Genomic DNA, 922,746 nt, shown 5'->3' on the forward strand with positions numbered 1-922,746 from the left:
GCAGAGCCGATATGGCTGGAAGCAGGCGACTGTTTCCTGCTATCCCGTGGGCGCCCCCTGTTGATTGGCAGCGATCTTTCGCTGCCAGCGATCGCGGCCGAGGCGATCTATCCTCACGCCGTCAACGGCGTGGCGCACTGCGGCAGTGATGAAGATTGCTTTCTGGTCGGCGGGCGTTTCGCCTTTGGCGACGAAGCCGAGCTTCTGTTCGACAGCCTGCCACCGGTCGCGGTGATCAAGAGCGAGTCGGACCAGGCATCCGTATTGCGCTGGGCCTTGCAACGGCTGGCGCACGAACTCTCCACTCCATCCCCCGGCGGCGCCCTGATGGTCCAGCACCTGGGCCACATCATGCTGGTGCAGGTACTGCGCATTTATCTGGAGCAGGAAGGAGGCAATACACCGGGCTGGCTCTCGGCGCTGTCCGAACCGCGTATCGGTGCCGCCGTCCAGGCCATTCACACCAGCCCTGCCCAACGCTGGACGGTCGAGGCCCTGGCCCAAGTGGCCGGTGTCTCGCGCTCGACACTGGCGCTGCGTTTCAAACAGGCCGCCGGCTTTTCGCCCCTGGAATACGTGTTGCGTTGGCGCATGCAACTGGCGACCCGGTCCTTGCGCAACACCCACCTGACGATTTCCTCGATCGCCCAGGCCCTGGGCTACGATTCCGACAGCGCGTTCAGCAATGCCTTCAAGCGCATCATCAAATGCTCGCCACGGGAGTACCGGGAACGAGCAAGGGCCGTCGCCCAACCCCAGGGGGAATCCGAAGTTCGAGTGGGTGCCTGAAATAAAAAAACCCGGCGGGATCGTCCCGGCCGGGCTTGTTGGGTGCCGCTGCGAGGAATCAGCAGGTGCAGCACATCATCGGCATGCCGTTGCAGCTCATCATCATCGGCATGCCGCAGTCGTTCATCATCTTCATCATCAGGGCGCAGCAGCTTTTCATCATGTCCATGTTCATGCCGGCCATTGGCATGATCTTGCACATCATGCAGTCGGCCTCGACGGTGCACTCCATCACGCACTTCATCGACGGCATCGGCATGCCCATCATCGGCATTGGCATCATGGCGCCCATCATCGGCATGGCCATGCTCGCCCGGGACATGCACATCATGCTCATGTTGGCGCAGTGCATCATCATCGGCATGCCGCAGTTCATCATCATTTGCATCATTTGCGCGCTGTTCTTGAACATGGCCATGTCCATGCCCGCGGCCGGCATCATCTTGCACAGCATGCCGTCGTCCATCATTTCGCAGCTCATGGTCGCCATCATCATCGGCATGCCCATCATCGGCATGTTGGCGTTCATCGGCATTTGCATCTGCATGGCATTCATCATGGTGAAACTCCCTAAGCGATTCGATAGTTGGACGAAGCGGATGGGGCGGATTCTAGGGAGTGGCGAACGCCGCACAAGATGCCGATCGAACAGCAATCGCGGCTGCCGGGACAGCTTCAGCGCAGCCGCTCGCGCGGGATTTTCCGCTTCAGCAGCCGAATGGATTTCATGGCGGACGGGAGCAGGACAACAGCGTGTTTTCCGCTGCGATGGATATGCGCGAATCAGCGCATCCCATAACCCAAAGAAATAATCATTCTAAAGAGGCCCGACTTTTCTCGGGAAAGGGCGCCTTGCCAGCCTCGCCGGTGCCCTGTGGCAGGGTTCGGCGAGGGTGGCAAGCGCGGTGCGGGGCATGACGCGGGCTCGGATCGCGGGTCTCAGAGCTTGGCGATCGACACCTCGGTGGATTTGACGAAGGCGATGACCTCGCTGCCGACCTTCAACTCCAGGTCGCGCACCGAGCGCGTGGTGATCACCGAGGTGACGATGCCCGAGGCGGTCTGCACATCGATCTCCGAGACCACCTGGCCTTCATGGATCTCCTTGATGATGCCCTTGAACTGGTTGCGAACATTGATTGCCTTGATGGTCATGATGGGCCTTCCTGTCTGGGGTGGGCACTGGCGCATCGCCGTGCAGGCCTCTAAGGTGCCCTGTGTCTTTTCATATTAAAAGGAATAAATAGTAGTTATTTTATTCCTTAAATGAATATAAAAATTTCTCCCGTCCTCTTCGTTACCTTGACCGAGCACCGCGCCTTTGCTTCTCTGGATCCCTAACCCTTTCAGGAGATTGTCATGCGAACACTCGAGCTGGCGGGCGTGCCCGTCCCGGTGATTGGCCAGGGTACCTGGCGCATGGGCGAGGAGCGCCACCAGCGCAACGCCGAGATTGCCGCGCTGCAGGCCGGTATCGAACGGGGCATGAGCCTGATCGACACCGCCGAGATGTACGCCGAGGGCGGCGCGGAGGAAGTGGTTGGCGCCGCCATCACCGGCCAGCGCGACCGGGTGTTCCTGGTCAGCAAGGTGTACCCGCACAACGCCAGCCGCAAAGGCATTCCCCAAGCCTGCGAACGCAGCCTGCGGCGCCTGGGTACCGACTACATCGATCTGTACCTGCTGCACTGGCGTGGGCAGTACCCGCTCGAGGAAACCGTGGAAGCCTTCGAGCGCCTGCGCGAAGACGGCAAGATCGGCCGCTGGGGCGTTTCCAATTTCGACCTCGATGACCTCGAGGAACTGGCGAGCCCGGCCTGCGCCACCAACCAGGTGCTGTACAACATCGAGGAACGCGGCATCGAATTCGACCTGCTGCCCGCCACGCGACAACAGCGCTTGCCGCTCATGGCTTACTGCCCTATCGCCCAGGCCGGCAAGCTGCTGCGCCACCCTACGCTGCAGCAGATCGCCGACCGCCATGGCGTGACCACGGCCCAGGTCTCGCTGGCCTGGGTCCTGCGCCAGGACGGCGTGATCGCCATTCCCAAGGCGGTACACCCCGAGCATGTCCGGCTGAATGCCGAGGCGGCCGGCTTGCGCTTGCACGACAAAGACCTGGCGGCCATCGACCAGGCCTTTCCCGCGCCACTGCGCAAGCAGCGACTGGCAGTGGTCTGAGCCGGCTGTCACGAGGCATGCCCCACTGAAAAAACCTGGTGCCCGTGCCAGGTTTTTTTCGTCGTGGACCAGGCTGGAAGCGGCGAAATACCGCGACTTTAAGGATCGTCCTATCCCGGATTAATGAGGGTTTATTTAGAGTGGGTCAATGAGATTAAAGACCTACCTTCATCAGATCAGTCCCCTATTTTCCAGTCCTGAAGCCGCCAGCAGGTTGCTGCGTCTTTTCGCACTCATTCTTTTGGTCGGCATCCTCGGCGCCGTCTACAACTTCCTCAATTCCACCCTCAGCAACGACATTTCCCGGCGCCGCGGCTACATGAGCAGCGCCATCGCCGAAGCCCAGACCTTCTTCACCAGCCGCGAGGCCTTGCTGGAAAGCCTCAGCCTGTCCGCGGTACGCCGATCCAGGCAGGTCCAGGGGTATCCGCCTTCCAGCGAAGAACTGCACCTGCAACTGGGCGACATCGATGATCCGTGGAGCATCTGGCTGAGCCAGCGCATGCGCGAATACTTCAAGGCCAAGCAGGTCAACCTGCTCTATGTAAGCCCTGGCCCCGAGGCCCGGGTCATGCGCCTCTACAGCAGTAACCCGACCTCCCCCAACCTGCCCAGGACCATCCTCTCCAAGCTTGAGGTCCTGAACCATGGGGAGCATCCGGACACCAACGAGCTGTGGCTGACCGACCCGTCCACGCAGACTTCGCAGCTGTACATTTTCACCCGGCTCGACGAGCGCACCGATGACTCCGGCTGGCTGGGCCTGGAAATGGATGGGCGGGAAGTGCTCAAGGCCCTCAGCGACCAGAGCGCCGGCGAGTTCATGATGTTCAACTCCGAAGGCGCGCTGCTGTTCACCAACACCCCGGCCGGGCGCCTGGGGCAGGCCCTGCAGCAACTGCAAGGCAGCAACTTCTTCGGTTTTGTCGGCAGTGGCTGGTGGCCCGATCATCTGGTGATCCGCAAGCAACTGATGACCTCCGACTGGCAACTGGTCTACTCCTTCAGCCTGCAGTCCCTGCTGATCGCGCTCTGGCCGCAGCTGGCCGGCGCCCTGGCGTTCTGCCTGTTCAGCATCAGCCTGATCTGCCTGCTGACCCGCCGCATCGAGCACCGTTTCATCACCCCTGCGCTGAGCCGTATCCAGGCGCTGGTCGAGAGCGAGCTGTTCAGCCGCGACGTGATCCAGACCGCGCCCGTGGCCTTGTGCGTGCTGCGGCGTACCGATGGCCAGGTGGTCCTGGAAAACACCCTGGCGCAGCAGTGGCTGGGCGATGGCGTCGAACGGGAAATACTCTGCGCCGGCTGGATCCAGCAAGCCTTCAAGAGCCACGAGCCGAACCGCTTCGACTACTTCGAGACCACCGACGGGCGCCATCTTTACCTGAGTTCCGCGCCCACCCGCTACAAGGGCGAGGACGTGTTGTTCTGCGCCTTCAGCGACATCAGCGCGCGCAAGCAGGTGGAAGCCGCGCTGGAAGAAGCGCGGCAGATGGCCGATGCCGCCAACGAAGCCAAGACCCTGTTCCTCGCCACCATGAGCCATGAAATTCGCACCCCGCTGTATGGCGTGCTGGGCACCCTGGAGCTGCTCGCGCGCACCCAACTGGATACCCAGCAGCGCGATTACCTGCGCGCCATCGAGTGTTCTTCCTCGACCCTGTTGCAGTTGATCTGCGATGTGCTGGACGTGTCCAAGATCGAGGCCGGGCAACTGGCCCTGGAGCTCAATGAGTTCTCGCCACTGGATCTGGTCCACGAGCTGATCCAGGGCTATTCCGCGGCGGCGTCGAACAAGGGCCTGCTGCTGTATTCCTGCGTGGACCCGCAAATCCCCGAGCGGCTGATCGGCGACGTCACCCGGATCCGGCAGATCCTCAGCAACCTGCTCAACAACGCGGTGAAGTTCACCGACCTGGGGCGCATCGTGCTGCGGGTCAGCCTGCTGAGCCGCGATGGCGAGCGCTCCAGCATCCTGTGGCAGGTCTCCGACACCGGCAAAGGCATTGCCCAGGATCATCAGCCGTTGATCTTCGAACCCTTCTATCAAACCGGCGGCAACGCCAACGTGGTGGCGGGCACCGGCCTGGGCCTGCCTATCTGTCAGCGTCTCACGCAATTGATGAACGGCAGCCTGCGCATGGTCAGCGAACTGGGGCTGGGTAGCAGCTTCTCCCTAACCCTGCCCCTGGAAGCGGCGATCGATGGGCCGGTCACCCTGCCCGCCACGCAGCTGCTGCCGGAAACCATCTATGTGATGTCCAGCGTCCGCGAGCTGGCGGAATCCATCGGCGGCTGGCTGCGCCAATGGGGCGCGCGGGTGCAACTCTGCCATCCCTCGAAGATCGCGCCGACCAGCGATTGCCTGCTGGTCGAGGTTCACCCCGGCGAACTGGAACAACGCCTGCAGCCCGACTGGCCCGGCCCGCTGATCCTCGCCACCGGGACCGGCAATAACCAACCGCAGGTTGGTACCGGATGCTGGCACGTGAACCTGAACCACCTGCGTTCCATTCATCAGGCGGTCAGCCAGGCCCAGGGGCTGTGGGTGGCCAAGGTCGAGAACCACAACGAACACTGGACGTTGAAGCAACTGGACCTGAACGTGCTGGTGGCCGAAGACAACGTCATCAACCAACTGATCCTCAGGGATCAGCTGGAAGAGCTGGGCTGCAGCGTGGAGCTTGCGTCAAACGGCGAGGAAGCCCTGTCGATGTGGAACCCCGAGCGGTTCGATCTGGTCCTCACCGACGTCAACATGCCCATGATGAATGGCTATGAACTGGCCAAGGAGCTGCGACGCCGTGGCTGTACGGTCCCGATCATCGGTGCCACGGCCAACGCGATGCGTGGAGAAGAAGAGCAATGTCTGGCGGCCGGAATGAACCATTGCCTGGTCAAACCTTTTGCATTACGCGCCCTGTTCAATTACCTAGCGCCCTATGAAAGAGCGAAGAATGAAGCCCTGTAGCATATTGATCGTTGAAGACCATCCCTTCCAGCACATGTACCTGCAGCATCTGTTCGGTGAGCTGGGCCCCTACTACCTGGAAGGCGCACGGGATGGCGAAGAGGCACTGGAACGCTTGAAATGGCGCAAGTTCGACCTGGTACTCACCGACCTGTTGATGCCGGGAATGGATGGCGTGCAGTTCATCCAGGGCCTGGCGGCCCTGCACTCCAAGCCGGCGCTGGCGATCATGAGCTCGGCTTCGCGGCGCATGCTGATGAGTGCCAGCCTGGTTGCCAAGAACCTCGGGGTGAAAGTCATCGGCCTGATTTCGAAACCGGTGAACCTTGCCGCCTTGCAGACCCTGACCACGCAATTGAGCATTTCGCAGCCGAGCTCGCCGCGCCCCTTGCCCGCCTCCATGCTCAGTCGGGACGCGCTGGTCCAGGCCATCGAGCAAGAGCAGTTCGAAGCCTGGTTCCAACCCAAGAAATCACTGTTCAACGGCCGCATCGTCGCCGCCGAAGCCCTGGTCCGCTGGATGCATCCGACACAGGGCATGCTGCTCCCCGACACCTTCCTGCCCGCCCTCAAGTCCTTCGATCTCGAGGAGGACCTGCTGTGGCTGGTCCTGCGCCAGGCGATCCAGGCCCAGGCACGCTGGCGCCAGCAGGACTACGACATTCCGGTGTCGATCAATCTGCCGACCCATCTGCTCAACAGCCACGACCTGGCGGACCGCCTGTTCGACTTTGTCATGGAACACCAGGGAGTACCGGGGCAGATCTGTTTCGAACTCATGGAATGTTCGGTGCCCCAGGACATCAGTAACTTCTATGCCGGTGCCTGCCGCTTGCGCATCAAGGGCTTCGGCCTGTCCCAGGACGACTTCGGCAAGGGCTACAGCTCGTACATGAACCTGGTTTCCACTCCGTTCACCGAACTGAAGATCGATCGCGCCCTGGTCCAGGGATGCCACGCCAGCGAAGAACTGACCAAGGCCCTGACCAGCATCATTGCCCTGGGTCGCCAGCTGGGCCTGACCGTGGTGGCCGAAGGCGTGGAAAACGCCGAGGAGCTGGCGCTGCTGCGCAAGATCGACTGCAGCCAGGTGCAGGGTTTCCTGATCTCTCGCGCAGTCCCCTCCGAGCAGTTTCAACAGTTGCTGGTGAACGACGGTCCAGCCGCCAGTTATTGAGCCGAGGACATCCGCCCCTTCAGGATTACATGCCCCACATCACTGACAAGTCGTTGTTTAAAGGTAAAATCCTCAAGGCTTCGACTTTTTCATGCTTTTTTGGATACCAGTGATGAACCACCAGGACACGCTCATCGAGAATCTGAAACGATACTCGACTCGCCTGAACAAGGGATTGTTGATTTTCCTCGGCTTGACCCTGTTGTTGATCGCCATCAGTTACTGGTCGTCGCACAAACTGCTCGAAGAACAACACGGCAGGTTCAAAGCGCATTTTGCGCGGATGATGGAAGACATCCGCGAACATGAAGACTTCCTCCGGGGCGTGGCCGTACAAAGTAGCAAGATCCCCCTTCACGCCAACGACTCGATTTCATACCTGAAAAGCGCCTTGCCCGAAGAGGGGCCGCACAACTACCTGGGCCAGGAATTTGCCTTTTCCACGCCCTTCAGCCTCTCCGTCAATCACCAGGGCGTCGAGCCTGACACCTTGGCCAGACTGGCCGACCTGGGAGAGCACCTGACCGACTATTACAGCGCCTTCTGGTCCACTTCCCATTACCAGTCACCGCCATTTTTCCTGTTCGATGCCAAGGGCAACTTCAATATCGGCATTCCGGCCGCCGGGCATTCACGCGACCCGCTCTGGAAAAACGACACCCCCAACAAGACCCTCGTCCTGCAAACGCTCAAGCATCTGCTGGCGAAAGATTCGGCACGGGCCGATGGCGCGGTCGATTGGGAGCCCCTCGTCCCCCATCAGGCCAACGAGGCCCCCGTCCGGCTGCTGGCCTATGTCAGCACCCATCTCGGGCCGCAATGGTCACGAGTCCAGGACACTGGCAACCAGATCGGCGTCGCGTCGCTGTTCAGCATGGATCTGGTCAATGACATCAAGCGACTCATGCCGTGGTCGACCTATGACCATGTCGCCCTGGTCGCCCCCTCCGGAAAGGTGCTGAGCGGTTCGCTGCAACCGGGCGTCGTGCTGCATGACGGGCTGAACATCACCGGCGACGGCATGGTCTTCAAAGTCTCGAGCCATTCCGCCGAGCCCTGGACCGCTCTCTATACCATCGGTTTCAAGAGCTACTTCAACTACACCCTGTGGCCCTTGCCAGTCTTGCTGGCCCTGCTGATCGGCGGCATTGGCTGTGGCTGGCTGGTCAGTCGCCGGTATCAGTCGCGTATCGTCAAACCGGTCTACGAGGCTTACCAACGCACCGCCGAGAGCGAGGCCTTCAGCCGGGCCGTGATCGATTGCGCACCCACCGGCCTGTGCGTGGTGCGTCGCTCGGACTTCAAGGTCCTGCTGGAAAACCGCAAAGCCCAGCAATGGCAAGGCAGCACAAAACTGCGGATGGCCCTGGAGAGCCGGCAGGACCTGTACGTCGCCGGTGAAACCCGGCTGGACATCGACGGTACTCACCTGCAGGTAGGGTTCGTGCCCACCCGTTACCAGGGCGAGGATGCCTTGCTCTGTGCCTTCCACGACGTGACCAGCCACATCGAGGGCGCGGCCATGCTGGAGCAGGCACGACGCTCCGCCGATGCGGCGAGCGAAGCCAAGACGCTGTTCCTCGCCACCATGAGCCACGAAATACGCACCCCGCTCTATGGCGTACTGGGCACCCTGGAACTGCTCGGGCTGACGCGCCTGGATGCCCGCCAGCGCGAGCACCTGCAAACCATCCAGCGCTCGTCCAGCACCCTGTTCCAATTGATCAGCGATGTCCTGGACATTTCCAAGATCGAATCCGGGCAGATGGCGATCGAGTCCCAGGCGTTCTGCCCGCTGCAGATGATCGAGGACACACTGCACGCCTACAGCGTCTTCGCCGAAAACAAAGGCCTGCTGCTGTACGCCTGTGTCGATGCGGCGTTGCCCGACCAGTTGCTGGGCGACCCGGTACGGATCCGGCAGATCCTCAGCAACCTGCTCAGCAACGCCATCAAGTTCACCGACACCGGGCGCGTGGTATTGCGAGTCAAGCTCCTGCACTGCATGGATGGCCAGGCCAGCCTGGAGTGGCAGGTCACCGACTCCGGCATCGGCATTTCACCGGCGCAACAGGAACGCCTGTTCGACACCTTCTACCAGGTACGCGACGCCTCCAGCGAAGCCGGAGCCGGACTCGGCCTGGCGATATGCCGCTGCTTGACGGAAATGATGGACGGCCAGATACGCGTGGTCAGCGAGCCCGGCCTGGGCAGCAGCTTCTCGCTCCGGCTGGGGCTGAAGGTCATGCCCGGCGCTCTGGAAGGTTGCGCGGACATCCTGCCGAGCACCCAGGCGGTGTATGTGCGAGCTCCCGCCGTGGAGCTGGCGCAGAGCACCAGTGACTGGCTGAATCGCCTCGGCGTGGTCGCCAAGCCATTGCCGGCCTTTGTCGAAGAGTCGCGCCAGGCCAACCTGCTGGTCGATGTCCTGCCCTCCGACAGCCTGCCGGCCTGGGCCGGACCACGGGTCCTGTGCGTCGCCGGCGAACACCCGGCACCGCCACCGCGAGGTTGCACCGTGGATGCCCATGATGTGCGGGCCATCGCCAGGGCCGTCTCCCTGACCCTGCACGGGAAAACCATCGCGCCCGCCGCTCCCGAATGCGACCTGGGCAACAGGCTCGGCCTGCATATCCTGGTGGCCGAGGACAACGCGATCAATCAGGCGATCATCAAGGAGCAGCTCGAAGCCCTGGGCTGCACGGTGACAGCCGCCTCCAATGGCGAAGAAGCCTTGCAGCTCTGGCAGCCACAGGTGTTCGACCTGGTGCTGACCGATGTGAACATGCCGCTGCTCAACGGCTATGAACTGACCCGCGCCCTGCGTGAGCGTGACCGGGAGACTCCAATCGTCGGGGTCACGGCCAATGCCATGCGCGAAGAAGGCGCCCGCTGCATGGCTGTCGGCATGAATGCCTGGCTGGTCAAACCCTTGAGCCTGCAGACTCTGCACCACTACCTGTCGAATCTCTGCGCGAATGCGCCTGCCCAGGAACCGCAACCGATGATCGATGCAACGCCTTCCCCCGCGACCGGCGACACAATGATCGAGCTTTCCCCAAAAATGCGTGAGCTGTTCATTACCACCATGCGCCAGGATGTCCAGAGCGTGACCGACGCCCTCGACGCCCAGGATGCCAAGCGGCTCGCCGAACGGCTGCACAGCGCCGCCGGAGCGCTGGGTGCCGTGCAGCTGAGCGGGCTGGCGAAAAACTGCGCCGAACTGGAGTCCCGGATACTGCAAAGCGCGATCACCTCTTCCGTGACCCTTGAGGTGAAAAGCCTGATACAAAGCTTGACGGATATTCTTAATGCACTTGAATGAGACGCGACAAGATTTGATGAGCGCAATCCTTTACTCTTTCTCCTTACCAACCGGCGTATTACGAGTGGCTAGTCATGGAAAAATTTAAAGTAGTCATCGCCGACGATCATCCGATTGTTCTGCTCGGCGTTCGCGAGTTGATGGAACGAGAAAGCAACTTTGAAATAGTTGGTGAAGCCATCAGCTCACAGGGCTTGATCGAGATCCTCGAACAACAGCCGGTCGATATCGTCATTACCGACTACAACATGCCCGGGGACTCTCCCTACGGCGACGGCCTCAAGCTGGTCGAGTACCTGAAGCGCCACTTCCCGCGCCTGCAGATCCTGATCCTGACCATGATCTCCAACCAGTTGATCCTCACACGCCTGCACGAACTGGGAGTGGTCGGAGTGATCCAGAAAAGCCAGCTGCACAATGAAATCCAGGTGGCGCTCAAGACCATTGTCGAAAGAGGCTCTTATCAGAGTCTGGAACCTGCGCCGAGCTCGGTCATCGAATCCAACGCCAGCATCGACGACCGGATCTCCATGCTCTCACCCAAGGAGTTTGAAATCCTGCGGCTGTTCGTTTCCGGCAAGAGCGTCAGTGACATTGCCCGCAGCCAGAACCGCAGTTCGAAGACCATCAGCGCGCAAAAAATCTCCGCCATGCGCAAGCTGGAAGTCGAGAGCGACCAGGACCTGCTGACGTACTGCATCGGGCGCAACATTTTCAACTGACCCCCTCTTATCCAGCGAAGACAGAAGACCCGAACGACGATGACCTGCGACGACCAGTTCGACCTGCAACAGCTTCAAGGTGCCTGGGAACAGGTGGAGTACGAGGACAACGGGGTCAGCAACCCGCCTGACGAACATGGTGCCCCAGGAGCTCTTACCCTGATCCAAGGGCAAGGGTTCCGCGTCGTGACGCTCGAAGGCGAGCTGTTGCTCGCGGGCAGTTTTACCCTCGATACCCGGACCACACCGAAATCCATTACCTGGGTCGACTCCATGGGCGCCGACACCGGCAAGCACTTGCCTGCCAGCTATCGACTGGACGGCGATGACTTCGTCTTCATCGCCGCGGACGAGGGCCGTCCCAGGCCCACCGAGTTCCGCACCGGGCCTGGTGAAACCCTGCGCCGGTTCATCCGCATCTCACAGGATGGAACAGGCCTCGGCAGCCGCTGAGGTTCACTCATTGGCCGGCATGCCGTCAGGCCCTGGCCCGCTGTATTTCCCGCCCCGCCAACTCGCCGATGGCCAACAACGCGGCGCAATCCGCACCATCCTGGGCCTGTACCGACATGCCTTGAATGATCGCCCCGATATACCGGGCCAGCGCCGCTGCCTGGGTATCGGCGCGCAGTTGTCCGTTGGCGATGCCCTGCTCGATATGCGCCTCAAAGGCCTTGAGGGTATTGGCCCTCAGAGCACCGACGAATTCCCGTAGCGCATCGTTTTCCACCGCGCAGGTCAGGGTCGCGGTGGAAATCATGCAGCCTCGCGGCCGCCCGGGCAGGCTGTATTCATGGGCCGCCTCGCGGAGCAGGCGGAGGAAACCGTCCACCACATCCGCCTCCTCGCGCAGTGCCCGCTCGGCAAAGGAGCCAGTGCTGCGCTGGTAATGCGCCAGCGCCTGCTGGTAAAGCTCGGCCTTGGACCTGAACGCGGCATACAGGCTTTGCACGGTGATGCCCATGGCCGCCGACAACTCCGGCATCGAGGCGCCTTCATAGCCCAGGCGCCAGAACACCTCTGCCGCAAGGCCCAGGACCTGGTCGCGATCAAAGGCAATCGGCCGTCCACGACGGCGCATCACGGCAGCAGGATTATTTATCATAGTGATCACTATTGAAATTAGGACGAATGGCGGTTAATCATAGCGGACATTGTGATTATAGAGGCTCTCCCTATGGATCGACCCCATAAAGGCCTGCTCGCCCTGGCAGCCACCCTCGGCGCTTCGCTGGCCAGCGCCGCCACGCCGGACGAGGCACTCGGCAGGCGCATGGACACGGCCATCGAACGCGCCATCGGCGAACAGCGGATCGTCGGCACCGTGGTGGTGGTGATGCGCGACGGCCAGGTGGTGTACCAGCGCGCCGCCGGTTTCGCCGATCGGGAGGCGGCCCGGCCCATGACCGGCGACACCATCCTGCGCCTGGCCTCTATCACCAAGCCCATGGTGTCCGTGGTCGCCATGCGCCTGGTGGAACAGGGCACGCTGTCCCTGGACGATACGGTCAGCCAATGGCTGGCGGATTTCCGCCCAAGGCTGGCCGACGGCACCCGCCCGCCGATCACCCTCAAGCAATTGCTGACCCACACCGCCGGCCTGAGCTATGGCTTTCTCGAGGCCGAGCACGGGGCGTATCGCACCGCTGGGGTGTCGGATGGCCTGGCCGAGCCGGGCATAAGCCTGGAAGACAACCTGAAACGCATTGCCAGCGTGCCCTTGAGTTATCCGCCGGGCACGCAGTGGCGCTATTCCATGGCCATCGACGTGCTCGGCGCCGTGCTGGAAAAGGCCAGCGGCAAAAGCCTGCCAGCCCTGACCGAGGAACTGGTCACCCAACCTTTGCACATGAACGACACCGCGTTCTCGGTCAAGGACCCTGCCCGCCTCGGCGCGGTTTACCGCGATGATCGTCCGCGGCCGAGCCGGATGCAGGACGAGGCGGCGATCCGGGTCGGCGAAAGCACCACGCTGTTCTCCCTCAAGCGGATCTTCGACCCGCGCGCCTACCCTTCCGGTGGCGCCGGCATGGCCGGTACCGCCATGGACGTGGCGCGTTTTCTCGACACCTTGCGCCAGGGTGGCGGCCCGCTGCTTTCCGCCCGCAGCGTGCAGGCGATGATGACCGACCAGGTCGACGCCCAGGCGCAGACCCAGGGGCCGGGCTGGGGCTTCGGCTACGGCTGGGCGGTGCTGGACGATCCGGCCCTGGCCGGCACCCCGCAATCCAAGGGCACCCTGCAGTGGGGTGGCGCCTACGGCCACAGCTGGTTTGTCGACCCGCAGGCCAGGCTGACCGTGGTGGCGTTGACCAACACCGCCTTCGAGGGCATGTCGGGGGCCTTTACCCGGGAGATCCGCGACGCCGCCTACCCGGCGCCCTGAAGCACCTCGTCGCCCGGAGCGTCGAGCGACCACCAGCCCGGCAGCAATTGCCGGACCCGGGGCTCGGCGAACCGGTCGTCGATCAGCATCACTACGCCGCGGTCCTGCTGGCTGCGAATCACCCGGCCCGCGGCCTGCACCACCTTCTGCAGGCTGGGGTACAGGTAGGTGTAGTCGTAACCGGCGCCGAAAATCGCCGCCATGCGCTGTTTCATCTGCTCGTTCACTGGGTTCAGCTGGGCCAGGCCGAGGGTGGCGATAAAGGCGCCGATCAGGCGCGAACCCGGCAGGTCGATACCCTCGCCGAATGCCCCGCCCAGCACGGCGAAACCCACTCCCTGGCCATCGGCGTCGAAGCGCTCGAGAAACCCCTGGCGTTGCCCTTCATCCATCCCGCGCGACTGTTGCCACAAAGGAATATCCGGATGCTGTTCGGCCAGCAGGCTGGCCACCTGCTGCAAGTAGTCGAAGCTGCTGAAGAACGCCAGGTAGTTGCCGGGGCGCTGGCGGAACTGGCTGGCGATCAGCTCGACGATGGGCGCCAGCGACGCCTGGCGATGGGCGAAACGGGTGGAGATCCGGCTGACGATGTGCACGTCCAGCTGCGCTGCACTGAACGGCGACTCCACGTCCACCCACACCGTGGTTTCCGGCAGCCCCAGCAGGTCGCGGTAGTAATGCCAGGGGTTGAGGGTCGCCGAGAACAGCACCGTACTGCGCGCCGCGCTCAGCCGCGGCGCCAGGAAGCCCGCCGGCACCACGTTGCGCAGGCACAGCTCGGACAGACTGCGCCGGGCATTGATCTGGCGCTTGCTGATATCGAACAGGAACTGCTCGTCGAACAGTTCGGCCACCCGGGCGAATTGCAGGGCATCGAAGTAGAAGCCCTGCAACCGGCTGTCCAGCCCTTGCGGGTGGTCGTTGAGGTAATCGCCGATCGCCGAGATACACAGCGACAGCGCCTTGAGCAGCGGGGCCGGCGCCTGGTCGTAGGCCTGGTACGGCCGCAACTGCTCCTTGTGCAGGGCATTCCATTCCCGGTTGAGCCGTTGCAGCGGCTTCTTCAGCGGCTCCGGGGCGGCCTGGCGCACGCTGTGCAACTGGTACTGGTCGAGGCTGGCGCTGTACATCGAGCGCCCGCGCTCCACCAGGTTGTGCGCTTCGTCCACCAGCGCGGCGACCTTCCATTGGTTGGCCTGCGCCAGGCCGAACAGCAAGGCGCTGAAATCGAAGTAGTAGTTGTAGTCCGCCACCAGCAGATCGCTCCAGCGGGCCATTTCCTGGCTCAGGTAATACGGGCACAGCCCATGCGCCAGGGCGATCTCGCGCAGCGCCTGCTGGTCCAGCAAGGACCGCTGGCTCGCCGCCTGCCGCGCCGCCGGCAGACGGTCGTAGAAACCCTTGGCCAGCGGGCAGGACTCGCCATGACAGGCCTGCTCCGGGTGCTCGCAAGCCTTGTCCCGCGCCACCAGTTCCAGCACCCGCAACGGCAGCCCGGGGCTGCGTTCGAACAGCACCTCGGCGGCATCCAGCGCCAGTTTGCGTCCCGGGGTCTTGGCGGTGAGGAAGAACAGCTTGTCCAGCTGCTGCCCCGGCATCGCCTTGAGCATGGGAAACACCGTGCCCAGGGTCTTGCCGATCCCGGTCGGCGCCTGGGCCATCAGGCAGCGCCCGGTACTCACCGCCTTGTACACCGACTCGGCCAGCGCGCGCTGCCCGGGACGGAAGTCGGGATGGGGGAAACCCAGCGCCGCCATGGCCTGGTCGCGGGCGTGCCTGTGGGCGAGCTCCTGCTCGGCCCACTGCAGGAACAGGCTGCATTGCCGGTTGAAGAACTGCTCCAGGGCCTGGGCCTCGTGCTCTTCCACCAGCGACGTCTCGCGCTCGCTGAGGATGTCGAAATACACCAGCGCCAGACGGATGCTGCTCAACTGCAACTGCTGGCACAGCAGCCAGCCATAGACCTTCGCCTGGGCCCAATGCAGCTGGCGATGGTTGGCCGGCATGCGCTCCAGGTCGCCGCGGTAGGTCTTGACCTCCTCCAGCAGGTTGGCGTCCGGGTCGTAGCCGTCCGCCCTGCCCTTGACCGTCAACGCGCCGAAGCTGCCTTCGAGGGGCACCTCACTCCGATAGTTCGCGCTGCGCCGCGCCGCCACCGTGCGATGGCCCTGGATGCCTTCCAGCGCGGTGGGCGACGGGGTGAAGCGCAGGTCGAGGTCGCCGACCTTGGCGGTGAATTCGCACAGCGCCCGTACCGCGATACGGTAATTCACCCGTCCTGCTCCGCCCATTGCACGTAGCAGACCGCCACCGGCATCTGGTGCTGCCGGCAGAACTCCAGCCAGCGCAACTGGTTGTCCTGCAGGCGGTCGCCAGGGCCCTTGACCTCGATCATGCGGTAGGTTTTCTGCTGCGGCCAGAACTGGATCAGGTCCGGCATGCCGGCGCGGTTGGCCTTGATGTCCTGCAGCAGGCGCTCGAACCAGTGCTTGAGGTGCTCGGCCGGCAGGCAGGCCAGCGCCTGCTCCAGCAATTCTTCGCCGAGGGCGCCCCAGAACACGAAAGGCGACTGCACGCCCCACTTGTCGAGGTAGCGCTGGCGGATGGTCTGCGCATAACGCCCGTCATCCAGCTCCGCCAGGCAGGCCTGGAACAGCTCGGCGCGACGGCTGTGGAAGTCCTCGCTCAACAGGTCGGCCGGACCGCGCTGGAACGGGTGGAAGAACGCCCCGGGCAGCGGCGCGAAGATCGCCGGCCAGCAGAGCAGCCCGAACAGCGAATTGATCAGGCTGTTCTCCACGTAATGCACCGGCGCCTGCTCCTCGTGGAGATGGGCCTGCACATGGAATTCCACCGACAGCGCCGGATCGACCCGCGGCAGGCTGAGGTCCAGGCGCAGCGTCGGCTGGGTGCCGCCGCGCGGCGTGGCCGGGCCGCCCAGCTTGCGCCGCAACCTGGGCAGCAGCCGCAGCAGTTGCTGCTGCTCGGCCGCGTTGTGCGGGGCCAGTGCCGCCGCCTCGGCCAGGGCCAGCGCCTGCGGGTAATCGCAACTGCGCTCGAAGACGCGGATCAGCCGCGCTCTCGCCCCGGGATCGGCGCAGGCCTGGTAGATGGCGGCCGCCAGCGGCCATTCGGCTAGCCGCTCGCAATGCTGCCCCAGCAGGAACAGCAACTTGGCCCGGCGCCGCTGCAACCAGGGATTGTCGCTGGCGAACGCCTGGATGCTCGTCAGCACCTCCTCCAGCGCCGCGCCGTTTTCAAAATGCTGCCGACAGTCCTCCAGGTACAGGAAACCCTCGACGTCGGCGCGGCTGCGCAGCGCCCGAGCGTCGTCGCGAAACTCGACCTTTTCGTAGGTGAAGATACCCAGGTCGGCCAGCACGAACTCCGACCAGTCCTGGTGCAGGTTGCCGAAGAACATCAGGCGCAGGCGGTCGCACAGCGCCATGACCGTCAGGCTGCACACCCCGTCTTCCAGATCCGGGCACCACTGGCCCAGGCTTCGCGGCTCGTCGAACAGCGGCACCAAGGCGGCCAGCCAGTCGGACTTGCGGGCCTTCGGCTGCTCGATTTGCGCGCGAAAAACGTGGAGGATTTCCGCCTTCTGCAACAGGTTGAACAGCTCTTCCAGGGTCAGCGGCGCCTGCTCGTCGACCCAGCCCAGGCGCACCAGCGGTGCGACGGCCGCGCGAGTATCGCCGATTTCTTCATAGACCAGCCGGGACGTGCGAAAATGACAGCCCTTGCGCATGATCATGCGCACCAGCAGGGCCTGGGATGGCTGGGCCAGCGCCGAGAAGTCGTCGATGAAGCTACGCTCTTCGGGTGACAGCACATCGGCGTAGCGCAGCTTGAGCCACGCCAGCACCTGCTGGAAGTTGTGCAGGTAATAAAGAGGGTTTTCCAGAGGGTTGGAAGTCACAGGACAAGCGCGCCGCAAAGAGGTTGATACTGGTTATGCATACAGATAACAGCTGCCGACCTGCCCTGGCAAACACTATTGGATAAGTGGCGTTACAGGTTTTTTTACGGGGCCGCAGAACTTTCTTGCGGTTAATCACACCAAGGGCGGATAGCCATATAGTCGCGAGCCGCCAATCATGGGTGGACTCACAAAGATTCATGAAGAGAGGTTTGTCTATGAACGTCAAATACCTGGGCCTGCCGTTGGCCGTTGCAGCCTTCCTGGCACTGGGCGGCTGTGCCTCGCCAACCGTGGTGACGCTGCAGAACGGCACGCAATACCTGACCAAGGACATGCCTAACGCCAAGACCGCCGACGGGTTCTACGAATTCGAAGACATCGCCGGCAAGAAAATCCGCATCAAGGCGGCCGATGTCGCCACCGTCCGCCAAGAGGACTGACCGATCGAACCCGGTCGCCCTCAGGGCGACCAGGGTGCCGAATTCTGCCCCGGCACGCTGTTATCGCAGGAAATGTAGTGCTGCTCCCCGCGCTTCTGCAGTTCGCCACGCACCCGCTGACACCGCTCGAACTCCCGGGCCGCCGCATTATCGATGCTGATATTGCCGGTGGTTTCAGGCTTTTTACCCTCCCCCAGGGTCACGCTCGCCCAAGGCCGCTCTGCGTCGATATGAAAGCGGCTGCCCGGTTCGGGCTGCACTTCTTTTTCGGTGGCCTGCGCGGCGGCCGGTAGCTGGTCCGGGGTCACGCCGTAGCGCTTGAGGATCGACTGCTGAGGCAAGTCCTCGGCCATTGCGCTGCCCGCCATCAGGACCAGCGCCAGACCGATGCCATACCTCTGGTTATCACTCACCTTGTGTTTCTCCTGCTGTTCACTGTTGCCATTGAATGAGCCTCGGCAGCGGCTGCCTGCCTTGATAACGCGCAGGCTCCTGCGGACTTTAAGGGCCCGGAGCGCACGCGCGGCATCCACCCGCCTGGCGACAGGCCGATGTTTTATCGAGCGCTGTGTCACAGGGGGCAGGTATTGGAGTCACTTCCAGGCTGGCGGGTCACCCTTTGGGCAAATACCCTTGGCTTTGGCGAAAAATGCGGTCGAGGGACACACAAAGAAAAACCCATGACCGCGCGAGGCAAAAATCGCCAACCCGCGCGGTCAGGCTTCAGGCGATGGTGATGCTCGCGCCGTTGAGGCTGTCCAGGCTCACCCCTACCAGGGTCACCGAGTCACCACCGAAGGTCAGCAGGGTATCGTTGCCCACGGTGCTGGCGTGGGCGCGGAAGTCGTCGTTGGCGACCACGCCTGCGACGCCGAGGAACACCAGTTTGTCGCTGCTCTGGTAACCCAGCACCCGGTCCTGGCCGAAATTGCCGCTGAACAGCAAGGTATTACTACCCCCGCCCGCCTGCAGCAGGTCGTTGCCCGCACCGCCGACCAGCACATCGTTGCCCTGTCCGCCGATCAGGTGGTCATCGCCGTCCAGGCCGAACAGCCAGTCGCCGCCAGCGTGAGCGGTCAGGGTATTGGCCGCGGCGTCGCCCTTCACCGAAGCGGCGTACTGGGTCAGGTTGCTCCCCGCCAGCAGGCCCTTGTCGGTGACGCTGTGGGTCACGTCGTCCTTGAATAGGCCCCAGAGGAACCCCGGTTCCTTGCTGGTGATCGCGCCGATATCGCGGGTGATGCTGATGCCGCCATTGGCATCGCGCACATACAGGGTGCCGGCGCCGTCGTTGGCGAAGCTGAAGTTCTTCACCGATTGCTGCAGGTCCAGGGTGTTGTGGCCCTGCCCGCCCAGCAGGATGTTGTAGCCGCCGGCGTCGCGAAAGGTATCGTTGCCGGCGCGGCCTTCGAGGTAGTCGTTGCCCTGGCCGCCCTGGATCAGGTCGTTGCTGTCGGTGCCGATGATAAAGGTGCTGCCCTTGTGGGTTTCGGCATTGCGGTTGAGGTCCTGGACCCAGGTGGTAGCCCGCGCCGGGTCCGACAGGTTGGCGACGATGATGGTCGAGTCCTTGCTCGTCAGGTCGTAGAACTTCGACTCGAGGATCCGTGTCATGCCGTCGCCGTAGCCGGTGGGCAGGTGCGACAGCCAGGTCGGGATATTCAGGATGGAGAACGGCAGCAGGTTCCAGGCCGCCGAGGCGTAATGGTCGTTGAAACTGACGATGTTGTTGGTCGCCGACTCCTGCGCCGTGTCGTGCACGCCGAGGGACGCCAGGTTGAACGAAGAGCCGTCGAGGGCGCGGAACACCGGGTCGTTTTCGTAGCCGATATTCAGCACCTTGTCCCCCGCGCTCTGGGTCGGCGAGGCGTAGGCGACGTAGCTGGCATCCTGGTAGAACCCCGACCAGTGATCGCCGCTCAGGTCCGCCAGGCTGTTGACCGCCAGGCCGCCGAGGCTGTGGCCGCTGACCAGGATGTCCTTGCCCGTCAGGCCGTTGGCCTGGGCGAAGGCCGCGACATCGGCGAGCAGCTTGCCGAAGGCTTCGCCGGCGTAGTTTTTCGCATAGTCCCTGGGCCCGAACGCCGCCAGCAGGTCGTTGATCACATCGCCGATGGAGTCGCCGATCACCGATTCACGGGGCCCGCTGGTGCCGCGAAAGGCAATGCCAATGGAGGTCAGGTGGCCCTGGTCGTCGTACTTGCCGAGGACTTCGGCCTGGGCCGTGGTGTAGCCGGCCTTTTCCCCGTAGTAGGTGCCCCTGAAGTCGGTCTTGCCGTCGTAGCCCAGCTGGGAAGCGCCGATCGGCGTCCAGCCGGCCTTTTGCACCGCCTCCAGCGCGGCTTTCTCCGAGTCGGGGTTCCACGGCACGCCCGGAATCACCCCTTGCGAATCGCTGCTGCCGATCAGCCCCGTGACCAGGGTCGCCGGTAGGCCGAGGCCGAAACCGTACTGCTGATAACCGGCGGAAAAGCCGTTGTCGAGGTTGTGGTAGGAATACAGCGTGATCGCCAGCGCATCGGAAAACAGCGCCTTTGAATCTTCTGTGCCGAGGTTTTTGTAGTCATACACACCCATGGTATTGCCTCTCTTTGTTGTTGAACTTTATTCGAGATAGCTCACGCGGACGGGACGCCCTCAACAGGCGCCCCGCCCTTAGTGCAATGCCTCCTTGCGTTTTTTATCTAGGCGAAGACGATCCCCCCTGCGGAAAGGCTGTCCGGTGCGACCCCGACCAGCGTGACGGCGTAGTCGCCGACGCTGAGCAAGGTGTCCTGGCCGCTCTGTGACAGGTGCTGCGTGTAGTCATAGCCCTGCCCCGCGCCCGCCACGCCCATGAACACCAGCTTGTCGCTGCCCTGGTAGCCATGGATCGCGTCGAAGCCGAAGGCGCCGCTGAACAGGAAGGTGTTGGCCCCGCCGCCGCTGGAGTACATGACGTCGTTGCCGGCGCCGCCGACAAAGGTCACGTCGCTCTTGTCGCTGCGCAGCACATCGTCGCCGCCGTGACCGAACAGCCAGTCGCCGTCGACGCTGGCCACCAGCGCATTGCCGTAGGCGTCGCCATTGAGCGAGTGGTTGTATTGGGTCAACTGGTTGCCGGCCAGCAGGCCCTGGTCGGTCACGCTGTGGGTCACTTCCTTGCTGAACAGGCCCCAGGCAAAACCCGGCTCCTTGCTCACCAGCGCGCCGATATCGCGGGTCATGCTGATGCCGCCGTAGGCATCGCGCACGTACAGGGTACCGTCACCATCGTTGACCACGCTGAACTTACCCAGCGACTGCTGCAGGTCGAAGACGTTATGCCCCTTGCCGCCCAGCAGGATGTTGTAGCCACCGTCGTCGCGGAAGGTGTCGTTGCCGTCGCGGCCCTCGATGAAGTCGTTGCCGCGCCCGCCCTTGAGCAGGTCGCTGCCGTCGGTGCCGAAGATAAAGGTGCTGCCCTTGTGCGGTTCGGCGTTGCGGTTGAGGTCCTCGACCCAGGTCTTGCCCCGACTGGCCTCGGACAAAGTGGAAACGATCAGGGTCGAGTCCTTGCTGGTCAGGTCGTAGAACGCCGAATCCACCACTCGGTTCAAGCCATCGGCGTAACCCGCGGAACCGTGGGCCTTCCACGACAGCGGGTTGAGGATGCTCTGCGGCAGCAGGTTCTCCAGGGTCGACGCGTAGTGCTCGTTGAAGTTGACGATGTTGTTGGTCGCCGACGCCTGGACCTTGTCATGGCTGCCCAGGGACGAAGCGTTGAAGGTGGTGCCGTCGAGCACCCTGAACACCGGATCGTTTTCGTAGCCGATGTTCAGCACTTTGTCCCCCGGGCCCTGGGTCGGCGAGGCGAACGCCACATAGCGGGCGTCGGCATAGAAACCGCCCCAGTGCTCGCCGCTCAGCTCGGCCAGGCTGTTGACCCCCAGGCCGCCCAGGCTGTGGCCGCTGACCAGTACATCCTGGCCGCTCAGGCCCTGGGCCTTGGCGAACTCGGCGACACTGGCGAACAGCTTGTCGAAGGCATTCTTGCTGTAGTTCGCCGCGTAACCCACCGGCCCGACCGCCGCCAGCAGGTTGTTCTTGATGTCGCCCAGGGTATCGCTCAAGCCCAGGCCGCCAGTGCCGCGAAAGGCGATACCGATCGACAGCAGCTTGCCGGCCTCGTCATAACGCCCCAGCACCTCCACTTCGGCGCTGGTAAAGCCTGGCTGCTCGCCGAAGAAGGTGCCCTGGGGCCCGACCTTGCCCTGATACCCCAGCCGCTCGGCACCAATCGCCGTCCAGCCCGACGCCAGCGGCTGCCCGGTGGGCGTGTAGGCGTAGAGCGTCAACGCCAGGGCATCGCTGTACAGCGCCTTGCCCGCCTCGCCCTTGAAACTCCGGTAATCGAATACACCCATGTTGTGTCTCACTCTTATGGTCATTGGCCCGCAGGCCTCAGAACTGCCAGTCCAGGGTCAGGCCGACCCCGTGACTCTTGTCCCGAGAACCCAGCAGGCCGTTGTAGTCCAGGTTTACCCGGGTATCGCGCCCCAGCAACAGGCCGGCGCGAGCCCCGACCACAGCGGCGTTACGGTCCAGCGCAACGCTCTGTATGTTGAACGAACCACCATTGGCAAAAGCCAGGTGCTGATCCGAATGGGTATCGCTCAGGTTGTGCTGCCAGCCGAGGGTGCCGGCCAGTTCCAGCTGCCGGACATCGGACAGGGCGAAGCGTTTGCTGGCCCGCAGGCCGAGGGTCGAGAGCACCGCGTCGCGGTTGTCATCGCCACTGCGCAGTGCGGTAGCCCCGCCTTTTTCGCGGAAGCTGTCGCTGCCCACATGCACGTAGGCCAGATTGACGAAGGGCTCCAGGGCCACACCCGGCAGCGCCACTTGCCACGCCGCTTCGGTGAACAGCTGGGCGGTCTGGGCGTCGCGCTTGACCTTTTGCCGGTCGGAGAACTCGCCGTATTGCAGGTCGCGCTTCACATCGATGCGATGCCAGCTATAGGAACCGCCGACGCTCAGGCGCACGGCATCCAGCTGATGACCCAGGTAGGCACCCAGGTGATAGCTGTCCACCTCTGCCTGGGAATGGGTGCCGTCGCCCATGCTCAGGGAACTGTCGCTGTAGCCGGTGAACAGGCCGAGACGAGTGTCTTCGGCGATCAAGCCATCGACCCCGGCGAGCAGGCCGCCGATCGAAGTGTTGTAGTTGGCATGGTCATAACCGCCGTCGGCCTTGCCCCAGGCCCCCAGCACCTTGAACCACACATTGTTGTCGCTGGCCGCGGGCGCCGACGAATCGAGCAGGCCGTCCTGACGCAGACGGTCGCCCACCGCATCGCGCAGCTGACGGCTGTCGTTGATCAGCAGCGTGCCGATGGCCGGATGGATCTCCCCGGTCAGTTGCTGGAAGGCTTGTTGCGCGCTGGCGGCGTTCTCCGACAGCAGCAGGCTTTCGTACACCGGATTGCCCGCCCCCAGTCGCTCGGCGGCGGCCGCCACGGAACGCTGGTTCGGGGTCAGGCCGACGTCGCTGAAGGACGTGGCGTTACGCGCGACCTGCAACTGTACGCCGCTGGCCGAGTAATCGAGGCTGCCACCAATGAACAGGTAGTTCGGCGTCACCGAACCGAAGCGCCCTTCGATGCCACCGGCCGCCTGCAGGATGTTGTATTGCCGGCCGAGCAGGCTTTGCGCCTCGCGGGCACTGAGCAGGGTCGGGCTGTTCTCCAGGGCCAGGGTCACATTGGCCCCTTCGACGGTGGCCTTGCCGCCGGCGACTATCTGGTCGCTGCTGGTGGGCGACAGCTCCACCGCGTAGGTCGAGCCCGGTTGCAGGGTCACGTCGCCCGCCACCTGCAAGGTGCCGATCGAGTTGCCCGGCGCCACGGTACCGCCACGGTTGGCGGTCAGCGCGGCGATGCGCCCGTTGCCGCCGAGAATGCCGCTGTCATTGACCGTCACCGCCGAGGCCAGCGAACCGTTGATGGCCAGGCGTCCCTGATTGACCAGGGTCGGGCCGCTGTAGCTGTTGTTGCCGGTCAGCACCAGGGTGCCGATGCCCTGCTTGGTCAGGCCGCCGTGTCCGGAAATGTCGTTGCGCCAGACATCCAGGCCGCAAGACAGGCCAGTGCACAGGCGCTCGGTGGGTTTGCCGGCATCCACCACGGCGCCGATACCGGGCAGGTCGACCACGAACTGGCCGGAGCCGTAGGCGCCTTCGACCCGGAACTCCTGAGGAATGTCCGCTTCGGTGACGAACATGCCCGGACCGTCGATGCCCTTTTGCAGGTTGATCATGCCCCAGCCGTACAACGCGTCGATGCCCGGATCGCCCATGTCGGTGGCGGTGGTCCTCAGCACCGTGGCGATCTGCGAAGCGCTCATGTAGGGAAAGCGCTCCATCAGCACCGCCGCCGCGCCCGCCACATGGGGCGCGGCCATCGAGGTGCCGCTCTTGTTGGCGTAGCCGATGGTCATGTCGTCCAGGTTGGTGCCGCCGATCACCGCGCTGTAGATCCGCGTACCCGGCGCCGAGACGCAGAAGCTCGCGGTGTAGCCGCAGCGCGAGGAGAAGGTGCTGAGGGTGTAGGGATTGGGGCTGGCGGTGTCCGGGTTCTTCTGCAAGGCCGCCACCGTCATCCAGTTCGGCGCGATTTCCGGCACGAAATAGGCCAGGCCGGCGATGGCGTCCGGGTTGTTCAGGTTGTAGTCGTTGCCGGCGGCGAAGATGGTCAGCACACCACCGCGGGCCGCGTCGATCGCCCCGCTGTAGGCGCCACCCTGGCGGGTGCCCAGCAGCGGCTGGATCTGGTCGAACTGCAACTGCGCGTCCTGCACGGTGAAATGCGGGAAGGCCGGGTCGCGACCGCCCTGGTCGAAGCGGTCGGTGATGCCGATGCCCCAGCTGTTGTTGATGATCCGCGCGCCGCTGTTCACCAGGGCATCCCAGCCGGCCCGGTAGACCGCGCCGTCGTTGCCGAGAATGATCCCGTCCTCGGGGCCCGGGTCGCCGTTTTCGGCGCTGATGATCTGCGCGTCGAAGGCCACGCCATGCATCGGCCCGCCGTCGCGGCTGCCGGCGGCGATCCCGCCGACGTGGGTGCCGTGGGAGCCGAGCTTGCCGTCGGAGCCCACCGAGGGCGTGCCGTCATAACGGAAGGCATCGCCGGCTTTGACCGGAATGTAAGGGTCGGTGTATTCGCGGATGCCGCTGGTGACCAGGGTGATCACCTTGTTGCTGCCGCTGAATTCCGGGTGCTGGGCATACACCGGCTGGTCGAAGATCCCCAGCTTGACGCCCTTGCCGGTATAACCGGCGGCATAGGCCTGCTCGGCATGGATCGCCCCCAGGCCCCATTCGGCGTTGAACTCGGCACTGCGCCAACTGCCGGGATCGCCCGGCTGGCCGCTTTCGACATAAGGCGCGGCCTGGGCGTTACCCGCCACGGCCAGGCCACAGATCAAAGCGCCGCAGGAGGCGCGCACCAGGCTGTTGGCCGCCGGAGCAGCCCCCGTAAATCTGTATTTCATCGGTACCTTCCTTAGTTGCCTTGCTTAGAAATAGTTGCCTTGCTGGAAATAGTTGCCTTGCTAGAGGAAACACCGCGCCAGACCCGGCGCGGGTGGTTTTACCGAACAGCCGGCCCGCCAACGGCGAGCCGTGCTGTACCGATAGCGGCTGCCGTGTCGACGCGACCTTGCGTCGACACGGCGCTGTCAAAAGCCGGGTCAGAACTGCCAGTTCAGGCTCAACCCCGCCCCGTGGTTCTTCTCACGGCTGGCCAGCTGGCCGTTGTAATCCAGGCTCAGGCGCAGGTCCCGGCTCAGCGCCAGGCTGGCATGGGCGCCGACCAGCGCGGCATTGCGCGGCAGCGAGGTGCTTTCGACGCTGAACGGCGTGCCGCCGGAAGCAAAGGCCAGGTGTTCCTCGGCCCGGGTGTTGCTCAGGTTGTGCTGCCAGCCCAGGGAGCCGGAAAGGTCCAGGCGGGTTTGCCCGGACAGCTCGAGGCTTTTCAGGGCGCGCAGGCCGAGGGTACTGAGTGCGGCTTCGCGACTGTCGCTGCCGCCTTTCAACGCCGCGGCGTCGCCCTTCTCGCTGAAGCTGTCGCGGTGCAGGTGCACGTAGGCCAGGTTGGCGAACGGTTCCAGGGCCAGCGCCGGCAGGTCGAGGCGATAAGCCGCCTCGCCGAAGACCTGGCTGGTACGGGCATCGACCTTGGCTTTCTGCTTGCCGCTGACTTCGCCGAACTGCAGGTCGCGCTTGACGTCGGCGCGATGCCAGCTGTGGGCCGCGCCCGCGCTCAGGCGCCAGGCGCCCAGCTCGTGGCCGAGGTAGGTGCCCAGGTGATAGCTGTCCACCGAGGCTTTGGAATGGGTGCCGCCGCCCATGCTCAGGGAGCTGTCGCTGTAGCCGACGAAGGCGCCCAGGCGCGTGCTGTCGCTGAGCGCGCCATCAGCCCCCAGCAGCAACCCGCCGATGGACGTGTTGTAGCCCTCGGTGTCGTGGCTGCCGTCGTTCTTGCCCCAGGCGCCCAGCACCTTGAGCCAGAGGTTGCCCTCGCTCTGCACCACCGTGCCCGGGACCTGCAGACGCTCGCCAACCGCATCGCGCAGCTGCCGGCTGTCGTTGAGCAGCATCGAACCCAGCGCCGGGTAGATTTCCCCGGACAGCTGCTGGAACGCCTGTTGCGCCACACCGGCGCTCGGCGAGCGCAGCAGGCTTTCATACACCGGGTTACCGGCCCCCAGTTGCTCGGCGGCGGCCGCCACCGAGCGCTGGTTCGGGGTCAGGCCGACACTGGCGAACGAGGTGGCGTTACGCCCGATGCTCAGCTGCACGCCGCTGGCCGAATAATCGAGGCTGCCGCCGAGGAACAGATAGTTCGGTTCCACCGAGCCGAAGCGCCCGTCGATGCCGTTCGCCGCCTGGAGGATCTGGTACTGGCTGCCGATCAGGCTTTGCGTCTGTTGCAGGCTGAGCAGCTGCGGGCTGTTTTCCAGGGCCAGGGTGACCCCGGCGCCGTTGAGGGTGGCCTTGCCGCCAGCGACGATGCGGTCGCTGCTGGTGGGCGACAGCTCCACGGCATAGGTCGAGCCCGGCTGGAAGGTCACGTCCCCCGCCACCTGCAAGGTGCCGATGGAGTTGCCCGGCGCCACGGTGGCGCCGCTGTTGGCCAGCAGCGCGCCGATGCGGCCGGAACCGCCGAGGGTGCCGCCGTCATTGACCGTGACACTGGAAGCCAGCGAGCCATTGACTGTCAGCAAACCGCCGTTGACCGTGGTCGCGCCGCGATAGCTGTTGTTGCCGCTGAGCACCAGCCAGCCGGCGCCGGACTTGATCAGGCTGCCCTCGTACACCCGCTGCGCGGCGGCCGCGTCGCGGGCCATGCCGACGGCGTAGTCGGTCTTGTCCTGCTGGCTGGCGCCGGCGCCCAGGCCGTTTTCCCAGCCCTTGTCCTTCAGGGTCTGTTGCCAGGCCGCGTGTTCGGCGGCGTCCTCGCCCTGGCGCTGCAGCAGCGCCTTGTCCGAGATGTCGTTGCTCCAGACATCGCCCTGCCCGGCACCCAGGTTGGCGTCGAACGATCCCAGCAACTGCCCGGGACCCTGCATGGCCCGCTCCAGGTTGGGCACGCCCCAGCCGACCAGGCTGGTGGGCGCCTCGGTGATCGAGCCGTCCAGCTGGGTGGCGGTGGTCAGCAGCACCTCCAGGGCCTGCTGGTTATTCATGTAGGGATAACGCTCCATCACCAGGGCCAGCGCGCCCGTGGCATGGGGCGCGGCCATCGAGGTGCCGGACTTGGTGGCGTAACCGCCGCCGGGCACTGTGCTGGAGATCAGCCGCCCGGGCGCGGCCACGCACCAGTACTTGGCGATGCCGCACTGGTTGTAGCGCTGCTGGTTATTGGCATCCAGGCCGGACACCGCCAGCCAGTGGCCTTCCAGCTCCGGCTGGAAGTACGGCAGCGCCGCGCGCACGCTGGCGTTGGCGTAACCGCTGTTACCGGCGCTGAACACGTTGATCACGCCCTGGCGCGATATATCGGCTGCCGCGTCCAGCCAGGTGACCTGGCCATAGTGCTGGGCATAGGCGGCGTGCAAGTCGCCCAGGGTCTGGTAGCTGACACCCGGCGGCTGGCTGCCCCAGCTGTTGTTGATGGCGCGCACCCCGGCATCCGCCAGGGCGCCGTACACCGCCTTGAAATACTGCGGGTCCGGGGTCGGGCCGAACAGGAAGCTGTCGTTCTTGTTGGTGTTGCCCACGTAGACCTGGGCATTGAAGGCCACGCCGTGCATGCCAACGCCGTCGCGGGCCGCGCCCATGGTGCCGGTGACATGGGTGCCATGGCTGTCGTTGTTGCCGTTGAGCACCCCGGAGACGCTGAACGGCGTGCCATCGACATAGCTGCCGGAGGCGGTGACCCCGTGGAAGCGCTCGGGCGAGGCTTCGCCATGGCTGGCGTCGAAGCCCGAGTCGAGGGCACCGATCTTCACCCCGCTGCCGGTGATGCCGGCGGCATAGGCGGAGCTGGCGCGCATGCGCTCCAGGCCCCAGTCCTGGGTGTATTCGGCCGATTGCCAGCTGGCCGGCACCCCCAACTGGCCGGTTTCCTGGTACTGCGCCTGGGCCATGCCCGGCAGTGCTACCGCCGACAGCGTGGAGCAAGCGAGCAACGAGCGGCGACTCAGCGCCTTGAGCTGATAAAAGCGTCTATCCATGTGATGACTTCTCGTTTTTTGTTTTTGTCGAAAATGTCAGGTCGGGCCGCCCGCGGCCGCCTTTTTGTCAGTTCATGAGCCGGGCCTGAAGGCTTCGTCGACCCGGGCCAGGTCGTCTTCACGCAGGGTGCCTGCGTAGTAGTGCAACTTGGTCCAGGCCATCAAATAGTCGTAGCGGGCCTGCGCCAGGTCGCGGCGCGTGGTGTACAGCTGCTGTTCGGCGTTCAGCGCGTCGAGGTTGACCCGTTCGCCGCCGAGGATGCTCTGCTTGGTCGAGACCACCAGGGCCTCGGCCGAGGTCAGCGCCTTCTGATAAGCCCGCAGCTTGCTGACCCCGGACAAGCAAGCGCTGAACTGGCGCCGCAGCTCGATCAGGGTGGTGCGGGTCTGCGAATCCAGCTCGTACTCGGCTTGCTCCATCGTCCGGCTGGCCTGGCGGGTGGCCGCCGAGACACCGCCACCGGCGTACAGCGGCATGCTGATTTCGATGCCGATGGTGTTGGTGTCGTAGCGCTGGTTGTAAGTGTTGCCGCTTTCCGACTCGACCCGGCGCGAGGTGGCATAGGCGCTGAGCCGCGGCAGATGGCCGGCGCGATTGCGCTCGATCTCGTAACGCGCCACTTCCACGGCCTGGCGCTGGGAGGCCAGGTTCGGGTTGTTACTGATCGCCAGTTCATGCCAGGCGTCGTAGTTGGCCGGCGACAGGGTGAAGGACTCGAAACGCTCGCGCAGCGGGTCGAGGTCGCGGATGTCCACGGTCGGCACGCCGATCAGCGCGCCCAGTTCGCGCAGCGCCGCGTCCTGCTCGTCGCGGGCCTCGATCTCCTCGGCGGTGGCCAGCTCGTAGCGCGACTCCGCTTCGAGGATGTCGGTGCGGGTGCCCTCGCCCTGGCGAAACATGTGCTCGTTCTGCTGGAACTGCTGCTCGAAGGCCTTCTTCTTGGCCAGGGCGATCTCGATCTGGTCCTGGGCGAACAGCGCCTGGGTGTAGTAGGTCAGCACCCGTACCAGCAGCTCCTGGCTCTTGCCGCGAAAGTTCTCGTCGGCGAACAGCGCCTGGGCCACACCCTTGCGGTAGGAGGCATAGGCCTCGTAGTCGATCAGCGGCTGTTGCAGGGTGAAGGTGGAGCCGTAGCTGTCGTAGTTGCGGTCATCGTGGCTGGTGCCGCCGCGGCCGTCGGGCACGGTGGCCTGGGAGTTGTTGCGGCCCTTGTTGTAGCTGTAGTTGAGTTTCGGCAGCAGCCCGGCGCGGCCGATGATGCGGTTCTCCAGGCCGGCATCGCGCTCCTTGATCGCGCCGAGAAACACCGGGTCGTTGCGCAAGGCCTGTTCATAGACCTGGAACGGCCCCATGGCCTGGGCGTGGGTGCATACCAGTAAAGCGACTGTGGCTCCGAAGATGGAAAGCTGACTCATGCGACGGAACATCCTTATTCCTCGGTCAATGCGGAACCCGCCCGGTCGAGCAGGGGTTTGAACAGGTAGTTGAGCAGCGAGCGCTCGCCGGTACGGACGAACATCTCCGCCGGCATGCCCGGCTTGATCACCAGGCCGTTGAGCTTTTCCATGGCCTGGTCGCTGACGCTGCTGCGCAGCACGTAGTACGGCACCCCGGTCTTTTCATCGACCATCTGGTCGGCGGAGATCAGGCTGACCTCGCCGGACACCCGCGGCGTGCGGCTCTGGTTGAAGGCGGTGAACAGGATGTCCACCGGCAGGTGGCTGCCGACCTTGTCGATCAGGTTCACCGGCAGGTGCCCTTCCACTTCCAGGCGAGTGCCCTGGGGCACGATCTCCAGCAGGTTTTCCCCGGGGCGCACCACGGCGCCTTCGGTGTGCACCCCGAGGTTGACCGCGATGCCGTCGGCCGGCGCGAGGATTTCGCTGTGCTGCAGGTCGAAACCGGCCGAGGTCAGCTGCTGTTCCAGGGTCAGGCTTTTCAGCTGGGCTTCGGCCAACTGGCTGCGCACTTCCTTCTGGTATTCCTCGCCGTGCTGCTGCAACTTGAGCCGCGACTCGAGAATGCCCTGCTCCACCCGCCCGCTTTCACCGGTGTTCTGCGCCAGTTCCTGCTGCACCTGGGACAGCTGGCGCTGGTACTCCATCAGGCGGTTGCGCGGAATGTAGCCGTTATCCGCCAGGGGTTGCAGGTTGGCCAGTTGCTGGCGCAGGGACTCGGCCTGGTTGTTGAGGTCGGTACGCGCGCGGCGCATCCCGGCCAGTTGCGCGGTGGCGCCTTCGATATTGGCGCGGATCCCGGCCTGCTCGCGGGCGAAGGCTTCGCGCCGGCTGCTGAACAGTTGCCGCTGGCCTTCCAGCACCAGGGCCAGGCGTGGATCGGGATCGGCGCTCAGGGCCTCGGGGAAATTCACCTGCTTGAGGTTGTCGCGTTCGCTCTGCCAGCGCGCCAGGCTGGCCCAGGCCATGCGGTACTGCGCCTGCAGCGACTGCACATCGGCTTCGACCTGGGTCTGGTCCAGGCGGAACAGCGGCTGGCCCTGCTTCACCGCCTCGCCTTCACGCACCAGGATCCGGCTGACCACCCCGCCGCTCATGGATTGCACGGCCTTGCGCTTGCCCGAGACCACCACCGTGCCTTGCACCGGGATGCCCTGGTCCAGCGGCGCCAGGGCCGCCCAGAGAAAAAAGCTTCCGGCGCCGGCCAGTGCCAGGACCCAGCCCATGCGCGCGAAAAACCGCGCATCGCGCTCGGGACGCTCCGGCGCGTAACCTTGTTCGATCATCATTTCGCTGTCCTTGCTCATGCGCCTGGGTTCCGTGTCGGGGCCTGATACTGGCGGCTCATGCTCAAGCCGCCCGGGGCCGTCGGGGCCGAGGTTTTTTCCCGCTGCTGCTCCTGGTTTTGGGCCTGGTTTTGGTGTTGTGCCTGGGCACCACTGGACAGCGCCTTGAGCACTTCCTGGCTCGGGCCGAAGGCCTGCAGGTGCCCTTCGTTGAGCACCAGCAGCTTGTCGGCCTGGGCCAGCGCCGAGGAACGATGGGTGACCAGGATCACGCTGGTGCCCTGGGCCTTCATCTGCGCGATGGCCGACGCCAGGGCGCTTTCGCCCACGGTGTCGAGGTTGGAGTTCGGCTCGTCGAGCACCACCAGGCGCGGCTGGCCATACAGCGCTCGGGCCAGGGCCACGCGCTGCTTCTGGCCGCCGGACAGGCCGCTGCCGTCATCGCCCAGCAGGGTGTCGTAGCCCTGGGGCAGGCGCAGGATCAGTTCGTGCACGCCGGCCTGTTGCGCGGCCTGCACCACCTGCTGCGGGTCGGCTTCCTGAAAGCGCGCGATGTTCTCGGCGATGCTCCCGGAAAACAGCTCGATGTCCTGGGGCAGATAACCGATGTGAGGCCCCAGTTCGTTGCGGTTCCAGCGATGGATATCGGCGCCGTCCAGGCGCACCGTGCCGGCCAGGGTCGGCCATACGCCCACCAGCACCCGGGCCAGGGTGGACTTGCCGGAGCCGGAAGCGCCGAGCACCCCCAGCACCTCCCCCGCCCCGAGGTTGAAACTGACCTGCTGCAAGGTCGCCATGCGCTTGCCCGGCGGGCCGGCGCTGACCTGCTCGAAGCTCACCTGGCCCTTGGGCGCCGGCAGCGACATCGCCGTGTCGCTCGGCGGGAAGGCTTGCAGCAGCGAGTCCAGGCGCTGATAGGCCAGCTTGGCGGAACTCCACTGCTTCCAGACGGCGATCAACTGGTCGATCGGGCTCAGCACCCGGCCCATCAGGATCGAGCCGGCGATCATCATCCCGGCGGTCATGTCACCCTTGATCACCAGCAAGGCCCCCAGGCCCAGCACCAGCGATTGCAGGCACAGGCGCAGGGTCTTGCTCAGCGAGCTGATGACCGCGCCGGTGTCGCTGGCCTGGTTCTGCAGGCCGAGAAAGCGCGAATGCACCTCGAACCAGCGCTTGCGCAGCGCGCCGAGCATGCCCATGGCCTGGATGGTCTCGGCATTGTGCAGGTGGCTGGTGGCCAGTTGCGTGGATTTCTGCGAATAACCGCTGGCCTCGCCCAGGGGCTTCTTGGTCATCGCCTCATTGAGGTACGCCAGGGCGATCAGCAATACCGCGCCCGCGGTGGCGAACACCCCCAGCCAGGTATTGAACAGGAAGATCACGAACAGGTAGATGGGGAACCAGGGCGCGTCGAAGAAGGCGAACAGCGCAGGACCGGTGACGAACTGGCGGATATGGGTCAGGTCGCCCAGGGACTGCCCGGCGTGGCCTTCGCCGCGAAACAGGTTGCGCTCGAACGCCGCCTGGTAGACCCGCAGGTTGAAACGCCGCTCCAGCTGGCTGCCGATGCGAATGACGATAAAGCTGCGCACCACCTCCAGCAGGCCGATGAACGCGAAGAACCCGACCACCATCAGCGACAGCATCGCCAGGGTGGTTTCGTTCTGCGAGGAAAGGACCCGGTCGTAGACCTGGAGCATGTAGATCGAGGGGACCAGCATCAGCACGTTGATCAGGGCGGTGAAACACCCGACGCTGATCAGAATGCCTTTGTAATCGCCCAGTGCCTTGAACAGCGGTGCAGTGGTCTTCGCCATCTTCATTGGTCTTTCCTGAGCTGTAATATCCCGTGCCAGGGGCGCAGGACAAATAAACCGCCCGTACTTGAGTCGGGACATTATTGGATTTATTGCGGCGGACAGGCGAAAGAACTCTACCGTCAGACGAAACGGAGTTCTAGTTATTTAGTTGTCTTTAATCGAACGAAGGACATCGCGTATATGGCACTGCCTTATACGCTTATCCATACAGATACATTTAAAGATGCATACAGCCGCGATAACTCAGGGTGCGCGCTGCAATATAATCGTGATGCCTGATTTCAAAGTGCCTTGATATAAGCCTTCTTTCTGGCGACTTAGAAAGATGATCTTCGAACCCTCTTTGCCGGTCACGGCAATACCGTCCGGCTCGGGAAACCAGCCAATGGCCGTATCGCCCAGCCAGGCGGAAAAACACTCGGCGCCGGCACCCAGGGTGCCGTTCAGCTCGAGGTCCAGGGCACAGTGGTTGGCAGGTTGCGCCGGCTGCGACAGTTGCCAGTGCCCGGCCAGTTCCGCGGGGTCCGCCAATCTCAGGCTGCTTGCCATGCTTGTCTCTCCATAAAACATCATCAGTGTTGCGATCAGGTACGCGCCGGCCTTAGCGATCAAGGCAGTTCGAATCATAAGGGGTTAGCTCCGGGCCACAGCCTCAGGCAGTTCGCCTGTCAATGCAAGGTCAGAGGGCGACGCCTGAGCGCCACCCTCCTTCTTTTACCTTACCGCAATGACTCAGGCGACGATGTCGGTGTAGGCCGCCTGGCCGACGGTGCTGACCAGAAAGTCCGCCACGCCGTGCCCGGAGAAGTCCACCGACAAGGTGCTGTTGCCAGCCGAGGTGCTGAGGATCGCGTCGCCGGCGTTACCGGTGAATGCGTTCACGAAGTGCAGCCCTGCGCCCTTGGTGATACCGGTCAGATCGATCTTGTCCAGGCCGCTGACAAAATCCAGGATCTGGTCGGCCGCACCCGGAGCGGAGTCTGAACTCGCGCCGAAGACGAAGGTGTCGGCACCCGCGCCACCCCAGAGTTTGTCCGCACCGCCGGCACCGTAGAGGATGTCGTTGCCGGCACCGCCCTTGAGCTCGTTGGCCACCTTGTTGCCAATCAGCAGGTCGCTGCCCGAACCGCCGATGGCGTTCTCGATGATCGCGCCCTTGGCGATGGACACGTTGCCCACCATGCCGCCAACGTCGGAGAACGAGGCATCATTGAGGTTGATCTTCTGGTTTTGGGTAAAACCGGAGAAGTCCAGGGTGTCCTTGCCGCCCGCGTCCCATACCGAAAACACCAGCTTGTCGGCCGACGAACTGGCGCTGAGGAAGTCGCGCCCGGTATTGGAGTTGAAGCCGTAGGTGGTGTCGCCGGTACGGGTGGTGGTGTTGGCCCCGTAGAGCTTCTGGATCGCCGCGATATCGTCCATCAGTGGGCCGGACGAATAGGCTTCGACGCCAGCCTTGCTGAAGTTCTGGTCGGTGTTGCTTTCGCTCCAGTAGCTCATGATGCTGTAGCCGCGCGTATCCTCTCCATAGGTCGCGTCGTTGTAGGTCGGGTTGCCGTTCCCGGCGTTGTAGTCGCCAGGGTGGGCCAGGCCCAGGGTGTGGCCGATCTCGTGGGTCAGCGTCTGCCGGCCGTAGTTGTTCAGATCGGGGGCCTTGTTCTGGGTGTAGCTGCTGTTGATCAGGTACCAGGACGTACCGTCGTAGCCAGCACCGGTGCCCGGCAGGTAGGCGAAGGCCGCCGCGCCGTCCTGGCCGCCGCTGTAGTTGCCGAAGGTCATGTGACCGTCACCACCGGAAGCCTTTTCGGTGAAGGTGACATTGGCCACGTCGGCCCAGGATTGCATGGCCAGCGCGGCCTGGGCTTTCTGCTGGGCGTTGAACTGGCTGAACCCGGAGATGCCATGCTTGTACATGGTGCTCGAGGACGCCGAGGTCAGGAAGGTATAGGTCAGTTCGATCTTGCCGTTGCCGTTGAGATCCTGGTACGCGGCACCGTCGCGCAGCAGCTGGGTGGCTGCCTGATCGACCGAGTAGGAGGGTTTGCCATTGACCGTCAGATTGCCACCCCGGTCATACTGATGGCTGAAGCTATTGATCTGGTTGTAAGCCGAACTTGCCGCGGCCAAGGGCACGAGTTCTTGTTCGGCGGTCACAATAGCTTTCGCTTTAACTTTCGACATAAACACACTTCCTTGTAATCAATGGAACAGTTTTTGTCCGATAGCGACAATCCCTGGCGAGATCGTCCTATCACTCGCCCTATCCGGGCGTAAGCAACCTGACACAATTTGAAATCAGGCGTCCACTACTTTTTGACGCCTGATTTTCGCTGTTCCAGCAAACTCCCGAAAACAATGACTGGTGAGTCGAAATATTCTTTAAGCTTCAATACCCGTTGATAATTGTCGGACAATCTCGAATTTAAATATTAAATAACAGTACAGATAGTTTTGCCGACTACGTCGCAGTTTTTTAGTTCATGCAAGTCTGTTCCACCCAGTTAGTTTCATCGCTTGCAGCAGGGTTTCCCCGGTCAGCGCCGGAACACTCGCGCCACTGTCCGCGGTCATCGGCTCGCCCGCCAGCAAGGCATTGACGATGGCCTCCTCCACCGCTTCGGCGGCGGCGCTGAACAGGGCCGAGATGTAATCGTTGTTGAGCATCGCCAGGGGTGTGCTGAAGGGCACGCCCTGGCGCCCGTAGGCGGAAGGCGGCAGGTCGCGGTTGCCGGTGGCGAAGGCCAGGAAGATATCGCCGCTGGAGTCCTCGGTGCCGCCGCCGGTGCGGGCGATGCCGATGGACGCGCGCTGCGCCAGGCGTTGGCACTGGTGCGGCAACAAAGGCGCGTCGGTGGCCAGGATCACCACGATCGAGCCCATGCCCGGCGTACCGCGCCGGGCGAAAGGCGACGGGATGCCGCTCAGTTGTCGCCCCACCGGGTAGCCGTCGACCCGCAACTCCTCGCGCTTGCCGTGGTTGGCCTGCACCAGCGCGCCGACCGTGTAGCCGCCCTGCTCCCCCGGCACCTGGCGCGAAGCTGTGCCGATCCCGCCCTTGAACTCATGGCAGATCATGCCGGTGCCGCCGCCCACCGCGCCCTCACGCACCGGTCCGGACTCGGCATTGGCCAGCGCCTCGCGCACCTGCTGCGGGCCGACATGCTGGCCCCAGATATCGTTGAGCAGGCCGTCATAGGTCTCCATCACCACCGGCATGCACCAGTATTCCGCGGGGTCCGCCAGGCTTGCGTGCTCCTCGGCGATCAGTGCGTCGCGCACCACGCCGACGCTGTGGGTGTTGGTGATGGCCAGCGGCGTGGTCAGCAGGCCCGCTTCGCGGATCCACTCCAGGCCGGTGGCATCGCCGTTGCCGTTGAGTACATGGCAGCCGGCGAAACAGGGTTGCAGCCGGGCAAAGCCCTCGCGGGGCTGGATCAGGGTCACCCCGGTACGTACCTGCTTGCCGTCGACCGTGGTCCTGAGGGTGCTGTGGCCCACCCGTACCCCCGGAACGTCGGTGATGGCATTGAAGGGGCCGGGAGTACCCAGGCCCAGGCTGATCCCCAATTGACGTGCGCGCATGACTTCTCCTTAGAGTTTCTGGAACGCCGGGCTGAACCGGCCGTTGGTGCCATACAGGATCACCGACAGCGCCAGCAGGCCGACGATCACCATGATGTCCCTGAGCGAAGCGTCCAGGAACAGATTGAACAACAGATACCCGGCGCCGATCACCGCCAGCAGCGCCGGCAACGGCCACAGCGGCATGCGGTACGGGTGGGCGCGGTCGCGCAGCAGCACCCGGCTCATCAGCGCGCTGAGGGCGACGATCAGGTACACCAGCATGATCAGCAGCACGCTGAACGAGGTCAGGTCGGCCAGGTTCGAGCTGAAACTGAGCACCGCCGAGGGAATGGCCAGGAACAGTGTGGCCAGCCACGGCGAGTCCCAGCGCGGATGAATCCGCGTGAACAGGCGGTTGATGCCCGGCGTCCACAAGGCATCGCGGCCGCTGGAGAACACCACCCGGCCGATCTGGATCACGATGGCGACGATGGCGTTGAACACCGAGAGGAAGATCCCGGCGCTGACCACCCGCGACAGGGTTTCGTTGCCGTGGCTGGTGAGCAGGTAGCCGATGGGGTCGGGACTTTCGAGCATGGCGCTGAGGGACGGCGCGCCAATCAATAGCGCGGTCAATGGCACCAGTTCGATGATCACCACCAGCACCAGCGACCAGAGCACCGCCTTGTGCACGCCCTGCCCCTTGCATTTCATGTCTTCGGCCAGCAGCACCGCCGGGCCGTAACCGTTGTAGGAAAACAGGCCGATGCCCACCGCGCCGATCACCAGGGCCCAGGGCGCCATGTGCAATACGCCGTTTTCGACGATCTGCGGTTGCAGCAGGATGCTCGCCGGCTGCGAGGCATTGCCAAAGCCCAGGAACACGATCACCAGCAACGCGGCAATTTCCAGCAACAGGCAGGTGCCGGTGATCCAGGCATTCAGCTTGATGTTGAGGATGCCCAGCGCATAGCTGCAGATAACGATCACCAGGGCCACAGTCTGCGAATCGAAGCGCGTGCCCAGGGCATTGTTCAGATAAGTCGCCGCACCAGTGGCCAGCACCGGCGGGATGAACAGCAACATCACCAGCACCGTGAGAAAGGTCGCGTACCCGGCCATGCCGCCGAACACCCGCTTGGCGTACACATACTCGCCGCCGGCGCTGTTGTGGGCGCGGCCCAGTTCGGCGTAGCAGAAGGCGAACATCAGCGCCAGCAGCCCCGCCATGACAAAGGCCAGGAACACCCCGCTGCCGGCCTGGTGAATGGCGAACGGCGCGATGACGAAGACCGAACTGGCCGGGGTCACGCCCGACACGGTAATGGCCACCACATCGAACACGCTCAGCGTGGGTTTCAGGGCGCCTTGCGGCGCACAGGGAGAGCTCATGTCGTTATCCTCGTGGTTATTTTTGGTTTGAGGCAGAAACGAAGAACGTCGGGTGGATGCGCTCTGGGGCGCACTTGATGGAGGCCACTTTAGGCAGCCGGGGGTACAGGGCCAATTCCCCTATTGGAGTACTCCCCCTTGACGTCGCCGGGCAAATCGCCGAAACCTTGCTGCCACCTGGCGAGAAAGCAACCTGCCAGACCACAGCGGCATCGACGCGGAGCCACCTATTTGATCACTCTGTTCAGGGAAATCGGCATGCATGCCGGACTCGGGCGCACCCTCTCGCAGATCGGCGGCGAGCGCTTCTGGAAACAACTGGTGCTGTTGCTGCACCAGGCCTTGCCGTTCGATAACGCCCTGGCGATCTTCTACCCGCACAACGGCCTGCCCATCGCCCTCGAAGAATACGACGCCGAGCCCTCGGACAAGCCGGCGTCGATGCTCACCTACCTCAATGGCCTGTACCTGCTCGACCCGTTTTTCCAAGCCTGCCGCGAGGGTTATCCCAACGGCCTGTACCGCCTGGAGGAAGTGGCGCCGGACCATTTCCGCCAGACCGAGTATTTCTCCAGCTACTTCCACGACAACGTGCTGGAGGACGAACTGCAGTTCATCCTGCAGATCCCGGAGGCCGGCACCCTGTCCCTGTCGCTGGGCATGCAGAGACCGTTCAGCGCCGAGGAGATCGGCCAGCTCACCACCTTCTCGGCCTGGGTCCTGCCGTTGATGCAGCAGCATTGGCAGCAAAGCCACCAACGTCCGCAGCCACCCGCCGGGGAAGAAATGGCCAGCCAGATCCGCGACGCCCTGAGCCATTTCGGCTGCGGCGTGCTGTCGGATCGGGAAGTGGAAATCGCCCGGCTGATCCTGCGTGGGTTCTCCTCCAAGGCCATGGCCGAGCGGCTGAAGATCTCGCCGGACACCATCAAGGTGCACCGGCGCCATCTCTACGCCAAGCTGGACATCTCCTCACAGCCGGAGCTGTTCTCGCTGTTTATCCAGTCCCTGGGGCACGACCTGGAAAACCCCTGAGGGCTGCTCAGGCGTTCAGCGAACGGGCGCGGTAATCCCGCGGCGACTGCTCGAAATGCTTCTTGAAAGTACGGCTGAAGTGCGCCGAGTCGGTGAACCCCCACTTGAAGGCAATGTCGGTGATCGACGCGTGACGCAGACGCGGGTTGCTCAGGTCCGCCGCGCTGCGGTCGAGGCGCGCGCGCTGGATGAAACGGCAGACGCTGTCGCCCTGCTCTTCGAACAGCCGGTACAGCTGGCGCACCGAGATATTCATCTGGCTGGCCAGTGATACCGGGGTCAGGCTGGGTTCGGTGAGGGACTGGTTGATCAACTGCCGGGCCTGGCTGCGCAGGCAACCGCCGTGCTGGCTGTCGTAGCCGTCGAGATGGGCGCCGGGCGTCTGGCGCAGGGTCGGGCCGAGCAAGGCGATCAGCGCTTCCTGCAACGCCTGGCCTTCCTGCGGGTCGGCGCAACCTGGCAACGGCTCGCCGCAGATCTGCTCCACCAGCAGGCGCATCAAGCGGCCACTGGCGCACTGCTGCGAGAGCTTGCCGAACTTGCGCTGCTGCGCCGGTAGATGGCGATACACCTCGTCCCGGGACAAATGCAGCGAGGCATGTTCGATCAGCCCGTGGGGGACGATTTCGCAGGCCCCAGCGGAGTCCAGCAAGGCCATTTCCCCCGGCGCCAGTTCGATGCGCTCGCCGCCCTGGCTGATCTGGGCATGGCCGCTGCGCTGCATGATCAGGAAGCAGTGCCGGTCGTCCTCATGATCGACGCTGGTGCCTTTGCGCGAGATCAGTCCGGCATTGGTGCGGATCTGCGCCACCTCGAGGCCGGCGTAGTCGCGCAAGCCGACTTCACCGATGAACAACGCCGGGTTCAACGCCTGGCGGGCGTCGAAGCGACCGCAAACCCCCTGTAATGCGCCGATCCAGGCATCGAAACTTTGCGAAGCAAGCACTGTGCACCTCCAGAAGCCGGCTGAGACCGCCTTTGTTGTTATGGCGATATCATTAACATGTTATCTATTTGCCGGGCAAGGAAGCGCGGCGCAATGGATAGTCCGTTATAGCCTAAGCACGGGTTGTGCCAGACGCGGTGGGAACAGTTCAGTGATCGCGCAACAGTGAATGCAGGCGCTTGAACGTCGCCAGCAAGGCGCCGCGTTGCTCGGCGCTCAGGCGGATATAACGGCGGAAGCCGGGCAGCCGGTTGACCACCTCGCTGGCACCGAAATGCTCCAGGCGCACCCACCAGCCCTGCTCGTCGCGTTGCAATTGCAGGCGCTTGAAGTCCAGCGGCAATAGTGCCGCCAGCAGCTGCGGGTCGCTGTGCAACTGCTGCAACAGCCCAGCCCACTCATCCTGCGCGCCCTGCTTCAGGCCAGCGGCGACGCCCTGGCGGCGGATCGCGCCAGTATGGCGAATGTCGATCCGCGCCTGCGGCCCCGGCGAACCGGGAACGCGCAGGCGAAACTCGCAGACCACCAGGTGCATCAGGAACTGCGCCTGTGGCAGCTCCTCGACCTCGAAGTCCAAGCCCTCCTCGGCCCAGGTGAAGCGCGCCAGCCCGGGCGCCTGCGGCGCCCAGTCGAGCCCCGGCAGGTCGCGGCGCAACTGGTTCAGGGTCACCCCCGGGCGATAGCCCGAGGGTGGTCGCCGCCAGAACTCAGAGAGGTTTTGCCGCCAGCTTGTACTGCTCATCGGGCTTGGCTCCAGGCAGGGTCTGCGCTTGGGTTTCAGTGGGGGATTGCAGGTTGAAGGCGTTTTCCAGCACCTCCTCCACCGGCACCGGGCGGAACGGGTTGACCTTCTGCACGAAGACCGTCCAGACCAGCGCATAGATCGCCGTCAGGCCGAGCATGCTGCCAAAGGGCACGTAGATGTCCCGCGGGTTCATGCCCGGCGGCGTGATGAACCACATGCCCAGGAGGATGCCGATGGACGAGACGATCTGCGGCAGCGGGAACCAGGGCGACTTGTAGGCCCGCGGCAGGTCCGGGCGCCGGATGCGCAGCACCACCACCGCCAGGGTCACCAGCAGGTAGGCGGTGCTCCAGGCACAGACCGCGGCCAGCACCAGGTGCATGATGTTGTCGGTGCTGCCACCCAGCCACCAGGCGTGCAGGCACGGGATCAATACCGCCACGGCGATGCACAGCAACGGCGTCTTGAAGCGTGGGTGCAGGTAGGTGAAGGCCTTGGGCAGCGCGCCGTCCAGCGCCATGCCGTAGAGGATGCGCGGCAATCCGGCCATCAGCGTGTTGATGGTCGCCGCCCCGGCGAACAGCAGGCCGACGCCCAGCCAGATCCGCCCGTAGGGCCCCATCACCTGCTCGGCGAACTGCGGGATGGCCATGGGCGTGTCCAGCAGGTGCACGCTGCCGTCTTCGTTCAGCGCGATGTTCGCCACCTGGCGCTTCATCGCCGCGCCATAGATGAACATGCAGGTGGCTACCCCCACCAGGCCCAGGGCCATGGCCCGAGGAATGGTTTTCGCCGCCTTGCGCACCTCCGGCGTCAGCGGGGTGACGAACTCGCACCCGACGAACATGAACATGGCCATGCCCACCAGCGAGAGGATGGTGGTCAGGTCGGTGCCGACCATCGACTCGCCGAACCAGCCGCTGAGCTCCACCGCCGGCGCCTTGAACACCCCGACCACGCCGAAGATGATCAGGGTGGTCCACATGCCGAAAGTCAGGATCACCTCGGCGCGGCTGAACGCGGTGATGCCCACGGCGTTCAGCAGGCCGAAGAAGATCACCAGCCCGACACCCACCAGCCAGGCGCTGCCGCTCTGTTCCAGCAGGGTGTTGAGGGATTCGAAGTTCACCAGGGCCATGACGCCGCTGAGGATGGTTTCCGCCGTGCCGGCGAACACATGCACGATCAGGTAGGCGGAGATGGTCCCGGTGATCGCGAAGAAGCGCCCCAGGCCGCAGGCCAAGTAGTCGTACACCGAGCCGGTGGTGGGGATCATGCAGGCTGCTTCGGCGAAGGTCGTCGATTGCGCGAGCATCATCAGCATAGCGATCAGCATGGCCGCGGCGAACGCCCCGCCGCCGATGCCGAAGCCGGTGGTGGCGGTGAGGATCACCGGGCTGGCCATGATCAGGCCGACGGCGCTGGCCAGGGCCGTGGGAAAGCCGACCACGCCCTGGTTCAAGTGGCGGGTGAGTCTGTCGTTGAAAGACATGGTGTCTGGACCTCGAAAGCATGGGTGATGTTGTTGTTCTAGGCATTTCAAGGGCACGCCGGGCGGGCGTGTTTTACCTGGCTGTCTGCGCAGCCTGGCCGGTTGTGTCCGACTGTAGCCGCTGCCGCAGGCTGCGATAAGGCCGAAGGCCTTCGGCGATCTTGAGATCTTGCGCACCCTGCGGGCGCGATCGCAGCCTGCGGCAGCGGCTACGGGATCAGAACGCGATGCACACCGACTTGTTTTCGGTATACGCCTCGATCGCCGCGTGACCCATCTCGCGACCGATGCCCGATTGCTTGTAGCCGCCAAACGGCATCGACGGGTCGAGCATATTGTGGGTGTTGACCCAGACCGTACCGGCCTTGATCCGCGGGATCAGGTCCATGACCTTCGCCAGGTCGTTGGACCAGATGCTCGCCCCCAGCCCGTACTGATTGTCGTTGGCCAGCGCCACCACCTCGTCGATCTCGTCGAAAGGCGTGGCCACCACCACCGGGCCGAAGATTTCCTCGCGCACCACCTGCATGCCCGCGTGCACGTCGGCCAATACCGTCGGGCGCACGTAGAAACCCTGCTCGCCATAGGCGACCCCGCCGCACAGCACCCGGGCGCCGTCGGCCACGCCCTGGCCGATCATGTCCAGCACGCGCTTCTGCTGCTTGGCGGAAATCAGCGGGTTGATCTGCGCCTGTTCGTCAAGCCCGGGGCCGATGCTCAGGGAGCCGGCGATGGCCGACAAACGCTCCAGCACCTGGTCGAAGATCGCCCGCTGGATATACAGCCGCGAACCGGCGGTACAGACCTGGCCCTGGTTGAAGAAGATCGCCCCGGCGGCACCGGCGGCCGCGACCTGCGGGTCGCAGTCATCGAGCACGATCACCGGCGACTTGCCGCCCAGTTCCAGGGAAAACCGGGTCATGTTGTCCACCGCCGCATGGCCGATGACCTTGCCGATTTGGGTCGAGCCGGTGAAGGCCAGCTTGTCGATGCCTTTGTGCGCGGCCAGCGCCGCGCCGGCCTGGGCGCCGCTGCCGGTGACCACGTTGACCACCCCCGGGGCAATCCCGGCGTCCAGGCACAGCTGGCCCAGGCGCAAGGCGGTCAGCGGGGTTTCGTCGGCCGGCTTGAGCACCACGGTGCAGCCGCAGGCCAGGGCCGGGACGATTTTCCAGATAGCCATCAACAAAGGGAAATTCCACGGCACGATGGCGCCGACCACGCCCACCGGCTCCGGCACCGTGTAGGCACGGTACCGCGCGCCCGGAACGGCGGCGATGGACAGGTCCAGGCTCTTGCCTTCGATCTTGGTCGCCCAGCCTGCCATGTAGCGGGTGAACTCGGCGGCGGCGCCGACTTCCAGGGCCCGGGCCAGGTGGATCGACTGGCCGTTGTTGAGGGTTTCCAGCTGCGCCAGCTCTTCGCCATGGGCTTCCAAGAGGTCCGCAAGCTTCAGCAGCAGGCGCTCGCGATCCGCCGGGCGCTGCGCCGCCCAGGGGCCCTCGAAGGCTCGCCGCGCGGCGGCCACGGCCAGGTCGATATCGGCGTCGGCACCGGCGGCGACGCGGGTCAGTTCTTCGCCGGTGGCCGGGTTGAACACCGGCATCTGCGCACCGGACAAGGCCGGCTGGCTGCGCCCGTCGATCAACAGACCGTGCTGGCTGTCAATAAAGGCGGCGACACGTGGGTTGATGGCAATACTCATGGGCAATCCTCGTTAGTTGGCCTCATGGATCGAACTCTGAGACCAATGCCGGCCAGCGTCTTGATCCTGGCTGCCGCGAAACTTGCCACTGGCTGCCAGGGAACACCGCGACGCGGCCGGCGCGTTTTTTTGTAGCCGCTGGCGAAGCCTGCGCTCGGCTGCGAAGCAGACGCAAAACCGGCCAACGTGCAATGCCTGAGAAACCGCGGTGCCTGGAGGACGACCACTTCGTGGCCGATCGCAGCCTGCGGCAGCGGCTACAAAAACACCCTGTGCCCGGTAGCCGCTGGCGCAGGCTGCGATCGGCGGCGTAGCCGTCGCCAAGCCTGCGAATGCATTTTTCCGGGCAGATCCACAATGCGCGGGACGCCGGGTCGATGGCAGTGGCGGTCAAATACCTGGCACACAGAGGCAAGCAGGCATCCGGCAAAGGGCGCACTACTATGTCCCACGCTGTCTGTGCGTTTTCAGGAGATCCAACGTGAGCGAAGCAAGCCGTTTCTGGCATCCCATGCTGCACCCCAACGAAATGCAACAACGCGAGCCGATCCGCATTGTCCGTGGCGATGGCTGCTACGTGTACGACGACCAGGGCCACCCACTGGTGGATGGCGTCGCCGGGTTGTGGAACGTCAACGTCGGCCACAACCGCAAGGAAGTGAAGGCGGCGATCACCGCCCAGCTGGACGAACTGGAATACTTCCAGCTGTTCGACGGCGTCAGCCATCCGCGCGCCGAAGAGCTGTCGCGGGTGGTGATGAACCTCCTGGAGCCCGAGGGCATGCGCCGCGTGGCCTTCAGCTCCGGCGGCTCGGATGCCATCGAAACCGCGCTGAAACTGGCCCGCCAGTACTGGAAGCTCGAAGGCCAGGCCGACCGCACCAAGTTCATCTCGCTGCGCCAGGGCTACCACGGCACCCACTTCGGCGGTGCTTCGGTCAACGGCAACACGGTATTCCGGCGCAACTACGAGCCCCTGCTGCCTGGCTGTTTCCACGTCGACACCCCGTGGCTGTACCGCAACCCCTACAGCCAGGACCCGGAAGAGCTCGGCAAGATCTGCGCCGACCTGCTCGAGCGGGAAATCCAGTTCCAGAGCCCCGACACCGTCGCGGCCTTTATCGCCGAGCCGATCCAGGGCGCCGGCGGCGTGATCGTGCCGCCAGCCAACTACTGGCCGCTGATCCGTGAGGTCTGCGACAAGTACGGCGTGCTGCTGATCGCCGACGAAGTGGTGACCGGTTTCGGTCGCAGCGGCTCGATGTTCGGCAGCCGCCTGTGGGGCGTGAAGCCCGACATCATGTGCCTGGCCAAGGGCATCACCTCCGGCTACATCCCGCTGGGCGCCACGGTGGTCAACGAGCGGATCGAGTCGGCGTTCAGCAAAAACGCCAACTTCACCGGCGCGATCATGCACGGCTACACCTACTCCGGGCACCCGGTGGCCTGCGCGGCGGCCCTGGCCAGCCTCGACATCGTGGTCAAGGAAGACCTGCCGGCCAATGCCGCGAAGATGGGCGACTACATGCTGAACAAGCTGCTGCCGTTCGCCGAACGCTTCGACAGCGTCGGTGAAGTGCGCGGCAAGGGCCTGATGATCGCCCTCGACCTGGTGGCTAACAAAACCACCCGCGAGCCGATCGACCCCATGGGCGGCTATGCCAACCAGGTGGCGCAGATCGCCCGCGACAACGGGGTGATGGTGCGTCCGGTGGGGACCAAGATCATCCTGTCGCCGCCGCTGGTGATCCAGCCGCCGCAGATCGACGCCATAGTCGCCGCCCTGGAGCTGGGCTTCACGCAGGCCCGTTGAGCCTGACGCCGCAGCCTTGAAGCCTGGACCGCGCTGGAGCCGATATCAGCGCGGTCTGCGTGATAGCGGGAAGCCCCTTCGGGGCTTTTCGCAGCCTGCGGCAGCGGCTACAAGGAATGCAGTGCCCGTGTAGCCGCTGCCGAGCCCGCGAGGCTGCGATCGGCAACGCAGTTGCCGCAAAACCCGGGTTCGCGATCTGTCTGAAATACCGTGGCATCAGGTTTGGCGCCCGCTACGCGGTCGTTCGCAGCCTGCGGCAGCGGCTACAAGGAATGCGGTACCCGTGTAGCCGCTGCCGAGCCCGCGAGGCTGCGATCGGCAACGCAGTGGCCGCAAACCGGGGCTCGCGATCTGTCTGAAATACCCTGGCATCAGAGGGTTACGGCCCTCTTTACCGGCCGTTCATGAAGAGGGAGTCGTCCCATGCATACGCCAACCGCCCTGCCGGATGCCCAACAGCTTGGCCAACGCTGCATCAGCGCCTTTACCCGGGTGGTGCCGGCGACCCTGTGCGCCTTCTACCGCATTGACGCGCAGCTACAGGCCGAGCATTTCTCGCTGTACCACATGAGCCCGCAGATGCATGAGGCCTACCTGCAACGCTACCGGCATTACGACCCGCTGCGGCCGCGCAACTGCGTGGCGGCGGGCCGCCCGGTGCTGTCGCTGCACATGGGCATGGCCCAGCAGGGGCGGCATGAAACCGAGGTCTACCAGGGTTTCCTGCAACGCCATGGGGTGCTGGATGTGGTGGAAATCCTCGCGCGCAATGCCGACGGCAGCCCGATCACCGGCCTGTCCCTGCTGCGCGATGCCAGCCTGGGCCCGTTCCGGCCAGACGAACTGAGCACCCTGCAGGCGCTGCAAGGCCTGTTGGAAATCGCCGCCCAGGCACCCTATTCGCGCCACGACGAACGCCTGCAGGCCCTTACGCCCCGGGAGCGGCAGATCGCCTTACTGCTGCGCGACGGCGCCTGCAACAAGACCATCGCCCAGCAATTGGCGCTGGGCCTGCCGACGGTCAAGACCCACCTGATCAACCTGTTCCGCAAGGTCGGGGTGAACAACCGCACCGAGCTGGTGAGCGCGCTGTTCTTGTAAAAAACCGCCGTGCCTCAACCATTCGGTTGATGGGCAACAACGGCTTGCGCGATGAACATGAGGTTCTCCCTCATCGACAAGGTCCGCCCTCATGAACCTGCAACCCGAATGGATTACCGTTGGCGCCCTGGCCGAAGGTTTTGCCGCCGATAACCATATCCTGCCCAGCCTGGATGACCTCAACGGTCGCAGCCTGACCCTGCATTTCGCCAATGGCTGGCGCATCGAACACCTTTTCGGCTCACGCTCGCTGCATTGGCAGGACACTGAAAACCAAGCCAGCGGCGAGACAACTTATCGAGCCACCTCAATACGTTCCGGCATTTACCTGGTGGACTTTCTCAAGTCAGAGAACCACCAGATCCACTCGGTAAGCCTGATCCTCGACCTGGGCCGGAACATCTTCACCGCGGTGATCGGGCAGATGCCGAGCCAGGCCGAGACCCGGGTCGATCTGTTCAGCCGCGCCCTGTCCGGCCGCGAGCTGACCAGCGTCCAGGCCCAGTTCATCCACGGCAGCATCGACACGCCACTGACCGCCAGCAGCCCGCAACACGCGCTGACCGAAGAGCTGGTCGGCCTGCGCAATCAGTACGTCTACAGCGCCACCGAGGCCTACGAGCACGTCTACCTGAACCGCAACTTCTACAGCTGGCAGTGCCTCAAGGGCGTCGAGCAGGGCCTGGCGGACACCGACCGCTGCCATTACTACAAGCTCGCCGAACAGCTGTACCTGTTCGTCTGGCGCGAAAAGATCGTGCCGACCCTGGGCCTGGTGCTGATCGACCTGCAAGCGGGCAGGACCGACGGCAAGATCTTCGGCTACCAGGGCAGCGACTTCGCCGCGCCCAGCAATTTCCCGGTGGGCGCCCTCGCCCATGTGCTGAACCGCACCGCGTATGTCTGATGCAAACCTGTAGCCGCTGCCGAGCGACAGCGAGGCTGCGTTCGATCCGGGCGGCACTGCGACGCAGCGGTCGCGATCCGGGCACCACGTTCCGCCTGACACACCGCAAGCGCAGGTTTCGCGGCAGCTGCGTTGCCGATCGCAGCCTCGCGTTGCTCGGCAGCGGCTACCCAGACACTTGTTCCTGTAGCCGCTGGCGCAGCCTGCGATCGGCTGCGTAGCAGACGCTGCCTTTACGGCCCTTCGGGCCGATCGCAGCCTTCGCCAGCGGCTACAAAAACCTGTCAGCGACCACCCTCTATTCCAGGACTTCGACCATGACCCTCGGCCTCAACCTCGATCGCGTCGCCAGCCGTTACCAATCCGAGCTGCAACTGTTCGCCGAACGCCACCCGCGTTCCGCCGGCTTCTACCGGGAAAACCTCAAACACTGGCTGTACGGCGCGCCGTTGCACTGGATGCAGCAATGGCCGGGGCTGTACCCGATCCTGGTGGCCGACGCCCAGGGCGCGACGCTGACCGACTGCGACGGCAACCGCTACGTCGACTTCGCCCTGGGCGACACCGGCGCCATGTTCGGCCATGGCCAGCCCGCCGTGGCCGAGGCCATCGCGCATCAGGCCCGGCACGGCTCGACCCTGATGCTGCCCACCGCCGACAGCCTGTGGGTCGGCCAGGAACTGGGGCGGCGCTTCGGCCTGCCGTTCTGGCAAGTCACCACCTCCGCCACCGACGCCAACCGCTTTGTGCTGCGCCTGTGCCGGATGATCACCGGCCGGGAGAAAGTGCTGGTGTTCAACTGCAACTACCACGGCAGCGTCGACGAGTCTCAGGTCGAATTCGACGCCAGCGGTCAGATGATTCCCCGCGAAGGCGTGCACGCCAATGGCCTGCGACACGACGCCACCACCCGGCTGGTGGAGTTCAACGACCTGCCAGCGCTGGAAGCGGCGCTGGCCCACGGCGACGTGGCCGCGGTACTGACTGAACCCTTCATGACCAACGTCGGCATGGTCCCGCCCGCCCCCGGCTTCCACGACGGCCTGCGCGAGCTGACCCGGCGTTTCGATGTGCCGCTGATCATCGACGAAACCCACACCATCTCCTGCGGCCCCGCCGGCTACAGCGGCGAACACGGCCTGCAACCGGACTTCTTCGTGCTCGGCAAGTGCATCGCCGGCGGCATCCCCACCGCGGTGTGGGGCGCCAGCCAGGCCATGGCCGATCGTATCTGGCAGGTACTGCCGCATTTCCAGCCCGGCCAGGCGATCAACCACTTCGGCTTCGGCGGCACCCTGGCCGGCAACGCCCTGCAGATGGCCGCCATGCGCGCCACCTTCAGCGAGGTCATGAACGCGGCCAACTACGCGCACATGATCGCCCTGGCCGAACGCCTGCGGACCGGGGTCCAGGCGCTGATCGCCAAGCACCGCCTGCCCTGGCACGTGACGCGGATCGGCGCCCGGGTCGAATACCTGTTCATGGACCACGCGCCGCGCAACGGCGGCGAAGCCCACCATGCCCGTCATGGCCTGATCGAGGCCTACCTGCATCTCTACCTGCTCAACCGTGGGGTGTTGCTGACCCCGTTCCACAACATGGCGCTGATCTGCCCGGCGGCCACCACCGACGACGTCGACCTGCACAACCGCCTGCTGGACGAATGCCTGGGCACCGTCACTCAAGGAGAACATCCATGATCCTCGACCTCAGCGGCCGTATCGCCCTGATCACCGGCTCCGGCCAGGGCATTGGCCGCGCCATCGCGCAAGTCTTCGCCGCCCAGGGCGCCAAGGTGCTGCTCGCCACCCGCAGCGAAGCCTCGGGCGCCGAAACCCTGCGCCTGATCCGTGAAGCCGGCGGCAGCGCCGAACTGCTGGTCGTGGACCTGAGCACCCGGGCCGCGGCCAACCAGGCGGTAGCCGCCACGCTCAGGGCCTTTGGCGGGCTGGACCTGCTGATCCACAACGCCGCGGTGTTCCCGATGGAAAACCTGCGCGACCTGAGGGATGAAATCCTCGAGTCGACCCTGGCGGTGAACCTCAAGAGCTGTTTCTGGCTGACCCAGGCGGCGCTGCCGGCGTTGTGCCGGGCCGAGCATCCGCGCATCGTTATCACCTCCTCGGTGACCGGGCCGCGCACGGCGATTCCCGGGCTGTCCCACTACGCCGCGTCCAAGGCCGGGGTCAACGGCTTCATTCGCGCGGCGGCCCTGGAACTGGCCGAACACCGAGTCACCGTCAACGGCGTCGAACCCGGGCTGATCGCCACCCAGGCCATGGCCAACCTCGGCGACTCCCCGGCCCTGGCCGCCAGCATCCCGCTCAAGCGCCTGGGCAGCCCGCAGGACATCGCCCACGCCATGCTGTTCCTGGCGTCCGAGCAGGCCGGCTATATCACCGGGCAGACCCTGATCGTCGATGGCGGCGCCCTGCTGCCGGAGAATACGCAGCTCATCTGACGGCAGACGCCTGCCCTCACCCACGGCGCCCGACCGGGCGCCGCCACGCTGACCCCGACAGCACCGTTCGCCTGGCCCCTTCGTCCAGCGAGATCAACGGCTCAATGGTGCTATGGGTAGAACGCTGCATCCCGTTTTTACCGATTGACTTGAAGTTAACTTTAACTTTTAGAGTCGGCTCCGACCCATTGGCGTGCCTCACCCCGGCGATCCTCGCCCGCCCGCCTGCTTTCGGAGAAGCCCATGACCTCAACCAAGCCCGACACCCTCAGCTACGCCATCGCCGATACCGGGTATTGGCCCGCCGTGTTCAACGTGCTGTTTGCCGGCATTGCCGCGGCACTGCATATCGGCAAGGCCACCATCGCCCTGCCGCAGCTGCAGCATGAATTCGGCCGGCCCCTGGAGTCCCTGAGCTGGGTCATGTCGGCCTTCCCCTTGGTCGGGGTGTTCGGTGGCATCGCCGCCGGCATCCTCGTGCAGCGCTGGGGTGACCGCTACCTGTTGGCCCTCGGCCTGCTGATCATGTGCGCCGCCAGCGCGCTGGGCTCCAGCCTGCACGACTTCCATGGGCTGCTGGCCACGCGTTTTGTCGAAGGGCTGGGCTTCGTCATCGTGGTGGTCGCGGCGCCGGCGGTGCTCAATCGCCTGGTCCCGGCGCACAAACGCCACCTGGTGTTCGGCATCTGGAGCACCTTCATGGCGTTCGGTATCGGCACCTCGATGCTTATCGGGCCGCTGCTGGGCGGCTGGCAACAGAGCTGGATCGCCGGCGCGGCCTTGACCCTGCTGGCGGCGCTGCTGTTGCCGTTGACCACACCCAGGGCCCCGCTGGCGCTGCGCCGCCAGGTGCAATCCGCTTTGCGCCACTCGCTGAGCAGCGTGCTGCGCGCCCGCCAACCGCTGCTGATGGCGCTGATTTTCACCGCCTACAACCTGCAGTTCTTCGCGGTGATGGCCTTCCTGCCCGTGTTCCTGATGCAGCGGGTCGGGCTGTCGATCGCCAGCGCCGGGGTGGTCAGCGCCGCGGTGGTGGCGGTCAATATCGTCGGCAACCTCAGCGCCGGCCTGCTGCTGTCACGGGGCGTCCGCCCACAAGCCCTGCTCGCCGGCACCAGTATCGTCATGGGGCTTTTCGGGATGGGGATCTTTCTTTCGGTCACGCCGACCGGCCTGGTAATCCCGTTGTGTTTCTTCTTTTGCGCAGTGGCCGGCATGCTGCCCGCCACCCTTCTCGCCAGCACCTCGCTGACCTCGCCGGAACCCGCGCTGATCCCGCTGTGCCTGGGCCTGGTGATGCAAGGCAACTATCTGGGCCAGGTGCTCGCGCCCATCGCCCTGAGCGCCGCCGTCGCCTATGCCGGCTGGTCCGCCCCGGCGGCGCTGGTGCTGGCCGCCGCAGTGCTAGGGGTGGTGCTGGCGATGCGCCTGAAGATAAAGCAATAAAAACGCCGCTCCCCGACGGCGGTCGCCAGATCGGGGAGCGGTGGCAATGCCTCAACTGCCGGTGCGGATCTTGTTCCACACCCGGGTGCAGATCCGGTCGATATTCAGCGGCATGGCTTCCAGGGCGAACAGCTTGCCCATCATGTCCGGGCTCGGGTAGACCTTGGTGTCGTTCTTGATCCAAAAGATCACACAAACCGGGCTATTCGAGCTTAAGAGCACTTTCTGTTCCATTGCTCCCCCAAACCCCGGTACTGGCCTGCATGGAAGACCAGCGGTTCTGCGCCGCTGTATCGGTATTGTTCGATCTCGCCAATGAAGATCAGGTGGTCACCGCCCTCGTACTGGGTGACGTTGCGGCACACCAGCACTGCCACCACATCGTCCAGCACCGGGGCTCCCGCCTTGCCATAGGAATGAGCTACACCGGCGAACTTGTCAGCTGCTGCCCGTGCGAACTGCTCCGACAAGTGGTGCTGGTGCGCGCCCAGCACGTTGATGGCGAAGTGGCTCGCTGAGCAAAAAACCTTCAGGCTCGGTGCCGTGCGTGCCAGGCTCCAGAGCACCAGCGCCGGCGACAGCGACAGTGAAGAGAACGAGTTGGCGGTCACACCGACGTTGCGGCCGTCAGCGGTGCGCGTGGTGATCACGGTCACACCGGTAGCGAACTGCCCCAGCAAGTTGCGCAGTTCGCGGACACCGCGGCCCTCGGCATCGAGCAAATCGTGAGCCTTGGTTTCGGTGGCGGCATTCATGGTGATCTCTCCCCTCAAGCTGGCTCAGGCAGCCTGTTGGCTCATTGCGCGCGATTGCACGCGCAGCGTGAATCGAATCAACGGTGCGGTCAGCGCCGTCGTCACCAGCGCGAACACCACGAGGATCGTGTAGACCCTTGGCGGAAGGATCTGCATCTGCAGACCGATTGACAGGACGATCAGCTCCATCAAGCCGCGCGTATTCATCAACGAGCTCACCAGCATCGCATCGTGTGGCGCAAGCCCGGTGGCACGTGCGCCCAGATAGCTGCCGCCGAACTTGCCGATGAATCCGCCCGCGAGGAATACACCGAACCACATCCATGATGCCGCGTCGTCGATCGTGCCGACCGACGCATGCAGCCCCGCATAGGCGAAAAACACCGGCATCAGCACAAGCTTGACGAAACCTTCGACGTTGTCGCGCCACTCCTTCGCGACGCCGGGCACGCGCCGCACGAACAGCGCCGCCGCAAGCGCGCCAAATGCGCTATGGAATCCGATCAGCGACGTCGCGAGTGCCGACGCTATTACGAAGCAGAACAACACGGCCAAGCGGTCGCGCGCCGCATGCGCAGTCGATGCGAGCCGCGCAAGCGCCGGTCGAACCACGAAGCGCACCAGGAGTGCGCACAGCACCAGATACGCGAGCAGGCTGAGGAGCATGCGCGCAAATGCCCAGCCAGGCCCGCTCGATAGCGAGGCAATCGTTGCAAGCAGCATCCATCCGAGCGCATCCGTCAGCATCGCGGCAGACATTGCGTACCGTGCGCCCACCATGGCGCTGAGCGCCAGGTCGTCGATGATGCGCGCCATCACCGGCACCGCTGAGACCGCAAGTGCGACACCGCAGAAGAGTACATAGGGCAGCGCCGGCGCGTCGCTGGCGAGCGTGTCTTTCGAGACGATGGCGACGATCATGCCGATCGCGGCCGGTGCGACGAGCCCGCCCGCTGCGATCGCGACGGGCATGCCCCAGCGCTTGCCGCGCAGCGTCTCGCCCAACTCCATATGCAGACCGACCTGAAACATCAGCAGTATCAGGCCGACTTCGCTGACTTGCGCCATCGCTGACAGCGCACGTGGGCCGAACAACAGGTCGTAGAAACTCGGTGCGATCACGCCGAACAGCGAAGGCCCCAACAGCAGACCGGCCGCGATCTCGCCGACGACCGCGCACTGGCCGAGCCGTTCGGCAATGCGGCCGCAGACGTTGCAGAGCGCGATCACCACCACGAGTTGCAACAGCCAGATAGTCATGAATACCTCGGCAAGAGCGACACCGACACGCAGCGGGTGGTCGCGAGCCCAAGCGGGCCCGCCGCGCCGTACGCCGTGATGACCGTGGCGCCGCTCGCCAGCTTCGCGAGCGCCTGGCGCAGCGACGCGGCCGAGACCGGCTCGGCTTCACGCATTACCGCTCACTCGCGACGCGGTCGACCCAGCCCCGGTAGAACGCACGGTACTTGAGCACGAGCTTGTCGTACTTGCTGTATGCGCCGCCGCCGTCCGGCTTCATCCCGTTCCAGATTTTGACGTCGTACCCCGCCGCCTGCCTGGTCTGCAGCCCGAACAGCACGAAGTCGGTCGCGCGGCGCAGGATGCCACCCACCTTCTTGATCGAGATGAGCATGTGCATGACATTCTTGCCGTCGCTCACCGGCGTCACACACTGGAGCAGCTTGTATTTGACGTCTCCGTCCAGGGCGACGGTCATGACGCACCCGCCGGGGTAGCCATCGAAATGCAGGTTCATCTGCGACATGTTCAGGCCGAGCGCGCGCGACAGCATGCCGAGGGGGCCGAAGTACCGGTCCACGGTGAAGTCGATCCCGGCACCGAACCACGCGCCCGCCCGGGCCAGCGACTCAACCTCCGGCCACTGGCGCCAATCGTCGAAGAGCTTGAGCTCGAAGGCCGAGACCGGGAGCGCATGCACGGGGGTCGCGTGCTGCGCGTCGTAGAAGTTCTCGACGATCCGCAAGACCGCCGTCGTCGTCTCGAACGCGAAGTGCAGGTGCATAAAGTCGCCGTTGTCGACGTCGGCCGCGGCGATTTCGGGCAGCGGGTGCAGCGGCTGCGGGGAGCCGTACCAGACCCACACGTAGCCGTATCGCTCGACGGTGACCAACGTCGGCTGGCGCGCCCCGCGCGGCACGGGCTCCAGCCGGGGCACCGCCTGGCTGTGGCCGGGGATGTGAACGCACTGGCCCTGCTCGTCGTACCGCCAGTGGTGAAACGGGCACTGGAGGCACCCGTCCTTGACCCGCCCGTCAGCCAGGTTCGCGCCCAGGTGCGAGCAGTGGCGGTCCATCACCACGGCCCGCCCCGTCGCTCCGCGCCACGCCACGCAGGGACGGCCGAAGAGCATCAACTCCGTCGGCTTGTCCTTGAGGTCGTCCGAGCGCATCGCGACGTACCAGCTCGCGGCCAGGCGCGTAGTCGCGTCGTACGCCCCCGGGGCACGCTTCTTGATGCTCGCTTGATCCAATTGAATGTCGTTCATCGTTTTTCTGTCGTCGTCGGCCGACTACTTTTCAGCGCCAGGCCGATGCGGGTCGTGATGTACGCCTTGAGCAGCGCGAACATCGGGTTGTAGTCGAAGTACTTTTTCACCTCTGCCGGCGCGCTGGTTTGCGTCCAGTGCATCAGCTTCATCGCCGGCACCAGGCTGTACTTCGAGTTGTTGAGCTGCGGCTTGTCCCCGGTGATGCAGTACCCGAAGCCGAACATCGGCTTGGCGAAGTCTCGTTCGTCGATGAGGGCGTGAATCCGCGCCGCGGCCTCCTCGGCCGGCTTGCGCCCGGCGCTCACGGCCTCGACCTCGGCCTTGGCGTCGTTGAACAACTGGTAGTACTCCTCCATGTCCGCGCACAGGTACCCGAGATACGGGGGATCGTTGTCGAGGTGATCGAGGTCGCCCTCGTCGCGCGACGCGCGGAACCTCGCGTGGGCTTGCACGAGCCGGAACTGCCCGAGGATTGTGCCGACCGCCCACAGCCTGTGGAACGCGTCCCATAGGCGGAAGTCCGAGAACGCCGTGTAGCAGCAGCTGACGAAGTCGTCGTTGTGGTCCAGAAGCTTTTGCTGCAGGCGCTCGATGTACTCGAAGCGCTCGGGGGAGAAGTCGTCGTCGCGCAGCGCTTTGATGAGGCGCGCCGCGAGCGCGTGGATGGTCACTGCGGTGTTCTCCAGCCCCCGGGAGAAGAGCGGGTCGATGAACCCGTTCGCGTGCAGCATCAGGCAGTAGCGGTCGCCGACGCAGGCGTTCGACGAGAACTGCAGGCGGTCGGTCTTGACCCAGTCGCGCACCGGCACGGCGTCCCGGAACTGCGCCGCGATGCTCGGGAACCGCGCGAGGAACTCGTCGAATTCCTGCTGCGCGGAAATGTCCGTTTTCGGGTAGACACGCGGGTCGAGCTGCAGGCCGACGCTCACCAGGTTGTTGGTCGACCGCGGGTGGTTGTTGAACGGAATCACCCAGAGCCAGCCGCCCGTGAACATGTGGTGCAAGGTCCCTTCGTGCCAGCGCCAGCGCTGCCCCTTGACCTTGAAAATGTCGTCGAACGGCTTGACCCCGAGCATGTGCGTGTAGAGGCTGCGCGAGTGCGTCTTGAAGCGACACGGCTCTTCGCGGAGCCCGAACTTGGTCGCGAGCGGCGCGCGGGGTCCTCCGCAGTCGATCATGTACCGGCCGGTGAACCGATCGCCCTGGACGGTGGTCACCGCTACGCCGTCCTTGTCCGCGTGATATTCGGTCACGCTCGTCTTCTGGCGGACCGTGCAGCCGTATTTGATGGCCGCTTGCAACAGATAGGCGTCGACGTCCTGCCGGTAATAATGGCTCTCCGGCCCCCACGGCAGCTCGGGAATCACGCACTGCGTGAACTCCTTCGGGTTGTGCTCCTGGCCGGGCTTGTGGAACACGAAGCCGAAGTTGCGCTTGATGCCCGTGCTCGACGCGACGTAGCGTTGCGTCGAGTAGAACGACGTAATGTGGTCGAGCTCCGGAATGCCGTAGCGATCGGCGATGATGCGGTTCATGAGAGACGTCTCGGGGATCGACGATTCGCCGATCGTGAACCGCGGGTGCGACGACTCCTCGATGATCAGCACGCGAAACTGTTGTTTGGCCAAGATGGCCCCCATCTGGGTACCGGACATGCCCGAGCCGAGGATGATTACGTCGAAGTGGTTGCTATCGTGTCCGTTCGCGGGGCTCTTCTGAGTCATGGGGGCAAACTCTCCTTGTGAGATAACACTTGGTCGCGCGCATCAGGATTCGTCGAGCGCGGCGCGGATGCGGGACCGCGCGGCATACGTGAGCGTGAGTAGTTCACCGAGCATGCTGGGCGCGTACCCCCCGCTGCCGATTGTGGGGCCGCTTTGCCCGACTTCGTACGCCCGCTCCGCCAATTTAAGGTGAGGCGCCCGGAAGCGCAGCAGGACCTTGAAGACCCGCTCGAGGGCTGTCAGCCCAGCCCGGACGTGCTCGTCCCGCGCACCGACCGCTCGCGCCTCGTCGAGCGCGCGGTCGATGAGCGCCGGCTCTCCGGAGAACCGAGCGTAGACCGCCCTGTACGCGGGAAGCACGTAAGGCAGGTACGTCTCTTTGAATGCTCGATAAGCTTGGTCGTCCGATTGCGAGCCCCACAGCACGTGCTCCAGCACGAAGAGGGGCATTTCTACGGCACCGGGGCCGAGGTAGCTCTGGCCCCCGACTCGAATCGGTTCGTAGAAGGGGCGGAGCTCATCGTAGAAGACCTGCGGCGAGATGAAGCGGTACGCATAGACGATCGATTCGACCATTTTCTGCAGATAGGCTTCCAACTCGTCGCACCCTTGCGCGAACGCGGGCGACCGCAGGGAGACATCGGACAGCTCGACGGTCACCGCGATGGCCGCCTCGAGGGCCGCCATCGAGATGCGCACGCTCTCGAGCAGGTGCGCTTCGTCGGGCAGCCCGGTGTAGCTGCGCTGCGCGTCGGCCGCCGCGGGGTTCCAGACCGTCACATGCAGGAGTGTCTCGCGCGGCGGCAGGTCGGTCGCGCGCGCCAGGTCGAGCAGCACCGGCTCAAGGCCGGGCACCACCTCCGCGGGCTCGTGTCCGTGCCGCTTGAGCGACCCCAGGAAGAACCCGATGTCCCGCATCGCGGCGGCGGCTTCGACGAAGCCCCAGCCGGAGGGCACGCCGCGCGCCGGGAGGAACTCGCGCAACAAGCCGACGATGCCCGGCACGTCCTTGTTACGGTTCAGGCCCGGCAGCTGCAGAACGAGCGCGCGCGCCTGCAACGGATCACAGGCCGCCACGGCAGCGTGCGTGACTGTGAATGCGCCTACCCGGTCCAAGGTGCGTTCCACTACAGGATTTCCTGCGCCGCGAGCGTCGGCCCGCGCTGGCCGCGAGACCGCCCAGCGTCGCCGTCACGCAGCGACCGCAGGTAGTCGTAGTTCGTCGGCAGGCTCGTGCGCAGACGCTCGGCCTCGCGCCGGATGCTGGCGAACATCGCCTCGGCCTTCTCGATCGACTCCGGCCGGTGCTGCAAGAGCGGCAGCGACCGGTCGGGCAGCATGCCCAAGCCGGCAAAGATGCAGTAGTAGTTGCCGTTCAACCAGAAGTTCTTGAATTCGTAGTCGAAGGTCTCGTAGTACGTGGAATCGTCGAACGACGTGGTGGTCAGCGGCAGCCCCGCCTTGTAGCGCTGAACCTTCTCTTGGATGGCGTCCGAGAGCCGCAGCTCGTGCCGGTTCGCGAGCCAGAACGGCGTGTCTTCGCGCGACGCAGTGAAATAGTGCGCTTGGACGAAGTCTCGGCAGTCGTCGAACATATAGACGATCTCGGCGTTGAATGCGTCGCGCAACCGCGGGTCGAACGAGGTGTCGGGGAAGTGCTTCACGAGCTGGTAAAGCGCCGCGTAGATGAAGTAGATTCCCGTCGATTCCAGGGGCTCCAGAAAGCACGACGACAGCCCGATCGAGACGCAGTTGTTGACCCACGCCCGCTTGTTGCGCCCGACCCGGAACTTGATCTGGTTGAGCGGCTGATTGTCCGAGAGGCCCCAGAGGTTGAGGAAGTCGGCGGTGGCCTGGTCGCGCGAGGTGAACTTGCTCGAGAAGACGTAGCCGCTGCCGAACCGGCCCAGCATCGGAATCTTCCAGGTCCACCCCGAGTTCATGGCGATCGCAGAGGTGTACGGCTCGACCCCCTCGCGCGCGTCGTCGTTGGGCACGGCGCTGGCGACCGCGCTGTCGCACAACAGGTAGTCGGACATGTCGATGAAGGGCTCCTTCAGGGCCTGATTGATCAGGAGCCCCCGCATGCCGGAGCAGTCGATGAACAGGTCCGCCTCCAGCGTCCGTCCCTCCTTGGTGAACAGGCTGGAGATGTAGCCGCGCTCGTTCAGGTGAACATCCACGACCTCGTCGACCACGCGCTTCACCCCGCGTTCGACGGCCCAGCGCTTCAAGAAGTCAGCCACCAGGTGCGCGTCGAAGTGCCACGCGTGGGACATCTGGCGGGTGCCATCGGGCAGGCACGGCGCCAGCTTGCCGTCGAGCGCCGCGGCCTGCGGGTAGCACGCGTACTCCATCGGCTGCTGGAAACCCTGTTCGCGCTTGCGCAGCCAGTAGTGGGTAAGCGGCACGCCGTCGCAGTTCGGCACGTTGCCGAACAAATGGTAGAAATGATCGTCGCGCGAGGAGTCGGGAGACTTCCTCCAGTTCACGAACTTGATCGCGGCCTTGAACGCGCCGTTCACTTGGGGCATCCACTCCCGCTCCGGTATCCCGAGGAAGTCGAAGAACACCTTCTGCAAACTCGGGATGGTCGCCTCGCCCACGCCGATCCGGGGGATCGCTTCAGACTCGATGAGCGTAATGTTCGCCTGCTGTTGGAGCGCCCGGACGAGGTACGAGGCGGCCATCCAGCCCGCAGTGCCGCCGCCCACGATGACGATATTCTTGATCGGCTTGTTCATAACACTCCCTGTTTCAAGGCGGCCTCTGTGACGAGGGGAAGGCCGCCAGTCTCCGTGCATCCGTGCAAGAGGCACATCAATGTGCTGTGAGATTTAGACTCTAGCCTGCCGGAAAAGCGACGCAAATTCCGTTTCCGAATTAACAAACTGAAACGCAAAGGCATTCGGTATAACGAAAAGTTTTGCGTACGATTTTTTGCGCCTAATCAGCCCGCCGCTAAGGATGGTCTGAAGTAGCCATGTATTTTGGGCTGACTTCATCCACCGCCGATTTTGAAAGAGGCGAGCCGATCAAAAATGATCGGATCACTCGCTCATTTCGCTGTTTCCAGCCGTCGCAAGCCCCCGCTGCGGCCACTTTCCGCATCAAAGGCGCACCTCTCCTGCGCTGGTCAGCAAATGTCGGCGGGCCATCCACAGATTCGACAGGGCAAACAGGTCACCCTCTGTATTTCCCGCTTAGGGGTTCAATCTCCTCTATTGCCAGACAAGAAGTGCCCGCCAGCGCCCGGGCTGCCCAGGGGCACGGCCACCGGAGTCGATTGCTCCAGGGTGGCGTGGGCGGTGTTCTTGAATTGAGTGATGCTCATGGCGCTACCTGTCGATAGAAAAAACCGCTGTCAAAAACCTGGTTAGTGCATCAGGCCTTCCATGAAGCCCGCCACCCGGCTGGCCAGCCGTCGGCGCCAGGGCGGCGTGGCCGGGTTGGCCAGGGTCTGGTCTTCATGGACGAAGCTGCGAATGATCGCGTTGTAGCCCAGCCAGCGGCACGGCTCCGGCTCCCAGGCACGCAAGGCGTCGAGGCCGCCTTCGGGGATCACCCAGGGCTGGCGCGTCAATTCATTGTTGCTCTGGAGAATCAATGCGGCCAGGGTTCGCCCGCCGAGGTTGCTGGCGCCCACGCCTTCGCCGCCGTAGCCGCCGGACAAGGCGATGCCGCGCTGGCGGTCGCAGAGCATGTGCGGCCGGAAGTGCCGGGACATGCCCAGGTTGCCGCCCCAGGAATGGGTGATCCGCACATTGTTCAGCTGCGGGAAAAGCTCGCTGAACAGGTAGCGTCGCAGCTCGACTTCGCTGCGGGTCAGGTCGAAGTCGTGACGCAGCTTGCCGGCGAACTGATAGCCGCCACGGGCGCCGAACACCAGGCGGTTATCCGCGGTGCGCTGGCCGTAGGTCACCTGGCGACTGCTTTCGCTGAACGCCTGGCCCTGGTTCAGGCCGATCTCGTCCCAGGTCGCGGCCGACAAGGGCTCGGTGGCCACCAGCAGGCTTTGCACCGGCAGCTGGTAACGGCCCAGGGGCGGCAAGGTCACCGAATAGCCCTCCACCGCCGGCACTATCCAGCGGCAACGCACGCTGGCCTTGGCGGTTTGCAGGCTGCCGGCCTGCCAGTGGCTGACCGGGCTGTTTTCGTAGATGGGCACGCCCAGGCGCTCCACGGCCCGGGCCAGGCCGCGCACCAGCTTGGCCGGCTGGATGGTCGCGCAATGGGGCGCGTAGATGCCGCCGTAGGCCTTGGCCACGCGGATCTGCTGGGTCAGTTGCTCGGGGCTCAGCCAGCGGTAGTCGCGCTCGTCGAGGCCCTGTCGGTAGAGCTTGTCCAGGTAGCGGCGCTGGGTGATTTCCTGCTCGGGGTAACGCGCCGCGCAGTACAGCACCCCGCCCTTGCGGTAATCGCAGTCGATGCCTTCGCGTTCAAGGACGATGGCCACTTCATCGGGAATGCCGTGCAGCAGGTCGAAGGAGGCGCGGCGCTGTTCGGGGCTCAGCCCGGCCAGCAACCGGTCCTCCCCCAAAAGGTTGCCCATCAGCCAGCCGCCGTTGCGCCCGGAGGCGCCGAAGCCGGCGGTCTGCGCCTCGACGATGGCGATGTTCAGGGTCGGCGCCAGGCGCTTGAGGTAATAGGCGGTCCACAGCCCGGTATAACCGGCGCCGATGATCGCCACGTCGACATCCAGGTCCTGCTCCAGCGACGGCCGGGCCAGCAGTGGCTCGTCGAGCTGATCCATCCACAAACTGATATTGCGCCACGCTGGCATACACGCACTCCGCCACCCGAACTTCGATGGCGCCGATCCTAGTGCCTGGGCTCAGGGGTTGTCTTGCGCGCGTGCACGCAAAGAAATTTGCTTGGCGTAGGCCTTGGGCGACAGGCCGGTGTGCTGGCGGAAACAGCTGTAGAACGCCGACAGCGAGTTGAAGCCAGCGGCGAACGCCAGCTCGTCGATGCGCACCGGCGGCGTCGCCTGGTCCAGCGTCGCCAGCAGATGCTGCAGGCGCGCCTGGTTCACATAGCGGTAGAAGCTCTGCCCCAGCACCTGGTTGAGCAGGTAGGAGATCTGGTTGCGGCTGTAGCCGCACTCCTTCGCCACCCGCTGCAGGTCCAGCTCGGGGTCGAGGTACGGCTGCTGGCGCTCGAAGTACTGCTGCAGGTCCTCGGCCATGAAACTCAACTGGCGCGGCGACAGCCCCAGACGACTGACTGCCGGCCGTGCGCTGCCTTGGGCCTTGCCCGGCGCGGCCTCGCGCACCAGCGAGGCGTATTCGTTGACGCGCCAGATCAGGCCGTCGCGCACGGTGATCGCCTCGCTGGCGCGAAACGACACCAGGCCCTGCCCGCCACGCAGAGTCACCTGGTATTGAATGAACGCGGTGTTGCCATCCAGACGGATGCGGTCGCTGTGCTCCAGGGCCTCATCGGGTGCGCGCGGCATGCTGTTGCGCACGTATTCGCGCAGCTCGTCCAAGCCCAGGGTGCGGTTCTGGAAAAAGTCGTTGTACTGGATTTGCGGGTGATACAGCGCCATGACGCCATCGAGGTCGCGGTGCTTCCAGCACAGGTGATAGCGCAGCACCGTCTCGCCGGTGGCCTGGGTTTGCGCCGGGCCATCATCAAGGGAAGACATAGGGGCAGATATAGGGCTCAGGGGACGGAAAGGCGCAGCTTGCCGAAGTTCGTCCAACGCTTCAATGGCCAATGCACGGCCCCTGGATACTGGCGTTTTGCCTAAACCGCGGGCGGAAATGACCTGCATCAAAAAAGTGCCAGACAATCGCCAAACGGCCTGAAAAAAACCGTTGAATGTCATATCCCGGTGCTATTTTTAAAAGCTCCACAGGTTGGTCCAGTGACGGTCCTTCCGTACCTACCGCGAGCACAAGGAAGCGCTCAATGATCAAGGTGGGCAATCCATGAATAGAGTCTCCGCCAGTAAAGTCACCTTTCCCAACGCCTGCCAGCTGATGCGCTGGCATTTTCACCCCATGGGCTTCGAGGCCAGCATGGATGCACCCGGCAGCATGATCGCCCGGCTCTTCGATCGTGCCAGCGGCGAGACCATGATCGCCATTGCCGGCATCCCCTGCGCCACCGTGATGAACGCCACCGATGTCGAGCGAATAATCGAGGCGGTGGAAGACGAGCTGGAGGCTTTCATGCCGCCACTCGCGCTGAAAGCCTAGGGTCGCTCTGAAAGCCTAGAGTCGCTCTGCTCCTGGCCCCGGCCGCTCCAGACTGTTTTCAAGCCCGCCATCGAGCGGGCTTTTTCAGGCCCGCAGGTCGGCGAAGAACGGCTTGCCCTGAGGAATCCGGTCCGACGCCTTGGGTGCATTGGCCGCCTGGGTGTCTGGGCGGTCCACATACCAGTAGCAATGTTTCACCGCCCGGGTGATGCCGACATAGGCCAGGCGCAAGGTCTCGTCCTTCTGCGCATTGTCGTAGGGCTCGCTGTCGCCATCCTTGCCCAGCCCGGCCATGCGATAGACCTGGTTCTTGTAGGGCGAACTGGTCAGGTGCTGGCAATCGCCCAGCAGGAACACCGCATCCGCCTGCAAGCCCTTGGAGCTGTGATAGGTCAGTTGCTTGAGGCGTCGGTCCTCGGCCGGCAATCTAGAATCAACATTAACTATTGGTAAAATATGCTCTTCAATCAATGATTTATCGCTACTTTTTCGAAATAACATCAAGATCGAATCGCCATTGCGATAGTGCTCCGCCAGCCGTGCTGCAAGCCCCTGGTCGTCGCGGTCCAGCACATTCACCGGCAACACTTCCTTGGGTTCGCCGCTGGCCTTGGCCTTCTTCCCGGCAATCGCCGGCGCGGCGCGGACGATATGTTCCGCGGCGTCGATGATGTGCTGGTGGCTGCGATAGTTCTCGCTGAGCATCACTCGGGTGGTGGCCGGCGACGGGAATTCCTTGTTGAACTCCATGAAGAATTTCGGCGAACTGCCACGCCAGCCGTAGATCGACTGCCAGTCGTCCCCTACGCAGAGCAACGACGAGCGCTGTGCCCCGCGGCCGACATGCATTGCCGGCCCGCGACTGCGGATTTCGCGCAGGCTGGCGCGAATCCACGAGACGATCTGCGGCGAGACGTCCTGGAATTCGTCGATCATCAGGTGCGACATCGGTCGTAAGCGCTCATCGCTGAGCAGCTTGAAGTTCTCCGGGGTGTTCTCGCCGAACAGCGCGAACATGCGGTTGTAGCTCATGATCGGCGGCGACTGGTCGAGCAGATGATCGTCCAGCGCCCGCCAGAACAGGCTCAGGGCCTCGAAGAAAAAGCGGTCCGGGTCGTCCCGGGCAAACACCATCTGGCCCACGGCCACCGAGACGTCCAGTCCGAGGTTCTCGATAAACCCGGCCGCGGCGACAAAACAGTCCAGCAACGGCGCCGAAGCCAGCTCACCCTTGACCTTGTAGTCGAAGCCCGGCCCGGCACTGGCATCCCCGGCCAGGGACGACAGGACACGCTTTGCTGAATCGTAACTATCCAGCCAAATCATTGGCTTACGACAAAAAGCTTGAAACAGGGTGCGCTTTACCGCCCACTCCGCGCGCACCGAAAGCTTCGATCCGGGGCGACTCAACTGCGGGTTTTCCCGAGGGTCGAACCCCAGCACCACCCAGGCATCCAGCTCGGCGACGTAGCCATGGCAATGGAACTGCGAGCCGTTGATCTCGACCGTCTGCCGGTTCGGCTCGATGCCCTTGATCGGCCAGGCGCCGGCACGAAACCACAGGTCTTCCAGGGTGTCGCACAGTTCTTCGTCGCGCTTGGCCGCCAGTTCGGTCACGGCCATGCGTTTTTGCACGTCCGGGTGATCGCGCTCCAGTTCCTTGAGCTGCAGGGCGTGGCGCAGCAGCGGCTTGATCGCCTCGCGGAAACGCCCGTCACGCCGGTGCAGGGCGTGGTAACAGGCATTCAGGTGCTTGCGCTGGGCGTCGTTGATCCGCAGGTCGAAGGGATTGCTGTCGACCTCCAGATCCCCCGCCGCCGGGCGATCGCTGAGGTTCTCGAACGCCTGCAGGCGCTCGAAACCCGGCAGGCTGCGGACCATCGGCAGGATGCGCGAGTGGAAGGTACGCACCAGTTCCCGTGCCTCCTTGAGGCCCAGGGGCCGGCCCCAGAGCGCGAACACTTCCAGCAGCTTGTTGATGAAGTCCTTGCGCGACTCGCGGGTGAAGGTCACCACGGTCATCGAGTCGAGTTCGAAGCCCAGGTAATGGTTGAGCAGCAGGATGCGCAGGACCAGTGAGGTCGACTTGCCCGCGCCAGCGCCGGCAATCACCGAGGTGGACGGGGTTTCGCTGAAGATCATCTTCCATTGCGCGCTGCTGGGTTGGGCATGGGCCGGCAGCAGGCGGCCAACATCGGCCTTGATGCGCTTCTTCAGTTCGGCGCTCAGCGGCAGGCGCCAGTCGTCGAACAGATAATCGTCTACCCCGGGCGCCGGATGCTCGGTGGAGCGGCTGTCGCGAATCAGCAGGACCTGACGACCCTGCTCCAGTCCCTCGGCCTTGCCCTCCTGGTAACCGTATTCCACCCCGGCGGTATGCCCGCTGCGAAAGCCGTCCGCCTGGCCATGCAACCAGGACGCGCGATGCTGGGCGCGCAAGCGACTGAGGCCATGGCCGAAGAACCTGGCCGCCAAGCGCTTGAGCAGCGGCATTTCGGCCAGGGGCAAGAGTTCGGGAGGAAGATCGGGGGTGTGTTGCGGCACGCTGACTCCAGGGTGTGAGGCTGTGTGGGACGGTATGGTCGCTTCATTCGTCGATGACTTCTAGTGAAATGCTTACAGGTCATCCACTTAAGCCCCGAACTGAATGTTTGGAAGCAGAAGGCAGACTACAAAATATATCTATTTATTAGATCTGATAACGACGGTTTTTGCGCTTTTTATCGATGCCTTGCTGATGGATGATGAGCGCCATCAATCACCGGTCTCGTTCTGCGGCTCCACCAAGGCGCCCCATGACGAACCCTGACAGGAGACGATCATGCTTGAACTCAGACCCTTCAAATCCCTGGGCGGCGCCCATCATGGCTGGTTGGATGCCCACCATCACTTTTCGTTCGCCGAGTACTACGACCCCAAACGCATGAACTGGGGCAACCTGCGCGTGTGGAACGACGACGTGATCGCCCCCGGCAGCGGTTTTCCGCAGCACCCGCACCGGGACATGGAAATCATCACCTACGTCCGTGAAGGTGCTATCACCCACCAGGACAACCTTGGCAACAAGGGCCGCACCGAGGCTGGCGACGTGCAGGTGATGAGCGCCGGTACCGGGATTGCCCACAGCGAATACAACCTGGAAGCCGGCGAAACCAGGATCTTCCAGATATGGATCATCCCCAACGAGGCCGGCTCCGCGCCGTCCTGGGGTGCCAAGCCGTTCCCCAAAGGCCAGCGCGAAGGCTTCGTGACCCTGGCCAGCGGCAAGCAAGGCGATGACCAGAGCCTGCGGATTCGTGCCGACGCGCGCCTGGTAGCCGCCAACCTGAAGGCCGGCGAGTCCGCCGAATACCCGCTGGACAAAGGGCGCCGCGCCTACCTGGTGCCCGCGACCGGGGTGATTGAAGTCAATGGCTTGCGCGCCGAAGCTCGAGACGGTGTCGCGGTCGAGGACGAGCGCCTGCTGCGGGTCACCGCCCTCGAGGACAGCGAAATCGTCCTGGTGGACCTGGCTTGAGACAGCGAAGAAATGCTCCGTTTCTGTAGGAGCGAAGCTTGCTCGCGATGGGCTGCAAAGCAGCCCCGAAGCTGATTCCGTTCCCACTGAAGCTAGCTGTTGCTCAATCGGGAGTCATCGCGGGCAAGCCTCGCGCCTACAAAACACAGCCGCAATAAAAAGGGGCGACCGTCTGGTCGCCCCTTTTTTGTCTGCCGCGAAACGCCGCTGGGTCAGCCGCTGATCGCGCCGTCCACCAGGGTCTGCGCTTCCTGCACCAATTGCTTCAGGTGATCGTCGCCAATAAAGCTCTCGGCGTAGATCTTGTAGATGTCTTCGGTGCCCGATGGACGCGCGGCGAACCAGCCGTTCTCAGTCATGACCTTGAGGCCGCCGATCGCCTGGTCGTTGCCCGGCGCGTGGCTGAGGATCTTCTGGATGCTTTCGCCGGCCAGCTGGGTCGAGGTCACCTGATCCGGCGACAGCTTGCCGAGCAGCGCTTTCTGCTGCGGGTTGGCCTTGGCATCGACGCGCACCGAGAACGGCTCGCCCAGCTCGTCGCACAAGGCGCGGTAGGCCTGGCTCGGGTCGCGGCCGGTGCGGGCGGTCATTTCCGCGGCCAGCAAGGCCGGGATCAGGCCGTCCTTGTCGGTGCTCCAGACGCCGCCGTCCTTGCGCAGGAACGATGCACCGGCGCTCTCTTCACCGCCAAAGCCGAGGGAGCCGTCGAACAGGCCGTCGGCGAACCACTTGAAGCCCACCGGCACTTCGTACAGGCGACGGCCCAGGCGCGCCGCCACGCGGTCGATCAGGCCACTGCTGACCACAGTCTTGCCCACGGCCGCGTCGGCGCGCCAGTGCGGGCGGTTCTGGAACAGGTAGTCGATGGCCACCGCCAGGTAATTGTTCGGCGCCAGCAGGCCGCCAGTCGGGGTCACGATACCGTGACGGTCGTGGTCCGGGTCGCAACCGAAGGCCACGTCGAAACGATTCTTCAGGCCGATCAGGCCTTGCATCGCATAGCTGGACGACGGGTCCATGCGGATCTGGCCATCCCAGTCGACGGACATGAAACGGAAGGTCGCATCGACTTCCTTGTTGACCACCTCCAGGTCCAGGCGATAGTGCTCGGCAATCGCCGACCAGTAGCGCACCCCTGCTCCGCCCAGCGGATCGACGCCCAGGCGCAGCTTGGCGTTGCGGATGGCGTCCAGGTCGATGACGTTGATCAGGTCGGCGACATAGCTGTTGACGTAGTCGTGACGATGGGTGGTGTCGGCCTTCAACGCCTGCTCATAGCTGATGCGCTTCACACCGGCCAGCTTGTTGGCCAGCAGTTCGTTGGCCTTGGCTTCGATCCACTTAGTGATATGGGTGTCGGCCGGGCCGCCGTTGGTAGGGTTGTACTTGTAGCCACCGCTTTGTGGCGGGTTGTGCGACGGAGTGATCACGATGCCGTCGGCCAGGCCGCTGGTGCGGCCGCGATTGTAGCAGAGAATCGCATGGGACACCGCCGGCGTCGGAGTGTACTCGTCGCCAGCGGCGATCATCACGGTCACGCCGTTGGCGGCCAGCACTTCCAGGGCGCTGGCACCGGCCGGGGTGGACAAGGCGTGAGTGTCGATGCCGACAAACAGCGGGCCATCGATGCCCTGGGCCTGGCGATACAGGCAGATCGCCTGGCTGATGGCGAGGACATGCCATTCATTGAAACTCAGGTCGAACGAGCTGCCACGATGCCCCGAGGTGCCGAAGGCGACCCGCTGGGTAGAGATGGCGGCATCGGGCTGGCCGGTGTAGTAGGCCGTTACCAGTCGCGGAAGATCGACCAGCAATTGTGTCGGTGCCGGTTTGCCCGCAAAAGGACTGAGTGTCATGCAAAACCTCGGGAAATGGATGGTTCGGTGAGTGCTGCGCAGTTTACTGGCAGTTTGACCGCAACGCGAAGGGATCTATCCGTGGAGGCTTGCACAATAAGCAGGCGCAACATAGGCCATTGTCGGCTGCTGCACAGAAGACACTCAGGATCGAGACGGGAATATAAAGAAGGGAGTGACTGCGAGGACAGAAACGCCAGAGTGCGCGATGGCGAACCCTGGCGTCAGGATCAGGCCGGTTCGACCTGCAGTGCGACCCGCTCGCGGCAAGGACACTCGTCCATGTAGCGGTGGGCTTCGACGAACTCGTTGAACGGGAAGATCCGGGTCTTCAGCGGCAGCAGCACACGATCGGCCGTCAGCTGGTTGATGTCGCGCAAGGCGCGCTGCAAGGCCACCTGGTCCTGGATGATGCCCAGCTCGGGCTTGCCGGTGAAGTTGCCGATGCAGTGCACGAAGAACTGGATGTTCTTCTGGAACGCCGCGCAGGCCGGGAACGGCGTCTGGTTGCCGCCTTGCAGGCCGTACAGCACCAGGCTGCCACGCGGCGCCAGGACGTCGCCGAGCATCGACATCTGCGGACCGCCGAGGCCATCGAACACCACGTCGACACCACGATTGTCGGTGTATTTGTTGATCTGCATGAGCAGGTCCTGCTCTTCGGTGACGATGACTTTCTCGGCCCCCAGGGACAGCAGGTACTCACGCTCTTCAGCGGTCTTGGTCGCGGCAATCACCCGCACTCCGAGCGCCTTGCCCAGCTGGACAAAGGACGGACCGGCGCAGTGGCTGGCATCGGTGACCAGGGCGAACTGCCCGGGCTTGACCCGCGCCAGGTCGACATAGGCAAAGTAGGCCACCAGCAGCGGCGTGTAATGCACCGCGGCCTCCACCGGGCTGAGCACATCGGGATAGCGGGTCAACGCCGAGCGTGGCAGGACAATCAGCTCGCCATAGACCGGATAATCGTTCGGGCTTTCGGCCGGGAAGCTGGCAACCTTGTCGCCAATGGCCAGGTCGTCGACACCTTCGCCGACCGCAGTCACCACGCCGGCCATCTCATGGCCAAGGCCGGAAGGCAGGCGGGCATGGGAAGACGCCAGGTTCTGGCGCCAAAGGACGTCGTACCAACTGATGCCGATCGCTTCGACACGCACCTGCACTTCGCCTGGCGCAGGCAGAGCGGCCGCATGCTCTTCGCACTTGAGCACCTCGGCCGGACCAAACTTGTGAAAACGGATCGTGCGGGACATCGCAAACCTCGTCAAAGTAACCTCTAATGCCCTGAACTCTATCTGGGCTTTCTGGCCAAGACCATCAGTGACTATTAATAGTCGACATGCCTGTCATTGATTCCGCAGCACCTGCAACAACGGGGAAACAGCGTGCCAGAGCGAAGGGTTCCTTACAGGAAAAAACAATTAGCCGGTGCAGAGTAGCAGCCTTTCCCCGTAAGATTCATGCCGGCCATTGTTCTCATATGGCCGCTCTCGTCAAGTTTGCTGACTCTGCCAGGACTCAAGATGAATCGTAATGACCTGCGTCGTGTCGACCTGAACCTGTTGATCGTGTTCGAAACATTAATGCATGAACGCAGCGTGACCCGGGCGGCGGAGAAACTCTTCCTCGGCCAGCCGGCCATCAGTGCGGCGCTGTCGCGCCTGCGCAGCCTGTTCGACGATCCGCTGTTCGTGCGCACCGGGCGCAGCATGGAGCCGTCGGCCCGGGCGGTGGAAATCTTCGCCCTGCTCTCGCCCGCCCTCGACTCGATCTCCACCGCGGTCAGCCGCGCCGCCGAGTTCGACCCGGCGACCAGCACCGCGGTGTTCCGCATCGGCCTGTCCGACGACGTCGAGTTCGCCCTGCTGCCGATGCTGCTCAAGCGCCTGCGCGCCGAAGCGCCAGGGATCGTGCTGGTGGTGCGCCGCGCCAACTACCTGCTGATGCCGGCCCTGCTGGCCTCCGGCGAGATTTCCATCGGCGTCAGCTACACCCAGGACCTGCCGGCCAACGCCAAGCGCAAGGTACTGCGCCGCAGCCTGCCCAAGCTGCTGCGGGCCGACAGCATGCCCGGCGCCCTGAGCCTCGATGACTTCTGCGCCCGCCCCCACGCCCTGGTGTCGTTCGCCGGCGACCTCAGCGGTTTTATCGATGAAGAGCTGGAAAAACTCGGGCGCAAGCGTCACGTGGTGCTCGCGGTCCCGCAGTTCAACGGCCTGAGCACCCTGCTCACCGGCACCGACATCGTCGCCACCGTGCCGGACTACACCGCCGAAGCCCTGACCGCCGCCGGCGGCGTGCGCGCCGAAGACCCGCCCCTGCCCGTGCGCACCTTCGAACTGCACATGGCCTGGCGCGGCTCCCAGGACAACGACCCGGGGGAACGCTGGTTGCGCTCGCGGATTCAGATGTTCTTCGGCGACCCTGAGAGTCTTTGATACGGCATTGCGCGCGTCCAATGTCCTGTCAGCAGTCTCAGACATCGGCCCGTTCTAGCTTGTTTGAGGTGGGGAGCCAGGGACGGCTCGCCGCTCAAGACGATACAAACGAAAAGCCGCGATTGGCCGCACTGCTTACTCGTACAGCCGATGCGAGTGGGGGCAAATACGGGGGCAAATTTCAATTTTTTTTGTCAGAAACCATTGTCCTGGAGCCACTGTTCCAGTCGGTTTGTCATGCAGCTGCGCGTGCAATGACATTGGAAGCAATTATCACCGCTGGCACCACGCTACGGCAAAGCCAGCCGCTGCGCACGCCTCTCGGATGATCACCTTCAAATGGCTTTCGCTTCAGAAGCGATAAAGCCCGTCCATTTCACTCTCGTCGCAGAAGAGTATGGGGAGCAATGCCAAAGGCCTTGCGAAAGGCGTGGCTGAAATGAGAGAAGTCGGAGAAACCGAAATCCAGCGCCGCCTGGGAAATACTGCGGACTTGACCGCGCTCAATCGCGTCGCGGCTCGCGAGCAAGCGTGCCTTCCAGATTTCCGCGACCGGCGATTTCTGATGACGAGCGAAAGCGCGCGTCACAGTGCGCGTGGAGACATGGTGAGCTTGAGCAATGCGTTCGAGCGACAGGTCCACATCGGTCAAATATTGGTGGATGTAATTCATGATCCGGCCATACAGGTCCAGCTCGTCATGAGTCTGCTTTAAATCCTGGAGTTCCAGGCTGACCACCAGAAGGTCGAGCAAGGTGCTGGAGTAACGACTGGATATTCCCGTGTTATGGAAGCCTGAAGGCATACTCGCGGCTTGGCGCAACATCTCGCGTAACGGAATCACCCCTGGGCGACGATCATCCAGAACCATCGCGGTGCAACCTGCTATGCCGGGTAACCGCTGACTGAGCAGTTGTCGCGGAATGCGGACAAGGTGATTGTCGGTACCGCCGAAGCTGAATCTGAACGGCTGGGATGCGTCATAAAGAAACAGATCGTCCGCGCTGAGCTTCGTCCGGCGGTCAGCCTGTTCCAGCTCGCCATAGCCGCTCCTGGTAAAGCCCAACCACAAATCGTCATTAGGATCACTGCGCAGGTGCTGGGCGGACCGCTCCCAATAATGCAAGGGTGCGGACAAGGTGCAGATGTCCAATACGCCCATGCCATGCACCTCCAGCACCCCGTCGAAATCGCTCTGCGCCAGCAGTTTGCTGTCGGCGTCCAGGCAGTGATGACAAACCACATCTTTCCAGTAATCAAACCGGAGTGGTGCCGTAACGGCAAGGGTCGAATAGTGACATGTCTGGCTCATTGCATTCACCTACCGGCAGCGATTCAACAAAAAAGCGTGGTAACGTTTTTGCGAGCCAAGCAATTAGCAGGCCACCCTCACGGCCTGATTCCAGCTGTTGGACGCACTACCAGATGGTCACCGGAACACTCGGCTGGCGCGTATGTCGCTAGATCCTCCAAAACACACTCCCCTTGCAACTTCCCAGGGCGCCCCGCCCCTTATTTCACAAGCCCCGCACCATTGCCGCGCACTGATATGCCGGCCATTTATACCTGTCCTTTTTAACCAAACGGTTGTCCATTCGAGCCAAGCGAATTCCATCTCCCCTCGATAATTTTCACTCCATGCCGTGTCCCTACAAACACGAATGACGAGGTGGGTCATGCAACTACGAGAACAGCAGCGGCTGTCCGATTCATCCTGGTTTTTACAGCGATGGGACATGGCACCCGAAGAGTTTGCCACTTACCTGGTGCAACTCGGGACCCTGGCGCTGCAACGCCGATGGAGTGGTACCCACCGCAACACACCAACATCCACTGGGATGTAGAACAGCGAACCGTCCGTTTGAGACGGAAATAAAGGAGCCCCCATGGAATCTGCAATCGATAAACATCTCAAATGTCCCCGGACTTTGTCCCGTCGTGTTCACGACGATTACAAGCCGCCCTTCCCGATGTTTGTGGGGCGAGCTGACGAAAACGTGAAGCAAGTTGTGATGGCCTACCTCGGGGTGCAATTTCGCGACGAACAACGCGCCGCCGCCCTGCAGGCCATGCGCTACATTGACGCCAGCTTTGCCCTCGCCGATGGTCCTGGGAATCACGACCTGACCTACCACCTCGACAATCAGGGGTATGGAAACTTCATCGCCGTGGGCTACTGGCGTGATCCCGCCGCCTATCACCGATGGTTACTTTCAGCGCCTGTAGCCGACTGGTGGGGTGACGAGGCGCGCCTGAACGAGGGGCTGGGGTATTTCCGCGAGGTCATCGCACCGCGCGCCGAGCAGTTCGAGACGCTGTATGCATTCAAGGACGATTTGCCAGGTGTCGGCGCGGTCATGGACGGCATCAGTGGCGAGATTGAGGAGCACGGCTACTGGGGCTCGGCGCGCGACCGCTTTGCTATCTCACAGACCGACTGGATGCAGCCGACCAGCGAACTGCAAGTCATTTCAGGCGATCCCGCCAAAGGCGGCAAGGTCGTGGTACGCGGCCACGATAACCTAACGCTGATCCGCTCTGGACAAGACTGGGTCGAGGCCGGCGAGGAAGAGCGCGCGCTCTATTTCAACGAGATGCTGCCGCCACTGCAAGACGGCATGAACTTCCTGCGTGACGAGGGGCAGGCGCTGGGCTGCTATAGCAACCGCTTCGTACGCAATATCGACCTTGATGGCAATCTCCTCGACATCGCCTATGACATCGGTCACTGGCGATCGCTCGACAAGCTGGAGCGCTGGGCAGAATCCCATCCCACTCACTTACGTATTTTCACCACTTTCTTCCGAGTGATCGGAGGCCTTTCGAAGCTGCGGCTGTATCACGAGGTCTCGGTAGCGGACGGTAGCCAGCAACTGTTCGAGTACATCAACTGCCACCCGCAGACCGGGATGATGCGCGACGCGCAAGTGTCGCCCACCTGACTCCATCGCTGACTCCACTTTTAGCCCTGCGCGTTGCCTGACTGGCGATAGCGGGGCTCTTTTTGCCCGAAAAAAGGTTCTTCGATCATGAAACAGTTCCGCTACCTGTCGCTCGCAGCCCTCCTCCCCAGCCTTTCCTCTCACGCTCTCGAGGTGGATCCTGGCGATTACGAGCCGCTCCCCGTGGGAGCGACCATCGGCGTGCTCTACTACCAGCACTCCACGACGGACAATGCCTACTCCCAGGGCCACAAGACCAGTTCCGATTTCAACCTGACTTCCGATGTCGGCATTCTGCGTCTGCTACACATCTACCAGTTGAGCGAGCGGCTGACCATCGAGCCGCAATTCCTGTTGCCCTTCGGTCATGTCTCAGGCGGTGGTGACGCTTCTGGTCTGGGCGACGCCAGCGGCATCGGTGACCTCATTCTTACAGCGCCGCTCAAGTACCGTCTCAACGACGCCAACGACACCCTCGGTGCGACTGCTTACTTGTACGTGCCGACTGGCGACTATGACAAAGACGACGCGCTCAATCTTGGCGAGAACCGTTGGAAGGTTGATCTCCAGGCCGCTTACGTCAAGCACTTCACGGAGAAGTGGGCCATCGACCTCGTCGGTGACGCCATCTGGTACGGAGACAACAACGACTTCGGCGCCAGCTCCGCCCGCCGGGAGCAGGACGTTTCCTACGGCGCTCAGTTAATGGGGCGCTACATGCCCGACGAGACCACTGCGCTGGCTATCGGCTTCGGCCACAGTTGGGGCGGGGAAAACCAGATCGATGGCGTCAACCAGGACGACAGGATGGAAACCACCAACTTGCGCGTCACGGCCAGAAAGTTTTTCACCGCCAAGGACCAATTCCAGGTGCAACTTGGACGCGACCTTGCGGTGGAGAACGGCCCCAAAGAAGACTTTCGCATGAACCTGCGCTACGTCAGGGTCTTTTAGACCCGCCCGTCTCTACCAGCCGTTGTCCTTATCAACCCAGCGTGCGCCCAACGACGAATTCAACCTGGATCCGTCGCAAGACCTCGCATCCCGTATCAATTGTGCCAACGCGACAGTTGGCTAATGAGATGCCTCTAACCCGAAACGGAGTAACCCGACAATGACCGACCAGCAACCCACCCTGGAACAACAACCCTCCCTCTATACCCGTCTTGGCGGCTATGACGCGATCTATCAGTTCGCCGGCGCAGTGTTGAGAAAGACAATGGGGCACCCCGCCATCGGGCACATCTGGGCCCATATGTCGGAATCGACGTTCCAAAAGGAACACATCAATTTTGTCGATTTCCTTTCCGAGCACTGGGGTGGAAGCGCCAAATACCGGGGTAGAGACATGGTCACCGCGCATCGCGGGATGGGTCTGACCGAGGTGCACTGGCAAGCCGTGCTCGATTGTCTCGAGGCGTGCTACGACGACTACGGGCTGGCCCCGGATCTGCGCAAAGAGGTCAATGACTTCCTCATCAAGTTCAAACCGGCCGTGATCGGGAGCCCCTCCTATCGGGACGTCGTACTCGCGCACCCGGAAATGGACCCCGCCAAAGGCATGAGAAGCGTTGGGGTTGTCTGGCCAAAACCCGGGAAGTCATCTCAGAAACAGGCCACGCCTGAATCCGAAGACTAATACCCTCGGCATAAGCCTAAGCCACAGCAATGGAAGGCATATCCATAAGGAACCCTCCCCGCTGCCAGGGCTCGCTCTGGCCGCCGACGGCGACCGTGGTGTGGCTATAAAAAACAGGGGCAAGCGAGTCCCGCTCAACCAAGCGACTGTCCTCCTCAGCCAAGCGCTGCTCAATCTGTGGAGATAGCTTGATACCAGCCCCGGCCACGCTCGCCAATAGTGCGCACCGGGCCCGGACATCCCCGAGATGACGTTTGAACAGACATTGCCAGCCCCTACGGGTTGGCACAGGAAACAGGACACCCCATGGCCATCATCCGCCCGACTCTCGAACAAGTGCAGGATCTCGCCAGCCGCCTGCACATACAGCTGACACCCGAGCAAGCCAGCGAATACCTGGCGCTTATGCAATCCAGTTTTGATGCCTACGATCTCGTCGACGAGTTGCCAGACTTCATCCCTTCAGTGCGCTACGAGCGCAGTGCTGGTTACCGCCCTTCAAGCACGGAAAATCCGCTAAACGCCTGGTACTACAGAACTGAGGTGATGGGCGCCAGCTCGGGCAAGCTTGCTGGCAAGACGGTCGCGCTCAAAGACAATATCTCTCTGGCCGGTGTCCCGATGATGAACGGTGCCGCACCACTGGAGGGTTTCGTACCGTCGTTTGATGCCACCGTGGTGACGCGTCTGCTCGACGCTGGAGCAACGATCCTCGGCAAAGCCACCTGCGAACATTACTGCCTCTCCGGCGGTAGCCATACCTCAGACCCAGCGCCTGTGCACAACCCTTTTCGCCATGGTTTCACGACCGGCGGTTCGTCTTCGGGCAGCGCGGCGCTTGTGGCGTCGGGCGCGGTCGACCTGGCTGTCGGTGGAGACCAGGGCGGCTCCATCCGCATTCCGGCAGCATGGTGCGGCATTTACGGAATGAAGCCCACCTTCGGTCTGGTGCCCTATACCGGGATCATGGCGATCGAGTCCACTTTCGACCATGTCGGCCCCATGACGAGCAACGTACGCGATAACGCTCTCATGCTCGAAGTGATGGCCGGAGCCGACGGACTCGACCCTCGCCAGACCGCTCCCCAGGTCGATGCCTATAGCGATTATCTGGAACGAGGCGTGACCGGACTCCGGATCGGGATCCTCCAGGAAGGCTTCCAACTCGCTAACCAGGATCCACGTATCGCAGAAAAGGTGCGCAGCGCTATCGCCCAGCTCGAAGCTTTGGGCGCGCGGGTCGAGGAGGTATCGGTTGCCGAACACAACCTGGCGGGATCGTTATGGAGCCCTATCGGCTGTGAAGGCCTGACCATGCAAATGATGCACGGTAACGGAGCGGGTTTTAACTGGAAGGGGCTTTACGACGTGGGTCTGCTGGACAAACAGGCCGGTTGGCGCGATCAGGCAAACGCATTGTCGCCGTCACTCAAGCTTTGCATGTTCGTCGGCCAGTTCGGTCTGGAACGCTACAACGGCCGCTACTACGCCAAGGCCCAGAACATTGCGCGCTTTGCCCGAGCCGCCTATGACAGGGCGTTGAACACCTATGACCTGCTCGTCATGCCGACTGTGCCAATCACCGCTCAGCCGCTCCCTGAACCGGGCTCTTCAATCACCGAGACTGTTACGCGTGCGTTGGAGATGCTTGGCAATACGGCCGCTCAGGACATTACCGGGCACCCCGCCATGTCGATCCCTTGTGGCCTGGTAGACGGACTGCCCGTGGGGCTGATGCTTGTCGGAAGACATTATGCCGAAGGCACCCTCTATCAAGCTGCAGCTGCATTCGAGGCCTCTGTCGATTGGCGGACGTTGTAAACCTGCGCATCGCATTGGCGAGCAAACACCGGCAAGTCGCACTGAACGTGAGTATCAACTTCAGAGGAGCCAATACATGAGCCACACCCACGAACATCATCACGACCACGACCACGACCACACCGAGCCCCCCGAGGCCATCGCCTTGCGGGTCAAGGCGCTCGAATCCCTGTTGATAGAAAAGGGCTTGGTCGACCCAACCGCCATGGATGCTCTGGTGGACACTTACCAGCACAAGGTCGGCCCGCGCAACGGCGCTCAGGTGGTCGCCAAGGCCTGGTTCGATCCCGATTACAAACATCGGCTGCTGGAAGATGCCACTGCGGCCATTGCCGAACTGGGTTTCTCCGGCGTGCAGGGCGAAGACATGGTGGTGGTGGAGAACACCGCGACCGTGCACAACGTGACGGTCTGCACGCTGTGCTCCTGCTACCCCTGGCCGACCCTGGGCCTGCCCCCAGCCTGGTACAAATCCGCGCCCTATCGGTCACGGATAGTCATCGATCCGCGCAGCGTGCTGGCCGAATTCGGTTTGATTATTCCCAATGACAAGGAAGTCCGCGTCTGGGACAGCAGTGCTGAGTTGCGCTACCTGGTACTGCCGGAACGTCCGGCTGGCACTGACGGCTGGAGCGAGGAACGACTGGTCGAGCTGGTGACGCGTGACGCCATGATCGGCACTGGCCTGCCCAGGACGCCGGGCGACGAAGCCTGAACCCGAGAAGGAGAAAACCATGAACGGTGTACACGACTTAGGCGGTATGCACGGTTTCGGCCCAGTGCTCACCGAAGAAAATGAACCCGTCTTCCATCACGACTGGGAGCGCAGGATCTTTCCGCTGTTCGCTTCGCTCTTCGTCGGCGGGCACTTCAATGTCGACGAGTTCCGACACTCCATTGAACGCATGGAACCGGCTGAATACTTGCAGTCGAGTTACTACGAACACTGGCTTCACGCCTTCGAAACCCTGCTGCTGGAAAAAGGCGTGATCAGCGCTGGCGAACTGCAGGGCACGGTCAAGCCGAGCTCACCGGCACAGCCGCCAACGGTGCTCACACCGGACATCGTCGAGGCGGTGATCCTCGGAGGCGCCTCTTCCCGGGCAAAGGAACCTGTCGGCGGCCGCTTCCGGGTCGGTGACCGGGTGCGGACGAAGAACCTCAATCCAATCACCCACACCCGACTGCCGCGCTACGCGCGCGGCAAGGTCGGGACCATCGAGATTGCACACGGCGCGTTTGCCACCCCAGACACGATGGCCCACGGTCTAGGCGAACAACCCCAACAGGTCTATGCCGTTCGCTTCAGTGCTACAGAACTGTGGGGAGTGGCGCGACCGGACAGTGTTTGCATTGATCTTTGGGACAACTATCTGGAGGCCGTATGAGCGCAGGCATGCCTCACATCCCCCCAATGGCCGGCCTGTCTCTCGACGATGAAGGCCCGGTGTTCGACAAACCTTGGCAGGCCCAGGCTTTTTCCCTGCTGCTCCACCTGCACCAAATCGGTCTGTTTCCCTGGAAGGACTGGGTGCAGGTATTCAGCGACGAGATCAAGGCGAGCCCGGCGCAACCCGGAGAAAGCGTCAACGACACTTACTACCGGCAATGGATCGCAGCCATGGAAAGAATGGTCACCACACTCGGTTTAGCGGGTATGGAAGACATCACCCAGCGCAGCGAGGAATGGCAGCAAGCTTACTTGAATACCCCCCATGGACAACCGGTAACGCTGCTCAACGCGAGTTGCCCACCGGCCCATGGAAACGGGCACGAACACCTGCCGCGGCACAAGCCTGTGGCGATCAGCCGTGCCACAAGCTGAGGACGGAGCCGTCCTGTTTTTACTTTCGAGGTCGCGAAGCGGCCAAGGGGCAATCGTCATGCATATCGAACCTAATCTGGTGGAAGCTGGAAAACTCTGGCTGAGCTATGTCACTGCCGCAGGTGTCGGCGCCTATACCCTCAAACTCGCTGCGCAAGCCATAGGTGAGCGTGGTGTCTTCTCGCTGCTGGCTCGCACTGTCACTGCCACGGCCCTGGTATTCAGCTTCTTCGAGCTACTACCGCGCCATCCAGTCGGCGTCTCCGAGGTCCATCTCATCCTGGGGTCAACGCTGTTTCTGCTGCTCGGCGCCGCACCTGCGGCAGCGGGTCTCGCCCTGGGACTGCTGATCCAGAGTCTGTTCTTCGCTCCATTCGACCTGCCGCAATACGGCATGAACGTCACCACCCTTCTGGTACCGCTGTTCGCAGTTACCGCCCTGGCGAAACGCATCATCGCGCCAGACACGCCGTATGTGGAACTGAGCTATAGACAAGCGCTGGGGCTGTCGACAGCCTTCCAGGGGGGCATTGTCGCCTGGGTTGCCTTCTGGGCCTTCTACGGGCAAGGCTTCACAGCAGAAAACGCACTGTCAATTCTGACCTTCGGCAGTGCCTACATGACCGTCGTCACCCTCGAACCGCTGTTGGACCTGGCCGTGCTGGCCGGTGCCAAGGCAACCCATCGCCTGCGTGGTAGCGCGCTGGTCGAGCGCCGTCTGTACCAGGCTGCCTGAGCCGACATACTCCAGTCCAAGTCAGACTGCCCCGGGCATTCGAAGACCGTAATTAATGCTCGGGGCATCAAGAGCAAGAACCGCCCCGAAACCTCGTGAGTAAAACCAGAGGTATTTGATGTTTTTCAGAAATAGCACCCGCAAGGAATTGAAGCTCCTCGGCGACCGGCTGGAACAGCACGACGGCGAGAATGTATCGATAGCGGCGAAGGATTCGTCACTGCGACGGGTCTTGGCCGGCATCGAACGCCTGCTCGCCGATCGCACGGCGCTCCGGGCCAGCGTGGTCGATCTTAATGCTGAACTGCAACGCCTCAAGCGTCAGCTGGGTGAATACGAAACGCAGTTGCACGATCAAGAACAACTTTGGCAATTGGCGGCATGCGGGTCGGGTGATTTGCTCTGGAAATTGCAGCTCGATGGCAGCCTGCAGCCCGCCCGCGACGCAGTACTGCAATGGTTCGGCAACCTGCCCACCCAAGCGGACCTCCCCGTCTATCTAGGCCCCTGGAACGATTGCCTTCACTCTGATGACCGCCAGGCCAACCTGGATGCCCTGGCTCATCACCTTGCCGATCGCAGTGGGCATGCTCCCTACCAGGTGGAGGTGCGCCTCGCGAACCGCTCGGGAGAATACCGCTGGGTCCAGATCTCCGGCGAAACGCTCCGTGACAGACAGGGCATGCCACAGGTCAGCGTCGGTATTGTGCGTGACATCCACACGCAGCGTCTGCGAGACGAAGAGTTCACGATGCTTTCAGCCCGCTTCGATATTTCCCGCGAATGCATTCAGGACGCACTCTGGGACATCAATATCATCGCAGGCGATCCAGCCAATCCGCACAACGTCATCTGGTTCTCGTCACAGATGCGTCGCCTGCTCGGCTACGAAACCATCGAAGAGTTTCCCAATGTGTTCGAAAGCTGGTTGTCCCGCCTGCATCCCGAAGACAGCCAGCGTGCCGTGCAGGCTTTTGTCGAACATGTCGCCGACCGCTCCGGCCAAACCCCCTTCGATGTGACCTACCGCCTCAGGCACCGCAACGACGAGTACCGTTGGTTCAGAGGCAGAGGTCAGACCCAGCGAAGCAGCGACGGCACGCCCTTACGTACTGTGGGGGCGATCACAGACGTGCACTCCTTCCGCGAGGAAAGCCAGTTGCGCCAGACTCAGGAACGGCAGCATCAAGCGATGCAGGAAAACCTCGCTCAGCTGACGCAGATAGTCGCCGCCATCCAAAGCATCGCCAAACAGACCAATCTACTGGCCCTGAACGCGGCCATAGAGGCGGCCAGGGCCGGTGAGGCCGGAAGGGGCTTCGCAGTAGTGGCCGACGAGGTCCGCAAGCTGGCGACCCGTACCAGCCAGGCGACTCAACAGGCGGCCGACATGATCGAGAGGTACTGAGTTCAAGCTGGGCCTGGGCGTTAATCCAGCGGGTTGAAAGATCGGTTCATTGCTACAACATCGTCATGGCTTGGGTTTGCTCCAAGCCACTCGAAGTGTTGGGGCAGTTGATCTCGTTTCGCTGCTGCCTGCCCCTTAACTGCTGCCGCTAATGCCCTGCGCATGGTCTTAGCGTCGTAATCACAGCAGTAGCCAGGCGTGGATGGTTGTTGCCTCCAAGACTCTTCCAGAGAACCTCCGTCAACCGGATCGAAGCCAGCTTGGTTAACCAGGGACATGACCGTTTCCTTGGCCTTGTCATTATCGCCCGCTACCGCTGCCGCCAAGCGACCTTTAGTACCCTCTGGAAGACCTAGCTCTGCCAGTGTATAGGCCAGCACATTATTGAAAGCTTTGACAACAGGGCGCCCAACCTGCGTTGAAACCCAGACACTTTCCGTCATTCCTTGATCGATTTCAGCAATGCGGGGATCACGCAAACCAGGGTAGTAGTTACTCGTATCCACCACCGGGACGCTTTCGGGTACATAGCTAAACAGGTCAGAAGGGAGTGCGCTCACAGCTGGTAGAGGTATCGATAGCACGATCACGTCCACTCCATCCACCGCGCCTCGAATGTCTACAGGTTCCGCTCCAATTTCTTCGGCAAACGCTCGAACGCCATCGACACCTCCAGAGTTTGCTACACGAATTTCATGCCCAGCAGCTCCGAGCTTTCGGGCTATGGTGCCCCCGATATTACCGGTTCCGATAATGCCTATTTTCATGGACAAGCCTCCTGAATTGATTGCCTTGCACCGATTTTAGAGTGCTCATGAGATAATGGTAAGTACACACTAAAAGGTGGGTAACCCACTTGAGGAAAAGAAATGGAACGGGACTGGAACTGCGGCGATCCTCAAAATCGACGAGCATGGGCTGAGGCAACGACCGAGACACTTCGTGTACTAGAGGGGAAATGGAAGATCATCATCCTCTGCCAGCTATTCGCGGCAAAGGGTGCGCTTCGCTTCTCGGATTTGGAAAAGCTTATCGAAGGGATCAATCAGAAAATGTTGATCCAACAGCTCAAGCAGTTGGAAAGGGACGGGATCGTGCTGCGAACGGTGTACCCGCAGGTTCCTCCCAAGGTGGAGTATCAACTCACGCCTATCGGCCATGCACTCGGGCCATCAATTCAGGCGTTGATTGAATGGGCGGAGTTGAGACATGAGCAAAGCTGAGCGCCATCGAGTTGCGAACGGCACAATCCCGGCTTTGTACGGAAAGTACAGCTGCATATCACGTAGCCTTCAGTGACCATGGCTGCAATGCTTCTTGCCTGCTTGTCGTAGCGAGTGCCGATTCTTCGATTCTCTTCTAACCAACCGACTCCACTTAGGCTATCGACTCACTGCCCATATCCTCTTCCGAAAGACCAAGGATCTGCCAGATATGGGTTGCTCATCCCGTATGCGGAGACGCACTGAATACCAGTCACTGCCATAGCGCGATCAAGCTGGAGCACATGGCCCAGGCAGCCATGCAGAATCTAGCGCTACGTTCATTAGTGACGCTGTGTAGCCTGTGCGAAAACGCCCGGGCCACACTGCACGCAATCCTAATTTACACGGATGTTGAGTGGCCTTAACACGTCCGGTCATTGAAACAGTAACAGTCATGGCGCACTCAACAGCAGATTACGATCTCGACCTCTCAGCATCGGAGGCTAGACCTCTGATTACTTCAGATTAAAACCTTTGTGGCATCGCACTCTGCACTCCGCAACAAGGCTCAAACCAATTCGGCTAAAGATGCCGGATTGAAACCCTTCAGATCCGCGTAATTGCCTTTTTCAACTTTGGCGGCCCAATCCTTGTCACTCAGCAGAACACGCCCTACAGCGATCAGATCAAACTCTTCGCGCTCCATGCGCTCGACAAGCCGATCCAGACTCGCAGGGGTTGAACCCTTGCCGGCGAAGGCATTAGTAACATCATTTTCTAGCCCAACCGAACCAACACTGATGGTCGCGGCCCCGGTTACTTTCTTCGCCCAGCCCGCGCAGTTCAGACCGTTCTCACCGTCAATCTCGGGGAACTCGGGTTCCCAGAAGCGACGTTGTGAGCAGTGCAGGACGTCGACACCCGCCTCGACTAATGGCAACAACCAGTCTTCCATCACAGCTGGCGTTTCAGCGACGCGTACTCCGTAATCCTGTTGCTTCCACTGGCTGACACGCATGATGATCGGGAACTCAGGGCCAACAGCATGACGAACAGCAGACACTATCTCACTGGCAAAACGCGAGCGTTCCTTGATCGTCGGGCCGCCGTAGCGGTCGGTGCGCAGATTGGTACCAGACCAGAAAAACTGATCGATCAAATAACCATGGGCTCCGTGGATCTCAACGGTATCGAAGCCCAGCCGTTTGGCATCCGCTGCGGCCTTGGCGAACGCTGCTACCGTGTCAGCAATGTCCTCTTCACTCATCGCCACACCACGCAGGTCACCTGGCGAATCAAGGCCCGACGGGCTTTCCACTGGCGCATCTGGCTCCCAGTCGTTGATGTAACGTGCGGCACCGGTGTGCCAGATCTGCGGTGCCATGCGCCCGCCAGCGTTGTGGACCGCATCGATCACGTTTTTCCACCCAGCCAGCGCCGCTTCGCCGTGAAAAAAAGGAATGCCGGAATCATTGCGCGATGCTGGGCGATCAATCACGGTGCCTTCCGACAAAATCAGCCCAACACGTCCCTCTGCCCGCCGCCGGTAGTAGGCAGTGCTCGCTTCACCCGGGATGCCTTCGGGTGAGAACAGACGCGTCATTGGCGCCATGACAATCCGGTTTTTCAGCTCAAGCGACCGGATGGAAAAAGGACGAAATAAAATGCTGGTATCAGGGTTTGACATTGGATGGACTCCATTTGATTTTGGAAGCCACATAAGTATATTTTGTAAACCAAATGTCAATTAGGCACCTAGAGTCGCCTAGGTATATATGAGGAAACTTCGATGCTGGAATTAAAGCCACAATGTTTTTCGTCGGAGTGCCCAAGCCGGGCACTGTTCGACCAAATCGCAGACAAGTGGTCGATGATGGTTCTGGCGGTACTTGATGACGGGCCGCACCGTTTTAACGCCATCAGGCGTCGCCTGGAGGGCGTCACTCAGAAAGCACTGACACAGTGCCTACGTCGGCTGGAACGAAATGGACTCGTCTCGCGCCAGGTCATCTCGTTTTCGCCCGTGGCAGTCCAGTATGAGATCACCCCACTGGGTCGAACACTGCAGCAGCCATTTCGCGAATTGCATAAATGGACACTCGACAAATTGCCCGAGGTTGAAGCGGCCCGGTTGAAGTTTGACGAGGCCGCGGAGGTAAGTTGACGGTGTGATTCTTTTTCATTGACATGCCGCCACTGCTACCTGCAACGCATTACTTGATAGATCTGCTGGCGGTATTCCTAAACCCATCCTGGACGTTGAGTACGCACCATCGGTCCTGCGACACGTCACCATCGCCAGCGTTTCGATAGCCCTGATACCGGGGCGTTCTAAGATGACAGCATTCCATCCCGACCACCACGACATCGACCTTGATGGCGTTTTCCAGCATGGGCATTTCGCCAGAATCAGGTAATCCACAGGGGTAGATACAAGCCTCTAGCGGGCGAGCGACGCGGGCGTTTTCTCCGTGCCGGCGGGTGCCGATGGGCGGCCCTGTTATCGGTACGTTAGTACACCAACCAACGTTTCTAATGATAAGCATTAGCATATAGTATGCTGCGGTTTTTCCTCCCCTCTCCTGCTCTGGATCGTCCTGTCGATGCGTCGTACGTTCGTTTCGCTTTGCCTGCTGCACGCCGTTTCCCCTGTTGTCTGGGCCGATCAATCCAGCGCTTCCTCACTCGAGTTGCAGGCCACCAGCATCACCGCCGATGCCGCTGCCGAGCGCGCCGACGGTCCGGTGCAGGGGTATCGCGCCACCCGTTCGGTCAGCGCCACGCGCACCGATACCGCCCTGCATGAAACCGCGCAGTCCGTCAGCGTCGTGCCCAAGGATGTGGTGGAAGACATCAGCGCAACGCGCTTGCAGGATGCGCTCGACTACGTAGGTGGCGTGGGCCGCGCCAACAACTTCGGCGGACAGGGCCTGACCACCTTCACCGTTCGCGGCTTTACCACCGGCGAGTTCTACCGCAACGGTTTCCCGATCAACCGCGGTTATCCCAACGCGCCGGACGCCAACACCATCGAGCGCCTGGAAGTCCTGCGCGGCCCGGCCAGTTCGCTGTACGGCCGTGGCGACCCGGGCGGAACCTTTAACGTGGTGAGTAAGCAGCCGCAGGCTGAATCCAAAGTGACCCTGGGCAGCCAGCTCGACGACCAAGGCATGCACCGCGCCACGCTCGACGCCACCGGCGCGCTGGATGAAAGCGGCGCCCTGGCCTACCGCCTGAACCTGCTGGGCGAAGGCGGCTCAAGCTTTCGCGACGATGTCAAAACCGAACGCTACGACGTCGCCCCGGTGCTGAGCTGGCAGGTCAACGACAGCACGCGCATCACCTTCGAAGGCGACTACATGCGCAACAACCATCCGCTGGACCGGGGCCTGACTCGCTACCCCAACCAGAAAGGAAGCGCCTCGCGGGACACCAACGTCTGGGAAAAGGGCCTGGACAATACCCTGCACAACGACAACAACATGACCCAGCTGCGTTTCGAGCATCTGCTGAACGAAGACTGGACCCTGGCCGGTGGCGTGCAATGGCTGGATGGCCAGCTGCAAGGCAATGCCGTGGAAGCCAATGCCCTGCAGGCCGATGGCCGCACCCTGGGGCGCAACTTCAACTACCGCAAGCTGGAGTGGAGCGACCGCGATATGCAGTTGAACCTGACCGGCTATTTCGACCTCGCTGGTTTCAGCCATACGCTGCTGACCGGTGTGGAATATGAGGACTACCACTACCAATCGCTGATCCAGCGCTCCGCCGCCGGTGCCGCTGCCTACCCGATCGACCTGTTCGACCCGGTGCTGGGCCAGCCGCGTCCGGCCCTCACCCGCACGACTACCCACGACAAGGAAAACCTCAAGACCTGGGCCCTCTTCGTGCAAGACCAGGTGGCCTTGACCGAACGCCTCAAAGCCCTGGCCGGCGTGCGTTTCGAGCGTTTCGAACACGATTATGACGACTACCTGAGCACCACCCGCGACTTCACCAAGAACCAAAATGCGGTCACCCCGCGCTTCGGCCTGATCTACGACCTGACCGACACTGTCGCGGTGTACGCCAACACCGCGCGCTCCTTCAAGCCGAACAACGGCGCCAGCCGTGAAGGGGGCGGGTTCGACGCGGAGAAAGGCAAGTCCTATGAACTGGGCGTCAAGTGGGAAGCGCTGGAGCATCAGCTGAGCGTGGATGCCGCGATCTACCACATCGTCAAACAGAATGTACTGACCGTCGACCCGGTCGACTCCAACTACAGCGTGGCGGCCGGTGAAGTCCGCAGCCGTGGCATCGACCTGAACATCGCCGGCAACATCACCCCCGAGTGGCGCATGCTCGGCGGCTACGCGTACGTGGACGCCGAGGTGACCAAGGACAACACGCTGGCCGATGGCACACGCCTGGCAAACATCCCGCGCAACACCTTCAGCCTGCTCAACACCTACGAATTCCAGGACGGCGTGGCCAAAGGGCTGGGCCTGGGCATGGGCGTGAAGTACGTGGATGATCGCGCCGGCCAGACCGCCGCGACCACCTACACCATGGAGCGCTACAGCGTGGTCGACCTGTTGAGCTTCTACCGGTTCAACGAACACGTGCGCCTGAACCTGGACGTGAAGAACCTGTTCAACAAGGGCTATGACGAAGGCGCGTTCAATACCTACGTTTACCCGGGCGCGCCGCGCACGGTGCAGGCGGGGATTGCCTACACCTTCTAATTGAAAGGCTTGTTCCAGGGCGTGCACCGAAGAACTGCACGCCTGCCTGTGAGGGCTTTTGCAGATCCCCCCCTGTGAAGGCCCTTGCATTGGCCGCTCACGCAGCGGCACCGCCCCTGTCGACCTCCGCGCCCTCCCTGGCGGCATTGTCCCGTCGCCCACAACCCAGCCGCCCAGCGTTCGCCATCCGTCATTCGGTCGCGGCTATTTCACCACGCTTCACCGGAGGCGAGCCGTTCCTCAGGCTGCCGGGTGGCCCGGGCGCCTTGCGCGGCGTGCAACGCCTACCCAGCGAAAATATGCCCACTGCCGAGCAAAATCCGCTGCAGCGCCGGCCCGTGGAGCGGGTATCGTGGAGCAAAACCATCGGCCAGAGGTGCACTGTGGCGTCCTATTCCTTGCGTCAATTGAAGTATTTCGTCACCACCGTCGACTGTGGCAGCGTCGCCGAGGCGTCGCGCAAGCTGTACATCGCCCAGCCGTCGATCTCCACGGCGGTCAAGGGCCTGGAAGACAGCTTCGGCGTGCAGTTGCTGATCCGCCATCACGCCCAGGGCGTGTCCCTGACCCCGGGCGGCGCGCGTTTCTACCGCAAGGCCCAGGAACTGCTGCGCATGGCTCATGAGTTCGAGCAGAACGCCCTGGCCGACAACGACGTGGTGTGCGGGCAGATCGATATCGGTTGCTTCGAGACGGTCGCCCCGCTCTACCTGCCACGGCTGATCGCCGGCTTTCGCCAGCGTTTTCCGGGGGTGGAGATCCGCCTGCAGGACGGCGAGCAGCAGGAACTGGTGCAGGGCCTGACCGGCGGACGCTTCGACCTGGCGATCTTCTACGAACACGACCTGGACAGCACCATCGAGACCGAGGCGCTGATGGCGCCGCAACGGCCGTATGCCCTGGTGCCGGCCGGGCACCGTTTTGCCGGACAGGCCCAGGTGTCACTGCGCGACCTGGTGCTGGAGCCGATGATCCTGCTGGATGTGCAGCCCAGCCGCACCTACTTCGTGAGCATCTTCGAGGAGCTGCAACTGACGCCGAATATCGTCTTCGGCTCGCCGTCGATCGAGATGGTGCGCGGCATGGTCGGCCAGGGGTTCGGCTTTGCCTTGCTGGTGACCAGGCCCCACGGCAACAGCACCTATGACGGCCAGGAAGTGGTCTGTGTGGAGATTGCCGAAGATGTCACCGGCTCGGCGCTGGTGGCCGGCTGGCTGAAACGGGCGCAGCTGACCAAGCCTGCGCAGTTGTTCGTCGATTACTGCAAGGAGCAGTTCAAGGCCTGGCTCGCCTGAGGGCCAGCGAGCAGGAGCGGATCGCCCCGCCCGATGCATTGCCCATCATTGACCCATACCGACGTCCTTGCCATCCGGCCGGGGCCGGCGCTGACAGGTGGGCTTAAGCTTGCGGATTGACCAGGAGTTGCGCAGCCCCATGCCCCTGGTGCCGGACGTCGCGGGTACAGGCGACGAAGTCTTCCTTGCGCAGCACTAGCAGGGCCAGCAGCGACGCGATCCCGGTCGCCACGTAGAAGTACCAGGGCGCGGTGATGTCGCCAGTGAGCTTGATCAGCCAGGTGGAAATCAGCGGCGCGCTACCGCCGAACACCGCCACCGGGATGTTGTAGGCCACGGCGATGCCGGTGGAGCGGATACGGGTCGGCAGCAGCTCGCTCATCAGCGCGTAGGTCGAGGACGCATAGAGCCCGAACAGGATCGCCACGGCCATCAGCGGCCAGAACAAGGTGGCCGGGGTGGCGTTGGGCGCGGCCTTGAAGAACCAGTACATGGCCAGGGTCGCCAGGGTACCGATCACCATCAGGAACGGCTTGCGTCCGTAGCGATCGGTGAAGGCGCCGCCGAAGGGCATGACCACCGCCGCCGAGAGGCTGGCGACAAATACATAGAGCAAGGTGGTGCCACTGTCGAACTTGAGGGTGTTGGACATGTAGGTCGAGGCGAAGGTCAGCACCAGGTAAAAGATCGAGCTATGCAGGGTGATGATGAAGAACACCAAAGCGATCGGGCGCTTCCACTGCCAAACCTCGCGCAGCGGCGCCTTGGAGGTCTGCCCGGCCTGCAGCAAGGCGAGGAATTCCGGGCTGTCCTCCAGTTTCAGGCGGATATACAGCGAGATGAAGCCCAGGGGACCTGCGATCAGGAACGGGATCCGCCAGCCCCAATCCTGCATCAGCTCGGCGCCCAGGGCCCAGGTCATGCCATTGGCCACGGCGCCGCCCAGGAGCAGGCCGAGCACAGCGGTGACCATCAGCCAGCAGGTGGCGAATCCCCGGCGCCCTGGGCTGGCGTATTCGGAAATGAAGCTGGTGATGGTGCCGATCTCGCCACCGGCAGAGAAACCCTGCACACAGCGGACCAGCACCAGGATCACCGGCGCGGCGATGCCGATGCTGGCGTAGGTCGGCAACAGGCCCAGCAGGCAGGTGGAGCCGGCCATCATCACCAGCACCGTGATCAGGGTCTTGCGTCGGCCGATCTTGTCGGCCAGAGGGCCGAAGAACAGGCCGCCCAGGGGCCGGATGAAGAAGCTCAGGGCAAAGGCCGCGAAGCTTGCCAGAAGGCTGCTGGTGGGATCGTCGGAAACGAAGAAGGCCTTGCCGATGTACAAGGCCAGGAAACCGTAGACGCCATAGTCGTACCACTCGATCAAGTGGCCGGAAGTGGCGCCGATGAAGGCCCGGCGCCGCTGGCGCTGGGGGTTGGAAGGTGGCACGCCCATCGTGGGGACTCCTGTCGTAGTGCTATCCATGAAATGCCGCGTTTCAGAGGTTGCTCAAGGGCCCGGTGGGGTCCTGCAACCACTGGCGCAAGCGGGTCTTGAGAATCTTGCCATAGCTATTCTTGGGCAGCTCGGCGCAAAACAGGTACTTCTTCGGTTTCTTGAACGAGGCCATGCGCGCCAGGAACCAAAGGTTGAGCGCCTGCGCATCGAGGTTTCCGGGCGAACGCAGGACCACGAAGGCCACCACCGACTCGCCCCACTGCGGGTCGGCCTCCCCCACCACGCACACTTCGAATACCTCGGGGTGCTGGATCAGCACTTCCTCGACTTCCCGCGGGTAGATGTTGCTGCCGCCGGAGATGATCACATCCTTGCAGCGATCGGTCAGGGTCAGGTAACCCCGCTCATTCAGGAAACCGATGTCACCGGTGAGCAGCCAGCCGTCCACCAGGGCCTCCCGGGTGGCTTGCGGATTGTCCCAGTACCCCTGCATCACCACAGCCCCGCGCACGGCGATTATCCCCCTCTCCCCGGCAGCCAGGGGTTGGCCCGCAGTATCCACCACGCGCACCTCAACGCAGGCGTGGGCACGCCCTACCGAGGCAGCAATGGTCGGCCAGTCAGCATGCCCGCGGTCGGCAATGGTCTCCCTGGACAGGGCGCTGATGGTCATTGGGCATTCGCCCTGGCCGTAGATCTGCACCAGCCGCGGGCCGAAGGTGTCCAGGGCCTGGGCGAGATCCGCCAGGTACATCGGGCCGCCGCCGTAGACGATGGTCTTGATCCCTTCGCCGCAATAGCCCTGCTGCCGGGCCTGCTGCACCATGCGCTTGAGCATGGTCGGCGCGGCAAACAGGCTGACCTGGCCCAGCGCCTGCGCCAGCTCGAACAACTCCGCCGCCTGGAACCCCTGGGACGTCGGCACCACATGCCGGGCGCCACAGCGCACATGGATGAAGTTGTAGAGGCCGGCGCCGTGAGACATCGGCGCGGCATAGACCACTGCGTCATCAGCGGCCACCGGATCCACGTCCAGCGGATAACACAAGGACATGGCGATCAGGTTGCCATGGGACAACATCACCCCCTTGGGGCGGCCAGTGGTCCCGGAGGTGTAGAACAGCCAGGCCAGGTCGTTGTCCTCCCGCAGGTGCGGCTCCACCAGTTCATCGCCCGGCACCCCGCCTTGCACGGCCAGCCCGGGCGCGGCCAGTTCGCGGCAGCCGGCAGGCAGGGCCTCGGCGTCGAAGCTCTGGCCCTCATCGGTGTAGATCAGCCGGGCCCCGGCATTGCCGGCAATCCAGGCGGCTTCCAGTGCATGCAGCTTGCTGTTGATCGGAACCGCCACCGCCCCGCTCCACCAGATGGCGTACAACAGTTCGAGATAACCGCAGCTGTTCTTCAGCAGCAGCGCCACTCGGTCGCCAGGCTCGATGCCGTACTCATGGCGCAGTTGCAGGGCACGTGCCCTGGCCTGCTCGGCAAACGCCTGGTAGTCAGCGACCTGGCGGCGACCCTCGAACAGAGCTCCCCGCCGCGGCCAGCGCTGGGCCGCATCGCGCAGCCAATGGGCGATGTTCATCCTCAGACCTTGACCGCTTGCAGGACGCTGGCGTAGTTGGCCACCGCCATGCCGCCCATGTTGAACAGCAAGCCGAACTCGGCACCGGGCACACCCAGGCCGATGGGTTTGCCGATCAGTTGGGCAAAGCCCAGGGCATGCATCGATACCCCGGTGGCCCCCACCGGATGCCCCTTGGCCTTGAGCCCGCCGGACAGGTTCACCGGCAGGCGTCCGCCCTGGCGCACGGTGCCGTCGTCGAGGGCCCGGTGCCCCTCGCCCCTGGGCGCCAGGCCCATGGCTTCGTAGATCAGCAATTCAGCGATGGTGAAGCAGTCGTGTACCTCAGCGAAACTCAGGTCGCCAAGGGTCACGCCGGCCTGGCGCAGGGCCCCGTGGATGGCCCGTCGCGGCCCCTCGAAGGCCAGCATGTCACGGCTCGACAAGGGCAGGAAGTCGTTCACCTGGGTCATGGCACGAATCGCCACCTGGCGTCGCATCGAACGGGCGCGCTGGGGCGAGGCCAGGATGATCGCCGCCGCACCGTCACTGATCAACGAGCAGTCGGTCAGGCGCAGTGGCGGTGCGATCAGCGGGTTGCCCTGGGAAACGTTGTTGCAGTGTTCAAAATCCATCACGCGGTGCATCTGTGCCAGGGGGTTGGCCATGGCATTGGCGTGGTTCTTCACCGCAATCATGGCCATCGAGGACAACGGGCTGTGGTAGCGGTCGGCGTACTGCTGCGCCACCCGGCCAAAAAGCTGGGCGAAACTCATGCCGGCCTCCTGGAGGGCGTTCTGGTAGCCGGCGCCGGCCAGGGCCCGAGTGACTTCGACGGTGCTGTTGCCGGTCATTTTCTCCGCGCCAACCACCAGTACCAGTTCGGCGGCGCCGCTGCGGATCGCGTTGATCCCGGCCTGGATCGCCGCCGAACCGGAGGCGCAAGCGTTCTCGCAGCGAGTGGCGGGCTTGAAGCGCAGTTGCGGATCGGCCTGGAGCATCAGCGAGGCGGGGAAACCATCCGCCACCAGGCCGGAGTTGAAGTGCCCGAGAAACAGCGCGTCGATTTGTGCAGCCTCGATCTCAGCGTCTGCCAGGGCCTCGCGGGTAACCTGGACGATCAGGTCCTCGAGGTTCAGGCCGTCCAGACGACCGAAAGGGCTATGGGCGGCAGCGACGATGGATACGGAATCGTGAATCATGTGATTTTCTTCTTCCTTGAAGCGGGTATTCCATACAATGATTCAACACCCGAATCACACGCTAGTTGGGGGAACTACGTACGGCAGTAAGTAGTCCCCCGCCCCCCCAAAAAAAGGGGTGCGCCGACAAACCCGAGGCAGGATGCCTGATGACCCTACACGCCCAGCAATTCCAGGACCTCGAGCGCCTGGCCTTCCAGGTTTCCCCCGCACCGCAGATGATCACCGGGCATCGCCGGATGCTCGATTGCAACCAGGCCTTCGTACGCCTGTTCGGCTACGAGCGCGAACACTTGCAAGGCCACCTGACCCTGCTGTTGTACCCCTCCCAGGCCGACTACCAGAGCATCGGCGAACGCAGCGAGCACTGGCTGCGCAACGGACCCGGCACCTTCTACTCCGACGAACGCTTCATGCAGCATCGCAACGGCGAGGTGTTCTGGGCCCGCGCCCACGGTTTTTCCCTGACGGCCGAGGACCCGTTCAAGCTGATGGTCTGGCATTTCGAGCGCCTGGACCGCCAACCGGCGCCGATGATCCAGTTGACCCCGCGCGAACGGGAAATCTCGCTGCATATCGTCAATGGCCTGACCTGCAAGGAAGTGGCGCGCAAGCTGGGCATTTCCCACCGCACCGTGGAAGTCCACCGCGCCCGGCTGATGAAGAAGCTTCAGGCCAAGAACAGCGCAGAACTGGTGTCGAAGATCATCTTCATCAGTTGAGCGCCTAGGCAAGCATGTCGCCGGCACTGATGCGCAGCAGCTGCAATGGCCCGATAGTCGGGCCCTCCACGCTGCCGTCCTCTGCCAGGACCTGGTGGACGGCCCCCATCTTGAAAGCCAAAAAAATCCGATGCCTTACGACATCGGATTTTCATTGCTTGCCCTCAGCGATCCAGTCAATAGGCTTGACTGTCGAGCATCCGGCACGTCTGCCGGATGCCTCCTTGATCGAGTGCTAGTAGGCGGTCTGCGGGTGGGGCTCATCCTGGGTTGAGGAGGACAGCTTGCCACCGTTGATCAACGGCCCGTAGCGCCGGCTGAACTCCTGGTTGTAGGGCACGTGGTCCTTGTTGACCCCGCTGTCCCAATTGACCGACCAGGTCATCAGGCCCTTGATCGACAGCCCTTTGGCATCGAGGCGTTTGAACGCATTGGCAACGGCCGCCGGGTTGACCACGTATCCGGTGGCCGCGGCATCGACGTTGGCGGGCAGGCCAATGACGAATTTGTCAGCGGCAATCCTGGTGAAACCGCGAGTACCACTCACCAGGCTTTCGGTCAGGTAATAGAGGAAGTCCTCTTTCATGGCGTCGTTGTTCTGGGCGATCCAGGCCCCCTTGCCGTTGTTGGCCTCCTGAACCCAGAGGCCATCGCCGCCCTGGTTGTAGAACTGCGGCGCGATGAAGTCGTAGTAGCCTTCCAGCGCCTTGAGGTAGTCGACGTATCGACCGGCAGCAGTCAGGTAGGGGAACTCCGGCGCCATGCTGATGATGAAATGCTTGCCCTCGGCAGCATAGTGATCCTTGACCAGCTTCAGCGCGGCCGGCAGGACGATCTTGTTGCTGGCGAAGTCAATCGCGCTCTGTTCAAGATCGATGTCCAGCCCGTCAAAGCCGTAGGTTTCCACCAGACGGATGATTTCATTGGCCAGGGGCTGTTCGTGGCCCGGGTTCAACGCGATATGAGCATCGGCGCCCCCCAGGGACATCAGCACCGCCCTGCCCTGGCTGTTCAGCACGCCCACCTGGCGACGAAACTCGGCATCGGACAGGTTGTACGGCTTGAACGTCGGAATACCGCTGCCTTTCATGAACGCCACGGCCACCACGTTGTAGTCGCGGGGCACATCCTCCAGGTTCATATTGGCAAACTGCCCGCGCTGGTAGCCGTCCGAGGGACCGGCCGGCCAGTTGTGCCAGTAGCCCATGAGGATTTTCTTGCCATCCAGGCTCGGCATCCGCGACGCGGCATCGTCCTGCGTCGTTTTCAGTTGGGTAAAGTCAATCTGTGACATGTTCTAATCCTTCAGAACGTTTTAATGATCCGCAGACTTATTTGAAGTCGACGTCGAAGGCCTGATAGAAGGCGTTGCCGGTATTGGCCACGATCCACATCAGGACTATCACGTGACGGCCCTTTTTATTGGCCGGCAGCTTCACTTCATGATCGACCTTGGCCTTCAGTTCGCCGGCATGGCTGTAGTAAGGCACCTGCGGATAGAAGTCCTCGGCGAAAGGTTGAGCCTCCAGTTGGGCGCGGGTGATGCGCTGTTTCGGGTCCCAGCCGTCCTTGGTGATCAGCCAGCGATAACCACGGGTGGTGTGCGGCGCGGTGTACTGCCAGGTCACCTTGAAGATCTGGCCGGGGTTGACGTTGAGCGTCGGCCAGGCGAAGGCGCGACCGAGCTTCTTGCTCATCTCCTCATCGGTGAAGTTGACGCAGTCCCGGGCATCGGTCTTGCCACCGCTGAGGATGAAGCCATCGGCCGGCGGCACGTCGCTTGGGTTATCCGTGTTGAACGGTGCAGGGAACGGACCCGCGGCCAGGGCCGGGAAGTTCTTGCCGCCTTCCATCTCATTGACCTGCCAACCGCCCAACAGGCCCAGGTCGATGGCGACTGCGCCGCGGGAGGCTGGGGAGGTGACGCGACCGTGGCGAAGCGGTGATTGGGTTTGTGGTTTGTTCATGTTTATTGCTCCATTGATTTAAGAAACTCTCCCTTTCCAAAGGAGAGGTCTTCAAATTAACCGAGCTGGATTTTCTGTCCACGGGCCCATTTTTCGGTCTGCATCACGCTGGCAGCGGAATCTCCCGAGAATACTGGATATATAACCAGTACCACTAGATTTCTCCTACCCAACTTGAAGCAAAAGTCCTACCTGTCCAGGCGGCGCTTGCCGGCGATGCGGCCAATACCCAATCTGCATCTGCAGGAGCGCAGCTTGCTCGCGAAGCGTCGCATCAGGCACACCGCGTTGCCTCTATCGCCAGCAAGCCGGCTCCTACAAAGAGCGGGTGCCCTCCTTTACGAAGCCGGCGGCCATTGACCTCAGCGCGCCGCCCAGGCGTTGAAGCGCTGTTCCAGCTCCTCGCCATGGTCCACCCAGAACTCCGCGTCCACCGCCCGCGCGCCGGCCAGGTTGGCCTCGGCGGTGGGCAGCTGCCGTTGCACCGCCGCCGGCAGCAACGCCAGCGCGTCACGGTGCACCGGCCCGTAGGGGATCTCCTCGGAGAACACCTTCTGGGTCTGCGGCTGGCTGGCGAAGGCGATGAAGTCTTCGGCCAGCGCCTTGTTCGGCGTGCCCTTGACCACCGCCCAGTACTCCGGGTCGTACAGGCTTTGCGGCCAGACGATGCTCAGTTTCATGCCTTCCTTCTGCGCCGAGGCGATCCGCCCGTTGTAGGCCGCGCTCATCACCACGTCACCGGCGATCAGCCATTGCGGCGGCTGCGCGCCCGCCTCCCACCACTGGATATTGCCCTTGATCTGATCGAGCTTGGCGAACGCCCGGGTCACGCCCTCGGGAGTGCCCAGCACCTGGTACAGCTGGTCCGGCTTGACCCCGTCGGCGAGCAAGGCGATTTCCAGGGTGTACTTGGCGCCCTTGCGCAAGCCGCGCTTGCCGGGGAAGTCGGCGACGTTCCAGAAGTCTGCCCAGGAGGTCGGCGCCTTGGCCAGCTTGTCCTGGTCGTAGGCCATGACCATCGACCAGACATAGGTGGCCACCCCGCATTCGCTCAGGGTCCCCGGCACGAATTGCGCCGCGTCGCCGAAGCGCGCCGGGTCGAGGCGTTCGAACAAGCCTTCGTCACAGCCGCGCAACAGCTCCGGGCTTTCGACTTCGACCACGTCCCAACTGGTATGGCCGACATCGACCATGGCCTTGATTTTCGACAGCTCACCGTTGTATTCGCCGGCGACCACGCGTCCTGCGCCGCTGGCGGTGAAAGGTTGGAAGTAGGCCTTGTCCTGGGCCTGCTTGGTGGCACCGCCAAAGGAGATGACGGTGAGGCTCTGCGGTGCGGCCGCAACCGCGGTGCACAACAGGGCCAGGGCAAAGGGAACACAGCAACGCAAGGATCTGGACATGTAGCGGTTCCTCGAATAGGCCGACGCGCCCGCGCGCGCCGGCCGCTTTTGGGCCTACAGACGACCGTATTCGCGGGCGGTCCTGTCTACGGCGGTACGGGTCTTGTCGACCAGTTCATCAATGTCGGCGTGGCTGGCCACCAGGGCCGGGGCCATGATCATCCGGCCCAGGGTCGAGCGGATGATCAGGCCCTCTTCGAAGCCGATGGTGCGGCAACGCCAGGCCATGTCGTTCTCGTTGGCGAAGCGCTTGCGGCTGGCCTTGTCTTCGGCGAACTGCAAGGCGGCGACCAGACCCGCGCCCTGCACTTCGCCAATCAACGGATGGTTGTCGAACACCTCGCGCAGGCAGCGCTGCAGGTACGGCCCGGTCTCGTGCTTGACCCGGCTGACGATGCCTTCGTCGCGCAGGGCCTTGAGGTTGGCGATGGCCACCGCCGCCGCCACCGGGTGGCCGGAATAGGTCAGGCCGTGGGCGAACACCCCGCCCTGCTCCACCAGCACCTCGGCCATGCGCCTGGAGAGGATCAGACCGCCCATGGGGATGTAGCCGCTGGTCAGGCCCTTGGCGATCGACAGGGTGTCGGGCTCGAAGCCGAAATGCTGGTGGGCGAACCACTCGCCGGTACGGCCGAAACCGCCGATCACTTCGTCGGCGCACAGCAGCACGTCGTACTGGCGGCAGATGCGCTGGATTTCCGGCCAGTAGCTTTCTGGCGGGAAGATCATGCCGCCGGCGCCCTGGAAGGGTTCGGCGACGAAGGCCGCGACATTCTCGGCGCCCAGTTCGAGGATCTTCTCCTCCAGCTGCCGCGCAGCGCGCAGGCCGAACTCGGCCGGGGTCAGGTCGCCTTCGTGGGCGAACCAGTACGGCTCGTCGATGTGCGCCACGTCCGGGATCACCCCGCCCATGTCGTGCATGAACTTCATCCCGCCCAGCGCCGTGGCGCCGAGGGTCGAGCCGTGGTAGCCGTTCCAGCGGCCGATCATGATCTTCTTCTGCGGCTTGCCGAGGATCTGCCAGTAGCGGCGCACGGTGCGGATCAGCACCTCGTTGGCCTCGGAGCCGGAGTTGGTGTAGATCGCGTGGCTGTAGTGCGCGGGCAGCAGGCTGAACAGCAGCTCCGACAGCTCGACCACCGCCGGGTGGGTGGTGTGGAAGAACATGTTGTAGTACGGCAGCTGCTCGAGCTGCTGGCTGGCGGCCGCGGCCAGGTCCTTGCGGCCGTAGCCGAGGTTGGTGCACCACAGGCCCGACATGCCGTCCAGGTAGCGCTTGCCGTCATTGTCCCAGAGCGCCAGGCCCTCACCGCGCACGATCACCCGCGGCCCTTCGGCGTTCAGCGCCTTCTGATCGAGGAACGCATGAATGTGGTGCGCGGCATCCGCGGCCTGGTAGTCGCCGGTGCTGCGCACGGGTTTGATCTGAACGGTCATTGCGAGTCTCCTTGCGGGTTTTTATCGAGAGTGCCGAGCACGCTGGCCAGCGGCTCCGGCTTGAACAGTGGCTTGCCCATCACGCCCTTGATCCACAGCACGGCGATGATCGAGACGATCAGCAGCACCAGGCCTGCGTAGGCAAAAATCGAAAAGGTCATCTCCGGGCTGGGCGAGACGTTCCAGATCGCAAACAGCATGCCGACGATGCCGAACAGCTGCGGCAAGGGGTAGAACGGCGTACGGAACGGCCGCGCCACCTGCGGGTAACGGCGACGCAGGGCGATGACATTGACGTGGGTGATGATGTAGGCCAGCAGCCAGGCCAGGGCCGCCGAGAGCAGCAGCTGGTTGATCGCGTCGGCATGGTCGTGCATCAGCAGCAACGGCAGGCCGGTGACCGCGGCGATGAACAGCACCGCCACCCAGGGCGCGCCGGTGCGCTTGCCCTGAAGCTTGAACATGCCAAAGGCCTGGCCATTGCGAGCCATGCCGAACAGCATGCGCGGGATCGCTGCCAGCGAACTGTTGAGGGTGCTGCAGGTGGCGGTGATCGCGGCGGTCACCAGGAACACCTTGCCCGCCTCGCCGAACACCGTGGTGGCGAACAGGTAATGCGGCAGGCCGTTGCTGGCCAGTTCCGCCTGGGGCACGGTGAGCAAGGCGCCCAGGCCATACAGACTGATGATCACGAAGATGATGGTCAGGCCGAGCATCATCGAGCCCGGGATATTGCGCTCCGGACGCCGGGTTTCTTCCACCAGCGGGCAGACGAACTCGGCGCCGACGAAGCCCCAGACCGCCATCGCCGTCAGGGCGACCACCCCCAGGCCCAGGGGGTTCCAGTGGGCGCTGTCGAACAACGTCGGGTTGGGCGCGACAATGTCGCTGTTCATCGCGCTCAGGCCCATCACCAGCAGGACCACGGTCATCACCACCGCCAGCACCGTCTGCAGGCGGGCGAAGATGTCGATGTTGAACAGGTTGAGCACGGTGAACAGCGCCAGTACCCCCAGGGCCACGGTCAGCGGCGGCATGGCGTGCGGGTAGACCTTGTCGATGATGAACTCCATCAGCAACAGCTCGGCCGACAAGGCGAACATCGCTACCACTATGTAGCCGGAAAAGGTCGCCAGGATCGCCGGGAACTGGCCGATGGCGACCTCGGTGTAAGTGCTCAGGCTGCCGGCGCGGGGGATCATCAGCGCCAGTTCGGAGAACGAACAGGCGTAGCTCAGGGCCAGCAGGTAGGCCAGGCCCAGGGGCACGATAAAGCCCAGGCCAGCGATGCCGACGCCTTGCAGCATCAGCACCATCACGCCTTGTGAGACCACCAGGCCGATGGCCACCGCCAACAGCGCGGTGAGGCCGAGTTTCTTGCGACTCGCGGGCGGCGCCAGGGCGCCGGTTTGCACGCTTGCATTGCTGTTCATCGGTTGCTCCGTCTTGTTGTTCTATTTTTTTGAAGATCGGTGCCGCGTTTCGGGGCCTCAGCCGCGCAGTTGAATCCAGGTGGTTTTCAGCTGGGTGTACTTGTCGAACGAATGCAGCGACAGGTCGCGGCCGAAGCCCGACTGCTTGCCGCCGCCGAAGGGCACGGTGACATCCAGCGCATCGACGGTATTCACCGACACGGTCCCGGCATTCAGCCGCCGCGCCACTCGATGCGCGCGATTGAGGTCGTCGGTCCACAGCGAAGCGGCCAGGCCATAGATGTGCTGGTTGGCCAGGGCCACCGCCTGGTCTTCGTCGTCGAACAGCGTGATCGCCAGCACCGGGCCGAACACCTCTTCGCGGGCCAGGGTCATGTCGGCGGTCACGCCGCTGAAGATGGTCGGCTCGATAAAGTTGCTCGAACCGTCGATGCTCAACTGCCGACCGCCGCACACCAACTGCGCGCCCTCGGCCTGGGCCTGCTCGATGTACTGCCTTATGCGCCGGGCCTGCCGCGCATCGACGATGGCCCCGGCCCGGCTCGCCGGGTCCAGCGGATTGCCCGGCTGCCACTGGCGCGCCTTGGCCACCAGGCGCTCGATGAACCCATCGGCGATCGAGCGCTGCACCAGCAGGCGCGAGTTGGCCGAGCAGACTTCGCCCTGGTTGAAGAAGATGCCGAACGCGGCTTTCTCGGCCGCCAGGTCCAGGTCCTGGCAATCGGCGAACACCAGGTTCGGGCTCTTGCCGCCGCACTCCAGCCAGACCTGCTTGAGGTTCGATTGCGCGGCGTACTGCATGAAGTACTTGCCGACCTCGGTGGAACCGGTGAACACCAGGGCATCCACCTCCATGTGCAGGCCGAGGGCGCGACCGGCCTCCTCGCCCAGGCCCGGCACCACGTTGAGCACGCCCTTGGGAAAGCCGGCTTCGATGGCCAGCTCGGCCAGGCGCAGGGCCGAGAACGGCGACTGTTCGGCCGGCTTGAGCACCACGCTGTTACCGGCGGCCAGGGCCGGGGCCAGCTTCCAGGCAGCCATGTCCAACGGGAAATTCCACGGCACCACCGCGCCGATCACTCCCAGCGGCACCCGGGTGATGGTCGCCAGGACATTGCTGGCGCTCGGCGCCACCTGGTCATAGAGCTTGTCGAGGCTTTCGCCGTACCAGGCAAATACATGGGCCGCGCCCGGCACATCGATATTCCAGGCATCCATCACCGGCTTGCCCATGCTCAGGGAATCGAGCAAGGCCAGTTCGTCGCGGTGCTCCAGCATCAGCTGCGACAGGCGCAGCAGGATCGCCTTGCGCTCGCCCGGCGCCATCCTGGCCCAGGAGCCCTGCTCGAACGCACGACGGGCGCTGCGCACCGCCCGGTCGACCTCGACCGCACCGCAGGCGGCCACCTGGGCCAGGCGTTTCTCGGTGGCCGGGTTGACCACATCGAAGCGTGCGCCGCTCTCGGCCTGGCACGCCTCACCGTCGATAAAGGCGCTGTCGATCAGGCGTTGGCGTTGCGCCAGGGCTGTCCACTCGTTGAAATCTTTCACCGCGGATTCCTTGTTCTTATTGAAAAATCGTTATCAATGCTTGCAGAGGTATTCGGCCAGGCGGTCCATCAGCCGGTCGCAGGCCGCCATCTGCTCGACGCTGACGAACTCGTCCGGCTTATGGCCCTGGTCCATGCTGCCGGGGCCGCAGACCACCGCCGGGATGCCGGCCTGGTCGAACAATCCGCCTTCGGTGCCAAAGGCCACGGTGCCGAAGGCATCGCTCCCGCACAGTTGCGCCACCAGTTGCGCGGCGGCGCTTTCGGGAGCAGTCGCCAAACCTGGATAAGCCGAGATCGCTTCGAAGCGGATCGCCGTATCGGCCTTGATTGCCTGCATCGTCGGCAACAGCTCCTGTTCGGCATAGCCTTGCAGTTCGTCCACCACTGCCCGGGGTTCGAAGGCCGGCAAGGCGCGCACCTCGAAGTCGAAGCGGCAGTCGGCCGGGACGATATTCAGCGCCGTGCCGCCCTGGATCACCCCGACCTGCACGGTGGAAAACGCCGGGTCGAAGCGGGCGTCGTGATGCTCGGGGGCCGCCAGGCGCCGGCCGATCTCCCCCAGCCGGCCGATCAGCCGCGCCGCCTGCTCGATGGCGTTGACCCCATAAGGCGCATAGGCCGAGTGGCACGGTGCGCCGTGCACATGGCAACGCATGGCCAACTTGCCCTTGTGGCCTAGCACCGGTTTGAGCTCGGTGGGCTCGCCGATCAGGCACAGCGCCGGTTGCGGGATGCGCTGTGGCAGCACTTCCAGCAGGCTGCGCACGCCGAGGCAGCCGACTTCCTCGTCATAGGAGAACGCCAGGTGCACCGGCCGGCGCAGCGGGCTTTCGAGAAACAGCGGCACCGCGGCCAGCACCGAGGCCAGGTAGCCTTTCATGTCGGCGGTGCCGCGCCCGTAGAGCTTGCCGTCGCGCTCGGTCAGGCTGAAGGGTTCAAGCGTCCAGGGCTGGCCGTCCACCGGCACCACGTCGGTGTGCCCGGACAGCACGATGCCGCCTTCCAGCGCCGGACCGATGCTGGCCAGCAGGTTGGCCTTGGTCCGTTCGGCGTTGTAGATCAGCTCGCAGCTCACGCCCAGGCCGTGCAGGTAGTCGCGCACGAACTCGATCAAGGCCAGGTTCGAATCGCGGCTGACCGTGGCAAAGCCCACCAGCCTGGCCAGCAAGGCGCGGCTGCGCAGCTCACTCATCGCCCGGCACTCCGTAGCTCGGCGCCAGGGTCGGATTGAGGGCGCGGGTCAGGTAATCCTGCAACTGCGGCTCGTAGGCGCTCCAGAGCCTGTGCAACTCGCCGATGGGGTTGGCCTCGGCCCAGTCCACCCGCAGGTCGACGATCGGCCAGACCAGCTCGCCGACCACCGACAGCGCCGCCGAATGCACCGCGCCCGCCTCGCCCCCGGCGTCCTGCCCGGCCTGCAGCGCGCTGAGCAGCCGCGCCGCCAGGCAGCCCTCGCTGCTTTCGAAGGCCTCGACCATGCGCTCGATCACCGCGCTGCTGGCCAGCAGGTTGCCGGCCGCCACGCATTGCTCACCGGCCACCGCGTTGTTAATGCCCAGCGCGTGATTGCCGCTGAACACCGCCGTGCGCCCCCGGGCATCCACCACCGCTACCTGGCGGTACTGGCTGTAGCCGTTGCGGGTCAGCGCCTGGTCCAGGGCCTGCGCCGGCGCCAGGCCTTCGCCCAGGCCGTCGAGCACCTGGGGGCCGAGGGCCGGCAAGGTGATGTTCTGGCTCGACACCGCGCCCACGCCGCTGCGCAGCCAGGGGCAGCGGGCGCCGACGGCGATGCTCGAAGAGCTGATGGCAATGCCCAACTGGCCGGTTTCGGCGCAGCGGCCGACGATGGAAAAAGTCATGGCGAACTCCTTATTCGGGGATGACCGCGATCACGTCGATTTCCATCAGCCACTGCGGCTGGCCCAGGGCGCTGACCACCAGTCCGGTGGAGATTGGGAACACGCCCTTGAGCCATTTGCCGACCTCCTGGTAGACCGGCCCGCGGTAACGCGGGTCGATCAGGTAGGTGGTGGTCTTGACGATATGGCTGAGGTCGCTGCCAGCCTCTTCCAGCAGTTGCTTGACGTTGCGCATGGCCTGCTCGGCCTGGGCCCGCGGGTCGCCGAGGCCGACCAGCTGGCCATTGAAGTCGGTGCCGACCTGGCCGCGCACATACACGGTGTTGCCGGCGCGCACCGCCTGGCACAGGTCGTTGTCCAGGCTCTGGTTCGGGTAGGTGTCTTTGGTGTTGAACATGCGGATGCGGGTATGCGTAGGCATCAGCGGGCTCCCATGCGGCTGGCGGATTGAACGGAGGATTCGCGCTCGGCTTGACGCTGCGCGGCGTCGCGGTAATCGAAGTAGAGGCGCTGTTTGACGATGTGCTCGGCGATGTGCCGGGCGTCGTGCCACACGCCCCAGATAAACGCCGAGCCACGGCGCGACAGCCACGGCAGGCCGACGAAATAGACCCCGGGCTCGCTGGACACACCGCGCTGGTGCCGGGGCTTGCCGTTATCCTTGAAGGCATCGACCTGCAGCCAGCTGTAGTCCACCGAATAACCGGTGGCCCAGATGATGGTGCCGACGCCTGCCTTGGCCAGGTCGAGTTCGAGGAGCGGCTGGGTCAGGCACGGCGGGTCCGGCAGCATCACCCGGGCTTCGGGCTCTTGCGGCAGGTCCAGGCCGTTACGGGCGATGTAGGCATCGGCGGCGTCGAGCAGCGCCAGGTAGTTTTCGTCGCCGCGGGCAATGTTCTCGGCCAGGTTGGCCTCGAAGCTGACCACGCCGTTATCGAAGGCCTTGGTCAGGCCGACCAGGGTCATGCCCTGGTGGGCCAGCCGGCGGAAGTCCACGGTATGCCCGCCACGGGCGCCGCTGACGGCGATGGTCACGTGCTCCTTGCCCGGCTGCATGGTCTCGGCATCCCACTCACCTAGCACCCCCAGCCACCAGCAGAAGTCACGGTTGCGGTAGGCCCGCGGCGGGCGGTCATGGGCCCCGACCGAGAGGTAGACCTGCTTGCCGGCGCGTTGCAGCTCATCGGCGATCTGCACCCCCGAAGAGCCCGCCCCCACCACCAGCACCGCGCCTTCGGGCAGCTGTTGCGGATTGCGGTAGGCCGCCGAGTGCATCTGCAGCACACGCTGATCCTGCGGGGCGATCGGCGGGATCACCGGGCACTGGAACGGACCGGTGGCCACCACCACTTGCCGGGCTTCGATCACCCCGTCGCTGGTGTCCACGGTGAAGCCCGGGCGGGCGGTGTTGCGCACCACTTTCCTGACTTCGACGCCAGTACGTATCGGCGCGTTGAACTTGCGGGCGTAGGTTTCGAAGTAGTCGGCGACCTGGTCCTTGCCGGCGAAGGCATCGGGGTCCAGGTCTTCGAATTCCAGGCCCGGAAAGCGGTCATGCCAAGCCGGGCCGTTGGCCACCAGCGAATCCCAGCGCCCGCTGCGCCAGGCTTCGGCGATGCGGTTGCGCTCCAGCACCAGATGCGGCACGCCCAGGCGGCTCAGGTGTTCGCTCATGGCCACGCCGGCTTGGCCGGCGCCCACTACAAGCGTGTCGATTATTGTTTTATGGGTTGTCATGTCTGCGCCCTGTTGAGTGATCCCACGTAGGCAGCCGTGGGCGGTGTAGGACGCATTCTGGGAGAAGGCGGGAAATGCCGAAATTATGATTTTTGTGGTTGCTAGAGAGTAAAAAACTGTCTGGCTATCGGGGGGCCCTGCATCAGCCCTACAACCGAATCAGCCACTGCCCAGCCTCTTGCAGAATCCTCCTAAATCCCTGCCCCGCCATTGCCGGTACGGTTTTCAGCGACCCTTTCGCTTGAACCAGGACCCGTCATGGCCAGCAACGGACCCGGGCCGATGCCCAATCTTCTACGGCCCGCCAATCCCAACCAGTATCCCAACCAGCTCCCAGCGGAGCGCGCCGCCGAAACCGAACAGCCCAGCTACGGCGAACAGCTCTGGGCCCAGTACGAGAAATACGCCAAAGAGCCCGCGCCACCGCCCGAAAAGATTCAGGTGGCGCTGCGCATCGGCGTGTTCTTCGATGGTACCGGCAACAATGCCAGCAACTCGGCCATGGGCCAGCTGTGTGGCGCCCAGCATCCTATTGAGGCCAAGGATCTCGATGGCAGTTGCAAGCCGTATATGAGGGATCCGGAGAGCAGTTATGGGAATGATGTGAGCAATATAAAATTGTTGAGAGAGCTGTACCACGCCCCCCAAAAAGTCGAAGGTGAAGGTCTACACAAGCCTTTCGCTCAATCTATATCGAGGGCATCGGCACAAAGACAGGCGAGAAAGACAGCGTGATTACCTCTGGAACCGGGCGTGGAGAAAGAGGTGTCTTGGGGTGTGTACAAAGGGCATTTCGGGAAATAGAGGAACTTGTCCGTGAACCCCATAAAGAGAATCTCGAAAGTGAAATCACTTCACTGACCTTCGATGCCTTCGGCTTTAGCCGAGGTGCGGCGGCAGCCCGACATTTCGCCAATGAAGTGGTGCGCTGGCTCGGACCGCTGCAACTGATTTTGCATAGCCATTGCGAGGCCCTCAGTCCCAACTTCAACCGGCAGTACGGCCACGATGTCGATATGGGGTTTATCGGTCTGTTCGACACCGTGCCTTCGGTTGCCGGCTTGAGCAATCTGGGCAATGTGCGCAGCGCCATTGCTCCCGGTATCAAGCTCCACCTTGACCGCCGCTACTTTCGCTCGGTGGTGCAGCTGGTCGCCCGCGACGAGTATCGGGCCAACTTCGCCCTGAGCCGGGTCAAACCCGATCACGCCGAAATCACCCTGCCCGGCGCGCATTCGGATATCGGCGGCGGTTATCTGGATGAGGTGCAGGAGTGTGTACTGGTCAGCCCGATGCAGGCGCTGGAAGTCTCAATCAATACTGATGTGACCCACACCTCGATTTACCGGGATGCGCTCCAGGCAAGAGCACACTGGCTGGCCAAGGGTTGGCCTGCGCAATGGCTGGAAATCGTCACACCGGAGCCGCTGTTGCTGCCCCAGGATCCACAGAATCGCCTCGGACCACGAAGAAAACGGGTGTATGCCGGCCTGCAACTCAAGAGGCCAATGAGCAATAAGCTGGCGGGAGTAACTTTGCGCGTCATGTATGAGCTGGCCAGGCAGAACGGTGTGCAATTCGAGGAAATCCCGGAGACACCCGAGTACGCGATTCCAACGGAGCTTCAAGCACTATGTGACAGGTTTGTCGCCGGTGACTACAGTACGACGCCAGCCGAGGAGGCCATGCTCAAGCTGCGTTATATCCATCTCTCGGCCCACTGGAACCACCCGCTTGGCAAACAGCATGGCGGCAGCCTTAAAGTCGTCTATATCAACGCCCCCACGGTGGATGCCGTGCGTGTGCAACACCCTCACGTACCTGACTGGACGCTTTGGTAATGAGAGCATTTATCGCACTGCTGGGCGCACTACTGCTAAGTGGCTGCCAAGCCACTGATCCACTTTCTGGAAAGAATGACCCGAAAGCCCCCTGGTGGCAGCTTGGCTTTATCGAGCCGTTCTACATGAAAGTCTGGGTCGAAGACAGCGCCGTCGAAGACATCAATGGCCAGCTATTCACCCACACTGGCAGCGGCTCCGCGGCAGGTGGCGACCTCGGTTATGAGAAAGAGTGGGCCCGGGGCTGGGAAGATAAAGTTGGAGGCAATGGATGGTCAGTGGTGGGAGCCGACCTGCCCAAGCGTATTTACGTACGTTGGCAATCCATCGTGGAACCACAGACTTATCGGGCGTGGGTGGAGATCTCCGAAGAGGCCCGAAAAATCATGCGGGCCTCAACTAACCGACGCTGCTCGGAAACACCGGACCAGACCGCCCGCTATATGGCGTCCGTCTATCTGGGTTTGGCGCCGGGCGGCATTGTTCAAGTGTGGGTAAGAGATGAATGCCGCCACACAGTCAAAGTCGCTCGAGCTCAAGCTGAAGTCGAACCATTGGGACCCAGCCAAGGAAAAAACAACGGCCGTTACGCCTATAAAGTCAGCGAAAAATCCAAACGCTATATAGAGAAGTACGGCATCCCCTATGGCAGTTGGTAATGAAAGCACTCACCTCCCTGCCGGGCAGACCGCAACCAGGACGACAATCCTTGCGATAACACCTTATGCCGTCACCGCCCTCGCCGCCCGACCCTTGCAATCGCGGAAACAATGAAATTCCATTTAAGTAATTGATAGCACCCTAACGAAAGGTGCATGCTAGAGGGCTTTCATCGCGCTTATATCATTCCGAATGATAGTTACCTTCGGCTCATTCGATTCGTGCGATACAACCCCTGCCGAGCATCATCCGCCCATCTCAAATACATTGGCGGATGATCCATGGAACAGTCACTCAAACACTTACGCTTCCCTCTCGCATTATTGGCTGTGCTGGTGATGAGCGCCTGTGGTAAGGCGCCGCAAACGGCCGCCAACATGCCCGCCGCCAAAGTCAGTGTGGCCAAGGTGCTGGAGCAACCGGTCAACGAATGGGACGAGTTCACCGGGCGCCTCGAGGCGCCGGAAACCGTAGAGATCCGCCCACGGGTTTCCGGCCAGATCGACCAGGTGGCCTTCACCGAAGGAGCCCTGGTGAAAAAAGGCGACCTGCTGTTCCAGATCGACCCACGGCCGTTCCAGGCCGAAGTGCGCCGCCTGGAAGCCCAGCTGCAACAAGCCCGGGCCACCGCCACCCGTAGTGCCAATGAAGCCCAGCGCGGCCAGCGCCTGCTGACCAGCAACGCGATCTCCGCCGAGCTGGCCGACACCCGCACCAGCGCCGCCCAGGAAGCCCGCGCCGGAGTCGACGCAATCCAGGCGCAACTGGACGTGGCCAAGCTCAACCTGAGTTTCACCCGGGTCAGCGCGCCCATCAGCGGTCGCGTCAGCCGTGCGCAAATCACCGCCGGCAACCTGGTGACCGCCGATGTCACCCCGCTGACCAGCGTGGTCTCCACCGACAAGGTCTACGCCTACTTCGACGCCGACGAGCGTGTGTACCTCAAGTACACCCAGCTCGCTCGCCAGGGCCAGCGTGGCCAGACCACCCCGGTCTACCTCGGCCTGTCCAATGAAGAAGGCCACCCGCACCTGGGCCAGATGAACTTCGTCGACAACCAGGTCAACCCGCAGACCGGCACCATCCGCGGTCGCGCGGTGTTCGATAACGCCGACGGCAGCTACACCCCGGGCCTGTATGCGCGCCTGAAACTGGTGGGCAGCGGCACCTACTCCGCCGTGCTGATCAACGACGAAGCGGTGGGGACCGACCTGGGCAAGAAGTTCGTGCTGGTGATGGATGCCGACAACAAGCCGGCGTACCGCGCCGTCGAGCTGGGGCCGAAGATCGAAGGCCTGCGCATCGTGCGCAACGGCCTGAACAAGGACGACACCATCATCGTCAAGGGTCTGCAGCGCGCCCGTCCGGGCGCACCGGTCAGCCCTGAAGTGGTACCGATGGCCAGCAAGGAAACCCTCGCCGCCCTGGCGCAACAAAGAAAGGCCCTGGAAGCCAGCAACCTGCCTCAAGTCGCCCCCGCCAAGGGTGCGTCTGAAGCGGCTGCGAAACTGGCCAGCGCTGCGACTCCACGCGGTTAAGGGAAAAGACTCAAGATGAATTTCTCCCAATTCTTCATTTCACGGCCGATCTTCGCAGCGGTGCTGTCGCTGCTGATCCTGATCGCCGGCTCCATCTCGCTGTTCCAGCTGCCCATCAGCGAATACCCGGAAGTGGTACCGCCGACCGTGGTGGTGCGCGCCAACTTCCCGGGCGCCAACCCGAAAGTCATCGGCGAAACCGTGGCCGCGCCCCTGGAGCAGGCCATCACCGGGGTCGAGAACATGCTCTACATGTCCTCGCAGTCCACCGCCGACGGCAAGATCACCCTGACCATCACCTTCGCCCTGGGCACCGACCTGGACAACGCCCAGGTGCAGGTGCAGAACCGCGTGACCCGCACCGAGCCCAAGCTGCCTGAAGAGGTGACGCGCATCGGCATCACCGTGGATAAGGCCTCGCCCGACCTGACCATGGTCGTGCACTTGACCTCGCCGGACAAACGCTACGACATGCTCTACCTGTCCAACTACGCCATCCTCAATATCAAGGATGAGCTGGCGCGCCTGGGCGGCGTCGGCGATGTGCAGCTGTTCGGCATGGGCGACTACTCGCTGCGGGTCTGGCTCGATCCGAACAAGACCGCTTCGCGCAACCTGACCGCCACCGACGTGGTCACCGCCATTCGCGAGCAGAACCGCCAGGTCGCCGCCGGTACCCTGGGCGCCCCGCCCGCGCCGAGCGCCACCAGCTTCCAGCTATCGGTCAACACCCAGGGCCGCCTGGTGACCGAGGAAGAGTTCGAGAACATCATCATCCGCTCCGGCGACAACGGCGAGATCACCCGCCTGAAAGACATCGCCCGGGTCGAGCTGGGTTCCAACCAGTACGCCCTGCGTTCGCTGCTGAACAACCAGCCGGCGGTGGCGATCCCGATCTTCCAGCGCCCTGGCTCCAACGCCATCGAGATTTCCAACGAAGTGCGGGCCAAGATGGCCGAGCTGAAACAGAGCTTCCCGCAAGGCATGGACTTCAGCATCGTCTACGACCCGACCATCTTCGTGCGTGGCTCCATCGAGGCAGTGGTGCATACCCTGTTCGAAGCGCTGATCCTGGTGGTGCTGGTGGTGATCCTGTTCCTGCAGACCTGGCGCGCCTCGATCATCCCGCTGGTGGCGGTGCCGGTCTCGCTGATCGGTACCTTTGCCGTGATGCACCTGTTCGGCTTCTCGCTCAACGCCCTGTCGCTGTTCGGGCTGGTACTGGCGATCGGTATCGTGGTGGACGACGCCATCGTGGTGGTGGAAAACGTCGAGCGTAATATCGGCCTCGGCCTGAATCCGGTGGAAGCCACCAAGCGCGCCATGCGCGAAGTGACCGGGCCGATCATCGCCACCGCCCTGGTGCTCTGCGCGGTGTTCGTGCCGGCGGCCTTCATCAGCGGCCTGACCGGGCAGTTCTACAAGCAGTTCGCCCTGACCATCGCGATCTCCACGGTGATCTCGGCCTTCAACTCCCTGACCCTGTCGCCGGCCCTGGCCGCGGTATTGCTCAAGGATCACCACGCACCGAAGGACGGCTTCTCCAAGTTCCTCGACAGGTTGCTGGGTGGCTGGCTGTTCAAACCCTTCAACCGCTTCTTCGACCGCGCAAGTGGTGGCTACGTCGGCACCGTGCGCCGGGTGATCCGTGGCAGCGGCATCGCCCTGTTCCTCTACGCGGGCCTGATGGTGCTGACCTGGTTCGGCTTCGCCCATACGCCGATGGGCTTCGTCCCGGCCCAGGACAAGCAATACCTGGTGGCCTTCGCCCAACTGCCGGACGCCGCGAGCCTGGACCGCACCGAGGACGTGATCAAGCGCATGTCCGACATCGCCCTGAAGCAACCGGGCGTGGAAAGCGCGGTGGCCTTCCCCGGCCTGTCGATCAACGGTTTCACCAACAGCCCGAACAACGGCATCGTGTTCGTGACCCTCAAGCCCTTCGACGAGCGCAAGGACCCGAGCATGTCCGCCGGGGCCATCGCCGGCGCCCTGAACGGCAAGTACGCCGATATCCAGGAAGCCTACATGGCGATCTTCCCACCGCCGCCGGTACAGGGCCTGGGAACCATCGGCGGCTTCCGCCTGCAGGTCGAGGACCGCGGCGGCATGGGCTACGAAGAGCTGTATAAGGAAGTGCAGAACGTCATCACCAAGAGTCGCAGCGTGCCGGAACTGGCCGGGCTGTTCACCAGCTACCAGGTCAACGTGCCTCAGGTCGATGCCGCCATCGACCGGGAAAAGGCCAAGACCCACGGCGTGGCCATCAGCGATATCTTCGACACCCTGCAGGTTTACCTGGGCTCGCTGTATGCCAACGACTTCAACCGTTTTGGCCGTACCTACCAGGTCAACGTCCAGGCTGAACAGCAGTTCCGTCTCGAGGCCGAGCAGATCGGCCAGCTGAAAGTACGCAACAACAAGGGTGAGATGATCCCGCTGGCGACCTTCATCAAGGTCAGCGATACCTCGGGGCCGGACCGCGTGATGCACTACAACGGCTTCGTCACCGCGGAAATCAACGGCGCGGCCGCACCGGGCTACAGCTCCGGCCAGGCGGAAGCGGCGATCGAGAAACTGCTCAAGGAAGAACTGCCCAACGGCATGACCTACGAATGGACCGAGCTGACCTACCAGCAGATCCTGGCCGGTAACACCGCGCTGTTCGTCTTCCCGCTCTGCGTGCTGCTGGCCTTCCTGGTACTGGCCGCGCAATACGAGAGCTGGAGCCTGCCGCTGGCGGTGATCCTGATCGTGCCCATGACCCTGCTGTCGGCCATCGCCGGGGTGATCCTGTCCGGTGGCGACAACAACATCTTTACCCAGATCGGCCTGATCGTACTGGTGGGCCTGGCGTGCAAGAACGCGATCCTGATCGTCGAGTTCGCCAAGGACAAGCAGGAAGAAGGCCTCGACCCGCTGGCCGCGGTCCTGGAAGCCTGCCGCCTGCGCCTGCGGCCGATCCTGATGACCTCGTTCGCCTTCATCATGGGTGTGGTGCCCCTGGTGTTCTCCAGCGGCGCCGGCGCGGAAATGCGTCATGCCATGGGTGTCGCGGTGTTCTCCGGGATGCTCGGGGTGACCTTCTTCGGCCTGCTGCTGACCCCGGTGTTCTACGTCCTGATCCGCAACTATGTGGAGCGCAGCGAAGCCCGCAAAGCGACCCGTGCCCTGAAACTGGAGGCGCAACAATGAGCCTGAAAGTCTTCCTGCCGAGCTTGCTGGCACTGGCCCTGAGCGCCTGTGCCGTGGGCCCGGACTACCAGACCCCGACCACCGAGGCGGCCCATATCGCGGCCGCCGCCGATGGCGCCGCGGGCCAGAAGAATTTTGACCGCGCGCGCTTCGAAGGCATCTGGTGGCAGCAGTTCGACGACCCGGTGCTCAACCAGCTGGTGACAAAGTCCCTGCAGGGTAACCGTGAATTGCGCGTGGCCTTCGCCCGTCTGCGGGCCGCCCGGGCGATCCGCGACGACGCCAGCAACGATGCGATGCCGACCATCACCAGCCGCGCCAGCAGCGATCTGGCCAAGGGTCAGATCCCTGGGCAGACAACCCGCCGGGTCAACAGCGAACGCTACGACCTGGGCCTGGACATGGCCTGGGAGCTGGACCTGTTCGGCCGCATCCAGCGCAACCTGGAAGCCAGCGAAGCCGACCAGCAGGCCGCCGAGGCCGACCTCTATCAGCTGCAAGTCACCATGATTGCCGAGCTGGTGGACGCCTACGGCCAACTGCGCGGCGCCCAGCTGCGGGAAAAGATCGCCCTGGCCAACCTGGACAACCAGCAGGAGTCGCGCAAGATCACCGAAAGCCTGCGTGACGCCGGCGTCGGCGACCAGCTCGACGTGGTCCGCGCCGATGCGCGCCTGGCCGCGGTAGAGGCCAGCGTGCCGCAACTGCAGGCCGAACAGGTGCGCCAGCGCAACCGTATCGCCACCCTGCTGGGCGAGCGCCCGGACAAGCTCAGTGTCGATCTCAAGCCCGCGCAGTTGCCGGCGATTGCCAAGGCCCTGCCGATCGGCGACCCGGGCGAACTGCTGCAACGGCGTCCCGACATCCTCAGCGCCGAACGCCAGCTGGCCGCCGCCACCGCGCGGATCGGCGTGGCCAAGGCCGACCTGTTCCCGCGGGTCAGCCTCAGCGGCTTCCTCGGCTTTACCGCCGGCCGTGGTTCGCAGATCGGCTCCTCGGCCGCCAATGCCTGGGCCCTGGGCCCGAGCATTACCTGGGCGGCCTTCGACCTGGGTAGCGTGCGCGCCCGCCTGCGGGGCGCCAATGCCGACGCCGACGGCGCCCTGGCGACCTACGAGCAGCAAGTGCTGCTGGCCCTGGAAGAGTCGGAAAACGCTTTCAGCGACTACGGCAAGCGCCAGCAACGCCTGATCTCGCTGATTCGCCAGAGCGAGTCGAGCCGCGCCGCGGCCGACCTGGCAGAGATCCGCTACCGCGAAGGCACCGTCGACTTCCTGGTGCTGCTCGACGCCCAGCGCGAACGCCTGGCCGCCGAAGACTCCCAGGCCCAGGCCGAGGTCGATCTGTACCGTGGCATCGTCGCCATCTACAAGGCCCTGGGTGGCGGCTGGCAGCCTGAGACGGTGGCCAGCAAGTAAGGCTTCAACCGAGCTCCTTTGGTTGGCCGCAACCAACCAAATTTTTGCCCCGTGTTCTCATTCGGTCGCGGGGCTTTTTTTTGGCCCTGGAAAAGCATCGCGGGCAAGTCGGATCGCCGCCCGCTCGCTCCTGCAGATTCATACGCTTTCGTAGGAGCGAGGCTTGCCCGCGATAGCCTCCTTCCCGGCACCGCCGCACGTTACTCCAGCACCGTCACCGTCGCCGTGGTGCCGGCGCGCAACCTGTCCTTGCCCGGGTAATCGGGGTCGATGGCGATCCGCACCGGCACCCGCTGCGCCAGCTTGACCCAGGTGTAGCTGGGATTGATGTTGGCCAGCAGGCGGCTGCCCTGGGAGTTCTCGCGGTCGGTAATGGCAAAGGCGATGCTCTGCACCTTGCCGTTGAAGGTCTCGCCGCTCATCAGCTGGATGCGCACCGCGCTGCCCTCCTCGATCCGCGGCAGCTTGGTCTCCTCGAAGTAGCCGCTGACATAGAAAGAAGCGCTGTCCACCAGCGCCAGCAAGGCCGCGCCGGCAGCGGCATGGTCGCCCTGGCGGGTCTGCAGGTTGGTCACGTAGCCGCTGACCGGGGCCTCGACCCGGGTGCGCTGCAGGTCCAGTTCGGCCTGCTTCAGCGCCGCCTGGGCCAGGTGCACGTTGGCCTGGGCCAGGCCGAGGTTGGCCTGGTCGCGCAACAGGTCGGCCTGGGCCACCGCCACATCGGTATTGGACTTTTCCCACTCCTCGCCGGAAATCGCAAAGCCCTGCTTCAGGGTCCGCCGCCGGCGCTCTTCGCTTTGCCGCTGCTTGAGCTGCGCCGCGCTGGCGGCAATCGCCGCCTCGGACTGGCCGAGGGTGGCGACCGCCACTTCCACCGAGCGCTTGGCATGTTCCACGGCCAGGGCATATTGCGCCGGGTCGATCTCCAGCAACAGCTGGCCCTTGTCCACGTGCTGGTTGTCCTGCACCCGCAGGCTGACAATGCGCCCGGCGACGTCCGCCGACAGGGTCACCACATCGGCCCGCACCCGTGCGTCGCGGGTCCAGGGCGCCCGGGTGTAATGCTCCCAGGCGAACCAGCCCAGCACCAGCGCCAGCACTACCGCCACCAGGGTGATCGAACGGGCCAGGGTATTTTTCAGATTCATAGGCTTCCCATCAACAGAATGACCGTGGCGCAGACGCAGGCATACAGCGCCCCTTCGAACAACGCTTCGTGCCAGACGAAACGCAATACACCGAGGCGCCGCAGCCCCCAGTCGAGCAGCAGGAAAATCGGCAAGGCCAGCAACAGGGCCTGGGCAATGGGCGGCAGGTAGACGCCGCCGAATTCGAAATCAATGGGCAAGGGCCGGTTCTCCTGTTTCCGTGGGTTGCAGCATGGGGCGGTAGCGCTCCAGGAAAGCGCCGACGATCAGCAGCGAAACGCGCATGCGGAACACCGACCACAGCTGTTCGTGGGCCTGGGGTCGGTCGTCGGCGTGCAACTGGTCCAGGTGGTCGCCCAGCTCCCGCAGCCGCGCCAGCAGTGGGTCCACATCCAGCCCCGGACGCCCCGCTACATACCGCCCGACCCGCCGCAGCAACTGCTGCAGGTCGGCGTTGGCCGCGCCGCTCAGCCAGGGGTTGTCCAGGCTCTGCTGTTTGAGCTGGTTCATCGCCACGCCCAGGGTCATGCAGGCCAGGCTGGTCTCGAAACGTTCGGCGGAAACCCGGTCACCGGCGGCGGGCAACAGCCCGAGCATCTGGGTCAGGCGGTCGACCATGCGGCTCTCGAAGACAAACTGCTCCTCATCGCTGGCCGTGGTTTTCTGCAAGGCGTACACCTGCTCGCGGGTGTCGCGGAACAAGCGGCGAATGCGCAGCACCGGGTTGAACGGGAAAATGAACGCATAGACCAGCAACGACAGCACCCCGCCGCTGACATAGGCCCCGGCGAACTCGAACCATTGAGCGGCATTGTTCTGCCAGGCGCCGATGTTCTGCGGGCCGATCATCAGCAGGCTCGACAGCCCCAGGCCCATGCCGATCCCGGCGGTCATCGGGCTGGCCAGGCCCACCGCGACCGTATACAGCAGCGGCACCAGCAACAGCGCCAGCCATTCGAAATCGCCGATCAAGGGCACCAGGGCGAAGACGTAGACCGCCGAGACCAGCAGCGCCAGGGCCTGGCCGCGCATATAGCTTTGCGCCGCCGCCAAGGGCCGCGGGAAGGTCGCCATCAGCGAACAGAGAATGCCCACCAAGACCATGCTCGAACGCGCGCCGTCCCAGGCGGTTTCGATCCAGATCAGCCCGGCGACCAGCAGCGCGGTGAAGGCCCGCAGCGCATTCATCGCCGCCAGCGGCCAGTCCAGGTGCAGTGGGTTTGAGCGACCCTGGCGGTACAGGCAACTGGCCTGGCGGCCGTCCTGGATGGCATCGCTGAATTCGAGAATGTCTTCGAGCTGCTTGAGCATCCGCGCCTGTTCCCAGCGCAGGGCCCAGGCCAGGGAACGCAAGGTGGCGGGCAAGGCATCGGCCTCGCGCTCGGCGCGCCGCGCCTGTTCGTCGAAGCGCTGCTGCAAGTGCGCGAACTGCTGCCGCGAGGCGGCGGGCAAGGCACGCCCGTGCTGCGCCAGTTCATCGAGAAACGCCAGCTCGTCGGCGCGCAGTTGCTGGATCGCCTCCGGCAGCTCGCCGACCCAGCGCGCCCGCAGCAGCTCGCGCTGGTGGCGCAGCACGGTGAGGCGCGAGGTCAGCAGCACCAGCTGGTTGCCCAGCAATTGCACCAGGCCGTCGGCGCTGCGCAGGCGTGGCGCGTCGAAATACAAGTGGCGGCGCAACCCTTCCAGGGCGCTGATCTCGCCCAGCAACTGCATCTGCCGCTTGTGGAAGTCGGCCTCGCTTTCGTCGGTGCGAATCGCCGCCGCGGCGTGGGTCGCCAGCAACTTGAGCACCTGGTCGATCTTGGCGAAGTAACCATGGGCCACGGCCTCGGGCCGCGCCGTCAGCAGGCTGACCACGCAGACGCAGGCCACCGCCAGCAGGGTTTCGGTGACCCGGGTAATGGCCAGCATCAGGGTGTTGCCTTGGTCGGGGATCGCCAGCATCGCCACCACCACCGCGGTGTAGCCACTGAGCACGAACGCCTGGGAGCTGGTGTAGCGCAGCAAGGTGCCGCCGGCGGTGCACAACGCCAGCCACAGGCCGAGGGTGACCAGGAACGGCAGCGGCGCCTGGGGGAAGATCGCCATGATCAGCACCGCCACCGCGGCCCCCAGGGTGGTGCCAACCACCTGGCCGAAGCTGCGGGCCAGGGCCATGCCGGCCAGGGGCTGGCTGACGATGATCACCGCCATCAGCGACCACTTGGGCTGGTCGAGGTCGAAGATGAACGCCAGGTACAGGGTCAACAGGCCCGCGGCGATGGTACGCAGGGCGAAGCGCAGCACCGCGCCTCCCGGGTGGATCACGACCTTGAAGTAATTGATCAGTGGCTGCATGAATGGGTTCTGGACAAAGGTGCACCTGCGGCTAGCGTAGTCAGTCTGCGGCCGGGAAAGCTTATCGTCCCGGCCTTCCCGGCAGGAAGGCAATTTTTTCCGAACTGTCGATCCTTCGCGCCAATCGCTTGGTCAAGCAGACTGATTGGACCGGCCGGCGCCGCTCTTCCAGCCTCGCCCCGCCGCAAAAACCCGAGTCGTGCTCGCCGCCCCGCAAGCGGGTTTGACTCCGAGGGGAAGCTGACCGAAGCTTGCGCCTTCGTAAAGCCGCCCCCGCCATGGATGCCTGCATGACCAAGCCCCGCCGCACCCTGTTGATCAGTCTCCTCGTCGTATTGGCCCTGGGCCTGGCGTGGCTGTTCCTGCGTACCACGCCGCCGGTGGTGCCGGATGCGATCAGGCACGGTTACGGCAAGGCGCTGGAACAGGCGCGCAACGGCCAGCCCGGCGCGGCGCGGGTGCTGTATCAACAGCTGGGGCGTCCGGACCTGTCGGACAGCCGGCGCATCCGCCTGCTCGCCGAGCTGCACAACTACCCCAGCCCACAGGCACTGAAACTGGCCGACGCCGGCCTGCACCACACCGAGCCCGAGGTCCGCGAGGCCGCCATCCAGGCGGTGCTCGGCCTGGTCCCGGCACGCCAGCGCAGTCTGCTGATCGGCCCGCTGCTGGACGATGAAGTGCAAAGCGTGCGCTTCGCCGCCGTCACCGCCCTGCTCGGCTTGTCGCCGGATGAACAGGGCCTGTATTTCGGGCCGCTGCAGCAAGTGATCGATGAGTACACCCAGGTGCTCAAGGCCCAGCCGGAGAACGTCGAGGCGCAATACCAGCTGGCGCGCCTGTACCTGCACAACGCCAACCTGGACCAGGCCCAGCAGACGCTGGAGCACGCCTTGAGCCTGCAACCGGACAACCTGCAAGCGGTGATCCTGCAACTGGAGGTGCTCGACCGCCAGGGCCGCAGCGAAGCCGCCCGCCAGTTGCTGGCCAAACAGCTGCAGGCACAACAGGATTCCGCCTACCTGCAACACGCCCTGGGCATGTGGCTGCTGCACCACGACCAGAGCGAGTTCGCCCTGCTTGGCCTGTCCCGCGCCGTGGAACTGGAGCCGAACAACGCCGACTACCGCTATGACCTGGCCACCACCCTGCACAGCGAAGAAGAGCTGGAAGCGGCGCAGAAACAGCTCGAGGAAATCGTCCAGCGCCAACCCGCCAACCGCAAGGCGCGGGTGCTGTTGATCAAGTATTGGAAGGAAAGCGGCCAGTTGCAGAACGTGCAGATCCTCCTGGCCCAGCTGGAGCAACAGAACCCCGACGATCCGGCCTTGCAGCAGGGCCTGTAAAGGCTATTCCCTGTAGCCGCTGCCGCAGGCGCAAGTCCTGAACATGCATGTTGTCTGATACGCCGCGAGGGTCGATTGACGATCTTGCTAGCGGCTACATGCCCGCTGCCGGCTGCGGGAGGTTACGCCAGCAGGCGCTGGATCTGCTCTTGCAGGCTGTCGAGGTCGAAGGGCTTGGCCAGGATCGGCGCGCTTCTCGCGATGGGGCTGCCGGATTCGAGAATCTCAGTGGGATAGCCGCTGATGAAAATCACCTTGAGGTCGGGGCGCAGTTTCACCGCGGGCTCGGCGATCATCACCCCGGTAATCCCGCCCGGCAGCCGGTAGTCGGTGATCATCACATCCAGGTGCGGTTTGCTGGCGAGGATCTCGAATGCCTGCTCGCCGTTTTCCGCCTGCAACACCCGGTAGCCCAGGCCCGACAGATAGTCGGCGAGCAACATCAGAATCACCGGTTCATCTTCGACGATCAGTACGACGTCTTGTGCATCTTCACTCATGAGAAGCCTTTGTTCGGTCAATAGCTGCTGATACGACCATCCGGTCATCCAGAAGGTTGCGTGGGAGCCGGTGTTTTCCTACAGCGGCAGACAAACGCGAAACAGGGCACCTTCGCCGATCCTGCTGTCGACTTCGATGGTGCCGCCATGGGCGGTGACGATCTGCTCGGAAATGAACAACCCCAGCCCGAGCCCGGCCACCGCATGATTGACAGAGACGCGCTCGAACTGCTGGAAGATACGCGCCTGGTTTTCCTCGCTGATGCCAATCCCGTGATCGCGCACTTCGACCCGCGCCTGCCCCCCTGTGCTGTAGACCCGTACTTCGATCGGGCTCTTGGCGCCATAACGCAAGGCATTGGTCAGCAGGTTGGAGATCACCTGTTCGATGCGGAACTCGTCCCACTGGCCGAGCACCGAGTCTTCGGCGCTCAAGGCAATCGACGACTCGGCGGCCTCGACCTGGGGCGCGAAATTCTCCAGCAGGCCGCGAACCAGCTGCACCAGGTCGACCCGGCTCGGGCGGATCGACAGCTTGCCGGTACGGATCCGCGAGATGTCCAGCATGTCCTCGATCAGGCGGATCAGGCTTTTGATCTGGCGCTCGTCGCGGTCGACCATGGCGTGCATCTTGTCCAGGGTGAAGGCGGCGGCGTTGTCGCGGGCCAGGTGCATCTTGCGCAGCTGGGTTTCCAGGATCAGGCCGTTCAGCGGCGTGCGCACCTCGTGGGCGACGATCGACATGAAATCGTCACGCATGCGCACCGCCTGCTCCAGCTCGTTCTGGGTCGCCTGCAACTGCTTGAGCAACGCCTCCTGCTCACGCCGGCTCTGCTCCAGGGCTTCGACCTGCTGCTTCATGGCCTTGCTCTGCCGGTACAGGTCGACGAACACATTGACCTTGCTCTTCACCGCATGGGTATCCAGCGGCTTGTGCAAAAAGTCCACCGCGCCGCTTTCGTAGCCCTTGAAGGCATAGTCGAGCTCGCGCCCGGCGGCGCTGACGAACACGATGGGGATGTTCTTGGTCTTCTCGGTGCCGCGCATCAGCTCGGCCAGCTCGAAGCCGTTCATGCCGGGCATCTGCACATCGAGGATGGCCATGGCGAACTCATGCTGGAGCAACAGCGACAATGCCTCGTCCGCTGACAGCGCCTTGTACACCTGGCGGTCCTCGCGCTTGATCAGCGCTTCGAGGGCCAACAGGTTCTCTGGCAGATCGTCGACGATCAGCAGCTTGGCTTGGATATTACTTAACATGCGATTCGTTCCAGCTCGACAAGCAGACGGCTGATGCCGTGCAAAGGGAGAATGTAATCCGGTCGGTGCAGCGCGATGGCCGCCTCGGGCATGGTCGCCACCTGGGCCTCGGCCGGGTCCTGGACAATGCTCAGGCCACCGCGCCGCTTGACCTGGGCCAGGCCATGGGCGCCGTCCTGGTTGGCCCCGGTCAGCAGCACCGCGGCCAGGCGCGGGCCATAGGCATCGGCGGCGGAGTCGAACAGGTAATCGATGGCGGGACGCGAATGATGCACGCGCTCCTCCTGGCTCAGGGACAGGCTGCGGTCCTGCTCCACCGACAAGTGATAACCGGGCACCGCGAAATACAGGGTGCCGCGCTCGATGGTCTGCTTGTCGCGGGCCTCTTTCACGGGCAGCGCCAGGCGCTGGGCGAACAGCTCGGCCAACTGGCTGCGATGCTCTTCGGGCAGGTGCAGCACCACCACTATCGGCAGGCTGAAGCCCTCGGGAAACGCCGTGAAGATTTTCAGCAATGCCTCGACGCCGCCGGCCGACGCACCTATCACTATGGCCTCGACCCGCGGCAAGGCGGATTGCCCGTTGGCGTCATCGTTCATGATTTGCGGTAGACCCGTTCTTGTTTGACCAGCGGCTCGAAATGCTCGCCGTAGGCCGAGAAGTCCAGGGTTTCCTTGCTGCCCAGCACCAGGAACCCACGGTGGCAGAGCGACTCGTGGAACAGGCCGAAGGCCCGGTCCTGCAACTTCTTGTTGAAATAGATCAGCACGTTGCGACAGGAAATCAGCTGGGTTTCGGAAAACACGCTGTCGGTCGCCAGGCTGTGATCGGCGAAGGTCACGTTCTCACGCAAGGTCTTGTCGAAGATAGCGTAGTCGTAGGCCGCCGTGTAGTAGTCGGCAAAGGAGCGCAAACCGCCGGCCTGCTGGTAGTTCTGGGTGTAGGCGCGGATGTTCTCCAGGGAAAAGATGCCCTGCTTGGCCTTCTCCAGGGAGCTGGGATTGATATCGGTGGCGTAGATGATGGTGCGCTCCAGCAACCCTTCCTCGCGCAACAGGATGGCCATGGAATAGACCTCTTCGCCGGTGCTGCAGCCAGCGATCCAGACCTTGATCGAGGGATAGGTCTTGAGCAGCGGCACCACTTCCTGGCGAATCGCCAGGAAGTGCGACGGGTCGCGAAACATCTCGCTGACCGGGATCGTCAGGAACTGCAGCAGCTGCATGAACGCGCCCGGATCGTGCAGCACCCGCTCCTGCAGGGCGGAAATGGTCTTGCATTCGAACTGGCGCAGCGCATGGTTGATCCGGCGCTTGATCGAGGCGCCGGAGTAATCGCGGAAGTCGTAGCTGTACTTGAGGTAGATAGCTTCGATCAACAGGCGCAGTTCGATCTCGGTATTGCGCTCCACTAGATTCTTTCCATCTTGGGTAACCAGACTCGAATGAGGGAAAACAGCCGGTCGAGGTCGATCGGCTTGGCCAGGTAATCGTTGGCCCCGGCCTGCAGGCAGCGCTCCTGATCGTCCTTCATGGCCTTGGCGGTCACCGCGATGATCGGCAGCTTGCGCCAGCGCGGCTGCTTGCGGATTTCCTGGGTGGCTTCGTAGCCGTCCATCTCGGGCATCATCACATCCATCAGCACCAGGTCGATGTCCTCGACTTCGTTGAGCTTGGCGATCGCCTCATGGCCGTTGCGGCCGATGACCACGATCGCGCCTTTCTGCTCCAGGGCGCTGGTGAGGGCGAAGATATTGCGCACGTCGTCGTCCACCAGCAGGACCTTGCGCCCCTCGAAGACCTTGTCGCGGCTGCGGGCGGCCTTGAGCATCTTCTGCCGCTCGTGGGACAGCTGCGACTCGACCTTGTGCAGGAACAGGGTCACTTCGTCCAGCAGGCGCTCGGGCGAGCGCGCGCCCTTGATGATGATCGAGCGCGAATACTTGCGCAGCTCCGCCTCTTCGTCGCGGGTCAGGTTGCGCCCGGTATAGACGATCACCGGCGGGAACGAGCAGATGTCCTCGGTGGACATGCGCTTGAGCAGGTCGTTGCCGAGCATGTCCGGCAGCTTCAGGTCGATGACCATGCAGTCGTAGAGGTTGTCGCGCAGCAGCTCCAGGGCCTCCTGGGCCAGGCCGACGGCGGTGATCTCGATGTCGTCGTCGCCGATCAGCCGGGCGATGCTGTCGCGCTGCAGATCGTCGTCCTCCACCAGCAGCACACGCTTGACCTTCTGGGTGAGCTTGGCCTCCAGGCGGGCGAACACGTCCTTGAGCTCTTGCCGGGTGGTGGGCTTGACCGCGTAGCCGATGGCGCCCATGTGCATGGCGGCCTCGACCCGGTCTTCCACGGAGATCACATGCACCGGGATATGCCGGGTGGTGGCATGCGCCTTAAGGCGCTGCAACACCGTCAGGCCGGAATGATCCGGCAGGCGCATGTCCAGCAGGATCGCGTCCGGCACGAACTGCTCGGCCAGGCTGTAGCCCTCGTCGGCGCCGTGGGCCACCAGGCACTGGTAACCCAGCTCGTGGGCCAGGTCATACAGAATGTGGGCAAAGTTCGGTTCGTCCTCCACCACCAGGATGCAGCGGGTGGCGAACGGCGCCTTGTCGCGATCGTCGGCGAAACGCGCAATCTCCACCTCGGGCACCGGGGGAACCGGCGGCGTAGCCGGTTTGCTCGGCGCCGGCATCACCCGCACGGCGGCGGGCCTGGCCGCCTCTTGCGGCTCTGGTGCGTGCTCGACGTATTGTTCCGGCAGCACCAGGGTGAAGACACTGCCCTGCCCCGGCTCGCTGGCGACCGTGATCGAACCGCCGAGCAATGCCGCCAGGTCGCGGGAAATCGACAACCCCAGGCCCGTGCCGCCGTAACGGCGATTGGTGGTGCCATCGGCCTGGCGGAAGGCTTCGAAAATGCTTTCCTGCTGTTCCGGGGCGATGCCTATCCCTGAGTCGCGCACAGCAAAGGCAATGCCCGCCTCCGGCTCGCGCGACACGGTCAGGCTGACCTGGCCCTTCTCGGTGAACTTCACCGCGTTGGACAGCAGGTTCTTGAGAATCTGCTCGACCCGCTGGCAGTCGGTGAACAGCATCGAAGGCGCGCCGGGCTGCAACTCGACACGAAATTCCAGGCCCTTGTCCGCGGTCAGCGGCTGGAACAGCCCGCGCAGGCCTTCCACCAGGCGCGCGACGCTGGCGTTTTCCGGACGCACTTCGAGCTTGCCGGCTTCTACCTTGGAAATATCGAGAATGTCGTTGATCAGGTTGAGCAGATCGTTGCCTGCCGAATAAATCGACTCGGCGAACTGCACCTGTTCGGCACTGAGGTTTTCCTCGGCGTTTTCCGCCAGCAGCTTGGCCAGGATCAGCGAGCTGTTCAGCGGCGTGCGCAGCTCGTGGGACATATTGGCGAGGAATTCGGACTTGTACTTGCTCGAACGCTGCAGCTCCTCGGCACGCTCCTGCAACTGCACCTGGGCCTGGTTCAGCTCGCCGTTCTTGCGGTCCATGGCGTCGCGCTGCTCCGCCAGCTGCTCGTTGGTCTGCTCCAGCTCCACCTGCTGGGCCTCCAGGTGCACCTGGGACTCCTTGAGCACCCGCGACTGTTCCTCGAGCTCCTCGTTGGCGGTCTTCAGTTCTTCCTGTTGCACTTGCAGCTCTTCGTTGAGCTGCTGGGTTTCGGCCAGCACTTCCTGCAGGCGCTGGCGATAACGCGCGCCCTCGATGGCGGTGCCGATATTGCCGGCGATCAGTTCCAGCAGCTCGACATCACGCTCGCTGAGGGCGCGCAGGAAGCCCAGCTCGATCACCCCGTTGACCCGGTCGTCGTCGCTGGTCGGCACCACCAGCACGCTGCGCGGCACGCCTTCGCCCAGGCCGGAGCTGACCTTGAAGTAATCGGCGGGCACCTCGTCCAGGCGGATCAGCCGGTCCTGCTGGGCCGCCTGGCCGACCATGCCTTCACCGAGGAAAATCGACTGTTCGCGCTCTTCCTGTTCGCGGGAGAAACCGTAGGCGGCCACGCGCTTGAGGCTGCCGTGCTCTTCACGCACGTACAGCGCCGCCACCACGCTGCCCAGGTATTGCGCGCAGAACTGCAGGAGGTTGCGCCCCAGCAGGTTCAGCGTCAGTTGCCCCAGCAACTGCTCGGCCAGTTCGGTCTGGCCACTGCGCAGCCAGGCCTGTTGCGCCAGGCTCCGGGCACTTTGCTGCTGGGCCTCGAGGTTGGCGCTGTAGCTCTTCGACAGGTTGAGCAGGTCGCGGCGCCCGATATAGGCCAGCAGGCCGCTGATCACCACCACGAACAGCAGGTACAGGACCACGCTGAGGATCGTGGTGCGTGTGACATTCGCGTTGCGATCGACCCGCAGTTGCTGCTCCATCGCCACCGCTTCGTCGTATTCCTTGCGCATCTGGTCGGTCAGGCGCTTGCCCCGGCCGGACTGCACCGAGCGGCGATAATCGCCCTCCTGGCGGCGCATCTCGATCATGTTTTTCGCGTGCAGGCCCCACTCTTCCTGCAAGGCTTCCAGGCGTTTGAAGCGGTCCACCTGCTGCGGATTGTCCGCCACCAGCCCGCGCAGCTCGCGCAATTCGCTGAAGATCTGCGGCTTGGCCACTTCATATGGGTCGAGAAAATGCTCGTCGCCGGTGATCAGGAAGCCGCGCATGCCGGTTTCCAGGTCGACCGTCAGCTTGGCGGCCTGGTTGATGCCGTTGATCACCCGATCGCTGTGCTGGACCCACTGGATCGCCGAGAGCAGATAGCTGATCAGGGACACGAAGACCACCGCGCTGAGCACGCCCACGCCCAGGGGAAGCGCGATGTTGCGGCTTAGCAGCTTGCGAAAACTCTGTTCATCGACCGAAGACGAAGAGATCATTGAAAGGCCTTGGTAAAGGGTCAAAAACCATGGAGTTTGCCCCAAAGGAGGGCAGCGTATCTATGCTTGCGACAAGCTCGGTGGCAATTTTTCATCCTGCACTGCCCACCCTCGATCAGACAGGTTATTCTGGCACAGCTTGTACAGGATTACTTTTTTGTACAGCTTTGGGAACTTGTCATTGCGCGCTATTTACTGATGCAAGAGACAAGCACTTTTTTCCGCTGCCGTCTTTTTTTTCCATTTTTTCGAGAGCCTTGCCATGCCCCCCACCGATTCCACCATCCTGGTCGTCGAAGACGATGCCATCGTGCGCATGCTGATTGTCGATGTGCTGGAAGAGCTGGAATTCAAGGTACTGGAAGCCGCAGGCAGCGAAGAGGCCCTGGCTCGGTTGCAGGACCGCGCGCTGCGGATCGACCTGATGATGACCGACGTCGGCCTGCCCGGCATGGACGGCAAGGAACTGGCGGCCAGCGCCCGCGCCTTGCGCCCGGAGTTGCCGGTACTGTTCGCCAGCGGCTACGCGGAAAACATCGAGGTGCCCGCCGGCATGGCGGTGATCGGCAAGCCCTTCTCCATCGACCAGTTGCGCGACAAGGTCCGCGCCATCCTCGGCTGAACCCTCGGTAACCCGCGCCGACCCGACGAGCGCCTCGGCCATGGGCGCCAGGGCGGCCGCGCCAGCGCCCTGCTGTGGTTTAATGGCGCCCCCCGCAGACACCCCCGCGTTTTTCAGGAATACCCACTCATGAGTCCGACCGCCGCCACCAAAGTCCTGGTCATTGGTTATGTCTGGCCCGAACCCCGCTCATCGGCGGCCAGCGGGCACCTGATGCAGATCCTCCAGGTCTTGCTCGGGCAAGGCTGGGACATCACCTTCAGCAGCCCGGCCAACCCCGGCGAGCACAAGGAAGACCTGAGCGCCCTGGGCATCCGCGAGTGCCCGATCGAACTGAACAACAGCAGTTTTGACCGTTTCATCGCCGAACTGGCGCCGGATATCGTGCTGTTCGACCAGTTCATGATGGAGGAACAGTTCGGCTGGCGCGTCGAGCAGCAGTGCCCCGGCGCGCTGCGCGTGCTCGAGACCTCCGACCTGCAGAGCCTGCGCCACGCCCGCCATCAGCGCCTCAAGGAGCGCCTCAAGGCCAGCGACGACAACGATGACTTCAGCGCCCTGTTCGCCCCCGCCGCCGCTCAGGAGTTCGCCGCCATGGCCGACACCGACCAGGCCCGGCGCGAAATCGCCGCGCTGTACCGCTGCGACCTGAGCCTGATGATCTCCGAGTTCGAGATCGAGTTGCTGGTCAAGCAATTCGGTTTGCCGCCGGCCTTGCTGCACTGGTGCCCGCTGATGCCCGAGCACATGCCGCACAGCTATGTGCCCTTCGCCGAACGGGCGCACTTCCTGAGCATCGGCAACTTCCGCCACGCGCCGAACTGGGACGCGGTGCTGTGGATGAAGAACACCGTGTGGCCGCTGATCCGCCAGCAGCTGCCGGGCGCGCAGTTGCATCTCTATGGCGCCTACACCCCGCCCAAGGCCGCGGCCCTGCACAACCCGGCCCAGGGTTTCCTGGTGATGAACTGGGCCGAGGATGCCTTGCAAGTCATGTCCGCCGCGCGAATCTGCCTGGCGCCGCTACGCTTCGGCGCGGGCATCAAGGGCAAGCTGCTGGACGCCATGCTTTGTGGCACGCCGAGCGTCACCACCCCGGTCGGCGCCGAAGCCATGCACGGTGACGCGCCCTGGCCGGGAGCGGTGGCCGAGTCGGCCAGCGCCATCGCCGCAGCGGCGGTGCGCCTGTACCAGGACCAGGCGCTGTGGAGCGCGGCCCAGGAACAGGGGCGCCAACTGTTGCTTGCGCGCTATCGGCAACAGGTCCACGGCCCGGCCCTGATCGAGCGCCTGCTGCACTGCCGGGCGAACCTGGCGCAACTGCGCCGCGACAACTTCACCGGCGGCATGCTGCGTCACCATCACCACAAGAGCACCCAGTACATGGCGCAGTGGATCGAAGCGAAAAACCGCCTGGCCTGAGGCACGCCCGCCGATCCCCGGACGTCCAGGCGACAGCCGACCCTGTAGCCGCTGGCGCAGGCTGCGATCGACCCCGAAGGGGGCGCCGCTCTTGCGGGCCCTGAAGGTCCTGCGGACCTTATCGCAGGCTGCGCCAGCGGCTACAGGTGTAACGGCCGGCACTGGTGCTGAGGGTTTGAAGGAGGCATGATCAGGCGCAACAATGATAAAAAGCGCAGCGCCATGAGCCGATCAGCGAGAGTCACCGACCCTTCCTACGAATTGATGGACGACCATAACGGCCTGTCGATCATCTATCGCCAGCACGGCTTCCCCTGCCCCCTGGTGCGCTGGCACTTCCACAAGGAATACGAGCTGCACCTGATCGTCGCCAGCTCCGGCAAGGTGTTCATCGGCGACTACATCGGCAACTTCCACCCCGAATCGCTGTTCCTCACCGGCCCCAACCTGCCCCACAACTGGATCAGCCAGGTGGCCGAGGACGAAGTGGTGGCCAAGCGCGACATGCTGGTGAACTTCACCGACGAGCTGTTCGAAAGCGGCTATCAGGTGTTCGCCGAACTCAAGAGCCTGACGCCGCTGCTGGAGCGCGCGCAGTACGGCATCGAGTTTCGCTGCAAGCGCACCATCGCCCAGGCCATGGACCTGATGCAGCGCATCGCCGACTCCAGCGGCATCACCCGCCTCGGGCACTTTTTCATCCTGCTGGAACTGCTGGCCGCCTGTGACGATTACCAGTTGCTGTCCGGCGCCACCAACGTGCAACTGGCCGACGAGCACAACGTCGACCGCACCAACCGCGCGGTGGACTACATCTTCGCCCACTACGCCCGCGAACTGCCGCTGGAAGAAGTCGCCGACTATCTGGGCATGAAACCCACCTACTTCTCCCGGGTGTTCAAGCAGGCCACCGGCCGCTGCTTCGTCGAGTTCGTCAACCGCCTGCGCATCAGCAAATCCTGCGAGTTGCTGGCCGACGGCGACAAGCCGGTGACCGACGTGTGCTTCGAGTCCGGCTTCAACAACATTTCCAACTTCAACCGGCGCTTCCAGCAACTCAAGGGCATGACCCCTTCCCACTACCGACGCCTGGCCGTGCAGCGCCTGACCGAACAGAACCTGGCCTGACCCCACAAACACCGCCGCACCCTTCGTAGGAGCGAGGCTTGCCCGCGATGCAGGCACTGCGGTGTGTCAGGCATTGTGCGGCGTGGCTATCGCGGGCAAGTCGGATCGCCGCCCGCTCGCTCCTACAGACACAAACACGCGCCCCGCGAAACGCGCTCCGTTCAGCTCACGTTCAGCAAATAGCAATCATAGCCATTTGTGAATACGTATCATTATGTTACAACTTAGCTCCCTATCTATCTCCCCGCCGGTGCTGAATGCTCGTTCCATTTCTGATCATGCTGCGCGAAGGGATCGAAGCCACGCTCATCGTTGGCATCATCGCCAGTTACCTGCAACAGACCGGGCGCGGCCAGTGGATGCCGGCCGTGTGGATCGGAGTGTTTCTCGCCGCGGCCCTGGCGCTGCTGGTGGGGGGCGGCCTGGAGCTGATGAGCGCCGAGTTTCCGCAAAAGCAGCAGGAACTCTTCGAAGGCATCGTCGGCCTGGTGGCCGTGGGTATCCTCAGTTCCATGGTGTTCTGGATGCGCAAGGTCGCGCGTTCGCTCAAGCACTCCCTGCAAGCCTCGCTGGACCAGGCGCTGATCGGCTCCCGGCACCAGGTCACGGCGCTGATCGCCATGGTGTTCTTCGCCGTGGCCCGCGAAGGCCTGGAAACCGTGTTCTTCCTCCTCGCGGTGTTCCAGCAGAGCCAAGGCCCCACTGCGCCCATCGGCGCCCTGCTCGGCCTGGTAGTGGCGATCATTGTCGGTTGGCTGATCTACAGCGGCAGCATGCGCCTGAACCTCAGCGCGTTCTTCCGCTGGACCGGCCTGTTCATCCTGGTGGTGGCCGCCGGCATCCTCGCCAACTCGGTGCAGGCCCTGCATGAAGCCGGGGTCTGGAACCACCTGCAGACGGTGCTGTTCGACTTCAGCGCCAGCCTGCCGATGGACGGCCCGCTGGGTTCGGTGCTGGCCGGCATGTTCGGTTACCAGGACGCGCCGACCGTCAGCACCCTGGGCGCCTATCTGATCTACCTGCTGGTGACCCTGGTGCTGTTCTTCATGCCCGGCGCGGCACCCGCCGCCAGCCCATCGTCTTCCGTTTCCAGCCAGTAAGGCCTTTCCATGACCCAGCAAGCCTCCCCACAGCCCCCGACACCGAGCGTCCTGCGCTGGGCACTCGCGGGCTCCGTGATGGTGATGATCGCCGCCGGCGGGCTGTTCTATTACGCCTCGCAGCTGGCCGCCAGCAAGCGCCAGGCGCACCAGGACGAAATCACCGTGACCATCCACCCCCGCAGCTGCGAGCCGAACGCCCTGAGCGTGCCGGCCGGGCCAGCGAGCTTTCGTATCGTCAACCGTTCGGACCGCGCCGTGGAATGGGAAATCCTCGACGGCGTGCTGGTGGTCGAAGAACGGGAAAACATCGCGCCGGGCCTGAGCCAGGTGATCAACGCCAGGCTGCAGCCCGGCGACTACGCCATCACCTGCGGCCTGCTGAGCAACCCGCGCGGCACCCTGCATGTGACCCCGACGGCCGAGTCCGACGCCCAGGCCAAGGCCCGACCGTCGATGGTCGCCTTTATCGGTCCGCTGTCGGAGTTCAGGGTCTACCTGAGCAGCCAAGGCACAGCCCTGATCAAGGCCGTGAGCGAGCTGGAGCACGCCATCCAGGCCGGCGACCTGGCCCAGGCCCAGGCCTTGTACCCGCCGGCCCGCGCGGCCTACCAGCGTCTTGCTCCGGCCGCCCAGCGCCTGGGCGAACTGGACAACAGCATCAACGCCCGCGCCGACTACTTCGAAAAACGCGAGCAGGACCCCGCTTTCGTCGGCTTCCACCGCCTCGAATACGCGCTGTTCCAGCAACGCGACCTGAGTGGCCTGGCGCCGATCGCCCAGCGCCTGCTCAGCGATGTCACCACGCTCAAGCAACAACTGCTGGCCCAGTCGCTGCCACCGGAGCAACTGGTCAGCCTGGTCGCGCGCACCCAGCGCAGCATCGCCGAGGTGCGCGCCGCCAGCGGCGAGGAAGAACGCTACAGCCACAGCGACCTCAACGGCTTTGCCGCCAACCTGGAAACCACGCGCAAGGTCGTCGACCTGCTGCGACCCTTGCTGGCCAAGCCCGCCACCCCGCTGCTGGCGCAGATCGACAGCGCCCTCGGCGCCCTCGACAGCCAGTACAGCGCCTTGCGCAGCGCCGAGGGCTATGCCTCCTACGACAGTGTCGGCGCCGATCAGCGCAAGCGGATCGCCGACCAGGCCAAGGTTCTGGCCGATGCACTCGATGGAATCGATCCCGTCCTTGGCCTCTCCGGCCTGTAAGCAGAAGACCTCCGCCCGATGAACGATTCAGACGCTTCCAATCCAGATTTCTCCGCCCAACGCCGTCGCGTGCTGCTGGGCATGGGCGCCGCCGGTGTGGCTCTGGCCGGCAGCAGCCTGAGCTGCCCGGCGCTAGCAGCCCAGACCGGGAAAGCCGCCGCCCAGGTCACGCAAGCACCGAGCAGCGACCAGACCCAGGACCGCCACGACTTCCATGGCCAGCACCAAAGCGGCATCGTCACCCCGCGTCCGGCGGCCGGCATGTTGGTGGCGTTCGACGTGCTGGCCAGCGACCGCGAAGACCTGGAGCGGCTGCTGCGTACCCTCGACCAGCGCATCCGCTTCCTGATGACCGGCGGCCCGGTGCGTCAAGTCGATCCGAAACTGCCGCCGCTGGACTCGGGCATCCTCGGCCCGGTGGTGACCCCGGACAACCTGACCATCACCGTCTCGGTGGGCGCCTCGCTGTTCGACGAGCGCTTCGGCCTGGCCGCGGCCAAGCCAAAGCGCCTGATACGCATGGTCGGCTTCCCCAACGATGCGCTGGAGCCCGACTGCTGCCACGGCGACCTGAGCCTGCAGTTCTGCGCCAACACCGCCGACACCAATATCCACGCCCTGCGCGACATCGTGAAAAACCTCCCGGACCTGCTGCTGGTGCGCTGGAAGCAGGAAGGCAGCGTGCCGCCCCAGGCCCCGGCGCGTCCTGGCGAGCCGGCGCAGAGCGCGCGCAACTTCCTCGGTTTTCGCGACGGCTCGGCCAACCCCGACTCCAACGACCGCAAGGCCATGGAGCGGATCGTCTGGGTCCAGCCAGACGGCGACGAACCGGCCTGGACCGCCCACGGCAGCTATCAGGCGGTGCGCATCATCCGCAACTTCGTCGAACGCTGGGACCGCACGCCCTTGCAGGAACAGCAAAGCATCATCGGCCGGGTCAAGGCCTCGGGCGCGCCCATGGACGGCCAGCAGGAACACCAGGTGCCGGACTACCGCAAGGACCCGCACGGCCAGCTGACCAGGCTCGACGCCCACATCCGCCTGGCCAACCCGCGCACCGCCGAGACCCAGCGCAATCTGATCCTGCGCCGGCCGTTCAACTACTCCAACGGGGTGAACAAGAACGGCCAGCTGGACATGGGCCTGTTGTTCATCTGCTACCAGGCCGACCTGGAGCAAGGCTTCATCGCGGTGCAGACCCGCCTCAACGGCGAGCCCCTGGAGGAATACCTCAAGCCGGTGGGCGGCGGTTATTTCTTCACACTGCCCGGCGTCAGCGGCGAGCAGGACTTCCTCGGCCGCACGCTGCTCGAGGCCACCCAAGCGAAAACCCGTGCCTGACCACCCTCCATCCCCCCACGGAAACGTCCCATGAAAAAGTCGCCCCTCGCTGTGTTGCTGACCCTTGGCCTGCTGCATGTTCCGCTGTCGGCGGTTGCTGCCACCTCGCCGCTGGAGCTGGTGGGGCCGATTTCCGACTACAAGATCTACGTCACCGAGCAGCTCGACGAGCTGGCGAGCCACACCCAGGCCTTTACCGACGCGGTGAAGAAAGGTGATTTGGCTACGGCTAAAAAACTCTACGCACCGACCCGGGTGTACTACGAGTCGATCGAGCCGATCGCCGAACTGTTCAGCGACCTCGACGCGGCCATCGACTCGCGGGTCGACGACCACGAACAAGGCGTCGAGACCGAGGACTTCACTGGCTTCCACCGCATCGAGTATTCGTTGTTCGCCCAGAACTCCACCCAGGGCCTGGACGCCCTGGCCGACCGCCTGAACAAGGACGTCAAGGACCTGCAGGTCCGCGTCGCCGGCCTGACCTTCCCACCGGAAAAAGTCGTCGGTGGCGCCGCCGCCCTGCTGGAGGAAGTGGCCGCGACCAAGGTCTCCGGCGAGGAAGACCGCTACAGCCATACCGACCTCTACGACTTCCAGGGCAACATCGACGGGGCGAAGAAAATCGTCGACCTGTTCCGTGCGCAGATCGAGCAGCAGGACCCGGCCTTCGTCGCCAAGGTCGACAAGAACTTCGCCACGGTGAACAAGATCCTGGCCAAGTACAAAACCGCCGACGGCGGCTTCGAGACCTACGACAAGGTCAAGGACAACGACCGCAAGGCGCTGGTGGGCCCGGTCAATACCCTGGCCGAAGACCTCTCGACCCTGCGCGGCAAGCTGGGGCTGGACTGATCTCCGGGTACCCGGCCCGATCTTGCGTAGGAGCGAAGCTTGCTCGCGATAAGTTCGCCAGGACAACGCGGTGAAATTTGACGACCGCCGCTGCGCGGCTATCGCGAGCAAGCTTCGCTCCTACAGACAAGCGTCCGGCCGGCGTGCCGATGACTCGCCCCGTCACCTGCCCTGCTGGGCTACCATCACCTGCGCCAATAACCCTGGGCGCGGGCGCGTTTTGTCTATAACGTCCCGCGCACTCCCGACTTTCATGGAAGACCCTGCATGTCCACTGCCACGGCCCAACCGCCGCAGACCGCCGCGCCGTTCAAACTGCTGCCGCTGATGCTCGCCTACATGGCCTGCACCATGTCGATGATGGCCTTCGTCTCGCTGATCGGCCCGATCGTGCGCGTGCTCGGCCTGGCCACCTGGCAGGCCGGCGCGGCGGTGACCGTCTCCGGGGTGATCTGGATGCTCCTGGCACGCCCCTGGGGCCAGGCCAGCGACCGCTTCGGGCGCCGTCGGGTGCTGCTGCTCGGCACGGCCGGCTTCACCCTCGCCTACTGGGCGCTGTGCCTGTTCATCGATGTCTCGCTGCACCTGCTGCCGGGCATGTGGCTGGCCTTTATCGGCCTGATGCTCGGGCGCGGCCTGATCGGGGTGTTCTACGCGGCCATTCCGGTGGGCGGCTTTGCCCTGATCGCCGACAACGTCGAACCCGAGCATCGGGCCCGCGCCATGGCCACCCTGGGCGCCGCCAACGCCGTCGGCCTGGTGCTGGGGCCGGCCGTGGCCGCGCTGCTGGCCCGGGTCAGCCTGAGCCTGCCGCTGTACGCCATGGCCGTGCTGCCGCTGGCGGCGTTCCTGGTGCTGCTGTACAAGCTGCCGCGCCAGGAACTGCACCTCAAGCAGGCGCCGCGCTCGGTACGCCTGAGCGACCCACGGCTACGCCGGCCCATGGCGGTGGCCTTCGTCGCCATGCTTTGTGTGTCCATCGCGCAGATCACCGTGAGCTTCTACGCCCTCGACCGCCTGGGCCTGGACAGCGCCGACGCCGCCCAGGCCGCCGGCATCGCCCTGGCCATGGTCGGCGTGGCGCTGATCTGCTCGCAACTGGTGGTGCGCAAACTCGAATGGCCGCCGCTGCGGATGATCCGCGCCGGCGCGCTGCTGGCCGCCAGCGGTTTTGCCGGCTGCATGCTGGTGGAAAGCGCCTGGGGACTGTGGCTGGGGTTCTTCGTCTCGGCGGCGGGCATGGGTGCGATCTTCCCGTCCTTCTCCGCCCTGGCGGCCAACGCCGTGGACGCCTCCGAACAAGGCGCCACCGCCGGTTCGATTGGCGCGGCCCAGGGATTCGGCGTGGTGATCGGCCCGTTGGCCGGCTCGCTGATCTACGCCGTCGAACCGCGCCTGCCCTACCTGATTGCCACGCTGTTGCTGCTGTTGGTGGCGGTCTGGCCGGCGGCGAAAAGCCCCAGCTGATCCGGCCGCTGATACAGCTGTAGCCACTGCCGCAGGCTGCATACGTCCCGAAGAGGCGCGACGATCTCGAGACCGATGAAGGCCCTGCGGGCCTTGTCGCAGCCTCGCGGGCTCGGCAGCGGCTACAGGATCGGGGCCTGGCTTCGTGTAGCCGCTGCCGAAGGCTGCGTACGTCCTGAAGGGGCGCGGTGATCTCGAGACCGATGAAGGCCCTGCGGGCCTTATCGCAGCCTCGCGGGCTCGGCAGCGGCTACAGGATCGGGGCCTGGCTTCGTGTAGCCGCTGCCGAAGGCTGCGTACGTCCTGAAGGGGCGCGGTGATCTCGAGACCGATGAAGGCCCTGCGGGCCTTATCGCAGCCTCGCAGGCTCGGCAGCGGCTACAGGATCGGGGCCTGGCTTCGTGTAGCCGCTGCCGCAGGCTGCGATAAGCCCCGCAGGGGCTTCAGGGCCAGCAAGAACGCCCCCATCGTGGGTCGTTCGCCGCGGACCTCAGAGGATGCGGTAGAGCAACCGCTCGATGCGCACCCGGCTGACCCGGCGCAGGAACTTGCCGACGGCCGCCGGGTAGTCCACCAGGGTTTCCAGGCGCTGGAAGTGCTCGATGCGCCGGGTGTGGCGGAAGATCGTTTCCAGCTCCTGGCGCCGCGGTTCCAGCAACTCGCCCTTGGGGTCGTCGAGCAACAAGGCGTTTTCCAGGTCGAGGCGGAAGGCCCGCGGGTTGAGGTTGTTGCCGGTGAGCAAGGTGTAGCGCTGGTCCACCCACATGCCCTTGAGGTGGTAGGTGTTGTCGCCATCGCGCCACAGGTGCAGGTTCAGGCGACCGCTGTCGATGGCCTTCTGATGCCGCTTGGCGAAGCGCCGCAGGCTGATCTCGTAGAGGTACGGCAGCGCGGCGATGACCTTGAACGGCTCGCTCGGCGGAATGTAGAAGTCGTTGGCGGTCTTGTCGCCGACGATGATGTCGATCTTCACCCCGCGCGCCAGGGCGCGGTTGATTTCCCGGGTCACCGCCAGCGGCAGGTTGAAGTACGGCGTGCAGATGGTCAGTTGCTGCTGGGCGCTGGCGATCAGTTCGCAGATGACCCGGCTCAACGGGTTGTTCTTGCCCACCCCGAGCAGCGGGCTGACCGACAACTGGTCCTTGAGCACCCCGCCGGCACTGGTGTCGTAGGCCGCATGCTTGAGGCGGCTGCGCAGGTCGCCGATATCGTTGCGCAGGCTGCGGGTGGTCGGCAGGTTCGGCAGGTCCAGGCGATGCACCGCCCGCGACGCCACCAGGCCATGCTGGACCAGGTGCTGCATGGAGTCGGCCAGGTCGCGGTTGTGCAGCAGGTGGTAGCGGTCGAAGCGGTATTTGTCGAACTTGTGCAGGTACACGTTGTTCAGGCTGGCGCCGCTGTAGATCACGCAATCGTCGATCACGAAACCCTTCAGGTGCAGCACGCCGAACAGCTCGCGGGTCTGCACCGGCACGCCGTACACCGGCACTACGCTTTCGTGGGTGCGGGTCATTTCCTGGTACCAGGCCGAGTTGCCCGGCTGCTTGCCGGCGCCGATCAGCCCGCGCTGGGCGCGCAGCCAGTCGACCACGACCACCACGTCCAGCTCCGGACGCGCGGCCTTGGCGGCGTGCAAGGCATCGAGAACTTCCTGGCCGGCCTCGTCCTGTTGCAGGTACAGCGCGACGATATAGATGCGCCGGGTGGCCTGGGCGATCTTCTCCAGCAGGCAACGGCGGAATTCGGCGGCGCCATTGAGGATGGACAGGTCATCGGTAGCCAGCGGAAAGCTGCGCAATTTGGGCAGCAGGGAACGTTTGAAAAGCGACGGCATAGGGCTCGCAGAAGGTCGAATCCAAAAGAGCGCAAGAGCTTACACCAAGGTGCCGGCCCGGGTCTTGCGGGGCGCTGTGAAGATTTGTCGCCTGCCCTCTCGCGCCTGCCGCGCAAGCGCGGGTGACGGGATGGGCCGCGACAATAAATTCATCGATCGAAAATAACTTATTGACCAAGGAGAACGATCATTCTACTGTACGCCACATGAACGAAATCACTAGCAACGACACACGCGACATCATTCTGGATGTCACCGAAAAGTTGATCTATAAAAGTGGCATTGCCGCCACGGGCATGGATCTTCTGGTGAAGACCGCCGGCGTCTCCAGAAAGAGCATCTACCGCTACTTCACCACCAAGGACGAACTGGTGGTGGCCGCCCTGCAACGCCGCGACCTGCGCTGGATGCACTGGTTTCGCAGCGAAGTGGACAAGGCCCCGACCGCGGCCGCGCGCCTGCTCAACCTGTTCACGGTGCTGGGCGGCTGGTTCGCCTCGGAGGACTTTCGCGGCTGCGCCTTCATCAATACCAGCGGCGAGACCGGCGACCCGCAGGACCCGGTACGGGTGGTGGCCAGGGCGCACAAACAGAAACTGTTCGACTACGTGTTCGAGCTCTGCAAGGAACACGCCTCGGAAAAAACCGGCACCGAAGATCCGGAGGAGCAAGCCAGACAGCTGCTGATCCTGATTGACGGGGCCATTACCGTTGCACTTGTGATGGGTGATCGCAGTGCCGCCGATAATGCGCAATGCATGGCGCGAAAGTTATTGGACCTGTAATCGTTTAAAACAAGTTCGACACTGCTGAACCTCAACTTTCATTGGAGACTTTAAATGTCATCTAACGCTGAAGTTCGTCCGCCACTTCCCCCTTTCACCCGCGAATCGGCCATTGAAAAGGTCCGCCTGGCCGAAGACGGTTGGAACTCCCGCGACCCGCAGCGGGTGTCCCTGGCCTACACCCTGGACACCCAATGGCGAAACCGCGCCGAGTTCGCCCACAACCGCGAAGAAGCCAAGGGATTCCTGACCCGCAAATGGGCCAAGGAACTGGACTATCGCCTGATCAAGGAACTCTGGGCCTTTACCGACAACCGCATCGCCGTGCGTTACGCCTACGAATGGCACGACGACTCGGGCAACTGGTTCCGCTCCTACGGCAACGAGAACTGGGAGTTCGACGAGCACGGCCTGATGGCCAACCGCTACGCCTGCATCAACGACATGCCGATCAAGGAAAGCGAGCGCAAGTTCCACTGGCCGCTGGGCCGGCGCCCGGATGACCATCCGGGGCTGTCCGACCTGGGCCTGTAACCTTCTTCTGTAGGAGCGGCCGGTCGACGCTCGATTGCGCGCGATGCTGGCGACGCGGTGTGTCCGCTAAACCGCTATCGCGAGCAAGCTTCGCTCCTACAGTCCACCTCAAGCCGCGGCATCCTCGCGCTTCAGCGCCGCCTTGGCTTCCAGCTCGCGCACCAGTGGCAACACACGCTTGCCGAAGTACTCCACCTCTTCCTGGAAATGCAGGAACCCCGCCAGCACCAGGTCCACGCCCACGGCCTTCAAGGCGACGATGCGCTCGGCGATCTGCTGCGGCGTGCCGATCAGGTTGGTCTTGAACCCGTCGTTGTACTGCACCAGGTCCTCGAAAGTGGACTTGGCCCAGTTGCCCTCGCCTTCCGGCGAGGCCTTGCCCGCCTGTTTCGCCGCGTCGCCAAAGGCGTTCACCGCTTCCGGATCGGCCTGGTCGATGATCTCGGCCAGCACCGCGTGTGCTTCCTCCTCGGTGTCGCGGGCAATCACGAAGGCATTGACCCCGACCTTCACCGAATGCTTGTTCGCCGCGGCCTTGGCACGGATGTCGTCAACCTGGGCCTTGATGCCTTCCGGCGTGTTGCCGTTGGTGAAATACCAGTCGGAGACGCGTGCCGCCATATCCCGCGCGGCGCGGGAGCTGCCGCCCTGGAACACTTCCGGCTGACCCAGCGGCTTGGGCTTGAGGCTGTAGTTGTCGAAGCGATAGAAGTCGCCACGGAAGCTGAAGTTGTCCTGGCTCCAGATGCCCTTGAGGGAACGGATGAACTCTTCGGAACGCCGATAGCGCTCGTCGTGCTCCAGCCAGTGTTCGCCGATGGCCTGGAACTCGCCCTTGAACCAGCCGCTGACGATGTTCACCGCGATCCGACCATGGGTCAGCTGGTCGATGGTTGCCAGCTGCTTGGCCGCCAGCGCCGGTTGCCAGGGGCCGGGCAGGATCGCCGCGATCACCTTGAGCTTGTCGGTGGCGGCCAGCAGCGCATGGCTGAACGCCACGGACTCATGCTGGAACTCGGCGCCGTAACCGGCGGTGAAACGGATCTGGGTCAGGGCGTACTCGAAACCGGCGGCCTCGGCCAGCTGCGCCAGCTTGCGGTTGTAGTCGATGCCCCAGTGGGTGCGCTGCTCGATCTTGCTGACCACCAGCCCGCCGCTGACGTTCGGTACCCAGTAGGCAAATTTGACGGCTTGCTGACTCATTGGCGTGTCCTCGCGACTGAAGTGTCCGGGGAACAGAGCAGCAACCGTGCCAGCCACAAGGCGCCAGGCACCAGAGGCCCTGTAGCCGCTGCCGCAGGCTGCGCAAAGGCCCGAAGGGCCTTCCTGCGTCGGCAAAGGCGGCGTCTGCTGCGCAGCCGATCGCAGCCTGCGGCAGCGGCTACAGGTAGACCGTCGAACCCGCCTGAACAGGTCGATTTGTTGATGCGCTGTTGGCTGGGCAACAGTTACCGACCAACCGCCCTGCGCCCGGCCCGCTGATTACGGCCACCCGCCTCCCGGCACGGACCGTGCAATCCCCTCCGCGCAACCCACGCTTTCACTGCCGACTCAAGGAGCTGTGCCCATGACCGAACACCAGGTGATCAATCCATTGTCCGTAGGCGTCGACTACGAAGCCCTGGCCGGGCGCTTCCGCCCGATCTTCAAGCGGATCGCCGCTGGCGCGGTGGAGCGCGAGCAATCGCGCAGCCTGCCGTACGAGGCGATCGGGTGGCTCAAGGAAGCCGGTTTTGGCGCGGTGCGGGTGCCGGTGGAATACGGTGGCGGCGGCGCCTCCCTGCCGCAGTTGTTCCAGTTGCTGATCGAACTGGCCGAGGCCGACTCCAACGTGCCGCAAGCCTTGCGCGGGCATTTCGCCTTTGCCGAGGACCGCCTCAACGCTGCCCCGGGACCGGCACGGGACCTGTGGTTCAAGCGTTTCGTCGAGGGCGACATCGTCGGTTGCGCCTGGACCGAGATCGGCAGCGTGGCCATTGGCGAGGTGATCACCCAGGTCTCGCCGGCCGGCGACAAGTGGCGGCTCAACGGCGAGAAGTTCTACAGCACCGGGAGCATTTTCTCCGACTGGATCGATGTCTACGCCCGGCGCAGCGACACCGGTGGCGACGTGATCGCCGCGGTGCGCACCCGCCAGCCGGGCATCGTACAGAGCGACGACTGGGACGGCTTCGGCCAGCGCACCACGGGCAGCGGCACCTCGCGCTTTGTCGATGCCGAGGTGGAGGCCGAGAACCTTATCGACTTCGCCACCCGCTTCAAATACCAGACCGCGTTCTATCAATTGGTGCTGCTGGCGACACTGGCGGGCGTCGGCCGCGCCGCGGTGCGCGATGTGGCCCACGAGGTGCGCGCGCGCAAGCGCATCTACAGCCACGGCAACGCGCCCCGGGCCAGCGAGGATGCCCAGGTACAGCAGGTGGTCGGGGAGATCTCGGCCCTGGTGTATGCCGCCGAGGCCAGCGCGGTGCGCGCGGCGGAACCGGCGCAGCAGGCCTACCTGGCACGTTTTGCCGGGAATGACGAGGCGGAGCGGGCAGCCAATGTCGCGGCGGAAATCCAGTCGGCCACGGCCCAGGTGGTGGTCACCGAGCTGATCCAGCGCGCCACCAGCGAGCTGTTCAATGCCCTGGGCGCTTCGGATATCCGCCAGGGCAAGGCCCTCGATCGTCACTGGCGCAACGCCCGTACCCTGTCGTCGCACAACCCGGTGATCTACAAGGCGCGCATCGTCGGCGATTGGCTGATCAATGGCAGCGAACCGCCGTTCGTGTGGCAGATCGGCAACGGGCCGCAGCGCCAATAACAGCCTCACCGCCCTCAACGTAGGAGCGTCGACCGGCCGCTCCTACAGAATGGGGACGGTCGCGGTCGTGAAAGGTTATGGGTAAGATACCGACCTTTCGCGCAGCTCTTCTGCGCCCCGCCGAAATAAGTCGATCCCATGCCTTTCGAACTCAGCGTAGATTTGACCACCCTCGCCATTCTGGCCCTCGTCGCCTTCATTGCCGGTTTTATCGATGCCATTGCCGGCGGCGGCGGCCTGCTCACCACCCCGGCGCTGCTCACCGCCGGCCTGCCGCCGCACCTGGTGCTGGGCACCAACAAGCTGAGTTCGACCTTCGGCTCGGCCACCGCCAGCTTCACCTTCTACCGGCGCAAGCTGTTCCACCCGCGGCAATGGACCCACGCCATCGTCGGCACCCTGGTGGGCGCGCTGACCGGCGCGGTGGTGGCCCATTACCTGCCGGCCGAATGGCTGAACAAGATGCTGCCGGTGATCGTCTTCGCCTGTGGCGTGTACCTGCTGTTCGGCGGCACGCCGAAAGCGCCGCTGGACAGCGAAGCGCCGATCAAGAAAAAGTGGCAATCGACCCAGGGCTTCAGCCTCGGTTTCTACGACGGCGTGGCCGGCCCCGGCACTGGCGCCTTCTGGACCGTCAGCAGCCTGCTGCTCTACCCCATCGACCTGGTCAAGGCCAGCGGCGTGGCGCGCAGCATGAACTTCGTCAGCAACGCGGCGGCGCTGTCGATCTTCATTTTCTCCGGCCAGGTGGATTGGGCCATCGGCCTGAGCATGGGCCTGTCGCTGATGGTCGGCGCCTTCTTCGGCGCCCGCACCGCCATCAGCGGCGGCGCGAAATTCATTCGCCCGGTGTTCATCACCGTGGTCCTGGGCCTGACCGTGCGCCTGGCCTGGCAGCACTGGTTCAGCGCCGTTTGACCCACTGAAACGACAGCGGGCGAACCCAGTGGATTCGCCCGCGCTGTTGTATTTCGGCTTCCTTCCAGCCGGGGCTCAACCCGGCAATACAGGCTCCGCCAAGCCCAGGCGCCGGGCCACATACAGATCGATAAGGTAACGGGCAATCGAGCGTGACGCCGGCAGCGGCGGCAACGCATGCACGTTGAACCACTGCGCATCCTCGATCTCGTCTTCCTGCGGCACGATCTCGCCGCCTGCGTACTCGGCATGAAAACCCAGCATCATCGAATGCGGGAACGGCCAGCACTGGCTGCCGATGTACTGGATATTCTTGACCTCGATCTGCACCTCTTCACGCACCTCGCGCACCAGGCAGTCCTCGGCCGACTCGCCCGGTTCGGCGAACCCGGCCAGGGTGCTGTAGACCCCGGGGACGAAACGCGGCGACCGCGCCAGCAACACCTCGTCGCCGCGAGTGATCAGCACGATCATGCTCGGCGAAATCCGCGGGTAGCTGCGCAGGTCGCAGGGCTCGCAGTACATCGCCCGCTCGCGCATCACCTGGGTCATGGGTTGGCCGCAGTTGCCGCAGAAGCGGTGCTCGCGGGCCCAGGTGCCGATCTGCGCGGCATAGCCCAGGACCTTGTACAGGGTGTGATCGCCGTCGAGCATGAACGCCCGCAGGCCTTTCCAGTTGCAGCCCGGCACCTCGGAAACGCTCTTGAGCTCCAGCAGGTACACCGGCTCGCCATCCAGGTGGCCGATGCCGTGCTCGGCGAGGATCGGCAGGTCCTGGCGCTTGAGCCATTCGCGGGGGAACAGCGCGCCGTTGTCGTCGAACAGAAAGCCCTGCGGGCCACGGGCCACGGCCCAGCCGCCGGGAAGGTCGATATCCAGTACTGCGGTGGTCCAGCGTGAAGTCATGTTCAATCAGTCCAGAAATTCAGGTTTCTGTTTGCTCATATGGGCGGCCATGGCCACGCGCAGGTCGGTGGATTGCAGCATGGCGGCGTTCCAGGTAGCGATGTATTCCAGGCCGTCGTCGATGCGATGGTCGCGCATGTAGCTGATCATTTCCTTGGTACCGCTGACGGCGATCGGCGACTTGCTGGCGATTTCCCAGGCAATGCCCATCACGCCGTCGAGCAGGCTTTCGCTGTCGGCGTAGGTGCGATTGACCAGGCCGATGCTGCGTGCCTCCTCGGCGCCGAAGGTGCGCCCAGTGTAAGCCAGTTCGCGCAGCATGCCGTCACCGATGATACGCGGCAAACGTTGCAACGTGCCGACATCGGCGGCCATGCCGATATCGATTTCCTTGATCGAGAATTGCGCGTCCGCGGCAGCGTAGCGCATGTCGCAGGCAGCGATCAGGTCGATGGCGCCGCCCAGGCAGTAGCCCTGGATCGCCGCCAGCACCGGCTTGCGGCAGTTGTCGACGGCATTGAAGGATGCCTGCAGCTGCAGGATCTTGCGCCGCAGCAGGCGCGCGTTGCGCCCGACGTCCTTGCCCAGTTCGTTGGCCACGCCGGCCAGCATCATCAGGTCGATGCCCGAGGAAAAGTGCTTGCCGGCACCGCTCAGCACCACCACGCGGACCGCGTCGGTATCGTCGATCCAGCGGAAGATCTCGATGATCTCGCTCCAGAACGCGGCGTTCATCGAGTTGATCTTTTCCGGCCGGTTGATCTGCACATGGGCGATGTTGTCAGAAAGTTCGACGCGAAAGGCTTGATATTCGGACATGGCAGCATTCCTTACCGGGCAAAAAAATGAGGCCGAACTATAGCAAGGGCCTGTGCCGCGCAGTAAGGCAGCGCATCGGCCAAAACCGGGACTGCTCTCTCCTGCAAAAGCAATCAGGGGATTTTGTGGGCCCAGAACGCCGCGGTTTCGTAAGGCACGCTGACCACGCATTTATCCCGCAGCTCCGGTTCTTCGGCGATCAAGGCGGCGATCTGCCGGTCGACCTCCGCCCTCTGCGCATCCGGCAAGGCCGCAATAAAGCTGGTGGAGCGCACCCGATCGAAAATCACGTTCTGCGGCGCGCCGCTGTGGCTGTTGCGAAAGTGCTGCTCCTGCAAGGGCGTGAAACTCGGATGGGGAAAGGCCTGGCGCCAGGCCCCGGTGTAATAGCGCGGCGTGTCGCCTTGCAGGGCGTTGACGATCCGATCCAGGCGCTGCACCCACGGCACCCGCGCATCGCGCAGGTTCCACACCAGGCCCAGGCGGCCGCCCGGCTTGAGCACCCGGGCGATTTCGCTCAACGCCTCATGGCTGGCGAACCAGTGAAAGGCCTGAGCGCAGACCACGGCGTCCACCGATTCGTCGGCCAGCGCAATAGCAGTGGCGGTGCCGCTCAGGGTTTCGGCCTGGGGATAGCTGGCGGCGAGCCTGGCGCGCATCTGCGCCACCGGCTCCACGGCAATCACCCGCGCCCCGGTCGCCAGCAGGCGCCCGGTGAACTTGCCGGTGCCGGCGCCGAGATCGACCGCCACCTGGCCGGCCTGCAAGCCCAGGCTTGTGCGCAGCCACTGGTCCAGTGCCGGCGGGTAGTCCGGGCGGCCACGCACATAGGTGTCGGCCGCGCCCTTGTAGCCGTCGGCGGCAGCATGATGGATCGCAGGTTGCGGGTCTTTCATCGGTCGGCTCCAGATCATTGGCCAGTGCTGCCCAGCATAGCCCCGCCCAGGCGACTGACGGCATGAAAAATCTGTCAGTTTGGGCAGCGCGGCCAGGGCGATGGACCTTTAATGGAGGGACCGCTATCCGCATGGAGACCGCGCGATGAACATCCCTGCCCTCGTCTTCGGCGCCCCGCTGCTGCTCGCCGGCGGCCTGCTGACGACCTTGCTGGCGGTCGCCGCCAACTGCCCGGACGGCCAGGTCTGGGACAGCAAGAACCAGCGCTGCGTCAGCCAGCGCACCACCCGGCTACCGGACGCCAACCGCACCGACCAGGCCAGTGGCCTGCTCCCCCATGACCGCTATGAAGAGGCCATCGCCGCTGGCGGCAAGACCCGAGGTCAGTCGATTCCCACGCCCTGACCGGCGGAACGGCGCCATGGAACGGGCACGCTATGCTCTGGGAGAATGGACTCATTGCTCAACCCAGGGAGCTTGCACATGCCTACTGCCAAAACCGCCAGCAGCCGCCGCTCACGCAAGGCGCTGCTGGTCATCGACGTACAGAACGACTTCATCCCCGGTGGCGCGCTGGCCGTGCCCGGAGGCGACCAGATCGTGCCCTTGATCAATCGCCTGGGCAGCCACTTCAAGCAGGTGGTGATCGCCCAGGACTGGCACCCGGCCGGGCATATCTCGTTCGCCTCCAGCCACGACGGCCACGCACCGAACGACATCATCCAATTGCCCTATGGTCCGCAGGTGCTGTGGCCGGACCATTGCGTACAGGCCAGCCGTGGCGCCGAACTGCACCCCAAGCTCAACCTGCCCCACGCCCAGTTGATCCTGCGCAAGGGTTGCAATCCGGATATCGACAGTTACTCGGCCTTCGTCGAGGCGGACCGCAGCACCACGACCGGCCTGGCCGGCTACCTGAGCCAGCGCGGCATCGACACGGTGTATCTGGTGGGGCTGGCCCTGGACTACTGCGTGGCCTGGTCGGCGCTGGATGCGCGGGCGGCGGGGTTCAATACCTTCGTGATCGTCGATGCCTGCCGGGCCATCGACATGGACGGCTCGCTGGACAAGGCCACCCGGCAGATGCGCGCGGCGGGGGTGAACCTGATCAAGGCCAGCGAGCTGCAGCCGACCGCATTGTGCTGATGCAACACCTTCCCTAAACGCCGGTGTGCCGGGCATTCCCCATCGCCGGGGGTGCCCGGCGAGGCTCAGGCCGGCATCGGCAGCCACAGGCGGAAACGCGCGCCGCCCAGCGGTGAGGCTTCGACGGTCAGGGTTCCGCCCTGGGCTTCCAGGGCCCGGCGGCTGATGGCCAGGCCGAGGCCGAAGCCGCCGGTGGCGCGATCGCGGCTGCGGTCCAGGCGGTAAAAGGGTTCGAACACCCGCTCGCGCTCGTCGTCGGGAATGCCGATGCCATCGTCGTCGACCCAGATTTCACAGCCGCGCTCGCTGACGTGCACCCCCACCTGGATACGCTTTTCGCAATAGCGCGTGGCGTTGCGCAGCAGGTTCTGGATCGCCCGGGCGGTCAGCCGCGGGTCGAGGCTGAAGCGCTCCAGGCTGCCGTGCAGCAGCACATCGATGACGATGTCCGGGGATTCCAGTTCGTCGTCGACGCTGCCGAGGATGCTGTCGATGAACTCGTCCAGCGACACCTCGACCTGCTCCGGCAACTGCGCCGGGATCTGCAGACGGCTGTAGGACAGCAGCTCGAGCACCAGTTCGTCCAGCTCGCGAATATGCGCCACCAGCCCTTGCAGGCGCTCGCGGCTGGTGGCCGGCAGGTCGTCGGAGAGCGCCAGCGCCAGGCCGAAGTCGAGACGGGTCAAGGGCGTGCGCAGCTCGTGGGACACCGCGTTGAGCAGGTCGCGTTGCTGGTTCAGCAGGTTCTCGATGTCGCCGGCCATGGTGTCGAAGACATTGGCCAGGCTGCCGATATTGGAGCTCGAGGGGATCTGCGTGCGCTCGCTCAAATGGCCCTTGCCGAAACGCTCGGCGGCGTGCTTCAGGCGCTCCAGGTCGCGCCAGTGCGGCCGTAGCCAGAGCAACAGGCAGGCGAGCATGGTCGCGCCGATCAGCACGTTGATGCTCCAGTACAGCAGGCTGACGTCGATCGGGTCCGGCGGCACCACCATCTGCACTGCCATCTGCTCGTCCAGCGGCGCCACCGCGAGGGTGCGCCAGCCCCAGTCGCCGACCCGCACCACGTTCTCGCCGCGTTGCAGGCGTTCGCGCTCGTACAGGGTGAAATCGGCATCGTCGTTGCGGGTCAGGACGATGTGCAGCGGCTGGAATTCCTGGTCCATCTCCGCGGCCAGGGCCGGCCACTGCTCCGAGGGCACACCGCGAAACTGCTTGACGATCAGGGTCTGCAGGCCCCGGGAATAATCCAGGTTGTAAGTGACGAAACGCTCGTGGAAGACCTTCACCACCAGCTCCGGCACCAGGTAGATCGCCGCGCTGAACGAGACGATGGTCACCAGGTACAGGCGAATCAGGATTCTCAGCATCGACTCAGCATTCCCATTCGGAACGACTGAACAGGTAACCCTTGCCCCACACGGTCTTGATCTTGCGCGCCTCGCCGGCATGGTCGTCGAACTTGCGCCGCAGCTTGGAAATCGCCACGTCCACCGAGCGGTCGGTGCCGTTGAACTCGATGCCCCGCAGGCGTTGCAGGATCTGGTCGCGGCTCAGCACCTCGCCGGCATGCCGGGCCAGCACCACCAGCAGGTTGTATTCGCCGCTGGACAGCTCCACCAGTTGGTCGCGCCAGCTCACGGTGCGCTCCGACAGGTCGATGCACAGGTTGCCCATGAGGATCCGGTCGCTGGCGGTCTGCGGCTCGCCGAGGCTGCTGCGGCGCAACAGGGTGCGCACTCGCGCCAGCAGCACCCGCGGCTCGCAAGGCTTTGTCACATAATCGTCGGCGCCCATTTCCAGACCCAGCACCTGATCATGGCTATCATCACGGGCGGTCAGCATCAGGATCGGCAGCGACGCCGAATCGGCCCGCAGCAGGCGGCAGACCTGCAGGCCGTCGAGGCCGGGCAACATCAGGTCGAGAATCACCAGGTCCGGCGGGTTGACCCGCGCCCGTTCGCGCACCTGGTCGCCGCGGCTGATGACATTGACCTGATAGCCGTTGCGCTCCAGGTAACTGGCGATCAGTTCGGAGAGCGCGGAGTCGTCTTCGACCAGAAGGATGTTGGGCATGGGAATTGAAGTCTTTGAGTGAATAAAAACACAGCGACAACGTTCCTTAGAATGTTCCCTGGGAAGCCGTCGCCCGATCAGCGAGGCACAAAGGATATACAACCTCGCGCCCGCCCGAGCATTCGTTTCACACTTTTTCACACAGCACCTACACAGCTTCACAGCGGTCCTGGCGGCATGCCCTTAGCATGCCGCAGTCATCATTGGGGTATCAGCATGTCGAAAAACCTGTTTGCGCCGTTCTGCCTGTTGTTGCTGGCAGCCGCGCTGAGCGCTTGCGACCAGGCCTCCACCGCCGAAGAACAGGCGCCGTTGGCCAAGGTCCGGATCGAAACCGTCGAGACTCGCCCGCTGTCGATCAGCAGCGAACTGAGCGGGCGCATCGCCGCGCCGCGTATCGCCGAGGTGCGCGCACGGGTGGCTGGGGTGGTGCTGCAACGGACCTTCCGCGAAGGCACCGACGTCAAGCAGGGCGACGTGCTGTTTCGCATCGATCCGGCACCGTTCAAGGCCGACCTCGACAGCGCCCTGGCCAGCCTGCGCAAGGCCGAGGCCAACGCTTTCCAGGCCCGCTTGCAGGAGCAGCGCTACGCCCAGTTGATCGCAGACCAAGCCATCAGCGCCCAGGAATACGACAACGCCCGGGCCAACGCGCGCCAGACCGCCGCCGACGTAGCCGCCAACCAGGCCGCCGTGCAGCGCGCCCGGCTGAACCTGGGCTATGCCACCGTCACCGCGCCGATTTCCGGGCGCGTCGGCCGCGCCCTGGTCACCGAAGGCGCACTGGTGGGCCAGAACGAAACCACGCCGCTGGCGCTGATCCAGCAACTGGACCCGATCCACGCCGACCTCACCCAGTCGACCCGCGAGCTCAACGACCTGCGCCGCGCCTTCCGCGCCGGCCAGTTGCAGCAGGTCGGCCAGGACCAGGCCAAGGCCACGCTGATCCAGGACGACGGCAGCCTCTACCCGCTGCCGGGCAAGCTGCTGTTCGCCGACCTCAGCGTCGACCCGAGCACCGGCCAGATCATCCTGCGCAGCGAGTTCCCCAACCCGGACCTCGACCTGCTGCCCGGCAGCTTCATTCGCGTACGCCTGGAGCAGGCGGTGAACCGCCAGGGCATCAGCGTGCCGCAGCGGGCCATCCAGCGCGACAGCGCCGGCATCGCCCAGGTGCTGCTGGTGGATGCCGAGCAGCGGGTGGTGCAGCGTCCGGTGCAACTGGGCGCCGTGCAACAGGACCGCTGGATCGTCAGCGACGGCCTCAAGGCCGGCGACCGTATCGTCGTCGAGGGCCTGCAGCACGCCCGTCCGGGCGAAAAGGTGCAGATCGACGACAGCCCTCTTCCCCTTGCCCAGACCACTGGACAGTAGGTAGGAACCCTCATGCCGCAATTCTTTATCGACCGTCCGGTGTTCGCCTGGGTGGTCGCCCTGTTTATCCTGCTGGCCGGCGCCCTTTCCATCCCGCAGTTGCCAGTGGCGCAGTACCCCAACGTCGCCCCGCCGAGCATCGAGATCTACGCCGTGTACCCGGGCGCCTCGGCGCAGACCGTGGACGAAAGCGTGGTCAGCCTGATCGAGGAAGAACTCAACGGCGCCGACCACCTGCTGTACTTCTCGTCCCAGAGCAGCCTGGGCAGCGCCACCATCACCGCGACCTTCCAGCCGGGCACCAACCCGGAAATGGCCCAGGTCGACGTGCAGAACCGCCTCAAGGTGGTCGAGCCGCGCCTGCCGCAGGCGGTGACCCAACAGGGCCTGCAGGTGGAAAAAGTCTCGGCCGGCTTCCTGCTGCTGATCACCCTCACCTCCAGCGACGGCAAGCTCGACGACACCGCGCTCAGCGACTATCTGGCGCGTAACGTGATGAACGAGATCCGCCGCCTGGACGGGGTCGGCAAGGCCCAGCTGTACGGCGCCGAGCGCGCCATGCGGGTGTGGATCGACCCGCAGAAGCTGATCGGCTTCAACCTGACCCCGGCCGACGTCAACGCGGCGATCGTCGCGCAGAACGCCCAGGTCTCGGCCGGCAGCATCGGCGACCTGCCGAGCCGCTCGAGCCAGGAAATCACCGCCACGGTACTGGTCAAGGGCCAGCTGTCGACCCCGCAAGAGTTCGCCGATATCGTCCTGCGGGCCAATCCGGACGGCTCCACCGTGCGCATAGGCGACGTCGCCCGGGTGGAAGTCGGCAGCCAGGAATACCAGTTCTCCACCCGCCTCAACGGCAAGCCTTCCACTGCGGTCGGCGTGCAGCTGTCGCCGGGGGCCAACGCCCTGAGCACCGCGACCCTGATCCGGGCGAAGATGGACGAGCTGTCGCGCTACTTCCCGGCCGGCGTGGAATACAAGATCCCCTACGACACCTCGCCCTTCGTCAAGGTCTCGATCACCAAGGTGGTCTACACCCTGGGCGAAGCCATGTTGCTGGTGTTCGCGGTGATGTTCCTGTTCCTGCAGAACATCCGCTATACGCTGATCCCGACCCTGGTGGTGCCGGTGGCACTGATGGGCACCTTCGCCACCATGCTGGCGCTGGGTTTCTCGATCAACGTGCTGACCATGTTCGGCATGGTCCTGGCCATCGGCATCCTGGTGGACGACGCCATTGTGGTGGTGGAGAACGTCGAACGGATCATGGCCAGCGAGGGCCTGTCGCCCAGGGAGGCGACGCGCAAGGCGATGCAACAGATCACCGGCGCCATCGTCGGCATCACCCTGGTACTGGTGGCGGTGTTCCTGCCGATGGCCTTCATGCCGGGTTCGGTGGGCGTCATCTACCAGCAGTTCTCGCTGTCGATGGCCACCTCGATCCTGTTCTCGGCCTTCCTCGCCCTGACCCTGACCCCGGCCCTGTGCGCCACCCTGCTCAAGCCGATCGCCAAGGGCGAGCACCATGAAAAAGGCGGCTTCTTCGGCTGGTTCAACCGGCGCTTCGAAAACCTCAGCGACGGCTACCAGCGCTGGGTCGCCTACGCGCTGAAACGCTGCGGCCGCTACCTGCTGGTGTACGGCGTGCTGCTGGTGGGCCTGGGGCTGCTGTTCAGCCGCCTGCCCTCTTCGTTCCTGCCGGTGGAAGACCAGGGCTACACCATCACCGACATCCAGCTGCCACCGGGCGCGAGCAAGAACCGCACGATCCAGGTGGTGGAACAGATCGAGGCGCACAACGCCAGCGAGCCGGGAGTCGGCGACAGCACGGTGATTCTCGGCTTCAGCTTCTCCGGCAGCGGGCAGAACGCCGCGCTGACCTTCACCACCCTCAAGGACTGGTCGCAGCGCGGCAGCGACGACTCGGCGCAATCCATCGCCGACCGGGCCAACGCCGCCTTCAGTGAAATCAAGGACGCGGTGTCCTACGCCGTGTTGCCACCGCCGGTGGACGGCCTGGGCACCTCCAGCGGCTTCGAGTTCCGCCTGCAGGACCGCGGCGGCCTCGGCCATGCCGCGCTGATGCAGGCCCGCACCGACTTGCTGGCCGCCGCGGAAAAGAGCCCGATCCTCGTCAACGTGCGCGAAAGCGCCCTGGCCGAGGCGCCGCAGGTGCACCTGGAAGTCGACCGCAAGCAGGCCAATGCCCTGGGCGTGTCCTTTGCCGACATCGGCAATGTGCTGTCCACCGCGGTCGGTTCCAGCTACATCAACGACTTCCCCAACCAGGGACGGATGCAGCGAGTGGTGGTCCAGGCCGAGGGCGATCGACGCAGCCAGGTGGAAGACCTGCTGAAGATCAACGTGCGCAACAACCTCGGCAAGATGGTGCCGCTGTCGGCCTTTGCCCAGGCGCGCTGGACCCAGGGCCCGACCCAGTTGACCCGCTACAACGGCTACCCGGCCATCAGCATTTCCGGCGAGCCGAGCGCGGGCCACAGCACCGGCGAGGCCATGGCGGAAATCGAGCGCCTGGTCAGCCAGCTGCCCACCGGCCTGGGCCAGGAATGGACCGGCCTGTCGTTGCAGGAACGCCTGTCCGGCAGCCAGGCGCCGCTGTTGCTCGGGCTGTCGTTGCTGATCGTGTTCCTGTGCCTGGCGGCGCTGTACGAGAGCTGGTCGATTCCGACCTCGGTGCTGCTGGTGGTGCCCCTGGGTGTGCTCGGCGCGGTGCTCGCGGTGACCCTGCGCGGCATGCCCAACGACGTGTTCTTCAAGGTCGGGCTGATCACCATCATCGGCCTGTCGGCGAAAAACGCGATCCTGATCATCGAGTTCGCCAAGAGCCTGTACGACGAAGGCCACGACCTGGTGGACGCTACGGTGCAGGCCGCGCGCCTGCGCCTGCGGCCGATCGTCATGACCTCGCTGGCGTTCATCCTCGGCGTGGTGCCCCTGGCCATCGCCAGCGGCGCCAGTTCGGCCAGCCAGCAGGCCATCGGCACCGGGGTGATCGGCGGCATGATCACCGCGACCCTGGCGGTGGTATTCGTGCCGGTGTTCTTCGTGGTGGTGATGAGGCTGGTCAGGCGCAACGGCAAACAAGCGGTGAGCGTCACGGCGCCAGGAGCGGCCGAATAGTCATGCGGCGGCGGGTCTTCAGCGTACCGCGCGATCGTTGAAGGCTTATCAAGTGACCGTTGAGGACTCATCGCGAGCAAGCTTCGCTCCTACGCAAGAGCCATGTAACCGCAGGGGCCCCGCCCCTGCGGCGACGGCATGCTAAGGTTTGCGGCAAATCCGCCACTGCGAGCCGCCATGTCCCTTCTTGTACGTACCCACCCTCGCCTGACCATCGGCGCCCTTATCGGCCTGGCCGCGGGCGTCCTGGTGCCGGCCGACACCCTGATCAGCAAGATTCTCATCGGCTGGAACGCCGGGGTCTGGAGCTACCTGGCGCTGATGTGCTGGCTCACCGCGCGCTCCAAGGCCGACGATGTGAAACGCATTGCCGAGGTCGAGGACGAAAACGCCGGGCTGGTGCTGCTCATGGTCTGCATCGCGGCCATCGCCAGCCTCGCCGCCATCACCCTCTCGCTGTCCGGCAGCAAGGACCTGGAAACCGGCCGGCGCCTGCTGCACTACGCTTTTACCGGCCTCACGGTGATCGGTTCCTGGCTGCTGATCGGGGTGATCTTCAGCGTGCACTACGCCCGCCTCTACTACACCTGGGGCGGCAAGGACCCGGCGCTGCGCTTTCCCGAAGGCCTGACCACCCCCAATTACTGGGACTTCCTGTACTTCTCCTTCACCATCGGCGTGGCGGTGCAGACTTCCGACGTCGGCGTCGCCACCCGCGAGCTGCGCAAGATCGTCCTGGCCCAGTCGCTGATCGGCTTTCTGTTCAACACCGCGATCCTCGGGTTTTCCATCAACATCGCCGCCGGGCTGTTCGGTTGAAGTCGCACAAATCTTCTAGACCCGCCCTGGCCGGCGGGCGCTAACTGTCACGCTCGCCCTTGCCACGGACACGCCATGAACGCGCACAACTGGATCGATCTGGCCCAGGACGCCGATACCGGCATCGAAACCCTGCGCGCCCATTTCACCGGCCATGCCTACGACCCTCACTGGCATGACAGCTACCTGGTGGGCGTGACCGAAGAAGGCGTGCAGCAATTCCACTGCCGGCGCGAGCGTTTTCACAGCACCCCGGGCAAGGTGTTCCTGCTCGAGCCCGGGGAAATCCATGACGGCGATGCCCCCACCGAAAGCGGCTTCACCTACCGCATGCTCTACCTCGACCCGCACTGGCTGGAGCGTGAACTGAGCGCGCTGTTCGAAGAGGCGCCGGCCGACAGCCAGCTGAGTTTCGCCACCACCCTGGCCAGCGACCAACGCCTGGCCCTGGCCACCAGCAATGCCTTCCACAGCCTGCACCACGGCGAGCTGCGCATTGTCCGCCAGAGCGCCGTGGACCAGTTGCTCGACCAGCTCACCGGCCACCTGCACTGGCGCAAGCGCCACCACGCAGACCCGCGCCTGCCCCTGGTGGCGCACAAGGCCCGCGACTACCTGCATGCCCACGCCCAGCAGGACATCAGCCTGGACGAGCTGGGCGCGGTCTGCGGCGTCGACCGCTTCCGCCTGACCCGCGCCTTCAAGGCCGCCTATGGCCTGCCGCCCCACGCCTACCTGGTGCAGTTGCGCCTGGCCAAGGCGCGGCGCCTGCTGGCCCGCGGCGAACAGCCGGCCGAGGTGGCCATGGCCCTGGGGTTCGCCGACCAGAGCCATATGGGCCGCTGGTTCGTCCGCGTCTATGGCCTGACCCCGGCGGCCTACCGCAAGCGCTGCTCAAACCTTCCAGACGCCTGAACCCGCACCGGCGAAGATCGCCTCCCTCGATCTTCACTGGAGCCTGCTCACGATGTTCTCCTTCTTACCTTCCCTGCCCAGCCTGCTGCCCTTTCTGCTGTTCGCCTTCGTGGCCTCGATCACCCCGGGGCCGACCAATATCCTGGTGCTGAGCAACAGCGCCCGCTACGGGTTCAAGGCCGCGCTGCCGATCGTTGTCGGCGCCTGCGTGGCCGCCGCCGGCATTGTCGTGCTGGTGGGCAGCGGCCTCGGCCGCACGCTGATGGAAGTGCCCGGCCTGCCGAGCGCCATGCGCTGGGCCGGGGTGATCTGGTTGAGCTACCTGGCCTGGCAGATCTTCCGTGCCCCGGCCGCGTCCCTCGACCCACAAGCGGACACCCACCACCGGCGCCTGGGCCTGCTCGGCGCCGCCAGCCTGCAACTGGTCAACCCGAAAACCTGGATGATGGCCCTGGCCGTGATCAGTGTGTTCGCCGGCAACGGCAGCGAACGCCAGGACCAGGTGTTGTACCTGTCGCTGGTGTTTTTCCTGGTGTCCTTGCCCTGCCTCGGCACCTGGGCGCTGCTCGGCGCCGGCTCCGCCTGGCTGCTGCGCTCGCCGCGGGCCATGCAGCGTTTCAACCGGGGCATGGCGCTGTTGCTGCTGGCCTCGGCCTGGTTAAGCCTGTGGGCCTGAACTGAGTCGCCCCAGTGCAAGAGCCGGTCGCCTCAGGGCGCTTTCATAGCGGCCAGGGTTACCTACAGTGGTGGGCACGGCGCAACAAGACGCCGCTTCTGACAATAACGACCTGCCGGACGAGACCCTGTGATGAAAACCCTGTTCAAGCCTTGTCTCCCGCTGCTCTGTGGCGCCCTGCTGCTCAGCGCCAATGCCTGGGCCAGTGAGCCCGCCTCCTGCAAGACCGTGCGCATGGGCGTGGTCAACTGGACCGACGTCATCGCCACCAGCGGCATGGCCGACGTGCTGCTGACCGGCCTGGGTTACGACAGCAAACAGACCAGCGCCGTGCAGCAGATCATCTTCGCCGGCATCCGCGACAAGCGCCTGGACATCTTCCTCGGCTACTGGCAACCGGCGATGGACAAGAACATCGCGCCGTTCCTCGAGGCCGGGCAGGTCAAGGTCCTGGACCAACCGAGCCTGGCCGACGCCCAGGCCACCCTCGCCGTGCCGGACTATGTCGCCGCCGCGGGCCTGAAGACCTTCGCCGACATCGCCCGCTTCAAGGAGCCACTGGGCGGCAAGATTTATGGTATCGAGCCCGGCAGCGGCGCCAACACCACCATCAAGACGATGATCGACAGCGACCGCTTCGGCCTCAAGGGCTTCAAGCTGGTGGAGTCCGGCGAGGCCGGCATGCTCGCGGCGGTGCAACGGGCGATCAACCGCAAGGAGTTCGTGGTCTTCGTCGGCTGGACCCCGCACCCGATGAACATCAACATGCGGATCGCCTACCTGACCGGCAGCGAAGACGTCTACGGCCCCAATGAAGGCGCAGCCAAGGTGTCCACCGTCACCGCGCCGGACTACGCCGAGCGCTGCCCCAACGTCCAGCGCCTGCTGCAGAACCTGACCTTCAGCGCGGCCCAGGAAAGCCAGCTGATGGTGCCGATCATGGAACGCAAGACGCCTCAGGACGTGGCTCGGCAATGGCTGCGCGAGCACCCCGAAGACCTGCAACGCTGGCTGGCCGGGGTCAGCAGCTTCGAGGGCAAGGACGGCGTGACGGCGGTGCAGGCCAGCCTGAAATAGTGGCGCCCTGCCGGTCTCATCGCGAGCCAGCTCGCGATGGCCCTCTTCCAGACAACGGACACCTCCAGCCATGCGCCACTACCCGCTCTCCCCCCAACTCGCCGCCTTCGTCGAGCGCACCCTGAGCTTCACCAGCCCCGACAACAGTTTCAAGGGCCTGCGCGACAGCTACAGCCGCATGTGCCGCGCCTTCACCTCGCCCCATCCCGAGGGCCTGCGGGTCAGCGAATTGCAACTGGCCGGGGTGCCCGCGCGCGCCTATTGCCTCGTCCGCCCAATGCCCGCGGACGGCTGGCCTTGCCTGTTGTACCTGCATGGTGGCGGCTGGGTGGTGGGCGACCTGGATTCCCACGACTTCATCACCGCCTACCTGGCGGCGCAGTTGCAGGTGCTGGTGATTGCCGTGGATTACCGCCTGGCGCCCGAGCATCCGTTCCCCGCCGCCTTCGACGATTGCCTGGCGGCCTGGCGCGCCTTGCAGGCCGGCGCCAGCCCCTTTGCCCTGGATGCCCGGCGGCAGCTGGTGATCGGCGACAGCGCCGGCGGCAACCTCGCCGCGGCCTTGTGCCTGGCCCTGCGCGATGCCGGCGAACAGCTGCCCGCCGCCCAGGTGCTGCTGTACCCCGGCCTCGGCGGCGCCGCCGACCTGCCCTCGCGCAGCCAGTGCGCCGATGCGCCGCTGCTCGGCAGCAACGACCTGGACGCCTACCAAGCCCTGTATCTGCCCGGTCCGGAACGGCATTCGCCTTATGCCCGGCCCTTGCTGGCCACGGACTTGCGCGGCCTGCCCGCCGCCTTTATCGCCCTGGCGCAGTTCGACCCGCTGCGCGACGACGGCGAGCTGTATCACCAGCGACTGCTGGCCGCCGACGGCCACAGCCAGCTGTACCCGGGCCTCGGCCTGGTGCATGGCTGCCTGCGCGCCCGAGGCCTGGCGCCGGAGGTGGATGCGCTGTATGGCGCCCTGCTCGATTACCTACGGGCCTGCCTCGAATAGTTTTTCTCCGGGAAACCGCGTGGTCTTTATCGCGGGCAAGCCTCGCTCCTACGAAGAGCCCGTCACGCGCATGACTTCCCCCCGTAGGAGCGAGGCTTGCCCGCGATCACCTGCAACGCAGGTGCCAGACACCTCCTCTGCCGAAGAAGACCGCCCACGATCGACTGCATGACATTTTTTTCATGCCGCTGGCGCTGATCGCGCTTGACGGCGAAAGCGCTTTGCTGTTTCCTGAAACCGGTTTCAGCGATGCGGCAGAACGTCGCACCTGGAGCGGATACACCCCATAACAAGAACGCCAAAGACAGGTCGCCGCCCGTGAACAGTTTTTCCGCCGCCCAGCGCAGCCGCGTCACCATGCTCGATGTCGCCGAACGCGCCGGGGTCTCCAAGGCCAGCGTGTCGCGCTTTATCGGCGAAGACCGCGCCCTGCTCTCCGATGCCATCGCCCTGCGCATCGAACAGGCAATAGCCGAGCTGGGCTACCGCCCGAACCAGATGGCCCGTGGCCTGAAACGCGGGCGCACGCGCCTGATCGGCATGCTGGTGGCCGATATCCGCAACCCCTATTCGATTGCCGTGATGCATGGCGTGGAAACCGCCTGCCGCCAGCACGGCTACAGCCTGGTGGTGTGCAACACCGACCGCGACGACGAGCAGGAGCGCCAGCACCTGGCCAACCTGCGCTCGTACAACATCGAAGGCCTGATCGTGAACACCCTGGGCCATCATCTGGACGAACTGCGCGAACTGCACCGGGAAATGCCCATGGTCCTGGTGGACCGCAAGGTCGAGCAACTGCACAGCGACCTGGTCGGCCTGGACAACCCGCAAGCCGTGCGCAGCGCCATCGAACACCTGCAAGAGCGCGGCTACCGCGACCTGCTGCTGGTCAGCGAACCCCATGACGGCACCAGCTCGCGGATCGAGCGCAGCAACAGTTTCAAGGCGCAGATCGAGCAACGCCCGGGCTTGCAAGGCGCGGCGGTGGAAACCGGCACCGCGCTGAACCAGCAACTGCAACAGTTCCTCGCCGCCCCCGGCCCCGGTCCGAAAGCGCTGTTCTGCGCCAACGGCGTCGCCGCCCTGGCCGCGACCCGGGCCTTGCGCGAGCTGGGCTGCCCGTTGTTCGACGAGATCGGCCTGATCGCCCTCGACGACCTCGACTGGTACCCGCTGGTGGGCAGCGGCATCACCGCCCTCGCCCAACCCACCGAACGCATCGGCGCCAGCGCCTTCGAGTGCCTGCTCAAGCGTTTGCGCGGCGATGTCGAGCCGCTGCGGGTGCTGGATTTCCCGGCCGAGCTGATCGTCCGCGGTTCCACCCGACAGCGAGGATCTCTGTAACCACTGATCGACTCGGGAATCGCGGTGCCGGTGTAGCCGCTGCCGAGCCTGCGAGGCTGCGATCGGCAACGCAGTTGCCGCAAGACCTGCGTCCGCGATCGGCCTGGAAAACGCTTCGGCCGGGTTACGACGGCTACGCCGCCGATCGCAGCCTGCGGCAGCGGCTACAGGGAACGGCGCAGGCATGAAGATAGGGAAACGAGCTTCTTTTTGGGGGCTTTTTTTGAGAAGAAATGAAACCGGTTTCAGAGGCCATGAGCATGAATAAATCGCCTGTCTCCATCAGCCTGTCCAGCTACGGCGCCGACCGCGTCCGTGAGCAGGGCCAGGGCAGTTTCATCGAGGTGCTGGCCGCCGCCGGCGCGTCGCGCATCGAATGGCGCGAAGAGCTGCTGACCGTCGAAGACCCGTCCCAGCTGGCCCGGGCCACCCGCGAGCGGCAACTGGAAAGCGTGTTTTCTTCGCCGCTGGAACTCTGGGTGGTCGGGCGTTCCCGGGCCAACCCGCTGCTGGAACAGGCGCTGCAACGGGCCGAAGCCTTCGGCGCGAAAAGCCTCAAGGTGTCCCTGGGGTATTTCACCGAGCACAACGACCTGCCCCAGCTGGCCCTGCTGCTAGCGCAGTCCCCGGTGCAATTGCTGGTGGAAAACGACCAGACCCTGCACGGCGGGCGCATCGAACCCTTCCAGCGCTTCTTCGCCGAGGTCGAGCGCCACCGCCTGCCGGTGCAGATGACCTTCGATATCGGCAACTGGCAGTGGCAGGACCAGTCCGCCTCCGTCGCCGCGCGCCTGCTCGGCCGGCACGTCGGCTACGTGCACTGCAAGGCCGTGGCCCGGCGCGCCGACGGCAAGCTGGTGGCGATACCGCCGGGCATGGCCGACCTGCACCTGTGGGAACAATTGCTGCGGCACATGACTCAAGGTGTGACCCGGGCCGTGGAATACCCGCTGCAAGGCGAAGACCTGGTGCAGCTGACCCGCGAACACGTCGCCACCCTCGCCCGCCTCGGCCAGTCCCGCCTGGAGCACGCCCATGTCTGAGCTCGATATCCTGTCGTTCGGTGAAACCATGGCGATGTTCGTCGCCGAACAGAGCGGCGACCTGGCCCGGGTCGGCCACTTCCACAAACGCATCGCCGGCGCCGACAGCAACGTGGCCATCGGCCTGTCGCGCCTGGGCTTCAAGGTCGGCTGGCTGAGCCGGGTCGGCGCCGACTCCCTGGGGCGTTTCGTCATCGACAGCCTGCAAGCCGAAGGCGTGGACTGCCGCTACGTCGCCACCGACCGGCTACACCCCACCGGTTTCCAGCTCAAGTCCCTGGAGGAGCACGGCGACGATCCACGGGTGGAATACTTCCGCCGCGGTTCCGCGGCCAGCCACCTGAGCGTCGCCGACATCGCCCCCCAGCTGCTGCGCGCCCGGCACCTGCACGCCACCGGCATTCCCCCGGCGCTCTCAACCTCGGCCCGTGACCTGTCCCACAGCCTGATGAGCAAGATGCGCGCGGCCGGCCGCAGCGTGTCCTTCGACCCGAACCTGCGGCCCAGCCTGTGGGGCAGCGAACAACTGATGATCGACGAAATCAACCGCCTGGCCGTGCTCGCCCACTGGGTGCTGCCGGGCCTGAGCGAAGGCCGCCTGCTGACCGGCTATGAAGACCCGGCCGATATCGCCGCGTTTTACCTGGACCAGGGCGTCGAGGCCGTGGCGATCAAGCTCGGTGCCCATGGCGCCTATTACCGCACCCATTTGCACGAAGGTTTCGTCGAAGCCGTGCCGGTGACCCAGGTGGTCGACACCGTGGGCGCCGGCGACGGTTTCGCCGTCGGCCTGATCAGCGCCCTGCTGGAAAACCACAGCGTCGCCGAGGCCGTGCAGCGCGCCAACTGGATTGGCAGCCGCGCGGTGCAGAGCCGGGGCGACATGGAAGGTTTGCCAAGCCGCGATGAACTGCCCGTGGCCGCCGCGCAAGCGCTCGCCAGCCGGCCCACGGCAACGGAAACCGTACAAGCCCTATAGCGACAAAACCGTGAAGACACCTCAACCCGACTGAACCTTGCGTTACCTGTTGCGACAAAAACAACAAGCTCAGGAGCACCCTTATGCAAACGCTGAAACTCGCCACCCGCCGCTGGTGGTACATCATGCCCATCGTGTTCATCACCTACAGCCTGGCGTACCTGGACCGCGCCAACTACGGGTTCGCCGCCGCCTCCGGGATGGCCGCCGACCTGATGATCACCCCGGGCCTGTCGTCCCTGCTCGGCGCCTTGTTCTTCCTCGGTTACTTTTTCTTCCAGGTACCGGGGGCGATCTACGCGCAAAAACACAGCGTCAAGAAGCTGATCTTCGTCAGCCTGATCCTCTGGGGCGGCCTGGCCACCCTCACCGGCGTGGTGTCCAACGCCTATTGGCTGATCGCCATCCGCTTCATGCTCGGGGTGGTCGAAGCCGCGGTGATGCCGGCGATGCTGGTCTACCTGTGCCATTGGTTCACCCGGGCCGAACGCTCGCGGGCCAACACCTTCCTGATCCTCGGCAACCCGGTGACCATGCTCTGGATGTCGGTGGTCTCGGGGTACCTGGTGGAGCATTTCAGCTGGCGCTGGATGTTCATCATCGAAGGCTTGCCGGCGGTGCTCTGGGCCTTTATCTGGTGGCGCCTGGCCGATGACCGCCCAAGCGCGGCGAAGTGGCTCAGCGACCAGGAAAAACACGACCTGGAAAGCGCCCTGGCCGCCGAACAGGTGGGCATCAAGGCGGTGAAGAACTACGCCGAAGCCTTCCGCTCGCCCAAGGTGATCATCCTCGCCCTGCAGTTCTTCTGCTGGAGCATCGGCGTCTACGGCTTCGTGCTGTGGCTGCCGTCGATCCTCAAGCACGGCGCGCAGATGGACATGGTCGAGGCCGGCTGGCTGTCGGCGCTGCCTTACCTGGCTGCGGTGATCGCCATGCTCGGGGTGTCCTGGGGCTCGGACCGGATCCAGAAGCGCAAGCGTTTCGTCTGGCCGCCGCTGCTGATCGCCTCCTTCGCCTTCTACGGCTCCTACCTGCTGGGCGCCGAGCACTTCTGGTGGTCCTACAGCCTGCTGGTGATCGCCGGCGCCTGCATGTACGCGCCTTATGGGCCGTTCTTCGCCATCGTCCCGGAGATCCTCCCGGCCAACGTCGCCGGCGGCGCCATGGCGCTGATCAACAGCATGGGCGCCCTGGGCTCGTTCGGCGGCTCCTACCTGGTGGGCTACCTGAACAGCGCCACCGGCTCGCCCGGCGCCTCCTACCTGCTGATGAGCGGTGCACTGCTGCTGTCGGTGCTGCTGACCCTCTTTCTCAACCCGGGCGCCAGCGACCGCCAGCGCAGCGCGCTGCCGGTACGTCGCCGCCTGGCGCATTCCTGAATCGAACAAGGTGAACCCCATGAAAAAACAGGTCGTGCTGTACAAGAAACTCTCGCCGCCGCTGATGGCCCGCCTGCATGAGCAGGCCCAGGTGACCCTGATCGAAGACCTCAGTGCCCAGGGCCTGGCCAAGCTGCGCAGCGCCCTGCCCGCCGCCCAGGGCCTGCTCGGCGCCAGCTTGCGCCTGGATGCCGAACTGCTGGACCTGGCGCCACACCTGGAAGCGGTGGCCAGCGTGTCGGTGGGCGTCGACAACTACGACATCGACTACCTGACCCGCCGCGACATCCTGCTCAGCAACACCCCGGATGTGCTCACCGAAACCACCGCCGACACCGGTTTCGCCCTGATCCTGGCCAGCGCCCGGCGCGTGGTGGAGCTGGCCAACCTGGTGCGCGCCGGCCAGTGGAACCGCAATATCGGCCCGCTGCATTTCGGCAGCGACGTGCACGGCAAGACCCTGGGCATCATCGGCATGGGGCGGATCGGCGAAGCCCTGGCCCAGCGCGGCCATTTCGGCTTCGGCATGCCGGTGATCTACCACAGCAACAGCCCGAAACCGGCGGTGGAACAACGTTTCGGCGCCCGCTACTGCAGCCTGCCGGAGCTGCTGCAACAGGCCGACTTCATCTGCCTGACCCTGCCGCTGACGGACCAGACCCTGGGCCTGATCGGCCGTGAAGAGTTCGCCCTGATGCGTCCGGAAAGCATCTTCATCAATATTTCCCGGGGCAAGGTGGTGGACGAACAGGCGCTGATCGAAGCCTTGCAGCAACGGCGGATTCGCGCGGCCGGGCTGGATGTGTTCGAGCGTGAGCCCCTGGGCCACGACTCGCCGCTGTTGCAGCTGAACAATGTGGTGGCCACCCCGCACATCGGCTCGGCGACCTTCGAGACCCGCGAGGCCATGGCCCGCTGCGCGGTCGACAACCTGCTGGCGGCCCTGGCCGGTCAGCGTCCGGCCAACCTGGTCAACCCCCGGGCCTGGGAGCGCCGCAAGGCTGCGGTGTGACGCTGTAGCTGCCCGACCGTCCGATCCACCCTGTAGCCGCTGCCGCAGCCTGCGATAGGTCCGCAGGACCTCGGCGTCCTGAAGATCGCCACGACCGTTCCGGTCGATCGCAGCCTGCGGCAGCGGCTACAGGCTCAGCGGCGTTTTGAGGATCGGCCTTCGAGCAGGTCCTGGGTGCAACGCACGATCCGCTGGCAGGCGTCCGCCAGACGCTGTTGATCCACCACCAGGCCGATACGGATATGCCCCGCCGCGCTGGGGCCGAAGGCCTCGCCGGCGAGCACCGAGACGCCGTGCCCTTCCAGCAGCAGCTCGGCGAATTGCTGGGCGCCCAAGCCGGTTTCCCGCACATCGACCATGACGAACATGCCGCCATCGGGCTTGACCGGTTTCAACCCCGGGCATTGGCTCAGTTGCGCGCACACCAGGTCGCGGCGCTGGCGATATTCCTCGCGCATCTGTTCCAGTTCCGGCAGGTCGGCGTCCAGCGCCACCACCGCGGCGTTCTGCACAAAGTCCGGCAATCCGTACAACATGCACAGCGCCAGATGGCTCAGGTGCCCGGCCAGGGCCTGGGGCGCCACCACCCAGCCGACCCGCCAGCCGGTCATGGCATGGGACTTGGACAGGCTGTTGATGGTCGCCGTGCGCTCGGCCATGCCCGGCAGGCTGCCGGGGCTGATGTGTTCGCCGTCGAACAGCAGGTCGCTGTAGACTTCGTCGGAAATCAGCCACAGGTCATGCTCGACGCACAGGCGCGCCAGGGCCTGCCAGGTTTCCCGGGACAGGCTGGCGCCGGAGGGGTTGTTCGGGCTGTTGAGCATCAGCGCGCGGGTCTTGGGCGTGATGCGCGCGGCGACCGCGGAGGGCTCGACGCGAAAACCGTTCTCCGGGCGCACCGGAATCGGCAGCACCTTGGCCCCGCAAGCACCGAACACCCCTTCGTAGGTGACGTACATCGGCTCGGCCACCAGCACCTCGTCGCCGGGGTCGAGCAGGCACTGGGCCACGGAAAACACCGCGCACTGCGCCCCCGGTAGCACCACCACGTGCTCGGCGTCCACCGCCTGGCCGCTGCGGGTGGCATGGCGGTGGGCGATGCGGGTACGCAACGAACGATTGCCGCGCACCTCCGAATAGTGGGTGTCGCCCGCCAGCAGGCTATCGATGGCGGCCTGGACGATCGGCCGCGGGGTGTCGAAATCCGGGTCGCCGATGGTCAGCAGCAGCACATCGACGCCCTGCTCGCGCAGCTCCAGGGCGCGGTAGTGAATCTGCCAGGCCGCGGCACCTTCGCCGGCGATCCGTTGGGTCAAGGCTGAATAGCGCATCTCGCTCTCCTTGGGCACGCATTCCAACAACCCTAACTCAAATCACAAAGCGCGCCACCATCGCATTCAAATCCACCGCCAGGCGCGACAGCTCATGGCTGGCGGCGCTGGTCTGGTTGGCCCCGGCGGCCGACTGGGTGGCCAGGTCGCGGATATTCACCAGGTTGCGATCGACCTCGCGGGACACCTGGGCCTGCTCTTCCGAAGCGCTGGCAATCACCAGGTTGCGCTCGTTGATCAAGTTGATCGATTCGGCGATCTGCTCCAGGGCCACGCCGGCGGCGCGGGCCATTTCCAGGGTGTTCTGGGTGCGCTGGTTGCTTTGCTGCATCGACTGCACCGCCTCGCCCGTGCCGTTCTGGATGCCGGCGACCATCTTTTCGATTTCCTGGGTCGATTGCGCGGTGCGATGGGCCAGCGCCCGCACCTCGTCGGCCACCACCGCGAACCCGCGCCCGGCCTCGCCGGCGCGGGCCGCCTCGATGGCTGCGTTGAGGGCCAGCAGGTTGGTCTGCTCGGCGATGGCGCGGATCACGTCGAGCACCTTGCCGATGTCGCGGCCCTGGGTGGCCAGGCCTTCGATCATCACCGAAGTGCTCTGCACGTCGTGGGTCATGGTCTGGATCGCGTCGACGGTTTCCACCACCCGGTCGCGACCTTCGCGGGCGGCCTGGGTCGACTGGTGCGAGGCTTCGGAAGTCGACACGGCGTTGCGCGCCACCTCTTCCACGGCGGCGGTCATTTCGTTGACGGCGGTGGCCGCCTGTTCGATTTCGTTGTTCTGCTGCTGCAAGCCACGGGAGGCTTCCTCGGTGACCGCGCTGAGTTCTTCCGAGGCCGAGGCCAGTTGGGTCGCCGAGCCGGAGATCTGCTCGATGGTCTTGCGCAGGTTGCCCTGCATCTCGTTCAGCGCCACCAACAGGCGGGCCGGTTCGTCCTTGCCGTCGACCTCGATGGCCTGGGTCAGGTTGCCCGAAGCGATGGTCTGCGCGGCCAGCAGCGCGCGGTTCAACGGGGTGACGATGCTGCGGGTCAGCAGCAGGGCCAGTATTACCGTGAGCAGGGCCGCGACCACCGCCACGGCGATGATGCCGGTGATGGCGCCGTGGTAATGCTCACCGGCCAGGTCAGACGCCTGAGTGGCCCCAGCCTTGTTGATCGCCACCAGTTTATTCAACTGCTCGCCCATCTGGTCGGTGCCGTCCTTGATCCGCGTATTGATCAGGGTGCGCAGCTCCTCGAGCTTGTTCTGTCGCGACAGCTCCAGCATGTCGTTCTGCGCTTGCAGGTACTTTTCCAGGGTCGCCGCGAAGGTCTTGTACAGGGCCACTTCCTCTTCCCCCGCCGGCAAGGCGGCGTAGCTGGCCTGGGCCTGCTTGAGCTTGTCCACCAGCACGCCGATACGCGTCTGCGCTTCCTGCAGGCCGGCCGGCTCGCGGTTGACCAGTACCCGGAACGAGAGAATCCGCAGACGCAGCACGTTTTCGGTGACGTTGCCGAGGAACCCTACGCTGGGCAGCTGGTTGCTTTCCATTTCCAGGGAGGCCTGTCGGATGATCGACATGCGGTTGACGGCGAACACACCCAGCGCGATGACCAGCAACGCGATGAACGCAAAACCGAGGAAAGCTCGAGGCGCGATATTCATATTACGTAGGGACATAGGATGACTCTCGGGATATTGAGGACTGCGAGCATCCATGCACTGAACCCTGTCGCCAGCGGCGGCTGGCGGCCTGACAGGTGGGCGCCACTGTTGTAGTTGGTCTGTGGGCCTAATAGCGATATCGGCCGGGCTTTAGGTTTTTTGCAGGCCCCGGCGAAAATATTTTTCGTCGCCACGAAAGTGTTTCAACGGTGAAACGGGTGGCCTTGCCGGATCGGTTCCGCGTCCATGATCTGCCCCATGACCAGGCCCATGACCTACTCCATGACCAGCCCCATGAAAAGTGCAATTCATTCGCCGGAAAAGCCATTCAGTCGCCGCCCCGTCCTGCCCATCATGGGCCCCAGCTCGCAATGGCAATTCATAACAACAACGACTGGAGTGGATGATGAAACCCGAAGACTTCCGTGCCGAGACCAACCGCCCGCTGACCGGCGCCGAATACCTAGCCAGCCTGCGCGATGATCGCGAAATCTACATTTATGGCGACCGGGTCAAGGATGTGACCAGCCACCCGGCGTTCCGCAACTCCGCCGCCTCCATGGCGCGCCTCTATGACGCCCTGCATGACCCCGAGACCAAGGACAAGCTGTGCTGGGCCACCGACACCGGCAACGGCGGCTACACCCACAAGTTCTTCCGCTCGGCGAAAAGCGCCGACGACCTGCGCCAGCAGCGCGACGCCATCGCCGAGTGGTCGCGCCTGACCTACGGCTGGATGGGCCGCAGCCCGGACTACAAGGCCGCCTTCGGCAGCGCCCTGGGCGCCAACCCGGAGTTCTATGGCAAGTTCGCGGACAACGCCCGCACCTGGTACAAGCGCATCCAGGAAGCCTGCCTGTACCTCAACCACGCCATCGTCAACCCGCCGATCGACCGCGACAAGCCGGTGGACCAGGTCAAGGACGTGTTCATCTCGGTGGACGAGGAAGTCGAAGGCGGGATCATCGTCAGCGGCGCCAAGGTGGTGGCCACCAACTCGGCCCTGACCCACTACAACTTCGTCGGCCAGGGTTCGGCGCAGCTCTTGGGCGACAACACCGACTTCGCCCTGATGTTCATCGCACCGATGAACACCCGCGGCATGAAGCTGATCTGCCGCCCGTCCTACGAACTGCAGGCCGGCATGACCGGTTCGCCGTTCGACTACCCGCTGTCCAGCCGCTTCGACGAGAACGACGCGATCCTGATCATGGACAAGGTGTTCATCCCCTGGGAAAACGTGCTGATCTACCGCGACTTCGAACGCTGCCGGCAGTGGTTCCCGCAAGGCGGTTTCGGCCGGCTGTTCCCGATGCAGGGCTGCACCCGGCTGGCGGTCAAGCTCGACTTCATCACCGGGCTGCTGGTCAAGGCCTTGCAGTGCACCGGTTCCCTGGAGTTTCGCGGGGTGCAGGCGCAGGTTGGCGAGGTGGTGGCCTGGCGCAACCTGTTCTGGTCGCTGACCGACGCCATGCACGGCAACGCCAGCGAATGGCTCAATGGCGCCTTCCTGCCCAGCGCCCAGGCCTTGCAGGCCTACCGGGTCCTGGCGCCCCAGGCCTACACCGACATCAAGAAGATCATCGAGCAGGTGGTGGCCAGCGGCCTGATCTACCTGCCGTCCGGCTCCCGCGACCTCAAGGACCCGATGCTCAACCAGTACCTGAGCACCTATTGCCGGGGGTCGGCGGGCATGGGCCACGAGGAGCGGATCAAGATCCTCAAGCTGCTGTGGGATGCCATCGGCACCGAGTTCGGCGGCCGCCACGAGCTGTACGAAATCAACTACGCCGGCAGCCAGGACGAAATCCGCATGCAGTGCCTGCGCCATGCCCAGGCCACCGGCTTGATGAAAGCCATGACCGACCTGGTGGACCAATGCCTGGGCGACTACGACCTCGATGGCTGGACGGTGCCGCACCTGACCAATCCGGACGACATCAACATGCTCGACCGCATCCGCCAGTAAGTGCCGCCCGACCTGAATGACCCGCGGGGCGCCCCCCGATTGCCGGCGCCCGCGGGTTCACCCGAGGAATCTGTCATGACTCAACTCGATCCCAAGCAACAGGCTTTTCGCGATGCCATGGCGCACATGACCGCGGCGGTCAACGTCATCACCAGCAACGGCCCGGCCGGACGCTGCGGCATCACCGCCACCGCGGTCTGCTCGGTCACCGACAGCCCGCCCAGCCTGATGGTCTGCGTCAACCGCAACAGCGCCCTGAACCCGGTGTTCAAGCGCAACGGCCAGCTCTGCGTCAACGTACTCTGCGGTGAACATGAAGAGGTCGCCCGGCACTTCGCCGGCATGACCGGGGTGGAGATGGAGCAGCGCTTCAGCCTGCACCCCTGGCGCGACGGCCAGGGCGCCCTGCCGGTGCTCGACGGCGCCCTGGCCAGCCTGCTGGGACGCATCACCGAGGTGCAGGAGGTCGGCACCCATTCGGTGATGCTGGTGCAGCTGGATGAAATCTGCGTGCGCGAACACGGCGACTCGCTGGTGTATTTCAGCCGTGGTTTCCATCGTTTGCAGCGGGCCGTCCAGGCGGCCTGATCTTCTGATCTTTTGTAGGAGCGGCCGGTCGACGCTCGATTGCTCGCGATAGCCGTGCAGCGGCGATGGGCCTGCCAACGCGCGTTATCGTTGCAGATTTATCGCGGGCAAGCCTCGCTCCTACAGAAGCCAATATCCCCGCCAGGCCTCCCCTTCATCCTGCATCTGTAGGATAGCGATCCCCCGCCAACCCGACGATACTCGTGCCCAGGCCCTGCCCACGTCCCTGGACGTTCCGGTCCCTACTGACTCCGTGACGAAAACAATAAGAAAGTCGCACAGAGGAACACCCGATGAGCCGTCATGATCATGCTCACGCCAGCCTGCTGGAAGCCTTCAGCTCGCTGACCCTGGAGTTGCAGCGCCTGGCGCAGCACAAGGACATCGAACATTTCCATGGCCATGCGCTGAACCGCATCGGCCAGTTGCTGCCCTTCGACAGCGCCTGGTGGGGCCGAGCCGCGCTGATCGACAGCCTGCCAGAAGAACACAGCTCCTACCTCCATCACTTGCCCCCCAGCTACCTGCCGGACTGGCAGTCGATCAAACACGTCGACGTCACCGTCGGCCGGGTCCATGCGCACCCGGGCCGGGCGGTGATCGTCGACATGCGCGACCCGGCCAACGGCCCCGGCCTGAACTGGCTGGGCACGACCTATGGCATCGGCGAGTTGCTGTGCGTGGTGTACATCGACCCGCAGACCCACCTCAGCGACCACCTGGCGCTGTACCGCGCGCCCGGCGCCAAACGTTTCGACGCCGACGACTGCCTGCTGCTGAACAACCTGATGCTGCACCTGGTGGCCGCGGTGTCGGCCAACCAGATCCGCACCCTGGTGGCCATGCGCGAAACCCTCACCAGCCCGCGCAACCTGGCGCTGGCGGTGTGTGACCAGCGCGGCACCCTGCACTGCGCCGAACGCGGCTTCGTCGACCTGCTGCTCGGCGAGTGGCCGGACTGGAGCGGCCCCTGCCTGCCCGTACCCATGGCCGATGGCGGTTACGAAGGCCGGCACCTGCAATGCGAGGCCTCGCCGGTGGGCGACCTGTTCCTGCTCGCCGCCCGCGGCCGCACGCTGCTGACCCAACTGAGCCCACGGGAAAACGACGTGGCCCTGGGCTTCGGCGAAGGCAAGACCTACAAGGAAATCGCCCGCGAGCTGGGCCTGTCGCCGAACACCGTGCGCCATCACATCCGCGCCATCTACAACAAGCTCGGGGTCAAGGACAAGACCCGCATCGCCCATCTGCTGCATGCTCCGCCCGACTGACGTTTACCTCCCTCGCTGACTGACTTCCGCGCTGTCGTTTTGACGGCCACGGGCCGCTGTTGCCCTTTTTCCAGCCACTGCCGCGTACCGGCGAGCACTTCGCCGCACAACAACTCAAAGAACAGAGGTTACGCCCATGACCAGAACGCTTGCGCACCACACCGCCCTGGCCTTCACCGGTGCCCTGCTGAGCCTGAACGCCAGCGCCGCCGACCTCAACGCCCGCGACTTCTTCGGCGCGCCCTCGGGCACCAGCCTGGGCGTGCTGTACCTGCCGGCGACCCGCGCCGACGACTTCCACGGTCCTGCCGACAGCACCGGCAAGGCCGAGCTGAAGGTCAACGCCCTGGCCTATCGCCAGGTATTTTTCACCGACATCTGCGGCACCCTGTGCACCCCGCAATTCATCGTGCCTTTCGCCGATATCGACGCGCGCCTGCCCGGTGCCAATCGCCACACCGGGGAAAGCGGCTTCGGCGACCCGCAGGTCGGCGGCACCCTGTTTTTCATCAACGACCCGGCCAGCCGAACCTACAGCGGCCTGCTGACCCTGATCACCCTGCCGGTGGGCGAATACCACGGCGGCAACCCGGATGTCTCGCCGGGCGCCAACCGCTGGGGCGCGACCTTCGTTTACAACTACACCCAGGGCGTCGGCGAAAAGTGGGTGCTGGAAACCAACCTCGAAGCCCAGCTCTACGGCAAGAACGACGATTACTTCGGCAGCGACCTGAAGCAGGACCCGCTGTACCGCCTGCAAGCCTTCGCCTCCTATGACTTCACCAGCAGTACCTATGGCGCCCTGCGGCTGATCCACGCCGACGGTGGCGAGCTGCGGATCAACGACCAGCGCATCGACGACACCCACAAGCGCTACACCCAGGTCGGCTTCGAGGTCGGCCACTGGCTGGACCAGCAGAACCAGCTGATGTTCGGCCTCTCGCAAAACGTCGCCACCCGTAACGGCTACCACGGCACCGACGCCTTGCTGCGTCTGGTCCACGTGTTCTGAAGCGTTTTTCCGGAGCTACCCACCATGACGACCCCCATAATCGACAAGAGCCAGCTGCTCACCGGCGAGCAGCCGCACCCCACGTCATCCCTGGCTGTGCTGGCGGCCATCGTGCTGTTCGCCGCCATCACCCCGACCATCCTCATGACCGCCCCGGCGGTGGCCGCGCAACTGGCCAGCCAATGGCAACTGAGCCCGTCACAGATCGGCGACCTGTTCTCCACTGAACTGGGGGCCATGAGCCTGGCCACCCTGCCCGCCTTCTGGTGGCTCAAGCGCGTCGACTGGCGCCGCGCGGCGCTGCTGGCCGGGGCGCTGTTCATCGTCGCCAACCTGCTGTCGATCTGGGCCCAGGGTTATGGCGCGCTGCTGGCCCTGCGTTTCTGCAGTGCCCTGGCCGGCGGTTCGCTGATGATCATCTGCCTGTCCAGCGCCGCCTCCACCGCCAACCCCAGCCGGACCTACGGCCTGTGGGTCATGGGCCAACTGGTGGTCGGGGCAATCGGCCTGAGCATTCTGCCGCGGTTGTTCGAGCATTACGGCCTGGCGGCCTGCTACCTGCTGCTGGCGCTGCTGATGAGCCTGTGCCTGCCCCTGGCGCGCTATTTTCCCCAGGGCGCGCCGCCCCCGGAAAAAACCGCGGGGCAGGCAGCCGCCGCGCCGAAGTGGCAGGCCCTGTGCGGCATTCTCGGCATCCTCGGTTTCTATATCAGCCTCAGCGGGGTCTGGACCTTTATCGGTTCGATCAGCGCCAAGGCCGGCATCTCCGCGCAAGCCAGCGGCGAGCTGCTGGCCGTCGCCACGGTCATGGGCATCGTCGGCGCCGGCTGCGCCTCGCTGATCGGTAATCGCCTGCCGCGCCTGCTGTTGCTGCTGTTCGGCTACAGCCTGATGGCCGGCTCGGTGCTGTTGCTGCTGGGCGCGCCGCCCCTGGCGCGCTTCGCCCTCGCCGCCCTGGCCTTCAAGTTCACCTGGACCTTCATCCTGCCGCTGATCCTCGCCTGCCTGGCCGACCTCGACCGCTCCGGCAAGCTGATGAACGCCTCCAACCTGGTGATCGGCGGCGGCCTGGCCATCGGCCCCGCGCTGGCCGGGCGGTTGATCGAAAGCACCGGTGGCTTCCAGCCCCTGCTGATCGGCGGGGCCGGCCTGACCCTGCTGTCGCTGGCGCTGATCCTCGGCTGCCGGCGCAATCCCTGAATCCCCTGAACCCCTGTAGCCGCTGCCGAAGGCTGCGATCGGCCCGCAGGGCCGTTGCGGTTTCCAGATCGCTGAAGGCCTTCGGCCTTATCGCAGCCTACGGCAGCGGCTACAAATTTTCGCCCCATAGATAGATGGATATGCCCATGACCCGTAAAACCGCGTTTTTCTTCGATGAACTCAGCCTCTGGCACAGCGCCGGGCTGCATGCGCTGACGCTGCCGGTGGGCGGCTGGGTGCAACCGCCCGCCGCGGCCGGGCACGCCGAATCGCCGGAAACCAAGCGCCGCCTGAAAAGCCTGCTGGACGTCTCCGGCCTGACCCGCCACCTGCTGGTGCGCAGCGCCACGGCCGCCACCGAGGAGGACCTGCTGCGGGTGCACAGCGCCGAGTACCTGCAACGCTTCAAGGCCCTGAGCGAGGCCGGTGGCGGCGAACTCGGCCCGCAAGCGCCGATCGGCCCGGGTAGCTACGAAATCGCCCGGCTCTCCGCCGGCCTGGCCATCGCCGCGGTGGACGCGGTGCTCGGCGGCGAAGCCAACAACGCCTACTCGCTATCGCGTCCGCCGGGGCACCATTGCCTGGCCGACGGCGCCATGGGCTTCTGCTTCCTGGCCAATATCGCCATCGCCATCGAGGCGGCCAAGGCCAGGCGCGGCCTGGGCAAGGTCGCGGTGATCGACTGGGACGTGCACCACGGCAACGGCACCCAGTCGATCTTCGAGGAGCGCGGCGACGTGCTGACCCTTTCCCTGCACCAGGACGGCTGCTTCCCGCCCGGCTACAGCGGCGAACAGGACCGTGGCCGCGGTGCCGGGCTGGGGGCCAACCTCAATATCCCGCTGCTGCCCGGCAGCGGGCACGATGCGTACCTGCATGCCCTGCAACGCATCGTGATCCCGGCCCTGGAGCGCTTCGAACCGGAGCTGATCATCGTTGCCTGCGGCTACGACGCCAACGCGGTCGACCCGCTGGCGCGGATGCTGCTGCACAGCGACTCGTTCCGCGCCATGACCCGCCAGGTGCGTGAAGCCGCCGAGCGCCTGTGCCAGGGCCGCCTGGTGCTGGTGCATGAGGGCGGTTATTCCGAAGCCTATGTGCCCTTCTGCGGGCTGGCGACGGTCGAGGAGCTGGCCGGCGTCAGGACCGCGGTGACCGACCCGATGCTGGAGTTCGTGCAGCTGCAGCAGCCCAATCCCCGGTTCCAGGCCTTTCAACGCCAGTTGATCGATGATCTGGCACAAACCTTCCTCAACGACCACTGACCTGTAGCCGCTGCCGCAGGCTGCAATCGACCGGAACGGGCGCTGCGATCTCTCGGACGCTGGAGGTCCTTCGGACCTATCGCAGCCTGCGGCAGCGGCTACAGTGACGCGCGCACTTCGCTTGGGGTCTCGCCGTAATGGGCCTTGAACGCCCGGGCGAAGTGGGCCTGGCTGGTGAAGCCATGACGGTAGGCGATTTCGCCGATATCCAGGCCGGCTCCCCGTGGGCTGCTCAGCAGGTCATGGGCCTGTTGCAGGCGTTTTTCCAGGATAAAACGGCTGGGCTGGCTGTCTTCCAGGGCGAACAGGCGGCTCAGGTGCCGTGGGGAAATGCCGGTCTGCGCGGCCACCCGCTCGCAACTCAGGCCAGGGTCGGCCAGCTGTTCGCTGATGCACTGCTTGGCCGCCAGCAGATAGGACGCGCTCAGGGCATTGATCCGCCGCTCTCCCGCCTGCCCGGCGATCAGGCTGGCCAACAGCTCCAGCGCCTGGTTCTGATAACTCTCGGCGTCCTCGCTCAGCGGCTGCTGGAAAAAGCCTCCGGTGCGCTCGCCCAGGGTGCGCAGCAACAGGCGCTGCACGCCGCTTTGCCCGCCAATCTTCAGCGGACGGTCGAAACGCTTGAGGCAGCGCTCGGCGAACAGCGCCTGGGGAATGTCGTAAATGAACTGGCGCATCGGCCCGGAGAACCCGAACAGATAGGGTTTGTCGGTGCGGTAGACGATCAGCTCGCCCGGTTCGAGCAACTGGCAGGCGCCATCCTGATAGAAGAACGAGCCGCTGCCGGTGACGAAGGACACGAACACCGACTCCTTGGGCACCGCGCGGATCATCGAGTTGTCACGCTCGACCACGTGCTCGTTGCCCTCGATCCGCGCCAGGCGCATGCCCTCCAGCTGCAGGTTGTCCTGGCTGGCGGCAAAACCGCTCTCACAAAAGGAAGTGCATTTGAGGCCGACCAGGGTGGAGGCGTTGTAGTCCTCCCAGAAGGCCAGCCGCTGATCCAGGGCGATGCTCTGGGTGCAGGCATGCCGGGTTTCGAGCAAGGCGCATGGAGACATTTTTATTCTTCTCATGGCTAGGAAGCATTCCCGGTCGGCAAGGCAGTGACCGGATTCCGAGGCCGCGACAGGTGGAGCTCGCGGCGATTCATTAACATATGAAGCTTATGCCCTGTCAACGTGAAACGCAGTGGGCACAAGTCGATTGCCAGGGTAAACGGCGTCCCTGAAGCCTGTAGGAAAAGTCTCGTCCGATCCAGTCAACAATCCCGTCCGATTGGATAAAACCCCGCCCGCGCGCCGCGCCTAAAGTCGCCTCGACTCCCACAACGAATAGAGGCCGACCATGCCCGAAGCCGCCCGCCGTGAATTCTGGAAAGACCTGCAACCGATCGCCAATTGCTTCAAGCCGGACGCCAAGCCCGAGGTCTACCTGCCCAATGCCGCCAGCGACGACCTGAAGCTGTATGTGCCCTTTACCGAAACCGTGTCCTCGCGGCCGCTGTGGATCTCGCCGAGCGAGAACCGCTGGTGCGACATCCTCATGGCCAGCAGCGCCGGCCTGGTGAACCGGCATTACCACCCCCACGAAGTGTTCGCCTACACCCTGTCCGGCAAGTGGGGTTACCTGGAGCACGACTGGACCGCCACCGCCGGCGACTTCGTCTACGAGACCCCGGGCGAAGGCCACACCCTGGTGGCCTACGAGCACGAGCAACCGATGCGCGCGTTTTTCATCGTCAAGGGCCCGCTGATCTGGCTCGACGAACAGGGCGAGCCGGATGGCTATTTCGACGTGCACTCCTACATCGCCCTGTGCCGCGCGCACTACGAAAAGATCGGCCTCGGCGCGGCCTATATCGACACGCTGTTTCGCTGAAGTCTCGACTTCACCTGTCCCTCCCGCGGAGAACGACCATGGCTTACAACAACAATAAAGCCGGTTACGAGAACATCCTGCTGGGCGTGCTGTTCCTGACGTTCGGCTTCGTCTTTTTCGATCGCCTGGCCCTGTCCTTCCTGTTCCCCTTCATGGCCGACGAGCTGCAACTGAGCAACAGCCACCTGGGCATGCTGTCGTCGATCCTGGCCCTGGCCTGGGCGGTGTCCGGCGCGCTGGTCGGGGCCTGGTCGGACCGCCGTGGCAAGCGCAAGCCGCTGCTGATCGTCGCGGTGATCCTGTTTTCCCTGTGCTCGGCGCTGTCGGGGCTGGTCACCGGTTTTCTCAGCCTGCTGCTGTTCCGCGGCATCATGGGCCTGGCCGAAGGGCCGATCCTGCCGCTCTCGCAATCGCTGATGGTGGAGGCCTCCTCGCCCCATCGCCGGGGCCTGAACATGGGATTGCTGCAAGGCTCGGCGGCCGGGCTGCTGGGCGCGGTGATCGGCCCGCCGGTGCTGATCGCCCTGGCCGAAGCCTACGGCTGGCGCCATGCCTTTATCGTCTCGCTGATCCCCGGGCTGCTGATCGCCCTGCTGATCTGGCGCTATGTGCGCAACGACGCGCCGCCGGCACCGATCACGGACAACGCTCCTGCTGCTCCGGTCAACCGCCTGGCCCTGCTGAAAAGCCGCAACATCGTGCTCTGCACCCTGATCAGTTGCGTGTTCCTCACCTGGTTCGTGATCCTCATTTCCTTCACCCCGACCTTCCTGGTCAAGGTCCGCGGCTACAGCCCGGCGAGCATGGGCACGGTGATGAGTTGCCTGGGCGGCGCCTGGGTGCTGTGGGGCTTCGGCGTGGCGGCGATTTCCGACCGTTTCGGCCGCCGCCCGACCCTGGTGCTGTTCTCGCTGATCGCCGCCTGCTGCCCGATCGCCCTGCTCTACGCCAACAGCCCGCTGCTGATGGGCGTGCTGATGCTGCTGACCTACACCGGCCTGGGCTGCTTCACCCTGTTCATGGCGACCATCCCGGCGGAAACCGTGCCCCGTGAGGTCATGGCCACCGCCCTGGGCATGATCATGGGCATCGGCGAGCTGGTGGGCGGTTTTGTCTCACCGACCATCGCCGGCTTTGCCGCCGACCGTTTCGGCCTGTCCATCGTGATGTGGATCTCCTGCGGCGGCGCCCTGCTGGCGGCGCTGCTGGCACTGTTCCTCAAGGAAACCGCGCCGGCGGTCCTGGCACGCAGCCGCCGCGCCGAACCTTCCCCCTCTCCTGTCCTGCAAGGAAACCAGCCATGAAAGCATTGCGTTGGCATGCCGCCCGCGACCTGCGCCTGAGCGATCTGCAACTGCCGCAGCCCGGCCCGGGCGAGGTGCTGGTCAAGGTGGCCTACTGCGGTATCTGCGGCAGCGACCTGCACGAATACGCCGACGGCCCGCACTCGATTCCACAACAGGTGCCCCACCCGCTGTCCGGTTGCCGCGCGCCGCTGACCCTCGGCCACGAGTTCTGCGGCCAGGTCCTGGCGGTGGGCGCGGGCGTCGACCGGGTCCGGGTCGGCAGCCGGGTGGCGGTGGAGCCGGAGTACCGCTGCGGCGATTGCCAGTACTGCCGCGTCGGCCAGTACAACCTCTGCCAGTCCATGGGGTTTATCGGCCTGATGGGCGACGGCGGTTTCGCCGAACAGGTGCTGGTGCCGGCGTACATGCTGCACCCGCTGCCGGATTCGGTGAGTTTCAAGCAGGCCGCGGTGCTGGAGCCGGCGGCGGTGGCCTTTCACGCGCTGAACCAGAGCAGCCTGCTGGCCGGCGACAGCTGCGTGGTGTTCGGCCTCGGTCCTATAGGCCTGCTCTTGATCCTGCTGGCGCGCTTGCGCGGCGTGGAGCGGATCTTCGCCGTGGACATCAGCCCGGAACGCCGGCGGCTGGCCCGCGACTTCGGCGCCCAGGAAGTGCTCGATGGCCACGCCGCCGACCTGTCGCAACGCCTGCACGAACTGAGCGGTGGTGGCGTCGACACGGCCTTCGAGGCCGCCGGCAGCCAGCAGACCCTGAGCCTGGCCCTGCACTCGCTGCGCAAGGGCGGCGAGGTGGTGCTGGTGGGCCTGATGGGCGAGGTCAGCGTCGATGCCTTCCACCTGGTCAACCACGAACTGCGCCTGCTCGGCAGCGTGGGCTATCGCAACGCCTACCCGCCGCTGATCGAGCTGCTGGCCAGCGGCCGCCTGGACCTGACCCGCGCCGTGACCCGCTGCGTGACCCTGGACCAGGCCGTGGAGCATGGCTTCGAGGCACTGCTGCGGGACAAGAGCCAGATCAAGGTGCTGGTCAATCCCAACCCCGAACTGGCCAAGGCATGACCTGTAGCCGCTGCCGCAGGCTGCGATCGAGGACGCAGTCCTCGCCAGCGCAATCGGCAGCACCCTGGTAACCCGTTGGCGAACGCTGCGCGTCCGATCGCAGCCTTCGGCAGCGGCTACTCACAAAAACAACAAGAAACGAGTATCGACCATGAAAAGCACTCTCCTGCTGTGCCCGCTGCTGACAGCGGCGCTGTTCACCCCTTTGTGCCAGGCCGAGGCTCCCGCGCCCAACCGCGAAGGCCCGCTGGCCGGGCTCGGCGAGCAACTGGCCGGCTACGGCATCCGACCCCATGTGCAGTTCTGGAGCCTGTCGATGAAGAATCTCGACACCGGTCCGCGGCAACACAGCTTCGGCAACAGCGGCGACCTGTTCGTCGGCGCCGACTTCGACCTCGATACCCTCGCCGGCCTTACAGGCGCGGCCGTTCATTTCGAGGAAACCTTCTTCATCCTCGACACCGCCACCGGCCAGCCGACCTCGCGCAACTGGCAAGGCGCCGCCGGCAGCTATTTCGCCGGCGCGCCGATCCACAACGACATCACCAGCAACCAGCTGAGTCTGCTGACCTACCAGCAGACCTGGCTCGACGGCCAGCTCGACATGAGCCTGGGGCGCACCAACGCGCGGCGCTACTTCTATATCTACAACTGCGAAACCGTGGTCACCTGCAACGACCCGATCATCGATTCGTCCACCGGCATCCTGCCGCCGCCCTACGGCAGCTGGGGCGGCTACCTGAAGTACCAGCCGACGCCGGGTTTGTATGTGCATGCCGGGGCCTTCGAATCGAACCCGGTGGACTACCTGAAAAAACGCAAGGGCCTGGACTTCAGCACCGACGACGCCAGCGGCACCAGCCTGTTGCTGGGCATCGGCAGCAAGCACGACGGCGCCTACAGCGCCCACTATGAACTCAATGGCTACTACAACACCGCCAACCAGCACGACCCGCTGACCGGCGCCAGCGAGCACGGCACCGGCGGCGCCTTCTTCAAGTTCCAGCAAGGCTTCTGGCGGGCCGACGGCGGCCAGCGCACCGCGCCCCAGGCGCTGCTGGCGTTCGGTTCGTTGTCCCTGGCGGCCGACGACAAGCAGCCCTTCAGCCATTTCGCCGAGATCGGCCTGACTTACCTGGCGCCCTTCGACCGCGCCCAGGACAAGCTCAACCTCAAGGCCAGCTACCTGCGCCTCAACGACCACCAACTGCGCTTCCAGCAACAGGCGCGGATCGCCAACGGCGGCGACCACCGCCTGGGCGAACGCAACGTGTACGCCATCGAGGCCAACGGCCACTTCGCCCTGACCCGGCACCTGGCGCTCGAACCCAGCGTGCAGTACCTGATCAACCCGGACAACTTCTACAACCCCGAGGCCCGCGAGCTCAGCGGCAACGGTTTTGTCGTCGGCCTGCAAGTCATGTACGACGTCGGCGCGGCGCTGGGGCTGTAAACCTGCTTTTCACTGCCAACGAGGTATCTCCCATGACTGACTCTGCCCCGCGTTCGTTCGACTACATCGTGGTCGGGGCCGGCTCGGCCGGTTGCGTGCTGGCCAACCGGCTGTCCGCCGACCCGCAGCTCAGCGTCTGCCTGATCGAAGCCGGCCCCAGCGACCGCAGCCTGTTTCCCGGCGCCTATGTGCGCACCCCGGCGGGCATCATCCGCCTGATCGCCAACCCGAAGTGGAACTGGATGCATCAGTTCAGCGCCCAGGCCGCCAGCGGCGAGCGCCCGATCCCCTGCCCCCGCGGCCGGCTCTGGGGCGGCTCCAGCGCGATCAACGGCATGATCTACATCCGCGGCCACCGCAGCGACTACGACCGCTGGGCGGCGACCGGCAACCAGGGCTGGAGCTACGACGAACTGCTGCCGTACTTCCTGCGCTCGGAGCATTTCGAGCCCGGCGCCTCGCCCTGGCACGGCCAGGGCGGCGAACTCAACGTCGCCGCGCAACGCAGCCCGAGCCCTATCAATGAGGTGTTCTACCAGGCCGCCCAGGAACTGGGCTGGCGCTACAACCCGGACTTCAACGGCGAGGAACAGGAAGGCTACGGCCCCTTCCACGTCACCCAGATCAACGGCGAGCGTTGCAGCGCCGCGCGGGCCTTCCTGTACCCGGCGCTGTCGCGGCCCAACCTCAGCGTACTGAGCTCGACCCTGACCCACCGCGTGTTGCTGGAGGGCAATCGCGCCTGTGGCGTCGAGGTCAGCCAGGATGGCGCGGTGTTCCGGCTGCAGGCCCGGCGCGAAGTGATCCTCAGCGCCGGGGCGATCAACTCGCCGCAGTTGCTGTTGCTCTCCGGCATCGGCCCGGCCGACGAACTGGCGCGCCATGGCATCGCCCAGCGCCATGAACTGCCGGGAGTCGGCCACAACCTGCAGGACCATCAGGACGTGGTGCTGATGTACCGCTGCGACAGCGAGCTGACCTACGGCGTGTCGGCCAAAGGCCTGCTGCCCCTGGCCCGTTCGCCCTGGCAGTACCTGAACCGGCGCAGCGGCCCGCTGACCTCCAATACCGTGGAGTCCGGCGGTTTCCTGCGCCTGCATCCCGAGGACGCCGCCCCGGAGCTGGGCCTGATCGTCGCCCCGGCGCTGAAAAACCAGCCCCAGCGCCTGGTGCCGCTGGGCCATGGGGTCAGCCTGCACATCGCCGTGATGCACCCGCACAGCCGTGGCCAGGTCCGGCTCAATTGTGCCGATCCCCATGACAAGCCGATCATCGACAGCAACTTCCTCAGCCACCCGGAAGACCTGCGCAAGCTGGTGGCGGGCGTGCGCCTGGTGCGCCAGCTGGCGGCGAGCCAGGCCTTCTCCCGGCGCCTCAAGGGCGAGCTGGTACCCGGCCCGCAGGTGGAAAGCCAGGCGCAGATCGAGCAATGGATTCGCGACAGCCTGGGCACCGTGTTCCACCCGGTCGGCACCTGCAAGATGGGCCACGACGAACAGGCGGTGGTCGACGACCAGTTGCGGGTCCACGGCGTGCAGGGCCTGCGGGTGGCCGACGCATCGATCATGCCAAGCCTGACCACCGGCAACACCAACGCGGCGGCGATCATGATCGGCGAAAAGGCCGCGGACCTGCTGCTGGGTAAACCGGCGCCGACGATGGAAAACCCTGTTCGCCTGGAGGAGCCGGCATCCACCCTGGCGATTGGCTAAAAAGCCCCCTACGGGTTTCGTGTTGGCGCGCCGAATCCGTAGGAGCGTCCGTGTCGACAGTGATTCGGCATCGCACCGGCAAGTGCTAGCCCACGGGCCGGCAGGTGTATGGATTTTGCCGTCCCCCAGGCATATAGTTGCACCGCACAACCATATCGAGAGCCACGCCATGTCATCGTCTTCGCCGCTGGTGGATCAGATCCGCAATGAATCGCGCAAACTGGTGCGCGAGCTGGGCTTTATGGGCGCTACCCTGGCCGGATCCGATCTGCCGCCCTCGGCGGTGCATGCGCTGATCGAACTCGACCTGCACGCCCCGCTCACCGCCGCCCAGTTGGGCAAGACCCTGAATTTGGAAAAGTCCTCGGTCAGCCGCCTGCTGGGCAAGCTCATCGAACGCGGCGATATCCAGGAAAGCCCCAGCCCCACCGATGCCCGGGAAAAGCACCTGGGCCTGACCGCCAGCGGGCGCAAACAGGTCGCCGCGCTCCATGCCTTCGGCAGCGCCCAGGTGCAACAGGCGCTGCGCTTGCTGGCGCCCCGCGAGCAAAGCCAGGTGGTCGCTGGCCTGCGCAGTTATGGCCAGGCGCTGCAGGCCTGCCGCCTGGGCCATGCGCAGATCGCCACGGCAATCCCCACCGTGCAGCCTGGCTATCGGCCGGGCATGATCGGCCGCATCACCGAGCTGCATGCGCACTACTACTCACGCCTGGTGGGTTTCGGGCAGTTCTTTGAACAGCGCGTCGCGGCGGGCCTCGCGGAGTTCAGCGAGCGCCTGGACAACCCCGATAACGGCGTCTGGCTGGCGGTGCTGGACGAGCAGATCGTCGGCTCGATCGCCATCGACCTCGGCGACACCGCGGATCGCCCTCAGGCCGACAGAGTCGCCCATCTACGCTGGTTTATCCTCGACGAGGCGGCCCGTGGCACCGGCATCGGTCGCCTGCTGCTCAAGGCGGCGCTGGAGCATTGCGACCGGGTGCGGGCAACCACCTGCTATCTGTGGACCTTCAGCGGCCTGGACGCCGCCCGGCACCTGTACGAAGCCTTCGGCTTCCAGCTGGTGGAGGAACAGCCGGCGGCGCAATGGGGCAAGACCGTGCTGGAGCAGAAGTTCGCGCGCCGCCATCCCGGCCTGGCCTGAAACGCCTCAGCGGTTGGCCGGCGGCGCGATATTCCACAGCCGCGGCCAGTCTTCGGAGGACAAGCCATTGCAGGTCGGCATCTGCCGGTAATCGCTGAGCTGGAAGCTTTCGCCGTCGAACAGCCAGCGCCCGGTTTCACCGCAGTCGCCGATGCCGCGCGCCAGATAGAAGGTGGTCAGCACCCCGGTCTTGGGGTCGTAGTGGGCGCCGCCCGAGCCGTCCGCGTTGTTCATGGGCAAGGCTTGCCGGCGCAATTCCTCGAGCTGCGGCGGGTTGCCGCGCGACCAGCTGCTGATCAGGTAGTCGCAGTTGTAGGCCGCGCAGTCGCTCAGCACTACCGTCAACGCCCGCTGCGCGGTCAGCGGATAGACCTCGACCTGGGGCTCGGCCACAAAGTCTTCATCGTCGTTGGGCGTGCCTGGCGCAGCGAATTTCACCGCGGCCGCCGAGATCCGCGTGCGTTGCGCCGCCGTCAGTTCCGGTGCCCCCGGATAAGCCCGCAGCTGCGCCGGCAGCGGCCGCGCCGGCACCTCGCTGGCCGGACGCTGGCCTGGCCGCCACAGCGCCGTCACGCCATCGACCCGGCCCTGTACCGAGTCCATCAGCAGCAGCGCCGCCGATAATCCGGACAACGGCACCCGGGCCTCGTCATTTCCCTCCAGCTTCAGCTCCTCGGCATTGCGCAGGCGTTCCAGCCACTGGCCGGCCCGGGCCGGGTCGGCGATTTCATAGCGGGTGACCTGGATCTGCGCGCCCTTCTTCTCCGGCAACAGCACCAGGGCGTCCAGCAGTTGCGGCTCCAGCGGTTGGCCGTCGAGGCGCAAGGCCGTCAGCTCGGCGGGTTCGCCGCGCTGGTCCAGGCGTATTTCCAGCGGACCGTCGGGGCCGGCGCGACGCTGGATATGCAGGGTCAGGCTGCTGTACTGCACACCGTGCTCGCCGTTGGGCGCACTCAAGGCGTGGCAACTGCGCAGGTTGTCGCAGCCGGTGATCCATTCCTTGGTCTGGCGCAGCAACGGCACCTTTTCCGCGGCGCTCTGCGCCATCGCCTGGGCGGCGCTGGCGGTCAGCAAAAGAACCATCAGGGTGCGCTGCAACATGGGACTTTCCTTGTCGGGTAAAAGCGCCGATTGTCCCACGCAGCGCGCTGGCGCTCCCAGCTTTTTTGCCCTCAGGACGAGGGTTTCGCCGCGCCCTGGCGCGCCCGGTATTCCCCCGGCGTCATCTTCGCGTAGCGCTGGAAGAACCGGCTGAAATACGCCGGGTCCTTGAACCCCAGCTGGTAACAGATTTCGTTCACCGAACTGGCGGTGAACAGCAGCAGGCGCTTGGACTCCTGCATCAGGCGCTCGTACACCAGGCGTTTCGACGGCAGGTCGGCGATGCGCCGGCAGACATCGTTGAGACGCGCCTCGGTGACGCCGATCTGCCCGGCATAGCACGACAGCGGCCAATGCTCCAGGTAGCGGGCTTCGATCAGTTCGTTGAAGCGATGGAAGATGTGCAGGTCTTCATGCCGCGCCGGGCGGGCCTTGAGGGAATTGGCCGAAAGCCTGAGCAGGCTGATCAGGATCAACCGGGTCAGGGCTTCCAGCGCCGGCGCATGCCCGGCGCCCTGCCCGGCGACTTCCTCCTGCAACTCATCGAACAGCAGCGCCAGGCGCCGCGCCTCACCGGCGAACCCCGGGTCCAGGCGCGCCAGGGCCACGCAGGCCGGCGCCACCTGGGGGCCGCTGGCGAGGCGGCTGTCGGCTTCGATCAGCTCCCACACCAGCTGCTGGCGCACGGTCAGTACGTGGCCTTCGCTGTCGGCCTCGGTGACGAAGGAATGGGCAATGGTCGGCGGCGTGAGGAAAAACATCGGCCCCGATTCCAGGTATTGCTGGTCGTCGAGGTAGACCCGCACCGCGCCGCTTTTCACGTAGTGCACCTGGAAAAACCGGTCGTGGCGGTGCACCGGCATGTTGCGGCCGAAGAACCCGGCCAGGTTGCTCAGCTTGTCGTAATGCACCTGCGAGTCGGCGTAGCGCTGGTCGTAGACCTGGCCGATGTTGATGTTGGGGATCGGCTGGCGATCGCTCATGGTGGCGTGTCTCTTTTCTTCGCTCGCGGCGCTTCTTATTTTCGCCCGCGGCGTTTTTATTTTTTACCTGCGGCAAGCGCCCACATCCTGCGTGATTCGCGGCCTGTTCACCAGCACGGGGCAGACAGTTGGTGATCGGCTCCTGGCCGGCGCTTGACGATCATTAACATATTAAATATAACGTTAACACATTAACGAAATCATCTCGTCTTCCGCGATGCTCAGGAGAAAATCACAATGAGCCGTGCACTGCATGAAGTCGCCACCGGCACCCTGTTCGGCGTCGCGCTGAACTACCAGGGCCTGTTGCGCAGCCACCTGGAATCCTTCACCCAGCCGCCCTACCAGAAGCCACCGGTCAAGCCGGTGCTGTTCATCAAGACGCCCAACACGCGCAATGTCCACGGCGGCGCCGTGATCTATCCGCAAGGTGTCGAGCGCCTGCAACCGGGCCCGGCGCTGGGCGTGGTGATCGGCAAGAGCACCAGCCGGGTCAGCGTGGAAAACGCCCTGCAGCACGTGGCCGGCTACACCATCGTCAACGAGTTCAGCCTGCCGGAAGACAGCTACTACCGCCCCGCCGTCAAGGCCAAGTGCCGTGACGGTTTCTGCGCCTTCGGCCCGGAACTGGTGCCGGCGGCCCAGGTGCGCGATCCCCATGATCTGGAATTGAAACTGTGGGTCAACGGTGAACTGCTGCAACGCAACAGCACCGCCAACTTCGTGCGCGGCATACCGCAATTGATCGCCGAACTCAGCGAGTTCATGACCCTGCACGAGGGCGACGTGCTGATCACCGGCACCCCCGAAGGCCGGGTCGACGTCAAGCCCGGCGACCGCATCGAAGTGGAGATCAGCGGCCTGGGCCGTCTCGCCAATCACGTTGTCGCTGAAGAAATAGCCGCCGAAGTAGCCGCTGAATAAGGAGCCGTCATGAAACACGCCCGCATCCGTTATCAAGGCCAGGTCCACGAGGTCGTGGTCAACGCGCCCAACAGCGTGAAACTGGCCGATGGCCGTGTGCTCGCCGAGGATCAGGTCGAGTGGCTGCCCCCGGCCACCGGCAGCATGTTCGCCCTGGGCCTGAACTACGCCGACCACGCCGCCGAACTGGCCTTCAAGCCGCCGACCGAGCCGCTGGTGTTCATCAAGTCCCCCGGCACCTACACCGGCCACAACCAGGTCACCTGGCGCCCGGACAATGTCGCCTACATGCACTACGAGTGCGAACTGGTGGCGGTGATCGGCAAGACCGCGCGCAACGTCAAGCGCGAGGACGCCCTGGATTACCTGGCCGGCTACACGGTGTGCAACGACTACGCGATCCGCGACTACCTGGAAAACTACTACCGGCCCAACCTGCGGGTGAAGAACCGCGACGCCACCACCCCGGTCGGGCCGTGGATAGTCGACGTCGCCGACGTGCCCGAGCCGAACCGGCTGAAGCTGCGCACCTGGGTCAACGGTGAGTTGCGCCAGGAAGGCAGCACCTGCGACATGATCTTCGACATCCCCTACCTGATCGAATACCTGTCCAGCTTCATGACCCTGCAACCGGGCGACATGATCGCTACCGGCACCCCGGAAGGCCTGTCCGACGTGGTGCCCGGCGACGAAGTGGTGGTGGAAGTCGAAGGCGTCGGCCGGCTGGTCAACCGCATCGTCAGCGAGGCGGAGTTCTTCAGGATCAAGGCACAACACGACACGCAACTGGCGGCCAAGGAGCACGCATAAATGATCAAACACTGGATCAACGGCCGCGAGGTCGAAAGCCAAGACACCTTCGTCAACTACAACCCGGCCACCGGCGAGGCCATCGGTGAAGTGGCCAGCGGCGGCGCCGGGGAAATCGCCCAGGCGGTCGCGGCGGCCAAGGAAGCCTTTCCGAAATGGGCCAACACCCCGGCCAAGGAACGGGCGCGGCTGATGCGCAAGCTGGGCGAGCTGATCGACCGGAACGTGCCGCACCTGGCGGAGCTGGAAACCCTCGACACCGGCCTGCCGATCCACCAGACCAAGAACGTGCTGATCCCGCGCGCCTCGCACAACTTCGACTTCTTCGCCGAGGTCTGCACCCGCATGGATGGCCACAGCTATCCGGTGGACGACCAGATGCTCAACTACACCCTGTACCAGCCGGTCGGCGTCTGCGCGCTGGTGTCGCCGTGGAACGTGCCGTTCATGACCGCCACCTGGAAGACCGCGCCGTGCCTGGCGCTGGGCAACACGGCGGTGCTGAAGATGTCCGAGCTGTCGCCGCTGACCGCCAACGAACTGGGGCGCCTGGCGGTCGAAGCCGGCATTCCCAATGGTGTGCTGAACATCGTCCAGGGCTATGGCGCCACCGCCGGCGATGCCCTGGTGCGCCACCCGGACGTGCGGGCGATCTCCTTCACCGGCGGCACCGCCACCGGCAAGAAGATCATGCAGACCGCGGGGCTGAAAAAGTACTCCATGGAACTGGGCGGCAAGTCGCCGGTGCTGATCTTCGAAGACGCCGACCTGGAGCGCGCCCTGGATGCGGCGCTGTTCACCATCTTCTCGCTCAACGGCGAACGCTGCACCGCCGGCAGCCGGATCTTCGTCCAGGAAAGCGTGTACCCGCAGTTCGTCGCCGAGTTTGCCGCCCGCGCCAAGCGCCTGATTGTCGGTGACCCGCAGGACCCGAAGACCCAGGTCGGCTCGATGATCACCCAGGCCCACTACGACAAGGTCACCGGCTATATCCGCATCGGCATCGAAGAAGGCGCCACCCTCCTCGCCGGTGGCCTGGAGCGCCCGGCCAACCTGCCGGCGCACCTGGGCCGTGGCCAGTTCATCCAGCCGACGGTGTTCGCCGACGTCGATAACAAGATGCGCATCGCCCAGGAAGAGATCTTCGGCCCGGTGGTCTGCCTGATCCCGTTCAAGGACGAGGCCGAGGCCCTGCGACTGGCCAACGACACCGAGTACGGCCTGGCCTCCTATATCTGGACCCAGGACATCGGCAAGGCCCATCGCCTGGCCCGTGGCATCGAGGCCGGCATGGTGTTCATCAACAGCCAGAACGTGCGCGACCTGCGCCAGCCGTTCGGTGGGGTCAAGGGCTCCGGCACCGGCCGCGAAGGCGGCGAGTACAGCTTCGAGGTGTTTGCCGAGATCAAGAACATCTGTATCTCCATGGGCAGCCACCACATCCCGCGCTGGGGCGTGTAAGGTTTTGCAATCCTGTAGCCGCTGCCGAAGGCTGCGCTCGTCTCGGAACGAGACGCCGCTTGAAGTCCCTGCGGGACTTATCGCAGCCTGCGGCAGCGGCTACGGGCCGAACAATAAGATGTTTCAGGAGAAGCACCATGGGCGAAGTCGTCATGGCCGCCAAGGTCTGCCACGTTCCATCGATGTACCTGTCCGAACTGCCGGGCAAGCACCACGGCTGTCGCGAAGCGGCGATCGCCGGGCACAAGGAAATCGCCCGTCGCGCCCGTGAGCTGGGGGCCGACACCGCCGTGGTGTTCGACGTGCACTGGCTGGTCAACAGCGGTTACCACATCAACTGCGGCGAGCACTTCAAGGGCACCTACACCAGCAACGAACTGCCGCACTTCATCAAGAACATGGACTACGACTACCACGGCTGCCCGGAACTGGGCGAGCTGATTGCCGCCCAAGCCAATGCCGCCGATGTGCGCACCCTCGCCCACAACATCCCCAGCCTGGAGCTGGAGTACGGCACCCTGGTGCCGATACGCTACATGCACATGGACGTACCGCCGGAGCAGCATTTCAAGGTGATTTCCATCGCCGCCTGGTGTGCCTGGCACAAGCTCGAAGACAGCTTCACCTTCGGCGCCGCGGTGCGCCGGGCCATCGAGAAGAGCGACCGCAAGGTCCTGGTGCTGGCCTCCGGCTCCCTGTCGCACCGTTTCTCCGACGACCGCGAGGCCGAAGCCAACATCCACAACTGGACCCGCGAGTTCGACAAACAGATGGACCTGCGAGTGGTCGAGCTGTGGCAACAGGGGCGCTTTCGCGAGTTCTGCTCGATGCTCCCGGACTACGCCGAGCACTGCTTCGGCGAAGGCCGGATGCACGACACCGCCATGCTCCTGGGCCTGCTCGGCGGCCCCGAATACAACCGGCCGGCGGAAATCGTCACCGCGCCTTTCGGCAGCTCCGGCACCGGCCAGATCAACGCCATTTTCCCGCTCTAGACGCCGCGCCAGCCTCGCCAACCCAGCCCTGGATTTCCAGGGCTGGCCGCCGAAGGCTCGCCCGCAAGGAGGATCACATGCCGCATTTCATCGCTGAATACACCGACAACATCGAGCAGGCCGCCGACCTGCCAGGGCTGTTCGAGAAGGTCCACAACTACCTCGGGGCCAGCGGCGTGTTCCCGCTCGGCGGCATCCGCAGTCGCGGCGTGCGCCTGGACACCTGGCGCATGGCCGACGGCAAGCACGACTACGCCTTCGTCCATATGCGCCTGCAAGTCGGCGCCGGGCGCGACCTGGCGACAAGACGCAAGGTCGCCGAGGACCTGTTCGAGATCATCAAGGCGCACTTCGCCGAGCTCCAGGCCCAGCGCCTGCTGGCGCTGTCGTTCGAAATGAGCGAGCTGGATGCCGAGCTGAACTTCAAGCACAACAACGTGCATGAGTTTCTCAAGCGGCAAGCGTGACCTGTAGCCGCTGCCGCAGGCTGCGATAAGACCGAAGGCCTTCAGCGAGCTTGAAGTCGCTGCGGCCGTCCCGGCCGATCGCAGCCTGCGGCAGCGGCTACAAAGTCCGTGCCCTATCGACAAGAACAATAAAAGAGACCCGCCCATGTCCAGCTCGACCCTTGCCCTGCCCAGCGCGGTGGAGACCAACGACACCTATCGCCGGATCACCTGGCGGCTGATGCCCCTGCTGTTCACCTGCTACATCTTCGCCCACCTGGACCGCATCAACATCGGCTTCGCCAAGTTGCAAATGACCCAGGACCTGGGCTTCAGCGACAGCGTCTACGGCTTCGGCGCCGGCCTGTTCTTCATCGCCTATGCGCTGTTCGGCGTGCCCAGCAACCTGGCATTGGACCGGGTCGGGCCGCGCCGCTGGATCGCCACCTTGATGGTGGTCTGGGGCCTGCTGTCCAGTGCCATGCTGCTGGTGGACAACGCCGCCGGCTTCTACCTGTTGCGCTTTCTGCTGGGGGTGGCCGAGGCCGGGTTTTTCCCCGGCATCCTGGTGCTGCTCAACCGTTGGTTCCCGGCCAGCCGCCGCGGCCAGGTGACCGCGTTGTTCGCCATTGCCGTGCCCATGGCCGGGGTGATCGGCGGGCCGCTGTCGGGCTGGATTCTCGAAAGCTTTCACGACCTGGGCGGGATGCGCGGCTGGCAGTGGATGTTCCTGATCGAAGGCCTGCCGGTGGTCCTGCTCGGCCTGGTGGTGCTCAAGGCGCTGCCGGAAAGCATCGACAGCGTCGGCTGGCTGAGCGCCCCACAAAAGCAGCAACTGCACGCGGCCCTGAGCGAGGAGGAACAGCACAAGCCGATCACCCGCTTCGCCGGCATCCTCCAGGACAAACATATCTGGCTGCTGGTGTGCATCTATTTCGCAGTGATGCTGGCGGTCAACACCATCGCCTTCTGGATGCCGACCCTGATCCACCACGCCGGCATCGCCCGCGACAGCCGCGTCGGCCTGCTCAGCGCCCTGCCGTACCTGGCCGGCTGCCTGTTCATGATCGGTGTCGGCCGTTCCTCCGACCGCCTGCGCGAACGGCGCTGGCACCTCGGCGTGCCACTGCTGATGTCCAGCCTCGGCCTGATCGTCGCAGGCGTCGCCCCGGACAACGCCTGGCTGGTGATGGCCGGGCTGCTGGTGGCCGGCATGGGCGCCAGCGCCGCGCTGCCGATGTTCTGGCAACTGCCGCCGGCCTTTCTCGCCAGCAACACCCAGGCCGCGGGGATCGCCCTGATCAGTTCCTTCGGCAGCATCGCCGCCTTCCTCGCGCCCTACCTGATCGGCGTGGTCCGCGACGCCACCCAGAGCGCCAGCCTCGCCCTGTATGCCCTGGCCCTGCTGATCGCCCTCGGCGCCTGGCTGGTGTTGCGGGTGCCAGCCCTTATCGTCAATCCCCAGGAGAAATAACCATGCTCAGCCTTTCGGACATCCAGCAGGCCGCCGCCCGCCTCGACGCCGCCGAACGCAATCGGGAACAGATCGCCCAGCTGTCGCTGGAGTTTCCCGGCATCACTATCGAGGACGCCTACGCCATCCAGCGCAGTTGGGTGGAACACAAGATCCGCGCCGGGCGCAAGCTGGTCGGGCACAAGATCGGCCTGACCTCGCGGGCCATGCAGGTGTCGTCGAACATCAGCGAACCGGACTTCGGCGCCCTGCTGGACGACATGCTGTTCGAGGAAGGCAGCGACATTCCGTTCCAGCGCTTCATCGTGCCGCGGGTCGAGGTGGAACTGGCGTTCATCCTCGGCAAGCCGCTCAAGGGCCCGGACTGCACGCTGTTCGATGTGCTCGACGCCACCGAATGGGTGATCCCGGCCCTGGAGATCATCGACGCGCGCATCCAGCAGGTCGACCCGCAAACCCAGGTTACGCGCAAGGTGTTCGACACCATCTCCGACAACGCCGCCAACGCCGGGGTGGTCATGGGCGGCCGCGCGGTGCGCCCCAACGATATCGACCTGCGCAAAGTGCCGGCGGTGCTCTATCGCAACGGCGTGATCGAGGAGTCCGGGGTGTCCGCCGCGGTGCTCAACCATCCGGCCAAGGGCGTGGCCTGGCTGGCCAACAAACTGGCGGCCTACGACGTCGGCCTGGAGGCCGGGCAGATCATCCTCGGCGGTTCCTTCACCCGCCCGGTGGCCGCCCGCCCCGGCGATACCTTCCACGTCGACTACGATCAGCTCGGCAGCATCGCCTGCCGTTTTGTCTGAGGAGAATGCTCATGCAACTGCCGATCAATCATTTCAAGCAACGCCTGCGCCAGGACGCGCCGCAGATCGGCCTGTGGCTGGGCCTGGCCAATGCCTATTGCGCGGAGCTGGCGGCCAACGCCGGTTTCGACTGGCTGCTGCTGGACGGCGAACACGCGCCCAACGACCTCAACAGCCTGCTCGGCCAGTTGCAGGCCATCGCGCCCTACCCGGTGCAAGGCATCATTCGCCCGCCGGTGGGCGACACCGCGCTGATCAAGCAACTGCTGGACATCGGCGCCCAGACCCTGCTGATCCCCATGGTCGAAAGCGTCGAGCAGGCCCGGCAGCTGGTACGCGCCATGCGTTATCCGCCCGCGGGCATCCGTGGTGTCGGCAGCGCCCTGGCCCGGGCCTCGCGCTGGAACAGCATCCCCGGTTACCTGGACCAGGCCGATGAGCAGATGTGCCTGCTGCTGCAGATCGAGAACCTCGAAGGCCTGGCCAACCTGGATGCCATCGCCGCCCTTGATGGAGTCGATGGCCTGTTTATCGGCCCGGCCGACCTCTCGGCGTCCATGGGCCATCGCGGCAACCCGGGACATCCCGAGGTGGTCGCGGCGATCGAGGATGCCATCGCGCGCATCCGCAAGGCCGGCAAGGCGGCCGGGATCCTCAGCGCCGACCGGACATTGGCGCAGCGCTATATCGAGCTGGGGGCGAACTTCGTCGCGGTGGGGGTGGACACCACCGTGCTGATGAAGGGTTTGCAGGGGTTGCTGGGGCAGTACAAGGAGGTGGCGACGCCTACCTCAGGTGGCGGGGTCTACTAACCCCTGTAGCCGCTGCCGAGCCCGCGAGGCTGCGAACGGCCGCACAGCGGCCGCAACGGGGCCAACGCGGGTATCCAGACCCAAAGCAATCACAGGTTTTGCGCCTGCTGCGCAGTCGATCGCAGCCTCGCGGGCTCGGCAGCGGCTACAGGTCTGCGCCTTGCAGGAGCGAGGCTTGCCCGCGATGGCCTCAGCCCTGGCGCGCCGCCAGGCGCCAGACCCGGGCGATGTCCGAGGCCCTGTCGCGCAACAGGCGCGGCGCCTCGGCACAGGCCTGCTCCAGGGTCATGGGGCCGCTGGCCAGGGCAAAGGCCGCATCCACCCCGTGCTCATACATCTGCTCGTAGCCCTCGCCCAGGGTCCCGGCGATCACGATCACCGGCACCTGGTGCTGCTTGGCGATGCGCGCCACGCCAAAGGGGGTCTTGCCGCGCAGGGTCTGGGCGTCGAAGCGACCTTCGCCGGTAATCACCAGGTCCGCGCCCTGCACGGCCTCGGCCAGCCCCACCAGCTCGGCCACCACTTCCACCCCCGGACGAAACCGCGCGCCGAGGAACGCTTTGGCGGCGAACCCCAGGCCACCGGCGGCGCCGCTGCCCGGATCGTCGCGCACGTCCTTGCCCAGCACCCGCGCGGCCTGGTCGGCGAACTGGCCGAGAGCCCGGTCCAGCTGCTCGACCTGCTGCGGCGACGCGCCCTTCTGCGGGCCGAAAATCGCCGAGGCGCCGTGAGGACCACAGAGCGGGTTGTCGACGTCGGCGGCGATCTCGAAACGCACCTCGGCCAGGCGTGGATCGAGGTGGCTCAGGTCGACCCGCGCGACCCGCGCCAGGGCCAGACCGCCCAGGGGCAAGACCTGGCCATCGCGATCCAGCAGGCGCACGCCCAGCGCCTGCAAGGCACCGCTGCCGGCGTCGTTGGTGGCGCTGCCGCCGATGGCCAGGATCACCCGCCGCGCGCCGGCATCCAGGGCCGCGCGGATCAGCTCGCCGGTGCCGACGGTGCTGCTGGTGCAGGCATCGCGCTGGCCCGGCGGCACCAGTTGCAGGCCACTGGCCTCGGCCATTTCGATGATCGCGGTGTGGCTCTGCGGCAGCCAGCCCCAGCGCGCCTCCACCGGCGCGCCCAGCGGTCCCTGGACCCGGGTGGTGCGCAACTGGCCCTCGCAGGCATCGAGGATCGACTCCACGGTGCCCTCGCCGCCGTCCGCCATCGGGCACTGGATCAGCTGCGCGTCCGGCCACACCCGCGCCAGCCCGTCGGCGATGGCGCTGGCCACGCCAGAGGCACTCAGGCTGTCCTTGAAGGAGTCGGGGGCGATGATGATTTTCATGGGCTATCTCCGGTTCTTATGGCGCCCATGCTGCCAGTTGGCCGCGACCTTGACCCCGGTCCGCTGCACAAGTGTGGGGCGGCTTTATTGTTCATTTTCACAATAGCTGCATCGCACGCGTCTGTAGCCGCTGTCGAGCCCTGGCGAGGCTGCGCACGACCGCGCAGCGGTCGCAGAACCGCGCCACACCGATAGACAGACATACCGCGTCGCCGGGTTTACGGGGCGCTGCCCCGATCGCAGCCTACGGCAGCGGCTACAGGGCCTGGCATTACAACGGGGATGGCTCGGTCTGCGGCAACAGTTGCACCGCCAGGTACAGCGCCAGCATGCCGTCAAGCTTGAGCGGGTCGACGCCGCTGAGCTCGGCGATGCGTTCCATGCGGTAGCGCAGGCTGTTGCGGTGGATGCCCAGGGCGTCGGCGCAGGCCTGGCTCTGGCCGTCGTGGTCGCACCAGCTGCGCAGGGTCGCCAGCAGCTGGCCATTGGCGTCCTTGGCGATGACCTTGCGCAAGGGGCTGAGCAACTCGTCCAGGGCATCGTCATTGCGGTGGCGCCAGAGCATCACCGGCAGGCGGAAACGATTGAGGGTCAGCAAGCGCGACTGGGGCAGCACGTCGCGGCCATAGGCGAGCAGGTCGCCGACCCGCCGGTAGCAACGGCGCAGCCCCGCCAGCCCGTCGGCCTGGCCGCCCACGGCGATGCGCAGGATGTTCCAGCCCAGGCTGTCGAGTTTCTCCAGCAGTCGCGGGTTATCGACACTCAGGGTCGCCGGCCGGCACCACAGCAACGAGGACTTGGCCGAGCTGACGCACCAGCTGTCCGGGTAACGGGACATCAGCCAGGCACTCAGGGCCTCGACGGTCTGCGCCCCGCCCTCCTGGGGCTGGCCCAGTTCGAATAGATAGGGCGTGCGCGGCAACTGCGGCTTGAGGCCCATCTGCTGCGCCTCGTCCACCAGCCGCGGCGAGTCCCCACTGTCACTGAGCAACAGCGCCAGCAAGTCGTCGCAACGCTGGCGGCGCCATTGCTGTTCGGCCTGCTGGTGGCGCTGGCCCACCAGCATCTCGGCGGTCATGCGCACCAGCTCGGCATAGGTGCGCAGCAGTTCCGGCTCTCCGGTGATGCCCAGCACGCCGATCAGCCGCTGGTCGTGCAGCAGCGGCAGGTTGATCCCCGGTTGCACGCCCTTGAGGTGCTTGGCGGTCTGCGCGTCGATCTCCACCACCCGGCCGTTGGCCAGCACCAGTTGCGCGCCTTCGTGGCGGGTGTTGATGCGCTCGGGCTCGCCGCTGCCAAGGATCAGGCCCTGGCTGTCCATGACGTTGACGTTGTAGGGCAGGATGGCCATCGTCCGGTCGACAATGTCCTGCGCCAGGTCGTGATCGAGTTCGAACATAGCGGCGTGATCCTAGGCTCTCTACGAAAAGTGGCTGCATGCTGGGCGCCTTCGGCGCTACGCGGGCCATGCTGCGTTAAAAACAGGCTCGGGGCGATGGCGAAGGCTTGTTCACCGGCACAGGGGATGCCGGCAAAGCCTGTGCGCCGGCACAAAGACAGCGGCCCATGGGGTGACCGAGACTCTCGGGGCGATCAACGTTAACCTCGCATCGCAAAAAATCATAATAAAGAGAGACACGCCATGTCACAGAGCGCCGCTGCCACCCTGGCCACCGATGACGATAAAAACGCCGTCTACAAGCGCATCACCCTGCGCCTGATCCCCTTCATCTTTATCTGCTACCTGTTCAACTACCTGGACCGGGTGAACGTCGGCTTTGCCAAGCTGCAGATGCTCGATGCCCTGAAATTCAGCGAAACCGTCTACGGCCTGGGTGCCGGGATCTTCTTCATCGGCTACGTGCTGTGCGGCGTGCCGAGCAACCTGGCGCTGAACAAGTTCGGCCCGCGGCGCTGGATCGCGCTGATGATGATCGCCTGGGGCACGCTGTCGACCTGCCTGCTGTTCGTCACCACCCCGACCCAGTTCTACAGCCTGCGCCTGCTCACCGGCGCCGCCGAAGCCGGCTTCTTCCCCGGCGTGGTGCTGTACCTCTCGCAGTGGTTCCCGAGCTTTCGCCGCGGGCGCATCATGGCCCTGTTCATGTCGGCGATCCCGGTGTCCGGCCTGCTCGGCAGCCCGTTCTCCGGCTGGATCCTCAACCACTTCGCCGCGGGCCAGGGCGGCATGGCCGGCTGGCAGTGGATGTTCCTGCTGCAGGGCATCCCCACGGTGATCCTCGGCGCCCTGGCGTACTTCCTGCTCAATGACAACTTCGCCCACGCCAAGTGGCTGAGCCCGCAGGAACGCGCGCTGCTGGAAGCCGACCAGGCCGAAGACGCCGCGAGCAAGCCACGCACCAGCGGCGACTCCCTGGCGGCGGTGTTCAAAAACCCGGCCATCTGGGCTTTCGGCCTGATCTACTTCTGCATCCAGAGTGGCGTGTACGCCATCAACTTCTGGCTGCCGTCGATCATCAAGAACCTCGGCTTCAGCGACAACCTGGTGATCGGCTGGCTCAGCGCCATTCCCTATCTGCTGGCGGCGCTGTTCATGCTGATGGTCGGGCGCTCGGCCGACCTGCGCCAGGAACGCCGCTGGCATTTGGTGGTACCGATGCTGATGGGTGCCATCGGCCTGGTGATCGCGGTCAACTTCGCCGCCAACCCGACCATCGCCATCCTCGGCCTGACCCTCGCCACCATGGGCGCCCTCACCGGCCTGCCGATGTTCTGGCCGGTGCCGACCGCGCTGCTCAGCGCCGGCGCCGCCGCGGGGGGCCTGGCGCTGATCAACTCCATGGGCCAGATGGCCGGTTTCCTCAGCCCCTACATCGTCGGCTGGGTCAAGGACAGCACCGGCTCCACCGACGCCGCGCTGTACCTGCTGGCCGGGGTCATCGTCGCGGGTAGCCTGCTGGCCCTGCGCATGACCCGCACGCTGAAACGCTGAGCCATACCTCCGAGCCTGCCACCGGGCCTGCCCTCTGGCGGGCCCGGCTTCCCGGGACAAACTGCGGGTTTGTCACCGCCTCGCTACAAAAAGCAACAGCCGACCTCAGCTCCCCCGTGGTATATCGGACAGACGTCCGGCCGCGGCAGTTTTCCATTGGCTGGATCGATTGATGACTCCCTCGCAGACCTTACCGAAGGAAGACCCACACGATCATGACCGCGCCCACCTCCCTCGCCCGCCTCAGCGATATCCAAGCCCTCGAACAACAACAGCCCCTGGCCCAGCGCAATCTTCCCGCCAGCACCTATGAACTGTTGCAACGCTCGGCCAGCCGTTTCGGCGAGCGCACCGCCCTGACCTTCCTGCCCCAGGGCAGCATCCAGGACCAGCCCTGGAACATCGGCTACGCCGAGTTGTTCGCCCAGGTCACCCGTACCGCCAACGCCCTGCACCGGCTGGGCATCCGCCCGGGCAAGGCGGTGTCGTTCCTGCTGCCCAACCTGCCGCAGACCCATTACGTGATCTGGGGCGGCGAGGCCGCCGGGATCGTCAACGCCATCAACCCGCTGCTGGAGCCTGCGCACATCGCCGAACTGGTCCGCGCCTCGCGCACCACGGTGCTGGTGACCCTGGCGCCCTTCCCCGGCACCGACCTCTGGCAAAAGGTCGCCAACCTGCGCGAACGCCTGCCGGAGCTGGAGGCCATCGTCACCATCGACCTGGCCAACCTGCTGCCCGAGCCGCAACGCAGCGCGATCAAGAGTCAGCGCCCGGCGATGCCGGAAGGCGTGCTGGACTTCGACAGCCTGCTGGCCGCCTGCCCCGCCGACCACCTGGAAAGCGGCCGGGTGATCCAGCCGGACGACATTGCCTCGTACTTCCACACCGGCGGTACCACCGGCACACCGAAACTGGCGCCCCACAGCCACCTCAATGAAGTGGCGATGGCCGAGATCATCAGCCTGCACGGCGACTACGACAGCAGCGATGTGCTGCTCTGCGGGCTGCCGCTGTTCCATGTCAACGGGGTGATGGTCACCGGCCTGTCCGCCTTCCACCGCGGTGCCCGGGTGCTGCTGGCCGGCCCCCAGGGCTACCGCAACCCGACCCTGATCAAGGATTTCTGGCAGTTGGTGGAGCGTTATCGGGTCAGCTGTTTCAGCGGCGTACCGACCATCTATGCCGCCTTGCTGCAAGTGCCCAATGACGGCATCGATGTCTCCAGCCTGCGTTTTGCCGTGTGTGGCGCCGCGCCCATGCCGGTGGAACTGATCCGTCAGTTCGAAGCGCGTTCGGGGCTGAAGATCATCGAAGGCTACGGCCTCACCGAAGGCACCTGTGCCACCAGTTGCAACCCCCAGGACGGCGAACGCCGCCCCGGCTCCATCGGCCTGCGCCTGCCGTACTGCGAGGTCAAGATCGCCGTGCTCGACAGCGACGGCCATTACCTGCGCGACGCCGCCACCGACGAACCCGGCAACGTCTGCCTGCGCGGGCCGACGGTGTTCAAGGGTTATCTGCAGGCCGACAAGAACCAGGGCATGTGGCTCGACGGCGGCTGGTTCAACACCGGCGATCTGGGGCGCATCGACCGGGACGGCTACATCTGGCTGACCGGGCGCAGCAAGGACCTGATCATCCGCGGCGGCCACAACATCGACCCGCAGATGATCGAAGAAGCCCTGCACCGCCATCCGGCCGTGGCCATGGCCGCGGCGGTGGGCAAGCCGGACATCAAGGCCGGCGAGCTGCCGGTGGTGTACGTCCAGCTCAAGGCTGGCGCCAGCGCCGCCCCGGCCGAATTGCTGGAGCACGCCGCGCGGCATATCCATGAACGGGCCGCGCTACCCAAGGACGTCTGGCTGCTCGAGCAGATCCCCTTGACGGCCGTGGGCAAGACCTTCAAGCCGGCCCTGCGCCTGGACGCCATTCGCCGGGTGTTCGAAGACGAGGTGCGGCAGGTTGCCGAGGGCATCCGCGTCGAAGCCGTCAGCGACGATCGCCACGGGCAACGGGTGGATATCCATGTGCCCGGCCTGGACGCCACCCGCCGCGCGGCCCTGGAGCAGCGCCTGAGCGGTTATGCGGTGCGCTACCAGTTGCATTCGGCCTGAATTGCCGGCGGCCCCGGCCATCGGGGTCGCCGCGCTTCAAGGCATTCACCTGTAGCCGCTACCGCAGGCTGCGATCGGTTTGGGCGGCACTCCGTGCGAAGCAGCCGTGACCGGAGAGAAGCCGTTTTGCTGACAGACCGCGTCATGGCTGATGGCGAGTCCTGCGGCCTCGATCGCAGCCTGTGGCAGCGGCTACAGTTTCGGCTTCTGCGCTGACGGACCAGATGCTTGCGCCCCCCGTATTGGCGTGGCCATGTTTCAGGCCGGCGCGCCGCCATCCGCCACATAGCGATACCTCGGATGCAGGTCGGGGCTCGCCGGTGCATCCAGTTCCAGTACCAGGCCACCCGGCATCCGCACGAAAATCTGCCAGGTGCCGTCCTGCGGTACTTGCGCCACCTGATGCGGCAAGCCGCTGGCCTGGACCCGCTGCAATAGATGCGCGGCATCCTCCTCGGTCCTGAAGGCGATATGGCTGAGCGCGGTCTCGGCGAAAGTCGGTTGCTCGATCACATGCACCAGCGCCTGCCCGTCCTGGTACAGCCAGCGTCCGGGAAAGGGAAACGGCGGGCGCCGTCCAGCCTGCAGCCCGAGCAGGGCCTGGAATGCCTGCTGCAAGGCATCGCCCTCGGCGGTGTTGAAGGCCAGATGGTCGAAGTGCCAGGTCATGACACACCTCCGCCACCGATGACGGCGGTGCGATCCGGCAAGAACGTACTGAGCGTTTTCATGGGGTCACCCTGGTGCGATGGAAGTGACTGCATATTCTCAGCTTGATAATCGAGGAAAAATCCCGGTAAAACGCAAGGATCTTTAAAGGATTTTTAGCAATGAGCTCGATTCTCGACCTTGAAGTCTTCGTCCGCACCGCCGATTCCGGCAGCATTTCCGCCGCCGCCCGCAGCCTGGAGTTGACCCCCGCCGCCGCCAGCATCGCCCTCAAGCGCCTGGAAACCCGCCTGGGCATGCGCTTGCTGGCGCGTTCGACCCGCAGCATGCGCCTTACCGAAGAAGGCCGGCGCTACCTGGACAGCGTGCGCGTGGCGCTGGCGGCCCTGGCGGAGGGCGAACAGGCGTTGAAGCAACAGAGCCAGGGCCTCAGCGGCGTGCTGCAACTGGCGGCGCCGTCGGACTTCGGGCGCAACCTGCTGCTGCCCTGGCTGGACGACTTCAAGCGCGAACACCCGCATATCCGCCTGCAACTGTTGCTCAACGACCGGCACAGCGACCTGTTCCGCGAGACCGTCGACGTCGCCCTGCGCTTCGGCGTGCCCAGCGATTCCAGCCTGGTGGCCCTGCCGATCCTGCCGCGGCATCACCGGCTGGCTTGTGCCAGCCCCGATTACCTGGCGCGCCACGGCACCCCGCAGACACCCGCCGAACTGGGCGAGCACAGTGCCCTGATCTATCTGCGCAACGGTCGCCCCTACAACAGCTGGCATTTCAGCCGCGACGGCGAGGTGCAGGAGGTCCAGGTGCGCGGCGACTACCTCAGCGACGACGGTGAAGTGGCGCGGCGCTGGGCCCTGGCCGGCCATGGCATCGCCTACAAGGCCTGGCTGGATGTGGCCAGCGATATCCGCGCCGGGCGCCTGATACCCCTGCTCGGCGACTGGCAAGGCGAAAGCGTGCCGCTCAACCTGCTGTGCCCGCACCGTTTGCAGGTCTCGGAACGGGTGAAGGTGCTGCAACGCTTTTTGCAGGCCCGCTGCCAGCTGCTGGCCGGATAATTCAGATTGCCCCCTACGCCCGTTCTGGTATTTGATGGGCGTCCCATGACCGGTCGCTGGCCGTTGTCGCGCCGGCCTTACCTCACGCACAAGGATTTCGTACATGAGCTATCGCATCCTCGGCCATTCCGGGCTGCACGTGTCCCCCCTGACCCTCGGCACCATGATGTTCGGCGAACAGACCAGTACCGAGGACTCCCTGCGCATCATCGACAAGGCCTGGGACCAGGGCATCAATTTCATCGACACCGCCGACGTCTACACCAGCGGCCGCTCCGAAGAGATCGTCGGCGAAGCCATCGCCAGCCAGCGTGACCAATGGGTGCTGGCGACCAAGGTCGGTTTCGGCCCCGTCGATGGCGTGCCCAACCGCAGCGGCCTGAGCCGCAAGCACATGTTCAATGGCATCGACGCCAGCCTGACCCGCCTGGGCACCGATTACATCGACATCTACTACCTGCACCGCGAAGACCACAACACGCCGCTGGAAGTCACGGTGTCGGCCATCGGCGACCTGCTGCGCCAGGGCAAGATCCGCTACTGGGGCCTGTCCAACTACCGCGGCTGGCGCATCGCCGAGGTGATCCGCGTCGCCGACCGGATCGGCGTCGACCGGCCGGTGATCAGCCAACCGCTGTACAACATCGTCAACCGCCAGGCCGAGACCGAACAGATCACCGCGGCCCAGGCCTACGGGCTCGGCGTGGTGCCCTACAGCCCGCTGGCCCGTGGCGTGCTCAGCGGCAAGTACGCGCCGGATGTCGCCCCCGACAGCAACAGCCGCGCCGGGCGCCAGGACAAACGCATCCTGGAAACCGAATGGCGCGTCGAGTCGCTGCGCATCGCCCAGCAGATCCAGCAGTACACCCAGGGGCGCGGGGTCGGCATGGTCGAGTTCGCCATCGCCTGGGTGCTGAACAATGCCGCGGTCAGCTCAGCGATCGTCGGCCCGCGCACCGAGGAACAGTGGGACGCCTACACCAAGGCGCTGGACGTGAAGATCAGCGCCGAGGATGAAGCCTTCATCGATTCGCTGGTCACTCCGGGGCATGCCTCGACCCCGGGCTTCAACGACGTCAGCCACTTCGTCTCCGGACGCACGCCGCGCTGACCTCCCCCACAGCGGTGGCCCCTTCCGCGGGCCACCTGCTGCCGCGCTGCCGGTCAGTGGCGGCAAACGGGATATTTTCCCGTAACTTGCGATAAATCCGAGTAAACGTCTCGCGCCAAACCCTCTATATTCCCCGCAGTTTTTCCCTCCATCCCATTTGCCTGGTTCAGGTCACACGAGGACAGCTTGTCTAAAGGTATTGCTCTATCGGTCTTGGCGTCGGTGCTGTTTGCCGTCATGTATTTCTACACCTCCTTGCTGGCCCCGCTGACCGGGGTGGAGATTTTCGGCTGGCGCATGCTGCTTACCGCCCCATGCATGACGGTATTCATGCTGGTGAGCGGCGAATGGCGGCATGTCGGCGCCATCCTCAAGAGACTGCTGGGCCAACCGCTTCTGCTGCTGGCGCTGCCGCTGTCCGCGGCGCTGCTCGGGGTGCAGCTGTGGCTGTTCATGTGGGCACCGTTGAATGGCTACAGCCTGGATGTGTCGCTGGGGTATTTTTTGCTGCCGCTGACCATGGTCCTGACCGGGCGCATCGTCTATGGCGAACAGCTGTCGCGGCTGCAGAAGATCGCCGCCGGCCTGGCGACCCTGGGGGTGCTCAACGAGTTGTATCAGGTGGGCAGTTTTTCCTGGGCGACGCTCGTGGTGGCCATCGGTTATCCCGTCTATTTCGTGCTGCGCAAACACCTGGCCGCCGACAACCTGGGCGGCCTGTGGCTCGATATGGCCCTGCTGTTGCCGATCGCGCTGTGGTTCGTGCAAGGCGGCGAGCAGGGTTTTGCCGTGGTCGATCAACACCCCTGGCTGTACCTGCTGATTCCGTTGCTGGGGTTGATCAGTGCTTCGGCGCTGGTGGCCTATATCATCGCCAGCCGTCTGCTGCCCTTCAGCCTGTTCGGCTTGTTGAGCTATGTCGAACCGGTGTTGCTGCTGGCCGTGGCCCTGCTGCTGGGGGAAAGCATCAAGGCCGGGGAATGGCTGACCTACCTGCCGATCTGGCTGGCGGTGCTGGTGCTGGTGTACGAGGGGTTCAAGCACTTGATGCGTCAGCGCAGAAGCTGATGCGGCTGTTGCTGTTGTAGGAGCGAAGCTTGCTCGCGATGAATGCGACGCGGATCACCTGTTGCTCCGAGTTGTCGGCATCGCGGGCAAGCCTCGCTCCTACGGAAGATGGGTCAGGGCTTGATCTGCTTCAGTTCGTTGAGCAGGGCCAGCAAGGCCTGCATCTTCTCCTCGCCGAACTGCTGCTGGATGCGCTGGTAGTTGATTTCCATGTCGCCGCTCATGGACTCGAAACAGGCCTCGCCCTTTTCCGTCAGGGTGATGAACAGCCGGCGCTGGTCCTCGGGGGATTTGCGTCGGCTGACGTATTCGTCGCGCTCCAGGCGGGTCAGCACGCCGGTCATGCTCGGCGGCAGGATGCAGGCCATTTTCGCCAGTTGATGACTTTCCAGTTCGCCGTTCTGGCGCAGGATGCGGATCACCCGCCACTGCTGCTCGGTCAGGTCGTGCTGGTTGAGGGATGGGCGAAAAAACGCCATGGCCGCTTCGCGGGCCTGGAGCAGGGTCAATGTCAGGGAAGGTCTTGGGTTGGTCATGTGCGGGTCGTTCACAGGGCTGGATGGCGACGCGGAGCGTCACAAAGGCCGAACATTAACACATTCACAATCGCCAACCGACAGGCAAGAAAAAGCCCGGTCGAGAATGCCCCGACCGGGCTCGATTGTCAGGCAGGCCGCGACTTAGTCGGTGGAGAGCACGCCACGACGGACCTGGTCGCGCTCGATCGATTCGAACAGCGCCTTGAAATTGCCTTCGCCGAAACCATCGTCGCCTTTACGCTGGATGAATTCGAAGAACACCGGGCCCATCAGGGTTTCCGAGAAGATCTGCAGCAGCAGGCGCTTGTCGCCCTTTTCCGAGGAGCCGTCCAGCAGGATGCCCCGCGACTGCAGCTCGTTCACCGGCTCACCGTGGTTCGGCAGGCGGCCTTCGAGCATTTCGTAGTAGGTATCCGGTGGCGCGGTCATGAAGCGCATGCCGATCTTCTTCAACTGATCCCAGGTCTTGATCAGGTCGTCGGTGAGGAAGGCCACGTGCTGGATGCCCTCGCCGTTGAACTGCATCAGGAACTCTTCGATCTGCCCGGCGCCCTTGGACGACTCTTCGTTCAGCGGGATGCGGATCATGCCATCGGGCGCGGTCATGGCCTTGGAAGTCAGGCCGGTGTATTCGCCCTTGATGTCGAAGTAACGGATCTCGCGGAAGTTGAACAGCTTCTCGTAGAAGCCGGCCCAGTAAGCCATGCGCCCGCGGTACACGTTGTGGGTCAGGTGGTCGATGATCTTCAGGCCGGCGCCTTTTGGATGACGGTCGACGCCTTCCAGGAACACGAAGTCGATGTCATAGATCGAGCTGCCTTCGCCGAAGCGGTCGATCAGGTACAGCGGCGCGCCGCCGATGCCTTTGATCGCCGGCAGGTTCAGCTCCATCGGGCCGGTTTCGATGTGGATCGGCTGGGCGCCGAGTTCCAGGGCACGCTTGTAGGCCTTTTGCGAATCCTTGACGCGGAACGCCATGCCGCACACCGACGGACCGTGCTCGGCGGCGAAGTACGAAGCGACGCTGTGGGGCTCGTTGTTGAGGATCAGGTTGATCGCACCCTGGCGATACAGGTGCACGTCTTTGGACCTATGGGTCGCGACTTTGCTGAAACCCATGATCTCGAAGATCGGCTCGAGGGTATTGGGGGTCGGCGATGCGAATTCGATGAATTCAAAGCCCATCAGGCCCATCGGGTTTTCGAAGATATCTGCCATGGTTTGGCGCCTCATCATTGCTTTTGGAATTAACGGATCGTCAGTGGCTGGCAATGCTGAGGCAGGCAGGTGGCGCGCAAGAGATGCCCCGCACGCTGCGCGCGAGGAAATCACCGTAAATCAGTTGAAACCCGAGAATCTTCATGTCGACCCTTGTCTTACCGGCTGGGGGGCGAGGCTTCTGCTGCCAGAAGACTTTATTATTGTATGCGTAACCAGATTCTACACAGCGTAAAACTGTTTGTCCGCACTCTCTATAAAATCCGCTTTTTTTCCAGGCTCGCAAGGGGTTTGTTGCACTGGTAAATGCCCCACAGGATCAGCCCGCCGCCCAGGCACATGGCCAGGCTCAGACGCTCGTCCAGCAGCAGCGCGCCGAGGATCACCGCGGTCAGCGGATTGAGCGCGATAAACACCCCCGAGCGGGTCGCGCCGATCTTGCGCAGGCCGTCGTAATACCAGATGTAAGCCAGGGCCGAACCCAGCACGCCGAGGTACAGCAGGCTCAGGCCCTGCTCCAGGGTCAGGCTCGCCAGCGCTTCGAACCGTACCTCGCCGCGCAGGGCCGCGATGCTGCAGAGCATTGCCGTGCCCAGCAGGATCGAATAGGTCACGGTCTGCAACGGGCCCAGGGTCTGGTTCAGGGTGCGCGAAAACAACGAATAGACGCCCCAGCCCAGAACACAGCCGAAAATCAGCAGGTCCCCGCGCCAACTGCCCGACCCGCTGGACAAGGCCCCCGGATCGCGACTGAGGATCACCACCCCCGCTCCACCCAGGCACAAGGCAATGCCGAACAGCTTGGCGCCACTCAAGCGCTCCTTGAACAGCGCCCAGGATGCCAGGGCGATCACCGCCGGATTGAGGGCGACGATTAACGAGGCACGCGAGGCATTGATCGACTGCAGGCCCTCGAAGAAACACAGGTTGTAGAAAAAGATCCCGAAAAACCCCAGCAGCGCCAGCTGGGCGAACTGCGCCAGGCTCGGGCGCACCAGGGCAATCCGGGCGATCGCCATGACCAGCAGCAAGGCCAGGCTGGCCAGGAGAAAGCGCAGGCTGGCGGCCAGCAAAGGCTCCAGGGTGCCGGCCAACAGGCGCCCGGCGACGAAAGTGCCGCCCCAGATCATGGTGACCGCCGCCAGTTTGCAATACACCGGCCAATCGGAAGGCCCGGCACAGGTTTGATCGACAGTTTTCATAAGGCCCCGAGGCGCGGATAAAGGAAGGTTCGGGTATTCTTCGACTAATGCCTGATCATCGTAAAATGAGCTTTTACTCATGACCCTGAGCCAACTGCAGATCTTCTCCCTGGTGGCCGAGCTGCGCGGTTTCACCAGCGCCGCCAGCCGGCTGGGCATCAGCCAGTCCGCGGTGTCCCACGCGCTCAAGTCCCTGGAGCAGGAGTTAGGGGTCGAGCTGATCCGCCGGCATCAGTCGCTGGTGGAACTCACCGACATCGGCCAGCAATTGTTGCTGCGGGCCCGCGCCATCCTCGGCCTGGCCGCCACCATGGAACAGGAAGCCGCCGACGCCCGCGGTATGAAACGCGGCACCTTGCGCATCGGCTCGTTCGGCCCGACTTCGTCGATGAAACTGCTGCCGGCAATCCTCCAGCATTACCGCGCGGCTCATCCCGGTATCGAGGTGCACATCGACGAAGGCCCCGACCGCCAGGTACTGCAATGGCTGGAGGAACGGCGCATCGATATCGGTTTCGTGGTACTGCCCCAGGAACGCTTCGATTGCTTCGCCCTGGTGGAAGACCAGATGGTGGCGCTGATCCCCAGCCAGCATGGGCTGGCCAGCAAGGACTCGGTGAGTCTCGCCGAGCTGTGCGACGACCCGTTCATCCTCACCGAGGCCGGTTCCGCCGAGCTGGTTTCCCGGCTGTTCGTCGCGGCCAGGCTCAGCCCCAACATCCGCTATCGCAGCTCGCAACTGCTCAGCACCCTGGAGACCGTGGCCCGCGGCGAGGCCCTGACCCTGGTCGCACAATTGTCGCTGCCCGAGGCCAGCGACCCGCGCTATCAGATCAAGCCGCTGTCACCTCCCGCCCGGCGCCAGGTAGGGCTGGCGGTGCTGGACCGGCGGCAAGCGTCACCAGCGACCCTGGCCTTTATCGAGCAGGCACGGAGTCTGTATCGCGGTGACTGAGCGCAACCCGGAGGCGCCGTCTATCATGCCCATGGACCGGATGCCGCCGGACCTGCCGCCATACCGCCCAGCGGCTTTTGAGCGTTCTCTGGCCCCCACTTCGCCACAGGTTTTTCCTCCATGCCGTTGACCGCCAAAGGCCCGTTGAAACGCTCCACCCGCAACCTGCGAACCCTGCTGATCGGCTTACTGCCGGTGGTGCTGGGCGTGGCGATCCTTTATATGCAGGCCGAGCGCGCGCTGACTCACAGCAGCCAGCAGACTGCCGAGGAAGCGATCCGCCAGTTCGACCTGATGCTCGATAACGCCGACCTCGCCGCCCGGGCACTGATGGCGCAAGTCGGCCAGCCCTGCGACGACTTCCGGCAACTGGCCCTGCGCGAACAGGTGACCCGCCGCCCGTTCGTACGCTCGACCAATCTGGTGTGGCGCAATGACAATTACTGCAGCTCGCTGCTCGGCCAATCCTCGTTCCTACTGGACCCGGCGGACTATGTCGACGGCAAGTTGTGGTTGATGGACGGCAATCAGGTCACGCCCAATACCGCGCTGCTGGTCTATCGCCTGCAAGAGGGTGAACGCGCGGTCCTGGCCACCATCGACGGCTATCACCTGAGCAACGCCTTGCGCCTGATCAGCCGCTTTGCCGAACTGCAACTGCAAGTCGGCCCCTACTGGCTGGCCGACGATGGCCAGGTCCATGAATCCATCGCTCCGCCGCCCCCGGTCACCCCTTATCAGATGGCCTCTTCGCGCTACCCCTACAGCGTCAATGCGGGGTTCCCCGAAGGCGATATCTGGCTCTACATGAAGTCCCAGTACCCTGCCCTGTTCAGCCTGCTGATCTTCTTCGGGGCGCTGGCGGCGGCCCTTGGCCACTGGCTGCAAAAACGCTCGTCGTCGCCCAGCCATGAACTGCAGCGCGCCCTGGAAGCGGCGGAGTTCATCCCGTACTTCCAGCCCGTGGTGCGCGGCGACACGAAACAGTGGGCCGGCATCGAAGTGCTGATGCGCTGGAAACATCCCCGGGAAGGCCTGGTGCGTCCGGACCTGTTCATTCCCTTCGCCGAGCACTCCGGCCTGATCGTGCCCATGACCCGTTCGCTGATGCAGCAGACCGCCCTGCTGCTGGCGCCCCACGCCCCGGCCTTCATCGACGACTTTCATATCGGTATCAATATCACTGCCAGCCATTGCCAGGACCTGGAGTTGCTGGAGGACTGCCGGCAGTTTCTCGGCATGTTCCCGCCAGGCAAGGTAAGACTGGTCCTGGAACTGACCGAACGCGAACTGATAGAACCGACCGCGATCACCCACAGCCTATTCGAGGAACTGCACAAGTTGGGGGTAATGATCGCCATCGACGACTTCGGTACCGGCCATTCAAGCCTGGGTTACTTGCGCAAGTTCAATGTCGACTACCTGAAGATCGACCAGAGCTTCGTGGCCATGATTGGAGTCGATGCCCTGTCCCGGCACATACTCGACAGCATCATCGAACTCTCGGGCAAGCTCGAACTGGGGATAGTCGCCGAGGGCGTAGAAACAGTGGAACAACAGGACTATCTGGCCGCCCACGGCGTCGACTTCCTGCAGGGCTACTTATTCGGCAGGCCAATGCCCGGGGAAGAATTCCTACAAGCACTGGCGCGCCACTAAATAGCCATTTTTCATGAAGATTTATTGAACTCGGTAATTGTTTCGCGCACCAATTTGAATCAGAAGATGACAAATTGCGTGCATCAACAACGACGTGATTTACTTGCGCCAGATTAACTACTACAATTTTTCAAGCCTGTACAAGATTCACAGGTGGGCCATTATAATCGAGTCGTTCTAAGGCTCTTGGCTTATAGCTTTGTTTGCGGTTGGTATCAGCCAAATACACTATTGGAGTAAAGATATTGTCCAGACTCGCTGAATTTCGTGCAGCAGAAAAGGCCCTTCAAGAACAGCTCGCCCAGCTGGAATCCCTGAAGAACGACGCCGGACTCAAGAAAGAAATCGAGTTCGAAGAAAAGCTCCAGGGCCTGATGAAGACCTACGGCAAAAGCCTGCGCGACATTATCGCCATTCTCGATCCTAATCCGGGCAAATCCGCTCTGCCGCTCTCGGGCGCGCCGAAAACCCGTCGTGCACGCGTGGTCAAGGTTTACCAGAACCCGCACACCGGCGAGTTGATCGAAACCAAGGGCGGCAATCACCGTGGCCTTAAAGCCTGGAAAGAACAGTACGGCGCCGCCACTGTAGATTCCTGGCTGCGCGGTTAAGCAACCGATGTATATAAAAGACCCTGCCAATGCAGGGTCTTTACCTTTAAGCCAAGGCTCTTTGTTTCGAAATCGAATAAGTTGCAACCCCTAGATTGCCTGAGCGGCCATAAACACCCAGTCGGAACTGCACCTGCCTACCAATCCCCCTGCTTGATCCTACAACTTTGTACTTAGTTCAAAGGCGCGAACCACGCCGATCGACGTAGGACAATCGCCCCGCTCCACTAAAGTTTCAGGCTACTTCGCACCCCGCGGATTTCCTCTTGGCTTTCGGCATAAATCGCAGCCTGTCCGGCATAAGACAAAACATAGGCCTTATCGCCATCGACAGCCGCCACCAGTGTTTGCGACAACACATGACGGCCGTTTTCGGTAATGGTGCAAGTGGTTTCCAGCGCCACCAGACGACTCAATGTCGTGTCATGAATACGCGTGCATACACTTTGATAACCGCTGCGCCCGAAGTCCTTCTGCACCGACTTGCGCATTTCCAGCAAGACCGCCTGCAGATTGACCTGATGTCCGCTTTCAACTTGAGTCATGGTCAACTCCATGACCATCAGCGGCGTGCCGCCGGCATCGTTCTTCACCGCGCGCTGACGGAATACCTTGGCCGGTTGTTCTTGCGCCTGTGGCAACTCTTCGATCTGCCAGCCGCTGGGCCAGGTGATCACCGGGTCCGCCGCCTCGGCCAGGGCCGGAACCAGAAGCCAGGGTGCAAGCAGACACAGGGTTTTGAACGATAAGCGCATGGTCATGAACACGTAAGGGACGAGCCTTGAAGTCTGAGGCTGGCACGAGTATCGAGCAACAGATTCGTAGCTTTGTGTTTGGTGCGCCCTGCCGCTCTTGCGTATTATTGGCCGACCGCAAGGACGCCCGAAGCCCTGCAAGCCAAGGGGCTCATTAGCATGAGTATTCTTGCCCACTTCTTTTCCGGAGGGCCCATGAGCCTGCACGAACTCAATACTTTCCCCGGCGTAACCGCCCAGCCTGACACCGCCACCGCCAACTTCGTGTTCAACCACACCATGCTGCGGGTCAAGGACATCACCAGGTCCCTGGACTTCTACACCCGGGTCCTGGGTTTCTCGCTGGTGGAAAAACGCGACTTCCCCGAAGCCGAATTCAGCCTGTACTTCCTCGCCCTGGTGGACAAGGCGCAGATCCCGGCCGACGCCGCGGCCCGTACCGAGTGGATGAAGTCGATCCCCGGCATCCTCGAGCTGACCCACAACCACGGCACCGAGAACGATGCGGACTTCGCCTATCACAACGGCAACACCGACCCGCGCGGCTTTGGCCATATCTGCATTTCGGTGCCGGATATCGTCGCCGCCTGCGAGCGCTTCGAAGCCCTGGGCTGCGATTTCCAGAAGCGCCTGAACGACGGCCGCATGAAGAGCCTGGCCTTTATCAAGGACCCGGACGGCTACTGGGTTGAAATCATCCAGCCGGCACCGCTGTAACTTGCGCTTCCTGCGGGAGCGGGACGCGCCCACGGTAGGCAGCGACTTGGCTGATCCAGCGCGTCATCGTTGATCGCGAGCAAGCTTCGCTCCTACAGAAGCCACCAACAAAAAACCCCATGAGCCAAGGCTCATGGGGTTTTGTTTTTTCCGCTGTCGGCTCAGGCCGGCGCGGAGGTGCGGATCAGGTGGTCGAAGGCGCTCAGCGAGGCCTTGGCGCCCTCGCCTACCGCGATCACGATCTGCTTGTACGGCACGGTGGTCACGTCACCGGCGGCAAACACGCCGGGCAGCGAAGTCTCGCCACGGGCATCGACAATGATCTCGCCACGAGGCGACAGCTCGACGGTGCCCTTGAGCCAGTCGGTGTTCGGCAGCAGGCCGATCTGCACGAAGATGCCTTCCAGATCGACGGTGTTGAACTCGCCCGAATCGCGGTCCTTGTACACCAGGCCGGTGACCTTCTGGCCGTCACCCTTGACTTCGCTGGTCAGCGCACTGGTGATCACGTTGACGTTCGCCAGGCTGTACAGCTTGCGTTGCAGCACGGCATCGGCGCGCAACTTGCTGTCGAACTCCAGCAGGGTCACGTGGCTGACGATACCCGCCAGGTCGATGGCCGCTTCGACGCCGGAGTTACCGCCACCGATCACCGCCACGCGCTTGCCCTTGAACAGCGGACCGTCGCAGTGCGGGCAGAAACACACGCCCTTGGCCTTGTATTCCTGCTCGCCGGGCACACCCATTTCGCGCCAGCGGGCACCGGTGGCCAGGATCAGCGACTTGGCCTTGAGGCTCGCGCCGCTTTCGAAACGCACTTCGTGCAGGCCGCCGACTTCCTTGGCCGGCACCAGCGCGCTGGCACGCTGCAGGTTCATGATGTCGACGTCGTACTGGCGAACGTGCTCTTCCAGGGCGCTGGCCAGTTTCGGCCCTTCGGTTTCCTGGACCGAGACGAAGTTCTCAATGGCCATGGTGTCCAGCACCTGGCCGCCGAAACGCTCGGCCGCGACACCGGTACGGATGCCTTTGCGGGCCGCGTAGATCGCCGCCGACGCACCGGCCGGGCCACCGCCGACCACCAGGACGTCGAAAGCATCCTTGGCACTGATTTTTTCCGCCTGTTTCTCGATGGCCCCGGTGTCGAGCTTGCCGAGGATCTCTTCCAGGCCCATGCGGCCCTGGCCGAAGTTCACGCCATTGAGGTAGACACTGGGGACCGCCATGATCTTGCGATCGTTGACTTCGTCCTGGAACAGCGCTCCGTCGATGGCGACGTGGCGGATGTTCGGGTTCAGCACCGCCATCAGGTTCAGCGCCTGGACCACGTCCGGGCAGTTCTGGCAGGACAGCGAGAAGTAAGTCTCGAAGTTGAACTCGCCCTTGAGGGCGCGGATCTGTTCGATCACTTCGACACTGGCTTTCGAGGGGTGGCCGCCGACTTGCAGCAAGGCCAGCACCAGGGAAGTGAATTCGTGGCCCATGGGGATGCCGGCGAAACGCAGGCTGATGTCGCTTCCCGGGCGATTGATCGAGAACGATGGTTTACGAACATCGCTACCGTTGTCGAGCAAGGTAATCTGGCTGGAAAGACTGGCAACGTCTTTCAGCAATTCGAGCATTTCCTGGGATTTCGCACCGTCGTCGAGAGAGGCAACGATCTCGATCGGCTGGGTGACCCGTTCCAGGTATGACTTCAACTGGGCTTTAAGATTGGCGTCCAACATACGGGCGATTTCCTTTTATTCAGATCGAAAAAAAACGCCCGAGCGAATCTCGCCCGGGCGTTCTTGGGGGCGGTGCAGCTGACTTAGGTGCGGCGGTCCGCCCTGCTGTAGCGAGTCACAGGCTTAGATCTTGCCGACCAGGTCCAGGGAAGGAGCCAGGGTAGCCTCGCCTTCTTTCCACTTGGCTGGGCAGACTTCGCCTGGGTGGGCAGCGACGTATTGAGCGGCCTTGATCTTGCGCAGCAGCTCGGAAGCGTCACGACCAACACCGCCGTCGTTGATTTCAACGATCTTGATCTGGCCTTCAGGGTTGATCACGAAGGTGCCACGGTCAGCCAGACCGGCTTCTTCGATCAGCACGTCGAAGTTGCGGGAGATGGCCAGGGTCGGGTCGCCGATCATGGTGTAGCGGATCTTGCCGATGGCTGGCGAAGTGTTGTGCCAGGCAGCGTGGGCGAAGTGGGTGTCGGTCGAAACGCTGTAGATTTCCACGCCCAGTTTCTGGAATTCGGCGTAGTTGTCTGCCAGGTCTTCCAGCTCGGTTGGGCAAACGAAGGTGAAGTCAGCCGGGTAGAAGAACACGACGGACCATTTGCCTTTCAGGGTGGCGTCCGACACTTCGATGAACTCGCCATTCTTGAAGGCGGTTGCTTTGAACGGTTTGACTTGGCTGTTGATGATAGGCATCGGTGATTCTCCATCAGTGGGTAAAAACTTGGGTTGAAAACTTGATGGGGAGAATCCTAACCAATGCTCCCAGCCAAGGCTCATTGGCAAAGCTGATGCTGCTGATTAGGTTTGGCTATTAGCGCGCAGTATTAATAGAAGAAATGCGTATTTACTCGCCGACCGGCTTTTCCTGGGCCAGGGCCATGCCGAGAAACGGGCTGGCCTCGACGTAACGCATAGCCGACTTGATGTCCTTCCAGCCGACATAGCTCATCAGCGACTTGAGGTCCCAGCCGCTGCGATGGGCCCAGGTGGCAAAACCGCGGCGCAGGGAGTGGCTGGTGTATTGCTCGGCGGCGACCCCGGCGCGCTCCAGCGCCTGGCGCAATAACGGAATCACACTGTTGGCGTGCAGCCCCTCCTCGCCCAGATGGCCCCAGCGGTCGATGCCACGAAACACCGGCCCACGCACCAGGGCGGCGACGTTGATCCACTCGATATAGGCCTGGACCGGGCACAGCCGGCGCAACGCCGGGGTGTGCCAGGTCTTGCCGAGGTTGTCGCGGTCGCTCTTGCTGCGGGGCAGATACAGGCTGATGCCGGAGCCCGCCACCGCCTGCACATGCTCGATCCGTAGCCGGCACAACTCGTCGCTGCGAAAGCCGCGCCAGAATCCCAGGAGAATCAGCGCGCTGTCACGCCGCGCCCGCAGCAGCGCCGGCTGATTGTCATCAAGCCGGGCCTGGGTGGCTTCCTGCTCCAGCCAGGCGATTACCTGCTCCAGATGCTGCAACTGCAAAGGCTCGGCCTGTTTCTCCTGCGCCGGGTGCAGCGCGCGAATGCCCTTGAACACCTGGCGCACCACCGGGGCCTTGGTCGGGTCGGCGAAACCCTGGCTGTTGTGCCACTGCGCCAGGGCCGAGAGCCGCAGCTTCAGGGTGTTGATCGACAGCTCCCCCGCATACGCCACCAGATAACGCGCCACGCTGTCGCTGGTCGCCGGCAGAAACCCGCCCCAGGTGACCTCGAAATGCTCGATGGCCGCCCGGTAACTGCGTCGGGTGTTGTCGCGGGTCGCGGCGTGCAGATAACGATCCAGATCACTCATGGCTTGCTCGACTCGTCTTGCGTACGGAAATGGCGGGTTGCAGCAGGGCGTTCTGGTCATGACACGGGGTAATACCAGTATATCCCATGTCAATAATTCGAATATTTATCTTTGATTTTATTGTACAATTACACTTTATACATACCACGTAAAAAAGTACGTAATCGTAGGAGATCCCATGGCTCGTGGCGGCGTTAACAAGGCGGTGGTGCAAATCGCCCGTTCGGCAATCCTCGCTCGCGGCGAACACCCCAGCATCGATGCGGTGCGCATCGAAATGGGCAATACCGGCTCGAAAACCACCATTCACCGCTACCTGAAGGAGCTGGAGCAAAGCGAAGCCCGCCGCGCCGCGCCACAGGAAGCCCTGGAAGAAGAACTGACGGAACTGATCCAGCGCATGGCCCAGCGCCTGCGCGAACAGGCTCAGGAGCCCGTGGCGCAGGCCCAGGCGCAAGTGGAGGAAATGAACCAGGAACTGGCGGCGCAGCAGGCCGCGTCCGAGCAGGCACAGGCCCAGTTGCGGCAGCAACTGCAGACCCAGGCTGCAGCCCTGGCCAGCGAAAGCACGCTGCTGCAGGAAACCCGCTCCATCCTGCAGAGCGAACAGACGCGCAATGCCGGACTGAACCAGGCCCTGGCCGACTTCGAATTGCGCCTGAAAGACAAGGACGAGCAGATTCGTTCACTGGAAGAAAAGCACCTGCACGCCCGGGACGCCCTCGAGCATTACCGCAGCGCGGTCAAGGAGCAGCGCGAGCAGGACCAGCGCCGCCATGAAGGCCAGCTGCAGCAAGCGCAACAGGAACTGCGCCAGGCCCAGCAAAGCGCATTGGTGCGCCAGGACGAGATCACCCAACTGCACCGCGACAACGAACGCCTGACCAGCGAGCAACGCGCCACCCAGAAAGAGTTGCGCCAGGCACAGGAGCAGGCACAGAAAACCGACAGCAAGCTTGGCCAGTTGCTGGAGCAATCCACTCGCCTGAACAGCGAACACACCCTCCTCCAGGAACGCCTGCGCGTCGCCTTGCTGGAAAGTCATGAGTTCAAGCAGAACCTGGAGCAGCAGCTGCAGGACAATCGACAACTGGAACTGCGCGCCGCCAAGGCCGAGGCCAGCCTGGAGGCCCTGCAACTGGCTGCCGCCGCGAAGACCGAGGCGCAGCCAGAAACAGAAGAGCAGCGGCCGGAGCCGCCAGAGCAGGCTTAACCGGCGACCGGCGTGCGCATGGTGACGAACTCTTCGGCGGCCGTCGGGTGCACCCCGATGGTTTCGTCGAAATCACGCTTGGTGGCGCCGGCCTTCAAGGCAATCGCCAGGCCCTGGACGATCTCGCCGGCGTCGGGGCCGACCATATGGCAGCCCAGCACCTTGTCGGTCTCGGCATCCACCACCAGCTTCATCAGCGTGCGCTCCTGGCACTCGGTCAGGGTCAGCTTCATCGGCCGGAAGCGGCTTTCGAAGATCTGCACGTTGTGCCCGGCTTCCCGCGCCTGCTCCTCAGTCAGGCCAACGGTGCCGATATTCGGCAGGCTGAACACCGCGGTCGGGATCATGTTGTAGTCCACCGGACGATACTGTTCCGGTTTGAACAAACGCCGCGCCACAGCCATGCCTTCGGCCAGGGCCACCGGCGTCAACTGCACGCGCCCGATCACATCGCCAATCGCCAGGATCGACGGCTCGGCGCTCTGGTACTGCTCATCGACCTCGATGAAGCCACGCTTGTCGAGCTTCACCCCGGTATTTTCCAGCCCCAGGTTGTCGAGCATCGGCCGCCGGCCGGTGGCGTAGAACACACAATCGGTGGCCAGCTCGCGACCATCCTTGAGCGTGACTTTCAGGCTCCCGTCGGCCTGCTTTTCGATGCGCTCGATATCGGCATTGAACTGCAGGTCGAGCCCACGCTTGGTCAGCTCTTCCTGCAAGTGCTTGCGCACCGCACCATCGAAGCCACGCAGGAACAGCTCGCCGCGATACAGCAACTTGGTATCCGCGCCCAGGCCATGGAAGATCCCCGCGAACTCCACCGCGATATAACCGCCGCCCACCACCAGGATGCGCTTGGGCAGTTCCTTGAGGAAAAACGCCTCGTTGGAGCTGATGGCGTGTTCGCGCCCCGGAATGTCCGGGATCTGCGGCCAGCCGCCGGTGGCGATCAGGATGTGCCTGGCTGTGTAGCGCTGGCCATTGACCTCCACCTGATGCGGGTCGATCAGCCTGGCGTGGCCTTCGTGCAGGGTCACGCCACTGTTGAGCAGCAGATTGCGATAGATGCCGTTCAGGCGATTGATCTCGCAATCCTTGTTGGCAATCAGCGTGGCCCAGTCGAAGTCGGCTTCGCCCAGGCTCCAGCCGAAGCCTGCGGACTGCTCGAAGTCTTCGGCGAAGTGGGCGCCGTACACCAGCAGTTTTTTCGGCACGCAGCCGACGTTGACACAGGTACCGCCCAGATAGCGGCTTTCGGCGACCGCGACTTTCGCGCCAAAACCCGCGGCGAATCGCGCCGAACGCACACCGCCGGAACCGGCGCCAATTACATAAAGATCAAAATCGTAGGCCATTTCACTCTCCCAGGCAGGCTGACAGCATAACCGCAGATGCGTATCCGGTCAGCGCTAGAGGATTTACATAGGGGCATAAAACGAAAAAGCCACCCGAAGGTGGCTTTTCAGTACAAGGATCAAGCGGGCTATCAGTAAGCCTTGCCGGTCTTGTAGAAGTTCTCGAAGCAGAAGTTGGTCGCATCGATGTAACCTTCGGCACCACCGCAGTCGAAACGCTTGCCCTTGAACTTGTAGGCAATCACACAGCCGTCCTGGGCCTGCTTCATCAGGGCGTCGGTGATCTGGATCTCGCCACCCTTGCCCGGCTCGGTTTCTTCGATCAGCTTGAAGATGTCCGGGGTCATGATGTAGCGACCGATGATCGCCAGGTTCGACGGCGCATCTTCCGGCTTCGGCTTCTCAACCATGTTGCGTACGCGGTACAGGTCATCGCCGATCAGGTCGCCGGCAATCACCCCGTACTTGCTGGTTTCTTGCGGGTCGACTTCCATGATCGCGACGATGGTGCAGCGGTACTGCTTGTACAGCTTGACCATCTGCTTCAGCACGCCGTCACCTTCGAGGTTGACGCACAGGTCGTCCGCCAGCACCACGGCGAACGGCTCGTCACCGATCAGCGGACGGCCGGTCAGGATCGCATGACCCAGGCCTTTCATTTCGGTCTGGCGAGTGTAGGAGAACGAGCACTCGTCCAGCAGACGGCGGATACCGACCAGGTATTTTTCCTTGTCGGTGCCCTTGATCTGGTTTTCCAGCTCGTAACTGATGTCGAAGTGGTCTTCCAGGGCGCGCTTGCCGCGACCGGTGACGATGGAGATTTCGTTCAGACCGGCATCCAGTGCTTCTTCAACGCCGTACTGGATCAGTGGCTTGTTCACCACCGGCAGCATTTCTTTAGGCATGGCTTTAGTCGCTGGCAGGAAGCGAGTACCGTAACCGGCTGCTGGGAACAAGCATTTCTTGATCATATGAGTCCTTAAAAGGGCTGTACGTACGAATTTCGGCGCAGTCTAATCAGGCCGCGTGCGCCTTACAATGGGTCGCAGTGGCTAACCGCTGCCATCTAAGAGAAATATTGCCGCGGATAGTTCCCCAAATAGCTCCCCACCTTGTTCTGCACGCTCCACACATCGTTTCGAACAGACTTGCAAACACGGCTTCGCAGCATCGTACAGATAGCCCGCGCCGTAAACCGCCATCTGGCTGCAAAGCCTTAATTTTCTGCGTCCCGCCCTTGTCCGCACTCTTACAGGAACTCGTTTACCGCTATCATGGCGCCCTTGAATCCCGCCAACGAGGCAGATAGATGTCGGCAACAAAAAGCGTAAACGGTTACCAGATCAAGCAGTTGAAAGACGGCCAGTGGTGGTTGGTCAGCGCCCAGGGCGAGAACGTCGCCGGACCTTTCGCCAGCGAGGCGATGGCGGTCGAAGTGGCATCGGTGTTCGAGGACTCCGCAGGCCACGCGTCGGCACGTCGCAATCCCAAGTCCTGAGACGGCCTCTGCACTGAAGAGCCCTGCCCCGCGCAGGGCTTTTTCATGCCGATCTATACCGCAGTGGCGGTTCGCTATAGCATCTCGCCCCAGACGCTCGCCAAGGGTGTCCAGCCCTCCCCCGGGGCTCAAACTTCTCGACGACGACCACACCCATGCACAAACTTCTGGCACTGACTGCGGTACTGGCCCTGAGCGGATGCGCCACCGTTTCCGATACCTACCTGGAGAACGGCGAGCAAGGCCTGAGCATCGATTGCTCCGGCGAAGCCAGCTCCTGGGCCAGCTGCTATGAAAAGGCCGACGCTTCCTGTGCCGGCACCGGCTATCGGATCGTTGGCACCGACGGCACGCCGTCGCTCAAGGAAAGCGACAAGACCCTGGGGGCGGACGTTGGCAACTACAAAAGCCGCAGCGTGGTGGTGGTCTGCAAGTAGCAGGCGCACGGCCTACATATGAATCTCGGCAAACTTGATGCCCAGGTTGCGAATGGTTTCGATCAGGTCGTCCAGTCGGTCGAATGACTCGACTTCATCGTTGTCATCCACCAGAAAATAGCTGCGCCCCGCGCTTTTCTTGAAGAATACGATCCATTCCCCGGAATTCGCCGGATTCTGAATCACATGGGTCGCAGAGATATGCCCCTCTGCATGCCTCTCCCGGACTGTTTCGCGCTTCATGCTTTCTCCCAAAAAACGATGCCGCCGAAACCTGGGTTTCGACGGCATCTTTGACAATGGCCGACAGTTTATCGGATGCCCTGGCCAATCAGCACGCCATCTACCGTCTGGCCATACAGATTGACCCCGTCGTTGGCGTGGAACTTGAGCCGCGTCTTCTCGATGGAGCCCTCCACCAGGCGCGGGTCCTGCGGTCGTTCATGGCGGTTGACGAACGCCGCCACGTCCCAAGCCTGCTGGTCGCTCAAGCTGCCGGCCTTGCCCAGGGGCATGTTGTATTTGATAAAGGACGCCGCCGTGTTGATCCGGTGCATTCCCGCGCCCCAGTTATAGGAGTCCTTGCCCCAGAGCGGCGGCATGACATAGTCGGCGCCGACCTTCTGGCCCTGGCCGTTGTCGCCATGGCAGACCGCGCATTGCGCCCGGTACACCTGCTCGCCACGGGCCAGGTCGTAGCCCTGGGCTGGCTGCGGCACTTCGGGGTAACCCCGCCCAGGCAACTCGACAGCGATCGGCGCCTTGCTCGCCAGCCAGTAGGAATACACCGACAAGGCGGTGATCTCGTAGCTGTCGGCGGCCGGCGGCGTGCCGTTCATGCTGAACTGGAAGCAGCCCTGCAAGCGTTCGGCGTAGGTGTTCACCTTGTTGTTCTTCTTACGGTACGCCGGGTACATCGGATAGGCGCCCCACAGCGGCGCGGAGTTGGCCAGCCGCCCCTGATCCAGGTGGCAGTTGCTGCAATTGAGCCCATTGCCGACGAACTTCGGCGCCAGGCGCTTGGTATCGACGAACAGCGCATAACCGTCACGGACCATCTTGCCGTAGGCATTGTCCGGTAGCTCGCTCTCCGCCGGTGGCTGGAAATACCCGGGATGGGCAGCGTTCACCGCCGGTTCCCGCAACTGTGATTGGTCCTCCATGGCGACCGCGGCGCCATAAGCCTGGGCCGTCAGCAAGGCGAGGGAAAAGCCCAGTAGAAGATCACGCTTCATGGCTTGGACTCCTGGTTATCGGCCTTGGCCAACTGGCTGCCAACCTTGGCGAAATAATCGGCCACCGCCGTGATTTCCTCGGGGCTCAGGGCCTTGGCGATGTGTCCCATCAGGTCGTTCGGGTCGTTGCGGCGCGTGCCGTCGCGCCAGGCATTCAATTGCCCGGCGAGGTACGCCGCGGGTTGCCCGGCCAACGGCGGAAAGGCGTCTCCCACGCCCACGCCACCCGGCCCATGACAGGTCACGCACTCCGGAACCTGCCGCTCCCAGGCGCCGCGCAAGGCCAGCCTCGCCCCCACGCCTTCAGCCAGGGAGCTACGGTTGATCGGCGCTGGCGTCGCAGCCGGCATGGCCGCCAGGGTCTGGCTGACCGCGTCTATCTCGTCATCGCTCAGGGCCTTGGCCAGTGGCTGCATGACCGGGTTGCTGCGCGCACCGCTGCGAAAATCTTCCAGCTGCTTGCGCAGGTAACCCGCCGACAATCCCGCCAGGCGCGGAAACCCGGCGGCCGCCAGGCCCAGGCCATCGCCACCATGACAGGCCAGGCACGCCGTGGCACCGGGCTGCGCTCCACCCTGGGCAAAGACTTTCTGCCCATCCACGGCCTGGGCATTGGCGACAAAAAACAGCATCAGGCTGCTCAGCAGTATTTGATCCACGGGGATCATGGCGAACTCCATTTTTCTAGTTATATTCTTAGGCTTATTTTATATAAGCCTACAAAGAGTAGGCCAATAGACCTTTGGCTACAACGCGAAACCAGCCGGGCCTGCCTTGCCACCAGGCATAAAAAACCCGCCCTCGCCACGGAAATCCGGGCCAGGGCGGGCTGTTGAAAAATCGCTTGGCTATTAGCCGGAAATGCAGTCCTCCGCCGCCTTGCGGATATCGCCCGGACGCATGGGCACATTGGACATGCTTTCATGCAGCTTGATGCTGCTGCCACCGGAACGCTCCTCGATATCGAATACCGCGGTCGGGCCCGACGAGACTTTCTGCGGAACGATAATGCGCATACCATCCTTATGCGGTTCGACCTGCAACTGGCCACGGCTGTCAGCCAGTTTGTCGCTGACGCACTTGGCGTACTCCTGCGGCTTTTTCCCTGAAATCACGTTCAGGGTGGGCAATGTCTGGTTAATATCCGAGACCGTCGCACAGCCACTGATCGCCAAAGCCAGAATCAACACACCCCACTTCATACATTTCCTCCGATAAAGACCGTCCGACCGCAGAAATGGCATTTTTCTCCGGATCAGTCAGATTTATCCTAAATAATCGGCAAATAACTGTTTTAAATTGTCAAAGCCGCCTGCCGCGGCCTGATAAACTGCGCCATCGTTTTGATTTTGTAGCAAAAGCCCTTCTGGAGGCGCCCATGAAATTTATCCACCAGCGCGAGCACCTCAACGAAGACGATATCGTCGTCATCGAATGCTCCCAGGTCTGCAACATCCGCCTGATGAACGACGCCAACTTCCGAAGCTTCAAGAACGGCGGACGTCACACCTATCATGGCGGCGCGTTCGACAAGTTCCCGGCCAAGATCACCGCGCCGAGCACCGGCTTCTGGAATATCACCATCGACACCGTCAACCGCCGGCCCATCAGCGTTACCCGCAAGCCGAACCTGACCCACTCGATCAAGATCATCCGCCGGTCCAGCTCGAAACTGCGCTGAACCCCGCCCCAGCCCGCGACCAACAGGTATCACCGTGGCCCAAACGACCAAGTATGTCATCAAATACAAACTCAACGGCGAGCGCCGTTTCGAGTTCGCCCAGCTGGAAAGCGGCACTCAGGAAGAAGCCAAGGCTGCGCTGGAAGCCCTGCATGGCCAGACCGACGACGTCATCAGTGACGTCAGCGTGAGCAAGGCGCTGTAAGTCCCTGCTCCTAGAACCTGTGACGAATTCGAGCGCAAGCGGCGGAGTGTGAGCGGCCCGCGCGCTTCCCAGAATGGCGGACCTCAGCCTCTACTCCGGGAACCGCCAGCATGTCCGCCCCCTCCCTCGAACAACGCCTCGCCTGCCTGGACTGGGCCTCGATCGAGCAGCAGCTCGACCAGGACGGCAGCGCGGTGATCGACAACCTGCTCAGCGCCGACCAATGTCATGAGCTCGGCAGTCTGTATCCCCACAGCGAGTTGTTTCGTTCGCGGGTAGTCATGGCCAGGCACGGTTTCGGCCGCGGCGAGTATCAGTATTTCGCCTACCCCTTGCCGCAACGGGTCGCCGAATTGCGCGGCCAGTTCTATCCGCGCCTGGTGCCGCTGGCCAATCGCTGGAACCAGCTGATGAATATCCCCGTGCAATATCCGCCCCGGCATGAAGATTTTCTCCAGCGCTGCCACACCGCTGGTCAGCAGCGGCCGACGCCCTTGTTGCTGCAATATGGCCCGCAGGATTACAACTGCCTGCACCAGGACTTGTATGGCGACAACGTATTCCCCCTGCAGGTCGCGATCCTCCTGTCCCGTCCCGGGATCGATTTCACTGGCGGTGAATTCGTCATCACCGAACAGCGCCCGCGCATGCAGTCGCGGCCGCAGGTCATCGGTCTGAAGCAGGGTGATGCGCTGATCTTCGCCGTGCATCATCGTCCGGTACCCGGCGTGCGCGGCCATTACCGGGTGACGTTGCGCCATGGCGTCAGCCGCCTGCACAGCGGTCGCCGCCATACGCTAGGAGTGATCTTCCACGATGCCCAGTAATTTTACCGGCGAGCTGTTCGGCGAACCCGAGCTGCAACAGGCCCCGCGCACCGAACAGATCGGCCCGCAGTCCTTTGTGCTTCGCGGCTTCGCCCTGCCCTGGGTCGAGCGCCTGCTGCCGGCCCTGCGTGGCGTGCTGCGCGCCGCGCCGTTCCGGCAGATGGTCACGCCGGGCGGTTTCACCATGTCGGTCGGCTTGAGCAGTTGCGGCCAGCTGGGCTGGACCACCGACCGCAGCGGCTACCGTTACACTGCCATCGATCCGCAGAGCGGCCAGCCCTGGCCGGCGATGCCCGAGGTGTTGCGCGAACTGGCCCGGGCCGCCGCGACCCAGGCCGGCTTTGCCGGGTTCGAACCGGACGCCTGCCTGATCAATCACTATGTGCCCGGCGCCCGCATGTCCCTGCACCAGGACAAGGACGAACGCGATTACGATGCACCGATCGTCTCCGTCTCCCTGGGCTTGCCGGCGGTGTTTCAGCTGGGTGGCGAGCGCCGCAGCGAGCGCCCGTTGCGGGTGCCGCTGCTGCATGGCGATGTGGTGGTCTGGGGCGGTGTCGACCGTCTGCGTTATCACGGCGTGCTGCCACTCAAGGAAGGCACGCACCCGCTGCTGGGCCCACGACGCATCAACCTGACCTTTCGCCGGGCCGGTTGATCCCGCGAGAATTCAAGCGCAAGACTCGGAGTGCCAGGCACCCTGCCCTTGGTTAATCTGAGCGACATCCGCCACCGAGTAGAGCCCATGACCATGGTCCAGCCCAAGCCCACCACCGCCAGCGATCCACGCTGGCTCGCCGTCCTGGCCCGTGATGCGAGCGCCGATGGCCAGTTCGTCTATGGGGTAAAAACCACCGGGGTCTACTGCCGCCCCAGCAGCCTGTCGCGCCTGCCACGGCCGGAGAACGTCGAATTCTTCGACACCGCGGAGCAAGCCGAAGCCGCCGGTTACCGGCCGAGCAAACGCAGCGCCAGCGACCAGACCCAGGTGGCCGCGCACCATGCCAGCCTGGTAGCCGCCGCGTGCCGGCAGATCGAGTCGGCTGAAGCGCTGCCCAGCCTGAAACAGCTGGCCGAGCAAGCCGGCATGAGCAGCTTCCACTTTCACCGGGTGTTCAAGGCCGCCACCGGGCTGACCCCGAAAGGCTACGCCAGCGCCCACCGTTCGCGGCGGGTGCGGCGCCAACTGGAGCACGGCCACTCGGTGACCGACGCGCTGTACGACGCCGGCTTCAATTCCAACAGCCGCTTCTACGAAACCGCCGACCAGTTGCTCGGCATGAAACCCAGCGACTACCGCGCCGGCGGCCTGAACGCCGATATCCGCTTCGCTGTCGGCCAGTGCTTCCTGGGCGCGATCCTGGTCGCCCAGAGCAACCGCGGGGTCTGCGCGATCCTGCTGGGCGACGACCCCAATGCCCTGGTGCAGGACCTGCAGGACAAATTCCCACGGGCCAACCTGATCGGCGCCGACCAGGGTTTCGAGCAACTGGTGGCCAAGGTGGTGGGGTTTATCGAAGCGCCGGCGCTTGGCCTGGACCTGCCGCTGGACCTGCAAGGCACGGCGTTCCAGGAGCGGGTGTGGCTGGCTCTCAAGGAGATTCCGCCGGGCAGCACCGCCAGCTACGCCGAGATCGCCCAGCGCATCGGCGCGCCGAAGTCCTTTCGCGCCGTGGCCCAGGCCTGTGGGGCCAACAGCCTGGCGGTGGCGATCCCTTGCCACCGGGTGGTGCGCAGCGACGGTAACCTGTCCGGCTACCGCTGGGGCGTGGAGCGCAAGCGTCAGTTGCTCGAACGCGAGAACTCGTCCGAGGCCTGAATGCCGATGTACACCGACACCGATTCCGGCCCGGTGTACACCTCGAAGTCCGTGGCGAAGCGCCGGCGGACCTGCGGGTTGTCCTCGAAGTAAGCCCAGACCAGGCCCCAGGTCTGGATCACCACGTCCGGCATCGGCCCCTTGGCGGAGAACGCCAGGTATTCGCCGCCCTGCACCTGCACCAACGGATAACCGGTGTTGCCTTCTCCCACCGCTACGCCGGCGGTGACATCGAAGTGCCCCGAGGCATCGGACTCGTAGTTGGAGTACAGGCCGTAGATGAACGAGTCCGACTGCCGGTGACCGATGCTGTCGAACAAGCCTTCGACAAAAAACCGCTCCCACATCGGCCCGATCCGCGCGCTGTCCGCTTGTTGCTCGTCGGCATTGCAGGTGCGTACCTGCAAGCCCGAGACACAGAACGGCTGAACCTCTCGCAGTTTGACATCCATGCTTGGTACTCCTTTGTGGCGTTTATCTGGGTGACCGGCGGGCACGGTATCAGCGATTCACATCCACCACCACGCGCCCGCGCAACTCGCCGGCCAACAGACGCGGCGCGGCGGCGATGGCTTCGCTGAGGCCGATCTCATGGCTGATCAACGGCAGCAGGGCCGGGTCCAGATCGCGGGTCAGGCGCTGCCAGGCCTCGATCCGCCGGGCCTTGGGTTGGGTCACGCTGTTGATCCCGGCCAGGGTCACGCCCCGCAGGATGAAGGGCGCCACCGACGCCGGGAAGTCCATGCCCTGGGCCAGCCCGCAGGCGGCCACGATGCCGTTGGCCTTGGTGCTGGCGCAGGCATTGGCCAGGGTATGGCTACCCACCGAGTCGATCACCGCCGCCCAACGCTCCTTGGCCAACGGCTTGCCCGGCGCGGACAGGCTGGCGCGGTCGATGACCTCGCTGGCGCCCAGGCGCTTGAGGTAGTCCTGCTCGGCAGTGCGCCCGGTGGACGCCACCACCCGATAACCCAGCCGGGCCAACAGGGCTATGGCAAAGCTGCCGACCCCGCCATTGGCCCCGGTGACCAGCACCTCGCCCTGGCCCGGGGTCAGGCCATGGCGCTCCAGCGCCAGGATACTGAGCATCGCCGTATACCCCGCCGTGCCGATGGCCATGGCCTCGGCCGCGCTGAACGCCTGGGGCAAGGGAATCAGCCAGTCGCCGTCCAGCCGTGCCTTCTGCGCCAGGCCGCCCCAATGTCCTTCGCCCACACCCCAACCGTTGAGCAGCACCGAGTCGCCGGGCTGATAGTCCGGGTGGCTGCTGGACTCGACAATGCCTGCCAGATCGATCCCCGGCACCATGGGAAACTTGCGCACCACCGGGCTGCTGCCGGTGATGGCCAGGCCATCCTTGAAGTTCAGGGTGCTGTAGGCCACCCGCACCGTCACATTGCCCTCGGGCAACTGCTCTTCGTCAATCTCGCGCAGCGCCGCGCGATAACCGGCGTCGTCTTTCTCGATCAAAATACCCTTGAACATCACTGCCTCCCGATAGACCCATGGCCGGGCCGTGAACTTGAGTTTCAGGTTACAAAGTCGCCACCTTCCCAGCCCGGACGGGAAAAATCCACGCTCTTTTCGTCGTAGGCCGCCCACGCCCCGCTCCTGCAAGTGATCGTGCCACCCCAGCCAAAGTCGACTGGCCTTGATTGCCTGTCTCCTGATACAAACCCCGGGTTGCCGTCCTTATCTCTTGACGTCGGAGCATCATTCACATGAGCCAATGGCCTGACACCCGTATTCTCGACCTGCTGGGCATCGAGCTGCCGATCATCCAGGCGCCGATGGCCGGCGCGACCACTACCGCCATGGTGATCGCCGCCGCCCAGGCGGGTGGCCTCGGTTCCCTGCCCTGCGCCATGCTGACGGCCGAGCAGATCCGCCAGGATGTCCAGAGCATCCGCCAGGCGACCCGCGCGCCGCTGAACCTGAATTTCTTCTGCCATCAGAACCCGATACCCGACCCGGAACGGGAAACCCGCTGGAAAAATACCCTGGAACCCTACTACCGCGAGCTCGGCGTCGATTTCGATGCGCCGACCCCGGTCAGCAGCCGCGCGCCCTTCGACACCGTCAGTTGCGAACTGGTGGAAGAACTGCGCCCGCAAATCGTCAGCTTCCACTTCGGCCTGCCGGACCCGGCCCTGCTCGTGCGGGTCAAGGCCACCGGGGCGAAGATCCTGTCGTCGGCCAGCACCGTCGACGAAGCGATCTGGCTGGAACAGCACGGCTGCGATGCGATCATCGCCATGGGCTACGAGGCCGGCGGCCATCGGGCGATCTTCCTCAGCGAAGACCTCAACACTCAGGTCGGCACCATGGCCCTGGTGCCGCAGATCGTCGATGCGGTGCGGGTGCCGGTGATTGCCGCCGGCGGGATCGGCGACGCCCGTGGCATAGTCGCCGCCTTCGCCCTCGGCGCCTCGGCGGTACAACTGGGCACCGCCTACCTGTTCACTCCGGAAGCCAAGGTCAGTGCCGCCCACCACAAGGCCCTGCGTACCGCCAAGGAGAGCGAAACCGCCCTGACCAACCTGTTCACCGGGCGCCCGGCGCGGGGCATTCTCAACCGGGTGATGCGCGACATCGGCCCGATCAGCCCCCTGGCGCCGGCCTTCCCCCTCGCCGGTGGCGCGCTGATGCCGCTGCGCGCCAAGGACGACGCCGACTTCGCCAGCCTCTGGTCCGGCCAGGCCTTGCGCCTCGGGGTCGAACTGCCGACCGCGGAACTGACCCGCACCCTGGCCGCCCAGGCCCTGGCCAAGCTGACCGGCCGCTAAACCCGGCACGCCGCGACTGCGGTCGCGGCGTTTTGCGCAAAACCTCCATTTGCCCTCAAGGCCGCGCGACCTTTGCAGTTCCGTTCGCTGGCGATTCGCTATATATTTCCGTATACAGCGTTTCACCCCCCCCCCCCGGTGCCGTCCATTTCCAATACCGCCAACCGCCCAACGTCCCTTCGCCAATGGAGCTGTTCATGAACCGTCGTCTCTCAGGTTTTGCCCCGACCTGCCTTGCCGCCTTGCTCGCCGCCTGCGCTTTGGGCCCGGCCCAGGCCGCTGAAGTGCAGGTGGCGGTCGCCGCCAACTTCACCGCGCCAATCCAGGCCATCGCCGCCGACTTCGAGAAAGACACCGGGCACAAGCTGGTGGCCGCCTATGGCGCTACCGGGCAGTTCTATACCCAGATCAAGAACGGCGCGCCGTTCGAAGTGTTCCTCGCCGCCGACGACAGCACCCCGGAAAAACTCGACAGCGAAGGCGCCACCGTCAAAGGCTCGCGCTTCACCTACGCCATCGGCACCCTGGCGCTGTGGTCGGCCAAGGCTGGCTACGTCGACAGCCAGGGCCAGGTGCTCAAGGCCAACCAGTACCAGCACCTGTCCATCGCCAACCCGAAAGCCGCGCCTTACGGCCTGGCCGCCACCCAGGTATTGGCCAGGCTGGGCTTGAGCGAGCAGGTCAAGGGCAAGCTCGTCGAAGGCCAGAACATCACCCAGGCCTATCAGTTCGTCTCCACCGGCAACGCCGAACTGGGCTTTGTCGCCTTGTCGCAGATCTACAAAGACGGCAAAGTCAGCAGCGGCTCGGCCTGGATAGTCCCGGCCGAGATGCACGACCCGATCAAACAAGACGCGGTGATCCTCGACAAGGGCAAGGACAACCCGGCGGCCAAGGCCCTGGTTGACTACCTCAAGGGACCGAAAGCCGCTGCCATCATCCAGTCCTACGGTTACCAACGCTAAATGCCGCTATCGAGTGCCGACTTTTCCGCCATCTGGCTGACCCTGCAACTGGCGTCGCTGACGACCCTGATCCTGCTGATCGTCGGTACGCCGATTGCGTTATGGCTGTCGCGCACGCGCTCGTGGCTGCGGGGGCCGATCGGCGCCATCGTCGCCCTGCCCCTGGTCCTGCCGCCGACGGTGATCGGCTTTTACCTGCTGCTCGCCCTCGGCCCCAACGGCTCCATCGGCCAGCTCACCCAGGCCCTCGGCCTGGGCACCCTGACCTTCAGTTTCAGCGGCCTGGTGATCGGCTCGGTGATCTATTCCATGCCCTTTGTCGTGCAGCCGCTGCAGAACGCCTTTACCGCGATCGGCAGCCGTCCGCTGGAAGTGGCGGCGACCTTGCGCGCCAATCCCTGGGACACCTTCTTCAGCGTAATCCTGCCACTGGCCAGGCCGGGGTTCATTACCGCGGCCATTCTCGGGTTCGCCCACACCGTCGGCGAGTTCGGCGTGGTGCTGATGATCGGCGGCAATATTCCCGAGAAAACCCGGGTGGTCTCGGTGCAGATCTACGACCATGTCGAAGCCCTGGAATACGCCCAGGCCCACTGGCTGGCCGGTGCCATGCTGGTGTTCTCGTTCCTGGTGTTGCTGGCGCTGTACTCCAGCCGCAAAACCCGCGCTGGCTGGAGTTGAATCGTGAGTGCATCGATCCATGTGCGCCTCAAGCGCACCTATAAAGATTTCAGCCTCGACCTCGACCTGGAGTTGCCGGGCCGTGGCGTCACCGCGTTGTACGGGCACTCCGGCTCCGGCAAGACCACCTGCCTGCGCTGCATCGCCGGCCTGGAACAGGCCGAACAGGGCCTGGTGCGGATCAACGACGAAGTCTGGCAGGACAGCCAGCGCCAACTGTTCGTGGCGCCGCACAAACGCTCCCTGGGTTATGTGTTCCAGGAAGCCAGCCTGTTCGCCCACCTGTCGGTACAGGCCAACCTGGAGTTCGGTCTCAAACGCATTCCGCGCGCGCAGCGTCGTGTGGACATGGCCCAGGCCACCGAGTTGCTGGGCATCGGCCATCTGCTGCGGCGCCACCCGCACAACCTGTCCGGCGGCGAACGCCAGCGTGTCGGCATTGCCCGCGCGCTGCTCACCAGCCCGCGGCTGCTGCTGATGGACGAACCCTTGGCGGCCCTCGACAGCAAACGCAAAGGCGAGATCCTGCCGTACCTCGAACGCCTGCATGACGAGCTGGAAATCCCGGTGCTGTACGTCAGCCACTCGCAGGATGAAGTGGCGCGCCTGGCCGACCATATCGTCCTGCTGGAAAACGGCCGCGCCCTGGCCAGCGGGCCGATCGGCGAAACCCTGGCCCGTCTCGACCTGCCCCTGGCCCTGGGTGACGACGCCGGGGTGGTGATCGAAGGCCAGGTCAGCCACTACGACAGCGGTTACCAGTTGCTCGCCCTGCAACTGCCCGGCAGCCAGCTGCGGGTGCGGGTCGCCCATGCGCCGATGGCCATCGGCAAGCACTTGCGCTTCAAGGTCCAGGCGCGGGACGTCAGCCTCAGCCTGCAAGCGGGCGAGCACAGCAGCATCCTCAACCGCCTGCCGGTGACGGTCAGCGGCGAAATCCCCGCCGACAACACCGCGCATGTCCTGGTGCGCCTGGATGTCGCCGGCAACCCGCTGCTGGCACGGATCACCCGCTACTCCCGCGACCAGCTGGAACTGCATCCGGGCCAGCAACTCTGGGCGCAGATCAAGGCGGTGGCCGTGCTCGCCTGAGCCGGGCGCAACCGTTTCTCGCGAGCAAGCTCGCTCCTACAAGGGCGAGCATTGGATCTGTAGGAGCGAGCTGGCTCGCGATAGCCGCGCCGCGGGTTGTCATCCGGCCCACCCGCGCGTTAGGCTAGCCGCCCTTCCCCGTCACCGGACGATTGCCGACGTGAACAACTAAGCCTTCCAGAAATGTATTCGCGACAAGCCGCCTTGCAGCGCTTGTTGGCCTTTTTCGACATTTTCCGGAGGTGCTGATGACTCACGTCACACGGCTGCCTGCGCTGGTTTCCCTGAACCAGCTGACCTTCCAGTTCGCCCATGGCGAAACCCTGTTCGATTCGCTCGACCTGACATTCGATGCCTTGCCCACCGGCATAGTCGGGCGCAATGGCACCGGCAAGAGCGTGCTCGCGCGCCTGATCGCCGGCGAACTTTCACCGTCCTCGGGCAGCGTCACGCGCTTCGCCCGCGTGGCCTATGTCGCCCAGGAGCATCTGGCGCAGGAGGGCCAGAGCGTCGCCCAGGTCGCCGGTATCGCTGAGGCCCTGGCCGCCCTCGGGCGCCTCGCCGCGGGCCAGGCCTCGATGGCCGACCTGGCGCAAGTAGACGAGCGCTGGGACCTTGGCGAACGCCTGCGCCGCCTGCTGGACGAGGCCGGTCTCGACAGGGTCGGCCCCGACGATCCGGCCGCCAGCCTCAGCGGTGGGCAACGGGCGCGTATCGCGGTGATCGGCGCCCTGCTCAGCGATGCCCAGCTGCTGATACTCGACGAACCGAGCAACCACCTCGACGAGCCCGGTCGCCAGTGGCTGCTGGCGCAGCTTCGGCAGTGGCGCGGCGGACTGCTGCTGATCAGCCATGACCGCCAGCTGCTGGCGCAGATGCAGCGCATCGTCGAACTCACGCCCCAGGGCGCGCGAATCTGCGGCGGCAACTACGCGGCGTTCCGCGCCCAGCGCGAAGCCGAGCACGGCGCCGCGCGGGCCGCCCTGGAACACGCCCGAACCGAACGCAGTCGCGAACAAAAGCGCCTGCAGCGCGAGCACGACACTATCCAGCGCCACGCCGCCGGCGCCCGACGTTATGCCGACACTGCCAACATCGCCAGCTTTGAACGGATGAAGATAAAAGGCGCCGCCCGGGACATCATGGGCCATGTGCGCAACCGCCAGCAGGGCCACAAGAACAACCTCGATCAGCAGGTCCGCGACGCCTATGCGCGGCTGGTGCCGCAGGCGCCAACCCTGGTGACGCTGCCCGGCACCGCGGTGCCCCAGGGGCAACAGGTGTTCTGCCTGACCCGAGCGCAATTGCCCTGGCTGCCGCCCGAGGCCGCTGCCAGCTACCTCGACCTGACCGTCACCGGGCCCATGCGCATCGCAGTCAGCGGGCCCAACGGCTGCGGAAAATCCACCCTGCTGAAGATGCTGGCCGGCGAGATCCAGCCCTTGAGCGGCCAATGCGAAGTGCGGCTGGCCAGCGCTTGCCTTGACCAGCGCCTGTCGCTGCTCGATCCCGAGCGTTCGATCCTCGAACACCTGGGAGCCCTCGACCGGCCACTGCAGGAAGGCCTGCTGCGCAGCCGCCTGGCCTGGCTGCAACTCGACGCCCAGCGCGTGACCCAGCCCTGTGGCCGGCTCAGCGGCGGCGAACGGCTCAAAGCCGCGCTGGCGATTGCCCTGTGGCGCGACACACCGGCCAAGCTGTTGCTCCTGGATGAGCCGACCAACCACCTGGACCTGGAATCGGTGGAAGCCTTCGAAAGCGCCCTGCGCGATTTCCCCGGCGCGATGCTGGTGGTGTCCCACGACCGCGAGTTCCTCGCCGCCATGGCGCCCAGCCACCGGCTGCAATGGACGGCAGCCGGCTGGAGACTGGACGAGGAAAACCAATGAACAGGCTTTTGCACGAATTTCAAAGTTGCTTCTATAGTTGCTCTGAGCAGCTATCAACCAGGGAAGCGCCATGGAAGACATTTTTGTCGTAAAGCGCTGCAACAAGATCATCATCCAGGGGCGACGCGCCGGGGAAGCCGCCCACGGCGCGCCGATCGCCGCCCACTGGTACCGCATCGCCGACACCCGCACCGACGGCTTCATCGGCGATGGCTACGACCTGGAAGAGGACGCCGTGCGCGAGTGCCGCCGGCTCAATGCCGCCAGCTGCCGCGCCTGAAACCGTGGACAACCGGGGGCTGCGGCCACTCGCCGGCAATGATGAAATTTCTTTCACTGTGAACCCGCCAAGGCTTCGCTAAAGTGGCTCACGCTTATTGAAGACTCCCGACTGGCCCACCGCTCCCCCGGTGGGTCTTTTTTATGGACGATCGCCAAGGGCCGGGCGGCGCTCTGGCAGAGCATGCCAGGCATAAAAAAGCCCCGCACACGGGCGGGGCTGCGCGATGCGGGTAGCCGTCGCTTACTTGAGCCTGACAGCGGTGCCGGTGACAAACACCACCACCATGCCGCCACGGCCGCTGGGCATGCTGATCTCGTAGTCCAGGCCGAGCACCGCATCCGCGCGCAGATCGCGGGCGCGCTCCTTGATCTCGTCGGTCGCCTGCACCCGGGCTTCTTTCAGCGCCCGCTCCAGGGTCTGGGAACGCCCACCGAAAAAATCGCGCATCCCGGCGAAGACATCCCGCACGACGTTGATCCCCTGCACGGACTCGGCGCTCACGATATCCAGGTACTCGGCGATCTCTCGCCCCGCGATCGCGTGGGTGGTAGTGATAATCACGGCATTCTCCTTTGACCGGCGCGACCCTGCCCTGAACCCGGGCGGGGTCGCAAAAAAACGCGATGGTAACAGACCCTCCGCGGGTGGCGATGTGGAGCATGCCGGACGCGGTTGCCGCAGCAGCCTGCAAGGCGATGCCAAGGGCGAGCCTGTCCGTGATTAAATCCGCCAGCGGATAACCGCAGATCCTTTCCCACCTGGAGTATTCACATGGATGTCATTCAGTCGCGAGCCCCCGAACAATGCGCAGGCATGGAGGATATCCGTCGCGAGATCGATCGCCTCGACCAGGCGGTCATCAAGCTGCTGGGCGAACGTTTCCGGTACGTCTTGGCCGCGTCGAAATTCAAGACCTCGGAAACCGCCGTGCGCGCGCCCGAGCGCTTTCGCGCCATGCTCCTGCAACGTCGGGAATGGGCCCAGGCCGAGGGCCTGAGCGCCGACGCCATCGAAAAGCTCTACAGCGACCTGGTGCAACACTTCATCGCCGAGGAGCTCAAGGGCTGGAAATCCGCCCAGGCCCAGTCGCCGGCCTGAGGGCAAAAGAAAACCCGACAGCCAGAAAACAAGCCAGGCTGCCGGGCAGGGTCGTGGATGGGGTTATCGGGTATTGGCCCCTCGCGCAGCCTTCTTGGCCTTCGCCTTGTAGGCCGGCAAGGCTGCCGCGTAGGCCAGGGCCTCCTCCCGGGTGCCAAAGGAACCAAGACGGTCGCCCTTGGTGCAGACCCGCCAGGGGCCGCTGTTGACGCTGACCACGTCATAGCCGTTCATGTACATCTTGTTCAGCATTGGAACGCTCATAATCGCCTCCCTTTCGGTAGAGATCGGCCGAGGTTGTCGCGAACACCTTACACCCGGTCCGCGCGGGTGGGGGGTTCCATCCATCGCCACCGGGCGGGAACGCGCTGCCGGTATTTCACTTGGGCTTCAGGTTTCCCAGAGGGTCATACGCCCGGGACTTGGGTTCTTTCTCCGGCCTGTTGTCCCTGGGCGCTTTCGCCGGACCTATGGGGTCCACCTGCGGATCGGCCAGATCCGGAGAGTCAGGGTCGAAGCCCAATTCGTCCTTGCCGGAAGCGTGCTCGGATGAACGCGGGCCCGTTGACCTGTTCGTACTCATGGATACCTCCCGACCACGATGGAATGTCTTTCAATGAGAGGGCCATTCTCATGCAGGGTGCAAAACAGCTGACGAATGGTAATCGATCAAACAGCGTTTTCTGCCGTGCTTATGGCGTTTTGGCAGGTCTGCCAGAGCCGAATCATCAGCCGCGTTATCAGCCCGTACCCAGGCCTGCGTTTCGTCGCCCTGTCGTTGCTAGGGCCATAGCGCAAGCGCACACTGGCTGCAGCTGACGGATCAGCTCCCCCTCTGCAAAAAGCCCGCCCATGCGGGCTTTTTGTCTATCCGCCCTCCCCGCGTCCCGTCCTTTGCGAATACGACCCGCTGCCCTCGTCGTTCGGCTTTACTTCAACTGATGCACCAGGCGTCTCTTCATGACACTTACCATCGGGAGCCCTGCCATGAACAAAACACTTATCGTCATGACCGCTCTGCTGTCAGCCGTCGCCGGTTGCACCAGCGACGCTCATGTCTACCGCAATCAGCCGCTGGTGGCGAAGGTCGAGACCGGCATGACCCAGGAACAAGTCCGGCAGATCGGCGGCGAACCTGTGGCCGTCACCCCTCGCACCGTGGAACTCGGCACCTGCTTCGACTATGTGTTGACCCAGGCCGACCATAAACAGCCGTTCAATGTCAGCTTCGACGGCAATGGCAAAGTCGATCACAAAAGCTTCCTCACCTGCGCCGAATGGAGCCACGCCCAGCAGAAAGCCAGGGCTCCAGGCAGCGGCACGGGAGGCATGGGTGGCGGCTATTGAGCTGCGCTGGCCAGAATTGGCGGCGATAGCGGGTGGGCGGCATGACCAGATGAAATTTCTTTCACTGTGAGCCGAGCGCCAGGCGGGTAGATTCCACCCTGCTCATTCAACTATTGGCCCGCTCCCCGCGGGCTTTTTTTTGCCTTGCAGGAGCCCCTTGAGGAAGGAGCCAAAGTGGCTTCGAGTGGCGGGAAGGCCCGCCGAAGGCAAACTCCAGGCAAAAAAAAGCCCAAGTAGCTGATGGACACTTGGGGCTAAAAATGCATAAACCGTGGTAGGTGAACGCGGGGCTATCTTAACGTCCCGAAGAACATGTAACAATATATTTTGAGGTTATTTTTACCCTAAATATTTTCTAAGCCCTTAAATAACCACATGTTTTTTCTGGCAATGGCCGATTCGTCACCTTGTTGGCGCCAGCAAAAAAGCGCCACCGCCCTTCTTTTCACATGACTACGCCTGCGTGAACCGCTTGCCCGCCATCAGGCATACAGGATCACGCACTCCGAAAACGAGGAAAACTCACCGGCTTCCACTGGCCCGTTGGCGCTGACCAACCTTGCCGCGAAGGACAGCCTGAAACCCGGTGCCACCGGGTATTCGGCACGCCCTTCATGGCCCAGAAGCACGACTTTTCCCTCGCTGTCCAGCAGTTGAACGCCCACATTGCGCGCGGAGCCAGCCTCTTCATAGTCATTCATCAAGATCACACCATCGCTGGTGATGCCATCAAAGTAGACCTGGACCTTGCTCGCCCCCTTGAGCCTGTCTTCGTTCAGCTCGACGCTGAAAAACTGCGGAAGGCTGCCACCCGCCTGAAGCACATCAAGGCTCGATGTACCCAGTTCGACCACCCGTTCCATGCCGCTGGAGCGCCGACGTGAGGCGCCGGGAATACCACTCGCCCCCAGGCCATTATCAGGATCGATCGTCCACGCGGGTGCGGTAACCCTGGCGCGAAAATCAAAGAACTTACCAACATTTTGAGTGGGCATTATTTATTCCTTTAATTGAATGCAAACATGCGATCGGTTCAGTCCGGAGCAGCCACCCAGGCCGCTCTCCCTGCCTGTCGCCATGCACTTTTTCAATGGGCGAAACGCAGCCGGCTCGATAGTCGATGCCAGTCAAAAAAGCGCACACGGCGAACGCTGAAACCTTAGAACGGCGCCAAATCGGCGTCCCTAGGACACTTCCGAAACGCTCCACTCAATTATCAGATCGCGCTGGAGTGTTGCTGAAGAGGTGGCTCGGCAAAATCTCCGCCAAGGCGGTTATCCGTACTTGAGCCAACGAAAAACAGGGGGCACTGGAATCGAACCAGCATCAGGATGTTGGGGGAGTGCCGGACGCCGCATGTCAGGCAAAAAGCCCGGTCTTGCACCGGGCTTGCTGGTGGGCCGGCCTGGAATCAGTCCAGGGCGTCGTGCAGGACTTCGTAGATGATGCCTGTCGCGATGGCGACCAGGATCAAATCAGTGCCGGCCTGTTGCCACTCATAGCCGTCATAGTGCGGTAGGCGGCCGAGCATCCGGCCATCGAGTTTTTTCGCGATGCCCGGCGGCAGTGGCTTGCCTCGGGCCAGGTTTTTCTGGATGCCCGGCGGCAGGGCCGGCCCGGGTGACCAGTAGTCACGACTGTCGCCAATGATCACGCGAACACCGCCGACATCGACTTGAGGGCCGTCATACCTCCCGCCCTGCTTGTAGTCCTGGGATTTGTTGCCTTTATTGCCATGTCCGCCCTGATTGCCATGGGGGTTGCCCTTGCCGTTCCCTGGGTCCGCATACAAGGCAGTCGAGCCGAATAAAAACGCGGCGCTTGCTAAAACAGCTACAACCGAACGAGTCGTCATCTCTGCAATCCTCTGCATGAATCCAGCCGTGGTGCCATTCGTCATGACACCCGAACTATAGACAGCCGATTGCGTCTTAGTTCATGCAAACCTCTCCTTATCTATGGAAGCGATCATGCTTTTAAAGAAAAAAAATCTCGTGACTGCCGTGACCTGTGTACTGATGCTGGCAGCAGCTCCTCTGCTCCCCATGACGTCTGCTTATGCCAAGGACGGTGGTGGCCATGGTGGCGGAAATGGTGGTGGCAACGGCGGGGGGCATGGCGGTGGTAACAGTGGTGGTCATGGTGGCCAGGCAGGTGGTCACTCGGGAGGGGTCAGCAGCAAGGGCCATAACGGCGGCCTGAAAAGCGACCCAGCCGGCAAATCGGTTCGCAATCTTGGAGAAAATGGCAACCATTACGGCAGCATTCGTAATGACAGCAACGGCCATGGCTCGACTACTTCCGGCGTGGCTCATTCCAAAGATACCCGCGGACTGTCAAAAGCCACTGCGATCTCGGACACCACGCCCGGGGACCACAACTCGAAAGGCCTGGGCAACGCCAGCGTCTCCTCGAGCAAGAATGATCGATAGACCCAGCCTCATGCTCTCCAGCTGAATCGGTTTCAACACCCTCGGTTGGTCAGCATCGCCCCGCATGAAAAGCCCGGCCCAGCGCCGGGCTTTTTCGTACCTGCCTTCGCCCGGCGGCGCCCTCTTCTGCCCTCATGGCTCGGGCACAGATGAAACTATCTTTAAGTAACCTTCATGAAGCGAAGCGTCTGAGTGCCTACCCTTGCGGGACCGACAAAGTGAACTACAGGAGTAACCCACGATGTTTTCCCATGAAGGTCTCGGTCTGATGTCCATCTTCATTGTCCTGCTGCTGTGCGTGCTGGCGATGTTCATTCATCCTGTGCACGCACTCTGGAGCTGGGTTCAAAGGCGTAGACGCAGGTTGTCGGTAGAAAACGCAGGGCGTGAAGGCAAGCCCTATTCTTCGCGCTGAACAGGCACCCATCCAACGAGGCCCGGCCATGTCCGGGCTTCTGCTTTCTTGCTTCTACAGGACCGGTCAGCTCTGGCTCAGGCGCCACCAGTGGGTACCACTCGTCCAGACCACGGGGCCCTGCCCCGTTCCTCATCTACACCTTTAAGCATGGACTTCCGGTCGTATTCATCCGACCCCTTCAGCACCGCTCTTGGATATGGATAGAGAGGATCGGGCAGCCGGTATTCGATTCGATGGCACACGAAGCGCCATACGAAACCGCAGTACCCCAAGCTTCGGGCTTCATTTCTCAAGGAACGAAAAAATGACTACGAAATGCACGAACTGGCATGCCTGGTTGAACGCCATGCCACCCAAACCGGACGAGCTTCATGTCGTTGGAGACGTTGAAGTTGCCAACCCAGGGGTCGAAGCCTATCTGACGATGCGAACGCCACAAGGTATCAACCCGACCATACTCTTGCTGGATCTGCACCTGGTGCAAAGGCCGGGACAGTGGATTCAGCAACTCAGCTGCGCACAAGTCAGGTTCACCCGGGTAATGCCTCCCAACTCACCGCTCTATACCGCTATCGAGATCTTCTATAACGGTGAGCGAATCAAGTTTATCGAGGATATTCCGGTCATCTCCTGAGTGATTCATTCCAGAGTAGCTGACCTCACCCCCTGCCGCGACCGGCTGAACGCTGGACCAGTCGGTCGCTTGTTTCCATATCGATGAGCTGCGCTTTCCTGTTTTTCAGAAACAAAAAGCCCAGTAATGAGCTGGGCTTGTTTTAACGCAAGAACGACTCAGTGAGGCTGACGCAGCCTCTGCAGCTCAGCCTTCAACCAGGCGCTAGCCGGTTGCGATCCAGTAGCGCAGTGCACCTCATAGGCCTTGCCACTCATGCTGCTTTTAGTGGCCGCGAGGTCGATAAAGTCCTCCGCGCTGCTCACCATGTTCTTGCCTTCGAGGTAATTCAGTTTTTTCTCCAGGTGCTGCCGTGCCTGGGGGGCTGGATACTCGGTGCCATTACGCACGAACTGGCACTGGCTGTGCTCGACAAAGTCCAGCAAGCCCTTTATCTCCCGGGCTGCCTGAGGCGTCGTTTGCGCCTGCGCGTTAGTCGCCATTGCCAAGGCGGTGATACCAGCCGCCATCAGCCATCGAGCCCACTCACCGGTAAAAATTCGCATCCTTCGTCCTTGTCTTGAAACTGAGCAATATTGTCGGATCTGGCCGAGTATCACCCGGCACCAGGTCGGTCAAACTTCGATAGGGAAAATCGGCTGAACTTCCTGCTTCATATCCGCGTTTTCTGTCGCAGCCTCAAGTTTGGCCAGGAAGTCTGGATTCAATTTGGCTTCAAGCAGATTGACCTGCTCTACCGCCCTCTTTTGCTCAACCATCTTGGCAAGTTCTGCATAAGAAAGTCTGGGTGCCGCGTTTTGAATAGTTATCACTGAGGCTCTTCCTTGGTTCATCCGTCCAGCCCACCAGGGGCTTGGCGGCAAGTGTATCCCCTGTTCCACGCCCGTCCCAACTCATCCGGCCAGCGCTTGAGCATATCGGTACTCAATATCTTCTTTTTATCGATACCTGGCGCATCCGGGCCTGGAAAGCCACGCCGCTCAAGCGCAGCCTTAAGCTGCCGCGCATGACTGTCCATGCCCAGGTCTGGCGGTGTTTTCACCCTGCCATAGACCAATGGTGCCGCCAGTCGTCGTCGCAGCGTTGACGCTCTACCCCTTAAGGCGCGCAATGGCCCCCTAAAAATGATCGCCTTGGGGCCTTTCCAGATGGCAAAGATCATAGTGCTGGCCGGTGACTTCCCCCAGGGTGATGCGGAGTATCTGCGCGGAACCATCACGCTCAAGACCCCCAATAAACCGCTAATGGGGAAAAGCTTTCTCGTCTCCGAGTTCAAGGAACTCACCGTCGAAAATACCGATTCGAACAAGAACATAAAGAGCGCCATAGGCCTTGGAGTGGTGGGTGCCATGTTTCTTGGGCCGGTCGGAGCCGTCGCCGGCTATCTTCTGGCGGGTCACAATACCGAAGTGACATTTCTGGCCACCTTGAAGGATGGCCAGACACTGCTCGCTGCAACCGATAACGAGACCTACCAAGACATCTCGGCGCGCTTCAACAGAAAAAACCCTCCTGACAAACGCGATAAAACCGAGCCTTGACGCCCGGTTCAGCACTTTTCTTTTAGTCCGCCTGGAAAATCAGACAGTCGCTTACTGCCGCAAGTAGGCGAGCAATGTGCTGCACATAGTCGGCTTTACCGAGTGGCACGCCGTTATGTCGCAGGATGTTGTAGGCCGTGACGAGGTGAAAGTAGAACTGTGGTGTCACCCAGTTCACCGCGTACTCATTACCAGTCATGCAGACTGCTGCGTTTTGCCAGCCAGCAGAACCGTCCCCTGCGCAACCGGCAAATATTGACCAATGGCCGGATGCAGGATTGAGAACCGCGCGATGAATGCGCAGGAATGGAAAAACAACAAAGCTGACCGGATTGAGCGGCCATTCACGGTCAGCCTTGTCGTTGGGACAGCTTCAACCCGGGAAACGGTGAATCACCATTGGCCCGAGAAGATGCAGGTCAGTGCTTCGATGCCGCTGAACTTCCACAGCGAGTCATTACAGTCTCTGGCGAATGCATGGGCGTTCGAGGCGGTGAGGGTCAAAACCACTGCGCAGGAGTAGACGATTTTCTTGAATGACATGGTGAATCTCCTTTTTCGTATCGGCACTTTCTTGTGAGAGCCACCCCGACGAGGATGGTCATCCGCACTATATGCCCGGCCTCGGCAGCAGACGATTAGGGCTGGTGTGCTAATGGCGAATACGCATCACCCCAGGCCATCGACAAATTGCGCAGGGCTCCCGCTTTGCAGACGAAAGCCAGAAACAGATTAGTCATAGCAGCTGTACTGATACTCGAATGGAAAAAACACCGTATCGACCACCAAGGAAAACGGCGCATCGATCAGTAAAAAGGGAATCAGCTTTCCATGGGAGGTGCCTACCAACCACCAGTCCAGGCGCACGCCCTTGTAGGGGCAAGGGTGGTCATAGTCCATCCGCATCGCCACCGCGGCGCAGCCGCTCAGGCAATTGACCAACACCAACAGAATCACTTTCCGAAACACCTAATGTCCTTATTACATCCATCTGCAGAGCTGCGTAGACGTCTCTGCAATACGCCAGTGACTTTTGCCCAATGGCAATGACAGAGAAATACATCCGCCAGCAGAAAGGCAAGAAAGCCTCTCCAACCGCGTAAATCGCAGGCCGGATTTGAATGTGCGGACCGGAAACGAACAAGGGTTTGCATCAGCTTTCGCCAGCAAACCCTTGAAATAGATGGTGCCCGAAGCCGGAATCGAACCGGCACGCCCTTACGAGCGGGGGATTTTAAGTCCCATGCGTCTACCAGTTTCGCCATTCGGGCGGTAGCGCGGTGTTGCGGTCTGAAAGGCTTGAGCCGTTTCAGCGCCTTTCGGCAAGGGGGTGAAATATATACATCCCCTCCCTTTGAAGCAAGTTCGTTGGCGTCAAATTCAAGACTGAATATCGAGCCCGCCCATAAACAAAAAGCTCCGTAAATCATAGATCTACAGAGCTGTTTCTATCGGTGGGGGCTACGGCCGGAACCGAACCGGCGCAGAAGAAGGCTGCATGCCACTGATAAAAACAGGCCGGCAGGTTAGCACACTGAAAACATCGTAACCAACTGATTTAAAAAGACTTGTAGCTGAATAGACGAAGCCGTCGGATCGCCTAGGTGCCGCTCCCAACGCCTTCCACCGCGCGCGCATAAGCGACCGTCGCCACCTCTATCAGAGTCTTGCGCTCTTCCCCGTCGATAATCCCCTTGGCCTTGAAGTTGTCGACAAGCCGCAGCAATTCATCGTACTGCTCCTGCGCATCCATCCGGACTTCAGGGTTCGTCAGCAAGTCATGGAAGGCGGAAAACGCCTGCACTTTCGCGTCATCGTACATGGCCGGCTCTCCAGGAATGTGTATTCGGTAGAGGGTGCAATGTCTCAATGGGTTCGTCGTGTACGACATACGGTGGAACCCAACTGACTTGGGGATCGTGGGATGGCTAAAGCTATGGGCCAGCAGAGTCGAAGAGACAGGCCTGCGGCTGCTTCAGCCTGAATAGGTGCCCACCCTGACCAGCTGTTGGCCGTTCAGCAATCCATCGTAAACACACCTGGCCGGGCAAGCGGGACCACTCTAATCAGAGCAGTCGCGCATGTCTCGAAGACAATTCTGAAGAAACCTGAACAGCTTGAGGAAACCTGGGCGTAGCCGGCAGAAGCACCCGTGCGAATACCTCGGTTGAGCGGTGATCGGACGGGCTAGCGCATCGACGCAAGCGTTCGAGGCGAGGCTGGCTTGCTGCTTGTCCAACTCGGCGAACAGGGCACAGTTTCTATCCCAGGGCCCCAGGGGTCACCAGCGTTTTAAGAATCGACTGATACCTGGGAAGGTCCAGTGCCACTAGGATCCCCAGGCATTTATAAAGGCATGCGCTGAAAGTCCCACAATCACCCGCATTGACTAATGAACACGCCATAAGAAAGAAGCGCACCGATGTCTTTTTCAACGTTTTCGAGAAACTCCATGAAAAAGTCCCTTGCCATGAGTGTGGCGTTTGCCGGGCTTCTGTCGTTGTTTGCCCTGCCCTCCCATGCCGGTATCTCATTGAATGAAACTCGAGTGGTACTGGCCGGACCGAAGAAGGAAGCTTCCATGCTGGTGCTGAACGATGAATCGACGCCCATCATGATCCAGTCCTGGATCGAGCCCTTCGGCACAAGCACCGATCAGGACGTCCCCTTTGCCCTCACCCCTCCCCTGAAACGCCTGAACGGGAACGCCCGGCAGCAATTGCGCATTCTCTACCAAGGCATGGGGCTACCCGCGGACAGGGAGTCGGTGTTCTGGTTGAGCGTGCAGGAAATCCCCCAGAAGTCGAAGGATGAAAACATCCTGCAGATTGCCGTGCGCCAGCGCATCAAGTTGTTTTACCGGCCCGCCGGCTTGCCCGGCGACGTTGATCAGGCCCCCTCCAGGCTGCAATGGCGCATGGCGCTCAAGGAGGGCAAGCCCGGCCTGGAAATCAGGAATGACTCCGCGTTTCACATTTCTTTCGGCGCGGTGAACATCAAGAGCGGTTCGAACAGTTATTCGGTTCCGGCGACAATGCTGCCCCCCTATTCAAGCCAATCATTCACGATCGAGGGGGCATCTTCCCTGGCGCCAGGCGGAGCAACAAAGATCGAGTTCGAAAGCATCAACGACGATGGCGTAGCGGTACAGCACTCAGGCGACCTATCCAGTTGAGCCAGGTTAAAGGTCAGAACTCTTTGTTTGTCGCTGAACCCGGCGTTTTGTTATCGGCTGAATACTTAGTGAAATACACAGGTCGTCAACAATCTTCGCCCAAACAAAGAGATTCGTTTCCGAACGCATGGAGCCAGGGTGCGCAAGAACGATTCACCCACGAACCCTGTTCAAGGTCGATCAGAGAGAAACAGGCAATGAAGACCACAGCAAAAAGAATGATCCGCGCCCTGTTCGGCGCACCGCAACTTTGCGTCATTGCACTCATGGCCCTCGCCGTGTCGCCGTCCGCGAGGGCTGCGTCTGTGGACGCATTTGAGCAGGAGCTATCGATCCCGAAGAACACCGCCAGCGGCATCATACTGGCTCGACATTACATCACTCCGCAGCAGGCATGTGGCGCATCGAAGTGCTCAGTCGAAAAAATTTACGCCTACCCAGGTGGCGGCGTATCAACCTCAAATGCAACAGTAATCACCACGAAAGTCTCGGGCATATCGACTCGTTTGTTGATCAATGGAAGAGGCTACGGAACTTCAGCGCCATGGGTCGAGTTCACCCAGCCAATCGAAGTACAGTTACTTAGCGAGGGTCGAACAAATCTAGGCGGTTCCCTGTCTGACAGCCAGGCCTTTCCGTACTACTACAGGCTCGAAATGAAATACTCGTATTTGAACATTCACCTGAAGGGCACTATCACCCCGATCGACGGCACCTGCTCGGTGCCGGGCCAAACGGTAAAGCTACCCAAAACCTTGCTGAACCGCCTGGACCGCATCGGCTCGACAGCCGGCACCCAGAGCTTCCAGCTTAATATCAATAACTGCCCCAGGGGTTATAACCGGATTGGCTATACCCTTGACCCGGTTGGCGGCGAGATTGCGAACTCGCCAGGGGTATTGCCGCTTACTGGCGGTTCGACCGCGAGCGGCATAAAGATCCGGGTTGAAAACGCCCAAGGCGCTCCGGCAACCATGGGCACCTCGATAACGGTCGATGGATACAACAAGGCGGCGGGGGGTTCGTTTGCCATTCCGATGCAAGCGTCCTACATCAGGACTGATGCGACGGCTACACCCGGAACGGTAAACGGAGCAATGACCGTGTTTCTGGATTATCGGTAGCCCTTTCCCACTCGTTATAACGCCTGCTTTCTTCCGGCCAATAAAAATCCCGTAGGTCACTGATCTACGGGATTTTTTCTGGTTTTGGACCGAGACTGGACTCGAACCAGCGTAGGAAAACTTACAGCTCGACAGACAAAGCCTTCTATTTCCTGAGCTGCGTTTAGTGCTCCATTACCAAGCCGAATTCATCCTCTCTCACCGCCCTGCTCCTGTCCTGGGCATGCTGGCAGACCGAAACAACCGTGCCTCTCAGCTTCCACCGATTCGATTCGTCATGCTCATTCCTTCGACTGGCTGTGATGCAGCGACAGATCTTCAATAAATTCGCCCCGCTAACCCAGACTCAGCCGCATGACCTTAGCGCTGTAAAACCCAGCTGGAAGATGTACCCAAGCGCAACGAACGACCGCCGCAAGCGCATGTCGTCTGTCGGGTTCGATAGCCAGGCCTTCACACCGATGGAACATCTTTACGCCAGGTTGAAAGTCTCGATGTAGAACCCACATAAGTAAACGCGATAAAACAATAAAAAATAAGCGACTAAGGCACTAACTCTACCACTCGTCGGAACCGCCATTTTATAAAGGTGAAGGTACCTTGCTTTTACCTGTTTACAGGCTTGACTGTATTCCTACCCATGATCGAAAGGAGGCGATAAAACATATTGGCGCAAGAAACTGGCACCGTCCTTGACGCTGATATCAATCGCCTTGCCATCAATACTCCGCAACATCTCAATGAGTTAACCTAACTACCGTTTTTCGTAGCAGTGGCAAGTCTGCAATTTGATTTTAAATAGGGAGCCAACTCATGGAATGTACAATCAAAAAGGAATATGAACATGAGCATCACAGTCACAAACGGTGCAAGCGCAGTAGTTAAAGTAGCCATTAGCACATGGCAGAAAGACGGCAATGACGATTTCTGGTCATTAGATCAAGGCGCAAGCGATACCTGGAAACGTAGCGACCCAAGGGGCTACTTGATGGCCGTACAAGACAAGTCCCGCACAACTGAATACTACGTTTCCTGCAACAGCGCCATCGTTATCGAAGACAATCTCGTCAAAGATCACGGTCGAACTCTTAACCCACTCATTGCGGCCGGGCAGAAGAACGTGGCTAATGCGTAACATCCCTCGGTAGTGCATGTAAAAAATGGCCAGTATCGTACAAGATGCTGGCCACTTTCGCATGGAGAAAAAAGTTAACCACTCATCCGGCTGGCGAGCACCAGAGTCACTTATATTTAGTTGAGCCTTTATACTTCAATACATCCAGAAATAATCACTTCACTGATTATTTCTGGAAGCTTTGCAATAACGCCTGATACGTAATCAAAACAATCAGTCCTTGATCGCCGTCGTCAGTGATTCCGATAGTTCGTAGAGCACTCAAGGCGGACACGCCTGGCGTATGTAGCCCCATGAACCACGGCTGGCGCCGGAGGCAGCAGGCTCGTTGGCGCAACAGGCTCGTTACAGGGAGGCGGATAAGAGAGGACGCATTTTGATGGCGCTAGCAGGTCACAAAAGAGTCCCGCTGAACTCATCCAAGGGATTTCTGGGAGGACAAAGCTCCACAGTGCCCAACTTCACTTTCCTCCAGCCAATAAAAAAGCCCGTAGATCATTGATCTACGGGCTTTTCAGTTTGGAGGCCGAGGTCGGAATCGAACCGGCGTAGGCGGATTTGCAATCCGCTGCATAACCATTTTGCTACTCGGCCAAACTTTCGATGCTTTGCAACCGCATCAAAGGCATACAACTCGAAGCTGGAAACCTGAACTTGATCTAGCTTCCAACCCTTTGAATTCTAAGGGGTTTTTCGCATTCCTGAATCAGGAATGGACGCAATTCTGGACTTGTTCGCCGGGCATGTCAAGAACAGGAATAAAATAATTCAATGCCCGGCGCCGGCATCCGTCGTGTCTGGCGCAAGCCCCCTTCCCTGCTTCTTTTATCCTGTGGCGGGCATCGACAGACTAACAGGACTGTCATGACGGTCTTTGCGGAGCGCGTGATACCAGCCTGATCAACCACCCCACCAACAACACATTCAGCAGCGCCAGCGAGCAGAGTGTTGCCAGCACCCCGCCCGCCCCCAGCGCTTGCAACAGGAAGCCGCCGGCCAGCGGCGTCAGGGCCTGGCCGATCAGCGATGGCCGTGACATGCGCCCCATCAGCAGGACATAGTCCGCCGGTGACATCAGGGCCAGCGGCAACAGGCCGCGGACGATGGCGCGCAGGCCATTGCCGGCGCCGTAAAGCACCAGGCCGAGCGCCGTCGCGCCAGGCGCCAGCGCCACCAGCAGCAGCCCCATGGCCACCAGGGTGACGGAGATCAAGGCAGTCCACACCGGGTGCCGCTTGCGCGCGAATACTTGCAGCACCCGCGAGCCTACCTGGCTGGGCCCCAACAACGCACCAAAACCAATGGCCGCGGCCAGGGAGTACCCCAGGCCCTGCAGCAGGGAAACCAGTTGCACGGAGATCGCCGTCATGATCACCGCGCCCAGGGCGAAGATCGTGGTCAACAGCCCATAAATACGCCGGTCGATCGCGACCACGGCGGCAACGGCGGTTTGCTGTTTCGCCAGGGACCCGCGCCCGCGCGGCAATGCCCACAGGTACAGCGGTGCCACGGTCAGCGCCAGCAGCACGGCATACACCTGGCAGGTGGCGCGCCAACCGATGTGCTCGATCAGCAGCGCCACCAGTGGCCATGCCAGGGTGCTGGCAAACCCGGAAATCAAGGTGATGCTGGTGATCGCGCTGCCCGCACGCTCGCCATAAAGCGCGCCCAGGCTGGCGAACAAGGCTTCGTACAAACCCAGCGCCATGCCCAGGCCGATCACCACCCAGGCCAGGAGGAACATCGCCAGTGTTGTCGAAGCGGCCATCAGACCCAGACCCGCGGCGACCGCCAGGCCACTGCTGGCCAGCACCCCGCGCCCGCCATGCCGGGCGATCAGCCGGCTGGTCAGGGGCGCCAGCAACGCCGAGACGAGGATGCTCAGGGACAGCGCGCCATACACCCACTGGCTGGCCCAGCCGGTGTCCTTGATGATCGGCCCGGCCATCACCGCCATCAGGAAGAACGAACCGCCCCAGACCAGGATCTGCAACAGCCCCAGGACAACAATGCCGGGGACGCCCGGTAACCGTGAATGATCGTTCAAGACTAATGCCGCCAGAGGGATGGGAATGCGCAAGGCCCCGAGCCAACGGGGCGACGCGTTTGCGCGCTACAGGTATTGCGAGATTTCGATCAGGTTGAGGTCGGGGTCGCGCACGTAGATCGAACGGATCGGCCCGGTGGCGCCCGTGCGCTGCACCGGCCCTTCGACGATCGGCCAGTTGTGCCGCTGCAGATGGGCGACCACTGCCTCCAGCGGCTGGGCACTGATAAAGCACAGGTCCAGCGCGCCCGGCACCGGCAGATGCGCCTTGGGCTCGAACTCCTGCCCGCGCACATGCAGGTTGATCTTCTGGTTGCCGAAACGAAACGCCATGCGGCCGTTGCCGAAGGTTTCCAGGGTCATGCCCAGCACCCGCAGGTAAAAGTCCTGGCAGGCCTCGGGGTCCACGGTGGTCAGGACCAGATGGTCAAGGTGATCGATCAGCATGGGGCGGCTCCTCGTAAAAACGCTGTACCGCAAGCGCGGCAGGTTACAGGCTTCAACCGGCGTGCGCGCCGGCCTGGAACTCGGCGATGTGCTGCCACATCGCCATGGGGTTGGAATACATCGGAAAGTGCCCACAGGCCGGGATCTGCGCCAGCCGCACGCCCTGGGCCTGGATATGCGCCAGGTAGGACAGGTGGGCATTCTGCTCGCCGTACATGAACATCCGCGGGCAGCCCAGGCCGAGAAACGTGTCCATCAGCTCGCCATGATCCGAGAGCCAGACCATCGACTCGAAGATCCCGCGCACCGCGCCGGGGCGCACCTTGTGCCGCAGGCTGGCGGCATACAGCGCGCTGGCGTAGGCCGGCGCCTGTCGGGCGCGCTCGATGAAATCGTCGAAGAAGCGCTCGGCGTCGACCTCGGGGTAGTCGACTATCTGCCGGCTGAGGAAGCAGTCTTCCGGGGCGATATTGCCTTCGATATCGACGAAGCTCAGCACCCGCCCCGCAAGCTTATGGGCCAACATCAGCGCGGTCAGGCCGCCCATGGAATGCCCGACCAGATGGAAGCGCTCGATCTGGAAGTGTTCGAGGATCTGCAGCGCGGTGTCGAGCAGGAACGGGATGGAGATTCTCCCCAGGTCGGCACAATGGCTCGCGCCGCAGCCCGGCGCATCGTAGGCCACGAACGGCTGCCCGGCGAAAGCTGCCTGCCGCACGATGTCGGCGTAGTCTTCCTTGGTCGAACCAAAGCCGTGCAGGAACAGGATCGGCGCCCGCTCGCCGGCGCGATGCAGGCTGGCGATGCTCAGCTCCACGCCCTGCACGGTCAGCGGCACCTGTGTAGCGATGAATTCTGTTTGCGCAGCCACGTTGAACGCTCCTCTGACGAATCGCCGCCGGCAGACGGTGACGGCCGGCGCATCGCGCACTCTCCGGGGACGCGGGGCTTATGTAAATTCCGGATTCAAGAAGGCATCCATACGGCAAACCTATGGAACGTTGGCCCGGCCCTTGCCCTGGAACTGCGCCACCAGCTCCTCCACCAGCGGGTTGGTGCGCGTTGGGTTCCAGGCCAGCGCGGTGGTGACCACGTTCAGCCGCTGGCTCAGCGGGCGCAGCACCACATTGCTCGGCGCGACCTTTTTCAAGGACGCCGGCACCAGGGCAATGCCCTGCCCGCAACTGACAAAGGCGATCTGTGAAGCCACCGAACGTACCTCGTGCAACACCCGCGGGGAAAAGCCGCTGGCGCGGCAGGTGGCGATCAGGTTGTCGAAATACATCGGGCTGACTTTGCGCGACGACAACACCAGCGGCTCGCCCGCCAGGCTCGCCAGGCTGATGCGCGAACGCGCGGCCAATGGATGGTCGCTGGGCAGCGCCACCGCCAGGCGATCCTCGGTCAGCGCAATCGAGCGTACTCTGCTGCCCAGTTCGCCTTCCACGCGGGCGAAGGCCAGGTCGATGTCGCCGGCCTCCAGGGCCGGGATGGCCTCGACGCTGTCGATCTCCCGCACCGACACCGTGAGCTGCGGATACCGGGCCTTCAGTTTCTCGATCAGCGCCGGCAGTACGTCGAGCATCGCCGTGGTGATGGCGCCGATGGTCAGCACCCCCGACTGCCCCGCCACCGCCTCGTGCACGGCCAGCTCCAGGCGCTCCAGCTGCTCGGCGAACTTGCGCACCGCCGGCAGGATGGCCTGGCCCACCGGGGTCAGCTTGGCACCCCGGCGCGAACGGTCGAAGAGCTTGACCTTGAGGGCCTGCTCCAGCACCTGGATCTGCTCGGTCAGCGGCGGTTGCGACATGCCCAGGCGCTTGGCGGCGCGGCTGAAGTTCTGTTCCTCGGCCACTGCCAGGAACAGCCAGAGATGACGAATCAAGCGAAAATTGATCATGGCGGCACCATAGGTTTTTCGTATGCAAGGCTTACTTGATTCGTAATATACCTATCAAATGCGCTCGTCGACACTGGGGCCCTCCGTCATCACAGGGGTTACCCCATGAGCACTGCCACCTTGCTTGATCGCCTGACGGCGCTGGACACCAACACGGTGTCCGACGCCCTCGATTTCCTTGGTCTGCCCGGCGCCACCGTCGGCCTGCGGCCATTGTGGGACTGCCCGAAGATCGTCGGCCGCGCCAGCACCGTGCTGCTGGACGCCAAGACCGACAGCGCACCGACCGTGCACCTGATTTCCCCGGTGGTCGAACGGATCGCCAGCGCCGATCGCATCCTGGTGATCGCCGGCGGCCTGGAAGGCATTTCCTGCTGGGGCGACATCCTCGCCAACGCGGCGCAGCACAAACGGATCCGCGGCAGCGTGATCGACGGTTACAGCCGTGACATCGACGGCAGCGCCGCCATCGGCTACCCGGTCTATGGCCGTGGCGTGACCATGATCAGCGCGCGCAACCGGGTGATCCAGCTCGACGCCGGCGTGCCGGTGCAGATTGCCGGGGTCCAGGTAAGCGAAGACGACTACGTGATCGCCGACCGCTGCGGCACGGTGTTTGTCGCCGCCCGGCATATCGAAAAAGTCCTCGACCTGGGCGAGCGCATCGACCGTCGCCAGCACGCCATGGTCGAGGCGGTGCGCGCTGGCCGCTCGGTCGCCGAGGTGATGCATGACCGCCAGTTCGAAGCCATCGCGGTGGAGCACGCACATGAATGATCAGCAACTGGTCGAGCTGTTCGCCGGCCTGGATACCCCCGGCGTCTCCGATGCCCTGGACAAGCTCGGTCTGCCCGGCCAGTGCCTGGGCATCGCGCCGCTGGACAACTACCGCCAGGTGGTGGTCGGCCCGGCGTTCACCGTGCAGTACGTCTCGGCCAGCGTACCACCCGGCACCGTCGGTGACTTCATCGACGACGTGGCCCCGGGCGACGTGGTGGTGATTGCCAACGGCGGCCGCACCGACTGCACCGTCTGGGGCGACATCATGACCCAGTACGCCGGCAGCCGACGGATCGCCGCCACGGTGATCGACGGTGTCTGCCGCGATGTCGGCAAGGCCCTGGGCGACGGCTATCCGCTGTTCAGCCAGGGCCGCTTCATGCGCACCGGCAAGGACCGGGTGCAAGTGCAGTCGGTGAACCAGCCGGTGTCCATCGGCGGCGCCCGGGTCTGTGCCCGCGACATCGTGGTCGCCGACGCCAACGGCGTGGTGGTGGTGCCCCGCGCCCGCGCCGCCGAAGTGGCGGCCTGTGCCCGCCAGATCGAAGCGGTCGAAGCCGATATCCGTGCCTTGATCGATCAAGGCAAGACCCTCAAGGAAGCCCGGGCCGCCCTGGGTTACCACCACCTGCAGAGGCAAGTCCGATGACCACGCTCCCCCTGCCCCTCGACTTCCACGAGCGGGCCAAAGTACTCGGCAGCTCGACGCTGTATGAAGCCTCGCACCTGCCCTGCGCCGTCGACAGCGCGATCCGTCCGGTCTGGGACGGCGCCTTCATCGCCGCCCCGGCCTACCCGCTGCAATGCTCGCCGGGCGACAACCTGGCCCTGCACCTGGCCATGGAGCGGGTGCCCCGCGGCAGTGTGCTGGTGGTGGGCACCGACAATTTCATCGCCGGTTACTGGGGCGAAGTGCTCACCGTGGCCGCCGAAGCGGCCGGCGTGGTCGGGCTGGTGATCGACGGCGGCGTGCGCGATATCGCCGCCCTGAAAAAACGCCGGTTCCCGGTCTTCGCCCGCGGCATTTCGGTCAAGGGCACCCTCAAGGCCAGCGCGCCCTCGGTGGGCCAGCCGTTCAATTTCAATGGCGCCTGGGTCGCGCCAGGCGACCTGCTGGTGGCCGACGATGACGGCGTGATCGTCATTCCCCAGGCCGACGCCGCCCGCACCCTGGCCGCAGGCGAGGCCCGCGCCCACAAGGAGGCGCAGATGATGCAGGCGCTGAGCGAAGGCCGCTCGACCCTGGAACTGATGAACCTGACCGAGTGGAGAAGCCGCGCATGAGTAACGATATCCAGCGCCTCAACCAGCGCCTGGCCAGTGCCCGGCCCTCGGCGACCTACCGCATCATGGACCGGGTGGCGGAACGCCGGGCGCAAGGCGCGCAGATCATCTCGCTGTGCGCCGGCGAGCCGGACTTCGACACCCCCGAGCACATACGCCAGGCCGCCATCCAGGCCATCGAGAGCGGCCATACCCGCTACACCCAGGTGGCCGGCGTGCGTGCGCTGCGCGAAGCGGTGGCCGCCAAGTTCCGCGACGAAAACGGCCTGGAAGCAGGCTGGCAGGACAGCATCGTCAGCAATGGCGGCAAGCAAGTGATCTACAACGCCCTGGCCGCGACCCTGAACGACGGCGATCAAGTGATAGTCCCGGCGCCCTACTGGGTCAGCTACCCGGAGATGGTCCAGTTGTGCGGCGGCACGCCGAACATCGTCACCTGCGACGCCGCGAGTGGCTTCAAGCTGACCCCGGCGGCCCTGGCCGCGACAATCAGTCCGCGAACCCGCTGGTTGATCCTCAACTCGCCCTCCAACCCGACCGGCGCGGTGTACAGCCGCGACGAGCTCCAGGCCCTGGCCGAGGTGCTGCTGGCCCAGCCGCAGGTGCTGATCCTCGCGGACGACATCTATGAGCACCTGATCTTCGACGACCAGCCGTTCCATACCCTGGCCCAGGTCGAGCCGCGCCTGGCCGCGCGCACCCTGACCATGAACGGTGTGTCCAAGGCCTATGCCATGACCGGCTGGCGCATCGGTTTCGCCACCGGACCGCGCTGGCTACTGGACGCCATGGAGAAACTCCAGGGCCAGCAGACCTCCGGCGCCAGCGCCATTTCCCAGCAGGCGGCGCTGGCCGCGCTGAGCGGCCCCAAGGATTTCATCCGCCACAGCCGCTCAGTGTTCCAGCGCCGCCGCGACCTGATGGTCGAGCTGCTCAACGACACGCCCGGGCTGCACTGCGTCCGGCCGGCCGGGGCGTTCTATGCCTTCGCCAGCTGCGCCGGGCTGATCGGGCGCACCTCGCCCGGCGGGCGTTTACTGGCCAGCGACGAGGACGTGGCCCATGCCCTGCTCGAGGAAGACGATGTCGCGGTGGTACATGGCAGCGCCTTTGGCCTGGGCCCCTACATTCGCATCGCCTATGCCCTGGACGACTCATCGTTGCGCCAGGCCTGCGAGGCCATCCGCCGCTTCTGCGGCGCCGTGCTGTAGCGTCGCGAAAGCGCCTGCATTGCCCTTGGGAGTCCCGGCCACACGCCGGGATTTTCCTGTCAACTGCTGCACCACATGCAGCAGTCAAATGCAAGCAGGCCGGATTGTTGATCATGGAGCGTAGCCCTATCCTCGTTTCCTACACCCAGCTTCCTACCGCAAAGCTTCCAAGGAGATCGAGCATGGTCACCCGCGTACAGCTTCACCAAGTCGGCGCCCCCCAGGTCCTGCAGTTCGAACAGGCACAAACCCAGGCGCCCGGTGCCGGCGAGGTCTGGCTGGAGCAGACGGCCATCGGCGTCAATCCGCTGGACCTCAGCCAGCGCAGCGGCGCGGTGCCGGTTGCCCTGCCCTGCGGGCTCGGCCTGGAGGGCGCGGGGCTGGTCAAGGCGATCGGCCCTGGCGTCACCCAGGTCCAGGTGGGCGACCGCGTCGCCTATGCCACCGGGCCCCTCGGCGCGTATGCCAGCGCCCGCCTGTACCCGGCCGAGCGCCTGGTCAAGCTGCCGCCGGCGCTGGCCTCGGACGCCGCCGCGGCGCTGCTGTTCAAGGGCATCACCGCCCAGTACCTGCTCAAGACCACCTACCCCGTCGGCCCTGGCACCCGGGTGCTGATCTATGGCGCCGCCGGGGCCCTGGGCCAGTTGATGGTGCCTTGGGCCAAGCACCTGGGGGCCACGGTCATCGGCGTCGTCTCCAAGGCGCAAAGCATCGAGCGGGCCCGGGCCGCCGGTTGCGACGAGGTGCTGGTGTTCGACGCCGCGACCCTCGCCCAACAGGTCGTCGAGGTCACTCAAGGGCACAAGGTCGATGTGGTGTACGACCCGATCGGCCGGGTGTCCTTCGAAGCCTCCCTCGACAGCCTGCGTCCCCGCGGCCTGCTGGTGTCCTTCGGCGCGGCGTCGGGCGCTCCCCAGGCGGTGCAGGTCGGCACGCTCAACGCCAAGGGCTCGCTGTTTCTCACCCGCCCGTCCCTCGCCGCCCACACCGCCAGCGCCAGCGAATACCAGATGCGCGCCGCCGATGTGCTGGACGCCTTCGCCGCGGGTATCATCCAGCCGCGGATCTGGCAGCGTTACCCCTTGGCCGACGTGGCCCAGGCCCACGCCGACCTGCACGACGGACGCGCGCAAGGCGCCATTGTGCTGATACCTTGAGGCCGATCCTTTCCGTTCCTTCCGGCCATTTGGCCGCACAACGAGGCAGCCCAGGCACATGGATCCGTTCGACAGCCGACAGGCCGATGAACTCGCCACCTTGATGGCGCTCTTCGAGCACGGCTCTTTCGCCGCCGCCGGGCGTGCCTTGCAGCGCCACCCTTCGGTGCTGTCCAAGCGCCTGGCGGCACTGGAAAGCCGCCTGGGCATCCGCCTGGTGCAACGCACCACCCGGCAATTGCGCTTCACCGACGAAGGCGCGCGGTTAGTGGAGCGCTTGCGGCAGGCGGCGGGCCTGATCAGCGCAGCCGAACACGAAGCCTCCCAGGGCGCCGCGCAGATCCGCGGGCGCCTGCGCCTGGCCTTGCCGGCCGCCATGGGCCGGCGCTGGCTCAGCCCGATCCTTGCAGAATTCGCCCTGGCCCATCCCGGGGTGACGCTGGAGACCGAGTATTCGGACCGTTTCGTCGACATCGTCGGCGAAGGTTTCGACGCGGCGATCCGCATCGGCGAACTGGCCGACAGCCAGCTGGTGGCGCGTAAACTCTGTGCGCACCGGCGCATCCTCTGCGCGTCGCCCGACTACCTGCAACGCCATGGCGAACCGCGGCTGCCCGCCGATCTTGCCAGCCACAACTGCCTGGGCTTTACCGGCCTGCGTTCCTGGCCCGACTGGCGGCTGACCCGCCAGGGCCGGCTGGAAACCGTGCGTATCCACGGCACCTTGCAGAGCAACGACAACGAAGCGCTGCTCGCCGCGGCCCGGGCCGGCGTCGGTATTCTTGCCGGCGGCGACTGGCTGATGAACCAGGACCTCGCCTCGGGGCATCTGGTCCGGGTGCTGCCGCAGTGGCAGCTGGACAGCGACTCGGGGATCTTCCTGCTGCGCCCGTCAGCGCGTTTCAGCAGCGCCACCACCCAGGCCTTCAAGCACTGGATCGAGGCGCGCTTTGCCCAGGGCGCGCCCTGGGAAACGCCGGCCAGGGAAGAGCCGTAGCAGCGTTTACAGCGAGGCGACGATGAACTCCCGCAGCCATTGATGGGCCGGGTCGCGGTGGCAGCGCTCGTGCCAGAGCATGGCCATGTCATAACCCGGGACTTCCAGCGGCGGCTCGACCACCTTCAGCGCCGGGTTGTCGCGCACCAGGCGCGACGGCAGCATCGCCACCAGGTCGGTGCTCGCCAGCGCCGAGAGGACAAACAGGAAGTGCGGCACCGACAGCACCACCCGGCGTGTCAGGCCCACCTCGCCCAGCGCGCTGTCGGTGACACCCTGGAAACCGCCGCCATCGGGCGACACCACCACCTGTTCCAGCTTGGCGAACTGCGCCAGGCTCGGGCGTCGTTGCAGGCGTGGATGGCCCGCGCGGCCCACCAGCACGTAACGCTCGCTGAACAGCACGCGGCGGCGCAGCCCCGGCGGCGAGTCCTCGCTGGTGTGCAGGGCCAGGTCGATGATGCCCTGCTCAGCCTGCTGGACCAGACGCCCCGGCTCCAGTTCGAGCACCGCCAGCCGGGTTCCGGGGGCCGCCGCGCGCAAGCCGGCCAGCGCCGGCAGGATCACCGTCGACTCGCCGTAGTCGGACGCCGACACGCTCCAGGTATTGGCCGCCGCGCCCGGGTCGAACGGGCTGGCCGGCGACACCGCCAGCTCCAATGCTTCCAGCGCCCGGCGCAACGGCTCGCGCAATTCGTCGGCCCTGGCGGTGGGCCGCATGCCGCGCGGGCCCGGCAGCAACAACGGGTCGCCGAAAATCTCCCGCAGCTTGGCCAAATGCACGCTGACCGAGGGTTGCGACAGGTTCAGGCGTTGCGCCGCGCGGGTCACGTTGTGCTCGGCGAGCAGCACATCCAGGGTCAGCAGCAGGTTGATGTCCAAGCGCCTTAAATTATTCACGACAATACCTGGGATATTGGATATTCATTTCCAATATACCTGGCAGCGACCGATCCTGCTGTCTCCCGACATTGGAGACCCTGTGATGAATGTACTGCTGGTGTATGCCCACCCCGAACCCCGCTCCTTGAACGGCTCGCTCAAGGACTTCACGATCAAGCGCCTGGAGGCCGCCGGCCACGCGGTCCAGGTCTCGGACCTGTATGCGATGAACTGGAAGGCGCCGCTGGATGCCGACGACAGCCTGGGCCGTGCGGACAACAGCCGCTTCGATCCGTCCCTGGACTCCAAGCGCGCCTTCGAAGAAGGCCTGCAGTCGGCGGACATCGCCCGCGAGCAGGAAAAACTGCTCTGGGCCGACACCGTGCTGCTGCAATTTCCCCTGTGGTGGTTCTCCATGCCGGCGATTCTCAAGGGCTGGGTGGAACGGGTCTACGCCTATGGTTTTGCCTATGGCGTGGGCGAGCATTCGGATGCGCGCTGGGGCGACCGCTACGGCGAAGGCACCCTGGCGGGCAAGCGGGCGATGCTGATCGTCAGCGCCGGCGGCTGGGAATCCCACTATGGCCCGCGGGGCATCAACGGGCCGATGGACGACCTGCTGTTCCCGATCCACCACGGCATCCTCTATTACCCGGGCTTCGACGTGCTGCCGCCCTTCGTGATCTACCGCACCGGGCGCATCGACGAGGCGCGCTTCGCGGCGATCTGCGACCAGCTCGGGCAGCGCCTCGACCAGCTGCGACAAACCGCGCCCATCGCCTTCCGCCCACAGAACGCCGGCGCCTACCGGATCCCGGAGCTTACCTTGCAGCCGGAGATCGCCGCGGACCGCCAGGGCTTTGCCGCCCACCTGCTGTAGCGCCCCTGCCCGGCTCACTGCCAACCGCCGCCCAGGACCTTGTACCTGCGCCGCCAGAAATCTTGCAGATGCGCGAAGCAGCCCTCGGGAGCGACAACCGCTAAAACGGCGCAGAGGCTCAGGCCCGCGCCTGGACGCTCGGCACCAGCATGCGCACCAGGGAGTCGGCCGTACTGCGCAAACGTTCCGGTTCCTGGTAGATGCGTTCCATCACCGCCAGCCCGCGGGTGAAGGTGACCATGACCTGCGCCGCTTCATCCGGCGCCAGGACCAGGTCGCCCCGGATCCGCTCGGCCGACAGCGCAGTGCTGATGGTCAGTTGCAGGGCGTCCAGCAGCTCGCGCAAGCGTTGCTGGATGCGCGGGCCGATCGCATCGGCGTCGGTGGCCGTCTTGGTGGTCAGGCAGCCTTTGGCCGGTGTGCCGCTGGTCATGTTGCTGATCGCCACCTGGAAAAACCGTCGTAGCGCGGTCTCGGCGTCCGCGGCCTCGAGGGCCTTGGCGGCGTTGCCCAGAAAGCGCGTGGCGTAGGCTTCGAACGCCAGCAGGAACAACGCTTCCTTGCCGCCGTAGGCATGGTACAGCGAGCCGCGCTGGACCTCGGCCGCCTCGGCCAGGTCGGTCATGGAGGTGGACTGCCAGCCCTTGCGCCAGAACACTTCAAGGACCGCCGACAACACTTTTTCTTCGTCAAACTGCCTGACACCCGCCATAAAAATCACTGCTCACATAATTGTTGACAACGTTGTCAAAGATACCAACACTGCGATCTTTGACAGCCTTGTCAATCATAGCCGATAGGCGCTGTCCGGTAAGCATGCTTGATGTACTGGTCCACGACTTTCGTTCCGCGCCACGGAAGGAAGTCGGCTTCACCTGCGCAGTCACGCCCGGTAACAGCGGTCGTGGGCGCGAGCGGTTTTCTCTTTTTACGTCAGGAAAAAGGAGTCTTCGAAATGGTTTCGAACAGTCGTATCCAGTATGGCTACATCAATGTCATCGAGCCCTCCGAGCACAAGGGCGAGCTCACCCGCGACAAGGTCGAGCGCTTCACCGAGGGGTTCAGCAAACCGGCCCTGCTGCGCAAACTCGCGCCTATCGGCGAGGAGTTCTCGCAACGGGCATTCTTCGATCAGGTCGGCTCGGGGAAAAACCTGCAATGGCGGGTCAAGTCCGGCGACCAGCCGGTGTCGATGCGCGACGAGAACGGCGCCTCGGACTACAACTACGTCACCGGTCGCGTCGGCACCGGGCAGGAATTCCTCGACGACATCTTCACCCACAACCTCGACGTCTACTCGCACCTGGGCACCATTTCCTCGAGCTACAACGACCCCTACGAGTGGGGCAAGGACGCCTTCAACCTGGTCAAGCAGCAGGTTTTCAGCAAACCCTGGTTCAACATCGACGCCTGGAAAGTCACCGGCCACATGTTCCTCGGCTACAGCACCCAGGAATACGGCGAGCCGGCCCGCGGCGCGGTGGGCAGCGACTGGCACATTTTCCCGACCCTGAATATTTTCGTGATGATCGCCGGCACCAAGAAGTGGAGCACCCGCCCACCGCAGCTGGGCGACCAGTTCCGCGACTACGACCTGATGTTCGAAACCAGCAGCGGCCGCGAGGCGCCAGGCGGCGACTACGAGGCCGACACCGTCTACGTCGAGCCGGGCGACGTGCTGATCAACCCGCCCTTCGAATGGCACAAGGTGCTCAATGCCCGTGGCCTGAGCATCGGCGCGGCGTTCCGGGTGATCGACATCGACTACCTGGACAAGTTGGAGAATCGCCGCAACCTGGACCTCTCCAAGGTCGCCCATGACAACGGCCACTTCGCCGAGACCGAGGAGCTGGCGCACTTCCTCACCAGCGTCAACTACGCCTCGCGCCACATCAACCGGGCGCAGATGCTGCTCAACGACATCGAGTACGCCTACCTGCGCAAGCGCGGCAACGCCGGCTCGGTGAAGATCGGCCACCGCTAGCCCCGGGACGCCGCAGCGAGGACCCGCTCATGACGCTCACCGTCAGTCCCGAACAGCGCTGGGCCGGCATTCTGTGCGGCCTCGCCGCGGCCTTGATCTGGGGCGCGTTCCCGGTGGTCACCCGGCTGGGGCTGACGCGCACGCCGCTGGATGCCTACGACATCACCTGCATCCGCTACAGCGTCTCGGGGCTAATCCTGCTGCCCTACCTGCTCCGCCATGGCCGCCGGGGCCTGAGCTGGACGAGCATCGGCCTGATGGTCGTCGGCATCGGCGCGCCGTACATGCTGGTGGTGGCCCAGGGGCTGGCCCTGGCCCCGGTGGAGCTGTTCGCGGTGGTGACTCCCGGCAGCATGATCCTGTTGTCGATCCTGATCAGCGCGCGGCTGTTCGGCACCCGCCTGGGCGCCCGGGCGAACGCCGGCACCGCGCTGATCATCGGCGGCGTGCTGCTGGCCGGCTGGCACAGTTTCGCCGGGGCCCAGGCCTCGCCCTACGCCTACCTGATGTTCCTGCTCGGCGGCCTGCTGTGGGCGATCTATACCCTGGTGTCGAAATGGTCCGGCAGCGCCGCGCTGCACGCCACCGCGATCGTCTCGGTGTGCTCGATGGTCCTGTACCTGCCGCCCTACCTGGGCAGCCGCGGGCTGCGGATCCTCCAGGCACCGCTCTGGGATATCGGCATTCAGGTGGTCTACCAGGGCCTGCTGGTGTCGACGGTGGCGTTGTTCTTCTACAGCCGCTCGGTCCAGTTGCTCGGTGCTGCGCTCGGTTCCACCTTCGCCGCGCTGGTGCCGGGCACGGCCATGGTGCTGGCCGCCCTGCTACTCGGCGAGCGCGCGGACAACACTGCCATCGCCGGCTTGCTGGTGGTGACCGCCGGCATGCTCCTGACCCTGCTGCCGCAACGCCCGCGCCCGCTGCCGGGCGCCATCGGCCAGCCGACGCCCAGGCCACCAGGACCCACGCCATGAACGACCTGCATGAGCGGACAGCCGCCACTGTCCACAACCAAGGAAAACCCAGTATGAGCAGCGCACCCCTGACCCTCTACGAACTGGCCGGCGCCGACCCGGACCTGCGCTTCAGCCCGCACTGCTGGAAGACCCGCATGGCCTTGGCCCACAAGGGGCTGCAAAGCCAGCGCATCGCCTGGCGTTTCAGCGACAAGGCGCGCATCGCCTTCTCCCGACAAGGCGCGGTTCCGGTGCTGGTGGATGGCGACCAGAGCATCAGCGACTCCTGGCGCATCGCCCTGCATCTGGAGCAGCGTTACCCCGAACGCCCGTCCCTGTTCGGCGGCCGCGAGGCCATCGCGCTGTCGGCCTTCGTCAACCGCTGGGCCGACAGCATGCTGCTGCCCGCCGTGGCCCGGGTGATCCTGCTGGATGTCTACGCACAACTGGCCGCCGAGGACCGGGCCTATTTCCGCAGCTCCCGCGAAGCGCACTTCGGCACCTCGCTGGAACAGCTGGTGGCCCCCCAGGCCCAGCATCTGGAACAGTTGCGCCAGGTCCTGACCCCGCTTCGCCAGACCCTCAAGGGCCAGCCCTTCCTGGCCGGCGAAGCCCCGGCCTACGCCGACTATTGTGTATTCGGCATGTTCATGTGGGCGCGCTGCACCAGCGGCGAAGAACTGCTGGCCCCCAACGACGCCCTGCATGCCTGGCGCGAACGCCTGCTGGACGCCTTTGGCGGGCTGGCGCGCGCGGCCACCCTGGCCACCCCCCTCAAGACTGGAGCACACCATGTCCAATGATCCCGCCCTGCACGACTTCGCCGTCCGTTCCTCGGACAAGATCCGCTACGCCGATACCGACCGCCAGGGCCATGTGAACAACGCGGTATTCGCCACCTTCCTCGAAACCGGGCGGGTGGAGATCATCTACGACCCCCACGCGCCGCTCGCCGAACCCGGCAGTGAATTTGTCATCGCGCGCCTGGAGCTCGACCTGCGCGCCGAACTGCGCTGGCCCGGCACGGTGCAGATCGGCACCCGGGTCGCGACCCTCGGCAAAAGCTCGATGACCCTGGAGCAGGCGCTGTTCCAGGACGGCCGCTGCGCGGCCCTGGCCAGCACCGTGATCGTGCAGATCGATGCCCAGAGCCGGCGCTCGAAACCCTTTGGTGAAACGGCGCGGCGCCGCTTGGGCGCCCTGACCACGGCCGCGGAGTCGTTCGCGGAAAAATAGGCGGAGGACGCCATGTCGACGCTCCAGCAACTGTTCTCGGCCCTGCCGTTTTTCCAGCTGGCGGTGATCATCGTCGCCAGCCAGCTGTGCGGCGCGCTGCTGGCCCGCTGGGGGCAGTCGCGGGTGATCGGCGAAATCTGCGTGGGCATCCTGCTCGGTCCCGGCCTGCTGCTGGCCCTCGGCGCGCAGTGGCATGCCGCGGTCTTTCCGGCGGCCATCCGCCTGGGCATCGAGACCCTGGGCAATATCGGCCTGGTCCTGCTGATGTTCCAGATCGGCCTGCGCTTCGACAGCAACCACCTGGGCAGCCACAAGATCGGCTTCAGCGCCCTCTCGGTGGCCGGCGGCGGAGTGATCCTGGCCTTCGCCCTCGGGGCCATGGTCGGGCTGCTCTCCCACAGCGCCCTGGCGCCCGCCCAACCCCGGCTCGGCTACGTGCTGTTCTGCGGCATCGCGCTGTCGATCACCGCCCTGCCGGTGCTGGTGCGAATTATCAGCGACCTGGGGCTGGAGCACTCGCTGGCCGGGACCGTCGGCATCGCGGCCGCCGCCATCACCGACATCATTGGCTGGGTGCTGCTGACGGTCATCGTCGCCCTGTCCAGCAGCGACAGCTCGCTGTTCGGGGTGCTGCGCCAGCTGAGCTTCATCGTCCTGTTCCTCGCCCTCGCCCGCTGGGGCCTGCGCCCGCTGCTGCACACCTTGTTTACGCGGCTGCCCGCGACCCGCAACGCGGCCCCCGCCGCCGATATGAGCATGGCGCTGATGCTGGCGACCGCCCTGCTGTGTGGCTGGATCACCACCCTGATCGGCCTGCACAGCGCCCTGGGCGGGCTGATCGCCGGCTGGTTGCTGCGCGAGCGGCGCCAGCACTGGCACCGCCATATGGAAGGCTTCGTCAATATCGGGCTGGTGCCCTTCTACTTCGCCGCCACCGGGCTGAAGATGGACCTCGGCGCCCTGGCGCCGCTCGACAGCTGGCTGTGGCTGCTGGCCTTCTTCGTCGCCGCGGTGCTGGGAAAAACCGCCGGCTGCTACCTCGCCGGACGCCTGGCCGGCCTCTCCGTGGAGGTCTCGCGCAGCGTCGCGATATTGATGAACACCCGTGGCCTGATCGAGATCATCGTGCTCTCCGTGGGCCTGGACATGGGGCTGATCTCCCAGAGCGCGTTCTTCCTGTTGCTGATGGTGGCCATCGCCACCACCCTGATGACCACCCCGCTGCTCCGGCGCCTGGCCAGGATCGAGGCCGTTCCATCCGCCCTGGCGAAAGGCAGCCTGCAGACCTCCGATCGGTAAGCATCGGCCGACCGGGGAGACCGGGAAAACCCGCCGGCTACACTCGCAGGTTGTGCCTTGCCTGCGCCCGAGAGCCAGGCCGGGTAATGGACTTTCCTCGCCAACCACAGGAGGTGCGGCGGCCATGGCCTTCACCGAAATCGACTACGAAACCCAGGGACCGATCAGGATCATCCGCTTCAACCGGCCGCAGAAACGCAATTGCATCGGCCCCACCACCCACCTGGAACTGATCGAGGCCTGGAGCCGCTTTCGCGACGATCCGCACGCCCTCGTGGCCATCATCACCGGTGCCGGCGACCAGGCCTTCTGTGCCGGCGGCGACCTCAAGGCGGCGCTCGACCTAGTGCCCACCACCGCGGACGAGATCGCCGCGCACAATCGCGGCGAGCGCCCCGGGATCATCGGCCCGAGCCGCTGGACGGATATCTACAAACCGGTGATCGCCGCGGTGAATGGCGTGGCCTACGCCGGCGGCCTGGAGTGGGCCTGCTTCGCCGATATGCGCATCGCCGAGGAACACGCCACCTTCGGCGTGACCTGCCGCCGCTTGAACATCGGCCTGGGCGATGGCGGCACCCAGCGCCTGCCACGTATCGTCGGCATGGGCCGGGCGCTGGAGTTGATCCTCACCGGCAAGGTGATCTGCGCCAGCGAGGCGCTGGCTATCGGCCTGGTCAACGAGGTCGTCGCCAAGGGCCGCTCGCTGGAGCGCGCGCTGGAACTGGCGCATCTGCTCTGCACCCTGCCCCAGCCCGCCATGCGCTCGGACAAGGAGGCGGTCATCCGCGGCTACGGCCAGCCCCTGGCCGAGGGCCTGCGCATCGAAGCCGAGTGCTTCAACCGCTCCATCCATGAGCCGGAAACCCAGGAAGGACTGCGCCGCTTCCGCGAGCGCGACCATCCGGACCTGCGCGGCGACGCCAGCCAGTGGTGAACGTCTTGCGTATCCATGATCGGTAGGCCTCCTGGGTGGATGCCTACCTTTCAGACGGGTTCTTGCAACACGCTATTGAGACATAGCCTTTTTTATGTCTCGGCCTCGGCTCCGCGTGCCCTGGTCACCTCAAAAGAGCCTGTTCCACAGGCGCTTGACCGCACTCGGCTGTTCCGCCCGCTCGCCGGTCGATTGAGGTGCCGAGGGCCGCGGGGAAGGCGGCGCAGCGGACGGGCGCGGCGCTTGGCCACTGCGTTTGCGCTGCTCATGCTGGTCCCGGAGTACGAGCAGTTCGGGGCTGTCCGGACGGGCTTCCAGGCCATGCTTGATATAGGCCCGCGCCAGGTCTTTATCGCCCTTGGCATACGCGCTTTCGCTCATCTCGGCGTAGAGCAGCGCCACCTGGTTCAACCCGGACAGCGCCTGGGCGTTACTCGGCTCCAGGTCGAGTATCTGCCGGTAATAGAACACCGCGCTGTCATCCTCGGGCTCCAGCAGGTGTTCTTCGGCGATGCGCTGCTCGGCCAGTTGCCGGTAGCCGGCGATCCGCGCCGCGGCTACCCGTTGCAGTCCTTGCCGGGCCTGCGCGCTGGCTTCGTCGAGCTGCAAGGCCTGGTTGAAGAAATACTCGGCATTGTCCTGCGCCGGCTCGAACAGCTGGCCCGTCGCCAGGCGCTGTTCGCCACGAGCCAGCAGCTCGGCGATCTTGATCCGCTGCTGCAGGTACAGGCCAGTGCCGCTGGCAGCGCCGAGCAGCAGCAGGCTGCCGAGTGCCCACAGCGCCAGGCGCCTGTTCGGGCTGCGCCGGCGGGCGGGCTCAGGCTCGGCCTCGGCCTGGGGCGGCGCAGGATCGATCAGGGCCGGCACGAAGCGGGTAGATTCCAGCTCCACCTCGCTGGGCTCGTCCGGTTCGTCCGGTTGCTCTGGCTGGTCCAGCTCATCGAGTGCCTGCAGCAGCGCCCGGCAGTCGGCGAAGCGCTGGTTGGGGTCCTTCGCCAGCATCCGCTCGAGCAGCGCCTTGTACGGGCTGATGTGCGCCGGCAAGCTCGGCGCCGGCATCTGCACGTGGTTCATCACGGTCTGGGTATAGCTGGCACCGCGGAACGGATTGGTGCCGATGAGCATCTCCAGGAAGATCACGCCCAGGCTGTAGATGTCGGTGCGGATATCCAGCGGCTGGCACTGCGTCTGTTCCGGGCTGCTGTAGGCCGGGCTGCCGACCGCGATGCCGAGCCCGGTGAGCTCGCTGTCCATCTCCAGCGCCTTGGCGATGCCGAAATCGGTGATCACCACCGTGCCGTCGCTGCGGAAGAGGATGTTCGCCGGCTTGATATCACGGTGGATCAGGCCCTGCTCATGCACCACGGCGAGGCCGGTGGCGATCTGCCGGACGATATCCAGGGCACGCGTCGGCTCGAACACCTCGCCCTTGTGCCGGGCCAGGTCGCCGCCGCCGACGAACTCCATGGCCAGGTAGTAGCGGCCATCGGCCAGTCTGTTGATGTCGTGGATGGTGATGATCGTGGGGTGGTGCAACGAGGCGACGATATGCCCCTCGCGGATGAAGCGCTTGCTGAACGCCTCGTCATTGGCGTTGAGCAGTACCTTCACCGCCACCTTGCGGTGCAGCGACTCCTGGGTTGCCAGGTAGACTTCGGCCATCCCGCCTTGGCCAAGCCGGCTATGCACGCTGTAGCCGGGTATCTCGGGTAATCGTTCGTCCATGAAAGAATCCGTGCGCAGCCACTGATTGGGGGATCGCCGATACTGTCGGGCCGAATGTCACCCGTCGGATCGGGTCTCTAATTAATAAGAGCGGGGAACTTTTCCGATAGTTCCCGGCTCGCCGTCTACCGCCGTCCTGGCGTTTCGCGCTGCTCCTGGCTGGGGACGATCCTTCTGGCGGTGAGCAATGCCACAAGTTTAGCGGAGCAGGCGCCGACGCCAACCCCCGGGCGCCGGGTCGAGTGCGCAATGCCGGCATATGAGCCTATCCTGGGGCGCCGCAAGCGACCGCCGGCGGTCGTTCAGCAGCGCTTCGTCGCCCAACGGAGGTGAGCCACATGTCACGAATGGTTTCGCTCCTGGCATTGCTCGGCGCCTTGTACCTGGCGCTCTGCGTCGCGGCGTGGGTGTTGCAGCGTTCGCTCATCTACTTCCCCCAGCCCCGCGCCATCGCCAGCCCCGCCACACTGCTCAGGCTGCCGGTCGCCGACGCCGAGGTGCTGGTTTCCGTGAGGCCCCACGACGGCCCGAAGGCGTTGCTCTACTTCGGCGGCAACGCCGAGGACGTGTCCCTCAACCTGCCGGAATTTACCCGGGCCTTTCCCGAGCATGCACTCTACCTGCTGCACTACCGAGGCTATGGCGGGAGTTCCGGATCGCCCTCCGAGGCGGCCATCGCGGGCGATGCCATGGCCTTGTTCGACAAGGTCCAAACCGCCCACCCGCGTATCGTGGTGGTCGGGCGCAGCCTCGGCGCGGCTGTCGCCGTGCGCCTGGCCAGCCAGCGTCCGGCATCGCGCCTGGTGCTGATCACGCCGTTCCACAGCCTGCAGGAGTTCGCCGCCAGCCGGTTGCCCTATCTTCCGGTGAGGTGGCTGCTGCGGGACAAGTTCGAATCCTGGAAATACGCACCGCGCATCGCCGTGCCGACTTTGCTGATCGCCGCCGAACACGACGAAGTCATCCCGCGTTCGAGCACCGAGACGCTCTATGCGCATTTCGCCCCCGGCGTGGCCAGGCTCGAGGTCGTCCCGGGCGCCGGGCACAATTCGATAGACGCGAGCCCGCGGTTCCTGGAACTGCTCCGCAGCGGGCTGTGAGCGCGCCGGCCTTCCGGCGAGGCGCCGGCTTATGCCGGCTCCTCGTCCAGCGCCTTGTCCGACGCGATCGGCGGCTCGATGCCCCAGTCGCCGTGCAGGTACCAGTCGTCGCCGAGCATCTCGGCCGGGTGCATGGTGCGGTCCGAGCCGTTACCGCAGGCCAGGGCATTGGCCGCGCAATAGCGGTCGCAGCCCCAGCAGATGCGTTCGGGGTGCTTGGGGCTGATGGGAAAATTCTTGGCCATGGCGTTCCCCGGGGTGCGGGTGGGACTGGGAATGGCTCCCAGGCTACGACGCCCACAGGGAAAGGCCCTTGATCGTGGTCAAGAATGACAGGCCCGGGGCGCCCGTCTTGGCACCCCGGGCCACCTGTTACGCCGTGACCGCCGGCGCGTAGCGCACCGCCAGCTTGCGCAAGGCGACGTAGAACACCGGGGTCAGGAACAGCCCGAACAGGGTCACCCCGAGCATGCCGGAGAACACCGCGACCCCGGTGGCGCGGCGAATCTCGCTGCCCGCGCCGCTGCCGATCAGCAAGGGCACGGAGCCGGCGATAAACGCCACCGAGGTCATGACGATCGGCCGCAGGCGCAAGCGGCAGGCCTCCAGCGCCGCCTCGATGATGCCCTTGCCCTGAAGCTCCAGCTCCCGGGCGAACTCGACGATCAGGATCGCGTTCTTGCAGGCCAGGCCCATCAGCACCACCAGCCCCACCTGGACGAAAACGTTGTTGTCGCCGCCGCTGAGCCACACCCCCGACAAGGCCGCGAGCATGCACACCGGAACGATCAGGATCACCGCCAGGGGCAGCGTCCAGCTCTCGTACAGGGCGGCGAGGACCAGGAACACCAGCATCACCGCCAGCGGGAACACCACCGCCGCGGCATGGCTTTGGGTGACCTGCTGGTAGCTCAGGTCGGTCCACTCCAGGGTGATGCCGCGGGGCAATACCTGGGCAGCGATCTCTTCCAGCTTGGCGATCACCTGGCCCGACGACAGCTGCTTGGGATCGGAGTCGCCGATCAGGTCGGCCGCCGGGTAGCCGTTGTAGCGCACCACCGGGTCGGGGCCATAGCTGGGCGTCACGGTGATCATCGCACCGAGCGGCACCATCTCGCCCCGGTCGTTGCGCACCCGCAGGTTGGTGATGTCCTCGGCGGTCTGCCGGTAGGAGCTGTCGGCCTGGGCCATGACCCGGTAGACCCGGCCGAACAGGTTGAAGTCATTGACGTAGACCGAGCCCAGGTAGGTCTGCAAGGTATTGAACACATCGCTCAACGACACCCCTTGCGACTTGACCTTGACCCGGTCCACCTGCACCTCCAGCTGCGGGATGTTGGCCTGGTAGGAGCTGACCGGGTAAGTCATGCCCGGGGTCTGCGCCACCGCGGCCTGGAAGGCGCTCAAGGCATTCTGCAGGGCGCCGTAACCCAGGCCCGCGCGGTCCTCGAGGTACAGCGAATAGCCCGAACCGTTGCCCAGCCCCTGGATCGGCGGCGGCAACAGCGCATAGGCAAAACCTTCATGGACCTGGGACAGCTTGGCGTTGAGTTCGGCATTGATCTCCACCGCGCCGCGCTGACGCTGGTCGAACGGCTTGAGGATCACGTAGGCGGCCATGACATTCGGCGTGTTGACCGATTGCAAGGCATTCAGGCCGCTGAAGGCCGGCACGGTCTCAACGCCCTCCACCGAGAGTGCCGTCTCGATCAGCTCGCGGGTCACCGCATCGGTGCGGGCCAGGGACGCGCCTTCCGGCAGCTTGGCGCCGGCGAACAGGTAGAGTTTGTCCTGGGTCGGGATAAAACCGCCCGGCACCAGGTTGAACAGCCAGGCCGTGCCGATCAGCAGCAAGGCGTAGAGGAAGAACACCGAGCCGCGCCGTCCCAGGGAGTAGGACACCAGGCCGTGATAACCATCGGAACGGCGTTTGAACATCCGATTGAAGGCGCGAAAAAAGCCTCCGAATACTCGCTGGATGCCGCGCTCCAGCCAGTCCTGCGGCGCGCCGTGGGGCCTGAACAGCTTGGCCGCCAGGGCCGGCGACAGGGTCAGGGAGTTGATCGCCGAGATCACCGTGGAAATCGCGATGGTCACCGCGAACTGCTTGTAGAACTGGCCGGTGACGCCGGAGAGAAAGGCCATGGGAATGAACACCGCGCAGAGCACCAGGGCGATGGCGATGATCGGCCCGGACACCTCCTTCATCGCCCGGTGCGCGGCCTCCCGCGGGTCATAGCCCTTCTCGATGAAACGCTCGACGTTTTCCACCACCACAATCGCGTCGTCGACCACGATGCCGATGGCCAGCACCAGGCCGAACAGGGTCAGGGTGTTGATCGAATACCCCAGCAAATACAGCCAGGCGAAGGTGCCGATCACCGACACCGGCACCGCGATCAGCGGGATGATCGAGGCGCGCCAGGTCTGCAGGAACAGGATCACTACCAGTACCACCAGCACCACCGCTTCCATCAGGGTGTGCTGCACCGCGCTGATGGATTCCCGGACGAACACCGTCGGGTCCCATACCGCCTTGTAGGCCACGCCTTCGGGGAAACGCTGGGACAACTCGTCAAGCTTGCCGTAGACCGCCTCGGCGACCTGCAAGGCGTTGGCCCCCGGCGAGAGGAAAATCCCCACCGTCGCCTGGTTGCGGTCGTCCAGGTGCGCGCGCAGGGTGTAGTCGCCCGCGCCAAGCTCGACCCGCGCCACGTCCGACAGCTTCACCAACTGCCCGTCCGCCCCGCTCTTGAGGACGATATCGGCAAACTCCTGCTCGCTGCGCAAGCGCCCACGCACGCTGATCGACACCAGGAAGTCGGCGCCCTGGGGCGAAGGCTCGGCGCCCAACTGGCCGGCCGAGACCTGCACGTTCTGCTCGCGGATCGCGTTCACCACGTCGGCCGCGGTCAGTCCCCGGGCCGACAGGCTGTTGGGGTCCATCCAGATGCGCATCGCGTAGTCGCCCGAACCGTAGACCCCGACATCGCCGATCCCGGACAGCCGCGACAGCTCATCCTTGACGTGCAGGGTCAGGTAATTGCGCAGGTACAGCGAGTCGTAGCTGTTGTCCGGGGACAGCAGGCTGACGTACATCAGCGGCGTCGGCGATTGCTTCTGGGTGGTCACGCCATACTGCCGCACCTCTTCCGGCAGCCGCGACAACGCCTGGCTCACGCGGTTCTGCACGCGCACCGCGGCGGTGTCCGGATCGACGCCGGGGACGAACGTGATGCTCAGCGCCAGGCTACCGTTGGAGCCGGTGACCGACTTCATGTACATGATCCCTTCGACGCCGTTGATCGCCTCTTCCAGAGGCACGGCGACCGACTCGGCGATCTCCTTGGGGTTCGCCCCCGGGTAGGTGGCGCGCACCACCACGCTGGTCGGCACCACCTCGGGGTATTCCCCCGACGGCAGCACCGGGATGGCAATCAGGCCGAGGGCGAAAATGATGACCGACAGCACGATGGCGAAGATCGGTCGGTCGATGAAAAACTTGGAAAAATCCATGGCCGCTCTTCCTTAATTCGCCAAAGGTGTCTGGGGCGCGGCGGCCGCGGCCTGCTGCGTCGGCGTGGCGATTTCCTTGGGCTCCACCGCCATGCCCGGGTAGAAGATCTTCTGCGCCCCGTTCAGCACCACCCGGTCGCCGGCGGCCAGCCCGGCGCTGATCACCCGCAGGCCATCGAGCTGGCGGCCGAGGGTCACGTCCTTGCGCAGGGCCTGGTTTTGCGGGCCGATGACGTACACGTATTTGCGGTCCTGGTCGGTTTGCACCGCGCGGTCGTCGATCAGCACGGCGCGGGTCTCGCTGCCGCCTTCAAGACGCACCCGGGCGAACAGGCCCGCGGTCAGCCGGCGGTCGGGGTTGGGCAGCACCGCGCGCACACGGATGGTGCCGGTGGCCGGGTCGACCTGGTTATCCAGGAAGTCCACGGTGCCGGTCAGGGGGAAGGTCCCGACATCGTTGGCCAGGCCGACCCGCACGGTATTGCTCACCCCCGGGCGCTGGCCCTTGCCCAGCAGCTCGGTGTAGCGCAGCAGGCTCTGCTCGTCGGCGTCGAAATAGACGTACATCGGGTCCTGGGAAACGATGCTGGTCAGCACGCTCTGGTCGGCCTGGGCCAGGTTGCCGAGGGTCAGCATGGCCCGGCCGACACGCCCGGAAAACGGCGCGCGGACCTGGGTGAAGTCGAGGTTGAGCTGGGCCGTGGCCACCTCGGCGACGGCCGCGTTCACGTCCGCCACGCCCTGGGCCAGGGAGGCGCTGCGAATATCGCCCTCCTCGCGCGACAGCGCCGACTGCTTGACCAGGGCCTGGCCGCGGCGGTCCTGCTCGGTGGCCAGGCGCACCGTGGCGCGGGCCCGAGCCAGCCGGGCCTGGGCGCTGGCCAGTGCCTCGCGGTAAGGGCGCGGATCGATGACGAACAGGGTCTGGCCCTTTTCCACCTCGTCGCCCTCGCGAAACGCCACCCGGTCGACATAACCGCTGACCCGTGGCCGCAGGTCGACGGCGTCGATCGCGCTGATGCGGCCATTGAACAGGTCCCACTCACGCACCGCCTGCACGCTCACGGTCGTCACCTCGACCACCGGCGCCGCGGCGGCGACCGGCTCGCCCTTTTCGTTACAGCCGCCCAGCGCCAAGAGGAGGCACAACGCGCCCAATCGATGGGTTGAAGAACAGCCTCGACCGACTACTCGGCGAATTCGATTCATGAACGTGGACTCCCGCTGCACCAGAGGTATTGATTTATAGGCAGACGGAATATAAAAGTTAAAGTTAACTTTAAGTAAAGCCCCTTCGGAGGCCCCATGAAAAAGCCCAGCGAACCGCTGCTGACCATCACCGAAGTGGCCCGGCGCAGTGGCGTCATGGCCTCGGCACTGCGTTTCTACGAGACCCGCGGGTTGCTCCACTCGATCCGCGTGGGCAGCGGCCACCGCCGCTACCCGCGCTCGATCCTCAGGCGGGTCGCCTATATCGTGTTCGCCCAGCGCATCGGTTTCTCGCTGGATGAAATCATCCAGCAACTGACCGGCCTGCCCATCAACACCGCCCCGGCGGGCGCGGACTGGCGACGCCTGACCGCCACCTGGAAAACCCGGGTGCAGCAACGCATCGCCGAACTCGAACGGCTGAACATGAGCCTGGAGGAATGCATAGGTTGCGGCTGCATGTCGATGGAACACTGCCAGCTCAACAACCCCGAGGACATCTACTCGCGCAACGGCTGCGGCGCCCGGCGCTGGCTGGGGGACCAGAAAATCGCGATCCCCGGCGAGCCGCAGGCCGATTGATCGAAGGGGTCGCCTGCCCTCCCCGGCGGCGACCGTTCCATCCGCGCCAGCGCCTTAGCCGCGCAGCACGAACACCGGGAACATCTCGCGCAGGTGCTGCCACAGGTCCGGCACCAGCACCTGTTGCGGCGTGCTCGGCAACTGCGGGTCGAGCATGCGCGCGGTGCGCACCATCTGCACCACGAAGCGCTTGACCCCCAGGGCTTGCAGACGCTGGCCGAGGAGCAGCAGGCGGGCCGGCTGCAACAGGTGCCAGTGCACGGTGGTGCGGCATTCGTAGTCGACGCCGCTGGCCAGCAGCAGCTCCAGGCTGCGCCAGTTGGCCTTGCCGCTGCCCGGCACGCCGGTAATCATCGGGCCGTCTTCGGCCAGGGCCTTGACGTCGAAGCCGACCCAGTCGGCGCCGGCCACCGCCCGGGCAAAGGCCGCCGGCTTGATGCCGGCGCTGTGCAGGCCGATGCGGAAACCCATGGCGCGCACTTCATCCATCGCCGCCGGCAAACCGTCCTGCAGGGTCGGCTCGCCGCCACTGAACACCACCGCGTCCAGCAGGTCCTGGCGGCGTTGCAGGAAACTCAGGACCCGGCACCAGTCCAGCTCCTCGCTGCCGCGCGGCGGGATCAGTTGCGGGTTGTGGCAGTAGCGGCAACGCCAGGCGCAGCCCTGGCAGAACAGCACGCAGGCGAGCAGCCCCGGGTAGTCGAGAGTGGTCAGGGGCGCCATGCCCCCGACCCGCATCTTTCGGCTCATTGGCAACCGGCCGCGGTGGCCTGTTCGGTGAAGTGCACGCGCTCGCGGTGCTCGGACTGTTTACCCGGGTTGAAGGCCGAGACCGGGCGGTGATAACCCATCACCCGGGTCCAGACCTCACAGCGCTGGCGTTGCGCCTGGGGCAATGTGGATTGTGCGTTCATGGTGGAACTCCTTGCGGTTGGGGGAAGACAGGTCAGTGCGCGGTGGCCATGTCCGTGGCCTGGGCCTGCAGCAGGGCTTCGTCGCACTTGGGGCAGAACTCGTGTTCGCCGTCGAGGTAGCCGTGCACCGGGCAAATGGAAAAGGTCGGGGTCACCGTCAGGTACGGCAGGCGAAAGCGCCCCAGGGCCTTGCGCACCAGTTGCTTGCAGGCCGCGATCGAGGAAATCCGCTCGGCCATGTACAGGTGCAGCACGGTGCCGCCGGTGTATTTGCATTGCAGTTCGTCCTGCAGCTCCAGGGCCTCGAACGGATCGTCGGTATGGCCCACCGGCAACTGCGAGGAGTTGGTGTAGTACGGCGCCTCGCGGCTGCCGGCCTGGAGAATGCCGGGGTAACGCTTGAGGTCTTCCTTGGCGAAGCGGTAGGTGGTGCCTTCGGCCGGGGTCGCCTCGAGGTTGTAGAGATGGCCGGTTTCCTCCTGGAAGCGCACCAGGGTCGCGCGCACATGGTCCAGCAGCCTGAGGGCGAACTGGCGCCCCTGTTCGGTGTGCATGCCCTGCTCGTCGCCGCTGAAGTTGCGCAGCATTTCGTGCAGGCCATTGAGGCCGATGGTCGAGAAGTGATTGCGCAGCGTGCCCAGGTAACGCTGGGTGTAGGGGTACAGGCCGGCGTCCATATGGTGCTGGATCACCTTGCGCTTGACCTCCAGGCTTTCCATCGCCAGTTCCATCAGCGCGTCCAGGCGTTGCAGCAGGCCGCTGGTATTGCCCTTGAACACATGGCCCAGGCGCGCGCAGTTGAGCGTCACCACGCCGAGCGAGCCGGTCTGCTCCGCCGAGCCGAACAGCCCGCCGCCGCGCTTGAGCAGCTCGCGCACGTCCAGTTGCAGGCGGCAGCACATGGAGCGCACCTGGTTGGGCTGCATGTCCGAATTGAGGAAGTTCTGGAAGTACGGCAGCCCATAGCGGGCGGTCATCTCGAACAGGCGGTCGGCGTTCTCGCTGTCCCAGGGAAAATCATGGGTGATGTTGTAGGTCGGGATCGGAAAGGTGAACACCCGGCCCTTGGCGTCGCCGGCCTGCATCACTTCGATATAGGCGCGGTTGAGCAGGTCCATTTCCGCTTGCAGCTCGCCATAGGCGAAGGGCATTTCCTCGCCGCCGATCACCGGGACCTGCTCGCGCAAATCCTCCGGGCAGACCCAGTCGAAGGTCAGGTTGGTAAAGGGCGTCTGGGTACCCCAGCGCGACGGCACGTTGAGGTTGTAGATGAACTCCTGGATCGCCTGGCGCACCTGCGGGTAGCTCAGGCAGTCCTTGCGCACATAGGGCGCCAGATAAGTGTCGAAGGAACTGAAGGCCTGGGCCCCGGCCCATTCGTTCTGCAGGGTGCCGAGGAAATTCACCATCTGCCCCAGGGCGCTGCTCAGGTGTTTGGGCGGTCCGGCCTCGACCCGCCCCGGCACGCCATTGAGGCCTTCATGCAACAGGGTACGCAGGGACCAGCCGGCACAGTAGCCGGCGAGCATGTCGAGGTCGTGGATATGCAGGTCGGCCTCGCGGTGGGCGCGGCCGATCTCCTGGCTGTAGACCTCGTCCAGCCAGTAGTTGGCGGTGACCTTGCCGGACACGTTGAGCACCAGCCCGCCCAGGGAATACCCCTGGTTGGCGTTGGCCTGCACCCGCCAGTCCTCGCGGTCGAGGTACTCGTTCATCGAGGCCGCCACCTCGACCAGGGTCTTGCGGTCGCGGCGCAGGCGCCCGTGCTGTTCGCGGTAGACGATGTAGGCGCGCACGGCCAAGAAGAACCCGGCGTCCATCAGCACCCGCTCGACCCGGTCCTGGATCTGCTCCACATGCAGCCGCGCATGCCCTTCAAGGTGGGCCAGCACCGCCTTGAGCAAGCCCTCGGCCTCGACCTCGGCGTACTCGCCGCTGGCCTTGCCGGCGGCGATCAACGCCTGGCGGATCTTGTCCGCATCGAAGGCAACCCGGCTGCCATCGCGTTTGTGCAGGCGGTTGTTGCCCACCCTGATCAGCGTGCTGTGCATTTGACCCCCCAGATACTACATATAGATGTTTTTATTTCTTAGAACACAAGATGCAGTGAGATTACGGAGTGGCGGTTGGGTTGCCATTGATCGCGATCAAGTATTTTTTGGTTTGTGTACATATCCGTTTCTGCGGTAACGGCTACCTAAGGTTCCGCCCTTACGGCGGCTCACTTTTGAAGAGCGCAAAAGTAAGCAAAACGCTCTTGCCCCACCACTCGGTGCCTCGCTAAGGCTCGGCATGCCCGAACGAAGGCATTGATCCGTGGGCCGCCGCCACAGGCCATCCATGGCCTGGGGCGGCTAACCCGGCATCCCTGCCGGGTTACCCACGGCTCAATGCCTGCGTTCGGCCATCGTGGTTAACGGGGCGCTCAGATCAAAAGCAAGACGGCGGCCTGCCGGCCGGCCTGGCTGAGAACGTGGGCCCTGTAACCGCTGCCGAGCGCAGCGAGGCTGCGATCGAGGCCGAAGGACTCGTCAGGCAGGCACCGCATTTCCCCAGATCCTGCGAGGTGTCAGGGTTAGCGGCCCTGCGGGCCGATCGCAGCCTCGCTGCGCTCGGCAGCGGCTACACAAAGCGTGTCCGGCAGAAGAGCGGTAGCGTGGCGATGGCCTGTGGCGGCGTGCCCCCGGAGCAATGCCTGTGTTCGGCCAGCGCGGTTAACTGGGTGCTCAGATCAAAAACAAAACAGCGGGCTACCGTCCTGGCTGAGAACGCATTCCCTGTAGCCGCTGCCGAGCGCAGCGAGGCTGCGATCGAGGCCGAAGGACTCGCCAGGCGGGCACCGCGTTGCCCCAGATCCTGCGAGGTGTCAGGTTTAGCGGCCCTGCGGGCCGATCGCAGCCTCGCTGCGCTCGGCAGCGGCTACACAAAGCGTGTCTGGCAGAAGAGCTGTAGCGTGGCAAAAACAGCAAGCTCCGCCCGGCGAAGGCTCTGGCTCTGGCTCTGGCTTTTGATCTTGATCTCCAACGCCCCGTTAACCACGCTGGCCGAACGGAGGTATTACGGAGCGGGTAAACCGGCAGGGATGCCGGTTTAGCCGCCCCGGGCCATGGATGGCCCGTGGCGGCGGCCCGCTCCGTAATGCCTGCGTTCGGGCACACCGAGCCTCAGCGAGGTGCCGAGTGGTGGGGCAAGACCTTTTGGTTACTTTTGGGGCGTTTGCCAAAAGTGACCCGCCGTAAGGGCGGAACCCTAAGCCGCCGTTACCGCAGCAACGGATATCCCCCCAATCTCACCCCCCACTCATATTCATAAACCGCACCACCTGCACCGTGCCCTGCGGGTTGAAATCATGCCGCAACGGCTTGCGCCGCAAAGCCTGCTGCAAGGCATCGATCAGCGGCTGGTCGTCCAGCGGATAACGCCGCAGCAGGCCGCGCAGGTCCAGGGCATCGTCCTGCCCCAGGCACAGCAACAGCTTGCCTTCGACGGTCATGCGTACCCGATTGCAGCTGCCACAGAAGTTGTGGCTGTTGGGCGAGATAAAACCGATGCGCGTCTGCGGATGGCGCTCCAGGCGCACGTAACGCGCCGGCCCGCCGCTGTTCTCGGTGCTGTCGAGCAAGGCATGGCGGCTGGCGATCAGCGCCCGTACCTCGTCGCTGGAACAGAAGGATTCGCCCCGGGAACGGCCGACGTCACCCAGGGGCATTTCCTCGATAAAGCTGATATCGATGCCCTGCTCGATGGCGTACCGCACCAGCTGCGGCACTTCCTCGAAGTTGCGCCCCTTCATCACCACGCAGTTGAGCTTGACCCGCTCGAACCCCGCCCCGCGCGCCACCTCGATACCGCGCAGCACCTGATCGAGATCGCCGTTGCGGGTGATGGCGCGAAACTTCTGCCCGTCCAGGCTATCGAGGCTGATGTTCATCCGCTTGACCCCGGCCTCCGCCAGCGGCCGGGCCAGGCGCTCCAGCTGCGAGCCGTTGCTGGTCATCACCAGTTCGCGCAGGCCCGGCAAGGCGGCGATGTTGCGGCACAGATCAACGATGCCCGGGCGAATCAACGGCTCGCCGCCGGTGAGGCGGATCTTGCGCACGCCCTGGCCGACGAACAGCGCCGCCAGGCGCTGCAACTCTTCCAGGGTCAGCACCTGCTGGCGCGGCAGGAAGGTCATGTTCTTCGCCATGCAATACACGCAGCGAAAATCGCAACGGTCGGTCACCGACATCCGCAGATAGTCGATCTGCCGCCCGAAGCCGTCCTGCATCACATTGCTCATGGCCTTCCCCTTACTGCACCAGCGGCGAGTCGGCGCCTTGCAGATGAATGCCCCGGATGTCCGCGGACCCGACCAGGGTTTGCAGGTACTGCACCACGGCCTTTTGCCAGACGCCCTGTTGCAGCTGGTTGCGGATCACCAAAGCCACCGCTTCATAAGGCAAGGCCTGGCCCTCGACCCGCTGATCGACGCAGACCACATGCCAGCCATAACGGCTTTCCAGCGGCTTGACCGCCAGCCCCGGCGCCAGGCTGAACAGCTGGCGCTCCAGCTCCGGCACGGTCTGGCCCTTACTGATCTGCCCCAGGGAACCGCCCTGGGCCTTCGACGGGCAGGCCGAATACTTCAGCGCCAGTGCAGCGAAACTGTCGGGCTGCTCGTCCAGGCGTTGCAGCAAAATCTCCGCCTGGACCTGGGCCGTGCTGCGCGCCCCGGCATCGTCCGGCGCGCATTCGAGGAGGATGTGCCGCACCGCCAGCAACGGCGCGCTGTGAAAACGCCCGCGGTTGTTGTCGTAGTAACGCCAGCACGCCGCCTCGTCGCACTCCGGCACCTGCACCTCGCGTTCGAGCAGCAGGCGGGTGGCGGCCTCCTCTTGGTTCTCGCCGGCGCCGATCCGCAGCGTCAGGCCGAGTTCGGCGATGCGCTGCTGCAACAGCTCGCGGATCACCAGGGCCCTGGCCGCCAGGTACACCGCCTCCTCGCGGCTGGCCGCCGGGTGATATTGCAGCTCCTGGGCCAGCGCCTGCGGGGTGATCGACACCTGGTTGACACTGATGATCGGCCACTCCTGCTCACTGCTGGCGATCAGTTGCACAGGCGCCTCGTCCGCGGCCACGGGCTCATGCCCCGGCGGCGTGAACGCCTGCACGCCCACCTCCACTTCACTCTCTGACACCAGCGTTTCCTCGCGGGCCGAAGACCCGCAACCGCCGCTGCCGCCGTTACCGCCGCCACATCCACATCCACCTGACATGACTGCCTCCTCAGATTTTCTGCCGAACGATTTGATAACGCCGCCCCAGGTACCAGACCGGCGCGCTGACCATGTGCACCAGGCGGGTAAAGGGGAACAGCACGAACAGGGTCAGGCCGAGGAACACGTGCAGCTTGTAGGTCAGGCCGACCGGCGCGATGGCCGCCGCCGCGTCCATGGGCCGCAACAGCACGATGCTCTGCGCCCAGTCGGCGAGCATCACCATCACCGAGCCGTCCATATGGGCGGTGGAGGCGACTATGGTCAAAAGGCCGAGCAGCAACTGTGCCAGCAGCACCAGCAGGATCAGGATGTCCGAAGGGCTGGAGGTGGCGCGCACCCGCGGGTCGGTGAGGCGGCGCTTGATCAGCATCAGCAGGCCGACCAGGCACAGCAGGCCGAAGAAGCCGCCGGAGACCATCGCCAGCAACTGCTTGTGCTCGGTGCTGATCACATGGTGATAGACCGAGGCCGGGGTCAGCAGGCCGACAAAGTGCCCGGCCAGCACGAACAGCACGCCGACATGGAACAGGTTGCTGGCCACGCGCATGCCACGCTTGTCGAGCATCTGGCTGGAGCCGGCCTTCCAGCTGTACTGCGACAGGTCGAAGCGTGCCCAGCTGCCCAGCAGGCAGATCGCCAGCGCGACATAGGGATAGATCCCGAACACCAACAGATTCCACTTAGACATTGCCCACCTCCCCGGCTGGCGCGGCGGCCAGCCCCTGATGCTGAAAATCCACCCAGTGCAGCGGTACCGCGCTTTCCTCCCGGGCCTTGCCCGGCGCGCTCGGCATTGAGCTGCAACGCTCCTGCTGCTCGGCCTTGAGAAAGTCCACTGCCTCCTCTTCCCAGATCCGGTCCAGGGCTTCGAGGGAATCGTCGCGCGGCTCGGCCGCCACCTGTTCGCGCAGGTCGGCCACCGCCTGGTGCGGCTCCGCGCCAGCGATTTGCAGCAAGGCGCGCAAGCAACTGGCATAGGCGCTCTCGCGTTCCTCCAGGCGCGCCGCAAGCAAGGCCAGCAGGTGCGCGACATCGGCCAGGCCCTCGCGGGCCTCGAGGTCGTCGCGGGTGGAAAGGAACTCCAGGTACAGCGGGATGTAGTCCGGCAGCTCCTTGATACCGATGGCAAAGCCTGCGGCTTCATACTGGGCGAGCATGTCGACCATGGCCTGGCCGCGGTCGCGGGACTCGCCGTGCACATGCTCGAACAACAGCAACGACAGCGAGCGGCCACGACCGAACAGCGCGCCGTAGTGCTCCTGGCCATCCATCAGGTCGTTGTTGCAGAGCAGTTCCAACAGCTCGAACAGCGCGCCGCGCTGCTTCGGGCTGATTTCCCGGGCCTGGATGATCGCCTGCTCCAGCTCGTCGCGGCCCTCGACCAGGGTTGCGCTCGGGTAGTCGAGCAGCAGCGAAATCACTTTAAGGATGCGCATGCTCATTCCTCCCACAGCTGCACGGTTTTCAGGACGTCGCGGCGGTTGGCCTTCTTCGCCCCGAACATGTTGGTGTCGGAGCTGCCGCTGCAGCCACTGCCGAAACTGAAGCCGCAACCGGAACGCTCGGCGAAGGCATCGCTCATGGCTTCCTCGCGGTGCGCACTGGGCACCACGTAGCGGTCTTCGTAGTTGGCGATGGCCAGGTAGCGGTACATCTCCTCGACCTGGCTCACGCTCAGGCCGACCTCCTCCAGCACTTGCAGGTCCTGCACGCCTTCGACCTGCTCGGCGCGCTTGTAGGCGCGCATCGCCAGCAGGCGCTTGAGGGCACGCTTGACCGGTTTTTCGTCGCCCGCGGTCAGCAGGTTGGCCAGGTAACGCAGGGGGATGCGCAGGCTGTCGACATCCGGGATCACTCCGTTCATGCCCACGGTGCCGGCGGCCGCGGCGTTCTGGATCGGCGACAGCGGCGGCACGTACCAGACCATCGGCAAGGTGCGGTATTCCGGGTGCAGCGGCAGCGCCAGCTTCCAGTCCACCGCCATCTTGTACACCGGCGAACGCTGCGCGGCGTCGATCACCGACTGCGGCACCCCGTCTTCCAGGGCCTGGCGGATCACTGCCGGGTCATGCGGATCGAGGAAGATTTCCAGCTGCTTCTCGTACAGGTCCTGCTCGCTGGCGGTGCTCGCCACCTCGGCGATGCGGTCGGCGTCATACAGCAGCACGCCGAGGTAGCGGATGCGCCCGACACAGGTCTCGGCGCACACGGTGGGCATGCCCGCCTCGATCCGTGGGTAGCAGAAGATGCACTTCTCCGACTTGCCGCTCTTCCAGTTGAAATAGATCTTCTTGTACGGGCAGCCGCTGATGCACATGCGCCAGCCGCGGCACTTCTCCTGGTCGATCAGGACGATGCCGTCCTCCTCGCGCTTGTAGATCGCCCCGCTCGGGCAGGACGCCGCGCACGCCGGGTTCAGGCAGTGCTCGCACAGGCGCGGCAGGTACATCATGAAAGTGTTTTCGTACTCGCCGTAGATGTCCGCCTGGATCTGGTCGAAGTTCCGGTCCTTGCGTCGCTTGGCGAACTCGCTGCCGAGGATCTCCTCCCAGTTCGGCCCCCACTCGATCTTTTCCATGCGCTTGCCGGACACCACCGAACGCGGCCGCGCGGTGGGCTGATGGTCGCCCAGGGGCGCGGTGTGCAGGTGCTGGTAATCGAAGTCGAACGGCTCGTAGTAGTCGTCGAGGCTCGGCAGGTCGGGGTTGGCGAAGATGTTCGCCAGCACCCGGAACTTGCCGCCGATCCGTGGGTTGATCGAGCCGTTGGCGTTGCGCACCCAGCCGCCCTTCCACTTGTCCTGGTTTTCCCATTCTTTCGGGTAGCCGATCCCGGGCTTGGTCTCGACGTTGTTGAACCAGGCGTATTCCATGCCTTCGCGGCTGGTCCAGACGTTTTTGCAGGTGATCGAGCAGGTATGGCAGCCGATGCATTTGTCCAGGTTCAGGACCATGCCGATTTGTGAACGAATCTTCATGACAACTCCTCAATCCATCTCGGTCGGCAGGGGGCGTGGCAGCTCATCGCCGTCCGAGCCATCGAGCCAGTCGACGCGGGCCATCTTGCGCACCACGACGAACTCGTCGCGGTTGCAACCGACCGTGCCGTAATAGTTGAAACCGTAGGCCTGCTGGGCATAGCCGCCGATCATGTGGGTCGGCTTGAGCACCACCCGGGTGACCGAGTTGTGGTGGCCGCCGCGGGTCTTGGTGGTCTCGGAACCGGGCACGTTCACGATCCGTTCCTGGGCGTGGTACATCATCACCATGCCCTCCTTGACCCGCTGGCTGACCACCGCCCGGGCGGTCGCCGCGCCGTTGGCGTTGAAGCATTCGATCCAGTCGTTGTCCTCGATGCCGGCACGCTTCGCATCGATTTCCGAGAGCCAGACAATCGGCCCGCCACGGCTCAGGGTGAGCATCAGCAGGTTGTCGCTGTAGGTGCTGTGAATGCCCCATTTCTGGTGCGGGGTGATCCAGTTGAGGACGATTTCCGGGTGGCCGTTGGTGCGTTTGCCCTTCACCGCCTCGATGGTCCGGGTGTTGACCGGCGGCCGGTAGCTCATCAGCTGTTCGCCGAACGCCTGCATCCACGGGTGGTCCTGGTAGAACTGCTGGCGGCCGGTGATGGTGCGCCACGGGATGTTCTCGTGGACGTTGGTGTAGCCGGCGTTGTAGCTGACGTGATCGTCCTCCAGGCCCGACCAGGTGGGGCTGGAAATGATCTTGCGCGGCTGCGCCTGGATATCGCGGAAGCGGATCGCCTCGTGGGCCTTGGACAGCGCCAGGTGGCTGTGGTCGATGCCGGTGAACTCGGACAGCGCGGCCCAGGCCTTGACCGCCACATGGCCGTTGGTTTCCGGGGCCAGGGACAGGATCACCTCGGCGGCGTCGATCGCCGTGTCGATCTTCGGCCGGCCCTGGCTGATGCCCGCCGCGCCCTCGCGGTAATTCAGCTCGCCGAGGAATTTCACCTCCTCCTCGGTGTTCCAGTTGATGCCCTTGCCGCCGTTGCCGAGCTTTTCCAGCAGCGGCCCGAGGGAGGTGAACTGCTTGTAGATGTTCGGGTAGTCGCGCTCCACCACCTGCAGGTTCGGCGCATTCTTGCCCGGCTGCGGGGCCACACCCGCGGTTTTCCAGTCGGTGCCGCCGAACGGCTGGGCCAGCTCGCCGACGCTGTCATGCATCAGCGGCACGGTGACCAGGTCCTGCTCCACGCCCAGGTGCCCCACCGCCATGCTGGAGAACGCCTTGGCGATGCCCTTGTAGATCTCCCAGTCGGAACGCGATTCCCAGGCCGGGTCGATGGCCGCCGACAGCGGGTGGATGAAGGGGTGCATGTCCGAGGTGTTCATGTCGTCCTTCTCGTACCAGGTGGCGGTCGGCAGCACGATGTCGGAATACACGCAGGTCGAGGACATGCGAAAGTCCAGGGTGGTGACCAGGTCGAGCTTGCCGATGGCGCCCTGGTCCACCCATTCGGCTTCCTGCGGCTTGCAGTCGCCGACCTCGCCGATGTCCTCGTTCATCACCCCGTTACGGGTGCCGAGCAGGTACTTGAGCATGTACTCGTGGCCCTTGCCCGAGGAGCCCAGCAGGTTGGAACGCCAGATGAACATGTTGCGCGGGAAGTTCTGCGGGCTGTCCGGCTGTTCGCAGGCGAAACGCAGCGAACCCTCATGCAACGACTTGACCACATAGTCCTTGGGCGTCATGCCGAGTGCTGCGGCGTCGCGGCAGATGTGCAGCGGGTTACTGTTGAGCTGCGGCGCGCTGGGCAGCCAGCCGGCGCGTTCGGCGCGGATGTTGTAGTCCAGGGCGTGCTCGGGGAACTGGCTCTTGTCGGCCAGCGGCGAGAGCACGTCGTGCATGCTCATCTTCTCGTGGCGCCATTGCGAGCTGTGGGCGTAGAAGAAGCTGGTGCCGTTCATCTGCCGTGGCGGCCGGCTCCAGTCCAGGCCGAACGCCAGGGGCAGCCAGCCGCATTGCGGGCGGAGTTTTTCCTGGCCGACATAGTGCGCCCAGCCGCCACCGGTCTGGCCGACGCAACCGCAGAGCATGAGCATGTTGATCAGCCCGCGGTAGTTCATGTCCATGTGGTACCAGTGGTTCATCGCCGCGCCGACAATGATCATCGAGCGGCCACGGGTCTTGTCGGCGTTGTCGGCGAACTCGCGGGCGATCTGGATCGCCTTCTCGCGGCTGACGCCAGTGATCTGCTCCTGCCAGGCCGGAGTGCCGGGCACGCTGGCGTCGTCGTAGTCCTTGGCCACATTGGCGCCGCCCAGGCCACGGTCGATGGCCAGGTTGGCCGCCGACAGGTCGAACACCGTGGCCACCTTGACCTGGCTGCCGTCGGCCAAGGTCAGGCTGCGCACCGGCACGCGGCGGTATTGCACGGCGTCGCCGGCCACATGCTGGAAGTGCTCCTGGATTTCCCCGGCGAAATACGGGAAGGCCACTTCGGCGACATCGCCGCCGATCAGGCTCAGGTTCAGGTCGATCTCGCGTCCCGCGCCGCCTTCCCGGGCGAGGATGTTCCACTTGCCCTGCTCGCCCCAGCGGTAGCCGATGGAGCCCTGGGGCGACACCAGCTCGCCGCTGGCGTCGATGGCGATGGTCTTCCATTGCGGGTTGTTGTCCTGGCCGAGGTTGCCGGCCAGGTCCGAGGCGCGCAGGAAGCGGTCCGGCTGGTAGCCGGCCCCCGGCGCGGTGCCGAGCATCGGCTTGAGCAGCACCAGCACCGGCAGGTCGGTGTAGCGCTTGGCGTAGTCGGTGAAATAGGCGCTCGGGCGCTCGAGGTGGAACTCCTTGAAGATCACATGGTTGAAGGCCTGGGCCAGCGCTGCGTCGGTGCCCTGCTTAGGGTTGAGCCAAAGGTCGGTGAGCTTGGCCACTTCCGAATAGTCCGGGGTGATGGCCACGGTCTTGGTGCCCTTGTAGCGCACCTCGGTGAAGAAGTGCGCGTCCGGGGTACGGGTCTGCGGAACGTTGGAACCCCAGGCGATGATGTAGTTGGAGTTGTACCAGTCGGCCGATTCCGGCACGTCGGTCTGCTCGCCCCAGACCATCGGCGAGGCCGGTGGCAGGTCGCAGTACCAGTCGTAGAAGCTCAGGCAGGCACCGCCGATCAGCGACAGGTAACGGGCGCCGGCGGCGTAGCTGACCATCGACATGGCCGGGATCGGCGAGAAACCGACGACCCGGTCGGGGCCGTACTGCTTGATGGTGTAGACGTTAGCCGCAGCGATGATCTCGTTGACCTCATCCCAGCTGGAACGGATGAAGCCGCCCATGCCGCGCTTGCTCTTGTACGACTCGGCCTTGGCCGGGTCCTCGACGATGCTCGCCCAGGCCTCCACCGGCGCCATGCTCTGGCGCGCCTGGCGCCACAGCTTGAGCAGCGGCTTGCGGATCTTCGGGTACTTCAGGCGGTTGGCGCTGTAGATGTACCAGCTGTAGCTGGCGCCCCGCGGGCAGCCGCGCGGCTCGTGGTTGGGCAGGTCGTTGCGGGTGCGCGGGTAGTCGGTCTGCTGGGTTTCCCAGGTGATCAGGCCGTTCTTCACGTAGATCTTCCACGAGCAGGAACCGGTGCAGTTGACCCCATGGGTGGAGCGCACGATCTTGTCGTACTGCCAGCGCGAGCGGTAGACGTTTTCCCAGTCGCGGGACTCCTTGCGGGTTTCCCCGTGGCCCTCGGCGAACTCGCTTTGCTTGCGGTTGAAAAACCGCAGTTGATCCAACAAATGACTCATGGTGCTTTCCTCTCAGGCTTGCCGCGGGGTTCTATGCCCCGACCGGGCAAGGTTTGGATTCGGGTCGTGTCAGCAGGGAGTCGCCGCGCCTTTGCGCGCGTACCACCACCAGGTCACCACGATGCAGCTCAGGTAAAAGCCGACGAACATGTAGAAGGCCATCTCCGGGCCGCCGGTCTGGGCCATGGAAGTGCCGAAGGATTTGGGGATGAAGAACGCGCCGAAGGCGCCCATGGCCGAGCTGAAACCGAGCACCGCGGCCGACTCCTTGCCGGCGTTCTTTTGCGCCTGCTCGCGCACCGCGGCGCTTTGCCCGGCGGCGGCTTTTTCATGCAGGGTGCGGAAGATCACCGGGATCATGCGGAAGGTCGAACCGTTGCCGATGCCGGTGGTGATGAACAGCAGCATGAACAGGCCGAGGAAGCCGTAGAAGTTGCCGCCGGCGCCGTTATGCGGAAGAAAGTGCAAGACCCCGAAGACCATCACGATCATCGCCGCGAAGTTCCACAAGGTCACCCGGGCACCGCCGAGCTTGTCCGCCAGCCAGCCGCCCAGCGGCCGCACCAGGGCACCCACCAGCGGGCCGAGGAAGGCGAACTTCAGCGCCACCACGTCCGGGAACGCGGTCTTGATCAGCATTGGAAAAGCCGCCGAGAAGCCGATGAACGAACCAAAGGTCGCCAGGTACAGCCAGCACATCAGCCAGTTGTGCTTGCGCTTGAAGATCACCGCCTGCTCGCTGAACGAAGCCTTGGCGCTGGACAGGTCGTTCATGCCGAACCAGGCCAGCAGCGTCACCGCGATAATGAACGGCACCCAGACAAACCCGGCGTTCTGCAGCCACAGCTGGCTGCCGTCGGCCAGCACCTGGGGTTGCCCGCCAAGCCAGCCGAACAGGCCGAAGGTGATCACCAGCGGCACGCAGAACTGCATCACCGACACCCCGAGGTTGCCCAGCCCGGCATTCAGGCCCAGGGCCGTGCCCTGCTGCGACTTGGGGTAGAAGAAGCTGATGTTGGACATGCTCGAGGCAAAGTTGCCGCCGCCGAAACCGCAGAGCAGCGCGATCAGCACGAACACGCTGTAGGGGGTGTTCGGGTCCTGCACGGCAAAGCCCATCCACAGCGACGGCAGCAGCAACGAGGCGGTGCTCAGGGCGGTCCAGCGGCGGCCGCCGAAGATCGGCACCATGAACGAATAGAACACCCGCAAAGTGGCGCCGGACAGCCCCGGCAACGCTGCCAGCCAGAACAGCTGGTCGGTGCTGAAGCTGAAGCCGATGGCGTTCAGGCGCACGATCACCGTGCTCCAGACCATCCACACGGCAAAGGCCAAGAGCAGCGCGGGAATCGAGATCCACAGGTTGCGGGTCGCCGTCTGCTTGCCGCTGCGCCCCCAGAAAGCGGGGTCTTCCGGGCGCCAGTCATGAATCAACGGGCCTGAATCGGGCTTATCAAGAACCGACATGTTCTTCTCCTTGGGCAATGCTGGAAAACGGGGACGAGGTGGCCGGCGGCTGTTTGCCCAGCAGCGGGCGCTTGCGGATTTCGCTGAAGTACATCCAGGTGAGCGACACCCAGACCACGCCGTACATCAACATGAAGCAGGAAGAGCGCACGCCGGTGAGGTCCACCAGGGCGCCGAACAGGATTGGCAGGACGAAGCCGCCCAGGCCGCCGGCCAAGCCGACGATGCCGGACACCGCGCCCATGTTCTGCGGGTAGTCGTTGGCGATGTACTTGAACACCGAGGCCTTGCCGAAGGCGAAGGCGATGCCCATGACGAACAGCAGCACGGTGAACAGCGCAGGATTCAGGCCGATGTGAAAATCCAGGGCGCCGTCGACGGTGCGCACTTGCAGCTGGGTCTGCGGGTAGGACAGCAGGAACAGGCAGATCCAGCTGACCCAGAGCACCCACCAGGTCACGCTCTGGGCGCCCCAGCGGTCCGACATCCAGCCGCCGACGGCGCGCAGCACCCCGCCCGGCAAGGAGAAACAGGCGGCCAGCAGCGCCGCGCTCTGCAGGCTGAAGCCGTATTCCTGCACGTAGTACTGGGTCATCCACAGCGCCAGGGCCACGTAGCCGCCGAAGACGATCGAGTAGTACTGGCAGTAGCGCCACACCGCCGGGTCCTTCAACGCGCCCAACTGCTCGCGCAGGGTGGCGCCAGAGGCGCTGCGATGGGCCTTGTTGTCGGCGCTGAGAAACCAGAACAGCAGCGCGGTGATGAACAGGATGGCGCTGAAGGCTTTCGGCACCAGCTGCCAGCTGCCGGCGGCGATCAGCGCCGGGGCGAGAAACTTGGTCAGCGCGGCACCGGCGTTACCCGCGCCGAAGATGCCCATGGCGAAGCCCTGGTTGTCCTGGTCGAACCACTTGGCAACGTAGGCGATACCCACCGAAAACGAACCGCCGGCCAGGCCGACGAACAGGCCCAGGACCAGGAACTGCCAGTAGGCCGTGGCGTGGCTGATCAGGTACAGCGGCAACACGCAGCACAGCATCAGCAGGAAGAACACGCTGCGCCCGCCAAAGCGGTCGGTCAGCAGGCCCAGCGGCAAGCGTGCCAGCGAACCGGTGAGCACCGGGGTGGCGGCCAGCAGGCCGAACTGGGTTTCGTTGAGCGCAAGCAGTGCCTTGATCGGCACACCGAGCACCGCGAACATCATCCAGACCATGAAGCACACGGTGAAGGCCAGCGTACTCATGCCCAGCACCAGGCCTTGTCGTACACGCGGTTGGGTCATCTCGCTCTCCAGTCAGTCATTCATGGCCGCAGACTAGAGAGGCGAACCCGGTAAAAACTTGACCCGGGTCAAGGAAGCCCGGGGCCTGCTGGGCCTATGCTTGCGCCGCCTACCTCCAACGAGGTAGTGCCGAAAAACCTCTGAACCCTTTGTTTATCAGGCTCTTGCCTTGGCTCCACGAGGCGGTTGCACGGATCCGATGAACAACAACTCTTTAGAGGTAGAGCGCCAGGGACCGGCTGCAAAACCATCGCCAGTCGTCCCTGGAGCCTGCTATGTCCACCCTTCCCCCGTTCACATCCGGCCCGCGCCCTTGATCCGCTGGCTGCGCAGTTCCCTGCCCGCCCGCGCCGGCCTGGCGGTGATCCTGATCGCCGTGCTGGCGCTGGCCAGTTCCCTGAGCGCCGGGCTGATCGCCTGGTTCAGCCAGGGCGACGCGGCGGCCATCAATACCGCGGGCTCGGTGCGCATGGAGACCTACCACCTGAGCTGGAAGCTGGCCGCGGGCGCCAGCGCCGAAGAGATCGAGCAGATCCGCCAGAGCCTGCAACAGCGCCTCGACAGCCAGTCGCTCAGGGCGGTGCTGGAAGACGGCGCCGACCCCGAGCTGGTGGACAGCTACCGGCAGATCCAGCAACGCTGGAACGCTGAGTTGCAGCCAGCCCTGGAACAACGCGATGCCGCCGCGTTCCAGGCCCTGGCCCTGCCCTTCGTCGAGCAGCTGAACCAGTTCGTCAGCCTGCTGCAACGCCAGAGCGAACATAAGCAGACCTGGCAACAGTTGATCCAGGGCGCGGCGCTGTTCACCACCCTGTTCGTCCTGCTGCTGGGCCTGTACGAACTGCAATACGGCGTGGTCACGCCCTTGCAGGAACTGGTGGAAGCCACCCAGCGCTTTCGCCGTGGCGACTTCCAGGTGCGGGTCAACCACCAGTCCCGGGACGAGCTGGGCCAGTTGGCCACCAGCTTCAACGCCATGGCCGAGACCATCGAGCAATCCCACCGCACCCTGGAAACCCTGGTGCGGCAAAAGACCCACAACCTGCAACAGGCCAACGCCGCCCTGGAGCTGCTGTACCAGAGCAGCCGCAGCCTGGCCACGCGGCTGGCCAACGCCGAAGGCCTGGACGAACTGATCCGGCGCTTCCAGCAACGCCTGCCGGGGTTGCGCCTGTCGCTGTGCCTGCAAGGCCAGTTGCAGGCCCCGGCGCAGCAGCTGATCGCCCTGCATGGCGCCGACAGCCGGGAGGTCTGCGCGGTCAGCGATTGCGCCAGCTGCCAGCGGCACCAGCCGATCGCCCGGCAGCGTTTCAGCATCAGCAACCAGGGCAGCGAACTGGGCGAGCTCAAGGCGCACTTCGTCGACGGCCATGCCCCGCAAGCCTGGGAAACCGAACTGATCCAGGCCCTGGCCAACCTGATCGGCACCTCGCTGTCGCTCAAGCGCCAGCGCGAACAGGACCATCGCCTGCTGCTGTTCGAAGAACGCGCGATCATCGCCCGCGAGCTGCACGACTCCCTGGCCCAGGCCCTGTCCTACATGAAGCTGCAGGTCAGCCGCATGCAGACCCTGATGCGCCGTGGCGAACCACTGAGCACCCTGGAGAACGTCACCGCCGAACTGCGCGAGGGGGTGAACAACGCCTACCGCCAGCTGCGCGAACTGTTGACCACCTTTCGCTTGCAGATCCACGACGCCGGGCTGGTGCGCGAGCTCGAAGCGACCACCGAGGAGTTCTCGCGCCGCGGCGATTTCCAGGTGCATGTGCAGCTCGACAGCCTGGCCTTCGAGCTGTCGGCCAGCGAGCAGATCCACCTGCTGCAGATCACCCGCGAGGCGCTCTCCAACTGCCTGCGCCACGCCCACGCGGAGAATGTCTGGCTGCAATTGCGCCAGCATGGCGAAACCCTGCGCCTGTCGATCGAGGACGATGGCCGCGGCTTCAGCGGCGACCACGACAACAGTGGCAACCAGCGCGAACACCACGGCCTGAACATCATGGATGAGCGGGCCCGCAGCCTGCATGGCCAGTTGCAGATTTCTTCCAGGACGCCCCAGGGCACCCTGGTGCAGATGGAATTCCGTCCGGAGTTTCTCGCCGTCCCCACACAAGGTAGCGCCGCATGAACCCATCCCCCTCCTACCGGATCCTGCTGGTCGACGACCATCCGATGATGCGTCGCGGCATCCGCCAGATGCTCGAACTGGAAGACGACCTGCAGATCGTCGGCGAGGCCAGCCACGGCGAAGAAGCCCTGGGCCTGATCGAACCCTTGCAGCCCGACCTGGTGCTGCTCGACAACAACATGCCGCAACTCAACGGCATCGAGACCCTGCGCCGCCTGCGGGCCATGGACTACCGCGGCAAGGTGCTGCTGTTCACCGTGTCCGACGCCGAGGACGACATTCGCGACGCCCTGCGCCTGGACGCCGACGGCTACCTGCTCAAGGACATGGAGCCCGAGTTGCTGATCCAGTACTTGCGCGATGCCCTGAGCGGCGCCCTGGTGATCAGCCCGGGGCTGACCCGGGTCATGGCCCAGGCCCTGCGTTCGCCGCCGCGCCAGCCGGAGGTCGAGCTGACCGAGCGCGAGCGCCAGGTGCTGCGCACCATCGCCGGCGGCTACAGCAACAAGGTCATCGGCCACAAGCTGGGCATCACCGAAGGCACGGTCAAGGTCCATGTGAAGAACCTGCTGCACAAGCTCGGCCTGCGCTCGCGGGTCGAGGCCGCGGTGTGGGCCATGGAGCACCTGCGCAACGCCGGCTGAGCCGCGCTTAGCCACTCCTGCCCCTTTGGCCCCCTGCCCCTTTGCCCCCCTGCCCCTTTGGAGGTACGCCGGCGGAGGCATAGGCCCTGGCAGCCGCGCGCTCTACCATGGCCGGCAGCGGAGGTACCCATGCTGACCCACCCTTCCATCGTGCTGTTGTTGCGTCGCCATCATCTGTTCAGCCAGTTGCCGGACAAGGTCTTCGAGGAGGTCTGTGCCCAGGCCATGCTCAGGCGCCTGCCCAGCCACAACACCCTGATGCACCAGGGCGACCCGGCCAAGCGCTTTTTCCTGCTGGTCAGCGGCCAGGTCAAGCTGTACCGCATCACCGGCGAAGGCCAGGAGAACCTGGTGGAAATCATCCAGCCCGGGCAGACCTTCGCCGAGGCCCTGCTGTTCAGCCAGGCGCGCTTCTACCCGGTGAATGCCACTGCGCTGAAAGACAGCGTGCTGGTCAGCATCGACGGCAACCATTACCGCCACGCCCTGGAGGACCAGCCGCAGGTGTGCCTGGCGATCCTGGCGAGCATGAGCGTGCACCTGCACCAGCGCCTCAAGGACATCGACACCCTGACCCTGGGCAGCGCCAGCCGGCGGGTGGTGAGTTTCCTGTTGCAGGAGCGCGACCCGCACAGCGGCGAGGTGGTGCTGCAAGTGTCCAAGCGCCTGGTGGCCTCCAAGCTGGGGATCCAGCCGGAGACCTTCTCGCGCATCCTCCATCGGTTGGTCGAAAGCGGCCTGATCGCCATGGAGCGGCGCACTATCCAGATCCCCGGCGCCGAGGAGCTGGCGGCGTACGACGCGTAACCGCCGCCGCTCGCCTGGCGTCGCCCCAATCGCCGGCAAGCCTGGCTCCTACAAGGGGAATGGGTTGCCATCGTTCACGGGTCCGACACTTCTCCTGTAGGAGCCAGGCTTGCCGGCGAAGCGTCCGGCCTGACACTGCGCGTTGCCTCTATCGCTGGCAAGCCAGCGCCTACAGAGATGTTCAGCCTGCGGCCAGCCCCTTGCCCGCCCGTTCCAGATTGCGCCACAGCCAGACCGGCAATACGTCCGGGTCGAGGCTGTCGATCAGGTTTTTCAGGGTCAGGCCCAGCTCGGTATCGCCCTCGATCACCAGGCGCCGGCGGAAGAACAATGTGTCCGGGTCTTCCTGACGGCTGGCCAGCAGCAGGAACTCGCGCCAGTTGCCGCTGATGGTCACATCGGCCCGGGCGTGTTCGGCGATGCGCAGGCCGTCGCGGTCGCGGGTCAGGTACCAGGCCAGGCCCAGGTCGGGAATCCGCAGGCACAGCCAGCGCCGGCGCAACAGGTCGAATTCGCCGGCGCGCAGCGGCTCGGCCAAACAGCGGTTGAGCCCCTGCTGCAAGGCCAGGCGCTGCACGCCGAACGGCACCCGCCGCAGCAATGGCAGCAGCCGGTCGGCGCTGCGCAGCAGCCAGTCCTTGCGTTTGGATTTGCCACTCAGCACAGGCCCACCTCCTCGACGCGCAACATCCCGGCCTGGCCATGCCAGTAACCGTTGCAGCCCTCGACGAACAGCGGTGGCGTCGCGCCCTGGCGCACCCGCTGGTAGGCCTCGATCACCTCGCCCATGCCCTGGGCCCGCGGGCTCAGGCGCAGCAGGTCGGCGCCGCAGGCCACCAGCCCGGCGTAGTCTGCCAACAGATTGGTGACCTCGGCGGACAGGGTCTGGATGCCATTGAGGGTGAACAGCGCCTGGCCTTCCTGGCTGCTCAGCGCCAGGCCGTCGGGGTACTGGATGCAGCAGAACTGGCAGTCGTCCTTGGGCCGGTCCTGGGCCCGGGCGGTGAAGCAACGCGCGGAATACGCCAACGGCAGATGCCCATAGGCGAAGACTTCGACCTCGGGCAGCGCCTGGCCCAGCTCGCGCACCTGCTCCAGCACCGCGCGGATCAGCGCCGCCGAACATTCCACCGGCGGCACCCAGCGGATCATCCCGCAGCCCTGCAATTGCGCCAGGGCGTGGCCGTTGTACAGGTTCAGCGCCGGGCCACCCACGAAGGGCAATTTGCGCTCGGCGAGGAACTGCACCGCGCCCATGTCGTTGGCCTCCACCAGCAGCTCGCCGTTGTCGCACAGGCGCCGCAGGCTCGACAACTCCGAGGCGGCTTCGATCAGGGTCAGGCTGGAGAGCACGATCTGCGCCGACGTGCAGCCCTGCAATTCGCGCCCCAGGCCCAGCCACTGGTCCAGGGACAGCGCCCGGCGTTTCGAACACACGGTTTCCCCCAGGTAAATCACATCCAGGGGCAAGGCCGACATCTCGGCATAAAAACGCCCCAATTGTTCCTTGTCCCAGTAGAACAGGACGGGGCCCAGGCTGAGCTTCATCGCGAATTCCTCATTGCCATGATCGATGGTAGGCACCCAGGGTGGTCTGGCTGCCCTCGGACAGGCCGGCCAGCACCTGGCGCCACTGGTCCTTGACCGTGAAACTGGCGGGCGCGGCGCGATGGGCATCCAGCGCCGCACGCCAGACCCGGGTGACCTGCTCGACATAAGCCGGGCTGCGCTGGCGGCCTTCGATCTTCACCGCCTCGACGCCGATGGCCGCCAGCTCCGGCAGCAGGTCCAGGGTGTCGAGGCTGGTGGGTTCCTCCAGGGCATGGAAGCGCTTGCCCTCCACCAGGAAGCGCCCCTTGCACAGGGTCGGGTAGCCGGCTGGCTCGTCGGCTTGATAGCGGTCGATCAGCACTTCGCTGAGGCGCGCGCTCAAGCCCTCGGCGTCCTCGCTCCAGCGCACCGCCTTGGCCGGCGAGCAGACGCCGCACAGGTTCGGCGACTCGCCGGTGATGTAGGAAGACAGGTGGCAACGCCCTTCGGCCATGATGCACAGGCTGCCAAAGGCGAATACTTCGATCGGTACCGTGCTGCTGGCCGCCACCTGGCGCACCTGGGCCAGGGACAGCACCCGCGGCAGTACGGCGCGGCGGATGTTGTAGTGCTGGGCGTAGAACGCCAGGGCGCTGGCATTGGTCGCCGAGCCCTGCACCGAGAGGTGCAGGTTCAATTGCGGATGGCGCTGGCTGGCATAGGCCAGGACCCCGGGATCGGCGGCGATCAGCGCGTCGACCCCATGCTCGGCGGCGCGGTCCACCGCCCGTTGCCAGCGCGCCCAGCCCTGGGGCTGGGGGTAGGTGTTGACTGCCACATAGAGTTTGCGTTGGTGCTGGCGAATGTGCGCGACCGCCGCGTCGAACTGCTTGTCGTCCATGTTCAGGCCGGCGAAATGCCGGGCGTTGGTGTCGTCGCGAAAGCCGACGTAGACGGCATCGGCGCCTTGGCGCACCGCCGCTTTGAGCGCAGGCAAGTTGCCTGCGGGGCAGACCAGTTGCATGGGGGTTCCTCATCAAAGAACGCGCCGGAGCGACGCGTGCGCAGCGATCGGAAATGCGCTGCCAGTCTAGCCAGACCGACAGCCACGGCCTTGACCGCAATCAATTGCCGTCACTGCATCAGTTCGGCGAACGACAGGAACGGCACCGGGTCGCCCGGACGTACCAAGCGCTCGCCTTCCACCAGCGCCAGGCCCTCGGCCCAGCAGGCGGCGGCGAGCATCGCCGAGCTTTGCTGCGGGTGCGGTTGCACACGAACCTGGGCATCGTCGCCGGGCACCAGGCGGGCGCGCAGGTACTGGCGCCGGCGGTTGCGCTGCAACCACTCGAAGCCCGCCGGCAACACCATGGGCCGCGGCAGCACATCCGTGACGCCCTGGGCCCGCAGCAGGAACGGGCGCACCACCACCAGCGCGGTCACCAGCGCCGCCGAGGGGTTGCCCGGCAGGCCGAGCCACGGCTTGCCGGCCACTGCGCCAAAGGCCAGGGGCTTGCCCGGCTGGATCGCCAGGCGCCAGAAATCCACATGGCCGAGCTCCTCAATGGCCTGCTTGAGGTGGTCTTCCTCGCCGACCGAAACCCCGCCCGAGGTCAGCAGCAGGTCGCACTCCGACGAGGCCAGGCTCAAGGCGTGGCGGCTGGCCGCCAGTTCGTCGGCCATCACCCCGTAGTCGTGCACCTCCACGCCCCAGCCGCGCAGCAGTGCGGACAGGCAATAGCGATTGCTGTTGTAGATCTGCCCCGGCGCCAGGGGCTGGCCGGGTTCGCGCAGCTCGTCGCCACTGCTCAGCAGGCACACGCGCAACGGCCGATAGACCTCGACCCGGGCGATCCCGGCCGCCGCCAGCAGGCCCAGCTCCTGGGCGCGCAGGCGTTTGCCGGCCTTGAGCAACAGATCACCGCGCCGCACCTCCTCGCCCTGCTGGCGCACGTGATCGCCGACAGTCGCCGGCGGCAACCAGACTTGCCCGTCCTCGACCCGGCAGTTCTCCTGGGGCACCACCGTATCGGCCCCCGGCGGCAAGGGCGCGCCGGTGAAGATGCGCACCGCCTGCCCCGCCGCCAAGGGAGTCTCCCCCGCTTGCCCGGCGGCAATCCGTCCACCCAGGGTCAGGCGGCCACCGGCGGGCGGCAGGTCGGCGGCGCGCAACGCGTAGCCGTCCATGGCGCTGTTGTCCCAACCGGGCAGGTCCAGCGGCGAATGAAGGTCCGCCGCCAGCACCCGGCCCAGGGCCTGCTCCAGGGCAATACTTTGCACCGTAGGCGGTGGCGGCGCCTGGTCCAGCAGATGGGCGATGGCCTGGTCCACCGGGATCAGTTGGCCGCTGTCGCAGCCACAGCCGGTCACGACCGCGCCCCACAGGCCTCGATGTTCTGTGACGGCCCCTCATGGGTCTGCGGCTTGAGGTGGGGGGCGAAATTGCACGGGCCGGTGCGGCTGTCCAGCTGTGGGCGCAGGATCATGTTCCAGGCGGTGCGGCAGGCCCCCGGCGAGCCCGGCACGCACACCACCAGCACGCCGTTGCTGACCCCGGCCAGGGCCCGCGACTGCAGGCTGGACATGCCGATTTCTTCCACCGACACCTGGCGGAACAGCTCGCCGAAACCTTCCACATGCTTGTCCAGCAGCGGCAGCACCGCCTGGGGCGTGTTGTCCCGCGCGGTGAAGCCGGTGCCGCCGGTCATCAGCACCACCTGCACCTGGGGGTCGGCGATCCAGCGCGAGACGCTGGCGCGGATCTGGTAGATGTCGTCCGGCACCAGGCCACGATCGACCAGCACATGGCCGGCGCTCTGCAACAGGTCGCAGAGAGTCTGGCCCGAGGTGTCGGTTTCCAGGGTGCGCGTATCGCTGATGGTCAGCACGGCGATGTTCAGGGGTTGAAACGTGCGTTGCGCCAGATGGGCCATATCCAAGCCTTCCCGTGAATGAGATTGGCCCCAGCCTGAACCGAATCCGCCGACGAACCTATTCCTCCAAGGAGGTACCTCGACGGGACGACGACCCTCAGGGCGCCAGCCGGCCGTGGCGCCACACGCCCTCGTGCAGCCGGTAGTCGAGGCGGTCATGCAGGCGGTCGCTGCGCCCTTGCCAGAACTCCATGCGCTGCGGGCGCAGGCAGTAGCCGCCCCAGTGTTCCGGGCGCGGCAGCGGCTGGCCGTCGAAACGGCTGGTGGTGCTGGCCAGCAGGGATTCCAGTTGCAGCCGGTTGGCCAAGGGCTGGCTTTGCGGCGACGCCCAGGCACCGAGGCGACTGGCCAGGGAGCGCGAATCGAAATACACATCCGACAGCCGCGGTGCTAAACGCGATACCCATCCTTCGATGCGCACCTGGCGCTCCAGGGCTGGCCAGAAGAAGGTCATGGCGGCCCGGGGATTGGCCGCCAGCTCCAGGCCCTTGGCGCTCTGGTAGTGGCCGAAGAAGGTGAAACCTTCATCGCTCAGGCCCTTGAGCAACAGCACCCGGCAATGGGGCTGGCCCTGTTCGTCGACCGTGGCCAGGCACATGCTGTTGGCCTCCACCGGCGCCTGCTCGGTGTCGCGGGCCTGTTGCAGCCACTGGCGGAACAGCGGCAGCGGATCGTCCGGCACGGCCTCGTCGGCCAGGCCATCGCGGCAATAGTTACGGCGCATCTGGGCCAGGGAAAGCGGCATGAGGGTGATCTCCGTTGGGGTTTGCCGCAGTCTGCGAGGAGCCGCCTGGCATGACCTTGATCGCCATCAACGGCAGCTGCAGATCCCTATCTTCTGTAGCGACTGCGCCCCCCCCCCCTCCAGACCCCCATGTTCCGTAGCCGCTGCCAAGCCTGCGAGGCGGCTCCTGCAGAGGCAGGTTCATCGCAAGCAATCGAACGTCGGCCGGCCTGCTATTTGAGCCGCAGGCGCCGGGCCAGTTTGTGCAGGTTGCTCGGGTCGACCTCCAGCAGCCGGGCGGCGCGGGCCCAGTTGTTGCGGCAGCGGCTCAGGGCCTGGTGAATCTTCTGCCGCTGGTACTCGTCGACGGCTTCGCTCAGGGGCTGGAAGGGCCCGTCGTCGGCCGCCGGCGGCGACTGTTCGAGCGGCTCCGCGCCCTTCAGCGTGCTGTCGAGATCGAGGACTTCCGGCTCCAAGGTCAAAATCAGGTTGCGACTGCCGCCACGGCTGAGCTGTTTGAGCGCGGCGCGGCTGATCACGTGTTCCAGCTCGCGCACATTGCCCGGCCAGGGGTACGCCAGCAGCGCCCGTTCGGCCGCCGGCGACAGGCGCAGGCCACGCAGGCCAAGACGGCTGCGGTTGAGTTCGAGGAAATGCCCGGCCAGCAGCAACACGTCGGAACCGCGTTCGCGCAGCGGTGGGATCGGCACCGGGTACACCGAAAGCCGGTGGTACAGGTCGGCGCGAAACAGCCCGTCGCGAATGCTGTCCGGCAGGTGGCGGTTGGTCGCGGCGATGATGCGCACATCCACATGCAGCGGCTTGTCCGCCCCCAGGCGCTGGATCTCGCCATTCTGCAGGGTGCGCAGCAACTTGGCCTGCACGCTCAACGGCAGCTCGCCGACCTCGTCGAGAAACAGCGTGCCGCCGTTGGCCGCGTCGAAGCGCCCGGCGCGGTCGCTGGTGGCGCCGGAGAAGGCGCCCTTGACGTGACCGAACAACTCGCTCTCGGCCAGGGATTCCGGCAGCGCCGCGCAGTTGACCTGCACCAGCGGCTTGTGGGCGCGCCGCGACAAGCGATGCAGGCGCCGGGCGAACAGCTCCTTGCCAACCCCGGTCTCGCCCAGCAGCAACACCGGCAGCTCGGAATCGGCGAGCACGTCCAGCTCGTTGAGCAACTGATGCAGGACTTCGCTCTGGCCGAGGATCTCGCCCTCCTCCACCGGCCCGCGCGCATCCTGCGGCTCGCTGCGCGACAGGCGCAGGCTACGGTTTTCCTGTTCCAGGCGGGTGACCCGCAGCGCCGCCTCGATCTGCAGGCTGCAGCGCTTGAGCTCATCCCGCGCCCGGCGGTCGAAGGTCCCGGGCCGCAGCGCGTCGAGGGTGATGGCGCCCCAGACCCGCCCTTCCACATACAGGCTCACGCCCATGCAGTCGTGCACCGCCAGCGGCCCGCTGTCCGGGTGGTCGAGCAGCCCGTCATAAGGGTCCGGCAGGCGGCTGTCGGGCTCGAACCAGGTGGGCTCGCGGGACGCCATGATCGCCGCCAGGCGCGGGTGCTGGGCGATCACGAAGCGCCGCCCGAGGGCTTCATGCACCAGGCCGACGGTGGCCAGCGGCCGCAGGCTGTCGTCGTCCAGGCGCAGCAGGCCCACGGCCCCGGCCTTGAAGTACTCACGCAGGGTCTGCACCAGACGCTGCAACCGCACGGCATTGGGCAACTCGACAATCAGGTCGGCCGCCAGACTTTCACGCAACATGGTAGTCATCACCCTTTCTGGTGGTTCCGACCCCGAGATTTCAGGGTCATCCGCACCACGACAAAAAATCAGTCCATTACTTTCAATAAGTTACAGCTGGCATGGCGGATGCAACGGCCCAGGGGAACCGTTGCCACAACAAGGAAAACCTGATGAACCCGACACTGCTGGAACGACCCGGTCTTGCCCGACAAGACGCTTCGCAGCCCAACCTCCTGGAACAAAGCCTCGGCCAACTGGCCTGCGACATCCCCGGCGCCAGCCGGGTGTTTCATGAGTTCAACCTGGACTTCTGCTGCGGCGGGCAGAAAACCCTGCGCGACGCCGCCCTCGGCAAAGGCCTCGACCCCGTGCAGATCGCCGAGGCCCTGCACCTGTTGCAAGACAGCGACGCCCGGCGGCACGACTGGCGCGATGAACCGGGCGAGGCGCTGATCGCCCATATCCTCACCCGCTACCACGCCCGCCACCGCGAACAGCTGCCGGAACTGATCCGCCTGGCCTGCCGCGTGGAGCAAGTGCATGGCGCCCGCGACACCTGCCCCAACGGCCTGGCCGATCACCTGCGGGACATGCTGCAGGAACTCGAAGGCCACATGCTCAAGGAAGAACAGGTGCTGTTCCCGATGCTGCAACAGGGCCTGGGCCGCCGGGCGGCGCCGCCGATCCATGTGCTGCGCCTGGAGCACGAGCAACATGGCGAGGCCCTGGAAAAACTGCTGGTGCTGACCGACCACATCACCCCGCCCGCCGACGCCTGCAACACCTGGCGCGCGCTGTACCGCGGGTTGAGCGAATTTCGCGACGACCTGATGCAGCACATCCATCTGGAAAACAACGTGCTGTTCGCCAACGCCCTGAACGCTTGACCCCCGCCCCTGCGTGCCAGCCCGGTGGCTGGCACGTTCATTCAGCCATGCCAATAGAACATCGCCTTGGCCAGGACCACGATCAGCAGCATGTGCCCCAGCACGCTGCGGCGGATCCAGCAGGCGCGGCCGGCGCTCAGCCGTGACGTTTTCAACCAGTACGCCAGCAGCAGGTAATGGCCGATGATGCTCAGGGCCAGGACGATCTTCAGGCTCAACAGGCTGGCGAAACTGCTGCTCAAGGGCTGGCTCAAGGCCCCGCGATGCTGCCAGGCCAGGCCGATACCGGCGCCGTACAACAGCAGCACCACGCCATGCAGGACCTTGCGCGAACGCACCGCGATGGCCTGGTCCGCCGCCACCTGGGCGTCCGTCGCCAGTTGCCGGCGCGCCGTGTGCCAGATGCACACCTCGAAGAACAGCGTGCCGATAAAACCGATGGCCGCCAGCAGGTGGATAACCACTAACCAGGGATAAATCATTGCCCTTCTCCTTGCTCCGCATTCAGGGCTCAGCCCGGGTGCCCGTCGACCCGCGCCCGCAGCAGCATCGGCCCGTAGCGCCAGACGTACAGGGCAAAGGCCAGGGCCCAGCACAGGCCCGCCAGCCACAACGCCGCCACCGGCAGCCAGAGCACCAGCAGCACCCGGCTGAGGCAGGCCAGATTGAGCAGGATGAACGCCAGGGTCATGCCCGCCGGCGGCTCCAGCGGCCGCCCGGTATGGCCCAGGCTGACCCGGGCGATCATCGCCAGGATCAGCCCGGCCATGGCGCCGATGGTCAGGCCGTGCACGGCCAGGCTGGGGTTCAGCGGCGCGCCGAAATGCCACAGCGCCATGCCCAGGCACGCCAGCGCCAGCCAGCCGTAGGCCAGGTGCAGCGACCACAGCAGCGGCACGCGCCACAGCCCGCGGTCCTGCCAGCGCCACAACCGCAGCAGATGCGCGGCCGCCAGCAGCAGGAACAGCGCGCCAACCCAGGTATTGGCGATGAGCGCCGGCCCGGCGGCATACAGCAGCGCCACCAGGGCCGAACCCGCCAGCAGCAGATAATCGAGCCATGGCCAGGGCGTCACGGCCGCGACCCGACCCAGGCCGCGCTGGGTGAAAAACGGAATCACCCGCCCGCCGATCAGGCTCATCATCGCCGCCACCAGCCACAGGCCGCTCAGCACGCCCTGGCGCTGCCAGCCTTCGTGGCCTTGCAGCAGGCCGGCCACCGACAGGCCGTCCGCCGCGGCGAGCAACAGCAGCACCAGGACAATCGGGTAGTTGCGCTGCTGGCGCACCTTCCACAGCATGCGGCCCATCAACCCGGCCAGCGCCAGGGGAAACCCCAGCTCCAGCACCGCCAGCAGCGGCCAGGGCGCGCTGCCCAGCCAGGCCAGGCGCGCGGCCAGCCAGAGCAAGGCCAGGGCCGCCAGCGGCTTGCCGCAGAGGCCCGGCTGGCCGGTCCAGGTCTGCGCCGCGGTCAGCAGGAAGCCGGCGATGATCGCCAGGCCGAAACCGAACAGCAGTTCGTGGCGGTGCCAGCCCAGCCAGCCTCCCGCCGGTTGCCAGTCGCCCAGGGCGCCCTGCAGCGCCGCCAGCCACAGCGGCACCACCAGCAGCGCCAGGACACAACCGGCGAGGAAAAACGGCCGGAAGGCCAGGCGTAACAGCGGCACGATTGCCATTGCCGCACGACGCTCAAGTACTTGCATCAAGCCCACTCCTTTACCCAGCGTGCGACCCGGCGACGGTCGACACGCGGCGAATGAAATCCCCGGCCATCATCGGCCATTGGCGCGCCCTTGCCGTTGTCGCAAATCAAGCTTGCCCGGGATGCGGCGGGCTGTTGTGCCCACCGTCCTGTCTGGCAGTGCAAGGGCCGTGCCCCGGGGCCCGATCACCACCAGGAACGGCCATAAGCCGGCGGGCCGGGGTTGCGGCCGGCGCGGTGCCGGGGCTCGCCTTACAGCGCGAGGGTCAAAATGACCATTCGCTAGTCATTTACACCCGAAATCGCCAGGTCTTTTTGACCACGTAGCCACAGATCCCCCGCCTACAGGGACCCTGGCGCCTGGCCCGGCTCTTGCTGAACAGAGGGCACCCCATCCCTGCCAAATGACCGGAGCCACCATGAATACCGCCGCAGCCACCCTGAAAAAGACCCTCCAGCCACTGACGTGGTTTTTCGTCCTGGGCGCGATCCTGGCCCTCGCCAGCCGCGTCGCCCTGGGCCTCGTCTGAACCACGGCAGCACCTTTCCCCCCAGCCATAAGGATGAATATTCATGGTGCTTCATCGCGTGCATCACCAGATCCTGCGCAGCCATCACCTGTTCGAGCCCTTGAACGAGGAACAGCTGGACGAGCTGATGGCGGCCAGCCAGTTGCTCAGCCTCGACAAGGGCGACCCGCTGTTCCGCCAGGGGGAGCCGGCCGAGGCTTTCTATTTCGTGATCGCCGGCGCGGTGAAGGTCTACCGCCTGACGCCGGATGGGCAGGAAAAAGTGCTCGAGGTCATCGGCCCGCGCCAGACCTTCGCCGAGGCGATGATGCTGATGGATACGCCAGACTATGTGGCTTGCGCCGAAGCCATCGGCCCGACCCAGCTCTATCGCCTGTCCAACGACACCTACCTGCGCCTGCTGCAAAGCAACAGCCGCCTGACCTTCGCCCTGCTGGGCAAGCTCTGCGTGCGCCTGCACCAGCGGGTCAACGAGATCGAAACCCTGTCGCTGAAGAACGCCACCCACAGGGTGGTGCGTTATCTGCTGACGCAACTGATGCAGCTGCAACCGGTGGAGCGCCGGTTCGAGCTGCCGATGGCCAAGCAGTTGATCGCCGGCCACCTGGCGATCCAGCCGGAGACGTTCTCGCGGATCATCCGGCGCCTGATCGATGAAAAGATCATCAGCCAGGACGGCCGCCAGATCGTCATTCTCGACCGTCCGCGGCTGGAGCAATTCGAATGAGCGCCGGGTCGGTCTGCCTGTACTGCCAAGGCCTCAACCCGCCTCGGCAAGCCTCCTGCCGCCATTGCGGCATGCCCCTTCCCGCTACTGCGGCGCACGCCGAACAACGGCGGTTGCGGCGCTTCAGCGGGTTCTGCATCGGCCTGACGCTGTTCTGCGTGGCGATGTTCTTCTGGCTGCCGCGCTCCTAGCAGATGCTTTTGCCTGAAACACCGTTGCGGCCGCTACGTCGGAATGCCGCCCATACCGATCGCAGCCTCGCTAACGCTCGACAGCGGCTACAGGTCTGGAGTCGTGCGCGGTCCTGTAGCCGCTGCCGAGCCTGCGAGGCTGCGATCGAGGACGCAGTCCTCGCAAAACCTATGCGCGAGATTTACCTGAAATAACGCGTTGCCTGATTGGCATTCCGACGCAGTCCTCGTAAGGCCTGCACATCTGGTTTGCCTGGAATATTGAACCCTTCCCCCTCGCCTGTCCTGGGCGGCGAAGGTGTCTCAGGCGGCGGGCGCCTCAGGGCTGGGTCAGCTGCCGATACAACTGCGGCAAACGCAGCGGCAGCTGCTCGGGCTGGCGGATCAGGGTGTAGCCATTGGCGCCGAACAGATACGGCAGGTAAGCCGCGGCCTCGCGGTCGATGGTGATGCAGAACGGCGTCAGCCCCTGGCGTCGCGCTTCCAGTACCGCCTCGCGGGTGTCCTCGACGCCATAACGGCCTTCGTAGAGGTCCAGGTCGTTGGGCTTGCCGTCGGTCAATAACAGCAACAGCTTGCGCTGGCGCTTGCAGCTGCCGAGCAGGCGCGTGGCCTGGCGAATCGCCGCGCCCATGCGCGTGTAGAACCCCGGCTTGAGCCCCAGGATGCGCCCGCGGGTGTGGTCGTCGTAACGCTGGTCGAAGGCCTTGAGTTCCTGCATGCGCACCTGCTGGCGGCGCAGCGAGGAAAACCCGTACAGGGCAAAGTCGTCACCGAGGCCGGCCAGGGTTTCGCCGAACAACAGCAGGCTGTCACGGATCACCTCGATCACCCGGTGTTCGTCGTTGAGGTGGGCGTCGGTGGACATCGAGACATCGGCCAGCAACAGGCACGCCAGGTCGCGCCGGGTCTGGCGCTGTTCCATGAACAGACCACGCTCGGCACAGGCGCCATGGGCGCGCTCGACGTGAAAATCCAGCCAGGCCTGCAGGTCCAGTTCCGAGCCCTGGGGCTGCTGGCGCAACCATTGGCGCTCGTTGCGCAACTGCTGGAACTGCCGCCGCAACAACTGTGCCGACGGTTTCAGGCGCAACGGCAGCGGCTGCGCCTGGCAATCGCGCGGCACCAGCATCTGCAGGTTGACGAAGTGCTCTTGCAGGCGGCCCTTGCGGTAGTCCCATTCCGGCAGGTGGATGCCCTCGCCCAGGGGAATGTCGTCGACGTCGGCCGGCGGCAGGTCGAGGTGCAGCTTGAGACCGCCGCCCTTGCGCAGGCGGGTGCGCGACAGGGTCAGTTCATCCAGGTCGGCGGCGACCCGGGCGGCGTCCGGGTCTTGGCTGTCGTCGGCCCAGCGGTCGAGGTCCACATGCTCGGTCCAGCTGAACAGGTTCTCCAGGCGCACGATCAACAGGCCGCCGTCGCGGCTGTGGTCCTCGACCCGGCTGGCGCGCTTGCGCCCGCCCGCCTGCTCGCCGGCAGCGGTGGCCAGGTCCTCCGCCGAGTCCTCCAGATCGGCGGCCAGCGGGCTGGCCAGGTGCAGCGGCGGATACAACCACAGCGGCACGGGCCAGGCCGCGCGTTCGCTGCGGGGAAACTCGGCGACACTGCCGGGCTCGCGCAGGGCCTGGCACAGGGCGCGCTCCAGCGCGGCCTCGGGACGGCTCAACGAGGTTGGATCGGGGCGCAGTTGCAGGTGCGCCTCCACCAGCCGCCGGTAGCGCTCACGCAGCGCCGGGTAGCGTTGCAGCAGGCGCCGGGTCCAGCGCTGATTGTCCCGGCCCCAATGGCGCATCGGCCCGGACTGCGCCGCCAACAGGGCCAGCCAGCGGTACAGTTCCTCGTTCAACGCCGCCTCGGGGAACACCGCGAGGCTGGCCGGCAGGCGCAGGTTGTCGGCGTCGCACCAGGCCAGGGGCGTTTGCCGGCAGGTGCCGGCGATCTGCTGCAACAGGCTGCGGCGCAACAGCAGGTCGCGCTCGCTGGCCGCCTCGACGCCGCGGCCGACGCCGCCCATGGCCCGCAACAGCAGGGCCAGGGCACGTTGACGCGGCGCCAGCTCGATTCGCGCCTCGGGAAAGTCCACGCTGGCGCGACGGGTGATGAAACGATGCCAGACACTGCCGACCCACTCTTCCAGTTCCAGGGTAAAGGCCATGGAGCCTCCTTTTTCGAATGCAGGAAAACGGCCTGCTGTAGCCGCTGCCGAGCCCGCGAGGCTGCGAACGAGGTAGGCGGCATTCCGACGTAGTCCTCGCAAAACCTGCGCACCCGGTTTGTCGGAAGGACCGCGTTGCCGGATTTGCGGCCGCTGCGTCGGAATGCCGCCCAGACCGATCGCAGCCTCGCTGCGCTCGGCAGCGGCTACAGGCTAGTGGTCGTTCATGAAGACACCACCGGGGCCGGTGCGCGCAAGGCGGCGCGGCCGCGCTGGCGGAAGCTCAGCAGGTAACACAGCAGCCCGGCGAAGAACCCCAGCCCGCTGATCAGGCGTGCCCAGAACAGCCCATTGAGATGCTCCACCGTGGCCATGAACGGCATCGCCGTGCCGTCCTCGGCCCAGCGTTGCAGCAGCACCTGGACCACGCCGGCGGCGGTGAGCAACAGGGTGATCATCACCATCGACAGGGTCATCAGCCAGAAGCCCCAGACTTCCAGGGTCTGCGAGCGTTCGTCCGCCGCTTCGCCGAGCCCGCGCAGGCGCGGCATGGCGTAGCTGATCAGGGTCATGACGATCATCGCGTAGGCGCCGTAGAACGCCAGGTGGCCGTGGGCCGCGGTCAGTTGCGTGCCATGGGTGTAGTAGTTGACCGGCGCCAGGGTATGCAGGAACCCCCAGACCCCGGCACCGAAGAACGCGGTCACCGTGGTGCCCTTGGCCCACAGCGTGGCGGCGCGGTTGGGGTGTTGGCGGCGGCGGTTCTTCACCAGGCTGAAGGCGAAGATCACCATGGCCAGGAACGGCAGCGGCTCCAGGGCCGAGAAGATCGAGCCGACCCACAGCCAGACCTGGGGCGCGCCGATCCAGAAGAAGTGGTGGCCGGTGCCGATGATCCCGCTGATCAGCGCCATGGCGATGATCACGTAGAGCCACTTCTCCACCACTTCGCGGTCCACGCCGGTGATCTTGATCAGCACGAAGGCCAGCATCGCGCCCATGATCAGCTCCCACACGCCTTCCACCCACAGGTGCACCACCCACCACCAGTAGAACTTGTCGCGGGCCAGGTTGGCCGGGTTGTAGAAGGAGAACAGAAAGAACACCGCAAGGCCGATCAGCCCGGTCATCATCACCATGCTGACCGTGGTCTTGCGGCCCTTGAGCAGGGTCATGCCGATGTTGTAGAGAAAGCCCAGGCACACCAGCACTATGCCCATCTTGGTGATGGTCGGCTGCTCGAGGAACTCGCGGCCCATGGTCGGCAGCAGCTCGTTGTGGGTCAGCCGGGCCAGGCCCGCGTAGGGCACCAGCAGGTAGCCGAGGATGGTCAGCACGCCGGCGGCGGCGAACACCCAGAACAGCAGCAGCGCCAGTTTCGGGCTGTGCAGTTCGCGGTCGGCCTCTTCCGGGATCAGGTAGTAGGCCGCGCCCATGAAGCCGAACAGCAGCCAGACGATCAGCAGGTTGGTGTGGACCATGCGTGCCACGTTGAAGGGGATGATCGGGAACAGGAAATCGCCGATCACGTATTGCAGACCCATGATCAAACCGAACAGCACCTGGCCGAGGAACAGCATCAGGGCAAACACGAAGTAGGGTTTGGCCACGGCTTGCGAGGCGAATTTCAGGTGTGGATTGGCAAGACGCATCGTTCAGCCCTCCTTGTTTGGCGGCCAGCCATTGGTATTGATCTTCGAACTCCACTTGAGGAATTCGGCGATGTCGTCGACCTCCTGCTGGCTCAGGTTGAATTGCGGCATGGCCCGGCGTCCGGGTACGCCCAGGGGTTGCATCTTCATCCAGGCTTGCAGGAAGGGCTTGAAGCCCTCCTCGCCGCCGCGACGCTGGAACACGTTGCCCAACTCCGGCGCGAAGTAGGCGCCCTCGCCCAGCAGCGTGTGGCAACCGATGCAGTTGTTCTGTTCCCAGACCGTCTTGCCGCGCACCACCGCCGCGCTCAACAGCGCGTCGTTGCTGCGTACGGGAAAGGTCTGCTCCGTGTGATAGGTCAAGGCCAGGAAGATCAGGAAGAAGAACACGCTTCCCCCGAAATAGATGTTCCTGGCCATGCCTTTGGTGAAGTTCTGCGACATGCTCGCTTCCTCTTGGCTTGGCCCGGCCATGATAGGAAGCGCGGGGCATAAACCCGCTTGATGGCAATCAAGAAACGCCGATGGTTTTACTCGGGTATTGCCTTTACAGGCTGAGGATCAACCCCAGCAGCAAGGCCAGCGCCAGCGGCCAGCCGAGCAGCAGCCAGCGCCACAGGCGCGGCCCGTGGCGCAGCTCCATGAAGCCGTCGGCGATCAGCCAGGCCTTGGCCACCGCCAGCAGCAGGATCAGCAGCGCCAACCCGCGCGGCGCGCCCGGCCCCAGCCAACTGCCCAGCCACACCGTGCCGACGCTGAGGCCGGCCAGTGCGACCCAACAGCTCAACAGGAACCTGCCAGCGGACATGCGCACCTCGTCAATCCAGAACGTAGACCAGCGGAAACAGCAGCACCCAGACCAGATCGACCATGTGCCAATAGAGCACCCCGGATTCGAAACCCGAGCAGTTGTCGGCGCCATACCGACCACGCAGGCAGCGCTGCGCCAGCCAGGCGAAAATCAGCATGCCCGGCAGCACATGGAGAAAATGAAAACCGCTGAGGATCCAGTACAGGGTAAAGAAGGTGTTGTGCTCCAGCCCCAAGCCCAGGCCCAGCAGGTGCCGGAACTCGCCGAGCTTGAGCAGCAGGTAGACCGTGGCCACCAGCAAGGCCGCCAGCAGCAGCGCCGCGCCCTGGCGTGGCCGCGCCCGACGCACCCGCTCCTGGGCCAGCGCCGCCAGCAGCCCGGCGCTGAGCAGGCTCAGGGTCATGGCCAGGCCGGTGGAGCTGTCGAGCAGCTGGCGGCTTTCGGCGAACAGCTGCGGCTTGAGCCGCTGGGTCACCGCGAACGCGAGGATCAGGATGGCGAACACCGACAGTTCGGCGAGGATGAACAACCACATCGCCAGGTCCCCCGGCAGGTGGCGCCGCGAGGTCTCGGTGGCTGCCACGGCGGAGTCAGCCGAAGTGCACATCGACCACGTCCATTAGCGCCGCCACCGTCACCGGGTCGTCGCTCAAGGGTTCGGCCAGGCACGCCAGGCAGGCTTCGCGCGGCGGCATGCCGGCGCCGATCATGCGCGCGGTGAAAATCAACAGCCGGGTGGACGCCACCTCCTCCAGGTCATGCTGCTCCAGGCGGCGCAGGGCCTGCCCCAGCCCGACAATCTGCCGCGCCAGCGCAGCATCCACTTGCGCCTCGCGCTGGACAATGCGCTCCTCCTCGGCCGGCGGCGGATAGTCGAAGCGCATCGCCACGAAGCGCTGGCGGGTGCTGGGTTTCATGCCCTTGAGCAGGTTCTGGTAGCCGGGGTTATAGGACACCACCAGCATGAAGGACGACGGCGCCCGCAACACTTCGCCGGTGCGTTCAAGGAACAGCTCGCGGCGGTCGTCGGCCAGGGGGTGCAGGACCACCACCGTGTCCTGGCGCGCCTCGACCACTTCGTCGAGGTAACAGATGCCGCCCTCGCGCACCGCCCGGGTCAGCGGCCCGTCCTGCCACCAGGTGCCCTGGGCGCCGATCAGATGGCGGCCGATCAGGTCGGCGGCGCTGAGGTCGTCGTGACAGGCCACGGTGTGCAGCGGCAGGTTCAGGCGGTGTGCCATGTGCTGGACAAAGCGGGTCTTGCCGCAGCCCGTGGGGCCTTTGATCAGCACCGGCATGCCATGCCGCCAGGCCTGTTCGAACAGCGCCTGTTCATTGTTCAAGGGTTGATAGAAGGGTTCGCAAGCCGTTCCGAGATCCATGGGCTACCTGATTCACAGCGGGGTTCGGGGACCACGCTAAGGCGCCACGCAAGGGAGCGGCAAGCGAACCGGCGGGCAAACTTGATCGCCGTCAAGCGCGTAGCGCCGGGCTGCGCTCAGGCCTCGAAATCACTGCCTGCAATCAACGCTCGCAATCGGGCTCGACGCACTCGCAACCGCAGGCTTGCCCCGGGCTGTCCAGGTCCTCCTGGAACAGCTGGCAGATGCTGTCCACCTCCAGCCGGCCGGCGGGCAGGATGCTGATAAAGCGCTCCGAAAGCTCCACCAGGCCGTTCCAGCTCAGCTGTTGCAGGCGCAGCCAGGCGGACGCGAAGTACTGGCGGAAGATCAGCCCGTAGCGGCTTTCGATGGCCAGGATGTCCAGCTCCAGGTCACACGCCAGGCGCTCCATGACCAGCTGCCGGACCTGGTCGCCGGCCTCGCAGCGCCAGCCGCGACGGGTCGCCAACTGGCCCAGGTCCAGCTGTTGCAGATAGTCGTCGAGCCGCTCGCTGTTCTGCGTATACAGCTCGTCGAACTGGCTGATGGCGCCCAGGCCGAAGCCCACATGGTCGCAATAGCCGTGGCAAGTAAACCCCTGGCAGTTGCGGCGCAGCCGGCCGCGTTCCTGGGCCATCATCAGGTCGTCGTCGGGGCGCACGAACTGGCCCAGGCCGATGTACTGGTAACCCGCCGCCAGCAGGCGCTCGAAGCAGATGCGCCGCATCGTCTCCTTGGCCTCCTGGCTGCAGGCTGCCGCGGGGCGCTCCTGGCTCTGGCGCCGGTAGCGCAACGGCGGCTGGGCATAGTCGAACACCTGCAGGCGATCGGGCTCCAGCTCGATCAGGGTGCCCAGCTTCAAGGCGAAGCTCGAAGGGGTCTGCCAGGCATGGCCATACCCCAGGTCGACATTCACCGAGCGATAGCCAAAGGTCCGCGCCGCATCGATCAGCGAATGGATGGGCGCCGGGTTCTGGTAGCAGGCCACCGACAACTGGCTGTCGCTGCCGATATCCGGCACCCCGATATTGACCTGATTGAACCCCTGGTCGCGCAGCAGGCCCATGGTCGCCCAGCCGGTGTGGTGCAGGTCGACGTCGATGCTGTAGTCGCCGCAATCGTGTTCGAGGAAGTGAAAGCGCTGGCGCAGGTGCTGCATCAAGCGTTGCAACTGCGCCGCCTCCGGGGTGCCGCCGCCCAGGTGGAACTGCTCGATACGCTGCTCCGGCGCCAGGTGGCAGCCCACCAGGTCGATCTCGCGTTCCAGCCGCCGCAGGTAGCTTGCGCCAGCGTCCACCGGCGTGCCCGCCAGGCGCGGCGGGAACTGCACGTTCAAGGACAGCGGCCGGCGCTTCTGCCGGCTGTTGCGCAATGCCCGCAGCAGGTCCAGGGAGCCGATGCCGCCGTGAAAGCGGCGGGTGTCGACATGGCAGTTGGGGTCGAGCACGCCTTGATCGCGTCGAACGACCGGCTCGCTGCGGTGCGGGAGTAGATCGGGCATGACTGGGCTCCATGGCTGGCGGTGGAGGGTCAGTGTCCGGCGTTAACGCCCGGGGCTCCTTGACTTGCATCAAGCGTGGGGTCGGCGCCGACCTACCAGTTCAGGTAGAACATGCCCTTGGCCAGCAGCACGATCAGCAGCATATGGCCGAACAGGCTGTGATGGATGAAGCGCGAATAGCGGGCATTCATGCGCCCGCTCCGGAACAGCAGCATGGCCACCAGGAAATGCCCGAGCACGCTGGCGGCCAGCAGGATCTTCAGCAGCAGCAAGGTGCCGAACGACGACGCCAGCGGCGCTGCCAGCACCGGCAGGTAACGCACCCAGACCATGCCCAGCCCGGCACCGAACAGCACCAGCAGCACCCAGGGCATCAGTTGGCGGGCACGGCCGGCGATACCCTGTTCGAGCAGCACCATAAGCTTGGCCGGCAGTTGCTGGCGGATGTGTTCCAGGAACAGCACCTCGAAGAACACCGTGCCGATGAAGACCAGCGCGGCGAACAGGTGCAAGGTGAGCAGCAGCGGATAGATCATCGCTTCAGCCTCCAGTCACCGTCGGGAAAAACGCCACCTCGTCGCCGTCGTCCAGCGCCTCGTCGAGCCCGCACAGGTCCTGGTTGCGGGCACACATCAGGCTCGGTTCGTCCAGCACCCGCCAGATACCGCAGCGGCTCGCCAGGTGCCGGCGCAGGTGCTCGAGGCAGGCGAAATCGCCTTCGACCACCTCGCTCGCGCAGCCCAGGGTTTCCCGGTAGCGGGAAAAATACTGCACCTGCAGCCTCATGCCGACGGCGCCTGGTAATCGCCGCTCTTGCCCCCGGACTTGCGCAACAGCCGGATCGATTCGATATGCATGCCGCGGTCCACCGCCTTGCACATGTCGTACAGCGTCAGGGCGGCGACGCTGGCGGCGGTCAGCGCCTCCATCTCGACCCCGGTCTGCCCGGCCAGCTTGCAGCGCGAAACGATGCGCACGCGATGCTCATCCTCAAGGCTCAACTCGACCACCACGCTGCTCAGCAGCAACGGATGACAGAGCGGGATCAGCTCGCTGGTGCGCTTGGCCGCCTGGATGCCGGCGATACGCGCCACCGCGAACACATCGCCCTTGGGGTGCCCGCCGCCGACGATCAGCCGCGCGGTCTCGGCGCGCATATGCACCCAGGCCTCGGCCACCGCCTCGCGAAAGCTCACAGGTTTATCGGTGACATCGACCATGCGCGCACGGCCGAGGGAATCGAGGTGGGTCAGTACCGCGTCGTTCATGGACAAGAAGCCTTGTGGTTTCGACTAAGGATGCGATGGGCTCGGACCAGGCGAAATCGCCCCGGCCTCGCACGTTGCCGCGAGACTACCGCCCCGCCCCGCTGGCGCGGTTGACGTCAATCAAGAAAGCCGGCATTGCCACAGCGAACCGCCAGGACTGGCGTGATGATTTCCCGTGCGCGCGGGCTGCGGGTAGCATGCGCAGGCAACGCCAGCACACCACCACTCAGGGAGCAGCAATGACCAGCATCATGGACCCCACCTTGCGCGGAACCGGCAGGATCAGCGGCGCGTTCTTCAACCCGGCGGGGGATATCGCCGCCGTGGTCTCGGAGTTTGCGTTGCTGGTCAATCCGCCCGCGCGCGCGGCCTATGGCGGCACCGGCTTGCGTTATCGGCTCGGCCTGTACCGACGTGGCGAGCCGGTGCCGTTCGCCATCTTCGACGAACTGTGCCTGCCGATCAACGATGTGGGTTTCCACCCCACCCTGCCCCGTATCGTGATCGGCGCCGGCCGCTATGACGGCGGCTACCTGTTCGAAGGCGAGCTGGCGGTGTGGGACTGGCAGACCGGCCAGAGCCGGCGCCCTTTTGCCGATATTCCCGAAGTGGTGCGCTGCCGCTACGACGCCAACGGCGAGCGGATCGAAGCCTGGGTGCGGCCATGGAACGAAGAATGGGACGGGCTGGACGACAGCGACTGGTCGGTGATCCTCGACACCCTGTTCCTGGTGCAGGCCGATGACAGCGAAGCGACCTGGACGACCAGGACGCCGCCAGTGCTGGAACTGGACCCGGCCGCGACCGTCGCTGCCTCGGGCCTTGCCGCAGATGACCAGCGCCCACCAGCCATGCGCCTGGCCCATTGGCTGGGTCTGCCCGAGCTGGCATGCCGGGGCGCGATCCGCGATATCGCCTGGCTCGGCCCTGACCGCCTGGGCGTCACCCACGACGGCTGCCTGCTGGATATCTACGGCACGGACGGTACCCGGCTCGCCCACCACACGGGTCCAGGCTACGGCGCCGAGATCCTGCGCGGGGCCGGCGTGCATGTGCACGGGGTGCAGGTGCAGGACGGGCCCGAGGCCTATCGCCGCGATTCCCGCTTGTATGCCCTGACGGACAACGGCCTGGTCCTGGTACAGGAATACGACGATGAATACACCTTTTCGGCCGCCAGCGACGGCCGCCTGCTGGGGCGGCGCAACCGCCTGAGAGGGCCCGGCTCGAAGGCCGTCGACGTCCTGCTCGACCCGACTCGCGACAGTGCCCAGCCCGTCGATGTCGGCCACTACGACTGCTTCAACCATTACATCGGCATCAGCGGCGCGCCCCATCTGTTCGCACTACAGGGCACGCCGGCCAGTTCCCACGAACACAAGTACCTGTGCATCGTCCAGCCCGACGGCACGCTGCAAAGACTCTGGCCGCTGCTCAGGCAGGACGGCACCCGGGCCAGCCACGCCATGGAATGCCGCGGCGGTTATGTGGCGGATGCCCTGGGCGCGAGCGTGGTCATCGCCGGCCAGCACTACAACCCTTCGGTCGGCGATGCGTACCAGGGCTTCATCTACCGCCGGCACCTGGAGCGCGGCCAGGAACTGTGGCGGCATTCCACCCCGGCCTCGCCCAGCGCGATCGTCCACCTGCCCGAAGCAGGCCTGGTGGCGGCGGCTTTCCTGGACGGAACGCTTATGCTGATCGATGCCCGCAGCGGGCAGCTACGGCTGAACGCCAAGGCGCGGATCGACGGCTTGCCGACCCTCATCCACGCCATGGACGCCCACGCCGGGCAGCTGGCGCTGGGCACCGTGGATGGCCGGATTGCCGTGAAGCCGGTCGCCGATCTGCTGGCAGCTGGCGATACCCAGGGATGGGTGGAAATCGGCTGAGTCGGCCGCAGACAAAAACGCCACTCCCGGGAGTGGCGTTTTTTATTGGCTGAGCGACTTAGAACTGCGCCTTGAGGGTCATGGTGAAGTTGCGCGGATCGCCGTAGTAGTTGCCGAAGCTTTCGATGCCGATGGTGGAGTAGTAGCGCTTGTCGAACAGGTTGTTGCCGTTGAGCGCCAGCGACCAGGTGTCGTCGATGCGGTAGCCGATACGGCCGTTCCACACCGCGTAGCCGGCCTGGGTGATTTTTTCGCCGGTGACCTGCGAGACCCGGAAGTTGTCACTTTGCGCGTTGACCCCGGCGCCGATGCTGAAGCGCTCGAACGCGCCATCGAGGGCATAGTCGCCCCACAGGCGCAGCATATGGCGCGGCACATAGCTGTTGAACGCGGCGCCATTGAGCCCGCTGTCGATGTCGTCCAGGGTCTTGGTCTGGGTATAGGTGTAGCCGGCCAGCAGTTGCAGGCGCTCGATGACCTCGCCGCTGATTTCGGCTTCGAAGCCCTGGGCGCGGACCTTGCCGGAGTTCAGGTAGCAGTAGCCATCCGATGACGCACAGCTGGAGTTGTAGTCGGTCTGCGCCTGGTCCTTCTGCACGGTCTGGAACAGGTTGAAGGAGCTGTTCAGGCGCCCTTCGAACCATTCGCCCTTGATCCCCAGCTCGTAACTTTCCCCCACCAGCGGCTTGAGCGCCGAGCCGCTTTCCGAGCGGTAGTTGCCCTGGGGCGTGAAGATCTCCGCGTAGCTGGCATAGGCGGTCAGGTTATCGTTGAGGTCCAGCAACAGGCCGGCAAAGGGCGTGACCTGGCCGGTCTCGGTGCTTCTGGCGTGCTCCGAAGTGCCCGAGTTGAGGAACACCGAATCGCTTTTCGAGCGGTACCAGCTGACCCGGCCGCCGACGACGAAGGTCAGGGGCTCCGCCAGCTTGAGCCGCAGGGTCGAGTACAGGCCGCGCTGTTCGGTGACGGTCTTCACCGGGCCACCGCGGCTCGAGTTCTCGATGAAGTAACTGTCGTCCGGTTTCGGGATATGCCGGTCCGGGTTGAACACGTTCTGCTGCTGCGGCAGGAAGGCCACCGAGAAGAAATCGTCCTTGTCCGCGCGACTGCCGTTGACCCCCACCACCAGCTCATGCTGCAGGCCGAACGCGGTGAATTTGCCGTCCAGGTAGGCATCGAGGCCGTAATCGACCTGGTCGTAGTTGTACAGGCTGCCGAGCATGCCGGTGGTGTCGATGCCGGGGGTCACCGCGCCGGAAGCGAAGGCGTATTTGATGTCCTGGGTGTTCTTGGTATAGACGCCGGCGACCTTCAGCGCCCAGTCGTCGTTGAGCTGGTGCTTGAGGTCGCCGAACACCGTGGTGCGCTTGCTGCGCCAGGTGTTCCAGGACGGGTCGAGGCAGGTCGAGCGACTGAGTTTCAGGTCGCTGCCGTCCTTGTAGCGCGGCAGGCCGCCCCAGCACGGGTTGGCGTCGACGTCTTCATAGGCGATGCCCAGGCCGAGGGTGGTGTCGGGGCTCAGGTCGAAGTCGAGCGCGCCGTAATACACCTGGTCCTTGCGACTGGCGTCGTCGATGAAGTAACGCCGGCTCTGCTCAGTCACCACCGCGCGGCCACGCAGGGTGCCGGACTCGTTGAGCGGGCCGCCGGTGTCGACCTGGCCCCGGTAGTTGTCCCAGCTGCCGCCGGACAGCGTGACCTCGGTCTGCGGCGTGCCCTGGCCGCGCTTGCGCACGAAGTTCACCCCGCCGGCGGTGCCGCCCGCGCCTTTCATCATCCCGGCGGCGCCACGGAGGATTTCCACCCGGTCGTAATAGGCCATGTCGCCGCTGAAGCTGTCGGCCTGGACATACTGGTTGCCCATGTCCAGCGGCACGCCGTCGTACTGATACTGGCCCGACATGCGAAAGCCGCGGGAGTAGAAATACTTGCCGCCCATGGTCGAGTCGTAGACGGTGATGCCCGGGGTCTTTTCCATGACCTGGTCGATGCTGTGCAGGTTCTGGTCGTCGAGCATCTTGCGGGTCATCACCGTCACCGATTGCGGGGTCTCGCGCAGCGAGTGCTGGCCCTTGCCGATGGTCACCGCCCCGGTGGTGTAGGAGCCGCTGCCCTCGGTGGTTGCCCCCAGCAATTGGCCATCGATGTTGGTGGCGCCCAGTTCCAGCGCCGAGCCGAGCACCGGCACCGCGCGCAGCACATAGCTGCCGTTGGCCTGGGGCTCGGCGCGCAGGCCGCTGCCGCGCAGAATCCGCGCAAAACCTTCGTCGACCCCGAACTGGCCCTTGAGCCCGGGCGATTGCCGACCCTGGGTTTGCTGCGCATCAAAGGAAATCGCCGCCCCGGCGGCGCTGGAAAAACGGGTCAGCACATCCACCAGGCTGCCGGCGCCAATGTCGTAGGCGCGGACCTGGCTCTGCTGCGCCGCGGCCCCTGTGGCCGGGTCGGCATTCGCCGAACAGGCGCTGGCCATGGTGGTTGCCAGCAAAGCGACTTTCACTGCGTTCGCCAGACGACCTGGCGCGTTCACCCGAGACATGCTCCCTCCCCCAAAACGGTCAATAACAACTCACTGAGGGATGAGCCGAACGGTGCGCTCGAAAAGTGCAGGCACCGCAGAATTTTTTATCCAAGGCGCCTATTCAGCGCGAATCGGCCCGGGCGACCTGGACCCAGAAACGGCTGTAGCGGGTCACGCGCAAGGCAAACCCACTCTCCAGCGCCGCCAGGGCGAGGTCGGTGTCATCGATGGGAAAGACCCCGGAGACTTTCAGGTCGCCGATGGCCGGGTCCCAGCGCAGCACGCCGGGGCGATAGCGCGACAGGTCGTTGAGCAGCGCCGCCAACGGCCGGTCGATGGCAATGATGCTGCCCTGCTGCCAGGCGCCCACCGAGACATCGTTGCCCCGTGGCGTGCCCAGGCTGCGCTCGTCGAACGCCAGCCGCTTGCCGGCCTCGACGCGCATCGCCGAACCGCTGCCCGGCACGCTGACCTCCACCGCCTTTTCCAGCACCGCCACCTCGCCGCCCCCGGGCTGGCTGCGCACGATAAAACGCGTGCCCAGCGCCAGCACCTCGGCGTGGCGGGTGACCACCTTGAAGGGCCGCTGCAATGGATCAGGCGCGGTGCTCACCAGGATCTCGCCCCACAGCAACTCCAGCACCCGCTGGCGCCCATCGAAACGCAGATTGACCGAGGTGTCGGTGTTGAGCAGCAGGCTGCTGCCGTCCGCCAAGCGCAATTCGCGGCGCTCGCCCACCCGGGTGCGGTAGTCGCACATCAGGTTCTGCGCGGCCTGGCTGCGCCAGCCCAGCCAGCCCAGGGAACCGGCGCAGGTCAGCAGCAAGGCGCTGCGCAGCACCTGGCGTCGGGAACTATTGCCGGCCTGGCTCAAGGTCGGCGCCGCCAGGGCGCCCGGCACGCTGGCCATCTGCTCGGCCACGGCGGCCATTCTCTGCCAGGCCTGGCGATTCAGTGGATCGGCCGCCAGCCAGCTGTCCCAGGCGGCCCGGTCGGCGTCGGTCGCGGTGCCGGAATGCAGGCGGGCATACCAGCGCGCGGCGACGCCGATGGCTTTCATTTCTTCGGCGGGCAGGCTCATGGGAGCTGCAACTGGATCTGCATCAGACAGCAATGCTCCATGGCCTTGGCCATGTGGTTGTTCACCGTGCGCACGCTGACGCCCAGTTGCTCGGCGATTTGCGGGTAGGTCAGGCCACTGAACTGCGACAGGATAAAGGTCTGCTTGACCCGCGGCCCCAGCCCTTGCAGCAGGCGGTCGATCTCCATCAGCGCCTGGAACAGGATCGCCTGTTCCTCCGGCGACGGCTGCAGGGCTTCGGGCATGGCGGCCAGCACGTCGAGGTAGGCCTGCTCCAGCGAACGCCGACGAAACAGGTCGATCAGCAGGCCCTTGGCAATCATCGACAGGTACGAGCGCGGCTCGCGGATGTCCAGCGCGGAGCGGGCCTTGATCACCCGGACGAAGGTGTCCTGGGCCAGGTCCGCGGCATCGAAGGCGTTGCCCAGGCGCTTGCGCAGCCAGCCCTGGAGCCAACCGTGATGGTCACAATACAGATCGTTGACAGCACTGCGTAAGGACAAGTCGTTGGCGGGCATGACGATGGAATAATTCGCGACTGATAATGAATCGCATTGTCATGTACGCCATCGCGGCTTGCAACAAATACCTGTGGCCGCGGCTCCAGGCGCGTTGGAGCGACAACCCTCCCCTTCGACCTTGCGGCTGGCTGTCCTTGATCGCGACGCGGAACCGCCCTGACGGCTAACCCGTGCAATCGCTCGCCTGGGCAAAAAACCGGTTCGCCGGACGTGGCAGCCCAAGGTTTTCGCGCAAGGTTGCGCCCTCGTATTCGCGGCGGAAAATCCCCCGCCCCTGCAATTCGGGAACGACCTTGGCGACGAAGTCGTCGAGGCCGCCCGGCAGCCAGGAAAACATGATGTTGAAACCGTCGCTGCCGCGCGTCTCCAGCCATTGCTGCATGTCATCGGCGATGCTCCGGGCGGTGCCGACAAACGACAGGCCGGCGTATCCACCGAGGCGCTGGGCCAGTTGACGGACCGTCAGCTGTTCGCGATCGGCCAGGGCCAATACGCGCTCGCGGGCGCTCTGGCTGGCATTGGTCTCGGGAATCGGCGGCAGGAAAGCGTCCGGATCGAACTGCGTCGCGTCCGTGCCCAGGGCGATGGACAGCGAGGCAATCGCGCTCTCGTAGTGCACCAGGCTGTCGAGGTGCGCGCGGATCCGCCGTGCTTCCTCCTGGGTATCGCCGACCACCACAAAGGCCCCGGGCAGGATCTTCAGGTGCTCGGGGTCGCGGCCGACGGCGAGCATGCGCCGCTTGATATCGGCATAGAACGCCCGGCCCTCCTCCAGCGTGCCGGGGGCGACAAAAATCACCTCCGCCGTTTCCGCGGCCAGCTGGCGCCCGGGCTCCGACGCGCCGGCCTGCACGATCACCGGCCAGCCCTGCACCGGGCGCGCGATGTGTAGCGGCCCGCGCACGTTCAGGTGGCGGCCGGCATGGTCTAGGCGGTGCAGCTTGTCCGGGTCGAAATACACCCCGCTGTCGGCATCGCGCACGAAGGCGTCGTCCGCCCAACTATCCCAAAGCCCGGTGACCACCTCATAGAACTCCCGCGCCCGGGCATACCGCTGGTCGTGGGCAAAGGCCTGCTCCAGGCCGAAGTTCAGCGCGGCATCGGGATTGGCGGTGGTGACGATGTTCCAGCCGGCGCGACCGTTGCTCAAATGATCGAGGGAGGCGAAGCGCCGGGCGATATGAAACGGCTCGTCGTAGGTGGTCGAGGCCGTCGCCACCAGGCCGATGCGTTCGGTCGCCTGGCTAAGGGCGGACAACAGGGTGAAGGGCTCGAACGAGGTGGCGGTATGGCTGCGCTTCAAGGCGTCGATGGGCATGTTGAGCAAGGCCAGGTGATCGGCCATGAAAAACGCATCGAAGCGCGCCCGCTCCAGGGTCTGGGCGAAATGCTTGAGGTGGGCGAAGTTGAAGTTGGCATCGCGATAGGCGCCCGGGTAGCGCCAGGCGCCGGTATGGATGCTGACCGGACGCATGAAGGCGCCCAGCTTGAGTTGGCGTTGCGCAGGCATGGCAAGCTCCTTGTGACGGCTCCTGGGTCAAGCGGCCCCGCAGCATCGACCGGGCGAACTTGGCCTGTCCAATAATCAAAGGTGCTGGCTTATGCCGTTATGGCGCGGTGCTGCCCTGGAACAGCCCCGCCGCTGCAAATGCCTCAATGACTGCAACCTTGCAACGGCTAATTCACGATGGCCCGGCCGGCAATGAACTCAAACGCCGAACACTCTCGATAAAAAAAGAACTCATCATTCAAAGATAATTAAGGACGAAGGTAAGTGTGCCATCAGCCTTGCCACCTGAGACGCTACTTCCAGTTTGAATATACCTGGCTGCCAGTTTGATCGAGTTGACGCCACTGCTGGCCCAGCTCATCAGCTGAGGCTGTCCCAGTGCCATTGGCGTGTAGTCCCCAGTGGAAGCATTCAATACCTGGATACCTATCCCTTGCGCCGACTGCCCCGAAGAGGACAACTTGACAGTGCCTGAGTAACCAGCGGCCTGGTTGCTGCTATCAAGTGCCAGGACAAGCGCTGAACTTCCATTGCATAATACGTCGATCGAAAAATCTCTCGATGGCATTACACTTCCCTGACCGCGAAAATCGCTTGCATTCACCCTTCCCATATTCACCTTAACGTTATCCTGGGCCAGGAAGCAGGAAGACGCCTTAATATTAATCATTGGAAAAGTAAATGTATTCAGCTGCTGGTCATAGAGCCCACCCAGCATGGAGTCTGGAGCGGTCATCATTGAGACTTGCGAAAACTGAAAACTGCCCGCAGAAACATCACCCAGCTTGATCAAGTCAAACTTATGTTCAAGAGTGTAATACTTATCCCCTCCCAAATAGGGAAAGCTAAAACCAATTGCAGGCTCCTTGCTGTTAAGGGCGGTACTGCTAAATGAATAGTTTCCAGAGGGCCCTGATATACTCCATCGTAATCCAACCCCACTGAGGCTCGTTTTAAACACCCCGTTACTCGTTCCAATCGCCGCATTGGAAGACGATTTGAAGTACTTAGCATATCGTCCGGTAGGATAGTAGCTATTAGTACACCTCATAGGCGCTCTAACCTCTGCAGAAGCCAGTACACTGCCAACTGGCGCGTCCTTCTGAACAACCAGCGAGGTGGAGAAAGGAACATCGACAACAGCAGAAAACAAAGGAACGCAGACATCTTTAATAGCAGCGACTGAGTAGGGAGAGAAAAAACTGCCCGCCACTATTAAAAGTACCAGCAATGGGTTGAACCCACGACTCCTGAACAAGGGACTCTCCTGAAAGAATAAAAAATACGAACAAATACTACGTGGCAGACTGAACAGTCTCAAATAGGATAAATCTCAAAAAAACTTCCCACTTTCCATAATTTTCATAAGAATTTTTCTCAGAAGAATGAAGAAAGATTCTTATGATCTCCTACAAGAGGGCTGCCCATTGATCTGGAAAACTTTCCTTACCCGATCATCGGACGAGTTGGCCGATGCGGTCATGACGCGCCATGGCAAGTCCTGATTCGCGGCCGGCCGCAGCCTCGTCAGGTCAGGCAGCGGCTACAGGTGGGAAACCTTGTAGCCGCTGCCGAAGCTGCGTGGGATTTTAGAAGTCGAGGCTGAGCCCGACGTTGATGCCTTGCTGGGTGAAGTCATCGTCCTTGCGGATGTTGTAGCTGGCGCGCAAGGCCAGGTCCTGGGTGAGCTTGTGGCTGACCCCGAGGTTCAGGCGGTTGAGGTTGGTCTGCGGGGTGTAGCCTTCCAGGGTGTAGCGGTTATCCGGCAGGCTGTTGAGGGCCATGGTCAGCTTCTGGGTATCGTCCTCGTATTCCTTTTCGTGGGCGATTTCGCCGAACACCTGGGTTTGCCGGGTGATCTGGTACTTGCCCTGCAGACCGATGCCCAGGCGCCGCGACGTGCGTTTCTGGTCATCGAAGGTCAGCGCGGTGGAGTCGTTGCCGTCCTCGGAGTAGCCGTCGACCTTGACCCGCGCATAGTCGGCGCTGATGAACGGCGACAGGTGCCACGGGCTGCTGGCCTGCTGCGCGATGTCGTAGCCCAGGCGAGCGCTGAAGGCCAGGACATCGCCGCTGGTGTCGCCTTTTTCCCCGCGCTCATTGGGCCCCAGGTCGAATTTGCGCTTGAGGTTGTCGTAGTCCAGGTGCCCGGCGGTGGCTGCCGCGTCGGCCCACCAGCGGTTTTGCTGGTACTGGACGAAGGCGGTGCCCAGGTAGGTGTTGAGCTTGTAGTCCGAGTCGTTGCTGCCCGCTTCGAGCTTCTGCCGATAGGCGCCGGCCAGCACGCCGACTCGCCAGGCCTCGTCGAGCCGGTAGCTGCCGCCGATGTTCAGGTTGAAGCCGTTGCCGTCGGCACTGGCGCCGCTGCGCTGGCTGTCGAAGTCCTGGTGCTGGCCGCCCGCGGCGACAATCGCCCGCCATTGACCCACGCCCTGCCAGTTTTCCCAGTCGGCCTGCCATTGATTACGCAGCTCATCTTGATGCGCGCGCAGGGTGCCCTGGGCCATTTCCGGGAGCAGGGTTATTTCCCAGGGCGCCGCCAGCAAGGAGTAAGCGTAATCGGCGATCAGCCGTTGGCCGGCTTCGGTGGGGTGGACCGCGTCGTTGTAGATCAGCTTGCTCGGGTCCGGCGTGGCGCTGTGAATGCCATAGCGGGCGTTTTCCGTGCAGCCTTTACCGCTGAAGCAGGTGGTCATCAGGTTCTGATCGGTGGCCAGGCCGAACTGTCCGGGATTGGTGAAGCCCTCTTTCAAGAGCGCCGGGATGTTGAGGGGAATGACCTCGGCATCGACCGTACGCAACTGGCGAACCAGCTCGCTGTTGAACCGGTTGCTGAGCTGCGAGGTGAATGCCTGCAGCGCAGTGCCGTTGAGCAATGGGGTCAGGCCGAGATCCGGCAGCAGCCAGACCATGATATAGCGGGCACCAGCCTGTTGCAGGGCTTGCACGCTGTCCACCAGGCGGCCGGCCGCGGCGTCGGCCTGGTCGAGACGGGTGGCACCACCCTGGTAGAAGTCGTTGGCGCCACCGGTCAGGTAGTAGAGGGCGTTCGGGTCGGCGCGAAAGTTGTTCGACGGCAGATAACCGGGGCGACTACGGTCGCCGACAGTCGAAGTGGTGGTGATCGAATCGAGAATCTGGTCGGTACGGTAGCCGCCGACCGCCCAGTTGTCGCCGTCAGGCAGGCCCTCTCTGGCGCGGGCGGCCGAGGTCGAGCCGGCGAGCTGGTCGGCCGAGAACCCGAGTCTGGCGCCCAGCAATTGCGGGGCGACAGCGGCATACTCTTCCCCACTGCCGTCCAGGTAGACCGGCCCCGTGCGATTGGTCGCACGATAAGAAGACCCCGCGGGACCGCCAGGGTCGGCAACCTGCCCGGAACTGCTGAGGCTATCGCCGAAGACTATAAACTTGGAATAGGGAGAGGGAGAGGGAGTTGCGATCGCTTGAGCGCAGGCCAGGGACAAAAGACTGCTGGCGAGTGGTACGAACAACGTCTTTTTAATCATAAGCAAGTCCATTTTTCTTGTTGTTTTAGAGAACGAAACGACAGTACCAAAAACTTTTGTGTTTGAGTTATGGCCATGAGCCATATCGTTCGTTAGCAAAACAATTCAGGGGAGTCATCCCGATACGGCCGATGATCGGCTCCGCTGTCAGGTGCTCTTGTCAGAGCCCCATGACTGGGTCTTTTACGGTCGGTTATCTTTTTCGGCCGGATGACAATGTCGGTCCATGAGCGCGACTCGCTGATAACGAGCCTGTCGCCCTTGAAGACCCTGCCGATTCAAGCCGCCACAATGCACGATCTTGGTCTCGCAAAAAATGAGGGAATGGAGATTCAGATTGTTCTGAAGAGCGCTGGACAGCAGCAGGTGGCAGCCGACGCCTGCGTCTATACCGAATGGGCCGAAAGCGACTTGAACAAGGCGGCTGGCGCTCACTGAGGCAAAGGCCCTCCGAGCTGGGCCCGATTTTCCCGTGTCCCCTCCGGTCACCACAACGTAGGGCTGGAGTGACCTTTTTTTGCTGACTAGGGGTAACCGAAGGAAACTCGCGGGAGAACCTTCAGCGACACTTCGTAAATAACGAACCATGGGTGAGGAATAATCGATTTTTCTTCACCGCGATCTCCCCACTAGCATGAACCGTTGGCTCCAGCACACGCCCGGACCGGGAGAACGGCATGCAGTCCCTGCACATCGGCGAACCCTGGATGTGGTTCGCCTTCATCGCCTTCGTTCTGGCCATGCTGGCCTTGGACCTGTTTGTCCTCGGCGGGCGCAAGGCCCATCGTGTATCGGTACGCGAAGCGTCGTGCTGGGTGATTGCCTGGTCCACGCTGGCGCTGGCCTTCGCGGGATTGCTCTGGTGGTATCTGCAGGGTGAGTTCGGGCCTGAGATCGCCCAACGCAAGACCCTGGAATTCCTCACCGGCTATCTGATCGAGCAGTCGCTGTCGATCGACAATATGTTCATCTTCGTGATGATTTTCGGCTACTTTGCCGTGCCGCCGGAGTTGCAGCGCCGGGTGTTGCTGTACGGTGTGCTCGGGGCGATCGTGATGCGCGCAGCGATGATTTTCGCCGGTGTGTGGCTGGTGTCGCAGTTCGCGTGGCTGCTGTATGCGTTCGGCGTGTTCCTGATCATCACCGGGATCAAGATGCTGCTGTTCGCCCATCGGCAGCCCGACCTCGCCAGGAACCCCCTGTTGCGCTGGATACAGGGCCATCTGCGGATCACCAGCGGCTTTCATGACGAGCATTTTTTCGTCAAGCAGGACGGTCGGCGCTGGGCCACGCCGATGTTCCTGGTGCTGGTGCTGATCGAGGCCAGTGACCTGATGTTCGCGGTCGACAGCATCCCGGCGATCTTCGCCATCACCACCGACCCGTTCATTGTGTTCACCTCGAACATTTTCGCGATCATGGGCCTGCGCGCCCTGTACTTCCTGCTGGCCGACATGGCCGAGCGCTTCCACCTGCTCAAGTACGGCCTGGCGATCGTGCTGGTGTTCATCGGCAGCAAGATGACGCTGATGCCCTGGCTGCACATGCCGGTGGAATGGTCGCTGGCCACTGTCGGCGGAATCATTCTGGCTTCGGTGCTGCTGAGCCTGATCACCAGTCGCAACAAATCGCCTGACGAGGACCGGATGCGCATCCTCTAGAAGCGCCTGAGCGGCGAACGACGTATTGGACCCGGGCGCCCTGCCTGCTAACGTCAGCGCTAGCGACCCCGTAGCCTCCACCACTGACGCTGGACACCGACATGCCCACTCCCGAATCCACCCTGCTGCACAGCTGGCAGTACAACGCCCAGGCCTGGATCGACGCCATCCGCGGCGGCGCCATTCAAAGCCGCGTCGAGGTCACCGACCAGGCGATCCTGCTGGCGGTGCTGGGCCGTCAGCCCGAGCGCGTGCTCGACCTGGGGTGCGGCGAAGGCTGGCTGTTGCGCGCCCTGGCGCAACGGGGCATCGAGGCGGTCGGGGTGGATGGCGATGCGGCCCTGGTGGAGGCGGCGCGGGCGGCGGGCTCGGCAACGGTGCATGTGGCCAGCTATGCAGCGCTGGCGGAAGCGCAAGTAGACATCGGCCGCGACTACGAGCTGATCTGCGCCAACTTCGCCCTGCTGCACCAGGACATCATCCCGCTGCTGGCCGCCATGCACGCCCTGCTCGCCCCGGGCGGCGCGCTGGCGATCCAGACCCTGCACCCCTGGAGCGCCGCGGCCGGCGACTACCAGGATGGCTGGCGCGAAGAGACCTTCGCCGGGCTCAAGGGCCAGTGGCAACCCATGCCCTGGTACTTCCGCACCCTGTCCAGCTGGCTCAACGCCCTGGACATGGCCGGCTTCCAGCTCGCCAGCCTGCACGAACCGCAGCACCCACAAAGCCCGGTGCCACAGTCGTTGCTGTTGGTGGCCGAGCGGCGCGGATAAGCGCTATCCGGCTGACTGACGCGACGTAGCGGTTACAGGCCTGCAGTCAGAGTCGCGAGTGCGGTAAAGGGCCACAACCCTTATCTAGATCGGGAGAACGAACCGGCGCTCGGCTCCCGCCTTGCCGTCTTCTGCGGGCTGCTCCGGCAAGAACCCGCAGCGTTCCACGACCTTGGTCGAGCCGAGATTTTCCGGGTAGACATAAGCCACCAGCTGCGTCAGTTGCCAGCGCGTCCGCGCTTGCTCGATCAGTTGCCGCAGCGCCTGTGTCGCAAGCCCCTGGCCGCAGGCGCTTTGGGCAATCCGATAGCCGACTTCGGCGGAGCGCTGCGCGGTATCGATGTTTTTCAGGTTGGCGCGACCGATGATGTTTCCGCTGCAATCCTCGATCACCCAGGGGTGCCAGGTGCCGGCCGCGAAAGCGGCCAGATAGCCCTCGATATGCTCGGCGACGCCCTGCAACGAATAAAAGGCCGGGGCGCGCGCCTCGATATGGGATTCGAACCACTCACGGTTCCGGGTTTCGAACGCCAGCAGCGCTTGCGTATCGGTACGGCTTAGCTCGCGCATTTTGAATGGCGGCATACACACCTCTGCTTTTTTTCATGGGTAACTGCAAGGACTTGCCCACCTGTTGGCCGTTCCTGCAGGAACTTCAGGGTACGGGCCAGGTCGATAGGAGCCCCTTCATCGGTCATGACGGGACACTGAACAAACCCCAGCCGAGCAGCGCTGAAGGCCTGCTTTACGCCAGTGCCGTCGATGATCAACCGAGTCTGCCCCCTGATGCCAACCAAGAGTTTTCTGCCGGGTCTGATCCTGGCGCTCTGCGCAGCCGCGTCGCATTGTTCGGTTGCGGCCGAGCGCAAAGCCTCTCAGCAAAGCAACAACGCTTCAACAACCCTGATTGAATCCGCCTCGCAGCAGTATGCAGATGGCCAGTTGGACCGGGCCGCTGCCACGCTGGAGCGTGCCCTGCATATCCAGCCGAACAATCCCGCGACGCTGCACTACCTCGGTGTGTTGCGCCTTCAGCAAGGGCAGTATCAGCAGGCTGAAGCGCTGGCGACGCGCTCCAACATGCGGGTTGGTCGCAACCTCGCGTTACGCAATCGCAACCTCCAATTGATCCAGGCAGCGCAGAAGGCCCTGGCGTCGAATACCCCACCCAACGCCGACGAGCGTCTGGTTGCAGTACGGGAGGGCCTGGAAGAAGAGGTTAAAAGGCGCCGTGAAGCAGAAACTGTCGCGGCTGAGCAGCCCACGCCGGACACTGAACGCCGCCCTGAGCCCCTCACTCGCGAAGCGGCGGAGAACACAGCGAACTGGCCGACGGGTGACAGGCCAAGTCCCGAAGGGCAACTGCGAATGACTTCCGCCGAGCCAGCCCCCAGGTACGAGGAGATTGAAATTCCCCGTGGCCATCGGCCGCCTCCAGGTAAATGTCGAATCTGGTTTCCCGATCGTCCGCCGGGGCATCAGCCCAAACCCGGCAAATGCAAGAAGCTGCGCGATCGGGTTCCGTCCGGAGCCTACCTGGTGCAGGGTTGAGTTTCCGAGTACCTGCTTCTGACCGCTCTCTGCCGATCATGCATGACACACAGGAAAATCGGGATCGCTTCACACCTCAGGCCTCGCCCCCCAAGGCATCACCTTCAACCTTCTCCAGGGCCAGGGCTTCGAACAGCACCTGCTGCAGAATGGCAAAGAAACAGCTGATATGAGCCTGCTTCAAGGCCTGTGGCCGGGTCACCAGGTAGACCTCCATATCAGGAAGCTGGAGCTGCGGGAACAAGCCGACCAGGTCCTGCGCCAGAACACGCGGCAGTACCGCCACCCCCAGGCCACGCCGCACCGCGTCCAGCTGCAGGGCGAACGAGTTCACGCTGATCTGCGCGCGCTCCAGGCCGGCGGCCTTGGCCGCGCGCACTTGCGGCAGCATGTCCAGCGGCGGCAGCAGGCCGATATTGACGGCCGTGGCCGGCGTCACCTGTGGAAACCGCCGCAGATAATCCGCAGCGGCGAAGACCCCGTAGGCGAGCCGGCCCATGGGTCGATAAATCAATGACGGCTCGCCCAGGTGCGCGGTGCGCACCGCGATGTCGGCCACGCCGCGCACGATCTTGTGAAAGTCGGCGGCCACCAGCAATTCCACCGTGCAACGCGGGTGAAGCGCGGTGAAACGACTCGCAGCTTCCAGCACGCACGACGCAAAACCCTCCCCCGCACTGACCAGGACACTGCCCGACAGCTCGCTGTCCAGCGCGGACATACCAGTCACGGTTTGCCGCCTCAAGCCCGCTTCCGCCGCCTGGGCGACTTCCACCAGGGACTGGCCCCGCGAGGTCAACCGGCATCCTTCGACACCGCGTTCGACGAGCGGCTCGCCCAGGGCCTCCTCAAGCTGGGTCAACCGACGGGACACGGTAGACGCCGCGATCCCCAGCAACTGGCCCGCCTGCAGAAAACTGCCACGCCGCGAGACGGCCAACAACAGGCGAAGATCGTCCCAATTCGCTTCCGACACCATGTTTCATCTGCTCCCTGGTTTGCATATATGCAAAGCCATTATGCAGGAGTCGCTGTTTTTCGAGAGGGGGCTCGACGGTATATCTACAGGCCCTGGAAACGACTGGAATGGACTGTATGCCGATTGGCCCCAACGACTATGCGCAACACGCCGCCAATGCCTTCAACCGCCGCGATGTGGAGGCGCTGCTGGCGCTGGTGAGCGAAAACTTCACCTACCTCGATGGCATGGGGATACAAGTGGGCCGCGAGGCCATGCGCCAACGAGAAACCGCGTTGTTCGAAGCCTTCCCCGATGCCCACGTGATCTTCAACCCGTTCGCCGTCGGGGCCGATCGTCTGGCGCTGACGGCCATGCTGAGCGGCACCTTTGCAGCGCCCCTGGTGCTGCCGGACCGGGTGCTTGCGCCCCATGGACGCTTTATTGCCGTGCACTACGCCGCACACTTCACCTTCAAGGACGGGTTGGCCATCCATCAAGAGGTGTTCTTCGACAGCGCGGTGTTGATGCCGTCAGCCGAACCGAGTGAGGGTTGAACCATGCGTCGTGCATTCGTGACTGGCGCCACCGGTTTGCTGGGCAACAACCTGGTGCGTGAATTGCTCGCGCGTGGCTGCGCGGTCAAGGCCCTGGTGCGCTCGAGGGCCAAGGGTGAACAGCAGTTCAAGAACCTGTCGGGCGTGGAACTGGTCGTTGGCGACATGGGCGATGTCGAGGCCTTCGCCGCGGCCCTGGGAGGCTGCGATACGGTGTTTCACACCGCGGCGTTCTTTCGCGACAACTACAAGGGCGGCAGCCACTGGCAGGAACTGGAAAAGATCAATGTCATCGGCACCCGGGAACTGCTCGAGCAGGCCTACCGCGCCGGTATCCGCCGGTTCATCCATACGTCCTCGATTGCCGTGCTCGACGGCGCGCCTGGCAGCTCCATCGATGAGACCTGCCTGCGCGCCGACGCCAACGCGGATGGCTACTACCGCAGCAAGATCCTCGCCGACCGTGCCGTCCTGGCGTTCCTCGAGGCCCATCCCAAGATGCAGGCCTGCATGGTCCTGCCGGGCTGGATGTGGGGCCCTGGCGACCTGGGCCCGACCTCCTCGGGGCAGTTGGTCAACGATGTCCTGCACGGCAAGTTGCCCGGGCTGATCCCCGGCAGCTTTTCCGTCGTCGATGCCCGCGATGTGGCCTTGGCGCAGATTGCCGCGGCCAGGCACGGGCGCAGCGGTGAACGCTATCTGGCGGCGGGCCGGCATATGACCATGGCCGAGCTGATGCCTGTACTCGGGCGTATCGCGGGGGTCAAGACCCCTGCTCGCTACGTGCCGCTGCCCCTTCTCTACACCCTGGCGGCGATGCAAGAGGTCTACGCGCGCCTGACCGGCAAACCCATCCTGCTGAGCATGGCCACCCTGCGCCTGCTGGTACGGGAGAAGGATCGCAGCCGTTTCAACCACCGCAAGAGCGCACAAGAACTGGGCCTGAACTTTCGAGCGCTGGAGCTGACGATCACCGACACCGTGGCGTGGTACCGCGACCGCGACTGGTTTGAAACCCAGGGTGCAAGACACACCCGCGCCATGGCCGAAGACTGACTTGTTGCCGATGGCGTGACCCTCGAGCCCCAAAGCCGCTGGTCTCGCCTCGCCTTGCTGCGGTTTCGCGCCTGTACCCGAGAGATACTTCGAGTGCCCGCGAACGCGCTTCGCGTACCCTCTCCACACTCTCCTCAAGGACGTAAAAGACTGTGAACAGGGAAATCATCCTGATGCGCCACGGCCAGCCAAAGCTGGCCGCCACCGACAAACTGTCCGCGCTCGATATGAAGGGCTGGATCGAACACTACAACCGCTGCGAAATCACCCAACAACCCGTCCCGCAGGCCAGCCTGCAACTCGCCGCCACCGCCAGGATGATTGTCTCCAGCAACGCGCCGCGGGCGCTGACCTCTGTCCAGGCGCTGGGCCTGAAACCCGCCCTGGTCGACGCGTTTTTCAGTGAAGCGCAACTGCCTTACGGACGCTGGAAACGGCCACGGCTATCGCCGTTTACCTGGGCATTTATCCTTCGGGTCCTGTGGTTGTGCGGTTACTCGCCCAGCGTCGAATCCGCCGCCACCGCAAGGACCCGCGCCAGCACCGCCGCGCAACGCCTTCAAGCCCTCACCAGCACTGGACCGGTTCTGCTGCTCGGCCATGGCTTCATGAACCGACTGATCGCCAGGCAACTGAAGGCACAGGGATGGACTCGCCAGACACCTAATGGCGGCAGCCACTATTGGAGTGCGACGGTGTATCGGTATGGTGGGGGTTAGGTGGTGGCCGGCGGAGCATTCCGGGCGTTCAATCCATGGCTATTTTTTCCCACAGGTTTCCACCTCCTCCTGGCGAGTCAACGCGGTGTCGATGCCCAGCCGGTAACGGCAGTAGTCGATGATCCAGCGTCGCTCCTGCCCGGTGAGGCGCTCGACTCTCGCTCAGTATTTCTCCGAGTTAAGTTGCCTGGTCTCATGGGGCGACCTTCCGCTCCACTCCTTGAAGGCGCGAGTGAAGGCGCTGTGCTCCGAATAGCCCAGCAGCATGGCGATATCCACGATTTGCAGGCGTGGATCGCGCAGGTACGACAGCGCCAGTTCGTGGCGGACCAGGTTCAGCTCATCGCGAAAGCTGGTGCCGGCCTCTTTCAGACGGCGCTGTAGCGTGCGTGACGAGGTGCCCAGTTGAGGGCTAATCCGCTCGATGCTCGGCTCACCTTCGCGCAAGGCATGGGTGATGGCCTTGCGCAGCTGTGCCACGAATTCATCCTGTTGTGGCAACTGGGCCAACAGGCGATCCGCATGTTGTTCCAACAGGGAGACCAGCGCCGGGTCGGGGCTCTTGAAGGGCAGTTCGAGCAGTTGCGCGGAGAAACGCAGGACCGCCTCGGCTTGACCGAAGCGTACCGGGCAGCCGAAGAAGGCTTCATACGGGCTGGTGTCGAGGGGACCGGGATGATTGAAATCGATCCGCAACGGGTTGGCGGTGCCGCGCACCAGGGCACGGCAGAACTGCACTATGGCAACCATACCGGTTTCGTTCACCAAGGGGCCTGGCTGGTACTGGCTGACATCCCAGACCAGTTCGAACCAGCCGTCGCCGTCGCGGCGAGTCATGGGAATGACGTCGTACACCAAGCGAATGTAGCGCTCCAGGCGTTGCAGAGCCGTACCGAGATTACCGCAGGCCAGCAGCACCGATCCGAGCACACCGATATGCCGAGCGCTGATGGTTTGACCGAGGTGCAGGCCCAACAGCGGATCGCCTAGCACTTGCGTCGCTGTCACCAGCAGGCGATCCCAGCATTCCACGTCAACGCCGCCGACACCCTCCTGGGCAGGTGTGGGCCAGGGCTGACCAAGCACCGACTCGGGCTCGTGACCGAGCGCCTCCAGGTATTCATAGAGCAGTTGCACGTAGGTCTCGGGCACCACGCGCCTATACAAAGGCTGGCTCATCGGGCCTCCTTGGGTGGCTTTGCCTTTTGTTGTTTGGCGCAAAGTGTCAAGCGAGTCGTCGGATACCGTCAAGCCTTCCTACCGGCAGCTGCCGAGAATGACGGCACTCCAGCCATTCCAGCGGATGCCGTTCATGAACACGATCACCGATCTTCTGGCACCAGCGACAATCCAGTTCTTCTCCAACGGCTCGCGTTGCGTTGCCGATTTTTACCGCCCACTGGGTGCCGGACCTTTCCCGGTGGTAGTGATGGCACATGGACTTGGCGGGACGCGCAAGATGCGTTTGCCTGCCTTTGCCGAACGCTTCGCCGCCGCCGGCCACGCCTGCCTGGTGTTCGACTATCGCCACTTCGGCGACAGCGAGGGTGAGCCACGCCAACTGCTGGATATCAACCGCCAACTCGAAGACTGGAAAGCCGCGATAGCTCACGCCCGTCGACTCGCGGATGTGAACCCGGAGCGTATCGTTATCTGGGGCACCTCGTTCGGTGGCGGACATGTGCTGGCCACCGCGGCCGGCGATGCCGGTGTGGCCGCTGTCATCTCACAATGTCCCTTCACCGACGGTCTGAGCTCTAGTCTTGCCATCAAGCCCCTGGTATCTCTTCGCCTCACCTTAATGGCCCTGGCCGACCGAATCGGTTCGTGGTTCGGCGCCAAACCCATTCTGGTTCCGCTCGCCGGTCGACCTGGCGATACGGCATTCATGACTTCGCCGGATGCCTGGAGCGGCTATAACGGGCTGATCCCGTCAGGTGCGCGTATCCGTAAAGAGGCCGCCGCGCGCTTTGCCCTGGACATCATTCGCTACTACCCCGGGCGCAGTACACCTCGTATCCAGGCCCCCGTGCTGTTCTGCGTGTGCGATCCCGACAGCGTGGCACCGGCGAAGCAGACGCTGCGTCATGCCCGGCGCGCGCCACGTCATGAGATCAAGCGCTATGCCCATGGGCACTTCGATATTTATGTGGGCGAAGCCTTCGAGCAGGTGGTGGGTGATCAACTCGACTTTCTCAAGCGCAACGTGCCAAGCATCCCAACGAAGAGATAAGAATATGTACGACCTTCAAGGCAAAGTGGTTCTGATCACCGGCGCGGCTGGCGGCATCGGTGCCGCCAGTGCACGCGAACTGTATGCGCGGGGCGCCAGCCTGGTGCTGACCGATACCTCGCAGGACGCGGTGGACAAGCTGGCCCAGGAGTTCAACAGCCAACGCGTGTTGCCGCTGGCGTTCGACGTCACCGACGCCGAGGCGGCGAAGGCGGTGGTACGCCAGGCAGTCGAGCGCTTCGACCGTCTCGATGTGGCCTTCGCCAATGCCGGCATCTCCTGGCGGGGCGTACCTGCGACCCTACGCACCTGCGACGAAGCGGAGTTCCGCCGCATCATTGAGGTGGATCTGTTTGGTGTGTGGCACACGATGCGCGCCGCACTGCCGGAGGTCGTACGCAACCGGGGCCAGGTGCTGGTCACGTCGTCTACCTATGCCTACTTGAACGGCATGGCCAACGCGCCCTATGCCGCGAGCAAAGCAGCGGTGGAGTCGCTGGCACGCTCGCTGCGCGCCGAGCTGAGTGCGACCGGGGCCAGCGCCAGCGTGCTCTATCCCGGCTGGACGGCGACCGCCATCGCCAAGGTTGCCTTCGGTGGCAACGCCATCGCCACCCAGATGAACGAGACCCTATTGCCGGCCTTCCTGCACCGAGCGATTGCGCCGGAAAAGGTGGCACGTGGCGTGGTGCGCGGGCTGCAAAAGCGCCAGCCGCGCATTGTTGTACCGGCTCGCTGGGCGCCCATCTCCCTGATGCGCGGCCTGTTCAACGTTTTCACCGACTGGCATCTGGCACGCCATGCCCGCCTGCAACGGTTGCTCCACCAGTTGGAAGAAGAAACCGTTCGCACCCAGCCCCAGGTTGATGCCCACTACTTGCTTAAGGTTCACCCATGAAAAGCTACTCGCTGAACGACCGCGTCATCGCCATCACCGGTGCCACCGGTGGCCTCGGCAGGGCCGCCGTGCAAGCTCTGCGCGACAAAGGCGCGAAGCTGGTCTTGCTGGATCTCGATCTGGATAGCCTGAACGCCATGGCTGCTGCCCTGGGCGGGCCTGATGTCGCTGCCGGCTGGGTGGCCAACGTGCGCTCGATTGAGAGTCTGGAAACGGCGCTGAAGGAGGCCGCGCGACACTTCGGCGGAATTGATGTGGTGGTCGCCGGTGCTGGCGTCAGCTCGGTAGTCGCCCTGGAGTACATCGACCCCGCCACGTTTGACCGGGTCATCGATATCAACCTCAACGGCGTGGCGCGCACCTTCCGCGCTGCACTACCCCATGTGAAGGCGCGCCAGGGCTATCTACTGGCCATCTCGTCCATGGCGGCTTTCGTCCATTCGCCGTTGAACACGGCCTACACCGCCAGTAAGGCCGGAGTCTGGGCACTGTGTGACAGTTTGCGCCTGGAGCTTCGTCAGCACGGCGTGGGCGTTGGCTCGCTCCACCCGACCTTCTTCCAGACGCCGATGATGGAGGCAGTCATCGATGGGCCGTCTTCTACCCTGGTCTGGAACAACCATCAGGGGATCTGGCAGTTCGTCGCGCTGGAGCAGGTGGTAGCCGCCCTGGTGGAGTGCATCGAGCAGCGGCATGACCTGGTGACGGTGCCACGCAGCCTGGGGCTGGTGGCGAAAGCCCCAGGCTTGATGCGCCGGCTTATCGAGTGGATCGGTTTCGACGCCAGAAAAGTCGCCGAAGCGGTAAGGCTCAGCGATGAAGGCAAGACCTAGTGAGATCTGGGCAGCGGCCTGAACGAATGACCGCTTTTGGGGTGTTCGCGGTCTCCTATTAGAAACCGCGGACATTCAATTGAGGGCGTAATCAAATCCCGCAAGCCCCAGCACCTCCCACTCACCCCCTCCCCTACACCCCCCGCAACTGCGCAATATCCCGCCTGGGCGCTGCGCCAAACAGCCGGCTGTACTCCCGACTGAACTGCGAGGGGCTTTCGTAGCCGACCTTGAAGGCGGCGCTGGAGACGTCCAGGTGTTCGTTCATCATCAGGCGTTTGGCTTCGGTCAGGCGTAGCCATTTCTGGTATTGCAAGGGGCTCATGGCGGTGAGTTGGCGGAAGTGGTGGTGAAAGGTCGGCGTGCTCATCTGTACCCGGGCGGCGAGTTCGTCGACCCGCAGTTGCGCGGTGTAATTCAGTTTCAGCCAGTCGATGGCCCTGGCGATGCGGTGGCCCTGGCCGTCGACGGAGGCAATCTGCCGCAGCCGCGCCGACTGGTCGCTCAGCAGCAAGCGGTAGTGGATCTCGCGCTGGATCAGCGGCGCCAGCACCGGGATGGCTTCGGGCTCGTCCAGCAACTCCAGCAGGCGCACGAACGAGGCCAGCATGGCCGGCGTCGCGGTGCCGATGCCCACGCCCTTGCCTGTGCCTCGATCGCGAGGTTGCAGCAGCCCGCCCTGGGCGGCCAGCTCCGCCAGCATGCGCGGGTCGAGCTTGAAGCCCAGCCCAAGGCAGGGTTGCTCCAGGCTGGCCGTCGTCACCTGCGAATTGGCCGGCAGGTCCAGTGAGGTCACGAGGAAGCGCGAAGGGTCGTACGGGTAGGCTTCGCCGCCGACCCACAGTTGTTTTGCTCCCTGGGCGACGAGGACGATGCTCGGCTCGACCATGCACACGGAGGGCGGCGAAGGGATCTCGCGGCGAAAGAAGCCAAGACCGGGGATCGCTGTCGAGCAGTCTCCCGAGTGTTTGATCCAGGCGCCAATGAGGCGCGCGAGGGTTTCCTGGGGCGCCTGGGCGCGGGTGTCGTGTGGGCGTGTCATGTCGGTATGGACCCTCCTTGCCAGACGTTAACCCGGCCCCGGTGCCGCTCCTACCGAAAAAACCAAAGACCAGAGAATCAGGCAAGAATTCCAGCGAAATGCACTACTGGCCGCCTGCACCTGCCCGGGAAAATGGCCATCCAACGTAACGCAGGATGGAGTGTGCAATGTTAGTCAACGCCTATGGCGCCCATGCGGGCGACCAACCTCTGGAACCACTGCAGATTACCCGTCGTGCCCCCGGCGCCCATGACGTGCAGATCGATATCGCCTTCTGCGGCATTTGCCACTCGGACCTGCACCAGGTGCGCGCCGAGTGGCATGGCACGCAGTTTCCCTGCGTGCCCGGCCACGAGATCGTCGGCCGGGTCGCGGCGGTCGGCGCCCATGTGCACGGCTTCCGCCCGGGCGACCTGGTCGGCATCGGCTGCATCGTCGACAGCTGCAAGCACTGCGCCGACTGCGAGGATGGCCTGGAGAACTACTGCGACGGCATGATCGGCACCTATAACTTCCCGACGCCGGACGCCCCGGGCTGGACCCTGGGCGGCTATTCGCAACAGATCGTGGTCCACGAACGCTACGTGCTGCGCATCCGCCACCCCGAGGAACAGCTGGCCGCCGTCGCGCCGCTGCTGTGCGCGGGCATCACCACCTATTCGCCGCTGCGCCACTGGAAGGTCGGGCCCGGCAAGAAAGTCGGCGTGGTCGGCATCGGTGGCCTGGGCCACATGGGCATCAAGCTGGCCCATGCCCTGGGCGCGCATGTGGTGGCGTTCACCACCTCCGACTCCAAGCGCGAGGCCGCCCGCCAGCTGGGCGCCGACGAAGTGGTGGTGTCGCGCAACGCCGAGGAAATGGTCGCCCACGCCAAGAGCTTCGACCTGATCCTCAACACCGTGGCCGCGCCCCACGATCTCGACGCGTTCCTGGTGCTGCTCAAGCGCGACGGCGGCATGACCCTGGTGGGCGCCCCGGCGACCCCGCATGCCTCGCCCAATGTGTTCAACCTGATCATGAAACGCCGGACCCTCGCCGGCTCGATGATCGGCGGCATTGCCGAGACCCAGGAGATGCTCGATTTCTGTGCCGAGCACGGCATCGTCGCCGACATCGAGCTGGTGCGCGCGGACCAGATCAATGAGTCCTACGAACGCATGCTCAAGGGCGACGTCAAGTACCGCTTCGTCATCGACAACGCCACCCTGGCGGGCTGAGCGCGGCAAGCGCCTGATCCCGCTCATGCAGAACAACCTCTGGTAGTCCGTTGGGTGCCCGGCTTGGGCCCCCTTCGCTTCGCGGCACCGAATCCGGTGTCGCGTTTTCCTTCTGCCGCGACCGGAGCCGCTCCAGCACCGGGCCGGCCCCGATCGCCATTCACGCGCCTGCCCGGTCTTCCACCGGCGGCGTGCACCCATTTATGCATCGAAGCGTCCGCAAGACCCGGCCGGCAACGCCCGGCGGTCAGCTCGAATGCTTCCAGCCACACAGGAAACCTGTCGCCATGACCGCTACTTCTCACGCCGAATCGCCCGAACCCCGACACACCTGGGGCGCCGTGCTGGCCATGGCCCTCGCCGCCTTTGCCCTGGTGGCCTCCGAGTTCATGCCGGTCAGCCTGCTGACCCCGATCGCGGCCGATCTGCAGGTCAGCGAGGGGCAAGCCGGCCAGGGTATTTCCGTCTCCGGGCTGTTTGCCCTGTTCACCAGCCTGGCGATCGCCTCGGTGGCGGCCCGGGTCGAGCGCAAGCGGCTGCTGCTGTCCCTGACCCTGCTGATGATCGTCTCCGGAACCGTGGTGGCGTTCGCCCCGGACTACTTGACCTTCATGGCCGGTCGTGCGCTGATCGGCGTGGCCATCGGCGGTTTCTGGTCGTTGTCGGCGGCCACAGCCATGCGCCTGGTACCCGAAGATCAGGTGCCGCGCGCCCTGGCCATCGTCAATGGCGGCAATGCCCTGGCGACCGTGATCGCGGCGCCCCTGGGCAGCTTCCTGGGTTCCCTGATCGGCTGGCGCGGGGCGTTCTTCTGCGTGGTGCCGGTGGCCGCCCTCGCCGCCGTCTGGCTGCTGGTCAGCCTGCCCTCCCTGAAAGCGCAGCCAGCCGCCGGCACCGGCAATGTCTTCAGCCTGATGAAAAGAACGCCGGTGGCCCTGGGCATGCTCGCGGTCAGCCTGTTTTTCATGGGCCAGTTCATGCTGTTCACCTACCTGCGGCCCTTCCTGGAGACGGTCACCCAGGTCAGTGTCACCACCCTGTCGCTGATGTTGCTGGTGATCGGCCTGGCCGGCCTGGCGGGCACCTTCCTGATCGAAACCTTCCTGAAAAGCGCCCTGTATCGCACGCTGATCATCATCCCGCTGATGATGGCGGCGATCGCCATGGCCCTGGTGGCGTTTGGCGCCTCGGTGTCGGTCACCACGGTCTTGCTGGGCCTCTGGGGCCTGGTGGCGACCGCCGCTCCGGTCGCCTGGTGGACCTGGCTGACCCGGGCGCTGCCGGACGATGCGGAAGCCGGCGGCGGACTGATGGTGGCGATCGTCCAGCTGGCGATTGCCGCGGGCGCCACGGTGGGCGGCCTGGCCTTCGACCTGAGCGGTTATCGGGCGACCTTCGAACTGAGCGCGGCACTGCTGGTGGTAGCCGCCGTGCTGGCGGTACTGGCCGCCCGCGCCGCCATGCGCAAGCCTTTCGTGGCAGCGAACGTGGCGGCGTGAGCGGTGATGGGCGTTAACCCAACCGACAGCACAGGGCCGGGTGTCAGCGCGCGCTGTCGATGATCTGGCCGCCGTCAGGCGTCAGGCTGTAGCCGGTGAGGTACTGCCCATCCTTGCTGGCGAGGAACAGCACCACCGGGGCGATGTCTTCCTCCGGCGAGCCATGGCGGGCCAGCGCGTTGCTCGGGGGCGGCCCATCGGCCGCGCCCCAGGTGTCCGCCACCGGCAGGACGTTGTTCACGGTGATCCCGTCCGCCCCCCACTCGCGCGCCGCCGAGCGGGTCAAGGCGCGCACCGCTTCCTTGGCCATGTTGTAGGGGCCGTAGCCGGCCATGCCGAGGACCCCGGCCAGCGAGGCAAAGTTGATCACCCTGCCCGCCCCGCTCGCCTTGAGGTAAGGATGGCAGGCTTGCATCGTCCGCAGATAGGCGATCGGCCCCATCTCGAAATTGCGCTGCAACTGCTCGACCGACAGTTCGAGGACCGACGACGAGACCGCCATGGGATCGAAAGCGTTGTTGACGAGGATGTCGATGCCGCCATAGGCCGCCACCACCTGCTCCACGGCAGCGTCGATCTGGGCGGGATCGGCGATATCGCAGGCCACGCCCAGCGCGGTGCCGCCCGCGGCCTGGATATCGGCGACCACGCGATCGATATGTTCGGCGGTGCGCGAAAGCACCGCCACCCTGGCGCCTTCTGCCGCGAACAGCTTCGCGGTGGCGCGGCCGATGCCACGGCTGGCGCCGGTGACGATGGCAATTTTTCCGTTGAGTCGAGCCATGTTGTTCTCCAATGGGTCAGAGAGTTGCCAGGTGTGCCGCCGGGAACTGGCCATAGGGCGATGGCAGTTCGCGAGCGGCGTTCTGCGTCAGGAAGGAAACGCCCAGCAGCACCAGGCACACCGCCGCCGGCAATGCGCCGCGAGGCTTGCGCACCCCCAGGTGCGCCACCGCCGACAGCAGCAGGTGATAAAGCATCCCGGCATACGCGAGGTCGCTCAGCGCCACGCTGAAGCGCGAGACAATGGCCAGCACCGCCAGCACCTTCACCACGATCAGGCCCGCCACCAGATAGGTGGGATAACCGAGGTCGACGAGGGTCTGGCGAACCCAGTCCCGCTTGACCACGTACAGCGTCGCGGAGGTCACATAGAGCACCGACAACAGCGTGGTGCTGAGCCAATATGAAGCGTGTTCGATCATGAGTTTTCTTCCTGGGTGAGGGTGGTTGCGTCGACGTGGGGCAAAGATGTCGCCTAACATGAAAAGCCACAAGTAGGATGAAAAAGTGATGGTTAGTATGGAAAAGCAGACTAATGACAACGCCGCAGTCAACATGCATGAGGAAATGCGCCGGGCATTCGCCCTGCTCTCAGGCAAGTGGAAGCTGGAAATCATGTGGTTGCTCAATCAGCGGATCTACCGCTTCGGCGAGTTGCGAAAAGCCATTAGCGGCATCACCCAGCACATGCTGACCGCGCAGCTTCGCGAGCTGGAAAGCGACGGCCTGGTGTCGCGCACGGTATTCGCCGAAGTGCCGCCACGGGTCGAATACGAGATCACCGCCAAGGCCCGTGCGCTGGGGCCGACGATGGAGGCGCTGGCCATCTGGTGGAGCGAATATGGCGACAGCGTGCCGGTAAAATCCAAGCCGCGCGGGCGCAAGGCCAAGAAGCTTTAAGCCGGGTCGACCGGGCCATGCCGCGCTGGCTGGAAGGTGATTTGGGGATGGGTGTACCGTTCGCCGGATCGAAGTACCCTGAGGAGCTGCTTAATATGCAAAAAGACATCTGTAAAAAATACGGACTACCCATACTTCCTCCAGACGAAATGGTCGCCATCGCGATTGCCACGCTGGGCAAGTCACCTATTTATGGCGCACGCATTTCGCTGCCGGAAGGGGGGAATGTCAGTTGGTTTATTCACTGCGGAGAACATTCGAGCGCTGATGATTTTTATCAAGCGGTTCACACTGAGCATCTCGGTGAAATGCTGCCACAGGTGCTGAATTACCTCTGTCTGCCCGCTGGCGCCAGGTTCATCATCGATAACCAAGGCTACGAAGATGTCTGGATGGAAGGCTGAAAAGCGTTTGCCCTCGATTCAGGCTGATTGACACAACAAGGACGTATGGAAAATGAAAGTAAAGGTATTGCTCATCGCTTCGCTAGGCGTTCTATCGCTCACTCAAACATCACTGTCCTTCGCGGATAACAATGGGAAAAACCTCTATTCGCAGCGATGTGCCGTGTGCCACGGAGCCGATATCAAAGGAACCGGACCACTGGCCAGTAAAAGCACCCCTCCAACACCTGACCTTACAACCCCCGTTTTCAAGAAACGGCTCAATGATTATCCGGGTGTTATCGTGTCATCGATAATACTTCGCCCAAATGGCGACCTGATTCCAAGAACCTTGCGAGAGAATGGCGTAAAGATACCACCGCACGCCTGGAGCATTAAGGACCTGCGGGATTTAAACCAATACATGAACAGTGTGATTTCAAAAAATCGATGATCCTCGGCCAGTCGCCCTCTCACGAGCACATCGCCAATGAACAATATTGATTTACCCTCCTACAAAACAGCAGGCTGAGTGGAACAATCATGGAGCAGTGCATGGACACTAAAGAAGCACCTGTTCTGATTCAAGTTTATGTAACGGATGATGACGGCCCGTTTTTTGAAGAGCTGCCTGCTCGCAAGATTGACCAGGATATTTACGAGTTGCTCTCCTCTCCTGGTATCGCGCTGAACCTGGCACGAGGAGATATTGTTTCAATCAAAGACAGAGAAGCACCTGCCGTCGTCCTGAAACGAGGTGGAAACTTCTGCATCCAGATCTATGCGGACGCTATTCCTCAAGAAGAAATAGCCTGGCTGGAAAACGCCGTGGCCTGCGAGCTGGGTGGAACCCTGGACGGTGTATTTGAGGGGAACCTGTCATTCGCGGTTCCGGCGCGCAATGGGCTGGAGAAGATCAACGACTTCTTTAACAAGTTCCGAGATAGAACAGGGATTCAGTGGTACTACTCCAACATCTATAAAAACCTGGATGATGACGAGGATGAAACACTTTTATATTGGTGGCTCGAAAGCTGATAGATACTGACGCCCGCGATCATTTCACCAGGCGTTTTTCCTTCGACGGCCGATAGCCGAAATACGAGCTGTAGCACTTGCTGAAATGGCTCGGCGAGACGAAGCCGCAGGCCACCAGCACCTCGACCTGGGACAGTTCGGTGTGCTGCAGCAATCGACGCGCTTCGGTGATGCGCAATTCCAGGTAGTAGCGCTGCGGGGTGGTGCCCAACTGCTCCTTGAACAAGCGCTCGATCTGCCGCCGGGAACGCCCGGCATACTCCGCCAGCTGGTCCATTTGCAGCGGTTCCTCGAGGTTGGCGTCCATCAGGTTGACCACCTCGCGCAAGGGCGCGCTCAACGACACATGCATCGTCGGCTTGATGCGCCGGTAGCGGGACTCCTCGAACGACAGGATGTCCTCGATGCCCTCGACCAGCGCCTTGCCGTGCAGCCCCTTGATCCACTCCAGGGCCATATGGAAGGCGCCGGCGGGACTGGACGCCGTGAGCCGGTCGCGGTCCACCACAAAGGCCTCGCTGGTGACATGGGTGACCTTGGAAATCTCCGCCAGCGCCGGACGATGCTCCGGGTGGATCGCACAGCGGTAGCCTTCGAGCAGCCCCGCGACGCCGAGGAACCAGGCCCCGTTCCACAACCCGGCCAAGGCGATGCCCTGCTCGGCGGCGGTTTTCAGCAGACTGCTCAACTGGGGATCGGCCTTGAGCTCCGTGCGATAGCCGCCGCAGATCACCAGCAGATCGAGGTCCTTGAGCGCCGCCGCGGTCAGGCGCGCATCGGGGCGGATCACCAGACCGAGGTCGCTGGTGACCTCGCCGTCCTGCAAGCCAAAAGTCGTTGAGGAGAACAAGGCGGGACGCAGCAGGTTGGCGGTGACGATGGTATCCAGGGCCTGGGTGAAGGCCGGCAACGAGAAGTGCTCGAGCAGCAGGAAGCCCGCCCGCGCATGCGCCGCGGGCGCCACCCGCGCCTCTTCCAGGTAACGCAGGTTCTTGCCCTTCATGCCGCCACTGAAATCCCGTCGTTCAACCGCCATACGCCCTCGCCTGTCTTACCCGACCCAATGCGGTTTCAGTGTAAATCACCGGAGAAACCCGGCACTGCCCACACCAAGAAACCTGCCCGGACGCCAGCGCCAACAACGCCGCCGTGGCCTGCCGTGTCAACCTCGCAGGCGTTACCGGGCGACGGGATTCTACTGCCCCGCAGGCCCACAGGGGCAGAAAATATCGTCCAGGGCGCGGCCTTAAAAAAACGGCCGCCAAGCCTCGAGTTTGAGCCTTGCGTGCCGGCTAAAAAGCAGCCGATCTGCCAGGCGCCCCGGCGCCGTTTTTTTTCGTTTCTGCGCCGCTTTTGCATTTCTGTGCGACAGATCCCACTTCGGGGGCTCCCGTACCCTTCCCTTGTGGTGTTAGGTTGGGAGGTCAGATATTTCCTAACAATCTGCAAGGAACGCCTCCCGCAATGGATTTCTCCCTCAAGCAACTGGCCGCGGCCACCCTGGTGCTGGCCAGCCTGTCAGCCTTCACCACCGCCGCCCACGCCAACATCACCCCACAGCAGAACGCGGCGATTCTCAAGCGCTTTGCCGATGCCTCGGTCACGGATTTCCGCCAGTTTCTCGGCACCTTGAGCAAAAATGAGGCGGCCAAGAGCGAGGTGATCAAAGAAGCCAACCTCGGCCCGGCCATCAATGCCTTCCTCGACAACAAGACGCTTTCCGCCGAGCAGCAGAACGAGATCCATCGCCTGCTGGGCCTCTATGCGCGGGTGAAGTACGGCAAGGCCGCCACCGAAACCCTGCGCGAACTGGTGGCGATCCCCACCGTGCGCGTCGATGGCGTGCCGCAGCACGAGAACCCTGAGTTCCTCAAGATCGCCGACAAGATCAAGGGCCTGGCCAAGGCCTTCGACCTGAACTTTCGCAACATCGATAACCGTGTCTACGAGATCTCCCTGGAAGGCAGCGGCAAAGAAGTGGTGGGCATCCACGCCCATGCCGACGTGGTGCCGGTGACGCCGGAGAACTGGGTGCTGCAGGACGGCACCAGGCTCGACCCGTTCAAGGTCACCCTGGTCGGCGACCGCATGTACGGCCGCGGCACCGAGGACGACAAGAACGGCATAGTCGTGGCCCTGTACGCCATGAAGATCATTAAGGAAGAGAAGCTGCCCCTGGCGCGCAACTTCAAGCTGCTGGTGGACACCACCGAGGAAACCAGCGGCGACGCGATTCCCTACTACTTCGAACGCAACCCGACGCCCAACTACAACCTGGCGCTGGACGGCGGCTACCCGGTGGTGATCGCCGAGAAAGGCTACGGCACCGTCATGGCCAGCTTCCCCCGGCGTGCCGCCGAGGGCAAAGGCGCAGAAATCGTCTCGATGACCGGCGGCCTGGCCACCAACCAGATCCCCGGCGCCTCGGTCGCCACCCTGGTGACCGACCAGCCCGCGGAACTCGCCGCCAGCCTGCAGAAGGCCGGCGCCGAATACGCCAAGGCCCACGGCGGCGACTTCAGCGTGGCCGCCAAGGTCGAAGGCAAGGACGTCAAGCTGACGGTCACCGGCGTGTCCGCCCACTCCTCCGAGCCCGAGTCCGGGGTCAACCCGGTGGCGCGCATGCTCGACTTCATCAACGGCCTCGACGGCAAGGTCGCGCTCAAGCACAACCCGATCACCGACGCGGCACGTTATGCCGCCGACAACTGGGGCCTGGACTACCTGGGCAACACGCTGGGAGTGGGTTTCGCCGATGACTTCATGGGCCCGCTGACCACCTCCCTGACCTATGTCGGCCAGGACGAAAAAGCCTTCAAGCTGGCGGTCAACCTGCGCGTGCCCAAGGGCAAGACCCCGGAGGTGTTGAAAAAGGAAATTGCCGACAAGCTGGCCGCCTGGAGCAAGCACAACCAGGTCGCGGTGAACTTCGACTATTCGATCGCCGAGCCGATGTACCGCAACCCCGAGGGTGAATGGGTCAAGGCACTGCTGGCGGTGGCCAGCGAAAACCTTGGCATGAAGCACGAGTTCGGCACCTCCGCCGGCGCCACCTCGGTGCATGAACTGCCCAACGGCGTGCAATTCGGCCTGGCCCGTCCCGAGGTCAAGTACACCGGCCACAACGACAACGAGTTCAAGACCGTCGAGCAGTTCCAGCTGGACCTGCAGATCGTCACCGAGATGTTCGGGCGCATCGGCCAGTTGCCGAAACTCTGAGTCGATGCGCTGCGGCAACGCGGCTGATAGGCACAAAAAAAGCCACTGATCGAGTGGCTTTTTTGTGCATCCCGGGGTGGGAGACGCGATCAGTTGTATTCCAGTACATAGGTCAGCGTTGCATCGGCTTTGCCGGCGACGATTTCTGCGCCTGTAGTGACGTAGCGTGCCTTGGCGGCAAAGCGGTATCTCTCGTTGCCAGGGCCGCTGGCTTGCCAATCCAGGGCCACCGCCTTGGCTTTGCTGAATGGCAGTGCCACGTTTTTGTCGCTGGACAGCGAGATGGCAACGCCTTTGGCGATGCCAGGCTGTCCGACACCGTTCAGATTCAGCACGCCATCCCGCACGGAGTTGCCCTCGAAATAAACCTTCACCGGTGGCTTGACCGTGGGATTGAGGCCTTCGCAAACGACATCCAGAGCGAAGGGCTGCTCCAGAACCGACCCGCGTTTCAGCTGCTCTATCGCGGGACGCCCCATATTGATTTCGGTACTGCTCTTGGGGGTATGGCAAGTGGTGAAGAAGGCATTATGTTCGAACTTGGTTTTAAGGCCCGTGCCTTCGATGGCATAAACCGCTCGCATCGGATTGGTATAGCTGGTGTCAATAAAAAAACTGGTCTTGTAGTTGAAGGAAGGCATATCTCCCTTTCCGACACCTATACCTGTACGCACAAAATCTATTCTCACTCTATCGAAAAAATAGAGGATGATCCCATCTCTTATTCCGGTATAGGCAAAAGGTGGATAACTGGGGGTGTACCAGCTAATGGAGGAAAGGTGCCCAATGCGAATGCCGACCCCAGGCACACCAGAGTCGTAAAGCCCTGGACTGCCTCTTGATACAAGGTTGGTAACCACTTCGGTCAATCCCCATTGAGACTTACTGCACCATGACCATCCTCCAGAACGGCGTCCGACCGTTACGTCGTAGGACGCCATTACCCCGCCCATGGGGGCGTACTTCAAGGTGGTAATGGTTGGAAGGCTGGCAATGATCGAAGGATTGTTCGGTGAGCCATACTCAGTCTTGTCGCAATAATCCGCTGCGTAGGCAGAAGTTCCCATGATGCCCCCCAGAACCAAAGCAAGCAGCCCCGCTTGTCGTAGCATTTTCAAAAATGTTTCCCCTCGATACGAGTTCAGAGTGGCGTTGCAGCTTCCCTTGGTGGAAATAAGCGTGAGGGCGGCAGTCTAGGCTCGACAATGGCGGGGTTGAATCAGAGGATTCTCATAATCGGTGCAGCACCCTGCTGCCTTGTTCGTCAGGAGAAGCCATTGAAATTAAAGTTCAGCCACGTGGATGTGCTCGTCAAAGACCTCGAGCAAGCGTGTGCGTATTACGCCCGGGTCTTCGGCGCAAGGATTTCCAGGACCCTGGATTGGCAGCGCGACGGCCTGCATGTGCGTTATGCGATCGTCAGGTTTGGCACGGAACGGCTGATGCTGGTGCAACCCTTTGCCGGAAATCTCAAGGCGCTGATGGATAGCAACGGCGAAGGCACGATCTACCGTCACTGCTATAGCACTCCGGACATCGAGGCCGCCTACGACGAGTTGCTGGCCGCAGGGGTCCAGCCGGAAGACGAGAACGGCACCCCCCTGTCGCGCGACAACCTCCAGTCCCCCAGCGGCACACGCATCCTCTGGCTACCGAAACGCTTCGGGCATTTCTCCATCGAGCTGCTTGAAGAGGCGGAGCTGGAGGCCTTCATCGAGGAAGCATTCGCCGAGGACAGGTAAGGCGCCAGCGCTTTCGCGTTTCTCCTGCCGCATAGGCTGAAACTCCCAGGCCGTCTGGGAGTATCGGCCAATGCGCAACCTCCTGCGCATCCCCATAGTTGTGACATCTGCCAGCAGAGGGGCCCAGGTGCGGCCCCAACGACTGGAACTGCCTAGGAGCCTGTCATGACCACACCCCAATCCCCCACGAACGACCTGACCGCCGATACCTCTTCCGATCTGTACCCCGTCTTCCCCAGCAACGACACACTGACCATCCCCGCCCTGGCGGATGGCGCTCCGCTCGTGGTAGCGACCGGAACCAACGTTGCGCTGGATGAAACCAGCGGGTTGCAGAACGCCACGGCCACGCCAGACCCAACGGGGGACGCCGACGACAATGACATCCTGCTGGCCGCCCTGCCCTCGGCCTTCGCCACCCGGCTGACCGCCCTTGGCGCGGGTACCGCGACGGACGCCGCCCTGAGTGGCTACACCGGTGCCCTGGGCGACACCGGAAGCAATGCCTTCACCCTCAACCTGGCGCCCGGCGCGATCAATGTCGATATCAGCTTCACCGACAGCTTTGGCGCGGCGCTCAATGGCCTGGACAGCGGGCTGGATACCCTCGATGGCATCGACATCCTTCTGTATACCGATACCGACAACAACATCCTGCTGGGCCGGGCCGGAGGCCCTGACGGGGCGATCGTATTCGCCGCCTATATCGAGGAAACCGGCTCGCCGCTGTCGGGCGGCAAGATCTGGACCGTGGAATACCAACCGCTCAAGCACACAGACGCCAACAACCCGGACGATGCCCTCAATCTGCTGGACAAGGTGTTTATCGGCGCCAGCCAGGACCTGACGTTCAACCTGGCCAATGCGCCTTCCGGGCAGAACCTGTTCCTGATGTTCACCAAGGCCAGCCCGACGGTGGTCGACGACGGCGGCGTATTGCGGATCAGCGACCCGACGATCATCGCCACCGGCAAGGACCCCGCCGACCAGTCATCGGGCGTCAACATCAGCACCGGCGACACCATCAACACCAGCCAGGCCGGTGGCCCGACCACCTTCGGCACCAATAGCCAGATGATCACGGAACAGGAAGGCATTCGTTTTACCTTCGTCACCGGCGCCCGGCAGGACATGACCATTCCCAACCTGGATCAGAACGAAGCCGATCTCGAAGCCAACATCGACTTCACCGCAATGTTTAATGCCAAGGCGGCCAATTTCGATATCGTGCAGCTGCAAAGCGGCAAGAGTGCGGTGGTCAAGATCAGTGCCTTCAACACCGCGGTTGAAAGTGGTGCGAGTTTCGTCAATGGCTATGCGAACGATACGTTGGTGGCCATTACCAATGTTCGCGTGATCAACATCGCCACGGGACAAGTGATCGAAAACTCGGACGGCTCGGTGAATGACACGAGCATCCTCATCAGCTTCGATGGCGGCGTGGCCACCATCACCGGCGTCAAGGCCGGCTACCAGATCGAATACACCACGGCCGCGGACCACAACCGCGTACTGATCGAGAACGGCGCGGCGCTTGACGCCAAGGGCAATACCCACGCCGACTTCGATATCGGTGGCTTCACCCTGCGCCAGGCCTCCACCACGACCGCCGAAATCGGCTCGCAGATGATCTTCGAGGACGATGGACCGACCCTGGCCTTCGGCAACCTGATCGGCACCGGTACCCAACTGCCGCAACAAGGCTACTGGAACATGGCGGCCGGCGCCGACGGGCTGGATGCCAACGGCCTGGACATCTCGCTGGTGAACGACCAGTTCACCCTGGTCCGGCCGGACAACACCACCACCATCGGCACCGGTACGCTGGTCGAGCAGTCGCCTTCGCCGGATGGCAATGGCGCCTACCAGTTCGCCGGCACCCTGACCGGTGACTTCGACAACAACGCGGCAACCGCCGATACCACTGTCCATTACACCCTGAGCGCCTACGCCAACGGCACCTATGCCCTGGACCTGGAGGAAGGCTTCCGTTCGACCATCGTCCTCAGCAGTGCCGACGGCTCGCTGGCTGCCGGCGGTCCGGACCCGGTGCGCACGCTGATGATAGGCAGCGAGGATGTAGTGTTCTTCGCCGCCAATCCACTGGCACCGCAGACCGGCGATAACAGCATCCTGACCGGTATCGGGCTCGGCGCGCCCGACCCTACCGAAGCGCAGTTGCAGACCAACCCCCTGCCGTCGTTCATCGGCTCGGCGGCCATGAACGTCAGCACTTCGGGCATCGGCATCGCCAACAACAACCTGGAGGGCAACACCACCGCCGGCATCAATGCCGGCGACGAGAGTTTCGTGGTCAACCCCGAGACCTTGTTGACCAGCATGAAGATCTTTATCGACAATTCGGTGCAGGGCTACAACCCGGCCACCGAAGAGCTGTACTACACGATCTACTACGACAACGGCACGACCTCGGGCGCGCCCATCAAGGTGCAGGCCGCCGACCTGCACGCAGAGGCGGGTGGCCAGAAATCCTTCACCGTCCAGTGGGACGGCAGCCATCTGATCGATGCCGTCCAGCTGACGATGGGACTGGGCACGGTCAAGATCCCGGTGATCCAGTTCATCAAGGAGACCCAGAGCCTGGCCAACGATATCCAGCTGTCGTTCAACGCCACGACGACGGACAAGGATGGGGATACCGCAACCAGCGCGTTCGACGCCAACCTGTTCGCCAACGACCCGAGCGACCAGGCCTTCGATTTCAGGCTGGTGGGCACCGCCGGTGAACGGGATGCCTTCAACATCGATCTGTCGGTGGTCGAGAACCAGTATCAGGTCACAGGCTTCGATGCGGGCGCAGGCCAGCGCGATGCGGTGGTGCTCATTGGTGACGCGGGCGCCACTGTGCAGTCGATCGACAATGCCAGCAACGACAGCATCGTGACGATTGCCGAGACCGGCGGACAACTGACGACCATCACCCTGCTCGGGGTCGACCTGCTCAATACCGACATTGTGATGGCCAGCGTCTGAAACCTGGCGCATCAAACCCGTGCGAGGGTGGCCTGGAAACCACCCTCGCTTTTTTTGCCGCGCCGAACGCTCAAGCGGCACAAGGTTTGAAGAGCTCGTCATGGACCGGCACCTTCGCCTCCCCCCGTTTCCCTCCCAGATAGGCTGAAACTCCCAGGCCGCCTGGGAGTATCGGCCAATGCGCAACTTCCTGTGCATCCCCATAGTTGTGACATCTGCCAGCAGAGGGCCCGGGTGCGGCCCCAACGACTGGAACTGCCTAGGAGAATGTCATGACCACCCTGCAAGAAAACCTATCCCTCACGAGCGACCCGCTCGTGGTAGCGACCGGAACCAACGTTGCGCTGGATGAAACCAGCGGGTTGCAGAACGCCACGGCCACGCCAGACCCAACGGGGGACGCCGACGACAATGACATCCTGCTGGCCGCCCTGCCCTCGGCCTTCGCCACCCGGCTGACCGCCCTTGGCGCGGGTACCGCGACGGACGCCGCCCTGAGTGGCTACACCGGTGCCCTGGGCGACACCGGAAGCAATGCCTTCACCCTCAACCTGGCGCCCGGCGCGATCAATGTCGATATCAGCTTCACCGACAGCTTTGGCGCGGCGCTCAATGGCCTGGACAGCGGGCTGGATACCCTCGATGGCATCGACATCCTTCTGTATACCGATACCGACAACAACATCCTGCTGGGCCGGGCCGGAGGCCCTGACGGGGCGATCGTGTTCGCCGCCTATATCGAGGAAACCGGGTCGCCGCTGTCGGGCGGCAAGATCTGGACCGTGGAATACCAACCGCTCAAGCATCCAGACGGCAGTAACCCGGACGATGCCCTCAACCTGCTGAATAAAGTATTCATCGGCGCCAGCCAGGACCTGACGTTCAGCCTGGCCAATGCCCCCTCCGGGCAGAACCTGTTCCTGATGTTCACCAAGGCCAACCCGACGGTGGTCGACGATGGCGGTGTATTGCGGATCAGCGACCCGACGATCATCGCCACCGGCAAGGACCCCGCCGACCAGTCGACGGGGGTCAACATCAATACCGGTGACACCATCAACACCAGCCAGGCCGGTGGTCCGACCACCTTCGGCACCAACAACCAGATGATCGTGGAACAGGAAGGCATCCGCTTTACCTTCGTCACCGGCGCCCGGCAGGACGTGACCGTTCCCAACCTGGACCAGAACGAAGCGGACGTAGAAGCCAATATCGACTACACCGCGGTGTTTAATGCGACGACGGCCAGTTTCGATGTGGTGCAGTTGCAAAGCGGCAAGAGTGCGGTGGTGAAGATCAGTGCCTTCAGCACTGCGGTTGAAACCGGAGCGGACTTCGTCAACGGCTATGCGAACGATACATCGGTGGCCATTACCAATGTTCGCGTGATCAACATCGCCACGGGACAAGTGATCGAAAACTCGGACGGCTCGGTGAATGACACGAGCATCCTCATCAGCTTCGATGGCGGCGTGGCCACCATCACCGGCGTCAAGGCCGGCTACCAGATCGAATACACCACCAGCGCGGACCACAACCGCGTACTGGTCGAGAACGGCGCCGCCCTGGACGCCAAGGGCAATGACCACGCCGACTTCGACATCGGTGCCTTCACCCTGCGCCAAGCCACCACCGCGACCGCCGAAATCGGCTCGAAGATGATCTTCGAGGACGATGGACCGGCAGCGGCCGGAACCGCTGAGGCCGGCACCGTCGACGAAGACGGCCTGGCCAATGGCATCGCCGGCGGCGTCGGCGACGTACCTGGCGAATCCACCAATGCCAACGGCAGCGTGACGGGCATCTTCCAGTCCGGCGTCGATGTGCCGCTGAGCTATGCCTTGTCCACCGACACCAGCGGCCTGCCGGCGCTGACTTCCGGTGGCGTGGCGCTGGTGTACAGCGTGGTCGGCGACACCCTGACCGCCAAGGCGGGCGCCGTCGATGTGTTCACCTTCAGCCTCAGCGCGGCGGGTGCCTACAGCTTCACCCTGCTGCAACCGCTGGATCATCCAGCCGGCAACGATGAGAACGACATCACGATCAATCTGGGTAGCCTGCTGCAGGCCACCGACAAGGACGGCGACACGGTAACGGCCGCCGCCGAGAAGCTGGTGATCACCGTCGATGACGACACCCCAACCGCTGCCGGAACCGCCGAGGCTGGAACCGTCGATGAGGACGGCCTGGCCAATGGTATTGCCGGTGGTGTCGGTGACGTGGCGGGTGAATCCACCACCGCCAGCGGCAACGTGACCGGGATCTTCCAGTCCGGGGCCGACGTACCGCTGAGCTATGCCCTGTCGAGCGATACCAGCGGCCTGCCGGCGCTGAGCTCCGGCGGGGTGGCGCTGGTGTACAGCGTGGTCGGCGACACCCTGACCGCCAAGGCGGGCGCCGTCGATGTGTTCACCTTCAACCTCAGCGCCGCGGGTGCCTACAGCTTTACCTTGCTGCAACCGCTGGATCATCCAGCGGGCAACGACGAGAACGACATCACGATCAACCTCGGCACCTTGCTGCAAGCCACGGACAAGGACGGCGACACGGTAACGGCCGCCGCCGAGAAACTGGTGATCACCGTCGATGACGATACGCCCACCGCCACCGGGACCGCCGAGGCCGGAACCGTCGATGAAGACGGCCTGGCCAATGGTATTGCCGGTGGTGTCGGTGATGTGCCTGGCGAGATCACCACCGCCAGCGGCAGCGTGACGGGGATCTTCCAGCCCGGTGCCGATGGACTGCTGAATTACTCCTTGTCGAGTGACACCAGCGGCCTGCCGGCCCTCAGTTCGGGCGGGGTGGCGCTGGTCTATAGCGTCGCCGGCGATACCCTGACCGCCAAGGCCGGCGCCGTCGATGTGTTCACCTTCAGCCTCAGCGCGGCGGGTGCCTATAGCTTCACCCTCCTGCAACCGCTGGATCATCCGGCCGGCAATGATGAAAACGACATCACCCTCAACCTCGGCACGCTGTTGCAAGCCACGGATAAAGATGGCGACACAGTGACCGCCGCGCCCGAGAAACTGGTGATTACCGTCGATGACGACACGCCCACCGCCAATGGCACCGCCGAGGCCGGCACCGTCGATGAGGACGGCCTGGCCAATGGCATCGCCGGAGGTGTCGGGGATGTGGCGGGCGAAGCGACGACAGCCAACGGCAGCGTCACGGGCATCTTCCAGTCCGGGGCCGACGTACCGCTGACTTACGCCCTGTCGAGTGACACCAGCGGCCTGCCGGCCTTGAGTTCGGGCGGTGTGGCGCTGACCTACAGCGTTGCCGGCGATACCCTCACCGCCAAGGCCGGCGCGGTCAATGTGTTCACCTTCAGCCTCAATGCCGCGGGGGCCTATGCCTTCACCCTGCTGCAGCCCCTGGATCACGCGGCCGGCAACGACGAGAACGACATCACCATTAATCTGGGTAGCTTGCTGCAAGCCACCGACAAGGACGGCGACACGGTGACCGCCGCGGCCGACAAACTGGTGATCACCGTCGATGACGACACCCCGACCCTGGCCTTCGGCAACCTGATCGGCACCGGTACCCAGCTGGCGCAACAAGGCTATTGGAACATGGGGTCTGGCGCCGACGGGCTGGATGCCAACGGCCTGGACATCTCGCTGGTGAACGACCAGTTCACCCTGGTCCGGCCGGATAACACCACCACCACCGGCACCGGTACGCTGGTCGAGCAGTCGCCTTCGCCGGATGGTAATGGTGCCTACCAGTTCGCCGGCACCCTGACCGGTGACTTCGACAACAATGCGGCGACCGCCGATACCACCATCCACTACACTCTGAGCGCCTATGCCAACGGCACCTATGCCCTGGACCTGGAAGAAGGCTTCCGCTCGACCGTGGTCCTCAGCAGTGCCGATGGCTCGCTGGATGCCGGTGGCCCGGACCCTGTGCGCACCCTGACGATAGGGACCGAAGAGGTGGTGTTCTTCGGCGCGAATCCGCTGGCGCCGCAGACCGGCGATAACAGCATCCTCACCGGTATCGGGCTCGGAGCGCCCGACCCTACCGAAGCGCAGTTGCAGACCAACCCCCTGCCGTCGTTCATCGGCTCGGCGGCCATGAACGTCAGCACCTCGGGTATCGGCATCGCCAACAACAACCTGGAGGGCAACAACACGGCGGGCATCAATGCCGGTGACGAGAGTTTCGTGGTCAACCCCGAGACGCTGCTGACGGCCATGAAGGTCTATATCGACAACTCGGTGCAGGGCTACAACCCGGCCACCGAAGAGCTGTACTACACGATCTACTACGACAACGGCACGACCTCGGGCGCGCCCATCAAGGTGCAGGCCGCCGACCTGCAGGCGGAAGCCGGAGGCCAGACCTCCTTCACCGTAGAGTGGGACGGCACCCACCTGATCGATGCGGTCCAGCTCACCATGGGCAAGGGCACGATCAAGGTGCCGACCATCGAGTTCATTCACGAGGTCCAGAGCCTGGCCAGCGATATCCAGCTGGCGTTCAACGCGACGGTGACGGACAAGGATGGCGACACGGCGACCAGCGCGTTCGACGCCAACCTGTTCGCCAACGATACGACCGACGCGCTCTTCGACTTCAGGTTGGTGGGCACCACGGGTGAGCGGGACGCCTTCAACATCGACCTGTCGGCCGCCGAGAACCAGTACCAGGTCACAGGCTTCGATGCGGGCGCCGGCCAGCGCGATGCGCTGGTGCTCATTGGTGACGCGGGGGCCGTTGTGCAGTCGGTCGACAATGCTGGCGCCGACAGCATCGTGACGGTGGCCGAAACGGGCGGACAGATCACCACCATTACCCTGGTCGGGGTCGATCTGCTCAATACCGACATTGTGATGGGCAGCGTCTGAAACCTCGCGCAGGCGAATGAAAGCGAGGGTGGCCTGGAAACCACCCTCGCTTTTTTTGCGCGCCCATATGAGAACCGCGGCGAGCGCTCGAGCAGCCCGTCGAGCCGCTCGACGACGGCCTGTGGCCGCTATCGCGGGCTACCCCTGAAGCCCCCTCAAGGTCCTGTTTACGAGCACTGCTGCGCCTTATCCCGCGTCCCTTCCTGAATAGGCTGAAACTCCCATCCTGCCTGGGAGTATCGGCCAATGCGCAACCTGCGTGGCATCCCCATAGTGGTTGCATCTGCCAACAGAGGGCCCAGCTGCGGCCTCAACGACTGGTATTGCACAGGAGAACGTCATGATCACTTCTAAAACAACCACATCTCCCACGAACGACCTGACCGCTGACACCAGTACCACTCTCTACCCCGTCTTCCCCAGTGACGACACGCTGACCCTCAGCACCGCCCAGGCGAACGGCACTGCGCCCGTGGTGCTCGGTGCGAGAGTGACCCTGGACGAAACCACCGAATTGCAGAATGCCACCACCACGCCGAGCCCGGCAGGAGACGCTGACGACAATGACATCCTGTTGTCCGCCCTGCCCTCGACCTTCGCCACCCGCCTGACCGCCCTTGGCGCCGGAACCGCCATGGACGCCGCCTTGAGTGGCTATACCGGTGCCGTGGGCGACACCGGCAGCAATGCCTTCACCCTCAACCTGACGCCCGGTACCAACGTCCTCGATATCAAGTTCACCGACAGCCTGGGCGCGGCGCTCAACGGCCTGGACAGCGGGCTGGATACCCTCGATGGCACCAGCATCCTGCTGTATACCGACACCAACAACAACATCCTGCTGGGCCGGGCCGGAGGCCCTGACGGCGCGATCGTGTTCGCCGCCTATATCGAGGAAACCGGATCGCCGGTCAGCGGCGGCAAGATCTGGACCGTGGAATACCAACCGCTCAAGCACCCGGACGCGAGTAACCCGGACGATGCCCTCAGCCTGCTGGACAAGGTGTTCGTCAGCACCCTCAAGGACGGATTCGACCTGACCAACGCACCCTCCGGGCAGAACCTGTTCCTGATGTTCACGGGGTCGAACCCAACGGTGGTCGACGACGGCGGTGTGTTGCGGGTCAGCGATCCGACAATCATCGCCACCGGTAAAGACCCTGCGGACCAGTCGTCGGGCGCCAACATCAACACCGGTGACACCGTCAATACCAGCCAGGGTGGTGGCCCGACCACCCTCGGTACCAACAACCAGATGATCGTGGAACAGGAAGGCATCCGCCTGACCTTCGTCACCGGCGCCCGGCTGGATGTGACTGTTCCCAACCTGAGCCAGAACGAAGCCGACGTCGAAGCCAACATCGACTACACCGCGATGTTTAATGCAACGACGGCCAGTTTCGATGTCGTGCAACTGCAAGGCGGCAAGACCGCGATGGTCAAGATCAGTGCCTACAGCACTGCGGTTGAAACCGGCGTGAACTTCGTCAACGGCTATGCGGACGATACGTCGGTGGCCATCACCAATGTGCGCATCTTCGATAAAAGCACCGGGCTGGTGATCGAGAACTCCGACGGCTCGGTGAACGATCCGAACATTGCCATCAGCTTTACCGGCGGCGTGGCCACCATCACCGGCGTCAAGGCCGGCTACCAGATCGAATACACCACCAGCGCGGATCACAACCGCGTGCTGATCGAGAACGGGGCGGCCGTCAACGCCAGGGGCGATAACCACGCCGACTTCGATATCGGTGGTTTCTCGCTGCGCCACCCCTCCACGATCACCACCGAAATCGGCTCGCAGATGATCTTCGAGGACGATGGACCGGCAGCGGCCGGCACCGCGGCGGCCGGCACCGTCGATGAGGACGGCCTGGCCAATGGCATCCCCGGCGGTGTCGGCGACGTGCCTGGCGAGGTCACCAGCGTCAGCGGCAGCGTGACTGCCATCTTCCAGTCCGGCGTCGATGTGCCGCTGACTTACTCCTTGTCGAGTGATACCAGCGGCCTGCCGGCCCTGACTTCCGGCGGAGTGGCCCTGGTGTACAGCGTGGTGGGCGACACCCTGACCGCCAAGGCGGGCACCGTCGATGTGTTCACCTTCAGCCTCAGCGCCGCCGGTGCCTATAGCTTTACCCTGCTGCAACCGCTGGATCACCCAGCGGGTGACGACGAAAACGACATCACCCTCAACCTCGGTACCTTGCTGAAGGCCACCGACAAGGATGGCGATTCGGTGACGGCTGCGGCCGAGAAACTGGTGATCACCGTCGATGACGATACGCCCACCGCGACCGGCGTCGCCGCGGCCGGCACCGTCGACGAGGATGGCCTGGCCAATGGCATCCCCGGCGGTGTCGGCGATGTGCCTGGCGAGGTCACCACGGCCAGTGGCAACGTCACGGGCATCTTCCAGTCCGGGGCCGACGTACCGCTGACTTACGCCCTCTCGAGCGACACCAGCGGCCTGCCAGCCCTGACCTCCGGTGGAGTGGCGCTGGTGTATAGCGTGGTCGGCGACACCCTCACCGCCAAGGCCGGCGCAACCGATGTATTCACCTTCAGCCTCAATGCTGCAGGTGACTACAGCTTTACCCTGCTGCAACCGCTGGACCATCCAGCCGGTAACGATGAAAACGACATCACCCTCAACCTGGGCGCAATGCTGCAAGCCACCGACAAGGATGGCGATACGGTAACGGCCGCGGCCGAGAAACTGGTGATCACCGTCGATGACGACACCCCAACCGCCGCCGGAACCGCCGAGGCTGGAACCGTCGATGAGGACGGCCTGGCCAATGGTATTGCCGGTGGTGTGGGTGACGTGGCGGGCGAAGCAACGACGGCCAGCGGCAACGTGACGGGCATCTTCCAGTCCGGGGCCGATGTGCCGCTGAGCTATGCCCTGTCGAGCGATACCAGCGGCCTGCCAGCCCTGACATCCGGCGGAGTGGCCCTGGTGTACAGCGTCGCCGGTGACACCCTGACGGCCAAGGCCGGCGCGGTCGATGTATTCACCTTCAGCCTCAGCGCGGCGGGCGCCTACAGCTTTACCCTGCTGCAGCCGCTGGATCACCCGGCGGGCGACGATGAAAACGACATCACCCTCAACCTGGGCGCGATGTTGCAAGCCACCGACAAGGATGGCGACACGGTAACCGCCGCGGCCGACAAACTGGTGATCACCGTCGATGACGACACCCCCACCGCAAATGGCACCGCTGGAGCCGGCACCGTCGATGAAGATGGCCTGGCCAACGGTATTGCCGGTGGTGTGGACGACGTACCTGGCGAAGCGACAACGGCCAGCGGCAGCGTCACGGCGATCTTCCAGTCTGGAGCCGATGTACCGCTGACTTACTCCCTGTCGAGTGATACCAGCGGTCTGCCAGCCTTGAGTTCAGGTGGAGTGGTGCTGGTCTACAGCGTCGCCGGCGATACCCTGACCGCCAAGGCTGGCGCAACCGATGTATTCACCTTCAGCCTCAGCGCCGCCGGTGACTACAGCTTCAGCCTGCTCCAGCCGCTGGATCATCCAGCCGGCAACGATGAAAACGACATCACCCTTAACCTGGGTGCAATGCTGCAAGCCACGGACAAGGACGGCGATACGGTAACGGCTGCCGCCGAAAAACTGGTGATTACCGTCGATGACGACACCCCAACCGCCACCGGAACCGCCGAGGCCGGAACCGTCGATGAAGACGGCCTGGCCAATGGCATCGCCGGTGGTGTCGGCGATGTGCCTGGCGAAGCCAGCACGGCCAGCGGCAATGTGACTGCCATCTTCCAGTCCGGTGCCGACGTGCCGCTGACTTACTCCCTGTCGAGCGATACCAGTGGCCTGCCAGCCCTGACGTCCGGCGGAGTGGCACTGGTGTACAGCGTCGCCGGTGACACCCTCACCGCCAATGCAGGCGTGGGTGGGGCCGAGGTATTCACCTTCAGCTTCAGTGCTGCAGGTGCCTACAGCTTTACCCTGTTGCAGCCGCTGGATCACCCAGCGGGCAATGATGAAAACGATATCACCCTCAACCTGGGAACCCTGTTGCAAGCGACCGACAAGGACGGCGATACGGTAACGGCTGCCGCCGAGAAACTGGTGATCACCATCGATGACGACACACCAACGGCGAATGGCACCGCTGCGGCCGGCACTGTCGATGAAGACGGCCTGGCCAATGGCATCGCTGGTGGCGTCGGCGACGTGGCTGGCGAGGCCACCAATGCCAGCGGCAATGTGACGGGCATCTTCCAGTCCGGTGCCGACGTGCCGCTGACTTACTCCCTGTCGAGCGATACCAGCGGTCTGCCAGCCCTGACCTCCGGCGGAGTGGCGCTGGTGTACAGCGTCGCGGGCGACACCCTGACCGCCAATGCGGGCGTGGGTGGGGCCGAGGTATTCACCTTCAGCCTCAGTGCAGCGGGCGCCTACAGCTTCACCCTGCTGCAGCCACTGGACCACCCAGCGGGCAACGATGAAAACGACATCACCCTCAACCTGGGCACCTTGCTGCAAGCCACCGACAAGGACGGCGACACGGTGACGGCTGCCGCCGAGAAACTGGTGATCACTGTCGATGACGACACGCCAACCGCCACCGGCACCGCCGAAGCGGGCACTGTCGATGAGGACGGCCTGGCCAACGGCATCGCCGGTGGCGTCGGCGACGTGGCGGGCGAAGCCACCAATGCCAGCGGCAATGTGACGGGCATCTTCCAGTCCGGTGCCGACGTGCCGCTGACTTACTCCCTGTCGAGCGATACCAGCGGTCTGCCAGCCCTGACCTCCGGCGGAGTGGCGCTGGTGTACAGCGTCGCGGGCGATACCCTGACCGCGAATGCGGGCGTGGGTGGGGCCGAGGTATTCACCTTCAGCCTCAGTGCCGCAGGCGCCTATAGCTTTACCCTGCTGCAACCGCTGGATCATCCAGCGGGCAACGATGAAAACGATATCAGTCTCAACCTGGGCACCTTGCTGCAAGCCACCGACAAGGATGGCGACACGGTGACGGCTGCCGCCGAGAAACTGGTGATTACCGTCGATGACGACACCCCAACCGTAAGCGGAACCGCCGAGGCTGGAACCGTCGACGAGGATGGCCTGGCCAATGGTATTGCCGGTGGTGTGGGCGACGTGCCTGGCGAAGCCACGACGGCCAGCGGCAACGTCACGGGAATCTTCCAGTCGGGTGCCGACGTACCGCTGACTTATGCCTTGTCGAGCGATACCAGCGGTCTGCCAGCCCTGAGTTCAGGTGGAGTGGCATTGGTCTATAGCGTCGCTGGCGACACCCTGACGGCCAAGGCGGGCGCAACCGATGTATTCACCTTCAGCCTCAGTGCCGCCGGTGACTACAGCTTTACCCTGCTGCAACCGCTGGATCATCCAGCCGGCAACGATGAAAACGACATCACTCTCAACCTCGGCACCCTGCTACAAGCCACGGACAAGGACGGCGACACCGTGACGGCTGCGGCCGAGAAACTGGCGATCACCGTCGATGACGACACACCTACAGCCGCCGGAACCGCGGAGGCCGGCACTGTCGACGAAGACGGCCTGGCCAATGGTATTGCCGGCGGTGTCGGTGACGTGGCCGGTGAGGCCACCGTGGCCAATGGCAGCGTCAGCGGTATCTTCCAGTCCGGCGCCGATGTGCCGCTGACTTACTCCCTGTCGAGCGACACCAGCGGCTTGCCAGCGCTGAGCTCGGGCGGCGTGGCGCTGGTCTACAGCGTTGCCGGCGATACCCTGACCGCCAAGGCTGGCGCAACCGATGTATTCACCTTCAGCCTCAGTGCCGCCGGTGACTACAGCTTTACCCTGCTGCAGCCCCTGGACCATCCAGCCGGCAACGATGAAAACGACATCACGATCAACCTGGGCGCAATGCTCCAGGCCACGGACAAGGATGGCGACATCGTGACGGCCACCGCCGACAAGCTGGTAATTACCGTCGATGACGACACGCCAACCGCAAGCGGAACTGCCGCGGCCGGCACCGTCGACGAAGACGGCCTGGCCAATGGCATCGCCGGTGGTGTGGGCGACGTGGCTGGTGAAGCCACCAATGCCAGCGGCAGCGTGACGGGTATCTTCCAGTCCGGGGCCGACGTGCCATTGAGCTATGCCCTGTCGAGCGATACCAGTGGCCTGCCGGCCCTGAGTTCGGGTGGAGTGGCACTGGTGTACAGCGTGGTGGGCGATACCCTGACAGCCAAGGCTGGCGCGGTCGATGTGTTCACCTTCAGCCTCAGTGCTGCAGGTGACTACAGCTTCACCCTGCTGCAGCCTCTGGATCATCCAGCCGGCAACGATGAAAACGACATCACCCTTAACCTGGGAACCCTGCTGCAAGCCACGGACAAGGATGGCGACACGGTGACGGCCGCGGCCGAAAAACTGGTGATCACCGTCGATGACGACACGCCAACGGCGAATGGCACCGCCGCGGCCGGCACTGTCGACGAGGACGGCCTGGCCAACGGCATTGCCGGTGGGGTCGGTGACGTGCCTGGCGAAGCCACCACGACCAGCGGCAGCGTCAGCGGTATCTTCCAGTCGGGTGCCGACGTACCGCTGACTTATGCCTTGTCGAGCGATACCAGCGGTCTGCCAGCCCTGACGTCTGGCGGAGTGGCACTGGTCTACAGCGTTGCCGGTGACACCCTGACCGCCAAGGCCGGCGCAGTCGATGTGTTCACCTTCAGCCTCAGCGCCGCGGGTGCCTACAGCTTCACCCTGCTGCAACCGCTGGATCATCCAGCGGGCAATGACGAAAACGACATCACCCTCAACCTGGGCACCTTGCTGCAAGCCACCGACAAGGACGGCGACACGGTAACGGCCGCCGCCGAGAAACTGGTGATCACCGTCGATGACGATACGCCAACCGCAAGCGGAACCGCCGAGGCTGGAACCGTCGATGAGGACGGCCTGGCCAATGGTATTGCCGGTGGCGTCGGCGACGTAGCGGGCGAAGCCACCACGGCCAGCGGCAGCATCAGCGGTATCTTCCAGTCGGGTGCCGACGTACCGCTGACTTACGCCTTGTCGAGCGATACCAGCGGTCTGCCAGCTCTGAGTTCAGGTGGAGTGGCGCTGGTCTACAGCGTCGCCGGCGATACCCTGACCGCCAAGGCTGGCGCAACCGATGTATTCACCTTCAGCCTCAGCGCCGCCGGTGACTACAGCTTCACCCTGCTGCAGCCGCTGGATCACCCAGCCGGCAACGATGAAAACGACATCACCCTCAACCTGGGCACCTTGCTGCAAGCCACCGACAAGGACGGCGACACGGTAACGGCCGCCGCCGAGAAACTGGTGATTACCGTCGATGACGACACGCCAACGGCGAATGGCAGCGCCGAGGCCGGCACCGTCGACGAGGACGGCCTGGCCAACGGCATCGCCGGGGGTATCGGCGACGTACCGGGCGAGGTCACCACGGTCAGCGGCAACGTCAGCGGCATCTTCCAGTCCGGGGCCGACGTACCGCTGAGCTACTCCTTGTCGAGCAACACCAGCGGCTTGCCAGCCCTGAGCTCCGGCGGAGTGGCACTGACCTACAGCGTCCTGGGCAGCACCCTGACCGCCAAGGCCGGCGCGACTGACGTGTTCACCCTCAGCCTGACGATAGCGGGTGCCTACACCTTCAGCCTGCTCCAGCCCCTGGATCACGCGGCCGGCAACGACGAGAACGACCTGACGATCAACCTGGGCAGCCTGCTGCAAGCCACCGACAAGGACGGCGACACGGTGACCGCCGCGGCCGACAAACTGGTGATCACCGTCGATGACGACACCCCGACCCTGGCGTTCGGCAACCTGATCGGCACGGGGACCGACCAGGCGCAACAAGGCTATTGGGACATGGCCGCCGGCGCCGACGGACTGGGTGCGGCCGGGCTGGACATCTCGCTGGTGAACGGCCAGTTCACCCTGGTCCGGCCGGACGATACGACCACCACCGGCACCGGTACGCTGGTCGAGCAGTCGCCGTCACCGGACGCCAATGGCGCGTATCAGTTCGCGGGCACCTTGACCGGTGACTTCGACAACAACGCGGCAACGGCGGACACCACCGTCCACTACACCCTGAGCGCCTACGCCAACGGCACTTATGCGCTGGATCTGGAGGAAGGCTTCCGCTCGACCATCGTCCTCAGCAGTGCCGACGGCTCGCTGGATGCCGGTGGCCCGGACCCGGTGCGCACGCTGACCATCGGTAGCGAGGACATCGTGTTCTTCGGTGCCAACCCGCTGGCTCCGGCAAGCGGCGCGAACAGCATTCAGACCGGCATCGGGCTTGGAGCGTCCGACCCTACCGAAGCGCAGTTGCAGACCAACCCGCTGCCGTCCTACATCGGCTCGGCGGCCTTGAACGTCAGCACGGCTGGCATCGGCGTTGCCAACAACCTGCTCCAGGGAGACAACCAGGCGGCGATCGGCGCGGCCGATGAAAGCTTCGTGGTCAACCCGGAAAGCCTGCTGACGAGCATGAAGGTGTTTATCGACAACTCCGTGGGCGGTTACAACACGGCCACCGAGGACCTGTACTACAGGGTCTTCTATGAAGATGGCACCTTCTCCAACCTGATCGAGGTCAACACCCTGACGCCAGAGGCCGGTGGACAGGTGTCCTTCACCGTCGAGCAATCGGCCACATCGTTGATCGATGCGGTCCAGCTGACGATGGCCCGGGGCGAGATCAAGATCCCGACGATCGAGTTCACCCACGAGACCGAGAGCCTGGCCAGCGACGTCAAGCTGGCGTTCAACGCGACGGTGACGGACAAGGATGGCGATACGGCCACCAGCGCGTTCGACGCCAACCTGTTCGCCAACGACACGACCGACGTGCTCTTCGACTTCAGGCTGGTGGGCACCACGGGTGAGCGGGATGCCTTCAACATCGACCTGTCGGTCGCCGAGAACCAGTACCAGGTCACAGGCTTCGATGCCGGAGCCGGCCAGCGCGATGCGGTGGTGCTCATTGGTGACGCGGGGGCCGTTGTGCAGTCGATCAACAATGCCGGCGCCGACAGCATCGTGACGGTGGCCGAGACGGGCGGACAGATAACGACCATTACCCTGGTCGGAGTCGATCTGCTCAATACCGATATCGTAATGGGCAGCGTCTGAAACCTCGCACATGCGAATGAAAGCGAGGGTGGCCTGGAAACCACCCTCGCTTTTTTTGCCCCTACCGTCCGAAACGCTCTCACTCACCTCCACGCCAAACGCCCAGGCAGCCCAAGGCTCACAGAGCACGGCGACATGCCTGCGCATTCATCGGGCAGGAAACGACAAGAACGGCATCACCCCCGATCCGGGCAACCTGGACAGCGACAAGGACAGCCACAGGGCTGCCTTGCCTTGATCAGCTCATTTCAGTTCCACCCACGTGGAGTCAGGCGGTTCTTCGTTGTCGGTGAGCCCGTGCTTGAGCGCATACATCAGCAAGTCGATGCGGTTGATCAGGTTGAGCTTCTGATAAATGTTGCTGAGGTGGTTGTGCACGGTGTGCTCACTGATGCCCAGGCGCTCGGCGATGCTCATGTATTTGGCGGACGGGTCGCCGACGATGGCGCGAATCAGCTCCCGCTCGCGCAATGTCAGCCGCGCCTGCTTCGCCTGCTCCAGGTTGCATCGCAAGGGTATATGCCGGGTCGCGGCATAGCCGGAAAGCCCGCCGGACCAGGCGCGGTCCAGTCCAGCGTCGTGATGGTGGACCTTGATGATGGCCCGGACGATCGATTCCGTCGGGTCTTCCGCCAGCACGATGCCGCGCGCGCCCGCCTCGATCGCCTGGGCAACCGGAACGGATTCGTACAGGCCCTTGAGCACCAGCAATTTCATTTCCGGGCTGCGGGTCAGCCCTGCGACGACCTCCAGGGGGTTCAGCGCATCCGGAAAGAAACTGAAAAAGATCACATTGGGACGCAGCTGATCGGCAAGGTCCAGCGCATTGGTGTAGGTGGTGGCCTGGCCACTCACCTCCATCCGGGGCCTCCTCGCATTGATCAAATCATGGAGCCCCATAAGCACGAGGGGGCGGCAATCGATCAGCATCACGCGTATCGTTTTTGTATGGTCTGGCATGATCTTCCTGCCTCCCCTTGAAAAACGATGACCTTCATACGCGTTGGCCTTCCTTGATCGGCCACTCGCTCTTGAAGGACGGATGCGAGCGCCGAAAGGCTCTGAAACGTGCCCGCCCGGGTCTTGGCGACCCGGGGTACAGGCAGAAATTGCGCAGGTTTCCCACAGCCGGGCAAAGCTATTGAAACGGCATAAATAAGAATAACTATCAATAGTTTGCACGTGTCGCAGGGCATCCGCGAGCCCTCAACTGAGTCTAGGCCAGCCCACTGCGCAGCCTGCCAACCCATCCGTCGGTCTTCGACCCAAGCCTGGTGCGGGTGGCTGGGCCGAGGTTGCCCTGGGGCGCCCTATCCCCCGCAAATCAAGCTCTTAGGCTCGCCACGAGCGAGCAGCGGGCAAAGTCGGATCCAACCAGGCTCGTCAAGTAACAGACGAATGGCGCGCAGATAAGTCAGTAGGTAATGAGAGCGTCAATTTATCGACGGGGCCGGCAGCGCCATTAAATCATCGGTTCAACGCCGGTCCTCTGCGCAAGCGATTCTTCAGCCGGGGCAGAAATGCCCCGGTGTCTTACTCCTGGTCCTCGATGCCAACGCCCATGGCCTGGCCGGCACTACCGGGACTCAGCCAGGCATTCACATTCTCGACACTTTCGACCGGTGGTTTTCCCGCCCAGCGATTGAGGGTGAAGACGTTGCTGAGGAACTCGTATTGCGTCTTGAGCAGGTCGCGCCGGGCGCGGAACTCGTTGCGCACGCTGGTCAGTACATCGACGGCGTTGACCATGCCGTAGCTCAGCCCCTTCTCCGCCGCCACCCTGGACAACTGGGCCGAGGCCAGGGCCGAACGACTGGCGTCGATCTTCTCGCCGTTCGAATTGGCGGTCAGGTAGGCACTGGTGATCTCCTTGACCACCCGGCGCCGGATCGCTTCCAACTGCTGCTCGGCGACCAGTTGGTCCTGGTAGAGCCCACGGACCCGCGCCGAGGTCGAGCCGCCGCTGTACAGCGGCACCTGGACGCCGATGCCGGCGACATAGCTGTCGGTGCGGGGCGCCAGGGTATTGTTGTAGCCCTCGTTGGTTTGTTGCGCGCTGAGGTTCAGGCTCACCGTCGGATAGTGCCCGCCCTTGCCACTGCGCAACGCTGCGTTCGCGGCTTCGGCGCCGCTTTCGCTGGCCTTGAGCGTCGGGTTCAGCTCCATGCCATCACGCACCCAGGACTCCAGGCTCTGCGCCGAAACCCGCAGTTGCACGCCATCGCGAATCCGGTTGAGCTTCTCCTTGACCGGACGGCCGACAAGCTCCGCCAGCGCCTCGCGACTGATGCGGGCCTGGTTGCGGGCATCCAGTTCCTGGGCCGCGAGCAGGTCCACCCGGGCCTTGAGGTCGAGCTGGTCGGTAATCATCGCCATCTGCTTTTCGTACAATGCGTTGACCCGGTCCAGGCTCTTTTGCGTGGTCCGGCGCTCGGCCCTCACCAGCTCCAGCTCATCCTCGGCCGCCAGCGCGGTGAAGTAACGCCGCGCCAGCTCCACCGCGGCCTCGGCCTGGGCGTCCAGCGCTTCGGACTCGGACTGCTTGGCCAGGCTCTTGAACTTCTGGTAGTTCTCCCACGCGGCCTTGTTGTAGAGGTACTGGCGCAGCACCAGGCTGTAGCTTTCGCTATCGAAGCTGCGCTGCTGTATCAGGTCGTTTTCCTGGTGGATCCGGTTCGTCCCGGCATTCAGCGACAGTTGCGGCAACAGCGCCCCCAGGGCCTCGCGTTGATGCTCCTGGCCCGCCTGCGCTTGCGCAAAAGAGGCCAGGACCTGTGGGTCTTCCAGCCGTGCCTCGCGATACAACTGCATGAGGTCGGTGGAATAGGTCGAGGCATTGACCCCGGTCGACGTTACCGCAGCGGTTTGCGCCATGGCGGCCCCCGCTGCAAGCATGAATGCACTCCCTAGCAGAACTGACGACGCTCCCACGGGTCACTCCTCGATCATTGATTGAGACATCACATCCCGGGCCGGCTGCATCAGGTACTGCAACAGCGTGCGTTGCCCGGTGACGATCAGCACGTCCGCCGGCATCCCCGGCAACAGCTTGCGCTCCCCCAAGGTACGCACGCCGTGCTCGGTGACCCGGACCCGCGCCAGGTAATAGGCGGTCCCGGTCTTTTCGTTGGTCAACCGGTCGCCCGAGACGCTGCTGACCTCGCCTTCGATCACCGGCGTGGTCGAGCTCTTGAACGCGCCGAAACGGATATCGGCGCGCTTGCCGATGGCGATACGGTCGATGTCCACCGGCGCCACCTGGGCCTCGATGACCAGTTCGGACACCGAGGGCACGATGTCCAGCAAGGGCGTCGCCGAACGCACGACACCGCCAATGGTGTGCACCGTCATGCCAATCACCATGCCCGCGTCGGGGGCGCGGATGACGATACGGCTGAGGCGGTCTTCCAGGGCCGAGTTCTTCTCTTGCAGGTCGTAGATCTTGGTCTGCACCTCGGCCAGCTGCTTGGCCACGTCGGAATCGAAATCCTTGTCGACCTGGAGGATCTGCAACTGGGTTTCGTTGATCTGCAGACGGATCCTGTCGATGGTGGAACGGTGATCGGCCACCTCCGACCTGAGCATCCCCAGCTTGCGGTCCTGCTCGAGCAGACGTTGCTTGTCGACGAAGCCCTGCTTGAGCAGCTCGGACAATTCGCCGATTTCACCGCTGTAGGATTTCTCGAGTTGCACCTTGACCGCGATCATCGACTCCAGGCCCTTGATCTGCTGGTGCAATTGGCCAATGCGCTCGCGCAGCACCGCGATCTGGCCCAGCCGCGAGCCCCGCCGCGCGTTGAATACCTGGGTCTCGCCCTGGCGCGCCTCCTCTCCCCGCACACTGGCAGGATCGCTCATCGGCCCGAAGTCGATCGCCAGCAACCCATCGCGCTCGGCAATCAGCCTCGACTCCATGGCCCTGGCCGCGATCAGCAGGCTTTGGGTCGCCTCGTACTCGGAGCGCAGCTGGGCATCGTCGAGGATGATCAGCGGATCGTCACGCTTGACGATGTCGCCATCATGGGCCAGCACCGATTTGACGATGCCGCCTTCCAGGTGCTGGACCGTCTTGCGGTAAGTCTGCACGGTGACCACCCCCGGCGCGTAGGCGGCACCGTCCAGGGGCGCGAGTGCCGCCCAGGTGCCGAACAGGCCGAAGGTCACGCCGACAATGCCCATGCCCAGGCGGTGGGCCTTGCGATCGGACACCGGCAGGTCGGAAAAGCTTTCGATTTGACGACTAGGCATAGGATTCACCGCCATCGTCCTTGCGGGCATCGATCGACGCCACGTTGGTCACCACCGGTACTGGCCCGGCATGTTTGGGTACCGGCGGTTGCTGCCCGCTGAGTTCGGCCAGGACTTCCTCGCGCGGCCCGTAAAGGCCGACCATCCCGGCTTTCATCACCAGCAGCCGGTCGAGTTGCGACACGATGTTGGTGCGGTGGGTAATCACGAACAGGGTCGCGCCGGTGTGCTTGATCTGCCCGATGGCGGCCGCCAGGGCACGATCGCCGACCTCGTCGAGATTGGAATTGGGTTCGTCGAGAATGATCAGCCGCGGGTTGCCGTACAGCGCGCGGGCCAGCCCGATGCGCTGGCGCTGCCCTGCCGAGAGCATGAAGCCCTCGCTGCCGATGACGGTGTCGTAGCCATCGGGCAACAGCAGGATCATTTCGTGGACGCCAGCGGTCCTGGCGGCCTGGATGACCTTCGCCGAATCGATCTCGGCGAAGCGGGCGATGTTCTCGCCGATGCTGCCCTCGAACAATTCGATGTCCTGGGGCAGGTAACCGATATACGGGCCAAGCTCATGCTTGTCCCAGGTACTGATGTCCGCGCCATCCAGCCGGACCACCCCATGCTGCGGCGGCCAGACGCCGATCAGCGCCCTGGCCAGGGTCGACTTGCCCGAGGCGCTCGGGCCGATGATGCCCACCACGCAACCGGCCGGTACGCTGAAACTGATGTTCTTGAGGATCGGGGTGCTCGAGCCAGGCGCCGTGACAATCAGGTTCTCGACCTGCACCTGGCCCTCAGGCGCGGGCAAGGACAGACGCTCGGGTTGCGCCTGTTGCTTGCCAAGGATGTCATTCAAGCGGTTGTACTGCGAACGGGCCGCGATAAAGCCCTTCCAGCTGCCGATCATCAGGTCGATGGGTGCCAGTGCCCGCCCCAGCAGCACGGCCCCGGCGAACACCAGGCCGGCCCCCACCTGATGGTCCACCGCCAGGTAGGCCCCCAGGCCCAGCACCAGCGATTGCACCAGCAGGCGGAAAGTCCGCGAAAGCGTGGTGACCATGCCCCCCCGGTCGCTCGCCAGGGATTGCAGCAGCAGAACGTTTCTTTGCCGGCGCCCCCAGCGATCCATCAGGGTTTCCAGCATGCCCATGGACTCGATGACTTCGGCGTTGCGCAGGTTCTTGGTGGTATGGAGGGTCGCGCCGATATGCTCCCTGTTGGCCTGGGCCAGTACCGGCCCCGTGAGCTTCTCGTTGACGAAGGCGAGCACTATCAACAGCAGCGCGCTGCCCGTCGCGACCCAGCCGAACCAAGGGTGGAACAGGAACATCACGGCGATATAGATCGGCAGCCAGGGTGCGTCGAAAAAGGCGAACAGACCGCTGCTGGAAAGAAACTGTCGCAAGCCCGTCAGGTCGTTGAGCGACTGGGCCGAGGCATCCATGCCGCCGCTGTCCAGGGCCCGTTTGAAACTGGCCTTGTAGACCTGGCGACTGAGCAGCACATCCAGCCGGGTACTGACCCGGACCATGATGCGCGAACGAACCCATTCCAGGGAGCCGAGGGTGATCACCAGCAGGGTCATGATCAACGTCAGCATGGTCAGGGTGGTCAGGCTGCCGCTGGTCATCACCCGTCCATACACCTGAAGCATGTAGAAGGTCGGGACCAGCATCAGCGCATTGATGAAGAAACTGAAAAAGCCGACGAAAACAAAGCTGTCTCTACAGACCTTCAACGCATTTTTCAGACTGTTTTCTGGTGTGCTTTGCATTGAAACCTCTGCTCGAAAGGCCAGCCTTTGTGGAGCTTAGATCACGCCGGACAGCTGCGCGCAGCCATTGGCCGGATCGCCTCGGACAACCGGCATGCCCCCGGCAACGGCCCGGCGCGCGAGCACGCGCAAGAGCCTCGCGGCTTGGAGACCGGAGGGCTCTGGCACGGGCTATTGGCGCCATAGTGGGCGGCTGGAAGGTGGCTGCTGCAGGGGCGCCGCGGAATGCCGGGACAGGCTTTCCAGGCGCGCGACAGGTTCGCCGCACACCTGCTCCGCCCTGGAGAATCCGATTGTCGGTAGCGACAGCTGCAATGCGCGCAGCGCCTGGGTATCCCGATGAGTCTAGTTACTGGATTGGCCGGCCGGCCTTGCGATGACCAGCGGTGTGCTCGTAGCGGATATCGGGTAGGCGGGAGGGGGTGCTTTCGTGCGCAAGCGGCTGATTGCGATCATCCGCCTGTCACTCGCGGGTGTTGATATCGCGCTGCACCCGCTTGAGATGGTTTTCAACGTAGAAAGCCGCTGCCTCTTCGTCGCCGGAAACGATCGCTTCGTAAATCAAGCGATGCTCCGCCACGTAGAGCTGGATGCGATTGGCATCGTATATGCCATCGTCGCGCAAGCGGTTCCACAACGGCTGCGCCATGCTCGCGGCCACTTCATCGGCGATCTTCACGATCAGCGCATCCTCGGTCATGACCGCGAGCTGACGGTGAAAGAGGCGGTCGGATTCGCTCCACAATGCTTGCTGGCTTATGTCATTGACGTCCTTCACCCCGGCCATCTGAGCCAGATAGTGCTCAGCCCGGGCATCGCGCTTGCCGCGCCTGGCTGCCAGTCGCGCAATAGCGGGCTCAATCAGAAGCCGTACCTCAAGAACGCTGTTTGGACTGAAGTCAGCTTCTGACCTGGAGCCCCGCTGCATCAAGGGTTGCTCCATGACCCGCTCGGCAACGTAGGTGCCGGAGCCCAGGCGGGTCACCACCATCCCCTCATTCTGCAATGCACCTATCGCTTCACGAACAGCGGGCCGGCTCACCATGAAACGCTGTGCCAGGTCCCGCTCCGAAGGCAGGCGCGATCCGGGCAGGTAGGTGCCATTGATGATTCCCGCGCGAATTTCATCGGCAACTTGTTCGTAGATTTGCTTGGGGCGGAAATCGCTTTGCATATCGCTTTGGTTGTTTTTCAAGGTCACCTTACCAATTTTTCAGACTTACCTTACAAACCGCTCTAGATCGGGCGTATCACGACCAATTTCTTGGTTTTACCCAGCGAACAGGTCGATTTTCAAACCGAATCAGGACTTTCCGAGCCCATCCTTCGTTGCAACCTGTAAAAACCGAACGTAGGTTAGCCGACAACTGGATCGAAAAACAGACCGGTATTCACGCTATGCGGCGGTTCTATCCAGTGAAATAAACAGCCAAAGCTTAATGCGGTTTCCATAAAACCAATTCCCACAACATTGTTGTGTAGAAGGCGCCAATGAATAACAAAAACATGAAGCTGAGAGTGGTCGGTTCTACGTTCGGGATTTCACATTCCCAGCCAGGGGCGCATCGCCCATTCACTCATCAATGAGGGCAGAACATGTCGTTATTGAATGAATACGGAGCTGCGCTCCTTCTCGGTCTGGCACTCACCCTGCTGCTCTCCGTGACCAGCTGGCTCGCTGCCTTTCTGATCGCCCTGGCACTCACGCTGGTGCGCATGACAAAAGTGCGGGCTCTGGAACTTCTGGTGCTGGCTTTCATCGAGTACCAGCGCAATGTCCCGCCACTGGTGCATATCTTCCTTTGGTATTTCGGGGTCAGCAGCGTGCTTCCTGAAGCGCTCCAGGACTGGGTCAATGCCAACCATGGCGAGTTCATTTTCGCCGCGCTGGCCATTGCTCTCTACTACGGCGCCTACTTCGCCGAAGACATCCGCAGCGGCCTGCGCAGCATTGCGCAAGGTCAGCAAGAGGCCGCACGGGCGTTAGGCCTGAGCTACGCCGCAGCCATGCGCCGGGTCGTCCTGCCACAAGCTCTGCGCGTCGCCATTGCTCCGCTGGTCAGCGGCACCGTGATGCTGGTGAAAACCACCAGCCTGGCCATGGTGATCGGCGTCATGGAACTCACGTACGTGACGAAGGAGATCTCCAGCGCCACCTTCCGCATCTTCGAAACCTACGCAATCAGCACTGTGATGTACGTCGTGGTCGCGCTCGGCCTGCTGTTCCTTGGCCACTGGCTGGGCCAGTGCCTGCAGATCAAGGGGCGCTGATCATGCTCGATATCATCCACGAGTACTGGCTTCTGTTCCTGATCGGCGCTTATCCGAATGGCCCGCTGGGTGGCGTGGTTGCCACGCTGCTCCTGTCGATCACGGGTATCGGCCTGGCCCTGCCCCTGAGCGTGCTGCTCGCGCTGGCCCAGCTCAGCCAGTACAGGGCGCTGCGCTACCCGGCTTGCGTGGTGCGATACGTACTGCGCAGCATCCCGCTGGTCATGCTGATTTTTGCCACCTACTTCATCGTACCGATGCTGCTGGGGCGTCCTGTCGCCGGGTTCACGACCATGGCGGTGACCCTGGTGATCTTCCAGGCCACCTACCTGGCCGAAATCGTTCGAGCCGGCATCGAGGCATTGCCGCGCGGCCAGGCCGAAGCCGCTGCGGCCCTGGGCATGGGCTACTGGACACGGACCTGCAGGATCGTCTTGCCCCAGGCGCTGAAGAACATGCTGCCCAGCATGGTTGGCCAGTTCGTTACCACCATCAAGGACACGTCCCTGGGGTACGTCATCGGGGTGAATGAGCTGACCTACGCCGCCAACCAAGTGAACAGCAGCGTCCTGACGCAGCCCTTCGGCGTCTTCCTGGTGCTGTCGCTCGTTTACTTCGTCATCTGCTTCACCCTGACACAGTCCGTTCGTGTGCTGGAGGCGCGTATCGAGCGCCACAATTCCCACACGTTCCCCCTTCCCCGCATCAGTCCTTCCAGTGAGCCTGTAGCGCAATGACAACCATGAAAACCACCGCCTGCCATACCGGCGCTGTGTCCCGGGAAAACCTCATCATTCAATTGAGCGGCGTCGAAAAGTGGTACGGCGAACATCGCGTACTGACGAACTTCACCGCCGAGGTCGAACGAGGCCAGGTCGTGGTCCTGTGTGGTCCTTCCGGCTCCGGCAAGTCCACGCTGATTCGCACCTTGAATCGCCTGGAGGAAATCAACTCCGGCACCATCCGTGTCAACGGACAAGACGTGCAGGGCAAGCGCGTCGACATCAATACCCTGCGCAGCCACATCGGCTTCGTCTTCCAGCAGTTCAACCTCTTCCCCCACCTATCGGTGCTGGAGAACGTGACCTGCGGGCCGCTCTGGGTCAACAAGGCCGATCGGCAAGCGAGCCGGGAGATTGCCCTGGAGCTCCTGGCCAAGGTCGGGCTCGGCCACAAGGCGGATGCCTACCCCAACCAACTGTCCGGTGGTCAGCAGCAGCGCGTGGCGATTGCCCGGGCGCTGGCCATGAAACCTCCCGTGATGCTGTTCGACGAGCCGACCAGTGCCCTCGACCCCGAGATGGTCGGCGAGGTGCTTGCCGTCATGAAGGCGCTCGCCAGTGAAGGAATGACCATGGTGTGCGTTACCCACGAGATGAAGTTCGCGCGCGAGGTGGCGGACGTCGTGTGGTTCATGGACCAGGGCGAACTCCTGGAGGTTGCCCCTCCGGAGGACTTTTTCAGCGCCCCGAAGCACCCCCGTGCCGAGAAATTCCTTTCCGATATCCACCGCCACTGAATTTCACTTTCCACCTGGAGCATCTGCATGAGTACCCGGTTCCCTGCTACAACCGCACACAACGACGCGCCGATCATCATCTGTGACCGGACCAGGACTGCGCAGCTTCTGGACTTCGACAGGCTTGTCGAGGCCATCGCACAGGCAGCGGCGGAGTTGGCTGCCGGCCAGATCAACAGCCCGGAGCGAATGGTCGTACCGCTGGGCGAGGATGGAGTCTTGCTGAGCATGCCCGCCACGGCTCAGGACATCGGCATTCACAAGCTGGTCAACGTCCATCCCGGCAATACCCAGCGCCAGCTTCCCACCCTCCATGGCACCGTCACCCTGAGCGACGCCGCCACCGGCAAGGTCATTTGCCTGCTGGACGGGCCGGAACTCACCGGGCGCCGTACCGCCGCCGTGACGCTCCTGGCGATCCGCACCCTGCTCAAACGAGCGCCGCGGCAGATCCTGCTTTTCGGTACCGGCGCCCAGGCGCGCTACCACGTGCAGGCAATCCATGCGATCTACCCGCAAAGCACCGTGTGGGTACGCGGGGTGGATGCGCAAGCTGCCTCGCAGTTCTGTACCGGCAATCGCCAACTGCATGAGCACCTGGAGCCCTGCGGCCCCGACATTCCGGCTGCCGTGGAGGTGGTCATCACGGTGACCACCAGCACCGCGCCGGTCTACAACGAACCCGCCCGGGCGGGGCGGGTTGTCATAGGCGTAGGCGCATTCAAACCGGAAATGGCCGAGCTGGGGAAAGTGACCCTGGACGGAAGCGATCTCTACGCCGACGACCCGGCCGGCGCCAGGCACGAGGCCGGCGATCTGCTGCAGGCCGGCATTGACTGGTCGCGCGTGAGCTCGCTTGCCGACGCGCTCCTCAAGGAAATCGACACCTCTCGCCCCGCTGTTTTCAAGAGCGTAGGCACCGCAGCCTGGGACCTGGCCGCCGCTCGTGTGGCACTTCAGGCGCTCGCTGCGAGCGAGTAATCGAACGAGGTCGCTGGTGGCGGATCTCTCCGCTCAGAAGCCTGCGGCCCTGAACCGGCCAGCACTCTTGCGGGCTGGTACACACTCAAGAAGGACTCTTTCCATGCAAGTTACTCGCACCATTAGCACCGTCGAAGTCCATACCGGCGGCGAGCCGTTTCGCATCGTCACCTCGGGCCTCCCGCGCCTGCCGGGGAAAACCATCATCGAGCGCCGAACCTGGCTGCTGGAAAACGCCGATGAGATCCGCCAGGCGCTGATGTTCGAGCCGCGCGGTCACGCCGACATGTATGGCGGCTACCTGACAGAGCCCGTGTCCCCGAATGCCGATTTCGGTGTCATTTTCGTGCATAACGAGGGGTACAGCGATCACTGCGGTCATGGCGTCATTGCGCTCGCCACGGCCGCGGTAGAGCTGGGCTGGGTAGTGCGGCAGACTCCCGAAACCCGCGTGGGCATCGACGCGCCCTGCGGTTTCATCGAGGCCTTTGTGCAGTGGGACGGCTGCCACGCCAACGGCGTGCGCTTCATCAACGTCCCGTCCTTTGTCTACAAGCGTGAAGTGACGGTAGAGACGCCTACCTATGGCGCAGTCACCGGCGACATCGCCTACGGCGGCGCCTTCTACTTCTACACCCGCGCGAAGCCCCATGGCCTGGAGATCCGCGAGTCGTCGATCGAAGCCTTGAAGCAGTTCGGCGCAGAGGTCAAGACAGCCGCCAATCTGGCATGCCCGGTCGTTCATCCCGACATTCCGGGCATCAACCATATCTATGGAACCATCATCGACGGCGCACCGCGCCATCCGGGATCGACCCAGGCCAACTGCTGCATCTTCGCGGACAGGGAAGTCGATCGCTCGCCGACGGGCTCCGGTACGGGCGGTCGAGTGGCTCAGCTGTATCTGCGAGGTGAAATCACCCGCGATGATGTGCTCGTCAACGAGTCCGTCATCGGGTCCGTCTTCAGCGCCAGAGTCATCGACGAAACCCGTGTCGGTGAGTTCCCCGCCGTCATTCCAGAAGTGTCCGGGTCCGCCTATATCTGCGGCTTCTGCAACTGGATTCTCGATGATCGAGACCCCCTGAAAAACGGCTTCCTGGTCCGCTGAGCGCCCCCCTGAAAACTCAGCTGAATGGGCAGGTTCTGGCTCAACAGACAACGCAAATTCCAGTACAAGAAATCTGAGGATGTAGCAATGAAGCTTCGAATGGACGTTCTGATTCCGGTGGTTGCAGGTTGCTTTTTTCTGGCCACGGCCCAGGTGCGTGCAGAGCAGTTGGCTGACATCAAGGCCAAAGGGACGCTGCTTTGCGGGGTGCTGGATATTTTCGAGCCGTTTGGCTATACGGATACCGGCAGTCGAGCCGTCATAGGTTATGACGTGGATATTTGCAACGCAGTCGCCAAGAGACTCGGCGTCAAGGCGGATATCAAGCCCGTATCCATCGAGGCGAGAATCCCCCAACTGCAACAAGGCCACATGGACCTGCTTGCGGCCGGCCTGGCGTACTCTGCGCAGCGCGCCGGGCAAATCGACTACTCGGATGCCTACTACGTCAGCCAGAACATTGTCGCGGCGCGGACCAGCCGTGGCTTCACCTCTATCGGCGATTTAGCGGGCAAACGAATCAGTTTCGTGAAGGGCTCCATCAGCGAGAGCTACATCAAAGAGCAAATACCCACGGCTACCACCATCGGTTTCGAGGATGTATCGACGGCTTTCACCGCCCTGATGCAAGGCAAGGTCGAGGGCTTCAGCACATCCGAAGAGACCTTCCAGAAACTGGCCAGCCGTCTCGGCGCCAATGCATCCAGCTACGCCACAGTTCAGCCTGCAATCGGGCTCGAGATCTGGGGGCTGGGGGTGCGAAAAGATCAAAAGACCATGCTCCAGGCCGTCAATGGCGCCTTGCGCGACATGGAAGCGTCCGGCGAAAGCCAGGCGATTTTCGACAAGTGGCTCGGCACAGGAACCCTGTACAAGATGCATCGCTCGTTCAAGGTCGAACCCATCGAGTGAACGCAAAACAGTGCCGGCTAGCACATGTTGGCCGGCCCCCTCCTGCACCATCGTTTCATTGAGGATGCCGTCATGCCCATCATCCGGGTCGAGCTCTTACCGGGCCGAACACAGGAACAGAAAACCTTGTACGCCACCGAAGCGACTCGGCTGGCCGCCGAAATCCTGAAGTGCCCGGTTGAATCCGTGGACGTGATCTTTACCGAGATTGAGCCCCGGGACTGGGCCCGAGGGGGGCGGATGCACTCACCTGCATCCGACTAGCCCAGCCTCTCTATCCGTTGTCAGGAGTCGCCAATGCTCCTATAGAGTAATGCCTAGTTCCTTGAGCAAGGATCCCGCTCCCCCTTTCCCGCATCAGGCTTTCGAGCAGGCAGGCGGTGCCCAGTCCCCCATGTCGGGGTTGCTGCACACGTCGTTGACCATGGTCTGGCCACGGGCAGCGATTTTCTGGCCTTCCTCACGCTTGGCCGTGGCTTGCTGCAAGGTGCGCTCGGTGGTGACGGCTTCCTTGGGCACATTCGTCTTCGTCGCTGTCTTGGTGCTGGTCTTCTTGCTGGCCGCCTTCTTATCGGTGGCGGCCGGAGGCTTCACGGCGGCCACCTGAGCAACGTCCTGGCGTTGCACACCGACCGTCTGCAGGTCTTTCTCATAGGCCTGGGTGTAGACATCGATGCTCTCGCCGGCACGCCCGTCCGCGGCGGCCATCAGCGCATTGGTTTCCTTCAGGCCGCTGACGATCTCGGCCAAGCGCAGGCGCCCTTCACTGTCGCTGATCTTCTTCGCCTTGCGCGCATTGAGCAGTGAGGTGAACTCACGCTGGTAGCAGTTCTGCGCGGTACGGGTGTAGCTGATGCTGCGGTCGATTTCGCCGGTACTCTGGCCGATGTCGCTGGCGTAGGAAGCAATGCGCGCACGGTCGTCGCTGATCTGCTTCTGGCGTTCGCTGTAGTAGCCGGTCGCGCCCCCGACCAGGGCCCCGGCGGCGGCGCCTATCAGGGCATTGCGGCCGGCATCGCCGCTATTGCCGACCAGGGCCCCGGTCAGGCCGCCGAGCAGGCCACCGGCAATGGCGCCGGTGGCCACCGACTTGGTCATCGACTTATCGGAACTGCGCAGCTGGCTGACCGGCTCATAGCATTGCGGGTAGTACTCGACCTTGGTTTGGGCCGCGACCTTCGAGCTTGGAGCCCCGAAGCCCGCGCAACCGCCCAGCAGCACTGCGCAGCAGACCGCGGTAGGCAACGGCAGGGTACGAGCAAGGGTCGAAGCGCAGTTCTTGAGTGAAGTATCCATGGTCATGTCTCTCCTTTTTGTGCGTATCAATTGCGTTTCGGCTTCGGCGCAGAGTGAGCGCTGTCCCACGTGAGCGAAGCCTGCCGACGCTACATCCAGCCTAGCGGGTCTTCGCCACCACCGACGGCAGTTCCAACACCCTGCTCAGGGTCCAAGAAGCTCCTTCAGGATCGTCTCCGGATCGGCTCGGTGCTGCTGGCGAAACTGCCCCACATGCCTGACGAAAAGCGTGGCACGGGCCATGAGGCTTTTTCCCAGCACCGGTTTGTGATTGAGCTCTTCCCGGGTCCGCTGGAACTGCGTCTGGATCACCTCGTCGGTGTAGCGCGTTCCGGTCGCCAGGTTGTCGATGTAGATCGCCAGGGCACCCTCGAGCGCACTGCGCCCATTGGCGATGGCCGTTTCATAGAGCTTGGCGGTGGCTTCGTCCTGGGCGGCCCGCGCCTGATCGCGATCCTTCTTCAGGTTGGTCAGGCGAATGTTGTAGTTGTTGACCGTCTCGGCCACCAGGGCCGCCGACTGGATCAGGTTGCCTGCGGCCTCCTCGCGCTGCCGGGCGATCAGCGACACATTGCGCTTGAGCTCTTCGTTCACCCGCGCCAGGCGCGCCTGCAGGTTCGGGTCGGTGCTGCTGGCGATGAGACTATCGAGTAATTGGGTCGGGTCTTCGGCAGCCTCGATTTCATCGGTCAGGCCCGCCAGACGGCCTTCCTTCTGCCACTGCTCGAACAGTTCCTCGTAGCGTGAGCGCGGTGCCGACAACGCGCCCAGGGCCACCCGGAAACCGGTGGTGGCGTTGCGCTGTTCGCTGCCGTCGGCGGCGAACAGCGGGTATTCCCGGCGCATGCCGGTGAACAGCGTCAGCTCGCCTTCCAGGTAGTTGCCGCCCTTGACCACAAAGCCGCCGTAACTGCCCTGGCGGCGGCCGGCGTGGACCAGTTGGAAGGACTCCTGGACCATCTCCGCGGCATTGCCGATCACGTCGAACAGTCCCAGTGGATTGGGTTTTTTCAGCCCGACCGGCAACAGCCGCGCGCCCTGCCCCGTGCCCCCGGCGACCTGGCTGAACACCGCCCAGTCCCCTAGCGGGCCATCGCTGTCGCTGCCTTGCACCTTGCGCGGAAACAAGCGCGCCTCCAGCGCCTGGCGGCTGACCGCATGGCCACCGCGGGCGGCGAACTCCCACTCCACTTCGGTCGGCAGGCGGACGAAGCCCATCCCGCCGTCCTCGGCCGCTTTGCCGCGGCCGCTGACCGGCAACCGGTCGCGGTGGTACTTGAGCAACCAGGCGCTGTACACCGCGGCAAAGCGCTCGGCCTCGAGGCGCGACAGCTTGACCTTGGGCAAGCGCGCGGACATGTCGGTCATGGGCGCACAGGCCGGTGCCTCGCCCTGCCCGGCCAATGCCGCCTCCTGGGCCATGACCAGGGCGTATTGGCGCTCGGTGACCTCGTATTTGCCGACAAAATAGAACATCGGCTTGAGCAGGCTGTCGGCCTCGCTCTTGGGCAGGGTCGGGGCGATTCGGGCTTGCCAGTCGGCCGGTAGGTCGTCGAGGACGAACTGACCGTTGATGTAGTCGCGCCGATAACCGGAGATGAAGGATTGCCGGTAGCCCGGATCGTCATCGCTGAAGGGATAGCCAAGATTGACCTCACGGTCGTCCAGGGTGCCCTTGGCGAGGACATAGACGTAGCGGAACACCAATTCGCCTTCGCAAGGCAGCGGCAGGCTGAGGTCATCGGGCAGCGGTTTCGGGTTATCCGCCGGGGCGTCCTGCGCCTGCGCCGCGCCGGCCAGCGCCAGCATGACCAGAGCCTTCAGCCAGACTAAGCCCCTCAGCCAGACCAGAACCCTCCGCCAGTTACACATCGCGCAGTCCTTCCGATGCTTCGATCCGCGCCGCGCGCCAGCCACCGGAGGCCGCCGCCAGCAGGCAGCAGAGCAGCGTCAGCAGCAGGGCCAGCAGGTAGTGGACCGGCAGCAGCCGGCAGGCGAACTCCCCCGTCACCGGTGCGAACAGCCGGTTCAGCCCGGTTTCGGCCATGCCGTACAAGCCCCAGGCCAGCAGCAGGCCGAACACCCCGGTGTACAGCGCCTGCAGTACGACGAAGGCGATCAGGGCGCCGGTCGAAAAACCCAGCAGGCGCAATACCGACAAGGCCCTGCGCTTGCGCTCGACGGCGGCCAGGGCGCTGGCGGTCATGGCCGCGAAGGCCCCGGCCAGGGCCAGGCTGGCGATGACCCAGAACACCAGGGTCAGGTTGTGGCTGAGGGAGCGCACCTGGGCGATGACGCCGGCCTGGGTCGCGACTTCCAGCTGGCGCTCGGCGAAATACCGGCGCAGGCGCTCCACGCCGTCCAGGTCCGCGGCGTAGAGACGGAACCCCGGATACACCCGCGCCGTGTTCGCTTGTGGCTCGTACCCAGGCCAGCCCTGACCGTCGCGGTAGTCTTCGGCGGCTTCCAGCAGGGCCAGGGGCGCGAACAGCGCATCACGCGGGAAGGCCGCGAGTGGCAAGACCCCCTGCACCCGCAGGCGGGTGCGCTGGTATTCCTGGCGCCCGCCGACCTGACGGCCGAACGCGGCGCTCAGCACGTCGCCGCCCTGGACCCCGAGTTTCTCCGCCGCCCGCTGGCTGAGCAGAATCTGGTCCGGCGCATCGGGCAGCAGCGCGGGCGCCACCAGCGGGTCGCCCGCGGCGGTGGGGATCATCTCGACCGTCAACGCCTGGCCGGCCGAGTCCGGGTAGAGGTCGGCGGTCGCGGCGATCTGTCGGGTACGCGGCACGACGAAGGCCACCTCGGGACGCGCGGCCAGTTCGGCGATGGCCTGGGCGCTGAAGCGCCCGCCGCCCATGGGCACCACTTCCCGCACGGCGGGGTCGCGCTCCAGGCGTTCGGTCAGGGTGGTGACCAGGCCGAACTTGAGGCCGAACAGCACCAGCAAGGGCGCGAGCACGGCGACCAGGGCCAGGACCGCGCAAGCCGACAGGCGCACCTCGGCGCGGTAGTCGTGCCAGGCCAGCAGGGCCATCAGGGCAAGCCGCATCAGCCACCTCCCGCCAGGGTCGCGGTGACCCCGCCATCCGCGCCGCGCTGCACCTGCAAGGGATGCAGCTGCAGCCCGACGCGCCGGGCCAGCGCCTCGTCATGGGTGGCGACCAGAATGCACACGCCGCGTTCCTCGGCCTGGGCCACCAGCAGTTGCATGACCCGTTCGGCGTTCAGCGGGTCCAGCGAGGCGGTGGGCTCGTCCGCCAGCACGATGCTCGGCCCATGGGCCAGGGCCCGGGCGATGCTGACCCGCTGGCGCTGGCCCACGGACAGTGCCGCTGGCAGCTTGTGCAGCTGGTCGGCAATTTCCAGCTGTTCGGCCAGGCGCCAGACCGTGGCATCGGCCGGCAGGCCGAGCAGCGCCCGTGACAAGCCGATGTTGCGCTGCACGTCGAGAAAACCCAGCAACCCGCCCGTCTGCAGCACATAGCCCATGACCCGGCTGCGCAGCCCGGCCAGCACATCCTGGCGGCCGCTGCGCCAGAGCCCGGCGACATCCAGCGTACGGTCGTCGGCGTGGCATTCGAAGACACCACCCGGGTCCGGGGACAGCACCAGGGCCAGCAGGTCCAGCAGGGTGCTCTTGCCGCTGCCGCTGGGACCTACCAGGGCCAGGCGCTGGCCCGGCCGCAGGTCGAGCCGGGGCACCACCAGGCTGTAGCGCTGTGGTCCCTCGCCGCGGGTCTTGCGAATATCTCTGAGCTTGAGCATCAGGGCAGCGTCGCCAGGGGTACGCGGTACAACGCATCGCCCGGCTGGGCCTCGCCGAAGCGGACCCAGTTGGCGCTGTCGTTGTGGAAGGTCTCGTACAGGCGGATCTTCGACTCCAGCTCGTCGATGAAGTCCTGCTGCTCGGCCACGCTCAGGGACAGCCAGAGGTCCTGGGTCATGGCCAGCGATTTACTGCGATACGGCAGGCCGTCCAGGTACTCGCCGAGGATGCCGCCTTCGACCAGGTTGCCGCCCTGCTTCAACCGCGTCGGGTCGCGGCTCATGTGAGCGCTGGCGCTGGCGATTTCCTGGAAGAAATCCTTGGGCGAGGTCTGGGTACGGCGGGCCGCGTCGACGATCAGTTTCAGCGACTGCTGCAGGTCGTTGAGTTGCAGCTTGGTCAGCAGCACGCAGACCTGGAAGGCCGGCAGCGAGGGGTTGGTCAGGTCATGGTCGGAGGTCCAGGCGGTGATCAGCTGCGGTGCACGGACCGCCGACTGGCGACCGAGAAAGTCCATTTGCATGGCGTAGCCGATGGCCGTGGCCTTGCTCGCGACGCTCGGTGCCCCCTGTGACGGCGGCAGGCTCGGCAGCTGGTTGTTGCGCGCCTGATGCACCTGTTCGGCGAATACCGAGCCGATCTCGGCGACCGTATCGCCGAAGCGACCGACATCGCCGCCCGCCACCGGAATGTACAGGTCGCCGATCTGCGGGTTGGCGTCGGCCGTCAGGCTGCGGTACTGCTGCTCGGCGAAGTCATGATTTTTCCGACCGGCCTCGGTGCGCAAGTGCAGCGCATAGAGCTTGATCCGTTTACTGAGGGCGGCTTCGCGCACCTCGGCTTCGTTCATCTGGGTGTGCCCCAGCGGATCGTTCTTGCGCAGGGCGCCAGCGTCGGTGACCAGCAGGATCAGCCGCCCGGCATAGGGACTCCAGTCCATGCCCTCGACCGCCGCCATCACACCGGCGAAGGCATCCTCATTGAAGGCGTGGCTGGATACCTTGGTGGCCTTGACCTGGCCGGCCAGCTCGAGGAAGCGCTGTGGATCGCGGCCCTGCTCCAGGCTCACCAGGGTTTGCGCCACATATTCCAGGCCCGGGGTTTTCTCGACATTGCTGCGAAACCCCACCAGGCCGAAGCTGACGCTGTCCAGGTCGCCACGGCTGGCGATCTGTCGATGCAACGCCTGCACCACCTGGCGCACCCGGTCGATGTAGGGCTGCATCGACACCGAGGTGTCGACCACCAGCACTATCGCCGTGCGGAAGGCATCGCTGGCGGCCTTGGCCGCCCCCCCGGCCTTGCCCAGGGGCGTATTGCCGGGGTCGATGGAGGCCACATTGAGCAGTTGCACCGGCTGACCGTCGGCATCGAAACTCTCGCGGGCCTCGAAAATCGGCAGCAGGTAGAACTGGTCCTGGGGAATGGCGCTGGCCACAGGCTCCAGCGCGACGATCTGCGGGTCCACGCTGCCTTCGTTCTGCGCCTTGTGCAGTGCGCTACGGGCCTGCGCCGTGTCCGCCAGAAACCGCTCGAGGGTGCTTGCTTCGCGCAGGAACATGACCGGCGAACGACCGGAGCGCTCGGTGAACTTCAGCACCAGGCTCTGCTTCCAGTCGCTGGCCTGCTCGGCCGGCAACCAGCCATCGCGCTGGCCATCGCTGGCGGCGCCGACCTCCAGCCAGGTGCCACCCGCCACCGCCTGGCGCTGATAGACATATAGCACCGAGAACGCCGGCAGCGCGGCACCGCTGGGTGCCGCCCCGGGCTGGCCGGACACCTGTGCGCCGGGCTTGCTCAGCACGCGCTGGAACAGGGTTTTCTTGCCCGGCATCAGCAGCGGCCGGTCGCCGCCGTCGGCGTTCGTCGCCAGCGGCGGTTGCGCTGCGCTGGCCGTCTTGGCGGGCGAGTCCTGCTCATCGCCAGCCGGCGTTTTTTTGGCCTCGACCTGACCGTTTTCCGGCTCCACCGGCGGCGCCGAGCGCAGCCACCAGTAGCCCCCGCCAGCCAGGGCCAGTGCGCCGGCCACGGCCACACCGAGCAGCGCCAGCAACGGCCGGCGCGACCCGGGCGGCTCTGCGCCGAGGCTTGCGGCCTGTTCGGATCTGGCCGTGGCGGCAGGCTCGGGCTCTGGCGCAGCGAGCGGCGGCATGTCCAGGGAAACCGGCGTCAGCCCGCCCAGGCCGGTCGTCGCGGATTGGCCGACGACCGTGGCGGGGGGCAACGGCAGTGGGCGGATCTGCGTCGCCTCGGCATCGGCCGGCCCGGCGGGCGGCAGGTTGTCCAGCGCGGCGATCAGGGCATCGGCATTGGCAAAACGCTCGGCCGGGTCCTTGGCCAGCAGCTTGCGCAGAATCTCCTGATAATGGCCGTGGGTCATGGGCAGTTCGGGTAGCGGCTCGGTCAAGTGGGCCAGGGCCGTGGACAGCGAGTCGCTGCCGGTATAGGGCAGCTTGCCGGTGAGTATCTCGTAGAGCACCACCCCCAGGGCGTAGAGGTCGGTGCGCCCGTCGATCTGCTGGCCGCGGGCCTGTTCGGGACTCATGTAGCTGGGTGTGCCCACGGCGAAACCGGCCTGGGTGAACTGGGTGCTGTCCTCCAGGGACTTGGCGATGCCGAAGTCCGATAGCACCGCCGAACCGTTGGCGCGGAACAGGATATTGGCCGGCTTGACGTCCCGGTGTACCAACCCCTGGGCATGGGCATACCCCAGGGCCAGGGCGATCTGGCGCAGGTAGACCAGGCCCTGCTGCGGACTGAGCCCCTCGGCGATCCGTTCCTTCAGCGTCCCGTTCGGCAGGTACTCCATGGCCATGTAATAGAAGTGGCCGACATTGCCGATGTCGTAAATGGTCACGGTGTGCGGGTGGGAGAGCCGCGCCAGGGTCTTGCCCTCGCGCAGGAAGCGCTCGCAGAAGCTGCGGTCGGCGGCCAGCGCGGCGGCCATGACCTTGAGCGCCACCTTGCGCTCCAGCGAGCGCTGGGTCGCCAGGTAGACCGTGGCCATGGCGCCCTCGCCCAGCTCGCGCTCGATCCCATAGCCGGGAATGTCCATGTCCATGCTCGAGCGTGCTTCGGCTGATGCGTTTTCAGTGGGCATTGACGACTACCGCCGTGATGTTGTCGGGAGCGCCCCGGGTCAGCCCCAGGTGCACCAGGCTGCGGACCACCTCATAGGGGCTCGCGTTGCCCAGCACCTCGCGCAGTTCATGGTCCTCGACGGTCTTGGTCAGCCCGTCGCTGCACAGCAGGAAGCTGTCGCCGGGACGCACCTCCAGGTCCACGGCCGAGAGTTCCAGCCGGTCCTGGGTGCCCACGGCGCGGGTGACGATGTTGGCCATGGGGTGCTCCCGCGCCTCGTCCTCGCTGAGCAGCCTGCTGTCCAGCAACTCCTGGACATAACTGTGGTCATGGCTGATGACCTCCAGCTGGCCCTCGCGCAGGCGATACAGGCGGCTGTCGCCGGCCCACAGGCAGGTGGCCTTGTCTGCTCGGGCGGCAAGCAGCACCAGGGTGCTGCCCATGATGCCGACACCGCGCTGCGCGGTTTCCTGGCGAACCGCCGCGTTGGCCTGCTCCAGCCCCGCCCGCAACGCCTGGACATAGGCCGCCAAGGAGGGCTCGGGCGGGATGGCGCGCAGCGTATCGACGATCAGGCTGCTGACGAAATCGCCCGCCGTATACCCGCCCATGCCGTCGGCCACCACCCAGAGGCCGGCTTGCACCGCATCCAGGCAGGCGTCCTCGTTGACCTGACGCACCATGCCGACATGGCTGTGGCTGGCGGATTCGTAACGCGTTACGGCTGACGACATGCCCTGGCTCCCGAAATGTTCCTAATTCCCAAAATCAGCTCCCGAAATCGAACTGCGCGGTTTGCGCAAGCGACGCGTAGCCGCCCTCGCCCAGCAGAAAACCGCTGAAGTCCTGCGCCGCCGGCAACCCCTGGCAACGCAGCAGGCCAGCGGCGACCCGTCCGGAGCCCTTGCCCCACCAGAGGCTCGCGCCCTCGCAGGCGTGCTGCATCAGCACCGCCCCGCGCGCCGCCGCAGTCGTGGCGGCGAAGCGCACCTGCCCCTGCAGCGCCTGCATGCCCGGCACCTGGGTGCTACAGACCGGGCTACCGAGAGCCGGCACCGCGGCCTCGAAGGCCTCGACAGCGGCCTCGGGCTCCAGGGTCGAGAGCAACAGGACCTCGGCGGCCTCGAACCAGTCATCCGGGCCGGCCACCAGCGCGCCCAGATCGGTCTCGGCCTCCAGCAGCAGCGCGATGGTTAGCGGGAAGTAGCGCCCGACCCGGTCGACGCTGGGCATCATCACCCCCACCGCCGCCTCACTGCCGAGCAGGCCCGGCGCCACGGCAAAGCGCCACAGCGGGCTGACCAGGTAGGCGTCCAGCCAGGCCGCCCCCAGCGCCGCCTGGCTGCTGGCCATGCCGGCGGAGAGCCAGGCATCCCAGCGCTCGATAAAGGTCGACGACAGGCCGCGGTGGATGAAATCCCCGCGGCCGGCCAGCTTGCCGTAGAAACCCGGGCTGCTCACAAGCGCTCCGGCAGGCTGAAGCCGGACACCAGCCGACCCTTGAACGGGTTGAACGCGCTGCTGGCGCGCAGTTCGCAGGAGATGCTCGCAGTGTCGACGCGCATGCGCAGGGTAAAGCGGTCCGGAGCATTGCCCTGGGTCAGGTCGGACTGCTCCAGCAAGCGAAACCAGGCCCAGGGTCCCTCCAGGGTCAGTCCCGAACGACCGGCGCTGGTGGGCGGCGTGACGGATAGGCGCACCACCCCCAGGCTGTTGGGGCTGGGCCATTGCATCGCCATCGGCCGGCTGGGGCCATGGTCGTAGCTGAGCTGCTGGCCGTCCAGATCGAGCAGGAACTGACTGATGGAGGCGTCCATGGCCACGGGCTTGAGCTCGAAGCGTACCGCCGGCTGGGTGCCTCCAGCGCGGAAGTAGGCATCGCGAATGGCCGCGGCGCGTTGGAAGGTTTGCAGCACGCCCGGGCCGATGCCGAGTTTTTCCGCGGCGCCCGGCTGCCAGCGCCAGTTGCTGGTCGAGGTGTTGACGTAGGGTTGCAGGTACTTGCGAAAGTAGTTGTCCATCACCCCGCCCACGCCGAAAAAGTTGCCGAAGTCCTCCAGGGTGGCCTCCCGCGAACTGGAGTTGACCAAGGGATAACGGCCGGCCAGGGACTGGCGGTAGACATTCACCACCTCACTGATCCAGGCCGCGTTGAGCTGGGTGCGGATGCTGCCCATCATGCTGCTGGTGGTGGCGCTGACCACCGAGTTGACCAGCTTCTGCACCAGTGGCGGCTGACGCTCGGCGCCGAGCTTGACCCGTGATGCCGTGGCCACCGCCTGGTTCTTCGCCTCGCCCAGCAAGGCCTCGCCGCTGGCGCCGCTCATGGCGCTGACCTGCACATAAAGCTCATTGAGCTGGGCCAGCAGATCGTCGATCGGCGCTGGCCCATCCCCATGGCTGGTCACCAGGCTATTGAGCTCGGCGAAGCGCGCGGTGATGGGGTCGACCTGCGAGGTTGCCGACGAATCTTCCTGGGCCGCTTGTCCGACCAGCGAGCCGAGCTGCTGCTTGAGTTTGTCCACGGTGCCGTCGGCGGCCTTGAGCTTCTCGGCCAGCAGGCGATCTTCTTGTTGCAGGTTGGTTTCCCTGGCCACCGCATCGAGCAGTTTCTTCAGTGGCGAGTTTGGCCCGGAGAGCACCCGCAGCACATCGGCGGCCTGGGCGATGCCGTTGATCGTGACGAAATCGAGATCGCCGAGCAGTGTTTCCCATTGGTTGAGGAAATCCTGGAAGTACAGGGCACGCACCTCCAGGGCCAGGCTGGCGACATCCTGGTTGTCGTTCAATGGCCGGCCGAGTACCCACTGTTCCTCGGCCAGGGCGCCGGACTGGCTGAGGCTGGCGACCATGAACGCCTGGCGGTAGCCACGGTAGGTATAGAAACCGGATAACGGATCGCTCAGCGGCTTGCCGCTCTTGCGCGTGAACACCAGGGCGGCGTCGCGCCCGGCCGCTTCGCTGAGGCGAAAATCCGCTACGCCCTCGGGCAGCTTCTGGCGTTTCACCCGGCTGTAGACCCGCTGCGCCACGGACATCTGTTGCAACTGCCGACGCAGGTCGGCCAGCAGTTCCTCATCCAGCCTCGCCGGCGGTGGCTTGTGGGCGAACAGCGCATTGAGATGCTCGGCCAGGGCCAGGCGCTGTTCCGGGGCCAGGTCGCGCGGCAGGCTGTGGTCCCAGTCGAGGTTGATCCAGGTCTTGATGGCATCGGCGTCATAGTGCTCGGCGCTGGCCAGCATCAGGTAGACCTTGAGGCCTTCGTAGAGAAACTCGGTGTTGCCGCCGCTGCGCAACTGTTCCTCGATGCGGGTCAGCAGACGCGGCGCCAGCACCGCGATCAGCAGCTTGCGGTACACGCTGGCGGCTTCGGCGCCGAGCATGTCGCCCTGGAACAGGCCATAGCCTTCGGCCCAGGACAGCGAATTGTCGGCGACATGGCGAACGGCGTTGAGCAGCGGCAGCACGGCCAATACCTCGCGCTGCGCCGGGCTGAGGGATTCGACCTGCCCCTTGAGCGGCGCCAGGCGCGCGTCCACCTCGGCGATATAGGCCTGGTTGGCGCGGTAGCTGGCGACCCAGATGGCCGTCACCGTCAGCAAGACCAAGGCACTGGCGGCGAGTACACCACGATTGATCCAGCGATGCCGGCGCTCGACCTTGGGGTTACTGCCGACCAGGCCGCGCTCGCCGAAGGCGACATCGCGGAACAGGCGGGTGATGAAGTAACTGCGGCCTGTGCCGGTCTGGCGCGCCAGGTGCTGGCGATCCAGGTTCATGCTTTGCGCCATGCTGCCGATCAGACGGTCGATGGGGCTGCCTTCCTGGGTGCCGCTGGTGAAGTACAGCCCGCGCAACAGCGCCCGCTCTTCATAGGGATTGGGCTTGAATACCCCCTCGAGGAAGGACGACAGGTTGTGACGCAACGCCGCGAACTGCTGGATGAAGCCGTAGATCAGATCGCGTCGGTTGGGGTCGCGCTCCTGTTGCAGGCGCTCGACCAAGCGCTCGGTAAGACGTGCCTCGAGGGCGGTGAATTCCTCGTCGAAACGGGCCAGCGGGCCTTGGGCACTCTTGCCATCGTCCAGGGCAAAGGTGACGCCCCAGACCTGCGCGCGCTCTTCCTTGCTCAGCGCATCGAAGAACTCCATGAACCCCGGCACCAGGTCGAACTTGGTGAGCATCACATAGATCGGGAAGCGCACACCGAGCTGGCTATACAACTCCTGTACCCGCGTGCGGATGGCCCGGGCATGGGCGCTGCGCTCGGCTTCGCTGCCCAATAGCAGGTCGGACAGGCTGATGGCGACGAAGACGCCATCGATCGGCCGGCGCTTGCGCTGGTTCTTCAACAGGTCGAGAAAGCCCAGCCAGGCCGCCTTGTCCACTGCCGCATGGCTGTCCTGGGTGGTGTAGCGCCCGGCGGTGTCCAGCAGCACCGCTTCGTCGGTGAACCACCAGTCGCAGTTGCGCGTACCGCCGACTCCGCGGATCGCCCCACTGCCCATCTGTTCGGCCAGCGGAAAGTGCATCCCGGAATTGACCAGCGCGGTGGTCTTGCCCGAGCCCGGCGGGCCGATGATCACGTACCAGGGCAGCTCGTAAAGGTTGCGCCGCTCGTTACCGCCGAGCTTGCTGCGCTTGAGCAATTGCAGCGCTTCGTCCATGCGTTGCTTGAGGGTTGCCAGCTCTTCGGCGGTGGCGACGCTGGCCGCATCCGGCGCCACCGCCGCCAGGCCCTGCATGACCTTGGCGGCGTTGCGCCGGGCCTGGACGATGCGCAATACGCGCACACCGATCCAGGCCAGGAACAACAGGCCGATCAGCGCCCAGCGTACGGCCGCCGGGGCCAGGGGTTCATAGGCGGCGACGATGATCAGCGGACCGAGGAACCAGATCACCAGGCTCAGGGCGAGCAGGCCGAGCAGCGGCACCACCCAGCGCACCAGGAAATTGATAAAGGCCTTCACTGGTTGCCCTCCGCTAGCACGGTGATCTCCACGCGCCTGTTCCTGGCGCGTCCGGCGGCGCTGTCATTGGAGGCGACAGGTTCGGCGTCGCTGCGCCCTTCGGCGGTGAAGCGCTCGGGTTGCCCGCTGCGGGCGGCGAGGATCTCCATCACTTGCTGCGCGCGATCCTGCGACAGCTTCCAGTTCGAGGGGTAGCGCAAGGTGGCGATCGGTCGGTTATCGCTGTGCCCGGTGACCTGCACCGTGCCCTTGATCTGGCGCAGGGCATCGGCGACGCGCAGCAGCAAGGGCTGCAACTGTTCGGAAATGCTCGCGCTGCCCGAGGCGAACAACTCGTCGCCACGAATGGTCACCACCGAGCGATCCAGCGCATCCTCCACGGCAACGCGCTGGGCCTTGATGTCCTCGGCGAGGAAGCGCGCCAGGCGCGGGCGTTCGATCAACCTGGGCTGCTGCGGTGGACGGTCGATGGTTTGCACCGGGATCTCGCCCAGGGCGTGGATATTGCGAAACACCGGCTCGGCGTCGGCCGCCAGCTTCAGGCGCAAACCGAACAGCAGCAGCAACAGCACGGCCAGGCAAATGGCCACGCCAACCCAGGGCGGCAGGAACTGCGACAAGCGATCGCGCACCACGCTGAGCCCCCGCCAATGCGGCGACAGCTCGCGCTCGAATTCGCCGCGCACGCTGCGAATGGTCGCGCTGGTGCGTTCGCGCAAGGCCTCCAGCTGGCTGCGGCCGTCATTCATGACCCGGTAACGGCCCTCGAAGCCCAGGCAGATACAGAGGTACAGCAACTCGAGAATGTGCAGGCGCTGCTGCGGGTTCTGCAAACAGTGTTCGAGCAGCTGGAAGACTTTTTCGCCGCCCCAGGCTTCGTTGTGCAAGGTGATCAGCAGGCTCTGTTTGCCCCAGTCGCTGGTACTGCCCCAGGGGGTGCTGAGGACTGCCTCGTCCAGTGCGGTACAGAGCACATAACGGCTGAGCATCACCTCATCCTGGGCGACGCCGGCGGCGCGCGCCTGCTCCTCGAACTGGCGCAGGTAGGCCAGCAACTGGGCGCGCAGGCTGGCCGGTTGCGGGTGAGCGAGGGTGCTGCGCAAGCGGGCCAGCAGCGCCAGTATCGGGCCGGCCGCCCGCTCCAGCGGGTTGAGGCCCTGGGCCAGGCTGCTCGCCACCGGAGCGCCCGGCATCGCAATGTGCGGATCGGCGGCGCTGGCGCCATCCTTCCTTGGGGCAGAGGCATCGACGGAGCGCCCGCCGGGCCGCGGCATGATCAGGGTATGGTCGTTGCCGCCCGGCGAGGCGCCGCCTGAAGTGCCGCCTATGCCAGAGCTGCCGAAGGGATCATCGATCGGGTGCATGACGAACTATCCTCGAATGGCCCAGAAGGCCAGGTTCAGGCCCGGGAACTGGCCGGCAATGTGAAAGGCGAATCCCCCTGAGTGGGCCAGCTGTTTCCAGTGTTCGCTGCCACGATCCAGTTCGAAGTAGCTTGAACCGGCGTGATAGGGAATCTGCCGCGGCGCCACGGGCATGGACAGCAAGGCGATGCCGGGCAACTGCAGATTGACCAGGTCGCGGATGTGTTCCACCGAGCCGATCTTGGCCTGCTGGGGGAAATGCGTGCGCAGGGTTTCGGCCGGCACCTCGGCACGCACCACCAGGACGAAGCTGGCCATCTCCAGCAAGCTCTTGTCGGCCAGCATCGCCACATGCACGCCGTAGGATTTCTCGACGATCGGAATCGGCGTGGCGCGGGTATCGATGACCATCGACAAGGCTTGCCGCAGGTCATGCATCACCGGGGCGAAGCTGCTCGCCAGGTCGTCGTGGGCATAGGCCGGGTAGTCGCTGGGGCGACGCCCGGCAGCTGAAAAGGTGGCGAACTCCCCCGCCAGGCAGACCGCCTCGCGATAGAAGTCCTGCGGGTGCAAGGGACTCAACCGGGCCAGGTGGCTGAGCAAGGGCTCGGCGCGATTGACCAGTTGCAGCAGCAGAAAGTCGGCGATCTCCGAGGCGCCGCCGGCCCCCGAGGCCACCACCCGACCGGCCAGGGCCTCGCCGCGCTGGTGCAACAACCCTTGCAGCTCGCTGCGAAAGGCCGCCAGCACGCTGGAGGCGGCCACATCGAGCAGCGGCGCAATATAGTCCTCGTCCAGTTGCACGGCATTGTCCGCACGTTTTTCCAGCACCCGGATCACACCGAGGCAGGCATATTCGCCGAGGCCGTCGCGCTCGGTCAGCAGGCGCAGGGCTTTGCCGCCGATCGCCAGCGATGCCCGGCTCTCAAAGGCGGCGTTGTCATCGCGCACTTCCCGTACCTGGCTGATATAGCGCGCACCGCCAGGTGCTTCGCCCTCCCCCACGGTGTCGCGGCTGCCGGCACGCTTGAGCGGCAAACCCAGGAAGACCTGCGCATCGCGCAGGTTGTCGTTGACGTTCAATGGCGGCGGCGGCAGATCGTCGCCGGGAATGTCGAAAGGCGTGCCATCGGGTAGCACCCCGCGCGCGCTGACAATCGCCACCTTGCCCTGGCCGAGCAGGGACTCGTCGATGCGCAGCTCGGAGAACCCCCAGCCCCCGGCGCTCAACGGGCGGCAACGGCCATCGATCAGGGCTTCCATGTAGCGATCATGCTGCTGGAGATGCTGCGGCCGCAGAAACATTCCTTCGGACCACACCACACGGTTATTCCAGGACATGGACTGGCTTCCTCGACAGGACTAATTCGCAGGTTTCGTGGCTGCCGCGCTGATCGCCCTGGCTGTCAGGGAAACCGTCAATGGCGTGGTTGCATGGCTCGGGATATTGACCATCTGGCGCCACACGGCGCTGTCCAGTTCACGGTAGGACACCACCAGGCCGAGCAAACGGCTCTGCTCGTCGAGCGTGCGCTCCAGGGTCAGCCTTTGACCCGGCTGGATCAGTAATTCGTCCTGTGCCACCAGGTCCGCGGACAAGGTCGCGCCGGTGGCATTCACCAGGGAGAAATAGTCGGCGCGACTGAAAGCTCCACCGCTCTTCAACTCATACAAACGCACCCGCACCGGCGTCGCCTGGCCGCCCGCCGAAAGATTCAGATCGGCAGCAGCCTGGATATGCATGACAACGACAGTAGGCGCAGCGGGCGGCGGCGGGCTCGAAGCACAGGCAGTCAGCAGTAGTACTGTTGCGAACAACAAGAACTTTGGCATGTCGTCCTCCATGACGCTTATTATTCCAAATCGAAACTACCGATCGCCAAACAAGATCAACTCACTATTTAATAGCCACTGGCCTTTATCCAACTAACCGATGGCGCTCAGCCTTTTCGCAACTTGGTATTTTGTTCTTCATAGGCACGACTGAATTCGCGCCCGAACAAATCCTCGAAATCATCTTCGGCCTCCCTGGAAATGCTCGCGTAGAGTTCCGTGAACAACTCCCAGTATTGCGCTTGACGTCTACCGGGCAGCAAAGCGCCAATAGCCGAAGGTTGACTTAAACGCGCTTCCAATACCGCGGGCTGAAAACGCTTGAGCAGGTGTTTGATCGAGGCTTGTACGCCCGCCATGACGGCCAGTTGATGCGCTTTCAGGTCGTCGAAGCTTTCCTTGATCGCCTGGTCGGCCGGCATGAAGGCCTGGTTGCCGGAACGCAGCAATAACAGCAACGCCTCATCGACATTGGGGGCGAATTTGAGGGGGTTGTTCTCCACCGGGCGGATCATGGTCTGGGCCATGCGGAACTCACCCTTGAGGCTGGCACGGGCGCGCAGCACCTCGATCAGCCCCTCGACCATATGCCGGTAGCTGCGGCCGATGGCCTCCATTTGCGCGCGGGTTTCGCCTCTGTCGATACGCAATGGCTCGAGCCCCGCGCCCCTGAGAAAGGCTTCCAGCACCTCTTCCTTGTCGCCCCCGCTTGCCGGCGCCGGAGGCGCAACCGCAGCCCGTTGCACGGCCGGTTCGGGGGCGCTGCCGGCAATATTCTCCGATGCCGCTGGCAATGGTTGCGGCTGGGCCTGCGCGGTGGCTTGCACAGTGGCCGGCGTCACCGGCGCCGGGCCCGCCCCCAGTTCGGTGAAGGGGTCCCAATCCGCCGGAATCGCCGGTGCCGCGCCGGTTTCGCTGGCCGCAGGGGCACTCGGGCGTTGTGGCTCAGGCGGTCGAAAATCATGGCGTTCGGGTGGCACGTGGTCGGCCAGGGCCGGTGGGGGAACGGCCGGGGACGCGAGAAAATCGAACAGGTCGGGCTTGGTGTCCAGGGGCGAACCGCCCGCATGGATCTGCACCCTGGCGGGGGGCGCCGCCGCTGCGCCAGGCATCTCGCCGGGCACCTGGCGCTTGATCAGCGCATCGAAGCCGGTAAAGGGATCGCTCATCCCGGGCGCGCCGTTGGCGATTTGTGGGGCGCCGTTGATCTGCACCAGGATGTCGTACTCGCCGACGCGCAGCAGTTCGCCGTCGCGCAAGGGTTCGCTGTTGCCGCGGTGCATGCGCACGCCGGCATTCACCAGCTGTACGCCATTGGTGCTGGTGTCGGTCAGGTAGTAGGTGCCGTCACGCAGTTGAATGACGCAATGCTGGCCGGACACCAGGCGCTCCGGATCTGGAAGTACCCAGTCGTTCTCGGGGTTGCGACCGATTTTCAGCTCACCGCGATCAAGCTCGAACTCTGCGCGTTGGCCGGGAGTCAGCTTGTGATAACTGGTGATTGTCAAACGCAGCGGCATTGGAACTCCTTGTACGGTATTGCTCAATAACAACAGCTCGGGCATGCCAGCGAGTGCAAAGCGAGTATAGCCCCCTAAAAGATTTCCGCGCCCTCAAAGTTCCTGCGCTTATATTCGCTTTTTTCAAATAAGCCCTATAACAAAAGAAACTAAAAAAACCACCGCCGACCGCCTATCTTCAAACATCACAGTGTTCCCCCACTGGTCGGAGAGTTTCTTGACAACAATTGAACTGGGCTAAAACTTCAGGTCAATTGTTGAATTCGAAATGACGCCAGAAAGTGGCTCTGGATAGAACACTCATCCGTAGGAAAAGGAATTTAGTCGTGCGCTCACCCTGACCGGGCGCCGATTGCCGGGCCGATATGGAGATCACGTCCGTGGTGGATGTACAGCGCTTGTTGGAAACCATTTCCCCCGACTCCCCCTGTGGCGGCGACCTCGAGTACGACGCCGCCTTTCTCGAGCTTGAGCGCGCGGCGCAAGGCCAACCCGAACGGCAGATGGGCGATGCCGTGTTACCCGCCGCACCGCCGGAATGGCGCCAGGTCCGCGACCTCTGCGTCGAGCTGTTCACGCGCAGCAAAGACCTGCGCATCGCCAACTACTTCCTGCAAAGCGCCATTGCCCTGCACGGCTTGCCCGGCCTGGTGCAAGGGTTACAGCTGATCCAGCAGTTGCTCGCGCAGTATTGGGACGACCTGCATCCCAAGCTGGATGCAGAAGATAACAATGACCCCACCTTTAGGATCAACGCCCTCGCCGGCCTCAACGCCGAGCCGGTCATTCACCTGCTCTGGGGCATGCCGCTGATCAGCTCGCGGGCATTTGGCAGCGTCGGCCTGCGCGCCGCGCTGAATGCCGCCGGCCTGCAGCGCTTCGCCAGTGAAAGCCTCAGCCCGGACCAGCTCGGTGCGGCCTTTCAGGACTGCGCGGGCGAACAGCTCGAGGCCTGCCGCGCCGCCCTGAACGATGCCCATGGCACGCTGTTGACCATAGAGCGTGAGGTCAACGAACGGGTCGGTTCCACCCACGGCGCGGACCTGGGCACGATCAAGCAACTGCTGCGGCATGCCGTGCAAATCATCGCCGAGCACGCCCCTCAGCCAGGCGCTCCCGGCGCTGTCGCGCAGGCCGGCGAGCCTGTCGATACCGCCATGTCCTCGGCCCCCGGCGCCGCTGCGCCGCGCATCGCCGGCGAGATCGGCAGCCGTGACGATGTGCTGCGCAGCCTCGACCGGATCCTCGGTTATTACGCCAGGCACGAGCCCTCCAGCCCCGTGCCGGTGCTCCTGAGCCGCGCCAAGAGACTGGTCAGCGCCGATTTCGCCACCATCGTGAGCAACCTGATTCCGGACGGCTTTTCCCAGTTCGAAAAATTGCGCGGGCCCGAGGGTGAATAGTCCGAGTGAAAACGCTTAACCGACGCCAATCCAACACAGCCGCATAGGCAGCGCAGGAGGAAAAATGGCTAACACCAGCAGCCAGAAATTCATCGCCCGTAACCGTGCTCCCCGGGTGCAGATCGAGTACGACGTAGAGCTTTACGGTGCGGAGAAGAAGGTGCAGTTGCCCTTCGTCATGGGGGTGATGGCCGACCTTGTCGGCAAGCCTGCCGAGCCGCTGCCGGCGGTGGCCGACCGCAAGTTCCTGGAGATCGATGTCGACAACTTCGACTCGCGGCTCAAGGCGATGAAACCGCGGGTGGCGTTCAACGTGCCCAATGCCCTGACCGGGGAAGGCAACCTGAGCCTGGACATCACGTTCGAGAGCATGGACGACTTCAGCCCGGCCGCGGTGGCGCGCAAGGTCGATGCCCTCAACCAACTGCTCGAGGCCCGCACCCAGCTGGCCAACCTGCTGACCTACATGGACGGCAAGACCGGCGCCGAGGACATGATCATGAAGGCGATCAAGGACCCGGCGCTGTTGCAGGCGTTGGCCAGTGCACCGAAACCGACCGAACCCGAGCCGCAAGCCTGACAGAGGACGCAGACCATGGCCGAATTGATGAAAGACCCGCAGGCCCAGGCAGACGCCGCGACCGCACCGAGCGACTTCGCCGCCTTGCTCCTGCAAGAGTTCAAACCCAAGACCGAGCACGCCCGCGAGGCCGTGGAAAGCGCCGTGCGCACCCTGGCCGAACAGGCCCTGAGCAAGACCGAGCTGATCTCCAACGACGCGATCAAATCCATCGAATCGATCATCGCCGCGATCGATGCCAAGCTCACCGCGCAGGTCAACCTGATCATGCATCACGCCGACTTCCAGCAACTGGAAAGCGCCTGGCGCGGCTTGAGCTACCTGGTCAACAACACGGAAACCGACGAGCAGCTGAAGATCCGCGTGATGAGCATCGCCAAGGGCGACCTGCACAAGACCCTGAAGAAGTTCAAGGGCACCGCCTGGGACCAGAGCCCGATCTTCAAGAAAATGTACGAGGAGGAATACGGCCAGTTCGGCGGCGAGCCGTTCGGCTGCCTGGTGGGCGATTACTACTTCGACCAGTCGTCGCCGGACGTCGAGCTGCTCGGCGAGCTGGCCAAGGTCTGCGCGGCGATGCATGCGCCCTTCATCAGCGCGGCCTCGCCGACGGTGATGGGCATGGGCTCCTGGCAGGAGCTGTCCAACCCGCGCGATCTGACCAAGATCTTCACCACGCCGGAATACGCTGCCTGGCGTTCGCTGCGCGACTCCGAGGACTCGCGCTACATCGGCCTGACCATGCCGCGTTTCCTCGCCCGCCTGCCCTACGGCGCCAAGACCGACCCGGTGGACGCCTTCGCCTTCGAAGAGGAAACCAACGGCGCCGACAGTTCCAAGTACACCTGGGCCAACTCGGCCTATGCCATGGCGGCGAACATCAACCGCTCGTTCAAGCTCTATGGCTGGTGCTCGCGGATTCGCGGCGTGGAGTCCGGCGGCGAGGTGCCGAACCTGCCGACGCACACCTTCCCGACCGACGACGGTGGGGTGGACATGAAGTGCCCGACCGAAATCGCCATCGCCGATCGGCGCGAGGCGGAGCTGGCGAAGAACGGTTTCATGCCGCTGCTGCACAAGAAGAACACCGACCTCGCCGCCTTCATCGGCGCCCAGTCGCTGCAGAAGCCGGCCGAGTATGACGACCCCGACGCCACCGCCAACGCCAACCTGGCGGCACGCCTGCCCTACCTGTTCGCCACCTGCCGCTTCGCCCATTACCTGAAGTGCATCGTTCGCGACAAGATCGGCTCGTTCAAGGAAAAGGACGACATGCAGCGCTGGCTGCAGAACTGGATTCTCAATTACGTGGACGGCGACCCGGCCCACTCCACCGAAACCACCAAGGCACAGCACCCCTTGGCCGCGGCGGAGGTGGTGGTCGAGGAGATCGAGGGCAACCCCGGTTACTACAGCTCCAAGTTCTACCTGCGCCCGCACTACCAGCTCGAAGGGCTCACGGTATCGCTGCGGCTGGTATCCAAACTTCCATCCGCCAAGGCGGTTTGATTCATCTCAGGAGGCATTCGCCGTGGTGGCGGGTGCCCTGTGACGCAGCGTGGCGAATCACTGGCACACAGTGGTGCAAACCACTTAAGGAGGCATGATGGCTGTTGATATGTTTATCAAGATCGGCGACGTCAAGGGCGAGTCCCAGGACAAGAACCACAAGGAGGAGATCGACGTGCTCTCCTGGAGCTGGGCCATGGCGCAGGCCGGCAACATGCATGTGGGCGGTGGCGGCGGTGCCGGCAAGGTCAATATCCACGACCTGACGTTGACCAAGTGGGTGGATAAATCCTCCCCCAACCTGATGATGGCCTGCTCCAGCGGCAAGCATTACGACGAGGCCAAGCTGACGGTGCGCAAGGCCGGCGGCGACGATCCGGTCGAGTACCTGACCATCACCCTCAAGGAGGTCCTGGTGTCCTCGATCGGCACCGGCGGCAGCGGCGGCGCGGATCGCCTGACCGAAAACATCGCGCTGAATTTCGGCCAGGTGCTGGTCGACTACCAACCGCAGAAGCAGGACGGTTCCAAGGACGGCGGCCCGGTCAAGTACGGCTGGAATATCCGCCAAAACGTCAAGGTGTGACGCCAGCCACCCTGCAGCCCTGCCGCAGGGTGCTCGGCTTGTACCAGGGGCCACGGCGCAACAGGAGGTTCGATGATGGCCAGACCCGCGTTCATCAATCTGTGGAACAACTACCCGGCTGAAAGCCAGCCTTGCGATGGCGGTTGGGAAAATCAATGCGCGATCCGCCTGAGCATTACGCTCAACGCCGAGCGAAGCATCCTCGTGGATGGCCACACCTATTCGGAACCGCGCTGCAGCCACGGCCACGCCCGCGGTGCCGAGTCGCTGGCGAACTGGCTGTGGCGCCAGCATCTGGGCCGGCCGAGCATCTTCACCGACGCGGCCAAGGCCAAGCTGCAGCTCAATGAGAAGAACGGGATCATTTTTTTCAAGGATTGCTTTACCCGCAGTGGCGAGAGTCGCGCGGCCGGCGACCATATCGACCTGTGGAGCCGCGGTTTCACCAAGACCTACGACGACCCGGCCAACCACTCCGCCCAGGTGTGGTTCTGGGAGCTGTCATGAGTCGGCACCTGCTTCGCCTTATCGTCGCGGGCCTGGCGGGTTTGATGTTGCCCGCCTGTGCGCAGAACCCGGCCGATAGCGCCACCCAGGCGCGCTTCCTGGCCCGGGACCTGCTGCTGGAAGAGCGCAATGGCAACTGTCGCTTGCTGGTCCCACAGCAACCCGGCATCGACCTGAGCCTGAAATGGCCTTGCCAGTTCCACCGTGACCCCAGCGGCACCCTGCGCACCAAGCAGGTGGGGACGCGCCAGGTGATATTGGTGGAAAGCAGCGAGCAACTGCCCTCGCCCAGTCGGGATTGCCGCACCGAGATCCAGGCGATACGCAGTACCGGGCAGGGTTTGGAAGCCTCGTCGGCGGTGAGCCGGGTGACGGCCTGCCCGCCCTTCCAGTGGGATGAGAAAATGTTTATCGGCTTGTTCGAACCCGACGCTTGAACGCACGCCAGGGCTCGGCGCGAAGCCTGCGAACCAGGAGATGGCGATGAACGCCGAGGAGCCGGCGCACGCCGTCGGCCAGCGCCCGTTGACCACCGACAACGGCGAAACCGGGCTGTTCGAACGGCACAGCCTCAGCTTCACCGACAGGGATAACCGAAGATGGCCGAGCTGACCCTGCAAGAACGCCTGCAACCCTCGTTGCTCGATCGCCTGACCGACGACGATCCGCACAACCCGAAAGAAGCCGCCGAGCGCCGGGTCATGTCGCTGACCCAGCTGAAAGCTTGCGTGCTGCGCGATCTGGCCTGGCTGTTCAACACCTGCGTGCTGTTCGATCCGGAGCAGGCCGCGCAGATGCCGGCGGGCAACTCGGTGCTGAATTTCGGCCTGCCGCCCCTGGCCGGGCATACCGCCTCGAGTGTCGATGTACAGGCCATCGAAGCCTTGTTCAGCGACACCATCGCCGCCTTTGAGCCGCGCATCCTCAAAGGCTCGTTGAAGGTTCGCGCGCAACTCGACGGCAATGACATGAGCCACAACGCCCTGAGCTTCGAGATCGAGGGCGATCTGTGGGCCGAGCCGGTGCCCCTGCGCTTGCTGCTCAGCACCGCCCTCGACCTGGAAACCGGACACGTCAAGGTGACGCCGGCCGAGCCCGTCAGGAGACGCCGATGAACCCGCGCATGCTCGAGTATTACAACCAGGAGCTGCAGCATATCCGCGAGAGCGCCGCCGAGTTCGCCCAGGAGTTCCCCAAGATTGCCAGCCGCCTGACCCTGTCCGACATCGAATGCGCCGACCCCTATGTCGAGCGTCTGCTGGAGGGCTTCGCCTACCTGAGCGCGCGGGTCCACCTGAAGCTGGACGCCGAATACCCGACCTTTACCCACAATCTGCTGGAAGTCGCTTACCCCCATTACCTGGCGCCAACGCCTTCGGTGGTGGTGGTCCAGCTGGTCGCCGACCCCAACGAGGGCTCACTGACCAGCGGCTTCACGGTCGAACGCCACGCCGCCCTGCGCGGCCAGCTGGGCCATGGCGAGCAGACCGCCTGCGAATACCGTAGCGCCCATGCCGTGACGCTGTGGCCGTTGCAGGTCAGCCATGCCGAGTACTTCGGCAACCCGGCCGCGACCCTCGGCCGACTGGCCGCCAGCGAACCCAAGGCCAAGGCCGGGTTGCGCCTGCGCCTGCGCTGCGGCGCCGGGTTGCCGTTCAACGCCCTGGCGCTGGACAGCCTGCCGCTCTACCTCAACGGCGCCGACGAACAACCTTTCCGTCTGTACGAGCAACTGCTCGGCAACGCCTGCGCGGTGTTTATCAAGAGCGTCGACGGCGACTGGGCCGAGCGCTTGCCTGTGGAGAGCCTCAAGGCGCGTGGCTTCGACGATCGGGACGCGGTGCTGCCGGTGGTGCCTCGGGCCTTCCAGGGGTATCGCCTGCTGCAGGAGTATTTCGCCCTGCCCAATCGTTTTTTGTTCGTCGACTTCACTGGGCTGAGCGCCGGTGTGCAGCGCTGCGCCAGCCAGGAACTGGAGGTGGTGGTGCTGTTCGATCGCCTCGACAGCACCCTGGAAGGCACGGTGTCGGCGACCCAGTTCGTGCCCTTCTGCACCCCGGCGGTGAACCTGTTTGCACGCCGCACCGATCGCATTCACCTGAGCGAGCGGGTGCATGAGCACCAGGTGATCGCCGACCGCACCCGGCCGCTGGATTTCGAGATCCATTCCCTGACCCAGGTCACCGGCCATGGCAGCGGCCCCGAGCAGCCGTTCCAGCCGTTCTATGCGATCCGCGATCCGCTGCGTTATGGCCGCGAGCAGGCCTATTACATCGTCCGCCGCGAGCCGCGTCGCTTGTCCAGCCAGCAACGGCGACGCGGGCCACGCTCGACCTATATCGGCAGCGAAACCTTCGTCTCGCTGGTGGATGTCAACCAGGCGCCCTATCGCCACGACTTGCGCCAGCTCGGTCTCAGCGCCCTGTGCACCAACCGCGACCTGCCGCTGCTGATGCCGGTGGGGACGGGCAAAAGCGATTTCACCCTGGAAGACAGCGCCCCGGTGCTGGCCGTGCGCTGCCTGGCCGGGCCAAGCCGGCCGCGGCCGAGCCGCGCGCACGATGCCAGCGCCTGGCGGCTGATCAGCCAGCTGTCGCTGAACTACCTGTCGCTGAGCGAACAGGGCCAGGGGGCCGCGGCGCTGCGCGAACTGCTGCGCCTGTACGGCGACCCCGGCGATGCGGCGCTGCAGTTGCAAATCGAGGGCCTGCGCCAGGTGCGCAGCACGCCCTGCACCCGCCGGTTGCCGATGCCGGGACCGATCGTGTTTGGCCGTGGCCTGGAGATCAGCCTGGAGTTCGACGAAAACGCCTTCCGCGGCACCGGGGTGTACCTGCTGGGCGCGGTGTTCGAGCGCTTCCTGGCCCGTTACGTGTCGATCAACAGCTTCACCGAAACCGTACTGCGCACCACTGAGCGCGGCGAAATCATGCGATGGCAGGCGCACCCCGGATGTCGACCGAACCTCTGAAACCGCTGCACAGCATCGAGCGGATGGCCGACGAGCCCTGGGCCTACGACTTCTTCCAGGCGCTACGGCGCATCGAGTGCGAGGCCGGCGACCGGCCGCGCATCGGCCATTCCCTGCGCTTGCACGACGACCCGCTGCGCCTGGGGCAGAAACCCGACTGCGGCTTCGCCCCCTCGACCCTGGCCAGCATCGAGACCGGCCCCGAGGGCGCCGCGCCGCGCATCGAGCAGTTGTTCTTCGGCCTCACCGGGCCCAACGGCCCGCTGCCGCTGCACCTGACCGAATACGCCCGCGATCGCCAGCGCAACAACGACGACGCCAGCTTCACGCGCTTTCTCGACGTGTTCAATCACCGCTTGCTGTGCCTGTTCTACCGCGCCTGGGCCGAAGCGCGGCCGACCGTCAGCCATGACCGCCCCGCCCACGACTACTGGTCGATGCGCCTGGCCGCGCTGTCCGGGCGGGGCATGACCAGCCTGCTCGGCCAGGGCCCGATCGCCGACTCGGCGCGCTACCACTTCACCGGCCACCTGGCGGCGCAAACCCGTTACCCGGACGGCTTGCGCGCCATCCTGGAAGACTATTTCGGCGTGCCGGTGAGCATCGAGGAATACGTCGGCCAGTGGTTGGAGCTGCCGCAGCGCAGCCAGCTGGGCGTGGCGCTCTGCTCGCTCGGCAGCGACCTGAGCCTGGGCACCCACGTCTGGGATCGCCAGCATAAATTCCGCATCCGCCTGGGGCCTTTGAGCCTGGAGCAATACCGCCGCCTGCTGCCTGGCCAGGAAAGCTTCGGCGAACTGGCCGCCTGGGTCGCCGAGTACCAGGGCGAGGAGCTGGATTGGGAAGTCAATCTGCTGCTGCGGCACCAGGAAGTGCCGCGCATCGATCTCGACGGCCAGACCCGCCTGGGCTTCGACACCTGGCTCGGCAGCCCGTCGACGGATGCCGGCGACCTGCTGCTGGCCCGCGAATACGCCAGCCATACCACCCTCCTCAAGGAGCCGCGATCATGAGTGAGATCAGCCGCGCCGCGCTGTTCGGCAAGTTGAACAGCCCGGCCTACAAGGCCATCGAAGCCGCCACCGTGTTCTGCAAACTGCGCGGCAACCCCTATGTGGAACTGGTGCATTGGCTGCATCAGCTCCTGCAATTGCAGGACTCTGACCTGCACCGCCTGGTCCGCCAGTTCAGCCTCGACCCGGCGCGCCTGTCCAGGGATATCACCGACGCCCTGGACCGCCTGCCGCGCGGCTCGACCTCGATCACCGACTTGTCCTTGCAGGTCGAGGAAGCCGCGGAGCGCGGCTGGGTCTATGGCAGTTTGCTGTTCGGCGAGAGCCAGGTGCGCAGCGCCTACCTGGTCGTCGGCATGCTCAAGACACCGAGCCTGCGCCACGCCCTCTCGGCCATCTCCCGCGAGTTCGAGAAGATCAAGGTGGAGCACCTGATCGAGCGCTTCGACGAATACCTCGGCGACTCGCCGGAAAACGGCCTGGCCGCCAGCGACGGTTTCAACGCCACCGCCGCGCCGGGCGAAGCGAGCGGCGCCCTGGCGCCCAGCGCGCTGGGCAAGCAGGAGGCGCTCAAGCGCTTTACTGTCGACCTCACCGAACAGGCCCGCAGCGGCAAACTCGACCCCATAGTCGGGCGCGACGAGGAGATTCGCCAACTGGTCGACATCCTCATGCGCCGCCGGCAGAACAACCCCATCCTCACCGGCGAAGCCGGGGTCGGCAAGACCGCGGTGGTCGAGGGCTTCGCCCTGCGTATCGTCGCCGGCGACGTGCCGCCGAGCCTCAAGGACGTCGAACTGCGCACCCTGGACGTCGGCCTGCTGCAAGCCGGCGCGAGCATGAAGGGCGAATTCGAACAGCGCCTGCGCCAGGTCATCGAGGATGTGCAGGCCTCGCCCAAGCCGATCATTCTGTTTATCGACGAGGCCCATACCCTGGTCGGCGCCGGCGGCGCGGCCGGTACCGGCGATGCCGCCAACCTGCTCAAGCCGGCCCTGGCCCGTGGCACCCTGCGCACCGTGGCGGCAACCACCTGGGCCGAATACAAAAAGCACATCGAGAAGGACCCGGCCCTGACCCGGCGCTTCCAGGTGGTGCAGGTCGACGAGCCGTCCGAGGCCAAGGCGATCCTGATGATGCGCGGCGTCGCCTCGACCATGGAGCAGCACCACAAGGTGCAGATCCTCGACGAGGCGCTGGAGGCCTCGGTCAAGCTGTCGCACCGTTATATTCCGGCCCGGCAGCTGCCGGACAAATCGGTGAGCCTGCTCGACACCGCCTGCGCGCGGGTCGCCATCAGCCTGCATGCGGTACCGGCGCAAGTGGACGACAGCCGCCGACGCATCGAGGCGCTGAGCACCGAGCAGGCGATCATCGGCCGCGAGCAGGCCATTGGCATCGCCATCGGTACTCGCCAGCAGGAGGTCGAGGCGGCCCTCGCCGAGGAACGCCAACGCCTGGCGACCCTGGAAGGTCGCTGGAGCGAAGAGAAAGCCCTGGTCGATGAACTGCTGGCGACCCGCGCCACCCTGCGCGCCGCCGCCGAACCGCTGGACGACAGCGGTAGCGAGGCCGATACGCCATCGCCACAGCTGGCTGAAGCCGAACGCATGGCATTGCGCGACAAGCTCAACGACCTGCAGAGCCGCCTCGCCACCTTGCAGGGCGAAAGCCCGTTGATCCTGCCCACCGTGGATTACCAGGCGGTGGCCGCGGTGGTCGCCGACTGGACCGGCATCCCGGTCGGGCGCATGGCGCGCAACGAAATCGACACCGTGCTCAGGCTCGACGAGCACATGAAAAAACGCATCATCGGCCAGGACCATGCCCTGGCGATGATCGCCAAGCGCATCCAGACCTCCCGCGCCGGGCTGGACAACCCCAGCAAACCGATTGGCGTGTTCCTCCTCGCCGGCACCTCGGGCGTGGGCAAGACCGAAACCGCCCTGGCCCTGGCCGAGGCCCTGTACGGCGGCGAGCAGAACATCATCACCATCAACATGAGCGAGTTCCAGGAGGCGCACACCGTCTCCACCCTCAAGGGCGCCCCGCCCGGCTATGTCGGTTACGGCGAAGGCGGCGTGCTGACCGAGGCGGTGCGGCGCAAACCCTACAGCGTGGTGTTGCTGGACGAGGTGGAAAAGGCCCACCCGGACGTGCACGAAATCTTCTTCCAGGTGTTCGACAAGGGGGTGATGGAGGACGGCGAAGGCCGCCTGATCGACTTCAAGAACTGCCTGATCCTGCTCACCACCAATGCCGGCACCGAGATGATCGCCAGCCTGTGCCGTGACCCACAACGGCTGCCCGATCCCGATGCCATCGCCAAGGCGCTGCGCGAGCCGTTGCTCCAGGTATTCCCGCCGGCCCTGCTCGGGCGCCTGGTGACCGTCCCCTACTACCCGCTGAGCGACGAGATGCTCAAGGCCATCACCCGCCTGCAACTGGAACGGATCAAGCGGCGCGTGGAAAGCGGGCACAAGGTGCCCTTCGCCTACGACGACAGCGTGGTCGACCTGATCGTCTCGCGCTGCACCGAGATCGAGAGCGGCGGACGGATGATCGACGCCATCCTGACCAATACCCTGTTGCCGGAGATGAGCCGGGAGTTTCTCACCCGCATGCTCGAGGGCAAGCCGCTGGCGGGCGTGCGCATCAGCCAACGGGACAATGCGCTGCATTACGCATTCGACCCGCATGTTGGCGAGACGACCGACTGACGCCCGAACGCGAGCCGGAGGAAGCCGTTTATGGCAATCACGCAAAGCACCCGCCTGGTGCAGGTCGACAGCCCCCTCGGCGGCGAGGTCCTGCTGTTGCAGAGCATGGAAGGCAGCGAGGAGCTGGGGCGATTGTTCCATTACGAACTGGACCTCACGTCCGAAGACCGGGCGATCAAGTTCGACCAGTTGCTGGGCAAGCCGATGGGCCTGACCCTGGAGCTGCACGGCGGCGGCAAACGCTATTTCCACGGGATTGCCTGCGGCTGCCGGCAACTGACCGGCCACGGCCAGTTCGCCGGTTATCGGGTCAGCCTGCGGCCCTGGTTCTGGCTGCTCACGCGCACCTCGGACTGCCGGATTTTCCAGAACAAGACGGTGCCGGACATCATCAAGCAGGTGTTCCGCGACCTCGGTTTCTCCGATTTCGAAGACAACCTGAGCGGCAGTTACCGCGAGTGGGAATACTGCGTGCAATACCGCGAAACCAGCTTCGACTTCATCAGCCGGCTGATGGAGCAGGAAGGCATCTACTACTACTTCCGCCATGAGAAAGCGCGGCATGTCCTGGTGCTGGCCGACGCCTACGGCGCCCACTCGACGGTGGCCGACTACGCTTCGGTGCCCTTCTACCCGCCCGATCAGCAGATGCGCGAGCGCGACCACTTCTACGACTGGCAACTGGCGCGGGAAGTCCAGCCGGGCTCGCTGGCGTTGAACGACTACGACTTCCAGCGCCCCGGCGCCAGCCTCGAAGTGCGCTCCAGCGTGTCGCGCAGCCACAGCAACGGCGACCATCCGCTCTACGACTACCCGGGCGAATACGTCCAGAGCAAGGATGGCGAGCATTACGCACGCACCCGTATCCAGGCCATTCACAGCCAGTTCGAGCGCGTGCAGTTGCGCGGTCGCGCGCGTGGCCTGGGCTGCGGGCATCTGTTCAAGCTGACCGGCTACGAGCGCGCCGACCAGAATCGCGAATACCTGGTGGTGGTCGCACGCTATCAGATCCGCCAGGAGCTTTATGAAAGCGGGCAACTGGACCTGGCCGAGCAGTTCACCAGCGAACTGGACTGCATGGATGCCAGCCAGGCCTTCCGCCCCCTGCCCCTGACGCCCCTGCCGATTGTCCGCGGGCCGCAGACCGCCAGGGTGGTAGGCCCCGCTGGCGAGGAGATCTGGACCGACCAGTATGGCCGGGTCAAGGTGCATTTCTATTGGGATCGCCACGACCAGTCCAACGAAAACAGCTCCTGCTGGATGCGCGTGTCACAGGCCTGGGCCGGCAAGAACTGGGGGTCGGTGCAGATCCCGCGGATCGGCCAGGAAGTGATCGTCAGTTTCCTCGAAGGCGACCCGGATCGCCCGATCATCACTGGCCGGGTCTATAACGCCGAACAGACCGTGCCCTACGAGCTGCCGGCCAATGCCACCCAGAGCGGGGTGAAAAGCCGCTCGAGCAAAGAGGGCTCGCCCGCCAACTTCAATGAAATCCGCATGGAGGACAAGAAAGGCGCGGAGCAGTTGTTCATTCACGCCGAGAAGAACCAGGACATCGAGGTCGAGAACGACGAGACCCACTGGGTCGGCCACGACCGCAGCAAGACCATCGACAACGACGAGACCGTGCACGTCAAACACGACCGCACCGAAACCGTCGATAACAACGAAACCATCACCATCGGCGTGGATCGCAAGGAAAAGGTCGGCAATAACGAGACCATCTCCATCGGTGTGAACCGTACCGAGGATGTCGGCAGCGACGAGAAAATCACCATCGGCGCCAACCGCACCGAGAAGGTGGGCAACAACGAGACCATCACCATCGGCGCGGACCGCACGGAAAAGGTCGGTGCCAACGAAACCATCAGCATCGTCAGCAACCGCACCGAGGACGTGGGCGGCAACGAGACCATCGACATCACCGGCAACCGCAACGAAACGGTCAAGGGCAACGAAGGTATCGAGATCAACGGCAACCAGAGCACCCAGATCGGCCAGAACGAATCCCGCGACGTATCCCAGAACCGCACCACCAACATCCAGCAGAACGACAGCCTGGACGTCGGCAAGAACTTCTCCCTCACCGCCGGCGACTCCATCACCCTGACCACGGGCGCGGCCAGCATCACCATGAAGAAGGACGGCACCATCATGATTCGCGGCAAGGACATCACCATCGACGGCTCCGGCGCCATCAACATCAAGGCCAACCGGAACGTGGTGGTCAAGGGCCAGAAGATCCTGCAGAACTAGCACAGTGGAGGTGTGTATATGACGGTCCAGCACCCGCTACCCATACAGGCCCGCATCGACGCAGTGGTCATCGGCACCCTGCTCGAGCTGCCGCACGCCAGCGCGCCCAGGGTCGTTTACCCGGGTTGCCCGGATGCCAGCGGCGTCGTTGCCCGCTGCACCGCGCTGCTGGGGCCCGCGGATATCGGCGGCCAGGTGGCGCTGATGTTCGAAGGCGGCGACCCGGCTTGCCCCTTGGTGATCGGCCGCCTGCTCGGCGCGGACGCCCCGCCCGAGCCAGCCGCCAGCGTGCGGCTGGACGAGCAGTGCCTGGAACTGAGCGCCGAACGCGAAATCGTGCTGCGTTGCGGCAAGGCCAGCATCACCCTGACCCGCGCGGGCAAAGTGATCATCCAGGGCGCCTACCTGTCCAGCCGCTCCAGCGGGGTCAACCGCATCAAGGGCGGTTCGGTGCAGATCAACTAGACAGGTATCCGGCCTATGGAACTGCTCAACGCCAGCCAACTGCTTGCGGCCTATACCCAGGGCCTGGCGCCCGATGGCCGCGAATCCCTGGTGGTGGTGGCCAAGGGCACGTTCAACCTGCCCCTGGACGGCCGCGCGGCCACCCTCGCCGACACCCAGCAACCGCTGCTGATGGCCGACACCTTCCTCGGCGAGCCCGGCCTCAGCGCGCCGCTGCAGGAAATGGACTTCGCCCCGGTCAAGCCATGCTGCGATGTGCTGGTGCGCGGCAAGGCCTACGCGCCAGGCGGGCGTCCCGTGACGCAACTGACCGCGGGCATTCGCGTCGGGCGGATGAGCAAGGCCTTTTCCGTCCTCGGTCCACGGCAATGGCAATCGGGACTGTTGGGCGTTGCTCCCGGCTTGCCGCAGCCGTTTACCGAGCAGGACATCTCCTACGCCCGGGCGTTTGGCGGCAGCCATCCGATCGCCAACGACCCCCAATTGCGCCACTGCTACCTGGACAATCCGATCGGTTGCGGCTGGTACCCACGCAGCGCCGACAGTGCCGACATCGTCGGCATGCCGATGCCGAGCACCGAGGAGCTGGGCAAACCTATCGACAGTCCCTCTGGCGACTTCCGCCCCATGGCCCTCGGCCCCCTCGGCCGTGGCTGGCCGCAACGCGCCCGCTTCGCCGGCACCTACGACGAGGCCTGGCTGGCCGACTGCTTTCCCTTTCTGCCGGCGGATTTCGACCACCGCTACTTTCAGGCGGCCCCTGAGGATCAGCAGACCCACTACCTGCGCGGTGGCGAGGATGTGCTGTTGCTCAACCTCACGCCCCAGGAGCGCGCGGGCTTTCGCATTCCCCAGATGGAGGTGCCGGTGACCTTCTTTCTGAAAAAAGGCGGCCATGAAACCGTGCAGGCGGTGATCGACACCCTGCTGATCGACACCGACACGCAACGCGTCGAGATCACCTGGCGCACCAGTCGCCCGCTCAAGCGCAACCTGTTCGAAATCGCCCAGGTACTGGTCGGCACCATGTCCACGGGCTGGTGGCGCGCCCGCGAACTGGGCAAGGATTACTACCCGTCGCTGTCGGCCCTGGTGAAAGCCAAACGCACGCCAGAGGAGACGCCCTGATGGCCGAGCTGTGCATCATCGGTTCCGGCATGGTCAGCGCCGTCGGCCTGAGCGCCCCCGCGAGCTGCGCGGCGATCCGTTGCGCTATCGATAACTTTCAGGAAACCCGCTTTATCGACCAGGGCGGCGAATGGCTGATCGCTGCCAGCGTGCCCCTGGAACAGCCCTGGCGCGGGCGCAGCAAGCTGATCAAGATGGCGGCGCGGGCCATCGCCGAGGCGCTGCAGGGCACGCCGGGCGTCGACCCGGAGCAAACCCCGCTGCTGCTCGGGGTGGCGGAGGCCGACCGCCCCGGCCGTCTCGACGGCCTGGACCTCAGCCTGCTGCACGACATTGAACATGAGTTGGGCCTGCGTTTTCATGGCAGCTCCAATGTCATTGCCCGTGGCCGGGTCAGCGGCGCGGTCGCCCTGCTCAATGCGCGCAAACTGATTTACCAGCAAGGCCATCGCCATGTGCTGATCGCCGGCGTCGACTCCTTCCTGAGCGGAGCGACCCTGGCCGCCTTCGAAGAGCGCGAACGCCTGCTCACCAGCCAGAACTCCAACGGTTTTATCCCCGGCGAAGGCGCCGCCGCCGTGGTGGTCAACGCCCCGACCGCCAGCGAAACGCCACAGCTGGCCTGCATCGGCCTGGGGTTCGGCGTGGAAAAGGCCACGGTGGAGGCCGAAGACATTCCGCTGCGCGCCGACGGCCTGACCCAGGCCGTGCGCGCGGCCCTGAGCGAAGCCGGCTGCGGGCTGGAGCAGATGGATTATCGGCTCACCGACCTCTCCGGCGAGCAGTACTACTTCAAGGAAGCCTCCCTGGCCCTGAGCCGCACCCTGCGGGTGCGCAAGGAATTCTTCCACCTCTGGCACCCCGCCGACTGCATCGGCGAAGTCGGCGCCGCCATCGGCCCGGCGATGCTCGCCGTGGCCCTGGCCGCCAGCCGCAAGGGCTATGGCGAAGGCCCGAATATCTTCTGCCACCTCGGCAACGACGCCGGCCAACGCGCCGCCGCGCTGCTCAGCTACCAGACTGTGAGGGCCGCCTGATGGGCAACCAGGTCTTTGCCAACAATATGGAGGTCTCCTGCAAGGCGGCCGATGGCAAGTCGGTGGCCTGCTTTCCGGATGTCTGCTTCACCCCGCCCCAGGCTCCACCGACTCCAATGGGAGTGCCCATTCCCTACCCCAATACCGGCAGGGCCAAGGACACCACCAGGGGCAGTCGGACAGTGAAGATCACCCGTAAAGAGGTGATGCTGAAGAACAAGAGTTACTTCAAGACCAGCTATGGTGACGAAGCAGGCTGTGCCCCGAAGAAGGGGGTAGTCACTAGCAAAATCAAAGGCAAGGTCTACTTCACTTCCTGGTCCATGGATGTGAAGTTCGAAGGCGAAAACGTAGTTAGAAACCTGGATATGACCACCCACAATCATGCGTCGTATCCCGGCAACACACCCACTTGGCCGTATCTCGACGAGGTTGCCGGCGGTCCGCCCGGCAAGGGCTGCGAAGACGAACGCAAGGAAGTCGAAGACAAATGCTCTGGCGAGCATGACAAAGATTGCACGAACGACGATTGCCAGCGCGCCAAGAAATGCATGCTGGTTCCTCATACCCCACGTTCGACCGAAAACCAACAGGGCTGCTGCAAAGGTGAGACGCCTCACCACTTGATCGAAGTTCATTGTTTTACCGAGGCCTCGGGGCGTTCCTCGAAAAAACGCCTGGAGGAATTCAAGAGCTATGACGATACGCGTGCACCTTGTGTCTGCGTCACTGGCTCCCGCTACAAAGAGACACATGGTCAGATGCATGCCATTCAGAACACTGCCGAGAAGGGGGCCATGGATGCCGATGGCCCACGCTCTCAGATGGGGGGCAAGGACAATGCGTGGAACTATGGCGCGGCCAAGGAAAGCGCAGTATTTGCGCATCAAAAGACCTTCCCTGCTTCGGGTAAAGACGGCAAGCCCTGTAAAAAAGAATGCCTTGAAGCTCAAATGGACAATTATCACAAACAGGTCGGCGTCACCGATAACAAGACGCCGTTGCGTGCCGACAGGTCTCCCCTCAACGACGAGCAAAAGGAATATGGCGCAGAACAATTGATGGACCTCGATGGCTGAGAACCTTATGGAGTACTCATATGAATAACAGGGCAGTTACATTTTCGGAGTGCACCGTCATCAGGAAAGACTTGGTATTTATCACCGCCCAGATAACCGATTTGAATAATCAGGATATCGGCCATACCAAGGTTATCCGTTGGAAAAACGGTGCGTTTGCGCATTTCATGATCGATTGGACGGCTACCGCCATCACTGCTTTCGCTAGCCCAATGACACTGTTCTGTATGGGCCTGGATGGCGACATTCATGTATTCCAGGGTGGCGCCAAGACCCATGAGTCCATCACTGGCCCAAGGGAAACTGGCCCACTGCGTGACATGCGGGTTATCGCGGGTAGCAATTACGTCGCGGGTATGCAGCGACAGGTCTATCGGCGTAGCAGTTCCGGTGACTGGCTACCGCTCAGCGCCCCAATTCTCAACAGAGGGGGGATCAAGGGATTCAATTCCATTGATGGATACTCGGCGAATGAAATCTATGCGGTAGGCTTGGATGGTGAAATATGGCTATTCAACGGCGCGCAATGGCAGCCCATAGACAGTCCGACCTCCGTTGCCCTGCAGCGTGTTCACTGCGCGCCCAATGGCAAGACCTATATCGTTGGGCAAGCCGGGGTGGTTCTTGCCGGAAGGGAAGACCGCTGGGAAGTCATCGATCTGGGCGACTTCAGCGATGACCTGTGGGGAGTGGAAAGCTTGAATGACGATGTGTTCGTTTCCTCCTCCAAAGCAGTCTTCAAGCTAGCGGATGGACGCCTCGAGCAAGCCGCTATTGGATCTGACGGAATAGGGTCGGCGTCTTTTTTATCAGCAGGCGATGGCGTTCTCTGGTCGGTCGGCAATCGGCATCTGGCGTTTACCTCGGACGGCAAGAACTGGACGCCGGTTGATTACAATGACCCCGCCTACTGAATCCATGTCGACTACGCGCATCTCCTGCAGCCGCGCGGCGGCGACGGACACAGAATGGGCCTACCCGTCACCTGCGCTGGGCTCGAACGAGTCAGGGAGCGCGCGTCCTGCCTCCCGCCCATGCGCCCCCCTGTCGGGCGTGCGCCTCGCGATGAACGCCAGCCACTCTCGACCCTGGACAACCAGCAGCGAAGCCCGCGCCGACGGCGACCAGCGGCGCGCCCAGCACAGGCCAGGCGATCACCCCGGATGCCCACCTGTCCAGCCGCTCCTGAGGGGCGAACCGCGTCAGCGGCGGTTCGCTGCAGATCAACCGAGGCACCACACGCATGGAACTGCTCAACACCACTAGGCTGGTAGCCGGCTATACGACCTCCACCGACAAGGTCGGCCGCGAATGGCTCGTGGTCGTGGCGAAGGGAACCTATGCCATTCCCGACCGTCCAGAGCGGGAACCGCAACTGCTGGAAGATCAGCGTCCCTTGGTGATGACGGACATCTTCACTGGCGAGCCCGGTTCATCGGCGCCGCTGTACGAGAATGACTTCGCACCTGGCAAGCCTCGCTGTGACGTACTGCTTAATGGAAATTGCCATGCCCCGCACGGGGAGCCGGCAACCGCCGTTACCGTCGCGATCAAGGCGGGCTCCCTCATCAAAGCATTCAAGGTGGTGGGGCCTCGCACGTACGAGGCTGGACTGCTATCAGCCTCGCCCGCCACACCTCAGCCGTTCACCACGTTGCCAATCAGCTACAACAACGCCTACGGGGGAGTCGACCGAACACATCAAGACCCAGCCAAGCATCGCTGGTACCCACTGAACCACGCTGGCGTCGGTTTTCACCCCAAGGCTGATGCGGCACAACTGCATGGCAAGCCGCTACCCAACACCGAGGAACTGGACAATCCTGTAACCAAGCCGCAAGGCGGCTATAGACCCATGGCATTCGGTCCGATCGGTCGCGCTTGGCAACAACGCATACGGTGGGCGGGTACCTACGATCAGAAGTGGCAGGATCATCAATTCCCGTTTCTACCGGCAGACTTTGACACCCGCTACTTCCAAAGCGCCCCGGAGGACCAGCAGATCGACTATCCCCACGGAGGCGAGGATGTGGCGCTGATGAACCTGACCCGTCAAGGCAGGACAGCGTTCAGGCTTCCGGCCGATCTTCGTCTACCTGTCCTGTTCCTCTCCCGGGAAGATCGGATCACCGAGGTTCCGGCCGTCGTCGATACCGTGTTGCTGGAGCCGGACGAAGGACGGCTGACCCTGGTGTGGCGGGCATCTATACCGCTGCGACGCAACATCCATGAGATATCGCAAGTCAAGCTCGGGACAAGCAGCCGGCAAATGGCGCTTGATCGGGCCAGGGATGAACGCATGCGCGGGAAGCGCCGGTTCAAGTCACTGGCCGAAGTCGTCGAGTGGTCAAAAACAACGCGCCATCCGAACGACCTGGACGATGACTGATCATGCAAAGAAATAACAACATATTCATAACGAGCAGCGGTATGGCCTGTCCTGTCGGCCTGAATGCCGCCAGCGCCTGCGCGGCCAAACGCGCCGGTCTCTCGGCCTTGGAAAACCTGCCCTACCTCGACAACTCATGCGAACCCATCGTTGGCGCCATGGTGCCCGGCCTGGACTGGACGCTGCCACGCGCCTCTCGCTTGATTGAATTGCTGAGCCAGGCGCTGGCGGATCTGCTGCGCGGGCCACCCGATATGCCCTGGGACCAGATACCGCTGCTCCTGTGCCTGGCCGAACCGGAACGCCCCGGAGGTGGGAGCCGTAACGCGGGCCTGGTCCAATCAATCGTGAACCACTTATACGACGCGTTCGACGTTCACTTCCATCCCTCCAGTTCACGGGTGTTTCCAACGGGCCACACCGCGGGGTTCTTGGCCCTGCATGAAGCACGACGGTTGATTCAGCAGGAGCAGGTCCCCGCGTGCCTGGTCTGCGGAGTCGATTCTCTGCTCAACGCGACGACGCTCCAGTGGCTGGATGAGCATCACCGGTTGAAGACACCAGCCAACCGGGACGGCGTGATTCCCGGCGAAGCCGCCGCCGCCGTGCTGGTCCAGACAGAGCCCTGGGGCGATAGGCACGCCGAGGTCATCGGGATCGGCTTCGGCCAGGAGCAAGCATCGATCCTTTCAGGCGAACCGTTGCTCGGGCTTGGCCTCACCGCCGCCGCACGCTCTGCGCTCGCCGAGGCAAAACTCGGCCTGCATGAGATCGATCTGCGCTTGTCGGATATTGCCGGCGAGTTGTATGGGTTCAAGGAACTCCCTCTCATGGAGGGCCGGCTCATGCGGGTTGTCCGAAAACAGGCGCAACCGCTGTGGCATTGGGCAGAGGCCATCGGCGACTCCGGGGCCGCTGCCGGCATTGCACAACTGGTGCTTGCCGATCAGGCATTTCGCAAGGGCTATGCTCCGGGGACGAAGGCGATGGGCCTAACCAGCTCGGTCGCGGGCGACCGAGCGGCTACCATCCTGAGAGCATCAACCCTGAGCCGTTTCAGTCCACCAAAGGACAGAGGGACCAACCATGGGCTGTGAAGTCTATGCCAACGGGGACGAGATCGCCTGCAAGGCCGGCGATGGCAAGGTGATCGCCGCCTTTCCGGACGTTTGCCTCACCCCCCCTGCCCCACCAGCCGGCCCGATCCCGGTGCCGTACCCCGACACATCCTTCTCCAAGGACATGAAGAAGGGCAGCAAGACGGTGAAGATCAAGAGAAAGGAAGTCATGTTAAAGGACCTCTCCTATTACAAGACCTCCCCTCTAGGTGACGAGGCGGCGACGAAAAGCCAGGGCGCAGGGGTTATCACCCACGTCATCACCGGCAAGACCTATTTTGTCTCCTGGTCCATGGACGTGCTGTTCGAAGGGAAGAACGTCGATCGGCATACAGACATCACGACGTCTAATCATGCCAGTCCGATAGCGAATGCCAGTACTCCAACAATAAACATTGCGTTTGCAGCCCCTCCTGATACCACACCGTTTCAGGGAGAATGCAAATGCTGTGGTGAGTTCCACGCTGGTCAGCAAGGGGGGGTCGAAGTCTCAGAGGACGTGTGGTACGGGCTTAATGAGGGCCAAGACATTGAGAGTGAATTTAATACTATGGATGACCCTCACCCTCAAAATAAAAATGAGCAAAGAAAAACAGCTCGGAACTTGAAAAAACTAATAGAGCGAGAGCCTAAGTTAGAACAGCGGAAAGCCGCAGTTAGTTTGGCCCGAGAACTTGAATGCAAAAGCCTACCTGAACATCCATGCAATACATATTATATCTTCCCACAGACGACCGAAGATACTGACAAGCACAAGACCATGCGTTCAAAAAGAACATCCGAAATAGATGACGCGTGGAACTCATACAGAAAGGAATATAAAGAAAAAAATGATTTACCTGAAACAGTTGAACACAGAGGAAAAGTTAAAGAAAACAAGATAAATCATCGGGTACCGAAGGCGGCTGGAGGTTGCCCAACCGGCGATAACAATCTTGTACCCGACAGCAAATTAAGCAGCGAGTGCCGGGATGCAGATGAGCAGCTGAGTTTTGCTCAGACTGATGCTGCCAATAGATGGGATGAAACATTTAAACCAAAGAACTCATGACCCTGCAATCTTTGTCGTTAACTCGGCACCTCCATGCACATGTTAAGATTTATGATTCGAGGTATAAAAAATGCGATATAAAAAACCAAAATTCATGAGCAATGGAACATTGCATTGGGATAAGTTTGGATATGAGTTCTCCACCCCCCCAGACATAGACCTTCTCTCTGATTCTGCACTCTGCAATGATAATCCTTGGGTTGTGTTTTCTGCCGTCCTAGAGCATTTAAAACTTGGGCAGTTCAGTTCGATTTCAGTATTACATAATATCATTCAATCAACTGATGATGGTATTCTTAGAGAATGTTGCGCTGAGTTAATAGGGGATGCAGGCTCTATAAGCGTCATCGAAAACTTCACCAAGGAATTTTCCGTAGAGATATTTGATACTAATCGCCCAATTCGTCAAATAGAGCTTTGTATTGCGTTTCGTCAGTCCATGCTGCTCTGCACTGTCCCTATCATGCTGAAAGCCTACTTGCTCTCTACAGACAGAAGGGAGACCAATATTCTGCGAGTTTATCTTTCTCACCTCCTAGAGCCTGAGTTTGGCGATATCGCCTGCTCATTGGTGCCGGACGAAACATATCAGGATATTGTCATGAGCAAATACCGTGAATTAAAAGAAGCATTCCAGTCAGATAATATCCCAGTGTTATATGGGTCATTGTTTTCGGTCGGCAATCTAGCCAGGCGCATGCGCACTGAGCTTGCGACCTCCCCGGTAAATGAGACAAATATATTGCGAATGAGACATCACCTGGAGGCAAGCACTGCTTACAATTGCAGTTCATTTTACAAGCATGAAAGTTTTCAACCCCTTAATGCTGCCGCATTGATTGAAGATTTTATTGATAACCCCGAAAACATGAAGTACCAGGAGGGGCAGCGATACTTTTACGGGCACAACATTCCTGAATAGTTTACCAAGTAGCCCCATTGCCACGGCCACCTTGTTCACGTTGCTCTATGCTCAGGATAAGAATGCTGGCGATGACTGCTGTTAGGATTCAAATAGTTAGGTAGTGCTTTTTGCGGCCATTCCCTGCGGGACTCTTATGATGCCCCTGATAATGAACATGATTGACCAACACGCCGAAGAAGCCGGTTTCCTCGCCCTTCTGCGTGACCAGGCGATGCGTGCGCCGCATTACGACCTGGATGACGTGGGTAAGCTCGACGAGCGCATCGAAGCCCATCTGGACGGTCTGCGCATCGCCGGCCTACCCGGACTAGACGCCGTGCTGCAGCAACTCAGCCCCCACGCACAGGGCGAGGTATTTGCCGCCACGGTGCCGGCATTCGAAACCGGCAATATCGCTGCCATGGCCACTTTGGCCGAACAGGTGCGCACCCGCGAAGGCAGCGAGCGCTTTATGGCCGCGGCCTTGGGTTGGCTCGACTGGGAGCGGGTATCGCCCTGGATCGAGCGCATGCTCGCCTCCCCCGAGCCTCTGTTCCGCCGCCTGGGCCTGGCCGCCTGCGGCATGCACCGCCGCGATCCCGGCTCCGCCCTGCTGGCCGGGCTTTCCCATGCCGACCCCGGCGTGCTGGCGCGGGCCGCGCGTACTGCCGGCGAGTTGCGCCGTCGTGACCTGATGTCGGCTATTCGTGCCCACCGCCAGCATCAGGATGCAGCCACCCGCTTCTGGGCCAACTGGGCCACCGCGCAGATGGGCGATGAAGAAGCGCTGGAGCCGCTGCGCCAGTTCGCCGAGCAACCGGGCGAGTTCCAGTACCGCGCGCTCTGCGTATGGCTGGCCTGGCAAAAGCGCGAGCACAGCATCGCCTGGATCCGCCAGTTGATGCAGAACCCCGGGCAGCGGCGCATCGGCATCCAGGCCGTCGGGCTGCTGGGCGATCCGGTCAGTGTGCCCTGGCTGATCCAGCAGATGAGCGACCTGCCTTATGCCCGCGTCGCTGGCGAGGCCTTCAGCCTGATGACTGGCGCCGACCTGGCGCTGCTCGATCTGGAATTGCAGGACCTGCCGGATTTCGATGCCGGCCCGAACGACGACCCTGAGGATGCCAATGTCGCCATGGACCCCGATGAGAACCTGCCCTGGCCCGACCCGAAGCTGATCGCAGCCTGGTGGCAAGCCCATGCAGGCGATTTCCAGGCGGGCGTGGGTTATGTGCTGGGGCTGCGACAGAACGAAAGCAGTTATTGGCAAGCGCTTATCCAAGGGCAGCAACGCCAGCGTATCGCCGCGGCCTGCGGCATCGCTCGCTTGCGGCCGACCGAAGTGCTGTTCCCCACCAGCGCACCCGCCTGGCGGCAAAAGGCATTGTTGGGAGAGCCGGCGGCGTTCGGGCGCTGAACAGGCAACCGCCCCGGATGGCACCGGGCTACACCGGACAGCCCCCGCCCCCGCCAACGCCAGCGCACTCTCCCCACGCCTTATCGCGCGACCGACGCCACGCCGCGATTCAACTGTTCGCGCAGGAACTCGATAAATACCTGCACCGGCCGCGAACCCTGGCGGTGCTGCGGGTAGACCGCCGACAAGGCCAGGGGCTCGGGCTCGAAGCCGTCCAGCAGCGACACCAGTCGCCCGTCCTTCAGCGCCGCCTCGACGATGAAGGTCGGCAGGTAAGTGATGCCCATGCCGGCGATGGCCGCGTCCTTGAGCAACTCGCCGTTGTTGACCCGCATCCTGCCGGTGACGTTGACCAGCAAGGGCTTGTTGCCCTGCCCTTCGAAACGCCACTGCACCTGGCGGCCGTGGCCGTAAGGCAGGCAGTCGTGGCCCTGCAGTTCCTCGGGCCTGAGCGGGGTGCCGCGCTCGGCCAGGTACGCCGGGCTGGCGCAATACACCCGCTGGATCAAGGCGATGCGCCGGGCGATCAGCGTCGAGTCTTCCAGCACGCCGATGCGCAAGGCCAGGTCGTAGCCCTCGCCGAGCAGGTCCACCGGGCGGTCGCTGAGATCGACCTCGACCGCGACATCGCGATAGCGCCGCAGGAACAGCGGCAACAGCTCCCCCAGATGGGCCATGGCGAACGACAGCGGCGCGCTCAGGCGAATGGTGCCCCGGGGGTCGACGGTCTGGCCGGCGATGCCCTGCTCCACCTGTTCGACTTCGCTGAGCAGGCGCAGGGCCGACTCGTAGTAGCTCTGGCCCAGGGGCGTCACGTCCAGGCGTCGGGTCGAGCGATTGAGCAGGCGCACACCCAGGCGTTCTTCCAACTGCATCAGGCGCCGGCTGACGAACTGCTTGGACAGGCCCAGTTGATCCGCCGCCGCGGTGAAGCTGCCGGCGTCCATGACCTGGCAAAAAATACGCATGTCTTCGAAGGGGTTCATTGTCACTCTCTGGTTGACAGCTGAACGCTTTATAGCGGCTTTTTCGCGTTCCGGCACCTCATTCCACCTGGAAAACCACATCGCCTGGTTTTACGACGGCTGCGCCGTCGATCGCAGCCTGCGGCAGCGGCTACAGGGACCGCGATGCCTGTGTAGCCGCTGCCGAGCTTGCGAGGCTGCGAACGGCAACGCAGTTGCCGCAAAACCTGAGTCCGCGATCTGCCTGGAAAACCACATCGCCTGGTTTTACGACGGCTGCGCCGCCGATCGCAGCCTGCGGCAGCGGCTACAGGGATCGCGCTGTCCGCGAGGCAAAAAAATGCCCGCACAATGGCGGGCATTTTTTCAGCTCAGCGATAACACGAGGCTTATTTGGCAGTGAACGCCGAGTAGCTGTTCATCAGGTTGCGATAGTTCGGGATACGCTGCGACAGCAGGTTGGCCAGGCCTTCCATGTCGTTGCGCCAGTCGCGCTGCAACTCGCACGCCACGGAGAACCAGTTGACCAGCTGTGCGCCGGCGGCGGCCATGCGGGCCCAGGCAGCCTGCTGTACCACCTCGTTGAAGGTGCCGGAGGCGTCGGTCACGACGAACACGTCAAAACCTTCTTCCAGTGCGCACAGGGTCGGGAACGCCACGCAAACGTCGGTCACCACGCCGGCGATGATCAGTTGCTTGCGGCCGGTGGCCTTGATCGCCTTGACGAAGTCTTCGTTGTCCCAGGCATTGATCTGGCCTGGGCGAGCGATGTAGGGCGCGTCCGGGAACATCTGTTTCAGCTCGGGCACCAGCGGGCCGTTCGGGCCGGATTCGAAGCTGGTGGTGAGGATGGTCGGCAGCTTGAAGAACTTGGCGCAGTCGGCCAGGGCCAGCACGTTGTTCTTGAACTCGTTCGGCGAGAAATCCTGGACCAGCGAGATCAGGCCGGTCTGGTGGTCGACCAGCAGGACAACGGCGTCATTAATGTCCAGACGTTTGTAGGGTACGTTGCTCATGTGAAACTCCTAGGTGGATGGATGTCGCTATGGGCGCCGGCCACTGCGGCCGGCACTGTTGTTGATCGTCAGAAGGCAAAGCACGAGCAGCCGAAGGCGCCCCAGAAACCCTGGAAGTCACTGACCGGCACATTCGACAGGCGCGCCCGCTCGTGGCTGTGGGCATGCACCGCGCACGGGCCGCTGCACTGGTGCACCTGGGCCACCAGCGGCGAGGTCGGACGCCAGTGCCCCGGCACCTTGACCACCGGCGACCAGTCCGGCAGCACCGGCACCATCGGTGGCGAGAGCTTGGAGAAGTCGCCGGCGGCGTACACCACCTTGCCGTCGACCACGGTCAGCACCGACTCGATCCACTTGATGGCCTCTTCCTCGACGCTGAAGAAGTCCGCGGACAGCGCCGCCAGGTCCGCCAGTTGGCCGACCTTGATCTGGCCCTTCTTGCCCTGCTCCGAGGAGAACCAGGCGCTGCCATGGGTGAACAGTTCCAGCGCGGTCTGCCGCGGCAGGCCTTCGGCATGCAGCTCCATGCCGCCCACGGTCTTGCCGCTGACCATCCAGTACAGGGACGTCCAGGGGTTGTAGCTGGAGACCCGGGTGGCATCGGTGCCGGCGCCCACCGGCACGCCTTCGGCCAGCATGCGTTTGATCGGCGGGGTCTGTTCGGCGGCCTTGGCGCCGTAGCGATCGACGAAGTATTCGCCCTGGAACGCCATGCGATCCTGGATCGCGATGCCGCCGCCGAGGGCACGAACCCGCTCAATGTTTTTCGGCGTGATGGTTTCGGCGTGGTCGAAGAACCACGGCAGGCCATTGAACGGAATGTCGCGGTTGACCTTCTCGAACACGTCGAGCATGCGCGAGATCGACTCGTCGTAGGTGGCGTGCAGGCGGAACGGCCAACGCTGTTCCACCAGATGGCGCACCACCGGCTCCAGTTCCTGCTCCATGGTCTGCGGCAGGTCCGGACGCGGTTCGAGGAAGTCCTCGAAGTCGGCGGCGGAGAACACCAGCATTTCCCCGGCGCCGTTGTGGCGCAGGAAGTCGTCGCCCTGGTGCAGCTTGACGCTGCCGGTCCAGTTCTTGAAATCGGTGAGTTCTTCCTTGGGCTTCTGGGTGAACAGGTTGTAGGCGATGCGCACCGTCAACTGCTGCTCCCGGGCCAGTTGCTCGATCACCGCGTAGTCGTCCGGGTAGTTCTGGAAACCGCCGCCGGCATCGATGGCGCTGGTCAGGCCGAGGCGATTGAGTTCGCGCATGAACTGGCGGGTCGAGTTGACCTGGTATTCCAACGGCAGCTTCGGCCCCTTGGCCAGGGTCGAATAGAGAATCATCGCGTTTGGCCGCGCCACCAGCATGCCGGTGGGCTCGCCGTTGCTGTCGCGGACGATCTCGCCGCCCGGCGGGTTCGGCGTGTTGCGGGTGTAGCCGGCGACCCGCAGGGCCGCGCGGTTGAGCAAGGCGCGGTCGTACAGGTGCAGGACGAACACCGGGGTGTCCGGCGCCGCCTGGTTGAGTTCTTCCAGGGTCGGCATGCGTTTTTCGGCGAACTGGAACTCGTTCCAGCCGCCCACCACCCGCACCCACTGCGGGGTTGGCGTGCGGTCGGCCTGGTCCTTGAGCATGCGCAGGGCGTCGGCCAGCGACGGCACGCCTTCCCAGCGCAGTTCCAGGTTGTAGTTCAGGCCGCCGCGGATCAGGTGCAGGTGCGAGTCGTTGAGGCCGGGGATCACCGTGCGGCCCTTGAGGTCGATGACCTGGGTGGCGCTGCCGCGCAGGGCCATGGCCTCGGCATCGGTGCCCACGGCGACGAAGCGCCCCTGACTGATGGCGACCGCGCTGGCGCGGGGCTTCTCGCGGTCGACGGTGTGGAATTGACCATTGAACAGAATCAGATCGGCGTTCATCGGATGTCCTTCTGAATGGGAAGAGGCAAGGGACAGCCGCGGCCAGAAAGCCGCCGCGGCGCTGAGCAAGGACCCGGCTGCGAGCAAGTGGCGGCGCAGCGGATCGGTCGGGTCATCGTTATTGGCCATGGCCGGGCTCCAGGTGTCGATCGGTGGCAGAGGCTTGCAACCAGGGGGCGAACAGCCGGGTCGCCAGGGGCATGAACAGATAGACCACCGACAGCACGATGGTCAGGGTGATCAGGAAAGTGGCGACCACGTAATTGCCAAGCCAGGCATTCAGTTGCAGCACAGGCCCCCAGATCAGCGGCACCAGCAGGGTGTGCGGCAGAATTACCAGCATAGTCAACAGCGCCTGCTTCCAGCGTGGCGGTGGCGAAGCGGCGTCGGTCTGGGTGGAAAACCAGAATTCATGGACCGGGTGGACTTCGGTCTGGTCGCCGTCGGCCAGCATCGGCTCGGCTTCGTCCACCAGCGTCCGGCGTTGCGGCGAGTCGAGCCAGCGCTGCATCGCCTCGGTGGAGCAAAAGCGCAGCACGCAGGTGAACAGGTCGAGGCCGCCGCTCTTGCCGCGAATCACGTCAACGCCCAGATGCCCCTCGTACTGCCCGGCCACCCCGACAATGCGCCGCAACCAGGCTTCATAGGGGGCTTCGAGACCAGCCTTGACCCGGTGCTTGACGATCAGCGTCACGACCTCATCGGAGTCTGGTCGCGCAGTGGCTTCGAGGCGATTGGAATCAGACATAACGCAAGGCTCCGGCGAAACGGTCATTGAGGGCCAGCCGTCCCGGGCCAGCGATAAAAATGCTGCTGAACAGGATCAACAGCAGCCAGGCGAACTGGCCTTCGGCCAGGCTCCATTGCGGGTGCACCACCAGCAGTGCCACCAGCAGCACCGCGAGGATCGGCAGGCACGCCAGGCGCACCGCCACCCCGGCGACAATCAGCAACGGGCACAGCACCTCGGCGAAAATCGCCAGCATCAGCGTCAGGTTGGCGCCCAGCCGGAACGGGTCTTCGATGCGTTGCAGTTCCGCGCTGTAGTCGAGCAGTTTCGGCAGGCCGTGCACCCACAGCAGAAACAGCCCGGCGCTGACCCGCAAAAACAACAGCCCGAGATCCCGGGCTCGTTCATTCCATGGTGAAGCGTTCATTGGCGCACTCGCACAATTTGAAAGATCCCCGGCATCGCCGCCGAGATTGCATGGTGCCGTTGCGCGGTCCGGAAAAATTGAATGTATGTGCTCTCTTGCCGCAGGGGCCGGAGCGACCGCCCGCGCCTAGGCGCCGTGGATCCTCAAGGGCTCGGACATGAACTGGGCGATCCGCGAGCGCAACCAGCGCTCGGCCGGATCGTTGTCATGCACCCCGCTCCAGGCCATGGACAGCTGCGCCGCCTCGATGGCGAACGGCGGGTCCTCGGCGCGCAAGGCGCAGCCTTCGACCAGGGCACAGGCCGCGTAGTCGGGCACGGTGGCGATCATCTCGGTGCCGGCGAGCAAGGCCCGCAGACCGCTGAACTGCGGCACCCCCAACACCACCCGGCGGCTGCGCCCGACCTTGGCCAGGTCGAGGTCGATATTGCCGCTCAGGTCGCCGGAGAACGACACCATGGCGTGGGGCCGCCGGCAGTATTCATCGAGGGTCAAGGGTTCGGGCCGGTTGTCGCCGCGCAGCACCTTGCAACCGATGTCCCGCAGCTTCTTGCGCTTGGCATTGGCCGGCAATTCGGTGGTGTAGCTGACCCCGACCGAGATCTCCCCGGAGGCCAGCAAGGCCGGCATCAACAGGTAGTTGGCCCGGCGCACCACCACGACTATGCCCGGGGCCTCCTCGCGCAACCGGCTCAACAGCGGCGGAAACAGACCGAACTCGGCATCGTCCGAGAGGCCGATGCGAAACAGGTCGCAGCTGGTCGCCGGGTCGAATTCCTTGGCCCGGCTGACCGCGCCCGAGATCGCATCCATCGCCGGTTGCAGCTCCTTGAGGATCACCAGCGCCCGGGCCGTCGGCTCCATGCCGCGACCGTTGCGCAACAGCAGCGGATCGTCGAACAGGTCGCGCAGGCGGCCCAGCGCGGCGCTCACCGCGGGCTGGCCCATGAACAGCTTTTCGGCGACCCGGGTCAGGTTCTTTTCGAACATCAGGGCCTCGAAAATCACCAGCAGGTTCATGTCGATGCGGCGCAGATCGTTACGGTTCATCGGTACGGTCCCTTTGTGTGTTCAGCCAGGCGCTCATCACTCGATCATCGGCACCCTGGCCGCCCGCTGGTAAGGCCCGTACTCGGCCGGCACCCACTGGAAGTGCCCGTCCACCGCGGCGATATGGCCCACGCCCGGGAACGGCAGGTGCGCCGCGGTCACCCAGGTCTTGCTGTTGGCCGCCTCGCTGAAGACCTTGGCCCGGGCCTTGATCGCCTGCTGGTTGTCGACGTCGAAACGGATCGATACTTGCGGGTGCTCGAACTGCACCGCCAGGTTATGCACCAGGTCGCCCATGAACAGGATGCTCTGGCCCTGGGAGGTAAAGCGGTAGGTGGTGCTGCCCGGGGTGTGCCCGGCCTCCAGCCGGGCCTCGACGCCCGGCACCGGCGACTGGCCGCTGGCGAAGGTCTTTAAGCGCCCGGCGGCGCGGTACGGGGCGGTGGAGTCCTGGGCGATCTTGAAGAATTCCCGGGCACCGGCGGGCGCCTTGGCCAGCGCCTGCGGATCGAGCCAGTAATCGGCTTCGGCCTGGGCGGCGTAGACCGTGGCATTGGTGAACAGCGGTTGCCGCTTGGCGTCCACCAGCCCGCACACATGGTCCAGGTGCAGGTGGGTGAGCAGGATGGTGTCGACCTGCTCCGGGCGATAACCGGCGGCCTGCATGTTCGCCGTGAGCATGCCGGCCGTGGCGCCAATGCACTGGCCGGCGCCGGTGTCCACCAGGATCAGTTGCTTGCCGGTATTGACCAGGAAGGCGTTGAAGGCGGTCTGTACCCCCGGGGTCTCGATCGAGTGGCGGGCCAGCAAGGCGCGGATCTGGCCCTGGGTCATGCCCTGGAGCAGCTTCGGCGACAGGTCGTTGTAGCCATCGAACAGCGCCGTCACTTCGTAATCGCCTACCGCCAGGCGGTAGTAACCGGGTACCTGGGTCGCCTGCACCGGCGCCTGCGCCTGGGCGCCAAGCGATGTCAGGGCCAATGCCAGGGCTGCCCCACGCAGCGTGCAAACCAGAGAATGCGTCATGCCTTCACCTTTTGATCGAATCAGAAAAACGGCCACTGCCACGCCAGCCGCGCAAGGTCGATCATGCCCCGCCGGCACCCCGCGAAAATTGCAGCCATGTGCTCAGTTGCCGCGAATACGCAACCTGCGGCTAAGCGGAATTAACAACGTTTAACTCGCAAGCCCCCGCGCCGCCGCCAAGAATGAGGCCCTCTGCGCAGACCTGTTTTCTAAATCGGGAAGCGCCCGGCTCACCCCGCGGTGCGCCGGCGCATGCCCACCGACACGGAATTTCGTCATGGCCCACGCTCAGCACAACGCCGTCAGGGCGTCCGTCCCGCAACCCCGAAAAACCACCCCTGGCGGCCTGTCTCCCTGGCGCGAAAGCCTGGTCAAGCAAATGATCCTCGACGGCCTGAGCGACACCCTGGAAGTCACCGAACTCGCCCGTGCCTGCGCCCTGTCCCGCAGCCATTTCTCCCGCGCCTTCAAGTGCAGCACCGGCCTGTCCCCCCAGGAATGGATTCGCTGCCAGCGCATCGCCCGGGCCAAGCAACTGATCCGCAACACCGACCTGACCCTGACGCAGATCAGCCTGGAATGCGGCTTCTGCGACCAGGCGCATTTCTGCCACATCTTCACCCACAGCGAAGGCATCAATCCGCTTGCCTGGCGTTGCGGGGTAGCACGCGTCCGCCCCTGCCTCGACCAGGCGGCCAGCCATGGCTGAGGACCATGGGTTGGCCGTGGCTTGAGTGACTCAAATCGATGAATGGCCCAGGCGCTCGGCCAGGCGCGCCACCCGCTCGCCCAGGTGCGCGGCGGTGCGGCGGTCTTCCAGGGGCGGCGCGTGTTCGGGGGACTGTTCGACATTCGACTGGGCCATGGCGCCCAGGGAACTGCCGAGGCGATTCAACTGGCCATCGAACACCCCGCGACTGGAGCGCGCCGGCAGCAGGTCGAGGCCGACCCAGATCATCGAGTGCTGGGCCGCGAAGACCGCCATCTGCAATAAGGTGTTGAGCTTGTCGCCACACAGGCAACCGGAATTGGTGAAGCCGGCGGCGAGCTTGTCGCGCCAGGGCTGGGCCAGGTAGAACGCCGCGGTGGCCTCCATGAACCCCTTGAACGGCGCCGAGGCGCTGCCCATGTAGGTCGGCGCGCCGAAGATGATCGCGTCGGCCTGGTGCAGGCACTCCCACTGCTCGTGCACCTCCTCCACCGGAATCAGCCGGCAGGCGCTGCCCAGGTGACTCTCCACCCCCTGGGCCACGGCTTCGGCCATGACCCGGGTATGGCCATAGCCACTGTGATAGACCACCACCACCTTGCTCATTCCGGCATCCTCCAGAGGTGTTCATCCCTTTTCTCCCGCGCGCGGCACGCCCGACCGGCCCTGCGGTTGGCGACCGTGAAGGTCTGGAGTTTTGGGCGTAGGGCGGACCCAGGGCGAGTTAAACGTTGTTAATTTTCAAGGGCCCAACCACTGCCCCTGCCCGCCCGTCGCCAACACCGTGGCCAATAAATACGGGGCCCATCGCTGGCAAGAAGATTGCTGCGGTTAGTGCACCCAAGGCACACCCGTCCGCGTCGCGTTGCGTTGTCCAGCAAACCTGAGGAACATGCTTGCAAACCGCGCGATAGAAGGCCGCGCCCTTCTCCGCCTCCCCGCACAGGTGCCACGGGGAGGACGAGAAACAGATAACAGCAGCAGGAGTGAGCCGTTGACCCTACCCCCCGAACAGGCTGTGCATTTTGGCCCCTACCGGATCTACCCCGGGCAACGCCTGATCCTGGAAGCCGAGCGGCCCTTGCGCCTGGGCCGCCGCTCCATGGACATCCTGCTGATCCTGCTGGAACACGCCGGCGAAGTGGTCAGCAAGCAGCAACTGATCGCCCGGGTCTGGCCCAGGAGCGTGGTCGAAGACACCAACCTGCGGGTGCACATGGCGGCGCTGCGCAAGGCCCTGGGCGACGGCCAGGCCGGCCAGCGCTACATCGTCACCGTGGCCCAGCGCGGCTACAGCTTCGTCGCGCCCTTTTCCCTGGAGCCGTTCGCCCCCGAGCGCTTCGAGCAAGGCCCCAAGGACCCTTCGGCCGAGCCGGGCGGGCATAACCTGCCGGTGCGCCGCACCCGCCTGATCGGGCGCCAGGCCCTGGTGGACAATGTGCTGACGCAACTGGCGCGCCAGCGCTTCATCACCCTGGTCGGCCCCGGCGGCATCGGCAAGACCACCGTGGCCCTGCGGGTCGCCGAACAACTGATCGGCCAGTACCGGGACGGCATCCGCCTGCTGGACCTGGCCCCGCTCAACGACCCGCGGATGATCACCAGCCACCTGGCGACCCTGCTCGACCTGGCGCTGCACGACGACGAACCGCTGGCCAGCCTGGCGAACTTCCTGCGCGAGCGGCAGATGCTGCTGGTGATCGACAACTGCGAGCACCTGCTCGATGCCATCGCGCCGCTCTGCGAAAGCATCCTGCGCGCGGCGCCACAGGTGCATGTCCTGGCCACCAGCCGCGAGAGCCTGCGCGCCGAGGGCGAATGCGTGCAACGCCTGGAATCCCTGGATTGCCCACCGCCCATCGCGGTGCTGGACCGCGCCCAAGCCCTGACCTTCTCGGCCCTGCAATTGTTCGTCGAGCGGGCGATGGCCAGCCACGACAGCTTCGAACTGAGCCAGGACGAACTGCCCCTGGCGATCGAGATCTGCCGGCGCCTGGACGGCATTCCCCTGGCCATCGAACTGGCCGCCGCCCAGGTCGGCAACCTGGGGCTCGCGGGCTTGCTCAGCCAGTTGCACGGCAGTTTTCGCCTGCTGACCCAGGGCTGCCAGGTCACCCCGGGCCGTCATCAGACCCTGCGCGCCACCCTGGACTGGAGCTTCGAACTGCTCAGCGCCTGCGAGCAGACCTGCCTGCGCCGACTGGGCGTGTTCAGGGGCGGCTTCACCCTGCCATCGGCCGCGGCGGTGATCGTCGACACGCACATCGAAGCCCGCGTGGTTTTTACCGCGATCACCCAGTTGGTGGCCAAGTCCCTGCTGAACGTGGAGGTCGGCGACGAGGAAGTGTTCTATCGCCTGCTGGACACCACCCGCAGCTATGCCCTGGAAAAGCTCGAGCAGGCCGCCGAACTGCCGGCTACCCGCAGGCGCCACGCCGAACGTTGCCTGGCCTTGATGCATCAGGCCCGGGACGACTGGGAGCAGACGCCCTCGACGCTGTGGGTCGAGCGGCACGCCCGCAGCCTGGAAGACATCCGGGTGGCGCTCGACTGGGGCTTGAATGCCCAGGGTCCGCAACAGCTGGCGATCCACCTGGCCGCGGCCTCCGCACCGCTGTGGCAGGAACTGTCGCTGCTCAAGGAGCACGGTGGCTATGTGCGCCAGGCCCTGGCCCTGCTTCACGCGGCGGGCGAGACCTGCCCGCGCCTGACCCAGGCCCTCAAGCTGGCCCTCGGCAGCGCCTGCTACCACACCCAGGGCAGCAGCACCGAGGCCATCGAGGCCTTCGTCGCGGCCAGGGCCCTGGCCGAAAGCACCGACGATGTGGCCGCCCAGCTCAAGGCGGTGTCCGGGCACATGGCGGTCAACCTCAGTTGCGGTCACTACCGACTGGCCCTGGAGCAAAGCCGGCAGTTCGACCACCTGGCGCGGCGCGGCGCCGGCTCGACCGCGATGTCCCTCAGCACCCAGCGCCTGCAGGTGCTGGCCCTGCACTTCGCCGGCGACCAACCACGGGCCCGGGACCAGGCCGAGCAAGTCATCCAGCTGATGGCCCAGAGCGGCAATCTGAGCCGTTTCACCCGCGGCTTTGGCGTGCAGTACGACCAGAGCGTCGCCGCCCTGACGATCCTGGCGCGGATCCTCTGGCTGCAAGGCCATCCGGAACAGGCCTGGCGCACCGCGCGCCAGGCCCTGGACATTGCCCTGCAGATCAACCACGGCACCTCCATCTGCTACACCCTGGCCCTGGCCGGCTGCCTGATCGCCCACTACAACGGCGACACCGCGACCGCCCGCGAACTCCTGCGCCTGCTGCTGGAGCAGGCGCAGAAGCATTCGGTGCTGCTGTTCTACACCTGGGGCCGGCACTATGCGCAGGTCATCGAAGGCGCCCCGGAGTTCTCGCCGCCACAATCCGGCACCGGGCTGATCGGCGAAATCATGGTGACCCTGGACGGCGCTTTCATCGACAACGCCTTGCTGCAACGGGCCGAAAGCGGCACCGCAGGCTGGAGCACGGCGGAGATCCTGCGCACCCGGGCCGAGGCGCTGCTGACCGACAATGCGCCTGACGCCGCCGAAGCGGTGCTGCACCAGGCGTTGGCTGTGGCCAGGGCCCAGGGCGCGCTGACCTGGGAATTGCGCAGCGCCACCTCGCTGGCCCGGCTCTGGCAGCGCCAGGGCCAGGCCCGGCGCGCCCATGAGCTGCTCGAACCGCTCTACGCCCGCTTCACCGAAGGTTTTGCCACGCCGGACCTAACCCGCGTCCGGGAACTGCTCGATGAGCTGCAACGACAGGTGCCTGACTGACAGCCAGCGGGCCTTGCCGATGGCGTGGGCATGCCGCCTTTCGAACACCCGCAGCTGCCCGCTGTGTTCCAGCTTCTGCAGCGCGTAGGCGCGGGTAGTGTTGAGAAAGCGGTAATGCGTCGTGCCCTGGCCGGGCTCCACCACCAGCAGCGATTTGCGCGCCAGTTGCGCCATCACCTCGGCCACGCACTCGGGCCGCAGCACCGCACAGCTGATGACGTCGGTGGCGGCCTGCACGGTGAAGGCCATGTCGAACACCGCCAGGCGCTGCAACAGGCTTTGCTCCAGCGGGCTCAGCCGCTGATAGCTCCAGTCCAGGGCGGACTCGAGCGTCCTATGCCGGGCCACGGCGGTGCGCCGGCCCTGGGTCAGCAGTTGAAAGCAGTTGTCCAGCTGCGCTTGCAGCCCCACCAGCGCCAGCGCATCGATCTGCGCCGCCGCCAGCTCAATGGCCAATGGCAAGCCATCGAGCCGCCGACAGATCTCGCGCACCGCTGCCAGGTCCTGCTCCCGCAAGGCAAAGCCTTGCTGGCGGGCCCGGGCACGGCTGACCAACAGCTGCACCGCCGAATGGCTCATGACTTCCGCCACGCTGTGCAACGACGAGGCCGGCGGCACCGACAGGGCCGCCAGGCCATGCACGGTTTCCCCCGAGGCGCGCAGCGGTTCGCGGCTGGTGGCCAGGATCGACAGCCGTGGCGCCGAGGCCAGTAACTGCTCGACCACGGCCCGGCAGCGTTCGAGCAGATGCTCGCAATTGTCCAGCACCAGCAAGGCATGCCGGGTTGCCAGCGCCTCCAGGCCGGCGTCCAGCTCGAGGCTGTGCCTGAGGTGCTCGACCAATTGCGCCGGGTTGTCGATGCTCGCCAGGTCGATGAACCACACGCCGTCGCGGTAGTGCTGCAACAGCAACTCGGCGACCTGCAGCGCGACCGTGGTCTTGCCGATCCCCGCCGGACCGACCAGGGTCATGAACCGGCGCACCGGCAACTGCCGGACCAGGCTGCCGACCACCGGGTCGCGACCGATGACCGGGGTCAGCCGTGCCGGCAGGTTGTGCTGGGGCTTGTGCAGGCTCGCCAGCGCGACCGGCTCCCCCTGCGCCTCACGCCGCACCGGGGCGGTGAAGCAATAACCGCGCTGCGGAATGTTGACGATGTAGCCTTGCCCGTCCTGGCCGTCGCCGAGGGCGCGGCGCAGGGCGGCGATGTGCACGCGCAGGTTGATGTCCTCGACCACCGAGTTCGGCCAGACACGAGCGATCAATTCGTCCTTGCCCACCACCTGGCCGGCGCGCTCGACCAGCACCCGCAGGATGTCCAGGGCACGCCCGCCCATGCGCAACGGCCGGTCGCCGTCGAGGACCAGCCGCTGCCGCAGGTGGAAGGCGTAGGGGCCGAACCGCAGCAGCCCGTCGCCGTGCAAATCTCTGATGCTGTTCATGCCCATCCACATGCTGGAAACCTGGCCGGCGCCAGGCTCCCGCACCTCCATATCCAGGAACTCCCCGGTATCTTGGCAGGCACCGATGACGGTACAACCGCCCTGGAGGGAGCGTCACGGCCATCGCGGTGCGCCAGACGGACAAGCCGGCGCTAGCTGAACTGTTCGCGGTACTGGGTGGGGGTCAGGCCGAGCTTTTCGCTGAACAGGAAGCGCATGTGCCGCACACTGCCGAAGCCGCTTTTGTAGGCCACGGTCTTGAGCGGCAGGTCGCTGCTCTCCAGCAGGTTCCGCGCCCGGTCGATCCGTGCGCTTTGCAGGAACTCCATGGGCGTCATGTTCACTTCCCGGGCAAACACCCGGGCGAAATGCCGCGAACTCATGTTCGCCAGGCTGGCCATGCGCTCGATGCTGAAGGCTTCTTCCAGGTGTTCGAGCACATGGTTCTGCACCCGGGTCACCGGCGTCTCCTGCGGCGCCACCGTGGCCATCAACGGGCTGAACTGCGCCTGCCCGCCCTGGCGCTTCATCACCACCAGCAACACCTTGGCCACATCCTGGGCGACTTTCTTGCCGTGGTCCCGGGCGACCACCGCCAGCGCCAGGTCGATGCCGGCGGTGACCCCGCCCGAGGTGATCAGGTTGCGATCCTCGACAAAGATCTGGTCGGTCTCCACCGTCGCCTCGGGGAAGGCCCGGATCAGGCGTTCCGTGTAGTGCCAGTGGGTCGTCACCCGATACCCGTCGAGCAAACCGGCATGCCCGAGGATAAAGGCCCCGGTGCAGATCGAGCCATAGACCGCCGAGCGGCGCACGGCCGCCGCCAGCCAGTCGAGCAAGGGTCGGTGCTTTTCGTTGTAGGCCCCCGGCCCGCCGGGCACCAGCAGCAGGTCATAGCTGCCGCGCGCCTGGTCGATATGCAGATCGGCCTGCACCTTGACGCCGTTGGAAGCGCGCAACGCGCCGTGCTCGGTGCCGATTGTCGAGAGCTGGTAATGATCCTTCGGCTCCAGATAACGGTTGGCGATGGAAAACACCTCCATGGGCCCGGCCATGTCGAGCAGGAGAAAGTCTGGAAACAACACCATTGCCACGGTTTTCATGGGTAAATATCACTGATATCAAAGGGTTGGAAGCATAACGCCGACCCTGGACATTATGCCCGGACGGCGCTCGCTCAGCGGACAAGAATACGTGATTCATCGCACAAAATTGTCAACCTGAAACGGACAGTATTTCAGCTTCCATCTACTTATTGCTCCGCAGGGTAAACATTAGCCTTCTCCTCAACCGGACGAATTCCCGTTCCGACAGGAGATTCCCTCATGCTGACCCTTCGCAAAGCCTCTGATCGCGGCGCCGCCAACCACGGTTGGTTGAAGTCGTTCCACACCTTTTCCTTCGCCAACTATCGCAACCCGCGGGAACAGGGTTTTTCCGACCTGCTGGTGATCAACGACGACCGGGTCGCCGCCGGCAAAGGCTTCGGCCAACACCCGCACCGGGACATGGAGATTTTCTCCTATGTGCTCGAAGGCGCCCTGGAACACAAGGACACCCTGGGCACCGGTTCGGTGATCCGTCCTGGCGACGTGCAACTGATGAGCGCGGGCAGCGGCGTGGCGCACAGCGAGTACAACCACTCGGCCACCCAGCCGGTGCACTTCCTGCAGATCTGGATCGTACCGAACGTCAGCGGCGCCAAGCCGCGTTACCAGCAAGAGCATTTCCGCCCGCAGCAAAAACGCGGCCGCCTGCAACTGATCATCTCCCCCGAAGGGGCCGACGGTTCGCTGCAGGTGCGCCAGGATGCGCGGGCCTATGCCGGGCTGATCGACGGCCAGGAAAGCGCCACCCTCAAGCTCGACGCCAACCGCTACGCCTACGTGCATGTGGCCCGCGGCTCGGTCGACCTCAACGGCCTGCTCTTGCAGGAAGGCGATGGCGTGCGGGTCCGCGAGGAACAGGCGCTGACTTTGAGCAAGGGCGTGGATGCCGAAGTGCTGGTGTTCGATCTGCGGGCGCAGGAACTGCCGGAAATGCCTTGACCGGCACCGGCCCGGGGGCTTGCGTCCCCGGGCCTGACTGGCAGGCAAGCACCTCGACAGCCAGGGCCCGGCCAGCGCCCGGGACGATATCGGTGGGGCATGCCCACTATCGATACCGGTGATTTCCGCCACCCGGGCGGCGCCTTCCAGAATCCTCCCCAGCTTATCCCTCTCCATCGCTCACTCATCGAGGACGCCCCCATGTCAGCGCCTACCACCGCGACACTCCCCATGCGCAACGAAGTCTGGCTGCATATTTTCGCCGGCCTGTGCGCCAGCCTGGTCAGCATCGGGCTGGCGCGCTTTGCCTATACCCCGCTGATCCCGCAACTGATCCAGGCCCATTGGTTCGTGCAGGCCGACGTGGTCTACCTCGGTGCCGCCAACCTCGCCGGTTACCTGATCGGTGCACTGATCGGCCATCCCCTGGGCAAGCGCCTGACCAATCCGCTGGTGCTGCGACTGATGCTGGTGGTCGCCACCCTGTCGTTCTTCGCCTGTGCCTGGGCCCTGTCCTTCAGCTGGTTCTTCGTCTGGCGCCTGCTCTCGGGGATCGCCGGCGGTGCCATCATGGTGCTGGTGGCGTCCACGGTGCTGCCCCACGTACCGGCGGCGCGCAGAGGCGCGGCCAGCGGCGCGATCTTCCTCGGCATCGGCCTGGGCATCGCCGGCTCCGGCACCCTGGTGCCGGCCCTGCTGGAATGGGGCCTGCGCGACACCTGGCTCGGCCTGGGGCTGGTGGCCGCGGTGCTGACCGCCGCCAGTTGGTTCTGCTGGCCGCAGAGCCAGCCCGAGCCCGCTGTCGCGGTGAAGGCCAGCGAGCCGGCCAGCCATGAGGACCCGGCGTCCGGCCGTGGCCTGCGCCTGCTGTTCGCCCAGTACGCCTTGATGGCCACCGGGCTGGTGCCGGCCATGGTGTTCCTGGTGGACTACGTGGCCCGCGGTCTCGATGCCGGCACCCATGTGGCGGCGCTGGTGTGGGTGATGTACGGCATCGGCGCGATCTTTGGCCCGATGGTCTACGGCCTGCTCGCCGATCACCTGGGGGCCCGCCGCAGCATCCGCTGGGTGCTGATCGTGCAGGCGCTGGCGGTGGGCGCGTTGAGCATCACCAGCCAGGCGTGGCTGCTGTGCGGGCTTGCGGTACTGATCGGCTCGTTCCCACCCGGCATCGTGCCCCTGGCCCTGGCCCGGGTCCACGAGCTGAAGAGGCACGCCCATGCCCAGCAGGTCGCCTGGAGCCGCGCGACCGTGGCCTTCGCCAGCTTCCAGGCGTTGGCGGGGGGCGCCTACTCGCTGATCTTCAACGCCAGCGGCGGGCATCATCAGCAGTTGTTCGTGATTGCCGGCCTGGCGTTGCTGCTGGCCATCGCGCTGGATCTCGCCGCCCGCCGGCTGCGCTAGGCCCCCTCGCCCACCGCTGCGACGGTGGACGAGCCTTATCAAAGACCATCATTGAGCATGCGGGTTCGACCGACAGACCTCGCTAACCCAGCGCGTAACGAAGCCCAGCCTGACGCTGGGCTTTGGCTTTCAGTGGCAGTGGTAATCGTTGGTCTTGTGGTTGCGATGACAACCTTTTGCATCCGTGCCACCGCTATGGGCGAAGACAGCGACGGAAGTCATCGAGAGTACAGCGGCGATCAGAATAGCGGACAGTTTCATCAGGGCTTGCTCCATGCTCGTGTTGTTATAGACGTGAGACCTCTCACGCCCCACAAGTATGGCCAATTGCCTTTACCGAACAAGCAACTGTCTGAGCCGTTTCGCACTATTCGACGAAAGGCTGCGCGCCGTTTTATTGAGCTGCCACTGCCTGTGGGCTGGGATGCCTGATCCGGTGTTACCGCCCAAGGCGAAGCAGGCGCCATACCGTCGTGGATCAACGAGAAAATCGTTCACGTCGTGAGCTTTTTCGCGAGCAAACTCGCGCCTGCAGGGAATGCATAAGGCGCAAGACCGTTAGCGGTCCGAAGACTTGACGCCCGCTGCGTCGGAATGCCGCCCAGATCGATCGCAGCCTGCGGCAGCGGCTACAGGAAAGCCGTTCTGGCTGTTGAAAGTCGCCTGAAGCCAGGCTGGGAGAGTGCTCGCGGACCGCTCTTGAGTCGTTGTCGCCGAGTGGCCCATGTGGGGCGTTCAAACGGCGTGCGCCCCGACTTGGTCGGGGCGCTGCGTGCCGAGAATTTTGACGATCCGCCACCCTGAGAAGCAGGCTAGCGAGGCAGACCTTCAGCCCTGCCCCTTGAGCAAATGACGGATCCGGATCTTCACCCCGTCGCTCTGGAAGCGGCGGGCGGCGGCCTCGATCTTCAGCTCGGCGCGGGTCACTCGCTCGTGGTGGCGCAGGTGGCCGACCCAGGATTCGTCGAAGAACATCTCGCACCACAGCCGCGGGTTTTCGCTGTCCTGCAGCAGGCACCAGGAAAACGAACCGTTGCGCTGGCGCATGCGCCGCACCGGGTTCATCGCCTGCTGGAAGGCCTGGGCGTGTTCGGGGGCAATGTCGTATTCCAGGCTGATCATCACCGGCCCGCGCTCCAGGTCCTGGTCGGCGCCGAGCAGCGGTTGCGGCCAATGCAACGACGGCGCCAGGTCTTCGGCGCTGCGCTGGGGCAAGCCGACCCGCCAGGTCAGCCCGACCCCGGCCAGCAGCACCGCTGCCGCCGCGCTCAGGGCAACGCTCATGGACAACAGGCTGGCCACCCAGCCCCAGAGCAACCCGCCCAGGGCCATGCTGCCGAAGAACATCAGGATATACACCGCCAGGGCTCGCGCCCGCACCCAGGCCGGCACCGAGGTCTGGGCCGCCACCTGGAAACTCGAGAGCACGGCGATCCAGGCGCCGCCGCTGATCAGCATCACCGGGATCAACAGATAGAAGTCGCGCAGCCAGGCCAGGGCGAACAACACCAGGGCGTAAGTCACGCTGGCCAGCGCCACCAGGCGATCCACCGCCAGGCGCTGGCGCAGCTTTGGCAACAGCATCGCCCCCAGCACCGCGCCAAGGCCGACGCTGCCGAGCAACACGCCGAACTGGGTCGCGCTGCCCTGCAACTCGCCGCGTACGATCAACGGCAGCAAGGACATGCCGGCGCTGGCGCCGAAGAAGAACCCCAGGGTACGAATCAGCACCCGTTGCAGAGGGTGGGAACTGCGAGCGTAGCGCCAGCCCACGCGGATCGCACTGAACAGCCGCTCCGCCGGCAACACCGCGACCTTCGGCTCGCGCCGCCAGCAGGCGAGCACGGCGATCACCGCAAAGAACGACAGCGCATTCACCGCGAAGGTCGCCCAGGGACCGGCCAGGCTCACCAGGACCCCGGCGATGGCCGGGCCGACGGCGCGCGCCACGTTGGTCCCGACGCTGCTCAAGGCGATGGCCGCGGGCAACTCGCCGGCGGGCACCAGTTCCGGGGTCAGGGCCGACCAGGCCGGCATCATCAGGGCCGTGCCGATGCCCATGGCCAGGGTCAACAGCAGCAACAAGGGCACCGTCATCAGGCCGCTGAGGGTCAGGAACGCCAGCAGCATGGCGACGCTGGCCATCCAGCCCTGCACCAGCAACAGGTAGCGGCGCTTGTCGACGATATCGGCCAGCGCCCCCGCCGGCAGCGCGAGGAAAAACATCGGTGCCGCAGCGGCCACCTGCACCAGCGCCACCGTCATCGGGCTGGCCGACAGCGAGGTCATCAGCCAACCGGCGCCCACCTCGTGCATCCAGGTGCCGATGTTTGAGGCGATGCTGGCCAGCCACAGCCCGCGAAACAGGCCATGCTTGAGCGGGCTCCAGGGCGACAGGGAGGCCGCGCTACGGGAGGAATCGAGGGTCTGTTTCATGACGGTCCTTGAGTCGTGGGAACGGTTTGCAGTCCGGGCGTTTTTTATCGCCAACGGCCGCTGGCCGGCGCAAGCGGGTTGCGTCGGCCAGCGGTCGTTGGCGACAGGTTTACTTGACCTGACGCTGCGGCGCCTTGTGCACCATGGTGTAGGCGTAATCCACGCCCATGCCGTAGGCGCCGCTGTGCTCGCGAACCAGGTCCATCACCGCGTCGTAGGTGTCCTTGTGCGCCCAGTCGCGTTGGAACTCGAGCAGTACCTGCTGCCAGGTCACCGGCACCGCGCCGGCCTGGATCATGCGTTGTACCGACATGTCGTGGGCTTCCTGGCTGGTGCCGCCGGAAGCGTCGGTGACGATGTACACCTCGTAGCCTTCGGCCAGGGCTTCCAGGGCCGGGAAGTTCAGGCAGACCTCGGTCCACAGCGCGGCCATGATCAGTTTCTTGCGCCCGGTAGCCTTCACCGCGTCCACCAGTTTCTTGTCTTCCCAGGAGTTCATCGAGGTGCGCTCGATCGGCTGGTGATCCGGGAACACGCTGAGCAGCTCCGGCCAGATGTAGCCGCTGAAGCTCTCGGTTTCCACCGAAGTAAAAATGGTCGGCACGTTGAAGATCTTCGCCGCCTTGGCCAGGCCCACGGTGTTGTTCTTCAGGGTCTGGCGGTCGATCGACTGCACGCCGAAGGACATCTGCGGCTGGTGGTCGATCAGGATCAGGGCGGAATTGGTTGGGTTGAGCAGTTCACGGATAGACATGGCGCGTTCCTTTTGCTGTCGAGTAGGTTCAAACGTTGAGTGGCACAATTCGGGAGCTCGGCGCGGGTTCCGCTGTGGGAGGCTGTGCGGCCGGCTTGGTGGCTAATTTAGGGGTTGATATAAAAAGGAACAATTCCCTAAAACCGAGAATCATTGATTCTAAAAAAGTGACAATTCAAAAACTGCCGCAGCGCCCACTACGAACGGCACCTGTCGCCTGCCTGCTCGCGCAAACGGTCGAATACAGCACAGCCGTACAATCCCCGCGCGGTGCAATACGCAACCATGCTTCGCCTCGATCCGATGGCCACGCCGAGCGGACGCAGGCAGACCGAAGGCGTGCCGGCAGCTGCCGGACCCGCGGCCAGCCGCGTCCTGGGCCACCCACCTTGACGCGGGAAATCAGCATGCTGCTTGCCTCCAAACACCTCACCGCCCCCGGGCCGATGTGCATCCGCCTGACGCCGCTGTGGCTGCTCGCCTTGCTCAGCGGCGGCGCCCCGGCGCTGGCGGCACAGAGCGCACAGGACACCCCCGGTTTCCTTGAGGGGGCGAGCCTTGAAGTGCTCAGCCGCAACTTCTACCTCAACAACGACTATCGCTCCCCGACCCCGGCCGGCAAGAGCTACAAGCAGGAATGGGCCCAGGGCTTCATCGCCTCGTTCGCGTCCGGCTTCACCCCCGGCGCCCTCGGCGTGGGGGTCGATGCCCACGGCTTCCTGGGCTTGAAACTGGACGGCGGCAAGGGGCATTCCGGGACGGGCCTGTTGCCGCTGGATCATGACGGGCGCAGCGAAGGCAGCTATTCCAGCGCCGGCGGCGCGCTGAAGTTCAAGGCCTCGCGGACCACCCTGGCGCTCGGTGAAATGACCGTGGCGACCCCGGTATTCGACACCGCCGACAAACGCCTGCAACCGGAATACGCCAGTGGCCTGCTGCTCTCCAGCCGGGAACTCGAAGGGCTCGACCTGCAGGCCGGTCACTTCAACGCCTTCAAGAACCAGGACGCCTCCACCGCCAAGGGCGACTTTTCCGGCTACGGGGCAACCACCCGCCACGCCAGCATCGACTTCATCGGCGCCGACCTGTTCGCCGGCCAGGCGCTGGGCGGCGCCCTCTACGCCTCGGAGCTGAGCGACACCTGGCGCCAGTACTACGCCAACCTGCATGCCAGCCTTGGCCAGTGGTTCCTCGACGGCAACCTGTACCGCACCCGCGACCAGGGCCAGGCCGCGGCCGGCGCCATCGACACCACGGCCTACAGCCTCTCCGGCAAGTACCGGATCGACGCCCAGGCATTCACCCTGGCCTATCAGAAAGTCCACGGCGACACGCCCTTCGACTTCGTCGGCGGCGACTCCATCTACCTCGCCAACTCGATCAAGTACGCCGACTTCAACGGCCCCGGCGAACGCTCCTGGCAAGCGCGCTACGACCTCGACCTGGGCGCCCTGGGCATTCCCGGCCTGAGCTTCATGGCGCGCTATGTGAGCGGCCGCGGCATCGACGGCAGCCACGCGCCCCAGGGCGGCGCCTACAACCCCTTCGACAGCGCCAGCGGCACCTACAGCCCGCAACAGGGCCGGGGCGGACACCATTGGGAACGCGACCTGGACCTGCACTACATCGTGCAATCGGGCCCGGCCAAGGACCTGTCGCTGCAACTGTCCCACGTCAGCCACCGGGCCAACGCCGCCCAGGCCGGCGACGATATCGACCGGCTGTACCTCGTCATTCAGTACCCGCTCAAGCTCGGGCCGTTCTGATCCTGCGCGGTGGGCCGAGCCTGCTCGGGCCGTGCGCCGGGGAGGCCCGTTGGCAGCGGCCAGATGACGGCTAACCCAAGGCATGGGCCACCTGCGCGTCTGGCACCGTCACGTCCCGCAACACCCGCGCCAGCAAAGCACCGGGCTGGGCGCCCGAGACCCGGGTGTCGCCGATGCGAAAGGCTGGCAGCACCCCGCCCGACCAGTCCGCGGCATCGCGCTTGTGGCACTGCAACGCAGCCAGTCCTTCACCACTGCGCAGGTAGTCGAGCAGCCGCTCCTGCTCGCGCTTGCCGTCCCCGCCCAGCTCCGCGAGCACCCGCGCATCGCCAATATCGCGGCCCTCGCAGAAATAGGCACGGAAGATCCGCGCGAACAGCGCGGCGCAGTCGCCACCGCGGGCGGCACGCTCGAGCATCAGGCTGTGCGCCGGGTCGCTGTCGACCAGGCGCTCGATTCGCTCGAAGGCAAAACGCAGCCCCAGCGCCTGGCCGGCCCGGGTGATCTGCGCTTCGAACAACCGGCTGCGCGCCAGGCTGCCGAACCGGCGCCGGGCGTACTCGCCCTGCTCGATGCGGCTGGCGGGAAGATCGAACGTGGAGCGGCTCGGCACATAGACGATCGGCCGTGGCCGGTGCGCCGCCGCCATGGCCTGGCGCAGGTTCAGCTCGCCGATCCAGCACCAGGGATTGATGAAGTCGTACGCCAGATGAATGACGTTACCCATAGCGACCACCTTGCTTCTACCAATGATGGCCAGACTCTAGGCGCACACCTGCCGGACGAGTAGCCACAGGGCGCGCAACGCTGTCTTGCTCAAGACCCGAGCGAGGCTCAGGCGGCAAGGATTTCCTCGAGGAACTCGATAAACACATTGATGCGACTGGAGCCGCGATGGTTGGGCAGGTACAGCGCGTTGATGCAGGTGCTGGCGGTGCCGGGATTGACCTCGTACTGCTCCAGCACGCGGGTCAGGCGGCCCTGGCCGACATCGTCGCGCACCAGCCAGTCGGCCAGCAGCGCCACGCCGCCACCGGCCAGCGCCGCCTCGCGCAGGATGTCGGCGTTGTTGCTCTGCAAGCGCCCTTGCACCCCCAAGCGCTGGGGGTTTTCGTCACCCTGGAAGGTCCAGTCCTGGTGCACGCCGCCATAGTCGAAGCGCAGGCACTGGTGCTCCAGCAGGTCGCTCGGCTCGCGCGGCAGGCCGGTGCGTGCCAGGTAGTCGGGGCTGGCCACGACCCAACGCTGGAAGTCGCCGATCTTCTTGCTGACGATGTCATCGCTGACCACCGAGGAACCGAGGCGCACCGAGACATCGATGCGCTCGCTGATCAGGTCGCTGACCCGGTCGCTCAACGACAGGCTGATCTCCAGCCCCGGATGGCGTTCGAGCAGGCGCCCCAGGTGCGGGGCGATGATGCGCCGGCCGAACTCCACCGGAACGCTGGCCCGCAGATGCCCCTGGGCTTCGCTGCCACGATCGGCGACGCTGGCGTCGGCTTCGTCGATGGCTTCGAGAATCGCCACGGCCTTGTCGAAATAGGCCTGCCCGGCGAGCGTGACACTGGTGTTGCGCGTGGTGCGATTGAGCAGGCTGGCGCCCAGCTCGCTTTCCAGTCCCGCCACCTGTCGCGTCACCGAAGACGTCGACAGGCCGAGCTTGCGCGCCGCCGATGAGTAGCCGCCACAGCGCACGGTTTCAACAAACATCTTCAGCGCCAGCAACTTGTCCATAAGCCGATTCCGCGAGCAAAAAATCAATCGAAGGACTATGCCTGAGGGTGCATGAAGTGTCTTGTATGGTTGTGCTCAAGCGCCGCGGCCCGCGCCCTGGGGCATTCAACGTGGCTCACCCCTGGCGGTACCGACGGCTGAGAAACAGCAGCAGCGCCAAGCCAGGAACCGCGGCAATCAAAGTCGCCGACAGGCTCCATCCCACCTGCTCATACAGCGGGCTGGCCACCAGCGAGCCCAGGGCGCCGCCGACGAAGATGCTGGTCATGTACACCGCATTCAGGCGCGCCCGGCTGTGCGGGTCGATGGCGTACACCTCACGCTGGCCAAGCACCATGTTCAACTGCACGGCAAAATCCAGCAGCACCGCGCACACCACCAGCCACAGGTAGCCACTGCCCGGCAGCGCCCCTATCAGCAGGGACAGCGGCGCCAGCAACAAGGCCACGAGAGTACCGCGCTGGCCATGCCCGGCGTCGGCCAGCCGGCCGGCGATCGGCGCCGCGATCGCCCCCACCGCGCCCACCAGGGCGAACACCGCCACCTGTGCCTGGCTGAAGCCGTGCTGGCGAATCAGCTCGATGGGCATGATGGTCCAGAACAGGCTGAAGCTGGCGAACAACAAGCCCTGGTACAAGGAGCGCTCACGCAGGCCGGCATGGCGGCGCGCAAGGGCGAAGACCGAGCCGATCAACTCGCCATAGGAAGACTGATGCGTCGGCATGCGCCGTGGCAGGGCAACGGCCATGACGCAGGCGATCACCGCCATCAGGCCCGCGGCGCTGAAGAACACCCCGCGCCAGCCGAACGCCTGGGCCAGCAGACTCGACAGCGGGCGCGACAACAGAATGCCCAGCAGCAGCCCGCTCATGATGTTGCCGACCACCCGCCCGCGGCTTTCCTCGGGTGCCATGTGCGCAGCCAACGGCACCAGAATCTGCACCGCAACCGAAGTCAGGCCGATGAGCAACGACAACGCCAGGAACAGCGAAGGTGACTCAGTAAAGCCCGCGGCGATCAGGCACAGGCTCACGGCCAGCGTGAACCCCACCACCAGGCGGCGGTTTTCCATCAGGTCGGCCAGGGGCACCAACAGCAGCAGGCCTGCGGCGTAGCCGAGCTGAGTCAGCGAGACAATCAGGCTGGCATGGGCATTCGACAGGCCGATCTGCGGGGCGATCAGCTCGACGATCGGCTGGGCGTAGTAAAGGTTGGCGACGACCGCGCCACAACAGAAGGCCAGCAAGGCCACCAGGGCGCCAGAGAGGGTGGCGGGCCGTTCGCCCTTAACCGCCATGCTGGCCGTCGTTGCAAAGTTGCCGGTAGGCATGATGAAACCTCGTTCGCGTGGAGAAAAGTTTCGCCAAGGCTAGGCGCGACGCCCAATCGGGAGAATCCACCGCCGGGGCAATTGAGCAATGCGCATCACGCAACGATCCCGGCGTTGCCGATGGCGCAAAAGGCCTTTGCGCGGTTTGCCAATTCCGCCGTCCCCCCCCCTTCTCTACCCTTGGGCACTTGCCACCGGGCGGTCCGTCACCGCTCTCCTCAGCGGCTCAAGGAGACTTCCATGACCCCGACTGCATCACTGTCCGCCCACGCGGATTCCACGGACCAATGAAGGGTGACCCGATGAACGCCAGGCAGTTGTGGCTGGGCGCTGTGGTTCTCGCCACGGCAGGCGCAATAGGCGCCGCGCTGTTGATGTGGCGCCCGGCGATCGCGCCGGCCGAACCGCCACAACGCTTCGACGCCGCCCAGGTGCAACGCGGCGAGCGGGTCGCCGAAGCCGGCGATTGCGCGGTGTGCCACACCCGCCCCGGCGGCCGCTACCTGGCCGGCGGGCTGGCGCTGGTGACGCCCTTTGGCACGCTCTACAGCACCAACATCACCCCGGACGCCGAGACCGGGATTGGCCAATGGTCATTGCCGGCCTTCGAGCGGGCGATGCGCGAAGGGGTCGCCCGCGACGGGCACTTGCTGTATCCGGCCTTCCCTTACGCCTACTACCGACGCATGACGGACGGGGACATCACGGACCTTTACGCCTATCTGATGAGCGGCCCCGCCGAGCATTCGTCGGCCATGCAGAACCGGATGAATTTCCCGATGAACATCCGCCCGCTAGTGTCGTTCTGGAACCTGCTGTTCCTGCACGCGGAGCCCTTGGCGCCCGTGGCACAGCAGTCTGCAACCTGGAACCGTGGCCGCTATCTGGTCGAAGGCCCCGGCCATTGCGCCGGCTGCCATTCTCCGCTCAACCCGCTGGGCGCCGAGCAGTCCGCCCAGCATCTTGCCGGCGGCATAGTGGACGGCTGGCAGGCGCCGTCCCTGCTGGGCCTGGCCAACCGCGCCGCGCCCTGGAGCCGCGAGCAACTGGCGGGCTACCTGCGGGCTGAGGTGGTCGAGGGCCATGGCACCGCCGCCGGGCCGATGCGCCCGGTCAGCCTCAGCCTGGGCAACATGCCGACCAGCGACGCCGAGGCGATTGCCGACTACCTGCTGAGCCTCAAGGACCCCGCTCCCGCCGCACCCGCTTCAGCCACCGCGCGCCCCACTGAAGTGGTCGAGCAGGCGCCTGGCGCCCAGTTGTTCCAGAGCGCCTGTGCCGGTTGCCATGGCCCGGCCGCACCGATGCGCCAGATCGATGGGCGCCCGGCCCTGGAGCGGACATCGGCGCTGCATGCCTCAAGCGCGCGCAACTTTCTCAAGACCGTGCTCGAAGGCGTGCCCGCCACCCCGGGGTTGCCCGGCCCGGCCATGTCGCCCTTCGCCGCCAGCCTGGACAACCAGCAATTGGCGGCGCTGGCCTCGTTCCTGCGCGAACAGGCCAGCCCGGGCCAGCCGTGGGCCGACCTTGCTTCCACCCTTCACGAATTACGCCAGGAGGCGCAATGACCCACATGACCCTCAACGTCAACGGCTCGCCCCATGCGCTGGAGCTGGAGCCCGACATGCCGTTGCTGTATGCCCTGCGCAATCACCTGGGGCTCAATGGCGCCAAGTACGGTTGCGGCCTGGGCCAATGCGGAGCCTGCACGGTGCTGGTGGATGACCGGCCGGTATTTTCCTGCCTGACGCCCTGCAGCGGCCTGGAGGGCAAGGCCATCCGCACGGTGGAAAGCCTGGGTACGGCGGAGCGCCCGGGGCCTTTGCAAAAAGCCTTTATCGAGGCCCAGGCCGCCCAGTGCGGCTACTGCATCGCCGGCATGCTGATGCGCGCCCAGGCGCTGCTGGAGCGCGACCCTCATCCGGACGAAGCCACCATTGGCGAGCATATGGCGAGCAACCTGTGCCGCTGCGGCACCCACCTGCGGATCATCGACGCCATCGGCCGCGTGGCCAGGCAAGAGCGGAGCGCCCCATGACCCGGCACCATGAAGTCGACCAGGGGCGCCGCGCGTTCCTGCGTGGTGGCGCGCTGGTGCTGGCGTTCACCCTGGTCCCGGCGGCGCGCCAGGCGCTGGCCGACAGCGAAGTCGATACCCTCGGCACGGTAGTACTGGCGCCCGATCTCCCGGGCAGCCTGCGCACCAACCCCTACCTCGATGCCTGGATCCGCGTCGCGGCCGAAGGCGTCACCGTCTACACCGGCAAGGCCGAATTGGGTACGGGGGTGAAAACCGCGCTGTTGCAGATTGCCGCCGAACGCCTGGACCTCGCGCCAGGCGCAATCACCCTGCTTACCGCGGACACCGCCCTGACGCCCAACGAAGGCTACACCGCCGGCAGCCACAGCATTTTCGACAGCGGCACGGCCCTGTTCAACGCCGCGGCCCAGGTCCGGCAATTGCTGCTGGATTCGGCCGCGCGCAGCTGGGCCGTCGACGCCGCGCTGCTGACGACGCACGAGGGCCAGATCCAGGGCCCGGCCGGGCAGCGCATGCCCTATGCCGAGGCGGTCAAGGGCGTGGACCTGCACCACTATGCGCAGGCGCAATCGCCCTCGATGCCGCCGTCCGCGTTCAAGCTGATCGGCCACTCGCTGCCTCGCCTGGATATCCCAGCCAAGGTCAGTGGCGGCGCCGCGTTCATCCAGGACCTGCGCCTGCCGGGCATGCTGCATGCCCGGGTGATCCGCCCGCCCCGCCCTGGCTGCCGCCTGGAAGCCTTCGATGCCGAGGCGCTAAAGGCCCTGCCCGGCGTGGTGCGGGTGGTGCAGGATGGTAACTACCTGGCGGTGGTCGCCCGGGATGAGTGGCAAGCCATCAAGGCGATGCGCAGCGGCTATGAGCAGGCCCGCTGGAGCGCTGGAGAGGCGATCCCCGAAGCGCGGGACATCCACGCGCTACTGACCCGCCTGCCCGCGCGCCGCTACCCGATCAGCCATGAAGGCAACCCGGCGGTCGGCGCCAGCACCCGCTATCGCGCGCGGTTCAGCAAGCAGTACCTGATGCACGGTTCCATCGGCCCGTCCTGCGCCGTGGCCTGGCTCAAGGACGGCGTGCTCACGGTCTGGACCCACACCCAGGGGGTCTACCCGCTGCGCGCGGGGATTGCCGAGATGGTCGGGCTGGCACCGGAGCGGGTGCGCTGCATCCATACCGAGGGCTCCGGGTGCTACGGCCACAACGGCGCGGACGACGCGGCGGCCGATGCCGCGCTGATCGCAATGCGGCTCGTCGGCACGCCGGTGCGCGTGCAGTGGATGCGCGAGCAGGAAAACCTCTGGGAGCCCTACAGCAGCGCCATGCTCACCGAGGTCCAGGCCAGCCTCGATGCCCAGGGCCGATTGCAGGACTGGGCCTATGAGCTGTGGACCACGCCGCACAACGAACGCATCGTCAATGCCGGCCGCTTGATTCCCGCGCGGCTGTTGGCCCGGCCATTCGTTTCCGCGCCTTCGATCCCCATTGCCCAGCCCGAAGGGGATGGCGATCGCAATGCCGTGCCGCTGTACACCCTGGCGTCCACCCGCATCGACATGAACTTCGTCACCCGCATGCCGTTTCGCACCTCCGCCATGCGCTCGCTGGGGGCCCACATCAATATCTTCGCCATCGAAGCCTGCATCGATGAACTGGCCACCCGGGCCGGCGCCGATCCGGTGGCCTTGCGCCTCGCCCACCTGAGCGACCCGCGGGCACGGGCGGTGGTCGAACGGGTGCAGGACGCCAGCGGCTGGCCGCACAAGGGCAAGGAGCCCGGCGCAGGCATCGGCTTCGCGTTTGCCCGCTACAAAAACATCATGGGCTACTGCGCCATCGCCGTCCTGCTGCGGGTGCATCCGCAGACCGGCGAGGTCCAGCTCGATCGAGTGGTCACAGCGGTGGACGTGGGCCAGATCGTCAACCCCGATGGCCTGCGCAACCAGGTGGAAGGCGGCATCGTGCAGTCCGCCAGCTGGACCCTGTTCGAAAAGGTCGGCTACGACCCGGGCGGCGTGCGCAGCTACGACTGGAGCGGTTATCCGATCCTGCGTTTTCCGCAGTTGCCTCGGCAGGTCGAGGTGCATCTGCTCGACCAGCCGGGACAGCCATTCCTCGGCGCCGCCGAGATCGTCCAGGGCCCCATGGCCGCCGCCATCGGCAATGCCGTGGCCAATGCCACCGGCCGGCGCTGGCTGAACCTGCCCCTGACCCGCTCCGAGCAACCGGCCTAGCCTGGAGTCCGGCGCAGGGCCGGGCCGCTGCTTCGGCGGCGGCCCTTTCGCAGTCTGCCAAGGCATCGAGGATCGAGCGGGCCAATCGCCGCGCCCGCCATCGACTGCCCGCCCGCCGCGCCATGCACCCGTCGCCCTTCAGGACGTTGCGTTTCACGCAATGCAGCGTAGAGCGGCGGCTGGATTATCAGCCACGGCCCGGCGGATTAGGTTAGAGCCCAACAAAGACACGCAAATCGGCAATCACCTGTTGTTCAACCAGGCACCGTCCGCCTGAGCACCCACGGCATCCCGATCGATGCCCTCATAAGGAAATACCCATGACTCAGCACCTGTTCCAACCCCTTGCGGTCGGCCCCTACACCCTGGCTCACCGCGTGGCCATGGCCCCACTGACCCGCTCCCGCGCCGGCCAGCCGGGCGACCTGCCCACCGCCATGAACGCCGAGTATTACCGGCAACGCGCGAGTGCCGCGCTGATCGTTACCGAGGCCACGCAGATTTCCCGCCAGGGCCAGGGCTACGCCTGGACCCCGGGAATCTACAGCGATGCCCAGGTGGCGGCCTGGCGTCAAGTGAGCACCCAGGTGCACGAAGCCGGCGGGCTGATTTTCATGCAGCTGTGGCATGTGGGGCGTGTCTCTCACCCGAGCTTCCAGCCCGACAACGCCCTGCCGGTGGCGCCCAGCGCACTGCCGGTTCCAGGCAAGACCTTTATCGTCGACGACGAGGGCAACGGCGTCTGGGGCGATGTGCCGGTGCCGCGCGCCCTGCAAGTGGCGGAGATCGCGCAGATCGTCGACGACTATCGGCGCGCGGCGCGTAACGCCCTGAAGGCCGGCATGGACGGCGTGGAAATCCACGCAGGCAACGGCTACCTGCTCGACCAGTTCATCAACAGCAACAGCAATCAGCGCGAGGACGCGTACGGCGGCAGCGTGGAAAATCGCGCCCGGCTGTTGCTGGAGGTCGTGGAGGCCGTCGCCGATGAGGTGGGCGCCGAACGAGTGGCGGTACGCCTCACTCCCATGGGTCGCTTCATGGGCATGGGCGACGCAACGCCCGAGGCCACCTTCGGCCATATCGTCCGATCCCTGAACCGCTGGCCCCTGGCCTATCTGCACCTTGTGGAACCGGCCGTGGTCGGCACCGTCAAGGACGAGAACGTCGACCCGCGCTGGGACGCGATCATCGGGCAACTGCGCTCAGAGTGGAACGGCGTGCTGATGCTCGCCGGCGGCTACGATCCGCAATCGGCGGAGCAGGCCCTGGCCGCCAACCGCGCCGACCTGATCGCCTTTGGCAGGCCCTTTTTAGCCAACCCCGACCTGCCCCGGCGGATCCGCGACGGGCTGGCGCTGAATGCCCCCGACCCAAGCACCTTCTTTGGTGGCGATCAGCGCGGATACATCGACTACCCCGTTCATCCATAAGGAGCGATCCCGGTGACCCTGCTCCCGGGGTCATCGAGTCGGCCACGCTTGCGAGGGTGGCCGATACCCAGCGTGCAAAGGGCCGCTTCGGCTTATCGGGGTTCCTCGGGGCCGGTTCCGCCTGCCGGGCCGGACGCGATAGCCTGCCGCAGCGTTTCGAGGGTCGCAGGCTTGAACAAAACCTGGTCCATCCCGGCGGCCATGCAGCGCTCCACCGCACTCGCCTCGATGCTAGCCGTCAGGGCAATGATGCGGCAGCGTGGCAGGCCGCTGTGGCCCTCCTCCCAGCGGATCCGCCTGGCGAGTTCGAAGCCGTCCATTCTGGGCATCATGCCGTCCGTGAGCACGATGTCGAAGTCCGCGCTCAACCAACGCTTGAAGGCTTCCTGCCCGTCTTCCGCGACCACGACCCGATGCCCCAGGGTCTCAAGCTGGGTGTTGAGGGTGACGCGATTGAAGGCGTTATCTTCGGCCAGCAAGATGGACAGTGGCTGCACTTGGGCAGAAACGGAAACGGACTGGGCCTGCTGCGCAGCTTCGCCCTCGACAGCGGCTGGAGGGTCGCAGATGGGCAGGCTCAATTCGAGGCTGAAGCACGACCCTTTGCCAGGTTCGCTACGCGGGTTGAGCGTGCCCCCCATCAGTTGCACCAGGCGGCGGCTGATGTTCAGCCCCAGGCCGCTTCCGGACATCTGTTCAGTGCCTGGTACGCCTACCTGGGAGAAGGGTTTGAACAGCTTGCCCATGTCTTCGGCGCCAATGCCGATGCCCGTATCGATGACATCGAGGTCCAGGCGCAAGCTGTCCCCTTCACGACGGGTGCGGGCCTGCAGGGTGACGCCGCCGCGCTCGGTGAACTTGATGGCGTTGCTGAGCAGGTTGAACAGCACCTGCTTGAAATGCAGCGGGTCCAGCAGCACCCATGCCTGCAGGTCGCCTTCCACCTTGGCGTCCAGGGTGAGGCCTTTTTGTCGCGCCATGCCCGCCACTACCGAGACGACGCCTTCAATCTGGTGTTTGATGAGCACCGGTTCAGGAAACGAATCGATCTTTCCGGACTCGATGCGAGAAATATCCAGCACATTGCCCAGCAGCAACAGCAGCCCCTGGGCCGCTTCCTGGGCCACGGACAGGGATACGCTGTCGGCCTCCCCCTGTTTCGCTCTGCGCAGGGCGAGTTCCTGCAGGCCGATGATCGCGTTCAGCGGCGTGCGTATCTCATGGCTCATCGTCGACAGGAAGACACTCTTGGCCTGGTTGGCGGCCTCGGCCCGTTCCTCGGCCGCCCGGGTCCTGCGGACCTGGCGTCGCAGGTAGAAGGCCCAGATCAGCGAGATGGCGATCAGGATCGCGAAGAGGCTGCCCAGCTGGAGAATCTTGTCGCGATGGTCACGCCAGAAGTCGCTCCCGCCCCTAGAGAAACGCGGCGCCCAGGCTTTGACTATTTCCGCGACCTCTTCAGGCGTGATTGCCAGCTGCGCCTTCTCCAGGATGCTGCGCAACTCCGGCTGGTTCTTCGCCACCCCGATGCCGATGGGCGTGGAGGTGCTTTGCAGGATTCCGGTGACCTGGATGCGATTGTCGAAGTACTGGGCCGACAAATAGCGGCCGGTGTAGTCGCTGCTCAGGTACACCTCGTTCTGCCCCGAATCGACCGAGCGCATGGCCTCGAGGAACGTGGGGTACACCTTGAGCTGAATCTCCGGATAATCACGTCTTATGGTATCGATGAAAAAGTAGCCTTCACCCGTCGCCAGCGTCTTCCCATGCAGATCGGCAAGCCCGGTGAAACGCCGGCCGGCGCGGCGGCCAGCACTGGCTGCGGTCATCAGCACGGTGGAGCTGCGCAGGTACGGCGGCAAGACATCCAGTGGCGTCTCGAACAGCTCGGACTGAGGCATGGCCGGGGTCAACAGCGCGCGCCCCTCGGCGATGAGCTTGTTGGTTTCAAGGGTGTTTGGCGTGCCCAGGTAGGAGAACTTCAGGCCGCTGCGCTGGCTGATCAACTCCAGGTAGTCGCGGCCAATGCCGGTGACGTCGCGGTCCCGTCCCAGCTCGCCCAGCGCCCCAAGCGAGTAATTGATGGCCACGGGTACCTGCGGGTGGCTGTCCAGCCAGCGCTGTTCCGCGGGCGCCAGCTTCACCCGCGCTTCGTCGATGCTCAAGCGGCGGCCGGCGCTCCAGCTGCGCAGGATATCGTCCCCATAGCGCCTGGATATCCCGGGGATCGCCCGGTCGATGATGCCCCTCAGCGGCTCGTCACCCGGACGCAGAAGGAAGCGGAAACCCTGGCTGTCGACAGGAGCGAAGTTGTCGATGCGCAGGCCCAGCAGATAATGGGTTTGAATCAGGTAATGCGAGGACAGCGCATCCCCCAACACCGCGTCGATATCCCCCAGGACCAGCGCCTCGAGCGCGCGCTGGGGCGAATCGAAAAGCTCGACCTTGCTATGGGGATAGACCTCTCGTACCGCCTGTTGCTGAAGATAGCCGACGGTCATTCCCAGAACGCTACCGGCCTGGTCGGGATCGAAGGGCTGGGCCTGCGACGTCACCAGCACCGGCCGGTCGGACAGGTAAGCCTCGCTGAGCAGCAGGCCATTTTCCCGGCCTTCGACATCGCTGCCCGCGCCCAGCAGGTCGATCTCGCCACTGCGCAAGGCCGTCAGCGCGGATGCCCGCGACGAGTAGGCGCGCACCTTGGGCGGCCGTTCGAACATCAGGGCCAGATAGTCGGCGGTGATGCCCTGGTAGCGGTCGCCATAGAGCACTGACAGGGGCGGATAATCGAGACGCACGACCCCGATCGTGAACGGCCCACGCCCTTCCAGCCACTGCCGCGCCCTGGGGTCCAGCCAGGGGTGGCTGCTGGTGGTCATCCGACCGGACAACGCGATGTCTTGCGCGTGAGCCGGAAATATCGGTGAAAGAAAACCCAGCAACAGAATGCCAATAGCTGCGAGGGACCTCAGTAGCATGGGGAACCTTCCTTGGGGTACTTGCGGGATTTGCGGCAGGTGGCGATTCGCAGGCGGTCACTGCGGCGCGGTCGAAAATGTCGTGAACTCAATTGCAACTCTAGGTCTTGGCGGCTTTGCCGACGGCAAATAGCCCATCCTAGACCATCGAAGGCAGGGGCTGACAGACGAATACCGCACAATGAGTACGACTGTTTCTTGCCCCTCTATGATTTATCTGAATTGGTCAGCCCAATTAGCGTTGGCTTGACATCCCGACGACTCGGTCACCAACATGCAGCCGACTACACAGCCATGCACAGATACCATGTTCGAACTGAAAGACCTGCCTTCGCGCGAAACCCTCGAGCACTTCGGCAAGCTCTATGACAACCCCGATGTCGAGGGGCTCTATACCTGGCTGGTATGGGCGTCGGCGACGGATGAAATGCTCTCGGCATTTAATGCCAACCTCGCGCACGAGAATCTTGCCCAAACACCGTTCTTCGTCCTGCTGCTGCTCAAGCGTAACCCTGGGGGGCTCTCGATCGGCGCGCTGGCTGATGGGGTAGCCGTGGCTTCGCAGACGATGACGCGCGCCATCAAGCAGATGGAAGCTGCCGGTCTTTGTACGAAACATCCGGACCCGGACGATGGGCGCTACTGGATCGTCCGGCTGACCCCGGAGGGCGACAGCACCCTTGGCCGGGTGCTGCCCAAACACTACGAGTGGGTCGCCAAGTTCATGAGCCACTTCAAAGACGATGAGCGCGAGCTTTTGGTGAAACTGATGATGAGGGTGGCCCCTGCCCTGCGGACAATGCGCCTGGAAACGGAACTCGGCTGATCGGCCGAGTCTTTTAAAAATCATGTAGCACGCTACACAGCAACCTACAGAAAATGAAACCTTGGGCGGCTCCCTCGCGTCGCGGCCAGTAACGCCGCGACTTCAATGCCCTGGCGCCTCTATTGATCGAGATATGTAGCAATGCACACATCTACACAGGATATGGCTCAACAACCCACAGCGACTTTGCTGGTGCAGATGGTGTTCTGCGCACTCGCCGTGGTCTCTCTCTTGTATATCCCGGTGCCTATCCTGCCCCTTTTGGCACAGGCCTATCAGTTGCCGCAGGAACAGGCTGGCCTCGCACTGGGCGCCTTCGGGTTCGCATACGCCACGGGTTTTCTGGTGTTCGGGCCTTTATCCGATCGCCTTGGCCGCAGGACGGTCATGGTCGGCGGCCTGGTGCTGCTGGCCATCATCACGCTGGGGCTCGCATGGGTGCAGACGCCGACCCTGTTCATCTGCGGCCGTGCATTGCAGGGATTCGCCGCCGCCTCCTTCCCGCCCGTGGCCCTCGCCTATTTGTCCGAGCGCGGTACCCCCAGGCAACGTGTGTGGGGAGTGGCCTGGATGAGTACGGCATTCCTGTCGGCAGGTTTGCTCGGGCAGATCTACGGCAGCCTCGTTGCGGGGCGTTGGGGCCTGGGTTACGCCCTCATGCCGCTGGTGGTGATCTATGCCGCGACCGCGTTGCGCCTGGCCACAGTCCCGGAAGGAGCCCGAGCGGTACGTCCGAAGGGCTCGATGTGGGAAGGATATCGGCCCATCTTCACCTTGCTCGGTAACCCGGCCCTGCGCCGGGTCTATCTGCCCGCGCTCCTGCTGCTGATGTCATTCGTCGCCTTTTACATAGGACTGGATATGCACCTGGGCGAGGTCATAGAAAGCCAGGGCATCAGCAGAATGCAAGCACGTGGCGTGGCGTTGCCGGCGTTTCTCGCGCCACTGCTCGCTGCCAAATTGATTGGTCGCTGGGGAGCCAAGCGGGTCGCTACCACGGGGCTTGGCGTCGCGGCGTTTGGACTGGTGCTCTGTGCAAGCGCCGGTCAAGAACACATTTCCCTGCTGCTGGCAGCCAGTGTCGTCTATGTCGCGGGAGTGGCCATCAGTGTCCCCGGGCTGATCGCTCGAATCGCCGCGGCGGCATCGCCCGATGTTCGCGGCCTGGCGGTGTCCTTCTACACCTTCGTGCTCTTTGTCGGGGCGAGCCTTGGACCGTGGCTGGCAAACATCAGTCGCGCCTGGCAGGTGGAATCTTTTCTTCTGGTACTCGCAGCGGGGCTCGGCGCTGCAGCGTTGTACAGCGCTGCACGGGTAGATGACAGCTCCCGTGTGCGCTAGTCGAGCGGCCCTGGTTTCCACGCAGGACGTCAGTGGGAAGCGGGTCTGTTTTTGTAGTAATCCGGTATCGGCCAAACGACCTGCCGAAGGCCCCGGGTATAGAAAGGGAATCCATTGATGGGTATCTACGTTGTAGTTGCAAACCAGTTCGAAGACTTCGCAAGGCATGAAAACGTGATGTCCTACAGCACGCTGCTGCTGGTGCTAAAGACACCGGGACCATCCGTGCTGAGAGGTTGCAAGGTCGTTGCCGGGCAGGGGCTTGGCCGCAAGGAAATTCAGCATGCCTATCGCATGGCGATCGCCAGCGGGCATGCCGATGAATTCGATCATTGGGACCTGTGGACGGGCGCGGAGCTGGCGGGCCAGGAGCTCGCCCACAAGCGCCAGCGCAAGAACGTGCTGATCTCCGTTCCGGAGAGGAACGAGGAAGGCCTCTATACCGCCAGCCTCCTGCTCCATGCCGAAAACGAGTTGATGCTCGACCACCTCACTGGACAGCATGTGCAAGGCATGGTGCTGCTCGAAGCGTGCCGCCAGATGTTCCTGGCGGTGACGGAGCGCTTCCATCTGGACGACTACAAACCGCATAAGCGCTACTTCGTCCTCAACGAGATGAATGTCCGCTACACCGCCTTCGCCTTCCCGCTGCCGGCGCAGATCCGCTATCGCTTGATCGACCTGAAGCAACCGCGCCCCGACCGCGTCGAAGTGCAGGCGACGATGGAGGTCTGGCAGGGCGAACAATCCGTCACTGGCGTGGATGTCAAGTTCTGCGTCATGGATGCCAAGCGCCTCGGTCTGCGCGAGGCCACGCTCGCCTCTCGCGCCCTGTCCTCACAAGTCGACACCTTGCGCCGCCGCTTGCGCATGACCCCGCACCCGCATGCGCAGTTGATGACCGAGCCGATTCCCACCCTTTGATCCCATCGCCCGCTTGCACCCAGGTGCAAGCGCCTTTCGAGTAATCGTAATGACAGCACGAAGAATCGCTTTCTTCGACGTCGATGAAACCCTCATCGACCTCAAGAGCATGTTCAGTTTCCAAGCGTTCTACTTTCGCTGGCTATGGGGAGAGGAACGTGGCGGTGAGGCGGAAGTTGCCGCTGCCAAACGTATTGATGAGTACATCAGGAAAGGTTTCGATCGCTCTGCCATCAACACGCTGTTCTACGAAGACTTCCGCGATCACCAGCCCGACCTGGTGGCCGACGCGGCCCAGGCCTGGTACGTCCAGGAAAGGACGCGCTCGGAATTCTTCATCCGTCCAGTCCTGCAGGCACTTCAGGAGCACCAGGGCAACGGAGACATCGTCGCCTTCGTTTCAGGTTCGGCCATGGAGTTTCTGGCTCCACTGGCAGCCGAGCTGGGTGTGCCCCATGTTCTGGCAAACCGGCTGGAAACGCGCGATGGGCGCTTTACAGGCCAGCTCATCCCGCCGCAAACCATTGGCCTGGGCAAACAGCAAGCCGCCTTGCGCCTGATGGATACGCTCAGCGTCGATCCAGCCGACTGCTATGGGTACGGCGATCACCTGACGGACCTCCCCCTCTTGATGAGCGTCGGGAAACCTACGGTAGTGGCGGGCGACCCGGCCCTGGTCAGGCATGCGGAGCAACGTGACTGGCCCATCCTCTACCCCGACGCGTCCCTGCATCGAGGAGAACCATGATGTCGTTTCACCCGTTCTCCTTCAGCCGCCTGGCGGTGGTGGCCAGCCTTGCCCTCTGGTTGAGCATCGCCGTATTCAACAACCTCACCGACCCGGAAACCAACCGCTTCCATATCGGCAACACGCTTTCCATGGCGTTGCTGGAAGAAGAGGAACTGCTGGGCGCGGCCCTACGCTGGCGCGCCTGGCCAGCGCACTGGGCCGAAACGGCGCTGTACGCGGTGGCAGGCATCCAGATCGTCGTTTCGATGCTGCTCTGGTATGCGGCATTCACCTACGCCAGGGCTTGGCGCCTGGGCAGTCGTACCGCGCTGGACGTCGCCCGCAACCGCGCCGTCGTCGCCCTGACCTGCTTCCTGTTGCTGTGGTTCGGCTTCATCTGCGGAGGCCTGTGGTTCGGCTACTGGCTGAAGCAGGGCGCCATTCAATCGGTGCACATGACGCTGGTTCTGATAGGCCTGGTGGCACTGCTCTTCGTTCAAGGCGAGCCCCAATCATGGCCAGCTGTACAGCCCGCAGCCCCTGCCACGCCTGGCAGTCAACCACTCGAAAGGAGCCTTCCATGAACTCGCCGGTTCGCACCGCAAGCATTGCCCTCGTCATGGCCCTGGCAGCGATCACTGCCACCGCCAACACCGATTCGCCCAAGGAGAAACCTGCCATGCACCAGCCCGCCACCCGCCTGATCGCAGTGCCTTCCATCTACCAGGAGTCCGCTCGTCGCCAGGTAACTGTCGACGGCGAGCAAGCGCTACTCACCCGCTACGTGCGCAGCGATGGCCGCAACTCAGGACTGGATGGCGAACACTTCAGCACCCTGGTTTCGGACGCCGGCGTGCTCAAGGGCTTCGCCAATATGTCGCTGGACCTGGTCGGCAAGCCACTGCCGTCGCGCGAACGCTCCGAGGAAATTGCCAGGCTGTTTCTCGAGCAGCATGCCCCCGACCTGATCGAGCGTATGAAGATCAGTTGGATCGAACCCCACGATGAACCATTGAAGGTGACGCGCGACGGCCACGAAGAGGTCGTGACCTTGAGCGGCATGAAAGTGAAGGCACGCAATCTGGTCGACGGTCGCTGGTTCTGGATCATCGTCGGCAGCGACGCAAAGCCCATGGTGTTCGAACGCGACATCGTCTGGATCACCTTCCCCGGCAAGCGCCAGACCGAGAAATGGCTGCATGACAGCTGGCTGGCAACGCAACCAGGCGCTTGGGCCCAGTCACTCTGACGCCGCCGTCAGGGCCAGGTGAACCATCTTTGGGAGTCAATCATGCGCACCTCCAGTTCCAACAGCCTCAAGCACGCCTTGGCGCTGGTCGCCGTCAGCACGCTGGGCGCTTGCGGCCAGCCCAACCAGGGAGCGAGTACGGAACACCCCCTCCCCGTCGTCAGCGTCGCGGAGGTCGTCGTCCAGTCTCTCGCCGATTGGGACGAGTTCTCGGGCAGGCTTCAAGCCCCGGAGTCAGTCGATCTACGGCCGAGGGTCTCCGGGCATATCGACCGCGTGCTGTTTCGAGACGGCTCGCTCGTCAAGAAAGGCGAGCTGTTGTTCCAGATCGACCCCAGGCCCTTGCAGGCGGAGGTCAATCGCCTCGACGCACAACTTCAGCAGGCCCGCGCCAAACAGACCCGCGCCGCCAGTGAAGCCCAGCGCGGCGAGAAGCTGAGGGCCAACCAGGCGATTTCCGCCGAGCTGGCTGACGCGCGCAAGACGGCGTACCAGGAAGCCAGTTCCGCCGTTGCAGCGATCCGCGCCCAACTCGACGCCGCGCGCCTGAATCTGAGCTTCACTCGCATCACGGCGCCCATCGACGGCCGCATCGGTCGCGCGCAGGTGACCGCCGGGAATCTGGTCAATGAGGGGGCCACACTGCTCACCACGCTGGTGGGCACGAAGGAGCTCTATGCGTACTTCGATATCGACGAAGCCACCTACCTGAAACAGATTCGCCGCATACGAAGCGAAAAGGCCTTCTCCCCTTCCCGTGTGCCGGTGCATTTGGCACTGAGTACCGACGAACGACCCGCGTATGAAGGTCGCCTGGACTTCCTCGATAACCAAGTCAATCCGCGTACCGGTACCCTGCAGGCACGTGCTGTCATCGACAACGGCGAAAACGAGCTGCCCCCCGGGCTCTACGTTCGCCTGCAATTACCCGCCAGCGACCGCTACCCCGCCACCCTGGTCCGAGACGAAGCGATTGGCACCGACCTGGGCAATCGCTTCGTACTGGTGCTGGGCAAAGATGCGGTGGTGAGCTATCGCGCCGTCCAGCTTGGCCCCAAGGTCGAAGGCCTGCGCGTGATCCGCAAGGGCCTGAAGGCAGGAGACCGCATCGTGGTCAATGGCCTGCAGCATGCCCGTCCCGGTGCCAGGGTTACACCGGAACCGGTGGCCATGGCGACCGCTGAGGTGCTGGCCCGTTTGACGCGGCTGAATGCCTCTACCGAACCGACGCCTGTCGCACAACAAGGCCCGGAGCGGAGGACATCGCCATGAACATCTCGCAGTTCTTTGTGCGACGCCCGATCTTCGCCATCGTCCTGTCGCTGCTCATTCTGATCGGCGGAATCGTCTCTCTGTTCCAGTTGCCGGTCAGCGAGTATCCGGAAGTCGTGCCGCCCACTATTGTGGTGCGGGCACAATTTCCGGGCGCGAACCCCGACGTGCTCGGCAAGACCGTAGCCTCACCGCTGGAGCAGGCCATCACCGGCGTGGAAAACATGCTCTACATGTCCTCCCAGTCGACCTCGGACGGCTCGATGACCCTGACCCTGACCTTCGCACTGGGCACGGACCTCAATGCCGCGCTGGTCCAGGTGCAAAGCAGGGTCACCCGCGCGACCACCCAGCTGCCTCCCGATGTCCAGCGGCTGGGCGTGACGGTGGACAAGACGTCGCCGGCGCTGGCCCAGGTCGTTCACCTGTATTCGCCAAGCGGCCAGTACGACCCGACCTATCTTGCCAACTACCTGACCATTCACGTCATCGACGAGCTGTACAAGATCGAGGGTGTCAGCGACATCCGCCTGCTGGGGATGGGCGATTATGCCCTGCGGGTCTGGCTGGATCCGGACAAGGTGGCTTCCTACAACCTGGCCGCGACGGATGTGATACGCGCTATCCGCGAGCAGAACCGGGAGGTCGCCGTCGGCTCGCTCGGCGCACCGCCAAACGCGAGCGACAACGCCTTCCAGTTGCTCATTAACGCCCGAGGCAGGCTGGTCGACGAGGACGAGTTCGAGCGCATCATCGTGCATGTCGGCGAGCGCGGCGAAATCGTCCGCCTGCGCGACGTCGCACGCATCGAACTGGGCTCGAGCCAGTACGCCCTGCGCGCGCACCTCGACGGTCGCCCCTCCACCGCCTTGCAGATTTTCCAGGACGCGGATGCTAACGCCATCGAGCTGTCCGACCGGATTCGCAAGCGGATGAGCGAGCTCGCTCAAGACTTCCCACCGGGCGTCGAACACTCGATCGGCTACGACCCCACCATCTTCGTGCGCAGCTCCATCACCGCGGTGGTGTATACGCTGCTGGAGGCCGTCGCGCTCGTCGTACTGGTGGTCATCCTCTTTCTGCAGACATGGCGCGCGTCGATCATTCCGCTAGCCGCAGTGCCAGTGTCCCTGATCGGCACGCTCGCGGTCATGCAACTGCTGGGCTTTTCCATCAACGCGCTATCGCTGTTCGGCCTGGTGCTGGCTATCGGTATCGTGGTCGACGACGCCATCGTCGTGGTGGAGAACGTCGAACGCAACATCGACATGGGCAAGTCGCCGGTAGAAGCGACCCGCCAGGCGATGAAGGAAGTGACCGGCCCGGTCATCGCCACCGCCCTGGTTCTATGCGCGGTGTTCATTCCGAGCGCTTTCATCTCCGGCCTCACCGGGCAGTTCTACCGGCAATTCGCGCTCACCATCGCGATATCGACGGTGATCTCGGCGTTCAACTCGTTGACCTTGTCGCCCGCCCTGGCCGCGATACTGCTCAAAGGCAAGGACGCACCCAAGGATCGTCTGTCGAAGCTGATCGACCGACTGTTCGGGGGCTGGCTGTTCGCTCCATTCAACCGACTGTTCCAACGGGCAAGTGCGGGTTATGTCAGCCTCGCCACGCGACTGCTGCGAGCGGGCTCCATCGTCCTGATGTTGTATGTCGGCCTGGTGGGACTGGCCTATCTGGGGCTGGAGAAAACCCCCACAGGCTTCATCCCTCAGCAGGACAAACAGTACCTGGTCGCCTTTGCCCAGCTGCCCGAAGGCGCCAGCCTGGACCGTACCGAGGCCGTCATCCTGAAGATGTCCGAGCTTGCCCTGAAGCATCCGGGGGTGGCCAATACCGTGAGTTTCAGCGGCCTGTCCATCAACGGCTTCGTCAACAGCGCAAGCGCGGGGCTCATGTTCATCCCGCTCAAATCCTTCGATGAACGCAAGGACGCCTCGATGTCAGACACCGCCATCGCCCAGGCCTTGACCGCTGAATATGGCCGGATCCAGGAGGCCTTCGTGATGGTGGTTCCCCCACCGCCAGTGGAAAGCCTGGGCTCTATCGGGGGCTTCCGGGTGCAGATCGAGGACCGCAGCAGCCTGGGGCATGAAGCGCTCTACCAGCAGATTCAGTCGCTGGTGGACAAAGCCAGGGCGCTACCCGAACTGGCCGGCGTATTCTCCAGCTACCAGGTGAACGTCCCGCAGATCGACGCGGATATCGATCGGGACAAGGCCAAGGTCCATGGGGTGGCGATCGACGAAATCTTCGACACCCTGCAGGTCTACCTGGGCTCGATGTACGCCAACGACTTCAACCGCTTCGGGCGGACCTACCACGTCAATGTCCAGGCCGAGCAGGCATACCGCGTGGCGCCGGAGCAGATCGGCAGGCTGAAAGTACGCAACCGGCAGGGCGACCTCATTGCGTTGTCATCCTTCGTCCGGATACGGGAGTCGTCCGGTCCCGACCGAGTGATGCATTACAACGGTTTCCTGTCCGCCGAGATCAACGGCAGCCCGGCTCCGGGGTACAGCTCCGGCCAGGCCCAGGCAGCCATGGAGCGGCTGTTGCAGCAGGAGCTGCCCAACGGCATGGCCTATGAGTGGACCGAGCTAACCTACCAACAGATTCTCGCCGGCAATACCGCCCTGCTGGTTTTTCCCTTGTGCGTGCTGCTGGCGTTCCTGGTGCTGGCCGCGCAGTACGAGAGCTGGAGCCTGCCGCTGGCAGTGGTGCTGATCGTCCCCATGACCCTGCTGTCGGCCATTGCCGGGGTGCTGCTCACCGGCGGCGACAACAACATCTTCACCCAGATCAGCCTGATCGTGCTGGCGGGGCTCGCGTGCAAGAACGCCATCCTGCTGGTGGAGTTTGCCCGGGAGAAACAGCAGCAGGGCCTGGACTGCGTCAACGCAGTGCTAAAGGCCTGCCATCTGCGCTTACGCCCGATTCTGATGACGTCCATCGCCTTCATCATGGGCGTGGTGCCTTTGGTGTTGTCCTCCGGTGCCGGCGCCGAGATGCGCCGGGCCATGGGCATCGCGGTGTTCTCGGGGATGGTCGGTGTCACCTTCTTCGGCCTGCTCCTGACCCCGGTCTTCTATGTATGGCTGCGTCGCCTGGTGGAAAGACGCGCCCAACGGCGCACCGCCATGAAGAAGGTGTTTTGGGAGGACAAAACATGAGTCGCCTGCTATCGGCTCTTGGCGGAGGCTGGCAGCCCGGTTGAAGCAGCATTTTTTTGTGGACGGAGAAGTCGCGTTATGAAAGCTCTTGCAGTTGCCTGTGTACTGGCAGGCCTGATCAATGCTCTGCCCGCATCGGCGGCAGATAGCCCCATTTCCGCTAATGGAGAAACCTCAGTGGTCATCAGAAAGAACTATCCCACCCTGCCCGAACCGGCCGGCCCCTACTCCGTTTCGGTTCGTCACAACGGCACCCTGTACCTGTCCGGCATGACAGCCTTCGGTACGCCGGCCCAGGGCAAAGACATCGCCAGGCAGGCCGAAGCCATATTCGAACAGATCAAGCGCGTCACCCAGGCCGAGGGAATCGGCATGCGCGACCTCATCAAGGTGACCATCTTCGTGACCTCGATGGACGAAGTCGGCGCATTGCGTGAAGTCCTGTCGAAGAACTATGGCGGTGCCTACCCGGCCAGCTCACTGGTGAGGGTGGCCGGATTGTTCTCGCCAGAGGTCAATATCGAGATCGAGGCGGTATTTGCAGTACCTGGCTGAGTTCGGCCATTGAACCTGTGGATGTCCCCTCATCGGAGAAGAGGCGCCATACCGATGCCGCCGTCCGCAGGAAGATCTTCGACTTAAACTTGATAGCAATGACCGTATCTTCGTCATCAAACTGAGCCGTGGGGAACATCAAGGTTGGCTTAACAAATATGTTTGGGCCTGGATTGATACCCGACTCTAACGTCGTTCCGCATCTCGTTGCGCCTTATCGTGCGCTAACTTTGACCCTCGGGTAGGCGCTCGATGATCCCTCGGGGAGAACCAGTTTTGCAGTGAGGCCGTATTTCAGCAGGCTTGGGGACTTGTCCGGAGCTTCCCAAGCCGTTCCCGGATGCGCGAATTGCAGTTGCACAGGCTTCCCGAAGCAATGCCGGCAACTGCAACTCGAACCTCTTGGCGACGAGACTATCGCACTAGCTGCCAAACGGTGGCATCGGTATATCGCCAGGCTGCAACCCCAGCAGCGATATGTACTCGTAGATGTGCTGATAGCCGGATTGGGCTTTATAGCTTGTGCAACTGGATTGCAGTTTCCCACACAGCCGCAGCTCCATTTGTGCGCTGCCCATGCCCCATTGCGTATAGTTCAAATTATTGTTTGTAACGGTATCTATTCCACGGCAAACCGCTTTCTTCGTGTCTTCATCAATGACATTGGTTGGCTCATAGAGCGTCAAGGAGAAGTCGAGAGAAGTGGCGCACCACGCCATCGGTACAACATCCAGAGTGTTGTATATCCGTAGCGCATTACCGGCCATTTGCTTATTGAAATAGCTCGCAAAAAAACCATCGCCAGCCGTTGGTGCAGCAATCGTTTCGCAATAAAAGTTAAAGCCCGAGAATTTATCTTTCAGATAAAGCGCGACCACCGACATGAGCGCACCGCCAAGGCTATGACCGACCAACCGGATCGTCGCCCCGCTTCGCTGCTTCCCTAGAAAATCGCACAGCGTGCCCTGAGAACCGATCTTGGATGCCGTATGCAATATCGCGTGTACACCCCCCGCAGTTCCCTGAGATATGTTCGCCGGCACCGGGCAGCTCTTGATAAGTTTCTGCAACGGCACCATTGGAAAAATATCAAGATCATCCAGCTGGTCCAGGGGAGAATCGAGAAGGGTCCCGCTCGTCACTACTACGATGTCGTTCTCATTTCTCCCGCCGATCAGCACCACCGTGATGTGAGCCGTGTACTCGCCATCCATCACCAGCGCGGGGCCCCAGGCTACGCCATAGCCGCCGCCTACCTTGGAGCCATTAAGACGCGAAAGAATGTTGTCTTTAACCTGGCTTGGTGAAGGGTTCTTGATGTTTTTCCATGACGGCGAATACCTCGCCGCATTATTGACCACGAAAGCGTGTGTAAGACTGATTTGCCTTTGCTGAAGTGAGTCTAGCGAAGTCATGACTGCTCCTTGTCTCGAAGAAAGTTTTCAAGGGACCAACGAAAACTTATGGCTGCCGTCGATCCTTCCGGGCCAGCAAGACCGAGTGTAGTCGCAGTTTTGGAAGCGTGAGTACGGTGCACAGAACGAATGCATCGCCGCAATTCGCCCCGATGGCCAAGGATCAGAGGGCTGACCTGCGGCAGTGCCTATTCGCTAAGTTCTGTACGCAAAGCAACGTCGCAAACACCGCATGGCTCAAACTAACGAGGCCATCGCTGCATAGCTTCCTGCAAGTTTGTCGACGCGATGCGCTCAACCCTGCTTGTTCAACTTGATGGGCAGCCACTGGAGTAGCCATCGGTCGGCCACTTCATCGGGGCTGTTCGAAGAGATTCAGCAACCCGCTTCCAAGCCGCATCGGGGATTCGTACCGTTTTGCCATCGTGGCCTACTGCCGAACCCGGTGCTCAAGTGCGGCAGCGGCTTCAAAGAATTTCGTACAGAGCCTAAAACGGGAAACAACAGGGCAGAAAAATGACTTTCCAACTTGTGTCGCCATCACATCGCTCAACACATGGCTGACATACTGCTGTTGGTAAGTGTAGGTGAGTTGTACCTTCTGGTACTCCATCAACTTGGGGTCGATTGAGGATCGATCTGACAGTCAGAACTGAAGAACCTGGCAACTGTCAGATCAGACCCGCACTTCTACACAATGCGTTAAATCGTAAGCACCGAACGAAATTTCGCTTTGCTCATATTCAGGAAGACTTCCTCTGCGTCTTCAAGCGGATAGGTTTCAATCATTGCCCGCACCCCCTTGAGCGCCGCAAACGCCATAGTTTCCTCGCTGTCTTTGGCATTGCCACTATACCAACCAGCGATACTACGCCGACCAAATACCAGTAAGTCAGGGGAAACACCCAGAGGCTGATGGTCGGTCGCTACAAACACAAGACGACCATTAGGCTTGAGACCCAAGGTCAGATCCACCTGTGCTGCGCCTGATCCTACCGTTGAGAGCACTACTGTCGCTCCACCTAAACGTGCGAGGGCCTCCCCTGCACTCCCCTCAGTACTGTCGATGTATTCGTCAGCTCCAAGCTTGCGGGCCAGGGCTTCCTTGGCGCGACCACGGCTCACCGCTACCGTGCGGAACCCCATTTTATTCGCAAACTGAACGGCAAGATGGCCTAACCCTCCCACGCCATGAATCGCAACCGTATCGCCCGGACGAGCGCCAGAATGACGTAACGCGTTGAATGTTGTAATACCCGCACACATCAGCGGAGCAGCCTCCGCAAAAGACAGCACATTGGGAATCCGCGCTAGAGCATCTTGCGGTACCACCATATATTCGGCATACCCTCCATCGTAACTCGCCCCCACGATCATACGGTCGGTGCAGTTGGTGAAGTCGCCCTGACGGCAATACTCACAGTTAGAACAACTCCCCCCGTGCCAGCCAACTCCCACACGGTCTCCAGGTTTCCAGGTCGTCACCTCGGCGCCTACCGAGTCGATCTCACCGGCCACTTCATGCCCAGGTACTCGGGGATAAGTCACACCCAGCATGCCCATTCGAGCAATATTTTCCCCAGCACAGACGCCACACGCATGTACTTTGACCCTAACCTGTCGTGGACCAGGTACGGGTACGGGAACCTGGGACACGACGAAAGTTCCCCCTACCTCTACGGCCTGTACCGCCTTCATTAGCATTGTCTCAGTCATTACACACCTCCCAATTAGAGGGCAATAGAAACCGGATGCGGTTTCGTTTGCCCGATTCAGTTGCTTGAGCCGCCATTCATCAGAATTTCTTCACCGGTAATGAAGAACGATTGGTCGCTGGCGAGAAATTCCGCGATATCAGCGACATCTTGTGCCTTTGCGAGCCTCCCAATCGGGATCGTCTCGAGCAAACTCTTTTTGTAAGGATCGTCGTCACCGACTCCGGTGAAGATGCCGGCGCCGTCGATCGGGCCAGGGACAAGTGAATTGACGGTGACTTTGCGATGACCGATTTCCTGGGCTAACACCCGCACGAGATATTTCGGCGCGGATTTGCTAGTCCCGTAAAGACCAAGTCCTGGTTGCGGGCGCGATGTCGAGCTGGAGGCAATATTGATGATTCGGCCGCCATCAGCGATGTGGCGAGCTGCAGCCTGCATGACGAAGTAGGGACCCTTGGTATTAACGCGAAAGAGTAGATCAAAGTCCTCCTCGGTCACGTCGACCACCTGAATGTTGACCTTTTCTATGCCCGCGTTGGCCACGACAATATCGATTTTGCCGAATGTCCTGAGCCCGGCCTGAAACAACGCTTCAATTTCAACAACGTTGGACACATCTGCTTGTACGCTGATCGCCTTGACACCTTCAGCTATCGCCGCAGCCACTACTTCATCAGCAGGTGCTTTGTCTCTCGAGTAATTGATCACGACATTGGCACCGCGTTCGGCCAGGCGTAGCACAATGGCGCGCCCGAGCCCCTTGGACGATCCCGTGACTATTGCAACTTTTCCTTGCAAACTCATGACTGCATACTCCTGTTAATTAACTGCGTTGAATAAAACTGGAGGCGTGGGGTATGTGAGTGTATTCGACGAAGTCGTCGATCAAGGTCATCCTGTTTACAGCTAGATAGTCCTCTATGTCTGAAGATTAAGTGTAATTAATCGGACCTCAATGGAAAGCCCATAAAATCCAGACAAACAATCCAGGAAACACGTCCAATCCCTTGCGGATACTGCTTGTACAGCTTGGCAACCGTTTCTGGCTTCGAGGCGTCAAGTTCTATGACCTCAACTTGATAGGCTGGTTGATAGATCGCTTTATTCGAAGTGGCAAACCTCTCCGTGTTTGTTACTGTTCGTCTCTGAACATCAGAATCAGCAAGTGTCTATCGGTCTGGATAACGGCCACAGCGACTGACACTCCTCCTGCACATATATAGATGAGACGACCACATCGGTCCGACCACCCTCCAGGACTTCAACTTCGATACAAATATTGCGCCCTTGCATAGCGCCTCCGACATTGGCGAAGTACTGGAGATCAAGCTGATGACCGGCCATAGTTATAACGTGGAGGTGGCCAGTAACTTCATTCCGCCCAATCTGATCAAGGCCGAGGCAAAGTCCGCGCCGCGAGTGGCGGATGCTGAACGAACATGAGCGGATCAGAGCGAATCCGGAGACTCAAGAGATGACAGCATCAACACCTCAAACCATTCGATGAACGCATTGAGCCGACGCGAGCGTTGGCGTCGATGTGGGTACAGCAGCGAGACAGGCATCGACGCGGCCCGAAACTCGGGCATGACTTCCACCAGTTGCCTGGAATCGAGCAGGTGTTGCACATCGAACCGGGGGATCTGAATCAACCCCATTCCCGCCATGCAGCAGGCGATATAGCTCTCGGCATTATTGACGATCACCCAGCTGGGTACTGCCACCTCATGGGTCTTGCCATCGCTTACATACTCCCAAGGTAACTCACGACCGTTATTCGGCGAGGCATACCCTACCGAGAAATGCCCATGTGTCAGGTCTCCCGGCTCCTTCGGGGTGCCATGCTGGCGAAGATAATCAACAGAGGCACAGTTGATCAGCGCGATATGCCCGATCGTCCGGGCGAACAGACTGCTGTCGAGCAGATGGCCAACGCGGACGACGCAGTCGACCCCTTCCTGCACCAGATCGATAGCGCGATCTGTGGAGCCCAAGGCGAGCTGCAGTTCTGGATAGCTGCGCTTGAGAGTCGGCAGGGCCGGTGCGATCAGCCTTCGGGCGATACGGCTGGGAACATTGATGTTCAAGCGTCCAGAGACCTGGTGTTGATGCAGCTGAAACAGCCGCTGGATGTCGTCAGCATCCGCCAGTAGCCGTCGTACCCGCTCCAGCAACTGAGTGCCATCGGCGGTCAATTGCACCCGTCGTGTCGTTCGATGCAATAGCCGTACGCCCAGATCTGTCTCCAACTCCTGAATAGCGGCAGATACCGAAGCCCGCGGCAATTCGAGCATGTGGGCCGCCTTGATGAAGCTGCCCATTTCGGAGACCTGAATGAAAATACGGTACTGGATAAGCTTGTCCATAATAATGCCTAACCGGCGAAGCCCCCCTCCTCCAGAAAACGCTTTTCCTCAGGCGTACTCTCGCGTCCGAGCAGCCGATTGCGATGGGGGAAACGAGCAAATCGGCGGATGACGTCCCGATGCCCTTCGGCATGGGCGAGCCAGGGTTGCCCCAATCGAGTATTGAGCAGGACCGAAAAGTCCTGGTCGACGAGGTCCTCGGAATGGGCAAAGGGCAGGCAGAAGAACAGCCTCAGGTCAGCATCGACCGCCTCCATATACCCCGCTGCCTGCGCCAGGCGGGCGACATGTCGGGCCAGGGTGTCCGTTGCGTACATGTCCGCGGTGCCACGAAAGGCGTTGCGCGGAAACTGGTCGAGCAGGATCAGCAGCGCCAGCGCGCCCTCGGGGGTATCCAGCCAAGCGTCGCGTTCACCGCGAACCACCGACCGATGCAGGTCGAGAAAACGCTCGCGAAAGCGTCGGTCGAACGCTGGGTCCTTGGCGAACCACTGATTGGCGCCCGCCTCCCGCCAGAACCGGACGACGGCAGTTGCCTGCGTGTCGATGATAGAGGCCATGATCATCGGTCCTTGGCGACCGCATTGCCCAGGATCATGGACTTGCCGGCATAAATGCCACCCGCTACCTCCAGCGCCAGACGCTCGGCGTCCTTGCGGCGTAGATCGGCGGCAATCTCCTCGGCCCCATCGGGTGTCGCGCCCAGCACCTTCGATGCCTCTTGCCCAAAGGTCATGGCCGACTCGAAGGTGACGCGGATCTGGTAATCCACATCGGCGTTGATCAGTTCGATAGCGTGCTCCCGGTCGAGTGCGCGTGCCAGCACACGGGCATGGGGGAACCGGGTCTTGGCATACTCGACGATTCGCGTGGCGGCCTTGCGGTCGTCGACGCATACCAGGATGGCGCGGGCGTGGTGCGCCCCGGCGGCATGCAATATGTCGGGGTAGGTGCCGTCGCCGTAGTACACCTTGAAGCCGAAATCCTTGGCGTCGCGTATAACCTGAGGCTGGTTGTCGATGATGGAGATATCGGCGCCCATCGCCAGCACATGCTGACTCACGATCTGCCCAAAACGGCCAAAGCCGATGATCAGCACGCTGCCGGCCAGATTCTCCGGCGCCTGCGTGCCTTCCAGGGAGGCTCCGTGCTTGGGTCCCCAACGCCGGTAGACGATGACCACCAACGGCGTCAGAGCCATGGAGAGCACGACCACGGCAGTCATGTTGGCGTTGACCTGCGGGGCTATCACCCCACTGGCCAAGGCGGCGCCAAAGAGCACAAAGGCGAACTCACCGCCCTGGGCCATCAGCACGGCCCGGTCCATGGCATCGGCGTGGGAACTCCTCGTCAACCGCGCCAGGCTGTAGATACACAGTGACTTGACGGCCATCATCGCCAGCACGCCGGCGACGATGAGCGGCCAATTGCGTGCGACCACCGTCAAGTCCAGCGACATCCCGACGCCCAGGAAGAACAGCCCCAGCAGCAAACCACGGAAGGGTTCGATATCCGCCTCGAGCTGGTGACGGAAAGTCGACTCCGACAACAGCACCCCGGCGAGGAAGGCCCCCATGGCCATGGACAGACCGCCCAGTTGCATCAACAGTGCCGCGCCCAGCACCACCAGCAATGCGGCCGCGGTCATCACCTCGCGCGCCCTGGAGTTGGCCAGGATGTAAAACAACGGGTTGAGCAGCCAGGTCCCCACGGCGACCAGCGCCGCGAGTGAACCTGCCGCGATGCCGATACTGGCCCAGCGCGAGTCGGCAACCGGCGCAGAAGGATCGAGAGGGGCGATAAACGCCACCAGCGCCAACAGCGGTACGATCAACAGGTCTTCGAAAAGCAGTATCGCCACGATTTTCTGCCCGCGTGCCGCGGCAATGTCGCCACGCTCGCCCAACAACTGCATGACGATGGCGGTGGACGTGAGCACAAATCCCATCGCGCTGACGAAAGACACCGCCAGCGGAAAACCGAACGCCAACCCTACCCCGGTCAGCAACACACCGCAGGTCAGTGTCTGCAGACTGCCCAGGCCGAAGATGTCGCGCCGCATGCTCCACAGATGAGAGGGGCGCATTTCCAGCCCGATGACAAAGAGAAACATCACCACCCCTAACTCGGCGGTGTGCAAGATGGTCTGCGGGTCGTTGAACAGGCCCAGCCCGAAGGGACCGATCACCAGCCCCGCCGCCAGATAGCCCAGTACGGAGCCCAGGCCCAGGCGTTTGAACAGGGGCACTGCCACCACCGCCGCCCCCAGTAAGGTCACGACCTTGACCAGATCACCCGCGCTGCCCTCTACCGACATAAATGAATCTCCCGTATCCAAGGCATGTCAGGCACGGGCGAACTGCCAGAGAGCAATGCCCGCGGCCAGGGTAGGCATGGCGAAGACCAGCAACAGGATAGGTAACTCTTGGCGCACGCTATACCCCGCGTAGGTGACACCCACCCACATATTGATGCCTGCCATCAGCAGCCAGAAAGGGACAAAGGCCTTGGTCGCCAGTGCCATGCCCAGGCTGTCCCCGCCCCAAAGCCAGCCGAACAGAATAAACACCAACAGAAGGAGCAGACCTCCCGCCATGACCATCAGTACATGCATGTCCAACCTCCTGGTTCGCGCAACGTCAGGCTGGGCAAAACGCCCTGCCCCGACAAGCCTCGCGCAATAAGCAAAAAAACGCTGTTGCGCCTCGCGGGCACAGGCGAAAATACCGATGTTGAGAAGCCACACACCGCCCATGCATCGGGTGCGCTGTCCTGCATGGGCAATCGAAAGGGAGCTGCGGCGCTTCGCGTAGAATCGCCCCCCTGCAAGACTGTGCCCTACCGCAGGAACCGCGACGACAGACCCATAGGCGTACAGCTCTGTTGCAGTCAGCGAAACCATCTGGTTCAGGTCGCGTGCAAGCAGACCACCCAAGACCCTGGCCTCACTACCGGCGAGAAATACAATTGCTCCAGTGACAGAATGGCGACCATGGGAAATATCCGCCCTGCCTGCTGGATAGCGTTGAAGTCTAGGTAAGAGGGACTGACAGATAAACTCGCCCAATCTGGATAGACAATCCCAAAATTCCGCCCAGTTCAAACTGCCTTTTTCATAAAAGACAACAGCTTGATGTCAGCCATATGTCATCGAGCATTTTTCTGTTTGGCTATCGGCCACCGTGCCCGCCACTGCGCACAGTAATCAGCGGTGACATGCTGTACTCGCCGATCCAGATTCCATTTTGGCAATGGAGGACGCTTTCGGGATGACAACCAAGCTACGCCCTTCCTCGTATAATCCGCATTCTCGAATTCGACCCTCCTTGCACAAGGTGATCTGATGACGAACGAAGAGCTGCAGGCGATCGGTGACTACGTAATGCCGGAGATACCGGCCACCCGTTCCGATCTGGCATTGATCTTTGGCACGCGGCACGGCGTTGAAGAGTTCTGCGCGGAGATCGCTACCCTGTGGCACGCTCAGATGTTTCTGCGGGCTATCGTCTCGGGCGGCCAAACTGGAGAGTTCTCCACCATCGAGGCGCGCGTCATCGCGAGCCGGCTGATGGAACTCGGCATTCCGGAGACCGCCCTCCTCATAGAGCCCACAGCCACGAACACCGGCGAGAACGTTCGCTTTGCGCGTGCGCTGGCGCAATCGCAACTTGCTCCCGAAGAGTGGCGCAGCGTCCTTGTCGTCGGCAAGGTTTGCTCGGCGCGGCGATACCTGATGACGCTGCGGCGCCACTGGCCCGAACCCTCGATAAGTGCGCGGTGGATCAATTATTTCTGCGTCGACAAATCCAGTTGGCATCAAGACCCTGAGTTCTACGCGCGAGTGCTGGGTGAGTATCGAAAGATTCCTGGCTACATCGACAGCGGACTCCTGCGGGAGCTTGAAGAGCTTGGGCCGTATCCAGAAATTCCTGGTTCAAGCCTGGATCGCATCGATCCAGCGAAATAGAATCCGCCGACAACAGAGCCGGGTTCCGTCATCTGACAGAAATACTTGTCGACATCTTGGCATCACCGACTGGCGTGCAGGCAGCACGACGTTCTGAAAAGACGCAGTCCGCGGCGGAGAACACCCTCGCAACTTCCTGCAAGATAGGAAGGTCAAGTTGGTAGTGACGATAAGGTCGTGCCAGTGATGGACCTCTTGCATGCCTGGATGATCGCCCAGAGCCAGCTCGTACACGGCGGCTCGGTTATTAGCAAAGCGCTGGATTACAGTCTCAAATGCTACGAACTTATTAAAATCGTTTAACCCATTACCCCTCATGTCGATCCAGCGGGCAAGTGATATTGCCAAGTCGCTCCCCTCATAGATGGGAGCCGGTTTAAGTGTGCGGGACCGGATGTTCGGAGGCATACTTTCATTGTTCAGAAATCAAGGATTGTCTATCCATAAATGGCTAGCTTATTTTTAAATTCGAACGTTTTAAAGTAAGCGATATCTCCTGCCACCAGGAGCAGGCCATGTAGCAGGCTACTCGATCAAAAGTGAAATTATTTTCATCGACAGGGGAGCAGAAAACAGGTGGATTGATTCCTCGCGACTTGGCACAACAGGGAAGCACACTAGTGATTCACTGCAACAGTGCATCGAGTAAAAGCGATCCAGGTACGACTATTTGTTGAGTATCAAAACCTTGGATGCCGAAGAGGTATCCCAGGCAATACCTGCTCTATCGTCACCTCATGCTTTGGCGCTTTGTAGGCACGTCTATTGTCTTACAGTTACCTGGTCATCACCCGTTGATTCCGAGTTGCAGGCACATGCTTGGCTTTAATACCACCACGTTACCCGCTCGAGAAACCAGGCCGTAGGGTGCCTACTTCTACTATATCCGCGCCACTCTTGCCACCGGCATCATCGCTACAGCCGTAGGTGAGATTGCTCCATATTTTTCCGTCCAATAAAGAGGGAATATCATGGCTAAGATTAAAGTTAATGGAGATTGGCGAGAAGTTGACGCCTCGAATGGTCGTCCTCTTTTATGGGCATTACGTGAAGACTTGCAACTCACGGGAACCAAGTTTGGTTGCGGTGCGGCGCTGTGCGGTGCCTGCACCGTGCTTCTCGATGGCATACCCGTTAGATCCTGCGTGACGCCTGCCGAAGTTGTGACAGGCAGGTCCATCACCACCATCGAAGCGATGGGGAGTTCTAATATTGGCAAGCGTGTGCAGAAGGCATGGACGGACCTCAATGTCCCCCAATGCGGTTACTGTCAATCGGGTCAAGTAATGGCCGCGGTGGCATTACTTACACAAATACCGAAGCCCACCGACCCTGATATTGATCAGGCCATGTCAGGCAACATCTGTCGATGTGGGATGTACCCGCGTATTCGGGCAGCCATTCACCAGATTGCGGAGAGCCTGGCATGAAGCGCATTCTGGATACCTTTGAAACGAAGCACTCTGCCTCAGTCACAGGCCTTAGTCGGCGACATTTTCTTCAATTAAGCGCAATTGCCAGTGGCGGGATCATGGTGGGTTTTCATTTACCCGAAGTGATGGCAGGTACCCCTGTACAGATGCCCCATAAAACTGTGCAGCCTAATGCTTTTGTACGTATCACTGCTGACAACTGGATCACGGTAATTGTGGGTCATACCGAAATGGGGCAAGGCGTCACAACCATAATCCCAATGCTGGTTGCCGAGGAAATGGACGCTGATTGGCAACGTGTGCGTTGGGAGCAGGCACCCACGGCACCCGCCTATCAGAACCCTCTAATGCATCAGCAACTTACGGGTGGCAGCCTGACGACAATCGCCCAATACGAGCCTCAGCGTAAAGCCGGTGCCGCTGTCCGCGAAGTGATGCTAGCTGCCGCCGCAAAGCGCTGGCACGTCGATGTGTCATCACTGCGTACCGACACCGGCCGCGTGATCCACGACGCGAGCGATCGTAGCGCCACTTACGGTGAGCTAGCAGTCGATGCCGTGGGTATTGAGCCGCCAGCAAATCCAAAGCTCAAGGACCCGAAGAACTTCAAGATCATCGGCAAACCACTCCGCCGTATCGACGCCATGACCAAGGTCGACGGTTCGGGCAAGTTTGGCATGGATGCCTATGTACCTGGCATGCTCATCGCGGTGCTCGCGCGCCCGCCGCTTTTCGGTGGCAAAATCTCCCATGTCGACGCCACAGTGGCCAAGGCTATGCCCAATGTCGTCGGTGTCTATGAAACGCCGCAGGGGGTCGCTGTGGTGGCCAAGGATTTCTGGTCGGCAAAGCGAGCTCGTGATGCCCTCGTTCTGATGTATAGCGATGTGATTGGCGAGCGCGTTTCGACGGATGAACAGCGCATTATGTATCGTCATCTGATGTCACTTGAAGGAACGGTGGCACGTAGCACTGGCGATATAGAATTGGCACAACGGAGCGCCGCGAAAACATTCACCGCCGACTACTGGTTTCCTTACCTCACCCACGCGCCGATGGAGCCACTCAATGCCACCATCGATTATCGCGGAGGAAACACTGCTGAAGTATGGATGAGCACGCAATGGCCCGAAGGTGACCAACATGCGGCGGCCTCGGTACTTGGGCTGAAACCGGAGCAGGTAAAACTCCATACCCTGTTGACCGGCGGTGGATTTGGTCGACGCTCTTCGCTCGGTTTCGACGTCATCATCGCGGCCGCGCACATCGCCAAGGCAGTTCGTCGGCCGGTCAAGATGATCTGGACACGCGATCAAGATATCCAGGGCGGTTATTATCGTCCCAGTGCCTACCATCGGCTCAGTGCGACTCTTGACTCTCAGGGCACTATTACCTCTTGGACCAACCGTATCGCCGTGCAGTCGATCGGTACGGGCACAGTGATGGAACGCTTCATTGTCAAAAACGGCATTGACTCGCTCTCGGTTGAAGGAGCTGAAGATATTCCTTACGCCATCCCGAATCTGCGAGTCGACTTGCACACGCCACGCTTCCAGGTTCCCGTATTGTGGATGCGCTCAGTGGGGCACTCGCATACAGCCTTCGCCGTTGAGCACTTTCTTGAAGAGATTGCGCATGGGATAGGCAAGGATCCTTACCAAATGCGTCGTGAACTGCTGCAAGAAAAGCCGCGTCACCTTGCCACACTCGATGCAGTGGCCAAGTTGGCCAATTGGTCGACGCAACCGAAAGCAGGCGTATTCCGAGGCATTGTGGTCCACGAGTCATACGGTAGTTTTGTAGGGACCGTGGTCGAGGCTAGCGTCGCGACTGATCAAACGCTTACCGTGCATAAGGTGTACTCCGTCATTGACTGCGGCGTGGCGGTTAATCCCGACCTGGTCAAGGCGCAGATGGAGTCGAGCATTGCTTTTGGTCTCTCGTCAGCGCTGTATGGCGAAATTACCCTGAACAAAGGCGAGGTACAGCAGGGCAACTACGATGACTATCCAGTCGTCCGCATGAGTCAGATGCCGCAGATCGAAACGATGGTAGTAGAAAGCGCCGAGTCTCCCGGTGGCGCTGGGGAGCCTGGCGTTGCTGGCGTGGCTCCAGCGCTGGCCAACGCAATCCTATGGGCGACCGGGCAGCCAGTACGATCGCTACCGCTACGCCATTCCTTTCGTGTTGTCTAAGGTAACCTGACATGTACATCACAAGAGCGACGATTCTGCGGCTGTCTGCCGCGCTGAGTATTATGTCATTCGACGCACAGGCTCAGGAGCCCAACGCTTATCAATTGTTCGATCCAGTCGTGAGCGTCTTACAAAGCCCCCGCTGTATGAACTGCCATCAGAGTGCACGGCCGACCCAAAAAGATTCGATGATTGCTCATATCCAGAATGTAGTGCGTGGCACGGCAGGTCTGGGAGCACCCACGATGCAATGTATTGCCTGCCATCAAGAGAAGAACACCGCCGACGGCAAGGTGCCAGGTGCTCGCGGGTGGCATATGCCACCGTTGCCTATGGTCTGGGAGGGGCTGACCAGTGCGCAGATATGCCATCAAATGCAGGACCCCAAACGCAATGGCAATCGTAAAACACCCGAAGAAGTCATCGAACATATGAGAACTGATCCGCTGGTGCTATGGGCTTGGGATCCCGGTGCTGGTCGATCCACGCCAAGCATCACACACGATCAGTTTATCGAGCGATTGGAGCTCTGGGCCAAGGCTGGGATGCCATGCCCGGACGAGCAAGCAGCGGCACGCTGAGCGTGACGATCAACACATGACGACGCTGCTGGTTAACGTCATTGGCCTATCGACGTCTGCGACTCAAGGCATGCTGCGCTGGAGAGCTAACCTCGCCGCTGAACGCGTCGAATAGGACCGCAAGGCAGCAACGGGTCAAGGCCAGGGTATTGGCATCAGCCCTTTGGCAGCTTTGCGCCTAGGCGGTTGAGGTCTCAATCGAGCATAGCGAGATCCATATCCATACCCGCCGCGTGGTCTGTGTGATTGACTGCGGTACTCCGTTAACCAAAAGAGCGACGGCCGAATGGTTGGATATCCCGAACATTTTGAGTCGGGAGTTCGATGTGCCGGCACCCAACCAGGTGTGGTGCGGGGACATCACTTACATCTTGGCCCAGGATAAATGACACTATCTGGCGGTTGTGCTGGATCCGCAGGACCTACTGTTTCACTCGGATCAGGGGTCAAAGCGCCGGATTAATGTACTAAAAAATCGTGGCTGCTAGTACTTTCGAGAAGAACTTACTGGAACGAAAAAAGAGGCCGAAGCCTCTTATTTTCAGTTTCTGCAGACTTCAATAGAAGCCTGTAGAACAATAATTGGAGCGGGAAACGAGACTCGAACTCGCGACCCCGACCTTGGCAAGGTCGTGCTCTACCAACTGAGCTATTCCCGCGTCTTGGTGGTGTGCATTCTATAGAAATTCGAAACTGCGTCAACCCCTTGATTCAAAAAAGTTTTATTTCTTTTCCACATCGGTCTTCAGATGCGGCCAAGCGGCGCGCAGGTACTGCAGCATGGACCACAGGGTCAGGCCTCCCGCGATCAGCAGCAAGGCATAACCCAGCAGCACCCAGAAGGTGAAGGCCGGCGGGTTGGCCAGCAGGATCACCAGCGCCAGCATCTGCGCGGCGGTTTTCCATTTGCCCATGTTGGACACCGCCACCTGGGCGCGGGCACCCAGTTCGGCCATCCACTCGCGGAGGGCGGAGACGACGATTTCACGTCCGATGATCACCGCCGCCGGCAGGGTCAGCCACAGGTTGCCGTGCTCTTGCACCAGCAGCACCAGGGCCACCGCCACCATCAATTTGTCGGCCACCGGATCGAGGAAGGCCCCGAACGGCGTGCTTTGCTCCAGGCGGCGCGCCAGGTAACCATCGAGCCAGTCGGTGGCCGCAGCGAACGCGAAGACAGAACTGGCAGCGATGTAGCTCCAGGAGTAAGGCAGGTAAAACAGCAAAATGAAGATTGGGATGAGCAGAACGCGTAGAACGGTGATCAGATTAGGGATATTCATCGGCACAACTGGCTACGAGGTGAGTTGGCAATCTACTCGAAAAAGACAGCAGATGAGGTAGGCACGGCCATTCTACGGGCTTCTCGCACAGCGTGTCTAACACTGTTCCAAGACTTTGAGCGCCTCGAAAGAGCAACTGAATGGTCGTCCCATGGCTCACCTGGGCAGCCCGACCAGCCACGGCGGGACAATCATCACCGGGTCGGGTGACACCTTCGGCGGTGTTGTCTTGGGCCCACTCCAAGTGGGCTTTCTGAGAGTGTCTTATTGGACGGTGCTGGTGTAGGGCAAATCGGATCAGACACTTGGCGCGTCATCAAAAACCCTAAGAGACTTGATACCGGGTGAGACAACCTATGATACAGGGCACATTTCCCCCCGATTGGTGGGCCGATACGCCCCCGGCCCGGTGCATCTACATCACGCCAAAACGGTGGAGAACAATGGGCATTTACCTTGATGGGAGCGCTAAGATCGACATCACTAAAACAGCCCCTGATGTTATTGCCCGCCTGAAACAGTGCCCCGGTCAGCCTGACCCTTTCAGGCCCTGAGCTCTCCCCTACTCACTATGCAAGTTCGCATAAATCAGTTCAGCGAGCTTTTTACTGATCCCCGGCGCCTTGGCGATCTCCTCGATGCTGGCGCGAGACAGTTCCTGCAATCCGCCAAAGTGTTTCAGCAGGTCGCGGCGGCGCTTGGGGCCGACGCCGGCCACGCCTTCGAGGGTCGAAGTGCGGCGGGTCTTGCCGCGACGCGCGCGGTGGCCGGTGATGGCGAAACGGTGAGCCTCGTCGCGGATCTGCTGGATCAGGTGCAGCGCCGGTGAGTCGCCCTTGAGGGTGAACTCATGGGCCGCATCGTTGAGGTAGAGGGTCTCGAAGCCGGCCTTGCGCGTCGCGCCCTTGGCCACCCCCAAGAGGATCAGGTCGGGCACCGCCAGCTCGTTGAGCACGTCGCGGGCCATGGACAGCTGGCCCTTGCCGCCGTCCACCAACAGGATGTCCGGCAGCTTGCCCTCACCGTCCTTGAGTTTGCTGAAGCGCCGGGTCAGGGCCTGGTGCATCGCCGCATAGTCGTCGCCGGCGGTGACGCCTTCGATGTTGTAGCGCCGGTAATCGGACTTCAGCGGACCTTCCGGGCCAAATACCACGCAGGACGCCACGGTCGCCTCGCCGCTGGAGTGACTGATGTCGTAACACTCCAGGCGTTGCGGCGGCTCGTCCAGGTTCAGCACTTCGGCCAGGGCTTCGAAACGTGCGGCCACATGCTGCCGATTGGCCAGCCGCGCGCTCAGGGCCTGCTCGGCGTTGGTCACCGCCAGCTGCTGCCAGCGCGCCCGCGTGCCGCGCACCCGGTGGCTGATGCTCAGCTCGCGACCGCGCAAGGCCTGGATCGCGGTGATCAGGGTCGGGAAATCTTCATGGACCACGTTGACGATCAGCTCGCTGGGCAGGTCGCGCTCCGGGCTGCTGAGAAAGTACTGGCCAAGGAATGCCGACATGACCTCGGCCACCTCTTCCTCGATACCCACCTGGGGAAAGAAGTTCTTGCTGCCCAGCACCCGGCCGCCACGCACGCTGATCAGGTGCACACAGGCGCCGCCCGGGTTGACGAAAGCCGCCACCACATCGACGTCGCCGCTGCCGCCTTCCATGCTCTGCTGGTCCTGCACCCGCCGCAGCAGGGAAATCTGGTCGCGCAGCTCGGCGGCCTTCTCGAAGTCCAGGGTGCTGGCCGCCTGCTCCATGCCCGCCGACAGTTCGTCGGTCAGGGCATTGCTGCGGCCTTCGAGGAACATCACCGAGTGGCGCACATCCTCGGCATACACCTCGGCCTCCACCAGGCCGACGCACGGCGCCTTGCAGCGCTTGATCTGATATTGCAGGCACGGCCGGGTGCGGTTCTTGTAGTAGCTGTCCTCGCACTGGCGGACCATGAAGGTCTTTTGCAGCAGGCTCAGGCTCTCGCGAATCGCCCCGGCGCTGGGGTACGGCCCGAAGTACTTGCCCTTTTGCTTCTTCGCCCCGCGATGGATGCTGAAACGCGGAAACTCGCCGTCCGACAGAAACACATAGGGATAGGACTTATCGTCGCGCAACAGGATGTTGTACGGCGGCCGCCATTCCTTGATCAGCGTCTGCTCCAGCAGCAGGGCTTCGGTTTCGTTGGCGGTGATGGTGGTTTCGATCTGCGCGATGCGCCCCACCAGGGCAGCGGTCTTCGGCGCCAGGCCGGTCTTGCGAAAGTAGCTGGCCAGGCGGCTCTTCAGGTTCTTGGCTTTACCGACGTAAAGCAGACGTGCATCGCCGTCGAACATGCGATACACGCCAGGACGGCCACTGCAGGTGGAAAGAAAAGCACTGGGATCAAACGGGTCGGTCATTGTCAGGCGCTGGCATCGACCATGCCGTGGCGAACCGCCAGCAACGTCAGTTCGACATCACTGCTGATCGAGAGCTTCTCGAAGATACGGTAACGGTAGGTATTCACGGTTTTCGGAGACAGGCACAACTTGTCGGAGATGATCTGCACTTTCTGGCAGCCGACAATCATCAGCGCAATCTGGATCTCGCGCTCCGACAAGGCGTCGAACGGTGAATCACTGGACGGCTGGAATGACTTGAACACCAGTTGCTGGGCAATCTGCGGGCTGATGTAACGCTGGCCGGCAAACACCAGGCGGATGGCCTGCACCATTTCGTTGAGACCCGCGCCCTTGGTCAGGTAACCCGCCGCACCGGCTTGCAGCAAGCGGGTCGGGAACGGATCTTCTTCACACACGGTGACGGCCACGACTTTGATATCCGGGTGACTGCGCAATAACTTGCGCGTGGCTTCAAGACCGCCGATCCCGGGCATCTTGACGTCCATGAGGACCACATCGGGTTTCAATTCCCGGGCCTTGAGCAGGGATTCCTCCCCTGATTCGGCCTGACCGACCACTTGCAGGCCATCGATGTCAGCCAGCATTCGTGTAATACCTGTATGAACGAGATCATGGTCATCGACTACTAGCACCCTAATCAAGCAGACACCTCGCGATTTGGTCTTATAGGTTGCCGGACACCTTAGCAAAAAAGCAGCGTGCTGACCTAATGACAAACACCATATAAAAAGCACTTGTTCACCAGGGGTATCCGGTGGATGGTTGATGCGCTGCGAACGCCCTGCCCTAAGGCTCTCGGGCGTCCGCCTTTCTTTTCATGAGGCTGGAAACCGAAAGCTCGGCAAGGGTATGGGTCAGGTGCCGGATCGCGTCCTGATCTTCCTTGTACAAAGCCCGATAACTGACGAGGATTCTCTCTTCGCTCTGGCTGAGGTTATCGGCCCTGGTCGGGGTCCGCCTGCCGGTCACTATATAAAGGACATCGACCCCTTTTGCCGCCACCCGGGACAAGTAATCCGCCTTGGGCACACGGTCTCCACTTTCATATCTGCCTTGGGCATTGGCTTCCACGCCGCCAACTTCACCAAATTTTTTCTGCGACAACCCCAGGCGTTCCCTTTCCTGTCTTAACCGCGAACCGATTCCACTCATTTGGATGTATGATCCTTTTTTATGCACCCCTAGGGGTGTTACACCCTTCAAGCATTGAACAAATTTGAACGGTTTTGAACTATGCCCGGTATCCGCACTGCCGCACAAGCCAAGGCCTGGCTTGAACATCAAGGTAAATCGGTTCAACAGTTCGCCCGTGAACACGGGGTCGACCCAGCCACCACCTACCAGGTATTGGCCGGCCGCAAGAAAGGACGACGCGGAGAGGCGCACAAGGTGGCCGTATTGCTGGGTATGAAAGACGGCATCATCCTGGCCGAGCCGGAGGATCCCGGTCAGGCGCCCGCCTGATCCTCGACTGTCGCCACACTGCTCGGGACAACCGCCGTCCCACACAAAAACCAGCGGCTACGCATCCGCGGCGCTGCTTCGCTCCATCCGTAGAAAGCACTCGTCTTCCCCGACCACCTTCAGCCCCATGCGCCCATAGAGCGCCTGCGCCGGGTTGTCCTTGAACACCGTCAGCCGCAGCAGCCCACGCCGTTCACCACGCGCCATCGCCAACACCTGTTCGATGGTCCAGGCCCCGGCACCTTGCCCGCGAAACGCCTCGAGCACATGCAACTCGCGAATATACAAGGCCCTGGAATCGCGACTCAGGCTGACGAATCCCAGCACCTCGGCACCCTGGCAGATCAGCAGGTTCTCCCGCCCGGCCCAGGCCACATCGAAGGCTTCGTCCAGCCACAACAGGTCGTGACGGATGTAATAGCCCAGCATGGTGCTGCGGGTCAGGTCGCGGGCGAACAGCAGATCCTCCGAGGTGCTGGCCGGACGCAGTTGGAAACCGTTCAAGGCGCTTCGACCGTCACTTGTTGACCACTCCAGCGACCGGCGTCGCGCCGGGCGATCAGCAACTCGTCGCCACAGCCTGCGGCGGCCACGATCAACCCGCCATCCGGCCCCCAGATCGCGCTGCGGCCCGCCGACACCCAGCCCCCGGTCGGTCCGCCGTGGTTGGCCATCAGCACCAGCATTGCATGCTCTGCGGCATAGCCCTGCAACAAGGTACTGTCCGCGGCGTAGCCGTTTTCGCTGATCAGCACGCCGGCGGCATAGATGCCGGCGCCGGACTGCGCCGCCGCACGTGCATGGCTGGCCTGGGAGAAATCGGCGCACACCGCCAGGGCCACCCGGTCCTCGGCGAACCTCAGGTTCGCGCCACCCGTGCCTGGGCTGAACACCAACTCCTCGCCGGCATGCAGATGCTGCTTGCTATAGACCGCCAACGAACCATCGGCTGCCAGCACCAGGGCGCCGATCAACAACGGCCCCTCGGCCGACAGGCGAATGGGCATGCCCACCACCGCCGTCACCCCCAGCTCCCGGGCCAGGTCGCGTAACGGTTGCAACAACGGGCTTTGGGGCAAGACCGCCAGCTCGGCCGCCAGCGTGGGCTCGTAACCGGTCAGGGACAACTCGGGAAACACCAACAATTGCACGCCCCGCTCCACCGCGGCGCGGATAAAGGCCTGGTGCCGGGCGATATTGCCCGGCAGGTCTCCGGCAACGGAAATCGATTGGGCGGCGGCAAGGGTCAGGGAGGTCATGATTCGTCCTGAATGAACACAAATGAGGGCGTGGCGAGTGTGTCATAAAACTTCAAAGCGCTTCACTCATAGGCACTTACTGGCCAGGTAATAGGAATTTCTGATTGAACCGCCACCCCGGCCTCTAGTAAGCTCGGCCCACTTCACGGAGAAACAGCATGTCGTCCCTCACCCTTTCCATGCATCGTCACACTGCCAGCGCCTCGCGCGTCGGTGCGGCTGCCTGGGTGAAAAACGCCTGCGCGACCGTGAGCTTTTATTTTGGGTATTGGTTTAGCCACTGGCGCGCCTGATACCCAAACGGCGCCCACTTGAACGGGTCGCCTACCAGAGAAAATCTCACCCCCGGTCGGCCTCCCGACCGGGGGTTTTGTTTTTCTGGGCCAACGATTTTTAACCACGACTTTCAGCAACACACCGAACTTACCGAGGATTGAAACCATGAACTACGCCACCTATTACCGTTACGACACTTGCACCACCTGGCGATTTAGCAGCCTCCGTTCGGGACAGCCTGCCGCCTCCGATCGGTCACCTACTGGTGGCAAACACACCTGCACAGCCAATCCGGCCAATTGTCGAACACCCCAGTAGGGCCGCGCGCGGGACACTGCCCGCCGCCTGCCCAGGAAGCCTTGAACATGAACTCGTCCGTATCCGCTCTGCCGCTGTCCACCCGCAACTGCGCCAACGAAGCCCTGAGCCAGCGCCTGCCCAGCTCGCTGGAGCTCAAGCAGCAACTGCCGCTCAGCCCGACCCTCGGCCAGCAAGTCACCGCCCATCGCCAGGCGGTGCGCGCCATCCTCAACGGTGAAGACTCCCGTTTGCTGGTCGTCGTCGGCCCCTGCTCGATCCACGATCCCCAGTCCGCCCTGGAATACGCCAGCAACCTGGCCAGCCTGGCCGCCGAGGTCAGCGACGACCTGCTGCTGGTAATGCGTGCCTACGTCGAAAAACCGCGCACCACCGTCGGCTGGAAAGGCCTGGCCTACGACCCGCGCCTGGATGGCAGTGACGACATGGCCGGCGGCCTGACCCTGTCCCGTGAACTGATGCGCGAAATCCTCCGCCTGGGCCTGCCGATCGCCACCGAGCTGCTGCAACCCATGGCCGCCGGCTACTTCGACGACCTGCTGAGCTGGGTCGCCATTGGCGCGCGCACCACCGAATCGCAGATCCACCGGGAAATGGCCAGCGGCCTGGGCATGCCCGTGGGCTTCAAGAACGGCACCGACGGCGGCGTCGGCATCGCCTGCGACGCCATGCGCTCGGCGGCGCACCCGCACCGCCACTTCGGCGTCGACAGCCAGGGCCATCCGGCGGTGATCCAGACCCCGGGCAACCCCGATACTCACCTGGTGCTGCGTGGCGGCCATCGCGGCCCGAACTACGATCGCCAGAGCGTGGCCCAGGTCCAGCACGACTTGCAGAAACTGAAGATCCCGGCGCGGATCATGGTCGATTGCAGCCATGCCAACAGCGGCAAGGACCCGTTGCGCCAACCGGCGGTGTTCGGCGAGGTCCTGGAGCAGCGCCTGCTGGGCGATTCGTCCCTGGTCGGGGTGATGCTGGAGAGCCATCTGTTCGAGGGTTGCCAACCCCTGAGCCCGACGCTGCGCTACGGGGTTTCGGTGACGGACGGTTGCCTGGGCTGGGACGCCACCGAGCAGCTGCTGCGCAATGCCGCCCGGCAACTGCGCAACAGCCGGCAAGCCATTCCGGCTTCCGCCTGAACCTGCCCCCGTAGGAGCGAGGCTTGCCCGCGATACAGGCGACGCGGCAAGTCAGGTACACCGCGTCATCGTTATCGCGGGCAAGCCTCGCTCCTACAGAATAAATGCCATCGACCGACCATCCCTTGCTGCAATGCCTTGACGGAACTTTGACGAGAAATAGGCTACACAATCCGGTAGGCTCACCACTTTCTTGAAAGGAGCAACTCCCCATGGCCAAAGCCACTGCCCGTCACATCCTCGTTGCCAGCGAAGCCAAGTGCAACGAACTGAAAGCCGAAATCGAAGCCGGCGCCGACTTCGCCGAAGTCGCCAAGAAGAACTCCACTTGCCCATCCAGCCGTGACGGCGGCAACCTCGGCTCGTTCGGCCCAGGCCAGATGGTCAAGGAATTCGACACCGTGGTGTTCAGCGCCCCGGTCAATGTCGTGCAAGGCCCGGTGAAAACCCAGTTCGGTTATCACCTGCTGGAAGTGACCAGCCGCCAGGACTGACCCTGTCGCGATTTGCGTGAACGACGGCCCGCCCTTTGGTGGGCCGTTGTGTTTGGGCTACGGCCCGCGCTGGTCAGCAGCGCGCCGGTAGCGTACAAATCGTGATCATCGATCACCCGGCTCTTAAGGCTGACAATGCGACTGCTTTTCCCCTCCCTGCTCTTCACCACCCTGGCCCTGCTGCTGGGCACCGCGAGTGCCGACGCCGCACCGCAACACGCCTTGACCGTCTATGGCGAACCGGCCAAGTACCCCGCCGGCTTCAGCCACTTCGCCTACACCAACCCACAGGCGCCCAAGGGCGGGAGCATGCGCCGCTCGGCCATCGAGATCGGCCGCTTCGACCATGTGTTGCCCTACATCGACAAAGGCATCGGCGTCTCGCAACTCGACGGCTATATCTATTCCCCCCTGGCCCAGCGTTCGCTGGACGAGCCCTACACCGTGTACGGCCTGGTGGCACAAAAGATGGAGCGCGCCGACGACGGCCTGTGGCTGCGTTTCTACCTCAACCCCAAGGCGCGCTTCGCCGACGGCCAGCCGATCACCGCCGAAGACGTGCGCTACACCTACAACCTGCTGATGACCCAGGGCAGCCTGCGTTATCGCACCCAGTTCGCCGACGTCAAGGACGTCGAAGTCGAGTCGCCGCGGGTGATCCGCTTCGACTTCAAGAGCAATGAAAACCGCACCCTGCCCCTGGATATCGCGACCCTGCCGGTACTGCCCGAGCACTGGTGGAAGAGTCGCGACTTCGCCGGCGGCGGTGGTTACGAAGCGCCCCTGGGCAGCGGCCCGTACAAGGTGAGCAAGGTCGATAACGGCAACAGCATCACCTTCACCCGCGATGCCGACTGGTGGGGCAAGGACCTGCCGGTCAGCCGCGGCCTGTACAACTTCGACCGCTTCAGCATCGAGTACTTCGGCGACACCGACGTCGCCCGCCAGGTACTGCGCGGCGGCGCCTACGATTACAACCGCGAGTTCTCCGCCACCGGTTTCTCCATCGGTTACGACAGCCCGGCCCTGAGCGATGGCCGCCTGCAAAAGGCCCACCTGGCCAAGCAGGCGCCGCAACCGGCCCAGGGCTTCGTGTTCAACCTGCAAAAGCCGATGTTCCAGGACCGCCGCGTGCGCCAGGCCCTGGCCATGCTCTGGGACTTCGAGTGGAGCAACCGGCAGATGATGCGCGACCTGTACATCCGCCAGCAGAGCTTCTTCTCCAACAGCGCCCTGGCCGCGCGGGCGCTGCCGGATGCCGAAGAACTGAAGATCCTCGAACCGTTGCGCGGGCAGGTTCCCGACGAAGTCTTCACCCAGGTCTTCGAAGCGCCGAAAACCGACGGTAGCGGCCTGATCCGCGATAAACAGCTGCAAGCCCTGGCCCTGCTCGAAGCGGCCGGCTGGAAACCCGACGGCGACCAGCTGGTCAACGCCGACGGCGAGCCGCTGCGCTTCACCTTCCTCAACAGCCAGAACGGCATCGAACGCCTGCTGCTGCCCTACAAGCGCAACCTGGCGCAGATAGGCATCACCCTGGAAATCCGCCGCATCGACGCTTCGCAGTACGTCAACCGGCTGATGGCCCGCGACTACGACATGATCGTCACCGGCTACCCGGTGACCACCTCGCCGGGGCTGGAGCTGTACAACTACTTCGGCTCGGCGGCGGCCAACGACCCTGGTTCCAGCAACCTGATGGTGCTGAAAAACCCGGCGGTGGACAGCCTGATCAGCGGCCTGGTCAAGGCCACCAGCCAGCCACAGATGCTGAGTTACGCCCACGCCCTGGACCGGGTGCTGCAATGGAATTACTACTGGATCCCCAACTACTACCCGCCGGGCACCTCAACCGTGTGGTGGAACCGCTTCGGCATGCCGGCCATTCCCGCCAGCAATGACGAAGCCATCGAAAGCTGGTGGGAAATGAGCCGCACGCCCCTGACCAACGAGCAAATGGCTGCCGAGCGCGTCCAGCGCGGCAAGCCCGGAGGGCCGCACTGATGCTGGCGTATATCCTGCGGCGCCTGCTGCTGATCATCCCGACCCTGCTGATCATCCTGCTGGTCAACTTCGCCATCGTCCAGGCCGCCCCCGGCGGCCCGGTGGAACAGGCCATCGCTCGCCTGCAAGGCATAGGCAGTGGCGGCAACCTCGGTGGTTCGAGCGACGGCGTCAGCGGCAACTCGCAGGCCAGCCGTGGCCTCGATCCGCAGCTGATCAAGGACATCGAGAAACAGTACGGTTTCGACAAGCCGGCCCACGAGCGCCTGTGGCTGATGCTCAAGAGCTACGCGCAGCTGGACTTCGGCAAGAGCTTCTTCCGCGGCGCCACGGTCACCGAGCTGATCCTGCAGAAAATGCCGGTGACCATTTCCCTCGGGCTCTGGGCGACGCTGATCACCTACCTGGTGTCGATCCCCCTGGGGATTCGCAAGGCGGTGCACCACGGCAGCCATTTCGATATCTGGAGCAGCACCGCGATCATCATCGGCTACGCCATGCCGGCCTTCCTGTTCGCCATGTTCCTGATCGTGGTCTTTGCCGGCGGCACCTCGCTGAACTGGTTCCCGGTGCGCGGGCTGGTCTCGGAGAACTTCGAGCAACTGAGCACCCTGGGCAAGGTCGTCGACTACTTCTGGCACCTGGTGCTGCCGGTGACCTCCCTGGTGATCGGCGGTTTCGCCACCCTGACCATCCTCACCAAGAACTCGTTCCTCAACGAGATCACCCGCCAGTACGTGGTCACCGCCCGGGCCAAGGGCCTGAGCGAGCGCCGGGTGCTCTACGGCCATGTGTTCCGCAACGCCATGCTGCTGGTGGTCTCGGGCATTCCCCAGGCCTTTATCAGCGTGTTCTTCGCCGGCTCCTTGCTGATCGAGGTGATCTTCTCCCTCGACGGCCTCGGCCGCATGAGCTACGAGGCCGCGGTGTCGCGGGACTATCCGGTGGTGTTCGGCTCGCTGTTCATCTTCACCCTGTTCGGCCTGCTGATAAAACTCATCGGCGACCTCTGCTACACCCTGGTCGATCCGCGTATCGACTTCGCCGCGAGGAACGCCTGATGCTCAAGCTCTCCCCGCTGGCGCGCCGGCGCTTCGAGCGCTTCAAGAAAAACCGCCGTGGCTGGTGGTCGCTGTGGCTGTTTATCGGCCTGTTCATCCTCACCCTCGGCGGTGAGCTGATCGCCAACGACAAACCGCTGGTGGTCAGCTACCAGGGCTCGCTGTATTTCCCGGTGCTCAAGCGCTACACCGAGCAGGAGTTCGGCGGGCAGCTGCCGTTCCAGGCCGACTACCGCAGCGACTACGTGCAGCAGCTGATCCGCCAGGACGGTGGCTGGTTGCTGTTCCCGCCGATCCCGTTCAGCGAAGACACGCCCAACTACGACCTCAGCCGCCCGGCCCCAAGCCCGCCGACCGCGGTCAACTGGCTAGGCACCGACGACCAGGCCCGTGACGTACTGGCCCGGGTGATCTACGGCGCCCGGGTGTCGATCCTGTTCGCCCTGGCCCTGACCTTTATCAGCGCCCTGATCGGCATCGCCGCCGGTGCCCTGCAGGGCTATTACGGCGGCTGGGTCGATCTGCTGGGCCAGCGCCTGCTGGAAGTCTGGTCGGGGCTGCCGGTGCTGTACCTGCTGATCATCCTTTCCGGTTTCGTCGAGCCGAACTTCTGGTGGCTGCTGGGGATCATGGCGCTGTTCTCCTGGCTGGCCCTGGTGGACGTGGTGCGCGCCGAGTTCCTGCGCGGACGCAACCTGGAATACGTCAAGGCCGCCCGGGCCCTGGGCCTCAACGACCGCAAGGTGATCGTGCGGCACATCCTGCCCAACGCGATGAACGCCACCCTGAGCTACCTGCCGTTCATTCTCACCGGGGCGATTTCCACCCTCACCGCCCTGGACTTCCTCGGCTTCGGCATGCCCGCCGGCAGCGCCTCCCTGGGCGAGCTGATCGGCCAGGGCAAGCAGAACCTGCAAGCGCCCTGGCTGGGCCTGACGGCGTTTTTCACCCTGGCGCTGATCCTCTCGCTGCTGGTGTTTATCGGCGAGGCGTTGCGCGATGCCTTCGATCCACGTTCCTGAATCAAGCGGACTGTTAAATGACTGACAACCTGATCGAAATCCGCGACCTCAATGTGGCCTTCAACGGCCAGAAAGTGGTGCGCGACCTGTGCCTGGATATCCGCCCCGGCGAGTGCCTGGCCCTGGTCGGCGAGTCGGGCTCGGGCAAGTCGGTGACCGCTCATTCGATCCTGCAACTGCTGCCCGACTGCGACACCCAGAGCAGCGGCAGCATCCGCTACCGTGGCCAGGAGTTGCTCGGCGCCGAAGCGCGGACCTTGCAGAAGCTGCGCGGCGACCGTATCGCCATGATCTTCCAGGAGCCGATGACCTCGCTGAACCCGCTGCACAGCATCGAAAAGCAGATCGGCGAAACCCTGCTGCTGCACAAGGGCCTGGGCGGCAAGGCGGCCCAGGCGCGGATCCTCGAACTGCTGCGCCTGGTGGGCATCCAGAAACCCGAGGAGCGGCTCAAGGCCTACCCGCACCAGCTCTCCGGCGGCCAGCGCCAGCGGGTGATGATCGCCATGGCCCTGGCCTGCGAGCCGGAACTGCTGATCGCCGACGAACCGACCACCGCTCTCGACGTGACGGTGCAACGCAAGATCCTGCTGCTGCTCAAATCCCTGCAACAACGCCTGGGCATGTCGCTGCTGCTGATCAGCCACGACCTCAACCTGGTGCGCAGCATCGCCCAGCGCGTCTGTGTGATGAAGGCCGGGCAGATTGTCGAGCAGGCACCCTGCGAAACCCTGTTCAGCGCGCCCCAGCACCCCTACAGCCGCGTGCTGCTCAATGCCGAGCCGGAAGGCGAAGCCCTGCCCCGGGACGAGCGCGAAGTGGTGTTGCAGGTGGACGACCTCAACGTGCAGTTCCAGATCGGCGGCGGGCTGTTCCGACGCAAGCAATACCTGCGGGCGGTGGACGGTATCAGCCTGAGCCTGCAACGGGGCAAGACCCTGGGCATCGTCGGTGAGTCCGGCTCCGGCAAGTCGACCCTCGGCCAGGCGATCCTGCGCCTGCTGGACTCCGAAGGCAGCATCCGCTTCCAGGGCGAGGCCCTCGACGGCCTCAACCAGAAGCAGCTGCGGCCGTGGCGCAAGCAGATGCAGGTGGTGTTCCAGGACCCGTTCGGCAGCCTCAGCCCGCGGATGTCGGTGGCGCAGATCATCAGCGAAGGCCTGGAAGTGCACAGCCAGTCCACCGCCCAGCAGTGCGAGCAGCAGGTGATCCAGGTGCTGGAAGAAGTCGGCCTGGACCCGGCCAGCCGCCATCGCTACCCCCACGAGTTCTCCGGCGGCCAGCGCCAGCGCATCGCCATTGCCCGGGCCCTGGTGCTCAAGCCGGCGCTGATTTTGCTGGACGAGCCGACCTCGGCCCTCGACCGCACCGTGCAGAAACAGGTGGTGGCGCTGTTACGCCAGCTCCAGGAACGCCACGGCCTGACCTACCTGTTTATCAGCCACGACCTGGCGGTGGTGCGCGCCCTGGCCCACGACATGATCGTGATCAAGGACGGCAAGGTGGTCGAACGCGGCCCCAGCCACGAAGTGTTCGACGCGCCGCAACATCCCTACACCCAGGAACTGCTGGCCGCCGCCCACCCCGCCTGACCCTGTTCCGTAGGAGCGAGGCTTGCCCGCGATAGGTTCGACGCGGTGTACTTGCAGTACCGCAGCGCCTATATCGCGGGCAAGAACTGGGCGTCCCCCCTGCTCCTACAGAAGCCCCCTGTAGCCTCTGCCGCAGGCTGCGATCGACCGGAACGGTCGTGGCGATATCACTGACGCCGGAAGCCCCTGCGGGTCTTATCGCAGCCTGCGGCAGCGGCTACAGGGATAGCGTCAACCCTGATGGTCGCGTCGCTGTGAAGATTCCCGGCATAATCGGCGCCGCGCTCCCTTCAGGACCTCCCCCATGAACGACACCGAAAGCCTCAAGGATTACCAGCGGGTCCGCCAACTGGCGATCCGTTCGCTGTTCGAGATCATCGAGCAATCCAGCGAGGGCACGGTGATCGTCGACCGCGACGCCAACATCGTCTGGATGAACGAGCGCTACGCCCGGCGCTTCGGTCTGGAGTCGGCGGCGTTCGCCATCGGCAAGGCCTGCGAAAGCGTGATCCCCGGCAGCCTGTTGCGCGAAGTGGTGCGCACCGGGCGGCCGATCCTGCTGGACATGCAGGACACCCCCAAGGACCCGCTGGTGGTGATGCGCCTGCCGATCCACGACGATGCCGGGGCCGTGATCGGCGCCATCGGCTTTGCTCTGTTCGACGAGCTGCGCAGCCTGTCGCCGATGCTCAAGCGCTACCTGAGCATGCAGGAAGAGCTTGCTTCCACGCGCTCGCTGCTGCGGGCGCGGCAGGCCAAATACAACTTCGCCCACTTCATTGGCACCAGCGCCGCCAGCCTGGAAGTCAAACGCCGCGCCCGGCGCAGCGCCAGCGCCGACTCGCCGGTGCTGCTGCAAGGCGAGACCGGCACCGGCAAGGAGCTGCTGGCCCAGGCCATCCACGCCGCGTCGCCACGGGCGCACAAGGCCTTCGTCAGCATCAACAGCGCGGCGATTCCCGAGGCCTTGCTGGAGGCCGAGTTCTTCGGCACCGCCCCCGGCGCCTTCACCGGCGCCGACCGCAAGGGTCGCGCCGGCAAGCTGCAGATCGCCCAGGGCGGCACGCTGTTTCTCGACGAGATCGGCGACATGCCCCTGCCGCTGCAAAGCAAGCTGCTGCGGGTGCTGCAAGAGAAAGAGTTCGAGCCAGTGGGCTCCAACGAGGTGATCCAGAGCGACGTGCGGGTGATCGCCGCCACCTCCACCGACCTGGAAGCGGCGATCAAGCGCGGCGAATTTCGCGCCGACCTGTATTACCGCCTCAATGTGCTGCCGATCCAGGTGCCGCCGCTGCGCGAACGCCTGGACGACCTGCCGGCCCTCAGCGAAGCCATCCTCGAAGAGCTGCGCAGCCAGCACGAACTGACCCCCGATGCCCTGGCCCTGCTCGGCCAGCACGCCTGGCCGGGCAATATCCGCGAGCTGCGCAACGTCCTGGAACGCGCCGCCCTGCTCAGCGACGACCTGATGCTCAACGCCGGCGACCTGCGCGCGGCCATCGGCACCTTCAGCCCGGTGCCGCGCGCGGCCAGCCCCCAGGCCGCCGAAGTGCAACCCGACGAAACCTTCGCCGCCGCGCGCGAGCGTTTCGACCGCCAGGTGATCGAGTCGGCCCTGGCGCACTGTGGCGGCAAGGTGGGGCAAGCAGCGGCGCGCCTGGGGCTGGGGCGCTCGACTTTGTACAAGAAGATGGCGGCGCTGGGGATCGAAGAGTCTCAATAAAGAGATATCAATCTCCATGTAGAGACAGCCTTGAGCGCTTCGCGCTCATCGCGAGCAAGCTCGCTCCTACAGGGGTTTGCAGCGTACCTGTAGGAGCGAGCTTGCTCGCGATAGAAATTTCCCGGCCAACACGTCCCGGATCAGAGACAAAAATCCTAAAAGCCTTCTAATAAAAATAATAATAACCTTATAAATCAAATACTTAACCATCTGGCACAAAACTCGCTATAGCCCCTCCCACACCCGCAACACCCTACAAAAATAACAATCCTGGAGAGACACACCATGAGTGTGATCATTGCCCTAGCGGCCCTCGCGCTGCTGATGTTGGCTGCTTACCGTGGCTACAGCGTTATCCTCTTTGCCCCCATCGCCGCCCTCGGCGCCGTCCTGCTCACCGACCCGTCCGCCGTGGCGCCCGCCTTCACCGGCGTGTTCATGGAGAAGATGGTCGGCTTCATCAAACTCTACTTCCCGGTGTTCCTGCTCGGCGCGGTGTTCGGCAAGCTGATCGAGCTGTCGGGCTTCTCCCGCTCCATCGTCGCGGCGGCCATCCGCCTGCTCGGCACGCGCCAGGCGATGCTGGTGATCGTGCTGGTCTGCGCCCTGCTGACCTACGGCGGCGTGTCGCTGTTCGTGGTGGTGTTCGCGGTCTACCCGTTCGCCGCGGAGATGTTCCGCCAGAGCAATATCCCCAAGCGCCTGATCCCGGCGACCATCGCCCTCGGCGCGTTCTCCTTCACCATGGACGCCCTGCCCGGCACCCCGCAGATCCAGAACATCATCCCCAGCACCTTCTTCAACACCACCGCCTGGGCCGCGCCCTGGCTGGGGGTGATCGGCACCATTTTCGTGTTCTGCGCCGGCATGCTGTTCCTCCAGCGCCAGCGCAACAAGGCGCACAAAGCTGGTGAAGGCTACGGCAGCGACCTGCGCAACGAGCCGGAAACCGCCGCCGACATCCAGTTGCCCAACCCCTGGATCGCCCTGTCGCCGCTGCTGCTGGTGGGCCTGATGAACCTGCTGTTCACCCACTGGATTCCCCAATGGTACGGCAAGACCCACAGCCTGGCCCTGGCCGGCATGGCCGCCCCGGTGCAGACCGACGTCGCCAAGCTCACCGCCATCTGGGCAGTCCAGGCCGCCCTGCTGGTGGGCATCATCATGGTCCTGGTGTTTGGCTTCTCGGCCATTCGCGGCAGGCTCGCCGAGGGCAGCAAAAGCGCGGTCAGCGGCGCCCTGCTGGCGGCGATGAACACTGCTTCGGAATACGGTTTCGGCGCGGTGATCGCCTCCTTGCCGGGTTTCCTGGTGCTGTCGGACTGGCTGAAAAGCATCCCCAACCCGCTGGTCAACGAGGCCATTACCGTGACCCTGCTGGCCGGCATCACCGGCTCCGCCTCGGGCGGCATGAGCATCGCCCTGGCGGCCATGTCGGAGACCTTCATCAGCGCCGCCCATGCCGCCAACATCCCGCTGGAAGTGCTGCACCGCGTCGCCGCCATGGCCAGCGGCGGCATGGACACCCTGCCGCACAACGGCGCGGTGATCACCCTGCTGGCGGTCACCGGGCTGACCCACCGCCAAGCCTACAAGGACATTTTCTGCATTACGCTGATCAAGACCCTGGCCGTCTTCGTCGTGATCGCCACTTTCTACGCCACCGGCATTGTGTGAGGTATTCATGAGCAATCTTGCGGGCAAGACCGCCCTCGTCACCGGCTCCACCAGCGGCATCGGCTTAGGGATCGCCCTGAGCCTGGCCAAGGCCGGCGCCAACCTGATCCTCAACGGCTTCGGCGATGCCTCGACGGTGCTCGCCGAGGTCGCGCGCCTCAATAAAGACAGCGGCGGCAAGGTCGGCCATCACCCGGCCGACGTCAGCGACCCGGCGCAGATCGCCGACATGCTGGCCTACGCCGAGCGCGAGTTCGGCGGCGTCGACATCCTGGTCAACAACGCCGGCATCCAGCATGTGGCGGCGGTCGAGGAATTCCCGGTGGAGCGCTGGGACTCGATCATCGCCATCAACCTGTCGTCGGTGTTCCACAGCACCCGCCTGAGCCTGCCCGGCATGCGCGCCAAGGGCTGGGGGCGGATCGTCAACATCGCCTCGGTGCATGGCCAGGTCGGCTCGGTGGGCAAGGCCGCCTATGTGGCGGCCAAGCACGGGGTGATCGGCCTGACCAAGGTGGTCGGCCTGGAGACCGCCACCAGCAACGTCACCTGCAACGCCATCTGCCCGGGCTGGGTCCTGACCCCACTGGTGCAAAAGCAGATCGACGACCGCATCGCCGCGGGGGTCGACCCGCAGCAGGCGCAGCATGACCTGCTGGCGGAAAAACAGCCGTCCCTGGAGTTCGTCACGCCTTCGCAGCTGGGCGAGTTGGTCCTATTCTTGTGCAGTGAGGCCGGCAGCCAGGTGCGTGGCGCGGCGTGGAATATCGACGGTGGCTGGCTGGCGCAGTAAGCCGTTGTAGCCGCTGCCGCAGGCTGCGATAAGACCCGAAGGGTCTTTCAGCGCCAGTGATATCGCCACGACCGTTCCGGTCGATCGCAGCCTTCGGCAGCGGCAACAGGTAGAGTTGGACCCGCTTTGTGTGTGTGTGCAGCAGAAAAACAAGAGGCCACCCATGTCCGAATTACTCTGGCAACCCAGTGCCGAGCGCATCAGCAAGACCCGCATGGAAGCCTTCCGGCGCTTGATCAATCACCGTCACGACCTGGACCTCGACGGCTACCCCGCCCTGCATCAATGGAGCATCGAGCAGCGCGAAGCCTTCTGGCAGGCCATAGTCGACTTCTTCGATGTCGAGTTCCACGCGCCCCCCAGCGCGGTGCTGATCGAAGGCCGCGGCATGCCCGCCGCCCAGTGGTTTCCCGACGCCACCCTGAACTTCGCCGAACACCTGCTCAAACGGCGTGACGATGGCGTCGCGGTGGTGGCGATCAACGAGAACGGCCAGCGCGAACAGCTGACCTACAACCAGCTGGCGGCCCATGTCGCCGGCCTGCAACACAGCCTGCGGGCCGCCGGCGTCGGCCTTGGCGACCGGGTCGCGGCCTGCATGCCCAATACCTGGCAGACCCTGGTGGGCATGCTCGCCACCGCCAGCCTCGGGGCCGTCTGGTCCAGCTCCTCGCCGGACTTCGGCACCCAGGGGGTGATCGACCGTTTCGGCCAGATCGAACCCAAGGTGCTGATCACCTGCGCCGGCTACCGCTACGCCGGCAAACAGATCGACCAGACGGCCAAGGTCAACGAGATCCTCGAACGCCTGCCGTCCCTGCAACAGCTGATCATCGTGCCGTACGCGCGGCCCGAGGCTCGCACCGAAGACTTCCGCACCTCGGCCAGCGTCGCGCTGTGGGACGACTTCTACCGCCCCGGCGGCGAGCCGGCGTTCGTCGCCGTGCCCTTCTCCCACCCGCTGTACATCCTCTATTCCAGCGGCACCACCGGCGTGCCCAAGTGCATCATCCACAGCACCGGCGGCGTGCTGTTGCAGCACCTCAAGGAGCACGGCCTGCACACCGACCTGCGCGTCGGCGAGGTGCTGTTCTACTACACCACCTGCGGCTGGATGATGTGGAACTGGCTGGTCTCCGCCCTGGCGGTGGGCGCCACGGTGCTGCTGTACGACGGCTCGCCGTTCCACCCGGCGCCCGAACACTTGATCGACCTGATCGACCAGGAAGGCATCAGCGTTTTCGGCACCAGCCCCAAGTACCTGGTGGCCCTGGAAAAGGCCGGCATCGAGCCGCGCCAGAGCCATTCCCTGGCCAGCCTCAAGACCCTGCTCAGTACCGGCTCGCCGCTGTCGCCGCAGAGCTTCGACTACGTGTACCGCGCGTTCAAACAGGACCTGTGCCTGGCCTCGATGTCCGGCGGCACCGATATCATTTCCTGCTTCATCATCGGCAACCCGCTGTTGCCGGTGCACCGCGGCGAAATGCAAAGCAAGGGCCTGGGCATGGCGGTCGAGGTGTGGAACGACCAGGGCCAGGCGGTGGTCGGCGAAAAGGGCGAACTGGTCTGCACCCGGCATTTCCCGGCCATGCCCATCGGCCTGTGGCACGACCCGCGGCACGAGAAGCTGCGCGCCTCCTACTTCAGCCAGTTCCCCGGGGTCTGGGCCCAGGGCGACTACGCCGAGCAACTGGCCCATGGCAGCTGGCTGATTCACGGCCGCTCGGACGCCGTGCTCAACCCCGGCGGCGTGCGCATCGGCACCGCGGAAATCTACCGCCAGGTGGAAAAACTCGAGCAGGTCCTGGAAAGCCTGGCCATCGGTCAGCAATGGGACAACGATGTGCGGGTGGTGCTGTTCGTGCGCCTGCAGGACGGCGTGCAACTGGACGACGCCCTGCAGGAGCAGATCCGCCAGGTGATCCGCGCCAACACCACGCCAAGGCACGTGCCGGCGAAGATCCTCGCGGTCAGCGACATCCCGCGGACCATCAGCGGCAAGATCGTCGAACTGGCGGTGCGCAACGTGGTGCACGGCCTACCGGTGAAAAACACCGACGCCCTGGCCAACCCCGAGGCGCTGGAGCAGTTTCGCGATCGCCCTGAGTTGCGCGACTGATCGTTGCCCCTGTAGCCGCTGCCGCAGGCTGCGAACGACCCGCAGGAGCGCGATCTCAGGACCGCTGAAGGCCCTGCGGGCCTTTACGCAGCCTCGCAGGCTCGGCAGCGGCTACAAGGGCTGGGCGCAGTGCCAGTTGTAGCCGCTGCCGCAGGCTGCGATCGGCACCGCAGGGGCCGCAAACCGGACAACCCGGTCCACCTGCTGGATCGGGAAAACCGCCCTTGCGCCGGCTACGCCGTCGATCGCAGCCTGCGGCAGCGGCTACAATGCCGGCGTGATGCACGCTCAGGACACCCCCGACATGAACGCCTCTCCCTCCGGCAGCGAAGCCGAAACCCTGATTGCCCGGCTGGACTGGGCCGCCACGCCGCTGGGCGCGGTCGACCACTGGCCGCAGAGCCTGCGCACCGCGGTGGACATCGTGATTCACTCGCCAATGCCGATGCTGCTGTTGTGGGGCGCGCAACTGACACAGATCTACAACGACGGTTTCGCCCTGCTGGCCGGCAACAAGCACCCTGGCGCCTTCGGCCAGTCGACCCACCTGACCTGGCCGGAACTCCAGGACTTCACCGCGCCGATCTACCAAGCCGTGCTGCAAGGCCAGGTGCGCACCTTCAGCGAAAAACCCTTCACCCTGCTGCGCCACGGCCGCGAGTCGGACGTCTGGCTGGACCTGACCTACAGCCCGATCCGCGACGAAAGCGGCGAAGTCGCCGGGATCCTGGTCACCAGCATCGAAACCAACGAGCGCCGGCGCATCGCCCTGGAACTGGAGCAGCGCTCGGCGGCCAGCCTCAAGGCCCAGCACGAAACCGAAGAGCGCCTGCAACTGGCGCTGGCAGCGACCGACGCGGTCGGCACCTGGGACTGGGACATCGGCGACGACCGCTTTATCGCCGACGCCCACTTCGCCCAGCTGCACAGCATCGACCCGGCCCTGGCCGGGCAACTGCCCATCAGCAACTACCTCAAGGGCGTGCACCCGGAAGACCGCGGCATGGTGGCGCGCAGCATCAAGCACTGCATCACCCACGGCACCGAATACGCCGAGGAATACCGCCTGCAACAGCCCGACGGGCAGATCCGCTGGGTCTTCGCCCGCGGGCGCTGCTACAAGGATCACCACGGCCGGCCGGTGCGCTTCCTCGGCGCCGCCCTGGACCTGACCGACCGCAAGCAGATGGAACAGGCGCTGCGCCAGAGCCAGACCGAGTTGCAGTTGATCATCAACGCCATGCCGGTGCTGATCGGCTACGTCGACCACGAAGAGCGCTTTCGCCTGAACAACAGCGCCTACCTCGACTGGTACGGCCTGACCCCGCAGGAGCTGTACGGGCGGACCATCCGCGAAGTGGTGGGGGACGAGATCTACGCCACCCGCGCCGACAAGATCGCCGCCGCCCTGGCCGGCAAACCCTGCAGCTTCGAAGCCAACTCGCCGCACCGCGACGGGCGCGCGCGGCACGCGCTGATGAAGTACCTGCCGCGCTACGGCGCCGACGGCGCGATCAATGGTTTCTACATCTTCGTGATCGACGAAACCGAGCGCAAACAGACCGAGGAAGCCCTGCGCAACCTCAACGAAACCCTGGAAGAACGAGTGGCCGAGCGCACCCAGGCGCTGGCCGCCGCCAACCAGCGCCTGCAGAGCGAGATGTTCGAACGCGAACGCGCCGAAAACGCCCTGCGCCATGCGCAGAAGATGGAAGCCGTAGGCCAGCTCACCGGCGGCATCGCCCACGACTTCAACAACATGCTCACCGGCATCATCGGCAGCCTGGAGCTGATGCAGCGCTACATCGACGCCGACCGCAGCGCGGAAATCGGCCGCTTCACCGAAGCAGCGATGTCCTCGGCCAAGCGCGCGGCCGCCCTCACCCACCGCCTGCTGGCGTTCTCCCGACGCCAGTCGCTGGACCGCCGGCCGCTGGAACCGAACCAGCTGGTGCGTTCGCTGCAGGACCTGTTCAACCACACCAAGGGCGAACATATCGAGCTGAAGATGAACCTGGGCGCCAACGTCTGGTCGATCAACAGCGACGCCAGCCAGCTGGAAAACGCCCTGCTCAACCTGGTGATCAACGCCCGCGACGCCATGCCCGACGGCGGCGTGCTGACCATCGAGACCGCCAACAGCTACCTCAACGGCAGCGACCTGGGCACTCTGGAACCGGTCAAGGCCGGCGACTACGTGATGCTCGGCGTCAGCGACAACGGCGCCGGCATGACCCCGCGAGTGCTGGCCAAGGCCTTCGATCCGTTCTTCACCACCAAGCCCATCGGCCAGGGCACGGGCCTGGGGCTGTCGATGATCTACGGCTTCGCCCAGCAATCCGGCGGCCACCTGACCATCAGCAGCGAACCGGGCCAGGGCACCTGCGTGCGCCTGTACCTGCCGCGCCTGTACAGCGGTGCCCAAACCGCCAGCCCGGCACCGGCCAGCGTCGAAGCGCCGTACGCGGTGGCCGGCGAATCGGTGATGCTGGTGGAGGACGACCCGGCGGTGCGCATGCTGGTGCTCAACGTGCTGAGCGAACTCGGCTACAGCGCCTTCGAGGCCGAGGATGCCAAGAGCGCCTTGCCGTTGCTGGAGTCCGAGCGGCGCGTCGACCTGCTGGTGACCGACGTCGGCCTGCCGGGCATGAACGGCCGGCAACTGGCGGAGATCGCCCGCCAGCAGCGGCCGGAACTCAAGGTGCTGTTCATGACCGGTTACGCGGAAACAGCCGCCGAGCGCCAGGGCTTTCTCGACGCCGGCATGGACCTGATCGCCAAGCCGTTTTCCATCGAGGCGCTGGCCCAGAAGATTCGTCAGATGATCGGCCGGCAGGGCTGATTTCAGGCATAATCCGCCCCCGCCGTCCGCACCGTTCCAAGGTAATTGCCCCATGAAAGCCCAAGCCCGCCACATCCTGGTGAAAACCGCCGAAGAGGCCGAACAGCTCAAGCAGCGCATCGCCAAGGGCGAAGCCTTCGACGTGCTGGCGAAGAAGTACTCCACCTGCCCCTCCGGCAAACGCGGCGGCGACCTGGGTGAAGTACGGCCGGGGCAGATGGTCGGGGCCATCGACCAGGTGATCTTCAAAAAGCCCCTGCGCACCGTACACGGGCCGATCAAGAGCAAGTTCGGTTACCACCTGGTGCAAGTGTTCTACCGCGATTGAGGTCTCCACTCGTGACCGCTACGTCGTCGCGACTGCAACCCTGTAGCCGCTGCCGTAGGCTGCGATAAGACCCGCAGGGTCTTCCAGCGGTCTTCGGATCGTCACGGCCGTTCCGGCCGATCGCAGCCTTCGGCAGCGGCTACAGGGGTTGCCTCAGGGTCTTGGGATCAACGCCCCCGGCACCTGGATCACCCGGCTCGCCAAACGATGCCCGGCCTGCGCCGCCTGCTGCGGATTGCCGCCCTTTAGTCGACACGCCAGATACGCCGCACTGAACGAATCCCCCGCCGCCGTGGTGTCCACCACCTGCTCCACCCGCTGCGCCGGCACCTCGAACGACTCGCCGCCACAGCGGATCAGGCACGCTTCGGCGCCCCGCTTGAGCACCACTTCCGGGGTGTCCGCGTAGGCCGCCAATACCGCCTGACTGTCGGCATAACCGAACAGCGCCTGCTCGTCATCCACCGTCAGCAGCGCCAGATCGACATAGGCCAGCGCCTCGCGATAAGCCGCCTGCGCCTGCTCCACCGAGGCCCAGAGCCGTGGCCGGTAGTTGTTATCGAAGACGATCTGCGCCCCACGCTTGCGTGCTTCAACCAAGGTCTCGATCAGCTTCTTGCGCCCCAACTCACCGAGCACCGCCAGGGTGATGCCGCTGAAATACAGCACCGCGTAGGCCGGCAGCGCCGCGAGGATCGGCTCGGCCGCGGGGGTGGTGAAACAGTCGCGCACCGCCGCTTCGTTGCGCCAGTAAAGAAAGCGCCGCTCGCCCTTGGCGTCGGTCTGGATGCAATACAACCCGGGCAAGCGCCCCGGCAGGCGCTGGACCATGCCCAGGCCGATGCCTTCCTCGGCCCAGCTGTAGCACATGGCGTCGCTGAAGCTGTCGTCACCGAGGGCGGTGACATAGTCGACATGGGCGCCCTCGCCCAGTTCACGGGCCAGGTACACCGCGGTGTTCAGGGTATCGCCGCCGAAGCTCTGTTGCAGGCTGCCGTCGGCGCGGTGTTGCAGTTCGATCATGCATTCGCCGATCAGGGCGATGCGTTTCCCGGTGCTGGAAGTGTTCATGGAGGTGTCTCTGACGATTTTTTATTGTTGGAAAGGACGTCATCGCGGGCAAGCCCCGCTCCTACGGAAATCTGTAGGAGCGAGGCTTGCCCGCGATCACCTGCGCAGCAGGTGCCAGCCCCACCCTAGAAACAGGTCTCCATGCTCTCCAGCACATCCAGCCACTCATCCACCAGCAATCCGGTGCGCCACTTATCAAAGGTCAAACACGGGTGCGAAGTACCAAAAGCAATAATGTCCCCCACCCGCAACTCAACCCCCGGCGCCACCGTCATGAACGCATGCTGGTCCATCACCGCCGTGACCTTGCAGGCACTGACATCATCGCCCCTGGCCGGCAGCACGCCCTGCTTGTAGCGCAGCAACGGCACCGGCAAGCCGGCGTCATAGGCCACGTCGCGCTTGCCCAGGGCGATCACCGCGAACCCCGGCTCCGGCAGGGACTGCACATGGGCCCAGACTTCCAGCGCCGGGCGCAGGCCTTCGTGCAGGTCGCTGCGCCGGTCGAGCACGCAGCACTGCGCCTCTTTATAGATGCCATGGTCGTGGGCCACGTAACTGCCGGGGCGCAGCACGCTGAGGAAACGCCCCTGGGCGTTCTGCGCCTCGAAGGACTCGGCGATCAGGTCATACCAGGCCGACCCCGAGGCGGTGATGATCGGCTTATCGATGGCGAACAGCCCGTCGTCCTGCAACTGCACCGCCAGGCGCACCAGGGACCCGGCAAACTCCCGAATGCCACTCACCGCGTGATCGCCATGGATCACCCCTTCGTAGCCCTCGATGCCGCACAAGGCCAGGGCCGGTTGCGCCTGGATCGCCTGCGCCAGCGCCAGTACTTCCTGCTCGCTGCGGCAACCACAACGGCCACCGACCACGCCGTACTCGATCATCACGTTCAGGCGCACCCCGCGCGCGGCGAAGAATTGCCCGAGGTCGGCGACGTTGTCCGGGTGATCGACCATGCAATAGAAGTCGAACGTCGGGTCGGCCAGCAGCTCGGCGATCAGCCCCATGTTCGGCGTACCCACCAGCTGGTTGGCCATCAGCACCCGGCGCACACCGTGAGCATAGGCCGCGCGGGTCTGCACCGCGGTAGCCAGGGTGATACCCCAGGCACCCGCCTCCAGCTGCCGACGGAACAGCGCCGGGGTCATGCTGGTCTTGCCGTGGGGCGCCAGCTCGGCGCCGCTGTCGCTGACGAACTTCTGCATCCAGCGGATGTTGTGTTCCAGCGCCGCGCGGTGCAGCACCAGGGCCGGCAGGCTGACATCGCGCACCAGGCTGACACCCGGTTGGGCGGCGCCCTTTTCCACCGCGGCATTGATCAAGGCAGAAGACATATTCGAACTCCTTACGGCGCAGCCACAGGGGCTGGCATTAGTCGTTGATGCGACGGGCCAGGCGATTCGCGCTGTCGATCAGCACCCGGCGGTAGTCGGCGTAATGGTTCTGGGCATCGGCCCGTGGCGCGACGATGCACAGGGTGCAGATGCACACCCCGCGCTCGTCCCGCACCGGGGCAGCGAAGCAATGGGTAAAGGTGTCGGCCACGCTGTCGAAGGAGAAGAAACCGTCCTGCGTGGCCTGGCGGATTTCCTTCAAGAAGGTCGCCACAGGCAGACGCTCCCCGTCAGGGAGAATGAAGTCGCGCTCGTCGATCAACTCGACGATCTGCTCATCGCTCAAATGCCCCAGCAGCAGCCGCCCGGAAGCGGTCCAGGGAATCGGCGCGTTCTCGCCGATATTCGAGGAAATGCGAAAATGCCGCTCGCCCTCCTTCATCAGTGCCACCGTGTATTTGCGCCCGTTGAGCAGGCACATCTGCGCGGTCTCGCGGGTCTGGCTGACGATCTCCTGCAAGGCCGAGTCGGCCTCGCGGGTCAGGTCGAAATGGCGCAGATGGGCCTGACCCAGGAAGTACAGCTGACGCCCCAGGTACACATGCCCATCCTGCCCCACCGGCTCCAGAACCCGCCGCTCCAGCAAGGACGCCACCAGCTCGTACACCGTGGACTTGGGGCTGCCGATCCCCTTGGCGATATCGTGGGGCCGCAGCGGCTGGCCGATCTCCTTGAGGAAATCGAGAATATCGAACGCCCGGTCCAGCCCCTTGGCCCGGCGCTTGATGGTGTCTTCGGTCATGTCTGTGCCTTTTGCAAAAAACTGCGAAATTTCCGGCGCCCCAAAACCCCGGCATTGCCCCTATCCCCGTAGCCGCTGCCGAGCCCGCGAGGCTGCGATCGACCGCAACGCGGGCGCAGGCTCTTGAGATCGTCGCGCCCCCTGCGGGGTCGATCGCAGCCTCGCCAAAGCTCGGCAGCGGCTACAACGAACCCGCCCCTGTAGGAGCGAGTTTGCTTGTGATCAGCGGCCTACAGCCCTACTTCTTCTTGTAAGCCACACAATCAATCTCAACCTTGCAATCCACCATCATGCTGGCCTGCACACAGGCCCGCGCCGGCGCATGCTCCGGCTTGAAATACTCACCGAACACCTTGTTGAAACTCCAGAAATCCCGCGGATCCTCCAACCACACCCCAACCCGCACCACATCCTCCAGCCCGTACCCCGCCTCCTCCAGAATCGCCACCACATTGCGCATCGTCTGATGGGTCTGCTCAACGATCCCGCCATGAATAATTTCACCATCCAGTGCCGGCACCTGACCGGACACATACAACCAGCCATCGGCCTCAACGGCACGAGCGAAAGGACGAGGCTGGCCACCGCCGGCGGTGCTGCCGGTGCCGTAGCGGGTGATGCTCATAAGAAGTTCTCCTGAATGGACGAATGAAAGTTACCCGCAAAAAATTTTGAAATGCCGCGTCGCATAGCTGCTACCAGCCCTTCAAAACCTACATCTGCTATCCGACTGGCCGTCGCTGTCTAAGCGGCATCTCTGGAGGAGGCTAGCGCCCGAAAACACGCCCCATATCGCAAGAAATCATGGAGAACGATTAAAGCTCCAGCCAACCAAAATTCCGTTATAACAGACAAGAATTCGCAACAACAGAATAGATGACATGAAGTTTGCCATAGCGAGAGAGGAGATAAAAGAGGAGTCAGAAAGTTTTTAAAAGCCGAGAGGATAGAGGGTGTGGATCAAGATCTAAAGATGTGGCTAAAGTGATAAAACGGCAACGAAAGCCGAGCGAATTAAAACAGTGCGCAAACCTAAATTTACGCACCACCACTACAAAAAATCATCTACTAGGACTTAAAATCAGACAAACTCCCAAACTGCATACTCAATTATCTTTGCCCTTGGAGAACTCTGCTTCATATTAGTCAATAGCAAAATATCAGCTTCAACAAACTCCCTTTTCCTCAAGAGCTTCTCCTTTCGCGAACTAAAATCATTCAAGCGTGAATTAAGCTCTCCCAGACGAGCCTCAGCCTCAGCGACAATCTCACTCGCAGTATTCAATGCGATCCCATAATCCCAATCAGAGGAAAAAACTTTCTTAAAAACCTCCCTCCTCTCTGACTGCAATTCATGGAATTTAACAAATGACTCTACCGCTTGTTTTTCACTTTCAAGATAAGCAATTTCCTCTAGGGTTCCCCGAAGAAGATGCTCTATCTTTCCAAGCTCTTCCTTAGCGGAAATGATCATATTCTCAACAGCAGGAACATTGACCCCAAAAGTTGATCCCATAATAGTTACCCCTTTTTTTCAAAATCAACAACCGGATACAAATCACTTGACAGCCAAACCAATAGCTTTACAAGAATTCATCCTAGCCCTCAAAAGAGCTAGAAAAACTCCTGCACGGTTATATGACATTTATGCATATGCACTCAAGCTATTCACAATTAACCTCTACCTCACGACCAGTCGTCCCACGCTCACCCTTAGCGAGCTAAGGGGAATGGCGCGCAGCGCCCCTCGACGCAGTCGAGGACATCGTATGGAGGTTGAAGCGAAGCCAACCGGAGAGCGATGCCCCCTGAGGGACACTGGAGAGAAAGCCATACGCAGGGGCAAGCCCTTTTGGTTACTTTTGGCTGGGCCGGCATTCCGGGCGTTTGGTAAAAGTGCCCCGCCATAAGGGCGAAACCATAAACCGCCGTGACCGAAGGAATGGATATGTGTCGATTGAAAACTGACCCAGGGCGGATTGCTGATTTTGGCATCAGCAATTGTGGACAAGCTTAGCAGTCGTGCCCTGGCGGGCGAGGCATCAAGCCCCACCGCATGTAGGCATGCGGCAGGTATTTTCGGTGCAGATCAAAACGGCTCATCGTCCTCGCTACCGTCATCGTCCTTGCGCTTTCGTTCACGTGATTTGAGCTTTGTCTGGGCGACCAAGCTGCTGTGTTGCAGGCGGTAGGACTCGTTGCCCGTTTCGACGATGCGGCAGTGGTGTCAGCCGATTCAGCAACACCGTGGTCATCTTGTTAAGGTTGCACGCCTAATGTGAACCCACCTGCGGCCGATAGCATGCAAGGACCACCAGTATCGACGTCTTATTTCAGGGTTATCAATGGAAATTCCATACAGCGTCAGACTTTCATTTTTTGATTTCTGGAAGGGGCTCTTCAAAGGCACGCTTTTCATCCAGAAGCGTTTGCGAGGGCATTTGAAAGAGCAGCAGAAGAACTGGCCAAAGAAGCAACAATACAGCCAAGGATATTTCTACCAAGGCTTGGAAGAACTGGGAATCACAGGCCTGAAGCCTACGGGCTTTCGGTTCAAGCAATACGCCATCGATGAAGAATTGAAGGGCGCTGACGTACTGGACATCGGCAGCAACTGCGGTTTTGTCTCAGCCTATTGTTCGCGACTGGCGAAATCCGTGACAGCCGTCGAACTCAACCCTTTTCTCAATAAAGTGGCGAAGGATACCGCGCGTTATTTAAAGCGCGACAATATAGAGTTTATAGAAAGCGATTTTTCGGTATTTGCTACAGATAAAAAATTTGATGTGGTGCTGTCGTTTTCCAATCATCACACCATTGATGGCAACCTCAATATGGGGTTTGAAAACTACATGAAGCGCCTGGTGTCGTTTCTAAAGCCGGGTGGCTACCTACTGTTTGAAAGCCACAATGTTTTCGGGCCAGGTGCTGGCAACGTAGGCGATGACGGTGATATGGACGAAAAAATCAAAATAATGAACACCTATTTCGCCATAGAACGCTATCGAATGGTCAACTGTTACATGCGACACATGGTCGATGATGTCGATAAGCTCTTCATTGTTGCGCGGCTCGTGGACAATCCTCCGAAGACTGAATTCCGTCTTGAACAAGCAATCCGTCGTTATCATTATTGACCCTGCGTTCAATTTTTTTGGCCACCTATGACACCGTCCAAAAACGGCAGCGCGAGCACGGACGCTATCGCGAGCAAGCTCGCTCCTACAGGTCGGTGTCATGCAAAGAAACAGTCGCTACCGTAGCGCCCCCACCGTTCAAATCGTCGATCAGGTTTGGCAGGCGCAAGCGCCTGATCGCAGCCTGCGGCAGCGGCTACAGAGTTCGCGGTATTACCGATAGGCGTGAACGAATCTGCTCCCCATGCGCGTGAACTCGGCAGGGTTGTTAGCCCTGACTGCAACCAAAGCGACTCACCGTTGAATAGCAAGCGCTAGGTATCGCCCTCTCCCCACTCATTATTGCAATCCCCACAACAGCTCATTGCAAAAGATAGCTAGCTAACTATCAAGACTTCTTATTACCCTCCGATCTCCAGCCAAATACTGTCCGTGGGGCTCTAGCCTGCCTATCCGGACAGCATCGATTACTGATGAGGTCACCCATGGAACCAGGCAGTTATCAATTGAGCATGAGCGTGCTCATGACGCCCGACAAAGCCAATTTCTCCGGCAACGTGCACGGCGGCGCCCTGCTGAAGCTGCTCGACGAGGTGGCCTTCGCCTGCGCCAAGCGCTACGCCGGGCGCTATGTGGTCACGCTGTCGGTGGATCAGGTGATCTTCAAGGAGCCGATCCATGTCGGCGAACTGGTGACCTTCCTCGCCTCGGTCAATTACACCGGGCGCACCTCGATGGAGGTCGGGGTCAAGGTGATGACCGAGAACATCCACGAACGCACGGTGCGCCACACCAACAGTTGTTACTTCACCATGGTCGCCGTCGACCCCGACGGGCGCCCGCACCCGGTGCGCGCCTTCGTGCCGGAAACCGCCACCGAACAACGCCGCTACGCCCAGGGTCTGCTGCGCAAACAGCAGCGCCAGGAGCTGCAGGAGCGCTATCGGCAGATCCGCAACGCGGATTGAGCCCGCCCTGACCGCCTGAACCCATGTCTTGCGATTTGCCCAAGGAACGACCATGAAGATATCGCTGCTCAGTCGCTACGCGACCCTGATCCTTTGCCTTGCCCTTACCTTGTTCGGCCTGTTGTTCTGGCCCGCCAGCCTCTGGGGCCAGGGGCTGATCGTGCTGGCCGGGGTGCTCAGCCTGGTCGGCCTCAACGACCTGCTGCAAAGCCACCATGCGGTGCGCCGCAACTACCCGATCATCGGCAATATCCGTTACCTGATCGAGTCGATTCGCCCGGAGATCCGCCAGTACCTGCTGGAAGGCGACGACGAGAAGCTGCCCTTCTCCCGCTCGCAGCGTTCGATGGTCTACGCCCGCGCCAAGAACCAGCCCGCGGAGAAGGCCTTTGGCACCCTGGCCGACGTCTATCAGCCCGGCTTCGAATTCATCAGCCACTCCATGGTCCCGGGCGATGCCTGCGACCCCAGCCAGTTCCGCGTGGTGGTGGGCGGGCCGGATTGCCAGCAGCCCTACAGCGCCTCGGTGTTCAACATCTCGGCCATGAGCTTCGGCGCGCTGAGCGCCAACGCCATCCGCGCCCTGAACAAAGGCGCCCGGCTCGGCGGCTTCGCCCACGACACCGGGGAGGGCAGCATCAGCCCCTATCACCAGGAATTCGCCGGCGACCTGATCTGGGAAATCGGCAGCGGCTACTTCGGTTGCCGCACCCTGGACGGCCATTTCGATGCCCAGCGCTTCTCCGAGCAGGCCAGCCATCCGCAGGTGAAGATGATCGAGATCAAGCTCAGCCAGGGCGCCAAGCCGGGGCATGGCGGCATCCTGCCCAAGCACAAGGTCACCGCCGAAATCGCCAAGACCCGAGGCGTGCAGATGGGCCACGACTGCGTATCGCCGGCGCGGCACTCGGAGTTCAGCACGCCCCTGCAACTGCTGGAGTTCATCGTCAAGCTGCGCAACCTGTCCGGTGGCAAGCCGGTGGGCTTCAAGTTCTGCGTGGGTCATCCCTGGGAGTTCATGGCCATCGTCAAGGCCATGCTCGAGACCGGCATCCAGCCGGACTTTATCGTGGTCGACGGCAAGGAAGGCGGCACCGGCGCCGCGCCTCGCGAGTTCACCGACAACATCGGCATGCCCATGCGCGAGGGCCTGCTGTTCGTGCATAACACCCTGGTCGGCGCCGGCCTGCGTTCGCAGATCAAACTGGGCGCCAGCGGCAAGGTGATCAGTGCCTTCGACATCGCCAGCGTGCTGACCATCGGCGCCGACTGGGTCAACGCCGCGCGCGGTTTCATGTTCGCCATCGGCTGCATCCAGTCGCAAAGCTGCCACACCAACAAATGTCCCACCGGCGTCGCCACCCAGGACCCGCTGCGCCAGAAAGCGCTGCAGGTCACGGACAAGGCCGAGCGGGTGCACAACTTCCATCGCAATACCCTGGTCGCCCTCGGCGAAATGCTCAGCGCCGCCGGCCTCGACCACCCGGCACAGTTGCAGGCCAAGCATCTGGTGCGGCGTCTGACCACCACCGAGGTCCGGCTGTTCTCGCAGATCCACGTGTTCCTCGAACCCGGCGAGCTATTGCAACGCCCTATCAGTTCGGAGTTCTACGCGCGCATGTGGAACATGGCCCAACCCCACAGCTTCGCGCCACTGGCCGTGGCCGCGCCATCCAAGGCCGAGCGGCTGACGCCGGCTTAGACCAATGCTGGTTGAGCTTCTGGATATAACGCCTGTAAGAGCGCAGGCGTTGCCCGGTGGCCCGGGATGCCGCAGGTGAACGTTATGCCGCTACTGATCCTGGATTGGCCGAAACGAAAGATCAGGCTTGATAGCAGCGAAGAGCTTGCTCAGCAACTCATCGCCGGAGTAGGAATCTGACTGCAGATAGTCTCCATCAGCCCAATGGCTCCACCCGGCCTTGAGTAGCAAGCTGTCACGCTGAAAGGACTTAACGATACCTTCATCCCAACCATCGAAGGTCTCGCCGCGTCGATCGAAACCCAACACATCCTCAAGATAAGCGCCGACAGCGCGCCAGAGATCACTGTCGTAAGCATCGAACTCCAAGGTGAGATGACCATTGGCCATTTTGAAGAGTCTGGGCTGCATGAGATATCCCCCTGGCTGTATCTACCGGAAAAACTCCCCGGGCGTCGCATCGAACTGCTGGCGGAACGCGGCGATAAAAGCTGAGGTCGAGTCGTAGCCGCAGGCCAGTGCCACATCCGTCACCCGCTCGCCGTTCTCCAGGGGCGTCAGGGCGCCCAGCAGGCGCAGGCGCTGGCGCCAGGCGCGGAAGGTCAGGCCAGTGTCGTGCAGGAACAGGCGGCTCAGGGTTTTCTCCGTCACGCCCAATTTCTCGCTCCACTGCCCCAGGGTGGTCGGCTGGTCCGGGTGCGCTTGCAGGCTGCGGTAGATCTGTCGCAGGCGCGGGTCCTGGGGCAGCGGCAACATCAGGTCCAGTTGCGGCGCGGCGGCCAGTTGATCCAGCAGGACCTGGGCCAGGCGCCCGTCGGCGCCATTTTCGGCGTATTCCACCGGCAGCTCGCTGAAGGCGCGGATCAATTCGCGCAGCAGGCTGCTCACCGCCAGCACCTGGCAGGTTTCGCCGGCCCAGGCGGTGACACGGCAATCCAGGTACAGGCTGCGCATTTCAGTGCGCGGTGAGCTGAACACCTTGTGCGGCATGCCAGCGGGAATCCACACCGCCCGTTGCGGCGGGGCGATGAAACGCCCGACGCTGGTCTGCACTTCCAGCACGCCCTGGATGGCGTAGGACAATTGCACCCAAGGGTGGCTGTGGCGCCGGGTCAGCGCCCGGTTGGGCAGGGATTCGGTGCGCCCGTACACCGGTCGAGGCAGGCTCGGCAGACCGGGAATACTGCGTTGGACGATCTTTTCATGTCCTTTAGGCGGCATTTACTGGCTCATTGGCGTTAGTCGGCAGTCCATCATCACGTTAGAGTCGGCCAACCGCTCTGGCAACCCTTGGATGGTCCCATTATGAGTCGCTCACGTCTTTTGCCCGACAATTTCACCCTGACCCTGATCGGCGTGGTGCTGCTGGCCAGCTTCCTGCCCGCCAGCGGCCAGGTGGCGCTAGGCTTCGGCTGGCTGACCAACGCCGCCATCGCCCTGCTGTTCTTCCTCCACGGCGCCAAGCTGTCGCGCGAGGCGATCATTGCCGGGGCGGGCCATTGGCGCCTGCACCTGCTGATCTTCAGCCTGACCTTCGTGCTGTTCCCGATCCTCGGGCTGGCGCTCAAACCGCTGCTGTCGCCGCTGATCGGCAACGACCTGTACCTGGGCATGCTCTACCTCTGCGCCCTGCCCGCCACCGTGCAGTCGGCGATTGCCTTCACTTCGCTGGCGCGGGGCAACGTGCCGGCGGCGATCTGCAGCGCCGCGGCGTCCAGCCTGTTCGGGATTTTCCTCACGCCATTGCTGGTGACCCTGCTGCTGAATGTACACGGCGATGCCGGCTCGACCGTGGATGCCATCGTCAAGATCAGCGTGCAATTGCTGCTGCCCTTCATTGCCGGGCAGATCGCCCGCCGCTGGATCGGCGCCTGGGTCGGCCGCAACAAGAACTGGCTGAAATTCGTCGACCAGGGCTCGATCCTGCTGGTGGTCTACGGCGCCTTCAGCGAGGCGGTGAACGAAGGCATCTGGCACCAGATTCCGTTGTGGAACCTGGGCGGGCTGGTCTTGGCCTGCTGCGTGCTGTTGGCGCTGGCGCTGCTGGCCTCCAGCCTGCTGAGCAAGCTGTTCGGCTTCAACCAGGAAGACCGCATCACCATCCTCTTCTGCGGCTCGAAGAAAAGCCTGGCCACCGGCGTGCCCATGGCCCAGGTGCTGTTCGCCGGCAGCACCATGGGCGTGCTGATCCTGCCACTGATGTTGTTCCATCAGATCCAGCTGATGGTCTGCGCGGTGCTGGCCCAGCGTTATGCCAAACGCCCCGAGTCGGTGCCGGAGTTGATGGCCCAGGTCGATCCCTGAAGCACCCGCAACAGCCCTTGCAGGAGCAGGGGCTTGTGCTTTTGTCGGGACGGCAAGCCAATGGCATACTGCCAGCCCTTTGCCGCCCAACAACCCTACATGGAAGTTTTTATGCGTTTCCCGCTCGTGCCTCACGCTTTGCCCCTCCTCGCTGGTTGCCACCTCAGACAAGCGCCCACTCCCGCCAAACTCAGTGCTGTTCAGGAGTGAAAAGCATGACGCTTACCGCCGATCGGGTACTCCAGCACTACCTGCCCTTGAACCCGGTGGAAAAAAAGCTGCTGGCTTACGGCGCCACAGGAGCGCGGTTCAGTATCGCCAAGCAAAGGCCTGTAGCCGGCACTGCGGAAAACACCATTCGCGCCAGTTTCCTGAGGTTCCTGATACTGGGCGGCGATGACAAGAACCCAATAGATCTGAACGGGGTTCACCTCGAAGGCGCATTCATCCAGGGCTCCCTGCATCTCAGTTCCGCCACCATCGCCACCAACGTCAGCTTGACCCATTGTCTGTGCGACAAGGACCTGCGGCTTGAAAACACGGTCATCGACGGCTGGCTTGATTTGAACGGCAGCCAGTTTTCCGGCGTTGCAGCCCAGTATCTTCGCGTGTGCTCATCGGTCCAGATGAAAGCGTTCCATTCCCAGGGAACCATTTGCCTGATCGGAGCAAAAATCGCGGGGTCGCTGATATTCAGCGCAGCTCAACTCGATGGTCTGGGGAACAATGCTCTGGAGGCAGACCGCTGTGTAATCGACGCAAACATCATCTTTGACGAAGGGTTCAAGTCTCTGGGTGAAGTGCGATTGAACAGCGCAACCATGAAAAGCTTGAATTGCTCGAACTGCACCTTTACCGCCACCACCGGCATTGCCTTGAATGCTGACAAAGCCCGTGTGAGTGGCAGTGTATTTCTCTCTACCGGCTTCCACTCCATAGGTACCGTGCGCCTCACAGCCGCGCAGATCGACGGACAACTGAGCCTGAAAGGTTCACATCATCTGGATGGCAACGGCGGCTTTTCCTTGCTCGCGCAAAACATGATCGTCGGTAGAACACTGATGCTCACCCATCTGGAGCATCCTTTACAGAATGCGGCTTTCAGCGGCTCTCACGTCAAAACCTTGACGACGACTCAAAGACCTGGGGCAAGGAGCTGGGCCTTAACGGCTTTACCTACGACTTCCTGACCACCGACTCCCCCTTGAGGGCCAAGGATCGTATCGCCTGGCTCGACTCACAGCTGCCATCCAGCACCGGCGACGATGGCCTCAAAGGTTCCGAGAGTGGATTCCTGCCACAGCCCTGGCTCCAGCTGAAGCACGTCTTTGAAAAGATGGGCCACTTCGAAGAGGCACGCGAGGTCGGCATTGCTTTCGAACAGCGTCTACGCAAGGTCGGCATGGTGGGCCATCGCACAGCCAAATGGATATGGGGAACCCGTTGGCTCGGCAAGGTCCCCCACGTGCTCTATGGCGCTCTCACCGGCTACGGCTATCGCCCCATGCGGCTGCTGGCCTGGATACTGGGCATCTGGCTGTTGTTCACCAGCGTCTACTGGTACGCCGCCGTCAATCACAAGGTCTTCGCCCCCAGCAACCCACTGGTGTTCCAGAACGAGGCCTACGCCAGTTGTACCCCTGAATATGGCGATGCCTGGCAACGGCAGCACCCCGATACCGAACGCCCTGCCGAGATCGGCAACTGGTACACCTGCAAGGCCTTGCGCGGTGAGTACACCGGTTTCAGCCCCGGCGCGTATTCGCTGGACATCCTGCTGTCGCTGGTCGATCTGCAGCAGGAGAAGGACTGGGGGCCGATCACACCGACGCCCTTCCCCAGCTATTGGGATGAACTGAAGAATCTCGAATGGGGCCACGGCATCCGCCTGCTGATCTGGCTCGAAACCCTGATCGGCTGGGGCATCAGCCTGTTGCTGGTGGCGATTGTCTCCGGCCTGACTCGGCGCAAGGAATAAGCGTCTATACCTGCACGGGCCTCGAACGGGGCCTGTTCGACACCCTTCACGGTTCAAACAAGGAAGCTTTACATGAGCGCCATCGGCAATTTTCTGTGGTTTATCCTCGGCGGCATTTTCATGGGCCTGTGCTGGTGGCTGTGGGGCATCCTGGCCTTTATCAGCATCGTCGGCATCCCTTGGGGTCGGGCCTGTTTCGTGATTGGCGCCTTCTCGTTTTTTCCGTTCGGCAAGGAGGCGATCAGCCGGCACGAGCTGAACAACAAGGACGATATCGGCACCAGCGGCCTGGGGGTGATCGGCAATGTGCTGTGGTTCGTGTTCGGCGGGATCTGGCTGGCGCTGGGGCATGTGATGTCGGCGCTGCTGTGCTTTATCACCATCATCGGCATTCCCTTCGGCATCCAGCACCTGAAGCTGGCGGGCATCGCCCTGGCGCCGATCGGCAAGACCATCGTGCGCAAGGAAGTGGCCGCCGCGGCGCGTACTTTCAATGCCCAGGATGCGGCGCTGAAACAGCGTCAGCCGGGCTGAGCCAAGGCGCCGAGGTCTCGTCGAGGCCTCTGCTGCTGCGCATGCCGACCGGCATGCTCCGCGCGCTTGCGCGCTCCGACAGCGGCCATCACGCATCGGGGCCGCCCTCAAGCACGTAACCTGAGCGCCAAGCCACCCCACCTTGAACAAACCGCACCACTACGTTGAAGGACGCCCACACCGGCGCCCGCCGCGGTTGGACAAGTCCCACGCCCACTGCTTTCATTCAGCCCCGAGGCCCTGCGCAGTCCGCGCGCTCGCCAGGAGGCTTATCGCTCCCGTCCACCCGTTCACGCCCAAGGCCCGTAATGCTCAAGACCATTGAAGCGCAAGTGCTGAAACAGGCCACGCCGCCGGCCCTCAAGGCCGAGTTCGCCCAGTACGACTTCGAACGGCTGCACGGTTTCTGCCTGCTGATCTACGTCGCCAGCATCAGCATCTGGCTGCTGTTCAACCTGATCGTCAGCTTCCCCGGCAAGCAGGGCTTCACCCTGTACTCGATGGCGTTCCTGGTCGCCCTGGCGATCAACGCGATCATGCTGGCCTTCATCAAGAACGCCCGGTACTTCCAGTGGCTCAACCTGCTTTTCGTGCTGATCATCGGCGCGGGTATCCGCCTGGTGATCGAAGGCATGCCGCTGGACCTGCGCCCCGACTGGCTGATCCTCGGCGCCTCGAGCATTCTCTACAGCGCCTCGGTGCTGCCCCTGCGGCGCTGGTCGTTCTTCGCCACCCTCGTGCTGACCTGGGTGGTGCTCGACCCGTTCATCATGACCCAGACCTCGGTGCTGGAACTCAAGGGCGCCATGCTGCTGATCTACGCGCTGTTCCTCACCGCCCTGACCCTCTACAGCTTCATCAAGCTGCGCCAGGCCAAGCTGCACACCTACATCATGTCCAAGCTGTTGCTGGAACAGGCCTACAACGACAGCCTGACCGGCATCCCCAACCGCCGCTCGTTCATGGCCCGCGCCGGCGAGCAACTGGCGGCGCAGCCCCGGGAGCATGACCACTACCTGGCGATGATCGACGTCGACAACTTCAAGAAAATCAACGACCTGTACGGCCATGACATCGGCGACGAGGTGCTCAAGCGGGTGGCCACGGATATCCGCACGGTCATGGCCGGCTTCGATTACGCGCGCCTGGGCGGCGAAGAGTTCGCCATCTACCTGGGCGGGGTACGGCGCGACGACGTCGAGCAACTGGCCGAACGCCTGTGCCAGGTGGTGCGCCAAGCCCGGGCCCGATACCCGGTGACCGTCAGCATCGGCCTGGCCCGGGTCGAGGACGACGACAGCCTGAACCAGGCACTGCTCAAGGCCGACAAGGCGCTGTACCAGTCCAAGCACACGGGCAAGGATCGCTACACCTTTCACCCGTGACCCCTGCGGCAACGCACCAGCGCGACCGGCCGATCAAATAAGATAAACTGCCGCCCTCTCTTGATCAGGCGCCCCCGTCATGCCCGCAGAGCACGCCCCCAAGCCCTATACCCTCCTGGCAATCGACGACGACCCGCAGTCGTTGATCGTGCTCTCGAAAACCCTGACGAGCGAATATGAAGTGCTGCTGGCGAAGAACAGCGAGCGTGGCCTGGCCCTGGCCCGCAGCGCCAGCCCCGACCTGATCATCCTCGACATCCTGATGCCCGAGATGGACGGCTTCCAGGTGCTCAGCGAACTCAAGAGCCACCCGGCGACCGCGGCCATCCCGGTGATTTTCCTGACCTCGCGCAGCAGCGTCGAAGACGAACGCCTGGGCCTGCTGCTCGGCGCCGCCGACTACATCGCCAAGCCGATTTCGCCGCCGGTGGTGCTGGCCCGGGTGGCGACGCAACTGGGTTACCGCGACAAACCCCTGCACAGCCCGCAACCGGCGGCCGAGCCCTCGGCCGGCAGCGACATGCGCGACGGCTTCATCGGCGCCCTGGCCTTGCAGCTGGCCGGCAACCCGCGGATCCGCCTCGAGGCGCTGCTCAACACCCTGTCGATCCTGCTCGACAGCGGTGTGACCCAGAGCGACCCTGCGGCGTTTCGCAGCGCCGCCTGCCTGGCCCTGATGGGCCTCAACCAGCCCGGCGGCAGCATCGGCCAGGCCCTGGCCCACAGCCGAGTGCTGATCGAGGAGATTCTCGCCCACGCCGACCCGGAAGACCGCATCCTCAACCTCGCCTGGAAAATCACCCATGCCGAGGCGCTGCTCCAGGGCGACCGCAGCCCGGCAAGCCTCGATCTCCCGCTCTCGGCCCGCCTGTTCGCCCTGGCGCTGGACTACCACCTGAGCCTGCTGCAACCCGGCGGCGACCTTCCCGGCCGGCACGCCCAGGCCATGGCGCGGATGTATGAACAGCCGGGGTTCGAGCAATGCATCGCCTGCGGCCCGGCGTCGCTCTCGGCGGCCTTGCTGAGTTCGTCACAGAGCTTTTTCAGCCCGTGAACGGACAGTGAGCCTTGCCCATGCCTAACCTCGCCGACCTGGAACTGTTCGTGCTGATTGCCGAGCTGCAGGGCCTGTCGCCCGCCGCGCGCATCATGTCGATCACCCCGGCCGCCGCCAGCCTGGCGCTCAAGCGCCTGGAAAACCGTCTCGGCGTGCGCCTGTTCACCCGCTCAACGCGCACCCTGAAACTCACCCCCGAGGGCGTGCGTTACCTGGAAAGCGCGCAGCACGCCCTGAAGATCCTGGCCAACGGCAAGCGCTCGTTGACCCACGACGACGGCATGCTGGAGCTCACGGTGTCTTCCGACCTGGGCCGCAACCTGCTGCTGGACCTGCTCGCCCGGCTCAAGCAGGAACGCCCGCGGCTGTATATCAAGCTGGCCCTGAGCGACAAGGAAGAGGACCTGCTCAAGGGCCGCTTCGACGCGGCGCTGCGCTACGGCAAAAGCCTGGCGCTGGACCTGGTCGAACTACCGGTGCTCAAGCAGCACCACTTCATCGCCTGCGCCGCGCCCGGCTACCTGGCCGAACATGGCACGCCCGAGTCGCCGGAACAGCTGAGCGAGCACGAGTGCATCATCTGCCACAGCATTGGCCGGCCAGAGAGCCGCTGGCGTTTCCACGCGCCGGGCCAGGTCGAGGATGTGCGGGTGCAGGGGCACTTCTGCTGCGACGATGGCGATGCCGCGCGGCGCTGGGCGGTGGCCGGCCACGGCGTGGTCTACCTGCCGCTGTTGAACGTGGTCGAGGACCTGCTCGCCGGGCGCCTGCTGCCCCTGCTCCCCGGCTGGCAGGCCGACGCCGCGCCGCTGAGCCTGGTGGTATCGCACCGTTCGCAAATCACCGAGTCGCTGCGGGCCCTGCACCAGTGCCTGGTGGAGCACTGCACGGACCGGATGGCCCGCTACCTCGAACTGACCCGCGCCGGGCGCTAGCCCTGGGCCGCGCGCAACTCGACCAGCAGCGCATAGGCCTGCTGGAACTCCAGCCGGTAGATCCGCTCCTGAATCGCCCGCAAGGCGCCGCTACGGCTCTGCTCGCACAACTCATCGATCAGCGCCAGGGCCTGCGCATTATGGTTGTGCAGCAGCTTGGCCAGCCGCTCCAGTTTTAACAGCTGCTCACTGCCCAGTGCCTCGTTCTCCCGGACCGGAGGCTCGGCACCCGCCGTTGGCAAGCCCACCAGGCTGGCCAGCAGCGGTTCCAGGCACTGCGCCAGCTGGCGGATCAAGGGCGCAAGATCAGCCTGCCCGGCACACTGCTCCTCCAGTTCCCTGGCGGCCTGCCGGACCGCGGTGGCGCCGACATTGCCGGCCGCTCCCTGCAGGCTGTGGGCCAGAAAGCCGATGGCCTGCAGGTCCTCGGTGGCATGGGCCAGCCACAGGCGCTCGATGACCTGCTGCTGGTCATCGCGAAAATCCGCCAGCAGCTTCTGGTGCAGCGCCAGGTCCTGGTTCACCACCGCCAACCCCAGCGCCGAGTCGATGCCCTCGTAGCCCGGGGTCGAGACGCCGCTGGGCAGGCTTGTCGCAATCTCCCCCGGTGGCAGTTCCAGGTGCTTGATCCAACGCACCAGGGTCCGATAGAAGGCCGTGACCTCCAGCGGCTTGCTTACCAGGTCGCTCATGCCGGCGGCCAGCACCCGGCCCTGGATATCGGCCTGGCTGCTGGCGGTCACCGCGATGATCGGCAGCGAGCGCAGGTGCGGGTAACCGCGGATCTTGCGCGTGGTGCCGTAGCCGTCCATGACCGGCATCTGGCAATCCATCAGCACCCCGTCGAAGCGCCCGTCCTCGAGCAATCGCTGCAAGGCCTCGGCGCCATTGGCGGCCAGCACCACCTGGACCCCGGCGCGCTGCAACAGCCCCTGCAACACATCCTGGTTCAGCCGGTTGTCCTCGACCACCAGCACCCGCGTCCCCGCCAGCAACCGCGCATAGTCGTTGACCGTGCACAGCCCCGCCGCGCCGGCCACCGATGGCGTGGCCGGCGCGCTGCAACTCGCCGCGGGCAAGGCCTGCGGCCGCTGTTGCGGCACGTTCAACTGCACGGTGAATTTGAACACTGCGCCCTGCCCCGGCTTGCTGTGCACCCAGATGTCGCCCTGCATCATCTGCACGATTTTTTTTGAGATGGTCAGCCCCAGGCCGCTGCCGCCGTAACGCCGGCTGATCGACAGGTCGGCCTGGACAAAGGCATTGAACAGCCGCGCCTGCTGCTCGTCGCTGATGCCCACCCCGGTGTCGGTGACGCTGAAGCACAGCAGGGCCTTGTCGTTCCACTGGCGCACCAGGCACACGCCGATGCACACATGGCCGGCCTCGGTGAACTTGATCGAGTTGTCCACCAGGTTGGTCAGCACCTGGGCCAGGCGCAGCGGATCGCCGACATAGCTGCGCGGCAGCAGGGCCGGAATGTCCAGGCGCAGCTGCAGCGCCTGCTCTTCCGCGCGCTGGCGCACCAGCAGCAACACATCGTCCACCAGTTCGCGCAGGTCGAAGCAGACCTGTTCCATGCTCAGCTTGCCGGCTTCGATCTTCGACAGGTCGAGCACGCCATTGATGGTGCCCACCAGGTTTCTCGCCGCGCGGTCGATCTTCTCGATGTAGTCGCGCTGCACCCGCTCCAGGGGCATGTCCTGCACTAGGTGGGCCATGCCGATGATCGCGTTCAGCGGCGTGCGGATTTCATGGGACATGCTGTCGAGAAACTCCGACTTGGCCTGGGTCGCCAGCTCGGCGTCGCGCCGCGATTGCTGGACCTGGGCTTCCACCGCCTTGCGCTCGCTGATGTCGAAAATCACCCCGTCCAGGTACTGCGGCACCCCGTCCACGACAATGGTCTGGCCCTTGTCGTAGACCCAGCGCACCTCCTGGCTGGCGGTGATGATCCGGTATTCGAGCATGTAGCTGGCGCTGCCCAGGCAGCCGGCGAAGATCTCCAGGTCATCGGGGTGGACCAGGTTGCGATAGCTGTGCCCGGCGAGGAAATGCGCCGCCGCAAAACCGCTCAGGCCCTCGATGGCCTCGCTGACGAACACCATGGTCCGCGAGGCGTCCGGCAGGCTGCGAAACACCACCCCCGGAATGTTGGCGATCATTGATTGCAACTTGGTCTGGCTGTCGACGATCGACTGCTGCACCTCGACCGCCTGGGTGATGTCCTGCAGCACGCCGGTGACCCGCGTCGGCGTGCCATCAGCATCGCGCTGCATGACCCGGCCGATGTCCAGCACCCACAACCAGCGCCCGCTTTTGCTGCGCATGCGGTACTCGGCGCGGTACTCCTCGACTTCGTTGTTCAGGTGCGCCCTGAGCCTGGCCATGACCGGCTCATGGTCCTGGGGATGAACCAGGCAGGCCCAGCGATCCAGGCCATTGCCAAAGGTCTGGTCCAGCTCCTCCTTGCTGTAGCCGAGGATCCGCAGCCAGACATCGTTATTGATGACGATCCCCAGGCTGACGTTCCAGTCCCACAGCCCCAGCGCGCCGCTTTGCAGGGCCATGTCCAGGCGTCGCTCGCTTTGCTCGATCCGCGCCACATCGGCCTTGTGCCGCCGGGCATCGGCCAGGCGTCGCAGGCCGCCCCACAGCAACAGCAGGAACACCACCGCGCTCAAGCCCTTGATCAGCAGCACCTGCTCGGCCGGCAGCACCGTATCCAGGTCGCCCAGGGTGACCAGGGTCCAGGGACCGCTGGGATCATTCCAGTCGAAATCGACCCGGGACAGGCTGTAGCGCCGGCCGTCCAGCTTGACCTGCGGCTGACGGGTATCGAACGGCAAGCGCTCGGGCACCCCGTGGGCGAACGGGTAGTCGCCGAACTGGCGGCGGATCTCGCCGCCGAATTCACGCAGCGACCAGGCGCGATCGGCCTTGAGCAGAAAATCCGGGGTGCTGGCGGCCAGCACCACGCCGCTGGGCGACAGGATCATTTTCAGGTCGTCGCCATACTGCTTGCTCAGGTTGGTGTCGAGCATCTTGCCGTCGAAACGCGCCACCAGGACCCCGATCACCTGGTCCTGGCGCGTGCGCGACTCGTAGACCGGGACCGCCATGTAGAACATGCGGGTGCCGGTGGTGACGCTGATCGCGCCATAGACGCTGCTGCCGCCGTTGAGCGCCACCTTGAAGTACGGCCGGAAGGCCACATTCAGCCCCAGCGGCGCCTGGCCCTGGTGATCGTGGGCCGCCACCACCACCCCGTCGCGGTTGAGGACAAAGGCGTGGTTGGCGCCCACCACCATCGACAGCGTCTTCAACGGGATCGCCGCCTGCGCCATCAATTCCGCGGAGGGCTCGCGCTCCAGGATCACCCGTTTCAGCGAGGGGTTGTGGCGCCCCAGGATCGACAGCGCGCCAATGGCAAAACCGTCGGACTTCCACTGCTGCAGATCCGCCGCGTACTCCTGGGTCTGCATCTCGATACTGGCCTGGTAGACGTCCTCGACCTGCAGGCGGTAGTAGTTGCCCAGCGCCACCGCGGCACCGACCGCGAGCACCACGCCCAGGGCGTAGCAACACCGTCTGTGGCTGTCGAAGAAGTTGGTTAGCCTGTGCAACACCTCGCCCCTTTACCTGATAAACCCGTGCGCATACGCCTGTGCCCTGACAAACAGCTCAACGCGCCGCCAGCCGGCGTGGAAACTCCGGCGGCAGGAAATCGCGGTCGGGATCGTAGTCGGCCTTGAGGTAATCACCAAGCGCCTTGAGGTCCTGGGGCGACAAGGTTCCCACCGACTGCTTGAGCCGCAGGGTGTCGAGAATGTAGTCATAACGGCTGTCGTTGTACTGGCGCACGGCGTTATACAACTGGCGCTGGGCTTCCAGCACATCGACGATATTGCGGGTGCCGACCTGGAAGCCCAGCTGCGAGGCCAGCACCGCGCCCTGGTTGGAGATGATCGACTGGCGCCGGGCCTTGACCTGATCGACGCCGCTGTTGAGGCCGCGATGCAGGTTGCGGGTCTGCTCCACCACCTGGCGCCGCAGGTTGTCGTTGAGGTACTCGCGCTGGTTCATCCGCTGGTGGGCCTCGCGCACCTGGGAAGAGGTCTGGCCGCCGCTGAACAACGGAATGTTCAACTGCAGGCCGACGGAGCGCTGCTCGACATTGCCGCCGTAGCCGCTGCCACGGATATCGCTGTTGCCATACCCCAGGTTGTCGTTGTCGCCGGTCTGGTAACGCAGCACCGCGTCCAGGGTCGGCGCGTGCCCGGCCTTGCGCGCGCTCAGGGTCTGCTGCGTCGCGTCCAGGGCTTGCTGGCTGGCCAGCAGGGTCAGGTTCTGGCGCACCGCGGTATCGACCCAGCGCCGGGCATCGTTGGGCTCGGGCAACAAGATCGGCATGTCATGCCGCACGCCCTGGATCGCCGCGTATTGCTGGTGCGTCAGGGTGTCCAGGGCTTCGAAGGCATCGTCGGTGCGCTTCTGCGCGACGATCCGGTTGGCCCGCGCGGTGTCATGCCCGGCCTCGGCCTGGAGCACATCGGTACGGTCCGACAGGCCCAGCTGCAAACCCTTCTCGGCCAGTTCCAGCTGGCGCTTGAGCGCCGCCTCTTCCGCCTTGGCCGCCGCCAGGGCGTCCTGGGCCTTGAGCAGGCCGAAATAGGCCTGGGCGCTGTCGAGCATCAGTTTCTGTTCGGCTGCCGCCAGCTCCAGCTGGGCCTGCTGGTCCTCGGCTTCAGCGGCCTTGAGGCTGAACCAGCGATCGGCACGGAAGATCGGCTGGTTCAGCACCGCCTGGTAGCTGGTGCCGCTGCGCCGGGTGTCCTGCCGTGGCTGTTGCAGGGAGGTGCTGGTGCCGTTCAGCTCGGCGCTGGCCGACAGCGTGGGCAGCAGCCCGGCCCGGGCCTGGGGCACCGCCTCGGCGCGGGCGGCCTGGTCGGCACGGGCCGCCGCCAGCTCGCTGTTGTTGTGCTGGGCATCCAGGTACACCCGCCACAGGTCGCTGGGCAGGGCCTGGCGCGGCTGTTCGGCGGCCACCGCCAGGGAGGCCGCCGGCAACGCGGCCAGCGATAGCAGGACGGGCAGCCAGCCGGCAAGGGCTCGCTGCCGCGAAATCATGGGGTTGGTCATGGTCTGTTTCTGTTTCCAAACAAGGTGGGCCAGGAGACAGGAGAGGCTTGGCGCCCCTCCTGTGGTTGCTCCCGCGTGGTCAGGTCAGTGAAGGCACCAGCACCGCCTGGGCGGCCTGACGGTTTTGCGGCAGGTGCTCACGCGCCCCGCCGGTGTCGGCGAAGGCCGCCATGGCCCCGCTCAGTTTGGCCAGGCTGGACCCCTCGGCCTCCGTCACCGAGGCGATGTCGTTCGCCGTCGGCACGGCCTGGCGCTCGCGCGAGGACAGCTCGAACAAAGCGTCCTTGGCCGATCCCGCCTGGGCAAAGCCCTTCACCAGATGATCGACACTGATCACCGACGAGTCGCCTTGCAGCTCGATCTGCAGATGCCGGTGCGCCGCAGCCTCACTGCCCAACACCTGGCGCAGCACCAAGGCCCTGCCAGAGCCAGCGTCGGTCAGCAGCACATCCTCGCCCCGACGGCTGACGAGGATGTTCTTGCCATCGGCCACCGGCAGGATCAGGCGGTCCAGGGCCTGGCCCGGGTCATCGTTGTCGATCACCACCGTGCGGTAATGCGCCCACATCGCCGGGCTGAAGCGGTAGGTGTCGCTGGCACCGCCGCCATGCAGTACCACGCTGTCGACCCCGGCGATCTGCGGCGGCGCCAGTTCGTCCTGACGACCGCCGCCGCCCTGTAGCAGCAGCGAGGAACCGATACGCTCGACATTGGCGTACTGGCCGAGTTTCTGCGCAGCCCCTTCCTTGACCTTGTACAGCGCCTGTTCCGTCGGGCTGTAAACGTACGCCGAGCGCTGCGATTCGGCGGCCACCCCGATAAAACGCAGGTCGCTCGCGGCGGGAATGCCGGTGCTGGCGAACATCCGCCCGCTGGCGACATCGAACCAGCCCAGGCTCTCAGCGCCTTGCAAGGTCAGCACGCCTTTGGCTCGCCACTGCTCAGCCACTTGCGCCAGCGCCTGGGACAGATTGCCCAGGTGTTGCTGCTGCCAGCCCTTGTCGAGCGCCACCAGCTGCACATCGCCGTTATTGGCGCGCAGCAGGATTTCACCCTGCACCGTCGTCAACCGCAGCCCGGCATCCACCTGGACCGCCGAGCGCAGTTGCACCTCGGGCATCGGCAGCGTGGCGGCGGGCAGTTGCGCCGAGGCCTCAAGCACCTCGTCGCCGCCGAACGCGGTCGCCAGCGCCTCGGACGTCATCGGTGCCTGGAGGTAGAGCTTGCCGCTCTCGGGCTCGAACAGCCGCGCGCTGGAGCTGGCGCTGTCGAAGCCGAGAAATTGCAGCGGCTTGCCTTGCAGCGAGGAAGACGCCACGACCACCTGGCCGTTGTGGTACCACACCGGCAGCGCACTTTTGCCGTCGGCGGCCTTGACCCCGAATACCGCCAGGGTGGCGTTGCTGCCGTTGACACTGGCCAGGTCCTGCCACCAGGTGCTGCGGCCCTTGAGCCAATGCTCGTTGACCGCTTCATAACTCAGGCGCCCTGTCGCTTCGATCCGCGCGACCCGCCCGTCCTCGGTCACGGCCAGCAGATGGCCGTTGAGTTCGAGCACATTGGCCAGGGTCGGCGTGGCCAGGCGCAAGGCGCTCGGCTGGCTGCCGTCGAGGACTTTCTGCCCCGGCCCTTCCTGGCGGAACAGCACCTTCTGCTTCTGGCTGTAGAAGAAAAACACTTCCTGGCCAGCCGGCTGCGGCATGCTGCCGGCGAACACCAGGTCCGCCGGAATCGGCCAGGCGCTCTGGGGCTTGCCCTGGGCATCCACTGGCGGCTGCTGACCCGCCGGGGGCGCCAGGTTCGGCTTGATCACCGTGCCGTCGCTGGTGCGCACCCAGTAGCGGTGCGCGACTTTCGCGCTATCCAGGCCAAACACCGTCACCAGCGCCGCGGCGCTCGGCTCCATCATCGGCGCGCCCAGGCTGTACACCGGGGTGGCCCGCTGCGTGGCCTGGCTCTGGTAGCCCTGGAGCAGGGTCTTGAGCGCATCGCCATGCTGGTCGGTACGGGCCGACAGTTGCAGCAATGTGTCATCGCCGACCACCCCGACCAGCTCCATCCGGTCACCGAGGATGCGGAAGTTCAGCTCGGCCTCGCGCTCCTTGAGCTGATAACGACGGGCCAGGTAGACCGCCTCGCCCTCTTGCCAGAATCGGCTGATCCGGCCCGCGCTCTGGTTGAACGACGGGGCGAACTGCGCGTCGACCTTGCCGGTGGCAATCTCGACCCGCCACGCCGCGGCGTTCTCGGCGTCGACGAAGTAGGCATGTTCGCCGATGACCGCCCCCAACTGGGCGTTCCTGGCCTGCTCCACCTGGGTGTCGGTGAACAGCATGCGCTTGTTGGCGACGTCGTAGAACGCCCGGCCGACATTACGTCCTTCGTGGCGGTAGTTATCGACGACCACGTACTGACCGTGCAGCTGATGGGCCTTGGCCAGCTCGCTCAGGTGCTGTTCGATACGCTGGCCAGGCAGCTGCCATTTGCTCGCGTCTTCCTCCACCACCCGGGCGCTCATGTCGGCGAAATCGACTTCACGCACCTCGCCCTTGGCGTTGACCACCAGCACCTGGCCGTTGCTCGCCGGGTCGAGCTTGACCACCACGCCGCCGACCACCATCTGGTCTTTCGACACACTGATGCTGTCGCTCTCGAGCTGGCTGGTATCGATGATCCAGCGTGACGGCGTGCCTGCCTCGCTGGCGAGATCGACCCGGGTGCCCTCATTGAGCCCCACCAGATAGCGCCCGCCCGCGCCCTTGATCTGGTAGTTCAGATAGCCGTGCAGCTCCTTGGGCAGCTCGGGTATCACCAGTTGCCGGTCACGCGAGTCGAGCAGCACCTCGATCGGGGTCTCGACATATTCCTGGCGAATCCGCCGGATCGTCTCCTCGCTCGGGAAGATGTAGAAGTCGTAGTCGAAGCGCCGGTCCTCCTCGAGCCGGCGGATCACATCGAAACCGGTGTCATGCCGGGTGGTGGACCCCGGCAGGATCATGTACTCGTAGCTGATGTAGGACTTGGGCGTGCCCGGCAGGATCACCGCCGTGCTGTCGCCATGCTCAAGCGTGCGCGTGGCGTCCTTGTAGCCGATACCGCTGCGCACCTCGATTGCCTGGCCACGGTCGTGGATCATCCGCGGGAAATCCCCGGCCCAGAAGAAGTAGTTGATCGCCCCGGAACCGGTGGAGCCGTGGTGGGTGCGGTAAATGTACTGGCTGTCGAAACCGATCTGGTTGTTGCGCAGGTCCAGGCGCTTGACCACCGCGCCGGCCAGCGGCACCAGCACCTTCTTCTCCGCGTCATAACGGTAGCCATTGCCTTTGTAGGCCTTGTCGACCGTATCAAAGTAACGCCCGACCGCCTTGGCGTCTTCAGCCACCGCGCCAAAGGCCTGGGCCAGCGCGGTGAAGCCCACCGCCAGACCGCCGAGGATCACCCCCGCGCCGCCGAGCACCGCGGCCGCCGTCGAGGCACCGAGCAGTCCGGCGCCGACTCCGGCTGCGCCGGTGACGAAACTGGCCGAATCGAAGGCCAGCTGGGTGCCGAACACCGCCTTCTGCACATCGTTCTCGGCATGGGCCAGTTCATAGGCATCGAGGCCGACCATGGCCCCGCCAAACAGCACGCCCGCGCCTTCGTTGACGGTGTGGCCCAGGGTCGAGGCAAAGTCCTTGAGCGAGGTTTCGGCGGCCATGGCTTCGCCGCGCAACGCGGTTTGCACCAGTTCGGTGACCTTGGCCACGTCCTGCAAGGTGCCATGGCCGATCTGCGCCAGGCCCAGGTAGCTGTGGATCTTCAGCGCAGTGGCCAGGTCCGGCGAAACCGTGCCCTGGGCTGTGTCCTTGCGGTTCTTGTCGGCGAACCACTGGATCAGCGTCTGCACCGCGAAGCCGGCGTTCAAGCCATCCACCGGCGATGCTTCGCTAACGCCGGCACGCGGCCGTATCTGTCCGTGCTCCAGGGTGAAGTGCTGGTTGAACACCCGCATGTGCTCGTCGACGAAACGCCGGAACTCGACAAAGGTGCCATCGTCGGTGGCCAGCCAGCGGGTCTGCTCGGGCTGGTCACGGTTGATGAACTGGACCCGATAGCCGCCCTCCTGCTGTGCCTCGATGTTGGCAATGATCGGTATCCATTGGCTGCCCAACTGGTGCTCCCGGGCCAGCCGGGTGCTGGCGACTTCGAAGCGCGCGCCCCACTGCTCGGCGTCGAAGGTGGTCAACGCCGCCCCCAGGCGCAGGTCTTCGCTGACGCGCTGCCGGGCGCCCACCGCCTGCTCGACCTGGCGGCGCTGGCCGATGACTACGGCCAGTTCCTCGGGCCGCGACAGATCGGCCACATTCAGCCCGTTGCCCACCGGCACCTCGGCCATCTTGCCGGTATCGATCTCGATCAGGTTGAACGCCGGCAGCGACTTTGTGCCGAACGAGCCATAGTGCGCGGCCAGGTTGCGCGTCACCAGGTGCTGCTGCATGGCCTTGGTCAAGCCCTTGCTGGAGTCGAAGGCGAAGATCCCCACGTTCGGGTCATAGAAGTAGTAGCGACGGCCCTCGGCGGTCTGTGTGCTGCCCACCATCATCGAGTGGTTCTGGGTGTTGAGGGCGAACATCGAGGTGCCGCTGCTGGCGGCCAGCCGCGACACCACCTCGGACAACTTGACCTGCCCCAGCTCCCTGGAAGCCTGGACCGCTTCGACATTGGAATGCAGGCGGATCAGGCTGTTCTTGAGCAGCGTCGAGCTGCCCGCTTGAGGGTCGGCGGAGGCCAGGAACAGCTTCTGTACCAGGCTGTTGACGCCCGCCTCGCCACCGCTGGCCAGGGCCACGGCCATCGCCCGGACCAGGGGGTAGCAACGGCCGCCGGAGCGGTCGCCCACCAGCGACAGGTAGAAGTCCTGCGGCGCCAGCCGGTCGAAGACACTGCCGGCCTTGTGGAAGTCTTCACTGAACACCGCGGTCTGGCGCAGCACCTTGTCAATGTACTCGGCCTGGGCGGTTTCCGTGATGCGCCCGCTCAGGGCGCCACGCTCGCGGGGCGTGAGGGTGCCGTCGAGAAACAGCTGCTTCATCTTCAGGGCCGACATCCGGTCGTCCACCCCGGGAATCTTGATCTCGCGGAAATCCCGCAAGCCGTCGCTGAACGCCGTGCCCCGCGCGCCGCGCTGATAGGCCTCGGCAATCGCATAACGCTCGCCGACGCTGCTGGCGCGCTCCTCGCCTGCGCCCTGGATCGCCGTATCGTCGGTGCGCACCACCGCGGCGCTACCGTCCTTGGCCTTGATCTGCTGCCAGAGCCAGGTCTTTTCCACCGAGCCGGCTTCGCGCAACACCGGGTCGTACTGCGCCCGGTAGTAGTCCTGGGTGAGGTTGAGCTGCTTGATCTGCTGGTCGATCAGGCCCTTGTCGCTGGCCCCGCGCCGGTCTTGCTGGAGTTGGTAGCGCTTGTCGGCCAGCTGTTGGATATCGGCGTTGACCTTGACCTGGACCGCTTCGCGCAGTTGGTTCCAGGCGGCGATCGCCGGATGCTCGGGAGAAAAGGCGCCATCGCGGTAGACACCGTCGGCCACCCCGTCGACCGACACCCCGAACTGGGTCGCGACTTTCTTCAGGTTCTGGTGCACCTGCTCGCGGTAGGCGGCGAACTCGGCCCGGTTGCGTTCCACCACCTGAGGGTCGGCGTTCTGGATCTGCAGGGGTTGCGCGCCGTCGCGCAGCTTCGGCCAGACCATCTGGCCGTCGCGCTGGTACTCCTGGCGCTGGAACACCAGCTGCCACTGGCCGTCGACGTACTGCATGTAGGCCGCGGCCAGGCCCTCGGCGGTGCCGGCGACCTGATAGTCCTTGTAGTCGACCGCCATCACCACGTTGTCGTACAGCAGCGAGCTGTTGACCCGACCGTCGTGGTAGACCCGGAAGGTATTGGCGTCCAGGCTGGTCACCACCAGCGAGCAGCCCGACAAGGTGCCGGTGAAGAGGAAGCTGCCCGCGGCCGCGTGCTTGGGAATGTCCACATAGGCCGGCGCGGCATTGGCCTGGTTCGGCCCGTTGTAGCCTAGAAAATACGCCGGCACGCTGTCGACGCCGCTGCCGGCAATGTCATTGGCGCTGTGCTCGGTGTATTCGAGCTCGTACAGGTTCGGCGCGACCTTGACCAACTGCACGTTGCCCTGGGCCGGCAGGCGTCCCGACTTGACCAGGGCCTCGGCACTCAGGGTATGGGTCTTGGCGAACTGCACAGGGTCGGCGGCGAACTGCTGGATGTCGGCGCTGCCCTGGCGCGGTTCGAACCCGGCGCCCAGGGACGCCAGCCCGGTCTTGAGCTGCAGGTCTTTGGCCGCCTGCCCCAGCAGCGCGGGCAGCGGGCCAACGCTGGTGAAACGCGGCGGATGGAACTCCTCGGCCGCCGGCAAGCCTTGGTTGACGATGGGCAGCACACGGGCCATCACCCCGTCGTACAGCTCGCCGTGCAGCGCCTCCTGGCTGCCTTCGGCGCGGTAGCGGTCGAACATTTGCAACAGGTCCTGGCCGATGCTGCCCGGCCCCTGGGGTTCATAACGGGCGGCGACATACAGGGTCTCGAAGAACGAGTGATAACCGTTGCGGATCATGAAGGCCGCGTTGGCCATCTGGAACTGCCAGTACTGCTTGACGCTCAGCGCACTACCGAACAACTCCGGCAAGGCATTGCTGACGGTCTGGGTGGTCCCGGAAATACCGCCCACGAAGGGCGTGTCCAGGTCGTTCATGTAGCGGGTGGCGGCATTGCCCGGGTCGGGACGGAACTGGCTGTAGCTGCGGTACTTGTCGTCCGCGATCAGGAAGGTGGTATCGGCCTGGACCTGCTCCGGGTGGGTATTGAGGATCAGGTAAGGGTCAGGCTGATTCAGCCGGTTGTTGATCATGACCTTGTCGGCGCCACTTGGCGGCGCCAGCGCGGCATGGGCATTGACCGGCACCGCGGCCTTGGAAAAGCTGTCGGCCACCGGGCGCAGGGCATGGAACAGCGCCTGCTTGCGCAGGCTGCGGCCCTGGTCGCTCGACAGCAGCGCCTCGACCGTCGGGCGCAGTTTGCCATCGGCCGGCGCAAGCCCTTCGGGGCCGCGCAGCAACAGGGTCAGCAGTTGGCTGTCCAGGGAACGCTCGACCGCCACCTGATCGAAGACATGCACTTTCGGGTTGCCAGGATGCTGCGCCGCGTTGGCCGCGGCGACCCGTTGGGTTTCCGCGTCGATCGCCCGGGCCCGCCATGGCTCGTACAGCGGCGCCAGCAGCAACTTGGCCTGGGCAATGTCGCTCTGTACATAACCGCCTTGCAGGACCTTGGCCACCGCCTGGTTGTTCACCAGCTTGTCGGCCAGGCCGAACAGCAACGCGTCGTTGTCGCGGCTCTGCCAGACCGACGCGGCGAAGGCCTGCTCCCAGAGCACCTTGTTCAGGTTGTTGCCCTTGATATCGCGCAGGCTGGCGCGGCTGTGTTCCGGCATCAGCACCCCGGCCGGGGTGATGTGGTTGCGTTCGAGCAAGCGGGTCAGCTGCTGCGTGAAGGCCGCGCGTTCGCGGCTGCCTTCGAACAGGCGGCTGGCCTTGATGCCACCATCGCGCAGCTGCTCCAGCTTGTCGAAAAACGCCGCGTTGTATTGATACAGGGCGTCGGTCTGCGCCTTGCTCAGGTGGCTGCTGCTGACCTTGTCGCCGTCGACGGTCATCAGCGCAAAAGGCGTCGCAGCGCGGTACTCGCCGCCCTGAGGCATTTCCAGCAGGTACTGGCGCTCGGCAAGGCCCACCGAGCGTTCGAGCTCGTGGATATTGACGAAGACGCCGTCACGGTCGGGGTGGTAACTGTTCTGGCGAAAACCTTCCAGGCCAATGGTCTGGAAGCTGGCGATGTCCGCGTTCTGGTTGATCAGCTCGCTCAAGGCACCGGCCAGGGGCACTTCGCGGGTGACGGTGGTGCTGGGCGACTGGCCGGAAACCTGGATGCCGACCTGGTTCGGCACCTTGCGATCGACGCTGGTCAACAGCAGCTTGTGGCCGTTGCCCAGCACCTGGGCCTTGAAGCCTTCGCGCAAGGAACTTTCCGACACCAGGTGGTTGGCGAAGTACTGCTCGACAAAGGACGTCTTGACCAGCACCGAGCGAATCGGCGCGTAGGTTGGCGAGCGGAAGGACGGCGGCTCGTTCTTCAGCCGGTACTGTTGCTGCCAGGCCAGGGAGCGGGCCGCGGTGCCGAAGGAGAAGTTCAGCACCCCGTCGGTGGGCACCACCAGCCTGCCGTTCTCCAGGAAGAAGTCCTTGAAGCGCCCATCGGTGCTGGCATTGACCAGCGCCACGTTCATGCGGATATAGCCGGGGCGCTCTTCCATCATCAGCAGGGAAATGTTCACCGGCAGATCGTCGGAGGCCCGGGGCGCCTTGGCCAGCGCGCCGAGGCTCGCGGCCTGCTGCTCGGGCGTGGCCTTGAGCAAGGTGTTGTAGCGGGCGCTGACGTCCTTGTAGGCCTGCAGTTCGGAGAACAGTGTCACGTAGGCCTGGCTGAAGGTGGAGTCGGCCACCTGGATGGTCAACTGCTGCTCCAGGCGCTTGATCCGCCCGTCGAGCTTGTCCTGCTTGGCCAGCGCATCGGCCTTCAGGCCCTTGATGTCCAACTGCTTGGCGCCACCGGGGCTGAGCATGCCCAGGGCCTTGTTCCAGGTGCTGTCATAGTGGGTGATCGCCGTCTGCTGGCGGCTGTACAACTGGATGTCGCGGTCCAGTTGCAGCTTGTAGGCGCTGGTGGCCGGGGTGTCGGGAATGGCGTTCATCTGTTTGCGGCGTTGTTGCAGGGTCTGCAACTGGTCGCCGACCGAGACCGGGTTGTCCTGCATCTGATAGTGCTGGGCGGCCAGCACGCTCAGGGTGCTCTGCTGCATTTCCAGCAGGCGCTCGCCGACCTGGGCGATGTACGCGGCGCGCTCGTCGGCGCTCATGTTGAACCATTCGGTTTGCCTGCCTGCCGCCTTGACCTGTTGATCGATCAGGGTATTGAGCAGGCGCGTGAAGTCCTTGGACATGGAAGCCATTGCAGTGATCCTTTGTCTGTTTTGAGCGAAGCCCTTCGTGTCGCGAAAGGCTGCCTGTCGCTATGAATATCCGGGGTGGGGAGGCATGCCTGGTTCGTGGGTACTCCTGCCGTCAGTGGGTTCAATCCTTCATCTGCAAAGCCCACTGCCGGGCGTACAGCCCGTCCAGGGCGAGCAGTTGTTCGTGGGTGCCCTGTTCGAGCACCCGGCCCTGATCGATGACCAGGATCCGGTCGGCGTGGCGCAGGGTATTGAGCCGGTGGGCCACGCTGATCACCGTGCGGCCCTGGGCGATGCCTTGCAGGTTGGCCATCACCGCCGCTTCCGACTCGTAGTCCAGGGCGCTGGTGGCCTCGTCCAGGAGCAGGATTCCGGGGTTGCTCAGCAGCGCCCGGGCCAGGGCGATGCGCTGGCGCTGGCCGCCGGAAAGCTGGCCGCCGCGCTCGCCGACCTGGGTCTCGTAGCCCTGGGCCAGGGCTTCGATAAAGGCCGCCGCTCCCGCCAGGCTGGCGGCGTGCTGCACCTCGGCATCGCTGGCCTGGGGCCGGCACAGGCGGATGTTCTCGGCCACGCTGCCGGCGAACAGCACGCTTTCCTGCAGCACCACGCTCATGTTGCGGCGCAGGGCCACCGGGTCGGCGATGGCCAGGTCGATGCCGTCCACCAGCACCCGGCCGTGCTGGGGCACATAGAGGCGCTGCAACAGGCGGGTCAGGGTCGATTTGCCGGAGCCGGAAGGCCCGGTGATGCCGACAAATTCCCCCGGCCGAATCTCCAGGTCGAGGCTGCGCAGGACCTCCTGGCCGTCCTCCTCATAGCGAAAGCGCACACCCTGGAAACTCACTCCGCCCTGCAACGCCGGCACCGAGGCCAGGCCGCCGCTGCCGCTGCCGCTTTCGCACTCAGTGTCGAGAATGTCGCCCAGGCGCCGCAGGGAAATCAGCGTGTGCTGGAAGTCCTGCCAGACCTGGGCCAGGCGCAGGATCGGCTCCACCACATGGCCGGCCAGCATGTTGAAGGCCACCAGCTGGCCGGGGCTCAACTGGCCGTCCAGCACCAGCATCACCCCCCACCACAGCAACAGCGCCGCGGTGAGTTTCTGGATCACGCCGATGCCCTGCCCGGCCCAGATGCCGACGATGCGGGTGTGGAACGCCGCGCGCACATAGGCCGCCAGCTGGCGTTGCCACTGCTGCTGGAAGCCGCTTTCGATGGCCCCGGTCTTGATGGTCTCGATGCCGGTCACGGCCTCGGTGAGAAAGGCCGTGTTGGCCGCGTTCAACTCGTATTCGCGCAAGGCCCGGCTGCGCAGCAAGGGCCCCACGCACAGCCAGAACAGGAAGTACAAGGCCAGGGAGCCGACCACCACCCAGGTCAGCAGCGGCGCGTAGGCATACATCACGGCGATGAACAGCCCGCAGAAGGCCAGGTCCAGCACCAGGGTCAGGGCCGAGCCGGTGAGGAACTGGCGGATTTGCTGCATCTCGCCGACCCGGGCGATGATCTCGCCGGTCTGCCGCCCCTGGAAATAGCCCAGCGGCAGCTGGATCAGGTGCTGGTACAGGCGCGCCGACAACTCGGCGTTGATCCTGCTCGCCACGTTGCTGAACAGCCAGGAACGCAGCAGGCCGAACAAGGGCTCGAACAGCGCCAGGGCCAGCATGGCGATGCCCAGCACCTGCAGGCTGGACAGGCCGCGGCTGACCAGGACCCGGTCGATAATGTTCTCGAACAGCAGCGGCGTGACCAGCGCCACCAGTTGCAGCATCAGCGACACCAGCAGCACGCTGCGAAACTGCCGTACATGCTTGAGGATCGACGGCAGGAACCAGCCGATGCCGAAACCGCGCACCCTGGGTTCGACATGCCGCTCGGCCAGCAGCAGCAACTGGCCCTGCCAGAGCGCTGCCAGCTCCTCGCGAGACAAGCTCTGGCACTGCCCCTGCAACGGCCAGAACAGCCGCACCTGGTCGCCGTCCACCGCGTCCAGCACCGCCCAGCCCTGGCTGGTTTCCAACAGGGCCGGCAACGGCAGGTGCTGCAAGCGCTGTACATGGCTCTGCACCGCCCGCGCCCGCAGGCCGATCCAGCCGGCGCAGCGCCGCAGATCGAGGCTGTCGGCCAGACCCTCGACCCGCCCCAGGCGGTGGTTCAACTGCGCCGCGCTGATGCTCAGGTCGAAACGCCGAGCGGCCCAGGCCAGGGCGTGCAGGCCGGTATCGAGGACAGTCGGCGACTGTTCGGCCGCGGGATTGAAGGCGGTGGTCATGCTCAACGCTCCCGCAACGCTTCGGACTGATACTCGCGAATCGGGCTCAGCAGGTAATTGATCACCCGCCGCTCGCCGGTGCGGATCTCGCCGGTCACGCTCATCCCGGCCTGCAAGGGCATCCACCCCTGCCCCGCGGCGATCGCGGCGCGCTCCAGGCGGATCCGGGTGGGGAACACCAGGCCCAGCTGTTCGTCCTTGATGGCGTCGCCGGAGACATGCTCGACCGTGCCGCGCAAGGTGCCGTAGCGGGTGTAGGGAAAGGCATCGACCTTGATCTCCACCGGCTGCCCGGCCCTGACGAAACCGACGTCCTTGTTCAGCACCATGACCTCGGCATCCAGCTCGGCGCCCTCGGGCACTATCACCAGCAGTTGCTGCGCCGGCTGCACCGCGCCGCCCAGGGTATGCACCGCCAGTTGCTGGACCACCCCGTCTACCGGCGCCAGCAGGGTTTGCAGGCGCTGCCGGTCGCGGCCGCGGATCAGTTGCTGTTCGAGCACCGCGACATCCTGGTGGCTGCGGTTGAGCAGGTCGTGCTGTTCGCGCTGGGTCCTGGCCAGGAAGCTGTCGCGCTGCTCCCGGCGGTTCTGCGCCTGGGCCTTGAGTACCTGCAACTCGGCATGTTGCTGGGCCAGGGAACGCTCGACCTCCAGCTGCTCCTTTTCCTGTTCGAGCAATTCGACCCGGGGCATCAGTTGTTCGGCCGCCATCGCCCGGCGCGCATCGAGGCGCCGGCGGACGTTGCTGGCCAGCTTGCCCAGGGCGGCGATCTCGCCATTGCGGGCCCGCTGGTTGGCCTGGTTGATGGCGATCTCGGCATTGAGGCTGTCGAGGTTGGCGCGGATCTCCTTCCAGGTACTCGCCAACTGTTCCCGCGCCGCCGCGAGCTGTTCCGCGTCCAGGCCGTCCGGCGCCTGGTAGCTGCCCAGCGGGTCCGGGGTCAGCAGCGCGCGGGCCCGGGCCAGCTCCAGGCGCTTGAACGCCAGTTGCGCGCGCAACTCGCTCAATTCGGCGTCGATGCCGATCGGGTTCAGCGCCACCAGCACGTCGCCGGCCTTGACCCGCTGCCCGTCCCGCACATGGATGGCCCGCACTTCGCCGGCCTCATGGGCCTGGATCACCTTGGTGTAGCTGGAGACCATCAGGCGCCCCGCGGCACTGGCATGGATGTCGAGGAAACCGAGGATTGCCCAGCCCAGGGCCAGCAGGATCGACAGGATCAACAGCAGTGCCGTGCCGCGCGCCCAGGGCGCGGGCGGGCGCTCGACGATCTCCAGGTAACCGGGCTGGAACTCGTATTCGTCGCGGCTACGCCCCCGCAGCGCCGGCGCCTCGCGCAGCTGCTGCCAGGCGCGCCGCAAGGGGGTCAATAAGCCGCGCATCATTGGGCCTCCTTGCGCAGCGCCTGTTGCAGCGCCCACAAGCGCGCATAACAACCGCCGTTGGCCAGCAGTTGCTGATGGCTGCCCGACTCGCTGATACGCCCCTGTTCCAGGGCGATGATGCGTTGGCAATGGCGGACCGCGGACAGCCGGTGGGCGATGATGATCACCGTGCGGCCCTCGGCGATGCGCGCCATGTTGTCCTGGATCAGCGCCTGGGATTCGTCGTCCAGGGCGCTGGTGGCTTCGTCGAAAATCAGGATCCGCGGGTCGCCCATCAGCGCCCGGGCAATGGCGATGCGTTGCCGCTGGCCGCCGGACAGCGAGCTGCCGGCTTCGGCCAGCACCGTGTCGTAGCCCAGCGGCAGGCGCAGGATGAAATCGTGGGCGCCGGCCAGGCGCGCCGCGGCGATCACGCTTTCCAGGGACGCCGTGGGATGGCGCAGGGCGATGTTGTGCCGCACGCTGCGGTTGAACAGGTAGTTTTCCTGCAGCACCACGCCGATCTGGCTGCGCAACCAGGCCGGTTGCAGCTGCTGCAGCGGCATGCCGTCAATGAGGATGCGCCCGGCATCGGGGGTATAGAGTTTTTGCAGCAGGCGGGTCAGCGTGCTCTTGCCCGACCCGGACGGCCCGACGATGCCCAGGGTCTGGCCGGCGGCGATGTGCAGGTCCAGGCCGCGCAGCACCAGCTCCAGTTCCGGGCGGTAGCGGAACGTCACTTGCTCGATGCGCACCTCGCCGCGCAGGGCCTGCGCCGGGCGTTGGTCGCCCTCGGCCTGCTCCACCGGCAGGTTGAGCATGTCGCCCAGCTTGTCCACCGACACCCGCACCCGGACGAACTGCTGCCAGACCTCGATCAGCTTGGCCAGGGGCTGGCTGACGTGGGACAGCATCATGTTGAAGGCGATCAGTTGGCCAATGGTCATCTGCAGGTCGATGACCTTGCTCGCGCCCCAGCAGATCACCGCCACCGCCGTGACTTTCTGCAACAGCGTGACCATCTGACTGATCGCGCTACCCAGGGTCTGGCTGGCAAAACCGGCCTCGACCATCTCTGCCGTCTGCGCCTCCCAGCGCCGCTGCATGCGCGGCTCCACCGCCAGGCTCTTGATGGTTTCGCTGCTGCTCACGCTTTCATTGAGAAAGGCCGTGTTGCGCGCGGCGCTGTAGAACTGCCGCTCGATGCGCTTCTCCAGCGGGCCGCTGCTGGCCCAGGCCAGCAGCACATACAGCGGCAGGGTCAGCAGCACCAGCAGCGTCAGCGGCCAGGAGATCCAGGCCATCACCGCGAAAAACACCAAGGTGAAGGCCACATCCACACAGAGGGTCAGCAAGGAGCCGGTGAGGAACTCGCGGATGCTGTCCAGCTCCTGGACCCGGGTGATGATCGCGCCTACCTGGCGCTGCTTGAAGTACAGCAGCGGCAGGCCGAGCAGATGGCGGAACAGCTTGACCCCCAGGCCGATATCGATGCGATTGGCGGTGTGCGCCGAGAGGTATTCGCGCAAGCCCTTGAGCAGCACCTCGAACAGGCCGACCACCACCAGGGTCATCACCAGCACGTCGAGGGTCGACAGCGCCCGGTGCACCATGACCTTGTCCATCACTGCCTGGAAGAACAACGGGGTCGCCAGGGCCAGCACTTGCAGCAGCAGCGAGCACAGCAGCACTTCGCCGAGTATCCGCCGGTGGCGCAGCAGCTCCGGAACGAACCAGGACAGATCGAAGCGCAGGCCGCCCTGGCGCAGGCGAATCACCTCGCCGCTCCACTCTTCGGCCAACTGCGCGCGGTCGAGTACATCCGGGGTATGGGCCGCAGGTCGCTGGATCAGCGCCTGCGCGTCGGACAGCCGGGCCAGCAGGATGAACGCGCCGCTGCGGTCGCGCCAGACCAGGGGCAGCATCTTCGGGGTCAGCCGGGCCAGCGCCAGACGCTCCAGGCGCAAATCGACGCCGGCGCCCCGGGCGTAGTCCTTGAGCGCCCGGCGCAGGTCGCGTTCGGTTCCCGGGTCGGCGGCCTGTGGCGCGCGCTCCTGGGTCAGTTGCAGCAGCAGTTGGCAACAGGCCAGGGCCGAGTGGAGGGCCGCCGTGGCGGAAAGCTCCGCCATGGCGGGGCATTCGACCAGGGCTGGCTGCGGGGGTATTGCGGGATTGACTGACATAGACCGCTCGTTTCAAGACCCGCGCTGCAAGAACGGGGGTGCATGGAGATACGAAACCAGTCTGCGGCAGCCACCCGGCAATGATAATCAGCCACGGGGTTGAAAGCTTTTAAGTAAAACTTAATCAGCCGGAGCCTGGCCTTGGCTCGGGTCATGTTCCAGGCCAAAAAAAGCCGGACTCGCGTCCGGCTTTCTGTCAGCTCATGGCTCAGGCGGCATCCTGCCGGTGCAGCAGCACCCGGGTCACTCGCCGCTCTTCCACCGTCACCACCTGCAGTGTCCAGTCCTGCCATTGCAGTCGGTCGCCAATCACCGGCAAGCGGTCCAGCAGGCTCATCACCAACCCGGCCAGGGTCTGGTAGTCCTCGGTCGGTTCGGCGTCGAAGCCGGTGCGCTGGCGGATCTGCGCCAGGTTCAAGGCGCCGCTGACCATGAAACCGCCCTGCTCTTCGACAATGTCCGGGCCTTCGATTTCGCTGGCGTCGGGTAGCTCGCCGGCGATGGATTCGAGGATGTCAGTCATGCTCAGCACGCCGACGAAATCGCCGAATTCGTTGATCACGAACGCGATGTGGGTCGAGGCCTTGCGCATCTGCTCCAGGGCGTTGAGGATCGAGAAGCTGTCCAGCAGGTTGATCGCCGTGCGCGCCAGGTGTTCCAGGTTCGGCTCGTTGCCGGCCAGGTATTCCTTGAGCAACTCCTTCTTGTGCACGAAGCCCAGCGGCTCTTCCACCGCGCCGTCGCGAATCAGCGGCAGGCGCGAGTAGGACGAATGCATCAGCCTGTTGCGGATGGCTTCGGCATCGTCGGCCAGGTCGATGTAGTCGACGTCGGCGCGCACCGTCATCAAGGTGCGGATCGGTCGCTCGGCCAGTTGCAGCACGCCGCTGATCATCACCCGCTCGCGGCGATCGAACAGCTCGGCGCTCGGCGCTTGGCCATTGTCCAGCAGGTCGGCGATCTCTTCGCCCACCTCCTCCACCGCCAACTGGCGACCGCCCAGCAGGCGCATCACCGCGTGGGCCGTGCGCTCGCGCATCGGCCGCAGGCCCTGCATGGATTTCTTGCGGCGGGCACGGGCGATCTGGTTGAACAGTTCGATCAGGATCGAGAAACCGATGGCCGCGTACAGGTAGCCTTTCGGGATGTGGAAACCCAGGCCTTCGGCGGTCAGGGCAAAACCGATCATCATCAAGAAGCCCAGGCACAGCATGATCACCGTCGGGTGCGCGTTGACGAAGCGGGTCAGCGGCTTGCTGGCGACAATCATCAGGCCGATGGAAATGATCACCGCGATCATCATCACCGCCAGTTCGTCGACCATGCCCACGGCGGTGATCACCGCGTCCAGGGAGAACACCGCATCGAGCACCACGATCTGCGCGACGATCGGCCAGAACAGCGCGTAAGCGGCATTGCCGGCGCGCTGGCTGACATGGCCTTCCAGGCGCTCATGCAACTCCATGGTGGCCTTGAACAGCAGGAACACACCACCGAACAGCATGATCAGGTCGCGACCGGAGAAGCTCTTGCCGAACACCTCGAACAGCGGCGCGGTCAGGGTCACCAACCAGGAAATGCTCGCCAGCAGGCCCAGGCGCATGATCAGCGCCAGGGACAGGCCGATGATCCGCGCACGGTCACGCTGGTGGGGTGGCAACTTGTCCGCGAGGATCGCGATAAACACCAGGTTGTCGATCCCCAGCACCAGCTCCAGCACGATCAGGGTCAACAGGCCAAGCCAGGCCGTGGGGTCCATTATCCATTCCATAAAAACGACTCTATCTCTCCAGTGAAATCAAACAGCCGGGCACGGCAAGGCAAGGCCACAAGGCCTTGGAACGGCGAGCGCAGGCCAGCGCCCAACGGTCGCGACGACCGGCGGCGAGCAGCGAAAAACAACGAGTTCGGGGTAACGGCCGCGCCTTATGACTGACGGAAGGCACCGCGAGACGGATCGAGCGAGGAAAGGCTGAGGCGTCCAGGAATAAGGACGACTGGGAGGCTCCGAGAGGGTGTTCATGCAAGTCCTGTGAAGAAAAACGGACTTGAATCCTACAACCCCAAGGGGAATTTCCCATGGGGGAAATCATTTCAAGATCTTATCGGGGGCTGCCTGGAGCAGCGCTATCACGAACAGGCTTGCTCGCGAAAAAGCCTATTGAGTGCATGCGACTACTCATGAGCGCTAACGGAATCCACCTCTGACCTGCTCGATATACCGCGCCACCGCCGGGGCCTTTTCGAAGCGGCGGTGGATCAGCGACAGCCAGGATGAAGCCGTGCTGCCCTGGATCGGCCGGTACAACACATTGGGCAGCCCCACGTGCCCGACCACCGATTCCGGCACCACGGCCACCCCCTGCCCCAGGGAGACCAGGGCCAGCACCGCCACCAGGCCGCCGGGCTGCGGCCCCAGTTTCGGCGCGTAACCACCCTCGGCGGCGACCTGCAAGGTGCCGCTGATCTGTTCCGGAAGCACGAAGGTCTCGTTATGCAAATGGGCCGGGGCGATCTCCGGCAAGCGCCCCAGCCAGGACTCGGCGGGCAGCGCCAGGACAAAACCTTCGCCATCCAGGCGGACCGCCTCCACCCCTTCGGGCAGGGTCATGGGCGAGCGGACATAACCGATGTCGAACCGCCCCTCGGCCACCAATCCGGGCAATGCCGCCATCGGGCTTTCGCGCACGCTCAGGCTGACGTCCGGGCAGTCCTGGATGAAGCGCTGCACCTGTTTTTGCAGCAGCCCCGAATACACCGCCGAGGCCACGTAGCCCAGCTCGATATGGCCGATTTCGCCACGCCCGGCGCGCTGGGCGTTACGTTGCGCGAACTCGAACTGGCGCACCGTGGCCTCGGCCTCGCGCACCAGGGCCGCGCCGGCCTCGGTCAGGCTGACCTCGCGCTGCTGGCGCACAAACAAGCGGGTGCCCAGGGTCTGTTCCATATCCTGGATCTGCCGGCTCAGGGTTGGCGGTGCGATGCCCAGCTGTTCGGCGGCGCGGGTGAAATTGCGTTGCCGGGCCACCGCCAGGAAATAGCGGAAATGACGGATTTCCATAAGTGCGTTAGCTCAAAGGTAATGAAGTGCTTCAGCTCGTCTAACAGAACGGGCGAAAGCCCGGGATAAGCTGGCCAGACCTTCACAGTAGAGAGCCCACGCCATGCACGTCAAACCACTGTTTCTGGCCATGATCACTTGCTGCAGCGTGCCCACGACTTTCGCCGCCGAGAAAGACGCCGACGTTGCCCAGAAGGCAATCCTCAATTTCGCCACTGCCCAACAACTGCTCAAGGCCGCACAGGAAACCGCCTCGGCCAAGGGCTGGCCCTGCGCCGTGGCGATCGTCGACGACGGCGGCTGGCCGATCCTCAGCGCGCGCATGGACGGTGCGCCGGTGGTGGCCGGTATCGAACTGGCCCAGGGCAAGGCGCGGACCTCGGCGCTGTTCAAGCGCCCTTCCGGCGACCTGGAAAACGCCATCAACGGCGGGCGCCAGGCGGCCATCACCTCGGGCCTGCTGATGATGAAAGGCGCGCAGCCGATCCGCGTCGACGGCCAGGTGATCGGCGCCATCGGCATCAGCGCCGACACCCCGGCCCACGACGATGAAATCGCCCAGGCCGCCCTCGCCGCGCTGGGTCAACGGGTGCAGCCATGAGGCCGGCCAGCCCGCGCCTGACCCTGCTCACCGCTTCCGGGGTGTGCTCGCTGATCGTGCTCGACACCAACATAGTCGCGGTGACCCTGCCGAGCATCGCCCGCGATCTGGGGGCCAACTTCGCCGATATCGAATGGGTGGTCAGCGCCTACATGCTGGCCTTCGCCGCGCTGCTGCTGCCGGCCGGCAGCCTGGCCGACCGCTTCGGGCGCAAGCGCACCCTGCTCTGCGGCCTTGGGCTGTTCATCCTCGCCTCCCTCGGCTGTGGCGCCGCGCCCAACGTGCTGTTGCTCGACATCGCCCGGGCGATCAAAGGGGTCGGCGCGGCGCTGCTGCTGACCTCGGCCCTGGCCACCATCGGCCACACCTTCCATGACGAGGTCGAACGGGCCAAGGCCTGGGCGTTCTGGGGGGCCTGCATGGGCGTGGCGATGACCGCCGCGCCCACCGTCGGCGGCCTGATCACCGAGTTCATCGGCTGGCGCTGGATCTTCTACCTCAACCTACCGGTGGGCGGGCTGCTGGTGCTGATGGTGTTGCGCGCGATACCCGAGTCCCGCGACACCCAGGCCGCCCGCCTCGATCCCTGGGGCAGCTTGGCCTTCAGCGCCAGCCTGCTGTGCCTGATCTGGGGCCTGATCGAAGCCAATCGCATCGGCTGGAGCCACCCGCTGACCTACGCCCGACTATTGGGCGGCGTGGCGTTGCTCGGGCTGTTCGTGCTGATCGAGCGGGTGCAGCGCCGGCCCATGGTCGACCTGCAGCTGTTCCGCCATCCGCGCTTCATCGGTGCCCTGCTGGGGATGTTCGCCTACGCCGGCTGCGCCCAGGTGATGATGACCCTGCTGCCCTTCTACCTGCAGAACGGCCTGGGCTTCTCGGCGATCGCCTCGGGGCTGGGCATGCTGCCATTTGCCCTGACCATGTTGATCTGTCCGCGCATCGGCGTGCGCCTGGCGACGCGTTATGCCCCGGCGACCCTGATGGCCGCCGGCCTGACCCTGGTCGGTTGCGGCAACCTGCTCGCCGCCTGGGCCGTGCAGGCTGGCGGCTACCTGAGCTTTGCCCTGGCCATCGCGGTGACCGGTGCCGGCGCCGGCCTGCTCAACGGCGACACACAGAAAAACATCATGGCCTGCGTGCCCCGCGACCGCGCCGGCATGGCCTCGGGCCTGAGCACCACCATGCGCTTCAGCGCCATCATGCTGGCCATCGGCGTGTTCGGCGCCCTGCTCGGCAGCCACACCCAGCAACGCCTGCACGCCAGCCTGGGTGAAAGCGCCACGCAATGGCTCGACCAGGCCCAGGCCATCGCCTCCCGGGTGGTGGCCGGCGATATGCCCGCAGCCCTGGCATTGCTGCCCGACTCGGCGAAAGAGCTGGTCGAACCGCTGGCTCGCCAGGCCTTTATCGACGGTTTCGGCGTGGTGCTTTGGGTGGCCGGCCTGCTGGCGCTGCTGGCGGCAGTGACAGTGGGCACGCTGATGCGCAATCCCATCCCGCAGCCGCGGCCTTTGACGCTGAGCGTGGAGTGAAATCAGGCGAGGGTCCGTCCTACGGCCACTGAAATCGTTCGGTGGCCATGACCAAGGCCCATAACCATCGCCCGCCTGCAGATGCATCGCCTCAGTCGCGGGCGCGCGCCCAAACCTCAAGTACGCCCCTGGCTGGCGCTGCTGCTCGACCAGTTGAACAGCGCCAGGCGCACGCGCCAGTACCGACAGGAAATGGTCAGGTAATAGCCGATGCAAGAGCGCCAGCAAGGGGACGCTCTTGCCCGCTCTCAAGGGAAAGGACGGGGCGCCAGAGCAAACGCATCCGTCCGTCGGCTGGTAATGCTCGATTCGCGCAGCGGATCGCAAAAAACATCCAGGACACCCAGCAAAAAAATACGCCGCTGCTAGGATTTCCGACGGACCTCACCCTAATAAAGGAGCAACACATGAGAGTCGTCCCCCTTGCCTTGGCTTGCGCCCTCACCCTCGGACTCGCCGGTTGCAATTCCATCGCCGGCAAGACCAATACCCTGAGCGATGAACAGATCAAATCCCAGACCAGCGGCGCCCTGGGTTATGCGCCCTCGGACGTCAGCATCGTCAGCCGTCGCACCGAAGGCACCAACACCTACGTGGCCTTGAAAACCAACGACAACAAGGAGTTCAACTGCATCATCAACGGCGGCAACCTGCTCACCCTGGGCATGACCAACCCGCCTTCCTGCGCCAGGAAAGGCGAAGCCATCCGTTCCGCTCCTTTCGGCGGCTGAAACGCTGATCCGGGGGCAGTCGTCGGCCGGCTCACGGCCGGACTGCCCTCACCCCATCACACCCCATCGATATGCCGGTACTGTGCATCCAGCTGCTGCGCCAGCTCGCGAGCGCGGCCGAGGCGGATCGGCCCGCGTTCGATATCGATCAACAGAGTCGGACAACCCAGGCGCTCCAAGGGCGGCAAGGTCTTGAGCCGGCCATCGGTGAGCAGCAGTACCCGTTGCTGCTCGGCTGGGTAACGCTTGTGCCGCGAGACCAGCCACCGTCCCGCCTCGGCCAAGGCCGCCAGCAACGGCGTGCCGCCGCCCGCGCCCAGCCCCTCGAGCCCGTCGCGCAAATCCTTCGAAGCCTTCAGGCCCTGCACCTGCCAGTTCGGCGCGCGGCCGCTGGCGGTCAGCAGGGCCAGGCGCGCGCGCTGCCGGTAGGCATCATCGAACAGCTGGGCCAGCAGGCCCTTGGCATCGCTCAGTGCCTGATGGCGGCGGGTCGAGGCCGATGCATCGACGATCACCAGCCACAGCTCATGGGGCGAACGGCTGCGCAGGTGCCACAACAGATCGTCACGCTGGTGGGGCCGACCGTTGAGCAAGGTGCCGGGCCAGTTGATCGAGCCGTGGACGGCCGCGCGCGCGCGGCCTTGCCTGCCCTTGTCCAACCGCCCGGCGCGGGACTTGGCATTCGCCCCCGCGTCGGACCGGGGGCGAATGCCTAGGGCTTTTTTGGCCAGCTCGGCACTTCACGCCGGGCGCCGGTGGCCAGCGCCTGGGCCGGCAGCTCGCCCCATTGGCCCTGGCCTTCGGCGGGGCTGGATTGGGCCGGGGATGGCGCGAGAGATGGCTGCGGCGGATGCGCCGCGCTCGGCGGGTGGTCACGACGGCGATGGCGCAGGGCGAATTCGGCCACCGCGTCTATGTCCTGCTCCTCGATAGCCCGGGCACCACGCCAGGCCGCGTGGGCGCGGGCGGCGCGCAGCCACACCAGATCCGCGCGCAGGCCGTCGACGCCGGCGGCGAAACAGCGCTCGGTGATCCGCTCCAGCGCTCGATCGTCCAGGGCGATCTCCGCCAGCAACAGCCGCGCCTGCTGACAGCGCTGGCGCAGCGCCGCCTGCTCGGCGGCCCATTGCTGGCAGAAGTTCTGGGGATCGCTGTCGAAATCCAGCCGCCGGCGAATGATCTGCCCCCGCTCAGTGGGCGGCGTCTGCCCGCTCAGGGCGACATTCAGGCCAAAGCGGTCCAGCAGTTGCGGACGCAGCTCGCCCTCTTCTGGGTTCATGGTGCCGATCAGCACGAACCTGGCCGAATGCCGGTGGGAAATACCGTCGCGCTCGATCAGGTTGGTGCCGCTGGCGGCCACGTCCAGCAGCAGGTCCACCAGGTGGTCCGGCAGCAGGTTCACCTCGTCGACGTAGAGCACCCCGCCATCGGCCTTGGCCAGCACGCCCGGGGAAAACTGCGCCCGGCCTTCGCCCAGCGCCGCGTCCAGATCCAGGGTGCCAACCAGGCGCTCTTCGGTCGCGCCCAGCGGCAAGGTGACGAACTGCCCGCTGGCCAGCAGGTCCGCCAGGCCGCGGGCCAGTGTCGACTTGGCCATGCCCCGAGGGCCTTCGATCAACACCCCGCCGATTTTCGGGTCGATGGCCGTCAGGCACAGCGCCAGTTTCAGGTCATCGGCGCCGACCACGGCGGACAGCGGGAAATGTGGGGTATCGCTCATGTCGGTTCTCGGTAAAGGGATGCACGAACATCAATCGGTGTAGCCGCTGCCGCAGGCTGCGATTGACGACGCAGTCGGCATAAAACAGACGACGCATTGCTATCTGACAGGCCGCGTCGCCTGCCCCAGCGGTCCCTGCGGGCCCGATCGCAGCCTGCGGCAGCGGCTACAGGGGCATCAGCCATCTTCTTCGATATCCAGCAGCAGGTTTTCCAGGGCCTCGCGGTACTCGCCGGGCGCCTGCCACATCCCGCGCTGCTGGGCTTCGAGCAGGCGTTCGGTCATGTCGCGCAACGCATGGGGGTTGTGCTGCCGGATGAATTCGCGGGTCGCCGGGTCCAGCAGATAGGCGTCGGCCAGCAGGGCGTACTGGTGATCGTCGATGAGCTGGGTGGTGGCGTCGAAGGCGAACAGATTATCCACGGTGGCGGCCATTTCAAAGGCGCCCTTGTAGCCGTGGCGCTTCACCCCTTCGATCCACTTCGGGTTGGCTGCGCGGGAGCGGATCACCCGGTTCAGCTCTTCCTTGAGGCTGCGGATCTTCGGCAGGTCCGGCTGGCTGTGGTCGCCGTGGTAGCTGGCGGCCTTTTCGCCGCTGAGGCTTTCCACCGCCGCGAGCATGCCGCCCTGGAACTGGTAGTAGTCGTTGGAATCCAGCAGGTCGTGCTCGCGGTTGTCCTGGTTCTGCAGCACCGCCTGCACCTGGCTCAGGCGCTGGGCGAACTGGCCACGGGCCGCGGTGCCTTCGTCGGCGCCACCATAGGCGTAGCCGCCCCAGTTCAGGTAGACCTCGGCCAGGTCCTCGCGGCTCTGCCACAGGCGAGCGTCGATAGCGCCCTGCACGCCCGCACCATAGGCCCCGGGCTTGGCGCCGAAGATCCGCCAGCCGGCCTGGCGCTGCGCGGCCTCAGCATCAAGACCGGACTGCAGCAGCGCTTCACGCTCGGCGCGGACCTTGGCCGCCAGCGGGTTGAGGTCGTCCGGCTCGTCCAGCGCGGCCACCGCCTGCACCGCGGCGTCAAACAGGCGGATCAGGTTGGCGAAGGCATCGCGGAAGAACCCGGACACCCGCAGGGTCACGTCCACCCGCGGGCGGTCCAGCAGGCTCAGCGGCAGGATCTCGAAGTCGTCGACCCGCTGGCTGCCGGTGGCCCACACCGGGCGCACACCCATCAGTGCCATGGCCTGGGCGATATCGTCGCCGCCGGTGCGCATGGTCGCCGTGCCCCACACCGACAGGCCTAGTTGGCGCAGGTGGTCGCCATGGTCCTGCAGGTGCCGTTCGAGGATCAGGTTGGCCGACTGGAAACCGATGCGCCAGGCGGTGGTGGTCGGCAGGTTGCGCACGTCCACCGAGTAGAAATTGCGCCCGGTGGGCAGCACGTCCAGGCGTCCACGACTCGGTGCGCCGCTGGGCCCGGCCGGCACGAAACGCCCGCCCAGGGCATCCAGCAAACCACGCATTTCCGCCGGGCCGCAGGCATCCAGGCGCGGCGCCACTACCTCGCGCAGGCTGTCGATGATCGCCTTGACCTCGCTCCAGCCGGGCTCGTTCAGTTGCTCGACCTCACCGGCCAAGGCCGCTTCTATCAAGCGCCCGGCAAACAGCTCCAGGCGCTCGCGGGTATCGCCGGCAGTGCGCCACAGTTGCTCACTGAGGTCCTGCAAGGCCTGTGGCCGGCGCCCGCTCCAGGGCTCGGCCAGGGCGCAATCCAGCGGATCGAAACCCAGCTCGAAGGCCTTGGCCAGGGCCCGCAACAGGCTCGACTGCGCGCCCCGGCCATCGCCACGGGGAATGCGCAGCAAGGCCAGCAAGGTGTCGATACGCAGGCGGCCCACGGGCGATTCGCCGAACACATGCAGGCCGTCGCGGATCTGCGACTCCTTCAGGTCGCACAGGTAGGTGTCCAGGCGCGGTAGCCACAGCGCCGCGTCGGCCTCGCCGTCGAGCTGTCCGTCCAGTTGCAGTTCGCGGTCGATCCGGGTCACCCGCACCAGCTTGAGAATGTCCTTCTGCAACTCGCGGGCGCGGCGCGGATCGAGCAACTGGGCTTCGTAGTACTCGTCGGCCAGCAGTTCCAGGTCGCGCAGCGGGCCATAGGTTTCGGCGCGGGTCAGCGGCGGCATCAGGTGGTCGATGATCACCGCCTGGGTCCGGCGCTTGGCCTGAGCGCCCTCGCCCGGGTCGTTGACGATGAACGGATAGATATTCGGCAGCGGCCCCAGCAGCACGTCCGGCCAGCAGCTTTCGGACAGGCCGACGCCCTTGCCCGGCAGCCACTCCAGGTTGCCGTGCTTGCCGACGTGGATCAGCCCGTGGGCGCCGTAGGTCTGGCGCAGCCAGAAGTAGAACGCCAGGTACCCGTGGGGCGGCACCAGGTCCGGGTCGTGATAGACCGCGCTCGGATCGACCTGATAACCGCGCGCCGGCTGGATGCCGACAAAGGTCAGGCCAAAACGCAGGCCGGCGATCATCAGCCGCCCGCCGCGGAACATCGGGTCGTTTTGCGGCCCGCCCCAACGTTCCGTCACCGCCAGGCGGTTGGCTTCGGGCAACGCGTCGAACATGGCCTGGTACTCCTCCAGCGCCAGGCTTTGCTGGCACGGGCGCAGGTCGAGGCTGTCCAGGTCGTTGCTGACGCCACCGAGCAGTTGCTGGATCAGTGCTGTCCCGCTGTCCGGCAACTCGGCCGGCAACGGGTAGCCCTCGGCGTGCAGCGCGCACAAGATATTCAGCGCCGCCGCCGGCGTATCCAGGCCCACGCCATTGCCGATGCGGCCGTCGCGGGTCGGGTAGTTGGCGAGGATCAGGGCGATGCGTTTTTCAGCATTGGGCAGCCGGGCCAGATCGACCCAGCGCCGCGCCAGTTCGGCGACAAAATCCATGCGCTCGGGGGCCGGGCGGTAGCAGACCACGTCCGACTGGCTGCGCTCGCTGCGCCAGGCCAGGTCCTTGAAGCTGATGGGCCGGCTGATGATGCGCCCGTCCAGTTCCGGCAAGGCGATGTGCATCGCCAGGTCCCGCGGGCCCAGGCCCTGCTCGCTGGCGCGCCAGCCGGGTTCGTTGTCCTGGGCGCAGATGGCCTGGATCACCGGAACATCGCGGCGGAACGGCCGCAGGTGCGGCGCTTCCGGGCTGGACTGGGCAAAGCCGGTGGTGTTGAGAATCACCCCGGCCTCGACTTCATCCAGCAGCTCCTCGACCACCGCCAGGCAACCGGGCTCTTTCAGGCTGGCCAGGGCAATCGGCAGCGGGTTCAGGCCCGCCGCCAACAAGCGCCGGCAGAACTCATCGATAAAGGCCGTGTTGGCCGCCTGCAAATGCGAGCGGTAGAACAGCAGCGCCGCCACCGGCTGGCCGGCCCGCCAGTCGGCTTGCCAGTCGCTGAGGGCGGCGCGGCTTTTGTGCGGGTGGTAGATCGCTGTGCGCGGCAGGGTCTGCGGCTCGGACCAATGGTAATCGCGCCCCAGCCAGGCACTGGCCAGGCAGCGGTACAGGTTCAGCGCATTGCCCATGCCGCCCTGGCGCAGGAAGTGCCAGAGGCGCTCGCGGTCGGCGGCGGGCACCGTGCTCAGGTCGCTCAGCTCCGGGTCCGGACGATCGTCGCCCGGCACCAGGATCAACTGCACGCCGCGCTGCGCCAGCTGCACCAGTTGCTCGATGCCATAACGCCAATAAGCGATGCCACCGTGCAGGGAAATCAGGATCACCTTGGCGTGGCGCAGCACCTGGTCGACATACAGGTCGACCGAGGCATGGTTCTGCACCTGCATCGGGTTGGCCAGGCGAAAGCTCGGGTAGTCCTCTGGCAGTTGCTGCGCCGCTTCGGCCAGCAGCGCCAGGCTGGAGTCGCCGCTGCACAGGATCACCAGTTCGGCGGGGGTCTGTCCAAGGTCGGCAATGTTGTCATCCGACACGAAACCGCCGGGCTGGGTCCTGAGCAGGTGCATGACTTACACGCTAAGCGCGGCGCGCAATTGCGCTTCGAGCAGGGTCGCGTCCAGTTCCTGGCCGATCAGCACCAGGCGCGTGGCACGGGCTTCATCGGCGCCCCACTGGCGGTCGAAGTGCTTGTCGAAGCGGGTGCCCACGCCTTGGATCAACAGGCGCATCGGCTTGTTGGGGATCGCTGCGAAGCCCTTGACCCGCAGGATGCCGTGCTGCACCACCAGTTGGGTCAGGGCGTCCAGCAGCAGGCTTTCGTCGGCCTGGGGCAGCTCGATGGAGATGGAATCGAAGGCGTCGTGGTCATGATCATCATGATCGTCGCCATCGTGGTGATGGTCATGATGGCTGTGGCGGCCGTCGATATGTTCTTCCGAGCCGTTGCCCAGGCCCAGCAGCACGTCCAGCGGCAGGCGACCGCTGCTGGCTTCGATGACTTTCACCGCCGGCGGCAGCTCCTCGGCCACTTCCAGGCGCACCTTGGCCAGGTCTGCCGGGCTGATCAGGTCGGCCTTGTTGAGGATCACCAGGTCGGCGCTGGACAGCTGGTCGGCGAACAGCTCATGCAGCGGCGACTCATGGTCGAGGTTGGGGTCGAGCTTGCGCTGGGCGTCGACCTGGTCCGGGAAGGCGGCGAAGGTGCCGGCGGCCACGGCTGGGCTGTCGACCACCGTGATCACCGCGTCGACGGTGCAGGCGCTGCGGATTTCCGGCCACTGGAATGCCTGGACCAAAGGTTTGGGCAGGGCCAGGCCAGAGGTTTCGATGAGGATATGGTCGAGGTCGCCGCGACGGGCCACCAGCTCGCGCATCACCGGGAAAAACTCTTCCTGCACGGTGCAGCACAGGCAGCCGTTGGCCAGTTCAAAGACACGACCGCTGGCTTCTTCCTCGGTGCAACCGATGGAACACTGCTTGAGGATCTCGCCGTCGATGCCCAGCTCGCCGAACTCGTTGACGATCACCGCGATGCGCCGACCCTGGGCGTTGTCCAGCATGTGCCGCAGCAAGGTGGTTTTGCCCGAGCCGAGGAAGCCGGTAACGATGGTGACGGGAAGTTTGGCCAGTGTTTTCATCGGATGCCCTTTGGCAAGGTGGCGGGCATACGGGACGAGAACCGCGCAGGCAACTGCACGGAAGGGTTCGCCACCGGATCACCCCGCCCGGTTGTAGTGAGAATCAGGTCCGAGGCAGGTCTCCTGGCTGACGGCGTGCCGGTCGTTAGACTGGCCAACGATGCGCCTTCCCGCCGCCTGGCAGTGGCCTTGCATCGTTCATCACCGTTTACAGTTGCGGGGGCAGCCGCGGCTTGGACCGCGTTCCCTTCTTAGCTTCGACAGACGCCGAAGAACCTCGAGAGCGCAAGGCTACGCAGAGCTTGGGGGGCGGTCAATGTCCATGCAGCGCAAGGACAGGCCAATTGCGATCGAAAACGAGAACCCTTGCCAATTGACGCCCCTCCCTCGCCCATGCTCTCCTACACACCTTGTTACGGGTGCCCTTCACAGGGTGAAACGGGAAACCGGTGCGTCACAGGCCAAAAGCCTTGATCAGTCCGGTGCTGCCCCCGCAACGGTAAGCGAGCGAAGAATCAGATCCACTGTGCCAGCAGTCCGGCATGGGAAGGCGATTCTTGCAGGCGTGGCGCAAGCCCCGCCCCTCGCGAGCCCGGAGACCGGCCCGCTGCACAGTCATAACAAACCCGCGGTGGGCGGGCGCTGTTAATTCCCCGCGAGCCCGTCTCGCGGGGTTTTGCTGCGCTCGATTCACCCGCTGACACACCAGAGGGAAGCGCCATGTCGATCATCAGCAGCACCAGCCACTCCAGCAGCAGTACCGCCACCCTGAGCCAACGCCTGGTCGCCGCCATCGGCGCCTCGATTCTCGGTGCGTGCCTTGTGTATTTCGCCGGCTTCTCCCATATCGAAGCGGTGCACAACGCCGCCCACGATACCCGCCACAGCGCCGCCTTCCCTTGCCACTGAGACCTGCCGACATGATCAAGCGTATCGCGCAAACCGCGGGGTTCACCGGGTTGCTGGCGGCCCTGTTGCTGACCCTGCTGCAAAGCTTCTGGGTCGCGCCGCTGATCCTGGAGGCGGAAACCTACGAGAAGGCCCCGGCCGCCCAGCATGAAGAAGCGCATGAGCATGCCGCCGGCACCGCCGCCCACAGCCACGACGCCGAAGCCTGGGAACCGGAAGACGGCTGGCAGCGCGTGCTGTCCACCACCGGCGGCAACCTGGTAGTCGCCGTGGGTTTCGCCCTGATGCTCGCCGGCCTCTACACCCTGCGCGCGCCGAACCGTACTTCCCAGGGCTTGCTCTGGGGCCTGGCCGGTTATGCGACTTTCTGCCTGGCGCCGACCCTCGGCCTGCCGCCCGAACTGCCGGGCACCGCCGCCGCGGACCTGGCGCAACGGCAGATCTGGTGGGTCAGTACCGCCGCTTCCACCGCGGCCGGCATTGCCCTGATCGTCTTCGCCCGTAACTGGCTGCTGAAAGCGCTGGGCGTGGCCATCCTCGCCGTGCCGCACCTCATCGGCGCGCCACAGCCGCAAGTGCATTCGATGCTCGCTCCGGAGGAGCTGGAGGCGCAGTTCAAGATCGCTTCGCAGCTGACCAACGCCGCGTTCTGGCTGGCCCTGGGCCTGATCAGCGCCTGGCTGTTCCGCCGCAAGAGCGACGATCAGTACTCGGCATGACGCAGGCCAGCACAGCGCCGACCCTGGTGGTCGGCCTGGGCTGCCAGCGGGGCTGCCCGGTGGAGACCTTGCGCGCCCTGCTCGACCAGACCCTGAGCACCCACCGCATCGACCCCGGGCAGATCAAGGCCCTGGCCAGCATCGACCTGAAACGCGAGGAACCCGGGCTGCTGGCCCTGGCCGCGCAACTGGACTTGCCCCTGACCTGTTTCAGCAGTACCCAGCTGACGCCTTATGTGCTGCAACTCAGCCATCGTTCGCAGATCGCCTACGAGCGCACCGGCTGCTACGGCGTCGCCGAAAGTGCCGCCCTGGCCCTGGCCGAACACCTGGCCCGAGGCCCGGTAAGGCTGCTGGTCCCGCGGCAGAAATACGCCCAGGCGACCCTCGCCTTGGCCTGCTCCGGGTAAATCTTCGATAATCCCCGCCGCTGATCATGAGCAATCTTCATCTGTGAGGTTGCCTCGCCCTTTTTTCACAGGAGAACGCCATGACCGTCTTTTTTATCGGCGCAGGTCCCGGCGACCCGGAACTGATCACCGTCAAGGGCCAGCGGCTGATCCACAGCTGCCCGGTCATCATCTATGCCGGTTCCCTGGTGCCCGAAGCCGTGCTCCAGGGCCATCGCGCCGAACAGCTGGTCAACAGCGCCGAGCTGCACCTGGAACAGATCATCGAGCTGATCAAGGACGCCCATGCCAAAGGCCAGGACGTGGCCCGGGTACATTCCGGCGACCCCAGCCTGTACGGCGCCATCGGCGAGCAGATTCGCTGCCTGCGCGAGCTGGGCATCCCCTTCGAGATCATCCCCGGCGTGACGGCCACCGCGGCCTGCGCGGCCTTGCTGGGGGCCGAACTGACTCTGCCGGACGTCGCCCAGAGCGTGATCCTGACCCGTTATGCCGACAAGACCTCGATGCCCGCCGGCGAGGCATTCGCCAGTCTGGCCGCCCACGGCACCACCATGGCGATTCACCTGGGGGTCAACCATCTGGAAAAGATTGTCACCGAGCTGCTGCCCCACTACGGCGCCGACTGCCCGATTGCCGTGGTGCACCGGGCGACCTGGCCGGACCAGGACTGGGTGCTGGGCACCCTGGCGGACATCGCCGAAAAGGTCCAGGCCAAGGGTTTTCGGCGCACGGCGCTGATCCTGGTGGGCCGGGTGCTGGCCACGGACAGTTTCAGTGAGTCGTCGTTGTATCGCGCGGGGCATGCGCATCTGTATCGGCCTTGAGGGTGTATCGCGAGCAAGCTCGCTCCTACAGTTGATCGTGTCCCCCCAGTAGGAGCGAGCTTGCTCGCGATCCAGGCGCCGCAAGACACCTGGAATAATGGGCATAAAAAAACGGCGCTCACGGGGCGCCGTTTTTCATGTTCGCAGCGAACGCCTTACTTAGTAGTAGGCGTTTTCTTTCTGCGTGTGGTCGGTGACGTCACGTACACCCTTGAGCTCGGGAATGCGCTCGAGCAGGGTGCGCTCGATGCCTTCCTTCAGGGTCACGTCGGCCTGGCCGCAGCCTTGGCAACCACCGCCGAACTGCAGCACGGCGATGCCGTCCTCGACCACATCGATCAGGCTGACCTGGCCGCCGTGGCTGGCCAGCCCCGGGTTGATCTCGGTTTGCAGGTAGTAGTTGATGCGCTCGTTGACCGGGCTGTCGGCGTTGACCATCGGCACCTTGGCGTTGGGTGCCTTGATGGTCAGCTGGCCGCCCATGCGGTCGGTGGCGTAGTCGACCACCGCGTCATCGAGGAAACCTTCGCTGAAGGCGTCGATGTAGGCGGTGAAGCTCTTCAGCCCCAGGGCTTTGTCTTCGGGCTTTTCTTCACCCGGCTTGCAATAGGCGATGCAGGTCTCGGCGTACTGAGTCCCTGGCTGGGTGATAAAGATGCGGATGCCAATGCCCGGGGTGTTCTGCTTGGAGAGCAGATCAGCCAGATAATCGTGGGCGGCGTCGGTAATGGTAATAGCGGTCATGGAAATTCCTCGCAGGCGTGGGCGCAGTTTACGCCAATCGGCGTGCCGGACAAAGTCCTAGTATTTTTGTCAGGATAGACCTTGGTCGATAGGCCCGCGCTGCGTGGTCGACGCAACGCCTGGGATTTTTTACAAGGCTTTTCCGGGATGGGCCGGGCCGCAACCTGAGGGCTGCGGCCCGGAATTTCAAGGGCCTGGCGCCTTCAGAGGTTCTCGTAGCGGTTCATGTCCAGTACGCCCGCCTCTTTCGGATCGGTCTCGAGGATGTACTGGGTCTGGTCATGGAAGTACTGCCAGAACTGCGGATGGCTGCGACGGATCCCCCAGCGCTCGACGATTTTCTCGAAACGGTGGGCGTCCTTGGCGTTTTCCATCTCGGCCACGAACTCCGGCACCTGCCTGGCGGGAATGTTGAACATGAAGTTCGGGTAGCTGCTGAGCACGCCCGGATAGATGGTCAGGGTGTCCAGGCCCGGCTGGTAGCGCAGCGACTCGCCCAGCAGGAACGCCACATTACTGTGGGCGCGGTTGCGCAGCATGCTGTAGAACACCCGCTTGCCGCTCGGCGCCTGGATGCGCAGCATGGTGGCCTCCGGCAACAGGTCGATGACCCGCATGCCGGCCGCCGGCCGCGAAACCAGGCCGCTGAGGGCCTGTTCGGCGTTCTGCAGCGCCGGGTCGATATTCGGCCGCGAGCAGTAGGCACCGTCACAACGGTTGATCGGATCGGGCCGCGCATTGAGGTCGCCGTAACGGTTCAGCAACTGGTTGGCGAAGTCGCGTTTCGGGTCCTTTTCGTCCAGCACCAGGGCGCTGGCCTTGTCGTCGTCGATGGACTCGTAGTCCAGCCACATCTTGAACTTGCCGCTGTTCTGGTACCAATCGTCGAGGAAATCCTCGCGGGTGCCGGCGGGCATCAAACGCAGGAAGTTCTGCTCGGCACCGTTGCGGATCAGGTCGAAGTACAGCCGGGTCTGCGCCTGGTGCGAGACATTGCCGAACACATCGAAGTTGACCGCCAACTGGTAATAGGTGCGCTCCAGCAGCGGGTAGTCGAACAGCCACATGGTCTGCGGCACTTCGCCGATCAGGCCCTTGGTCACCGAGGCGCTGTCGAAGTGACGGAAGATGCTCAGCAACGCGTTGTCGTTGCCCGCCCACAGGGTCGGCCAGCTCGGCGGCGGCGCATCGGCGTAGGAATCGCGACGCAGGACCTCGTATTCGTTGCGCTTGTCGCGGTAGGCCAGCCACAGGCTCAGCACGCTGCCGACGTCGTCGTTCTGCCCGGGCATGGCCAGCAGCGGCGTGGCCTGGCCGCGGTAGGCCGGGTCGGTGATATAGAGATCGTGCTCCGGGGCCTGGAACAACGCCCAGAAGTTGTCGCGGATCACGTCGGTGGCGATCTGCCCACGACACACCGGGCCGCGGATAAAGGTGCGCACGAAGTACTCGGCATTATCCAGCATGAACTGGTAGCGGGCCTTGGCCGGAATCGCCTCGAAGGTCTCGAACGGGTTGGCGCGGCGGCCCGGGCCATAACCCGGCAGCGCGGTGACCTGATAGTCGCCGCTGTAGAACAGGGTCTTGATCCGCGCCATCTTCGCCGCGCTCAGCGGGTAGGTGATGTGGGTCTTGTGCACGATCGCCCCCTGCACCGGCCACAGGCGGTAATACACCTGGGTGCCCGGGTCGTCGTTGGGCCGGCGGGTGTTGATCAGGTCGATCGGCTGGCCGCTCGGCGTGCGCGAACGTACCCACTGGAAGAAATGCCCCGGCTCGCCGCCCTCGAAGTAGATATGGGCGAGGAACCAGTGCTCGAACAGCCAGCGGGCCACCAGGCTTTCCCGGGCGCCCGGGGCATTGAGCAGGTTTTCCCACTGCAGCACCTGCATCGCTTCCCTGGCGCTCGGCGCCAGGCCCTGCTCGTCGATCGGCGCACCGGAAGCCAGCCAGCGTTGCAGGGTCTGGTATTGCTGATCGGTCAGGCCGGTCACCGCCAGCGGCATGCCTTCGCGCGGATGGGCCCGGGCATAACCGTCGAATTCGGCCGGTTGCGCGCACATGTTCTCGCGGTTCAGGCCCAGGACGATGTTGTCCGGCAGCTTGGCGTTGGGTTGCAACGGCGTCTTGTGGCCCAGTTCCAGCATGCGCGCCATCAGCGCCGCCTGGCTGCCCTGGGCGTCGAGCACCGAGTAGAAGCCCATGCCCTGCCAGGCGTGCTTGCCGGAAGCGTCGTAGAACAAGCGGGTCGGCGTCTGCGCCTTGCTGCGCTCGCCGTCGTACACCGGGATCTTCGAGGCGCCGCGGGCCGCGCCCTCGCCGCTGCCCAGGTTGAGCTGGCACGCCGAGTCATAGCAGGCGTGGCAGGCCACGCACTTCTCGGTGAAGATCGGCTGGATATCGCGGGTGTAGGAGATCGCTGGCGCGGGACCCTGGGCGCTGGCGAGCGAACTTAAAAGCAGCAGCACACTGCCGATGACAACGCGGTAAGACATATCCCTGGTCCAATCCATAAGAAAATCCGGCGATTCTACCGGGCCAGCACGGCCACCAACATGAGCGATATTCATGCAAAAGCGCCGCATGCTCTAAAAGCGCACAGGTTTGCTATGATCCTCGCCCTTCGTAATGGCCCTTCCAGGTAGTCTTTCATGTCCGATCGCAGCACGCGCCTCCAAGCCCTTCAGCAAGCCCTCAAAGAGCGCATCCTGATTCTCGACGGCGGCATGGGCACCATGATCCAGAGCTACAAGCTCGAGGAGCAGGACTACCGTGGCAAACGCTTCGCCGACTGGCCGAGCGACGTCAAGGGCAACAACGACCTGCTGGTGCTGACCCGTCCGGACGTGATCGGCGGCATCGAGAAAGCCTACCTGGATGCCGGCGCCGACATCCTCGAGACCAACACCTTCAACGCCACGCAGATTTCCATGGCCGACTACGGCATGGAAGCGCTGGTCTACGAGCTCAACGTCGAAGGCGCGCGCCTGGCGCGCAAGGTGGCCGACGCCAAGACCCTGGAGACCCCGGACAAGCCACGCTTCGTCGCCGGCGTACTGGGCCCGACCAGCCGCACCTGCTCGCTGTCGCCGGACGTCAACAACCCCGGCTACCGCAACGTCACCTTCGACGAACTGGTGGAGAACTACACCGAGGCCACCAAGGGCCTGATCGAGGGCGGCGCCGACCTGATCCTGATCGAGACCATCTTCGACACCCTCAACGCCAAGGCGGCGATCTTCGCCGTGCAGGGCGTGTTCGAAGAGCTGGGCCTCGAACTGCCGATCATGATCTCCGGCACCATCACCGACGCCTCGGGCCGCACCCTGTCCGGGCAGACCACCGAAGCCTTCTGGAACTCCGTGGCCCACGCCAGGCCGATTTCCGTCGGCCTCAACTGCGCCCTCGGCGCCAGCGAACTGCGCCCTTACCTGGAAGAGCTGTCGAACAAGGCCAGTACCCATGTCTCCGCGCACCCCAACGCCGGCCTGCCCAACGAATTCGGCGAGTACGACGAACTGCCGGCGCAAACCGCCAAGGTCATCGAAGAGTTCGCCCAGAGCGGCTTCCTGAACATCGTCGGCGGCTGCTGCGGCACCACGCCGGGACATATCGAGGCCATCGCCAAGGCCGTCGCCGGCTATGCCCCGCGGCAGATCCCGGACATTCCCAAGGCCTGCCGCCTGTCGGGCCTGGAGCCGTTCACCATCGATCGCCAGTCGTTGTTCGTCAACGTTGGCGAGCGGACCAACATCACCGGTTCCGCCAAGTTCGCCCGCCTGATCCGTGAAGAGAACTACACCGAAGCCCTGGAAGTCGCCCTGCAGCAGGTCGAAGCCGGCGCCCAGGTGATCGACATCAACATGGACGAAGGCATGCTGGACTCGAAGAAGGCCATGGTGACCTTCCTCAACCTGATCGCCGGCGAGCCGGATATCTCGCGCGTGCCGATCATGATCGACTCCTCCAAGTGGGAAGTGATCGAAGCCGGCCTCAAGTGCATCCAGGGCAAGGGCATCGTCAACTCCATCAGCATGAAGGAAGGCGTCGAGCAGTTCATTCATCACGCCAAGCTGTGCAAGCGCTACGGCGCCGCCGTGGTGGTGATGGCCTTCGACGAAGCCGGCCAGGCCGACACCGAGGCGCGCAAGAAGGAAATCTGCAAGCGTTCCTACGACATCCTGGTCAACGACGTCGGCTTCCCGCCGGAAGACATCATCTTCGACCCGAACATCTTCGCCGTGGCCACCGGTATCGAGGAGCACAACAACTACGCGGTGGACTTCATCAACGCCTGCGCCTACATCCGCGACGAGCTGCCCTATGCGTTGAGCTCCGGCGGGGTGTCCAACGTGTCGTTCTCCTTCCGCGGCAACAACCCGGTGCGCGAGGCGATCCACTCGGTGTTCCTGCTGTATGCGATCCGCAACGGCCTGACCATGGGTATCGTCAACGCCGGCCAGCTGGAGATCTACGACCAGATCCCGCAGGAGCTGCGCGACGCCGTCGAGGACGTGATCCTCAACCGCACCCCGGAAGGCACCGATGCCCTCCTCGCCATCGCCGACAAGTACAAGGGCGACGGCAGCGTCAAGGAAGCCGAGACCGAAGAATGGCGCAACTGGGACGTCAACAAGCGCCTGGAGCACGCCCTGGTCAAGGGCATCACCACCCATATCGTCGAAGACACCGAAGAGTCGCGGCTGTCCTTCGCCCGCCCGATCGAAGTGATCGAAGGCCCGCTGATGGCTGGCATGAACATCGTCGGCGACCTGTTCGGCGCCGGCAAAATGTTCCTGCCCCAGGTGGTCAAGTCCGCCCGGGTGATGAAGCAGGCCGTGGCCCACCTGATCCCGTTCATCGAGCTGGAAAAAGGCGACAAGCCGCAAGCCAAGGGCAAGATCCTCATGGCCACGGTCAAGGGCGACGTGCACGACATCGGCAAGAACATCGTCGGCGTGGTCCTGGGCTGTAACGGCTACGACATCGTCGACCTCGGTGTGATGGTGCCGGCGGAGAAAATCCTGCAGGTGGCCAAGGAACAGAAGTGCGACATCATCGGCCTGTCCGGCCTGATCACTCCGTCGCTCGACGAGATGGTCCACGTCGCTCGGGAAATGCAGCGCCAGGACTTCCACCTGCCGCTGATGATCGGTGGCGCCACCACTTCCAAGGCGCACACGGCGGTGAAAATCGAGCCCAAGTACAGCAATGACGCGGTGGTCTACGTCACCGACGCCTCGCGCGCCGTGGGCGTGGCCACCCAGCTGCTGTCCAAGGAACTCAAGGCCGGTTTCGTCCAGCGCACCCGCGAAGAGTACGTGGAAGTCCGTGAGCGCACCGCCAACCGCAGCGCCCGCACCGAGCGCCTGAGCTACCCGGCGGCCGTGGCCAAGAAGCCACAGTTCGACTGGAGCAGCTACCAGCCGACCGTGCCAACCTTCACCGGCGCCAAGGTGCTGGACAATATCGACCTGCGGGTCCTGGCCGAATACATCGACTGGACGCCGTTCTTCATCTCCTGGGACCTGGCCGGCAAGTTCCCGCGCATCCTCGAGGACGAAGTGGTGGGTGAAGCCGCCACCGCGTTGTACAAGGACGCCCGGGAAATGCTCGACAAGCTGATCGACGAGAAGCTGATCAGCGCCCGCGCGGTGTTCGGCTTCTGGCCGGCCAACCAGGTGCAGGACGACGACCTGGAAGTCTATGGCGACGACGGCAAGGCCTTGGCCAGGCTGCACCACCTGCGCCAGCAGATCATCAAGACCGACGGCAAGCCGAACTTCTCCCTGGCCGACTTCGTCGCCCCCAAGGACAGCGGCGTGACCGACTACGTCGGTGGTTTCATCACCACCGCCGGCATCGGCGCCGAAGAAGTGGCCAAGGCCTATCAGGACAAGGGCGACGACTACAACTCGATCATGGTCAAGGCCCTGGCCGACCGCCTGGCCGAGGCCTGCGCCGAGTGGCTGCACCAACAAGTGCGTAAAAACTACTGGGGCTATGCCAAGGACGAAGAGCTGGACAACGAGGCGCTGATCAAGGAGCAGTACAGCGGTATCCGCCCTGCCCCGGGTTATCCGGCTTGCCCGGACCACACCGAGAAGAGCACCCTGTTCGCCCTGCTCGACCCCGAGGCATCCGAAGGCAAGGCCGGGCGCAGCGGCGTGTTCCTCACCGAACACTTCGCCATGTTCCCGGCGGCGGCGGTCAGCGGCTGGTACTTCGCCCATCCGCAGGCGCAGTACTTCGCCGTGGGTAAGATCGACAAGGACCAGGTCAGCAGCTACAGCGCGCGCAAAGGCCAGGACCTGGCCGTGACCGAGCGCTGGCTGGCACCGAACCTGGGCTACGACAACTAAAAGCCCAGCTCGCTTCACTTGCGGGAGCCGCCAGTCGGCGCTCCCGCAAGCTGGAACAAGCGGTATTGTCTATGCTTTCCCCACACCCACTTGTGTCGAGGGATTTATGGACGACCCCACCAACGACAAGCCGCCGACCTTCTGGCAGATGCTGCAAAGCGTCGCCGCTGCTGCCTTTGGCGTGCAGAGCGGCAAAAACCGCAAGCGCGACTTCACCCACGGCAAACCCAGCCATTTCGTGATCCTGGGCATTCTGTTCACGGCGGTGTTCGCCTTGACCCTGTTCGGTATCGTCAAGTTGGTGCTGCATTTGACGGGGCTTTGAACGCCTGTCAGCGCAGCAACAGATCCAGCGAGAAGGGATAACGGTAGCCGGCCGGCTTGCCCTCGGCCGACAGCCCGCGAAAGTCCACGCCGTATTGCTGTGTCCCCTGCAACTCCAGCAGACGCTGCGCCTGGACCTTGTCCAGGAACTGGAACACACCCAGTTGCCAGTCCGGGCCGCCATGGGTCGCAGGCTTCAGCCCCCGGGCATCGTCGTTGAGGACCACCATTGCCCAGCCCCCAGGGTGAAGTGCCCGGCGATCAGCGCCGTCAGGCGTCCGTCGATCAATGCCTGCAAGGCCTGCGGCGAGCTGTTCAGAGCGCTGAACAGCACATCCTTGCCCGGTCGCCGCCCTTGCTGCTCCAGCGCCTCCATCGCTCCCAGGGCCATCTCGTCGTTGGCCGACCAGATCAACTGCGTCTGCGGATAGCGCTTGAGCAACTGCTGGGCCTGCTCAAAGGCGCGCTGGCGATTCCACTCGCCATACACCAGCTGCCGCAGGCGCACCTCGGGATGCTCCACCAATGCCCGCCGCAAGCCTTGTTCGCGTGATTGCGCCACCGGAGTGTTCTTCACGCCCGAGAACGCCAGCAGGTCGATGTACTGCCCGGGAGCGAGCGGGCCATGACGGCGAATCAGCTCCTTGAGCATCAGGTAGCCGGCTTCTTCGTCGTTGGCGATCATGCTGCCGATCCAGTCGGGATAACGGCTCTGGTGCTCGTCCAGCAAGCGTTGCTGATCGGCGGTCAGCGCGTTGTTGACGACGAACAGCTTCACCCCGCTGCCCTGGGACAGGCGCAGGATCTCCGGCGCAACATATTGCTCGTTGACCACCACCAGGTAATCCGGCCGGTCCGGGCCCTGCAGGGCTTCCCGGGCCTGGCGGATGGTGGTTTGCGAATCGCGCTGCGAATAACGCACGCGCAAATCCAGGCCGAGGTCATTGGCCGCGGCCTGCATGAATTGGGAATACCCGACCCAGAAGGTTTCAGTGGAGTGGCCCGGATTCAAAAACACTACCGAGGTGGCATGGGCCATGGCCCAGAACGTTGGACTCAGTACAAGCAGCACCAGCAGCAGACACTTACCAAACGCCTTGAACATTGCGATCAGAGTCCCGGAATATTGCCCGCAGTATAACTGGCAAAATACTGGCCTATGTCGGCAAATCGTCATTTCCCACAGACAATTCGGACTCTGCTCATCGCTTGACCGCAACTATTGATGACTGACCCAGAACACCGCCGTTCCCACGACCAGAATGATCAGAAAGAGAATGGCCCAAGCATCGACAGCGCTGTCGCTTTTCCTTGCCTTGGTTGGATTGCTCATAGCATCGCCTCTTGTCGGTTTTATCGGTGACTGCACAAAGACTCGAGCACAGTTAAGTCGAGGATTGCCCTCACCACAAATGTGGGTTTGAGCCGGTCGGATACCGTTAGTCGTTTTGGTTCTTTGCATATACTCAAACATCACTTTTGCGCATAACTGCAAACTGGTATCTTCGCCCGGCTCCGTTGGGAGTGCGCGGCCGTGCGCGCAGAATTTCTTGGGTGACATCCGCCTCTGCGTCACCTGATAAGCCTGAGAACAGGATCTATATGTACGTATACGACGAGTACGATCAGCGGATCATCGAGGACCGCGTCAAGCAGTTCCGTGATCAGACCCGGCGCTATCTGGCAGGCGAGCTGAGCGAAGAAGAATTCCGCCCTCTGCGCCTGCAGAATGGCCTCTATATCCAACGTTTTGCCCCGATGCTGCGGGTGGCGGTGCCTTATGGCCAGCTGACTTCGCGCCAAGCACGGATGATGGCCAGGATCGCTCGCGACTACGACAAGGGCTATGCCCACATCAGTACCCGGCAGAATGTGCAGTTCAACTGGCCGGCGCTGGAAGACATCCCGGACATCCTGGCTGAGCTGGCGACCGTGCAGATGCACGCCATCCAGACCAGCGGCAACTGCCTGCGCAACGTCACCACCGACCAGTTCGCCGGCGTCGCCGCCGATGAGCTGATCGACCCGCGCCCCTGGTGTGAAATCGTCCGTCAGTGGACCACCTTCCACCCTGAATTCGCCTACCTGCCGCGCAAGTTCAAGATCGCCATCAATGGTTCGACCGCGGACCGCGCGGCCATCGAAGTCCACGACATCGGCCTGGAGCCGGTGCACAACACCGCCGGCGAACTGGGCTTCCGGGTCCTGGTCGGTGGCGGCCTGGGCCGGACCCCGGTGGTTGGCGCCTTCATCAACGAGTTCCTGCCGTGGCAGGACCTGTTGAGCTACCTCGACGCCATCCTGCGGGTCTACAACCGCTACGGCCGGCGTGACAACAAGTACAAGGCGCGGATCAAGATCCTGGTCAAGGCCCTGACCCCAGAGGTGTTCGCCGAGAAGGTCGAAGCGGAAATGGCTCACCTGCGCGGCGGCCAGACCACCCTGACCGAAGCCGAAGTGCATCGCGTGGCCAAGCACTTCGTCGATCCGGACTACAAGGCCCTGGCCAACCAGGACGCCGAGCTGGCCGAGCTCGACAAACAATATCCGGGCTTCGCCCGCTGGCGCACGCGCAACACCCTGGCCCACAAGAAGCCGGGCTATGTCGCCGTGACCCTGTCGCTGAAACCCACGGGCGTAGCCCCGGGCGACGTCACCGACAAGCAGCTGGACGGCATCGCCGACCTGGCCGATCGCTACAGCTTCGGCCAGCTGCGCACCTCCCACGAGCAGAACGTGATTCTCGCCGACGTCGAGCAGAGCCAACTGTTCACCCTGTGGGGCGAGCTGCGCGAACAAGGTTTCGCCACGCCGAACATCGGCCTGCTGACCGACATCATCTGCTGCCCGGGCGGTGACTTCTGCTCCTTGGCCAACGCCAAGTCGATCCCGATCGCCGAATCCATCCAGCGCCGTTTCGACGACCTGGACTACCTGTTCGACATCGGCGAGCTGGACCTGAACATCTCCGGTTGCATGAACGCTTGCGGCCACCACCACGTGGGCCATATCGGCATCCTCGGGGTGGACAAGAAAGGCGAAGAGTTCTATCAGGTTTCCCTGGGTGGCAGCGCCAGCCGCGACGCCAGCCTGGGCAAGATCCTCGGCCCGTCCTTCGCCCAGGACGACATGCCCGATGTGATCTCGAAGCTGATCGACGTGTACGTGGAACAACGTACCGAAGACGAGCGCTTCATCGACACCTACCAACGTATTGGCATCGACCTCTTCAAGGAGCGCGTCTATGCAGCGAATCATTAAGAACAACGAGGTCATCGACGAAACCTGGCACCTGCTGCCCAAGGACGCGACCCTCGACGGCATTTCCAACTGCGACGACCTGATCGTACCGCTGGCCCTGTGGCGCGAGCACGCTCACGCCCTCAAGGCCCGCGACGGCGGCCTGGGCGTGTGGCTGGACGCCGATGAAGAAGCCGAAGAAATCGGTGATGACGTGCAGCACTTCCAGGTCATCGCCCTGAACTTCCCGGCCTTCACCGACGGCCGCAACTACTCCAACGCCCGCCTGCTGCGTGACCGCTACGGCTTCAAGGGCGAGCTGCGGGCAATCGGCGACATCTTGCGCGACCAGCTGTTCTACCTGCGCCGCTGCGGGTTCGACGCTTACGCCCTGCGCGCCGACAAGGACCCGTACGAAGCCCTGGAAAGCCTCAAGGACTTCTCCGTGACCTATCAGGCCGCCACCGACGAACCGCTGCCGCTGTTCCGTCGCCGCTAAAGCCCGCGCCAACAAAAAGCCCTGGACCGGGAAACCGGTTCAGGGCTTTTTTGTGTCTGTCATCTTTAAACGCGGCATCTTTAAACGCAGCATCTTTAACGCGGTAACCGCGATCGCGGGCAAGCCTCGCTCCTACAAAAGAAACACGTTCCCGTGGTGCCCCTTACCAGAAACGCTGCTGGGTCAGGCGACTCCACCAGGTCAGCAGCACACGGTCGATGGAACCGCTGGCCGCCAGCCCTACCCGCTCCTGCAAGCTCTTGCGCTCGGCGTAGTGCAGGTGGAACAGCTCGGCGCTCTTGGCGCGCTCGGCCAGGTACTCGTCGCTGGTTTTCAGCTCGTCGATCAGGTGCTTTTCCAATGCCGCGACACCCAGCCAGACTTCACCGGTGGCCACCTCGTCGATGACCAGTTGCGGCCGATAACGGGAGACGAAGTTCTTGAACAACTGATGGGTGACATCCAGGTCTTCCTGGAATTTCTCCCGACCCTTCTCGGTGTTTTCGCCAAACACGGTCAGGGTGCGCTTGTACTCACCGGCAGTCAGCACTTCGAAGTCGATGTCGTGTTTTTTCAGCAGGCGGTTGACGTTGGGCAACTGCGCCACCACGCCGATCGAGCCGAGGATGGCGAACGGCGCGCTGATGATCTTCTCGCCAATGCACGCCATCATGTAGCCGCCGCTGGCCGCGACCTTGTCGATGCACACCGTCAACGGCACACCGGCCTGGCGAATCCGCGCCAGTTGCGACGAGGCCAGCCCATAGCTGTGCACCATGCCGCCGGCGCTTTCCAGGCGCAGCACCACTTCATCCTTGGGCGTGGCCAGGCTCAGCAGCGCGGTGATTTCGTGGCGCAGCCCCTCGGTGGCCGAGGCCTTGATGTCGCCGCTGAAATCCAGCACGAACACCCGCGTTTTTTCCTCGTGCTGCTTCTTGTGTTTTTTCTCGGCCTTGGCCTCGGACTTGCGCAGTGCCTTGAGCTGGTCCTTGTCGAGCAGGCTCTGCTCCAGACGCTCGCGCAGGCCCTTGTAGAAATCGTTGAGCTTGCTCACATGCAACTGCCCGGCGCCCTTGCGCCGGCCTTTGCTGCGCAGCGAGGCAGCGGTGATCAGCACCACCAGGATGGCGATGACCAGGGTGACGGTTTTGGCCAGGAAACTGGCGTACTCGGAGAGAAACTCCACAGGGACTCCTTAAAGACGTGCATCACTGCCAACACGTGGCGGAATGGCTCCAGCATACCGGCGCAGCCAGGCGCCGGCCAGTCGCGAAACCTCCTGTTACCGTGCTCTAACGGGCATTTCAAACAAGCGTATGTTTTTTCATTGACAGCTCACCGGCATCCTCATAACCTCGCAAAACTTTCAACGTACCGGGATGACGCGGACGTGGGCAGCATCTATCTGATTCGACATGGCCAGGCCTCCTTCGGTGCGGACGACTACGACGTCCTGTCGACCACGGGTGTGCGCCAGGCCGAAGTGCTCGGTCAACACCTGGTCGAACTGGGCGTGAACTTCGATCGCTGCCTGGCGGGCGACCTGCGTCGCCAGCAACACACCGCCAACTCCACCCTGCAACAGTTCAGCGCCGCTGGCCTGCCCACGCCGATCCTGGAAACCGATTCGGCGTTCAACGAATTCGATGCCGACGCGGTGATCCGCGCCCTGCTGCCCGACTTGTTGTCCGAAGAACCCGATGCCCTGGACATCCTGCGCAACGCCGCGCAGAACCGCGCCGAATTCCAGCGCATCTTCGCCCTGATCATCGAGCGCTGGCTGGCCGGCACCTACGATCCACCGGGGCTGGAAAGCTGGCTGGGGTTTGTCGAACGGGTGCAGGCCGGCCTGCAGCGCATTCTGGAACAGGCCGACAACACCCAGAAAATCGCCGTGTTCACCTCCGGCGGCACCATCACCGCCCTGCTCCACCTGATTACCCGGATGCCTGCCGCCCAGGCCTTCGAACTGAATTGGCAAATCGTCAATACCTCGCTCAACAAGCTGAAGTTTCGCGGTCGCGAGGTTGCCCTGGCTTCCTTCAACAGCCATGCCCACCTGCAACTGCTGAAGGCCCCGGAACTCATCACTTTCCGCTGAGTCCGGATCACTGTGACCCTTGCTGTAACAACCCATAAAAGGATCGAACCATGACCTCCGTAGCCGACGCCGTACAAGCCATGAAAGCCAAGTTCAACCCAGCTGCCGCTGCCGGCCTGGACCTGGTTTTCGGTTTCCGTATCGATGACACCAAGAACTTCTCGCTGATCGTCAAAGACAGCACTTGCGAGCTCAAGGAAGGCGAGAACCCGGACGCCCAGGTCACGCTGGTAATGGACGGCGAAACCCTGCAAGGCATCGTCAGCGGCGAAACCGACGGCATGCAGGCCTTCATGGGCGGCAAACTGCGCGCCGAAGGCGACATGATGCTGGCGATGAAGCTGAGCGAACTGTTCCCGGCCTAAGTAAGCGCTTCCCCAGGGAAGCCCTTGTCTTGCCCACGAATCCCGCTTCCGGCGGGATTCGTCGTTTCAGGCCCACGTTTTCAGTCGGCGCCAAGGGGCTCGGCCAGCGGCAAACCGGTGACGGGAGCCGCCATCACCGAGGACGCCGCCAGCAGCTCCCGGGTATAGGGATGGCGCGCCGTGCCGAACAGGTGCTCGGTCTCGCCGCGCTCCACCACTTCGCCATCCTTCATCACGATCAGGTCATGGGCCAGCGCCCGCACCACCGCCAGGTCGTGGCTGATGAACAGGTAGGTCAGACCATGCTCCTGTTGCAAGCGGCGTAGCAGCGCCACCACCTGTTTCTGCACCGTGCGGTCGAGGGCCGAAGTCGGTTCGTCGAGCAGGATCAGTTCCGGCTTGAGCACCAGGGCGCGGGCAATGGCGATGCGCTGGCGCTGGCCGCCGGAAAACTCATGGGGATAGCGATGGCGGCTGGCCGGGTCGAGGCCGACCTCCTGCAAGGCTTCGATCACCGCCTGCTCGCGTTGCCACGCATTCAGCTCGCTATGCACCAGCAAGCCTTCGGCAATGATCTGCTGCACGCTGAGGCGCGGGCTGAGGCTGCCGAAGGGGTCCTGGAACACCACTTGCAGTTGCCGACGCAACGGCCGCAGTTGCTTGCCGTCGAGGCTGTGCAGGTCCTGCCCCTTGAAGCGGATGCGGCCTTCGGACTCGATCAACCGCAGGATCGCCTGGCCCAGGGTCGACTTGCCCGAGCCGGATTCACCGACAATGCCCAGGGTCTTGCCCCGTTGCAGTTGCAGGTCGATGCCGTTCACCGCCTTCAGGTAACGCCTGGGCCGCAGCCAGCCACCGCCCTGGCGGAACCAGACCTTCAGCCCCTCCACCGCCAGCAGGGTCGCGCTGGGCCCGCGGCGCAGCGCCTGGCCGCCGGGCTCGGCATTCAGCAGCTGGACACTGTAGGGATGCCGGGGATCGGCGAACAGCTGCGCGCAGCCCGCCGTTTCGACTATCTCCCCGGCACGCATCACCGCCACCCGCTGGGCGATGCTGCGCACCAGGTTGAGGTCGTGGCTGATCAGCAGCAAGGCCATGCCCAGGCGCTGCTGCAGGTCCTTGAGCAGTAGCAGGATCTTGCGCTGCACCGTCACGTCGAGGGCGGTGGTCGGCTCGTCGGCGATCAGCAGCTCCGGTTCGCAGGCCAGGGCCATGGCGATCATCACCCGCTGGCGTTGCCCGCCGGAGAGCTGATGAGGATAGGCCTGCAAGCGCTGCTCCGGCTGCTGGATGCCCACCAGACGCAGCAGTTCCAGGATCCGTTCGCGGGCCTGGCTGCCGGCCATGCCTTTGTGCAGGCGCAGGGTTTCCCCCAGCTGTCGCTCCAGGCTATGCAGGGGGTTCAGCGAACTCATGGGCTCCTGGAAGATCATCGCGATACGGTTGCCGCGCAGCTGGCGCAAGCGCGCCGGGCTGGCGCCGAGCAACTCTTCGCCGCGATAACGGATGCTGCCCGCGATGCGCGTGCTGCCCGGGTCGAGCAATTGCAGGAGGCTGTGGGCCATCACCGACTTGCCGGAGCCGGACTCGCCCACCAGCGCCAGGCATTCGCCGGGATAGATTTCCAGGTCGATGCCATGCACCACCTCAGTGGCCTTGAACGCCACCCGCAGGCCGCGCAGTTCAATCAGTCGTTCACTCATCTCAATGCCTCGGATCGAAGGCGTCGCGGCAGGCTTCGCCGATAAACACCAGCAACGACAGAATCAGCGCCAGGGCGAAAAACGCCGTCAGCCCCAGCCAGGGCGCCTGCAGATTGCTTTTGCCCTGGCCGATCAACTCGCCCAGGGACGCGCTGCCGGCCGGCATGCCGAAACCCAGGAAATCCAGGGCCGACAGGGTGGCGATGGCCCCCGTGAGGATGAACGGCAGGTACGTCAGGGTGGCGCTCATGGCGTTGGGCAGGATGTGCCGCAGCATCACCTGGGTATCGCCGACACCCAGGGCCCGCGCCGCCTTGACGTACTCCAGGCCGCGGCTGCGCAGGAACTCGGCACGCACCACATCCACCAGGGCCAGCCAGGAAAACAGCGCCATGATCCCCAGCAGCCACCAGAAACCCGGCTCGACGAACCCCGAGAGAATGATCAGCAGATACAGCACCGGCAGCCCCGACCAGACCTCCTGCAGGCGCTGCCCCAACAGGTCGATCCAGCCGCCGTAATAGCCCTGCAGGGCGCCGGCGGCGATGCCGATCAGCGCGCTGGCGGCGGTCAGCGCCAGGGCGAACAGCAGCGACACCCGGGTGCCGAAGATCACCCGCGCCAGCACGTCCCGGGCCTGGTCGTCGGTGCCCAGCCAGTTCTGCGCCGAGGGCGGACTGGGCGCCGGTTGCGTCAGGTCGTAGTTGACCGTGTCGAAAGCGAAAGGAATCGGCGCGAACAGCAACCAGCCGCCCTGCCCTTCGATCAACTGGCGCACCGAGGCGCTGCGGTAATCCGGCTGGAACGGCAGCTCGCCGCCGAACTGCTGCTCGGTGTAACGCTTGAACGCCGGGAAATACCACTGGCCCTGGTAAGCCACCAGCAAAGGCTTGTCGTTGGCGATCAGCTCACCGCCGAGGGTCAAAGCGAACAGCGCGACGAACAGCCACAACGACCACCAGCCGCGCCGGTGGGACTTGAAGCGCTGCCAGCGCCGCTGGCCTATGGGAGACAAGGTCAACATCAGGCGCTCCTTGCACTGAAGTCGATGCGCGGATCGACCAGGGTGTAGCACAGGTCGCCGAGCAGTTTTATCAGCAGACCGAACAGGGTGAAGATGAACAGCGAGCCGAACACCACCGGGTAATCCCGCGACACCGCGGCGTCGTAGCTCAGGTGCCCGAGGCCGTCTAGGGAGAAGATCACCTCGATCAGCAGCGAGCCGCCGAAGAACACATTGACCAGGGCCTGGGGCAAGCCGGCGACCACCAGCAGCATGGCGTTGCGAAACACATGGCCGTACAGCACCTGCCGCTCGCTCAGGCCCTTGGCCCGGGCGGTGACCACATACAGGCGGGAAATCTCGTTGAGAAAGCTGTTCTTGGTCAGCAGGGTCAAGGTGGCGAAACCGCCGATCACCAGGGCGCTGACCGGCAGCACCAGGTGCCAGAAATAATCGACGACCTTGCCCCAGGCCGAGAGCTGGGCGAAGTTCTCCGACACCAGCCCCCGCACCGGGAACCAGTCGAGCAAGGTGCCGCCGCCGAACACCACGATCAGCAGCAGGGCGAACAGGAACCCCGGCATCGCATAACCGATGACGATCGCCGCGCTGCTCCAGACATCGAAGGCTGAGCCGTCATGAATGGCCTTGCGAATCCCCAGCGGGATCGACACCAGGTAGGTGATCAGCGTCGCCCACAGGCCCAGCGACAAGGTCACCGGCAGCTTCTGTGCGATCAGCTCGGTGACCTTGGCGCCACGAAAGAAACTGTCGCCGAAATCCAGCCGCGCATAGTGCTTGAGCATCAGCCACAAACGCTCGCCGGCGGGTTTGTCGAAGCCGTACTGGCGCTCGATATCGGCCAGCAGCTTGGGGTCCAGGCCACGGGTGGCGCGGGACTCGCCGCCCACCGTCTCGACATGCCCGCCGCCCACCGCCGCTGCGGCGCCGATGCCTTGCAGGCGGGCGATGGCCTGCTCCACCGGGCCGCCGGGCGCCGCCTGGACGATGACGAAGTTCACCAGCAGGATGCACAGCAAGGTGGGCACGATCAGCAGCAGGCGCCGCGCGCTATAAGCCAGCATGGACCACCTCCCCGCTACGTTGGCGCATCTGGCTCAAGGTCAGTGCCTCGGCGCTGACCTCCCACCAGGTGTCGAGCCCGGCGTCGTACAGGGGGGCGATGGCCGGCCGGCCAAAGCGGTTCCACCACACCGAGGAAATGCCCGGCGGGTAGTAGTTGGGAATCCAGTAATAGCCCCACTGCAACACCCGGTCCAGCGCCCGGGCGTGGGCCAGCATGCTGGCGCGGCTGTCGGCCTGCACCAGGGCGCTGATCAGCCCGTCCACCGCCGGGTCGCGCAGCGCCATGTAGTTGTTCGAGCCCGGGTCGTCGGCGCTCACCGAACCGAAGTAGTTGAACAGCTCGCGCCCCGGCGCCTGGGACACCGGGTAGGCGGCGATGATCATGTCGTAGTCGCGGCTGCGCACGCGGTTGGTGTATTGCGCGGTGTCGACCTGGCGAATATCGAAGCCGATGCCGATCTGCGCCAGGTTGCGCTTGAACGGCAGGAGCAAACGCTCCAGGCCTTTCTGGCCGTTGAGAAAGGTGAAATGCAGGGGCTCGCCGGCGGCGTTGCGCAACTGATCGCCCTGGGGTTTCCAGCCCGCCTGTTCCAGCAGCTTCAAGGCCTGCAACTGCTGCGGGCGGATGATCCCGCTGCCGTCGGTGCGCGGCGCCTGGAACACCTGGGTAAAGACCTCGTCCGGGACCTGCCCGCGCCAGGGTTCGAGGATCTTCAATTCTTGCGCGTCCGGCAGCGCCGCTGCCGCCAATTCGCTGTGGGAAAAGAAGCTCTGCTGGCGCAGATACAGGCTGCGCATCATCTGCCGGTTGCTCCACTCGAAGTCCCAGAGCATGGCGATCGCCTGGCGCACCCGGCGGTCCCGGAACTGCGGTTTCTGCAGGTTGAAAATAAAACCCTGGGCGCCCAGGGCCGAACCCGGCGCCAGGTGTTCGCGCACCAGCCGCCCCTGCTCCAGCGCGGTGCCGGCATAACCGATGGTGTAGCCGGTGGCGGAGAACTCGCGGTTGTAGTCGTAGCCGCCGGCCTTGAGGATCTGCCGCGACACATCGGTGTCGGCGAAGAACTCCACCCGCAGCCGGTCGAAGTTGTAGCGTCCGCGGGCCACCGGCAGGTCCTGCCCCCACCAGTCCTTGACCCGCTCGAAGTCGACGCTGCGCCCGGCGTCCACCGCGCTCACCCGGTATGGCCCGCTGCCCAGCGGCGCTTCGAAGCCGCCACCGTCGGCGAAATTGCGGCCGCGCCACCAGTGCTCGGGCAACACCGGCAGCGATGCCAGGTCCAGGGGCAAGGTCCGGCTCTCAGTGTTCTTGAACACAAAACGCACCCGGGTCGGCGATTCCACCTGCACCTCGGCGACGTCGGCGAACTGCTGGCGGTAGACGAAGCTGCCCTGGGTCATCAGCAGCTCGAAGGTGTAGCGCACGTCCTCGGCGGTGATCGGGCTGCCATCGTCGAAGCGCGCCCGGGGGTTGAGGTAAAAGCGCAGCCAGGAACGGTCCGCGGCCAGCTCCAGGTCTTCGGCCACCAGGCCGTACACGGTGTAGGGCTCATCCTTGGAGCGATAGGCCAGCGGCGCGTACAGCCAGCCGTCGATGTCGGCCACGCCGGTGCCTTTGTCGATGTACGGAATCAGATGATCGAAGGGCCCGCTTTCCAGGGAGGAACGGCGCAGGCTGCCGCCCTTGGGAGCGTCCGGGTTGACATAGTCGAAGTGCTGGAAGCCGGCGGGGTATTTCGGAGCTTCGCCGTAGACCGTCAGCGACGGTTGCACGGCGGCCAGCAGCACGGGACTCGGCAGCAGGCAGAGCCAGAACAGCACAGCGCGTTGCAACAGCATGGAATGATGCCTCTTTGAACAGGGGCCAGGATGACGGTGTTCGTACCGGCGTCATCGCGAGCAAGCTCGCTCCTACAGAGGGCCTGTGCGCTTCTGTAGGAGCGAGCTTGCTCGCGAAAGATCGCCCAGCCGCCACTCGACTCCCAGCCTTATCTCTCCACCCGAAACACCCCGCTCCTGCCTGTCATGTGCAACTGACCGGGCATTTTTATAGAGCGGGTTTTAGAACCTTTGGTTACTAAAAAGCGTCCGGACCTTTTATTGCCGGTCGACTCAGAAGTTGTAACTGAGCCGCGTATACAGGGTCCGTCCGAACGGGTCCGAGTAGCGTGGGTCGTAGCCGCTCTGGAAGGTGTAGGTCTGGTTGCTGAACGGCGGCTCGCGGTCGAACAGGTTCTTCACCCCGAGGGTCACGCCCAGGGCCTGGCGCCAGGTGTAGGTGCCGGCCAGGTCCCAGACGTTGTAGGAGCCGACGCGGTTATGGCTGTCGCGGTCGGAGTCGTGGTAACCGCTGGTGTAGCGGTTGGTCAGGGTCGCGCCCAGCGGCCCCTGGTTCCAGGTCGCGGTCAGGCTGTGGCGCCAGCGCGCCACTGCGCCGGCCGAGGCGAAGTCGCCGCCGCGAAAATCCCCGAGCTTGTCGATGTACTCGCCCTTGAGCTGTTGCTGGTAGTCGTAACGGGTGACGTAGGTGCCTTGCAGCCCCAGGCCGAACTCGCCCCAGGCAGTGGCTGGCAGGCGATAGTCGAGGCTGACATCGACCCCGCTGGTCTTGAGCTTGCCCAGGTTGGCCATGCCCGTGACCACATGATCGATGGAACCGTCGGCCTTGCGCACCAGCCGGTCGGCGTACAGGTCGGGATTGTCGAACGGCGCCGACTCGGGAAACTCGGCGATCTGGTTGGCGACCTTGATCCACCAGAAATCCAGCCCGGCATTGAGCCGGTCGAACGGCTGGTAGACGAAGCCGAATGTCACGTTGCGCGCGGTTTCCGGCTTCAGCTCGGTGTTGCCGCCGGTGCTGCGGTTGAACTGCTGGGCGCAGTCGCGGTTGCCGATCCCGCCATTGGCCGGGGTGCCGCCGGGGCATAGCCGCGGGTCGTTGTAGTTGGCGTTGGTGAAGGTGGTAAAGGTCGGGTTGTACAGCTCGTACAGCGACGGCGCGCGGAAGCCTTCACTGTAGGCGCCGCGCAGCACCAGTTCCTTGAAGGGCTGGAAGCGGAACGAATACTTGGGGTTGGTGGTACTGCCGAAGTCGCTGTATTTGTCATGCCGGATCGCCGCCGTCAGCTCCAGGCTGTCGAGCACCGGCACGTTGAGTTCGGCGTACTGCGCCTGCACGCTGCGGTCGCCCGACACACTGCCGTTGGGGTCGATGCCCAGGCTCTGCACATTGCCGGCGAACTGGGCGAAATCCTGGTGGAAGTCTTCCTTGCGGTACTCGCCGCCCAGGGCCAGGGCCGCGGGGCCGGAGCCGAACCAGTCGCCGATCTCGCGGCTGACCCGCCCGTCGATGGCCTTGACCCGCCCGACCGCCGTGGCGTAATCGCCGTCCACCGTATTGGCCGCCAGCAGCGCGCTGCCTGCCGCGGTCTGCGGGCCGAAGGGGTTGATCACGCCATTGGCGATGCCCTCGGACACTGCCACATCGTTCACGTAGCCGCTGCGGATGGTGCTGACCACCTTGTTCTGGTTGTACGAGGCGCCGATGTTGTAGTCCCAGCCCGCCGCGCTGCCATCGAAACTCAGCAGCAGGCGCTGGCCGGTGTTGTCGTCTTCATGGCGGCGGGCGCCGACATCGGTTTCCCGCCAGTTGGCCGCCACCGGTTGCGTCGGGTCGAGGGCAAAGCCGCTCGGCCCCGGGGTGATGCCATTGCCCGGATAGAACGCGGTGCCCGGGTTGACCTGATTGCCCATCAGGGTGCCGGGGCCGATCTGGGTGCGGTTCTCGTTGCGCGCCCAGAAGTATTCGAGGCTGACGTTGTGATCGTCGCTGAGTTTGCCGGTGGCCTTGGCGAAGGCCGAGGTCTTTTCGGTTTCCGGCACCAGGTCCAGGTAACTCCACAGGCTCTGGCGGCAAATGCCGTTGCGCGACAGCAAGCCCGGTGCGTTGCAGCCGGAGCCGGCCAGCGGGTTGGTGGCATTGGCGCCCTGGCTCCAGTTGGCCGGCGAAGCGGTGCCGGAGGTGTAGTCCAGGCCCCGGCCCGGCTGGTAGTTGTAGGTGTAGCCGCGATCCTTGGCGGCCAGGCGTTCTTGTTTGTCGTAGCTGACCACGCCAAACACGTTGAAGCGATCTTCCTCCAGGTCGCCGATGCCCCAGCTGCCGCTGAAGTTCCTGCTCTGGCCACCGCCGGAATGGCTCGGGGTGTCATAGCCGGTACTGATCTGGCCACGGGTCAGGCTCTTCTTGGTGATGAAGTTGATCACCCCGCCGATGGCGTCGGTGCCGTACAGCGCGGACGCGCCGTCGCGCAGCACCTCGACCCGGTCGATGGCGGCAAACGGAATGGTGTTGAGGTCGACCCCGGAGCCGTTGATGGCATTGGTCGCGTTGTTGCTCAGGCGCCGGCCATTGAGCAGCACCAGGGTCTTGTTCGGGCCTATGCCGCGCAGGTCGGCATAGGCCGCGCCGCCGCTACTGGAGCCCACCGAACGCCCGGAACCGACCGAGGACTGGTTGGCGGAAATCCGGTTGATCAGCTCTTCGGTGGTGGTCACGCCCTGCTCGCGCAGCTTCTCGACCCGCAGCACGGTGACCGGCACCGCGGTCTCGGCATCGACCCGGCGGATCGCGGTGCCGGTCACTTCCACCCGCTGCAACTGGGTGGTGGGCTCAGCAAATGCCGGGGCGCTGCTGGCGGTGCTGGTGTCCGCCACGAGGGTCACGCCCTGGGTGTCCTGCTGCTCCTTCAGGCCGCTGTCCTGCAAGGCCAGGGTCAGCGCCTGGTGCTGGTCGAGCTGGCCCTGGATCGCCGGCGCATAACGGCCGCTCACCAGCTTCTGCTCGAAGGAAATCGGCAGGCCGGTCTGCCGGGAAATCTGCAGCAGGGTCTGGTCCAGCGGACCCGCGGGCAGGTTGAACGGAGTGGTCGCGGCCCAGGCCGGCAATACATTCAGCGACGCCAGCAAGGCCAGGCTCAAAGGGGATCTACGGGGTACGAACAGACTCATGGACAACCATCCCTGCATTAGGTGTATGCAGGGATGTGCAACGGCCCGGAGGTTTTTATAGAGGCCGATCTAGACCGTTGGGTGATGAGCTTATGCCTGTTCATTTGCCCCGTAGGAGCGCAGCTTGCTCGCGATAGCGGCGGGTCAGATACGACGCCATCGCGAGCAAGCTTCACTCCTACAGAGGAATCACGCAAAGGCCTCTATTTTGCAGGCGCAACAAAACCTGTAGGAGCGAAGCTTGCTCGCGATGCAGGCGCCGCGGTGCATCAGGCCAGACACCATCAGCCATAGGGAGGGTTCAGCCGCCAAAGTGATAACTCACATCCAGCCACCACTGGCGGCCGTAGGGGTCGTAGTTGCCGGTGGAGTAATACGGCCAGCCGCCGGAGTCGTCGCGCTTGACCTGGTTCAGCAGGTTGTTGACGGTCAGGCCGACGCTGGCGCGGTCGTTGACCTTGTAGCGGGCGCTGGCGTTGAACACGGTCCAGGGCGACAGGCGCCCGTCCGAGTTGCCGTTGGTCACGCTGCCATAGCGGATGCCCAGCAGGGTCGCGGTGTAGTGCTGGTAATCCCAGGTCAGGCTGGCGTTGACCTTGCTGCGCCAGTCGTGATTGCTGCGGTCCACGCGCCAGTCCTGGGTCGGCGCGTCGTCCGATTCCTTGTAGAAATGCGAGAGCACCAGGGTGTAGCCCAGGGTCGAACTGAAGGCCCCGTACTCCCCGGCGCCCCAGCGGATATTGCTTTTCAGGTCGAGCCCGCTGACCCGTTCGCTGGCGGCGTTGATCGCATTGATCTGCACCCGCTGCAAGCGGTTCGGGTCCACCGCGGCAGTGCCTGGGTTGCGCTGGATGCGCGCCAGGGTCGCCTGGCAGCTGGCCGAATTGATGTCCATGGCGCCACTGCGGCAGGCGTTTTCCTCTTGCAACAGGCGGTTCTGGTCGACGGTGGTCAGCAGGTCTTCGATCTGCACGCGCCAGTAATCCACCGACACATCGAAATTGCGCGACGGCGACCAGACGAACCCGTAGGTCCAGGATTTGCCCCGCTCGGACTTGAGGTCGGCGGTGCCGCTCTGGGTGTAGTCCACCCGCCCGCGATCGCAGGCGCCCTCGACACCCTGGCTGCACCCGTAGTAGTCGATCTGGTCCGGCACATAGCCGTTGGTGTCGGCCTGGTAGATGTAGTTCAGGTCCGGGGCGCGGAAGCTGGTGCCGTAGCTGCCGCGCAACAGCAGGCTGTTCAGCGGACGCCATTCCAGGCCCAGGTTGTAGGTCTTTTGTTGCTCGGTGCGACCGCTGAATTTGTACTGGTCCCAGCGCCCCGCCAGCGACGCCAGCAGGCTGTCGCTGATCGGCACACTGAACTCGCCGCCGGCGGCATAACGCTTGCGCGAGCCACCGGAACTCTGCGCCGGGGTGGTGCCGTAGAAGCTGCCGTCGTTGAGCCCATCGTCCGGATCGACGCGGTATTCCTGCTTGCCCAGCTCAAGGATGCCGGCGAAGCCCACCGGCCCGGCCGGCAAGTCGAACAGCTCGCCGTTGAGCGAGGCGTTGTAGCTCTGCGACACCGACTTGCTGGTCTGGGTCAGGTTGCGGCGAAACTGCCGCCACTCCTCCTCGGTCAGCGGCCGGTCAAGCCGTGAGGCATCCGGGGCGAACAGCGGATACCCGCCCTGCTCGCCCAGCTGCGGCCCCAGGTAGAAATCGCGAATAGTGGCCGACGGCGTATAGCGGGTGGTGCGCACGCTGCGGTACTCCGAGCGGTTGGCCGCCAGCTCGTAGCTCCAGGCCGTGTCGGCGATCCGGTCGGACAGGCCCAGGGTGCCGGTCCAGGAGGTGTCGCGCCACTTGCTGTTGTTGCTGGTGCGGCCGCCGATTTCCTCCTCGGAGAAACGCCGGAACCAGCGCTCCAGGTTGCCCGTGTTCCGGTTGATGAAGTCGGGCGAGGTGAAGCTCGGCCCGCGGGTGTTGTTCTGGATATGGTCCAGGCCATACATCAGGTCGGCGAAGACCTTGCCGCTGTCGCTGAAATGCCAGGTGCCGCGGGTGTAGCCGTCGTAGTTTTCCTTCTGCGTCTGCAAGGTCCAGTAATCGTTGTAGACCTGGTCGGTGGTGCAGCGCCCGCCGCTGCCACTGAGGTGGTTGGCAAACACCCCGGAGTAGGCGCCGCAGCCGGGGCCGATGTATTTGCCGCTGTCGAGGTTGCGCCGGTAACCGACGTCCAGGGCCGGCCCGCGATCCATGAAGCCGCGATCGTCGGCCCAGATCGGCTGGCGATGGGTCAGCTCCAGGCCGAACAGGCCATCGAAATCCCCCCAACTGCCACCGCCGCTGATCTGCAGGCGCTGGTTATCGCCGCCTCCACGTTCGGTGGTGCCGCCACGCAGGTTGACGTCGATGCCGCTGGCCTTCTCCTTGAGGATGATGTTGACCACCCCGGCGATCGCATCGGAGCCGTAGATGGCCGAGGCGCCGCTGCTGAGAACCTCGATACGGTCGATGATCGCCGAAGGAATGTTGGCCAGGTTGGTGAAGTTGACCTGGCCGCCATAGGCCGTCGGATAGTCCGACACTCGCCGGCCGTTGATCAGCACCAGCGTATGGTTGGGGCCCAGCCCCCGCAGGTTGAGGGCGCTGGCGGCGGGCTGGAAAGTGTTGCCGTAGTCCTCGCCCTGGGTCATGCCGGTGTTCTGCGTCTGGGTCGCCAGGGCGTCGTAGACATTGCGGTAACCGCGGGCCTCCATCTCTTCATGGGTAATCACGTTCACCGGAGTGGCGCCGTCGGACTGGGCGCGGGCGATGCGCGAGCCGGTCACCGTGACCTTTTCCAACTGCGGGTCCGGTGCGCGCACCGGCGCCACGGCGCTGACTTCAGGGCTGGCCTTGGCACTGGCCGGGGCATTGCGAATGGTCAGCCCCTGCTCACTGTGCTGGGCCTCCAGGCCGCTGCCTTGCAGGGCCCTGTCCACCGCCTGCTGGCCGCCCAGGGCACCACGAATGGCCGGGCTGCGCTTGCCCTGCACCAGGTCCTGGCGGAAGGAAATCGGCACCCCGCTCTGCCGCGAGATATCCAGCAGCACCTCGTCCAGCGGGCCGGCGGCAATGTCGAAGGTGATCTGCCTGGCCTCTAGCTGCCTGGCTTCTGCCTGCTGGGCCCAGGCGACGCTGCCACAAGCGCCGAACGCCAGGGCCAATGCCAGTGACAGGCGCGGCGGGTGGAAAAGGATCGATGAGTGCATGGAGCGATTCCCTGTTGAATGCGGTTGCAGGGAATGAGCAGCGACTGACGGGTTTTTATAGGGTGGCGGTTAGGCCAAGGGGTTATGGGGTTATAACCGCGCCCTTCAGCGCGGCTCGATGCTGACCCAATATGGGCTGTGGTAGCTGACGCGGATCGGCAGCGAACGCTCGAGCAACTGCAGGCTGCGGTCGCTGTCGTCCAGGGGATAGATGCCGCTCAGGCGCAGGTCGGCCACCTGGGGGCTGAGGCGGATGATGCCGCGCCGGTAGCCGCGCAAGCTGTCGATCACCTCGCTCAGGGGCCGGTCGCGGGCCTCGAATACCCCCGAGGTCCAGGCGCTTTCATGGCCCTTGGCACGCTCCAGCAGCAACAGTTGCCGACTGTCGAAACGCAGGCTTTCGCCGGCCTCGACCACCTGCCGCGCGCCACTGGCGGTGAGCACCTCGACCTGCGAATGCAGCATCACCAGGCGCGTCCAATCCTCGCCGCGCTCCACCAGGAACTTCGTGCCCAAAGCCCGCATGCGCCCGTGTTCGGTTTCCACCACGAAGGGCCGCTGCGGGTCCCTGGCCACATCCACCAGCAGTTGGCCGTTGCGCAACTGCAACAGCCGCTGCCGGGCATCGAAACAGCTCACGACCTGGCTGCGGGCATTGAGGGTCAGGGCGCTGCCGTCGGCCAGGGTGAAGTCGCGGCGTTCACCAGTGCCGGTGTACAGGGCGCCCGCCTCGGGCAGCAGGTTGTAGCGTCGGCCGAGCAAGGTCGCGGCCAAGGCCAGGGCCATCACACTCAGGCTGCCGCCGATAAAACGCCGGCGGCTCGACGGCGCATTCAGGCTGTGCAGCAGGCTGTCCCGGGACAGGTTGCGCAACGCCTGGCTGCGCAGCGCCCCCAGGCCGCCGCCCATTAGCACGATGATCTGCTCGTGCTGCGGGTCGGCGGCGCGCCAGTCGTGGAATGCCTGGCGTTCCTGGGCGTTCATCTGCCCCGATTGCAGGAGGGCCATCCATTGCGCCGCTTCATCCACCAGCGCCTCGTTCGCGCGCGGACGACTCATGCGTCGACCATCGCCTGATAACAGCGCTTGAACGCCTCGGCCATGTACTGCTGCACGCGACTGGTGGACACCCCCAGCTGCTGGCCGATTTCGGCGTAGGTCAGGCCGTCGAGCTGATGGTAGAGAAAGGCCGCCTTGGCCTTGGCGGACAAACCGTTGAGCAAGCGGTCCACGGCCAGCAGCGCTTCGATCACCAGCGCCCGCTCCTCGGGTGACGGGTGCACCGGCGTCGGCGCCAGGGCCAGGCTTTCCAGGTAGGCGCGCTCCAGGTCCTGGCGCCGCCAGCCTTCGTAGACCAGGCGCCGGGCGATGGTGGTCAGCAGCGCCCGGGGCTCGCGGATGGCCGCCGGGTCCGGCAGGGCCAGCACCCGCACGAAGGTTTCCGAGGCGATGTCCTGGGCGCTGTGATGGCAGCCCAGGACGCGACCCACCGAGGCACACAGCCACTGATAGTCGCGTTTGAACATCTGCCCGATCAGTGAGTAATGAGGGTTCCGATTCGCACCCATGCCTGGCTCCCTCACAAGACAGCTCCCCCTCTCGAAATCGTCTGGCTGGTTCGGGACATTGCCGACCCAGGATTAGGGGAGCGACTGTGCAACAGGGCTGAATCTATTTGGAAGTAATTAAAAATTTACCCAGGCTAACTAACGAATATATGTAATCCGGCGCCTCGCCGCGCCGCCCGACGCACTTGATTGATCTCGGTCAGCAGGACGCCCAAAGGTCCTCTCTACTCTGGCGCCTCCATCGGCCAGGGACGGCTTTCGGAACGGCCGGCCCCGCTTCATCCTCAAGGAAGAGTCGCTATGCAATCGCTGAAGATCATTCTGCTGTCCACCGCCTTCAACGGTCTCACCCAGCGTGCCTGGCTGGACCTGCGCCAGTCCGGCCATCGTCCCAGCGTGGTGCTGTTCACCAACGAAGAAGACGTTTGCCGGCAGATCGAACACGCGGACGCCGACCTGGTGATCTGCCCCTTCCTCAAGGACCGGGTGCCCGAGCAGCTGTGGCGCCACCCGACCCGCCCGGTGATCATCATCCACCCGGGCATCGTCGGCGACCGCGGCGCCAGCGCCCTGGACTGGGCCATCAGCAACAACCTCGAGCGCTGGGGCGTCACCGCCCTGCAGGCGGTGGAAGAAATGGACGCCGGGCCGGTCTGGTCCACCTGGGAATTCAAGGTGCCGGCGCAGGTGCGCAAGTCCGAGCTGTACAACGGGCCGGTGGCCGACGCGGCGATCTACTGCATCCGCGATGTGGTGGAAAAATTCGGCAGCGACTTCGTCCCTGTACCCCTGGACTACAGCCAGCCGCAGGTGCGCGGCCGCCTGCAACCGAACATGAAACAGGACGACCGCAGCTTCAGCTGGCACGACAGCGCCGCCTTCATCAAGCGCTGCATCGACGCCGCCGACGGCCAGCCCGGGGTCCTGGCCAGCCTCGCCGGCGGGCAGTACTACCTGTATGACGCGCACCTGGATAGCCGCAGCGGCATCCCCGGCGAACTGCTGGCGGTGCACGACGATGCGGTGCTGGTGGCCTGCGGCGACCGCAGCCTGTGGATCGGCTCCCTCAAGCGCAAGGCCCGGCCGGGCACCGAACACTTCAAGCTACCGGCCCGCCATGTGCTGGCCGGTCAACTGGACGGCGTGCCTCATCTGCACTGGTCGGTCGCCAGCGAGCCGTTCAGCGACGAGGCCTACCAGCCGATCCGCTACCGCGAGTCGGGCCACGTCGGCGAGCTGACCTTCGAGTTCTACAACGGCGCCATGAGCACCGAACACTGCCAGCGCCTGGTCAGCGCGCTGCAATGGGCCAAGGCCCGGGACACCCAGGTGCTGCTGATCAAGGGCGGGCGTGGCGCGTTCTGCAACGGCGTGCACCTCAACGTAATCCAGGCCGCGCCGGTGCCGGGCCTGGAAGCCTGGAACAACATCCAGGCCATCGACGACGTCTGCAAGGAGCTGCTCAGCGCTCGCCAGCTGGTGGTCAGCGGCCTCACCGGCAATGCCGGGGCCGGCGGCCTGATGCTGGCGCTGGCGGCCGACGTGGTGCTGGCCCGGGCCAATACCGTCTACAACCCGCACTACAAGAGCATGGGCCTGTATGGCTCGGAATACTGGACCTACAGCCTGCCCCGCGCCGTCGGCCACGCCATGGCGCACAAACTCACCGACGAATGCCTGCCGATCAACGCTTTCCAGGCCCTGCAGATGGGCATGGTCCAGGAAGTCGGCCCGCGCTGCCCCGACGAGTTCGGCCTGTGGCTGCTGCAGCGGGCCAACGCCGTGCTGACCGAACCGAAATACCAGGCCCTGCGCGAGCGCAAGGCCAACGCCGACCCGCAACTGATGCAGCACTGCCGCAACGCCGAGCTGGAACAGATGCACCAGGACATGGTGCAGAACCGCCACGGCTTCGCCGAGAAATGCGCCGGCTTCGTCTACAAGCGCAAGACCTGCTGCACCCCGCAGCGGTTGATCGAGGATTGGGCCGTGCCGCAGCCGGATACCTTGAGCGCCTGATCCCCCCGCCCCTGTAGCCGCTGGCGCAGCCTGCGATCGACCCGCAGGGGCGCGGCGTTTTCAATATCGCTGAAGGCCCTGCGGGCCTTGTCGCAGCCTCGCAGGCTAGGCAGCGGCTACAGGCTGCAACAACAACGCCACCAGCGCCGTCCAGCCGGTCTGGTGGCTGGCCCCCAGGCCGCGGCCGGTGTCGCCGTGGAAGTACTCGTGGAACAGCAGCAGATCCCGGTCCCGGGGATCGGCCTGCAACTGCGCGTAGGCGCACATCGATGGGCGGCGCCCGTCCTCGTCGCGCAGGAACAGGCGGGTCAGGCGCTGGCTCAGGCTGTCGGCGACTTCCTCCAGGGACGCCAGGTAGCCGGAACCGCTGGGGTATTCCACCGAGAAGTTGTCGGCGTAGTAGCGATGAAACTCGCGCAGCGACTCGATCAGCATGTAGTTGATCGGCATCCACAGCGGCCCGCGCCAGTTGGAGTTGCCGCCATACAGCCGTGAGTCGGAATCGGCCGGCGCGTAACGGGCGCGCAACTGATGACCGTCGACCTGCAGGGCGAAGGGGTGTTCGGCGAAGACCCTGGACAGCGAGCGGATACCGAACTCGGAAAGAAACTCCGCCTCGTCGAGCATGCGCTTGAGCAAGTCCTTGGTGCGCTCGCCGCGCAGCAGTGCGAGCAACAGGCGATTGCCCTGCCCCGGCTCGTTCCAGCGCGACACCAGGCTGGCCAGGTCCGGCCGATGGTGCATGAACTCCAGCAAACGCTCACGCAGCCCCGGCAGGCATTCGTGTTCATGCTGCTCCAGCACCTGCACGGCGAACAGCGGCATCAGGCCGACGATGGAGCGCAGGCGCAGCGGTTCGTTGCCACCGTCGGGGCGATGCAGCACGTCGTAGAAGAACCGGTCCTGCTCATCCCACAGCCCTGTGTCGCCGTTGTCCAGCCGGTTGATGGCGCCGGCGATGTACAGGAAGTGCTCGAAGAACTTCACCGCGATGTCCACGTACACCGGGTTGCGCCTGGCCAGTTCCAGGGCAATGCGCATCAGGTCCAGGGCATAGGCCGCGACCCAGGCGGTGCCGTCGGCCTGGTCCAGGGTGTAGCCCGGCGGCAAGGGCGCCGAGCGGTCGAACAGCCCGATATTGTCGAGGCCGAGGAAACCACCCTGGAACAGGTTGCGCCCTTCGGCGTCCTTGCGGTTGACCCACCAGGAGAAGTTCAGCAGCAGCTTGTGGAAGATCCGTTCGAGAAAGTCCATGTCGCCCTGGCCGGTCAGGGCTTTTTCCCGCTGGTACACCCGCCAGCTGGCCCAGGCATGCACCGGCGGGTTGGCGTCGTCGAAGCGCCACTCGTAGGCCGGCAACTGCCCGTTGGGATGCATGAAGCGGTCTTTGACCAGCAGCAACAGCTGGTGCTTGGCGAAGCCCGGATCGATCAAGGCCAGGGCCACCGCCTGGAAACCCAGGTCCCACGAGGCGTACCAGGGGTATTCCCAGGTGTCGGGCATGGCCACTATGTCGAAGTTCGCCAGGTGCCGCCAATGGCTGTTGCGCAGATGGGCGTGTGACGCCGGCGGCGCGGGCTGGCCGGGGTCGCCATCGAGCCAGCGGTTGACGTCGAAATCGTAGAGTTGCTTGGACCACAGCAGCCCGGCCAGGGCCTGGCGCTGCACATTGCGTGCGTCGGCATCGGCGATGCCCTGTTGCAGCGCGGCGTAGAACGCGTCGGCCTCGGCCCGCCGTTGTTCGAACAGGCGCCGGGCGCTGACCTGGGGCGAGCCAGCCGGAGCAAAACGCAGGTATACGCTTTTGCTCTCCAGCCCGGCCAGCTCCAGGGTGAAGTGGGCGGCGGCGCGGGTTCCGCCGTCGCGGGCAATGGCGCTGGCGGAACCTCCCAACAGGTAGTCGTTGATCCCGTCCTTGAACGGACCGGGCGCGGCGAGGCCATCGAGCTTCGGGAAGTTGGTTTCATTGTTGCAGAACAGCCACTCGCAAGGCTCCGGCCCCCAGGCGCTGACCTGCATCGGCGAGCACCGCGGATGCCGGGCCAGCAATTGCTCGCCCTCCAGGCGCAAGCTCGGCTTGCGCGAGTCGCCGCCCCAGCTCCAGGTATTGCGCGCCCAGACCTGGGGCAAGACCCGCAAACGCGCCGGCTGATGAAAACGGTTGTGCACCGTGACCCGCATGAAGATGTCGTCGACCGCGTGCTTGGCGTATTCCACAGTCACGTCGAAGTAGCGATCGTCCTCGAATACCCCGGTGTCGAGGATCTCGTACTCGGTGTCGTCCAGGCCGCGCCGGGCGTTTTCCCGCAGCAGGTCCTCATAGGGAAAGGCCGCCTGCGGGTATTTGTAGAGCATGCGCATATAGGCATGGCTGGGCACGCCATCGAGGTAGAAATACAGCTCCTTGACGTCTTCGCCGTGATTGCCTTCGGCGTTGTTCAGGCCGAACAGGCGCTCCTTGAGAATGCTGTCGCGCTCGTTCCACAGGGCCAGCCCCAGGCACCAGTGCTGGGCCTTGTCGGAGAACCCCGCCAACCCGTCCTCGCCCCAGCGGTAGGCACGGCTGCGCGCATGGTCGTGGGGCAAGTAGGCCCAGGCATCGCCATCGGCGCTGTAGTCCTCGCGCACCGTGCCCCACTGCCGCTCGCTCAGGTACGGCCCCCACTCGCGCCAGGGTTCGCAGGCCTCGCCATTGAGGCGCTGGCCTTCGACCGTTTCGAGGATGCTTGCCGCCGCTGCTGCCGTCATGGGGGTGTCCGTGAGCCATGGAGGTGAAAGCCAGTGTAGGGGCTGGTGGCGCCGGCGGCCCATGACAAATGTTTCATGGTGCGAGGCGCCAACAGCGACCCGTTGTCGCACAAAGCCCGTGATAGAGCCTTTGGCTTAAATTTCCGGCAAGACGCTCGTTATACTCGGCAACCCTTTTGTGCAAACGCGGTACCCACGATGTTCAGCGACAACACCCTCCTGGCGAGCCTTGTGCTCTGTGTATTGGCCCTGCCGGCACAGGCCGAAGGCCTGGACCTGAGCTACCCGATGCCCGCCCTGGCAGAGGCATCGGCCGGCCCGGCAGCGGAGCCGGAACCCAGCAAGTTCCACCTGGAGTTCAAGGCGCCGATCACCCTGGAGCACACCTGCAGCGGCCCCCAGTGCAATTACGAAACCGACCCGAGCCAGCGCCATGAGCCGGAAACGATGAACCGATGGTCGGTCGGGTTCAACTGAGCCGCTTTTTTCGGCGCCTGTCATAAGGCGCCCATCACCCAGGTCCCCCGCAGGCTGAAGCTTGGCTAGGCTATAAGCATGCCCCGTGAATGCCTGGGAGGTCCGATGAACCGCGCGATCCTGAGCCCTTTGAGCCTGGTCCTGGCCCTGTTGGCCGGCTGCGCCAGCCCGCCCGAAGTCATCGACAAGGAAGCGGCGGCCATCGCCGAAGGCGTGCTGGCCTTTCGCGATATCTGCCTGAAGTCCGCGCCCTCCTTCGCCGGGGCCGACAGCGCGGCCAAGGCCTATGGCATCGCCAGGCTGGACAATGCCGGGTACGCGCGGATGGGGCTCAGGCCGGACCACAGCCTTGGGGTCCAGGTGCAGAAAGGCAAGCAATGCGCGGTGACCACGCCGTCGCAGCGGGACAAGACCCTGACCGCGCAATTTCTCAAGCTGGCCGAGCAGTTCTCCAGCACCCCGGTGGCGCAGCACCTGCCGGCGAAAATCACCCTCGACCAGCAGACCTTCCTGCTGATGCACGACCGGCGTGGTGGCGAGGCCTATGTGATGTTGAAGCACCCCTGAAACCCAGCGCCTTCACTCAGGCGGCGACAGGTGCGCATAGCACACCGGCGAACTGCCCTCGCCCTGCCGGTCCAGTTCGTCTTCCAGCCACTCGGCCAGCACCCGGGCATTGTTGTGCGCTTCATCGTGGGCCGAGTACACCAGGGTCAGGCGGCCCTTTTGCGCGCGTTCCAGCAACGCCCACCAATACTCGGGGCGGGCCGCCAGTTCCTGGCGGTAACGGTTGCGGAAGGTGGCGAAATCCAGCTCGCCGGACTTGAAGGCGCGACGCAATCCGGTAGACGGCGCCAGCTCTTTCAACCACTCGTCCAGCGGCAACCGGTCCTTGCGACAGTTGCGCGGCCACAGCCGGTCCACCAGCACCCGATAGCCGTCGTCGGGGCTTGCCGGCTCGTAGGCGCGTTTGCACAGAATCATGATTTCCTCCCGTCTATGGCAGCGCATGGCCTGCCATCAGCTTAGTGGCTGGACACAGGATGGAGGACCTTCGACAAGTGCCTCGCCGCCACTCACCCTGGTTCTGATTACGACCCTCCCACATTGAAAACGACAGCTCGCCTCCCGGACGATTGACGCAGCGGGCGCAGCCCTATTAAGTACTATTTATCCGCATTAATACGATAAATCGAAAACATGCTCAAACGACCTGTTCGCCGCAAACGCCAGAAGCTTTCCGACGTGATTGTCGAGTCGGTCAAGCGTTCCATTGTGATCAACGCCCTGCGTCCCGGCGATCGTTTGCCGACCGAGCGCGAGCTGATGGAAAGCTTCCAGTGTTCCAAGGGTTCGGCCCGCGAAGCGCTCAAGGCGCTGGAGGTCGAAGGGCTGGTCAACACCCGCACCGGCCCCAGCGGCGGCGCCTACCTGAACCAGGCCGGCACCGAACCGGCGAGCCGCGCCCTGCGCAATTACCTGCACTTCCAGCAGATGGATGGCGAGCAGGTGTACCAGCTGCGCAAGGTCATCGAGGTGGAACTGGCGGTGTCGGTGATCGGCCGCCTGGGCGCTGACGATTTTGCGGCGCTGCAGGCCAATATCGACTTCTGCAGCGCCCCGGAAGACAGCGAGGCCGGCCAGCGCGAACAGCGCATCGCCGAGCTGGAATTCCACAACCTGCTGGGCCGCGCCTGCCCCAACCCACTGCTGAGTTTCATGGCGCAGTTCCTCAACGACCTGCTGCGCGACCTGGTGGTGCTGAAGAAGGCCTACAAGCCCAAGCGCAAGCAGTTCGACGCCGCCAACCTCGATTACCACAAGCGCCTGTTGCTGGCCTTCAAAGCCGAGGACGAAACCGCGGTACGCCAGCTGATGCACGAGCACATGTGCGACGCCGAACACCATATGAGCGCCCTCGAGGGCGAGGTCACCCAACACTTCCTGCTGGAGTTCGACCACCACCATTGATAACCGCCGTACCCGCCACACGCCGCTTCGCCAATAACAAAGCCTGAACACAGGCTGCTGCGCCGTTTTGCCATTGCCACTCCTGCCAATAACTAAACCAGGGAGTTACCCCATGCAGCGTCGTACGTTGTTGAAAGCCAGTCTGACCGTTGCCGCAGGCCTCAGCCTTCCGCTGGGGGTGCGCAACGCCTTTGCCGCCGAACCCTTTACCTTCTACGGGCTCAAGTCGATGTCCGGCGCCTTCGCCAGCTACGGCAAGTTCGCCGACATGGGCTCGCGCCTGGCGGTGGAGCAGTACCCGACCCTGCTCGGCCGCCCGCTGAACTACAAGGTGATCGACACCGAAGGCAACGCCGGCAAGGCGGTGCGCAAGGTCCAGGAGGCGATTGCCCAGGACGGCGCGCGATTCTTCCAGGGCTGCACCCTGTCGTCTTCGGCGCTGGCGGTGGCCAAGGAGGTGGGCAAGGTCAACGGCGTGTTCATGACCCCGGTGGGCGCCGACGAAGTCACCGGCAAGGACTGCAACGCCTCGACCTTTCGCTGGTCAGTGCCGACCTACGGCGCCATTCGCGAAACCATGGTGCCGCTGATCAAGCGCCTGCCCGAGGCCAAGCGCTGGTACACCATCACCCCGCAATACGTATTCGGCGAAGCACTGCTGGAAGGCGCCAGACAGGTCTGCGCCGAACATGGCATCGAGCACGTCGGCAACAGCTATCACTCGTTGCAGGAGCAGGAATTCTCCGGCTACCTGACCAACGCCATCGCCGCCCAGCCCGACGTGCTGGTGCTGCTCAACTTCGGCAGCCAGTCCTCCAACGCCCTGCGCCAGGCGGTCAACTTCGGCATCAAGGAACGCATGAAAGTGCTGCTGGTGTGGTCCGCCGGGCTCGACCAGTTCCAGGAACTGGGCAGCGACGTGCTCGAAGGCATCTACCTCGGCGCGCAGTACTGGCACCAGGTCGACACCCCGCTCAACCGCGAACTGGTCAAGCTGACCCAGGCCAAGTACGGCATCAACCCCACCTACCCGCTAGCCGCCGACTACATCGGCACCAAAATCATGCTCGACACCATAGTCGCCACCGGCAGCTTCGACGGCGCGACCGTGGCCAAGGCCATGCAAGGCCTGACGTACCAGGGCCCAACCGGCGAGGAAAGCATCCGCGCCGGCGACCATCAGGTGATCAAGGATTACTACCTGCTACAGGGCAAGGCCACGGCCAGCATGCGCGACAAGGACGACCTGGCCGAAGTGCTCAGCTCCGGGCGCTCGTTCCCGGATGTCGGCGCCACCGGCTGCAACCTGGCCTGACCCCGACCGACCTTTTCATCGCTGGCTAGAGGCAGCGGGCCGCCCGACGACAGTCGCCGGCCCCCTGTCGAGGGTACCCGCATGCTCAATCTTTACCTGTTCCAGATCCTCAACGGCCTCGGCCTGGGGATGATCTACTTCCTGATCGCGGTCGGCCTGACGATCATTTTCGGCCTGCTGAACTTCGTCAACTTCGCCCACGGCGCGTTCTTCCTGCTCGGGGCCTACATCTGCTACACCGCCGTCAGCCTCACCGGCAGCTTCTGGCTGGCGCTGCTGGTCGCGCCGCTGGTGGTCGCGGCCCTGGCCTGGGCCATCGAGCGATTATTGATCCAGCGCATCTACCACCTGCCCCACACCTTCCAGATCCTGGTGACCCTGGGTATCGCGCTGATCATCCAGGAAGCCAGCGTGCTGATCTGGGGCCCCGTCGGCAAAAGCGTCGCGGTGCCGGAACTGCTGCGCGGCGTGCTGATCGTCGGCGACTTCGTCTACCCCTACTACCGCCTGTTCCTCATCGTCTTCTCAGCGCTGGTCGGGCTGGCGCTGTGGCTGCTGCTGGAGCGCACGCGCTTCGGCGCCCTGGTGCGCGCCGGCAGCGAAAGCACCGAGACCGTGTCGCTGCTGGGCACCAACATCTTTCGCCTGTTCTCCATGACCTTCGCCCTCGGCGTGGCCCTGGCCGGGATCGCCGGGGTGCTATTCGCCCCATTGCGTGGCGCCCAGCCCTTTGTCGGCCCGGAAATCCTCGGGGTGGCCTTCGTGGTGGTGGTGATCGGCGGCATGGGTTCGTTCAGCGGCGCGCTGGTGGGTGGCCTGCTGGTGGGCGTGGTGCAGAGCCTGATGACCACCCTCTGGCCGCAAGGCGCCAGCCTGATGATCTACGGCGCCATGGCGGCGGTGATTCTGGTCCGTCCCTACGGCCTGTTCGGGAGAGCATGAACATGAGCGAGAAAAATCCCCTGCCGTTCGCCAAGACCCAGTCGCGCGCCCTGCCGTGGCTGGTGGTCGCGGTACTGATCGGCCTGCCGCTGGTGCTGCCGTCGGCGACCCTGGCCACCGAGATCCTGATCTTCGCCCTCGCGGCGCTGGCCTGTAACCTGCTGCTGGGCTACACCGGCCTGCTGTCGTTCGGCCAGGGCATCTTCTTCGGCGCCGGGGCCTACTGCGCCGCGCTGCTGATGATCCACCTGCAGCTGGGCCTGTTCAGCGCCCTGTTCGGCGCGGCCCTGGTGGGCGCGCTGCTGGCGTTGCTGGTGGGCGCCCTGGCGATCCGGCGCACCGGCATCTACTTCGTGATGCTGACCCTGGCCTTCAGCCAGATGGCCTACTTCATCGCCTACACCCTGAGCGACTGGACCGGCGGCGACAACGGCCTGCTCAGCGTGCCGCGCCCGGAGATCCGCCTCGGCGACACCGTGCTGCTGTCGCTGGGCGATGCGCGCTACTTCTACGCCTTTGTCGCGGTGCTGTTCCTGCTGATCTTCATCGGCGCGCGCCGGGTGATCGCCTCGCCGTTCGGCAGCACGCTGATGGCGATCCGCGAGAACGAAACCCGCGCCGCCGCCATCGGCTACGACACCCGGCACTTCAAGATCCTGGTGTTCATGCTGTCCGGCGCGGTCACCGGGATCGCCGGGGCGCTGTACGCCATGCTCCTGCATTTCGTGCCGCTGTCGAACATCGACCTGGCGATGTCGGAAAACATCCTGATCATGACCATAGTCGGCGGCACCGGCTCGCTGTTCGGCTCCCTGCTGGGCGCCGGTTCCATCGTGCTGCTCGGCGAGTTCCTGTCCGACCTCTGGCCTCGCTGGCTGATGCTGCTGGGGATCATCCTGATCCTGGTGGTGGTGTTCATGCGCGGCGGTTTGTGGGGCGGCTTGTCGAGCCTGTTCGAACGCATCCGGGGGCCACGCAAGGCGGCCCTGCCGACCGAGGAGAAACTGTCATGACGCAGTACCTGCTGCAAACCCAGGACCTGGAGCTGGCCTATGGCGCCTTCCACGCGGTCAACGGCGTCAACCTGAAGGTCGAGGCCGGCACCATCCACACCATCATCGGCCCCAACGGCGCCGGCAAGACCAGCCTGTTCCACTGCCTGACCGGCGAACGCCAGGCCACCGCCGGGGCGATCCTGTTCAACGGCAAGAACATCATCAAGAAACCGGCCCATGGCCGGGTCGGCCTGGGCATGGCCCGTTCGTTCCAGCTCACCAGCCTGTTCCAGAACCTCAGCGTGCGGGAAAACCTGCGCCTGGCCGCCCAGGGCCGCGATGGCCTGGCGGCGCTGAACTTCTGGCGCCACGTCGACAGCCGCCGCGAACACCTGGAGATGGCCGACCAGGTGCTCGAACGCCTGCAGTTGACGGCACGCGCCGACACCCTCGCCGGCGAGCTGTCCCACGGCCAGCAGCGGGTGCTGGAAGTCGGCATGTCGATCTGCTCCAGGCCGAAACTGCTGATGCTCGACGAGCCGACCTCCGGCATGGGCATCGACGACATCCCGATCATGACCCAGTTGATCAGCGACCTGGGCCGCGACCACACGGTGCTGCTGATCGAACACAACATGAGCATCGTCATGTCCATCAGCCAACGCATCACCGTCATGAGCCACGGCCAGATCCTGGTCGAGGGCACACCGCAATTCGTCCGCGCCGACGAGCGCGTGCGCATCGCCTACCTGGGAGAAGCCGCCTGATGCTGACCGTCGAGAATATCCATTCCTACTACGACAAGAGCCACGTCCTCGAAGGCGTCTCGCTGCAGGTCGACGCCGGCGAGCTGGTGACCCTGCTGGGGCGCAACGGCGCGGGCAAGACCACGACCCTGCGCAGCATCCTCGGGATCATCTGCCCGCGCCAGGGGCAGATCCGCTTCAACGGCCAGGAGCTGGTGGGCAAGAAGATCTTCGAGATCGCCCGCCAGGGCCTGGCGCTGGTGCCGGAACACCGCGGCATCTTCCGCCTGCTCAGCGTCGAGGAAAACCTGCGCATCGCCCAGCGCAAGAGCAGTCGCTGGCAGCTGGAGGATGTCTACGGCATGTTCCCGCGCCTCAAGGAGCGGCGCAAAAACGCCGGCCACGCGCTGTCCGGCGGCGAGCAGCAGATGCTCGCCATCGCCCGTGCCCTGCTCAACGATCCCAAGCTGCTGATTCTCGACGAACCCACCGAAGGCCTGGCCCCGGTGATCGTCGACGAGCTGGTGAAGATCCTGCGCAAGATCAAGGACGACGGCCTGCCAGTGCTGCTGGTGGAACAGAACCTGATGGTCTGCGACAAGCTCGCCGACCGCCATTACGTCCTCGAACAGGGTCGCGTGGTCTACCAGGGCAGCGCCGCCGACTTCCGCGCCGACCCGAGCATCAAGAACCGCTACCTGGCCCTGAGCGCCTGAGGGGAGAGATGAAATGAACCATCCGATTGTGTCCGTACCTCCGTTGCAAGACAGCACCCCGCTGGTCAACCGCGAACGCCTCTGGCAATCGCTGATGGACCTCGCGCGGCTGGGCGCCACCGCCAAGGGCGGCGTGTGCCGCCTGGCCCTGACCGACCTCGACCGCCAGGCCCGCGACCTGTTCGTGCGCTGGTGCGAAGAGGCCGGGTGCAGCGTCAGCATCGACGGCATCGGCAATATCTTCGCCCGCCGCGCCGGGCGTAACCCGCAGTTGCCGCCGGTGATGACCGGCAGCCATATCGACACCCAGCCCACCGGCGGCAAGTTCGACGGTTGCTACGGGGTGATGGCCGGCCTGGAGGTGATCCGCACCCTCAACGACCTCGGCCTGCAGACCGAGGCGCCGCTCGAGGTGGTGGTCTGGACCAACGAAGAAGGCTCGCGCTTCCCGCCGTGCATGATGGGCTCCGGGGTGTTCGCCGGTAAGTTCGACCTCGACGACACCCTGCGCAAGCAGGACGAACAGGGGCTGTCGGTAGGCAGCGAGTTGCGGCGCATCGGTTATGCCGGCCCGCGGGCGGTACTCGGCCATCCGGTGGGCGCATATTTCGAGGCACACATCGAACAGGGCCCGGTGCTGGAAGACCGCCAGACCACCATAGGCGTGGTCATGGGCTGCCTCGGCCAGAAGTGGTTCGACCTGACCCTGACCGGGGTCGAGGCCCATGCCGGGCCGACGCCGATGCACCTGCGCAAGGATGCCCTGGTGGGCGCCGCCCAGGTGATCGGCGCGGTCAACCGCATCGCCCACGAGCAACAGCCTCACGCCTGTGGCACGGTCGGCTGCCTGAGCCTGCACCCGGGCTCGCGCAATGTGATTCCCGGCCAGGTGCAGATGACCCTCGACCTGCGCCACCTGCATGCCGACAAACTGCAAGCCATGGTCGACGAGGTGCGCCAGGTGATCGAGGACACCTGCCAGCAGCACGGCCTGGGCTTCGAACTGACCCCCACCGCTGACTTCCCGCCACTGGACTTCGACCCCGCCTGCGTCGCCGCGGTACGCCAGGGCGCCGAACAGCTGGGCCTGAGCCATATGGACATCGTCAGCGGCGCCGGGCACGACGCGATCTTCATCGCCGAGCTGGGCCCGGCCGGAATGATCTTCGTGCCCTGCGAAGGGGGCATCAGCCACAACGAAATCGAAAACGCCGCGCCCCAGGACCTGGCCGACGGTTGCGCCGTGTTGCTGCGGGCCATGGTCAACGCGGCGCAAGCAGGAGCGACAGCATGACCCGACACCGCGAAATCGCCGAGATGAGCGGCGTCGAACTGCTCGCCCATTACCGTGACAAGCGCCTGTCGCCGGTGGAAGCGACCGAGGACGCCCTGGCGCGCATCGAACGCTTCAACCCGCAGGTCAACGCCTATTGCCATGTCGACCCGCAAGGCGCGCTGGACGCGGCAAAAGCCTCCGAGCAGCGCTGGTTCAAGGGCCAGCCCTGCGGTGCGCTGGACGGCGTGCCGGCCTCGATCAAGGACCTGACCCTGACCCGTGGCATGCCCACCCGCAAGGGCTCGAAAACCACCTCCGCCAGCGGCCCCTGGGACGTCGACGCGCCCTTCCCGGCCTTTATGCGCAACGCCGGCGCGGTGCTGCTGGGCAAGACCACCACCCCGGAGTTCGGCTGGAAAGGTGTGACCGACAACCCGCTGTACGGCATCACCCGCAACCCCTGGGACACCCGCACCACCGCCGGTGGCTCCTCCGGTGGCGCGGCCGCCGCGGCCGCGCTGAACCTCGGCGTGCTGCACCAGGGCAGCGATGCCGGTGGTTCGATCCGCATTCCCTGCGCCTTCACCGGCACCTTCGGGATCAAGCCGACCTTCGGCTACGTGCCGCAGTGGCCGGCCAGCGCCATGACCATTCTCTCGCACCTGGGGCCGATGACCCGCACCGTCGACGATGCGCTGCTGATGCTACAAACCGTCGCCCACCCGGATGCCCGCGACGGCCTTGCCGGGGCCCCACGCAGCACGCCCTGGCTGCCGCAGAGCACTGACCTCAAAGGCCTGCGTATCGCCTACAGCGCCGATTTCGGCTACGTGAAGGTGCAGCCACAGGTAGCACGGGTGGTGGCCCGGGCGGTGGAACGCCTGGCGCAACTGGGCGCCGACGTCGAGCAGGTCGACCCGGGGTTCAGCGACCCGCTGGAGTTGTTCAATACCCTGTGGTTCGCCGGCGCCGCGCGGCTGGCCGGGCAACTGAGCCAGGAGCAACGCCAGCAGCTCGACCCGGGCCTGCTGCGCATTGCCCGGCAGGGCCAGGGCATCAGCCTTCACGACTACACCCTGGCCCTGGAAGCCCGCGCGGCGCTGGTGGCGCACATGGCCGGGTTCCACAGGCGCTACGACCTGCTGGTCTCGCCCATGCTGCCGCTCACCGCCTTCGCCGCCGGGCACAACGTGCCGCCGGGTTCCGGCCTGGGCGAATGGATGGAATGGACGCCCTTCAGCTACCCCTTCAACCTTACCCAGCAACCGGCCGCCTCGGTGCCGTGCGGCTTCGCCGAGGACGGCTTGCCGGTGGGCCTGCAGGTGGTGGGGGCGCGGTTTGCCGATGATCAGGTGCTGCGCCTGTGCCGGGCCTATGAGCAGGCGTTCCCGAGCCCGCATCCGCAGGCGCCGCGGATCAAGGACTGACAGCGCTAATGAGGGGCATTGCTAGCGATGCCCTTTTTGACTGCCGCTCGATGCCCTTGGGCCGCTGCCGAGCCTCGCCGGCTGGACAGCGGCCAGGGGATCGAGGGCTTATTTTGCCGCCCGCACCTGGGCGATCAACTGGTCCGCCACCGCGAACAGGCCTTTGGCGCCGTCGTTGGTCATGCCGAAGCGGTACTTGCCGTCCACCACCAGCGACGGCACGCCGGTGGCCTGGTAGGCCGCGGTGCGTTTTTTCGCGTCCATCACCTTGGCCTGCACGGCGAAGGAGTTGTAGGTGGCGAGGAACTTCGCCGGCTCGATGCCCTGGCCTTTGAGCAGCTCGGCCATGGCCTCGGGGGTTTTCAGGCGGTTGCCGCGGTGGATCGCCTCGAATACCGCGTGGTGCGCTTCGGGCTTGGCGTCCATGGTCGCCAGGGTCAGGTACAGCTGGCCGTAGACATCCCAGACCCCGCCGAACATGGCCGGCAGCTTGACGAAGTTCACGTCTTCGGGAAGCTGGGCGGCCCAGGGGTTGATCGAGGCTTCGAGGTTGTAGCAGTGGCCGCAGCCGTAGGAAAACAGTTCCACCACTTCGATCTTGCCGGGCACGACCTGCGGCACGGCATCCTTGAGTTCCACGTACTGGCTGGCATCCACCGCCGCCATGGCGGTCTGCCCGGCCAGGCCAAAGAGGCAGCTGGCTGCCAGGGCAATGTTCAGAATCGAGTGACGCATGCAATCTCCAATGGGTTGACGCCTCTGAGTCAGCACGGCTGCTCGTCAAGCGGGCCCCAAAGGATACAGGCGGTGTCCGCGGTGCCAATCGGACCAGTCCCAATCTTTTGTTGGTTTTTTGTCATCAACGCCCGGACAGCTCCGGCTGCTGCGCGAACCGGGCGGCCAGGGCGATGATCTCCTCGCGCAGCCAGCGATGCCCCGGCACCCGCTCCTGCTGGCGATGCCAGATCAGGCTGACCTGCACCGGCGGCGCCACCAAGGGCAGCTCGGCGATGCGGATCGGCATCAGCGCGCAGAAGTGCTCCGCCAGGCGCCGCGGCACCGTGCCCAGCAAATCCGACTGGGCGACGATCAAGGGAATGCTCAGGTAATGCGGGACGAACAGCTGCACATGGCGCTGGACCTTGGCCGAACCGAGGACGATCTCCAGCGGCGAGCCGCGCCCGCCCCGGTCCGGAATCGCCACGTGCCGGCTCTGCTCATAGGCCTTGAGGCCGAGCTGCGGCTCGAAGGCCGGGTGGTCGATACGGCCGATCACCACCAGCTGTTCTTCCAGCAGCGGCTGGTAGCAGAGGTCGGGGTCGTCGAAATACAGGTAGTCCACCGCCAGGTCGAGCATCCCGGTGGTCAGCCAGACCGGCAGGGAGTCGGCGGCATCGCTGCGCACCGCCAGGCGCACCTTGGGCGCGGCGCTTTGCAGGCGCCGCGACAGCGCCGGCAACAGGCGCGCCTGGGCGTAGTCGTTCATCGACAGGGTAAAGGTCTGGTCGGCCGCCGCCGGGTCGAACTCGCTGCCCGGGTCCAGGCCTTCCTGCAGCAGGCGCAGGGCCTGGCGCACCGAGCCGTGCAGCACATGGGCCCGCGGCGTGGGCTGCATGCCCCGGGCGGTGCGGATGAACAGCGGCTCGTCGAGCTGGCTGCGCAGGCGCGCCAGGGCGTTGCTCACGGCCGGCTGGCTGAGGTTCAGGCGCACCGCCGCGCGGGACAGGTTCTGCTCCTGCATCAGCGCGTCGAACACCAAGAGCAGGTTGAGGTCCAGGTGGCGCAAATTCAGCTTCATGAATAATGCCCATTCCGAATATCCATTAGCTGGATAATTCGAGCAGGACTAATCTTCTGTCAACAAGAACAATAAAACCCACAGGAGAACGGCCTTGAGGCAAACCACCCTGGCATTTCGCGAGCGTTACCGCGCCGCGGTTCATCCGCGCTACAACCCGTGGCTGCACGGCGGTTTCGTGCTGGCCTATGGCATTGCATGCATCGCCCTGCTGTGGAGCACCCTGCACCAGGTACAGCCCCTGGAGTGGCTGGCGGTGCCGGTGGCGCTGCTGTTCTTCAACCTGTGCATCTACGTCGTGCACCGTTGGCTGGGCCACCACAAGCAGGCCTTCGCGCGGATGTTCTACGCCCGCCACAGCGGCGATCACCACAGTTTCTTCGTGCCCGGACACATGACCTACGACGGCCCCCGGGACTGGCGGGTGATCCTGTTTCCAGCCTGGCTGATCGTGGTCCACAGCCTGCTGTTCGCCCTGCCGCTGTGGTGGCTGCTGAAGTTCTGGAATGCCAATGTCGCGGCGCTGTTCGCCAGCTGCACCCTGATCGGTTACCTGGCCTACGAGGTGTTCCATGCATGCGAACACCTGCCGCCCGAGCACCCGCTAGCGCGGCTGCCGTGGATCCGCCAGATGCGCCGCCTGCATGAGCTGCATCACCGTCGCGAGCTGATGCAGGAGCGCAATTTCAACATCGTCCTGCCGCTGATGGATTACCTGTTCGGCACCCTGTACTGGGAGCCGGAACCCGCCACCTCCTCTCTATCGACAAGGTCCTCGTCCATGACCCGCATGCAGCATCAGATCGATATTCCGCGCAACCCGGTGGCCCTGCTCGACTACGCCTGTGCCTCCAGCCGCTGGCCGGAGTGGCACCCCTCGTCGCTGAAGGTCCAGGGTCCGGCCGGGGCCCTGCCCGCCGGCGCGCGCTTCGAGGAAGACATCCACGCCGGCGGGCGCAGCGGGCACCTGAGCTGGCGGGTCGACGAGTACCTGCCCGGGCATCGCTGGAGCGCCGCGGCCAAGGGCGATCATGGCCTGGAGTTGGTGGTGACCTACGAATGCCAGGCGCTGGACGCCCACCGCACACGCTTTATCCGCACCCTGGAATACCGCTTCGACGGCCTGCTGATGCGCCTGGGCAATCGCCTGCTATTCAGAAGGCGGATAGAACGGGAGTCCGCCGACTCCCTGCTAGCCTTGTGCGAGATGGCGCAACGGGCGATTCCCCGGGGCGCCGACGTCGCGCCGCAGAGCGCGACCTGAACCCATCACCCAGGAGCCGCCCTCGATGAAGCCCGCCGCACCCCGTCGGATCAAGTTTCGCCATCTGCTGTTGGTTATGGTCATCGCCATCGGCGCCTTTCTGCTGCTGATGCCGACCAAGGTCCAGCCATTGGCCTGGACCCCGCCGGTGGCGCCTTCGCTGAAGAGCGGCCTGTACGCCGAGAACCAGAAGCTCAAGGGCGTGCAGACGGTAGGCGCGCTGAATATCGACGGGCCGGAAGCCCTGTTGCTGGAAGACGGCTCGCTGATCAGCGGTCTGCATGACGGGCGGGTGATCCGCACTGCCCTGGACGGCAGCACCCTGCAGGTACTGGCCAATACCGGCGGACGCCCCCTGGGCCTGGCCCGGCATCCGGATGGCCGGCTGATCATCGCCGACGCGGTCAAGGGCCTGCTGGCGCTGGACGCCAAGGGCCAGCTGAGCACCCTCACCACCTCCGCCAACGGCCTGCCCTTCGGTTTTACCGACGATGTGGCGGTGGACGCCGCCGGGCGTTATGCCTACTTCAGCGACGCCACCAGCCGCTGGGGCTACGGCCAGGATGGCGAGGCGGTGATCGAGCACGGTGGCGACGGTCGTCTGCTGCGCTATGACTTCCAGACCGGCCAGACCGAACAGTTGCTGGACGGCCTGGAGTTCGCCAACGGCGTCGCCCTCGGGCCCCAGGAAGCCTATGTGCTGGTCAACGAAACCGGCGCCTACCGGATCAGCCGCTACTGGCTCAGCGGCGCCAAGGCCGGCACCCACGACCTGTTCATCGACAACCTGCCGGGGCTGCCGGACAACCTCAGTTTCAACGGCCAGGGGCGTTTCTGGGTGGCGCTCTACGCCCCGCGCAATGTCCTGCTGGACGGCACCGCGCCCTACCCGCGGGTGCGCAAGATGATCGTGCGGGCCATGACCCTGCTTCCCAAGCCGGTGGAAAAACGCGGCTTCGTCCTCGGCCTGGATACCCAGGGCCAGGTCATCGCCAACCTGCAGGACGCCAGCGCCGGCAACTACGCGCCGATCACCACGGTGCGCGAATACGGCGACGCGCTGTACTTCGGCTCGATCAAGGCCACGCATATGGCACGCCTGCCGCTGAGCGTCGCGCTGTCAAAGACGCCTTGATGCGATAACGGCATGGGCACCGGCATGCTCGCCAGATTCTGATCTAAGCTGTCCCGCGCGGCGCCGTCACAGGCGCCCACCAAGGAAAGACAAACAATCGAATCCGATTGATTCCCATCACATTGAGAGTGGATCCCCCATGAAAATCAAAATCCTCCTGGCTTCCCTGCTGCTCACTTCATCCCTGTCGGCGCTGGCCGCGTGCCCGGTGTTCGGACCGTCCGAAGATCCCTGCGCAGGCCCGGTATTCGGCCCGAGCACCTGCGAGTGCCCTTGAGGCAGGCAGACGCTGAAACAGGCGCGCCCGACTCGGGCGCGTCTCGCCAAGGGTGCGGGTCGATACAGGGGAGTAAACGGGCAAATAGCGGAAAGAACAGCCAATGCTCTGGATTGCGCAGAACCTGGCGAGACGCCCGAAGCCTCGGGACATCTCGCTCAGGACAGGGTCGGGGTCAGAAGCGGGCGGTCAGCTTCTCGGAGATTTCGTCCTTGATCAGCAGCCGCTTTTCCTTGAGTCGTTTCAGCTCCTCGTCAGCGGCCGCCGCGGCCTCCGCTTTGAGCACCTGATCATCAATGCTGGAGTATTTATCGAACAAGGCATTCAAGTGCGGGTCACTGGCCCGGCGCTGTTGAATGTCTTCTTTGCTGTAGCTCAGGTCCTGGTACAGGTCGTGGGGCACCGGCATGAAACACCTCCGTTTGTTGATCGGTAGCAAGCGCACTTACAGGCACTCGCCAGTTACCAGAATGACCTCCACCACCGCTGTCTGTCGACCGTCAATCAGACCACAGCGCTAACCGTTCGTCGCCTGCAGCGACATTTCCCGCGCCCCACCGCCCGCCTCACAACCCGCCACGAGCGAAGCCCCGCGGAGGGTGCCGCGATTCACCCCAGCGCCTGGGCCAGAAACGGCGCGGTGCGGCTCTTGCGGTGCCTGGCCACCTGTTGTGGCGTCCCGCTGACTACCACTTTGCCGCCCTGGGCGCCGGCGCCCGGGCCGATATCGATCACCCAGTCGGCCTGGGCCACCACGCGCATTTCATGCTCGACCACCACCACGCTGTGGCCGGCCCGCACCAGGTTGTCCAGTTGCTCCAGCAGGCGATCGACATCCCGCGGATGCAGGCCGGTGGTCGGCTCGTCCAGCACATACAGGGTGGCGCCGCGGGGGTTGCGCTGCAGCTCGGTGGCCAGCTTGATCCGCTGCGCTTCGCCGCCGGACAGTTCGGTGGCCGGCTGGCCGAGGCGCAGGTAACCCAGGCCGATATCGCGCAAGACTTCCAGGGAACGGCGGATGCTCGCCTGTCCGGCGAACACCTCGACCGCCTCCTGCACCGTCAGTTGCAGGACCTGGGCGATGTCCAGGCCCTGCCACTGGATAGCCAGGGTCTGCGGGTTGTAACGCGCGCCGTGGCAGGTCGGGCACGGCGCATAGACGCTGGGCATGAACAGCAGCTCGACGCTGACAAAACCTTCGCCTTCGCAGGCCGGGCAGCGGCCCTTGGCGACGTTGAAGGAGAACTGCCCGGCGTCGTAGCCCAGCGCGCGCGCCTCGGGGGTGGCGGCGAACAGCTTGCGCACATGGTCGAACAGCCCGGTGTAGGTCGCCAGGTTCGAGCGCGGGGTGCGGCCGATGGGTTTCTGGTCCACCTGCACCAGGCGCTTGATCCGCTCCAGCCCGGCGGTGACTTCGCCGCTGCTGGCCTGCGGGGCGTCGTCTTCCAGATTCAGTTCCTCCGGCTCTTCGTTACTCTGCGGCCGCCCGAGGTGCGCGCCCACCAGTTCCAGCAAGGCCTGGCTGACCAGGCTCGACTTGCCGGAACCCGACACTCCGGTCACCGCGGTAAAACAGCCGAGGGGGAACTGCGCGCTCAGGTCCTTCAGGTTATTGCGGCTGATGCCCTCCAGGCGCAACCAGCCCTGGGCCTGGCGCGCGGTGCGGCGGGCCGGCGCCTGTTCGGCGAACAGGTAGGCGCGGGTCTGCGACTGCGCGACCTGGGCCAGCCCCGCCGGCGGGCCGCTGTACAGCACCTGGCCGCCCTGCTCGCCCGCCGCCGGGCCGACGTCGATCAGCCAGTCGGCGCGGCGCATGGTCTGCAGGTCATGCTCGACCACGAACAGCGAATTGCCCGAAGCCTTGAGCTGCTGCAGGGCCTCGAACAACGCCTCGGCGTCCGCCGGGTGCAGGCCGGCCGAAGGCTCGTCGAGCACATAGATCACCCCGAACAGCTGCGAACCCAATTGAGTCGCCAGGCGCAGACGCTGCAACTCGCCGGACGACAGGGTCGGCGTGCTGCGCTCCAGGGCCAGGTAACCCAGGCCCAGGCCAGTCAAGGAGCTGACCCGCTCCAGCAGATCCTGGGCGATGCGTTGCGCGGCCAGGCGCTTTTCCAGGGACAGGTTCGGCGTGTGCCGCACATCCGGCCCTCCGACATGCCCCGGCGCGCCCTGGGCGATCCGTTGTTGGCGCGCGGCCTGGGTCTGTTCGTGGCTCCAGACCTCGCCGGCCTCCTCGGCCTGTTCCAGGTAAGCCTGGGCGGCCACCGGCTTGAGCACCTCGGCCAGTTGCAGCAGGGGCATCTGCGACAGCTCGCCGATGTCGAGGCCGGCGAAGGTCACCGACAGCGCCTCGCGCTTCAGGCGCTTGCCCTCACACAGCGGGCACGGGCTGCCGAGCATGAACTGCGACACGCGCTTTTTCATCAGCGCGCTTTGCGAATGGGTGAAGGTGTGCAGCACGTAGCGCCGGGCCCCGCTGAAGGTGCCCATGTAGCTCGGCTCCTGCTTGCGCTTGAGGGCCTCGCGGGTCTGCTCCGGGGTCAGCCCGGCGTACACCGGTACGGTCGGGGTTTCTTCGGTAAACAGGATCCAGTCGCGCTGTTCTTGCGGCAGGTCGCGCCAGGGAATATCGACGTCGTAGCCCAGGGTCACGAGGATGTCGCGCTGGTTCTGCCCCTGCCAGGCCAGCGGCCAGGACGCCACCGCGCGCTGGCGGATGGTCAGCGAAGGGTCCGGGACCATGGACGCCTCGCTGACCTCGTAGACCCGGCCCAGGCCATGACAGTTGGGGCAGGCCCCTTGCGGGGTGTTGGGCGAGAAGTCTTCGGCGTAGAGCATCGGCTGCCCCGGCGGGTAGCTGCCGGCCCGGGAATAGAGCATGCGGATCAGGCTGGACAAGGTGGTGACGCTGCCCACCGAAGAGCGGGTGCTCGGCGTGCCGCGCTGCTGTTGCAGGGCCACCGCCGGCGGCAGGCCTTCGATGGCGTCGACATCCGGCACCCCGACCTGATCGATCAGGCGCCGGGCGTAAGGCGCCACCGATTCGAAGTAGCGGCGCTGGGCCTCGGCATACAGGGTCGAGAACGCCAGGGACGATTTGCCGGAGCCGGAGACCCCGGTGAACACCACCAGCGCATCGCGGGGAATATCCACGTCGACGTTGCGCAGGTTGTGTTCGCGGGCGCCGCGCACCCTGACAAAACCCGAGCTGTTCGCGGGCAAGGAAGACAAAACCTGGGGCGAAGGCGTATTGCGCGCTGAAGTCATGGGACAGCCTTGTATCAGAGGTGTCGGAACAGAGGTCAAGTCAGAAAGCCCCACGGCGCCAGCACCGGCGACCGGCAGCCACCCGACCGAGGTGCAGGGTGCATGGGCCTGGGGTTTTGAGCAACCGCGGATGTCGAACGTTCGGCGGACTTTTTCCCGCTTATGGCCTTACGCCTCCAGCACCGACCTGACCATGGCGGTCAGGGCATCCGGGCTGTAGGGCTTGCTCAACAGGTGGGTGTCCGGGCTGAGCTGGTGATTGCAGGAAATGATGTCGCGGGTATGCCCCGAGGTGAACAGCACCGCCACGGCCGGCGACTGGGTCTTGGCCCAGAGCGCCAGGTCGGTGCTTTTGATCAGGCCGGGCATTACCACATCGGTGAAGATCAGCTCGACCCGGGCGCCGCTCAGCAGCAGTTGCATGGCCGCATCGCCATTGGCCGCCACCAGCACCTTGTAGCCGGCGCTCTCCAGCAGCTCGACCGCCGCCGCGCGGACGTCCTCGTTGTCCTCCACCACCAGGATGGTTTCCTGGCCGTGACCAGGCCGCTGCCCGCGCCGGGGCACCGCGCCCGGTTCCGGTTCGGTGCTGCGCACGAAATACATGCGCACCGTGGTGCCCTGCCCCGGCGTGCTGAGCATCTCGATATGGCCGCCGCTCTGCTTGACGAAACCGAACACCATGCTCAGTCCCAGCCCGGTGCCCTGGCCGTCGCGCTTGGTGGTGAAGAACGGCTCGAACGCCTGCTTGAGCACCTCGGGGGGCATGCCATCGCCGGTATCGGCCACCGACAGGCACAGGTAGTCGCCGGGACTGATGCCCTTGCCGGCGCAGAAACCGCGGTCGAGCACCACATTTTCGCCGCGGATGCCGATGGTGCCCTCGCCCTTCATGGCGTCGCGGGCGTTGATCGCCAGGTTGAGCAAGGCGTTTTCCAGCTGGCTGCGATCGACCTTGATACACCAGGGCTTCGCCGGCAGTTGCACATCGATGTCGATGGTTTCGCCGAGGGCCCGTTGCAGCAGCTCACTCAGGCTGTCGGGGATCCGGCGGGGGTTGTAGACCTCGGGCGACAGCGGCTGGCGCCGGGCGAACGCGAGCAATTGCGCGGACAGCTTGGCGCCGCGCTCGACCGCGGTAATGGCCGCGCCGACCCGGCGCTGCACATTGGCATTGTCCGGCTCATGGCGCGCCAGCAGGTGCAGGTTGCCGGCGATCACTTGCAGCAGGTTGTTGAAGTCGTGGGCCACGCCACCGGTCATGCCGCCAATGGCTTCGAGCTTCTGCACCTGGCGCAACTGCTCCTCGGCCGAGACCCGCGCGTTGACCTCCTCGGCCACCCGCTGCTCGAGGTTGCGCGTCAGTTGCAGCAGCGACTCTTCGGCCATCTTGCGTTCGTGGATATCGATCAGCACGCCGGGAAAGCGCAAGGCCTGTCCTGCGTCGTCGAACTCGCAACGGCCACAACCCATGACCCACAGGTAACTGCCGTCCTCCCGGCGGATCCGGTATTCGGTGTTGTAGGGCACGCCCTTTTTCACGCTGTAGGCGGCCTGTTCCTTGATCCGCGGCAGATCCTCGGGGTGCACCCGGCCATCGGCGACCGCCATCGACAGGTCGTCCAGCGGCTGCTCCAGCGGGTAGGAGAAGGTCCGGGCAAAACGCTCGTCGCCCGACAGCCGATCGGCCTTGATGTCCCAGACAAAGGAACCCAGCAGCGCCCCGGCATTGAGCGCCAGCTGCACCCGTTCGTTTTCCGCGCGGTAGGCGTTTTCGACTTCCTGGCGGCGCTGCTCGGACAGCACGTGGGCGGTGGTCTCGACCACGATCGCCATGACCCCGGCCGGGGCCTGGTCGTCGCCGGCCACCGGGCTGTAGTAGAGGTCCATCCAGACATGTTCCGGCTGGCCGTTGCGCAGCAGGACCAGCTCTTTGTTGCGGTACGACAGGGTCCCGCCCGCCAGGCAGGTGTCCAGCACATGGCGGTTGAAATCCGCCACTTCCGGCCAGCCCAGCTCCACCTGGCGGCCGAGCAGGTACGGATGCCGGCCGCCGGCGAATTCGGCGTAGGCATCGTTGTAGATCATGTAGCCCGAGCGGCCCCAGAGCATGACCAGCGGCACCGGCGAGGCCAGCAACAGTTGCACGGCGCTGCACAGGCTCGACGACCACTGTTCCAGCGCGCCCAGCTCGGTGACGGACCAGTCGAACGCCTGGATGCGCCCGGCCATCTCGCCTCTCCAGCCCTGGCAACCATGAGGATCGGATAAGAACGACATCGCTTGACCCAGTGAACACGATTGAATGACGGCATTCCCGGCCGCGCCCCGAACGCCACGGACAGGTACTCAAGTTTGGAGCACGGGCCACGCGGATGGTTTCACCGCATTTTCGCGATTGTCGGACCAGTCGCCATGACGCCGGTCAGACAACCCCGGCCTGTAGCCGCTGCCGCAGGCTGCGATCGGCCGGAACGGCCGTAAAAGTCTCAAGATCGCTGAAGGCCTGCGGCCTTGTCGCAACCTGCGGCAGTGGCTACATCAGCGGAAATCGCGGCTGCGCACGCTGATACCGCTCAGCAGGTCGCTGAGGTCGCTCAGGCGCCCGGCGATCAGGTGGCGGACCTCGCCTTCGGTTTCCAGGGTGCCGTCGACCTTGAGCAATTGCGCGCCCATCAGGACCTTGCGCTGGCGCTCGGCCAGGTCACGCCAGACCACCACGTTGACGTTGCCGAACTCGTCTTCCAGGGTGACGAAGGTCACGCCACTGGCGGTGCCCGGTCGCTGGCGCCCGGTGACCAGCCCGGCGATGCTCACCGGGCGCCCGTGCTCGACCTCCAGCAGCTCGCGGGAACTGCGGCAGCGCCGGGCCTTGAGCTCGCCCCGCAACAAGGCCAGCGGATGCGGCCCCAGGGTGGTGCCGACGCTCAGGTAATCGGCCTGCAGGTCTTCGCCGACCGTCGGTCGCGGCAAGACCACCGGCGCTTCCTCCTGGCGCGGCAGGCCGGCGAACAGCCCTAGCTGTTGCTGCACCCCCGCCACTTCCCAGCGCGCCCGATGCCGGTGCCCGGCCAGCCCGCGCAGGGCGCCGGCATCGGCCAGCAGCTCCTGGGCGCGGCTGTCCAGGCGCGCCCGTTGCCCGAGGTCGGCGATGTCGACAAACGGGCCATGCCCACGCGCCGCCTCGATCCGCCGCGCGTCGTCTTCGCGAAAGCCCTTGATCATCCGCAGCCCCAGGCGCAACGCCGGCTGCGCGCCGGCCAGCGGCTCCAGGCTGCAATCCCAGGTGCTGGCGCGCACGTCCACCGGACGAATCACCAGATGGTGCCGGCGCGCGTCCTGGAGGATCTGGTCGGGGCTGTAGAACCCCATGGGCCAGCTGTTGATCAGGGCGCAGGCGAAGGCCGCCGGCTCGTGGCATTTGAGCCAGCAGCTGGCATAGGTCAGCAAGGCGAAACTGGCGGCGTGGGACTCGGGGAAACCGTAGCTGCCAAAGCCCTTGATCTGCTCGAAGATCTGCGCGGCGAACTCGTCGCTGTAGCCATTGGCGCGCATGCCGTCGCGCAGGCGCAGGCGATGGGGTTCCAGGCCGCCGTGGCGTTTCCAGGCGGCCATGGAGCGGCGCAACTGGTCGGCCTCGCCGGGGGTGTAGTCGGCGGCGACAATGGCGATCTGCATCACCTGCTCCTGGAACAGCGGCACGCCCAGGGTTCGCTCCAACACCTCTTTGAGCTCCGCCGAGGGATAGGTCACCTTCTCCTTTTTGTCACGCCGGCGCAGGTACGGATGGACCATGCCGCCCTGGATCGGCCCCGGCCGGACGATGGCCACCTCGATCACCAGGTCGTAGAAATCCTTCGGCTTGAGCCGGGGCAGCATCGACATCTGCGCCCGCGACTCGATCTGGAACACACCGATGGTGTCGGCACGGCCGATCATCTCGTAGGTGGCCGGGTCCTCGGCGGGGATGCTGGCCAGGCTTAGCCGCTGGTCCCGATAGCCATGGATCAGATCGAAACAGCGGCGAATCGCGCTGAGCATGCCCAGCGCCAGCACGTCCACCTTGAGCAGCCCGACCGCGTCCAGGTCGTCCTTGTCCCACTGGATGATGGTGCGCTCGGCCATGGCCGCGTTTTCCACCGGCACCAGGGTGTCCAGCGGCTGTTCGGAAATCACGAAGCCGCCGGGGTGCTGGGACAGGTGCCGGGGAAAGCCGATCAGTTGCCCGGTCAGGCTCAGGACCCGGCGCAGCACCGGGCTGTCCGGGTCGAAGCCGGCCTCCCGCAGGCGCTCGACGGCCGGCGGCGTATCGCTCCAGTGGCCGCAGCAATCGGCCAGGGCGTTGACCTGGTCCGGCGGCAGGCCCAGGGCCTTGGCCACATCGCGCACCGCGCCGGCGCCGTGGTAGGTGCTGACCACCGCGGTCAGCGCGGCGCGGTGGCGGCCGTAACGCTGGAACACGTACTGCAGGACTTCCTCGCGGCGCTCGTGCTCGAAGTCCACGTCGATATCCGGCGGCTCGTTGCGCTCTCGGGAGAGAAAACGCTCGAACAGCAGGGTCGAGCGGTCCGGGTCGATCTCGGTGATGCCCAGGGCGAAACACACCACCGAGTTGGCCGCCGAGCCCCGGCCCTGGCAGAGGATCGACTGGCCGCGGGCAAAGTTGACGATGTCGTGCACCGTGAGGAAATAGCTCTCGTACCCCAGCTCGGTGATCAGCTCCAGCTCATCGTCGATCTGCTTGAGCACCTTGGGCTTGGCGCCCCCCGGCCAGCGCTTGACGATGCCGCGTTCGGTCAGCTCGCGCAGCCAGCTGGCGGGCGTCTGCCCTTGGGGCACCAGTTCCCGGGGATACTGGTAATGCAGTTGCCCGAGGTCGAAATGGCAGCGCTCGGCGATCCTCAGCGACTCCTCCAGCAGGGCCGACGGATACAGCCCGCGCAAGGCCTCGAGGCTGCGCAAATGCCGTTCGCCATTGGGGTGCAGGCGCTGGCCGGCCTCGGCCACCCGCACGTGATGGCGGATCGCGGTCATGGTGTCCTGCAAGGCCCGCCGCCCACGCACATGCATATGCACATCGCCGCAGGCCACGGCGGCAATGCCCAGCCCGCGAGCCAGCGCCAGCGACTCGTCCAGGCGCCGCTGATCGTCCTGGCCGCAGTGCAGCTCCACGGCCAGCCATAGCCGGTCGGCGAACACCTGCTGCAACCAGCGCCCCGCTTCTTGCTGCTCACCCTCTGGTTGACCGTCCGCCAGCCACAGGGCCAGCAGCCCCGGCAAGGGTTGTTCGAAGTCTTCGCGCAGCAGCTGGTACTGGCCCTTCTGCGCCCGGCGCCGGCCACGGGTGATCAGCCGGCACAGGCCCTGGTAACCCTCCAGGTTCTCCACCAGCAACACCAGCCTCGGGCCGTCGTCGAGGCGCATTTCGCTGCCGACGATCAGCGGTAGATTACAGTCCTTCGAGGCCTGCCAGGCCCGGACGATGCCGGCCAGGCTGCACTCGTCGGTAATCGCCAGGGCCTGGTAGCCCTGGGCCGCCGCCCGCTCGAACAGCTCGCGGGCACTGGAGGCACCGCGCTGGAAACTGAAGTTCGACAGGCAGTGCAGTTCGGCGTAGCCCTTCATGCGAACCAGCCCTGCAACAGCAAGGGCCCCGCCTCGCCCACCGGGCGATATGCCCAGCCCTGCTGGCCGCCGCGGGTTTCGATCAGGTAATAGTCGCGGCGCACGTCGCCGCCGTCCCACCAGCCGGACTCGATGCGCTCCGGCCCCATGAGAATGCGCGCCGCCCCCTCCGCCAGCACCAGCGGCTCGCGCAGCAGCCAGCCCGGGCGCCGGGGCCCGGGCAGCAGCGGGCAGGCCTGGCTGTCGCCGACCGGCTGCCAGCTGCATTCGGGGCGGTGGTCCGAGTGGAAGCGCAAGCCATGCACCGCCTCGTCCCCCAGGCGGGCGCGCAGGCGCTCGCGCAGTTGCTCCCAGGGCAGGGATTGCTGCGGGCGCTCGTCGAACAGTTCGCGGTGCTGCGGCACGAAGCGCGGCAAATCCTCGGCCACCAGGCGCACGCCACGCACCGGCGCCGGCACCTGGACCTGCTCCAGGCGCCCGCGCGCCAGTTCGAACAGCATCCCCGGCTCGCGCTCGGCGCTGAGCAGGCCAACCTTGACCAGGGTGTCGGGCAGCTCGACATGCTCCAGGTGCAGCTCGAAGCGCTGCACCCCGCTGTCACGGCCACAGAGAAACGCCGCCAGATCGCTGGTCAAGCGGCGCAGGGGAAACAGCAGGGCCTGATGGGACAGCACGTCGAAATTCAATTCGATGCGCAAGTCGAAACGGTCCGGCGGCTGATAGAACGCCAGCGCCAGGGAGCGCTCGCCCAAAAGAGTGTCCAGGTGCTTGAGCAGGCCCGCGTCGAAACGCCGGGCCAGGGTGTCCCGCGGCAGCCCACGCACCTGGGCGAAGGTGCGCAGGCCCATGCGCGACAAGGCTGTGGCCGTGCCCAGCGGCAGGCCGAGACGCTCCACGGGCATGCGCCCCAGGGCCTGGCGCAACGGTTCCAGGTCGGTCACCGCCAGCCCGTCGTAGGCATTGGCCAGCACCCGGGCCGCCGCCGGATTCGGCGCGCTGACGATGCGGTGGCGAAAACCCAGCGCTGTCAGTTCCTGGCGCAGGCGCGCCTCCAGCTGTGGCCAGGGGCCGAACAGGCCCAGGCTCGACTCGATCTCGAACACCAGGGTGCGCGGGTAATGCACGCTGACCTGGGAACTGAAGCGGTAGGCCCAGGCCGCGAGAAACTGCTGCCAACGGGCGATTTCCTCGGCGTCGTATTCGGCGCTGGCGAAGTCCTTGCTCAGGGCCTGGGCGGCGGTCAACGACTGTCCGGGGCGCAACCCCAGCTCGCGGCCCGCGGCATTCACCGCCTGGATCACCCGGCGCTGCGGCGTCCCGCTGAGCAGCGCCAGCGCGGCCTCCGGTTCGGGGCGCTGGCGCAGCGCCGCGTCCAGCGCCAATTGCGGGAACAGAATACAGACCCAGCGCATGGCAACCTCAGGGCCCCGGGGCGAAGGCGATCGGCGCCGAATGGGCCAGGCCGCCGCGGCATTTGAGCACCCGCAGCTGCGCCGGCCGCGCCTCCACGGCAAGCCGCAGGGCCGCCGGCGAAGGGTTGATGGCTTCCTTGAGGGAGCGGTAGGCAAAGGCCAGGGTCTGGCCGGTCTCGGCCGCCACCTGCAAACGCCGCAAGGCGCGGTCGTCGGCCTGTTGCGGCCAGCACAGCACGGCCCCGCAACTGCCCGAACGCAGGCATTGCTCGGCGGCCCACAGGGCATCCCGTTCGCCGGCCTGGATCACCGCCAACTGGCGCAGGTCGACCCCGGCGTTCTGCCAGGCCAGGGGGTACGGCACATGGGGCGGCGCCACCAGCACGATGCGTTCGCCGGCGGCCGAGAGCCGGGCCAGGGTCGGCCACAGCAGTTGCAGCTCACCGACACCCTGGGCGGCGATGAGGATTTCCGTCAGCGCCGCTTCCGGCCAGCCGCCGCCGGGCAAGGCCGCGTCCAGCATGGCGTGGCCGGTGGGTTGCGGGCTGGCGGCGGGCGCCGTCGGGCGGCCCTTCCACACCCGGCCGGCATTGAACAGCGTCTCCAGTGCCACGACGGCGCCCATCAGCCTTGCCTCACCAGGCCACAGAACACCCCTTCGATGGCCAGGTCGCGGTCCTCGCCGATCAGGATCGGCGCATAGGCCGGGTTGCGCGGCAGCAGGCGCACGCCCTCGGCCAGGCGTTCGAAACGCTTGATGGTGACCTCGCCGTCCAGCCGCGCCACCACGATCTGGCCGTTGCGCACCTCGCTATCGCGGCGCACCGCCACCAGGTCGCCGTCGAGGATGCCGTCCTCGATCATCGAGTCGCCCTGGACCCGCAGCAGGTAGTCGGGGGTGCGGGAAAACAGCGCCGGGTCGAGCAGCAAGCGGCTGTGCACCTCGGCATCGGCGCCGATCGGCAGGCCGGCGGCGACCCGGCCGAGCACCGGGATGTCGAGCAGTTCGGGGCGCGGCGGCTGGTTGAGCAGGCGGATGCCCCGGGCCTGGTTGGGGTTGACCTCGATGAAGCCGGCTTCGGTCAGGGCCACCACATGCTTGCGCGCCACGCTGCGCGAGGCGAAGCCGAAGGCCTCGCTGATTTCAGCGAGGCTCGGGGGCTGGCCATGTTCGGCGATGCGCTCGCGGATAAAGGTCAGGATGGCACTGCGGCGGGGAGATAAAGTGGTCATGGAGTACATTTGTACTCCTACCGGGTTTTCCTGACAAGAACCACCAGTCAGCCCAGGCCCCGGCTCGCCAGGAACGCGCTGATGTAATCGATGAACGCCAGCACCTTGGCCGTGGCCCGCCGATGGCTGGGGTAGACCGCGAGGATATGCGGCCCGAAGCAGTCCGGGTCGATGGCGTAGTCGGCCATCACCCGCACCAGGCGGCCGTCGGCCAGGTAAGGCGCGGCGCTCCACAACGGGGTGTGCAGCAGCCCGCGCCCGGCCAGGGCATTGGCCAGCAGCAGGTCGTAATTGTCGCTGCGCAGCCGCGGCGCCCGGGGTTGCGCCAGGCTCAGGCGCTGCCCGTCCCGCTCGACCCACCAGAACTCGCGGCTGAGCAAGGGATGGCGATAGAGCAGCCATTCGTGGTCGTCGAGGGTCTGCGGCGTCACCGCCACTCCCTTGCGCGCCAGGTAGGCCGGGCTGGCGCACAAGGCCAGGCAATTGCTGCCGACCACCCGGGCGATCAACCCCGGCAGGTCGTCATGGCCTTCGCGCAGGGCCAGGTCGTAGCCGCTTTCCAGCAGGTTGACGAACTCATCGCACAGGTCCATCTGCAGGTCGATCTGCGGATACTGCTCGAGGAAACCGCCACACACCTGGTCGAGAAAGGCCTGCCCATAGGCCAGCGGCGCGGTGATCTTCAGGTTGCCGCGCAGGCCATGCTGCAACTGCTCGATTTCCTCGCCGGCCTCCTCCAGCCGCTGCAGGACCTGGCGCGCGGTGTCCAGGTAGAGCCGCCCCACTTCCGTCAGCAAGATCCGCCGGGTGCTGCGCTCGAACAAGCGCGCGCCCAGCTCGACCTCCAGGTGATTGACCGCCTTGGTCAGGGCCGAGGGGGTCTTGCCCAACTGCTCGGCGGCGCGGCTGAAACTGCCCATCTGCGCGGTGACCACGAACATTTTCAGTGCACTCAACTTGTCCATGCTTTTTCCATTCAGGCAAAAACGTTTTTCGTCAGCGAGGCGTTCTGTCGGCTCTGGCAAGCCAATAAGCTGGCCATCAGACGCAATAACAAGGAAATACTCAATGAAAAGATTCATCCCGAATCTGCTGACGATTGCAGTGAGTTTTGCCTCAATGGAAGCCATGGCCGCCACCGATCTGGTGCTGTTCAACGGCCAGGTGTTCACCGCCGACCGCGCCCAACCCAAGGCCCAGGCCCTGGCGGTGGCCGACGGCAAGGTGCTGCAGGTGGGCAGCGACGCGCAGATCAAGGCCCTGATCGAAACCGGCACCCGGGTCATCGACCTGGGCGGCAAGACCCTGATGCCCGGCCTGATCGACAGCCATTCCCACGCGATCTTCGGCGGCCTGGAAATGACCTCGGCCAACATGCAGGACGAGGTGGTCGGTCTCGACGAGCTGGAGAAAAAGCTGCGTGCCTGGCGCGACGACGGCAAGGCCAGGCATGGCGATGTCCTCGGCATCGCCGGCATGAGCTCGGCCTACTGGGCCCAGGCCGAAGCCCTGGGCCAGCGCTTCAACGCCGGCGAATGGGCCAGGGTGCCGGTGGTGTTCACCGGTAGCGATCACCATACCGCCTGGGCCAACAATGCGATGCTCGAGCGCGCCGGCATCGACGCCGCTCTGCTCAAGAACCTGCCGCAGGCCGAGCGCGACACCATCGGCAAGCTCGCCGACGGCCGCCCCAACGGCTTCCTGGTGGATGCCGGCTGGGACCGGGTCGCGGCGAAAATGCCGGTGCCCAGCGCCGCCGCCCTGCTCAACGCGGCGCAATCGGCGGTGCGCTACAACAACAGCCTGGGCATCACCGCCTGGATGGACCCGGCGGCCAACGCGGCTCCCGGCGAGGCGGTATTCGCCCTCAAGCCCACCGCCCAGACCGTCGGTGTGCTGCCGGCCTACAAGGCGCTGGCCGAGAGCGGCGGCATGAGCGCCCATGTCGCCGCGCTGCTGGTGGCCAACCCGAAAAGCCTTCCTGCCGACCTCGACGTCCTGGAGCAGGTGCGCCAGCAATTCCAGGGCATCCCCAACCTGACCCTGCCCGGGGTCAAGATCTTCGCCGACGGGGTGATCGAGTACCCGGCCCAGAGCGCGGCGATGATCGATCCCTACAGCAACTCGCACAAACAGGGCGAACTGCTGATCGATCCCGAGCATTTCGGTGAGCTGGTCAGCGCCATCGACCAGCGCGGCTGGCGGGTGCACATCCATGCGATCGGCGACCGCGCGGTGCGCGAATCCCTCAACGGCATCGCCCAGGCGCGCAAGGACCGCCAGAGCGGCATCGCCCACTCCATCACGCACCTGCAGATGGTCAACCCGAAAGAGTTCGCCCGCTTCAAGCCGCTGGGGGTCATCGCCTCGATGCAACTGCTGTGGGCCTCGGCGGACGACTACACCCTGGACATGATCAAGCCCTACGTCAGCGCCCTGGCCTTCCGTTACCAGTACCCGGCGCATTCCCTGCTCAAGCAGGGCGCGACCCTCGCCGGGGCCAGCGACTGGCCGGTGTCCTCGCCCAACCCGTGGAACGCCATCGCCCAGGCCATCACCCGCAAGGGGCCGCTGGGGGTGCTCAACGCCGACGAGCGCCTGGACCGCGAAACCATGTTCTACGCCTACACCCTCAATGCCGCCCGCGCCATCGGCCTGGAGCAACGGATCGGCTCGCTGAGCGCCGGCAAACAGGCCGATTTCATCGTGCTGGACCGCGACGTGTTCAAGGTCGACGAAAAGGCCCTGCACGAAACCCAGGTGCTGCAGACCTGGTTCGCCGGCCGCGAAGTCTACGCCCGGCCTCTCTAATCCGATCCGTCTGAAAACCAGCTGATCCACTGCCCCGCCCCACGTCCTTGCGTGTGGGCCGGCGCAGCCTTGCCCGAAACCTGCCCATAACAATCACAACAATACGGGACGCCCACATGAAGACCCTCAGCCTGTTCGCCATCGGTGCCTTGAGCCTGTTGCCCCTGGGCAGCCAGGCCCTGCCCTTGAACGATGACTTTGCCGTGGAACTGGAACTGACCCTGGCCAGCGACTACCGCACCCGCGGCATTTCCCAGACCCAGAACGACCCCGCCGCCCAGGCCGCGGCGACCCTGCTGCACAGCAGCGGCCTGTACCTGGGCGCCTGGACCTCCAACGTCGATTTCGGCGGCGGCCTGAAGACCCGCCAGGAAGTCGACTACTACGCCGGCTGGCTGTGGCAGGCCAGCGACGCGGTCAGCCTCGACCTGGGCTACCTCAAGTACAGCTACCCCCGGGAAGGGCAATTCAACCAGAGCGAGGTCTACGGGATTTTCAGCGCCTACGGGTTCAGCCTGGCGGCCTATTACTCCAACGATGCACCGGGCATCGACAGCCAGCAGAACACCCTGTACCGCTACCTCGGCTACGAAACCGAGCTGCCCCTGGGCCTGGGCTTGAAGCTGCGTTACGGCGAGATGGACTTCAAGGACCCCCGGCTGATCTCGGCCTCGGGCCAGGGCGAGGATGCCTACCACGAATGGGAGGCCAGACTGACCCGCGAAGTGGCGGGCGTGGTGCTGGGCCTGAGCTATATCGATACCGACCTGTCGAAAAGCCAGTGCACCGGCAATTACGGGTTCAGCGACCTGTGTGGCGCGAGCTGGGTCGCCAGTGCCAGGAAGACCTTCTGAATCCCGCGGGCGCTGGTCGGCGTGAACCGATACGAAAAGCAGCGCCCTTTCGACATTTTTTTTACCAATCCCTCTCTATAGTCGGCAGTGCAACTGCTGGCGTCTTCATCACAGGTAGAGGAACGAACTGAAATGGTCTTGGGCAAAGGACTGCGATTCGCGTCACTCACATCGACCCGCCTGGTGCTGCTGTTTTCCCTGGCGCTGGTGCTGCTCTACAACTTCGCCACCTGGCACGCCCTGGGCAACCTGATCAGCCTGCAAGGCCTGCACAAGCTGGCGTTCTTCGCTTCCTTCGGGCTGTTCCTGTGGGCCGCCATCACCCTGCTGCTGACCCTGGTGTCCTTCCGCTGGACCCTCAAGCCAGCGCTGAGCCTGGTGGCCCTGACCTCAGCCGCCGCCGCGTATTTCATGAACCAGTACGGCATCACCATCGACACGGTGATGGTGCAGAACGTGTTCGAGACCAACCCGGACGAAGCCGCCGCGCTGTTCAATTTCAAGCTGCTGGGCTACCTGCTGGTGCTGGGCCTGTTGCCGGTGGTGCTGATCTGGCGCACCCCGGTGCGCTACCGGCCGTTCTTTCGCGGCCTGCTGAACAAGCTGCTGGTGATCGCCGGCTGTGTGCTGGTGATCGCGGTCTCGGTCGGCGCCTTCTATTCCACCTACGCGCCGATCTTTCGCGAAGAAGACAAGCTGACCCACTTCATCAACCCGACCAACTACATCTACGCCCTCGGCAAATACGCCAAGCAGAGCCTGGGGGTCAAGCAACACCTGGTGGTCCAGCCGATCGGTCAGGACGCGGCGATGAGCGCCCAGGCCAGCGCCCGGGAGAAGAAGTCGCTGATGATCCTGGTGGTCGGCGAAACCGCCCGCGCCGATCACTTCTCCCTCAACGGCTATGCCCGCGACACCAACCCGGAGCTGGCCAGGCTGGACATCCTCAATTTCACCCAGGTGCACTCCTGCGGCACCTCGACCGCGGTCTCGGTGCCGTGCATGTTCTCGATGTTTCCCCGCGGGGACTACAGCGACAAGAAGGGCAAGACCTACGAAGGCCTGCTGGATGTGCTGCAACGGGCCGGCGTGCAGGTGCTGTGGCTGGACAACAACAGCGACTGCAAGGGCACCTGCCTGCGGGTGCCGAACCGCGACATTCCCAAGACCCAGCCGAGCCCCTTCTGCGACGGCAAGAACTGCCTGGACGAAGCCCTGCTGGTGGACCTGCAGCAGTACATCGACCACCTCGGCGACAACGCGATCATCGTCCTGCACGCCGACGGCAGCCACGGCCCGGAGTACTACGAGCGCTATCCGAAGAGCCTGGAGCGCTTCACCCCGATCTGCCACACCAACCAGCTGGGCAGTTGCAGCAGCGAGGAACTGGTGAACGTCTACGACAACACCATCCTCTACACCGACCACTTCCTGGCCCGGGTCATCGAGCTGCTCAAGCACAACCAGCAACGCTTCGACACCTCGATGCTGTACGTCTCCGACCATGGCGAGTCCCTCGGCGAAAACGGCCTGTACCTGCACGCCGCGCCCTACGCCCTGGCGCCGCAGGCGCAGACCCATGTGCCGATGCTGATGTGGTTCGGCCAGCAGGCCCTGAATGACCTGGGCATCCAGCGCGACTGCCTGCAAGGCAAGAGCGGCGAGCCGGACCTGAGCCACGACAACCTGTTCCACTCGGTGCTCGGGCTGTTCGAGATCAAGACCAGCCTGTACCAGCCGCAGCTGGACATCTTCCATTCATGCCGGCCGAACATGACCGCGGCACACTAGCGCCGCTGGATAGCGCTTGGCTTCTGTAGGAGCGAACGGGCGGCGATCCGACTTGCTCGCGATGAACGATAACGCGGTGTGTCAGATACCCCGCGTCGCGGCCTTCGCGAGCAAGCTGCGCTCCTACAGAAGAAGATCGCGCACGTTCCGTAGGGTCTAACCGCGCTTGAGGATCAGGTCCATGACCCGGTCGGTTTTCACCGCCTCGGCGGCCAGGGCAGGATGCTGCGCTTGGCCACGGATATGGGCGTTCATGCCCAGCACGTGGTGCCACTGGATGTGCTCGGGGTTGTCGATGAACAGGCTCAGCCGTTCATCGGCGTCCAAGTGCAGCGGATGCTCGTCGAACACCGAGAAAGCGATACGCCCCTGGCTGCCGATGATCTCCACCCGATCCACCCGACGGTCCGCGACGAAGTTCCAGGCCCCCGTGCCCAGGGCGCCGCAGGCGAAGCGCCAGCTGGCGCTCACCGCGTCCTCGGCGCTGTACAGCCCGGCCTGCCGCGCGGTGAAACCGGCGACCTCGGTGATGTCCCCCAGCAGGTACTGGAACAGGTCCAGGCCGTGGCTCGCCAGGTCGGCGAAGTAACCGCCGCCGGCGATCTGGGGGTCGGTACGCCAATTGCGGCCGCCATTGCGATCGGCCTCGGACGGCGCCTTGGTCAAGGTCCAGCTCAGGTGGCGGACCTCACCGATGCGCCCGTCCCGCAGCCATTGCCGCACGTGCTGGAAGCGCGGCAGGGAACGGCGGTAGTAGGACACGAACAGGTGCAATCCGGCCCGCTGGAAAACCTGCTGCATCTCCAGGCTTTGCGCGGCGTTCAACGCCATCGGCTTTTCCACGCAGCAGTGCTTGCCGGCGGCGGCCACCCGCAAGCTGTAGGCGTGGTGACTGTCGGGCGGCGTGGCGATGTACACCGCGTCCACCTCGGGGTCGTCGATCAGCGCCTGGGCATCGGTGTAGAAACGCGCGATGCCGTGGCGCGCCGCATAGTCCCGCACCGCTTCCAGGCGCCGGCCCATCACCGCCACCAGGGCCGAACCCGGTGCCTTGTAGAAGGCCGGGCCGCTCTTGCGCTCGGTGACGCTGCCACAACCGATCATGCCCCAGCGCACAGGCGGCATGCCCTCTCCTGCGGTGCCCATGGGCCGGTCAGACCGCTTGCAGGGCGCGCAGGTCTAGGCGGCCGTCCAGCAGCGGCGGGCACCAGTAGTAGCCGCCGGTGATCGGCCGGCTCATGCGGTACAGGCCGTCGACGATGCCGTCTTCCAGGCCGCTCATGCGTCGCAGCTGGACTTCGAAGGCCTGGAGGCTGTGGCCGAAGGCGAGGAACATCAGGCCGCCCTTGTCGCCTTCGATCCATGGCATCGAACGGCGCACCATAAAGGCCTCGGGGGTGAAGCTCTCCTGGGCGGTGCGCTTGACGTGGGCCGAGGCCGGCGCGTCGTCCAGCTCTTCGTTGTCGCTCAGGCGGCGGCCGATGATGTTGTCGCGCTCCTCCTGATGCATCGCGGCAAAGCCCTTGAAGTCGTGCTGCCATTGCTGGATCGCGGCGAAGCTGCCACCGCGCAGGCCGTCACTGCCATCGGCCAGGGCCGCGGAAACTGCCTCTTCATCGTGGGGGTTTTCGGTGCCGTCCTCGTAACCGGTCAGGTCGTGGCCGGTCTTGTGGCGGAAGGTTTCGTTCATCTGCACCAGGCGCAGCGCCGGGGCCAGGGCGGCCGCCAGGGCGTTGCCGCGGTGCAGCAGCTCGCCGCGGTCTTCGCCATGCAGCCAGACCCACAGCGCATGCTGGGTCGAAGGGTTGTCGACGCCGACGCCGGTCAGCGCCGGGAAGGCCTTGAGCCCCTGCACGCGGGCGCCCAGCGCCTTGACCAGCGACGCGCCAAACCCTGCTACCGCCGTTTTCCCGTCCACCAGCGTCAGCAGACGATCGATCGCCGCCGGCAGCGCCTCGATGGATTCGAGGGCGAAAAACAGGTGACGAGCCTGGCTCGGAACGGGGGTGGCAAGAATGCCCGGCTGGTAGTAACTCATAGCGACTCCTTGAAGAAAGCCCGGAGTTTACCCGGAGCACCACAATTTGTGGGGGTTTAGACACCCATGAAGTGATGCGGTGAATGGCCACGCCCCTGTCCTACGCCTGACCGCCCTCTTCCCGATAGGCACTGGGGCTGAGGCCGGTCCAGCGCTTGAACGCCCGGCGAAAACTGCGCACGTCGCTGTAGCCCACCGCCTCGGTGATGCGCTCGATGGACAGCTGCGGGTTGGCCAGCAGGCTCAGGGTGCGCGCCCGGCGCACCTGCTCCAGCAACGCGTCGAAGGTCAGGTCGTGCTCGCTCAGGCGCCGGCGCAGGGTGCGCCCGCTCATGTTCAGGTCGCTGGCGACCTGGTCGATATGGCTGCCCTGGGTCAGGTCGCGGGAGATGGCCCGCTCCACCGCCTGGATCAGGTCCAGCTTGCGGTGCACCTGGGCGCTTTCCAGTTCCAGCAGCTTGAGCGCCTGGCGCAGGGCCACGGCGTGGTGGTTGGGCAGGCGCGTATCAAGCCATTCGCCGGCGATGACCATGCGGTTGTGCAGGCAGCCGAAGTGCACGTCCGGCCCCAGCAGGCGCAGGTACTCGTCCTGGTAGGCCGGGGCGGCGTGCATGAACTCTACCCGCAGCGCCTGGAAATCGGCGCCGACCAGGGCGCGGCCATAGACCGGCAGGCTGGCGAAGAACTCTTCGACGGCAAAGATCTGTACGTCGCTGTAGGGCAGCCGGCATTCGACCTCGACGAAAAATTCGTCGCCCTGCTGCCGTACCGTGCAGCTGACGATGCCGCCCGAGGTGTGCTGGTGGCGGATGCCGATGTCGAAGGCATCGCGCAGGGTCTTGCACAGCGACAGCACATGCCCCAGCAGGCCCAGGGTGCCGAGCACGTTCTGGTGCCCGACCCACAGGCCCAGGCCCTGCCGGGGCAAGGCCTTGAGCGCGCGCTGGATCATCGCCACGGCCTGGCGGTAGGAGATGCGTTGCGCAGGGTCCTGCAGGTCGTCGAGGGTGAAGCCCAGGCCGCGGCACAGGGTGTGCGGGTCGACGCCGTGGCTGCCGGCGACTTCGGCCAGGGTCTGCAACAAAAAGGGCGAAACCAGGGCCAGTTGGTACTGTGGATCGACGGCTTTCATCTGCATGGGCATCGGGTCCCGAGCCGGTTCGGCTGCAATGCTTATTCTGGTTATGCGCCCCGCTCCCATCACCGCCAGGGCGAGGCGAGCGCCCGCTCAGCATAGCGTTTTCCGCTCGCGTTCACGGAAGGATGTAACAAGTCATTGCAGGCTGGCCGCGAAAGTCCCCCTCAGTGGCCGCCAATACCCTGCCTGCCCGGGCGCCGAAGGCTTATTCCTATGGGGCGGCCGGAAACCGGCCCACTGCGCGCCCACTGACAATAATAAGAGCCCGAACATGAATTCGACCCGCACCCATCTCTCCCGGCGCCTCGCCGCCAGCCTGGCCTGCCTCGCCGCCCTGCCCGCCCTGGCCCCGGCCAGCGAATCCGGGGTCGACAATATCGGCCCCGGCACCGACGGTTTTTTCATCCTGCCGCTGGATGTCAACGGCCTGCCGGACCACATGTTCGCCTTCAACCTGTATTACAACCACTACGAAGCGCGGAAGCTGAATATCAGCTCCCTGGGCGGCAAGGTGCCGGACGTGCGGATCGTCTCCGACGCGATCATTCCCCGCCTCGACTACCTGAGCCCGCTGCGGGTATTCGGTGGGCGACTCGGCGGCTACGTGGCGCAGCCCTATCTGCGTCAGCAGGTGGGGGTCTTCGGCCTCAAGGACCAGCGCGAAAGCATGGGCGACACCACCATCGCGCCGATCATCCTGTGGGACCTGGGCAAGAACTTGACCCTGGGCGCCGCCGTGGAAATCACCATTCCCACCGGCAAGTACGACGCGACGCGCCTGGCCAATACCAGCAACAACTTCTACACCTACAAGCCGCTGGTTTCGGTGACCTGGCTGCCGACCCCGCGTACCGAGCTGTCGCTGAAGACCACCTACAGCTTCAACGAGGAAAACCACGCCACCGACTACAAGTCCGGGCAGATTTTCCACTTCGACTATTGCGCCAGCTACAAGGTGACCGACAACCTGAGCCTGGGGCTCAACGGCTACTACCTGAAGCAGACCAGCGACGACAAACAGTACGGCCGCACCGTGCAGTTTCTCGGCGAGGACGTGGACGACGGCGTGCGCGGCCAGGTGTTCGCCATCGGCCCGGCGCTGTACCTGACCTTCCTCAAGTACGCCAGCGCGGAGATCCGCTGGGCCAAGGAGTTCGACGTGGAGAACCGGCCCGAGGGCGAGATGCTGTGGGCCAAGCTGACGATTCCGTTCAGCCTGTGATGTAGGAGCGAGCGGGCGGCGATCCGACTTGCCCGCGATGGCTGCGCCGCGGAATGCCTGGCGGACCGCGTTATCGCTCATCGCGCGCAAGCTGCGCTCCTACAGAAGCAGGACGCGCACGCCGTAGGAGCGAGGCTTGCCCGCGAAAGGCCTCGAGGACAGCGCAAAAACCTAGCTGTAGACCGGCCAGCGCTCGACGATCCGCCCGCTGCGCACCGCCAGCAGGTCGCCGAATTGCAGCAGCAGCGCTTCGCTCTGCATCGGCCGCAGGAACACCTGGTCGTCCGGTCCCAGGCCCACGGCGGGCGAGCCGTTGACCATCTCCTGGTTGGAACTGCGGCCGAACAGACCGTTGCTTTGCAGCCCCGCCGGCGACTCGAACTCGGCCTGCCAGTTGCCGCCATAGATGAAGAATGTCTCGCGCTGGTTCGGGTCCCACCAGGCCAACAGCTTCGACTTGTCGTCCAGCGCCGGGATGCGCACCGGGCCAGTGTTTTTCAGCACCGGGGTAGCGATGTAGGCCGCGGGCCGATGTTCGCTGAGGGATGGCAGGTCGTAATGGGTCGGCTTGAGCATCGCCGTGCCCACCGACACCTCGCTGCTCAACTGTTCCTGCTCATGCATGCGGTAGCTGGGGCTGCCGGCGGTATTGAGGGTCAGCCCCGGCTGCCAGAGCGCCGGATGGCGTTGCCGGGTGAAGTCCACGGCGCTCTGGTAGCGCTGCATGACCTTGGCGAACAGCGCTTCGGACGAGCCGAGAATGCCCGGCACGCCCATGCCGACAAAGGGGTCGTAGCCCATGAAACCGGCGAACTCCAGGTGCTGGGGGTTGGCCGCGATCAGGGTCAGCAGCGGCCCCAGGCCGCTGCTGTCCTTCACCCCACCGCGGTGCAGGCCGACGTCCAGCTCGATATTGATCCGCAACCGGGTGCCCAGGCCGCGAGCCAGGGCCAGGTATTGCTGCAAACGTTCCGGGGTATCGATCAGCCATTGCAACTGCCGGGCCGGGTCGAACCGGCCTTTGTGGCCCTGGTAGAACAGCTGCGCCGAGCGCACCGGCAGCGGCTTGCCCAGCAGGATATCGGCCTCGGGAAAACGCAGGGCATCGTGATTGAGGAACGGCTGGTGGAACGACATCAGGCGCTGGGTGCCGGCACGCTGGCCGATGTACGCCAGCAGCCCCGGCGACGGCAGGGATTTCTCCACCAGCCGCAGCTGCTTGCCGCCGCGCTTGACCGACTGCAGCACCACATCGATGTTGTGGTCCAGGCGATCGAGGTCGATCAGCAGCACCGGGCGCATCGGGCCGTGGGCCTTGAGTTCCTGGTTCAGCGCGCGGAAATAGTCGCTGTAGGGCCCGCCCCGGTCGGCGGGCCGCAGCCAGGCACCCACGCCTGCCAACAAGGCGCCGACACCCGCGGTACCGAGCAGGAAGTTGCGTCGATTCATGCTTTTTATCTCCCTTCAGACCACGCCCAGGATGGACGACAGGTGTGCATTGAGGAACTTGCCGCCGGGGTCCAGCGCTTCGCGCACCCGGGTGAATTCCCGCCAGCGCGGGTACAACGCCTGCAACTGTCGGGCGTTGAGGCTGTGCAACTTGCCCCAGTGCGGGCGGCCGGCGTACTTCCAGAAGATCGGTTCAATGGCGGCGAAGAAGTTGTGGTGGTCCATGGCGTAGTGCTGGTGCACCGAGATCGAACAGCTGTCGCGGCCCTCGAACATGCTCAGGGCAATGTCGTCGGCCTGGACATAGCGGTACTCGATGGGAAACCAGGTGCGCAGGTCCTTGTCGCGGATCAGCTTGAGGATTTCCCGCAGGCAGGCCGGGCCGTGCTCGGCCGGCACCGAGTACTCCATTTCGTTGAAGCGCACGTTGCGCACGTTGGCGTAGACCTCGTAGGAGTCGCCGACCCGGTCGTCGAAACGGGCGAAATGCCGCAGGCTGTTGAGCAGGGTGCGGCGGGTTTCGGGAAAGTCGCTGAGGTATTTATCGAGGTTCTCGATCAGGCTGACGAACTCGTTGCCGCCCTCTTGTGCCGGGTCCACGGGCAGGGTCGCCGGGTCTTCGGTTTCATTCAGGGCAATCGACAGCGCGTAGTCGGAATGGGTGACCACCAGCATTTCCCAGTGCTGGTTCTCGCGGGTGTTTTTCGCCAGGTCTTCGAGCAGTTCCTCGGTCTTGGCGATCCACTGTTTTTCCCGCAGGCGATAGGCCGGGCGATTCTGCAGACGCACCCGGGTGGCCACGCCCAACGCACCGAGGGAGACCCGCGCTGTGTTGAAGATTTCGGCGTTACGGCGGCTGTCGCAGTCCAGCACCTCGCCGCTGGCGGTCACCAGTTGCAGGCCGCACACCTGGGCCGAATAGGACGTGAAGCCGACGCCGGTGCCGTGGGTCGAGGTGGCGATGGCCCCGGCCAGGGTCTGGTAGTCGATGTCGGCCATGTTCGGCAGGGCCTGGCCGATCGCCTTGAGCGGCGCGCCCATGCGCGACATCGGCGTGCCGGCGGCGAACTCGGCCTGCAAGGTGGCGGCATCGTGGCTGAGCAGGCCGCTGAAAAAACTCAGCGACAGCAGCGTGCCGTCGGTGGGCACCAGGGCGCTGAAGGAGTGCCCCGAACCCACCGGACGGATCTTGCCCGGGGTCTGGCGAATCACCTGCACCAGCTCGTCCAGGTCCTTGGGCGCCAGCCGCGCCAGGGGCAGGCAGCTTTGCGCGCCGGACCAGTTGCGCCAGGGAATCAGCCGGGGCGCCCGCGCCAGCTCGGCCAGCAGCGGGTTGCTGGCCAGCGCACTGAAGGTCCCGGCCACTGCGGCGCGTTGCAATAGCTGACGTCGTGTGAGGGGCATGCTCATGCCAGTGTCCTTGTGCCAGATTATTGGAGGTCTTGTGCGGACATGAAGCGGATCAGGCCGAGGAACTGCTCCTCGGAACACTGCATGCACAGGCCCATCGGCGGCATGCCGTGGTAGCCGTTGATGCTGTGGTCCAGCAGGGTGTCGGCGCCCTGGGCGATGCGCGGGCGCCAGGCCTGGATATCGCCGGTCAGCGGCGCGCCGGACGCCGGGTTGGCGTGGCAGAGTTTGCAGCTGCTGTCATAGATCCGCGCCAGCGCCGAGTCGTCGGGCAGCTGTTGCAGGGTGGCCGCCGATGGCGGCGCGGGCTTGTCGCCGCAGGCAACCAGCAGCCCGCCCAGTGCCAGCCACAGGGCGACGCGCCCCAGGCGATACGGCGTGACGACGGATGAAAACCGCAGCGAGGCAGTCGGTGCCGGCATGGTGTTCCTCTCGGGTGACGGTCGGGATCGACCCAGAACCAACACTAAGCCAGGCGCGGCCACGGCCTGAGGGCATTGCGGGCCAGCGAGGGGGGCATCTGCGGCCAGGGGCAGACGCTTGCCCACGATGGGGGCGCCGCGGTTTACCGGTGGACCGCGTTATCGTTCATCGCGCGCAAGTCGGATCGCCGCCCGCTCGCTCCTACTGGATTGCGCGGGCTTCTGTAGGAGCGAGGCTTGCCCGCGAAAAACCGTTAACGATAACGCGGGGGCCTGGGGACCGCCGCTACGCGGGCAATCGAGCGACAGCCGGCCGCTGCTGCTGGAGAACAACAGCCGGGACTATTTGATGCGGTAGTGAAAGGTGTTGCGCACCGCGGGCACCGACACCGCCTGGCCGTCGACGATGCGCGGTTGGTAGCGGAAGGTGTTGGCCGCCGCCAGCGAGGGGCGGATAAACAGCTGGTGGCAGCCATCGAGCACCTTGGGGTGCTCCACCTTGCCTTGCGGGTTGACGCTGTATTCCACGGTGCAGTCGCCTTCAATGTGCTTGTCCAGGGCGCGTTGCGGGTAGTCCGGGGCCTCCTTGCTCAGGGGCAGGTATTGGCGGCTGTCGGCCGCGGCCTGGGCGGCAGCTTGTTGCCGGGCGCGCTCGGCGGCCAAGCGGGCCTGTTCGGCACGCTGCTGCTGTTGCGCTTGCTCCTGGGCCAGGCGCTGCTGCTCGGCTTCGCGGCTGCGCTGTTGGTTTTCCTGGCGCTCGCGCTGCTGCTCGGCCAGTTGCTCGCGCTTCTTGTCCTCGACCCGTTTGCGCGCCAGGGCCGCCTGTTCGAGCTTGCGCGCCTGGAGCTGCGGATCGACAGCAGGCTTGACCGGCTCGACCGGAGCCGCGAGCACCGGCTCCGGCGGTGCCGGTGTCGGTACGGGCTCGACTAAAGCCGGCGCGGGCTCGGGCGCTTGTGGCGCTGGCGGCAGCATCACCAGTTGGGTACGCAACACCGCCGGCTGTTCGGCGGCCGGCGGCTCTACCGACCAGCCCGCCACCAGCAGCGCCAGCACCCCGGCGTGCAGCGCCACTGCCAGGGTCCCGGCCAGCGCATGGGACCGCCAGTGCCTGGGCGAGGGTTGCAGGGAGAATTCGTCGAAAGCCTGCCGTGGACTGTGCATGATCATCGCCGTCATTGCGGGGCCTCGGTCACCAGCCCCAGGTTGCTCACCCCGCCCTGCTGCAACGCCGCCATGGCCGCTACCACCAGGCCGTAGCCGGCGTCCTGGTCGGCGCGGATGTAGACCTGGGTATCGCTGCGCGCGGCGACGATTTGCGCCACCTTGGCGCGCATCTCGTCGAGGTCCACCGCGCTGTCGGTCTGCTGGCGCGTATCCAGCTCGCCGCCGAGGTTCCAGTAGTAGCCGCCCTCGGCCTTCACCGACAGGGTCAGGATCTGCTGCCGGGTATCGGTGGCCAGGGCCTCGCTGGCGACCTTGGGCAACTCGATCTTCACCCCCTGGGTCAGCATCGGCGCGGTGACCATGAAGATCACCAGCAGCACCAGCATTACGTCGATGTAGGGCACCACGTTCATTTCGGCCTTGGGCCCGTGCTTGTGTTGCGGCCTGACTAGCATCTGCACTCTCCTCTCAGGCCGCGACGGCCAGGTTCGACGACGCGCCGTGCAGCTGGCGATGCAGGCGCGCCTGCAGTTCGTTGCCGAAGGCGTAGTAGCGGGTCAGCAGGGTCTGGCCACGGGCGGCGAAACGGTTGTAGGCAATCACCGCGGGGATCGCCGCGAACAGGCCGATGGCGGTGGCGATCAGCGCTTCGGCGATGCCTGGGGCCACGGTGGACAGGGTCGCCTGCTGCACCTGGGACAGGCCGAGGAAGGAATTCATGATCCCCCACACGGTGCCGAACAGGCCGATATAGGGGCTGACCGAACCCACCGTGGCGAGGAACTGCAGGCCTTTTTCCAGGCGGATTTCCTGCTCGCTGATGGCCACGTACAGCGAACGCTCGACCCCTTCGAGCACCACCCCGGCCGGGTTGCCGCCCTGCTGGCGCAGTTGGCTGTAGGCCTGGAAACCGGCCTGGAAGATCGGCTCGACACCGCCCTCGCCGTCCGCCCGTTGCAGGCTTTCGCGGTACAGCGGGGTCAGTTCGGCGCTGCCGCGAAAGCGCTGGACGAAGGCGTCGAGCTGGCGTTCGGTGCGCTTGAGCACGCTGCTGCGCTGGATGATCAGGTACCAGCTGAGCAGCGACGCCAGCAACAGGGTGAGCATGACCGCCTTGACCAACAGGCTGGCATCGCTGATAAGCCCCCAGATGGTCATGTGTTCCAGTGTCGCCTGCATGGTGAAACTCCTTTGCCTGTGCGCCCGGGCCGTCAATGCGCGGCGGCCCCGGGGCTATTCGATGACATGTTGATGAACGGTTAATGACAGCTCAGGGCAGTTGCAGCGCCCTGGCCACCTCGGCCCAGGGCACGAACTTGAAGTTCTGGGTCTGCTCGGGCATGCGCTTGCGGCCGTCCTGGACCACCAGCAAGCCCTGGCTCCAGGGCCCGCCGAGGTTGGCCGAGGTGACTTCCAGGCCATCGGTTTCCGACGCCCCGTCGATGCCCGCGGCGGCATTCAGGCCGACCCGGAAGGCCCCGCGGGAGGCGAACGGCGGCTCGGCATCGAGCAGCACATAGCTGTCGTTGCCCTGGCTGGAAATCATCAGGTAGTCATGCGTCTCGCTCTGGTACAGCGCCAGGCCCTCGACATCGGCATGCAGCTGCGGGCCGACCTTGATCACGCTGGTGAGGTTGGCCGGCTGGTCGGCGCGGGCATCCACCGCCCACACGCCGACGTCTTCCTCGCCGAGGAACAGGCGCTGGCGCTGGTCGTCGGCGACACAGCCTTCCGGCTGGCTGTCGACCTTGAACTGGCGCACCAGCTCGCCCTGGACCCGGCCATCGGCGGCACTCAGGCGGTATTGCAGGAAGCGGCCGTCCTTGCCGTTGGCAAAGGCATACAGCTCGCCGCTGGCCGGCTGGAACAGGCAGATACCGTAGATTTCCTTGAGCGGCGTGGGGATCTCCCCGGCTTCGCGCAGCTCGCCGCTGGCGCGATCGATGCTGAACAGGCTGAGGCTGTTGTGATCGCGGTTGCTCGCCACCGCCAGATCGACCACCTGGGTGCCCAGCTTGAAGTTCGCCCGCAGGTCGACGTTGTTCAACCGCCCCACCGGCAACTCCTGGAGCAATTTGCCTTGCAGGTCGTAGGCCAGCAGCCCCTGCTTCTTGTTGGTGCCCAGCACCCGGCTCAGCTCCGGCTGCCGAGGGTGAATCCAGATCGCCGGGTCGTCCGCCGCATCGCCCTGGCGCCCTACCGGCTCGCTCTGGCTCAGGGCCGACACATTCGGCAGCACCGGCGCCGGCGGCACCGGGGTGGCCTGCCAGTCCAGCCGGCCCTGGTAGATCCGCCCGTCGTCATCGTCGCGCAGCAGTATTTGCAGGCCCTTGGCGCTGGCCTGCACGGCGAGGTTTTCCGGCTCCTTCAGGCCGGGCAAGCTCAGGTTGGCCCTGGGCGACCAGCCTTCGCCCTGTTGTTGGTCGCCCTGCTGATAAAGGTGCAGGCGCGCCGCCTTGGGGTCGAGCGCCAGCACGCCCCCCGGTACCAGGGCCATGGCGCCGGCGGCCTTGGCGATGTCGCCGAAGGGCGCGCGCATGGCCACCGGCCGCCGCTCGACCTCGGCTTCGGGGTGCGCCGGGTAGGCCCACCAGCCGACGTTCTCTTCGTTGACCAGCAATTGATTGGCGCCATCGTCCACTTGGCAGAACTGCGCCGCCGGCGGCAGCGGTACGCCGCGCACCCGTTGCGCCGTGGCGCTCAGCCGGGCGCCGGTGCCCACCAGCCATTGCTCGCCCTTGCCCTCCTCGCCCACCAGGAACAGGAACAGGTTGCTGGCCTCGTCGCGGTACAGGCACAGGCCGTTGACCGGGAAGTCCCGCGCCGGCAGGTACAGCGGCTGGCCCCACTGGCGGCTCTGTGGATCGAGGCTGACCAGCAGTGCCTGCTGGCGCTGGCTGTCGAGCGTGGCGACCAGCACCTGCTGGCCGGCGGCGCGGCTGTCCAGTCCATTGAAGGCGCCTTGCAAGCGCGCCAGTTGCTCGCCCTGGGCGTCGAGCAGCAACAGGCCGTCACGTTCGCTGGCGGCCAGGCGCTCGCTGCCGCCGGGCATGAAGCCGATGGCCTCGATGGCCAAGTCCTGCTTGGGCAGCCAGGGTTTCAGGGTCAGGGTGGGCGCCGATGAGGAGCCAGCAACGGCCGCGCCGCTACCCAGGCAGATCAGCGCGACCAGCAGGCAGCGCGCGGGTGACAACGAAATACTCATGAATGGATCAGGTCCTTATTGTTCATTCGGCACGGCGGCAGCACTAAGGCGCCGCCGCCTCGGGATCAGAAGTGGGTGAAGGTCAGGCCGAGCTTGTAGGTCGGGCCGTACTCCTCGTACTGGCCGTTGTAGGAGCGGTGGCCGGTGTAGACGAAGTACGGCTCGTCGGTGAGGTTCTGCGCCTCAAAGCTCAGTTGCAGGCTCTTGGTCAGCGAGTAGCGGGCGCTGAAATCGACGAAGGTCTGGGCATCGACGTGCAGGTCGTGGGCCTTGTCGTTGATCGAGGCCAGCTCATAGAGGTAGTCCGACTTGTAGTTGGCCGACAGACGCAGGCTGAGCTTGTCGTTTTCCCAGCCGAGTATCAGGTTGCCGACGGTGTCCGACTGGTTCGGCAGGTCAATGCTGCGCTTGCGGTTGACCCCGCTGGCGGCATCGAAGCCCTTGATCTCGGCGTCGGAGCGGCTGAAGGTGGCGTTGGCCCCCAGCAGCAGGCCGTTCCACGGCGCCGGCAGCCAGTCGAATTTCTGCGAGTAGGCCAGTTCCAGGCCGTACAGCTTGGCGCTGTCGCCGTTGGCGAAGGTGTGCGCCTCGGCGAAGTCGGTCCAGGCGCCGGTGCCGGCCAGGTCGGTGTTGTAGACGAAGTTCTTGATGTCCTTGTAGAACACGAAGGCCGAGACGGTGCCGGCGCGACCCATGAAGTGCTCGATGCCAAGGTCCAGGTTGCTCGACTCCAGCGGCTTGAGGTCCGGGTTGCCGAAGCTGGCTTCGTCATCGTCGATGACAAAACCCGGCGCCAGCTGGCCGAAGGTCGGGCGCACCACCGCCTTGGTCCAGGCCGCGCGCACCTGGGTGTTCTTGTCCAGCTGGTAACGCGCGTGCAGGCCCGGCAGCCAGTGGTGGTAACGACGCTTGGTTTCGGTGGACTGGAACTCGCCGTCGGTGGCGCCGGTGCCCTTGGCTTCGAACTCGGTGCCTTCGTAGCGCAGGCCGGCGATAAAGCGCCAGTCGTCGATATCGACGGTGTTCATCAGGTAGCCGGCGTTGATGTCTTCGCGGATCTTGAAGTCGTTGACCCGGGATTCGGTTTCGTCGAAGAACGCATCGCGGTCCAGGCCGCCGATCAACTGCTTGATCGAGCCGCCGCTGATGCCCGGGCCGAAGCGGCCGAGGCGATAGTCGACGCTGCCTTTGCGGAAGCGGTCGAGGTTGAGCTGCTCGTCGCTGAAACCCAGTTCGTCGAAGTCCTTGTAGACCCAGGCGTCGAGGTCGTTGTCCTTGTTGCGCCGGCTGACCTTGCCGCCGAACTTGACCTGGGACGCATAGCCGCTGAGGTCGTAGTCGCGGGCCAGGTCCAGACGCAGGTTTTTCTCGGTGTCGGTGGTGCGCTGCTTTTCCCACTCGACCTTGTCCAGGCTGAAGTTGGCCGGGTCGTAGAAACCCTGGCCGACGATCGGCCGCGGCTTGTCCTTGTCGTAGAAACCGCTGTCGGCGAAGTCGTCGTTGCCTTCGAACACCGCGTTGGCGATGTGCCCCGGGCTGTCTTCGCTGGAGCGGCTGTAGCCGGCCTGGCCGCTGAGGGTCCAGAGACCGAACATACGTTCGCCGCCGAACACGTAGGACTGGATCTCCTGGGTTTCCTCGCGCTGCTTGAGCTTGCGTTTACCTTCGGCGTCGCCCAGCTCGCCGGCCGCCTGGGGCTCGGCGAATTCCAGGCTGGCGGCGTTACGCGTCTCGCTGTCCTTGTAGCGGCTGTACAGGGTGCGCAGGTAGTAGCTGCTGAGGTTGTCCGGCTTGTAGTCGAAGTTCAGGCCGCCGCCGGCGCGCTCGCGGCTGATGTCGTAGTCGCGCAGTTCGAACTCCTGCAGTTTCGCGCCCTGTTCGAAGTCCCAGGCGCCGCCGGTCTCGACGTTGTCCGAGCCGAAGTCGCGTTTCTGCCAGCTCAGGGCCGCGGCCACACCGAAGTTGTCGATGCCGTCGCCGAGGCTGAAGCGGTCGCTGACCGCGCCGGAGAATTTCGGGCTGGTCTGGTGAGTGTTCCGATCGTAGCTGGCTTCACTGCTGCCGGTGTAGAACAGGCCCTTGTGATCGAAGGCCGAAAGGCTCTGCACATCGACGGTGCCGCCCAGGGAGTTGGCGTCCATGTCCGGGGTCAGGGTCTTGATCACCGACAGCGACTGCACCAGCTCCGAGGGCAGCACGTCCAGGGCCACGGCGCGGCGTTCGCTTTCCGGGGCCGGCACCAGGGTGCCGTTGATGGTCACGCTGTTGAGGTCCGGGCCCAGGCCACGCACGCTGACAAAACGCCCTTCGCCCTGGTCGCGCTCGACGCTGATGCCCGGCAGGCGCTGCGCCGCTTCGGCGACGTTCTCGTCCGGCAATTGGGCCACGCCGTCGGCGTGCACCACGCTCTTGATGCTGTCGGCGCTGCGCTGCTCCTTGAGCGCCTGGTCGATGCTCGCGGCCTGGCCGACCACTTCCAAGTGTTCGGTGGTTTTACTCGAGTCGGCGTCGGCGGCGCTCAGGCGTTCGCTGGCGATCGCCATGGCCAGGGCGGTGAGCGTGAAGCCGAGCAGGCCGGCGGTGCTGCTGCGCTTGTACATGATGGTCCTCCCCCAAGAGTCCGGTGACGCCAGGCAAGGGGCCCGGCAACTGGGAGGGCAAGCTAGGGTCGGCGAATGACGGTTCCGTGACAGGGGTTGGCAGGAAGGCCGGCGAACCGGGGTTTGGGCCGGGTTCGAGGGGCAAAGTGAGCTGAAATGACCTTTTCCCGGGGGTTGGCGGTGACTGGTCTGACGCTTTCGCGGGCAAGCCTCGCTCCTACACCGCGTAACGTCAGCGGCCACACCGCCCCCAGATCGCAAAAAAAACACACCGTCACGATGAGCTGATTCGACCTCCCCCACCCGCTTCGCCGCCGTCACCCGGCTGTCACACACATCTGCTGTGCTGGCGCGCATTGCTTCTTCGCCAAAGGATCGCGGCCATGTTCTCAGTGCTCAAACCCCACCGATGGAAACTCGCCACCCTGCTACTGGCGGCCAATCTCGGCCTGCTCCTGCACCTGGCCTGTGGCGAGTTGAAGGCGGTCAGCGAATGGGTCTGGCTGGACATAATCGGCGAAGGCGGCACCGCGCTGCTGGCCCTGATCTGGCTCGGCCTGGTGCTGAAAAGCCGCCCGGCGGGACGGGTCACCAACTACCTGGCCCTGGGCCTGAGCTGCATCTTCTTCTCCTGGTGGATCGACAGCCTCGACGAGTTCATCCGCCTGCCCGACAGCATCGCCTGGGACCACTGGCTGGAATCCGCGCCGATGCCGGTGGGCATGGTCCTGCTGACCATCGGCATCTACCACTGGCACCGCGAACAGCTGGCGATCAGCGCACAGATGGAGAAACGCGAACGGCTGTTCCGCGAGCACCGGCTGTTCGACAAGCTCACCCCGCTGGGCGGCGCCGACTACCTCAAGCGCCAGCTGGCCGACAGCCTGCAGGACAGCCAGCGCCAGCAGCAGCCGCTGTCGCTGCTGGCCCTGGACCTGGACAACTTCGCTGCGATCAACCAGGACTTCGGCCACGCCGAGGGCGACGCGGTGCTGCAGGCGCTGAGCCATCTGCTGCTGCTCAACCTGCGTCGCCAGGACCTGCTCTGCCGGCTGGCCGGCGACCGCTTCGTGGTGCTGCTGCCGAACACCGGCGAGAGCCAGGCGCGGCTGCTGGCCCAGGAGCTGCAACAGGCGGTACGGAGCCTGGCGCACAAGAGCCGCCAGCACGGCGAACGCTTGCAGCTGTCAGCCTGCACCGCAGTGGTGATGGCCCTCGACGAGACGCCGGACGGCCTGCTTAAACGCCTCAACCTGGCCCTGGCCCGAGCCAAGCAACCGCTGGCGAAAAGCGCCTGAGGCCCGGCCATGACCCTGAAGACCCGTTGGTACGAAAACGACAGCCGGTTCATTCCCGGGCATTACCAGCCGGCCAGCCTGATCGACCTGGCGCTGTCGCGGGACATCGACAGCCATCGCCTGCTGCGCGGCACCGGGCTGTTCCACGAGGACATCCTGGCCGGCCAGACCCGCCTCAGCCCGCAGCAGTTTCTCGGCCTGATCGGCAACAGCCGACGGCTGCTGGACGCCGACGACAGCAGCTTCCTGTTCGGCCAGCGCCTGCTGCCCGGGCACTACGGCGCCGCCAGCCACGCCCTGCGCCACGCGCAGAACCTGCACCAGGCCCTCGACACCCTGGTGCAGCAACAGGCGCTGCTCAGCCCGCTGGCCAGCCCGCGCTTGCTGCTGGATGACCAGCACGCCTATTTCTACTGGCTGGACAGCTGTGGCGCCGGCGAACAATGGCGCTTTTTGCTGGAGGCCAGCATGACCTCGCTGGTGGCCATGAGTCAGTGGCTGAGCGGCCAGCGCCTGCCCTGGGAATGCAGCTTCAGCCATGCCGAGCCGCGTTATGTCGAGCAGTACTGGGTGCACCTGGGCGAGCACACCCAGTTCAAGCGCCCGATGGACCTGATGCGCATCCCCCGGGAATTCCTCACTCAGCCCTGGCCCAACGCCTCGGCCACCGCCGGCCAGGTGGCGCGCCAGGAAGCCCAGGGCCAGCTCGAGCAACTGGGCTTTGCCTCAAGCTTTCTCGACTGCGTCTACCGCTACCTGCAAGCCCAGGTGCGCCAGGCCCCAAGCCTGGAACAGACGGCCCAGGCCTTCGGCATGAGCCCGGCCACCCTCAAGCGCAAGCTGCACAAGCACGACAGCGGTTTCCAGCAACAGGCGGACCTGGTGCGCAAGCATGTGGCGCTGTACCTGTACCGGATCAAGGGCCTGAGCAACGAGGAAGTCGCCGAGTACCTGAGCTTCAACGATGCGGCGAATTTCCGCCGCTCGTTCAAGCGCTGGACTGGCAGCACCCCCAGGCTGATCCGCCAATTGTTCAGCGCCGGTTGAAACAAAGGCTGTTTTTCCATGGGAAAAAACGGCTACTCTTGGCCCAAAGAACCACACCATCACACCTCTGCTGCACGACTTTCCGCCATTTTGGCCCAGCTTTTTGCTAAAGACCCGAGACACCAGGGCGTATACCCGTAGAAACAAACTCCTGGAGACCTGTCTTGCTCGTCAGCGCCGGCGCGCTCCAGCCCGCCGGTGCATTGCCCATTGCCATTACGGAATAGAGTCATGACCACAGCCCATCTGTTGAACACGCTGTTTCCCGTCGCCGCCGACATCCCCGAGCAGTACCGCCTGGACGGCCAGGTCGAACAACGCGAGTACCTGGTCGACGGTCAGTTGCAGACCTGGAACGGGCCCCTGGCCCTGGTGCGCAGCCCGGTGTACCTGGCCACCGCCCATGGCGACGAACAAGTGATTCTCGGCAGCACCCCGCTGCTCGACGCCGACACCGCGCTGACCGCCCTCGACGCCGCCGTGCGCGCCTACGACCGTGGCCAGGGCGCGTGGCCGACGATGCGCGTGGCCGAACGCATCCAGCACGTCGAAGCCTTCCTCGGGCGCATGCGCGAACAGCGCTCGGCGGTGGTCAAGCTGCTGATGTGGGAAATCGGCAAGAACCTCAAGGACTCGGAAAAAGAGTTCGACCGCACCTGCGACTACATCGTCGACACCATCAACGCCCTCAAGGAACTCGACCGCCGTTCCAGCCGCTTCGAGCTGGAACAGGACACCCTCGGCCAGATCCGCCGCGTGCCCCTGGGCGTGGCCCTGTGCATGGGCCCGTACAACTACCCGCTGAACGAAACCTTCACCACCCTGATCCCGGCACTGATCATGGGCAACACCGTGGTGTTCAAGCCGGCCAAGTTCGGCGTGCTGCTGATCCGCCCGCTGCTGGAAGCCTTCCGCGACAGCTTCCCGGCCGGGGTGATCAACGTGATCTACGGCAGCGGCCGGGAAACCGTCAGCGCGCTGATGGCCAGCGGCAAGATCGATATCTTCGCCTTCATCGGCACCAACAAGGCCGCCAGCGACCTGAAGAAACTGCACCCCAAGCCGCACCGCCTGCGCGCCGCCCTGGGCCTGGACGCGAAAAACCCCGGCATCGTGCTGCCGCAAGTCGACCTGGATAACGCGGTCAACGAGGCGGTCACCGGCTCGCTGTCGTTCAACGGCCAACGCTGCACCGCGCTGAAAATCCTCTTCGTCCATGAAAGCGTGGTCGATGCCTTTATCGAGAAATTCAACGCCAAGCTGCTCAGCCTCAAACCCGGCATGCCGTGGGAACCGGGGGTGGCGCTGACGCCGCTGCCGGAGTCGGGCAAGGTCGATTACCTGCATGCCCTGGTGGCCGACGCCATCGACAAGGGCGCCACAGTGGTCAACCCCGGCGGCGGCGAAACGCGGGCCTCGTTCTTCTACCCGGCGGTGCTGTACCCGGTGAACAGCCAGATGCGCGTGTACCAGGAAGAACAGTTCGGGCCGGTGGTGCCGATCGTGCCGTATCGCGACCTGGAAACGGTGATCGACTATGTCCTGGAATCGGACTTCGGCCAGCAGCTGAGTATCTTCGGCACCGAGCCGGCACAAGTCGGGCATCTGGTGGACACCTTCGCCAACCAGGTCGGGCGGATCAACCTCAACGCCCAGTGCCAGCGCGGCCCGGACACCTACCCGTTCAATGGGCGCAAGAACTCCGCCGAAGGTACGTTGTCGGTGCATGACGCGTTGCGCACCTTCTCGATCCGCACCCTGGTGGCCACCAAGTTCCAGGAGAGCAACAAGGAGCTGATCAGCGACATCATCCGTAACCGCGAGTCGAGCTTCCTGACCACCGATTACATTTTCTAGGGTCTTTACGAAAAGTCGGCGAGCGAAGGTCAGGCAAGGCAAAAACAGGCGAGGAAGCGGAGTGTAGGGACCTACATGAGCATTCCGAGCCTGTTTTTAACGCAGCATGACCGAGCGCAGCCACTTTTCGTACAGAGCCTAAAACGGAGAACTTCCCCTGGGCCAGACCTTCCGCCTGCCACCGCTGTTGCGCCGCTTCCTGCTCCCGGTACTGGACCCGTATCGGCGCTACCGCTACGCCAAGCTGATCCATGCGGTGCGCGTGGCCCTGGGGTTGCTGGCCACCATCGCGCTGACCACCGGCCTCAATCTGCCCCACGGCGAATGGGCGTCGGTGACCATGCTGGTGGTGATCGGCGGCTTGCAGCACCACGGCAACATAGGCAAGAAGGCCGCGGAACGGGCCATCGGCACCTTGATCGGCGCGGGCGTCGGCCTGGTGCTGGTGGTGCAGCAGGCTTACCTGGGCCTGTCCTGGCTGACCTACCTGGGGATGTCGGTGGTGTGCGGGTATTTCTCCTATCACGCCATCGGCAAGGGCGGCTACACCGCGCTGCTGGCGGCGATCACCGTGTTCATCGTCGCCGGCCACGGCGACAACCACGTCAGCGATGGCCTGTGGCGCACCGTGGATATCCTCATCGGTATCGCCCTGGCCCTGGCCTTCTCCTTCGCCATTCCGTTGTACGCGGTCTATTCCTGGCGCTACAACCTGGCCAGCGCCTTGCGCGACTGCGCCACCCTGTACGGACGCATCATCGGCGGCCAGTCGGTAACCGACGACGAACACCTGAAGTTGCTCGGGCGCCTCAATAGCACCTTGCTGCAACTGCGCTCGCTGATGCCCTCGGTGTCCAAGGAAGTGCGGATCTCCATGACCGAACTGGACGCCATCCAGCGCAACCTGCGCATGTGCTTCAGCACCCTGGAAATTCTCGGCAATACCCGGCCGGACCTCAGCGACCCGCAAGCCCGCGAACAGTTGCAACAGCTCATGAAGCATGAGCACCGGCAGGTGCGCATACAGCTGGTGGGCATGGCCCGCGCCCTGCAATCCGGCGCCACCAGACGCCTGGGGCGGCCCCTGGATGGCCCGTCCTCCTCGACCCTCGACACCTCGGTCTACAGCGCGCTGGACGGCTACCGCCTGCTGACCCGGCAACTGGTGGCCAACCTCAACGAGATGCGCCAGCGCCTGGCCAAAAGTGCGGAGCACTGGAAGATCTGAGTGCGCCGCGCCTGCCGCCAGACCGCGCCGGCTAGAACAACTCGCTGAACGGAATGAAGCGCGCCGGCTCGCCGGCCCGCAAGGTGCTGCCCTCGAGAATTTCCACCAGCCCATCGGCCCACGAAGCGCCCAGCAACACACCGGAACTCTGGTTCGGATAAAGCACGGCGCGGCCCTCCTCCAGCCTGGCCCGCAGGTATTCGCGGCGGCCTCCCGCTTTCGGCCAGTCGAAACCGACGCTGACCGGGAAGCTCAAGGGCATGACCTCTTCGACGCCCTGGATGCGCAACAGATACGGCCGGGCCAGCAGGCCAAAGGTCACCAGGGCCGAGGTCGGGTTGCCGGGCAGGCCGATCACCGGCACGGTGCCGAAGCGCCCCACGGTCAGCGGCTTGCCGGGTTTTATCGCGAGCTTCCAGAACACCGGGGTGGCGCACTCGCGCAGTACCTGGCCGAGGCAATCGGCGTCGCCGGCGGACACGCCGCCGGTGGTCAGGATCAGGTCCGCGGCGCACTGCAATTGTTCCAGGCGCAGCCGGGTCTGCTGCGGCTGGTCGGGGAGAACCCCGGCATCGATCACCTCGCAGCCCAGGGCATTCAACCAGTGGCTGAGCAGGGTGCGATTGCTGTTGTAGATGCAGCCGGGGCGCAAGGCGGTGCCCGGTTCGGCCAGTTCATCGCCCGTCGACAGCAACGCCACCCGCGGCCGCCGCACCAGCGGCAGATGGGTACAGCCCTGGGCCGCGGCGATGGCCAGTTCGAAAGGCCCCAGGCGTTTGCCGGCGCGCAGCAGCACTTGCCCGGCGCGGTTCTCCTGGCCTTGCGGGCGAATATTCTGGCCGGCCTTGAGCGGCTGCTTGAAGCGCACGCTACCGTCGTCAAGCAGCTCGACGTTCTCTTGCATCTCGATGCTGTTGGCGCCCTCGGGCAGCGGCGCGCCGGTGAAGATTCGCGCGCAGGTGCCCGGCAGCAACGGCTCGGGGGCCTGGCCGGCGAAAATGCGTTGCGACACCGCCAGCGGCTGGCCGTCCCAGGCATCGAGGTTCAAGGCATAACCGTCCATGGCGCTGTTCGGCCAGGGCGGCAGGTCGAGGGTCGCCACCAGGTCGCTGGCCAACACCCGTTGCCGCGCCTCGCCCAGCGCCACCGGCTCGCTGTCCTGCAAGCGTTGCGCCTCGGCCATGGCCAGCAAGCGGGCGATGGCCTCCTCCACCGGCATCAGCGGTGAGGCGCTCATCCGCGGGTCCCGCAGGCTTGCACCTGCTTGAGGTGCGGCACGAAATTGCACGGCCGGTGGCGGGCGTCGAGCTGCTCGGCGAGGATGCCTTCCCACGCGGTCCGGCAAGCGCCCGTGGAGCCCGGCAGGCAGCACACCAGGGTGCCGTTGGACAGCCCGGCCAGGGCCCGGCTCTGCACGGTGGAGGTGCCGATATCGAGGATGGAGATCGCCCGGAACAGCTCGCCGAAACCGTCGATCCGCTTGTCCAGCAAACAGCTCACTGCCTCGGGCGTGCTGTCGCGCCCGGTGAAGCCGGTGCCGCCGGTAATCAGCACCACCTGGATAGTCTCATCGGCGATCCACAGTGCGACCTGGGCGCGGATCTTGTACAGGTCATCCCTGAGCAGGTTGCGCTCGCTCAGGGTGTGGCCGGCTTCCAGCAGGCGGCTGACGAGCAATTGCCCGGAGGTGTCGGTGGCGTATTCGCGGGTATCGCTGACGGTCAGCACGGCGATATTCAGGGGGACAAACAATGCATCCGATTTCACACTCATGTCTTTCTCCGGCGGGCAGTCATAAAAACCATGGCCAGAGGCTAAAGCGCTGAAACCGTCAGTGTCTAATCACTCTGGCCGACCACTTTATCGAGCCCATCTATCAAGGAATTTTTCCCCCTGACGTGCCGGCCCGCGCCGGTGAAATCCGCGGCCGATAGAGCCTTTTGATCGCCCATTCGATACTTCCGATTGGACTCGAAGGGGCGACAATGAGATCGTCTGAGCCCCCAACCAGCGTGCCTCGAACAATGACCCCGACCTGCCCCGCCGCCCCTTCGTCCATCCCCTGCTCGGTGCTGCTGCTGGCCGGCGGCCGTGGCGCGCGCATGGGTGGGCGGGACAAGGGCCTGCTGCCCTGGCAGGGCAAGCCGCTGATCGCCCATGTGCAGGCGGCGGTCCGACCTTTCACCGACGACCTGATCATCTCCTGCAACCGCAACGCCGAGCAGTATCGGGCCTATGCCGACCAACTGGTCGAAGACTCGCAGAGGGACTTCCCGGGGCCCCTGGCGGGTGTGCTCGCCGGCCTGGCCGTGGCGCGTCATCCGTGGCTGCTGGTGTTCGCCTGCGACGCGCCGAAAATCGACGGCGCGCTGATCGGCGCCATGCTGGCGGCGCGCCCCGCCCCGGACTCGGTGCTGATGGTGCAACAGGCCGGCCACTGGCAGCCCATGTTCAGCCTGATCCCCACGGCCTTGCTGGCGAACCTGCAACGCGACTGGGACGCCGGCGAACGCAGCCTGCAGCGCGCCTTGTCGAAGCACCGGCCGCAGGCCCTGGTCTGCGCCGAGGACGACCCGCGCCTGAGCAACTTCAACACCCCTGAGCTACTTTTTTAACGGCTTTTTTAACAGCGTTTTTTTAACAGCTCCGCGTGCCACCGAACGGACGCACAGTCTTTTCCTCCAAAGGTCGGATCGGGATTTCCAAACGCTTCGTGCATCCTGGACTTACCCCTGACATCAACCCTCTTCTTCAACAGGTGCCATCGTGGACATCAAACAACTCAAGTTCCTTATCGCCCTGGACCAGACCCGACACTTCGGCCAGGCCGCGGCGCGCTGCCACATCACCCAGCCGACCCTGTCCATGCGCTTGCGCAACCTGGAGGACGAGCTGGACCTGGTGCTGGTCAAGCGCGGCCAGCGCTTCGAAGGTTTCACCGAGGCCGGCGAACGGGTGCTGGCCTGGGCGCGGACCCTGCTCGCCGCCCATGACGGGCTGTTCGCCGAGGCCGCCGCGTGCCGTGGCCAACTGGTCGGTAGCCTGCGCCTGGGCCTGGTGCCGCTGAGCAGCTTCAACCCGATCGGCTACGTCCAGGGTCTTTCCAAGAGTTTCCCGGAGCTCAAGTTCGCCCTGTCGTCCATGAGCTCGGACCAGATCATCGAAGGCCTGGGCAACAACCAGCTGGACCTGGGCGTGTGTTACCTGGACCACGTGAACCCGAACTATTTCGAGTTTTTCGAGATCGGCGAAACCCGCGTCGGCCTGCTGTACGACACCCGCCACTTCCATTTCGAAAGCAGCGAAATGAGCTGGGAAGAGGCCGCCGAGCTGCCCCTGGGGATGATCAGCAATGGCATGCACTACCGCAAATCCATCGACCTGAGTTTCCGCAGCCGCGGCCTCGACCCGCAGCCGATCCTCGAAAGCGATTCGACCTATCAGCTGTTCCAGGCGATTCACGAAGGCTTCTGCTGCTCGATCATGCCGCTGTCCAGCGGCCTGGAAAACCCGATCGAGAACCTGGCCTTCATCAACCTGCCGGATGCCAGCGTGCTCGCGCCCCTGGGCCTGGTGATGCGCAAGACCGAACCGCGCTCGGCCATTGCCGAAAAGTGCTTCGCCGAAGCCAGGAAACTGTTTGCCGGGCAAGCGCCCACGGCCGACTGAAGGTGCTGCGCCGCAGGGCGCATTCCTGCCCTACCAGCGACTGGCGGCCAGTTGGTCGCTCTCCCTGCCCTGCACCCAACGCTCGCCGGACGAGGTCTGTTCGCGCTTCCAGAACGGCGCGCGGGTTTTCAGGTAGTCCATCAGGAAGGCGCAAGCCTCGAAGGCCGCCTGCCGATGGGCGCTGGCGACGCCGACAAACACGATCGGCTCGGCCACCTGCAACTCCCCCACCCGATGCACGACCCTTACCCGTTGCAATGGCCAGCGCTCATGGGCCTCATCGACGATGCGCTGCAATGAACGCTCGGTCATGCCCGGGTAATGTTCGAGGAACAGGCTGCCGACCTGTTCCCCCAGGTTCAGGTCACGCACATAGCCGACGAAAGTCACCAGCGCGCCAACGCCGGGGTCCTCGCCGTGCACCTCGCGGTGCAGTCGATCGAGGTCGAAGGCCTCGGCCTGGACGTGCACGGTCATGGCTCAGCCCCCGGTGACTTGCGGAAAAAACGCGATCTCGTCGAAGTCCTCGATGGGCGCGTCAAGGTTGCACAGGTCCTGGTTCAGCGCGCACATCAGGCTGGTTTCGCCGAGCACCGCCTGCCAGGCCTCGCCCCTGGCCATCAGAAACGTCCTCACGTCGCCGACGCTGCGCAACGAATCATCCAGCGCGATCTTCTCGCCGCCGATACCGAGCTGCTCGCGATAACGGGCAAAGTAGTTAATCAGAATCATGCTGTGACTCCCGCGTCAAAGCTGCCCGATCGCCCGCCCTGCTTCTTCAGCAGCTGGATGCTGTCGATGACCATCCCGCGATCGACCGCCTTGCACATGTCGTAGATAGTCAGCGCGGCGACGCTGGCCGCGGTGAGGGCTTCGAGCTCGACACCGGTGCGGCCGTTGAGCCGGCAGGTGGCGACAATCCTGACGCTGTCGGGCTCGACCGCCTTCAGGTCGAGGTGAATCGAGCTGAGCAGCAACGGGTGGCACAGCGGGATGAGTTCATGGGTTTTCTTCGCCGCCATGATGCCCGCGAGGCGCGCGACCGCGAACACGTCGCCCTTGGGGTGGCCGTTGCGCTGGATCAGTTGCAAGGTGGCGGGCTGCATGCGCACCCAGGCCTGGGCCTGGGCTTCGCGGTCGGTGGGCGGCTTGTCGCTGACATCGACCATGTTGGCCCGGCCTTCGGCGTCCAGGTGAGTCAGGATCGTGGAATCGTGGTTCATGGTTATCCTCGCAGCCTGTTGGCTGGGTTGAGTGATGTGGCCCGGGGGAAACCGGGGCGAATGCATGGGTGCCGGTCAGCTCAGCACGAAGTCCACCGGTTGCAGCACCGGCGGCAGCCGGGTCGCCCCCAGGGCATCGAGCACCTCCCGCTCGATGGTGCGCACCAGGGCATTGGTCGGCAGGTCGTTCTCGTCTCGGCCGAAGGGGTCTTCCAGCTCGTCGCCAATGGCGTCCAGGCCGAAAAACGTGTAACTGACGATGGCCGTGAAGATCGGCGTCAGCCAGCCCAGGGGCTCGGCCATGGCAAAGGGCAGCAGGATGCAGAACATGTAGCTGGTGCGGTGCAGCAACAGCGTGTAGGGAAAAGGCAATGGCGTGCTCTTGATCCGCTCGCAGACGGTCTGGGCGTTGGTCAGGCTGCTCAGGTGATTGGCCATCAGCGTGTAGCGCCATTCGCTGATCGCCCCGGATTCGGCCAGGGTCGAACACTGTTGGCCGACATGGCGCAGGATGCTGTCCGGCACGTTGGGCGCCTGGGCCGACGGCAGTTGGCTCAGCCAGGTGCCCGCCGCGCTCAGCGGGTCTTCCTGGCGCAGCCTGGCGTTGAGCGCATGAGCGAAGCCACAGAGGTCGCGCAGGATCCTGCCGCGCTGCCGCGAGTCCTTGATCGCCTGGGTTTCGCGGATCATCGAACGCACCTCCGTCACCAGCGTGCCCAGGGCTTTGCGCGCTTCATACCAGCGGTCGTAGCAGGCGTTGTTGCGAAAGCTCATGAAGATCGACAGCGACAGGCCCAACAGGGTGAACGGCGTGGCATTGACCCTGGAGAAATAGGTCGGGTACAGGGTCTCGATAAATACGATGGCCGAGGCCAGCAGGGTCACCAGCAGGCTGCGCAGGGCGATGCGCTTGGCAATCGAGCCCTTGAGGGAGATCAGCACATTGATCAGGTTGGGTTTGGATCTGACGATCATCGCAAGACAGCCTTTTGGCAGAGGGGAAAACCGCGCGGGCTAGCCGCCGGTCATGTTCATGAACCGCACCACTTGCACCTCGTCATTGAGTGCGAAGTTGTGGCGGTACGGCTTGATTTTCATCGCCTCGAGGATTGCCCGCTCCAGGCGCTGCGGCTCGCCCGGATGGCTGCGCAGCACCTGCTTCAAATCGACCGAATGCTCGTTGCCCAGGCACAGCAAGAGCCGGCCTTCGACGGTCAGCCGCACCCGGTTGCAGGTGGCGCAGAAGTTGTGGCTGTGGGGCGAGATGAACCCCAGGCGAATCTCCGGTGCCTCGGCCAGGCGCCAGTAACGCGACGGCCCCTGGGTCGATTCGGTGGAGTCGATCAGGGTGTAGCGCTCGGCGATGCGCTCGCGCACCTGGGCGCTGGAAAAGAACGCATCGGCGCGGCTGTGTTCGCTGATCACCCCCAGGGGCATCTCTTCGATAAAGGAGATGTCCAGCCCACGGTCGATGGCAAAGCCCACCAGGTCGTTGATCTCATGATCGTTGCGCCCTTTCATTACCACGCAGTTGAGCTTGGTGTGCTGGAAACCGGCGGCGTTCGCCGCATCGATGCCGGCAATCACCTGGGCCAGGTCACCGGTGCGGGTCAGCTCGCGAAAACGCGTGGCATCGAGGCTGTCGATGCTGATGTTCAGGCGCTTGAGCCCGGCCTCGAACAAGGGCGCCGCCAGCTTGCCCAGCTGCGAGCCATTGGTGGTCATGCACAGCTCGCGCAGCCCCGGCAGCGCGGCGATGCGCCGGCACAGTTCGACGACGCCCGGGCGGATCAAGGGTTCGCCCCCGGTCAGGCGAATTTTCCGGGTGCCCAGGGCGACGAAACTTTGCGCCAGTTGATAGAGCTCCTCCAGGGTCAGGATGCGTTGCCGCGGCAGGAACTGCATGTCTTCGGCCATGCAATACACACAGCGAAAGTCGCAGCGATCGGTCACCGACATTCGCAGATAGTCGACTCGCCTGGAAAAACCATCCTGCAGGATTCGATCTGACATTACCGCCTCCGTCAGCACTTCAGGTGTATCGACCCGAATGCTGTTATTGGAAGGCCACCGTTATAGAGGGCCTTGTTTGAGGCAAGACTAAGGACATTTCAAACCACCGTCTAATTGCTATTAACAACCGGTTGATCGATAGGATTTATCAGAAGAAAAATCATCCCATTCCGCCCCAAATTAAGTATTTATTTTATTGATTAATATCGATTTTTTCCTTGATAGAGCATTTCGATCATCCGGTCATTATTTGCGATTAGACAGGCACTTTATAAGCGGCTTAGGCTTGACCCTGCAGTCCTGAAACAATCCGCGAAGTGCATAAAACCGTGCAGCCTGTAATTAACGGCCACTTAAATTTGGTTATTTATGCACACAAGAAAACAGTCATTAACAATGACTCGGCATTAGGCGCAGCCTACGTGCAATGTCCTGGAGAAGTATCATGAGCGAAGTTGAACGCTATAAACCGTACAAGGGGGCGGCGGCCGGTTGGGGCGCATTGATTGCCGTGACCAGGAACTGGTTGGGCAGCGAAAACGCTTTCAAGAATATTCGCACCATGCTCAAGACCAACCAGAACGGCGGCTTCGACTGCCCGGGCTGCGCCTGGGGCGAGTCGCCGGAAAACGGCATGGTCAAGTTCTGCGAGAACGGCGCCAAGGCGGTCAACTGGGAAGCCACCGGGCGCCTGGTCAACCCGGCCTTCTTCAACAAATACACGGTGTCGGCACTGGCGGCGCAAAGCGACTACTGGCTCGAATACCAGGGCCGCCTGACCCACCCGATGCGTTACGACGCCAGCCTGGATCGCTACGTCGAAACCAGCTGGGACGATGCCTTCGCCCTGATCGCCAGGCACCTGAACGGGCTGGAGTCGCCCGACCAGGCCGAGTTCTACACCTCGGGCCGGGCCAGCAACGAAGCTGCCTACCTCTACCAGCTGTTCGTGCGTGCCTACGGCACCAACAACTTCCCCGACTGCTCGAACATGTGCCACGAGGCCAGCGGCCTGGGCATGGACGACAGCGTCGGCGTGGGCAAGGGCACGGTGACCTTCGAGGACCTGGGGGAAGCCGACGCGATTTTTGTCATCGGCCAGAACCCTGGCACCAACCATCCGCGGATGCTCGAACCGCTGCGTGAAGCGGTGAAACGCGGTGCCCAGGTGATCTGTTTCAACCCGCTGAAAGAGCGTGGCCTGGAACGCTTCCAGCACCCACAGCATCCGCTGGAGATGCTCACCAACGGCTCCGAGCCCACCTCCTCCGCCTACTTCCGCCCGGCCCTGGGCGGCGACATGGCAGCCATGCGCGGCATCGCCAAGTTCCTCTGGCAGTGGGAACGCGAAGCCCTGGCCAACAACGGCGAGGCGGTGTTCGACCGCGCCTTCATCGCCGAGCACACCTCGGGCCTGGACGCCTACCTGGCCGAAGTCGACGCCACCAGTTGGGAGCACATCCTCGAACAGTCCGGGCTGTCCCTGGAGGACATCGAGCTGGCCGCGCGCATGTATCGCAAGGCCAAGCGGGTGATCATGTGCTGGGCCATGGGCGTAACCCAGCACACCCACTCGGTGCTGACCGTGCAGGAAGTGGTCAACGTGCAACTGCTGCGCGGCAATATCGGCCGTCCGGGCGCCGGGCTGTCGCCAGTGCGCGGCCACAGTAACGTGCAGGGCGACCGCACCATGGGCATCAACGAACTGGCTCCCACCGAGTTGCTCGATGCCCTGGAAGCGCGTTTTGCCTTCAAGGCGCCGCGCAAGCACGGGCACAACACGGTGATGGCGATCGCCGCCATGGAAGAAGGTCGGGCCAAGGTGTTCATCGGCCTGGGGGGCAACTTCGCCCAGGCCACCCCCGACAGCCCGCGCACCCACGCCGCGCTGCGCAACTGCGAGCTGACCGTGCACATCGCCACCAAGCTCAACCGCAGCCACCTGGTCACCGGCCGCGAGGCGCTGATCCTGCCGTGCCTGGGGCGCACCGATATCGACCTGCAAGCCCAGGGCCCGCAAGGCGTCACCGTGGAAGACACCTTCAGCATGGTGCACATCTCCCACGGCCAGCTGAAACCCAAGTCGCCGCTGATGCGTTCGGAACCGGCGATCATCGCCGGGATCGCCAACGCCACCCTCGGCAGCCACCCCATCGACTGGCTCTGGGTGATCGAGGACTACAGCCGCATCCGCAACCTGATCGCCGACACCATTCCCGGCTTCAAGGACTTCAACCAGAAGCTGCTGCACCCGGGCGGTTTCCACCTGGGTAACGACGCCGCCCAGCGCATCTGGAAAACCGCCACCGGCAAGGCCCAGTTCACCCCCGGCGTATTGCCGGAACACCTGGTGAGCCAGGGCGTGCGCGACCTGGGCGTGAAGCCGGAGCTGATCCTGCAGACCATGCGTTCCCACGATCAGTACAACACCACCCTGTATGGCCTGGACGATCGTTATCGCGGGGTCTACGGCATGCGCGACGTGGTCTTCGTCAACGAGCAGGACATTCGCAAGCTGGGTTACGAGCCGGGACAGAAGGTCGACATGATCTCGCTGTGGGGCGACGGTCGCGAGCGCCGGGTGAGCGGCTTCACCCTGATCGCCTACGACATTCCCGCCGGCCAGGCCGCCGCCTACTACCCGGAAACCAACCCTCTGGTGCCGCTGGAAAGCTACGGCGACCGCACCTTCACCCCGACCTCGAAGTTCATCGCGATTCGCCTTGAACCGGCGCCGGTCAGCAACCTGATCCAGTCCTCCGTCGATTGAACCTGCCCGGGGCGACGAGCGTCGCCCCGGCCCTTTCGAAGCCTGCATTGCCGTTGACCGCGAGCCGCGAGGCTCACGCGGTCGGCCGGGCTGTGCACAGGTATCGAACCACTCTGAGGGTATCGTCATGTCAAACCTGGAAGCGCTTGACCTCGCGCGAATTCAATTCGCGTTCACGGTCTCGTTCCACATCATATTTCCCGCCATCACCATCGGCCTGGCCAGCTTCCTGGCAGTGCTCGAAGGCCTCTGGCTGAAAAGCAATAACTCGGTCTACAAGGACTTGTATCACTTCTGGTCGAAAATCTTTGCCGTCAACTTCGGCATGGGGGTGGTCTCCGGGCTGGTCATGGCCTATGAGTTCGGCACCAATTGGAGCCGCTTCTCGGACTTCGCCGGGAGCATTACCGGGCCCCTGCTGACCTATGAAGTGCTGACCGCGTTTTTCCTCGAGGCCGGTTTCCTCGGGGTGATGCTGTTCGGCTGGAACCGGGTCGGTCGTGGGCTGCACTTCTTCTCCACGGTCATGGTGGCGATCGGCACGCTGATCTCGACCTTCTGGATCCTCGCCTCCAACAGCTGGATGCAGACGCCACAGGGCTTCTCCATCGTCGATGGGCGGATCGTGCCGATGGACTGGCTGGCCATCGTGTTCAACCCGTCGTTCCCGTTCCGCCTGGCGCACATGGCGATCGCCGCGTTCGTCGCCACCGCGTTTTTTGTCGGCTCGTCCGCGGCCTGGCACCTGCTGCGCAAGAACGACACGCCACAAGTGCGCAAAATGCTGTCGATGGCGATGTGGATGGCCTTGATCGTGGCGCCGATCCAGGCAGTGGTCGGCGATGCCCATGGCTTGAACACCCTGGAACATCAGCCGGCGAAAATCGCCGCCATCGAAGGCCACTGGGAAAACATCGGCAATGAACCGACGCCGCTGGTGCTGTTCGGCATCCCCGACATGGACGCCGAGAAGACCGGTTATGCGCTCGAAGTGCCTTACCTGGGCAGCCTGATCCTGACCCACAGCCTGGACAAGCAGATCCCGGCGCTCAAGAGCTTCCCGAAAGAGGACCGGCCGAACGCGACCATCATCTTCTTCAGCTTCCGGATCATGGCCGGGCTGGGCATGTTGATGATCCTCACCGGCCTGCTCGGCCTGGCCTTGCGCCGCAACGGCGCGCTGTACCGCAACCGGCTGTTCCTGCGCCTGGTGCTGTGCATGGGCCCGACCGGCCTGATCGCCATGCTGGCCGGCTGGATCACCACCGAGGTCGGCCGCCAGCCGTGGGTGGTGTACGGCTTGCAGCGCACCGCCGATGCGGCGTCGAACCACTCGGTCAGCCAGTTGAGCATCTCGCTCGCGCTGTTCGTGCTGATCTACTTCTCGGTGTTCACCGTGGGCATCGCCTACATGATGAAGCTGGTCCGCAAAGGCCCGCAGCCGCATCACGATCATCCGCCACAAGGCGGCCCCGGCCAGGACCGCACGCCGCGCCGGCCGCTGTCTGCGGTCACCGAAACCTTCGCGTCCGGCAACCCCGCCAACTGAACAAGGAGCTTGCCCATGGGCATTCAAGGTATAGATCTGTCGTTGATCTGGGGCGTGATCATCGCTTTCGGGGTGATGATGTACGTCATCATGGATGGCTTCGACCTGGGACTGGGGATCCTCTTCCCGCTCATCCCGGACGCGCAGGAGCGCGATGTGATGATGAACACCGTGGCGCCGGTCTGGGACGGTAACGAAACCTGGCTGATCCTCGGTGGCGCGGCGCTGTACGGGGCCTTCCCGCTGGCCTATTCGGTGATTCTGGAGGCCCTGTACCTGCCGCTGATCTTCATGCTGGCCGGCTTGATCTTCCGCGGCGTGGCCTTTGAGTTCCGCTTCAAGGCCAGCCCGGAAAAACGCCATATCTGGGACATGGCGTTCATCGGCGGCTCGCTGCTGGCGACCTTCTGCCAGGGCATCGTGATTGGCAGCTATATCGCCGGGATCCCGGTGGTCGATCGCCAGTTCGCCGGCGGCAACCTGGACTGGCTGGCGCCGTTCCCGCTGTTCTGCGGCCTGGGCCTGATTGTCGCCTACGCACTGCTGGGCAGCACCTGGCTGCTGGTCAAGACCGAAGGCATGCTCGAATCGCGCATGCGCCACTACACCCGGCCGCTGGCGTTCGTGCTGATGGCGGTGGTCGCGGTGCTCTGTGTGTGGACGCCCATGCTGCACCCGGAGATCGCCAGCCGCTGGTTCACCCACGCGCATATCGTGGTCTTCGGCGCTCTTGTGGTTCTCGCGCTGCTGGCGCTGTTCGGGCTGCTGCGCACCTTGCGCCAGCATCACTCGCACTGGCCGTTCGTGTTCACCCTGGCGCTGGTGTTCCTGGGCTACATCGGCCTGGCCTTCAGCATCTGGCCGAACATCGTGCCGCCTTCCATCAGCCTGTGGCAGGCCGCATCGCCCCCGTCCAGCCAGCTGTTCATCCTGATCGGCACCCTGTTCATCCTGCCGATCATCCTGATGTACACCTGCTGGAGCTACTATGTGTTCCGCGGCAAAGTGAGGATCGGCGATGGTTACCATTGACAGCGAAACCCTTCGAACCAATACCAGGCAGAGGCCTTTCTACCAGCAGGTGGCACAGCTGAGCCTGCTGTTCCTCGGCGGGCTGGTGATGCTGGCCGCCGCCACCGCACTGATGATGGAGTTGGCTTATGGAACGCTCTGAGGTATCGACCACGGGCAGCCCGAGCGCCCCCTGGTATCGGCGGCTGGCATGGCTGGTGAGCATCTGGCTGGGCAGTGTGCTGGCCCTGGGTGCGGTGGCCGGCCTGTTGCGGCTGATGATGCACATGGCCGGCATGAGCACTCACTGATTGCTGATCGCATCGGTAAAGGCCCGGCGCCTTTCCCGGTGCGCGGTCCCGGCAACCATTGAATAGCATCCGCCAGATGCAACGAGCCCGCGAGGCCCTCACCTCGCGGGCTCTTTGCATTCGGATCAGGGCTGGCGTTCGGCCAACGCTTCCAGCAGATCGGCGGAAGGCACGAAGAACAGGCCGCCGGTCACCGCCGTGCTGAAATCCAGCAAGCGGTCATAGTTGCCCGCCGGCCGGCCGACAAACATGTTTTCCAGCATCTGCTCGATAGGCTCCGGCGAGCGCGCGTAACCGATGAAATAGGTGCCGAACTCCCCCGCCCCCGGCCGGCCGAACGGCATGTTGTCGCGCAGGATCTTCACCTCCTCGCCGTCCTTGGTGATGGTGGTCAAGGCACTGTGGGAAGAGGTCGGCTTGACGGCATCGTCGAGTTCGATATCGGACAGCTTCTTGCGCCCGATGATACGTTCCTGCGCCTCGACCGACAGCTCGTTCCAGGCGTTCATGTTGTGCAGGTACTTCTGCACCAGCACATAACTGCCGCCGCTGAACGCCGGGTCTTCATCGCCGACCAGGGTGAACTCGACTGCCTTGCGCCCGACCGGGTTTTCCGTGCCATCGACAAAACCGATGATGCTGCGCATGTCGAAGTAGCGGAAACCCTGTACCTCATCGACCACCGAGATCGCATCGCCCAATGCCCCGATCAGTTGCGTCGCCAGTTCGAAGCACAGGTCCATCTGGTCCGCGCGAATGTGCAGCAGGATGTCGCCGGGGGTTGCCACGGCCCGGCGCTCTTGCGGGCCGAACTCGCGAAAGGCGTGCAGCGAGGCTGGGCGCGGCCCGCCAAACAGCCGGTCCCAGGCCGCCGAAGCAAAACCGCAGACGCACGACAGGTTACCCGCGGGCACCCGCTTGCCGACCGAACGGGTGAGGCCCGCCACATCCTCGCACCAGCCCCGCACCTTGGCGGCGGCGTCACGGCCGGGGGCCAGGGTGGCGACGATAAAGATCGCGCTGCTGGTAATCGGGTTACAGACGGATTGCGGTTCAGGAATATCGTTGGACATGGGCATGAGCACTCGGCGGAACGGGAAAGACCGCAGAGTAGCAAATAATCGCGGCGCTGCAGTCCGGCAGCGAGCCTCGCGCTCATGAAAGCCCACCGATGAAAAAAGGGGCGCCCCATGCGCCCCCTTCCCTGGATCGCCAGGGTCAGTTCAGCGTCGAACGCACAATCCGTACCGGAACCGATTTGTAGGACGGCGTCCCGCTATCCACGTCGATGTAATCCAGCGGCACCAGCTGGTTGGCTTCGGGGTAATAGGCCGCGACCGAGCCCGGGGAAATCTTGTATTCGATCGCGGTGATTTTCTCGTAGCGCAGCTTGCGCCCCTGGGTGACCGTCTCGATATCCACCAGGTCGCCATGGGCCAGGCCACGGGTATCCAGGTCCGCCTGATTGATGAACAGCACGTCGCGCCGGCCGAAGACCCCGCGATAACGATCGTCCATGGCATAGATGGTGGTGTTGTACTGGTCATGGCTGCGAATGGTGATCAGGCGCAGGACGTCCGCGCCATCGACCACCTTGTCTTCATGCAGCCCGGGAAAGACAAAGAATTCGGCCTTGCCCGAGGGCGTGAGCCATATGCGCTCGGTGGGCGGCAGCGGCATGCGGAACCCGCCCGGCACGCGGATGCGCTGGTTGAACGCCTCGAAGCCGGGCACCGTTTTCTCGATCAGGTCGCGGATCTTGTCGTAGTCGGCGACCAGTTCCTGCCAGGGCACCTTGCTGCCTGGCAGCGTGGCCCGGGCAATGCCGGCCACTATCGCCGGTTCCGAGCGCAGGAACTCGGATGCCGGGGTCAGCTTGCCGGCCGATGCGTGGACCATCGACATCGAATCCTCGACGGTGATCGACTGGCGCATCCCGTCCTGTACGTCCAATTCGGTGCGACCCAGGCAGGGAAACAGATAGGACTCCTTGGCGACCAGCAGATGGGAGCGATTGAGCTTGGTGCCGATATGCACGCTCAGGTCGAGCTTGCCCATGGCCGGAAAACACTGGCCCGGATCGGGCAAGGCGACGGCGAAATTGCCTCCCAGGCAAATCAGCGCCTTGGCCGTGCCCGCGATCATGGCCTGCATGGCTTTTACCGAATCGTGGCCGTGGGCCGCTGGCGGCTTGAAGCCGAATACTTTCTCCAGCCTGTCGAGAAATGCCTTCGACGGTTTCTCGGTAATGCCCACGGTCCGGTTGCCCTGGACATTGGAATGGCCGCGCAACGGGCAAATACCCGCGCCAGGCTTGCCAAAGTTACCGCGCAACATCAGCAGGTCACAGATCAGCCGGACATTGGCCGTGCCTTCGTTGTGCTGGGTGATGCCCATGCCGTAGGTGACGATGGTGGCGTTGGATTTTGCGTAAGCGGCGGCGACCTTTTCCAGCTCGGCCTGCTGCAGGCCGCTGGCCTGTTCTATATCGGGCCAGGCCGTGGCGTGCAGATCGGCGACCAGCTCGTCGAAACCCTGGGTGTGCTGGGCGATGAAGTCATGGTCGAGGACTTCGCCCACCGTCCGCTCCAGTTCCAGCAGCGCCTTCATGATCCCCTTGATCGCCGCCGCGTCGCCTCCGGCTTTTACCTGGAAGTAGGACGAGGCGATCCGGGTGGAGCCGTAAGTCGCCATTTCAACCATGTTCTGCGGATCGGCAAAGCGCTCGAGCGCGCGTTCGCGCAGGGGGTTGAAGACCATGATCGGCACCTTGCGCCGCGAGGCCTCGTGCAGCGTGCCCATCATGCGTGGGTGGTTGGTGCCGGGGTTGTGGCCGATGGAGATGATCAGTTCGCAGGTATCGAAGTCGTCCAGCGACACCGTGCCTTTGCCGATACCGATGGATCGCGGCAGCCCGACGCTGGTCGGTTCGTGGCACATGTTGGAACAATCGGGAAAGTTGTTGCTGCCGTATTCCCGGATGAACAGCTGGTACAGATAGGCCGCTTCATTGGAGGCCCTGCCAGAGGTATAGAACTCGACCTGCTCCGGTTGCAGCCCCCGGAGTATCTCGCCTATTCGCGCGAACGCCGCCTCCCATTCGACCGGCTGGTAGGTGTCGCTGGCACGGTCATATACCAGGGGATGGGTGATACGTCCCAGGTCCTCCAGCTCGTAATCGCTGCGGTGCAATAACGAGGCGACCGGATGATTGGCGAAGAAGTCCGGGGTGACCCGCTTGTTGGTCGCCTCCCAGGTCACCGCCTTGGCGCCGTTTTCACAGAACTGGAAGGTGGATTTGTGCTCCTTGTCAGGCCAGGCGCAGCCTGGGCAGTCGAAGCCATCAGGCTGGTTGGTGCGCATCAGGGTGATGGGCGCCTTCAGCGTATCCATCTGCTCTCGAACCGCTGTCGCGGTGGCCTTGAGCGCCCCCCAGCCGCCAGCGGGGCCGTCGTAGTTACGAACACCGGGTACCTTGCGTCGAGTCGTCATGATCGCTCCCCATACGCCCCCTGCCCTGTAGACAAGAAGCATTGGTTGCCTGGGATCCGCCGCCATGGCGGCATTCGGTAACGACCTACCGACCCGAATCGGGGGGCGGTAGATGTCACACCTGAACAGCAAAAAAGACACGCAACCCAGAACCGGGTTTGAGGACTTGAAACCTTTGAATCAACGACGAAGGGTTGCGCTTGAATCTTTCAACCTGAGTTAAAACCTTAGTGGTGCGTCCCCGCCTGTCAAGGCAATAAATAGCTGGTAAATCGGGTAGTTACTTATCATTCGTATTAATTCGGCGACCAGTCACTCACCGGAACCCAACGCTCACTGCGCCGCCACCCGACGGCGCAAGCCCAGGCTCCAGCCCTGCTGCATGCCAGCGGCCGCCAGCAGGATGGCGATCACGCCGATCCATTGCAGCAGCTCCAGGCGATGGCCGAAGGCGAACCAGTCGACGAAGATCGCCGCGATCGGGTAGATGAACGACAGTGCGCCGGTCAGTGCGGTCGGCAGTTTCTGGATCGCGCCGTACAGCAGCACGTACATCACCCCGGTGTGGACGATGCCCAGGGTCAGCAGGCTGGCCCAGGCCTCCGGTGCCGTGGGCAGCGCGGAGAAGTTGGCCCAGGGCGCCAGCAGCAACACCCCGGTGCAGACCTGGATCAACGCGATCAGGTGCGGCGGCGTGCCGGTCAGGTGCTTGATCAAGAGCGCGGCGAAGGCATACAGCAGGGCCGCCCCCAGCGCCAGGGCGATTCCCAGCAGATAGTCATTGCCCGCCGCGCCCTGCTCGCCATGGGCGCTGACGATCGCCAGCATCCCGGCGAAGGAAATGCTCAGCCAGAACAATTTCTGCGCGGTAATTTTCTCGCCGAGGAACAGCGCCGCCAGCCCCACCAGCATGAACGGCTGGACGTTGTAGACCGCGGTGCCGATGGCGATCGAGGCCCGGGAATAGGAGGCGAACAGCAGCACCCAGTTGCCGACGATGGCGACACCGCTGAGCACGGCAAGGAGAAAGGTGGTGCGCGTCAGGATGCCGGGGCGCAGAAAGCCGAAGCCGGCACAGATCAGCAGCAGGGTCGCCGCGCCGAACACGCAGCGCCAGAACACCACGTCCAGCACTGGCTGCCCGGACACCAGCACGAACCAGCCGATGGTGCCGGAAATCAACATGGCGGCGGTCATTTCTAGTGAGCCGCGGCGTAACAATTTGTCCATGATCATTCTCCTCAACAAGAGCCAAAAGTATGACAATCGGCTCCTGCCCCGCTCAAGACTCAACGGTAGGCTAAAATCGGCTTACACCTTTTTTATCAAGGTATTTCTTAGGTTTTACCTAATGAGGTTGGCATGATCGACGAAATTGACCAGGCGCTGATCAGCGCCCTGATGGAAGATTCACGCCGTTCGCTCAAGGCCCTGGCGCAGATCAGCGGACTGTCCTCGCCCAGCGTCGCCGAACGCTTGCGACGCCTGGAAGAGCGCGGCGTGCTCAAGGCCTATACCGTCGAAGTCGACCCGAAGTTCTTCGGCTATCAATTGCAGGCCATCGTGCGCATCCGGCCGCTGCCGGGGAAACTCCAGGAAGTCGAACGACAGATCCTGGCCATCCCCGAGTTCACCGAATGCGACAAGGTCACAGGCGAGGACTGCTTTATCGCCCGCCTGCATGTACGCGACATGGAGCAACTGGACAGTCTGCTCGACCATCTCAACAGCTGCGCGGAAACCAACACCGCGATCGTCAAGAAAAGCCCGGTGAAACGGCGGTTACCGCCGATGGCGTAATGCCTGGGCTCACACACGGCGTTTGCCCCCGGCACCCAAAAACTGGCTAGACTCAGGACCTCATCGACGAAGGATTCGCACTGTGAAAACCTCTTTTCTGTTGCTGGCGGCATTGATGCTCCCAGGTTGTGGAACCATCGATACCGTCTTCAGGGAGGATGCGGTGGCCAGCGAGAAACTCAAGGAGCGAAAATCGTACTGCGGTGGCGTCCCGCGTATCTACAGTGGCGTGACTTACGATTTCTGCAGCCTGCACGCCCCTGAGCCAGAGAACGGCACAACTCATACCGGCCCGGCCTCGAACCAGGCCATGCTGCTCGACATGGCCGTTTCAGGTGTGCTCGACACCTTGCTGCTGCCCTACACCATCTATCAGCAACAAACCGATGGCAGCCTGATCATTGCCGAATAGTGCCCCGGACGTTCAGATCGCAGACAACAAAAAGCCCGCCGAAGCGGGCTTTTCTGTTTCAAGGCTGACGATCAGTCGTCGCGGCCCATGATGCCGAACAGCTGCAACAGGCTGACGAACAGGTTGTAGATCGATACATACAGGCTGATGGTCGCCATGATGTAGTTACGCTCGCCGCCATGAATGATGGCGCTGGTCTGGTACAGGATGCACACCGAGGAGAACAGCACGAAGCCCGCGCTGATCGCCAGTTGCAGACCGCTGATCTGGAAGAACAGGCTGGCCAGCGTCGCGCCCAGCAGGACGAAGAAACCGGCGGTGATGAAACCACCGAGGAAGCTCATGTCCTTGCGGGAGATCAGCACGTAGGCCGACAGGCCACCGAATACCAGCGCGGTCATCGCAAAGGCCGAGCTGACCACTTCAGCGCCGCCCTGCATGCCCAGGTAACGGTTGAGGATCGGGCCGAGCAGGAAGCCCATGAAACCGGTCAGGGCAAACGCCGACACCAGGCCCCAGGCCGAATCACGGAGTTTGTTGGTGAGGAAGAACAGACCGTAGAAACCGATCAGCACCACGAAAATGTTCGGGTAACCGACCCGCATCTGCTGGGCCACGTAAGCCATCACGCCGCTGAAGGCGAGAGTGAGAGCGAGTAGGCCGTAGGTGTTGCGCAGGACGCGGCTAACTTCTAGCTGCTCGGCCTGCACGCTGTTATTAACTGCGTAATCCTGTTCGCGCATGGCGACACTCCTGTTGGTTTGAAACGTTCAGTGGCAAAGATCATAACAGACGCTCTGCAACAAGCTATGTACAGAGTTTGACAGTGTGTTTCATTCAGGTATTATGGCGCCCGCAACAAAAACGGAGGTGTGGCCGAGTGGTTTAAGGCAACGGTCTTGAAAACCGTCGACTGTAACAGGTCCATGAGTTCGAATCCCATCGCCTCCGCCATATTCGTCACGCTAAAGCCCCGATTATTCGGGGCTTTTTCGTTTCTGGGGTCTGCGATTTTTGCCCCGCCCTTTCTGGATCGTTTCCACATCTTTTCAGCCATTTCCGCAACCCTTCCCTTCTGACAAGCGCGTTCTACTCAAATCAAATTACTCGCGACCAACATGTCTTCAGGTGTTTCGTCGACCGGTTGAATCCACAGCCATTAGTTGCCATTCGTGACGTGCAGCAATCGAACAGAGCGGTTGTTCATGAACGACTGCCTCCGAACCAAAGCATGCCTTCCTCCCCGACTGCTCAGTGTGGACTAGCAGTCGGACGAACCACAATCTCACTCACATCCACATCGTCGGGCTGTTCGATGGCATAGGCGAGCGCCCGCGCAATGGCGTCTGCGTTGAGCGCGACACGCCGGAAGGCTTTCATTTCCTCGCGTGCCACCTCATCGGAAATCGTATCGGCCAGTTCGGACTCGACGACGCCCGGGCACACTACCGTGACCCGGATCTTGTCCGTTTCCTGCCGCAGACCATCGGAGATAGCCCTGACCGCAAATTTGGTCGCACAGTACACCGCGGCTGTCGGAGAAACCGCGAGGCCGCCGATTGAGGAAATATTGATGATCTGGCCGAACCCTTGTGCCTCCATGTCCGGCAAGACGGCGGCAATACCGTGCAGCACGCCGCGTACATTGACATCGAGCATCTGGTTCCACTCATTGACCTTCAACGAGGTCAAGGGTGACAGGGGCATCACGCCTGCGTTGTTGATGATCACATCGACCTTGCCGTGTTGCACCTTGGCGAACGCGACGAACGCCTGCATGGACTCCAGATCCGTAACGTCCAGAGCGCAGGCACTTGCCGAGCCTCCTTCGGCCTGGATCTCGCTGACAAGTTTGTCCAGACGCTCGGTACGGCGGGCACCGAGTACCACATGGGCACCTTTGGCGGCGATCAGCCTGGCCGCCGCTTCGCCAATACCACTGCTTGCACCGGTAATCAGGACGACTTTGTTTTGAATGTTCGACATATCCGTAGCTCCTGCTGTAAGCATTGAAGTTCAGCACCGACCGCTGAAGACGCGGGCGTTGCTGCGGGGTACGTCGAAAAGATTAAGGGCACAGGCCTGCTCGACGTGTGCCAAAACCTGCGCAGCTTTTGCCTATTCGTGTCTGTGTGCATCGCCCGCAAAACGTGTGACACAACGGCACTCAACCGCCACGGAACTCGCTGGGCGTTACACCCACCTCACGACGAAACACCTGGGAGAAGTGACTGGGACTTGAATAGCCGACCTCCAGCCCGACGTCGATGACGCTAAGCCGGGTTTCCAGCAACAAGTGCCGCGCACGAACCATGCGCAAGCGAATGAAGTACTGCGAAGGCGACAGTCCCGTCGCACGCTTGAACAGGCGGCTGAAGTGGTACTCGCTCAGTTCGGCCAGCCTGGCCAGTTTTGCCAGGCTGAATTCAGCGCCCAGATCCGCACTCATGGCGTCAGTGACTTTGCGCAGCTTGTAGGCTTGCAAGGCGTTGACCCGACGTCCGGGCCAGGCCTCGGCGCGATAGCTGCGCACCAGATGTACGGCCAGCGCCTGTGCCAGAGAACGGGCGAAAAGAGCGCTGGGCGAGCGTTCCAGAACCAGTTCAGTGCGCAACTGCTCCATGACAAACGCGACGCACCCGTCACGTGCCCCTGAAATATCGCGCAAACGCACAGGCCCGGCGTGCTCACCCCACAGCTCTCGCGACGCTAGCTCAATCAGCGGCAGCCCCAGATAAAGGTGCATGACTTCGAAGGTATCGCCCCCATGAGTCTGCCAGCGCATTTCATACGGCTCATCGGAACTTGTGAGGAAAAAATCGCCGGCGCTGACCTCTGCCGCAGTCCACTCCCCGCCCAGTATGCGCTCCTCCACCCTCGCCGCCCCCGCCAGAACCAACACGAGCAGCGGCTCCACCACCGCAGGTACGAGAATGGGTTCAATGACGCTGCGATGGGTAAACAGCTGAATCACAATGTCCTTGATTTCCTGGCGCGGCGGTAAATCCTGCGGCTCGCCTGGCAGGTATTCACGCATGGACTGCCCTGTGATGCGCAAGTCCTGGCTGGATGTCGACCGTTGTTCCAGGGACGTTCGCCCGGTGTTTGCCATGAACACGTCCTTTTCATATTCGGCTGTGCAAAGCCAGACAGGTCTCCAGACGCTGCCCGAACTCCGCACGCTGGAGACCGGATCGATGATATCGGGCTTTGCCCGCTGGCTGAACCGAGCACCGAACCGTCCTCACTGATATTCGGCGCAAAACCCCGACATCGTGGGCAATCTCACGAAAGCTGACTTCGCCTCGCTGCGAGACAGTAGGCCCGTCGCCGATGACAAGCGCCTTGCGGGCGCCGACACGGCTTATCCCCTACTCGATCACAACGCTGGAGAACATCATGACCGATATCAAGAACAGCACGCCAAACGAAGTGGCAGGTAAAGTCGCTCTGGTCACTGGCGCAGCCAGTGGCATCGGCAAGGCCATCGCACTGCTGCTGCATGCCCGCGGCGCCAAGGTGATCGCCGAAGATATAAACCCTGAGGTGGAAGCGCTGGCCCGCCCTGGCCTGGTACCACTGGTGGCTGACATCACTCAGGACGGCGTCGCCGAGCGCGCGGTCGCTTTGGCCGTCGAGCAATTCGGCCGGCTGGACATTCTGGTCAATAACGCCGGCATCATCATCAACAAGCTGGTCATCGACATGACCCGCGAAGACTGGGAACGCATTCAGGCGGTCAATGCTACGGCGGCATTCCTGCATAGTCGCGAAGCGGTCAAAGCGATGATGCCCAACAAATCCGGCTCGATCGTCAACATCGCGTCCTACGCCTCCTACTTCGCCTTCCCCACCATTGCCGCCTATACCGCCTCTAAAGGCGCGCTTGCCCAACTGACGCGCACCCTGGCGCTTGAGGTCATTGGCCACGGCATCCGCGTCAATGCCGTGGGCGTGGGGGATGTGGTGACCAACATCCTCAACAATGTGGTCAACGATGGCCCAGCATTTCTCGCCCAACATGGCGAAGCCGCACCGATCGGCCGCGCCGCACAACCGGAAGAAATCGCCGAACTGGTCGCGTTCATCTCCTCGGATCGTGCCAGCTTCATGGTCGGTTCGGTGGTTATGGCAGACGGCGGCATGACCGTCACGGCCGGGTGAGCCACTGCTGGAAGGAGCCGCCGGACATGCTCGGCAAGCCCAAGAGGATCAGGCAAATCTGCGGCAGTTTCGTCCTAACACCGCTCCGCTCGGCTACGTAATCTGAAAGTACGCAACGGATGCAGACACAGGCCACGGCAGGCCACTCAGATGACAACGTCAATGAGGACTGAACAATGAAAAATGCCAAACAAGCCACTCCTGATCTTCGTTATGCAGGCATGTGGGTCACCGCCGATGGATTCATCCGTCACGAGCTTCTCGCGACTGGGCGTTACGACGAGGCCCGTGGTAAAAACAAGAGCGCCTATCAAGGCCGCTACAAAATGGTGGGGGACTACATCCAGTACTGGGACGATAGCGGCTTCACCGCCGATGGGCACTTTCATGACGATGTGCTGTATCACGCCGGCATGATTCTTTATCGGCAATGAGCAGTTTAAAGATATCGGGTGAATATCGTCTGCCTGGAAAGCCCCAGGCAGACGCTCATGAACACTTGTGAGAGCCTTGAAATGGAACAGAGCAATGCTTTCATCCTTCAGAACACAGCCATCTACCGTGACGAACTGGTTCGCTTGCTGACGCAACGGTTTACCACACCCGGGATATATGAGACCGCGATAGCGCCCCTACATGTCATTCGTTTTGACGCGCCTTCGCAGCTTATCCATACCGTCCACAAACCGGCACTTTGCCTGATCGTGCAAGGACAAAAAGAGATCGGTCTGGGTGACGACCGTTATCTGTACGACCCGCTCAGTTACCTGGTGGTATCGGTGACACTTCCCGTTTCCGGGCGCGTCCTGATGGCCAGCCCGGATGCGCCCTACCTGTGTATCCGTTTTGATTTCGAGGCCACGGAAATCGCTCAGGTCATCGCCGATGCCCCCCCAACGGGCGTCCCGGGCGAGCCGGAGCTTGGCCTTTTCCTTGAGAAAGTCGATGTACCCCTGCTGGAAACAATGCTTCGGCTGGTACGGCTGCTGGAAACACCGAAAGATATCGGCATGCTGGCCCCGCTCGCCCTGCGGGAGCTGTATTACCGCCTCCTGAGAGGCGTACATGGACGTCGTCTGTATGAGCTTGCTCTCGGGGATTCGCAAACGCGACGGGTAACGCGGGCAATCGATTGGTTGAACAACCACTACGCCCAACCCTTACGCATCGAAGAACTTGCACGAGTAGCCAATTTGGGCAGTTCTACGTTGCATCATCGTTTCAAGGCAGTGACGGCCATGAGTCCGCTGCAGTATCAGAAACAACTCCGTCTACAGGAAGCACGCCGTCTGTTACTCGGCGAAGGACTGGATGTGGCGAGTGCCTGCTATCGAGTGGGCTACGAAAGCCCATCGCAATTCAGCCGAGAGTACAGTCGCCAGTTCGGGTGTCCGCCATCTAGAGATACCAACCGAGTTCGCCGCCCTGCGTGAAAGTTTAATGGGCTGCATACGGCTGATGCGGTTCTATTCGTTTCCTCAGGGCGGAGTATCTGTTGCCTTGGAACCCAAATCCCCAAATAGCCCACTTTCATTACTGGCAGTTTTTGTCTGTGGATTCAACCGGTTGAATCCACAACCAAAAGCGGACAGCGCAGTCTTACAGAGTCGAATTAGCTAATTGCTCATGGATCAATTCTTGTTCTCATGGCGCAAGCGTTCTGGTGTTGTCCCGGTCCAGCCGTGAAAGGCACGAAAGAAGGAGTTGGGGTCGTCGTAACCCAGCAGGAATGAAATCTGCGTGTAAGGCAGATCTGAGTTGCGGATGTAATGGCGGGCCAACTCTTCACGTAGTCCGTGCAGGACTTCCGAAAAGCTTGTTTTCTCCTGGGCTAGTCGTCGTTGCAAGGTGCGCCGGCTGACTGCAAGTTTGCGTGCGACCTCATCAGCACCTGTAATCCCACTTGGCACCAGTTCAAGCAGAACACTACGCACTTGGCTGGCTATGGATGAGTCTCTGGTTAGCTCCGCCAGCCGCTCCTGCACCTTCGGTTCGAATAGCGCCCACATGGCTTGGTTTTCTGTGATAAACGGACGCTCGGAGTCGGCGCGGGAAAACTCCAGACCTATGCTGTCACCTAACTCCAGGGTACGACCAAAGAACTCTTCGTATGCCAGTTTCGGCTCCAGCGCCATGGGGGAAATGACACGCAGCGGCACGATAATTTGTCGCGTCGCCATGCGTGCAATCTGGACGAAATAACCCAGTTCCGCAGCGATCAACGCGGTGGGGGGCTGCTCACTGGTCGCGCCGAAGTGGATGCCCAGGCGCAGCCCCTCCGTGTGTACCTCGATGTCCAGATGCATTGGACCGATCAGTGGTTTGAATTGCTGAATACGCTGGGCTGCGACAATCAGGTTGGGGCTGCAAAATGCCGCGAATGTCGCTGGGTCGAACATTTCTGCTGAAAGATTACGCAGTATGCGCAGCGGCAACTGCGCATCACCGACCAGTGTTGTCAGCGTTTCCCAGAGCCGAAAGTAATCCGAGCTCGCCAGGCTGGCGTCGCGTCGCTCAAGCAGGTCTTTAGGCAGTTGCGCCATAGCCAAAAACTCGCCGACCGGGACGCCCAGGTCCGCGAGCAGTACCTTCCAGCCTGACGAGACGGAGAATCGCTCCATAAGGTGATCAACGTACCTTTATGCGGCCGCTTTCTATCAGCTGCGCGAAGAAATCATTCATGGAGTCCTGCATCGGACGATAGCTCACACCCAATATCTCACGGCTGCGGCGATTGTCCGCTCGCCATGGCAGGTCAACATTCAGGCTGATCATTTTGCGCGTGACTCCCTTATTCAGAAGTGGCCCGACCGTCCAGACCAGCCACTTGGGCAGCTTGCGACGAGGGATTGGGTAGCGCGCACCATAGCGTTCCAGCAGCGTCTCAGCCATTTTCAGGAAGCTGGTGTTGTGACCTGATACGATGAAGCGCCCTTTGGCCTCTGCGACAAAACCGCCACGGAAGTGAGCCTCCGCAAGATCCCTGACATCGACGACACCGAAGCCAATGTCAGGCACGCCCATCTTCAGGGTGCCGTCGCCCATCTGACGAATGATGTTGAAGCTTTCGGAGGTACCGTTGGGGTTGACTCCTGGGCCGATAACCAGCGAAGGGTTGATAGTTACCAGGCGCCAGTGATCCTGTTTCTCTGCAATGGACCAGGCCTCCTTTTCCGCCAGTAGCTTCGAATAGGAATAGGCCTGATGCTCGACCGAAGAGCTGGTGTTCCAGACTTCTTCGGTGAACTGCCCTTCTGGGATCTTGGCCAGGTCGGCATTGTCGCCATAGATGGCGGCGCAGCTGCTAGTCACCACAACACGCTTTACCGAAGGCGTCGCATTGGCAGACTCCAGAACATTGCGCGTGCCAAGTTGAGCCGGCTCTATCAGCTCTTTGACCGGGTCCTGTATATCCAGGGTGAAGGGCGAGGCGGTATGGAACACGACTTCGCAGCCTTGCATCGCCTCCAGGTAAGAGCCCGGTGTCAGCAGGTCTGCCGCGAAGAAATGGATAGTGCCCGACATGCTTTCAGCCAGCGCAGTCAGGTGGTGCAGTTTCGATGCATCATCCGGGTCACGGACGGCAGCATGCACCGTCAAACCTTCTTGCAGCAGGCGGCTGACCAGCCAACCGGCCACATAGCCTGTGGCGCCAGTGACCATTACAGGTTGGGTTTTGTCGATGTGCATATCAGGCTCCTGGCTCAGATTTACCAGTAGATTGCCTGCCCTGCCGGCCTGCATCACTAGCGGATGGTGCCAAGCGACTCGCATAATGCGCCATATGCACGCGAGAAGGGTTTTGGGCACTACAAGTAGACGAACCTCTGAGTCCGCTTTTGGCCGATTTGGGCCATTAGCGAGTGCTCGCTTTTGCCAGGGACGGATCACCAAGCCAAAAGGGACATCAATCTGATTAGCCAAAGTTGCCCCACTCCACCAAGCGAGGGGCGTCATCCCTGTTAACAGCTGCTAGCTGCCGGATTGCGTGCCATGACGATCCACGCCGCGCCGTCGATCATCACCGACCGCTCGCCGGGGAGGCCCGCGAAGGCGGCGCGAACCGCGGCCGAGGCGTGGGCGCGGATGTCGTCGGACTGATTAGCGAGCATAAGTGACAGCGGGCCGCCCTCGAACGCCATTTTCACCGCGTCGTCGATCGCAGCCTCCCGTGTCCTGCCCTCGCCGAACGGGATGGATGCATCGAAGGGCGCGATAGCGATATCAGTGAAGCCGGCCGCTGTCAGGATACGTGTCACGCGTCCCCGGTCGCCGAACGAGAATGGGCCGGGCGCTTCGGGATCGGGCGGTGCGATCAGTGGGACGATGCCCTTGATCGCGCCCATCGGCAGGCGCACCCAATCGTTCTCGGCCACGCCGCGCCAGCAGACGAAAGCGACCCGCCCGCCCGGCCGGAGCGCGCGTCGCATATGGCTGAACGCCCCTGTCGGATCGTCGAAGAACATCACTCCGAAACGCGAGAACAGGATGTCGAACGCGCCCTCGGGCAGCTCAGCGCTGCTGGCGTCGGCTACCCGGAACTGGGCCGGCGTATCCTGTGGCGCCAGCGCGCACGCTCGGCCGATCAGCGGTTCAGATATGTCCACACCCAGCACTTGGCCGCCCGAGCCGACACGGGCGGCCAGAGCCAGACTCGACGCGCCCGCGCCGCAGCCGATGTCCAGCACGCGCTCACCCGTCTCGGGCGCGGCGGCTTCTATCGCGGCCTGACCGAACACCGCAAACATGGCGTCGAGCCGGGCTTGATTGGCGGCCCAGTACTCTCCGCTTTGGCCATTCCAGTCGGCGACCTGATAGGTATTTTGCTCTGTCATGACATCTCCTCGTTTTGATTCGTTCTTAACCAGCTACCCTTTGATCGAGGCAAGGGGGAAAGGACGCTACCTGGCCCATGCCACGATCCGTTCCGCGATCGCCTCAGGGGCCTCGATGTGCAGGAAGTGACCGACGCCGGGGACGACCTCCATCGCATGCGGGGCGGCGAACCGATGTCGGTCGTCGACCTGCGCGGGGAGGATGCAGCCGTCGTTGGCACCGTGAAGCTGCAACAGGGGCACCGTGATCGGCTGAGACATGCGGCGCGTCGCACCAATCATGCCGGGGCGCAGCATCGCCCGGTAATACTTTAGGGGCGCGGGCATACTCTTGCGCAGATGCTCGTGTAGCTCCGCCTTGAGAGCGGGATCGAGCGAGAAGCCGGGCGACCACTGACGCCAGAGGCGGTCGATGAAGGCGAGATCGCGGGCGGTGGCGATCCAGCCGCTTCCAGGCAGTTGAAAGAGCCCCATGTACGAGCTCCGGCGCAGTTGAGCGGGGTGCGTCAGCCGGCTCATGAACGTGAGTGGGTGAGGGATTGCGAGCGCGACCGCGCGTTCGATCCGCTCCGGCGCGGTGACGCAGGCATCATAGGTGATCAGGGCGCCCCAGTCGTGGCCAATCAACTCCACGGGACGCCCCGGAGACCAGCGATCGATCAGCGTGAGCACGTCGCTGGTGAGGGCTGCGAAGTCAAACGGCCCCGCGGTCGGGGACGGCGCGTAACCGCGAAGCCAGGGTGCGACGACGTGGCGGCCACGGCGGCCGAGCTCGGCAAGGAAGGGCTTCGCGGTCGGCGGATGATCCGGGAAGCCGTGCAAGACGACCGTCGGTTGACCATCAGGATCCCCCCCCTTCAGCGCATGAAAGGTGCCGTGTGGCAGGTCGAAAGTGACATGTTCGAACTCCATGTGTGTCAGCCTTTTTCAAAAGTGGTCGGGCGAGAAATGCTGATGCTGGCTTCGGTGTTTCTGGTCTTGGACATGTGCGCCTCCATGCTCATCTCCAATCTGTGCTCTCAAGCCGGCATCGACTGCGGGGCGAAGATACCCGCCATCTTGTCTTGCCATATTTCCGGAGTCAGGCCGTGCAAAAGCCAGAGACGGCGACCTTCTGGAAAAGGTGCGGGGTGGCTACGACGGATGACGGATAGGCCGAAACCTTCGCGACAAATTCGGGACGGGCGAAGGCATCGCGCAGCGTCTCGGTGGACTCCCACACCACATAGTTCAGGAAGATCGGGCTATCACCGATCGCTCGGTGCAGTTGGGTGGAGATGAAGCCCGGCTGCTTCTTCAGGGTTTCGCCAGCCGCCTTGAAGGCGTCCAGGAAGCCCGCTTCGTCGGCGGAACCGACCGTGAACATGTTGATAAGTACGATTGGCGCGGCCGAGATGCCGAGTTGGCGCTCAAGCGGGAATTTTTCGTCTAGCGGCTTGAACTTCTTTAGGACTTCCATGGTGGCACTCCCGTCTATTGTGAAATTTGAAACTGGCGTGATCGATGCTGCTTGATCTCAAACCAGCATCGACTGCTGGGCGAAGATACCCGCCATCGCGCCTTGCCATGATGCCGTGGTGACCGATGCCATGAGGGGGTTTGCCAGGTCGCCGGCGGCGTAGATGCCAGGTATGCTGGTTTCGCGGCGCTCGTCGACCTTGAGGGCGATGCCCAGGGGCGTATCGACCGTGGCGAGACCCAGCGATTCATGCAGGCGTGCAGACGGCTTGTTGCGCGGATGCGCAAACAGGATGTCGACCGCGACAGAGGGGCCGGCGTCGAGCCTGACGGTGGCGTTATGGCTCTCGTCATGGTCGATTTCGGTGATCCGGCCATCGACGATAGGGATGCCGCGGCGCGCCAGATCGGCCCGGATGTCGGGTGGAATGTCGTGACCATTGGCGAAGACCGTCAATGTGTCGGTCCAGTCGTGGTACAGCCTGACGTAGTTGTGCGACGGCGGGCCAGACCAGACGAGGCCCCAATGCCGGCCGGCAACTTCAAAGCCGTCGCAATAGGGGCAAGGCACGATGGAGGAGCCCCAGCCTTCGGCAAAGCCGGGAACTTCAGGCATCTGGTCGGCGACGCCATAGCTCAGGATCAGGCGGCGCGCCTTGAGGCTTTCGCCATCGCCAGTGAGGACGGAGAAATCGTCGATGACGCCGGAGATGCTCTCGGCCCGGGCAGTGACCAGCCTGACCGTGGGATAGCGAGCCAGCTGCTGCCGCGCCTCGGCCAGGATCTCCAGCGGTGGCTTGTGGTCGTGGCCGAGCAGGCCATGCGAGTGGTCGGCGAAGCGATTGCGCGGCAGGCCGGTATCGAGAACGGTGACCTTGCGGCGGGCACGGCCGAGCTGCAAGGCTGCGGCAAGACCGGCAAAACTGCCGCCGATGATGATGACGTCATTCATGGTGATGGGCTCCGGGCTGTGGATGAAGGGAATCGGCTTGCACACTTAAGATACTTCAGAGTACCCTAATTCAAGAATTAGAATACTGTCAAGTACTGGAATTTTTATGACCGAAAACAACCAGGGCCGGCGCGGCCGGCCCGCCAACGAGGCGCTTGGCCAAACGATAGTCGACGCCGCGGGCGAACTTTTTGTGGAATTGGGTTTTCAAGCGACGACCATGGACAAGGTCGCCCAGCGGGCGAAGATATCCAAGCTAAGCATCTATCGGCACTTCGAGAACAAGGAGGCGCTGTTCAGCGCGGCCATCGCGGCCCACTGCCAGCAGTTTGCACCTCAGGCCCTTTTTGAAGGCGTCGACGGTTCGGCCGAAGACCAGCTCATGGCGGTGGGATCAACCCTGCTTCGCACGCTGTTGAGCCCGGACGTGCGCAGTGTCGAAGCCATGATCATGGCCGACAAGACCAATCAAAAGTCGTTAAGCAAGCGCCAATACGAAGCCGGCCCCGCCTATGTCATCGCCCAAATCGAGGCCCTGTTGCGTCAGTTGCACGCGAAGGCGGTTCTGAACGTGCCTGATCCTCTACGGTCCGCCCGCTTATTTGCCGCGCTTTTCAAAGGGTCCGATCTTCTGATTATCGCGCGCTTCGATGAGGCGAGAGCCGAGGACGATAACGAAATCGAATCCTATTGCCGGTCGGCCGTCGCCATGTTCATCGCCGCGCACGGTCTTTAGTGGATGATTTGAACGCCTAATGTTGCTGGATAGCTAGCCATTACAAATTGCAGCTTTTGGCCGATAGCTGCCCGTCATCGGTGACAGCTAACCAGCGTCTACAGCGCAACATGGATGGTGAAGACCTTGCCGCCGTTGTTGTGCGGAGTTAATTCAAAAACTTCACAAAAATCAGCTCTGGATCACCAGGGTCAAGATTCTCCACAGTCCCGCTGTATTGATATCCAAGCTGTACCAACAATTGCCGCATAGGTGCATTGGACATGTTGGTCGAAGTGAAGATCTTTCTGGCAGTGGAACAATGCTCTAAGTGAGCAACGATTTGCCGACCTACACCAGAACGTCTATGGGTGTTTGAGACGACTACAAGCGGGATGAACCACTCCCCGAAAAAACTTTTGTCCAAACAGCCGTAACCGATCGGGACACTGGGGTCGCTCGTCTCACAAGCAACCCAGCATTCACCCGTGCCTACTACCCTTTCTATTTGTGCTCGGCGGCCGTGGTCTTTTGCCGCGATAGGATCCACACGCACCAACCATTCGATATCGCTCAAGACGGCCTGTCTGATTTGCCAATTCATGATCGCGTCCCTCCGGTCAAATTCGCCGGAGTTTACTTCAGCTTCAATGCCCCAGATGCCATTACGCTCAGCGATAGTTCTGATGGAAAGCACAAATGCAACCATGAACTGGCTAATTGACGCTGGTTACATTGGGTACGCCGAAGACCCAGAGCATCTACAGCACGCTATATGGCACTCGCAGCACAATGCTCCACTTGCTGCCAGTGCGTGACCACTGATCATCCATAGCGCCCGCTGTATTGGCGACTATCAGCGCCACGACACAGGCAAACAACGTGAACACGGCAAAGACCCCCATCACATGCAAGTAAGGCAGTGCGTACTACATAGCACCGTCATCGTTACGGGTATAACGGTCTGCAAACCTTGGTCATGTGCAAGGAGGAGGATGCAAAAAGCCCAGCACTCTGGCTGGGCTTCGATTATTTTCTACATGCCATCATCTTGTCGGCGAGAGTTTTGGCTCTTTCGATCAACAGGTTCTGCCTGTCTTCATGAGTGGCCTCTCCTACGACCGGTGCCGTCAGATTGCTTTCGGCAATCAACGCAGCGCAGAAGTATTGATCCCAGACTCTTTGCTCCGACGCCTGTTTGCTTACTTGGTCGGCGATCATATAGGGGCTCCTTTTGACGAGGTAGCACCGTCATTTTACGCCTCAATCGCCAACAGCCCCCGCGCTAGCGGATAGCCGGCAAACGGTGTGGAGCCAATTGGACTGCACAGGTTTCCGGCGCCGCCTGGCAGCTATTTCACGCCAATATCCTGCGCAAAACGAAGCAGATAGCCATCGGGATCCAGGACCAGGAAATTCCTCTGCCCGAACTGTCGATCATGGCTGCGGTACCAATGCTCTTCGACAGGTCTCCTGATCGGGCAACCGGCGGCCTCAAGCGCGGAAACCAGGGCCGACGCATCCGGACACTCGATGGAAAGGTTCATGCCTCGGCCATAGGGAGGCTCCAGGGGCCCCACACGCCAGGGCGAATCGTCATGCCAGTCCTGCTCCAGCATGATCTGGCTGTTGCCAAAGGAGAGAAAGGCAAACTGGTCCTCGGGCCGGTCGTACTCAACCCTGAAACCCAACACATCACAGTAGAAATACAGACTCTGCTGCAAGTCCGAAACGATCAGTTCCGGCACCAGGGCGTTCAACTTGAACATGTTCTTGTATCCATTCAGTTCCTTGGCCGGCCAATCTACCCTGGATCTCTGTCATTGCCGGCTTATTTAGCACTCGGCATTACTGGTCATTGAACCTTCTGCCCGCTGCCAATCTTCTTGGCCCGGTCGATCCCCCACTCAAACGCATCTTCCATGTCCAGGCCATCCGGGGCCAGGTCATTGTCTTCGACGATAACGCTACCATCCGGCTTGTAGATGCCGATGAACATCTTGAGCGAGCCATCTCTGAGGATCTCTGATCGCACCTTGATCTTGCATCCATTCGAAAGCGTTTCACTGTGATTCAAATGACGCTCAGTCATGGCCGCATCCCTCAGTAAATGAAGTTCGAGTAAGGCACAGCCCATTGATTCACGCCAGTCTATGGCCCCCCATCAAGGGTTAGAGACGACAGGTCCGATTTTGCGAAGGCAATAAAAAGCCCCGCACAGTGGCGAGGCCAATCCTCTATCTGTCAGCGCTTCAGCCGGCAGGTTTCAGTGGTGCCGGGGCGGCCATGACATAACGAGACATCAGGTAAGCCACCAGCCCGCCCAACCCCGCGCCCGCCGCATCCGCCAGAAACAGCGCCAGTTGCGAAGCCGAATGCTGGTAGACCCTGCACATCGCCACCCAGGCGTTCTCCATGAAGCCGGAAGCCCAGTCCCAACCGCAGGGGTAGACCATCAAGAAGGCCAGCCCGGCGAGGGTGATCCATCCGGACAACCTGGACGGAGTCTGCGAGAAGACGAACCGGGCCAACTGGCAGATACCGACAAAGAGCCAGGCCGCCAGCATGCTTCTCATGAATTGGTCGAATAACTCGAAAAAGGCCATGGCGCCCTACGCTGAAAAATTACCGAGCGATGATAGCCATTCGTGTCGCCATAAAAAACCCGGCGCAGCGGCCGGGTTTTCATCAATCGTTTAACGGTGCCCGTAGGCGGCCCCAGCGCCGGGCCTTCCTTAACGTCCAGCGGCCTGGCTAGCTCCTGCACCCTCTTCCCCGGCTCCACCTGCGACCTGGACCAGGGCTTCCAGCAAGGCCTCGGTGTGATTGATCGATTCCCGGATCTCATCGAAGGCATCCTCCAGATCGCGCACCTTCGCTGTCGCCGAAGCGCCGCACAGGGCTTGCTGGATCTGGAACTCATCCTGCTTGAATTGCAGGACATTGGCCCGCAGGCCTTCGATACGAAGGGACAACTGCGAAATGTGATGACGGCGACGCTGAACCATTTCCGATTCTCCTTCATGGCCCTCTTACTTATTCAGATCGTCACGCGCCGACAGATGTTCAGCGGTTCCTGACCAAAGGCACAGCGTGCCATGCCAGTGGCCAAGCCCTCAAAGCTTGCTGTCCAGCGCCACCAGCAAGGCCGCGTCCCGTCCGTAGATGTCCGGGGCATAGGACAGCTGGCCATGGCTGTCGGCTTGCGCCGTCCAGTACGTGAGCAGGATCGGTACCGGCGTCGATAGCCTGAACTCATGAGTGAGCCCGGTGCTCAGCAATTCGTCTGTGCGCACCCGTTCCGCCGGGCTCACCAGCAGATCGCGCAGCTGCAACGCATGCTCGACCCGCACGCAGCCCGAACTGAAGGCCCTTGGCCCCTTGTTGAACAGCGCCTGGCTGGGCGTGTCGTGCAGGTACACCGAGAACGGGTTGGGGAAGCGGATCGCCATCTGCCCCAGCGGGTTTCTCGGTCCGGCTTCCTGGCGCAGGAGAATATTGCCGGGGTTGTCCCAGTCGATATCCTCCACCGCCAGGGGATGCCCTTCGCTGTCGAGCACCTGCAGGTTCTGCCGATTGAGGAAGGACTGGTCGCGGCGAATTTCCGGCAGCTTGTCTTCGCGGAAAATGGTCGGCGGCACCGTCCAGGTCGGGTTCAGGGTCAGGCGCGTGACCTGGGATTTCAACAGTGGCGTCTGGCGCTCGGCACGCCCCACCTGGGTCCGGGTCTGCCAGACCGGCACGCCGCCCTGATAGACGATCAACTGCGCCGCGGCCAGGTTGACCAGCAGGCTGTCGGGCTCCATGTCCTGCGCCAGCCAGCGAAAGCGTTCGAGGTTGATGCGCAGCTGTTCGCGGCGCATCTGCGGGCTGATGTTCAGTTCATTCAAGGTCCCCGCGCCGATCACCCCATCGGCTTGCAGCGAATGGCTGAGCTGGAAGCTTTTCACCGCACTCACCAGGTCGCTGCTGTAAAGGGTGTCGCCTTCGTTGGCGAGGGTGCCCAGGTACCCCTCCTTGAACAGCCGTTGCGCCAGTTCCGGCACTCGCGCGTCCTGCATCTGCGGACGCAATAGCGGCCCGTTGGGAAGGGGCTGCCAATGGGGCAACGCCAGCTGGCGCTGCTGGGCATACAGCTGGCGCAGGTTCTGATATTGCTCGAGGCTCGGCCGCGCCAGCGCGAAGGCCGCCGGGATGTCCTGCAGGCCGGGCCCGGCGATGGCAAGCACCTGCGCCTGGCGATCCAGCTGTGAGGGATGGGCGTGCCACATCGGCTCGAAACGGGCCTGCGACAGACGGCCGTAATGCAGGTCATGCAGGGCTTGCAGGTAATGCTGGCTGAAGCTCAGGTCAGCGCACAGCGCGTCGCCCGCGAGCGCACTGGCCGGTGACCGGTAGTCGGCCGGGTCCAGGCCATCGTCGGCCAGTTGCTGCAACTGTGCCTGCAACGCCTCCAAACGTGCGCTGGACGACCAGACCGGCTGGTCACCCTGCTGTTGGTAAAAAGCCTGTAACAGGCTCTGGGCGGGAATGTCCAGGTGCACCGCCAACCCCGGACAGGCGGCGGACAATCGAGTGAATACCTGTTGCACAGGGTTCTCATGATCGACCGGTACATCCTGAGCAGTCGCGACCAACGGCGCAGCGAGCAGGAAAAGGCTCAAGTAACATGCGTGTTTTTTGAACAACTGCTTTACTCCAATCATGGCCATCATTGTGATGGTCAACCTCGGCAGTGGCTGCGAAAAATCATCCAACCACCTGTAACCAGAACTGCCAGGAGAGCGACAGGACGTCAGGAGCCAAAGTGACTGTGGGGACACTCTAGAATGCTGACCTTCTTGCGCCGGCTCTGTCTGGCAATGACCACCCTAGGCGCGATCTGCAGCCCCGCGCTCGCCGCCAACAACACGACTCCGCTGCTTTACAACAGCCTCGCCCACGCCGCTCCAGAACTCAATCCCCAAGTGTTGAAAAGTGCCTTGAGCGCCATGCAATGCGCAGTCAACAGCGGCGCCAGGCAAGCCCGGCACCTGGCGGTCATCGACTATTCGCAACCTTCCACCGCCCGCCGCCTGTGGATCTTCGACTTGAATAAAAGAACCCTGGTGCTGCGCGACCTGGTCGCCCACGGGCAGAAATCCGGGGAGAACTTCGCCACCCAGTTTTCCAATCGCATGGGCAGTTTCCAGTCCAGCCTCGGCCTGTTCCGCACCCAGGAAAGTTATGAAGGCAGCCACGGTTATTCGCTGCGCATGGACGGCCTGGAGCCAGGTTTCAATGACCTCGCCCGCGATCGGGATATCGTGATTCACGCGGCCGACTATGTGAGCCCTCTGTGGAGCCGACGCCAAGGGCGCATCGGCCGCAGCCTGGGTTGCCCGGCCGTGCGTCCGCAAGTGGCGCGCCAGGTGATCGACCGCCTCAAGGACGGTCAGTTCATGTTTTCCTGGTACCCCGACCAGCGTTGGCTGAAATCCTCGCCCTACCTCAACTGCCAGCCACGCCAGGTGGCCAGCATTGTCGCCGCCAGCGGCGGTTAACCCGTTCGCTCCTTAACCGGCGGCCGAGGCCGCCGTTTCCGGCTCTTCGGGTATTTTGACGAAGATGCTGTACTTCGCCCCTTCCATCGCTTCGAAGGCGATGAGCTTGTCCACCAGCGGGCCGCTCAGCACCTTGCCGGCATTGAGCAACAGCATGCCATTGTCGGCATTCAGGTTGCGCGCCAGGGTCATGCCCGGGGCCAGGTCGCGCGTCGTCAGGACCCTGACCGTCGGATCGGCCAGGGTGACATCGCTCTGATAAGCCGCGCAGACGCCGACGAAATCCTCCACCAGGTCGGGGTCGTAGAGTTTGCCGGCGTATTTGCGAATGAACAGCAGCGCCTCATCGCTGTTCATCTGCCGTTCGAGTATCAGCCCGCGTTGCAGCTCGATGAAGTCCACGGCCAGCTTGAGCCAGCGCGAGCCCAGCGGAATGGCCTCGCCCTTGAGATGATCGGGAAAACCACTGCCATCCCAGCGTTCCTGGTGATGCAGGATGATGCGCGCCGCGTCCTTCATCGGCTCCAGGGTCATCAGCAGCGACTCGCTCTGCTTCGGGTAGGCCCGGTACAGGTCGCGCTCGTTGTGGTGCAGCAGGTCCGCGGGCGCGGTCATCATGCTGTCGGTCCAGCTCAGCTTGCCGATGTTGTACAGCGCGGCGGCCATAGTCATGTTGCGGCTGTCGGCTTCGTCCAGGCCATGGGTGATGCAATAGACGCGAATCAGCTCAATGATCTGCCGGTTGGTCTGCTTGGCCTTGGGCAGGCGCAGGTTGGCCAGCAGCGAAAACACCTCGGTACCGGTCACGTAGCTGCGCTTGAGCTCTTCATACGCCAGATCGAGCATGTCGGCGGTCTGTTGCAGTTCGGCGGTGCGCGCCGCCACATGCTTTTCCAGGGTCGAGTTGAGGGTTTTCAATTGCTCGTTCTGTTGCCGGGTCAGGGTTTCCAGACGCTGGCGCTCGCTTTCGGAATTGTGATGGGCCAGGGCCTGGCGCAGCGTCACCAGCATGTCCTCGTCGTTCCAGGGCTTGCTGATATACCGATGGATCTGCCCTTCGTTGATGGCCTTGGCAATCAAGGTCATGTCGGCATAACCAGTGAGCAGGATCCGCAGCGTCGATGGATAACGCTGATGGATATGGGCCAGCAAGGTCGCACCGTCCATGCTCGGCATGCGGGCGTCACTCATGACCACGTCGACCGGCCGTTGTTCGAGGATCTCCAGGGCCTTGGCACCGCTGTCGGCCAACAGGATGTCGTAAGGCTGGCTGCGTAACAGCCGACGAAGGCTATTGAGAATCGATTCCTCATCGTCGACCAGCAGTACCGTCGGTCTGTCCTGGGCTGTGCCCGCTGTATGTTCTTCCATGGTTCCCCCTCCCCTTTGACTGCGATCAGACCCGCCTTCTGGGACAGGCTAGATGACTTGTAGTGTTTCGGCATGAATTCGACGCCGGCCGATTAGCGCATACGGGGGAGCCTGACTATGCTCAAGGCCAAAATGGACTGCATGTTCAGGAAGCAGGAAGGGAAGCCCGATGAGCTTATATACAAGGTGTCCGCACCGAGTTGGGGCACGCCGATGATGGCGTCGGCAGACCGGACCAACCGGCGAATTCTGATCGTCGACGACACGACGTCGATCCATGAGGATTTTCGCAAGATCCTCGCCTGCACGGATGCCCCCGGGGACAGCCTCAGCGACGCCGAAGCCGCCCTGTTCGGTACGCCCGTCAGTGCCTCGCTGGAGCATTTTTTCCTCGACTCAGCGTTTCAGGGCCGGGAGGCGCTGGACAAGGTGCAGGCAGCGCTGGATCACGATGCGCCTTATGCCATGGCGTTCATCGACATGCGCATGCCGCCCGGCTGGGACGGCCTGGAAACCATCGAGCGGCTGTGGCAGGTCGACCCCAAGCTGCAAATCGCCCTGTGCACCGCCTACTCCGACTATTCTTGGGAAGACATCGCCGAGCGCCTGCAACTGGGCGACCGCCTGCTGATCCTGAAAAAGCCCTTCGACGCCATCGAGATCCGCCAGATGGCCAGCGCCTTGACCGTCAAATGGCAGATGACCGAAGACGCCGAACTGAAAATGGACCAGCTGGAGCAAGCGGTCGAGGAACGCACCCGCGAGTTGGCCGACGCCAACATCATCGTGCAGAACAGCCCCACCATCCTCTATCGCCTGCGGGGCGAGCCATCGTTCACGCTGATGTACATCTCCCACAACATCACCAAGTTCGGCCATGTGGCGGCGCAACTGGTGGCCTCGGCCGACTGGGCCCAGACCCTGATCCACCCCGACGACCAGGCCAAGGTCAAGAACGCCATGCTGCGGATCCTCGATCGGGATGTGGCGGGAGCCTCCATCGAGTTCCGCATGCGCACCGGCGATGGTGCCTTTCGCTGGGTGGAAAACCGCTATATTCCGGTACGCAACGACCAGAGCCAATTGGTCGAGGTGGAAGGGATCATCCTCGACATTACCGAACGCAGGCTGGCCGAAGAAAAAATGGCCCTGATGGCCCGCACCGACAGCCTGACCGGGCTGGCCAACCGCGCCACCCTGATCGAGCGCCTGCATCAGGCATTCGCCGCGGCCCGACGGGGAGCCGCGCCCTTCGCGATGTTTTACCTGGACCTGGACCACTTCAAGCGCATCAACGACACCCTCGGCCACCCCATTGGTGACTTGCTGCTGCAGGAAGTGGCCCGGCGCATCAAGGCCTGCACCCGGGAAAACGATGTGGTGGCGCGCCTGGGCGGCGACGAGTTCGCGATCCTGCAACTGGACGTCGACGAGGCCACGCATTGTGCCGCGCTGGCGACGAAAATCCGCGACACCCTGCTGCTCCCCTACTCCTTGGAAGGCAACGAGGTGCGCATCTCGGTGAGCATCGGCATCAGCCTCTACAGCCCGCAGACCCTGAGTGCCGACAGCCTGATGGCGCAGTCGGACATGGCGCTGTATCGCTCCAAGGACAAGGGCCGCAACCAGTTCCATTTCCACAGCGAGGAAATCAACCAGGAGGTCACGGAGCGGGTGACCCTGGCCAACGACCTGAAGCTGGCCCTGGAACGCGACGAACTGCACCTGCATTACCTGCCGGAAGTCGATCTCGGTACCGGCAGGATCCTCGGCATGGCGACCCAGGTTCGTTGGCTCCACCCCCTGCGCGGCTGGCTCGAGGCCGAGGACTTCATGCCCGCGGCCGAGAAGACCGGCATCGTCATCGCCCTCGGTCATTGGCTGCTGGACCAGGCCTGCCGGCAGATGCGCGCCTGGCGCGACCAGAACGTGGCACCGCCATTGATTGCGATCCATTTGTCCCTGGTCCAGCTCAAGACCGGGCCAGAACTGATCTACGACGTATTGCGCACCACCGCGCGCTGGGACCTGTGCCCGTGGGACCTGAGATTCGACGTGACCGAGGGCACCCTGGCCCAGACCAAGTGGACCCACAACGACATCCTGCCCAGGCTGTGCGAGCTGGGCGTGAAGATCGCCATCGACGATTTCGGCACCGAATATTCCTCGTTCGACTACCTCAAGACCTACAGGGTCAACCACCTCAAGCTTGCCCAGCGCTTTCTCGACAGCGCCAGCAGCGACCCGGACAACGCCATGACGCTCCGGGCCATCCTCAACTTCGCCCGCGAGGTGGGCATCGGGGTCACCGCTGAAGGGGTGGAAACCCAGGAGCAGCGTACGACCTTGATATCCAGCGGCACGTCACTGGGGCACTCGCTCGGTGCGGCGGTCGACAGCGACCAGGCTGGCGAACTGCTCAAGGCCAGGTCTGCTGCTGTGGATGGCAGCACCAGGTCGGCGGATCCGACGTCGGAGAATTTCAGGTGAGCCCGTTATCCGTGGTGCCCAATCGGCGAATTCTGATCATCGACGACACACCGGCGATCCATCAGGACTTTCGCAAGATTCTCAGCCCCGAAGACGAAGGGCCTCTGGGCAACACCGAAGCCTTGCTGCTGGGCGCCAGCCGCAGACCCCATCAGCACTTCGAGCTTGATTCGGCCTACCAGGGCGAGGAAGCCGTGGAACTGGTCAAGCGCGCCCAGGCCGAAGGCCGGCCGTATGCCCTGGCCTTTATCGACATGCGCATGCCACCCGGCTGGGATGGCCTGCAGACCATCGAGCATCTGTGGAAAACCGATCCGCAGTTGCAGATCGCCCTATGTACTGCGTTCTCCGATTACTCATGGGAAGCCATGGCCGAACGTATCGAGTTCGGCGACCAGCTGCTGATCCTGAAAAAGCCGTTCGACAGCCTCGAAATTCGCCAGATGGCCAGCGCCCTGACCTGGAAATGGCAGCTGGCGCAGGACGCGGCAAGCAAGATGCGCAACCTGGAACAGACCATCGAGGAACGGGTCCAGGAACTGCTGAGCGTGTCGCACCTGCTGCACTACGATGTGCTCACCGGACTGCCCAACAGTACCTTGCTCGGTGATCGCCTGACCCAGCATCTGTCCCAGTCCCGCCGCCATGACCGCCAGTTGGCGGTGATGTTCATCGGCCTGGACCGTTTCAAGCGCATCAACAACGCACTCGGGCACCCGGCGGGAGACGAGATGCTCAAGCTCGTCGCCCGCAGCCTGGCGACCACGGTGCGCGAAACCGACTCGGTATTTCGCTACGGTTCGGACGAGTTCGTGGTGATTATCGGCGACATCCTGCACCCACAGCAGACCCGAGGGGTGGCCGAAAAACTCCTGGCCGCCATCAATACCCCTCATTCCGTGGCGGGCCACGACCTGACGGTCACCGCCAGTCTGGGCATCAGCATCTATCCCTACGATGGCGCCGATGCCGTAACGCTGATCAAGAACGCCGAGACGGCCATGCGCAACGTCAAGGACTGCGGCCCCAACAACTTCAGCTTTTTCATCGAAGACATGAACCTGCGCGCGCGCCAGCAGCAGACCCTGGAAACCGGCCTGCGCCTGGCGTTGCAGCGTGAGGAGTTCGTCCTGCACTACCAGCCCAAGCTGGACCTGGCGCGGGGCACGGTGGTCGGTGCCGAGGCGCTGGTGCGCTGGAACCGGCCCGGGTATGGCTGGGTGTTCCCCTCGGACTTCATCCCGGTGGCCGAAGACAGCGGGCTGATCGTCCCCCTCAGCCAATGGGTATTGCGCCGTGCCTGCCTGCAATCGCAGGCCTGGCAAGCGCAGGGCCTGCCGCCCATCTGCATGTCGGTGAATGTGTCGGCCATCGACTTCCGTCAGCACGACTATGTCGAACGCCTCACCCGCACGCTGGCCGAGACCGGGCTCGACCCGACGTTGCTGGAACTGGAAATCACCGAAAGCGTGCTGATGCAGAACGTCGACGCCACCATCGCCACGCTCCATGCCATCAAGCAGCTGGGGGTGCGCCTGGCCATCGACGACTTTGGCACCGGCTACTCGAGCTTGAGCTACCTGCAGAAATTCCCGGTCGACGTGTTGAAGATCGACCAGTCGTTCGTGCGTGACCTGGGCACCGACAGCAACGACGCGAAACTGGTCAGCAGCATCATCGACCTGGGTAAAAGCCTCAACCTGAGCATCATCGCCGAAGGCGTGGAGACCGCCGAACAACTGGACTTTCTCAAGCGTCACCACTGCGAGGAAGGCCAGGGTTTCTACTTCAGCAAGGCCGTGGAGCCCGAGGCATTCGCCCGCTTCCTGACCGAATCCCAGCGACCTCACCTGCCCCATCCATGAAGTTGTGCCTGGTAAGGATACCGACCATGTCGTCACTTGCATTACTCCTTTCGGCCAACCTGCTGCTCGCTCCAGGCGCCGAGGCCGCGCCATTGGAAGGACCGCTCAACCCCCTCCCCGCAGCACCGGCGCTGGACAGCAAGCGGGTCGAACTGGGACGACGCCTGTTCAACGACCCGCGCCTGTCGGTGAACAACAGCCTGTCGTGCGCCAGTTGTCATCGCCTTGATCGAGGCGGTGCCGATACCGTTCCGCACTCCCTGGGTTTCGATGGCAAGCCCGTGGCGGTCAATACCCCGAGCGTGTTCAACGCCAGCCTGAATTTCCACCAGTTCTGGGACGGTCGGGCCGAAACCCTGGAAGACCAGGTGCACATCGTGGTGCAGAGCCCCAGCGAAATGGGCAGCGACTGGAAAGTCGTGGTACAGCGCATCGCCGACGACCCGGCCTATCGCACCACCTTCGCCGATGCCTACCCCGGTGGTGTGTCCCAGGCCAACATCCAGGGCGCCCTGGCCGATTACGAACGCACCCTGCTCAGCGCCAACTCGCGCTTCGACCGATACCTGGCGGGCAACACCGAGATCCTCGACATCGAGGAAAAGTACGGCTACCAGCGCTTCCAGGAATACGGCTGCATCGCCTGTCACCAGGGGGTGAATATCGGCGGCAACATGTTCCAGAAGTTCGGCGTGCTCGGCGACTACTTCGCGGCCCGGGGCAACCCTACCGAGGCCGACCTGGGGCGCTTCAACGTCACGGGCGAAGAAGACGACCGCAATGTGTTCAAGGTGCCGAGCCTGCGTAACGTCGCGGTCACGGCGCCGTACTTCCACGACGGTTCGCAAGCCACCCTCGAAGGCGCCGTGGCGGTGATGTTCAAGTACCAGCTGGGACGTACGCCGTCCGAGGAAGACAAACGCCTGATCGTCAAATTCCTCAAGACCCTGACCGGCGAATGGGAAGGCAAACCTTTATGAAAGTATCCCGTCGCGTAAGCATCCTGTTGCTCGCCGCCCTGGCGGTATTGATGGCTTCGATCCTGCTCTTTCTCTACCTCAAGTCCAGGTCCGACCAGACCGTGACCTACACCGAATCGCGCGACCTGATCCGCCAGATCAAGCAGCAGGACTCGCTGTGGGAAAACGAAATACTCAAGGCCAGGGTGGCCATCACCCACAACTACGATCCGCTGGTTTCACCCCTGGGGGAAATGACACGCCTGTGGCAGAAATTCGACTCGATGGAGGCGCAGAACCAGCGCAACGATTCGCCGCTGTGGCGCAATGCCCATGACGGCTACCTGAACGCGATAAAGGAAAAGACCCGGCTGGTGGAACAGTTCAAGTCGCACAACTCCGTGCTGCGCAACTCCCTGGCCTTCCTGCCGACCGCCGAGGACGATATCCAGCAAGAGCTCGCCCAACTGCACGACGCGGACAAACTGCAACTGCAGAACATCGCCACCGATACCTACGACCTGTTGCTCAGCAGCCTGGAGTTCGCCCAGGTCACCTCCGACGACAGGGCCGCGGATATCCTGGTGGGCCTGAACAAGCTGACGGTCAACAAGGAGCGCTTGCCCACGGACTTCCATGGCCTGATCGATACCCTCAGCAACCACGTCGGGCTGATCCTGCGCGAGCAACCCAAGGTCAACCGCCTGCTCGAGGAAATCGAAGTGGTGCCGGTCGACGAGCGCCTGGACGACATCACCGTCCTGCTCAACCGCGACCAGCAACAGGCCGAGGCCGTCGACCAGCGATACCATTTCTACCTGCTGCTGTTTTCCGCGCTGCTGGTGCTGCTGTTGATCTGGCTGGGCATTCGCCTGATCCGCAGTTTTGCCGAGATCAACCAGATGAACCGCGCCCTGGTGGCCGCCAACGACGAACTCGAACAACGGGTCGAAGAGCGCACGCGCCAGCTCAAGGACACCCAGAGCGAACTGCTCGACACCGCCCGCCAGGCGGGCATGGCGGAAATCGCCACCAATGTCCTGCACAACGTCGGCAACGTGCTCAACAGCGTGAACATCTCCGCCGACCTGGTCAGCCGCAAGCTGCGCAACAGCAAGGCCCAGGGGCTGGGCAAGGCGATGCAGTTGATCAACCAACACAAGCAGGACCTGGGCAGCTATCTCACCGAGGACGAAAAGGGCAAATTGCTGCCCGGCTACCTGAACCAGTTGGTCGAGGCCATCGACCTGGAACAGCAAGGCATGACCGAGGAGCTGAGCCAACTGAGCAAAAGCGTCGATCACATCAAGGACATCGTCGCTACCCAGCAATCCTATGCGGGCGCCAGCAGCCTGCTGGAACCGCTGTCGGTCAGCGAACTGCTCGAAGATGCGCTGCGCATGAACTCCGGCGCCCTCACCCGCCATCATGTGACCGTGCGCAAGGAATACGCCGACGTACCACTGATCATGGGCGACAAGCATCGCCTGCTGCTGATCCTGATCAACCTGATCAGCAACGCCAAGTACGCCATGTCCGACCTGTCCAACCAGACGCGCAACATGACCCTGGCGGCAGCGGTGGTCGACGGCGAGACCTTGCAGATCAGCGTGCGCGACGAAGGCGAAGGCATCGCTCCGGAAAACATGACCCGCATCTTTGCCCACGGCTTCACCACCCGCAAGGAAGGCCATGGGTTCGGCCTGCACAGTTGCGCCCTGGCGGCCATCGAGATGAATGGCCACCTGACCGCCCACAGCGACGGCCCGGGCAAAGGCGCGCTGTTCGTCCTGCAGATCCCCCTGATCACCGCCGAGGTTGAGGCATGAACAACCCGATAAACCGGCGCATCCTGCTGATTGACGACACCCCGGCGATCCACGACGACTTCCGCAAGATCCTCACGCCCAAGACCGGCGACAGCGCCGACCTCGATGCGATGGAAAGCGCGCTGTTCGGCAGCGCGCCAAAAACCGCCGCCACGGTGTTCGAACTGGATTCGGCCTACGGTGGCCAGGAAGGCCTGGGCAAACTGCTGGAGGCGGCGGGCAAGGGGCAGCCCTATGCCCTGGCCTTCGTCGACATGCGCATGCCCGATGGCTGGGACGGCGCGCAAACCATCGAAGAGTTGTGGAAGCACGACCCACTGCTGCAAGTGGTGGTGTGCACCGCCTACTCCGACTATTCCTGGGACGAGTTGCTCGATCGCCTGAACGGCCACGACCGGCTGCTGATCCTGAAAAAGCCCTTCGACAATATCGAAGTCCAGCAGATGGCCAATACCCTCACCACCAAATGGGAAATGACCATGCGCGCGCAGCTGCAGATGAGCGAGCTGGAAGAACGGGTGGAGCAACGTACCCTGGCGTTCAAGCAGGCCAGCGCCGCGCTGCGACGGGAAATCGACGAGCGCAAGTTGCTGGAAAGCCAACTGGTGCAATCGGAAAAGCTCGCCTCCCTGGGCCAGCTGGCCGCCGGGGTCGCCCATGAAATCAACAACCCGGTCGGCTTCATTTCCTCCAACCTCGGCGCCCTGGACAACTACTTCAAGCGCCTGCAGGAGATGCTCGAGGCTTACGGCAATGCCGAAACCGGGATCGGCGCCAGCGAGCTGCGCGATCGGCTGAAACAGTTGCGCACGGATATCGAGCTGGATTTCCTCCTCGAGGACATTCCGCTGCTGATCAAGGAATCCAAGGACGGCATCGGCCGGGTCAGCCAGATCGTCAAGGATCTCAAGGACTTTTCCCGGGTCGATTCGACCCAGGAATGGCAATGGGCGAACCTGCAACAGGGCATCGACTCGACCCTGAACATCGTCGCCGCCGAGATCAAGTACAAGGCCGACGTGATCAAGGAGTACGCCGAGCTGCCGGAGGTCGAGTGCCTGCCTTCGCAGATCAACCAGGTGGTGATGAACCTGATCGTCAACGCCGCCCAGGCCATGGGCAACGAACGGGGCACCATCACCCTGCGCAACGGCGTCGAGGGCGAGAACGTGTGGATCGAAGTGGCCGACAATGGCTCGGGCATCCCGCCGGACAGCCTGCAGAAAATCTTCGACCCGTTTTTCACCACCAAACCCGTGGGCCAGGGCACGGGGCTGGGGCTGTCGCTGTCCTACGGCATCGTCAAGAAACACCGCGGCGACATCTCGGTGCGCAGCGAGGTCGGTGTCGGCACCACCTTCCGCGTCGAGCTTCCCGTGCATCAGAGCAGAAAGGCCGGCTGAACGCCCCCGCACTCCAGCCACAGGCTCGACACCACTGCTGCTTCTGTAGGAGCCAGGCTTGCCGGCGATCCAAGCGACGCGGCACGCCGGGGCATGCCGCAGGCCCGATCTCTTGTATGATGGCGCGCCTCAAGAATGGGTCGCCGATTTCGTCTTGCCAATGACCACCGGAGTACATCCGGCCTGACGCCTTCAGGGCACACACGCTTCCCCCGTCTTAAACAGCACGACGCTTTCCCGAGCGCGCCTGGCCCTTTGTGCCTGGTATTCGCCGGGGCCGGGATCGCCATCGTCGAGGAGTTTTCATGGATATGCTTTACCGGGCCTCCCGCCAGGGGCTGCCCGCCCCGCGGTTCGCGCGCAATCTGCTGAGCCTGCTGCTGGCCGGTGCCGCGCCCGTGGCCCAGGCCGCCGAGACCGAACTGCCGGCCCTGACCGTGACCGGCGAAGACCGCTCCGGTTATCAGGCCAGCAGCGCCGCGGTTGGCGGTTTCGAGGCAGCTCCCCTGCTCGATGCCCCCGCCTCGATCGCGGTGATCAATGAAGACTTGATCAAGGACCAGCAGGCCCGCCTGCTCAGCGAGGTGCTGAAGAACGACGCCTCGGTCGGCGAAAGTTATGCGCCGGTCGGCTACTACGAGAATTTCACGGTGCGCGGCTTCTCCCTGAATGCCGCCAACAGCTATCGGATCAACGGCCGCAGCATCACCGGCGAGCAGAACGTCGGCCTGGAAAACAAGCAGCAGGTGGAATTGCTCAAGGGGCTGAACGGCCTGCAGAGCGGCGTCAGCGAGCCCGGCGGGCTGATCAACTACGTGACCAAGCGCCCCACCGACGTGCGCTCGGTCACAGTCTCTACCGACGATCGCGGCAGCGGCTATGTGGCCACCGATGTCGGTGGCTGGTTCGGCAGCGAGCAGCAGTTCGGGCTGCGCGCCAACCTGGCCCACGAGGACATCCACTCCTATGTCGAACACACCAATGGCCAGCGCGACTTCGCCTCCCTGTCCTTCGACTGGAACATCAGCCCCGACGCCCTGCTGCAACTGGACATCGAGTACCAGACCAAGGAACAGCGCTCGGCCCCGGGTTATCAATTGCTCGGCGGCTCCAGCCTGCCGCACCACGCCTCGCCGAAAAAGCTCCTGGCGCACCAGAGCGGCTCGAAGCCGGTCGGCACTGACGCGCTGAACCTCAACGGCAACTTCGAGTACCGCTTCAACGACCAGTGGAAAGGCAACCTCAGCGCCTCGCGCAGCCAGGTGGTGATCGATGACTACAGCTCGTTCGCCTGGGGCTGCTACGGTGCCGCCAGTTGCGCCGGCGCGGCGGTGCCCAATCACTTCAGCCCCGAGGGCGACTACGACATCTACGATTTCCGCAGCCCGGACGATACCCGGCGCAACGACGAGGTCCAGGCCGTCCTCAGCGGCAACTTCGACACCGGCGGCCTGGGCCACGAACTCAGTATCGGCACCAGCGCATTCCGCCGCGTGGTGGACAAACGAGACCCGATCAACCAGATGATCGGTAGCGCCAACATCGACGGCGAGCCAGCGGATTTCGCCCGCTACGACGGACCGCTCAACGACTCCTACCGCCGCCTGGACAGCCGCCAGTACGGCCTGTTCTTCAACGACCGCATCAGTTTCAACGAACATTGGCAGACCGTGCTCGGCGGGCGCGAGGTACGCCTGGACGAGGAAACCTTCGACAGCCAGGGCGATACCACCCGCCACACCCAGCGTTATGTGTTCCTGCCCCAGGCCGCGCTGATCTACAAGCCGGTGCAGAACCTGGCGCTGTACACCCGCTACAGCAAGGGCCTGTCCCTGGGTGGCGAGGCGCCGTGGTTCGCCAGCAATGCCTTTGAAATCCTCGCGCCTACCGTGTCGCGGCAGATCGAGGCCGGCATCAAGTATGACTGGCAGCGCATCAGCCTGGCCGCGGCGCTGTTCCAGATCCGCCAGGCCTACCAATACTCCCGGCCGAATGGCGACGGCACCTTCACCTTCACCCAGCAGGGCGAACAGAAGAACACCGGCCTGGAACTCTCGGCCAATGGCTGGGCCAGCCAACGCCTGCAGGTCTCGGGCAGTGTCGCGGCGATCCGCGCGCGGGTCACCGGCAGCGACACCCCGGCGTACGAAGGTCACCAGGCGCTCAACGTGCCGACCCTGCGCGCCAGCCTCTACGGCGACTACGCCCTGCCCTGGTTCGACGGCCTGGCGCTGCTCGGCGGCGTGCAGTACAGCGGTCGCAAGTACGCCAACCGCGAGGGTGAGGTGCAGACTGGCAGCTACGCCGTGTTCAACATCGGCAGCCGCTACAGCACCCGCATCGACGGTTACGACACCGTGTTCCGGCTGACCGTGGACAACCTGTTCGACAAGCGCTACTGGCGTGACGCCGGTGAATACATGGGCGATGGCTACCTGTTCCAGGGCGCGCCCCTGACCGCGCGGTTGAGCGCCTCGATCAACTTCTGATCGGGGCCAGTCCTACTGGAAGGCATCGACCAGGACGTCAAAGATCATCCGGTTCGAGGTCCTGACCAGCAGCAGATCGGAGCCCGCGCGCCACCATTGGTAGCCGTCGTAACGCGGCAACTGCTGGACCAGCCTGGGGTTCAAGCGTCGCGACTGCTGCCTGGGTAACGTCCTGCCCCGGCGCAGGCTCTGCCTGGCATCGGCCGGCAGCGCCGCGGCCGGGTTCCAGTCCCGTTTCGAAGCCTGCAACAGCGCTCTCACCTGGTAGTCATTGACCACGGGAAGGCGCTCCCAATTCGCATGATCGTTGGAGTACCGGGCATTTGTCTGCGTGCCGGAATCCGCGCCGGCATCCAGCGGGATCGACAGCAGAATCGAGATGATCGAGATTAAAGAGCAAGCTCTGAACATCGCCTTCTCCAGGCATCATTGCGTCGAGCTTATGGAAAGGGATTTCCCGGCAATAGTTCCCGGGCAGGCGTGACTTGGATGTTTCGGTTAAAAATGCGCCATGGGCGCAAGGCAGGGTTGCAGGACGCGAGGGCAAAGGCTCTTGAATGCGCCGCACAAACAAAAAACGCCGCTCCTGGGAGCGGCGTTTTTTTAGCCTGGAGCGGATATCCGCCCCAGGTTCCGGTTCACCCGACAGGTCGGGCGCGGCCGGTATTACAGGGCCATGTCAGCCGACGGGTTGCTCACTGGCGCCTTTGGCTTTTCAGCCGCAGGTTGCGCAGGTGCAGCCATCTGGCCGATGGCCGGTGGCGGAGTCAATTGCAGCACTTCGCTGGTGTAGGCCCACTCTTGAGCGACACGCTCAGGACTGCCGTTGAGCTGGGTACCGTAGCTCGGCACGATCTGGTGCAGCTTCGCCTGCCAGGCCGGAGTCGCGACCTTGTCCTTGAAGACCTTCTCCAGCACGCTGAGCATGATCGGCGCGGCGGTCGAAGCACCTGGCGAAGCACCCAGCAGGCCGGCAATGCTGCCGTCCTTGGCGCTGACGATCTCGGTGCCCAGTTTCAGCACGCCACCCAGCTGCTCGTCGCGCTTGATGATCTGCACGCGCTGGCCGGCCTGCCACAGACGCCAGTCTTCAGCCTTGGCGTTAGGGAAGTACTCTTTCAGGGCATTCAAGCGATCTTCATCCGACAGCATCAGTTGGCCGGCGAGGTACTCGACCAGCGGGTACTCCTTGATGCCGACCTTGGTCATGGGCCAGATGTTGTGAGTGGTGGTAGTGGTCAGCAGGTCGAGGTACGAACCTTCCTTGAGGAACTTGGTGGAGAAGGTCGCGAACGGGCCAAACAGGATCACGCGCTTGCCGTCCAGCACGCGGGTGTCCAGGTGCGGAACCGACATCGGTGGAGCGCCAACCGACGCCTTGCCGTAGGCCTTCGCCAGGTGCTGCTCGGCGATCGCCGGGTTCTCGGTCACCAGGAACGAGCCGCCCACCGGGAAACCGGCATATTCCTGGGCTTCAGGAATGCCCGACTTCTGCAGCAGGTGTAGGGCACCGCCGCCGGCGCCGATGAACACGAACTTGGCGTCGGTCTGGGTTTCGGTACCGTCTTTCAGGTTCTTGTACACCACGCGCCAGGAGCCATCTTCGTTACGCTTGATGTCTTCCACTTCGCTCGACAGCTTGAGCGAGAAGTTCGGCTGGGCTTTCAGGTGGCCGACGAACTGGCGGGTGATCTCGCCGAAGTTCACGTCGGTGCCGAGCGGCGACCAGGTGGCGGCGATCTTCTGCTTCGGATCGCGCCCTTGCATCATCAGCGGGACCCACTGCTTGATCTGCTCCGGGTCTTCGGAGTACTGCATGCCAGCGAACAGCGGGCTCGCCTGCAGCGCTTCGTAGCGTTTCTTCAGGAACTTGATGTTGTCATCGCCCCACACGAAGCTCATGTGCGGAGTGGAGTTGATGAACGAACGCGGGTCCTTCAGGACATTGTTCTTGACTTGCCACGACCAGAACTGGCGGGAAATCTGGAACGCTTCGTTGATCTCGATGGCCTTGGCGATCTCGACCTTGCCGTCCTTGTTTTCCGGGGTGTAGTTCAGCTCCGCCAGGGCAGAGTGACCGGTACCGGCGTTGTTCCAGCCGTTCGAGCTTTCTTCGGCAACGCCGTCGAGACGCTCGACCATTTCCATCGACCAGCCCGGCTCCAGCTCATTGAGCCAGACACCCAGGGTCGAACTCATGATGCCGCCACCGATGAGCAGCACATCCACTTTCTTGGTCTCGGCGGCGTACGCGGAGCTGAGCCCCATCGTCATCGCCAAGCCCAGCAGGGCCGTGTTCACTTTTTTCAACATACAGTAGTTCCTACGATAGAACGCCATCCGCCCCCCCATTCTCGATCATCAGTCGCCCCGGCACCGCCATGGGTTCCCGCACTCAGAAGAACTGAAGGGTGGGCACACAAGGCCGACATGACACCATCGACCTCAGTTTATATGTCGCTCCTGCGCTGACTTCTTATTCGCTATTGGCTTCAGCTACTTGAGTGACACTATTTTGTTGGGGCGCCTTCGGACAGCGTCGATCGACGGTCCGAAACGCCCGCTAAAACCACATTCCCATAGAGAGACTAGTCGGGTGTAACCAAAGGAGTGAGTCAACAACACCCGGTACTACGATCGGCCTGCTGCCAACGCCCTCGATCACCGCCTGACAGCGGCAAGGCCACGGGTATCGCATACAGGGATCGCCCCCAACCCTGGCAGCCCTCCTGCTGAAAACGGACATAATGGCCATCATGGGTGGTGGCTAACGCGCCATTGTCTACTGGACGGATAAAGCCGTCAAAAAAACTGTCAGATTTGTCCTGTTTTTATGCAGAAAAGGACCTTGATGATTCAAGAGTTCTCCTGGATGCGAGCAAGGTGAGGCCCGGACAAGACCCGGCGAATACCCGGCACAAAAAAAGCCCTGATTAGTCAGGGCTTTTTTTGTGGGCAGGAACGCGCGATTCAACAGCAACGGGCTGTCACTTTGACAAGCCCTTCACAGAAGGCATGAAGCGGCCTACAGGCAATCATGCACGGCCTTTTTCAGCACCGCGGACTTGGCCCAGGGTGTTCCCTGGTAGAGCGAGACCAGGCTGCCGTTCTTCGATTTCACCACTTCCACGACCTCATCCGATGCCAGGCTGCCAGGAGCGGTGATCCGATAGCCGTTGGAGATATCGGACTGGGTGCTCCTGGGCGTCTCGCGCTGCCAGGCCGGCAGAACACACTGCGCGTAATCTTTCGGCGTTTTGCCAGTCAGCTCACTGACATTCGGCTTGCCCGGTGCCAAAGCCGTGGGTAACGAACACCCGGCCAACAGTCCCATCAGCGACGCGCCTAGCCAAACTCGCATATGTCTTCCTCATCCCTAAAAAATCGAGAAATGTATCACTTGCCCGGGCTTATCGTTAGAAACACCTGCTTCTTTCGCCGAACGGTATTCCCGCCCTGCGATCATCACCTGATATCGGTCAAAAAAACGTTAATCCCATCACGTCCCCGAAAGGTAAATGACAGTTTGTCCGCGGCAGCCCCGATTGACGGAAAACGCCCGCTGCCTGGCGCAACATGACACCCATTGAGGGCGGTTTCAGCCAGGGGCGTTTGGGGTACAGGAGAATGCTGCGAGGCATTTGAGGATGCGAACGGCGGCTGTCCATGCAGTTCGGATGAGTGGTGCAAGTCAACACGTCCTTTTGGGAATAATCTTGAATCGCCACCACCTAACACAGCCCAAAGGACGCGGCGATGAACAGCATCAAGACTTTCGAAATTCGCTACTGTTTCGCAGGTTCGCAAAGGACCTTCACTTACCAGGGCGCGCGATTGAGCGACAGCGACACCTGGTATCTGGCCTTTCTGCATTCCGGGTGCCTGATTACCCACGACACCCCCTGCGGCGGGACCTACCGCACCATGCAGATATTCGCCGAGCGCAGCGGCGTCACGCTGGCGAACTGGAGAGAGTTGTCTGAAAACTAGCCCTCCCCGCACAACTCAGACGTCCGACACTGGCGCAAGGAAGCGCTCAACCTGCCCGATGATCCACCTGCACAACGACTAGAAACCGCCGGCAAATGCCCGACGCCCCGCCCTGATCTCAGTCCGCAACTCACCAACGAAATTGGCCGCCGCGCGAACACTGGTGAGATGCTCGGTCGATACCCCGGTAATGAACAGATCGATCCGTCCGCTTTGCGGCTCGAAAACCTTGATTGCCAGGGAGCCGTCGGGGTTGACGGTGCAGGTGCAGGAAAGCGGCAGGAAACCGGACTCCAGGATCTGGCGAAGCTCGTCCATCGAGAGCATGAGAAATTCCTCCTTGGCGGCGCCATTTGGAGAGAGTGCCCGTTGAGAATAGGTCACAAGAACGGGGCTCATACCCAGGCATTCACTGGAAGTGTTACCCAGCACGCATTTTTACCTGGCCAATCCGCTCAGTGGCACGGTGCGAGCACGGCCCTGACCTTCCGTCGCGGCAACTCCACCCGGGAGCATTTTGACGCTGGACCGGCCAGGCGTTATGGTCGCTGGGCTTTCGCACCTCCCAAATCCGAAACGCCTTCCTCCAACCCCATCCAGGATCGCCGATGGCCGCCCCCGAACACCCGCATGAAGTGGCCCTGCAAAAGTTTCTCGCAGCGCGCCCGGAGCTTCGTGAAGCACTCGATCACCTCAATCCCTTGGCTGCCCAGGCCAGGGGCGAAACCCAGGAGCAATACCGCGCCGAGCGACTGCACGAAGCCTTCGAGGCCGAGGCGGAACGCCAGGGTCTGTTTGCCTGGGAACTGAGCCTGCAGTTGACCGTGCAGAGCGCGGAGGAATTTGCCGCGCGGCGGCTCGAAGTGCACCGGGAAGTGGCGGAAATGGCCGGCATGCCCTGGAGCGAGTATTGCGAGCTACACGGCCTGCCACGCGATTGAGCACAGCTCGGGCCTTCGATAAAGGATCATTGTCACCATGAGTCAACGCTGATGCTGCCCTCTTCCACCAGCCTTCGTAGTAACCCGGGCCTGCTGCGGCGCCAGAAATGGCGCGGCCGCATAGGCCTGTGCCTGGTCGCCAGCCTGTCGGTGCTGGCCGGCATGACCGACGCCATCGGCTTCATGGCCACCGGGGACTTCGTCTCCTTCATGAGCGGCAACACCACGCGCCTGGCCGTCGCCATCAGCGATGCCGACCTGGCCCTGACCCTGCATCTGGTGCTGCTGGTCGTCACCTTCATCGCCGGCAACGCCCTGGGCATCGTCGTCAGCCGCTTGGGCGGCCGCCGGGCCTTGCCGCTGCTGTTGTGCATTGCCACGCTGCTGTGCGCGGCAGCCGCCTGGCCGTTTGAACAACGGCTACCAGCGGTGCTGGCGGCGATCATCGCCATGGGCATGCTCAATGCTGCCGTCGAGGAAGTGAACGGGCTGCCCGTGGGCCTGACCTATGTCACCGGCGCCCTGTCGCGCTTTGGCCGCGGCCTGGGTCGCTGGATGCTCGGCGAGCGGCGCAATGGCTGGCGCATCCAGCTGGTGCCCTGGAGCGGCATGTTCGCCGGCGCCGTGCTGGGCGCCGTTCTGGAGCAGCATCTGGGCCTCACGGCCCTGTTCGTCAGCGGCCTGCTGTCGGCGCTGCTGGGGCTGTTGTCGCTGAAGATCCCCCATCGCTGGCAGCTGGGCTATATGCCGCGCTAAAGCCACTTCGCCGGGCCCGGCATAAAGCTTTATCATGGCCCCAGGTTTGCAGACAGAGTTCTACATGAAGTTCGCCATTGCCCTTTTTTCCGCCGCTCACGCGCCCTCCTCGCGCCGCGCCCTGGCATTCGCCCAGGCAGCGCTGGCTGGCGGCCACGAGATCGTGCGGCTGTTTTTCTATCAGGATGGCGTGCACAACGCATCGGACAACATCGTCACCCCGCAGGACGAACCGGACCTGCCCGCGCAATGGCGAACCTTCGTCAGCGAGCACCAGCTCGATGGCGTGGTGTGCATTGCCGCGGCCCTGCGCCGCGGGGTGTTGAACCAGGAGGAAGCCGCGCGCTACCAGCGCCCGGCCGTCAACCTGAGCGCGCCCTGGGAGCTTTCCGGGCTCGGCCAGTTGCACGACGCCATACAGGCGGCCGACCGCCTGATCTGTTTCGGAGGGCCATGAAACATGGCGCAATCCCTGTTGATCATCAGCCGCCAGGCACCCTGGTCCGGCCCCGGCGCCCGCGAAGCCCTGGATATCGTGCTGGCGGGCGGCGCCTTCGACTTGCCGATCGGCCTGCTGTTTCTTGACGATGGTGTGTTTCAGCTGGCCCCCAGGCAAAAAGCCGCTGCCGTGCAGCAAAAGGACCTCAGCGCCAATCTGCAGGCCCTGCCGCTGTTTGGTGTGGAGCAGCTGTTCGCCTGCGGCGCCAGCGTGGCGGAACGCGGCCTGGACCCGGCCGCGCTGAACCTGGACGAGGTGCAGGTCCTGGCCCCGGCCGAACTCGGCGCACTCATTGACCGTTTTGACCAGGTGATCACCCTCTGATGTCGACCTTGCACGTGCTGTCCCACTCGCCTTTCACCGACTCCCGGCTGACCAGTTGCCTGCGCCTGCTCGGCCCGCAGGATGCCATCCTCCTGTGCGGCGATGCGGTATACGCCCTGCAGCCCGGCAGCGCGCCGCTGGCGGCCCTGCAGGCACGCGGCGAGACGCTGTCGCTTTACGTTTTGGCGGAAGACCACCAGGCCCGAGGCCTGGAGGTTCCGGCCTGGGCCACAAGTGTCGATTACCCGGCGTTCGTCGCGCTGTCGATCCAGTACGACAAGGTCAACAGCTGGTTATGAACGCACTGACTGTCGGCGAACGCGCCATCGCCCTGGACAAGGACGGCTACCTGGTGGAACTGGGCGACTGGTCCAGCGAAGTGGCCGCGGCCCTGGCCGCGGCGGAACAGATCGAACTGACCCCCGAGCACTGGGAAGTCCTCGAGCTGCTGCGCGGCTTCTACCAGGAGTTCCAGCTGTCGCCCGCGACCCGCCCACTGATCAAATACACCGCCTTGAAGCTGGGCCCGGACAAGGGCAACAGCCTGCACCTGAACCGACTGTTCAAAGGCACTCCCGCCAAACTTGCCGCCAAGCTGGCGGGCCTGCCCAAGCCGACCAATTGCTTATGACCGATTACACCCCGCTGACCATCGAGACGCCCGCCGAGCATCCTTTCGCGCAGTTCGTGCGCATTCTCGGCAAAGGCAAACGCGGCGCTCGCAGCCTCACCCGTGAAGAAGCCCGGGAAGCCATGGGCATGCTGCTCGACGACAAGGTCGAGGACACCCAGCTCGGCGCCTTCCTGATGCTATTGCGGCACAAGGAAGAAAGCCCCGAGGAGCTGGCGGGCTTTACCGAAGCCCTGCGCCAGCGCCTGCAGGCGCCGCCGATCAAGGTCGATCTGGACTGGCCCAGCTACGCCGGCAAAAAGCGCCACCTGCCCTGGTTCCTGCTGGCCGCCAAGTGCCTGGCGCAAAACGGCGTGCGCATCCTGCTGCACGGCGGCGGCGCCCATACCGCCGGCCGGCTGTACACCGAGCAATTGCTGGAGCAGCTGCACATCCCGCTGTGCCGCGACTGGCAGGCGGTCGATACCGCGCTGGCCCAGGGCAACCTGGCCTTCATCCCCCTGGGCGACTGGGCGCCACAGCTGCAACGCATGATCGACCTGCGCAATACTCTGGGCCTGCGCTCGCCGATCCACTCCCTGGCGCGCATCCTCAACCCGTTGGGCGCGCGCTGCGGCCTGCAAAGCATCTTCCACCCCGGCTATCAGGGCGTGCATCGCGATGCCAGCGGCCTGCTGGGGGACAACGTCATTGTGATCAAGGGCGACGGCGGCGAAATCGAGATCAACCCGGACAGCGCCAGCCACTTGTACGGCACCACTGGCGGTATCAGTTGGGATGAGGAATGGCCGGCCCAGTCCAAGCAGCGCCATGTCAAACCGGCCAGCCTCGACCCCGAGCACCTGAAAGCCGTCTGGCGCGGCGATGTGCAGGACAGCTACCCGCAACTGGCGCTGATCGCCACCATGGCCCTGGCCCTGCGCGGGCTCGGCATGCCCCGGGAACAGGCTTTCGAGCAAGCTCAGCACTACTGGGACGCGCGCGAAAGATCGATTTAACCGATCATAACTGCCGGACTTTTGCGTAATTCGTTCGAACCCCTCGGATTAGACTGCACTCCAATGCACACTGACCGAGGAGTTTTTTATGGGCCTGCTGATTGAAGGACGCTGGCACGACCAGTGGTACGAAAGCAGCAAAGACGGCGCCTTCCAGCGCGAACAGGCGCAACGCCGCAACTGGGTGACCGCTGACGGCAAACCAGGCCCTAGCGGCGAAGGCGGTTTTCGCGCGGAAGCCGGCCGTTATCATCTGTACGTATCCCTGGCCTGCCCCTGGGCGCACCGCACGCTGATCCTGCGCAAGCTCAAGGGTTTGGAAAGCCTAGTCGACGTGTCGGTGGTCAGCTGGCTGATGCTGGAACAGGGCTGGACTTTCGACCGGGCCCTGGGCTCCAGCGGCGACCAGTTGGACCACCTGGATTTCCTCCACCAACGCTACACCGCCGATACCCGCGACTACACCGGCCGCGTCACCGTGCCCGTGCTCTGGGACAAGCAGCAGAAACGCATCGTCAGCAACGAGTCGGCGGAAATCATCCGCATGTTCAACAGCGCCTTCGATGACCTGAGCGGTAACGGCCTGGACTTCTATCCGGAGCCGCTACGCGGTGAAATCGACGAACTGAACGCGCGTATCTACCCCGCGGTGAACAATGGTGTGTATCGCGCCGGCTTCGCCACTTCGCAGCAAGCCTACGAAGCAGCCTTCGACGATCTGTTCGCCGAACTCGACTGGCTGGAACGGCGCCTGGGCGGCCAACGCTACCTGGCCGGCGAATACCTGACGGAAGCGGACATCCGCCTGTTCACCACGCTGATTCGCTTCGACGCGGTGTATTACGGTCACTTCAAGTGCAACCTGCGGCGGATCGCCGACTATCCGAACCTGTCGAGCTGGCTGCGCGAGCTGTACCAATGGCCGGGGATCGGCGAAACCGTGGACTTTGCCCATATCAAGGGGCACTACTACGCCAGTCATCGCACCATCAACCCGACCGGCATCGTGCCGAAAGGGCCGGCGCAGGACTTCGATGCGGCGCATGATCGCGAGCGTTTGAGCGGGCGTGGGGTTTGGCAAGGCAACAAGAAATAACTCAGGAGAGCGATCGTTCTTGAGATCGCTATCGCGGGCAAGCCTCGCTCCTACAGAAGAGATTTTCTGTGTAGGAGTGAGATTGCCAGCGATGCTTTTTCAGACCTGCGACTGCGCGCCTTCGAACCAGGCGAGCTTCTCGCGAAGCTGCACCACTTCGCCGACGATCACCAGGGTCGGCGCATGCACTTCATGCTCCGCCACCAGCTTCGGCAGATCCGCCAGGGTGCCGGTGAACACTCGCTGGTTGGCGGTCGTGCCCTGCTGGATCAAGGCGGCCGGCGTATCCGCCGAACGGCCATGCTGGATCAGTTGCTCGCAGATCACCGGCAAGCCCACCAGGCCCATATAGAACACCAGGGTCTGTGCAGGCGCGACCAGGTCGGCCCAGGGCAGATCGGTGGTGCCATCCTTCAGATGCCCGGTGACGAAACGCACGGACTGCGCATAGTCACGGTGGGTCAAAGGAATGCCGGCATAGGCCGCGCAGCCACTGGCCGCGGTAATCCCCGGCACCACCTGGAACGGAATGCCATGGGCCGCCAGCTCTTCGATCTCTTCGCCGCCACGGCCGAAGATGAACGGATCGCCACCCTTCAGACGCAGCACGCGCTTGCCCTGTTTGGCCAGGTCCACCAATTGCTGGTTGATCTGTTCCTGGGGCAAGGCGTGATCAGCGCGGCGCTTGCCGACATACACCCGCTCGGCATCGCGCCGGCACAGCTCGAGAATCGCCGGAGCTACGAGGCGATCGTAGAGCACCACATCGGCTTGCTGCATCAGGCGCAAGGCGCGGAAGGTCAGCAGATCCGGATCGCCCGGCCCTGCCCCCACCAGATACACCTCGCCCGGCGCATGGGGCGCTTCGCCGGCGATCTTGGCCTGCAGCAAGCGCTCGGCCTCCTCGCCCTGCCCGGCCAGCTGCCGGTCGGCGATCGGTCCCTGGAACACGTCTTCCCAGAAAGCACGACGCTGCTGCACGTCCGGAAACAGGCCTTTGACCTGATTGCGAAAACGCGCGGCCAGGCCGGCCAGCTGACCGTAGGTCGAGGGAATCCAGGTTTCCAGCTTGGCCCGGATCAGGCGCGCCAGCACCGGTGCATCGCCGCCACTGGAGACGGCGATCACCAGTGGCGAACGGTCGACGATCGCCGGGAAGATCACGCTGCACAGGGCCGGCGCGTCCACCACATTGACCGGCACGCAGCGCCGATGAGCATCGGCGGAGACCTGGGCATTGAGCGGTTCGTCGTCGGTGGCGGCGATGATCAGCCCGCAGCCGTCCAGGTCCGCCTCGACATAACCGCGCGACAGGCATTCGCCGCCGCTGGCCGTGACCAGCTCGCGCAACTGGGGTTCCACTTCAGGTGCAACTACCCGCAGCAGCGCACCGGCGTCGGCCAGCAGGCGGGATTTGCGCAAGGCAATCTCCCCGCCGCCGACCACCAACACACGACTGCCGCGCAGGTTATGAAACAGCGGCAGAAATTCCATTTAGCCGATGACCTCGAGGCCGCCCATGTAAGGCTTGAGCACCTCAGGCACACGGATCGAACCGTCGGCCTGCTGGTAGTTCTCCAGCACCGCCACCAGGGTACGACCGACCGCCAGGCCGGAACCGTTCAGGGTATGCACCAGTTCCGGCTTGCCGGTTTCCGGATTGCGGAAGCGCGCCTGCATGCGACGGGCCTGGAAGTCGCCGCAGTTGGAGCACGACGAAATCTCGCGGTACTTGTCCTGGCTCGGGATCCACACCTCCAGGTCATAGGTCTTGACCGCGCTGAAGCCCATGTCGCCGGTGCACAGCGCCAGGGTGCGGTAAGGCAGCTCCAGCAGTTGCAGGACTTTCTCGGCGTTGGCGGTCAGGCCTTCCAGGGCTTCCATGGAAGTCGATGGCTCGACGATCTGGACCATCTCGACCTTGTCGAACTGGTGCTGGCGGATCATGCCGCGGGTGTCGCGGCCCGACGAACCGGCTTCGCTGCGGAAGCACGGGGTGTGGGCGACGAACTTGATCGGCAGTTGCTTCGGATCGAGGATCTCGCCGGCCACGATATTGGTCAGCGACACTTCGGCGGTCGGGATCAGGTACAGATCGGCTTCGTTTTCACGACTGATCTTGAACAGGTCTTCTTCGAACTTCGGCAACTGGCCGGTACCCACCAATGCCGGTGCCTGCACCAGGTAAGGGGTGTAGGCCTCTTCGTAACCGTGTTCGCTGGTGTGCAGGTTGATCATGAACTGCGCCAGGGCGCGGTGCAGACGGGCGATCGGCCCGCGCAGCAGGGCAAAACGCGCGCCCGACAGCTTGGCCGCGGTCTCGAAGTCCAGCCAGCCGTGTTTTTCGCCCAGGGCGACGTGGTCCAGGATCGGGAAGTCGAACGCCGTCGGCGTGCCCCAGCGGCGCACTTCGACGTTGCCCTCTTCGTCGTCGCCAACCGGTACCGATTCGTGGGGCAGGTTCGGGATGCCCTGCAGGATCGAGTCCAGCTCGGTTTGAATGGCGTCCAGCTCAACCTTGCCGACTGCCAACTCGCCCGCCATGCGCTCGACGTCGGCCATCAGCGGCGCGATGTCTTCGCCGCGCTGCTTGGCCTGACCGATGGACTTGGAGCGCGCGTTACGTTCGGCCTGCAGTTGTTCGGTGCGGGTCTGGACGGTCTTGCGCTGTTCTTCCAGCGCTTCGATGCGTGCTACATCCAGGGCAAAGCCACGGGATGCCAGGCGGTCCGCTACGTCCTGAAGGTTGCTACGTAACAGTTTGGAATCGAGCATGTCGGTCTCTCGTTTATCAAAGTTTGGTCAGGGACAGGCCGGCCCAGGTCGCGAGCAGCCCGCCGAATACGCTGATGGCCGCATAGCCCAGGGCCAGCGGAATCTGTCCACTTTCCAGCAGACGCACCGTATCCAGTGAAAAGGATGAAAAAGTCGTCAGGCCGCCAAGGAAGCCCACCATCAACCCGGCGCGCACCTCGATGGGCACCTCCGGGCGTATCAGAAACAGGCCGTACAGCACGCCGATCAGCAGGCAGCCCACGATATTAACGGCCAGCGTCGCGGTATAGAAGTGCCGCGGCCAATTGGCGCTGATCCAGTTACCGGTGGCAAAGCGCAACAGGGTTCCGGCAATACCACCCACCGAGACGGCAAGGATCAACGGGATCACGGTTTTCTCCGCTGCTTGGGGCTGGCCCGGTCAAGCTCCGCCAGGTGCTTGAGCTTCTCGCCGATCTTCAGCTCCAGGCCACGGGGCACGGGTTGATAGAAGGGTTGCGGCTCCAGCGCCTCGGGAAAGTAGTCTTCGCCGGCCGCGTAGGCATCCGGCTCATCATGGGCATAACGATATTCGTCGCCGTAGCCCAGTTGCTTCATCAGCTTGGTCGGCGCATTGCGCAGGTGCAGCGGCACTTCCAGCGACCCATGTTCGGCAGCGCTGCGCATGGCGGCCTTGAAGCCCATGTACACGGCGTTGCTTTTCGGCGCGCAGGCCAGGTAGGTGATGGCCTGGGCCACCGCCAGCTCGCCTTCGGGGCTGCCAAGGCGCTCCTGCACGTCCCAGGCCGCCAGGCACAGGCTCAATGCCCGTGGATCGGCGTTGCCGATGTCTTCGCTGGCCATGCGCACCACGCGCCGCGCCAGGTACAGCGGGTCGCAACCACCGTCGAGCATCCGCGCGAACCAGTACAGGGCACCGTCCGGGTTGGAACCACGGACCGACTTGTGCAGCGCCGATATCTGGTCATAGAAGGCTTCGCCGCCCTTGTCGAAACGCCGGCGGGTATCGCCCAGCAGGCTTTGCAGCAACTCGACACCGATTTGCGTGCCGTCTTCGGCGAGATCGGAGGCGTTCTCCAGCAGGTTGAGCAGGCGCCGGCCATCGCCGTCCGCCGCCGCCAGGAGCATCTGGAAGCCTTCGTCGCTGAGGCTCAGCTGGCGCTTGCCCAGCCCGCGTTCCTCAGTCAAGGCCCGCTGTACCAGCTTGTGCAGCGCCGCCTCGTCGAGGCTCTTGAGCACATACACCCGGGCCCGGGACAACAGGGCGTTGTTCAGCTCGAAGGACGGGTTCTCGGTGGTCGCACCGATGAAAATCAGGGTGCCGTCTTCGACATAGGGCAGGAAGGCATCCTGCTGCGACTTGTTGAAACGGTGCACTTCGTCGACGAACAGGATGGTCCGGCGCCCGTACTGGGCCGCCTGCTGCTTGGCGATTTCCACCGCCTGGCGGATCTCCTTGACCCCGGCCAGTACCGCTGAGACCGTTTCGAAGTGCGCATCCGAGACTTTCGCCAGGAGCCGCGCCAGGGTGGTCTTGCCCACGCCCGGCGGCCCCCAGAAGATCATCGAGTGCAAGGCACCCTGCTCCAGCGCTTCGCGCAGAGGCTTGCCGCGGGCGAGCACATGTTCCTGACCGACGTACTCGTCCAGGTTGGCCGGGCGCAGGCGCGCGGCCAGGGGTTGGGCGATCGGGTCACTGCGAAACAGATCCATGGCGGACGATTGAAACCTCTTGGCGGCGACTTATTCTTGGATCACGTCGGCACCCTTGGGGATGTCGAACTTGAACTTGGAAGCAGCGATCGGTTCGTTGGCCTTGACCCCGGTGAACAGGATATTGGTGCGCTGGCCAACGCTGTCGATCAGTTGCATGTCATTCACCAGGCCGTTACGGAACGACAGGCGCAGGCTGTCGAACAGGGTGTCCTTGGTTTTCGGCTTGAGAATGAAGTCCACCACACCACCGGCCTCCTTGGCGCTGATGTCGAAGCTTTCGCTGATTTTCGACACATCGCCCGACAACAACAAGGCTGGGGTCTGGGTCAGGCGCTGGTCCAGGGTCTTGATGGTGACCTGCTCCAGGTCCGGGTCCCACAGGGAAACCTTCTTGCCGTCGGAGACCATCAGTTGCTCCTGCGGCGCATCGGTGTGCCAGTAGAACAGGCCCGGGCGCTTCAGCGCCATGTCGCCAGCGGTTTCCTGCAGCTGGGTGCCGCTGCCGTCGAGGGTCAGTTGCGAGAAACGCGCAGTCAGGGTCTGGGACTTTTCGAGCAACTGGGTCAGGCGCGCCACGTCTTTCTGATCGGCATGGGCCGACAGCGTCGTTAAAGCCAGTACCGGTACCAGCAACATGCGGATAAGACGCATGGGAGTCCTCATTAGATTCGTGGAAAAAACCGGCGGCGCTGGGGCGCGCCGCCCGTGTCGGGTCATTAGTCGCGCATCGGACCCGGCGCTATCACTTCGCGCGAGCCGTTGGTGTTCATGGCGGTCACCACACCGGCCATTTCCATGGCTTCGATCATGCGGGCCGCACGGTTGTAGCCGATCTTGAGCTTGCGCTGAACCGCGGAGATCGATGCCCGGCGGCTCTCGAGGACGAACTGCACCGCTTCGTCGTACAGCGCGTCGGTCTCGGCGTCGTCACCGTCACCACCGCCGCTGCCGCCGTCGAAGCCGCTACCGGCTTCTTCGACACCGTTGAGGATGTCGTCGTTGTACTCCGGCGCGCCACGCAGTTTCCAGGCCTCCACCACACGGTGCACCTCATCGTCGGAGACGAAGGCGCCATGGACACGGATCGGCAGGCTGGTGCCCGGCGGCATATAGAGCATGTCACCGTGACCCAGCAGCTGTTCGGCGCCGCCCTGGTCGATGATGGTCCGCGAGTCGATCTTGCTCGATACCTGGAACGCCATGCGGGTCGGGATGTTGGCCTTGATCAGGCCGGTGATCACGTCCACCGACGGACGCTGGGTCGCCAGGATCAGGTGGATCCCCGCGGCACGGGCTTTCTGGGCGATCCGCGCGATCAGTTCTTCGACCTTCTTGCCGACGATCATCATCATGTCGGCGAATTCATCGACCACCACGACGATGGTCGGCAGCTTGGTCAGCAGCGGCGCTTCGTCGTGAATGCTTTCGCGGTTGTACAGTGGGTCGGTCAGCGGCGTACCGGCTTCGATCGCCTCTTTAACCTTGGCGTTGAAGCCCGACAGGTTACGCACGCCCATCTTCGCCATCAGCTTGTAGCGCCGCTCCATCTCGGCCACGCTCCAGCGCAGGGCGTTGGCGGCGTCCTTCATGTCGGTCACCACCGGGCACAGCAGGTGCGGGATGCCTTCGTAGATCGACAGCTCGAGCATTTTCGGGTCGATCATGATCAGCTTGGCGTCTTCCGGGCCGGACTTGAACAGGATCGACAGGATCATCGCGTTCACACCCACCGACTTACCGGAACCGGTGGTACCGGCCACCAGCAGGTGAGGCATCTTGGCCAGGTCGGTGATGATCGGCTTGCCGCCGATATCGTGGCCCAGGGCCAGAGTGACCGGGGATTTGAAGTTGTCGTATTCCGGGGTCGACAGCACTTCGGAGAAGCGCACGATCTGCCGGTCTTCGTTGGGAATCTCGATACCCACGGTGGTCTTGCCGGGAATCACTTCCACTACCCGCACGCTGGTCACCGCCAACGAACGCGCCAGGTCCTTGGCCAGGTTGGCGATACGGCTGACTTTCACACCGGCGGCCGGCTGGATTTCGTAACGGGTAATCACCGGGCCCGGATGGATGGAGTCCACCGACACCTCGACCCCGAACTCCTTGAGCTTGATTTCCAGCAGATGGCCGACAGCGGCCAGCGACTCGGGGGAGTAGTTGAGTTGTTTCTTTTCCGCCGGATCGAGAATAGAGATAGGCGGCAAGGTGCCTTCAACCGCGCTGTCGATGAACAGCGGGACCTGTTTCTCTTTCTGCACGCGTTTGCTTGGCTCGGGCGCTTTGACCGGGGCCGGGGCAATCACCGGCGGGACCTGTTTCTCACGGTCGGACATGTGCTTGCTCAGGGCCTGCTCGCGCTCGATCAGGCGCTCCTTGACCTTGGCCTGCTCACGCTTGTCGGTCACGGTCGGAGCGACCACTTCATCGACCCGGGCATCCACTTCCCGCAACTGGGCGACCAGTTGCTTACGCTCGGTCCGGGCTGCCCACCAGCGGTTGGCGGCGCCCTGGAACAGTTCGAACAGGTCGAGGGTGATCTTGCCGGTCACATCCATGACCTTGAACCAGGAAAGATCGGTAAAAACGGTCAGGCCGAACAGGAACAGCGCGATAAACATCAGGGTACTGCCCTGGATATTCAGCGCGTTCTTGGCCAGGTCGCCCAGGCTTTCACCCAGCGCCCCGCCCGCGCCAGCCGGCAGGCCAGTCGCCGCGTGGAAATGGATATGCGCCAACGCGGCACCGGACAGCACCAGGAACACCAGGCCGATCAAACGCCAGGAAAACAGCCAGCCGCTCCACTGCCACGGCTCATGGCGCTGACGGAAGATCTGATAAGTCTTGATCGCCAATAACAACGGGAAGATATAGGCGAAGTAACCCAACACCATAAACAGGATATCGGCGCTGTAAGAGCCAGCAGGACCACCGAAGTTCTGTACATCTTCGATCTTGCTGTTATGACTCCAGCCCGGATCGTCCTTGCCATATGTCAGCAATGCCATCATCAGGAACAGGCACAAGGCCCCAATGGCGATCAACGCACCTTCCTTGAGCCGGTAGTGCAATTGCTGGCGCCAGAGTGGGACTACTGTTTTAGGTGCTGCGGTGGATTTCTTCAAAACGCGTCTTTTCCTGCGCCATGGGCGCGTCCAACTGTTGATCGACTAAAAATACTGCCCAATCCAGGCAGGTAAAAAAGTTGACGAGCGTAACTGGGGCTACTTTTAACATTCTGCCCACGCATTGCGAAACTGTAAGAGCTGCCGCGTGCAATGCCGATGTATTCCATATAAGGATACAAACCCGCATTGTACGGGTTTGTAAGCGCCGTGCCACGCTGCTCAGTACTGGGTGTAGCATAAGTCAGGAACACTTTACGCAGTATTCAATTTGAGCATGCATTCTCTTTTGTGACAAAGGCTTATGAGGTGTTTTTATGACCGAAGCGAAGCATTCACGCCTGATCATTCTGGGCTCCGGCCCTGCCGGTTACAGCGCTGCCGTTTATGCCGCCCGCGCCAACCTCAAACCGACCGTCATCACCGGCCTGCAAGCGGGCGGTCAACTGACCACCACCGTCGAGGTCGACAATTGGCCTGGCGATGTCGAAGGCCTGACCGGCCCGGTGCTGATGGAGCGCATGCAAAAACACGCTGAACGCTTTGACACCGAGATCGTCTACGACCACATCCATACCGCGGAGTTGCAGCAGCAACCCTTTATCCTCAAGGGCGACAGCGGCACCTACAGCTGCGACGCACTGATCATCGCCACGGGTGCATCGGCTCAGTACCTGGGCCTGCCCTCCGAAGAAGCCTTCGCCGGCAAGGGTGTATCCGCCTGCGCTACCTGTGACGGCTTTTTCTATCGCAATCAAGTAGTTGCCGTAATCGGTGGCGGCAACACCGCCGTGGAGGAAGCCCTGTACCTCTCCAACATCGCCAAAGAGGTTCACCTGGTGCACCGGCGCGACAAGCTGCGCGCGGAGAAAATCCTCCAGGACAAGCTGTTCGACAAAGCCGCCAAGGGCAATATCCGCCTGCACTGGAACCAGAATCTCGATGAGGTGCTGGGCGATGCCAGCGGCGTCACCGGCGCCCGACTGCGTGACAGCCTGACCGGAGAAACCCAGGAACTCGCACTGGCCGGCGTATTCATCGCCATCGGTCACAAGCCCAATACGGATCTGTTCAAGGGCCAGTTGGAAATGCGCGATGGCTATCTGCTGGTCAAGGGTGGCAGCGAAGGCGACGCCACGGCCACCGGCATCCCGGGCGTGTTCGCCGCGGGCGATGTGGCCGACCATGTGTACCGCCAGGCCGTCACTTCCGCGGGCGCGGGCTGCATGGCGGCTCTGGATGCAGAGAAATTCCTCGACGACAACTAACCTCCCGACCTACGCTTGCGGCGGGCCTTGCAGGCCCGCCACCGCCCTCCCCTTCCGCAAGTCTGAATGCCATGCTGACCTGGTTACAACGCAACACCTTCGACTTTCCCCCACTGGAAAAGGCCCTGCGCGATCCCAACGGCCTGTTGGCCGCCGGCGGCGACCTGTCGGCCGACCGGCTGATCCAGGCCTATCGCCACGGATGCTTTCCCTGGTTTTCCGAAGGCCAGCCCATCCTCTGGTGGTCACCCGACCCACGCACAGTGTTATTTCCAGACGAACTGCATGTATCCCGCAGCCTGGGCAAGCTGCTGCGCCAGCAACGCTACCAGGTCACCTTCGATCAGGATTTTGCCGCGGTCATCAGCGCCTGCGCGGCGCCACGCCCTTATGCCGACGGCACCTGGATCACCGAATCGATGCAGGATGCCTACCTTGAACTGCACAAGCGCGGTTATGCCCATTCGGTCGAAGTCTGGGATCAGGGTTTGCTGGTGGGCGGGCTGTATGGGCTAGCAATGGGCCAGCTGTTTTTCGGCGAATCGATGTTCAGTCGGGCCGACAATGCGTCGAAATTCGGCTTCGTCACGCTGGTCCAACATTTACGGGCATGGGGCTTCGCCCTGATCGACTGCCAGATGCCCACCGACCACTTGCACAGCCTGGGCGCCCGCGCCATCCCCCGCCAGGAGTTCGCCGGCTATCTGCGGCGCCATCTGGACCAGCCCAGCCGCGCCATATGGGTTTCCTAGGCGGGTTTTGCCGGTGTGGCTTACACTTAATTCAAAGCTAATCCCGAGGGTTGATTCATGACCGAGTTGGCGCGTTTGAAGTTTTATGCCACTCAGCCCCACTCTTGCAGCTACCTGCCCGAAGAACAGGCGACCACGCTGTTCCTCGATCCTAGTCAGCCCATGGATGTGCATGTCTACGCAGATCTGTCGGAAATGGGCTTTCGCCGCAGTGGCGACCACCTGTACCGGCCGCATTGCCAAAACTGCAATGCCTGTGTTCCGGCACGCATTCCTGCCGCGCAGTTTGTACCCAATCGTCAGCAAAAACGTATTCTCAAACGCAATGCCGACCTGAAAGTCCAGCCTGTCAAACCGGGGTTCAGCGAAGAGTATTTCGACCTTTATCAGCGTTATATCGAGCAACGCCACGCCGATGGCGACATGTACCCACCCAGCCGCGATCAGTTCTCGACCTTTCTGGTTCGCGACCTGCCCTTCTCCAGGTTCTACGAGTTCCGCCTCGATGGGCGCCTGCTCGCCGTGGCCGTCACCGATCTGCTGCCCAATGGCCTTTCCGCGGTCTACACCTTCTACGAACCCGATGAAGAGCGCCGCAGCCTCGGCCGCTACGCCATTCTGTGGCAGATCGGCGAAGCCTTGCGCCTGGGCCTGGACGCGGTCTACCTCGGATACTGGATCAAGAACTGCAAAAAGATGAACTACAAGACCCAATATCGGCCCATTGAGCTGCTGATTAACCAGAGATGGGTCATCCTGAACTAGAAGCCCTTGGCTTGAACCCCACTTTTCGGGCACAATGCACGCCGCTTTTGCCTGGCGCAGTTGCACCGGGCCATTCATTGGACACCGAGGGCTTTACTGCATGTCGAAAGAAGACAGCTTCGAAATGGAAGGCACTGTCGTCGACACCCTGCCCAACACCATGTTTCGTGTGGAGTTGGAAAATGGGCACGTCGTAACCGCGCATATCTCCGGCAAGATGCGCAAGAACTACATTCGTATTCTTACCGGTGACAAAGTGCGCGTCGAACTGACGCCCTATGACTTGAGCAAAGGGCGCATCACTTACCGCGCTCGCTAAGCAAGTCAATACAAGACGCCCGGCCCATGCCGGGCGTTTTTGTTTGCCTGCGATTTACTCTGCCTGCCTACAGAACAGATATAAAAAAGGCGCCTTGCGGCGCCTTTTTTTATTGCGGCCGGTCAGGCCATTTCTGCGGTGGTCTCGAACTCGAAGGTCAGCTCGCCATCCTTGATGTCGATGTGTACCACACCGCCATGTTCGGCCAGTTCGCCAAAGAGTATCTCCTCCGCCAGCGGACGCTTGATCTTGTCCTGGATCAGGCGCGCCATCGGGCGAGCGCCCATGGTCACATCGTAACCACCAGCCGCCAGCCAGCTGCGGGCCGCATCGGTGACTTCCAACTGAACGCGCTTGTCCTCCAGCTGCGCCTGCAGTTCGGTAAGGAACTTGTCCACCACGCTCTTGATAACCTCATGACTGAGGCGACCAAATTGGATAATGGTGTCCAGACGGTTACGGAATTCCGGCGTGAAGCTCTTCTTGATCACTTCCATGGCATCGGAAGAGTGATCCTGATGAGTGAACCCGATGGAAGCCCGCGCCGCGGTCTCGGCACCTGCGTTGGTGGTCATGATCACGATCACGTTGCGGAAATCCGCCTTACGCCCGTTGTTATCGGTCAAGGTACCGTGGTCCATCACCTGCAGCAGCAGGTTGAAGACTTCCGGGTGGGCCTTTTCGATTTCATCGAGCAGCAATACGCAGTGAGGCTGCTTGGTAATCGCTTCGGTCAGCAAACCGCCCTGGTCGAAACCGACATAACCTGGAGGCGCACCGATCAGGCGCGATACGGTGTGACGCTCCATGTACTCGGACATGTCGAAACGCACCAGTTCGATACCCAGCGCCTTGGCCAACTGCCGCGCAGCTTCGGTCTTACCGACACCGGTAGGCCCGGCGAACAGGAACGAACCGACGGGCTTGTCTGGCGATTTCAGGCCGGCACGGGACAGTTTGATCGCGGTCGACAGCGAGTCGATCGCCGCATCCTGGCCGAACACCGTCAACTTCAGGTCGCGCTCGAGGTTACGCAGCAGCTCCTTGTCGGAACTGGTGACGTGTTTCGGTGGAATCCGCGCGATTTTCGCCACGATATCCTCGACCTGAGCGACCTCTATGCGTTTTACGCGCTTGTCGACAGGCTGCAGACGCTGATAGGCGCCCGCCTCGTCGATCACGTCGATCGCCTTGTCGGGCATATGCCGGTCATTGATATAACGCGACGCCAGTTCGGCGGCGGCGCGCAATGCCTCATCGCTGTATTCGATGCTGTGGTGCAGCTCGAAACGCCCCTTGAGGCCGCGCAGGATACCGATGGTGTCCTCTACCGAAGGCTCGGATACATCGACCTTCTGGAAACGGCGAGCCAAGGCCCGGTCCTTCTCGAAAATCCCACGGAATTCCTGGAAGGTGGTCGAACCGATGCAACGGATGTCACCCGAAGAAAGCAGCGGCTTGAGCAGGTTCGAGGCATCCATCACCCCACCGGACGCCGCACCGGCGCCAATGATGGTGTGAATCTCGTCGATGAACAGGATCGCCTGCGGACGTTTCTTCAACTCGCCCAGCAACGCCTTGAAGCGCTTCTCGAAATCACCGCGGTATTTGGTACCCGCCAGCAACGCGCCGAGATCCAGGGAGTACACCACGCTACTGGCCAACAGGTCAGGCACCTGACTGTCGACGATGCGCTTGGCCAGACCTTCGGCGATGGCCGTTTTACCGACTCCGGCCTCGCCCACCAGCAGCGGATTGTTCTTGCGCCGGCGCGCAAGAATCTGCGCCACACGCTCGACTTCCTGCTCACGCCCGACCAACGGGTCGATACGCCCCTGGCGCGCCAGCTCATTGAGATTGCTGGCATAAGCATCCAGCGGATTACCTGAAGAGGAAGACTCACCGCCTTCATCGTCCTGCATATCCTGCTCACCTTCGGAATGATCGCCATGCCCCGGCACTTTGGAGATGCCATGGGCGATGTAGTTGACGACATCGATGCGGGCAACGCTCTGCTGTTTCAGCAGGAACACCGCCTGACTCTCTTGCTCACTGAAGATCGCAACCAGCACATTGGCGCCGGTCACTTCGCGCTTGCCCGAGCTCTGCACATGAAAGACAGCACGTTGCAGCACACGCTGGAAGCCCAGGGTTGGCTGGGTTTCGCGATCCTCGTCGTGCACAGGAATCAGCGGCGTGGTGGAGTCGATGAACTCCTGCAGGTCGTGCTTGAGTTTGTCGAGGTTTGCTCCGCAGGCACGCAAAACGGTGGCGGCGGCCTCATTATCCAAAAGAGCCAACAAGAGGTGCTCGACGGTCATGAACTCATGACGCTTCGAACGAGCCTCTTTGAAGGCGAGATTGAGGGTGACTTCGAGCTCGCGGTTTAACATAGCTTCACCTCATACCCAAGTGGTCGGCGTTAACCGTCCTTCTCGATTTCACAGAGTAGCGGATGCTGGCTTTCCCTGGCGTACTGGTTGACCTGCATGGCCTTGGTCTCGGCGATGTCGCGGGTAAACAATCCACATACTGCCCGTCCTTCTGTATGAACGGCCAGCATTACCTTGGTCGCCAGCTCGCGATTCAGGTTAAAAAACACCTCGAGCACTTCGACGACGAAATCCATCGGTGTGTAGTCATCATTGAACAAAACCACCTTGTACATCGGCGGAGCCTGCAACGTCGGCTTAGCTTCCTGTACAGCCAAGCCAGCGGAATCGTCGTCTTGGAAATCCGGGCGATCCTGATTGAATGTTAGTCGAATCTGGCTGATTGCATGCATGGAAAGAAAGGTTCGTTAGTTGAGCAAATACAGTGGTGGGGGCACTCCAGGGGGATTTCAACTCCGACCGCCGGGTCACCTTGACTATCGGCAAAACGGTGTTACAACCAATAGAGCCCACATTGGGTAATAAAGGTCCGTACCGTCAATCCTATATTTTCGGATTCCGGTACGGATGAACTGGATGATACTCCAGTGATGGAGTCTGTTGCAGAGGGATATGAGCATGGCAAGCGGCAAGGTCAAGTGGTTCAACAACGCCAAGGGTTATGGCTTCATTAATGAGGAGGGTAAAAGCGACGACCTTTTCGCCCACTACTCGGCCATCGAGATGGAAGGCTACAAAACCTTGAAAGCCGGCCAGGCCGTGAGCTTTGAGATCACTCAAGGACCCAAGGGCCTGCACGCCGTGAAAATCCAATCCATCAAGACCCAGAACACCCCCGCCGCAGCCCCCTCCTACCAGGAAACGGCCCTGAGCTGAAAATCTTCAGCATCCAGTCATAAAAAACAGTCATAAAAAAACGGCCGACTCAATCGATTGAGCCGGCCGTTTCATTTGGAGCGTGTCAATTTACATGTGAGAAATCAGCGCATCGCCGAACGCCGAAGACGACAACAGCGTGGCGCCTTCCATCAGGCGCTCGAAGTCATAGGTCACGGTCTTGGCACCAATGGCGCCGTTGGTGCCCTTGATGATCAGGTCGGCCGCTTCAGTCCAGCCCATGTGACGCAGCATCATTTCCGCGGACAGGATCAGCGAACCCGGGTTCACCTGGTCCTTGCCCGCGTACTTCGGCGCCGTACCGTGGGTCGCCTCGAACATGGCCACGGTGTCGGACAGGTTGGCGCCCGGAGCGATGCCGATCCCGCCCACTTCAGCCGCCAGAGCGTCGGACAGGTAGTCACCATTCAGGTTGAGGGTCGCGATCACGTCATATTCGGCCGGACGCAGCAGGATCTGCTGGAGCATCGCATCGGCGATGGCGTCCTTGACGATCACGTTCTTGCCGGTTTTCGGGTTCTTGAACTGCATCCACGGGCCGCCATCGAGCAGCGTCGCTCCGAACTCTTGCGCCGCCACTTCATAGGCCCACTCTTTGAAGGCACCTTCGGTGAACTTCATGATGTTGCCTTTATGCACGATGGTCAGCGAATCGCGGTCGTTGTCGACCACATATTGCAGCGCTTTGCGCGCCAGACGCTTGGTGCCCTGCAGGGAAACCGGCTTGACGCCGATACCGCAGTTTTCGTCGAAACGGATCTTGGTGACGCCCATTTCTTCTTTGAGGAACTTGATGACCTTGGTGGCTTCGGCGGAGCCGGCCTTCCATTCGATACCGGCGTAAATGTCTTCCGAGTTCTCACGGAAAATGGTCATGTCGACATCGCCAGGCTTCTTCACCGGGCTCGGCACGCCTTCGAACCAGCGCACTGGGCGCAGGCACACATACAGGTCAAGCTGTTGACGCAGGGCCACGTTCAGGGAACGGATACCACCACCTACCGGAGTGGTCAGCGGGCCCTTGATGGAAACCACGTAATCCTTGACTGCGTCCAGGGTTTCCTGAGGGAGCCAGGTGTCCTGGTCGTACACTTGAGTTGCTTTCTCGCCGGCATAGACTTCCATCCAGGAGATTTTGCGCTCGCCGCCGTAGGCCTTCTTAACAGCAGCATCGACAACCTTGATCATGACCGGGCTGATATCAACGCCAATACCATCGCCTTCGATGAAAGGGATAATCGGGTTGTTAGGAACATTGAGAGAATGGTCTGCGTTGACGGTGATTTTGTCGCCGACTGCTGGAACCTGAATCTTCTTGTATCCCATGCTGAACTCCGTTGTGTGGATTGAACATCTGGCTGCGTTCGAGCGTACCCCAGTTGAATCTGGACGGGAACCTCATGTTCCGCTCATCTACCGTGAAGGCTGCGCAGTTCGTGGCCTACAAGCCTGAAAGCAAAGGGAAAAGCGCCAAACTTGAGCACGGTGGAGGACTCTACGCCGCCACCCCGCCTGCGACCTTTAGACCAATGGACGAGATCGGTTGCATATGAACCGTCGGCGTTTTGCCAGCTACCTATGTATAATGCCGCCGCTGACCACAGAGTCACGACGGCTGAGCGCTCTGCTACTGGAAAAAAGGAGCCGAGACTTTCCGCCCAAAGCCGGGTTGTTACCGCAGCCCACCCGCTTGACGCTCGACTGATGCACCCAACATCACCGCGAAGAAACCTCGACATTCGGTTCACGGATGACTTTGAACGAACGCGCTTACCCGGCGCCCCCTCGAGTTTCTGCGCACGCTTTAGCAAAGAAGAGAGTTAATCCGAATATGCCCACCCGCTCGAAGATCATCTATACCTTCACCGACGAAGCCCCCGCCCTCGCCACCTACTCGCTGCTCCCTATCGTCGAAGCCTTCACCGCTTCCGCTGATATTGCCGTGGAAACCCGCGACATCTCTCTCGCAGGGCGTATTCTTGCCAGCTTCCCGGAGCTGCTGGGCGACAAAGCCGTACCGGACCACCTGGCCGAGCTGGGCGACCTGGCCGTAACGCCTGAAGCCAACATCATCAAGCTGCCGAACATCAGTGCTTCGGCACCGCAGCTTCAAGCCGCGATCAAAGAACTGCAAGCCAAGGGCTACGCCCTGCCGGACTACCCGGAAACCGTGACCAGCGACGCCGACAAAGACACCAAGGCGCGCTACGACAAGGTCAAGGGCAGCGCCGTGAACCCGGTCCTGCGTGAAGGCAACTCCGACCGCCGCGCTCCGCTGTCGGTCAAGAACTACGCGCGCAAGCACCCGCACAAAATGGGCGCCTGGGCCAAAGACTCCAAGTCCCACGTTGCTCACATGAGCCAGGGCGATTTCTACGGCAGCGAAAAAGCCGCCCTGATCGACGCCCAGGACACCGTGAAGATCGAGCTGATCGCTCAAGACGGTAGCGCTACCGTCCTGAAGGAAAAAACCGCCGTACAAGCCGGCGAGATCCTCGATTGCGCAGTCATGAGCAAAAAGGCCCTGCGGGCTTTCGTTGCCGCCGAGATCGAAGACGCCAAGAAGCAAGGCGTACTGCTGTCGGTGCACCTGAAAGCCACCATGATGAAGGTTTCCGACCCGATCATGTTCGGCCAGATCGTTGCCGAGTTCTATCAGGACGCCCTGAGCAAGCACGCTGATGTGCTGAGCCAGATCGGCTTCAACCTGAACAACGGCATCGGCGACCTGTACGCCCGCATCAAGGCCCTGCCCGCGGAGCAGCAAGCGCAGATCGAAGCCGACATCCAGGCCGTCTACGCCGTGCGCCCTGCCCTGGCCATGGTCAACTCCGACAAAGGCATCACCAACCTGCACGTGCCGAGCGACGTGATCGTCGACGCCTCGATGCCAGCCATGATCCGTGACTCCGGCAAGATGTGGGGCACCGACGGCCAGTTGCACGACACCAAGGCACTGATCCCGGATCGCTGCTACGCCACCATCTACCAGGCCGTGATCGAAGACTGCAAGGCCAACGGCGCCTTCGACCCGACCACCATGGGCAGCGTGCCGAACGTTGGCCTGATGGCGAAGAAAGCCGAAGAGTACGGCTCCCACGACAAGACCTTCCAGATCAAGGCTGACGGCGTCGTTCGCGTTACCGACAGCAAGGGCAACCTGCTGCTGGAACAGGCCGTCGAAGCCGGCGACATCTTCCGCATGTGCCAGACCAAGGACGCGCCGATCCAGGATTGGGTCAAACTGGCCGTCAACCGCGCCCGCGCCAGCAGCACGCCAGCGATTTTCTGGCTGGACCCGATGCGCGCCCACGACGGCGTGATGATCGAGAAGGTCCAGGCTTACCTGAAGGATCACGACACCGCCGGCCTGGACATCCGCGTGATGTCGCCAGTCGATGCCATGAAGTTCACCCTGGCCCGCACCCGCGAAGGCAAGGACACCATCTCCGTCACCGGCAACGTGCTGCGCGACTACCTGACCGACCTGTTCCCGATCATGGAACTGGGCACCAGCGCCAAGATGCTGTCGATCGTGCCGCTGATGAACGGTGGCGGCCTGTTCGAAACCGGCGCCGGCGGTTCGGCTCCGAAGCATGTACAACAGCTGCTGGAAGAGAACTTCCTGCGCTGGGATTCCCTGGGTGAGTTCCTGGCCCTGGCCGCTTCCCTGGAGCACCTGGGCAACACTTACAACAACCCGAAAGCACTGGTACTGGCCAAGACCCTCGACCAGGCAACCGGTCAGTTCCTGGACAACAACAAGTCGCCATCGCGCAAAGTCGGCAACATCGACAACCGCGGCAGCCACTTCTACCTGGCGCTGTACTGGGCCCAGGCCCTGGCCGCCCAGACTGAAGATACCGCCCTGCAAGCGCAGTTCAGCCCCCTGGCCAAGACCCTGACCGAGAACGAGGCGACCATCGTCGCCGAACTCAACGGCGTTCAAGGCAAGCCAGTGGACATCGGTGGCTACTACAGCGCCAACCCTGAGCTGGTGAGCAAGGCCATGCGCCCAAGCGCCACCCTCAACGCGGCTATTGCTGCGCTGGTTTAAGCAACACCGCTGTCATACAAACCCCGGCCAGGTGCCGGGGTTTGTGCTTTTTGGACAACACCTGTAGGACTGGCGTTCGCCTTATGATGTCCACCCACTCAAGACGGAGCTTTATATATGGAATGGCAACCCCACATCACCGTCGCCACCATCGTTGAGGATCAGGGGCGCTTCCTGTTCGTCGAGGAGTTCCAGGGCGAGCAGGCGGTGTTCAACCAGCCCGCCGGGCATCTGGACCCGGACGAAAGCCTGCTCCAGGCGGCCATTCGCGAAACCCTGGAAGAAACCGGCTGGGACATCGAGCTGACCGGCGTGGTCGGCATCTACCTGTACACCGCCCCCAGCAATGGCGTGACCTACCAACGCGTCTGCTTTGCCGGCAAACCGCTCAGGCACCACCCTGACTATCAATTGGACGACGGCATCATCGGCCCGCGCTGGCTGAGCCGCGATGAACTGCTGGCCTTGCGCCCGCAATGGCGCAGCGAGCTGATTATCCGCTGTGTCGACGACTATCTGGCCGGGCAACTGCACAGCCTCGAACTGATCCGTCCGTCGCTTTAACCGCAGTTTTAGCCTTGCAGGCCTCAGCCTGTTAGAATCGCGTCCTTTTTCAAGACACCCGTTGAATTCCTATGCGTGATCCAGCCCCTTCTGACACCCAAAAGAAGCGCGTCATCGTCGGCATGTCCGGCGGCGTGGACTCTTCCGTTTCCGCCCTCCTGCTGATGGAGCAGGGTTACCAGGTGGAAGGCCTGTTCATGAAGAACTGGGAGGAAGACGACGGAACCGAGTACTGCACCGCCATGGACGACCTCGCGGACGCCCAGGCCGTGTGCGACAAGATCGGCATCAAGCTGCACACCGCCAACTTCGCCGCCGAGTACTGGGACAATGTGTTCGAGCACTTCCTGGCCGAATACAAGGCCGGCCGCACGCCAAACCCGGACATCCTGTGCAACCGTGAAATCAAGTTCAAGGCGTTCCTCGACTACGCCATGATGCTCGGCGCCGACCTGATCGCCACCGGCCACTATGTGCGCCGCCGCGACATCGACGGGCGCACCGAACTGCTCAAGGGCCTGGATCCGAACAAGGATCAGAGTTACTTCCTGCACGCCGTCGGCGGCGAACAGATCGCCAAGACCCTGTTCCCGGTCGGCGAGCTGGAAAAGCCCGAAGTCCGCGCGATCGCCGAGAAACACGACCTGGCCACCGCCAAGAAGAAGGACTCCACCGGTATCTGCTTTATCGGTGAACGACGCTTCAGCGACTTCCTCAAGCAATACCTGCCGGCCCAGCCCGGCGAGATCAAGACCACCGAAGGTGAAGTGATCGGCCGCCACCACGGCCTGATGTACCACACCATCGGCCAGCGCCAGGGCCTGGGCATCGGTGGCCTCAAGGACGCCGGCGATGAGCCGTGGTACGTGCTGATCAAGGACCTGGAACACAACGAGCTGATCGTTGGCCAGGGCAACGACCACCCGTGGCTGTTCTCCCGCGCCCTGCTCGCCTCCGACATCTATTGGGTCAACCCGATCGACCTGAGCCAGCCGCGCCGCCTCACCGCGAAAGTGCGCTACCGCCAGAGCGACCAGCCTTGCACTCTGGAAAAGACCGCCAGCGGCTACCGTGCCACCTTCGATGACCCGCAACGCGCGGTCACCCCCGGCCAATCCGTAGTCTTCTATGACGGCGAAATCTGTCTGGGCGGCGGCGTGATCGAAGTCGCAGAGCCCTGGAGCAGCAAGGCATGAGCCCGACCCAGGAGCAACTGACGGCATTGGGCGGCGTGTTTCTCGCCGCCGTGCTGGTGGACAAGATCGCCAAGACCGGCCAGGTCACCGAAGCAGCCTTGAGTTGCATGCTTGGCAGCCTGCTGATCCGCGACCCGAAAGACACCTTGGAAGTCTACGGTGGCGACGACATCAACCTGCGTGAAGGTTATCGCGCCCTGATCGGCGCCCTGGAACGCGACCCCAGCACCCTGCAGCGCGAACCATTGCGCTACGCCCTGTCGATGCTCGGCCTGGAACGCCAGCTGGCCAAGCGCGACGACCTGCTGGAAATCATCGGCAAGCGCCTGCCGCAGATTCAGTCCCAGGTCGAACATTTCGGCCCGGCCCACGAAAACGTGGTTGCCGCTTGCGGTTCGCTGTATCAGGACACCCTGAGCACCTTGCGCCAGCGGATCCAGGTGCATGGCGACATGCGCAACCTGCAGCAACCGAGCAATGCCTCGAAGATCCGCGCCCTGCTGCTGGCCGGCATTCGTTCGGCGCGGCTGTGGCGCCAACTGGGCGGCCATCGCTGGCAGCTGGTGATCAGCCGCCGCAAACTGCTCAAAGAGCTTTATCCGCTGATGCGCAGCAGCTGAACTGCGCCCGCAAGACCTTTTGTAGTCAGTAACGCGTAAGACGCTGGTCAGTTGGCAACGGACCGGCGGATATTTTCATGTATGATACGCGCCCCATTTCGTTGCCCGACTGTCCGAGAACACCCCATGCAGCTCTCTTCGCTCACTGCGGTTTCCCCTGTTGACGGCCGCTACGCCGGCAAAACCCAGGCCCTGCGCCCCATTTTCAGCGAATACGGCCTGATCCGTGCTCGCGTCCTGGTCGAGGTGCGCTGGCTCCAGCGCCTGGCCGCCCATTCCGCCATCAGCGAAGTGCCGGCGTTCTCCGCCGAAGCCAACGCCGTGCTGAACACCCTGGCGGAAAACTTCTCTCTGGAGCACGCCGAGCGTGTCAAAGAGATCGAACGCACCACCAACCACGACGTCAAGGCCATCGAGTATCTGCTCAAGGAACAGGCCGCCAAGCTGCCTGAACTGGCCAACGTCAGCGAATTCATCCACTTCGCCTGCACCAGCGAGGACATCAACAACCTGTCCCACGCCCTGATGCTGCGCGAAGGCCGCGACGAAGTGATGCTGCCGCTGATGCGCCAGACCGCCGGGGCTATCCGCGAACTGGCACTGCGCTTCGCCGACGTGCCGATGCTGTCACGTACCCACGGCCAGCCGGCCTCGCCGACCACCCTGGGCAAAGAACTGGCGAACGTGGTGTACCGCCTGGAGCGCCAGATCGCCCAGGTCGCCGCCGTGCCACTGCTGGGCAAGATCAACGGTGCCGTGGGCAACTACAACGCACACCTGTCGGCCTACCCGGAAATCGACTGGGAAGCCAACGCCCGCGCCTTCATCGAAGACGAGCTGGGCCTGAGCTTCAACCCGTACACCACGCAGATCGAGCCGCACGACTACATCGCCGAGTTGTTCGACGCCATCGCGCGCTTCAACACCATCCTGATCGACTTCGATCGCGATATCTGGGGTTACATCTCCCTGGGCTACTTCAAGCAGCGCACCATCGCCGGCGAAATCGGTTCCTCGACCATGCCGCACAAGGTCAACCCGATCGACTTCGAAAACTCCGAAGGCAACCTGGGTATCGCCAACGCGCTGTTCCAGCACCTGGCGAGCAAACTGCCGATCTCCCGCTGGCAGCGCGACCTGACCGACTCCACCGTCCTGCGTAACCTGGGCGTCGGTTTCGCCCACAGCGTGATCGCTTACGAAGCCAGCCTCAAAGGCATCAGCAAGCTGGAGCTCAACGCCCAGAAAATCGCCGAAGACCTGGACGCCTGCTGGGAAGTCCTGGCCGAGCCGATCCAGACCGTGATGCGCCGCTACAACATCGAAAATCCGTACGAAAAACTCAAGGAACTGACGCGCGGCAAGGGCATCAGCCCTGAAGCACTGCAGACCTTCATCGACGCGTTGGAAATGCCCGAAGCGGCCAAGGCCGAGCTGAAAAAGCTCACCCCGGCCAGCTACATCGGCAATGCCGCGGCGCAAGCCAAACGCATCTGATCGATGGCAAGACCTTTGACGCCCGGCAGCGCCGGGCGTTTTTATTCCCGTATGAAAAGTGCATTTTTTCAATAGGTTACACATGAATCCTGATATTCCTCTTCAACTTCTGGGCGGCATCAGCGCACGGGAATTCCTGCGTGACTACTGGCAGAAAAAGCCCCTGCTGATCCGTCAGGCCCTGCCCGACTTCGAAAGCCCGATCGACGCCGACGAACTGGCCGGCCTGGCGCTGGAAGAAGAGGTCGAATCGCGCCTGGTCATCGAGCACGGCGAACGCCCCTGGGAACTGCGCCGCGGCCCGTTCGCCGAAGACGAATTCAGCAAGCTGCCAGAGCGCGACTGGACCCTGCTGGTCCAGGCCGTCGACCAGTTCGTGCCGGAAGTCGCCGAATTGCTGGAGCATTTCCGTTTCTTGCCGAGCTGGCGTATCGACGATGTGATGATCAGCTTCGCCGCTCCCGGCGGTAACGTCGGCCCGCACTTCGATAACTACGACGTGTTCCTGCTGCAAGGCCACGGCAAGCGCAACTGGAAGATCGGCCAGATGTGCGACGCCGAAAGCCCGCTGCTGCAGCACGCGGACCTGCGCATCCTCGCCGAGTTCGAAGAAACCGAAAGCTGGATCCTGGAACCCGGCGACATGCTTTACCTGCCACCGCGCCTGGCCCACTACGGCGTAGCGGTGAACGACTGCATGACCTACTCGGTGGGCTTCCGCGCGCCGAGCGCCGCCGAAGTGCTGACCCACTTCACCGACTTCCTCAGCCAGTACCTGCCGGATGAAGAGCGCTATACCGACGCCGACGTGCAACCTGTCAGCGATCCGCACCAGATCCAGCACGACGCCCTCGATCGCCTCAAGGGCCTGCTGGCCGAGCACATGAGCGACGAGCGCATGCTGCTGACCTGGTTCGGCCAGTTCATGACCGAGCCGCGCTACCCGGAACTGGTGGTCGGCCCCGAGCTGGAAGAAGAAGACCTGCTCGGCAGCCTCGAACAGGGCGCCATCCTGATCCGCAACCCGAGCGCGCGCCTGGCCTGGTCCGAAGTCGACGACGACCTGCTGCTGTTCGCCAGCGGCCAGAGCCGCTACCTGCCGGGCAAGCTGCGCGAACTGCTGAAGATGATTTGCGCCGCCGACGCGCTGCACCTCGACAACCTCGGCCCATGGCTGGCGGACGAGGATGGACGCAGCCTGCTGTGCGAACTGGTCAAGCAAGGAAGCCTGGGATTTGCCGATGAATAAGATTCGCGTACGTGTCGCAGACTGGCAAAAGGATAACGCCGAGATCCGGCGCATTCGTGAAGCGGTGTTCATCATCGAGCAATCCGTCCCCCCTGAGCTGGAGTGGGACGCCGACGACGACAGCGCGGTGCATTTCCTCGCGCTCGAAGGCGACTTTCCGATCGGCACCGCACGCCTGCTGCCCGATGGGCAGATCGGCCGGGTATCGGTGCTCAAGGACTGGCGCGGCCTGAAGGTCGGCGATGCGCTGATGCAGGCAGTGATCGGCGAAGCCGAGAAGCGCGGCCTCAAGCAGCTGATGCTCAGCGCCCAGGTCCAGGCTACCGCCTTCTATGAGCGCCTGGGTTTCAGCATCGTCAGCGAGGAATTCCTGGAAGCGGGCATTCCTCACGTCGACATGGTTCGCGGCAACGCCTGAGCAAGCCCCGCACAGCAGCGAACCTGCTGACGATGTCCTGCCAGGCATCACAAAACGCCCCAGCCTCCCCGGATCCAGCAAGCTAAGCTGGCTCCTTGGAGGCCGGGGCGTTTTGCCATCGGCGATTCAACTTGCCCCACCGCGGGCCGACAAACTGTCAAACTCAAGGCTTCCACCCCTAGCGGAGATAACGGACATGTCCCTACGCACCCTACTCACGACGCTGCTGCTGACTGCAAGCTTTTCAGTCACAGCCGCGACCGAGATCGTGCCCCTGAACAACCGCACCAGCGCCGACCTGCTGCCCGTCGCACAGAACTTCCTCGGCAAGGAAGGCCGGGTCAGCGCCTACGGCAACCAGCTGATCGTCAATGCGGAACCTGAGAAGATCGAGGAACTGCGCGCCTTCATCGCGCAACTGGATACCGCCGCCAAACGCCTGCTGATCACGGTCGACACCAACGAAAACAACACCCAGAACAACCAGGCTTATTCGCTCAACGGCGCGCCGCAAACCCGCATCATCAGCCGCAGCACCGTCAGCCGCGATGGCGGCATCCAGCAGATCCAGGCCAGCGAAGGCATACCGGCCCTGATCCAGGTCGGCCAGAGCGTGCCGCTGACCACCACCCAGACCGATCCTTACGGCCGCCTGCAGAACCAGACCCAGTATCGCAACGTCACCCAGGGTTTCTACGTCACGGCCAGCGTCACCGGCGAAACCGTCCACCTGAGCATCAGTACCAACCGTGACCGCATGAGCCAGGAACGTCCCGATGTAGTGAATGTGCAAAGTACCGACACAACTGTCAGCGGTCGTCTTGGCGAGTGGATCACCCTGGCCGGCGTCAATCGCCAGAACCAGGCCGACAAACAGGCTACAACCCGCAGCTACTCGACTCAGGGCCGGGATGACATGACCTTGCGAGTGAAAGTCGACGCCTTGGACTAAAGCACCGGAAACTGACTGATTAGTCGTATTAGACCAAAGATGTAGTGGTATAAAAAAAGCACTACAAAACGTTTGACGAGGCAAAAAACCGAAGGCATGATGGCCTCGCTCCCGCTAATCAGGGGCCCTGGCAAGGGCCTTCGGATCGCCGCTCTAACCTACCCACCTGAGCCGATTCGTGTCTGTACCGCCCACAAGGTGTGTTTGACGAGATTGCGACTGGAACGAGGTTGTCCCGAGGGACGGAAGCTAACTAGGTAGATCGGCAACACACTGATGGTTCGTATGAAGGCCCACGACGCCCGAATGCGCCCGACAGCTGGCCCTCACCTGCTCACTTCCCCCTTGAGCCCATCGTTCAACCGTCGCCATCGCGCCATACCCGACTTGACCGCCTAAGCTTCTGGTCAGCGAGCAGCCAACTACGCACCCTTTGACCCTGCGTATCTGGCGAGTCGGAATTTTCCGCCCAAGAACGACTTTTCACACAAGACGCGACGAGGTTTATCTCCATGGCACTGACACGCGAACAGCAAATTGCAGCCCTTGAAAAAGACTGGGCTGAAAACCCGCGCTGGAAAGGCGTGACTCGCACTTATTCCGCTGCCGACGTTGTCCGTCTGCGTGGCTCGGTTCAACCTGAGCACACCCTGGCACGCATGGGCGCCGAGAAGCTCTGGAACCTGGTGACCCAGGGTGCCAAACCGTCCTTCCGTCCTGAGAAAGATTTCGTCAACTGCATGGGCGCCCTGACCGGCGGCCAGGCAGTGCAGCAAGTCAAAGCCGGCATCCAGGCGATCTACCTGTCGGGCTGGCAGGTTGCCGCGGACAACAACTCCGCCGAATCGATGTACCCGGACCAGTCGCTGTACCCGGTGGACTCCGTGCCAACCGTGGTCAAGCGCATCAACAACTCGTTCCGTCGCGCCGACCAGATCCAGTGGAAATCCGGCAAGAACCCGGGCGACGAAGGCTACATCGACTACTTCGCACCGATCGTGGCTGACGCCGAAGCCGGTTTCGGCGGCGTGCTGAACGCCTACGAGCTGATGAAGAGCATGATCGAAGCAGGCGCCGCTGGCGTTCACTTCGAAGACCAACTGGCTTCCGTGAAGAAATGCGGCCACATGGGCGGCAAGGTACTGGTTCCGACCCAGGAAGCCGTGCAGAAGCTGACCGCTGCCCGTCTGGCGGCCGACGTTGCCGGCGTACCGACCATCATCCTGGCCCGCACCGACGCTAACGCCGCCGACCTGCTGACCTCCGACTGCGACCCGTACGACCAGCCGTTCGTGACCGGCACCCGCACCCAGGAAGGCTTCTATAAAGTGCGCGCCGGCCTCGACCAGGCCATCGCTCGCGGCCTGGCCTACGCGCCGTATGCCGACCTGATCTGGTGCGAAACCGCCAAGCCGGACCTGGACGAAGCCCGTCGCTTCGCCGAAGCGATCAAGAAGGAATACCCGGACCAGATCCTGTCGTACAACTGCTCGCCTTCCTTCAACTGGAAGAAGAACCTGGACGACGCGACCATCGCCAAGTTCCAGCGCGAACTGTCCGCCATGGGCTACAAGCACCAGTTCATCACCCTGGCCGGCATTCACAACATGTGGCACAGCATGTTCAACCTGGCGCACGACTACGCCCGCAACGACATGACCGCCTACGTGAAGCTGCAGGAGCAGGAATTCGCTGACGCCGCCAAGGGTTACACCTTCGTGGCTCACCAGCAGGAAGTGGGCACCGGCTACTTCGACGACATGACCACCGTGATCCAGGGCGGCTCGTCTTCGGTAACCGCACTGACCGGCTCCACCGAAGAAGAACAATTCCACTGATTCGACTTCGCGCTGAAAAACGGCCATTGCAGACCCGGTAAAAGCTAACTGCAGTGCTGCACATCTGACGCCCCGACTGGTTCGGGGCGTTTTTTTTGCCTGCAGCTTTTGCAGGCATCACCGCCCCCCCAAGCGGTGACAGCAACGAGCCTGCTCGCGACGACGTCGGCCCGGACACCCTGCCAATCAGGCAAAACATTGATCCAGAGCGGTATGCGTGAAGAAAAAAGCGGGTAAAAGGGGCTCGCTCGCAACTTGCAGTAACGAGCATATAAAAGACAACTTAGCGGCTCTTCATGGGAGCCATTGTTTAAAAGCAGCGCCAAATAATATTGATTATCATTTAGAGGCAATAATGTTCGTTACAGCGAGGACAAAACATAATTAACAAAACCCCCGCTAATGCCCACAGGCCGTGGCTTACGGGGCTTGCAAGGGGAGCTATGTCCTTATTCCGCTAAATAATTTCGCCATGAAAATTTACTTGCCCGGTGTTTAGCCATAAAATCACGGCGATTGATTGCACTGCGACATATCGTCACTGCTTTATTTCTTTATCAAGCTCAGAGACCTTTGCTCTCTGTTAAGGATTACCAGCATGCCCGAAGCGACAGGACTCATGGCCCACAACTGGGGCTTTGCCATTTTCCTTCTGGGTGTAGGCGGCCTCTGCGCCTTCATGCTCGGCGTCTCCAGCCTCCTCGGGTCAAAAGCCTGGGGCCGCAGCAAAAACGAACCGTTCGAGTCCGGCATGCTACCTACCGGTGGCGCCCGCTTGCGGCTCTCAGCCAAATTCTATCTGGTCGCGATGCTCTTCGTGATCTTCGATATCGAAGCCCTCTTTCTCTTTGCCTGGTCTGTGTCCGTCCGCGAAAGCGGCTGGACCGGATTCGTCGAAGCTCTCGTTTTCATAGCAATTCTGTTGGCAGGTCTTGTCTACCTTTGGCGGGTGGGGGCTCTTGATTGGGCTCCGGAAGGTCGCCGTAAGCGGCAGGCGAAGCTAAAACAATGAGGCTTTGGCGATGCAATACAATCTCACCAGGATCGACCCCGATGCTCCTAACGAGCAGTATCCGATCGGCGAACGGGAAACCGTTTCCGATCCGTTAGAAGATCAAGTCCACAAAAACATCTTCATGGGCAAGCTGGAAGACGTGCTGAGCGGCGCGGTCAACTGGGGGCGTAAGAACTCCCTGTGGCCGTACAACTTCGGCCTGTCCTGCTGCTACGTGGAAATGACCACCGCCTTCACGGCGCCCCACGACATCGCGCGCTTCGGCGCCGAAGTTATCCGGGCATCACCGCGCCAGGCGGATTTCATGGTTATTGCCGGAACCTGCTTCATCAAGATGGCGCCGATCATTCAGCGTCTCTACGAGCAAATGCTCGAGCCGAAGTGGGTCATCTCCATGGGTTCGTGCGCCAACTCCGGTGGCATGTACGACATCTATTCCGTCGTTCAAGGGGTGGACAAGTTCCTGCCCGTGGACGTCTACGTGCCTGGCTGCCCGCCCCGCCCTGAAGCTTTTCTGCAAGGCCTGATGCTCTTGCAGGAGTCGATTGGCCAGGAGCGTCGCCCACTTTCCTGGGTCGTCGGTGACCAAGGCGTGTATCGCGCCGAAATGCCGTCGCAAAAGGAACAGCGCCGCGAACAGCGTATTCAGGTAACCAACCTGCGCAGCCCCGACGAAGTCTGATTCCAGAACGCTTCTTACAAAGAACGAAAAACTGGCTTCATTCTTTACGTTGACCGAAAGCGATAAAAAACCATGACTACAGGCAGTGCTCTGTACATCCCGCCTTATAAGGCAGACGACCAGGATGTGGTCGTCGAACTCAATAACCGTTTTGGCCCTGAGGCGTTCACCGCCCAGGCCACCCGCACCGGCATGCCGGTGCTGTGGGTTACCCGCGCCAAACTCGTCGAAGTCCTGACCTTCCTGCGCAACCTGCCCAAGCCGTACGTCATGCTCTATGACCTGCATGGCGTGGACGAGCGTCTGCGCACCAAGCGTCAAGGGCTGCCAGGTGCCGACTTCAGCGTGTTCTACCACCTGCTGTCGATCGAACGTAATAGTGACGTAATGATCAAGGTCGCCTTGTCCGAGAGCGACCTCAGCTTGCCGACCGTGACCGGTATCTGGCCGAACGCCAACTGGTACGAGCGTGAAGTCTGGGACATGTTCGGCATCGACTTCGCCGGCCATCCTCACCTGTCGCGCATCATGATGCCGCCGACCTGGGAAGGTCACCCGCTGCGCAAGGACTTCCCGGCGCGCGCCACCGAGTTCGATCCGTTCAGCCTGACCCTGGCCAAGCAACAACTGGAAGAAGAAGCCGCGCGCTTCAAGCCGGAAGACTGGGGCATGAAGCGTTCCGGCGCCAACGAGGACTACATGTTCCTCAACTTGGGCCCGAACCACCCTTCGGCCCACGGTGCCTTCCGCATCATCCTGCAGCTGGACGGCGAAGAGATCGTCGACTGCGTGCCGGACATCGGCTACCACCACCGTGGCGCCGAGAAGATGGCCGAGCGTCAGTCCTGGCACAGCTTCATCCCGTACACCGACCGTATCGACTACCTCGGCGGCGTGATGAACAACCTGCCGTACGTGCTCTCGGTCGAGAAACTGGCCGGAATCAAGGTGCCGGAGAAGGTCGACGTCATCCGCATCATGATGGCCGAGTTCTTCCGGATCACCAGCCACCTGCTGTTCCTGGGCACCTACATCCAGGACGTCGGCGCCATGACCCCGGTGTTCTTCACCTTCACCGACCGTCAGCGCGCCTACACCGTGATCGAAGCGATCACCGGTTTCCGCCTGCACCCGGCCTGGTACCGCATCGGCGGCGTCGCCCACGACCTGCCGCGCGGCTGGGAAAAACTGGTGAAAGACTTCGTCGACTGGCTGCCCAAGCGCCTCGACGAATACACCAAGGCCGCCCTGCAGAACAGCATCCTCAAGGGTCGTACCATCGGCGTCGCCGCCTACAACACCAAGGAAGCCCTGGAATGGGGCGTCACCGGTGCCGGCCTGCGTTCCACCGGTTGCGATTTCGACCTGCGTAAAGCGCGCCCCTACTCCGGCTACGAGAACTTCGAATTCGAAGTACCGCTGGCGGCCAACGGCGATGCCTACGACCGCTGCATGGTCCGCGTCGAAGAGATGCGCCAGAGCATCAAGATCATCGACCAGTGCCTGCGCAACATGCCGGAAGGCCCGTACAAGGCGGACCACCCGCTGACCACGCCGCCACCGAAAGAGCGCACGCTGCAGCACATCGAGACCCTGATCACGCACTTCCTGCAGGTTTCTTGGGGCCCGGTCATGCCGGCCAACGAGTCCTTCCAGATGATCGAAGCGACCAAGGGCATCAACAGTTATTACCTGACGAGCGATGGCGGCACCATGAGCTACCGCACCCGGATCCGCACCCCGAGCTTCGCCCACCTGCAGCAGATCCCTTCGGTGATCCGCGGCAGCATGGTCGCGGACTTGATCGCGTACCTGGGTAGTATCGACTTCGTTATGGCCGACGTGGACCGCTAAGCATGAACAGCCCGCTTATCCAGACAGACCGTTTCGCCCTGAGCGAAACCGAGCGCTCGGCCATCGAGCACGAGCTGCATCACTACGAAGACCCGCGCGCGGCGTCTATCGAAGCCCTGAAGATCGTCCAGAAGGAACGTGGCTGGGTGCCTGATGGCGCGCTCTACGCCATCGGCGAGATCCTCGGCATCCCGGCCAGCGACGTAGAAGGCGTGGCGACGTTCTACAGCCAGATCTTCCGTCAACCGGTCGGCCGTCACATCATCCGTGTCTGCGACAGCATGGTCTGCTACATCGGCGGCCACGAGTCCGTGGTCAGCCAGATCCAGAGCGAGCTGGGCATCGGCCTCGGCCAGACCACCGCAGACGGCCGCTTCACCCTGCTGCCGGTATGCTGCCTGGGCAACTGCGACAAGGCCCCGGCGCTGATGATCGACGACGACACTTTCGGCGACCTGCAGCCTGCTGGCGTGGCCAAACTGTTGGAGGGCTACGTATGACCCTGACATCCTTCGGCCCCGCCAACCGCATCCAGCGCAGCCCGGAAACTCATCCGCTGACCTGGCGCCTGCGCGACGACGGCGAGCCGGTATGGCTCGACGAGTACCAGGCCAAGAACGGCTACGCCGCGGCGCGCAAGGCCTTCGCCGACCTGTCCCAGGACGACATCGTCCAGACCGTCAAGGACGCCGGCCTCAAGGGCCGCGGCGGCGCGGGCTTCCCCACTGGCGTGAAGTGGGGCCTGATGCCCAAAGACGAATCCATGAACATCCGCTACCTGCTGTGCAACGCGGATGAAATGGAACCCAACACCTGGAAAGACCGCATGCTGATGGAGCAACTGCCCCATCTGCTGATCGAAGGCATGCTGATCAGCGCCCGTGCGCTGAAAACCTACCGCGGCTACATCTTCCTGCGGGGCGAGTACACCACCGCCGCCAAGCACCTCAACCGTGCCGTGGAAGAAGCCAAGGCCGCGGGCCTGCTGGGCAAGAACATCCTCGGCTCGGGCTTCGACTTCGAGCTGTTCGTCCACACCGGCGCCGGGCGTTACATCTGCGGTGAAGAAACCGCACTGATCAACTCCCTCGAAGGCCGCCGTGCCAACCCACGCTCCAAGCCGCCCTTCCCTGCCGCCGTCGGCGTGTGGGGCAAGCCGACCTGCGTGAACAACGTCGAAACCCTGTGCAACGTGCCAGCGATCATCGGCGACGGCGTGGAGTGGTACAAATCCCTCGCTCGCGAAGGCAGTGAAGACCACGGCACCAAGCTGATGGGCTTCTCCGGCAAAGTGAAGAACCCTGGGCTGTGGGAGCTGCCGTTCGGCGTGACCGCGCGCGAGCTGTTCGAAGACTACGCCGGCGGCATGCGCGATGGCTTCAAGCTCAAGTGCTGGCAGCCAGGCGGCGCCGGTACCGGTTTCCTGTTGCCTGAACACCTGGATGCGCAAATGTACGCCGGCGGCATCGCCAAGGTAGGCACCCGCATGGGTACCGGCCTGGCCATGGCGGTCGACGACAGCATCAACATGGTGTCGCTGCTGCGCAACATGGAAGAGTTCTTTGCCCGCGAATCCTGCGGCTTCTGCACCCCTTGCCGCGATGGCCTGCCGTGGAGCGTCAAGCTGCTGCGCGCCCTCGAGAAAGGCGAAGGGCAAGCCGGTGATATCGAGACCCTGCTGGGTCTGGTCGGCTTCCTCGGCCCAGGCAAGACCTTCTGTGCTCACGCACCGGGCGCCGTGGAGCCATTGGGCAGTGCCATCAAGTATTTCCGTCCAGAGTTCGAGGCCGGCATCGCAGCCACCAGTGCTGCCGCCGTCCCGCCCCTGGCCCGGCCGATCGTAGTCGGCGCGTAAACGTATCGAACGAGGGTGGTCCGTGCCGCCCTCGTATCGCCTGAAGACGCCGCGACGCGCCAGGCGAGCACCAAGATTCCATTAGCCACGCCCGCTGACACCGGGCCAACGAAGAACTTTGAACCATGGCCACTATCCACGTAGACGGCAAAGCGCTCGAAGTCGATGGGGCGGACAACCTGTTACAGGCATGTCTGTCACTAGGCCTCGACATCCCTTATTTCTGCTGGCACCCCGCTCTCGGTAGCGTCGGTGCCTGTCGCCAATGCGCGGTCAAGCAGTACACCGACGAGAACGACACCCGTGGTCGCATCGTCATGTCCTGCATGACGCCCGCCACCGACAACACCTGGATCTCCATCGACGATGAAGAATCCAAGGCCTTCCGCGCCAGTGTCGTCGAATGGCTGATGACCAACCACCCGCACGACTGCCCGGTCTGTGAGGAAGGCGGTCACTGCCACCTGCAAGACATGACCGTGATGACCGGCCACAACGAGCGCCGTTATCGCTTCACCAAGCGTACCCACCAGAACCAGGAACTCGGCCCGTTCATCGCCCACGAGATGAACCGCTGCATCGCCTGCTACCGTTGCGTGCGTTTCTACAAGGACTATGCCGGCGGCACCGACCTCGGTGTGTTCGGCGCCCACGACAACGTGTACTTCGGTCGCGTTGAAGACGGCACCCTGGAAAGCGAGTTCTCCGGCAACCTCACCGAGGTCTGCCCGACCGGTGTGTTCACCGACAAGACTCACTCCGAGCGCTACAACCGCAAATGGGACATGCAGTTCTCGCCGAGCATCTGCCATGGCTGCTCCAGCGGTTGCAACATTTCCCCCGGCGAGCGCTACGGCGAACTGCGGCGCATCGAGAACCGCTACAACGGTTCGGTGAACCAGTACTTCCTGTGCGACCGTGGCCGTTTCGGCTACGGCTACGTCAACCGCGAAGACCGTCCACGCCAGCCGCTGCTGAACGACGGTACCAAGCTGAACCTGGACCAGGCGCTGGACAAGGCCGCCGACCTGCTGCGCGGGCGCAATATCGTCGGTATCGGTTCGCCTCGCGCCAGCCTGGAAAGCAACTACGCCCTGCGTGAACTGGTAGGCGCCGAGCACTTCTACAGCGGTATCGAAGCCGCCGAACTGGAGCGCATCCGCCTGGTCCTGCAAGTGCTGAGAAACAGCCCGCTGCCCGTGCCGACCATGCGCGACATCGAAGACCACGATGCGGTGTTCGTCCTCGGCGAGGACCTGACCCAGACCGCCGCCCGCATGGCCCTGGCCCTGCGCCAGTCGGTCAAGGGCAAGGCCGAAGAGATGGCCGACGCCATGCGCGTCCAGCCATGGCTCGACGCCGCGGTGAAAAACATCGGCCAGCACGCGCTGAACCCGCTGTTCATTGCAAGCATCGCTGAAACCAAGCTCGACGACGTCGCCGAAGAGTGTGTACACGCCGCTCCCGACGACCTGGCGCGCATCGGTTTCGCCGTAGCCCACGCCCTGGATGCCAGCGCCCCGGCCGTCGAAGGCCTGGACAGCGAAGCCTTTGAGCTGGCCAAGCGCATCGCCGACGCCCTCCTCGCCGCCAAGCGCCCACTGATCATCGCTGGCACCTCCCTGGGCTCCAAGGTGCTGATCGAAGCTGCGGCGAACATCGCCAAGGCCCTCAAGCTGCGCGAGAAGAACGGTTCCATCAGCCTGATCGTGCCCGAGGCCAACAGCCTCGGCCTGGCCATGCTCGGTGGCGAATCGGTGGACGCCGCGCTGCAAGCGGTCATCGACGGCCAGGCCGACGCCCTGGTCGTGCTGGAAAACGATCTGTACACCCGCACCGACGCCGCCAAGGTCGATGCCGCGCTGAACGCCGCGAAAGTGCTGATCGTCGCCGACCATCAGAAGACCGCCACCAGCGATCGCGCGCACCTGGTCCTGCCAGCGGCCAGCTTCGCCGAGGGCGACGGCACCCTGGTCAGCCAGGAAGGCCGTGCCCAGCGCTTCTTCCAGGTGTTCGATCCAACCTATATGGATGCCAGCATCCTGGTTCACGAAGGCTGGCGCTGGCTGCATGCCCTGCGCTCTACCCTGCTGAACAAGCCGGTGGACTGGACCCAGCTGGACCACGTGACCGCCGCCTGCGCCCAGAGCAACCCGCAACTGGCGCACATCGTCGATGCCGCGCCATCGGCGTCGTTCCGCATCAAGGGCCTGAAGCTGGCTCGCGAACCGCTGCGTTACAGCGGCCGTACCGCCATGCGCGCCGATATCAGCGTGCACGAGCCACGTACCCCGCAAGACCAGGACACCGCGTTTTCCTTCTCCATGGAAGGTTACTCGGGCTCCGTGGAACCACGCTCCCAGGTGCCGTTCGCCTGGTCGCCGGGCTGGAACTCGCCGCAAGCCTGGAACAAGTTCCAGGACGAAGTCGGTGGTCACCTGCGTGCCGGCGATCCGGGCACCCGCCTGATCGAAAGCCAGGGCGACAGCCTCGGCTGGTTCGCCAGCGTGCCGCGCGCCTTCTCCCCTGCCCAGGGCACCTGGCAGGCGGTGCCGTTCTACCACCTGTTCGGCAGCGAGGAGAACTCTTCGAAAGCCGCTCCGGTCCAGGAACGCATCCCGGCCGCCTACGTCTCCCTGGCCAAGTCCGAAGCCGACCGCCTGGGCGTCAACGATGGCGCGCTGCTCGCCGTGAGCGTGGCGGGCCAGACCCTGCGTCTGCCGCTGCGCATCAACGAAGAGCTGGGCGCTGGCCTGGTGGCCCTGCCAGCAGGCCTGGCGGGCATTCCACCGGCGTTCTTTGGCAAATCCGTTGACGGTCTGCAGGAGGCAGCGCAATGACCTGGTTCACCCCTGAAGTGATCGACGTGATCCTGGCGGTCGTCAAAGCCCTGGTCATCATGCTGGCCGTGGTGGTCGCAGGTGCCTTGCTCAGCTTTGTCGAACGTCGCCTGCTGGGCTGGTGGCAGGACCGTTACGGTCCGAACCGCGTTGGCCCGTTCGGCATGTTCCAGATCGCCGCCGACATGCTGAAGATGTTCTTCAAGGAAGACTGGACCCCGCCGTTTGCCGACAAGGTGATCTTCACCCTGGCACCGGTCGTGGCCATGAGCGCCTTGCTGATCGCTTTCGCGATCATCCCGATCACCCCGACCTGGGGCGTGGCGGACCTGAACATCGGCCTGCTGTTCTTCTTCGCCATGGCCGGCCTGTCGGTCTACGCGGTGCTGTTCGCCGGCTGGTCGAGCAACAACAAGTTCGCCCTGCTCGGCAGCCTGCGCGCCTCGGCCCAGACCGTGTCCTATGAAGTGTTCATGGGCCTAGCGCTGATGGGCATCGTGGCCCAGGTCGGCTCGTTCAACATGCGCGACATCGTCGACTACCAGGCGCAGAACCTGTGGTTCATCATTCCGCAGTTCTTCGGTTTCTGTACCTTCTTCATCGCTGGCGTGGCCGTGACTCACCGTCACCCGTTCGACCAGCCGGAAGCGGAACAGGAACTGGCCGACGGTTACCACATTGAATACGCCGGCATGAAATGGGGCATGTTCTTCGTTGGCGAGTACATCGGCATCATCCTGATCTCGGCACTGCTGGTCACCCTGTTCTTCGGTGGCTGGCACGGTCCGTTCGGCATCCTGCCGCAACTGTCCTTCGTCTGGTTCGCCCTGAAGACCGCGTTCTTCATCATGCTGTTCATCCTGCTGCGCGCTTCCATCCCGCGTCCGCGTTATGACCAGGTGATGGACTTCAGCTGGAAATTCTGCCTGCCGCTGACCCTGATCAATTTGCTGGTGACTGCTGCGCTTGTGTTGTTGAACACGCCAGCGGGCGCGGTTCAGTGAGGATTTGACCCATGTTCAAATATATTGGCGACATCGTTAAGGGTACTGGTACCCAACTGCGCAGCCTGGTGATGGTCTTCGGCCATGGCTTTCGCAAGCGCGACACCCTGCAATACCCGGAAGAGCCGGTCTACCTGCCGCCCCGCTACCGCGGCCGCATCGTGCTGACCCGCGACCCCGATGGCGAAGAGCGTTGCGTAGCCTGCAACCTTTGCGCCGTGGCATGCCCGGTGGGTTGCATCTCGCTGCAGAAAGCTGAAACCGAAGACGGTCGCTGGTACCCGGACTTCTTCCGCATCAACTTCTCGCGTTGCATCTTCTGCGGCCTCTGCGAGGAAGCCTGCCCGACCACCGCGATCCAGCTGACCCCGGATTTCGAGATGGCCGAGTTCAAACGTCAGGACCTGGTTTACGAGAAAGAAGATCTGCTGATCTCCGGCCCCGGAAAGAACCCTGATTACAACTTCTATCGTGTTGCAGGTATGGCCATTGCCGGTAAGCCAAAAGGCTCCGCGCAAAACGAAGCCGAGCCGATCAACGTGAAGAGCTTGCTGCCTTAAGGAAGAAAGATGGAATTCGCTTTCTATTTCGCGTCAGGTGTCGCCGTTGTCTCCACGCTCCGCGTGGTGACCAACACCAACCCTGTGCACGCCCTGCTCTACCTGATCATTTCGCTGATCGCCGTGGCGATGACCTTCTTCAGCCTCGGCGCGCCGTTCGCCGGCGTGCTGGAAGTGATCGCCTATGCCGGCGCCATCATGGTGCTGTTCGTGTTCGTGGTGATGATGCTGAACCTGGGGCCTGCCTCGGTTCAGCAGGAACGCATCTGGCTCAAGCCGGGAATCTGGCTGGGGCCGGTGGTGCTCGCCGCCCTGCTGCTGGTGGAACTGCTGTACGTGCTGTTCAGCCACCAGAGCGGTACCGGTGTCGGCCACACCACCGTGGACGCCAAGGCCGTGGGCATCAGCCTGTTCGGTCCTTATCTGCTGGTGGTCGAACTCGCCTCGATGCTGCTGCTCGCCGCAGCCGTCACGGCGTTCCACCTGGGCCGCAACGAGGCGAAGGAGTAAGAACATGCCTACGATCGGAACTATCCCTCTGGAGCATGGCCTGGCCGTTGCCGGCATCCTGTTCTGCCTTGGCCTGGTCGGCCTGATGGTGCGCCGCAACATTCTCTTCGTGCTGATGAGCCTGGAAGTGATGATGAACGCCTCCGCCCTGGCCTTCATCGTCGCAGGTGCCAGATGGGCGCAGCCGGATGGACAGATCATGTTCATCCTGGTGATCAGCCTGGCAGCCGCTGAGGCCAGCATTGGCCTGGCGATCCTGTTGCAGCTGTATCGCCGCTTCCACACTCTCGATATCGACGCTGCCAGCGAGATGCGCGGATGAACCTTCTCTATCTGACTTTCCTGTTCCCCCTGATCGGTTTCCTGCTGCTGTCGTTCTCCCGTGGACGCCTCTCGGAAAACCTCGCCGCCCTGATCGGTGTCGGCTCCGTTGGCCTGTCGGCGATTGTCGCGGCTTATGTGATCTGGCAATTCAACGTCGCCCCGCCGGAAGGCGGCCACTACACCCAGGTGCTGTGGCAGTGGATGACCGTAGGCGACTTCAAGCCGACCTTCGCCCTGTATCTGGATGGCCTGTCCGTGACCATGCTCGGCGTGGTGGTGGGCGTGGGCTTCCTGATCCACCTGTTCGCGTCCTGGTACATGCGCGGTGAAGACGGTTACTCGCGCTTCTTCGCCTACACCAACCTGTTCATCGCCAGCATGCTGTTCCTGGTGCTCGGCGATGACCTGTTGTTCCTGTACTTCGGCTGGGAAGGCGTGGGCCTGTGCTCGTACCTGCTGATCGGTTTCTACTACAGCAACCGCAACAACGGTAACGCGGCACTCAAGGCCTTTATCGTCACCCGCATCGGCGACGTGTTCATGGCCATCGGCCTGTTCATCCTGTTCCAGCAGCTGGGCACCCTGAATATCCAGCAACTGCTGGTCGCGGCACCTGCGAAGTTCCAGGCCGGCGACTTCTGGATCGTCCTGGCGACCCTGATGCTGCTGGGCGGCGCGGTCGGTAAATCCGCCCAGCTGCCGCTGCAGACCTGGCTGGCGGACGCGATGGCCGGTCCTACTCCGGTTTCGGCACTGATCCACGCCGCAACCATGGTGACCGCCGGTGTCTACCTGATCGCCCGTACCCACGGTCTGTTCGCCCTGGCGCCGGATATCCTGCACCTGGTGGGCGTCGTCGGTGGCGTGACCCTGGTCCTGGCCGGCTTCGCCGCGCTGGTCCAGACCGACATCAAGCGGATCCTCGCCTACTCGACCATGAGCCAGATCGGCTACATGTTCCTGGCCCTGGGCGTTGGCGCCTGGGATGGCGCGATCTTCCACCTGATGACCCACGCCTTCTTCAAGGCCCTGCTGTTCCTTGCCTCCGGTGCGGTGATCGTTGCCTGCCACCACGAGCAGAACATCTTCAAGATGGGCGGCCTGTGGAAGAAACTGCCACTGGCCTACGCCAGCTTCATCGTCGGCGGCGCGGCCCTGGCGGCCTTGCCACTGGTCACCGCCGGTTTCTACTCCAAGGACGAGATCCTCTGGGAAGCCTTCGCCAGCGGTAACCACGGCCTGCTGTATGCCGGTCTGGTCGGGGCCTTCATGACCTCGCTGTACACCTTCCGCCTGATCTTCATCACCTTCCACGGTGAAGCCAAGACCGAAGCCCACGCCGGCCACGGTATCAGCCACTGGCTGCCGCTGTCGGTGCTGATCATTCTGTCGACCGCCGTCGGCGCCATGATCACCCCACCGCTGCACGGTGTGCTGCCGCAAAGCGTCGGCCATGCCGGCGGCGAAGCCAAGCACAGCCTGGAACTGGCGTCGGGCGCCATCGCCATCGCCGGTATCCTGCTGGCCGCGCTGCTGTTCCTCGGCAAGCGTCGCTTCGTTACCGCCGTCGCCAACAGCGGCATCGGCCGCATCCTCTCAGCCTGGTGGTTCGCTGCCTGGGGCTTCGACTGGATCTACGACAAACTGTTCGTCAAGCCATATCTGGCGATCAGCCATGTACTGCGCAAAGACCCGCTCGACCAGACCATCGGTCTGATCCCGCGCCTGGCCAAAGGGGGCCACAACTCCCTGAGCCGTACGGAAACCGGTCAACTGCGTTGGTACGCCGCCTCGATGGCTGCTGGTGCCGTGCTGGTTATCGGCGCCGTCGTGCTGGTAGCGGTCTGATATGAACCTTGCGAACTTGCGAAAGGAATTGAGCCCGTCATGATTCTGCCTTGGCTAATCCTGATCCCCTTCATCGGCGGCCTGCTGTGCTGGATGGGTGAGCGCTTCGGCGCCACCCTCCCCCGCTGGATTGCGCTGCTGACCATGTCCCTGGAACTCGCTCTCGGCCTCTGGCTGTGGGCCCATGGCGACTATTCATTCGCTCCGGCACCTGGCGCCGATCCGACCTGGACCCTGGAGTTCAAGCACGTCTGGATCGAGCGCTTCGGCATCAACGTGCATCTGGCCCTCGATGGCCTGTCGCTGTTGATGATCCTGCTGACCGGCCTCCTGGGCGTGCTGTCCGTCCTCTGCTCCTGGAAAGAGATCCAGCGTCACGTGGGCTTCTTCCACCTGAACCTGATGTGGATCCTGGGCGGTGTCGTCGGCGTGTTCCTCGCCCTCGACCTGTTCATGTTCTTCTTCTTCTGGGAAATGATGCTGGTGCCGATGTACTTCCTCATCGCGCTCTGGGGTCACAGTTCTTCGGACGGCAAGAAAACCCGGATCTACGCCGCGACCAAGTTCTTCATCTTCACTCAGGCTTCCGGCCTGATCATGCTGGTGGCGATCCTCGGTCTGGTGCTGGTCAACTTCAACGACACCGGGGTGATCACCTTCAACTACGCCGACCTGTTGAAGACCAAGATGTCGACCACCACCGAGTACGTGCTGATGCTCGGCTTCTTCATCGCCTTCGCGGTGAAACTGCCGGTGGTGCCGTTCCACTCCTGGCTGCCCGATGCCCACGCCCAGGCACCGACCGCGGGTTCCGTGGACCTCGCCGGTATCTTGCTGAAGACCGCGGCCTACGGCCTGCTGCGTTTCGCCCTGCCGCTGTTCCCGAATGCCTCGGCCGAGTTCGCGCCGATCGCCATGACCCTGGGTCTGATCGGGATCTTCTACGGTGCCTTCCTGGCCTTCGCCCAAACCGACATCAAGCGCCTGGTGGCATTCTCCAGCGTTTCGCACATGGGCTTCGTGCTGATCGGTATCTACTCCGGCAGCCAGCTGGCCCTGCAGGGCGCGGTGATCCAGATGCTGGCGCACGGCCTGTCGGCGGCGGCACTCTTTATCCTGTGCGGCCAGTTGTACGAACGCACCCACACCCGCGATATGCGTGAAATGGGTGGCCTGTGGTCGAAGATCGCCTACCTGCCAGCCATCAGCCTGTTCTTCGCCGCGGCCTCGCTGGGCTTGCCGGCGACCGGTAACTTCGTCGGCGAATTCCTGATCCTGATCGGCACCTTCGCCCGTGCCCCATGGGTCACTGTGCTCGCGACGTCCGGCCTGGTGTTCGGTTCGGTCTATTCGCTGATCATGATTCACCGCGCCTACTTCGGCCCGGCCAAGTCGGACGCGGTCCTGCACGGCATGGACGCTCGCGAACTGATCATGGTGGTCGGACTGGCGGCGCTGCTGATCTACATCGGCATCTACCCGCAACCGTTCCTCGATACCTCTGCCGCCACCATGAGTGGCGTGCAGCAATGGCTCGGCACCGCCTTCACTCAACTCGCTTCGGCCCGGTAAGAGCGCTATGGACTTTACGATTCAACACTTTATCGCGCTTGCGCCGCTGTTGATCACCAGCCTCACCATCATTGTGGTGATGCTGGCTATCGCCTGGCGTCGCAACCATTCGCAAACCTTCCTGCTGTCGGTCGCCGGTCTGAACCTGGCGTTGCTGTCGATCCTCCCGGCCCTGAAAGTCACCCCTCTGGCGGTGACTCCATTGCTGCAGATCGACCAGTTCGCCTGCCTGTACATGGCGCTGATCCTGGTGGCCACCCTGGCCTGCGTCACCCTCGCCCATGCCTACCTGGGCGACGGCGGCACCGGTTACCCGGGCAACCGCGAAGAACTGTACCTGCTGATCCTGATGGCCGCCGCCGGTGGCCTGGTTCTGGTCAGCGCGCAGCACCTGGCCGGCTTGTTCATCGGCCTGGAGCTGCTCTCGGTACCGGTCTACGGCCTGGTGGCTTATGCCTTCTTCAACAAGCGCTCGCTGGAAGCCGGCATCAAGTACATGGTGCTGTCGGCCGCCGGTTCCGCGTTCCTGCTGTTCGGCATGGCCCTGCTCTACGCCGAAGCCGGCAGCCTGAGCTTCAACGGCATCGGTCAGGCCCTGGCCGCGACCGGCCTGCCTAGCCCGCTGGCCCAACTGGGCCTGGGCATGATGCTGATCGGCCTGGCGTTCAAGCTGTCGCTGGTACCCTTCCACCTGTGGACCCCGGACGTCTACGAAGGGGCCCCGGCGCCTGTGGCGGCCTTCCTGGCCACCGCGAGCAAGGTGGCGGTATTCGCGGTGATGGTGCGTCTGTTCCAGATCTCGCCGGTGGCCAGCAGCGGTGTCCTGAACACCGTGCTGACCCTGATCGCGATTGCCTCGATCCTGTTCGGCAACCTGCTGGCGCTGACCCAGAGCAACCTCAAGCGTCTGCTGGGTTACTCGTCCATCGCCCACTTCGGTTACCTGCTGATCGCCCTGGTGGCGAGCAAGGGCCTGGCGATGGAAGCCATCGGCGTCTACCTGGTCACCTACGTGATCACCAGCCTCGGCGCCTTCGGCGTGATCACCCTGATGTCCTCGCCCTACAAGGGTCGCGACGCGGATGCCCTGTACGAGTACCGCGGCCTGTTCTGGCGCCGTCCGTACCTGACCGCCGTACTGACCGTGATGATGCTGTCCCTGGCCGGCATCCCGCTGACCGCGGGCTTCATCGGCAAGTTCTACATCATCGCCACCGGTGTCGAAGCGCACCAATGGTGGCTGGTCGGCTCCCTGGTCCTGGGTAGCGCCATCGGCGTGTTCTACTACCTGCGCGTCATGGTCACCCTGTACCTGATCGAGCCAAACCTGCGCCGCGTCGATGCCCAGCTGCACTGGGAACAGAAAGCCGGCGGCGTAATGCTGCTGGCCATCGCGGTCCTGGCGTTCTTCCTCGGCGTCTACCCACAACCGCTGCTGATCCTGGTCCAGCAATCCGGTCTGGCGGGCTGATCGCTCAAGCACGATCCGCGGTAAAACAAGACGGCGCCTTCGGGCGCCGTTTTGCATTTATGGGAACGGCCCTCCCCTGCCCTGCGAATTGCCCTTCAAGCAAATCCGTGATGCCTGACATACCCGAACTGTGCCTGGCTTTAAAGTGAACTCCACACGTCACACTCAAATAGAGGCAAGGAAGAACGATGAGACGAGACATCTTTTCCGAGTTGGTCGAAGGCCTTGAAGCGCTGGCAGATGAACGTCACGGCAAGATCACACTACCCACCAGGACGCTGTCGCGAGCAATCGAGCGGCAACCCTCTACACCTACAGAACTGAAGACCGCCGGCACCTGCGCCACGAAACAGCTAGGGTAGGCTTGCTCGCGAAAGCGACAACGCAATCATCGCGCGCCTCGAAAAAACGGCACCCGAAGGTGCCGTTGCGTATTACCGATCCACAACCTTATTTGCGCGCTGCCTCCCACGACTTGAGCAGTTCGTTGTAGCTCACGGTTTCCCCCTTGGGTTTCTCGTTGGCCAGTTTCGGTTTCGGCGCGCCCGGCTGGTCGAACCAGTATTGCGCGTCGCGCTCGGGGTTCATTTTCGGCGCGCAGGTGGCCTGGGCTTTCGAGCGCTCGAGCCGGGTCATGATCGCGTCCTGGTCCTTGGCCAGGCCATCGAGCGCCTGTTGCGGGGTTTTCTCGCCGCTGGCGGCTTCGGCGATATGGCTCCACCACAACTGCGCCAGGCGTGGATAGTCCGGCACGTTGGTGCCGGTCGGCGTCCACTGCACCCGGGCTGGGCTGCGATAGAACTCCACCAGGCCGCCGAGCTTCGGCGCCAGGTCAGTCATCGCCTGGGAGTTGATGTCCGACTCACGGATCGGTGTCAGGCCGACGATGGTTTTCTTCAGCGACACGGTTTTCGAGGTCACGAACTGGGCATAGAGCCAGGCCGCGAGTTTCTGCTTCTCCGGGGTGGACTTCATGAAGGTCCAGGACCCCACGTCCTGATAGCCCAGCTTCATGCCCTCCTCCCAGTACGGTCCACGCGGCGACGGCGCCATGCGCCATTTCGGCGTGCCGTCGGCGTTCATCACCGCCAGGCCCGGCTTGGTCATGTCGGCGGTGAAGGCGGTGTACCAGAAGATCTGCTGGGCGATATTGCCCTGGGACGGCACCGGCCCGGACTCGGAGAAGGTCATGCCCGCCGCTTCCGGTGGCGCGTACTTTTTCATCCAGTCGACGTATTTGGTGGTGGCGAACACCGCCGCCGGGCCGTTGGTGTCGCCGCCGCGGGTCACGCTGGAGCCCACCGGATGGCAATCCTCGACGCGAATCCCCCACTCGTCCACCGGCAAACCGTTGGGCAAGCCCTTGTCGCCACCGCCGGCCATGGAGAACCAGGCATCGGTGAAGCGCCAGCCCAGGGACGGGTCCTTCTTGCCGTAGTCCATATGCCCGTAGACCCGCTTGCCGTCGATCTCCTTGACGTCCTCGCTGAAGAACTTGGCGATGTCCTCATAGGCCGACCAGTTCACCGGCACACCCAGCTCGTAGCCGTACTTCTCCTTGAACTTGGCTTTCAGGTCGGCCCGCTCGAACCAGTCGGCGCGGAACCAGTACAGGTTGGCGAACTGCTGGTCGGGCAACTGATAGATCTTGCCGTCCGGCGCGGTGGTGAAGGAGATGCCGATGAAGTCCTTGATGTCCAGGGTCGGCGAGGTGTAGTCCTTGCCTTCATTGGCCATCAGGTCGGTGATGGATTCAGTCTTGCCATAACGAAAGTGCGTGCCGATCAGGTCGGAGTCGTTGACCCAGCCGTCATAGATATTCTTGTCCGACTGCATCTGGGTCTGCAGCTTCTCCACCACGTCGCCTTCCTGCAGCAGGTCGTGGGTCAGCTTGATCCCGGTGATTTCACTGAAAGCCTTGGCCAGCACCTTGGACTCGTATTCATGGGTGGCGATGGTTTCCGAGACCACGTTGATCTTCATCCCGCGAAACGGCTCGGACGCCTTGATGAACCACTTCAGCTCTTCCAGCTGTTGCTCCGCGGTCAGGGTGGATGGCTTGAACTCGCTGCCGATCCATTTTTTCGCGGCGTCCTCATAGGCGTCGGCCCAGGCCGTCGCGCTCAGGCCGCTCAATGCCAGCATGGCCGCCAATGAAACGCTATGTCGCAGCTTATTGTTTTTGTCGAACATAGAGACCTCCCGGTTGAATTTCGAAGCAGGACCGCCGCGCACGCGCCCGGCTAGCCCCAACGCATCACAGCCAACAGCCACACCAGGGACAGCACGAACGCCACCCAGATGCTCCAGTCGGTGGCGCCGATTACCAGCAGATGCAGGTAGGCGCTGCCGAGAAGACCGATAAACAGACGATCGCCACGGGTGGTGGCAATCGGCAGGAAGCCGCGCCGAGGGATGCTCGGCGAACGCAGCTCCCAAGTGGTCATGCCCAGCAGGATCAAGGCAATGACACCGAAGAATGCCGCCGTCGGGGCGGTCCAGTTCATCCATTCCATCAACGGTTCCTCATACCCGGCCCAGGGCAAAGCCCTTGGCCACATGGTTGCGAACAAACCAGATCACCAGCATGCCCGGCAGAATGGTCAGCACCCCGGCGGCCGCCAGCACGCCCCAGTCGATACCGGAGGCGGACACGGTGCGGGTCATCACCGCGGCGATCGGCTTGGCGTTCACCGAGGTCAAAGTCCGCGCCAGCAGCAGCTCGACCCAGGAAAACATGAAGCAGAAGAACGCCGTCACGCCGATCCCCGAACCAATCAGCGGGACGAAGATCTTCACGAAGAACTTGGGAAAGCTGTAGCCGTCGATGTAGGCGGTCTCGTCGATTTCCTTCGGCACCCCGGACATGAAGCCTTCGAGAATCCATACCGCCAGCGGCACGTTGAACAGGCAGTGGGCCAGGGCCACGGCAATGTGCGTATCGAACAGGCCGATGGACGAATACAGCTGGAAGAACGGCAGCAGGAATACCGCCGGCGGCGCCATGCGGTTGGTCAGCAGCCAGAAGAACAGGTGCTTGTCGCCGAGGAAGCGGTAGCGCGAAAAGGCGTAGGCCGCCGGCAGCGCCACGCTCAGGGAAATCACCGTGTTCAGGCTGACGTAATACAGCGAGTTGAGGTAGCCGGTGTACCAGCTGGGGTCGGTGAAGATCACCTTGTAGTTGTGCCAGGTGAAGTCCTGGGGCCACAGGGTCAGGCTGCCGAGAATCTCGTTGTTGCTCTTGAACGACATGTTCAGCAACCAGTAGATCGGCACCAGCAGGAACAGGATGTAGATCAGCAGCGGTATCAGCTTGCGCTTGGTCATGGCGGCCGTCCTCAGCGATTGGCGTCGGAGTGGGTCATGGCGGTGTAGAACAGCCAGGACACCAGCAGGATGATCAGGAAGTACACCAGGGAGAACGCTGCGGCCGGGCCCAGGTCGAACTGCCCGATCGCCATCTGGGTCAGGGTCTGGCTAAGGAAGGTCGTGGCGTTGCCCGGCCCGCCGCCGGTGAGCACGAACGGCTCGGTGTAGATCATGAAGCTGTCCATGAAGCGCAGCATCACCGCGATCAGCAGCACGCTTTTCATCTTCGGCAACTGGATATGGCGGAACACCGCCCAGTTCGACGCCCGGTCGATGCGCGCCGCCTGGTAATACACGTCCGGGATCGCCCGCAGTCCCGAAAAGCAGAGCAGCGCCACCAGCGAGGTCCAGTGCCACACGTCCATCACCAGCACCGTGACCCAGGCATCCATGGTATTGGCCGCGTAGTTGTAATCGATGCCCAGGGCATTCAGCGCCGAGCCCATCAGGCCGATGTCGGCGCGGCCGAAGATCTGCCAGATGGTGCCCACCACGTTCCATGGGATCAGCAGCGGAATGGCGAGGATGATCAGCACCACCGACGACCAGCGCCCCTTGCTCGGCATGGTCAGGGCGATGGCGATGCCCAAGGGAATTTCGATCAACAGCACGCAGGCCGAATAGATGAACTGGCGCAGCAGCGAGTCGTGCAGGCGCGGGTCGAGCAGCACCTGGCGGTACCAGTCGGCGCCGACGAAATAGCGGCTGGACTGGTCGAAAATGTCCTGCACCGAATAGTTGACCACGGTCATCATCGGGATCACCGCACTGAAGGCCACCAGCAGGAACACCGGCAATACCAGCCACCAGGCTTTGTTGTTCTGCACTTTGTTCATGGCTGAACCTCGTTCGTGGCGTGGGCCTCCAGCAGGTATTCGTCGGCGTAGACCATCAGCCACTGCGCGGGGAAGCTGATGCAGGCCCTGCCCTGCGGCACCGGTTTGTCTTCGGCCAGCCGCACTTTCAAGACCGCGCCGTCGAGGTTCAGGGTCATGATCTTGTAGGTACCCAGGTCCTCGATGTGGACCACGTCGGCCTGCAGCGCCTCCTCATAAGGCTCGTCCCAGACATGGATGAACTCCGGGCGGATGCCAACTTTCAGGCTCTGGTAATCGATCTCGGCGATCCGCTGCTGCAAGGCTTCGGGCAAGGCCAGATGGGTGCCGGCGAACCTGACACCGCCGGCCTCTGCCCGGACCTCGATCAGGTTCATCCCCGGGCTGCCGATGAAGTAGCCGACAAAGGTGTGGCTCGGCCGCTCGAACAGCTCCCGCGGGGTACCGAACTGGACGATCTGCCCACCGTACATCACCGCGATCTTGTCGGCGAAGGTCGAGGCTTCGAGCTGGTCGTGGGTGACGTAGACCATGGTGATGTTGAACTGCTCGTGGATCTGCTTGAGCTTGCGCCGCAGCTTCCACTTCAAGTGCGGGTCAATCACCGTCAGCGGCTCGTCGAACAGGATCGCCGATACGTCGTCGCGCACCAGGCCGCGGCCCATGGAAACCTTCTGCTTTTCGTCGGCGCTGAGGTTGCGCGCCTTCTTGTTCAGCAGCGCCTGCAAGTCGAGGACCTCGGCGATCTCCTGCACCTTGCTGTGCACCCTGGCCTCGGCCAGGCCCTGGTTGCGCAGCGGGAAGGCCAGGTTGTCGAACACCGTCATGGTGTCGTAGACCACCGGGAACTGGAAAACCTGGGCGATGTTGCGCTTCTCGGGAGTCAGCTCGTTGACCACCCGGGTATCGAACAGCACCTGCCCCTGGGAAGGGCTGAGCAGCCCGGAAATGATGTTGAGCAAGGTCGACTTGCCGCAGCCGGACGGCCCGAGCAAGGCATAGGCGCCGCCCTGTTCCCAGACGTGGTTCATCTCGCGGATCGCATAGTCCTCGGGACCGGCCGGGGTACTGGTGTAACTGTGGGCGAGGTTGTGCAAACGGATTTCGGCCATCAGGCAACCCTCGCGACGCGCCGCCCCGGCGCCTGGACCAGACGGCCCTGGGCATCGAAGACAAACAGTTTGTGGGTGGGGATATAGATACGGATCGGCGCGTCGACGTCGTATTCGTGCACGCCGGGCAGGTGCAGCACCAACAGGAATTGTTCGTTGCGCACATGCAGGAAGGTTTCCGAGCCGCTGATTTCCGCCACCTCGACGGTCACCGCCAGCTCCAGGTCGTCGTCGTTGCTCGGTACCAGGGAGATATGGCTGGGCCGCACACCGAAGCGAAACTCGCCCTCGCCGACCGGGCGCAGATCGACGTTCAGCGGAAAGTGCACGAAATTGGCGAAGCTCACTTCATTGCCGGCGATGCGCCCCGGCATCAGGTTGATCGGCGGCTCGGAGAACAGTTCGGCGGCCAGCACCGTCTGGGGCTGGTGATAGACCTCGGCGGTCTTGCCGCTCTGCACCAGGCGCCCCTCGTGAAGGATGGTGGTGGTGCCGCCCAGGGCCAGCGCCTCGTTGGGCTCGGTGGTGGCGTAGATGGCGATGGTGTGGCGGGCCTGGAACAGCTCGCGCATCTCCTGGCGCAACTCTTCGCGCAGCTTGTAGTCGAGGTTGACCAGCGGCTCGTCGAACAGGATCAGCTCGGCATCCTTGACCAGCGCCCGGGCCATCGCCGTGCGCTGCTGCTGGCCGCCGGACAGCTCCAGCGGATGGCGCTGCAGGAACTTCTCGATCCGCAGCATCTTCGCCGTCTCCAGCACCTTGCTCTCGATCAGTTGCGCCGAAACACCGGCCTGGCGCAGCGGCGAGGCGATGTTCTCGAACACGGTCATGGTCGGGTAGTTGATGAACTGCTGATAGACCATCGACACGTTGCGCAGGCGCACCGGGTGCCCGGTGACGTCTACGCCGTTCATCAGGATGCGCCCACTGGCGGGCTTGTCGAGCCCGGCGATCAGGCGCATCAGGCTGGTCTTGCCGGACAGCGTGCGCCCCAGCAGGACATTGAAGGAACCGGGTTCAAAGCGCAGCGAGATGTCATCGATCCAGGTCTGGCCCTCGACGACACGGCTGACGTGCTCCAGCGTTAATGACATGGCTCGGCCTTTTTTATTATTGGAATCAAGCGACCGGAGCAGCAGAGCGACTTTCGTGCCAGAACCGCGGCAGCAAACCAAGCCACTGATAAGTCTGATATTTATTAAAAGACAGGCTATTGGAAGGTTCACAGCTGAACAGAAATGAACAACCCGCACTGAACAACTGAACAGTCTGGCGGTTGACAATGAACAAGAGTGAACAACACTGGATGGACGCTTTTGCCCGTAAACGCCACAGTTCCGGGCCTAGGCCAATAACAACAATAAAAGCGTTTTCAGAGACCTACCGCCATGAGCGCACCTGCCTCACCGCTGTCTCACGAGACCATCATCAAGGACTCCTGGAGTCGCTGCCGGGCCTTTGGCCTCAGCCACCAGAGCGCGCCCGCCTTCGACCAACTGCCCGCCGAGCGCATCGCCCAGTTGCTGGAGAGCCAGCATGCCCTGGTGCAGACCACCCACCAGGAAGTCCTGCCCTACTACGAGAACATCCTCAGCAACTCCAATTGCCTGATCATGCTCGCCGACAACCAGGGCCAGGTGCTGACGTCCTGGGGCACCCAGCGTTTTATCCAGCCGAGCCTGGCCCGTGGTTTCAGCGCCGGCGCCAGCTGGCTGGAACACTGCAGCGGGACCAACGCCATCGGCACCGCCCTGGCTTGCGAACAGGCGGTGCATATCGAGCACGATGAACACTTTCTCAAGGCCAACCGCTTCATGACCGGCTCGGCCGCGCCGATCTTCGATGCCGAGCGCCGGGTGATCGCGGTGCTGGACGTTTCCAGCGACAGCTACCTGCCGCCCTCCCACACCCTGGGCATGGTCAAGATGATGAGCCAGACCGTGGAGAACCGGCTGATCCTCAACCTGTTTGAAGGCCGGCATTTCCAGCTGACCTTCAACACCGGCCTGAACAACCTCGACAGCCAGTGGGCCGGTTTGCTGATCTTCGATGACAGCGGCCAGGTGCTTTCTGCCAACCGCCGCGCCGACAACCTGCTGGGCATCAGCCTGTCGCGGGTCGGCATCGAAAGCCTGTTCAAGGTGTCCCTGCTGGAGTTGCTCAACCAGCCCGAAGGCCTGCCCTTCGCCCTGCAGGCCGCCGGTCGCAACCGCTTCCATTGCCTGCTCAAGCGTCCAAGGCAGGTGCCGATCCAGGCCCGGATCTTTGCTGAGGCGCCTGCCCGCCCAGCCCCCGCCAGCGCCGATGCTGTCAGCCTGAACACCCTGCACTTCGGCGACAGCCGGGTGGAGAAGGCCGTGCGCCAGGCCGAACGCCTGCTGGAAAAGGACATTCCGCTGCTGATCCACGGCGAAACCGGCGTCGGCAAGGAAGTTTTCGTCAAGGCCCTGCACCAAGCCAGCTCGCGGAGCAAACAGGCGTTCATTGCCGTCAACTGCGCGGCGATCCCCGCCGAACTGGTGGAGTCCGAGTTGTTCGGCTATGAGAAAGGCGCCTTCACCGGCGCCAGCCAGAAAGGCAGCATCGGCCTGATCCGCAAGGCCGACAAAGGCACGCTGTTCCTCGACGAAATCGGCGACATGCCCTTGCCGACCCAGGCCCGCCTGTTGCGTGTGCTGCAAGAGCGTTGCGTGCAACCGGTGGGCAGCAGCGAGCTGTTCCCGGTGGACATCCGCATCATCTCGGCGACCAACCGCTCCCTGCGCGAACAGGTGCAACTCGGGCGTTTCCGCGAGGACCTGTATTACCGCATCGGCGGCCTGACCCTGGAGTTGCCGCCCCTGCGCGAACGCAGCGACAAACAGGCGCTGTTCAAGCGCATCTGGGAGCAACACCGCGAGTCCGGCCAATGGGCCGGGCTCAGCCGCGATGTCCAGGAACTGTTCGAGCGCCATCCCTGGCCGGGCAACCTGCGCCAGGTCAGCAGCGTGATGCAGGTAGCGCTGGCCATGGCCGAAGAACAGCCGATCCGCGCCGAGCACCTGCCGGACGACTTTTTTGTCGACCTGGACATGGAGCCAGCCACCAGCCACGAACCGCCCGGCGACATCGACCTGCAAGACACCCCCGACCTGCACCGCCAGCTCAAGGCCGTGGGCGGCAACATCTCCCTGCTGGCCCGGCGCCTGGGGGTGAGTCGCAATACCCTGTACAAGCGCTTGCGACAGCTGGATACATAAAACCTGACCTGCCGTCTGCCTCGGCTTGGCCGGGCTCGAATATTCTGGCTATATTTGTCCAGAATATTGGAGAAGCCTCATGATCACTGTCCCGCTGGCAGAAGCCAAAAACAACCTGTCCAAACTGGTCGACGATGCCGCGGCAGGACAGGTCATTACCATCGCCAAACACGGCCGTGCCCTCGCCCGCCTGGTTCCCGTCGGCAAACCGTCGGGGCAGCGCATTGGTGCAATGAAAGGCAAACTGGTGCTGCCCGACGACTTTGACGCCCCGCTGCCGGACGACATGCTCGACGCCTTCGAAGGTACCCGGGAGTGAGAGTCCTGCTCGACACACACATTCTGCTCTGGACCCTCAGCGACGATCCGAAGTTGTCGGCCAAGGCCCGAAAGCTGATTGAAAGCGCTGCCGAAATCTATATCAGCGCCGCCTCTTTCTGGGAGATGGCCATCAAGGTTGGCCTGGGCAAGCTTGATGTGGACCTGGAAGAGATTCGCGAATATTGCCTGGCGAGCGGTTTCATCGAACTGGCCATCACCTCGGAACACGCCATTGCGGTCAAAGACCTTGAACATCACCACCGCGATCCCTTTGACCGGCTGATTGTGGCCACCGCGATCAGCGAACCTATGAAGCTGCTGACCGCCGACCCGCTAGTCGCCAAGTACAGCTCCCTGGCCATTCTGGTTTGATCCCGCACAGATAGATCGCAGGCAAACAAAAACCCGCGCAAGGCGGGTTTCTGTTTGTCGCCAGTACAGCAATCAGTCAGCCAGGCGCCAGGTAGTCCCGCCCTTGCCGTCTTCCAGCACCACGCCCATGGCGGTGATCTGGTCGCGGATGCGGTCGGACTCGGCCCAGTCCTTGTTGGCCCGGGCCGCCAGGCGCGCCTGGATCAACGCTTCGACCTGCGCCGCGTCGACCCGGCCTTCGGCACCGGCCTGCAGGAAGTCGTCGGCGTCCAGCTGCAGCACACCCAGCACGTCCGCCAGTTCCCGCAGGCGCGCCGCCAGACCGGCCGCCGCATTGAGATCGCTCTCGCGCAGACGGTTGATCTCGCGCACCATCTCGAACAGCACCGCACAGGCTTCCGGCGTGCCGAAGTCGTCGTTCATCACCTCGGTGAAACGCTCGACGAAGGCTTCGCCACCGGCGGCCGGTACAGTCGGCAGGCCTTTGAGGGCGTGGTAGAAACGCTCCAGGGCGCCCTTGGCGTCCTTGAGGTTGTCTTCCGAGTAGTTGATCGCGCTGCGGTAGTGGCTCGACACCAGCAGGTAACGCACCACTTCCGGATGGTATTTGTCGAGCACGTCGCGGATGGTGAAGAAGTTGTTCAAGGACTTGGACATCTTCTCGCCATTGATGCGGATCATGCCGCAATGCATCCAGGCATTGGCGTAGGTCTTGCCGGTGGCCGCCTCGCTCTGGGCGATCTCGTTTTCATGGTGCGGGAACTCGAGGTCGCTGCCGCCGCCATGAATGTCGAAGGTCTCGCCCAGGCAGCAGGTCGACATCACCGAGCATTCGATGTGCCAGCCCGGACGCCCGGCGCCCCATGGCGATTCCCAGCTCGGCTCGCCCGGCTTGGCGGCTTTCCACAGCACGAAGTCCAGCGGGTCCTGTTTCGACTCGTCGACTTCGATCCGCGCGCCGATGCGCAGGTCTTCGATCTTCTTGCGCGACAGCTTGCCGTAACCGAGGAACTTGCCGACCCGGTAGTACACGTCGCCGTTGCCCGGCGCGTAGGCGTAGCCCTTGTCGATCAGGGTCTGGATCATCGCGTGCATGCCGGCGATATGGTCGGTGGCACGCGGTTCCATGTCCGGCTTCTTGATGTTCAGGCGCGCTTCGTCTTCGTGCATCGCCGCGATCATGCGCTCGGTCAACGCCTCGAACGATTCGCCGTTCTCGTTGGCCCGATTGATGATCTTGTCGTCGATGTCGGTGATGTTGCGCACATAGGTCAGGTCGTAGCCGCTGAAGCGCAGCCAGCGGGTCACCAGGTCAAAGGCGACCATGCTGCGGCCGTGGCCCAGGTGGCAATAGTCGTACACGGTCATGCCGCACACGTACATGCGCACCTTGTTGCCATCGAGCGGTTTGAAGACTTCTTTGCTCTTGGTGAGCGTGTTGTAGATCGTTAGCACAAGGAGTTCCTTAACTGATCACTGACCCCAGGAGTCGCGCAGGGTCACGGTACGGTTGAATACCGGTGCGCCCGGTTTCGAGTCCTTGATATCCGCGCAGAAGTAACCTTCGCGCTCGAACTGGAAACGGTCTTCCGGCTGTGCGTTGCCCAGCGAGGGTTCGGCACGACAACCAGTGAGGACCTGCAGGGAGTCAGGGTTGATGTTGTCCAGGAAACTTGCGCTGTCTTCGGCCTTCTCCGGGTTCGGCGAACGGAACAGGCGATCGTACAGGCGTACTTCGCACTCGACGCTGGCGGCGGCCGGCACCCAGTGGATCACGCCCTTGACCTTGCGCCCTTCCGGGTTCTTGCCCAGGGTGTCCGGGTCGTACGAGCAACGCAGCTCGACGATGTTGCCATCGGCGTCCTTGATCGCCTCGTCGGCGCGGATCACGTAGCTGCCGCGCAGGCGCACTTCGCCGGCCGGTTCCAGGCGCTTGTAGCCCTTTGGCGGCTCTTCCATGAAGTCGTCGCGATCGATGTAGATTTCACGGGCGAACGGCAGCACCCGCACCCCCATGTCTTCTTTCGGGTGACGCGGCAATTCGAGGTTCTCGACCTGGCCTTGCGGATAGTTGGTGATCACCACCTTCAGCGGACGCAGCACGCACATGGCGCGCGGGGCGCTGTGGTCGAGGTCGTCACGGATGCTGAATTCCAGCATGCCGAAGTCCACCACGCCGTCGGAACGGTTGGTGCCAACCATTTCGCAGAAATTGCGGATGGATTTCGGCGTGTAGCCACGACGGCGGAAGCCCGACAGGGTCGACATGCGCGGGTCGTCCCAACCGTTGACGTGCTTCTCGTCCACCAGTTGCTTGAGCTTGCGCTTGCTGGTGATGGTGTAGTTCAAGTTCAGGCGGCTGAACTCGTACTGGCGCGGCTGCGCCGGCACCGGCAGGTTTTCCAGGAACCATTCGTACAACGGGCGATGGCTTTCGAACTCCAGGGTGCAGATCGAATGGGTGATGCCTTCGATGGCGTCCGACTGGCCGTGGGTGAAGTCGTAGTTCGGGTAGATGCACCACTTGTCGCCGGTCTGGTGGTGATGCGCATGGCGGATGCGATACATGATCGGGTCGCGCAGGTTCATGTTCGGCGAGGCCATGTCGATCTTGGCCCGCAGCACGCGTGCACCGTCCGGGAACTCACCAGCGCGCATGCGGGCAAACAGGTCCAGGTTCTCTTCGACGCTGCGATCGCGGAACGGGCTGTTCTTGCCCGGCTCGGTCAGGCTGCCACGGTATTCCTTGGCCTGCTCGGGGGTCAGGTCGTCGACATAGGCCTTGCCCGCCTTGATCAGCTCCACCGCCCAGTCGTGCAGCTGGTCGAAGTATTGCGAGGCGTAGCGCACTTCACCGGACCACTCGAAGCCCAGCCACTTGACGTCGCTTTCGATGGCGTCGATGTATTCCTGGTCTTCCTTGGCCGGGTTGGTGTCGTCGAAACGCAGGTGGGTGACGCCGCCGAATTCCTGGGCCAGCCCGAAGTTCACGCAGATCGACTTGGCGTGACCGATGTGCAGGTAGCCGTTGGGTTCCGGCGGGAAGCGGGTCACGATCTGTGTGTGCTTACCCGAGTCCAGGTCCGCCTGGATGATCGGGCGCAGGAAGTTGACCGGAACGGCCGGTCCGGTCTTGGAATTCGAGGTAGGGTCGACAGTGGGCTTGCTCATAGGATCCTTGAACGTACAAGTGCGCGGCCGGTGCGGCCTGATAAATCAAAACGGATATCATAGCCGATGCGGTCAAGCCCCTGACAGAGCGGGCTTTAAATCTGCCGTGATTAATCCGTCGCAAATGAAAAAACAGCCTCGAATTTCACGCCCGTCACGCTAAACTGCGCACCTTGGCGGATTTTTGCCAGCGCGGTTCCGGCCCGCGGGCCCCAGGCCTGCCTCCCGGAACCCGGGAATTCCTTGAAAACGCTCCTCCTTATAAAGAGTACCGATCATGACCCAAGTCAAACTGACCACCAACCACGGCGACATCGTGCTGGAACTGAACGCCGAGAAAGCCCCGGTCACCGTGGCCAACTTCGTCGAATACGTTAAAGCCGGTCATTACGAAAACACCGTATTCCACCGCGTCATCGGTAACTTCATGATCCAGGGCGGCGGTTTCGAGCCAGGTATGAAAGAAAAGAAAGACAAGCGTCCAAGCATCCAGAACGAAGCCGACAACGGTCTTTCCAACGACAAGTACACCGTCGCCATGGCCCGCACCATGGAGCCGCATTCGGCTTCCGCGCAGTTCTTCATCAACGTTGCTGACAACAGCTTCCTCAACCACAGCGGCAAGACCGTGCAGGGCTGGGGCTACGCGGTATTCGGCAAAGTGGTTGCCGGCACCGAAGTGGTCGACAAGATCAAAGGCGTGGCCACCACCATGAAGGCCGGCCACCAGGACGTACCGGCAGAAGACGTGATCATCGAGAAAGCCGAGATCGTTGAGTGATACTGCTGATTTCAGATTTGCATCTGATCGATGCGCGCCCGGACATTACCCGGGCGTTTCTGGATTTACTGGGCGGACGTGCCCGCTCGGCGCAAGCGCTGTATATCCTGGGAGATTTCTTCGAGGTCTGGATCGGCGACGACGCCATGACCCCCTACCAGCTTTCCATTTGCCAGGCACTGCGCGAGCTCAGCGACAGCGGCACGCAGGTTTTCCTGATGCATGGCAATCGCGACTTCATGCTCGGCAAGGCCTTCTGCAAAGCCGCGGGCGCGACCCTGCTCAAGGACCCGAGCGTGGTCGACTTCTACGGCGAGCCGGTGCTGCTGATGCACGGCGACAGCCTGTGCACCCGCGACGAAGCCTACATGCGCATGCGCCGCTACCTGCGCAACCCGGTTTCGTTGTGGATCCTCAGGCACCTGCCGCTGCGCACCCGGCACAAGCTGGCGCGCAAGCTGCGCAATGAAAGCCGCGCGCAAACCCGCATGAAGGCCAACGACATCGTCGACGTGACCCCGGACGAAGTGCCGCGGATCATGCAGGCGTTCAAGGTGCGGACCCTGGTCCACGGCCACACCCACCGCCCGGCCATCCACAAGTTGCAGATCGGCGACCAGGCCGCCAAGCGCATCGTGCTGGGGGACTGGGACCGTCAGGGCTGGGCCTTGCAGGTGGATGAACAGGGCTTCCAGCTGGCGGCTTTCGACTTCGTGCCGTCGCAGCAGGCATTGCCCCGCCTGTAGCCGCTGCCGCAGGCTGCGATAAGGCCCGAAGGGCCTTGCGAGGCCTTCCAGGCGAACGCTGCGCGCTCTATCGCAAACAAGCTCGCTCCTACAAAAAAGTACCTCCCCTGTAGGAGCGATCTTGCTCGCGATAATTCCTCTGCCCTACCGCACCATCAATGCCCCGCCGACGCCGGCCCGGCCTTGGCGGTGAACGGCGGCTTGGCCAGCCATACCAACAGGATCAGCGCCATGAAGCTCCAGCCCAGCAGCGTGAAGTAGTCCACGGTGGACATCATGTATGCCTGCCCGGTCAGCACCTGGTCCAGCTGCGCGTAGGCCTGGTTGCTGGCACCGCCCAAGGAGTTCAGGGCATCGCGGGTGGCCGGCTCGAAGGTGCTGATGTGTTCGCCCATGTAGGCATGATGCTCGTTCGCCCGGCGGATCCAGATCCAGGTGGTCAGCGAGGCGGCGAAACTGCCACCCAGGGTCCTCAGGAAGGTGGCCAGGCCGGCGCCATCGGCAATCTGGTGCGGCGGCAGGTCCGACATCAGGATGCTCAGGGTCGGCATGAAGAACAGCGCCACGCCGATACCCATGAACAGCTGCACCAGGGCGATGTGCTGGAAGTCCACCTCGTTGGTGAACCCGGCGCGCATAAAGCAGCTCAGGCCGATCGCCAGGAACGCCAGACCGGCCAGCAAGCGCAGGTCGAACTTGTGCGCGTACTTGCCGACGAAAGGCGACATCAGCACCGGCAGGATGCCCATCGGCGCCACCGACAGGCCGGCCCAGGTCGCGGTATAGCCCATCTGGGTCTGCACCCATTGCGGCAGGATCAGGTTGATGCCGAAGAAACCGGCATAACCGCCCACCAGCACGATGGTGCCGATGCGGAAGTTGCGGTGGGCGAACAACCGCAGGTTGACCACCGGATGGCGGTCGGTCATTTCCCAGATCACGAACACCGCCAGGGCAATCAGCGAAATCAGCGTACCGATGATAATGAAGTTGGATTCGAACCAGTCCAGGTCGTTGCCCTTGTCGAGCACGATCTGCAAGGCCCCGACGCCGACGATCAGGCTCAGCAGGCCGATGTAGTCCATCGGCTGGCGACTGGTCACCACCGGCCGCGCCTTCAGCTGCTGCCTGACCACCCAGGCGGCGAACAGGCCGATCGGCACGTTGATGAAGAAGATCCACGGCCAGCTGTAACTGTCGGTGATCCAGCCGCCGAGAATCGGCCCGGCAATCGGCGCCACCACCGTGACCATCGCCAGCAGCGCCAAGGCCATGCCCCTTTTCGCCGGTGGGTAGACTGCAATCAGCAGGGTCTGGGTCATCGGGTACAACGGCCCGGCCACCACCCCTTGCAGCACACGAAAGCCCACCAGCTCGGGCATGGAGGTGGAAATCCCGCAGAGGAAGGAGGCCAGCACGAACAGCAGGGTGGCCCAGATAAACAGCTTCACCTCGCCGAAGCGCCGGCTCAGCCAGCCGGTCAGCGGCAAGGCGATGGCGTTGCTCACGGCAAACGAGGTGATCACCCAGGTGCCCTGCTCCGAACTCACCCCGAGGTTACCCGATATGGTCGGCAGGGCCACGTTGGCGATGGTGGTGTCGAGCACCTGCATGAAGGTCGCCAGCGACAGGCCGATGGTGCTGAGCAACAGGCTGGGCGGCGTGAAAGAGGCGTTATTGCTCATCGCGAATCCTATGAAGCGAGGCAGGTGCCGCGGCCGCTAACGGCCGCAGCAGAGGGATCGGCGAATCAGCGCTGCGCGGTCTTGCCGATGGCGGCGCTGTTGTCGTGGATCAGGCGGGCGATCAGGGCATCGGCCTCGCCCAGCTGGCGGTCGTAGACGTTGGTGCTGAACGATGCCTTTTGTGGCGGCTGCTGGGCCAGCACGGGACCGCTCTGGTCATGCAGGTCGACGTTGACCACCGTCGACAGGCCGACCCGCAGCGGGTGCCTGGCCAGTTCTTCGGCATTCACATGGATGCGCACCGGTACCCGCTGCACGATCTTGATCCAGTTGCCGGTGGCGTTTTGCGCCGGCAACAGGGCGAAGGCACTGCCAGTACCGGCGCCCAGGCTGTCGATGGTGCCGCTGTACTTGACGTCGCTGCCGTAGATATCGGCTTCGATGTCCACCGGCTGGCCGATGCGCATGTCACGCAGCTGGGTTTCCTTGAAGTTGGCGTCGATCCACAGCTGGTCGAGCGGGATCACCGCCATCAATGCGGTACCCGGCTGTACCCGCTGGCCCAGTTGCACGGTGCGCTTGGCGACATAACCGGTCACCGGGGCGATCAGGGTGCTGCGGGCGTTGGTCAGGTAGGCCTGGCGCAGTTGCGCGGCGGCCGCCTGCACGTCCGGATGGTTCGATACCACGGTGTCGTCCACCAGAGCGTTGGTGGTGTTGAGCTGCTGCTGGGCATTGGCCAGGGCGTTCTGCGCCGAGGTCAGGTCGTCACGGGCATGGGACAGTTCTTCCTGGGAAATCGCCCCGCTGCTGGCGAGGGTCCGGCGGCGGCTGAAGTTGTCCTGGGCCTTTTGCACTTCGGCCTTCTGCGCCGCCACCTGGGCGCGCATGCCGTCGACATTGCTGTACAGCCCGCGCACCTGGCGCACGGTACGGGCCAGGTTGGCCTCGGCGCTTTGCAGGCCGACCTCGGCATCGTTGGGGTCGAAGTTGATCAGCACCTGGCCTTCGTGGACCAGGTCGCCATCGTCGGCGCCGATGCTGACCACCGTACCGGTGACCAGCGGGGTGATTTCCACCACGTTGCCGTTCACATAGGCGTCGTCGGTGCCTTCGTTCCAGCGTCCGTAGAGTTCGTACCAGGCAAAGACCCCCAACCCGCCCAGGACGATCAGCGCCACCAGGCCCAGCAGCATGACCTTGCGCTTGCGTGGGTTGGCAGTGTCTGGGGTGTTTTCGGGAGCGTTGTTGGTTGCGGCAGTGGCCATGATGAGTACCTTGAATTATTGAGTGCGCGAGGCTGGGGTCGGGGTGGCCGCGGCCAGATTGTCAGTCTGGAAACCACCGCCCAGGGCCTGCATCAGTTGGATCGACAGGTCGATCTGCTGGGCATTCAGGGTCGCCAGCTGACGCTGGGCCTGCAGCAACTGCTGCTCGATGCTGAGCACGTCCAGGTAATTGCCGATCCCCGAGCCGTAGCGCTGGACCACGGTGTCGTAGGAGTCCTGGGCGATGTCGGTGGCGTGTTGCTGGGCGGCGATCTGCCGACCGATGTCACGCAGCTGGGAAATGGTGTCGCTAACATCCCCCAGGGCATTCACCAGGCTCTTGTTGTACTGCGCCACGGCCAGATCGTAGTCGGCGTCCCGGGCATCCAGGTCGGCGCGCAGGCGGCCACCGTCGAAGATCGGCAGCGACACGGTCGGGGCGATGTTGAAGAAGCGGCTGGCCGATCCGAACATCGCGTCCCCCAGCAACGCTTGAGTGCCGGCAGCGGCGCTCAGGTTGAGGTTGGGATAGAAGTTGGTCTTGCCGGCGTCGATGCTCTTGCTCGCCGCCTCGACCCGCCAGCGCGCGGCCACCAGATCCGGACGGCGGCCCAGCAGTTCCGCCGGCAGCACCGACGGCAGTGCCACCGCGCTGGCCTGCAGGACTTTCGGCCGGGCGATTTCGTTGCCCCGGTCCGGGCCTTTGCCGAGCAATACCGCGAGGGCGATCTTGGCGCTCTGCAGGTTTTTCTCGGCATCGATCAGGCTGGCTTCGGAGCTGGCCTCCAGGCTTTCGGTCTGCTGGTACTGATACTGACTGTCAATGCCCGAGCTCAGGCGTTTCTGGCTCAGGTCGAGCATCTGCCGGGTGCGCTTGAGGTCTTCAGTGGCCAGGTCATGGACGATATGCGCCTGGCCCAGGTCGCTGTAGGCCCGGGCCACGTCGGCGGCGAGGGTCAGTTGCGCGGCCTGGCGATCGATCTCGGCGGCGCGGGCCTGGCCCAGGGCGGCTTCCCAGGTATCGCGCTGGCCGCCCCAGAGGTCGAAGGTGTAACTGAAGTTGCCTGTCAGGCTGCGCATCGTGCTGTAGTTGTCGCCCTGCCCGCTCGGGTCCTGCGAACGGGACAGCCGCGAGCGGCTGACACTGCCGCTGGCGTCCAGGGTCGGCATGCGTGCCGCGTCCGCGGCATAGGCCGCCGCGCTGGCCTGGTGGGCCCGGGCGCTGGCGATCTGCATGTCGGGACTGTCGTGCAGGGCTTCGCGGATCAGGCCATCGAGCTGTGGATCGCCCAGGCTCTTCCACCAGTCACTCTTCGGCCAGGCCGCCGGCGACAAGGTCACGCCATTCAGGGATTGTCCGGCCTTGAGGGATTTGGCATCGAGGCTCACCCCTTCGGTTGTCAGGCCGCTGTAGTTGGCACATCCCGCCAGGCTCATGGCCAGCAGCACCAGGCTCAAACGGGCACGCAAGGTTTTACTGCTCATTTACTTATCACCTACCCGCAACACAGTGATCGGGTCACCGGCCGCCAGCAAAATTTTCTTGAGGAGCTGTTCCAGGGTTTTCAACTCTTCGGGGGTAATGGCGCCGGCCAATTCATTCATGGCGTCGGCACCGATGTGCGGCAGACGGTCGGCGAGCTTCTGGCCCTCGTCGGTGAGCACCAGGCGCACCTGACGGCGGTCGTGCTCCGAGCGTTGGCGGGCGAGGAAGTCCTTCTGCTCCAGGCGATCGAGCATGCGGGTCATGGAACCGCTGTCGAGGGACAGGTGGCGGCACAGCTCGGCCGGGGTGTCGACGCCGAACTGGGCCATGATGATCAGCACCTTGAACTGCGCGGCGGTGATGCCGTGGGGTTCCATATGGGTGTCGATGATCCGGTCCTTGAGCAGGGCCGCGCGGCCCAGCAAGAGCCCGAGGTGGCAATTTTGGAAACCGTCTGGGGTGAAGTGTTTCATCTGACCACCTGTTAGCTGCCTAGGCAGCGAAAGTATGTCGAGATGTTACTGCCTAGGCAGCCAATATCCAAACAATAATTAGCATGCTTACTATTAAGCTAATTAATGGGAAAGCCTTGAAGTCGAAAATCGGCGGGAGAAATACCGGCTGGAGGGGCGGCGTGGTGAACACCAGCCCCCTCGCCAAAGGGGACTGGATTGCCGACGAGCTAGAAGTCGCGTTTGTAGAAGATATCCAGCGAGCTGGCGACGCCGCTGGCCGCTTCCAGGTAGACCTTTTTGCTCAGCTTGTAGCGCAGGGCGATGGTGTTGGCCGGCTCGAAGACCCCCACCCCGTAACGCAGGCTGAGCCGCTCGGAGATATTGCCGCTGGCCACCACGCTGGTGGTGTTGCCGCTGCCCTGGGTGTCGAGCTGGAAGTCGTCGATCCCCAGGTCCTTGGCCAGCCCGCCGGTGATGTTCGAGCTGCCCATCAGGCCCAGGCCCAGGGCAGCTTGCGCCAGCATGTTGTTGTCCTCGCCGGTGGTGCTCAAGGGACGCCCGAGCACCAGATAGGACAGCGCCTGCTCCTGGCTCATGGCCGGCTCCGAGAAGATCTGCGTGGTCGGCTGTTCGGCGCTGCCACTGAGGCGGATGCCGGCGATCACGTCATCGGTCTGGCGGATCGCCTCGATGTCCAGGTACGGCTGGTCGATCGGCCCGGCGAACAGCAGGCGCGCCCGGCGTACGGTCAGGCGCTGGCCGTAGGCGCGGTAGCGGCCGTCGTTGAGCCACAGTTCGCCACGGGTGTCCATGTTGTCGCCGATGTGCACGTGGCCTTGCAGGTTGGCGGTCAGGCCGAAGCCGGTGAAGCTGAGCTTGTCCTCGCCGACCACCACATCGATGTCCATCGCCATGGCCATCGGCGCTTTGCCCTCCTCGGTCTGGTGGCCGATGATCACCGTGTCGTCCGACACCTTGACCGTCGATGGCGGCAATTCACGGATGGTGATTTCACCCTTGGGCACATGGACCTTGCCGGCGATCGCCAGCTTGTCGTCCTTCATCGAGATCTTCAGGTCCGGCGCCACGTCCAGCACCGCATAGGGTTCGACGGTGACCGGCAGCTGCGAGCCTTTCAGGCTCAGGTCCACCACCAGCGCCTGGCCCCAGGCGATATTGCCGTTCAGGCTACCCTGCCCGGCCTTGCCACTCTTCCAGCCACCGCTCAACTGCACGCTTTCACCGGCGATCAGCGCCTGCAATTGCAGGTCCTGGAGGCTGATGGGCAATTCAGGGCCAGAAACTTCGCCACCACTAAGGGCCAGGTTGCCATTGACCTGCGGCGCCAGCAGACCGCCGGAGATGCGCCCGCTGCCATCGAGGGTGCCGGTGAGCTTTTCGACCATTGGCACGAACGGCCGCGCCACCGCCAGGTCCAGGCCGCTGAGGCGGAACTCGCCGGACAGCGGCTTGTTTTTCGGCAGCGGATTGATCTGCGCCTGCAGCATCAGCTCACCGAGCTTGCCGCCACTGAACGCCAGCTGGGTGTCGATACGCTTGGGGTTGAGGGTGGTGTCGAGTTTCAGCGTCTGGTATGGGAAGTCCAGCCACTGCTGTTTTTCCTTGACCCGCAAGGTGCCGCCGCTGGCGTCCAGCAGGATCCGCCCCTGCGGGCCACCGGCCGGTACGTCCAGCTTGATATCGGCATTGAGCCGGCCCTTCCAGGCGAAGTCCTTGGGCAACCACTGCGCGAGGCTGTCGATCGGGAACTGCTTGAGGTGGTAGCGCAACTTGGGCTCGGGCATCAGCCGCTGATCCTCGCCACACAGGCTGGCATCGCCGCTGGCCCAGCAATGGGCCCCGAAGTTGAGCTTGCCGTCGGCCAGGTATTCGAGCTTGGCCGGGGCTTGCAGCCTCCAGTCCTGGCCACCGGTCTGGATATCGCCGCTGGCCAGGCGCCCGCGCCAGTTGCCCTGGTCCAGCTTGCCGTCCAGGCCCAGTGCCAGCTTGAGCTGCGGACCTTGCAGGTCCAGTTGCAGCTTCTGGCTCTTGATATCGCCCTGGCCGCTGGCCGTCAGCGTGCCCAGCGCGGTTTCACCGACCTGGATGCCGGCCCCCTTGAGGTCGATTTGCGCCCGTTGTGCGCTGTCCAGGTTGGCATCGAGCTTGAGGCTCTGCAGGCGATTGTCGGCGAACACCAGTTGCTGGCCTTGCAGGTCGAGCTTGCCCTGCGGCGTCTTCAGGGTGCCCGCCACATCGAGGCGGCCGTTGAGCTGGCCACGCAGCTCGGGCCACAGCTGGCCGAGACGCGACAGCTTGATATCGAGTTGCCCGGCCAAACGCTGTTGCAGGCGGCCGGAACCGTTGATGCGGTTGTCGCCCAGGCGGATGTCCAGGGTGCTCAGGTTCCACTGCTCGCCAGCGCCATCGGCCTTGGCCTGCAGCACCGCGGGCTGGCCGCGCAGCTTGCCCTTGAGGTCGAGGTCGGCGTTGAGCTTGAGTTGCTCGTTCTTCATTTCGCCCTGGCTGCGCAGCGGCCCGGCCAAAGTGCCCGGCAGCTCGGCGACCCAGTACGCCGGGTTGATCGCCGACAGGTCCAGGGCGGTATCCCAGGCGATGCCGTCGGCGAATTGCAGGTTCAGGTGGCCTTCGGCCTTGCCCTGGCCAGCGGCCAGCTTGAACTGGGGCAGGAAGATTTTCGTCAGGTCGCCGCTGAACGGGCTGCTGAGGCTGAACGCCCCCGCCGGGCCATCGAGGTCACCCTTGAAGTTGCCCAGGTAGTTGCCATCGCGGTAGGCGACCTCGGCAGTGAAGCGGCGCACCGCCACCGCGGGCTCTTCGATCAGCGGGTACAGGCGATGCCAGGGGAAATCCAGCCAGTCGAGCCTGGCTTCGGCGTTCAGGCCCTGGCTCCAGTCCAACTGGCCTGTCAGCTTGAGGTTCTGCTTGTCGTTGGCGCTCAGGTCCAGCGCGGCGATCTGCGCGCCCTTGGCGTCGACCTTGCCTTGCAGCGCCAGGGCCACCGGCCCCTGCTCGGCCGGCAGAGTGGCCTTGCCCAGCAGTTGGTAACCCGCCTTGAGGTCGCCTTTGCCGGTCAGTTCCAGCTGGTTGAGCATCAGGGTATCGGGCAGCTCGGCGCTGGCCTTGAAGCCATCGGCAGTGATCCGCACCTGGGCCGGCAGGTTCTCCACCAACGGTTGCAGCTCACCGCTCAATTGGCCTTGCAGGTAACCGCTGCTGTCGGCCGCAAGCTTGAGGGTCTTCAGCAGGTCGCCATCGACCTTCAGCGCCAACGCCCAGGGTTCACTGCCCGGCGCCGGCAGGGTGAGGGTACCGGTGGCACTCAGTGGCCAGTCGCCGCTGGGCGACAGCAACCCCGAAAGATTCAGGCTGAGGTCGTCGCGTTGCAGGCTCACCGAGTCGATCTGCAGGCCCTTGGCCGTCCACTGCGCCGCCAGCTGCAGGCCCTTGAGTTCCTCGCTGCCATTGAACTGCAGGCTGCCGACCCGAACCTGCCCCAGCTCGATAGCCACAGGCAACCGCAGATCCGGCAGGCTGATCGGGCCGCTGCTTTGTTCTTCCGCGCCTGGCGGGAATTGCAGGCTGACCTGCTCCACGTCCAGTTGCTCGATGCACAGGGTCATGCGCATCAGGCACGCCGGCGACCAGGCGAATTTCGGCGCCTGGAGTTCGACCCGGCTGCTGTCCTGCTGCCACAACAGGTGATCGGCGCTCCACTGTCCGCCCAAGCGGCCGGCGAAGTTTTCCACGCTCAAGCCCGGCACCAGGCCCAGGGCCCAGCGACTGCCGGCCTGGGTGCCGAGTATAGAAGCCAGCGCCAGTACCAGCACCGCCACCAGCACAAGCAGCGCCAGCGCCGCGATCTTCAAACCACGCTTCACAGCTCAGGCCCCATGGAAAAGTGCAAGCGAATGCCGCCGTCATCGTCCAGCGCATGGGCCAGGTCGAGGCGGATCGGCCCCACCGGGGACACCCAGCGCACGCCGACACCGACCCCGGTCTTGAGGTTCGGCAGTTCAAGTTTGTCGAAGGAGTTGCCCTGGTCGACAAAGGTCGCCAGGCGCCATTTTTCCGCGATGGAGTACTGATACTCGACGCTGCCGGCCACCATGTAGCGCCCGCCGATCCGGTCGCCGTCGGAGTTCTCCGGCGACAGGCTCTGGTAGTCGTAACCGCGCACGCTCTGATCGCCACCGGCGAAAAAGCGCAGCGACGGCGGGATCTTCTTGTAACCGTTGGTGGCGCTGCCACCGAACTGCACCCGGCCGAGGAAGCGATGGTTGTCCCACACCGTGGTCAGGCCCTTGAGCAGCACGGTGCCATATAACAGGTTGGTGTCCGAGCCCAGCCCTTCCTTGGCCACCTTGCTGTCGAATTGCAGGCGATAACCGTTGTGCGGGTCGATGCGGTTATCGCTACGCAAGTAGGAATAGCTGATGCCGGGCATCAACAGGGTACTCAAGCCCGAGTCGTCGCCAAGGCGGTATTCCTCGCGTTGCCACTTCAACGAGATGACTCGCTGCCAGCCGCTGGGCAACTTGCTGTGCCACTCGGGACCGAGGGTGAGCAGTTTACTCAGGGTGTCGGTATTGGCGATTTCTTCGTTCTGGTAGCCGCCGGCAAAACGCAGCTTGTCGGTCAGCGGCGGGTCCAGCGGTATGTCGTAGAACAGGCCAACGTTCTGTCGCGGCGCGGAGACTTCCGCCTCCCAGCCGTAGCTGTGGCCTTGGGCGTTGACCCAGTGCCGGGTCCAGTTGGCCTTGGCCCGCGGCCCGACGTCGGTGGAAAAGCCCAGGCCCAGGCCCATGGTGCGCGGCTTGCGGGTTTCCAGTTGGACCGCCACCGGAATCACCTCGGCGGCGGCCGCGGTCGGCGCCGCGTCGACCCGCACGCCCTCGAAATAACCGCTCGATTGCAGCGCCTGGTTAAGCTCGGCGATCAGCTCGGAATCGTAGGGAGTACCGGCCTTGAACGGCACCATGCGTTGCAGCAGGTCTTCGTCGAACGGCGTATCGCCGGCAAAACTGACCTTGCCCAGGGCGTAACGCGGGCCGCTTTCGTAGACCAGCTCGATATTCGCCACCCCGGCCTGGGGGTCCACCGCCAGCTTCTGCCGGGTGAAGCGCCCGCTGAAAAAGCCGTAGCGCGACGCCTGGTTCTGGATCAGCCGCTTGGCGTCTTCGTAATGACCGTGATTGAGGACCGCGCCGCTTTTCAGCTGGTCGCTCCTGGGCACACGAAAGCCCTTGAGGGAGGCCGCCGGGCCGTCGACCCGGATGGTGACGTTGCGCAGGTGCACCGGCTCGCCAGGATCGATATTCAGCACCAAACGCGGCTTTTCGCCGCCTTTGACTTCGCTGCTGATCTGCGGCTGGTAGTAGCCCAGGGCCTGGGCGGCCTTGCGGGCCTGCTCCTCGGCGCCACGGCTGAAACGCAGCAGGGCTTCCTCGTCGCGATCGCCCACCCCGCCGATGTAGCCTTCCACATTGGCCTTGAGTTCATCGTTGGAGGGTTTGACCCTGACGTCCAATTCGCTTTGCGCCAGTGCCGCACAGCTTGTGAACAGCAGCAACAAGCCGCTGGTGAATCTTCCTGAAAACTTCATAGGCGCGAATGCTATCACGAGCTGGGAGCCCGATAGAGCGCACAAATGTGAGGAAAGTTCTGTTCAGCCGGTCGCGCTTTGCAGAACCTGCGGGTTGGCGTGAAAGAAAACGTGCTCGCGGACCGGACCGACGGCGATCTCGCCAATCTCTTCATAACCCTGGCGCTCATAGAACGCCAGGTAACGCGGGTTGCCGGTGTCCAGCACCACACCCTGGGAGTGCTCGTCCACCGCGCACCAGTTGTGCACCGCCTGCAGCAACTGCTCACCGAAATGCTTGCCCTGGAATTGCGGATGAATCCCCAGCAAGGGCAGGACGTGCACTGAATCGCTGGGCAGGCAACCCAGCACCGCGGCGTGATAGTCCAGGTAACGCCGGGTGCAACGGAAACCGGTACTGAGCACCATGCGCAGGCGCCAGGCCCAACTCTCGGTAATGCCCAGGCGACGCTGGGGCGGCGCGATCAGGGCGATACCGATCAGCCGGTCATTGACCAACAGGCCGATGGCCGGCAGGTCCTGAATGAAGTGCTGCTTGACCAGCTCCCGCACCGTGGCCCGCACCCGTTGTTCGTAACCCGGGCGTTCGGACTCGAACAGATAAGCGAAGGTCGGCTCGTGGCGATAAGCCTGATACAGCAGGGAACGGGCTTCGCGGGCATAGCCGCTGTCGAGCATGTGAATGTCGGCGATGGCAGTCGAGGTTTCAGGCATGGCGATTGGTCTCCCCCTGGGCCCGGCTTGAAGTGGCCGCGCTGGGTGGCGGCGTTCTTCTGCGCGGTTGTTATAGCTACGAACCTTTCAGGCTCATGATCGCTCCACCGCCCATGGACCTTAGCAGCGCATCTGCCCTGCCGCCACGCTGGCCGCCGCGCGACTTGTCGGCTAGCATCGCAGTTTTGCCAGGACTGCCGACCATGAAGATCGTCTCGTTCAACATCAACGGGCTGCGCGCCCGCCCCCATCAGTTGGCGGCGCTGATCGAAAAGCATCAACCGGACGTCATCGGCCTGCAGGAAACCAAGGTGTCGGACGACCAGTTCCCCCTGGCCGAAGTCCAGGCGCTGGGTTATCACGTGCATTACCACGGGCAGAAAGGCCACTACGGCGTCGCCCTGCTCTCGCGCCAGGCGCCGCTGGACCTGTACAAAGGCTTCGATGGCGACGATGAAGATGCCCAGCGGCGTTTTATCTGGGGCACCTTCGCCGATGTCGATGGCACCCCGGTGACCATCATGAACGGCTACTTCCCCCAGGGCGAAAGCCGCGACCACCCCACCAAGTTCCCGGCCAAGCAACGTTTCTACAGCGACCTGCAGCACCTGCTGGAAACCCGCTTCAGCAATGAGCAGCCGCTGGTGGTCATGGGCGACGTGAACATTTCCCCAGAAGACTGCGACATCGGCATCGGCCCGGACAACATGAAACGCTGGCTGAAAACCGGCAAGTGCAGCTTCCTGCCGGAAGAGCGCGAGTGGATGGCCCGCCTGAAGAACTGGGGCCTGGTGGACAGTTTCCGCCACCTCAACCCCGAGGTGGCCGATCGTTTCAGCTGGTTCGACTACCGCAGCCGCGGTTTCGAGGACGAGCCCAAGCGCGGCCTGCGCATCGACCTGATCATGGCCTCTCGCGGCCTGCTGCCACGGATCAAGGATGCCGGGGTCGACTACGACCTGCGCGGCATGGAGAAACCTTCCGACCACGCCCCGATCTGGCTCGAACTGAGCTGATCGCCCGGCACAAAAAAGCCCATCCTGAGATGGGCTTTTTTAATGCTTCAGCGTCTCAGCACAGCTCGATCCGGGTGCTGGTGCCAGCCTGCATGATGGCCTCGATGGCGGACTCACGGGTCGGCTCCGAGTCATACAAGTGGCTGACCAGGATCACCTCCTTGCCGGCCTTGAGATTGAAGTAAGGTTTGCCACCAGGGGCGATCTTCTTTTCGTAACTACCCGGGGACGTGCAGTGCTTGCGGAGCAGCGCAATGGCTGCCTCGACACTCTCACGACAAGGGTAACGGTCGCTTTGAAGCATGGTCTGCGCGTCCTTGGACTTCAGCAAGAACCTGAAACCACCGCTGCCATATTGCTTCAGCTCGAACCAGCCACTCATTTCATACTCCTTTGACACAAGCAAATTGCAGCCAGGGCTGCATCGACGCCTGGTGACGACGAGAGTCGGCGTGCGCCAATTCCCCTCCAGACAAAGTTTTCAACTCTACTGAGCCTGCCGTGCCGGGTCTTTAAGAGCATTCTGAAAAGCCAGGGGAACGCTCCGATTCCCCCCATCAACCGTCACATCCCCGTCACCTCCCTGACTTAATCTCGCCGCACTCGCTCCCGCCATAGAAGGCCATTGCCGCATGTCACGCGTTTGTACCGTCAGTGAACCGGACCTCTGGTGCCGAACCCTCTGCCTGCTGCTGGTCGGCTTCGTCTGCTACGCCCTGCCCTGGTCGGTGTTCGCCGCCCTGCCCCTGGCTGGCGACAACCAGCCGGTGCTGCGCATCCAGGGCTCCAACACTATCGGTGCCGCGCTGGGCCCGGCCCTGGTCAAGGGCCTGATGCAAGAACAGGGTTTGCTCGACATACGGATCGAGGCGACGGGCAAAGACAACGAACGTCGGGTGACCGGCCAGAATGCCCAGGGCCAGCGCGTTGTCGTCGAGATCGCCGCGCATGGCTCCAGTACCGGCTTTGCCGCGTTGAAGAACGCCAGCGCCGACCTCGCCGCCGCGTCGCGGCCGATCAAGGACAGCGAACTGGTGGAGTTGGAAGCCCTCGGCGACCTGAAAGACCCCGACGCCGAACAGGTGATCGCCATCGACGGCCTGGCCATCATCCTCCACCCGCACAACCCGCTGGCGCGGCTGGACACCGAACAACTGGCGCGGGTGTTCAGCGGCGAGGTGAAAACCTGGGAAGAACTGGGTGGCGTCGGCGGCGCCATTCACCTGTACGCCCGCGATGACCGCTCCGGCACCTACGACACCTTCAAGGAACTGGTGCTGGCACGCCGCAACAAGAACCTGAGCGCCACAGCGAAACGCTTCGAGTCCAGCGAACGACTCTCCGACGCGGTCAGCCGCGATCCCCAGGGCATCGGTTTTATCGGCCTGCCTTATGTGCGCCAGGCCAAGACCGTGGCGATTGTCGACGGCGGCTCGCAACCGATGCTGCCCCTCGACAGCCTGATCGCCACCGAGGACTACCCACTGTCACGGCGCCTGTACTTCTACCTGCCGCCCGATGAGCAAAACCCCTGGGCCAGGGCCCTGGTGCGTTTCGCCCAGAGCGCCAGGGGCCAGGCCATAGTCGCGGCCAACGGTTTTATTGCCCAGACGGTGCTGGCCATGAGTGTCGCCCCCGCCCCGCAGATGCCCGAGGGTTACCAGGCCATCGCCCGGCAGGCGCAGCGCCTGACCGTGAATTTTCGCTTCGAGGAAGGCAGCGCCACCCTCGACAACAAGGCGCGCCAGGACCTGCCACGGGTCCTGGACTTTCTCAAGCGGCACGACAAGCTGGCCAAGCGCGTGACCCTGGTCGGCTTCGGCGATGCCAAGAACGATCAGGCACGCGCGGCGCTGCTGTCCAAGCTCAGAGCCATGACCGTGCGCCGGGAACTGGTGAGAAACGGTGTGGTGTTGCGCGAGATCCGCGGTTTTGGCGCGCAGATGCCGGTCGCGGCCAATACCGCGGACGAGGGGCGGATCAAGAATCGGCGGGTGGAAGTCTGGGTGTATTGAGAGAGAAACCAGCGGTGTAATCGAGGACGCCATCGCGGGCAAGCCTCGCTCCTACAGATTCTTCCATAGGAGCGAGGCTTGCCCGCGATCGCTTTAATGCCCGCTGCGCAGCATTTCCTTGGGCACGTACTTGCCGATTTCGAACTTGCCGATGGCCGCACGGTGTACTTCGTCCGGGCCGTCGGCCAGGCGCAGCGTACGCTGCATGGCGTACATGTAGGCCAGCGGGAAATCGTTGGAGACCCCGGCCCCGCCATGAATCTGGATGGCCCGGTCGATCACCTTCAAGGCCACGTTCGGCGCCACCACCTTGATCTGGGCAATCTCGCTTTTCGCCACCTTGTTGCCGACGGTGTCCATCATGTATGCCGCCTTCAGGGTCAGCAGGCGTGCCATGTCGATCTCCATCCGCGAGTCGGCGATCTTGTCGATATTGCCGCCCAGGCGCGCCAGCGGCTTGCCGAATGCGGTACGACTTACCGAACGCTTGCACATCAGTTCCAGCGCGCGCTCGGCCACGCCGATCGAACGCATGCAGTGGTGAATCCGGCCCGGGCCAAGGCGGCCCTGGGCGATCTCGAAACCACGGCCTTCGCCCAGCAGCACGTTCTCGTACGGCACCCGCACATTGTCGAACAGCACTTCGGCATGGCCGTGGGGAGCGTCGTCGTAACCGAACACCGGCAGCGGCCGGACAATCTTCACCCCGGGGGTGTCGACCGGCACCAGGATCATCGAGTGCTGCTGGTGGCGCGGCGCATCGGGGTTACTCAGCCCCATGAAGATCAGGATCTTGCAACGCGGGTCGCAGGCCCCCGAGGTCCACCACTTCTTGCCGTTGATCACCCATTCATCGCCATCGCGCACGGCGCGGGCGGCCATGTTGGTGGCGTCGGACGACGCCACGTCCGGCTCGGTCATGGCGAAGGCGGAGCGGATCTCGCCGCGCAGCAGCGGCTCCAGCCAGCGTTGCTTCTGCTCTTCATTGGCGTAACGCACCAGCACTTCCATGTTGCCGGTGTCCGGTGCCGAGCAGTTGAAGGGTTCCGGCCCCAGCAGGGAGCGGCCCATGATTTCCGCCAGCGGCGCGTATTCCAGGTTGGTCAGGCCGGCGCCGAGTTCCGACTCGGGCAGAAACAGGTTCCACAAGCCCTCGGCCTTGGCCTTGAGTTTGAGCTCTTCCATGATCGCCGTCGGCTGCCAGCGATCGCCTTCGGCGACCTGGCGTTCGAACACCGCTTCAGCCGGATAGACATAGGTGTCCATGAACGCGGTCACGCGCTCACGCAGTTCCTGAACCTTGGGTGAATAGGCGAAATCCATGGGCAGCTACCTTCTTGGCGAGGTGGTTGAGGGCATGGAACCGATGCTAGAACAGCTTACGAAAATTTACCTAGCCTATTCTCGGCGTGTATTAACATTCATCACCGATATATGATTGACTGATTCGGCAGGCCAATCAGTCCAGCCTCCGGCCCTAACAATACCGGCCCCTAACAATAAGAGTGCAGCGCAATGAATCTGAGCAAGGTCGACCTCAACCTTTTCATCGTCTTCGACGCGATCTACACCGAAGCCAACCTGACCCGCGCCGGACAAATCGTCGGCATCACTCAGCCCGCTGTCTCCAATGCCCTGGCCCGCCTGCGCGAGACCTTCAACGACCCGCTGTTCGTGCGGACCGCCCAGGGCATGGTGCCCACGCCCATGGCGCAGAACATCATCGGCCCGGTGCGCAACGCCCTTTCGCTGCTGCGGGTGTCGGTGCAGGAAAGCCGCATCTTCAACCCCTTGCAGGCGGTCAAGACCTACCGCATCAGCATGACCGACCTGACCGAGGCGGTGATCCTGCCGCCGCTGTTCCAGCGCCTGCGGCGCCTGGCGCCCACGGTGATCATCGAGAGTTTCCTGTCCAAACGCCGGGAAACCACCAAGGAACTGGCCGCCGGCCGCCTGGATTTCGCCGTCGATGCCCCGCTCAACACCGACCCGCAGGTCCGTCACGTCAAGCTGATGGAAGACCGCTATGTGTGCGCCATGCGCAAGAGCCACCCGCTGGCGAACAAGGAAAAACTCAGCCTCGACGACTACCTGTCGCTGACCCACATCCATATTTCCAGCCGTCGCAGCGGCCTGGGTTACGTCGACCTGGCCCTGGGTAAGATGGGCATCCAGCGCAAGATCGCCCTGCGTTCCCAGCATTACCTGATGGCCTCGCAAGTGCTGCAGCAGACCGACATGGTCATGACCGTGCCCGAGCGCTTCGCCCGGCGCCATGACCTGCAGGCGTTCAACCTGCCGGTCAACGACGTGCCGCCGCTGGAAACCCACCTCTATTGGCACGAAAGCACCGACCAGGACCCGGCCAACCGCTGGATGCGCGAGCAGATGATCGAGCTGTGCCAGCAGGTGACGGCCCACGAGAAAAAACTCGAAAAGTGATGTGCAGGCGCAACGCTTGCCCGCGATAAGGGAGAACGTGGTGGTTCAGGGAAACCTCAGCGTACCCATCGCGGGCAAGCCTCGCTTCTACAGATAGGGCGGCATCCTGCTTGACGTATACGTCAACCTCGAATTAGCTTAACGCCAAGACCTTTTTCGAGTGCCCCCATGAGCAGCCAGACCTACAGCATTTCCGACCTTGCCCGCGAGCTCGACATCACCACCCGGGCCATCCGTTTCTATGAAGAACAAGGCCTGCTCGCCCCCGAACGCCGTGGCCAGGAACGCATCTACTCGCCACGGGACAAGGTCAGCCTGAAGCTGATCCTGCGCGGCAAGCGCATCGGCTTCTCCCTGGCCGAATGCCGCGAACTGATCGAACTCTACGACCCCAGCAGCGGCAACCTGAAGCAGCTGCACAGCATGCTGGCGAAAATCGCCGAGCGCCGTGAGCAGCTGGAGCAACAGTTGCTGGACATCGAACAGATGAAGCTGGAGCTGGACACCGCGGAAGAGCGCTGCACCCAGGCGCTGGAGCAGACCATCCAGAATCAGAAAAGCGCCGTGCAGTAACCGCCCCAGGCTGCGATCGCCCGCAAAGCGGCCGCGCCAGCAACACAGACAATCTGCCAGACAGACCTTAGCGCCTGGTTTTGCGTCGACTTCGTCGCCGAGCGCAGCCTGCGGCAGCGGCTACATTAGTGCCCACTTAATATAGGTAAAGCTCTCATGTCCCTCCCCACCCATGTCCGCCTGGTCGAAGTCGGTCCTCGCGACGGTTTGCAGAACGAAGCCCAGCCCATCAGCGTCGCCGACAAGGTGCAACTGGTGGATGCCCTGAGCGCGGCCGGGCTCGGCTATATAGAAGTCGGCAGTTTCGTCTCGCCCAAATGGGTGCCGCAGATGGCCGGGTCCGCCGAGGTGTTCGCGCAGATCCAGCGCAAGCCGGGGGTGACCTACGGCGCCCTCGCCCCGAACCTGCGCGGTTTCGAAGACGCCCTGGCCGCCGGGGTCAAGGAAGTCGCGGTGTTCGCCGCCGCCTCCGAGGCGTTTTCCCAGCGCAACATCAACTGCTCCATCAGCGAGAGCCTGGAACGCTTCGTGCCGATCATGGAAGCAGCGAAACAGCACGGCGTTACCGTGCGCGGTTACGTGTCCTGTGTGCTGGGCTGCCCTTACGAAGGCGAGGTAGCGCCGGAACAGGTCGCCGTGGTCGCCCGCGAGCTGTACAGCATGGGCTGCTACGAAGTGTCCCTGGGCGACACCATCGGCACTGGCACCGCCGGCGCTACCCGCCGCATGTTCGAGGTGGTGGCCGCCCATGTTCCGCGGGACAAGCTCGCCGGGCACTTCCACGACACTTATGGCCAGGCCCTGGCCAATATCTACGCCAGCCTGCTGGAAGGCATCGCGGTGTTCGACAGCTCGATCGCCGGGCTCGGCGGCTGCCCCTATGCCAAGGGCGCCAGCGGCAACGTCGCCAGCGAGGACGTGCTGTACCTGCTCAACGGGCTGGGCATCGAAACCGGTATCGACATGGAGCGCCTGATCCTCGCCGGCCAGCAGATCTGCTCCGTGCTGGGGCGGCCCACCGGCTCGCGCGTCGCCAAGGCCCGTTACCCAGGTTGAGGGGCACGCCTGTTTCGGGGTGTTACCGGCCGCTCTGGCGCACGCTCGAAACGGGTAACACGGAAACAGTTTGTCGATTTTCTAGCGGTACAGATGAAAGGCCATTTTTATCAAGCAATTGATTTTAAAGGACTTTAAAAAGTTGGCATGGCTTCTGCTATATCTCTGGCATAACAAGAATAAAAAGCAGCAAAGCTAATAAAAATAAGACGAAACGACTCTGACATAACAAAAACAACACGGCAGAGACGCAGCTAACAGATTTTTTTGGAGAGGATGTGTTTTCCAGGGTGTCTTTAACAATAAGAGCCACCCGCAACCGGGCAGAGAACAATAAAACTACCCCAAGGTAGCTCCCGAACTGGTTGGTCGCTCAAGCGAGAAAATAGATCAGCGCTCAAAAAAATACGTTTGCTCTTGATCCCGGATGGGGATCGCCAAAAACAGCGGTAAAGGGTAACGGTTGCCAAAAACAACAACAGACCGCCCCTCAATAATAAAAAAAGAGCACGCAACGACAAAAATTAAAGGGGAGCTTCGGCTCCCCTTTGTGCTTTCCGGCCTTCCAGTTTCCCTCCCCTCTCCTGACTCGGCTGCGCCCCCCCCCAAAAAACGGCTCGCGAGCCGCTCCCGCACATATTCGCGGGAGCCAGCTCGAATGGCTCAGGAACGCACGCGCAACTCCTCGATGCTGATCTCGCGCATCCTGAACTTCTGGATCTTGCCGGTCACGGTCATCGGGAATTCCTCGACGAACTTGAAGTAACGCGGCGTCTTGAAGTGAGCGATACGCGCCTTGCACCAGGCCTGCAGCTCCTCCTCGCTGGCGCTATGGCCGGGGTGGAACTTGATCCAGGCGACGATCTCTTCGCCATATTTCGAGCACGGGATGCCGATCACCTGCACGTCGGCCACCGCCGGGTGGGTGAAGAAAAACTCCTCCAGCTCGCGCGGATAAATGTTCTCGCCGCCGCGGATGATCATGTCCTTGTTACGCCCGGCGATGCACACGTAACCCTGCTCGTTCATGGTCGCCAGGTCGCCGGTGTGCATCCAGCCGGCCTGGTCGATGGCTTCGGCCGTGCCCTGGAGGTTGTTCCAGTAGCCCAGCATCACGCTGTAACCGCGGGTACAGAGCTCGCCGATAGTGCCGCGCGGCACGATATTGCCCGCCTCGTCGATGATCTTGCTTTCCAGCTGCGGCTGGGTGCGGCCGACCGTGGTCACGCGCAGCTCAAGCTCGTCCGCCGGGCCGGTCTGCAACGACACCGGGCTGGTTTCGGTCATGCCGTAGGCGATCTGCACTTCGCTCATGTGCATCTCGCTGATCACCCGCCGCATCACCTCGATCGGACAGGTGGCCCCGGCCATGATCCCGGTGCGCAGGCTCGACAGGTCGAACTCGGCCCGCCGTGGCTGGTCGAGCATGGCAATGAACATGGTCGGCACGCCGTACAGCCCAGTGGCCTTTTCCTCGGCCACGGCGCCCAGGGTCAGCAGCGGATCGAAGGCATCGTTGGGGTAGATCATGGTCGTGCCGTGGGTCACGCAGCCCAGGTTGCCCATGACCATGCCGAAGCAGTGGTACAGCGGCACCGGGATCACCAGGCGGTCCTCGTGGCCCAGGCCCAGGCTCTCGCCGACCATGTAACCGTTGTTGAGGATGTTGTAGTGACTGAGGGTCGCGCCCTTGGGGAACCCGGTGGTGCCGGAGGTGTACTGGATATTCACCGCCTGGTCGGGGTCCAGGCTGTCCTGGCGTTCGCGCAGCGCTTCGACGCTGACGCCGGCCCCCAGGTCGGCCAGCTGCGACCAGGGCAGAAAGCCCGACGGCGGCTGGGCGTCGAGGCTGATCACGCCGCGCAAATCCGGCAGGCGCTCGCTTTGCAGCTGGCCGATGGACTGCTGCGCCAGTTCGGGCGCCAGGCCCTGGAGCATGGCGTGGTAGTCGGAGGTCTTGAACGCGCCGGCGCACACCAGCCACTGGCAGCCGGACTGCTTGAGCACGTATTCCAGTTCGGAGCTGCGATAGGCCGGATTGATGTTCACCAGGATCGCGCCGATCTTGGCGCTGGCGAACTGGCTGATGCACCACTGGGCACAGTTGGGGGCCCAGATGCCCAGCCGGTCGCCGGTCTTGAGCCCCAGGGCCAGCAGCGCCCGGGCATGCAGATCGACGGTTTCGGCCAGTTGCTGCCAGCTGTAGCGCAGCTGCTGATGACGCACCACCAGGGCTTCGCCCCGAGGGTATGACGCCACCGTGCGATCGAACGCCTGACCGATGGTCAGCGCCAGCAAGGCCTTGTCCTGCGTGCCGCGAGTGTAACTGCGCCCCGGCGCGGATGCGGGTTGATCCATGATGACCCCTATTGTCTTTATTAGTGGGTAAGCATGAGCCAGGCATGTAGCGAAGGAGCCTGGCCCCCAGCGAAAACGCCCCTACTCTGGCGCAAGTTGACGTTTACGTAAAGGGTGATTGACAGCCACCCGTCGCAGGCTTACGTTAACGTAAAGGTGAGAGCCGAATCAGCCGCTCCCCACAGCCCGACTCCCTTACATAAAAACAAGTTTGAAGGTGCCCCCATGAGCTATCCGACCCTGAACTTTGCCCTCGGCGAAACCATCGACATGCTCCGCGACCAGGTGCAGGCCTTCGTCAAGGCCGAGCTGGCGCCACGGGCGGCACAGATCGACATCGACAACCTGTTCCCCGCCGACATGTGGCGCAAGTTCGGCGACATGGGCCTGCTGGGCATCACCGTGCCGGAAGAATACGGCGGCGCCGGCCTGGGCTACCTGGCCCACGTGGTGGCCATGGAAGAAATCAGCCGCGGCTCGGCCTCGGTCGCCCTCTCCTACGGCGCCCACTCCAACCTCTGCGTCAACCAGATCAACCGCAACGGCAACCACCAACAGAAAAGCCACTACCTGCCCAAGCTGATCAGCGGCGAACACATCGGCGCCCTGGCCATGAGCGAACCCAACGCCGGCTCCGACGTGGTCTCGATGAAGCTGCGCGCCGACAAGCGTGGCGATCGCTACGTGCTCAACGGCAGCAAGACCTGGATCACCAACGGCCCCGACGCCAACACCTATGTGATCTACGCCAAGACCGACCTGGAAAAGGGCCCGCACGGCATCACCGCGTTTATCGTCGAGCGCGACTGGAAAGGCTTCAGCCGCAGCAACAAGTTCGACAAGCTGGGCATGCGCGGCTCCAACACCTGCGAGCTGTTCTTCGACGACGTGGAAGTCCCGGAAGAGAACATCCTCGGCGTGCTCAATGGCGGCGTTAAGGTGCTGATGAGCGGCCTGGACTACGAGCGCGTGGTGCTCTCCGGCGGCCCGACCGGGATCATGCAGGCCTGCATGGACCTGGTGGTGCCCTACATCCACGACCGCAAGCAGTTCGGCCAGAGCATCGGCGAGTTCCAGCTGATCCAGGGCAAGGTCGCCGACATGTACACCCAGCTCAACGCCAGCCGCGCCTACCTGTATGCCGTGGCCCAGGCCTGCGAGCGCGGCGAGACCACGCGCAAGGACGCCGCCGGGGTGATCCTCTACAGCGCCGAACGCGCCACCCAGATGGCCCTGGACGCGATCCAGATCCTCGGCGGCAACGGCTACATCAACGAGTTCCCCGCCGGCCGCCTGCTGCGTGACGCCAAGTTGTATGAAATCGGCGCCGGCACCAGCGAAATCCGCCGCATGCTGATCGGTCGCGAACTGTTCAACGAAACCCGCTAACGGAGCTGTCCATGGCTATCCTGCATACCCAGCTCAATCCCCGTTCGGCGGAGTTCGTCGCCAACAGCGAAGCGATGCTCAAACAGGTCGACGCCCTGCACACCCTGCTCGCCCAAGTCCAGCAAGGCGGTGGCGCCAAGGCCCAGGAACGACACACCTCGCGTGGCAAACTGCTGCCGCGCGAGCGCATCAACCGCCTGCTCGACCCGGGCTCGCCCTTCCTCGAAGTCAGCCAGCTGGCGGCGTATCAGGTGTATGGCGAAGACGTGCCGGCCGCCGGGGTGATTGCCGGCATCGGCCGGGTCGAAGGCGTCGAATGCATGATCGTGGCCAACGACGCCACGGTGAAAGGCGGCTCCTATTACCCGCTGACCGTGAAAAAGCACCTGCGCGCCCAGACCATCGCCCAGCAGAACCGCCTGCCCTGCATCTACCTGGTGGATTCGGGCGGCGCCAACCTGCCGCGCCAGGACGAGGTGTTCCCCGACCGCGAGCACTTCGGGCGGATCTTCTTCAACCAGGCCAACATGAGCGCCCTGGGCATCCCGCAGATCGCCGTGGTCATGGGCTCCTGCACCGCCGGTGGCGCCTACGTGCCGGCCATGGCCGACGAAGCGATCATGGTCCGCGAACAGGCCACCATCTTCCTCGCCGGCCCGCCGCTGGTGAAAGCCGCCACCGGTGAAGTGGTCAGCGCCGAAGACCTCGGCGGCGCCGATGTGCACTGCAAGATCTCCGGTGTCGCCGACCACTACGCCGACAGCGACGAACACGCCCTGGCCCTGGCCCGGCGCAGCATCGCCAACCTCAACTGGCGCAAACAGGGCGAGTTGCAGCAACGCACGCCGATCGCCCCGCTGTATGCCAGCGACGAGCTATACGGAGTGATCCCGGCGGACGCCAAACAACCTTTCGATGTGCGCGAAGTCATTGCGCGGCTGGTGGACGCTTCGGTCTTCGATGAGTTCAAGGCGCTGTTCGGCACCACCCTGGTGTGCGGCTTCGCCCACCTGCACGGTTACCCGATCGCCATCCTCGCCAACAACGGCATCCTCTTCGCCGAGGCCGCGCAGAAAGGCGCGCACTTCATCGAACTGGCCTGCCAGCGCGGCATCCCGCTGCTGTTCCTGCAGAACATCACCGGCTTCATGGTCGGGCAGAAATACGAAGCCGGCGGCATCGCCAAGCACGGCGCCAAGCTGGTGACCGCGGTGGCCTGCGCCAAGGTGCCGAAGTTCACGGTGATCATCGGCGGCAGCTTCGGCGCCGGTAACTACGGCATGTGCGGCCGCGCCTACGACCCACGTTTCCTGTGGATGTGGCCCAACGCGAGGATCGGCGTGATGGGCGCCGAGCAGGCCGCCGGGGTGCTGGTGCAGGTCAAGCGCGAGCAGGCCGAACGCGGCGGGCAGCCATTCAGCGCCGCCCAGGAAGCCGAGATCAAGCAGCCGATCCTCGACCAGTACGAACACCAGGGCCATCCGTATTACTCCAGCGCCCGGCTGTGGGACGACGGCGTCATCGACCCGGCGCAGACCCGCGATGTCCTGGCGCTGGCCCTGTCCGCGTCCCTCAACGCCCCTATCGAACAGAGCCGCTTCGGCGTGTTCCGCATGTGACCCGGAGCGAAACCGACATGAACGACTTCAACACCCTGGAACTGCTGAAGGACCCGCGTGGCTTCGCTACCCTGTGGCTCAGCCGTGAGGAAAAGAACAACGCCTTCAACGCCGAAATGATCCGCGAGCTGATCCTCGCCCTGGATCAGGTGCAAAGCGATCCGGCCCTGCGTTTCCTGCTGGTGCGCGGCCGCGGCAAGCATTTCAGCGCCGGCGCCGACCTGGCCTGGATGCAGCAGTCGGCCGAACTCGACTACCACACCAACCTCGACGACGCCCGCGAGCTGGCCGAACTGATGTACAACCTGGCCAAGCTGAAGATCCCGACCCTGGCCGTGGTGCAAGGCGCGGCCTTTGGCGGCGCCCTGGGCCTGATCAGTTGCTGCGACATGGCCATCGGTGCCGACGACGCGCAGTTCTGCCTCTCGGAAGTACGCATCGGCCTGGCCCCGGCGGTGATCAGCCCGTTCGTGGTGCAGGCTATCGGCGAACGCGCGGCGCGCCGCTACGCCCTGACCGCCGAGCGCTTCAGCGGCCAGCGGGCCCGGGAAATCGGCCTGCTGGCGGAAAGCTACCCGACGACCGAGCTGGAACAACAAGTGGCGTCGTGGATCGACAACCTGCTGCTCAACAGCCCGTGCGCCATGCGCGCCAGCAAGGACCTGCTGCGCGAAGTCGGCAACGGCGCCCTGACCCCGGCCCTGCGCCGTTACTGCGAAAACGCCATTGCCCGCATCCGCGTCAGCCCCGAAGGCCAGGAAGGCCTGCGCGCCTTTCTGCAAAAGCGCTCGCCCAGCTGGCAGCCCGACCAGATCACCAAGGAGTCGCGTTAATGAGCGCCCCTGTCCTGACCACCCTGCTGGTGGCCAACCGCGGCGAGATCGCCTGCCGCGTGATGCGCACCGCCAAGGCCCTGGGCCTGACCACCGTGGCCGTGCACAGCGCCACCGACCGTGACGCCCGCCACAGCCGCGAAGCCGACCTGCGCATCGACCTGGGCGGCAGCAAGGCCGCCGACAGCTACCTGCAGATCGACAAACTGATTGCCGCCGCCAAGGCCAGCGGCGCCCAGGCGATTCACCCGGGCTACGGTTTTCTGTCGGAGAACGCCGGCTTCGCCCGCGCCATCGAAGCCGCTGGCCTGATCTTCCTCGGCCCGCCGGCGTCGGCCATCGACGCCATGGGCAGCAAATCGGCGGCCAAGGCACTGATGGAAACCGCTGGCGTGCCCCTGGTCCCCGGTTACCACGGCGAAGCCCAGGACCTGGAAACCTTCCGCGTCGCCGCCGAACGCATCGGCTACCCGGTACTGCTCAAGGCCACCGCTGGCGGTGGCGGCAAGGGCATGAAAGTGGTGGTGGACGTCAGCCAGCTGGCCGAAGCCCTGGCCTCGGCCCAGCGTGAGGCGCAGTCGTCCTTCGGCGATTCGCGGATGCTGGTGGAAAAGTACGTGCTCAAGCCGCGTCACGTGGAGATCCAGGTGTTCGCCGACCAGCACGGCAACTGCCTGTACCTCAACGAGCGCGACTGCTCGATCCAGCGGCGCCACCAGAAAGTCGTCGAAGAAGCCCCGGCCCCCGGCCTGAGCGTCGAGCAGCGCAAGGCCATGGGCGAAGCCGCGGTGCGCGCAGCGCAGGCCATCGGTTACGTCGGCGCCGGTACCGTGGAGTTCCTGCTGGATTCGCGCGGCGAATTCTTCTTCATGGAAATGAACACCCGCCTGCAAGTGGAGCACCCGGTCACCGAAGCCATCACCGGGCTGGACCTGGTGGCCTGGCAAATCCGCGTGGCCCAGGGCGAAGCGCTGCCAATCACCCAGGATCAGGTGCCGCTGATCGGGCATGCGATCGAAGTGCGGCTGTACGCCGAGGACCCGGGCAATGACTTCCTCCCGGCCACCGGGCGCCTAGCGCTGTACCGCGAATCGGCGTCGGGTCCTGGACGTCGGGTGGACAGCGGCGTCGAGCAAGGCGACAGCGTGTCGCCGTTCTACGACCCGATGCTCGGCAAACTGATTGCCTGGGGCGAAAACCGCGAGCAGGCGCGTTTGCGCCTGCTGGGCATGCTCGACGAGTTCGCCATTGGCGGGCTGAAGACCAACCTGGCGTTCCTGCGGCGCATCATCGCCCATCCGGCCTTCGCCGCCGCCGAGCTGGATACCGGCTTTATCCCGCGCTATCAGGACCAGTTGCTGCCACCGGCCAGCGCCTTGAGCGACGAGTTCTGGCAAGCCGCCGCCCAGGCGTTCGCCCAGAGCCAGCCGGACCAGACGCGCATCGACGACCGTCACTCGCCCTGGGCCAAGGCCAGCGGCCTGCGCATCGGCCTGCCGCGGGAAACAGTGCTGCACCTCGACTGCGAGGGCCAGGACCGGGCGATCACGCTGGACACCCACAACACGGCCATGGCCTTGCACGGCGAGCAGCTGTCGATCGAACACAAGGGGCTGCGCCAGCAGCACCGGGCGATTCGCCAGGGCGACAGCCTGTACCTGAAGTGGCAGGGCGAGATGCACCGGGTCACGGCCTATGACCCGATTGCCGCGGTGGAGGCCAGCCACGGCCATCATGGCGGCCTGACCGCGCCCATGAACGGCAGCATCGTGCGGGTTCTGGTGCAAGCCGGGCAGAGCGTCGAAGCTGGCGCGCAACTGGTGGTTCTGGAAGCGATGAAGATGGAACACAGCATCCGCGCACCGCAAGCCGGGGTGGTCAAGGCGCTGTATTGCCAGGAAGGTGAAATGGTCAGTGAGGGAAGTGCCCTGGTGGAGCTGGAATAAGCTCCTGAGGCAGAAGATCGTTCCCGCAGCCTTGCGGGAACGATCGTATTTTTACGTCAGAATTTAGCGGTAGCCTGCACCACGACACCAATAATCCGACAGTCATCGCTGTAAAGCACCTTCGGGTAAGTCGGATTCAGCGGCACCAGATAACGTTGCCCACCCTCCTCCACCAGCTTGCGGAAAATCGCTTCGGTGCTGCCCGGGCATTGCACGATCACCAGCTTGCCGGGAACCGCCTCCACCGCCGGGTCCACCAGGATCAACATGTCCTGGGCGATGCTCAGGCCGCTCGGGGCAATCATCGCGTCGCCCACCACGACCAGCCAGAAAGCCGAGCCTTCGGCCTGGTAGTCGGAGAGCTCGTAACGCTCGCTGGCGTAGCCCGCGCCACCAGCCTCGCGCACCTCGCCAACGCCCCGCCAGTCGCTGACCGGATAGCGGAAGTACGGGTTGTACTTCTGCACCAACGACGGCCCTTCCAGCAGCAGTTGGCCCTCGTCATCCACCTGTGGTTTTTCGCGGATCACCAGCGCGACTTCGAGAAAACCCAGGCCGATTTCTTCCAGCACCCGGTTCATGTCTTCGATCTTCGGCTGGCGCCGTTTGCTCAGCCAGTGGCCGATGCCGCCCTGGGACATGCCCAGGCGTTCCGCGAGCTTTTCTTGTGTGACCTTGCGGTCCTTCATGTTGGATTTAACCAACTCGATCCATTTGTCCATGGAGCGGAACAATACGTTGTGTATTTCGGCCCTCAACACACAAGTTGTAGTATTTGAAACCTAGTCACAAATACATTAAGTATTACCATTCCTCAGACCCTCTTATTCCACGTCAAAGGATGGAACCGCTCATGAGCACAACCAGCAAAGATGCACCGGAACTGGAAACCGATGTCGGCTTCAACGCCCTCAAGGACAGCGAGGCCGCCCGCCGGGCCATGGACTACTACTTGAAACCGGCTATTGCAGAATCGTCGATCGACGAGAAGTTCTTCGAGGTCAAACACAGCATCAGCAGCGAGGAAGCGATGATCCACGCTTCCGACCTGCTGCGCTGCGCCGCGGCCAGTGCCTACGAGGCTGCCGACCACCTGCGGGGTACCCGGCGGGACCTGGCGTTTTCCGTGGTGCACATGATCGACATGGCCAAGGCGCTGGTGGATCGCTCGCTGGACAGCCATCGCCCGGAATGAGCGCCACGGCCGGATCGCCCGCGGCCGATCCGGCCGTTGAACAGGGCTGGCAACAGGGGCAGGAAATTATTTTCTAAAAGGGGGGGAAAAACATTTGACTTGCAAATGATAATGATTATTATTGCAAGCAACTGGTCGCGAGATCAGTCGATAACCCAAGAGACCTTAGGTCGGACTCCTGGATTATCTCCTCATCAGGCTAATCACGGTTTTTGACCCGGCTTTATTGCCGGGTCTTTTTTTTCTGCCAGTTTTTCTGGCTTGGCTTCAGGCTAATGAAGACTGGGTACCGCTAAATTGGCGGCGATGATAGCAAAAGAATGCCTCATTGCAAGCCGACGCCCGCCGCAACGGCTCGCAAATGCAAAAACAGCGCTTGAGAATCAATCGCATAGCTTCTAAGCTGCTTTCGCGTCAAGGACGACGCCCCCCCTCTCCCGCCGAAATTGCCCCCCTGTAACTCCCCCGCCTTGCTAAAGTAACGGCCATAAAAATCCTGCTCAGGAATCATGACCGTGGCCCAAAGCTCGTTTCAAATCTCTGCCAATTTCGACAGCGGCAATATCGAAGTACTGGATGCCAGCAACCCCTCGCAAGTCCTGCTGGCCATCAAGCCCGACACCCGCAGCGCGCATTTCCAGTGGTTCCACTTCAAGGCCAGCGGCCTGCATGTCGGCCAGGAACACTGGTTCCGCCTGAGCAATGCCAGCAAATCCTCGTACAACAAGGCCTGGAGCGGCTACCAGGCAGTGGCCTCCTACGATCACGTCAACTGGTTCCGCGTGCCGACGATTTTTGAAGGCGACACCCTGCGCTTCTGCCTGGAGGCCACCCAGACCCACGCCTGGTTCGCCTACTTCGAACCCTACAGCCGCGGTCGGCACGACTGGCTGATCGATCAGGCACTGACCAAGGCCGGCGCCGAACTGCTGGCCACCGGCAAAAGTGTCGAGGGCCGTGACATCCAGCTGCTGCGCAAAGGCAACGGCGGCGAAGGCCGGCGCAAGGTCTGGATCATCGCCCAGCAGCACCCTGGCGAGCACATGGCCGAATGGTTCATGGAGGGCGTGATCGAGCGCCTGCAGCACCGTGACGATGCCGAGCTGAACAGGCTGCTGGCCAGCGCCGACCTGTACCTGGTGCCGAACATGAACCCCGACGGCGCTTTCCACGGCCATTTGCGCACCAACGCCATGGGCCAGGACCTGAACCGCGCCTGGCAGAGCGCCAGCCAGGAGCTCAGCCCGGAAGTGCTGTTCGTCCAGCAGCAGATGGAGCAGTACGGTGTCGACCTGTTCCTCGACGTGCACGGCGACGAAGAAATCCCCCATGTGTTCACCGCCGGCTGCGAAGGCAACCCGGGCTACACGCCGCGCCTGGCCAAGCTCGAGGAGCATTTCCGCAGCCACCTGAAACACAAGACCCGGGACTTCCAGACCACCCACGGCTACACCAGGGACAAGCCCGGCGAAGCCAACATGACCCTGGCCTGCAACAGCGTCGGCGAGAAGTTCGACTGCCTGTCGCTGACCCTGGAAATGCCGTTCAAGGACCACGACGACAACCCCAACCCGCTCACCGGCTGGTCGGGCAAACGCTCGATGCAGCTGGGCAAGGACGTCCTCAGCACCGTGGCCGACATGGTCGGTATCCTGCGCTGATCCTGCTGCACTGGCCGCGGCTCGAACCGCGGCCAGTGCCTATTGCACCGGCACCCGTCGGCAATCCTCGGGCCCGAGCAGGCGCCCGTCCGCCGAGCGCAATTCCAGCGGTCGCAGCGGCTGCCCCTGCTCGCGGTCGACCATCAGCGAATGCGCCTCCCCCGCCTCATAGAAATACGCCTCGCCCCACTGCCGCAGACCGATGATCAGGTTGAACAGGCCGTTGCCCTTCTGCGTCAGCACGTACTCCTGATAGGCACTGCCATCCGACGCCGGTAGCACCTCGAAGATGCCATGGGCCACCAGGGTGCGCAGGCGGGCGGCGAGGATGTTCTTGGCCATCCCCAGGTTGCGCTGGAACTCGCTGAAGCGGCGGATGCCGTCGAAGGCATCGCGAATGATCAGCAGCGACCACCAGTCGCCGATAGCGTCCAGCGAACGGGCCACCGGGCATTCGGCGCCCTCCAGGCTTGTGCGTTTGACCATAATGCAGACTCGCGACAGGAAAGTGGTTGCAATATAAAACCAGCCTCTCTACCGTACAACTGGTTTCATAACGCAACCATAACTCACGGAGCCGAGCATGACAGCCGCAATTGCCCCTCTGCCATCCGCCACCATTCCGGCGTCGGTGGTGCTGCTCTTTGCCATTGCCTGCGGGCTGGCGGTGGGCAATGTCTATTACGCCCAACCCCTGCTCGATGCCATGGCCCACAGCCTGGGCATGCCGCCGGCGACCATCGGCCTGGTCATTACCCTGACCCAGGTCGGCTACGGCCTCGGCCTGCTGTTCCTGGTGCCGCTGGGCGATCTGCTGAACCGGCGGCGGCTGATCGTCGGCCAGACGAGCTTGTCGGTCGCTGCGCTATTGATGGTGGCGCTGGCTGCGGACAGCACCTGGCTGTTGCTGGGCATGGCCCTGACCGGGCTGCTCGCGGTGGTGACCCAGGTGCTGGTGGCCTATGCCGCCAATCTGGCCGCGCCGGGCGAACGTGGCCGGGTGGTGGGCAGCGTGACCAGCGGCATCGTGCTCGGGATCCTGCTGGCGCGCACAGTCTCGGGCACCATGGCCGACCTGGCCGGCTGGCGTTCGGTGTACCTGCTGTCGGCCGGGCTGACCCTGGTCATGGCGCTGCTGTTGTGGCGGGTACTGCCCAAGGTCGAGCAACCGGCGGCAATGCACAGCTACGGCCAGCTGATCCGCTCGCTGTTCGGTCTGTTTCGCGAAGAAAAAATCCTGCGCGACCGAGCGGTGCTGGCGATGCTGATCTTCGGCGCCGGCACCGTGTTGTGGACCCCGCTGGTGCTGCCCCTGAGCGCCCCGCCGCTGTCGTTGTCCCATACCGAGATCGGCCTGTTCGGCCTCGCCGGGGCGGCCGGGGCCCTGGGTGCTTCGCGCGCCGGACGCCTGGCCGACCGTGGCCTGGGCCAATGGACCAGCGGCCTGGCACTGAGCCTGATGCTGGCCTCCTGGTTACCCATCGCCTACACCCAGTGGTCACTCTGGGCCCTGCTGCTGGGGGTGATCGTCTTCGACCTGGGCTTGCAGGCGGTGCATGTCACCAGCCAGAGCCTGATCTACAGCACCCGCCCCGAGGCCCAGAGCCGCCTGGCCGCGGGCTACATGCTGTTCTATTCGATCGGCAGCGCCAGCGGCTCGATCGGCGCCACGGCCATGTACGCCTGGGCGGGCTGGACCGGGGTGTGCTTGCTGGGCGCCGCGATCAATGGCGTGGCGCTGCTGTACTGGCTGTGGAGCCTGAACCCGCGCAAAGCCCTGGTGTGTGCGGTTGAGACGGGGCCCGTGCGGTCCTTCTCGACCGCACCGCCCCCCCCTCACTCCTTGCCGCGCAGCATGCTTTCCAGCACCCCGTCGCGGCGCACCCAGCCATGGAACAGCGCCGCCGCCAGATGCAGCAGCACCGTCAAAAACAGCAGGTAGGCAAGAAAGCCGTGAGTCTTGCGCAGCAAGGCGAACAGCTGGGCATTGGCCGGCAGGATCGCCGGCAACTGCAGCGAACTGCCAAGCATCACCGGGTCGCCCGCCGCCGAAAGCATCGCCCAGCCCAGCAGCGGCAGGATCAGCATCAGCGCGTACAGCAGCACATGGGAGGCCTTGGCCGCCAACGCCTGCCAGCCCGGCAGATCCGTCGGCAACGGCGGTTGCCGGGTGGAAAAGCGCACGACCAGACGCACGATCACCAGCAGCAGAATGGCAATGCCCAGCGGCTTGTGCAGGTGGATCAGCCATTGGTGACGCTCGGACACCGAGGCCACCATGCCGGCGCCGATAAACAGCATGGCAATGATCATCAGCGCCATCAGCCAGTGCAGCAGGCGCGCCAGTGGCGCGAAGTGGTTCGGTTGGGCGCTCATGGGCGGGACTCCTGGGCAGCGCGGGGCAATTGGTCGACTTCACTGGTGCGGCGCAGATAGGAACTGGCGTAGGCCGCCGAACGGGCCGCCAGCAGCGGGTCGTCGGAGGCGGCAATGCCGCTCGGCAGCACCAGCGGGTCGTAGTTGATGTCGCGGCATTCGCCATTGTTCTGCGGTTGGCTGCGCTCCAGCACCAGGGTCCCGGCATTCAGCACCTTGCGCTCGCTGGGCCAGGCCTTGCTGGCGTCGTCGGTCGGGTCGCCCGGGTTGGCCAGGGTGATGTTCAAGCGCCAGCGCAACGGCCCCGCCGCCAGGCGCTGCACCAGGTCTTTTTCCAGGAAGTCGTTACCCTCTGGCGCTATCGCGCCGGGTGCGTCCTGGGTCAGCGGCACCACACCCCAGCGCACGGCCTGGCGTTGCCCGCTGGCGCTCACCAGGTAAAACGCGTTGATGCCGTTGTAGGTCTCGGTGGCATAGCTGGCCGAAGGCTTGGCGCCCTTGATCCATTGCAGGAACGGCATGGCTTCGGGGTGGGCGGCGAAAAACGCCGGCACGCTGGCCGGGTTCGGCTTGCCGGTCGCCGGGTCGGGCGCACTGGCTTGCTGCAACTGGTAAAACGCCTCGGGGGTGCCCACCGGGAACACCGGCATGCTGTTCATCCCGGTGCGCCACTGCTGGCCGTTGGCCTGGGTGAAACGCAGGGCCAGGCTGCGGATCGGCACGCTGCTGTCAGGCGCATAGGGATTGCCGGGGGGCAAGGCGAAACGCCCGACCACCGGGGTCCGCGCTTCGTTGAACACCTGGGCGCTGGAATAACTGCGGGCCTCGCCGCTGCTCTCGAAATAACCGGCCACGCACACGCCCTTGGCATGGTTGCGGCGAAAGCCCGGATGCACGCCGTTGTTTTTCTCCAGCACATCCACCAGGGCCTTGGGGGTCAGGCGCTGCGGATCGAAAGTGCCGTTTACATAAGCCATGGCGCCGGCCAGGGCCGCGACCACCAGGGCGATCCCGGCCAGACGCAGGCTCAGGCTGGCCGCACTCAAGGGCGGACGATCAGGGGGTGATGGGCGATCTACCATGAATATCTCCAGGGCCGCGGGCCACAGGTGGAAAGGACAGGTCAGACGAACCCCGGCAGCGGTTATTCCCTGGCCCGCTATTTATTTTTCCGACACGGGAATAACCTGCGTTGCCGGGCGTCTGGCGCAAGTGTGCTGTTGCAAGCGTAGCGACTGGCCAACGACCCGCAGGAACCCATGAACGATATCGACGAACAGCTGCGTGAAATCATCCCCCGGCTACGGCGCTTCGCCCTGTCCCTGAGCCGTCAGCCCAGCAGCGCCGACGACCTGGTGCAGGCGAGCCTGGAACGGGCGCTGTCGAGCTGGAGCGAAAAACGCCCCGAGGGCGATCTGCGGGCCTGGCTGTTCGCCATTCTCTACCGGCAGTTTCTCGACGCGCACCGCCGCTCACGGCGTTATGCGCGCATGCTGGAATTCTTCACCGGGCGCGACGACGCCCAGCCTTCGGTGGAACGCAGCGTGGTCGCGCAATCGACCCTGGAAGCCTTCGACCGCCTGCCCGCCGAGCAGCGCGCGCTGCTGCTCTGGGTCTCGGTGGAAGGCCTGAGCTACAAGGAAGTCGCCACCATCCTCGAGGTGCCCACCGGCACCGTGATGTCTCGCTTGTCCCGGGCGCGCCAGGCCCTGCGCCAGCTCAGCGACGGCGAAATCAGCAGCCCTTCTTTGCGGATACTCAAATGATCAGCCTGCCCCCCAGCGAACGCGACCTGCACGCCTACGTCGATCATCGGCTCAACGAGAGTGACCGGCGCCTGCTGGAAACCTACCTGAGCAACCACCCGCAGCTCGCCGCCCAGGTCCAGGCCTGGCAACAGGACGCCCAGCAGTTGCGCGCGGCCCTCGGCGGCGCCCTGCAACAACCGGCCAACCCCGGCCTCGACCCGGCGCTGATTCGCCAACGCCTCAAGCGCCAGTCGCGCCGCCAGCTGGCCAGTGCCGCGCTGCTGTTGATCGCCCTCGGCATCGGCGGCCTGAGTGGCTGGCAGGCGCGGGAAATGACCCTGGCCAACGCCCCGCTGCCGATGACCGACGCCCTGCAGGCCTACCGCCTGTTTGCCCAGCAAGGCGTCCTCCCGGCCGACCTCAAGGTCCAGGGCAATGGCGCCATGCAGGCCTGGCTCGACCGTTACTTCACCCAGGCCGAGCGCCTGCCGGACCTGCGCGAGTCCGGCTTCCAGGCAGTCAGTGGGCGCCTGCTGAGCACCGATCAAGGGCCGGCGGCGATGGTGCTGTACGAGGACCAGGGCGGGCACAGGATCAGTTTCTATATCCGCCCGCCGGGACCGAAGCACTACCTGCTGCCCCGGGGCAGCCGCAGCGATGGCGAACTGCAGGCCGACTACTGGTCCGACAGCGGCTACAACTACGCCATGGTCAGCCCCAGTGGTTCGGCGGTGGCGCAGCGGCTGCAGGACACCCAGAAGTTCTGAGCCACGACAGCCGCACCCCGTGGACCGGCCTTGAGACAGCCAGAGGTCCTTCGTGTCGAGCGCGACCCCGGCCGATCGCAGCCTGCGGCAGCGGCTACACCTTTCCCGAGCGCCGTTACCCCTCCTGTAGCCGCTGGCGCAGCCTGCGATCGGCAGCGCAGCGGCCGCAGGATATCCAGAACACCGCCGGGGCCTGAGACCGGCACACTATGAGCCGTAACCCTGCCCCCCCATAGTTTGTCTCTCCCCGCCTAAAACCCCACATCCAGCACCACATTGTCGATATAGGTCCCCGCCGGCGGCGTGGCCTGGTCGGTGTAGATCCGGGCGTTGTAGTTGAACACCTGGCTGCCGGTGCCCAGGCCGTTGCCCGGGTTCACCTCGGCATCGGAACTGGCCCGCCGCGCCGCGCCCACGCTGCCCCAGCGGGTGGTGCCGGCACTCTTGAAGATGTCGTAGGCCAGGTAATTGCTCCCCGAGATCATCCGCCGCCGCCCGCCGACGCTGACGGCATGCTGGCCATCGTCCAGGCCCACGGTGTAGGCACTGCCCTTGGTACAGGCAAGGTTGATGGTCTGTCCGCTGACGGTGGCGAAGGCGCTGATCACCGGCGCACTGCCGAAACTGATATTGGGCGCGGTGATCACGCAATCGTTGGCCACCGTCAGGTTGACCGTCAGGCTGGCGACGCCGCTGCCGATATCGCGCCCCAGGCATGCGCCCAGCGCACCGATCCCCGCGCAGTAGTTCCAGCTCCAGGCGATGCTCAGGGTCTCGGTGTAGATGCCGGCGGCGACGTTGCTGCCGGTGATGCTGCCCAGGTAGACCGGAATGGCCTTGGCCACGGTCGGGCTGCCCAGCAACCCCAGGGCATCGACGATGGAGTTGCGCGCGAAGTCGAACTGCACGCCGCGGTTGATGGGGTAGTTGGTGCTGTTGTCGCCGTAGATGGTATAGCCGATGACATCGCCGGTGGGGCCCAACAGCCCGCTCTGCGAGGAGGTGATGGTGGCGTAGAAATGGTCGTTGCTGGCCATCAGGGTCGCCAACGAGCCGGTACAGGCCAGGCCGGCGTTGGTGCTGGAAGCGGACTGCGAGGTGGTGCGCACCAGGATCGAGCTGAGGGTGCCGAAACTCGCCGGCGAGGTACTGACCACCGAACACAGGGCCTGGGTCGCCCCCGGCGACAGCAGCGCCATCAGCAACAGCCCCTGGCCCCAATAGCGACGCAACCTGTCCATGCTCACCGCCTCCCGATTCCGTTCATGAATCCTCACTGACACACCAAAGGCCCGATCAACGGCACCTGTTCCTGCTCCGGCTCCAGGGTAAAGCTCACCTGGCAACTGCTGCCGTCGGCCAGGCTGACCCGCAGGCTGTTGTTCGGCGCCAGGTTTTCCAGGTACACCAGGCCATCCCAACCCACCACTGCCTGGGCGCCGCTCTGCTCGTGGGTCACCAGGCTGCCCAGGGGCAGCTCCTGGTGCCGGGCGTCCACCAGGACCACGCTGGCGGCGACGATGCGGGTCAAGGGGAACGCCACCAGGTAGCCACTGCCGCGACGCACCGCGACCCGCTGTTCGACCAGCGGGCTCTGCACGTTGGCCGGCAGGTTCAGCGGGTCGATCTCGTATTTGCCGCGGTAATAGGCGCTGCTCCAGGGCACCAACAGATGGCCGTTCTTATCGGTGCGTCCCACCAGCTGGTTTTCATAGCGCACCGGAATATCCCGGTAGCCGTCGGTGCTGACCACCACGAAAGCGTCGTCGATGCGGTTGGCGGCAAACACCTGATGGTCCATCCACACCAGCGAACCACTGGCGTCGGCCCAGCGGGTTTCGGCCTCGCTGGAACCATAGACCCCGGCCTGCAATTGCACCGACTGCAAACGCCAGGTCAGGTCGGCCTGGCGGTAGGCCGGCGCATCGCCCTGGGCATAACCGAGATTGAAGCCGACGCCCCCTTCGCTGGGCACCGCCCGGCTGTAGTTGACCCGCTGCCGGTCCTGCCCGTCCTTGCTGCGCTCGCTGCTCAGGCTCAGGCTGCCGTGAACGTCGAACGGAATCACCAGTTGGGCCTGGACCGCCCAGTTGCTGTCGCCGATCTCGCGGTTGGCCGACAGGTAGAAACTGCTGCTGCGCCACAGCGGCTTGCTCCAGGTCAGGTTGAGCAGGCGGGTGCGCGAGTCGTCCGCGGCGCGCACATCGAAATAGCCGGCGCCGAGGCTGCCGTAGCGCTCGAGGTTGAGGCTCAGGGTCAGCTGTTCGCTGCGCTGGCTGAGGCTGGCGTAGGGGCTGTCCACCACCGTCAGGTCGGCGTAGCCGTCGCGGCGCTGCATCCGCTGGTAGGACAGGCTGTAGCGCTGGCTGCTGTACTGGTAACCGAGGCTGACCTGCTGCCCACCCTGGCCGTCGAAGCGGCTCTGGCTGATGGCGCTGTTGAGCACGCCGAAGTTGCCCAGGCGCAGGTTGCCGCCGAAACCGCCGAGGGTCAGGGACTGCGCCGCCTCGGCGTGGCCTTCCAGGGTCAGGTTGTCGCTCAGGCCGTAGCGCAGGCTGCCGGAAGTGACGCCGGGGCCGTAGCTGAAATCCCGCAGCGTATAGTCGCGGCGCAGGGTCCCGGCGGCCACCGAGAAATCGCTCAGGCCTTTTTGCAGCAGGCTGCTGGTGACATAGAACGGCACGGTGGTGGACACCTGTCGCCCCAGGGCATCGGTGGTCACCACCACCGCTTCGCCGGCACCGTTGATGAACGGGATATTGGTCAGGGTGTAGGGCCCCGGCTGCAGGTCGGCGCTGCTGGACTTGTAGCCGTTGATAAACAGGTCCACCGAGGACGGCACCGCCGCCTCCCCGGCGAACTGCGGCAAGGGGTAGGTCACCAGGTCCGGGCGCACGGCAAAATCGCGCGACAGTTGCACACCGCCCAGGCGCACCGAGTTGCTCCAGGGCAAGGCGCCACTGACCAGGTCGCCGGCCTCGTAGGTCAGCAAACGCTCGTCGTCGGAGTAACGCCAGGTGGTGTCATAGCGCCGGTAGCCGTTGTTCAGCGCGCCCTCGCCCAGGCCGGAAAAGGTCCGCCGGTACTGGCCGGTATTGGACAGGGTGCCCCAGCCGTCGAACAGCCGCACCTCGTTCCAGGCCGCCAGGTAAGTGCCGGCATCGTCGGTGTCGTTGAGGTACAGATCGTAATTGAGCAAGGCGCCGAAACTGCTCAGCGCCGGGGTTCGTGGATAGACCTGGCGGCTGCCGATCAATTGCTCCGGCAGCCAGTCCGGCGGCACCTCCAGCAACAGCCGCTGGCCCTGGCTGTCGTAGTCGCTGTGCAGCCCTTGCAGGCTGTCGAGGGCGACCTGGGCGTCGAGCCCTTCGGGCAATTTCATCCTGCTTTCCCGCAGGGCCTGGGCCGGTACGAACAGGCGTCCGGCACGTTGCTCGACGGCGATCACTCGCCCGGTATTCATCTGATTGACCACCAGTTCCAGAAACAGTTGGGCATCGCTGATCGCTTCCATGCCGCTGGGCGGCGGCGGCAGTTCGCCACCCAGGCTGCCGGAGGCGAACACCCAGCAACACAGCCCGCTCACCGCCCACCCCGGGCGCCAGAAACGACGAGCCGCGCCGAGGTTCATTGAAGCGTTACGCCCATCGATGGACACCTTTCTTCCATGGCTTGCAGTGACTGCCGCTACCGGTCAGCTTGAATCGCCGATCGCCGGACAGCCCCGCAACCTTGTCTGCCCGCAGCGGTAGATGGCCTCAGCGGGCCGGCGCAACGTTCTGCACCTGCGGCGCGCCATTGACCCGCACCTGCAACGCCGAGTCCGCGGTTGGCGCGGCGGGCACCGGCCAACGCATGATCGCCCCCGGCAGCACGTAGCCCAGCAGCCCTTCCACCAGCGGCCAGGTCTGCCCCGCCTGCTTGAGCGCCACGTCGGTCAGGCGCGCATGCACCGCGCCCTGGTTGCGTACCTCGACGTAATTGCGGCCATCCACCGCCACCTTGCGCCAGCTCAGCTCGGGCACGCCGGCGCTTTTCGGATCACGCTGGCGAGTGCTGTCTTCCTTGCTCCAGAGCCCGGCACCGTAGGCGAACAGCGGCACCGAATAACGCATCTGGAAACGGATGGCCGCCGCCGTCTTGCCCTCGCCTTCGGGGATCGGCGGCTGCGCCAAGGGGATTTCATCGATGATGATCCGGTAGGCCAGCTCCTGGCCGGGCGGGACTTCGCGGGTCCGGGTCAGGCGGACCAGTTGCCTCTGCCCGGGCGCGATCTTCGCCACCGGCGGGCTGCCGATCACCTCCCGCTGGTTATGGTACTGGTCCTCGAAGCCGCTCTGGCTCCAGGCAAAGACCCGGATCTGCAGGTTCGCGGTTTCCGTGCCGCGGTTTTCCAGCCACAGCGCGCTGGCCTGCTGGTCGGCCTCCAGCACCGGGTCGATCGGCCAGATCAGCACCGAACTGGCGGCCCTTGCCTGAACCGCCCCCAGCAACGCCATGGCCAGCACGGCACAACCAACGACCTGCAACCGCCGGGAAGTCGAACACATACCGCTACTCCTTATGGTCTTGCCCCATCACCACGACAGCTGCACCTGCAGCACATCGCTGTACGTCCCCCCAGGCTGATTACCCGGTAATTGCACCTGGCCGTAGATCGGCAGGCTGATGTTGTTCGCGTCGCTATAGGCCACCGCCACGCTCTGGCCGATGCCCAGGCTCTGGCTGAATGCCGCGTCGCGAAACAGCTGATAAGCCACCCGCGCACTGCCGCCATCGAGCTGCATGTGCCGTCCGCTGCTGTTGTACTGGCCGCCGTCGACGCTCATGTTCAGGGTCACCCCCGGCGTGCATTGCAATTGCACGCTGTTCGCCAGGGCGACCTGCAGCGTGCTGGTGGACAACGCCGACTGGCTGCCGAAGTTCAGGTTGCCGTAATTGCTCACGCCACCCACCACCAGGCACCCGGCGACCACCGTGGCGCTGACCTGGAAGCTCTGGCTGGTCACCGCCACCAGGGGCAGCGGCAGGCTGCTGGCACCGAGCAGTACCAGCGCTGCGCACGCGTGACGGGTCATGGCGTCAGAAAGTCAGTTCGACAGCGACGGTATCGGTGTAGGTGCCCGCCGGCAGGCCAGCCTTGCCGAGCGCCTTGCCGTAGATATTGACGGTCTGCGCCACGCCGGTGCTGGTGGCCAGGTTGATGGCATCGTCGATGGCCAGGAGCTGCGTGTGCCCGGAGTCGGTGTACAAGTCGTAAGGCACGAAGTTGCCGCTGCCATCGGCCAGGGCCCGGGTGCCGCCGGCGGACTGGCCGTCATGGGCGCCCGCGCGGACCGTCACCACCGGGCTGGTGCCACTGGAGCAGAGGATCGACAAGGCCCCGCCGCCGCCACCGAGCACCTGGGCCGTGGCCTGGGTGAACAGGCTGTCGGTGGTGCCGAAGTTCAGGGCGCCGAAGTTCAGGCCGCTGCTGCCGCCCGCGCCATTGACCTGGCAACTGCTGGTGAGAATCAGGCTGGACGTGATCTGGCCGGTGACCGTCGCGGCCTGGGCCACGGAAAACATGGCCGTTCCAAACAGCGACAGGACAATCCGGGATACAAGCATGTGCATGACATTCGTCCTCTTTGGGTTTACCAATCCAGCGTCACCGTCAAGGTGTCGGTGTAGACCCCCGCCGGCAGCGCATGGCTATTCGCAACCACCGAGCCAAACACCGGGATCGGTACCTGGGCCCCACTGGTAACGGCGAAATTGCGTTGCTGACCGATGCTGTAGCTGTCGCTGCCGGAGGCATCGAGGAACAGCCGATAGGCAATGGTCTGGCGACCATTGCTCAGGCGCCGGGTGTTGCCGTCGCCATTGCGGCCGCCGTCAATCGTCACGGTGAAACCGGTCACCGACGGGTTGCAGGCCACCTCCAGGCGCCCGCTGCCGCTACCGCTGACATTGGCTCTCAGGGGCGCACTCCAGGTCGGGCCATGCTGGCCGAAATCCAGCAGGCCGAAGTCGTCGACCGGATTCTCGGGCGTGCGGGTCGCACCATTGGTCACTTCACAGCCGGCGATGATGGTCAGCCGCGCGTGTATCTGCCCGCTGATCGCCGCTTGCGCGTCGCCAGCCGGCAGGAGCAACGAACCCAGGGCAGCCAGCGCCCAGCTTCTGATCATCATCGCCGCCCTCCTGGAGCCATGGGTTCTCTCACCTTGACCGCCCTTGGTGCGCGGTCTCCCTGCGCTGCCCGGATCCACCGGGCAGCTCCCGCGCCGCCACTACCAGGTGACCGTCACTTTCAGCAGATCGGAATAACGGCTGACCCGCGGGATCTCGGCCAGCGGCTCGATCCGCCCGTACAACGGCAGGTCCACCGAACCCGAGTCCGGAACCCGGCCGCTCACCGGCACATTCACCGGCAGCGGAATGCGCCGGGCCGCGTCCTGGTACAGGCGATAGGGAATGGGTTTGCTGTGTGCGGCACTGCCGGCCAGGTAGCGCACTTCGCCGACGCCCCCGTGCTGCCCGCCATCGACGCGCACTTGATAAGGGGTGTCCGGGTTGCACTCGAGCCTGGGCAGGCGAGTGTCGAGCAACGCCGCGCTGAGGGGGCCGGCGGGGTTGTCGAGACGCGGGCTGCTGCCGAAATCCAGCACGCCCAGTTGCTCGACGCCGGCGTCGCGCTGCTGTCCCACCAGCTGGCAGCCACGCTGCACGTCGACCCGGACCTCCACCTGGAGTTCCACGGCCGATGCTGTTGCGGCGAGCAGCATGCTCATGACTGCAAAAAACCGGCTTGCCATTCAACGCCTCAATCCTTTTGAGGAACGATAGGTACAGCTCAGGTTAGTCAGCGCCGGGGAAATCGCCAGCGCCGGGGGCAAGCCGCCCGCCAATGAAACAACCCCTTGGGTGCCCGATGCACCAGGGTCGAACACAGTGACACGGGCAAAAAACTGTACCGACCAGAACTTTTCGTAGAATAAATCAGCGCCTTCAGACAGCGCTGGATGCCGGGCCGGGGATTGGTTAAATTACCGCGCCGGTTCCAGGGGGGGAGCGGGCCTGGAACCATCGGGGTGACACCATTGGCCGCTTTACCGCCAAACCGCTCGCTACGCCCATCGCGCTGGCCCAGGCTGCGCGCGTTCTTCGGCAAGGCCTTCGCCCGGCCCGCCGCCAGCACCAGCCACGGCCGAGTGATTCACGAGTATTTCCGGCACAAGGCCCACGACCAGGGCTACACCCTGAGCCACAGCCAGCAGCGGGTGATCGACTACATGGCCCAGCAGGCCAACGCCCTGCTCCAGCCAGACGCCAAGCCAAATGCCAGCCGCAGCCTGTACCTTTATGGCGCGGTGGGACGGGGCAAGAGCTGGCTGCTGGACGGTTTCTTCCGCGCCATCCCGCTGGCGGAAAAGCAGCGCCTGCACTTCCACGATTTCTTCGCCCAATTGCATCAGGGCATGTTCCGCCACCGCGAGCAGCCCGACGCCCTTGAGGCCACCCTCGACGAACTGCTCAACGACTGCCGCGTATTGTGCTTCGACGAGTTCCATGTCCACGACATCGGCGATGCGATGCTGATCACGCGGCTGTTCAAGGCCCTGTTCCAGCGCGGCATCCTGCTGCTGGTGACCTCCAACTACGCGCCCCAGGGCTTGCTACCCAACCCGCTCTACCATGCGCGCTTCAAACCGGTGATCGACCTGATCGCCAGCCGCATGCAGGTGATGGAGGTCGGCGGCCCCCACGACTACCGCAGCCAGCCCCGCAGCCATTCGCAGCAGGTGTTCACCCAGGGCCGTTACCTCTGGCCCGGCAGCGAGCAGCAACGCCTGAGCCTGGGCCTGCCGCGGCGCAACGGCCCGACTTCGGCGCTGATGGTCGGCGCGCGTCAGCTCCAGGTACGGTTGTGCGAACAACACAGCGTGGGTTTTGCCTTCAGTGACCTGTGCGAACAGCCGACCGCGGTCATGGACTACCTGGAGCTGAGCCGGCGTTTCGACCACTGGATCATCGACGAGCTGCCCGAGCTGGGCGAATGCCCGATTGCCGTGCAGCAACGCTTTATCAACCTGGTCGACGTGCTGTACGACCAGGACAAGAACCTGACCCTGATCGGCGAACACTCCCTGCGCGAGAGCCTGGGCGGTAACGCCATCGACCTGGCGCGCACCCGCAGCCGCCTGGGCCAGCTGCAGGAAATCAGCGCGGATACGCCGCCGGGCTGAACCGGCGGTCGCCACCCACCGCTCCACGCCGCTATCATGGCGGCCATTTCCAGGGCCACGCGCCCTCCTCCTGCCTGAGTGTCGAACCTGTTCATGGATACCCTTGCCCAACTGCGAGCCGGCCAATTGACCGGACTCAAGCGTCTGGACCTGTCTTGCGGGCTGAGCGAATTCCCCCGGGAAATCTTCGACCTGGCGGACTCGCTGGAAGTCCTCAACCTCAGCGGCAATGCCCTGAGCAGCCTGCCGGACGACTTGCACCGCCTGACCCGCCTGCGGGTGCTGTTCTGCTCCGATAACCTCTTCACCGAGATGCCGGCCTGTGTCGGCCAGTGCACGCAACTGAGCATGGTCGGCTTCAAGGCCAACCGCATCGAGCGGGTGCCCGCCACCGCCCTGCCGCCGCTGTTGCGCTGGCTGATCCTCACTGACAACCGCATCGAGGAACTGCCGGACGAGCTGGGCCAGCGCCCGCACCTGCAAAAGTTGATGCTCTCCGGCAACCGCCTGACCCGGTTGCCCCAGAGCCTCGGCCAATGCCAGCAGTTGGAGCTGATCCGCATCGCCGCCAACCGGCTCAGCGCACTGCCGGCCTTCCTGCTTGGCCTGCCGCGCCTGACCTGGCTGGCCTATGCCGGCAACCCGCTGGAATCCGAGGCCGACGCCGCGGCGCTGGAATCGGTGGCACGCATTCCCTGGGCCGAGCTGGAAGTGCAGCAGCGCCTGGGCGAAGGCGCGTCCGGAGTGATTCACCAGGCCCGCTGGCAGCCCCCCGGGCAAGCGCCAAGCGAGGTGGCGGTCAAGCTGTACAAGGGCAGCATGACCAGCGACGGCTCGCCGCTGCATGAAATGAACGCCTGCATCAGCGCCGGCCGGCACCCGAACCTGATCCGGGTCGAAGGCCGGATCAGCGATCATCCCGAAGGGCAGAACGGCCTGGTGATGCAGTTGATCGAGCCGAGCTACCGCAACCTGGCGGCCTTGCCGAGCCTGGCCTCCTGCACCCGGGACATCTACGACGAGTGCACCCGTTTCAGCGTCGACGCGGCCTTGCGCATGGCCCGCGGCATCGCTTCGGTCGGCGCGCACCTGCACCACCAGGGCATCACCCACGGCGACCTGTACGGCCATAACATTCTGTGGAACCCACAGGGCGAGTGCCTGCTGGGGGATTTTGGCGCGGCGTCCTTCCATGCGCTGGCCGACACCGAGGAAACCCGGGCCCTGCAACGCATCGAAGTACGTGCCTTCGGCATTCTGCTGGAAGAGTTGCTGGCAAGGATCGAGTCGGGCCTGAGCCCGCGGCAGCATGAACGCCTGGCGGCGCTGGTCAACGACTGCTGTCAGCCGCAGGTGCTGGCGCGACCGGGATTTGCCGAAGTCGGGGACGTGTTGCGGGGGATTTGAAGAGCATCGCCAGCCAACTCGCCCCTGCTGGAGCTTGCCGGCTGGCGCAAGAATCGCTCAGGTAGCGCGATTCACCGGGCCGGGTTCAACCCGCCAGGCCGACGAACATGTCCTGCACGTCGTCATGGTTGTCCAGGCCTTCGAGGAAGGCTTCGACTTCTGCCATCTGCTCGTCGGACAGGCCGCTGACCGGGTTCTTCGGCTGGTAGCCGAGCTTGGCCGAGAGCACGGTGAAGCCTTGCTCGGGCAGGGCTTTCTGCACCGCGTCGAGGTCGGCAGGCTCGGTCAGGAACAGGGTCGCGCCCTCGTCCCCAGGCTCGAAATCCTGGGCCCCGGCTTCGATGGCCGCCAGTTCCGGATCGGCGTCCGGGCTGTCCGGCGCGGCTTCGATCATGCCGACATGGTTGAAGTCCCAGGACACCGAACCCGAAGCGCCCAGCTGGCCCTTGCGGAAGGCCACGCGGATTTCCGCCACGGTGCGGTTGATGTTGTCCGTCACGCATTCGACGATCAGCGGCACCTGGTGCGGCGCGAAACCTTCGTAGGTCACGCGGTGGTACTGCACGGTCTCGCCGAGCTGGCCCGAACCTTTCTTGATCGCACGCTCCAGGGTCTCGCGGGGCATCGAGGCCTTTTTCGCCTGCTCCACCACCAGACGCAGGTGTGCGTTGGTGGCGACGTCAGCGCCGTTGCGGGCAGCAATGGTGATCTCTTTGACCAGCTTGCCGAAGATCTTGCCCTTGGCGTTGGCTGCTGCTTCTTTGTGTTTAACCTTCCACTGTGCGCCCATTACTCACTCTCTTTGATCTGTGGCGTCGAGTTGGATGTGGCCGACGCGATGGGCAAGTTTATACGGCCTGAAGGCACCAATCGACCAAAAAGTCAGATCCACGACCACCTGTCCCGCATCGGAGCCCGTGGCGACCTTTCCTGAATCGTGGTCGCGAAAGCCGGGTGCCCCTGTAGCCGCTGCCGCAGGCTGCGATGAGGCCGAAGGCCTTCAGCGGTCTCAAGATCGTGCGCCCGCGTTGTCGGAATGCCGCCCAGATCAATCGCAACCTGCGGCAGCGGCGACAGGTTCAGGGCAATCCGCGCGTCAGTTCGTCGGCGCCAGCTGCAGAAACGCCTGGATCAAGCGCAAGTCCCGGCGCCGCTCCATGCAGCCGAGCATGTGCCGGTTCAGCAGCCCTTCGCCGATGATCGGCACCGCCCGCACCCGCGGGTCGGGGCTGAGTTCCAGCGACGACACCACGCCCAACCCCAGTTGCGCCGCCACCGCCTCGGTCACCGCCTCGCGGCTGTCCAGCTCCAGCAGCACCTTGGGGTTGACCCCGGCCTGGACGCAGGCCTGGTCGAAGGTGCGGCGGGTGATCGAGCTGGGTTCGCGCAGGACCATGATCACCTGGTCCAGTCGCTCCAGCCGCACGCCCTCGGGCTCGGCCAGCCATGGATGGCCCTGCGGCACCAGCGCGCAGATCCGCGACTCGCCAAGGCTCTGCAGATGCAGGCCCTTGCGCGGTTCGACCTCGGTCAGCACCGCCACATCGGCGTGCTCCGAAAGCAGCGCCGCGAGGGTTTCCCGGGCATTACCCAGGCGCAGGTTGACGGTAATCCCCGGATAGCGCTCGCGCAGGCTGGCGAGCATCGGCATCACCAGGTGCGGGCCGTCCGCCGCCACTTCCAGGCGCCCGGTGAGCAGTTGCCGGTTGGCTTCGAGCATGGCCTGGGCCTCTTCGGCCAGGCCGAACATGGCGCGGGTGATCGCCGCCAGCTTGGTGCCCTCTTCCGTCAGTTCGACCCGGCGCGCGGTGCGGCGCAGCAGGGTGATCTGGTAGTGCTCCTCCAGCGCCTTGATATGCCCGGTGACCGCCGGCTGGCTGATGAACAGCCGCGCCGCGGCGCGGGTGAAGCTGCCTTCACGGGCCACGGCATCGAATGCGCGCAGTTGGAACAGGTTCATATCTATCGGCCTCACTTATGGCTGGCATAACGACAAACAATTTGATTGATAAAGAGCCAAACTGCAATTTAGGCCCCGTAGTTTTTATCCCAAGCGCATCCCACAGCGTTTCTGCGAGGACACCCGAATTGAGTACTGCCGAGCCCATCCTGCTCACCCCCGGCCCCCTGACCACCTCGGCCCGCACCCGCCAGGCGATGTTGGTGGACTGGGGTTCCTGGGATGACCGTTTCAACCAGCTGACCGCCAGCCTCTGCGAACAGCTGCTGGCCATCGTCAACGGCGCCGCCAGCCACCACTGCGTGCCCCTGCAAGGCAGCGGCACCTTCGCCGTGGAAGCCGCCATCGGCACCCTGGTGCCACGGGGCGGCAAGGTGCTGGTGCTGATCAACGGTGCCTACGGCAAGCGCCTGGCGAAGATCTGCGAAGTGCTGGGGCGCGACCTCAGCACCTTCGAAACCGCCGAGGACCAGCCGACCAGCGCCGCCGACGTCGATCGCCTGCTGCGAGCCGATGCCACCATCAGCCATGTGGCGCTGATCCACTGCGAAACCAGCACCGGCATCCTCAACCCGCTGCCGGAGATCGCCCAGGTCGTGGCCGGGCATGGCAAGCGCCTGATCATCGACGCCATGAGTTCCTTCGGCGCGCTGCCGATCGATGCCCGGCAGGTGCCGTTCGACGCGCTGATCGCCGCGTCCGGCAAATGCCTGGAAGGCGTCCCCGGCATGGGCTTCGTCTTCGCCCGCAAGGAAGCCCTGGCCGCGGCCGCCGGCAACTCGCACTCGCTGGCCATGGACCTGCACGACCAGCACAGCTACATGGTCAAGACCGGGCAATGGCGCTTCACACCGCCGACCCATGTGGTCGCGGCGCTGCACGAAGCGCTGCTGCAATACCACGAAGAAGGCGGCCTGCCGGCGCGCCACCAGCGTTATGCCGCCAACTGCCAGGCGCTGCTCGACGGCATGGCGCGACTGGGCCTGCGCAGCTTTCTGCCGGCGGCGATCCAGGCGCCGATCATCGTCACCTTCCACGCGCCGAAGGATCCGCGCTACCAGTTCAAGGAGTTCTACGAACGGGTCAAGGCCAAGGGTTTCATCCTCTATCCCGGCAAGCTGACCCAGGTCGAAACCTTCCGCGTCGGCTGCATCGGCCATGTCGACCCGGCCGGGATGCGCGCCGCGGTCCAGGCTATCGCCGACGTGCTGCGGGAAATGCAAGTGCTGGATATCTGACCCCGACACACAACCTGTAGGAGCGAGGCTTGCCCGCGATTGCGGGCACCGCGCTCTTTCAGGTCAACCTCATCATCGTTCATCGCGGGCAAGCCTCGCCCCCACACAGGTCTTCGACACATGAACTACAACACCCCCAACCAGCTGCAAGCCGCCATCCTCGACTGGGCCGGCACCGTGGTCGATTTCGGCTCCTTCGCGCCGACCCAGATCTTCGTCGAAGCCTTCGCCGAGTTCGATGTACAGGTCTCCATCGAAGAAGCCCGCGGCCCGATGGGCATGGGCAAGTGGGACCATATCCGCACCCTGTGCGACCTGCCGCAGGTTGCCGAGCGTTATCGCCAGGTGTTCGGCCGCACCCCGACCGATGAGGATGTCACCGCCATCTACCAGCGCTTCATGCCGCTGCAGATCGAAAAGATCGCCGAACATTCGGCGCTGATTCCCGGCGCCCTGGAGACCATCGCCAACCTGCGCCAGCAAGGCATAAAGATCGGCTCCTGCTCCGGCTACCCGAAGCAGGTCATGGACAAGGTGGTGGAACTGGCCGCGACCCATGGCTACGTCGCCGACCATGTGGTGGCCACCGATGAAGTGCCGAACGGCCGCCCATGGCCGGCCCAGGCCCTGGCCAACGTGATCGCCCTGGGGATCGACGATGTCGCCGCCTGCGTGAAGATCGACGACACCGTGCCGGGCATGCTCGAAGGCCGTCGCGCCGGCATGTGGACCGTGGCCCTGATCTGCTCCGGCAATGCCCTGGGGCTGACCTACGAAGGTTATCGCGCCCTGGGCAGCGACACCCTGGCCAGCGAGCGCCAGCGCATCCACGCGTTGTTCGAAGGTTCGCGCCCGCACTACATGATCGACACCATCAGCGACCTGCCGCAGGTGATCGCCGACATCAACCAGCGCCTGGCCAACGGCGAGATGCCGCAAAGCAGCTGATCGGCCACTTGCCCCCAACGGCAGCCCCGATCCGCGGCTGCCGTTTTTTTCCGCTACCCGCTCAAACCGCGCATTTGCCCCGGGCAGAGCCTCGGAAACAGGATTACAGTTACAGCACTCCGTCGTTAAGAACGGAGATAACTGACCTGATGAACGAGGAAGGATCTATGCCCTGGAAGAACTCCGACAGCCGTTACAGTACGGTGTCGATTGCATTGCATTGGCTGATGCTGGTGTTGTTGATCGCGGTGTACGCCTGCATCGAACTGCGCGGCATTTTCCCCAAGGGCAGCGGTGGTCGGACGCTGATCAAGGAAGCGCATTTCATGCTCGGCCTGACCGTGTTCGTGCTGGTCTGGCTACGCCTGTTCGCCCGCAGCCTGGGGGTGGCGCCGAAGATCCTGCCGACCCCGCCGAGCTGGCAGACGGTCCTGGCCAAGCTGATGCACTGGGCCCTGTACCTGTTCATGATCGCCATGCCGATCCTCGGCTGGCTGATCACCAGCGCCGAAGGCCATCAGGTGATGTTCTACGGCATCGACCTGCCGCTGCTGGTGGCTGAAGACAAACAGTTCGCCAAGCAGGTCGAAGGCTGGCACGGGCTGCTAGGCACCGTCGGCTACTGGCTGATCGGGTTGCATGCGGTGGCCGGGCTCTATCACCACTACTTTATGCGCGACAACACCCTGCAACGCATGCTGCCCAAGCGCGGCTAAGGCTGCGCCGGCGCGGCGAACCCCCGGCGGCCCTGCAAGCCGCCGGTATGGACGAAGACCAGACGGCTGCCGGCGGCAAACCGCCCGGCCTCGACCTGTTGCTTGAGGGCCAGCAAGGCCTTGCCGGTGTACAGCGGCTCCAGGGAGATGCCGCTGTGCCGTTCGCTCTCCTCGATAAATTCCAGCAGCAGCGGGTCGACCTTGGCGAAACCGCCACGACTGCTATCGAGCAGTTCATAGCCTGCAGCCTGCAGCCCCGCCTCCCGCACAATCGCCGCCACCTGTTGCGCGACGCCATGATCGTCCGGCACCGCCAGGGCGCCATACACCGGGTGGGCACCGGCCTCCCCCAACACCAGTCCGGCCAGGGTGGTGCCGGTGCCGGCGGCCAGCCACCAGCCGTGATAGTCGTCCCAACCCAGGGCATCCAGCTGGCTGCGCAGCTGCTTCACCAGCGGCATGCAGCCGGTCGCCCCGAGCAAGCCACCGCCACCCTCCGCCACCGGGAACAGCCCGGGGTACTGCGCCTGCCAGGGCTGCCAGAAATCAGGCTCATGCCGCGCCCGGTAGCCGGCGTAACCGAGCCAGTGCAGCTGCATGCCAAAGCCTTGCAGGTCGAGCACGGTGGGCGTGTCCTGCGGATGGCCGCGCAGCAGCCCCACGGTGGCGAAACCAAAACGCTTGCCGGCGGCCGCCAGTGCATGCAGGTGATTGGAGTGCGCGCCGCCCAGGCTGATGATGCCCTCGGCGCCGGCTTGGCGAGCCGCCGCCAGATGCGGAGCGAGCTTGAACCACTTGTTGCCGGAGATCAGCGGGTCGATCTGGTCCAGGCGCAAGACCGCCACCTCGACCCCGGCCTCGGTCAGCCAGTCGAGGTCCAGGGGTTGCAAGGGTGCGCTGGGCAGCCAGTCGAAGGAAACAGGAAACGCCATGGATGGGGAGGTTTGGAAGGAGTGAGGCGGGAGTCTATCAGCAAAACCGCGGAGTCCCTGATAGCGGGTCCTACGGCCCCGATCGCAGACTGCGATCGGCCACGCAGCGGGCGCAACAAGGCCACCGCGATCCGGAATCGCAGTGGCCATGATTACCGCTGGATCAGAGTTCGGCGGCCAGGCGCGAGCCCTGGTTGATCGCGCGCTTGGCGTCCAGCTCGGCGGCCACGTCGGCGCCACCGATCAGGTGCACGTTCTGCCCGGCGGCCACCAGGTCTTCGTGCAGTTCGCGCAGCGGGTCCTGGCCGGCGCAGATCACAATGTTGTCCACCGGCAAGACCTGCGGTTCGCCACTCTCGCCGATGCGGATGTGCAGGCCGGCGTCGTCGATCTTCAGGTATTCGACGCTGTTGAGCATCTGCACCTGCTTGTTCTTCAGGCCGGTGCGGTGGATCCAGCCGGTGGTCTTGCCCAGGCCGTCGCCGACCTTGGAGGTCTTGCGCTGCAACAGGAACACCTGGCGCGCCGGGGCATGACGCTCGGGCTTGATACCGGCGACGCCACCACGGGCCTCCAGGTGCGTGTCGATGCCCCACTCCTTCCAGAACGCTTCACGGTCCTGGCTGGTGGCCACGCCCTGATGCACGAGGAACTCGGAGACGTCGAAGCCGATGCCGCCGGCCCCGATCACCGCCACTTTCTGGCCCACCGGCTTGCGCTGCAAGAGCACGTCCAGGTAGCTCAGGACCTTGGCGTTGTCGACGCCCGGGATTGCCGGTGTGCGCGGGGCGATACCGGTGGCCAGGATGATTTCGTCATAGCCGCCGGCCACCAGTTGCTCGACATCGACCCGGCGGTTCAGGCACAGCTCGACGTTGGTGGTCTGCAGTTTGCGCTTGAAGTAGCGCAGGGTTTCGAAGAACTCTTCCTTGCCCGGCACGCGCTTGGCGACATTGAACTGGCCGCCGATTTCACTGGCCGAATCGAACAGCGTCACCTGATGGCCACGCTCGGCCGCCACGGTCGCGGCGGACAGCCCGGCAGGGCCGGCGCCGACCACAGCGATCTTCTTGATCTGCTGCACTGGCAAATAGTTGAGCTCGGTCTCGTGGCAGGCCCGCGGGTTGACCAGGCAGCTGGTGAGCTTGCCACCGAAGGTGTGGTCCAGGCAGGCCTGGTTGCAGCCGATGCAGGTATTGATTTCGTCGCCCCGCCCCGCGGCCGCCTTGTTGACGAACTCCGGGTCGGCGAGGAACGGCCGCGCCATGGAAACCATGTCGGCGTCGCCTTCGGCAAGGATCTGCTCGGCCACTTCCGGGGTGTTGATGCGGTTGGTGGTGATCAGCGGGATCGATACCGAACCGCGCAGCTTGGCCGTGACCTTGCTGAAGGCGGCACGCGGCACCTTGGTGGCGATGGTCGGGATCCGCGCTTCGTGCCAGCCGATCCCGGTGTTGATGAGGGTCGCGCCGGCCTGCTCGATGGCCTGGGCCAGTTGCACGATTTCTTCCCAGGTACTGCCGCCTTCCACCAGGTCGAGCATCGACAGGCGGAAGATGATGATGAAGTTCGGGCCTACCGCTTCGCGCACGCGGCGGACGATTTCCACCGGCAGGCGCATGCGGTTTTCGTAGCTGCCGCCCCAGCGGTCGGTCCGGTGGTTGGTGTGCGCGGCGAGAAACTGGTTAATGAAGTAGCCCTCGGAACCCATGATCTCGACGCCGTCGTACTCGGCCTGCTGCGCCAGGCTGGAGCAGGTGACGAAGTCGCGGATCTGTTTCTCGATGCCCTCTTCATCCAGCTCCTTGGGCTTGAACGGGTTGATCGGTGCCTGGATCGCGCTCGGTGCCACCTGTTTCGGGCTGTAGGCATAACGCCCGGCGTGGAGGATCTGCATGCAGATCTTGCCGCCCGCCTCGTGGACCGCACGGGTGACGACGCGGTGCTTGAGCGCTTCTTCTTCAGTGGTCAGCTTGGCCGCGCCGGAGTACACGCCGCCTTCGTCGTTGGGGCCGATGCCGCCGGTGACCATCAGGCCGACGCCGCCGCGGGCGCGCTCGGCGAAGTAGGCGGCCATGCGCTCGAAGCCACCGGGCTTTTCTTCCAGGCCGGTGTGCATCGAGCCCATCAGGGTACGGTTGCGCAGGGTGGTAAAGCCCAGGTCCAGCGGGGCCAGCAAATGCGGGTAGTGAGCGGCGGCCATCGGTAACTCCACATCGAACGATCACGGAAAAAATGCGGAAGCTCTGCGGCCTCCATCGGTCATGTTCGACAGACTAAGAGCAGCCCCCAAGGCGCTCAATGACCGTAACTGACAACTTATTGATCCAAATGCGCAGCCCGGCCTTGGCAATCGCGGACATGGGCCCTACCCTAGTCAGCGAATCCCGCACACGGCTGCCGACTGTCTTCCCATGCGCAAACTTCTGTATTTCACCTTCACCCTGGCCCTGATTGCCGCCATCACCAGCTACGCCCTGTGGACCCGCGAGCGGCCGATCGGTCACTACCTTTCCGACCTGCGCATCCAGCTCGCGGTGGACCAGGGCACTCCCGCCGATCACGGCAATCTGCTGGGCATCCAGCCCGAGCTGTTCCCCACCGATTACCAGAGCCCCGAGCGCCTGCACCGCAAGCTTGCGGCCTACCTGCAGCAAGCCCGGGACCAGGGGCTGCTGAATGAAAAGACCGTGGTGGTGCTGCCGGAGCACATTGGCACCTGGCTGATGGTCAGCGGCGAGAAAAACGAGCTGTACCAGGCCGCCAGCCTGAAAGAGGCGATGAACTGGCTGGCGGTGAGCAACCCACTGCCCTTCCTGCGCGCGCTGATCACCGCCAAAGGTGACAATCGCCTGGACGACGCGCACCTGCGGATGAAGGCCAGGAGCATGGCCGATCAATACCAGCGGCTGTTCGGCGGCCTGGCCAAGGAATTTGGCATCACCCTGGTGGCCGGCTCCATTGTCCTGCCCGAGCCGGTGATCGAAGGCAGCAACCTGCGCATCGGCAGCGGCGCGCTGTACAACACCACCCTGGTCTTCGGCAGCGACGGCCTGCCGATCGGCCAGCCGCAACGCCAGCTGTACCCGACCTTCGACGAACGCGGTTTTATCCAGGCCAGCACCGACCAGGCTGTCCAGGTGGTCGACACTCCGGCCGGCCGCCTGGGCGTGCTGATCGGCAGCGACAGCTGGTACCCGGACAACTACCGCAAGCTCAACGCCCAGGGCGCGCAACTGGTGGCGGTCCCTGCCTTCGTCATGGGCCGCGGCGCCTGGGACCGGCCATGGCGCGGCTACAAGAATCTCTCGACCCCGAGCGAGGTCAGCCTCAAGCCGGAAGAAGTCAGCGAAGGCGAAGCCTGGCGCCGCCTGACCCTGACCAGCCGCGCGCCCAGCAGCCTGGCCAGCGCCGGTGTCAGCGTGTTTCTGCGCGGCCAGTTCTGGGATCAGGGCAGCGCCGGACAAAGCTTCATCAACAGCAACGGCGAGCACTTCGCCGATGGCGATGCCCGTGGCGCGCGCTTGCTGAATATCTGGTTGTAAATCCATGAAGCCCCAGCCGATGCGCCTCGGAGACCTGTCGGTGGGTTTCGTCCATAGCCTGGCCGATGCCGTGCGCAGCCATGGCCTCGACCCGCAGCCGCTGCTGGAACAATACGGACTGGATACCGCACGCCTGGCCGAGGCCGGGGCGCGGCTGTCGATTCCCCGTTACATGCGCCTGGGCCACGCGGCGATTCAACTGACCGGCGATCCGGCGCTGGGGCTGCGCATGGGCCAGCTCAGCCGCCTGAGCCAGGCCGGGCTGGCGGGCGTCACCGCCGCCCAGGCGCCGACCGTACGTGAAGCTGCGCGCTGCCTGACCCGCTTCGAGGCTCTGTATGGCTCGAACTATCGCGGCCAGTCGAGCTTCCACGAAGACGCCGACGGCGCCTGGCTGCGCTTCTACTCCATCAGCCCCTATAACGCCTACAACCGCTTTGTGGTGGATTCGATCCTGGCCGGCTGGCTCCAGCAACTGGGCAGCCTCGGTTTACCTGTCAAGGCCGAACGCATCGAGATCGAGTTTGCCCAGACCGATTACCGCGAACGCTACACCAGCCTGGGGGATTGCCCGATCCAGTTCGGCGCCGAGCACAATCAGCTGCGCCTGAGCCAGGCCACCCTGGCCCAGCGCAATGTCGAGCACTGCCCCAGTACCTGGCGCCATCTGCTGCAACTGTGTGAACGGGAACTGGAGCAACTGACCCGTACCCGCAGCCTGCGTGAACGCATCACTCAGTTGCTGGGGCCTTTGCTCAATGGTGGCCGGGAGCCCGACCTGGAAGAAGTGGCGGCACGCCTGAAGCTGCCAACCTGGACCTTGCGCCGCAAACTGGCCGAGGAAGGCACGCAGTTTCGCGCCATTCTCAACGACACCCGTCGCGACCTGGCCATGACCTACATTCGCGATACCGAACTGGCCTTCGGGGAAATTGCCTATCTGTTGGGGTTTGCCTCAGCCGAGGCCTTTCAACGCGCCTTCAAGCGCTGGAGCGGCCAGACACCGGGTGAATTTCGTCGCAGCCACCGGCAGTCCGCCTAAAAAAAACGCCACCGGCGTTACAGCTCGGTGGCGTCTTCTGCGGGTTCCAGCGGGTCCAGTTCGAAAGCCTGGAATTCCAGCAGTTCTTCTTGGTAATCGTCCATGGCGGACTCCTTGTGTGTGGGGTGTAGGTAATCTGCTCGCTGAGTAGTCTTCTTACTGACCTTGGCCACCAGCATAAAGTGCCGGTATGACAGAAAAAATACCGTGCGCAATCTGCGTCCCTCAAATGGAACGTAGCAGCTGGCAACGGATTTACCCGCGAGCTGGCAAAGAAATTTTCAGAGAAGCTCGGCAACCGCGGGATCGACACCTGGGTCGATCTCGCAGCTATCTGCAGATGCTTACTGTGGCAGCGCCGGAATCGGCTCTGTCGGGGCCGGCAAGGTGCTGGCGGGAGGCGGGGTAACGATCTCGGTGGACGGCGTCGGCTCGGCAGGTGCGCCCGGCGCAATGGGCGCCGCTTCCGCCGGTGGCGCCAGCGGTTGCGAGAGGTTCGATTCGGCTGGCACAACCGGAGGGGTGGCCGGGGCCGGCTCGGCGGCCGGTGCAACAGGCGCCGGTTGTGGCGTCACTGGCGCCGGGGCCGGCGCTGCGGCAGGCTCGGCGGGCTTGGGTTCGGGCACGCCCAGATCGGTCTTGGGTTTCTCGATGATGTGCGCGGCCTTTTTCGCTTCCTGCGGCAGGAACAGCTCCACCAGGGCGAAATAACGCTCGTAGAACTTCGCCGAGGAAACCGTCTCGCTGGCGACCTTGACCATCGAGTCGTCGGTCGAGCCGATCGGCATCGATACCGAGCCCAGCACACCCACCCCCAGGCTTGCCGAGTTGTTGACCTTCTTCAGGGCATAACGGTCTTGCAGGGCGTTGGCGAACACCGTGGAACGGTGGCCGCTGTTGCCATCCTGGGCGCACACCACGCTGAAGCTGATCTCCATGTGGGTTTCGCCGGTCTGCTGGAAGCTCTTGTGACCACTGACCAGCTTCGGATCGCTGCTGGTGATGATGTAGCCCTGGCTGAGCAAGGCGCGACGGGCGGCCTCGCAGGACGCCGTCTCATTCACCGGGTAATTGCGCGAAAAAGTGCCGGAGTCATCGAAGTTTTCATGCTCGTAAATGGCGGTCTTCTGCGACGAACAACCGGCGACGGCCGCCAGCAGCAGCGTCAACCCGGCAGCACGCAGGTGAAATGATCTATGCATCGAAAATCCTGAGGAAAACGGTCCGGGGCGTATTGTGCAACAGTTCGACGCCACTGGGCGCACGGATTAGTGTCTTAAAATTAATACATGGTTACTGACCACGGTTTGCCGGAAAAAGTCGCGCACACAGATGATCGATGAACACCCGCAGCTTGGCGGCGGTGTGTCGGCTCGCAGGCCAGAGCAGCCAGAAGGTGCCGCTGTGCTCCAGATGCTCATCGAGCACCTGCTGCAACTCGCCCCGTGCAACCGCCTCGCGCACCATGAAATCGGGCAGGCAGGCGATCCCCAGCCCACTGCGCACGGCGTGGTCCACCGCTTCGATAGAGGTACTGACAAAACGCGTCGGCAACAGCGGCTCCGGGGCATCGACCGCTCGTCGCAGCGGCCAATGCTCGAATTTGCCGGTGTTATGGAAGGTATGCCGCAAGCACCCATGGTTAGCCAGGTCCGCGGGGGCCTGCGGAACGCCGCGCTCGCGAAAGTACCCAGGCGTGCCCACCAGCACCAGGCGGAACTGGCCCAGCGACCGGGCCACCAGCCGCGAGTCGCCGGGGCTGCCGGTCCGTATCACGGCATCGAAGCCCTCCTCCACGACATCCACTATGCGGTCCGTCAGCTCGATATCCAGTTCGATCTGCGGATAACGCTGCATAAACTCCACCAATACCGGCATCACCAGGCCGTGAACCTGCGGCAGGCTGACTCGCAACTTGCCCCGCGGGGCATTGGAGGACTTGCACAGATCGAATTCGGCCGCCTCGGCCTCGGCGACAATTCTGCGGCAGCGCTCGAGAAAACTCGCGCCTTCGGCGGTCAGGGTGATGCTGCGGGTACTGCGATGGAACAGCCGGGTCTCCAGGCGCTCCTCGAGACGCGCGATACTCTTGCCGACAGCCGACGAGGATACCCCCAACAACCGCCCCGCCTCGGTGAAACTGCGGGTTTTCGCCACATGCAGGAAGACCGAGATATTGCTCAACCAGTCCATCGCCGACCTCACCATTACGGATACAGATGTCCGATAAGTTCGGAACCTTAGCCTATTTTTCTCTTTACCACAGCGCCCTACCCTCAGCCTCCCTACTTCCTGAAACCTGTAGCGAGCCTGACACCATGACCAAACCTCTTGGCACCGCCGACCTGCTGGACATCGAGTCCAGGCGTCGCGACCGACTTCCACTGGGTGGCCTGCTGGCGCTGGCGACCGCCGGCTTCATCACCATTCTTACCGAGGCCATGCCCGCGGGCCTGCTGCCGCAGATGAGCCAGGACCTGGCGGTGTCCCCGGCGCTGGTCGGCCAACTGGTCACCCTGTACGCCATTGGCTCACTGCTGGCGGCGATCCCGTTGGTGATCCTCACCCAAGGCTGGCGCCGCCGCCCTTTGCTGATGATCGCAATCGGCGGCTTTGCCCTGGTCAACAGTGTCACCGCGATCTCCACCAACTACAGCCTGACCCTGGTCGCCCGCTTGTTCGCCGGGGTATTTGCCGGGCTGCTCTGGGCCCTGCTGGCCGGCTACGCAAGCCGCATGGTCGCGCCGCACCTGCAGGGGCGGGCCATCGCCGTGGCCATGCTTGGCGCACCACTGGCACTGTCCCTGGGGATCCCCGCGGGCACACTGCTCGGCACGCTGGTGGGCTGGCGGGTGAGCTTTGCCCTGATGACTCTGCTGACGCTGTTGTTGCTCGGCTGGGTGCGCTGGCAGGTGCCGGACTTTCCCGGCCAGCGCGCCGACAAACGCTTGCCGCTCACGGGCGTGTTCGCTTTGCCCGGAGTCAAGCCGGTGTTGTTCGTGACCTTCGCTTATGTCCTGGGCCACAACATCCTGTACACCTATATCGCACCGTTTCTGGAGCCGGCCGGCATCGGCGGGCAAATTGACCGGGTACTGCTGACGTTCGGCCTGAGCGCACTGCTGAGCATCTGGATCGTCGGCCTGTTGATCGATCGCTGGTTGCGTCAACTGGTACTGGTCAGTTGCGTCCTGTTCGCTCTTTCGGCGCTGCTGCTGGCGTTCCAGGCCGATACGCCGATGGCGGTCTATGCCTCGATAGCCCTCTGGGGATTGTCGTTCGGAGGCCTGGCCACGTTGCTGCAAACCGCGCTGGCCAAGGCTGCCGGGAGCGCTGCCGATGCCGCGCAGTCGATGCTGGTGACCGCCTGGAACCTGGCGATCGCCGGGGGCGGGCTGGTGGGTGGCGTGCTGCTGGAAGGCCCGGGCGTATTGTCGTTTCCCTGGGTGATCATCGGCCTGTTGCTGGTTTGCCTGCTGGTGGCCGTGAACGCCCGACGCCATGGGTTTCCCGCCATACGCTGAAAACAAAAACCCCGGCGCGCTGGCCGGGGTTCCTGTTTGTTACTTCAGTCGGGCATCAGAAGCGCTTGATGTCAGCCTGGTTTTCCAACTGTTTGCGGTACGCGGCGAAGTCTTGCTGACCCACACGCGACGCGAGGAAGCGACGGTACTGAGCCTTCTCTTCATCGGTTGGAGCAGCGGCTTCGTTCACACCACTCAGTTGCAAGACCACCAGGCTGCCGTTCGGCAGCGTCACGCTGCTGAAGGTCGGCTTGTCCTTGGCCGCTGGCTTGGCCATGCGGAACAGGGCCTGCAGCACGATAGGCTCGACGCCTTCCTGGCCGCGGGTCACCGCTTCGGAAACCTTCCAGCTCTGACCGTCGACAGGCGCCTTCAGCGCAGTCTTGCCTTCACGCAGGCTGGCGATCAAGGCGTCGGCCTTGGCCTTGGCGGCAGCACTGGCGTGCTCCTTGGCCAATTGCGCGCGGATGCTGCTGGCGACGCTTTCCAGCGGCAGCTGCTCTGGCTTGCGGTGCTCTTTGGCGCGCAAGACCACTACCGTTTCCGGGTCCAGCTCGATAGCGGTGCTGTTGGCACCCTCATCCAGCACTTCAGGGCTGAAAGCAGCCTGAATCACGGCGCGGTTGGCGGCGATGCCCTCGCCCCCTTCACGCCCGAACGGTGCGGAAGTGTGTACGGTCAGTTTCAGCTCTTGAGCCGGCTGGGCCAGATCCGAAGCTTCGAACGAGGAGTCTTCCAGCTGCTTGGTCGCCTCGACAAAACGTTGCTCGACCTGCTGGGTTTTCAGCTCGCGGGTCAGCTTGTCTTTCAGGCTGGCGAAACTTGGCACTTCAGGTGCCTCGACGCCCAGCAGCTTGATCAGGTGGAAACCGAAACCGGTGCGTACCGGTGCCGATACCTGGTCCTTGTTCAAGGCGTACAGCGCTTCCTCGAAGGCCGGGTCATAGACGCCAGGGCCGGCATAACCGAGGTCACCACCGTTGTTCGCCGAACCCGGATCCTGGGAGAACTCCTTGGCCAGCGCCTCGAAGCTTTCGCCCTTGGCCAGGCGCGCCTGGATCTCTTCGATCTTGGCCTTGGCCTGCGCTTCGTTCACCTTGTCGTTCACTTCGATCAGGATGTGCGCGGCACGACGCTGCTCGGACAGGTTGGCGGTTTCTTTCTGATACAACGCCTGCAGCTCTTCGTCCTTGACGCTGACCTGATCGAAGAAGGAAGCCTTCTTCAACTCCAGATAGTCGATAACCACCTGGTCCGGCGACATGAATTCCTTGGCGTGTTCGTCGTAGTAAGCCTTGACCTCATCGTCGGTCAGCTTGACTGCCGCGGGGTCGGCCTTGATGGTCAGGGAAGCGTAATCGCGGGTCTGCTTTTCCAGACGAGCGAATGCCAGCACCTGGGCATCGGTCACGAAACCGCTGCCAGCCAGACCGGCGCGTACCTGGCCGATCAGCATTTCCTGAGCCAGCATCTGACGGAACTGCATCCGGCTATAACCCAGCTGACGGATCACCTGGTCGAAACGCTCAGGGCTGAACTTGCCGTCCACCAGGAATTCCGGCGTTTGCAGGATCACCTGATCCAGAGCGGCGTCAGAGAAAGCGAACTTAGAGTTTTCCGCGCCTTGCAGCAGCAGCTTGCGGTCGATCAGACCTTTGAGAGCGGCTTCACGCAGCAGCTTCTCGTCGAGCAAGGAAGCGTCGAAATCCTTGCCCAGTTGTTGCATGAGCTGGCGGCGTTGCATATCAACCGCCTGGCTCAGCTCATTCTGGGTGATTTCTTCGCCATTGACCTTGGCCGCGTCCTGACTGGTGGAAGTGGCTTGAAAAATGGCATCGAAACCGGTCAGCGCCATCAGTGCGACGATGACCCCGATAATGGTCTTGGCAATCCAGCCTTGTGAATTGTCCCTGATATTCTGCAGCATGCGTCCCCCAGAAACGGTTGTACTTCAAATTAAGCAACCGTGGAGCGTGGGTAGAGTCCGGATAGAAGAAAGGCGCATCCGAGGATGCGCCTTTCTCGTAACTGGCGGAGCGGACTGGGGTTCGAACCTTCGATCCCCGATGTGACAAACCGGATTTCTAACCGGCTGCCCTACCGCTCCGCTGCCAGGTCGGGAAAGACCCCGACCCGGGTAGGCAAAGGCTTGAAGGAGGCTTAGTTAACGGCTTCTTTCAGTGCTTTACCGGCTTTGAAACCTGGTTTTTTGGCTGCAGCGATTTCCAGCGTCTTACCGGTCTGTGGGTTACGACCAATGCGAGCAGGACGATCGGTAACAGAGAAAGTACCGAAACCAACCAGTACAACGGAGTCGCCAGCCTTAAGAGCGCCAGTGACGGATTCGATTACTGCATCCAGCGCACGGCCAGCAGCAGCTTTCGGGATATCAGCAGATGCAGCGATAGCATCAATCAGTTCCGACTTGTTCACTCTAAGTCCCCTTATATATCTATTTGAGTATGATTCTAAGTTTTTTGGTGAAAGCAAAAACCAGTGCTGAATGGCCTACAGACACTTAAGAGCCGCTTTATAACAAGGGCTCTAAAAAGCTGTCAAGGAAGCCCCCCAGGCTAATGCGTACTAATGCGTGCTAATTCTTTCCTTAGAGTCAGACTCGCGTTTTTCATCCTTTGCAACTATCTCTGGAGCCACATCCGGCAAGGGCTCCGGCGCGTATTGCAGCGCAATTTGGAGGACTTCGTCAATCCATTTAACTGGCTTAATTTGCAGATCCTGCTTGATATTGTCAGGAATTTCCTTCAAATCGCGCACATTCTCTTCTGGAATGATGACGGTCTTGATTCCACCACGATGTGCTGCAAGAAGTTTCTCTTTCAAACCACCGATAGCCAACACCTGACCACGCAGGGTGATTTCCCCGGTCATGGCCACATCAGCCCGCACCGGAATACCGGTCAGTGCAGAAACCAGAGCAGTGCACATGCCTACGCCAGCGCTAGGGCCGTCTTTCGGGGTCGCCCCTTCCGGCATATGGATATGGGTGTCGCGCTTCTCGTGGAAGTCCAGGGGGATTCCCAGGCTCTTCGCACGGCTACGCACTACCGTCAGTGCCGCGGTGATCGATTCGACCATCACGTCGCCCAGCGAACCGGTCTTGATCAACTGACCTTTGCCAGGTACCACGGCGGCTTCGATGGTCAGTAGCTCGCCACCGACCTGGGTCCAGGCCAGGCCCGTTACCTGACCGATCTGATCCTGTTGCTCGGCCAGGCCGTAGCGGAATTTGCGCACGCCGAGGAAGTGCTCCAGCAGGTCGGAAGTGACCTTCACCGAGAAGCGTTTTTCCAGCGCATGCTCCTTCACCGCCTTGCGGCAAACCTTGGCGATCTGGCGTTCCAGCCCACGTACACCGGCTTCGCGGGTGTAGTAGCGGATGATGTCGCGAATGGCTTCTTCGTCGAACTCCAGCTCGCCTTTCTTCAGGCCGTTGGCCTGGATCTGCTTCGGCGACAGGTATTTGACCGCGATGTTGATCTTCTCGTCCTCGGTGTAACCCGGCAGACGAATCACCTCCATCCGGTCCAGCAACGCTGGCGGAATATTCATCGAGTTGGAGGTGCAAAGGAACATCACATCGGAGAGGTCGTAATCGACTTCCAGATAGTGGTCGTTGAAGTTGTGGTTCTGCTCGGGATCGAGCACTTCGAGCAATGCCGAAGCCGGATCGCCGCGCATGTCGCTGCCCATCTTGTCGATTTCATCGAGCAGGAACAGTGGGTTGCGAACGCCCACCTTTGTCATCTTTTGAATCAATCTTCCCGGCATCGAACCAATATAGGTACGACGATGGCCGCGAATTTCCGCTTCATCGCGCACGCCGCCAAGGGCCATGCGTACGAATTTACGGTTAGTGGCGTGAGCAATCGACTCTGCCAGGGAGGTTTTACCGACCCCTGGAGGTCCGACCAGGCACAGTACCGGACCACGAATCTTCTTCACGCGCTTTTGCACGGCGAGGTATTCGAGAATCCGCTCTTTGACTTCTTCCAGGCCATAGTGGTCGGCGTCGAGGATATCTTCGGCACGCGCCAGGTCCAGACGAACCTTGCTTTGGGCCTTCCACGGCACCTGAACCAGCCAGTCGATGTACGAACGCACCACTGTGGCTTCAGCCGACATCGGCGACATCTGCTTGAGCTTGTTCAGCTCGGCCTGGGCCTTGGCCAGGGCGTCCTTTGGCAAGCCGGCGGCGTCGATGCGCTTTTTCAGCTCTTCGACTTCGTTGTGACCTTCGTCACCGTCGCCCAGCTCTTTCTGAATGGCCTTCATCTGCTCATTCAGGTAGTACTCGCGCTGGCTGCGCTCCATTTGCTTCTTCACGCGACCGCGAATGCGCTTCTCGACCTGCAACAGATCGATTTCCGCATCCAGCAACGCCAGCACGTGTTCGACACGCGCCGACAGGTCGATGATTTCGAGAATTTCCTGCTTCTGCTCGATTTTCAGCGCCATATGGGCGGCCATGGTGTCTACCAGGCGGCTCGGCTCATCGATGCTGTTGAGGGACGACAGCACTTCGGCGGGGACTTTCTTGCCCAACTGCACGTACTGCTCGAACTGGGACAGCAGACTGCGGACAAAGACTTCCGACTCGCGCTCAGGAGCATCCACCTCGTCAATCAGGGAGACTTCGGCACGGCAGTGGCCATCCACTTCGCTGAAACGCTCCACAGCGCCCCGCTGCTCGCCCTCGACCAGTACTTTGACGGTGCCATCGGGCAACTTGAGCAATTGCAGAACAGTGGCAATGGTACCTACGCGATAGAGTGCATCTTCACCGGGATCATCATCAGCAGGATTTTTCTGAGCCAACAGAAGAATCTGCTTGTCGCCCGTCATCGCGGCCTCGAGGGCTTCGATAGACTTCTCGCGCCCCACGAACAGCGGGATAACCATGTGCGGATAAACCACGACATCACGCAATGGCAGGAGAGGCAATTCGATGGTTGTCTTCATGATTTCGCCTCTACGGCGGCCATAAGGCCGTAAACAGATGGAAGTAAGCTTGAAACCAAGATGGGGGCTGCCTCGAAAAAAAACAAGCTCAAAGACAGTACTTTAAAGGCAGTAAAAGCAAAGGGGCCCGAAGGCCCCTTCTGTCAAACCAGCAGTCCGGCGCTTAAGCGTCCGGGGCTGCCTTGGCAGTCGGCTCACTGTTTTCATAGATATACAGTGGCTTGGACTTACCCTCTATAACGCTTTCATCGATCACTACTTTACTCACCTCGGACTGCGAGGGGATCTCATACATAGTGTCGAGCAACACGCCTTCGAGAATAGAACGCAATCCGCGAGCACCGGTCTTGCGCTCAAGCGCACGCTTGGCGACCGACTTGAGGGCATCGGTACGGAACTCCAGATCGACGCCTTCCATCTCGAACAGCTTGGCATACTGCTTGGTCAAGGCGTTCTTCGGCTCGGTGAGGATCTGGATCAGCGCTGCTTCATCCAACTCGTCCAGGGTTGCCAGAACCGGCAGACGCCCCACGAACTCCGGAATCAGGCCGAACTTGACCAGATCGTCCGGTTCGACTTCACGCAGGGATTCGCCGACCTTCTTGCCCTCTTCCTTGCTGCGTACTTCGGCATTGAAGCCGATGCCGCCGCGAGTCGAACGGTTCTGAATAACCTTTTCCAGACCCGAGAACGCACCACCGCAGATGAACAGGATGTTGCGCGTATCGACCTGCAGGAACTCTTGCTGCGGATGCTTGCGACCACCTTGAGGCGGAACGGAAGCCACAGTACCTTCGATCAGTTTCAACAGGGCCTGCTGAACGCCCTCACCCGAAACGTCACGGGTAATCGAAGGGTTGTCAGACTTGCGGGAAATCTTGTCGATTTCATCGATATAGACGATGCCCATTTGAGCTTTCTCTACATCGTAATCGCACTTCTGCAGCAGTTTCTGAATGATGTTCTCGACGTCCTCACCCACATAACCGGCTTCGGTCAGGGTGGTGGCGTCGGCAATGGTGAACGGTACATTCAACAGGCGCGCCAGGGTCTCTGCCAGCAGAGTCTTGCCCGAACCTGTAGGGCCAATCAGCAAGATGTTGCTCTTGCCCAGTTCGACCTCGTCATTCTTCTTGTCACGCTGGTTGAGGCGCTTGTAGTGGTTGTATACCGCTACTGCCAGAACCTTTTTCGCACGCTCCTGACCAATCACATACTGATCAAGGATGCCGCTGATTTCTTTAGGCGAAGGCAATTTATGCGCGCTGCTTTCGGCCTGTGCTTCCTGCACCTCCTCACGGATGATGTCGTTGCACAGGTCGACGCACTCGTCGCAGATAAAGACCGAGGGGCCGGCAATCAATTTGCGTACTTCATGCTGGCTTTTGCCACAGAAGGAGCAATAAAGCAGTTTGCCGTTGTCCTCGCCGTTGCGGGTGTCAGTCATTCGATCGATCCAAATCCGATAGGCTTGCAACACAAGATGAAGGCAATTGCGGGCTTTTTCAAGCCCACAGGTGGCCGGTTAAACCAACCACCTACATTTGAGTTGCTTAGGCAGGCATTTGACGCTTGGTGATCACAGAGTCAATCAGGCCGTATTCAGCCGCGCGCTCTGCGCTCATGAAGTTGTCGCGCTCGGTATCGCGCTCGATGGTCTCGAGGCTCTGACCGGTGTGATGAGCCAGCAGCGAGTTCAGACGCGAACGGATGTGCAGGATTTCCTTGGCATGGATGTCGATATCCGACGCCTGGCCCTGGAAACCGCCCAATGGCTGGTGAATCATCATCCGCGAGTTAGGCAGGCAATGACGCTTGCCCGCTGCGCCACCGGCGAGCAGGAAGGCCCCCATGCTGCAGGCCTGGCCAATGCAGATGGTGGAAACGTCCGGTTTGATGAATTGCATGGTGTCGTAGATCGACATGCCTGCTGTCACCGAACCGCCTGGCGAGTTGATGTAGAGATGGATGTCCTTGTCCGGGTTTTCCGCTTCAAGGAAGAGCAATTGTGCCGCGACCAGGTTGGCCATGTAGTCTTCTACCGGGCCAATCAGGAAGATCACCCGCTCCTTGAGGAGGCGCGAGTAGATGTCATAGGCGCGTTCGCCACGGGCGGACTGCTCGATAACCATCGGGACCAGGCCGCCTGCGGCCTGGATGTCAGAGCTCTGCTGATAATAAGAATTGCGGGACATGTCCTGCAGTCACTCCCAAATAGTCATGTCTTGAATACGCATAAGCCAGCACGAAGGCTGGCTTATGGTGTGTATTTTCGAACGAGTAAAAAATCAGTCGGCTTGTGGTGCTTCTACCGGCTTGACCGCTTCTTCGTAAGAGACCGATTTGTCGGTCACGCTAGCTTTCTGCAGAACAGTATCCACAACTTGTTCTTCCAGCACAACCGAACGGACTTCGTTCAGTTGCTGCTCGTTCTTGTAGTACCAGGACACGACCTGCTCTGGCTCTTGGTAAGCAGAAGCCATTTCCTGAATCAGCTCACGCACGCGGGTTTCGTCAGGCTTGAGGTCGAATTGCTTGACCACTTCGGCCACGATCAGACCCAGTACAACGCGACGCTTGGCTTGCTCTTCGAACAGCTCGGCCGGCAGTTGATCAGGCTTGATGTTGCCACCGAACTGCTGAACGGCTTGAACGCGCAGACGGTTCACTTCGTTGTCCAGCAGAGCCTTAGGCACTTCGATCGGGTTGGCAGCCAGCAGGCCGTCCATTACCTGGTTCTTGACCTTGGACTTGATGGCCTGACGCAGTTCGCGTTCCATGTTCTTGCGAACTTCGGCGCGGAAACCTTCCAGACCGGCTTCTTTGATACCAAATTGAGCGAAGAACTCTTCGGTCAGCTCTGGCAGCTTAGGCTCGGAAACGGTGTTGACGGTGACAGTGAACTCGGCGGCTTTGTTAGCCAGGTCCAGGTTCTGGTAGTTCTCTGGGAAAGTCAGGTTCAGAACACGCTCTTCACCCGCTTTGGCGCCAACCAGGCCTTCTTCGAAGCCTGGGATCATGCGGCCGGAACCCAGCACCAGCTGAGTACCCTTGGCGGAACCGCCAGCGAACACTTCACCGTCGACCTTGCCGACGAAATCGATGTTCAGTTGGTCTTCGTTTTGAGCGGCGCGGTCGGCCACTTCGAAGCGAATGTTCTGCTTGCGCAGGATTTCCAGCATGTTGTCCAGATCGGCATCAGCCACGTCAGCGCTCAGGCGCTCAACGGCGATGGACTCGAAACCGGCAACGGTGAACTCAGGGAACACTTCGAAGGTTGCAACGTATTCCAGATCCTTGCCCTTCTCCAGAACCTTTGGCTCAACCGAAGGAGCGCCAGCCGGGTTCAGCTTCTGCTCGACAACGGCTTCGTAGAAGGAAGCCTGGATCACGTCGCCCACAGCTTCTTGACGCGCATCAGCTTCATAACGCTGACGGATCACGCTCATTGGGACTTTGCCAGGACGGAAGCCCGGAATCTTGGCCTTTTGGGCAGTCTGCTGCAGACGCTTGTTGACCTGTGTCTCGATGCGCTCAGCCGGCACGGTGATGCTCATGCGGCGCTCAAGAGCAGAAGTATTTTCAACAGAAACTTGCATGGATATTCCTCGTTGCACAGACGTTAGCCGGCCGTTTCCGACCCCAGAATCAAGGGCATGCATTCTAGTGGGTCAAACTCAAGAAGTCACCCTACTGAAAACGGGTAAAAAAACAGCTGGCGATTTAAAGGCGGGGACCAACGGTTGAGCCGCGCCCTGAGAGCAAATACAGCGAATCAAACCAGGGCCTCTGCACCCGTGCTTCTATATATAGAAGGAACGGCGCGTCACACCCCGGATGACCGGACCAAACCACAGCCCGACCGGTAAACCTTCAGCATTCCAGCGACAAAAGGACGAGTGTTTCGTCGCCTCCCCGGCCCACCACCTGCGACCTGCTGGAAATACAGACTTCTGAAACGAAAACGGCGCAGCCCTTTTCAGGTGCTGCGCCGTTTTCTGCTATATAAATAGCTACTTAATTGGTGCGGACGAAGAGACTCGAACTCTTACACCTTGCGGCGCTGGAACCTAAATCCAGTGTGTCTACCAATTCCACCACGTCCGCGTATCAAGCTTTTAAAGCAAAGGCGCCAGACTATTAATCTGGCGCCTTTCGGAATATGGGGTGGACGATGGGGATCGAACCCACGACAACAGGAGTCACAATCCTGTGCTCTACCAACTGAGCTACGCCCACCATATTGCGTTGTTGCGTTGTTGCGTTACTTGTGCCAAAGCTGCCTAATGGCGCACCCGGCAGGACTCGAACCTGCGACCATCCGCTTAGAAGGCGGATGCTCTATCCAGCTGAGCTACGGGCGCCTTATTAATCTGTATTCTTTAATGATTACAAACTAAGTGCTTTCAGTCGTTACGAGTTAAACATCAACTCTGCCCGACCTTCTTAACCAGTGCTAGGCTGTGCCCGACAAGTGCGACGAATGTTATAGACGAGCCGTTAGGTCGTCAACTCTTTTTTGAAAAAAATTCATTTAATTAAAGGAGTTAGGGGAATTTGCAGACCAAGCGCCTTTGCCCTCACGTCCTGGCATGCGAGAATGTGTTCTCTTTTTCTCTCCCTCTCGATGGTTAATCACGCGTCATGACTGCACAACTAATCGACGGCAAAGCGATCGCCGCTAGCCTGCGCCAGCAGATCGCCAAACGTGTCGCCGAGCGTAGCCAGCAAGGCCTGCGTACTCCAGGCCTCGCGGTGATCCTGGTCGGCAGCGACCCGGCCTCTCAGGTTTATGTCTCGCACAAGCGTAAAGACTGCGAAGAGGTCGGCTTTCTTTCACAAGCCTATGACTTACCTTCTGACACCACTCAAGAAGCACTGGCCGGCCTGATCGACCGCCTCAACGATGACCCGAACATCGATGGCGTCCTGCTGCAACTGCCACTGCCCGAACACCTCGATGCCTCCAAGCTGCTGGAGCGCATCCGCCCGGATAAAGACGTGGATGGTTTCCATCCTTATAACGTCGGCCGCCTGGCCCAACGTATCCCTCTGCTACGCCCATGCACGCCGAAAGGCATCATGACCCTGCTGGAAAGCACCGGTGCCGATCTGTACGGCATGGATGCGGTAGTGGTCGGTGCGTCCAACATCGTCGGGCGCCCGATGGCGATGGAGCTGCTACTCGCTGGCTGCACCGTTACCGTTACCCACCGCTTCACCAAGGATCTGGCCGGCCATGTCGGGCGTGCCGACCTGGTGGTCGTGGCCGCCGGCAAGCCGGGTCTGGTCAAGGGTGAGTGGATCAAGGAAGGCGCCATCGTCATCGACGTCGGCATCAACCGCCAGGAAGACGGCAAGCTGGTGGGTGACGTGGTCTACGAGACCGCCCTGCCCCGCGCCGGCTGGATCACCCCCGTACCGGGCGGTGTTGGCCCGATGACTCGCGCCTGCCTGCTGGAAAATACGTTGTACGCGGCAGAAACGCTGCACGACTGACGCTGGGAAATAGCCCGGATAAAAGAACCCCGCCACTGGCGGGGTTCTTTGTTTCTGCTCGCCGAAAGCCCGAAGCGAGTAGCCCCCGCTTGCAGTGACGATCAACTCATCAGAAAGGAGGGAACCGAACTGATACAAAACTGATACAGGATGAAATTTAATTTACCTGAAGCCCTTTACCTACGGGCGTGTAGCTCTTTCCTGGCACATACTCATAAAATGTAACGTTTTTCTGAAAGCAGCCCGTTGCAGAACGGCATATCCACTTCATGAGTCCGCCCGCGTGAAAATCCGTCTTTCTATCCTGAGCCTATTTTTTGCATTTACAGGCACCTTTATCACGCAGAGCGCCGTCGCTCGCGAAACTACCGAAGCGCCACGCGACCCTTCCCAACTGCACATTGCCTCCGGCAGCGCCATGCTGCTGGATCTGCAGACCAACAAGGTCATCTATTCCAGCAACCCCGACGTGGTCGTGCCCATCGCTTCGGTGACCAAGCTGATGACCGGTCTGATCGTACTCGACGCCAAACAATCACTGGATGAGTACATTTCCGTGGACATCAGCAACACCCCGGAAATGAAAGGCGTGTTTTCCCGGGTCAAGCTCAAGAGCGAACTCCCGCGCAAAGAGATGCTGCTGATCGCCCTGATGTCGTCGGAAAACCGTGCCGCCGCCAGCCTCGCCCACCACTACCCGGGCGGGTACGCAGCCTTTATCGCCGCCATGAATGCCAAAGCCAAGGCACTGGGTATGACCAGCACGCACTATGTCGAGCCGACCGGCCTGTCGGTCCATAACGTGTCCACCGCACGGGACCTGAGCAAACTGTTGCTGGCGGCGCGCAAATACCCACTATTGAGCGAACTGAGCACCACCAAGGAAAAGACCGTGGCGTTCCGCAAACCCAACTACACCCTGGGTTTTCGTAATACCGATCACCTGGTCAACAGAGCCAACTGGGACATCAAGCTGACCAAGACCGGCTTTACCGATGAAGCAGGCCACTGCCTGGTACTGGTGACCAGCATGAGCAACCGCCCGGTCGCCCTGGTAATTCTCGACGCCTTTGGCAAATACACGCACTTCGCCGATGCCAGCCGCATCCGCCAGTGGCTGGAAACCGGTAAAAGCGGCTCGGTACCGAATGCCGCCTTGAGCTACAAGGCCGGCAAAAACCTGAAAAGCCGTCAGAGCGGCGTCGCCCAAACTGCCGAATAGAACCCGGCAGACACAAAAAAGGCTGCAGATCCGTCGATCGCAGCCAGTTCAAAGGACGGCGCCCAAGGGCGCCGTCAGCGTTTCTGCAACCTCAGTTGGCGCTCAGCGCCTTGGTCGCCCGTGCCGCCGCGTTCTCCTGCCCGGCCCGGGCCAACTCATCGGCTGCCTTCAACCAACGCTGGCGATCGACCTGGGCTGGCACCTGGGTCGGCCCCTGAATCAACACCGCCCAGTGCCCCGCACTGCTCCAGGCCGACTCGAACTCAGCAAAGTCCATCAACAGACGACGATTCATTCCCGCACGCAGCAGCACCGTCTGTTTGTGTCGGTTATAGCCCGCCAGCACGGCATAACGAGGCTCGGCCCAGAACGCCGAACCTTCGGTGTAACGCACCATCACCGGGTATCCGGCGGCAACCTGGGTCAGCAGCGCCGATAAATTGTCGTCCAGCGGATAGACCACCATCCCATACTCACGCGCCAGGGTCAGCATGTTCTGCTGCAACTTCGCCTCGGCGCCTGGCAGGTGCAGCGGCTTGTCCAGCAGACCCGGGGTGATCGCGATGCCTTGCTGGGACAGCATGCTGGCCAGGGTACCTGGGCCGCTCTGATAGGTTTCGCCGCGGAAAAACGGCACGCCGTTGAGTTCCACCCGCTCGGGCAGGCGCTGAATCTCCGGCTGCACGCTGCTGGCGCAACCGGCCAGCGTCAGGGCGCAAGCGCCCACCAACAACAGTGTTCGAAATCGCAGAAACATCCGTTCCATCATGACTCTCTTGTGCAGACGCCAAGCCAGGAGCCCCGGCCGAAACGCTGATCATAGGGCGCCGCGATGCAGGGGTATAGCGTTAAGCCGCGGTAATTTGCGCCCCCCATAGAGCAAAGTGGTCGATGACACTCGACTATTGGTCAATGGCTTGAAACACATCCGCGACTAGACTGTCCATTGCGAAGAGTGTGTGCCCTGGACAGGGCAACAAGGAGGCATGCATGAGCCTGACAACGACAATCCTGATGCTGATCGGCGGCTGGCTGGCCGTTGCCGCTGCCATGCTCTGGGGTGTCTTGCGGATCGTTCGCCGACACCATCATCCGCGTTTGCCGACTCCCGCCGCGAAAACCGCAAAACCGGCCCGGCATCACGCCACCGCGCACTGACTGGTACTTTTTCTTCTGCCCAATAAAAAACGGCGGCCTGTGTCCTTGAACACAGGCCGCCGTCGGTTGTTGCCGCAAATCAGGCTTCGACTTCCGCCTCCGCCGCCACCCGCTTCTGCCGGGCACGACGAGCCAGCATGTTCAGCCCCTCGATGGCCGCCGAGAAGGCCATGGCCGCGTACACATAACCTTTTGGCACATGGGCACCGAAACCTTCGGCGATCAGGGTCATGCCGATCATGATCAGGAAGCCCAGGGCCAGCATGACCACCGTCGGGTTGTCATTGATGAACTTGGCCAGAGGCTCGGCCGCCAGCAACATCACCAGTACCGACACCACCACCGCAATGATCATGATCGGCAAGTGCTCGGTCATGCCGACCGCAGTGATGATGCTGTCGATGGAGAACACCATGTCCAACATCAGGATCTGGCCGATCGCTGCGGCAAAACCCAAGGACACGCCCGCGGTCTCGCTTTTGCTGTCCTGCGGCTCCGGGTCCATGCTGTGATGGATCTCCGTGGTGGCCTTCCACAGCAGGAACAGGCCGCCGGCAATCAGGATCATGTCCTTCCAGGAAAAGACCTGGCCGAAGACATCGATCACTGGCTCGGTCAGTTGCACGATGAAGGCGATGGTGCTGAGCAGTGCCAGACGCAGGATCAGGGCCATGCCGATACCGATCCGCCGGGCCTTGGCCCGGTGCTGCTCGGGCAGCTTGTTGGTCAGGATCGAAATGAAGATCAGGTTATCGATGCCGAGCACGATTTCCATGACCACCAGGGTTGCCAGGGCGACCCAGGCGGTGGGGCTGGCGGCGAGTTGTAAAAGGTATTCCATGGCTCAGTCCTGAGTCGGGGTATGGGGGGATCAGATTTCCTGGGACGACGAGGTGGCTTCTTTGGCCTCATCAGCCGGCTTTTCCTGCTTGCTGATCAAGCCTTGGGTCGCGTCGCTGATCGCCTGTTCGGCGGCCTTGTGCGTGTCGTCGATCGCCTGCTTGGCGTTTTCCGCGGCCTTGCCCAACAGCTGTTGCGCGCTTTTTTCCGCCTGCTCGCAACCGGCAAGGGTGATCAACGACAACGCCAGCAACGATGCGGCGATGGATTTATAGGTCATTGCGCTTTCCTCGTTAGAACGGACCGGGCCGAGACGATGGCCCGTCAATAGCGAGGCATTCTATGGAGGCGAACACTTCAGGAAAATTCGTATTTTTAACAGCTATACTTCGATTTTTACGAATCAAAGCCAGCCATGCTCAACTATCGCCAACTGCACTACTTCTGGGTCGTCGCCAAGACCGGCAGCATCGTCCGGGCTTGCGAGCAACTGAACCTGACCCCGCAAACCATCAGCGGCCAGATCACCCTGCTCGAACAAACCTACGGCATCGAGTTGTTTCGCCGGGTCGGCCGGCAATTGGAGTTGACCGAAGCCGGGCGCCAGACCCTGCCTTACGCCGAGCAGATGTTCCAGCTCGGCGGCGAGCTGGAAGCCATGCTCCAGGCCCAGCCCAACGAACAGCAGATCCTGTTTCGGGTCGGCGTGGCCGATGTGGTGCCCAAATCGATCGTCTACCGCCTGATCGCCCCGACCATGGAGCTGAACGAACCGATCCGCATCACCTGCCGCGAGGACAAACTCGAACGCCTGCTGGCCGACCTGGCCATCCAGCGCCTGGACCTGGTGATTTCCGACAGCCCCATGCCTTCGCACCTAGACATCAAGGGCTACAGCCAGAAACTCGGCGAATGCGGTATCAGTTTTTTCGCCACCGAAGAACTGGCCGAGCGCTATGGAACGAACTTTCCCCATAGCCTGCATGGCGCTCCGCTGCTGATTCCCGGGCAGGAAACCGTGGTGCGCAGCCGGCTGCTGCGCTGGCTGGCCGAGCAGCAGATACAACCCAGGATCATCGGTGAGTTCGACGACAGTGCCTTGATGCAGGCATTCGGCCAATCAGGCAGCGGAATCTTTATCAGCCCCAGCGTGATCGCCGACGAAGTGCGGCGCCAATACGGCGTGCAACTGATCGGCCAGACCGATGCGGTCAGCGAGTCGTTCTACGCCATTTCGGTCGAACGCAAGGTCAAGCACCCCGGCATCGTGGCGATCACCGAAGGCGCCCGCCGCGAGCTGTTCACCGCACTGGGCGCTTGAGGAGAGTCAGGCGCAGCTGGCCTGTGGCTTGAAGGTCATCAACAGCAGGGCCAGCAGGATCGACACCAGGATAAAACCGGCGGCGGCGAATCCCAGGCTGCCCAGCCCCAGGGTGTCGATCACCCGGCCGCCGACCATGGCGCCCAGGCCGATGCCCAGGTTGGCTCCGGCGATGTTCAGCGAAGCGGCAAACGCCGGCGCCTGAGGCGCGGCCTTGATCAGGCGGACATGGCTGACCAGAAACAGCGCCGCCTGGGTCACGCCCCAGATGCCCATGGCCGCGGCCAGGCCCAGCGGCGAGTGAATGCTCGGCACCAGCGCCACCATGCCGCCGATCATCAAGGCGCAGAAGCCCATGGAGGCCAGCAACGGATGGCGATCCACCGCGCGGCCACCCAACGAGTTGCCGATCAGCCCCACCGCGCCGAAACCCATCAGGCACCAACCCACCAGCGTGCCGTTGAAACCCGCCAGGCGCTCGAGGATATCCGCCAGGTAGGTGTAGGCGGTGAACATGCCGCTGAACACCAGGATCGACAGCAGCACATGCCCCTGCATCAAGGGGCTGCGCAGGATGCCGAACTGCGAGCGCAGGCTGGCCTGCTCGTTGTGCACGCGGGTCTGCGGCAGGTAGACATACAGCAGCAGCGCCTTGGCAAAGGCCACCAGCGCCAGGATGCCGAACGCGGCGCGCCAGCCGAAGGCATCGGAAATCAGCGTACCCACCGGAATGCCGAACACCGTGGCACAGACGATGCCGAAGCCGATCTTGGCGATGGCCCGTCCGGCGTAGTCAGGACCGACGATGTCCACCGCGGTTTCGCTGGCCAAAGCCCAGAACACCGGCAAGCCCAGCGCCGGGATCAGCCGCGCCACCGCCATCACCCAGATATTCGGTGCCAGCGCCGCCAGGGTGTTGGCCAGGCCGAACATCACCAGCACCGAAATGAACAGGCGCTTGCGCTGGAAGCGGGCGAAATAGGCCGTGAGGAACGGCCCGAACGCCGCCACGGTGAAGGCGAACAAGGTCACCAACAGGCCGGCCTGGGGCACGCTGACCGCTAGGTCCCGGGCAATCGAAGGCAGCAGGCCGACAATGATGAACTCCGTCGTCAGCACGGTAAAACCGGCGGCTGACAACAGCAGAATGGGCAACAGCATGGAAAACTCCGGAAACGACGACATCAGCGATGGCCTGGTGGCCCGCTGACTGGAGATGAGAAGAGGATGGCGAATCCTAACAGAATGTGTCCGCCCATGTCTGGGGCAGCGGCGAAAAAACCGCAGGCTACTCTGGAAGGCTCAGGTGGCAGATCGTCACATCCGTGGGCGAACCCCGTGTGATAAAGTCCGCCCCCTGCCGCAACACCCCGTACCTTCAGCAACTCATCAGCACGGCGTCCCACGTCGACGCACGGCATATTAAAAAAATCAGAGATACCGCTATGACTGCTTCGCCCCCGTCGCTCCTGGAAAAACTCAAACGCACCAGCCTGGTCACGCAGATCGTCATTGGCCTGATCGCCGGTATCGCCCTGGCGCTGCTGGCCCCCGAACTGGCGAAATCCACCGCCTTTATCGGCAAGGTCTTTGTCTCGGCATTGAAAGCCGTGGCGCCGATCCTGGTATTCGTGCTGGTCATGGCCTCCATCGCCAACCACAAGCACGGCCAGGAAACCCATATCCGCCCGATCCTCTGGCTCTACCTGCTGGGCACTTTCGCCGCGGCGGTGGTGGCGGTGATCGCCAGCAGCCTGTTCCCCTCCTCCCTGGTGCTGAGCACCCATGATGTCGCCATCTCCGCTCCCGGCGGCATCAGCGAAGTCCTGCAAAGCCTGCTGCTGAGCGTGGTGGACAACCCGGTCAGCGCGCTGATGAACGCCAACTTCATCGGCATCCTGGCCTGGGCCATCGGCATGGGCGTGGCCATCCGCCATGCCGGCAACACCACCCGCACCGTGCTGGACGACCTGTCCAACGGCGTGACCCTGATCGTCCGAGTGGTGATCCGCTTCGCCCCGCTGGGCATCTTCGGCCTGGTGGCCTCGACCCTGGCCACCTCCGGCTTCGGCGCCCTGCTCGGTTATATGCACCTGCTGGCGGTACTGATTGGCTGCATGCTGTTCGTCGCGCTGGTGATGAACCCGCTGATCGTGTTCTGGAAGATCCGCCGCAACCCGTTCCCGCTGGTGCTCATGTGCCTGCGCGAAAGCGGCATCACCGCCTTCTTCACCCGCAGCTCGGCGGCCAACATTCCGGTCAACCTGGAGCTGAGCAAGCGCCTGGGCCTGCATGAAGACACCTATTCGGTGTCGATCCCGCTGGGCGCCACCATCAACATGGCCGGTGCCGCCATCACCATCACTGTGCTGACCCTGGCGGCCGTGCATACCCTGGGTATCGCCGTCGACCTGCCCACCGCCGTGCTGCTCAGCGTAGTCGCCGCCATCTGTGCCTGTGGCGCTTCCGGCGTGGCCGGCGGTTCGCTGCTGTTGATTCCGCTGGCCTGCAGCCTGTTCGGCATCCCCAGCGAAATCGCCATGCAGGTGGTCGCCGTCGGCTTCATCATCGGCGTGCTGCAGGACTCGGCGGAAACCGCGCTGAACTCCTCCACCGATGTGCTCTTCACCGCCGCCGCGTGCATGGCCCAGGAAGAGAAGGTCCGCCAGACCGCCTGATCCTGCACGAATAGCGCGCACTAAAAAGCCCGGCAAGGCTCGCACCTTGCCGGGCTTTTTTATGGGCCTGGCCCACAACTACATCAGAAAGCGCCCATGTAGTCGCGCTTGCCGATTTCCACGCCGTTGTGGCGCAGGATCGCGTAGGTGGTGGTGACGTGGAAGAAGAACTGCGGCAGGCCGTAGGTCAGCAGGTAGGACTGGCCACTGAAGCGCTTCTCTTTCGGGGTGCCCGGACGGGTGACGATCTCGATGCCTTCCTTGCCATCGATCTGCGCCGGCTGGATGCCGTCGATAAAGGCCAGGACCTTGGCCAGCAGCGCCTGCAGCTCGGCAAAGGTGGTTTCGCTGTCGTCGTACTTCGGCAGTTCGACTTCGGCCAGGCGAGCGGAAACGCCCTTGGCGAAATCGACGGCGATCTGCACCTGGCGGATCAGCGGGAACATGTCCGGGTACAGGCGCGCCTGGAGGAAGGCATTCGGGTCGATGTTCTTGGCGGTGGCGTGGGCTTCGGCCTTGTTCAGGACATCACTCAGGGCGTTGAGCATTTGCTTGAAGACAGGAACGGAGGCGGCGTACAGGGAAATAGTCATGGTGATCTCGACAGGCTGACGGAAAAAAGCACAAACAAAGGTGGCGCGATTATAGACCTGCTTGGGTGCCGCCGGCGGCTTGTCTTTTATCCAGCAAGGATTAGGCTAGTCGCCTTCGACAGCATAGGGAACGCGCGATGAGCATCGAGCAAGAAACCTCCAGCGAGCAATTGCAACTGAGCAGCACCGAACTGCGCATTCTCGGATCGCTGATCGAGAAGCAGGCCACCAGCCCGGAAACCTATCCGCTGACCCTCAATGCCCTGGTCATCGCCTGCAACCAGAAAACCAGCCGCGAACCGGTGATGAACCTCACCCAGGGCCAGGTCGGCCAGAGCCTGCGCGCCCTGGAAAACCGCGGCTTCGCCCGCCTGGTGATGGGCAGCCGCGCCGACCGCTGGGAGCATCGCCTGGACAAGGCGCTGGAGCTGGTACCGGCACAGGTGGCCCTGGCCGGACTGCTGTTTTTACGCGGTCCGCAGACCGTCAACGAACTGCTGACCCGCAGCGGCCGCATGCACGACTTCGAAGACAGCGAACAGGTGGTGCACCAACTGGAACGCCTGATCTCCCGTGGCCTGGCGCTACTGATTCCGCGCCAGGCCGGGCAGCGCGAAGATCGCTACATGCATGCCCTGGGCGACCCGGCGGATATCGAAGCGATCCTCGCCGCCCGGCTGAACCCGGTGGAACGCGGCTCGGCCAGCGGCGTGTCCGCCGAGCGCATCGAAGAGCTGGAAGCGCGCATCGCCGCCCTCGAAGAACGCCTGGCGAAACTCGAAGGCTGATCCCCGCTCCTGCGGCAGCGCCTTGTAGACGCTGCCGCAGGCTGCGATCGCCGACGCAGTCGGGGTAAAGCCTCAGAAGACTTACCGCTACTCCCCGTCCCAGTAATCCACCCCATCCGCATGCCGCGCCACCGCGACGAATCCCGAGGCGTTGCCCTCATCGTCGATCTTGAAGTCCTTCATCACCACATATTTGCCGGAGTCCGGGTATTCGCAGATGTCCGGCGCTTCCTGGGTACTGACCGCCAGGTAGCGCAACTCGCCCTGGCTGGTGTTGATGATCTGGTGCGCGCTGTCCATATCGCCCGGCGGGCAGGCGATCACATCGCCGGCGCGGATGGCAAAACGCTCGGCGCCGAGGCGGATCTCGCCCTCGCCGGCGACTATGTAGAACATCTCTTCGTTGACGCGATGGTTATGGAAGGGGCTGGCACGCATCCCCGGGCCCAGGGCAATCAGCCGGTAGCCGAGCTTCTGGGCGCCCAGTTGCTGGCCGATGCGGGCGATGCGCTGGACATAACGGCCGGCGGTGTCGCCGGTGGGGCTCAGGGCTTCAGGCAGCGGCTGAAGGTCCGCCTGATCCAGATTGAGAATGGCAGGTGGCATACAGACCTCGATCACGGTGGCAGGGAACAGGGGCAAGTCTGAGCTTGCTGGCGACCAGTATAGGCAGGGCTTTGCGCCCCACGGACCTGCCCCGCTCCCGCCGTCGATCAGGCCCGTGCGAAAGCCACCGCCTGCTGGAACTGCTCGGCGCTGGGGCGCACACCGGTGTACAGCACGAACTGCTCCAGGGCCTGGATGGCGATCACTTCCAGGCCGGTGATCACTTGCTTGCCCTCCATCCGGGCGCGCAGGATCAGCGGGGTTTCCGCCGGAACCGCCACCACGTCGAACACCGTGCGCGCAGCCTCGATCGCCTCGACCGGGAACGCCAGCTGGTCGGCCTCGGGACCGCCGCTCATGCCGATCGGGGTGACGTTGATCAGCATCTGCGGGCGCAGTTCGCCCAGCTCCGCCTGCCAGGCATAGCCCAGGGAGTCGGCGAGGGCCTGCCCGGCTTGGGCATTGCGGGCAACTATCACGCCATCGCGGTAGCCACCATCGCGCAAGGCACTGGCCACCGCCTTGGCCATGCCGCCGCTGCCGCGCAGGGCAAAGCGGGTGTCCTTGGGAATCCGGTGGCGCTCGAGCAACTGGGCGACGGCGATGTAGTCGGTGTTGTAGGCCTTGAGGTGGCCATTTGTGTTGACGATGGTGTTGATCGACTGGATGGCGCTGGCCGAGGCGTCCAGTTCGTCCACCAAGGCAATGCAGGCTTCCTTGAACGGCATGGACACGCCACAGCCACGAATGCCCAGGGCGCGGATCCCGCCGACGGCGCCTGGCAGGTCCTGGCTGCTGAAGGCCTTGTAGTAGAAGTTCAAGCCCAGCTGTTCATACAAGTGATTGTGAAAGCGCAAGCCGAAATTCCCCGGACGCCCTGACAGCGACATACACAATTGGGTGTCTTTGTTGGGGTTCATCTGCATGTTGATCTCCTTGGAACGCACTTTCGGATAGACGGGATTAGCCAGTCATCGGGTTCTGCCCGATCATATCGACGTGCCTGAAAGACGGGCCTGCCGCCCACGGACGAGGGTCAATAAACCGGTACAGACCTTACACAAAATTTACCCGGCGGCTGTGCAGTTTTTCAGAAAAAAGCGGTCTTAGAAGTATCCCCGCGACAGTCCTCGCGTCTATTGCAGACCGAGCGCCGGGGTCGGAACCGAGGAATAGCCATGATGCGTAAAATCCCCAAGATAGCCTTGCTCATTGGTGCACTTGCTGTCGCCGGTCAAGCGTCCGCCCACGGTGGCGGTGGTTGGGGTGGCCCGGCGGTAGTCGGTGCGGTGGTCGGCGCCGCGGTAGTGGGTTCGGTAATCGCCAGCCACAGCCGCCCGGTCTACGTGCAACAGCCAGTCTACGTCCAGCCGCAGCCGGTCTATGCCGCGCCGCCACCGGTCTATTACCAGCCACAGCCGGTGTACGTGGAAGGCCCGCCGGTCTATTACCGCCCGGCCCCGGTGTACTACGGCCCACCTCGTGGCTACTACGGCCCGCCCCGCCATTACTACTATGGCCCCGGCCGCTGGTAAGCCAGGCGACCACACACCTACAGGCCCCGCCTTCACCAGCGGGGCCTGTTGCGTTTTGCCAAACGTCTGAATAAATCTTGCAAAGGTCGTTGCTGGAACAGTTTTTGCGATTCAATCCGGCAATAGTGTTGCCCAACGGCAGCCCGTGTAGGCGAGCCCACGACTGTCATATTTATGTCATGCCAGGTCCGCAAGATCGGATCTGTCCACAAAACAGCCCCATAACAACAAGGACGACTCCCATGCCGACACAGAACCCCCATCACTCCCCCACCCTGGGTACCGCGAGCAAGGTGTACAGCGCCCTGACCGAACTCAAGCACCTGGAAGGCCACCGCAGCGCCAAGTTCCTGGCCTTGCTGGCCGAGCACCTGGTGCGCAAGGGTCTGCTGCACGACCCGGAAGTGGTCTACATGCTCGATCAGGTCGTGGACTGATCGGGCTGGCGCTTTTTTCGCCGGTATCGATGTCCACTATCGAGCGCGGTGATTTTTCGTAGTACCTGCCGGTCCGTAAGGTAACTCCACAGATTGATGGAGGTACTTATGCCCAAGGTTCAGATCATGTCCGTTATCGGTAGCGCCGTTCCCACCTCGCTCAGGGAACTGGGGTTGCTGGCGTGTTGGTACCTGGTGCGCGACGGCGAGCCGGTCAGCGGCCCGCTCACTTCGCTGACCGCCGCCCAGGCCCTGTCGCAAAAGATCGAGCAGCGCGTCCTGCATGCCTAAGGCAACGGCAGCTGTGGCCGCGGCCGGGTGTCGACGAACAGGCCCCAGCTGGAGATGAACAGCGCGGCGATCAATGGCCCGATGACAAAGCCGTTCAGGCCGAAGATCGCCAGGCCCCCCAGGGTCGAAATCAGAATCAGGTAATCCGGCATCCTGGTGTCCTTGCCCACCAGGATCGGGCGCAGCACGTTGTCCACCAGGCCGATCACGAACACCCCGTACAAGCCCAGCAGCACCCCTTGCCAGATCGCCCCGCTGAACAGGAAGTACAGGGCCACCGGGCCCCAGACGATCGCCGCGCCCACCGCCGGCAACAACGACAGCAGGGCCATCAGCACCGCCCACAGCAGCGGGCTGGGAATCTCCAGAAACCAGAAGATCAACCCGCCCAGCAACCCCTGGCTGATCGCCACCAGCACGTTACCCTTCACCGTGGCCCGCACCACCCGATTGAACTTGAGCTGCAGGCGGCGTTTCTGGTGCTCGGCCAACGGCACCGCGATGCGCACCTTGCGTACCAGTTCGGGGCCATCGCGCAAAAAGAAGAACAACAGGTACAGCATCACGAAAAAGCTCACCACGAACTTGAAGGTGCCCTGGCCGACGCTGAACGCCTGGGTGGCGAAGAACTGGCTGCCTTGCAGCGCATTCTTGACGATTTTCTCGCGCACGCTCTCCAGCTCACCCAGGCCGAAACGGTCCAGCAGTTGCTGGAAGTACGGCGGCAGGCTGTGCTTGAACTGGTCCAGGTGACCGGCGATGTCCAGCTTGCCGCTTTCGATGCTCTGGTAGAGGTTGGCGCCCTCCTGCACCAGCAAGGTGCTGATGATCGCCACCGGCAGAATGGCGATGACCAGGCAGATGCTCAGGGTGCACAAGGCGGTCAGGTTGCGTGGCCAACCGAACTTGAGTTGCAGGCGCCGTTGCAGCGGGTCGAACAGGATGCCGAGAATCACCGCCCAGAACACCGGGCCGTAAAAGGGCAGCAGAAGCCAGATAAAGGCGACGGTCACCAGGGTCAGCAGAAGCAACAGGCTTTTGTGTTGCATGAGGTGCTGGTTCATGTCCGCTCCCCGTCAATAAGGTCCAGGACGCCGCAAAGCGCTCCTACAGCGTTAGTCCGCCGGCGTTCGGCCAAGTGCCCTGTTTTATTCGTCGAGCATAGACCCAGATCAATGCCGCCAACCGGCCCTGGCCGTACCCTCGCGACCTTTTGCCATCGACAATCGCCATGACGCCCCTGACCCGTCCCGAACTGCTCGCCCCCGCCGGCACCCTGAAAAACATGCGCTACGCCTTCGCCTATGGCGCCGACGCGGTATACGCCGGCCAGCCGCGCTACAGCCTGCGGGTACGCAACAACGAATTCGACCACGCCAACCTGGCCCTCGGCATTCGCGAGGCCCAGGCCCAGGGCAAGCGCTTCTATGTGGTGGTCAACATCGCCCCGCACAACGCCAAGCTCAAGACCTTCCTCAAGGACCTGGAGCCGGTGATCGCCATGGCCCCGGACGCGCTGATCATGTCCGACCCGGGGCTGATCATGCTGGTGCGCCGGCACTTCCCGCAGATGCCGATCCACCTGTCGGTGCAGGCCAATACGGTGAACTGGGCCAGCGTCGAGTTCTGGCAGCAACAGGGCCTGAGCCGGATCATCCTGTCCCGCGAGCTGTCCCTGGAAGAGATCGAGGAAATCCGCCAGCAAGTGCCGGCCATGGAGCTCGAGGTATTCGTCCACGGCGCGCTGTGCATGGCCTATTCCGGGCGCTGCCTGCTGTCGGGGTACATGAACAAGCGCGACGCCAACCAGGGCACCTGCACCAATGCCTGCCGCTGGAAATACCAGGCCCAGGAGGCTACGCAGAATACCCTCGGCGAGATCGTCCAGCCGTTCCAGCCCGAGCCGACCCTGGGCCTGGGCGCGCCGACCGACCAGGTGTTCCTGCTGCGTGAGGCCAATCGCCCGGACGAAGCGATGCCAGCCTTCGAGGACGAGCACGGCACCTACATCATGAACGCCAAGGATCTGCGCGCGGTGCAGCACGTCGAGCGCCTGACGCGCATGGGCGTGCACTCATTGAAGATCGAGGGCCGCACCAAGTCGCACTTCTATTGCGCCCGCACCACCCAGGTCTATCGCCGGGCCATCGACGACGCGGTCGCCGGCCGCGAGTTCGACCGCAGCCTGATGAACGACCTGGAGTCCCTGGCCCAGCGTGGCTACACCGAAGGTTTCCTGCGCCGCCACGTGCACGACGAGTACCAGAACTACCAGAACGGCAGCTCGGTGTCGGAACGCCAGCAGTTCGTCGGCGAACTCACCGGCGAACGCCGCGACCGGCTGGCGGAAGTCAAGGTGAAGAACCGCTTTGCCCTGGGCGACCATATGGAACTGATGACCCCCAAGGGCAACTTCCACTTCGACCTGCACCAGTTGCACAACGTGCGCGGCGAGCCGATCGAGGTCGCACCGGGGGACGGACATACGGTGTACCTGCCGATCCCGGACGCCGTGGATCTGCGCTTTGCCTTGCTGATGCGCGACGTGACGGCGAACAACGCGGTGTAATCCTGATTGAGGTGGCGTCGCTGATGACGCCATCGCGGGCAAGCCGGATCGCCACCCGCTCGCTTCTACACCGCAATAACCCTGCACCTGCATCACGTACGCCCCCTCCCCCAAATCCATCCCAACAGGCTGCGCCGACCGGTGCGGCCAGATATCCGCACGGGCCATTCTGATATTATTATTTTCACAATATTGATTTATGAAATAATACATGTCATTTATAGCCACACCAAAATCACCAGGACCGAAGCACGCCAGAACGGACGGCTTGTACCCGTACCACCCCAACGCCCCTCCAAGGAGTCAACAATATGAACAAGACAGAACTTCTAGGTGCTCTGGCGCTGTGCGCCGCAAGCTTCCTGGCCCATGCCGACGAAGACAGCCTGCGTATCGGCATCGAAGCCGCCTACCCGCCCTTTTCCTTCAAGACGCCAGAGGGCAACGTCAGTGGTTTCGACTACGACATCGGCAACGCCTTGTGCGCAGAGATGAAGGTGAAATGCGAGTGGGTCATCCAGGAATTCGACGGCATGATCCCGTCGCTCAAGGTGCGCAAGATCGATGCCGTGCTGTCGTCGATGTCGATCACCGAGGACCGGATGAAGTCGGTCGACTTCAGCAAAAAGTACTACCACACGCCGGGCAAGTTCGCGATGAAGGCCGGCAACGTGATCAACGACCCGGTGCAGGACCTCAAGGGCAAGAAAGTCGGCGTGCAACGCTCCTCGACCTACGACCGCTTCGCCACCGAGCAACTGGCCAACGCCGGGATCGAGGTGGTGCGCTACGCCTCGCAGAACGAAGCCTTCCTCGACCTCGCCTCGGGTCGTCTGGACGCCACCCTCGCCGACATCGTCAACACCGACGAGAGCTTTATCAAGACCGCGGCAGGCAAGGGTTTCGCTCTGGTCGGGCCGGACATCAGCGACCCGAACTATTTCGGCAGGGGCGCCGGGATCGCCGTGCGCAAGGGCGATAGCGCCAATGCCGCGCGCCTCAATGCGGCCATCGACGCCATCCGCGCCAACGGCAAGTACCAGCAGGTAATGGCCCGTTACTTCGCGTTCGATATCTACGGCGAATAAGCCTGACCCAGGGCCCTGGCGCCGGCCCGTTGCCGGTGCCGCGCCCGCCTTGCGCCTCGCGGCGCTCGCTTGAGGAACTTCATCATGCTCCACGGCTACGGATCGAGCATTCTCGATGGCGCCTGGCTGACCATCAACCTGGCGCTGACCTCCATGACCCTGGCCATTGCCCTGGGCCTGGTCGGCGCGGCCTTTCGCCTGTCGCCGCTGAAATGGCTGGCGATGCTGGGCGAAGGGTATACGACCCTGATTCGCGGGATTCCCGACCTGGTGTTGATCCTGCTGATCTTCTACGGCGGCCAGGATCTGGTGAACCGCCTTGCCCTGGCGCTCGGTTACACCCGCTATTTCGACATCAACCCGTTTATCGCCGGCGTCTGCACCATGGGCTTCATTTTTGGCGCCTATCTCTCGGAGACGTTTCGCGGCGCCTTCATGGCGATCCCCAAGGGCCAGGCCGAGGCTGGCGCGGCTTATGGCATGAGTGGCGCCCAAGTGTTCTGGCGGATTCTGGTGCCGCAGATGATTCGCTTCGCCATTCCCGGCTTCACCAACAACTGGCTGGTACTGACCAAGTCCACCGCGCTGATTTCGGTGATCGGCCTGCAGGACATGATGTTCAAGGCCAAGAACGCGGCGGACGCCACCCACGAACCCTTCACCTTCTTTCTCGCCGTGGCGGCGCTTTACCTGCTGCTGACCAGCCTGTCGTTGCTGGTGCTGCGTTATCTGGAAAAACACTACTCGGTCGGCCTCAAAGCCGCCGAACTGTGATTGGGAGCCCCCATGATTCTCGACTACCACCTGATCTGGGAGAACCTGCCGCTGTATTTCGGTGGCGTACTGGTGACCCTCAAAGTGCTGCTGATTTCCCTCGCCTGCGGCCTGTTGCTGGCGGTTCCATTGGCGCTGATGCGGGTGTCCCGCTCGCCGCTGATCAACTTCCCGGCGTGGCTCTACACCTACGTGATCCGCGGCACGCCGATGCTGGTGCAGCTGTTCCTGATCTACTACGGCCTGGCCCAGTTCGAAGCGGTACGCCAGAGCCTGCTCTGGCCTTACCTCTCCAGCGCCACCTTCTGTGCCTGCCTGGCCTTCGCGCTCAACACCGGCGCCTATAGCGCCGAACTGCTGGCCGGCAGCCTGAAGGCCACGGCCCACGGCGAGATCGAGGCCGCCAGGGCCATGGGCATGTCGCGCCTGACCCTGTACCGGCGCATTCTCCTGCCCTCGGCCTTGCGCCGGGCGCTGCCGCAGTACAGCAACGAAGTGCTGATGATGCTGCAAACCACCAGCCTGGCCTCCATCGTCACCCTCGTCGACATCACCGGCGCCGCGCGCACCGTCAGTTCGCGCTTCTACCTGCCGTTCGAGGCGTTCATCACCGCCGGGCTCATCTACCTGGTCCTGACTTTCATCCTGGTCCGCCTGTTCAAGCTCGCCGAGCGCCGCTGGCTGGCGTACCTGGCACCGCGCAAGCACTGAGGAGCTGTTATGGAACACATTCAATACCGCTTGCCCTGGAGCGCTTCGGGTACCGAACGCCAGCTGACGCTGTTTCGTTTCGGCAGCGGGCCGCGCAAGGCCTACATCCAGGCGTCCCTGCACGCCGACGAGCTGCCGGGCATGCGGGTGGCCGTCGAACTCAAGCGGCGCCTGCTCGAACTGGAAGAACAAGGCCGCCTGACGGGGGTGATAGAGCTGGTGCCGATGGCCAACCCGATCGGCATCGCCCAGATGTTCCAGGCCACCCACCAAGGCCGCTTCGAGTTCGGCAGCGGCAAGAACTTCAATCGCGATTTCCCGGAGCTGACCGAGGCCGTGACGCCGTTGCTGGAAGGCCGGCTGGGCGACGACGCCAGCGCCAACATCGCGCTGATCCGCCGCGCCCTGCTCGATGCCCTGGCGGACATGCCGGCGCCAGACTCGGAACTCGACGGCCTGCGCCGCCTGTTGTTGCAACATGCCTGCGATGCCGACGTGGTGCTGGACCTGCACTGCGACTTCGAGTCGGTGATGCTGCTGTACGCCATGCCGCAGAACTGGCCACACCTGCGCTCTCTGGCCGCGCGCCTGTACGCAGGGGTCGCCCTGCTGGCCGAGGCCGCGGGCGGCAGCGCCTTCGATGAAGCCTGCGCCATCCCCTGGCTACAGTTGGCCGAGCGCTTTCCGGCGGCCGATATTCCGCTGGCGTGCGTGGCCACTACCATCGAGTTGCGCGGCATGGCCGACACCGAGCGCGCGCCCTGCGCCGACAGCGCCCAGGCCATTCTCGGCTACCTCGCCGACCAGGGCCTGATCAGCGGCGGCTGGCCGACACCGCCACCGTGCCTCTGCGAAGCGACGCCCTTCGCCGGCGCGCAGTACGCCTATGCGCCGCACCCGGGGGTGGTGAGTTTTCTGCAACCCCTGGGGGCCCGGGTCAAGGTCGGCGACCCGCTGTTCGAGGTCATCGACCCGCTGACCGATCACCACAGCCTGGTGCGCGCCGAGACCAACGGCATCCTTTATGCCCGCGAGCGCCTGCGTTTTGCCCAACCCGGTCTGTGGCTGGCCAAGGTGGCCGGCAATACCCCCATCCGCCAGGGTCGCCTGCTCAGCGACTGACTCCAGAGAATCGCAACCATGTACAAACTTGAAATTCAGGACCTGCACAAAAGCTACGGCGCGCACCAGGTGCTCAAGGGTGTGTCCTTGCAGGCGAAAGCCGGCGACGTGATCAGCCTCATCGGCTCCAGCGGTTCCGGCAAAAGCACCTTCCTGCGCTGCATCAACCTGCTGGAGCAGCCCAGCGCAGGCAGCATCGTGCTCAATGGCGAACCCCTCGAACTGCGCGCCAGTAAACTCGGCAGCCTCAAGGCGGCCGACCCCAGGCAGTTGCAACGCATGCGTTCGCGGCTGTCGATGGTGTTCCAGCACTTCAACCTGTGGTCGCACATGAGCGCCCTGGAAAACGTCATGGAAGCACCGGTGCATGTGCTGGGCCTGAGCAAGCAGGAGGCCCGGGAAAAGGCCGGGCACTACCTGGACAAGGTCGGCGTGGCGCACCGCATGGACGCCTGGCCGGCCCATATGTCGGGCGGCGAGCAGCAGCGCGTGGCGATTGCCCGGGCGCTGGCCATGGAACCGGAAGTGATGCTGTTCGACGAGCCGACTTCGGCACTCGACCCGGAACTGGTCGGCGACGTGCTCAAGGTGATGCAGGACCTCGCCCAGGAAGGCCGGACCATGGTCGTGGTGACCCACGAAATGGGCTTTGCCCGCGAGGTTTCGAACCAGCTGGTATTCCTCCACCAGGGCCTGGTCGAAGAACGCGGCGAGCCGCGCGAAGTGCTGGCCAGGCCCCAGTCCGAACGCCTGCGGCAGTTCCTCGCCGGCAGCCTGAAATAACCCGACGCGGCGCCCCCTGGCCTGGCGCTGCGCGCCAGGGGGCGGCTTCGGATACACTCCGCCAACCTTGTGCCCCTCCTCCCATCCTCAGGACATGTGAGCCGGATATGCCGACCCCACTGAAAGACACCACGGTCTATGCCGCGCCGGTGATGCGCAAACTGGCACAAATCGTTGCCGACCTGCCGCCGTCGCTGCGCAAGGTCGCGGACTTTATCCTGCGCCATCCGTTGAAGGCCGCGACGCTGACCATCGAGGAGATGGCCCACGCAACCTCGACCTCGCCGGCGGCGGTCAACCGGCTGGCCAAGACCCTCGATCTCGGCGGCTACACCGGCATGAAGGCCGAGTTGGTGACGACGCTGCAGCAAATGGTCTCGCCGGTCGACAAGCTGCGCAACGAACTGGCCCATCGTCCCGGTGGCGCCTTCGGCCTGCACGAGCAGATCCAGAGCGCCAGCAGCAACCTCGCCATGGCGGCGACCAACAATCATGCCCAGACCTTCGACGCCTTCGTCACCAGCCTGGTCCAGGCGCGCAAGATCTACATCCTGGGCTTTGGCAACAGCGTCTACTTCGCCGGCCTCGCCGCCTCGACCCTGATGCCTTTCTGTGCCGACGCCACCGCCATCAGCATGGAGGGCGGCAACGAAAATGCCGCCTACCGCCTGGCCGCGATCACCGATCAGGACGTATTGCTGGCCATCTCCCTGCCGCGCTACTCCCTCGATACCCTGCAACTCGCCCGTTTCGCCAACGAACGCGGCGCCTCAGTGCTGGCCATCACCGACTCGCCTGCCTCGCCGCTGGCCAGCATTGCCGAACATGTGCTGTTCGCCCCCGCCGACCATCCGGTGATGACCAGCTCCAACATCGCGGTGCTGGCCCTGATCGAAGGCTTGGTGGCCGGGGTGATGGCGCGCAACAAGGAAGCGGTCAAGCTGGCGACCGAGCTGACCGAAAGCGTGATGTCCTACCTGCATATCCCGGGCAGCGGCAAACCGCGCAAGCCGTGAGGCGGTTTTTATCGGGCTACAGGGGCTGGCTCGATGTGAATGCCTGACAGCCCCTGTAGCCACTGCCGCAGGCTGCGATCGGCTCCGAAGGAGCCGTGCTCTTGAGATCGCAGGAAGGTCCTGCGGGTCGAGCGCGACCCCGGCCTATCGCAGCCTGCGGCAGCGGCTACAAGAGAGCCTCCAGCGTCAAATACGGAACTGCCCCACCAGCTTGCCCAGGCGCTGGCCGAGGTCGGCCAGGCTGCGTGAGGTCTGGGCGCCGAGCTGGGTTTCGTCGGCGACGCTGTCCACCGCCACCGCGATCTGGTGCACGCTGCGGTTGATCTCCTCGGCCACCGCGGTCTGTTCTTCCGCGGCGCTGGCGATCTGCGCGTTCATCGAGTTGATGGTGCCGATCAGTTGCGCCATGGCATCCAGCGAAGCCCCCGCCTCGTTGGCCTGGTGCGAGGTGCCGTCGCCGGCATCGCTGGAGCGGCGCATGGCCTCCACGGCGGTGCGCGTGCCCTGTTGCAGGCGGTCGATCATGCCCTGGATTTCCTGGGTGCTCTGCTGGGTGCGGCTGGCCAGCGCCCTGACCTCGTCGGCCACCACCGCGAAGCCACGCCCGGCCTCACCGGCCCGCGCCGCTTCGATGGCGGCGTTGAGGGCCAGCAGATTGGTCTGCTCGGCAATGGAACGGATCACGTCGAGCACGCTGACAATCGACGCTACGTCCTTCTGCAGGCTGTCCAGGGAGGTGCCGCTGCTGCGGATATCGCTGACCAGCGCGTGAATCTGCTGGATGCTGCCATCCACCACGCGCTTGGCCGCCTGGCCTTCCTCGTCGGTCTGCTGCGCCGCCACGGCCGCGCCCTGGGCACTGCGCGCCACTTCCTGGGCCGCCGACGACATTTGATTGATCGCCGTGGCCACCTGATCGGTCTCGTGACGCTGGCGCTCCATGGCCTGCTCGGAACGCTGGGCCTGTTCGGACACCTGGGTCACCAGGCCGGTCAGTTGGCCGGTCATCTCGGTGATCTGCCGCACCAGGCCGTGGATCTTGTCGACGAAACGGTTGAAGGAACTGGCCAGGTCGCCCAGCTCGTCCTGGCTGGTGATGGCCAGGCGGCGGGTCAGGTCGCCTTCGCCGGCGGCGATATCGTCGAGGTTGAGCTTCATCAGGTTCAGCGGCCGCAGGATGGTATTGGCCACCAGCAGGCCGATGGCGGCGATCACCAGCAGCACCACCACGGCGATGCCGATGATGCTCAGGACCATGCCCCGCATGCGCTGGTTGACGCTGGCCTCGACCTCGGCCACCTGGGCGTCGATACCGTCCAGGTTCACCGAGGAGCCGACAATCAGGTCCCACTTGGGCAGGTATTCGGTGTACCCCAGTTTCGGCACCAGCACGTCGCTGCCCGGCTGGGTCGAGCTGTACTGCACATAGTGCGTGCCGTCCTTGCCGACCTTGACCAGCTCGCGGTTGACGTACACGCCGTTGGGGTCGCGGTTGTCCTTGAAGCTCTTGCCGACGCCGTCCGGGCTGTTGCCCTTGAACAGGCGCACCGTCTCGGAGTCGTAGCCGAAGAAGTAACCGTCCTTGCCGTAGGTGATGTTCGACAGCAGCTTCACCACCTCGGCGCGGGCAGCGGTATCGCCGGGCGCCGCCGTGTCGTAGAGCGGCTTGACGGTGCTCAGGGCCACCTCCACATAGCTTTGCAGCGTGGTCTTGGCCTCGCCGAGCAGGCGCTGCCGGGTCTCGTCCACCTCGTTCTGCGCCTGCTCCCTGAGCATGACGACCGTGGTCAGGCTGATCACCAGCGCAAACAACAGGACCGGGAGGACCGCGAGGGACAGGACTTTGCCCTTCAGACTTAAGCGCATAGGAGGTTCACTCTTGATGTTGTTGGCGTGATACAGCCTTAACGGCACGCCGCCACAAAAGTTGAGCCCCGCAGGATGAAGAGCGGAATCTGCGGATACGCAGCGTCCTGGAGATTTTTCGCGAGCAAGCTTCACGCTTCTGTAAGAGCGAAGCTTGCTCGCGAAAGGAACAACGCGGTGCAACTGAACCCCCGCGGGCTCAGAGCACCATGGCGGCCACCCAGCCGAACGCCAGCAGCGGCAGGTTGTAGTGCAGGAAGGTCGGGACCACGGTGTCCCAGATGTGGTGGTGCTGGCCGTCGATGTTCAGGCCGGAGGTCGGGCCCAGGGTCGAGTCCGAGGCTGGCGAGCCGGCGTCGCCCAATGCGCCGGCGGTGCCGACGATGCAGACGATGGCCAGCGGGCTGAAGCCCAGCTGCACGCACAGCGGCACGAAGATGGTCGCCAGGATCGGCACGGTGGAGAACGACGAGCCGATGCCCATGGTCACCAGCAGCCCCACCAGCAGCATCAGCAAGGCGCCCACGCCCTTGCTGTGGCCGATCCAGCTGGCCGAGGACTCCACCAGGCTCTTCACCTCGCCGGTGGCCTTCATCACTTCGGCGAAACCGGCGGCGGCGATCATGATGAAGCCGATCATCGCCATCATCTTCATGCCTTCGGTGAACAGGTCGTCGGTCTCGCGCCAGCGCACGATGCCCGACACCGAGAAGATCAGGAAGCCGGACAACGCGCCGATAATCATCGAGTCCAGCAACAGCTGGATGACAAAGGCCGCGACAATCGCCAGGCCCGCCACCAGCAGCGTGCGCGGGTTGTATTGCACCGTCACCTGCTCGACTTTCTCGATCAGCTCCAGGTCATACACACGCTTCTTGCGGTAGCTGACAAAGGCCAGTAGCAGGCCGAAGACCATGCCCAGGGCCGGAATGCCCATGGCATGGGTGACATTGATATTGCTGATGTCCACGCCACTGCGGGCGACGTTGGCCAGCAGGATCTCGTTGAGGAAGATGTTGCCGAACCCCACCGGCAGGAACATGTACGGGGTGATCAGGCCGAAGGTGATGACGCAGGCGATCAACCGTCGGTCCAGCTGCAGTTTGCTCAGCACATACAACAGCGGCGGCACCAGCAGCGGGATGAAAGCGATATGGATCGGCAGGATGTTCTGCGAGGCGATCGCCACCACCCACAACAGGCCGATCAGCAGCCATTTGACGTTGCCGCCGCCGTTGGCGTCCTGGCGGTCCACCAGCAGCAGGATCTTGTCCGCCAGGGCGTGGGCCAGGCCGGACTTGGCGATCGCCACCGCAAAGGCGCCGAGCAAGGCGTAGGACAGGGCCACCGTCGCCCCGCCGCCGAGGCCATTATTGAAAGCCTTGAGGGTCGCCTCGATGCCCAGGCCACCGGTCAGCCCTCCCACCAGCGCGCCTACGATCAGCGCGATCACCACATGCACGCGGGACAGGCTGAGGACCAGCATGACGCCAACCGCCGCAATTACTGCATTAATCATCGTTACCTCATGGCACTGCGGCAGGAAAACGCCGCAAAAGGAATGAGTCCGGCCAGAGGGCAACCATTGCCGACGCCGGATTGAAAAAGGAGGGTCTTATTAGAGGGCGCGCACTTTGCAGCAGCGGGCAACGCTTGTCAAAACCGGCGGGCACTCGCTGCCCGACCGACTACCGCCTGCGCCGGCAGCTCCGCCGTCACTTGTAGCCGCTGGCGCAGCCTGCGATCGGCCGCGCAGCGGACGCCGGGTCTGAGGATCGAGTCTTCCAGGCCAGTCGCATTGCGTGCCTTTGCGAGTGCTGCGCACTCGATCGCAGCCTGCGGCAGCGGCTACAGGGAGCGGCATTCGAACGAGCGTTTAAAGAAGGCCGTTCTGCGGCCGATACGCTGCAAAGTCTCAAATAAATATCGAATAAGGACGTCTCCATGTCGCTCAGACAACTTTCCATCCAGTGGAAAATCACCCTGCTCGCCGGCCTCTGCCTGGCCGCTGTAGTGACCCTGCTGGTGGGGCTTTCGCTGTACCGCATGGAGCACAGCTCCGCCCTGGTGAAGGCCTCGAGCATGGAGATGCTCAACGAAGCCGCCCAGGCCCGCATCGAGGCCCAGGGCGAGGTCCAGGCGCTGGGCATCCGCCAGCAATTCATGGACGCCTATCAATACGGCCACGGCTTCTCGCGCCAGGTGCTGTTCCTGCGCGAGCAGGCCGAGAAGCGCTTCCTCGATGCCTTCGACCTGCGCGAGGACCTGACCCGCCAGGTGAAGTCGGCGTTGCAGGCCAACCCCGACCTGCTCGGCCTGTCGCTGGTGTTCGAAGCCAACGCGCTGGACGGCAAGGACGAGCTCTTCAGCGGCCAGAGCGAACTGGGCAGCAACGACAAGGGCCGCTTCGCCCTCTACTGGTCGCAGCCGACCCCGGGCAAGCTGACCTCCATGGCGCTGCCGGAAAGCGACATGAGCGACACCACCACCGGCCCCAGCGGCCAGCCGGCCAACGCCTGGTTCACCTGCCCGCGCAATACCCTCAAGCCTTGTGTGATCGAGCCCTACTTCTATGTGATCGACGGCCAGAACGTGCTGATGACCAGCATCGTGTTCCCGCTGCTGGTGAACGGCAAAGTCATCGCCTCGCTGTCGGTGGACATCAACCTCAACAGCCTGCAATCGGTCAGCCAGCAAGCGAGCAAAGAGCTCTACGACGGCCAGACCATGGTCAGCATCATCAGCCCGGTCGGCCTGCTCGCCGGCTACAGCGCCGACGCCAGCAAGCTCAGCCAGCGCCTGGACCAACTGGACAAAACCAACGGTGGCGAACTGATCCGCCTGCTGTCGGCCAGCACCCAGACCCAGAGCCTGCACAACGACAACGCCCTGAAAGTGCTCGCGCCCTTCACCCCGATTCCCGACGGCAAGCCCTGGGGCGTGCTGCTGCAAGTGCCGGAGCGGGTCCTGGTGGGCCCGGCCGAAGCCCTGAAGAACCAACTGGACCAGAGCAACCAGACTGGCACCCTGGTCGAACTGGGCCTGGGCCTAATGGCCGCGGTGCTCGGCCTGCTATTGGTGTGGCTGATGGCGCGCAGCGTGACCCGGCCGATCCTCGGCGTGGCGCACATGCTGGAAGACATCGCCAGCGGCGAAGGCGACCTGACCCGGCGCCTGGCCTACGACAAGAAAGACGAACTGGGCCAGCTGGCCGGCTGGTTCAACCGCTTCCTCGACAAGCTGCAACCGATCATCGCCGAGGTGAAACGCTCGGTGCAGGACGCCCGCGGCACCGCCGACCAGTCCTCGGCCATCGCCACCCAGACCAGCGCCGGCATGGAGCAGCAGTATCGCCAGGTCGACCAGGTGGCCACCGCGTCCCATGAGATGAGCGCCACCGCCCAGGACGTCGCCCGCAGCGCGGCCCAGGCCGCGCAGGCCGCCCGCGATGCCGACCAGGCCACGCGCCAGGGCCTGAGCGTGATCGACCGCACCACCGCGAGCATCGATCACCTGGCGGCCGATATGAGCACCGCCATGACCCAGGTCGAAGGCTTGGCCGCCAACAGTGAAAAGATCGGTACGGTGCTGGAAGTGATTCGCGCCATCGCCGAGCAGACCAACCTGCTGGCCCTCAACGCCGCCATCGAGGCCGCCCGCGCCGGCGAGGCCGGGCGTGGCTTCGCGGTGGTCGCCGACGAAGTGCGCAACCTCGCCCGGCGCACCCAGGAATCGGTGGAGGAAACCCGCCAGGTCATCGAGGAGCTGCAAAGCGGCACCCAGGAAGTGGTCGGTTCGATGGGCAACAGCCATCGCCAGGCCCAGGGCAGCGTCGAGCAGGTCGGCCAGGCGGTCACCGCCCTGCGGCAGATCGGCGACGCGGTGACGGTGATCAGTGACATGAACCTGCAGATCGCCAGCGCCGCCGAAGAGCAAAGCGCGGTGGCCGAGGAGATCAACAACAACGTGGCGACCATCCGCGACGTCACCGAATCGCTGTCGGAGCAGGCCAACGAATCGGCGCGGGTCAGCCAGTCGCTGAACAGCCTGGCCAACCAGCAGCAGAGCCTGATGGACCAGTTCCGGGTCTGACCTCCCCTTTCAAAAACGCCTCGGTGTAGCCGCTGCCGAGGCACGAGGCTGCGATCGGCTGCGCAGCAGTCGTAGACCCGGCGACTCGGTCGATCAGATACACCGCAGGCATAGGGTTGGCGGGCGCTTCGTCGGAATGCCGCCCAACCCGATCGCAGCCTCGTGCCTCGGCAGCGGCTACAGGGATTCAGGGATTCAGCACCGGCAATATCAGCGCCCAGGCAACTCGATCAACACCCGCAGCCCGCCCTGCGGGCTTTCCAGCAAGCGCAGCACCCCGCCCCAGCTTTCGACTATGTCGCGCACGATGCCCAGGCCCAGGCCGTGGCCGTCGGTCTGTTCGTCCAGGCGCGTGCCACGGCTGAACACCTGGCTGCGCTGCTCCTCGGGAATCCCCGGCCCGTCGTCGTCCACCGCCAGGCCATAACCCTCGGCGGTCTGCCACACGCTCAGCGCCACTTCGGCATCGGCCCACTTGCAGGCGTTATCCAGCAGGTTGCCCAGCAGTTCCAGCAGGTCTTCCCGGTCCCAGGGCAGTTGCAGACCGGGGGCTGCCTGATAGCTCAGGTCCAGGTGCTCGCCATGGATCATGCTCAGGGTCGCCAGCAGCCCCGGCAGCTCGGCGTCGCAATCGAACAGCGCGCCGGGCAACGCATCGCCGGCCAGGCGCGCGCGGTTCAACTCGCGGTTGAGCCGCTGCTGCACCTGCTCCAGCTGCTCCTCGAGCAACTGGCGCAGCTCCGGGTGTGCCTGCAGCTTGGGGTTGGACGCCAGGCTCAGCAGCACCGCCAGCGGGGTCTTCAGCGCGTGCCCGAGGTTGCCCAGGGCATTGCGCGAACGCTTCAGGCTGTCTTCGGTATGGGCCAGCAAATGGTTGATCTGCGCCACCAGCGGTTCCAGCTCCAGCGGCACCTGTTCGTCCAGTTGCGAACGCTGGCCGCGCTGCAATTGGGCGATCTGCTCGCGGGCCTGCTCCAGCGGGCGCAAGGCGCGGCGCACGGTGACCCGCTGCAGGATCAGGATCAGCAGCAGGCCGGCCAGGCCCAGGCCCAGGCCCACCTGTTGCATGCGCAGGAAGCTCTCACGCACCGGGGTGTAGTCCTGGGCCACGCTGATGGAAATCGACTGCCCGAGGCGCCGGTAATCGGTGCGCAGCACCAGCAGGCGCTGGCCTTCCGGTCCCAGTTGCAGGTTGCTGTGCAGACCGGTCTGTGCCAGTGCAGGCAGATCCTGGTCCCACAGTGAGCGAGAGCGCCAGTGCACGTCATCGAAGTCGATACGGAAGTAATGCCCGGAAAACGGCCGCTGATAAGCCGGCGACAACCGTCGCTCGTCCAGCTGCAAACCCTGGGGGCCCCGGACCAGTGCTACCAGCAGGCTTTCGCTGTCGTTGCGCAGGCCGGCTTCCAGGTAGCGTTGCAAGCCCATCTCGAACAGCCACAGGCTGGTCTGCGCCAGCACCAGGCCGACAATCACCATCACGCTGATCAGGCCCAGGCTCAGGCGGCGCTGGATCGACCTCACCGGGCGTTCCCGCCAAACAGGTAGCCCTGGCCGCGGCGGGTTTCGATCACGCTGCGCCCAAGCTTGCGCCGCAGGTGGTTGACGTGGACTTCCAGCACGTTGGAATCGCGCTCGGTCTCACCGTCGTAGAGGTGTTCGGCCAAATGGCTTTTCGAAAGGATCTGCTCCGGGTGCAGCATAAAGTAGCGCAGCAGGCGGAATTCGGCGGCGGTCAGCTGGATGTCCACGCCGTCGCGCAGCACGCACTGGCGGCCCTCGTCGAGGTGCAGCCCGGCGGCCTGCAATGTCGGTTGGTTGGCCTGACCGTGGGAACGGCGCAGCAGCGCCTGGATGCGCAGGTGCAATTCTTCCGGGTGGAAGGGTTTGGTCAGGTAGTCGTCGGCACCGGCCTTCAGGCCTTCGATGCGCTCGGCCCAGGACCCGCGGGCGGTGAGGATCAGCACCGGGGTTGCCAGGCCGCCGGCGCGCCATTTGGCCAGCACTTCCAGGCCCGGCACCCCGGGCAGGCCGAGGTCGAGCACGATCAGGTCGTAGGGCTCGCTGGTGCCCTGATACAGCGCGTCACGGCCGTCGGCCAGCCAGTCCACGGCGTAGCCCTGACGGTTGAGCCCGGCCAGCAGTTCGTCGGCCAGGGAGACGTGGTCTTCCACCAGGAGCAGGCGCATCAGTCATCTTCCTTGTCTTTCAGTAAGCGGCCGGTGGTGGCCTCCAGGTCCAGCTCGCGGACCACGCCCTCGGCGGTCAGCAGCTCGACTTCATAGATGTAGACGTCGTGTTTTTCTTCCAGCTCGGCTTCCAGCAACTTGGCTCCGGGGTAACGGTCCAGGGCCTGCTGCAGCAATTGCTCCAGCGGCAGGATCACCCCTTGCTGGCGCAGGCGCAGGGCTTCGTCCTGGTCCAGGTCGCGGGCCAGCGCCACCGAGCAAAAAGCCAGAAGCGCCAGGGCCACCCTGCTGCCGGCGCGTAGATTCACCTTCATTACGTATCCTGATGATCCTTGAGCACCTGGCCGCTCACTGCGTCCAATTCCAGGTCCCACTCAACCCCTTGAGGGTCGCGCATCTCGATCTGGTAGATGTACTTGCCGTACTCCTCTTCCAGCTCGGTTTCGGTGATGGTCGCGCCCGGGTGCTTGGCCAATGCCGTGGCATTGAGTTTTTCAAAGGACACAATGGTACCAGCGTCGCGCAGTCTCAGGGCCTCGTCGGGCCCCAGGTCGCGGGCATGGGCCAGGCTGGCGGTCATGCCGATGAGGGTCGCGGTGAACAGGGCAGTCAGGGTTTTCATGGGGTGTCTCCGGTTTTCTCGTTATGTGTTGCTACGGGGCTCACGATAGCCGGTCGAACTTAATTGAAACTGAATGGCCATCATCGGCGCCGCGCAGGTTTCATTCGGCGCCGCGGGCCCGAGCTTTTATACTCGGCTGTCGCTCGAGATTGAGGCCGGTATGACCGCTATCCACATCAAGTTCCCTGCCCTGACTCTCAAGGCCGGCCCACGCGCCCTGGCGCGCATTCGCGCCAACGGCCTGAGCGCGGCCGAGGTCGGCACCCTGCCCGGCGCTGCCGGCGGGCCGAAAGCCCTGGGCATCCAGGGGCTGGACCTGGCGCTGTTCGGCGAATGGCTGCCAGCGGCGCCACGGAAACGTTCGCTGATTGGCGCCTCGGTGGGTTCCTGGCGCTTCGCCAGCGCCTGCCTGCCGGACGCCGCCGAAGGCATCCGGCGCCTGGGCCAGCTGTACAACGCCCAGAGCTTTGCCAAGGGCGTGACCATGGCGCAGATCAGCCAGAGCTCGCAGCGCATGCTGCACGAGCTGCTCGACGGCCGCGACGCGAGCATTCTCGACAACCCGCACTACCGGCTGAACATCATGGTGGTGAAAAGCCACGGCCTGCTCGCCGACGACCATCGCGGTCGGCTGGGCCTGGGGCTGTCCTCGGTGATCGCCGACAACCTGCGTGGTCGCGCGCGCCTGGCGCGGCACTTCGAACGCCTGGTGCTGCATGACCCGCGCCTGGCGCCGCCGCTGCATGCCCTCGAAGACTTCCCCTCGCGCTTCGTGCCGCTGGACACCGGCAACCTGCGCCAGGCCCTGCTGGCCTCGGGTTCAATCCCGATGGTCATGCAAGGCGTGCGCGACCTGCCCGGGGCCGGGGCCGGCACCTTCCGCGACGGCGGCCTGCTGGACTACCACCTCGACCTGCCCTACAGCGGCGAGGATATCGTGCTCTACCCGCACTTCACCGATCGGGTGATTCCCGGCTGGTTCGACAAGACCCTGCCCTGGCGCCGCGGCAACCCGGGCCGTTTGCAGGACGTATTACTGCTGGCACCGTCGAAGGAATACCTGGCGCGCCTGCCCTACGGCAAACTGCCGGACCGCAACGACTTCAAGCGCTTCATGGGCGACGACGCCAGCCGCCAGAAATACTGGCGCAGCGCGATGGACGAAAGCCGGCGCCTGGGCGACGAGTTCCTCGAGCTGGCCGCAGGTGGTCGTCTCGGCGAACGGCTATTGACCCTTTAGTCAGTGTTTTCCCGCAACCGTATAACCAAGCTGGTAAACTCGCCGCCTGCCTTACATCGCCCGCGGCGATAGCCACCTGACCGAGCTGACCAACACTGTGGAAATCTTCAAAGAATTTACCTTCGAATCCGCCCACCGCCTGCCCCATGTGCCTGCAGGCCACAAGTGCGGGCGCCTGCACGGCCACTCGTTCAAGGTAGCCATCCACCTGAGCGGCGACCTCGATCCGCACACCGGCTGGATTCGCGACTTCTCCGAGATCAAGGAGATCTTCAAGCCGCTCTACGAGCGCCTGGACCACAACTACCTGAACGACATCCCCGGCCTGGAAAACCCCACCAGCGAAGTGCTGGCCAAGTGGATCTGGAACGAGCTCAAACCCCTGCTGCCGGAGCTGAGTGCGATCCGCATTCACGAGACCTGCACCAGCGGCTGCATCTATCGCGGCGAATAAACCGTCGTCCACCTGAAAAAAACCACCGCCCGCGGTGGTTTTTTTATGCCTATGCTTGCCCGCTCGGCCCTCGGCTCATAGCCACATCCGGCTTTACACCAACCCAGCCATGAGCGAAAACATCGCCTGTGCTCGCGCCGCGCTGACACCGAGACTCAGCGCGCCGAGAAGCATGGGCTGCGCCGGGCCTGCATGAGCAAGGCGCCGGACCGATCACCCACAGAGGACCACAACATGAGTGACTGGCCGCTGGATCGAACCTACAGCTTCAACGGACAAAAGGTGCGCTACGCCATTCAGGGTGACGGGCCGCCGCTGGTGTTCGTGCATGGCACGCCGTTTTCTTCCTACGTCTGGCACCGCATCGCCCCGCATTTCAGCGCCAGCCACCGGGTGCACTATTTCGACCTGCTGGGCTACGGCCAATCGGAACAGGCCGCCGGCCAGGATGTGTCCCTCGGCGTGCAGAACCAGCTGCTGGCCGAACTGCTGGAGCACTGGGGCCTGGAGCGCCCGGACGTGGTGGCCCACGACTTCGGTGGCGCCACCGCCCTGCGCACCCACCTGCTCAACGGCAAGGACTATCGCAGCCTGACCCTGCTCGACCCGGTGGCGCTGTCGCCCTGGGGTTCGCCGTTCGTGCAGCACGTGCGCCAGCATGAACAGGCCTTCAGCGGGGTGCCGGACTATATCCAGCGCGCCATAGTCCCGGCCTACATTCGTGGGGCAATCCAGCGCGAGATCCCCGACCGGGAACTGGCGCCCTATGTCCAGCCCTGGCTTGGCGCCAGCGGCCAGGCCGCCTTCTACCGGCAGATCGCGCAAATGGACGAGCGCTATACCGCGGAGGTGGCCGGGCTTTATCCCGGCATTCGCTGCCCGACCCAGATCCTCTGGGGCGAGGACGATCAGTGGATCCCCATCGAACGCGGGCGCCAGTTGCACCGGCTGATCCCCGGCTCGCGGTTCCAGGCGGTGCCCAACGCCGGCCACCTGCTGCAGGAAGACGCCCCGGAAGCCATCATCGCCGCGCTGCTGCGCTTTCTGCCCGAGGCCGGGAGCCAGGCATGAGCCCACGTATCTACCTCGCCGGCTTCGATCTGTTTCGCCGCGATGCCATCGCCCGCGGCGAATACCTCAAGCACCTGTGCCAGGCCCAGGGCCTGCAAGGCCTCTACCCCTTCGACCAGCAGGTGCCGGCCCAGCCGACGCCGGAGCAGACCGCCCAATTGATCTGCCAGCAGAACATGCAGATGATCCGCGACTGCGACGCGGTGCTGGCCAACCTCAACGACTTTCGCGGCCTGGAGCCGGACTCCGGCACCGCCTTCGAGGTGGGCATGGCCATCGCCCTGGGCAAACCGGTGTGGGCCTGGTTCGAGGCGCCCGCGACCCTGCGCGAACAAGTCTCCCATGACGCCGACGGCCGCGACGCCGAAGGTTTCCTGGTGGAGGACTTCCACCTGCCGCGCAACCTGATGCTGGCCTGCACCTGGGCCGGCCACAGCCGCAGCGCCGAAGAAGCCCTGCCGCGCCTGGCCGCCTACCTCGCCCAGCAACCGCCGCTCCGACAGTGACGGATTTGGCCCCAGCGATTACCTGAGGACACGCACCATGGAAAACACCTGGCTCACCCACGCCAAACGCTTGCAGGCCTTGGCCTCCACCGGGCTGCATTTTTGCAAGGACCCGTTCGACCGCGAGCGTTACCAGGAAGTCGCCGACATCGCCCACAGCATGCTCGCGCAACTGGCCGACGTGCCCCTGGAACGCATCGCCGGCCTGGTGTCGGACTTCGCCAAACGCTACTCGACACCCCTAGTGGATGTGCGCGGCGCCTTGATCGAAGACCAGCGCATCCTCCTGGTCCGCGAACAGACCGACGGCCGCTGGGCCATGCCCGGCGGGTATGCCGACATCGGCCTGTCGGCCGCCGAAAACATCGTCAAGGAGATCCACGAAGAGGCCGGGCTCAGCGTCTCGGCCCGCGCCCTCTACAGCGTCCGGCACAAGGCCAAGGGCCCCTTCACTCCCGACACCCGGGATTTCTACAAGCTGTATTTTCTCTGCGAGCGCAGTGAGCGCAGCGCCCCGGTGGCCGGCTCGGAAGTCAGCGACGCCGGGTTCTTCGCCCTCGACGCCCTGCCCGAACTGTCCCGCGGCCGCACCGTGGAAAGCGATATCGAAGCCGCCTTTGCCTTCCACCGCGGCGAAACCCGCCTGACCCTGTTCGATTGATCGGGCGTCCGTGATCCAATTTGTCTCACCGGCGCACCGCTTTCGCGCCTGAGCCGGCCAATCGGCCGCGCCGGAAAGCAAAAATCCCCTGTTTGTCTATAAATCTCCTGCAGGTTGCACAACGCCAGCCGGGCGCCCCTGACCCTGGGGGCGTTGGCACGGCGACTGCAGCAGATGCCTGCGTCGCTTACGCACCAGGCCACGCCTGGGCCAATCAGGGGAAGGCACATGACGCAGAACGATCCAGGCAACGACTACCCGCTCAGCGAAGTGCCGATGCACGCGCGCAAGGGCCTGGCCTCCACGGCCATGGTGCTGCTGGGCTTCACCTTTTTCACCGCCACCATGTTCGCCGGCGGCAAGCTCGGCGTGGCCTTCAGCTTTGGCCAGATGCTCGGGGTGATCGTCCTCGGCAATCTGCTGCTGGGCCTGTACGCGGCAGGCCTGGGCTATATCGCCTTCAAGAGCGGCCTGAACTCGGTGCTGATGGGGCGCTTCTGTTTCGGCGAGGTGGGCAGCAAGCTCAGCGACCTGATCCTCGGCTTCACCCAGATCGGCTGGTACGCCTGGGGCACCGCCACCGCCGCGGTGGTGCTGGGCAAGTATTTCGAGTTGGGCCAGGACACTGTGCTGGGGCTGATGGTGCTGTTCGGCCTGATGTTCTGCGCCACCGCCTACGTCGGTTATCGCGGGCTGGAAATCCTCTCCTGGATCGCGGTGCCGGCCATGGCCCTGCTGCTGTTGCTGTCGATGTGGGTGGCCACGGTCAAGGTCGGCGGCCTCGATGGGTTGCTGGCCGTGGTGCCGAGCGCCAGCCTCGACCTGTCCACGGCCATCACCCTGGTGTTCGGTACCTTCGTCAGCGGCGCCACCCAGGCCACCAACTGGACGCGCTTTTCCCGCTCGGCCAGGGTCGCGGTGCTGGCCAGCCTGATCGGCTTCTTCATCGGCAACGGCCTGATGGTGCTGATCGGGGCCTACGGCGCCATCGTCTACCAGCAGCCGGACGTGGTCGAAGTGCTGCTGTTGCAGGGCTTCGCCATGGCCGCCATGGCCATGCTCCTGCTGAACATCTGGAGCACCCAGGACAACACCATCTACAACTTCGCCGTCGCCGGCTGCAACCTGCTGCGCACTGGCCGACGCAAGACCGTGACCCTGGCCGGGGCGGTGATCGGCACCCTGCTGGCGCTGCTGGGCATGTACGACATGCTGGTGCCCTACCTGATTCTGCTGGGCACGGTGATCCCGCCGATTGGCGGGGTGATCATGGCCGACTTCTTCTATCGCTACCGCGGCCAGTACCCGCGCCTGGCCGACAGCAAATTGCCGGCGTTCAACTGGGCCGGCCTGGGCGCCTATGCCATCGGCACCGTGGCGGCCTTCGGCTCGCCCTGGGTCGCGCCACTGGTAGGCATCGCGGCCGCCGCCCTGAGCTACATGCTGCTGAGCAGCCTGCTCGGCGCACGCGCCACCACCGCCGCGGACATCCAGGCATGAGCCCGGGCCACGCGACGTTGCGGCCGCCGGCCCGAGCGCCGTACCCTGACCGCCTGGATTGAAAAAGGAATCGCTCCGATGCTCATCATCAACGCCCGCCTGCGCAACCGCGAAGGCCTGCACGAACTGCACCTGGAGAACGGTCGCATCGCCAGCATCGCCCGGCAGACCGAAGCCCCGACCCTGGGCCCCGACGACCTCGACGCCGGCGGCAACCTGGTGGTGCCGCCCTTCGTCGAGCCGCACATTCACCTGGACGCCACTCTCACCGCGGGCGAGCCGCGCTGGAACATGAGCGGCACCCTGTTCGAAGGCATCGAATGCTGGGGCGAGCGCAAGGTCACCATCACCCAGGAAGACACCAAGGCCCGCGCCCGCAAAACCCTGCGCGCCCTCGCCGCCCACGGCATCCAGCACGTGCGCACTCATGTCGATGTCACCGACCCGGAGCTGACCGCGCTCAAGGCCATGCTCGAAGTGCGCGAGCAAAGCGCGCACCTGGTCGACATGCAGATCGTCGCCTTCCCCCAGGAAGGCATCGAAAGCTACCGCAACGGCCGCGAACTGATGGAAGAGGCGATCCGCCTGGGCGCCGATGTGGTGGGCGGCATTCCGCACTTCGAGTACACCCGCGACCAGGGCGTCAGCTCGGTGAAGTTCCTCATGGACCTGGCCGAACGCACCGGCTGCCTGGTGGACGTGCATTGCGACGAGACCGACGACCCGCACTCGCGTTTTCTCGAAGTGCTGGCCGAGGAGGCCCGCAGCCGCGACATGGGTTCGCGGGTGACCGCCAGCCATACCACCGCCATGGGCTCCTACGACAATGCGTACTGCGCCAAGCTGTTCCGCCTGCTCGGCCACTCGGGCATCAGCTTCGTTTCCTGCCCCACCGAAAGCATCCACCTGCAGGGGCGCTTCGACAGCTTCCCGAAACGCCGCGGCGTGACGCGGGTCAACGAGCTGCTGGAAGCCGGGATGAACGTGTGTTTCGGCCAGGACTCGATCGTCGATCCCTGGTACCCGCTGGGTAACGGCAACATCCTGCGGGTGCTGGAAGCCGGCCTGCACATCTGCCACATGCTCGGCTACCGCAACCTGCAGAGCGCCCTCGACCTGGTCACCGACAACAGCGCCAAGGCCCTGGCCCTGGGCGAGCGTTACGGCCTGGAAGAAGGCCGGCCGGCCAACCTGCTGATCCTGTCGGCCGACAGCGACTACGAAATGATCCGCAGCCAAGGCTTGGCGCTGTACTCGATCCGCGACGGCAAGGTGCTGATGAAACGGCAGATGGCCCAGGTCGAGCTGCCGGGTGATGCGGGGTTTGTGTAATGGCCGCTGACGTCATCGCGGGCAAGCCTCGCGCCTACAGAAGCAGGTTGCATATTCCTCTGTAGGAGCGAGGCTTGCCCGCGAAGGCGATCCACCAGCATCCATCGCACTCCAGCCCTTCCCTGTAGCCGCTGCCGCAGGCTGCGCAAAGATCCGCAGGATCTTCCGGCGTCCCTGAGATCGCTGCGACCGTGCCGGTCGATCGCAGCCTGCGGCAGCGGCTACAGGGCGCGGGCGGTACCGAACAGGCTGACCCGCACCAGCTCCCCACCCCGCTCCTCCAGGCGCAGCGGCGCGGTGCCGCCGGGCATCACCACCGCGACTTCGCCGGCCTTGACCCAACCGACCCGCCACGCCGCGCTGGCCACCGCGCTGGCGCTGGTGCCGGAGGATGCCGTGGGGCCTTCGCCGCGTTCGAACACCCGTGCAGCGATGCGCTGCGGGCCCTCCAGCCACGCCCATTGCAGGTTCACCCCGGCCGGACAGGGTTCACCGCTGCCGGTGGGCAGGGCGTAGGCGATACGGGTCAGGGCCTCGGCCAGGGGCGCTTCGCTCATCTGCCGGTTGCCCGGCAAGGCGCTGGCATCGCTGACCAGGGTCACGCAATGGGGGTTGCCGATACGCACGAACTGGCTACGGCTCCATTGCGGGTGCAACCGCGCCAGCCCGCGCACCCGGCTCAGCTCGACACAGCTCGAACCGTCATTCTCGACCCCGTGTTGCGCACCCACGGCGTGTGGGCCGAACGCCGGTTGCCCGAGGTCCAGCCAGAAACCGGACACCCCGGCGACCTGTGCCGGCTCGACCAGGGTCGCCAGCGGCGACACCCCGTCCGGCTTGTCGTGATGCACCCGCAGCTGCGCAGGCCCCTGGGCCGGCAGCAGCCCTTGCTCGGTCAAGGCCTGGGAAAAGATGGTCAGGCCGTTGCCGCTGCGCTCGGCCAGGGTGCCGTCGGTGTTGACGATCAGCAGGTCGAACGGCGGCGCGTCCTGGAACGGCCCGACCAGCAAACCGTCGCTGCGATGGGCCTTGGCCCCTGCCGGCCGGGTACCGGAGGGCCAACTGCACAGGGCTTCGATGGCCTGCTCGCTCCAATTGGCCCGGGCCAGCGCCGCCTCGGCCGCGCTGGCCGGCAAGGCGATCCCCAACCGGCGTACCGCCTCGGGCGCCACCACGCCGTAAAGATTGCCGCGGGCATCGTAGAAAGCAGTCATTGCAGGGCTCCAAAAGCAGACGAGCCGCTGACATTACTGTGAATGCAGCGGCCCGGCCAAGCCCCTCCTGCCTGGCTCAGCGCACCAGGCACGGCTGCTTGTTGTCGAAGCGCCAGCCCGGGATCAGGAACTGCATGGCCACACTGTCGTCCCGCGCGCCCAGGCCCCGGCTGTTGTACAGCTCATGGGCGCGGGCCAGCGCGTCCAGGTCCAGTTCGACGCCCAGCCCCGGCGTCTGCGGCACCGCCACGCAGCCCTCGACGATCTGCAGCGGATTGCGGGTCAGGTGCTGGCCGTCCTGCCAGATCCAGTGGGTGTCGATGGCGGTGATCTCGCCCGGCGCCGCGGCCGCCACATGGGTGAACATGGCCAGGGAAATGTCGAAGTGGTTGTTGGAATGCGAGCCCCAGGTCAGGCCCCATTCATGGCACATCTGCGCCACCCGCACCGAACCCTGCATCGTCCAGAAATGCGGATCGGCCAGGGGAATGTCCACCGCTTGCAACTGGATCGCGTGGCCCATTTCCCGCCAGTCGGTGGCGATCATGTTGGTCGCCGTGGGCAGCCCGGTGGCGCGGCGGAATTCGGCCATCACCTCGCGCCCGGAGTAACCGTTTTCCGCGCCGCAGGGGTCTTCGGCATAGGCCAGCACCCGGTGTTGATCGCGACACAGGGCGATCGCCTGTTTCAGCGACCAGGCACCGTTGGGGTCGAGGGTGATGCGCGCCTTGGGAAAGCATTCGGCCAGGGCGGTGACGGCCTCCATTTCCTCTTCGCCGCGCAGCACGCCGCCCTTGAGCTTGAAGTCGTTGAAGCCATACCGCGCCTTGGCCGCCTCGGCCAGGCGCACGATGCTCTCGGCGTTCAGCGCCGGTTCATGGCGCAGGCGCAGCCAGGCATCGTCGGCCTCGGCTTCGTTGCGGTAGGCCAGGTCGGTCTGGTGCCGGTCGCCGATGTAGAACAGGTAGCCGAGCATCTTCACCGATTCGCGTTGCTGGCCTTCGCCGAGCAGCGCCGCCACCGGCACCCCGAGAAACTGGCCGAGCAGGTCGAGCAGCGCCGCTTCCAGCGCGGTCACCGCATGGATGGCGATGCGCAGGTCGAAAGTCTGCTGGCCCCGCCCGCCGGCATCGCGCTCGGCAAAGCGCTGGCGCACCTGGTTGAGCAGCTTCTGGTAATGGCCGATGGACTGGCCGACCAGCAGTTCGCGGGCCTCCTCGAGGGTCGCGCGAATCCGCTCGCCCCCCGGCACTTCACCGACCCCGGTGTTACCGGCGCTGTCGGTAAGGATCACGATATTGCGGGTGAAAAACGGGCCATGGGCGCCGCTGAGGTTGAGCAGCATGCTGTCATGCCCGGCCACCGGTACCACTTGCAGTCGGGTGACAAGCGGTGTCTGGCCAGGGTGATGATGGGTGGATTCAAAAGTCATGGGTCGGTTCCTGTCGGCAAAGGTCAGTGGGTTTTGTCCAGCAGCGGGCGGGCATCGTCCAAGGGCGTCGGCATGACATGGGCCTTGGGCCGGGTGCGGGCGAAAAACACGATGATCGCGGCGATGATCGAGGTCGCCGCCAGGCCGTACAGGCCCCCCTGGATCGACCCGGTGCGCTGCTCCAGCAGGCCGAAGGTGGCCGGGGCGACGAAGCCGCCGAGGTTGCCGATGGAGTTGATCAGGGCGATCACCGCGGCGGCGATGCGCGCATCCAGGTAGGCCTGGGGAATCGGCCAGAACAGCGCGGATGCCGACTTGAAGCCGATAGCGGCGAAGCACACGGCGACGAAGGCGAACACCGGCCCGCCGGTGGTGGACAGGAACATCCCCGCGGCCGCCACCAGCAAGGCGCTGGCGACCCAGGCCTGCTGGAACTTCCATTTGCCGGACGCCGCGGCGAAGGCATACATGGCGATGATCGAGATCAGCCAGGGAATGGAATTGAAGAAACCCACCTGCAGGTCACTGAGGTCGCCCATCTTCTTGATGATGCTCGGCAGCCAGAAGGTCGCGGCATAGATGGTCAGCTGGATGCAGAAGTAGATCAGGCAGAACAGCAGGATCTGCCGGTCCTTGAGCAGGGTCCAGAGCGACGGCTTGACCGGCATCGCCGCTTCGCGCTCGCGCTGTTCGCTGTCGATCGCCCGCACCAGCGCCTCCTGCTCGCCGGGGCTCAACCACTTGGCGTCGCGGGGCGTGGAGTCGAGCCAGAACCAGACAAAACCGCAGAGCAGCACCGAGGCCATGCCCTCGACGATGAACATCCACTGCCAGCCGTGCCAGCCCAGGCCCTCGATCTGCAACAGCGCTCCGGACAATGGGCCGGAGACCAGTGAAGCCACGGCCGAACCGCTTAGGAAAATGGCGATCGCCTTGCCCCGCTCCACCCCGGGCAGCCAGCGGGTGAAGTAGTAGATCACCCCGGGGAAGAACCCGGCCTCGGCCACCCCCAGCAGGAAGCGCAGCACATAGAACTGGGTTTCGTTCTGCACGAAGGCCATGGCCGTGGCCACCAGCCCCCAGGTGAACATGATGCGGGTCAGCCAGATCCGCGCGCCGACCCGCTGCAACAGCATGTTGGATGGCACTTCGAACAGCGCGTAACCGATGAAGAACAGCCCGGCGCCAAAACCGTAGGCCGCGGCGCCGATGCCCAGGTCATGTTCCAGGTGGGTGCGGACGAAGCCGATGTTGACCCGGTCGATGTAGTTGACGATGAACATGATGACGAACAGCGGCAGCACATGGCGCTTGACCTTCGCCACGGCGATGGCCAGCAGGGAATCGTCGCCGGCCGGATTGAGGGTGGTATTCACGATGCCTCTCCCACTTGTTTGTTGTTGTGTGCGGGTGACTGGGCGAGCGCCCTAGTTGACAGTCATCATACAAGTAGAAAAATAGCGTCACAAGCGCAGACTCGTCGCAGAAGTCGGTACGCGAGGCTTTGTTGATCGAAGAGAATGTTGAGAAGTAAACTTAACTGATTGATTTAATTCATATAAATAAAAACTACAGGCACAGAAATATTTTTCAGGCTGCACTCGCGCTGAGAACCTGCACTGAACCCTGAAGTGACTTATCCGATAACTTGTCATACATGTCAGACAAGTTGAGCCCTGCCCGGCCACTTTGGTGATAAGCTTTTTGCTTCCTCCCCGCGCGACCTTGCCATGAGCACCGAATCCGATATCGCCCCGGGCCGCCGTCGCCCTTCCACCAACCTGGCCCATGACCTGGTCAGCGACCTGACTCAACAGATCATGCGCGGCCTGCTCAAGCCCGGTGACAAGCTGCCGTCGGAAAGCACCATCGTCCGCGCCCATGGCGTCAGCCGCACCGTGGTGCGCGAAGCCATCTCCAAACTGCAGGCCGCCGGCTGGGTGGAAACCCACCATGGCGTCGGCAGTTTTGTCCTGGAGCGCCAGGACACCCACGGCCTGCGCTTGAACGTCGATACCGCCCTGAGCGTGCGCGACATCCTCGAATTGCGCCTGGGCCTGGAAACCCAGGCAGTGGCTCTCGCCGCCCGCCGGCGCAGCGCCGAGCAACTGGCGCAGATGCGCCAGGCGCTGGACGACTACCAGCAACTGCTGGCCAACAACGACAGTTGCGTGGAGGCCGACCAGCGTTTCCACCTGCTGATCGCCGAAGCCACCGGCAACCCCTATTTCGTGCAGATCCTGCAATCGCTGGGCAACGCCCTGATCCCCCGGACCCGGGTGCGCGACGCCGAGCGCGGCGATGTCGACCTGGCGCAACTGGCGACCCTGGCCAACCAGGAACACGAAACCCTCTACGCCGCCATCCGCCGCCAGGACCCGGATGCCGCGCGGGCGGCGATGTGGACCCACCTGAGCAACAGCCGGGAGCGGTTTTCGGCGGGGTGAGGGCATGCGCCCGCTTCTACCGGGGTAGCGACGCTCAGCCTGTTCCGTGCCGGGCGAAATAGCGCCCCGGCGTCACCCCGAACTGACGGCGGAACATGGCGATAAAGGCGCTGACATTGTCGTAGCCCAGGTCCAGCGCCACCCGGGTCACCGCATCGCCCGCCGCCAGGCGCTCCAGGGCCCGCAGCAATCGCGCGCGCTGCCGCCACTGACTGAAGGCAAAGCCGGTCTCGGCGACAAAACGCCGGGCCAGGGTTCGTGGCGAGATCCCCGCCCACTGCGCCCAGGCCTCCAGGCCGCGGCTGTCCGCCAGGTCGTCGGCCAGCGCCTGGCAGATCCGCCGCAACCGCGGGTCCACAGGCAATGGCAGGCCAAAGGGTTCCACCGGCAGGCTGCCCAGTTCATCGAGGATCACCCGGGCGATGCGCAATTGCGGCTCATCCAGCGCGCCTTGTGGCCAGCTCGCCGCACGCATCACCGCCTCCCGCAACAGGCCGGAGGTGGCAATGATCCGTGGTTGCGCCGGCAGTTCGTGGCAGGCCTCGGGCTCGACATAGATGCTCCAGCCGTCGAACGGGCCATGGGAGCGCAAGGCGTGTTCGCAGCGGGGCGGCACCCACACCGCATGGGTCGCCGGCACCACCCACTGGCTGTCGGCCGCCGTCACCGACAACAGGCCGCGCCGGGCGCCGAGCAGTTGGCCGCGGGCGTGGCTGTGGGCGGCGGTCTGCCGTTCGATCGGGCTGTGTTGCCATGCTGCGAACAGCAGCGGGTCGCCCTGGGCTTGAGCGAGCAAGGGGGAAACCAAAGGTTGGGACATTGGCTGCTTCACGTTATTCAACGGCAAGAACCAAGCAGTTTAGCCAATCCTCGGGCCGCAGACTGAACGCTCATTCACACGAGGATTGCTCCATGCGCGCCGAAGACCTGTTACCCGATCAACTCAACCATGGCGACTTCAACGGCACCCGGGTACGCAAGGGGACGGTGGGGGCCTTCCTGATCAATGCCCGGCTGTGGAGCGACCCGGACACCTCGGCGCAGCAGCGCCGCGTGGCCGAGGAGGATCTGCTGGCAGCCCTGCCGGCGCTCAGGGCCCTGGGGCTGTTCGAGCTGATGCAAGTGCGCGACCCGGCCCTGCGGGCGTTATGCGAGCAAGACTAACGCCGACAACCCCTGTAGCCGCTGCCGAGCCCGCGAGGCTGCGATAGACCCGCAGGGTCTCCAACACTCGCAAGATCCCCGCGAGCGTGCCGCTCGATCGCAGCCTTCGGCAGCGGCTACACAAACATCGGGCCTGACCGGAATATCGAGGGTGTCCCCCCTCTCTGTAGCCGCTGCCGAGCCCGCGAGGCTGCGATAGACCCGCAGGGTCTCCAGCGCCCGCAAGATCCCCGCGAGCGTGCCGCTCGATCGCAGCCTGCGGCAGCGGCTACACAAACATCGGGGCTGACCGGAATATCGAGGGCGTCACCGCTCCCTGTAGCCGCTGCCGAGCCTGCGAGGCTGCGACAGACCCGCAGGGTCTCCAGCGCCCGCAAGATCCCCGCCAGCGTGCCGCTCGATCGCAGCCTGCGGCAGCGGCTACACAAACATCGGGGCTGACCGGAATATCGAGGGCGTCACCGCTCCCTGTAGCCGCTGCCGAGCCCGCGAGGCTGCGATAGACCCGTAGGGTCTCCAGCGCCCGCAAGATCCCCGCGAGCGTGCCGCTCGATCGCAGCCTGCGGCAGCGGCTACACAAGCATCGGGCTGACGGGACGGCTGGCGGCTAGCGAATCGGCAAGGCAATCGGCCGAATCGGCGCGGCATCGGCACCGCGCAACTTCAACGACGCGCCGATAAAGGCGAACTGGTACACCCGGTCCCGCGACAGGCCTTCGAGGTTGACCAGTTCCAGGATCGGCGCGCCCTGCATCGCCAGCAGGTAGGTGTGCAACGGCAGGTAGTTGCCTTCCACCTCCGACGGGAAGGTCTCGAAGCTCAGGTTATCGGCGCCCACCACCATGGCACCGCCCTCCTCCACCAGGAACTTCGCCGCGTCCAGGCTCATGCCCGGCGGGTTGGCCATATAAGCCTGGGCCTTTTCGTAGTCGCGCATGCGCCCGGTGCGAATCAGCACCACGTCGCCCTTTTCCAGGCTGACCTGTTGCGCCTTCAGCGCCTGTTGCAGGTCGGCCCGGGTCACCCGGTAATTGTCCGCCAGCATGTCCACGCCCTTGGCCGCGGCGACATCGATCAGCACCCCGCGGGCAACGATCGGCGGCAGTTTTTCCGCGCCGGTGACGTTCCAGCCACGGTCGCCCAGGTGCTGGTCGGCGCGAAAGCCGTTCCAGATCTTGCCGTCGAGGCCGAAGTGGTTGAGCGCATCGATATGGGTGCCCATGTGGGCATACATCGACACCGCCGAGCCGGTGTAGCTGACATGCCGGTTCATCGGCTCGCCGACCTGCATCGGGTCGGCGATCACATTGCCGTGGGGGGTGTGGGTCATCCACATCTGGTACGGCGGATCGCCCGCTGCCTGCCAGCTGGGCATGCCGACGAAATACTCGACCGCCAGGTCGTAGGCCTGGCTGCCGCTGACCCGGGCCATGATCGCCGCCCGCGACTGCTCGGTGATCAGGTTCAGGCGGCCGATCTCATCCTTCGGCCCCCAGGGGCTGACGCCGACCTCGGCCTGGGACGCGGCGCCGCACAGCGCACTGAACAGCGACAAGGCGGCCAGGCCGGGAATGACACGCAACAAACGGGAAACAGCCATGACGACACTCCTGTGAAATGAAGTGGCCATGGTATGGATTAACAATTCGGCGATAATCAGCCGTTTCGTTAAGACATATTCAACTCAGGAGAAACAATATGGATGTGTTGGCAGCCATGCGCACCTTTCGCCGCGTGGTGGAGCGCGCCAGCTTCAGCCTCGCGGCCAACGACCTGGGGCAATCCACCGCCGCGGTCAGCAAGCAGGTGCGCCAGCTGGAGGAACACCTGGGCAGCCTGTTGCTGCTGCGCACCACGCGCCGCATGAGCCTGTCGGACGCCGGCCAGGCCTACTTCAGCGAATGCTGCCACCTGCTCGACGAACTGACGGCCCTGGAATGCGCGACCCGCGCCGGCACCCGCGAGCCCGGCGGCCGCTTGCGGGTCAACGCGCCGCTGTCGTTCGGCCTCAAGGTGCTGTCGCCGATCCTGGCCGACTTCATGCGGCGCTACCCGCAATTTCGCATCGACCTGACCCTCGACGACCGCCTGCTGGATGTGGTGAGCGAAGGCTTCGATGTGTCGCTGCGGATTCGCCGGCAACTGACCGACTCGTCGCTGATCGCCCGGCGCCTGGGGGAAATCGAACAGGTGATCTGCGCCGCCCCGGCCTACCTGCAGGCCAAGGGCAGCCCACAGACGGTCGATGAGCTGCGCGAGCACAGCTGCCTGGCCTATCGCCTGGCGGAACACCCCGGCCACTGGCAGCTGGAAGGCCCGCAAGGCAGCAGCCGCCTGGAACTGCCGGTGCGCTTTGCCGTGGACAACAGCCTGATGCTCAGCGACATGCTCCAGGCCGGGCTGGGCATTGGCGCCCTGCCCTCGTTCATCGCCCAGCCGTTGCTCGACAGCGGCCAGTTGCAGCGGGTCCTGCCCTGCTATTCCATGCCACGCCGGACCATCTATGCGGTGTATGCCAGCAATCGCCATGTGTCGCAGAAAATCCGCTTCTTCGTCGACTTCCTGGCCCAGGCCCTCGGCCCGCTCCAGGAGGCCGATCAGGCCGCGCCCGAGCCGGCGGACTGAGCCTGGGCCACCAGCCAATCGATCAGCCAGGACGCCGCCGGCCCCGGTGGCGTGTCGAGACGGTAGATGGCGTCGAAGCCGTAAGGCAGGCTTTGGCTGCCCGGCAGATCGAGTTGCACCAGGCGCCCACTGGCCAGGTCCTCCTCGACCATCGGCGCCGGCATGTTGCCCCAGCCGATGCCTTCCCTGAGCAGCATATGCTTGGAGCCCAGGTCCGCCAGGCGCCAGCTGTGGGTGCCGACCACGCCGAAATCCTGGTTGCGCGTCAGTTCGGAACGGTCCGACAACACCAACTGCACATGCTCGCGACCCGCCCCCGGCAAGTTGACCGATGCTTGCGCCAACGGATGCTCCGGAGCCGCCACCGGAATCAGCTGGACGAACCCCACCTGCACCCGCTCGATACCGCCCAGATCGCGGTGCACCATGCCGCTGACACCCACCGCGGCGCGTCCCGCCAGCACCATCTCGGCCACCGCGCCCAGGGCCTCCATGTGCAAGTGCAGCTGCACCGTGGGGAACTCGCGGCGGAAGTTTTTCAGCGCATCGACGATGCGCGCCGCCGGGAACATCACGTCGATCACCAGGTGAACCTCTGCTTCCAGGCCTTGCAGCAGCCCCTTGACCTTGGCCCGCAGGCCGTCGATGCCGTTATAGATGCTCCGCGCCTCGGCCAGCACCGTGCGCCCGGCCTCGGTGAGCCGGGGTTTGCGGGTGGTCTTGCGGTCGAACAGGCTGACCCCCAGTTGCAGCTCCAGGTTGGCCATGGAATAGCTGATCACCGAGGTGGCGCGATGCAGCTTGCGCGCCGCGCCGGCAAAGCTGCCGACCTCGACGATGGTGAGGAAGATGCGCAATTGATCGAGGGTGGGCGTACCGGGGTTGCTGGACATGGGGCTGTTCTCGCAAAGGCTACGTTCTAAAAAATCGAATCTGACACTCGAAATTATTCGGCTATTACGTTCATAACGCCAGTGGCAAACTTCTCTCCATCGCGGCGCACCAAGGTGGTGAGGCCGAACCCACTGAGAGAATCCAGCATGTCCACACTGACCAACAGCCTGTCCACTACCTCGAACAGCAACGCCAGCATCAGCCTGATCGGGCGCGTCCTGCTCAGCGCCATTTTCATCCTTTCCGGCTTCTCGAAAATCGCCGCGCCGGCCGCCATGGTCGGCTACATCCAGTCGGTCGGCCTGCCCTTCCCGCAACTGGCCCTGGGCATCGCCATCGCCGTGGAACTGGGTGGCGGCCTGCTGCTGATCGCCGGCTACCGCACCCGCCTGGTCGCCCTGGGCCTGGCCGTGTTCAGCGTGGCCACCGCCCTGGCCTTCCACAACAACCTGGGCGACCAGAACCAGTTCATCCACTTCTTCAAGAACATCGCCATGGCCGGCGGCCTGCTGCAAGTGGTGGCCTTCGGCGCCGGCCGCTTCAGCCTGGATGCCCGTCGCCAGGGCTGATCGGCCTCTCCCACGACAACGCGGCGCCCAAGGGCGCCGCGTTGTCGTTTTTACCAGCCAGCCAGAACTACCCTGGCTTCTGTAGGAGCGAACTTTTGTTTTTGGCAAACCGGGCCAATCACTCATCAAGGCTGGGTCGGCACATCCAGCCCGACCTTGACCCGACTCATGGCCACCAGGGTCTTGAAGCGCTTGACGTTGTTGTTCTCGAAGAACAGCTCACGAGTCAGTTCGTTGTACTGGGCCATGTTGCGCACGGCGAAGATCAGCACAAAATCGCACTCGCCCGCCACGTAGTAGCACTGCTGCACCTGCGGGCAGGCCTGGAAGCTGCGCTTGAGCGCATCGAGCTGATCGATGCGTTCGCTCTCCACCTCCACCTCGACAATAATGCTCAGCTCATAACCCAGGGCCTCGGGAGCGATGACCGCGCTGTAGCGTTCGATCACCCCTTCATCGCTCAGGCGCTTGAGGCGCCGGTTGACCGCCGCGGTGGACAGGTTCACCCGCAACCCCAACTCGCTTTGCGGGGTGCGCGCATCGCGTTGCAGTTCGGCGAGCAGTTTCAGGTCGTAGGCATCCAGGCTGGTGGTCATGCGGGCAATCCATGGGCGGGCAATCAGTGGTGGGCAATCAATGGAATGAAATTGTGCAAAGCCTGGCGATTATGCGAAACAAATTCGCCAGCCACGCAATATTATTTCCAGGGCTGCGAGCCGGGACATTCCCCTGCTGGCCGGCGAATCCGCCGCCGCGGGTCTCGCGGGACCGAGCCTGATGTGCAAGGATGGCGAGCGGCGCACAGTCGCGCACCTCGACACCCACTCGCGCGTCCTGCTTATCAACACCGAAGGCGCCACGTCGCCGACGGTGTATCAACAACGGGTCGGTGAAACGGCCGGCCCGGTCCTCCAGCGGCAACCGCCGATTGCCCGACAGGCGCCTGGAGCTGACCGCCAAGGATTTTTATGACAGCCCTCAACACCCACACCTCAGAGCAACAGATCAGCCCCGGCCGCCTGGAACAGATGGCCACGCGCATCGCCTTTTTCATCGCCGGTTTCGGCATCGCCGCCTGGGCGCCGCTGGTGCCCTACGCCAAGGCCCGGGCCGGGCTCGATGAAGGCACCCTGGGCCTGTTGCTGCTGTGCCTGGGCGTGGGTTCGATCCTGGCGATGCCGATCGCCGGGGTGCTGGCCGGGCGCTTCGGTTGCCGGCGGGTGATGGCCGCCGGCAGCCTGCTGATTTGCCTGGCCCTGCCGTTGCTGGCCACGGTGAGCACGGTGCCGCTGCTGATCGCCGGGCTGTTCATGTTCGGCGCCGGGCTGGGCACGGTGGATTCCACGGTGAACCTGCAGGCGGTGATCGTCGAACGGGCCAGCGGCCGGCCGATGATGTCGGGCTTCCATGGCCTGTTCAGCCTCGGCGGCATCGTCGGCGCGGCCGGGGTCAGCGCCATGCTTGGCCTGGGCCTGTCGCCGCTGGGCGCGACCCTGGTGGTGGTGGCCTTGCTGGTCGTCGCCCTGCTCAAGGCGGCGCCGCACATGTTGCCGTACGGCAGCCAGAGCTCGGGCCCGGCCTTTGCCGTGCCCCACGGCGTGGTGCTGTTCATTGGCTGCCTGTGCTTCGTGGTGTTCCTCGCCGAAGGCGCGGTGCTGGACTGGAGCGCGGTGTTCCTCAGCGCCGAGCGCCAGGTGGATGCCGCCTATGCCGGCCTGGGTTACGCGGCCTTCGCCCTGACCATGACCGTCGGCCGCCTGACCGGCGATGCCATCGTGCACAAGCTGGGGGCCACGCGGGTGATCGTCATGGGCGGCTCGGTGGCCGCCGCGGGCCTGCTGCTGGCGACCCTGGCGCCGGCCTGGGAAGCCGCTCTGGTGGGTTACGCGCTGGTGGGTGTCGGCTGCTCGAACATCGTGCCGGTGCTGTACACCGCGGTGGGCAAACAGACCGTCATGCCCGAAGCCATCGCCGTGCCGGCCATCACCACCCTGGGTTACGCCGGCATCCTCGCCGGCCCGGCGCTGATCGGCTTTATCGCCCACGGCAGCAGCCTGAGCATCGCCTTCGGCCTGATCGCGGTGATGCTGATTGGCGTGGCGGCCAGTGGGAAAGTGTTGAAGGTCTGAGCCCCTTCGCGGGCAATCGTTTTCGAGATCGCAGGAAGGCCCTGCGGGCCTTTGCGCAGCCTGCGGCAGCGGCTACACAAGCATCGGGCACACCAGGTATCGAGGGTGTCCCCCATCCCTGTAGCCGCTGCCGAGCCCGCGAGGCTGCGATAGACCCGCAGGGTCTCCAGCGCCCGCAAGATCCCCACGAGCGTGCCGCTCGATCGCAGCCTGCGGCAGCGGCTACAGGGGTTTGCGCCGGGCATAAAAATCGCGGGTAAGCCTCGCTACTGCTTGCCCGCGATGGGCGCGACGCGGTCGGTCAGAAGCCGACGCTGGCCTGGACGAAGAAGGTCCGTGGCGCGCCGACGTAGATGCCGGAGTTGTTGTCGCTGGAGCGGGTGAAGTACTGCTTGTCGAAGAGGTTCTTCACCCCGGCGCCGAGCTTGAGGTTCGACAGCTGCGAACCGAAGTCATAACCGCCACGCACATTCCAGGTGACGTAGCCCGGCATATCGCCGTACTGGCCGTCGGCGCTGCCTTCGGTGATGTAGTTGTCGTTGAAGCTGCCGTCGGCGTTGACCATGCTGCCCGGCGAGCGCTGCTTGGACTGGGCAAAGGCATCGATGTTGTAGGTCCAGCGGTTGATGTCGTAACGCAGGCCGAGCGTCGCCACCTGGCGCGAGTAGAACGGCAGGTCGCGATCCTTGAACGCCGAGCTGCCACCTTCATAGGTCGCGCGGGTGTAGGTGAAACCGGCATTGGCGGTCAGGCCGTCGAGGCGCGGGTCCAGCGCGGCCAGGTCGTAGTTCACCGACGCCTCGATCCCCTGGTGCTTGGTCGCGCCGAGGTTGGTCCAGCCGACATCGTTGCTGATGTATTGCAGCTCGTCCGAGAAGTCGATGTAGAACGCCGTCAGCTCACCGCCCCACACCTCATCGTTGTAGCGCGTACCGATCTCGTAGGTCTTGGCCTTCTCCGGGTTCAGGCCGTTGGCGGTCTGGTCGCCTACCCCGCCCTGGCCCAGCTGGAAGTACTGCAGGCTGCCAAACGACGTCTCGTAGTTGGCGAACAGCTTCCACGCATCGGAGAGGTGGTACATCAGGCTCAGCGCCGGCAGCGGCTCGTTACTGTTGATCTCGCGGCGCTTCTCCTGCACCGGCACGCCATTGGTGCCGGCCACCGGGCGGTCGTGCCATTCGGTGCGAATGTTCTCGAAGCGGATCCCCGGGGTGATGGTCCAGTTGCCGACGTCGATCTTGTCGTCGATGTAGAAGGCCGTGGCCTCGGTGCCGCCGGTGCGGTCCTGGTACACATGGCCGTCGGAGCCCGGGCGCACCACCGGCTGGTTGTTGACCAGGGCCAGGCGGCTGGCCTGTTCGTGCATGCCTTCTTTCAGGTAGCGCATGCCGACGCTGGCTTCCTGGGTGGTCGGGCCGAGGTCGAACACATGGGACACCCGTGGCTCGATGCCGAAGGTGTAGTAGGTGCGCGGATAGGACACCAGGGTCTTCTGGTCGCGGGCGGCGATGGTGCTGCCACGGAAGCTGTCGGAGTAGTAGGTCAGCACTTCGAACTGGGTGCGGTCGTCGATCTGGCGCAGGTACTTGAACGACACATCCTTGCGGCGGCCGCTGAAGTTGTCCCAGTCGCGGTCCGACTGGTAGGGGTCGGCGTCGTACTGCTTCTGCGTCAGGCCGCCGGGCATGTCGGCCTTGGCGTCGTAGTAGTGGAAGTTGAGGCTGAAATCGTCCTGGTCGGTGGGCGCCCAATGGGTCTTGAGGATCACGTCGTCGATGTCGTTGCCGTTGTTGCTGGCGCGATAACCGTTGCCGTTGACCCCGGAGTACAGCAGCGCGGCGCCGATGCCGTTGTCCGCGGTGCCACCGAGAAAGGCCGTGTCGATATGCTTCCAGCCGCCGCGCTGGGAGGTTTCCAGGGTGCTGCCGATTTCCCCGGTGGCTTTTTCCGGGATGGCCCGGGTCACGAAGTTGATCACCCCGCCGACGTTCTGCGGCCCATAACGCACGGAACCGGCGCCACGCACCACGTCAATGCTGTCGAGGTTGCCCGAGGAGATCGGTGCCATCGACAACTGTGGCTGGCCATAAGGCGCGAAGGCCGCCGGCACGCCGTCGATCAGCACCGTGGAGCGCGGCGACAGGCGCGACGTCAGGCCGCGCACGCCAACGTTGAGGGAAATATCGCTGCCGCCGGTGCCGTTGGCGTCCTGCACCTGCACCCCCGGGACCCGACGCAGCACGTCGCCGACGTTCATCGCGCCCTGCTCGACCATGGCCTCACGGCGGATCACCGTACGCGCACCTGGGTGGTTCTGCACCACCGCCGCGTTGGCGTCGCCCAGCCAGTCACCCACCACGCTGATGCTGGTGGCGCCCAGCTCCAGAGGGCCGCCACCCGCCGCCGACGGCGCCGGGCTGAGGGTCACCGAGCCGCCGTCGATCTGGTATTGCAGGCCGCTGCCTTGCAGCAACTGGCGCAGCGCCTGCTCCGGCGACAGCTTGCCGTCCACCGCCGGGGCCTGCTTGCCGGCCACCAGCTCAGGGCTGAAAAACACCTGCAGCGAGGTTTGCAGCCCCAGCTGGCTCAGGGCCTGGCCCAACGGCTGGGCCTGGATGTGGATAGCGCTCGGCGCCTGCTCGGCATGGGCCTGGGGCAGCGCGGCACTGACCGCCAGGGCCAGGGCCAGCGGCAGCCAGCGGGTGGAGGGCGAGCAAGGATTGTTGTTATTCAGGTCGAGGCGTTTCAAGTTCGAGCAGTCCTGTTGATCGCAAGAAGATGCGTCTGTTAATGCAAACCAGTTGCAGTTGGACAAGAAGACGAAGAGCTCGAAAAAAACCTGAATCTATCGCGCAATTATTTCCTGGCTACCGTCGGCGTGGGTCTTCACCGCCACCGGCAGGATGCTCGGCAAGGCCTTGAGCAGCGCGTCGGTGTCGTCGGCCTTGAACACACTGGTCAGGCGCAGCCTGCCCACCGCCTCGCTGCCGACCCGCAGCGGCTGGTCGCGATAACGCGACACCTCGGCGGCCACCTCGTTGAGGCTGGCGTTGTTGAACACCAGCTTGCCACTGCGCCAGGCGGTCAGCGCCTGGGGATCGACCGCGTAGGCCGCGGCCACCTGGCCCCGGGCATCGACCGCGGTGCCCAGGCCCGCGGTCAGGTTGACGAAGTCGCTGTCGGCGGCATCGCGCCCCTGCACCCGCACCGTGCCCTGCTCCACCGCCACCCGGGTCTGGCTGGCGTCGCGGCGCACATCGAAGCGCGTGCCGGTGACCGTGACCTTGCCGGGCCCGGCCGCCACCACGAAGGGCCGGCTGCTGTCGTGCTCGACACTGAACATTGCCTCGCCTTCGCTCAACTCGACGCTGCGCAGGCCTTGTTCATAACGCACCCGCAAGCGACTGCGGCTGTTCAGGTCGACCTGGGAACCATCGGGCAAGGCCACATGGCGGCGCTCGCCCGGGGCCGTGGCGAACTCGGCGCTGTACCCGGCAGGCTGGTTCAGGCCGCTGAACAACCCCAGGCCCACGGCCACCACCAGCACACTGGCCGCCACCGCATAACGCAATAGCGGGCGACGCCTGATGCTCGGGCTCGGGGTTGCGCACAGCGCCTGCAAACGCTCTTTGGGCACCAGGTCGGTGGCCGCCCACAGCGATTGCAGCAGCTGGAATTCATCCCGATGCGCCTCGTGCTGCGCCAGCCAGACGTCGAAACGCTGCCGCTCCTCGGCATCGATCGCCGGTTCTTGCAGGCGCACAAACCACAGCGCCGCCTCATCGCGAACCGTCGCCTGCCCGCACGCGCACCCACGAGTCTGCGTCATGGAACATCCTGTTGGGCTGGGGGTGAAAAAGTCATGGCATTCATCACCGCGGCCCGTCCACGCGCTCGCGCAGATGCCGCAGGGTGCGGATCATATACTTTTCCACCATGTTTTTTGACAGCCCCAGGCGCTCGGCAATCTCGGCCTGGGTCAGGCCTTCGAGCTTCTGCCAGACAAACACCTTGCGGCAGTTCAACGGCAACTCGCCAAGGGCCCGTTCGATGGAGTCAGCCAGCTGGATCGCATGCATGAAATGCTCCGGGTCGCCGCCGGGCAACGCAACTGGATACACCGCCTCCAGCTCCATGGCGCCGCGCCGATCCTCGCGGCGGTAAGCATCCACCGCGATATTGCGCGCCGTCTGGTGCAGATACGCCCGCGGCTGCTGCACCGCCCCCGCATCCGACTCCAGCACCCGGACAAAGGTGTCGTGGGCCAGATCTTCCGCCTGCGAACGGCTCTTCAGCCGACGCGTCCAGGTGCCGATCAACTCTTCGTAGTGCTCGAAAAAGCCTGGTCGGCGGGGAGGCTTGGGGGTCATTGCGCTGTGCTGAGGGTGGGGAGGAGTGAATAGTAATGCTTCTTATTAAAGGCGGCAATTGGTTCGGATGAGGGGTGGATTTAAATAAGAATGATGGCTGCTTTCGGCCAAAAGCGGGCCGTGGACACGCTGCCAAAGGCCTTCTAAGCTCCTCCTAGACAATGTCACTTTTACGCCTCGCTTCATGTACTGCTGCTGGCACGACACTCAAACCGCTCATAGAATTATGCATGGACACGGAATGTTATGAGTCACAACTGACGGAAAGCATTACGCCACTTCCGTCCTCTACTTATAGTTCGGTACCACAGGAAGATGGCCATGAACATAACGTGGATAATGCTCCTCAAGTATTTGAGCTGGCTGCTCACGGTGGGCACGGCGTTCGTTGGAAGTTGGTTTTTTGAGTATGCGACCACAGACAAAGACACGGGACGGAAGAAACTAACCGTGTGGGGGCATCGCGGGGTTGTCTTTGCTGGACTGGCATTGGCATGTTCATTCGGTCTTACGTTGTGGACCGACTATGAAGCTGCATACAAGCAAAAAGGAGTAGAGGAGGAAGCTGCGCGAGACCGCGAGAATGCAGCCGAGTACCAGCAAAAGCTGGAAATTTCGCTGACTGACATTAAGAACTTGATGGAAGCTATCAGTACTGCGCCCCTTAGCCAGGAGAACAGGGTTACTATTCGCAAGACTATCGTAAATCTAGCGGGGATTGAGGACTATAAAAAATATTTTCCAGATTTGTACGATAGATTAACGAAAGCAACTTCGTTCGCTGAGACATCTTCCGCGATCAACGAAGGGTTGGATCGGGCCGTATCTATGCGCATTTCGGATAGGGAGGAATGTGCAGACGTCCCAAGATCAAGTAATGGACCGATGGTTGGTGGGTTTCCGGGCGGCCATTTCATGATTAGTGGATCGGCGGTGATAACTTTTATGATCACACCAGATAGCGTGATTTTCGGCTTCTCAGATGCTAGTGACCTAAATAGCCTCGGCAATGGGAACTACAAGTTTTTGTTTGCCGACGGGTCTCAATCGAGCGAACTGCAATGCACACAACGCAGAAGAGGGCTTTCATGTGAAGACAAGACCTCCGATGCCGGTGCGAGAGGAGTGTACGGTGACTTGCAAAAAAAATCTGTCTCAGAAATAAAAACCGACACTAAGACATACAAGGTGTCCGAATCGACAGCAAAGACCATTCGAATTACATTTTCGTGTATCTCGCCATAAAGACCACCACCGGAAAGCAATGTCAATAGCGTATTCATGAGCACTTCCGAGGCATTGCATTTGTGTATCACTATGCAAATGCGCTCAACTGCTGTTCTCTGTGTTCACTTTGTCGCTGGACAGCCAAAGCGGCTTCCAGCCGCCCTTGGTCAAACGTTAGCCGCCAAGAAGGTGAGTAGGTGCGAACGATCAGTTACCTCAATCACTATCCGCTTTTGGCCCATTTTTTTGCCCGTCACCACCGTCAGCTATGGATCGATTGCGGGCCTTCGCGAAAGGCAGAAACGACCAAAAGCAGTCAGTCGAGTTTGTCTATAAAAAGCGGTGCGATTCAGTTAGCACCTAGTCGCACTGATATTCGTAGTGCGTGTCTAACCAGAAAACACGGAGAGCTGCAGTGACACCCAACTCAAATACTCTACAAGTAAAACAGGCAAACTGCTTCTACAACTACACAGTAGGGCTGGAAGACACCGAAGTTGATCTTCTCAAGACAGCAATGAGGCTTCTCAAGTCCGGTATAGTCAGAACCGTTTGTTTCTCGGACATGAAGGCTGTTTACTTTGATGAGCACGACAAGCTCCAATTCGAATGGCTTAGGCCGCAAGGACGCCAGTGGGATAATCATTGGACGATTAAACTCAATGATAGTTTACCTAAGCATGCTGTAGATGACCTTTTATTTTGTCTTGAGTTATCTTTTCATGAACAGCGTATCAAAGGTGCGGAGGCTAGAAAAGTACCGGCACATCTGCGAGCCGCCCTGTCGCCATTAGTTCTTGAACACGAAAAATATAGCCTACCGATTTACCCATGGCTCAAGCTTTATGCTGACGGCCTCATGTCCATTAGCTTTCAACTTGATACTGTATGGAACGATCTCGCTGAAACCGACTTCATCGAAGATATCGTTAATTTATTTCAGCGCTACTTTGACCGTATTTGGGTACAAGCAGAGCTTCAGCGGATGGATGGCGAGCGGCTCCTGTCTGACGCATTCGAAGATGACATATCAATCGGTGGCCAAGGCATCATCAACCAAAAGACCCGTAAACTTATCAAAAAAATGCGTCAAAGATCGAAAGCAGTGCTTGAGGAGTCTCTCAGAAAGGAAGGTCGATGCTTTGAGTTACAGGGTGAATCATGGACTCTGCACCAGATCGCCGGTTCTGAGGGCCAAGCGAACTGGGAGGCAACTATTGACCTTTGCCGCTCTATCTGCGTAAACGCAATCGCATCACAAGTAGTTGTGAGCGGGAATAGAATGGGCAGTTCAGAAGTAGGAGTCGTATTGTGGCAAGGTCGTCCCTCCATTTCGCTGATGCGGTTCGTAGATCAGCCCCAATCCAAAAACGAGCTATTCGATAAATACGGTCCGTCAATTTCCAGAATTTTGATGCGCTCACCTGAGATTGAAAATCCTCCACCTCTGCCACCTGACTTACGTCCCTTCGAAGATTATTGTTTCCACGGCAACAGAGCGCTATTACTCTGGACTTGGATGCGAACACGCAATGCACCTGAAGATGCTTGGGATGACGCAAACACTAGGGCTAATTTGCTGGAGAACCAAGCCAGGGCGGAACACTTTGAGTACTACAACATGCTTATTGCCCGAGCATGTGCAATAGCGAGTTCGCCTCCGTCCAATGGACATCTTGTTCGCGCTTATGAAGCCTTAGCGGCAGCTGACGCGATGATTCACCAATCGAGCCAAGCTGGAGAAATTACAGACGCCCTCGAATACTTACTGGATGCTGCAGGTACAACAGGGCTAATTGCATCAGGAAAAGAGCAGGCAAGGTGGCACTTAGATGAGCGTCGTTTTAGAAGCGAAATGCGGCGGGCTCGCGTGGATCGGTGGCTGGTAACCGTGTTTGGGGTCGTTGGTGCCGCGGGGCTGGCCGACTTAGTCATTCAGCCGCTATTAAAAGTGACATACCCTTCCTGGGTGGAGTGGCTTACAGGGCTAGCTGCATTCGTGCTTGCATCATTGGGGGTCGGCATTCTCGCGGCCTCAATATGGGGCATTAACAAAATGCGAAGGGAATAGATATAGTTCTGGGTGGCGGAGATATAACAAAATCGCTCAAATCCCCTTACTGCTAGAGCTGTGCTGCTTAGCCTAATTTTAGCCAGCGCAATGATTCCTATCCTCGAGAGCAGACGCGCTAGAGAGCAAGAGCAGTTAACGCTGCATGCCTGATACTAAAGCAACGCATTGGCTAACAATACGCTCATTGAGCTAGCAATAGTGGGGCATTTGTTTAAACGTTAATGTCTGCTCTGGGGCGGAAACGGCAGCTCGCCAGCGGCCGCTTTTGGCCGAGAGCAGACAAACTCAAGTTTCTAGGCATATGACTATCAGCTAAAAAACTACCGCCTGGACACTTAGCTCTCCCTATAAAAAGCCCCGCATCCGCGGGGCTCTTTCACGACTACCTACAACTTCTCCCCTCCTCCCTCTCCAACACCGCCTCCACCAGCACCTGCGCCATCTCGATCAACCGCACGCCTGCCAATACCACCTTGCGGCTCGTCACAGGCATGTCTTCGGTGGATTGATAGGTGGCGCTTGCTGCGGACTCGAGGATTTCGCAAGCGTTGCTCAGGGCTTCTTCGGTACTCAGGTTGGGGTCCACACGGAACAGTTTTCCCGGGCGGGTGTGAGGAACGGGGATATCGTTGGCGGTAGGGAACAGGTAGTGGTTGATGGCCTTGTGGGATGCGCTTTCGAATTTGGCAGGGTCCATTTTGGCGCTAGAGAAGCTGTCTGCCATGACGGGTGGATCAGGAACGATTTTCTTCATGAAATTGACTCCCAGTGCATCCTTCAGGAGCCGTCACCATCGCTACCAAACGAAAGGGTGGCGGCCGTACGCAGGTTGGTAGACCGGTGCACTAGGAACCCGGCGCGTACGAATGCGCCCTACGCACGGCCACCATAGAAAGCGTAGGCCGGAAAAAGCACCTCACTGAAGGTGGCGCCTTGCACCCAGTGACAACATCGAGCCACCAAACCCGGTCGCTGATTTTGCAGCGACGGGCAAAGGTCAATGTCGCATTCTTTACCGCGCAACCTGAAAGCGGCGCCTGTTTGTATTCGGGGATTAACGACGGCTTACCTACCCATTCCCTAACAAGAACGAAAAAGGCCCGCGATCTCCATCGCGGGCCCTGTTAGTGAGTCACGTTACGCGGTCACGTCCAGTTGGCCGCCAGCACAGGCTGCAAGGCCTGTTGCTCGGCAGCGCCGAAGGTCATGGTCGCCGGGGCTGCCGGCGCGAACGCCGCCATGGCCTGGACCAGGTTTTCTACATCGTTGCCCAGCAAGCGATGACGGTCGCCGGCCATGATGTCCCGTGGACGCTCGGGGGTCGCGGCGTACCAGTTGTGCAGCGTGACTTCCTGCTGGCTGCCGATCACCGAGATCTGCAGGTCCTGCCCTTCGTGCTGGAACCACAGGCGCTCGGGGCTGATGTCCTGGCCGAATACCAGTTGGCCCATGCTGCCGCTGAACTCGAGGTCGTTGACCCCGTGCCCGACTTCCACGGTGGGCATGCTGCCGCTGACCAGCACCTTGTTGTTGCCATCGCCCAGCTTCACCGTGGCGAAGGAGCCGCTGTCGGTGATGCTGTTGTTGCCATGGCCGACGGTGAGCTTGTTGATGTCGCCGGCGATCACGTTGTTGCCGTTGCCCAGGGTGATCTCGGCGCGGCTGCCCGTCACGTTGACCTTGTTGTCACCGTTGCCGGCCACCAGCTTGGCGCTCGAGGCCTCGACGTTGATGGTCTTGCTCTCGTCGCCCAGGCTGACGTTGGCGAAGAAGCCCTTGACCGTCATGGTGTTGGGATCGCTGGCCACGGGCGCGGGATCGACGCTCGGCAACGGGCTCAGCGTGAGCGGGTCGCGCGATGAGCGGGTCACCGGGTCCACGGTGGTGGGTGTCGGACGCGAACGGATTCTGTCGCGGATCGAAGCGTACGAGAAATCCTCGGTGTCAGTCACCGATGGCACCGGGTCATCGAACTTGAGCCACGGGTTCGACGCCGTCGGGATATCGGGCACGGTGACCCGCGGACGACTCACAATATCCAGGTCGCGGTGGCTGGTATCGACCACCGGGATATCGGGAATCACAATCGGCCGCGGGCTCGGCACATCCACCGGCGTGCGTCCCCCTTGATCGCGCCCGACCGGGCCGATATCCGGCAGCTTCGACGGCTGCAGCGAACCGATGCCGCGCTCGGCGAGAATCTGCTCGATGGTCTTGTGCTCGGGAACCGTCGGCCCCTGGTTGCCGCCACGCTCGGCCAGGATCTGGTCGATGGTCTTGTGTTCCGGCACTTTCGGGTTCAGGTCGATACCCCGTTCGGCGAGGATCTGCTCGATCGTCTTGTGTTCCGGCAGGGTAATGTCCGGGATCGTCACCGAAGGTTTCAGCACCGGATCGACCACTGGAACGCTGACGGTCGGATGCAGATCGACAGGCGGCAGCGGCGGCACCACGACAGGCTTGTCGACACCAGGACGCTCGACAATCGGCGTCAGCGTACCCGGTACAGTCACCGTCGGCTGTTCCACCGGAGCCACCACCGGGCCGACTGGCGCCACCACCTGCGGCGCATGCTCGGCGAAGATGAAGTCCGAGGCACTGACCTGCGCCACATCCAGCGCATCCAGGTACAGCAGGTTGACGTTCGAGTCGGCGCCCTGGGCGCCGGTACGCGTCACATACACCCCATGAATCTGCGTCAGGCCGTTGAGGGTCGCGCGATTCTTGTGCTCGATGGTCAACTGGCTGAAATCGGTCACCCCGGTCTGGCGCAGGTCGATCTTGTCGATGCCATGACGGAAGCCGCGCAGGGCGTTGTTGTAGTCCTTGACGCCCGACTGGGCCGCCACCACGAACACATCCGAAGTCGCGCTGTCATGGCTGTAGATAGTGCCGCTCAGCGAAGCGACCATCTTGCCCTGGGCGTCGCTGCTGTACATCACGCCCTTGCCGCCGCCGTTGAGCAGCACGGTACCCAGGCCTTCCTGCGGCTTGACCGCCGAGGCGTCGCTGTTGACGTAGGCCGTCGGGGCGACAAAGGTGTCCTGGAACTTGAAATTCGCCGCGCCGATCCCGGCCAGCGACTGGTTCTTCAGGACAATGCTCTGGCCCTTGGCCAGGTCGATCTTGACGTCAGCGCCTTGCTGGCTGAGCACCAGGTCGGTGAACTTCTTCCCGGCAAAACCCACCAGGTCGATGATCTCGCCACGGGCGGCCTCGAAGTGGTTGATGACATCGCTGCCGCCATCGCGGCGATGGACCACGAAGAAGTCCTTGCCCGCGCCCCCCGTCAGGCTGTTGTTGCCGCGCCCGCCATCGAGCAAGGCATCGGCATTACCAGCCACCAGCACATCATTGCCGTCGCCGGCGACGATGTTTTGAATGCTCGGCGGATTTTTCACCGTCAACGCCGCGCCGCCAATGCTGGCGACACCGGTCAGCAGGTTGATCGAGCTATCCCCCGACACCGCCGCCGCATTGAGGGTATTGCGCCCGCCCGCGACACCGTTGACCGCGTCGTCCAGGACGCCACGGTTGGCATGCCCGACCACCGACTTGAGGTATTCGTCGGTGTAGAAGTAGGTGTCGTCCGGAGTGCTCTTGCTGCCGTACAAGCGCAGCGACCAGGCATTGAGCGTGACCGGCAGCCCGGAAGCCGAATCGCTCACCTGCAAGGTCCAGTTGCCCGCCGAGCGCTCGCCGAAGTCATGGGTCGTCATGAAGGTGTATTTGAACGATCCCGACTGCGTGCTGCCAAGGTCCGTGGCGCTCGCCCCCGGCATGCCGTCCGGCACTTTGCCCTGGCGGTTGAGCAGGACGCTCTGGGTGCCGTCGGGCGAGATCAGCTTGAGCGTCAGGTCGCCAAGGCGGCCCACCTGGGCGTCGAAATCGATCTCGACGTGCTCCACATTCAGGCCGGCATTCATGGCGATGGACGTGCTCAGCGTGCCGCCCGCCGCCAGGTTCTTGCCAAGGGCGCCGCTGGAGGCGCTGTAGACATACTCGTTGGCGCCGGTGCTCTGGGTCATCCAGGCTTCGGCCAAGCGCACCGCAGCCCGCGCGTCGACTTCGCCGAAGCCGTAGTCGTTGCTGGTATGCATGCCGCCGCCGTTCCAGTTGTGGGCGGCGTTGTCGCTCCACTGGCTGGACGGATCGTTGATCTTGCGCGCCGACAACGCGAGGATCTGCTGCACGTCGCGGTAGCCCAGGTTCGGGTTGGCCTCGAGCATCAGCGCGACGATGCCGGAGACGATCGGCGCGGCAAAGCTGGTGCCCTGCATGCTGGTGTAGTCGTTGCCGAAGGTCGAGCCACGGTCGGTTTCCAGCATATGGCTGGTGGACACCACGTTGCTGCCCGGCGCCGACACCAGCAGGCTGGCGCCCGGGTTGGAGAACGGCGAGGAGCCGATTTGCAGGGTCGACAGGTCACCCTGGGCATTGATCGCGCCGACTTCCACCGAGAAGCGGTTGTTGTTGGTCAGGGAGCCCTGGGCATTGCCGCCGGTTGCACGGCTGTTGCCGCCGGCCGCGACAATGATCGTGCCCAGGCCACCGCGACCGTTACTCGCGGCGTACTGGGCATTCATGCTCAGCGCCGTGGCGGTGTTGACGAAGCCGTCCTGGAAGCTGCTGAGGGCGAAATCGTGGGTGAAGCCCCAGCTGTTGTTGGCAATGTCGAAGCTGACCATATGCCCCAGCCCGGCGAGGTCGGCGCCGCTATTGGCCAGGTAGTAGCCGCCCAGCGTCGCGCCGTAGGCCACCCCTACTCCGCCCGTGCCATTCTTGGCCGCGACCATCACCCCCGCCACCATGGTGGCGTGGTTGGACACCAGGCCCGGCAAGCTGCCGTTGCTCTGCTGGGTCTGCAGCCAGGCCTGGTCGACGTTGGCGGCCAGGTCCGGGTGGGCGATGTCGAAGATCTCCGGCGCGGTGGCGAACTGGCCGCCCGGCTCGAACTGGCCGATGCGCACGCCCTTGCCGATGTAGTCCTGCCAGACCGGCAGCACGTTGGTATCGCTCAGGTACCACTCCTGGGCCGCCAAGGGGTCCAGCGGCACTTCCGGGGTCAGCAAGGTCACCCCGGCGCGCATCGGCGCGGTCTGCCCGCTGCTCAGGTCCACCACCGAAGCCGACAGGTTGCCGGCGGCATCGACCACGCCGTACTTGAAGCTGAGCAGGCCGGTGTAGTGGGCATCTGGAGTGAAGAGCACGTCGCCCTGGGCCGTGAGGCTGACAGTGCCGCCGACCGCGTCGCCGACGTTGGCGATGCGCAGCGCGCCCTGGCTGTTGAGGTGTTGATCGTTGGCCAGCAGGCTCTGCGCGGCAATCCGGTGAGGCTGGGTCCGGTTGAAGGCCTTGCCGTCCTGGTCGAGGCTCAGCACGTCGGCCACCGGCATGGCATTAGGCGTTTGCAGATCGACCGCCGAGATATCCGAGAAATTCAGCTTCTGGATATTTTTCAGGGTCACCGTACCGTCGCGCCCGGCGACCTTGTCGGCCACTTCATAGCCGCTGGCGGTGCGGGTGATGCGGTAGTCGCCATGGTTGCCATGCAGGGTCACCAGGTTGATCCCGCCGTCGCCGTCGATGGTTGCGTTGCCGTGGCCGACTTCGATGATGTCGTTGCCTATATCACCGAAAATGCGGTCCGCACCACCACCCGCGTGGATGACACTCCCTCCTTCGGATGCATAAATGGTATTACCATTGGGTCCTGCATAAATAACGGCCTTGCCACTTCCCCCGACAATCAGGTTATGACCAGCCCCGCCTACCAGTACATCGTCACCGACCCCCCCAACCAATATAGAGTCACCTGAACCGCCCTTGATGAATACACTGGAGGCCCCCCCGCTTACGATGATGTCATTGCCACGTCCACCCTCGGCAATGGTCAAGCCGGCCTGAGCCATATCCAGCACCACAGGCTCATCACCCACAATAATTGCGGTGTCGTGCCCGCCATTGCCGTGAATGTTTTTCAGGTCGTCCGAAGCGCTGATGACAAAGACGTCATCACCTTTGCCGCCAACATAGGTGTTGTTGCCGGCCCCGCCCACCAGCCAGCCGCCGGCAGGTGCAGCAATCAGTGTGTCATCGCCACTGCCACCGTACAGATTGCTCACGCCCAGTTGCGCCGCGTCCAGGGTTTCCCCTGTGGTGTTCTGACTGGCATACGCGGTGGTGGTAATGCCGTTCGTTGTAGATGTCACCCGTGTGCCGGCGCCCTGATTGCTCAGGGTGTTGCTGACCGGATCGCCAAGGAAATCAACCGCCAACGCCTCCTGGGTCTTGCCATTGATGGTGAACGAACCGGTGGCGAGCACCTTGTTACCATCACGGATCTCGTCATCGGTTGACGCTGCACGCACGTTGATCTGGGTGATGCCCAGCTCGGCCAGCGTCTTGAGCTCCCCCGCATCAACTTTCGCGTCATGGGTGCCGTCGACCCAGACCCGCAGCTTGCTCCAGATCGGATCGCGCTGGTCGATCACGCCGTCCTTGTTGCCATCCTCGCTGGCCAGGGCGGCAAAACCGTCCTTGAACTTCGTCTCGCCCGCCGCGCCATTCACGCCGGCCTTACCGCCGTAGTACTCGGAGAACATCTGGCTGACGTCCTTGATCTGGCCGCTGCCATCGTCGATCACCAGCATGCCGGTGCTGCGATCCGCCCAGCCGCTGCGCTTGAGCGTGCCGCTGTGGTCGGTGTCAAACAGCACGCCGTCGCGGATGTCGGTCATGTGCACGCCGTTGCCGGTCAGGTCCAGCAGCAGCGGATCGACGTAGGTGTTGAAGGTGGTCATGGCCGACAGGCCGTTCAGGGTCACGGCATTGCGCAGGCTGAAGTCCGGCTTGGTGCTGTCCGGGGCCTGGTAGAAATTCGACAGGTAGGTGTTGGGCCGGGCATTGGGGTCGAGCTGCATCTCACCGGGACGAATACCGCCCGAGGCCAGGCTGGACATCTGGGTCGAGGTGAAGTCGGTTTTGTTTAGTATTCCATTCTGGAAAGAAATACTATGGGTAGCCGAATTCGTTATATAGCCATTGGCAACATCCTGCTGGGATTTACCTTCACCGATATCATTGTGTCGAGGTTGTGGAGAGGGATCGATATTAATACTAACCAGCCCGGAAGAACCGCCGGCCTTTGTCGCATTAACTCTATTAAGCCGCTCAATTGCATCTTCGGTGGGACTCAAGGCTTCAAAGGCATTATGTTGCACCCGGAAGTCTCGCTTTAAATTCAATGCCGCTTGTTTCTCTACATCCGCCAGTCCGGCCCAACTACTAATCGGGCTTTCAGGAAAGGCGTACCACTTCCCGTCATGAGGATTGTAAGTGTAGTTGTCGATATATCCAGGATCCTGATAACCACCAAGATCATCCATATGCAGCATCGCGCCTGCGCCAAAAACCTTTGCCCCCGCGAAGGTATTCAAGGCATCGACAACTTGCATATTTCGCAACTTAGCGGCAATAAAATTTCTCATAACATCTTCCATAAATATATCAGCATTGCGCAAACCGCAACAATCACGAACAAGCCCACAAGCCCAATCCAGAACCGCGTGCCCTTCTTGTCATCGAACCGCCTGCACGTTAATAGCTGCAGCGTTTTCAAACCGACCCAATAAAATACAAACTCACTTAAAATGGTGAGCCACTCCATACCCTCCCCCTATGCGTTCAGTGGCGATATTTCGCTATAATTACCGTTCTCTCAAACTCTCATCCACATGCTGTTGTTGCGAGTTCAGGAAGTAGTCGATCATCCGGCACTGGTCGGTCTTCACTTCCTCTATCATCCAGTGCCAGACACCCGTTTCTTACTCAAACATTACCTTACCCAGAGCATCGAGAACAAAGTCGTCCACTGCCCTCACATCTGTAAATTCTTTTGGATACTGATAAAAAACCCACAGTCCGGACTTATATATTCGGTTTGCCCGAACCGTATTCGTAAAGTCCGAGACATACACCGATACGCCATCCCCCCCGGTGAACTTTCTTTTTCGAAAACCACCTACATCATAAGTTTCAACCCCACCCTCCACCGAAATTGGTCTTTCCCCACTAAGATGCCTATTGGCGTCAAACCCCTCCATGGATATTTTTTCCATATAGAAATATACTGGAAATTTTATTTTCTTCTCATCATCTACAACTGCCATTCCAGGATACTCGACAGTAAATCGAATACCGTCCCCACCGTTGTAAATGACACGCCGACAGTCCTCCTGAGTCAGGTTGAACCGGTAGACGACGCCATATCTTTTTTCACTTGCAAACTCACACCATGCAAAACCACCGCCTTCTTGCGACGAATAAATTTTCATATACGGATTATCTTTCGGCTCTGGAATCAAGTAGTACAAAAACGAAAAGAAGGCCACTACACCACTGAGCCAATACCAACGTCGATTTGATATTTTATCCACGTTTTCTGCCTCTCAAGAACAACACTTTCGCATACCTCGCTAACGACAATCCGCGGACTTCACCTGAGTACCCAGCCAGAACATCGGAAAAGGTCTGGTCTTTACGCTCGACCAGGTAGCTGCGAGGTACTGCTATCGTTTCTCCTGAAAGACGATCAGATATGGGTTGCGCCGACAGCGACTGCCCAGTGGGGCCTGAACGCCAAGGAAAATCAACCACAAGAAAAATGTAAAAACCAAGCCCTGCAATCAAGATAAGTGCAATACAAACCCTAAGCAGTTGCCATACAAAAATGCATGTTTTCAACAAAAATCGCTTAAGAGCAAGAGGCATTTTCCCCCACTTCTTCCTCGAAAAACAAAAACCATATCTATTCATGCTTCAATGCTTTGGATTGTAATAAGAAAACTTCACAAACCCCTCGATACCTCGAAAAGCCTCCAACTCTTCAAGGGTACTGACTTCAACCGAATAACTTCCAGGCGCCAACTCCAGAATTTCAATCAACCTAACTGCCACATTAATATTCCGTCCTTCATAATCAATCCCCTGCCCCCACTGCACACCTGTTGTCACTAACTCCTCATCAAAGAAAACCTGCTCATCTTTCAAGACCCGAAGATGGATGGGAATAGCTACGCCTTCATGATCAAGATCACCCCATATTTCAATTTGCTTATTTATCTCGGCTAAACCATGTCCCTTCGTAAATAACAAAGCGAATCTGTAGTCGCCGGCTTTGTTAACCACAAACTGCGCACTGGCGAACTGATTAGCCCGAGAGACATCCAGGGGCTTCACTATCGATACAGGTGCTGAACAGGCGGTCAGCAAAAAACAAAGAAGACCAACAATCCCTTTTCGCATAATAAACTCCACCTTTCTATACCACCCAGACACCGCAAACCTTTACAACGATTCAATGCTTGGGATTGTAATAACTAAACTCTACGTAGCTCTCAATACTGCGAAATGCCTGTACTTCCCCAAGAGTGCCGACTTCAACCGAATATCTCCCAGGCGACAATTCCAATGTCTTGATCAAACGCACCGTCGTGTTGATTCGCTGCCCCTGATAATCAAACGTCTGCCCCCAGTAAATCCCTGTGGTCACTATGTCCTCGTCAAACACCGGTGTTCCATCTTTCAAGACCCGAAGATGCACAGGAATCGCGATACCTTCCTTGTGGCTGGTGCCCCAGATTTCTTCCCGGCTGATTATTTCAGCCAGGGTGTTTCCCTGAACAAACAGCAAAGCGAATCTATAGTCAGCCGACTTGCTGACTACAAAGCCTGCTGTGGCTCTTTGTTCGGCCTGTGAAATATCAATGGGTTTTACCACCCATACCGGTGCGGAGCATGCCGCCAGCCAGATACAACTGAAAAAAATCAAAAACTTGCGCCAAGAATCGATCCTTGAAGCAACATTAATAACCTTGCCAACCGAATGATATTTTTTATCCAAAAAGCGCGAAGGCCCTTGTAGCTGGTCGTCATTAAATGCGATCAATTCCACACACCACCTCCTTATCCAGCCAATACATTACCGAGGGCACCGAGAACAAAATCGTCCACGGCCCTTACATCCGTAAGTTCCTTTGGGTATTGGTAGAAAACCCATAATCCGCTGCCATACAGGCGGTTCGCCCGGACCGTCGCCACGTAGTCCGAGACATACACCGAGACACCGTCTTTCCCTGTGAACTTGCGCTCCTGAAAACCACCGACCTCATAACCCTCGACCCCGTCCGACAGCGCCACGGGATGCTTGCCGCGCAGGTGCCTATCGGCGTCGAAGCCTTCCATGGAGATACGTTGGATAAACAAGGCTATCGGGTAACGGCTGCCCTTGGCGTCGTCGCTGACCACCTCTGCCGTTGGATACTCGAGGGTGAATTCGATGCCGCTGCTGCCGTCATAACGCACCAGGCGACAGGCCTGCGGGCTCATGGAGAATCGAAAGGCAGGCACGTCGTGCTGGATGGATGAAAACTCACACCCGGTAAAAACACTGCCCTCCCCCGTTGAGTGAAGTTTCATATAGGGGCTGTCTTGCGTGGTTGGCAGCAAGGAGTACAGAAGCAGCACGACTGCCGCTCCCGCACCAAGCCAATACAGACTTCGACTTACGGATCTGGCCATACCGGTTATTCCCCACACACTGAAAAAATCATTGATGCCTGGCGATACGCCGGGAACTTCACTTCAACCGTCCTAGCGCTCGCGCAGACTCTCATCCACATGCTGTTGCAAAGGACTCAGGAAGTAGTCGATCACCCGGCGCTGGTCGGTCTTCACTTCCGCGGTGATCGACATGCCCGGCGACAGCGCCACGCGTTGGCCATTGACCATCAGGTGATCGGACTTCAGGCGAATGCGGCTGCTGTAGATCGGCCCGCGCTTCTCATCTTCGATGGCGTCGTTCGAGACATTCAGCACTTCGCCGTCGACGGTGCCGTACTTGGTGAAGGTGAAGGTTTCCACTTTTACCGTGACCGGCTGGCCGGCGCGGACGAAGCCCACGTCCTTGTTTTCCAGCATCGCTTCGACTTCGACCGGCTGGTCCGCTGGCACTATGACCATCAGCGGCTGGGCCGGGGTGACCACGCCGCCGACGGTGTGGATCGCCAGTTGTTGCACGGTGCCGTCCACCGGGGCCTTGAGGCTGGTCAGGGTTTCCTGGTAACGGGCCTTGGCCAGTTCCTGGACCAGGCTCGCGGCTTTCTGATTGGCTTCCTGTTGCAGGTCGAGCATGGCCCGGCGGTTCTGCGCCACCACGCCTTCGCGCCGGCGCCGCGCTTCGGCCTGGGCGGCGCTGGACTGCAAGACACTGGCCTGCTGCACGCTCAGCTGGCGCAGCAGGTCGAGGCGCGCCTGCTCCTTTTCCAGGTACTCGTGGCGCGCCACGTACTGTTGCTCCAATAGCCGCCGGTAGTCCTCGGCCAATTGCGTGGCGATCGGCACGGTTTGCCGCAGGCTGGCCACCTGGGCCTGGGCCGACTGGATTTCGGCGCTGCGCTGGAGGATTTCCGCGTCCACCAACTCCAGGTTGCTGCGGTACTCCTGGTACTGCCCCTGCAACCAGCGCTGGGCGCTCTGCACCTGCTCCGGGTTGGCGTTGGCGCCGGCGTTGGCAAGCGGGCCGAGCAGCGAGGCCGGCGGCTGTTGCTGGTTGATCGCATCGAGCATGGCCGCGCCCCGGGCGCTGTCGACGCGGGCCGCCAGCAGCTCGCTCTGGATCCGCCTGACGTCGGCATCCGCCGCCGTCGGGTCGAGTTCCACCAGCAGTTCGCCGACTTTCACCGCCTGGCCGTCACTGACGTGGATCGCCCTGACCACCGCCGTTTCGCTGGACTGAATCAGCTTGGTCTTGCCATTGGGCACGATCTTGCCCGGCGCCACCGCCACCACTTCGATCTTGCCGATAAAGGCCCACAGCAAGGCCAGCACGGCAAAGCCGAGGATGCTCCAGATAAAGATCCGCGGCGCCGGGTGCACGGGGGCGTCCTGCAACTCCAGGGCGGCGGGCAAAAACTGCGCCTCATGGGGCAGGCGCTGCACGCTGTCCATGCTTTTGCGCTGGCGCCAGGCGTGCTGCCAGGCGTCGCGGTAGCGCTGCAATAACGAAGGAGTGGCGCTCATGGGCAATCGGTCCTTGAATCCGGATGGCATCCAGCCCCGCCCCTGCGGCGAGGGCGGCGGCCGAACAAATAACCTGTGAATCGGGCGCTGTTCAGCCCTGCTGCATGCGGTGCAGGCGCGAATAGTGGCCGGCCTGGTGCGCCAGCAGTTCGGCATGGTTGCCCTGCTCGACGATCTGCCCGCGGTCGACCACCAGGATGCGATTGGCGTCGCGTACCGCCGACAACCGGTGAGCGATGATGATCACCGTGCGCCCGGCGCAGATGCTTTGCATGTTCTGCTGGATGATCCGTTCGGACTCATAGTCCAGCGCACTGGTGGCCTCGTCGAAAATCAGGATCCGCGGGTTGCCGATCAAGGCCCGGGCGATGGCGATGCGTTGCCGCTGGCCGCCGGACAGCGAGGTGCCATGTTCCCCGACCATGGTGTCGTAGCCTTCGGGCAACTCCAGGATGAATTCGTGGGCCCCGGCCATGCTGGCGGCATGCATCACCGTTTCCAGCGGCGCGCCCGGATCGCTCAGGGCGATGTTTTCGCGGATGCTACGGTTGAACAGCATGTTGTCCTGCAACACCACGCCGATCTGCCGGCGCAGCGAGGACACGTCCGCCAGCGCCAGGTCCATGCCGTCCACCAGCACCCGCCCACGCTCGGGCACGTACAGGCGCTGGAGCAGGCGCGTCAGCGTGCTTTTGCCCGAACCGGAACGCCCCACCACGCCAATCACCTCGCCGGCGGCGATCTGCAGGTTGATCCCGCGCAGGATCTCCGAGCCGTCGGCGCGATAACGGAAATGCACCTGGTCGAATTCGATCTGCCCCCTGAGGGGCGGCAAGGCGCTGCGGGTCGCCTGGGACAGCTCGGTACGGGTGTTGAGGATATCGCCCAGGCGCTGCACGGAAACGCCGGTCTGCTGGAAGCTGGTCCACAACTGCGCCAGGCGCATGATCGGGCCGCTGACCCGGCCGGCCAGCATGTTGAAGGCGATCAGTTCGCCCACCGAAAGCTGTCCGTCGATCACCAGCCGCGCGCCCAGCCAGAGGGTCGCCACCGTGACCAGCTTGCCGATCAGCGACACGCTCTCGTTGGCGATGGTGGACAAGGTCTGGGTCTTGAACCCAGCCGCGACATAAGCCGCCATCTGGTTGTCCCACTTGCGAATCGCCTGGGGCTCGACGGCCATGGATTTCACCGTGTCGATGCCGTTCACCGTCTCCACCAGGAACGCCTGGTTCTCCGCGCCGCGGGTGAAACTGTCCTGCAAGCGGGCGCGCAGCAACGGCGTGACAAACAGCGAGACCAGCACGTACAGCGGCAGCGACAACAGCACCACCAGGGTCAGCCAGCCGCTGTAGTAGAACATCACCAGGATGAACACCAGCGAGAACAGCACGTCCAGCAACAAGGTAATGGCGTTGCCGGTCAGGAAGCTGCGGATGTTCTCCAGCTCACGCACCCTGGCCACCGAATCGCCGACCCGGCGCGCCTGGAAATACGCCAGCGGCAGGTTGATCAGATGGCGGAACAAGCGCGAGCCCAGCTCCACATCGATCCGGCTGGCGGTATGGGCGAACACGTAGCTGCGCAAACCGCTCAAGGCCGACTCGAACAGCATGATGCCGAGCAACCCGGCGGCGATGACATCCAGGGTGGTCAACCCGTGATGCACCAGCACCTTGTCCATCACCACCTGGAAAAACAACGGCGTCACCAGGGCAAACAGCTGCAGGGCAAAGGACACCAGCAGCACCTCGCCCAGTAACTTGCGGTATTTGACGATGGCGGGAATGAACCAGGTGAAATCGAACCGCGAGGTTTCCCCCGGCAACCCGGCTTCGGAGCGCAGCAGCACCAGCTTGCCGGTCCAGCGCGCGGCCAGGGCCTCGAAGGAAATCACCTCAGGCCGATCCGCACGCGGGTCCTGGATCAGCGCCTGGCCCTGGTCCAGCTTGGCAATGATGAAAAACCTGCCGTCGCCATCGGCCGCGATCGCCGGCAATGGCGTGCGCTCCAGGCGCGCGATGGAGGTGCTGACCGACTTGGCCCTGAGCCCCAGCTTGCGGGCGGCGAGCAGCAGTTCGCGCTGGGTGAACGGCTGGTTCTCTGGAGCGAATTCGTGGGCCAGTTGCTCGGCGGACGCCGCCACCGAATGAAACCGGGCCAGCATCACCAGACAGACCAGGCCAGTGTCTGGCGTGGGCGACTCGGCGCCCCTTCCTTGTTCGCTCATAAGCTTCCATGCATGCCGCGTTGCGGCCGTAAAGTCCTAATATTTCAAGATGTTATATCAAACAAGAAACAATTAGTATCAATACGACATCATTGATTGAGATTTATTTCACTCAGATGTATGAGTCGCCTGTCAGAGCGCCTTGCGCTCCTGCGGTGGCAGGAAATCCCGATCGGCGTCGTAGTCTTTCGTCAGGTACATCGCCAGATCGCTCAGGTCCTTCGGGCTCAGGGTTCCCGCCGCCTGCTTGAGCTTGAGGGTGTCGATGATGTAGTCGTAGCGCGCGTTGTTGTACTCACGCACCGCGCTGTACAGCTGACGCTGGGCATTGAGCACATCCGCGGTGTTACGCGAGCCCAGGTCCCGCCCTACCTGGTTGGCCTTGACCGAGGCCTGGCCGGAACGAATCGTCTGCCGCCGGGCAATGACCTGCTCGATATCGGAATTCACCGCGCGGTAGAAATTGCGCGTGTTCTGCACCACTTCACGGCGACGGTCCTCGCGCTCGTCTTCACTCTGGGCCAGCCGCTCGGTCGCCTCGCGCACCTGCGAGCGGGTCATGCCGCCGGAGTACAACGGAATATTCAGCTCCAGGCCGATGCTGCTTTGCGTGACATTGCCCCGATAGCCATCGCGCCCGAAATCGGTGGGGTTGCTGTAGCCGAAGCTGTCGTTTTCACCTTTGCGCCAGGACGCCACCGCATCGACGGTCGGCGCATAACCGGCCTTGCGCTGGCGGTTGGTCTGTTCGGCGGCCAGCACCGCGTAGCTGCTGGCCTGCAACGCCAGGTTCTGGTGCACCGCGCGGCTGACCCATTCGTTGGCATCATTGGGCACCGGCAGCTCCACCGGCAATTGATGCTGAATGCCCTCGATCGTCGAATAGTCCTGGCGGGTCAGGCGGGACAAGGCCTCGAAGGCATCGTCGACCTTGCGCTCGGCGAGTTTGCGATTGGCCCCGGCATTGTCATGGGCGGCCTGGGCGTCGAGCACATCGGTGATGCTCGAGGCACCGTTTTCCAGGCGGGCCTGGGCCTGTTGCTGCTGGCGCTTGAGCGCCGCTTCCTCGGCCTTGGAGGCGGCGAGCAGGTCCAGGGCACGCAAGGTTTCGAAATAGGCCTGGGCCGTGGTCAGCACCAGCCCCTGCTCCTTCGCGCTCAATTCAAGCTCGGCCTGGGCGGTGCTGGCATGGGCGGCCTCCAGTTGAAACCAGCGATCGGCACGAAACAGCGGCTGGTTGAGATTGGCCTGGAATACCCTGGTGCTGCGCGTGCGGGTCAAACCGGGCTCATCCCGCTCCAGGCGCACCGACTCCACGGTGCTGCCGGCATTGAGTGTGGGGAGCAAACCGGCCCGGGCCTGGGGGACGCTTTCGCGCTGGGCCTGGTACTCGTGGCGCGCCGCGGACAGCTGGGCGTCATGCTCGACGGCCTGGCGGTAAACCTGCAGCAGCTCGGCACGCTGGGCACCGGGATCGGCGAAAGCCGGCATCGTCGCCAGTGCCAGGATGAGCAACGGCGAGAAAAAACGGGGGGAGTGAGTCATAACAATCCATGTCGCATTCGGGTAAAACGGTTCAGCCAGGCTGATCAGGGCGCGCATCCTACGCCGTGACCAAGGCTGTCACAAGCGGCAATTATGGCTACTAGCCATCATTTTTCTAACGTATCGGATCAGATAAAACCGAATCCCCCCTGGCTTTGGCCTACAAAAAACCAGAATCGTCTTATTTATCGACCAGCTCAAACCCCGCATGCTTCGCCCCCGCAAATCTGCCCAGCACCTGAGCGCAACCTGGTTGTCCAGTCCCTGACCGGGACACGTTGCCGGCTCACACCTGCCCTGACCGCTGCCGCGTTCTCAACGCGCCACGCCACTCACCCACAGGACCCCAGCTGCCATGACTTTTACCCTCAACGGCCGCCGCCTTTTACTGGATCAGCTGCCACCGAACACCCCATTGCTGTATGCCCTGCGCAACGACTTCGGCCTCAATGGCCCCAAGTACGGCTGCGGCCTGGGCCAATGCGGCGCCTGCACGGTGCTGGTGGACGGCATCGCCGCCCGCTCCTGCACCCTGCCGCTGTCCAGCGTGCAAGGCAAACACGTCACCACCCTGGAAGGCCTGGTGCAGGAAGAGCGCCCGCACCCGGTGCAACAGGCGTTCATCGATGAACAGGCCGCGCAATGCGGCTACTGCAGCAACGGCATGATCATGACCCTGGTGGCGCTGTTCGAGCGCGAACCCGAGGCCGACGAGCAACGAATCAAGAACGAGCTGGCCTACAACCTCTGCCGCTGCGGCGCGCACTTCGAGATCCTGCAAGCGGCGGCACGAGCCCGCCAACTGCTGGCAGAGCGGGGGCGGCCATGAACGACCTGCCGTTGACCCGTCGCCGCCTGCTCCAGGCCGGCGGCCTGATCATGATCAGCACCCTGCTGCCCAAACCCTTGCTGGCCACGGCCGAGACTCTTAACACGAGCGCATTGCCAGCGGACCCGACGCCGGACCACGTCGACAGCTTTATCGCCCTGGGCGCCGACGGCCGCGTGACCGCGTTCTGCGGTCATGTCAATCTCGGCACCGGGGTACGCACCGCGCTGGCACAGATCGTCGCCGACGAACTGGATGTCGACTTCGAGCAAGTTCGGATGATCCTCGGCGACACCGCCAGCACCCCGGACCAGGGCCCGACCATCGCCAGCGCGACCCTCCAGGTCAGCGCCCTGCCCCTGCGCCAGGCCGCCGCCCAGTTGCGCCAGTGGCTGCTGGAAGGCGCGGCGGAAATCCTCGACCAGCCGATTGCCGGGTTGCGGGTCGAGCGCGGACAGATCTACGCCAGCGCTCGCCCTACACGACGCCTGAGCTACGCCGAACTGGCCCGCGGGCAGGACCTGCACCTGCCCCTGGACCCGCGCGTCGAACTCAAGGCGGTCGGCGCCGGTCGCTATGTCGGCCAGTCCACCCCGCGCGTGGACATCCCGGCCAAGGTCAGCGGCCAGCTGACCTATGTCCACGACCTGCGCCTGGACGGCATGCTCCACGGCCGCGTGGTACGCCCGCCCTACCCCGGCGCCGACGCCAGCGCGCCCTTGGGCCACGCGCTGATCGCGATGGACGCGGCGTCCATCGCGCACTTGCCGGGCATCGTCAAACTGGTGGTGATCGGTGACTTTGTCGGCATAGTCGCCGAGCGCGAGGAGCAGGCCATCGACGCCATGCGCCAGCTCAAGGTCCAGTGGAAACCCTGGGACGCGCTGCCCGACCTGCGGCCGGACATCCTGCGTGAAACGCTCCTGGCCCACCCCAAGCAGGATCGCGTGCTGCGCGACGATCCCGGCATCGACAGCAGCCTGGGCAAGCTCAACAGCCCGCTCAATGTCGACTATGTCTGGCCCTATCACCTGCATGCCTCCATCGGCCCGTCCTGCGCGGTGGCGATGGTCGACGCCGAGCGCGCCGAGGTCTGGACCGGCAGCCAGAACCCCCATGACCTGCGCAAGGACATCGCCCTGCTGCTGGGGCGCGCGCCGCAACAGGTGCAGGTCAACCGCATGGAGGCCTCCGGTTGTTACGGACGCAACTGCGCCGACGACGTGGCCGCCGACGCCGCCCTGCTCTCCCAGGCGGTCGGGCGCCCGGTACGGGTGCAACTGATGCGCGAGCAGGAGGCCGGCTGGGAACCCAAGGGCACCGCGCAGCTGATGCAGGTCCGCGGTGGCCTCGACGGCAAACGCGAGGTGGCCGCCTACGAATTGAAAACCTGCTACCCCTCGAACAACGCCCGCACCCTGGCGCTGTTGCTCACCGGCACCGTCGCCAACCGTCCCGACATCCAGCAGATGGGCGACCGCACGGCGATCCCGCAATACCGCTTCCCACAGATGCGCATCGTCTGCCAGGACGCCGCGCCGATCGTTCGCGCCTCGTGGATGCGTGGGGTCTCCGCGCTGCCCAATGTCTTCGCTCATGAGTCCTGGATCGACGAGCTGGCCTACATCGCCCAGCAGGACCCGATCGCCTTCCGCCTGCGCTACCTGGATGACCCGCGCGCCCTGGCGCTGATCGAGGCGCTGAAAAAACAGGCCGACTGGCAGGACGGCAGCGCCCACCGCCACCCCGCGCCGGCATCGCAGGAATGGGTCAAGGGCCGGGGTTTTGCCTATGCCCGTTATTTCCACAGCAAGTTCCCCGGCTTCGGCGCCGCCTGGGCCGCGTGGGTCTGCGACCTGAGCGTCAACCGGCGCACCGGGCAGATTCGCCTGGACAAGATCTTCGTCAGCCACGACTGCGGGCGCATGGTCAACCCGGCCGGCGTGCGTCACCAGGTGCACGGCAATATCGTCCAGTCGTGCAGCCGGGTGCTCAAGGAATACGTCAGCTTCGACCGCTCCGGCAGCACCTCCCTGGAATGGGGCGGCTATCCGATCCTGCGCTTCGACGAATTGCCCGAGGTGGATGTGCAGCTGCTGGACCGCCCGGAAGAACCGTCCATGGGCGCCGGCGAGTCGGCCTCGGTACCCAGCGCGGCGGCCATCGCCAACGCGATCTTCGACGCGGTCGGCGTGCGCCTGCGGCAAGTGCCCTTTACCCCGGAGCGGGTGTTGCAAGCCTTGCAGCGAGCTCCCGACACTGACCGCCCTGGCCAGGAGGCCCGCCCATGAGCAAATTCAAGAGCATCGCCGGCTGGAGCCTGACCGCCTTGAGCCTGGTTGCCACCGCAGGCGCCTTTCTCAGCTGGCAGCCAGCTATCGCGCCGCTGGACAATCACGACACCCAGTACTTCAGCCATGAGCAAGTCTCCCGGGGCGAGCAACTGGCGGCCGTGGGCGATTGCGCGGTCTGCCATACCGCGCCGGGCGGGGCACGCAACGCGGGCGGCCTGGCCATGCGCATCCCGTTCGGCACCCTGTACAGCACCAATATCACCCCCGATCCCGAGACGGGGATCGGCAGCTGGTCCTATCCGGCCTTCGAGCGCGCCATGCGCCACGGCATCGACCGCAGCGGGCGTTACCTGTACCCGGCGTTCCCCTACACCGCCTTCACCAAGACCCGCGACGAAGACCTCAAGGCGCTCTACGCCTACCTGATGAGCCAGCCGCCGGTCCGCCACCAGCCACCGCCGACCGACCTGCATTTCCCCTTCAATATCCGCCCGGGCATCCTCGCCTGGAACTGGCTCTACCTCAGGCCCGGCGCCATGGCCGACGATCCCGGGCGCAGCGCCCAGTGGAACCGTGGCGCCTACCTGAGCGAGGGCCTGGGGCATTGCAGCGCCTGCCACTCGCCCCGCGACCCGCTGTTTGGCGAACGCGGCGGCCGGCGCCACCTGAGCGGCGGCGTTGCCGAAGACTGGAGCGCCCATGCCCTGGTCGGCGGCAATGCCCCGCTGGCCTGGACCGAACAGGACCTGCTGGACTTCCTGCGCCACGGCTACAGCCCGCGCCATGGCGTCGCCGCCGGCCCCATGGCGCCGGTGATCCACGAAGGCCTGGCGCAACTGCCGGACGCCGACCTGCAGGCCATCGCCCATTACCTGTCCAGCCTGCAGCCGGCCAGCACCCCGCAAGCCAGCGCCGCCACCCTGAACCACCAGGCCGAGCAACGCACCGAGCCCCTAGGCTCCCCCGGCGCCCGGCTGTTCTCGGGGGCCTGCATGGCCTGCCACGCCCAGGAAAAAGGCCCGACCCTGACCGGCGTGCGCCCTTCCCTGGCCCTCAACAGCAACCTCTACGCCGACAGCCCCGACAACGCGATCCGCGTGATCCTCGAAGGCATCGCCCAGCCGGCCAACCCGGAACTGGGCTACATGCCCGCCTTCCGCCACAGCCTCGACGACCAGCAGATCGCCGACCTGCTGCGCTTCCTGCGCCAGGATCTGGCGGGCCAGGCGCCCTGGAAAGACGTGAAACAACGCGTCAGCCAGATACGCGCCAGCCTGCCTCCGGGCTGACCCGTTCCCGGCCATGAAAAAGCCCCGCATGAGCGGGGCTTTTTATCGTTTCTGTTTGGTGCTCAACCAGATAAGACATCACGCCTTGAAGCCCGGCAAACCATGCGCGGCACGCCATGCTTTCACAACGCGCGCGATGTCTTCAGCGGTTCCCCTTGAACCGTCCTCCGGGTAGTAAATCAAATCGGTGCCGTCTGGATGACCGGTAATCTCGCAGAACTTCTCTAGAAGGTCGTCAAGTACATCGTCGGTTGCGGTCTTGTTAGCGGTGAGCAGTTCTTTCAGATAGCTGACAAATTCGTCTTCGGTAAAGTCAGTGATGTTGTTCTTCATTGATAAACGTCATCCATCTCCGTGAATGTCGATGTGATGTTTCGGTGTAACGACACTCAGGTTGTCGATATCTCAAGTTGGCGAAACGGCTCGCCCTTGGAAACTTGGAGAACTCTGAGATTGACGTTGACCGGTCTGAATAACCTGTAGTCCGGATTCCAGTCAGGGCCTGCGAACCAGCAGCAGTGATGGCGCCCGCTGCCTGTCGGCAAGCAGGCGTCCCCCCCCGTTACTTATGAAACGTCTGCCCCAACGCCTCCAACCGGATCGCGATCGGTGGCAGGCGCTGGCTGCTCAGGGCCAGGCTGCCCATGTCGTCAGCGGTGTTCTGGGCGATGGCCTGGACCGAGTGCAGGCGGCCGACGATGTCGAGGCTGGCGCTGGATTGTTCGCGGGTGGTGCTGACGATGCGGCCGTTGAGTTGGTCGATATGCGAAATATCGGCGCCGACGGCCTGGAACATCGCGGAGGCCTGGCGGCTGTCTTCGACGCAGCGCTGGGCGCCTTCGTGGCTGTCGTGCATGGCTTCGGCGGCCTGGCGGCTGCCCTGTTGCAGGGCTTCGATGATGGTCTTGATTTCCTGGGTGGACAGCGCGGTGCGCTGGGCCAGGTTGCGCACCTCATCGGCGACCACGGCAAAACCACGGCCCTGCTCGCCTGCGCGGGCGGCCTCGATGGCGGCGTTGAGGGCCAGCAGGTTGGTCTGGGCGGCGATGCTGCCGATCACCTCCAGCACGTTGCCGATCTGCTGCGCCTGCCCCGCCAGGCGTTGCACGGTTTCGTTGGTGCCGTTGATGCGGGACGCCAACTGGGTGATTTCCGCCTGGGCGCGATCGACGCTTTGCTGGCCGCGGCTGATTTGCGCGCTGGCCTGCCCCGCACGCTCGACCGCCTGCTCGACATGCACGGCGATGTCGCCCATGGCATCGCCCATGCGCTGCATGGAGCCGGTCATCTGGGTGATTTCCGTCAACTGGTGCTGGGCGCCCTGCTCCAGGGTCTGGCTGGTTTTCGCCAGGTCCTGGCCCAGTTCGCGCAAGCCGTGGGTGTCGCGCACCACGCCATCCACCAGGGCGGTGATCTGCTGCATGAAATGGTCGAAACGCTGGGCCAGCGACACATGCACCTTGGCGCTTTCGCCCTGATGAACCTCGACGGTCAGCTGGGACGTGGCGGCGAGCATCTTGTCCAACATGTCCTGGCTCTCCACCGCGTCGGCATGGCTGTGCACCGCCAGGTACAGCAGGATCACCGTCTCCACCACCACATAGAAGGCGTGCACCGCCACCATGCCGAAACCGCCGTGATGGGCCATGACGTAGACAGGAAAGCCCTGGTGCTGCAGCACATGGAACAGCACGTGATGCAGGGCGATGGTCACCGCTGCCAGCAGGATCGGCAGCCAGTCGCGATAGAAGGTCAGCACCGCCAGCAGCACGAAAATACCGAAGTGCGCTTCGATCAGGCCCTTGGCCTGGTTGATGTGCAGCGCGGCCATGAGCATGAAGCCGATGGCGATGCAGCAGCGCATCAGGCGCGTGCCGCTGATGGCGCGGTACAGCAGGCTCAGGACCAGGGTGGTGCCACCGCCCACCAGCAGCGCCTGGGTGAAGGTGTCGTGCCAGAACGCCAGGCCCAGCGCATAGGCGAACATCAGCCAGATCAGGCCCATCATGATGCGGTCGGCTTTGCGGTAATGCTCGAGAAAACGTGGGGGGAAAGCCATGCACTCTTACTCCATGTACGGGGCGGGAAGAAAAACGGCAGAGGGCAAAACAGGATGACCGCCTTCGGCGAGCGGTTCAGTCAGCAACGATAGTGGCAAATAGCCCAACTCGCCTTTCAACTATCGACCGGGCCAGGGCTTTCTTGACGCCGGGCCGCGGGGAGTCGGGCCGCGGGTGGGCAAAGCCGGGAGATTGGCGGGAATGCCATGAAGAGTGAAATGTTCGGGGGGAATAAAGGCAGCGGCAAAACGGGTGCCGCCGACGCGCCGTCCCGCAGGGCGACGCGCAGCGGTCCGGGGGTTGTCAGAAGGTCACGCTGGCGCTCAGGCGTGCGGTGCGTGGCTCGCCGACGTTGACCTGCAGCTGGCTGCCGGTGGACGACGGGTAGTACTGCTTGTCGAACAGGTTGTCGACGTTGAACTGCAAGCTGGTCTGGTAACCGAACAGCGGCGACTCCCAACGCACGAAGGCATCGGCCACGGTGTAGCTGCTGAGCCAGAAATCGTTGGCGTTGTTGGCCGCGCGCTCGCCGACATAACGGGCGCCGCCGCCCGCGTGCCAGGCGCCGAATTCCGCGGGTACGTTGAGGTGATGACTGAGGTACAGGCTGGCGGTGTGCTTGGGCGCGTTGGCCAGGCGGTGGCCTTCGTTGCTCGGGTCGTCGAGGATCTCGGTGTGGTTGTAGGCGTAGGTGCCGATCAGGTCCCAACGCTCGGCGATGCGTCCGGTGACGTCCAGCTCCACGCCCTGGGAACCGACCTTGCCGGCGGCTTCCGAAAGGCTCACGCCATTGACCGTGGTGGTGGTCACCACGTTCTTCTTCTCGATGTCGTACAGCGCCAGGTTGATGTTCAGGCCCGGCAGCGGATCGTACTTGGCGCCCACCTCGTAGCTGCGGCCCTCTTCCGGATCGAAGGTATTGCCGGCGTCATCGACGTCGGTGTTGGGCTTGAACGAACGGCTGTAGTTGCCGTACAGCGACAGGCTGTCGGTGGCCTTGAACACCAGGCCGAGGAACGGCACGAAGGTATCGCCATTGCTGTCGCGGTTGACCTTGTAGCTCTTGCCCAGGCCCTGGTCGCTGTACTGGTCGTAATGCTGCTGGCGACCACCGAAGACCAGGATCCACTGTTCACTTAAATGCCAGTTGTCCTTGAAGTACAGCGAGCTCGAGGTCAGCTGGTTGCGCAGGTTGCTCTGGGTGGCGCTGACCAGGCTCGGCTCGGCCAGGTTGCCGTAGACCGGCGCGGTGATATTGAAACCACCCTGGGCGGTGTTGCGGTAGGTCTTGCCGCGGTACTGGTCGGAGTGCTCGCTGTCGACGCCCACCAGCAGGTCATGGCGCTGGCCGAACAGCTCCTGCTGGCCGATGAAATCCCAGCTGGCGTAGCGGGTTTCGTCGTCGTAGTGGGCGCCGTTGGCGGCCCGGCGCAGGGTGTTGCCGGTCAGGCTGCTGGGCTGGGCGATCGACAGGCTGTAGCGGTCGTTGTTCCAGCCGTAGGTGACGCGGGTTTTCCAGGCGTCGCTCAGCTGGTACTCGAAGCGCGCGCTGGCCACTTCGCGAATGCCCACGCTTTTCGCCCAGCGTTCGTCCAGGCGCTTGTCGTAGTCGATGTCCGCCGGGTGCCCGTTGGTGAACACGGTGCCGCGGTCGAAGGGGCTGGAGTAGTCGTTGTATTCGTAGTTCAGGGTCAGGCTGGCGCGCTCGCCGGTCCAGGTCAGCGACGGCGCCACCAGGGTGTGCTCGTTGACTCCGTAGTTGCGCCAGTAGTCCTCATGGCCGCGCTCGGCGATCAGGCGGTAGGCCAGGCCGGTATCGCCCAGCGGCCCGGTGGTGTCCAGGGCCATGCTGCCGCCGCCTTCGCTGTAGGCCGAGCCGCTGAGGGTAGTGCTCTGGGAATACTGCGGCTGCTTGCTGATGATGTTCACCAGGCCGCCGGGTTCCAGGGCGCCGTAGAGCATCGACGCCGGGCCCTTGAGCACTTCGACCCGCTCGGTGGTGGCACTGAAGTTCTGCCCCAGGTTGGAACGCACGCCATCGCGCAGGATCGAGCCGTCGTCGTTGGTGCCGAAACCGCGCTTGACCAGCGAGTCCCGGGAGCCGCCCAGGGTGTTGCCCTGGCTGACGCCGCTGACGAACTTCATGGCATCGCTCAGCGAGTGCACCTGATAGTCGGCCAGGGTCTGCTGGGTCACCACATTGATCGACTGCGCCTCTTCCTTGATCGGCACATTGCTTTTGCTCGCCGTGCTGGCTTGCGAGGTGGTGTAGCCGGTGTCCTGGCTGAGGCGATCGGCCTGGATATCGGTGGTCGGCAGTTCGACCGCCTCCTGTGCCCACAGCGGGCTGGCGACCAGACAACAGGACAGTGTCGGCAACAGGTGTTTGATCAGGGTTTTACGGCGGGCACGCGGACAGGATGACTTCAAGGTGTGCACTCAAGGGAGGGAAGGACATGAATAGCAATGATTATCATTGTAATCAGCGCCTGATTCTCAGTAAATCCCCTACCCCACGGGAGTTGGCGCTTTTTTAATCCTTCTCCCGAGCAACGGCGGGACTGATAGCCAGTCGGCCTGTCACTGCGCCACGGCCTGGGTCAGGTGATCGATCAGGGCCCGCGCCGCCGCCGACAGCTGGCGGTGCGGCGGGTAGATCACCGAGAAAGGCCGCGAACGGCCGTTCGCCTGCGGCAGCAGTTCCACCAGGCAGCCGCTAGCGATCCGCTCGCGGACGATGAACTCGTAGGTTTGGCAAATGCCCATGCCGTGTTCGGCCAGGGACACGATGCCCAGCACATCGTCGGCCACCTGGATATTCGCCTGGGGCGTCCACTCCAGGTCCCGCCCTTGCTCGCGCAGCAGCCAGGCACCGACCCGGCCGCTGCTGGGCATGATGAACGGCAGGCAGGCATGGGCCGCCAGGTCCTCCAGGCGCCGGGGCGTGCCGGCGCGGCGCAGGTAGTCGGGAGACGCCACCAGGCACAGCGGCGCGTCCTCCAGCTTGCGCCCGACCAGGCCGCTGTCGGGCAGTGGCCCGAGGCGGATCGCCAGGTCGTAACCCTCGGCCACCAGGTCGACATTGCGGTTGCTGATGCTCAGCTCGATGCGCACCTGCGGGTAGTGCCGGGCAAAGCCGCTGAGCAGCGCCGGCAGCCGGTAATGGCCATAGGTGGTCGGCACGCTCAGGCGCACCCGCCCATTCAGCTCGCCGTCCTGGCCCTGGATGCTGCGCTCCGCACCGTCGATCAGCTCGAACGCCGCCCGCGATTGCTCCAGGTACAACAGGCCGGCTTCGGTCAGGCTCAGGCGCCTGGTGGTACGCCGTAGCAACTGCACGCCCAGGCGCGCCTCCAGCCGGGAAATCGCCCGGCTGACCACTGAAGGGGTGGTGCCCAAGGCCACCGCGCCGGCGCTCAACGAGCCCTTTTCCACCACGCTGACGAACACCTCGACGTCAGCCAGATAATCGAATCGACGGCTCACCTTTATCTCCAGGGAACAAGTGATTTCCAGTGGCGCGAGTTTATCGCTCGCGGAGGCATGAATACAGTGAATCACCCGTCGGCCACCGTCGACTCCCTGACCTCACACTTTGGAAACCGCCATGCGCCCACTCAGCACCCTCGCTCTTGCCATGAGCATCACCGCCGCCACCTTCAACGCCCAGGCCGCAAACGTCCTGGTGGTGCTCTCGGACGCCGACCACCTCGACCTCAAGGACGGCAAGGTGTTTGCCACCGGCTTCTACCTCAACGAACTGATGCAGCCGGTCAAACAGCTGCTCGACGCCGGCCACTCGGTGACCTTCGCCACCCCGCAGGGCAAGGCGCCGACCCTGGACCGCTCTTCCACCGACAAGATGTATTTCAACAACGATGTCGCCGCGCTGCAGGCGCACCAGGCGCTGCTCGACCAGTTGAAAATCACCTCCCCCGGCGAATCGCCGGTGATCAGCCTGGCCCGGGTCGAGCAGATCGGCTACGAGCATTTCGATGCGCTGTATGTGCCCGGTGGCCACGCGCCGATGCAGGACCTGCTGCACAGCCCCGAGCTGGGCCGGCTGCTGAGTAATTTCCATCAGAACAACAAAACCACCGCCCTGGTCTGCCACGGTCCGATCGCCCTGCTGTCGACCCTGCCCCAGGCGCAGGACTTCACCCGGCAACTGGCCAGCGGCGGCAAGGCCAGCGCCCCAGGCTGGATCTACGCCGGCTACCGGTTCACGGTGATCAGCAACCAGGAAGAGGAATTGGCCAAGGGCCTGCTGGGCGGCGGCGCCATGCGCTTCTACCCGCAAACCGCCCTGGAACAGGCCGGCGGCCTGTACCGCAGCAACCGCTCGCCATGGAGCGAGAACGTGGTGATCGACCGCGAGCTGGTGACCGGGCAGAACCCGGGCTCGGCCCAGGGTGTGGCCAAGGTGTTGCTGGAACGCTTGCAGGCACGCGCCGGCAAAGGCGCGTAAAAGCCGGTGGATCCGACGAGCTGGCATGCCGCCAGCCGTCTGCCAGCGCGCTGGTTGTCTACGCTCAAATCGACAGCCCGAAAGGAATCCCGTACTCGCCAGGAGGTGCCCATGAGCAAGACGCCAGATGCCGTTGCCACTGCCCGCCGAAGCAACATGGCCAAAGCCCTGCAACGCTGGAACCAGCAGGCCGGGGTACGCAGCGAATCGCAGTCGCGCATCCGCGAACTGGGCCCGGGCGCTGGCGATTCACCGCAGCAATTGGCCAAGTGGATCGCCCGCGAGAACGCCCGTGCCCTGTTGACCCGGGCCGGGCTGGAACGCCGGATCGGCACCTGGGACCCGACCTTTTACGCCCCCAGCGAGGCCGCCCGCCAGGCGGCAAGGCCGGTGGCGCGGTTGGTCAATGCGCCACGCCCGGGCACGGTGGTCGAGGGTTTCGCCACCGGTTTCCTGGTCTCGCCCAGCCTGTTGCTGACCAACCAGCATGTGTTCCCCCGGTATGTGGATGCCGTGGACTGCGCCGCCAACTTTCTCTACGAAAGGCAGGAGCGCGGCATCAACGAAGGCACCTACTTCAACCTGCAGCCGGACCAGTTCTACTTCGCCGACGAGGCGCTGGACTTCTGCCTGGTGGCCATCTCCACGCAGGGCTCACGCGGCGAGGCGTTGTCGGACTACGGCTGCATCCGCCTGATCGAAGCCACCGGCAAGACCCTGCGTGGCCGACCGATGAACATCATCCAGCACCCCGATGGCGGCCCGCGCCAGTACGCCACCACCCACAACCGGCTGCTGGACATCCTCGACCAGGGCTTCCTGCACTACGAAACCGACACCGCCGAAGGCGCTTCCGGCTCCCCGGTGTTCAGCGACAACTGGGAGCTGATCGCCTTGCACCACTGCGGCATCCCCAGGACCGACGAAGCCGGCAACATCCTCAAGGCTGACCACAGCCTCTGGAACGCCGAAGGGGACGAGGAAAGCACAGTGGACTGGGTGGCCAACGAGGGCACCCGGGTCAGCAGCATCATCGGCGCGCTCAAGGCCCTGCAACTGAGTGGCAGGCCGGCCGAGCTGCTGGCCCAGCTCATGGAGCAGACCGCCGACCCGCTGGCCGCGCTCAGCGTCAACGAAACGCTGCCTGCTACGCCGCTCCGCCCAGGCCTGCCCGAGAGATCGCAGAACATCTTTCATATCTCCGGCCCCACCACCATCAACATCGTCAGTCACGCCGCGGACAGCCCGGCGAGCGTCGCGCCCACCTTCAGTGCGGCGCCTGCCGAGCCGGTGCCGGCTGAACCGGCTCCGACGGTCGAGGCCCTGGAAAAGACCCTGACCTTCGACCTCGACTACGAAGCCCGTCCCGGCTACGACCCGGACTTTCTCGGGGTGCCGGTCCCGCCGCCCTTCGTCGAGGGCGACTTGTTGGCCCAGCTCTACCGCGTCGGCGACTACCGCGAACATGCTGCTTCGGCGCGCAATGTACCGGCCATGAGGCTCGCCAACCTGGACGACGACGCCCCGCTGGAACTGCCCTATCACCGCTATTCGCTGGTGATGAACAAGCAGTACCGCATGCCGATGTGGACCGCCTCCAATGCCGACTACCGGCCCGAGGTCCGTGGCGATGCGCGGGGCCGCCGCGGCTTCGGCGGCGAAAGCTGGCGCCTCGACCGCCGGGTGCCGAGCCGCTACCAGCTGACCAACAGCGACATCTACGCGCCGGCCGGCAACTTCGATCGCGGCCATATCGTGCGCCGCGAAGACAGCTGTTGGGGCCAGCCCGGAATCAACACCGAGTACGCCAACGCCGACACCTACCACTGGACCAACTGCACGCCGCAGCACGAACTGTTCAACCAGGAATCGCCCGACGGCGCCCAATACCGCAATCGCAAAGGCATCTGGGGTTACTTCGAGGGCGAGCTGGCCGAACAGATCGAAGCCGGGGGCGGCCAGGCCATCATCTTCGCCGGCCCGGTGCTGGGGGACTCCTGCGTCGAGCAGGACTTCGGCAAGGGCCCGGTGCATTACCCGACCCGCTTCTGGAAAATCGTCATCGTGCCCAAGGACGAATCGCGCACCCCGGAACTGTTGGCCTATGGCTTCCTGTTCGATCAGAGCGAGGTGATCAAGGAGTTCGGCCTTAACGTCCAGGAGGCCGCCCTGGACCTGGCCAAGGCCTTCCACAAACAGCAGGCGACGCTGGCGGACATCTGCCAGATGGCGGGCATTTCCCTGGCCCCCTCGATCATGGCCGCCGACCAGCACAAGCCGGGCTGAGCGTGCGGCTCAAGGGTTGAGCGACCGAGCGGCCTCAGCCCTGCCCCAGGCGCTCGCGGACCAGCGCCTGGGCGTTGCGGGTCATCTGGTCGAGGTGGCGGTCACGCTGTTTTTCGGCATCGAGCATCGCCCGCTTGCCATGCTTTTGCAGCAGATAGCTATGGATCTGCCGCACCTCCAGCGAGCGATAGATCGGCGCCGTGTCCAGCAGGCCCATCAAACCGTCGGTAGCGTGATCGCGGGTATTCATCAGCACCTGCGGGCCACGCACGCCCAGCACCTGGAAACCCAGTGCTTCGAACCAGGCCACCTTGCCCGCCGCGCAGGTCAGTTCGGCATGGGGGTAGCGCTGGCGCATCCGTGCCAGCAGCGCCCGCGCGATCCCCTGCCGGCGATGGCTGGCACGCACCGCCATATAGGCCACGCCGCACGCCTCGGGATCGTCCTTGACCGGCAGGTACAGCACAAAACCCAGCACCTGCTGCGGGTCGTCCTCGTCAGTGGCCACCAGCAGCTCCACGGCGATGCCCCGGGAGCCGTCCAGGGCCTGCAGATACAGATGCACCTCAAAGCCGATGGCGTACTGGTAGATGTTGTACAGCAGGTTGCTGGGCGGGATCGCTACCGCGCTGATATCGGTCAGGTAGTCGACCACCATTTGCAGGATCTGGCTGTTGACGGCTTCCGGGCACGGGGTCTGGAAGTGGCTGATGATCGGCATTGCGCGGTGGGCTCCAAAGGTTGCGGCACGCCTGGGACAGCAGGCGTCGGCGGCGGGCTGGCATGATAACCCGTTGTCGCGCCAAGGCCGAACCGCGATCTGCCTCTGTAGGAGCCTGCGGGCGGCGATCCGACTTGCCGGCGATCCAGGCGCCGAGGTGGGTCAGGAATGACGCCATCGCGGGCAAGCCTCGCTCCTACAGGGCCATGCGGGGCTAACGGGCGCTGTCGCCTTGCGGCTTGTAGAACAGGAACTTGCCGGTCTCGGCGGTCTTGCGGTATTGCCTGGCCCAATCGGGCCGCACGCGCCGGTCATGGAAATACAGGGCGCCGTGGGTGCGGTCCGCAAGTTGCTGGTTGAGCGCCTTGCGCGCGATTTCCTTGGCCGCGACGTAGGGTTCATCTTCCTTCACCTGATCCGCACGCCCGTCGCACCACCAGGAAAACTGACAGGCACGTTGCTCCGAACCCTGCTTGACCACCGCGCACACCGTGTCGGGAAACCCCTCATGGCCGAGCCGGTTGAGCACCACGCTGGCCACGGCTTCCATGTCGGCGGCGGCCCCGCCCTTGGCTTCCCAGTAGATGGAGCGCGCCAGGCAAGTAATGGCGTCGTCCAGCGGCGCGGCGCCCGCCGGGTCCACCGCCTGGGCCTCGGGAGGGGTAATGGTTTCGCTGCGTGGCGCCGGCTGCTGGTCCGCGGCTTTCTGTTCCAGGACCTGGGCCTTGTCCTGCGCCACTTCGGGGTCCGCTGTTTCACCCGCGGCCATTGCCAGCCCCCCGCACAGGAGGATCAGAAAACCGCCGGCAATCGCTGTCGGGCGCATGCTCGCACCTTCGCCAAAAGCCCGATCCGGGCACGGGAAAGCCGCCGCCAGCCTGCCGGCTGGCAGCGACTGGACTTGAGTGTAGTTCGCCGCCGTCCGCCCGTAACCTGCACCGCGCCGGCAACGGCAAGGACGGATAACGGCGCCGGTTCTCGGCAAAAAGACCTTGCGCCGAACGGGGCAAAATCGCGCATCATGGGCGCAATTCGCTCAAGGGAGACCTCCATGCGCTGCCTATCCTCCGTTCTGCCGCTGACCCTGTTGTCGCTGAGCATGGCCTTCGCCACCGCTGCCGTGGCGAGCGACGAGACGCAACTGGTGACATCGATCAATAGCTACCGCAGCCAGGTCCAGCGCTGCGCCGGCCAGGTGTCCCAGGAACTGCCGCCGCTGGCCGCCGACCCGCGCCTGGTGCTGCCGGCCAATAGCATCGGCAATCTGCAACAGGCCCTGGCCAGCAGTGCCTACCCGATGGTCAATGTGCAGGCCATCAGCCTGTCCGGACCGCGCAATGCCCAGGCGGCCATGAAGGCGGTGCAGGAAAGTTTCTGCCAGGTGGTGCTGGACCCGCAGTTCGTCGATATCGGTGTCAGCCGCACCGGCCAGGAATGGCGCATCGTCCTCGCCCGGCCACTGCTGACCGCACGCCTCGGCGACTGGCAGGCCGAGGGCCAGAAGCTCCTGGAAAGCCTCAACAGCGCCCGCGCGCAGCCGCGCCAGTGCGGCAACCAGATCTTCGCCGCCGCCACCCCGCTGGCCTGGAACGCCACCCTGGCCAGCGCGGCCCAGGACCATACCCGGGACATGGCCAATCACAACTTCTTCGATCACAAGGACCGCGACGGTCGCACCCCCGGCGACCGCGCCGAACTGGCGGGTTATGCCGGCCAACAGATCGGCGAAAACATCGCCGCCGGCCAGGACAGCGTGCGCAAGGTGGTCGATGGCTGGCTGGCCAGCCCGGGCCATTGCGCCAACCTGATGAACCCGCAGTATCGCGAGCTGGGCGCGTCCTATGCGGTCGATCCGAAAAGCGATGCCGGCATCTACTGGACCGCGATGTTCGGCACACCTTGACGGCCTGACCGACCTTGCCCCGGGGCGCCGTCAGCGGCGCCCCGCCCCCTCATCGGCCAACCCCGCGACGCCCCCGCCGGGCAACTAAACTGACTCATCTACCGACCGGCAATCGCTTGCTCCGGGCGTCCCGGAACCCGCGCGCAGCCTCGCCTGCCGCCACGGGTTCGACGCCCAGGCCCGATGGCCAGCCTCATCTGCCTGAACGGTAGGCACGCACCCGTCCCACCCGGGAGGCGTGCGTGCATCAGCTCTTCAGAATACGGGCCGGCCCTGCCAGGCCCGCTCATTCGGCAGCGCCGGGACATGGCCTCCCCGCGCACGCCGCGTATCTCCATCCGGCCACTGCCGGGCCGTCGGCGGCAGTGACCCTCACAGCGGAGGACCAGGCCATGGACGAAGCCAAGCTCAACGATTTCATGGGCAAGCTGGTGTCAGACATGGGCGGCGCGGCGATGCTCGCCAATATGATTCTCGGCGAAGAACTGGGCCTGTACCGGGCCATGGCCGACAGTCACTTGATCAGCCCCGAGGCGCTGGCCGCCAAGACCGGCTGCAACGCGCGGCTGCTGCGCGAATGGCTGAGCGCCCATGCCGCGTCCGGCTACATGGAACACCAGGGCGGCCAGTTCCGCCTGCCGGAAGAACAGGCCCAGGCGCTGGCCATCGAGGATTCGCCGGTGTACGTGGCCGGTGGCGCCGTAGTGGTCTCCGCGCTGTTTCACGACAAGGACAAACTGCTGGCAGCGATGCGCGGCGACGGCGCCCTGGCCTGGGGTGATCACCACCCCTGCATGTTCAGCGGCACCGAGCGCTTCTTCCGCCACGGCTATCGGGCGCACCTGGTGGCCGAGTGGCTGCCGGCCCTGGACGGCGTGGTGGAAAAACTGCAGGCCGGGGCCAAGGTGGCGGACGTCGGCTGCGGGCATGGCGCCTCGACAGTGATCATGGCCCAGGCCTATCCCGCCTCGCAGTTTTTCGGCTTCGACTACCACCAGCCCTCAGTCACTACCGCGACGCAACGCGCCGAGGAAGCCGGGGTGACCGCCCGCGTGCAGTTCTCCCAGGCCAGCGCCAAGACCTACCCCGGCAACGACTACGACCTGATCTGCTTCTTCGACTGCCTGCACGACATGGGCGACCCGGTGGGCGCCGCGCAACATGCCTTCCAGGCGCTGAAAGACGACGGCAGCGTGCTACTGGTCGAGCCGTTCGCCAACGATAAACTGGACCAGAACATCACCCCGGTCGGGCGGCTGTTCTATGCCGCCTCGACCTTTATCTGCACGCCCAACTCGCTGTCCCAGGAAGTCGGCCTGGGGCTCGGTGCCCAGGCCGGCGAAACGCGCCTGCGCCAGGTCTTCAGCGAAGCCGGCTTCAGCCAGTTCCGCCGGGCCGCAGAGACGCCGTTCAACCTGATTCTCGAGGCACGTAAATAAAGGAGAATCGTGCAAGTAACAGGGTCATGTCGGCGTCGTGCCCTGAAAACGCAAAACGGCACCCGGGAAACCCCGGGTGCCGTGCTTCTGTACCGCAATGGATAACGCCTTACGCCGCCGGCAGATCCACCAGCACCACCGCCTGTTGCCCTACGCACAACAGCCGGCCGCCATGATGGGCCACATACTCCCGGGCCTCGTCCGGCGACGAGAACCAGCAGTTGAGATGACCCGCCTGGCGGTAGACCAGTTCAAAATGCTGCAACTGCTCGGGCGCCAGTTCATCGAGGACCTGGCGATAGGTCTCCCAATGGGCAAAACCGGCCTCACTGGCCAGGGTGCGCAACAGGTGTTTGCGCTGCACCTTGTCTCGCTGTCGATACAACTCGGGCAACGACAAGCCAGGCAAACTGTTGCTCGCCAGCAAGCGCCGCAGGATCGGCAAGGCGCTGGCCAGCGAACCGCTGATTGCAGTGCGATGCAGGCGTTTGGCTTCGCGCAGTACCAGGCTGGCGGCCTGACTGGCGGGTGAACGGGGAACGGATTTGTTGATAGGCATACCAACTCCAAGAGAATCGGCCTGCTCGCTATTGGCCCGGAGGGGTATGCAAGCGTGGTGCTTGCGGGAATTGAAGGTGCTTGCGCTTTCGCGAGGTGGGCGCCCAGGAAGCCCGGTCGCCATACTAACCAATCCATCCCGGGCTGCCCATCCCTGCTTCAGGTCTTCCAGCCCGGCTGTTTCTCCAGCAGGAAATCGATAAAGGCGCGCAGGCGCAACGGCACGTGCCGGTTGTGGGGATACAGCAGGCTGAAGGGCCGCGAACGGCCGCCGTAAGGCTGCAGCACCTCCACCAGGGAACCCTCGGCCAGCTCGCGCTCGACCATGAAACGGTAGGTCTGGAACAGGCCGGCGCCGTGCCTGGCCAGGGTCACGCCCCCCAGCAGGTCCTCGGAGCACACGTAGGCCCCCTCGGCGAGCACTTCGCAGGGGCCGTCGGCGCCGTTGAACAGCCAGGCGATGCGCCGGCCGCTGCTAGGCAGCTCGAACTGGATGCACTCGTGCTGCGCCAGGTCGTCGAGCCGCTGCGGGGTACCGGCCCGCGCCAGGTAATCCGGGGCGGCGAACACCACCAGTTCGGCGTCCTCCAGCAACCGCGCGACCAGCCCGGAATCCGGCTGCGCGCGCACCCGGATCGCCATGTCGTAGCCCCCTTCGACGAAATCGATATTGCGGTTGCTCAGGTTGACCTCCACCCGCATCTGCGGGTAGCGCCGGCGAAACTCCGGCAGCAGCGGCAGGATCCGCAGATGGCCGTAGGTGGTCGGCAGGCTGATGCGCAAGGTGCCGGAAGGCGCCAACTGTTGCCCGGTCAACTGGCGCTCGGCCTCGAGCATCTGGTTCAGCGCGCTGCGGCATTGCTGGTGATAGTCACGCCCGCCGTCGGTCAGGCGGATGCTGCGAGTGGTGCGCACGAACAGGCGGACGCCGAGCCGCTCTTCCAGGCGCGACACCGAGCGGCTGACCGCCGCCGGCGTGACCCCGGCCGCCAGCGCCGCGCCGGTAAAGCTGCCGATCTCCGCCGCCATGCAGAACAGCTCGATGCTGCCCAGCAGCACATCGTCGAATTGCCGACTCATTGATTACACCATGTATCAAGTGAAGTACCTGAAGCGCTGTTTATCAGCATTCGGCACACAAATATAGTTCTGCCCAACAGCGCTGGAACCCCTCTCACCGCAGAACAGGACTATCCCCATGAGCCACACCCTGAACCACAACAGCACCGTCATCATCACCGGCGCCTCCAGCGGCATCGGCCTCGGCCTGGCCCAGGCCTACCTGGCCCGCGGCTACAACGTGGTCGGCAATGCCCGCTCGGCACAGCGGCTGGCCGCGGCGGCCGAAACCCTGGGCCACAGCGAGGGTTTTCTTGGGGTCGCGGGCGACATTGCCGACCCGGCCACCGCCACGCAGTTGGTCGAACGCGCCATCGACCGTTTCGGCCAGGTCGATGTGCTGGTCAACAACGCCGGCTTCTTCCTGCCCAAGGCGTTTATCGACTACAGCCCCGAGGAGCTGGACAGCCTGCTGGAGACCAACCTCAAGGGTGTGGTCTACGCCTCCCAGGCCGCCGCGCGGCACATGATCGAACGGCGCCGGGGCCACATCATCAACATCAGCGCCAGCGTCGCGCTGCAACCGAACCTGGCGGTCCCGGCGGCGTTACCGGTGCTGATCAAGGGCGGCGTGAACCAGATGACCCGCGCCCTGGCCCTGGAGCTGTCGCCGTTCAATATCCAGGTCAACGCAGTGGCCCCGGGGATCATCGACACGCCGATGCACGACCCGGCGCACCGTGCCTTCCTCGACGGCCTGCAACCGGCCGGACGGGTCGGACGCATCGAGGAAATCGCCGACGCGGTGCTCTACCTGTCCGGCGCCGGCTTCACCACCGGCGTGGTGCTGCCGGTGGACGGCGGCATGAGCAGCGGCAAATGGTAAACCCGGCGGGAGGCCGGTGTACCTCCCGTCCCTTGCAACCCCCATCTTTTCCTCAGGAGTAATGCCATGCCTTTCGTCAACGTCCGCATCACCCGTGACGGCGTGACCCGCGAACAGAAAGCCCAGGTCATCCGCGAGATCACCGAAACCCTGCAACGGGTGCTGAACAAGGCCCCGGAACTGACCCACATCGTCATCGAGGAAGTCGACACCGACAACTGGGGCTACGCCGGAATGACCACCACCGAATACCGCCAGCGAACGGCGCAATGAAAAAAGGGCGGGCCAGCATCGGGTCCGCCCTTTGTTCCTGGCGTTGAATCGATCCGTGACCTGCCGGTACGCCGCGACGCCCGCATCCTCAAGCCCTGCGCCGAGCCCTATACTGTCGCCCTTCCAGACCCGGAGCAGACCACATGGACGTCGTTCTCGAGTGCCCGCTCACCGAACAGATCCTTGCCTCTTTCGCCACGGTGATCGGCAAGGACCTGCCCGGCTATCGCAATCATATATATCGCGTGCTGAGTTTCTACACCGCGCTCAATCCGCAGGACCGGCCGCTGTCCTGCGCGGTGCAGATCGCCGCGGCCTTTCATGATCTGGGTATCTGGACCCACGGCACCCTCGACTACCTGGCGCCGTCGATCCAACTGGCCCGGGCCTTTCTGGCCGAGCGCGGCGAGTTACAGCTGGCTGAGCAAGTCAGCGCGCTGATCGAGCAGCATCACAAACTGCGCCCTTATCGCCAGGCCCACGCCGCGAGCGTCGAAGCGTTCCGGCAGGCCGACACGATCGACGTCTCCCTGGGCTTGCTCAACTTCGGCCTGCCCCGCCCGTTTATCCGCGAGGTACAGGCACACTACCCCGACCAGGGTTTTCACTGGATGCTGGCGCGCGCTTCGGCCCGGCAGTTGCTGCGTACGCCGCTGCGGCCGCTGCCGATGTTTCGCTGGTGACGCCTCAGGCATTGAGCAGCATCGTGAATCCGCCATAAATCATGCGCTGGCCGTCGAACGGCATCGGGCAGACATCGGGCTTGAGCCGCGGGTCTTCCATGGCTCTTTGCATGCCCGCGTCGCGGATTTCGCGGGACGGCCAGATGATCCAGCTGAACACCACCGTCTCGTCCGCCTTGAGCTTGACCGCCATGGGGAACGAGGTCAGCTTGCCCTCGGGCACGTCGTCGCCCCAGCAATCGACCACGCTCAAGGCGCCGAACTCCTTGAACACCTTCGCCGCGACCTGCGCATGCTGCTTGAAGGCCTCGCGGTTGGCGGTGGGTACCGCCAGTACACAACCATCGACATAAGACATGATCCTGCTCCTGCTGATTGGGGTTGAACATCGGATCCCGACCTTGCTGTCGGTCACTCTGGGAACTGGTCGATCCGCATCGCCGACAATCGACAAGTCGGCGCGAAAAAACCTGAATCGACCGACCGACGGGCTTCATGGCTCCGGCTGCCAACCGGTTTGCGGGGCGCTCAGGCCCGGCGTCGCGGGCGGATGCACAGTGCCCGGCACCGTCTCCAGCGGGGGCTCCGGCACCGCGCTTTGGCCCAGTTCGCCCTCGATATGCCCGGCCAGGTAATACACCCCGGCCATCACCCCGTTGCCGGTGTTGTTCAACAGCTTGAACCAGGCCTGGTCGAACGCCTTGCCCAGGCTCTGGCGAATCTGCGCCTCGGTCTCGGCCCGGTCGCTCTCATGGGCAATCGCGCGAAACCCCGCGGCGCCCAGGGAGATCACCGCGCCGGCGACCTTGCCGGCCACCGCCGACGCGGCGCCGGCAATGCCACGGCCGGCCATCTGCGCTTCGAATTTTTCGCTGGCCTGCCTGGCCACCGAGACAATCCCGGCCTCGGACGACACCTCGCCGGTGCCCGCCGGCGCGCTATGGATCTGCTGGTACAGCGCCGAGTAGGCCGGCAGCGTAGTCAGGGGCTTGGCATGCAACACCTGATACAACGACGCATCGCGCGCCGGCGGCGGCCCCAGGCGAATCGCCTGGATGCCATTGAGCCGTTGATCGAGCTGCTTGGCCGGCAACCGATAACGCTGGGCGATAACCTGCACCTGCTTGTCCAGCAGCTCGATATAGAACTCCGTGGCCTGATTGAGAATCGCATCCGGGTCGATCTCCACCGCCACCGGTGCCAGCACCTGCTCCTGATACTGCTCCTTGAGGTACTCCGCCAGCCGCGTCGCCGCCGCGTCCTGCTCGTCGCCGGCGGTGAGGCTGTACCAACTGACTTTCATGGCCATCCATTCCTGGGTCCAGTAACTGCTGAACCAGGGGATGAAGGTTTCCTCGGTAACGGCATAGACCCGCACCCGCCAGTGCTCCATGGAGCCGCGGGCAAAGACCTTGACCTGGATCACCGCCTGCTGCGAAGCCTCGGCGATCTCCCGGTCCACCTGGCGCCAGGTGCTGGCCGGCACCACCACCGGCGCCACCGCCTCGCGGACACGCTGGGTCGCGGCGCATCCGGCCAGCACCAGCAGCATCACGACGATCAGCGCACGCAGGTACAAGATGGCAACCCTCGCACAGCGTCGACCACGGCCACCCGCTCACGACGGGGCAGGCTTCAACCGGATACCACACGACCATGCCTGGATTGAGTATAGGTGCTGGGGTTTGCGCCCCAGGCTCGAGAAGGGGTTCGCGACGGCGTATCCGACCAGCCGCTTACCCGCGATGGCGTCCGGCCTGATACACCGCGGCGCCTCGATCGCCGGCAAGCCTGGCTCGTACAGAAGCAGGTCAGTCGCGGTCAGCGTGGACCGCCACCGCCGGGACCTGCGCCAAAACCGCCATGCGGGCCGCCGCCACCGCCGCCATGCCCACCGCCGCCACCCGGCGGGAAGAACATCCAGCAGCCCGACAGGGACGACAACAAGGCGATCACTATCGCCACTTTTGCAACTCGACTCAATATCATCGCTTCACTCTCTTTCAGGACGAGAACCACAAGTTTCTCGTCGTTTCAGACAGTGCCCGCGCGACATTGAGCACCGCACAAAGGTAAAGAATGGGTAAGGGTTGTATCGAAAAACCCACAGGTTTCCAGTGACTTGCGCACTCATTTCGGCAGCAGCGAACGGCAACCCCGCAGCCCCTGGCCGGGCCGGAGGTGATTGGCCTGTGCAAGGTTTTCGATACATGGCCAGTGCCGCGGCACTGTCAATTACGCGCCTGTGCCTCCCTCGCCGCCGGTAACCCCTGCGGACGACACAGGGTCAGCACGCCACGGGCCACCAGGCCAAACAGCAGCCCCCAGAAGGCCGCCGACAAACCGAACAGCGACATGCCCGACGCTGTAACCAGAAAGGTGATCAACGCCGCCTCGCGATCCCGCGGTGCGGCCATGGCGGCGAACAGGGCGAGCCCGACGAGGGCCGCCTGGAAGATGATCACCAGCGGCCCGGCATAGGAAATCAGCGTGGCGATAAACCCGGCCACCAGCGCCGACAATGAGAAATCCTCGATCAACGGCTGCATGCAAGCTCCGAAGCCCTGAGGCATGGCATGACTGAACCACCGGTGCCGGCACCTGGGCGCCCGCACCGGTCATGGCCCCAGCTACAGGGACGGCGCGCTGGCCTGGCTGACCGGCAGCGCCTTGGCGGGCCGCGGGTAGACGAAACACATCGCCAGCGCCGCCACCGCCCCCGGAATGGCAAAGGCCATGAAGTTATAGTGCAGCGGCAGCTCGATGCTCACCAAGGCACCGCCCAGCAGCGGCCCGACAATGGCCCCGCTGCGGCCGATCCCCGAGGCCCAGCCAATGCCGGTGGAGCGGATCGTCACCGGATAGAACTGGGCGACGCAGGCGAAGGCCAGGATCTGCGTGCCGATGGTGGTGGCCCCGGCAATCGCGATCAGGGCGTACAGCAACCCGTGCGGGCTCTTGAAGCCAAGCAGGCTGATGGACACCGCGGCCACGATAAAAAACGCCACCAGGACCTTTTGCAGCTGCAGGCGATCGCCGATCCAGCCGCCGCCCACGGCGCCGAAAATCGCCCCGAGGTTCAGCACCAGCAGGAACATCAGGCTCGAGCCCAGACTGTAACCAGCGCTGGCCATCAGCTTGGGCAGCCAGGAGTTGAGCGCGTAGACCATCAGCAGGCAGCAGAAGAACACCACCCAGAGCATCAGGGTGCTCAGCGCCCGGCCTTCGCGGAACAGCTGCACCACCGGTGCGCCGGCGGTCTTGAGGTTGGCCTTGACGAACGAGTCGCCGGGTTGCGCGACGAAGCCCGGCTCGACCCATTGCAGCACCTGGCGCGCTTCGTCGTCCCGGCCCTGGCGCAGCAGGAAGCCCAGGGATTCGGGCAGGAACCTGAGAATCAGCGGCAGCAGCAACAACGGAATCGCCGCCACATAGAACACCGCCTGCCAGCCGAAATTCGGCAGCAGCACGATGCCCAGGCCGGCGGACAGCGTGCCGCCCACCGAGTAGCCGCTGAGCATGATCGCCACCAGGGTGCTGCGGATTTTCTTCGGCGCGTATTCATTCATCAGCGCCACCACATTGGGCATCACCCCGCCGATGCCGAGGCCGGCGATAAAGCGGCAGATACCGAACTGGGTGGGCGTGGTGGTGAAGCCGTTGAGCAGGGTGAAACCGCTGAACAGCACCACGCAGATGGCGATGACTTTCTTGCAGCCGATGCGCTCCGACAGCGTGCCGAAAAACAGCGCGCCGAACATCATGCCGAACAGCGCATAACTGCCCAGCGCCCCGGCCTGCAGCGGGCTCAAGCCCCACTCCTGCATCAGCACCGGCAGCACCACGCCGTAGATCACCAGGTCGTAGCCGTCGAAGATGATGATCAGCGCGCACCAGAACAGCACGCGCCAGTGAAAGGCATTGAAGCGTGCCCCGTCGATCAATTGATTGCTGTCTATGTTTCGCATGGCATCTGACTCTTGTTGTTGTTTTATGAGAAACCGGATGTGCGTTTGCGCAGTCCTGTAGGAGCGAGGCTTGCCCGCGATTGGAGCGCTGCGGTGTGCCAGGCCGGACGCCATCGCGGGCAAGCCTCGCTCCTACGGTCAGGGTGCAATTTTCAATGACGCCTGATATTTCAGCCCTGGTCGCCACCGCCTACCGGCATGACCAGGCCGGTGATGTAGGACGCCTCGTCGGAGGCCAGGAACAGGATCGCCGCGGCCTGCTCGTCGATGGTGCCGTAGCGTTTCATCAGGGTGCTGTCGACGGTCTGGTCGACGATCTGCCGGTACCAGACCTGTTCCTCGGCGCTCTGCTCGGCGCTGTTGCGCGGAATGCGCCGTGGCGGCGCTTCGGTGCCGCCGGGGGCCGTGGCGTTGACCCGCACCCCGCGCCCGGCGGTCTCGAACGCCAGGCAGGCGGTCAGGGCATTCACCCCGCCCTTGGCCGCGCCATAGGGCACGCGGTTGATGCTGCGGGTGGCGATGGACGACACATTGACGATGGCGCCGCTGCCCTGCTCCAGCATGTACGGCAGCGCCGCGTGGCAGCACCACAAGGTGGGGAACAGCGAACGACGCACTTCGGCTTCGATCTGCTGCTCTGCATAGTGCTCGAACGGCTTGGCCCAAATGGTGCCGCCGACGTTGTTGACCAGCACGTCGATGCGCCCGAAACGCTCGACGGCCGCGGCCATCGCCCGGCTGCATTCGGCGTACTGCTCAAGGTCGGCGGTCAGCGCCAGCACCTCGAACCTGGGGGCCAGCTCGGCCTGCAACTCGAACACCAGCTCGGAGCGGTCCACCAGCACCAGCCGCGCGCCCTCCTCGGCCAGGCGCTCGGCGACCCGCCGGCCAATGCCCTGCGCCGCCCCGGTGACCAGGGCGACTTTTTCCTCGAATCTGCTCATCTCAAAACCTCATGCCAATGTACCGACGCCCCCCCTTCATCTGTAGGAGCGAGGCTTGCCCGCGATCAGCCGACAGGCTGAAAGGTCAGCGTTGCCCCACTATCGCCATCGCGGGCAAGCCTCGCTCCTACAATAGGGCGCGGGGGCTGTCAGGCCGCGCTGGCGGCGAATTTTTCGTAGTAGAAGTTGGCCGGGGCGATGCCCTGCTCGCGAATGAACTGGCTCACCGCCTCGACCATCGGCGGCGGGCCGCACAGGTACACATCCACATCGCCGTCGTTCAGGTGCCTGGGCTCGATATGCTGGGTCACGTAGCCCTTGAGCGGGTGGCGACTCTCGGGGTTGGCCACGCAGGCGCTGAAGCTGAAGTTGGGAATGCGCGCGGCGAAGGCTTCCAGGCGATCCATTTCCACCAGGTCGAAATCGTTGGTCACCCCGTAGATCAGGTGCAGCGGATGCTCGCTGCCCTGCTCGGCGATTTTCTCCAGCATCGCGGTGAACGGCGCCAGCCCGGTGCCGCCGGCCAGCAGCAACAGCGGCCGGCGAATATCGCGCAGGTAGAAGCTGCCCAGGGGCCCGGCCAGGCTCATGGGGTCGCCGGCTTTCGCCAGGCCGGTGAGGAAGCTGCTCATCAGGCCGCCCGGCACGTTGCGGATCAGGAAACTGACCTCGCCGTCGCGCTGCAGCGAGCTGAAGGAATAGGCGCGAGTCTGCTCGCTGCCGGGCACGCCGAGGTTGACGTATTGCCCCGGCAGAAACGCCAGCTTGCTCAGGGCCTCGCCCTTGATCGACAGGGCGATGGTGCTGTCGGACAGCTGGCGCACCGCGCTGATGGTGGCGTCGAAGGTGGCCTGGGCCGTGCGGCAAACCTGCGACGAAGCCGGCACCCGCACCACGCAGTCGCTCAAGGCGCGCATCTGGCAGGTCAGCACGAAGCCCTGCTCGGCTTCAGCCGCGGTCAGCGCATCGTCGATGTATTCCTCGCCCAGGTCGTAACGCCCGGCTTCGGCGAAACACTTGCAGGTGCCGCAGGCGCCGTCGCGGCAGTCCAAGGGGATATTGATGCCCTGGCGGTAGGCGGCATCGGCCACGGTTTCGCCGGCGTTGGCGGCGACGAAGCGGGTCACCCCGTCTTCGAAATTGAGTGCGATGTGATGAGTCATGGCGGTCGCCTCAGAGGTGGTAGACATCGACGACCTGACGAACGTAATCGTTCTTCAGGATGACTTTCTTGGCCAGGATCCGCGGGGTCTCGCCGCGCACATCGAGGGTGTAGAAGCTGGTGCCGAAGTAGCTGTCGACGGTCTTGTAGCGAAAGCTCAGGGTGTGCCAGTTGAAGCGCACCTTGCACAGGCCGTCGGCCTGCTCCAGCAGCTCGATATTGCTCAGGTTGTGCGAGGTGCGGGTGTCGGGAATGCTCGCGCTGGAGCGCTCGGTCTTGATCCGGAACACCCGGTCTTCCAGGCCGCAGCGGCTGCCGTACCAGATCAGCGAGATTTCCCGCTGCGGGTCTTCGGTGAGTTCGTCGTTGTCGTCCCAGGACGGCATCCAGAAGGTCGCGTCGGCGGCATAGAGTTCCAGCCAGCTGTCCCAGTCCTTGTCGTCCAGGTAGCGCGCTTCGCGGTAGAGAAAATCGCGCACGGTGTCATGGGAAATGCTCATCACACAGCCTCCACGGCAATGGTTCGCGCAGCTTCGGCGGCCACCGCCTCGAGCATGGTTTGCTGCCAGTACTTGTGCTGCATCACGAACAGGCCTTCGTCTTCGGTGCGTACGCCGCTGAGGATCGGTTGCAGGTCGATTTCCCGGGCCGCGTCGTCCGCGCCCTCGACCCAGTGTTCGGCACCGCGGGACATGTCGTTCCAGGCGCTGTTGCAGCCCTGATAGCCCATCTGGCAGGAACGGAATTCCTCCAGGTCGTCCGGGGTGGCCATGCCGCTGACGTTGAAGAAGTCCTCGTACTGGCGGATGCGCATGGCCCGGGCTTCGTCGCTTTCGCCCCTGGGCGCGATGCAGTAGATGGTGATCTCGGTGCGGTCCACCGAGATCGGCCGGGCGATGCGGATCTGCGAGCTGAACTGGTCCATCAGGTAGACGTTGGGGTACAGGCACAGGTTGCGCGAGTTCTCGATCATCCAGTCGGCGCGGGCCTGGCCGAAGTCCCGGGCCAACTCATCGCGACGCTCGTAGAGCGGGCGATCCTCGGGGTTGGACCAGCGGGTCCAGAGCAGCATGTGGCCCTTGTCGAAGGAATAGAAACCGCCGCCCTGCTTGGCCCAGCTGCCGGCGCTCATGGTCTTGATCTCTTCACCGGCTTCGCGCTGCTTGCGCTGGCTCTGGGTGGCCGCGTAGTTCCAGTGCACCGAGCTTACGTGGTAGCCGTCGGCACCGTTTTCCGCGGTGAGTTTCCAGTTGCCTTCGTAGATGTAGCTCGAGGAACCGCGCAGCACTTCCAGGCCGTCGGCGGACTGGTCGACGATCATGTCGATGATCTTCGCCGACTCGCCCAGGTGCTCCACCAGGGGCAACACGTCGGGGTTGAGACTGCCGAACAGGAAGCCGCGATAGGACTCGAAGCGCGCGACCCTGGTCAGGTCGTGGGAACCTTCGCAGTTGAAGCTCGACGGGTAGCCCGCGGCGGCCGGGTCCTTGACCTTGAGCAGCTTGCCGGAGTTGTTGAAGGTCCAGCCGTGGAACGGGCAGGTGTAGGACGACTTGTTGCCGGTCTTGTGCCGGCAGAGCATGGCGCCGCGGTGGCTGCAGGCATTGAGGAAGGCATTGAGTTCGCCGTCCTTGTTGCGCGCGATGAACACCGACTGCCGGCCCATGGTGGTGGTGTAGTAGTCGTTGTTGTTGGGGATCTGGCTCTCGTGGGCGAGGTACAGCCAGTTGCCCTCGAAGATGTGCTGCATTTCCAGGTCGAACAGCCGGGGGTCGGTGAACATCTCCCGCTTGCAGCGGTAGACGCCCCGGTCACGGTCTTCTTCAAGCAGGGAGTGAAGGTATTCGGGTCGCAGGGTCATGGCCGCCGCCTCCATTGTTTTTATTCAGGCAAGGCTCATGCTAGGGCGGGGTACGCGGGGGCAATATCCGTTGCGTGCAGACCACTATCCGTTTTCTGCAGAGTTTTGTAGGGCAAGTCCTACAGCCGTAGCCGCTGCCGAGGCTGCGACCGGGTTGGGCGGCATTCCGACGTAGCGGCCGCCACTCGGGCCTCGCCTGTTTATCCAGGACGATCGCGGTTTCAGGTTTTGCGACTGCTACGCAGCCGATCGCAACCTCGCAGGCTCGGCAGCGGCTACGAGGAATCGGGGATGACGCGGCGGGCACGGCTTCTGTAGGAGCGAAGCTTGCTCGCGAGGGCGTCGGATCAGACGCCTGCGCGTCGTTCGCCATCGCCGGCAATCGAACGTCGACCGGCCGCTCCTACAGAAGCATGGGCGGGTCAATGCCGGCGTCTGAGGGTGTCGGAAGGCAGTTCGCCGAACTGTTTGCGGTAGCTTTCCGAGAAGCGTCCCAGGTGCAAGAAACCGAAGTCCATGGCCAGTTCGGTGATGTTGCGCACGTTGCAGCCGGGGTCGCGCAGGCAGGCGTGGATCCGCTCGAGTTTCTTCTGGCGGATGTAGCGCATGGGCGTGGTGCGGGCATTGCGCTCGAACAGCGCATACAGCGAACGCAGGCTCATCTGCGCCTGTTGCGCCAGCTCTTCGCAGCCGATGTCCTGCTTGAGGTTGCGCTCGATGTAGTCGGCGATGGCCTCGAAGGTCGCCGACGACGAGCCCAGGCCCACCCGCCGGATGTTGGTCTTCATCAGGCTGAGCATCTTGCTCGCGACGATCTGCGCGTAATGCTCCTGCACCCGGGGGATGCATTCGGCGGCTTCGGCTTCGCGGCAGACCACGTTCAGCAGGTTGATAAAACCTTCCAGCTCATCCAGCTGGTAGCGGTTGCCCACAAAACGCACGCCCTGCCCCGGATACAGCCAGCGCTGCTCATCGCACACCGACTCCAGCAGGCGGGTGGGCACCTTGATGATGAGTTTCTCGCAATCGTCGGAGTAGGTCAGGTCCACCGGATCGTCAGGGTTGATCAGCAGCAACTCGCCGGGGGCGAAGTAATGCTCCTGGCGATGGCCGCGCCACAGGCAGTGGCCGCGCAGCAACACTTGCAGGTGGTAGATGGTTTCCAGCGCCGGCGAGGTGACGCGCACGCTGCCGCCGTAACTGATCGAGCACAGGTCGAGGCTGGCGAACTGCCGATGATTGAGGCTGGCCTGGGGGCTGCCGGCCTTGGGCAAACGGATGCAGTGGCTGCCCACATGCTGGTTGACATAGCCGGACACAGCGTAGGGATCGGCCTGGGCGAATACCCGGCTGCGCTCACTCAACAGATGGGTTTCCATAAGCGGGTCACTCCCCGTTTTTGTTATTGGGACTGTTATTGCCGGGCGGTGATCGTTCGCCACCGCTGGCCCATCACGCAAGACTTCGACCACGGCTCACAACGGCAAAAACCACGGGATCACTCACGTTATCCCGTGGCCCCGAATCGGGATCTGCCGCGCTGTCAGTCCTCCAGCGCTCGCACCCGCTCCGGGCGTTGCTGCTCCTCGGGCTGGGCCGACGACTGCAGGGTGAAGTCGAAGTCGATCTCGGCGAAACGCCCGCTGACCCCGTATTGCGCCGCACGCTGCTGATCGTCGCTGAAGGTGATCTTGGCGATCAGTTCGTCACGGGTGGCGTAGGCGAAATCGTCGTGCAGGTATTCGTCGCCATCGAGGTTGATCTGGGTGGTCAGGTGACGGTGGTCATCGGCCGAGATGAAGAAGTGGATATGCGCCGGACGCTGGCCGTGGCGGCCCAACTGGTCGAGCAACTGCTGGGTCGGACCGTCCGGTGGGCAGCCGTAGCCCGACGGCACGATGCTGCGAAAACGGTAGCGGCCTTCGGCATCGGTGACGATGCGCCGACGCAGGTTGAACTCGGACTGGGTGGTGTCGAAGTAGGAATAGGTGCCGCCGGTGTTGGCGTGCCAGACATCGACAATGGCCCCGGCCAGCGGTTCGCCGGCGGTGTTGCGCACCTGGCCCTGCATGAACAGCACCACGCCCGGATCGACGCCATCGTCGAGGCGCGCTTCACCCTGGCTCAGCGGCGCGCCAGCCACGTACAGCGGGCCTTCGATGGTGCGCGGGGTGCCGCCGGTCTTGCCGGCCTGTTCGTCGGCGGCGTCCATCAGCAGGTCCAGGTAGTGCTCCAGGCCCAGGCCGGCCGCCAGCAGTCCGGCCTCCTGGCGCGCGCCGAGCACGTTGAGGTAGTTGACCGCCTTCCAGAACTCTTCCGGGGTCACGTCGAGGTCTTCGATGATGTTCACCGTGTCACGCAGGATGCGGTACACCAGGGCCTTGGTGCGTGGGTTGCCCTGGTCGTTGAGCTGGCCGCTGACTTCTTCGAGAAATTTCTGGGCGCTGGCAGTGTGGGAAATTCGGACGTTCATGGTTATTCCTCATCTTGTATTTATTAGAGTGTGGAGCGGGCTCAGCGGTCGTCCGCATGAATGGACGAAGGATGCCTGCACAGCGCGTTCACTTCGATAGCCATGTACGGGTACAGCGGCAGTTGCATCAGCAGGTCGTGCAGTTCCTGCACGCTGTCGACGTCGAACACGCTGTAGTTGGCATACAGGCCGGCGATGCGCCACAGGTGCCGCCACTTGCCCTGCTCCTGCAGGCGCTGGGCCAGGGCCTTTTCGTCGGCCTTGAGCTGGGCGGCGCGCTCGGGGTTCATGTCGACCGGCAGGTTCACGGTCATTTTGACGTGGAACAGCATGGTGCTCTCCTTAAGACGTGATGAATGGCAGTTCAGGCTTGGTCGCGGCGGAAGAACGCCAGGCGCTCCTCGTCCAGGCTCAGGCCGAGGCCCGGCGCCCGGGATACGTGCAGCTGGAAATCGCGGTACAGCGGCGGCTCGGCGAGGATGTCCTCAGTCAGCAGCAGCGGGCCGAACAGTTCGGTGTCCCAGCTCAAGGTATTGAGGGTCAGGAAGGCATGGGCCGACGCCAGGGTGCCGATACCGCCTTCGAGCATGGTGCCGCCGTACAGGCCGATGCCCGCCGCCTCGGCGATCGCCGCGGTGCGCAGTACCGCGCGCGGGCCGCCGTTCTTGGCGATCTTCAGGGCGAACACCGAGGCCGCGCCTTCGCGGGCCAGGTTGAAGGCGTCCTCCACACACTCGATGGATTCGTCGGCCATGATCGGCGCCGGGCTGATGGCGTTCAGGCGCACCATGCCGGCGCGGTTGTTGCGCGAGATAGGCTGTTCGATCAGGTCGATGCCGTTGCCGCCCAGCACTCGGCAGGCACGCACCGCCACCGCTTCGTCCCAGGCCTGGTTGACGTCGACCCGCACGCTGGCGCGATCGCCCAGGGCCTTCTTGATCGCGATCACGTGGGCCAGGTCGCGGTCCACCTCGCCGGCGCCGATCTTCAGCTTGAAGATGCGGTGGCGGCGCAGGTCGAGCATCTTTTGCGCTTCGGCAATGTCCTTGGCGGTGTCGCCGCTGGCCAGGGTCCAGGCCACCGGCAAGGCGTCGCGCACCCGGCCGCCGAGCAGTTCGCTGACCGGCAACCCCAGGCGTTTGCCCTGGGCGTCGAGCAAGGCGCTTTCGATGCCGGATTTGGCGAAGGTGTTGCCGCGGATACTGCGCTCCAGGCGCTGCATGGCGGCATTGATATTGGCGCCGTCCTGGCCGAGCAGCAGCGGCGTGAAGAAGCGGTCGATATTGGTCTTGATGCTGTCCGGGCTTTCATTGCCATAGGCCAGGCCGCCGATGGTGGTGGCCTCGCCCAGGCCTTCGATGCCGTCGGCGCAGCGCAGGCGGATCAGCACCAGGGTCTGGTTCTGCATGGTGTGCATCGCCAGCTTGTGCGGGCGGATGGTGGGCAGATCGACAATGATCGTTTCGATCGATTCAATGGCACTTGAAAGCATTTCCATACCCATCAGGTTCTTGAAGTTATGGAACCGATTCTCGTACGGCTTTTTCCAGGGTTCCAATATAGAATTGGTCTGGCTCGATACCTTGAAGGTATCCAACCTTTGCCCGCGGAGGCCTTATGGAACTGCGTCATCTGCGTTACTTCCAGGTGCTGGGCCAGACCCTCAACTTCACCAAGGCCGCCGAGCGCCTGCACATCGCCCAGCCGCCCCTGAGCCGGCAGATCCAGCAACTGGAAGAGGAACTCGGGGTGTTGCTGCTGGAGCGCGGCCGGCCGTTGCGCCTGACCGAAGCCGGGCGCTTTTTCTATGAGCATTCCAGCGTGCTGCTGGAGCAACTGGCCAAGGTCTGCGACAACACCCGGCGCATCGGCCACGGCGAAAAGACCTGGCTCGGCATCGGCTTTGCCCCCTCGACCCTGTACGGCCTGCTGCCGGAACTGATCCGCCGCCTGCGCAGCCACGAGACCCTGGCCCTGGAACTCGGGCTGTCGGAAATGACCACCCTGCAGCAGGTGGAAGCGCTCAAGGCCGGGCGCATCGATATCGGCTTCGGGCGGATCCGCATCGACGACCCGGCCATCGTGCAGAAGGTGCAGACCGAGGATCGCCTGGTGGCCGCCCTGCCCGCCGGCCATCCGCTGATCGGCCAGCCGGTGAGCCTCGCGCAACTGGCCGACGAGCCATTCGTGCTCTACCCCGGCAACCCGCGCCCGAGCTACGCCGACCATGTGATCGCGCTGTTCAACACCCACGGCCTGAACATCCGCATCGTGCAGTGGACCAACGAACTGCAGACCGCCATCGGCCTGGTGGGCGCCGGCATCGGCATCACCCTGGTGCCGGCCTCGGTGCAATTGCTGCACCGCGACGACATCGGCTTCAGCCCACTGCTGGAAGCCAACGCCACCTCGCCGATCATCATCAGCCGGCGGGTCGGCGATGTGTCGGCGGGGCTCAGCCACTGCTTGCGGATGATTGACGAACTGCGCGCCGAACACCCCGACGCCTGACCCCTCGCGCGTAGCCAACTCGCGGTTGCGCCCACCTCCCCTTATGGCAAAAAAGCGCACCTGCAGAAAAGGGATACAGGTCTGCACGCAGCGGATAGTGCCCGCCCCACACCCGCCCCTAGCCTGCGCGGCAGTGAACTGCTTTCCATAACAATAAGAGTAAAAGCAATGAAACCTGCGAAGACCCTCGCCGTGCTGGCCAGCAGCGCGGTGTGCCTGAGTGCGCCCCTTCCCCTGCTTGCCGAAGAAGGCGGTTTTATCAAGGACGCCACCGCCACCCTCCAGGCCCGCAACTATTTCTTCAGCCGCGACTATTCGGATATCCGCGGCACCGAGCAGTCCATGGCCCAGGAATGGGCCCAGGGTTTTATCCTCAACTTCAAGTCCGGCTACACCCCCGGCACCCTAGGCCTAGGCCTGGATGCCATCGGCACCCTGGGGCTCAAGCTCGACAGCGGCAAGGGCCGGGTCAACAGCGGCCTGCTGCCGGTGCAGGAGGATGGCGAAGCCGCCGACGACTACAGCCGCCTCGGCCTGGCCCTGAAGCTGCGCCTGGCGAAAAGCGAGCTGCGCCTCGGCGAGCTGCAACCCAACCTGCCGCTGCTGAGCTTCAGCGATATCCGCCTGCTACCGCCGTCCTACCAGGGCGCGAGCCTCGTCTCCAACGACATCGATGGCCTGACCCTGCAAGGCGGCCGCCTGCGCTCCACCAGCCTGCGCAACGAGTCCGGCGACGGCAAACTGCAAGCCATGCTCGGCCATGTACCGAAACGCGCCGTCAGCAGCGACGCCTTCAACTACGCCGGCGCCGACTACGCCTTCAACGACAAGCGCACCAGCGTCAGCGCCTGGTACGGCCAACTGGAGGATATCTACCACCAGCGCTTCCTCGGCCTGAAACACAGCCAGCCGCTGGGCGACTGGATACTCGGCGCCAACCTCGGCTACTACGACAGTGAAGAGGACGGCAAACAGCTGCTCGGCGCCATCGACAACCAAGCCTTCTTCTCACTGCTATCGGCCAAACGCGGCGGCCACACCTTTTATGTCGGCTACCAGGGCATGTTCGGCGACAGCGCCTTTCCCCGGGTCTTCGCCAACATCACCCCGCTGGGCAACGAAGTGCCGACCTACGAGTTCGCCTACACCGACGAACGCTCCTGGCAACTGCGCTACGACTACGACTTCGCCGCCCGCGGCCTGCCCGGCCTGACCAGCACCGTGCGCTACATCCGCGGCGACAACGTCGATACCGGCAAGGGTTATGAAGGCAAGGACTGGGAGCGCGACCTGGATATCGGTTACGTGATCCAGTCCGGGCCGCTGGGCGGGCTGGGGATCAAGGTGCGCAATGTGCTGGCGCGCTCGAATTACCGGACCGATATCAATGAGAACCGGTTGTTGCTGAGTTATAGCTGGAAGTTGTTTTAAGGCTGGGTGGCGAGCGCGATATGGGATATCGCGCTCGGCCAGCTCTTTACCCATCATTGTGTAATGTACGGGTCCTGCGTCTTGATAAAATCGTCGAACGCCTTGGAGTTATAGATATCGAGACAGGCATAAAACACGACTTTCTTATCCGTATATTTGCTACTGGCTTGGGTTTTCTCATACATGGAAAATACAAAGTCCGTCGTTGCATCATAAGGATTATGCAGAGTCTCCAGGGTATCTTCATTCTGAAGAATGGTGTGCATACCACTTCCCATGAAGGAATAGGCGCCAATAGCCGACTCAATATCGCTCTTCACATCGGACTCATTTTTGAACTGATTAACGATGCAATAGCCAAGGCCGTAATTCTTCAACGATTGCCGGGCCGCTGTAATATCGCCCCCAGCATAGGCAACACTCCCCATGTTGCCGGCAATCAACAGCCATACCGCTAAAATCCGTTTCATCCTTTCAGTTCCTAATAGTTGCTCTTCCAGTGATGCCGAGAATCATGTGCAATCCAAAGTAGTAGCTACCTCATGAATTATTAATTCCAGTTAAAAGTCGATCAGAATAATTCAAAGACCATCGGAGACATCGCCTTAACTGGTATCTGCTACCAGCAAACTCTTGGTATAACGCTGTACCCAAGCGGCGATGGAACCTGAGCCGGGTCCGATACGCCTTAACAGCTAGCAAAAACCTGGAATATTACTTCAAAAATAAGGACGCTCCCCATGATCGACTTCAACAACAAAGGCTTCTTCAAGCTCAAGCAAAACGACGAATACGCCGAGCGGGTCAGCGACCTGTTGCTGGAAGGCGAGCAGGTGATCGACGCCTATAAGGCCATGCGCGACGGCGTGGTGTTTACCAACAAGCGCATTATCGCGGTCAACGTTCAGGGCATCACCGGCAGCAAAAAGGATTTCACCTCCCTGCCCTACAAAAACATCGTCGCCTACTCGGTGGAAACCTCCGGGACCTTTGACCTGGACTCCGAGCTGGAGATCTACTTTTCATCGCTGGGCAAGGTGAAGTTCGAGTTCACTGGCAAGACTTCGATGGTGGAAATCTCCAAGTACATCTCCAGGCACCTGCTGGGCTAAGGCGCTCCGTTATCAATCGGCGCTCAAGCCCCACAACACCTCCAGCACATGCTGGGTCGAGCGCTCCACCTCTCCGTCCCGATGGGCAATGCCCAACTGACGCCACAGCGGCGGCTGCAACGGACGCATGGCAATCCGTGTGTCGGGCAGCGGCGTGGCGGCTTCGTGGGGCAGCAAGGTGGCGCCATAACCGGCGGCCACCAGACTCTTGATCGCGTCGTTGTAGTTGAGCTGGATGCGCGCCGTGGGTTGCTGGCCGCCCAGTGCGAACCACTCCGAAGTCAGGCGCGACAGCCGGGTGCTGTGGTCGTTGAGGATCAGCGGTTGGGCGGCCAGCCATTGCGGCGTCACCGGATCGGGGCATTGCCAGCGGGCCGGCAGGAAAGCCATGACCGGGTCCTTGCGCCAAGGCTCGATACGCAAACCCTTGACCGGGGTTTGCGGCAGGGCCACCAGGCCAATATCCAGCGAACCTTCGGCGAGCTTCTTCAAGCTCTCCTGGGAGGTCAGCACCGCCACCTGCAGATCGATGCCCGGATGGCGCTGGCCAAGGGTTTCCAGGGCCTGGGGCAGCAACTGGGCAATGGCCCCGGTGGACGCCCCCAGGCGCACCCGCCCGGCCAGGCCCAGCACCTGGCGCTGCACATCTTCCAGCGCCTGCTCGGCATCGGCCAACAAGCGCCGCGCCCGTTCCACCAGGGTTTCGCCAATGGCCGACGGCTGCACCCGACCGCGGGTGCGCGACAACAGCGAGCCGCCCACCCGCGCCTCCAGGTCGGCGATATGCAGGCTGACCGTAGGCGGTGCCAGGTTCAGCGCGCGGGCCGCTTCGGCAAAGGAACCCAGGTCGACAATCGCCACCAGGGTGCGCAACCGGTCGAGGCTGATCTCACGCATGGCCTGCTCCAGATTCAGAAAAACTGAAGCTTAGCGTTATTAAATTCAACTTTCTCTATTTCAGCTTCAGTCGGAAGATTTGCCCAACTCTTCCTTCTTGCGAGCACACAGCATGAGCACCCCCCTCGTATTTATCGACGGCGACCAGGGCACCACCGGGTTGCAGATCCACCAGCGCCTGCAGGGTCGCAGCGATCTGCACCTGCTGACCCTCGCCGCCGACCAGCGCAAAGACCCGCAACGCCGCGCCGAAGCCATCAACGCCTGCGACATCGCCCTGCTCTGCCTGCCCGACGACGCCGCCCGCGACGCCGTCGCCAGCATCCGCAACCCGGCGGTGCGGGTGATCGACGCCAGCTCGGCGCACCGCACCCACCCCCACTGGACCTACGGCTTCGCGCAAATGCACCCGCAACAGGCACAGCGCATCGCCACCTCCAAACGGGTGAGCAACCCCGGCTGCTACCCCACCGGCGCCATCGGCCTGCTGCGCCCCTTGCTGCAAGCCCGGCTGCTGCCAAAGGACTACCCGATCAGCATCAACGCGATCTCCGGCTACTCCGGCGGCGGCCGCGCCGCGGTCGAAGCCCACGAAGGGCCGAATGCTTCCCAAGCCGCCCCTTTCCAGATCTACGGCCTGGGCCTGGCCCACAAGCATGTGCCGGAAATCCAGCAACACAGTGGCCTGAGCGAACGGCCGCTGTTCGTCCCGGCCTACGGTGCCTTTCGCCAGGGCATTGTGCTGACCATTCCTCTACAGCTGCGCCTGCTCGCCCCGGGGGTGGATGCCGCACGTATCCAGGCCTGCCTGGAGCAGCACTACGCGGGGAGCGGTTGTGTGCAGGTGATATCGCTTCGGCAGGCACAAGAACTCACCGGCCTTGATCCGCGGGCGCTGAACGATACCGACGCTATGCGCTTGATGGTGTTCGAGGGTGAGGGGCAGGTGCTGCTGGCGGCGGTGTTCGACAACCTGGGCAAAGGCGCGGCGGGGGCGGCAGTGGAGAATCTGGATTTGATGCTGGCCGCGCTGGGCTGAAGGGACTGCCTGCGCGTTGCAACGGGCCAGATACGGCCTGGCTTGGTGGCACCCCTTTGGCAACTGAGAGAAAGCCCCACCCGACCGGGCAGGGCTTTCAACATGCTGACGATCCTCCTGAGGCCCCGCCGAAAGGGCTATCGAACCCAGCGTGGCGCTGGCCTCCCGGCGCGACGCTCAAGCCTTCGCCTTGGTCATTTGTCGTCCCTCTTCGTCGCCGACGGCGAAGGGTATTCGCGGCTCTCTTCGGCGTTGGGCGCTTCAGGCAGGCTTCCCGGGGTGAACATATGGGTCTGCAAGTCGCTGGCATCGATGCCGGCGACGCCGTGTACCCCCGGGTCAGGCTGACAGCCTGCTCACACTGTTTATGCGTGTTGAGCCGGCCACTCAAGGTAACCATGCCGGCATGGGTCTTGACATGGATAGGCAAACCACGGGTCGATTCGGCAAAGGTCAGGGCCGACCTCACCTTGGTGGTGACCCATGCATCGTGAACGGCCATTTCCAGGCCATGGGAGTAATGCTGGAAGGAATGAAGTTTCATGGCGGGTCCCTCTCGTGTCATCAGTTGGGCGTCCCGTCCCCTTGGTTGGACTGCCCTCTGCCGGGCGGGTGAGCTTGCTGGGTAACCGATGGGCGCAGCGCTACTCGCCGGGCAGATGGGGTGCTTGTTAATTATAGTTCGGCGGCTGGCGGGGCTTGGTGCGCGGGGGTTCTGGTCGTCCGATGGCCCTTTCGTGAATGGCGGTTTTCGGCGAACTTGCCATTCGCTGGGAGCCGGTGACGCAGCAAGCATCGTTTCAATTGCAATGAAGCATTTCTCGTTACTGCTCCAGCAACAAACTGCGCCAGATGATCGTCGGCTTTTCTGCAGGCACGACTTTCGGTGGCAACGGCTCCTGTATGGGTATGTTGGGCGGCGGCTCTGGTTCAGGCGCGGGAGCCTGATACTGGGTGGCGTCTACGTTATCTACCGACATGTTTTGCAGTGCGCTATTTGATTGTGACGGTGACTTTGCCTTTTGACCTGCCCTGCTCGACGTACCGCAACGCCTCTGCAATCGATTCAAAAGGGAAGGAACGATCGATGACCGGCTTGATGACGCCAGCCTCGATAAGCGAGGTGATTTTCTGCAGTTGCACCCCGTCGGCGCGCATAAACAAAAAGGTATAGTTCACCCCGTGCTTGCGGGCTTTTCTGCGAATACCGCTGCTCAGCAGGCGCATGACTTGCCCCAGCACCCAGGACAAACCTTGCTCTTGGGCAAATTGCGCGGTCGGCGGCCCCGAAAGGGAAATGAGCTGTCCGCCAGCCTTGAGAACCTTGAGCGAGCTCTCCAGTACATCGGCGCCGAGGCTGTTCAACACCACGTCGAAATCACGTAACTCGTTTGCAAAATCCTGCTGTTTGTAATCGATGACCACATC

783 protein-coding genes, 7 tRNA genes, 18 pseudogenes and 2 riboswitches (2 of these 810 cut by a window edge) are annotated in these 922,746 nt (G+C 63.8%); of the genes and pseudogenes, 404 read left to right on the top strand and 404 right to left on the bottom strand.

Annotated features, from left to right (window positions below; translation table 11 throughout):
- A protein-coding gene (locus tag C4K27_RS16810) for an AraC family transcriptional regulator (RefSeq protein WP_053261353.1) crosses the window boundary here: on the top strand, positions 1 to 789 show its 3' portion. The gene continues 162 nt to the left of window position 1, outside the view; 789 of the gene's 951 nt are visible here — the last part of the coding sequence; the start codon falls outside the window, past its left edge; the stop codon is at positions 787 to 789.
- Positions 790 to 847: 58 nt separating this feature from the next.
- Here the strand turns inward: C4K27_RS16810 and C4K27_RS16815 are convergent, their stop codons facing one another.
- Together C4K27_RS16815 and C4K27_RS16820 are read right to left on the bottom strand one after the other, a co-directional pair.
- A complete protein-coding gene (locus C4K27_RS16815; RefSeq protein WP_053261354.1) occupies positions 848 to 1,348 on the bottom strand; it encodes a hypothetical protein in 501 nt (166 codons plus the stop codon).
- A 380-nt stretch (positions 1,349 to 1,728) separates the two neighbouring features.
- On the bottom strand, positions 1,729 to 1,944 hold the full coding sequence (locus C4K27_RS16820; RefSeq protein WP_009044054.1) for a TOBE domain-containing protein: 216 nt from the start codon (positions 1,942 to 1,944) through the stop codon (positions 1,729 to 1,731).
- Between the two features lie 204 nt (positions 1,945 to 2,148).
- Here C4K27_RS16820 and C4K27_RS16825 point away from each other — a divergent pair, with 204 nt between their 5' ends.
- The 6 genes from C4K27_RS16825 to C4K27_RS16850 all read left to right on the top strand — a co-directional run bounded on the left by C4K27_RS16825 (position 2,149) and on the right by C4K27_RS16850 (position 11,618).
- Positions 2,149 to 2,970, top strand: coding sequence for an aldo/keto reductase (locus C4K27_RS16825; protein ID WP_053261355.1), 822 nt, complete (start codon positions 2,149 to 2,151; stop codon positions 2,968 to 2,970).
- A gap of 148 nt (positions 2,971 to 3,118) precedes the next feature.
- Positions 3,119 to 5,941 (top strand): response regulator, encoded by a 2,823-nt coding sequence (locus C4K27_RS16830; protein WP_053261356.1) that lies wholly within the window; start codon positions 3,119 to 3,121, stop codon positions 5,939 to 5,941.
- Positions 5,928 to 7,118 (top strand): response regulator cyclic di-GMP phosphodiesterase PvrR, encoded by a 1,191-nt coding sequence (locus C4K27_RS16835; RefSeq protein WP_053261357.1) that lies wholly within the window; start codon positions 5,928 to 5,930, stop codon positions 7,116 to 7,118. Before C4K27_RS16830 ends, C4K27_RS16835 begins: the two co-directional genes overlap by 14 nt.
- Before the next feature lie 112 nt (positions 7,119 to 7,230).
- The gene (locus tag C4K27_RS16840) at positions 7,231 to 10,443 is read left to right on the top strand and encodes a hybrid sensor histidine kinase/response regulator (protein WP_053261358.1); all 3,213 of its coding nucleotides are present in this window, start codon (positions 7,231 to 7,233) and stop codon (positions 10,441 to 10,443) included.
- 74 nt (positions 10,444 to 10,517) lie between these two features.
- Positions 10,518 to 11,165 (top strand): response regulator, encoded by a 648-nt coding sequence (locus tag C4K27_RS16845; protein ID WP_007929094.1) that lies wholly within the window; start codon positions 10,518 to 10,520, stop codon positions 11,163 to 11,165.
- Between the two features lie 39 nt (positions 11,166 to 11,204).
- The gene (locus tag C4K27_RS16850; protein ID WP_053261359.1) at positions 11,205 to 11,618 is read left to right on the top strand and encodes a TIGR03067 domain-containing protein; all 414 of its coding nucleotides are present in this window, start codon (positions 11,205 to 11,207) and stop codon (positions 11,616 to 11,618) included.
- 25 nt (positions 11,619 to 11,643) lie between these two features.
- Here the strand turns inward: C4K27_RS16850 and C4K27_RS16855 are convergent, their stop codons facing one another.
- Complete coding sequence (locus C4K27_RS16855; RefSeq protein ID WP_053261360.1) at positions 11,644 to 12,270, bottom strand: TetR/AcrR family transcriptional regulator; 627 nt, start codon at positions 12,268 to 12,270, stop codon at positions 11,644 to 11,646.
- A gap of 72 nt (positions 12,271 to 12,342) precedes the next feature.
- Between C4K27_RS16855 and C4K27_RS16860 the strand changes: the two genes are divergently transcribed.
- Positions 12,343 to 13,551 (top strand): serine hydrolase domain-containing protein, encoded by a 1,209-nt coding sequence (locus C4K27_RS16860; protein WP_053261361.1) that lies wholly within the window; start codon positions 12,343 to 12,345, stop codon positions 13,549 to 13,551.
- Here the strand turns inward: C4K27_RS16860 and C4K27_RS16865 are convergent.
- Both C4K27_RS16865 and C4K27_RS16870 read right to left on the bottom strand, forming a co-directional pair.
- Entirely contained in the window at positions 13,536 to 15,824 is a 2,289-nt protein-coding gene (locus C4K27_RS16865) for an ATP-dependent DNA helicase (RefSeq protein WP_053261362.1), read from the bottom strand. The genes C4K27_RS16860 and C4K27_RS16865 overlap by 16 nt on opposite strands.
- Positions 15,821 to 17,473 carry a VRR-NUC domain-containing protein gene (locus C4K27_RS16870; protein ID WP_053261363.1) on the bottom strand — a complete coding sequence of 551 codons (1,653 nt, stop codon included), beginning with the start codon at positions 17,471 to 17,473 and terminating at the stop codon, positions 15,821 to 15,823. Before C4K27_RS16870 ends, C4K27_RS16865 begins: the two co-directional genes overlap by 4 nt.
- 218 nt (positions 17,474 to 17,691) lie before the next feature.
- Here C4K27_RS16870 and C4K27_RS16875 point away from each other — a divergent pair, with 218 nt between their 5' ends.
- Positions 17,692 to 17,916, top strand: coding sequence for a YgdI/YgdR family lipoprotein (locus C4K27_RS16875; protein ID WP_007922767.1), 225 nt, complete (start codon positions 17,692 to 17,694; stop codon positions 17,914 to 17,916).
- A gap of 20 nt (positions 17,917 to 17,936) precedes the next feature.
- On the opposite strand, the gene C4K27_RS16880 is transcribed toward C4K27_RS16875, so the two are convergent.
- From C4K27_RS16880 to C4K27_RS16935, 12 genes are all read right to left on the bottom strand, one after another.
- Positions 17,937 to 18,329, bottom strand: a complete 393-nt coding sequence (locus C4K27_RS16880) for a hypothetical protein (protein ID WP_053261364.1) — start codon at positions 18,327 to 18,329, stop codon at positions 17,937 to 17,939.
- A 310-nt stretch (positions 18,330 to 18,639) separates the two neighbouring features.
- Positions 18,640 to 20,493 (bottom strand): polyurethane esterase, encoded by a 1,854-nt coding sequence (locus C4K27_RS16885; protein ID WP_053261365.1) that lies wholly within the window; start codon positions 20,491 to 20,493, stop codon positions 18,640 to 18,642.
- A 107-nt stretch (positions 20,494 to 20,600) separates the two neighbouring features.
- Positions 20,601 to 22,301 (bottom strand): polyurethane esterase, encoded by a 1,701-nt coding sequence (locus C4K27_RS16890; RefSeq protein ID WP_053261366.1) that lies wholly within the window; start codon positions 22,299 to 22,301, stop codon positions 20,601 to 20,603.
- Positions 22,302 to 22,338: 37 nt separating this feature from the next.
- Positions 22,339 to 25,422: an autotransporter serine protease gene (locus tag C4K27_RS16895; protein ID WP_053261367.1), complete on the bottom strand. Its 3,084-nt coding sequence runs from the start codon at positions 25,420 to 25,422 to the stop codon at positions 22,339 to 22,341.
- A 198-nt stretch (positions 25,423 to 25,620) separates the two neighbouring features.
- A complete protein-coding gene (gene eprS, locus C4K27_RS16900) occupies positions 25,621 to 28,608 on the bottom strand; it encodes an autotransporter serine peptidase EprS (protein ID WP_053261368.1) in 2,988 nt (995 codons plus the stop codon).
- 72 nt (positions 28,609 to 28,680) lie between these two features.
- Positions 28,681 to 30,036, bottom strand: a complete 1,356-nt coding sequence (locus tag C4K27_RS16905) for a TolC family outer membrane protein (RefSeq protein ID WP_053261369.1) — start codon at positions 30,034 to 30,036, stop codon at positions 28,681 to 28,683.
- 2 nt (positions 30,037 to 30,038) lie between these two features.
- Positions 30,039 to 31,355 (bottom strand): HlyD family type I secretion periplasmic adaptor subunit, encoded by a 1,317-nt coding sequence (locus C4K27_RS16910; RefSeq protein ID WP_371858260.1) that lies wholly within the window; start codon positions 31,353 to 31,355, stop codon positions 30,039 to 30,041.
- Between the two features lie 14 nt (positions 31,356 to 31,369).
- The gene (locus C4K27_RS16915) at positions 31,370 to 33,178 is read right to left on the bottom strand and encodes a type I secretion system permease/ATPase (protein ID WP_053261371.1); all 1,809 of its coding nucleotides are present in this window, start codon (positions 33,176 to 33,178) and stop codon (positions 31,370 to 31,372) included.
- A 240-nt stretch (positions 33,179 to 33,418) separates the two neighbouring features.
- Positions 33,419 to 33,802, bottom strand: a complete 384-nt coding sequence (locus C4K27_RS16920) for an AprI/Inh family metalloprotease inhibitor (RefSeq protein WP_053261372.1) — start codon at positions 33,800 to 33,802, stop codon at positions 33,419 to 33,421.
- Positions 33,803 to 33,907: 105 nt separating this feature from the next.
- The gene (locus C4K27_RS16925; RefSeq protein ID WP_053261373.1) at positions 33,908 to 35,356 is read right to left on the bottom strand and encodes a serralysin family metalloprotease; all 1,449 of its coding nucleotides are present in this window, start codon (positions 35,354 to 35,356) and stop codon (positions 33,908 to 33,910) included.
- 297 nt (positions 35,357 to 35,653) lie between these two features.
- Positions 35,654 to 36,757, bottom strand: a complete 1,104-nt coding sequence (locus tag C4K27_RS16930; RefSeq protein ID WP_053261374.1) for a DmpA family aminopeptidase — start codon at positions 36,755 to 36,757, stop codon at positions 35,654 to 35,656.
- 9 nt (positions 36,758 to 36,766) lie between these two features.
- Positions 36,767 to 38,131, bottom strand: a complete 1,365-nt coding sequence (locus tag C4K27_RS16935) for an APC family permease (protein WP_009044076.1) — start codon at positions 38,129 to 38,131, stop codon at positions 36,767 to 36,769.
- A 231-nt stretch (positions 38,132 to 38,362) separates the two neighbouring features.
- Between C4K27_RS16935 and C4K27_RS16940 the strand changes: the two genes are divergently transcribed.
- Entirely contained in the window at positions 38,363 to 39,166 is an 804-nt protein-coding gene (locus C4K27_RS16940; protein ID WP_125738050.1) for a helix-turn-helix transcriptional regulator, read from the top strand.
- Positions 39,167 to 39,173: 7 nt separating this feature from the next.
- On the opposite strand, the gene feaR is transcribed toward C4K27_RS16940, so the two are convergent.
- The 4 genes from feaR to C4K27_RS16960 all read right to left on the bottom strand — a co-directional run bounded on the left by feaR (position 39,174) and on the right by C4K27_RS16960 (position 44,054).
- Entirely contained in the window at positions 39,174 to 40,112 is a 939-nt protein-coding gene (feaR, locus tag C4K27_RS16945) for a transcriptional regulator FeaR (protein WP_053261376.1), read from the bottom strand.
- A gap of 148 nt (positions 40,113 to 40,260) precedes the next feature.
- Positions 40,261 to 40,854 carry a DUF3156 family protein gene (locus tag C4K27_RS16950; RefSeq protein ID WP_053261377.1) on the bottom strand — a complete coding sequence of 198 codons (594 nt, stop codon included), beginning with the start codon at positions 40,852 to 40,854 and terminating at the stop codon, positions 40,261 to 40,263.
- Complete coding sequence (locus C4K27_RS16955; protein ID WP_053261378.1) at positions 40,820 to 42,349, bottom strand: APC family permease; 1,530 nt, start codon at positions 42,347 to 42,349, stop codon at positions 40,820 to 40,822. The genes C4K27_RS16950 and C4K27_RS16955 overlap by 35 nt, the downstream gene beginning before the upstream one ends.
- A 217-nt stretch (positions 42,350 to 42,566) precedes the next feature.
- Positions 42,567 to 44,054, bottom strand: coding sequence for an aldehyde dehydrogenase family protein (locus C4K27_RS16960; protein WP_053261379.1), 1,488 nt, complete (start codon positions 44,052 to 44,054; stop codon positions 42,567 to 42,569).
- Positions 44,055 to 44,535: 481 nt separating this feature from the next.
- On the opposite strand from C4K27_RS16960, the gene C4K27_RS16965 reads away from it, so the two are divergent.
- The 6 genes from C4K27_RS16965 (at position 44,536) to C4K27_RS16990 (ending at position 51,782) form a co-directional block, all read left to right on the top strand.
- Entirely contained in the window at positions 44,536 to 45,867 is a 1,332-nt protein-coding gene (locus C4K27_RS16965; protein ID WP_053261380.1) for an aspartate aminotransferase family protein, read from the top strand.
- 423 nt (positions 45,868 to 46,290) lie between these two features.
- Complete coding sequence (locus tag C4K27_RS16970) at positions 46,291 to 46,968, top strand: helix-turn-helix transcriptional regulator (protein ID WP_053261381.1); 678 nt, start codon at positions 46,291 to 46,293, stop codon at positions 46,966 to 46,968.
- A gap of 91 nt (positions 46,969 to 47,059) precedes the next feature.
- A complete protein-coding gene (locus tag C4K27_RS16975; RefSeq protein ID WP_053261382.1) occupies positions 47,060 to 47,875 on the top strand; it encodes a molybdenum cofactor biosynthesis F family protein in 816 nt (271 codons plus the stop codon).
- Positions 47,876 to 48,192: 317 nt separating this feature from the next.
- Entirely contained in the window at positions 48,193 to 49,575 is a 1,383-nt protein-coding gene (locus tag C4K27_RS16980; protein WP_053261383.1) for an aspartate aminotransferase family protein, read from the top strand.
- A complete protein-coding gene (locus tag C4K27_RS16985; RefSeq protein WP_053261384.1) occupies positions 49,572 to 50,336 on the top strand; it encodes an SDR family oxidoreductase in 765 nt (254 codons plus the stop codon). Before C4K27_RS16980 ends, C4K27_RS16985 begins: the two co-directional genes overlap by 4 nt.
- A gap of 243 nt (positions 50,337 to 50,579) precedes the next feature.
- Complete coding sequence (locus tag C4K27_RS16990) at positions 50,580 to 51,782, top strand: MFS transporter (RefSeq protein WP_053261385.1); 1,203 nt, start codon at positions 50,580 to 50,582, stop codon at positions 51,780 to 51,782.
- A gap of 51 nt (positions 51,783 to 51,833) precedes the next feature.
- On the opposite strand, the pseudogene C4K27_RS16995 reads toward C4K27_RS16990, so the two are convergent.
- The 11 genes and pseudogenes from C4K27_RS16995 to C4K27_RS17045 form a co-directional block, all read right to left on the bottom strand.
- Positions 51,834 to 51,962: pseudogene (locus tag C4K27_RS16995) on the bottom strand (spermidine/putrescine ABC transporter substrate-binding protein PotF); the annotation flags it as partial.
- 32 nt (positions 51,963 to 51,994) lie between these two features.
- Positions 51,995 to 52,537, bottom strand: a complete 543-nt coding sequence (locus C4K27_RS17000; RefSeq protein ID WP_053261386.1) for a flavin reductase family protein — start codon at positions 52,535 to 52,537, stop codon at positions 51,995 to 51,997.
- A gap of 24 nt (positions 52,538 to 52,561) precedes the next feature.
- The gene (locus C4K27_RS17005; protein ID WP_053261387.1) at positions 52,562 to 53,797 is read right to left on the bottom strand and encodes a cation:proton antiporter; all 1,236 of its coding nucleotides are present in this window, start codon (positions 53,795 to 53,797) and stop codon (positions 52,562 to 52,564) included.
- Positions 53,794 to 53,952 carry a flavin reductase gene (locus tag C4K27_RS17010; RefSeq protein WP_053261388.1) on the bottom strand — a complete coding sequence of 53 codons (159 nt, stop codon included), beginning with the start codon at positions 53,950 to 53,952 and terminating at the stop codon, positions 53,794 to 53,796. Before C4K27_RS17010 ends, C4K27_RS17005 begins: the two co-directional genes overlap by 4 nt.
- Positions 53,952 to 55,043: an aminopyrrolnitrin oxygenase PrnD gene (locus tag C4K27_RS17015; RefSeq protein ID WP_053261389.1), complete on the bottom strand. Its 1,092-nt coding sequence runs from the start codon at positions 55,041 to 55,043 to the stop codon at positions 53,952 to 53,954. The genes C4K27_RS17010 and C4K27_RS17015 overlap by 1 nt, the downstream gene beginning before the upstream one ends.
- Positions 55,040 to 56,770, bottom strand: a complete 1,731-nt coding sequence (locus C4K27_RS17020) for a monodechloroaminopyrrolnitrin halogenase PrnC (RefSeq protein WP_053261390.1) — start codon at positions 56,768 to 56,770, stop codon at positions 55,040 to 55,042. Before C4K27_RS17020 ends, C4K27_RS17015 begins: the two co-directional genes overlap by 4 nt.
- Before the next feature lie 42 nt (positions 56,771 to 56,812).
- Positions 56,813 to 57,898 carry a monodechloroaminopyrrolnitrin synthase PrnB gene (locus tag C4K27_RS17025; protein ID WP_053261391.1) on the bottom strand — a complete coding sequence of 362 codons (1,086 nt, stop codon included), beginning with the start codon at positions 57,896 to 57,898 and terminating at the stop codon, positions 56,813 to 56,815.
- Positions 57,898 to 59,514 carry a tryptophan 7-halogenase PrnA gene (locus tag C4K27_RS17030; protein WP_053261392.1) on the bottom strand — a complete coding sequence of 539 codons (1,617 nt, stop codon included), beginning with the start codon at positions 59,512 to 59,514 and terminating at the stop codon, positions 57,898 to 57,900. Before C4K27_RS17030 ends, C4K27_RS17025 begins: the two co-directional genes overlap by 1 nt.
- A 503-nt stretch (positions 59,515 to 60,017) precedes the next feature.
- A pseudogene (locus tag C4K27_RS17035) lies at positions 60,018 to 60,104 on the bottom strand (cupin domain-containing protein); the annotation flags it as partial.
- A 42-nt stretch (positions 60,105 to 60,146) separates the two neighbouring features.
- Positions 60,147 to 61,553, bottom strand: a complete 1,407-nt coding sequence (locus C4K27_RS17040) for an NAD(P)/FAD-dependent oxidoreductase (RefSeq protein WP_053261393.1) — start codon at positions 61,551 to 61,553, stop codon at positions 60,147 to 60,149.
- A gap of 51 nt (positions 61,554 to 61,604) precedes the next feature.
- Entirely contained in the window at positions 61,605 to 62,420 is an 816-nt protein-coding gene (locus C4K27_RS17045; protein ID WP_053261394.1) for a helix-turn-helix domain-containing protein, read from the bottom strand.
- 286 nt (positions 62,421 to 62,706) lie between these two features.
- Between C4K27_RS17045 and C4K27_RS17050 the strand changes: the two genes are divergently transcribed.
- Positions 62,707 to 62,976: a DUF1652 domain-containing protein gene (locus C4K27_RS17050; protein ID WP_007924808.1), complete on the top strand. Its 270-nt coding sequence runs from the start codon at positions 62,707 to 62,709 to the stop codon at positions 62,974 to 62,976.
- Between the two features lie 84 nt (positions 62,977 to 63,060).
- On the opposite strand, the gene C4K27_RS17055 is transcribed toward C4K27_RS17050, so the two are convergent.
- Positions 63,061 to 65,520: a UvrD-helicase domain-containing protein gene (locus tag C4K27_RS17055; RefSeq protein WP_053261395.1), complete on the bottom strand. Its 2,460-nt coding sequence runs from the start codon at positions 65,518 to 65,520 to the stop codon at positions 63,061 to 63,063.
- A gap of 277 nt (positions 65,521 to 65,797) precedes the next feature.
- Here C4K27_RS17055 and C4K27_RS17060 point away from each other — a divergent pair, with 277 nt between their 5' ends.
- Complete coding sequence (locus C4K27_RS17060) at positions 65,798 to 66,493, top strand: pirin family protein (RefSeq protein ID WP_053261396.1); 696 nt, start codon at positions 65,798 to 65,800, stop codon at positions 66,491 to 66,493.
- A 212-nt stretch (positions 66,494 to 66,705) separates the two neighbouring features.
- On the opposite strand, the gene pgm is transcribed toward C4K27_RS17060, so the two are convergent.
- Positions 66,706 to 68,349 carry a phosphoglucomutase (alpha-D-glucose-1,6-bisphosphate-dependent) gene (pgm, locus tag C4K27_RS17065; RefSeq protein ID WP_053261397.1) on the bottom strand — a complete coding sequence of 548 codons (1,644 nt, stop codon included), beginning with the start codon at positions 68,347 to 68,349 and terminating at the stop codon, positions 66,706 to 66,708.
- 230 nt (positions 68,350 to 68,579) lie between these two features.
- Entirely contained in the window at positions 68,580 to 69,602 is a 1,023-nt protein-coding gene (locus C4K27_RS17070; RefSeq protein WP_009044099.1) for a zinc-dependent alcohol dehydrogenase family protein, read from the bottom strand.
- Positions 69,603 to 69,872: 270 nt separating this feature from the next.
- Between C4K27_RS17070 and C4K27_RS17075 the strand changes: the two genes are divergently transcribed.
- A complete protein-coding gene (locus C4K27_RS17075) occupies positions 69,873 to 70,787 on the top strand; it encodes a LysR family transcriptional regulator (RefSeq protein ID WP_009044100.1) in 915 nt (304 codons plus the stop codon).
- Between the two features lie 376 nt (positions 70,788 to 71,163).
- Here the strand turns inward: C4K27_RS17075 and C4K27_RS17080 are convergent, their stop codons facing one another.
- Positions 71,164 to 72,099, bottom strand: a complete 936-nt coding sequence (locus C4K27_RS17080) for an AraC-like ligand-binding domain-containing protein (RefSeq protein ID WP_053261398.1) — start codon at positions 72,097 to 72,099, stop codon at positions 71,164 to 71,166.
- 574 nt (positions 72,100 to 72,673) lie between these two features.
- On the opposite strand from C4K27_RS17080, the gene oxdA reads away from it, so the two are divergent.
- The 10 genes and pseudogenes from oxdA to C4K27_RS31750 all read left to right on the top strand — a co-directional run.
- Positions 72,674 to 73,729: an aliphatic aldoxime dehydratase gene (gene oxdA, locus C4K27_RS17085; protein ID WP_053261399.1), complete on the top strand. Its 1,056-nt coding sequence runs from the start codon at positions 72,674 to 72,676 to the stop codon at positions 73,727 to 73,729.
- An 87-nt stretch (positions 73,730 to 73,816) separates the two neighbouring features.
- Complete coding sequence (locus C4K27_RS17090) at positions 73,817 to 74,683, top strand: transporter (protein ID WP_053261400.1); 867 nt, start codon at positions 73,817 to 73,819, stop codon at positions 74,681 to 74,683.
- 160 nt (positions 74,684 to 74,843) lie between these two features.
- Positions 74,844 to 75,368, top strand: coding sequence for a group I truncated hemoglobin (locus C4K27_RS17095; RefSeq protein WP_009044111.1), 525 nt, complete (start codon positions 74,844 to 74,846; stop codon positions 75,366 to 75,368).
- Positions 75,369 to 75,674: 306 nt separating this feature from the next.
- On the top strand, positions 75,675 to 77,189 hold the full coding sequence (locus C4K27_RS17100; protein WP_053261401.1) for an amidase: 1,515 nt from the start codon (positions 75,675 to 75,677) through the stop codon (positions 77,187 to 77,189).
- Between the two features lie 76 nt (positions 77,190 to 77,265).
- Positions 77,266 to 77,904, top strand: coding sequence for a nitrile hydratase subunit alpha (nthA, locus tag C4K27_RS17105; protein ID WP_053261402.1), 639 nt, complete (start codon positions 77,266 to 77,268; stop codon positions 77,902 to 77,904).
- 19 nt (positions 77,905 to 77,923) lie between these two features.
- Positions 77,924 to 78,577, top strand: coding sequence for a nitrile hydratase subunit beta (gene nthB / locus C4K27_RS17110; protein WP_053261403.1), 654 nt, complete (start codon positions 77,924 to 77,926; stop codon positions 78,575 to 78,577).
- Entirely contained in the window at positions 78,574 to 79,014 is a 441-nt protein-coding gene (locus tag C4K27_RS17115; RefSeq protein ID WP_053261404.1) for a nitrile hydratase accessory protein, read from the top strand. The genes nthB and C4K27_RS17115 overlap by 4 nt, the downstream gene beginning before the upstream one ends.
- Before the next feature lie 58 nt (positions 79,015 to 79,072).
- Positions 79,073 to 79,750: an energy-coupling factor ABC transporter permease gene (locus C4K27_RS17120; RefSeq protein ID WP_053261405.1), complete on the top strand. Its 678-nt coding sequence runs from the start codon at positions 79,073 to 79,075 to the stop codon at positions 79,748 to 79,750.
- Positions 79,751 to 79,868: 118 nt separating this feature from the next.
- Positions 79,869 to 80,861, top strand: a pseudogene (locus tag C4K27_RS17125) (PAS domain-containing protein); the annotation flags it as partial.
- 51 nt (positions 80,862 to 80,912) lie between these two features.
- A pseudogene (locus C4K27_RS31750) lies at positions 80,913 to 81,152 on the top strand (methyl-accepting chemotaxis protein); the annotation flags it as partial.
- Positions 81,153 to 81,178: 26 nt separating this feature from the next.
- Here the strand turns inward: C4K27_RS31750 and C4K27_RS17130 are convergent.
- Complete coding sequence (locus C4K27_RS17130) at positions 81,179 to 81,925, bottom strand: NADPH-dependent F420 reductase (RefSeq protein WP_081002292.1); 747 nt, start codon at positions 81,923 to 81,925, stop codon at positions 81,179 to 81,181.
- A gap of 102 nt (positions 81,926 to 82,027) precedes the next feature.
- Between C4K27_RS17130 and C4K27_RS17135 the strand changes: the two genes are divergently transcribed.
- The gene (locus C4K27_RS17135) at positions 82,028 to 82,381 is read left to right on the top strand and encodes a winged helix-turn-helix transcriptional regulator (protein ID WP_053261407.1); all 354 of its coding nucleotides are present in this window, start codon (positions 82,028 to 82,030) and stop codon (positions 82,379 to 82,381) included.
- On the opposite strand, the pseudogene C4K27_RS31755 reads toward C4K27_RS17135, so the two are convergent.
- Positions 82,336 to 82,527 (bottom strand): annotated as a pseudogene (locus tag C4K27_RS31755) (hypothetical protein); the annotation flags it as partial. The gene C4K27_RS17135 and the pseudogene C4K27_RS31755 overlap by 46 nt on opposite strands.
- 404 nt (positions 82,528 to 82,931) lie before the next feature.
- Entirely contained in the window at positions 82,932 to 84,050 is a 1,119-nt protein-coding gene (locus C4K27_RS17145; protein WP_053261408.1) for an NADH:flavin oxidoreductase, read from the bottom strand.
- A gap of 102 nt (positions 84,051 to 84,152) precedes the next feature.
- Here C4K27_RS17145 and C4K27_RS17150 point away from each other — a divergent pair, with 102 nt between their 5' ends.
- The 3 genes from C4K27_RS17150 to C4K27_RS17160 all read left to right on the top strand — a co-directional run bounded on the left by C4K27_RS17150 (position 84,153) and on the right by C4K27_RS17160 (position 88,382).
- Positions 84,153 to 84,527, top strand: coding sequence for a winged helix-turn-helix transcriptional regulator (locus C4K27_RS17150; protein WP_037004770.1), 375 nt, complete (start codon positions 84,153 to 84,155; stop codon positions 84,525 to 84,527).
- A 439-nt stretch (positions 84,528 to 84,966) separates the two neighbouring features.
- Positions 84,967 to 87,087: a TonB-dependent siderophore receptor gene (locus tag C4K27_RS17155; protein ID WP_053261410.1), complete on the top strand. Its 2,121-nt coding sequence runs from the start codon at positions 84,967 to 84,969 to the stop codon at positions 87,085 to 87,087.
- A gap of 383 nt (positions 87,088 to 87,470) precedes the next feature.
- A complete protein-coding gene (locus C4K27_RS17160) occupies positions 87,471 to 88,382 on the top strand; it encodes a LysR substrate-binding domain-containing protein (protein WP_009044121.1) in 912 nt (303 codons plus the stop codon).
- 103 nt (positions 88,383 to 88,485) lie between these two features.
- On the opposite strand, the gene C4K27_RS17165 is transcribed toward C4K27_RS17160, so the two are convergent.
- From C4K27_RS17165 to C4K27_RS17175, 3 genes are read right to left on the bottom strand one after another with little or no spacing between them, the layout of a single operon-like run.
- Positions 88,486 to 89,826 carry an MFS transporter gene (locus tag C4K27_RS17165; RefSeq protein ID WP_053261411.1) on the bottom strand — a complete coding sequence of 447 codons (1,341 nt, stop codon included), beginning with the start codon at positions 89,824 to 89,826 and terminating at the stop codon, positions 88,486 to 88,488.
- Between the two features lie 43 nt (positions 89,827 to 89,869).
- Positions 89,870 to 91,411 carry a class I adenylate-forming enzyme family protein gene (locus tag C4K27_RS17170; protein WP_053261412.1) on the bottom strand — a complete coding sequence of 514 codons (1,542 nt, stop codon included), beginning with the start codon at positions 91,409 to 91,411 and terminating at the stop codon, positions 89,870 to 89,872.
- Between the two features lie 2 nt (positions 91,412 to 91,413).
- On the bottom strand, positions 91,414 to 92,592 hold the full coding sequence (locus tag C4K27_RS17175; RefSeq protein WP_053261413.1) for an acetyl-CoA acetyltransferase: 1,179 nt from the start codon (positions 92,590 to 92,592) through the stop codon (positions 91,414 to 91,416).
- Between the two features lie 149 nt (positions 92,593 to 92,741).
- Here C4K27_RS17175 and C4K27_RS17180 point away from each other — a divergent pair, with 149 nt between their 5' ends.
- Positions 92,742 to 93,314: a LuxR C-terminal-related transcriptional regulator gene (locus C4K27_RS17180; RefSeq protein WP_007924818.1), complete on the top strand. Its 573-nt coding sequence runs from the start codon at positions 92,742 to 92,744 to the stop codon at positions 93,312 to 93,314.
- A 283-nt stretch (positions 93,315 to 93,597) separates the two neighbouring features.
- Here the strand turns inward: C4K27_RS17180 and C4K27_RS17185 are convergent.
- The 10 genes and pseudogenes from C4K27_RS17185 to C4K27_RS17230 form a co-directional block, all read right to left on the bottom strand.
- Positions 93,598 to 94,608, bottom strand: a pseudogene (locus C4K27_RS17185) (chitinase); the annotation flags it as partial.
- A 37-nt stretch (positions 94,609 to 94,645) separates the two neighbouring features.
- Entirely contained in the window at positions 94,646 to 95,281 is a 636-nt protein-coding gene (locus tag C4K27_RS17190; RefSeq protein WP_053261415.1) for a lytic polysaccharide monooxygenase auxiliary activity family 9 protein, read from the bottom strand.
- Positions 95,282 to 95,643: 362 nt separating this feature from the next.
- Positions 95,644 to 96,684: a gamma-aminobutyric acid-binding protein gene (locus tag C4K27_RS17195; protein WP_053261416.1), complete on the bottom strand. Its 1,041-nt coding sequence runs from the start codon at positions 96,682 to 96,684 to the stop codon at positions 95,644 to 95,646.
- Between the two features lie 54 nt (positions 96,685 to 96,738).
- Positions 96,739 to 98,121, bottom strand: coding sequence for an aspartate aminotransferase family protein (locus tag C4K27_RS17200; RefSeq protein WP_007924823.1), 1,383 nt, complete (start codon positions 98,119 to 98,121; stop codon positions 96,739 to 96,741).
- Positions 98,118 to 99,554 carry an APC family permease gene (locus tag C4K27_RS17205; RefSeq protein WP_053261417.1) on the bottom strand — a complete coding sequence of 479 codons (1,437 nt, stop codon included), beginning with the start codon at positions 99,552 to 99,554 and terminating at the stop codon, positions 98,118 to 98,120. Before C4K27_RS17205 ends, C4K27_RS17200 begins: the two co-directional genes overlap by 4 nt.
- A 57-nt stretch (positions 99,555 to 99,611) precedes the next feature.
- Positions 99,612 to 101,105, bottom strand: a complete 1,494-nt coding sequence (locus C4K27_RS17210; protein ID WP_053261418.1) for an aldehyde dehydrogenase — start codon at positions 101,103 to 101,105, stop codon at positions 99,612 to 99,614.
- A gap of 33 nt (positions 101,106 to 101,138) precedes the next feature.
- Positions 101,139 to 102,299: an acetylornithine deacetylase gene (gene argE, locus C4K27_RS17215; RefSeq protein WP_053261419.1), complete on the bottom strand. Its 1,161-nt coding sequence runs from the start codon at positions 102,297 to 102,299 to the stop codon at positions 101,139 to 101,141.
- Positions 102,292 to 102,966 (bottom strand): DUF1028 domain-containing protein, encoded by a 675-nt coding sequence (locus tag C4K27_RS17220; protein ID WP_053261420.1) that lies wholly within the window; start codon positions 102,964 to 102,966, stop codon positions 102,292 to 102,294. The genes argE and C4K27_RS17220 overlap by 8 nt, the downstream gene beginning before the upstream one ends.
- 10 nt (positions 102,967 to 102,976) lie before the next feature.
- Entirely contained in the window at positions 102,977 to 103,387 is a 411-nt protein-coding gene (locus C4K27_RS17225) for a RidA family protein (RefSeq protein WP_053261421.1), read from the bottom strand.
- Positions 103,387 to 104,703 carry a flavin-containing monooxygenase gene (locus C4K27_RS17230; protein WP_053261422.1) on the bottom strand — a complete coding sequence of 439 codons (1,317 nt, stop codon included), beginning with the start codon at positions 104,701 to 104,703 and terminating at the stop codon, positions 103,387 to 103,389. The genes C4K27_RS17225 and C4K27_RS17230 overlap by 1 nt, the downstream gene beginning before the upstream one ends.
- Positions 104,704 to 104,961: 258 nt before the next feature.
- Here C4K27_RS17230 and C4K27_RS17235 point away from each other — a divergent pair.
- From C4K27_RS17235 to C4K27_RS17255, 5 genes and pseudogenes are all read left to right on the top strand, one after another.
- Positions 104,962 to 106,544, top strand: a pseudogene (locus C4K27_RS17235) (phospholipase effector Tle1 domain-containing protein).
- Positions 106,544 to 107,203 carry a DUF2931 family protein gene (locus tag C4K27_RS17240; protein WP_053261423.1) on the top strand — a complete coding sequence of 220 codons (660 nt, stop codon included), beginning with the start codon at positions 106,544 to 106,546 and terminating at the stop codon, positions 107,201 to 107,203. The pseudogene C4K27_RS17235 and the gene C4K27_RS17240 overlap by 1 nt, the downstream one beginning before the upstream one ends.
- 282 nt (positions 107,204 to 107,485) lie before the next feature.
- On the top strand, positions 107,486 to 108,742 hold the full coding sequence (gene mexE / locus C4K27_RS17245) for a multidrug efflux RND transporter periplasmic adaptor subunit MexE (RefSeq protein WP_007924837.1): 1,257 nt from the start codon (positions 107,486 to 107,488) through the stop codon (positions 108,740 to 108,742).
- Positions 108,743 to 108,757: 15 nt separating this feature from the next.
- On the top strand, positions 108,758 to 111,937 hold the full coding sequence (locus tag C4K27_RS17250; protein WP_053261424.1) for an efflux RND transporter permease subunit: 3,180 nt from the start codon (positions 108,758 to 108,760) through the stop codon (positions 111,935 to 111,937).
- Positions 111,934 to 113,355 (top strand): efflux transporter outer membrane subunit, encoded by a 1,422-nt coding sequence (locus tag C4K27_RS17255; protein WP_053261425.1) that lies wholly within the window; start codon positions 111,934 to 111,936, stop codon positions 113,353 to 113,355. Before C4K27_RS17250 ends, C4K27_RS17255 begins: the two co-directional genes overlap by 4 nt.
- A 200-nt stretch (positions 113,356 to 113,555) precedes the next feature.
- Here the strand turns inward: C4K27_RS17255 and C4K27_RS17260 are convergent, their stop codons facing one another.
- From C4K27_RS17260 to C4K27_RS17270, 3 genes are read right to left on the bottom strand one after another with little or no spacing between them, the layout of a single operon-like run.
- Complete coding sequence (locus C4K27_RS17260) at positions 113,556 to 114,503, bottom strand: HlyD family secretion protein (RefSeq protein WP_053261426.1); 948 nt, start codon at positions 114,501 to 114,503, stop codon at positions 113,556 to 113,558.
- On the bottom strand, positions 114,500 to 114,703 hold the full coding sequence (locus tag C4K27_RS17265) for a DUF1656 domain-containing protein (protein ID WP_007924845.1): 204 nt from the start codon (positions 114,701 to 114,703) through the stop codon (positions 114,500 to 114,502). The genes C4K27_RS17260 and C4K27_RS17265 overlap by 4 nt, the downstream gene beginning before the upstream one ends.
- Positions 114,693 to 116,840 carry an FUSC family protein gene (locus C4K27_RS17270; RefSeq protein ID WP_053261427.1) on the bottom strand — a complete coding sequence of 716 codons (2,148 nt, stop codon included), beginning with the start codon at positions 116,838 to 116,840 and terminating at the stop codon, positions 114,693 to 114,695. The genes C4K27_RS17265 and C4K27_RS17270 overlap by 11 nt, the downstream gene beginning before the upstream one ends.
- A gap of 290 nt (positions 116,841 to 117,130) precedes the next feature.
- On the opposite strand from C4K27_RS17270, the gene C4K27_RS17275 reads away from it, so the two are divergent.
- The gene (locus C4K27_RS17275; protein WP_053261428.1) at positions 117,131 to 118,186 is read left to right on the top strand and encodes a tetratricopeptide repeat protein; all 1,056 of its coding nucleotides are present in this window, start codon (positions 117,131 to 117,133) and stop codon (positions 118,184 to 118,186) included.
- Positions 118,187 to 118,308: 122 nt separating this feature from the next.
- Here C4K27_RS17275 and C4K27_RS17280 read toward each other — a convergent pair whose 3' ends face one another.
- The 5 genes from C4K27_RS17280 to C4K27_RS17300 all read right to left on the bottom strand — a co-directional run bounded on the left by C4K27_RS17280 (position 118,309) and on the right by C4K27_RS17300 (position 124,833).
- A complete protein-coding gene (locus C4K27_RS17280; protein WP_007924849.1) occupies positions 118,309 to 118,686 on the bottom strand; it encodes a response regulator in 378 nt (125 codons plus the stop codon).
- Positions 118,687 to 118,764: 78 nt separating this feature from the next.
- Positions 118,765 to 119,946, bottom strand: a complete 1,182-nt coding sequence (locus tag C4K27_RS17285; RefSeq protein ID WP_053261429.1) for a hybrid sensor histidine kinase/response regulator — start codon at positions 119,944 to 119,946, stop codon at positions 118,765 to 118,767.
- Complete coding sequence (locus C4K27_RS17290) at positions 119,940 to 120,545, bottom strand: chemotaxis protein CheB (RefSeq protein ID WP_053261430.1); 606 nt, start codon at positions 120,543 to 120,545, stop codon at positions 119,940 to 119,942. Before C4K27_RS17290 ends, C4K27_RS17285 begins: the two co-directional genes overlap by 7 nt.
- Positions 120,542 to 121,357, bottom strand: coding sequence for a CheR family methyltransferase (locus C4K27_RS17295; protein ID WP_009044145.1), 816 nt, complete (start codon positions 121,355 to 121,357; stop codon positions 120,542 to 120,544). Before C4K27_RS17295 ends, C4K27_RS17290 begins: the two co-directional genes overlap by 4 nt.
- On the bottom strand, positions 121,357 to 124,833 hold the full coding sequence (locus tag C4K27_RS17300; protein WP_053261431.1) for a response regulator: 3,477 nt from the start codon (positions 124,831 to 124,833) through the stop codon (positions 121,357 to 121,359). Before C4K27_RS17300 ends, C4K27_RS17295 begins: the two co-directional genes overlap by 1 nt.
- Positions 124,834 to 125,095: 262 nt before the next feature.
- On the opposite strand from C4K27_RS17300, the gene C4K27_RS17305 reads away from it, so the two are divergent.
- The 8 genes from C4K27_RS17305 to C4K27_RS17340 all read left to right on the top strand — a co-directional run bounded on the left by C4K27_RS17305 (position 125,096) and on the right by C4K27_RS17340 (position 133,977).
- Positions 125,096 to 125,455, top strand: a complete 360-nt coding sequence (locus tag C4K27_RS17305) for a response regulator (protein ID WP_053261432.1) — start codon at positions 125,096 to 125,098, stop codon at positions 125,453 to 125,455.
- 129 nt (positions 125,456 to 125,584) lie between these two features.
- A complete protein-coding gene (locus tag C4K27_RS17310; RefSeq protein ID WP_053261433.1) occupies positions 125,585 to 126,877 on the top strand; it encodes a glycosyltransferase in 1,293 nt (430 codons plus the stop codon).
- Positions 126,878 to 127,099: 222 nt separating this feature from the next.
- Positions 127,100 to 128,005 (top strand): AraC family transcriptional regulator, encoded by a 906-nt coding sequence (locus tag C4K27_RS17315; RefSeq protein ID WP_053261601.1) that lies wholly within the window; start codon positions 127,100 to 127,102, stop codon positions 128,003 to 128,005.
- A gap of 257 nt (positions 128,006 to 128,262) precedes the next feature.
- On the top strand, positions 128,263 to 129,105 hold the full coding sequence (gene efeU, locus C4K27_RS17320; protein ID WP_053261434.1) for an iron uptake transporter permease EfeU: 843 nt from the start codon (positions 128,263 to 128,265) through the stop codon (positions 129,103 to 129,105).
- 9 nt (positions 129,106 to 129,114) lie between these two features.
- Complete coding sequence (gene efeO, locus C4K27_RS17325; protein ID WP_053261435.1) at positions 129,115 to 130,314, top strand: iron uptake system protein EfeO; 1,200 nt, start codon at positions 129,115 to 129,117, stop codon at positions 130,312 to 130,314.
- A gap of 18 nt (positions 130,315 to 130,332) precedes the next feature.
- A complete protein-coding gene (gene efeB, locus C4K27_RS17330; RefSeq protein ID WP_053261436.1) occupies positions 130,333 to 131,655 on the top strand; it encodes an iron uptake transporter deferrochelatase/peroxidase subunit in 1,323 nt (440 codons plus the stop codon).
- Between the two features lie 30 nt (positions 131,656 to 131,685).
- On the top strand, positions 131,686 to 132,510 hold the full coding sequence (gene efeO, locus C4K27_RS17335) for an iron uptake system protein EfeO (protein ID WP_053261437.1): 825 nt from the start codon (positions 131,686 to 131,688) through the stop codon (positions 132,508 to 132,510).
- A gap of 267 nt (positions 132,511 to 132,777) precedes the next feature.
- Positions 132,778 to 133,977, top strand: a complete 1,200-nt coding sequence (locus C4K27_RS17340; RefSeq protein ID WP_053261438.1) for an MFS transporter — start codon at positions 132,778 to 132,780, stop codon at positions 133,975 to 133,977.
- Between the two features lie 490 nt (positions 133,978 to 134,467).
- Here C4K27_RS17340 and pssA read toward each other — a convergent pair whose 3' ends face one another.
- Complete coding sequence (gene pssA / locus C4K27_RS17345; protein ID WP_053261439.1) at positions 134,468 to 135,811, bottom strand: CDP-diacylglycerol--serine O-phosphatidyltransferase; 1,344 nt, start codon at positions 135,809 to 135,811, stop codon at positions 134,468 to 134,470.
- A 206-nt stretch (positions 135,812 to 136,017) separates the two neighbouring features.
- On the opposite strand from pssA, the gene C4K27_RS17350 reads away from it, so the two are divergent.
- Both C4K27_RS17350 and C4K27_RS17355 read left to right on the top strand, forming a co-directional pair.
- Complete coding sequence (locus C4K27_RS17350) at positions 136,018 to 136,596, top strand: TetR/AcrR family transcriptional regulator (protein ID WP_053261440.1); 579 nt, start codon at positions 136,018 to 136,020, stop codon at positions 136,594 to 136,596.
- Between the two features lie 54 nt (positions 136,597 to 136,650).
- Positions 136,651 to 137,130, top strand: a complete 480-nt coding sequence (locus C4K27_RS17355) for a nuclear transport factor 2 family protein (protein ID WP_053261441.1) — start codon at positions 136,651 to 136,653, stop codon at positions 137,128 to 137,130.
- Positions 137,131 to 137,238: 108 nt separating this feature from the next.
- Here the strand turns inward: C4K27_RS17355 and sfnG are convergent, their stop codons facing one another.
- The gene (gene sfnG, locus C4K27_RS17360; protein ID WP_053261442.1) at positions 137,239 to 138,333 is read right to left on the bottom strand and encodes a dimethylsulfone monooxygenase SfnG; all 1,095 of its coding nucleotides are present in this window, start codon (positions 138,331 to 138,333) and stop codon (positions 137,239 to 137,241) included.
- A gap of 364 nt (positions 138,334 to 138,697) precedes the next feature.
- On the opposite strand from sfnG, the gene C4K27_RS17365 reads away from it, so the two are divergent.
- Positions 138,698 to 139,936, top strand: a complete 1,239-nt coding sequence (locus C4K27_RS17365) for an acyl-CoA dehydrogenase family protein (protein WP_053261443.1) — start codon at positions 138,698 to 138,700, stop codon at positions 139,934 to 139,936.
- Between the two features lie 138 nt (positions 139,937 to 140,074).
- Positions 140,075 to 140,854, top strand: a complete 780-nt coding sequence (locus C4K27_RS17370) for a TSUP family transporter (RefSeq protein WP_009044159.1) — start codon at positions 140,075 to 140,077, stop codon at positions 140,852 to 140,854.
- Between the two features lie 75 nt (positions 140,855 to 140,929).
- Here C4K27_RS17370 and nudC read toward each other — a convergent pair whose 3' ends face one another.
- The 3 genes from nudC to C4K27_RS17385 form a co-directional block, all read right to left on the bottom strand.
- Positions 140,930 to 141,760: an NAD(+) diphosphatase gene (gene nudC, locus C4K27_RS17375; RefSeq protein ID WP_009049279.1), complete on the bottom strand. Its 831-nt coding sequence runs from the start codon at positions 141,758 to 141,760 to the stop codon at positions 140,930 to 140,932.
- Between the two features lie 6 nt (positions 141,761 to 141,766).
- Positions 141,767 to 142,579, bottom strand: a complete 813-nt coding sequence (locus C4K27_RS17380; protein ID WP_053261444.1) for a crotonase/enoyl-CoA hydratase family protein — start codon at positions 142,577 to 142,579, stop codon at positions 141,767 to 141,769.
- Positions 142,580 to 142,692: 113 nt separating this feature from the next.
- Positions 142,693 to 143,475: a class I SAM-dependent methyltransferase gene (locus tag C4K27_RS17385; protein ID WP_053261445.1), complete on the bottom strand. Its 783-nt coding sequence runs from the start codon at positions 143,473 to 143,475 to the stop codon at positions 142,693 to 142,695.
- Positions 143,476 to 143,620: 145 nt separating this feature from the next.
- Between C4K27_RS17385 and C4K27_RS17390 the strand changes: the two genes are divergently transcribed.
- Together C4K27_RS17390 and pncA are read left to right on the top strand one after the other, a co-directional pair.
- Positions 143,621 to 143,881: a hypothetical protein gene (locus tag C4K27_RS17390; RefSeq protein ID WP_053261446.1), complete on the top strand. Its 261-nt coding sequence runs from the start codon at positions 143,621 to 143,623 to the stop codon at positions 143,879 to 143,881.
- A 78-nt stretch (positions 143,882 to 143,959) separates the two neighbouring features.
- A complete protein-coding gene (gene pncA / locus C4K27_RS17395; protein WP_053261447.1) occupies positions 143,960 to 144,622 on the top strand; it encodes a bifunctional nicotinamidase/pyrazinamidase in 663 nt (220 codons plus the stop codon).
- A gap of 65 nt (positions 144,623 to 144,687) precedes the next feature.
- Here pncA and C4K27_RS17400 read toward each other — a convergent pair whose 3' ends face one another.
- Positions 144,688 to 145,989: an ATP-binding protein gene (locus C4K27_RS17400; RefSeq protein WP_007926529.1), complete on the bottom strand. Its 1,302-nt coding sequence runs from the start codon at positions 145,987 to 145,989 to the stop codon at positions 144,688 to 144,690.
- 4 nt (positions 145,990 to 145,993) lie between these two features.
- Positions 145,994 to 146,695, bottom strand: coding sequence for a response regulator (locus C4K27_RS17405; protein WP_009044166.1), 702 nt, complete (start codon positions 146,693 to 146,695; stop codon positions 145,994 to 145,996).
- A 216-nt stretch (positions 146,696 to 146,911) separates the two neighbouring features.
- Here C4K27_RS17405 and C4K27_RS17410 point away from each other — a divergent pair, with 216 nt between their 5' ends.
- From C4K27_RS17410 to C4K27_RS17465, 12 genes are all read left to right on the top strand, one after another.
- Positions 146,912 to 148,069, top strand: coding sequence for an efflux RND transporter periplasmic adaptor subunit (locus C4K27_RS17410; RefSeq protein ID WP_037034818.1), 1,158 nt, complete (start codon positions 146,912 to 146,914; stop codon positions 148,067 to 148,069).
- A 12-nt stretch (positions 148,070 to 148,081) separates the two neighbouring features.
- Positions 148,082 to 151,210 (top strand): multidrug efflux RND transporter permease subunit, encoded by a 3,129-nt coding sequence (locus C4K27_RS17415; RefSeq protein WP_053261448.1) that lies wholly within the window; start codon positions 148,082 to 148,084, stop codon positions 151,208 to 151,210.
- A gap of 177 nt (positions 151,211 to 151,387) precedes the next feature.
- The gene (locus C4K27_RS17420) at positions 151,388 to 152,029 is read left to right on the top strand and encodes a DUF1345 domain-containing protein (RefSeq protein ID WP_053261449.1); all 642 of its coding nucleotides are present in this window, start codon (positions 151,388 to 151,390) and stop codon (positions 152,027 to 152,029) included.
- 75 nt (positions 152,030 to 152,104) lie between these two features.
- The gene (locus tag C4K27_RS17425; protein ID WP_053261450.1) at positions 152,105 to 152,944 is read left to right on the top strand and encodes an AraC family transcriptional regulator; all 840 of its coding nucleotides are present in this window, start codon (positions 152,105 to 152,107) and stop codon (positions 152,942 to 152,944) included.
- A 52-nt stretch (positions 152,945 to 152,996) separates the two neighbouring features.
- Positions 152,997 to 153,620: a LysE family translocator gene (locus C4K27_RS17430; RefSeq protein WP_053261451.1), complete on the top strand. Its 624-nt coding sequence runs from the start codon at positions 152,997 to 152,999 to the stop codon at positions 153,618 to 153,620.
- Positions 153,621 to 153,752: 132 nt separating this feature from the next.
- On the top strand, positions 153,753 to 154,697 hold the full coding sequence (locus tag C4K27_RS17435; protein ID WP_053261452.1) for a choline ABC transporter substrate-binding protein: 945 nt from the start codon (positions 153,753 to 153,755) through the stop codon (positions 154,695 to 154,697).
- Between the two features lie 70 nt (positions 154,698 to 154,767).
- Positions 154,768 to 155,694 (top strand): alpha/beta hydrolase, encoded by a 927-nt coding sequence (locus tag C4K27_RS17440; RefSeq protein ID WP_053261453.1) that lies wholly within the window; start codon positions 154,768 to 154,770, stop codon positions 155,692 to 155,694.
- A gap of 318 nt (positions 155,695 to 156,012) precedes the next feature.
- Entirely contained in the window at positions 156,013 to 157,041 is a 1,029-nt protein-coding gene (locus C4K27_RS17445; protein WP_053261454.1) for a LacI family DNA-binding transcriptional regulator, read from the top strand.
- A gap of 260 nt (positions 157,042 to 157,301) precedes the next feature.
- Positions 157,302 to 158,084, top strand: coding sequence for a sugar phosphate isomerase/epimerase family protein (locus C4K27_RS17450; protein ID WP_053261602.1), 783 nt, complete (start codon positions 157,302 to 157,304; stop codon positions 158,082 to 158,084).
- Positions 158,077 to 159,063 (top strand): sugar kinase, encoded by a 987-nt coding sequence (locus C4K27_RS17455; protein ID WP_053261455.1) that lies wholly within the window; start codon positions 158,077 to 158,079, stop codon positions 159,061 to 159,063. Before C4K27_RS17450 ends, C4K27_RS17455 begins: the two co-directional genes overlap by 8 nt.
- 83 nt (positions 159,064 to 159,146) lie before the next feature.
- Positions 159,147 to 160,442: an MFS transporter gene (locus tag C4K27_RS17460; protein ID WP_009044177.1), complete on the top strand. Its 1,296-nt coding sequence runs from the start codon at positions 159,147 to 159,149 to the stop codon at positions 160,440 to 160,442.
- Positions 160,443 to 160,461: 19 nt separating this feature from the next.
- Complete coding sequence (locus C4K27_RS17465) at positions 160,462 to 161,454, top strand: 2-hydroxyacid dehydrogenase (RefSeq protein ID WP_053261456.1); 993 nt, start codon at positions 160,462 to 160,464, stop codon at positions 161,452 to 161,454.
- A 134-nt stretch (positions 161,455 to 161,588) separates the two neighbouring features.
- Here the strand turns inward: C4K27_RS17465 and C4K27_RS17470 are convergent, their stop codons facing one another.
- The 3 genes and pseudogenes from C4K27_RS17470 to C4K27_RS31765 form a co-directional block, all read right to left on the bottom strand.
- On the bottom strand, positions 161,589 to 162,785 hold the full coding sequence (locus C4K27_RS17470) for a pyridoxal phosphate-dependent aminotransferase (RefSeq protein ID WP_053261457.1): 1,197 nt from the start codon (positions 162,783 to 162,785) through the stop codon (positions 161,589 to 161,591).
- Positions 162,786 to 162,822: 37 nt separating this feature from the next.
- Positions 162,823 to 163,686 carry a methyl-accepting chemotaxis protein gene (locus C4K27_RS31760; protein ID WP_371919074.1) on the bottom strand — a complete coding sequence of 288 codons (864 nt, stop codon included), beginning with the start codon at positions 163,684 to 163,686 and terminating at the stop codon, positions 162,823 to 162,825.
- Positions 163,681 to 164,487: pseudogene (locus C4K27_RS31765) on the bottom strand (MCP four helix bundle domain-containing protein); the annotation flags it as partial. The gene C4K27_RS31760 and the pseudogene C4K27_RS31765, both read right to left, overlap by 6 nt.
- A gap of 352 nt (positions 164,488 to 164,839) precedes the next feature.
- Here C4K27_RS31765 and hpaB point away from each other — a divergent pair.
- The 6 genes from hpaB (at position 164,840) to C4K27_RS17505 (ending at position 171,738) form a co-directional block, all read left to right on the top strand.
- The gene (gene hpaB, locus C4K27_RS17480) at positions 164,840 to 166,402 is read left to right on the top strand and encodes a 4-hydroxyphenylacetate 3-monooxygenase, oxygenase component (RefSeq protein ID WP_053261459.1); all 1,563 of its coding nucleotides are present in this window, start codon (positions 164,840 to 164,842) and stop codon (positions 166,400 to 166,402) included.
- Between the two features lie 75 nt (positions 166,403 to 166,477).
- Complete coding sequence (gene hpaC, locus C4K27_RS17485) at positions 166,478 to 166,990, top strand: 4-hydroxyphenylacetate 3-monooxygenase, reductase component (RefSeq protein ID WP_053261460.1); 513 nt, start codon at positions 166,478 to 166,480, stop codon at positions 166,988 to 166,990.
- Positions 166,991 to 167,283: 293 nt separating this feature from the next.
- A complete protein-coding gene (locus tag C4K27_RS17490) occupies positions 167,284 to 168,261 on the top strand; it encodes a helix-turn-helix transcriptional regulator (protein WP_053261461.1) in 978 nt (325 codons plus the stop codon).
- 136 nt (positions 168,262 to 168,397) lie between these two features.
- Positions 168,398 to 169,273 (top strand): transporter, encoded by an 876-nt coding sequence (locus C4K27_RS17495; protein WP_053261462.1) that lies wholly within the window; start codon positions 168,398 to 168,400, stop codon positions 169,271 to 169,273.
- 24 nt (positions 169,274 to 169,297) lie between these two features.
- Positions 169,298 to 170,473, top strand: a complete 1,176-nt coding sequence (locus tag C4K27_RS17500) for an MFS transporter (RefSeq protein WP_053261463.1) — start codon at positions 169,298 to 169,300, stop codon at positions 170,471 to 170,473.
- A gap of 146 nt (positions 170,474 to 170,619) precedes the next feature.
- Entirely contained in the window at positions 170,620 to 171,738 is a 1,119-nt protein-coding gene (locus C4K27_RS17505) for a class II histone deacetylase (protein ID WP_081002293.1), read from the top strand.
- Positions 171,739 to 171,836: 98 nt separating this feature from the next.
- Here C4K27_RS17505 and C4K27_RS17510 read toward each other — a convergent pair whose 3' ends face one another.
- Positions 171,837 to 172,799, bottom strand: a complete 963-nt coding sequence (locus C4K27_RS17510; protein WP_053261465.1) for a helix-turn-helix domain-containing protein — start codon at positions 172,797 to 172,799, stop codon at positions 171,837 to 171,839.
- A 286-nt stretch (positions 172,800 to 173,085) separates the two neighbouring features.
- Here C4K27_RS17510 and C4K27_RS17515 point away from each other — a divergent pair, with 286 nt between their 5' ends.
- The 6 genes from C4K27_RS17515 to C4K27_RS17540 all read left to right on the top strand — a co-directional run bounded on the left by C4K27_RS17515 (position 173,086) and on the right by C4K27_RS17540 (position 180,293).
- Positions 173,086 to 173,619, top strand: coding sequence for a 2,4'-dihydroxyacetophenone dioxygenase family protein (locus C4K27_RS17515; protein ID WP_007927291.1), 534 nt, complete (start codon positions 173,086 to 173,088; stop codon positions 173,617 to 173,619).
- A 38-nt stretch (positions 173,620 to 173,657) separates the two neighbouring features.
- The gene (locus C4K27_RS17520) at positions 173,658 to 174,923 is read left to right on the top strand and encodes an MFS transporter (protein ID WP_053261466.1); all 1,266 of its coding nucleotides are present in this window, start codon (positions 173,658 to 173,660) and stop codon (positions 174,921 to 174,923) included.
- Complete coding sequence (locus C4K27_RS17525) at positions 174,920 to 175,984, top strand: 2,3-butanediol dehydrogenase (protein WP_053261467.1); 1,065 nt, start codon at positions 174,920 to 174,922, stop codon at positions 175,982 to 175,984. The genes C4K27_RS17520 and C4K27_RS17525 overlap by 4 nt, the downstream gene beginning before the upstream one ends.
- A gap of 151 nt (positions 175,985 to 176,135) precedes the next feature.
- Entirely contained in the window at positions 176,136 to 177,437 is a 1,302-nt protein-coding gene (locus C4K27_RS17530) for a carbohydrate porin (RefSeq protein ID WP_053261468.1), read from the top strand.
- Between the two features lie 32 nt (positions 177,438 to 177,469).
- A complete protein-coding gene (locus tag C4K27_RS17535; RefSeq protein WP_053261469.1) occupies positions 177,470 to 179,149 on the top strand; it encodes a GMC family oxidoreductase in 1,680 nt (559 codons plus the stop codon).
- 169 nt (positions 179,150 to 179,318) lie between these two features.
- The gene (locus C4K27_RS17540; protein ID WP_053261470.1) at positions 179,319 to 180,293 is read left to right on the top strand and encodes a bifunctional helix-turn-helix transcriptional regulator/GNAT family N-acetyltransferase; all 975 of its coding nucleotides are present in this window, start codon (positions 179,319 to 179,321) and stop codon (positions 180,291 to 180,293) included.
- Between the two features lie 6 nt (positions 180,294 to 180,299).
- Here C4K27_RS17540 and C4K27_RS17545 read toward each other — a convergent pair whose 3' ends face one another.
- Both C4K27_RS17545 and hpaA read right to left on the bottom strand, forming a co-directional pair.
- Positions 180,300 to 181,394, bottom strand: a complete 1,095-nt coding sequence (locus C4K27_RS17545; RefSeq protein WP_053261471.1) for a DUF1176 domain-containing protein — start codon at positions 181,392 to 181,394, stop codon at positions 180,300 to 180,302.
- Between the two features lie 71 nt (positions 181,395 to 181,465).
- Positions 181,466 to 182,377, bottom strand: a complete 912-nt coding sequence (hpaA, locus tag C4K27_RS17550) for a 4-hydroxyphenylacetate catabolism regulatory protein HpaA (protein WP_053261472.1) — start codon at positions 182,375 to 182,377, stop codon at positions 181,466 to 181,468.
- 237 nt (positions 182,378 to 182,614) lie between these two features.
- On the opposite strand from hpaA, the gene C4K27_RS17555 reads away from it, so the two are divergent.
- From C4K27_RS17555 to hpaI, 8 genes are all read left to right on the top strand, one after another.
- Entirely contained in the window at positions 182,615 to 183,301 is a 687-nt protein-coding gene (locus C4K27_RS17555) for a fumarylacetoacetate hydrolase family protein (RefSeq protein ID WP_053261473.1), read from the top strand.
- Between the two features lie 9 nt (positions 183,302 to 183,310).
- On the top strand, positions 183,311 to 184,111 hold the full coding sequence (locus tag C4K27_RS17560; protein ID WP_007923540.1) for a fumarylacetoacetate hydrolase family protein: 801 nt from the start codon (positions 183,311 to 183,313) through the stop codon (positions 184,109 to 184,111).
- Positions 184,112 to 185,572: a 5-carboxymethyl-2-hydroxymuconate semialdehyde dehydrogenase gene (gene hpaE, locus C4K27_RS17565; RefSeq protein WP_053261474.1), complete on the top strand. Its 1,461-nt coding sequence runs from the start codon at positions 184,112 to 184,114 to the stop codon at positions 185,570 to 185,572.
- 137 nt (positions 185,573 to 185,709) lie between these two features.
- Positions 185,710 to 186,567, top strand: a complete 858-nt coding sequence (gene hpaD / locus C4K27_RS17570) for a 3,4-dihydroxyphenylacetate 2,3-dioxygenase (RefSeq protein ID WP_053261475.1) — start codon at positions 185,710 to 185,712, stop codon at positions 186,565 to 186,567.
- A 77-nt stretch (positions 186,568 to 186,644) separates the two neighbouring features.
- The gene (locus tag C4K27_RS17575; RefSeq protein ID WP_053261476.1) at positions 186,645 to 187,034 is read left to right on the top strand and encodes a 5-carboxymethyl-2-hydroxymuconate Delta-isomerase; all 390 of its coding nucleotides are present in this window, start codon (positions 186,645 to 186,647) and stop codon (positions 187,032 to 187,034) included.
- A 145-nt stretch (positions 187,035 to 187,179) separates the two neighbouring features.
- A complete protein-coding gene (locus C4K27_RS17580) occupies positions 187,180 to 188,487 on the top strand; it encodes an MFS transporter (protein WP_053261477.1) in 1,308 nt (435 codons plus the stop codon).
- Between the two features lie 2 nt (positions 188,488 to 188,489).
- On the top strand, positions 188,490 to 189,293 hold the full coding sequence (gene hpaH / locus C4K27_RS17585; RefSeq protein ID WP_053261478.1) for a 2-oxo-hept-4-ene-1,7-dioate hydratase: 804 nt from the start codon (positions 188,490 to 188,492) through the stop codon (positions 189,291 to 189,293).
- An 11-nt stretch (positions 189,294 to 189,304) separates the two neighbouring features.
- Positions 189,305 to 190,105 (top strand): 4-hydroxy-2-oxoheptanedioate aldolase, encoded by an 801-nt coding sequence (gene hpaI / locus C4K27_RS17590; RefSeq protein ID WP_053261479.1) that lies wholly within the window; start codon positions 189,305 to 189,307, stop codon positions 190,103 to 190,105.
- Positions 190,106 to 190,295: 190 nt separating this feature from the next.
- On the opposite strand, the gene C4K27_RS17595 is transcribed toward hpaI, so the two are convergent.
- On the bottom strand, positions 190,296 to 191,438 hold the full coding sequence (locus C4K27_RS17595; RefSeq protein WP_053261480.1) for a glycerate kinase: 1,143 nt from the start codon (positions 191,436 to 191,438) through the stop codon (positions 190,296 to 190,298).
- Positions 191,439 to 191,709: 271 nt separating this feature from the next.
- Positions 191,710 to 192,837 carry a sugar diacid recognition domain-containing protein gene (locus tag C4K27_RS17600; RefSeq protein WP_053261481.1) on the bottom strand — a complete coding sequence of 376 codons (1,128 nt, stop codon included), beginning with the start codon at positions 192,835 to 192,837 and terminating at the stop codon, positions 191,710 to 191,712.
- Positions 192,838 to 193,080: 243 nt separating this feature from the next.
- Here C4K27_RS17600 and C4K27_RS17605 point away from each other — a divergent pair, with 243 nt between their 5' ends.
- On the top strand, positions 193,081 to 194,391 hold the full coding sequence (locus C4K27_RS17605; RefSeq protein WP_053261482.1) for an MFS transporter: 1,311 nt from the start codon (positions 193,081 to 193,083) through the stop codon (positions 194,389 to 194,391).
- A 215-nt stretch (positions 194,392 to 194,606) separates the two neighbouring features.
- Positions 194,607 to 196,508 carry an acyl-CoA synthetase gene (locus C4K27_RS17610; protein ID WP_053261483.1) on the top strand — a complete coding sequence of 634 codons (1,902 nt, stop codon included), beginning with the start codon at positions 194,607 to 194,609 and terminating at the stop codon, positions 196,506 to 196,508.
- A 258-nt stretch (positions 196,509 to 196,766) separates the two neighbouring features.
- Here the strand turns inward: C4K27_RS17610 and C4K27_RS17615 are convergent, their stop codons facing one another.
- Positions 196,767 to 197,177: a VOC family protein gene (locus C4K27_RS17615; protein WP_053261484.1), complete on the bottom strand. Its 411-nt coding sequence runs from the start codon at positions 197,175 to 197,177 to the stop codon at positions 196,767 to 196,769.
- A 161-nt stretch (positions 197,178 to 197,338) separates the two neighbouring features.
- On the opposite strand from C4K27_RS17615, the gene C4K27_RS17620 reads away from it, so the two are divergent.
- The 3 genes from C4K27_RS17620 (at position 197,339) to rarD (ending at position 200,417) form a co-directional block, all read left to right on the top strand.
- Positions 197,339 to 198,238, top strand: coding sequence for a LysR family transcriptional regulator (locus C4K27_RS17620; protein ID WP_053261485.1), 900 nt, complete (start codon positions 197,339 to 197,341; stop codon positions 198,236 to 198,238).
- A gap of 103 nt (positions 198,239 to 198,341) precedes the next feature.
- Positions 198,342 to 199,349 carry an aldo/keto reductase gene (locus C4K27_RS17625; protein ID WP_053261486.1) on the top strand — a complete coding sequence of 336 codons (1,008 nt, stop codon included), beginning with the start codon at positions 198,342 to 198,344 and terminating at the stop codon, positions 199,347 to 199,349.
- Positions 199,350 to 199,535: 186 nt separating this feature from the next.
- Positions 199,536 to 200,417, top strand: a complete 882-nt coding sequence (gene rarD / locus C4K27_RS17630; protein WP_053261487.1) for an EamA family transporter RarD — start codon at positions 199,536 to 199,538, stop codon at positions 200,415 to 200,417.
- A 113-nt stretch (positions 200,418 to 200,530) separates the two neighbouring features.
- On the opposite strand, the gene hpaR is transcribed toward rarD, so the two are convergent.
- From hpaR to C4K27_RS17645, 3 genes are all read right to left on the bottom strand, one after another.
- Complete coding sequence (gene hpaR, locus C4K27_RS17635) at positions 200,531 to 200,953, bottom strand: homoprotocatechuate degradation operon regulator HpaR (protein WP_007921772.1); 423 nt, start codon at positions 200,951 to 200,953, stop codon at positions 200,531 to 200,533.
- Between the two features lie 144 nt (positions 200,954 to 201,097).
- Positions 201,098 to 202,174 carry a 4-hydroxyphenylpyruvate dioxygenase gene (gene hppD, locus C4K27_RS17640; protein ID WP_053261488.1) on the bottom strand — a complete coding sequence of 359 codons (1,077 nt, stop codon included), beginning with the start codon at positions 202,172 to 202,174 and terminating at the stop codon, positions 201,098 to 201,100.
- Positions 202,175 to 202,428: 254 nt separating this feature from the next.
- Positions 202,429 to 203,376, bottom strand: a complete 948-nt coding sequence (locus C4K27_RS17645; RefSeq protein ID WP_053261489.1) for a DMT family transporter — start codon at positions 203,374 to 203,376, stop codon at positions 202,429 to 202,431.
- A 79-nt stretch (positions 203,377 to 203,455) separates the two neighbouring features.
- Here C4K27_RS17645 and C4K27_RS17650 point away from each other — a divergent pair, with 79 nt between their 5' ends.
- The 3 genes from C4K27_RS17650 (at position 203,456) to C4K27_RS17660 (ending at position 206,601) form a co-directional block, all read left to right on the top strand.
- Complete coding sequence (locus C4K27_RS17650) at positions 203,456 to 204,331, top strand: LysR family transcriptional regulator (protein WP_053261490.1); 876 nt, start codon at positions 203,456 to 203,458, stop codon at positions 204,329 to 204,331.
- Positions 204,332 to 204,451: 120 nt separating this feature from the next.
- Positions 204,452 to 205,990: an EAL domain-containing protein gene (locus tag C4K27_RS17655; RefSeq protein ID WP_053261491.1), complete on the top strand. Its 1,539-nt coding sequence runs from the start codon at positions 204,452 to 204,454 to the stop codon at positions 205,988 to 205,990.
- A 245-nt stretch (positions 205,991 to 206,235) separates the two neighbouring features.
- The gene (locus tag C4K27_RS17660) at positions 206,236 to 206,601 is read left to right on the top strand and encodes a histone-like nucleoid-structuring protein, MvaT/MvaU family (protein WP_007921761.1); all 366 of its coding nucleotides are present in this window, start codon (positions 206,236 to 206,238) and stop codon (positions 206,599 to 206,601) included.
- Between the two features lie 227 nt (positions 206,602 to 206,828).
- Here the strand turns inward: C4K27_RS17660 and C4K27_RS17665 are convergent, their stop codons facing one another.
- Positions 206,829 to 207,356, bottom strand: coding sequence for a DUF4946 domain-containing protein (locus tag C4K27_RS17665; protein WP_053261603.1), 528 nt, complete (start codon positions 207,354 to 207,356; stop codon positions 206,829 to 206,831).
- Between the two features lie 195 nt (positions 207,357 to 207,551).
- On the opposite strand from C4K27_RS17665, the gene gloA reads away from it, so the two are divergent.
- Positions 207,552 to 208,073, top strand: a complete 522-nt coding sequence (gene gloA / locus C4K27_RS17670; protein ID WP_007921757.1) for a lactoylglutathione lyase — start codon at positions 207,552 to 207,554, stop codon at positions 208,071 to 208,073.
- A 161-nt stretch (positions 208,074 to 208,234) separates the two neighbouring features.
- On the opposite strand, the gene ahpF is transcribed toward gloA, so the two are convergent.
- From ahpF to C4K27_RS17685, 3 genes are all read right to left on the bottom strand, one after another.
- A complete protein-coding gene (gene ahpF / locus C4K27_RS17675; protein ID WP_053261492.1) occupies positions 208,235 to 209,800 on the bottom strand; it encodes an alkyl hydroperoxide reductase subunit F in 1,566 nt (521 codons plus the stop codon).
- Positions 209,801 to 209,923: 123 nt separating this feature from the next.
- The gene (ahpC, locus tag C4K27_RS17680) at positions 209,924 to 210,487 is read right to left on the bottom strand and encodes an alkyl hydroperoxide reductase subunit C (RefSeq protein WP_007921754.1); all 564 of its coding nucleotides are present in this window, start codon (positions 210,485 to 210,487) and stop codon (positions 209,924 to 209,926) included.
- Between the two features lie 151 nt (positions 210,488 to 210,638).
- Positions 210,639 to 211,577 carry a site-specific integrase gene (locus C4K27_RS17685; RefSeq protein WP_053261493.1) on the bottom strand — a complete coding sequence of 313 codons (939 nt, stop codon included), beginning with the start codon at positions 211,575 to 211,577 and terminating at the stop codon, positions 210,639 to 210,641.
- Between the two features lie 178 nt (positions 211,578 to 211,755).
- Between C4K27_RS17685 and C4K27_RS17690 the strand changes: the two genes are divergently transcribed.
- On the top strand, positions 211,756 to 212,790 hold the full coding sequence (locus tag C4K27_RS17690; protein ID WP_053261494.1) for a DNA-binding protein: 1,035 nt from the start codon (positions 211,756 to 211,758) through the stop codon (positions 212,788 to 212,790).
- Here the strand turns inward: C4K27_RS17690 and gorA are convergent.
- Positions 212,787 to 214,145: a glutathione-disulfide reductase gene (gorA, locus tag C4K27_RS17695; RefSeq protein ID WP_053261495.1), complete on the bottom strand. Its 1,359-nt coding sequence runs from the start codon at positions 214,143 to 214,145 to the stop codon at positions 212,787 to 212,789. The genes C4K27_RS17690 and gorA overlap by 4 nt on opposite strands.
- A 131-nt stretch (positions 214,146 to 214,276) precedes the next feature.
- Entirely contained in the window at positions 214,277 to 215,116 is an 840-nt protein-coding gene (gene galU / locus C4K27_RS17700; protein ID WP_007921743.1) for a UTP--glucose-1-phosphate uridylyltransferase GalU, read from the bottom strand.
- Between the two features lie 338 nt (positions 215,117 to 215,454).
- Here galU and C4K27_RS17705 point away from each other — a divergent pair, with 338 nt between their 5' ends.
- Both C4K27_RS17705 and C4K27_RS17710 read left to right on the top strand, forming a co-directional pair.
- Complete coding sequence (locus C4K27_RS17705; RefSeq protein ID WP_053261496.1) at positions 215,455 to 215,643, top strand: hypothetical protein; 189 nt, start codon at positions 215,455 to 215,457, stop codon at positions 215,641 to 215,643.
- 155 nt (positions 215,644 to 215,798) lie between these two features.
- Positions 215,799 to 216,080: a hypothetical protein gene (locus C4K27_RS17710; RefSeq protein WP_053261497.1), complete on the top strand. Its 282-nt coding sequence runs from the start codon at positions 215,799 to 215,801 to the stop codon at positions 216,078 to 216,080.
- A 12-nt stretch (positions 216,081 to 216,092) separates the two neighbouring features.
- Here the strand turns inward: C4K27_RS17710 and C4K27_RS17715 are convergent, their stop codons facing one another.
- The 4 genes from C4K27_RS17715 to C4K27_RS17730 all read right to left on the bottom strand — a co-directional run bounded on the left by C4K27_RS17715 (position 216,093) and on the right by C4K27_RS17730 (position 218,517).
- Positions 216,093 to 216,323 (bottom strand): hypothetical protein, encoded by a 231-nt coding sequence (locus C4K27_RS17715; protein WP_007921740.1) that lies wholly within the window; start codon positions 216,321 to 216,323, stop codon positions 216,093 to 216,095.
- A 68-nt stretch (positions 216,324 to 216,391) separates the two neighbouring features.
- A complete protein-coding gene (locus C4K27_RS17720; protein ID WP_007921738.1) occupies positions 216,392 to 217,315 on the bottom strand; it encodes a c-type cytochrome in 924 nt (307 codons plus the stop codon).
- The gene (locus C4K27_RS17725) at positions 217,312 to 217,983 is read right to left on the bottom strand and encodes a c-type cytochrome (RefSeq protein ID WP_053261498.1); all 672 of its coding nucleotides are present in this window, start codon (positions 217,981 to 217,983) and stop codon (positions 217,312 to 217,314) included. The genes C4K27_RS17720 and C4K27_RS17725 overlap by 4 nt, the downstream gene beginning before the upstream one ends.
- 183 nt (positions 217,984 to 218,166) lie before the next feature.
- Positions 218,167 to 218,517, bottom strand: coding sequence for a hypothetical protein (locus C4K27_RS17730; protein ID WP_053261499.1), 351 nt, complete (start codon positions 218,515 to 218,517; stop codon positions 218,167 to 218,169).
- Between the two features lie 176 nt (positions 218,518 to 218,693).
- Here C4K27_RS17730 and C4K27_RS17735 point away from each other — a divergent pair, with 176 nt between their 5' ends.
- The 5 genes from C4K27_RS17735 to ada all read left to right on the top strand — a co-directional run bounded on the left by C4K27_RS17735 (position 218,694) and on the right by ada (position 221,847).
- Entirely contained in the window at positions 218,694 to 218,996 is a 303-nt protein-coding gene (locus C4K27_RS17735; RefSeq protein WP_007921735.1) for a DUF1883 domain-containing protein, read from the top strand.
- Between the two features lie 34 nt (positions 218,997 to 219,030).
- Positions 219,031 to 219,201, top strand: coding sequence for a hypothetical protein (locus tag C4K27_RS31245; RefSeq protein WP_007921734.1), 171 nt, complete (start codon positions 219,031 to 219,033; stop codon positions 219,199 to 219,201).
- A 110-nt stretch (positions 219,202 to 219,311) separates the two neighbouring features.
- Complete coding sequence (locus C4K27_RS17740; RefSeq protein WP_053261500.1) at positions 219,312 to 220,028, top strand: 2OG-Fe(II) oxygenase; 717 nt, start codon at positions 219,312 to 219,314, stop codon at positions 220,026 to 220,028.
- A complete protein-coding gene (alkB, locus tag C4K27_RS17745) occupies positions 220,018 to 220,686 on the top strand; it encodes a DNA oxidative demethylase AlkB (RefSeq protein ID WP_053261501.1) in 669 nt (222 codons plus the stop codon). Before C4K27_RS17740 ends, alkB begins: the two co-directional genes overlap by 11 nt.
- An 87-nt stretch (positions 220,687 to 220,773) precedes the next feature.
- The gene (ada, locus tag C4K27_RS17750; RefSeq protein ID WP_053261502.1) at positions 220,774 to 221,847 is read left to right on the top strand and encodes a bifunctional DNA-binding transcriptional regulator/O6-methylguanine-DNA methyltransferase Ada; all 1,074 of its coding nucleotides are present in this window, start codon (positions 220,774 to 220,776) and stop codon (positions 221,845 to 221,847) included.
- Here the strand turns inward: ada and C4K27_RS17755 are convergent.
- A complete protein-coding gene (locus C4K27_RS17755; protein ID WP_053261503.1) occupies positions 221,811 to 222,299 on the bottom strand; it encodes a GyrI-like domain-containing protein in 489 nt (162 codons plus the stop codon). The two genes, ada and C4K27_RS17755, sit on opposite strands and share 37 nt — an antisense overlap.
- Positions 222,300 to 222,348: 49 nt before the next feature.
- Entirely contained in the window at positions 222,349 to 223,332 is a 984-nt protein-coding gene (gene acuI, locus C4K27_RS17760; RefSeq protein WP_053261504.1) for an acrylyl-CoA reductase (NADPH), read from the bottom strand.
- Positions 223,333 to 223,568: 236 nt separating this feature from the next.
- On the opposite strand from acuI, the gene C4K27_RS17765 reads away from it, so the two are divergent.
- The 6 genes from C4K27_RS17765 (at position 223,569) to C4K27_RS17790 (ending at position 229,540) form a co-directional block, all read left to right on the top strand.
- Complete coding sequence (locus C4K27_RS17765) at positions 223,569 to 224,633, top strand: NAD(P)H-dependent flavin oxidoreductase (RefSeq protein ID WP_053261505.1); 1,065 nt, start codon at positions 223,569 to 223,571, stop codon at positions 224,631 to 224,633.
- 197 nt (positions 224,634 to 224,830) lie between these two features.
- Positions 224,831 to 225,598 carry a molybdate ABC transporter substrate-binding protein gene (gene modA, locus C4K27_RS17770; RefSeq protein WP_007921726.1) on the top strand — a complete coding sequence of 256 codons (768 nt, stop codon included), beginning with the start codon at positions 224,831 to 224,833 and terminating at the stop codon, positions 225,596 to 225,598.
- Entirely contained in the window at positions 225,599 to 226,279 is a 681-nt protein-coding gene (gene modB / locus C4K27_RS17775) for a molybdate ABC transporter permease subunit (protein WP_053261506.1), read from the top strand.
- Between the two features lie 3 nt (positions 226,280 to 226,282).
- Positions 226,283 to 227,371 carry a molybdenum ABC transporter ATP-binding protein gene (modC, locus tag C4K27_RS17780; protein WP_053261507.1) on the top strand — a complete coding sequence of 363 codons (1,089 nt, stop codon included), beginning with the start codon at positions 226,283 to 226,285 and terminating at the stop codon, positions 227,369 to 227,371.
- A 248-nt stretch (positions 227,372 to 227,619) separates the two neighbouring features.
- Positions 227,620 to 229,260, top strand: coding sequence for an ABC-F family ATP-binding cassette domain-containing protein (locus C4K27_RS17785; RefSeq protein ID WP_053261508.1), 1,641 nt, complete (start codon positions 227,620 to 227,622; stop codon positions 229,258 to 229,260).
- 70 nt (positions 229,261 to 229,330) lie between these two features.
- Positions 229,331 to 229,540: a hypothetical protein gene (locus C4K27_RS17790; protein WP_053261509.1), complete on the top strand. Its 210-nt coding sequence runs from the start codon at positions 229,331 to 229,333 to the stop codon at positions 229,538 to 229,540.
- A 243-nt stretch (positions 229,541 to 229,783) separates the two neighbouring features.
- On the opposite strand, the gene C4K27_RS17795 is transcribed toward C4K27_RS17790, so the two are convergent.
- On the bottom strand, positions 229,784 to 230,104 hold the full coding sequence (locus C4K27_RS17795; protein ID WP_007921708.1) for a YbjQ family protein: 321 nt from the start codon (positions 230,102 to 230,104) through the stop codon (positions 229,784 to 229,786).
- A 210-nt stretch (positions 230,105 to 230,314) separates the two neighbouring features.
- Here C4K27_RS17795 and C4K27_RS17800 point away from each other — a divergent pair, with 210 nt between their 5' ends.
- Complete coding sequence (locus tag C4K27_RS17800; protein WP_007921706.1) at positions 230,315 to 230,641, top strand: isochorismate lyase; 327 nt, start codon at positions 230,315 to 230,317, stop codon at positions 230,639 to 230,641.
- A 63-nt stretch (positions 230,642 to 230,704) separates the two neighbouring features.
- On the opposite strand, the gene C4K27_RS17805 is transcribed toward C4K27_RS17800, so the two are convergent.
- Entirely contained in the window at positions 230,705 to 230,905 is a 201-nt protein-coding gene (locus C4K27_RS17805) for a hypothetical protein (protein WP_053261510.1), read from the bottom strand.
- A gap of 115 nt (positions 230,906 to 231,020) precedes the next feature.
- Positions 231,021 to 231,224 (bottom strand): DUF6021 family protein, encoded by a 204-nt coding sequence (locus tag C4K27_RS31490; protein ID WP_081002295.1) that lies wholly within the window; start codon positions 231,222 to 231,224, stop codon positions 231,021 to 231,023.
- 404 nt (positions 231,225 to 231,628) lie between these two features.
- On the opposite strand from C4K27_RS31490, the gene osmE reads away from it, so the two are divergent.
- Positions 231,629 to 231,988, top strand: a complete 360-nt coding sequence (gene osmE / locus C4K27_RS17815) for an osmotically-inducible lipoprotein OsmE (RefSeq protein WP_053261511.1) — start codon at positions 231,629 to 231,631, stop codon at positions 231,986 to 231,988.
- Positions 231,989 to 232,470: 482 nt separating this feature from the next.
- On the opposite strand, the gene C4K27_RS17820 is transcribed toward osmE, so the two are convergent.
- Together C4K27_RS17820 and C4K27_RS17825 are read right to left on the bottom strand one after the other, a co-directional pair.
- Positions 232,471 to 232,983, bottom strand: a complete 513-nt coding sequence (locus tag C4K27_RS17820; RefSeq protein WP_053261512.1) for a fimbrial protein — start codon at positions 232,981 to 232,983, stop codon at positions 232,471 to 232,473.
- 416 nt (positions 232,984 to 233,399) lie between these two features.
- A complete protein-coding gene (locus C4K27_RS17825; RefSeq protein ID WP_007921700.1) occupies positions 233,400 to 233,843 on the bottom strand; it encodes an anti-virulence regulator CigR family protein in 444 nt (147 codons plus the stop codon).
- 115 nt (positions 233,844 to 233,958) lie between these two features.
- Here C4K27_RS17825 and C4K27_RS17830 point away from each other — a divergent pair, with 115 nt between their 5' ends.
- From C4K27_RS17830 to C4K27_RS17835, 3 genes are all read left to right on the top strand, one after another.
- On the top strand, positions 233,959 to 234,420 hold the full coding sequence (locus tag C4K27_RS17830; RefSeq protein ID WP_007921699.1) for a hypothetical protein: 462 nt from the start codon (positions 233,959 to 233,961) through the stop codon (positions 234,418 to 234,420).
- A 241-nt stretch (positions 234,421 to 234,661) separates the two neighbouring features.
- Positions 234,662 to 234,835 (top strand): hypothetical protein, encoded by a 174-nt coding sequence (locus tag C4K27_RS31250; RefSeq protein ID WP_009044242.1) that lies wholly within the window; start codon positions 234,662 to 234,664, stop codon positions 234,833 to 234,835.
- Between the two features lie 307 nt (positions 234,836 to 235,142).
- Positions 235,143 to 235,472, top strand: a complete 330-nt coding sequence (locus C4K27_RS17835) for a hypothetical protein (protein ID WP_053261514.1) — start codon at positions 235,143 to 235,145, stop codon at positions 235,470 to 235,472.
- A gap of 158 nt (positions 235,473 to 235,630) precedes the next feature.
- Here C4K27_RS17835 and C4K27_RS17840 read toward each other — a convergent pair whose 3' ends face one another.
- Together C4K27_RS17840 and C4K27_RS31380 are read right to left on the bottom strand one after the other, a co-directional pair.
- Positions 235,631 to 236,017 (bottom strand): YfeK family protein, encoded by a 387-nt coding sequence (locus C4K27_RS17840; RefSeq protein ID WP_053261515.1) that lies wholly within the window; start codon positions 236,015 to 236,017, stop codon positions 235,631 to 235,633.
- Positions 236,018 to 236,086: 69 nt separating this feature from the next.
- Positions 236,087 to 236,284: a hypothetical protein gene (locus C4K27_RS31380; RefSeq protein WP_174705598.1), complete on the bottom strand. Its 198-nt coding sequence runs from the start codon at positions 236,282 to 236,284 to the stop codon at positions 236,087 to 236,089.
- Positions 236,285 to 236,620: 336 nt separating this feature from the next.
- On the opposite strand from C4K27_RS31380, the gene C4K27_RS17850 reads away from it, so the two are divergent.
- The gene (locus C4K27_RS17850; RefSeq protein WP_053261604.1) at positions 236,621 to 237,013 is read left to right on the top strand and encodes a hypothetical protein; all 393 of its coding nucleotides are present in this window, start codon (positions 236,621 to 236,623) and stop codon (positions 237,011 to 237,013) included.
- A gap of 51 nt (positions 237,014 to 237,064) precedes the next feature.
- On the opposite strand, the pseudogene C4K27_RS17855 reads toward C4K27_RS17850, so the two are convergent.
- The 5 genes and pseudogenes from C4K27_RS17855 to C4K27_RS17870 all read right to left on the bottom strand — a co-directional run.
- Positions 237,065 to 237,212, bottom strand: a pseudogene (locus C4K27_RS17855) (DUF1993 family protein); the annotation flags it as partial.
- 194 nt (positions 237,213 to 237,406) lie between these two features.
- Complete coding sequence (locus C4K27_RS31255) at positions 237,407 to 237,556, bottom strand: hypothetical protein (protein WP_164523767.1); 150 nt, start codon at positions 237,554 to 237,556, stop codon at positions 237,407 to 237,409.
- Positions 237,557 to 237,745: 189 nt separating this feature from the next.
- A complete protein-coding gene (locus C4K27_RS17860) occupies positions 237,746 to 237,982 on the bottom strand; it encodes a YceK/YidQ family lipoprotein (RefSeq protein ID WP_053261516.1) in 237 nt (78 codons plus the stop codon).
- A gap of 215 nt (positions 237,983 to 238,197) precedes the next feature.
- Positions 238,198 to 238,284, bottom strand: a tRNA-Leu gene (locus C4K27_RS17865).
- Positions 238,285 to 238,613: 329 nt separating this feature from the next.
- A complete protein-coding gene (locus C4K27_RS17870) occupies positions 238,614 to 238,835 on the bottom strand; it encodes a hypothetical protein (protein ID WP_009044248.1) in 222 nt (73 codons plus the stop codon).
- Positions 238,836 to 239,465: 630 nt separating this feature from the next.
- Here C4K27_RS17870 and C4K27_RS17875 point away from each other — a divergent pair.
- From C4K27_RS17875 to C4K27_RS17885, 3 genes are all read left to right on the top strand, one after another.
- Positions 239,466 to 240,188, top strand: coding sequence for a fimbrial biogenesis chaperone (locus C4K27_RS17875; RefSeq protein ID WP_053261605.1), 723 nt, complete (start codon positions 239,466 to 239,468; stop codon positions 240,186 to 240,188).
- Positions 240,185 to 241,312: a fimbrial protein gene (locus C4K27_RS17880; RefSeq protein ID WP_238437357.1), complete on the top strand. Its 1,128-nt coding sequence runs from the start codon at positions 240,185 to 240,187 to the stop codon at positions 241,310 to 241,312. Before C4K27_RS17875 ends, C4K27_RS17880 begins: the two co-directional genes overlap by 4 nt.
- A gap of 844 nt (positions 241,313 to 242,156) precedes the next feature.
- Positions 242,157 to 242,447 (top strand): hypothetical protein, encoded by a 291-nt coding sequence (locus tag C4K27_RS17885; RefSeq protein WP_053261519.1) that lies wholly within the window; start codon positions 242,157 to 242,159, stop codon positions 242,445 to 242,447.
- A 520-nt stretch (positions 242,448 to 242,967) separates the two neighbouring features.
- Here C4K27_RS17885 and C4K27_RS17890 read toward each other — a convergent pair.
- From C4K27_RS17890 to C4K27_RS17910, 5 genes are all read right to left on the bottom strand, one after another.
- Positions 242,968 to 243,041: transfer RNA gene (locus tag C4K27_RS17890), tRNA-Cys, on the bottom strand.
- Positions 243,042 to 243,309: 268 nt separating this feature from the next.
- Positions 243,310 to 244,443 carry an MFS transporter gene (locus tag C4K27_RS17895; RefSeq protein WP_053261606.1) on the bottom strand — a complete coding sequence of 378 codons (1,134 nt, stop codon included), beginning with the start codon at positions 244,441 to 244,443 and terminating at the stop codon, positions 243,310 to 243,312.
- 117 nt (positions 244,444 to 244,560) lie between these two features.
- Positions 244,561 to 244,938 carry a VOC family protein gene (locus C4K27_RS17900; protein ID WP_125738140.1) on the bottom strand — a complete coding sequence of 126 codons (378 nt, stop codon included), beginning with the start codon at positions 244,936 to 244,938 and terminating at the stop codon, positions 244,561 to 244,563.
- 55 nt (positions 244,939 to 244,993) lie between these two features.
- A complete protein-coding gene (locus tag C4K27_RS17905) occupies positions 244,994 to 245,812 on the bottom strand; it encodes an alpha/beta fold hydrolase (protein ID WP_053261521.1) in 819 nt (272 codons plus the stop codon).
- Positions 245,813 to 245,932: 120 nt separating this feature from the next.
- The gene (locus tag C4K27_RS17910; RefSeq protein ID WP_053261522.1) at positions 245,933 to 246,841 is read right to left on the bottom strand and encodes a LysR family transcriptional regulator; all 909 of its coding nucleotides are present in this window, start codon (positions 246,839 to 246,841) and stop codon (positions 245,933 to 245,935) included.
- A gap of 105 nt (positions 246,842 to 246,946) precedes the next feature.
- On the opposite strand from C4K27_RS17910, the gene C4K27_RS17915 reads away from it, so the two are divergent.
- The 6 genes from C4K27_RS17915 to C4K27_RS17940 all read left to right on the top strand — a co-directional run bounded on the left by C4K27_RS17915 (position 246,947) and on the right by C4K27_RS17940 (position 252,270).
- A complete protein-coding gene (locus C4K27_RS17915; protein WP_053261523.1) occupies positions 246,947 to 247,618 on the top strand; it encodes an RraA family protein in 672 nt (223 codons plus the stop codon).
- Positions 247,611 to 248,270 (top strand): RraA family protein, encoded by a 660-nt coding sequence (locus C4K27_RS17920; RefSeq protein ID WP_081002297.1) that lies wholly within the window; start codon positions 247,611 to 247,613, stop codon positions 248,268 to 248,270. The genes C4K27_RS17915 and C4K27_RS17920 overlap by 8 nt, the downstream gene beginning before the upstream one ends.
- A complete protein-coding gene (locus tag C4K27_RS17925) occupies positions 248,267 to 248,905 on the top strand; it encodes an RraA family protein (protein WP_053261525.1) in 639 nt (212 codons plus the stop codon). The genes C4K27_RS17920 and C4K27_RS17925 overlap by 4 nt, the downstream gene beginning before the upstream one ends.
- Complete coding sequence (locus C4K27_RS17930) at positions 248,902 to 250,116, top strand: pyridoxal phosphate-dependent aminotransferase (RefSeq protein ID WP_053261526.1); 1,215 nt, start codon at positions 248,902 to 248,904, stop codon at positions 250,114 to 250,116. Before C4K27_RS17925 ends, C4K27_RS17930 begins: the two co-directional genes overlap by 4 nt.
- A gap of 182 nt (positions 250,117 to 250,298) precedes the next feature.
- A complete protein-coding gene (locus C4K27_RS17935; RefSeq protein WP_053261527.1) occupies positions 250,299 to 251,273 on the top strand; it encodes a quinone oxidoreductase family protein in 975 nt (324 codons plus the stop codon).
- A gap of 58 nt (positions 251,274 to 251,331) precedes the next feature.
- Positions 251,332 to 252,270, top strand: coding sequence for a LysR family transcriptional regulator (locus tag C4K27_RS17940; protein ID WP_053261528.1), 939 nt, complete (start codon positions 251,332 to 251,334; stop codon positions 252,268 to 252,270).
- 6 nt (positions 252,271 to 252,276) lie between these two features.
- Here C4K27_RS17940 and C4K27_RS17945 read toward each other — a convergent pair whose 3' ends face one another.
- The gene (locus tag C4K27_RS17945; protein ID WP_053261529.1) at positions 252,277 to 253,170 is read right to left on the bottom strand and encodes a LysR family transcriptional regulator; all 894 of its coding nucleotides are present in this window, start codon (positions 253,168 to 253,170) and stop codon (positions 252,277 to 252,279) included.
- An 85-nt stretch (positions 253,171 to 253,255) separates the two neighbouring features.
- On the opposite strand from C4K27_RS17945, the gene C4K27_RS17950 reads away from it, so the two are divergent.
- Positions 253,256 to 254,032 (top strand): NAD(P)H-dependent oxidoreductase, encoded by a 777-nt coding sequence (locus C4K27_RS17950; RefSeq protein WP_053261530.1) that lies wholly within the window; start codon positions 253,256 to 253,258, stop codon positions 254,030 to 254,032.
- A gap of 118 nt (positions 254,033 to 254,150) precedes the next feature.
- Here the strand turns inward: C4K27_RS17950 and C4K27_RS17955 are convergent, their stop codons facing one another.
- Positions 254,151 to 254,711, bottom strand: coding sequence for a TetR/AcrR family transcriptional regulator (locus C4K27_RS17955; RefSeq protein WP_242627809.1), 561 nt, complete (start codon positions 254,709 to 254,711; stop codon positions 254,151 to 254,153).
- 276 nt (positions 254,712 to 254,987) lie between these two features.
- On the opposite strand from C4K27_RS17955, the gene C4K27_RS17960 reads away from it, so the two are divergent.
- From C4K27_RS17960 to C4K27_RS17985, 6 genes are all read left to right on the top strand, one after another.
- Positions 254,988 to 256,016, top strand: a complete 1,029-nt coding sequence (locus C4K27_RS17960; protein ID WP_053261532.1) for a cupin domain-containing protein — start codon at positions 254,988 to 254,990, stop codon at positions 256,014 to 256,016.
- 29 nt (positions 256,017 to 256,045) lie between these two features.
- Positions 256,046 to 256,990: a DMT family transporter gene (locus C4K27_RS17965; RefSeq protein ID WP_053261533.1), complete on the top strand. Its 945-nt coding sequence runs from the start codon at positions 256,046 to 256,048 to the stop codon at positions 256,988 to 256,990.
- Positions 256,987 to 257,775 carry a glutathione S-transferase family protein gene (locus C4K27_RS17970; protein WP_053261534.1) on the top strand — a complete coding sequence of 263 codons (789 nt, stop codon included), beginning with the start codon at positions 256,987 to 256,989 and terminating at the stop codon, positions 257,773 to 257,775. Before C4K27_RS17965 ends, C4K27_RS17970 begins: the two co-directional genes overlap by 4 nt.
- A complete protein-coding gene (locus C4K27_RS17975) occupies positions 257,765 to 258,208 on the top strand; it encodes an acyl-CoA thioesterase (RefSeq protein ID WP_007923604.1) in 444 nt (147 codons plus the stop codon). Before C4K27_RS17970 ends, C4K27_RS17975 begins: the two co-directional genes overlap by 11 nt.
- Positions 258,209 to 258,220: 12 nt before the next feature.
- The gene (locus tag C4K27_RS17980) at positions 258,221 to 259,507 is read left to right on the top strand and encodes a cation:proton antiporter (protein ID WP_053261535.1); all 1,287 of its coding nucleotides are present in this window, start codon (positions 258,221 to 258,223) and stop codon (positions 259,505 to 259,507) included.
- A 124-nt stretch (positions 259,508 to 259,631) separates the two neighbouring features.
- Positions 259,632 to 260,444: an enoyl-CoA hydratase/isomerase family protein gene (locus tag C4K27_RS17985; protein WP_053261536.1), complete on the top strand. Its 813-nt coding sequence runs from the start codon at positions 259,632 to 259,634 to the stop codon at positions 260,442 to 260,444.
- A 129-nt stretch (positions 260,445 to 260,573) separates the two neighbouring features.
- Here C4K27_RS17985 and C4K27_RS17990 read toward each other — a convergent pair whose 3' ends face one another.
- Entirely contained in the window at positions 260,574 to 262,169 is a 1,596-nt protein-coding gene (locus tag C4K27_RS17990) for a serine/threonine-protein kinase (protein WP_053261537.1), read from the bottom strand.
- A 338-nt stretch (positions 262,170 to 262,507) separates the two neighbouring features.
- Between C4K27_RS17990 and C4K27_RS17995 the strand changes: the two genes are divergently transcribed.
- Positions 262,508 to 263,269 carry an alpha/beta hydrolase gene (locus C4K27_RS17995; RefSeq protein WP_053261538.1) on the top strand — a complete coding sequence of 254 codons (762 nt, stop codon included), beginning with the start codon at positions 262,508 to 262,510 and terminating at the stop codon, positions 263,267 to 263,269.
- Between the two features lie 29 nt (positions 263,270 to 263,298).
- On the opposite strand, the gene C4K27_RS18000 is transcribed toward C4K27_RS17995, so the two are convergent.
- From C4K27_RS18000 to C4K27_RS18010, 3 genes are all read right to left on the bottom strand, one after another.
- Positions 263,299 to 263,514: a DUF3079 domain-containing protein gene (locus C4K27_RS18000; RefSeq protein WP_053261539.1), complete on the bottom strand. Its 216-nt coding sequence runs from the start codon at positions 263,512 to 263,514 to the stop codon at positions 263,299 to 263,301.
- Between the two features lie 127 nt (positions 263,515 to 263,641).
- Positions 263,642 to 266,785 carry an efflux RND transporter permease subunit gene (locus tag C4K27_RS18005; protein WP_053261540.1) on the bottom strand — a complete coding sequence of 1,048 codons (3,144 nt, stop codon included), beginning with the start codon at positions 266,783 to 266,785 and terminating at the stop codon, positions 263,642 to 263,644.
- A gap of 12 nt (positions 266,786 to 266,797) precedes the next feature.
- A complete protein-coding gene (locus tag C4K27_RS18010) occupies positions 266,798 to 267,994 on the bottom strand; it encodes an efflux RND transporter periplasmic adaptor subunit (protein ID WP_053261541.1) in 1,197 nt (398 codons plus the stop codon).
- Positions 267,995 to 268,090: 96 nt separating this feature from the next.
- On the opposite strand from C4K27_RS18010, the gene soxR reads away from it, so the two are divergent.
- Positions 268,091 to 268,576: a redox-sensitive transcriptional activator SoxR gene (gene soxR, locus C4K27_RS18015; RefSeq protein WP_007923596.1), complete on the top strand. Its 486-nt coding sequence runs from the start codon at positions 268,091 to 268,093 to the stop codon at positions 268,574 to 268,576.
- A 54-nt stretch (positions 268,577 to 268,630) separates the two neighbouring features.
- On the opposite strand, the gene C4K27_RS18020 is transcribed toward soxR, so the two are convergent.
- From C4K27_RS18020 to C4K27_RS18070, 11 genes are all read right to left on the bottom strand, one after another.
- The gene (locus C4K27_RS18020; protein ID WP_173613347.1) at positions 268,631 to 269,326 is read right to left on the bottom strand and encodes an anaerobic ribonucleoside-triphosphate reductase activating protein; all 696 of its coding nucleotides are present in this window, start codon (positions 269,324 to 269,326) and stop codon (positions 268,631 to 268,633) included.
- On the bottom strand, positions 269,323 to 269,490 hold the full coding sequence (gene nrdD, locus C4K27_RS31605) for an anaerobic ribonucleoside-triphosphate reductase (RefSeq protein WP_053261543.1): 168 nt from the start codon (positions 269,488 to 269,490) through the stop codon (positions 269,323 to 269,325). Before nrdD ends, C4K27_RS18020 begins: the two co-directional genes overlap by 4 nt.
- A 32-nt stretch (positions 269,491 to 269,522) precedes the next feature.
- A complete protein-coding gene (locus C4K27_RS18030; protein WP_053261544.1) occupies positions 269,523 to 271,541 on the bottom strand; it encodes a ribonucleoside triphosphate reductase in 2,019 nt (672 codons plus the stop codon).
- Positions 271,542 to 272,779: 1,238 nt separating this feature from the next.
- Positions 272,780 to 273,772, bottom strand: a complete 993-nt coding sequence (gene moaA, locus C4K27_RS18035) for a GTP 3',8-cyclase MoaA (RefSeq protein ID WP_053261545.1) — start codon at positions 273,770 to 273,772, stop codon at positions 272,780 to 272,782.
- Positions 273,773 to 273,782: 10 nt separating this feature from the next.
- Positions 273,783 to 274,748, bottom strand: coding sequence for a peptidylprolyl isomerase (locus tag C4K27_RS18040; RefSeq protein ID WP_053261546.1), 966 nt, complete (start codon positions 274,746 to 274,748; stop codon positions 273,783 to 273,785).
- A gap of 10 nt (positions 274,749 to 274,758) precedes the next feature.
- Positions 274,759 to 275,439: a respiratory nitrate reductase subunit gamma gene (narI, locus tag C4K27_RS18045; RefSeq protein WP_007928747.1), complete on the bottom strand. Its 681-nt coding sequence runs from the start codon at positions 275,437 to 275,439 to the stop codon at positions 274,759 to 274,761.
- Complete coding sequence (gene narJ, locus C4K27_RS18050) at positions 275,432 to 276,187, bottom strand: nitrate reductase molybdenum cofactor assembly chaperone (protein ID WP_053261547.1); 756 nt, start codon at positions 276,185 to 276,187, stop codon at positions 275,432 to 275,434. The genes narI and narJ overlap by 8 nt, the downstream gene beginning before the upstream one ends.
- A gap of 2 nt (positions 276,188 to 276,189) precedes the next feature.
- A complete protein-coding gene (narH, locus tag C4K27_RS18055; protein ID WP_007928745.1) occupies positions 276,190 to 277,728 on the bottom strand; it encodes a nitrate reductase subunit beta in 1,539 nt (512 codons plus the stop codon).
- A gap of 9 nt (positions 277,729 to 277,737) precedes the next feature.
- Entirely contained in the window at positions 277,738 to 281,505 is a 3,768-nt protein-coding gene (locus C4K27_RS18060; RefSeq protein ID WP_053261548.1) for a nitrate reductase subunit alpha, read from the bottom strand.
- Between the two features lie 69 nt (positions 281,506 to 281,574).
- Positions 281,575 to 282,972 (bottom strand): NarK family nitrate/nitrite MFS transporter, encoded by a 1,398-nt coding sequence (locus tag C4K27_RS18065; protein WP_053261549.1) that lies wholly within the window; start codon positions 282,970 to 282,972, stop codon positions 281,575 to 281,577.
- Positions 282,959 to 284,254, bottom strand: a complete 1,296-nt coding sequence (locus C4K27_RS18070) for an MFS transporter (protein ID WP_053261550.1) — start codon at positions 284,252 to 284,254, stop codon at positions 282,959 to 282,961. Before C4K27_RS18070 ends, C4K27_RS18065 begins: the two co-directional genes overlap by 14 nt.
- Before the next feature lie 313 nt (positions 284,255 to 284,567).
- On the opposite strand from C4K27_RS18070, the gene C4K27_RS18075 reads away from it, so the two are divergent.
- The 3 genes from C4K27_RS18075 (at position 284,568) to C4K27_RS18085 (ending at position 287,833) form a co-directional block, all read left to right on the top strand.
- Entirely contained in the window at positions 284,568 to 286,382 is a 1,815-nt protein-coding gene (locus C4K27_RS18075) for a HAMP domain-containing protein (RefSeq protein WP_053261551.1), read from the top strand.
- A complete protein-coding gene (gene narL, locus C4K27_RS18080; protein WP_053261552.1) occupies positions 286,379 to 287,026 on the top strand; it encodes a two-component system response regulator NarL in 648 nt (215 codons plus the stop codon). The genes C4K27_RS18075 and narL overlap by 4 nt, the downstream gene beginning before the upstream one ends.
- A gap of 129 nt (positions 287,027 to 287,155) precedes the next feature.
- Positions 287,156 to 287,833 (top strand): Crp/Fnr family transcriptional regulator, encoded by a 678-nt coding sequence (locus C4K27_RS18085; protein ID WP_053261553.1) that lies wholly within the window; start codon positions 287,156 to 287,158, stop codon positions 287,831 to 287,833.
- A gap of 181 nt (positions 287,834 to 288,014) precedes the next feature.
- Here the strand turns inward: C4K27_RS18085 and ubiT are convergent, their stop codons facing one another.
- From ubiT to norR, 7 genes are all read right to left on the bottom strand, one after another.
- Entirely contained in the window at positions 288,015 to 288,497 is a 483-nt protein-coding gene (ubiT, locus tag C4K27_RS18090) for a ubiquinone anaerobic biosynthesis accessory factor UbiT (protein ID WP_053261554.1), read from the bottom strand.
- Positions 288,491 to 289,381: a U32 family peptidase gene (locus tag C4K27_RS18095; RefSeq protein WP_053261555.1), complete on the bottom strand. Its 891-nt coding sequence runs from the start codon at positions 289,379 to 289,381 to the stop codon at positions 288,491 to 288,493. Before C4K27_RS18095 ends, ubiT begins: the two co-directional genes overlap by 7 nt.
- Positions 289,382 to 289,391: 10 nt before the next feature.
- The gene (gene ubiU, locus C4K27_RS18100; protein WP_053261556.1) at positions 289,392 to 290,387 is read right to left on the bottom strand and encodes a ubiquinone anaerobic biosynthesis protein UbiU; all 996 of its coding nucleotides are present in this window, start codon (positions 290,385 to 290,387) and stop codon (positions 289,392 to 289,394) included.
- A 110-nt stretch (positions 290,388 to 290,497) separates the two neighbouring features.
- A complete protein-coding gene (locus tag C4K27_RS18105) occupies positions 290,498 to 291,733 on the bottom strand; it encodes a molybdopterin molybdotransferase MoeA (RefSeq protein WP_053261557.1) in 1,236 nt (411 codons plus the stop codon).
- On the bottom strand, positions 291,730 to 292,296 hold the full coding sequence (gene moaB, locus C4K27_RS18110; RefSeq protein WP_053261558.1) for a molybdenum cofactor biosynthesis protein B: 567 nt from the start codon (positions 292,294 to 292,296) through the stop codon (positions 291,730 to 291,732). The genes C4K27_RS18105 and moaB (C4K27_RS18110) overlap by 4 nt, the downstream gene beginning before the upstream one ends.
- 97 nt (positions 292,297 to 292,393) lie before the next feature.
- The gene (gene pdxH, locus C4K27_RS18115) at positions 292,394 to 293,041 is read right to left on the bottom strand and encodes a pyridoxamine 5'-phosphate oxidase (RefSeq protein ID WP_053261559.1); all 648 of its coding nucleotides are present in this window, start codon (positions 293,039 to 293,041) and stop codon (positions 292,394 to 292,396) included.
- A gap of 212 nt (positions 293,042 to 293,253) precedes the next feature.
- Positions 293,254 to 294,780, bottom strand: coding sequence for a nitric oxide reductase transcriptional regulator NorR (gene norR / locus C4K27_RS18120; protein WP_053261607.1), 1,527 nt, complete (start codon positions 294,778 to 294,780; stop codon positions 293,254 to 293,256).
- Between the two features lie 152 nt (positions 294,781 to 294,932).
- On the opposite strand from norR, the gene ytfE reads away from it, so the two are divergent.
- On the top strand, positions 294,933 to 295,649 hold the full coding sequence (gene ytfE / locus C4K27_RS18125; protein ID WP_053261560.1) for an iron-sulfur cluster repair protein YtfE: 717 nt from the start codon (positions 294,933 to 294,935) through the stop codon (positions 295,647 to 295,649).
- Positions 295,650 to 295,690: 41 nt separating this feature from the next.
- On the opposite strand, the gene C4K27_RS18130 is transcribed toward ytfE, so the two are convergent.
- Both C4K27_RS18130 and C4K27_RS18135 read right to left on the bottom strand, forming a co-directional pair.
- Positions 295,691 to 296,131 carry a hypothetical protein gene (locus tag C4K27_RS18130; protein WP_053261561.1) on the bottom strand — a complete coding sequence of 147 codons (441 nt, stop codon included), beginning with the start codon at positions 296,129 to 296,131 and terminating at the stop codon, positions 295,691 to 295,693.
- Positions 296,132 to 296,160: 29 nt separating this feature from the next.
- Positions 296,161 to 297,351: an NnrS family protein gene (locus C4K27_RS18135; protein ID WP_053261562.1), complete on the bottom strand. Its 1,191-nt coding sequence runs from the start codon at positions 297,349 to 297,351 to the stop codon at positions 296,161 to 296,163.
- A 572-nt stretch (positions 297,352 to 297,923) separates the two neighbouring features.
- Here C4K27_RS18135 and C4K27_RS18140 point away from each other — a divergent pair.
- A complete protein-coding gene (locus C4K27_RS18140) occupies positions 297,924 to 298,607 on the top strand; it encodes a Crp/Fnr family transcriptional regulator (protein WP_053261563.1) in 684 nt (227 codons plus the stop codon).
- On the top strand, positions 298,604 to 298,798 hold the full coding sequence (locus tag C4K27_RS18145; RefSeq protein WP_053261564.1) for a hypothetical protein: 195 nt from the start codon (positions 298,604 to 298,606) through the stop codon (positions 298,796 to 298,798). Before C4K27_RS18140 ends, C4K27_RS18145 begins: the two co-directional genes overlap by 4 nt.
- Before the next feature lie 319 nt (positions 298,799 to 299,117).
- Here the strand turns inward: C4K27_RS18145 and C4K27_RS18150 are convergent, their stop codons facing one another.
- The 10 genes from C4K27_RS18150 to moaC (C4K27_RS18195) form a co-directional block, all read right to left on the bottom strand.
- The gene (locus C4K27_RS18150) at positions 299,118 to 300,953 is read right to left on the bottom strand and encodes a nitric oxide reductase activation protein NorD (protein ID WP_053261565.1); all 1,836 of its coding nucleotides are present in this window, start codon (positions 300,951 to 300,953) and stop codon (positions 299,118 to 299,120) included.
- A gap of 224 nt (positions 300,954 to 301,177) precedes the next feature.
- Entirely contained in the window at positions 301,178 to 302,605 is a 1,428-nt protein-coding gene (locus tag C4K27_RS18155; RefSeq protein ID WP_053261566.1) for a cbb3-type cytochrome c oxidase subunit I, read from the bottom strand.
- 3 nt (positions 302,606 to 302,608) lie between these two features.
- The gene (locus C4K27_RS18160) at positions 302,609 to 303,049 is read right to left on the bottom strand and encodes a c-type cytochrome (RefSeq protein WP_053261567.1); all 441 of its coding nucleotides are present in this window, start codon (positions 303,047 to 303,049) and stop codon (positions 302,609 to 302,611) included.
- Between the two features lie 103 nt (positions 303,050 to 303,152).
- Positions 303,153 to 303,413, bottom strand: a complete 261-nt coding sequence (locus tag C4K27_RS18165; RefSeq protein ID WP_053261568.1) for a cytochrome C oxidase subunit IV family protein — start codon at positions 303,411 to 303,413, stop codon at positions 303,153 to 303,155.
- Between the two features lie 10 nt (positions 303,414 to 303,423).
- Entirely contained in the window at positions 303,424 to 304,023 is a 600-nt protein-coding gene (locus C4K27_RS18170; RefSeq protein WP_053261569.1) for a cytochrome c oxidase subunit 3, read from the bottom strand.
- A complete protein-coding gene (locus C4K27_RS18175) occupies positions 304,007 to 304,798 on the bottom strand; it encodes a CbbQ/NirQ/NorQ/GpvN family protein (RefSeq protein ID WP_053261570.1) in 792 nt (263 codons plus the stop codon). The genes C4K27_RS18170 and C4K27_RS18175 overlap by 17 nt, the downstream gene beginning before the upstream one ends.
- 142 nt (positions 304,799 to 304,940) lie before the next feature.
- Positions 304,941 to 306,299: an oxygen-independent coproporphyrinogen III oxidase gene (locus C4K27_RS18180; protein ID WP_053261571.1), complete on the bottom strand. Its 1,359-nt coding sequence runs from the start codon at positions 306,297 to 306,299 to the stop codon at positions 304,941 to 304,943.
- Between the two features lie 92 nt (positions 306,300 to 306,391).
- The gene (locus C4K27_RS18185) at positions 306,392 to 306,835 is read right to left on the bottom strand and encodes a CopD family copper resistance protein (RefSeq protein WP_053261572.1); all 444 of its coding nucleotides are present in this window, start codon (positions 306,833 to 306,835) and stop codon (positions 306,392 to 306,394) included.
- 4 nt (positions 306,836 to 306,839) lie between these two features.
- The gene (locus C4K27_RS18190) at positions 306,840 to 307,085 is read right to left on the bottom strand and encodes a MoaD/ThiS family protein (protein ID WP_007929122.1); all 246 of its coding nucleotides are present in this window, start codon (positions 307,083 to 307,085) and stop codon (positions 306,840 to 306,842) included.
- The gene (gene moaC, locus C4K27_RS18195; RefSeq protein ID WP_007929119.1) at positions 307,082 to 307,567 is read right to left on the bottom strand and encodes a cyclic pyranopterin monophosphate synthase MoaC; all 486 of its coding nucleotides are present in this window, start codon (positions 307,565 to 307,567) and stop codon (positions 307,082 to 307,084) included. Before moaC (C4K27_RS18195) ends, C4K27_RS18190 begins: the two co-directional genes overlap by 4 nt.
- Before the next feature lie 239 nt (positions 307,568 to 307,806).
- On the opposite strand from moaC (C4K27_RS18195), the gene C4K27_RS18200 reads away from it, so the two are divergent.
- Positions 307,807 to 309,459, top strand: a complete 1,653-nt coding sequence (locus C4K27_RS18200; RefSeq protein WP_053261573.1) for a hypothetical protein — start codon at positions 307,807 to 307,809, stop codon at positions 309,457 to 309,459.
- 58 nt (positions 309,460 to 309,517) lie between these two features.
- Here the strand turns inward: C4K27_RS18200 and C4K27_RS18205 are convergent, their stop codons facing one another.
- The 6 genes from C4K27_RS18205 to estP all read right to left on the bottom strand — a co-directional run bounded on the left by C4K27_RS18205 (position 309,518) and on the right by estP (position 318,598).
- On the bottom strand, positions 309,518 to 311,998 hold the full coding sequence (locus C4K27_RS18205) for a TonB-dependent siderophore receptor (RefSeq protein ID WP_053261574.1): 2,481 nt from the start codon (positions 311,996 to 311,998) through the stop codon (positions 309,518 to 309,520).
- Positions 311,999 to 312,101: 103 nt separating this feature from the next.
- A complete protein-coding gene (locus tag C4K27_RS18210; RefSeq protein ID WP_053261575.1) occupies positions 312,102 to 313,061 on the bottom strand; it encodes a FecR domain-containing protein in 960 nt (319 codons plus the stop codon).
- Entirely contained in the window at positions 313,058 to 313,579 is a 522-nt protein-coding gene (locus C4K27_RS18215) for a sigma-70 family RNA polymerase sigma factor (RefSeq protein ID WP_007923435.1), read from the bottom strand. Before C4K27_RS18215 ends, C4K27_RS18210 begins: the two co-directional genes overlap by 4 nt.
- A 166-nt stretch (positions 313,580 to 313,745) precedes the next feature.
- Positions 313,746 to 315,092: an LLM class flavin-dependent oxidoreductase gene (locus tag C4K27_RS18220; RefSeq protein WP_053261576.1), complete on the bottom strand. Its 1,347-nt coding sequence runs from the start codon at positions 315,090 to 315,092 to the stop codon at positions 313,746 to 313,748.
- A gap of 238 nt (positions 315,093 to 315,330) precedes the next feature.
- Complete coding sequence (locus C4K27_RS18225; protein ID WP_053261577.1) at positions 315,331 to 316,350, bottom strand: fimbrial protein; 1,020 nt, start codon at positions 316,348 to 316,350, stop codon at positions 315,331 to 315,333.
- 331 nt (positions 316,351 to 316,681) lie between these two features.
- The gene (estP, locus tag C4K27_RS18230; RefSeq protein ID WP_125738053.1) at positions 316,682 to 318,598 is read right to left on the bottom strand and encodes an esterase EstP; all 1,917 of its coding nucleotides are present in this window, start codon (positions 318,596 to 318,598) and stop codon (positions 316,682 to 316,684) included.
- Positions 318,599 to 318,859: 261 nt separating this feature from the next.
- Here estP and C4K27_RS31260 point away from each other — a divergent pair, with 261 nt between their 5' ends.
- From C4K27_RS31260 to C4K27_RS18240, 3 genes are all read left to right on the top strand, one after another.
- Positions 318,860 to 319,036, top strand: coding sequence for a hypothetical protein (locus C4K27_RS31260; RefSeq protein ID WP_155500343.1), 177 nt, complete (start codon positions 318,860 to 318,862; stop codon positions 319,034 to 319,036).
- A 239-nt stretch (positions 319,037 to 319,275) separates the two neighbouring features.
- A complete protein-coding gene (locus tag C4K27_RS18235; RefSeq protein ID WP_053261609.1) occupies positions 319,276 to 320,259 on the top strand; it encodes a TerC family protein in 984 nt (327 codons plus the stop codon).
- Positions 320,260 to 320,360: 101 nt separating this feature from the next.
- A complete protein-coding gene (locus tag C4K27_RS18240; protein ID WP_053261610.1) occupies positions 320,361 to 321,032 on the top strand; it encodes a class I SAM-dependent methyltransferase in 672 nt (223 codons plus the stop codon).
- A gap of 84 nt (positions 321,033 to 321,116) precedes the next feature.
- On the opposite strand, the gene C4K27_RS18245 is transcribed toward C4K27_RS18240, so the two are convergent.
- Entirely contained in the window at positions 321,117 to 321,617 is a 501-nt protein-coding gene (locus C4K27_RS18245) for a GNAT family N-acetyltransferase (RefSeq protein WP_053261611.1), read from the bottom strand.
- A gap of 201 nt (positions 321,618 to 321,818) precedes the next feature.
- Here C4K27_RS18245 and C4K27_RS18250 point away from each other — a divergent pair, with 201 nt between their 5' ends.
- Complete coding sequence (locus C4K27_RS18250) at positions 321,819 to 322,583, top strand: tetratricopeptide repeat protein (protein ID WP_053261629.1); 765 nt, start codon at positions 321,819 to 321,821, stop codon at positions 322,581 to 322,583.
- Between the two features lie 76 nt (positions 322,584 to 322,659).
- On the opposite strand, the gene C4K27_RS18255 is transcribed toward C4K27_RS18250, so the two are convergent.
- Positions 322,660 to 323,562 carry a LysR family transcriptional regulator gene (locus C4K27_RS18255; RefSeq protein ID WP_053261612.1) on the bottom strand — a complete coding sequence of 301 codons (903 nt, stop codon included), beginning with the start codon at positions 323,560 to 323,562 and terminating at the stop codon, positions 322,660 to 322,662.
- 116 nt (positions 323,563 to 323,678) lie between these two features.
- Between C4K27_RS18255 and C4K27_RS18260 the strand changes: the two genes are divergently transcribed.
- From C4K27_RS18260 to C4K27_RS18270, 3 genes are all read left to right on the top strand, one after another.
- Positions 323,679 to 324,098 (top strand): ester cyclase, encoded by a 420-nt coding sequence (locus C4K27_RS18260; protein WP_053261613.1) that lies wholly within the window; start codon positions 323,679 to 323,681, stop codon positions 324,096 to 324,098.
- A gap of 3 nt (positions 324,099 to 324,101) precedes the next feature.
- Positions 324,102 to 325,154: an SDR family oxidoreductase gene (locus C4K27_RS18265; protein ID WP_053261614.1), complete on the top strand. Its 1,053-nt coding sequence runs from the start codon at positions 324,102 to 324,104 to the stop codon at positions 325,152 to 325,154.
- 173 nt (positions 325,155 to 325,327) lie between these two features.
- Positions 325,328 to 325,873, top strand: coding sequence for a histidine phosphatase family protein (locus C4K27_RS18270; protein ID WP_173613351.1), 546 nt, complete (start codon positions 325,328 to 325,330; stop codon positions 325,871 to 325,873).
- Positions 325,874 to 326,035: 162 nt separating this feature from the next.
- Here C4K27_RS18270 and C4K27_RS18275 read toward each other — a convergent pair whose 3' ends face one another.
- Positions 326,036 to 327,052 (bottom strand): AraC family transcriptional regulator, encoded by a 1,017-nt coding sequence (locus tag C4K27_RS18275; RefSeq protein WP_053261616.1) that lies wholly within the window; start codon positions 327,050 to 327,052, stop codon positions 326,036 to 326,038.
- A 133-nt stretch (positions 327,053 to 327,185) separates the two neighbouring features.
- On the opposite strand from C4K27_RS18275, the gene C4K27_RS18280 reads away from it, so the two are divergent.
- The 3 genes from C4K27_RS18280 to C4K27_RS18290 are packed head-to-tail and all read left to right on the top strand — an operon-like array spanning position 327,186 to position 329,837.
- A complete protein-coding gene (locus C4K27_RS18280) occupies positions 327,186 to 328,106 on the top strand; it encodes an alpha/beta hydrolase (RefSeq protein WP_053261630.1) in 921 nt (306 codons plus the stop codon).
- 4 nt (positions 328,107 to 328,110) lie between these two features.
- Positions 328,111 to 329,004, top strand: coding sequence for an SDR family NAD(P)-dependent oxidoreductase (locus C4K27_RS18285; protein WP_053261617.1), 894 nt, complete (start codon positions 328,111 to 328,113; stop codon positions 329,002 to 329,004).
- On the top strand, positions 329,001 to 329,837 hold the full coding sequence (locus tag C4K27_RS18290; protein WP_053261618.1) for an SDR family NAD(P)-dependent oxidoreductase: 837 nt from the start codon (positions 329,001 to 329,003) through the stop codon (positions 329,835 to 329,837). The genes C4K27_RS18285 and C4K27_RS18290 overlap by 4 nt, the downstream gene beginning before the upstream one ends.
- A gap of 133 nt (positions 329,838 to 329,970) precedes the next feature.
- Here the strand turns inward: C4K27_RS18290 and C4K27_RS18295 are convergent, their stop codons facing one another.
- Positions 329,971 to 330,879, bottom strand: coding sequence for an AraC family transcriptional regulator (locus C4K27_RS18295; RefSeq protein ID WP_053261619.1), 909 nt, complete (start codon positions 330,877 to 330,879; stop codon positions 329,971 to 329,973).
- Between the two features lie 167 nt (positions 330,880 to 331,046).
- Between C4K27_RS18295 and C4K27_RS18300 the strand changes: the two genes are divergently transcribed.
- Positions 331,047 to 332,096 carry an NAD(P)-dependent alcohol dehydrogenase gene (locus tag C4K27_RS18300; protein ID WP_053261620.1) on the top strand — a complete coding sequence of 350 codons (1,050 nt, stop codon included), beginning with the start codon at positions 331,047 to 331,049 and terminating at the stop codon, positions 332,094 to 332,096.
- Between the two features lie 287 nt (positions 332,097 to 332,383).
- A complete protein-coding gene (locus C4K27_RS18305; protein WP_053261621.1) occupies positions 332,384 to 333,595 on the top strand; it encodes an MFS transporter in 1,212 nt (403 codons plus the stop codon).
- Positions 333,596 to 333,638: 43 nt separating this feature from the next.
- Here C4K27_RS18305 and C4K27_RS18310 read toward each other — a convergent pair whose 3' ends face one another.
- Positions 333,639 to 334,379 carry an SDR family NAD(P)-dependent oxidoreductase gene (locus tag C4K27_RS18310; protein ID WP_053261622.1) on the bottom strand — a complete coding sequence of 247 codons (741 nt, stop codon included), beginning with the start codon at positions 334,377 to 334,379 and terminating at the stop codon, positions 333,639 to 333,641.
- Positions 334,380 to 334,395: 16 nt separating this feature from the next.
- Entirely contained in the window at positions 334,396 to 334,800 is a 405-nt protein-coding gene (locus C4K27_RS18315) for a DoxX family protein (RefSeq protein ID WP_053261623.1), read from the bottom strand.
- 88 nt (positions 334,801 to 334,888) lie between these two features.
- Here C4K27_RS18315 and C4K27_RS18320 point away from each other — a divergent pair, with 88 nt between their 5' ends.
- The 4 genes from C4K27_RS18320 to C4K27_RS18335 all read left to right on the top strand — a co-directional run bounded on the left by C4K27_RS18320 (position 334,889) and on the right by C4K27_RS18335 (position 336,699).
- A complete protein-coding gene (locus C4K27_RS18320) occupies positions 334,889 to 335,278 on the top strand; it encodes a winged helix-turn-helix transcriptional regulator (RefSeq protein ID WP_203031577.1) in 390 nt (129 codons plus the stop codon).
- 17 nt (positions 335,279 to 335,295) lie between these two features.
- Positions 335,296 to 335,682 carry an immunity protein Imm33 domain-containing protein gene (locus tag C4K27_RS18325; protein WP_307671998.1) on the top strand — a complete coding sequence of 129 codons (387 nt, stop codon included), beginning with the start codon at positions 335,296 to 335,298 and terminating at the stop codon, positions 335,680 to 335,682.
- A 52-nt stretch (positions 335,683 to 335,734) separates the two neighbouring features.
- Positions 335,735 to 336,115 carry a c-type cytochrome gene (locus tag C4K27_RS18330; protein WP_081002303.1) on the top strand — a complete coding sequence of 127 codons (381 nt, stop codon included), beginning with the start codon at positions 335,735 to 335,737 and terminating at the stop codon, positions 336,113 to 336,115.
- 101 nt (positions 336,116 to 336,216) lie between these two features.
- A complete protein-coding gene (locus tag C4K27_RS18335; protein WP_053261625.1) occupies positions 336,217 to 336,699 on the top strand; it encodes a DUF4265 domain-containing protein in 483 nt (160 codons plus the stop codon).
- 19 nt (positions 336,700 to 336,718) lie between these two features.
- On the opposite strand, the gene C4K27_RS18340 is transcribed toward C4K27_RS18335, so the two are convergent.
- The gene (locus C4K27_RS18340) at positions 336,719 to 337,735 is read right to left on the bottom strand and encodes a GlxA family transcriptional regulator (RefSeq protein ID WP_053261626.1); all 1,017 of its coding nucleotides are present in this window, start codon (positions 337,733 to 337,735) and stop codon (positions 336,719 to 336,721) included.
- Positions 337,736 to 338,163: 428 nt separating this feature from the next.
- Here C4K27_RS18340 and C4K27_RS18345 point away from each other — a divergent pair, with 428 nt between their 5' ends.
- Positions 338,164 to 339,918 carry a dipeptidase gene (locus C4K27_RS18345; RefSeq protein ID WP_053261627.1) on the top strand — a complete coding sequence of 585 codons (1,755 nt, stop codon included), beginning with the start codon at positions 338,164 to 338,166 and terminating at the stop codon, positions 339,916 to 339,918.
- An 89-nt stretch (positions 339,919 to 340,007) separates the two neighbouring features.
- On the opposite strand, the gene C4K27_RS18350 is transcribed toward C4K27_RS18345, so the two are convergent.
- Positions 340,008 to 341,030 carry a fimbrial protein gene (locus tag C4K27_RS18350; protein WP_081002304.1) on the bottom strand — a complete coding sequence of 341 codons (1,023 nt, stop codon included), beginning with the start codon at positions 341,028 to 341,030 and terminating at the stop codon, positions 340,008 to 340,010.
- A 165-nt stretch (positions 341,031 to 341,195) separates the two neighbouring features.
- Between C4K27_RS18350 and C4K27_RS18355 the strand changes: the two genes are divergently transcribed.
- The 4 genes from C4K27_RS18355 to C4K27_RS18370 all read left to right on the top strand — a co-directional run bounded on the left by C4K27_RS18355 (position 341,196) and on the right by C4K27_RS18370 (position 358,667).
- On the top strand, positions 341,196 to 341,660 hold the full coding sequence (locus tag C4K27_RS18355; RefSeq protein ID WP_053261628.1) for a VOC family protein: 465 nt from the start codon (positions 341,196 to 341,198) through the stop codon (positions 341,658 to 341,660).
- Positions 341,661 to 341,825: 165 nt separating this feature from the next.
- A complete protein-coding gene (locus C4K27_RS18360) occupies positions 341,826 to 344,654 on the top strand; it encodes a hypothetical protein (RefSeq protein ID WP_084332406.1) in 2,829 nt (942 codons plus the stop codon).
- 272 nt (positions 344,655 to 344,926) lie between these two features.
- The gene (locus C4K27_RS18365; RefSeq protein ID WP_053261634.1) at positions 344,927 to 349,516 is read left to right on the top strand and encodes a T1SS-143 repeat domain-containing protein; all 4,590 of its coding nucleotides are present in this window, start codon (positions 344,927 to 344,929) and stop codon (positions 349,514 to 349,516) included.
- 340 nt (positions 349,517 to 349,856) lie between these two features.
- The gene (locus tag C4K27_RS18370; RefSeq protein WP_053261635.1) at positions 349,857 to 358,667 is read left to right on the top strand and encodes a T1SS-143 repeat domain-containing protein; all 8,811 of its coding nucleotides are present in this window, start codon (positions 349,857 to 349,859) and stop codon (positions 358,665 to 358,667) included.
- 243 nt (positions 358,668 to 358,910) lie between these two features.
- On the opposite strand, the gene C4K27_RS18375 is transcribed toward C4K27_RS18370, so the two are convergent.
- The 5 genes from C4K27_RS18375 to C4K27_RS18395 all read right to left on the bottom strand — a co-directional run bounded on the left by C4K27_RS18375 (position 358,911) and on the right by C4K27_RS18395 (position 365,878).
- On the bottom strand, positions 358,911 to 359,627 hold the full coding sequence (locus tag C4K27_RS18375; RefSeq protein ID WP_053261636.1) for a response regulator transcription factor: 717 nt from the start codon (positions 359,625 to 359,627) through the stop codon (positions 358,911 to 358,913).
- A 573-nt stretch (positions 359,628 to 360,200) separates the two neighbouring features.
- Positions 360,201 to 361,598, bottom strand: a complete 1,398-nt coding sequence (locus tag C4K27_RS18380; RefSeq protein ID WP_053261637.1) for a TolC family outer membrane protein — start codon at positions 361,596 to 361,598, stop codon at positions 360,201 to 360,203.
- A 3-nt stretch (positions 361,599 to 361,601) separates the two neighbouring features.
- Positions 361,602 to 362,915, bottom strand: a complete 1,314-nt coding sequence (locus C4K27_RS18385) for an HlyD family type I secretion periplasmic adaptor subunit (protein WP_053261638.1) — start codon at positions 362,913 to 362,915, stop codon at positions 361,602 to 361,604.
- Positions 362,908 to 364,683 carry a type I secretion system permease/ATPase gene (locus C4K27_RS18390; RefSeq protein WP_053261639.1) on the bottom strand — a complete coding sequence of 592 codons (1,776 nt, stop codon included), beginning with the start codon at positions 364,681 to 364,683 and terminating at the stop codon, positions 362,908 to 362,910. The genes C4K27_RS18385 and C4K27_RS18390 overlap by 8 nt, the downstream gene beginning before the upstream one ends.
- 463 nt (positions 364,684 to 365,146) lie before the next feature.
- A complete protein-coding gene (locus C4K27_RS18395; protein ID WP_238437495.1) occupies positions 365,147 to 365,878 on the bottom strand; it encodes a FadR/GntR family transcriptional regulator in 732 nt (243 codons plus the stop codon).
- A 401-nt stretch (positions 365,879 to 366,279) separates the two neighbouring features.
- Here C4K27_RS18395 and C4K27_RS18400 point away from each other — a divergent pair, with 401 nt between their 5' ends.
- The 7 genes from C4K27_RS18400 to C4K27_RS18430 all read left to right on the top strand — a co-directional run bounded on the left by C4K27_RS18400 (position 366,280) and on the right by C4K27_RS18430 (position 371,741).
- A complete protein-coding gene (locus tag C4K27_RS18400; protein ID WP_053261641.1) occupies positions 366,280 to 366,954 on the top strand; it encodes an amino acid ABC transporter permease in 675 nt (224 codons plus the stop codon).
- Positions 366,955 to 366,956: 2 nt separating this feature from the next.
- Positions 366,957 to 367,691 (top strand): amino acid ABC transporter permease, encoded by a 735-nt coding sequence (locus C4K27_RS18405; RefSeq protein WP_053261642.1) that lies wholly within the window; start codon positions 366,957 to 366,959, stop codon positions 367,689 to 367,691.
- Between the two features lie 53 nt (positions 367,692 to 367,744).
- On the top strand, positions 367,745 to 368,473 hold the full coding sequence (locus C4K27_RS18410; RefSeq protein ID WP_053262072.1) for an amino acid ABC transporter ATP-binding protein: 729 nt from the start codon (positions 367,745 to 367,747) through the stop codon (positions 368,471 to 368,473).
- A 27-nt stretch (positions 368,474 to 368,500) separates the two neighbouring features.
- Positions 368,501 to 369,454 carry a bifunctional Delta(1)-pyrroline-2-carboxylate/Delta(1)-piperideine-2-carboxylate reductase gene (lhpI, locus tag C4K27_RS18415; RefSeq protein WP_081002307.1) on the top strand — a complete coding sequence of 318 codons (954 nt, stop codon included), beginning with the start codon at positions 368,501 to 368,503 and terminating at the stop codon, positions 369,452 to 369,454.
- A 103-nt stretch (positions 369,455 to 369,557) separates the two neighbouring features.
- A complete protein-coding gene (lhpH, locus tag C4K27_RS18420) occupies positions 369,558 to 370,565 on the top strand; it encodes a trans-3-hydroxy-L-proline dehydratase (RefSeq protein ID WP_053261643.1) in 1,008 nt (335 codons plus the stop codon).
- Positions 370,566 to 370,664: 99 nt separating this feature from the next.
- Positions 370,665 to 371,477 (top strand): transporter substrate-binding domain-containing protein, encoded by an 813-nt coding sequence (locus C4K27_RS18425; RefSeq protein WP_238437494.1) that lies wholly within the window; start codon positions 370,665 to 370,667, stop codon positions 371,475 to 371,477.
- 72 nt (positions 371,478 to 371,549) lie between these two features.
- Complete coding sequence (locus tag C4K27_RS18430) at positions 371,550 to 371,741, top strand: 4-oxalocrotonate tautomerase (RefSeq protein WP_053262075.1); 192 nt, start codon at positions 371,550 to 371,552, stop codon at positions 371,739 to 371,741.
- 93 nt (positions 371,742 to 371,834) lie between these two features.
- On the opposite strand, the gene tagQ is transcribed toward C4K27_RS18430, so the two are convergent.
- The 12 genes from tagQ to tagH form a co-directional block, all read right to left on the bottom strand.
- Complete coding sequence (gene tagQ / locus C4K27_RS18435; protein WP_053262076.1) at positions 371,835 to 372,773, bottom strand: type VI secretion system-associated lipoprotein TagQ; 939 nt, start codon at positions 372,771 to 372,773, stop codon at positions 371,835 to 371,837.
- A gap of 144 nt (positions 372,774 to 372,917) precedes the next feature.
- Positions 372,918 to 374,582, bottom strand: coding sequence for a formylglycine-generating enzyme family protein (locus C4K27_RS18440; protein ID WP_394325648.1), 1,665 nt, complete (start codon positions 374,580 to 374,582; stop codon positions 372,918 to 372,920).
- A 55-nt stretch (positions 374,583 to 374,637) separates the two neighbouring features.
- Positions 374,638 to 375,825 carry an ABC transporter permease gene (locus C4K27_RS18445; RefSeq protein WP_053261645.1) on the bottom strand — a complete coding sequence of 396 codons (1,188 nt, stop codon included), beginning with the start codon at positions 375,823 to 375,825 and terminating at the stop codon, positions 374,638 to 374,640.
- A complete protein-coding gene (locus C4K27_RS18450) occupies positions 375,825 to 376,541 on the bottom strand; it encodes an ABC transporter ATP-binding protein (RefSeq protein ID WP_053261646.1) in 717 nt (238 codons plus the stop codon). The genes C4K27_RS18445 and C4K27_RS18450 overlap by 1 nt, the downstream gene beginning before the upstream one ends.
- Entirely contained in the window at positions 376,541 to 379,603 is a 3,063-nt protein-coding gene (locus C4K27_RS18455) for a serine/threonine-protein kinase (protein ID WP_053261647.1), read from the bottom strand. The genes C4K27_RS18450 and C4K27_RS18455 overlap by 1 nt, the downstream gene beginning before the upstream one ends.
- Positions 379,604 to 379,631: 28 nt before the next feature.
- Positions 379,632 to 380,357 carry a PP2C family protein-serine/threonine phosphatase gene (locus C4K27_RS18460; protein ID WP_007930444.1) on the bottom strand — a complete coding sequence of 242 codons (726 nt, stop codon included), beginning with the start codon at positions 380,355 to 380,357 and terminating at the stop codon, positions 379,632 to 379,634.
- 34 nt (positions 380,358 to 380,391) lie between these two features.
- On the bottom strand, positions 380,392 to 381,084 hold the full coding sequence (tagF, locus tag C4K27_RS18465) for a type VI secretion system-associated protein TagF (protein WP_053261648.1): 693 nt from the start codon (positions 381,082 to 381,084) through the stop codon (positions 380,392 to 380,394).
- Complete coding sequence (gene tssM, locus C4K27_RS18470) at positions 381,081 to 384,593, bottom strand: type VI secretion system membrane subunit TssM (RefSeq protein ID WP_053261649.1); 3,513 nt, start codon at positions 384,591 to 384,593, stop codon at positions 381,081 to 381,083. The genes tagF and tssM overlap by 4 nt, the downstream gene beginning before the upstream one ends.
- Complete coding sequence (locus C4K27_RS18475; protein ID WP_007930440.1) at positions 384,590 to 385,957, bottom strand: DotU family type VI secretion system protein; 1,368 nt, start codon at positions 385,955 to 385,957, stop codon at positions 384,590 to 384,592. Before C4K27_RS18475 ends, tssM begins: the two co-directional genes overlap by 4 nt.
- A gap of 6 nt (positions 385,958 to 385,963) precedes the next feature.
- Positions 385,964 to 387,298: a type VI secretion system baseplate subunit TssK gene (tssK, locus tag C4K27_RS18480; RefSeq protein ID WP_053261650.1), complete on the bottom strand. Its 1,335-nt coding sequence runs from the start codon at positions 387,296 to 387,298 to the stop codon at positions 385,964 to 385,966.
- 21 nt (positions 387,299 to 387,319) lie between these two features.
- Complete coding sequence (gene tssJ, locus C4K27_RS18485; RefSeq protein WP_053262077.1) at positions 387,320 to 387,790, bottom strand: type VI secretion system lipoprotein TssJ; 471 nt, start codon at positions 387,788 to 387,790, stop codon at positions 387,320 to 387,322.
- A 107-nt stretch (positions 387,791 to 387,897) separates the two neighbouring features.
- Positions 387,898 to 389,310 carry a type VI secretion system-associated FHA domain protein TagH gene (gene tagH / locus C4K27_RS18490; RefSeq protein ID WP_053261651.1) on the bottom strand — a complete coding sequence of 471 codons (1,413 nt, stop codon included), beginning with the start codon at positions 389,308 to 389,310 and terminating at the stop codon, positions 387,898 to 387,900.
- Positions 389,311 to 389,675: 365 nt separating this feature from the next.
- On the opposite strand from tagH, the gene tssA reads away from it, so the two are divergent.
- From tssA to C4K27_RS18595, 22 genes are all read left to right on the top strand, one after another.
- Positions 389,676 to 390,713, top strand: a complete 1,038-nt coding sequence (gene tssA / locus C4K27_RS18495) for a type VI secretion system protein TssA (protein WP_238437493.1) — start codon at positions 389,676 to 389,678, stop codon at positions 390,711 to 390,713.
- Positions 390,714 to 390,777: 64 nt separating this feature from the next.
- Positions 390,778 to 391,293, top strand: a complete 516-nt coding sequence (tssB, locus tag C4K27_RS18500; RefSeq protein ID WP_009049566.1) for a type VI secretion system contractile sheath small subunit — start codon at positions 390,778 to 390,780, stop codon at positions 391,291 to 391,293.
- Positions 391,294 to 391,308: 15 nt separating this feature from the next.
- Complete coding sequence (gene tssC, locus C4K27_RS18505) at positions 391,309 to 392,802, top strand: type VI secretion system contractile sheath large subunit (protein ID WP_053261652.1); 1,494 nt, start codon at positions 391,309 to 391,311, stop codon at positions 392,800 to 392,802.
- Between the two features lie 97 nt (positions 392,803 to 392,899).
- Entirely contained in the window at positions 392,900 to 393,388 is a 489-nt protein-coding gene (locus C4K27_RS18510; RefSeq protein ID WP_007923461.1) for an Hcp family type VI secretion system effector, read from the top strand.
- A 75-nt stretch (positions 393,389 to 393,463) separates the two neighbouring features.
- Positions 393,464 to 393,895 (top strand): type VI secretion system amidase effector protein Tae4, encoded by a 432-nt coding sequence (locus tag C4K27_RS18515; protein WP_037005248.1) that lies wholly within the window; start codon positions 393,464 to 393,466, stop codon positions 393,893 to 393,895.
- Positions 393,892 to 394,332, top strand: coding sequence for a hypothetical protein (locus C4K27_RS18520; protein WP_053261653.1), 441 nt, complete (start codon positions 393,892 to 393,894; stop codon positions 394,330 to 394,332). Before C4K27_RS18515 ends, C4K27_RS18520 begins: the two co-directional genes overlap by 4 nt.
- Before the next feature lie 46 nt (positions 394,333 to 394,378).
- On the top strand, positions 394,379 to 394,507 hold the full coding sequence (locus tag C4K27_RS31610) for a hypothetical protein (protein WP_255313573.1): 129 nt from the start codon (positions 394,379 to 394,381) through the stop codon (positions 394,505 to 394,507).
- Positions 394,495 to 395,010 carry a type VI secretion system baseplate subunit TssE gene (tssE, locus tag C4K27_RS18525; RefSeq protein ID WP_053261654.1) on the top strand — a complete coding sequence of 172 codons (516 nt, stop codon included), beginning with the start codon at positions 394,495 to 394,497 and terminating at the stop codon, positions 395,008 to 395,010. The genes C4K27_RS31610 and tssE overlap by 13 nt, the downstream gene beginning before the upstream one ends.
- On the top strand, positions 395,007 to 396,866 hold the full coding sequence (tssF, locus tag C4K27_RS18530; protein WP_053261655.1) for a type VI secretion system baseplate subunit TssF: 1,860 nt from the start codon (positions 395,007 to 395,009) through the stop codon (positions 396,864 to 396,866). The genes tssE and tssF overlap by 4 nt, the downstream gene beginning before the upstream one ends.
- The gene (gene tssG, locus C4K27_RS18535) at positions 396,848 to 397,879 is read left to right on the top strand and encodes a type VI secretion system baseplate subunit TssG (protein ID WP_081002308.1); all 1,032 of its coding nucleotides are present in this window, start codon (positions 396,848 to 396,850) and stop codon (positions 397,877 to 397,879) included. Before tssF ends, tssG begins: the two co-directional genes overlap by 19 nt.
- On the top strand, positions 397,876 to 400,599 hold the full coding sequence (tssH, locus tag C4K27_RS18540) for a type VI secretion system ATPase TssH (protein ID WP_053261657.1): 2,724 nt from the start codon (positions 397,876 to 397,878) through the stop codon (positions 400,597 to 400,599). Before tssG ends, tssH begins: the two co-directional genes overlap by 4 nt.
- A 30-nt stretch (positions 400,600 to 400,629) precedes the next feature.
- Positions 400,630 to 402,855: a type VI secretion system Vgr family protein gene (locus C4K27_RS18545; RefSeq protein WP_053261658.1), complete on the top strand. Its 2,226-nt coding sequence runs from the start codon at positions 400,630 to 400,632 to the stop codon at positions 402,853 to 402,855.
- An 18-nt stretch (positions 402,856 to 402,873) separates the two neighbouring features.
- Positions 402,874 to 403,320, top strand: coding sequence for a DUF6484 domain-containing protein (locus C4K27_RS18550; protein WP_053261659.1), 447 nt, complete (start codon positions 402,874 to 402,876; stop codon positions 403,318 to 403,320).
- 15 nt (positions 403,321 to 403,335) lie between these two features.
- The gene (locus C4K27_RS18555) at positions 403,336 to 404,448 is read left to right on the top strand and encodes a DUF2169 family type VI secretion system accessory protein (protein ID WP_053261660.1); all 1,113 of its coding nucleotides are present in this window, start codon (positions 403,336 to 403,338) and stop codon (positions 404,446 to 404,448) included.
- The gene (locus tag C4K27_RS18560) at positions 404,448 to 405,485 is read left to right on the top strand and encodes a 3-oxoacyl-ACP synthase (protein ID WP_053261661.1); all 1,038 of its coding nucleotides are present in this window, start codon (positions 404,448 to 404,450) and stop codon (positions 405,483 to 405,485) included. Before C4K27_RS18555 ends, C4K27_RS18560 begins: the two co-directional genes overlap by 1 nt.
- Positions 405,485 to 406,564, top strand: coding sequence for a PAAR-like domain-containing protein (locus tag C4K27_RS18565; protein WP_053261662.1), 1,080 nt, complete (start codon positions 405,485 to 405,487; stop codon positions 406,562 to 406,564). Before C4K27_RS18560 ends, C4K27_RS18565 begins: the two co-directional genes overlap by 1 nt.
- A gap of 20 nt (positions 406,565 to 406,584) precedes the next feature.
- Complete coding sequence (locus C4K27_RS18570) at positions 406,585 to 407,478, top strand: beta propeller repeat protein (RefSeq protein WP_053261663.1); 894 nt, start codon at positions 406,585 to 406,587, stop codon at positions 407,476 to 407,478.
- 329 nt (positions 407,479 to 407,807) lie between these two features.
- Entirely contained in the window at positions 407,808 to 408,953 is a 1,146-nt protein-coding gene (locus C4K27_RS18575) for a DUF2169 family type VI secretion system accessory protein (RefSeq protein ID WP_053261664.1), read from the top strand.
- A 2-nt stretch (positions 408,954 to 408,955) separates the two neighbouring features.
- Positions 408,956 to 410,050: a beta-ketoacyl synthase N-terminal-like domain-containing protein gene (locus C4K27_RS18580; protein WP_053261665.1), complete on the top strand. Its 1,095-nt coding sequence runs from the start codon at positions 408,956 to 408,958 to the stop codon at positions 410,048 to 410,050.
- Positions 410,040 to 411,122 (top strand): DUF4150 domain-containing protein, encoded by a 1,083-nt coding sequence (locus C4K27_RS31340; RefSeq protein ID WP_081002309.1) that lies wholly within the window; start codon positions 410,040 to 410,042, stop codon positions 411,120 to 411,122. The genes C4K27_RS18580 and C4K27_RS31340 overlap by 11 nt, the downstream gene beginning before the upstream one ends.
- 70 nt (positions 411,123 to 411,192) lie before the next feature.
- Entirely contained in the window at positions 411,193 to 412,044 is an 852-nt protein-coding gene (locus tag C4K27_RS18590) for a hypothetical protein (RefSeq protein ID WP_125738059.1), read from the top strand.
- 157 nt (positions 412,045 to 412,201) lie between these two features.
- Complete coding sequence (locus C4K27_RS18595) at positions 412,202 to 413,443, top strand: TIGR02270 family protein (protein WP_394325649.1); 1,242 nt, start codon at positions 412,202 to 412,204, stop codon at positions 413,441 to 413,443.
- 80 nt (positions 413,444 to 413,523) lie between these two features.
- Here the strand turns inward: C4K27_RS18595 and C4K27_RS18600 are convergent, their stop codons facing one another.
- Positions 413,524 to 414,429: a LysR family transcriptional regulator gene (locus C4K27_RS18600; RefSeq protein ID WP_053261668.1), complete on the bottom strand. Its 906-nt coding sequence runs from the start codon at positions 414,427 to 414,429 to the stop codon at positions 413,524 to 413,526.
- On the opposite strand from C4K27_RS18600, the gene C4K27_RS31265 reads away from it, so the two are divergent.
- The gene (locus C4K27_RS31265; protein WP_162235133.1) at positions 414,389 to 414,811 is read left to right on the top strand and encodes a hypothetical protein; all 423 of its coding nucleotides are present in this window, start codon (positions 414,389 to 414,391) and stop codon (positions 414,809 to 414,811) included. The genes C4K27_RS18600 and C4K27_RS31265 overlap by 41 nt on opposite strands.
- Here the strand turns inward: C4K27_RS31265 and ycaC are convergent.
- The 6 genes from ycaC to C4K27_RS18630 form a co-directional block, all read right to left on the bottom strand.
- Complete coding sequence (ycaC, locus tag C4K27_RS18605) at positions 414,798 to 415,424, bottom strand: isochorismate family cysteine hydrolase YcaC (RefSeq protein ID WP_007924341.1); 627 nt, start codon at positions 415,422 to 415,424, stop codon at positions 414,798 to 414,800. The genes C4K27_RS31265 and ycaC overlap by 14 nt on opposite strands.
- A gap of 68 nt (positions 415,425 to 415,492) precedes the next feature.
- Positions 415,493 to 417,331 (bottom strand): amidohydrolase, encoded by a 1,839-nt coding sequence (locus C4K27_RS18610; protein WP_053262080.1) that lies wholly within the window; start codon positions 417,329 to 417,331, stop codon positions 415,493 to 415,495.
- A 118-nt stretch (positions 417,332 to 417,449) separates the two neighbouring features.
- Complete coding sequence (locus tag C4K27_RS18615) at positions 417,450 to 418,079, bottom strand: antibiotic biosynthesis monooxygenase (RefSeq protein WP_053261669.1); 630 nt, start codon at positions 418,077 to 418,079, stop codon at positions 417,450 to 417,452.
- Positions 418,072 to 418,488 carry a DoxX family protein gene (locus C4K27_RS18620; RefSeq protein ID WP_053261670.1) on the bottom strand — a complete coding sequence of 139 codons (417 nt, stop codon included), beginning with the start codon at positions 418,486 to 418,488 and terminating at the stop codon, positions 418,072 to 418,074. Before C4K27_RS18620 ends, C4K27_RS18615 begins: the two co-directional genes overlap by 8 nt.
- 126 nt (positions 418,489 to 418,614) lie before the next feature.
- Entirely contained in the window at positions 418,615 to 419,538 is a 924-nt protein-coding gene (locus C4K27_RS18625; RefSeq protein ID WP_053261671.1) for a LysR family transcriptional regulator, read from the bottom strand.
- A gap of 36 nt (positions 419,539 to 419,574) precedes the next feature.
- Positions 419,575 to 420,564 carry an MBL fold metallo-hydrolase gene (locus tag C4K27_RS18630; protein WP_053261672.1) on the bottom strand — a complete coding sequence of 330 codons (990 nt, stop codon included), beginning with the start codon at positions 420,562 to 420,564 and terminating at the stop codon, positions 419,575 to 419,577.
- 277 nt (positions 420,565 to 420,841) lie between these two features.
- Between C4K27_RS18630 and C4K27_RS18635 the strand changes: the two genes are divergently transcribed.
- On the top strand, positions 420,842 to 421,273 hold the full coding sequence (locus tag C4K27_RS18635) for a helix-turn-helix domain-containing protein (RefSeq protein WP_053261673.1): 432 nt from the start codon (positions 420,842 to 420,844) through the stop codon (positions 421,271 to 421,273).
- Between the two features lie 30 nt (positions 421,274 to 421,303).
- Here C4K27_RS18635 and C4K27_RS18640 read toward each other — a convergent pair whose 3' ends face one another.
- On the bottom strand, positions 421,304 to 421,879 hold the full coding sequence (locus tag C4K27_RS18640) for a flavodoxin family protein (RefSeq protein ID WP_053261674.1): 576 nt from the start codon (positions 421,877 to 421,879) through the stop codon (positions 421,304 to 421,306).
- 388 nt (positions 421,880 to 422,267) lie between these two features.
- Between C4K27_RS18640 and C4K27_RS18645 the strand changes: the two genes are divergently transcribed.
- Positions 422,268 to 425,084, top strand: coding sequence for an ATP-binding protein (locus tag C4K27_RS18645; RefSeq protein ID WP_053261675.1), 2,817 nt, complete (start codon positions 422,268 to 422,270; stop codon positions 425,082 to 425,084).
- On the opposite strand, the gene C4K27_RS18650 is transcribed toward C4K27_RS18645, so the two are convergent.
- Positions 425,031 to 426,527: an ATP-binding protein gene (locus tag C4K27_RS18650; protein ID WP_053262081.1), complete on the bottom strand. Its 1,497-nt coding sequence runs from the start codon at positions 426,525 to 426,527 to the stop codon at positions 425,031 to 425,033. The genes C4K27_RS18645 and C4K27_RS18650 overlap by 54 nt on opposite strands.
- 152 nt (positions 426,528 to 426,679) lie before the next feature.
- Complete coding sequence (locus C4K27_RS18655) at positions 426,680 to 427,630, bottom strand: GlxA family transcriptional regulator (protein ID WP_053261676.1); 951 nt, start codon at positions 427,628 to 427,630, stop codon at positions 426,680 to 426,682.
- 222 nt (positions 427,631 to 427,852) lie between these two features.
- On the opposite strand from C4K27_RS18655, the gene C4K27_RS18660 reads away from it, so the two are divergent.
- Complete coding sequence (locus tag C4K27_RS18660; RefSeq protein WP_053261677.1) at positions 427,853 to 428,575, top strand: pirin family protein; 723 nt, start codon at positions 427,853 to 427,855, stop codon at positions 428,573 to 428,575.
- A gap of 201 nt (positions 428,576 to 428,776) precedes the next feature.
- A complete protein-coding gene (locus tag C4K27_RS18665; RefSeq protein ID WP_053261678.1) occupies positions 428,777 to 429,979 on the top strand; it encodes a YbfB/YjiJ family MFS transporter in 1,203 nt (400 codons plus the stop codon).
- Between the two features lie 129 nt (positions 429,980 to 430,108).
- Here C4K27_RS18665 and C4K27_RS18670 read toward each other — a convergent pair whose 3' ends face one another.
- The 3 genes from C4K27_RS18670 to C4K27_RS18680 all read right to left on the bottom strand — a co-directional run bounded on the left by C4K27_RS18670 (position 430,109) and on the right by C4K27_RS18680 (position 433,169).
- A complete protein-coding gene (locus C4K27_RS18670) occupies positions 430,109 to 430,240 on the bottom strand; it encodes a YHYH domain-containing protein (RefSeq protein ID WP_125738063.1) in 132 nt (43 codons plus the stop codon).
- A gap of 567 nt (positions 430,241 to 430,807) precedes the next feature.
- Complete coding sequence (locus C4K27_RS18675) at positions 430,808 to 432,415, bottom strand: MFS transporter (RefSeq protein ID WP_053261679.1); 1,608 nt, start codon at positions 432,413 to 432,415, stop codon at positions 430,808 to 430,810.
- Positions 432,416 to 432,524: 109 nt separating this feature from the next.
- Positions 432,525 to 433,169, bottom strand: coding sequence for a hydrolase (locus C4K27_RS18680; protein ID WP_053261680.1), 645 nt, complete (start codon positions 433,167 to 433,169; stop codon positions 432,525 to 432,527).
- Between the two features lie 407 nt (positions 433,170 to 433,576).
- Between C4K27_RS18680 and C4K27_RS18685 the strand changes: the two genes are divergently transcribed.
- Complete coding sequence (locus C4K27_RS18685; RefSeq protein ID WP_053261681.1) at positions 433,577 to 434,935, top strand: OprD family porin; 1,359 nt, start codon at positions 433,577 to 433,579, stop codon at positions 434,933 to 434,935.
- 70 nt (positions 434,936 to 435,005) lie between these two features.
- Here the strand turns inward: C4K27_RS18685 and C4K27_RS18690 are convergent, their stop codons facing one another.
- The 3 genes from C4K27_RS18690 to C4K27_RS18700 form a co-directional block, all read right to left on the bottom strand.
- Positions 435,006 to 435,662 carry a DsbA family protein gene (locus tag C4K27_RS18690; protein ID WP_053261682.1) on the bottom strand — a complete coding sequence of 219 codons (657 nt, stop codon included), beginning with the start codon at positions 435,660 to 435,662 and terminating at the stop codon, positions 435,006 to 435,008.
- A gap of 107 nt (positions 435,663 to 435,769) precedes the next feature.
- Complete coding sequence (locus C4K27_RS18695; RefSeq protein WP_053261683.1) at positions 435,770 to 436,669, bottom strand: LysR family transcriptional regulator; 900 nt, start codon at positions 436,667 to 436,669, stop codon at positions 435,770 to 435,772.
- Between the two features lie 115 nt (positions 436,670 to 436,784).
- Positions 436,785 to 437,999 (bottom strand): MFS transporter, encoded by a 1,215-nt coding sequence (locus tag C4K27_RS18700; RefSeq protein WP_053261684.1) that lies wholly within the window; start codon positions 437,997 to 437,999, stop codon positions 436,785 to 436,787.
- 302 nt (positions 438,000 to 438,301) lie between these two features.
- On the opposite strand from C4K27_RS18700, the gene C4K27_RS18705 reads away from it, so the two are divergent.
- The 4 genes from C4K27_RS18705 to C4K27_RS18720 all read left to right on the top strand — a co-directional run bounded on the left by C4K27_RS18705 (position 438,302) and on the right by C4K27_RS18720 (position 443,704).
- On the top strand, positions 438,302 to 439,567 hold the full coding sequence (locus C4K27_RS18705; protein WP_053261685.1) for a cytochrome c: 1,266 nt from the start codon (positions 438,302 to 438,304) through the stop codon (positions 439,565 to 439,567).
- Complete coding sequence (locus C4K27_RS18710; RefSeq protein ID WP_053261686.1) at positions 439,564 to 440,037, top strand: (2Fe-2S)-binding protein; 474 nt, start codon at positions 439,564 to 439,566, stop codon at positions 440,035 to 440,037. Before C4K27_RS18705 ends, C4K27_RS18710 begins: the two co-directional genes overlap by 4 nt.
- Complete coding sequence (locus C4K27_RS18715) at positions 440,034 to 442,271, top strand: xanthine dehydrogenase family protein molybdopterin-binding subunit (protein WP_053261687.1); 2,238 nt, start codon at positions 440,034 to 440,036, stop codon at positions 442,269 to 442,271. Before C4K27_RS18710 ends, C4K27_RS18715 begins: the two co-directional genes overlap by 4 nt.
- Before the next feature lie 320 nt (positions 442,272 to 442,591).
- Positions 442,592 to 443,704: an alkene reductase gene (locus tag C4K27_RS18720; RefSeq protein WP_053261688.1), complete on the top strand. Its 1,113-nt coding sequence runs from the start codon at positions 442,592 to 442,594 to the stop codon at positions 443,702 to 443,704.
- Between the two features lie 92 nt (positions 443,705 to 443,796).
- Here the strand turns inward: C4K27_RS18720 and C4K27_RS18725 are convergent, their stop codons facing one another.
- Positions 443,797 to 446,682 carry an ATP-binding protein gene (locus C4K27_RS18725; RefSeq protein WP_053261689.1) on the bottom strand — a complete coding sequence of 962 codons (2,886 nt, stop codon included), beginning with the start codon at positions 446,680 to 446,682 and terminating at the stop codon, positions 443,797 to 443,799.
- 307 nt (positions 446,683 to 446,989) lie between these two features.
- Here C4K27_RS18725 and C4K27_RS18730 point away from each other — a divergent pair, with 307 nt between their 5' ends.
- The 9 genes from C4K27_RS18730 (at position 446,990) to C4K27_RS18770 (ending at position 456,758) form a co-directional block, all read left to right on the top strand.
- A complete protein-coding gene (locus tag C4K27_RS18730; RefSeq protein WP_007924376.1) occupies positions 446,990 to 447,508 on the top strand; it encodes a MarR family winged helix-turn-helix transcriptional regulator in 519 nt (172 codons plus the stop codon).
- A 162-nt stretch (positions 447,509 to 447,670) separates the two neighbouring features.
- On the top strand, positions 447,671 to 448,849 hold the full coding sequence (locus tag C4K27_RS18735; protein WP_238437492.1) for an MFS transporter: 1,179 nt from the start codon (positions 447,671 to 447,673) through the stop codon (positions 448,847 to 448,849).
- A gap of 117 nt (positions 448,850 to 448,966) precedes the next feature.
- Complete coding sequence (locus C4K27_RS18740; RefSeq protein WP_053261691.1) at positions 448,967 to 449,773, top strand: AfsA-related hotdog domain-containing protein; 807 nt, start codon at positions 448,967 to 448,969, stop codon at positions 449,771 to 449,773.
- A gap of 49 nt (positions 449,774 to 449,822) precedes the next feature.
- Positions 449,823 to 450,521 carry an HAD family hydrolase gene (locus tag C4K27_RS18745; RefSeq protein ID WP_053261692.1) on the top strand — a complete coding sequence of 233 codons (699 nt, stop codon included), beginning with the start codon at positions 449,823 to 449,825 and terminating at the stop codon, positions 450,519 to 450,521.
- Positions 450,521 to 451,087, top strand: coding sequence for a DUF2165 family protein (locus C4K27_RS18750; RefSeq protein WP_053261693.1), 567 nt, complete (start codon positions 450,521 to 450,523; stop codon positions 451,085 to 451,087). Before C4K27_RS18745 ends, C4K27_RS18750 begins: the two co-directional genes overlap by 1 nt.
- Positions 451,084 to 451,752: a hypothetical protein gene (locus tag C4K27_RS18755; RefSeq protein ID WP_053261694.1), complete on the top strand. Its 669-nt coding sequence runs from the start codon at positions 451,084 to 451,086 to the stop codon at positions 451,750 to 451,752. The genes C4K27_RS18750 and C4K27_RS18755 overlap by 4 nt, the downstream gene beginning before the upstream one ends.
- 42 nt (positions 451,753 to 451,794) lie before the next feature.
- Positions 451,795 to 453,024, top strand: coding sequence for an efflux RND transporter periplasmic adaptor subunit (locus C4K27_RS18760; RefSeq protein WP_053261695.1), 1,230 nt, complete (start codon positions 451,795 to 451,797; stop codon positions 453,022 to 453,024).
- Positions 453,021 to 456,203 (top strand): efflux RND transporter permease subunit, encoded by a 3,183-nt coding sequence (locus C4K27_RS18765; RefSeq protein ID WP_053261696.1) that lies wholly within the window; start codon positions 453,021 to 453,023, stop codon positions 456,201 to 456,203. Before C4K27_RS18760 ends, C4K27_RS18765 begins: the two co-directional genes overlap by 4 nt.
- A gap of 177 nt (positions 456,204 to 456,380) precedes the next feature.
- On the top strand, positions 456,381 to 456,758 hold the full coding sequence (locus C4K27_RS18770) for a RidA family protein (RefSeq protein WP_081002311.1): 378 nt from the start codon (positions 456,381 to 456,383) through the stop codon (positions 456,756 to 456,758).
- 422 nt (positions 456,759 to 457,180) lie between these two features.
- Here the strand turns inward: C4K27_RS18770 and C4K27_RS18775 are convergent, their stop codons facing one another.
- The 7 genes from C4K27_RS18775 to C4K27_RS31495 all read right to left on the bottom strand — a co-directional run bounded on the left by C4K27_RS18775 (position 457,181) and on the right by C4K27_RS31495 (position 465,192).
- On the bottom strand, positions 457,181 to 458,173 hold the full coding sequence (locus C4K27_RS18775) for a lipase family protein (protein WP_053261697.1): 993 nt from the start codon (positions 458,171 to 458,173) through the stop codon (positions 457,181 to 457,183).
- Between the two features lie 702 nt (positions 458,174 to 458,875).
- The gene (locus C4K27_RS18780) at positions 458,876 to 459,889 is read right to left on the bottom strand and encodes an alcohol dehydrogenase catalytic domain-containing protein (protein ID WP_081002312.1); all 1,014 of its coding nucleotides are present in this window, start codon (positions 459,887 to 459,889) and stop codon (positions 458,876 to 458,878) included.
- A gap of 56 nt (positions 459,890 to 459,945) precedes the next feature.
- On the bottom strand, positions 459,946 to 460,695 hold the full coding sequence (locus C4K27_RS18785) for a glucose 1-dehydrogenase (RefSeq protein ID WP_053261698.1): 750 nt from the start codon (positions 460,693 to 460,695) through the stop codon (positions 459,946 to 459,948).
- A 644-nt stretch (positions 460,696 to 461,339) separates the two neighbouring features.
- Positions 461,340 to 462,257 carry a LysR family transcriptional regulator gene (locus C4K27_RS18790; RefSeq protein ID WP_053261699.1) on the bottom strand — a complete coding sequence of 306 codons (918 nt, stop codon included), beginning with the start codon at positions 462,255 to 462,257 and terminating at the stop codon, positions 461,340 to 461,342.
- Between the two features lie 8 nt (positions 462,258 to 462,265).
- Positions 462,266 to 462,823 carry a DUF924 family protein gene (locus C4K27_RS18795; RefSeq protein WP_081002313.1) on the bottom strand — a complete coding sequence of 186 codons (558 nt, stop codon included), beginning with the start codon at positions 462,821 to 462,823 and terminating at the stop codon, positions 462,266 to 462,268.
- Positions 462,820 to 464,574, bottom strand: a complete 1,755-nt coding sequence (locus C4K27_RS18800) for a monovalent cation:proton antiporter-2 (CPA2) family protein (protein ID WP_053261701.1) — start codon at positions 464,572 to 464,574, stop codon at positions 462,820 to 462,822. Before C4K27_RS18800 ends, C4K27_RS18795 begins: the two co-directional genes overlap by 4 nt.
- Before the next feature lie 27 nt (positions 464,575 to 464,601).
- A complete protein-coding gene (locus tag C4K27_RS31495; protein WP_238437491.1) occupies positions 464,602 to 465,192 on the bottom strand; it encodes a hypothetical protein in 591 nt (196 codons plus the stop codon).
- A gap of 408 nt (positions 465,193 to 465,600) precedes the next feature.
- Between C4K27_RS31495 and C4K27_RS18810 the strand changes: the two genes are divergently transcribed.
- The 5 genes and pseudogenes from C4K27_RS18810 to C4K27_RS31770 form a co-directional block, all read left to right on the top strand.
- Positions 465,601 to 466,224, top strand: coding sequence for a YdcF family protein (locus C4K27_RS18810; protein ID WP_053261702.1), 624 nt, complete (start codon positions 465,601 to 465,603; stop codon positions 466,222 to 466,224).
- Between the two features lie 971 nt (positions 466,225 to 467,195).
- Complete coding sequence (locus tag C4K27_RS18815) at positions 467,196 to 467,654, top strand: (2Fe-2S)-binding protein (RefSeq protein WP_081002314.1); 459 nt, start codon at positions 467,196 to 467,198, stop codon at positions 467,652 to 467,654.
- On the top strand, positions 467,651 to 469,852 hold the full coding sequence (locus C4K27_RS18820; RefSeq protein ID WP_081002315.1) for a xanthine dehydrogenase family protein molybdopterin-binding subunit: 2,202 nt from the start codon (positions 467,651 to 467,653) through the stop codon (positions 469,850 to 469,852). Before C4K27_RS18815 ends, C4K27_RS18820 begins: the two co-directional genes overlap by 4 nt.
- Positions 469,853 to 469,863: 11 nt before the next feature.
- Positions 469,864 to 470,433: a hypothetical protein gene (locus tag C4K27_RS18825; protein WP_009044406.1), complete on the top strand. Its 570-nt coding sequence runs from the start codon at positions 469,864 to 469,866 to the stop codon at positions 470,431 to 470,433.
- 254 nt (positions 470,434 to 470,687) lie between these two features.
- A pseudogene (locus tag C4K27_RS31770) lies at positions 470,688 to 470,885 on the top strand (IS3 family transposase); the annotation flags it as partial.
- Positions 470,886 to 471,016: 131 nt separating this feature from the next.
- On the opposite strand, the gene C4K27_RS18835 reads toward C4K27_RS31770, so the two are convergent.
- From C4K27_RS18835 to C4K27_RS18860, 5 genes are all read right to left on the bottom strand, one after another.
- Positions 471,017 to 471,092 (bottom strand) — tRNA-Gly (locus C4K27_RS18835).
- Between the two features lie 63 nt (positions 471,093 to 471,155).
- The gene (gene pgsA, locus C4K27_RS18840) at positions 471,156 to 471,716 is read right to left on the bottom strand and encodes a CDP-diacylglycerol--glycerol-3-phosphate 3-phosphatidyltransferase (RefSeq protein WP_053261704.1); all 561 of its coding nucleotides are present in this window, start codon (positions 471,714 to 471,716) and stop codon (positions 471,156 to 471,158) included.
- 562 nt (positions 471,717 to 472,278) lie between these two features.
- Positions 472,279 to 474,102 carry an excinuclease ABC subunit UvrC gene (gene uvrC / locus C4K27_RS18850; RefSeq protein ID WP_009044408.1) on the bottom strand — a complete coding sequence of 608 codons (1,824 nt, stop codon included), beginning with the start codon at positions 474,100 to 474,102 and terminating at the stop codon, positions 472,279 to 472,281.
- A 2-nt stretch (positions 474,103 to 474,104) separates the two neighbouring features.
- A complete protein-coding gene (gene gacA, locus C4K27_RS18855; RefSeq protein ID WP_081002316.1) occupies positions 474,105 to 474,746 on the bottom strand; it encodes a response regulator transcription factor GacA in 642 nt (213 codons plus the stop codon).
- Positions 474,747 to 474,891: 145 nt separating this feature from the next.
- The gene (locus tag C4K27_RS18860; protein WP_053261705.1) at positions 474,892 to 475,257 is read right to left on the bottom strand and encodes a helix-turn-helix domain-containing protein; all 366 of its coding nucleotides are present in this window, start codon (positions 475,255 to 475,257) and stop codon (positions 474,892 to 474,894) included.
- Between the two features lie 81 nt (positions 475,258 to 475,338).
- Here C4K27_RS18860 and C4K27_RS18865 point away from each other — a divergent pair, with 81 nt between their 5' ends.
- Positions 475,339 to 475,569: a DNA-binding protein gene (locus C4K27_RS18865; protein ID WP_053261706.1), complete on the top strand. Its 231-nt coding sequence runs from the start codon at positions 475,339 to 475,341 to the stop codon at positions 475,567 to 475,569.
- A gap of 57 nt (positions 475,570 to 475,626) precedes the next feature.
- Here the strand turns inward: C4K27_RS18865 and C4K27_RS18870 are convergent, their stop codons facing one another.
- A complete protein-coding gene (locus C4K27_RS18870; RefSeq protein ID WP_053261707.1) occupies positions 475,627 to 476,073 on the bottom strand; it encodes a GNAT family N-acetyltransferase in 447 nt (148 codons plus the stop codon).
- Complete coding sequence (locus tag C4K27_RS18875) at positions 476,070 to 476,828, bottom strand: carbon-nitrogen hydrolase family protein (protein WP_053261708.1); 759 nt, start codon at positions 476,826 to 476,828, stop codon at positions 476,070 to 476,072. The genes C4K27_RS18870 and C4K27_RS18875 overlap by 4 nt, the downstream gene beginning before the upstream one ends.
- 158 nt (positions 476,829 to 476,986) lie before the next feature.
- Between C4K27_RS18875 and C4K27_RS31615 the strand changes: the two genes are divergently transcribed.
- The 13 genes from C4K27_RS31615 (at position 476,987) to C4K27_RS18935 (ending at position 494,216) form a co-directional block, all read left to right on the top strand.
- Positions 476,987 to 477,121, top strand: a complete 135-nt coding sequence (locus C4K27_RS31615) for a hypothetical protein (protein WP_255313558.1) — start codon at positions 476,987 to 476,989, stop codon at positions 477,119 to 477,121.
- Positions 477,122 to 477,469: 348 nt separating this feature from the next.
- Positions 477,470 to 478,561 carry a 3-deoxy-7-phosphoheptulonate synthase gene (locus C4K27_RS18880; RefSeq protein WP_053261709.1) on the top strand — a complete coding sequence of 364 codons (1,092 nt, stop codon included), beginning with the start codon at positions 477,470 to 477,472 and terminating at the stop codon, positions 478,559 to 478,561.
- Between the two features lie 212 nt (positions 478,562 to 478,773).
- Positions 478,774 to 479,055 carry a peptidylprolyl isomerase gene (locus C4K27_RS18885; protein WP_007924449.1) on the top strand — a complete coding sequence of 94 codons (282 nt, stop codon included), beginning with the start codon at positions 478,774 to 478,776 and terminating at the stop codon, positions 479,053 to 479,055.
- A gap of 135 nt (positions 479,056 to 479,190) precedes the next feature.
- Positions 479,191 to 481,059 (top strand): extracellular solute-binding protein, encoded by a 1,869-nt coding sequence (locus tag C4K27_RS18890; RefSeq protein ID WP_053261710.1) that lies wholly within the window; start codon positions 479,191 to 479,193, stop codon positions 481,057 to 481,059.
- Positions 481,059 to 482,120, top strand: coding sequence for a microcin C ABC transporter permease YejB (locus tag C4K27_RS18895; protein ID WP_053261711.1), 1,062 nt, complete (start codon positions 481,059 to 481,061; stop codon positions 482,118 to 482,120). Before C4K27_RS18890 ends, C4K27_RS18895 begins: the two co-directional genes overlap by 1 nt.
- Positions 482,120 to 483,142 carry an ABC transporter permease gene (locus C4K27_RS18900; protein WP_007924453.1) on the top strand — a complete coding sequence of 341 codons (1,023 nt, stop codon included), beginning with the start codon at positions 482,120 to 482,122 and terminating at the stop codon, positions 483,140 to 483,142. The genes C4K27_RS18895 and C4K27_RS18900 overlap by 1 nt, the downstream gene beginning before the upstream one ends.
- A 17-nt stretch (positions 483,143 to 483,159) precedes the next feature.
- Positions 483,160 to 484,734 (top strand): ABC transporter ATP-binding protein, encoded by a 1,575-nt coding sequence (locus C4K27_RS18905; RefSeq protein WP_007924455.1) that lies wholly within the window; start codon positions 483,160 to 483,162, stop codon positions 484,732 to 484,734.
- A 304-nt stretch (positions 484,735 to 485,038) separates the two neighbouring features.
- The gene (locus C4K27_RS18910) at positions 485,039 to 486,457 is read left to right on the top strand and encodes a sigma-54 interaction domain-containing protein (protein ID WP_053261712.1); all 1,419 of its coding nucleotides are present in this window, start codon (positions 485,039 to 485,041) and stop codon (positions 486,455 to 486,457) included.
- A gap of 285 nt (positions 486,458 to 486,742) precedes the next feature.
- On the top strand, positions 486,743 to 488,134 hold the full coding sequence (locus tag C4K27_RS18915; RefSeq protein WP_053261713.1) for a GntP family permease: 1,392 nt from the start codon (positions 486,743 to 486,745) through the stop codon (positions 488,132 to 488,134).
- A gap of 7 nt (positions 488,135 to 488,141) precedes the next feature.
- Positions 488,142 to 488,927 (top strand): 3-hydroxybutyrate dehydrogenase, encoded by a 786-nt coding sequence (locus C4K27_RS18920; RefSeq protein WP_007924463.1) that lies wholly within the window; start codon positions 488,142 to 488,144, stop codon positions 488,925 to 488,927.
- A 163-nt stretch (positions 488,928 to 489,090) separates the two neighbouring features.
- Complete coding sequence (locus C4K27_RS18925; RefSeq protein ID WP_053261714.1) at positions 489,091 to 491,046, top strand: acetoacetate--CoA ligase; 1,956 nt, start codon at positions 489,091 to 489,093, stop codon at positions 491,044 to 491,046.
- A 304-nt stretch (positions 491,047 to 491,350) separates the two neighbouring features.
- Entirely contained in the window at positions 491,351 to 493,888 is a 2,538-nt protein-coding gene (locus C4K27_RS18930) for a PAS domain-containing hybrid sensor histidine kinase/response regulator family protein (RefSeq protein ID WP_053261715.1), read from the top strand.
- Between the two features lie 52 nt (positions 493,889 to 493,940).
- On the top strand, positions 493,941 to 494,216 hold the full coding sequence (locus C4K27_RS18935; RefSeq protein WP_007932676.1) for a peptidylprolyl isomerase: 276 nt from the start codon (positions 493,941 to 493,943) through the stop codon (positions 494,214 to 494,216).
- A gap of 153 nt (positions 494,217 to 494,369) precedes the next feature.
- On the opposite strand, the gene C4K27_RS18940 is transcribed toward C4K27_RS18935, so the two are convergent.
- The 6 genes and pseudogenes from C4K27_RS18940 to C4K27_RS18965 form a co-directional block, all read right to left on the bottom strand.
- Positions 494,370 to 495,287: a sugar kinase gene (locus C4K27_RS18940; protein WP_053261716.1), complete on the bottom strand. Its 918-nt coding sequence runs from the start codon at positions 495,285 to 495,287 to the stop codon at positions 494,370 to 494,372.
- Between the two features lie 125 nt (positions 495,288 to 495,412).
- On the bottom strand, positions 495,413 to 496,630 hold the full coding sequence (locus C4K27_RS18945) for an amino acid deaminase (protein ID WP_053261717.1): 1,218 nt from the start codon (positions 496,628 to 496,630) through the stop codon (positions 495,413 to 495,415).
- 37 nt (positions 496,631 to 496,667) lie between these two features.
- On the bottom strand, positions 496,668 to 497,432 hold the full coding sequence (locus C4K27_RS18950; protein WP_053261718.1) for an IclR family transcriptional regulator: 765 nt from the start codon (positions 497,430 to 497,432) through the stop codon (positions 496,668 to 496,670).
- Between the two features lie 238 nt (positions 497,433 to 497,670).
- The gene (locus C4K27_RS18955; RefSeq protein ID WP_007927369.1) at positions 497,671 to 498,057 is read right to left on the bottom strand and encodes a RidA family protein; all 387 of its coding nucleotides are present in this window, start codon (positions 498,055 to 498,057) and stop codon (positions 497,671 to 497,673) included.
- Between the two features lie 456 nt (positions 498,058 to 498,513).
- Positions 498,514 to 498,948, bottom strand: a complete 435-nt coding sequence (locus C4K27_RS18960) for a hypothetical protein (RefSeq protein ID WP_125738067.1) — start codon at positions 498,946 to 498,948, stop codon at positions 498,514 to 498,516.
- A 573-nt stretch (positions 498,949 to 499,521) separates the two neighbouring features.
- Positions 499,522 to 499,690 (bottom strand): annotated as a pseudogene (locus C4K27_RS18965) (ATP-binding protein); the annotation flags it as partial.
- A gap of 87 nt (positions 499,691 to 499,777) precedes the next feature.
- Here C4K27_RS18965 and C4K27_RS18970 point away from each other — a divergent pair.
- The 3 genes from C4K27_RS18970 to C4K27_RS18980 all read left to right on the top strand — a co-directional run bounded on the left by C4K27_RS18970 (position 499,778) and on the right by C4K27_RS18980 (position 503,239).
- Complete coding sequence (locus C4K27_RS18970) at positions 499,778 to 500,569, top strand: class I SAM-dependent methyltransferase (RefSeq protein WP_007930528.1); 792 nt, start codon at positions 499,778 to 499,780, stop codon at positions 500,567 to 500,569.
- Positions 500,570 to 501,054: 485 nt separating this feature from the next.
- Positions 501,055 to 501,537 carry an acyl-CoA thioesterase gene (locus tag C4K27_RS18975; RefSeq protein ID WP_053261720.1) on the top strand — a complete coding sequence of 161 codons (483 nt, stop codon included), beginning with the start codon at positions 501,055 to 501,057 and terminating at the stop codon, positions 501,535 to 501,537.
- Positions 501,538 to 501,589: 52 nt separating this feature from the next.
- Complete coding sequence (locus C4K27_RS18980) at positions 501,590 to 503,239, top strand: FMN-binding glutamate synthase family protein (RefSeq protein WP_053261721.1); 1,650 nt, start codon at positions 501,590 to 501,592, stop codon at positions 503,237 to 503,239.
- 90 nt (positions 503,240 to 503,329) lie between these two features.
- On the opposite strand, the gene C4K27_RS18985 is transcribed toward C4K27_RS18980, so the two are convergent.
- Both C4K27_RS18985 and C4K27_RS18990 read right to left on the bottom strand, forming a co-directional pair.
- The gene (locus C4K27_RS18985) at positions 503,330 to 503,650 is read right to left on the bottom strand and encodes a hypothetical protein (protein WP_053261722.1); all 321 of its coding nucleotides are present in this window, start codon (positions 503,648 to 503,650) and stop codon (positions 503,330 to 503,332) included.
- Positions 503,651 to 503,671: 21 nt separating this feature from the next.
- Entirely contained in the window at positions 503,672 to 504,460 is a 789-nt protein-coding gene (locus C4K27_RS18990; RefSeq protein ID WP_053261723.1) for an AraC family transcriptional regulator, read from the bottom strand.
- A gap of 84 nt (positions 504,461 to 504,544) precedes the next feature.
- On the opposite strand from C4K27_RS18990, the gene C4K27_RS18995 reads away from it, so the two are divergent.
- The 7 genes from C4K27_RS18995 (at position 504,545) to C4K27_RS19020 (ending at position 511,432) form a co-directional block, all read left to right on the top strand.
- Positions 504,545 to 505,543 (top strand): bile acid:sodium symporter family protein, encoded by a 999-nt coding sequence (locus C4K27_RS18995; protein ID WP_053261724.1) that lies wholly within the window; start codon positions 504,545 to 504,547, stop codon positions 505,541 to 505,543.
- A gap of 215 nt (positions 505,544 to 505,758) precedes the next feature.
- On the top strand, positions 505,759 to 506,733 hold the full coding sequence (locus tag C4K27_RS31505; protein WP_238437490.1) for a hypothetical protein: 975 nt from the start codon (positions 505,759 to 505,761) through the stop codon (positions 506,731 to 506,733).
- Between the two features lie 14 nt (positions 506,734 to 506,747).
- Complete coding sequence (locus C4K27_RS31510; protein ID WP_238437489.1) at positions 506,748 to 507,521, top strand: membrane-associated oxidoreductase; 774 nt, start codon at positions 506,748 to 506,750, stop codon at positions 507,519 to 507,521.
- Between the two features lie 72 nt (positions 507,522 to 507,593).
- Positions 507,594 to 508,055 (top strand): YccF domain-containing protein, encoded by a 462-nt coding sequence (locus C4K27_RS19005; RefSeq protein WP_053261725.1) that lies wholly within the window; start codon positions 507,594 to 507,596, stop codon positions 508,053 to 508,055.
- A 308-nt stretch (positions 508,056 to 508,363) separates the two neighbouring features.
- The gene (locus C4K27_RS19010) at positions 508,364 to 509,440 is read left to right on the top strand and encodes a GGDEF domain-containing protein (protein ID WP_053261726.1); all 1,077 of its coding nucleotides are present in this window, start codon (positions 508,364 to 508,366) and stop codon (positions 509,438 to 509,440) included.
- A gap of 79 nt (positions 509,441 to 509,519) precedes the next feature.
- Positions 509,520 to 510,494, top strand: a complete 975-nt coding sequence (locus C4K27_RS19015) for a response regulator (RefSeq protein ID WP_053261727.1) — start codon at positions 509,520 to 509,522, stop codon at positions 510,492 to 510,494.
- Between the two features lie 20 nt (positions 510,495 to 510,514).
- A complete protein-coding gene (locus C4K27_RS19020; protein WP_053261728.1) occupies positions 510,515 to 511,432 on the top strand; it encodes a LysR family transcriptional regulator in 918 nt (305 codons plus the stop codon).
- On the opposite strand, the gene C4K27_RS19025 is transcribed toward C4K27_RS19020, so the two are convergent.
- The 8 genes from C4K27_RS19025 to C4K27_RS19060 form a co-directional block, all read right to left on the bottom strand.
- Positions 511,429 to 514,998, bottom strand: a complete 3,570-nt coding sequence (locus C4K27_RS19025) for a PAS domain-containing protein (protein ID WP_053262085.1) — start codon at positions 514,996 to 514,998, stop codon at positions 511,429 to 511,431. The genes C4K27_RS19020 and C4K27_RS19025 overlap by 4 nt on opposite strands.
- 118 nt (positions 514,999 to 515,116) lie before the next feature.
- The gene (locus C4K27_RS19030; protein ID WP_053261729.1) at positions 515,117 to 516,574 is read right to left on the bottom strand and encodes a TolC family outer membrane protein; all 1,458 of its coding nucleotides are present in this window, start codon (positions 516,572 to 516,574) and stop codon (positions 515,117 to 515,119) included.
- A gap of 79 nt (positions 516,575 to 516,653) precedes the next feature.
- Complete coding sequence (locus C4K27_RS19035) at positions 516,654 to 525,635, bottom strand: TcdA/TcdB pore-forming domain-containing protein (protein ID WP_053261730.1); 8,982 nt, start codon at positions 525,633 to 525,635, stop codon at positions 516,654 to 516,656.
- Between the two features lie 121 nt (positions 525,636 to 525,756).
- Positions 525,757 to 527,904 (bottom strand): type I secretion system permease/ATPase, encoded by a 2,148-nt coding sequence (locus C4K27_RS19040; protein ID WP_053261731.1) that lies wholly within the window; start codon positions 527,902 to 527,904, stop codon positions 525,757 to 525,759.
- A gap of 2 nt (positions 527,905 to 527,906) precedes the next feature.
- The gene (locus C4K27_RS19045) at positions 527,907 to 529,292 is read right to left on the bottom strand and encodes an HlyD family type I secretion periplasmic adaptor subunit (protein WP_375538245.1); all 1,386 of its coding nucleotides are present in this window, start codon (positions 529,290 to 529,292) and stop codon (positions 527,907 to 527,909) included.
- Positions 529,289 to 531,400 carry a type I secretion system permease/ATPase gene (locus C4K27_RS19050; RefSeq protein WP_053261733.1) on the bottom strand — a complete coding sequence of 704 codons (2,112 nt, stop codon included), beginning with the start codon at positions 531,398 to 531,400 and terminating at the stop codon, positions 529,289 to 529,291. The genes C4K27_RS19045 and C4K27_RS19050 overlap by 4 nt, the downstream gene beginning before the upstream one ends.
- Before the next feature lie 262 nt (positions 531,401 to 531,662).
- Positions 531,663 to 533,225, bottom strand: coding sequence for a TerC family protein (locus C4K27_RS19055; RefSeq protein WP_053261734.1), 1,563 nt, complete (start codon positions 533,223 to 533,225; stop codon positions 531,663 to 531,665).
- Positions 533,226 to 533,642: 417 nt separating this feature from the next.
- Complete coding sequence (locus tag C4K27_RS19060; protein ID WP_053261735.1) at positions 533,643 to 534,515, bottom strand: LysR family transcriptional regulator; 873 nt, start codon at positions 534,513 to 534,515, stop codon at positions 533,643 to 533,645.
- Between the two features lie 103 nt (positions 534,516 to 534,618).
- Here C4K27_RS19060 and C4K27_RS19065 point away from each other — a divergent pair, with 103 nt between their 5' ends.
- From C4K27_RS19065 to C4K27_RS19080, 3 genes are all read left to right on the top strand, one after another.
- Positions 534,619 to 535,116 carry a GlcG/HbpS family heme-binding protein gene (locus C4K27_RS19065; protein WP_007930475.1) on the top strand — a complete coding sequence of 166 codons (498 nt, stop codon included), beginning with the start codon at positions 534,619 to 534,621 and terminating at the stop codon, positions 535,114 to 535,116.
- Positions 535,113 to 536,651 (top strand): MFS transporter, encoded by a 1,539-nt coding sequence (locus tag C4K27_RS19070; RefSeq protein WP_053261736.1) that lies wholly within the window; start codon positions 535,113 to 535,115, stop codon positions 536,649 to 536,651. The genes C4K27_RS19065 and C4K27_RS19070 overlap by 4 nt, the downstream gene beginning before the upstream one ends.
- 407 nt (positions 536,652 to 537,058) lie before the next feature.
- A complete protein-coding gene (locus C4K27_RS19080; RefSeq protein WP_009044456.1) occupies positions 537,059 to 537,382 on the top strand; it encodes a hypothetical protein in 324 nt (107 codons plus the stop codon).
- A 56-nt stretch (positions 537,383 to 537,438) separates the two neighbouring features.
- Here C4K27_RS19080 and C4K27_RS19085 read toward each other — a convergent pair whose 3' ends face one another.
- The 4 genes from C4K27_RS19085 to cobW form a co-directional block, all read right to left on the bottom strand.
- Complete coding sequence (locus tag C4K27_RS19085) at positions 537,439 to 538,041, bottom strand: vWA domain-containing protein (RefSeq protein WP_173613352.1); 603 nt, start codon at positions 538,039 to 538,041, stop codon at positions 537,439 to 537,441.
- Positions 538,042 to 538,094: 53 nt separating this feature from the next.
- Positions 538,095 to 539,102, bottom strand: a complete 1,008-nt coding sequence (locus C4K27_RS19090; RefSeq protein WP_053261737.1) for a magnesium chelatase ATPase subunit I — start codon at positions 539,100 to 539,102, stop codon at positions 538,095 to 538,097.
- 177 nt (positions 539,103 to 539,279) lie between these two features.
- The gene (gene cobN, locus C4K27_RS19095) at positions 539,280 to 543,053 is read right to left on the bottom strand and encodes a cobaltochelatase subunit CobN (protein ID WP_053261738.1); all 3,774 of its coding nucleotides are present in this window, start codon (positions 543,051 to 543,053) and stop codon (positions 539,280 to 539,282) included.
- Between the two features lie 3 nt (positions 543,054 to 543,056).
- Positions 543,057 to 544,124, bottom strand: coding sequence for a cobalamin biosynthesis protein CobW (gene cobW, locus C4K27_RS19100; RefSeq protein ID WP_053261739.1), 1,068 nt, complete (start codon positions 544,122 to 544,124; stop codon positions 543,057 to 543,059).
- A 96-nt stretch (positions 544,125 to 544,220) separates the two neighbouring features.
- Positions 544,221 to 544,419, bottom strand: a riboswitch (cobalamin riboswitch).
- A 105-nt stretch (positions 544,420 to 544,524) separates the two neighbouring features.
- Positions 544,525 to 544,746, top strand: a riboswitch (cobalamin riboswitch).
- Between the two features lie 98 nt (positions 544,747 to 544,844).
- On the opposite strand from cobW, the gene C4K27_RS19105 reads away from it, so the two are divergent.
- The 4 genes from C4K27_RS19105 to cobM all read left to right on the top strand — a co-directional run bounded on the left by C4K27_RS19105 (position 544,845) and on the right by cobM (position 546,989).
- The gene (locus C4K27_RS19105) at positions 544,845 to 545,033 is read left to right on the top strand and encodes a CbtB domain-containing protein (protein WP_007921866.1); all 189 of its coding nucleotides are present in this window, start codon (positions 544,845 to 544,847) and stop codon (positions 545,031 to 545,033) included.
- Between the two features lie 11 nt (positions 545,034 to 545,044).
- Positions 545,045 to 545,752 carry a CbtA family protein gene (locus C4K27_RS19110; RefSeq protein ID WP_053261740.1) on the top strand — a complete coding sequence of 236 codons (708 nt, stop codon included), beginning with the start codon at positions 545,045 to 545,047 and terminating at the stop codon, positions 545,750 to 545,752.
- Positions 545,749 to 546,162, top strand: coding sequence for a cobalamin biosynthesis protein (locus C4K27_RS19115; protein ID WP_053261741.1), 414 nt, complete (start codon positions 545,749 to 545,751; stop codon positions 546,160 to 546,162). The genes C4K27_RS19110 and C4K27_RS19115 overlap by 4 nt, the downstream gene beginning before the upstream one ends.
- 80 nt (positions 546,163 to 546,242) lie before the next feature.
- Entirely contained in the window at positions 546,243 to 546,989 is a 747-nt protein-coding gene (cobM, locus tag C4K27_RS19120) for a precorrin-4 C(11)-methyltransferase (protein WP_053261742.1), read from the top strand.
- Between the two features lie 159 nt (positions 546,990 to 547,148).
- On the opposite strand, the gene nfuA is transcribed toward cobM, so the two are convergent.
- The gene (nfuA, locus tag C4K27_RS19125; protein ID WP_007921862.1) at positions 547,149 to 547,733 is read right to left on the bottom strand and encodes a Fe-S biogenesis protein NfuA; all 585 of its coding nucleotides are present in this window, start codon (positions 547,731 to 547,733) and stop codon (positions 547,149 to 547,151) included.
- Between the two features lie 203 nt (positions 547,734 to 547,936).
- A complete protein-coding gene (locus C4K27_RS19130; RefSeq protein ID WP_053261743.1) occupies positions 547,937 to 550,228 on the bottom strand; it encodes a fatty acid cis/trans isomerase in 2,292 nt (763 codons plus the stop codon).
- A 156-nt stretch (positions 550,229 to 550,384) separates the two neighbouring features.
- Between C4K27_RS19130 and metH the strand changes: the two genes are divergently transcribed.
- Positions 550,385 to 554,095, top strand: a complete 3,711-nt coding sequence (metH, locus tag C4K27_RS19135; RefSeq protein WP_053261744.1) for a methionine synthase — start codon at positions 550,385 to 550,387, stop codon at positions 554,093 to 554,095.
- A gap of 106 nt (positions 554,096 to 554,201) precedes the next feature.
- Positions 554,202 to 554,420, top strand: a complete 219-nt coding sequence (locus C4K27_RS19140) for a DUF2970 domain-containing protein (protein WP_053261745.1) — start codon at positions 554,202 to 554,204, stop codon at positions 554,418 to 554,420.
- A 7-nt stretch (positions 554,421 to 554,427) separates the two neighbouring features.
- Here the strand turns inward: C4K27_RS19140 and C4K27_RS19145 are convergent.
- Positions 554,428 to 555,524, bottom strand: a pseudogene (locus tag C4K27_RS19145) (ABC transporter substrate-binding protein).
- A gap of 497 nt (positions 555,525 to 556,021) precedes the next feature.
- Between C4K27_RS19145 and C4K27_RS19150 the strand changes: the two are divergent.
- Complete coding sequence (locus C4K27_RS19150) at positions 556,022 to 557,680, top strand: nitrite/sulfite reductase (RefSeq protein WP_053261747.1); 1,659 nt, start codon at positions 556,022 to 556,024, stop codon at positions 557,678 to 557,680.
- Entirely contained in the window at positions 557,664 to 558,158 is a 495-nt protein-coding gene (locus C4K27_RS19155; RefSeq protein ID WP_053261748.1) for a DUF934 domain-containing protein, read from the top strand. The genes C4K27_RS19150 and C4K27_RS19155 overlap by 17 nt, the downstream gene beginning before the upstream one ends.
- Positions 558,159 to 558,321: 163 nt before the next feature.
- On the opposite strand, the gene sohB is transcribed toward C4K27_RS19155, so the two are convergent.
- Positions 558,322 to 559,344, bottom strand: a complete 1,023-nt coding sequence (gene sohB / locus C4K27_RS19160; protein WP_053261749.1) for a protease SohB — start codon at positions 559,342 to 559,344, stop codon at positions 558,322 to 558,324.
- A 204-nt stretch (positions 559,345 to 559,548) separates the two neighbouring features.
- On the opposite strand from sohB, the gene C4K27_RS19165 reads away from it, so the two are divergent.
- The gene (locus C4K27_RS19165; protein WP_053261750.1) at positions 559,549 to 560,259 is read left to right on the top strand and encodes a histidine phosphatase family protein; all 711 of its coding nucleotides are present in this window, start codon (positions 559,549 to 559,551) and stop codon (positions 560,257 to 560,259) included.
- Between the two features lie 50 nt (positions 560,260 to 560,309).
- Positions 560,310 to 560,624, top strand: a complete 315-nt coding sequence (locus C4K27_RS19170) for an SCP2 sterol-binding domain-containing protein (protein ID WP_007921837.1) — start codon at positions 560,310 to 560,312, stop codon at positions 560,622 to 560,624.
- An 80-nt stretch (positions 560,625 to 560,704) separates the two neighbouring features.
- On the opposite strand, the gene C4K27_RS19175 is transcribed toward C4K27_RS19170, so the two are convergent.
- From C4K27_RS19175 to C4K27_RS19210, 8 genes are all read right to left on the bottom strand, one after another.
- Positions 560,705 to 562,327, bottom strand: a complete 1,623-nt coding sequence (locus C4K27_RS19175; protein WP_053261751.1) for an ABC transporter ATP-binding protein — start codon at positions 562,325 to 562,327, stop codon at positions 560,705 to 560,707.
- A gap of 1 nt (position 562,328) precedes the next feature.
- Positions 562,329 to 563,351 carry an ABC transporter permease gene (locus C4K27_RS19180; protein WP_053261752.1) on the bottom strand — a complete coding sequence of 341 codons (1,023 nt, stop codon included), beginning with the start codon at positions 563,349 to 563,351 and terminating at the stop codon, positions 562,329 to 562,331.
- Complete coding sequence (locus C4K27_RS19185) at positions 563,351 to 564,415, bottom strand: microcin C ABC transporter permease YejB (protein WP_053261753.1); 1,065 nt, start codon at positions 564,413 to 564,415, stop codon at positions 563,351 to 563,353. The genes C4K27_RS19180 and C4K27_RS19185 overlap by 1 nt, the downstream gene beginning before the upstream one ends.
- On the bottom strand, positions 564,402 to 566,255 hold the full coding sequence (locus tag C4K27_RS19190; RefSeq protein ID WP_053261754.1) for an extracellular solute-binding protein: 1,854 nt from the start codon (positions 566,253 to 566,255) through the stop codon (positions 564,402 to 564,404). Before C4K27_RS19190 ends, C4K27_RS19185 begins: the two co-directional genes overlap by 14 nt.
- 273 nt (positions 566,256 to 566,528) lie before the next feature.
- Positions 566,529 to 569,423, bottom strand: a complete 2,895-nt coding sequence (locus C4K27_RS19195) for a TonB-dependent receptor (protein ID WP_081002317.1) — start codon at positions 569,421 to 569,423, stop codon at positions 566,529 to 566,531.
- A 301-nt stretch (positions 569,424 to 569,724) separates the two neighbouring features.
- Entirely contained in the window at positions 569,725 to 572,664 is a 2,940-nt protein-coding gene (locus C4K27_RS19200; protein ID WP_053261755.1) for a TonB-dependent receptor, read from the bottom strand.
- A gap of 105 nt (positions 572,665 to 572,769) precedes the next feature.
- A complete protein-coding gene (locus C4K27_RS19205) occupies positions 572,770 to 573,723 on the bottom strand; it encodes a FecR domain-containing protein (protein ID WP_053261756.1) in 954 nt (317 codons plus the stop codon).
- Positions 573,720 to 574,232, bottom strand: a complete 513-nt coding sequence (locus tag C4K27_RS19210) for a sigma-70 family RNA polymerase sigma factor (RefSeq protein WP_007921828.1) — start codon at positions 574,230 to 574,232, stop codon at positions 573,720 to 573,722. The genes C4K27_RS19205 and C4K27_RS19210 overlap by 4 nt, the downstream gene beginning before the upstream one ends.
- A 300-nt stretch (positions 574,233 to 574,532) precedes the next feature.
- On the opposite strand from C4K27_RS19210, the gene C4K27_RS19215 reads away from it, so the two are divergent.
- The gene (locus tag C4K27_RS19215; protein WP_053261757.1) at positions 574,533 to 576,251 is read left to right on the top strand and encodes a hydrogenase maturation protein; all 1,719 of its coding nucleotides are present in this window, start codon (positions 574,533 to 574,535) and stop codon (positions 576,249 to 576,251) included.
- Positions 576,252 to 576,356: 105 nt separating this feature from the next.
- Here C4K27_RS19215 and C4K27_RS19220 read toward each other — a convergent pair whose 3' ends face one another.
- A complete protein-coding gene (locus C4K27_RS19220; protein ID WP_053261758.1) occupies positions 576,357 to 578,999 on the bottom strand; it encodes an MGH1-like glycoside hydrolase domain-containing protein in 2,643 nt (880 codons plus the stop codon).
- A gap of 198 nt (positions 579,000 to 579,197) precedes the next feature.
- Between C4K27_RS19220 and C4K27_RS19225 the strand changes: the two genes are divergently transcribed.
- On the top strand, positions 579,198 to 579,476 hold the full coding sequence (locus tag C4K27_RS19225) for a hypothetical protein (protein WP_053261759.1): 279 nt from the start codon (positions 579,198 to 579,200) through the stop codon (positions 579,474 to 579,476).
- A 105-nt stretch (positions 579,477 to 579,581) separates the two neighbouring features.
- Positions 579,582 to 580,043: a hypothetical protein gene (locus C4K27_RS19230; protein ID WP_053261760.1), complete on the top strand. Its 462-nt coding sequence runs from the start codon at positions 579,582 to 579,584 to the stop codon at positions 580,041 to 580,043.
- Positions 580,044 to 580,055: 12 nt separating this feature from the next.
- Here the strand turns inward: C4K27_RS19230 and C4K27_RS19235 are convergent, their stop codons facing one another.
- A complete protein-coding gene (locus tag C4K27_RS19235; protein WP_053261761.1) occupies positions 580,056 to 580,460 on the bottom strand; it encodes a DUF488 domain-containing protein in 405 nt (134 codons plus the stop codon).
- Positions 580,461 to 580,676: 216 nt separating this feature from the next.
- On the opposite strand from C4K27_RS19235, the gene C4K27_RS19240 reads away from it, so the two are divergent.
- The 8 genes from C4K27_RS19240 (at position 580,677) to C4K27_RS19275 (ending at position 588,864) form a co-directional block, all read left to right on the top strand.
- Complete coding sequence (locus C4K27_RS19240) at positions 580,677 to 581,447, top strand: FadR/GntR family transcriptional regulator (protein ID WP_053261762.1); 771 nt, start codon at positions 580,677 to 580,679, stop codon at positions 581,445 to 581,447.
- A 112-nt stretch (positions 581,448 to 581,559) separates the two neighbouring features.
- Positions 581,560 to 582,762: an ABC transporter substrate-binding protein gene (locus C4K27_RS19245; protein ID WP_009044476.1), complete on the top strand. Its 1,203-nt coding sequence runs from the start codon at positions 581,560 to 581,562 to the stop codon at positions 582,760 to 582,762.
- A gap of 81 nt (positions 582,763 to 582,843) precedes the next feature.
- The gene (locus C4K27_RS19250; protein WP_009044477.1) at positions 582,844 to 583,704 is read left to right on the top strand and encodes a branched-chain amino acid ABC transporter permease; all 861 of its coding nucleotides are present in this window, start codon (positions 582,844 to 582,846) and stop codon (positions 583,702 to 583,704) included.
- A gap of 2 nt (positions 583,705 to 583,706) precedes the next feature.
- Positions 583,707 to 584,717, top strand: coding sequence for a branched-chain amino acid ABC transporter permease (locus C4K27_RS19255; RefSeq protein ID WP_009044478.1), 1,011 nt, complete (start codon positions 583,707 to 583,709; stop codon positions 584,715 to 584,717).
- Positions 584,714 to 585,466, top strand: coding sequence for an ABC transporter ATP-binding protein (locus C4K27_RS19260; protein WP_007932340.1), 753 nt, complete (start codon positions 584,714 to 584,716; stop codon positions 585,464 to 585,466). The genes C4K27_RS19255 and C4K27_RS19260 overlap by 4 nt, the downstream gene beginning before the upstream one ends.
- Positions 585,466 to 586,161: an ABC transporter ATP-binding protein gene (locus C4K27_RS19265; protein ID WP_007932342.1), complete on the top strand. Its 696-nt coding sequence runs from the start codon at positions 585,466 to 585,468 to the stop codon at positions 586,159 to 586,161. Before C4K27_RS19260 ends, C4K27_RS19265 begins: the two co-directional genes overlap by 1 nt.
- Positions 586,162 to 586,174: 13 nt before the next feature.
- Positions 586,175 to 587,455, top strand: a complete 1,281-nt coding sequence (locus tag C4K27_RS19270) for a Zn-dependent hydrolase (RefSeq protein ID WP_053261763.1) — start codon at positions 586,175 to 586,177, stop codon at positions 587,453 to 587,455.
- Positions 587,452 to 588,864 carry an amidase gene (locus C4K27_RS19275; protein WP_053261764.1) on the top strand — a complete coding sequence of 471 codons (1,413 nt, stop codon included), beginning with the start codon at positions 587,452 to 587,454 and terminating at the stop codon, positions 588,862 to 588,864. Before C4K27_RS19270 ends, C4K27_RS19275 begins: the two co-directional genes overlap by 4 nt.
- A gap of 108 nt (positions 588,865 to 588,972) precedes the next feature.
- Here the strand turns inward: C4K27_RS19275 and C4K27_RS19280 are convergent, their stop codons facing one another.
- A complete protein-coding gene (locus C4K27_RS19280; protein WP_053261765.1) occupies positions 588,973 to 589,599 on the bottom strand; it encodes a thiol:disulfide interchange protein DsbA/DsbL in 627 nt (208 codons plus the stop codon).
- Between the two features lie 124 nt (positions 589,600 to 589,723).
- Entirely contained in the window at positions 589,724 to 590,662 is a 939-nt protein-coding gene (gene bsrA / locus C4K27_RS19285) for a LysR family transcriptional regulator BsrA (protein ID WP_053261766.1), read from the bottom strand.
- Positions 590,663 to 590,756: 94 nt separating this feature from the next.
- Between bsrA and C4K27_RS19290 the strand changes: the two genes are divergently transcribed.
- From C4K27_RS19290 to C4K27_RS31270, 3 genes are all read left to right on the top strand, one after another.
- Positions 590,757 to 591,926: an SRPBCC family protein gene (locus C4K27_RS19290; protein WP_053261767.1), complete on the top strand. Its 1,170-nt coding sequence runs from the start codon at positions 590,757 to 590,759 to the stop codon at positions 591,924 to 591,926.
- Between the two features lie 25 nt (positions 591,927 to 591,951).
- Positions 591,952 to 593,061 (top strand): SMP-30/gluconolactonase/LRE family protein, encoded by a 1,110-nt coding sequence (locus C4K27_RS19295; RefSeq protein ID WP_053261768.1) that lies wholly within the window; start codon positions 591,952 to 591,954, stop codon positions 593,059 to 593,061.
- Between the two features lie 139 nt (positions 593,062 to 593,200).
- Entirely contained in the window at positions 593,201 to 593,338 is a 138-nt protein-coding gene (locus tag C4K27_RS31270; RefSeq protein ID WP_007932359.1) for a PA0050 family protein, read from the top strand.
- Positions 593,339 to 593,513: 175 nt separating this feature from the next.
- Here C4K27_RS31270 and C4K27_RS19300 read toward each other — a convergent pair whose 3' ends face one another.
- The 8 genes from C4K27_RS19300 to C4K27_RS19335 form a co-directional block, all read right to left on the bottom strand.
- Positions 593,514 to 593,747: a DUF465 domain-containing protein gene (locus tag C4K27_RS19300; RefSeq protein WP_007932361.1), complete on the bottom strand. Its 234-nt coding sequence runs from the start codon at positions 593,745 to 593,747 to the stop codon at positions 593,514 to 593,516.
- A gap of 200 nt (positions 593,748 to 593,947) precedes the next feature.
- A complete protein-coding gene (locus tag C4K27_RS19305) occupies positions 593,948 to 596,608 on the bottom strand; it encodes an excinuclease ABC subunit UvrA (protein ID WP_053261769.1) in 2,661 nt (886 codons plus the stop codon).
- Between the two features lie 168 nt (positions 596,609 to 596,776).
- Entirely contained in the window at positions 596,777 to 598,888 is a 2,112-nt protein-coding gene (locus C4K27_RS19310) for a hybrid sensor histidine kinase/response regulator (protein WP_053261770.1), read from the bottom strand.
- A gap of 261 nt (positions 598,889 to 599,149) precedes the next feature.
- The gene (locus C4K27_RS19315; RefSeq protein ID WP_053261771.1) at positions 599,150 to 602,233 is read right to left on the bottom strand and encodes an error-prone DNA polymerase; all 3,084 of its coding nucleotides are present in this window, start codon (positions 602,231 to 602,233) and stop codon (positions 599,150 to 599,152) included.
- Positions 602,230 to 603,645: a Y-family DNA polymerase gene (locus C4K27_RS19320; RefSeq protein WP_053261772.1), complete on the bottom strand. Its 1,416-nt coding sequence runs from the start codon at positions 603,643 to 603,645 to the stop codon at positions 602,230 to 602,232. The genes C4K27_RS19315 and C4K27_RS19320 overlap by 4 nt, the downstream gene beginning before the upstream one ends.
- Positions 603,646 to 603,652: 7 nt before the next feature.
- Entirely contained in the window at positions 603,653 to 604,270 is a 618-nt protein-coding gene (imuA, locus tag C4K27_RS19325; RefSeq protein ID WP_053261773.1) for a translesion DNA synthesis-associated protein ImuA, read from the bottom strand.
- Complete coding sequence (gene lexA, locus C4K27_RS19330) at positions 604,270 to 604,887, bottom strand: transcriptional repressor LexA (protein WP_053261774.1); 618 nt, start codon at positions 604,885 to 604,887, stop codon at positions 604,270 to 604,272. The genes imuA and lexA overlap by 1 nt, the downstream gene beginning before the upstream one ends.
- A 38-nt stretch (positions 604,888 to 604,925) precedes the next feature.
- Positions 604,926 to 605,843: a LysR family transcriptional regulator gene (locus C4K27_RS19335; RefSeq protein WP_053261775.1), complete on the bottom strand. Its 918-nt coding sequence runs from the start codon at positions 605,841 to 605,843 to the stop codon at positions 604,926 to 604,928.
- Positions 605,844 to 605,946: 103 nt separating this feature from the next.
- Here C4K27_RS19335 and C4K27_RS19340 point away from each other — a divergent pair, with 103 nt between their 5' ends.
- The 3 genes from C4K27_RS19340 (at position 605,947) to C4K27_RS19350 (ending at position 610,334) form a co-directional block, all read left to right on the top strand.
- A complete protein-coding gene (locus C4K27_RS19340; RefSeq protein WP_007929349.1) occupies positions 605,947 to 607,689 on the top strand; it encodes an amidohydrolase in 1,743 nt (580 codons plus the stop codon).
- A 116-nt stretch (positions 607,690 to 607,805) separates the two neighbouring features.
- The gene (locus C4K27_RS19345) at positions 607,806 to 608,543 is read left to right on the top strand and encodes a TorF family putative porin (protein ID WP_053261776.1); all 738 of its coding nucleotides are present in this window, start codon (positions 607,806 to 607,808) and stop codon (positions 608,541 to 608,543) included.
- 132 nt (positions 608,544 to 608,675) lie between these two features.
- A complete protein-coding gene (locus tag C4K27_RS19350) occupies positions 608,676 to 610,334 on the top strand; it encodes a phosphoethanolamine transferase (RefSeq protein ID WP_053261777.1) in 1,659 nt (552 codons plus the stop codon).
- Positions 610,335 to 610,490: 156 nt separating this feature from the next.
- Here C4K27_RS19350 and C4K27_RS19355 read toward each other — a convergent pair whose 3' ends face one another.
- The 3 genes from C4K27_RS19355 to C4K27_RS19365 form a co-directional block, all read right to left on the bottom strand.
- Positions 610,491 to 611,459, bottom strand: coding sequence for a Gfo/Idh/MocA family protein (locus C4K27_RS19355; protein ID WP_053261778.1), 969 nt, complete (start codon positions 611,457 to 611,459; stop codon positions 610,491 to 610,493).
- Between the two features lie 28 nt (positions 611,460 to 611,487).
- Positions 611,488 to 612,372: a Dyp-type peroxidase gene (locus tag C4K27_RS19360; protein WP_007929341.1), complete on the bottom strand. Its 885-nt coding sequence runs from the start codon at positions 612,370 to 612,372 to the stop codon at positions 611,488 to 611,490.
- Positions 612,373 to 612,472: 100 nt separating this feature from the next.
- On the bottom strand, positions 612,473 to 613,510 hold the full coding sequence (locus C4K27_RS19365; protein WP_053261779.1) for an AraC family transcriptional regulator: 1,038 nt from the start codon (positions 613,508 to 613,510) through the stop codon (positions 612,473 to 612,475).
- A 271-nt stretch (positions 613,511 to 613,781) separates the two neighbouring features.
- On the opposite strand from C4K27_RS19365, the gene C4K27_RS19370 reads away from it, so the two are divergent.
- Positions 613,782 to 614,732, top strand: a complete 951-nt coding sequence (locus C4K27_RS19370; RefSeq protein ID WP_053261780.1) for a SphA family protein — start codon at positions 613,782 to 613,784, stop codon at positions 614,730 to 614,732.
- Positions 614,733 to 614,903: 171 nt separating this feature from the next.
- On the opposite strand, the gene C4K27_RS19375 is transcribed toward C4K27_RS19370, so the two are convergent.
- The 8 genes from C4K27_RS19375 to C4K27_RS19410 all read right to left on the bottom strand — a co-directional run bounded on the left by C4K27_RS19375 (position 614,904) and on the right by C4K27_RS19410 (position 624,985).
- Positions 614,904 to 616,112 (bottom strand): DSD1 family PLP-dependent enzyme, encoded by a 1,209-nt coding sequence (locus C4K27_RS19375; RefSeq protein WP_162235134.1) that lies wholly within the window; start codon positions 616,110 to 616,112, stop codon positions 614,904 to 614,906.
- 84 nt (positions 616,113 to 616,196) lie between these two features.
- On the bottom strand, positions 616,197 to 617,525 hold the full coding sequence (locus tag C4K27_RS19380; RefSeq protein WP_162235135.1) for a D-arabinono-1,4-lactone oxidase: 1,329 nt from the start codon (positions 617,523 to 617,525) through the stop codon (positions 616,197 to 616,199).
- An 86-nt stretch (positions 617,526 to 617,611) separates the two neighbouring features.
- Positions 617,612 to 618,013, bottom strand: coding sequence for a c-type cytochrome (locus tag C4K27_RS19385; protein WP_053261783.1), 402 nt, complete (start codon positions 618,011 to 618,013; stop codon positions 617,612 to 617,614).
- A 342-nt stretch (positions 618,014 to 618,355) separates the two neighbouring features.
- Positions 618,356 to 619,192 carry an energy transducer TonB gene (locus C4K27_RS19390; protein ID WP_053261784.1) on the bottom strand — a complete coding sequence of 279 codons (837 nt, stop codon included), beginning with the start codon at positions 619,190 to 619,192 and terminating at the stop codon, positions 618,356 to 618,358.
- Positions 619,189 to 619,635 (bottom strand): protein TolR, encoded by a 447-nt coding sequence (gene tolR / locus C4K27_RS19395; RefSeq protein WP_053261785.1) that lies wholly within the window; start codon positions 619,633 to 619,635, stop codon positions 619,189 to 619,191. The genes C4K27_RS19390 and tolR overlap by 4 nt, the downstream gene beginning before the upstream one ends.
- A gap of 13 nt (positions 619,636 to 619,648) precedes the next feature.
- Positions 619,649 to 620,359 carry a protein TolQ gene (gene tolQ, locus C4K27_RS19400; RefSeq protein ID WP_053261786.1) on the bottom strand — a complete coding sequence of 237 codons (711 nt, stop codon included), beginning with the start codon at positions 620,357 to 620,359 and terminating at the stop codon, positions 619,649 to 619,651.
- Between the two features lie 91 nt (positions 620,360 to 620,450).
- Positions 620,451 to 622,385 (bottom strand): phytase, encoded by a 1,935-nt coding sequence (locus C4K27_RS19405; protein WP_053261787.1) that lies wholly within the window; start codon positions 622,383 to 622,385, stop codon positions 620,451 to 620,453.
- A 65-nt stretch (positions 622,386 to 622,450) separates the two neighbouring features.
- On the bottom strand, positions 622,451 to 624,985 hold the full coding sequence (locus C4K27_RS19410; protein ID WP_053261788.1) for a TonB-dependent receptor: 2,535 nt from the start codon (positions 624,983 to 624,985) through the stop codon (positions 622,451 to 622,453).
- 383 nt (positions 624,986 to 625,368) lie between these two features.
- On the opposite strand from C4K27_RS19410, the gene C4K27_RS19415 reads away from it, so the two are divergent.
- The 4 genes from C4K27_RS19415 to C4K27_RS19430 all read left to right on the top strand — a co-directional run bounded on the left by C4K27_RS19415 (position 625,369) and on the right by C4K27_RS19430 (position 630,415).
- Positions 625,369 to 626,283, top strand: coding sequence for a GGDEF domain-containing protein (locus C4K27_RS19415; RefSeq protein ID WP_053261789.1), 915 nt, complete (start codon positions 625,369 to 625,371; stop codon positions 626,281 to 626,283).
- Between the two features lie 9 nt (positions 626,284 to 626,292).
- Positions 626,293 to 627,330 carry an AraC family transcriptional regulator gene (locus C4K27_RS19420; RefSeq protein ID WP_053261790.1) on the top strand — a complete coding sequence of 346 codons (1,038 nt, stop codon included), beginning with the start codon at positions 626,293 to 626,295 and terminating at the stop codon, positions 627,328 to 627,330.
- Positions 627,331 to 627,561: 231 nt separating this feature from the next.
- A complete protein-coding gene (locus C4K27_RS19425) occupies positions 627,562 to 629,187 on the top strand; it encodes an NADP-dependent glyceraldehyde-3-phosphate dehydrogenase (RefSeq protein ID WP_053261791.1) in 1,626 nt (541 codons plus the stop codon).
- Between the two features lie 187 nt (positions 629,188 to 629,374).
- Positions 629,375 to 630,415 (top strand): FUSC family protein, encoded by a 1,041-nt coding sequence (locus C4K27_RS19430; protein WP_053261792.1) that lies wholly within the window; start codon positions 629,375 to 629,377, stop codon positions 630,413 to 630,415.
- A gap of 31 nt (positions 630,416 to 630,446) precedes the next feature.
- Here C4K27_RS19430 and C4K27_RS19435 read toward each other — a convergent pair whose 3' ends face one another.
- Both C4K27_RS19435 and moaB (C4K27_RS19440) read right to left on the bottom strand, forming a co-directional pair.
- On the bottom strand, positions 630,447 to 631,652 hold the full coding sequence (locus C4K27_RS19435; protein ID WP_053261793.1) for a molybdopterin molybdotransferase MoeA: 1,206 nt from the start codon (positions 631,650 to 631,652) through the stop codon (positions 630,447 to 630,449).
- A complete protein-coding gene (gene moaB, locus C4K27_RS19440) occupies positions 631,649 to 632,188 on the bottom strand; it encodes a molybdenum cofactor biosynthesis protein B (protein ID WP_053261794.1) in 540 nt (179 codons plus the stop codon). Before moaB (C4K27_RS19440) ends, C4K27_RS19435 begins: the two co-directional genes overlap by 4 nt.
- Positions 632,189 to 632,439: 251 nt before the next feature.
- On the opposite strand from moaB (C4K27_RS19440), the gene mobA reads away from it, so the two are divergent.
- Both mobA and C4K27_RS19450 read left to right on the top strand, forming a co-directional pair.
- Positions 632,440 to 633,030 carry a molybdenum cofactor guanylyltransferase MobA gene (gene mobA / locus C4K27_RS19445; protein ID WP_053261795.1) on the top strand — a complete coding sequence of 197 codons (591 nt, stop codon included), beginning with the start codon at positions 632,440 to 632,442 and terminating at the stop codon, positions 633,028 to 633,030.
- Positions 633,031 to 633,181: 151 nt separating this feature from the next.
- Positions 633,182 to 634,084, top strand: a complete 903-nt coding sequence (locus C4K27_RS19450) for a LysR family transcriptional regulator (protein WP_009044517.1) — start codon at positions 633,182 to 633,184, stop codon at positions 634,082 to 634,084.
- A 30-nt stretch (positions 634,085 to 634,114) separates the two neighbouring features.
- Here C4K27_RS19450 and moaE read toward each other — a convergent pair whose 3' ends face one another.
- From moaE to moaA (C4K27_RS19475), 5 genes are all read right to left on the bottom strand, one after another.
- Complete coding sequence (gene moaE / locus C4K27_RS19455; protein ID WP_053261796.1) at positions 634,115 to 634,561, bottom strand: molybdopterin synthase catalytic subunit MoaE; 447 nt, start codon at positions 634,559 to 634,561, stop codon at positions 634,115 to 634,117.
- Between the two features lie 3 nt (positions 634,562 to 634,564).
- Positions 634,565 to 634,816 (bottom strand): MoaD/ThiS family protein, encoded by a 252-nt coding sequence (locus tag C4K27_RS19460; protein ID WP_053261797.1) that lies wholly within the window; start codon positions 634,814 to 634,816, stop codon positions 634,565 to 634,567.
- Complete coding sequence (moaC, locus tag C4K27_RS19465) at positions 634,813 to 635,289, bottom strand: cyclic pyranopterin monophosphate synthase MoaC (protein ID WP_394325650.1); 477 nt, start codon at positions 635,287 to 635,289, stop codon at positions 634,813 to 634,815. The genes C4K27_RS19460 and moaC (C4K27_RS19465) overlap by 4 nt, the downstream gene beginning before the upstream one ends.
- Before the next feature lie 93 nt (positions 635,290 to 635,382).
- Entirely contained in the window at positions 635,383 to 636,282 is a 900-nt protein-coding gene (locus C4K27_RS19470) for a bestrophin family protein (protein WP_053261799.1), read from the bottom strand.
- 39 nt (positions 636,283 to 636,321) lie between these two features.
- Positions 636,322 to 637,320 carry a GTP 3',8-cyclase MoaA gene (moaA, locus tag C4K27_RS19475; RefSeq protein WP_053261800.1) on the bottom strand — a complete coding sequence of 333 codons (999 nt, stop codon included), beginning with the start codon at positions 637,318 to 637,320 and terminating at the stop codon, positions 636,322 to 636,324.
- A 445-nt stretch (positions 637,321 to 637,765) separates the two neighbouring features.
- Between moaA (C4K27_RS19475) and C4K27_RS19480 the strand changes: the two genes are divergently transcribed.
- The 5 genes from C4K27_RS19480 to C4K27_RS19495 all read left to right on the top strand — a co-directional run bounded on the left by C4K27_RS19480 (position 637,766) and on the right by C4K27_RS19495 (position 642,961).
- Entirely contained in the window at positions 637,766 to 640,090 is a 2,325-nt protein-coding gene (locus C4K27_RS19480) for an FdhF/YdeP family oxidoreductase (RefSeq protein WP_007929318.1), read from the top strand.
- A gap of 127 nt (positions 640,091 to 640,217) precedes the next feature.
- Positions 640,218 to 641,639 carry a cytochrome ubiquinol oxidase subunit I gene (locus C4K27_RS19485; protein WP_053261801.1) on the top strand — a complete coding sequence of 474 codons (1,422 nt, stop codon included), beginning with the start codon at positions 640,218 to 640,220 and terminating at the stop codon, positions 641,637 to 641,639.
- Positions 641,640 to 641,654: 15 nt separating this feature from the next.
- Positions 641,655 to 642,671 carry a cytochrome d ubiquinol oxidase subunit II gene (gene cydB, locus C4K27_RS19490; RefSeq protein ID WP_053261802.1) on the top strand — a complete coding sequence of 339 codons (1,017 nt, stop codon included), beginning with the start codon at positions 641,655 to 641,657 and terminating at the stop codon, positions 642,669 to 642,671.
- Positions 642,658 to 642,813 (top strand): hypothetical protein, encoded by a 156-nt coding sequence (locus C4K27_RS31275; RefSeq protein WP_164523768.1) that lies wholly within the window; start codon positions 642,658 to 642,660, stop codon positions 642,811 to 642,813. The genes cydB and C4K27_RS31275 overlap by 14 nt, the downstream gene beginning before the upstream one ends.
- Positions 642,800 to 642,961, top strand: coding sequence for a DUF2474 domain-containing protein (locus tag C4K27_RS19495; protein ID WP_081002318.1), 162 nt, complete (start codon positions 642,800 to 642,802; stop codon positions 642,959 to 642,961). The genes C4K27_RS31275 and C4K27_RS19495 overlap by 14 nt, the downstream gene beginning before the upstream one ends.
- Before the next feature lie 125 nt (positions 642,962 to 643,086).
- Here the strand turns inward: C4K27_RS19495 and C4K27_RS19500 are convergent, their stop codons facing one another.
- The 3 genes from C4K27_RS19500 to C4K27_RS19510 form a co-directional block, all read right to left on the bottom strand.
- Complete coding sequence (locus C4K27_RS19500; protein ID WP_053261803.1) at positions 643,087 to 644,040, bottom strand: Dyp-type peroxidase; 954 nt, start codon at positions 644,038 to 644,040, stop codon at positions 643,087 to 643,089.
- A gap of 139 nt (positions 644,041 to 644,179) precedes the next feature.
- Positions 644,180 to 646,453 (bottom strand): FdhF/YdeP family oxidoreductase, encoded by a 2,274-nt coding sequence (locus C4K27_RS19505; RefSeq protein ID WP_053261804.1) that lies wholly within the window; start codon positions 646,451 to 646,453, stop codon positions 644,180 to 644,182.
- 333 nt (positions 646,454 to 646,786) lie between these two features.
- Positions 646,787 to 647,683 carry a DMT family transporter gene (locus C4K27_RS19510; RefSeq protein WP_053262088.1) on the bottom strand — a complete coding sequence of 299 codons (897 nt, stop codon included), beginning with the start codon at positions 647,681 to 647,683 and terminating at the stop codon, positions 646,787 to 646,789.
- A gap of 132 nt (positions 647,684 to 647,815) precedes the next feature.
- Here C4K27_RS19510 and C4K27_RS19515 point away from each other — a divergent pair, with 132 nt between their 5' ends.
- A complete protein-coding gene (locus C4K27_RS19515; RefSeq protein ID WP_009044531.1) occupies positions 647,816 to 648,253 on the top strand; it encodes an Lrp/AsnC family transcriptional regulator in 438 nt (145 codons plus the stop codon).
- 82 nt (positions 648,254 to 648,335) lie between these two features.
- Positions 648,336 to 648,665 carry a YceK/YidQ family lipoprotein gene (locus C4K27_RS19520; protein ID WP_053261805.1) on the top strand — a complete coding sequence of 110 codons (330 nt, stop codon included), beginning with the start codon at positions 648,336 to 648,338 and terminating at the stop codon, positions 648,663 to 648,665.
- A gap of 71 nt (positions 648,666 to 648,736) precedes the next feature.
- Here the strand turns inward: C4K27_RS19520 and C4K27_RS19525 are convergent, their stop codons facing one another.
- Positions 648,737 to 649,408, bottom strand: a complete 672-nt coding sequence (locus tag C4K27_RS19525) for a Bax inhibitor-1/YccA family protein (RefSeq protein ID WP_007929309.1) — start codon at positions 649,406 to 649,408, stop codon at positions 648,737 to 648,739.
- Positions 649,409 to 649,531: 123 nt separating this feature from the next.
- Between C4K27_RS19525 and C4K27_RS19530 the strand changes: the two genes are divergently transcribed.
- Positions 649,532 to 649,619, top strand: a tRNA-Ser gene (locus tag C4K27_RS19530).
- A 297-nt stretch (positions 649,620 to 649,916) separates the two neighbouring features.
- Here C4K27_RS19530 and C4K27_RS19535 read toward each other — a convergent pair.
- Positions 649,917 to 650,651, bottom strand: coding sequence for an SDR family oxidoreductase (locus tag C4K27_RS19535; protein WP_053261806.1), 735 nt, complete (start codon positions 650,649 to 650,651; stop codon positions 649,917 to 649,919).
- Positions 650,652 to 650,832: 181 nt separating this feature from the next.
- On the bottom strand, positions 650,833 to 651,777 hold the full coding sequence (locus C4K27_RS19540) for a helix-turn-helix domain-containing protein (protein WP_053261807.1): 945 nt from the start codon (positions 651,775 to 651,777) through the stop codon (positions 650,833 to 650,835).
- 287 nt (positions 651,778 to 652,064) lie between these two features.
- Here C4K27_RS19540 and C4K27_RS19545 point away from each other — a divergent pair, with 287 nt between their 5' ends.
- The 3 genes from C4K27_RS19545 to C4K27_RS19555 all read left to right on the top strand — a co-directional run bounded on the left by C4K27_RS19545 (position 652,065) and on the right by C4K27_RS19555 (position 654,262).
- Complete coding sequence (locus C4K27_RS19545) at positions 652,065 to 652,829, top strand: SDR family NAD(P)-dependent oxidoreductase (protein ID WP_053261808.1); 765 nt, start codon at positions 652,065 to 652,067, stop codon at positions 652,827 to 652,829.
- A 176-nt stretch (positions 652,830 to 653,005) separates the two neighbouring features.
- Entirely contained in the window at positions 653,006 to 653,263 is a 258-nt protein-coding gene (locus C4K27_RS19550) for an Atu4866 domain-containing protein (RefSeq protein ID WP_053261809.1), read from the top strand.
- A gap of 81 nt (positions 653,264 to 653,344) precedes the next feature.
- Positions 653,345 to 654,262, top strand: coding sequence for an AraC family transcriptional regulator (locus C4K27_RS19555; protein WP_081002327.1), 918 nt, complete (start codon positions 653,345 to 653,347; stop codon positions 654,260 to 654,262).
- Positions 654,263 to 654,460: 198 nt separating this feature from the next.
- Here C4K27_RS19555 and C4K27_RS19560 read toward each other — a convergent pair whose 3' ends face one another.
- From C4K27_RS19560 to C4K27_RS19585, 6 genes are all read right to left on the bottom strand, one after another.
- On the bottom strand, positions 654,461 to 655,450 hold the full coding sequence (locus C4K27_RS19560; protein ID WP_053261811.1) for an AraC family transcriptional regulator: 990 nt from the start codon (positions 655,448 to 655,450) through the stop codon (positions 654,461 to 654,463).
- Positions 655,451 to 655,457: 7 nt separating this feature from the next.
- Complete coding sequence (locus tag C4K27_RS19565) at positions 655,458 to 656,519, bottom strand: NAD-dependent epimerase/dehydratase family protein (RefSeq protein ID WP_053261812.1); 1,062 nt, start codon at positions 656,517 to 656,519, stop codon at positions 655,458 to 655,460.
- Positions 656,520 to 656,791: 272 nt separating this feature from the next.
- Positions 656,792 to 657,664 (bottom strand): class I SAM-dependent methyltransferase, encoded by an 873-nt coding sequence (locus C4K27_RS19570; RefSeq protein ID WP_053261813.1) that lies wholly within the window; start codon positions 657,662 to 657,664, stop codon positions 656,792 to 656,794.
- A 66-nt stretch (positions 657,665 to 657,730) separates the two neighbouring features.
- Positions 657,731 to 658,576 (bottom strand): alpha/beta fold hydrolase, encoded by an 846-nt coding sequence (locus tag C4K27_RS19575; RefSeq protein ID WP_053261814.1) that lies wholly within the window; start codon positions 658,574 to 658,576, stop codon positions 657,731 to 657,733.
- Between the two features lie 169 nt (positions 658,577 to 658,745).
- Positions 658,746 to 659,123: an antibiotic biosynthesis monooxygenase family protein gene (locus C4K27_RS19580; RefSeq protein WP_053261815.1), complete on the bottom strand. Its 378-nt coding sequence runs from the start codon at positions 659,121 to 659,123 to the stop codon at positions 658,746 to 658,748.
- 57 nt (positions 659,124 to 659,180) lie between these two features.
- Complete coding sequence (locus C4K27_RS19585) at positions 659,181 to 660,074, bottom strand: NAD(P)/FAD-dependent oxidoreductase (RefSeq protein ID WP_053262089.1); 894 nt, start codon at positions 660,072 to 660,074, stop codon at positions 659,181 to 659,183.
- 106 nt (positions 660,075 to 660,180) lie between these two features.
- On the opposite strand from C4K27_RS19585, the gene C4K27_RS19590 reads away from it, so the two are divergent.
- Positions 660,181 to 660,810: a TetR/AcrR family transcriptional regulator gene (locus C4K27_RS19590; protein WP_053261816.1), complete on the top strand. Its 630-nt coding sequence runs from the start codon at positions 660,181 to 660,183 to the stop codon at positions 660,808 to 660,810.
- A gap of 148 nt (positions 660,811 to 660,958) precedes the next feature.
- Here the strand turns inward: C4K27_RS19590 and C4K27_RS19595 are convergent, their stop codons facing one another.
- The 7 genes from C4K27_RS19595 to C4K27_RS19625 all read right to left on the bottom strand — a co-directional run bounded on the left by C4K27_RS19595 (position 660,959) and on the right by C4K27_RS19625 (position 665,477).
- Positions 660,959 to 661,498 (bottom strand): GNAT family N-acetyltransferase, encoded by a 540-nt coding sequence (locus C4K27_RS19595; protein WP_238437487.1) that lies wholly within the window; start codon positions 661,496 to 661,498, stop codon positions 660,959 to 660,961.
- A 320-nt stretch (positions 661,499 to 661,818) separates the two neighbouring features.
- The gene (locus C4K27_RS19600) at positions 661,819 to 662,010 is read right to left on the bottom strand and encodes a hypothetical protein (RefSeq protein WP_007929308.1); all 192 of its coding nucleotides are present in this window, start codon (positions 662,008 to 662,010) and stop codon (positions 661,819 to 661,821) included.
- Positions 662,011 to 662,141: 131 nt separating this feature from the next.
- Entirely contained in the window at positions 662,142 to 662,558 is a 417-nt protein-coding gene (locus tag C4K27_RS19605) for a bleomycin resistance protein (protein ID WP_053261817.1), read from the bottom strand.
- 86 nt (positions 662,559 to 662,644) lie between these two features.
- Positions 662,645 to 662,881 (bottom strand): hypothetical protein, encoded by a 237-nt coding sequence (locus C4K27_RS19610; protein WP_007929299.1) that lies wholly within the window; start codon positions 662,879 to 662,881, stop codon positions 662,645 to 662,647.
- A 160-nt stretch (positions 662,882 to 663,041) separates the two neighbouring features.
- Complete coding sequence (locus C4K27_RS19615; RefSeq protein WP_169834595.1) at positions 663,042 to 663,365, bottom strand: hypothetical protein; 324 nt, start codon at positions 663,363 to 663,365, stop codon at positions 663,042 to 663,044.
- Positions 663,366 to 663,524: 159 nt separating this feature from the next.
- A complete protein-coding gene (locus C4K27_RS19620; protein WP_053261818.1) occupies positions 663,525 to 663,797 on the bottom strand; it encodes a hypothetical protein in 273 nt (90 codons plus the stop codon).
- A 108-nt stretch (positions 663,798 to 663,905) separates the two neighbouring features.
- Positions 663,906 to 665,477 carry a L,D-transpeptidase family protein gene (locus C4K27_RS19625; RefSeq protein ID WP_053262091.1) on the bottom strand — a complete coding sequence of 524 codons (1,572 nt, stop codon included), beginning with the start codon at positions 665,475 to 665,477 and terminating at the stop codon, positions 663,906 to 663,908.
- A gap of 141 nt (positions 665,478 to 665,618) precedes the next feature.
- Here C4K27_RS19625 and C4K27_RS19630 point away from each other — a divergent pair, with 141 nt between their 5' ends.
- Positions 665,619 to 666,332, top strand: coding sequence for a murein L,D-transpeptidase catalytic domain family protein (locus tag C4K27_RS19630; RefSeq protein WP_009044554.1), 714 nt, complete (start codon positions 665,619 to 665,621; stop codon positions 666,330 to 666,332).
- 12 nt (positions 666,333 to 666,344) lie between these two features.
- Here the strand turns inward: C4K27_RS19630 and C4K27_RS19635 are convergent, their stop codons facing one another.
- Positions 666,345 to 667,703 (bottom strand): response regulator c-di-GMP phosphodiesterase, NosR family, encoded by a 1,359-nt coding sequence (locus C4K27_RS19635; protein WP_053261819.1) that lies wholly within the window; start codon positions 667,701 to 667,703, stop codon positions 666,345 to 666,347.
- A gap of 213 nt (positions 667,704 to 667,916) precedes the next feature.
- Here C4K27_RS19635 and C4K27_RS19640 point away from each other — a divergent pair, with 213 nt between their 5' ends.
- From C4K27_RS19640 to C4K27_RS19665, 6 genes are all read left to right on the top strand, one after another.
- Complete coding sequence (locus tag C4K27_RS19640; protein ID WP_053262092.1) at positions 667,917 to 670,193, top strand: GGDEF/EAL domain-containing response regulator; 2,277 nt, start codon at positions 667,917 to 667,919, stop codon at positions 670,191 to 670,193.
- Positions 670,190 to 672,058 (top strand): putative bifunctional diguanylate cyclase/phosphodiesterase, encoded by a 1,869-nt coding sequence (locus C4K27_RS19645; RefSeq protein ID WP_053261820.1) that lies wholly within the window; start codon positions 670,190 to 670,192, stop codon positions 672,056 to 672,058. Before C4K27_RS19640 ends, C4K27_RS19645 begins: the two co-directional genes overlap by 4 nt.
- 26 nt (positions 672,059 to 672,084) lie before the next feature.
- Positions 672,085 to 673,038: a cytochrome-c peroxidase gene (locus C4K27_RS19650; protein WP_053261821.1), complete on the top strand. Its 954-nt coding sequence runs from the start codon at positions 672,085 to 672,087 to the stop codon at positions 673,036 to 673,038.
- Positions 673,035 to 674,846 (top strand): DAHL domain-containing sensor histidine kinase, encoded by a 1,812-nt coding sequence (locus tag C4K27_RS19655; protein ID WP_053261822.1) that lies wholly within the window; start codon positions 673,035 to 673,037, stop codon positions 674,844 to 674,846. The genes C4K27_RS19650 and C4K27_RS19655 overlap by 4 nt, the downstream gene beginning before the upstream one ends.
- Positions 674,843 to 676,249: an ATP-binding protein gene (locus C4K27_RS19660; RefSeq protein WP_053261823.1), complete on the top strand. Its 1,407-nt coding sequence runs from the start codon at positions 674,843 to 674,845 to the stop codon at positions 676,247 to 676,249. The genes C4K27_RS19655 and C4K27_RS19660 overlap by 4 nt, the downstream gene beginning before the upstream one ends.
- A gap of 305 nt (positions 676,250 to 676,554) precedes the next feature.
- A complete protein-coding gene (locus C4K27_RS19665) occupies positions 676,555 to 678,738 on the top strand; it encodes a TonB-dependent siderophore receptor (RefSeq protein ID WP_053261824.1) in 2,184 nt (727 codons plus the stop codon).
- Between the two features lie 12 nt (positions 678,739 to 678,750).
- Here the strand turns inward: C4K27_RS19665 and C4K27_RS19670 are convergent, their stop codons facing one another.
- The 3 genes from C4K27_RS19670 to C4K27_RS19680 form a co-directional block, all read right to left on the bottom strand.
- Complete coding sequence (locus C4K27_RS19670) at positions 678,751 to 679,149, bottom strand: hypothetical protein (RefSeq protein WP_053261825.1); 399 nt, start codon at positions 679,147 to 679,149, stop codon at positions 678,751 to 678,753.
- Positions 679,150 to 679,404: 255 nt separating this feature from the next.
- Positions 679,405 to 681,051 carry a malate dehydrogenase (quinone) gene (gene mqo, locus C4K27_RS19675; RefSeq protein ID WP_053261826.1) on the bottom strand — a complete coding sequence of 549 codons (1,647 nt, stop codon included), beginning with the start codon at positions 681,049 to 681,051 and terminating at the stop codon, positions 679,405 to 679,407.
- 712 nt (positions 681,052 to 681,763) lie between these two features.
- On the bottom strand, positions 681,764 to 682,099 hold the full coding sequence (locus C4K27_RS19680; RefSeq protein WP_053261827.1) for a hypothetical protein: 336 nt from the start codon (positions 682,097 to 682,099) through the stop codon (positions 681,764 to 681,766).
- Positions 682,100 to 682,494: 395 nt separating this feature from the next.
- Between C4K27_RS19680 and C4K27_RS19685 the strand changes: the two genes are divergently transcribed.
- On the top strand, positions 682,495 to 682,728 hold the full coding sequence (locus C4K27_RS19685; RefSeq protein ID WP_007929246.1) for a DUF6555 family protein: 234 nt from the start codon (positions 682,495 to 682,497) through the stop codon (positions 682,726 to 682,728).
- A 78-nt stretch (positions 682,729 to 682,806) separates the two neighbouring features.
- On the opposite strand, the gene C4K27_RS19690 is transcribed toward C4K27_RS19685, so the two are convergent.
- Positions 682,807 to 683,055, bottom strand: a complete 249-nt coding sequence (locus C4K27_RS19690) for a DUF1652 domain-containing protein (protein ID WP_053261828.1) — start codon at positions 683,053 to 683,055, stop codon at positions 682,807 to 682,809.
- A 281-nt stretch (positions 683,056 to 683,336) separates the two neighbouring features.
- On the opposite strand from C4K27_RS19690, the gene C4K27_RS19695 reads away from it, so the two are divergent.
- The 8 genes from C4K27_RS19695 to C4K27_RS19730 all read left to right on the top strand — a co-directional run bounded on the left by C4K27_RS19695 (position 683,337) and on the right by C4K27_RS19730 (position 687,973).
- On the top strand, positions 683,337 to 683,669 hold the full coding sequence (locus C4K27_RS19695; RefSeq protein ID WP_053261829.1) for a DUF6388 family protein: 333 nt from the start codon (positions 683,337 to 683,339) through the stop codon (positions 683,667 to 683,669).
- Positions 683,670 to 683,720: 51 nt separating this feature from the next.
- The gene (locus tag C4K27_RS19700) at positions 683,721 to 684,425 is read left to right on the top strand and encodes a YoaK family protein (protein ID WP_053261830.1); all 705 of its coding nucleotides are present in this window, start codon (positions 683,721 to 683,723) and stop codon (positions 684,423 to 684,425) included.
- Positions 684,426 to 684,489: 64 nt separating this feature from the next.
- Positions 684,490 to 684,882 carry a sulfurtransferase complex subunit TusD gene (gene tusD / locus C4K27_RS19705; protein ID WP_053261831.1) on the top strand — a complete coding sequence of 131 codons (393 nt, stop codon included), beginning with the start codon at positions 684,490 to 684,492 and terminating at the stop codon, positions 684,880 to 684,882.
- A gap of 3 nt (positions 684,883 to 684,885) precedes the next feature.
- Positions 684,886 to 685,248 carry a sulfurtransferase complex subunit TusC gene (gene tusC / locus C4K27_RS19710; RefSeq protein WP_053261832.1) on the top strand — a complete coding sequence of 121 codons (363 nt, stop codon included), beginning with the start codon at positions 684,886 to 684,888 and terminating at the stop codon, positions 685,246 to 685,248.
- Positions 685,248 to 685,547: a sulfurtransferase complex subunit TusB gene (gene tusB, locus C4K27_RS19715; RefSeq protein WP_053261833.1), complete on the top strand. Its 300-nt coding sequence runs from the start codon at positions 685,248 to 685,250 to the stop codon at positions 685,545 to 685,547. The genes tusC and tusB overlap by 1 nt, the downstream gene beginning before the upstream one ends.
- Positions 685,544 to 685,879, top strand: a complete 336-nt coding sequence (locus tag C4K27_RS19720) for a TusE/DsrC/DsvC family sulfur relay protein (RefSeq protein WP_009044572.1) — start codon at positions 685,544 to 685,546, stop codon at positions 685,877 to 685,879. The genes tusB and C4K27_RS19720 overlap by 4 nt, the downstream gene beginning before the upstream one ends.
- The gene (locus C4K27_RS19725; RefSeq protein WP_053261834.1) at positions 685,876 to 686,877 is read left to right on the top strand and encodes a glycosyl transferase family protein; all 1,002 of its coding nucleotides are present in this window, start codon (positions 685,876 to 685,878) and stop codon (positions 686,875 to 686,877) included. Before C4K27_RS19720 ends, C4K27_RS19725 begins: the two co-directional genes overlap by 4 nt.
- An 88-nt stretch (positions 686,878 to 686,965) precedes the next feature.
- Positions 686,966 to 687,973: a glutathione S-transferase family protein gene (locus C4K27_RS19730; protein ID WP_053261835.1), complete on the top strand. Its 1,008-nt coding sequence runs from the start codon at positions 686,966 to 686,968 to the stop codon at positions 687,971 to 687,973.
- A gap of 99 nt (positions 687,974 to 688,072) precedes the next feature.
- Here the strand turns inward: C4K27_RS19730 and cysG are convergent, their stop codons facing one another.
- From cysG to ftsK, 6 genes are all read right to left on the bottom strand, one after another.
- Complete coding sequence (cysG, locus tag C4K27_RS19735; RefSeq protein WP_053261836.1) at positions 688,073 to 689,467, bottom strand: siroheme synthase CysG; 1,395 nt, start codon at positions 689,465 to 689,467, stop codon at positions 688,073 to 688,075.
- Positions 689,468 to 690,748: a serine--tRNA ligase gene (gene serS, locus C4K27_RS19740; RefSeq protein ID WP_053261837.1), complete on the bottom strand. Its 1,281-nt coding sequence runs from the start codon at positions 690,746 to 690,748 to the stop codon at positions 689,468 to 689,470.
- Positions 690,749 to 690,764: 16 nt separating this feature from the next.
- Positions 690,765 to 691,139 carry a fluoride efflux transporter CrcB gene (gene crcB, locus C4K27_RS19745; protein ID WP_007929222.1) on the bottom strand — a complete coding sequence of 125 codons (375 nt, stop codon included), beginning with the start codon at positions 691,137 to 691,139 and terminating at the stop codon, positions 690,765 to 690,767.
- Positions 691,136 to 692,461: a replication-associated recombination protein A gene (locus C4K27_RS19750; RefSeq protein ID WP_009044577.1), complete on the bottom strand. Its 1,326-nt coding sequence runs from the start codon at positions 692,459 to 692,461 to the stop codon at positions 691,136 to 691,138. The genes crcB and C4K27_RS19750 overlap by 4 nt, the downstream gene beginning before the upstream one ends.
- A gap of 30 nt (positions 692,462 to 692,491) precedes the next feature.
- The gene (gene lolA / locus C4K27_RS19755; protein WP_007929220.1) at positions 692,492 to 693,115 is read right to left on the bottom strand and encodes an outer membrane lipoprotein periplasmic chaperone LolA; all 624 of its coding nucleotides are present in this window, start codon (positions 693,113 to 693,115) and stop codon (positions 692,492 to 692,494) included.
- 65 nt (positions 693,116 to 693,180) lie between these two features.
- Complete coding sequence (gene ftsK, locus C4K27_RS19760; protein WP_009044578.1) at positions 693,181 to 695,589, bottom strand: DNA translocase FtsK; 2,409 nt, start codon at positions 695,587 to 695,589, stop codon at positions 693,181 to 693,183.
- A gap of 317 nt (positions 695,590 to 695,906) precedes the next feature.
- Here ftsK and trxB point away from each other — a divergent pair, with 317 nt between their 5' ends.
- The 4 genes from trxB (at position 695,907) to infA (ending at position 698,693) form a co-directional block, all read left to right on the top strand.
- The gene (gene trxB, locus C4K27_RS19765) at positions 695,907 to 696,857 is read left to right on the top strand and encodes a thioredoxin-disulfide reductase (RefSeq protein WP_053261838.1); all 951 of its coding nucleotides are present in this window, start codon (positions 695,907 to 695,909) and stop codon (positions 696,855 to 696,857) included.
- A 71-nt stretch (positions 696,858 to 696,928) separates the two neighbouring features.
- On the top strand, positions 696,929 to 697,609 hold the full coding sequence (gene aat, locus C4K27_RS19770) for a leucyl/phenylalanyl-tRNA--protein transferase (RefSeq protein ID WP_053261839.1): 681 nt from the start codon (positions 696,929 to 696,931) through the stop codon (positions 697,607 to 697,609).
- Positions 697,610 to 697,666: 57 nt separating this feature from the next.
- Positions 697,667 to 698,374 (top strand): arginyltransferase, encoded by a 708-nt coding sequence (locus C4K27_RS19775; RefSeq protein WP_007929216.1) that lies wholly within the window; start codon positions 697,667 to 697,669, stop codon positions 698,372 to 698,374.
- 100 nt (positions 698,375 to 698,474) lie between these two features.
- Positions 698,475 to 698,693 carry a translation initiation factor IF-1 gene (gene infA / locus C4K27_RS19780; RefSeq protein WP_002553999.1) on the top strand — a complete coding sequence of 73 codons (219 nt, stop codon included), beginning with the start codon at positions 698,475 to 698,477 and terminating at the stop codon, positions 698,691 to 698,693.
- A 122-nt stretch (positions 698,694 to 698,815) separates the two neighbouring features.
- Here infA and clpA read toward each other — a convergent pair whose 3' ends face one another.
- Both clpA and clpS read right to left on the bottom strand, forming a co-directional pair.
- The gene (clpA, locus tag C4K27_RS19785) at positions 698,816 to 701,086 is read right to left on the bottom strand and encodes an ATP-dependent Clp protease ATP-binding subunit ClpA (RefSeq protein ID WP_007929214.1); all 2,271 of its coding nucleotides are present in this window, start codon (positions 701,084 to 701,086) and stop codon (positions 698,816 to 698,818) included.
- A gap of 29 nt (positions 701,087 to 701,115) precedes the next feature.
- Positions 701,116 to 701,478 (bottom strand): ATP-dependent Clp protease adapter ClpS, encoded by a 363-nt coding sequence (gene clpS, locus C4K27_RS19790; protein ID WP_009044582.1) that lies wholly within the window; start codon positions 701,476 to 701,478, stop codon positions 701,116 to 701,118.
- A 226-nt stretch (positions 701,479 to 701,704) separates the two neighbouring features.
- Here clpS and cspD point away from each other — a divergent pair, with 226 nt between their 5' ends.
- Positions 701,705 to 701,962, top strand: a complete 258-nt coding sequence (gene cspD / locus C4K27_RS19795) for a cold shock domain-containing protein CspD (RefSeq protein WP_009044583.1) — start codon at positions 701,705 to 701,707, stop codon at positions 701,960 to 701,962.
- Positions 701,963 to 702,052: 90 nt separating this feature from the next.
- Here cspD and icd read toward each other — a convergent pair whose 3' ends face one another.
- Positions 702,053 to 703,309, bottom strand: a complete 1,257-nt coding sequence (icd, locus tag C4K27_RS19800; RefSeq protein WP_053261840.1) for an NADP-dependent isocitrate dehydrogenase — start codon at positions 703,307 to 703,309, stop codon at positions 702,053 to 702,055.
- Between the two features lie 505 nt (positions 703,310 to 703,814).
- On the opposite strand from icd, the gene C4K27_RS19810 reads away from it, so the two are divergent.
- From C4K27_RS19810 to C4K27_RS19920, 23 genes and pseudogenes are all read left to right on the top strand, one after another.
- The gene (locus C4K27_RS19810; protein WP_053261841.1) at positions 703,815 to 706,040 is read left to right on the top strand and encodes an NADP-dependent isocitrate dehydrogenase; all 2,226 of its coding nucleotides are present in this window, start codon (positions 703,815 to 703,817) and stop codon (positions 706,038 to 706,040) included.
- A 117-nt stretch (positions 706,041 to 706,157) separates the two neighbouring features.
- The gene (locus C4K27_RS19815) at positions 706,158 to 706,604 is read left to right on the top strand and encodes an NUDIX hydrolase (protein ID WP_053261842.1); all 447 of its coding nucleotides are present in this window, start codon (positions 706,158 to 706,160) and stop codon (positions 706,602 to 706,604) included.
- A 71-nt stretch (positions 706,605 to 706,675) separates the two neighbouring features.
- Positions 706,676 to 707,800, top strand: a complete 1,125-nt coding sequence (gene mnmA, locus C4K27_RS19820; RefSeq protein ID WP_009044586.1) for a tRNA 2-thiouridine(34) synthase MnmA — start codon at positions 706,676 to 706,678, stop codon at positions 707,798 to 707,800.
- Entirely contained in the window at positions 707,797 to 708,420 is a 624-nt protein-coding gene (gene hflD, locus C4K27_RS19825; protein ID WP_007929193.1) for a high frequency lysogenization protein HflD, read from the top strand. The genes mnmA and hflD overlap by 4 nt, the downstream gene beginning before the upstream one ends.
- Positions 708,421 to 708,546: 126 nt before the next feature.
- Positions 708,547 to 709,917, top strand: a complete 1,371-nt coding sequence (gene purB / locus C4K27_RS19830; protein ID WP_007929192.1) for an adenylosuccinate lyase — start codon at positions 708,547 to 708,549, stop codon at positions 709,915 to 709,917.
- A gap of 82 nt (positions 709,918 to 709,999) precedes the next feature.
- A complete protein-coding gene (locus C4K27_RS19835; RefSeq protein ID WP_053261843.1) occupies positions 710,000 to 711,166 on the top strand; it encodes a ribosomal protein uL16 3-hydroxylase in 1,167 nt (388 codons plus the stop codon).
- Positions 711,159 to 711,584, top strand: coding sequence for a GNAT family N-acetyltransferase (locus tag C4K27_RS19840; RefSeq protein WP_007929190.1), 426 nt, complete (start codon positions 711,159 to 711,161; stop codon positions 711,582 to 711,584). Before C4K27_RS19835 ends, C4K27_RS19840 begins: the two co-directional genes overlap by 8 nt.
- A 196-nt stretch (positions 711,585 to 711,780) precedes the next feature.
- On the top strand, positions 711,781 to 712,536 hold the full coding sequence (locus C4K27_RS19845; RefSeq protein ID WP_053261844.1) for a secretin N-terminal domain-containing protein: 756 nt from the start codon (positions 711,781 to 711,783) through the stop codon (positions 712,534 to 712,536).
- Positions 712,537 to 713,048: 512 nt separating this feature from the next.
- Positions 713,049 to 714,374, top strand: a complete 1,326-nt coding sequence (aceA, locus tag C4K27_RS19850) for an isocitrate lyase (protein WP_007929188.1) — start codon at positions 713,049 to 713,051, stop codon at positions 714,372 to 714,374.
- Between the two features lie 598 nt (positions 714,375 to 714,972).
- Complete coding sequence (locus tag C4K27_RS19855; RefSeq protein ID WP_007929187.1) at positions 714,973 to 715,386, top strand: NADH-quinone oxidoreductase subunit A; 414 nt, start codon at positions 714,973 to 714,975, stop codon at positions 715,384 to 715,386.
- Positions 715,387 to 715,396: 10 nt separating this feature from the next.
- Positions 715,397 to 716,071 carry a NuoB/complex I 20 kDa subunit family protein gene (locus C4K27_RS19860; protein WP_007929186.1) on the top strand — a complete coding sequence of 225 codons (675 nt, stop codon included), beginning with the start codon at positions 715,397 to 715,399 and terminating at the stop codon, positions 716,069 to 716,071.
- A 72-nt stretch (positions 716,072 to 716,143) separates the two neighbouring features.
- Positions 716,144 to 717,925, top strand: a complete 1,782-nt coding sequence (gene nuoC / locus C4K27_RS19865) for an NADH-quinone oxidoreductase subunit C/D (RefSeq protein WP_007929185.1) — start codon at positions 716,144 to 716,146, stop codon at positions 717,923 to 717,925.
- 2 nt (positions 717,926 to 717,927) lie between these two features.
- Positions 717,928 to 718,425: an NADH-quinone oxidoreductase subunit NuoE gene (nuoE, locus tag C4K27_RS19870; RefSeq protein WP_053261845.1), complete on the top strand. Its 498-nt coding sequence runs from the start codon at positions 717,928 to 717,930 to the stop codon at positions 718,423 to 718,425.
- Entirely contained in the window at positions 718,422 to 719,780 is a 1,359-nt protein-coding gene (gene nuoF, locus C4K27_RS19875) for an NADH-quinone oxidoreductase subunit NuoF (protein WP_009044590.1), read from the top strand. The genes nuoE and nuoF overlap by 4 nt, the downstream gene beginning before the upstream one ends.
- Positions 719,781 to 719,905: 125 nt before the next feature.
- Positions 719,906 to 722,620 carry an NADH-quinone oxidoreductase subunit NuoG gene (gene nuoG, locus C4K27_RS19880; RefSeq protein WP_053261846.1) on the top strand — a complete coding sequence of 905 codons (2,715 nt, stop codon included), beginning with the start codon at positions 719,906 to 719,908 and terminating at the stop codon, positions 722,618 to 722,620.
- On the top strand, positions 722,617 to 723,624 hold the full coding sequence (nuoH, locus tag C4K27_RS19885) for an NADH-quinone oxidoreductase subunit NuoH (RefSeq protein ID WP_007929607.1): 1,008 nt from the start codon (positions 722,617 to 722,619) through the stop codon (positions 723,622 to 723,624). Before nuoG ends, nuoH begins: the two co-directional genes overlap by 4 nt.
- A gap of 11 nt (positions 723,625 to 723,635) precedes the next feature.
- Positions 723,636 to 724,184 (top strand): NADH-quinone oxidoreductase subunit NuoI, encoded by a 549-nt coding sequence (gene nuoI / locus C4K27_RS19890; protein WP_003223795.1) that lies wholly within the window; start codon positions 723,636 to 723,638, stop codon positions 724,182 to 724,184.
- A 9-nt stretch (positions 724,185 to 724,193) separates the two neighbouring features.
- Positions 724,194 to 724,694 carry an NADH-quinone oxidoreductase subunit J gene (gene nuoJ / locus C4K27_RS19895; RefSeq protein ID WP_007929608.1) on the top strand — a complete coding sequence of 167 codons (501 nt, stop codon included), beginning with the start codon at positions 724,194 to 724,196 and terminating at the stop codon, positions 724,692 to 724,694.
- A 13-nt stretch (positions 724,695 to 724,707) separates the two neighbouring features.
- Positions 724,708 to 725,016 carry an NADH-quinone oxidoreductase subunit NuoK gene (gene nuoK, locus C4K27_RS19900; protein WP_085985111.1) on the top strand — a complete coding sequence of 103 codons (309 nt, stop codon included), beginning with the start codon at positions 724,708 to 724,710 and terminating at the stop codon, positions 725,014 to 725,016.
- Positions 725,013 to 726,866, top strand: coding sequence for an NADH-quinone oxidoreductase subunit L (nuoL, locus tag C4K27_RS19905; protein ID WP_007929611.1), 1,854 nt, complete (start codon positions 725,013 to 725,015; stop codon positions 726,864 to 726,866). The genes nuoK and nuoL overlap by 4 nt, the downstream gene beginning before the upstream one ends.
- 39 nt (positions 726,867 to 726,905) lie before the next feature.
- Complete coding sequence (nuoM, locus tag C4K27_RS19910; protein ID WP_007929612.1) at positions 726,906 to 728,438, top strand: NADH-quinone oxidoreductase subunit M; 1,533 nt, start codon at positions 726,906 to 726,908, stop codon at positions 728,436 to 728,438.
- 7 nt (positions 728,439 to 728,445) lie between these two features.
- Positions 728,446 to 729,909 carry an NADH-quinone oxidoreductase subunit NuoN gene (gene nuoN, locus C4K27_RS19915; protein ID WP_007929613.1) on the top strand — a complete coding sequence of 488 codons (1,464 nt, stop codon included), beginning with the start codon at positions 728,446 to 728,448 and terminating at the stop codon, positions 729,907 to 729,909.
- A gap of 188 nt (positions 729,910 to 730,097) precedes the next feature.
- Positions 730,098 to 730,181: pseudogene (locus tag C4K27_RS19920) on the top strand (transcriptional regulator); the annotation flags it as partial.
- Between the two features lie 178 nt (positions 730,182 to 730,359).
- Here the strand turns inward: C4K27_RS19920 and C4K27_RS19925 are convergent.
- From C4K27_RS19925 to C4K27_RS19950, 6 genes are read right to left on the bottom strand one after another with little or no spacing between them, the layout of a single operon-like run.
- Positions 730,360 to 732,102, bottom strand: a complete 1,743-nt coding sequence (locus C4K27_RS19925; RefSeq protein ID WP_053261847.1) for an ABC transporter substrate-binding protein — start codon at positions 732,100 to 732,102, stop codon at positions 730,360 to 730,362.
- A 50-nt stretch (positions 732,103 to 732,152) separates the two neighbouring features.
- On the bottom strand, positions 732,153 to 732,425 hold the full coding sequence (locus C4K27_RS19930; protein ID WP_009044596.1) for a DUF2160 domain-containing protein: 273 nt from the start codon (positions 732,423 to 732,425) through the stop codon (positions 732,153 to 732,155).
- Positions 732,426 to 732,435: 10 nt separating this feature from the next.
- On the bottom strand, positions 732,436 to 733,236 hold the full coding sequence (locus tag C4K27_RS19935) for a carbohydrate ABC transporter permease (protein ID WP_007929618.1): 801 nt from the start codon (positions 733,234 to 733,236) through the stop codon (positions 732,436 to 732,438).
- A gap of 11 nt (positions 733,237 to 733,247) precedes the next feature.
- Positions 733,248 to 734,114: a carbohydrate ABC transporter permease gene (locus tag C4K27_RS19940; protein WP_007929620.1), complete on the bottom strand. Its 867-nt coding sequence runs from the start codon at positions 734,112 to 734,114 to the stop codon at positions 733,248 to 733,250.
- Complete coding sequence (locus C4K27_RS19945; RefSeq protein ID WP_053261848.1) at positions 734,111 to 735,226, bottom strand: ABC transporter ATP-binding protein; 1,116 nt, start codon at positions 735,224 to 735,226, stop codon at positions 734,111 to 734,113. The genes C4K27_RS19940 and C4K27_RS19945 overlap by 4 nt, the downstream gene beginning before the upstream one ends.
- Positions 735,226 to 736,320, bottom strand: a complete 1,095-nt coding sequence (locus C4K27_RS19950; protein ID WP_053261849.1) for an ABC transporter ATP-binding protein — start codon at positions 736,318 to 736,320, stop codon at positions 735,226 to 735,228. The genes C4K27_RS19945 and C4K27_RS19950 overlap by 1 nt, the downstream gene beginning before the upstream one ends.
- Before the next feature lie 294 nt (positions 736,321 to 736,614).
- Between C4K27_RS19950 and C4K27_RS19955 the strand changes: the two genes are divergently transcribed.
- Genes C4K27_RS19955 through C4K27_RS19965 form a run of 3 tightly spaced genes read left to right on the top strand, consistent with a single transcriptional unit; the run spans position 736,615 to position 739,158 of the window.
- Positions 736,615 to 738,465 (top strand): sigma-54-dependent Fis family transcriptional regulator, encoded by a 1,851-nt coding sequence (locus C4K27_RS19955; protein WP_053261850.1) that lies wholly within the window; start codon positions 736,615 to 736,617, stop codon positions 738,463 to 738,465.
- A gap of 25 nt (positions 738,466 to 738,490) precedes the next feature.
- On the top strand, positions 738,491 to 738,784 hold the full coding sequence (locus C4K27_RS19960; protein ID WP_223816003.1) for a type II toxin-antitoxin system Phd/YefM family antitoxin: 294 nt from the start codon (positions 738,491 to 738,493) through the stop codon (positions 738,782 to 738,784).
- The gene (locus C4K27_RS19965; RefSeq protein ID WP_007929631.1) at positions 738,781 to 739,158 is read left to right on the top strand and encodes a type II toxin-antitoxin system VapC family toxin; all 378 of its coding nucleotides are present in this window, start codon (positions 738,781 to 738,783) and stop codon (positions 739,156 to 739,158) included. The genes C4K27_RS19960 and C4K27_RS19965 overlap by 4 nt, the downstream gene beginning before the upstream one ends.
- A gap of 72 nt (positions 739,159 to 739,230) precedes the next feature.
- Here the strand turns inward: C4K27_RS19965 and cysS are convergent, their stop codons facing one another.
- Both cysS and C4K27_RS19975 read right to left on the bottom strand, forming a co-directional pair.
- Positions 739,231 to 740,613: a cysteine--tRNA ligase gene (cysS, locus tag C4K27_RS19970; protein ID WP_053261852.1), complete on the bottom strand. Its 1,383-nt coding sequence runs from the start codon at positions 740,611 to 740,613 to the stop codon at positions 739,231 to 739,233.
- A gap of 18 nt (positions 740,614 to 740,631) precedes the next feature.
- On the bottom strand, positions 740,632 to 742,329 hold the full coding sequence (locus C4K27_RS19975; RefSeq protein WP_053261853.1) for a glutamine--tRNA ligase/YqeY domain fusion protein: 1,698 nt from the start codon (positions 742,327 to 742,329) through the stop codon (positions 740,632 to 740,634).
- Between the two features lie 277 nt (positions 742,330 to 742,606).
- Here C4K27_RS19975 and C4K27_RS19980 point away from each other — a divergent pair, with 277 nt between their 5' ends.
- Complete coding sequence (locus C4K27_RS19980; RefSeq protein ID WP_007929634.1) at positions 742,607 to 743,110, top strand: peptidylprolyl isomerase; 504 nt, start codon at positions 742,607 to 742,609, stop codon at positions 743,108 to 743,110.
- Positions 743,107 to 743,856: a UDP-2,3-diacylglucosamine diphosphatase gene (gene lpxH / locus C4K27_RS19985; RefSeq protein WP_053261854.1), complete on the top strand. Its 750-nt coding sequence runs from the start codon at positions 743,107 to 743,109 to the stop codon at positions 743,854 to 743,856. Before C4K27_RS19980 ends, lpxH begins: the two co-directional genes overlap by 4 nt.
- Before the next feature lie 155 nt (positions 743,857 to 744,011).
- Here lpxH and C4K27_RS19990 read toward each other — a convergent pair whose 3' ends face one another.
- The 7 genes from C4K27_RS19990 to C4K27_RS20020 form a co-directional block, all read right to left on the bottom strand.
- On the bottom strand, positions 744,012 to 745,541 hold the full coding sequence (locus C4K27_RS19990; protein ID WP_053261855.1) for a DHA2 family efflux MFS transporter permease subunit: 1,530 nt from the start codon (positions 745,539 to 745,541) through the stop codon (positions 744,012 to 744,014).
- Positions 745,542 to 745,606: 65 nt separating this feature from the next.
- Complete coding sequence (locus tag C4K27_RS19995; RefSeq protein ID WP_053261856.1) at positions 745,607 to 746,809, bottom strand: HlyD family secretion protein; 1,203 nt, start codon at positions 746,807 to 746,809, stop codon at positions 745,607 to 745,609.
- 15 nt (positions 746,810 to 746,824) lie between these two features.
- The gene (locus tag C4K27_RS20000) at positions 746,825 to 748,294 is read right to left on the bottom strand and encodes an efflux transporter outer membrane subunit (RefSeq protein ID WP_053261857.1); all 1,470 of its coding nucleotides are present in this window, start codon (positions 748,292 to 748,294) and stop codon (positions 746,825 to 746,827) included.
- Positions 748,295 to 748,768, bottom strand: a complete 474-nt coding sequence (locus C4K27_RS20005; protein ID WP_053261858.1) for a MarR family winged helix-turn-helix transcriptional regulator — start codon at positions 748,766 to 748,768, stop codon at positions 748,295 to 748,297. It abuts the gene before it with no gap.
- A gap of 209 nt (positions 748,769 to 748,977) precedes the next feature.
- Positions 748,978 to 752,652: a translocation/assembly module TamB domain-containing protein gene (locus tag C4K27_RS20010; RefSeq protein WP_053261859.1), complete on the bottom strand. Its 3,675-nt coding sequence runs from the start codon at positions 752,650 to 752,652 to the stop codon at positions 748,978 to 748,980.
- Positions 752,649 to 754,376, bottom strand: coding sequence for an autotransporter assembly complex protein TamA (locus tag C4K27_RS20015; RefSeq protein ID WP_053261860.1), 1,728 nt, complete (start codon positions 754,374 to 754,376; stop codon positions 752,649 to 752,651). The genes C4K27_RS20010 and C4K27_RS20015 overlap by 4 nt, the downstream gene beginning before the upstream one ends.
- Before the next feature lie 63 nt (positions 754,377 to 754,439).
- Entirely contained in the window at positions 754,440 to 755,090 is a 651-nt protein-coding gene (locus C4K27_RS20020; RefSeq protein ID WP_009044610.1) for a GNAT family N-acetyltransferase, read from the bottom strand.
- 203 nt (positions 755,091 to 755,293) lie between these two features.
- On the opposite strand from C4K27_RS20020, the gene xthA reads away from it, so the two are divergent.
- The gene (xthA, locus tag C4K27_RS20025; protein ID WP_053261861.1) at positions 755,294 to 756,106 is read left to right on the top strand and encodes an exodeoxyribonuclease III; all 813 of its coding nucleotides are present in this window, start codon (positions 755,294 to 755,296) and stop codon (positions 756,104 to 756,106) included.
- A gap of 55 nt (positions 756,107 to 756,161) precedes the next feature.
- Here xthA and C4K27_RS20030 read toward each other — a convergent pair whose 3' ends face one another.
- A complete protein-coding gene (locus tag C4K27_RS20030) occupies positions 756,162 to 756,488 on the bottom strand; it encodes a YegP family protein (RefSeq protein ID WP_007929647.1) in 327 nt (108 codons plus the stop codon).
- Positions 756,489 to 756,738: 250 nt separating this feature from the next.
- Here C4K27_RS20030 and C4K27_RS20035 point away from each other — a divergent pair, with 250 nt between their 5' ends.
- Positions 756,739 to 758,121: a substrate-binding domain-containing protein gene (locus tag C4K27_RS20035; protein ID WP_053261862.1), complete on the top strand. Its 1,383-nt coding sequence runs from the start codon at positions 756,739 to 756,741 to the stop codon at positions 758,119 to 758,121.
- A 93-nt stretch (positions 758,122 to 758,214) separates the two neighbouring features.
- Here the strand turns inward: C4K27_RS20035 and C4K27_RS20040 are convergent, their stop codons facing one another.
- Positions 758,215 to 759,444, bottom strand: coding sequence for an acyl-CoA dehydrogenase (locus C4K27_RS20040; protein WP_053261863.1), 1,230 nt, complete (start codon positions 759,442 to 759,444; stop codon positions 758,215 to 758,217).
- Between the two features lie 192 nt (positions 759,445 to 759,636).
- Between C4K27_RS20040 and C4K27_RS20045 the strand changes: the two genes are divergently transcribed.
- From C4K27_RS20045 to C4K27_RS20055, 3 genes are all read left to right on the top strand, one after another.
- Entirely contained in the window at positions 759,637 to 760,563 is a 927-nt protein-coding gene (locus C4K27_RS20045) for a LysR family transcriptional regulator (protein WP_009044615.1), read from the top strand.
- Between the two features lie 168 nt (positions 760,564 to 760,731).
- A complete protein-coding gene (locus C4K27_RS20050; RefSeq protein WP_007929654.1) occupies positions 760,732 to 761,136 on the top strand; it encodes a MerR family transcriptional regulator in 405 nt (134 codons plus the stop codon).
- Between the two features lie 156 nt (positions 761,137 to 761,292).
- On the top strand, positions 761,293 to 762,192 hold the full coding sequence (locus C4K27_RS20055) for a hydroxymethylglutaryl-CoA lyase (protein ID WP_038577780.1): 900 nt from the start codon (positions 761,293 to 761,295) through the stop codon (positions 762,190 to 762,192).
- Between the two features lie 663 nt (positions 762,193 to 762,855).
- On the opposite strand, the gene C4K27_RS20065 is transcribed toward C4K27_RS20055, so the two are convergent.
- Complete coding sequence (locus C4K27_RS20065) at positions 762,856 to 764,550, bottom strand: AMP-binding protein (protein WP_053261864.1); 1,695 nt, start codon at positions 764,548 to 764,550, stop codon at positions 762,856 to 762,858.
- Between the two features lie 225 nt (positions 764,551 to 764,775).
- On the opposite strand from C4K27_RS20065, the gene C4K27_RS20070 reads away from it, so the two are divergent.
- From C4K27_RS20070 to C4K27_RS20085, 4 genes are read left to right on the top strand one after another with little or no spacing between them, the layout of a single operon-like run.
- The gene (locus tag C4K27_RS20070; RefSeq protein WP_007929657.1) at positions 764,776 to 765,939 is read left to right on the top strand and encodes an isovaleryl-CoA dehydrogenase; all 1,164 of its coding nucleotides are present in this window, start codon (positions 764,776 to 764,778) and stop codon (positions 765,937 to 765,939) included.
- An 11-nt stretch (positions 765,940 to 765,950) separates the two neighbouring features.
- Positions 765,951 to 767,558 (top strand): carboxyl transferase domain-containing protein, encoded by a 1,608-nt coding sequence (locus tag C4K27_RS20075; protein ID WP_053261865.1) that lies wholly within the window; start codon positions 765,951 to 765,953, stop codon positions 767,556 to 767,558.
- 17 nt (positions 767,559 to 767,575) lie between these two features.
- Complete coding sequence (locus C4K27_RS20080; protein ID WP_053261866.1) at positions 767,576 to 768,391, top strand: gamma-carboxygeranoyl-CoA hydratase; 816 nt, start codon at positions 767,576 to 767,578, stop codon at positions 768,389 to 768,391.
- Complete coding sequence (locus tag C4K27_RS20085) at positions 768,391 to 770,337, top strand: acetyl/propionyl/methylcrotonyl-CoA carboxylase subunit alpha (protein ID WP_053261867.1); 1,947 nt, start codon at positions 768,391 to 768,393, stop codon at positions 770,335 to 770,337. The genes C4K27_RS20080 and C4K27_RS20085 overlap by 1 nt, the downstream gene beginning before the upstream one ends.
- 56 nt (positions 770,338 to 770,393) lie before the next feature.
- Here the strand turns inward: C4K27_RS20085 and C4K27_RS20090 are convergent, their stop codons facing one another.
- Positions 770,394 to 771,059 (bottom strand): LexA family protein, encoded by a 666-nt coding sequence (locus C4K27_RS20090; RefSeq protein ID WP_053261868.1) that lies wholly within the window; start codon positions 771,057 to 771,059, stop codon positions 770,394 to 770,396.
- Between the two features lie 131 nt (positions 771,060 to 771,190).
- Here C4K27_RS20090 and C4K27_RS20095 point away from each other — a divergent pair, with 131 nt between their 5' ends.
- Positions 771,191 to 771,532 carry a DUF6124 family protein gene (locus C4K27_RS20095; protein WP_007929666.1) on the top strand — a complete coding sequence of 114 codons (342 nt, stop codon included), beginning with the start codon at positions 771,191 to 771,193 and terminating at the stop codon, positions 771,530 to 771,532.
- Between the two features lie 509 nt (positions 771,533 to 772,041).
- Complete coding sequence (locus C4K27_RS20100) at positions 772,042 to 773,193, top strand: M14 family metallopeptidase (protein WP_037035520.1); 1,152 nt, start codon at positions 772,042 to 772,044, stop codon at positions 773,191 to 773,193.
- 39 nt (positions 773,194 to 773,232) lie between these two features.
- Here C4K27_RS20100 and C4K27_RS20105 read toward each other — a convergent pair whose 3' ends face one another.
- Positions 773,233 to 773,679, bottom strand: a complete 447-nt coding sequence (locus tag C4K27_RS20105) for a winged helix-turn-helix transcriptional regulator (protein ID WP_053261870.1) — start codon at positions 773,677 to 773,679, stop codon at positions 773,233 to 773,235.
- 97 nt (positions 773,680 to 773,776) lie between these two features.
- On the opposite strand from C4K27_RS20105, the pseudogene C4K27_RS20110 reads away from it, so the two are divergent.
- Positions 773,777 to 775,132: pseudogene (locus tag C4K27_RS20110) on the top strand (MFS transporter); the annotation flags it as partial.
- On the opposite strand, the gene C4K27_RS20115 reads toward C4K27_RS20110, so the two are convergent.
- Both C4K27_RS20115 and C4K27_RS20120 read right to left on the bottom strand, forming a co-directional pair.
- Positions 775,030 to 775,569 carry a cytochrome b gene (locus C4K27_RS20115; protein WP_081002319.1) on the bottom strand — a complete coding sequence of 180 codons (540 nt, stop codon included), beginning with the start codon at positions 775,567 to 775,569 and terminating at the stop codon, positions 775,030 to 775,032. The pseudogene C4K27_RS20110 and the gene C4K27_RS20115 sit on opposite strands and share 103 nt — an antisense overlap.
- Positions 775,566 to 776,651 carry a catalase family peroxidase gene (locus C4K27_RS20120; protein ID WP_053261872.1) on the bottom strand — a complete coding sequence of 362 codons (1,086 nt, stop codon included), beginning with the start codon at positions 776,649 to 776,651 and terminating at the stop codon, positions 775,566 to 775,568. The genes C4K27_RS20115 and C4K27_RS20120 overlap by 4 nt, the downstream gene beginning before the upstream one ends.
- Before the next feature lie 177 nt (positions 776,652 to 776,828).
- Here C4K27_RS20120 and C4K27_RS20125 point away from each other — a divergent pair, with 177 nt between their 5' ends.
- Together C4K27_RS20125 and C4K27_RS20130 are read left to right on the top strand one after the other, a co-directional pair.
- The gene (locus C4K27_RS20125; RefSeq protein ID WP_007929687.1) at positions 776,829 to 777,335 is read left to right on the top strand and encodes an RNA polymerase sigma factor; all 507 of its coding nucleotides are present in this window, start codon (positions 776,829 to 776,831) and stop codon (positions 777,333 to 777,335) included.
- Positions 777,332 to 778,084: an anti-sigma factor family protein gene (locus C4K27_RS20130; RefSeq protein ID WP_053261873.1), complete on the top strand. Its 753-nt coding sequence runs from the start codon at positions 777,332 to 777,334 to the stop codon at positions 778,082 to 778,084. Before C4K27_RS20125 ends, C4K27_RS20130 begins: the two co-directional genes overlap by 4 nt.
- Positions 778,085 to 778,335: 251 nt before the next feature.
- Here the strand turns inward: C4K27_RS20130 and C4K27_RS20135 are convergent, their stop codons facing one another.
- The 7 genes from C4K27_RS20135 to C4K27_RS20165 all read right to left on the bottom strand — a co-directional run bounded on the left by C4K27_RS20135 (position 778,336) and on the right by C4K27_RS20165 (position 784,884).
- Positions 778,336 to 779,325 (bottom strand): Csu type fimbrial protein, encoded by a 990-nt coding sequence (locus C4K27_RS20135; RefSeq protein WP_053261874.1) that lies wholly within the window; start codon positions 779,323 to 779,325, stop codon positions 778,336 to 778,338.
- Between the two features lie 32 nt (positions 779,326 to 779,357).
- On the bottom strand, positions 779,358 to 781,715 hold the full coding sequence (locus C4K27_RS20140) for a fimbria/pilus outer membrane usher protein (protein WP_053261875.1): 2,358 nt from the start codon (positions 781,713 to 781,715) through the stop codon (positions 779,358 to 779,360).
- A 127-nt stretch (positions 781,716 to 781,842) separates the two neighbouring features.
- On the bottom strand, positions 781,843 to 782,634 hold the full coding sequence (locus tag C4K27_RS20145; RefSeq protein WP_053261876.1) for a fimbrial biogenesis chaperone: 792 nt from the start codon (positions 782,632 to 782,634) through the stop codon (positions 781,843 to 781,845).
- Positions 782,635 to 782,661: 27 nt separating this feature from the next.
- A complete protein-coding gene (locus C4K27_RS20150; RefSeq protein WP_053261877.1) occupies positions 782,662 to 783,162 on the bottom strand; it encodes a Csu type fimbrial protein in 501 nt (166 codons plus the stop codon).
- 4 nt (positions 783,163 to 783,166) lie between these two features.
- Positions 783,167 to 783,700 carry a Csu type fimbrial protein gene (locus C4K27_RS20155; protein ID WP_053261878.1) on the bottom strand — a complete coding sequence of 178 codons (534 nt, stop codon included), beginning with the start codon at positions 783,698 to 783,700 and terminating at the stop codon, positions 783,167 to 783,169.
- Between the two features lie 20 nt (positions 783,701 to 783,720).
- On the bottom strand, positions 783,721 to 784,260 hold the full coding sequence (locus C4K27_RS20160) for a Csu type fimbrial protein (RefSeq protein WP_053261879.1): 540 nt from the start codon (positions 784,258 to 784,260) through the stop codon (positions 783,721 to 783,723).
- A gap of 99 nt (positions 784,261 to 784,359) precedes the next feature.
- A complete protein-coding gene (locus C4K27_RS20165; protein ID WP_007923574.1) occupies positions 784,360 to 784,884 on the bottom strand; it encodes a Csu type fimbrial protein in 525 nt (174 codons plus the stop codon).
- A gap of 285 nt (positions 784,885 to 785,169) precedes the next feature.
- Between C4K27_RS20165 and zapE the strand changes: the two genes are divergently transcribed.
- A complete protein-coding gene (gene zapE, locus C4K27_RS20170) occupies positions 785,170 to 786,315 on the top strand; it encodes a cell division protein ZapE (RefSeq protein ID WP_053261880.1) in 1,146 nt (381 codons plus the stop codon).
- A gap of 93 nt (positions 786,316 to 786,408) precedes the next feature.
- Positions 786,409 to 787,722, top strand: coding sequence for a leucine-rich repeat-containing protein kinase family protein (locus tag C4K27_RS20175; protein ID WP_053261881.1), 1,314 nt, complete (start codon positions 786,409 to 786,411; stop codon positions 787,720 to 787,722).
- Between the two features lie 85 nt (positions 787,723 to 787,807).
- Here C4K27_RS20175 and C4K27_RS20180 read toward each other — a convergent pair whose 3' ends face one another.
- Both C4K27_RS20180 and C4K27_RS20185 read right to left on the bottom strand, forming a co-directional pair.
- Positions 787,808 to 788,512, bottom strand: a complete 705-nt coding sequence (locus tag C4K27_RS20180; RefSeq protein WP_007927175.1) for a YebC/PmpR family DNA-binding transcriptional regulator — start codon at positions 788,510 to 788,512, stop codon at positions 787,808 to 787,810.
- A gap of 306 nt (positions 788,513 to 788,818) precedes the next feature.
- A complete protein-coding gene (locus C4K27_RS20185) occupies positions 788,819 to 789,682 on the bottom strand; it encodes a LysR substrate-binding domain-containing protein (RefSeq protein WP_053261882.1) in 864 nt (287 codons plus the stop codon).
- Between the two features lie 128 nt (positions 789,683 to 789,810).
- On the opposite strand from C4K27_RS20185, the gene C4K27_RS20190 reads away from it, so the two are divergent.
- The 3 genes from C4K27_RS20190 to C4K27_RS20200 all read left to right on the top strand — a co-directional run bounded on the left by C4K27_RS20190 (position 789,811) and on the right by C4K27_RS20200 (position 792,584).
- Positions 789,811 to 790,920 carry a 2-aminoethylphosphonate--pyruvate transaminase gene (locus C4K27_RS20190; protein ID WP_053261883.1) on the top strand — a complete coding sequence of 370 codons (1,110 nt, stop codon included), beginning with the start codon at positions 789,811 to 789,813 and terminating at the stop codon, positions 790,918 to 790,920.
- A 120-nt stretch (positions 790,921 to 791,040) separates the two neighbouring features.
- Positions 791,041 to 791,868 carry a phosphonoacetaldehyde hydrolase gene (gene phnX / locus C4K27_RS20195; protein ID WP_053261884.1) on the top strand — a complete coding sequence of 276 codons (828 nt, stop codon included), beginning with the start codon at positions 791,041 to 791,043 and terminating at the stop codon, positions 791,866 to 791,868.
- A gap of 167 nt (positions 791,869 to 792,035) precedes the next feature.
- On the top strand, positions 792,036 to 792,584 hold the full coding sequence (locus C4K27_RS20200) for a cytochrome b (protein ID WP_053261885.1): 549 nt from the start codon (positions 792,036 to 792,038) through the stop codon (positions 792,582 to 792,584).
- Here the strand turns inward: C4K27_RS20200 and C4K27_RS20205 are convergent.
- The gene (locus C4K27_RS20205; RefSeq protein ID WP_053261886.1) at positions 792,581 to 793,516 is read right to left on the bottom strand and encodes a 1-aminocyclopropane-1-carboxylate deaminase/D-cysteine desulfhydrase; all 936 of its coding nucleotides are present in this window, start codon (positions 793,514 to 793,516) and stop codon (positions 792,581 to 792,583) included. The genes C4K27_RS20200 and C4K27_RS20205 overlap by 4 nt on opposite strands.
- A gap of 163 nt (positions 793,517 to 793,679) precedes the next feature.
- The gene (locus tag C4K27_RS20210) at positions 793,680 to 795,719 is read right to left on the bottom strand and encodes an oxidoreductase (RefSeq protein ID WP_053261887.1); all 2,040 of its coding nucleotides are present in this window, start codon (positions 795,717 to 795,719) and stop codon (positions 793,680 to 793,682) included.
- A gap of 211 nt (positions 795,720 to 795,930) precedes the next feature.
- Here C4K27_RS20210 and C4K27_RS20215 point away from each other — a divergent pair, with 211 nt between their 5' ends.
- Positions 795,931 to 797,061 (top strand): carbon-nitrogen hydrolase family protein, encoded by a 1,131-nt coding sequence (locus C4K27_RS20215; protein ID WP_007927192.1) that lies wholly within the window; start codon positions 795,931 to 795,933, stop codon positions 797,059 to 797,061.
- Positions 797,062 to 797,065: 4 nt separating this feature from the next.
- Positions 797,066 to 798,103 carry an AraC family transcriptional regulator gene (locus C4K27_RS20220; protein ID WP_007927193.1) on the top strand — a complete coding sequence of 346 codons (1,038 nt, stop codon included), beginning with the start codon at positions 797,066 to 797,068 and terminating at the stop codon, positions 798,101 to 798,103.
- A 17-nt stretch (positions 798,104 to 798,120) separates the two neighbouring features.
- Here C4K27_RS20220 and C4K27_RS20225 read toward each other — a convergent pair whose 3' ends face one another.
- From C4K27_RS20225 to C4K27_RS20235, 3 genes are all read right to left on the bottom strand, one after another.
- On the bottom strand, positions 798,121 to 798,318 hold the full coding sequence (locus tag C4K27_RS20225; RefSeq protein WP_125738070.1) for a hypothetical protein: 198 nt from the start codon (positions 798,316 to 798,318) through the stop codon (positions 798,121 to 798,123).
- A 129-nt stretch (positions 798,319 to 798,447) separates the two neighbouring features.
- Positions 798,448 to 799,305, bottom strand: coding sequence for a DUF2242 domain-containing protein (locus C4K27_RS20230; RefSeq protein WP_053261888.1), 858 nt, complete (start codon positions 799,303 to 799,305; stop codon positions 798,448 to 798,450).
- Positions 799,306 to 799,396: 91 nt separating this feature from the next.
- On the bottom strand, positions 799,397 to 800,296 hold the full coding sequence (locus C4K27_RS20235; RefSeq protein ID WP_053261889.1) for a LysR family transcriptional regulator: 900 nt from the start codon (positions 800,294 to 800,296) through the stop codon (positions 799,397 to 799,399).
- Positions 800,297 to 800,421: 125 nt separating this feature from the next.
- Between C4K27_RS20235 and C4K27_RS20240 the strand changes: the two genes are divergently transcribed.
- Entirely contained in the window at positions 800,422 to 801,627 is a 1,206-nt protein-coding gene (locus C4K27_RS20240; RefSeq protein WP_053261890.1) for an MFS transporter, read from the top strand.
- Positions 801,628 to 801,682: 55 nt separating this feature from the next.
- Here C4K27_RS20240 and C4K27_RS20245 read toward each other — a convergent pair whose 3' ends face one another.
- From C4K27_RS20245 to C4K27_RS20285, 9 genes are all read right to left on the bottom strand, one after another.
- The gene (locus tag C4K27_RS20245; protein WP_053261891.1) at positions 801,683 to 803,554 is read right to left on the bottom strand and encodes a SurA N-terminal domain-containing protein; all 1,872 of its coding nucleotides are present in this window, start codon (positions 803,552 to 803,554) and stop codon (positions 801,683 to 801,685) included.
- A 233-nt stretch (positions 803,555 to 803,787) separates the two neighbouring features.
- Positions 803,788 to 804,117: an HU family DNA-binding protein gene (locus C4K27_RS20250; protein WP_020296819.1), complete on the bottom strand. Its 330-nt coding sequence runs from the start codon at positions 804,115 to 804,117 to the stop codon at positions 803,788 to 803,790.
- A gap of 93 nt (positions 804,118 to 804,210) precedes the next feature.
- Positions 804,211 to 806,607: an endopeptidase La gene (lon, locus tag C4K27_RS20255; RefSeq protein ID WP_009044652.1), complete on the bottom strand. Its 2,397-nt coding sequence runs from the start codon at positions 806,605 to 806,607 to the stop codon at positions 804,211 to 804,213.
- A gap of 163 nt (positions 806,608 to 806,770) precedes the next feature.
- Positions 806,771 to 808,054 (bottom strand): ATP-dependent Clp protease ATP-binding subunit ClpX, encoded by a 1,284-nt coding sequence (gene clpX, locus C4K27_RS20260; RefSeq protein ID WP_007927204.1) that lies wholly within the window; start codon positions 808,052 to 808,054, stop codon positions 806,771 to 806,773.
- Positions 808,055 to 808,160: 106 nt separating this feature from the next.
- Complete coding sequence (clpP, locus tag C4K27_RS20265) at positions 808,161 to 808,802, bottom strand: ATP-dependent Clp endopeptidase proteolytic subunit ClpP (protein ID WP_007927205.1); 642 nt, start codon at positions 808,800 to 808,802, stop codon at positions 808,161 to 808,163.
- A 93-nt stretch (positions 808,803 to 808,895) separates the two neighbouring features.
- The gene (tig, locus tag C4K27_RS20270; RefSeq protein WP_053261892.1) at positions 808,896 to 810,206 is read right to left on the bottom strand and encodes a trigger factor; all 1,311 of its coding nucleotides are present in this window, start codon (positions 810,204 to 810,206) and stop codon (positions 808,896 to 808,898) included.
- 423 nt (positions 810,207 to 810,629) lie between these two features.
- Positions 810,630 to 810,714: transfer RNA gene (locus C4K27_RS20275), tRNA-Leu, on the bottom strand.
- 56 nt (positions 810,715 to 810,770) lie between these two features.
- Positions 810,771 to 810,846, bottom strand: a tRNA-His gene (locus C4K27_RS20280).
- Between the two features lie 48 nt (positions 810,847 to 810,894).
- Positions 810,895 to 810,971 (bottom strand) — tRNA-Arg (locus C4K27_RS20285).
- A 280-nt stretch (positions 810,972 to 811,251) separates the two neighbouring features.
- Between C4K27_RS20285 and folD the strand changes: the two genes are divergently transcribed.
- Positions 811,252 to 812,106, top strand: a complete 855-nt coding sequence (gene folD, locus C4K27_RS20290) for a bifunctional methylenetetrahydrofolate dehydrogenase/methenyltetrahydrofolate cyclohydrolase FolD (RefSeq protein ID WP_053261893.1) — start codon at positions 811,252 to 811,254, stop codon at positions 812,104 to 812,106.
- 283 nt (positions 812,107 to 812,389) lie between these two features.
- Positions 812,390 to 813,328 (top strand): D-alanyl-D-alanine endopeptidase, encoded by a 939-nt coding sequence (gene pbpG, locus C4K27_RS20295; RefSeq protein WP_053261894.1) that lies wholly within the window; start codon positions 812,390 to 812,392, stop codon positions 813,326 to 813,328.
- A gap of 91 nt (positions 813,329 to 813,419) precedes the next feature.
- Here the strand turns inward: pbpG and C4K27_RS20300 are convergent, their stop codons facing one another.
- The gene (locus tag C4K27_RS20300) at positions 813,420 to 814,094 is read right to left on the bottom strand and encodes a PA2778 family cysteine peptidase (protein ID WP_053261895.1); all 675 of its coding nucleotides are present in this window, start codon (positions 814,092 to 814,094) and stop codon (positions 813,420 to 813,422) included.
- Between the two features lie 224 nt (positions 814,095 to 814,318).
- Between C4K27_RS20300 and C4K27_RS31280 the strand changes: the two genes are divergently transcribed.
- Entirely contained in the window at positions 814,319 to 814,486 is a 168-nt protein-coding gene (locus tag C4K27_RS31280; RefSeq protein WP_009044656.1) for a hypothetical protein, read from the top strand.
- Positions 814,487 to 814,565: 79 nt separating this feature from the next.
- On the opposite strand, the gene C4K27_RS20305 is transcribed toward C4K27_RS31280, so the two are convergent.
- Together C4K27_RS20305 and C4K27_RS20310 are read right to left on the bottom strand one after the other, a co-directional pair.
- Positions 814,566 to 815,327 carry a TerC family protein gene (locus C4K27_RS20305; protein WP_007927218.1) on the bottom strand — a complete coding sequence of 254 codons (762 nt, stop codon included), beginning with the start codon at positions 815,325 to 815,327 and terminating at the stop codon, positions 814,566 to 814,568.
- Between the two features lie 30 nt (positions 815,328 to 815,357).
- Positions 815,358 to 815,606: a hypothetical protein gene (locus C4K27_RS20310; RefSeq protein ID WP_009044657.1), complete on the bottom strand. Its 249-nt coding sequence runs from the start codon at positions 815,604 to 815,606 to the stop codon at positions 815,358 to 815,360.
- 135 nt (positions 815,607 to 815,741) lie between these two features.
- Between C4K27_RS20310 and nhaR the strand changes: the two genes are divergently transcribed.
- Positions 815,742 to 816,647 (top strand): transcriptional activator NhaR, encoded by a 906-nt coding sequence (gene nhaR, locus C4K27_RS20315; RefSeq protein ID WP_053261896.1) that lies wholly within the window; start codon positions 815,742 to 815,744, stop codon positions 816,645 to 816,647.
- A gap of 6 nt (positions 816,648 to 816,653) precedes the next feature.
- On the opposite strand, the gene C4K27_RS20320 is transcribed toward nhaR, so the two are convergent.
- Positions 816,654 to 817,808, bottom strand: a complete 1,155-nt coding sequence (locus C4K27_RS20320; protein ID WP_053261897.1) for an MFS transporter — start codon at positions 817,806 to 817,808, stop codon at positions 816,654 to 816,656.
- A gap of 284 nt (positions 817,809 to 818,092) precedes the next feature.
- On the opposite strand from C4K27_RS20320, the gene sstT reads away from it, so the two are divergent.
- On the top strand, positions 818,093 to 819,325 hold the full coding sequence (gene sstT / locus C4K27_RS20325; protein WP_053261898.1) for a serine/threonine transporter SstT: 1,233 nt from the start codon (positions 818,093 to 818,095) through the stop codon (positions 819,323 to 819,325).
- A gap of 83 nt (positions 819,326 to 819,408) precedes the next feature.
- Here the strand turns inward: sstT and C4K27_RS20330 are convergent, their stop codons facing one another.
- A complete protein-coding gene (locus C4K27_RS20330) occupies positions 819,409 to 819,918 on the bottom strand; it encodes a DUF1993 domain-containing protein (protein WP_053261899.1) in 510 nt (169 codons plus the stop codon).
- A gap of 137 nt (positions 819,919 to 820,055) precedes the next feature.
- Here C4K27_RS20330 and C4K27_RS20335 point away from each other — a divergent pair, with 137 nt between their 5' ends.
- Positions 820,056 to 820,706, top strand: a complete 651-nt coding sequence (locus C4K27_RS20335; protein ID WP_053261900.1) for a YceH family protein — start codon at positions 820,056 to 820,058, stop codon at positions 820,704 to 820,706.
- 87 nt (positions 820,707 to 820,793) lie between these two features.
- Here the strand turns inward: C4K27_RS20335 and C4K27_RS20340 are convergent, their stop codons facing one another.
- Together C4K27_RS20340 and C4K27_RS20345 are read right to left on the bottom strand one after the other, a co-directional pair.
- A complete protein-coding gene (locus C4K27_RS20340; protein WP_053261901.1) occupies positions 820,794 to 821,312 on the bottom strand; it encodes a cupin domain-containing protein in 519 nt (172 codons plus the stop codon).
- A gap of 107 nt (positions 821,313 to 821,419) precedes the next feature.
- Complete coding sequence (locus C4K27_RS20345; protein WP_053261902.1) at positions 821,420 to 822,238, bottom strand: shikimate 5-dehydrogenase; 819 nt, start codon at positions 822,236 to 822,238, stop codon at positions 821,420 to 821,422.
- A 252-nt stretch (positions 822,239 to 822,490) separates the two neighbouring features.
- On the opposite strand from C4K27_RS20345, the gene C4K27_RS20350 reads away from it, so the two are divergent.
- From C4K27_RS20350 to C4K27_RS20360, 3 genes are all read left to right on the top strand, one after another.
- The gene (locus C4K27_RS20350; RefSeq protein ID WP_007927233.1) at positions 822,491 to 822,847 is read left to right on the top strand and encodes a hypothetical protein; all 357 of its coding nucleotides are present in this window, start codon (positions 822,491 to 822,493) and stop codon (positions 822,845 to 822,847) included.
- A 242-nt stretch (positions 822,848 to 823,089) separates the two neighbouring features.
- Positions 823,090 to 823,284, top strand: a complete 195-nt coding sequence (locus C4K27_RS20355) for a hypothetical protein (RefSeq protein ID WP_007927235.1) — start codon at positions 823,090 to 823,092, stop codon at positions 823,282 to 823,284.
- Between the two features lie 108 nt (positions 823,285 to 823,392).
- Complete coding sequence (locus tag C4K27_RS20360) at positions 823,393 to 823,575, top strand: hypothetical protein (RefSeq protein ID WP_007927236.1); 183 nt, start codon at positions 823,393 to 823,395, stop codon at positions 823,573 to 823,575.
- Here C4K27_RS20360 and C4K27_RS20365 read toward each other — a convergent pair.
- Complete coding sequence (locus C4K27_RS20365) at positions 823,572 to 824,639, bottom strand: AI-2E family transporter (RefSeq protein ID WP_053261903.1); 1,068 nt, start codon at positions 824,637 to 824,639, stop codon at positions 823,572 to 823,574. The genes C4K27_RS20360 and C4K27_RS20365 overlap by 4 nt on opposite strands.
- A 167-nt stretch (positions 824,640 to 824,806) precedes the next feature.
- Between C4K27_RS20365 and trhP the strand changes: the two genes are divergently transcribed.
- From trhP to C4K27_RS20400, 7 genes are all read left to right on the top strand, one after another.
- On the top strand, positions 824,807 to 826,144 hold the full coding sequence (trhP, locus tag C4K27_RS20370; RefSeq protein ID WP_053261904.1) for a prephenate-dependent tRNA uridine(34) hydroxylase TrhP: 1,338 nt from the start codon (positions 824,807 to 824,809) through the stop codon (positions 826,142 to 826,144).
- 311 nt (positions 826,145 to 826,455) lie between these two features.
- Positions 826,456 to 827,232 (top strand): ABC transporter substrate-binding protein, encoded by a 777-nt coding sequence (locus tag C4K27_RS20375; RefSeq protein WP_053261905.1) that lies wholly within the window; start codon positions 826,456 to 826,458, stop codon positions 827,230 to 827,232.
- 84 nt (positions 827,233 to 827,316) lie between these two features.
- Positions 827,317 to 828,006 (top strand): ABC transporter permease, encoded by a 690-nt coding sequence (locus C4K27_RS20380; protein WP_053261906.1) that lies wholly within the window; start codon positions 827,317 to 827,319, stop codon positions 828,004 to 828,006.
- A 12-nt stretch (positions 828,007 to 828,018) separates the two neighbouring features.
- Positions 828,019 to 828,717 (top strand): ABC transporter permease, encoded by a 699-nt coding sequence (locus C4K27_RS20385; protein ID WP_007927258.1) that lies wholly within the window; start codon positions 828,019 to 828,021, stop codon positions 828,715 to 828,717.
- 9 nt (positions 828,718 to 828,726) lie between these two features.
- Positions 828,727 to 829,839, top strand: a complete 1,113-nt coding sequence (locus tag C4K27_RS20390; protein ID WP_053261907.1) for a succinylglutamate desuccinylase/aspartoacylase family protein — start codon at positions 828,727 to 828,729, stop codon at positions 829,837 to 829,839.
- Between the two features lie 18 nt (positions 829,840 to 829,857).
- Positions 829,858 to 830,622: an ABC transporter ATP-binding protein gene (locus C4K27_RS20395; protein WP_007927261.1), complete on the top strand. Its 765-nt coding sequence runs from the start codon at positions 829,858 to 829,860 to the stop codon at positions 830,620 to 830,622.
- A gap of 107 nt (positions 830,623 to 830,729) precedes the next feature.
- The gene (locus C4K27_RS20400; RefSeq protein ID WP_053261908.1) at positions 830,730 to 831,638 is read left to right on the top strand and encodes a MurR/RpiR family transcriptional regulator; all 909 of its coding nucleotides are present in this window, start codon (positions 830,730 to 830,732) and stop codon (positions 831,636 to 831,638) included.
- Between the two features lie 186 nt (positions 831,639 to 831,824).
- On the opposite strand, the gene C4K27_RS20405 is transcribed toward C4K27_RS20400, so the two are convergent.
- Both C4K27_RS20405 and C4K27_RS20410 read right to left on the bottom strand, forming a co-directional pair.
- A complete protein-coding gene (locus C4K27_RS20405) occupies positions 831,825 to 833,504 on the bottom strand; it encodes a methyl-accepting chemotaxis protein CtpM (protein WP_053261909.1) in 1,680 nt (559 codons plus the stop codon).
- A 199-nt stretch (positions 833,505 to 833,703) separates the two neighbouring features.
- On the bottom strand, positions 833,704 to 835,020 hold the full coding sequence (locus C4K27_RS20410) for a Na+/H+ antiporter family protein (protein WP_162096424.1): 1,317 nt from the start codon (positions 835,018 to 835,020) through the stop codon (positions 833,704 to 833,706).
- 647 nt (positions 835,021 to 835,667) lie between these two features.
- Between C4K27_RS20410 and C4K27_RS31775 the strand changes: the two are divergent.
- Positions 835,668 to 836,738: pseudogene (locus C4K27_RS31775) on the top strand (HAMP domain-containing protein); the annotation flags it as partial.
- Between the two features lie 342 nt (positions 836,739 to 837,080).
- Positions 837,081 to 837,596, top strand: a pseudogene (locus C4K27_RS31780) (methyl-accepting chemotaxis protein); the annotation flags it as partial.
- 210 nt (positions 837,597 to 837,806) lie between these two features.
- Here C4K27_RS31780 and C4K27_RS20420 read toward each other — a convergent pair.
- From C4K27_RS20420 to C4K27_RS20435, 4 genes are read right to left on the bottom strand one after another with little or no spacing between them, the layout of a single operon-like run.
- Positions 837,807 to 839,120 carry a sensor histidine kinase gene (locus C4K27_RS20420; RefSeq protein ID WP_053261911.1) on the bottom strand — a complete coding sequence of 438 codons (1,314 nt, stop codon included), beginning with the start codon at positions 839,118 to 839,120 and terminating at the stop codon, positions 837,807 to 837,809.
- Positions 839,117 to 839,785: a response regulator transcription factor gene (locus tag C4K27_RS20425; RefSeq protein ID WP_053261912.1), complete on the bottom strand. Its 669-nt coding sequence runs from the start codon at positions 839,783 to 839,785 to the stop codon at positions 839,117 to 839,119. The genes C4K27_RS20420 and C4K27_RS20425 overlap by 4 nt, the downstream gene beginning before the upstream one ends.
- Positions 839,785 to 840,099, bottom strand: coding sequence for a PepSY domain-containing protein (locus C4K27_RS20430; RefSeq protein ID WP_007930564.1), 315 nt, complete (start codon positions 840,097 to 840,099; stop codon positions 839,785 to 839,787). The genes C4K27_RS20425 and C4K27_RS20430 overlap by 1 nt, the downstream gene beginning before the upstream one ends.
- Positions 840,099 to 840,407, bottom strand: a complete 309-nt coding sequence (locus tag C4K27_RS20435; protein ID WP_007930566.1) for a PepSY domain-containing protein — start codon at positions 840,405 to 840,407, stop codon at positions 840,099 to 840,101. The genes C4K27_RS20430 and C4K27_RS20435 overlap by 1 nt, the downstream gene beginning before the upstream one ends.
- A gap of 160 nt (positions 840,408 to 840,567) precedes the next feature.
- Here C4K27_RS20435 and C4K27_RS20440 point away from each other — a divergent pair, with 160 nt between their 5' ends.
- From C4K27_RS20440 to codA, 7 genes are all read left to right on the top strand, one after another.
- Entirely contained in the window at positions 840,568 to 841,647 is a 1,080-nt protein-coding gene (locus C4K27_RS20440; RefSeq protein ID WP_053262093.1) for a patatin-like phospholipase family protein, read from the top strand.
- 97 nt (positions 841,648 to 841,744) lie between these two features.
- Complete coding sequence (gene queD / locus C4K27_RS20445) at positions 841,745 to 842,101, top strand: 6-carboxytetrahydropterin synthase QueD (protein WP_007930577.1); 357 nt, start codon at positions 841,745 to 841,747, stop codon at positions 842,099 to 842,101.
- A 234-nt stretch (positions 842,102 to 842,335) separates the two neighbouring features.
- Complete coding sequence (locus tag C4K27_RS20450) at positions 842,336 to 843,172, top strand: alpha/beta fold hydrolase (RefSeq protein ID WP_053261913.1); 837 nt, start codon at positions 842,336 to 842,338, stop codon at positions 843,170 to 843,172.
- Positions 843,169 to 843,678, top strand: coding sequence for a nucleoside 2-deoxyribosyltransferase (locus tag C4K27_RS20455; protein ID WP_053261914.1), 510 nt, complete (start codon positions 843,169 to 843,171; stop codon positions 843,676 to 843,678). The genes C4K27_RS20450 and C4K27_RS20455 overlap by 4 nt, the downstream gene beginning before the upstream one ends.
- 37 nt (positions 843,679 to 843,715) lie before the next feature.
- A complete protein-coding gene (locus C4K27_RS20460; RefSeq protein ID WP_053261915.1) occupies positions 843,716 to 844,339 on the top strand; it encodes an NUDIX hydrolase in 624 nt (207 codons plus the stop codon).
- Between the two features lie 228 nt (positions 844,340 to 844,567).
- Positions 844,568 to 845,839 carry a cytosine permease gene (codB, locus tag C4K27_RS20465; protein ID WP_053261916.1) on the top strand — a complete coding sequence of 424 codons (1,272 nt, stop codon included), beginning with the start codon at positions 844,568 to 844,570 and terminating at the stop codon, positions 845,837 to 845,839.
- 78 nt (positions 845,840 to 845,917) lie between these two features.
- Positions 845,918 to 847,171 (top strand): cytosine deaminase, encoded by a 1,254-nt coding sequence (gene codA / locus C4K27_RS20470; protein WP_053261917.1) that lies wholly within the window; start codon positions 845,918 to 845,920, stop codon positions 847,169 to 847,171.
- 221 nt (positions 847,172 to 847,392) lie between these two features.
- Here codA and C4K27_RS20475 read toward each other — a convergent pair whose 3' ends face one another.
- From C4K27_RS20475 to C4K27_RS20485, 3 genes are all read right to left on the bottom strand, one after another.
- Positions 847,393 to 848,385: a DeoR family transcriptional regulator gene (locus C4K27_RS20475; protein WP_053261918.1), complete on the bottom strand. Its 993-nt coding sequence runs from the start codon at positions 848,383 to 848,385 to the stop codon at positions 847,393 to 847,395.
- 76 nt (positions 848,386 to 848,461) lie between these two features.
- On the bottom strand, positions 848,462 to 849,817 hold the full coding sequence (gene gudD / locus C4K27_RS20480) for a glucarate dehydratase (protein WP_053261919.1): 1,356 nt from the start codon (positions 849,815 to 849,817) through the stop codon (positions 848,462 to 848,464).
- A gap of 23 nt (positions 849,818 to 849,840) precedes the next feature.
- Positions 849,841 to 851,193, bottom strand: a complete 1,353-nt coding sequence (locus tag C4K27_RS20485; protein WP_053261920.1) for an MFS transporter — start codon at positions 851,191 to 851,193, stop codon at positions 849,841 to 849,843.
- Between the two features lie 354 nt (positions 851,194 to 851,547).
- Here C4K27_RS20485 and C4K27_RS20490 point away from each other — a divergent pair, with 354 nt between their 5' ends.
- Entirely contained in the window at positions 851,548 to 852,264 is a 717-nt protein-coding gene (locus C4K27_RS20490; protein ID WP_007930610.1) for a FadR/GntR family transcriptional regulator, read from the top strand.
- 34 nt (positions 852,265 to 852,298) lie between these two features.
- Here the strand turns inward: C4K27_RS20490 and C4K27_RS20495 are convergent, their stop codons facing one another.
- Complete coding sequence (locus C4K27_RS20495; RefSeq protein ID WP_053261921.1) at positions 852,299 to 853,084, bottom strand: AraC family transcriptional regulator; 786 nt, start codon at positions 853,082 to 853,084, stop codon at positions 852,299 to 852,301.
- A gap of 92 nt (positions 853,085 to 853,176) precedes the next feature.
- Between C4K27_RS20495 and C4K27_RS20500 the strand changes: the two genes are divergently transcribed.
- A complete protein-coding gene (locus C4K27_RS20500) occupies positions 853,177 to 853,428 on the top strand; it encodes a hypothetical protein (RefSeq protein ID WP_053261922.1) in 252 nt (83 codons plus the stop codon).
- A 607-nt stretch (positions 853,429 to 854,035) separates the two neighbouring features.
- Here the strand turns inward: C4K27_RS20500 and C4K27_RS20505 are convergent.
- Entirely contained in the window at positions 854,036 to 855,028 is a 993-nt protein-coding gene (locus C4K27_RS20505; protein WP_053261923.1) for a cyclase family protein, read from the bottom strand.
- A gap of 98 nt (positions 855,029 to 855,126) precedes the next feature.
- Between C4K27_RS20505 and C4K27_RS20510 the strand changes: the two genes are divergently transcribed.
- The gene (locus tag C4K27_RS20510; RefSeq protein WP_053261924.1) at positions 855,127 to 856,053 is read left to right on the top strand and encodes a LysR family transcriptional regulator; all 927 of its coding nucleotides are present in this window, start codon (positions 855,127 to 855,129) and stop codon (positions 856,051 to 856,053) included.
- Here C4K27_RS20510 and C4K27_RS20515 read toward each other — a convergent pair.
- A complete protein-coding gene (locus C4K27_RS20515) occupies positions 856,026 to 856,946 on the bottom strand; it encodes a LysR family transcriptional regulator (protein ID WP_053261925.1) in 921 nt (306 codons plus the stop codon). The genes C4K27_RS20510 and C4K27_RS20515 overlap by 28 nt on opposite strands.
- Before the next feature lie 147 nt (positions 856,947 to 857,093).
- On the opposite strand from C4K27_RS20515, the gene C4K27_RS20520 reads away from it, so the two are divergent.
- Complete coding sequence (locus C4K27_RS20520; protein WP_007932743.1) at positions 857,094 to 857,516, top strand: DoxX family protein; 423 nt, start codon at positions 857,094 to 857,096, stop codon at positions 857,514 to 857,516.
- 125 nt (positions 857,517 to 857,641) lie between these two features.
- Here the strand turns inward: C4K27_RS20520 and C4K27_RS20525 are convergent, their stop codons facing one another.
- Positions 857,642 to 858,112 carry an Lrp/AsnC family transcriptional regulator gene (locus C4K27_RS20525; protein WP_007932741.1) on the bottom strand — a complete coding sequence of 157 codons (471 nt, stop codon included), beginning with the start codon at positions 858,110 to 858,112 and terminating at the stop codon, positions 857,642 to 857,644.
- Positions 858,113 to 858,484: 372 nt separating this feature from the next.
- Here C4K27_RS20525 and C4K27_RS20535 point away from each other — a divergent pair, with 372 nt between their 5' ends.
- Positions 858,485 to 859,645, top strand: a complete 1,161-nt coding sequence (locus C4K27_RS20535) for an MFS transporter (RefSeq protein ID WP_053261926.1) — start codon at positions 858,485 to 858,487, stop codon at positions 859,643 to 859,645.
- Positions 859,646 to 859,946: 301 nt separating this feature from the next.
- On the opposite strand, the gene C4K27_RS20540 is transcribed toward C4K27_RS20535, so the two are convergent.
- From C4K27_RS20540 to C4K27_RS20550, 3 genes are all read right to left on the bottom strand, one after another.
- Entirely contained in the window at positions 859,947 to 862,394 is a 2,448-nt protein-coding gene (locus C4K27_RS20540) for a TonB-dependent siderophore receptor (RefSeq protein ID WP_173613353.1), read from the bottom strand.
- A 96-nt stretch (positions 862,395 to 862,490) separates the two neighbouring features.
- Positions 862,491 to 863,474 (bottom strand): FecR family protein, encoded by a 984-nt coding sequence (locus tag C4K27_RS20545; RefSeq protein WP_053261927.1) that lies wholly within the window; start codon positions 863,472 to 863,474, stop codon positions 862,491 to 862,493.
- A gap of 43 nt (positions 863,475 to 863,517) precedes the next feature.
- Positions 863,518 to 864,015, bottom strand: coding sequence for a sigma-70 family RNA polymerase sigma factor (locus C4K27_RS20550; protein ID WP_053261928.1), 498 nt, complete (start codon positions 864,013 to 864,015; stop codon positions 863,518 to 863,520).
- 321 nt (positions 864,016 to 864,336) lie between these two features.
- On the opposite strand from C4K27_RS20550, the gene C4K27_RS20555 reads away from it, so the two are divergent.
- Entirely contained in the window at positions 864,337 to 865,260 is a 924-nt protein-coding gene (locus C4K27_RS20555) for a hypothetical protein (RefSeq protein WP_053261929.1), read from the top strand.
- A 397-nt stretch (positions 865,261 to 865,657) separates the two neighbouring features.
- Positions 865,658 to 867,313, top strand: coding sequence for a hypothetical protein (locus tag C4K27_RS20560; protein WP_125738072.1), 1,656 nt, complete (start codon positions 865,658 to 865,660; stop codon positions 867,311 to 867,313).
- A gap of 385 nt (positions 867,314 to 867,698) precedes the next feature.
- Here C4K27_RS20560 and C4K27_RS20565 read toward each other — a convergent pair whose 3' ends face one another.
- From C4K27_RS20565 to C4K27_RS20605, 9 genes are all read right to left on the bottom strand, one after another.
- Entirely contained in the window at positions 867,699 to 868,070 is a 372-nt protein-coding gene (locus tag C4K27_RS20565; RefSeq protein ID WP_238437611.1) for a DUF6124 family protein, read from the bottom strand.
- 391 nt (positions 868,071 to 868,461) lie between these two features.
- Positions 868,462 to 874,278: an SPM autocatalytic domain-containing protein gene (locus tag C4K27_RS20570; RefSeq protein WP_053261931.1), complete on the bottom strand. Its 5,817-nt coding sequence runs from the start codon at positions 874,276 to 874,278 to the stop codon at positions 868,462 to 868,464.
- Between the two features lie 864 nt (positions 874,279 to 875,142).
- Positions 875,143 to 875,754 (bottom strand): hypothetical protein, encoded by a 612-nt coding sequence (locus C4K27_RS20575; RefSeq protein WP_053261934.1) that lies wholly within the window; start codon positions 875,752 to 875,754, stop codon positions 875,143 to 875,145.
- Between the two features lie 382 nt (positions 875,755 to 876,136).
- A complete protein-coding gene (locus C4K27_RS20580; protein WP_238437612.1) occupies positions 876,137 to 876,622 on the bottom strand; it encodes a DUF5625 family protein in 486 nt (161 codons plus the stop codon).
- 52 nt (positions 876,623 to 876,674) lie between these two features.
- Positions 876,675 to 877,271, bottom strand: a complete 597-nt coding sequence (locus C4K27_RS20585; protein ID WP_053261936.1) for a DUF5625 family protein — start codon at positions 877,269 to 877,271, stop codon at positions 876,675 to 876,677.
- Positions 877,272 to 877,282: 11 nt separating this feature from the next.
- Positions 877,283 to 877,843 carry a hypothetical protein gene (locus C4K27_RS20590; protein WP_242627815.1) on the bottom strand — a complete coding sequence of 187 codons (561 nt, stop codon included), beginning with the start codon at positions 877,841 to 877,843 and terminating at the stop codon, positions 877,283 to 877,285.
- 126 nt (positions 877,844 to 877,969) lie between these two features.
- Positions 877,970 to 879,397, bottom strand: coding sequence for an HlyD family type I secretion periplasmic adaptor subunit (locus C4K27_RS20595; protein ID WP_053261938.1), 1,428 nt, complete (start codon positions 879,395 to 879,397; stop codon positions 877,970 to 877,972).
- Between the two features lie 91 nt (positions 879,398 to 879,488).
- Positions 879,489 to 881,627 carry a type I secretion system permease/ATPase gene (locus tag C4K27_RS20600; RefSeq protein WP_053261939.1) on the bottom strand — a complete coding sequence of 713 codons (2,139 nt, stop codon included), beginning with the start codon at positions 881,625 to 881,627 and terminating at the stop codon, positions 879,489 to 879,491.
- A gap of 132 nt (positions 881,628 to 881,759) precedes the next feature.
- Positions 881,760 to 883,172, bottom strand: coding sequence for a TolC family outer membrane protein (locus tag C4K27_RS20605; RefSeq protein WP_053262096.1), 1,413 nt, complete (start codon positions 883,170 to 883,172; stop codon positions 881,760 to 881,762).
- A gap of 355 nt (positions 883,173 to 883,527) precedes the next feature.
- Between C4K27_RS20605 and C4K27_RS20610 the strand changes: the two genes are divergently transcribed.
- From C4K27_RS20610 to C4K27_RS20620, 3 genes are read left to right on the top strand one after another with little or no spacing between them, the layout of a single operon-like run.
- On the top strand, positions 883,528 to 884,001 hold the full coding sequence (locus C4K27_RS20610; RefSeq protein WP_053261940.1) for a (2Fe-2S)-binding protein: 474 nt from the start codon (positions 883,528 to 883,530) through the stop codon (positions 883,999 to 884,001).
- Positions 883,998 to 886,292 (top strand): xanthine dehydrogenase family protein molybdopterin-binding subunit, encoded by a 2,295-nt coding sequence (locus C4K27_RS20615; protein WP_053261941.1) that lies wholly within the window; start codon positions 883,998 to 884,000, stop codon positions 886,290 to 886,292. Before C4K27_RS20610 ends, C4K27_RS20615 begins: the two co-directional genes overlap by 4 nt.
- Positions 886,289 to 887,584: a cytochrome c gene (locus tag C4K27_RS20620; RefSeq protein WP_053261942.1), complete on the top strand. Its 1,296-nt coding sequence runs from the start codon at positions 886,289 to 886,291 to the stop codon at positions 887,582 to 887,584. The genes C4K27_RS20615 and C4K27_RS20620 overlap by 4 nt, the downstream gene beginning before the upstream one ends.
- Before the next feature lie 78 nt (positions 887,585 to 887,662).
- Here the strand turns inward: C4K27_RS20620 and C4K27_RS20625 are convergent, their stop codons facing one another.
- From C4K27_RS20625 to C4K27_RS20640, 4 genes are all read right to left on the bottom strand, one after another.
- Positions 887,663 to 887,917 (bottom strand): bacteriocin immunity protein, encoded by a 255-nt coding sequence (locus C4K27_RS20625; RefSeq protein ID WP_053261943.1) that lies wholly within the window; start codon positions 887,915 to 887,917, stop codon positions 887,663 to 887,665.
- Positions 887,918 to 888,146: 229 nt separating this feature from the next.
- A complete protein-coding gene (locus C4K27_RS31620; RefSeq protein WP_053261944.1) occupies positions 888,147 to 889,643 on the bottom strand; it encodes a methyl-accepting chemotaxis protein in 1,497 nt (498 codons plus the stop codon).
- Between the two features lie 304 nt (positions 889,644 to 889,947).
- Positions 889,948 to 892,074, bottom strand: a complete 2,127-nt coding sequence (locus tag C4K27_RS20635) for a TonB-dependent siderophore receptor (protein WP_053261945.1) — start codon at positions 892,072 to 892,074, stop codon at positions 889,948 to 889,950.
- Between the two features lie 150 nt (positions 892,075 to 892,224).
- Positions 892,225 to 893,130, bottom strand: a complete 906-nt coding sequence (locus tag C4K27_RS20640; protein ID WP_053261946.1) for a LysR family transcriptional regulator — start codon at positions 893,128 to 893,130, stop codon at positions 892,225 to 892,227.
- 121 nt (positions 893,131 to 893,251) lie between these two features.
- Between C4K27_RS20640 and C4K27_RS20645 the strand changes: the two genes are divergently transcribed.
- On the top strand, positions 893,252 to 894,112 hold the full coding sequence (locus C4K27_RS20645; protein ID WP_053261947.1) for a type 1 glutamine amidotransferase domain-containing protein: 861 nt from the start codon (positions 893,252 to 893,254) through the stop codon (positions 894,110 to 894,112).
- 111 nt (positions 894,113 to 894,223) lie between these two features.
- Positions 894,224 to 896,398 (top strand): DNA/RNA non-specific endonuclease, encoded by a 2,175-nt coding sequence (locus C4K27_RS20650; RefSeq protein WP_053261948.1) that lies wholly within the window; start codon positions 894,224 to 894,226, stop codon positions 896,396 to 896,398.
- Between the two features lie 34 nt (positions 896,399 to 896,432).
- Here the strand turns inward: C4K27_RS20650 and C4K27_RS20655 are convergent, their stop codons facing one another.
- Positions 896,433 to 897,119: a GNAT family N-acetyltransferase gene (locus C4K27_RS20655; RefSeq protein WP_053261949.1), complete on the bottom strand. Its 687-nt coding sequence runs from the start codon at positions 897,117 to 897,119 to the stop codon at positions 896,433 to 896,435.
- A 214-nt stretch (positions 897,120 to 897,333) separates the two neighbouring features.
- On the bottom strand, positions 897,334 to 897,945 hold the full coding sequence (locus C4K27_RS20660; RefSeq protein WP_053261950.1) for a cell wall hydrolase: 612 nt from the start codon (positions 897,943 to 897,945) through the stop codon (positions 897,334 to 897,336).
- 225 nt (positions 897,946 to 898,170) lie between these two features.
- On the opposite strand from C4K27_RS20660, the gene C4K27_RS20665 reads away from it, so the two are divergent.
- Together C4K27_RS20665 and C4K27_RS20670 are read left to right on the top strand one after the other, a co-directional pair.
- Entirely contained in the window at positions 898,171 to 899,022 is an 852-nt protein-coding gene (locus C4K27_RS20665) for a CAP domain-containing protein (RefSeq protein ID WP_053261951.1), read from the top strand.
- A gap of 392 nt (positions 899,023 to 899,414) precedes the next feature.
- The gene (locus tag C4K27_RS20670; RefSeq protein ID WP_053261952.1) at positions 899,415 to 900,461 is read left to right on the top strand and encodes a class I SAM-dependent methyltransferase; all 1,047 of its coding nucleotides are present in this window, start codon (positions 899,415 to 899,417) and stop codon (positions 900,459 to 900,461) included.
- A 109-nt stretch (positions 900,462 to 900,570) separates the two neighbouring features.
- On the opposite strand, the gene C4K27_RS20675 is transcribed toward C4K27_RS20670, so the two are convergent.
- Together C4K27_RS20675 and C4K27_RS20680 are read right to left on the bottom strand one after the other, a co-directional pair.
- A complete protein-coding gene (locus C4K27_RS20675) occupies positions 900,571 to 901,020 on the bottom strand; it encodes a hypothetical protein (RefSeq protein ID WP_053261953.1) in 450 nt (149 codons plus the stop codon).
- Positions 901,021 to 901,178: 158 nt separating this feature from the next.
- Positions 901,179 to 902,099 (bottom strand): LysR family transcriptional regulator, encoded by a 921-nt coding sequence (locus C4K27_RS20680; RefSeq protein ID WP_053261954.1) that lies wholly within the window; start codon positions 902,097 to 902,099, stop codon positions 901,179 to 901,181.
- 118 nt (positions 902,100 to 902,217) lie between these two features.
- Here C4K27_RS20680 and C4K27_RS20685 point away from each other — a divergent pair, with 118 nt between their 5' ends.
- From C4K27_RS20685 to C4K27_RS20695, 3 genes are all read left to right on the top strand, one after another.
- Positions 902,218 to 902,964: an SDR family NAD(P)-dependent oxidoreductase gene (locus tag C4K27_RS20685; protein ID WP_053261955.1), complete on the top strand. Its 747-nt coding sequence runs from the start codon at positions 902,218 to 902,220 to the stop codon at positions 902,962 to 902,964.
- Between the two features lie 66 nt (positions 902,965 to 903,030).
- Positions 903,031 to 903,237 (top strand): tautomerase family protein, encoded by a 207-nt coding sequence (locus C4K27_RS20690; RefSeq protein WP_007922853.1) that lies wholly within the window; start codon positions 903,031 to 903,033, stop codon positions 903,235 to 903,237.
- Positions 903,238 to 903,380: 143 nt separating this feature from the next.
- Positions 903,381 to 903,920, top strand: coding sequence for a hypothetical protein (locus tag C4K27_RS20695; RefSeq protein WP_053261956.1), 540 nt, complete (start codon positions 903,381 to 903,383; stop codon positions 903,918 to 903,920).
- Between the two features lie 4 nt (positions 903,921 to 903,924).
- Here C4K27_RS20695 and C4K27_RS20700 read toward each other — a convergent pair whose 3' ends face one another.
- From C4K27_RS20700 to C4K27_RS20755, 13 genes and pseudogenes are all read right to left on the bottom strand, one after another.
- Positions 903,925 to 904,278 carry a DUF1428 domain-containing protein gene (locus C4K27_RS20700; protein ID WP_053261957.1) on the bottom strand — a complete coding sequence of 118 codons (354 nt, stop codon included), beginning with the start codon at positions 904,276 to 904,278 and terminating at the stop codon, positions 903,925 to 903,927.
- Between the two features lie 135 nt (positions 904,279 to 904,413).
- Positions 904,414 to 905,499: a hypothetical protein gene (locus tag C4K27_RS20705; RefSeq protein WP_053261958.1), complete on the bottom strand. Its 1,086-nt coding sequence runs from the start codon at positions 905,497 to 905,499 to the stop codon at positions 904,414 to 904,416.
- Between the two features lie 242 nt (positions 905,500 to 905,741).
- Positions 905,742 to 905,903, bottom strand: a complete 162-nt coding sequence (locus C4K27_RS31285; protein ID WP_169834594.1) for a hypothetical protein — start codon at positions 905,901 to 905,903, stop codon at positions 905,742 to 905,744.
- Between the two features lie 248 nt (positions 905,904 to 906,151).
- Positions 906,152 to 906,433, bottom strand: a pseudogene (locus C4K27_RS20710) (benzoate/H(+) symporter BenE family transporter); the annotation flags it as partial.
- 117 nt (positions 906,434 to 906,550) lie between these two features.
- Positions 906,551 to 907,888, bottom strand: coding sequence for an MFS transporter (locus C4K27_RS20715; protein WP_053261960.1), 1,338 nt, complete (start codon positions 907,886 to 907,888; stop codon positions 906,551 to 906,553).
- 170 nt (positions 907,889 to 908,058) lie between these two features.
- Positions 908,059 to 908,832: a 1,6-dihydroxycyclohexa-2,4-diene-1-carboxylate dehydrogenase gene (locus C4K27_RS20720; RefSeq protein WP_007922861.1), complete on the bottom strand. Its 774-nt coding sequence runs from the start codon at positions 908,830 to 908,832 to the stop codon at positions 908,059 to 908,061.
- Positions 908,833 to 908,981: 149 nt separating this feature from the next.
- Positions 908,982 to 909,995 carry a benzoate 1,2-dioxygenase electron transfer component BenC gene (benC, locus tag C4K27_RS20725; RefSeq protein WP_007922864.1) on the bottom strand — a complete coding sequence of 338 codons (1,014 nt, stop codon included), beginning with the start codon at positions 909,993 to 909,995 and terminating at the stop codon, positions 908,982 to 908,984.
- A 10-nt stretch (positions 909,996 to 910,005) separates the two neighbouring features.
- Positions 910,006 to 910,494 carry a benzoate 1,2-dioxygenase small subunit gene (gene benB / locus C4K27_RS20730; protein ID WP_007922866.1) on the bottom strand — a complete coding sequence of 163 codons (489 nt, stop codon included), beginning with the start codon at positions 910,492 to 910,494 and terminating at the stop codon, positions 910,006 to 910,008.
- The gene (benA, locus tag C4K27_RS20735) at positions 910,494 to 911,855 is read right to left on the bottom strand and encodes a benzoate 1,2-dioxygenase large subunit (protein ID WP_053262097.1); all 1,362 of its coding nucleotides are present in this window, start codon (positions 911,853 to 911,855) and stop codon (positions 910,494 to 910,496) included. The genes benB and benA overlap by 1 nt, the downstream gene beginning before the upstream one ends.
- A 422-nt stretch (positions 911,856 to 912,277) precedes the next feature.
- On the bottom strand, positions 912,278 to 913,234 hold the full coding sequence (locus C4K27_RS20740) for an AraC family transcriptional regulator (protein ID WP_053261961.1): 957 nt from the start codon (positions 913,232 to 913,234) through the stop codon (positions 912,278 to 912,280).
- A 164-nt stretch (positions 913,235 to 913,398) separates the two neighbouring features.
- The gene (gene catA / locus C4K27_RS20745; RefSeq protein ID WP_053261962.1) at positions 913,399 to 914,328 is read right to left on the bottom strand and encodes a catechol 1,2-dioxygenase; all 930 of its coding nucleotides are present in this window, start codon (positions 914,326 to 914,328) and stop codon (positions 913,399 to 913,401) included.
- Between the two features lie 41 nt (positions 914,329 to 914,369).
- On the bottom strand, positions 914,370 to 914,660 hold the full coding sequence (gene catC, locus C4K27_RS20750; protein WP_009044734.1) for a muconolactone Delta-isomerase: 291 nt from the start codon (positions 914,658 to 914,660) through the stop codon (positions 914,370 to 914,372).
- Between the two features lie 32 nt (positions 914,661 to 914,692).
- Positions 914,693 to 915,820 carry a muconate cycloisomerase family protein gene (locus tag C4K27_RS20755; RefSeq protein ID WP_162235136.1) on the bottom strand — a complete coding sequence of 376 codons (1,128 nt, stop codon included), beginning with the start codon at positions 915,818 to 915,820 and terminating at the stop codon, positions 914,693 to 914,695.
- A gap of 125 nt (positions 915,821 to 915,945) precedes the next feature.
- On the opposite strand from C4K27_RS20755, the gene C4K27_RS20760 reads away from it, so the two are divergent.
- Entirely contained in the window at positions 915,946 to 916,839 is an 894-nt protein-coding gene (locus C4K27_RS20760) for a LysR family transcriptional regulator (RefSeq protein WP_023964142.1), read from the top strand.
- Between the two features lie 168 nt (positions 916,840 to 917,007).
- Positions 917,008 to 918,270, top strand: a complete 1,263-nt coding sequence (locus C4K27_RS20765; RefSeq protein ID WP_053261963.1) for an OprD family porin — start codon at positions 917,008 to 917,010, stop codon at positions 918,268 to 918,270.
- A 53-nt stretch (positions 918,271 to 918,323) separates the two neighbouring features.
- Here C4K27_RS20765 and C4K27_RS20770 read toward each other — a convergent pair whose 3' ends face one another.
- Complete coding sequence (locus C4K27_RS20770) at positions 918,324 to 918,740, bottom strand: T6SS amidase immunity protein Tai4 family protein (protein ID WP_053261964.1); 417 nt, start codon at positions 918,738 to 918,740, stop codon at positions 918,324 to 918,326.
- Positions 918,741 to 919,010: 270 nt separating this feature from the next.
- Between C4K27_RS20770 and C4K27_RS20775 the strand changes: the two genes are divergently transcribed.
- On the top strand, positions 919,011 to 919,382 hold the full coding sequence (locus C4K27_RS20775) for a PH domain-containing protein (protein WP_053261965.1): 372 nt from the start codon (positions 919,011 to 919,013) through the stop codon (positions 919,380 to 919,382).
- A gap of 12 nt (positions 919,383 to 919,394) precedes the next feature.
- On the opposite strand, the gene C4K27_RS20780 is transcribed toward C4K27_RS20775, so the two are convergent.
- Positions 919,395 to 920,279, bottom strand: a complete 885-nt coding sequence (locus C4K27_RS20780) for a LysR family transcriptional regulator (RefSeq protein ID WP_009044742.1) — start codon at positions 920,277 to 920,279, stop codon at positions 919,395 to 919,397.
- Positions 920,280 to 920,391: 112 nt separating this feature from the next.
- On the opposite strand from C4K27_RS20780, the gene argC reads away from it, so the two are divergent.
- Positions 920,392 to 921,318, top strand: a complete 927-nt coding sequence (gene argC, locus C4K27_RS20785) for an N-acetyl-gamma-glutamyl-phosphate reductase (protein ID WP_053261966.1) — start codon at positions 920,392 to 920,394, stop codon at positions 921,316 to 921,318.
- Positions 921,319 to 921,512: 194 nt separating this feature from the next.
- Here argC and C4K27_RS20790 read toward each other — a convergent pair.
- Both C4K27_RS20790 and C4K27_RS20795 read right to left on the bottom strand, forming a co-directional pair.
- Positions 921,513 to 921,862 (bottom strand): annotated as a pseudogene (locus C4K27_RS20790) (BON domain-containing protein).
- Between the two features lie 449 nt (positions 921,863 to 922,311).
- On the bottom strand, positions 922,312 to 922,746 hold the 3' end of the coding sequence (locus C4K27_RS20795; RefSeq protein WP_053261968.1) for an NADP-dependent oxidoreductase. The gene runs 564 nt beyond the window's last position; 435 of the gene's 999 nt are visible here — the last part of the coding sequence; the start codon falls outside the window, past its right edge; the stop codon is at positions 922,312 to 922,314.

It is taken from the genome of Pseudomonas chlororaphis subsp. chlororaphis (assembly GCF_003945765.1).
In the GTDB taxonomy this organism is placed as follows: Bacteria; Pseudomonadota; Gammaproteobacteria; order Pseudomonadales; family Pseudomonadaceae; genus Aquipseudomonas; species Aquipseudomonas chlororaphis.

Coding starts and splice junctions, on each gene's coding strand:
- C4K27_RS18700 (WP_053261684.1), bottom strand. CDS start 437,999: ATGCCTACCGGCAACTTTGCAACGACGGCCAGCATGGCGGTTAAGGGC.
- C4K27_RS18005 (WP_053261540.1), bottom strand. CDS start 266,785: ATGGATTTTTCCAAGTTTTTCATCGACCGACCGATCTTCGCCATCGTG.
- C4K27_RS20135 (WP_053261874.1), bottom strand. CDS start 779,325: ATGGACAGGTTGCGTCGCTATTGGGGCCAGGGGCTGTTGCTGATGGCG.
- C4K27_RS19495 (WP_081002318.1), top strand. CDS start 642,800: ATGGAACGCTCTGAGGTATCGACCACGGGCAGCCCGAGCGCCCCCTGG.
- C4K27_RS20150 (WP_053261877.1), bottom strand. CDS start 783,162: ATGACCCGTCACGCGTGCGCAGCGCTGGTACTGCTCGGTGCCAGCAGC.
- C4K27_RS19130 (WP_053261743.1), bottom strand. CDS start 550,228: ATGTCTTACCGCGTTGTCATCGGCAGTGTGCTGCTGCTTTTAAGTTCG.
- phnX (WP_053261884.1), top strand. CDS start 791,041: ATGAACTACAACACCCCCAACCAGCTGCAAGCCGCCATCCTCGACTGG.
- C4K27_RS19610 (WP_007929299.1), bottom strand. CDS start 662,881: ATGACTGAGCGTCATTTGAATCACAGTGAAACGCTTTCGAATGGATGC.
- C4K27_RS19590 (WP_053261816.1), top strand. CDS start 660,181: ATGACCGAAAACAACCAGGGCCGGCGCGGCCGGCCCGCCAACGAGGCG.
- C4K27_RS17120 (WP_053261405.1), top strand. CDS start 79,073: ATGCATATCGAACCTAATCTGGTGGAAGCTGGAAAACTCTGGCTGAGC.
- C4K27_RS17095 (WP_009044111.1), top strand. CDS start 74,844: ATGACCGACCAGCAACCCACCCTGGAACAACAACCCTCCCTCTATACC.
- C4K27_RS18945 (WP_053261717.1), bottom strand. CDS start 496,630: ATGTCTTCTGCCTTGATCAATGCCGCGGTGGAAAAGGGCGCCGCCCAA.
- C4K27_RS17275 (WP_053261428.1), top strand. CDS start 117,131: ATGACCAAGCCCCGCCGCACCCTGTTGATCAGTCTCCTCGTCGTATTG.
- C4K27_RS18985 (WP_053261722.1), bottom strand. CDS start 503,650: ATGCAGCCCAGACTCTTCAAAATGGCCAATGGTCATCTCACCTTGGAG.
- C4K27_RS18750 (WP_053261693.1), top strand. CDS start 450,521: ATGTCGTTTCACCCGTTCTCCTTCAGCCGCCTGGCGGTGGTGGCCAGC.
- C4K27_RS19940 (WP_007929620.1), bottom strand. CDS start 734,114: ATGAACAAAGTGCAGAACAACAAAGCCTGGTGGCTGGTATTGCCGGTG.
- cobN (WP_053261738.1), bottom strand. CDS start 543,053: ATGCACCTGCTCAGGACCCAGCCCGGCGGTTTCGTGTCGGATGACAAC.
- C4K27_RS20600 (WP_053261939.1), bottom strand. CDS start 881,627: ATGAGCGAACAAGGAAGGGGCGCCGAGTCGCCCACGCCAGACACTGGC.
- narL (WP_053261552.1), top strand. CDS start 286,379: ATGAACCCATCCCCCTCCTACCGGATCCTGCTGGTCGACGACCATCCG.
- C4K27_RS16960 (WP_053261379.1), bottom strand. CDS start 44,054: ATGAGTATTGCCATCAACCCACGTGTCGCCGCCTTTATTGACAGCCAG.
- C4K27_RS20565 (WP_238437611.1), bottom strand. CDS start 868,070: ATGAAGAAAATCGTTCCTGATCCACCCGTCATGGCAGACAGCTTCTCT.
- C4K27_RS19410 (WP_053261788.1), bottom strand. CDS start 624,985: ATGTACAAGCGCAGCAGCACCGCCGGCCTGCTCGGCTTCACGCTCACC.
- C4K27_RS19060 (WP_053261735.1), bottom strand. CDS start 534,515: ATGGAAATCCGTCATTTCCGCTATTTCCTGGCGGTGGCCCGGCAACGC.
- C4K27_RS20570 (WP_053261931.1), bottom strand. CDS start 874,278: ATGTCCAGCCTGGCCTCGGGCGGTATTCGTCCCGGTGAGATGCAGCTC.
- C4K27_RS16910 (WP_371858260.1), bottom strand. CDS start 31,355: ATGATGATCGAACAAGGTTACGCGCCGGAGCGTCCCGAGCGCGATGCG.
- C4K27_RS31620 (WP_053261944.1), bottom strand. CDS start 889,643: ATGGCTTTCCCCCCACGTTTTCTCGAGCATTACCGCAAAGCCGACCGC.
- C4K27_RS19345 (WP_053261776.1), top strand. CDS start 607,806: ATGAAGACCCTCAGCCTGTTCGCCATCGGTGCCTTGAGCCTGTTGCCC.
- C4K27_RS17595 (WP_053261480.1), bottom strand. CDS start 191,438: ATGAAAATCATCATCGCCCCCGACTCCTTCAAGGACAGCCTGAGTGCC.
- C4K27_RS20760 (WP_023964142.1), top strand. CDS start 915,946: ATGGAACTGCGTCATCTGCGTTACTTCCAGGTGCTGGGCCAGACCCTC.
- tolR (WP_053261785.1), bottom strand. CDS start 619,635: ATGCTAGTCAGGCCGCAACACAAGCACGGGCCCAAGGCCGAAATGAAC.
- hpaR (WP_007921772.1), bottom strand. CDS start 200,953: ATGACCAACCCAAGACCTTCCCTGACATTGACCCTGCTCCAGGCCCGC.
- nfuA (WP_007921862.1), bottom strand. CDS start 547,733: ATGACCGCTATTACCATTACCGACGCCGCCCACGATTATCTGGCTGAT.
- C4K27_RS17455 (WP_053261455.1), top strand. CDS start 158,077: ATGTCTGAGCTCGATATCCTGTCGTTCGGTGAAACCATGGCGATGTTC.
- C4K27_RS20155 (WP_053261878.1), bottom strand. CDS start 783,700: ATGCACATGCTTGTATCCCGGATTGTCCTGTCGCTGTTTGGAACGGCC.
- icd (WP_053261840.1), bottom strand. CDS start 703,309: ATGGGATACAAGAAGATTCAGGTTCCAGCAGTCGGCGACAAAATCACC.
- moaC (WP_007929119.1), bottom strand. CDS start 307,567: ATGAACGACGCGGTACTGACCCACCTCGATTCCCTCGGCCGTGCGCGC.
- C4K27_RS17460 (WP_009044177.1), top strand. CDS start 159,147: ATGCAAACGCTGAAACTCGCCACCCGCCGCTGGTGGTACATCATGCCC.
- C4K27_RS31610 (WP_255313573.1), top strand. CDS start 394,379: ATGAACGCCGAGGAGCCGGCGCACGCCGTCGGCCAGCGCCCGTTGACC.
- C4K27_RS19510 (WP_053262088.1), bottom strand. CDS start 647,683: ATGGACAAATTGTTACGCCGCGGCTCACTAGAAATGACCGCCGCCATG.
- C4K27_RS19210 (WP_007921828.1), bottom strand. CDS start 574,232: ATGGGTGCGAATCGGAACCCTCATTACTCACTGATCGGGCAGATGTTC.
- nuoN (WP_007929613.1), top strand. CDS start 728,446: ATGGACTTTACGATTCAACACTTTATCGCGCTTGCGCCGCTGTTGATC.
- C4K27_RS16925 (WP_053261373.1), bottom strand. CDS start 35,356: ATGTCGAAAGTTAAAGCGAAAGCTATTGTGACCGCCGAACAAGAACTC.
- C4K27_RS20035 (WP_053261862.1), top strand. CDS start 756,739: ATGTCACGCGTTTGTACCGTCAGTGAACCGGACCTCTGGTGCCGAACC.
- cspD (WP_009044583.1), top strand. CDS start 701,705: ATGGCAAGCGGCAAGGTCAAGTGGTTCAACAACGCCAAGGGTTATGGC.
- C4K27_RS16950 (WP_053261377.1), bottom strand. CDS start 40,854: ATGAGCAGTACAAGCTGGCGGCAAAACCTCTCTGAGTTCTGGCGGCGA.
- C4K27_RS17290 (WP_053261430.1), bottom strand. CDS start 120,545: ATGAACGATGACGCCAACGGGCAATCCGCCTTGCCGCGGGTCGAGGCC.
- nuoI (WP_003223795.1), top strand. CDS start 723,636: ATGTTCAAATATATTGGCGACATCGTTAAGGGTACTGGTACCCAACTG.
- oxdA (WP_053261399.1), top strand. CDS start 72,674: ATGGAATCTGCAATCGATAAACATCTCAAATGTCCCCGGACTTTGTCC.
- C4K27_RS18705 (WP_053261685.1), top strand. CDS start 438,302: ATGAACGCCAGGCAGTTGTGGCTGGGCGCTGTGGTTCTCGCCACGGCA.
- codB (WP_053261916.1), top strand. CDS start 844,568: ATGACGCAGAACGATCCAGGCAACGACTACCCGCTCAGCGAAGTGCCG.
- hpaC (WP_053261460.1), top strand. CDS start 166,478: ATGACTCAACTCGATCCCAAGCAACAGGCTTTTCGCGATGCCATGGCG.
- C4K27_RS17520 (WP_053261466.1), top strand. CDS start 173,658: ATGGCTTACAACAACAATAAAGCCGGTTACGAGAACATCCTGCTGGGC.
- C4K27_RS20330 (WP_053261899.1), bottom strand. CDS start 819,918: ATGACTATTTCCCTGTACGCCGCCTCCGTTCCTGTCTTCAAGCAAATG.
- C4K27_RS18795 (WP_081002313.1), bottom strand. CDS start 462,823: ATGATCATGGCCTCTATCATCGACACGCAGGCAACTGCCGTCGTCCGG.
- C4K27_RS20335 (WP_053261900.1), top strand. CDS start 820,056: ATGAGCATCGAGCAAGAAACCTCCAGCGAGCAATTGCAACTGAGCAGC.
- lolA (WP_007929220.1), bottom strand. CDS start 693,115: ATGCGTCTTATCCGCATGTTGCTGGTACCGGTACTGGCTTTAACGACG.
- C4K27_RS17135 (WP_053261407.1), top strand. CDS start 82,028: ATGGAACGGGACTGGAACTGCGGCGATCCTCAAAATCGACGAGCATGG.
- nuoJ (WP_007929608.1), top strand. CDS start 724,194: ATGGAATTCGCTTTCTATTTCGCGTCAGGTGTCGCCGTTGTCTCCACG.
- C4K27_RS18260 (WP_053261613.1), top strand. CDS start 323,679: ATGCCGATTGGCCCCAACGACTATGCGCAACACGCCGCCAATGCCTTC.
- C4K27_RS20695 (WP_053261956.1), top strand. CDS start 903,381: ATGGACGTCGTTCTCGAGTGCCCGCTCACCGAACAGATCCTTGCCTCT.
- C4K27_RS18475 (WP_007930440.1), bottom strand. CDS start 385,957: ATGCACCCGATCGATGATCCCTTCGGCAGCTCTGGCATAGGCGGCACT.
- C4K27_RS19995 (WP_053261856.1), bottom strand. CDS start 746,809: ATGGCCACTGCCGCAACCAACAACGCTCCCGAAAACACCCCAGACACT.
- C4K27_RS31505 (WP_238437490.1), top strand. CDS start 505,759: ATGACGCTTACCGCCGATCGGGTACTCCAGCACTACCTGCCCTTGAAC.
- ycaC (WP_007924341.1), bottom strand. CDS start 415,424: ATGAGCAACGTACCCTACAAACGTCTGGACATTAATGACGCCGTTGTC.
- C4K27_RS18170 (WP_053261569.1), bottom strand. CDS start 304,023: ATGTGCACTTCGGCTGACTCCGCCGTGGCAGCCACCGAGACCTCGCGG.
- C4K27_RS17605 (WP_053261482.1), top strand. CDS start 193,081: ATGTCACAGAGCGCCGCTGCCACCCTGGCCACCGATGACGATAAAAAC.
- purB (WP_007929192.1), top strand. CDS start 708,547: ATGCAGCTCTCTTCGCTCACTGCGGTTTCCCCTGTTGACGGCCGCTAC.
- C4K27_RS18685 (WP_053261681.1), top strand. CDS start 433,577: ATGCTGCTTGCCTCCAAACACCTCACCGCCCCCGGGCCGATGTGCATC.
- C4K27_RS18375 (WP_053261636.1), bottom strand. CDS start 359,627: ATGCCAGACCATACAAAAACGATACGCGTGATGCTGATCGATTGCCGC.
- C4K27_RS17790 (WP_053261509.1), top strand. CDS start 229,331: ATGGAAGACATTTTTGTCGTAAAGCGCTGCAACAAGATCATCATCCAG.
- C4K27_RS20095 (WP_007929666.1), top strand. CDS start 771,191: ATGAGCACAACCAGCAAAGATGCACCGGAACTGGAAACCGATGTCGGC.
- C4K27_RS19860 (WP_007929186.1), top strand. CDS start 715,397: ATGCAATACAATCTCACCAGGATCGACCCCGATGCTCCTAACGAGCAG.
- gloA (WP_007921757.1), top strand. CDS start 207,552: ATGAGCCTGCACGAACTCAATACTTTCCCCGGCGTAACCGCCCAGCCT.
- C4K27_RS16955 (WP_053261378.1), bottom strand. CDS start 42,349: ATGTCTTTCAACGACAGACTCACCCGCCACTTGAACCAGGGCGTGGTC.
- hpaD (WP_053261475.1), top strand. CDS start 185,710: ATGGGCGAAGTCGTCATGGCCGCCAAGGTCTGCCACGTTCCATCGATG.
- C4K27_RS19280 (WP_053261765.1), bottom strand. CDS start 589,599: ATGCGTCACTCGATTCTGAACATTGCCCTGGCAGCCAGCTGCCTCTTT.
- C4K27_RS18815 (WP_081002314.1), top strand. CDS start 467,196: ATGGCTAAGATTAAAGTTAATGGAGATTGGCGAGAAGTTGACGCCTCG.
- ahpF (WP_053261492.1), bottom strand. CDS start 209,800: ATGTTGGACGCCAATCTTAAAGCCCAGTTGAAGTCATACCTGGAACGG.
- C4K27_RS19655 (WP_053261822.1), top strand. CDS start 673,035: ATGAAAGTATCCCGTCGCGTAAGCATCCTGTTGCTCGCCGCCCTGGCG.
- C4K27_RS20065 (WP_053261864.1), bottom strand. CDS start 764,550: ATGGATCAACCCGCATCCGCGCCGGGGCGCAGTTACACTCGCGGCACG.
- tssC (WP_053261652.1), top strand. CDS start 391,309: ATGGCCGAATTGATGAAAGACCCGCAGGCCCAGGCAGACGCCGCGACC.
- C4K27_RS18650 (WP_053262081.1), bottom strand. CDS start 426,527: ATGAACAGCATCAGAGATTTGCACGGCGACGGGCTGCTGCGGTTCGGC.
- narH (WP_007928745.1), bottom strand. CDS start 277,728: ATGAAGATTCGTTCACAAATCGGCATGGTCCTGAACCTGGACAAATGC.
- C4K27_RS18205 (WP_053261574.1), bottom strand. CDS start 311,998: ATGTCTCGGGTGAACGCGCCAGGTCGTCTGGCGAACGCAGTGAAAGTC.
- moaB (WP_053261558.1), bottom strand. CDS start 292,296: ATGGCCCATCTGGCGCAACGCACGTTTCAACCCCTGAACATCGCCGTG.
- C4K27_RS18070 (WP_053261550.1), bottom strand. CDS start 284,254: ATGACCCAACCGCGTGTACGACAAGGCCTGGTGCTGGGCATGAGTACG.
- C4K27_RS20160 (WP_053261879.1), bottom strand. CDS start 784,260: ATGATGATCAGAAGCTGGGCGCTGGCTGCCCTGGGTTCGTTGCTCCTG.
- C4K27_RS16855 (WP_053261360.1), bottom strand. CDS start 12,270: ATGATAAATAATCCTGCTGCCGTGATGCGCCGTCGTGGACGGCCGATT.
- C4K27_RS17270 (WP_053261427.1), bottom strand. CDS start 116,840: ATGCAGCCACTGATCAATTACTTCAAGGTCGTGATCCACCCGGGAGGC.
- C4K27_RS20425 (WP_053261912.1), bottom strand. CDS start 839,785: ATGCGCCTGCTCCTGGTGGAAGACCACGTCTCCCTGGCCGACGAACTG.
- C4K27_RS19550 (WP_053261809.1), top strand. CDS start 653,006: ATGAAAAATGCCAAACAAGCCACTCCTGATCTTCGTTATGCAGGCATG.
- C4K27_RS19480 (WP_007929318.1), top strand. CDS start 637,766: ATGAGCGAAGTTGAACGCTATAAACCGTACAAGGGGGCGGCGGCCGGT.
- C4K27_RS19270 (WP_053261763.1), top strand. CDS start 586,175: ATGAACCATCCGATTGTGTCCGTACCTCCGTTGCAAGACAGCACCCCG.
- C4K27_RS20660 (WP_053261950.1), bottom strand. CDS start 897,945: ATGCGCCCGACAGCGATTGCCGGCGGTTTTCTGATCCTCCTGTGCGGG.
- C4K27_RS19295 (WP_053261768.1), top strand. CDS start 591,952: ATGAAGCCCGCCGCACCCCGTCGGATCAAGTTTCGCCATCTGCTGTTG.
- C4K27_RS18390 (WP_053261639.1), bottom strand. CDS start 364,683: ATGCAAAGCACACCAGAAAACAGTCTGAAAAATGCGTTGAAGGTCTGT.
- C4K27_RS19240 (WP_053261762.1), top strand. CDS start 580,677: ATGCTCAAACGACCTGTTCGCCGCAAACGCCAGAAGCTTTCCGACGTG.
- C4K27_RS18010 (WP_053261541.1), bottom strand. CDS start 267,994: ATGAATCGAATTCGCCGAGTAGTCGGTCGAGGCTGTTCTTCAACCCAT.
- C4K27_RS18655 (WP_053261676.1), bottom strand. CDS start 427,630: ATGAAAACCGTGGCAATGGTGTTGTTTCCAGACTTTCTCCTGCTCGAC.
- C4K27_RS19415 (WP_053261789.1), top strand. CDS start 625,369: ATGTTCTCAGTGCTCAAACCCCACCGATGGAAACTCGCCACCCTGCTA.
- pncA (WP_053261447.1), top strand. CDS start 143,960: ATGCCTACTGCCAAAACCGCCAGCAGCCGCCGCTCACGCAAGGCGCTG.
- C4K27_RS17100 (WP_053261401.1), top strand. CDS start 75,675: ATGGCCATCATCCGCCCGACTCTCGAACAAGTGCAGGATCTCGCCAGC.
- modB (WP_053261506.1), top strand. CDS start 225,599: ATGCCGCTATCGAGTGCCGACTTTTCCGCCATCTGGCTGACCCTGCAA.
- C4K27_RS19615 (WP_169834595.1), bottom strand. CDS start 663,365: ATGAGAAGCATGCTGGCGGCCTGGCTCTTTGTCGGTATCTGCCAGTTG.
- C4K27_RS19195 (WP_081002317.1), bottom strand. CDS start 569,423: ATGAGTCTGTTCGTACCCCGTAGATCCCCTTTGAGCCTGGCCTTGCTG.
- C4K27_RS20175 (WP_053261881.1), top strand. CDS start 786,409: ATGGATACCCTTGCCCAACTGCGAGCCGGCCAATTGACCGGACTCAAG.
- C4K27_RS18890 (WP_053261710.1), top strand. CDS start 479,191: ATGCGACTGCTTTTCCCCTCCCTGCTCTTCACCACCCTGGCCCTGCTG.
- C4K27_RS18860 (WP_053261705.1), bottom strand. CDS start 475,257: ATGAGTGGAATCGGTTCGCGGTTAAGACAGGAAAGGGAACGCCTGGGG.
- C4K27_RS20680 (WP_053261954.1), bottom strand. CDS start 902,099: ATGAGTCGGCAATTCGACGATGTGCTGCTGGGCAGCATCGAGCTGTTC.
- C4K27_RS18990 (WP_053261723.1), bottom strand. CDS start 504,460: ATGCCGCCTAAAGGACATGAAAAGATCGTCCAACGCAGTATTCCCGGT.
- C4K27_RS20500 (WP_053261922.1), top strand. CDS start 853,177: ATGCGCGCCGAAGACCTGTTACCCGATCAACTCAACCATGGCGACTTC.
- C4K27_RS17665 (WP_053261603.1), bottom strand. CDS start 207,356: ATGCGCTTATCGTTCAAAACCCTGTGTCTGCTTGCACCCTGGCTTCTG.
- C4K27_RS18610 (WP_053262080.1), bottom strand. CDS start 417,331: ATGAACGCCGATCTGATTCTGTTCAATGGTCAATTCCACACCGTCGAC.
- C4K27_RS19185 (WP_053261753.1), bottom strand. CDS start 564,415: ATGCTGGCTTATAGCGCGCGGCGCCTGCTGCTGATCGTGCCCACCTTG.
- C4K27_RS31275 (WP_164523768.1), top strand. CDS start 642,658: ATGGTTACCATTGACAGCGAAACCCTTCGAACCAATACCAGGCAGAGG.
- C4K27_RS18950 (WP_053261718.1), bottom strand. CDS start 497,432: ATGACCGAAGACACCATCAAGCGCCGGGCCAAGGGGCTGGACCGGGCG.
- C4K27_RS17950 (WP_053261530.1), top strand. CDS start 253,256: ATGAATGTACTGCTGGTGTATGCCCACCCCGAACCCCGCTCCTTGAAC.
- cobW (WP_053261739.1), bottom strand. CDS start 544,124: ATGAAAACACTGGCCAAACTTCCCGTCACCATCGTTACCGGCTTCCTC.
- nuoF (WP_009044590.1), top strand. CDS start 718,422: ATGACCCTGACATCCTTCGGCCCCGCCAACCGCATCCAGCGCAGCCCG.
- benC (WP_007922864.1), bottom strand. CDS start 909,995: ATGACTCATCACATCGCACTCAATTTCGAAGACGGGGTGACCCGCTTC.
- C4K27_RS17875 (WP_053261605.1), top strand. CDS start 239,466: ATGAAAAAGTCCCTTGCCATGAGTGTGGCGTTTGCCGGGCTTCTGTCG.
- C4K27_RS19155 (WP_053261748.1), top strand. CDS start 557,664: ATGCAGCGAATCATTAAGAACAACGAGGTCATCGACGAAACCTGGCAC.
- C4K27_RS20070 (WP_007929657.1), top strand. CDS start 764,776: ATGAGCTATCCGACCCTGAACTTTGCCCTCGGCGAAACCATCGACATG.
- imuA (WP_053261773.1), bottom strand. CDS start 604,270: ATGGGCGCCGTCGTGGCACTGGAGACGCTGTTCAATGCCGGCCGGGTG.
- moaA (WP_053261800.1), bottom strand. CDS start 637,320: ATGTCAGATCGAATCCTGCAGGATGGTTTTTCCAGGCGAGTCGACTAT.
- C4K27_RS20475 (WP_053261918.1), bottom strand. CDS start 848,385: ATGACTGCTTTCTACGATGCCCGCGGCAATCTTTACGGCGTGGTGGCG.
- C4K27_RS17380 (WP_053261444.1), bottom strand. CDS start 142,579: ATGTCCGAATATCAAGCCTTTCGCGTCGAACTTTCTGACAACATCGCC.
- C4K27_RS17555 (WP_053261473.1), top strand. CDS start 182,615: ATGAGCCGTGCACTGCATGAAGTCGCCACCGGCACCCTGTTCGGCGTC.
- C4K27_RS19670 (WP_053261825.1), bottom strand. CDS start 679,149: ATGTTCAGAGCTTGCTCTTTAATCTCGATCATCTCGATTCTGCTGTCG.
- C4K27_RS20210 (WP_053261887.1), bottom strand. CDS start 795,719: ATGGCCGCCGCTCACTACCCGCATTTGCTGGCCCCGCTGGACCTGGGC.
- C4K27_RS16970 (WP_053261381.1), top strand. CDS start 46,291: ATGCATACGCCAACCGCCCTGCCGGATGCCCAACAGCTTGGCCAACGC.
- serS (WP_053261837.1), bottom strand. CDS start 690,748: ATGCTCGATTCCAAACTGTTACGTAGCAACCTTCAGGACGTAGCGGAC.
- C4K27_RS16860 (WP_053261361.1), top strand. CDS start 12,343: ATGGATCGACCCCATAAAGGCCTGCTCGCCCTGGCAGCCACCCTCGGC.
- C4K27_RS17885 (WP_053261519.1), top strand. CDS start 242,157: ATGAGCATCACAGTCACAAACGGTGCAAGCGCAGTAGTTAAAGTAGCC.
- C4K27_RS17255 (WP_053261425.1), top strand. CDS start 111,934: ATGAGCCTGAAAGTCTTCCTGCCGAGCTTGCTGGCACTGGCCCTGAGC.
- metH (WP_053261744.1), top strand. CDS start 550,385: ATGTCCGATCGCAGCACGCGCCTCCAAGCCCTTCAGCAAGCCCTCAAA.
- C4K27_RS18510 (WP_007923461.1), top strand. CDS start 392,900: ATGGCTGTTGATATGTTTATCAAGATCGGCGACGTCAAGGGCGAGTCC.
- C4K27_RS18760 (WP_053261695.1), top strand. CDS start 451,795: ATGCGCACCTCCAGTTCCAACAGCCTCAAGCACGCCTTGGCGCTGGTC.
- C4K27_RS19810 (WP_053261841.1), top strand. CDS start 703,815: ATGCCCACCCGCTCGAAGATCATCTATACCTTCACCGACGAAGCCCCC.
- C4K27_RS19545 (WP_053261808.1), top strand. CDS start 652,065: ATGACCGATATCAAGAACAGCACGCCAAACGAAGTGGCAGGTAAAGTC.
- argC (WP_053261966.1), top strand. CDS start 920,392: ATGAGCACCCCCCTCGTATTTATCGACGGCGACCAGGGCACCACCGGG.
- tssE (WP_053261654.1), top strand. CDS start 394,495: ATGGCCGAGCTGACCCTGCAAGAACGCCTGCAACCCTCGTTGCTCGAT.
- C4K27_RS16815 (WP_053261354.1), bottom strand. CDS start 1,348: ATGATGAATGCCATGCAGATGCAAATGCCGATGAACGCCAACATGCCG.
- C4K27_RS18030 (WP_053261544.1), bottom strand. CDS start 271,541: ATGCACAGCACGCTGATCAGGGTGGGCAACAACCGCCTGCACAAACGC.
- C4K27_RS20230 (WP_053261888.1), bottom strand. CDS start 799,305: ATGCATAGATCATTTCACCTGCGTGCTGCCGGGTTGACGCTGCTGCTG.
- C4K27_RS18460 (WP_007930444.1), bottom strand. CDS start 380,357: ATGTCGTCAGCCGTAACGCGTTACGAATCCGCCAGCCACAGCCATGTC.
- C4K27_RS20775 (WP_053261965.1), top strand. CDS start 919,011: ATGATCGACTTCAACAACAAAGGCTTCTTCAAGCTCAAGCAAAACGAC.
- tssF (WP_053261655.1), top strand. CDS start 395,007: ATGAACCCGCGCATGCTCGAGTATTACAACCAGGAGCTGCAGCATATC.
- C4K27_RS18405 (WP_053261642.1), top strand. CDS start 366,957: ATGCTCGATATCATCCACGAGTACTGGCTTCTGTTCCTGATCGGCGCT.
- C4K27_RS18595 (WP_394325649.1), top strand. CDS start 412,202: ATGATTGACCAACACGCCGAAGAAGCCGGTTTCCTCGCCCTTCTGCGT.
- C4K27_RS16915 (WP_053261371.1), bottom strand. CDS start 33,178: ATGAAGATGGCGAAGACCACTGCACCGCTGTTCAAGGCACTGGGCGAT.
- C4K27_RS17435 (WP_053261452.1), top strand. CDS start 153,753: ATGAAAACCCTGTTCAAGCCTTGTCTCCCGCTGCTCTGTGGCGCCCTG.
- C4K27_RS17165 (WP_053261411.1), bottom strand. CDS start 89,826: ATGGGCGTGCCACCTTCCAACCCCCAGCGCCAGCGGCGCCGGGCCTTC.
- C4K27_RS18310 (WP_053261622.1), bottom strand. CDS start 334,379: ATGGCTCGACTCAACGGAAAAATTGCCATCGTCACCGGCGCCAGCCGT.
- benB (WP_007922866.1), bottom strand. CDS start 910,494: ATGAGCATTTCCCATGACACCGTGCGCGATTTTCTCTACCGCGAAGCG.
- mnmA (WP_009044586.1), top strand. CDS start 706,676: ATGCGTGATCCAGCCCCTTCTGACACCCAAAAGAAGCGCGTCATCGTC.
- C4K27_RS19030 (WP_053261729.1), bottom strand. CDS start 516,574: ATGACCAACCCCATGATTTCGCGGCAGCGAGCCCTTGCCGGCTGGCTG.
- pgsA (WP_053261704.1), bottom strand. CDS start 471,716: ATGAATATCCCTAATCTGATCACCGTTCTACGCGTTCTGCTCATCCCA.
- C4K27_RS17915 (WP_053261523.1), top strand. CDS start 246,947: ATGAGCACTGCCACCTTGCTTGATCGCCTGACGGCGCTGGACACCAAC.
- C4K27_RS17340 (WP_053261438.1), top strand. CDS start 132,778: ATGTCCACTGCCACGGCCCAACCGCCGCAGACCGCCGCGCCGTTCAAA.
- C4K27_RS19605 (WP_053261817.1), bottom strand. CDS start 662,558: ATGTTCAAGTTGAACGCCCTGGTGCCGGAACTGATCGTTTCGGACTTG.
- C4K27_RS17735 (WP_007921735.1), top strand. CDS start 218,694: ATGAAATTTATCCACCAGCGCGAGCACCTCAACGAAGACGATATCGTC.
- C4K27_RS17420 (WP_053261449.1), top strand. CDS start 151,388: ATGTCCCTTCTTGTACGTACCCACCCTCGCCTGACCATCGGCGCCCTT.
- C4K27_RS18580 (WP_053261665.1), top strand. CDS start 408,956: ATGCAAAGAAATAACAACATATTCATAACGAGCAGCGGTATGGCCTGT.
- C4K27_RS20405 (WP_053261909.1), bottom strand. CDS start 833,504: ATGCGCTTAAGTCTGAAGGGCAAAGTCCTGTCCCTCGCGGTCCTCCCG.
- C4K27_RS20345 (WP_053261902.1), bottom strand. CDS start 822,238: ATGCAGATGAACCCCAACAAAGACACCCAATTGTGTATGTCGCTGTCA.
- C4K27_RS17000 (WP_053261386.1), bottom strand. CDS start 52,537: ATGAATGCCGCCACCGAAACCAAGGCTCACGATTTGCTCGATGCCGAG.
- C4K27_RS20140 (WP_053261875.1), bottom strand. CDS start 781,715: ATGAACCTCGGCGCGGCTCGTCGTTTCTGGCGCCCGGGGTGGGCGGTG.
- C4K27_RS17155 (WP_053261410.1), top strand. CDS start 84,967: ATGCGTCGTACGTTCGTTTCGCTTTGCCTGCTGCACGCCGTTTCCCCT.
- tssG (WP_081002308.1), top strand. CDS start 396,848: ATGTCGACCGAACCTCTGAAACCGCTGCACAGCATCGAGCGGATGGCC.
- C4K27_RS20440 (WP_053262093.1), top strand. CDS start 840,568: ATGACCGCTATCCACATCAAGTTCCCTGCCCTGACTCTCAAGGCCGGC.
- C4K27_RS17490 (WP_053261461.1), top strand. CDS start 167,284: ATGAGCCGTCATGATCATGCTCACGCCAGCCTGCTGGAAGCCTTCAGC.
- C4K27_RS19470 (WP_053261799.1), bottom strand. CDS start 636,282: ATGATCGTCAGATCCAAACCCAACCTGATCAATGTGCTGATCTCCCTC.
- C4K27_RS18140 (WP_053261563.1), top strand. CDS start 297,924: ATGGTGCTTCATCGCGTGCATCACCAGATCCTGCGCAGCCATCACCTG.
- C4K27_RS20770 (WP_053261964.1), bottom strand. CDS start 918,740: ATGAAACGGATTTTAGCGGTATGGCTGTTGATTGCCGGCAACATGGGG.
- C4K27_RS20145 (WP_053261876.1), bottom strand. CDS start 782,634: ATGTGTTCGACTTCCCGGCGGTTGCAGGTCGTTGGTTGTGCCGTGCTG.
- C4K27_RS18550 (WP_053261659.1), top strand. CDS start 402,874: ATGACGGTCCAGCACCCGCTACCCATACAGGCCCGCATCGACGCAGTG.
- C4K27_RS17015 (WP_053261389.1), bottom strand. CDS start 55,043: ATGAACGACATTCAATTGGATCAAGCGAGCATCAAGAAGCGTGCCCCG.
- moaA (WP_053261545.1), bottom strand. CDS start 273,772: ATGAGCAATGTGATGCAGGACGGCTTCGGGCGGCAGATCGACTATCTG.
- C4K27_RS18575 (WP_053261664.1), top strand. CDS start 407,808: ATGGAACTGCTCAACACCACTAGGCTGGTAGCCGGCTATACGACCTCC.
- C4K27_RS19750 (WP_009044577.1), bottom strand. CDS start 692,461: ATGGATCTGTTTCGCAGTGACCCGATCGCCCAACCCCTGGCCGCGCGC.
- C4K27_RS19335 (WP_053261775.1), bottom strand. CDS start 605,843: ATGGACAAGTTGAGTGCACTGAAAATGTTCGTGGTCACCGCGCAGATG.
- C4K27_RS17390 (WP_053261446.1), top strand. CDS start 143,621: ATGAACATCCCTGCCCTCGTCTTCGGCGCCCCGCTGCTGCTCGCCGGC.
- C4K27_RS17410 (WP_037034818.1), top strand. CDS start 146,912: ATGTCGAAAAACCTGTTTGCGCCGTTCTGCCTGTTGTTGCTGGCAGCC.
- C4K27_RS19180 (WP_053261752.1), bottom strand. CDS start 563,351: ATGTTGACCTTGTCTCCCATAGGCCAGCGGCGCTGGCAGCGCTTCAAG.
- lhpH (WP_053261643.1), top strand. CDS start 369,558: ATGCAAGTTACTCGCACCATTAGCACCGTCGAAGTCCATACCGGCGGC.
- C4K27_RS19855 (WP_007929187.1), top strand. CDS start 714,973: ATGCCCGAAGCGACAGGACTCATGGCCCACAACTGGGGCTTTGCCATT.
- gudD (WP_053261919.1), bottom strand. CDS start 849,817: ATGACTTTTGAATCCACCCATCATCACCCTGGCCAGACACCGCTTGTC.
- C4K27_RS18880 (WP_053261709.1), top strand. CDS start 477,470: ATGAACTCGTCCGTATCCGCTCTGCCGCTGTCCACCCGCAACTGCGCC.
- hpaI (WP_053261479.1), top strand. CDS start 189,305: ATGCAACTGCCGATCAATCATTTCAAGCAACGCCTGCGCCAGGACGCG.
- C4K27_RS19435 (WP_053261793.1), bottom strand. CDS start 631,652: ATGAGCGCCTCACCGCTGATGCCGGTGGAGGAGGCCATCGCCCGCTTG.
- C4K27_RS20390 (WP_053261907.1), top strand. CDS start 828,727: ATGGAACACATTCAATACCGCTTGCCCTGGAGCGCTTCGGGTACCGAA.
- C4K27_RS17070 (WP_009044099.1), bottom strand. CDS start 69,602: ATGTCCCGCACGATCCGTTTTCACAAGTTTGGTCCGGCCGAGGTGCTC.
- C4K27_RS18915 (WP_053261713.1), top strand. CDS start 486,743: ATGAGTGTGATCATTGCCCTAGCGGCCCTCGCGCTGCTGATGTTGGCT.
- C4K27_RS18715 (WP_053261687.1), top strand. CDS start 440,034: ATGACCCGGCACCATGAAGTCGACCAGGGGCGCCGCGCGTTCCTGCGT.
- C4K27_RS19305 (WP_053261769.1), bottom strand. CDS start 596,608: ATGACTTCAGCGCGCAATACGCCTTCGCCCCAGGTTTTGTCTTCCTTG.
- C4K27_RS18240 (WP_053261610.1), top strand. CDS start 320,361: ATGCCCACTCCCGAATCCACCCTGCTGCACAGCTGGCAGTACAACGCC.
- C4K27_RS20450 (WP_053261913.1), top strand. CDS start 842,336: ATGAGTGACTGGCCGCTGGATCGAACCTACAGCTTCAACGGACAAAAG.
- C4K27_RS19525 (WP_007929309.1), bottom strand. CDS start 649,408: ATGCGCGAACAGGATTACGCAGTTAATAACAGCGTGCAGGCCGAGCAG.
- C4K27_RS17515 (WP_007927291.1), top strand. CDS start 173,086: ATGCCCGAAGCCGCCCGCCGTGAATTCTGGAAAGACCTGCAACCGATC.
- C4K27_RS20715 (WP_053261960.1), bottom strand. CDS start 907,888: ATGCGAAACATAGACAGCAATCAATTGATCGACGGGGCACGCTTCAAT.
- C4K27_RS19340 (WP_007929349.1), top strand. CDS start 605,947: ATGAAAAGATTCATCCCGAATCTGCTGACGATTGCAGTGAGTTTTGCC.
- C4K27_RS18250 (WP_053261629.1), top strand. CDS start 321,819: ATGCCAACCAAGAGTTTTCTGCCGGGTCTGATCCTGGCGCTCTGCGCA.
- C4K27_RS20755 (WP_162235136.1), bottom strand. CDS start 915,820: ATGCTTTCAAGTGCCATTGAATCGATCGAAACGATCATTGTCGATCTG.
- C4K27_RS16895 (WP_053261367.1), bottom strand. CDS start 25,422: ATGAAATACAGATTTACGGGGGCTGCTCCGGCGGCCAACAGCCTGGTG.
- C4K27_RS20075 (WP_053261865.1), top strand. CDS start 765,951: ATGGCTATCCTGCATACCCAGCTCAATCCCCGTTCGGCGGAGTTCGTC.
- C4K27_RS19235 (WP_053261761.1), bottom strand. CDS start 580,460: ATGATTCTGTGCAAACGCGCCTACGAGCCGGCAAGCCCCGACGACGGC.
- modA (WP_007921726.1), top strand. CDS start 224,831: ATGAACCGTCGTCTCTCAGGTTTTGCCCCGACCTGCCTTGCCGCCTTG.
- nuoC (WP_007929185.1), top strand. CDS start 716,144: ATGACTACAGGCAGTGCTCTGTACATCCCGCCTTATAAGGCAGACGAC.
- C4K27_RS20000 (WP_053261857.1), bottom strand. CDS start 748,294: ATGAGCAGTAAAACCTTGCGTGCCCGTTTGAGCCTGGTGCTGCTGGCC.
- C4K27_RS17175 (WP_053261413.1), bottom strand. CDS start 92,592: ATGATTCACGATTCCGTATCCATCGTCGCTGCCGCCCATAGCCCTTTC.
- C4K27_RS17080 (WP_053261398.1), bottom strand. CDS start 72,099: ATGAGCCAGACATGTCACTATTCGACCCTTGCCGTTACGGCACCACTC.
- C4K27_RS16820 (WP_009044054.1), bottom strand. CDS start 1,944: ATGACCATCAAGGCAATCAATGTTCGCAACCAGTTCAAGGGCATCATC.
- C4K27_RS18780 (WP_081002312.1), bottom strand. CDS start 459,889: ATGACTGAGACAATGCTAATGAAGGCGGTACAGGCCGTAGAGGTAGGG.
- C4K27_RS20310 (WP_009044657.1), bottom strand. CDS start 815,606: ATGACCTATAAATCCATCGCCGCATCGTTGCTGGCGTTGTCGTTGATC.
- C4K27_RS20740 (WP_053261961.1), bottom strand. CDS start 913,234: ATGGAAACCCATCTGTTGAGTGAGCGCAGCCGGGTATTCGCCCAGGCC.
- C4K27_RS17440 (WP_053261453.1), top strand. CDS start 154,768: ATGCGCCACTACCCGCTCTCCCCCCAACTCGCCGCCTTCGTCGAGCGC.
- catC (WP_009044734.1), bottom strand. CDS start 914,660: ATGCTGTTCCACGTCAAAATGACCGTGAACCTGCCGGTCGACATGAAC.
- C4K27_RS16975 (WP_053261382.1), top strand. CDS start 47,060: ATGAACCTGCAACCCGAATGGATTACCGTTGGCGCCCTGGCCGAAGGT.
- C4K27_RS17310 (WP_053261433.1), top strand. CDS start 125,585: ATGAGTCCGACCGCCGCCACCAAAGTCCTGGTCATTGGTTATGTCTGG.
- C4K27_RS20235 (WP_053261889.1), bottom strand. CDS start 800,296: ATGGACTGGTTGAGCAATATCTCGGTCTTCCTGCATGTGGCGAAAACC.
- C4K27_RS19245 (WP_009044476.1), top strand. CDS start 581,560: ATGCAGCGTCGTACGTTGTTGAAAGCCAGTCTGACCGTTGCCGCAGGC.
- C4K27_RS19215 (WP_053261757.1), top strand. CDS start 574,533: ATGCAATCGCTGAAGATCATTCTGCTGTCCACCGCCTTCAACGGTCTC.
- C4K27_RS17840 (WP_053261515.1), bottom strand. CDS start 236,017: ATGCGAATTTTTACCGGTGAGTGGGCTCGATGGCTGATGGCGGCTGGT.
- C4K27_RS17050 (WP_007924808.1), top strand. CDS start 62,707: ATGAATAGAGTCTCCGCCAGTAAAGTCACCTTTCCCAACGCCTGCCAG.
- C4K27_RS20055 (WP_038577780.1), top strand. CDS start 761,293: ATGTCCCTCCCCACCCATGTCCGCCTGGTCGAAGTCGGTCCTCGCGAC.
- C4K27_RS17180 (WP_007924818.1), top strand. CDS start 92,742: ATGACCCTACACGCCCAGCAATTCCAGGACCTCGAGCGCCTGGCCTTC.
- C4K27_RS19555 (WP_081002327.1), top strand. CDS start 653,345: ATGGAACAGAGCAATGCTTTCATCCTTCAGAACACAGCCATCTACCGT.
- C4K27_RS19650 (WP_053261821.1), top strand. CDS start 672,085: ATGTCGTCACTTGCATTACTCCTTTCGGCCAACCTGCTGCTCGCTCCA.
- tig (WP_053261892.1), bottom strand. CDS start 810,206: ATGCAAGTTTCTGTTGAAAATACTTCTGCTCTTGAGCGCCGCATGAGC.
- C4K27_RS17725 (WP_053261498.1), bottom strand. CDS start 217,983: ATGATCCCCGTGGATCAAATACTGCTGAGCAGCCTGATGCTGTTTTTT.
- C4K27_RS17500 (WP_053261463.1), top strand. CDS start 169,298: ATGACGACCCCCATAATCGACAAGAGCCAGCTGCTCACCGGCGAGCAG.
- C4K27_RS18825 (WP_009044406.1), top strand. CDS start 469,864: ATGTACATCACAAGAGCGACGATTCTGCGGCTGTCTGCCGCGCTGAGT.
- C4K27_RS20350 (WP_007927233.1), top strand. CDS start 822,491: ATGATGCGTAAAATCCCCAAGATAGCCTTGCTCATTGGTGCACTTGCT.
- C4K27_RS19725 (WP_053261834.1), top strand. CDS start 685,876: ATGACCGATTACACCCCGCTGACCATCGAGACGCCCGCCGAGCATCCT.
- C4K27_RS19845 (WP_053261844.1), top strand. CDS start 711,781: ATGTCCCTACGCACCCTACTCACGACGCTGCTGCTGACTGCAAGCTTT.
- C4K27_RS17990 (WP_053261537.1), bottom strand. CDS start 262,169: ATGGACGAACGATTACCCGAGATACCCGGCTACAGCGTGCATAGCCGG.
- tusB (WP_053261833.1), top strand. CDS start 685,248: ATGTCGACCTTGCACGTGCTGTCCCACTCGCCTTTCACCGACTCCCGG.
- efeU (WP_053261434.1), top strand. CDS start 128,263: ATGCTCGTTCCATTTCTGATCATGCTGCGCGAAGGGATCGAAGCCACG.
- C4K27_RS18810 (WP_053261702.1), top strand. CDS start 465,601: ATGACGAACGAAGAGCTGCAGGCGATCGGTGACTACGTAATGCCGGAG.
- C4K27_RS18200 (WP_053261573.1), top strand. CDS start 307,807: ATGACCAGCATCATGGACCCCACCTTGCGCGGAACCGGCAGGATCAGC.
- C4K27_RS19080 (WP_009044456.1), top strand. CDS start 537,059: ATGAGAGTCGTCCCCCTTGCCTTGGCTTGCGCCCTCACCCTCGGACTC.
- tolQ (WP_053261786.1), bottom strand. CDS start 620,359: ATGCAGGCGACACTGGAACACATGACCATCTGGGGGCTTATCAGCGAT.
- C4K27_RS19275 (WP_053261764.1), top strand. CDS start 587,452: ATGACCCGACACCGCGAAATCGCCGAGATGAGCGGCGTCGAACTGCTC.
- C4K27_RS19205 (WP_053261756.1), bottom strand. CDS start 573,723: ATGAGTCGTCCGCGCGCGAACGAGGCGCTGGTGGATGAAGCGGCGCAA.
- efeO (WP_053261437.1), top strand. CDS start 131,686: ATGAAAAAGTCGCCCCTCGCTGTGTTGCTGACCCTTGGCCTGCTGCAT.
- xthA (WP_053261861.1), top strand. CDS start 755,294: ATGAAGATCGTCTCGTTCAACATCAACGGGCTGCGCGCCCGCCCCCAT.
- C4K27_RS20455 (WP_053261914.1), top strand. CDS start 843,169: ATGAGCCCACGTATCTACCTCGCCGGCTTCGATCTGTTTCGCCGCGAT.
- C4K27_RS20185 (WP_053261882.1), bottom strand. CDS start 789,682: ATGAACCTGTTCCAACTGCGCGCATTCGATGCCGTGGCCCGTGAAGGC.
- C4K27_RS17825 (WP_007921700.1), bottom strand. CDS start 233,843: ATGACGACTCGTTCGGTTGTAGCTGTTTTAGCAAGCGCCGCGTTTTTA.
- C4K27_RS17805 (WP_053261510.1), bottom strand. CDS start 230,905: ATGAGCGTTCCAATGCTGAACAAGATGTACATGAACGGCTATGACGTG.
- C4K27_RS19045 (WP_375538245.1), bottom strand. CDS start 529,292: ATGATGCGCGGCTTATTGACCCCCTTGCGGCGCGCCTGGCAGCAGCTG.
- C4K27_RS19945 (WP_053261848.1), bottom strand. CDS start 735,226: ATGGCCGAAATCCGTTTGCACAACCTCGCCCACAGTTACACCAGTACC.
- C4K27_RS17705 (WP_053261496.1), top strand. CDS start 215,455: ATGTCGGCAACAAAAAGCGTAAACGGTTACCAGATCAAGCAGTTGAAA.
- C4K27_RS17200 (WP_007924823.1), bottom strand. CDS start 98,121: ATGACCGTTCAGATCAAACCCGTGCGCAGCACCGGCGACTACCAGGCC.
- C4K27_RS20515 (WP_053261925.1), bottom strand. CDS start 856,946: ATGTCCAGCAACCCCGGTACGCCCACCCTCGATCAATTGCGCATCTTC.
- C4K27_RS19515 (WP_009044531.1), top strand. CDS start 647,816: ATGATCGACGAAATTGACCAGGCGCTGATCAGCGCCCTGATGGAAGAT.
- C4K27_RS20525 (WP_007932741.1), bottom strand. CDS start 858,112: ATGACCACCAGCCTGGATGCCTACGACCTGAAACTGCTCGCCGAACTG.
- C4K27_RS18905 (WP_007924455.1), top strand. CDS start 483,160: ATGACTGACAACCTGATCGAAATCCGCGACCTCAATGTGGCCTTCAAC.
- C4K27_RS20090 (WP_053261868.1), bottom strand. CDS start 771,059: ATGGACAAATGGATCGAGTTGGTTAAATCCAACATGAAGGACCGCAAG.
- C4K27_RS18330 (WP_081002303.1), top strand. CDS start 335,735: ATGAAAGTAAAGGTATTGCTCATCGCTTCGCTAGGCGTTCTATCGCTC.
- C4K27_RS20490 (WP_007930610.1), top strand. CDS start 851,548: ATGAGCACCGAATCCGATATCGCCCCGGGCCGCCGTCGCCCTTCCACC.
- C4K27_RS20085 (WP_053261867.1), top strand. CDS start 768,391: ATGAGCGCCCCTGTCCTGACCACCCTGCTGGTGGCCAACCGCGGCGAG.
- C4K27_RS17510 (WP_053261465.1), bottom strand. CDS start 172,799: ATGTCTCCATGCGCCTTGCTCGAAACCCGGCATGCCTGCACCCAGAGC.
- gorA (WP_053261495.1), bottom strand. CDS start 214,145: ATGGCCTACGATTTTGATCTTTATGTAATTGGCGCCGGTTCCGGCGGT.
- C4K27_RS18445 (WP_053261645.1), bottom strand. CDS start 375,825: ATGCGGCTTGCCCTGATGGCCCTGCTGGCCTGGCACGACTACCGCGCC.
- C4K27_RS18970 (WP_007930528.1), top strand. CDS start 499,778: ATGGAAATTCCATACAGCGTCAGACTTTCATTTTTTGATTTCTGGAAG.
- C4K27_RS16845 (WP_007929094.1), top strand. CDS start 10,518: ATGGAAAAATTTAAAGTAGTCATCGCCGACGATCATCCGATTGTTCTG.
- C4K27_RS18400 (WP_053261641.1), top strand. CDS start 366,280: ATGTCGTTATTGAATGAATACGGAGCTGCGCTCCTTCTCGGTCTGGCA.
- C4K27_RS18960 (WP_125738067.1), bottom strand. CDS start 498,948: ATGGGATCAACTTTTGGGGTCAATGTTCCTGCTGTTGAGAATATGATC.
- C4K27_RS16935 (WP_009044076.1), bottom strand. CDS start 38,131: ATGAGCTCTCCCTGTGCGCCGCAAGGCGCCCTGAAACCCACGCTGAGC.
- C4K27_RS17195 (WP_053261416.1), bottom strand. CDS start 96,684: ATGTCCAGATCCTTGCGTTGCTGTGTTCCCTTTGCCCTGGCCCTGTTG.
- C4K27_RS17655 (WP_053261491.1), top strand. CDS start 204,452: ATGCCGTTGACCGCCAAAGGCCCGTTGAAACGCTCCACCCGCAACCTG.
- C4K27_RS19390 (WP_053261784.1), bottom strand. CDS start 619,192: ATGACGGCGATGATCATGCACAGTCCACGGCAGGCTTTCGACGAATTC.
- mqo (WP_053261826.1), bottom strand. CDS start 681,051: ATGTTGAAAAAAGTGAACACGGCCCTGCTGGGCTTGGCGATGACGATG.
- C4K27_RS18925 (WP_053261714.1), top strand. CDS start 489,091: ATGTCCGAATTACTCTGGCAACCCAGTGCCGAGCGCATCAGCAAGACC.
- C4K27_RS19175 (WP_053261751.1), bottom strand. CDS start 562,327: ATGAGTGAACGACTGATTGAACTGCGCGGCCTGCGGGTGGCGTTCAAG.
- estP (WP_125738053.1), bottom strand. CDS start 318,598: ATGATTAAAAAGACGTTGTTCGTACCACTCGCCAGCAGTCTTTTGTCC.
- C4K27_RS17430 (WP_053261451.1), top strand. CDS start 152,997: ATGTTCTCCTTCTTACCTTCCCTGCCCAGCCTGCTGCCCTTTCTGCTG.
- C4K27_RS17220 (WP_053261420.1), bottom strand. CDS start 102,966: ATGACTTTTTCCATCGTCGGCCGCTGCGCCGAAACCGGCCAGTTGGGC.
- C4K27_RS18940 (WP_053261716.1), bottom strand. CDS start 495,287: ATGAACACTTCCAGCACCGGGAAACGCATCGCCCTGATCGGCGAATGC.
- C4K27_RS16825 (WP_053261355.1), top strand. CDS start 2,149: ATGCGAACACTCGAGCTGGCGGGCGTGCCCGTCCCGGTGATTGGCCAG.
- C4K27_RS17755 (WP_053261503.1), bottom strand. CDS start 222,299: ATGGATGTCAAACTGCGAGAGGTTCAGCCGTTCTGTGTCTCGGGCTTG.
- C4K27_RS20320 (WP_053261897.1), bottom strand. CDS start 817,808: ATGCTGTTGCCCATTCTGCTGTTGTCAGCCGCCGGTTTTACCGTGCTG.
- C4K27_RS31490 (WP_081002295.1), bottom strand. CDS start 231,224: ATGAGTACGAACAGGTCAACGGGCCCGCGTTCATCCGAGCACGCTTCC.
- C4K27_RS17740 (WP_053261500.1), top strand. CDS start 219,312: ATGTCCGCCCCCTCCCTCGAACAACGCCTCGCCTGCCTGGACTGGGCC.
- C4K27_RS18450 (WP_053261646.1), bottom strand. CDS start 376,541: ATGCTCAAGCTCAGAGATATTCGCAAGACCCGCGGCGAGGGACCACAG.
- C4K27_RS18275 (WP_053261616.1), bottom strand. CDS start 327,052: ATGAGCCAGCCTTTGTATAGGCGCGTGGTGCCCGAGACCTACGTGCAA.
- C4K27_RS19250 (WP_009044477.1), top strand. CDS start 582,844: ATGCTCAATCTTTACCTGTTCCAGATCCTCAACGGCCTCGGCCTGGGG.
- C4K27_RS16840 (WP_053261358.1), top strand. CDS start 7,231: ATGAACCACCAGGACACGCTCATCGAGAATCTGAAACGATACTCGACT.
- tusD (WP_053261831.1), top strand. CDS start 684,490: ATGAAGTTCGCCATTGCCCTTTTTTCCGCCGCTCACGCGCCCTCCTCG.
- uvrC (WP_009044408.1), bottom strand. CDS start 474,102: ATGACCGACCCGTTTGATCCCAGTGCTTTTCTTTCCACCTGCAGTGGC.
- C4K27_RS17190 (WP_053261415.1), bottom strand. CDS start 95,281: ATGAACAAACCACAAACCCAATCACCGCTTCGCCACGGTCGCGTCACC.
- C4K27_RS17980 (WP_053261535.1), top strand. CDS start 258,221: ATGTCGACGCTCCAGCAACTGTTCTCGGCCCTGCCGTTTTTCCAGCTG.
- C4K27_RS19255 (WP_009044478.1), top strand. CDS start 583,707: ATGAGCGAGAAAAATCCCCTGCCGTTCGCCAAGACCCAGTCGCGCGCC.
- C4K27_RS18270 (WP_173613351.1), top strand. CDS start 325,328: ATGCGCCACGGCCAGCCAAAGCTGGCCGCCACCGACAAACTGTCCGCG.
- C4K27_RS19010 (WP_053261726.1), top strand. CDS start 508,364: ATGCTCAAGACCATTGAAGCGCAAGTGCTGAAACAGGCCACGCCGCCG.
- C4K27_RS18340 (WP_053261626.1), bottom strand. CDS start 337,735: ATGGCGGTTGAACGACGGGATTTCAGTGGCGGCATGAAGGGCAAGAAC.
- C4K27_RS20550 (WP_053261928.1), bottom strand. CDS start 864,015: ATGACCCCCAAGCCTCCCCGCCGACCAGGCTTTTTCGAGCACTACGAA.
- efeO (WP_053261435.1), top strand. CDS start 129,115: ATGACCCAGCAAGCCTCCCCACAGCCCCCGACACCGAGCGTCCTGCGC.
- C4K27_RS19600 (WP_007929308.1), bottom strand. CDS start 662,010: ATGATCGCCGACCAAGTAAGCAAACAGGCGTCGGAGCAAAGAGTCTGG.
- C4K27_RS18290 (WP_053261618.1), top strand. CDS start 329,001: ATGAAAAGCTACTCGCTGAACGACCGCGTCATCGCCATCACCGGTGCC.
- C4K27_RS20780 (WP_009044742.1), bottom strand. CDS start 920,279: ATGCGTGAGATCAGCCTCGACCGGTTGCGCACCCTGGTGGCGATTGTC.
- C4K27_RS20050 (WP_007929654.1), top strand. CDS start 760,732: ATGAGCAGCCAGACCTACAGCATTTCCGACCTTGCCCGCGAGCTCGAC.
- pdxH (WP_053261559.1), bottom strand. CDS start 293,041: ATGCCGCTTTCCCTGGCCCAGATGCGCCGTAACTATTGCCGCGATGGC.
- soxR (WP_007923596.1), top strand. CDS start 268,091: ATGAAAAAGCCCAGCGAACCGCTGCTGACCATCACCGAAGTGGCCCGG.
- C4K27_RS19315 (WP_053261771.1), bottom strand. CDS start 602,233: ATGAAGGGCTACGCCGAACTGCACTGCCTGTCGAACTTCAGTTTCCAG.
- C4K27_RS17425 (WP_053261450.1), top strand. CDS start 152,105: ATGAACGCGCACAACTGGATCGATCTGGCCCAGGACGCCGATACCGGC.
- C4K27_RS18570 (WP_053261663.1), top strand. CDS start 406,585: ATGAATAACAGGGCAGTTACATTTTCGGAGTGCACCGTCATCAGGAAA.
- C4K27_RS20520 (WP_007932743.1), top strand. CDS start 857,094: ATGTCCACACTGACCAACAGCCTGTCCACTACCTCGAACAGCAACGCC.
- trhP (WP_053261904.1), top strand. CDS start 824,807: ATGACGCCCCTGACCCGTCCCGAACTGCTCGCCCCCGCCGGCACCCTG.
- C4K27_RS17260 (WP_053261426.1), bottom strand. CDS start 114,503: ATGAATCTGAAAAATACCCTGGCCCGTTCGATCACCCTGGTGGCGGTA.
- C4K27_RS18020 (WP_173613347.1), bottom strand. CDS start 269,326: ATGAGCCGAAAGATGCGGGTCGGGGGCATGGCGCCCCTGACCACTCTC.
- C4K27_RS19460 (WP_053261797.1), bottom strand. CDS start 634,816: ATGATTCTGATTAACTACTTTGCCCGTTATCGCGAGCAGCTCGGTATC.
- C4K27_RS18665 (WP_053261678.1), top strand. CDS start 428,777: ATGTCAGCGCCTACCACCGCGACACTCCCCATGCGCAACGAAGTCTGG.
- C4K27_RS17465 (WP_053261456.1), top strand. CDS start 160,462: ATGAAAAAACAGGTCGTGCTGTACAAGAAACTCTCGCCGCCGCTGATG.
- C4K27_RS17150 (WP_037004770.1), top strand. CDS start 84,153: ATGCTGGAATTAAAGCCACAATGTTTTTCGTCGGAGTGCCCAAGCCGG.
- C4K27_RS18680 (WP_053261680.1), bottom strand. CDS start 433,169: ATGTCTATCCGTGAACTGCTCAACCCAACCAATTCCGCCCTGATCCTG.
- C4K27_RS18560 (WP_053261661.1), top strand. CDS start 404,448: ATGGCCGAGCTGTGCATCATCGGTTCCGGCATGGTCAGCGCCGTCGGC.
- C4K27_RS18790 (WP_053261699.1), bottom strand. CDS start 462,257: ATGGACAAGCTTATCCAGTACCGTATTTTCATTCAGGTCTCCGAAATG.
- C4K27_RS17090 (WP_053261400.1), top strand. CDS start 73,817: ATGAAACAGTTCCGCTACCTGTCGCTCGCAGCCCTCCTCCCCAGCCTT.
- C4K27_RS18900 (WP_007924453.1), top strand. CDS start 482,120: ATGCTCAAGCTCTCCCCGCTGGCGCGCCGGCGCTTCGAGCGCTTCAAG.
- hpaB (WP_053261459.1), top strand. CDS start 164,840: ATGAAACCCGAAGACTTCCGTGCCGAGACCAACCGCCCGCTGACCGGC.
- C4K27_RS17530 (WP_053261468.1), top strand. CDS start 176,136: ATGAAAAGCACTCTCCTGCTGTGCCCGCTGCTGACAGCGGCGCTGTTC.
- C4K27_RS18910 (WP_053261712.1), top strand. CDS start 485,039: ATGAACGACACCGAAAGCCTCAAGGATTACCAGCGGGTCCGCCAACTG.
- C4K27_RS20765 (WP_053261963.1), top strand. CDS start 917,008: ATGAAACCTGCGAAGACCCTCGCCGTGCTGGCCAGCAGCGCGGTGTGC.
- C4K27_RS18305 (WP_053261621.1), top strand. CDS start 332,384: ATGACCGCTACTTCTCACGCCGAATCGCCCGAACCCCGACACACCTGG.
- C4K27_RS18210 (WP_053261575.1), bottom strand. CDS start 313,061: ATGAGCCTGCCCGCCGAAGAAATGAAAGCCATCGGCGTCGCCGCGCGC.
- C4K27_RS19935 (WP_007929618.1), bottom strand. CDS start 733,236: ATGACCAAGCGCAAGCTGATACCGCTGCTGATCTACATCCTGTTCCTG.
- C4K27_RS17225 (WP_053261421.1), bottom strand. CDS start 103,387: ATGCCTACGCATACCCGCATCCGCATGTTCAACACCAAAGACACCTAC.
- C4K27_RS20340 (WP_053261901.1), bottom strand. CDS start 821,312: ATGCCACCTGCCATTCTCAATCTGGATCAGGCGGACCTTCAGCCGCTG.
- C4K27_RS17495 (WP_053261462.1), top strand. CDS start 168,398: ATGACCAGAACGCTTGCGCACCACACCGCCCTGGCCTTCACCGGTGCC.
- C4K27_RS18190 (WP_007929122.1), bottom strand. CDS start 307,085: ATGAGGCTGCAGGTGCAGTATTTTTCCCGCTACCGGGAAACCCTGGGC.
- C4K27_RS17835 (WP_053261514.1), top strand. CDS start 235,143: ATGACTACGAAATGCACGAACTGGCATGCCTGGTTGAACGCCATGCCA.
- C4K27_RS19310 (WP_053261770.1), bottom strand. CDS start 598,888: ATGTCGTTCTTATCCGATCCTCATGGTTGCCAGGGCTGGAGAGGCGAG.
- C4K27_RS19365 (WP_053261779.1), bottom strand. CDS start 613,510: ATGCAGATGAAAGCCGTCGATCCACAGTACCAACTGGCCCTGGTTTCG.
- C4K27_RS18085 (WP_053261553.1), top strand. CDS start 287,156: ATGCTGACCCACCCTTCCATCGTGCTGTTGTTGCGTCGCCATCATCTG.
- C4K27_RS16985 (WP_053261384.1), top strand. CDS start 49,572: ATGATCCTCGACCTCAGCGGCCGTATCGCCCTGATCACCGGCTCCGGC.
- C4K27_RS19700 (WP_053261830.1), top strand. CDS start 683,721: ATGCTGCCCTCTTCCACCAGCCTTCGTAGTAACCCGGGCCTGCTGCGG.
- C4K27_RS18135 (WP_053261562.1), bottom strand. CDS start 297,351: ATGCAAGTACTTGAGCGTCGTGCGGCAATGGCAATCGTGCCGCTGTTA.
- C4K27_RS20605 (WP_053262096.1), bottom strand. CDS start 883,172: ATGACTCACTCCCCCCGTTTTTTCTCGCCGTTGCTCATCCTGGCACTG.
- C4K27_RS16930 (WP_053261374.1), bottom strand. CDS start 36,757: ATGCGCGCACGTCAATTGGGGATCAGCCTGGGCCTGGGTACTCCCGGC.
- C4K27_RS19950 (WP_053261849.1), bottom strand. CDS start 736,320: ATGTCATTAACGCTGGAGCACGTCAGCCGTGTCGTCGAGGGCCAGACC.
- C4K27_RS18345 (WP_053261627.1), top strand. CDS start 338,164: ATGGATTTCTCCCTCAAGCAACTGGCCGCGGCCACCCTGGTGCTGGCC.
- C4K27_RS19500 (WP_053261803.1), bottom strand. CDS start 644,040: ATGCCCATGTCCAACGATATTCCTGAACCGCAATCCGTCTGTAACCCG.
- ahpC (WP_007921754.1), bottom strand. CDS start 210,487: ATGCCTATCATCAACAGCCAAGTCAAACCGTTCAAAGCAACCGCCTTC.
- cydB (WP_053261802.1), top strand. CDS start 641,655: ATGGGCATTCAAGGTATAGATCTGTCGTTGATCTGGGGCGTGATCATC.
- argE (WP_053261419.1), bottom strand. CDS start 102,299: ATGAGTGAGCTGCGCAGCCGCGCCTTGCTGGCCAGGCTGGTGGGCTTT.
- C4K27_RS17650 (WP_053261490.1), top strand. CDS start 203,456: ATGACCCTGAGCCAACTGCAGATCTTCTCCCTGGTGGCCGAGCTGCGC.
- C4K27_RS20045 (WP_009044615.1), top strand. CDS start 759,637: ATGAATCTGAGCAAGGTCGACCTCAACCTTTTCATCGTCTTCGACGCG.
- C4K27_RS19925 (WP_053261847.1), bottom strand. CDS start 732,102: ATGTTCGACAAAAACAATAAGCTGCGACATAGCGTTTCATTGGCGGCC.
- C4K27_RS18455 (WP_053261647.1), bottom strand. CDS start 379,603: ATGGACATGGACATTCCCGGCTATGGGATCGAGCGCGAGCTGGGCGAG.
- cobM (WP_053261742.1), top strand. CDS start 546,243: ATGACCGTCTTTTTTATCGGCGCAGGTCCCGGCGACCCGGAACTGATC.
- C4K27_RS17525 (WP_053261467.1), top strand. CDS start 174,920: ATGAAAGCATTGCGTTGGCATGCCGCCCGCGACCTGCGCCTGAGCGAT.
- C4K27_RS17535 (WP_053261469.1), top strand. CDS start 177,470: ATGACTGACTCTGCCCCGCGTTCGTTCGACTACATCGTGGTCGGGGCC.
- C4K27_RS17720 (WP_007921738.1), bottom strand. CDS start 217,315: ATGAAGCGTGATCTTCTACTGGGCTTTTCCCTCGCCTTGCTGACGGCC.
- C4K27_RS18165 (WP_053261568.1), bottom strand. CDS start 303,413: ATGTCCGCTGGCAGGTTCCTGTTGAGCTGTTGGGTCGCACTGGCCGGC.
- infA (WP_002553999.1), top strand. CDS start 698,475: ATGTCGAAAGAAGACAGCTTCGAAATGGAAGGCACTGTCGTCGACACC.
- C4K27_RS20675 (WP_053261953.1), bottom strand. CDS start 901,020: ATGCCTATCAACAAATCCGTTCCCCGTTCACCCGCCAGTCAGGCCGCC.
- C4K27_RS17995 (WP_053261538.1), top strand. CDS start 262,508: ATGTCACGAATGGTTTCGCTCCTGGCATTGCTCGGCGCCTTGTACCTG.
- C4K27_RS18385 (WP_053261638.1), bottom strand. CDS start 362,915: ATGCCTAGTCGTCAAATCGAAAGCTTTTCCGACCTGCCGGTGTCCGAT.
- tagQ (WP_053262076.1), bottom strand. CDS start 372,773: ATGGATACTTCACTCAAGAACTGCGCTTCGACCCTTGCTCGTACCCTG.
- C4K27_RS17710 (WP_053261497.1), top strand. CDS start 215,799: ATGCACAAACTTCTGGCACTGACTGCGGTACTGGCCCTGAGCGGATGC.
- C4K27_RS17040 (WP_053261393.1), bottom strand. CDS start 61,553: ATGCCAGCGTGGCGCAATATCAGTTTGTGGATGGATCAGCTCGACGAG.
- C4K27_RS18635 (WP_053261673.1), top strand. CDS start 420,842: ATGGCCCACGCTCAGCACAACGCCGTCAGGGCGTCCGTCCCGCAACCC.
- ytfE (WP_053261560.1), top strand. CDS start 294,933: ATGAACCCGACACTGCTGGAACGACCCGGTCTTGCCCGACAAGACGCT.
- C4K27_RS17610 (WP_053261483.1), top strand. CDS start 194,607: ATGACCGCGCCCACCTCCCTCGCCCGCCTCAGCGATATCCAAGCCCTC.
- aat (WP_053261839.1), top strand. CDS start 696,929: ATGCTGACCTGGTTACAACGCAACACCTTCGACTTTCCCCCACTGGAA.
- C4K27_RS18555 (WP_053261660.1), top strand. CDS start 403,336: ATGGAACTGCTCAACGCCAGCCAACTGCTTGCGGCCTATACCCAGGGC.
- C4K27_RS20245 (WP_053261891.1), bottom strand. CDS start 803,554: ATGCTGCAGAATATCAGGGACAATTCACAAGGCTGGATTGCCAAGACC.
- C4K27_RS20625 (WP_053261943.1), bottom strand. CDS start 887,917: ATGAAGAACAACATCACTGACTTTACCGAAGACGAATTTGTCAGCTAT.
- C4K27_RS18360 (WP_084332406.1), top strand. CDS start 341,826: ATGACCACACCCCAATCCCCCACGAACGACCTGACCGCCGATACCTCT.
- C4K27_RS18975 (WP_053261720.1), top strand. CDS start 501,055: ATGGAACCAGGCAGTTATCAATTGAGCATGAGCGTGCTCATGACGCCC.
- C4K27_RS18440 (WP_394325648.1), bottom strand. CDS start 374,582: ATGCTGGCGCTGGCCGGCGCGGCGCAGGCGCAGGACGCCCCGGCGGAT.
- C4K27_RS19685 (WP_007929246.1), top strand. CDS start 682,495: ATGAACAGCATCAAGACTTTCGAAATTCGCTACTGTTTCGCAGGTTCG.
- C4K27_RS19300 (WP_007932361.1), bottom strand. CDS start 593,747: ATGCCGGTGCCCCACGACCTGTACCAGGACCTGAGCTACAGCAAAGAA.
- C4K27_RS17785 (WP_053261508.1), top strand. CDS start 227,620: ATGACTCACGTCACACGGCTGCCTGCGCTGGTTTCCCTGAACCAGCTG.
- moaE (WP_053261796.1), bottom strand. CDS start 634,561: ATGACCGTGCACGTCCAGGCCGAGGCCTTCGACCTCGATCGACTGCAC.
- C4K27_RS31250 (WP_009044242.1), top strand. CDS start 234,662: ATGTTTTCCCATGAAGGTCTCGGTCTGATGTCCATCTTCATTGTCCTG.
- C4K27_RS17540 (WP_053261470.1), top strand. CDS start 179,319: ATGTCATCGTCTTCGCCGCTGGTGGATCAGATCCGCAATGAATCGCGC.
- C4K27_RS19420 (WP_053261790.1), top strand. CDS start 626,293: ATGACCCTGAAGACCCGTTGGTACGAAAACGACAGCCGGTTCATTCCC.
- C4K27_RS17385 (WP_053261445.1), bottom strand. CDS start 143,475: ATGAAAGACCCGCAACCTGCGATCCATCATGCTGCCGCCGACGGCTAC.
- C4K27_RS17625 (WP_053261486.1), top strand. CDS start 198,342: ATGAGCTATCGCATCCTCGGCCATTCCGGGCTGCACGTGTCCCCCCTG.
- C4K27_RS18600 (WP_053261668.1), bottom strand. CDS start 414,429: ATGAACCCCTTCGAAGACATGCGTATTTTTTGCCAGGTCATGGACGCC.
- C4K27_RS19585 (WP_053262089.1), bottom strand. CDS start 660,074: ATGAATGACGTCATCATCATCGGCGGCAGTTTTGCCGGTCTTGCCGCA.
- sstT (WP_053261898.1), top strand. CDS start 818,093: ATGACTGCTTCGCCCCCGTCGCTCCTGGAAAAACTCAAACGCACCAGC.
- C4K27_RS20305 (WP_007927218.1), bottom strand. CDS start 815,327: ATGGAATACCTTTTACAACTCGCCGCCAGCCCCACCGCCTGGGTCGCC.
- C4K27_RS18630 (WP_053261672.1), bottom strand. CDS start 420,564: ATGACGCATTCTCTGGTTTGCACGCTGCGTGGGGCAGCCCTGGCATTG.
- C4K27_RS18745 (WP_053261692.1), top strand. CDS start 449,823: ATGACAGCACGAAGAATCGCTTTCTTCGACGTCGATGAAACCCTCATC.
- C4K27_RS19355 (WP_053261778.1), bottom strand. CDS start 611,459: ATGCCGCCTGTGCGCTGGGGCATGATCGGTTGTGGCAGCGTCACCGAG.
- C4K27_RS20120 (WP_053261872.1), bottom strand. CDS start 776,651: ATGGTAGATCGCCCATCACCCCCTGATCGTCCGCCCTTGAGTGCGGCC.
- catA (WP_053261962.1), bottom strand. CDS start 914,328: ATGAACGTCCGAATTTCCCACACTGCCAGCGCCCAGAAATTTCTCGAA.
- C4K27_RS19630 (WP_009044554.1), top strand. CDS start 665,619: ATGCTGACCTTCTTGCGCCGGCTCTGTCTGGCAATGACCACCCTAGGC.
- C4K27_RS17300 (WP_053261431.1), bottom strand. CDS start 124,833: ATGATCTCTTCGTCTTCGGTCGATGAACAGAGTTTTCGCAAGCTGCTA.
- C4K27_RS19540 (WP_053261807.1), bottom strand. CDS start 651,777: ATGGCAAACACCGGGCGAACGTCCCTGGAACAACGGTCGACATCCAGC.
- C4K27_RS18430 (WP_053262075.1), top strand. CDS start 371,550: ATGCCCATCATCCGGGTCGAGCTCTTACCGGGCCGAACACAGGAACAG.
- hpaH (WP_053261478.1), top strand. CDS start 188,490: ATGCTCAGCCTTTCGGACATCCAGCAGGCCGCCGCCCGCCTCGACGCC.
- C4K27_RS20360 (WP_007927236.1), top strand. CDS start 823,393: ATGCCCAAGGTTCAGATCATGTCCGTTATCGGTAGCGCCGTTCCCACC.
- C4K27_RS17020 (WP_053261390.1), bottom strand. CDS start 56,770: ATGACTCAGAAGAGCCCCGCGAACGGACACGATAGCAACCACTTCGAC.
- hflD (WP_007929193.1), top strand. CDS start 707,797: ATGAGCCCGACCCAGGAGCAACTGACGGCATTGGGCGGCGTGTTTCTC.
- C4K27_RS17355 (WP_053261441.1), top strand. CDS start 136,651: ATGTCATCTAACGCTGAAGTTCGTCCGCCACTTCCCCCTTTCACCCGC.
- C4K27_RS17060 (WP_053261396.1), top strand. CDS start 65,798: ATGCTTGAACTCAGACCCTTCAAATCCCTGGGCGGCGCCCATCATGGC.
- ubiU (WP_053261556.1), bottom strand. CDS start 290,387: ATGCAACTGGTCTGCCCCGCAGGCAACTTGCCTGCGCTCAAAGCGGCG.
- C4K27_RS18370 (WP_053261635.1), top strand. CDS start 349,857: ATGATCACTTCTAAAACAACCACATCTCCCACGAACGACCTGACCGCT.
- C4K27_RS20610 (WP_053261940.1), top strand. CDS start 883,528: ATGACTTTTACCCTCAACGGCCGCCGCCTTTTACTGGATCAGCTGCCA.
- C4K27_RS19980 (WP_007929634.1), top strand. CDS start 742,607: ATGACCCAAGTCAAACTGACCACCAACCACGGCGACATCGTGCTGGAA.
- trxB (WP_053261838.1), top strand. CDS start 695,907: ATGACCGAAGCGAAGCATTCACGCCTGATCATTCTGGGCTCCGGCCCT.
- C4K27_RS20180 (WP_007927175.1), bottom strand. CDS start 788,512: ATGGGCGCACAGTGGAAGGTTAAACACAAAGAAGCAGCAGCCAACGCC.
- C4K27_RS17765 (WP_053261505.1), top strand. CDS start 223,569: ATGAGCCAATGGCCTGACACCCGTATTCTCGACCTGCTGGGCATCGAG.
- C4K27_RS18325 (WP_307671998.1), top strand. CDS start 335,296: ATGCCGCGCTGGCTGGAAGGTGATTTGGGGATGGGTGTACCGTTCGCC.
- C4K27_RS17830 (WP_007921699.1), top strand. CDS start 233,959: ATGCTTTTAAAGAAAAAAAATCTCGTGACTGCCGTGACCTGTGTACTG.
- C4K27_RS31760 (WP_371919074.1), bottom strand. CDS start 163,686: ATGCAGGGCAACCTGCGCAAGACCATCGAGCAGATCTCCGGCTCGGCG.
- moaB (WP_053261794.1), bottom strand. CDS start 632,188: ATGAGTGTGAAATCGGATGCATTGTTTGTCCCCCTGAATATCGCCGTG.
- C4K27_RS19975 (WP_053261853.1), bottom strand. CDS start 742,329: ATGAGCAAGCCCACTGTCGACCCTACCTCGAATTCCAAGACCGGACCG.
- codA (WP_053261917.1), top strand. CDS start 845,918: ATGCTCATCATCAACGCCCGCCTGCGCAACCGCGAAGGCCTGCACGAA.
- C4K27_RS18725 (WP_053261689.1), bottom strand. CDS start 446,682: ATGCTACTGAGGTCCCTCGCAGCTATTGGCATTCTGTTGCTGGGTTTT.
- tusC (WP_053261832.1), top strand. CDS start 684,886: ATGGCGCAATCCCTGTTGATCATCAGCCGCCAGGCACCCTGGTCCGGC.
- C4K27_RS19485 (WP_053261801.1), top strand. CDS start 640,218: ATGTCAAACCTGGAAGCGCTTGACCTCGCGCGAATTCAATTCGCGTTC.
- folD (WP_053261893.1), top strand. CDS start 811,252: ATGACTGCACAACTAATCGACGGCAAAGCGATCGCCGCTAGCCTGCGC.
- C4K27_RS17580 (WP_053261477.1), top strand. CDS start 187,180: ATGTCCAGCTCGACCCTTGCCCTGCCCAGCGCGGTGGAGACCAACGAC.
- C4K27_RS19690 (WP_053261828.1), bottom strand. CDS start 683,055: ATGCTCTCGATGGACGAGCTTCGCCAGATCCTGGAGTCCGGTTTCCTG.
- C4K27_RS20215 (WP_007927192.1), top strand. CDS start 795,931: ATGCGCAAACTTCTGTATTTCACCTTCACCCTGGCCCTGATTGCCGCC.
- C4K27_RS18545 (WP_053261658.1), top strand. CDS start 400,630: ATGGCAATCACGCAAAGCACCCGCCTGGTGCAGGTCGACAGCCCCCTC.
- C4K27_RS17230 (WP_053261422.1), bottom strand. CDS start 104,703: ATGACAACCCATAAAACAATAATCGACACGCTTGTAGTGGGCGCCGGC.
- C4K27_RS19170 (WP_007921837.1), top strand. CDS start 560,310: ATGACCTCCGTAGCCGACGCCGTACAAGCCATGAAAGCCAAGTTCAAC.
- C4K27_RS18935 (WP_007932676.1), top strand. CDS start 493,941: ATGAAAGCCCAAGCCCGCCACATCCTGGTGAAAACCGCCGAAGAGGCC.
- C4K27_RS20030 (WP_007929647.1), bottom strand. CDS start 756,488: ATGAGTGGCTGGTTCGAGCTGAAGCAATATGGCAGCGGTGGTTTCAGG.
- C4K27_RS20535 (WP_053261926.1), top strand. CDS start 858,485: ATGACAGCCCTCAACACCCACACCTCAGAGCAACAGATCAGCCCCGGC.
- C4K27_RS20505 (WP_053261923.1), bottom strand. CDS start 855,028: ATGGCTGTTTCCCGTTTGTTGCGTGTCATTCCCGGCCTGGCCGCCTTG.
- C4K27_RS19565 (WP_053261812.1), bottom strand. CDS start 656,519: ATGCACATCGACAAAACCCAACCTGTAATGGTCACTGGCGCCACAGGC.
- C4K27_RS31340 (WP_081002309.1), top strand. CDS start 410,040: ATGGGCTGTGAAGTCTATGCCAACGGGGACGAGATCGCCTGCAAGGCC.
- C4K27_RS20545 (WP_053261927.1), bottom strand. CDS start 863,474: ATGACGCAGACTCGTGGGTGCGCGTGCGGGCAGGCGACGGTTCGCGAT.
- C4K27_RS19385 (WP_053261783.1), bottom strand. CDS start 618,013: ATGCCGGCACCGACTGCCTCGCTGCGGTTTTCATCCGTCGTCACGCCG.
- C4K27_RS16875 (WP_007922767.1), top strand. CDS start 17,692: ATGAACGTCAAATACCTGGGCCTGCCGTTGGCCGTTGCAGCCTTCCTG.
- C4K27_RS18515 (WP_037005248.1), top strand. CDS start 393,464: ATGGCCAGACCCGCGTTCATCAATCTGTGGAACAACTACCCGGCTGAA.
- C4K27_RS17975 (WP_007923604.1), top strand. CDS start 257,765: ATGTCCAATGATCCCGCCCTGCACGACTTCGCCGTCCGTTCCTCGGAC.
- C4K27_RS20460 (WP_053261915.1), top strand. CDS start 843,716: ATGGAAAACACCTGGCTCACCCACGCCAAACGCTTGCAGGCCTTGGCC.
- C4K27_RS19695 (WP_053261829.1), top strand. CDS start 683,337: ATGGCCGCCCCCGAACACCCGCATGAAGTGGCCCTGCAAAAGTTTCTC.
- C4K27_RS17130 (WP_081002292.1), bottom strand. CDS start 81,925: ATGAAAATAGGCATTATCGGAACCGGTAATATCGGGGGCACCATAGCC.
- C4K27_RS18895 (WP_053261711.1), top strand. CDS start 481,059: ATGCTGGCGTATATCCTGCGGCGCCTGCTGCTGATCATCCCGACCCTG.
- C4K27_RS17115 (WP_053261404.1), top strand. CDS start 78,574: ATGAGCGCAGGCATGCCTCACATCCCCCCAATGGCCGGCCTGTCTCTC.
- aceA (WP_007929188.1), top strand. CDS start 713,049: ATGGCACTGACACGCGAACAGCAAATTGCAGCCCTTGAAAAAGACTGG.
- C4K27_RS20005 (WP_053261858.1), bottom strand. CDS start 748,768: ATGAAACACTTCACCCCAGACGGTTTCCAAAATTGCCACCTCGGGCTC.
- C4K27_RS18180 (WP_053261571.1), bottom strand. CDS start 306,299: ATGCCCGATCTACTCCCGCACCGCAGCGAGCCGGTCGTTCGACGCGAT.
- C4K27_RS18995 (WP_053261724.1), top strand. CDS start 504,545: ATGAGTCGCTCACGTCTTTTGCCCGACAATTTCACCCTGACCCTGATC.
- C4K27_RS18920 (WP_007924463.1), top strand. CDS start 488,142: ATGAGCAATCTTGCGGGCAAGACCGCCCTCGTCACCGGCTCCACCAGC.
- C4K27_RS19105 (WP_007921866.1), top strand. CDS start 544,845: ATGTCGATCATCAGCAGCACCAGCCACTCCAGCAGCAGTACCGCCACC.
- tssK (WP_053261650.1), bottom strand. CDS start 387,298: ATGTCCTGGAATAACCGTGTGGTGTGGTCCGAAGGAATGTTTCTGCGG.
- C4K27_RS18315 (WP_053261623.1), bottom strand. CDS start 334,800: ATGATCGAACACGCTTCATATTGGCTCAGCACCACGCTGTTGTCGGTG.
- C4K27_RS31280 (WP_009044656.1), top strand. CDS start 814,319: ATGAGCCTGACAACGACAATCCTGATGCTGATCGGCGGCTGGCTGGCC.
- C4K27_RS20650 (WP_053261948.1), top strand. CDS start 894,224: ATGAGCAAGACGCCAGATGCCGTTGCCACTGCCCGCCGAAGCAACATG.
- clpX (WP_007927204.1), bottom strand. CDS start 808,054: ATGACTGACACCCGCAACGGCGAGGACAACGGCAAACTGCTTTATTGC.
- C4K27_RS19680 (WP_053261827.1), bottom strand. CDS start 682,099: ATGCGAGTTTGGCTAGGCGCGTCGCTGATGGGACTGTTGGCCGGGTGT.
- C4K27_RS19200 (WP_053261755.1), bottom strand. CDS start 572,664: ATGCACTCATCGATCCTTTTCCACCCGCCGCGCCTGTCACTGGCATTG.
- C4K27_RS18155 (WP_053261566.1), bottom strand. CDS start 302,605: ATGCGTCTTGCCAATCCACACCTGAAATTCGCCTCGCAAGCCGTGGCC.
- C4K27_RS19620 (WP_053261818.1), bottom strand. CDS start 663,797: ATGGTTCAGCGTCGCCGTCATCACATTTCGCAGTTGTCCCTTCGTATC.
- nhaR (WP_053261896.1), top strand. CDS start 815,742: ATGCTCAACTATCGCCAACTGCACTACTTCTGGGTCGTCGCCAAGACC.
- C4K27_RS18280 (WP_053261630.1), top strand. CDS start 327,186: ATGAACACGATCACCGATCTTCTGGCACCAGCGACAATCCAGTTCTTC.
- sfnG (WP_053261442.1), bottom strand. CDS start 138,333: ATGAGTCAGCAAGCCGTCAAATTTGCCTACTGGGTACCGAACGTCAGC.
- clpP (WP_007927205.1), bottom strand. CDS start 808,802: ATGTCCCGCAATTCTTATTATCAGCAGAGCTCTGACATCCAGGCCGCA.
- C4K27_RS20165 (WP_007923574.1), bottom strand. CDS start 784,884: ATGGCAAGCCGGTTTTTTGCAGTCATGAGCATGCTGCTCGCCGCAACA.
- C4K27_RS18785 (WP_053261698.1), bottom strand. CDS start 460,695: ATGAGTTTGCAAGGAAAAGTTGCAATAGTCACGGGATCGTCCAAGGGG.
- C4K27_RS20685 (WP_053261955.1), top strand. CDS start 902,218: ATGAGCCACACCCTGAACCACAACAGCACCGTCATCATCACCGGCGCC.
- C4K27_RS16905 (WP_053261369.1), bottom strand. CDS start 30,036: ATGTTCCGTCGCATGAGTCAGCTTTCCATCTTCGGAGCCACAGTCGCT.
- C4K27_RS16835 (WP_053261357.1), top strand. CDS start 5,928: ATGAAGCCCTGTAGCATATTGATCGTTGAAGACCATCCCTTCCAGCAC.
- C4K27_RS16980 (WP_053261383.1), top strand. CDS start 48,193: ATGACCCTCGGCCTCAACCTCGATCGCGTCGCCAGCCGTTACCAATCC.
- C4K27_RS20580 (WP_238437612.1), bottom strand. CDS start 876,622: ATGCGAAAAGGGATTGTTGGTCTTCTTTGTTTTTTGCTGACCGCCTGT.
- C4K27_RS20240 (WP_053261890.1), top strand. CDS start 800,422: ATGACCAAACCTCTTGGCACCGCCGACCTGCTGGACATCGAGTCCAGG.
- C4K27_RS18735 (WP_238437492.1), top strand. CDS start 447,671: ATGGCTCAACAACCCACAGCGACTTTGCTGGTGCAGATGGTGTTCTGC.
- C4K27_RS18755 (WP_053261694.1), top strand. CDS start 451,084: ATGAACTCGCCGGTTCGCACCGCAAGCATTGCCCTCGTCATGGCCCTG.
- C4K27_RS19190 (WP_053261754.1), bottom strand. CDS start 566,255: ATGCTGTTGCAACGCGCTGTGCTGTTCTGGCTCTGCCTGCTGCCGAGT.
- C4K27_RS20015 (WP_053261860.1), bottom strand. CDS start 754,376: ATGAAGTTTTCAGGAAGATTCACCAGCGGCTTGTTGCTGCTGTTCACA.
- C4K27_RS31255 (WP_164523767.1), bottom strand. CDS start 237,556: ATGTCATTCAAGAAAATCGTCTACTCCTGCGCAGTGGTTTTGACCCTC.
- C4K27_RS18295 (WP_053261619.1), bottom strand. CDS start 330,879: ATGACACGCCCACACGACACCCGCGCCCAGGCGCCCCAGGAAACCCTC.
- alkB (WP_053261501.1), top strand. CDS start 220,018: ATGCCCAGTAATTTTACCGGCGAGCTGTTCGGCGAACCCGAGCTGCAA.
- osmE (WP_053261511.1), top strand. CDS start 231,629: ATGAACAAAACACTTATCGTCATGACCGCTCTGCTGTCAGCCGTCGCC.
- lhpI (WP_081002307.1), top strand. CDS start 368,501: ATGAGTACCCGGTTCCCTGCTACAACCGCACACAACGACGCGCCGATC.
- C4K27_RS17365 (WP_053261443.1), top strand. CDS start 138,698: ATGACCGAACACCAGGTGATCAATCCATTGTCCGTAGGCGTCGACTAC.
- hpaA (WP_053261472.1), bottom strand. CDS start 182,377: ATGAGCGATCGCCAGCCGATCCCCAACATCAACATCGGCCAGGTCTAC.
- C4K27_RS19035 (WP_053261730.1), bottom strand. CDS start 525,635: ATGGCTTCCATGTCCAAGGACTTCACGCGCCTGCTCAATACCCTGATC.
- tssH (WP_053261657.1), top strand. CDS start 397,876: ATGAGTGAGATCAGCCGCGCCGCGCTGTTCGGCAAGTTGAACAGCCCG.
- C4K27_RS17690 (WP_053261494.1), top strand. CDS start 211,756: ATGGCTCGTGGCGGCGTTAACAAGGCGGTGGTGCAAATCGCCCGTTCG.
- nthB (WP_053261403.1), top strand. CDS start 77,924: ATGAACGGTGTACACGACTTAGGCGGTATGCACGGTTTCGGCCCAGTG.
- C4K27_RS17370 (WP_009044159.1), top strand. CDS start 140,075: ATGCCTTTCGAACTCAGCGTAGATTTGACCACCCTCGCCATTCTGGCC.
- C4K27_RS17930 (WP_053261526.1), top strand. CDS start 248,902: ATGAGTAACGATATCCAGCGCCTCAACCAGCGCCTGGCCAGTGCCCGG.
- C4K27_RS18220 (WP_053261576.1), bottom strand. CDS start 315,092: ATGCCTGCGCAACGCCAACTCAAGCTGGGCGCCTTCATGCGTCCGGTC.
- C4K27_RS19635 (WP_053261819.1), bottom strand. CDS start 667,703: ATGGAAGAACATACAGCGGGCACAGCCCAGGACAGACCGACGGTACTG.
- C4K27_RS19360 (WP_007929341.1), bottom strand. CDS start 612,372: ATGAGTTACTACCAGCCGGGCATTCTTGCCACCCCCGTTCCGAGCCAG.
- C4K27_RS19580 (WP_053261815.1), bottom strand. CDS start 659,123: ATGGAAGTCCTAAAGAAGTTCAAGCCGCTAGACGAAAAATTCCCGCTT.
- C4K27_RS16890 (WP_053261366.1), bottom strand. CDS start 22,301: ATGGGTGTATTCGATTACCGGAGTTTCAAGGGCGAGGCGGGCAAGGCG.
- C4K27_RS19070 (WP_053261736.1), top strand. CDS start 535,113: ATGAGGCCGGCCAGCCCGCGCCTGACCCTGCTCACCGCTTCCGGGGTG.
- C4K27_RS20300 (WP_053261895.1), bottom strand. CDS start 814,094: ATGGAACGGATGTTTCTGCGATTTCGAACACTGTTGTTGGTGGGCGCT.
- nuoH (WP_007929607.1), top strand. CDS start 722,617: ATGACCTGGTTCACCCCTGAAGTGATCGACGTGATCCTGGCGGTCGTC.
- C4K27_RS17030 (WP_053261392.1), bottom strand. CDS start 59,514: ATGAACAAGCCGATCAAGAATATCGTCATCGTGGGCGGCGGCACTGCG.
- nuoM (WP_007929612.1), top strand. CDS start 726,906: ATGATTCTGCCTTGGCTAATCCTGATCCCCTTCATCGGCGGCCTGCTG.
- C4K27_RS19110 (WP_053261740.1), top strand. CDS start 545,045: ATGATCAAGCGTATCGCGCAAACCGCGGGGTTCACCGGGTTGCTGGCG.
- C4K27_RS18590 (WP_125738059.1), top strand. CDS start 411,193: ATGCGATATAAAAAACCAAAATTCATGAGCAATGGAACATTGCATTGG.
- efeB (WP_053261436.1), top strand. CDS start 130,333: ATGAACGATTCAGACGCTTCCAATCCAGATTTCTCCGCCCAACGCCGT.
- C4K27_RS17910 (WP_053261522.1), bottom strand. CDS start 246,841: ATGATCAATTTTCGCTTGATTCGTCATCTCTGGCTGTTCCTGGCAGTG.
- C4K27_RS18775 (WP_053261697.1), bottom strand. CDS start 458,173: ATGACTTCGCTAGACTCACTTCAGCAAAGGCAAATCAGTCTTACACAC.
- C4K27_RS18160 (WP_053261567.1), bottom strand. CDS start 303,049: ATGTCGCAGAACTTCACCAAAGGCATGGCCAGGAACATCTATTTCGGG.
- C4K27_RS18720 (WP_053261688.1), top strand. CDS start 442,592: ATGACTCAGCACCTGTTCCAACCCCTTGCGGTCGGCCCCTACACCCTG.
- C4K27_RS19665 (WP_053261824.1), top strand. CDS start 676,555: ATGGATATGCTTTACCGGGCCTCCCGCCAGGGGCTGCCCGCCCCGCGG.
- C4K27_RS20430 (WP_007930564.1), bottom strand. CDS start 840,099: ATGAAGGTGAATCTACGCGCCGGCAGCAGGGTGGCCCTGGCGCTTCTG.
- C4K27_RS17935 (WP_053261527.1), top strand. CDS start 250,299: ATGGTCACCCGCGTACAGCTTCACCAAGTCGGCGCCCCCCAGGTCCTG.
- C4K27_RS18955 (WP_007927369.1), bottom strand. CDS start 498,057: ATGAGCATCACCCGCTACGGCACCGGCAGCACCGCCGGCGGTGGCCAG.
- C4K27_RS18565 (WP_053261662.1), top strand. CDS start 405,485: ATGGGCAACCAGGTCTTTGCCAACAATATGGAGGTCTCCTGCAAGGCG.
- C4K27_RS17205 (WP_053261417.1), bottom strand. CDS start 99,554: ATGAACAGCAATGCAAGCGTGCAAACCGGCGCCCTGGCGCCGCCCGCG.
- ada (WP_053261502.1), top strand. CDS start 220,774: ATGACCATGGTCCAGCCCAAGCCCACCACCGCCAGCGATCCACGCTGG.
- C4K27_RS20205 (WP_053261886.1), bottom strand. CDS start 793,516: ATGGCGTTTCCTGTTTCCTTCGACTGGCTGCCCAGCGCACCCTTGCAA.
- acuI (WP_053261504.1), bottom strand. CDS start 223,332: ATGTTCAAGGGTATTTTGATCGAGAAAGACGACGCCGGTTATCGCGCG.
- C4K27_RS19015 (WP_053261727.1), top strand. CDS start 509,520: ATGCCCGCAGAGCACGCCCCCAAGCCCTATACCCTCCTGGCAATCGAC.
- C4K27_RS17965 (WP_053261533.1), top strand. CDS start 256,046: ATGACGCTCACCGTCAGTCCCGAACAGCGCTGGGCCGGCATTCTGTGC.
- clpA (WP_007929214.1), bottom strand. CDS start 701,086: ATGTTAAACCGCGAGCTCGAAGTCACCCTCAATCTCGCCTTCAAAGAG.
- C4K27_RS19350 (WP_053261777.1), top strand. CDS start 608,676: ATGGTCTTGGGCAAAGGACTGCGATTCGCGTCACTCACATCGACCCGC.
- C4K27_RS31270 (WP_007932359.1), top strand. CDS start 593,201: ATGAAAATCAAAATCCTCCTGGCTTCCCTGCTGCTCACTTCATCCCTG.
- C4K27_RS19560 (WP_053261811.1), bottom strand. CDS start 655,450: ATGGAGCGATTCTCCGTCTCGTCAGGCTGGAAGGTACTGCTCGCGGAC.
- C4K27_RS18235 (WP_053261609.1), top strand. CDS start 319,276: ATGCAGTCCCTGCACATCGGCGAACCCTGGATGTGGTTCGCCTTCATC.
- galU (WP_007921743.1), bottom strand. CDS start 215,116: ATGATCAAGAAATGCTTGTTCCCAGCAGCCGGTTACGGTACTCGCTTC.
- C4K27_RS20040 (WP_053261863.1), bottom strand. CDS start 759,444: ATGGATTTCGCCTATTCACCCAAGGTTCAGGAACTGCGTGAGCGCGTG.
- C4K27_RS17170 (WP_053261412.1), bottom strand. CDS start 91,411: ATGAACATCGCCCATTGGCTGCGCGATGCGGCCCAGCGCTGGCCGCGG.
- nuoG (WP_053261846.1), top strand. CDS start 719,906: ATGGCCACTATCCACGTAGACGGCAAAGCGCTCGAAGTCGATGGGGCG.
- C4K27_RS19535 (WP_053261806.1), bottom strand. CDS start 650,651: ATGTCGAACATTCAAAACAAAGTCGTCCTGATTACCGGTGCAAGCAGT.
- tagH (WP_053261651.1), bottom strand. CDS start 389,310: ATGCCGCTGCGTTTGACAATCACCAGTTATCACAAGCTGACTCCCGGC.
- C4K27_RS20645 (WP_053261947.1), top strand. CDS start 893,252: ATGCGCCCACTCAGCACCCTCGCTCTTGCCATGAGCATCACCGCCGCC.
- C4K27_RS19265 (WP_007932342.1), top strand. CDS start 585,466: ATGCTGACCGTCGAGAATATCCATTCCTACTACGACAAGAGCCACGTC.
- nrdD (WP_053261543.1), bottom strand. CDS start 269,490: ATGAACGCACAATCCACATTGCCCCAGGCGCAACGCCAGCGCTGTGAG.
- hppD (WP_053261488.1), bottom strand. CDS start 202,174: ATGGCAGATATCTTCGAAAACCCGATGGGCCTGATGGGCTTTGAATTC.
- C4K27_RS20620 (WP_053261942.1), top strand. CDS start 886,289: ATGAGCAAATTCAAGAGCATCGCCGGCTGGAGCCTGACCGCCTTGAGC.
- norR (WP_053261607.1), bottom strand. CDS start 294,780: ATGTTGCGTGAAAGTCTGGCGGCCGACCTGATTGTCGAGTTGCCCAAT.
- C4K27_RS19020 (WP_053261728.1), top strand. CDS start 510,515: ATGCCTAACCTCGCCGACCTGGAACTGTTCGTGCTGATTGCCGAGCTG.
- C4K27_RS18690 (WP_053261682.1), bottom strand. CDS start 435,662: ATGGGTAACGTCATTCATCTGGCGTACGACTTCATCAATCCCTGGTGC.
- C4K27_RS17730 (WP_053261499.1), bottom strand. CDS start 218,517: ATGAAGTGGGGTGTGTTGATTCTGGCTTTGGCGATCAGTGGCTGTGCG.
- mobA (WP_053261795.1), top strand. CDS start 632,440: ATGACCCCGACCTGCCCCGCCGCCCCTTCGTCCATCCCCTGCTCGGTG.
- bsrA (WP_053261766.1), bottom strand. CDS start 590,662: ATGAAGCTGAATTTGCGCCACCTGGACCTCAACCTGCTCTTGGTGTTC.
- C4K27_RS19575 (WP_053261814.1), bottom strand. CDS start 658,576: ATGGAGTTCGAACATGTCACTTTCGACCTGCCACACGGCACCTTTCAT.
- tssA (WP_238437493.1), top strand. CDS start 389,676: ATGGAGATCACGTCCGTGGTGGATGTACAGCGCTTGTTGGAAACCATT.
- nuoL (WP_007929611.1), top strand. CDS start 725,013: ATGAACCTTCTCTATCTGACTTTCCTGTTCCCCCTGATCGGTTTCCTG.
- C4K27_RS19115 (WP_053261741.1), top strand. CDS start 545,749: ATGACGCAGGCCAGCACAGCGCCGACCCTGGTGGTCGGCCTGGGCTGC.
- C4K27_RS20720 (WP_007922861.1), bottom strand. CDS start 908,832: ATGAGCAGATTCGAGGAAAAAGTCGCCCTGGTCACCGGGGCGGCGCAG.
- C4K27_RS19640 (WP_053262092.1), top strand. CDS start 667,917: ATGATGGCGTCGGCAGACCGGACCAACCGGCGAATTCTGATCGTCGAC.
- C4K27_RS20125 (WP_007929687.1), top strand. CDS start 776,829: ATGAACGATATCGACGAACAGCTGCGTGAAATCATCCCCCGGCTACGG.
- C4K27_RS17305 (WP_053261432.1), top strand. CDS start 125,096: ATGCCCCCCACCGATTCCACCATCCTGGTCGTCGAAGACGATGCCATC.
- C4K27_RS17145 (WP_053261408.1), bottom strand. CDS start 84,050: ATGTCAAACCCTGATACCAGCATTTTATTTCGTCCTTTTTCCATCCGG.
- C4K27_RS19405 (WP_053261787.1), bottom strand. CDS start 622,385: ATGAGTATTTCGTTGTCACCCGCGCGCTGCCTGCTGGTCGCGCTGATC.
- C4K27_RS19930 (WP_009044596.1), bottom strand. CDS start 732,425: ATGGAATGGATGAACTGGACCGCCCCGACGGCGGCATTCTTCGGTGTC.
- hpaE (WP_053261474.1), top strand. CDS start 184,112: ATGATCAAACACTGGATCAACGGCCGCGAGGTCGAAAGCCAAGACACC.
- C4K27_RS20700 (WP_053261957.1), bottom strand. CDS start 904,278: ATGTCTTATGTCGATGGTTGTGTACTGGCGGTACCCACCGCCAACCGC.
- C4K27_RS18000 (WP_053261539.1), bottom strand. CDS start 263,514: ATGGCCAAGAATTTTCCCATCAGCCCCAAGCACCCCGAACGCATCTGC.
- C4K27_RS18520 (WP_053261653.1), top strand. CDS start 393,892: ATGAGTCGGCACCTGCTTCGCCTTATCGTCGCGGGCCTGGCGGGTTTG.
- C4K27_RS19220 (WP_053261758.1), bottom strand. CDS start 578,999: ATGACGGCAGCAGCGGCGGCAAGCATCCTCGAAACGGTCGAAGGCCAG.
- C4K27_RS17005 (WP_053261387.1), bottom strand. CDS start 53,797: ATGACTATCTGGCTGTTGCAACTCGTGGTGGTGATCGCGCTCTGCAAC.
- tssJ (WP_053262077.1), bottom strand. CDS start 387,790: ATGCCAAAGTTCTTGTTGTTCGCAACAGTACTACTGCTGACTGCCTGT.
- C4K27_RS19370 (WP_053261780.1), top strand. CDS start 613,782: ATGAATTCGACCCGCACCCATCTCTCCCGGCGCCTCGCCGCCAGCCTG.
- C4K27_RS18765 (WP_053261696.1), top strand. CDS start 453,021: ATGAACATCTCGCAGTTCTTTGTGCGACGCCCGATCTTCGCCATCGTC.
- C4K27_RS17470 (WP_053261457.1), bottom strand. CDS start 162,785: ATGCGCTATTCAGCCTTGACCCAACGGATCGCCGGCGAAGGTGCCGCG.
- C4K27_RS20220 (WP_007927193.1), top strand. CDS start 797,066: ATGAAGCCCCAGCCGATGCGCCTCGGAGACCTGTCGGTGGGTTTCGTC.
- C4K27_RS19140 (WP_053261745.1), top strand. CDS start 554,202: ATGGACGACCCCACCAACGACAAGCCGCCGACCTTCTGGCAGATGCTG.
- C4K27_RS16885 (WP_053261365.1), bottom strand. CDS start 20,493: ATGGGTGTGTATGACTACAAAAACCTCGGCACAGAAGATTCAAAGGCG.
- C4K27_RS17870 (WP_009044248.1), bottom strand. CDS start 238,835: ATGTACGATGACGCGAAAGTGCAGGCGTTTTCCGCCTTCCATGACTTG.
- C4K27_RS20365 (WP_053261903.1), bottom strand. CDS start 824,639: ATGAACCAGCACCTCATGCAACACAAAAGCCTGTTGCTTCTGCTGACC.
- nuoE (WP_053261845.1), top strand. CDS start 717,928: ATGAACAGCCCGCTTATCCAGACAGACCGTTTCGCCCTGAGCGAAACC.
- C4K27_RS20435 (WP_007930566.1), bottom strand. CDS start 840,407: ATGAAAACCCTGACTGCCCTGTTCACCGCGACCCTCATCGGCATGACC.
- C4K27_RS20395 (WP_007927261.1), top strand. CDS start 829,858: ATGTACAAACTTGAAATTCAGGACCTGCACAAAAGCTACGGCGCGCAC.
- C4K27_RS19150 (WP_053261747.1), top strand. CDS start 556,022: ATGTACGTATACGACGAGTACGATCAGCGGATCATCGAGGACCGCGTC.
- cysG (WP_053261836.1), bottom strand. CDS start 689,467: ATGGAATTTCTGCCGCTGTTTCATAACCTGCGCGGCAGTCGTGTGTTG.
- C4K27_RS18875 (WP_053261708.1), bottom strand. CDS start 476,828: ATGACCTCCCTGACCCTTGCCGCCGCCCAATCGATTTCCGTTGCCGGA.
- C4K27_RS18695 (WP_053261683.1), bottom strand. CDS start 436,669: ATGGACAAGTTGCTGGCGCTGAAGATGTTTGTTGAAACCGTGCGCTGT.
- C4K27_RS20115 (WP_081002319.1), bottom strand. CDS start 775,569: ATGAGCGCCCAACCGAACCACTTCGCGCCACTGGCGCGCCTGCTGCAC.
- pssA (WP_053261439.1), bottom strand. CDS start 135,811: ATGCCGTCGCTTTTCAAACGTTCCCTGCTGCCCAAATTGCGCAGCTTT.
- C4K27_RS17620 (WP_053261485.1), top strand. CDS start 197,339: ATGAGCTCGATTCTCGACCTTGAAGTCTTCGTCCGCACCGCCGATTCC.
- C4K27_RS16920 (WP_053261372.1), bottom strand. CDS start 33,802: ATGATTCGAACTGCCTTGATCGCTAAGGCCGGCGCGTACCTGATCGCA.
- C4K27_RS17280 (WP_007924849.1), bottom strand. CDS start 118,686: ATGAGTGAAGATGCACAAGACGTCGTACTGATCGTCGAAGATGAACCG.
- C4K27_RS17575 (WP_053261476.1), top strand. CDS start 186,645: ATGCCGCATTTCATCGCTGAATACACCGACAACATCGAGCAGGCCGCC.
- C4K27_RS18185 (WP_053261572.1), bottom strand. CDS start 306,835: ATGATCTATCCGCTGCTGCTCACCTTGCACCTGTTCGCCGCGCTGGTC.
- C4K27_RS19055 (WP_053261734.1), bottom strand. CDS start 533,225: ATGGAATGGATAATGGACCCCACGGCCTGGCTTGGCCTGTTGACCCTG.
- C4K27_RS20665 (WP_053261951.1), top strand. CDS start 898,171: ATGCGCTGCCTATCCTCCGTTCTGCCGCTGACCCTGTTGTCGCTGAGC.
- C4K27_RS19040 (WP_053261731.1), bottom strand. CDS start 527,904: ATGACCACCGCCTTCAATCCCGCGGCCGAACAGTCGCCGACTGTCCTC.
- C4K27_RS18670 (WP_125738063.1), bottom strand. CDS start 430,240: ATGAAACTGTCCGCTATTCTGATCGCCGCTGTACTCTCGATGACTTCC.
- C4K27_RS31265 (WP_162235133.1), top strand. CDS start 414,389: ATGACCTGGCAAAAAATACGCATGTCTTCGAAGGGGTTCATTGTCACT.
- C4K27_RS18335 (WP_053261625.1), top strand. CDS start 336,217: ATGGACACTAAAGAAGCACCTGTTCTGATTCAAGTTTATGTAACGGAT.
- C4K27_RS18820 (WP_081002315.1), top strand. CDS start 467,651: ATGAAGCGCATTCTGGATACCTTTGAAACGAAGCACTCTGCCTCAGTC.
- C4K27_RS20670 (WP_053261952.1), top strand. CDS start 899,415: ATGGACGAAGCCAAGCTCAACGATTTCATGGGCAAGCTGGTGTCAGAC.
- C4K27_RS18425 (WP_238437494.1), top strand. CDS start 370,665: ATGGACGTTCTGATTCCGGTGGTTGCAGGTTGCTTTTTTCTGGCCACG.
- C4K27_RS17010 (WP_053261388.1), bottom strand. CDS start 53,952: ATGCGTGAAGCCGAGCCGGTCTCGGCCGCGTCGCTGCGCCAGGCGCTC.
- C4K27_RS17285 (WP_053261429.1), bottom strand. CDS start 119,946: ATGTTAAGTAATATCCAAGCCAAGCTGCTGATCGTCGACGATCTGCCA.
- C4K27_RS19660 (WP_053261823.1), top strand. CDS start 674,843: ATGAACAACCCGATAAACCGGCGCATCCTGCTGATTGACGACACCCCG.
- C4K27_RS20555 (WP_053261929.1), top strand. CDS start 864,337: ATGAACATAACGTGGATAATGCTCCTCAAGTATTTGAGCTGGCTGCTC.
- C4K27_RS20615 (WP_053261941.1), top strand. CDS start 883,998: ATGAACGACCTGCCGTTGACCCGTCGCCGCCTGCTCCAGGCCGGCGGC.
- C4K27_RS19230 (WP_053261760.1), top strand. CDS start 579,582: ATGAACCGCGCGATCCTGAGCCCTTTGAGCCTGGTCCTGGCCCTGTTG.
- C4K27_RS18245 (WP_053261611.1), bottom strand. CDS start 321,617: ATGCCGCCATTCAAAATGCGCGAGCTAAGCCGTACCGATACGCAAGCG.
- C4K27_RS19570 (WP_053261813.1), bottom strand. CDS start 657,664: ATGACAGAGCAAAATACCTATCAGGTCGCCGACTGGAATGGCCAAAGC.
- C4K27_RS19005 (WP_053261725.1), top strand. CDS start 507,594: ATGAGCGCCATCGGCAATTTTCTGTGGTTTATCCTCGGCGGCATTTTC.
- C4K27_RS17400 (WP_007926529.1), bottom strand. CDS start 145,989: ATGCTGAGAATCCTGATTCGCCTGTACCTGGTGACCATCGTCTCGTTC.
- C4K27_RS19505 (WP_053261804.1), bottom strand. CDS start 646,453: ATGACGACTCGACGCAAGGTACCCGGTGTTCGTAACTACGACGGCCCC.
- nthA (WP_053261402.1), top strand. CDS start 77,266: ATGAGCCACACCCACGAACATCATCACGACCACGACCACGACCACACC.
- C4K27_RS17960 (WP_053261532.1), top strand. CDS start 254,988: ATGGTTTCGAACAGTCGTATCCAGTATGGCTACATCAATGTCATCGAG.
- C4K27_RS19225 (WP_053261759.1), top strand. CDS start 579,198: ATGTTCAGCGACAACACCCTCCTGGCGAGCCTTGTGCTCTGTGTATTG.
- C4K27_RS17450 (WP_053261602.1), top strand. CDS start 157,302: ATGAATAAATCGCCTGTCTCCATCAGCCTGTCCAGCTACGGCGCCGAC.
- nudC (WP_009049279.1), bottom strand. CDS start 141,760: ATGACTTCACGCTGGACCACCGCAGTACTGGATATCGACCTTCCCGGC.
- C4K27_RS17415 (WP_053261448.1), top strand. CDS start 148,082: ATGCCGCAATTCTTTATCGACCGTCCGGTGTTCGCCTGGGTGGTCGCC.
- C4K27_RS18675 (WP_053261679.1), bottom strand. CDS start 432,415: ATGAAACAGACCCTCGATTCCTCCCGTAGCGCGGCCTCCCTGTCGCCC.
- C4K27_RS19775 (WP_007929216.1), top strand. CDS start 697,667: ATGACCGAGTTGGCGCGTTTGAAGTTTTATGCCACTCAGCCCCACTCT.
- C4K27_RS19835 (WP_053261843.1), top strand. CDS start 710,000: ATGAATCCTGATATTCCTCTTCAACTTCTGGGCGGCATCAGCGCACGG.
- C4K27_RS19595 (WP_238437487.1), bottom strand. CDS start 661,498: ATGGTTGCATTTGTGCTTTCCATCAGAACTATCGCTGAGCGTAATGGC.
- C4K27_RS18740 (WP_053261691.1), top strand. CDS start 448,967: ATGGGTATCTACGTTGTAGTTGCAAACCAGTTCGAAGACTTCGCAAGG.
- C4K27_RS20595 (WP_053261938.1), bottom strand. CDS start 879,397: ATGAGCGCCACTCCTTCGTTATTGCAGCGCTACCGCGACGCCTGGCAG.
- narJ (WP_053261547.1), bottom strand. CDS start 276,187: ATGCGCATCCTTAAAGTGATTTCGCTGCTGCTCGACTACCCGAGCGCA.
- C4K27_RS17985 (WP_053261536.1), top strand. CDS start 259,632: ATGGCCTTCACCGAAATCGACTACGAAACCCAGGGACCGATCAGGATC.
- C4K27_RS19260 (WP_007932340.1), top strand. CDS start 584,714: ATGACGCAGTACCTGCTGCAAACCCAGGACCTGGAGCTGGCCTATGGC.
- C4K27_RS20655 (WP_053261949.1), bottom strand. CDS start 897,119: ATGCCGATCATCAGCCACTTCCAGACCCCGTGCCCGGAAGCCGTCAAC.
- benA (WP_053262097.1), bottom strand. CDS start 911,855: ATGACCCTGCGACCCGAATACCTTCACTCCCTGCTTGAAGAAGACCGT.
- C4K27_RS18660 (WP_053261677.1), top strand. CDS start 427,853: ATGCTGACCCTTCGCAAAGCCTCTGATCGCGGCGCCGCCAACCACGGT.
- C4K27_RS17970 (WP_053261534.1), top strand. CDS start 256,987: ATGAACGACCTGCATGAGCGGACAGCCGCCACTGTCCACAACCAAGGA.
- C4K27_RS18215 (WP_007923435.1), bottom strand. CDS start 313,579: ATGCCCGCCAACGACTTGTCCTTACGCAGTGCTGTCAACGATCTGTAT.
- C4K27_RS17920 (WP_081002297.1), top strand. CDS start 247,611: ATGAATGATCAGCAACTGGTCGAGCTGTTCGCCGGCCTGGATACCCCC.
- C4K27_RS18625 (WP_053261671.1), bottom strand. CDS start 419,538: ATGAACCGTAACGATCTGCGCCGCATCGACATGAACCTGCTGGTGATT.
- C4K27_RS17505 (WP_081002293.1), top strand. CDS start 170,620: ATGACCCGTAAAACCGCGTTTTTCTTCGATGAACTCAGCCTCTGGCAC.
- C4K27_RS17685 (WP_053261493.1), bottom strand. CDS start 211,577: ATGAGTGATCTGGATCGTTATCTGCACGCCGCGACCCGCGACAACACC.
- C4K27_RS17545 (WP_053261471.1), bottom strand. CDS start 181,394: ATGTTGCAGCGCACCCTGATGGTTCTTTTGCTGACCGCCAGCGCCGCC.
- C4K27_RS20400 (WP_053261908.1), top strand. CDS start 830,730: ATGCCGACCCCACTGAAAGACACCACGGTCTATGCCGCGCCGGTGATG.
- C4K27_RS20080 (WP_053261866.1), top strand. CDS start 767,576: ATGAACGACTTCAACACCCTGGAACTGCTGAAGGACCCGCGTGGCTTC.
- pgm (WP_053261397.1), bottom strand. CDS start 68,349: ATGACACTCAGTCCTTTTGCGGGCAAACCGGCACCGACACAATTGCTG.
- C4K27_RS18175 (WP_053261570.1), bottom strand. CDS start 304,798: ATGGATCTCGGAACGGCTTGCGAACCCTTCTATCAACCCTTGAACAAT.
- C4K27_RS18350 (WP_081002304.1), bottom strand. CDS start 341,030: ATGCTACGACAAGCGGGGCTGCTTGCTTTGGTTCTGGGGGGCATCATG.
- C4K27_RS18060 (WP_053261548.1), bottom strand. CDS start 281,505: ATGAGTCATTTGTTGGATCAACTGCGGTTTTTCAACCGCAAGCAAAGC.
- C4K27_RS19425 (WP_053261791.1), top strand. CDS start 627,562: ATGACCACAGCCCATCTGTTGAACACGCTGTTTCCCGTCGCCGCCGAC.
- C4K27_RS19815 (WP_053261842.1), top strand. CDS start 706,158: ATGGAATGGCAACCCCACATCACCGTCGCCACCATCGTTGAGGATCAG.
- C4K27_RS18800 (WP_053261701.1), bottom strand. CDS start 464,574: ATGTCGGTAGAGGGCAGCGCGGGTGATCTGGTCAAGGTCGTGACCTTA.
- C4K27_RS20385 (WP_007927258.1), top strand. CDS start 828,019: ATGATTCTCGACTACCACCTGATCTGGGAGAACCTGCCGCTGTATTTC.
- C4K27_RS16830 (WP_053261356.1), top strand. CDS start 3,119: ATGAGATTAAAGACCTACCTTCATCAGATCAGTCCCCTATTTTCCAGT.
- C4K27_RS20105 (WP_053261870.1), bottom strand. CDS start 773,679: ATGGTCAAACGCACAAGCCTGGAGGGCGCCGAATGCCCGGTGGCCCGT.
- C4K27_RS18065 (WP_053261549.1), bottom strand. CDS start 282,972: ATGTCGGTTCTTGATAAGCCCGATTCAGGCCCGTTGATTCATGACTGG.
- C4K27_RS20130 (WP_053261873.1), top strand. CDS start 777,332: ATGATCAGCCTGCCCCCCAGCGAACGCGACCTGCACGCCTACGTCGAT.
- C4K27_RS19320 (WP_053261772.1), bottom strand. CDS start 603,645: ATGCGCTGGGTCTGTATTCTGTTCCCGCAATTGGCGCTGGACGCGGCG.
- C4K27_RS17940 (WP_053261528.1), top strand. CDS start 251,332: ATGGATCCGTTCGACAGCCGACAGGCCGATGAACTCGCCACCTTGATG.
- C4K27_RS19050 (WP_053261733.1), bottom strand. CDS start 531,400: ATGGCGGAGCTTTCCGCCACGGCGGCCCTCCACTCGGCCCTGGCCTGT.
- C4K27_RS20375 (WP_053261905.1), top strand. CDS start 826,456: ATGAACAAGACAGAACTTCTAGGTGCTCTGGCGCTGTGCGCCGCAAGC.
- C4K27_RS18320 (WP_203031577.1), top strand. CDS start 334,889: ATGGTTAGTATGGAAAAGCAGACTAATGACAACGCCGCAGTCAACATG.
- C4K27_RS17645 (WP_053261489.1), bottom strand. CDS start 203,376: ATGAAAACTGTCGATCAAACCTGTGCCGGGCCTTCCGATTGGCCGGTG.
- C4K27_RS20355 (WP_007927235.1), top strand. CDS start 823,090: ATGCCGACACAGAACCCCCATCACTCCCCCACCCTGGGTACCGCGAGC.
- C4K27_RS20380 (WP_053261906.1), top strand. CDS start 827,317: ATGCTCCACGGCTACGGATCGAGCATTCTCGATGGCGCCTGGCTGACC.
- C4K27_RS18885 (WP_007924449.1), top strand. CDS start 478,774: ATGGCCAAAGCCACTGCCCGTCACATCCTCGTTGCCAGCGAAGCCAAG.
- C4K27_RS20495 (WP_053261921.1), bottom strand. CDS start 853,084: ATGTCCCAACCTTTGGTTTCCCCCTTGCTCGCTCAAGCCCAGGGCGAC.
- C4K27_RS18130 (WP_053261561.1), bottom strand. CDS start 296,131: ATGATTTATCCCTGGTTAGTGGTTATCCACCTGCTGGCGGCCATCGGT.
- C4K27_RS17850 (WP_053261604.1), top strand. CDS start 236,621: ATGGCAAAGATCATAGTGCTGGCCGGTGACTTCCCCCAGGGTGATGCG.
- C4K27_RS19840 (WP_007929190.1), top strand. CDS start 711,159: ATGAATAAGATTCGCGTACGTGTCGCAGACTGGCAAAAGGATAACGCC.
- C4K27_RS17820 (WP_053261512.1), bottom strand. CDS start 232,983: ATGCCCACTCAAAATGTTGGTAAGTTCTTTGATTTTCGCGCCAGGGTT.
- C4K27_RS17715 (WP_007921740.1), bottom strand. CDS start 216,323: ATGAAGCGCGAAACAGTCCGGGAGAGGCATGCAGAGGGGCATATCTCT.
- C4K27_RS19990 (WP_053261855.1), bottom strand. CDS start 745,541: ATGAGCAATAACGCCTCTTTCACGCCGCCCAGCCTGTTGCTCAGCACC.
- C4K27_RS18265 (WP_053261614.1), top strand. CDS start 324,102: ATGCGTCGTGCATTCGTGACTGGCGCCACCGGTTTGCTGGGCAACAAC.
- C4K27_RS18620 (WP_053261670.1), bottom strand. CDS start 418,488: ATGAACGCTTCACCATGGAATGAACGAGCCCGGGATCTCGGGCTGTTG.
- C4K27_RS18365 (WP_053261634.1), top strand. CDS start 344,927: ATGACCACCCTGCAAGAAAACCTATCCCTCACGAGCGACCCGCTCGTG.
- C4K27_RS18980 (WP_053261721.1), top strand. CDS start 501,590: ATGAAGATATCGCTGCTCAGTCGCTACGCGACCCTGATCCTTTGCCTT.
- C4K27_RS18150 (WP_053261565.1), bottom strand. CDS start 300,953: ATGGCCTTTACCCTGGAACTGGAAGAGTGGGTCGGCAGTGTCTGGCAT.
- C4K27_RS17925 (WP_053261525.1), top strand. CDS start 248,267: ATGACCACGCTCCCCCTGCCCCTCGACTTCCACGAGCGGGCCAAAGTA.
- C4K27_RS20200 (WP_053261885.1), top strand. CDS start 792,036: ATGCCCTGGAAGAACTCCGACAGCCGTTACAGTACGGTGTCGATTGCA.
- clpS (WP_009044582.1), bottom strand. CDS start 701,478: ATGCATGCAATCAGCCAGATTCGACTAACATTCAATCAGGATCGCCCG.
- C4K27_RS19955 (WP_053261850.1), top strand. CDS start 736,615: ATGAGCGCACCTGCCTCACCGCTGTCTCACGAGACCATCATCAAGGAC.
- C4K27_RS20100 (WP_037035520.1), top strand. CDS start 772,042: ATGACCGTGGCCCAAAGCTCGTTTCAAATCTCTGCCAATTTCGACAGC.
- C4K27_RS17240 (WP_053261423.1), top strand. CDS start 106,544: ATGAGAGCATTTATCGCACTGCTGGGCGCACTACTGCTAAGTGGCTGC.
- C4K27_RS18640 (WP_053261674.1), bottom strand. CDS start 421,879: ATGAGCAAGGTGGTGGTGGTCTATCACAGTGGCTATGGCCATACCCGG.
- C4K27_RS17600 (WP_053261481.1), bottom strand. CDS start 192,837: ATGTTCGAACTCGATCACGACCTGGCGCAGGACATTGTCGACCGGACG.
- C4K27_RS20690 (WP_007922853.1), top strand. CDS start 903,031: ATGCCTTTCGTCAACGTCCGCATCACCCGTGACGGCGTGACCCGCGAA.
- C4K27_RS17350 (WP_053261440.1), top strand. CDS start 136,018: ATGAACGAAATCACTAGCAACGACACACGCGACATCATTCTGGATGTC.
- tssB (WP_009049566.1), top strand. CDS start 390,778: ATGGCTAACACCAGCAGCCAGAAATTCATCGCCCGTAACCGTGCTCCC.
- C4K27_RS19090 (WP_053261737.1), bottom strand. CDS start 539,102: ATGAGCGATACCCCACATTTCCCGCTGTCCGCCGTGGTCGGCGCCGAT.
- C4K27_RS19720 (WP_009044572.1), top strand. CDS start 685,544: ATGAACGCACTGACTGTCGGCGAACGCGCCATCGCCCTGGACAAGGAC.
- C4K27_RS18095 (WP_053261555.1), bottom strand. CDS start 289,381: ATGAAGCTCAGCCTGGGCCCCGTCCTGTTCTACTGGGACAAGGAACAA.
- C4K27_RS20020 (WP_009044610.1), bottom strand. CDS start 755,090: ATGCCTGAAACCTCGACTGCCATCGCCGACATTCACATGCTCGACAGC.
- C4K27_RS18710 (WP_053261686.1), top strand. CDS start 439,564: ATGACCCACATGACCCTCAACGTCAACGGCTCGCCCCATGCGCTGGAG.
- C4K27_RS17045 (WP_053261394.1), bottom strand. CDS start 62,420: ATGTCTTCCCTTGATGATGGCCCGGCGCAAACCCAGGCCACCGGCGAG.
- C4K27_RS31615 (WP_255313558.1), top strand. CDS start 476,987: ATGTCGTCCCTCACCCTTTCCATGCATCGTCACACTGCCAGCGCCTCG.
- C4K27_RS17560 (WP_007923540.1), top strand. CDS start 183,311: ATGAAACACGCCCGCATCCGTTATCAAGGCCAGGTCCACGAGGTCGTG.
- narI (WP_007928747.1), bottom strand. CDS start 275,439: ATGTCTAAGTGGAATCTGTTGGTGTTCGGGATCTATCCCTATGTCGCG.
- C4K27_RS18285 (WP_053261617.1), top strand. CDS start 328,111: ATGTACGACCTTCAAGGCAAAGTGGTTCTGATCACCGGCGCGGCTGGC.
- lexA (WP_053261774.1), bottom strand. CDS start 604,887: ATGTACTCCATGACCACTTTATCTCCCCGCCGCAGTGCCATCCTGACC.
- C4K27_RS17800 (WP_007921706.1), top strand. CDS start 230,315: ATGGATGTCATTCAGTCGCGAGCCCCCGAACAATGCGCAGGCATGGAG.
- C4K27_RS18300 (WP_053261620.1), top strand. CDS start 331,047: ATGTTAGTCAACGCCTATGGCGCCCATGCGGGCGACCAACCTCTGGAA.
- lon (WP_009044652.1), bottom strand. CDS start 806,607: ATGAAGACAACCATCGAATTGCCTCTCCTGCCATTGCGTGATGTCGTG.
- C4K27_RS17315 (WP_053261601.1), top strand. CDS start 127,100: ATGAGCCGATCAGCGAGAGTCACCGACCCTTCCTACGAATTGATGGAC.
- mexE (WP_007924837.1), top strand. CDS start 107,486: ATGGAACAGTCACTCAAACACTTACGCTTCCCTCTCGCATTATTGGCT.
- C4K27_RS20510 (WP_053261924.1), top strand. CDS start 855,127: ATGGATGTGTTGGCAGCCATGCGCACCTTTCGCCGCGTGGTGGAGCGC.
- C4K27_RS16850 (WP_053261359.1), top strand. CDS start 11,205: ATGACCTGCGACGACCAGTTCGACCTGCAACAGCTTCAAGGTGCCTGG.
- C4K27_RS18145 (WP_053261564.1), top strand. CDS start 298,604: ATGAGCGCCGGGTCGGTCTGCCTGTACTGCCAAGGCCTCAACCCGCCT.
- C4K27_RS18730 (WP_007924376.1), top strand. CDS start 446,990: ATGTTCGAACTGAAAGACCTGCCTTCGCGCGAAACCCTCGAGCACTTC.
- C4K27_RS18255 (WP_053261612.1), bottom strand. CDS start 323,562: ATGGTGTCGGAAGCGAATTGGGACGATCTTCGCCTGTTGTTGGCCGTC.
- C4K27_RS17075 (WP_009044100.1), top strand. CDS start 69,873: ATGAATCGTAATGACCTGCGTCGTGTCGACCTGAACCTGTTGATCGTG.
- eprS (WP_053261368.1), bottom strand. CDS start 28,608: ATGGATAGACGCTTTTATCAGCTCAAGGCGCTGAGTCGCCGCTCGTTG.
- C4K27_RS17250 (WP_053261424.1), top strand. CDS start 108,758: ATGAATTTCTCCCAATTCTTCATTTCACGGCCGATCTTCGCAGCGGTG.
- C4K27_RS18615 (WP_053261669.1), bottom strand. CDS start 418,079: ATGTCTGATTCCAATCGCCTCGAAGCCACTGCGCGACCAGACTCCGAT.
- C4K27_RS18040 (WP_053261546.1), bottom strand. CDS start 274,748: ATGTCAGGTGGATGTGGATGTGGCGGCGGTAACGGCGGCAGCGGCGGT.
- C4K27_RS18930 (WP_053261715.1), top strand. CDS start 491,351: ATGAACGCCTCTCCCTCCGGCAGCGAAGCCGAAACCCTGATTGCCCGG.
- C4K27_RS19730 (WP_053261835.1), top strand. CDS start 686,966: ATGGGCCTGCTGATTGAAGGACGCTGGCACGACCAGTGGTACGAAAGC.
- C4K27_RS18865 (WP_053261706.1), top strand. CDS start 475,339: ATGCCCGGTATCCGCACTGCCGCACAAGCCAAGGCCTGGCTTGAACAT.
- C4K27_RS19065 (WP_007930475.1), top strand. CDS start 534,619: ATGCACGTCAAACCACTGTTTCTGGCCATGATCACTTGCTGCAGCGTG.
- C4K27_RS16990 (WP_053261385.1), top strand. CDS start 50,580: ATGACCTCAACCAAGCCCGACACCCTCAGCTACGCCATCGCCGATACC.
- C4K27_RS17405 (WP_009044166.1), bottom strand. CDS start 146,695: ATGCCCAACATCCTTCTGGTCGAAGACGACTCCGCGCTCTCCGAACTG.
- C4K27_RS17615 (WP_053261484.1), bottom strand. CDS start 197,177: ATGACCTGGCACTTCGACCATCTGGCCTTCAACACCGCCGAGGGCGAT.